Source organism: Halomonas mongoliensis, from assembly GCF_052496345.1.
This window is the reverse complement of the sequence record NZ_CP199288.1, coordinates 2,015,855-2,909,098: the sequence shown is the minus strand read 5'-3', so window position 1 is coordinate 2,909,098 and position 893,244 is coordinate 2,015,855. Positions and strand designations below refer to the sequence as shown.

At 68.3% G+C, this 893,244-nt stretch carries 828 protein-coding genes, 12 tRNA genes, 3 rRNA genes, 1 other RNA gene, 3 pseudogenes and 2 riboswitches (2 of these 849 only partly in view); of the genes and pseudogenes, 320 read left to right on the top strand and 527 right to left on the bottom strand.

Annotation, left to right across the window (positions count from 1 at the left end; translation table 11 throughout):
• The 5 genes from ACRYRV_RS13725 to rsmI form a co-directional block, all read right to left on the bottom strand.
• On the bottom strand, nt 1–890 hold the 5' portion of the coding sequence (locus ACRYRV_RS13725; RefSeq protein WP_253443759.1) for a peptidoglycan D,D-transpeptidase FtsI family protein. It extends 820 nt beyond the left edge of the window; the window shows 890 of its 1,710 coding nt (coding positions 1–890); it begins with the start codon at nt 888–890; its stop codon lies off the left edge, out of view.
• The gene (ftsL, locus tag ACRYRV_RS13720; protein ID WP_253443762.1) at nt 887–1,210 is read right to left on the bottom strand and encodes a cell division protein FtsL; all 324 of its coding nucleotides are present in this window, start codon (nt 1,208–1,210) and stop codon (nt 887–889) included. Before ftsL ends, ACRYRV_RS13725 begins: the two co-directional genes overlap by 4 nt.
• A 10-nt stretch (nt 1,211–1,220) precedes the next feature.
• The gene (gene rsmH, locus ACRYRV_RS13715) at nt 1,221–2,177 is read right to left on the bottom strand and encodes a 16S rRNA (cytosine(1402)-N(4))-methyltransferase RsmH (protein ID WP_253443766.1); all 957 of its coding nucleotides are present in this window, start codon (nt 2,175–2,177) and stop codon (nt 1,221–1,223) included.
• Between the two features lie 59 nt (nt 2,178–2,236).
• An RNA gene (gene rnpB / locus ACRYRV_RS13710) (RNase P RNA component class A) lies at nt 2,237–2,589 on the bottom strand.
• A 32-nt stretch (nt 2,590–2,621) separates the two neighbouring features.
• Nucleotides 2,622–3,482 carry a 16S rRNA (cytidine(1402)-2'-O)-methyltransferase gene (gene rsmI, locus ACRYRV_RS13705; RefSeq protein ID WP_444984759.1) on the bottom strand — a complete coding sequence of 287 codons (861 nt, stop codon included), beginning with the start codon at nt 3,480–3,482 and terminating at the stop codon, nt 2,622–2,624.
• 48 nt (nt 3,483–3,530) lie between these two features.
• Here rsmI and ACRYRV_RS13700 point away from each other — a divergent pair, with 48 nt between their 5' ends.
• Genes ACRYRV_RS13700 through ACRYRV_RS13685 form a run of 4 tightly spaced genes read left to right on the top strand, consistent with a single transcriptional unit; the run spans nt 3,531 to nt 6,846 of the window.
• Nucleotides 3,531–5,279 (top strand): penicillin-binding protein activator, encoded by a 1,749-nt coding sequence (locus tag ACRYRV_RS13700; RefSeq protein ID WP_444984760.1) that lies wholly within the window; start codon nt 3,531–3,533, stop codon nt 5,277–5,279.
• Complete coding sequence (locus tag ACRYRV_RS13695; protein ID WP_253443780.1) at nt 5,263–5,631, top strand: YraN family protein; 369 nt, start codon at nt 5,263–5,265, stop codon at nt 5,629–5,631. Before ACRYRV_RS13700 ends, ACRYRV_RS13695 begins: the two co-directional genes overlap by 17 nt.
• Before the next feature lie 37 nt (nt 5,632–5,668).
• Entirely contained in the window at nt 5,669–6,262 is a 594-nt protein-coding gene (locus tag ACRYRV_RS13690) for a phosphoheptose isomerase (RefSeq protein ID WP_110068125.1), read from the top strand.
• 5 nt (nt 6,263–6,267) lie between these two features.
• Nucleotides 6,268–6,846, top strand: a complete 579-nt coding sequence (locus ACRYRV_RS13685) for a BON domain-containing protein (protein WP_309635590.1) — start codon at nt 6,268–6,270, stop codon at nt 6,844–6,846.
• Between the two features lie 79 nt (nt 6,847–6,925).
• Here ACRYRV_RS13685 and ACRYRV_RS13680 read toward each other — a convergent pair whose 3' ends face one another.
• The 8 genes from ACRYRV_RS13680 to zapE form a co-directional block, all read right to left on the bottom strand.
• Nucleotides 6,926–7,396 carry a ClpXP protease specificity-enhancing factor gene (locus ACRYRV_RS13680; RefSeq protein ID WP_444984761.1) on the bottom strand — a complete coding sequence of 157 codons (471 nt, stop codon included), beginning with the start codon at nt 7,394–7,396 and terminating at the stop codon, nt 6,926–6,928.
• A 49-nt stretch (nt 7,397–7,445) separates the two neighbouring features.
• On the bottom strand, nt 7,446–8,072 hold the full coding sequence (sspA, locus tag ACRYRV_RS13675) for a stringent starvation protein SspA (RefSeq protein WP_253443787.1): 627 nt from the start codon (nt 8,070–8,072) through the stop codon (nt 7,446–7,448).
• A 179-nt stretch (nt 8,073–8,251) separates the two neighbouring features.
• Complete coding sequence (locus ACRYRV_RS13670; protein ID WP_253443788.1) at nt 8,252–9,019, bottom strand: cytochrome c1; 768 nt, start codon at nt 9,017–9,019, stop codon at nt 8,252–8,254.
• Nucleotides 9,019–10,278 (bottom strand): cytochrome b, encoded by a 1,260-nt coding sequence (locus tag ACRYRV_RS13665; protein ID WP_309635587.1) that lies wholly within the window; start codon nt 10,276–10,278, stop codon nt 9,019–9,021. Before ACRYRV_RS13665 ends, ACRYRV_RS13670 begins: the two co-directional genes overlap by 1 nt.
• Nucleotides 10,278–10,871 (bottom strand): ubiquinol-cytochrome c reductase iron-sulfur subunit, encoded by a 594-nt coding sequence (gene petA, locus ACRYRV_RS13660; RefSeq protein WP_253443790.1) that lies wholly within the window; start codon nt 10,869–10,871, stop codon nt 10,278–10,280. Before petA ends, ACRYRV_RS13665 begins: the two co-directional genes overlap by 1 nt.
• Nucleotides 10,872–11,095: 224 nt before the next feature.
• Complete coding sequence (rpsI, locus tag ACRYRV_RS13655) at nt 11,096–11,485, bottom strand: 30S ribosomal protein S9 (RefSeq protein WP_253443796.1); 390 nt, start codon at nt 11,483–11,485, stop codon at nt 11,096–11,098.
• Between the two features lie 13 nt (nt 11,486–11,498).
• Nucleotides 11,499–11,927 carry a 50S ribosomal protein L13 gene (rplM, locus tag ACRYRV_RS13650; RefSeq protein ID WP_253443801.1) on the bottom strand — a complete coding sequence of 143 codons (429 nt, stop codon included), beginning with the start codon at nt 11,925–11,927 and terminating at the stop codon, nt 11,499–11,501.
• Nucleotides 11,928–12,081: 154 nt separating this feature from the next.
• Nucleotides 12,082–13,269: a cell division protein ZapE gene (gene zapE, locus ACRYRV_RS13645; RefSeq protein WP_309635586.1), complete on the bottom strand. Its 1,188-nt coding sequence runs from the start codon at nt 13,267–13,269 to the stop codon at nt 12,082–12,084.
• Nucleotides 13,270–13,450: 181 nt separating this feature from the next.
• Here zapE and ACRYRV_RS13640 point away from each other — a divergent pair, with 181 nt between their 5' ends.
• Nucleotides 13,451–13,903 (top strand): YhcB family protein, encoded by a 453-nt coding sequence (locus ACRYRV_RS13640; RefSeq protein ID WP_253443803.1) that lies wholly within the window; start codon nt 13,451–13,453, stop codon nt 13,901–13,903.
• A gap of 23 nt (nt 13,904–13,926) precedes the next feature.
• On the opposite strand, the gene ACRYRV_RS13635 is transcribed toward ACRYRV_RS13640, so the two are convergent.
• Entirely contained in the window at nt 13,927–14,688 is a 762-nt protein-coding gene (locus ACRYRV_RS13635) for a Nif3-like dinuclear metal center hexameric protein (protein WP_444984762.1), read from the bottom strand.
• A 100-nt stretch (nt 14,689–14,788) separates the two neighbouring features.
• Here ACRYRV_RS13635 and ACRYRV_RS13630 point away from each other — a divergent pair, with 100 nt between their 5' ends.
• On the top strand, nt 14,789–16,048 hold the full coding sequence (locus ACRYRV_RS13630; protein WP_253443806.1) for a Do family serine endopeptidase: 1,260 nt from the start codon (nt 14,789–14,791) through the stop codon (nt 16,046–16,048).
• A 116-nt stretch (nt 16,049–16,164) separates the two neighbouring features.
• Here ACRYRV_RS13630 and hisD read toward each other — a convergent pair whose 3' ends face one another.
• The 9 genes from hisD to ACRYRV_RS13585 form a co-directional block, all read right to left on the bottom strand.
• Complete coding sequence (gene hisD / locus ACRYRV_RS13625) at nt 16,165–17,484, bottom strand: histidinol dehydrogenase (protein WP_309635585.1); 1,320 nt, start codon at nt 17,482–17,484, stop codon at nt 16,165–16,167.
• Nucleotides 17,485–17,592: 108 nt separating this feature from the next.
• Nucleotides 17,593–18,246, bottom strand: a complete 654-nt coding sequence (gene hisG, locus ACRYRV_RS13620; RefSeq protein ID WP_253443811.1) for an ATP phosphoribosyltransferase — start codon at nt 18,244–18,246, stop codon at nt 17,593–17,595.
• Between the two features lie 28 nt (nt 18,247–18,274).
• Nucleotides 18,275–19,537, bottom strand: coding sequence for a UDP-N-acetylglucosamine 1-carboxyvinyltransferase (murA, locus tag ACRYRV_RS13615; protein WP_309635584.1), 1,263 nt, complete (start codon nt 19,535–19,537; stop codon nt 18,275–18,277).
• Between the two features lie 12 nt (nt 19,538–19,549).
• Nucleotides 19,550–19,804 carry a BolA family protein gene (locus ACRYRV_RS13610; protein WP_253443816.1) on the bottom strand — a complete coding sequence of 85 codons (255 nt, stop codon included), beginning with the start codon at nt 19,802–19,804 and terminating at the stop codon, nt 19,550–19,552.
• Between the two features lie 125 nt (nt 19,805–19,929).
• Nucleotides 19,930–20,265, bottom strand: coding sequence for an STAS domain-containing protein (locus ACRYRV_RS13605; protein WP_253443818.1), 336 nt, complete (start codon nt 20,263–20,265; stop codon nt 19,930–19,932).
• The gene (locus tag ACRYRV_RS13600; protein WP_309635583.1) at nt 20,262–20,915 is read right to left on the bottom strand and encodes an MlaC/ttg2D family ABC transporter substrate-binding protein; all 654 of its coding nucleotides are present in this window, start codon (nt 20,913–20,915) and stop codon (nt 20,262–20,264) included. Before ACRYRV_RS13600 ends, ACRYRV_RS13605 begins: the two co-directional genes overlap by 4 nt.
• Nucleotides 20,916–20,965: 50 nt before the next feature.
• Nucleotides 20,966–21,430, bottom strand: coding sequence for an outer membrane lipid asymmetry maintenance protein MlaD (mlaD, locus tag ACRYRV_RS13595; protein WP_299316316.1), 465 nt, complete (start codon nt 21,428–21,430; stop codon nt 20,966–20,968).
• Between the two features lie 55 nt (nt 21,431–21,485).
• Nucleotides 21,486–22,268 (bottom strand): lipid asymmetry maintenance ABC transporter permease subunit MlaE, encoded by a 783-nt coding sequence (gene mlaE, locus ACRYRV_RS13590; protein ID WP_253443824.1) that lies wholly within the window; start codon nt 22,266–22,268, stop codon nt 21,486–21,488.
• Nucleotides 22,265–23,077 carry an ABC transporter ATP-binding protein gene (locus ACRYRV_RS13585; protein WP_444984763.1) on the bottom strand — a complete coding sequence of 271 codons (813 nt, stop codon included), beginning with the start codon at nt 23,075–23,077 and terminating at the stop codon, nt 22,265–22,267. Before ACRYRV_RS13585 ends, mlaE begins: the two co-directional genes overlap by 4 nt.
• Nucleotides 23,078–23,218: 141 nt before the next feature.
• On the opposite strand from ACRYRV_RS13585, the gene ACRYRV_RS13580 reads away from it, so the two are divergent.
• The 11 genes from ACRYRV_RS13580 to ACRYRV_RS13530 all read left to right on the top strand — a co-directional run bounded on the left by ACRYRV_RS13580 (nt 23,219) and on the right by ACRYRV_RS13530 (nt 31,535).
• Nucleotides 23,219–24,175 carry a calcium/sodium antiporter gene (locus tag ACRYRV_RS13580; protein WP_253443828.1) on the top strand — a complete coding sequence of 319 codons (957 nt, stop codon included), beginning with the start codon at nt 23,219–23,221 and terminating at the stop codon, nt 24,173–24,175.
• 32 nt (nt 24,176–24,207) lie between these two features.
• The gene (locus ACRYRV_RS13575; protein WP_444984764.1) at nt 24,208–25,203 is read left to right on the top strand and encodes a KpsF/GutQ family sugar-phosphate isomerase; all 996 of its coding nucleotides are present in this window, start codon (nt 24,208–24,210) and stop codon (nt 25,201–25,203) included.
• A gap of 26 nt (nt 25,204–25,229) precedes the next feature.
• Complete coding sequence (locus tag ACRYRV_RS13570; RefSeq protein ID WP_253443832.1) at nt 25,230–25,787, top strand: KdsC family phosphatase; 558 nt, start codon at nt 25,230–25,232, stop codon at nt 25,785–25,787.
• A 4-nt stretch (nt 25,788–25,791) separates the two neighbouring features.
• Nucleotides 25,792–26,376, top strand: a complete 585-nt coding sequence (lptC, locus tag ACRYRV_RS13565; RefSeq protein ID WP_444984765.1) for an LPS export ABC transporter periplasmic protein LptC — start codon at nt 25,792–25,794, stop codon at nt 26,374–26,376.
• Nucleotides 26,373–26,879, top strand: coding sequence for a lipopolysaccharide transport periplasmic protein LptA (lptA, locus tag ACRYRV_RS13560; RefSeq protein WP_444984766.1), 507 nt, complete (start codon nt 26,373–26,375; stop codon nt 26,877–26,879). Before lptC ends, lptA begins: the two co-directional genes overlap by 4 nt.
• Nucleotides 26,880–26,887: 8 nt before the next feature.
• Nucleotides 26,888–27,613 carry an LPS export ABC transporter ATP-binding protein gene (gene lptB / locus ACRYRV_RS13555; RefSeq protein ID WP_309635579.1) on the top strand — a complete coding sequence of 242 codons (726 nt, stop codon included), beginning with the start codon at nt 26,888–26,890 and terminating at the stop codon, nt 27,611–27,613.
• Nucleotides 27,614–27,784: 171 nt separating this feature from the next.
• The gene (locus ACRYRV_RS13550) at nt 27,785–29,197 is read left to right on the top strand and encodes an RNA polymerase factor sigma-54 (protein WP_309635578.1); all 1,413 of its coding nucleotides are present in this window, start codon (nt 27,785–27,787) and stop codon (nt 29,195–29,197) included.
• A gap of 334 nt (nt 29,198–29,531) precedes the next feature.
• Nucleotides 29,532–29,840, top strand: coding sequence for a ribosome hibernation-promoting factor, HPF/YfiA family (hpf, locus tag ACRYRV_RS13545; protein ID WP_253443842.1), 309 nt, complete (start codon nt 29,532–29,534; stop codon nt 29,838–29,840).
• Nucleotides 29,841–29,847: 7 nt separating this feature from the next.
• Nucleotides 29,848–30,312: a PTS IIA-like nitrogen regulatory protein PtsN gene (gene ptsN / locus ACRYRV_RS13540; RefSeq protein WP_253443844.1), complete on the top strand. Its 465-nt coding sequence runs from the start codon at nt 29,848–29,850 to the stop codon at nt 30,310–30,312.
• Between the two features lie 45 nt (nt 30,313–30,357).
• Nucleotides 30,358–31,263: an RNase adapter RapZ gene (gene rapZ, locus ACRYRV_RS13535; RefSeq protein ID WP_309635577.1), complete on the top strand. Its 906-nt coding sequence runs from the start codon at nt 30,358–30,360 to the stop codon at nt 31,261–31,263.
• Between the two features lie 2 nt (nt 31,264–31,265).
• Nucleotides 31,266–31,535, top strand: coding sequence for an HPr family phosphocarrier protein (locus ACRYRV_RS13530; RefSeq protein WP_253443848.1), 270 nt, complete (start codon nt 31,266–31,268; stop codon nt 31,533–31,535).
• Nucleotides 31,536–31,537: 2 nt separating this feature from the next.
• Here ACRYRV_RS13530 and pmbA read toward each other — a convergent pair whose 3' ends face one another.
• Entirely contained in the window at nt 31,538–32,878 is a 1,341-nt protein-coding gene (pmbA, locus tag ACRYRV_RS13525) for a metalloprotease PmbA (protein ID WP_444984767.1), read from the bottom strand.
• Nucleotides 32,879–32,991: 113 nt separating this feature from the next.
• Here pmbA and yjgA point away from each other — a divergent pair, with 113 nt between their 5' ends.
• Nucleotides 32,992–33,531: a ribosome biogenesis factor YjgA gene (yjgA, locus tag ACRYRV_RS13520; protein ID WP_253443852.1), complete on the top strand. Its 540-nt coding sequence runs from the start codon at nt 32,992–32,994 to the stop codon at nt 33,529–33,531.
• A gap of 109 nt (nt 33,532–33,640) precedes the next feature.
• Here the strand turns inward: yjgA and tldD are convergent, their stop codons facing one another.
• The 7 genes from tldD to ACRYRV_RS13485 all read right to left on the bottom strand — a co-directional run bounded on the left by tldD (nt 33,641) and on the right by ACRYRV_RS13485 (nt 43,546).
• Nucleotides 33,641–35,095, bottom strand: coding sequence for a metalloprotease TldD (gene tldD, locus ACRYRV_RS13515; RefSeq protein ID WP_444984768.1), 1,455 nt, complete (start codon nt 35,093–35,095; stop codon nt 33,641–33,643).
• Nucleotides 35,092–38,916, bottom strand: a complete 3,825-nt coding sequence (locus ACRYRV_RS13510) for a YhdP family protein (RefSeq protein WP_444984769.1) — start codon at nt 38,914–38,916, stop codon at nt 35,092–35,094. Before ACRYRV_RS13510 ends, tldD begins: the two co-directional genes overlap by 4 nt.
• Before the next feature lie 4 nt (nt 38,917–38,920).
• Nucleotides 38,921–40,384, bottom strand: coding sequence for a ribonuclease G (rng, locus tag ACRYRV_RS13505; protein WP_299312816.1), 1,464 nt, complete (start codon nt 40,382–40,384; stop codon nt 38,921–38,923).
• Nucleotides 40,385–40,447: 63 nt separating this feature from the next.
• A complete protein-coding gene (locus ACRYRV_RS13500; protein ID WP_309635573.1) occupies nt 40,448–41,062 on the bottom strand; it encodes a Maf family protein in 615 nt (204 codons plus the stop codon).
• Between the two features lie 12 nt (nt 41,063–41,074).
• Nucleotides 41,075–41,569, bottom strand: a complete 495-nt coding sequence (gene mreD, locus ACRYRV_RS13495; RefSeq protein ID WP_253443870.1) for a rod shape-determining protein MreD — start codon at nt 41,567–41,569, stop codon at nt 41,075–41,077.
• A complete protein-coding gene (gene mreC / locus ACRYRV_RS13490) occupies nt 41,569–42,444 on the bottom strand; it encodes a rod shape-determining protein MreC (RefSeq protein WP_445005987.1) in 876 nt (291 codons plus the stop codon). The genes mreD and mreC overlap by 1 nt, the downstream gene beginning before the upstream one ends.
• Nucleotides 42,445–42,508: 64 nt before the next feature.
• On the bottom strand, nt 42,509–43,546 hold the full coding sequence (locus ACRYRV_RS13485; RefSeq protein ID WP_023005904.1) for a rod shape-determining protein: 1,038 nt from the start codon (nt 43,544–43,546) through the stop codon (nt 42,509–42,511).
• A 172-nt stretch (nt 43,547–43,718) separates the two neighbouring features.
• On the opposite strand from ACRYRV_RS13485, the gene gatC reads away from it, so the two are divergent.
• Genes gatC through ACRYRV_RS13465 form a run of 4 tightly spaced genes read left to right on the top strand, consistent with a single transcriptional unit; the run spans nt 43,719 to nt 47,506 of the window.
• Nucleotides 43,719–44,006 (top strand): Asp-tRNA(Asn)/Glu-tRNA(Gln) amidotransferase subunit GatC, encoded by a 288-nt coding sequence (gatC, locus tag ACRYRV_RS13480; protein ID WP_253443874.1) that lies wholly within the window; start codon nt 43,719–43,721, stop codon nt 44,004–44,006.
• A 24-nt stretch (nt 44,007–44,030) separates the two neighbouring features.
• Entirely contained in the window at nt 44,031–45,491 is a 1,461-nt protein-coding gene (gene gatA / locus ACRYRV_RS13475) for an Asp-tRNA(Asn)/Glu-tRNA(Gln) amidotransferase subunit GatA (protein ID WP_253443876.1), read from the top strand.
• A complete protein-coding gene (gene gatB, locus ACRYRV_RS13470) occupies nt 45,491–46,945 on the top strand; it encodes an Asp-tRNA(Asn)/Glu-tRNA(Gln) amidotransferase subunit GatB (protein WP_444984770.1) in 1,455 nt (484 codons plus the stop codon). The genes gatA and gatB overlap by 1 nt, the downstream gene beginning before the upstream one ends.
• A gap of 9 nt (nt 46,946–46,954) precedes the next feature.
• A complete protein-coding gene (locus tag ACRYRV_RS13465) occupies nt 46,955–47,506 on the top strand; it encodes a cupin domain-containing protein (protein WP_253443880.1) in 552 nt (183 codons plus the stop codon).
• Nucleotides 47,507–47,515: 9 nt separating this feature from the next.
• On the opposite strand, the gene ACRYRV_RS13460 is transcribed toward ACRYRV_RS13465, so the two are convergent.
• From ACRYRV_RS13460 to ACRYRV_RS13450, 3 genes are all read right to left on the bottom strand, one after another.
• Entirely contained in the window at nt 47,516–47,686 is a 171-nt protein-coding gene (locus ACRYRV_RS13460; protein ID WP_106229125.1) for a DUF6435 family protein, read from the bottom strand.
• Between the two features lie 155 nt (nt 47,687–47,841).
• Nucleotides 47,842–49,356, bottom strand: a complete 1,515-nt coding sequence (locus ACRYRV_RS13455; protein WP_444984771.1) for an aldehyde dehydrogenase — start codon at nt 49,354–49,356, stop codon at nt 47,842–47,844.
• Nucleotides 49,353–50,759: an aspartate aminotransferase family protein gene (locus ACRYRV_RS13450; RefSeq protein ID WP_444984772.1), complete on the bottom strand. Its 1,407-nt coding sequence runs from the start codon at nt 50,757–50,759 to the stop codon at nt 49,353–49,355. Before ACRYRV_RS13450 ends, ACRYRV_RS13455 begins: the two co-directional genes overlap by 4 nt.
• A gap of 204 nt (nt 50,760–50,963) precedes the next feature.
• Between ACRYRV_RS13450 and ACRYRV_RS13445 the strand changes: the two genes are divergently transcribed.
• A complete protein-coding gene (locus ACRYRV_RS13445; RefSeq protein WP_444984773.1) occupies nt 50,964–52,334 on the top strand; it encodes a glutamine synthetase family protein in 1,371 nt (456 codons plus the stop codon).
• Between the two features lie 124 nt (nt 52,335–52,458).
• Here the strand turns inward: ACRYRV_RS13445 and ACRYRV_RS13440 are convergent, their stop codons facing one another.
• The 13 genes from ACRYRV_RS13440 to hemA form a co-directional block, all read right to left on the bottom strand.
• The gene (locus ACRYRV_RS13440; RefSeq protein WP_445005899.1) at nt 52,459–53,157 is read right to left on the bottom strand and encodes a glycine zipper 2TM domain-containing protein; all 699 of its coding nucleotides are present in this window, start codon (nt 53,155–53,157) and stop codon (nt 52,459–52,461) included.
• A gap of 229 nt (nt 53,158–53,386) precedes the next feature.
• Nucleotides 53,387–54,679 carry an NAD(P)/FAD-dependent oxidoreductase gene (locus ACRYRV_RS13435; RefSeq protein WP_445005898.1) on the bottom strand — a complete coding sequence of 431 codons (1,293 nt, stop codon included), beginning with the start codon at nt 54,677–54,679 and terminating at the stop codon, nt 53,387–53,389.
• A gap of 42 nt (nt 54,680–54,721) precedes the next feature.
• Nucleotides 54,722–55,564 carry an ABC transporter permease subunit gene (locus ACRYRV_RS13430; RefSeq protein ID WP_309635562.1) on the bottom strand — a complete coding sequence of 281 codons (843 nt, stop codon included), beginning with the start codon at nt 55,562–55,564 and terminating at the stop codon, nt 54,722–54,724.
• A gap of 2 nt (nt 55,565–55,566) precedes the next feature.
• Complete coding sequence (locus tag ACRYRV_RS13425; protein ID WP_444984780.1) at nt 55,567–56,478, bottom strand: ABC transporter permease subunit; 912 nt, start codon at nt 56,476–56,478, stop codon at nt 55,567–55,569.
• Nucleotides 56,479–56,500: 22 nt separating this feature from the next.
• The gene (gene potA, locus ACRYRV_RS13420; protein WP_444984781.1) at nt 56,501–57,634 is read right to left on the bottom strand and encodes a polyamine ABC transporter ATP-binding protein; all 1,134 of its coding nucleotides are present in this window, start codon (nt 57,632–57,634) and stop codon (nt 56,501–56,503) included.
• Nucleotides 57,635–57,688: 54 nt separating this feature from the next.
• Entirely contained in the window at nt 57,689–58,792 is a 1,104-nt protein-coding gene (locus tag ACRYRV_RS13415; RefSeq protein ID WP_374710972.1) for a polyamine ABC transporter substrate-binding protein, read from the bottom strand.
• 109 nt (nt 58,793–58,901) lie between these two features.
• The gene (locus ACRYRV_RS13410; protein WP_253443908.1) at nt 58,902–60,248 is read right to left on the bottom strand and encodes a glutamine synthetase family protein; all 1,347 of its coding nucleotides are present in this window, start codon (nt 60,246–60,248) and stop codon (nt 58,902–58,904) included.
• Between the two features lie 35 nt (nt 60,249–60,283).
• Nucleotides 60,284–61,591, bottom strand: coding sequence for an NAD(P)/FAD-dependent oxidoreductase (locus ACRYRV_RS13405; protein ID WP_444984782.1), 1,308 nt, complete (start codon nt 61,589–61,591; stop codon nt 60,284–60,286).
• 221 nt (nt 61,592–61,812) lie between these two features.
• Complete coding sequence (locus ACRYRV_RS13400; protein WP_444986277.1) at nt 61,813–62,559, bottom strand: HesA/MoeB/ThiF family protein; 747 nt, start codon at nt 62,557–62,559, stop codon at nt 61,813–61,815.
• A gap of 8 nt (nt 62,560–62,567) precedes the next feature.
• Complete coding sequence (locus tag ACRYRV_RS13395) at nt 62,568–63,068, bottom strand: Lrp/AsnC ligand binding domain-containing protein (RefSeq protein ID WP_253443912.1); 501 nt, start codon at nt 63,066–63,068, stop codon at nt 62,568–62,570.
• A 191-nt stretch (nt 63,069–63,259) separates the two neighbouring features.
• On the bottom strand, nt 63,260–64,129 hold the full coding sequence (gene prmC, locus ACRYRV_RS13390) for a peptide chain release factor N(5)-glutamine methyltransferase (protein ID WP_444984783.1): 870 nt from the start codon (nt 64,127–64,129) through the stop codon (nt 63,260–63,262).
• Between the two features lies 1 nt (nt 64,130).
• Nucleotides 64,131–65,222: a peptide chain release factor 1 gene (prfA, locus tag ACRYRV_RS13385; protein ID WP_444984784.1), complete on the bottom strand. Its 1,092-nt coding sequence runs from the start codon at nt 65,220–65,222 to the stop codon at nt 64,131–64,133.
• Between the two features lie 8 nt (nt 65,223–65,230).
• Nucleotides 65,231–66,499, bottom strand: a complete 1,269-nt coding sequence (hemA, locus tag ACRYRV_RS13380; protein ID WP_253443917.1) for a glutamyl-tRNA reductase — start codon at nt 66,497–66,499, stop codon at nt 65,231–65,233.
• A gap of 164 nt (nt 66,500–66,663) precedes the next feature.
• Here hemA and ACRYRV_RS13375 point away from each other — a divergent pair, with 164 nt between their 5' ends.
• The 12 genes from ACRYRV_RS13375 (at nt 66,664) to ppk2 (ending at nt 78,950) form a co-directional block, all read left to right on the top strand.
• The gene (locus ACRYRV_RS13375) at nt 66,664–68,424 is read left to right on the top strand and encodes a tetratricopeptide repeat protein (RefSeq protein WP_253443920.1); all 1,761 of its coding nucleotides are present in this window, start codon (nt 66,664–66,666) and stop codon (nt 68,422–68,424) included.
• Between the two features lie 37 nt (nt 68,425–68,461).
• On the top strand, nt 68,462–69,079 hold the full coding sequence (gene lolB, locus ACRYRV_RS13370; RefSeq protein ID WP_309635556.1) for a lipoprotein insertase outer membrane protein LolB: 618 nt from the start codon (nt 68,462–68,464) through the stop codon (nt 69,077–69,079).
• A 4-nt stretch (nt 69,080–69,083) separates the two neighbouring features.
• Complete coding sequence (gene ispE / locus ACRYRV_RS13365) at nt 69,084–69,941, top strand: 4-(cytidine 5'-diphospho)-2-C-methyl-D-erythritol kinase (RefSeq protein ID WP_309635555.1); 858 nt, start codon at nt 69,084–69,086, stop codon at nt 69,939–69,941.
• A gap of 28 nt (nt 69,942–69,969) precedes the next feature.
• Nucleotides 69,970–70,911, top strand: a complete 942-nt coding sequence (locus tag ACRYRV_RS13360) for a ribose-phosphate pyrophosphokinase (RefSeq protein WP_253443929.1) — start codon at nt 69,970–69,972, stop codon at nt 70,909–70,911.
• Between the two features lie 126 nt (nt 70,912–71,037).
• The gene (locus ACRYRV_RS13355; protein ID WP_253443931.1) at nt 71,038–71,676 is read left to right on the top strand and encodes a 50S ribosomal protein L25/general stress protein Ctc; all 639 of its coding nucleotides are present in this window, start codon (nt 71,038–71,040) and stop codon (nt 71,674–71,676) included.
• Between the two features lie 171 nt (nt 71,677–71,847).
• On the top strand, nt 71,848–72,435 hold the full coding sequence (gene pth, locus ACRYRV_RS13350; protein WP_253443934.1) for an aminoacyl-tRNA hydrolase: 588 nt from the start codon (nt 71,848–71,850) through the stop codon (nt 72,433–72,435).
• Nucleotides 72,436–72,509: 74 nt separating this feature from the next.
• Complete coding sequence (gene ychF / locus ACRYRV_RS13345) at nt 72,510–73,601, top strand: redox-regulated ATPase YchF (protein WP_253443937.1); 1,092 nt, start codon at nt 72,510–72,512, stop codon at nt 73,599–73,601.
• Nucleotides 73,602–73,625: 24 nt separating this feature from the next.
• A complete protein-coding gene (msrB, locus tag ACRYRV_RS13340) occupies nt 73,626–74,027 on the top strand; it encodes a peptide-methionine (R)-S-oxide reductase MsrB (protein ID WP_253443940.1) in 402 nt (133 codons plus the stop codon).
• A gap of 97 nt (nt 74,028–74,124) precedes the next feature.
• Nucleotides 74,125–75,093 carry a ribosome biogenesis GTPase YlqF gene (gene ylqF / locus ACRYRV_RS13335; RefSeq protein ID WP_309635554.1) on the top strand — a complete coding sequence of 323 codons (969 nt, stop codon included), beginning with the start codon at nt 74,125–74,127 and terminating at the stop codon, nt 75,091–75,093.
• Between the two features lie 42 nt (nt 75,094–75,135).
• Nucleotides 75,136–76,365, top strand: a complete 1,230-nt coding sequence (locus ACRYRV_RS13330; RefSeq protein WP_253443945.1) for a pyridoxal phosphate-dependent aminotransferase — start codon at nt 75,136–75,138, stop codon at nt 76,363–76,365.
• Nucleotides 76,366–76,508: 143 nt separating this feature from the next.
• Nucleotides 76,509–77,414 carry a protease HtpX gene (gene htpX / locus ACRYRV_RS13325; RefSeq protein WP_309635552.1) on the top strand — a complete coding sequence of 302 codons (906 nt, stop codon included), beginning with the start codon at nt 76,509–76,511 and terminating at the stop codon, nt 77,412–77,414.
• A 471-nt stretch (nt 77,415–77,885) separates the two neighbouring features.
• Complete coding sequence (gene ppk2, locus ACRYRV_RS13320) at nt 77,886–78,950, top strand: polyphosphate kinase 2 (protein WP_444984785.1); 1,065 nt, start codon at nt 77,886–77,888, stop codon at nt 78,948–78,950.
• On the opposite strand, the gene ACRYRV_RS13315 is transcribed toward ppk2, so the two are convergent.
• Nucleotides 78,941–79,396 (bottom strand): response regulator, encoded by a 456-nt coding sequence (locus ACRYRV_RS13315; RefSeq protein WP_445005897.1) that lies wholly within the window; start codon nt 79,394–79,396, stop codon nt 78,941–78,943. The two genes, ppk2 and ACRYRV_RS13315, sit on opposite strands and share 10 nt — an antisense overlap.
• A gap of 139 nt (nt 79,397–79,535) precedes the next feature.
• Between ACRYRV_RS13315 and ACRYRV_RS13310 the strand changes: the two genes are divergently transcribed.
• Nucleotides 79,536–82,601, top strand: coding sequence for a PAS domain S-box protein (locus tag ACRYRV_RS13310; RefSeq protein WP_444984787.1), 3,066 nt, complete (start codon nt 79,536–79,538; stop codon nt 82,599–82,601).
• Nucleotides 82,602–82,662: 61 nt separating this feature from the next.
• Here ACRYRV_RS13310 and ACRYRV_RS13305 read toward each other — a convergent pair whose 3' ends face one another.
• Together ACRYRV_RS13305 and ACRYRV_RS13300 are read right to left on the bottom strand one after the other, a co-directional pair.
• Nucleotides 82,663–85,374 carry a bifunctional diguanylate cyclase/phosphodiesterase gene (locus tag ACRYRV_RS13305; RefSeq protein ID WP_444984788.1) on the bottom strand — a complete coding sequence of 904 codons (2,712 nt, stop codon included), beginning with the start codon at nt 85,372–85,374 and terminating at the stop codon, nt 82,663–82,665.
• An 88-nt stretch (nt 85,375–85,462) separates the two neighbouring features.
• Entirely contained in the window at nt 85,463–86,155 is a 693-nt protein-coding gene (locus ACRYRV_RS13300; RefSeq protein WP_444984789.1) for a response regulator transcription factor, read from the bottom strand.
• A gap of 132 nt (nt 86,156–86,287) precedes the next feature.
• Here ACRYRV_RS13300 and ACRYRV_RS13295 point away from each other — a divergent pair, with 132 nt between their 5' ends.
• Nucleotides 86,288–86,806, top strand: a complete 519-nt coding sequence (locus ACRYRV_RS13295) for a molybdopterin-dependent oxidoreductase (RefSeq protein WP_309635546.1) — start codon at nt 86,288–86,290, stop codon at nt 86,804–86,806.
• A gap of 8 nt (nt 86,807–86,814) precedes the next feature.
• Nucleotides 86,815–89,076: an ATP-binding protein gene (locus ACRYRV_RS13290; RefSeq protein ID WP_444984790.1), complete on the top strand. Its 2,262-nt coding sequence runs from the start codon at nt 86,815–86,817 to the stop codon at nt 89,074–89,076.
• Here ACRYRV_RS13290 and ACRYRV_RS13285 read toward each other — a convergent pair.
• From ACRYRV_RS13285 to pdxB, 5 genes are all read right to left on the bottom strand, one after another.
• Entirely contained in the window at nt 89,007–89,735 is a 729-nt protein-coding gene (locus ACRYRV_RS13285; protein WP_444984791.1) for a response regulator transcription factor, read from the bottom strand. The genes ACRYRV_RS13290 and ACRYRV_RS13285 overlap by 70 nt on opposite strands.
• A gap of 148 nt (nt 89,736–89,883) precedes the next feature.
• Nucleotides 89,884–90,204: a hypothetical protein gene (locus ACRYRV_RS13280; RefSeq protein ID WP_444984792.1), complete on the bottom strand. Its 321-nt coding sequence runs from the start codon at nt 90,202–90,204 to the stop codon at nt 89,884–89,886.
• Nucleotides 90,159–91,364, bottom strand: coding sequence for an EAL domain-containing protein (locus tag ACRYRV_RS13275; protein WP_444984793.1), 1,206 nt, complete (start codon nt 91,362–91,364; stop codon nt 90,159–90,161). Before ACRYRV_RS13275 ends, ACRYRV_RS13280 begins: the two co-directional genes overlap by 46 nt.
• Before the next feature lie 181 nt (nt 91,365–91,545).
• On the bottom strand, nt 91,546–91,770 hold the full coding sequence (locus tag ACRYRV_RS13270; protein WP_444984794.1) for a hypothetical protein: 225 nt from the start codon (nt 91,768–91,770) through the stop codon (nt 91,546–91,548).
• Between the two features lie 279 nt (nt 91,771–92,049).
• Entirely contained in the window at nt 92,050–93,207 is a 1,158-nt protein-coding gene (gene pdxB / locus ACRYRV_RS13265) for a 4-phosphoerythronate dehydrogenase PdxB (RefSeq protein WP_444984796.1), read from the bottom strand.
• Nucleotides 93,208–93,300: 93 nt separating this feature from the next.
• Between pdxB and ACRYRV_RS13260 the strand changes: the two genes are divergently transcribed.
• Nucleotides 93,301–93,582: a hypothetical protein gene (locus tag ACRYRV_RS13260; protein WP_253443983.1), complete on the top strand. Its 282-nt coding sequence runs from the start codon at nt 93,301–93,303 to the stop codon at nt 93,580–93,582.
• Between the two features lie 3 nt (nt 93,583–93,585).
• On the opposite strand, the gene ACRYRV_RS13255 is transcribed toward ACRYRV_RS13260, so the two are convergent.
• Together ACRYRV_RS13255 and rlmKL are read right to left on the bottom strand one after the other, a co-directional pair.
• Nucleotides 93,586–93,933, bottom strand: coding sequence for a glutaredoxin family protein (locus tag ACRYRV_RS13255; protein ID WP_444984797.1), 348 nt, complete (start codon nt 93,931–93,933; stop codon nt 93,586–93,588).
• A gap of 168 nt (nt 93,934–94,101) precedes the next feature.
• A complete protein-coding gene (gene rlmKL / locus ACRYRV_RS13250; RefSeq protein WP_444984798.1) occupies nt 94,102–96,279 on the bottom strand; it encodes a bifunctional 23S rRNA (guanine(2069)-N(7))-methyltransferase RlmK/23S rRNA (guanine(2445)-N(2))-methyltransferase RlmL in 2,178 nt (725 codons plus the stop codon).
• Nucleotides 96,280–96,522: 243 nt separating this feature from the next.
• On the opposite strand from rlmKL, the gene rmf reads away from it, so the two are divergent.
• Nucleotides 96,523–96,729 carry a ribosome modulation factor gene (gene rmf / locus ACRYRV_RS13245; protein WP_253443991.1) on the top strand — a complete coding sequence of 69 codons (207 nt, stop codon included), beginning with the start codon at nt 96,523–96,525 and terminating at the stop codon, nt 96,727–96,729.
• An 89-nt stretch (nt 96,730–96,818) separates the two neighbouring features.
• Here the strand turns inward: rmf and ACRYRV_RS13240 are convergent, their stop codons facing one another.
• The 5 genes from ACRYRV_RS13240 to ACRYRV_RS13220 all read right to left on the bottom strand — a co-directional run bounded on the left by ACRYRV_RS13240 (nt 96,819) and on the right by ACRYRV_RS13220 (nt 105,621).
• On the bottom strand, nt 96,819–97,841 hold the full coding sequence (locus tag ACRYRV_RS13240; RefSeq protein WP_444984799.1) for a quinone-dependent dihydroorotate dehydrogenase: 1,023 nt from the start codon (nt 97,839–97,841) through the stop codon (nt 96,819–96,821).
• 144 nt (nt 97,842–97,985) lie between these two features.
• Entirely contained in the window at nt 97,986–102,824 is a 4,839-nt protein-coding gene (locus ACRYRV_RS13235; protein ID WP_444984800.1) for an NAD-glutamate dehydrogenase, read from the bottom strand.
• 176 nt (nt 102,825–103,000) lie between these two features.
• Nucleotides 103,001–104,107 carry a tRNA (uridine(54)-C5)-methyltransferase TrmA gene (trmA, locus tag ACRYRV_RS13230; protein ID WP_444984802.1) on the bottom strand — a complete coding sequence of 369 codons (1,107 nt, stop codon included), beginning with the start codon at nt 104,105–104,107 and terminating at the stop codon, nt 103,001–103,003.
• A gap of 43 nt (nt 104,108–104,150) precedes the next feature.
• On the bottom strand, nt 104,151–104,930 hold the full coding sequence (gene murI, locus ACRYRV_RS13225) for a glutamate racemase (RefSeq protein WP_309635534.1): 780 nt from the start codon (nt 104,928–104,930) through the stop codon (nt 104,151–104,153).
• 142 nt (nt 104,931–105,072) lie between these two features.
• A complete protein-coding gene (locus tag ACRYRV_RS13220) occupies nt 105,073–105,621 on the bottom strand; it encodes a hemerythrin domain-containing protein (protein ID WP_299312895.1) in 549 nt (182 codons plus the stop codon).
• A 177-nt stretch (nt 105,622–105,798) separates the two neighbouring features.
• Between ACRYRV_RS13220 and ACRYRV_RS13215 the strand changes: the two genes are divergently transcribed.
• Nucleotides 105,799–107,142 carry a replication-associated recombination protein A gene (locus ACRYRV_RS13215; protein ID WP_444984803.1) on the top strand — a complete coding sequence of 448 codons (1,344 nt, stop codon included), beginning with the start codon at nt 105,799–105,801 and terminating at the stop codon, nt 107,140–107,142.
• Nucleotides 107,143–107,239: 97 nt separating this feature from the next.
• On the opposite strand, the gene lolA is transcribed toward ACRYRV_RS13215, so the two are convergent.
• Together lolA and ACRYRV_RS13205 are read right to left on the bottom strand one after the other, a co-directional pair.
• Complete coding sequence (gene lolA / locus ACRYRV_RS13210) at nt 107,240–107,881, bottom strand: outer membrane lipoprotein chaperone LolA (protein WP_309635532.1); 642 nt, start codon at nt 107,879–107,881, stop codon at nt 107,240–107,242.
• Nucleotides 107,882–108,030: 149 nt separating this feature from the next.
• A complete protein-coding gene (locus tag ACRYRV_RS13205) occupies nt 108,031–111,312 on the bottom strand; it encodes a DNA translocase FtsK (RefSeq protein ID WP_444984804.1) in 3,282 nt (1,093 codons plus the stop codon).
• Between the two features lie 154 nt (nt 111,313–111,466).
• On the opposite strand from ACRYRV_RS13205, the gene aat reads away from it, so the two are divergent.
• The 3 genes from aat to infA all read left to right on the top strand — a co-directional run bounded on the left by aat (nt 111,467) and on the right by infA (nt 113,305).
• Nucleotides 111,467–112,210: a leucyl/phenylalanyl-tRNA--protein transferase gene (aat, locus tag ACRYRV_RS13200; RefSeq protein ID WP_444984805.1), complete on the top strand. Its 744-nt coding sequence runs from the start codon at nt 111,467–111,469 to the stop codon at nt 112,208–112,210.
• Between the two features lie 21 nt (nt 112,211–112,231).
• Complete coding sequence (locus tag ACRYRV_RS13195; RefSeq protein ID WP_444984806.1) at nt 112,232–112,969, top strand: arginyltransferase; 738 nt, start codon at nt 112,232–112,234, stop codon at nt 112,967–112,969.
• Between the two features lie 117 nt (nt 112,970–113,086).
• Nucleotides 113,087–113,305 carry a translation initiation factor IF-1 gene (infA, locus tag ACRYRV_RS13190; protein WP_010627817.1) on the top strand — a complete coding sequence of 73 codons (219 nt, stop codon included), beginning with the start codon at nt 113,087–113,089 and terminating at the stop codon, nt 113,303–113,305.
• 112 nt (nt 113,306–113,417) lie between these two features.
• Here infA and clpA read toward each other — a convergent pair whose 3' ends face one another.
• The 3 genes from clpA to ACRYRV_RS13175 all read right to left on the bottom strand — a co-directional run bounded on the left by clpA (nt 113,418) and on the right by ACRYRV_RS13175 (nt 118,616).
• Nucleotides 113,418–115,694 carry an ATP-dependent Clp protease ATP-binding subunit ClpA gene (gene clpA / locus ACRYRV_RS13185; RefSeq protein ID WP_309635528.1) on the bottom strand — a complete coding sequence of 759 codons (2,277 nt, stop codon included), beginning with the start codon at nt 115,692–115,694 and terminating at the stop codon, nt 113,418–113,420.
• A gap of 143 nt (nt 115,695–115,837) precedes the next feature.
• On the bottom strand, nt 115,838–116,161 hold the full coding sequence (gene clpS / locus ACRYRV_RS13180) for an ATP-dependent Clp protease adapter ClpS (RefSeq protein ID WP_299313645.1): 324 nt from the start codon (nt 116,159–116,161) through the stop codon (nt 115,838–115,840).
• Between the two features lie 220 nt (nt 116,162–116,381).
• Nucleotides 116,382–118,616, bottom strand: a complete 2,235-nt coding sequence (locus tag ACRYRV_RS13175; protein WP_445005896.1) for an NADP-dependent isocitrate dehydrogenase — start codon at nt 118,614–118,616, stop codon at nt 116,382–116,384.
• Between the two features lie 292 nt (nt 118,617–118,908).
• Here ACRYRV_RS13175 and ACRYRV_RS13170 point away from each other — a divergent pair, with 292 nt between their 5' ends.
• The 8 genes from ACRYRV_RS13170 to ACRYRV_RS13135 all read left to right on the top strand — a co-directional run bounded on the left by ACRYRV_RS13170 (nt 118,909) and on the right by ACRYRV_RS13135 (nt 126,870).
• Nucleotides 118,909–119,556, top strand: a complete 648-nt coding sequence (locus ACRYRV_RS13170; protein WP_444984807.1) for a pseudouridine synthase — start codon at nt 118,909–118,911, stop codon at nt 119,554–119,556.
• Entirely contained in the window at nt 119,553–120,002 is a 450-nt protein-coding gene (locus ACRYRV_RS13165; protein ID WP_299313651.1) for an NUDIX domain-containing protein, read from the top strand. Before ACRYRV_RS13170 ends, ACRYRV_RS13165 begins: the two co-directional genes overlap by 4 nt.
• Before the next feature lie 88 nt (nt 120,003–120,090).
• On the top strand, nt 120,091–121,203 hold the full coding sequence (mnmA, locus tag ACRYRV_RS13160; protein ID WP_309635525.1) for a tRNA 2-thiouridine(34) synthase MnmA: 1,113 nt from the start codon (nt 120,091–120,093) through the stop codon (nt 121,201–121,203).
• The gene (gene hflD / locus ACRYRV_RS13155) at nt 121,200–121,841 is read left to right on the top strand and encodes a high frequency lysogenization protein HflD (RefSeq protein ID WP_309635524.1); all 642 of its coding nucleotides are present in this window, start codon (nt 121,200–121,202) and stop codon (nt 121,839–121,841) included. Before mnmA ends, hflD begins: the two co-directional genes overlap by 4 nt.
• A 59-nt stretch (nt 121,842–121,900) precedes the next feature.
• On the top strand, nt 121,901–123,265 hold the full coding sequence (purB, locus tag ACRYRV_RS13150) for an adenylosuccinate lyase (protein ID WP_253452190.1): 1,365 nt from the start codon (nt 121,901–121,903) through the stop codon (nt 123,263–123,265).
• Nucleotides 123,266–123,267: 2 nt separating this feature from the next.
• Nucleotides 123,268–124,458, top strand: coding sequence for a JmjC domain-containing protein (locus ACRYRV_RS13145; protein ID WP_444984809.1), 1,191 nt, complete (start codon nt 123,268–123,270; stop codon nt 124,456–124,458).
• Nucleotides 124,459–124,501: 43 nt separating this feature from the next.
• Nucleotides 124,502–124,951 carry a GNAT family N-acetyltransferase gene (locus ACRYRV_RS13140; protein ID WP_444986280.1) on the top strand — a complete coding sequence of 150 codons (450 nt, stop codon included), beginning with the start codon at nt 124,502–124,504 and terminating at the stop codon, nt 124,949–124,951.
• 326 nt (nt 124,952–125,277) lie between these two features.
• Nucleotides 125,278–126,870, top strand: coding sequence for an isocitrate lyase (locus ACRYRV_RS13135; protein WP_253444061.1), 1,593 nt, complete (start codon nt 125,278–125,280; stop codon nt 126,868–126,870).
• A 134-nt stretch (nt 126,871–127,004) separates the two neighbouring features.
• Here the strand turns inward: ACRYRV_RS13135 and ACRYRV_RS13130 are convergent, their stop codons facing one another.
• A complete protein-coding gene (locus ACRYRV_RS13130) occupies nt 127,005–127,487 on the bottom strand; it encodes an FKBP-type peptidyl-prolyl cis-trans isomerase (RefSeq protein WP_253444064.1) in 483 nt (160 codons plus the stop codon).
• 231 nt (nt 127,488–127,718) lie between these two features.
• On the opposite strand from ACRYRV_RS13130, the gene ACRYRV_RS13125 reads away from it, so the two are divergent.
• Entirely contained in the window at nt 127,719–128,000 is a 282-nt protein-coding gene (locus tag ACRYRV_RS13125; protein WP_253444067.1) for a hypothetical protein, read from the top strand.
• Nucleotides 128,001–128,115: 115 nt separating this feature from the next.
• Here the strand turns inward: ACRYRV_RS13125 and ACRYRV_RS13120 are convergent, their stop codons facing one another.
• Nucleotides 128,116–128,583: a glycine zipper 2TM domain-containing protein gene (locus ACRYRV_RS13120; protein WP_444984810.1), complete on the bottom strand. Its 468-nt coding sequence runs from the start codon at nt 128,581–128,583 to the stop codon at nt 128,116–128,118.
• 381 nt (nt 128,584–128,964) lie between these two features.
• Between ACRYRV_RS13120 and ACRYRV_RS13115 the strand changes: the two genes are divergently transcribed.
• On the top strand, nt 128,965–129,189 hold the full coding sequence (locus tag ACRYRV_RS13115; protein ID WP_444984811.1) for a hypothetical protein: 225 nt from the start codon (nt 128,965–128,967) through the stop codon (nt 129,187–129,189).
• A 53-nt stretch (nt 129,190–129,242) separates the two neighbouring features.
• On the opposite strand, the gene ACRYRV_RS13110 is transcribed toward ACRYRV_RS13115, so the two are convergent.
• The 3 genes from ACRYRV_RS13110 to ACRYRV_RS13100 form a co-directional block, all read right to left on the bottom strand.
• Entirely contained in the window at nt 129,243–130,421 is a 1,179-nt protein-coding gene (locus tag ACRYRV_RS13110; RefSeq protein WP_309635519.1) for an MFS transporter, read from the bottom strand.
• Between the two features lie 18 nt (nt 130,422–130,439).
• The gene (locus tag ACRYRV_RS13105; RefSeq protein WP_445005634.1) at nt 130,440–131,069 is read right to left on the bottom strand and encodes a C40 family peptidase; all 630 of its coding nucleotides are present in this window, start codon (nt 131,067–131,069) and stop codon (nt 130,440–130,442) included.
• A gap of 240 nt (nt 131,070–131,309) precedes the next feature.
• The gene (locus ACRYRV_RS13100; protein ID WP_444988775.1) at nt 131,310–133,775 is read right to left on the bottom strand and encodes a DUF1266 domain-containing protein; all 2,466 of its coding nucleotides are present in this window, start codon (nt 133,773–133,775) and stop codon (nt 131,310–131,312) included.
• A gap of 233 nt (nt 133,776–134,008) precedes the next feature.
• On the opposite strand from ACRYRV_RS13100, the gene gabT reads away from it, so the two are divergent.
• Together gabT and ACRYRV_RS13090 are read left to right on the top strand one after the other, a co-directional pair.
• Nucleotides 134,009–135,301, top strand: a complete 1,293-nt coding sequence (gabT, locus tag ACRYRV_RS13095; protein WP_253444084.1) for a 4-aminobutyrate--2-oxoglutarate transaminase — start codon at nt 134,009–134,011, stop codon at nt 135,299–135,301.
• A 132-nt stretch (nt 135,302–135,433) separates the two neighbouring features.
• Nucleotides 135,434–136,039, top strand: a complete 606-nt coding sequence (locus tag ACRYRV_RS13090; RefSeq protein WP_444984860.1) for a hypothetical protein — start codon at nt 135,434–135,436, stop codon at nt 136,037–136,039.
• Between the two features lie 122 nt (nt 136,040–136,161).
• On the opposite strand, the gene ACRYRV_RS13085 is transcribed toward ACRYRV_RS13090, so the two are convergent.
• Nucleotides 136,162–136,407 (bottom strand): GlsB/YeaQ/YmgE family stress response membrane protein, encoded by a 246-nt coding sequence (locus tag ACRYRV_RS13085; protein WP_253444090.1) that lies wholly within the window; start codon nt 136,405–136,407, stop codon nt 136,162–136,164.
• 51 nt (nt 136,408–136,458) lie between these two features.
• Nucleotides 136,459–137,010, bottom strand: a complete 552-nt coding sequence (locus ACRYRV_RS13080) for a DUF924 family protein (protein WP_444984861.1) — start codon at nt 137,008–137,010, stop codon at nt 136,459–136,461.
• 83 nt (nt 137,011–137,093) lie between these two features.
• Here ACRYRV_RS13080 and ACRYRV_RS13075 point away from each other — a divergent pair, with 83 nt between their 5' ends.
• From ACRYRV_RS13075 to ACRYRV_RS13055, 5 genes are all read left to right on the top strand, one after another.
• Complete coding sequence (locus tag ACRYRV_RS13075; RefSeq protein ID WP_253444095.1) at nt 137,094–137,282, top strand: hypothetical protein; 189 nt, start codon at nt 137,094–137,096, stop codon at nt 137,280–137,282.
• Between the two features lie 19 nt (nt 137,283–137,301).
• A complete protein-coding gene (locus tag ACRYRV_RS13070) occupies nt 137,302–138,693 on the top strand; it encodes a YcjX family protein (protein WP_309635513.1) in 1,392 nt (463 codons plus the stop codon).
• 10 nt (nt 138,694–138,703) lie between these two features.
• A complete protein-coding gene (locus tag ACRYRV_RS13065; protein ID WP_444984862.1) occupies nt 138,704–139,783 on the top strand; it encodes a TIGR01620 family protein in 1,080 nt (359 codons plus the stop codon).
• A 47-nt stretch (nt 139,784–139,830) separates the two neighbouring features.
• On the top strand, nt 139,831–140,274 hold the full coding sequence (locus ACRYRV_RS13060; protein ID WP_253444104.1) for a universal stress protein: 444 nt from the start codon (nt 139,831–139,833) through the stop codon (nt 140,272–140,274).
• Between the two features lie 133 nt (nt 140,275–140,407).
• Nucleotides 140,408–142,348 (top strand): exoribonuclease II, encoded by a 1,941-nt coding sequence (locus tag ACRYRV_RS13055; protein ID WP_444984863.1) that lies wholly within the window; start codon nt 140,408–140,410, stop codon nt 142,346–142,348.
• A 135-nt stretch (nt 142,349–142,483) separates the two neighbouring features.
• On the opposite strand, the gene sucD is transcribed toward ACRYRV_RS13055, so the two are convergent.
• The 9 genes from sucD to sdhC form a co-directional block, all read right to left on the bottom strand.
• Nucleotides 142,484–143,356 (bottom strand): succinate--CoA ligase subunit alpha, encoded by an 873-nt coding sequence (gene sucD / locus ACRYRV_RS13050; protein ID WP_299315125.1) that lies wholly within the window; start codon nt 143,354–143,356, stop codon nt 142,484–142,486.
• The gene (sucC, locus tag ACRYRV_RS13045; protein WP_253444135.1) at nt 143,356–144,522 is read right to left on the bottom strand and encodes an ADP-forming succinate--CoA ligase subunit beta; all 1,167 of its coding nucleotides are present in this window, start codon (nt 144,520–144,522) and stop codon (nt 143,356–143,358) included. The genes sucD and sucC overlap by 1 nt, the downstream gene beginning before the upstream one ends.
• Before the next feature lie 139 nt (nt 144,523–144,661).
• Nucleotides 144,662–146,101, bottom strand: coding sequence for a dihydrolipoyl dehydrogenase (gene lpdA, locus ACRYRV_RS13040; protein WP_253444138.1), 1,440 nt, complete (start codon nt 146,099–146,101; stop codon nt 144,662–144,664).
• Between the two features lie 64 nt (nt 146,102–146,165).
• Complete coding sequence (gene odhB, locus ACRYRV_RS13035) at nt 146,166–147,704, bottom strand: 2-oxoglutarate dehydrogenase complex dihydrolipoyllysine-residue succinyltransferase (protein ID WP_444984864.1); 1,539 nt, start codon at nt 147,702–147,704, stop codon at nt 146,166–146,168.
• A 42-nt stretch (nt 147,705–147,746) separates the two neighbouring features.
• On the bottom strand, nt 147,747–150,581 hold the full coding sequence (locus ACRYRV_RS13030) for a 2-oxoglutarate dehydrogenase E1 component (protein WP_309635506.1): 2,835 nt from the start codon (nt 150,579–150,581) through the stop codon (nt 147,747–147,749).
• Between the two features lie 266 nt (nt 150,582–150,847).
• Nucleotides 150,848–151,552 (bottom strand): succinate dehydrogenase iron-sulfur subunit, encoded by a 705-nt coding sequence (locus ACRYRV_RS13025; protein ID WP_253444147.1) that lies wholly within the window; start codon nt 151,550–151,552, stop codon nt 150,848–150,850.
• Nucleotides 151,553–151,578: 26 nt separating this feature from the next.
• Entirely contained in the window at nt 151,579–153,351 is a 1,773-nt protein-coding gene (gene sdhA / locus ACRYRV_RS13020; protein WP_253444149.1) for a succinate dehydrogenase flavoprotein subunit, read from the bottom strand.
• A gap of 3 nt (nt 153,352–153,354) precedes the next feature.
• A complete protein-coding gene (sdhD, locus tag ACRYRV_RS13015; protein ID WP_444984865.1) occupies nt 153,355–153,702 on the bottom strand; it encodes a succinate dehydrogenase, hydrophobic membrane anchor protein in 348 nt (115 codons plus the stop codon).
• Nucleotides 153,696–154,073, bottom strand: a complete 378-nt coding sequence (gene sdhC / locus ACRYRV_RS13010) for a succinate dehydrogenase, cytochrome b556 subunit (protein WP_253444155.1) — start codon at nt 154,071–154,073, stop codon at nt 153,696–153,698. The genes sdhD and sdhC overlap by 7 nt, the downstream gene beginning before the upstream one ends.
• Before the next feature lie 453 nt (nt 154,074–154,526).
• Between sdhC and gltA the strand changes: the two genes are divergently transcribed.
• Both gltA and ACRYRV_RS13000 read left to right on the top strand, forming a co-directional pair.
• A complete protein-coding gene (gene gltA / locus ACRYRV_RS13005) occupies nt 154,527–155,810 on the top strand; it encodes a citrate synthase (protein WP_253444157.1) in 1,284 nt (427 codons plus the stop codon).
• 123 nt (nt 155,811–155,933) lie between these two features.
• The gene (locus ACRYRV_RS13000) at nt 155,934–156,824 is read left to right on the top strand and encodes an NAD(P)-dependent oxidoreductase (RefSeq protein WP_253444159.1); all 891 of its coding nucleotides are present in this window, start codon (nt 155,934–155,936) and stop codon (nt 156,822–156,824) included.
• 390 nt (nt 156,825–157,214) lie between these two features.
• Here ACRYRV_RS13000 and ACRYRV_RS12995 read toward each other — a convergent pair.
• From ACRYRV_RS12995 to gltX, 3 genes are all read right to left on the bottom strand, one after another.
• Nucleotides 157,215–157,290: transfer RNA gene (locus ACRYRV_RS12995), tRNA-Glu, on the bottom strand.
• Between the two features lie 20 nt (nt 157,291–157,310).
• A tRNA-Ala gene (locus tag ACRYRV_RS12990) sits at nt 157,311–157,386 on the bottom strand.
• 57 nt (nt 157,387–157,443) lie between these two features.
• Complete coding sequence (gene gltX, locus ACRYRV_RS12985; RefSeq protein WP_444984866.1) at nt 157,444–158,922, bottom strand: glutamate--tRNA ligase; 1,479 nt, start codon at nt 158,920–158,922, stop codon at nt 157,444–157,446.
• Nucleotides 158,923–159,070: 148 nt separating this feature from the next.
• Between gltX and ACRYRV_RS12980 the strand changes: the two genes are divergently transcribed.
• Complete coding sequence (locus ACRYRV_RS12980) at nt 159,071–159,811, top strand: SDR family NAD(P)-dependent oxidoreductase (protein WP_444984867.1); 741 nt, start codon at nt 159,071–159,073, stop codon at nt 159,809–159,811.
• Nucleotides 159,812–159,933: 122 nt separating this feature from the next.
• Entirely contained in the window at nt 159,934–160,524 is a 591-nt protein-coding gene (locus ACRYRV_RS12975; protein WP_309635504.1) for a helix-turn-helix domain-containing protein, read from the top strand.
• Between the two features lie 5 nt (nt 160,525–160,529).
• On the opposite strand, the gene ACRYRV_RS12970 is transcribed toward ACRYRV_RS12975, so the two are convergent.
• The 3 genes from ACRYRV_RS12970 to ACRYRV_RS12960 form a co-directional block, all read right to left on the bottom strand.
• Entirely contained in the window at nt 160,530–161,117 is a 588-nt protein-coding gene (locus ACRYRV_RS12970; RefSeq protein WP_253444170.1) for a hypothetical protein, read from the bottom strand.
• Between the two features lie 69 nt (nt 161,118–161,186).
• Nucleotides 161,187–161,573: a TraR/DksA family transcriptional regulator gene (locus tag ACRYRV_RS12965; RefSeq protein WP_444984869.1), complete on the bottom strand. Its 387-nt coding sequence runs from the start codon at nt 161,571–161,573 to the stop codon at nt 161,187–161,189.
• Nucleotides 161,574–161,667: 94 nt separating this feature from the next.
• On the bottom strand, nt 161,668–161,907 hold the full coding sequence (locus tag ACRYRV_RS12960) for a hypothetical protein (RefSeq protein WP_444984870.1): 240 nt from the start codon (nt 161,905–161,907) through the stop codon (nt 161,668–161,670).
• Between the two features lie 370 nt (nt 161,908–162,277).
• Here ACRYRV_RS12960 and ACRYRV_RS12955 point away from each other — a divergent pair, with 370 nt between their 5' ends.
• A complete protein-coding gene (locus ACRYRV_RS12955) occupies nt 162,278–162,535 on the top strand; it encodes a type II toxin-antitoxin system HicA family toxin (RefSeq protein ID WP_444984871.1) in 258 nt (85 codons plus the stop codon).
• Nucleotides 162,532–162,888, top strand: a complete 357-nt coding sequence (locus ACRYRV_RS12950) for a type II toxin-antitoxin system HicB family antitoxin (RefSeq protein ID WP_444984872.1) — start codon at nt 162,532–162,534, stop codon at nt 162,886–162,888. The genes ACRYRV_RS12955 and ACRYRV_RS12950 overlap by 4 nt, the downstream gene beginning before the upstream one ends.
• Here the strand turns inward: ACRYRV_RS12950 and ACRYRV_RS12945 are convergent.
• Entirely contained in the window at nt 162,842–163,156 is a 315-nt protein-coding gene (locus tag ACRYRV_RS12945; RefSeq protein WP_444984873.1) for a hypothetical protein, read from the bottom strand. The genes ACRYRV_RS12950 and ACRYRV_RS12945 overlap by 47 nt on opposite strands.
• Before the next feature lie 230 nt (nt 163,157–163,386).
• Between ACRYRV_RS12945 and ACRYRV_RS12940 the strand changes: the two genes are divergently transcribed.
• On the top strand, nt 163,387–164,466 hold the full coding sequence (locus tag ACRYRV_RS12940) for a DNA cytosine methyltransferase (RefSeq protein WP_444984874.1): 1,080 nt from the start codon (nt 163,387–163,389) through the stop codon (nt 164,464–164,466).
• A 73-nt stretch (nt 164,467–164,539) separates the two neighbouring features.
• On the opposite strand, the gene ACRYRV_RS12935 is transcribed toward ACRYRV_RS12940, so the two are convergent.
• The 8 genes and pseudogenes from ACRYRV_RS12935 to ACRYRV_RS12900 form a co-directional block, all read right to left on the bottom strand.
• On the bottom strand, nt 164,540–166,225 hold the full coding sequence (locus ACRYRV_RS12935) for an IS1634 family transposase (protein ID WP_444984110.1): 1,686 nt from the start codon (nt 166,223–166,225) through the stop codon (nt 164,540–164,542).
• A 59-nt stretch (nt 166,226–166,284) separates the two neighbouring features.
• Nucleotides 166,285–166,710, bottom strand: a complete 426-nt coding sequence (locus tag ACRYRV_RS12930) for a very short patch repair endonuclease (RefSeq protein WP_445005895.1) — start codon at nt 166,708–166,710, stop codon at nt 166,285–166,287.
• Between the two features lie 20 nt (nt 166,711–166,730).
• Nucleotides 166,731–167,462, bottom strand: coding sequence for an MAE_28990/MAE_18760 family HEPN-like nuclease (locus ACRYRV_RS12925; protein WP_444984876.1), 732 nt, complete (start codon nt 167,460–167,462; stop codon nt 166,731–166,733).
• 3 nt (nt 167,463–167,465) lie between these two features.
• Nucleotides 167,466–168,653, bottom strand: coding sequence for a DUF262 domain-containing protein (locus tag ACRYRV_RS12920; RefSeq protein ID WP_444984877.1), 1,188 nt, complete (start codon nt 168,651–168,653; stop codon nt 167,466–167,468).
• Nucleotides 168,654–168,810: 157 nt separating this feature from the next.
• Nucleotides 168,811–169,365, bottom strand: a complete 555-nt coding sequence (locus tag ACRYRV_RS12915) for a hypothetical protein (protein WP_444984878.1) — start codon at nt 169,363–169,365, stop codon at nt 168,811–168,813.
• The gene (locus ACRYRV_RS12910; RefSeq protein ID WP_444984879.1) at nt 169,362–170,396 is read right to left on the bottom strand and encodes a hypothetical protein; all 1,035 of its coding nucleotides are present in this window, start codon (nt 170,394–170,396) and stop codon (nt 169,362–169,364) included. Before ACRYRV_RS12910 ends, ACRYRV_RS12915 begins: the two co-directional genes overlap by 4 nt.
• A gap of 119 nt (nt 170,397–170,515) precedes the next feature.
• Nucleotides 170,516–170,992, bottom strand: coding sequence for a S24 family peptidase (locus ACRYRV_RS12905; protein WP_444986282.1), 477 nt, complete (start codon nt 170,990–170,992; stop codon nt 170,516–170,518).
• A 57-nt stretch (nt 170,993–171,049) separates the two neighbouring features.
• Nucleotides 171,050–171,205: pseudogene (locus ACRYRV_RS12900) on the bottom strand (helix-turn-helix domain-containing protein); the annotation flags it as partial.
• 111 nt (nt 171,206–171,316) lie between these two features.
• Here ACRYRV_RS12900 and ACRYRV_RS12895 point away from each other — a divergent pair.
• A complete protein-coding gene (locus ACRYRV_RS12895; RefSeq protein WP_444984880.1) occupies nt 171,317–171,646 on the top strand; it encodes a hypothetical protein in 330 nt (109 codons plus the stop codon).
• Between the two features lie 90 nt (nt 171,647–171,736).
• Here ACRYRV_RS12895 and ACRYRV_RS12890 read toward each other — a convergent pair whose 3' ends face one another.
• The gene (locus tag ACRYRV_RS12890) at nt 171,737–172,042 is read right to left on the bottom strand and encodes a hypothetical protein (protein WP_444984881.1); all 306 of its coding nucleotides are present in this window, start codon (nt 172,040–172,042) and stop codon (nt 171,737–171,739) included.
• Nucleotides 172,043–172,489: 447 nt separating this feature from the next.
• Here ACRYRV_RS12890 and ACRYRV_RS12885 point away from each other — a divergent pair, with 447 nt between their 5' ends.
• Genes ACRYRV_RS12885 through ACRYRV_RS12875 form a run of 3 tightly spaced genes read left to right on the top strand, consistent with a single transcriptional unit; the run spans nt 172,490 to nt 173,326 of the window.
• On the top strand, nt 172,490–172,747 hold the full coding sequence (locus ACRYRV_RS12885; RefSeq protein WP_444984882.1) for a type II toxin-antitoxin system HicA family toxin: 258 nt from the start codon (nt 172,490–172,492) through the stop codon (nt 172,745–172,747).
• A complete protein-coding gene (locus tag ACRYRV_RS12880) occupies nt 172,744–173,100 on the top strand; it encodes a type II toxin-antitoxin system HicB family antitoxin (RefSeq protein WP_444984883.1) in 357 nt (118 codons plus the stop codon). Before ACRYRV_RS12885 ends, ACRYRV_RS12880 begins: the two co-directional genes overlap by 4 nt.
• A gap of 37 nt (nt 173,101–173,137) precedes the next feature.
• Entirely contained in the window at nt 173,138–173,326 is a 189-nt protein-coding gene (locus tag ACRYRV_RS12875) for a hypothetical protein (RefSeq protein ID WP_444984884.1), read from the top strand.
• 145 nt (nt 173,327–173,471) lie between these two features.
• On the opposite strand, the gene ACRYRV_RS12870 is transcribed toward ACRYRV_RS12875, so the two are convergent.
• Nucleotides 173,472–173,951 carry an Arc family DNA-binding protein gene (locus ACRYRV_RS12870; RefSeq protein ID WP_444984886.1) on the bottom strand — a complete coding sequence of 160 codons (480 nt, stop codon included), beginning with the start codon at nt 173,949–173,951 and terminating at the stop codon, nt 173,472–173,474.
• Here ACRYRV_RS12870 and ACRYRV_RS12865 point away from each other — a divergent pair.
• The 16 genes from ACRYRV_RS12865 to ACRYRV_RS12790 all read left to right on the top strand — a co-directional run bounded on the left by ACRYRV_RS12865 (nt 173,951) and on the right by ACRYRV_RS12790 (nt 183,646).
• Nucleotides 173,951–174,112 carry a ribbon-helix-helix protein, CopG family gene (locus tag ACRYRV_RS12865; protein WP_444984887.1) on the top strand — a complete coding sequence of 54 codons (162 nt, stop codon included), beginning with the start codon at nt 173,951–173,953 and terminating at the stop codon, nt 174,110–174,112. The two genes, ACRYRV_RS12870 and ACRYRV_RS12865, sit on opposite strands and share 1 nt — an antisense overlap.
• A 67-nt stretch (nt 174,113–174,179) precedes the next feature.
• On the top strand, nt 174,180–174,461 hold the full coding sequence (locus ACRYRV_RS12860; RefSeq protein WP_444984888.1) for a hypothetical protein: 282 nt from the start codon (nt 174,180–174,182) through the stop codon (nt 174,459–174,461).
• Entirely contained in the window at nt 174,461–174,721 is a 261-nt protein-coding gene (locus ACRYRV_RS12855; RefSeq protein ID WP_444984889.1) for a pyocin activator PrtN family protein, read from the top strand. The genes ACRYRV_RS12860 and ACRYRV_RS12855 overlap by 1 nt, the downstream gene beginning before the upstream one ends.
• Nucleotides 174,722–174,732: 11 nt before the next feature.
• Complete coding sequence (locus tag ACRYRV_RS12850; RefSeq protein ID WP_444984890.1) at nt 174,733–175,065, top strand: hypothetical protein; 333 nt, start codon at nt 174,733–174,735, stop codon at nt 175,063–175,065.
• Between the two features lies 1 nt (nt 175,066).
• Nucleotides 175,067–176,017 carry a hypothetical protein gene (locus ACRYRV_RS12845; RefSeq protein WP_444984891.1) on the top strand — a complete coding sequence of 317 codons (951 nt, stop codon included), beginning with the start codon at nt 175,067–175,069 and terminating at the stop codon, nt 176,015–176,017.
• A gap of 1 nt (nt 176,018) precedes the next feature.
• Nucleotides 176,019–176,435: a hypothetical protein gene (locus ACRYRV_RS12840; protein WP_444984892.1), complete on the top strand. Its 417-nt coding sequence runs from the start codon at nt 176,019–176,021 to the stop codon at nt 176,433–176,435.
• Nucleotides 176,432–177,220 (top strand): hypothetical protein, encoded by a 789-nt coding sequence (locus ACRYRV_RS12835; protein WP_444984893.1) that lies wholly within the window; start codon nt 176,432–176,434, stop codon nt 177,218–177,220. Before ACRYRV_RS12840 ends, ACRYRV_RS12835 begins: the two co-directional genes overlap by 4 nt.
• On the top strand, nt 177,213–177,758 hold the full coding sequence (locus ACRYRV_RS12830; RefSeq protein ID WP_444984894.1) for a hypothetical protein: 546 nt from the start codon (nt 177,213–177,215) through the stop codon (nt 177,756–177,758). The genes ACRYRV_RS12835 and ACRYRV_RS12830 overlap by 8 nt, the downstream gene beginning before the upstream one ends.
• A 307-nt stretch (nt 177,759–178,065) precedes the next feature.
• Nucleotides 178,066–178,350, top strand: a complete 285-nt coding sequence (locus ACRYRV_RS12825) for a helix-turn-helix transcriptional regulator (protein ID WP_444984895.1) — start codon at nt 178,066–178,068, stop codon at nt 178,348–178,350.
• Complete coding sequence (locus tag ACRYRV_RS12820) at nt 178,347–178,574, top strand: hypothetical protein (RefSeq protein ID WP_444984896.1); 228 nt, start codon at nt 178,347–178,349, stop codon at nt 178,572–178,574. The genes ACRYRV_RS12825 and ACRYRV_RS12820 overlap by 4 nt, the downstream gene beginning before the upstream one ends.
• Nucleotides 178,575–178,581: 7 nt before the next feature.
• Nucleotides 178,582–178,785, top strand: coding sequence for a hypothetical protein (locus tag ACRYRV_RS12815; RefSeq protein WP_444984897.1), 204 nt, complete (start codon nt 178,582–178,584; stop codon nt 178,783–178,785).
• Nucleotides 178,786–178,787: 2 nt separating this feature from the next.
• Entirely contained in the window at nt 178,788–179,078 is a 291-nt protein-coding gene (locus ACRYRV_RS12810) for a hypothetical protein (RefSeq protein WP_444984898.1), read from the top strand.
• Nucleotides 179,075–181,489, top strand: coding sequence for a replication endonuclease (locus ACRYRV_RS12805; protein ID WP_444984899.1), 2,415 nt, complete (start codon nt 179,075–179,077; stop codon nt 181,487–181,489). Before ACRYRV_RS12810 ends, ACRYRV_RS12805 begins: the two co-directional genes overlap by 4 nt.
• 19 nt (nt 181,490–181,508) lie before the next feature.
• A complete protein-coding gene (locus ACRYRV_RS12800; RefSeq protein ID WP_444984900.1) occupies nt 181,509–182,219 on the top strand; it encodes a hypothetical protein in 711 nt (236 codons plus the stop codon).
• A gap of 29 nt (nt 182,220–182,248) precedes the next feature.
• A complete protein-coding gene (locus ACRYRV_RS12795; protein WP_444984901.1) occupies nt 182,249–183,268 on the top strand; it encodes a phage major capsid protein, P2 family in 1,020 nt (339 codons plus the stop codon).
• A gap of 54 nt (nt 183,269–183,322) precedes the next feature.
• On the top strand, nt 183,323–183,646 hold the full coding sequence (locus ACRYRV_RS12790; RefSeq protein WP_444988760.1) for an ogr/Delta-like zinc finger family protein: 324 nt from the start codon (nt 183,323–183,325) through the stop codon (nt 183,644–183,646).
• Between the two features lie 496 nt (nt 183,647–184,142).
• On the opposite strand, the gene ACRYRV_RS12785 is transcribed toward ACRYRV_RS12790, so the two are convergent.
• Nucleotides 184,143–185,210: a tyrosine-type recombinase/integrase gene (locus ACRYRV_RS12785; RefSeq protein ID WP_444984902.1), complete on the bottom strand. Its 1,068-nt coding sequence runs from the start codon at nt 185,208–185,210 to the stop codon at nt 184,143–184,145.
• 80 nt (nt 185,211–185,290) lie between these two features.
• Between ACRYRV_RS12785 and dusA the strand changes: the two genes are divergently transcribed.
• The gene (dusA, locus tag ACRYRV_RS12780) at nt 185,291–186,352 is read left to right on the top strand and encodes a tRNA dihydrouridine(20/20a) synthase DusA (RefSeq protein WP_444984903.1); all 1,062 of its coding nucleotides are present in this window, start codon (nt 185,291–185,293) and stop codon (nt 186,350–186,352) included.
• 210 nt (nt 186,353–186,562) lie between these two features.
• Here the strand turns inward: dusA and ACRYRV_RS12775 are convergent, their stop codons facing one another.
• Both ACRYRV_RS12775 and ACRYRV_RS12770 read right to left on the bottom strand, forming a co-directional pair.
• On the bottom strand, nt 186,563–187,924 hold the full coding sequence (locus ACRYRV_RS12775; protein WP_444984905.1) for an aminotransferase class III-fold pyridoxal phosphate-dependent enzyme: 1,362 nt from the start codon (nt 187,922–187,924) through the stop codon (nt 186,563–186,565).
• 12 nt (nt 187,925–187,936) lie between these two features.
• On the bottom strand, nt 187,937–188,968 hold the full coding sequence (locus tag ACRYRV_RS12770; protein WP_444984906.1) for a succinylglutamate desuccinylase/aspartoacylase family protein: 1,032 nt from the start codon (nt 188,966–188,968) through the stop codon (nt 187,937–187,939).
• 159 nt (nt 188,969–189,127) lie between these two features.
• Between ACRYRV_RS12770 and ACRYRV_RS12765 the strand changes: the two genes are divergently transcribed.
• Nucleotides 189,128–189,745: a TetR family transcriptional regulator gene (locus ACRYRV_RS12765; protein WP_253444193.1), complete on the top strand. Its 618-nt coding sequence runs from the start codon at nt 189,128–189,130 to the stop codon at nt 189,743–189,745.
• Nucleotides 189,746–189,774: 29 nt separating this feature from the next.
• Here ACRYRV_RS12765 and ACRYRV_RS12760 read toward each other — a convergent pair whose 3' ends face one another.
• From ACRYRV_RS12760 to ACRYRV_RS12745, 4 genes are all read right to left on the bottom strand, one after another.
• Nucleotides 189,775–190,530 carry an enoyl-CoA hydratase-related protein gene (locus ACRYRV_RS12760; RefSeq protein ID WP_444984907.1) on the bottom strand — a complete coding sequence of 252 codons (756 nt, stop codon included), beginning with the start codon at nt 190,528–190,530 and terminating at the stop codon, nt 189,775–189,777.
• 72 nt (nt 190,531–190,602) lie between these two features.
• Nucleotides 190,603–192,015: an efflux transporter outer membrane subunit gene (locus tag ACRYRV_RS12755; protein ID WP_444984908.1), complete on the bottom strand. Its 1,413-nt coding sequence runs from the start codon at nt 192,013–192,015 to the stop codon at nt 190,603–190,605.
• Nucleotides 192,008–195,151: an efflux RND transporter permease subunit gene (locus ACRYRV_RS12750; protein WP_444984909.1), complete on the bottom strand. Its 3,144-nt coding sequence runs from the start codon at nt 195,149–195,151 to the stop codon at nt 192,008–192,010. The genes ACRYRV_RS12755 and ACRYRV_RS12750 overlap by 8 nt, the downstream gene beginning before the upstream one ends.
• Nucleotides 195,151–196,386 carry an efflux RND transporter periplasmic adaptor subunit gene (locus ACRYRV_RS12745; protein ID WP_444984910.1) on the bottom strand — a complete coding sequence of 412 codons (1,236 nt, stop codon included), beginning with the start codon at nt 196,384–196,386 and terminating at the stop codon, nt 195,151–195,153. The genes ACRYRV_RS12750 and ACRYRV_RS12745 overlap by 1 nt, the downstream gene beginning before the upstream one ends.
• A 359-nt stretch (nt 196,387–196,745) precedes the next feature.
• Here ACRYRV_RS12745 and ACRYRV_RS12740 point away from each other — a divergent pair, with 359 nt between their 5' ends.
• Together ACRYRV_RS12740 and ACRYRV_RS12735 are read left to right on the top strand one after the other, a co-directional pair.
• Complete coding sequence (locus ACRYRV_RS12740; protein WP_253444210.1) at nt 196,746–197,612, top strand: alpha/beta fold hydrolase; 867 nt, start codon at nt 196,746–196,748, stop codon at nt 197,610–197,612.
• A gap of 117 nt (nt 197,613–197,729) precedes the next feature.
• On the top strand, nt 197,730–200,585 hold the full coding sequence (locus tag ACRYRV_RS12735; protein WP_444984911.1) for an AMP-binding protein: 2,856 nt from the start codon (nt 197,730–197,732) through the stop codon (nt 200,583–200,585).
• Nucleotides 200,586–200,655: 70 nt separating this feature from the next.
• On the opposite strand, the gene ACRYRV_RS12730 is transcribed toward ACRYRV_RS12735, so the two are convergent.
• Nucleotides 200,656–201,162, bottom strand: a complete 507-nt coding sequence (locus ACRYRV_RS12730; protein ID WP_309635491.1) for a fasciclin domain-containing protein — start codon at nt 201,160–201,162, stop codon at nt 200,656–200,658.
• A gap of 134 nt (nt 201,163–201,296) precedes the next feature.
• On the opposite strand from ACRYRV_RS12730, the gene ACRYRV_RS12725 reads away from it, so the two are divergent.
• On the top strand, nt 201,297–201,611 hold the full coding sequence (locus ACRYRV_RS12725) for a Nif3-like dinuclear metal center hexameric protein (protein ID WP_253444221.1): 315 nt from the start codon (nt 201,297–201,299) through the stop codon (nt 201,609–201,611).
• An 18-nt stretch (nt 201,612–201,629) separates the two neighbouring features.
• On the opposite strand, the gene ACRYRV_RS12720 is transcribed toward ACRYRV_RS12725, so the two are convergent.
• On the bottom strand, nt 201,630–202,187 hold the full coding sequence (locus ACRYRV_RS12720; protein WP_299316149.1) for an NUDIX hydrolase: 558 nt from the start codon (nt 202,185–202,187) through the stop codon (nt 201,630–201,632).
• A 78-nt stretch (nt 202,188–202,265) separates the two neighbouring features.
• On the opposite strand from ACRYRV_RS12720, the gene ACRYRV_RS12715 reads away from it, so the two are divergent.
• From ACRYRV_RS12715 to ACRYRV_RS12690, 6 genes are all read left to right on the top strand, one after another.
• Nucleotides 202,266–202,901 carry a CoA pyrophosphatase gene (locus tag ACRYRV_RS12715; protein ID WP_253444227.1) on the top strand — a complete coding sequence of 212 codons (636 nt, stop codon included), beginning with the start codon at nt 202,266–202,268 and terminating at the stop codon, nt 202,899–202,901.
• Between the two features lie 29 nt (nt 202,902–202,930).
• Nucleotides 202,931–203,587 (top strand): 2OG-Fe(II) oxygenase, encoded by a 657-nt coding sequence (locus ACRYRV_RS12710; protein ID WP_444986286.1) that lies wholly within the window; start codon nt 202,931–202,933, stop codon nt 203,585–203,587.
• Entirely contained in the window at nt 203,587–205,134 is a 1,548-nt protein-coding gene (locus ACRYRV_RS12705) for a PAS domain S-box protein (protein ID WP_444984913.1), read from the top strand. Before ACRYRV_RS12710 ends, ACRYRV_RS12705 begins: the two co-directional genes overlap by 1 nt.
• Nucleotides 205,131–205,781 carry a response regulator transcription factor gene (locus tag ACRYRV_RS12700; RefSeq protein WP_253444236.1) on the top strand — a complete coding sequence of 217 codons (651 nt, stop codon included), beginning with the start codon at nt 205,131–205,133 and terminating at the stop codon, nt 205,779–205,781. Before ACRYRV_RS12705 ends, ACRYRV_RS12700 begins: the two co-directional genes overlap by 4 nt.
• Nucleotides 205,782–205,864: 83 nt before the next feature.
• Nucleotides 205,865–206,230: a hypothetical protein gene (locus ACRYRV_RS12695; protein WP_444984914.1), complete on the top strand. Its 366-nt coding sequence runs from the start codon at nt 205,865–205,867 to the stop codon at nt 206,228–206,230.
• A gap of 62 nt (nt 206,231–206,292) precedes the next feature.
• Nucleotides 206,293–206,925, top strand: a complete 633-nt coding sequence (locus tag ACRYRV_RS12690) for a c-type cytochrome (RefSeq protein WP_444984915.1) — start codon at nt 206,293–206,295, stop codon at nt 206,923–206,925.
• Nucleotides 206,926–206,971: 46 nt separating this feature from the next.
• Here the strand turns inward: ACRYRV_RS12690 and ACRYRV_RS12685 are convergent, their stop codons facing one another.
• From ACRYRV_RS12685 to ACRYRV_RS12675, 3 genes are all read right to left on the bottom strand, one after another.
• Complete coding sequence (locus ACRYRV_RS12685; RefSeq protein WP_253444245.1) at nt 206,972–207,964, bottom strand: L,D-transpeptidase family protein; 993 nt, start codon at nt 207,962–207,964, stop codon at nt 206,972–206,974.
• A 195-nt stretch (nt 207,965–208,159) separates the two neighbouring features.
• A complete protein-coding gene (lgt, locus tag ACRYRV_RS12680; protein ID WP_444984916.1) occupies nt 208,160–208,954 on the bottom strand; it encodes a prolipoprotein diacylglyceryl transferase in 795 nt (264 codons plus the stop codon).
• Between the two features lie 69 nt (nt 208,955–209,023).
• On the bottom strand, nt 209,024–210,673 hold the full coding sequence (locus ACRYRV_RS12675) for a multicopper oxidase family protein (protein WP_444984917.1): 1,650 nt from the start codon (nt 210,671–210,673) through the stop codon (nt 209,024–209,026).
• A 662-nt stretch (nt 210,674–211,335) separates the two neighbouring features.
• Here ACRYRV_RS12675 and ACRYRV_RS12670 point away from each other — a divergent pair.
• The 8 genes from ACRYRV_RS12670 (at nt 211,336) to ACRYRV_RS12635 (ending at nt 217,358) form a co-directional block, all read left to right on the top strand.
• A complete protein-coding gene (locus ACRYRV_RS12670; RefSeq protein ID WP_444984918.1) occupies nt 211,336–211,710 on the top strand; it encodes a hypothetical protein in 375 nt (124 codons plus the stop codon).
• 142 nt (nt 211,711–211,852) lie between these two features.
• On the top strand, nt 211,853–212,371 hold the full coding sequence (locus tag ACRYRV_RS12665) for a Spy/CpxP family protein refolding chaperone (protein ID WP_444984919.1): 519 nt from the start codon (nt 211,853–211,855) through the stop codon (nt 212,369–212,371).
• Nucleotides 212,372–212,451: 80 nt separating this feature from the next.
• Entirely contained in the window at nt 212,452–214,956 is a 2,505-nt protein-coding gene (locus ACRYRV_RS12660; RefSeq protein ID WP_299315444.1) for a heavy metal translocating P-type ATPase, read from the top strand.
• On the top strand, nt 214,953–215,135 hold the full coding sequence (locus ACRYRV_RS12655) for a hypothetical protein (protein ID WP_119022638.1): 183 nt from the start codon (nt 214,953–214,955) through the stop codon (nt 215,133–215,135). The genes ACRYRV_RS12660 and ACRYRV_RS12655 overlap by 4 nt, the downstream gene beginning before the upstream one ends.
• 107 nt (nt 215,136–215,242) lie before the next feature.
• A complete protein-coding gene (locus tag ACRYRV_RS12650; RefSeq protein WP_253444268.1) occupies nt 215,243–215,560 on the top strand; it encodes a hypothetical protein in 318 nt (105 codons plus the stop codon).
• A gap of 87 nt (nt 215,561–215,647) precedes the next feature.
• Nucleotides 215,648–216,754, top strand: coding sequence for a YncE family protein (locus ACRYRV_RS12645; protein ID WP_253444271.1), 1,107 nt, complete (start codon nt 215,648–215,650; stop codon nt 216,752–216,754).
• A gap of 14 nt (nt 216,755–216,768) precedes the next feature.
• Nucleotides 216,769–216,921: a hypothetical protein gene (locus ACRYRV_RS12640; RefSeq protein ID WP_162899969.1), complete on the top strand. Its 153-nt coding sequence runs from the start codon at nt 216,769–216,771 to the stop codon at nt 216,919–216,921.
• The gene (locus tag ACRYRV_RS12635) at nt 216,918–217,358 is read left to right on the top strand and encodes a DUF411 domain-containing protein (RefSeq protein WP_444984920.1); all 441 of its coding nucleotides are present in this window, start codon (nt 216,918–216,920) and stop codon (nt 217,356–217,358) included. Before ACRYRV_RS12640 ends, ACRYRV_RS12635 begins: the two co-directional genes overlap by 4 nt.
• 89 nt (nt 217,359–217,447) lie before the next feature.
• Here the strand turns inward: ACRYRV_RS12635 and ACRYRV_RS12630 are convergent, their stop codons facing one another.
• The 5 genes and pseudogenes from ACRYRV_RS12630 to ACRYRV_RS12610 all read right to left on the bottom strand — a co-directional run.
• A complete protein-coding gene (locus ACRYRV_RS12630; RefSeq protein WP_444984921.1) occupies nt 217,448–217,888 on the bottom strand; it encodes a YtoQ family protein in 441 nt (146 codons plus the stop codon).
• A 74-nt stretch (nt 217,889–217,962) separates the two neighbouring features.
• Nucleotides 217,963–218,820, bottom strand: coding sequence for an MOSC domain-containing protein (locus tag ACRYRV_RS12625; protein WP_444984922.1), 858 nt, complete (start codon nt 218,818–218,820; stop codon nt 217,963–217,965).
• Between the two features lie 52 nt (nt 218,821–218,872).
• The gene (locus tag ACRYRV_RS12620; protein WP_444984923.1) at nt 218,873–219,217 is read right to left on the bottom strand and encodes a hypothetical protein; all 345 of its coding nucleotides are present in this window, start codon (nt 219,215–219,217) and stop codon (nt 218,873–218,875) included.
• 61 nt (nt 219,218–219,278) lie between these two features.
• Nucleotides 219,279–220,010: a zinc-binding dehydrogenase gene (locus ACRYRV_RS12615; protein ID WP_444984924.1), complete on the bottom strand. Its 732-nt coding sequence runs from the start codon at nt 220,008–220,010 to the stop codon at nt 219,279–219,281.
• Nucleotides 220,011–220,141: 131 nt separating this feature from the next.
• Nucleotides 220,142–220,345 (bottom strand): annotated as a pseudogene (locus ACRYRV_RS12610) (alcohol dehydrogenase catalytic domain-containing protein); the annotation flags it as partial.
• A 223-nt stretch (nt 220,346–220,568) separates the two neighbouring features.
• On the opposite strand from ACRYRV_RS12610, the gene ACRYRV_RS12605 reads away from it, so the two are divergent.
• Complete coding sequence (locus tag ACRYRV_RS12605) at nt 220,569–221,045, top strand: peroxiredoxin (protein ID WP_309635479.1); 477 nt, start codon at nt 220,569–220,571, stop codon at nt 221,043–221,045.
• A 96-nt stretch (nt 221,046–221,141) separates the two neighbouring features.
• On the opposite strand, the gene ACRYRV_RS12600 is transcribed toward ACRYRV_RS12605, so the two are convergent.
• The 8 genes from ACRYRV_RS12600 to ACRYRV_RS12565 form a co-directional block, all read right to left on the bottom strand.
• On the bottom strand, nt 221,142–221,915 hold the full coding sequence (locus ACRYRV_RS12600) for an enoyl-CoA hydratase-related protein (protein WP_444984925.1): 774 nt from the start codon (nt 221,913–221,915) through the stop codon (nt 221,142–221,144).
• A gap of 121 nt (nt 221,916–222,036) precedes the next feature.
• Nucleotides 222,037–223,017, bottom strand: a complete 981-nt coding sequence (gene acuI / locus ACRYRV_RS12595) for an acrylyl-CoA reductase (NADPH) (RefSeq protein WP_444984927.1) — start codon at nt 223,015–223,017, stop codon at nt 222,037–222,039.
• A gap of 114 nt (nt 223,018–223,131) precedes the next feature.
• Nucleotides 223,132–223,764, bottom strand: coding sequence for an acrylate utilization transcriptional regulator AcuR (gene acuR, locus ACRYRV_RS12590; RefSeq protein ID WP_444984928.1), 633 nt, complete (start codon nt 223,762–223,764; stop codon nt 223,132–223,134).
• Nucleotides 223,765–223,880: 116 nt separating this feature from the next.
• Nucleotides 223,881–224,729: a 3-hydroxybutyryl-CoA dehydrogenase gene (locus ACRYRV_RS12585; RefSeq protein WP_444984929.1), complete on the bottom strand. Its 849-nt coding sequence runs from the start codon at nt 224,727–224,729 to the stop codon at nt 223,881–223,883.
• A gap of 22 nt (nt 224,730–224,751) precedes the next feature.
• Nucleotides 224,752–226,383, bottom strand: coding sequence for an acyl-CoA synthetase (locus ACRYRV_RS12580; RefSeq protein WP_444984931.1), 1,632 nt, complete (start codon nt 226,381–226,383; stop codon nt 224,752–224,754).
• A gap of 103 nt (nt 226,384–226,486) precedes the next feature.
• Complete coding sequence (locus ACRYRV_RS12575; protein ID WP_309635475.1) at nt 226,487–228,280, bottom strand: acyl-CoA dehydrogenase; 1,794 nt, start codon at nt 228,278–228,280, stop codon at nt 226,487–226,489.
• Between the two features lie 99 nt (nt 228,281–228,379).
• Nucleotides 228,380–229,801: an MFS transporter gene (locus ACRYRV_RS12570; RefSeq protein WP_253444320.1), complete on the bottom strand. Its 1,422-nt coding sequence runs from the start codon at nt 229,799–229,801 to the stop codon at nt 228,380–228,382.
• 177 nt (nt 229,802–229,978) lie between these two features.
• Nucleotides 229,979–230,680, bottom strand: coding sequence for a class I SAM-dependent methyltransferase (locus tag ACRYRV_RS12565; protein ID WP_444984932.1), 702 nt, complete (start codon nt 230,678–230,680; stop codon nt 229,979–229,981).
• 40 nt (nt 230,681–230,720) lie between these two features.
• On the opposite strand from ACRYRV_RS12565, the gene ACRYRV_RS12560 reads away from it, so the two are divergent.
• The 3 genes from ACRYRV_RS12560 (at nt 230,721) to ACRYRV_RS12550 (ending at nt 232,539) form a co-directional block, all read left to right on the top strand.
• Nucleotides 230,721–231,128: a VOC family protein gene (locus ACRYRV_RS12560; protein ID WP_253444326.1), complete on the top strand. Its 408-nt coding sequence runs from the start codon at nt 230,721–230,723 to the stop codon at nt 231,126–231,128.
• A gap of 95 nt (nt 231,129–231,223) precedes the next feature.
• A complete protein-coding gene (locus ACRYRV_RS12555; protein WP_253444329.1) occupies nt 231,224–231,598 on the top strand; it encodes a DUF4870 family protein in 375 nt (124 codons plus the stop codon).
• 11 nt (nt 231,599–231,609) lie between these two features.
• Nucleotides 231,610–232,539, top strand: coding sequence for a lysophospholipid acyltransferase family protein (locus ACRYRV_RS12550; RefSeq protein ID WP_444984933.1), 930 nt, complete (start codon nt 231,610–231,612; stop codon nt 232,537–232,539).
• Between the two features lie 28 nt (nt 232,540–232,567).
• On the opposite strand, the gene ACRYRV_RS12545 is transcribed toward ACRYRV_RS12550, so the two are convergent.
• On the bottom strand, nt 232,568–233,974 hold the full coding sequence (locus tag ACRYRV_RS12545) for a mannose-1-phosphate guanylyltransferase/mannose-6-phosphate isomerase (protein WP_444984934.1): 1,407 nt from the start codon (nt 233,972–233,974) through the stop codon (nt 232,568–232,570).
• On the bottom strand, nt 233,971–235,539 hold the full coding sequence (locus tag ACRYRV_RS12540; RefSeq protein WP_444984936.1) for an alkaline phosphatase: 1,569 nt from the start codon (nt 235,537–235,539) through the stop codon (nt 233,971–233,973). The genes ACRYRV_RS12545 and ACRYRV_RS12540 overlap by 4 nt, the downstream gene beginning before the upstream one ends.
• A 196-nt stretch (nt 235,540–235,735) precedes the next feature.
• Between ACRYRV_RS12540 and ACRYRV_RS12535 the strand changes: the two genes are divergently transcribed.
• Genes ACRYRV_RS12535 through ACRYRV_RS12520 form a run of 4 tightly spaced genes read left to right on the top strand, consistent with a single transcriptional unit; the run spans nt 235,736 to nt 240,837 of the window.
• On the top strand, nt 235,736–237,313 hold the full coding sequence (locus ACRYRV_RS12535; RefSeq protein WP_444984937.1) for a glucan biosynthesis protein: 1,578 nt from the start codon (nt 235,736–235,738) through the stop codon (nt 237,311–237,313).
• Nucleotides 237,285–239,207, top strand: a complete 1,923-nt coding sequence (gene mdoH, locus ACRYRV_RS12530; RefSeq protein ID WP_444984938.1) for a glucans biosynthesis glucosyltransferase MdoH — start codon at nt 237,285–237,287, stop codon at nt 239,205–239,207. Before ACRYRV_RS12535 ends, mdoH begins: the two co-directional genes overlap by 29 nt.
• Nucleotides 239,204–240,016: an FkbM family methyltransferase gene (locus tag ACRYRV_RS12525; protein WP_444984939.1), complete on the top strand. Its 813-nt coding sequence runs from the start codon at nt 239,204–239,206 to the stop codon at nt 240,014–240,016. The genes mdoH and ACRYRV_RS12525 overlap by 4 nt, the downstream gene beginning before the upstream one ends.
• Entirely contained in the window at nt 240,013–240,837 is an 825-nt protein-coding gene (locus ACRYRV_RS12520) for a creatininase family protein (RefSeq protein WP_444984940.1), read from the top strand. Before ACRYRV_RS12525 ends, ACRYRV_RS12520 begins: the two co-directional genes overlap by 4 nt.
• 19 nt (nt 240,838–240,856) lie before the next feature.
• Here ACRYRV_RS12520 and ACRYRV_RS12515 read toward each other — a convergent pair whose 3' ends face one another.
• Nucleotides 240,857–241,978 (bottom strand): GTP cyclohydrolase II, encoded by a 1,122-nt coding sequence (locus tag ACRYRV_RS12515; RefSeq protein ID WP_444984941.1) that lies wholly within the window; start codon nt 241,976–241,978, stop codon nt 240,857–240,859.
• A gap of 55 nt (nt 241,979–242,033) precedes the next feature.
• On the opposite strand from ACRYRV_RS12515, the gene ACRYRV_RS12510 reads away from it, so the two are divergent.
• The gene (locus ACRYRV_RS12510; RefSeq protein WP_445005986.1) at nt 242,034–242,894 is read left to right on the top strand and encodes a RibD family protein; all 861 of its coding nucleotides are present in this window, start codon (nt 242,034–242,036) and stop codon (nt 242,892–242,894) included.
• An 81-nt stretch (nt 242,895–242,975) separates the two neighbouring features.
• On the opposite strand, the pseudogene ACRYRV_RS12505 reads toward ACRYRV_RS12510, so the two are convergent.
• The 5 genes and pseudogenes from ACRYRV_RS12505 to ACRYRV_RS12485 form a co-directional block, all read right to left on the bottom strand.
• Nucleotides 242,976–243,866: pseudogene (locus ACRYRV_RS12505) on the bottom strand (lysylphosphatidylglycerol synthase transmembrane domain-containing protein); the annotation flags it as partial.
• A 2-nt stretch (nt 243,867–243,868) separates the two neighbouring features.
• Nucleotides 243,869–244,783: a class I SAM-dependent methyltransferase gene (locus ACRYRV_RS12500; RefSeq protein ID WP_309635465.1), complete on the bottom strand. Its 915-nt coding sequence runs from the start codon at nt 244,781–244,783 to the stop codon at nt 243,869–243,871.
• Complete coding sequence (locus ACRYRV_RS12495) at nt 244,780–245,886, bottom strand: glycosyltransferase family 4 protein (protein WP_444984942.1); 1,107 nt, start codon at nt 245,884–245,886, stop codon at nt 244,780–244,782. The genes ACRYRV_RS12500 and ACRYRV_RS12495 overlap by 4 nt, the downstream gene beginning before the upstream one ends.
• Nucleotides 245,886–246,284 (bottom strand): 6-pyruvoyl trahydropterin synthase family protein, encoded by a 399-nt coding sequence (locus tag ACRYRV_RS12490; protein ID WP_309635463.1) that lies wholly within the window; start codon nt 246,282–246,284, stop codon nt 245,886–245,888. Before ACRYRV_RS12490 ends, ACRYRV_RS12495 begins: the two co-directional genes overlap by 1 nt.
• Before the next feature lie 43 nt (nt 246,285–246,327).
• Nucleotides 246,328–247,314, bottom strand: a complete 987-nt coding sequence (locus tag ACRYRV_RS12485; RefSeq protein ID WP_444984943.1) for a dehydrogenase — start codon at nt 247,312–247,314, stop codon at nt 246,328–246,330.
• Nucleotides 247,315–247,501: 187 nt separating this feature from the next.
• Between ACRYRV_RS12485 and ACRYRV_RS12480 the strand changes: the two genes are divergently transcribed.
• From ACRYRV_RS12480 to ACRYRV_RS12460, 5 genes are all read left to right on the top strand, one after another.
• Nucleotides 247,502–248,272 carry a CDP-alcohol phosphatidyltransferase family protein gene (locus tag ACRYRV_RS12480; protein ID WP_444984944.1) on the top strand — a complete coding sequence of 257 codons (771 nt, stop codon included), beginning with the start codon at nt 247,502–247,504 and terminating at the stop codon, nt 248,270–248,272.
• A 42-nt stretch (nt 248,273–248,314) separates the two neighbouring features.
• Nucleotides 248,315–248,452, top strand: a riboswitch (TPP riboswitch).
• 88 nt (nt 248,453–248,540) lie between these two features.
• On the top strand, nt 248,541–249,209 hold the full coding sequence (tenA, locus tag ACRYRV_RS12475; RefSeq protein WP_444984945.1) for a thiaminase II: 669 nt from the start codon (nt 248,541–248,543) through the stop codon (nt 249,207–249,209).
• Between the two features lie 60 nt (nt 249,210–249,269).
• Nucleotides 249,270–251,171, top strand: coding sequence for a phosphomethylpyrimidine synthase ThiC (gene thiC, locus ACRYRV_RS12470; RefSeq protein ID WP_444984946.1), 1,902 nt, complete (start codon nt 249,270–249,272; stop codon nt 251,169–251,171).
• Nucleotides 251,172–251,260: 89 nt separating this feature from the next.
• Nucleotides 251,261–251,830: a cytochrome b gene (locus tag ACRYRV_RS12465; protein WP_309635458.1), complete on the top strand. Its 570-nt coding sequence runs from the start codon at nt 251,261–251,263 to the stop codon at nt 251,828–251,830.
• A gap of 67 nt (nt 251,831–251,897) precedes the next feature.
• Complete coding sequence (locus ACRYRV_RS12460) at nt 251,898–253,697, top strand: sugar phosphorylase (RefSeq protein ID WP_444984947.1); 1,800 nt, start codon at nt 251,898–251,900, stop codon at nt 253,695–253,697.
• Between the two features lie 8 nt (nt 253,698–253,705).
• Here the strand turns inward: ACRYRV_RS12460 and ACRYRV_RS12455 are convergent, their stop codons facing one another.
• The 4 genes from ACRYRV_RS12455 to ACRYRV_RS12440 form a co-directional block, all read right to left on the bottom strand.
• On the bottom strand, nt 253,706–254,932 hold the full coding sequence (locus ACRYRV_RS12455; protein WP_444984948.1) for a glycosyl transferase: 1,227 nt from the start codon (nt 254,930–254,932) through the stop codon (nt 253,706–253,708).
• Nucleotides 254,929–255,864 (bottom strand): HAD-IIB family hydrolase, encoded by a 936-nt coding sequence (locus ACRYRV_RS12450; protein ID WP_309635455.1) that lies wholly within the window; start codon nt 255,862–255,864, stop codon nt 254,929–254,931. Before ACRYRV_RS12450 ends, ACRYRV_RS12455 begins: the two co-directional genes overlap by 4 nt.
• Before the next feature lie 211 nt (nt 255,865–256,075).
• Nucleotides 256,076–256,579 carry a porin family protein gene (locus tag ACRYRV_RS12445; protein WP_444984949.1) on the bottom strand — a complete coding sequence of 168 codons (504 nt, stop codon included), beginning with the start codon at nt 256,577–256,579 and terminating at the stop codon, nt 256,076–256,078.
• Nucleotides 256,580–256,720: 141 nt separating this feature from the next.
• The gene (locus tag ACRYRV_RS12440; RefSeq protein ID WP_444984950.1) at nt 256,721–257,653 is read right to left on the bottom strand and encodes an EamA family transporter; all 933 of its coding nucleotides are present in this window, start codon (nt 257,651–257,653) and stop codon (nt 256,721–256,723) included.
• A 139-nt stretch (nt 257,654–257,792) separates the two neighbouring features.
• Between ACRYRV_RS12440 and ACRYRV_RS12435 the strand changes: the two genes are divergently transcribed.
• From ACRYRV_RS12435 to ACRYRV_RS12425, 3 genes are all read left to right on the top strand, one after another.
• On the top strand, nt 257,793–258,977 hold the full coding sequence (locus ACRYRV_RS12435; RefSeq protein ID WP_444984951.1) for an acetate/propionate family kinase: 1,185 nt from the start codon (nt 257,793–257,795) through the stop codon (nt 258,975–258,977).
• Nucleotides 258,974–261,148, top strand: coding sequence for a phosphate acetyltransferase (gene pta, locus ACRYRV_RS12430; protein WP_444984952.1), 2,175 nt, complete (start codon nt 258,974–258,976; stop codon nt 261,146–261,148). The genes ACRYRV_RS12435 and pta overlap by 4 nt, the downstream gene beginning before the upstream one ends.
• 118 nt (nt 261,149–261,266) lie before the next feature.
• Nucleotides 261,267–262,421 carry an aminotransferase class V-fold PLP-dependent enzyme gene (locus ACRYRV_RS12425; RefSeq protein WP_444984953.1) on the top strand — a complete coding sequence of 385 codons (1,155 nt, stop codon included), beginning with the start codon at nt 261,267–261,269 and terminating at the stop codon, nt 262,419–262,421.
• A gap of 99 nt (nt 262,422–262,520) precedes the next feature.
• Here ACRYRV_RS12425 and ACRYRV_RS12420 read toward each other — a convergent pair whose 3' ends face one another.
• The 3 genes from ACRYRV_RS12420 to ACRYRV_RS12410 all read right to left on the bottom strand — a co-directional run bounded on the left by ACRYRV_RS12420 (nt 262,521) and on the right by ACRYRV_RS12410 (nt 267,086).
• Complete coding sequence (locus ACRYRV_RS12420) at nt 262,521–263,204, bottom strand: CBS domain-containing protein (protein WP_253444402.1); 684 nt, start codon at nt 263,202–263,204, stop codon at nt 262,521–262,523.
• A gap of 121 nt (nt 263,205–263,325) precedes the next feature.
• The gene (locus tag ACRYRV_RS12415) at nt 263,326–264,747 is read right to left on the bottom strand and encodes a hypothetical protein (RefSeq protein ID WP_253444404.1); all 1,422 of its coding nucleotides are present in this window, start codon (nt 264,745–264,747) and stop codon (nt 263,326–263,328) included.
• The gene (locus ACRYRV_RS12410; protein WP_309635449.1) at nt 264,744–267,086 is read right to left on the bottom strand and encodes a mechanosensitive ion channel family protein; all 2,343 of its coding nucleotides are present in this window, start codon (nt 267,084–267,086) and stop codon (nt 264,744–264,746) included. The genes ACRYRV_RS12415 and ACRYRV_RS12410 overlap by 4 nt, the downstream gene beginning before the upstream one ends.
• An 85-nt stretch (nt 267,087–267,171) precedes the next feature.
• On the opposite strand from ACRYRV_RS12410, the gene ACRYRV_RS12405 reads away from it, so the two are divergent.
• Together ACRYRV_RS12405 and ACRYRV_RS12400 are read left to right on the top strand one after the other, a co-directional pair.
• A complete protein-coding gene (locus ACRYRV_RS12405; protein WP_253444410.1) occupies nt 267,172–268,179 on the top strand; it encodes an amidoligase family protein in 1,008 nt (335 codons plus the stop codon).
• The gene (locus ACRYRV_RS12400; RefSeq protein ID WP_309635448.1) at nt 268,176–268,856 is read left to right on the top strand and encodes a gamma-glutamyl-gamma-aminobutyrate hydrolase family protein; all 681 of its coding nucleotides are present in this window, start codon (nt 268,176–268,178) and stop codon (nt 268,854–268,856) included. Before ACRYRV_RS12405 ends, ACRYRV_RS12400 begins: the two co-directional genes overlap by 4 nt.
• Nucleotides 268,857–268,967: 111 nt before the next feature.
• Here ACRYRV_RS12400 and ACRYRV_RS12395 read toward each other — a convergent pair whose 3' ends face one another.
• Both ACRYRV_RS12395 and ACRYRV_RS12390 read right to left on the bottom strand, forming a co-directional pair.
• Nucleotides 268,968–269,399, bottom strand: coding sequence for an OsmC family protein (locus ACRYRV_RS12395; RefSeq protein ID WP_444984954.1), 432 nt, complete (start codon nt 269,397–269,399; stop codon nt 268,968–268,970).
• Nucleotides 269,400–269,475: 76 nt separating this feature from the next.
• Nucleotides 269,476–270,039 carry a DUF1415 domain-containing protein gene (locus ACRYRV_RS12390; RefSeq protein WP_444984955.1) on the bottom strand — a complete coding sequence of 188 codons (564 nt, stop codon included), beginning with the start codon at nt 270,037–270,039 and terminating at the stop codon, nt 269,476–269,478.
• Nucleotides 270,040–270,114: 75 nt separating this feature from the next.
• Here ACRYRV_RS12390 and ACRYRV_RS12385 point away from each other — a divergent pair, with 75 nt between their 5' ends.
• A complete protein-coding gene (locus ACRYRV_RS12385; RefSeq protein WP_444984956.1) occupies nt 270,115–271,020 on the top strand; it encodes an aldo/keto reductase in 906 nt (301 codons plus the stop codon).
• A gap of 21 nt (nt 271,021–271,041) precedes the next feature.
• Here the strand turns inward: ACRYRV_RS12385 and nfi are convergent, their stop codons facing one another.
• Entirely contained in the window at nt 271,042–271,746 is a 705-nt protein-coding gene (nfi, locus tag ACRYRV_RS12380) for a deoxyribonuclease V (protein WP_444984957.1), read from the bottom strand.
• A 74-nt stretch (nt 271,747–271,820) separates the two neighbouring features.
• Between nfi and ACRYRV_RS12375 the strand changes: the two genes are divergently transcribed.
• The 3 genes from ACRYRV_RS12375 to ACRYRV_RS12365 all read left to right on the top strand — a co-directional run bounded on the left by ACRYRV_RS12375 (nt 271,821) and on the right by ACRYRV_RS12365 (nt 276,947).
• Nucleotides 271,821–273,152, top strand: coding sequence for an exonuclease SbcCD subunit D (locus tag ACRYRV_RS12375; protein ID WP_444984958.1), 1,332 nt, complete (start codon nt 271,821–271,823; stop codon nt 273,150–273,152).
• Nucleotides 273,149–276,460, top strand: a complete 3,312-nt coding sequence (locus ACRYRV_RS12370) for an AAA family ATPase (RefSeq protein ID WP_444984959.1) — start codon at nt 273,149–273,151, stop codon at nt 276,458–276,460. Before ACRYRV_RS12375 ends, ACRYRV_RS12370 begins: the two co-directional genes overlap by 4 nt.
• Nucleotides 276,461–276,536: 76 nt before the next feature.
• A complete protein-coding gene (locus ACRYRV_RS12365) occupies nt 276,537–276,947 on the top strand; it encodes a hypothetical protein (protein ID WP_309635442.1) in 411 nt (136 codons plus the stop codon).
• A gap of 119 nt (nt 276,948–277,066) precedes the next feature.
• Here ACRYRV_RS12365 and ACRYRV_RS12360 read toward each other — a convergent pair whose 3' ends face one another.
• From ACRYRV_RS12360 to kynU, 6 genes are all read right to left on the bottom strand, one after another.
• Nucleotides 277,067–277,987, bottom strand: a complete 921-nt coding sequence (locus tag ACRYRV_RS12360; protein WP_309635441.1) for an SH3 domain-containing protein — start codon at nt 277,985–277,987, stop codon at nt 277,067–277,069.
• A 123-nt stretch (nt 277,988–278,110) separates the two neighbouring features.
• Complete coding sequence (locus ACRYRV_RS12355; protein ID WP_309635696.1) at nt 278,111–278,935, bottom strand: OmpA family protein; 825 nt, start codon at nt 278,933–278,935, stop codon at nt 278,111–278,113.
• A gap of 16 nt (nt 278,936–278,951) precedes the next feature.
• Nucleotides 278,952–288,056 (bottom strand): YadA-like family protein, encoded by a 9,105-nt coding sequence (locus tag ACRYRV_RS12350; protein ID WP_444984961.1) that lies wholly within the window; start codon nt 288,054–288,056, stop codon nt 278,952–278,954.
• A gap of 394 nt (nt 288,057–288,450) precedes the next feature.
• Nucleotides 288,451–291,141 (bottom strand): ATP-binding protein, encoded by a 2,691-nt coding sequence (locus tag ACRYRV_RS12345; protein WP_444988729.1) that lies wholly within the window; start codon nt 291,139–291,141, stop codon nt 288,451–288,453.
• Nucleotides 291,134–291,964: a helix-turn-helix domain-containing protein gene (locus ACRYRV_RS12340; protein ID WP_444984965.1), complete on the bottom strand. Its 831-nt coding sequence runs from the start codon at nt 291,962–291,964 to the stop codon at nt 291,134–291,136. Before ACRYRV_RS12340 ends, ACRYRV_RS12345 begins: the two co-directional genes overlap by 8 nt.
• A 293-nt stretch (nt 291,965–292,257) precedes the next feature.
• On the bottom strand, nt 292,258–293,490 hold the full coding sequence (kynU, locus tag ACRYRV_RS12335; RefSeq protein ID WP_309635437.1) for a kynureninase: 1,233 nt from the start codon (nt 293,488–293,490) through the stop codon (nt 292,258–292,260).
• A 133-nt stretch (nt 293,491–293,623) separates the two neighbouring features.
• On the opposite strand from kynU, the gene ACRYRV_RS12330 reads away from it, so the two are divergent.
• On the top strand, nt 293,624–294,091 hold the full coding sequence (locus ACRYRV_RS12330; protein ID WP_309635436.1) for an Lrp/AsnC family transcriptional regulator: 468 nt from the start codon (nt 293,624–293,626) through the stop codon (nt 294,089–294,091).
• Nucleotides 294,092–294,104: 13 nt separating this feature from the next.
• Here the strand turns inward: ACRYRV_RS12330 and lon are convergent, their stop codons facing one another.
• From lon to ACRYRV_RS12280, 10 genes are all read right to left on the bottom strand, one after another.
• Entirely contained in the window at nt 294,105–296,564 is a 2,460-nt protein-coding gene (gene lon / locus ACRYRV_RS12325) for an endopeptidase La (RefSeq protein ID WP_444984966.1), read from the bottom strand.
• A 92-nt stretch (nt 296,565–296,656) separates the two neighbouring features.
• Nucleotides 296,657–297,892: a DUF945 family protein gene (locus ACRYRV_RS12320; protein WP_309635434.1), complete on the bottom strand. Its 1,236-nt coding sequence runs from the start codon at nt 297,890–297,892 to the stop codon at nt 296,657–296,659.
• A gap of 73 nt (nt 297,893–297,965) precedes the next feature.
• Nucleotides 297,966–298,439 carry a phosphatidylglycerophosphatase A family protein gene (locus ACRYRV_RS12315; protein ID WP_309635433.1) on the bottom strand — a complete coding sequence of 158 codons (474 nt, stop codon included), beginning with the start codon at nt 298,437–298,439 and terminating at the stop codon, nt 297,966–297,968.
• The gene (thiL, locus tag ACRYRV_RS12310) at nt 298,436–299,449 is read right to left on the bottom strand and encodes a thiamine-phosphate kinase (RefSeq protein ID WP_444984967.1); all 1,014 of its coding nucleotides are present in this window, start codon (nt 299,447–299,449) and stop codon (nt 298,436–298,438) included. The genes ACRYRV_RS12315 and thiL overlap by 4 nt, the downstream gene beginning before the upstream one ends.
• Before the next feature lie 13 nt (nt 299,450–299,462).
• Complete coding sequence (gene nusB, locus ACRYRV_RS12305; RefSeq protein WP_309635431.1) at nt 299,463–299,966, bottom strand: transcription antitermination factor NusB; 504 nt, start codon at nt 299,964–299,966, stop codon at nt 299,463–299,465.
• Nucleotides 299,963–300,457, bottom strand: a complete 495-nt coding sequence (gene ribH / locus ACRYRV_RS12300) for a 6,7-dimethyl-8-ribityllumazine synthase (RefSeq protein ID WP_253444484.1) — start codon at nt 300,455–300,457, stop codon at nt 299,963–299,965. Before ribH ends, nusB begins: the two co-directional genes overlap by 4 nt.
• Nucleotides 300,458–300,550: 93 nt before the next feature.
• The gene (ribBA, locus tag ACRYRV_RS12295; RefSeq protein WP_309635430.1) at nt 300,551–301,735 is read right to left on the bottom strand and encodes a bifunctional 3,4-dihydroxy-2-butanone-4-phosphate synthase/GTP cyclohydrolase II; all 1,185 of its coding nucleotides are present in this window, start codon (nt 301,733–301,735) and stop codon (nt 300,551–300,553) included.
• Nucleotides 301,736–301,960: 225 nt separating this feature from the next.
• Nucleotides 301,961–303,106 (bottom strand): bifunctional diaminohydroxyphosphoribosylaminopyrimidine deaminase/5-amino-6-(5-phosphoribosylamino)uracil reductase RibD, encoded by a 1,146-nt coding sequence (ribD, locus tag ACRYRV_RS12290; protein WP_444984968.1) that lies wholly within the window; start codon nt 303,104–303,106, stop codon nt 301,961–301,963.
• A 51-nt stretch (nt 303,107–303,157) separates the two neighbouring features.
• On the bottom strand, nt 303,158–303,640 hold the full coding sequence (nrdR, locus tag ACRYRV_RS12285; RefSeq protein WP_299316143.1) for a transcriptional regulator NrdR: 483 nt from the start codon (nt 303,638–303,640) through the stop codon (nt 303,158–303,160).
• Nucleotides 303,641–303,716: 76 nt separating this feature from the next.
• Complete coding sequence (locus tag ACRYRV_RS12280; RefSeq protein WP_444984969.1) at nt 303,717–304,226, bottom strand: copper chaperone PCu(A)C; 510 nt, start codon at nt 304,224–304,226, stop codon at nt 303,717–303,719.
• Between the two features lie 185 nt (nt 304,227–304,411).
• Between ACRYRV_RS12280 and ACRYRV_RS12275 the strand changes: the two genes are divergently transcribed.
• Both ACRYRV_RS12275 and dsbG read left to right on the top strand, forming a co-directional pair.
• The gene (locus ACRYRV_RS12275; protein ID WP_444984970.1) at nt 304,412–305,233 is read left to right on the top strand and encodes a prolipoprotein diacylglyceryl transferase family protein; all 822 of its coding nucleotides are present in this window, start codon (nt 304,412–304,414) and stop codon (nt 305,231–305,233) included.
• A 49-nt stretch (nt 305,234–305,282) separates the two neighbouring features.
• Nucleotides 305,283–306,041: a thiol:disulfide interchange protein DsbG gene (gene dsbG / locus ACRYRV_RS12270; RefSeq protein ID WP_253444501.1), complete on the top strand. Its 759-nt coding sequence runs from the start codon at nt 305,283–305,285 to the stop codon at nt 306,039–306,041.
• Nucleotides 306,042–306,133: 92 nt separating this feature from the next.
• Here dsbG and ACRYRV_RS12265 read toward each other — a convergent pair whose 3' ends face one another.
• The 12 genes from ACRYRV_RS12265 to ACRYRV_RS12210 all read right to left on the bottom strand — a co-directional run bounded on the left by ACRYRV_RS12265 (nt 306,134) and on the right by ACRYRV_RS12210 (nt 316,089).
• Complete coding sequence (locus ACRYRV_RS12265; protein WP_444984971.1) at nt 306,134–307,186, bottom strand: c-type cytochrome; 1,053 nt, start codon at nt 307,184–307,186, stop codon at nt 306,134–306,136.
• Between the two features lie 13 nt (nt 307,187–307,199).
• Entirely contained in the window at nt 307,200–307,871 is a 672-nt protein-coding gene (locus tag ACRYRV_RS12260; protein WP_444984972.1) for a c-type cytochrome, read from the bottom strand.
• 40 nt (nt 307,872–307,911) lie between these two features.
• Nucleotides 307,912–309,228, bottom strand: a complete 1,317-nt coding sequence (locus tag ACRYRV_RS12255; protein ID WP_444984973.1) for an ATP-binding protein — start codon at nt 309,226–309,228, stop codon at nt 307,912–307,914.
• Nucleotides 309,225–309,920 (bottom strand): response regulator, encoded by a 696-nt coding sequence (locus ACRYRV_RS12250; protein ID WP_444984974.1) that lies wholly within the window; start codon nt 309,918–309,920, stop codon nt 309,225–309,227. The genes ACRYRV_RS12255 and ACRYRV_RS12250 overlap by 4 nt, the downstream gene beginning before the upstream one ends.
• Before the next feature lie 196 nt (nt 309,921–310,116).
• The gene (locus ACRYRV_RS12245) at nt 310,117–310,545 is read right to left on the bottom strand and encodes a DUF6691 family protein (protein WP_253444516.1); all 429 of its coding nucleotides are present in this window, start codon (nt 310,543–310,545) and stop codon (nt 310,117–310,119) included.
• Complete coding sequence (locus ACRYRV_RS12240) at nt 310,542–311,003, bottom strand: YeeE/YedE family protein (protein WP_444984975.1); 462 nt, start codon at nt 311,001–311,003, stop codon at nt 310,542–310,544. The genes ACRYRV_RS12245 and ACRYRV_RS12240 overlap by 4 nt, the downstream gene beginning before the upstream one ends.
• Nucleotides 311,004–311,047: 44 nt before the next feature.
• Entirely contained in the window at nt 311,048–312,802 is a 1,755-nt protein-coding gene (locus ACRYRV_RS12235) for a SulP family inorganic anion transporter (RefSeq protein WP_444984976.1), read from the bottom strand.
• A gap of 3 nt (nt 312,803–312,805) precedes the next feature.
• Nucleotides 312,806–313,240 carry a TIGR01244 family sulfur transferase gene (locus ACRYRV_RS12230; protein ID WP_444984977.1) on the bottom strand — a complete coding sequence of 145 codons (435 nt, stop codon included), beginning with the start codon at nt 313,238–313,240 and terminating at the stop codon, nt 312,806–312,808.
• Between the two features lie 29 nt (nt 313,241–313,269).
• Nucleotides 313,270–314,136 (bottom strand): MBL fold metallo-hydrolase, encoded by an 867-nt coding sequence (locus ACRYRV_RS12225; RefSeq protein WP_309635420.1) that lies wholly within the window; start codon nt 314,134–314,136, stop codon nt 313,270–313,272.
• A gap of 160 nt (nt 314,137–314,296) precedes the next feature.
• Complete coding sequence (locus ACRYRV_RS12220) at nt 314,297–315,205, bottom strand: MBL fold metallo-hydrolase (RefSeq protein ID WP_444984978.1); 909 nt, start codon at nt 315,203–315,205, stop codon at nt 314,297–314,299.
• Between the two features lie 211 nt (nt 315,206–315,416).
• Nucleotides 315,417–315,608: a YgaP family membrane protein gene (locus tag ACRYRV_RS12215; protein ID WP_253444532.1), complete on the bottom strand. Its 192-nt coding sequence runs from the start codon at nt 315,606–315,608 to the stop codon at nt 315,417–315,419.
• A 25-nt stretch (nt 315,609–315,633) separates the two neighbouring features.
• Complete coding sequence (locus ACRYRV_RS12210) at nt 315,634–316,089, bottom strand: hypothetical protein (protein WP_444984979.1); 456 nt, start codon at nt 316,087–316,089, stop codon at nt 315,634–315,636.
• 359 nt (nt 316,090–316,448) lie between these two features.
• Between ACRYRV_RS12210 and ACRYRV_RS12205 the strand changes: the two genes are divergently transcribed.
• Nucleotides 316,449–317,075, top strand: coding sequence for an ankyrin repeat domain-containing protein (locus ACRYRV_RS12205; RefSeq protein WP_444984980.1), 627 nt, complete (start codon nt 316,449–316,451; stop codon nt 317,073–317,075).
• Nucleotides 317,076–317,127: 52 nt separating this feature from the next.
• On the opposite strand, the gene ACRYRV_RS12200 is transcribed toward ACRYRV_RS12205, so the two are convergent.
• The 7 genes from ACRYRV_RS12200 to ACRYRV_RS12170 all read right to left on the bottom strand — a co-directional run bounded on the left by ACRYRV_RS12200 (nt 317,128) and on the right by ACRYRV_RS12170 (nt 327,165).
• Nucleotides 317,128–318,096, bottom strand: coding sequence for an arsenic resistance protein (locus ACRYRV_RS12200; RefSeq protein WP_309635418.1), 969 nt, complete (start codon nt 318,094–318,096; stop codon nt 317,128–317,130).
• A 99-nt stretch (nt 318,097–318,195) separates the two neighbouring features.
• Nucleotides 318,196–319,605, bottom strand: coding sequence for an MBL fold metallo-hydrolase (locus tag ACRYRV_RS12195; protein WP_309635417.1), 1,410 nt, complete (start codon nt 319,603–319,605; stop codon nt 318,196–318,198).
• 191 nt (nt 319,606–319,796) lie between these two features.
• Nucleotides 319,797–321,062 (bottom strand): serine hydroxymethyltransferase, encoded by a 1,266-nt coding sequence (gene glyA, locus ACRYRV_RS12190; RefSeq protein ID WP_444984981.1) that lies wholly within the window; start codon nt 321,060–321,062, stop codon nt 319,797–319,799.
• Nucleotides 321,063–321,200: 138 nt separating this feature from the next.
• Entirely contained in the window at nt 321,201–322,340 is a 1,140-nt protein-coding gene (locus tag ACRYRV_RS12185) for a hypothetical protein (protein ID WP_444984982.1), read from the bottom strand.
• A gap of 86 nt (nt 322,341–322,426) precedes the next feature.
• Nucleotides 322,427–323,848 carry a polyphosphate kinase gene (locus ACRYRV_RS12180; RefSeq protein ID WP_444984983.1) on the bottom strand — a complete coding sequence of 474 codons (1,422 nt, stop codon included), beginning with the start codon at nt 323,846–323,848 and terminating at the stop codon, nt 322,427–322,429.
• Nucleotides 323,849–323,872: 24 nt separating this feature from the next.
• Complete coding sequence (locus ACRYRV_RS12175; protein WP_444984984.1) at nt 323,873–326,452, bottom strand: ABC transporter permease; 2,580 nt, start codon at nt 326,450–326,452, stop codon at nt 323,873–323,875.
• A complete protein-coding gene (locus ACRYRV_RS12170; protein ID WP_444984985.1) occupies nt 326,449–327,165 on the bottom strand; it encodes an ABC transporter ATP-binding protein in 717 nt (238 codons plus the stop codon). Before ACRYRV_RS12170 ends, ACRYRV_RS12175 begins: the two co-directional genes overlap by 4 nt.
• On the opposite strand from ACRYRV_RS12170, the gene ACRYRV_RS12165 reads away from it, so the two are divergent.
• Nucleotides 327,164–327,832: an arylesterase gene (locus ACRYRV_RS12165; RefSeq protein ID WP_444984986.1), complete on the top strand. Its 669-nt coding sequence runs from the start codon at nt 327,164–327,166 to the stop codon at nt 327,830–327,832. The two genes, ACRYRV_RS12170 and ACRYRV_RS12165, sit on opposite strands and share 2 nt — an antisense overlap.
• An 18-nt stretch (nt 327,833–327,850) precedes the next feature.
• Here the strand turns inward: ACRYRV_RS12165 and ACRYRV_RS12160 are convergent, their stop codons facing one another.
• Nucleotides 327,851–328,741 (bottom strand): DMT family transporter, encoded by an 891-nt coding sequence (locus ACRYRV_RS12160; RefSeq protein WP_444986290.1) that lies wholly within the window; start codon nt 328,739–328,741, stop codon nt 327,851–327,853.
• A 106-nt stretch (nt 328,742–328,847) separates the two neighbouring features.
• Between ACRYRV_RS12160 and ACRYRV_RS12155 the strand changes: the two genes are divergently transcribed.
• The 4 genes from ACRYRV_RS12155 to ettA all read left to right on the top strand — a co-directional run bounded on the left by ACRYRV_RS12155 (nt 328,848) and on the right by ettA (nt 332,841).
• On the top strand, nt 328,848–330,161 hold the full coding sequence (locus ACRYRV_RS12155; protein ID WP_444984988.1) for an MFS transporter: 1,314 nt from the start codon (nt 328,848–328,850) through the stop codon (nt 330,159–330,161).
• Between the two features lie 114 nt (nt 330,162–330,275).
• The gene (locus tag ACRYRV_RS12150) at nt 330,276–330,710 is read left to right on the top strand and encodes a PAS domain-containing protein (RefSeq protein ID WP_444984989.1); all 435 of its coding nucleotides are present in this window, start codon (nt 330,276–330,278) and stop codon (nt 330,708–330,710) included.
• A 194-nt stretch (nt 330,711–330,904) separates the two neighbouring features.
• The gene (locus tag ACRYRV_RS12145; RefSeq protein WP_253444679.1) at nt 330,905–331,105 is read left to right on the top strand and encodes a PA3496 family putative envelope integrity protein; all 201 of its coding nucleotides are present in this window, start codon (nt 330,905–330,907) and stop codon (nt 331,103–331,105) included.
• A gap of 74 nt (nt 331,106–331,179) precedes the next feature.
• Complete coding sequence (gene ettA / locus ACRYRV_RS12140) at nt 331,180–332,841, top strand: energy-dependent translational throttle protein EttA (protein WP_444984990.1); 1,662 nt, start codon at nt 331,180–331,182, stop codon at nt 332,839–332,841.
• A gap of 85 nt (nt 332,842–332,926) precedes the next feature.
• Here ettA and ACRYRV_RS12135 read toward each other — a convergent pair whose 3' ends face one another.
• The 14 genes from ACRYRV_RS12135 to ACRYRV_RS12070 all read right to left on the bottom strand — a co-directional run bounded on the left by ACRYRV_RS12135 (nt 332,927) and on the right by ACRYRV_RS12070 (nt 345,410).
• Nucleotides 332,927–333,082 (bottom strand): DUF1328 domain-containing protein, encoded by a 156-nt coding sequence (locus ACRYRV_RS12135; protein WP_119021816.1) that lies wholly within the window; start codon nt 333,080–333,082, stop codon nt 332,927–332,929.
• A 131-nt stretch (nt 333,083–333,213) separates the two neighbouring features.
• A complete protein-coding gene (gene lpxL / locus ACRYRV_RS12130; RefSeq protein WP_309635409.1) occupies nt 333,214–334,152 on the bottom strand; it encodes an LpxL/LpxP family Kdo(2)-lipid IV(A) lauroyl/palmitoleoyl acyltransferase in 939 nt (312 codons plus the stop codon).
• Nucleotides 334,153–334,171: 19 nt separating this feature from the next.
• Nucleotides 334,172–335,275, bottom strand: coding sequence for an alanine racemase (alr, locus tag ACRYRV_RS12125; RefSeq protein WP_444984991.1), 1,104 nt, complete (start codon nt 335,273–335,275; stop codon nt 334,172–334,174).
• A 136-nt stretch (nt 335,276–335,411) separates the two neighbouring features.
• On the bottom strand, nt 335,412–336,866 hold the full coding sequence (locus ACRYRV_RS12120; RefSeq protein WP_444984992.1) for a TolC family outer membrane protein: 1,455 nt from the start codon (nt 336,864–336,866) through the stop codon (nt 335,412–335,414).
• A 79-nt stretch (nt 336,867–336,945) separates the two neighbouring features.
• Complete coding sequence (rpoS, locus tag ACRYRV_RS12115; protein WP_374710982.1) at nt 336,946–337,938, bottom strand: RNA polymerase sigma factor RpoS; 993 nt, start codon at nt 337,936–337,938, stop codon at nt 336,946–336,948.
• 113 nt (nt 337,939–338,051) lie between these two features.
• Entirely contained in the window at nt 338,052–339,164 is a 1,113-nt protein-coding gene (locus ACRYRV_RS12110) for a peptidoglycan DD-metalloendopeptidase family protein (protein WP_444984993.1), read from the bottom strand.
• Complete coding sequence (locus ACRYRV_RS12105; RefSeq protein ID WP_309635404.1) at nt 339,157–340,128, bottom strand: DUF368 domain-containing protein; 972 nt, start codon at nt 340,126–340,128, stop codon at nt 339,157–339,159. The genes ACRYRV_RS12110 and ACRYRV_RS12105 overlap by 8 nt, the downstream gene beginning before the upstream one ends.
• 13 nt (nt 340,129–340,141) lie before the next feature.
• Complete coding sequence (locus ACRYRV_RS12100; RefSeq protein WP_309635403.1) at nt 340,142–340,822, bottom strand: protein-L-isoaspartate(D-aspartate) O-methyltransferase; 681 nt, start codon at nt 340,820–340,822, stop codon at nt 340,142–340,144.
• Nucleotides 340,809–341,555 carry a 5'/3'-nucleotidase SurE gene (surE, locus tag ACRYRV_RS12095; RefSeq protein WP_309635402.1) on the bottom strand — a complete coding sequence of 249 codons (747 nt, stop codon included), beginning with the start codon at nt 341,553–341,555 and terminating at the stop codon, nt 340,809–340,811. Before surE ends, ACRYRV_RS12100 begins: the two co-directional genes overlap by 14 nt.
• 10 nt (nt 341,556–341,565) lie before the next feature.
• Nucleotides 341,566–342,630: a tRNA pseudouridine(13) synthase TruD gene (gene truD / locus ACRYRV_RS12090; protein WP_444984994.1), complete on the bottom strand. Its 1,065-nt coding sequence runs from the start codon at nt 342,628–342,630 to the stop codon at nt 341,566–341,568.
• A complete protein-coding gene (gene ispF, locus ACRYRV_RS12085; protein ID WP_309635400.1) occupies nt 342,623–343,111 on the bottom strand; it encodes a 2-C-methyl-D-erythritol 2,4-cyclodiphosphate synthase in 489 nt (162 codons plus the stop codon). Before ispF ends, truD begins: the two co-directional genes overlap by 8 nt.
• Entirely contained in the window at nt 343,111–343,872 is a 762-nt protein-coding gene (ispD, locus tag ACRYRV_RS12080; protein WP_309635399.1) for a 2-C-methyl-D-erythritol 4-phosphate cytidylyltransferase, read from the bottom strand. Before ispD ends, ispF begins: the two co-directional genes overlap by 1 nt.
• Nucleotides 343,869–344,204, bottom strand: coding sequence for a cell division protein FtsB (gene ftsB / locus ACRYRV_RS12075; protein ID WP_309635398.1), 336 nt, complete (start codon nt 344,202–344,204; stop codon nt 343,869–343,871). Before ftsB ends, ispD begins: the two co-directional genes overlap by 4 nt.
• Before the next feature lie 60 nt (nt 344,205–344,264).
• Nucleotides 344,265–345,410, bottom strand: a complete 1,146-nt coding sequence (locus ACRYRV_RS12070) for a GNAT family N-acetyltransferase (RefSeq protein ID WP_444984995.1) — start codon at nt 345,408–345,410, stop codon at nt 344,265–344,267.
• Nucleotides 345,411–345,499: 89 nt separating this feature from the next.
• On the opposite strand from ACRYRV_RS12070, the gene ACRYRV_RS12065 reads away from it, so the two are divergent.
• The 3 genes from ACRYRV_RS12065 (at nt 345,500) to ACRYRV_RS12055 (ending at nt 349,917) form a co-directional block, all read left to right on the top strand.
• Nucleotides 345,500–346,897, top strand: coding sequence for a coniferyl aldehyde dehydrogenase (locus ACRYRV_RS12065; protein WP_444984996.1), 1,398 nt, complete (start codon nt 345,500–345,502; stop codon nt 346,895–346,897).
• Between the two features lie 39 nt (nt 346,898–346,936).
• On the top strand, nt 346,937–348,811 hold the full coding sequence (gene edd / locus ACRYRV_RS12060; protein WP_444984997.1) for a phosphogluconate dehydratase: 1,875 nt from the start codon (nt 346,937–346,939) through the stop codon (nt 348,809–348,811).
• Nucleotides 348,812–348,888: 77 nt separating this feature from the next.
• Entirely contained in the window at nt 348,889–349,917 is a 1,029-nt protein-coding gene (locus ACRYRV_RS12055; protein WP_444984998.1) for an aldose epimerase family protein, read from the top strand.
• A 6-nt stretch (nt 349,918–349,923) separates the two neighbouring features.
• On the opposite strand, the gene rhuM is transcribed toward ACRYRV_RS12055, so the two are convergent.
• The 4 genes from rhuM to zwf form a co-directional block, all read right to left on the bottom strand.
• The gene (rhuM, locus tag ACRYRV_RS12050; protein WP_444984999.1) at nt 349,924–350,922 is read right to left on the bottom strand and encodes a RhuM family protein; all 999 of its coding nucleotides are present in this window, start codon (nt 350,920–350,922) and stop codon (nt 349,924–349,926) included.
• Nucleotides 350,923–351,035: 113 nt separating this feature from the next.
• Complete coding sequence (locus ACRYRV_RS12045; protein WP_309635393.1) at nt 351,036–351,698, bottom strand: bifunctional 4-hydroxy-2-oxoglutarate aldolase/2-dehydro-3-deoxy-phosphogluconate aldolase; 663 nt, start codon at nt 351,696–351,698, stop codon at nt 351,036–351,038.
• An 18-nt stretch (nt 351,699–351,716) separates the two neighbouring features.
• Nucleotides 351,717–352,382 (bottom strand): 6-phosphogluconolactonase, encoded by a 666-nt coding sequence (gene pgl, locus ACRYRV_RS12040; RefSeq protein ID WP_253444743.1) that lies wholly within the window; start codon nt 352,380–352,382, stop codon nt 351,717–351,719.
• Nucleotides 352,383–352,496: 114 nt separating this feature from the next.
• A complete protein-coding gene (zwf, locus tag ACRYRV_RS12035; protein ID WP_444985000.1) occupies nt 352,497–353,990 on the bottom strand; it encodes a glucose-6-phosphate dehydrogenase in 1,494 nt (497 codons plus the stop codon).
• Between the two features lie 137 nt (nt 353,991–354,127).
• On the opposite strand from zwf, the gene ACRYRV_RS12030 reads away from it, so the two are divergent.
• The 4 genes from ACRYRV_RS12030 to ACRYRV_RS12015 all read left to right on the top strand — a co-directional run bounded on the left by ACRYRV_RS12030 (nt 354,128) and on the right by ACRYRV_RS12015 (nt 358,249).
• Nucleotides 354,128–354,991 carry a MurR/RpiR family transcriptional regulator gene (locus ACRYRV_RS12030; RefSeq protein WP_253444748.1) on the top strand — a complete coding sequence of 288 codons (864 nt, stop codon included), beginning with the start codon at nt 354,128–354,130 and terminating at the stop codon, nt 354,989–354,991.
• Between the two features lie 74 nt (nt 354,992–355,065).
• Complete coding sequence (locus tag ACRYRV_RS12025; protein WP_444985001.1) at nt 355,066–355,920, top strand: putative selenate ABC transporter substrate-binding protein; 855 nt, start codon at nt 355,066–355,068, stop codon at nt 355,918–355,920.
• 11 nt (nt 355,921–355,931) lie between these two features.
• Nucleotides 355,932–356,729 carry an ATP-binding cassette domain-containing protein gene (locus tag ACRYRV_RS12020; RefSeq protein ID WP_444985002.1) on the top strand — a complete coding sequence of 266 codons (798 nt, stop codon included), beginning with the start codon at nt 355,932–355,934 and terminating at the stop codon, nt 356,727–356,729.
• On the top strand, nt 356,726–358,249 hold the full coding sequence (locus tag ACRYRV_RS12015; protein WP_444985003.1) for a PhnE/PtxC family ABC transporter permease: 1,524 nt from the start codon (nt 356,726–356,728) through the stop codon (nt 358,247–358,249). The genes ACRYRV_RS12020 and ACRYRV_RS12015 overlap by 4 nt, the downstream gene beginning before the upstream one ends.
• Before the next feature lie 6 nt (nt 358,250–358,255).
• On the opposite strand, the gene ACRYRV_RS12010 is transcribed toward ACRYRV_RS12015, so the two are convergent.
• The 8 genes from ACRYRV_RS12010 to ACRYRV_RS11975 form a co-directional block, all read right to left on the bottom strand.
• A complete protein-coding gene (locus ACRYRV_RS12010) occupies nt 358,256–358,630 on the bottom strand; it encodes a RidA family protein (RefSeq protein ID WP_253444759.1) in 375 nt (124 codons plus the stop codon).
• Nucleotides 358,631–358,704: 74 nt separating this feature from the next.
• Complete coding sequence (locus ACRYRV_RS12005) at nt 358,705–359,067, bottom strand: putative quinol monooxygenase (protein ID WP_444985004.1); 363 nt, start codon at nt 359,065–359,067, stop codon at nt 358,705–358,707.
• A gap of 102 nt (nt 359,068–359,169) precedes the next feature.
• Nucleotides 359,170–360,024, bottom strand: coding sequence for a universal stress protein (locus ACRYRV_RS12000; protein WP_309635387.1), 855 nt, complete (start codon nt 360,022–360,024; stop codon nt 359,170–359,172).
• 14 nt (nt 360,025–360,038) lie between these two features.
• Nucleotides 360,039–361,529 (bottom strand): SulP family inorganic anion transporter, encoded by a 1,491-nt coding sequence (locus tag ACRYRV_RS11995; protein WP_444985005.1) that lies wholly within the window; start codon nt 361,527–361,529, stop codon nt 360,039–360,041.
• 321 nt (nt 361,530–361,850) lie between these two features.
• Complete coding sequence (locus tag ACRYRV_RS11990; protein ID WP_444986293.1) at nt 361,851–362,729, bottom strand: DMT family transporter; 879 nt, start codon at nt 362,727–362,729, stop codon at nt 361,851–361,853.
• A gap of 104 nt (nt 362,730–362,833) precedes the next feature.
• On the bottom strand, nt 362,834–363,622 hold the full coding sequence (locus ACRYRV_RS11985) for a slipin family protein (RefSeq protein ID WP_253444771.1): 789 nt from the start codon (nt 363,620–363,622) through the stop codon (nt 362,834–362,836).
• Nucleotides 363,623–363,676: 54 nt separating this feature from the next.
• Nucleotides 363,677–365,191, bottom strand: coding sequence for an NfeD family protein (locus ACRYRV_RS11980; protein ID WP_444985006.1), 1,515 nt, complete (start codon nt 365,189–365,191; stop codon nt 363,677–363,679).
• Between the two features lie 216 nt (nt 365,192–365,407).
• Nucleotides 365,408–366,139 carry a hypothetical protein gene (locus ACRYRV_RS11975; RefSeq protein WP_444988728.1) on the bottom strand — a complete coding sequence of 244 codons (732 nt, stop codon included), beginning with the start codon at nt 366,137–366,139 and terminating at the stop codon, nt 365,408–365,410.
• 234 nt (nt 366,140–366,373) lie between these two features.
• Between ACRYRV_RS11975 and ACRYRV_RS11970 the strand changes: the two genes are divergently transcribed.
• From ACRYRV_RS11970 to ACRYRV_RS11955, 4 genes are read left to right on the top strand one after another with little or no spacing between them, the layout of a single operon-like run.
• Nucleotides 366,374–367,453: a phosphotransferase gene (locus ACRYRV_RS11970; RefSeq protein ID WP_444985008.1), complete on the top strand. Its 1,080-nt coding sequence runs from the start codon at nt 366,374–366,376 to the stop codon at nt 367,451–367,453.
• A gap of 32 nt (nt 367,454–367,485) precedes the next feature.
• Complete coding sequence (locus tag ACRYRV_RS11965) at nt 367,486–368,721, top strand: ABC transporter substrate-binding protein (protein ID WP_444985009.1); 1,236 nt, start codon at nt 367,486–367,488, stop codon at nt 368,719–368,721.
• A gap of 18 nt (nt 368,722–368,739) precedes the next feature.
• On the top strand, nt 368,740–370,437 hold the full coding sequence (locus ACRYRV_RS11960) for an ABC transporter permease (protein WP_444985010.1): 1,698 nt from the start codon (nt 368,740–368,742) through the stop codon (nt 370,435–370,437).
• On the top strand, nt 370,434–371,066 hold the full coding sequence (locus tag ACRYRV_RS11955) for an ATP-binding cassette domain-containing protein (RefSeq protein WP_444985011.1): 633 nt from the start codon (nt 370,434–370,436) through the stop codon (nt 371,064–371,066). The genes ACRYRV_RS11960 and ACRYRV_RS11955 overlap by 4 nt, the downstream gene beginning before the upstream one ends.
• Here the strand turns inward: ACRYRV_RS11955 and ACRYRV_RS11950 are convergent.
• Nucleotides 371,053–371,895, bottom strand: a complete 843-nt coding sequence (locus ACRYRV_RS11950; protein WP_444985012.1) for a sterol desaturase family protein — start codon at nt 371,893–371,895, stop codon at nt 371,053–371,055. The genes ACRYRV_RS11955 and ACRYRV_RS11950 overlap by 14 nt on opposite strands.
• A gap of 4 nt (nt 371,896–371,899) precedes the next feature.
• Nucleotides 371,900–374,071, bottom strand: a complete 2,172-nt coding sequence (locus ACRYRV_RS11945) for an FAD-dependent oxidoreductase (RefSeq protein ID WP_444985013.1) — start codon at nt 374,069–374,071, stop codon at nt 371,900–371,902.
• 119 nt (nt 374,072–374,190) lie between these two features.
• On the opposite strand from ACRYRV_RS11945, the gene ACRYRV_RS11940 reads away from it, so the two are divergent.
• The 4 genes from ACRYRV_RS11940 to ACRYRV_RS11925 are packed head-to-tail and all read left to right on the top strand — an operon-like array spanning nt 374,191 to nt 376,310.
• Nucleotides 374,191–374,880, top strand: coding sequence for a TIGR04283 family arsenosugar biosynthesis glycosyltransferase (locus tag ACRYRV_RS11940; RefSeq protein WP_444985014.1), 690 nt, complete (start codon nt 374,191–374,193; stop codon nt 374,878–374,880).
• Complete coding sequence (locus tag ACRYRV_RS11935) at nt 374,870–375,508, top strand: TIGR04282 family arsenosugar biosynthesis glycosyltransferase (RefSeq protein WP_444985015.1); 639 nt, start codon at nt 374,870–374,872, stop codon at nt 375,506–375,508. The genes ACRYRV_RS11940 and ACRYRV_RS11935 overlap by 11 nt, the downstream gene beginning before the upstream one ends.
• Nucleotides 375,505–376,083 (top strand): sigma-70 family RNA polymerase sigma factor, encoded by a 579-nt coding sequence (locus tag ACRYRV_RS11930; RefSeq protein WP_444985016.1) that lies wholly within the window; start codon nt 375,505–375,507, stop codon nt 376,081–376,083. The genes ACRYRV_RS11935 and ACRYRV_RS11930 overlap by 4 nt, the downstream gene beginning before the upstream one ends.
• Nucleotides 376,080–376,310, top strand: a complete 231-nt coding sequence (locus tag ACRYRV_RS11925) for a zf-HC2 domain-containing protein (RefSeq protein ID WP_444985017.1) — start codon at nt 376,080–376,082, stop codon at nt 376,308–376,310. The genes ACRYRV_RS11930 and ACRYRV_RS11925 overlap by 4 nt, the downstream gene beginning before the upstream one ends.
• Before the next feature lie 3 nt (nt 376,311–376,313).
• Here the strand turns inward: ACRYRV_RS11925 and ACRYRV_RS11920 are convergent, their stop codons facing one another.
• From ACRYRV_RS11920 to doeA, 6 genes are all read right to left on the bottom strand, one after another.
• On the bottom strand, nt 376,314–376,997 hold the full coding sequence (locus ACRYRV_RS11920) for a haloacid dehalogenase type II (protein ID WP_444985018.1): 684 nt from the start codon (nt 376,995–376,997) through the stop codon (nt 376,314–376,316).
• Nucleotides 376,998–377,152: 155 nt separating this feature from the next.
• Complete coding sequence (locus tag ACRYRV_RS11915; RefSeq protein WP_444985019.1) at nt 377,153–378,571, bottom strand: aminotransferase; 1,419 nt, start codon at nt 378,569–378,571, stop codon at nt 377,153–377,155.
• Nucleotides 378,572–378,769: 198 nt separating this feature from the next.
• Nucleotides 378,770–380,269: an NAD-dependent succinate-semialdehyde dehydrogenase gene (locus tag ACRYRV_RS11910; protein ID WP_253444811.1), complete on the bottom strand. Its 1,500-nt coding sequence runs from the start codon at nt 380,267–380,269 to the stop codon at nt 378,770–378,772.
• 230 nt (nt 380,270–380,499) lie between these two features.
• On the bottom strand, nt 380,500–380,976 hold the full coding sequence (locus ACRYRV_RS11905) for an Lrp/AsnC family transcriptional regulator (RefSeq protein ID WP_253444813.1): 477 nt from the start codon (nt 380,974–380,976) through the stop codon (nt 380,500–380,502).
• 15 nt (nt 380,977–380,991) lie between these two features.
• A complete protein-coding gene (gene doeB, locus ACRYRV_RS11900) occupies nt 380,992–382,005 on the bottom strand; it encodes a N(2)-acetyl-L-2,4-diaminobutanoate deacetylase DoeB (protein ID WP_444985020.1) in 1,014 nt (337 codons plus the stop codon).
• A 30-nt stretch (nt 382,006–382,035) separates the two neighbouring features.
• The gene (gene doeA / locus ACRYRV_RS11895; protein ID WP_309635370.1) at nt 382,036–383,235 is read right to left on the bottom strand and encodes an ectoine hydrolase DoeA; all 1,200 of its coding nucleotides are present in this window, start codon (nt 383,233–383,235) and stop codon (nt 382,036–382,038) included.
• A 270-nt stretch (nt 383,236–383,505) separates the two neighbouring features.
• Here doeA and ACRYRV_RS11890 point away from each other — a divergent pair, with 270 nt between their 5' ends.
• The 10 genes from ACRYRV_RS11890 to ACRYRV_RS11845 all read left to right on the top strand — a co-directional run bounded on the left by ACRYRV_RS11890 (nt 383,506) and on the right by ACRYRV_RS11845 (nt 395,636).
• Complete coding sequence (locus ACRYRV_RS11890) at nt 383,506–384,441, top strand: 2-hydroxyacid dehydrogenase (protein ID WP_444985021.1); 936 nt, start codon at nt 383,506–383,508, stop codon at nt 384,439–384,441.
• 39 nt (nt 384,442–384,480) lie between these two features.
• The gene (locus ACRYRV_RS11885; RefSeq protein WP_444985022.1) at nt 384,481–385,059 is read left to right on the top strand and encodes an isochorismatase family protein; all 579 of its coding nucleotides are present in this window, start codon (nt 384,481–384,483) and stop codon (nt 385,057–385,059) included.
• Nucleotides 385,056–386,399: a nicotinate phosphoribosyltransferase gene (locus ACRYRV_RS11880; protein ID WP_444985023.1), complete on the top strand. Its 1,344-nt coding sequence runs from the start codon at nt 385,056–385,058 to the stop codon at nt 386,397–386,399. Before ACRYRV_RS11885 ends, ACRYRV_RS11880 begins: the two co-directional genes overlap by 4 nt.
• A gap of 94 nt (nt 386,400–386,493) precedes the next feature.
• Nucleotides 386,494–387,207, top strand: a complete 714-nt coding sequence (locus ACRYRV_RS11875; protein ID WP_444985024.1) for a hypothetical protein — start codon at nt 386,494–386,496, stop codon at nt 387,205–387,207.
• 114 nt (nt 387,208–387,321) lie between these two features.
• Complete coding sequence (locus tag ACRYRV_RS11870; protein WP_444985025.1) at nt 387,322–388,242, top strand: lysine exporter LysO family protein; 921 nt, start codon at nt 387,322–387,324, stop codon at nt 388,240–388,242.
• Between the two features lie 102 nt (nt 388,243–388,344).
• Nucleotides 388,345–389,613 carry an efflux RND transporter periplasmic adaptor subunit gene (locus ACRYRV_RS11865; protein ID WP_444985026.1) on the top strand — a complete coding sequence of 423 codons (1,269 nt, stop codon included), beginning with the start codon at nt 388,345–388,347 and terminating at the stop codon, nt 389,611–389,613.
• Nucleotides 389,610–392,708 (top strand): efflux RND transporter permease subunit, encoded by a 3,099-nt coding sequence (locus ACRYRV_RS11860; RefSeq protein ID WP_444985027.1) that lies wholly within the window; start codon nt 389,610–389,612, stop codon nt 392,706–392,708. Before ACRYRV_RS11865 ends, ACRYRV_RS11860 begins: the two co-directional genes overlap by 4 nt.
• On the top strand, nt 392,705–394,141 hold the full coding sequence (locus ACRYRV_RS11855) for an ATP-binding protein (protein ID WP_444985028.1): 1,437 nt from the start codon (nt 392,705–392,707) through the stop codon (nt 394,139–394,141). The genes ACRYRV_RS11860 and ACRYRV_RS11855 overlap by 4 nt, the downstream gene beginning before the upstream one ends.
• The gene (locus ACRYRV_RS11850) at nt 394,138–394,857 is read left to right on the top strand and encodes a response regulator (RefSeq protein WP_444985029.1); all 720 of its coding nucleotides are present in this window, start codon (nt 394,138–394,140) and stop codon (nt 394,855–394,857) included. The genes ACRYRV_RS11855 and ACRYRV_RS11850 overlap by 4 nt, the downstream gene beginning before the upstream one ends.
• 101 nt (nt 394,858–394,958) lie before the next feature.
• Complete coding sequence (locus ACRYRV_RS11845) at nt 394,959–395,636, top strand: hypothetical protein (RefSeq protein WP_444985030.1); 678 nt, start codon at nt 394,959–394,961, stop codon at nt 395,634–395,636.
• Nucleotides 395,637–395,741: 105 nt separating this feature from the next.
• Here the strand turns inward: ACRYRV_RS11845 and ACRYRV_RS11840 are convergent, their stop codons facing one another.
• The 3 genes from ACRYRV_RS11840 to ACRYRV_RS11830 all read right to left on the bottom strand — a co-directional run bounded on the left by ACRYRV_RS11840 (nt 395,742) and on the right by ACRYRV_RS11830 (nt 398,953).
• The gene (locus ACRYRV_RS11840; RefSeq protein ID WP_444985031.1) at nt 395,742–397,061 is read right to left on the bottom strand and encodes a TRAP transporter large permease; all 1,320 of its coding nucleotides are present in this window, start codon (nt 397,059–397,061) and stop codon (nt 395,742–395,744) included.
• Nucleotides 397,058–397,654 (bottom strand): TRAP transporter small permease subunit, encoded by a 597-nt coding sequence (locus tag ACRYRV_RS11835; RefSeq protein WP_444985032.1) that lies wholly within the window; start codon nt 397,652–397,654, stop codon nt 397,058–397,060. Before ACRYRV_RS11835 ends, ACRYRV_RS11840 begins: the two co-directional genes overlap by 4 nt.
• Before the next feature lie 99 nt (nt 397,655–397,753).
• A complete protein-coding gene (locus ACRYRV_RS11830) occupies nt 397,754–398,953 on the bottom strand; it encodes a TRAP transporter substrate-binding protein (protein ID WP_444985033.1) in 1,200 nt (399 codons plus the stop codon).
• Nucleotides 398,954–399,297: 344 nt separating this feature from the next.
• Between ACRYRV_RS11830 and dauA the strand changes: the two genes are divergently transcribed.
• Nucleotides 399,298–401,055 carry a C4-dicarboxylic acid transporter DauA gene (gene dauA / locus ACRYRV_RS11825; RefSeq protein WP_444985034.1) on the top strand — a complete coding sequence of 586 codons (1,758 nt, stop codon included), beginning with the start codon at nt 399,298–399,300 and terminating at the stop codon, nt 401,053–401,055.
• Between the two features lie 30 nt (nt 401,056–401,085).
• Here the strand turns inward: dauA and ACRYRV_RS11820 are convergent, their stop codons facing one another.
• Together ACRYRV_RS11820 and ACRYRV_RS11815 are read right to left on the bottom strand one after the other, a co-directional pair.
• Nucleotides 401,086–401,565, bottom strand: coding sequence for a cupin domain-containing protein (locus ACRYRV_RS11820; protein ID WP_444985035.1), 480 nt, complete (start codon nt 401,563–401,565; stop codon nt 401,086–401,088).
• A gap of 41 nt (nt 401,566–401,606) precedes the next feature.
• The gene (locus ACRYRV_RS11815) at nt 401,607–402,401 is read right to left on the bottom strand and encodes a methyltransferase domain-containing protein (protein ID WP_444985036.1); all 795 of its coding nucleotides are present in this window, start codon (nt 402,399–402,401) and stop codon (nt 401,607–401,609) included.
• 337 nt (nt 402,402–402,738) lie between these two features.
• On the opposite strand from ACRYRV_RS11815, the gene ACRYRV_RS11810 reads away from it, so the two are divergent.
• Genes ACRYRV_RS11810 through ACRYRV_RS11795 form a run of 4 tightly spaced genes read left to right on the top strand, consistent with a single transcriptional unit; the run spans nt 402,739 to nt 405,291 of the window.
• Complete coding sequence (locus ACRYRV_RS11810; protein ID WP_444985038.1) at nt 402,739–403,302, top strand: sigma-70 family RNA polymerase sigma factor; 564 nt, start codon at nt 402,739–402,741, stop codon at nt 403,300–403,302.
• Entirely contained in the window at nt 403,299–403,568 is a 270-nt protein-coding gene (locus ACRYRV_RS11805; RefSeq protein WP_299314279.1) for an anti-sigma factor family protein, read from the top strand. The genes ACRYRV_RS11810 and ACRYRV_RS11805 overlap by 4 nt, the downstream gene beginning before the upstream one ends.
• Nucleotides 403,569–403,580: 12 nt before the next feature.
• On the top strand, nt 403,581–404,813 hold the full coding sequence (locus ACRYRV_RS11800) for a MerC family mercury resistance protein (RefSeq protein WP_444985039.1): 1,233 nt from the start codon (nt 403,581–403,583) through the stop codon (nt 404,811–404,813).
• A complete protein-coding gene (locus tag ACRYRV_RS11795) occupies nt 404,806–405,291 on the top strand; it encodes a TlpA disulfide reductase family protein (RefSeq protein WP_444985041.1) in 486 nt (161 codons plus the stop codon). The genes ACRYRV_RS11800 and ACRYRV_RS11795 overlap by 8 nt, the downstream gene beginning before the upstream one ends.
• Nucleotides 405,292–405,366: 75 nt before the next feature.
• Here ACRYRV_RS11795 and ACRYRV_RS11790 read toward each other — a convergent pair whose 3' ends face one another.
• The 4 genes from ACRYRV_RS11790 to ACRYRV_RS11775 form a co-directional block, all read right to left on the bottom strand.
• Nucleotides 405,367–407,556, bottom strand: a complete 2,190-nt coding sequence (locus ACRYRV_RS11790; RefSeq protein WP_444985042.1) for an ATP-binding protein — start codon at nt 407,554–407,556, stop codon at nt 405,367–405,369.
• Between the two features lie 23 nt (nt 407,557–407,579).
• Nucleotides 407,580–408,089, bottom strand: a complete 510-nt coding sequence (locus ACRYRV_RS11785; RefSeq protein ID WP_253444868.1) for a molybdopterin-dependent oxidoreductase — start codon at nt 408,087–408,089, stop codon at nt 407,580–407,582.
• Between the two features lie 59 nt (nt 408,090–408,148).
• Complete coding sequence (locus ACRYRV_RS11780; RefSeq protein WP_253444870.1) at nt 408,149–408,667, bottom strand: hypothetical protein; 519 nt, start codon at nt 408,665–408,667, stop codon at nt 408,149–408,151.
• A 106-nt stretch (nt 408,668–408,773) separates the two neighbouring features.
• Nucleotides 408,774–409,601, bottom strand: a complete 828-nt coding sequence (locus ACRYRV_RS11775; protein ID WP_253444873.1) for a DUF2189 domain-containing protein — start codon at nt 409,599–409,601, stop codon at nt 408,774–408,776.
• 293 nt (nt 409,602–409,894) lie between these two features.
• Between ACRYRV_RS11775 and ACRYRV_RS11770 the strand changes: the two genes are divergently transcribed.
• The 4 genes from ACRYRV_RS11770 to soxZ all read left to right on the top strand — a co-directional run bounded on the left by ACRYRV_RS11770 (nt 409,895) and on the right by soxZ (nt 413,507).
• Nucleotides 409,895–410,227 (top strand): c-type cytochrome, encoded by a 333-nt coding sequence (locus ACRYRV_RS11770; protein WP_309635356.1) that lies wholly within the window; start codon nt 409,895–409,897, stop codon nt 410,225–410,227.
• Nucleotides 410,228–410,237: 10 nt separating this feature from the next.
• Nucleotides 410,238–411,554 carry an FCSD flavin-binding domain-containing protein gene (locus ACRYRV_RS11765; protein ID WP_253444878.1) on the top strand — a complete coding sequence of 439 codons (1,317 nt, stop codon included), beginning with the start codon at nt 410,238–410,240 and terminating at the stop codon, nt 411,552–411,554.
• 76 nt (nt 411,555–411,630) lie between these two features.
• On the top strand, nt 411,631–412,665 hold the full coding sequence (locus ACRYRV_RS11760; protein ID WP_253444881.1) for a YeeE/YedE family protein: 1,035 nt from the start codon (nt 411,631–411,633) through the stop codon (nt 412,663–412,665).
• Nucleotides 412,666–412,688: 23 nt separating this feature from the next.
• Nucleotides 412,689–413,507 (top strand): thiosulfate oxidation carrier complex protein SoxZ, encoded by an 819-nt coding sequence (gene soxZ / locus ACRYRV_RS11755; RefSeq protein ID WP_444985043.1) that lies wholly within the window; start codon nt 412,689–412,691, stop codon nt 413,505–413,507.
• A 93-nt stretch (nt 413,508–413,600) separates the two neighbouring features.
• Here soxZ and ACRYRV_RS11750 read toward each other — a convergent pair whose 3' ends face one another.
• From ACRYRV_RS11750 to ACRYRV_RS11730, 5 genes are all read right to left on the bottom strand, one after another.
• Nucleotides 413,601–414,029: a universal stress protein gene (locus ACRYRV_RS11750; protein ID WP_253444887.1), complete on the bottom strand. Its 429-nt coding sequence runs from the start codon at nt 414,027–414,029 to the stop codon at nt 413,601–413,603.
• A 14-nt stretch (nt 414,030–414,043) separates the two neighbouring features.
• Nucleotides 414,044–416,638 carry a TRAP transporter permease gene (locus tag ACRYRV_RS11745; protein ID WP_444985044.1) on the bottom strand — a complete coding sequence of 865 codons (2,595 nt, stop codon included), beginning with the start codon at nt 416,636–416,638 and terminating at the stop codon, nt 414,044–414,046.
• Nucleotides 416,639–416,781: 143 nt separating this feature from the next.
• A complete protein-coding gene (locus tag ACRYRV_RS11740; RefSeq protein ID WP_253444893.1) occupies nt 416,782–417,762 on the bottom strand; it encodes a TAXI family TRAP transporter solute-binding subunit in 981 nt (326 codons plus the stop codon).
• A 247-nt stretch (nt 417,763–418,009) separates the two neighbouring features.
• The gene (locus ACRYRV_RS11735) at nt 418,010–419,398 is read right to left on the bottom strand and encodes a KamA family radical SAM protein (protein ID WP_309635352.1); all 1,389 of its coding nucleotides are present in this window, start codon (nt 419,396–419,398) and stop codon (nt 418,010–418,012) included.
• 173 nt (nt 419,399–419,571) lie between these two features.
• Entirely contained in the window at nt 419,572–419,808 is a 237-nt protein-coding gene (locus tag ACRYRV_RS11730; RefSeq protein WP_253444902.1) for a DUF2798 domain-containing protein, read from the bottom strand.
• 164 nt (nt 419,809–419,972) lie between these two features.
• Here ACRYRV_RS11730 and ACRYRV_RS11725 point away from each other — a divergent pair, with 164 nt between their 5' ends.
• A complete protein-coding gene (locus ACRYRV_RS11725) occupies nt 419,973–420,497 on the top strand; it encodes a macro domain-containing protein (RefSeq protein ID WP_444985045.1) in 525 nt (174 codons plus the stop codon).
• Between the two features lie 81 nt (nt 420,498–420,578).
• Here ACRYRV_RS11725 and ACRYRV_RS11720 read toward each other — a convergent pair whose 3' ends face one another.
• From ACRYRV_RS11720 to puuE, 16 genes are all read right to left on the bottom strand, one after another.
• On the bottom strand, nt 420,579–421,886 hold the full coding sequence (locus tag ACRYRV_RS11720) for a TRAP transporter large permease (protein ID WP_444985046.1): 1,308 nt from the start codon (nt 421,884–421,886) through the stop codon (nt 420,579–420,581).
• On the bottom strand, nt 421,876–422,355 hold the full coding sequence (locus ACRYRV_RS11715; RefSeq protein WP_169959113.1) for a TRAP transporter small permease: 480 nt from the start codon (nt 422,353–422,355) through the stop codon (nt 421,876–421,878). The genes ACRYRV_RS11720 and ACRYRV_RS11715 overlap by 11 nt, the downstream gene beginning before the upstream one ends.
• A gap of 64 nt (nt 422,356–422,419) precedes the next feature.
• The gene (locus tag ACRYRV_RS11710; RefSeq protein ID WP_169959114.1) at nt 422,420–423,430 is read right to left on the bottom strand and encodes a DctP family TRAP transporter solute-binding subunit; all 1,011 of its coding nucleotides are present in this window, start codon (nt 423,428–423,430) and stop codon (nt 422,420–422,422) included.
• Between the two features lie 135 nt (nt 423,431–423,565).
• Nucleotides 423,566–424,165, bottom strand: coding sequence for a DUF192 domain-containing protein (locus ACRYRV_RS11705; protein ID WP_444985048.1), 600 nt, complete (start codon nt 424,163–424,165; stop codon nt 423,566–423,568).
• Nucleotides 424,162–425,304 carry an ABC transporter ATP-binding protein gene (locus tag ACRYRV_RS11700; protein WP_169959116.1) on the bottom strand — a complete coding sequence of 381 codons (1,143 nt, stop codon included), beginning with the start codon at nt 425,302–425,304 and terminating at the stop codon, nt 424,162–424,164. Before ACRYRV_RS11700 ends, ACRYRV_RS11705 begins: the two co-directional genes overlap by 4 nt.
• Nucleotides 425,297–425,965 carry a molybdate ABC transporter permease subunit gene (modB, locus tag ACRYRV_RS11695; RefSeq protein WP_169959117.1) on the bottom strand — a complete coding sequence of 223 codons (669 nt, stop codon included), beginning with the start codon at nt 425,963–425,965 and terminating at the stop codon, nt 425,297–425,299. The genes ACRYRV_RS11700 and modB overlap by 8 nt, the downstream gene beginning before the upstream one ends.
• On the bottom strand, nt 425,965–426,792 hold the full coding sequence (modA, locus tag ACRYRV_RS11690; protein ID WP_169959118.1) for a molybdate ABC transporter substrate-binding protein: 828 nt from the start codon (nt 426,790–426,792) through the stop codon (nt 425,965–425,967). The genes modB and modA overlap by 1 nt, the downstream gene beginning before the upstream one ends.
• 96 nt (nt 426,793–426,888) lie before the next feature.
• The gene (locus tag ACRYRV_RS11685; RefSeq protein WP_253444917.1) at nt 426,889–427,620 is read right to left on the bottom strand and encodes a GntR family transcriptional regulator; all 732 of its coding nucleotides are present in this window, start codon (nt 427,618–427,620) and stop codon (nt 426,889–426,891) included.
• A gap of 83 nt (nt 427,621–427,703) precedes the next feature.
• Entirely contained in the window at nt 427,704–429,188 is a 1,485-nt protein-coding gene (pyk, locus tag ACRYRV_RS11680) for a pyruvate kinase (RefSeq protein WP_309635345.1), read from the bottom strand.
• Complete coding sequence (locus ACRYRV_RS11675; RefSeq protein ID WP_444985049.1) at nt 429,185–430,504, bottom strand: glycerate kinase type-2 family protein; 1,320 nt, start codon at nt 430,502–430,504, stop codon at nt 429,185–429,187. Before ACRYRV_RS11675 ends, pyk begins: the two co-directional genes overlap by 4 nt.
• 226 nt (nt 430,505–430,730) lie before the next feature.
• A complete protein-coding gene (locus ACRYRV_RS11670) occupies nt 430,731–431,633 on the bottom strand; it encodes a 2-hydroxy-3-oxopropionate reductase (protein ID WP_253444926.1) in 903 nt (300 codons plus the stop codon).
• 49 nt (nt 431,634–431,682) lie between these two features.
• Entirely contained in the window at nt 431,683–432,462 is a 780-nt protein-coding gene (gene hyi / locus ACRYRV_RS11665) for a hydroxypyruvate isomerase (protein ID WP_444985050.1), read from the bottom strand.
• 28 nt (nt 432,463–432,490) lie between these two features.
• On the bottom strand, nt 432,491–434,266 hold the full coding sequence (gcl, locus tag ACRYRV_RS11660; protein WP_444985051.1) for a glyoxylate carboligase: 1,776 nt from the start codon (nt 434,264–434,266) through the stop codon (nt 432,491–432,493).
• Between the two features lie 180 nt (nt 434,267–434,446).
• Nucleotides 434,447–434,932, bottom strand: a complete 486-nt coding sequence (locus tag ACRYRV_RS11655) for an ureidoglycolate lyase (RefSeq protein WP_305499830.1) — start codon at nt 434,930–434,932, stop codon at nt 434,447–434,449.
• 184 nt (nt 434,933–435,116) lie between these two features.
• On the bottom strand, nt 435,117–435,950 hold the full coding sequence (locus ACRYRV_RS11650; protein ID WP_444985052.1) for a bifunctional allantoicase/(S)-ureidoglycine aminohydrolase: 834 nt from the start codon (nt 435,948–435,950) through the stop codon (nt 435,117–435,119).
• 9 nt (nt 435,951–435,959) lie between these two features.
• Nucleotides 435,960–436,898 carry an allantoinase PuuE gene (gene puuE / locus ACRYRV_RS11645; protein ID WP_253444957.1) on the bottom strand — a complete coding sequence of 313 codons (939 nt, stop codon included), beginning with the start codon at nt 436,896–436,898 and terminating at the stop codon, nt 435,960–435,962.
• Between the two features lie 381 nt (nt 436,899–437,279).
• On the opposite strand from puuE, the gene ACRYRV_RS11640 reads away from it, so the two are divergent.
• Nucleotides 437,280–438,026 carry an aspartate/glutamate racemase family protein gene (locus tag ACRYRV_RS11640; protein ID WP_302139380.1) on the top strand — a complete coding sequence of 249 codons (747 nt, stop codon included), beginning with the start codon at nt 437,280–437,282 and terminating at the stop codon, nt 438,024–438,026.
• A gap of 139 nt (nt 438,027–438,165) precedes the next feature.
• A complete protein-coding gene (locus ACRYRV_RS11635) occupies nt 438,166–439,542 on the top strand; it encodes an NCS1 family transporter (protein WP_444985053.1) in 1,377 nt (458 codons plus the stop codon).
• A gap of 81 nt (nt 439,543–439,623) precedes the next feature.
• Here ACRYRV_RS11635 and ACRYRV_RS11630 read toward each other — a convergent pair whose 3' ends face one another.
• From ACRYRV_RS11630 to uraH, 3 genes are all read right to left on the bottom strand, one after another.
• The gene (locus ACRYRV_RS11630) at nt 439,624–440,358 is read right to left on the bottom strand and encodes a GntR family transcriptional regulator (RefSeq protein WP_444985054.1); all 735 of its coding nucleotides are present in this window, start codon (nt 440,356–440,358) and stop codon (nt 439,624–439,626) included.
• 141 nt (nt 440,359–440,499) lie between these two features.
• The gene (locus ACRYRV_RS11625; protein ID WP_444985055.1) at nt 440,500–441,699 is read right to left on the bottom strand and encodes a urate hydroxylase PuuD; all 1,200 of its coding nucleotides are present in this window, start codon (nt 441,697–441,699) and stop codon (nt 440,500–440,502) included.
• Between the two features lie 52 nt (nt 441,700–441,751).
• Entirely contained in the window at nt 441,752–442,105 is a 354-nt protein-coding gene (gene uraH, locus ACRYRV_RS11620) for a hydroxyisourate hydrolase (RefSeq protein ID WP_444985056.1), read from the bottom strand.
• Nucleotides 442,106–442,251: 146 nt separating this feature from the next.
• On the opposite strand from uraH, the gene uraD reads away from it, so the two are divergent.
• From uraD to ACRYRV_RS11605, 3 genes are all read left to right on the top strand, one after another.
• The gene (uraD, locus tag ACRYRV_RS11615; protein ID WP_444985057.1) at nt 442,252–442,782 is read left to right on the top strand and encodes a 2-oxo-4-hydroxy-4-carboxy-5-ureidoimidazoline decarboxylase; all 531 of its coding nucleotides are present in this window, start codon (nt 442,252–442,254) and stop codon (nt 442,780–442,782) included.
• 315 nt (nt 442,783–443,097) lie between these two features.
• Complete coding sequence (locus ACRYRV_RS11610) at nt 443,098–444,492, top strand: uracil-xanthine permease family protein (protein WP_309635335.1); 1,395 nt, start codon at nt 443,098–443,100, stop codon at nt 444,490–444,492.
• 115 nt (nt 444,493–444,607) lie between these two features.
• The gene (locus tag ACRYRV_RS11605; protein WP_444985058.1) at nt 444,608–445,228 is read left to right on the top strand and encodes a phosphoribosyltransferase; all 621 of its coding nucleotides are present in this window, start codon (nt 444,608–444,610) and stop codon (nt 445,226–445,228) included.
• A gap of 93 nt (nt 445,229–445,321) precedes the next feature.
• On the opposite strand, the gene ACRYRV_RS11600 is transcribed toward ACRYRV_RS11605, so the two are convergent.
• A complete protein-coding gene (locus tag ACRYRV_RS11600) occupies nt 445,322–445,678 on the bottom strand; it encodes a phasin family protein (protein WP_309635333.1) in 357 nt (118 codons plus the stop codon).
• A 158-nt stretch (nt 445,679–445,836) separates the two neighbouring features.
• On the bottom strand, nt 445,837–446,544 hold the full coding sequence (locus ACRYRV_RS11595) for a glutathione S-transferase N-terminal domain-containing protein (RefSeq protein WP_444985059.1): 708 nt from the start codon (nt 446,542–446,544) through the stop codon (nt 445,837–445,839).
• 359 nt (nt 446,545–446,903) lie between these two features.
• On the opposite strand from ACRYRV_RS11595, the gene ACRYRV_RS11590 reads away from it, so the two are divergent.
• From ACRYRV_RS11590 to ACRYRV_RS11545, 10 genes are all read left to right on the top strand, one after another.
• Nucleotides 446,904–448,604, top strand: coding sequence for an L-lactate permease (locus ACRYRV_RS11590; protein WP_444985060.1), 1,701 nt, complete (start codon nt 446,904–446,906; stop codon nt 448,602–448,604).
• Nucleotides 448,605–448,790: 186 nt separating this feature from the next.
• Nucleotides 448,791–450,293 carry a glycolate oxidase subunit GlcD gene (glcD, locus tag ACRYRV_RS11585; RefSeq protein WP_444985061.1) on the top strand — a complete coding sequence of 501 codons (1,503 nt, stop codon included), beginning with the start codon at nt 448,791–448,793 and terminating at the stop codon, nt 450,291–450,293.
• 14 nt (nt 450,294–450,307) lie between these two features.
• Nucleotides 450,308–451,408: a glycolate oxidase subunit GlcE gene (gene glcE, locus ACRYRV_RS11580; protein ID WP_444985062.1), complete on the top strand. Its 1,101-nt coding sequence runs from the start codon at nt 450,308–450,310 to the stop codon at nt 451,406–451,408.
• Between the two features lie 21 nt (nt 451,409–451,429).
• Nucleotides 451,430–452,665 (top strand): glycolate oxidase subunit GlcF, encoded by a 1,236-nt coding sequence (glcF, locus tag ACRYRV_RS11575; RefSeq protein WP_444985063.1) that lies wholly within the window; start codon nt 451,430–451,432, stop codon nt 452,663–452,665.
• A 10-nt stretch (nt 452,666–452,675) separates the two neighbouring features.
• Nucleotides 452,676–453,077 carry a GlcG/HbpS family heme-binding protein gene (locus ACRYRV_RS11570; protein WP_253445014.1) on the top strand — a complete coding sequence of 134 codons (402 nt, stop codon included), beginning with the start codon at nt 452,676–452,678 and terminating at the stop codon, nt 453,075–453,077.
• A 71-nt stretch (nt 453,078–453,148) separates the two neighbouring features.
• The gene (locus ACRYRV_RS11565) at nt 453,149–454,075 is read left to right on the top strand and encodes a DMT family transporter (RefSeq protein ID WP_444985064.1); all 927 of its coding nucleotides are present in this window, start codon (nt 453,149–453,151) and stop codon (nt 454,073–454,075) included.
• Between the two features lie 93 nt (nt 454,076–454,168).
• Nucleotides 454,169–455,740 (top strand): bifunctional GNAT family N-acetyltransferase/carbon-nitrogen hydrolase family protein, encoded by a 1,572-nt coding sequence (locus ACRYRV_RS11560; protein WP_253445021.1) that lies wholly within the window; start codon nt 454,169–454,171, stop codon nt 455,738–455,740.
• A 37-nt stretch (nt 455,741–455,777) separates the two neighbouring features.
• The gene (locus ACRYRV_RS11555) at nt 455,778–456,617 is read left to right on the top strand and encodes a M90 family metallopeptidase (RefSeq protein WP_253445024.1); all 840 of its coding nucleotides are present in this window, start codon (nt 455,778–455,780) and stop codon (nt 456,615–456,617) included.
• A 33-nt stretch (nt 456,618–456,650) separates the two neighbouring features.
• Nucleotides 456,651–457,664, top strand: coding sequence for a low-specificity L-threonine aldolase (gene ltaE, locus ACRYRV_RS11550; RefSeq protein ID WP_444985065.1), 1,014 nt, complete (start codon nt 456,651–456,653; stop codon nt 457,662–457,664).
• A 12-nt stretch (nt 457,665–457,676) separates the two neighbouring features.
• Nucleotides 457,677–458,750, top strand: coding sequence for a tartrate dehydrogenase (locus ACRYRV_RS11545; protein ID WP_444985066.1), 1,074 nt, complete (start codon nt 457,677–457,679; stop codon nt 458,748–458,750).
• Between the two features lie 77 nt (nt 458,751–458,827).
• On the opposite strand, the gene ACRYRV_RS11540 is transcribed toward ACRYRV_RS11545, so the two are convergent.
• Nucleotides 458,828–459,460: a cytochrome b/b6 domain-containing protein gene (locus ACRYRV_RS11540; RefSeq protein ID WP_444985067.1), complete on the bottom strand. Its 633-nt coding sequence runs from the start codon at nt 459,458–459,460 to the stop codon at nt 458,828–458,830.
• Nucleotides 459,461–459,462: 2 nt separating this feature from the next.
• Nucleotides 459,463–461,004, bottom strand: coding sequence for a tetrathionate reductase family octaheme c-type cytochrome (locus ACRYRV_RS11535; protein WP_309635325.1), 1,542 nt, complete (start codon nt 461,002–461,004; stop codon nt 459,463–459,465).
• Nucleotides 461,005–461,296: 292 nt separating this feature from the next.
• Between ACRYRV_RS11535 and ACRYRV_RS11530 the strand changes: the two genes are divergently transcribed.
• Both ACRYRV_RS11530 and ACRYRV_RS11525 read left to right on the top strand, forming a co-directional pair.
• Nucleotides 461,297–462,691, top strand: a complete 1,395-nt coding sequence (locus tag ACRYRV_RS11530) for an FAD-dependent oxidoreductase (RefSeq protein ID WP_253445036.1) — start codon at nt 461,297–461,299, stop codon at nt 462,689–462,691.
• Nucleotides 462,692–462,705: 14 nt separating this feature from the next.
• Nucleotides 462,706–463,047: a hypothetical protein gene (locus ACRYRV_RS11525; RefSeq protein WP_253445040.1), complete on the top strand. Its 342-nt coding sequence runs from the start codon at nt 462,706–462,708 to the stop codon at nt 463,045–463,047.
• An 88-nt stretch (nt 463,048–463,135) separates the two neighbouring features.
• On the opposite strand, the gene ACRYRV_RS11520 is transcribed toward ACRYRV_RS11525, so the two are convergent.
• On the bottom strand, nt 463,136–463,996 hold the full coding sequence (locus ACRYRV_RS11520; protein WP_309635323.1) for a class I SAM-dependent methyltransferase: 861 nt from the start codon (nt 463,994–463,996) through the stop codon (nt 463,136–463,138).
• Nucleotides 463,997–464,099: 103 nt separating this feature from the next.
• Here ACRYRV_RS11520 and ACRYRV_RS11515 point away from each other — a divergent pair, with 103 nt between their 5' ends.
• From ACRYRV_RS11515 to ACRYRV_RS11475, 9 genes are all read left to right on the top strand, one after another.
• The gene (locus tag ACRYRV_RS11515; protein WP_253445046.1) at nt 464,100–464,651 is read left to right on the top strand and encodes a lipocalin family protein; all 552 of its coding nucleotides are present in this window, start codon (nt 464,100–464,102) and stop codon (nt 464,649–464,651) included.
• A gap of 4 nt (nt 464,652–464,655) precedes the next feature.
• A complete protein-coding gene (locus ACRYRV_RS11510) occupies nt 464,656–465,657 on the top strand; it encodes a succinylglutamate desuccinylase (protein ID WP_444985068.1) in 1,002 nt (333 codons plus the stop codon).
• Nucleotides 465,658–465,877: 220 nt separating this feature from the next.
• A complete protein-coding gene (locus ACRYRV_RS11505) occupies nt 465,878–466,648 on the top strand; it encodes an ABC transporter ATP-binding protein (RefSeq protein ID WP_253445052.1) in 771 nt (256 codons plus the stop codon).
• A 63-nt stretch (nt 466,649–466,711) separates the two neighbouring features.
• The gene (locus tag ACRYRV_RS11500) at nt 466,712–467,413 is read left to right on the top strand and encodes an ABC transporter permease (RefSeq protein ID WP_309635321.1); all 702 of its coding nucleotides are present in this window, start codon (nt 466,712–466,714) and stop codon (nt 467,411–467,413) included.
• 1 nt (nt 467,414) lies between these two features.
• Nucleotides 467,415–468,143, top strand: a complete 729-nt coding sequence (locus ACRYRV_RS11495) for an ABC transporter permease (protein ID WP_253445057.1) — start codon at nt 467,415–467,417, stop codon at nt 468,141–468,143.
• A gap of 193 nt (nt 468,144–468,336) precedes the next feature.
• Nucleotides 468,337–469,104: a transporter substrate-binding domain-containing protein gene (locus tag ACRYRV_RS11490; RefSeq protein WP_444985069.1), complete on the top strand. Its 768-nt coding sequence runs from the start codon at nt 468,337–468,339 to the stop codon at nt 469,102–469,104.
• Nucleotides 469,105–469,251: 147 nt separating this feature from the next.
• A complete protein-coding gene (locus ACRYRV_RS11485; RefSeq protein ID WP_299313106.1) occupies nt 469,252–470,037 on the top strand; it encodes a transporter substrate-binding domain-containing protein in 786 nt (261 codons plus the stop codon).
• Nucleotides 470,038–470,054: 17 nt separating this feature from the next.
• Nucleotides 470,055–471,203 carry a beta-aspartyl-peptidase gene (gene iadA / locus ACRYRV_RS11480; protein WP_444985070.1) on the top strand — a complete coding sequence of 383 codons (1,149 nt, stop codon included), beginning with the start codon at nt 470,055–470,057 and terminating at the stop codon, nt 471,201–471,203.
• A gap of 66 nt (nt 471,204–471,269) precedes the next feature.
• Nucleotides 471,270–472,082 (top strand): TraX family protein, encoded by an 813-nt coding sequence (locus tag ACRYRV_RS11475; protein ID WP_309635318.1) that lies wholly within the window; start codon nt 471,270–471,272, stop codon nt 472,080–472,082.
• A gap of 7 nt (nt 472,083–472,089) precedes the next feature.
• Here the strand turns inward: ACRYRV_RS11475 and ACRYRV_RS11470 are convergent, their stop codons facing one another.
• Both ACRYRV_RS11470 and ACRYRV_RS11465 read right to left on the bottom strand, forming a co-directional pair.
• Entirely contained in the window at nt 472,090–472,944 is an 855-nt protein-coding gene (locus ACRYRV_RS11470) for a cytochrome b5 domain-containing protein (protein ID WP_444985071.1), read from the bottom strand.
• Nucleotides 472,941–474,233: a ferredoxin reductase family protein gene (locus ACRYRV_RS11465; protein WP_444985072.1), complete on the bottom strand. Its 1,293-nt coding sequence runs from the start codon at nt 474,231–474,233 to the stop codon at nt 472,941–472,943. Before ACRYRV_RS11465 ends, ACRYRV_RS11470 begins: the two co-directional genes overlap by 4 nt.
• 203 nt (nt 474,234–474,436) lie before the next feature.
• Here ACRYRV_RS11465 and ACRYRV_RS11460 point away from each other — a divergent pair, with 203 nt between their 5' ends.
• Nucleotides 474,437–476,461, top strand: a complete 2,025-nt coding sequence (locus tag ACRYRV_RS11460; protein ID WP_444985073.1) for a PhoX family protein — start codon at nt 474,437–474,439, stop codon at nt 476,459–476,461.
• 72 nt (nt 476,462–476,533) lie between these two features.
• On the opposite strand, the gene ACRYRV_RS11455 is transcribed toward ACRYRV_RS11460, so the two are convergent.
• From ACRYRV_RS11455 to ACRYRV_RS11415, 9 genes are all read right to left on the bottom strand, one after another.
• Nucleotides 476,534–477,658 (bottom strand): 5-(carboxyamino)imidazole ribonucleotide synthase, encoded by a 1,125-nt coding sequence (locus tag ACRYRV_RS11455; RefSeq protein WP_444985074.1) that lies wholly within the window; start codon nt 477,656–477,658, stop codon nt 476,534–476,536.
• Nucleotides 477,659–477,686: 28 nt separating this feature from the next.
• On the bottom strand, nt 477,687–478,193 hold the full coding sequence (purE, locus tag ACRYRV_RS11450) for a 5-(carboxyamino)imidazole ribonucleotide mutase (RefSeq protein ID WP_444985075.1): 507 nt from the start codon (nt 478,191–478,193) through the stop codon (nt 477,687–477,689).
• A gap of 82 nt (nt 478,194–478,275) precedes the next feature.
• Nucleotides 478,276–480,309 carry a TRAP transporter permease gene (locus ACRYRV_RS11445; protein WP_444985076.1) on the bottom strand — a complete coding sequence of 678 codons (2,034 nt, stop codon included), beginning with the start codon at nt 480,307–480,309 and terminating at the stop codon, nt 478,276–478,278.
• A 10-nt stretch (nt 480,310–480,319) separates the two neighbouring features.
• Nucleotides 480,320–480,826, bottom strand: coding sequence for a DUF1850 domain-containing protein (locus ACRYRV_RS11440; protein ID WP_444985077.1), 507 nt, complete (start codon nt 480,824–480,826; stop codon nt 480,320–480,322).
• A gap of 17 nt (nt 480,827–480,843) precedes the next feature.
• Nucleotides 480,844–481,803: a TAXI family TRAP transporter solute-binding subunit gene (locus ACRYRV_RS11435; RefSeq protein ID WP_444985078.1), complete on the bottom strand. Its 960-nt coding sequence runs from the start codon at nt 481,801–481,803 to the stop codon at nt 480,844–480,846.
• A 164-nt stretch (nt 481,804–481,967) separates the two neighbouring features.
• Nucleotides 481,968–483,182 carry an NnrS family protein gene (locus tag ACRYRV_RS11430; RefSeq protein ID WP_444985079.1) on the bottom strand — a complete coding sequence of 405 codons (1,215 nt, stop codon included), beginning with the start codon at nt 483,180–483,182 and terminating at the stop codon, nt 481,968–481,970.
• Between the two features lie 11 nt (nt 483,183–483,193).
• Nucleotides 483,194–484,198: an ABC transporter substrate-binding protein gene (locus ACRYRV_RS11425; protein WP_444985080.1), complete on the bottom strand. Its 1,005-nt coding sequence runs from the start codon at nt 484,196–484,198 to the stop codon at nt 483,194–483,196.
• Complete coding sequence (locus tag ACRYRV_RS11420) at nt 484,195–484,941, bottom strand: ABC transporter ATP-binding protein (protein ID WP_444985082.1); 747 nt, start codon at nt 484,939–484,941, stop codon at nt 484,195–484,197. The genes ACRYRV_RS11425 and ACRYRV_RS11420 overlap by 4 nt, the downstream gene beginning before the upstream one ends.
• Nucleotide 484,942: 1 nt before the next feature.
• Complete coding sequence (locus tag ACRYRV_RS11415) at nt 484,943–485,737, bottom strand: ABC transporter permease (RefSeq protein ID WP_253445093.1); 795 nt, start codon at nt 485,735–485,737, stop codon at nt 484,943–484,945.
• A 195-nt stretch (nt 485,738–485,932) separates the two neighbouring features.
• Here ACRYRV_RS11415 and ACRYRV_RS11410 point away from each other — a divergent pair, with 195 nt between their 5' ends.
• Entirely contained in the window at nt 485,933–488,020 is a 2,088-nt protein-coding gene (locus ACRYRV_RS11410) for a TonB-dependent receptor (RefSeq protein WP_444985083.1), read from the top strand.
• A 34-nt stretch (nt 488,021–488,054) separates the two neighbouring features.
• Here the strand turns inward: ACRYRV_RS11410 and lhgO are convergent, their stop codons facing one another.
• The gene (gene lhgO / locus ACRYRV_RS11405) at nt 488,055–489,251 is read right to left on the bottom strand and encodes an L-2-hydroxyglutarate oxidase (RefSeq protein WP_444985084.1); all 1,197 of its coding nucleotides are present in this window, start codon (nt 489,249–489,251) and stop codon (nt 488,055–488,057) included.
• Here lhgO and ACRYRV_RS11400 point away from each other — a divergent pair.
• From ACRYRV_RS11400 to ACRYRV_RS11385, 4 genes are all read left to right on the top strand, one after another.
• A complete protein-coding gene (locus ACRYRV_RS11400) occupies nt 489,199–489,669 on the top strand; it encodes an XRE family transcriptional regulator (RefSeq protein WP_309635309.1) in 471 nt (156 codons plus the stop codon). The genes lhgO and ACRYRV_RS11400 overlap by 53 nt on opposite strands.
• Nucleotides 489,670–489,939: 270 nt before the next feature.
• Nucleotides 489,940–490,719 carry a sulfate reduction electron transfer complex DsrMKJOP subunit DsrO gene (gene dsrO / locus ACRYRV_RS11395; RefSeq protein ID WP_309635305.1) on the top strand — a complete coding sequence of 260 codons (780 nt, stop codon included), beginning with the start codon at nt 489,940–489,942 and terminating at the stop codon, nt 490,717–490,719.
• The gene (gene nrfD, locus ACRYRV_RS11390) at nt 490,700–491,908 is read left to right on the top strand and encodes an NrfD/PsrC family molybdoenzyme membrane anchor subunit (RefSeq protein ID WP_444985085.1); all 1,209 of its coding nucleotides are present in this window, start codon (nt 490,700–490,702) and stop codon (nt 491,906–491,908) included. Before dsrO ends, nrfD begins: the two co-directional genes overlap by 20 nt.
• Complete coding sequence (locus ACRYRV_RS11385; protein WP_444985086.1) at nt 491,901–494,996, top strand: molybdopterin dinucleotide binding domain-containing protein; 3,096 nt, start codon at nt 491,901–491,903, stop codon at nt 494,994–494,996. The genes nrfD and ACRYRV_RS11385 overlap by 8 nt, the downstream gene beginning before the upstream one ends.
• 111 nt (nt 494,997–495,107) lie before the next feature.
• Here the strand turns inward: ACRYRV_RS11385 and ilvD are convergent, their stop codons facing one another.
• From ilvD to ACRYRV_RS11340, 9 genes are all read right to left on the bottom strand, one after another.
• Nucleotides 495,108–496,796, bottom strand: a complete 1,689-nt coding sequence (gene ilvD / locus ACRYRV_RS11380; protein WP_444985087.1) for a dihydroxy-acid dehydratase — start codon at nt 496,794–496,796, stop codon at nt 495,108–495,110.
• Between the two features lie 79 nt (nt 496,797–496,875).
• Nucleotides 496,876–498,555: a sigma-54 interaction domain-containing protein gene (locus tag ACRYRV_RS11375; protein WP_444985088.1), complete on the bottom strand. Its 1,680-nt coding sequence runs from the start codon at nt 498,553–498,555 to the stop codon at nt 496,876–496,878.
• 88 nt (nt 498,556–498,643) lie between these two features.
• On the bottom strand, nt 498,644–499,093 hold the full coding sequence (cynS, locus tag ACRYRV_RS11370) for a cyanase (RefSeq protein ID WP_062375986.1): 450 nt from the start codon (nt 499,091–499,093) through the stop codon (nt 498,644–498,646).
• Nucleotides 499,094–499,161: 68 nt separating this feature from the next.
• On the bottom strand, nt 499,162–500,100 hold the full coding sequence (locus ACRYRV_RS11365; RefSeq protein ID WP_305499667.1) for an ABC transporter ATP-binding protein: 939 nt from the start codon (nt 500,098–500,100) through the stop codon (nt 499,162–499,164).
• Nucleotides 500,090–500,938: a nitrate ABC transporter permease gene (gene ntrB / locus ACRYRV_RS11360; protein ID WP_062375988.1), complete on the bottom strand. Its 849-nt coding sequence runs from the start codon at nt 500,936–500,938 to the stop codon at nt 500,090–500,092. Before ntrB ends, ACRYRV_RS11365 begins: the two co-directional genes overlap by 11 nt.
• Before the next feature lie 32 nt (nt 500,939–500,970).
• Entirely contained in the window at nt 500,971–502,359 is a 1,389-nt protein-coding gene (locus ACRYRV_RS11355) for an ABC transporter substrate-binding protein (RefSeq protein ID WP_444985089.1), read from the bottom strand.
• 30 nt (nt 502,360–502,389) lie between these two features.
• Nucleotides 502,390–503,724 (bottom strand): FAD-dependent oxidoreductase, encoded by a 1,335-nt coding sequence (locus ACRYRV_RS11350; protein ID WP_444985090.1) that lies wholly within the window; start codon nt 503,722–503,724, stop codon nt 502,390–502,392.
• Nucleotides 503,721–504,890 (bottom strand): acyl-CoA dehydrogenase family protein, encoded by a 1,170-nt coding sequence (locus ACRYRV_RS11345; RefSeq protein WP_444985091.1) that lies wholly within the window; start codon nt 504,888–504,890, stop codon nt 503,721–503,723. The genes ACRYRV_RS11350 and ACRYRV_RS11345 overlap by 4 nt, the downstream gene beginning before the upstream one ends.
• A gap of 43 nt (nt 504,891–504,933) precedes the next feature.
• Complete coding sequence (locus tag ACRYRV_RS11340) at nt 504,934–505,509, bottom strand: OsmC family protein (RefSeq protein ID WP_062375954.1); 576 nt, start codon at nt 505,507–505,509, stop codon at nt 504,934–504,936.
• Between the two features lie 364 nt (nt 505,510–505,873).
• Here ACRYRV_RS11340 and ACRYRV_RS11335 point away from each other — a divergent pair, with 364 nt between their 5' ends.
• Nucleotides 505,874–506,227, top strand: a complete 354-nt coding sequence (locus ACRYRV_RS11335) for a DUF5362 family protein (protein ID WP_444985092.1) — start codon at nt 505,874–505,876, stop codon at nt 506,225–506,227.
• An 85-nt stretch (nt 506,228–506,312) separates the two neighbouring features.
• On the opposite strand, the gene ACRYRV_RS11330 is transcribed toward ACRYRV_RS11335, so the two are convergent.
• Together ACRYRV_RS11330 and ACRYRV_RS11325 are read right to left on the bottom strand one after the other, a co-directional pair.
• Nucleotides 506,313–507,008 carry a TenA family protein gene (locus ACRYRV_RS11330; protein WP_444985093.1) on the bottom strand — a complete coding sequence of 232 codons (696 nt, stop codon included), beginning with the start codon at nt 507,006–507,008 and terminating at the stop codon, nt 506,313–506,315.
• Nucleotides 507,005–508,411: a sodium:solute symporter family transporter gene (locus tag ACRYRV_RS11325; protein WP_444985094.1), complete on the bottom strand. Its 1,407-nt coding sequence runs from the start codon at nt 508,409–508,411 to the stop codon at nt 507,005–507,007. The genes ACRYRV_RS11330 and ACRYRV_RS11325 overlap by 4 nt, the downstream gene beginning before the upstream one ends.
• Nucleotides 508,401–508,510, bottom strand: a riboswitch (TPP riboswitch). It overlaps the preceding gene by 11 nt.
• 206 nt (nt 508,511–508,716) lie before the next feature.
• On the opposite strand from ACRYRV_RS11325, the gene ACRYRV_RS11320 reads away from it, so the two are divergent.
• Nucleotides 508,717–509,637 carry an HNH endonuclease gene (locus ACRYRV_RS11320; protein WP_444985095.1) on the top strand — a complete coding sequence of 307 codons (921 nt, stop codon included), beginning with the start codon at nt 508,717–508,719 and terminating at the stop codon, nt 509,635–509,637.
• A 5-nt stretch (nt 509,638–509,642) separates the two neighbouring features.
• Here ACRYRV_RS11320 and ACRYRV_RS11315 read toward each other — a convergent pair whose 3' ends face one another.
• Together ACRYRV_RS11315 and ACRYRV_RS11310 are read right to left on the bottom strand one after the other, a co-directional pair.
• The gene (locus tag ACRYRV_RS11315; protein ID WP_444985096.1) at nt 509,643–510,230 is read right to left on the bottom strand and encodes a peroxidase-related enzyme; all 588 of its coding nucleotides are present in this window, start codon (nt 510,228–510,230) and stop codon (nt 509,643–509,645) included.
• 380 nt (nt 510,231–510,610) lie between these two features.
• Nucleotides 510,611–512,110, bottom strand: a complete 1,500-nt coding sequence (locus ACRYRV_RS11310; protein ID WP_444985097.1) for a CoA-acylating methylmalonate-semialdehyde dehydrogenase — start codon at nt 512,108–512,110, stop codon at nt 510,611–510,613.
• Between the two features lie 236 nt (nt 512,111–512,346).
• On the opposite strand from ACRYRV_RS11310, the gene ACRYRV_RS11305 reads away from it, so the two are divergent.
• The gene (locus ACRYRV_RS11305; RefSeq protein ID WP_444985098.1) at nt 512,347–513,288 is read left to right on the top strand and encodes a LysR family transcriptional regulator; all 942 of its coding nucleotides are present in this window, start codon (nt 512,347–512,349) and stop codon (nt 513,286–513,288) included.
• A gap of 237 nt (nt 513,289–513,525) precedes the next feature.
• The gene (gene katG / locus ACRYRV_RS11300) at nt 513,526–515,706 is read left to right on the top strand and encodes a catalase/peroxidase HPI (protein ID WP_444985099.1); all 2,181 of its coding nucleotides are present in this window, start codon (nt 513,526–513,528) and stop codon (nt 515,704–515,706) included.
• A 102-nt stretch (nt 515,707–515,808) separates the two neighbouring features.
• Here katG and ACRYRV_RS11295 read toward each other — a convergent pair whose 3' ends face one another.
• The 4 genes from ACRYRV_RS11295 to ACRYRV_RS11280 all read right to left on the bottom strand — a co-directional run bounded on the left by ACRYRV_RS11295 (nt 515,809) and on the right by ACRYRV_RS11280 (nt 519,102).
• Nucleotides 515,809–517,302, bottom strand: coding sequence for a protein adenylyltransferase SelO (locus ACRYRV_RS11295; protein WP_444985100.1), 1,494 nt, complete (start codon nt 517,300–517,302; stop codon nt 515,809–515,811).
• A 206-nt stretch (nt 517,303–517,508) separates the two neighbouring features.
• A complete protein-coding gene (locus tag ACRYRV_RS11290) occupies nt 517,509–518,405 on the bottom strand; it encodes a CopD family protein (RefSeq protein ID WP_444985102.1) in 897 nt (298 codons plus the stop codon).
• A complete protein-coding gene (locus ACRYRV_RS11285) occupies nt 518,402–518,770 on the bottom strand; it encodes a copper resistance CopC family protein (protein WP_444985103.1) in 369 nt (122 codons plus the stop codon). The genes ACRYRV_RS11290 and ACRYRV_RS11285 overlap by 4 nt, the downstream gene beginning before the upstream one ends.
• Nucleotides 518,771–518,880: 110 nt before the next feature.
• Nucleotides 518,881–519,102 carry a TRAP transporter large permease subunit gene (locus tag ACRYRV_RS11280; RefSeq protein WP_444985104.1) on the bottom strand — a complete coding sequence of 74 codons (222 nt, stop codon included), beginning with the start codon at nt 519,100–519,102 and terminating at the stop codon, nt 518,881–518,883.
• Between the two features lie 605 nt (nt 519,103–519,707).
• On the opposite strand from ACRYRV_RS11280, the gene ACRYRV_RS11275 reads away from it, so the two are divergent.
• Nucleotides 519,708–521,408 (top strand): sodium:solute symporter family protein, encoded by a 1,701-nt coding sequence (locus ACRYRV_RS11275; RefSeq protein WP_444985105.1) that lies wholly within the window; start codon nt 519,708–519,710, stop codon nt 521,406–521,408.
• A gap of 87 nt (nt 521,409–521,495) precedes the next feature.
• Nucleotides 521,496–521,624, top strand: coding sequence for a putative transporter small subunit (locus tag ACRYRV_RS11270; protein ID WP_253445187.1), 129 nt, complete (start codon nt 521,496–521,498; stop codon nt 521,622–521,624).
• Nucleotides 521,625–521,742: 118 nt separating this feature from the next.
• Here ACRYRV_RS11270 and ACRYRV_RS11265 read toward each other — a convergent pair whose 3' ends face one another.
• The 4 genes from ACRYRV_RS11265 to ACRYRV_RS11250 all read right to left on the bottom strand — a co-directional run bounded on the left by ACRYRV_RS11265 (nt 521,743) and on the right by ACRYRV_RS11250 (nt 525,350).
• Nucleotides 521,743–523,008 carry a TRAP transporter large permease gene (locus ACRYRV_RS11265; RefSeq protein WP_444985106.1) on the bottom strand — a complete coding sequence of 422 codons (1,266 nt, stop codon included), beginning with the start codon at nt 523,006–523,008 and terminating at the stop codon, nt 521,743–521,745.
• The gene (locus tag ACRYRV_RS11260) at nt 523,005–523,565 is read right to left on the bottom strand and encodes a TRAP transporter small permease (RefSeq protein ID WP_253445194.1); all 561 of its coding nucleotides are present in this window, start codon (nt 523,563–523,565) and stop codon (nt 523,005–523,007) included. Before ACRYRV_RS11260 ends, ACRYRV_RS11265 begins: the two co-directional genes overlap by 4 nt.
• 15 nt (nt 523,566–523,580) lie before the next feature.
• Complete coding sequence (locus ACRYRV_RS11255; protein ID WP_444985107.1) at nt 523,581–524,564, bottom strand: TRAP transporter substrate-binding protein; 984 nt, start codon at nt 524,562–524,564, stop codon at nt 523,581–523,583.
• A gap of 132 nt (nt 524,565–524,696) precedes the next feature.
• Nucleotides 524,697–525,350, bottom strand: coding sequence for a flavin reductase family protein (locus ACRYRV_RS11250; RefSeq protein ID WP_444985109.1), 654 nt, complete (start codon nt 525,348–525,350; stop codon nt 524,697–524,699).
• Between the two features lie 109 nt (nt 525,351–525,459).
• On the opposite strand from ACRYRV_RS11250, the gene recC reads away from it, so the two are divergent.
• The 4 genes from recC (at nt 525,460) to ACRYRV_RS11230 (ending at nt 536,568) form a co-directional block, all read left to right on the top strand.
• Nucleotides 525,460–529,089: an exodeoxyribonuclease V subunit gamma gene (gene recC / locus ACRYRV_RS11245; protein WP_444985110.1), complete on the top strand. Its 3,630-nt coding sequence runs from the start codon at nt 525,460–525,462 to the stop codon at nt 529,087–529,089.
• Nucleotides 529,086–532,889 (top strand): exodeoxyribonuclease V subunit beta, encoded by a 3,804-nt coding sequence (recB, locus tag ACRYRV_RS11240; protein ID WP_444985111.1) that lies wholly within the window; start codon nt 529,086–529,088, stop codon nt 532,887–532,889. Before recC ends, recB begins: the two co-directional genes overlap by 4 nt.
• Entirely contained in the window at nt 532,882–535,236 is a 2,355-nt protein-coding gene (locus ACRYRV_RS11235; protein WP_444985112.1) for an AAA family ATPase, read from the top strand. Before recB ends, ACRYRV_RS11235 begins: the two co-directional genes overlap by 8 nt.
• 126 nt (nt 535,237–535,362) lie before the next feature.
• On the top strand, nt 535,363–536,568 hold the full coding sequence (locus tag ACRYRV_RS11230; protein WP_444985113.1) for a GGDEF domain-containing protein: 1,206 nt from the start codon (nt 535,363–535,365) through the stop codon (nt 536,566–536,568).
• Between the two features lie 231 nt (nt 536,569–536,799).
• On the opposite strand, the gene ACRYRV_RS11225 is transcribed toward ACRYRV_RS11230, so the two are convergent.
• The 5 genes from ACRYRV_RS11225 to ACRYRV_RS11205 all read right to left on the bottom strand — a co-directional run bounded on the left by ACRYRV_RS11225 (nt 536,800) and on the right by ACRYRV_RS11205 (nt 541,612).
• Complete coding sequence (locus ACRYRV_RS11225; protein WP_444985114.1) at nt 536,800–537,423, bottom strand: hypothetical protein; 624 nt, start codon at nt 537,421–537,423, stop codon at nt 536,800–536,802.
• A gap of 593 nt (nt 537,424–538,016) precedes the next feature.
• Nucleotides 538,017–539,030, bottom strand: a complete 1,014-nt coding sequence (locus tag ACRYRV_RS11220; RefSeq protein ID WP_444985115.1) for a hypothetical protein — start codon at nt 539,028–539,030, stop codon at nt 538,017–538,019.
• On the bottom strand, nt 539,030–539,524 hold the full coding sequence (locus tag ACRYRV_RS11215) for an XF1762 family protein (protein WP_444985116.1): 495 nt from the start codon (nt 539,522–539,524) through the stop codon (nt 539,030–539,032). Before ACRYRV_RS11215 ends, ACRYRV_RS11220 begins: the two co-directional genes overlap by 1 nt.
• Before the next feature lie 100 nt (nt 539,525–539,624).
• The gene (locus tag ACRYRV_RS11210) at nt 539,625–540,323 is read right to left on the bottom strand and encodes a zinc ribbon domain-containing protein (RefSeq protein ID WP_444985117.1); all 699 of its coding nucleotides are present in this window, start codon (nt 540,321–540,323) and stop codon (nt 539,625–539,627) included.
• 41 nt (nt 540,324–540,364) lie between these two features.
• Complete coding sequence (locus ACRYRV_RS11205) at nt 540,365–541,612, bottom strand: hypothetical protein (RefSeq protein WP_444985118.1); 1,248 nt, start codon at nt 541,610–541,612, stop codon at nt 540,365–540,367.
• Between the two features lie 69 nt (nt 541,613–541,681).
• On the opposite strand from ACRYRV_RS11205, the gene ACRYRV_RS11200 reads away from it, so the two are divergent.
• Nucleotides 541,682–543,100, top strand: coding sequence for an IS1380 family transposase (locus tag ACRYRV_RS11200; RefSeq protein ID WP_444986195.1), 1,419 nt, complete (start codon nt 541,682–541,684; stop codon nt 543,098–543,100).
• A gap of 216 nt (nt 543,101–543,316) precedes the next feature.
• On the opposite strand, the gene ACRYRV_RS11195 is transcribed toward ACRYRV_RS11200, so the two are convergent.
• The 4 genes from ACRYRV_RS11195 to ACRYRV_RS11180 all read right to left on the bottom strand — a co-directional run bounded on the left by ACRYRV_RS11195 (nt 543,317) and on the right by ACRYRV_RS11180 (nt 547,662).
• A complete protein-coding gene (locus ACRYRV_RS11195; RefSeq protein WP_444985119.1) occupies nt 543,317–544,246 on the bottom strand; it encodes a KAP family P-loop NTPase fold protein in 930 nt (309 codons plus the stop codon).
• A 106-nt stretch (nt 544,247–544,352) separates the two neighbouring features.
• Nucleotides 544,353–545,588 carry a DUF4365 domain-containing protein gene (locus ACRYRV_RS11190; RefSeq protein WP_444985120.1) on the bottom strand — a complete coding sequence of 412 codons (1,236 nt, stop codon included), beginning with the start codon at nt 545,586–545,588 and terminating at the stop codon, nt 544,353–544,355.
• A gap of 355 nt (nt 545,589–545,943) precedes the next feature.
• Entirely contained in the window at nt 545,944–546,273 is a 330-nt protein-coding gene (locus ACRYRV_RS11185; protein WP_444985121.1) for a DUF427 domain-containing protein, read from the bottom strand.
• Between the two features lie 102 nt (nt 546,274–546,375).
• On the bottom strand, nt 546,376–547,662 hold the full coding sequence (locus ACRYRV_RS11180; protein WP_444985122.1) for an MFS transporter: 1,287 nt from the start codon (nt 547,660–547,662) through the stop codon (nt 546,376–546,378).
• 274 nt (nt 547,663–547,936) lie between these two features.
• Here ACRYRV_RS11180 and ACRYRV_RS11175 point away from each other — a divergent pair, with 274 nt between their 5' ends.
• From ACRYRV_RS11175 to ACRYRV_RS11165, 3 genes are all read left to right on the top strand, one after another.
• Nucleotides 547,937–548,272, top strand: coding sequence for an antibiotic biosynthesis monooxygenase family protein (locus tag ACRYRV_RS11175; RefSeq protein WP_299315276.1), 336 nt, complete (start codon nt 547,937–547,939; stop codon nt 548,270–548,272).
• A complete protein-coding gene (locus tag ACRYRV_RS11170) occupies nt 548,269–548,556 on the top strand; it encodes a coiled coil domain-containing protein (protein WP_253445363.1) in 288 nt (95 codons plus the stop codon). The genes ACRYRV_RS11175 and ACRYRV_RS11170 overlap by 4 nt, the downstream gene beginning before the upstream one ends.
• Before the next feature lie 107 nt (nt 548,557–548,663).
• Nucleotides 548,664–549,665: an ion transporter gene (locus ACRYRV_RS11165; RefSeq protein WP_444985123.1), complete on the top strand. Its 1,002-nt coding sequence runs from the start codon at nt 548,664–548,666 to the stop codon at nt 549,663–549,665.
• Here the strand turns inward: ACRYRV_RS11165 and ACRYRV_RS11160 are convergent.
• Entirely contained in the window at nt 549,637–550,020 is a 384-nt protein-coding gene (locus ACRYRV_RS11160) for a NifB/NifX family molybdenum-iron cluster-binding protein (RefSeq protein WP_444985124.1), read from the bottom strand. The genes ACRYRV_RS11165 and ACRYRV_RS11160 overlap by 29 nt on opposite strands.
• Before the next feature lie 158 nt (nt 550,021–550,178).
• Here ACRYRV_RS11160 and ACRYRV_RS11155 point away from each other — a divergent pair, with 158 nt between their 5' ends.
• On the top strand, nt 550,179–550,607 hold the full coding sequence (locus ACRYRV_RS11155) for a hypothetical protein (RefSeq protein ID WP_309635904.1): 429 nt from the start codon (nt 550,179–550,181) through the stop codon (nt 550,605–550,607).
• Nucleotides 550,608–550,646: 39 nt separating this feature from the next.
• Here ACRYRV_RS11155 and ACRYRV_RS11150 read toward each other — a convergent pair whose 3' ends face one another.
• Nucleotides 550,647–551,012 carry a hypothetical protein gene (locus ACRYRV_RS11150; RefSeq protein WP_253445374.1) on the bottom strand — a complete coding sequence of 122 codons (366 nt, stop codon included), beginning with the start codon at nt 551,010–551,012 and terminating at the stop codon, nt 550,647–550,649.
• A 497-nt stretch (nt 551,013–551,509) separates the two neighbouring features.
• Between ACRYRV_RS11150 and ACRYRV_RS11145 the strand changes: the two genes are divergently transcribed.
• Complete coding sequence (locus ACRYRV_RS11145; RefSeq protein ID WP_253445376.1) at nt 551,510–551,734, top strand: hypothetical protein; 225 nt, start codon at nt 551,510–551,512, stop codon at nt 551,732–551,734.
• 429 nt (nt 551,735–552,163) lie between these two features.
• A complete protein-coding gene (locus ACRYRV_RS11140; protein ID WP_309635905.1) occupies nt 552,164–552,388 on the top strand; it encodes a hypothetical protein in 225 nt (74 codons plus the stop codon).
• A 133-nt stretch (nt 552,389–552,521) separates the two neighbouring features.
• Here the strand turns inward: ACRYRV_RS11140 and ACRYRV_RS11135 are convergent, their stop codons facing one another.
• A complete protein-coding gene (locus tag ACRYRV_RS11135; RefSeq protein WP_444985125.1) occupies nt 552,522–553,088 on the bottom strand; it encodes a nucleoside deaminase in 567 nt (188 codons plus the stop codon).
• Nucleotides 553,089–553,219: 131 nt separating this feature from the next.
• Here ACRYRV_RS11135 and ACRYRV_RS11130 point away from each other — a divergent pair, with 131 nt between their 5' ends.
• Complete coding sequence (locus ACRYRV_RS11130; RefSeq protein ID WP_444985127.1) at nt 553,220–553,987, top strand: DUF1499 domain-containing protein; 768 nt, start codon at nt 553,220–553,222, stop codon at nt 553,985–553,987.
• 84 nt (nt 553,988–554,071) lie between these two features.
• Entirely contained in the window at nt 554,072–554,599 is a 528-nt protein-coding gene (locus ACRYRV_RS11125) for a YgjV family protein (RefSeq protein WP_444985128.1), read from the top strand.
• Between the two features lie 12 nt (nt 554,600–554,611).
• On the opposite strand, the gene nfsA is transcribed toward ACRYRV_RS11125, so the two are convergent.
• From nfsA to pedF, 5 genes are all read right to left on the bottom strand, one after another.
• On the bottom strand, nt 554,612–555,343 hold the full coding sequence (gene nfsA / locus ACRYRV_RS11120; RefSeq protein WP_444985129.1) for an oxygen-insensitive NADPH nitroreductase: 732 nt from the start codon (nt 555,341–555,343) through the stop codon (nt 554,612–554,614).
• A 164-nt stretch (nt 555,344–555,507) separates the two neighbouring features.
• Nucleotides 555,508–557,028 (bottom strand): acetaldehyde dehydrogenase ExaC, encoded by a 1,521-nt coding sequence (gene exaC, locus ACRYRV_RS11115; RefSeq protein ID WP_444985130.1) that lies wholly within the window; start codon nt 557,026–557,028, stop codon nt 555,508–555,510.
• 154 nt (nt 557,029–557,182) lie between these two features.
• A complete protein-coding gene (locus tag ACRYRV_RS11110) occupies nt 557,183–558,139 on the bottom strand; it encodes a quinoprotein relay system zinc metallohydrolase 1 (RefSeq protein ID WP_444985131.1) in 957 nt (318 codons plus the stop codon).
• 10 nt (nt 558,140–558,149) lie between these two features.
• Nucleotides 558,150–558,983 (bottom strand): quinoprotein dehydrogenase-associated SoxYZ-like carrier, encoded by an 834-nt coding sequence (locus ACRYRV_RS11105; RefSeq protein ID WP_444985132.1) that lies wholly within the window; start codon nt 558,981–558,983, stop codon nt 558,150–558,152.
• A gap of 29 nt (nt 558,984–559,012) precedes the next feature.
• Complete coding sequence (gene pedF, locus ACRYRV_RS11100; RefSeq protein WP_309636059.1) at nt 559,013–559,423, bottom strand: cytochrome c-550 PedF; 411 nt, start codon at nt 559,421–559,423, stop codon at nt 559,013–559,015.
• Nucleotides 559,424–559,743: 320 nt separating this feature from the next.
• Between pedF and ACRYRV_RS11095 the strand changes: the two genes are divergently transcribed.
• The 4 genes from ACRYRV_RS11095 to ACRYRV_RS11080 all read left to right on the top strand — a co-directional run bounded on the left by ACRYRV_RS11095 (nt 559,744) and on the right by ACRYRV_RS11080 (nt 563,669).
• On the top strand, nt 559,744–561,624 hold the full coding sequence (locus ACRYRV_RS11095; protein WP_444985133.1) for a PQQ-dependent methanol/ethanol family dehydrogenase: 1,881 nt from the start codon (nt 559,744–559,746) through the stop codon (nt 561,622–561,624).
• Nucleotides 561,625–561,682: 58 nt separating this feature from the next.
• Nucleotides 561,683–562,363, top strand: coding sequence for a pentapeptide repeat-containing protein (locus ACRYRV_RS11090; RefSeq protein WP_253445402.1), 681 nt, complete (start codon nt 561,683–561,685; stop codon nt 562,361–562,363).
• Between the two features lie 3 nt (nt 562,364–562,366).
• Nucleotides 562,367–562,945 carry a rhodanese-like domain-containing protein gene (locus tag ACRYRV_RS11085; RefSeq protein ID WP_444985134.1) on the top strand — a complete coding sequence of 193 codons (579 nt, stop codon included), beginning with the start codon at nt 562,367–562,369 and terminating at the stop codon, nt 562,943–562,945.
• 61 nt (nt 562,946–563,006) lie between these two features.
• Nucleotides 563,007–563,669, top strand: a complete 663-nt coding sequence (locus ACRYRV_RS11080; RefSeq protein WP_253445407.1) for a response regulator — start codon at nt 563,007–563,009, stop codon at nt 563,667–563,669.
• A 9-nt stretch (nt 563,670–563,678) separates the two neighbouring features.
• Here ACRYRV_RS11080 and ACRYRV_RS11075 read toward each other — a convergent pair whose 3' ends face one another.
• The 10 genes from ACRYRV_RS11075 to pqqA form a co-directional block, all read right to left on the bottom strand.
• A complete protein-coding gene (locus tag ACRYRV_RS11075) occupies nt 563,679–566,228 on the bottom strand; it encodes a NahK/ErcS family hybrid sensor histidine kinase/response regulator (RefSeq protein ID WP_444985135.1) in 2,550 nt (849 codons plus the stop codon).
• Complete coding sequence (gene nosP, locus ACRYRV_RS11070; RefSeq protein ID WP_444985136.1) at nt 566,225–567,427, bottom strand: nitric oxide-sensing protein NosP; 1,203 nt, start codon at nt 567,425–567,427, stop codon at nt 566,225–566,227. The genes ACRYRV_RS11075 and nosP overlap by 4 nt, the downstream gene beginning before the upstream one ends.
• A gap of 36 nt (nt 567,428–567,463) precedes the next feature.
• Nucleotides 567,464–569,905, bottom strand: coding sequence for an insulinase family protein (locus tag ACRYRV_RS11065; protein ID WP_444985137.1), 2,442 nt, complete (start codon nt 569,903–569,905; stop codon nt 567,464–567,466).
• Nucleotides 569,889–571,589, bottom strand: coding sequence for an ATP-binding protein (locus ACRYRV_RS11060; protein WP_444985138.1), 1,701 nt, complete (start codon nt 571,587–571,589; stop codon nt 569,889–569,891). The genes ACRYRV_RS11065 and ACRYRV_RS11060 overlap by 17 nt, the downstream gene beginning before the upstream one ends.
• Nucleotides 571,590–571,606: 17 nt before the next feature.
• A complete protein-coding gene (ercA, locus tag ACRYRV_RS11055; protein WP_444985139.1) occupies nt 571,607–572,770 on the bottom strand; it encodes an alcohol dehydrogenase-like regulatory protein ErcA in 1,164 nt (387 codons plus the stop codon).
• Between the two features lie 128 nt (nt 572,771–572,898).
• Nucleotides 572,899–574,035, bottom strand: coding sequence for a pyrroloquinoline quinone biosynthesis protein PqqE (gene pqqE / locus ACRYRV_RS11050; RefSeq protein ID WP_444985140.1), 1,137 nt, complete (start codon nt 574,033–574,035; stop codon nt 572,899–572,901).
• On the bottom strand, nt 574,032–574,307 hold the full coding sequence (gene pqqD, locus ACRYRV_RS11045) for a pyrroloquinoline quinone biosynthesis peptide chaperone PqqD (RefSeq protein ID WP_253445428.1): 276 nt from the start codon (nt 574,305–574,307) through the stop codon (nt 574,032–574,034). Before pqqD ends, pqqE begins: the two co-directional genes overlap by 4 nt.
• Complete coding sequence (gene pqqC / locus ACRYRV_RS11040) at nt 574,304–575,107, bottom strand: pyrroloquinoline-quinone synthase PqqC (protein WP_444985142.1); 804 nt, start codon at nt 575,105–575,107, stop codon at nt 574,304–574,306. Before pqqC ends, pqqD begins: the two co-directional genes overlap by 4 nt.
• Nucleotides 575,108–575,142: 35 nt before the next feature.
• Entirely contained in the window at nt 575,143–576,072 is a 930-nt protein-coding gene (gene pqqB / locus ACRYRV_RS11035) for a pyrroloquinoline quinone biosynthesis protein PqqB (protein WP_253445431.1), read from the bottom strand.
• A 103-nt stretch (nt 576,073–576,175) separates the two neighbouring features.
• Nucleotides 576,176–576,247: a pyrroloquinoline quinone precursor peptide PqqA gene (pqqA, locus tag ACRYRV_RS11030; RefSeq protein WP_253452235.1), complete on the bottom strand. Its 72-nt coding sequence runs from the start codon at nt 576,245–576,247 to the stop codon at nt 576,176–576,178.
• A 138-nt stretch (nt 576,248–576,385) separates the two neighbouring features.
• Between pqqA and ACRYRV_RS11025 the strand changes: the two genes are divergently transcribed.
• Nucleotides 576,386–577,249 (top strand): sirohydrochlorin chelatase, encoded by an 864-nt coding sequence (locus ACRYRV_RS11025; protein ID WP_444985143.1) that lies wholly within the window; start codon nt 576,386–576,388, stop codon nt 577,247–577,249.
• Here the strand turns inward: ACRYRV_RS11025 and ACRYRV_RS11020 are convergent.
• Nucleotides 577,246–577,998: a class I SAM-dependent methyltransferase gene (locus tag ACRYRV_RS11020; protein ID WP_444985144.1), complete on the bottom strand. Its 753-nt coding sequence runs from the start codon at nt 577,996–577,998 to the stop codon at nt 577,246–577,248. The genes ACRYRV_RS11025 and ACRYRV_RS11020 overlap by 4 nt on opposite strands.
• Nucleotides 577,999–578,035: 37 nt before the next feature.
• Nucleotides 578,036–579,067 carry a C45 family autoproteolytic acyltransferase/hydolase gene (locus ACRYRV_RS11015; protein ID WP_444985145.1) on the bottom strand — a complete coding sequence of 344 codons (1,032 nt, stop codon included), beginning with the start codon at nt 579,065–579,067 and terminating at the stop codon, nt 578,036–578,038.
• Between the two features lie 232 nt (nt 579,068–579,299).
• Here ACRYRV_RS11015 and ACRYRV_RS11010 point away from each other — a divergent pair, with 232 nt between their 5' ends.
• The 4 genes from ACRYRV_RS11010 (at nt 579,300) to ACRYRV_RS10995 (ending at nt 580,515) form a co-directional block, all read left to right on the top strand.
• On the top strand, nt 579,300–579,503 hold the full coding sequence (locus ACRYRV_RS11010; protein ID WP_253445444.1) for a cold-shock protein: 204 nt from the start codon (nt 579,300–579,302) through the stop codon (nt 579,501–579,503).
• Nucleotides 579,504–579,641: 138 nt separating this feature from the next.
• Nucleotides 579,642–579,854 carry a DUF3820 family protein gene (locus ACRYRV_RS11005; RefSeq protein ID WP_253445447.1) on the top strand — a complete coding sequence of 71 codons (213 nt, stop codon included), beginning with the start codon at nt 579,642–579,644 and terminating at the stop codon, nt 579,852–579,854.
• A gap of 17 nt (nt 579,855–579,871) precedes the next feature.
• Complete coding sequence (gene arfB / locus ACRYRV_RS11000) at nt 579,872–580,285, top strand: alternative ribosome rescue aminoacyl-tRNA hydrolase ArfB (protein WP_253445466.1); 414 nt, start codon at nt 579,872–579,874, stop codon at nt 580,283–580,285.
• On the top strand, nt 580,282–580,515 hold the full coding sequence (locus tag ACRYRV_RS10995; protein WP_444985146.1) for a DUF1289 domain-containing protein: 234 nt from the start codon (nt 580,282–580,284) through the stop codon (nt 580,513–580,515). Before arfB ends, ACRYRV_RS10995 begins: the two co-directional genes overlap by 4 nt.
• On the opposite strand, the gene ACRYRV_RS10990 is transcribed toward ACRYRV_RS10995, so the two are convergent.
• The 3 genes from ACRYRV_RS10990 to ACRYRV_RS10980 form a co-directional block, all read right to left on the bottom strand.
• Nucleotides 580,503–581,789, bottom strand: a complete 1,287-nt coding sequence (locus ACRYRV_RS10990) for an acyltransferase family protein (RefSeq protein WP_444985147.1) — start codon at nt 581,787–581,789, stop codon at nt 580,503–580,505. The genes ACRYRV_RS10995 and ACRYRV_RS10990 overlap by 13 nt on opposite strands.
• On the bottom strand, nt 581,786–583,018 hold the full coding sequence (locus ACRYRV_RS10985) for a DUF3422 domain-containing protein (protein ID WP_253445475.1): 1,233 nt from the start codon (nt 583,016–583,018) through the stop codon (nt 581,786–581,788). Before ACRYRV_RS10985 ends, ACRYRV_RS10990 begins: the two co-directional genes overlap by 4 nt.
• Nucleotides 583,019–583,138: 120 nt before the next feature.
• Nucleotides 583,139–584,107: a magnesium transporter CorA family protein gene (locus tag ACRYRV_RS10980; RefSeq protein ID WP_444985148.1), complete on the bottom strand. Its 969-nt coding sequence runs from the start codon at nt 584,105–584,107 to the stop codon at nt 583,139–583,141.
• A 170-nt stretch (nt 584,108–584,277) separates the two neighbouring features.
• Here ACRYRV_RS10980 and ACRYRV_RS10975 point away from each other — a divergent pair, with 170 nt between their 5' ends.
• A complete protein-coding gene (locus tag ACRYRV_RS10975) occupies nt 584,278–585,174 on the top strand; it encodes a universal stress protein (RefSeq protein WP_253445481.1) in 897 nt (298 codons plus the stop codon).
• Nucleotides 585,175–585,205: 31 nt separating this feature from the next.
• Here ACRYRV_RS10975 and ACRYRV_RS10970 read toward each other — a convergent pair whose 3' ends face one another.
• Nucleotides 585,206–585,913: a DUF3581 domain-containing protein gene (locus ACRYRV_RS10970; RefSeq protein ID WP_444985149.1), complete on the bottom strand. Its 708-nt coding sequence runs from the start codon at nt 585,911–585,913 to the stop codon at nt 585,206–585,208.
• A 172-nt stretch (nt 585,914–586,085) separates the two neighbouring features.
• Between ACRYRV_RS10970 and ACRYRV_RS10965 the strand changes: the two genes are divergently transcribed.
• From ACRYRV_RS10965 to ACRYRV_RS10940, 6 genes are all read left to right on the top strand, one after another.
• Complete coding sequence (locus ACRYRV_RS10965; protein WP_444985150.1) at nt 586,086–589,469, top strand: hypothetical protein; 3,384 nt, start codon at nt 586,086–586,088, stop codon at nt 589,467–589,469.
• 199 nt (nt 589,470–589,668) lie between these two features.
• Nucleotides 589,669–591,153: a sodium:proton antiporter NhaD gene (nhaD, locus tag ACRYRV_RS10960; RefSeq protein WP_299316970.1), complete on the top strand. Its 1,485-nt coding sequence runs from the start codon at nt 589,669–589,671 to the stop codon at nt 591,151–591,153.
• Nucleotides 591,154–591,454: 301 nt separating this feature from the next.
• On the top strand, nt 591,455–591,886 hold the full coding sequence (locus ACRYRV_RS10955; RefSeq protein WP_374710999.1) for a hypothetical protein: 432 nt from the start codon (nt 591,455–591,457) through the stop codon (nt 591,884–591,886).
• Nucleotides 591,855–593,072: a hypothetical protein gene (locus ACRYRV_RS10950; protein ID WP_444985152.1), complete on the top strand. Its 1,218-nt coding sequence runs from the start codon at nt 591,855–591,857 to the stop codon at nt 593,070–593,072. Before ACRYRV_RS10955 ends, ACRYRV_RS10950 begins: the two co-directional genes overlap by 32 nt.
• Before the next feature lie 14 nt (nt 593,073–593,086).
• Nucleotides 593,087–595,909: an EAL domain-containing protein gene (locus ACRYRV_RS10945; RefSeq protein ID WP_444985153.1), complete on the top strand. Its 2,823-nt coding sequence runs from the start codon at nt 593,087–593,089 to the stop codon at nt 595,907–595,909.
• Between the two features lie 46 nt (nt 595,910–595,955).
• On the top strand, nt 595,956–596,762 hold the full coding sequence (locus tag ACRYRV_RS10940; protein ID WP_309635928.1) for a PEP-CTERM/exosortase system-associated acyltransferase: 807 nt from the start codon (nt 595,956–595,958) through the stop codon (nt 596,760–596,762).
• A gap of 21 nt (nt 596,763–596,783) precedes the next feature.
• Here ACRYRV_RS10940 and ACRYRV_RS10935 read toward each other — a convergent pair whose 3' ends face one another.
• Both ACRYRV_RS10935 and ACRYRV_RS10930 read right to left on the bottom strand, forming a co-directional pair.
• Nucleotides 596,784–597,512 carry a trimeric intracellular cation channel family protein gene (locus ACRYRV_RS10935; RefSeq protein ID WP_309636062.1) on the bottom strand — a complete coding sequence of 243 codons (729 nt, stop codon included), beginning with the start codon at nt 597,510–597,512 and terminating at the stop codon, nt 596,784–596,786.
• 76 nt (nt 597,513–597,588) lie between these two features.
• Entirely contained in the window at nt 597,589–598,611 is a 1,023-nt protein-coding gene (locus ACRYRV_RS10930) for a DUF21 domain-containing protein (RefSeq protein WP_444985154.1), read from the bottom strand.
• Nucleotides 598,612–598,822: 211 nt separating this feature from the next.
• Between ACRYRV_RS10930 and ACRYRV_RS10925 the strand changes: the two genes are divergently transcribed.
• Both ACRYRV_RS10925 and ACRYRV_RS10920 read left to right on the top strand, forming a co-directional pair.
• Nucleotides 598,823–599,320, top strand: a complete 498-nt coding sequence (locus ACRYRV_RS10925; RefSeq protein ID WP_253445505.1) for a nodulation efficiency, NfeD-like protein — start codon at nt 598,823–598,825, stop codon at nt 599,318–599,320.
• A 6-nt stretch (nt 599,321–599,326) separates the two neighbouring features.
• Nucleotides 599,327–600,376: an SPFH domain-containing protein gene (locus tag ACRYRV_RS10920; protein ID WP_253445508.1), complete on the top strand. Its 1,050-nt coding sequence runs from the start codon at nt 599,327–599,329 to the stop codon at nt 600,374–600,376.
• Between the two features lie 45 nt (nt 600,377–600,421).
• Here the strand turns inward: ACRYRV_RS10920 and ACRYRV_RS10915 are convergent, their stop codons facing one another.
• The 6 genes from ACRYRV_RS10915 to ACRYRV_RS10890 are packed head-to-tail and all read right to left on the bottom strand — an operon-like array spanning nt 600,422 to nt 607,141.
• Nucleotides 600,422–600,913, bottom strand: a complete 492-nt coding sequence (locus tag ACRYRV_RS10915; protein ID WP_367399335.1) for a GNAT family N-acetyltransferase — start codon at nt 600,911–600,913, stop codon at nt 600,422–600,424.
• A gap of 4 nt (nt 600,914–600,917) precedes the next feature.
• Nucleotides 600,918–602,285 (bottom strand): N-succinylarginine dihydrolase, encoded by a 1,368-nt coding sequence (astB, locus tag ACRYRV_RS10910; protein ID WP_253445510.1) that lies wholly within the window; start codon nt 602,283–602,285, stop codon nt 600,918–600,920.
• Nucleotides 602,282–603,751 carry a succinylglutamate-semialdehyde dehydrogenase gene (astD, locus tag ACRYRV_RS10905; RefSeq protein ID WP_444985155.1) on the bottom strand — a complete coding sequence of 490 codons (1,470 nt, stop codon included), beginning with the start codon at nt 603,749–603,751 and terminating at the stop codon, nt 602,282–602,284. The genes astB and astD overlap by 4 nt, the downstream gene beginning before the upstream one ends.
• The gene (gene astA, locus ACRYRV_RS10900) at nt 603,751–604,797 is read right to left on the bottom strand and encodes an arginine N-succinyltransferase (protein ID WP_444985156.1); all 1,047 of its coding nucleotides are present in this window, start codon (nt 604,795–604,797) and stop codon (nt 603,751–603,753) included. The genes astD and astA overlap by 1 nt, the downstream gene beginning before the upstream one ends.
• Nucleotides 604,797–605,879, bottom strand: coding sequence for an arginine N-succinyltransferase (locus ACRYRV_RS10895; RefSeq protein ID WP_444985158.1), 1,083 nt, complete (start codon nt 605,877–605,879; stop codon nt 604,797–604,799). The genes astA and ACRYRV_RS10895 overlap by 1 nt, the downstream gene beginning before the upstream one ends.
• Nucleotides 605,880–605,926: 47 nt before the next feature.
• On the bottom strand, nt 605,927–607,141 hold the full coding sequence (locus ACRYRV_RS10890) for an aspartate aminotransferase family protein (RefSeq protein ID WP_309635937.1): 1,215 nt from the start codon (nt 607,139–607,141) through the stop codon (nt 605,927–605,929).
• Nucleotides 607,142–607,274: 133 nt separating this feature from the next.
• Between ACRYRV_RS10890 and ACRYRV_RS10885 the strand changes: the two genes are divergently transcribed.
• Nucleotides 607,275–607,901: a class I SAM-dependent methyltransferase gene (locus ACRYRV_RS10885; RefSeq protein ID WP_309635938.1), complete on the top strand. Its 627-nt coding sequence runs from the start codon at nt 607,275–607,277 to the stop codon at nt 607,899–607,901.
• A 3-nt stretch (nt 607,902–607,904) separates the two neighbouring features.
• Here ACRYRV_RS10885 and ACRYRV_RS10880 read toward each other — a convergent pair whose 3' ends face one another.
• From ACRYRV_RS10880 to fabV, 3 genes are all read right to left on the bottom strand, one after another.
• Nucleotides 607,905–608,810 (bottom strand): GlxA family transcriptional regulator, encoded by a 906-nt coding sequence (locus ACRYRV_RS10880; protein WP_309636063.1) that lies wholly within the window; start codon nt 608,808–608,810, stop codon nt 607,905–607,907.
• A 136-nt stretch (nt 608,811–608,946) separates the two neighbouring features.
• Entirely contained in the window at nt 608,947–609,162 is a 216-nt protein-coding gene (locus ACRYRV_RS10875; RefSeq protein WP_309635939.1) for a hypothetical protein, read from the bottom strand.
• A 66-nt stretch (nt 609,163–609,228) separates the two neighbouring features.
• Entirely contained in the window at nt 609,229–610,440 is a 1,212-nt protein-coding gene (fabV, locus tag ACRYRV_RS10870) for an enoyl-ACP reductase FabV (RefSeq protein WP_253445533.1), read from the bottom strand.
• Nucleotides 610,441–610,619: 179 nt separating this feature from the next.
• Between fabV and ACRYRV_RS10865 the strand changes: the two genes are divergently transcribed.
• Nucleotides 610,620–611,009, top strand: coding sequence for a DUF7079 family protein (locus ACRYRV_RS10865; protein ID WP_253445536.1), 390 nt, complete (start codon nt 610,620–610,622; stop codon nt 611,007–611,009).
• A gap of 6 nt (nt 611,010–611,015) precedes the next feature.
• Here ACRYRV_RS10865 and ACRYRV_RS10860 read toward each other — a convergent pair whose 3' ends face one another.
• The 5 genes from ACRYRV_RS10860 to ACRYRV_RS10840 are packed head-to-tail and all read right to left on the bottom strand — an operon-like array spanning nt 611,016 to nt 616,060.
• Nucleotides 611,016–611,501, bottom strand: a complete 486-nt coding sequence (locus ACRYRV_RS10860) for a glutathione peroxidase (protein ID WP_309635940.1) — start codon at nt 611,499–611,501, stop codon at nt 611,016–611,018.
• Nucleotides 611,502–611,527: 26 nt separating this feature from the next.
• On the bottom strand, nt 611,528–613,666 hold the full coding sequence (locus ACRYRV_RS10855) for a transglutaminase family protein (RefSeq protein WP_444985159.1): 2,139 nt from the start codon (nt 613,664–613,666) through the stop codon (nt 611,528–611,530).
• Entirely contained in the window at nt 613,663–614,595 is a 933-nt protein-coding gene (locus ACRYRV_RS10850; protein ID WP_444985160.1) for a DUF58 domain-containing protein, read from the bottom strand. Before ACRYRV_RS10850 ends, ACRYRV_RS10855 begins: the two co-directional genes overlap by 4 nt.
• Nucleotides 614,592–615,518: an AAA family ATPase gene (locus tag ACRYRV_RS10845; RefSeq protein ID WP_299315673.1), complete on the bottom strand. Its 927-nt coding sequence runs from the start codon at nt 615,516–615,518 to the stop codon at nt 614,592–614,594. The genes ACRYRV_RS10850 and ACRYRV_RS10845 overlap by 4 nt, the downstream gene beginning before the upstream one ends.
• Nucleotides 615,515–616,060 carry an NUDIX hydrolase gene (locus ACRYRV_RS10840; RefSeq protein ID WP_309635944.1) on the bottom strand — a complete coding sequence of 182 codons (546 nt, stop codon included), beginning with the start codon at nt 616,058–616,060 and terminating at the stop codon, nt 615,515–615,517. Before ACRYRV_RS10840 ends, ACRYRV_RS10845 begins: the two co-directional genes overlap by 4 nt.
• 115 nt (nt 616,061–616,175) lie before the next feature.
• Between ACRYRV_RS10840 and ACRYRV_RS10835 the strand changes: the two genes are divergently transcribed.
• The gene (locus ACRYRV_RS10835) at nt 616,176–617,828 is read left to right on the top strand and encodes an acyl-CoA dehydrogenase family protein (RefSeq protein ID WP_444985162.1); all 1,653 of its coding nucleotides are present in this window, start codon (nt 616,176–616,178) and stop codon (nt 617,826–617,828) included.
• Here the strand turns inward: ACRYRV_RS10835 and ACRYRV_RS10830 are convergent.
• The 4 genes from ACRYRV_RS10830 to ACRYRV_RS10815 all read right to left on the bottom strand — a co-directional run bounded on the left by ACRYRV_RS10830 (nt 617,768) and on the right by ACRYRV_RS10815 (nt 620,434).
• Nucleotides 617,768–618,988, bottom strand: coding sequence for an EAL domain-containing response regulator (locus ACRYRV_RS10830; RefSeq protein ID WP_444985163.1), 1,221 nt, complete (start codon nt 618,986–618,988; stop codon nt 617,768–617,770). The genes ACRYRV_RS10835 and ACRYRV_RS10830 overlap by 61 nt on opposite strands.
• Before the next feature lie 86 nt (nt 618,989–619,074).
• A complete protein-coding gene (locus ACRYRV_RS10825; RefSeq protein WP_444985165.1) occupies nt 619,075–619,692 on the bottom strand; it encodes a LysE family translocator in 618 nt (205 codons plus the stop codon).
• Between the two features lie 10 nt (nt 619,693–619,702).
• The gene (gene rnk, locus ACRYRV_RS10820) at nt 619,703–620,116 is read right to left on the bottom strand and encodes a nucleoside diphosphate kinase regulator (protein ID WP_253445547.1); all 414 of its coding nucleotides are present in this window, start codon (nt 620,114–620,116) and stop codon (nt 619,703–619,705) included.
• A gap of 147 nt (nt 620,117–620,263) precedes the next feature.
• Nucleotides 620,264–620,434 carry a hypothetical protein gene (locus tag ACRYRV_RS10815; protein WP_253445550.1) on the bottom strand — a complete coding sequence of 57 codons (171 nt, stop codon included), beginning with the start codon at nt 620,432–620,434 and terminating at the stop codon, nt 620,264–620,266.
• 608 nt (nt 620,435–621,042) lie between these two features.
• Here ACRYRV_RS10815 and ACRYRV_RS10810 point away from each other — a divergent pair.
• Together ACRYRV_RS10810 and ACRYRV_RS10805 are read left to right on the top strand one after the other, a co-directional pair.
• Nucleotides 621,043–622,041 (top strand): NADP-dependent oxidoreductase, encoded by a 999-nt coding sequence (locus ACRYRV_RS10810; protein ID WP_444985166.1) that lies wholly within the window; start codon nt 621,043–621,045, stop codon nt 622,039–622,041.
• 34 nt (nt 622,042–622,075) lie between these two features.
• Nucleotides 622,076–622,291 carry a TIGR02450 family Trp-rich protein gene (locus ACRYRV_RS10805; protein ID WP_305499477.1) on the top strand — a complete coding sequence of 72 codons (216 nt, stop codon included), beginning with the start codon at nt 622,076–622,078 and terminating at the stop codon, nt 622,289–622,291.
• Between the two features lie 24 nt (nt 622,292–622,315).
• Here the strand turns inward: ACRYRV_RS10805 and ACRYRV_RS10800 are convergent, their stop codons facing one another.
• The 4 genes from ACRYRV_RS10800 to guaB all read right to left on the bottom strand — a co-directional run bounded on the left by ACRYRV_RS10800 (nt 622,316) and on the right by guaB (nt 626,753).
• Complete coding sequence (locus tag ACRYRV_RS10800; protein WP_309635951.1) at nt 622,316–622,792, bottom strand: phosphate-starvation-inducible PsiE family protein; 477 nt, start codon at nt 622,790–622,792, stop codon at nt 622,316–622,318.
• A 90-nt stretch (nt 622,793–622,882) separates the two neighbouring features.
• The gene (locus tag ACRYRV_RS10795) at nt 622,883–623,557 is read right to left on the bottom strand and encodes a glutathione S-transferase family protein (protein ID WP_444985168.1); all 675 of its coding nucleotides are present in this window, start codon (nt 623,555–623,557) and stop codon (nt 622,883–622,885) included.
• 139 nt (nt 623,558–623,696) lie between these two features.
• Nucleotides 623,697–625,274: a glutamine-hydrolyzing GMP synthase gene (gene guaA / locus ACRYRV_RS10790; RefSeq protein ID WP_444985169.1), complete on the bottom strand. Its 1,578-nt coding sequence runs from the start codon at nt 625,272–625,274 to the stop codon at nt 623,697–623,699.
• A gap of 9 nt (nt 625,275–625,283) precedes the next feature.
• Nucleotides 625,284–626,753 (bottom strand): IMP dehydrogenase, encoded by a 1,470-nt coding sequence (gene guaB, locus ACRYRV_RS10785; protein ID WP_253445751.1) that lies wholly within the window; start codon nt 626,751–626,753, stop codon nt 625,284–625,286.
• Between the two features lie 306 nt (nt 626,754–627,059).
• Between guaB and ACRYRV_RS10780 the strand changes: the two genes are divergently transcribed.
• The 3 genes from ACRYRV_RS10780 (at nt 627,060) to ACRYRV_RS10770 (ending at nt 629,911) form a co-directional block, all read left to right on the top strand.
• A complete protein-coding gene (locus ACRYRV_RS10780) occupies nt 627,060–627,617 on the top strand; it encodes a PRC-barrel domain-containing protein (protein ID WP_253445755.1) in 558 nt (185 codons plus the stop codon).
• Between the two features lie 117 nt (nt 627,618–627,734).
• The gene (xseA, locus tag ACRYRV_RS10775) at nt 627,735–629,108 is read left to right on the top strand and encodes an exodeoxyribonuclease VII large subunit (protein WP_444985170.1); all 1,374 of its coding nucleotides are present in this window, start codon (nt 627,735–627,737) and stop codon (nt 629,106–629,108) included.
• Between the two features lie 149 nt (nt 629,109–629,257).
• Nucleotides 629,258–629,911 carry a peroxiredoxin gene (locus tag ACRYRV_RS10770; protein WP_444985171.1) on the top strand — a complete coding sequence of 218 codons (654 nt, stop codon included), beginning with the start codon at nt 629,258–629,260 and terminating at the stop codon, nt 629,909–629,911.
• A 69-nt stretch (nt 629,912–629,980) separates the two neighbouring features.
• Here the strand turns inward: ACRYRV_RS10770 and glrR are convergent, their stop codons facing one another.
• The 6 genes from glrR to ACRYRV_RS10740 all read right to left on the bottom strand — a co-directional run bounded on the left by glrR (nt 629,981) and on the right by ACRYRV_RS10740 (nt 637,871).
• Nucleotides 629,981–631,267, bottom strand: coding sequence for a two-component system response regulator GlrR (gene glrR / locus ACRYRV_RS10765; protein WP_253452257.1), 1,287 nt, complete (start codon nt 631,265–631,267; stop codon nt 629,981–629,983).
• 168 nt (nt 631,268–631,435) lie between these two features.
• A complete protein-coding gene (locus tag ACRYRV_RS10760) occupies nt 631,436–632,011 on the bottom strand; it encodes a hypothetical protein (RefSeq protein WP_309635958.1) in 576 nt (191 codons plus the stop codon).
• Nucleotides 632,012–632,015: 4 nt separating this feature from the next.
• A complete protein-coding gene (locus tag ACRYRV_RS10755; RefSeq protein ID WP_444985172.1) occupies nt 632,016–633,503 on the bottom strand; it encodes a sensor histidine kinase in 1,488 nt (495 codons plus the stop codon).
• Between the two features lie 885 nt (nt 633,504–634,388).
• The gene (argA, locus tag ACRYRV_RS10750; RefSeq protein ID WP_309635960.1) at nt 634,389–635,714 is read right to left on the bottom strand and encodes an amino-acid N-acetyltransferase; all 1,326 of its coding nucleotides are present in this window, start codon (nt 635,712–635,714) and stop codon (nt 634,389–634,391) included.
• A gap of 134 nt (nt 635,715–635,848) precedes the next feature.
• A complete protein-coding gene (locus ACRYRV_RS10745; RefSeq protein WP_253445787.1) occupies nt 635,849–637,114 on the bottom strand; it encodes an inorganic phosphate transporter in 1,266 nt (421 codons plus the stop codon).
• A gap of 76 nt (nt 637,115–637,190) precedes the next feature.
• A complete protein-coding gene (locus ACRYRV_RS10740; protein WP_309635961.1) occupies nt 637,191–637,871 on the bottom strand; it encodes a TIGR00153 family protein in 681 nt (226 codons plus the stop codon).
• Between the two features lie 103 nt (nt 637,872–637,974).
• On the opposite strand from ACRYRV_RS10740, the gene ACRYRV_RS10735 reads away from it, so the two are divergent.
• Together ACRYRV_RS10735 and ACRYRV_RS10730 are read left to right on the top strand one after the other, a co-directional pair.
• On the top strand, nt 637,975–638,841 hold the full coding sequence (locus ACRYRV_RS10735) for a CYTH domain-containing protein (protein ID WP_444985173.1): 867 nt from the start codon (nt 637,975–637,977) through the stop codon (nt 638,839–638,841).
• Between the two features lie 42 nt (nt 638,842–638,883).
• Nucleotides 638,884–639,819: an ion transporter gene (locus ACRYRV_RS10730; protein WP_309635963.1), complete on the top strand. Its 936-nt coding sequence runs from the start codon at nt 638,884–638,886 to the stop codon at nt 639,817–639,819.
• Between the two features lie 18 nt (nt 639,820–639,837).
• On the opposite strand, the gene ACRYRV_RS10725 is transcribed toward ACRYRV_RS10730, so the two are convergent.
• Both ACRYRV_RS10725 and ACRYRV_RS10720 read right to left on the bottom strand, forming a co-directional pair.
• Complete coding sequence (locus ACRYRV_RS10725) at nt 639,838–640,461, bottom strand: L-threonylcarbamoyladenylate synthase (RefSeq protein ID WP_309635964.1); 624 nt, start codon at nt 640,459–640,461, stop codon at nt 639,838–639,840.
• Nucleotides 640,462–640,488: 27 nt separating this feature from the next.
• Nucleotides 640,489–641,433, bottom strand: a complete 945-nt coding sequence (locus tag ACRYRV_RS10720; protein WP_444985174.1) for a PHP domain-containing protein — start codon at nt 641,431–641,433, stop codon at nt 640,489–640,491.
• Nucleotides 641,434–641,549: 116 nt separating this feature from the next.
• Between ACRYRV_RS10720 and ACRYRV_RS10715 the strand changes: the two genes are divergently transcribed.
• Nucleotides 641,550–641,849, top strand: a complete 300-nt coding sequence (locus tag ACRYRV_RS10715) for a YciI family protein (protein WP_253445803.1) — start codon at nt 641,550–641,552, stop codon at nt 641,847–641,849.
• Nucleotides 641,850–641,998: 149 nt separating this feature from the next.
• On the top strand, nt 641,999–644,014 hold the full coding sequence (gene mnmC, locus ACRYRV_RS10710) for a bifunctional tRNA (5-methylaminomethyl-2-thiouridine)(34)-methyltransferase MnmD/FAD-dependent 5-carboxymethylaminomethyl-2-thiouridine(34) oxidoreductase MnmC (protein WP_444985175.1): 2,016 nt from the start codon (nt 641,999–642,001) through the stop codon (nt 644,012–644,014).
• Nucleotides 644,015–644,021: 7 nt separating this feature from the next.
• Here mnmC and ACRYRV_RS10705 read toward each other — a convergent pair whose 3' ends face one another.
• The 13 genes from ACRYRV_RS10705 to ccmA all read right to left on the bottom strand — a co-directional run bounded on the left by ACRYRV_RS10705 (nt 644,022) and on the right by ccmA (nt 659,011).
• Nucleotides 644,022–644,291, bottom strand: a complete 270-nt coding sequence (locus ACRYRV_RS10705; RefSeq protein WP_253445809.1) for a YheU family protein — start codon at nt 644,289–644,291, stop codon at nt 644,022–644,024.
• Complete coding sequence (ligA, locus tag ACRYRV_RS10700) at nt 644,288–646,357, bottom strand: NAD-dependent DNA ligase LigA (protein WP_444985177.1); 2,070 nt, start codon at nt 646,355–646,357, stop codon at nt 644,288–644,290. The genes ACRYRV_RS10705 and ligA overlap by 4 nt, the downstream gene beginning before the upstream one ends.
• A gap of 143 nt (nt 646,358–646,500) precedes the next feature.
• Nucleotides 646,501–648,114 (bottom strand): cell division protein ZipA, encoded by a 1,614-nt coding sequence (gene zipA / locus ACRYRV_RS10695; protein ID WP_444985178.1) that lies wholly within the window; start codon nt 648,112–648,114, stop codon nt 646,501–646,503.
• A gap of 226 nt (nt 648,115–648,340) precedes the next feature.
• Nucleotides 648,341–651,835, bottom strand: a complete 3,495-nt coding sequence (gene smc / locus ACRYRV_RS10690) for a chromosome segregation protein SMC (RefSeq protein WP_444985179.1) — start codon at nt 651,833–651,835, stop codon at nt 648,341–648,343.
• Nucleotides 651,836–651,854: 19 nt separating this feature from the next.
• Nucleotides 651,855–653,102: a c-type cytochrome biogenesis protein CcmI gene (gene ccmI, locus ACRYRV_RS10685; RefSeq protein ID WP_253445822.1), complete on the bottom strand. Its 1,248-nt coding sequence runs from the start codon at nt 653,100–653,102 to the stop codon at nt 651,855–651,857.
• Nucleotides 653,099–653,572 (bottom strand): cytochrome c-type biogenesis protein, encoded by a 474-nt coding sequence (locus ACRYRV_RS10680; protein ID WP_253445825.1) that lies wholly within the window; start codon nt 653,570–653,572, stop codon nt 653,099–653,101. The genes ccmI and ACRYRV_RS10680 overlap by 4 nt, the downstream gene beginning before the upstream one ends.
• On the bottom strand, nt 653,563–654,096 hold the full coding sequence (locus ACRYRV_RS10675) for a DsbE family thiol:disulfide interchange protein (protein ID WP_253445828.1): 534 nt from the start codon (nt 654,094–654,096) through the stop codon (nt 653,563–653,565). The genes ACRYRV_RS10680 and ACRYRV_RS10675 overlap by 10 nt, the downstream gene beginning before the upstream one ends.
• Nucleotides 654,093–656,108 carry a heme lyase CcmF/NrfE family subunit gene (locus ACRYRV_RS10670; protein WP_444985180.1) on the bottom strand — a complete coding sequence of 672 codons (2,016 nt, stop codon included), beginning with the start codon at nt 656,106–656,108 and terminating at the stop codon, nt 654,093–654,095. The genes ACRYRV_RS10675 and ACRYRV_RS10670 overlap by 4 nt, the downstream gene beginning before the upstream one ends.
• A 12-nt stretch (nt 656,109–656,120) precedes the next feature.
• Nucleotides 656,121–656,636: a cytochrome c maturation protein CcmE gene (gene ccmE, locus ACRYRV_RS10665; RefSeq protein ID WP_253452263.1), complete on the bottom strand. Its 516-nt coding sequence runs from the start codon at nt 656,634–656,636 to the stop codon at nt 656,121–656,123.
• A 1-nt stretch (nt 656,637) separates the two neighbouring features.
• Entirely contained in the window at nt 656,638–656,877 is a 240-nt protein-coding gene (ccmD, locus tag ACRYRV_RS10660) for a heme exporter protein CcmD (protein WP_444985181.1), read from the bottom strand.
• A complete protein-coding gene (locus ACRYRV_RS10655) occupies nt 656,877–657,617 on the bottom strand; it encodes a heme ABC transporter permease (protein WP_253445834.1) in 741 nt (246 codons plus the stop codon). Before ACRYRV_RS10655 ends, ccmD begins: the two co-directional genes overlap by 1 nt.
• 10 nt (nt 657,618–657,627) lie before the next feature.
• A complete protein-coding gene (ccmB, locus tag ACRYRV_RS10650; protein WP_253445837.1) occupies nt 657,628–658,377 on the bottom strand; it encodes a heme exporter protein CcmB in 750 nt (249 codons plus the stop codon).
• On the bottom strand, nt 658,364–659,011 hold the full coding sequence (ccmA, locus tag ACRYRV_RS10645; protein ID WP_444985182.1) for a cytochrome c biogenesis heme-transporting ATPase CcmA: 648 nt from the start codon (nt 659,009–659,011) through the stop codon (nt 658,364–658,366). The genes ccmB and ccmA overlap by 14 nt, the downstream gene beginning before the upstream one ends.
• A gap of 227 nt (nt 659,012–659,238) precedes the next feature.
• Here ccmA and lexA point away from each other — a divergent pair, with 227 nt between their 5' ends.
• Nucleotides 659,239–659,724 carry a transcriptional repressor LexA gene (gene lexA, locus ACRYRV_RS10640; RefSeq protein WP_253445843.1) on the top strand — a complete coding sequence of 162 codons (486 nt, stop codon included), beginning with the start codon at nt 659,239–659,241 and terminating at the stop codon, nt 659,722–659,724.
• The gene (locus tag ACRYRV_RS10635; RefSeq protein ID WP_444985183.1) at nt 659,724–660,341 is read left to right on the top strand and encodes an IMPACT family protein; all 618 of its coding nucleotides are present in this window, start codon (nt 659,724–659,726) and stop codon (nt 660,339–660,341) included. Before lexA ends, ACRYRV_RS10635 begins: the two co-directional genes overlap by 1 nt.
• 90 nt (nt 660,342–660,431) lie before the next feature.
• Here ACRYRV_RS10635 and ACRYRV_RS10630 read toward each other — a convergent pair whose 3' ends face one another.
• Genes ACRYRV_RS10630 through ACRYRV_RS10620 form a run of 3 tightly spaced genes read right to left on the bottom strand, consistent with a single transcriptional unit; the run spans nt 660,432 to nt 663,885 of the window.
• The gene (locus ACRYRV_RS10630) at nt 660,432–661,754 is read right to left on the bottom strand and encodes a sodium ion-translocating decarboxylase subunit beta (protein ID WP_309635977.1); all 1,323 of its coding nucleotides are present in this window, start codon (nt 661,752–661,754) and stop codon (nt 660,432–660,434) included.
• Between the two features lie 10 nt (nt 661,755–661,764).
• A complete protein-coding gene (gene oadA, locus ACRYRV_RS10625) occupies nt 661,765–663,585 on the bottom strand; it encodes a sodium-extruding oxaloacetate decarboxylase subunit alpha (RefSeq protein WP_309635978.1) in 1,821 nt (606 codons plus the stop codon).
• Between the two features lie 51 nt (nt 663,586–663,636).
• Nucleotides 663,637–663,885, bottom strand: a complete 249-nt coding sequence (locus tag ACRYRV_RS10620; RefSeq protein ID WP_253445878.1) for an OadG family protein — start codon at nt 663,883–663,885, stop codon at nt 663,637–663,639.
• A gap of 179 nt (nt 663,886–664,064) precedes the next feature.
• On the opposite strand from ACRYRV_RS10620, the gene ACRYRV_RS10615 reads away from it, so the two are divergent.
• A complete protein-coding gene (locus tag ACRYRV_RS10615; protein WP_253445881.1) occupies nt 664,065–665,024 on the top strand; it encodes a tRNA dihydrouridine synthase in 960 nt (319 codons plus the stop codon).
• Nucleotides 665,025–665,159: 135 nt separating this feature from the next.
• Here ACRYRV_RS10615 and ACRYRV_RS10610 read toward each other — a convergent pair.
• From ACRYRV_RS10610 to ACRYRV_RS10570, 9 genes are all read right to left on the bottom strand, one after another.
• Nucleotides 665,160–665,236, bottom strand: a tRNA-Arg gene (locus tag ACRYRV_RS10610).
• 48 nt (nt 665,237–665,284) lie between these two features.
• Nucleotides 665,285–665,361: transfer RNA gene (locus ACRYRV_RS10605), tRNA-Arg, on the bottom strand.
• A gap of 51 nt (nt 665,362–665,412) precedes the next feature.
• Nucleotides 665,413–665,505, bottom strand: a tRNA-Ser gene (locus ACRYRV_RS10600).
• 90 nt (nt 665,506–665,595) lie between these two features.
• Nucleotides 665,596–665,793: a carbon storage regulator CsrA gene (gene csrA, locus ACRYRV_RS10595; protein WP_253445884.1), complete on the bottom strand. Its 198-nt coding sequence runs from the start codon at nt 665,791–665,793 to the stop codon at nt 665,596–665,598.
• A gap of 199 nt (nt 665,794–665,992) precedes the next feature.
• A complete protein-coding gene (locus tag ACRYRV_RS10590; protein WP_253445887.1) occupies nt 665,993–667,243 on the bottom strand; it encodes an aspartate kinase in 1,251 nt (416 codons plus the stop codon).
• 105 nt (nt 667,244–667,348) lie between these two features.
• The gene (gene alaS / locus ACRYRV_RS10585) at nt 667,349–669,961 is read right to left on the bottom strand and encodes an alanine--tRNA ligase (RefSeq protein ID WP_253445890.1); all 2,613 of its coding nucleotides are present in this window, start codon (nt 669,959–669,961) and stop codon (nt 667,349–667,351) included.
• Nucleotides 669,962–670,105: 144 nt separating this feature from the next.
• The gene (locus tag ACRYRV_RS10580) at nt 670,106–670,597 is read right to left on the bottom strand and encodes a regulatory protein RecX (protein ID WP_444985184.1); all 492 of its coding nucleotides are present in this window, start codon (nt 670,595–670,597) and stop codon (nt 670,106–670,108) included.
• 3 nt (nt 670,598–670,600) lie between these two features.
• The gene (gene recA / locus ACRYRV_RS10575; protein WP_253445896.1) at nt 670,601–671,662 is read right to left on the bottom strand and encodes a recombinase RecA; all 1,062 of its coding nucleotides are present in this window, start codon (nt 671,660–671,662) and stop codon (nt 670,601–670,603) included.
• Between the two features lie 112 nt (nt 671,663–671,774).
• Nucleotides 671,775–672,290: a CinA family protein gene (locus tag ACRYRV_RS10570; RefSeq protein ID WP_444985185.1), complete on the bottom strand. Its 516-nt coding sequence runs from the start codon at nt 672,288–672,290 to the stop codon at nt 671,775–671,777.
• A gap of 106 nt (nt 672,291–672,396) precedes the next feature.
• On the opposite strand from ACRYRV_RS10570, the gene mutS reads away from it, so the two are divergent.
• On the top strand, nt 672,397–674,976 hold the full coding sequence (mutS, locus tag ACRYRV_RS10565) for a DNA mismatch repair protein MutS (RefSeq protein WP_444985186.1): 2,580 nt from the start codon (nt 672,397–672,399) through the stop codon (nt 674,974–674,976).
• A 150-nt stretch (nt 674,977–675,126) separates the two neighbouring features.
• On the top strand, nt 675,127–675,450 hold the full coding sequence (fdxA, locus tag ACRYRV_RS10560; RefSeq protein WP_102627034.1) for a ferredoxin FdxA: 324 nt from the start codon (nt 675,127–675,129) through the stop codon (nt 675,448–675,450).
• A gap of 517 nt (nt 675,451–675,967) precedes the next feature.
• On the opposite strand, the gene eno is transcribed toward fdxA, so the two are convergent.
• From eno to pilM, 12 genes are all read right to left on the bottom strand, one after another.
• Nucleotides 675,968–677,260 carry a phosphopyruvate hydratase gene (gene eno, locus ACRYRV_RS10555; RefSeq protein ID WP_444985188.1) on the bottom strand — a complete coding sequence of 431 codons (1,293 nt, stop codon included), beginning with the start codon at nt 677,258–677,260 and terminating at the stop codon, nt 675,968–675,970.
• A gap of 32 nt (nt 677,261–677,292) precedes the next feature.
• Entirely contained in the window at nt 677,293–678,144 is an 852-nt protein-coding gene (gene kdsA, locus ACRYRV_RS10550) for a 3-deoxy-8-phosphooctulonate synthase (protein ID WP_309635983.1), read from the bottom strand.
• Between the two features lie 5 nt (nt 678,145–678,149).
• Entirely contained in the window at nt 678,150–679,805 is a 1,656-nt protein-coding gene (locus ACRYRV_RS10545) for a CTP synthase (protein WP_309635984.1), read from the bottom strand.
• A gap of 330 nt (nt 679,806–680,135) precedes the next feature.
• Nucleotides 680,136–681,554, bottom strand: coding sequence for an FAD-dependent oxidoreductase (locus tag ACRYRV_RS10540; protein WP_253445942.1), 1,419 nt, complete (start codon nt 681,552–681,554; stop codon nt 680,136–680,138).
• A 169-nt stretch (nt 681,555–681,723) separates the two neighbouring features.
• Complete coding sequence (gene gltB / locus ACRYRV_RS10535) at nt 681,724–686,175, bottom strand: glutamate synthase large subunit (protein ID WP_444985190.1); 4,452 nt, start codon at nt 686,173–686,175, stop codon at nt 681,724–681,726.
• Between the two features lie 433 nt (nt 686,176–686,608).
• Nucleotides 686,609–687,718: a 3-dehydroquinate synthase gene (gene aroB, locus ACRYRV_RS10530; protein WP_444985191.1), complete on the bottom strand. Its 1,110-nt coding sequence runs from the start codon at nt 687,716–687,718 to the stop codon at nt 686,609–686,611.
• A gap of 4 nt (nt 687,719–687,722) precedes the next feature.
• Nucleotides 687,723–688,265 carry a shikimate kinase AroK gene (gene aroK, locus ACRYRV_RS10525; protein WP_253445952.1) on the bottom strand — a complete coding sequence of 181 codons (543 nt, stop codon included), beginning with the start codon at nt 688,263–688,265 and terminating at the stop codon, nt 687,723–687,725.
• Nucleotides 688,265–690,331, bottom strand: coding sequence for a type IV pilus secretin PilQ (gene pilQ, locus ACRYRV_RS10520; RefSeq protein WP_444985193.1), 2,067 nt, complete (start codon nt 690,329–690,331; stop codon nt 688,265–688,267). The genes aroK and pilQ overlap by 1 nt, the downstream gene beginning before the upstream one ends.
• Before the next feature lie 64 nt (nt 690,332–690,395).
• Entirely contained in the window at nt 690,396–690,920 is a 525-nt protein-coding gene (locus ACRYRV_RS10515) for a pilus assembly protein PilP (protein WP_444985194.1), read from the bottom strand.
• Nucleotides 690,917–691,537 carry a type 4a pilus biogenesis protein PilO gene (locus tag ACRYRV_RS10510; RefSeq protein WP_444985195.1) on the bottom strand — a complete coding sequence of 207 codons (621 nt, stop codon included), beginning with the start codon at nt 691,535–691,537 and terminating at the stop codon, nt 690,917–690,919. The genes ACRYRV_RS10515 and ACRYRV_RS10510 overlap by 4 nt, the downstream gene beginning before the upstream one ends.
• Nucleotides 691,534–692,124 (bottom strand): PilN domain-containing protein, encoded by a 591-nt coding sequence (locus tag ACRYRV_RS10505; protein WP_309635991.1) that lies wholly within the window; start codon nt 692,122–692,124, stop codon nt 691,534–691,536. The genes ACRYRV_RS10510 and ACRYRV_RS10505 overlap by 4 nt, the downstream gene beginning before the upstream one ends.
• Complete coding sequence (pilM, locus tag ACRYRV_RS10500) at nt 692,121–693,182, bottom strand: type IV pilus assembly protein PilM (protein WP_444985196.1); 1,062 nt, start codon at nt 693,180–693,182, stop codon at nt 692,121–692,123. The genes ACRYRV_RS10505 and pilM overlap by 4 nt, the downstream gene beginning before the upstream one ends.
• 260 nt (nt 693,183–693,442) lie before the next feature.
• On the opposite strand from pilM, the gene ACRYRV_RS10495 reads away from it, so the two are divergent.
• The gene (locus ACRYRV_RS10495) at nt 693,443–695,971 is read left to right on the top strand and encodes a penicillin-binding protein 1A (protein WP_444985197.1); all 2,529 of its coding nucleotides are present in this window, start codon (nt 693,443–693,445) and stop codon (nt 695,969–695,971) included.
• Nucleotides 695,972–696,077: 106 nt separating this feature from the next.
• Nucleotides 696,078–696,833 (top strand): DUF481 domain-containing protein, encoded by a 756-nt coding sequence (locus ACRYRV_RS10490; protein ID WP_444985198.1) that lies wholly within the window; start codon nt 696,078–696,080, stop codon nt 696,831–696,833.
• Between the two features lie 94 nt (nt 696,834–696,927).
• Here the strand turns inward: ACRYRV_RS10490 and ACRYRV_RS10485 are convergent, their stop codons facing one another.
• A complete protein-coding gene (locus ACRYRV_RS10485) occupies nt 696,928–698,196 on the bottom strand; it encodes a malic enzyme-like NAD(P)-binding protein (protein ID WP_253445976.1) in 1,269 nt (422 codons plus the stop codon).
• A gap of 248 nt (nt 698,197–698,444) precedes the next feature.
• Complete coding sequence (rpmE, locus tag ACRYRV_RS10480) at nt 698,445–698,657, bottom strand: 50S ribosomal protein L31 (RefSeq protein WP_253445979.1); 213 nt, start codon at nt 698,655–698,657, stop codon at nt 698,445–698,447.
• A 174-nt stretch (nt 698,658–698,831) separates the two neighbouring features.
• Here rpmE and ACRYRV_RS10475 point away from each other — a divergent pair, with 174 nt between their 5' ends.
• The 13 genes from ACRYRV_RS10475 (at nt 698,832) to tatC (ending at nt 711,335) form a co-directional block, all read left to right on the top strand.
• Nucleotides 698,832–701,066 carry a primosomal protein N' gene (locus tag ACRYRV_RS10475; RefSeq protein WP_253445982.1) on the top strand — a complete coding sequence of 745 codons (2,235 nt, stop codon included), beginning with the start codon at nt 698,832–698,834 and terminating at the stop codon, nt 701,064–701,066.
• A 171-nt stretch (nt 701,067–701,237) separates the two neighbouring features.
• A complete protein-coding gene (argS, locus tag ACRYRV_RS10470; RefSeq protein ID WP_444989504.1) occupies nt 701,238–702,923 on the top strand; it encodes an arginine--tRNA ligase in 1,686 nt (561 codons plus the stop codon).
• A gap of 3 nt (nt 702,924–702,926) precedes the next feature.
• Nucleotides 702,927–703,655: an SPOR domain-containing protein gene (locus ACRYRV_RS10465; RefSeq protein ID WP_444989502.1), complete on the top strand. Its 729-nt coding sequence runs from the start codon at nt 702,927–702,929 to the stop codon at nt 703,653–703,655.
• Between the two features lie 176 nt (nt 703,656–703,831).
• Nucleotides 703,832–704,350 (top strand): ATP-dependent protease subunit HslV, encoded by a 519-nt coding sequence (hslV, locus tag ACRYRV_RS10460; RefSeq protein ID WP_253445992.1) that lies wholly within the window; start codon nt 703,832–703,834, stop codon nt 704,348–704,350.
• Nucleotides 704,351–704,358: 8 nt separating this feature from the next.
• Nucleotides 704,359–705,681, top strand: coding sequence for an ATP-dependent protease ATPase subunit HslU (gene hslU, locus ACRYRV_RS10455; RefSeq protein ID WP_253445995.1), 1,323 nt, complete (start codon nt 704,359–704,361; stop codon nt 705,679–705,681).
• 227 nt (nt 705,682–705,908) lie between these two features.
• Nucleotides 705,909–706,292, top strand: a complete 384-nt coding sequence (locus ACRYRV_RS10450; protein ID WP_253445998.1) for a gamma-butyrobetaine hydroxylase-like domain-containing protein — start codon at nt 705,909–705,911, stop codon at nt 706,290–706,292.
• 98 nt (nt 706,293–706,390) lie between these two features.
• The gene (gene ubiE, locus ACRYRV_RS10445) at nt 706,391–707,158 is read left to right on the top strand and encodes a bifunctional demethylmenaquinone methyltransferase/2-methoxy-6-polyprenyl-1,4-benzoquinol methylase UbiE (RefSeq protein ID WP_253452267.1); all 768 of its coding nucleotides are present in this window, start codon (nt 706,391–706,393) and stop codon (nt 707,156–707,158) included.
• Nucleotides 707,158–707,793, top strand: a complete 636-nt coding sequence (locus ACRYRV_RS10440; RefSeq protein WP_444989499.1) for a ubiquinone biosynthesis accessory factor UbiJ — start codon at nt 707,158–707,160, stop codon at nt 707,791–707,793. The genes ubiE and ACRYRV_RS10440 overlap by 1 nt, the downstream gene beginning before the upstream one ends.
• Nucleotides 707,793–709,415, top strand: coding sequence for a ubiquinone biosynthesis regulatory protein kinase UbiB (ubiB, locus tag ACRYRV_RS10435; protein WP_444989528.1), 1,623 nt, complete (start codon nt 707,793–707,795; stop codon nt 709,413–709,415). Before ACRYRV_RS10440 ends, ubiB begins: the two co-directional genes overlap by 1 nt.
• Nucleotides 709,416–709,445: 30 nt before the next feature.
• On the top strand, nt 709,446–709,781 hold the full coding sequence (locus ACRYRV_RS10430) for a phosphoribosyl-ATP diphosphatase (protein WP_253446004.1): 336 nt from the start codon (nt 709,446–709,448) through the stop codon (nt 709,779–709,781).
• Nucleotides 709,782–709,857: 76 nt separating this feature from the next.
• Nucleotides 709,858–710,121 carry a Sec-independent protein translocase subunit TatA gene (tatA, locus tag ACRYRV_RS10425; protein ID WP_253446007.1) on the top strand — a complete coding sequence of 88 codons (264 nt, stop codon included), beginning with the start codon at nt 709,858–709,860 and terminating at the stop codon, nt 710,119–710,121.
• Nucleotides 710,122–710,127: 6 nt separating this feature from the next.
• The gene (gene tatB, locus ACRYRV_RS10420; RefSeq protein ID WP_309636000.1) at nt 710,128–710,568 is read left to right on the top strand and encodes a Sec-independent protein translocase protein TatB; all 441 of its coding nucleotides are present in this window, start codon (nt 710,128–710,130) and stop codon (nt 710,566–710,568) included.
• On the top strand, nt 710,565–711,335 hold the full coding sequence (tatC, locus tag ACRYRV_RS10415; protein ID WP_253446013.1) for a twin-arginine translocase subunit TatC: 771 nt from the start codon (nt 710,565–710,567) through the stop codon (nt 711,333–711,335). The genes tatB and tatC overlap by 4 nt, the downstream gene beginning before the upstream one ends.
• A 100-nt stretch (nt 711,336–711,435) precedes the next feature.
• Here the strand turns inward: tatC and elbB are convergent, their stop codons facing one another.
• Nucleotides 711,436–712,098, bottom strand: a complete 663-nt coding sequence (gene elbB / locus ACRYRV_RS10410; protein ID WP_253446016.1) for an isoprenoid biosynthesis glyoxalase ElbB — start codon at nt 712,096–712,098, stop codon at nt 711,436–711,438.
• A gap of 218 nt (nt 712,099–712,316) precedes the next feature.
• Here elbB and hemB point away from each other — a divergent pair, with 218 nt between their 5' ends.
• Together hemB and ppk1 are read left to right on the top strand one after the other, a co-directional pair.
• Nucleotides 712,317–713,318, top strand: coding sequence for a porphobilinogen synthase (gene hemB, locus ACRYRV_RS10405; RefSeq protein WP_444989526.1), 1,002 nt, complete (start codon nt 712,317–712,319; stop codon nt 713,316–713,318).
• A 43-nt stretch (nt 713,319–713,361) separates the two neighbouring features.
• Nucleotides 713,362–715,563, top strand: a complete 2,202-nt coding sequence (gene ppk1 / locus ACRYRV_RS10400) for a polyphosphate kinase 1 (protein WP_309636002.1) — start codon at nt 713,362–713,364, stop codon at nt 715,561–715,563.
• A 49-nt stretch (nt 715,564–715,612) separates the two neighbouring features.
• Here the strand turns inward: ppk1 and ACRYRV_RS10395 are convergent, their stop codons facing one another.
• From ACRYRV_RS10395 to rho, 9 genes are all read right to left on the bottom strand, one after another.
• Nucleotides 715,613–716,125: a DUF3087 family protein gene (locus ACRYRV_RS10395; RefSeq protein ID WP_253446025.1), complete on the bottom strand. Its 513-nt coding sequence runs from the start codon at nt 716,123–716,125 to the stop codon at nt 715,613–715,615.
• 66 nt (nt 716,126–716,191) lie between these two features.
• Entirely contained in the window at nt 716,192–717,250 is a 1,059-nt protein-coding gene (locus ACRYRV_RS10390) for a 3-deoxy-7-phosphoheptulonate synthase (protein WP_309636003.1), read from the bottom strand.
• 4 nt (nt 717,251–717,254) lie between these two features.
• Nucleotides 717,255–717,416 (bottom strand): hypothetical protein, encoded by a 162-nt coding sequence (locus ACRYRV_RS10385; protein WP_309636004.1) that lies wholly within the window; start codon nt 717,414–717,416, stop codon nt 717,255–717,257.
• Nucleotides 717,417–717,564: 148 nt separating this feature from the next.
• On the bottom strand, nt 717,565–717,699 hold the full coding sequence (locus ACRYRV_RS10380; protein WP_444989495.1) for a hypothetical protein: 135 nt from the start codon (nt 717,697–717,699) through the stop codon (nt 717,565–717,567).
• 60 nt (nt 717,700–717,759) lie between these two features.
• Nucleotides 717,760–717,888 (bottom strand): hypothetical protein, encoded by a 129-nt coding sequence (locus tag ACRYRV_RS10375; RefSeq protein WP_299311252.1) that lies wholly within the window; start codon nt 717,886–717,888, stop codon nt 717,760–717,762.
• An 89-nt stretch (nt 717,889–717,977) separates the two neighbouring features.
• Nucleotides 717,978–718,691, bottom strand: a complete 714-nt coding sequence (gene folM / locus ACRYRV_RS10370; protein WP_253446034.1) for a dihydromonapterin reductase — start codon at nt 718,689–718,691, stop codon at nt 717,978–717,980.
• Nucleotides 718,688–719,467: an NAD(P)H-flavin reductase gene (locus tag ACRYRV_RS10365; protein WP_253446036.1), complete on the bottom strand. Its 780-nt coding sequence runs from the start codon at nt 719,465–719,467 to the stop codon at nt 718,688–718,690. Before ACRYRV_RS10365 ends, folM begins: the two co-directional genes overlap by 4 nt.
• Nucleotides 719,468–719,485: 18 nt before the next feature.
• Nucleotides 719,486–720,973, bottom strand: coding sequence for a 4-hydroxy-3-polyprenylbenzoate decarboxylase (gene ubiD / locus ACRYRV_RS10360; RefSeq protein WP_253446039.1), 1,488 nt, complete (start codon nt 720,971–720,973; stop codon nt 719,486–719,488).
• Nucleotides 720,974–721,235: 262 nt separating this feature from the next.
• Complete coding sequence (gene rho / locus ACRYRV_RS10355) at nt 721,236–722,495, bottom strand: transcription termination factor Rho (protein ID WP_253446042.1); 1,260 nt, start codon at nt 722,493–722,495, stop codon at nt 721,236–721,238.
• Between the two features lie 424 nt (nt 722,496–722,919).
• On the opposite strand from rho, the gene ppx reads away from it, so the two are divergent.
• Nucleotides 722,920–724,437, top strand: a complete 1,518-nt coding sequence (ppx, locus tag ACRYRV_RS10350; RefSeq protein ID WP_444985215.1) for an exopolyphosphatase — start codon at nt 722,920–722,922, stop codon at nt 724,435–724,437.
• Here the strand turns inward: ppx and tilS are convergent.
• The 18 genes from tilS to rpsB all read right to left on the bottom strand — a co-directional run bounded on the left by tilS (nt 724,395) and on the right by rpsB (nt 744,974).
• Nucleotides 724,395–725,729, bottom strand: a complete 1,335-nt coding sequence (tilS, locus tag ACRYRV_RS10345) for a tRNA lysidine(34) synthetase TilS (protein WP_444985216.1) — start codon at nt 725,727–725,729, stop codon at nt 724,395–724,397. The genes ppx and tilS overlap by 43 nt on opposite strands.
• Nucleotides 725,730–725,733: 4 nt before the next feature.
• A complete protein-coding gene (gene accA, locus ACRYRV_RS10340) occupies nt 725,734–726,687 on the bottom strand; it encodes an acetyl-CoA carboxylase carboxyl transferase subunit alpha (RefSeq protein WP_253446053.1) in 954 nt (317 codons plus the stop codon).
• A gap of 108 nt (nt 726,688–726,795) precedes the next feature.
• A complete protein-coding gene (dnaE, locus tag ACRYRV_RS10335) occupies nt 726,796–730,302 on the bottom strand; it encodes a DNA polymerase III subunit alpha (RefSeq protein WP_444985217.1) in 3,507 nt (1,168 codons plus the stop codon).
• Between the two features lie 22 nt (nt 730,303–730,324).
• Nucleotides 730,325–730,951: a ribonuclease HII gene (gene rnhB / locus ACRYRV_RS10330; RefSeq protein ID WP_444985218.1), complete on the bottom strand. Its 627-nt coding sequence runs from the start codon at nt 730,949–730,951 to the stop codon at nt 730,325–730,327.
• Entirely contained in the window at nt 730,948–732,180 is a 1,233-nt protein-coding gene (lpxB, locus tag ACRYRV_RS10325; protein ID WP_444985219.1) for a lipid-A-disaccharide synthase, read from the bottom strand. The genes rnhB and lpxB overlap by 4 nt, the downstream gene beginning before the upstream one ends.
• Nucleotides 732,181–732,182: 2 nt before the next feature.
• Nucleotides 732,183–732,950: an acyl-ACP--UDP-N-acetylglucosamine O-acyltransferase gene (gene lpxA, locus ACRYRV_RS10320; protein ID WP_309636012.1), complete on the bottom strand. Its 768-nt coding sequence runs from the start codon at nt 732,948–732,950 to the stop codon at nt 732,183–732,185.
• A complete protein-coding gene (gene fabZ, locus ACRYRV_RS10315; protein WP_299310737.1) occupies nt 732,947–733,390 on the bottom strand; it encodes a 3-hydroxyacyl-ACP dehydratase FabZ in 444 nt (147 codons plus the stop codon). Before fabZ ends, lpxA begins: the two co-directional genes overlap by 4 nt.
• A gap of 104 nt (nt 733,391–733,494) precedes the next feature.
• On the bottom strand, nt 733,495–734,532 hold the full coding sequence (gene lpxD, locus ACRYRV_RS10310) for a UDP-3-O-(3-hydroxymyristoyl)glucosamine N-acyltransferase (protein ID WP_444985220.1): 1,038 nt from the start codon (nt 734,530–734,532) through the stop codon (nt 733,495–733,497).
• Nucleotides 734,533–734,546: 14 nt separating this feature from the next.
• Complete coding sequence (locus ACRYRV_RS10305; protein WP_309636014.1) at nt 734,547–735,029, bottom strand: OmpH family outer membrane protein; 483 nt, start codon at nt 735,027–735,029, stop codon at nt 734,547–734,549.
• A gap of 59 nt (nt 735,030–735,088) precedes the next feature.
• Nucleotides 735,089–737,434, bottom strand: a complete 2,346-nt coding sequence (gene bamA / locus ACRYRV_RS10300; protein ID WP_444985221.1) for an outer membrane protein assembly factor BamA — start codon at nt 737,432–737,434, stop codon at nt 735,089–735,091.
• Between the two features lie 89 nt (nt 737,435–737,523).
• Entirely contained in the window at nt 737,524–738,882 is a 1,359-nt protein-coding gene (rseP, locus tag ACRYRV_RS10295) for an RIP metalloprotease RseP (RefSeq protein WP_444985222.1), read from the bottom strand.
• 39 nt (nt 738,883–738,921) lie between these two features.
• Complete coding sequence (gene ispC, locus ACRYRV_RS10290; RefSeq protein WP_444985223.1) at nt 738,922–740,115, bottom strand: 1-deoxy-D-xylulose-5-phosphate reductoisomerase; 1,194 nt, start codon at nt 740,113–740,115, stop codon at nt 738,922–738,924.
• Between the two features lie 10 nt (nt 740,116–740,125).
• Nucleotides 740,126–740,926: a phosphatidate cytidylyltransferase gene (locus tag ACRYRV_RS10285; RefSeq protein WP_444985224.1), complete on the bottom strand. Its 801-nt coding sequence runs from the start codon at nt 740,924–740,926 to the stop codon at nt 740,126–740,128.
• Nucleotides 740,919–741,704, bottom strand: a complete 786-nt coding sequence (gene uppS / locus ACRYRV_RS10280; protein ID WP_444985225.1) for a polyprenyl diphosphate synthase — start codon at nt 741,702–741,704, stop codon at nt 740,919–740,921. The genes ACRYRV_RS10285 and uppS overlap by 8 nt, the downstream gene beginning before the upstream one ends.
• 67 nt (nt 741,705–741,771) lie before the next feature.
• A complete protein-coding gene (gene frr / locus ACRYRV_RS10275) occupies nt 741,772–742,329 on the bottom strand; it encodes a ribosome recycling factor (RefSeq protein ID WP_253446094.1) in 558 nt (185 codons plus the stop codon).
• Nucleotides 742,330–742,333: 4 nt separating this feature from the next.
• Entirely contained in the window at nt 742,334–743,095 is a 762-nt protein-coding gene (gene pyrH / locus ACRYRV_RS10270) for a UMP kinase (protein WP_253446097.1), read from the bottom strand.
• Between the two features lie 112 nt (nt 743,096–743,207).
• Entirely contained in the window at nt 743,208–744,077 is an 870-nt protein-coding gene (gene tsf, locus ACRYRV_RS10265; protein WP_309636019.1) for a translation elongation factor Ts, read from the bottom strand.
• Nucleotides 744,078–744,239: 162 nt separating this feature from the next.
• Nucleotides 744,240–744,974 carry a 30S ribosomal protein S2 gene (gene rpsB / locus ACRYRV_RS10260; RefSeq protein WP_253446103.1) on the bottom strand — a complete coding sequence of 245 codons (735 nt, stop codon included), beginning with the start codon at nt 744,972–744,974 and terminating at the stop codon, nt 744,240–744,242.
• A 294-nt stretch (nt 744,975–745,268) separates the two neighbouring features.
• On the opposite strand from rpsB, the gene map reads away from it, so the two are divergent.
• The 7 genes from map to ACRYRV_RS10225 all read left to right on the top strand — a co-directional run bounded on the left by map (nt 745,269) and on the right by ACRYRV_RS10225 (nt 753,342).
• Nucleotides 745,269–746,060 carry a type I methionyl aminopeptidase gene (map, locus tag ACRYRV_RS10255; RefSeq protein WP_253446106.1) on the top strand — a complete coding sequence of 264 codons (792 nt, stop codon included), beginning with the start codon at nt 745,269–745,271 and terminating at the stop codon, nt 746,058–746,060.
• Between the two features lie 4 nt (nt 746,061–746,064).
• Complete coding sequence (locus ACRYRV_RS10250; RefSeq protein WP_253446109.1) at nt 746,065–748,749, top strand: [protein-PII] uridylyltransferase; 2,685 nt, start codon at nt 746,065–746,067, stop codon at nt 748,747–748,749.
• 353 nt (nt 748,750–749,102) lie between these two features.
• On the top strand, nt 749,103–750,329 hold the full coding sequence (dapC, locus tag ACRYRV_RS10245) for a succinyldiaminopimelate transaminase (protein ID WP_444985226.1): 1,227 nt from the start codon (nt 749,103–749,105) through the stop codon (nt 750,327–750,329).
• Nucleotides 750,329–750,673 (top strand): arsenate reductase, encoded by a 345-nt coding sequence (locus ACRYRV_RS10240; protein WP_253446115.1) that lies wholly within the window; start codon nt 750,329–750,331, stop codon nt 750,671–750,673. Before dapC ends, ACRYRV_RS10240 begins: the two co-directional genes overlap by 1 nt.
• 75 nt (nt 750,674–750,748) lie before the next feature.
• A complete protein-coding gene (dapD, locus tag ACRYRV_RS10235) occupies nt 750,749–751,774 on the top strand; it encodes a 2,3,4,5-tetrahydropyridine-2,6-dicarboxylate N-succinyltransferase (protein ID WP_253446118.1) in 1,026 nt (341 codons plus the stop codon).
• Nucleotides 751,761–752,933, top strand: coding sequence for a succinyl-diaminopimelate desuccinylase (dapE, locus tag ACRYRV_RS10230; protein WP_444985227.1), 1,173 nt, complete (start codon nt 751,761–751,763; stop codon nt 752,931–752,933). The genes dapD and dapE overlap by 14 nt, the downstream gene beginning before the upstream one ends.
• Nucleotides 752,934–752,940: 7 nt before the next feature.
• Complete coding sequence (locus ACRYRV_RS10225; RefSeq protein WP_253446125.1) at nt 752,941–753,342, top strand: hypothetical protein; 402 nt, start codon at nt 752,941–752,943, stop codon at nt 753,340–753,342.
• A gap of 91 nt (nt 753,343–753,433) precedes the next feature.
• Here ACRYRV_RS10225 and ACRYRV_RS10220 read toward each other — a convergent pair whose 3' ends face one another.
• Nucleotides 753,434–753,898, bottom strand: a complete 465-nt coding sequence (locus tag ACRYRV_RS10220; RefSeq protein ID WP_299316609.1) for a cold-shock protein — start codon at nt 753,896–753,898, stop codon at nt 753,434–753,436.
• Between the two features lie 95 nt (nt 753,899–753,993).
• Between ACRYRV_RS10220 and ACRYRV_RS10215 the strand changes: the two genes are divergently transcribed.
• Entirely contained in the window at nt 753,994–754,239 is a 246-nt protein-coding gene (locus tag ACRYRV_RS10215; protein WP_253446128.1) for a SlyX family protein, read from the top strand.
• Between the two features lie 3 nt (nt 754,240–754,242).
• Here ACRYRV_RS10215 and trxB read toward each other — a convergent pair whose 3' ends face one another.
• Together trxB and ACRYRV_RS10205 are read right to left on the bottom strand one after the other, a co-directional pair.
• On the bottom strand, nt 754,243–755,193 hold the full coding sequence (gene trxB / locus ACRYRV_RS10210) for a thioredoxin-disulfide reductase (protein WP_444985228.1): 951 nt from the start codon (nt 755,191–755,193) through the stop codon (nt 754,243–754,245).
• Nucleotides 755,194–755,343: 150 nt separating this feature from the next.
• The gene (locus tag ACRYRV_RS10205; protein WP_299316607.1) at nt 755,344–755,553 is read right to left on the bottom strand and encodes a CPXCG motif-containing cysteine-rich protein; all 210 of its coding nucleotides are present in this window, start codon (nt 755,551–755,553) and stop codon (nt 755,344–755,346) included.
• A 204-nt stretch (nt 755,554–755,757) separates the two neighbouring features.
• Between ACRYRV_RS10205 and acnA the strand changes: the two genes are divergently transcribed.
• Nucleotides 755,758–758,505, top strand: coding sequence for an aconitate hydratase AcnA (acnA, locus tag ACRYRV_RS10200; RefSeq protein ID WP_444985229.1), 2,748 nt, complete (start codon nt 755,758–755,760; stop codon nt 758,503–758,505).
• Between the two features lie 103 nt (nt 758,506–758,608).
• Here acnA and ACRYRV_RS10195 read toward each other — a convergent pair whose 3' ends face one another.
• From ACRYRV_RS10195 to radC, 11 genes are all read right to left on the bottom strand, one after another.
• On the bottom strand, nt 758,609–760,285 hold the full coding sequence (locus ACRYRV_RS10195) for an NAD-dependent malic enzyme (RefSeq protein ID WP_444985230.1): 1,677 nt from the start codon (nt 760,283–760,285) through the stop codon (nt 758,609–758,611).
• Between the two features lie 144 nt (nt 760,286–760,429).
• A complete protein-coding gene (locus tag ACRYRV_RS10190) occupies nt 760,430–761,638 on the bottom strand; it encodes a YeeE/YedE family protein (RefSeq protein WP_309636026.1) in 1,209 nt (402 codons plus the stop codon).
• 202 nt (nt 761,639–761,840) lie between these two features.
• Nucleotides 761,841–762,866, bottom strand: coding sequence for a tryptophan--tRNA ligase (locus ACRYRV_RS10185; RefSeq protein WP_444985231.1), 1,026 nt, complete (start codon nt 762,864–762,866; stop codon nt 761,841–761,843).
• Nucleotides 762,867–762,922: 56 nt separating this feature from the next.
• The gene (gene ald, locus ACRYRV_RS10180; RefSeq protein WP_444985232.1) at nt 762,923–764,044 is read right to left on the bottom strand and encodes an alanine dehydrogenase; all 1,122 of its coding nucleotides are present in this window, start codon (nt 764,042–764,044) and stop codon (nt 762,923–762,925) included.
• Between the two features lie 105 nt (nt 764,045–764,149).
• Nucleotides 764,150–764,584 (bottom strand): acyl-CoA thioesterase, encoded by a 435-nt coding sequence (locus tag ACRYRV_RS10175; protein ID WP_253446152.1) that lies wholly within the window; start codon nt 764,582–764,584, stop codon nt 764,150–764,152.
• A gap of 32 nt (nt 764,585–764,616) precedes the next feature.
• Nucleotides 764,617–764,934 carry a putative signal transducing protein gene (locus ACRYRV_RS10170; protein WP_253446154.1) on the bottom strand — a complete coding sequence of 106 codons (318 nt, stop codon included), beginning with the start codon at nt 764,932–764,934 and terminating at the stop codon, nt 764,617–764,619.
• 2 nt (nt 764,935–764,936) lie between these two features.
• Nucleotides 764,937–766,130, bottom strand: a complete 1,194-nt coding sequence (locus ACRYRV_RS10165; RefSeq protein WP_444985234.1) for a class I SAM-dependent rRNA methyltransferase — start codon at nt 766,128–766,130, stop codon at nt 764,937–764,939.
• A 16-nt stretch (nt 766,131–766,146) separates the two neighbouring features.
• Nucleotides 766,147–766,992, bottom strand: a complete 846-nt coding sequence (gene mutM, locus ACRYRV_RS10160) for a bifunctional DNA-formamidopyrimidine glycosylase/DNA-(apurinic or apyrimidinic site) lyase (protein WP_309636029.1) — start codon at nt 766,990–766,992, stop codon at nt 766,147–766,149.
• A 129-nt stretch (nt 766,993–767,121) separates the two neighbouring features.
• Entirely contained in the window at nt 767,122–767,277 is a 156-nt protein-coding gene (gene rpmG / locus ACRYRV_RS10155) for a 50S ribosomal protein L33 (protein ID WP_086509014.1), read from the bottom strand.
• A 27-nt stretch (nt 767,278–767,304) separates the two neighbouring features.
• Entirely contained in the window at nt 767,305–767,541 is a 237-nt protein-coding gene (rpmB, locus tag ACRYRV_RS10150; protein ID WP_253446163.1) for a 50S ribosomal protein L28, read from the bottom strand.
• Nucleotides 767,542–767,897: 356 nt separating this feature from the next.
• Nucleotides 767,898–768,572, bottom strand: a complete 675-nt coding sequence (gene radC / locus ACRYRV_RS10145) for a RadC family protein (protein WP_253446166.1) — start codon at nt 768,570–768,572, stop codon at nt 767,898–767,900.
• A gap of 132 nt (nt 768,573–768,704) precedes the next feature.
• Between radC and coaBC the strand changes: the two genes are divergently transcribed.
• The 5 genes from coaBC to slmA all read left to right on the top strand — a co-directional run bounded on the left by coaBC (nt 768,705) and on the right by slmA (nt 773,616).
• Nucleotides 768,705–769,985 (top strand): bifunctional phosphopantothenoylcysteine decarboxylase/phosphopantothenate--cysteine ligase CoaBC, encoded by a 1,281-nt coding sequence (coaBC, locus tag ACRYRV_RS10140; RefSeq protein WP_444985237.1) that lies wholly within the window; start codon nt 768,705–768,707, stop codon nt 769,983–769,985.
• Nucleotides 769,986–770,080: 95 nt separating this feature from the next.
• Entirely contained in the window at nt 770,081–770,548 is a 468-nt protein-coding gene (gene dut / locus ACRYRV_RS10135) for a dUTP diphosphatase (RefSeq protein WP_444985238.1), read from the top strand.
• A 37-nt stretch (nt 770,549–770,585) separates the two neighbouring features.
• Complete coding sequence (locus ACRYRV_RS10130) at nt 770,586–771,980, top strand: phosphomannomutase/phosphoglucomutase (RefSeq protein WP_444985239.1); 1,395 nt, start codon at nt 770,586–770,588, stop codon at nt 771,978–771,980.
• Between the two features lie 38 nt (nt 771,981–772,018).
• Nucleotides 772,019–772,927 (top strand): acetylglutamate kinase, encoded by a 909-nt coding sequence (gene argB, locus ACRYRV_RS10125; RefSeq protein ID WP_444985241.1) that lies wholly within the window; start codon nt 772,019–772,021, stop codon nt 772,925–772,927.
• A gap of 77 nt (nt 772,928–773,004) precedes the next feature.
• Entirely contained in the window at nt 773,005–773,616 is a 612-nt protein-coding gene (gene slmA, locus ACRYRV_RS10120; protein WP_309636033.1) for a nucleoid occlusion factor SlmA, read from the top strand.
• A gap of 348 nt (nt 773,617–773,964) precedes the next feature.
• Here slmA and rpoH read toward each other — a convergent pair whose 3' ends face one another.
• The 4 genes from rpoH to ftsY all read right to left on the bottom strand — a co-directional run bounded on the left by rpoH (nt 773,965) and on the right by ftsY (nt 778,072).
• Entirely contained in the window at nt 773,965–774,831 is an 867-nt protein-coding gene (gene rpoH, locus ACRYRV_RS10115) for an RNA polymerase sigma factor RpoH (RefSeq protein ID WP_309636034.1), read from the bottom strand.
• A 153-nt stretch (nt 774,832–774,984) separates the two neighbouring features.
• Entirely contained in the window at nt 774,985–775,959 is a 975-nt protein-coding gene (ftsX, locus tag ACRYRV_RS10110) for a permease-like cell division protein FtsX (protein WP_444985242.1), read from the bottom strand.
• A complete protein-coding gene (gene ftsE, locus ACRYRV_RS10105; RefSeq protein WP_299311387.1) occupies nt 775,956–776,624 on the bottom strand; it encodes a cell division ATP-binding protein FtsE in 669 nt (222 codons plus the stop codon). The genes ftsX and ftsE overlap by 4 nt, the downstream gene beginning before the upstream one ends.
• Complete coding sequence (gene ftsY, locus ACRYRV_RS10100) at nt 776,621–778,072, bottom strand: signal recognition particle-docking protein FtsY (RefSeq protein ID WP_444985243.1); 1,452 nt, start codon at nt 778,070–778,072, stop codon at nt 776,621–776,623. The genes ftsE and ftsY overlap by 4 nt, the downstream gene beginning before the upstream one ends.
• A 90-nt stretch (nt 778,073–778,162) precedes the next feature.
• On the opposite strand from ftsY, the gene rsmD reads away from it, so the two are divergent.
• Entirely contained in the window at nt 778,163–778,810 is a 648-nt protein-coding gene (rsmD, locus tag ACRYRV_RS10095; protein ID WP_444985244.1) for a 16S rRNA (guanine(966)-N(2))-methyltransferase RsmD, read from the top strand.
• A 133-nt stretch (nt 778,811–778,943) separates the two neighbouring features.
• Nucleotides 778,944–779,138, top strand: coding sequence for a cell division protein ZapB (locus ACRYRV_RS10090; RefSeq protein ID WP_253446195.1), 195 nt, complete (start codon nt 778,944–778,946; stop codon nt 779,136–779,138).
• 6 nt (nt 779,139–779,144) lie between these two features.
• Here ACRYRV_RS10090 and ACRYRV_RS10085 read toward each other — a convergent pair whose 3' ends face one another.
• From ACRYRV_RS10085 to ACRYRV_RS10050, 8 genes are all read right to left on the bottom strand, one after another.
• The gene (locus tag ACRYRV_RS10085) at nt 779,145–779,681 is read right to left on the bottom strand and encodes a GNAT family N-acetyltransferase (RefSeq protein WP_444985245.1); all 537 of its coding nucleotides are present in this window, start codon (nt 779,679–779,681) and stop codon (nt 779,145–779,147) included.
• 19 nt (nt 779,682–779,700) lie between these two features.
• Complete coding sequence (locus tag ACRYRV_RS10080) at nt 779,701–780,501, bottom strand: hypothetical protein (protein ID WP_444985246.1); 801 nt, start codon at nt 780,499–780,501, stop codon at nt 779,701–779,703.
• Nucleotides 780,498–780,809 carry a BolA family protein gene (locus ACRYRV_RS10075; RefSeq protein ID WP_299311375.1) on the bottom strand — a complete coding sequence of 104 codons (312 nt, stop codon included), beginning with the start codon at nt 780,807–780,809 and terminating at the stop codon, nt 780,498–780,500. Before ACRYRV_RS10075 ends, ACRYRV_RS10080 begins: the two co-directional genes overlap by 4 nt.
• A 66-nt stretch (nt 780,810–780,875) precedes the next feature.
• Entirely contained in the window at nt 780,876–782,300 is a 1,425-nt protein-coding gene (locus tag ACRYRV_RS10070) for an MFS transporter (protein WP_444985247.1), read from the bottom strand.
• A gap of 74 nt (nt 782,301–782,374) precedes the next feature.
• Nucleotides 782,375–782,761, bottom strand: coding sequence for a hypothetical protein (locus ACRYRV_RS10065; protein WP_253446212.1), 387 nt, complete (start codon nt 782,759–782,761; stop codon nt 782,375–782,377).
• 246 nt (nt 782,762–783,007) lie between these two features.
• Nucleotides 783,008–784,549, bottom strand: coding sequence for a lysine--tRNA ligase (gene lysS / locus ACRYRV_RS10060; protein WP_444985248.1), 1,542 nt, complete (start codon nt 784,547–784,549; stop codon nt 783,008–783,010).
• Between the two features lie 138 nt (nt 784,550–784,687).
• A protein-coding gene (prfB, locus tag ACRYRV_RS10055; protein ID WP_444986302.1) for a peptide chain release factor 2 occupies nt 784,688–785,783 on the bottom strand; the annotation gives its coding sequence in 2 pieces (ribosomal slippage) (nt 784,688–785,710 and nt 785,712–785,783; 1,095 coding nt in all).
• A gap of 276 nt (nt 785,784–786,059) precedes the next feature.
• Entirely contained in the window at nt 786,060–787,406 is a 1,347-nt protein-coding gene (locus tag ACRYRV_RS10050) for an OmpP1/FadL family transporter (protein WP_444985249.1), read from the bottom strand.
• Nucleotides 787,407–787,717: 311 nt separating this feature from the next.
• Here ACRYRV_RS10050 and ACRYRV_RS10045 point away from each other — a divergent pair, with 311 nt between their 5' ends.
• The 4 genes from ACRYRV_RS10045 (at nt 787,718) to ACRYRV_RS10030 (ending at nt 792,208) form a co-directional block, all read left to right on the top strand.
• Nucleotides 787,718–788,224, top strand: coding sequence for a MerR family transcriptional regulator (locus ACRYRV_RS10045; protein ID WP_444985250.1), 507 nt, complete (start codon nt 787,718–787,720; stop codon nt 788,222–788,224).
• A 35-nt stretch (nt 788,225–788,259) separates the two neighbouring features.
• Nucleotides 788,260–790,791, top strand: coding sequence for a heavy metal translocating P-type ATPase (locus tag ACRYRV_RS10040; RefSeq protein WP_444986304.1), 2,532 nt, complete (start codon nt 788,260–788,262; stop codon nt 790,789–790,791).
• Nucleotides 790,792–791,023: 232 nt separating this feature from the next.
• Entirely contained in the window at nt 791,024–791,575 is a 552-nt protein-coding gene (locus tag ACRYRV_RS10035; RefSeq protein ID WP_444985252.1) for a GspH/FimT family pseudopilin, read from the top strand.
• A gap of 51 nt (nt 791,576–791,626) precedes the next feature.
• Nucleotides 791,627–792,208, top strand: a complete 582-nt coding sequence (locus tag ACRYRV_RS10030; RefSeq protein WP_309636047.1) for a hypothetical protein — start codon at nt 791,627–791,629, stop codon at nt 792,206–792,208.
• A gap of 33 nt (nt 792,209–792,241) precedes the next feature.
• On the opposite strand, the gene ACRYRV_RS10025 is transcribed toward ACRYRV_RS10030, so the two are convergent.
• The 17 genes from ACRYRV_RS10025 to rplU form a co-directional block, all read right to left on the bottom strand.
• Complete coding sequence (locus ACRYRV_RS10025) at nt 792,242–793,402, bottom strand: PilX N-terminal domain-containing pilus assembly protein (protein ID WP_444985253.1); 1,161 nt, start codon at nt 793,400–793,402, stop codon at nt 792,242–792,244.
• A gap of 142 nt (nt 793,403–793,544) precedes the next feature.
• Nucleotides 793,545–794,666 (bottom strand): pilus assembly PilX family protein, encoded by a 1,122-nt coding sequence (locus ACRYRV_RS10020; RefSeq protein WP_309636049.1) that lies wholly within the window; start codon nt 794,664–794,666, stop codon nt 793,545–793,547.
• 36 nt (nt 794,667–794,702) lie between these two features.
• Nucleotides 794,703–795,257 carry a PilW family protein gene (locus tag ACRYRV_RS10015; RefSeq protein ID WP_309636050.1) on the bottom strand — a complete coding sequence of 185 codons (555 nt, stop codon included), beginning with the start codon at nt 795,255–795,257 and terminating at the stop codon, nt 794,703–794,705.
• Nucleotides 795,254–795,700 carry a type IV pilus modification protein PilV gene (gene pilV, locus ACRYRV_RS10010; RefSeq protein ID WP_309636051.1) on the bottom strand — a complete coding sequence of 149 codons (447 nt, stop codon included), beginning with the start codon at nt 795,698–795,700 and terminating at the stop codon, nt 795,254–795,256. The genes ACRYRV_RS10015 and pilV overlap by 4 nt, the downstream gene beginning before the upstream one ends.
• Nucleotides 795,700–796,179, bottom strand: coding sequence for a GspH/FimT family pseudopilin (locus ACRYRV_RS10005; RefSeq protein WP_309636052.1), 480 nt, complete (start codon nt 796,177–796,179; stop codon nt 795,700–795,702). Before ACRYRV_RS10005 ends, pilV begins: the two co-directional genes overlap by 1 nt.
• Nucleotides 796,148–796,591, bottom strand: coding sequence for a type IV pilin protein (locus tag ACRYRV_RS10000; RefSeq protein WP_444985256.1), 444 nt, complete (start codon nt 796,589–796,591; stop codon nt 796,148–796,150). Before ACRYRV_RS10000 ends, ACRYRV_RS10005 begins: the two co-directional genes overlap by 32 nt.
• A 298-nt stretch (nt 796,592–796,889) precedes the next feature.
• Nucleotides 796,890–797,843, bottom strand: coding sequence for a 4-hydroxy-3-methylbut-2-enyl diphosphate reductase (gene ispH, locus ACRYRV_RS09995; RefSeq protein WP_444985258.1), 954 nt, complete (start codon nt 797,841–797,843; stop codon nt 796,890–796,892).
• Between the two features lie 236 nt (nt 797,844–798,079).
• On the bottom strand, nt 798,080–798,541 hold the full coding sequence (gene fkpB / locus ACRYRV_RS09990; RefSeq protein ID WP_444985259.1) for an FKBP-type peptidyl-prolyl cis-trans isomerase: 462 nt from the start codon (nt 798,539–798,541) through the stop codon (nt 798,080–798,082).
• A gap of 85 nt (nt 798,542–798,626) precedes the next feature.
• Nucleotides 798,627–799,172: a signal peptidase II gene (gene lspA, locus ACRYRV_RS09985; RefSeq protein ID WP_444985261.1), complete on the bottom strand. Its 546-nt coding sequence runs from the start codon at nt 799,170–799,172 to the stop codon at nt 798,627–798,629.
• The gene (gene ileS / locus ACRYRV_RS09980; protein WP_444985263.1) at nt 799,165–801,999 is read right to left on the bottom strand and encodes an isoleucine--tRNA ligase; all 2,835 of its coding nucleotides are present in this window, start codon (nt 801,997–801,999) and stop codon (nt 799,165–799,167) included. The genes lspA and ileS overlap by 8 nt, the downstream gene beginning before the upstream one ends.
• Before the next feature lie 10 nt (nt 802,000–802,009).
• The gene (gene ribF, locus ACRYRV_RS09975; protein WP_444985264.1) at nt 802,010–803,047 is read right to left on the bottom strand and encodes a bifunctional riboflavin kinase/FAD synthetase; all 1,038 of its coding nucleotides are present in this window, start codon (nt 803,045–803,047) and stop codon (nt 802,010–802,012) included.
• A gap of 434 nt (nt 803,048–803,481) precedes the next feature.
• Nucleotides 803,482–805,005, bottom strand: coding sequence for a murein biosynthesis integral membrane protein MurJ (gene murJ, locus ACRYRV_RS09970; protein ID WP_444986306.1), 1,524 nt, complete (start codon nt 805,003–805,005; stop codon nt 803,482–803,484).
• Nucleotides 805,006–805,191: 186 nt separating this feature from the next.
• A complete protein-coding gene (gene rpsT / locus ACRYRV_RS09965) occupies nt 805,192–805,458 on the bottom strand; it encodes a 30S ribosomal protein S20 (protein WP_253446254.1) in 267 nt (88 codons plus the stop codon).
• 187 nt (nt 805,459–805,645) lie between these two features.
• Complete coding sequence (gene proB, locus ACRYRV_RS09960; protein ID WP_299313748.1) at nt 805,646–806,785, bottom strand: glutamate 5-kinase; 1,140 nt, start codon at nt 806,783–806,785, stop codon at nt 805,646–805,648.
• Between the two features lie 13 nt (nt 806,786–806,798).
• Nucleotides 806,799–807,986, bottom strand: a complete 1,188-nt coding sequence (gene cgtA, locus ACRYRV_RS09955) for an Obg family GTPase CgtA (protein WP_309637547.1) — start codon at nt 807,984–807,986, stop codon at nt 806,799–806,801.
• 85 nt (nt 807,987–808,071) lie between these two features.
• Nucleotides 808,072–808,329 carry a 50S ribosomal protein L27 gene (gene rpmA, locus ACRYRV_RS09950; protein WP_110070533.1) on the bottom strand — a complete coding sequence of 86 codons (258 nt, stop codon included), beginning with the start codon at nt 808,327–808,329 and terminating at the stop codon, nt 808,072–808,074.
• Nucleotides 808,330–808,360: 31 nt separating this feature from the next.
• Entirely contained in the window at nt 808,361–808,672 is a 312-nt protein-coding gene (gene rplU / locus ACRYRV_RS09945; RefSeq protein ID WP_253446261.1) for a 50S ribosomal protein L21, read from the bottom strand.
• Nucleotides 808,673–808,955: 283 nt separating this feature from the next.
• On the opposite strand from rplU, the gene ispB reads away from it, so the two are divergent.
• Together ispB and ACRYRV_RS09935 are read left to right on the top strand one after the other, a co-directional pair.
• Nucleotides 808,956–809,951, top strand: a complete 996-nt coding sequence (gene ispB / locus ACRYRV_RS09940; RefSeq protein ID WP_309637548.1) for an octaprenyl diphosphate synthase — start codon at nt 808,956–808,958, stop codon at nt 809,949–809,951.
• An 80-nt stretch (nt 809,952–810,031) separates the two neighbouring features.
• Nucleotides 810,032–810,108 (top strand) — tRNA-Pro (locus tag ACRYRV_RS09935).
• A gap of 95 nt (nt 810,109–810,203) precedes the next feature.
• Here the strand turns inward: ACRYRV_RS09935 and ACRYRV_RS09930 are convergent.
• The 4 genes from ACRYRV_RS09930 to ACRYRV_RS09915 all read right to left on the bottom strand — a co-directional run bounded on the left by ACRYRV_RS09930 (nt 810,204) and on the right by ACRYRV_RS09915 (nt 814,092).
• Entirely contained in the window at nt 810,204–810,656 is a 453-nt protein-coding gene (locus ACRYRV_RS09930; protein ID WP_253446266.1) for a universal stress protein, read from the bottom strand.
• Nucleotides 810,657–810,751: 95 nt separating this feature from the next.
• Nucleotides 810,752–812,257 (bottom strand): SLC13 family permease, encoded by a 1,506-nt coding sequence (locus ACRYRV_RS09925; RefSeq protein ID WP_444985265.1) that lies wholly within the window; start codon nt 812,255–812,257, stop codon nt 810,752–810,754.
• A gap of 28 nt (nt 812,258–812,285) precedes the next feature.
• On the bottom strand, nt 812,286–813,866 hold the full coding sequence (locus ACRYRV_RS09920) for a phospholipase D family protein (protein WP_444985266.1): 1,581 nt from the start codon (nt 813,864–813,866) through the stop codon (nt 812,286–812,288).
• On the bottom strand, nt 813,853–814,092 hold the full coding sequence (locus tag ACRYRV_RS09915) for a hypothetical protein (protein WP_299315614.1): 240 nt from the start codon (nt 814,090–814,092) through the stop codon (nt 813,853–813,855). The genes ACRYRV_RS09920 and ACRYRV_RS09915 overlap by 14 nt, the downstream gene beginning before the upstream one ends.
• A gap of 167 nt (nt 814,093–814,259) precedes the next feature.
• Here ACRYRV_RS09915 and ACRYRV_RS09910 point away from each other — a divergent pair, with 167 nt between their 5' ends.
• Nucleotides 814,260–815,075 (top strand): redoxin family protein, encoded by an 816-nt coding sequence (locus tag ACRYRV_RS09910; RefSeq protein ID WP_444985267.1) that lies wholly within the window; start codon nt 814,260–814,262, stop codon nt 815,073–815,075.
• 98 nt (nt 815,076–815,173) lie between these two features.
• Nucleotides 815,174–818,122 carry an RNA polymerase-associated protein RapA gene (rapA, locus tag ACRYRV_RS09905; protein ID WP_444985269.1) on the top strand — a complete coding sequence of 983 codons (2,949 nt, stop codon included), beginning with the start codon at nt 815,174–815,176 and terminating at the stop codon, nt 818,120–818,122.
• Here rapA and ACRYRV_RS09900 read toward each other — a convergent pair.
• Nucleotides 818,119–819,024: a TIGR01777 family oxidoreductase gene (locus ACRYRV_RS09900; protein ID WP_444985270.1), complete on the bottom strand. Its 906-nt coding sequence runs from the start codon at nt 819,022–819,024 to the stop codon at nt 818,119–818,121. The genes rapA and ACRYRV_RS09900 overlap by 4 nt on opposite strands.
• A gap of 117 nt (nt 819,025–819,141) precedes the next feature.
• Between ACRYRV_RS09900 and ACRYRV_RS09895 the strand changes: the two genes are divergently transcribed.
• From ACRYRV_RS09895 to ACRYRV_RS09855, 9 genes are all read left to right on the top strand, one after another.
• On the top strand, nt 819,142–820,170 hold the full coding sequence (locus ACRYRV_RS09895) for an NAD(P)/FAD-dependent oxidoreductase (protein WP_444985271.1): 1,029 nt from the start codon (nt 819,142–819,144) through the stop codon (nt 820,168–820,170).
• 85 nt (nt 820,171–820,255) lie between these two features.
• Entirely contained in the window at nt 820,256–821,176 is a 921-nt protein-coding gene (locus tag ACRYRV_RS09890) for a MerR family transcriptional regulator (protein WP_253446291.1), read from the top strand.
• 5 nt (nt 821,177–821,181) lie between these two features.
• The gene (phrB, locus tag ACRYRV_RS09885; RefSeq protein WP_444985272.1) at nt 821,182–822,597 is read left to right on the top strand and encodes a deoxyribodipyrimidine photo-lyase; all 1,416 of its coding nucleotides are present in this window, start codon (nt 821,182–821,184) and stop codon (nt 822,595–822,597) included.
• A 40-nt stretch (nt 822,598–822,637) separates the two neighbouring features.
• Nucleotides 822,638–823,072 (top strand): nuclear transport factor 2 family protein, encoded by a 435-nt coding sequence (locus ACRYRV_RS09880; protein WP_444985273.1) that lies wholly within the window; start codon nt 822,638–822,640, stop codon nt 823,070–823,072.
• Between the two features lie 56 nt (nt 823,073–823,128).
• The gene (locus ACRYRV_RS09875; protein WP_444985274.1) at nt 823,129–823,920 is read left to right on the top strand and encodes an SDR family NAD(P)-dependent oxidoreductase; all 792 of its coding nucleotides are present in this window, start codon (nt 823,129–823,131) and stop codon (nt 823,918–823,920) included.
• A complete protein-coding gene (locus ACRYRV_RS09870; protein WP_444985275.1) occupies nt 823,917–825,272 on the top strand; it encodes an NAD(P)/FAD-dependent oxidoreductase in 1,356 nt (451 codons plus the stop codon). The genes ACRYRV_RS09875 and ACRYRV_RS09870 overlap by 4 nt, the downstream gene beginning before the upstream one ends.
• Entirely contained in the window at nt 825,269–826,048 is a 780-nt protein-coding gene (locus tag ACRYRV_RS09865; RefSeq protein ID WP_444985276.1) for a DUF1365 domain-containing protein, read from the top strand. The genes ACRYRV_RS09870 and ACRYRV_RS09865 overlap by 4 nt, the downstream gene beginning before the upstream one ends.
• Nucleotides 826,045–827,316, top strand: coding sequence for a class I SAM-dependent methyltransferase (locus tag ACRYRV_RS09860; protein WP_444985277.1), 1,272 nt, complete (start codon nt 826,045–826,047; stop codon nt 827,314–827,316). The genes ACRYRV_RS09865 and ACRYRV_RS09860 overlap by 4 nt, the downstream gene beginning before the upstream one ends.
• 9 nt (nt 827,317–827,325) lie before the next feature.
• Complete coding sequence (locus ACRYRV_RS09855; RefSeq protein WP_444985278.1) at nt 827,326–827,856, top strand: DUF2878 domain-containing protein; 531 nt, start codon at nt 827,326–827,328, stop codon at nt 827,854–827,856.
• Here ACRYRV_RS09855 and ACRYRV_RS09850 read toward each other — a convergent pair.
• Nucleotides 827,809–829,674, bottom strand: coding sequence for a putative bifunctional diguanylate cyclase/phosphodiesterase (locus tag ACRYRV_RS09850; protein WP_444985279.1), 1,866 nt, complete (start codon nt 829,672–829,674; stop codon nt 827,809–827,811). The two genes, ACRYRV_RS09855 and ACRYRV_RS09850, sit on opposite strands and share 48 nt — an antisense overlap.
• A 233-nt stretch (nt 829,675–829,907) precedes the next feature.
• Between ACRYRV_RS09850 and fabA the strand changes: the two genes are divergently transcribed.
• Nucleotides 829,908–830,423, top strand: coding sequence for a 3-hydroxyacyl-[acyl-carrier-protein] dehydratase FabA (fabA, locus tag ACRYRV_RS09845; protein WP_119022599.1), 516 nt, complete (start codon nt 829,908–829,910; stop codon nt 830,421–830,423).
• Between the two features lie 14 nt (nt 830,424–830,437).
• A complete protein-coding gene (gene fabB, locus ACRYRV_RS09840) occupies nt 830,438–831,655 on the top strand; it encodes a beta-ketoacyl-ACP synthase I (protein ID WP_253446311.1) in 1,218 nt (405 codons plus the stop codon).
• Nucleotides 831,656–831,779: 124 nt separating this feature from the next.
• On the opposite strand, the gene ACRYRV_RS09835 is transcribed toward fabB, so the two are convergent.
• The 4 genes from ACRYRV_RS09835 to ACRYRV_RS09820 all read right to left on the bottom strand — a co-directional run bounded on the left by ACRYRV_RS09835 (nt 831,780) and on the right by ACRYRV_RS09820 (nt 835,594).
• A complete protein-coding gene (locus ACRYRV_RS09835; protein ID WP_253446313.1) occupies nt 831,780–832,508 on the bottom strand; it encodes a lysophospholipid acyltransferase family protein in 729 nt (242 codons plus the stop codon).
• Nucleotides 832,505–833,398 (bottom strand): sugar nucleotide-binding protein, encoded by an 894-nt coding sequence (locus tag ACRYRV_RS09830; protein WP_253446316.1) that lies wholly within the window; start codon nt 833,396–833,398, stop codon nt 832,505–832,507. The genes ACRYRV_RS09835 and ACRYRV_RS09830 overlap by 4 nt, the downstream gene beginning before the upstream one ends.
• Nucleotides 833,399–833,453: 55 nt before the next feature.
• Nucleotides 833,454–834,104 carry a single-stranded DNA-binding protein gene (locus ACRYRV_RS09825; RefSeq protein ID WP_444985280.1) on the bottom strand — a complete coding sequence of 217 codons (651 nt, stop codon included), beginning with the start codon at nt 834,102–834,104 and terminating at the stop codon, nt 833,454–833,456.
• A 101-nt stretch (nt 834,105–834,205) separates the two neighbouring features.
• Nucleotides 834,206–835,594, bottom strand: coding sequence for an MFS transporter (locus ACRYRV_RS09820; protein WP_444985281.1), 1,389 nt, complete (start codon nt 835,592–835,594; stop codon nt 834,206–834,208).
• A 161-nt stretch (nt 835,595–835,755) separates the two neighbouring features.
• On the opposite strand from ACRYRV_RS09820, the gene uvrA reads away from it, so the two are divergent.
• Nucleotides 835,756–838,617: an excinuclease ABC subunit UvrA gene (gene uvrA / locus ACRYRV_RS09815; RefSeq protein ID WP_444985283.1), complete on the top strand. Its 2,862-nt coding sequence runs from the start codon at nt 835,756–835,758 to the stop codon at nt 838,615–838,617.
• 230 nt (nt 838,618–838,847) lie between these two features.
• Here uvrA and rplQ read toward each other — a convergent pair whose 3' ends face one another.
• The 55 genes from rplQ to ACRYRV_RS09540 all read right to left on the bottom strand — a co-directional run bounded on the left by rplQ (nt 838,848) and on the right by ACRYRV_RS09540 (nt 883,590).
• Nucleotides 838,848–839,240 carry a 50S ribosomal protein L17 gene (rplQ, locus tag ACRYRV_RS09810; RefSeq protein ID WP_169959407.1) on the bottom strand — a complete coding sequence of 131 codons (393 nt, stop codon included), beginning with the start codon at nt 839,238–839,240 and terminating at the stop codon, nt 838,848–838,850.
• A gap of 39 nt (nt 839,241–839,279) precedes the next feature.
• Nucleotides 839,280–840,278, bottom strand: a complete 999-nt coding sequence (locus ACRYRV_RS09805; RefSeq protein WP_253446327.1) for a DNA-directed RNA polymerase subunit alpha — start codon at nt 840,276–840,278, stop codon at nt 839,280–839,282.
• 79 nt (nt 840,279–840,357) lie between these two features.
• Nucleotides 840,358–840,978 carry a 30S ribosomal protein S4 gene (gene rpsD / locus ACRYRV_RS09800; protein WP_253446330.1) on the bottom strand — a complete coding sequence of 207 codons (621 nt, stop codon included), beginning with the start codon at nt 840,976–840,978 and terminating at the stop codon, nt 840,358–840,360.
• A 12-nt stretch (nt 840,979–840,990) separates the two neighbouring features.
• Complete coding sequence (gene rpsK / locus ACRYRV_RS09795; RefSeq protein ID WP_013331014.1) at nt 840,991–841,377, bottom strand: 30S ribosomal protein S11; 387 nt, start codon at nt 841,375–841,377, stop codon at nt 840,991–840,993.
• 39 nt (nt 841,378–841,416) lie between these two features.
• On the bottom strand, nt 841,417–841,773 hold the full coding sequence (rpsM, locus tag ACRYRV_RS09790; RefSeq protein ID WP_253446333.1) for a 30S ribosomal protein S13: 357 nt from the start codon (nt 841,771–841,773) through the stop codon (nt 841,417–841,419).
• Nucleotides 841,774–841,897: 124 nt separating this feature from the next.
• On the bottom strand, nt 841,898–842,011 hold the full coding sequence (rpmJ, locus tag ACRYRV_RS09785; protein WP_008959154.1) for a 50S ribosomal protein L36: 114 nt from the start codon (nt 842,009–842,011) through the stop codon (nt 841,898–841,900).
• A gap of 76 nt (nt 842,012–842,087) precedes the next feature.
• Entirely contained in the window at nt 842,088–843,419 is a 1,332-nt protein-coding gene (gene secY, locus ACRYRV_RS09780) for a preprotein translocase subunit SecY (protein WP_253446336.1), read from the bottom strand.
• Nucleotides 843,420–843,854 carry a 50S ribosomal protein L15 gene (gene rplO, locus ACRYRV_RS09775; protein WP_253446339.1) on the bottom strand — a complete coding sequence of 145 codons (435 nt, stop codon included), beginning with the start codon at nt 843,852–843,854 and terminating at the stop codon, nt 843,420–843,422.
• A gap of 3 nt (nt 843,855–843,857) precedes the next feature.
• Nucleotides 843,858–844,040: a 50S ribosomal protein L30 gene (gene rpmD, locus ACRYRV_RS09770; protein ID WP_253446342.1), complete on the bottom strand. Its 183-nt coding sequence runs from the start codon at nt 844,038–844,040 to the stop codon at nt 843,858–843,860.
• Nucleotides 844,041–844,045: 5 nt separating this feature from the next.
• Entirely contained in the window at nt 844,046–844,546 is a 501-nt protein-coding gene (gene rpsE, locus ACRYRV_RS09765) for a 30S ribosomal protein S5 (protein ID WP_444985286.1), read from the bottom strand.
• A gap of 11 nt (nt 844,547–844,557) precedes the next feature.
• Nucleotides 844,558–844,908, bottom strand: a complete 351-nt coding sequence (gene rplR, locus ACRYRV_RS09760) for a 50S ribosomal protein L18 (protein ID WP_023007536.1) — start codon at nt 844,906–844,908, stop codon at nt 844,558–844,560.
• Nucleotides 844,909–844,917: 9 nt separating this feature from the next.
• The gene (gene rplF, locus ACRYRV_RS09755) at nt 844,918–845,448 is read right to left on the bottom strand and encodes a 50S ribosomal protein L6 (RefSeq protein WP_299315848.1); all 531 of its coding nucleotides are present in this window, start codon (nt 845,446–845,448) and stop codon (nt 844,918–844,920) included.
• Nucleotides 845,449–845,457: 9 nt separating this feature from the next.
• Entirely contained in the window at nt 845,458–845,850 is a 393-nt protein-coding gene (gene rpsH / locus ACRYRV_RS09750; RefSeq protein WP_253446352.1) for a 30S ribosomal protein S8, read from the bottom strand.
• Nucleotides 845,851–845,882: 32 nt separating this feature from the next.
• Complete coding sequence (rpsN, locus tag ACRYRV_RS09745) at nt 845,883–846,188, bottom strand: 30S ribosomal protein S14 (protein ID WP_253446356.1); 306 nt, start codon at nt 846,186–846,188, stop codon at nt 845,883–845,885.
• Nucleotides 846,189–846,198: 10 nt separating this feature from the next.
• Nucleotides 846,199–846,738 (bottom strand): 50S ribosomal protein L5, encoded by a 540-nt coding sequence (gene rplE / locus ACRYRV_RS09740; RefSeq protein ID WP_253446359.1) that lies wholly within the window; start codon nt 846,736–846,738, stop codon nt 846,199–846,201.
• 18 nt (nt 846,739–846,756) lie between these two features.
• Nucleotides 846,757–847,074, bottom strand: a complete 318-nt coding sequence (rplX, locus tag ACRYRV_RS09735) for a 50S ribosomal protein L24 (protein ID WP_016419091.1) — start codon at nt 847,072–847,074, stop codon at nt 846,757–846,759.
• A gap of 14 nt (nt 847,075–847,088) precedes the next feature.
• Nucleotides 847,089–847,460, bottom strand: a complete 372-nt coding sequence (rplN, locus tag ACRYRV_RS09730) for a 50S ribosomal protein L14 (RefSeq protein WP_183332926.1) — start codon at nt 847,458–847,460, stop codon at nt 847,089–847,091.
• Between the two features lie 52 nt (nt 847,461–847,512).
• A complete protein-coding gene (gene rpsQ, locus ACRYRV_RS09725; RefSeq protein ID WP_253452282.1) occupies nt 847,513–847,773 on the bottom strand; it encodes a 30S ribosomal protein S17 in 261 nt (86 codons plus the stop codon).
• A 1-nt stretch (nt 847,774) separates the two neighbouring features.
• Nucleotides 847,775–847,966, bottom strand: a complete 192-nt coding sequence (rpmC, locus tag ACRYRV_RS09720) for a 50S ribosomal protein L29 (protein WP_253446362.1) — start codon at nt 847,964–847,966, stop codon at nt 847,775–847,777.
• Complete coding sequence (rplP, locus tag ACRYRV_RS09715; protein ID WP_253446365.1) at nt 847,966–848,379, bottom strand: 50S ribosomal protein L16; 414 nt, start codon at nt 848,377–848,379, stop codon at nt 847,966–847,968. The genes rpmC and rplP overlap by 1 nt, the downstream gene beginning before the upstream one ends.
• Nucleotides 848,380–848,394: 15 nt before the next feature.
• Nucleotides 848,395–849,093 (bottom strand): 30S ribosomal protein S3, encoded by a 699-nt coding sequence (rpsC, locus tag ACRYRV_RS09710; RefSeq protein ID WP_253446368.1) that lies wholly within the window; start codon nt 849,091–849,093, stop codon nt 848,395–848,397.
• 11 nt (nt 849,094–849,104) lie between these two features.
• Nucleotides 849,105–849,437 (bottom strand): 50S ribosomal protein L22, encoded by a 333-nt coding sequence (rplV, locus tag ACRYRV_RS09705; protein WP_010626471.1) that lies wholly within the window; start codon nt 849,435–849,437, stop codon nt 849,105–849,107.
• A gap of 18 nt (nt 849,438–849,455) precedes the next feature.
• The gene (gene rpsS / locus ACRYRV_RS09700; RefSeq protein WP_008959165.1) at nt 849,456–849,731 is read right to left on the bottom strand and encodes a 30S ribosomal protein S19; all 276 of its coding nucleotides are present in this window, start codon (nt 849,729–849,731) and stop codon (nt 849,456–849,458) included.
• A 22-nt stretch (nt 849,732–849,753) separates the two neighbouring features.
• Nucleotides 849,754–850,581, bottom strand: coding sequence for a 50S ribosomal protein L2 (rplB, locus tag ACRYRV_RS09695; protein ID WP_253446371.1), 828 nt, complete (start codon nt 850,579–850,581; stop codon nt 849,754–849,756).
• Between the two features lie 17 nt (nt 850,582–850,598).
• On the bottom strand, nt 850,599–850,895 hold the full coding sequence (rplW, locus tag ACRYRV_RS09690) for a 50S ribosomal protein L23 (RefSeq protein WP_110070670.1): 297 nt from the start codon (nt 850,893–850,895) through the stop codon (nt 850,599–850,601).
• A complete protein-coding gene (rplD, locus tag ACRYRV_RS09685; protein WP_253446374.1) occupies nt 850,892–851,497 on the bottom strand; it encodes a 50S ribosomal protein L4 in 606 nt (201 codons plus the stop codon). The genes rplW and rplD overlap by 4 nt, the downstream gene beginning before the upstream one ends.
• Before the next feature lie 14 nt (nt 851,498–851,511).
• A complete protein-coding gene (gene rplC / locus ACRYRV_RS09680; RefSeq protein WP_299315832.1) occupies nt 851,512–852,150 on the bottom strand; it encodes a 50S ribosomal protein L3 in 639 nt (212 codons plus the stop codon).
• 165 nt (nt 852,151–852,315) lie between these two features.
• The gene (rpsJ, locus tag ACRYRV_RS09675; protein ID WP_045990862.1) at nt 852,316–852,627 is read right to left on the bottom strand and encodes a 30S ribosomal protein S10; all 312 of its coding nucleotides are present in this window, start codon (nt 852,625–852,627) and stop codon (nt 852,316–852,318) included.
• Between the two features lie 161 nt (nt 852,628–852,788).
• A complete protein-coding gene (gene tuf / locus ACRYRV_RS09670) occupies nt 852,789–853,982 on the bottom strand; it encodes an elongation factor Tu (protein WP_253446380.1) in 1,194 nt (397 codons plus the stop codon).
• A gap of 29 nt (nt 853,983–854,011) precedes the next feature.
• Complete coding sequence (fusA, locus tag ACRYRV_RS09665) at nt 854,012–856,132, bottom strand: elongation factor G (protein WP_253446384.1); 2,121 nt, start codon at nt 856,130–856,132, stop codon at nt 854,012–854,014.
• 48 nt (nt 856,133–856,180) lie between these two features.
• Entirely contained in the window at nt 856,181–856,651 is a 471-nt protein-coding gene (rpsG, locus tag ACRYRV_RS09660; protein ID WP_253446388.1) for a 30S ribosomal protein S7, read from the bottom strand.
• Between the two features lie 131 nt (nt 856,652–856,782).
• A complete protein-coding gene (rpsL, locus tag ACRYRV_RS09655; RefSeq protein ID WP_110070664.1) occupies nt 856,783–857,157 on the bottom strand; it encodes a 30S ribosomal protein S12 in 375 nt (124 codons plus the stop codon).
• 160 nt (nt 857,158–857,317) lie between these two features.
• Nucleotides 857,318–861,538: a DNA-directed RNA polymerase subunit beta' gene (gene rpoC / locus ACRYRV_RS09650; protein WP_309637565.1), complete on the bottom strand. Its 4,221-nt coding sequence runs from the start codon at nt 861,536–861,538 to the stop codon at nt 857,318–857,320.
• Nucleotides 861,539–861,621: 83 nt separating this feature from the next.
• Nucleotides 861,622–865,701 carry a DNA-directed RNA polymerase subunit beta gene (gene rpoB / locus ACRYRV_RS09645; protein WP_253446392.1) on the bottom strand — a complete coding sequence of 1,360 codons (4,080 nt, stop codon included), beginning with the start codon at nt 865,699–865,701 and terminating at the stop codon, nt 861,622–861,624.
• Between the two features lie 235 nt (nt 865,702–865,936).
• A complete protein-coding gene (rplL, locus tag ACRYRV_RS09640) occupies nt 865,937–866,308 on the bottom strand; it encodes a 50S ribosomal protein L7/L12 (protein ID WP_299315816.1) in 372 nt (123 codons plus the stop codon).
• Between the two features lie 89 nt (nt 866,309–866,397).
• Nucleotides 866,398–866,904, bottom strand: a complete 507-nt coding sequence (rplJ, locus tag ACRYRV_RS09635) for a 50S ribosomal protein L10 (protein WP_253446398.1) — start codon at nt 866,902–866,904, stop codon at nt 866,398–866,400.
• Between the two features lie 273 nt (nt 866,905–867,177).
• Nucleotides 867,178–867,870, bottom strand: coding sequence for a 50S ribosomal protein L1 (gene rplA, locus ACRYRV_RS09630; protein ID WP_444985289.1), 693 nt, complete (start codon nt 867,868–867,870; stop codon nt 867,178–867,180).
• A 2-nt stretch (nt 867,871–867,872) separates the two neighbouring features.
• On the bottom strand, nt 867,873–868,304 hold the full coding sequence (rplK, locus tag ACRYRV_RS09625; protein WP_016419070.1) for a 50S ribosomal protein L11: 432 nt from the start codon (nt 868,302–868,304) through the stop codon (nt 867,873–867,875).
• A gap of 90 nt (nt 868,305–868,394) precedes the next feature.
• Nucleotides 868,395–868,928 (bottom strand): transcription termination/antitermination protein NusG, encoded by a 534-nt coding sequence (gene nusG / locus ACRYRV_RS09620; protein WP_253446404.1) that lies wholly within the window; start codon nt 868,926–868,928, stop codon nt 868,395–868,397.
• A gap of 8 nt (nt 868,929–868,936) precedes the next feature.
• Entirely contained in the window at nt 868,937–869,305 is a 369-nt protein-coding gene (gene secE, locus ACRYRV_RS09615; protein WP_253446407.1) for a preprotein translocase subunit SecE, read from the bottom strand.
• Between the two features lie 71 nt (nt 869,306–869,376).
• Nucleotides 869,377–869,452, bottom strand: a tRNA-Trp gene (locus ACRYRV_RS09610).
• 142 nt (nt 869,453–869,594) lie between these two features.
• A tRNA-Thr gene (locus ACRYRV_RS09605) sits at nt 869,595–869,669 on the bottom strand.
• Between the two features lie 23 nt (nt 869,670–869,692).
• Nucleotides 869,693–869,766: transfer RNA gene (locus tag ACRYRV_RS09600), tRNA-Gly, on the bottom strand.
• Between the two features lie 44 nt (nt 869,767–869,810).
• A tRNA-Tyr gene (locus tag ACRYRV_RS09595) sits at nt 869,811–869,894 on the bottom strand.
• 118 nt (nt 869,895–870,012) lie between these two features.
• Complete coding sequence (locus ACRYRV_RS09590) at nt 870,013–870,852, bottom strand: type III pantothenate kinase (protein WP_253446410.1); 840 nt, start codon at nt 870,850–870,852, stop codon at nt 870,013–870,015.
• Nucleotides 870,849–871,832, bottom strand: a complete 984-nt coding sequence (locus tag ACRYRV_RS09585) for a biotin--[acetyl-CoA-carboxylase] ligase (protein ID WP_444985291.1) — start codon at nt 871,830–871,832, stop codon at nt 870,849–870,851. The genes ACRYRV_RS09590 and ACRYRV_RS09585 overlap by 4 nt, the downstream gene beginning before the upstream one ends.
• Nucleotides 871,833–872,055: 223 nt before the next feature.
• Nucleotides 872,056–872,171: ribosomal RNA gene (rrf, locus tag ACRYRV_RS09580) — 5S ribosomal RNA — on the bottom strand.
• A gap of 79 nt (nt 872,172–872,250) precedes the next feature.
• Nucleotides 872,251–875,139 (bottom strand): 23S ribosomal RNA (locus tag ACRYRV_RS09575).
• 225 nt (nt 875,140–875,364) lie between these two features.
• Nucleotides 875,365–875,440 (bottom strand) — tRNA-Ala (locus ACRYRV_RS09570).
• Nucleotides 875,441–875,545: 105 nt separating this feature from the next.
• Nucleotides 875,546–875,622 (bottom strand) — tRNA-Ile (locus ACRYRV_RS09565).
• 98 nt (nt 875,623–875,720) lie between these two features.
• Nucleotides 875,721–877,259, bottom strand: a 16S ribosomal RNA gene (locus tag ACRYRV_RS09560).
• The 16S, 23S and 5S rRNA genes sit together here with 2 tRNA genes alongside, the layout of an rRNA operon.
• A gap of 586 nt (nt 877,260–877,845) precedes the next feature.
• Nucleotides 877,846–880,710 (bottom strand): FAD-binding and (Fe-S)-binding domain-containing protein, encoded by a 2,865-nt coding sequence (locus ACRYRV_RS09555; RefSeq protein WP_444985292.1) that lies wholly within the window; start codon nt 880,708–880,710, stop codon nt 877,846–877,848.
• Nucleotides 880,707–881,387, bottom strand: a complete 681-nt coding sequence (locus ACRYRV_RS09550; RefSeq protein WP_309636732.1) for a LutC/YkgG family protein — start codon at nt 881,385–881,387, stop codon at nt 880,707–880,709. The genes ACRYRV_RS09555 and ACRYRV_RS09550 overlap by 4 nt, the downstream gene beginning before the upstream one ends.
• Entirely contained in the window at nt 881,384–882,838 is a 1,455-nt protein-coding gene (locus ACRYRV_RS09545; RefSeq protein ID WP_444985293.1) for a LutB/LldF family L-lactate oxidation iron-sulfur protein, read from the bottom strand. Before ACRYRV_RS09545 ends, ACRYRV_RS09550 begins: the two co-directional genes overlap by 4 nt.
• Nucleotides 882,835–883,590 carry a (Fe-S)-binding protein gene (locus tag ACRYRV_RS09540; RefSeq protein ID WP_444985294.1) on the bottom strand — a complete coding sequence of 252 codons (756 nt, stop codon included), beginning with the start codon at nt 883,588–883,590 and terminating at the stop codon, nt 882,835–882,837. The genes ACRYRV_RS09545 and ACRYRV_RS09540 overlap by 4 nt, the downstream gene beginning before the upstream one ends.
• 300 nt (nt 883,591–883,890) lie before the next feature.
• Between ACRYRV_RS09540 and ACRYRV_RS09535 the strand changes: the two genes are divergently transcribed.
• From ACRYRV_RS09535 to ACRYRV_RS09525, 3 genes are read left to right on the top strand one after another with little or no spacing between them, the layout of a single operon-like run.
• A complete protein-coding gene (locus tag ACRYRV_RS09535; protein ID WP_299312581.1) occupies nt 883,891–884,676 on the top strand; it encodes a GntR family transcriptional regulator in 786 nt (261 codons plus the stop codon).
• Complete coding sequence (locus ACRYRV_RS09530) at nt 884,673–886,577, top strand: sensor histidine kinase (RefSeq protein WP_444985295.1); 1,905 nt, start codon at nt 884,673–884,675, stop codon at nt 886,575–886,577. Before ACRYRV_RS09535 ends, ACRYRV_RS09530 begins: the two co-directional genes overlap by 4 nt.
• Nucleotides 886,570–887,952 carry a sigma-54-dependent transcriptional regulator gene (locus ACRYRV_RS09525; protein WP_253446435.1) on the top strand — a complete coding sequence of 461 codons (1,383 nt, stop codon included), beginning with the start codon at nt 886,570–886,572 and terminating at the stop codon, nt 887,950–887,952. Before ACRYRV_RS09530 ends, ACRYRV_RS09525 begins: the two co-directional genes overlap by 8 nt.
• Here ACRYRV_RS09525 and ACRYRV_RS09520 read toward each other — a convergent pair.
• The 3 genes from ACRYRV_RS09520 to ACRYRV_RS09510 all read right to left on the bottom strand — a co-directional run bounded on the left by ACRYRV_RS09520 (nt 887,928) and on the right by ACRYRV_RS09510 (nt 890,631).
• On the bottom strand, nt 887,928–888,599 hold the full coding sequence (locus ACRYRV_RS09520; protein WP_444985296.1) for a metal-dependent hydrolase: 672 nt from the start codon (nt 888,597–888,599) through the stop codon (nt 887,928–887,930). The genes ACRYRV_RS09525 and ACRYRV_RS09520 overlap by 25 nt on opposite strands.
• A 119-nt stretch (nt 888,600–888,718) precedes the next feature.
• Nucleotides 888,719–889,270: a gamma carbonic anhydrase family protein gene (locus ACRYRV_RS09515; protein WP_309636726.1), complete on the bottom strand. Its 552-nt coding sequence runs from the start codon at nt 889,268–889,270 to the stop codon at nt 888,719–888,721.
• A 20-nt stretch (nt 889,271–889,290) separates the two neighbouring features.
• Entirely contained in the window at nt 889,291–890,631 is a 1,341-nt protein-coding gene (locus tag ACRYRV_RS09510; RefSeq protein ID WP_444985297.1) for a sodium-dependent transporter, read from the bottom strand.
• A 139-nt stretch (nt 890,632–890,770) separates the two neighbouring features.
• Between ACRYRV_RS09510 and prlC the strand changes: the two genes are divergently transcribed.
• From prlC to ACRYRV_RS09495, 3 genes are all read left to right on the top strand, one after another.
• Nucleotides 890,771–892,819, top strand: coding sequence for an oligopeptidase A (prlC, locus tag ACRYRV_RS09505; RefSeq protein WP_444985298.1), 2,049 nt, complete (start codon nt 890,771–890,773; stop codon nt 892,817–892,819).
• A gap of 68 nt (nt 892,820–892,887) precedes the next feature.
• Nucleotides 892,888–893,133: a YheV family putative zinc ribbon protein gene (locus ACRYRV_RS09500; protein WP_253446449.1), complete on the top strand. Its 246-nt coding sequence runs from the start codon at nt 892,888–892,890 to the stop codon at nt 893,131–893,133.
• A 1-nt stretch (nt 893,134) separates the two neighbouring features.
• Nucleotides 893,135–893,244 carry the 5' end (the start) of a Na/Pi cotransporter family protein gene (locus tag ACRYRV_RS09495; protein WP_444985299.1) on the top strand. 1,597 nt of this gene lie beyond the right edge of the window, so 110 of the gene's 1,707 nt are visible here — the first part of the coding sequence; it begins with the start codon at nt 893,135–893,137; the stop codon falls past the right edge of the window.

Sequence of the window (893,244 nt, the reverse complement as noted above, 5' to 3'; positions counted from 1 at the left end):
ACGATGGCCTGGTTGCGCAGACCGCGGGGGTCGAGGCCCGCGCGATTGTTGGGGTTGTAGGAGGGCTGGTTGGCCATGGCCAGCACCTCGCCGGTACGGGCGTCCATCATCACCACCACGCCGCCGTCGGCGTTGTGCTCGGCCACCGCCGCCTTGAGCTCGCGATAGGCCATGTACTGCAGGCGCTGGTCGATGGAAAGCGTCAGCTCGCCGCCGGGGCGCGCCTCGCGCAGCACCTCCAGGTCGCGCACCAGGCGCCCGCGACGGTCCTTGAGCACGCGCCGCTGCCCCGGCTCGCCGGCCAGGTAGAACTGGTAGGCGAGCTCGAGGCCCTCCTGGCCCACGTCGTCGACGTTGGTGACGCCGAGCAGCTGGGCGGTCACCTCGCCCGCCGGGTAGTAGCGCTTGTACTCATCCTGGCGGTAGACCCCCGGGATGCGCAGATCGAGCACGCGCTGGGCAGCCTGTGGCGTCAGCTGGCGGCGCAGGAACATGAACTCCCGGGAGGCGAAACGCGCCAGGCGTGCGTCGAGGTCGTCGGGCTCCATGCCCAGGGCGCGGGCCAGCTGCAGGCGCTGGATGGGGTCCTCCGGCACGTCCTGAGGGTTGGCCCAGAGGGTGACCACCGGGGTGGAGATGGCCAGGGGTTCGCCGTTGCGGTCGCTGATCATGCCGCGGTGGGCGGGAATCGGGTCGGTGCGCAGCGTCCGGGCGTCCCCCTGCCCCTGCAGGAAGGGACGGTCCACCACGTGCAGGATCACCACGCGCCCGACCAGCAGGCCGAGGCCGACCAGCACGATGGCCAGCATGAGGCCGTAGCGAAGCCCTCCCATGGGCGCCATGGGCGGTGGACGGCGCGGCGAGACGCCGCTACGCGCTCGGCTGCTCATGGGCGAATCACCTCCACCTCATCGACATCGGGCAGGCGCATCTCGAGGCGCTCCATGGCCAGGCGCTCGATGCGCGCCGGCGAGGACCAGGCACTCTCCTCCAGCAGCAGCTGCCCCCACTCGGTCTGCAGCTGCTGCTGCTCGCGCTCGAGCTGCTGCAGGCGGCCGTACTGGTCGCGGGTCATATGGCTGGCAGTGATCACCGCCAGGGCGCTGCCCAGCGAGAGCAGGGTCAGCGCCAGCACCACCAGCAGCAGCAGGCTGGGCCTCAGGGCCAGCGGCCAGCCAAATCCGGATGTCGATGTTCGTCCCTGGGTCATCGGGCTTCCCTCAGTACCGCTTGCGTGCCACTCGCATCACCGCGCTGCGCGCCCGGGGGTTCTCCTCCACCTCCTCGGCGCCCGGGCGCTGCGCCTTGCCCAGCGCCTCCAGCCGACGCTCGAGTTCGGCATCCGGCACCGGAATGCCCCTGGGCAGATGGGTGTCGCCGCGCACGTGGTGACGAATGAAGCGCTTGACCCGGCGATCCTCCAGGGAGTGGAAGCTGATCACCACCAGGTGCCCGCCGGGGGCCAACGCCTCCAGGGCCGCCTCGAGGGCGGCATCGAGCTGTTCCAGCTCGCCATTGACCTGGATGCGCAGGGCCTGGAAGACCCGGGTCGCGGGGTGCTTGTGCTTCTCCCAGGCCGGGTGGGCGGTCTTGACCACCTCGGCGAGGTCGCCGGTACGCTCGAAGGGCTGCTCGCCGCGCCGGGCCACGATGGCTCGCGCCAGGCGTCGGGCGTAGCGCTCCTCGCCGTACTCCTTGAAGACCCGGGCAAGCTCGCCTTCGGGCGCCCGGGCGATAAAGGCCGCCGCGCTCTCGCCCTGGGTGGGGTCCATACGCATGTCCAGGGGGCCGTCGCGCAGGAAGCTGAAGCCTCGCTCAGGGTCATCCAGCTGGGGGGAGGAGACGCCGATATCGAGCAGCACACCGGAGAGCCGCCCGTGCAGATCATGGGCGCGGGCAATCTCGCCCAGCCGGGCGAACTCGGCGCGCTCTATGGTGAAGCGCGGATCCTCGAAGGTCGCGGCTTCCGCGATGGCCTGGGGGTCGCGATCGATGGCGATCAGGCGCCCGGCCGGGGAGAGGCGCTCGAGGATGGCGCGGGAGTGGCCGCCGCGGCCGAAGGTACCATCCAGGTAGACGCCGTCGGGATCGTGGACCAGCGCCTCCACGGCGCCGTCCAGCAGCACGCTGGCATGGCGATAACCGCGCGGCTTGGGTTCGTGAGCGGATGACGACATGCGGTTCTCGTAGGCGGCTGGCAGGCTGCCGGGCGCAGGCCCGGCAGGTGTAAGAATCAGGGGGGAGCCGGCCGATAAGCCGGGTTCTGTCGTGGACAGCCATTCCTCTAGGGGACGCGTCACCGCGGCCCTCAAGCAACCTACCCGAACCCAGCGCGGGCCACGCCATGGGGTTCCTATTTGGTCTTGCTCCGAGTGGGGTTTACCGTGCCACGCACTGTTACCAGGCGCGCGGTGCGCTCTTACCGCACCCTTTCACCCTTGCCGGCCTCCCGAGGGAGACGTAGGCGGTCTACTCTCTGCTGCACTTTCCGTCGGCTCGCGCCGCCCAGGCGTTACCTGGCACTCTGCCCTGTGGAGCCCGGACTTTCCTCCCCCGGATCACTCCGGCGGCGACTGTCTGGCCGACTCCCGCGGCAAGCATACCAGCGCCCCGACAGCCCCTCAACAAGGAGTGTCCTTGAGCGCCTGGGCGCGGGCATACCAGGCCTTCTTGGCGCCCCCCAGCACCCGCGCTGCCACCGAGGCGGCCTGCTTGACGCCGACGCCCTCGGCCAGCAGTGCGGCCAGCAGCGCCTCGCCCTCCACCACCGAGGCCTCCTCCTCTTCGCGCGGCGCGGCACCGGCCACCATCACCACGAACTCCCCGCGGGCCTGATCCGGGTCGACCTCCATGCGCGCCAGCAGCTCGCCCGCCGAGCCGTCCAGGAAGGTCTCGAAGGTCTTGGTCAGCTCCCGAGCCAGCACCAGGCGCCGCTCGCCAACCACCGTCGCCAGGTCGGCCAGGGTGTCGCGGATGCGGTGGGGCGACTCGTAGAAGACCAGGGTCTCCTCCCGGGTCGCCAGGGCCTCCAGGCGAGCGCGCCGCCCCGCCCCCTTGGCCGGCAGGAAACCCTGAAAGGTGAAGCGATCGGTGGGCAGGCCCGCCGCCGAGAGCGCGGCCACCAGGGCGCAGGCCCCCGGCACCGGCACGATGCGCCGCCCCCGGGCGCGCAGCTCGCGCACCAGTACGAAGCCGGGATCGCTGATCAGGGGCGTGCCGGCATCGGAGACCAGGGCGATGGACTCGCCGGCGGCCAGGCGCGCATCGAGCTGTTCGACCCGCGCCACCTCGTTGTGCTCGTGCAGGGAGAGCATCGGCACCGAGAGCCCCAGGTGGCGCAGCAGGCGCCCGGTATGGCGGGTATCCTCGGCGGCAATCACCGCGACCTCCCCCAGCAGCCGCGCGGCGCGCGGACTCAGGTCCTCCAGATTCCCAATCGGCGTGGCGACCACGTACAATGAAGCAGTGTTAGCGTCTGACACTGGCGGCTCCTCGGCTAGCTGCCGACCCAACGGACTAAGGATGGATTCATGCGGATACCCACTCGCGGCCTGCTGGCCACGGCGCTCTGTGCGATGCTGCTGGCGGGCTGTGCCGCGCCAACCGGCATCGTCGATCGCGTCACCGACGACGACCCGAGCCGCCTGCTCGAACAGGCCGGCCAGCAGGAGCCGGCCCAGGCGGCCAGAACCCGGCTGGAAGCGGCGGACATCCTAGCACGCCAGGGAGAGCACACCCAGGCGCTGGAGATCGCGGCGGACATCGATGACAGCCTGCTCCCCCCGGAGACCCGAGCCCGCTGGGCCCTGCTGCTGGCCGAGCTGGGCGAGACGCTGGGCGAACCCTGGGCGGTCATCCAGGCGGCCCAGGAGCTCGACGCCCTGCCCCTCGCGCCCGACCGCGCCCTGGCGCTGCGCGAACAGCTGGGCATGGCACTGCTCGAAGTCGACGAGCCGGCGGCGGCGGCCGAAGCGCTGCTGCGGGTCCAGGCCAGCCGCGACGACGAGGCGCTCAACGACCCGATCTGGACGGCCATGAGCCGCCTCGACGGCCAGGCGCTGGCCGATCTGGGCCGGGACGCCGACGCCCTGACTCGGGGCTGGGTGGAGCTCGCCGAGCTCTACCGCACCAGCGGCGGCGATATCGAGCGGCTGTTCGAGCGCCTCGACGCCTGGCGCGAGCGCAACAGCCGCCACCCCGCCGCTCGCCGGCTGCCCGCCGACCTGGTGGCGCTGGGCGAGCTGCGCGGCCTGGAGGTGCGTCATATCGCCGTGATGCTGCCGGAGTCAGGCCCCCTGGCCAGGCCCGCCGATGCCATCATCGAGGGCATGCGCATCCAGCACCGCGCCGCCGGCGGCAGTGTCCAGCTCAGCTTCCTCGACGCCAGCCATGGCGACCTGGAGGCCCTCTACCGGGAGGCCCAGAGCCGCGGCGCCCAGGTCATGGTGGGGCCGCTGGACAAGGACCAGGTCACCCGGCTCGAGCAGCAGGAGCGCGTGCCCCTGCCCACCCTGGCCCTCAACTACGGCCACGGCGAGCGCAACGGCGCCCGGGGACTCTTCCAGTACGGCCTCTCCGCCGAGAATGAGGCGCGCCAGGCCGCCGTTCGCGCCTGGCGCGACGGCCATCGCAGCGCCGGCGTGCTGGTACCCGACAACGACTGGGGCCGCCGAGTCGGCGAAGCCTTCTGGGACGAGTGGCAGGCCCGCGGCGGCGAAGTGACCAATGCGGTGCGCTACAACCCGAACGCCCCGGCCACCGAGAGCACCCGCCGGGCGGTCAGCAACCCGCGCCCGGATGCCCTCTTCCTGCTGGCGCTGCCCGACTATGCCCGCCAGGTGCCGCCGACCCTGGACTACTTCGGCGCCAGCCGCCTGCCGGTCTACGCCACCTCGCACCTCTTCGAGGGCCAGATCAACCCCCAGCTCGACCATGACCTGAACGACGTCCAGTTCCTGGATATCCCCTGGCAGATTCCCGACGCTGCCGTGGGCGGCGTCGAGGTGCTGCCCTTCCTCGACAGCTACCGGGCCCTGCGCGAGGAGTCGGACCCGACCCTCTTCCGCCTGCATGCCATGGGCGTGGATGCCTTTGAACTGGCTCGCCGCCTGCCCCAGTTCGAGGCGGTGCCCGGCATGGAGCTGCGCGGCGCTACCGGGACCCTGCGTCCCGGAAGCGATGGCCGCATCGAGCGCGAGCTGCCCTGGGCACGCTTCGTCAACGGCGTGCCACAGCCGGTGCTGATTCCGGGGATCTTCGGCGATGAGCGGGCCCGCTGACGCCCGCGCCCGGGGCGAGGCCGTCGAACGCCTCGCCGCGGCCTGGCTCACCGAGCGCGGCTTGACGCTGGTCGCCAGCAACCAGCATGCCAAGGGCGGTGAGCTGGACCTGGTGATGCGTGACGGCGATACCCTGGTGTTCGTCGAGGTGCGCCACCGGGCCGACACCCGCCACGGCCACCCCCTGGAGACCATCACGCCTCTCAAGCAGCGCCGGCTGATCAGGGCGGCGCGTTTTTATCTCCACCGCAACGGGCTATCATGTCCCTGCCGCTTCGATGTGCTGGCCGCTACCGGCCTGCCGCCCCATCTCGAGTTTGACTGGGTCGCCAACGCCTTCGAGGCCTACTGACCGGTCACGCCCCACTGCCAAAGGACCCGGACGTCACATGGATTTCCAGCAGCGCATTCTCGGCCACTTCAACGCCAGCATCGACACCAAGACCTATGCCAGCGAGGTGCTGCCACCCTTTATCGAGGTGGCCAGCCAGATGATGGTCCAGTGCCTGGTCAACGAGGGCAAGATACTGGCCTGCGGCAACGGCGGCAGCGCCGGCGACAGCCAGCACTTCTCCTCGGAGCTGCTCAACCGCTTCGAGCGCGAACGCCCCAGCCTGCCCGCCCTGGCCCTGACCACCGACACCTCGACGCTGACCTCCATCGCCAACGACTACAGCTACAACGAGGTGTTCTCCAAGCAGATCCGCGCCCTTGGTCAGCCCGGCGACATCCTGCTGGCGATCTCCACCAGCGGCAACTCCGCCAACGTCATCCAGGCCATCCAGGCCGCCCACGACCGCGACATGACGGTGGTGGCCCTGACCGGCCGGGACGGCGGCAACATGGCCTCCCTGCTCGGCCAAGACGACTGCGAGATCCGGGTCCCGGCCACCTCCACGGCGCGCATTCAGGAGGTTCACCTGCTGGTGATCCACTGTCTCTGCGACCTGATCGACGAACAACTCTTCGGCACAAGCGAGTGACCCACATGAACCGCAAGCCCCTGCTCAGCTCCCTGCTGCTGGTCGCCGCCCTGGGCGTGGCCGGCTGCACCACCGTCACCGGCGTCACCCATCAGGGCACCATCGACGAGAACTACGGCAAGCGCACCGTCGGCACCCAGGTGGAAGACCAGAACATCGAGACCAAGGTCAGCCACAACCTGCGCCGCACCGATGCCCGCCTGGGCGACGCCCGCATCAACGTCGACACCTACAACGGCGTGGTGCTGCTCACCGGCCAGGTGCCCAGCCAGGAGCTCAAGGAGAAGGCCAGCGGGGTCGCCGGCGAGGTGCGCAACGTCCGCGAAGTGCATAACGAGCTCTCCGTCGCCGCCAACCTGCCGGCCAGCCAGCGCCTCTCGGACTCCTGGCTCAATACGCGCATCCGCACCAGCCTGGCCGCCAATGACCGCATCGACTCCGGCCGCATCCGCGTGGTCACCGAGAACAACACCGTCTACCTGATGGGCATCGTCAGCCGCGCCGAGGCGGACCGCATCGTCCAGGCGGTCTCCAACGTCGGCGGCATGCAGCGCATCGTCAAGGTATTCGACTACATGGATTGAGGACGGCGCCCTGCCCGACCCCATAACGCAGAGCGGCAGGCCACTGGCCTGCCGCTCTGCGTTCTGCCCTGAGGCACGACTACTTGATGACTCTCAGCGAAGGCTTGCCCTTGCGGGGCGGCGCCTCGGCCTGGGGGGCTTCGCCCTCCTCCTCACCGGCATCGACCTCACCGTCCACGCTGGTCAGGCCGGGCCCGCTCTCCGGCGTCTCGGCCGGGGCCAGCACCGGCTCATGGCCGAAGACCATGCCGACGCCGTTCTCACGGGCGTAGATGGCGACCAGCGCCGAGGTCGGCACCATCACCTGCATGGGCACGCCGCCGAAGCGGGCCGAGAAGCCCAGGGCCTCACTCTCGATAAAGAGATCGCGCACGGCGCCGGGCGAGAGGTTGAGCACGATCTGTCCATTCTGGACGAACTGCCTGGGCACCTCCACGCCGGGCTGTTCGGCATCCACCACGATGTAGGGGGTCAGGTCGTTGTCCAACAGCCACTGGTACAGGGCTCTGGCCAGATAGGGGCGACTCGAATAGGGGCGACTGGATGACATCGTCAGGCCCTCCGATTGCAGCCCCCGGAAACCGGGGGCGGTGTATTCATCAGCTACGAATCTCGCGCTCGGCTTCGCTCAGTGAGGCCTTGAAGCCCTCCCGACCGAAGATACGCTCCATGTAGCCGAGCAGCGGCTTGACCTGCTTCTCGGGCAGGTCGATGCCGAGCGCAGGCAGGCGCCACAGGATGGGCGCCAGGCAGCAGTCCACCAGGGTGAACTCCTCGCTCATGAAGTAGGGCATGTCCTCGAAGATCGGCGAGATGCCGATCAGGCTCTCGCGCAGCTCCTTGCGCGCCTTGTCGGCCTCCTTCTTGCTTCCCTTCTCGACCTGCTCCACCAGCGGGCACCACTCGCGCTCGATGCGGTGCATCCACAGCCGGCTCTGGGCGCGGGCCACGGGGTAGACCGGCAGCAGGGGCGGATGGGGGAAGCGCTCATCCAGGTACTCCATCATCACCTTGGACTCGTAGAGCACCAGCTCGCGATCCAGCAGCGTGGGCACGCTGTTGTAGGGGTTGAGGTCGGCGAGCTCCTCGGGCTGCTGCTCGTCGGTGACCTCGACGATGTCCACCGCCACCCCCTTCTCGGCGAGCACGATCCGTACGCGATGACTGAAGTGATCTGCACCACCCGAGTAGAAGGTCATCGACGACCGCTTGGCCACTACACCCATGAAAGAATCCTCGCATCAAATCGAACGGCAATGATAACACGACGGCAAGCACCACAAGATGGCAGCGCTTCCCGGACCGCTTCTCCGGACCACTGTCTTCAAACCACTGTCGTCTTCAAACACTGAGGGCGCATGGCCCATTGGCCATGCGCCCCCACACCTTTCCACTCAGGCGTGGATCAGTGGATGTCGCGCCAGTACTCGCGCTTCAGCAGGTAGCCGATGACACCGAAGATGAAGATGAAGAGCAGCACCTTCGGGGCCAGGGCCTGGGCCTGGAGCTTGGAGGGCTCGCCGACGTAGACCAGGAAGTTGGTCAGGTCGTACATGGCCTCCTCGAACTCGGCCGGCTCCATGCTGCCCGGGCTCGTGATCTGCAGCACCTCACAGGACTGATACTTGCCGGTGAGCGGGTCCAGCTCGGCGCCCGGCAGGGGCCGGTCGCTCTCGCTGCACACCATCTCCTGCACGCCCTGCAGCGGCTCGAGCACGTTGGGCATGGCCGACGCCTCGAGCACGATGTTGTTGACGCCGAGGGGCTGGCTGGGATCACGATAGAAGCCCAGCAGGTAGGAGTAGATGTAGTCCGCCCCCTTGATCCGGTTGAACAGCGTCAGATCGGGAGGCGTCACACCGAACCAGCTCTCGGAGTCGCCCGACTGCATGGCGATATGCATCTGGTCGTTGAAGGCCAGCTCGCTGGAGAAGATCAGGTTCTCCTCCACCAGGTCCTGGGGCATGCCCAGGTCGGTCGCGGCCCGGGCGAAGCGCTGGTGCTCCAGGGAGTGGCAGCCCATGCAGTAGTTGACATAGAGCTGCATGCCCCGCTGCAGGGACGCCTCGTCGTTGATATCCGGCGTCATCGAGAAGGGCTGTGGCGGCAGCGGCGCCGCCATGGCCGTCAAGGGCAGCAGCGCGAAGAGCAGTGCGAAGAGTTGCTTTTTCATTAGCCAGTCACCCTCTCCGGAACGGGTTTGGTCTTCTCCAGCTTGGTGTAGATCGGCATCAGCAGGAAGAAGGCGAAGTAGAGCACGGTGCACAGCTGCGCCACCGCGGTGCGAAGCCCAGTGGCCGGAATGGCCCCCAGGATACCCAGGATCACGAAGCTGATGGCGAACAGCGTCAGCATCACCTTGGACATCCAGCCCTTGTAGCGCATGGAGCGCACCGGGCTGCGGTCGAGCCAGGGCAGCACGAAGAGCACCGCAATGGCACCGCCCATGAAGACCACGCCCAGGAACTCGGCCTGAAGCGGGCCAATGTCGAAGGTGATCGCACGAAGGATCGCGTAGAAGGGGGTGAAGTACCATACCGGCGCGATATGGTCCGGCGTCACCATGGGGTTGGCAGGCTCGAAGTTGGGACGCTCGAGGAAGTAGCCGCCGCCCTCGGGGAAGTAGAAGATCACCGCCGCGAAGACGAACAGGAAGACCGCCACGCCGACGATATCCTTCACCGTGTAGTAGGGGTGGAAGGGGATGCCGTCCAGGGGCTTGCCGGTCTCGTCCTTCTTGGCCTTGATATCGATGCCGTCCGGGTTGTTGGAGCCGACCTCGTGCAGGGCGATGATGTGCAGCACCACCAGGGCCAGGATCACGATGGGCAGCGCCACCACGTGCAGGGCGAAGAAGCGGTTCAGGGTGATACCGGAGATCAGGTAGTCGCCGCGAATCCACTGGGCCAGGTCGGGGCCGATATAGGGAATGGTGGCAAACAGCGAGATGATCACCTGGGCACCCCAGTAGGACATCTGGCCCCAGGGCAGCAGGTAGCCCATGAAGGCCTCGGCCATCAGCAGCAGATAGAGAGCCATGCCGAAGATCCACACCAGCTCACGGGGCGCCTTGTAGGAGCCGTAGAGCAGGCCGCGGAACATGTGCAGGTAGATCACCACGAAGAAGGCCGAGGCACCCGTGGAGTGCATATAGCGAATCAGCCAGCCGTACTCCACGTCGCGCATGATGTACTCGACGGAAGCGAAGGCGCCCTCCCCGGAGGGGTTGTAGCTCATGGTCAGCCAGACGCCGGTCAGGATCTGGTTGACCAGCACCAGCAGGGCCAGCGAGCCGAAGAAGTACCAGAAGTTGAAGTTCTTGGGAGCGTAGTACTTTGACAGGTGATCCTGCCACATCTGCGTGGCGGGGAAGCGCTCATCCACCCAGCGCATCAGCCCCTTTTCCGCCATCGCCTTGTTCGGGTTAGCCATCAGGCAGTCTCCTCGTCTTCACCGACAATGATGATGTCGTCGGTCTCGAAGCGGTACGGCGGAACCTCCAGGTTGGAGGGGGCCGGCACGTTGCGGAACACGCGGCCCGCCAGATCGAAGTAGGAGCCGTGGCAGGGACAAAAGAAACCGCCCGGCCAGCCGCTCATGTCCACCGCATCGGGCTCGGGACGATAGAGCGGCGAGCAGCCCAGGTGGGTACAGATGCCGATCAGCACGCCGATCTCGGGGCGGATGGAGCGCAGCGGGCCGGTGACGTAGCCCGGCTGCTGCGGAACGTTGGAGTCCGGGTCGACCAGCCGCGAACCGTCGAAGCCCTCGGTGCGCTCAATCATCTCCGGCGTACGGTTAATGATCCACACCGGGCGTCCGCGCCACTCGACGGTCATCCGCTGCCCTGGCTCGAGCTTGGAGATGTCTGCCTGCACGGGCGCACCCGCCGCTCTCGCCCTGGCACTAGGCTGCCAGGAAGCCACAAAGGGGACCGCTACCCCGACGGCACCCACCGCACCCACGACGGTGGTGGCACCTACGAGGAAACGGCGCCGACCCTTGTTTACGCCGTTATCTGCCATTTCAAGGTTTCTCCCATCAGCTTACCCGTTGATCCATCACGAGCGGCCCAGCCCCCCGCGACCACGGATACCAAATGCGCTCTATAGTAAAAAAATGCGCCCCACCATACAAGGACGACGGTCCATGACGAAGGTGGAAGGCACGCAGCAACCTATTGATTCCAGAAACAAAAACGCCCGAGCCAGAGACTCGGGCGAGGCGTTTGCGGCGCAGTAGGCGACGCTTAACGCTTGGAGAACTGCGGGCGACGACGCGCCTTGCGCAGGCCGACCTTCTTACGCTCGACCTTACGGGCGTCGCGGGTCACGTAGCCGGCTTCGCGCAGCTGGCTGCGGAACTCCTCGTTGTACTCCATCAGGGCACGAGTGATGCCGTGACGGATAGCGCCGGCCTGGGCCGAGCCGCCGCCGCCCTTGACGGTAACGAAGACGTCGAACTGGCTCAGGGTGTCGGTCAGCTCGAGGGGCTGACGGACCACCATGCGACCGGTGACGCGACCGAAGTACTGGTCCAGCTCACGGCTGTTGACGGTGATCTTGCCGGAGCCCGGCTTCAGGAAAACGCGGGCGGTAGAGGTCTTGCGGCGCCCGGTACCGTAATACTGCTGTGTCATGGCGAAGACTCCCTCAGATGTTCAGTTCTTGCGGCTGCTGGGCGGCGTGCGGATGCTCGGCACCGGCATAGACCTTGAGCTTGGAATACATGGTGCGGCCCATCGGACCCTTGGGCAGCATGCCCTTGACGGCGCCCTCGATGATGCGCTCGGGCGCATGGTCGAGCAGCTTGTCGAAGGTCATGGAGCGCAGGCCACCGGGATAGCCGGTGTGACGGTAGTAGGTCTTGGCCTTGGCCTTGTTGCCGGTGACCTTCACCTTCTCGGCATTGATCACGACGATGTAGTCGCCGGTATCAACGTGCGGGGTGAACTCCGGCTTGTGCTTGCCGCGCAGGCGACGAGCGATTTCGGTGGCCAGGCGGCCGAGCGTCTTGTCCGTAGCGTCGACGACGTACCAGTCGCGCTGGACGGTCTGCGGTTTGGCAGTGAACGTCTTCATGGAATCTCACCAATCAAGTGTGTTGGGTTCTGCCGCCGGCGCTGCCGGCATGGAACCATCCCTATTCTTCTTGGTTGCCGGCGGCGCCAAGGCCGACGACAACGAGTAGAGCGCGCGAATTCTACACGAGAAGGTGCCCGACGCGCAATGCCGCTCAGGGCTTGTGGGCCAGCGCCAGATAGTCGTGGGACTGCATCTCCTGCAGCCGCGACAGGGTGCGCTGGAACTCGAACTCGAGCCGGCCATCGGCATACAGCCTCTCGGCGGGCACCTCGGCGGACATCAGCAGCTTGACGCCGCGATCATAGAACTCGTCAACCATGTTGATGAAGCGCCGCGCCTGGTCATCCGTGGCCCCGTTCATGCGGGTGACATTGGAGACCAGCACGCTGTGGAACTCCCGGGCCAGCTCGATATAGTCATTCTGGCTGCGCGGCCCGTCGCAAAGCTCCCGAAACTCGAACCAGACCACGTCGTCGTGGAGGCGCCGCGCCCGCAGCACGCGGTGGTTGACCTCGATGGTGGCGTCCGCCTCGCCCTCGTGGCCGGCGATCTCCCGGAAGCTGCGGGCCAGCTCCACCTCGGCGGCCTCGTCCAGGGGAGCATGGAAGATCTCCGCCCGCTCCAGGGCGCGCAGCCGGTAGTCGATGCCCGAATCGACATTGACCACCTCGCAGTGGCGGTTAAGCAGGTCGATGGCGGGCAGGAAGCGCGCCCGCTGCAGGCCATCCTTGTAGAGCTCGTCGGGCACGATATTGGAGGTCGCCACCAGCACCACGCCATGCTCGAAGAGCGCCTCGAGCAGGTTGGCCAGGATCATGGCATCGGTGATGTCCTTGACGAAGAACTCGTCGAAGCAGATCACCCGCGCCTCGTCGGCAAACTTGGCGGCAATCAGCTTCAGGGGGTTCTTCTCCCCCTTGTAGTGGGTCAGCTCGTTGTGCACCCGCTGCATGAAGCGGTGGAAGTGGGTGCGCATCTTCTCCGGAAAGGGCAGCGACTCGTAGAAGGCGTCCACCAGGTAGGTCTTGCCGCGCCCTACCCCGCCCCAGAAGTAGAGCCCCCGCACCTCGGGCAGCACCGGCTCGCCGGCAGGCTCGTCGCGCTTGCGCTTGCCGAACAGCCCAGCCATGCGGGCGCCCAGCTTGCCCTGGGGCGGGACCGCCCGGGGACGCGCCCGGGGGGTCGCCATCAGGTCATCATGGAGCCGCTGAAGATGGGCGACGGCCTGCTCCTGGGCGGGGTCGTACTGGAAGTCGTCTCGCTCGAGGTCGGCGCGGTAACGCTCCGTGGGCGTCAGGCGAGAGTCTCGGGACTCGGTCGATGTCGGCGTGGCACTCATGCAATAGCGAACCGTCTCGGCTGAAGGTGGCTGCGCATTATACGCCCAAGCGCCGCCGGACGCATCGCCGCCCCCGCGTTGACCCACCGCCGCGGCTCGGCCCTATAATGGGGCGCCCGGGGAGCTCCCCGGAACGGGTCCGCACCGGCGCGGACCGATCCACCGCCGCAGGGAGACCGACGTGGACGCAAGCAAGATCAACTGGATTCTGGCCATCGCCTGCCTGCTCGCAGGCATCGGGCTCGGCGCCCTGGGCTACCACCTGCTCAACGCCAGCGCGGCGAGCCTGCAGAAGCTGCGCCAGCGCCTGGCCGAACGGGATCGCGAGCTGGAGGCACTGCGCAGCGGGGTGAACGACCACCTCGGCGAGGTCTCCCGGCTCGTCGCCGCCCTGCAGCGCGACGGCGAGGCCCTGGCCAGCCGTCTGGAACAGGATGCCCGCCGCCTGGGCGGCAAGGGCGCCCCGCGCGCCGGACTAGAGGCCGCCGCGGCACCGGAGACCCTGGCCGACGCCGACCCCGATGCGCCCGCCATGCCCCGGGACTACGCCGATGGCACGGGAGGCACCCTGTCAGAGGACTTCGGCCTCAAGGACGACGAGGACGCCAAGGCGCCCCAGCCGCCCCGCTACTGACCTCCTTCCCCACCGCCCCGGCCTCAGGCCGGGTTGTCGATATCCACGAAGCGGTGCTCGATATCGAACCGCCCGGCCAGCCACTCCCCCAGCGCCTGGACGCCGTAGCGCTCGGTGGCATGGTGCCCCGCCGCCAGGTAGTGAATGCCGAGCTCCCGGGCCAGGTGGGTGGTACGCTCGGAGATCTCACCGGAGATGAAGGCGTCGGCGCCGGCCTCCCAGGCCGCGGTGATCATGTCCTGGGCGCCCCCGGTACACCAGGCCACCCGCCGAATCTCGCCGCCGCCGGGCGCCTCCACCAGCAGAGGCTCCCGTGACAGCCGCTCGCCGACGCGCTCGGCCAGCTGCGCCGGCGTCAGCCCCTCGGAGGGCGCCCCCAGCCACAGCAGCCCCTGGCCGAGCTCGCCGTCGGCACAGCCTTCGACCGTCAGGCACAGGCGCCGCCCCAGCTCGGCGTTGTTGCCGAGGGTGGCGTGGGCATCCAGGGGCAGGTGGTAGGCCAGCAGGTTGATCTCTCGCGCCAGCAGGGTCTGGATCCGCCGGCGCTTCATGCCGGTGATGGCGACCGGCTCGTTCTTCCAGAAGTAGCCGTGGTGCACCAGCACCAGGTCGGCCTCCCAGGCCACGGCCTCGTCGAGCAGCGCCTGGCAGGCGGTCACCCCGCTCAGCACCCGGCGCACCCGATCGCGCCCCTCCACCTGCAGGCCGTTGATCGTGTAGTCCCGGAAGCCCTCGGCGACGAGCTCGCGGTCACAGGCCTCTACCAGCGCATCGCGATGGATCATGGGCATCTCCCTCCGTGAAGCGGTTGAGAATGTTACAATCGGGCCATTGTACTGGCGGCCCCCCTTTCCCGCGACCGCCCCCACAAGGACGCCTACCCGCATGTTTCGCCACCTGCGCTCGCTGACGCCCTACCTGCTGCCCACTATCATCGGCGTGCTGCTGGCCGTTGTGCTGCTCAACACCTTCCCTCAGCTCACCGGACGCCAGGCCGACCCGGCGCCGCCTCCCCCGCCCGCCGGCCCGACCGTCGGCGGCCAGCCCGCCCTGCCGATCTCTCCCCAGGTGGAGGCACCCAAGGAAGCTGGCCCGCGCCCCGCTCCCGAGGTGCGCCAGGCCGCCCCCCTCAGCCGCGAGCAGGGGCCGGTGAGCTACGCCGAGGCGGTGGAGAAGGCCGCCCCGGCCGTGGTCAATATCTACTCCTCCCGGGTCGTCGAGCGCGACCAGCACCCGCTGATGTCGGATCCCTTCTTCCGCCAGTTCTTCGGCGACGAGGTCCCGGCCCGGCAGCGCATGCTGTCGAGCCTGGGGTCGGGGGTCATCGTCAGCGAGGATGGCTATGTGCTGACCAACCACCACGTGATCGGCGGCGCCGACCAGATCCAGGTGGCCCTGCGCGATGGTCGCGAGACCCTCGCCGAGGTGATCGGCACCGACCCGGAGAGCGACCTCGCCGTGCTGCGCATCGACCTCGAGGCGCTGCCGGTGATCGAGCTGGCGGACTCCACCGAGGTGGCCATCGGCGACGTCTCCCTGGCCATCGGCAACCCCTTCGGCGTCGGCCAGACCGTCACCATGGGCATCATCAGCGCCACCGGCCGCAGCCACCTGGGCCTCAACGCCTACGAGGACTTCATTCAGACCGACGCGGCCATCAACCCCGGCAACTCCGGCGGCGCCCTGGTCAATGCCGAAGGGGCCCTAGTGGGCATCAACACCGCCATCTTCTCCCGCTCGGGGGGCTCCCAGGGCATCGGCTTCGCCATTCCCGCCAACCTGGCGCGCAATATCCTCGAGGAGCTGGTGACCCAGGGCCGGGTGATCCGCGGCTGGCTCGGCGTGGAGGCCCAGGAGCTCAACCCGGAGCTGGCCGCTTCCTTCGGCCTGCAGGCCCCCCGCGGCGTGATCATCGCCGGCGTGGTCCCCGGCGGCCCCGCCGACCAGGCCGGCCTCCAGCCCGGCGACGTCCTGCTGGCCGTGGGTCAGCGCCCGGTACTCGACGCGCGCATGACCATGGCCGATATCGCGGCGGTGGCGCCCGGCGAGTCGCTGCGCCTGACCCTGGTTCGCGGCGGCGAGACCCTCGAGATCACCCTGGAAGTGGGCGAGCGCCCGGCCCCGGAGCTGCGTCGGCCGGAGTAGCCTGCCCCCTCCCCACCTGCCAACGCCATGGCCCCGCCGGTCGGCGGGGCCATTGCGTTGTGGGCATCACGCTGGGAGCCTCGCGTCCGCTCGTCCCGGACCTACTCCTTCCGGGCCTACTCCTTGATGCGGTACTCGGCGCTGCGGGCGTGGGCGGTGAGCGACTCGCCGCGGGCCAGCGTTGATGCCACCTTGCCGAGCTCGGAGGCCCCCTCGGGCGAGCAGTGGATGATCGAGGAGCGCTTCTGGAAGTCGTAGACCCCGAGCGGCGAGGAGAAGCGCGCCGTGCCGGAGGTGGGCAGCACGTGGTTGGGGCCGGCGCAGTAGTCGCCCAGGGCCTCGGCGGTGTAGCGGCCCATGAAGATGGCCCCGGCGTGGCGGATCTCGGGCAGCCACCCCTCGGGGTTGGCCACCGAGAGCTCCAGGTGCTCCGGGGCGATGCGGTTGATCAGCGCCGCCGCCTCCTCGCGGCCGGCGCACTGGATCAGGGCGCCGCGCCGGGCCAGGGACTCGCGCACGATGCCTTCCCGCTCCAGCGTCGGCAGCAGGCGGTCGATGGCGGCCTCGACGGCGTCGAGATGCTCGGCGTCCCAGCTCACCAGGATCGCCTGGGCGTCCTCGTCGTGCTCGGCCTGGGAGAAGAGGTCCATGGCCAGCCACTCCGGGTCGGTACCGCCGTCGGAGACCACCAGGATCTCCGAGGGACCGGCGATCATGTCGATGCCGACCTGGCCGAACACCGCCCGCTTGGCCGTCGCCACATAGATATTGCCGGGGCCGACGATCTTGTCGACCCTGGGCACCGTCTCGGTACCATAGGCCAGGGCCGCCACCGCCTGGGCGCCGCCCACGGTAAAGACCCGGTCCACACCGGCCAGGTGGGCCGCGGCCAGCACCAGCTCGTTGAGCACCCCGTCCGGGGTCGGCACCACCATGATGATCTCCCGCACCCCGGCCACGTGGGCGGGAATGGCGTTCATCAGCACCGAGGAGGGATAGGCGGCCTTGCCCCCGGGAACGTAGATGCCGGCGCGATCCAGCGCCGTGACCTGCTGACCCAGCACGGTGCCGTCGGCCTCGGTGTAGTGCCAGGACTCCGGCCGCTGGCGCTCGTGATAGAGGCGAATGCGCTCGGCGGCGCTGGCCAGCGCCTCGCGCTGCTCGGCGGGCAGGCCATCAAAGGCCTGGCGCAGCCGCGGCGCGGTCACCGTCAGCTCCTCCATGCCGGTCGCCGAGAGGCGGTCGAAGCGGTTGCTGGCCTCGACCAGGGCAGCGTCGCCCCGGGTGCGCACGGCCTGGAGGATCTCGTCCACGCGCTGCTGCACCTGGGCGTCGGAGACCCCCTCCCAGGCCAGCAGGGTCGAGAGGCGCGTGTCGAAGTCGGCATCGCGGGTGGTGAGTCGAGCAATGCCGGAGGAAACGGGGGAATCGGTCATGAGGGCATCCATCACAGAAGATCCGTAAGACTGTGCCGCGCCATGGGGCCGCGAACAAGCCGCGGGCCCCTATGGCACCAAGAGCGAGCCGCTATCGGCGAGCCCGCCTCAGGCCGAGGCGGGCTCGCGCCGCGCCGCTACCGCCGCCTCGAGGCGCTCGAGCAGCGGCTTGATACGGGCATGCTTCATGGTCATGGCGGCCTTGTTGACCACCAGCCGGGTGGAGACCTCCGCGATCAGCTCTCGGGGCTCCATGCCGTTGGCACGCAGGGTATTGCCGGTGTCGACGATGTCGACGATCTCGTCGGCCAGGTTCATCAGCGGGGCCAGCTCCATGGCGCCGTAGAGCTTGATCACCTCGGCCTGGATGCCCTGCTCGGCATACCAGCGCCGCGCCACCCCGACAAACTTGGTGGCGACCCGGCGTCGCGCTCGGGCCGGCTCGGCGCCGGTGATCCCCGCGGTCATCAGCTTGCAGCGGGCGATCTCCAGGTCCAGGGGCTCATAGAGCCCCTCGGCGCCGTGCTCCAGCAGCACATCCTTGCCGGCCACGCCGAGATCCGCCGCACCCAGCTGCACATAGGTGGGCACGTCGGTGGCGCGAATCACCACCAGCTTGACGTCCGGCAGGTTGGTGTCGAACAAGAGCTTGCGGCTCTTGCCGAGATCCTCCGCCGGGGTGATGCCGGCATCGGCCAGCAGCGGCAGCGTCTCGTCGAGTATGCGGCCCTTGGAGAGGGCCAGGATCAGTTGTTTGCTCATGCTCTCGCCTTGGTCAGGGGGTGCCGGTTCAGCCCGGCACGCGACGGATCTGCGCGCCCAGCAGCTGCAGCTTCTCCTCGATGCACTCGTAGCCGCGATCGATATGGTAGATGCGATCGACCCGGGTCTCGCCCTCCGCCATCATCGCCGCGATGACCAGCGACGCCGAGGCGCGCAGGTCGGTGGCCATCACCGGCGCTCCGGAGAGGCGCTCGACCCCCTCGATCACCGCGGTGTTGCCCTCCAGGGCGATCCTGGCGCCCATGCGATTGAGCTCCTGGACGTGCATGAAGCGGTTCTCGAAGATGGTCTCCACTACCCTGGAGGTGCCATCGGCCACGGCGTTCATGGCCACGAACTGCGCCTGCATGTCGGTGGGAAAGGCCGGATAGGGAGCGGTGCGGATATTCACCGGCCGCGGGCGCCTGCCGTGCATGTCGAGCTCGATCCAGTCCTCGCCGGTGGTGATGGTGGCGCCGGCCTCTTCCAGCTTGGCCAGCACCGCCTCGAGGATATCGGCGCGGGTGCGGCGTACCTTGACCCGCCCTCGGGAGAGCGCCGCCGCCACCAGGAAGGTGCCGGTCTCGATGCGGTCGGGCATGACGTCGTGGTAGGCGCCATGGAGGCGCTCGACGCCCTCGATGACGATGGTGTCGCTGCCGTGGCCGCGGATCTTCGCCCCCATCTTGATCAGGCACTCGGCCAGGTCGACCACCTCCGGCTCCCGGGCGGCATTCTCCAGCACCGTGGTGCCCTCCGCCAGGGTGGCCGCCATCAGCAGGTTCTCGGTGCCGGTGACGGTGACGGTGTCGAAGAAGATGGTGGCGCCCTTGAGGCGACCCTCGACCCGGGCCCGGATATAGCCGCCCTCGACGCGAATCTCCGCCCCCATGGCCTCCAGCCCGCGCAGGTGCAGGTCCACCGGGCGCGAGCCGATGGCGCAGCCGCCGGGCAGGGAGACATCGGCATGGCCGAAGTGGGCCAGCAGCGGCCCCAGCACCAGGATGGAGGCACGCATCTTCTTGACCAGCTCGTAGGGAGCGTCGCAGTGCGTCACCTGGGCGCCATCGAGCTGGATGGACATCTTCTCGCCCATCACCGGCTCGACGCCGAGATGGCCGAGCAGCTCCAGGGTGGTGGTGATGTCCTGAAGGTGCGGCAGGTTGCCGATGGTCACCGGCTCGTCGCCCAGCAGGGTGGCACAGAGGATCGGCAGGGCAGCGTTCTTGGCACCGCTGGCCCACACCTCACCGTCAACCGGCCCGTTGCCGGTGATGATCAACTTGTCCATGGGGGCTCGTTATCAGGCGCCGGCGTTCTCCGGCGCGCTTTCCCACTGCGCCGGGGTGTAGGTCTTGATGCTCACCGCATGCAGAGCGCCGCTGGCGATCTCCTCGGAGAGGGCGCCGTAGATCAGCTGCTGGCGCTTGACCGGGGAGAGCCCCTCGAAGGTCTCGCCCACGGCTACCACCTGGAAGTTGCAGCCTTCGCCCTGGATATGGAACTCGCAGCCCTCGATGCGGGACTCGAGCAGCGCCTTGACGTCGCTGGGGTGCATGATGCGGCACTCCTATGATGCTGAAAACGGTGAGGCCACCGGGCGCGGCGCGGCCGATGGCACGAAACGGGGATGTCCCATGGTAATGAAAAGCGCCGCGCTTGGCGATGCCGACGGCGGCCGGCTCAGGCGGCGGCGCCCGCCAGGGGCAGCAGCCGCTCCAGGCCGGCCAGGTCGGTGAGCCGACGCAGCGCCGGCGAGAGGCGCACGGCCTCGAGCGTCAGGCCGGCGGCCCGGACCGCCCGGGCCCACTCCAGCAGCACGCTGAGCGCCGCGCTGCTGACGTCGGCCACCCCGGTGAGGTCGAAGCTGACGGCGGTCTCCGCGGGCTGACCGGCAAGCCAGCCGCGGCCCGCCTCGGCCAGGGCGGTGGCCACCTCGAAGCCCACCTGCCCCTCGACCCTCAGGACGCTGCCGCTGGCCTCCAGGCTGACCCCGCCGCGCTCGAGCAGCCGCGTCATGCGCTGCCGCCCTCCTCCAGCTCCTCGACGGCCAGCTCCGGCGCCCAGTTGTTGATCACGGCGTCATAGTCGCGCCCCTGGTCGCGCATGGCCTGGTCGAACTGGTTGCGGAAGGTCAGGCCCAGGTTGATGCCGTTGACGATGACGTTGACCACCCGCCACTCGTTGCCGGAGAGGCGCAGGGAGTAGCTGACCGGATAGACCTGGCCATTGGTGGCGACCACCTCCATGTCGACGCTGGCCTGGTCCTCGTGGCGCTGGGGGCGCTGATTGTCCAGGACGCGCAGCTCCCGGTAGTCGAAGGTGACCAGCCCCCTGGTGTAGGTGTCGATCAGGGTCTGACGGAAGGTATCGGCGAAGCGCGAGCGCTGCTGGGGCGTGGCGTTCTGGAAGTAGCGGCCCATGACGCTGGCGCCGATATAGCGGAAGTCGGCAATGTCATCGAGGCTCTCGTCGACCAGCGCCTTGAGCTCGTCGAGGTTCTCGGCGAAGTAGTCGCGGCGCCCCTCGATCTCACCGGTCAGCGTCTCGACGCTGTGGCGAATCACCTGCTCGGGGGTGCGCTCGGGGGCCGCCGTGGCCGGCAGGGCGAACAGGAGCAGCGCCAGGGCGACCAGCAGCGAACGCAGGGAAAGGGTCATGGGACTCATGGAAGCGGTCTCCTTGAAAGGGCGTGACGGAAAGCGATGCCGTGTCGGCATCAGTCGCTGATCATGTTGGACAGGAACTGCTGGATGAGTTCTTCCAGCACCACCGCCGACTGGGTATCGCGGATGGTATCGCCGCCGGAGAGGGTCTCGGGGTCGCCCCCCACGGTGAGGCCGATATACTGCTCGCCGAGCAGCCCCGCGGTGAGGATCGCCGCGGTGGTATCCCGGGAGAGCCGGCCCTCCAGGTCACCGTCGAGCTCCAGGATCACCCGGGCATCGTACCAGTCGGTATCCAGCTCGATGGCCGAGACCCGCCCCACGGTGACGCCGGCCATGGTGACCCGGGCCCGGGGCTTGAGGCCGCCGATATTGGCAAAGTTGGCCTCCAGGCGGAAGGTGTCCCCCGGCGCCTGGAAGGTCAGGCCGCTGACCCTCAGGCCGAGGAACACCAGGCCGAGGATGCCGGCGAGCATGAACAGCCCCACCCCCAGCTCCATCATCTTGCTGCGCTTCATCGTTTATCTCCGAACATCAAGGCTTGCGGGGCGTCTCGTCCTGCCGGGGACCCGGTCAGGAGAGGCCACCGAACATCATCGCGGTCAGCACGAAATCGAGGCCGAGCACCGCCAGGGAGGAGTAGACCACGGTGCGCGTGGTGGCCCGGGAGATCCCCTCCGAGGTGGGCACCAGGTCGTAGCCCTGGAACACCGCGATCCAGGTCACCACCACCGCAAACACCAGGCTCTTGAGCATGCCGTTGCCGATATCGCCGATGAAGTCGACGCTGGCCTGCATGTTGCCCCAGTAGGAGCCCTCGAAGACGCCGAGCCACTCCACTCCCACCAGGTAGCCGCCGTAGACCCCCACCACGCTGAAGCCGATGGTCAAGAGCGGCAGGGCCACGAAGCCGGCCCAGAGCCGCGGCGCCACCACCCGCCGCAGCGGGTCGACGCCGATCATCTCCATGCTGGTGAGCTGCTCGGTGGCCTTCATCAGGCCGATCTCGGCGGTCAGCGCCGAGCCCGCGCGGCCGGCGAAGAGCAGCGCCGCCACCACCGGCGCCAGCTCGCGCAGCAGCGACAGCGCCACCATCTGGCCCAGCGCCTGTTCGGCGCCGAAGTCCACCAGGATGGTGTAGCCCTGCAGCGCCAGCACCATGCCGATGAAGAGGCCCGAGACCAGCACGATGGCCAGCGACAGCACGCCCACGAAGTGCATCTGGCGCAGCCACAGGTGCCAGCCCTCGCGGCTCGGCACCCCGACCGCCGACTGGGCCATGAAGATGCCGGCCCGCCCCAGGGCCTCGAGCAGCTCGCAGCCACGGCGCCCCAGGTGCGTGATGCGTGAGATCATCGTCCGCCTCCCGCATTGAGGATATCGGTGGTGAAGTCCACCGCCGGATAGTGGAAGGGCACCGGGCCGTCGGGCTCGCCGTGGACGAACTGGCTCACCCGGGGGTCCTGGTCCAGGTCGAGGCTCTGCGGCGTGCCGTGGGCCATCACCTCGCCGTCGGCGATCACGTAGACGTAGTCGGCGATGGTCAGGGTCTCCTTGATATCGTGGGAGACCACGATGGAGGTGAGCCCCAGCGCCTCGTTGAGCCGCTTGATCAGCTGCACCAGCACCCCCATGGAGATGGGGTCCTGGCCGACGAAGGGCTCGTCATAAAGGATCAACTCCGGGTCCAGGGCCATGGCACGGGCCAGGGCGACCCGGCGGGCCATGCCGCCGGAGAGCTCCGAGGGCATCAGGTCGCGAGCCCCTCGCAGGCCCACCGCCTCGAGCTTCATCAGCACCAGGTCGCGAATCATCGCCTCGGGCAGGTCGGTGTGCACGCGCAGCGGGAAGGCGACGTTCTCGAAGACGCTGAGATCCGAGAAGAGCGCGCCGCTCTGGAACAGCATGCCCATGCGCCGGCGCATGGTGAACAGCGCCCGGCGCGACTGGCGATGCACGTCCTCGCCGTCGATCAGCACCCGGCCGACGTCGGGCACGAGCTGCCCGCCGATCAGCTTGAGCAGCGTGGTCTTGCCGGTGCCGCTGGGCCCCATGATGGCGGTGATCCTGCCTCGCTGGATGGTGAGATCGACGCCGCGGAAGATCTCCTTGTCGCCCCTCGAGAAATGCAGGCCCTCCACCACCACGAAGGGAGTGTCACTCATCGGCTTGTCAACCCTCTTCAGCGTGGAGAGAAAAATTATCGAACATCGTATCCTAACTGCCCCGGGACACGCCACTCGCCTTGCACTGGACGGGGCCAGCGCGTTTAATGCGCCTCCTCGCCCCACGACCAAGGACACCCCATGCTGCTACCGCTGATCGCCGTGCTGCTGGGACTGGCGGCGCTGCTGTGGAGCGCCGAGCGCTTCGTGGGCGCCGCCGCGGCCACCGCCCACCGGGCCGGCATGAGCACCCTGCTGGTGGGCATGACGGTGGTGGCGCTGGGCACCTCGGCGCCGGAGATGGTGGTCTCCACGGTGGCCGCCCTGGACGGCATTCCCGACCTGGCCACCGGCAACGCCCTGGGCTCCAATATCGCCAATATCGGCCTGGTGCTGGGCGTCACCGCCCTGGTGGTACCGATCCCCGTCCGCTTCTCCCTGGTGCGCCGGGAGCTGCCGCTGCTGCTGGGCGCCACGGGCCTGGCCGGCTATGCCCTGGCCAACGGCATTCTCGGCCGCTTCGACGCCCTCTTCCTGCTGCTGCTGCTGGTCTTCAGCCTCTGGTGGCTGTTTCGCGCCGACACCCCGGACGCGCCGGACGCCAGCGCCGGCGAGATCCCCGACATGGCGCTGCCCCGGGCGCTGGCCTGGCTCGCCGCCACTCTGCTGGTGCTGGCCGTGGGCTCCCGCAGCGTGGTGTGGGGCGCCAGCGAGCTGGCCCGGGGTCTCGGCGTCAGCGAGCTGGTGATCGGGCTGACCGTGGTAGCCATCGGCACCAGCCTGCCAGAGCTCGCCGCCTGCGTGGCCAGCGCCCTCAAGCGCCACCACGACATCGCCATCGGCAACGTGATCGGCTCCAACCTCTTCAACCTGCTCGCCGTGCTGCCGATCCCCGGCCTGCTGGCCCCCGGCCCCAGCGACCCCGCCGCCGCCGCCCGCGATTACCCGGTCATGCTGCTGCTGACCCTGGCCCTGGGGATGCTGCTGCTCTGGCAGCGCCGCGGCCGCATCGGCCGCCTTCACGGCGCCCTGCTGGCGGCCAGCTATCTGGGCTACCTGGCCTGGGTCGGCCTGGCCAGCCTCGGCGCCGCCCCTTGAGTGAACCCGCACAACAGGCAACAATCACCGCCATGACTCAGGATACCTCTGCGGCCACCGAGCCCTCCCCGCTGCGCGACAGCGCCCGGCGCACCCTGCAGATCGAACAGCAGGCCGTCGCCGCCTTGATCACCCGACTCGACGCCGGCTTCGACCGCGCCTGCCAGCTGATCCTCGCCTGCCGCGGCCGGGTGGTGGTCACCGGCATGGGCAAGTCCGGCCATATCGGCGGCAAGATCGCCGCCACCCTGGCCAGCACCGGCACCCCGGCCTTCTTCGTGCATCCCGGCGAGGCCAGCCATGGCGACCTGGGGATGATCACCCCGGGGGACGTGGTGCTGGCGCTCTCCAACTCCGGCGAGACCGCCGAGGTGACCGCCCTGCTGCCGCTGATCAAGCGCATGGGCGTGCCCCTGATCAGCATGACCGGCCGCCCCGCCTCGACCCTGGCCCGCCACGCCGAGGCTCACCTCGACGCCGGCGTGGAACGCGAGGCCTGCCCTCTGGACCTGGCGCCCACCGCCTCCACCACCGCCGCCCTGGCCCTGGGCGACGCCCTGGCGGTGGCGCTGCTGGAGTCGCGCGGCTTTACCGCCGAGGAGTTCGCCCTCTCCCACCCCGGCGGCAGCCTCGGCAAGCGCCTGCTGCTGCGCGTCCGGGACCTGATGCACGAGGGCGCACGGCTGCCCACCGTCCCCCTGGGCAGCCCGCTGCGGGATGCCCTGCTGGAGATCACCCGCCAGGGACTCGGCTTCACCTGCGTGGTGGCGCCGGACGGCCGCCTCGCCGGTGTCTACACCGACGGCGACCTGCGCCGCACCCTGGACCAGCACAGCGACCTCTCCGGCCTCGTCGTCGACGAGGTCATGACCGCTCCCGGCCGGCGGGTTCCCCCCGACATGCTGGCCGCCCAGGCGGTCAAGCTGATGGAGGATCACCGTATCTCCGCCCTGGCGGTGGTCGACGACGAGGGACGTCCGGTGGGCGCCCTGCACATGCACGACCTGCTCTCGAGCGGCGTGGTCTGATTCACCCCTACCCAACCGGAGTTCCCATGCCCCACACCCTACCGCTGAAAGACACCCACCTCGTCGATCGCCTGCGCCGCATCCGCCTGCTGGCCCTGGACGTGGACGGCGTGCTGACCGACGGCCAGCTCTACTTCCAGGCCGACGGCATCGAGATCAAGGCCTTCAACGTCCAGGACGGCCACGGCCTCAAGCTGCTCAAGCGCGCCGGCATCCAGGTGGCGCTGATCACCGGCCGCGACTCTCCCACGGTCAGCCGCCGCGCGGCGGCACTGGGCATCCAGCACGTCTTCCAGGGGGTGGAGCGCAAGCTGCCGGTGCTCCGCGACCTCTGCGCCCGCCTGGGCCTGGAGTTCGACCAGGTGGCCTACTGCGGCGACGACATGCCCGACGTGGGCGCCATCCGCCGCGCCGGCGTCGGCATCAGCGTGCCCAACGCCCCGGAGTACATCCAGAAGCACGCCGACTGGGTCACCGTGAAGGGCGGCGGCCAGGGCGCCGCCCGCGAGATCGCCGACACCCTGCTCAAGGCCCAGGGCCACTGGGACGCGGTGATCGACACCTACCTGCACGGGGCCGGCTGAGCCCATGGCGCTGCCGCGGCCGTCGTTCCGAGTCTGGCTCTTCCTGCTGCTGGTGGCCCTGGGCGGCGTGCTGGTGCTGCTCGATTCGCGCAGCGCCCGGGAGCCCGGCGCCGTGCCCCGGGACGCCGCCGGCGAGCCCGACTTCTACCTGGAGGGGGCGCGGCTGACCCGCTTCGACGGCGAGGGGCGCGCCCACCAGCGCCTCGACACCCCGCGCCTGGTGCATACGCCCCACGACGACGTCACCCGTCTCGAGGCGCCGGATGCCCGCCTCTACGACCGTGCCGGGCGGGTCTGGCTCGCCGAGGCCGAGAGCGGCGTGCTCGGCCCTGGCGGCAACCCCCTGACCCTCACCGGCAGCGCCCGGCTTCACGCCCCCGAGGAGCGCTGGCGGCTCGACACCGAGGTGCTTCACTACGACGCCGAGCGCGGCCACGCCTGGAGCGACACCCCGGCCCTGCTCCGGCAGCCGCCCCAGCGCATGAGCGGGGAGCGCTTCGACGCCTGGCTCCATGACAATCAGGCCCGCCTGACCGACAATGTGCGCGGCCACCATCCGCCCGAGACCCGAGAGGACTCCCCGCCATGAAGCGAACCTCCGCCCTGCTGCTCTGCCTGCTGCTGCCCCTGGTCAGCGCCCCGACCCTGGCCCAGGGCCGCGACGCCGAGGCCCCCATCGAGGTGGAGGCCGACCGCCTCGATCTGGATGACCGCGCCGGCACCGCCGTCTATACCGGCGACGTGGACATCCGCCAGGGCAGCATGCGCCTGACCGGCGACCGGGTGGAGATCCAGCGCAACGCCCAGGGCCAGCTCTCCCGCGCCGTCGCCACCGGCGATCGCGCCTACCTCGAGCAGCAGCCCGACCCGGGCGAGCCGCCGGTGCGCGGCTGGGGGCGGACCGTCATCTACCACGTGGCCGAACGGCGCATGGAGCTGATCGACCGCGCCGAGCTGCACCAGGGCGGCGACACCTTCGACGGCGGCTACCTGGAGTACTTCCTCGATCGCCGCGTCGTCCACGCCCGCAGCGAAGGCGAGGGCGTCGAAGGGCGCCAGCGCATCCGCATGACCCTCCAGCCCGAGCAGTAAGGTCGCCCATGAAGACTCTCCACGCCCGCCACCTGGCCAAGAGCTACAAGCGTCGCCGGGTCGTGCAGGACATCAGCCTGTCGATCCGCCAGGGCAGCATCGTCGGGCTGCTCGGCCCCAACGGCGCCGGCAAGACCACCTCCTTCTACATGATCGTGGGGCTGGTGCGCGCCGACGCCGGCGAGGTGGCCATCGACGAGCTGGACCTGTCCCGTGCCGCCATGCACGAGCGCGCCCGGGCCGGGATCGGCTACCTGCCCCAGGAGGCGTCAATCTTCCGCAAGCTGTCGGTGGCCGACAACATCATGGCGATCCTCGAGACCCGCAAGGATCTCGACCGCGAGGGGCGCCACGCCCGCCTCGAGGAGCTCCTCGAGGAGTTCCACGTGACCCATATCCGCGACAACCTCGGCATGAGCCTCTCCGGCGGCGAGCGCCGCCGGGTGGAGATCGCCCGCGCCCTGGCCACGGAGCCTGCCTTCATCCTCCTCGATGAGCCCTTCGCCGGGGTCGATCCGATCTCGGTGGGGGAGATCAAGGGGATCATACGCCAGCTCAAGGCCCGCGACATCGGCGTGCTGATCACCGACCACAACGTCCGCGAGACCCTCGACATCTGCGACACCGCCTATATCGTCGGCGACGGCCAGATCATCGCCGAGGGCAATGCCGAGGCGATCCTCGCCAACCAGCGGGTACGCGATGTCTACCTGGGCCAGGACTTCCGGCTCTAGCCACCCGCCGCTTACCTACACAGCTTGCTGATATACCAGCCGTTCTTGCCTGGCGGCATGACAATTGCGCATGGCACGAAAGTTGCAGACATTGACGGAGAAAGGCGCTTGCATCGCCCATCGCCGCCGGCTAGGGTGAAGGCTTTCCACACCCGAGGGACTCGTTAGACCATGGCCATGAAAGCCTCCCTCCAGCTGCGCGTCGGTACCCAGCTGACCATGACGCCTCAGCTGCAGCAGGCCATCGCCCTGCTTCAGCTCTCCACCCTGGACCTGCGCCAGGAGATCCAGCAGGCACTGGAAGCCAACCCCATGCTGGAGCTCGACGAGGGCTTCGGCGAACAGGCGGTCAGCGAGGCCCCCGAAGCGGAGTGGGCCAGCGAGATCCCCGACCAGCTGGCCACCGACAGCGACTGGTCGGACACCTACCAGGACTTCAGCGCCCCCGCCTCCGGCGGCGAAGGGCCAGATTTCGAACGCGAGGCCGCCGGCCAGAGCCTGCAGGGCCACCTCAGCTGGCAGCTGGCCATGACCGACCTCACGCCTCGGGAGCAGCAGATCGCCGAGAGCCTGATCGACGCGGTGGATGACGCCGGCTACCTGGCCCAGCCCCTGGAGGAGATCCGCGACGGCCTGCGGGACCAGGGTCTCGAGGGACTGCGCAGCGCCGAGGTGGAGCAGGTACTGCTGCGCCTGCAGCAGTTCGAGCCTACCGGGGTCTTTGCCCGGGAGCTGCGCGAATGCCTGCTGCTGCAGCTGGCCGCGCTGCCCGACGACACCCCCCTGCTGCCCCAGGCGCGCCGGCTGGTGCGCCAGTTCCTCGAGGCGCTGGCCGGCGGCGACCGCCGCCTGCTCAAGCGCCGCCTCGGCCTCGACGACGACACCCTGGACGCGGCCATCGCCCTGGTCCGCTCCCTGGACCCCCGTCCCGGCAGCGCCTTCGCCGGCACCACCAGCGACTACGTCACTCCCGACCTGGTGGCGCGCCACGACAGCCACGGCTGGCACGTGGAGCTCAACCCCGAGGCGCTGCCCCGGCTGCGCATTCAGCCCGACTACGCCGCCCTGGTCCGCCGCGCGGACAAGAGCCAGGACAACCAGTTCCTCAAGGACCATCTCCAGGAGGCGCGCTGGCTGATGAAGAGCCTCTCCAGCCGCAACGACACCCTGCTCAGGGTGGGGCGCGAGATCATGGCCCGCCAGCTGGACTTCCTGGAGCAGGGCGAGGAGGCGATGAAGCCGCTGATCCTGGCCGATATCGCCCAGGCAGTGGAGATGCACGAGTCCACCATCTCCCGGGTCACCACCCAGAAGTACATCCATACCCCCAGGGGCGTCTTCGAGCTCAAGTACTTCTTCTCCAGCCAGGTGGGCGGCGGCGAGGGAGACGCCCACTCCAGCACCGCCATCCGCGCCCGGATCCGCAAGCTGATCCAGGAGGAGACGCCGCGCAAGCCCCTCTCCGACAGCAAGCTGGTGGCCCTGCTCGACGAGGCCGGTATCCAGGTGGCCAGAAGGACGGTAGCCAAGTACCGCGAAGCTATGGGCATTCCGGCCTCCAGCGAGCGCAAGCGGCTCAGGTAATGCAGGACCGTAGCGCTCTCAAGGGTCGGCCGCGAAGCCGTGGGCATTCCGGCCTCCAGCGAGCGCAAGCGGCTCAGGTAATGCAGGACCGTAGCGCTCTCAAGGGTCGGCCGCGAAGCCGTGGGCATTCCGGCCTCCAGCGAGCGCAAGCGGCTGCGCTGAACCCCACTCCCCAGCATGCCCCATCCGCACGGTCCGGGCAGCGTCTCCCGGGCACGAGCGAAGGTCGCGATGACCTGCATCACTGCGGCGCGCGGCGTCACCGCCACAGGGGGTATGCAAGGCAGGAAAAAGGGTTACAATCGAGGCACCACCAACGAGCAAGGAGCGTGTCATGCAAGTCAATATCACCGGCCATCATGTGGAACTGACCGACGCCCTGCGTGGCTATGTGAACGAGAAACTGGCACGCGTGGAGCGCCACTACGACAACATCACCAATGTGCAGGTGACCCTGTCCGTGGAGAAGGAGCGCCAGCTCGCCGCCTGCACCCTGCACGCCGCCGGTGCCGACCTGCACGCCGAGGCCCAGGACGGCGACATGTATGCCGCCATCGACGCCCTGGCCGACAAGCTGGACCGTCAGCTGGTCAAGCACAAGGAGAAGGCACAGGCCCGCGCCCAGGGCGCCGGCGCTCGCTGATCCGACCATGTCACTGGAAGCCATCCTGCCCCCGGAGCGCACCCTGTTCGGCGTGCCCGGGGGCAGCAAGAAAAGGGTACTGGAGTTCTTCAGCACCTTCATCGCCCAGAACACCCCGAGCCTCGACAGCCAGGAGGTCTTCAGCCGGCTGATCGGGCGTGAGCGTCTGGGCAGTACCGGCATCGGCAACGGGGTAGCCATCCCCCACGCCAGAAGCCCCCACTGCAAGGGGCCCATCGCCGGCTTCCTGAAGCTGGCCGAGCCCGTGGACTTCGACGCCATCGACGGCGAACCGGTGGACCTGGTGTTCGTGCTGCTGGTGCCCGAAGAGGCCGATGACGCCCACCTGGCGCTGCTGGCCCAGGTGGCCGGCGTGATGAACGACGCCGAGACACGCACCGCCCTGCGCCGCAGTGAAAGCCAGCGCGAACTGCACGAACGGCTGCTCGAAGCGATCCGACGACAGGCGTGACCACATCCCGGGCCACCCGGCCAGTTTGACGACCAGGAGACCCCCATGCAGCTCGTGATCATCAGCGGCCGCTCCGGTTCAGGCAAGTCGATCGCGCTGCAGGCCCTGGAGGACCTGGGCTACTACGCCATCGACAACCTTCCGGCCATGCTGCTCGGCTCACTGGTCGATGAGCTGGGCAGCTCGGAATCCCCGCGCTCCTCCATCGCCGTCAGCATCGATGCCCGCAACCTGCCCCAGGCCCTGGAGAGCTTCCCGGCCCAGCTGCAGGCGCTCCAGGCCCGCGGCATCGCCTGCCAGGTGATCTACCTCACCGCCGATGCCCGCATCCTGATCGAACGCTACTCCGCCACCCGACGCCGCCACCCGCTGACCCGGGAGAGCGACATGACCCTGGCCGAGGCCATCGACAGCGAGGAGCTGGCGCTCTCGGAGATCCGCGACCTGGCCGACCTGGTGATCGACACCTCGCGCCTCTCGGTGCACGAGCTGCGTCGACGCATCGGCGATCAGGTAGCGCGCCACCAGCCCGACCAGCTCACCCTCACCATCGAGTCCTTCGGCTTCAAGCGCGGCGTGCCCCTGGATGCCGACCTGGTGTTCGACGCCCGCTGCCTGCCCAACCCCTACTGGGACCCGCAGCTGCGTGCCGCCACCGGCCGCGACGCCGAGGTGGTCGAGTTCCTCGAGGCCTATCCTCTGGTGGAGGCGATGCGTGCCGATATCCAGGCCTGGGTGGAGCGCTGGCTGCCCGCCTACAAGGCCAGCCACCGCAGCTACCTGACGGTGGCCGTCGGCTGCACGGGGGGCCAGCACCGCTCGGTCTACCTGGCCGAGCGGCTCGCCGCCGGCCTGGCCGCCACCCACCCTCTGGTGCGCCTGCGCCACCGCGAGCTGGGCATCCATGACGCCCTGCCCCCTCCCGACGACACCTCTCATCAAGGAAGTTGAGCGTGCCGCAACGCAAGCTGACCCTCACCAACAAGCGCGGCCTGCACGCCCGCGCCGCCACCAAGCTGGTCCAGTGCTGCCAACCCTTCCAGGCCCGCGTCAGCGTGGCCAACGGCGCCCTCCAGGGGGACGCCGCCAATATCATGTCGCTGCTGATGCTGGCCGCCCCCTGCGGCACCGAACTGACGGTGAGCGCCGAGGGCGAGGACGCCGAAGCGGCCCTCGCTGCCATAGAGGCGCTGTTCGAGGCCCGCTTCGACGAGGATGAGTGACCTCAGCCGCCGGCGACGGTCATCTCGCCGATCAGCCAGCTGCCGGTGTGGATGCTGCCCCGGGTGTCGGTATCGCTGCCGATGCCGGAAAGCCCCTTGAACATCGCCTCCAGGTTGCCGGCGATGGTGAACTCCTCCACCGGGTGCTGGATCTCGCCGTTCTCCACCCAGAAGCCCGCCGCCCCCCGGGAGTAGTCCCCGGTCACGGCGTTGACCCCCTGGCCCATCAGCTCGGTAACCAGCACCCCGCGCCCCATGCGGGCGAGCAGCTCCTCCCGGCTGGCCAGCGGCGCCTCGATGCGCAGGTTGCGGGCACCGCCGGCGTTGCCGGTGGTCTGCATCCCCAGGCGCCGGGCACTGTAGGCGGAGAGCATATAGCTGGCCAGGCGGCCATTCTCGATGAAGACGTTGTCCCGGGTCTGGACGCCGTCGCCGTCGAAGGGAGAGCTCGCCATGGCCCCCACCTCCATGGGTCGCTCCTGGAGGCTGAACCACTCCGGGAAGAGCGGCTCGCCCAGGCGGTCGCAGAGGAAGGAGGCCTGGCGATAGAGGGCCCCCCCGGCGATGGCCCCCATCAGCGAGCCGACCAGCCCCGATGCCAGGGTCGGGTCGAAGAGCACCGGCATCCGCCCCGTGGCCGGACGGCGGGCGCCCAGACGGCGCAGGGTGCGCTCGGCGGCGCTCTCGCCGACCTTCTCGGGGGCCAGCAGGTCCCGCGGGTTGCGCGCGGAGCTGTAGTCGTAGTCCCGCTGCATGCCGCCCTCGTCGCCGGCGATCAGCATGCAGGAGAGCGAATGACGGCTGCCGCGCTGGCTGCCCAGGAAGCCGTGGCTGTTGGCATAGACCCGCACCCCCTCGCCGCTGGAGAGGGAAGCGCCGTCGGAGCTACGGATGCCGGGGCGCTGGCGGCCGGCGGACTCGCAGGCCAGCGCCAGCTCGATGGCCTCTTCGGTGGAGAGCGGCCAGGGGTGGTGGACATCGAGGTCGGGCAGCTCGGTGGCCATCAGCTCGGCATCGGCGAGCCCCGCGGCCGGATCCTCACCGGTGTGGCGGGCGATGGCGATGGCCTTCTCCACCACGGCGCGGATCGACGCCTCGCCGGCGTCGGTGGAGGAGGCGCTGCCCTTGCGTCTGCCCAGGTAGACGGTCACGGCGATGCCCTGATCCCGGGATAGCTCCACCGTCTCCACCTCCCCCTCGCGGACGCTGACGCCGACGCCCTGGTCGACGCTGGCGCCCACCTCGCAGGCGTCGGCGCCGAGCCGACGAGCCAGCTCCAGGGCCATCTGGGCACGGGTCTCCAGCAGGGTCTGCTGGGCGGCGGCATCGAATGCCTGTGTCATGGGTCTCTCCTCGTCATCCGGCGCGCGGCCGGCCGTTCGTGATATCGCACTCAAGCCCGCCGCGGCGGGCTGGTATACTGTTCGAATTATTCGCCTTCAATCATGGATGCAGCATGTCCCAGGACTCCCCCCGCGAGCTGCTCGACCAGCTCATTGCCCAGACCGGCGACGACGACGAACGGCCCAGCAAGTCGCAGCTCAAGCGCGAGATGCACGCCCTCCAGACCCTCGGCGAGGCGATCATCGCCATGACCCCGGCCGAACGCGCCCGCTTCCCCCTCTCCGACGACATGCTGGCCGCCGTGGAGGAGACCGCCCGGGTCCGCTCCCACGAGGGGCGCCGGCGCCATATGCAGTACGTGGGCAAGGTGATGCGCCGAGAGAACCTGGAGGCGATCAAGGCCGTCTACGACGAGATCGAGCAGGAGAAGCTGCGCCGCGACCACGCCTTTCATCGCCTGGAGGCCTGGCGCGACCGCCTGCTCGACGAGGGCGACAGCGCCGTGGAGGCCTTTATCGCCGACTACCCCGACGTCGACCGCCAGGCGCTGCGCCAGCTGATCCGCAACGCCCAGCGCGAGCGCGACAAGGGCAAGCCCCCGGCCAGCGCCCGCAAGCTCTTCAAGCTGATCCGCGATACTGCCGGCATGTAGGAGCCCGGCTTGTCGGGCGATTGGCACCGTCAGATGCCCCGGCGGCTGCCATCAGCCTGGCCGATGACCGCCATCGCCCAGCAGAGCTGGGCTCCTACAGGCCAGTCGCCTACGACTGGGTGCCGCCCACGGTCAGCTCATCCAGCTTCAGGGTGGGCTGGCCCACCCCCACCGGCACGCCCTGTCCCTCCTTGCCGCAGACGCCGATGCCGGCGTCCAGCTCCAGGTCGTGGCCGATCATCGACACCCGCCCCATGGCCTCGGGACCGTTGCCGATCAGGGTCGCGCCCTTCACCGGCGCGGTGATCCTGCCATCCTCCACCAGATAGGCTTCGCTGGCCGAGAAGACGAACTTGCCCGAGGTGATATCCACCTGGCCGCCGCCGAAGCTCACCGCATAGAGACCGCGCTTGACGCTCTTCAGGATATCCGCGGGATCGTCCTGGCCGGCCAGCATGATGGTGTTGGTCATGCGCGGCATCGGCAGGTGGGCGAAGGACTCGCGCCGGGCGTTGCCGGTGGGCGCCATGCCCATCAGCCTGGCATTGAGCTTGTCCTGCATATAGCCGGTGAGGATGCCGTCCTCGATCAGCGTGGTGCACTGCCCCGGGGTGCCCTCGTCGTCGACGCTCATGGAGCCGCGACGATCGACCAGGGTGGCGTCGTCCACCACGGTGACGCCCGGCGCCGCCACCCGCTGGCCCATGCGGCCGGCGAAGGCGGAGCTGCCCTTGCGGTTGAAGTCCCCCTCCAGGCCGTGCCCCACCGCTTCGTGGAGCAGGATGCCGGGCCAGCCCGGCGCCAGCACCACCGGCAGCTGGCCGGCCGGGGCATCGATGGCCTCCAGATTGACCAGCGCCTGGCGCACCGCCTCCTTGGCGAAGCGTTCGGCCACGCCCTCGTCACGCAGCCGCGACATGGGGTAGCGGCCGCCGCCGCCGGCGCTGCCGCGCTCCCGGCGGCCGTTCCTCACGGCGATGACGCTGACGTTGAAGCGCACCAGGGGGCGGATATCCGCCGCCAGGGTGCCGTCGCTGGCGCGCACCAGCACCACCTCGTGCACGCCGGTGAGCGAGGCGCTGACCTGGCTGACCGAGGGGTCGGCGGCCCGGGCCACCCGGTCCGCCTCCTTGAGCAGGGCGATCTTCTCCTCGGCGGAAAGGCCGGTGAGCGGATCCACGCCGCCATAGCGAGCGTCCCCCTGCACCACCACCCTGGGGGCGACCGCTAGCCGGCTGCCGCTGCGCACGATGCCGGAGGCCGTACGGCCGGTCTCGGCCAGGGCGTCGGCGGTGATCTGGTTGGAGTAGGCGAAGCCGGTCTTCTCGCCGGCGAGCGAGCGCACGCCGACGCCGCCGTCGATGTTGTAGCTCGCCTCCTTGACCTCGCCATCCTCCAGCACCCAGCCCTCGTGCCAGCTGCGCTGGAAGTAGAGATCCGCGTAGTCGATGCCCGGCCCCAGGGCGTGGCCCAGGCCGAGATCCAGGTCGTCGAGGGTCAGCCCCCCGGGGTTCAGCAGGCAGTCGGCGGCTTCGTCGATCAGGGAACGTCGGGATGCAGTCATTCGGCACTTTCCACGGAAATCTGCGGCGCGGTCCAGGGACCCCGCACGCGATAGTGAATTCGGGTCACGCGGTCGAGAGCGTCACCGAAGAGGCGGTCGGCGATAAAGAGGGCTCCCCCCACCACCGGCGCCCCGGCGAGCACCGCCGCCAGCGGCAGGTTGCGGCTGATGGGTACCGTGACCCCCAGCCGCTGGTCGAGTTCCCGGCGGGCGAGGTCCACGCGCCCCTCCAGGGTAAAGCGGGTGGCCGGGCCATCGACCGTTACCGGCCCTCGGGTTTCCAGTATGCCACCATACAGGGTCGCCGCGCCGCTGACACGGTCGAAGGCGGTGCCCTGGCCGGTCACGTCGGAGAAGTCCAGGCGCAGGCGGCGCACCAGGTTGTCGAGGTTGAGCAGCCCCACCAGCCGCGCCGGCGTCGAGGCCAGGTTGACGAAACGCCCGTCGCGCAGCTCCGCCTCGACGCTGCCCCGGGAGCGCTCCAGGGCGAACTGCCAGGGGGCCCCCGGCCAGGCGAGCTGGCTCTTCACCCGAGTCTCGGCGCTGCGAATGGCGGCGGCCTGCCCCAGTGCTTCCAGGGCGGTGCCCAGGTCGCGGCCGTCCAGGTCAAGGCGCGCCCGGGTCAGGCTGTCGGCGTCGCCGGCGGCCTCCCAGACCAGCTCGCCCCGGGCAGTGATCTGCCCCAGGGTCAGCCCCAGAGGCGCGACGGTGAGGCGCTCCGGGGTGGCGCGCCAGCGCGCGGTCAGGGGCCCCAGGCGCTGACCGCCGCGCTCGATCTCGGCGATGCGCAGACGGCCATCGGGGAGCTCGGCCACCCAGCCGGGCAGCGGCGTAGGCTCTGGGGGCGTGGCGATCTCGTCGAAGAGCGAGCCCACCCCCGCCGGCTCGGGGGTCAAGCCATCCAGGGAGAGCCGGGTCAGGCCGATGTCCAGGGCATCGGCCAGGGCCGGGCGGTAGTCGAGCTGCCCGGCAAGCAGGCTGCCGTCCAGTGCCGCGCGCCAGCCCCCCCCCGCCTGGGGCCTCGCCTCGGCAGCAAAGGAGCCGATGCAGTGGCCGTCGCTCTCCAGGCAGTCGGTGGCCAGGCGGACCTCGCGAAGCCCGGCGGTGCCGCCCCCGCCCGAGGCCTGACCGCCAAGCCCGCCCAGCGCCTCGGCCCAGGCCGCCGGGTCCAGGCGCGGCTGGTAGGCGTCGACCCACCACCCCTCCCCGGCGGGCCAGCCGGCGGCGGGAGCGCGCCCCAGCCACACCTGCCCCTGGCCGGGCCCCTCGCCCGGCAGGTCCCGCCAGCGCAGCCTCAGGTCATCGCCCAGGCGCCCGTCGAGGCGCCCCTCGGTCAGATCCATATCGAGCCGCAGCGGGCGCCGCTCGGTGGCAGCCTTGCCCAGCGGCGACGGCAGGTCGATGACGAGGCCCTCCAGATTGCTATCGAGCCCGAGGTCCACGCCCTCCTCACCGATCGCCAGCCGGCCCTGCCAGGGGAAGCGACCGCTTGCCGACTCACGCAGCCCGGCCACCCCGCCCCAGTCGAGCAGCGACCCGGCCTCTGCCGAGCCGGCCAGGTCCAGGCCGCCGGCCAGGGTGTCGATCTCGGCGCGTACCGGGCCACCCAGCAGCCGGCCCTCGATGCGCCCCTTGAGCCCCCCCTCCTCGCCCCGCTGTCGCCAGGCCAGGGGACCTGCGAGGTCGCTGAACGCAAGCTCGAGGGGGCGATACACCAGCCGCGACAGGCGCGCCTGGGTCTCGATATCGAGCTCGAGTCCGCCGGGCTCGCCCAGGGGCAGCGCCAGCCTGAGCTGCCCCTCGGCGCGCCCCTCTCCCTGCCACGCCTCCACCGCCTCGATTCCCTCCACCGGCATGGCGAGCAGATAGCGACGCAGCGCCTCGGCGGAGGCTTCGAGCTCCCCCTCCACCTCGAGGCGCTCATCGACCAGGCGCACCTCGCCCCGACGGGCCGTCACTCCCAGGCTCTCGGCGTGCTCCACCCTGGCCTGCAGGTGGGTGTCCTGAAGCGACAGCTGCCCTCTCACCTCGGTCAGCGCCGGCCAGGCGGGGTCGAAGGCCAGCCGCCCCTGCTCGATGGCGAGTTCCAGGCCGAAGCTCGGGGGAATCGCCTCGGCGCCGCCCAGGGGAGCATGCAGGCGCAGCGAGCCCTCGCTCACCCGGCCGGCCACGCCGCCGAGCCAGTCGCGCAGCTCATCGCCGAGGATGCCCACCGGCAGCCACTCCACCAGCGGCGTCTCCACGGCGTCCACCTCGGTAAAGCCCAGCGTCAGCCCGAAGCCGCCGCGCTGCCCGCCGCCCACGGCAAGGCCGAAGCCGCCCTGGACCTCGGCGCCGCTCCAGCCGACCCGCAGGTCGCGTCCCGTGACCAGGGTCCGGGGGCCATCGTAGGCCCACACCACCTCGCCGGCGGCGTGCTCCAGGGCCATGGGGGCCTCGAAGAGTTCGGGAAAGTGAAGGCTGGCGCCCTCTCCCCCCACGAAATGGACCCGCCCGGTGAGGTCCCGGGCCTCCACCCAGATGTCCAGGGGGCCACCGCCGGGGGCCTGCTCCCAGGGTGAAACCTCCACCCCGCTGAGCGCCGCCCGGGCCAGCCACTCGCCGTGGCGATGGCCGAGGCGAAAGCCGGTCACCTGGCCCCGGGGATCCAGGGTGTCCACCACCCGCCCCAGGGCCTCCGGCAGCGGCACCCGGTGACGCCAGGCGGCCAGGGAGCCGACGTCAAAGCCGCTGGTGTTCAGCCACCAGCCGTCGGCGTCGCCGGCCAGCTGCCAGCGATGAGGCAGCGCCGGGCCCCAGGGCGTCTCCAGGGCCTCAGGCTCGGTGGCCTCGGGGCTCTCCGCATCCCCCTCGAACCACGCCTCCCAGCCCTCGTCCCGGCGCAGCCACTGGCCGCGTCCCATCACCTCGGAGAGCTCGATGGCGTGGCGCTCGCCGTTCTCATCGGCGTGGCTCACCGCCAGCCGGGCGATGCCCAGCTCCAGCCGCGCATCGGCCAGCGAGCCGCGGTGCCAGCGCCCCCAGAGCCGCGCCCGCCCGCTGGATTCATCGAGGCGCAGGGGCTCGTTGCGGCCCAGCACCTCCACCAGGCTGATCAGGCTGTCGAGGCGCATCTCCGCCTGCAGGGCGGCACTGAAGTCGCGAAAGCCCCCGGGGCCGGGCAGCACCTCCAGGGCGGCCTGCATGGCGGCCTCCGGGTCCCCCTCCAGGCGAATCTCCCCCTCCAGGTGGGCATGGCGCTCATCGCCGGTCATCAGCAGCCGCGGTGATTCCAGGGTCACGCGGCGCTCGCGGCCGTGGAGCACCACCCGCACCTCGTCGGCCCAGGCGCGCTGGCGCAGCAGCACCCCGACCCAGAAATCGAGACGCTCCAGGTCGAACTCGCCGCTGGGCTGCAGCTCGGGAGGCAGTTCGGCGGGATCGGGCCAGTGCCAGCCCCCCTCCGGGGTCTGGTAGATGTGCAGGGTGACCCCGGAGAGCCTGGCGTCCTCCACCACCGGCACCCCGGCACGCAGGGTGGCCAGGGTGTCGAGACGCAGCCGGCCGCTTTCCACCTCCAGCAGCGTCAGGCGCCGGTCCCGAGACGCTATGGTCAGGGTGTCCAGAGAGAGCGCCGGGTCGAAGCCCGCCAGGCGGGTATCCAGCTCGGCGATGCTCACCTCGGCGCCGAAGCGTGCCGAGAGCAGCGCCTCCAGGCGCGGGGTGAGGCCATCCGCGAGCCCCAGGGCGAGGCGCAGGGCGAGCAGCAGCAGCGCCAGCGACGCCAGCACCAGCGCCACCAGGGTCAGGCTCCAGCGCACCACCAGGCGGGTCGGGGACATGGGCTTACATCAGTACGATGTCGTACTGCTCCTGGGAGTAGTGGGCCTCGACCTGGAAGCGGATCGGCTTGCCGATGAACTCCTCGAGGTCGGCCACCGCCGCCGACTCCTCGTCGAGCAGGCGGTCCACCACCGCCTGGGCCGCCAGCACCATATAGGTCTCGGCGCTGTAGGCACGCTCCTCGCGGAGGATCTCGCGGAAGATCTCGTAGCAGACGGTCTCCGGGGTCTTGAGGGTGCCGCGCCCGCCGCAGGTGGGGCAGGCCTCGCAGAGGGTCTGCTCCAGGCTCTCCCGGGTGCGCTTGCGGGTCAGCTGGACGAGGCCGAGCTCGGTGACGCCGGTACACTTGGTCTTGGCGTGGTCCCGCTCCAGGGACTTCTCGAGCATGCGCAGCACCTGGCGCTGGTGCTCGGTGTCCTCCATGTCGATGAAGTCGATGATGATGATGCCGCCGAGGTTGCGCAGCCGGAGCTGCCGGGCGATGGCGGTGGCCGCCTCGAGGTTGGTCTTGAAGATGGTCTCCTCGAGGTTGCGGTGCCCCACATAGCCGCCGGTGTTGACGTCGATGGTGGTCATCGCCTCGGTGGGATCGATGACCAGATACCCCCCGGACTTGAGCTGCACCTTGCGCCCCAGGGCCTTCTGGATCTCGTCCTCGACGCTGAACAGGTCGAAGATCGGCCGCTCGCCGGCGTAGTGCTCGATACGCTCCACCGCCGTGGGCATGAACTCCTCGGCAAACTCGATCAGCTTGACGTAGTTCTCCCGGGAGTCGATGCGCACCTTCTCGATATCGTCGCGCATGACATCGCGCAGGATGCGCATGAAGAGCGGCAGGTCATCGTAGATGACGCTGGGGGCCCCGGCGGTCACCTTGCGCTCGCTCACCTTGCGCCACAGCCGCAGCAGGAAGTGCATGTCGGCGGCGAGCTCCTCGAGCCCCACCCCCTCGGCGGCGGTGCGCACGATGAAGCCACCCACCACCTCCAGGCTCTGCTGGCCCTGGGCCTCCTCGATCAGCCCGCGCAGGCGCTCGCGCTCGCGCTCGTCCTCGATGCGCTGGGAGACCCCGTGATGGGGCGCATCCGGCATGTAGACCAGGTAGCGCGACGGCACGGAGAGGTGGGTGGTGAGCCTTGCCCCCTTGGAGCCGATGGGGTCCTTGGTGACCTGCACCACCAGCGCCTGCCCCTCGTGGAGCAGGTGGCCGATGGAGAGCTGCTCGTCGGCCGGGGTGCCGGGCGGCATCACCTCGTGGGCATGGATGAAGGCGGCGCGGTCCAGGCCGATATCGACGAAGGCCGCCTGCATGCCGGGCAGCACCCGCACCACCTTGCCCTTGTAGATATTGCCGACGATACCGCGCCGGCGGCTGCGCTCGACGAAGGCCTCCTGCAGCACGCCGTTCTCCACCACGGCGACGCGGGTCTCCATCGGAGTCAGGTTGATGAGTACTTCACCGCTCATGCGGAAATCCTTGTCCAGAATGCTTTGCGCTCATTATGACATAGTGGCATAGGCCCAAGGCGTTTAAGCGCTCGCCGCTGGACCCAGGGCACCGCTCCACAGCGCTACACCCTGGCGGCGCAGCAGCTCGGCGGTCTCGTAAAGCGGCAGCCCCACCACCGCCGAGTGGCTGCCCTCGATGCGCTCGACGAACACCGCCGCCAGCCCCTGGATGGCGTAGCCGCCCGCCTTGTCGGCGGGCTCGCCGCTGGCCCAGTAGGCGACGATCTCGTCGTCGGCGATCTCGCGCATGGTCACGCGGGTGGCGACACAGGCGTCGAGCACCCCGGCCGGGCCGCTCACCGCCACCGCGGTGAGCACCTCGTGGGTGCGACCGGCGAGGCGGCGCAGCATGGCGGCGGCGTGCTCGGGGCCCGCCGGCTTGCCGAGGATCTCGCCGTCGCAGACCACGGCGGTGTCGGAGCCCAGGGTCGGCAGCGGCGTGAGCCGGGCGCCGGCCAGCGCCTTCTCCCGTGCCAGGCGGGTCACGTAGGCCACCGCTCCCTCCCCGGGTCGCGGCGTCTCGTCGATATCCACCGGGCACACCGATACCGCCACGCCGATATCGGCGAGCAGGTCGCGGCGACGAGGGGAGGCGCTGGCCAGGCAGAGCACGGGCGAAGGGGGAACAGAGGTCATGGCGGCTCCGGGTCAGTCGCGGGCCAGGCGCCGCCCCAGAGCCTCGAAGAGGGTGGCAAGCCAGGGCCAGAGCACGGCGCCGATCAGCGACGGCAAGAGAAAGGAGAGGTGGATCGAGAAGGGCCCTACCAGGGTGCGCAGCCACTGCTCGGCCAGCTGGACGGTGCCCAGCAGGACCAGGATCAGCAGCGCCTGCTGGACCAGGGAGTAGGCCCGGAAACGGGGATAGACCAGAGCGCAGAGGAAGGCCAGCAGCGACAGGATCAGGGCGTTCTGACCCAGGGTGGCTCCCTCGATCAGGTCGACCAGCAGCCCCAGTGCAAAGCCGTGGAAGACTCCCACCTTGTGGGGCGCCTTCATGCACCAGTAGATCAGCAGCAGCCCCAGCCAGTCGGGGCGCCAGATCTGCCAGCCGTCGGCCAGGGGCATCACCTGCAGGCAGAGCGCCAGCAGCAGGGTCAGCCAGATCCAGGGCAGGGCGAGATTGGCGGGGGACGGCGCACCCATCAGGGAGCCTCCTGGTCGGCATCGAGACCAATCACGGCACGCGCAGCCTCCATGGCGTCGGCGGAGAGCTCCAGCTCCCAGGCCTCGTCGTCGGCGCCGGGAGGCGGCGTCGGGAAGAGCAGCAGGAAGTGGCGCGAGCGCTGCAGCTGGGCCACCGGGGTGGCGGTGACCCGCGCAAAGGGCTGCCCCGGGTCATGAACCACCTCGGCGACCCGGGCCACCGGGTAGCCGGCCGGAAAGCGCCCGGCCAGCCCCGAGGTGATCAGCAGGTCGCCCTCGCGAATGTCGGCGGTGTCCGGCACGTGCAGCACCTTGAGAGCGTCGTAGCGGCCGCTGCCCCGAACGATGAAGCGCAGGCCGTTGCGGTTGACCTGCACCGGCAGCGCATGGCTGGCGTCGGCCACGGTGAGCACGCGGCTGGAGTAGCCGGAGACCGCGGTCACCTGCCCCACCAGCCCGGAGGCGTCCATCACCGGCTGGCCCACATAGACCCCATGGCGTCGACCACGGTCCACCACCATCTGGTGGGTGAAGGGGTCCGGATCCAGGGAGAGCAGCTCGGCGGTGATAAAGGGCATATCGCCCTGGCGGGAGGCGGAGAGCAGCTCGCGCAGGCGCACGTTCTCGGCGGTGAGGCTCGCCATGTGCTGCACCCGGTGGGAGAGGGTCAGGATCTGCTCGCGCAGGCGCCGATTCTCCTCCAGCAGGGCGCGCTGGTCGGAGAGCGCCAGCGACCCCCAGGTGAGAATATCGCTGGGCAGGCTGACCGCCCACTGGATGGGCGCCACCAGGGTGGAGAGCTGGGCACGCACCTCCTCCATGCGCGTGAACCGCGTATCGGCGAACATCAGCGCCGAGGCGGTCAGCACGCACAGGAAGAGGCGATAGCCGGGCAGCGGGCCGTGGGAGAACAGCGGCTTGATAGGGAGGCCCCCCGAGTCAGTCGCTGGAGAGCAGCTCGAAGGTGTGCTGGTCGATCATCTCCAGGGCCTTGCCGCCACCGCGGGCCACACAGGTCAGCGGATCCTCGGCGACGATCACCGGCAGGCCGGTCTCCTCGGCGATCAGCTTGTCCAGGTCGCGCAGCAGCGCCCCACCGCCGGTCAGCACCAGGCCGCGTTCGGCGATATCCGAGGCGAGCTCCGGGGGCGACTGCTCCAGGGCGTTCTTCACCGCGGCCACGATGGAGGCCAGGGTCTCCTGCAGGGCGTCGAGGATCTCGTGGGAGTTGAGCGTGAAGCTGCGCGGGATGCCCTCGGCCAGGTTGCGGCCGCGCACGTCGATCTCGCGCAGCTCGCCGCCGGGATAGGCGCAGCCGATCTCCTCCTTGATGCGCTCGGCGGTGGCCTCGCCGATCAGGCTGCCGTAGTGGCGGCGCACATAGCCGATGATCGCCTCGTCGAAGCGGTCGCCGCCGACGCGGATCGACTCGGAGTAGACGATGCCGTTGAGGGAGATGATGGCGATCTCGCTGGTCCCGCCGCCGATATCCACCACCATGGAGCCCTGGGCCTCTTCCACCGGCAGACCGGCACCGATGGCGGCCGCCATGGGCTCCTCGATCAGGAACACCTCGCGGGCGCCGGCGCCCTCGGCGGACTCCTTGATGGCGCGACGCTCCACCTGGGTCGACATGCAGGGCACGCAGACCAGCACCCGCGGACTCGGGGTGAGGAAGGTACTCTGATGGACCTTGCGGATGAAGTGCTGCAGCATCTGCTCGGTAACGGTGAAGTCGGCGATCACGCCGTCCTTCATCGGACGAATGGCGGTGATATTGCCGGGGGTGCGGCCCAGCATGCGCTTGGCGTCGGAGCCCACGGCGGCCACGCTGCGCATGTTGCCGGACTGGCGGATGGCCACGACCGACGGCTCGTCGAGCACGATGCCACGACCGCGCACGTATATCAGCGTATTGGCGGTTCCCAGGTCGATCGACAGATCGCTGGAGAACAGCCCCCTCAAGCGTTTGAACATGGAAGTCGTTACCTAGTGCAGTCCGGGAACCCTGTGCGGAGGCAAACGGTATCACCGCGGCCCCCGCGCAGCAAGCGCGGAACCCGCGGGGGACGCCTCTTCCGCAGCTGCCCGCAGGCGTCCGGATGTGGTACCTTTTGCGCCTTGTTTTCCCTTCGAGGACATCCGAATCATGGCGCTTGAACACGCTGACGTGCTCAGGGCCGCGCACCTTGCCCGGCTCGGCCTGAGCGACGAGGAGGCCGCCCACTACCAGGACGACCTCGGCCGCATCCTTGAGATGGTGGACCAACTGCAGGCTCTCGACACCCAGGGCGTCGCCCCCCTGGCCCACCCGCTGGACGCCACCCAGCGGCTGCGCGCCGACGAGGTGACCGAGAGCGACCAGCGCGACCGCTTCCAGCGCTGCGCACCGGCAGTGGAACAGGGCCTCTACCTGGTCCCCCGCGTGGTCGAATAAGCATTCCGACGGAGCCCCCGGCCCATGCATGACAAGACACTGACCGAACTGGCCGCCGCCCTCACGGCCGGCGAGTTCACCAGCCGCGAGCTGACCGAGCATCTGCTGGCGCGCATCGAGCGCCTCGATGGCGAGCTCAACAGCTTTATCACCGTGACCCCCGAGGCGGCCCTGGCCGCCGCCGATGCCGCCGACGCCGCCCGCGCCCGGGGCGAGGCGGGCCCGCTCACCGGCCTGCCCGTGGCGATCAAGGACCTCTTCTGCACCCAGGGGGTGCTGACCACCGCCGGTTCGAAGATGCTGGCCAACTTCGTCTCCCCCTATGACGCCACCGTGGTGGAGCGGCTCAAGGCCGCCGGCACCGTGAGCCTGGGCAAGGTCAACCTGGACGAGTTTGCCATGGGCTCCTCCAACGAGAACAGCGCCTTCGGCGCGGTGAAGAACCCCTGGGACGCCACCGCCGTGCCCGGCGGCTCCTCCGGGGGCAGCGCCGCCGCCGTGGCCGCGGGCCTGGCGCCGGCCGCCATGGGCACCGACACCGGCGGCTCCATTCGCCAGCCGGCGGCCTTCTGCGGTATCACCGGCTTGAAGCCCACCTACGGCCGCGTCTCCCGCTGGGGCATCATCGCCTACGCCTCGAGCCTCGACCAGGCCGGCCCCATGGCGCGCTCGGCCTCCGACTGCGCGCTGCTGCTGAACGCCATCGCCGGCCACGACCCGAAGGACTCCACCAGCGTGGCCAGGGGCGTCCCGGACTACACCGAGGAGCTCGGCGCCCCGCTGACGGGCCTCAAGATCGGCCTGCCGGTCGAGTATTTCGGCGACGGCCTCGACCCCGAGGTGGAGACCGCGGTGCGCGAGGCGGTCAGGGTCTACGAGTCCCTGGGCGCCACAGTGCGCGAGGTGAGCCTGCCCCACACCCACTACGCCATCCCGGCCTACTACGTCATCGCCCCGGCGGAGGCCTCCTCGAACCTGTCACGCTACGACGGCGTACGCTTCGGCCACCGCTGCCAGGCCCCCAGCGACCTGATCGACCTCTACAAGCGCTCCCGGGCCGAAGGCTTCGGGGAGGAGGTCAAGCGGCGCATCCTGATCGGCACCCACACCCTCTCCGAGGGCTTCTTCGACGCCTACTACAAGAAGGCCCAGCAGGTGCGCCGGCTGATCCGCCAGGACTTCCTCGACGCCTTCGAGGAGGTCGACGTCCTGATGGGGCCGGCCTCCCCCACCCCGGCCTTCGACCTGGGCGCCAAGAAGGACCCGGTCTCCATGTACCTGCAGGATATCTACACCATCGCGGTGAACCTGGCCGGCATCCCCGGCATCAGCGTGCCGGCGGGCTTCGTCAAGGGCCGCCCGGTGGGCCTGCAGATACTGGGTACCCACTTCGCCGAGGCGCGCCTGCTCAACGTCGCCCACCGCTTCCAGCAGGCCACCGACTGGCACCTGCGCCGCCCCGAGCTTGCCGAGGAGACCACCTGATGCAATGGGAAACCGTGATCGGGCTGGAGGTGCACGTCCAGCTCGCCACCAAGTCGAAGATCTTCTCCGGGGCCTCCACCGCCTTTGGGGCCGAGCCCAACAGCCAGGCCTGCGCCGTGGACCTGGGCCTGCCCGGGGTACTGCCGGTGCTCAACGAGCAGGCGGTGGCCATGGCGGTGCAGTTCGGCCTGGCGATCCACGCCGAGATCCCCGAGGTCTCGATCTTCGATCGCAAGAACTACTTCTATCCGGACCTCCCCAAGGGCTACCAGACTAGCCAGATGTACCACCCCATCGTGGGGGCCGGCGAGGTGGAGATCACCCTGGAGGACGGCAGCAGCAAGCGCATTCGGGTCCATCACGCCCACCTGGAGGAGGACGCCGGCAAGTCGCTCCACGAGGATTTCCACGGCATGACCGGTATCGACCTCAACCGTGCCGGTACCCCGCTGCTGGAGATCGTCTCCGAGCCGGACATGCGCTCGGCCAAGGAGGCCGCGGCCTACCTCAAGGCGATCCACTCCATCGTGACCTATCTCGGCATCAGTGACGGCAATATGGCCGAGGGCTCCATGCGCTGCGACGTCAACGTCTCGGTGCGCCCGGTGGGACAGGCCGAGTTCGGCACCCGGGCCGAGATCAAGAACGTCAACTCCTTCCGCTTCGTGGAGCGCGCCATCGAGTTCGAGGTGGAGCGCCAGATCGAGCTGCTGGAGGATGGCGGCAAGGTGGTCCAGGAGACGCGTCTCTATGACCCCGAGCGCGACGAGACCCGCAGCATGCGCACCAAGGAGGAGGCCAACGACTACCGCTACTTCCCCTGCCCCGACCTGCTGCCGGTGGTGCTCGACCAGGCCTACGTCGACCACCTGCGCGAGGCCCTGCCGGAGCTCCCCGACGAGAAGCGCGCCCGCTTCCAGGCCGAGCTCGGCCTCTCCGCCTACGACGCCGGGGTGCTCTCGGCCACCCGCGAGATGGCCGAGTACTTCGAGGAGGTGAAGGACGTCTGCGGCGACGCCAAGTCCGCCGCCAACTGGGTGATGGGCGAGCTCGCCGGGGCGCTCAACCGCGAGGGGCTGCCGATCACCGACAGCCCGGTCTCGGCCCGCCAGCTCGGCGAGCTGATCGGCAGGGTGCTGGATGACACCATCAACGGCAAGGCCGCCAAGCAGGTGTTCCAGGCGCTCTGGAACGGCCAGGGGCAGTCCGCCGACGAGGTGATCGAGACCAAGGGGCTCAAGCAGGTCACCGACACTGGCGCCATCGAGGCGATGATCGACCAGGTGATCGCGGAGAGCCCGGCCCAGGTGGCTCAGTACCGCGACGCCGAGCCAGACAAGCGCGGCAAGATGATCGGCTACTTCGTCGGCCAGGTGATGAAGGCCTCCCGGGGGACCGCCAACCCCCAGCAGGTCAATGCGCTGCTGAAAGAGAAGCTCGACGCCCTGTGCTGAGGAGCCACCATGGCCGATGACGTGGGCGAGCGGCTGCGCGCCCTGCGCAGCCTGCGCGGCATCTCCCAGCGGGAGCTGGCCAAGCGCTGCGGGGTGACCCACTCTAGCCTGTCGCTGATCGAGCAGGGCAAGGTGAGCCCCTCGGTCAGCTCCCTGAAGAAGATCCTCGACGCCATCCCTATGAGCGTCGGGGACTTCTTCACCCTGGACCTGGAGAGCGGCCGGCGGGTCTTCTACTCGGCAGAGGAGCTCGCCGACGTGGGCTCGGGGGACGTCATCTACAAGCTGGTGGGCGCCGATCGCCGCGACCGGGCGCTGGCCTTCATGGTGGAGACCTACCCCCCCGGCGCCGACACCGGCCGGGAGATGATCACCCACCAGGGCGAGGAGGCCGGGGTGGTGCTGGAGGGGGAGATCGAGATCACCATCGGCGCCGAAAGCCGGGTGCTCGGGCCCGGCGAGGCCTACTACTTCGACACCAAGGTCCCCCACCGCTTCCGCAACCCGGGCAGCGAGCCCTGCCGCCTGGTGAGCTGCGCGACCCCCGCCCGGGCCTTCTGAGCCCGGGACCTACCCCTTCTTCAGCGCCTCGATCTCGGCGCGGATCGCCTCCGCCTCCTCGGTGAGCGAGGCGTTGGCGCGCATGTCGCCGTTGCGGGCGGCGTGCATCGCCTGCTCCAGCTTGCGCTCGTATTCCTTCTGCAGCTTCTTCGTCGGGTCTGACTTGAAGAGTCCGAACATGGGAGTACCTCTGGCCGGGGAGTGTCCCCACAGGCTACCCCCCTCGCCCAAAAAAAGCGATACAAGAGCTGTACATTAAGCACTCCTTGTACGCAAAAGCCCGCGGCCGGCACCCATGGCGCCGGCCGCGTCGCGTCAGGCCCCGGCGAAAGGGCTCAGGGCGCCAGCGACATCCAGACGCTCTTGAGGGTCGAGTACTCCTCCAGGGAGTGGTGGGACTTGTCGCGGCCGTTGCCCGACTGCTTGACCCCGCCGAAGGGCATGGTCTGGTCGCCGCCGGCCCAGTTGTTGACGAACACCTGGCCGGAGTGGAGCCGCCGGGTGACGCGCATGATGCGGTCGATGTCCTGGCTCCAGAGCCCCGCGGCCAGGCCATAGACGCTGTCGTTGGCCATGGCCACCGCCTGCTCCTCGCTGTCGAAGCCGAACACCGAGAGCACCGGGCCGAAGATCTCCTCGCGGCCGATGGCCATCTCGGGGGTCACGCCGTCGAACACCGTGGGGGGAATGAAGAGCCCCTTGCCATCGACCCGGGTGGCCTCACCGCCCACACGCAGCCGAGCGCCCTCCTCGCGCCCCTTCTCGATATAGCCCAGGATGCGCCGATACTGCGCCTCGTCGACGATGGCCCCCATGAAGCTCTCCGGGTCCAGGGGGTCGCCGGGCTGCATCCCCTTGGCCGCCTCGAGCACCTGGTCGATAAAGGCCTCGCGGATGGGGTTCTCCACCAGCAGCCGGGAGCCGGCGATGCACACCTCCCCCTGGTTGTGGAAGATCGCCGAGGCGGCGTGCTTCGCCACCCGCTCGAGGTCCTTGCAGTCGGCGAAGACGATATTGGGGGACTTGCCGCCGCATTCCAGATAGACCCGCTTGAGGTTGGACTGGCCGGCATACTGCATCAGCTGCTTGCCCACCCCGGTGGAGCCGGTGAAGGCGAGGCAGTCCACCCCCATGGAGAGCGCCAGTGCCTTGCCCACGGTGTGGCCGAAGCCCGGCAGCACCTGGAAGACGCCAGGCGGCAGTCCCGCCTCCCGGGCCAGCGCCGCCAGGCGCAGCGCCGAGAGCGGCGACTTCTCCGAAGGCTTGAGGATCACGCTGTTGCCGGCAGCCAGCGCCGGGGCCACCTTCCAGGCGGTCATCATCAGCGGGAAGTTCCAGGGCACGATGGAGGCCACCACGCCGAGGGGCTCACGCAGCACCAGCGCCAGGGCCTCCTCGCCGGTGGGCGCCACCTCGCCGTAGAGCTTGTCGATGCACTCCGCCTGATAGCGAAAGCAGCCGATGGCGCCGGCCATGTCGCCCAGCGAGCTTGCCACCGGCTTGCCCATGTCCAGGGTATCGAGCAGCGCCAGCTCATGCTTGTGGGCCTCCAGCAGGTCGGCCAGGCGCAGCAGCACCTTCTTACGCCGGCCCGGCGCCAGGCGCGACCACTCGCCGGCCTCGAAGGCGGCCCGGGCATGGCCCACGGCGAGCTCGGCGTCGGCGGCGTCGCAGCTGGCCACCTCAGCCAGGGGCTCGCCGGTGGCCGGGTTCGTCGTGGTGAAGGTCTCGCCGCTCACCGCAGCGACGAAGGCGTCGTCGATAAAGGCGCGCGTTTCCAGATGCGGGATCAGGCGATCGGCCAGGGCCCGCCAGTCGGCCAGGGTCTTCGGGGATTCAGGGCGGCTCATGGGAGGCACTCCTCCTGGTGGTCGGTTGTCGTGTCAGCCAGCCGGGCCAGAGTAGCATCCAGCGCCCGGTGTGCCTTCTCGATCAGCTCGTCGATCTCGGCAGGGCTGATCACCAGCGGCGGCGAAATGATCATGGTATCGCCCACCGAGCGCATCACCAGGCCGCCGGCGAAGCAGAGGTCGCGGCAGAGGGTACCGACGCCCAGGGATTCGTCGAAGCGCTCGCCGGTGGCGGGGTCGACCAGCTCCAGGGCGCCGATCAGCCCCAGCGAGCGCGCCTCGCCCACCAGCGGGTGGGCCTCGAGGGCCTTCCAGCGGCCGGCCAGGTAGGGGCCGATCTCGTCGCGGACCCGGTCCACCAGCCCCTCGGCCTCCAGCAGCTCGAGGTTCCTCTGCGCCACCGCGGCACAGACCGGATGGCCCGAATAGGTGAAGCCGTGGAAGAACTCGCCGCCCTCCTCGATCAGGGTCTCGGCGACCCGGTCCCCTACCAGGACCCCGCCGATGGGCAGGTAGCCCGAGGAGAGCCCCTTGGCGATGGGCATCAGGTCCGGCTCCAGGCCGTAGTGGACGCTGCCGAACCACTCGCCCAGACGCCCGAAGCCGCAAATCACCTCATCTACCACCAGCAGGATGTCGTACTTGGCCAGCACCGCCTTGACCGCCGGCCAGTAGCTTTCCGGGGGGATGATGGCGCCCCCGGCGCCCTGCACCGGTTCGGCGATGAAGGCGGCGACCTGCTCCTCGCCGAGCTCCTGGATCTTCGCCTCCAGGGCCGCGGCGCACTCCCGGCCGAAGGCCTCGGGGTCCTGGCCGGCCGTGCGCCCTTCTCCAGACCGCCCCTCTCCAAACCAGTAGGGCTGGCGCACATGGGCGATCTTCGGCACCAGAGGACCGCCCTGGGCGTGCATGGGGGCCATGCCGCCGAGGCTCACCCCCGCCACGGTGGAGCCGTGGTAGGCGTTGTTGCGGCCGATCACCCACTGCTTGTCGGGCTGGCCCTTCAGCGCCCAGTAGCGGCGCACCATGCGCAGCACGGTGTCGTTGGCCTCGGAGCCGGAGCCGGTGAAGAAGACGTGGTTGATATGGGCGGGCGCCAGGCGGCAGAGCGTCTCGGCCAGACGGATCGCCGGCGGATGGGCGGTCTTGAAGAAGCTGTTGTAATAGGGGAGCTGGCGCATCTGCTCGGTGGCGGCCGCCACCAGCTCCTCGCGGCCGTAGCCCAGGTTGACGCACCAGAGCCCGGCCATGCCGTCGAGGATACGGTTGCCCTCGGCGTCGTGGATATAGACTCCCTCGGCGCGCTCGATGATGCGGCTGCCCTCCTCCCCCAGCGCCTTGAAGTCGGTAAAGGGGTGCAGGTAGTGGGCGCGATCCAGGGCCTGGTAGTCGCGGGTAGACATGAAGTTCTCCGTAAGAGGGGCCCAGGCTCCGCCAAGCAGAGGCGGACGGGAACCCGGCGGCAGCATGTTATGCTTTATTCACCATAGCGACTCAGCAATCCCTTTCCAAGCGGCAGAAACCCGGCTTTTCGTAAACTATTTGACAACATAGGTCACCCCAACAAGGATAGGAACCACAAGGATCACAACGCCAGAGGTGCGCCCATGACGGCTCCCGACGAGGCCCAGGCCTTCCTCGACGCCCACCCCGAGATCAACAGCATCGACCTGCTGATCGGCGATCTCAACGGCGTGATGCGGGGCAAGCGCATCCCCCGGGACAGCCTCGCCAAGGCCTATACCCGCGGCATCGCCCTGCCCGCCTCGGTCTTCGCCCTGGACATCAACGGCCACACCATCGAGGCAACCGGCCTCGGCCTCGACAGCGGCGACGGCGACCGCCTCTGCCGCCCCATTGCCGGCAGTCTCAAGCCGGTGCCCTGGGTCGCCCGGGGCCACCAGGCCCAGCTGCTGATGAGCATGGAGGAGTTCGACGGCACGCCCTTCTTCGCGGATCCCCGCCAGCTGCTGAAGCGGGTGCTGGGCCGCCTGACCGCTCTGGGGCTGACGCCGGTGGTGGCGGTGGAGCTGGAGTTCTACCTGGTGGATCGCCAGCGCACCGCCGACGGGCTGATCCAGCCGCCCTGCTCGCCGGCCAGCGGCGAGCGCGCCACCCAGAGCCAGCTCTACTCCATGCTGGAGCTCGACGAGTACGCCGACTTCCTCGAGGAGGTCCAGGCCGCCGCCCAGATCCAGGGCCTGCCCCTGGACACCGCCCTCAAGGAGTGCGCCCCGGGACAGTTCGAGATCAACCTGATCCACTGCGACGATGCGCTGGCGGCCTGCGACCACGCCGTGCAGCTCAAGCGCCTGATCAAGGGGGTCGCCTTGCTCCACGGCTTCGAGGCGACCTTCATGGCCAAGCCCTACGGCCAGGAGGCGGGCAACGGCATGCACGTGCATATCAGCCTGCTGGACAAGGGCGGACGCAACGTCTTCGGCGAAGCGGGAGACGACCCCCTGGGGAGCCCGCGGCTGCGCCAGGCGGTGGCCGGCCTGCTGGCGCTGATGCCCGCCTCCATGGCGATCTGCGCGCCCAACCTCAACGCCTTCCGCCGCTTCCAGCCGGGCCTCTATGTGCCCATGGCCCCCACCTGGGGCTTCGACAACCGCTCGGTGGCGCTGCGCATTCCCGCCGGGGCCCGGGCCGCCCGGCGCATCGAGCACCGGGTGGCCGGCGCCGACGCCAATCCCTACCTGCTGCTGGCCGCTCTGCTGGCCGCCATCCACCATGGGCTCGCCGAGGGGCTCGAGCCACCGCCGCCCAGCGTCGGCAACGCCTATGAGACAACGCCTCCCAGCCTGACCAACAGCTGGCAGCAGGCCCTCGACCTGCTGGAGGCCGACGCCGTCCTCGGCGAGGCCCTGGGCCGCGACTTCCTGCACGTCTACCTGGCCAACCGCCGCGCCGAGCGCGCCCAGGCGCTGCAGGCGGTGAGCCGGCTCGAGTACGACTGGTACCTGCGCCATGTCTGAGGCCCCTCGACACGGCCTACCGAAACGCCACGCCCCCGGATCCTGGCGGATCCGGGGGCGTGCATGAGCCGGGCCGGTGAGGCGCAGAGCGCTCTCGCTCAACCCTCTTGCTCAGCCCTCTCGCTCAGCCCTCGCGCTGGGGCTCGCCCTCCTGCAGGGCGGCCTGCCACTGCACCTCGCCCTCGACGACCGGCAGGCGCTCGGCCTGGGGGGCGCTCTCCATGCGCCGGGTCAGCTCCTCGCCGTTGAGGCGATAGGTGACGTCGTAGCCGAGGTGCTCCTCGTGGCTCTCCATCACCGTCTGGCACTGCCGCTCGGTCACGGTCTGGTTCTGGGTCTCGTAGCGCGTCTCGTAGCGGGTCTCGTACTGGACCTGGCTACCCGCCTGGGAGTGCTGGCGGGCCTCGACGCGATTCTGCACCTCGCGCCCGGCAAGGCCGCCGCCGATGGCGCCGGCCACGGTGGCCAGCTTCTTGCCGCTGCCGCCGCCCACCTGGTTGCCCAGCAGGCCGCCGACGATGGCCCCGGCCGCGGTGCCGACGACGCGATGGGGGTCCTGGCTCGCCCCGGGGCCGGACGGCGCGGCTTGGGTAACCGGCACCTGGACGGGCACCTCCACCGGTACCTCGACGCTGACCACCTTCTCCACGTCCTCGCACACCTCGCGGGGGCGTTCCACGCTGCGGGTGGCCGCCGCGACGTCGATGATCTCGGCAAACTGAGGCGCGGGGGCCCGGTTATCCTGGACCTGCCAGGCGCCGAAGGCCAGCCCACCCAGCCCCAGTACGGCAAGGCTGGATCCCACGATGATCGACTTGCTCATGATTCTCCTCCTCGCGGGCGCACAGGCGCCCGTCGCTGAAACTCGCAGGGCTCCAGGCGAGGGTGACTCGGTTCAGTGATAACGACGATGAGAGGCGCGGCGGGGCCTCCTGCGCCACCGCGATAGACGCATTATAGGCGCCCGCGCTGCCCGGTGGACGGCGGAGAGCGGGTTTCCCCATTATCTGACCGGCTGTCGCGGGAGGGCGACAGCCGTTGGCGCCCGGGGGTCAGAGACCCAGGCGGTCCCGGGTCGAGTAGTACCAGGCGCCCAGCGCCGAGAGCGGCACCCGCAAGAGGCGCCCGCCGGGGAACGGCAGGTGAGGGATGCCGGCGAAGGCGTCGAAGCGCTCGCCCTGGCCGTGCATTACCTCGGCGATCAGCTTGCCGGCCAGGTGGGTGCAGGTGACGCCATGGCCGGAGTAGCCCTGGGCGTAGTAGACGTTGCCGTTGAGCACCCCGAACTGGGGCAGGCGGTTGAGCGTCATCAGGAAGGTGCCGCTCCAGGCGTGGTCCACCTTGACGTCGGCGAGCTGCGGAAAGGTGGCCAGCATCTTGGGCCGGATCACCGCGGTGATGTCGGCCGGGTCTTCGCCGCCGTAGTTGACCCCGCCGCCGTAGAGCAGGCGGTTGTCGCGGGTCAGCCGGTAGTAGTCGAGCAGGTAGTTGCAGTCCTCCACCGCCTTGCCCAGGGGAATCAGCGCCCGGGCGCGGGCCTCGCCGAGGGGCTCGGTGGCGATGATCTGGGTGCCGCAGGGCATCGAGCGGCCCTCGATCTCCGGCAGTACGCCGCGCAGGTAGGCGTTGCCGGCCATCACCACCCGCTCGGCGCGCACCCGACCGCGGGCGGTGCGCAGGGTGACCGGCTCGCCGTGGATCACCGCCTCCACCGCCGACTGCTCGTAGATGCGCCCGCCGAGCGACTCCAGCGCCGCGGCCTGGCCCAGCACCAGGTTCAGGGGGTGCAGGTGGCCGCCGCCGTGGTCCACCAGGGCACCCACGTAGCGGTCGGAGTTGACCTCGCGCTTCACCGCTTCCCCCTCCAGCAGCTCCAGCTCCCGGTAGCCGTAGCGCTCCCAGAGCGCCTGGTGCTCCCGCAGCCCATCCAGCTGCCGGCGGTTGCAGGCAGCGAAGAGGTTGCCGTCGGCGAGGTCGCAGTCGATGGCGTAGCGCTCGACACGCTCACGGATGATGCGGTTGCCCTCGAAGGCCATGTCGCCCAGGGCGCGGGCGGTCTCGGCGCCATACTTTGCCTCGATCACGTCCATGTCGCGGCTGTAGCTGTTGACGATCTGGCCGCCGTTGCGCCCGCTGGCGCCGAAGCCCACCCGGGCCGCCTCCAGCACCACCACCGAGAGGCCGCGCTCGGCCAGGTGCAGCGCCGCGGAGAGGCCGGTGAAGCCGGCCCCCACCACGCAGACGTCGCAGTCGAGCTCCCCGACGAGCGCCGGACGCTCGGGGGCGGGGTGGGCAGTGGCGGCGTACCAGGAGGCGACGTGCTCGCCGGCGGGCTGTTCAGGCATGGCGGGGCTCCGGACGGTTGACGGTAGAGGTGAAGGGGGGCATCAGGGCGTCTCCTGCTGGCGCAGGGCGGCCAGGCGGCGCGCCTCGCTGCGGCGCATCAGGTACCAGGCGATGAAGGTGGCCAGCGACACCGCCAGGATGATCAGGGTGGCCAGGGCATTGATCTTGGGCGAGACCCCCATGCGCACCGAGGAGAAGACCACCATGGGCAGGGTGGTGGCCCCGGGGCCGGAGACGAAGCTGGCGATCACCAGGTCATCCAGCGACAGGGTGAAGGCGAGCAGCCAGCCCGCCGCCAGCGCCGGGGCGATCACCGGCAGGGTGATCTGGAAGAAGGTCTTCACCGGCGGCGCGCCGAGGTCCATGGCCGCCTCCTCGATGGAGCGGTCCACCTCCCTGAGCCGCGACGAGACCACCACCGCCACGTAGGCGCTGCAGAAGGTGGTGTGGGCGATCCAGATGGTGGCCATGCCGCGATCCGCCGGCCAGCCGACGATCTGGGCCATCTGCACGAAGAGCAGCAGCAGCGAGAGGCCGGTGATCACCTCCGGCATCACCAGCGGCGCGGTGATCATGCTGGAGAGCGCGGTCTTGCCGCGAAAGCGCCCGAAGCGGGTCATCACGAAGGCGGCCAGGGTGCCCAGGCAGACCGCCATGGTGGCCGAGAAGAAGGCGATGCGCAGGCTGGTCCAGACGGCGGCGAGTATCTGCCGGTCGCGCAGCAGCTCCAGGTACCAGCGCCCGGAGAAGCCCGCCCACACCGTCACCAGCCGCGACGAATTGAAGGAGTAGACCACCAGCACCACCATGGGCAGGTAGAGAAACAGCAGCCCCAGGATCAGCATCAGGGTGGTGAAGGATGGCGGCGTGAAGGGTCGGCGCATGGTCACTCCTCCAGCTCGCGGGACTGGTAGCGATGAAACAGCCCGATGGGGATCAAGAGCAGCAGCAGCATCACCATGGCCAGCGCCGAGGCCACCGGCCAGTCGCGGTTGAGGAAGAACTCCTCCCACAGCACCTTGCCGATCATCACCGTGTTGGGCCCGCCGAGCAGCTCCGGGATCACGTACTCCCCCACCGCGGGGATGAACACCAGCATGGAGCCGGCGATGATGCCCCCCTTGGAGAGCGGCAGGGTCACGGTGAGGAAGGTGTTGAACTTCCGGGAGCCGAGGTCCGCGGCGGCCTCCAGGAGAGAGTCGTCGAGCCGGGTCAGGTTGGCGTAGAGCGGCAGGATCATGAACGGCAGGTAGGCGTAGACGATGCCCAGCATCACCGCGAAGTTGGTGTTCATCATGCGCAGCGGCGAGTCGATGAGGCCGACCCACAGCAGCAGGTTATTGAGCAGGCCGTTGGTGCTCAGGATCCCCATCCAGGCGTAGACCCGGATCAGGAAGGAGGTCCAGGAGGGCAGCATCACCAGCAGCAGCAGCACCAGCTGCCAGCGCGCCGGGGCCCGGGCCATGGCATAGGCCATGGGGTAGCCGATCAGCAGGCAGAAGAGCGTCGAGAAGAAGGCGATCTTCACCGAGCCCCAGTAGGCCGCCACGTAGAGCGAATCGCTGGCCAGGAAGAGGTAGTTACCGAGGTTCAGGGCGATATTGAGGGTCTCGGCGGTGAAGTCGAGGAGCGGCTGGTAGGGGGGCACCGCGATCGCCGCCTCGGAGAGGCTGATCTTGAGCACGATGGCGAAGGGCGCCAGGAAGAAGAGGCTCAGCCAGATCAGCGGCACGGCGATGACCCAGCCGCGCCCGGGTCGCAGGCGGCGCGAGAGGCGCTCGAGGGGAGTCGGTTTCATGGGGCTCCTCGCTTTTTCGGGCTCACTCATGCAACACTACGGCGCTCATCTCGTCCCAGCCGACGTAGACCGGCTCGTCCCAGTCGGGGCGGTCGCCGCGACGCTCCACGTTGGCCAGGCTCGCCTTGACCAGGGCGCCCGACTCGGTGCGCACGTAGTAGACCGAGAGCCCCCCCAGGTAGGCGATATCCTCCACGGTGCCGGCGGTCCAGTTGTGCTCGCCCTCTGGCCGCGTGCGGGTGAGCAGGGTCTTCTCCGGGCGAATGGCCACCCACACCCGGCGCTCGTCGGCCTGGGTCGAGACCCCGTGGCCGATGTAGATGTCGCGCCCGAGGGCGGGGCTTGCGATGATGCAGTGGTCCGCCTCGTCGCTGCGGATCTCCCCTTCGAAGAGGTTCACGCTGCCCACGAACTCCGCCACCATGCGGCTCGCCGGGCTCTCGTAGACGTCCATGGGGCTGCCCACCTGAGCGATCCAGCCATCCGACATGATCGCCACCCGGTCGGCCATGGTCATCGCCTCCTCCTGGTCATGGGTGACCATGATGCAGGTCACGCCGACACGCTCGAGGATCGCCACCACCTCGAGCTGCATCTCGGTGCGCAGCTTCTTGTCCAGGGCCCCCATGGGCTCGTCGAGCAGCAGCAGCTTCGGCCGCTTGGCCAGCGACCGGGCCAGGGCCACCCGCTGGCGCTGGCCGCCGGAGAGCTGGTGGGGGCGGCGCCTGGCGAAGCCCTCCATATGGACGAGCCTGAGCATCTCGGCGACCCGCTGCTCGATCTCGGCCCGGGGCAGGCGGTCCTGCTTGAGGCCGAAGGCGATGTTCTGGGCCACCGTCATATGGGGGAAGAGCGCGTAGGACTGGAACATCATGTTGATGGGCCGCTCATGGGGCGGCATGGCGGTGATCTCCTGCCCATCGAGCAGGATCTGGCCTTCGCTTGGCGTCTCGAAGCCGGCCAGCATGCGCAGCAGGGTCGACTTGCCGGAGCCCGAGCCGCCCAGCAGGGCGAAGATCTCGCCCTGGCGGATGGTCAGGTTGACGTCGTCCACCGCCAGGGCACCGTCGAAGCGCTTGCTGATGCGGCGGATCTCGACCAGCGCCTCCCCGGTGCGTCGGCCGGGCGGACGCGCCGCGGTCTGGTTCTGGGGCATAGCCTCTCCTCTCTCGAACTGCCCGCGGCGTCACTCGCCGCGGGCATCACGGGCTCAGCGCCCCGACTTGACGCGGTTCCAGACCCGGGTGCGCACGCGCTGTACGGCCAGCGGCTTCTCCTCGGCCACGTAGAGGTTCTCCATCACCTCTTGGTCGGGATAGATCGCCGGGTCGTCGCGGATCTCGGGGTCGAGGAAGGCGTTGGCCGCCAGGTTGGGGTTGGCGTAGACCACGTACTCGGTGATCGCCGCGGCGATCTCGGGCTCCAGGATGAAGTTGATGAAGGCGTGGGCGTTGTCGGGGTTCGGCGCATCGGCGGGAATCGCCATCATGTCGAACCAGAGCGCGGCGCCCTCCTTGGGAATGCTGTAGGCGATGGTGAAGTCGCGGCCCGCCTCCTCGGCCCGGTCGGCGGCCTGGAAGATGTCGCCGGAGTAGCCCGCCGCCACGCAGATGTCGCCATTGGCGAGATCGGTGATATAGCGCGAGGAGTGGAAGTAGGTGACGTTGTTGCGCACCGCGGCGATGAGGTCCCCCGCCGCCTCCAGGTCGGCGGTCTCCTCGGAGAGCGGCGAGAGCCCCAGGTAGGCCATGGCCGGGGAGAGCATCTCGTCACCGGAGTCGAGCATGGAGATGCCGCAGCCCCCCTCGCGCAGGGCGGTGGTGATCTCGGGGTCGAAGATCAGCGCCCAGGAGTCGGTCGGGGCATCCTCGCCGAGGATCTCGGTCACCCGTTCGACGTTGTAGCCGATGCCGTTGGTGCCCCACATGTAGGGGATCGAGTAGCGGCTGCCCGGGTCGACGAACTCCAGGTCGTCCATGAGATCGGGGTTGAGGTTGGCCATGTTGGGCAGCTTGTCGTGGTCCAGCTCCTGGTAGACCCCGGCGCTGATGTGGCGGGTCAGGTAGTGGTTGGAGGGTACCACCACGTCATAGCCGGAGCGGCCCGCCAGCAGGGCGGCATCGAGCACCTCGTTGCTGTCGTAGACGTCGTAGATCACCTCGATGCCGGTGGCCGCGGTGAACTTCTCCAGGGTGTCCGGGGCGATATAGTCCGACCAGTTGTAGATCCGCACCTCACCCGCGGCCTGGGCGGCGGCAGCGCCCAGCGCCAGGCTGGCGGCGGCCACGGCCAGTGAGAGTCGCTTGGTTTGCATCATCGATCACCTCTTCGGTCGCTTGTTGTTATCGGTCGCCCGGAGCCGGGGCCGATGAAGCCAGCGTAGCGGTCCGCGTCGGGGGCGGCCTCAACGCTGACGGGACACGTCAGACGCTGAGCAGCAGGAACTCCCGCTCCCAGGAGCTGATCACGCGCTTGAAGTTCTCGTTCTCCACCCGCTTGACCGCCACGAAACCGGTCACGAACTTGCTGCCCATGTAGGTCTCGAGCTCGGCGCAGTGCTCCATGCGCTCCAGGGCCTGCTCCAGGGTGAAGGGCAGGCGCAGGTTGCGTCGCTCGAAGGCGCGCCCCTGCACCGGCGCCGAGGGATTGACCTTCTGGATCATCCCCAGGTAGCCGCACAGCAGGCTCGCCGCGATGGCCAGGTAGGCGTTGGCATCGGCCCCCGGCAGGCGGTTCTCGACGCGGCGGTTCTGGGGGGTGGAGTCCGGCACCCGCAGGCCGCAGGTGCGGTTCTCCTCGCCCCACTCCACGTTCACCGGTGCCGAGGTATCGGGCAGGAAGCGGCGGAAGGAGTTGACGTTGGGGGCCATCAGCGGCAGCGCCTCGGGGATGAACTTCTGCAGCCCGCCGATATGGTGCAGGAAGAGCTGGCTCATGGTGCCGTCGGGGTTGGAGAAGACGCTCCTGCCGCTCTTCGCGTCCACCACGCTCTGATGGATATGCATGGCGCTGCCGGGCTCGTTGGTGACCGGCTTGGCCATGAAGGTGGCCGCCACGTCGTGCTTGAGCGCCGCCTCGCGCATGGTGCGCTTGAACAGGAAGACCTGGTCTGCCAGGGCCAGGGCATCGCCGTGACGGAAGTTGATCTCCATCTGGGCGGTGCCCTCCTCGTGGATCAGGGTGTCGATATCGATGCCCTGGGTCTCGCACCAGTCGTACATGTCCTCGAAGAGGGGGTCGAACTCGTTGGCGGCGTCGATGGAGAAGGACTGGCGGCCGGTCTCCTGGCGGCCGCTGCGGCCGATGGGCGGCTGCAGCGGCAGGTCCGGATCTTCGCAGCGCTTGGTGAGGTAGAACTCCATCTCGGGAGCGACGATGGGGCGCCAGCCCCGCTCGGCGTAGAGCGCCAGCACCTTCTTGAGCTGGTTGCGCGCCGAGAGCTCGATGGGGTTGCCCATCTTGTCGTAGCAGTCATGGATCACCTGGGCGGTGGGCTCCAGGGCCCAGGGGACCGGATAGGCGGCACTCGGGTCAGGCTTGCAGACCATGTCGATATCGGCCGGGTCGAGCAGCGAGTAGTAGAGGTCGTCCTCGACGTAGTCGCCGGTCACCGACTGCAGCAGCACGCTCTCGGGCAGGCGCATGCCCTTCTCGGCCACGAACTTGGAGACCGGGGCGATCTTGCCACGGGCGATGCCGGTGATGTCCGCAACCAGGCACTCCACCTCGGTGATGCGTCGCTCCTTCAGCCAGCTTTCCAGGTCTTTCATGGGAACCTCGTCTGGCGCCCGAGGGCGGGCGCTCGTCATAGTCGGTCGCGCAGCTTGTAGAAGCTGGTGGCCAGCACCAGCAGCGGCGTGCGCAGCCGCTCGCCGCCGGGAAAGCGCCGGTGGGGCATGGCGGCAAAGGCATCGAAGCGCTCGCTCTGGCCGGCGATGGCCTCCGCCATCAGCCGGCCGGCCAGCCCCGCCAGGGCCATGCCGTGCCCCGAGTAGCCCTGGGCATAGTAGAGCGTCTGGCCAACACGGCCGAAGTCCGGCGCCCGGTTGAGGGTGATGGCCACCTCGCCGCCCCAGCGATAGTCGATGGCGACGCCGCGCAGGATCGGGAAGAGCCGGGCGATCTTGGCGTCCATACGCGCCTGAAGCCCCCTGGGCTCGCGGCCGGTGTAGCTCACCTCGCCGCCGTAGACCAGCCGCCGGTCACCGGAGAGCCGATAGTAGTCGAGCACGAAGTTGGCATCCGACAGGGCGTCGTTTCTCGGCAGCACCCGGGCGGCGCGCTCGGCGGAGAGCGGCTCGGTAGCGACGATATAGTTGGCCGCCCGCATCACCCGCCCCTCGAGTTCCGGCACCAGGCGGTGCTGGAAGGCGTTGGTGCCCAGCACCACGAAGTCGGCGGTCACGGCCCCCTCGGGGGTCATCACCCGGTGGGGAGCGCCGCGCTGGATGTCCAGCGCCGGGCTGCCCTCGTGGAGCCGGGCGCCGGCATCGCGGGCGGCCCGGGCCAGCCCCAGGGTGTAGTTGAGCGGGTGCAGGTGCCCCGCCTCGCTCTCGTGCAGCGCCCCGGGGTAGGCGTCGGTCACCACCCGTTCGCGCAGGGCGTCCCCCTCGAGCCAGGTCAGCGCCTCATAGCCGTAGTCTCGGGCCAGGCGGTCGCGGAAGGCCTTGAGCTCGCTGACGTGGCGCGGCTTGACCGCGGCGTGCAGGTAGCCCCAGGCCAGGTCGCAGGGGATGGCGTGGCGCCCGATAAGCTCGGCGGTAAGCGCCACCGCCTCGCGACTCATGGCCCAGATATCCTGGGCGGCCGACAGGCCCAGGGCGCGCTCCACGGTAGCGATATCGGTGCCGAGCCCCGGCAGGATCTGGCCGCCGCTGCGCCCGGAGGCGCCATGGCCGATCTCGCTGGCCTCCAGCAGCACCACCGAATAGCCCCGCTCGGCCAGGTGCAGCGCCGCCGAACAGCCGGTCACCCCGCCACCGATCACGCAGACGTCGGCACGCACCTCCCCCGCCAGGGGCGGGCAGGGGCCGAGCGCCACGGCGATGGAGTCGCGGTACCAGGAGGCGGGGCGGCGCTCGAGGCTACCGGAAGAGGGGGGAGATACGCTCATGCGCAGGGCGCTCGCTGTTGTTCTTGAGATTGTTGATGCGATTCAGTTTGACATCAGCCGCGGCGAAACTGTCAAGTATTCGATACCAACGCCGCGTGGCGCCCGCTCCTGCGCCAACCGCCGCCGGTGGCCCGCTAAACGGGCTGGCATCCTGGCTTTCCGGCGCCCTCGAGGCGCTACCCCGGCCCCGGGCGGCCGCCCGGAGCGTCAAGAAATTACCATCACCCGCCGCAGGTCGCACAGGCCGGATCCCGGGGCACCCGGAAGTGGCGCCACTGGCCGGTGAGGCCGTCGAAGGTGGAGAGCCCCCGATGGGGGGTGCCCGCGCCGCTGAGCAGCTTGATCGCCTCCAGGGCCTGAAAGCTGCCGATCAGCCCCACCAGGGGAGCCACCACGCCGCTCTCGGCGCAGGAGAGCGCCTCGTCGCCGCTGCCATCCGGCGGATAGAGGCAGGCGTAGCAGGGGCACTCGGGGTCCCGGGGATCGAACACCGCCAGCTGCCCGGAGAAGCGGATCGCCGCCCCGGAGACCAGCGGCACGCCCGCCGCCCGGCAGGCGGCGTTGATGGCGTAGCGGCTGGAGAAGCGATCGGTGCAGTCGAGCACCACGTCGGCGTCGGCCACCGCCGCGGCCATGCGCTCCCCCTCCAGGTGGGCGGTCAATGTCTCGATGCGGCAGCCGGGGTTCAACGCCTGGGCCGACGCCCGGGCGGACTCTGCCTTGTTGCGGCCCAGGTCCGCTTCGCCGTGGGCGATCTGGCGCTGCAGGTTGGAGAGCTCCACCGCATCGGCATCGGCCAGGGTCAGCCGGCCGACCCCGGCGGCGGCCAGGTAGAGGGCCACCGGGGAGCCGAGCCCACCAGCACCCACCACCAGGGCGCGGCCGGCGAGCAGCCGCTCCTGCCCCTCGATGTCGATCTGGGCCAGCATGATCTGGCGGCTGTAGCGCAGCAGGTCGGCGTCGTTCATGGTCGCGGTCACTTGCCTTCGAACTCCTCGATATCGGGCACGTGGAGGGAGAACTCCTCCTTCACCTCCTCCATCACCACATAGCTCTTGGACTCCTTGACCCCGGGCAGGGTCAGCACCACGTCGCCGAGCAGCTGGCGGTAGGCGGACATCTCGGGGATGCGGCACTTGAGGATGTAGTCGAATTGGCCGGAGACCAGGTGGCACTCCTGGATCTGGGGCAGCTTGGCCACGGCGCGACGGAATTCGTCGAACACCGCCGGCGACTGGGTCTCCAGGCTGATCTCGACGAAGACCAGCAGGTTGGCCTTGAGCGCCCGGGGGTCGAGTACCGCCTTGTAGCCGCGGATGACCCCGGCGCGCTCCAGGCGCTTGACCCGCTCCAGGCAGGGGGTGGTGGAGAGCCCCACCTGGGAGGCGAGGTCGACGTAGGAGATGCGGGCGTTCTCCTGCAGGCAGCGCAGGATCTTGAGGTCGATACGGTCGAGAGTGCGAGTCTTGGCTTTCATGGGGAGGTGGCAGGCCGGTCGGGAGTGGCAGACTGAGCCGTCCAAACAGGTGATTGAACTGGAAACAACCGCGGCAACGGCCGCTGTCTGGTGTTCAGTCACGCATTCAGGGCGGCTTTCGGTATTATTTTCTGGTCAACATCTACCATAACATCCCGTGGCACCGCCAGCCGTCCTCTCAACGTCCAACGTCAGGCCAGGCGGCCGAGGGAGACCCGCTCGTGGCCGGCCAGGTCGCGCCGGGTCGCCACCTCCCGGTAATCGGCCGCCTGCAGGGCGTCGCGCACCGCCCTCCCCTGCTCGGCGCCGTGCTCCAGCAGCAGCCAGCCGCCCGGTGCGAGGTAGCCGCGGGCGACCGCCACCAGGTGGCGCAGATCGGCCAGGCCGGCCTCGCCGGCCACCAGAGCGCTCACCGGCTCGAAGCGCAGGTCGCCCCGGGCCAGGTGGGGGTCGTCATCGGCGAGATAGGGCGGGTTGGAGACGATCAGGTCGAAGCGTTCGGCGGCCTCGCCCTCCGCGGGGGCCAGCGCGGAGAGCCAGTCGCTCTGGCGGAACTCGGCGTTGACGATGGCGAGCCGCGCGGCATTGCGGCGAGCCAGCGCCACCGCCTCGGGGCGGATATCCACCCCCAGCACCCGCCACGCCGGCCGCTCGCTGGCGAAGGCGAGCGCGATGGCGCCGGTGCCGGTGCCGAGATCCAGCAGGCGCCCGCTGGCTGCGTTCGCCCGCTCCAGGGCGGCTTCCACCAGGGTCTCGGTATCGGGGCGGGGGATCAGGGTGCTCGGCTCGGTGGCCAGGCGCAGGCCCCAGAACTCCCGCTCGCCGGTGAGGTAGGCCACCGGCTCGCCGGCCTCGCGGCGCGCCACCAGGGCGGCGAAGCGTTCCGCCATGGCGGGGTCCGCCTCGCGATCCCCCCAGGTGTAGAGCCAGGTGCGGTCGACCTCGAGCAGGTGGCAGAGCAGCACCTCGGCGTCGAGGCGCGGCGTGGGCGAGCCGGCCTCGGCCAGGCGCGCCGCCGCCGCCACCAGCAGGGCATCGAGACGCTGGCTTGCACCCGGCACCTCAGGCCTCCTGCTGCAGGGCGGCGAGCTGCTCCGCCTGGTACTCGTGGATCAGCGGCTCGATCACCTCGTCGAGCTGCTCGCCGCCGATCACCTCGGACAGCTTGTAGAGGGTCAGGTTGATGCGGTGGTCGGTGACCCGCCCCTGAGGGAAGTTGTAGGTGCGGATGCGCTCGCTGCGGTCGCCGGAGCCCACCAGGCTCTTGCGCTCGTCGGCCTGGGCCTGGCGCCGCGATGACTCGGCGCTCTGCTTGAGCCGGGCGGCGAGCAGCGACATCGCCTTGGCGCGGTTCTTGTGCTGGCTGCGCTCCTCCTGGCACTCCACCACCACGCCGCTGGGCAGGTGGGTGATGCGGATGGCGGAGTCGGTGGTGTTGACGTGCTGGCCGCCGGCGCCGCTGGAGCGGAAGGTATCCACCCGCAGGTCGGCGGGGTTGATCTCGATGTCGCCCACCTCGTCCGCCTCGGGCATCACCGCCACGGTGCAGGCGGAAGTATGGATGCGCCCCTGGGACTCGGTGGCCGGCACCCGCTGCACGCGATGGGCGCCGGACTCGAACTTGAGCCGAGCGTAGACCCCCTCGCCCTTGATGCGCGAGATGATCTCCTTGTAGCCGCCCTGCTCGCCGTGGCTGGCGCTGACCACTTCCACCCGCCAGCCGTGCTGCTCGGCGTAGCGGGAATACATGCGGAACAGGTCGCCGGCGAACAGCGCCGCCTCGTCGCCTCCGGTGCCGGCACGCACCTCGAGGAAGACGCTGCGGCCGTCGTCGGGGTCCTTGGGCACCAGCAGCTGCTTGAGCCCCCCTTCCAGGGTCTCCAGGCGCTCGCGCCCCTCGGCCAGCTCCAGCTCGGCCAGCTCGCGCATCTCGGGGTCGCTATCGGAGGCGAGCTGCTCGGCGGCCTCGATATCGTCCTCGACCCCGCGATAGACCCGCCAGGCCTCCACCAGCGGCTCCAGCTCGGCATACTCGCGGGAGTAGTCTCGGAAGCGGCGCTGGTCGCCGATCACGTCGGGCTCTGCCAACAGGGCGGCGAGCTCCTCGAAGCGCTCGCCGAAGGCGTCGAGGCGCTGGCGCAGGGATGCTTTCATGGGTCGTCCTATCGGGTCTTGTCGGGGGAGTCGGCGAGGAGCAGCGCGCCGGCGGCTTCGAGCAGATCGTGGCGCTCGGCGGAGGCGGCCTCGCGCAGCGCCACGGTGGGGCGGTGCAGCAGCCGGTTGGTGAGCTGGTGAGCCAGGCGGCGCACCACCGCCTCGGGGTCCTCGCCGCGGCCGAGGCGCATCAGCGCCTGCTCCAGGGAGAGGTCGCGCTGGGCCTCGCCCAGGGAACGGAAGTCGTGGATCAGCTCGCCGCCGCCGCGGATGCGCCGCTCGTGCAGCCAGGCGCCCACGCCGTGCTCGATCAGCGACTCGGCCTGGTCGGCGGCCACCTGGCGGTGGCGGCGATTCTCCTCGATCACCTCCTGAAGGTCATCGACGGAGTAGAGAAAGATATCGGAGAGCTTGCCCACCTCGGGCTCGATATCCCGGGGCACGGCGATGTCCACCATGAAGATGGGGCGGTGGCGCCGCTTCTTCAGCGCCCGCTCCACCATGCCCTTGCCGATGATCGGCAGCGGCGCGGCGGTGGAGGAGATGACGATATCGGCCTCCGCCAGCGCCTCGGGAATGGCGTCCAGGGCAATGGCGCGTCCGCCCAGGCTGCCGGCCAGCAGCTCGGCGCGCTCCCGGGTCCGGTTGGCCACGGTGAGCTGGCGCACGCCGGCCTCGTGGAGGTGGCGGGCCACCAGCTCGATGGTCTCGCCGGCGCCGATCAGCAGGGCCCGGGCACGACCGAAGTCGTCGAAGATCCGGCTGGCCATGCTGACCGCCGCGTAGGCCACGGAGACGGGGTTCTTGCCGATGCCGGTCTCGGTACGCACCTGCTTGGCCACCGAGAAGGTGTGCTGAAAGAGGCACTCGAGCTCCTTGCCCAGCCCCCGCGCCAGCCGGCTGGCCTGGTAGGCGTCCTTGAGCTGGCCGAGGATCTGCGGCTCTCCCAGCACCATGGAGTCGAGCCCCACCGCTACCCGCATCAGGTGGCGGGCGGCCTCGTTGTCCAGGTAGTGGTAGGCACACCGGGACAGATCCTCCACCGGGAGGCCGTGGAAGCGGCCCAGCCAGTCGAGGATCGCACGCTCCCCCTCCGTCTCGGTGACGCAGTAGAGCTCGGTGCGATTGCAGGTGGAGAGAACCGCCGCTTCCTTGACCTGCGGCAAACCACGCAGCTCACCGAGCGCCGTCTCCAGCTGGGCTGGCGTGAAGGCCACCTGTTCGCGCACCTCGACGGTGGCGGTTCGATGATTGATTCCTAGGGCAAGCAGCGTCATGCGTAGGGCGTCTTTGCTGGTGGTGGCCGGCCTTGGCGGCATCATGAATAATGCGCAGCGATTCTATCACAGGGTCACCGCCTTGGGCGCCCCTGCCGAGGCGACCTTTGCCCGCGCCGGCCGAGCCGTTATGCTGGCGGTTCGGCCCTGCCAACGAGATGCTCATGCCTGCCGTCCGCTCCTCGTCACTTCGCTCGCTTTCCGCCCGCCTGGCGCCCCTGGCGCTGGCCGTCACGCTCGGCGGCTGCCAGGCGCTGCCTTCGGCCGGGGAACATGAACTGCCCCTGGACGACCCCCTGATCGGAGCGCCCCCCATCGAGCGCGGCCTGGACGCCCAGGGGCTGGCGGGGCTCCTGACCGCGGAGCTCGCCGGGCAGCGGGGCGACTACCGCCGGGCCGCCCTGGGCTACCTGGAGGCCAGCGAGCGCTACGCCACCCCGGCGCTGGCCGAGCGCGCCGCCCTGGCGGCCAGCTTCAGCAGCGACCGCGAACTGCTGGCCCGAGCCGCCGACCGCTGGCAGGCGCTGGCCCCGGGTGCCGAAGCCCCCTCCCGCCTGCTGGCCGGCCTGGCCGTCCAGCGCGGCGACTGGCCGGAGGCGCTGCGTCAGCGCCTGGCGCTGGTCGAGCGCGGCGGCGAGAGCGACCTCACCGCCTTCGTCGAGGCGGCGCTGGCCGAGAACGCCGACCCGCGCCCGCTGCTCCCCCTGCTGCGCGACTGGCTGCCCCGCGCCCCCCAAGGGCCCGCCCGCCAGGACGCGGAGCTCGCCACCGCCCTGCTGGAGGTCTCCGCCGGCGATATCGTCGCCGCCGAACGGCGCCTCGCCCGGCTCGGCGAGAGCGCCCCGGCGCTGCCGGCGCTGTGGCTGACCCGGGCCCGCCTGGCCCAGGAGCGTGGCGACCACCGCGGCGCTCGGGACGCGGCCCGCCGCGGGCTGGCCCTCTCCCCGGATGACCCCCGCTTTATTCTGCTGCTGGCCCAGAGCGAGCTGCGCCTGGGCAATGTCGCCGCCGCCGAGGCCCGCACCGATGCCCTGCTCGAGGAGCATGTCGGCAACGCCTCGCTGCGCCTGGCCCTGGCCCAGCTCTATCTGGAAGAGGACGCCGCCGAGGCCGCCCGGCGCCTGCTGCTGCCCCTGGTGGATGCCCCCGACACGCCCCCCATGGCCTTCTACCTGCTCGGCACCGCCGCCGAGGCGGAGGGCGAGGTGGACAACGCCCTGCTCTACTATCGCCAGGTCGCCCCGGGTGGCGAGTTCCTCGCCGCCCGGCTGCGCGCCGCCGAGATGCTGATCGCCGACGACCGCCTGCTCGACGCTCGGGCCTTCCTGCGCATCGAGCGGCTGCGTCACGATGCCCACTTCGCCGACCTGATCACCCTGGAGGTGGAGCTGCTGGAGCGGGAGGGGCTCGGCGAAGAGGCGGACGCCCTGCTGGACCGTGAGCTCAGCCGCACCCCCAACGATGAGCAGCTGCTCTACCTGCGCGCCATGCGCGCCTGGGCGGCCGGCGACCTCGACGGCATGGAGCGGGACCTGGGGCGCATCATCGAGCGCAACCCCGACAGCGCCATGGCCCTCAATGCCCTGGGCTACACCCTGGCCGACATGAACGTGACCGAACGCCTGGACGAGGCGCGCGAGATGATCGAGCGCGCCCACGAGCTCGACCCCGGCAACCCCGCCATTCATGACAGCCTGGGCTGGGTCTACTTCCGCCTGGGGGACCCGGAGCGTGCCCTGCCCTGGCTGGAGCGCGCCTATGCGGCCATGCCCGACCAGGAGATCGCCGCCCACCTGATCGAGGTGCTCTGGGCCCTGGAGCGCCGCACCGAGGCTCGCGAGCGCCTGGCCGAGGCGCTGGAACGCTTCGATGAGCGTCCGCTGATCGACGACCTGCTCCGGCGCCTGCCCGAACTGCGGCCCTGACGCCGCGATTCCCCCGACCACCGCCACGAGAGACCCCATGACACCACGCTCCCTGACGACGCTGCTGATTCCCCTGTTCGCCCTGCTGCTGCTGGCCGGCTGCGCCGGCCGCACTCCCGCACCGGATGGCGAACGCGCCGCCGGCCAGTGGCAGGCCCAGGCCGAGCGCACCGAGGCCCTCGACACCTGGATCCTGGCCGCCCGGGTCGGGTTGCGCACCTCCCAGGACGCGACCAGCGCCAATCTCGACTGGAGCCAGCACTCCCACTACTATCGGATGCTGCTCAGCGGCCCCTTCGGCAGCGGCCGCAGCACCCTGGAGGGTCGCGAGGGGCGCTTCTCCCTGACCACCAGCGAAGGGCGCTTCGAGGCCGAGACCCCGGAAGCCTTGATGGAGGAGCAGCTGGGCTGGTCCCTGCCGGTGGGGGCCCTGCAGGACTGGGTTCGCGGCCTGCCCGGCGCCAACAGCGACTACCGCCTCGAGGAGGATGAGCTGGGCTTTCCCCTGCACCTGATGCAGGACGGCTGGACCATCGACTACCGCGACTGGACCCAGGCCGAGTCGCTCTGGCTGCCGCGGCGCCTGGTGATGACCTACGGCGACCTGCGGGTGACCCTGGTGGTCACCGACTGGCGCCCCGTCGTCGATGAGTGAGCCGATGAAAGAGCCCCTTGTCCTGCCCGCCCCGGCCAAGCTCAACCGCATGCTGCATATCATCGGTCGCCGGCCCGACGGCTACCACGAGCTGCAGACGCTCTTCCAGTTCCTCGACCACGGCGACACCCTGCGCCTCTCCTCCCGCAGCGACGGCGAGCTGCGCCTGACCCCCGAGCTGCCCGGCGTCGCCGCCGAGGAGAACCTGGTGCTGCGCGCCGCACGGGCGCTGCAGCAGGAGAGCGGCCGCCGCCTGGGCGCCGATATCCACCTTGAGAAGCGCCTGCCCATGGGCGGCGGCCTGGGGGGCGGCAGCTCGGATGCCGCCACCGCCCTGGTCGGGCTCAACCGGCTCTGGGCGCTGGGACTCCCCCTGGAGCGGCTGGCCGAGCTGGGGCTCGCCCTGGGCGCCGACGTGCCGGTCTTCGTGCGCGGCCACGCCGCTTGGGGGGAGGGGGTCGGCGAACGCCTCACCCCGGTGGAACTGGACACCCCCTGGTTCGTGGTGGTGCATCCGGGCGTGGCGGTCTCCACCCCCGCGGTGTTCGGGGCAGCCGAATTGACACGCCACACACCCCCGATTACCATGGCGCGCGCCCTGCAGGGGGGAGCGTCTAGCTGGCGCAACGACTGCGAGGCCACGGTGCGTCGTCTCTACCCGCCGGTGGCAGAAGCGATCGACTGGCTGTCGGAGCGGGCACCCAGCCTGCTGACCGGCACCGGCGCCTGTGTCTTTTCCCGCCTGCCGCGGGAGGTCGATGCGGACCGGCTGCTGGCCGAGATCGACGGACGCTGGCCAGCCTTCAAGGCCCGCGGCCTGAACCGCTCTCCCCTCCACGAAGTTCTGGGATTCAACTCCTGATGACCCAACACTGCATAGGTGGCTGCGCGTGTCAAAATTGATGGTTTTCGCCGGGAACGCCAATCCCGAACTCGCCCGTAAGATCGCCGAGAGTCTGGATACTCGCCTTGGCAACGCCACGGTCGGCCAGTTCAGCGACGGCGAAATCGCGGTCGAGATCAACGAGAACGTGCGCGGCAAGGATGTCTTCATCCTTCAGTCCACCTGTGCGCCGACCAACGACAACCTGATGGAGCTGGTGCTGATGGTCGACGCCCTGCGTCGCGCCTCGGCCCACCGCATCACCGCCGTGGTGCCCTACTTCGGCTATGCCCGTCAGGATCGTCGCGTGCGCTCGGCCCGGGTGCCGATCTCCGCCAAGATCGTCGCCGACATGCTGGTCAAGGCCGGCGTCGACCGCGTCATGACCATGGACCTCCATGCCGACCAGATTCAGGGCTTCTTCGACGTGCCGGTGGACAACGTCTACGGCTCGCCGATCCTGCTCGACGACATCGAGCGTCAGAACTACGAGAACCTGGTGGTGGTCTCCCCCGACGTGGGCGGCGTGGTGCGCGCCCGGGCCATCGCCAAGCAGCTCAACGCCGACCTCGCCATCATCGACAAGCGTCGTCCCCAGGCCAACCAGGCCCAGGTGATGCACATCATCGGCGAGATCGAAGGCCGCAACTGCGTGGTGGTAGACGACATGATCGACACCGCCGGCACCCTCTGCAAGGCCGGCGAAGCGCTCAAGGAGCACGGTGCCGAGCGCGTTGTCGCCTACGCCACCCACCCGATTCTCTCGGGCCCGGCGGTGGACAACATCGTCGGCTCGGTGCTCGACGAGGTGGTGGTCACCGATACCATTCCGCTCTCCGACAACGCCCGCCGCTGTGGCCGCATCCGCCAGCTGAGCGTGGCCGGCCTGATCGCCGAGGCGATCCGTCGGGTGAGCAACGAAGAATCCGTCAGCGCCATGTTCCACTGAGGACTGCCTCGGGAACCGGCGCCGGACAGCACCCTGCGGGACCCTCCGTCCCGGCAGGCTATCGGAAGTGCCGTTGGTCAGGTCGCGGGCCACGGCGCTTTCCTACTTCACTGAAGAGGCAATTCCATGTCTGATTTTACCCTTAACGCCAGCGTTCGTAACGACCTGGGGAAAGGTGCGAGCCGCCGCCTGCGTCGTGCGAACCTCCAGGTGCCGGCCATCATCTACGGTGGCGAAAAGGCCCCCCAGCCGATCTCCGTCGAGAAGTCCGCCTTCTACAAGGCGATCGAGCAGGAGTCCTTCTTCTCCTCCGTGATCAACCTGGTCATCGACGGCCAGAGCGAGCAGGTTGTGGTGCGTGACCTCCAGCGCCACCCCTTCAAGCCGCTGGTCACCCACGCCGACTTCCTGCGCGTTGACGCCACCCATGAGATCACCATCAACGTGCCGCTGCACGTGGTGGGCGAGGAGAAGTCCAAGGCGATCAAGGACAACGGCGGCGAGCTGCACGTGCTGGCCAACGAAGTCCAGATCAGCTGCCTGCCCAAGGACCTGCCCGACTTCCTGGAAGTGGACATCACCGACGTCGAGCTGGGCACCACCCTGCACCTGACCGATCTGACCCTGCCGGCCGGCGTGAGCCTGGTCGAGCTGACCCACGGCGAAGACCACAACCAGGCGATCCTGAGCATCACCAAGGCCAAGGTCCGCGGTGGCGATGCCGACGAAGCGGCCGAAGGCGAGGAAGGCGAGCAGGGCGAGTAATCTCCCGCGCCACGCTCGGGGGGCCGTGCCAGCCGCGGCCCCCTTCGGTTATGATCAAGCGCCCCGGCGCTTGATTTTTTTTGTGGCCGCCCGTCCCTGGCGGCCATCCTGCGGACCGCCGCTAACGCGACGTCAAAAATCATTCCGGATGATTTTTTGGAGACAACCGCCATGAGTCAGGTCAGAGCCATCATCGGACTGGGCAACCCGGGCGCCGACTACGAGGCCACCCGCCACAACGCCGGCGCCTGGCTGGTGGAGGCCGTGGCCCGCCGCGCCGGCGCCGAGCTGCGCCCGGACCGCAAGTTCCTGGGGCTCCACGCCAGGGTTCAGTTCGAAGGACACGACCTTCACCTGCTCAACCCGACCACCTTCATGAACCGCAGCGGCGGCGCCGTGGCGGCGCTCTGCCAGTTCTACAAGATCGCCCCGGACGAGCTGCTGGTCGCCCATGACGAGCTGGATATCGCCCCCGGCACCGCCCGCTACAAGACCGGCGGCGGCCACGGCGGCCATAACGGGCTGCGCGACATCGTCAGCGCCCTGGGCAACGAGCGCGGCTTCCACCGCCTGCGCATCGGCATCGGCCACCCGGGCGATGCGAAGCAGGTGACCCACTTCGTGCTGGGGCGCCCCGGCAAGGCCGAACATGCCGCCATCGAGGCCGCCATCGACGAGTGCCTGGCCACCCTGCCCCTGGCGCTCGCCGGCGACTGGGTCAAGGCCATGAACCGGCTGCACAGTTTCAAGAGCGCTTGATGTTCCAAACGCGCTTCGCCCGCGTAGAATAGACGCCACTTTCCAATCGCGAACACGCTTTCCAGGACGATCCCATGGGTTTCAACTGCGGTATCGTCGGCCTGCCCAACGTCGGCAAGTCGACCCTCTTCAACGCCCTCACCAAGTCCGGCATCGACGCCGAGAACTTCCCCTTCTGCACCATCGAGCCCAACGTCGGCATCGTGCCGATGCCCGACCCGCGCCTCGACAAGCTGGCGGAGATCGTCAAGCCCCAGAAGGTACTGCCCACCACCATGGAGTTCGTGGATATCGCCGGCCTGGTGGAAGGCGCCTCCAAGGGCGAGGGGCTCGGCAACAAGTTCCTGGCCAATATCCGCGAGACCCAGGCCATCGCCCACGTGGTGCGCTGCTTCGACAACGACAACGTCATCCACGTGGCCAACCAGGTGGATCCCCGGGCCGATATCGAGATCATCAACATGGAGCTGGCGCTGGCCGACCTCGACACCGTGGAGCGCGCCATCCAGCGCCTGGTGCGGGTGGCCAAGGGCGGCGACAAGGAGGCCATTGCCACCAAGGCGATCCTCGAGCGCATCCAGCCCCATCTGGCCGAGGGCCTGCCGCTGCGCAGCTTCGGCCTCGATGACGACGAGCAGAAGCAGCTCAAGGGCTTCGGCTTTTTGACCCTCAAGCCCACCATGTACATCGCCAACGTCAACGAGGATGGCTTCGAGGCCAACCCCTACCTGGATGTGGTGCGCGAGATCGCCGAGGCCGAGGGGGCCGTGGTGGTGCCGGTGTGCAACCAGCTCGAGGCGGAGATCGCCGAGCTCGACGACGAGGAACGCGCCATGTTCCTCGACGAGATGGGCATGGAGGAGCCGGGGCTCGACCGCGTGATCCGCGCCGGCTACGCCCTGCTCGGCCTGCAGACCTACTTCACCGCCGGGGTGAAGGAGGTGCGCGCCTGGACCGTGAAGGTGGGTGCCACCGCCCCCGAGGCCGCCGGCGTCATCCACACCGACTTCCAGAAGGGCTTCATCCGCGCCGAGGTCATCGCCTATGATGACTTTGTCACCCTGGGCGGCGAACAGGGCGCCAAGGACGCCGGCAAGTGGCGCCTGGAGGGCAAGGAGTACATCGTCCAGGATGGTGACGTGATCCACTTCCGCTTCAATGTCTGAAGCCGGTCGACGAGGAGAGACGGCATGCGCAACAAGATCGCCAAGAGCGAAGCCGAGTGGCGTGAGCAGCTGACTGAGGAGCAGTACCGGGTGACCCGGGAGCAGGGCACCGAGCCGCCCTTCAGCGGCGACTACCGGGTCAGCGACGAGCACGGCATCTACCACTGCGTGTGCTGCCAGGCCCCGCTGTTCGAGAACGAGCACAAGTTCGACGCCGGCTGCGGCTGGCCGAGCTTCGACAGGCCCCTGGGCAAGCATAGCGTCGAGGAGCGGCCGGACAGCTCCCACGGCATGCTGCGTACCGAGGTGGTCTGCGCCCACTGCGACGCCCACCTGGGCCATGTCTTTCCCGACGGCCCGCCGGAGACCACCGGTCTGCGCTACTGCATCAACTCGGTGGCCATCGACTTCCACGGCGGGGAATAACCGCCCGGCGAGGAATCGTCTTCCGTCGCATCCAGCCGCGGCCGCCCATCTGCTATGATGGGCGGCCTTTTTTTCATTGGTTGGCAGGAGAGACTCGATGCTCGGCTGGTACCCGGGACACATGCACAAGGCGCGACGCCAGATCACCGAGGCGCTGCCGGAGATCGACGTGGTGATCGAGGTTCTCGACGCCCGCCTCCCCTACTCCAGCGCCAACCCCATGCTCGCCGAGCTGACCCGCCACAAGCCGGTGCTCAAGATCCTGTCGCGAGCCGATCTCGCCGACCCGGAACGGACTCGGGAGTGGGTGGCCTTCTTCGACGCCCAGCCCGACACCCGCGCGCTCGCCATCACCACCACCAACGCCCGGGAGCTCAAGCGCATCCCGGCGCTCTGCCATGAGCTGGCGGGCCAGGTGCGCGCCGACCGCGACGTGCGGGTGATGGTGATGGGCATCCCCAACGTCGGCAAGTCGACCCTGATCAACGGCCTGGCCGGCAAGGCGATCGCCAGGACCGGCAACGAGCCGGCGGTGACCAAGCGCCAGCAGAAGGTGCGCATCGGCGGACGGGTCGCGCTGACCGACACCCCGGGCGTGCTCTGGCCCAAGATCGAGGACCAGGCCAGCGCCTACCGCCTGGCCGCCAGCGGCGCCATCCGCGACACCGCCATCGACTACGTGGACGTGGCGGTGGTGGCCGCCGCCGAGCTGGCCCGTCGCTATCCAGAGGCGCTCAAGGCCCGCTACAAGCTCAAGGCCCTGCCCCCCTATGCACCCCACCCCGAGGCGGAGCGGGTCGAGGCCGACGGCCCGGCACGGGTGGACCTGCTGGCCGTGGCCGGCTTCGACGGCCACGCCATCCTGGCCGAGATCGCCGGCAGGCGAGGCGGCCTGCGCCCGGGCGGCGAGGTGGACCTGCACCGCGGCGCCGAGGTGCTGCTCCATGAGCTGCGCGACGGCAAGCTCGGCCGCCTGACCCTGGAGACGCCCGCGGACATTCCCGCCGCACCCGCCGCCGAGCCGGACGGCGGCGAGGATGACGGCGACGCCGCCCCCGACGCATAATCCCCTTTCGCCCGCCGCCCTGGATACTGGACACCGAACGCTATGGACACCACCCCGATCCGCAAATCCCACAAGCTGCACAACGTCTGCTACGACATCCGCGGACCGGTGCTCGACCACGCCAAGCGTCTGGAGGAAGAGGGCCAGCGCATCCTCAAGCTCAATATCGGCAACCCCGCCCCCTTCGGCTTCGAGGCGCCGGAGGAGATCCTCCAGGACGTGATGCGCAACCTGCCCACCGCCCAGGGCTACTGCGACTCCAAGGGGCTCTACTCGGCGCGCAAGGCGATCATGCAGGAGTGCCAGCGCAAGGAGATCCCGGGCGTGGGCATCGAGGATATCTATATCGGCAACGGCGTCTCCGAGCTGATCGTGATGGCCATGCAGGCGCTGCTCAACGACGGCGACGAGGTGCTGATCCCGGCGCCGGACTATCCGCTGTGGACCGCCGCCGCCAACCTCTCCGGCGGGCGCGCCGTGCACTACCTGTGCGACGAGCAGGCCGACTGGGCGCCGGATCTCGACGACATCCGCGCCAAGGTGACCAGCCACACCCGGGCCATCGTGATCATCAACCCCAACAACCCCACCGGCGCCGTCTATCCGCCGGAGGTGGTGCGCGAGCTCCTGGAGATCGCCCGCCAGCACGACCTGGTGGTCTTCTCCGACGAGATCTACGACAAGATCCTCTACGACGACGTCGAGCACGTCTCCACCGGCGCCCTGGCCGAAGAGGACCAGCTGGTGGTGACCATGAACGGCCTCTCCAAGAGCTATCGCTGCGCCGGCTTCCGCTCCGGCTGGATGATCCTCTCCGGCAGCATCGCCAAGCAGCGCGCCGCGGACTTCATCCAGGGGCTGACCATGCTCGCCTCCATGCGCCTGTGTGCCAACGTGCCGGCCCAGCACGCCATCCAGACGGCGCTGGGCGGCTACCAGTCGATCAACGACCTGATCCTGCCGGGTGGGCGCCTGCTGGCCCAGCGCGACATCACCTTCGAGAAGCTCAACGCCATCCCCGGGGTGAGCTGCGTCAAGCCGAAGGGGGCCCTCTACGCCTTCCCGAAGCTCGACCCCAAGGTGTTCAATATCCAGGACGACCAGCAGATGGTGCTCGACCTGCTGCTCCAGGAGAAGATCCTGCTGGTCCAGGGCACCGCCTTCAACTGGCCGGACCCGGACCACGTGCGCATCGTCACCCTGCCCTGGGCCGACCAGCTCGGCGACGCCCTGGACCGCTTCGCCCGCTTCCTGTCCCGCTACCGCCAGTAGCCGGCGGCGCAGGGAAATGTCCGCCGCTTGAAACCCCGGCGCGCCGACCGTATCTAAGCAACGACTTCTGAATGCCGCGCCCCCGGTGCGGCCATATTCTCCCGAGCTCCCGCTATTCCCCTAACCACCGGAGACAACGCAACATGATGAGAATCCTGCTCTTCCTGGGCACCAACCTGGCGGTGATCCTGGTTGCCAGCATTACCCTGCGCCTGCTGGGCGTGGAGGGCTACCTGCGCGGCCAGGGCATCAACTTCAACAGCCTGTTGATCTTCTGCTTTATCGTCGGCATGGCCGGCTCGATGATCTCGCTGTTCATCTCCAAGTGGATGGCCAAGCGCAGCACCGGCACCGTGATCATCGAGACGCCCAGCAACGCCACCGAGAAGTGGCTGCTCGACACCGTGGAGGAGCTCTCCCGGGAGGCCGGCATCAAGACGCCGGAGGTGGGCATCTTCCCCGCCCAGCAGTCCAACGCCTTCGCCACCGGCTGGAACCGCAACGACGCCCTGGTGGCGGTCTCCGCCGGCCTGCTCAACCGCATGCGCCCGGAGGAGGTGCGCGCGGTGCTGGCCCACGAGATCGGCCACGTGGCCAACGGCGACATGGTGACCCTGGCGCTGGTGCAGGGGGTGGTAAACACCTTCGTGATGTTCTTCGCCCGGGCGGTCGCCCACCTGGTGGATCAGTTCCTCAAGAGCCGCAGCGACGGCGAGGGGGGACTCGGCTTCATGGGCTACTTCGCGGTGGTGATCGTCGCCGAGATCGTCTTCGGCATCGTCGCCTCGGCCATCGTCGCCTGGTTCTCGCGCTTCCGTGAATACCGCGCCGACGCCGCCGGCGCCAGGCTTGCCGGCTCCGGCGCCATGATCAACGCCCTGGCCCGCCTCAAGGCGGAGACCGAGATGCCCGACCAGATGCCGGACACCCTGCGCGCCATGGCCATCACCAAGGGCCAGACCCGCTCGCTGATGGAGCGGATGTTTGCCAGCCACCCCCCACTGGATGACCGCATCCGCGCCCTCAAGGAAGCCGCCTACCGGCAGTGACGGCGCACATTGAAAGACAAACGGGCCCGCCAATTGGCGGGCTCTTTGCTTCTTGATCCAGGTGCACTCGCCGATACCCAGCTTCTATTCGTGTCGCCCTTGGCCATGCCCAACAGTGGCATGAAAAGGGGCTAGGGAGTGACCCGCCCTCTCATGATACCCCGCCTAGGATAATCAGCCGCTCGCTTCCAGCGATGTCGCAACCAAAGCGGGCGTCAACCTCAGATCCGGCAGCGAGCCGGCGTATACAAAGTTCACATTCGTCGCACCGCATGACTCGAGGCCATAAGCGGAGAATTTCCCCAATCAATCAAGGAGATCTCGGCAATGATGCCGGATTTCGCTGCCACAGGAGGAGATTTATAAATTGATATGAATCAAGTGCCATCTCTAACCGTCAATTAACATCAAGGAATAAATGAATATGTCACCAGGAGGTAGTCGACCATGTCAGAGGAAAGATCCGAGCTAATGGCTAGGCCAAATAGCGATCAAGTCACACGGGATCAGGCCGTCGCTGCCTTCACCATTACGCAGAAGACCCATGGCGCTCAGGGGGCTCAGGCCTCTGCCATTGTCGATATCCTGGGGCTGAAAGGGCCGCTTCCCGAGCCCCATGAGGAAGCGCTCAAGGCCGTCGCCGATATCATCGATGGCGCCTCGCTGGATGACGTCGCCGAACTCAAGAAGGCGCTGATCAATTGGCGGCAGTTCGAGCAGGGTCGTCCCGTCTCCCGGGATGAGGAGCTGGTCAGGAGCTGGCGCACCGCGCCCTACCCCTACAAGCACCGCCTCACGCGCAAGTCATACGAGAAGCAGAAGTACTACCTTCAGGTCGAGCTGCTGAAGCTCCAGGCCTGGATCAAGCAGAACGGCCAGCGCGTGGTGATCTTCTTCGAGGGCCGCGATGCCGCCGGCAAGGGCGGCACCATCAAGCGCTTCATGGAGCACCTGAACCCCCGCGGGTCACGCGTGGTGGCGCTCGACAAGCCGACCGAGGGGGAGCGCGGGCAGTGGTACTTTCAGCGCTATATCGAGCACCTGCCCACCCAGGGCGAGCTGGTGCTGTTCGACCGCTCCTGGTACAACCGCGCCGGCGTGGAGCGCGTGATGGGTTTCTGCAACGATCAGGAGTACGCAGACTTCATGCGCCAGGTACCGGAGCTGGAACGCCACCTGGTCAATAGCGGCATCCATATCATCAAGTTCTGGTTCTCGGTCAGCCGGGAGGAGCAGCAGCGACGCTTCAAGGAGCGCGAGCTGCACCCCCTCAAGCGCTGGAAACTCAGCCCGGTCGATCTGGCCTCGCTGGAGAAGTGGGACGACTACACCACGGCCAAGGAGGCGATGTTCTTCCATACCGACCACTCGGAATGCCCGTGGATCGTGATCAAGTCCGACTGCAAGAAGCGCGCTCGACTGAATGCGATGCGCTACGTACTCAATGCCTTCGATTACGACGGCAAGGACCCCGCCAATATCGGGGTCGTCGACGCCTTGATCGTCAACCGTGCGGAATTCTCCCGCTACTCGTGATGCGGGCGGCGGATGGGCGGTGGAGGCGCGCGCCCGGGGCCAGGGCTCGGTGATCGAGCCCAGGCAGACGCCTCCAGCAGGCGGCGCAGGTGCTCGGCCAGGGGAAGGAGCTGAAAGGGCTTGGTGACCACGGCGGTGGCGCCCGCCTCGGCCGCCAGGCGGCGGGTCTCGGCGTCATCCGCCGCGGTCAGCATCAGCACTGGCAGCGCCTCGCCGCCCGGCATGGCGCGCAGCCTGGCAACGACCGCATAGCCGTCCATGCCCGGCATGGTGACATCGACCAGCACCAGGTGCGGGTGCTCACGTGCGAAGGCCTCGAGCCCCGAGGGCCCATCCTCTGCCTCCGACACCCGAAACCCCTGACGCCCCAGCCCCGCCACCAGCAGCAGGCGAATGGTCGGGTCATCGTCGATTATCAGAATCCGGTGGCACACCGCCTCGTTCATCTCTGGCATCTCCTGCTCAGGTTCGGGCTCCACCCTAGCTCGAACGACCCGCTGGAAGTGTAAACAATCGTCAAAGGCTTTCCTGCCCCGCGCCCATGAGGTTTCATGGACCTACAGCCGTTTTTCCAGCAGGTCCGCCATGCCATCGCCTACCCACTCCCCCTCAACATCGCGCGATGCCGAACGCGACCGGCTGGCCATCGAGGCCGCAGGGCTCGGCGTCTGGGAGCTGGACCTTGCGAGCGGGCACATCACCTGGAACGTCCAGATGTTAGCGCTCTACCGGCTTTCCGAACACGAGAAGCCTCCGAGCTTCGAAGCCTGGCTCTCCCATGTGCACCCGGAAGACCACCCCCGGGTGAAAGAGGCCTTCAAGCGACTCCTGACCACCCCTGCCCCGCTGACCCTGGAGTTTCGCATTCTCACTGGTGATGGCGAGTTACGCTATCTCAGGAGCGTGACGCGCAGTATCAGGAGCGGTGATGAGCAGGCCTGTCGGTTGGTAGGTATCAATGAAGATGTGACCAACCAGGTGGCCTACCGCCTGCAGTCCCAGGCCAAGAGTCGAGAACTCGAGACCTTTTTCGATATTTCTCTGGGCCTGATGTGCATCACGACCCTCGATGCACGCTTCCTGGTCGTCAACACCGCCTGGCAGCGGTTGCTAGGGTGCAACGAAGCCGAGCTGATCGGCACCAGCTTTCTGGATCTCGTGCACCCCGAGGATCTCCTGGCAACGCTGAACGCCATGAGGGAGCTCGAGGAGGGCGGCGAGGTTTCAGGGTTCATCAACCGGTTCCGCCACCGCGATGGCAGCTATCGGCATATCGAATGGCGCTCCACCGCCAAGGATGGCCTGATCTACGCCTCGGCCAATGACGTCTCGTCCCGTGTTGCCCTGGAGCAGCAGCTGGCTCAGGAGAAGAACTTCCTGCAGCTGATCATCGACAGCCTGCCCAGCCCCGTCTTCGCCAAGGACTGGCACGGCCGACATGTTCTGGCCAACGAGAACGTGGCACGCCTGTTCGGTACCACCAAGGAAGCCATGGTGGGTCAGGCCGACCATGAGATGCTGGCCCGCACCGAAGAGGCGGATGCCTTCCTGCGCGACGACCGCGAGGTCATGCAGACCGGCAAGGCCAAGTTCATCCTCGAGGAGCCGCTGACCGACGCCCGCGGCGAGCGGCGCTGGTTCCAGACCGTGAAGGTGCCGCTGCTGCTCGACAGGCCGTCGGAGGAGCGCCTGGTGGTGGGAATCGCTACCGACATCACCGAGCGCAAGCGGATCGAGCAGCGCCTGGAGAAGCAGGAGCGCCTCTACCGAAGCCTGGTGGAGTCCCAGCAGGACCTGATCGTGCGGGTCGATCACGCGAACCGCTTTATCTATGTCAACGACGCCTATTGCCGCACCTTCGGCAAGGAGCGCCATGAGCTGCTCGGGCAGACCTTTACCCCGCTGGTCCACGAAGAGGATCTGCCCGACACCCTGGCTGCCCTGGAAACGCTCAACCGCCCCCCCCACCGCGCCTATATGGAGCAGCGCGCCATGACCCGCGACGGCTGGCGCTGGCTCTCCTGGGAGGACAGCGCCATTCTGGATGATGACGGCAAGGTGGCCGAGATCCAGGGCGTCGGCCGGGACATTACGGCACTGAAGCAGGCTCAGCAGGATGCCATGGCGTCCAGTCGCGCCAAGGGGCAGTTCCTGGCCAACATGAGCCACGAGATCCGCACCCCCCTTAACGCCATCATCGGCTTTGGCGAGCTGCTCTCGCAAAGCCCGCTTTCCGACGAGCAGCAGGACTGGCTCGACAAGATCAACCTCTCCTCGCACCTGCTGCTAAGCATCGTCAACGATATACTCGACTTCTCCAAGATCGAGGCCGGCAAGCTGGAGCTGGAAACCCGGCCCTTCACTCCGCATGAACTCATTGCACAGCAGGAAGCGTTGTTCTGCCTGGCGGCAAGGGAGAAGGGGTTGCGCTTCCGAACACGACAGGGAGGCAATACGCCAGAGGCCCTGCTGGGCGATGCGCTGCGACTGGGGCAGGTGCTCACCAACCTGGTCGGTAACGCCATCAAGTTCACCGAGCAGGGTGAGGTAGAGCTCGCCATCCACGTCGAAGCGATAGACCGCACCAGCTGCCGACTGACCTGCCACGTCAGCGATACGGGAATCGGCATCAGCGCTGCCCAGCAGAAGCGGCTCTTCACCGCCTTTACCCAGGCCGACACTTCCACCTCCCGGCGCTACGGGGGCACCGGCCTTGGGCTGGTGATCAGTCAGCGCCTCGTGGAGCAGATGGGCGGCACGCTGGAGGTTAGCTCGACACCGGGCAAGGGCAGCTGCTTCACGGTCAGCCTGCCGCTCGGGATCGGCACGACGCTCCTCCCCCATCCGCCTCGGACCAGGCCCCCGAATCTCAACCGCCTGCGGGGGAAGAAGATCCTGCTGGCCGAAGACAACCCCATCAATCAGGCGCTGACACGGCGTCTGCTGGAGGACCTGGGGATTGAAGTGAGCCTTGCCACCAACGGCCGGGAGGCCATCGAGCAGCTGCGGCACCAGGCTGTGGATCTGGTGCTGATGGACCTGCAGATGCCGGTGATGGACGGCCTGGAAGCCGCACAGCGAATTCGGCAGGACAGGCCGACACTCCCCATCATTGCCCTCTCGGCGGCCGCACTGACCGAGGAGCGCCAACAGGCCTTGCGCGCAGGGATGAACGAGCACCTCGCCAAGCCGATTCAGCCACAGCAGTTGACCGCTACCCTTCTGCAGTGGCTGACAGACACCAGCGCTGCCGCTGGCTCGCCCACCCCGGCCTCCCGGCATCATGACACCTGGCTGGAGCGGCTGGAGGTCGAGGGCTTCGATATCCAAACGGGCCTGGCGTCCGCTGCTGGCGACCCGGCACTCTACCGCATGGTGCTTGAGCTCTTCGGGGAGCGACTTCATCAGCAGGAGACCGGGTCATGGCATGAGGCATCTCAGGACCCGGATATCCTGTCGGCGCTGAAGCAGGAGCTGCATCTGCTGAGAGGTTCGGCCGCCTCGGTGGGCGCCAGTGACCTGGCGAACCATCTCGATCAGGTGGAGGGCTTCCTGGCGCGTTTTCACCACGTGCGCCGGGCCGATATCGACCGGCTGATCCAGGTGCTCGAATGGACGGCGATGATGCTGGACAAGGTGCTGACGCCTTAAGCGCTCGTCAGGGCGGTCAGGCTCATGACCGCGCTCTGCTGAGCGTCGCCCTCACCAGCGGCTATGGAAGCGCCCGTCGGGCGTCGCGCAGCGATGTCTCGAAGCCGCCCAGCGGCTGGGGCCTGCCGAAGAGGTAACCCTGGAAGCGCCGACAGCCATGAGAGAGCAGCCAATCACGCTGCGCTGTCGTCTCCACGCCCTCGGCGATGACCTCCAGATCGAGACTCTTCGCCAGGCCGATGGTGCTCGCGACGATAGAGGCGCTGGCCGGATCCTCGAGCACATCGCGCACGAAGGACTGGTCGATCTTGAGCTGGTCCAGCGGCAGGCGGTTAAGGTAGGAGAGCGACGAGAAGCCGGTGCCGAAGTCGTCCAGGGCGAAGGTGACCCCCAGGGCCTTGAGGGCCAGCATCTTCTGCCGCGCCTCATCCTGTTGCTCGAGAAAGAGCCCCTCGGTCACCTCCAGCTTGAGCCGCGCGGGCGGCGCCCCGGTATTCACTAGAATGTCGCGGATGCATTCGACGGCGTCGGTCTCATGGAAGTGCTGGACGCTGAGGTTGACCGCCAGAGTCAGGTCGCGGGTCCCGGGCTGTGCCGCCCAGGCCGCCAGCTGCCGGCAGGCCGTCTCCAGTACCCAGCGGTCGATGGCGATGATCTGGCGGTTCTCCTCCGCCAGGGGAATGAACTCGGCCGGGGAGACCATGCCGCGCTCCGGGTGCTCCCAGCGCAGCAGCACTTCGGCGCCCAGGATATGACCTTCGCTGTCCACCTGCGGCTGGAAGTAGGGTTGAAACTGCCCCAGCGAAAGTGCGTGGCGCAGGTCCGCCTCGAGCCGCAACCGGTGATGCAGTTTCGCCTGCAGCAGCGGGTCGAAGAAGCAGAAGCGATTGCGTCCGCCCCGCTTGGCCTGCTGCAGTGCCATATCGGCCTGAGACAGCACTTCCAGGGAGCGCGCTTCACGGTAGCGGAACAGGGTAATCCCTAGGCTTGCCGTCATCTGGAGCGCATGAGGCGCGCCGGGCAGCGCCAGCTGCAGGGCGCCGAGCAGCTTGCTGGCGATACGCTCGGCGATATAGGCGGCGTGGGCCTGGTCGGGCCCCAGCTCTTCCAGCAGCACCGCAAACTCGTCGCCCCCAAGCCGAGACAGGGTATCGCTCTCGCGAAGCTGGCTGCGCAACTCGTGGGTGATCCGCTGCAGCAGCTGATCCCCCTGCTGGTGACCCATGAGATCGTTGACCCGCCGAAAATGGTCGAGATCGATCAGCAGCAGCGCCGCATGGTAGTCACCCGGTAGCAACTCACTGGCCAGGGCAGCCAGGCGGTCGAGGAGCTGGCGCCGATTGGGCAACCCGGTCAAGGGGTCGAATAGCGCCAGCTGACGGGCCTCCTCCTCGGCCGCCTTCTGCTGCGAAATATCGCTGAAGGAGCCGACATAGTGGGTCACTCTTCCCTGGTCATCGCGCACCGCACTGATGGTCAGCCGCTCGGGATACACCTCGCCGCTGCGCCGCCGGTTCCAGACCTCACCCTCCCAGCTTCCGGTCTGCTCGACACGCTGCCACATCTGACGGTAGAAGGCCTTGTCGTGCTGCCCCGAGGCCAGCAGGCTCGGCGAACGGCCCACCACCTCCGCTTCCGGATAGCCGGTGATCCGGGAAAAGGCGCGGTTGGTCCGCAGAATACGCCCCGCAGCATCGGTAATCACCATGCCCTGCTGCCCTTCGAAGGCAGTGGCGGCAATCCTGCTCGCCTCCTCCAAGCCGAGCCGAGTCAGGTAGTGACGCAGCACCGCGGCACCCAGCAGGGCAAGCAGCAGCCAGCCGGCGACCAGCACCCAGAGCCGCTCCCACCATCCCCCCAGCAGCACCTCCACCGCCTCGCCGGCGACCGCCATATAGGGACGTCCCTCCACGGGAGCCAGGGCGTAGAGCCGCTCCACCCCATCCACCGGGGACCTCAGCCGAACCTGAGCACCCGATACTGCATCGGCCGGGCCAACCCCTTCGGGAAACAGGAAGGTCTCGCCGATCTCCAGGCAGTCGTGGGTCGTCAGACAGGGACGATGAGACACCGCCCTCGCCTCGCTGTCGAACAGCGCCAGGCTCTCTCCTCGGCTCATTTCCAGCCGCGACAGGGCCTCCTCGAACACCTGGGGCGTCAGCATGATTGACGCGAAGCTGGCATTCAGCACGCCCTCCCCAGCTAGCCGGCGAACGTGCATGATGCGATAGTCGTTGGCGAAGGAGGACCAGTAGAGCCCCGACACCCACTCATCGAGCGCCGGCTGCTCCCGAAAGATGCGATAGTGGGGCAGGCCGCCGAGATCGTAACCGCGCGGAAAAAGGGGCGACGAAGTCACCACGACGCGCCCCTCGGCATCGAAAAGTCCCAGCTCGTCCAGGAAGCGAAAGCGATCTCGCCGCTCGGCAAGCAGCTGCTCCAAGCGCTCATAGTCAGGGTCCACGACATCGGAGCGCAGCACCAGAAGCGACGACTGGTTGAGCTCTGCCAGGCTCTCCAGCGCCATATCGCTGAGCGAAAAGGTAGCCTCTATCCACTGGGCGGCCAGCTGGGCCCGCCCGGTCACGCGCTCCCACCCATCCGCGATGGTCTGGCGATACTCGTGCAGCAGAAAGCCCGCCAGGGCAAGGGCAGCTACCAGTACCAGTGCCACATAGGCGGTGACGGCGCGGCGGCGATAGGATTCGAGAGTGGCACCTCTCCGGCTGAGTGACGCGATGGGGGGCTCCTCGTCGCAGGCAACGGTTGTCATTTCGAGGATAACAGTTCACCGGCACACACTCTCTGGGTGGCTGGCGCAAAACTGCAAACAATCTTTACCGCCCCGTCACCGGCACAGATCAGCTTGCCTCATGCTGTAACTCCAGCCGGTAACCATGCTGATAGACGCTGCGCAGCCGCCAGCCATGGCGCCCATCCAGTTCGAGCTTGCGGCGAAGCCGGCTGACATGGGTATCCACGGTACGGGTGGTCACATCCCCGCGGATACCCCAGACCAGTTCCAGCAGCTGTCCCCGGGAAAACAGCTCCCCTGCGTGATCCATGAAGAGGCTGGCCAGGGCGTACTCACGGTCGGTCAGGGCGACCGGTTGCTCCTCCAGCAAGACGCTGCGCCGCTCACCGTCGACCCGGTAGGGGCCGAGCGTCCGGATGCTCGCCACGGCCTGGCGCAGGAAACGTCGGGGCAGCGCCTGGACGCGGGCGCGAAGCTCATCGGGGCGCAGCGGCTTGGGCAGGAAATCATCGGCACCGGCTTCCAGGGCCGCGACCACGTCCTGCTCGGAGCGGGCCGCGGTGATCATCAGCACCGGCACCTCCCAGCCCAGCTGGCGACGCAGCTGAGGGATAAAGGCCAGTCCGCTGACCTCAGGCAGCCGCCAGTCGATGATAAAGAGATCGAAGCGCTCCCCCTTCAGGGCCCTCTGCAGCTCGGCCACGCTGGCGAAGTCGCTGATAACGCCCCCCAGGGGCCGCAGACAGGCCGCCAGGAAGTCTCGCTGATCCGCATCATCCTCCAGTATGGCGATATGCATCCTGCCCTCATTCGTCTGATCCTGACGCCACTATAGCGAAGGGCCGCGCCCCCGGGAATGTCACAATCTTTGACATTGCCTGCCGGCCAGCCTCGTATACTGGCTCCCCAACATTCAATGGTGGATCTTGCCATGCTCCTGCTCCGGCCCGCCTCGCTGATCGGCCTGCTGCTGTTGACGTTTCTGATGCTGCCCGCCAGCGTCCTGGCGCTGGAGCCGCCGACCGGACGCGTGCTGCTCAAGGTAGGCGGGGAGATCGGCGTGACCAACGTCGGCGACGAGGCCCACTTCGACCGCGAGATGCTGCTGGCCTTGCCCCAGCGCCAGACGCTCACCGCCACGCCCTGGCACGATGGCACCGTTGCCTTCAGCGGCCCGCTGGGGCGCGAGCTGCTGGCCGCGGTTGGCGCCCACGGCGAGACCCTGCGCGTCGTGGCCCTGAACGACTACGAGGTGAACCTGCCGGTCGCGGATCTGCAGCGCTACGACGTGATCCTCGCCATGACCAAGAATGGCGAGCCCCTCCGAGTCCGCGACCAGGGGCCGCTGTTTGTCATCTACCCCTTCGACGAGGCGCCCCACCTGCTCAACGAGGAGATCCTCTCCCGCTCCGTCTGGCAGGTCGCCAGACTCCACGTGCTCGGCGACTGATCAGCACCATGCCTGCCACCAGCCGACTGCGCTACCGGGTCGCCACCCTCGCGGCCATACTGCTGTTTGTCTCGTCCCTGGTCACCGGCGGGGCGATCTACCATCGCCAGCAGCAGGTCGAGCAGAAGCTGCTCGAGAACCTCGTCTGGGCGACCTATCAGTTCGATCGCGAGGTGCGCGAGAGCCGCATGGCGCTCCTTCAGGCCAGCGGCGGCGACGTCGAAACGCTGCTGCTGCGCCACGAGATCCTGATCAGCCGCGCGACCCTCTTCCAGCGGGGGCAGCTCCATCAGGCCCTGCTGAATACTCCCCTGCTCGAGGCGACAGGAACCGCGGTCGAGGCCGCCCTCGCCCTGGACCCGCTGATGCTGCCCATCGAGGCGGGCGAGCAGCCGCTGGACGACGATACCCGCCGAATGCTCGACGCCGAGCTTGCGGCACTGCAGTCGCTGACCGCGACGCTGCTGGTCGACGTCAATACGCACGTCTCCGCGTTGAGGCACCGGGAGCGCAACGATCTGCTGAGCCTCTATGGCGTGGTATTGGGCCTGATCGTGCTGCTCATGGCCTCGGGCAGCGTGCTGGTGCTGCTCCTGATTCGCGAGGGTCGCGAACACGCCGCCAAGACCCGCCAGCTGCAGCAGCGCACCGACGAGCTGGATGCCACGGCGCGGCTTGCCGAAAAGGCCAGCCAGGCGAAGTCCGAGTTCATGGCGGTAATGAGCCACGAGATCCGCACCCCGCTCAACGGCGTGGTCGGCGTCGCCGACCTGCTGTCGGACGAGCCGCTGCCCGGCCGCAGCCGTGAACTGCTGAGATCCCTCAACGACAGCGTCCTCAGCCTTCAGGCGGTGATCGACGACGTTATCGACTACACCCGCTACGAAGCCGGCGGGCTGGAGCTGGACGCTCGACCCTTCGAGCTTGGGCCCTTCATCGACCAGCTGTCCCGCGGCTATCGGCTGGAGGCCGAACGGCGCGGCCTGCTCTTCGAGGTCCGCATCGAACCCGGCCTCCCGGCCGCCCTGGAGGGCGATATCGCCCGACTGCGCCAGGTGCTCATGAACCTGCTCAATAACGCCTTCAAGTTTACCGCCGAAGGGGCCATCAGCCTCCGGGTGGAACGGGCCCAGGAGGGCAGCGTCAGGTTCCTGATTCGTGATACCGGCTGCGGGATACCCGAGCAGAGCCGCGAGGCCCTGTTCAAGCCCTTTTCTCAGGTCGACCGCGGCATCTCTCGCCGCTACGGAGGCTCCGGCCTGGGGCTGGCGATCTGCGCACGCCTGATCTCCTCCATGGGGGGCCAGATCGACGTGGAGAGCCATGCCGGACTCGGCAGTCTCTTCTGGTTCGAGGTGCCTCTACCGGCGGTGTCATTGGAGGAGGCGCGCTACCATCTGGGGTCAGCGACCTCGGATGGCGACCTGGTGGAGCTGGTGCCGCGACGCATCCTGGTAGTGGAAGATCAGGCCACCAACCGCGAGCTCGCGCGAGCCATGCTGGAGCGCCTGGGCCAGAGGGTAAAGGTGGCCGAGGATGGCCAGGTGGCACTGGAGCTGCTGACCACCGAGCCCTTCGACCTGGTGTTGATGGATATGCAGATGCCGGTGCTCGATGGCCTGGCCACCACCCGGCGCTGGCGGGAGCGGGAGGCTCCCTCGGGCAGACGGCTGCCGATCGTGGCCATGACCGCCAATGTGATGCCGGAGGATCGCGAACGCTGCCTGGCCGCAGGTATGGACGAGGTGCTGGGCAAGCCCTTCACCCGCCAGGACCTCTACCGGCTGCTGCAGGGCTCACTGCCGGGGATGGCGGAGCCCGCTTCCGCGCCCTCACCGCCCGACCGGCACGCTACCGCGAGCGGCTCGCTGCTGGACCTCGCTACCCTGGTCTCCCTGGAGGAGGGGCTGGATGGTCCCACCCTTCGCGATCTGATGACGCGCTTCCTGAGCCGCCTGGGCGAACGTCAGCAGCTCCTGGTCGAGGCCCTCGGCTGCATGGATCTCGAGGCGGTCGCCGAGGGCGCCCACGCCCTCAAGGGCGCGGCGGCCTCCATGGGCTGTCAGGGCCTGGCCAGCGCCGCCGCCGACCTGGAGCATCGCGTCCTCCTCGGCGAGGCGGAGGCCACCGAGCTCGAATCCCTGGTCGCCCGCATCGCACAGCTGGGCCACCAGAGCCGAGAGGCACTGACCCAGCTCGGCTACCTGGCGTCGGTTCCGACCGACGCGATCACACCACCTTCCTTGCGGCCGACCTCTTCGAGACGGTAACCATACTGATAGATGCTGCGCAGCCGCAGGCCCTGGCTGCCGTCCAGGCCCAGCTTGCGGCGCAGTCGGCTGATATGGGTGTCCAGGGTGCGGGTCTGGACATTACCGGCCAGCCCCCACACCAGCTCCATCAGGAAGGCTCGCGAAAGCAGCTGCCCGGGATGGGAGAAGAACAGGTTGACCAGCTGATACTCCCGCTCGGTCAGCGACACCGGGCGGCCGTCAACCGTTGCCTCACGCCGCGAGCGACAGAGCCGGTAACGGCCGAGCTCCAGCACGCTTCCCGCGGGGGGCTGTACCAGACGGCGGCCAAGCGCCTTGACCCGCGCACGCAGCTCCTCGGGATTGAGCGGCTTGTGCAGGAAGTCATCGGCTCCGGCCTCCAAAGCCAGGACCACGTCGCCTGGCTGGTGGCGGGCGGTGATAAAGAGGACCGGCTGCATCCAGCCCTGGCCATGGCGCAGGTGCTCCAGCACCTCCAGGCCGGTGGCATCGGGAAGGAACCAGTCCAGAATCAGGAGATCGAAGGGTTCCAGCTGGATCCAGCGGCTCAGGTCCACCGCTCGCTCCAGCCCTGTCAGCCGATGTCCGTCTGGTGCCAGGCAGGCGGCGATAAAGGCCTGCTGGTCGGGGTCGTCCTCGAGCACTGCGATACGCATGCCACTTCCTGTACACGGGTTTTACAAACATTGTAACAGGTGATAATACCACCACCGGCCAAGGTCACAAAGTTTGACATTCCATCCCGCAATGGCACCGGGTCGCGCCGACTCTTCGATTGGGAAAAATCATACACATCCTGTACAGCTAGCCAGACAGGTCCTGCTGCCACTCCCGACGCATCACCGCGAGGAAGAGCTCGCAGCGCTCGACCTCCCGGTTACTGGCCGCCAGCGCCAGCATCCCGGCGACCTCGGCCAGGAAACCGTGACCCAGGACCCGGGCACAGCTGGCCAGGTGGGCCGCCTCGCCCTGCAGAGTGAGGAAATCCTCCTCCTGGAGGTGCAGCCAGGCCTGTTCCAGGAGTGGCGCCAGACGAACGTCAAGAAAAGATGCTGCCGGATGACCGCCAGCCTCGGCGTTCATCTGGGGAGGCAGGGCAGGATCTGCTGCTGGATGGTGGGCCATGGGGCGTTCTCCTTGGGTGAGGTCCCTGAGTAGCAGGCATGCCAGGCATCGAAGTCTTCGGCATACATCGGCTTGGCAAAGAGGTAACCCTGCCCCGCATGGCAGCCGGCTTCCTGCAGCAGCCGGCCCTGCTCCCAGGTCTCAATGCCCTCGCCCACCACATCGAGGCCCAGCCGCGTGGCCAGCTCGACCACCATCAGGATGATCTCCCGCGCCTTGGGGTCGGCATGGCACTCCCCCACGAAGGCGCGGTCGATCTTGAGCTGGGTGAAGGGCAGCCGATAGAGCTGGAGCATCGAGGCGTTCCCGGTGCCGAAGTCATCGATGGCGATGCCGAAGCCGAACTCCCTCAGGTGCACGAGATGATCGTGGGCCCGGGAGAGGTCGCGAATACCGCGGGTCTCGGTCAGCTCCAGGGTCAGGCTCGAAGGGGCAACACCGTGGCGTTCGACATGGCGCAGCAGGCTATCCAGGAAGTCGTCGCTCTCGAGGACCGCCGGCGAGAGATTGATCGCCAGGTCGAGATGGATGCCGGCCCGAGTCCAGCGGTGCTGCTGGGCCAGGGCCTGCTCGAAGAGCTGCCAGGTGAGCGGAATAATCTGACCATCCTGCTCGGCCACGGAGATGAAGCGGTCGGGGGCTACCAGGCCGCGCTCAGGGTCCTGCCAGCGCGCCAGAGCCTCGACGCCGGTGATGCGACCGCTGGCAAGGCAGAGCTTGGGCTGGTAGGCGAGCAGGAAATGCCCCTGGGTCAGGGCCGAGTGAATCTCCCTGGAGGCGATCTGGCCCTGGGAGGCCTGCAGCTGATCCACGATGCGCAGCAGGGCCCGGGCATCCAGGGGCTTCTCCAGCGCGCCCAGCATCCTGATCCCGGCGGAGCGCCCGAGGGTCACGGCGCCCATGACACGCTCCCTATCGGCACCGCTCAGCAGGATCACGGCGGGGCTCTCCTGACGCGTCATCAGCAGGCGGATCACGTCCAGCCCGGTGGCACTGCCCAGCCGGTAGTCGAGAATCACCAGGTCGACGTCGAGACGGTCGGGACTCGCCTCCAGCGGCTCGAGCCCCTCGCTCGTCTCGATATCATGCCCACGCCTGGCCAGCAGGCTGGCCACCAGCGCCAGCATGGTAGGGTCGTCGTCGATAATCAGGCAGCGCAATGGGGATTCCCTAGGTGAGTAACTAATGACATTGTATGAGCCCTCTCAGCCACGGGATATTCACTGTCAGGAATCGTCACATTCCTTGACAATCAAGCGTGAGAGCAGAGAAGCATAAAGCCTCGCACGAGGCGAGGCGCAGGCGGGACCGCACGGGCAGGTGCGATCAGCAGAACAGACGCTAGGAAGAGCGATGGTGGTCGCCGGCGCGCAGCGCCAGAATGCCGGCGTGAAGTCGCCGAAAAACCCGGCTGGCATCGGGAACCGTCGACAGGGTAAGGAGTTCCCGCAGGCGCTCTGCCTCGGCGGCAATGGCATCTAGACCTGCCTCACGAGACAGCCTAGCGATTCTGGTCAGGTGTCTCGCCAGAGGGGCCTTCTCACCCTGCTCCAGATCGATGATCATCAGGTGCGACCGAGCCACGAGGCCGGTCAGGTAGCGTGCCCTGTACCAGGTGGGCAATCCCGACCGGTGCTGGAACGCCCTGCTATCGGAACGAGGGAATCGGCCTATTTCGACCACTGTCATTGATGGGCTCTCTATCTGGGTGCAACCGACACCTTGCGCACCTGCGAAGGCTTGGCACTCGGTTACCATAGCGCGCCAGCCCCCAGCATGCAGCCGAGCCCAAGCGATCTTGACAAAGGTTTGCATTGGCCGGCGCGCCGGACCGAAGCCGACGACTCAGGCCAGCCGAAAGCCAGCCCCCGCCAGCAGCGCGCTCAGGCCCTCGGCCTCCTCGACCAGGGCGACTTCCAGGGTGGAAAACTCCCGGCGCAGGGGGTAGTTCGCCCGGCAGGCGTCGAAGCCCTTGGCCATGCCCTGACGGCGGCTTTCACGCCGCAGGCTGTCGTGGTCCCGGCGCACATCGTGAACGGCGCGGAGGCAGAGCCGCAGCGCTTCCTCGGGCTCGAGGCCCGGACCCAGCGCCAGGCGGCGCAGGGGCGGGGAAGGCAGCAGCGCATCGAGGGTGACCCGAGCGGGGAGCCCGAGCTCACGGCAGAGCGCTCGGTAGACCATATGGGTGCCGCGCCGCTTGCCGTCCAGGCTGTGGCCGGCGATATGGGGCGTGGCGATCTCGGCCAGGTCGCACAGGGCGGCGTCGATGGCGGGCTCGTTTTCCCAGACGTCGAGCACCGCGCTGATATCGCCCTCCCCGGCCAGCCGCTGGCGCAGCGCCGCGCCGTCGACGCAGTCGCCGCGGCCGGCATTGAGCAGCACGGTGCCCGGCGCCAGCTCGGCGATCGCCTCGGCGTCAAGCAGGTGATGGGTGGCATGGGGCCCCTCGCGCACCAGCGGGGTATGCAGGCAGAGCACGTCGCACTCGTCGATCAGCGTCTCGAGGTCGACGAAGCCGGACAGAGATTGCCCCGCGGCACTCTCTGCCGTGACCCTGGGCGGGTCGCAGGCCAGGCAGTCGATGCCCATGGCGGCGAGGCGGCCCAGCAGGCGCCCGCCCACGTTGCCGGCGCCCACAACGCCCACCCGCCGCTCGGTGAGCCGCCACCCCTGGCGCTCGGCCAGGGTGGCGAGGCTGCCGAGCACATGGTCCACCACCGCCTCGGCGTTGCAGCCCGGGGCGCTGGCGAAGGCGATGCCCCGCTCGGCAAGCAGCGCGGTCTCGATATGGTCGGTGCCGATGGTGCAGGTACCGACGAAGCGCAGCCGGTTCGCCTGGGCCAGCAGCGCTTCATCCACCCGGGTGATGGAGCGCACCACCAGGGCATCGACATCACGCAGGTCATGGGCCGTGATCTCACGCCCCGGCCGGCGGATCAGCTCACCCAGCGCGCCTAAGCAGGCCTCGGCGGCCGGGACATCGGCATCGACAAGGATTCGCATGGTCTCTTGTTCCCATTTCTCAGGCGATTACAATACTCACCAACCTACCATCCCCCCGCCACCATGGGGAGCCTCGATCCGCCAGGAGCCCTGATGATCATCCGCTGGGAAACCGACCATGACTATGTGCTGGTGCATATCCATCAGGACATGTTCGGCGACTGGATCTTCAGCCGCGCCTGGGGACAGATCGGCACTCAGTTCGGCGGGCTCAAGCACCAGCTGGCCGATGATCATGACCAGGCGATGATGTGGCTGGCCGATGAGGCCACCATCCAGGCCTCCCGGGGCTTTCGCAAGGTGCTGGAGGTGGAGGACGAAAGCCCCGAGGGGCGCGAGGCGGTCAGCCAGCTCTCGCTCCTCGACGCCCTCTAGGCGCTAACCCAGGTAGCGCCGCCCGTCACGCATCTCGGCCCCGCGCACCTCGCGGGGCGGCGCCTCGCCTTCCAGCTGGCGGCGCAGCGCCTCCCAGGCGGACGTATCCAGCCAGCCCCGCGCCTCCAGCCAGGCGGCCAGGCGCGGCGCGTCGAAGCCGCGATCCAGCTCCTGGCCCTCGGCGTCCGCCAGCACCGGAATGCGCACCCCGTAGCGCTCCATCAGGGCGTCGTCCTCGCTGATCTCGACCCGCTCCAGGCAGTAGTCGCCGGGGCAGAGGGTGGCCAGTAGCGCCTCGAGCTGATGGCAGAGGTGGCAGCCCAGGGTGGTGTAGAGCGTCAGGCGGATCATGCGCGCACCTCCCGATGGCGAATCAGGAAGACGTGGTGCAGGTCGGGGTTGCGATTGCAAAGTAAAAAGCGGGTCGAAGGTCTCATGCCGCTTCCTCACGGTGGCGAATCACGAAGACGTGGTGCAGGTCGGGGTTGCGATTGCAAAGTAAAAAGCGGGTCGAAGGTCTCATGCCGCTTCCTCACGGTGGCGAATCACGAAGACGTGGTGCAGGTCGGGGTTGCGATTGAAATCCGGGTCGAAGGTCTTCGCCGAGATCTCCTCCACCGCGTAGTGCTCCGCCAGGTCGGCATCCAGCTTGAAGCGGCGCTGGTTGTTGGAAAATACCAGGGTGCCTCCCGGCGCTAGCCGCGCCATGGCCAGGCGCACCAGGCGGCCGTGGTCGCGCTGCACGTCCAGGGTGTCCGCCATCTTCTTGGAGTTGGAGAAGGTGGGCGGGTCCATGAAGATCAGGTCGAACTGCGCCCCGGCGGTCTGCAGCCAGCGCAGGCAGTCGTCGCGCACCACCCGATGGCGGCCGGGGTCGAGGCGGTTGAGGGCGAAATTGTCCCGGGCCCACTCCAGGTAGGTGTTGGAGAGGTCCACGCTGACGCTCTCGCTGGCCCCGCCCAGGGCCGCCTGCACCGTGGCGGTGGCGGTATAGCAGAAGAGATTGAGAAAGCGCTTGCCGGCCGCCATCTCGCGCAGCATCCGCCGCACCGGCCGGTGGTCCAGAAAGAGACCGGTATCCAGGTAGTCACGCAGGTTGACCCACAGTCGCGCCGGGCCCTCGCACACCTCGAAGCGCTCGCCGGTGGCGGCCTGCTTCTGGTACTGGGCTCGGCCGCTCTGGCGCTCCCGGCGCTTGACCACCACCCGGGCCGGGTCGACCTCGAGCACCTCGGGGATCACCGCCAGCGCCTCGAAGAGCCGCTTCTGGGCCTGGGCGGCATCCACCGACTTCGGGGCCGCATACTCCTGCACGTGGACCCGGTCGCCGTAGACGTCGATAGCCAGGGCGTACTCCGGCATGTCGGCATCGTAGAGGCGGTAGCAGGTCTCGCCGCTCTTCTTGAGCCACTTCTTCAGCCGCCGGCGATTCTTCTCCAGGCGGTTGGCCAGCATCTGGGCCCCATCCGAGCGCCGCGGTGCCTCCTGCGACTCGCCGGCCCTCTCGCCCTCCTCGGGCACCGCCATCAGCAGCAGCTTCGCCTCCAGGGGGCCGTTGCGCAGGGCGTACTGCTTGTGGGCCCGCAGGCCGATGCGGTGGCCGAGATCCGGATTGGCGGTAAAGACCGCCAGCTGCCAGCCGGGGAAGGCCGCCTTCACCCGTTCGCCCAGGCGCGCATAGAGGGTCACCAGCTCGGGGAGTTCGCCGAGGCGCTCCCCGTAGGGGGGGTTGGTGACCACAAGGCCCGGCAGGCCGGGCAGCCCCGCAGGGCGCGCCAGCTCGCCTAGCCCCGCCCCCTCGAGGGTGATGAGCGCCGGAATGCCGGCGCGCATGGCGTTGGCCTTGGCCGCGGCGAGCGCCGCCGGGCTCTGGTCGAAGCCGTAAAAGTGCGACCGGCAGCGCCTGCGGCCGATGCCGGCCCGGGCTTCGGCCTCGCGCTTCAGCTCGCGCCAGGCCGCCTCGTCGTGGCCCATCCAGCCGTGGAAGCCGAAGCGCTCGCGCATGAGGTTGGGGGCCATGTCGGCGGCCATCATGGCCGCCTCGATCAGCAGGGTCCCGGCGCCGCACAGGGGGTCCACCAGGGGCGCTCCCTGGCGCGCCAGGGCCGGCCAGCCGGCGCGCACCAGCAGGGCCGCGGCCAGGTTCTCCTTGAGCGGCGCATGGCCCACGTCGCGGCGGTAGCCGCGGCGGTGCAGGCTCTGGCCGGAGAGGTCGATGCCGAGCGTCAGCCGGCCGCGATGGAGGTGGGCGTAGAGGCGTAGGTCGGGCTGCTTCAGCTCCACGGAGGGACGCGGCAGCCCCGCCGCCTGGAGGCGGTCGACCACCCCATCCTTGACGGTCTGGGCCCCGAAGCGGGTGTGGCGAATGGCATCGCTGCGCCCGTGGAAGTCCACCGCCAGGGTACTGCCCGGAGTGAGGTGGCGCGCCCAGTCGATGCCCGTGACGGCAGCGCGCAGCTGCTCGGGGGTCTCGATGCCCTCTTCCCGAGCCAGGCAGAGCACCACCCGGTTGGCCAGGCGCGACCAGAGGCAGAGGCGATAGGCCGCGACCAGGTCGGCACTCAGGTTGACCCCGCCCACCGTGGTCTTGCCGGGCTCGCCGCCAAGCTCGGCGATCTCCTCGGCCAGCAGCAGCTCCAGCCCCTGGGGACAGGTGGCAAGAAGGTCCAGCGGGGCGTCGTGTCGTGGGGCGTTCATGATGTGATACCGGCTAACAGATGGATGGGTCTCCGCCATGACAGGCGGGTGAACGTGCAGTTACAAATCGGGGGTCGACAAGCCTGTTCGAAGTGGGCTATCAATAGCTCAGTAGCTACTGAAACACGCATGCGTTTCCTGTCAATGGGCTTGCCGCTTTACCCAGCGAGTCCCTTGCACGTTACGGTGCCCCCTGCGCCAGCGGAGGGCACCAGTCAGATACCTTATCAAGAGGTAGTCCGAATGAAACGACAGAAACGTGATCGCTTCCAGCGTGCCTACATTCATGGCTACAAGGCAGGTGTCTCAGGTCGCTCCCGCGATGATTGTCCCAGTCAGGACGTCAATCTACGCGAATACTGGATGAGCGGTTGGCGTGAAGGTCGTGGGGATCAATGGGCCGGCATGACTGGCGTCTCCGGCATCCACAAGAACCCCATGGTGATGTGAACCCACTACTCCTATCCTCTTTCATCGACTCTTGCAGAGGTTCACTCCCCATCGAGCCCGTGGCAAACGCCACGGGCTTTTTTGGGTCCTCAGTCAGCGCCCTTCCCCCGCAGCGCCCGGGCACACTCGCCTACCAGGGCGGGGCCCCGATAGATGAAGCCCGAATAGAGCTGCACCAGGTCGGCGCCGGCCTCGCGCTTGGCCAGCGCCGCCGCGCCGCTGTCGATGCCGCCAACGCCGATGATCGGCATCTCCGGAAGCCGCCGACGCAGCTCGCGGATCACCGCATTGGAGGCCTCGAACACCGGCCGACCGGAGAGCCCTCCGGCCTCCTCGGCGTGGGGCAGCCCCGCCACCGCCTCCCGGGCGATGGTGGTATTGGTGGCGATCACCGCATCGATGGCGTTGTTGGCCAGGCACTGGGCCACCAGGCCGACCTCCTCGGCGTCCATGTCCGGGGCGATCTTCACCGCCAGGGGGACCCGCCGGCCGCTCTCGCGGTCCAGGCGGCTCCCCTCCTCGCGCAGCGCCGAGAGCAGGCCATCGAGCTGCTCGCCGAACTGCAGGTTACGCAGCCCCGGGGTATTGGGCGAGGAGATGTTCACGGTGATGTAGTGGGCGTGGGCGTGCACCTTGCCGAGGCAGGCTAGGTAGTCGTCCACCGCCCGCTCCACCGGCGTGGTGAGGTTCTTGCCGATATTGATGCCGATCACGCCGTCATAGCGGCTCGCCTTGACCCGCTCGACCAGGTGGTCGACCCCGGCGTTGTTGAACCCCATGCGGTTGATGATGGCGCCGGCCTCGGGCAGGCGGAAGAGCCGCGGCCGCGGGTTGCCCGCCTGAGCCTTGGGGGTCACGGTGCCCACCTCGACGAAGCCGAAGCCCAGCGCCCCCAAAGCGTCCAGGTGGTCGGCGTTCTTGTCGAGGCCGGCGGCCAGGCCCACTCGGTTGGGGAAACGCAGCCCCATCAGCTCCACCGGGTCCTCGACGCGCGCGCCGCCGAGGCGGCCCGCCAGCCCCAGACGCGCGGCGGCATCGAGGCCCCTGAGGGCGACCCCGTGGGCGGTCTCGGCATCGAGGCGAAAGAGGAGCGAGCGGGCGAGGGAATACATGGCATCTCCGAGGTGACGATGGCAGACAGGCAGGAAAGCGAGCGGGCGAGAGTATAGCAGCGCCCCCGGCCCATGACGACGAACCCCGCCGATGGGCGGGGTTCGCGTTTCACGGGCCGGCCACGGGGCCAAGCCACCAGGGCCTCACTCCTGCCGGCTGCTCTCGGCGAGGTCCACCAGCTCACGCACGGCCACGGCAAACAGCGGGAAGCCGCCCTGGGTACCGCTGCCCACCTGCTCCAGCAGGCGACACCAGCGGCTGTGCATGTCGGCATTCTGCTCCAGCCACCGATCGACCCGCTCGGCGCCGGCCTGGGCACCCCCTTCCATTTCCAGCACGCTGACGGTGAGCGCCAGCTGCTGACGGTCGACGTCGTCGCGGAAGGTATCCCGAGCCTGGGCCTGCCAGCTGTCGCGGACCTTGAGCGCGGTGATCTGGCCGATCAGCCACGGCAGCTCCAGGCGAGAGCCGATCTCGTAGAAGACCTCGGCCACCTTCTGCGGCTTCTCGTTGGTCTGGCGGGCCGCCTGGATGATGCCGAGGCCGGCATAGAGGCTCCCCGCCGCGGCCACGCTGGCGGCCAGCGCCTCGGGCACCCCGGCCTCGATGAGCTCCGCACGCCGCGCCTCCCAGGCCTCGAGCTCCTCGCCGCGCAGCCGCTTGCCGACCCCCTCCCGGAGCTGGGCCAGGCGCGGGGCAAAGTAGTCGATAAGGTCGAGGGTATCCGGCCCCAGCCGCGCCCGCACGAACCAGCGGGTCGCCCGGCGAATCAGCCGCATCAGGTCCAGCATCATGCCGTACTGCACCTGGCTCGCCACCTGGTTATCCAGCGCCTCGATCTGCTCCCAGAGCTGGTCGAGCTGGAACACCTCCCGGGCGATGACATAGGCGCGGGCGATCTCGGCGCGGCTGGCGCCGGTGGCATCGATCAGCCGGCGCACGAAGACGATGCCCATATGGTCGACCAGGTCACAGGCCACCTGGGTGGCGACGATCTCCCGCTTCAGGCGGTGCTCATACAGCTCGTCGCGGTAGTGCTTGACCAGCACGGCGGGGAAGAGACGCTCCACGTGGCGCTCCATGACGGCGTCATCGGGCACGTCGGAGGTGATGAGGTCGCCCTTGAGCACGCTCTTGGCGTAGGAGATCAGCACCGCCAGCTCCGGCAGCAGCATGCCCTGCTGGGCGGCCGCGCGCTCTTCCAGCACCTCGTCGGCGGGCAGGAACTCCAGTTCCCTATCCAGCAGGCCCTGGGCCTCCAGCTCGCTGATGAAGCGGCGGAAGGGGCCGATCCCCTCCCGGGAGAGCCGCTCGGCCAGGTCCAGCGCCTGGGTCTGGCGATAGTTGTCCCGCAGCACCAGCTCGGAGACCTCGCCGGTCATGTCGGCCAGCAGCTGGTTGCGCTGCTTGTCGGTCATATCCCCGCGCTTGACCACCTCATCGATCAGGATCTTGATATTGACCTCGTGGTCGGAGCAGTTCACCCCGCCGGCGTTATCGATGAAGTCGGTATTGAGTCGCACGCCCCGGGCCGCTGCCTCCATCCGACCACGCTGGGTGAAGCCGAGGTTGCCCCCTTCGCCCACCACCCGGCAGTTGAGCTCGCCACCGTTGATGCGCAGGGCGTCATTGGCCTTGTCACCCACGTCGGCGTCGCTCTCGGCGCTGCCCTTGACGTAGGTGCCGATCCCGCCGTTCCAGACCAGATCGACCTCGGACCTGAGCATGGCGCGAATCAGCTCGCTGGGCGAGAGCCGCTCCTCCCGGATCCCGAAGCGCTGCTTCATCTGCTTGGAGATCGGGACCGACTTGGCGCTGCGTTTGAAGACCCCGCCCCCCTCGGAGATCAGGCTGGCATCGAAGTCCTCCCAGCTCGACCTCGGCATCTCGAAGAGGCGCTTGCGCTCGGCGAAGGTGGCCGCGGCATCGGGGTCGGGGTCGACGAAGATATGCAGGTGGTTGAAGGCGCCCACCAGGCGAATCCGATCGGAGAGCAGCATGCCGTTGCCGAAGACATCGCCGCCCATGTCGCCGATGCCCACCACGGTGAACTCGTCCTGCTGGGTGTTGACGCCGAGGTTGCGGAAGTGGCGCTTGACCGACTCCCAGGCCCCCTTGGCGGTGATCCCCATCTTCTTGTGGTCGTAGCCGTTGGCCCCCCCGGAGGCGAAGGCGTCGCCCAGCCAGTGGCCATACTCGGCGGAGATCGCGTTGGCGATATCGGAGAAGGTGGCGGTGCCCTTGTCCGCCGCCACCACCAGGTAGGGATCATCCTCGTCGTGGCGCACCACCGCCCTGGGCGGCACCACCTCCCCCCCCTTGAGGTTGTCGGTGACATCCAGCAGGGCGCGGATGAAGGTCTTGTAGCACTCCACCCCCTCGCGCTGGAAGGCCTCGCGGTCGCCCTCGGGCAGGCGCTTGCAGACGAAGCCCCCCTTGGCGCCCACCGGCACGATCACCGAGTTCTTCACCTGCTGGGCCTTGACCAGGCCGAGCACCTCGGTGCGGAAATCCTCCAGGCGATCGGACCAGCGCAGCCCGCCCCGAGCCACCTTGCCGCCGCGCAGGTGTACCCCCTCCAGACGCGGCGAGCAGACGAAGATCTCGAAGGCCGGCCTGGGTTTCGGCATGCCGGTCACCCGGCCGGGCTCCAGCTTGAAGGCGATGTAGTCCTTGGGCCCGCCATCCTCGCGGGTCTGGTAGTAGTTGGTGCGCAGGGTGGCCTGGATCAGCTCCAGGTAGCGGCGCAGCAGCTGATCATCGTTGAGGCTCGCCACATCCTCGAGCAGGCGATGGATACGCTCGATGCAGGCCTCCACCTCACCCTCGGCAGGGCGCTCCTCGGGGTCGAAGCGCAGCTCGAAAAGGGTCACCAGCTCCCGGGTGATCTCGGGATGGCTGGCCAGGGTGGCCGCCATGTACTCCTGGGAGACACCGAAGCGAATCTGCTTCAGGTAGCGGGCGTAGGCGCGCAGCATGGCGACTTCCCGCCAGTCGAGGTTGGCGCCGATGATCAGGCGGTTGAAGGCGTCGTTATCCGCCTCGCCGACCCAGATACGCTGGAAGGCCTCGATGAAGGGCTTGCGCATCTCCTGGAGGTTCACCTCGGCGCTGGTGTGGTGTTCCAGGTCGAAGTCATGGATCCAGTAGTCGGCATCGGTCGCCTTGATCTCGTAGGGGCGCTCGCCGATCACCCGCAGCCCCAGGTTCTCCATCATCGGCAGCACGTCGGAGAGCGGGATCGGCACCTCGCGGTGGAACAGCTTGAGGTTGACTCCGCTGCCCTCCTCTTCTACCAGCCGGTAGAGCGACAGCGAGAGCGGCGCGCCCTCGTCCAGCTCGCCGATATGCTGGAGGTCATAGACCGCGGTGCGGGCGCTGAAGTCATCCCGGTAGCTGGCCGGGAAACCGTTGCGGAAGCGGTCCATCAGCCGGTTGGCACTCTCCTCGCCGAAGCCCTCCACGCAGGCGGCCTGGAGATCATCGCGCCAGTTGCGGGCCAGCTTGGCCAGCTTGGCCTCCAGGCGCTTGAGGTCGTAGGCCACCGGGCGGTCGCCCTTGAAGCGCAGGATGAACTGGATGCGCGCCAGCACCGACTCGGAGAGGTAGGTATTGAAGTCGCCGAAGGTGGCGTCGAGCTCCTCGCAGAGCATCTCCTGAATTCGCACGCGCAGCTCGGTGGAGAAGACGTCTCGGGGCACGAAGGCCAGGCAAGAGTAGAAGCGCCCGGGACGGTCCTCGCGGATAAAGAGCCTGACCCGGCGCCGCTCGCGGATGCTGAGGATGCCCAGGGCCGTCTGGGCCAGCTCCCCGGTGTCGATCTGAAAGAGGTCATCGCGGGGATAGACCTCGAGGATGTGCAGCAGATGCTTGCCGTTGTGCCCCTTGGGATTGAAGCCGGCGATCTCCATCACCGCCTTGAGCTTGCGGCGCAGGATCGGCACGTTGCGCGGCGACTCGTTGTAGACGGTGGCGGTGAAGAGCCCCAGGAAGCGGTGCTCGCCGACCAGGTTACCCTGCTCATCGTAGCGGTCGATGGAGATATAGTCGGGATAGGTGGGGCGGTGCACCCGGGCATGGTGGGCGCTCTTGGAGAAGGTCAGCAGCTCCGGGACCAGCACGAAGCGGCCATCCTCGACCCCGAGCTCGGTGCGGATGCGCTCCCGGTAGCGGGGCTGGTCGAGGCGGAACACCCCGAGCTCGCTGCCGTCGGCCTTGGCCAGCTGCTGCTTGCCCCCCTTGTCGACGGTCTCGTAGGCGTCATAGCCGAGGAAGGTGAAGTTGTCGCGCAGCAGCCACTCGAGAAAGGCCACCGCCTCCGCATGGGCCTCCGGGTCGGTCTGAGCCGGGCAGCCGGCGCGCAGCTCCTCCAGAGCCACCTTGACCCGCTCGCGCATCGGCTCGAAGTCGGCCACCGCGGTGCGCACGTCCACCAGCACTTCGTGGATGCTGGCCTGCAGCTCCGCCAGCACCGCCGGGTCGGAGTGGCGATCGACCTCGATGACGATCAGCGACTCCCGACCCTCGGGGGCGTCGGCCGCCCGGGGGCTGGCCACCCGGACGAGATGGTGGTCGGCGCCCCGCTCGGTGGCCAGCACGGCGTTGTGGATGGCATGCACGGTGATGCCGCGGCGGTTGAGCTCGATGCGCACCGAGTCCACCAGGAAGGGCATGTCGTCATGCAGCACCGCCACGAAGGTATGGGAGGACTGCCAGCCGTGCTCCTCGAAGTCCGGGTTGAAGACCCGCACCTTGGGTTCGGCCACGTCGAAATTCTGAAGAAAGTGCCACACCGAGAGGGTGGCACCGTAGAGGTCATCCAGGCGTCGGCTCTCGAGGTCGTCGAAGGGCACGGAGGCGTAGAAGTAGCGGGCAAAGGCCTCCACCTCCGCCGCCTTGCCCGCTTCCAGGCGGGCGGTCAGCCGCTCGGCGAGCTGCTTGAGAAAATCCTGTCTGGCGTCGTCGTTCGCAACGTGCTGCATCCTTCACCTCGTGCCTGGGGCCGCCGCGGCGACCGGAAGTGTTCGACACGGCGCCCGAAGGGGCGCCCTGGCGTCAGCTTACGCCACTCTCCGGCCCGGCCCCAGCGGCATACCGCCATGCTCATGGAGCATGACGGTTGGGCATCGAGGCTTGACAGATGCGACCAAGGTCGACGTCAGCCCTTTCGCTCCAGCAGCACGCCACACTCGCAGTGGTGGGTCCAGGGAAACTGGTCGAACAGCGCCAGGCGCGTGATGCGGTGGGTCTCGGTCAGCAGCGCCAGGTTGTCCTCCAGCGTATCCGGATTACATGAAATATAGACGATGCGGGCGTAGCCGCTGAGCTGGCGGCAGCTCGCCTCGTCCAGACCGGCCCGGGGCGGGTCCACCAGCACGGTGGTGAAGTCGTAGTCGTCCAGAGCCCACTCCGTCACCCGGCGCCCGCCCTTCTCGCCCTGGAGCGCCTGGGCAAACTCCTCGGCGGACATCCGCCCCACGGTGACATTCTCGAGGCCGTTGGCGGCCAGGTTCTCCCGGGCGCTGGCCACCGAGGTGCGCGAGATCTCGGTGGCAAGCACCCGGCGGAAGTTCTCGGCCAGGGCCACGGTAAAGTTGCCGTTGCCGCAGTAGAGCTCCACCAGGTCGCCGTCCCGGCTGTCCCGGGTGACCTCCCGGGCCCAGGTCAGCATCGAGCGGCAGATCTCGGCATTGGGCTGGGTGAAGCTGTTCTCCACCTGCTGGTAGACGAACTCACGCCCCTCCACCTCGAGCCGCTCCCAGACGTGGTCACGCTCGAGCACCAGGCGCTGCTTGCGGGAGCGGCCGATGATCATCACGCCCAGGGTCTCCTGCAGGCGGCGCGCCTCGGCCTCCCAGGCCTCGTCCAGGGGTCGGTGGTAGATCAGGGTCACCAGGGCCTCGCCGGCGAGGGTGGTCAGGAACTCCACCTGGAAGAGCCGGCGACGCAGCAGCGGCACGTCACGGATGGCGTCGAGCAGCGCCGGCATCAGCGCATTGATGCGCCGGCTGGCCACCGGGTAGTCATCCAGGCGCACCACGGTCTTCTTTTTGGGATCCGCCGAGTCCACCTCGAACATCGCATAGAAGAGATCCTCCCCCTCGTGCCAGATCCGGAACTCGCAGCGCTGGCGATAGTGGCTGGGCGGCGAGGGGTAGACCTCCAGCGCCGGCGGCGAGAAGCGGGCGAACTGCTCGGTGATGCGCTGGCGCTTCGCCTCGAGCTGCTGGTCATAGCGGGCAGGGTCGACAACGGGAATGGCCAAGAAGCCTCCTTCGGAAAATGGAGAAAAAAGAAGATCGGTCGCGTCAGGGGACCCGCAGCAGCTGCGGGGGAGCGAAGCCGAAGTGCGCCAGGCCGTCGGCCAGCCGCGGATCCCTGGCGGTGGCGAAGCTCTCGCCCGGGCCCCGGTGCGACGCCACGCCGGCCGCCACCTGGGCGGTGCGCCGGGCGATGGCCTCGCTGGAGTCGACCCAGGCGATCTCACGGGGCGCCGCGGCGGCCAGGACGTCGCGCAGCAGGGGAAAATGGGTACAACCCAGCACCACGGTATCCAGCGCCGGGTCCTCCCACAGCGGCGCCAGGGCCTGGCGAACCACCTCGGCGTCGGGCGTCTCTCCGGCCAGCCAGCGCTCGGCCTCCCGCACCAGGGCGTCGGCGGCCACCCGGGTCACCCGGCAGTGGGCCGCAAAGGTCTCGATCAGGCGCAGGGTGTAGGGGCGGGCCACGGTGGCACTGGTCGCCAGCAGGCCGATATGGCCACTGCGCGACAGCGCGGCGGCGGGCTTGATGGCCGGAACGGTACCCACCACCGGTACCGAGAGCCGGCTGCGCAGGGCATCCAGCGCCAGGGTGCTGGCGGTATTGCAGGCCACCACCAGGGTAACGCAGCCGCTGGCGGCCACCGCCGCTTCACAGACCGCCAGGATGCGCCGGACCAGCCAGCTATCCTCGCGCACCCCGTAGGGGAGCATGGCGTTGTCGCAGGCGTAGGCCAGGGCCGCCTCGGGCAACCGATGGCGCAGGGCCGCCACCACGGAGAGACCGCCAGCGCCGGAGTCGAAGACCAGGATGGGCCCCAGGCTCACGCCTCACCCCGCGCTTGACCCTGTGGCAGCGGAGAGCAAGGGCGGCAGTGGCTGAGGGGAGAGAGGCGTGGGGAAGACATGACGAGGCACCGGCTGGAGTTGGCACCATTCTACCCCAGCCGGTCCTCTCTGGCAGCCCGGGTCAGGCGGGCTCGGGCGCCTCGCGAAGCTCCGCGTAGAGTTCGGGATAGACCTCCTGGAGGCGCTCGAGCTCGGCCGCCGCCCCCTCGGGCAGGGCTTCGGCAAGACGGTCCATGTCCGCTTCGTTGAAGTGCCGGCGGATCAGCGGGAAGAGCAGCGCCTGCTCGTCGCGCAGGTAGGCGCGATGGGCATCCAGGTAGGCCTTGAGGTCGTCGGCGAAGCGATCCATGGGAATCACCGCATCCATCAGGATCATGTCGATATCGCTGGAGAGACGGCCCAGCTGGGCCTTCAGCGCCTGGTAGTCCGCCGCCAGGCGCTCGGTGACCTTGCGGCTTTCCGGGTCCACTTCCGCCAGGCGTTCGCTGAACAGCCGCTCCAGAGGCAGCGTAAAGCCCTCCATGTAGTCGAGGATGTAGTCGACCACCTCGCGCACCAGCTGAAAGTTGGGCCGCTCACCGCCGGCCAGGGTCTTATGCTTCAGCTGCAGAACGTGCAACATGCGCGCCATGTTGGCATGATCCAGACGCAGTTGGGTCAGCACGGGCATGTCGGGCCCTCCTGTGTAGTGACATCTGTGGAGTGAGGCAGAGCAAAGGCACACTCATCATTGGATGCGCCATCCGGGATGGGGTTCATCGACTGCCTGGCCAGCGATGAGTCACCCCCACTCTAGCAGCCGGGCCGAGAACCTGCCGCTGCCATAGGTCAACGAAAGGAGCTTGCCATGGACCTCTTTGCCGATGAGCACGAGCCCGGCGCCCCCCTGGCCTGGCGCATGCGGCCGCGGCGACTGGCCGACTACGTGGGACAGCGGGCGCTGGTGGGGCCTGGCAAGCCCCTGGCGCGCATGGTGGAGACCGGCGTGGTGCGCTCCATAATCCTGTGGGGACCGCCCGGCACCGGCAAGACCACCCTGGCCGAAATCCTGGCCGCCGAGTCCGGCGCCGAGCTGGAGCAGCTCTCCGCGGTGATGGCCGGCGTCAAGGAGATCCGCGCCGCGGTGGAGCGGGCCAGGGCCCGCCAGGCCCACGGCCAGGCGACGCTGCTCTTCCTCGACGAGATCCATCGCCTCAACAAGAGCCAGCAGGACGCCCTGCTGCCTCACGTGGAGTCGGGCCTGCTGACCCTGATCGGCGCCACCACCGAGAACCCCTCCTTCGAGGTCAACTCGGCGCTGCTCTCCCGGGCCCGGGTCCATGTGCTCAAGTCGCTGGAGGAGGCGGAGCTGATGGAAGTGCTCAGGCGTGCCCTGAGCGATGACGCCCGGGGCCTCGGGGCGCGCCGCCTGCGGGTCGATGACGAGGTGCTCGCCCTGCTGGCCCGGGCCGCCGCCGGCGACGCCCGCCGCGCCCTGGGGCTCCTGGAGAGCGCCTGCGACTTTGCCGAACCCGACGCCGAGGGCGGCGAGGTACTGCATCGGGAAGCGCTGGCAGACGTGCTGGGCCACCAGGCCAGCGCCTTCGACAAGCAGGGCGACCACTATTACGACCTGCTCTCGGCGATCCACAAGTCGGTGCGCTCCTCGCGCCCCGACGCGGCCCTGCTCTATATCGCCCGCTTCGTGCAGGGCGGCGGCGACCCCCTGGACGTGGTCCGACGCTTGGCCGCCATCGCCTCCGAGGACGTGGGCAATGCCGACCCCCGCGCCCTGCCCCTGGTGATGGCCGCCTGGGACGCCTACCTGCGCCTGGGTGACTACGAGGGGCAGCGCGCCATCGCCCATGCCGCCATCCACCTGGCGGTGGCCCCCAAGAGCAACGCCATCGACCAGGCCTGGAAGCGAGCCCAGGCCCTGGCGGCCGGCCAGCCCCGGCTCGAGGTGCCCGGCTACCTGCGCAACGCCCCGACGAAGCTGATGGAGAGCCTGGGCCACGGCCGGGGCTACCGCTACGCCCATAGCGAACCCCACGGCTACCCCGCCGGCAGCGCCCACGACTGCTGGCCCGAGGACGTGCCCCGAGAGCGCCTCTACCGGCCGACGGAGCAGGGCCAGGAGAAGCGCTACGGCCAGCTGATGGCCTGGCGGGAGCAGCTCGATGCCGAGGCGGACGGCGGTGACGGCGGGTAGGAGCGAGGGGGCGAGGCTGCCTACCCCCAAACGAAAGGAGCAAGCCAAGGGGGTTCCTTGAAGCTTGCTCCTTGTGGCTTGCTGCTGGCCGAAGGCCTTAGTGCGTATCGCGAATCACATCGGTCCCTTCGGGGATCTCGAAGACGAAGCGGCTCTCGTCGATGGCGTGGTTCATCTGCACATCGCGAAACTCGATGGCGGTACGCTGGCCGGTGCTGTCGGTCATCTGCAGGGTGCTCAGCGCGCCGCTGCGGAAGGTCATCTTCAGCTCCTCGAAGAGCGTATCCGGGTCCCTGGGCAGCAGGGTGAAGGTCTCGGCGCTGCCCTGCTGCTGACGGGAGACCTCGTAGCTGTCGGTCAGGTCGCTGGCGCTCCCGGAAAGCAGCAGGGCCGGGGTGTGGGTCACCCGCTGGTCGAGCACCTGGATGGTCGCCTGCTCGAGGTCCGGGTCATGGAGCATCACCTCCTCGCCGTCGGAGATCACCTCCTGCAGGTAGGGGGCCTCCACCTCCCAGCGGAACTTGCCGGGACGCGAGAGCCACATCTGGCCGCGGGCCTCCTGAAGGCGCTCGCCGCTGGCGTCGAGGATCTGCTGATCGAAGCGCGCCTCGTAGGTCTGAAGCGGCTCCAGCAGGCGGTTGAGGCGCTCTGCCCCGTCGCTGGCCAGCGCTGCCAGCGGCATGGCGATGGGCGCTACAACAAGCAAGGCGATGGCGGCAAGGCTCTTCTTCACTGTCATGTCTCTCTCTCCCTGGACGGTTCCCTGTGGAATCCTGTCCTTCGGACTGCGAAAGCGCCGGCGGGTTGCGGGCCCGCCGGCGCTTTCATGCTGGTTGCATGGTTGAATGCAGGCGTCTCCCCCTGGAGACGCCTGGGCGGGCCTCCCCGCTAGTCGCCCCCCGCCCGCGGCGCCAGCACCTCACGGGAGCCGTTGGTGCCCATGGTGGAGACGACCCCGGCCATCTCCATGGCTTCCACCAGGCGCGCCGCCCGGTTGTAGCCGATCTTGAAGCGACGCTGCACCGCCGAGATCGAGGCCCGGCGAGAGTCGATGACGAACTGCACCGCCTCGTCGTAGAGGGCGTCCTGCTCGGCATCGTCGCCGTCGCCTGCGCCCTCGGCCTCGAGGCCCGCCAGCGCCTCGGCGGAGACCCCGCCGGAGAGAATCTCCTCGATATACTCGGGTTCGCCGCGACGCTTCCAGTCCTCCACCACCCGGTGGACCTCATCATCGTCGACGAAGGCGCCGTGTACCCGGGTCGGCAGGCCGGAGCCCGCCGGCAGGTAGAGCATGTCGCCGTGGCCCAGCAGGTTCTCGGCACCGCCCTGGTCGAGGATGGTGCGCGAGTCGATCCGCGAGGAGACCTGAAAGGCCATGCGCGTGGGGATATTGGCCTTGATCAGACCGGTGACCACGTCCACCGAGGGGCGCTGGGTGGCGAGTATCAGGTGGATGCCGGCGGCCCGGGCCTTCTGGGCCAGGCGGGCGATCAGCTCCTCCACCTTCTTGCCGACGATCATGAACATGTCGGCGAACTCGTCGACCACCACCACGATATAGGGCAGCTTCTCCAGCACCGGCGGCGCCTGGTGCATCTCCCAGGGCTGCGGCTCCCAGAGGGGGTCGGCCACCTGGGCGCCGGCCTCCTCCGCCTCGTCGAGCTTGGCGTTGAAGCCGGCGATATTGCGCACCCCCATGGCGGCCATCAGCTTGTAGCGCCGCTCCATCTCGGCCACGCACCAGCGCAGGGCGTTGGCGGCCTCCTTCATGTCGGTGACCACCGGCGCCAGCAGGTGCGGGATGCCGTCATAGACCGAGAGCTCCAGCATCTTGGGGTCGACCATGATCAGGCGCAGCTCCCGGGGGGTCGCCTTGAGCAGCATGGAGATCAGCATGGCGTTGACGCCCACCGACTTGCCCGAGCCGGTGGTACCGGCCACCAGCAGGTGGGGCATCTTGCCGAGGTTGGCCACCACCGGGCCGCCGCCGATGTCCTGGCCCAGGGCCAGGGTCAGGGCGGAGTCGGGCTGCTGGTAGCGGTCGGAGTCGATCACCTCGCGCAGCCGGATCATGGCCCGGTGCGGGTTGGGGATCTCGATGCCCACCGTGGGACGCCCGGGGATCACCTCAACCACCCGCACGCTCTTGACCATCAGCGAGCGCGCCAGATCCTTGGCCAGGTTGCTGATCTTGGAGACCTTTACCCCGGCGGCCGGCTTGATCTCGAAGCGGGTGATCACCGGTCCCGGCCAGGTATCGACCACCTCCGCCTTGACGCCGTATTCGCGCAGGCGCACCTCGAGAAGCTCGGCCATCTCGGCCAGCTGCTCGGCGCTGTAGTTCTGCTGCTGGGGCTCCGGCGGCGTCAGCAGGCGCAGGCTGGGCAGGTCGCCCTCGGGCTCCGGCATGTCGTCCAGCACCGGCCGCTGGTTCTGCAGGTGCTCCACGGTCCAGAGACGCATGCCCGGCTCGTCGGCGGCCTCCCGCCCCTGCTCGGCGGTGGCCAGCCGCGCAGCGGCGGGCTCCTCGGCGGAGTCCTCCCGCTCATCCTGTGACGGCCCGGCGTCCTCCGGGGCCTCCTCGGGCTCCGGCGGCTGCAGCACCGCCGTACGGGCCTCGGCCGGACGGGAGGGCGGCATGGCGGGAGTACGGCGCTCACCATCGGACTCCTCGGCCACCGCCGGCTCATCCCAGGAGAGGCGTGGCTCCTCATCGCCGGTGCCGTCCCATTCGCCCTCCGGGGCGTCGCCCAGCCCGGGCTCCCGGCGCTCGGCGGGCCGCGGGGGGGGCTCGGTCGCGGAACGACGGCCGCTGTCGGCGGCCTCGGGCATCGCCGCAGGCTCGGGCGCCGCCGCGGGCGCAGCGGGCTCCTCCACCGGCGCCGGCGCGGCCTCGTCACGGCTGGCCCGCAGCGCCTCGCCGCTCCAGGCGGTCAGGGGCTCATCATCATCCGGCAGCACGGGGTCGGGCACGCGCTCCGCCACCCGCGGCTCTGCGGCCGGCCCGGAAGCGGCGGTCGGCTCGGGAGCAGGCGGTTCGGGAACAGACGGCTCGGGAACAGACGGCTTGGAAGCGGCCGGCTCGGGAACCGGCGGCTTGGAAGCGGTCGGCTCGGCAGCAGGCGCCCCGGCATCCGGTGACTCGGCGGCGACCCGAGCAGAGGCGGCCGCCAGCCCACCGGCTACCGCCATGGCGGCACCGGTACGCTCCGCCGTCGTGGCCGACTGCTCCACGTAGGAGGCCCCGGACTGCTTGGCAGAGGGCGTGGTCTCGGGCACGTCCCAGGGAATCTCGGTATCGCCGTCACCGCCGAGGCCTGGCTCGCGCCGTGCAACGGCGGCGGCATCCGACTGCGAGGCACGTGGCCGGAGGCCGGGCAGCAGGCGCTGCCACCAGCGCGCCGACGCGCCGGCGCCCTCCTCGTTCGGGGCCACCGCCTCGCCCCGCTCCTCCTCGGCCTCCACGCCGGAGAGCTCGGGCTCGGCGGGCGGCGAGCGGGTAAAGGCGAAACGCTCGGCGAGCCAACCCCACAGCCGCACGGCGCGAAGGCCTATCTCGTCCATCACCGATAGCCAGGAGAGGCCGGTAAGGAGAGGCAGGCCGCAGAGCAGCGCCACCGTGGCCAGCAGGCCGGTGCCCCCGGTGCCGACCAGGGGCACCAGGGCGCCCACCAGGCCCTCCCCCAGGATGCCTCCCGACGAGTAGGGCAGCACCGTCTCCGCAGGGGGGCGGTAGAAGTGCAGCGCCCCCAGGGTGGTGGTGCCCAGCAGCAGCAGCACCAGGCCACCACCGCGTACCGCCAGGGCGGTGGCATCCCACTCCAGGTGCACCCCCTGCCTGGCCCGCAGCAGCCGCCAGGCGGCGAAGCCCAGCATGCCAGGCCACCAGAGGGCGCTGGCGCCAAACAGGGAATAGAGCACGTCGGAGAGCCAGGCGCCCACCGGCCCCATCCAGTTGTCGATGCGGGTCTCGGGGCCGCTGCGCGACCAGCCGGGGTCCCCGGGCTCGAAGCTGAACAGGGCCAAGAGCAGGAACACGCAGGCGGCCAGCAGCACGATGGCCACCCCTTCCCGCGCGGAGCCCTGCAGCCTGAGGCCGAAGCGCCTGGCCGTCTCCCTGGCCTGGGCCGCGTTTACCCGACGCGGCGAGGACTTCTTGTCGACACTCAAGTGCTCATCCCCCTTGCGCCACCGCTGGCGTCTTCCGGTTGATTGGCGCCAATCATACCGAGCCCGGCTCCCCCATCACAGTAGGGACGTTGCTCTCTTGAGCCGGGACGCGGCGGGCGGCACACTGGGCCCACGATTCCAAGGACCCCCGCCGATGCTGCCCTGGCTCTCCGAGCACCCGACCCGCTTCCCTCCCGTGGCCACGGCCTTGCGCGACCCGGATGGCCTGCTGGCCGCCGGCGGCGCCCTGAGCCCGGGCTGGCTGCTCGCCGCCTATCGCCGCGGCATCTTCCCCTGGTACAGCGACGATCAGCCGATCCTCTGGTGGAGCCCCGACCCGCGCATGGTGCTTTTTCCCGAGGCCCTCAAGGTGCGCCGCAGCCTGGCCAAGCGGCTGCGCCACGGCGGCTTCACGGTGACCGCCGACCGCGCCTTCGACGCCGTGATGAGCGCCTGCGCCGCCCCCCGTCAGGGGCAGCCCGGCACCTGGATCACCGACGAGATGCGCGAGGCCTATGGACGCCTGCACGCCCTGGGCGCGGCCCACTCGGTGGAGGTGTGGCACCAGGGCCGGCTGGCCGGCGGCCTCTACGGCGTGGCCCTGGGCCCGGTCTTCTTCGGCGAGTCGATGTTTACCCGAGTGCCCGACGCCTCCAAGGTGGCGCTGGTGCACCTGGCCCGGACCATGGCAGCGGCGGGCGGCCGGCTGATCGACTGCCAGATGCATACGCCACACCTGGCCAGCCTCGGCGCTCGGGATATCGCCCGCGCCGAGTTCATCGGCTATCTTGAGGAGTGGCTGGGCAAGCCGCCGCCGGTGGAGCCGGACGGCGTATGCTTCACCCCTGCCTGCTGGTCCTTCGCCGCCCTGGGCGAGCTTGGCGAAGGGCCCCAGTGACCGGAGCCGGAGAGACATGCCGTGAGCAGCAACGCCCCGCGCCAGCCCGTCAGGGACCTGCGCTTCTTTCTCACCGTCCCCCACGCCTGCAGCTACCTGCCGGGGCGCGAGGCCACGACGCTCTTCCTCGACCCCCAGGAGTCGCCCGGCCAGGGGGTCTATGACACCCTGGCGCTGCTCGGCTTCCGGCGCAGCGGCCGCCACCTCTACCGCCCCCACTGCGAGGGGTGCAGCGCCTGCATCTCGGTGCGCATCCCGGTAGCGGACTTCACGCCAAGCAGGAGCCAGCGGCGCCTGGCGAAACGCAACGCCGACCTCAGCCTGCACCTGAGGCCGGCCATCTACGACCCCGAGCACTATGCGCTCTATGCCCACTATATCCGCACGCGCCACGCCGACGGCGACATGTACCCGCCGAGCCACGAGCAGTACCGCACCTTCCTGACCCTCGACCAGGAGTACGCACGGCTGCTGGAGTTCCGCCTCGACGGCCGCCTGGTGGCCGTGACCGCCTTCGACCAGCTCGAGCACGGCCTCTCGGCGATCTACACCTTCTTCGATCCGGACCCGGCGCTCGAGCGACGCTCGCTCGGCACCTTCGCGGTCCTCACCCTGGTGGCCCAGGCGCATCGCCGAGGCCTGCCCCACCTCTATCTGGGCTACTGGATCCGCGAATGCCGCAAGATGGCCTACAAGCAGGCCTTCCAGCCCCTGGAGATGCTCGACGGCCGCCACTGGCGGCGCCTGATCGCACCCTGAACGGCGCCGTTCGTCGCCTTTCTTTGCCTTGCCGCCCGGCATGCGGCACAATATCGCGCTATTCTTTCAGGGCTTTCACCCTGTCTCTGTCTCATCCATCAGCGAGGAACCGCCTATATGGCACGTGAAGACCATATCGAAATGGAAGGCGTCGTCGTCGATACCCTTCCCAACACCACCTTCCGCGTCGAGCTGGAAAACGGCCACGTGGTGACCGCCCACATCTCCGGCAAGATGCGCAAGAACTACATCCGCATCCTCACCGGCGACAAGGTCAAGGTGGAACTGACGCCCTACGACCTGACCAAGGGCCGCATCGTCTACCGCTCCCGCTGATCCGCGGTCGAGCCCAGCGACCCGCTTCCCCCCATGGCATGACAACGATGGCATGACGACAACGCCCCGTCCGTAGACAGGGCGCTGTGTCGTGCGCGGGTATCAACCCGGCTCAGGGCGCGTCGGCCAGCTCCGCCTCCGTGGAGAGGTGCAGCTCGCCCTCCTCCACGCTGACGTGAACCACGCCGCCGTGCTCCGACAGCTCGCCGAAGAGGATCATCTCGGCCAGCGGCTTCTTGAGCTTCTCCTGAATCAGGCGCGCCATGGGGCGGGCCCCCATATCCGGGTCGTAACCCTTCTCGGCGAGCCAGTCCCGCGCGGCCAGGTCCACATCCAGCTGCACCCGCTTCTCGTCCAGCTGCGCCTGCAGCTCCACCAGGAACTTGTCCACCACGCTGCGCACCACCGCGACGGGCAGGGCGTGGAACTGGATGATGCCATCCAGGCGGTTGCGGAACTCCGGCGAGAAGGTCTTGCGGATCACCTCCATGGCATCGGTGGAGTGGTCCTGGGTCTGGAAGCCGATGGAGCGACGCGTGGCCTGCTCGACCCCGGCGTTGGAGGTCATGATCAGGATCACGTGGCGGAAGTCCGCCTCCCGGCCGTTGTTGTCGGTCAGGCGGCCGTGGTCCATCACCTGCAGCAGCAGGTTGAAGACCTCGGGGTGGGCCTTCTCGATCTCGTCGAGCAGCAGCACGCAGTGCGGATGCTTGGTGATCGCCTCGGTGAGCAGGCCGCCCTGGTCGTAGCCCACGTAGCCCGGCGGCGCGCCGATCAGCCGCGACACCGTGTGGCGCTCCATGTACTCGGACATGTCGAAGCGCACCAGCTCGATGCCCATGATCTTCGAGAGCTGGCGGGCCACCTCGGTCTTGCCCACCCCGGTGGGGCCGGCAAACAGGAAGCTGCCCACCGGCTTGTCCGGCGACTTGAGGCCGGCCCGGGAGAGCTTGATCGCCGCGGAGAGGCTGTCGATCGCCTCGTCCTGGCCGAACACCAGCATCTTGAGGTCGCGATCGAGGTTCTCGAGCAGCTTGCGGTCGGAGCTGGAGACGCTCTTCGGCGGGATCCGCGCGATGGAGGCCACCACCGCCTCGACCTGGGCGGTATCGATGGTGTCGATTCGCACCTCGGGCGGCAGCAGCCGCTGGTGGGCACCGGCCTCGTCGATCACGTCGATGGCCTTGTCGGGCAGGTGGCGATCGCTGATGTAGCGGTCCGCCAGCCGTGCCGCGCTCTCGAGTGCCGCATCGGTGTACTTGAGCCGATGATGCTCCTCGAAGCGCGAGCGCAGCCCCTTGAGGATGCGAATGGTGTCCTCCACCGAGGGGGCCGGCACATCGACCTTCTGGAAGCGACGGGCCAGGGCGCGGTCCTTCTCGAAGATGCCGCGATACTCCTGGAAGGTGGTGGAGCCGATGCAGCGCAGCTCGCCGGAGGAGAGCAGCGGCTTGAGCAGGTTGGAGGCATCCATCACCCCGCCCGAGGCGGCGCCGGCGCCGATCACGGTGTGGATCTCGTCGATGAAGAGGATGGCGTTGGGCTGCTTGCGCAGCTCCGCCAGGAGCCCCTTGAGGCGCTTCTCGAAGTCACCACGGTACTTGGTGCCGGCCAGCAGGGCGCCCATGTCCAGGGAGTAGACCACCGCATCGGCAATCACCTCGGGCACGTCCTCCTCGACGATGCGCTTGGCCAGCCCCTCGGCGATGGCGGTCTTGCCCACGCCGGCCTCGCCCACCAGCAGCGGGTTGTTCTTGCGCCGCCGGGCCAGGATCTGCACCACCCGCTCGAGCTCGTGCTCGCGGCCGATCAGCGGATCGATCTTGCCGATGCGCGCCTGCTCGTTGAGGTTGGTGGCATAGCCGGTAAGTGGATTGGCGCCGTTCTCGCTGCCGGCATCCTCGCCCTCCTCGGCATCCGAGGGGGACGCCGAGGGGTTCTGGCCGTGCCCGGCCACCTTGGAGATGCCGTGGGCGATATAGTTGACGGCGTCGACTCGCGCCACGTTCTGCTGCTTGAGGAAGTAGACCGCCTGGCTCTCCTGCTCGGAGAAGATCGCCACCAGCACGTTGGCGCCGGTCACCTCGCTCTTGCCGGAGGATTGCACATGGAAGACCGCACGCTGCAGCACGCGCTGGAAGCCCAGGGTCGGCTGGGTCTCGCGGTCGGCCTGATCCTCGGGAATCAGCGGGGTGGTGGAATTGATGAAATCCTGCAGATCGGAGCGCAGCTTGTCGAGGTTGGCCCCGCAGGCGCGCAGCACATCCGCCGCCGAGGCGTTATCAAGCAGAGCCAGCAGCAGGTGCTCCACGGTCATGAACTCGTGCCGCTTGGAGCGCGCCACGGTGAACGCCGTGTTCAGGGTCAGTTCAAGTTCTTTGCTCAGCATGGCAGTCCCCTTCTTGCCGCCCAGGGCTTTGCGTCGGATCTTTCGTCATCCGGCATCATCAACATCGGGCACAAACGTCGCCGTTGCAAGCCTTGTTGCCAACGGCAGGCGGTGCTCGCCCGTCGCGACCATGTCCGGGGGAGTCAGTCCGCCGCCTCGATGTCCGAGAGCAGCGGATGCTGACACTCTCTAGCGTATTGATTGACCTGATGGCTTTTGGTTTCCGCGATATCGCGGGTAAAGATGCCGCAGGTCGCCTTGCCCTGCGTATGCACCGTCAGCATTACCTGCACCGCGGTCTCGCTGTCCAGCTGGAAGAAGGTCTGGAGCACCTCCACCACGAACTCCATGGGGGTGAAGTCATCATTGTGCAACACCACCTTATACATCGGCGGGCGCGCGAGCTCAGGCTCGACGCTCTGCACCGCCAGGTCCCCCTCCTCCTCGGTGCCGGGGGGGCGGGTCATGCCGCACCACTCGTCTCGTTGCCACATAGCAGATTACTACTCGTTTGACGGGCCGGCCTGTCGGGCGACTCAGACTGGTTTGACGCCCTGGGTCCGGCAGGGTTCATCATGAATCTCAACGCCGGGCGACCCTCAACGCAAAGGCCCCCGCCCGTCTCCGGGCAGGGGCCGCGGCACTGGCGTGCCGGCAGGGTCTACTCAGCTCTCAGCCCTTGGCAGCTCAGCCCTTGGAAACCAGAGCCAGAGCGGCGTTGAGGGTGGCGCTCGGACGCATCACCGACTCGGTCAGCTCGCGATCCGGGTTGTAGTAGCCCTTGATGTCGACGGCCTGCCCCTGCACCGCGTTGAGCTCCTCGACGATCACTTCTTCCTTGGCCTGGAACTCCGCGGCCAGCTTGGTGAAGAGCGCCTTGAGCTCGGCGTCCTCATCCTGGGCGGCCAGGGCCTCGGCCCAGTACATGGCCAGGTAGAAGTGGCTGCCGCGGTTGTCCAGCTCGCCTACCTTGCGGGACGGCGACTTGTTGCTGTCCAGGAACTTGCCGTTGGCCTCGTCCAGCGCCTTGGCCAGCACCAGGGCACGGCCGTTGTCGAAGGTCTTGCCCAGGTGCTCCAGGGAGGCAGCCAGGGCCAGGAACTCGCCCAGGGAGTCCCAGCGCAGGTGGTTCTCCTCCAGCAGCTGCTGGACGTGCTTGGGCGCGGAGCCGCCGGCCCCGGTCTCGAACAGGCCACCGCCATTCATCAGCGGCACGATGGAGAGCATCTTGGCGCTGGTGCCGAGCTCCATGATCGGGAAGAGGTCGGTGAGGTAGTCGCGCAGCACGTTGCCGGTGACGGAGATGGTGTCCTCGCCGCGGCGGATGCGCTCCAGGGAGAACTTCATGGCGTCAACCGGGGCCATGATGCGGATATCCAGGCCGCTGGTATCGTGCTCGGCGAGGTAGGCCTCGACCTTCTTGATCAGCTGGGCGTCATGGGCACGCTCGGCGTCGAGCCAGAAGGTCGCCGGCGTCTCGCTGTCGCGGGCGCGGGCCACGGCGAGCTTGACCCAGTCCTTGATCGGCGCGTCCTTGGTCTGGCACATGCGCCAGATGTCGCCCTTCTCCACGGCGTGCTCGAAGAGCACCTCGCCGGCGTCGTTGGTGACGCGCACGGTGCCGTCGGCGGGGATCTGGAAGGTCTTGTCGTGGGAGCCGTACTCCTCGGCCTTCTGGGCCATCAGGCCGACGTTGGGCACGCTGCCCATGGTGGTCGGATCGAAGGCACCGTTGGCCTTGCAGTCCTCGATCACCGCCTGATAGATGGTGGCGTAGCAGCGGTCCGGGATCACCGCCTTGGTGTCGTGCAGGGCATCGTCGGCCCCCCACATCTTGCCGGAGTCACGGATCATCGCCGGCATGGAGGCGTCGATGATGACGTCGCTGGGCACGTGCAGGTTGGTGATGCCCTTGTGGGAGTTGACCATGGCCAGGCGCGGACGCTCGGCGTAGAGCGCCTCGATATCGGCCTTGATCTCGTCCTGCTTCTCGGCCGGAAGCTGGGTGATGGTGGCGTAGAGGTCGCCGATACCGTTGCTGGAGTCGAAGCCGACCCTGGCCAGGTCGTCGGCGTGCTTCTCGAGCACGTCACGGTAGAACTCCTCCACCACGATGCCGAACATGATGGGGTCGGAGACCTTCATCATGGTGGCCTTGAGGTGCAGGGAGAAGAGGACGTCCTTCTCCTTGGCGTCGGCCACCTGCTCAGCGATGAAGGCGGAGAGCGCCTTGTGGCTCATCACGGCGCCGTCGATCACCTCGCCGGCCAGCACCGAGGTCTTCTCCTTGAGCACGGTAGTGCTGCCGTCCTTGCCCACCAGCTCGATCTTCACCGCCCCCTCGGCGGGCAGAGTGGCGGACTGCTCGCTGCCGTAGAAGTCACCCTCGTTCATGCAGGCCACGTGGGACTGGGAGTCGGCGCTCCACTCGCCCATGCGGTGCGGGTACTTGCGGGCGTAGTTCTTGACCGACTTGGGGGCGCGACGATCGCTGTTGCCCTCGCGCAGCACCGGGTTCACGGCGCTGCCCTTGACGCGGTCGTAGCGCGCCTTGGCCTCGCGCTCCATGGCGGTAGTGGGCTCGTCGGGGTAGTTGGGCAGCTTGTAGCCCTGGGCCTGCAGCTCGCGGATGGCCGCCTTGAGCTGGGGCACGGAGGCGCTGATGTTGGGCAGCTTGATGATGTTGGCTTCGGGGGTCTTGGCCAGCTCACCCAGCTCGGCCAGGTGGTCGCCGAGCTGCTGCTCGTCGCTCAGGTACTCGGGAAACTGGGAGAGGATGCGCCCTGCCAGGGAGATATCGCGGGTTTCAACGATGACCCCGGCGGAGTCGGTATAGGCATCGATGATGGGCAGCAGGGAGTAGGTGGCCAGGGCCGGCGCTTCGTCGGTGAGCGTGTAGATAATCTTCGGCGTTTTTGACATGTTGGCGTTGATCTCTCTGGTCACTGCGGTGGCATGAAACTGGATCGGTAGCGCGCGCTCACGATGTCTGCAACGGGGGGTCCCGGCGTGCTCCACCCACTGTTGTGATCTGACGGGGATGCGCTGGGCATCGACCCGCTGGCGGAGTCTCGGCAGGCCCCGGAACGACGAGGGCGCTCCCGGCGAGCGGGCGCATTATATCAGCCACCCCGCCTCGGCGCATGAGCAATAAGGCTGACACGCCGCCCCTTCCCCCTGCCATCCCGGGCCGCTTGCCGGTAAGCTTGCCGCCATGAGCACACTCTATCTGCTGCACAAGCCCTACCGCATGCTATCCCAGTTCACCGACCGGGCAGGCGATGACGGCGAGCGTCGCGCCACCCTGGCCGACGTCATCGACGTGCCCGGCATCTACCCGGCCGGGCGCCTCGACCACGACTCCGAAGGGCTGCTGCTGCTCTGTGACGACGGCGAGCTGATCCACCGCATCAGCCACCCCCGCCACAAGCAGCCCAAGACCTACCGGGTCCAGGTGGAGGGGGGCCCCGGCGACGGCGCCCTGCAGGCGCTGCGCGAGGGGGTCGAACTCGGGGACGGCATGACGAAGCCGGCCCGGGTGCGGCGCCTCGCCGAGAGCGGCCTGCCCGAGCGCGACCCACCCCTGGACCCGAAACGCCACCCGATCACCAGCTGGCTGGAGCTGACCATCAGCGAGGGGCGCAACCGCCAGGTCAGGCGCATGACCGCCCACGTCGGCCACCCCACCCTGCGCCTGGTGCGCGTGGCCATCGGCCCCTGGCGGCTCGACGGCCTGGCCCCGGGGGAGTGGCGCCGCGAGACCCTCCACGCCCCCCAGCGGCACGCCGCCCCTCAGCGGGCCAAGGGTCGCGGCAGGACCTCCGGGAAACGACCGACGACCCAGCGAGGAGGCAAGCCATGAGCCGCTGGCACCCCTATGCCACCGTGGCCAGCGTGATCGAGCGCGCCGGGGCCTTCCTGATGGTGGAGGAGGACCACGGTGGCCCCTGCACCCTCTTCAACCAGCCCGCCGGCCACCTGGAACCCGGCGAACGGATCGTGGATGGCGCCCGCCGCGAGGTGGCCGAGGAGACCGCCTGGCAGGTCGGCCTCACCGACTACCTGGGCATCTATGTGCTCGAGACCCCCGACGGCTTCACCTTCCACAGCCACGCCTTCTTCGGCATGGCGCTGGCCCACCGGGGTGGCGAGCTCGACCCGGCGATCCACGCCGTGCACTGGCTGACCCTGGAGGAGATCGAGGCCCTGGAACGCGCCGGTCGCCTGAGAAGCCCCCTGGTGCTGCGCCGCGTCCGCGACGCCCTGGCGGGGCGCTTCTACCCCATGGACGTCATCCACGAGCGATAACCGCCCGCGGAGCGCTGTACTTCGAGCTTCACGCCCGATTCAGGTATAATCCGACCCCATTTGTGATCCACCGATTCCGAGGGCGCCCATGACCGCCACCCCAGGCAAGGTGATCGTCGGCATGTCCGGCGGCGTCGACTCCTCCGTCTCCGCCCTGCTGCTGCTCGAGCAGGGCTACCAGGTCGAAGGCCTGTTCATGAAGAACTGGGACGAGGACGACGGCACCGAATACTGCACCGCCAGGGAGGACCTGGCGGACGCCGAGGCCGTATGCGAGAAGCTCGGCATCCGGCTGCACACCGCCAACTTCGCCGCCGAGTACTGGGACAACGTCTTCGAGCACTTCCTGGCCGAGTACCAGGCCGGGCGCACGCCGAACCCGGACATCCTCTGCAACCGCGAGATCAAGTTCAAGGTGTTCCTGGAGTACGCCGAGATGCTCGGCGCCGAGAAGATCGCCACCGGCCACTATGTGCGTGGCGGCATCCGCGACGGCCGTCCGCGGCTGCTCAAGGGGCTCGACGCCAACAAGGATCAGAGCTACTTCCTCCACGCCGTGCCCGAGGCCGCCATCGCCCGCACCCTCTTCCCGGTGGGCGAGCTGGAAAAACCCGAGGTACGCGCCATCGCCGAGCGCCACGACCTGGTGACCGCCCGCAAGAAGGACTCCACGGGGATCTGCTTCATCGGCGAGCGGCGCTTCCGGGACTTCCTGCAGCAGTACCTGCCGGCCCAGCCCGGCGTGATCGAGACCCCGGAGGGCGAGGCGATCGGCGAGCACATGGGCCTGATGTACTACACCCTCGGCCAGCGCCAGGGGCTCGGCATCGGCGGGCTGGCCAACCACCCCGAGGCCCCCTGGTACGTAGCCGGCAAGGATCTCGAGCGCAACGTGCTGATCGCCGTCCAGGGCAAGCACCATCCGCTGCTCTATACCGACAGCCTGGCCACCGAGCCGATGGAGTGGGTCGCCGGGGAGGCACCCGCCGCCGAGGGGCGCCTCACCGCCAAAACCCGCTACCGCCAGAGCGATGTGCCCTGCCGCATGAGCACCCGCCCCGACGGCGGCGTCGAGGTCGTCTTCGATGATCCCCAGCGCGCCGTGACGCCCGGCCAGTCCCTGGTGCTCTACGACGGCGATATCTGCCTGGGTGGCGGCGTGATCCGCGACACCTGGAACCGCGAGGAGCGCACCTCATGACCGCCTCGACACCGATCCATCGCGTGCCCGACGACCCCACTACCCGCCAGGCCCTGGCCCTGGCCGGCGTCTTCCAGGCCGCCAGCCTGGTCGACGAGCTGGCCCGCACCGGCCAGGTGGACCCACGCGCCTGGGATACCCTGATCCGCGCCACCCTGGACACCAACCCCGAGAGCTTCGAGGCGATCTACGGTGGCCACCCCAACAACCTGCGCCGGGGACTGGAGGTGCTCGAGGCCGTGGTGGGGCGCAAGCAGGCCAACCCCGTGGTGCTGCGCTACGGCTTCACCCTGCTGCTGCTGATGAACCAGGTGCGCAAGAATGACGCCATGCTGGGCGACCTCGGCGGCCGGCTGGTGCGCATCCAGGGCCAGGCCGAGCACTTCGGCGAGACCCACGAGAACGTCATCGCCAGCCTCGGCGAGGCCTACCAGGAGACGCTCTCCACCCTCAAGACCCGCATCATCGTGCAGGGCGACCCCTCGCTGCTGCAGAGCCGCATGATGCCGGAGCGGGTGCGCGCCTGCCTGCTCGGCGGCATCCGCTTCGCCCTGCTCTGGCATCAGCAGGGCGGCCGGCGCTGGAAGCTGGTCTTCCAGCGCGGCGCCCTCAAGAAGGCCCTGGATCAGCTGGCCTGATCCGCGCCCGGCCCTTTTCTTCACCGCTCTTATCGACCCGGAAACCTACCATGCAAGCCCTGCCCCTCTCCGCCCTGACCGCCCTTTCCCCCGTTGACGGCCGCTACGGCGACAAGGCCGCCGCCCTGCGCGAGCACTTCAGCGAGTTCGGCCTGATACGCGCCCGCGTCATCGTCGAGATCCGCTGGCTGCAGCGCCTGGCCGAGCTGACCGGCGTCACCGAGGTGCCGCCGCTCTCCGCCGAGGCCACCGCCTTCCTGGAGGCGATGATCCGCAACTTCTCCCTGGAAGACGCCCAGCGCATCAAGGAGATCGAGCGCACCACCAACCACGACGTCAAGGCGGTGGAGTACTTCATCAAGGAGCAGATCGAAGGCCAGCCCGAGCTCCACGCCATCACCGAGTTCGTGCACTTCGCCTGCACCAGCGAGGACATCAACAACCTCTCTCACGGGGTGATGCTCAGCGACGGCCTCAAGGCGCTGCTGCCCAGCATGCAGAAGGTCGCCGACGAGATCGCTCGCCTGGCTCAGGAGCACGCCGAGCTGCCGATGCTGTCGCGCACCCACGGTCAGACGGCGAGCCCCACGACCCTCGGCAAGGAGATGGCCAACGTCGCCTACCGTCTGCGCCGTCAGCTCAGGCAGATCGAGAACGTCGAGATCCTGGGCAAGATCAACGGCGCCGTGGGCAACTACAATGCCCACCTGGCCACCTACCCCGAGGTGGACTGGGAAGCCAACGCCCGCACCTTCGTCGAGGGCCTGGGCCTGACGTTCAACCCCTACACCACCCAGATCGAGCCCCATGACTACATCGCCGAGCTCTTCGATGCGGTCTGCCGCTTCAACACCATCCTGATCGACTTTGATCGCGACGTCTGGGGCTATATCTCGCTGGGCTACTTCAAGCAGAAGACCGTGGCCGGCGAGATCGGCTCCTCGACCATGCCCCACAAGGTCAACCCCATCGACTTCGAGAACTCCGAAGGCAACCTGGGGCTCGCCAACGCGGTACTCGGCCACCTGGCCCAGAAGCTGCCGATCTCCCGCTGGCAGCGCGACCTCACCGACTCCACGGTGCTGCGCAACCTGGGCGTGGGCATGGCCTACGGCCTGATCGCCTACCAGGCCTCCCTCAAGGGGATCGCCAAGCTCGAGGCCAATCCGACGCGCCTGGCCGAGGACCTGGACGCCAGCTGGGAGGTGCTCGCCGAGCCGATCCAGACCGTGATGCGCCGCTACGGCATCGAGAAGCCCTACGAGAAGCTCAAGGAGCTGACCCGCGGCAAGCGCATCGACCAGGCCGGCTTCGCCGCCTTCATCGACACCCTGGCGCTGCCCGAGGCGGTCAAGGCCGAGCTCAAGGCGCTGACGCCGGGCACCTATATCGGCAACGCCGTCGAGCAGGCGAAGAGGCTCTGATCATGTCATCCGATGCCCCGCTGCCCATGCTGGGAGGCCTGAGCGCCGCCGACTTCCTGCGCGACCACTGGCAGCGCCGGCCGCTGCTGATCCGCGGCGCCTTCCCCGACTTCGAGTGCCCGCTGACCCCCGACGAGCTGGCGGGCCTGGCCTGCGAGGAGGGGGTCGAGGCGCGCCTGGTGGAGGAGCATGGCGAGGGCGGCCCCTGGCAGGTACGCCATGGTCCCTTCGACGAGACGGTGTTCGGCACCCTGCCCGAGCGCGACTGGACCCTGCTGGTACAGGCGGTGGACCACTACGTGCCCGAGGTGGCCGAACTGCTCGAGGCCTTCGACTTCCTGCCCCGCTGGCGGCTCGACGACATCATGATTAGCTACGCCCCCCCGGGCGGCAGCGTCGGCCCCCACGTCGACCAGTACGATGTCTTCCTGCTCCAGGGCATGGGCCGGCGCCGCTGGCAGCTGGGCGGCCTGGTGCCCGACGACGCCCCCATCATCGCCGGCATCGACCTGCGCATCCTCGAGTGCTTCGAGGTGGAGGCCGGCAATGACTGGGTGCTGGAACCGGGCGACATGCTCTACCTGCCACCGGGCTGGGCTCACCACGGCGTCAGCCAGTCCGACGACTGCCTGACCCTCTCGGTGGGCTTCCGCGCCCCCTCCGCCGACGAGGCGATCACCTCCTTCGCCGACTACCTGGGCGAGCAGCTGGCGGCATCTCTGCGCTACTCCGACGCCGGCATGGCGGCTCCCGGCGACCCCGCCGAGCTCGATGACGAGGCCGTGGCGCGCATGCGCCGCTTCATCCTCGGGACCCTGGACGACCCGGCCCGCCTCGCCCAGTGGTTCGGCCGGGTGATGACCCAGCCCAAGTACGTGGACCAGCTTGTGCCCAACGAGACGCCCACCGCGCCGGAGGCGCTTGTTGCCAGACTACAGGAGGGCGCCGAGCTGATCCGAAGCCCCGGCTCCCGCTTCGCCTGGCGGGCCCTGGATGAGCAAGACGCCACCCTCTTCGCCGACGGCGACGGCGCCGAGTGCGCCCTGCCGCTGGCGCGGCTACTGGCCTCCGAGGCCCCGCTGGACGCCGAAGCGCTTGCCCTGCCCGGCGCTCCCGAGCTGCTGGCCGCTCTTCTGGATGCCGGCAGCCTGGCCTGGGCGGATGAGTTCGAGGCGGATGAGTTCGAGGGGTAGGAGCGCCGCTCTGCTGCGCGATACCCTCAACCAGGAGGCCGAGATGCCTGGAAAATCACTGGACGCCAACCTCGAGATTCGCGAGGGGAGCTGGGCAGAGCTGGGACCCGAGGCCTCCGAGATTCGCCGTGTCGTCTTTATCGAGGAGCAGCGCGTCCCCCTCGAGGAGGAGTGGGACGGCCGCGACCCCGAGTGCCGCCACTTTCTGGCCCTGCTCGACGGGCGGGCGGTGGGCACCGCCCGCCTGCTCCCCGACGCCCATATCGGCCGGGTAGCGGTACTCGCCGAGGCCAGGGGCACCGGAGTCGGCGCGGCCCTGATGCGTGCCAGCATCGAAACCGCACGCCGCCTCGGCCACCCGGCCGTGGAACTGGCCGCCCAGACCCACGCCCTCGACTTCTACGCCCGCCTGGGCTTCGAGGCCTACGGCCCCGAGTTTCTCGACGCCGGTATTCTGCACCGCAATATGCGCTTCACCCTGCCTCGCCGCTGACCCCTTCCCTGCCCTTTTCAAACGAAAAACGACTACAGACCCCGGCCACTTCCCGCCTTCATGTAGTCGAGCTACAACGCCTTCTTCTCCAAAGAGCCCATTGTTGATGCCCATCATCATGGGGGATAGTGGTTGCCATGGTGAGGGAGCAAACGGCGGTTTCAGCGCCTCTCACGCTGGCCTCATACGTTTGTTTCAAAACCGACCGGGTTCGACCAAGGCAGCAGAGACAAGCCGACGGCGATCAACGAACCTGACTTCACTTCGCAGGTGCAGCATAAGCGACACCGGCAAGACAACGATCAGACCCAGGAGAGGATGACACCATGTCATACCAGGACGATATCAAGGCACTGACCCAGCTGCGTGAAGCCATGCAGGGCAAGTGGGCCGACATCAGCCCCGAGAACGCCGCCCGCATGCGTGCCCAGAACCGTTTCAAGACCGGCCTGGACATCGCCAAGTACACCGCCAAGATCATGCGTGAGGACATGGCCGCCTACGACGCCGACAGCGCTAAGTACACCCAGTCCCTGGGCTGCTGGCACGGCTTCATCGGTCAGCAGAAGCTGATCTCCATCAAGAAGCACTTCGGCACCACCAAGCGCCGCTACCTCTACCTCTCCGGCTGGATGGTCGCCGCCCTGCGCTCCGAGTTCGGTCCGCTGCCCGACCAGTCCATGCACGAGAAGACCGCCGTCTCCGGTCTGATCGGTGAGCTCTACACCTTCCTGCGTCAGGCCGACGCCTGGGAACTCAACCACCTGTTCCGCGCCCTGGAAGAGGCCAAGCAGGCCGGCGACAGTGCCAAGGCCGCCGAGCTCGAGAAGCAGATCGACAATCACGAGACCCATATCGTGCCGATCATCGCCGACATCGATGCCGGTTTCGGCAACGCCGAGGCCACCTACCTGCTGGCCAAGCAGATGATCGAGGCGGGCGCCTGCTGCATCCAGATCGAGAACCAGGTCTCCGACGAGAAGCAGTGCGGCCACCAGGACGGCAAGGTCACCGTGCCCCACGAGGACTTCCTGGCCAAGATCAACGCCGTGCGCTACGCCTTCCTGGAGCTGGGCGTTGACGATGGCGTCATCGTCGCCCGTACCGACTCCCTGGGCGCCGGCCTGACCCAGAAGATCGCCGTGACCAACGAGCCGGGCGACCTGGGCGACCAGTACAACAGCTTCCTGGATGGCGACGTCATCGAGAAGGCGGAAGACATCAACAACGGCGACGTGGTCATCAAGCAGAACGGCAAGCTGGTCAAGGTCAAGCGCCTGGCCTCCGGCCTCTTCCAGTTCAAGCCGGGCACCGGTGAGGACCGCGTGGTGCTGGACTGCATCACCAGCCTGCAGAACGGCGCCGACCTGATCTGGATCGAGACCGAGAAGCCCCACGTCGGCCAGATCGCCGGCATGGTCAACCGTATCCGCGAGTCGGTGCCGGACGCCAAGCTGGTCTACAACAACTCGCCCTCCTTCAACTGGACCCTCAACTTCCGTCAGCAGGTGTTCGACGCCTGGGAGAAGGAAGGCAAGGACGTCTCCGCCTACGACCGCGCCAAGCTGATGAGCCCGGAGTACGACGACACCGAGCTGGCCCAGCTGGCCGACGAGTGGACCCGCAACTTCCAGCGCGACTCCTCTCGCGAGGCGGGCATCTTCCACCACCTGATCACCCTGCCGACCTACCACACGGCGGCCCTCTCCACCGACAACCTGGCCAAGGGCTACTTCGGCGACGAAGGCATGCTGGCCTACGTGGAGGGCGTGCAGCGCCGCGAGATCCGTCAGGGCATCGCCACCGTCAAGCACCAGGACATGGCCGGCTCCAACATCGGGGACGACCACAAGGAGTTCTTCCACGGCGACGCGGCACTCAAGGCCGGCGGCAAGGACAACACCATGAACCAGTTCTGATCATGGTACTGCGGTAAAACTGGAACTTGGGGAGGCCTCTGGCCTCCCTTTTTTATGCGGGCCGGATACCTGGCAACAAAAAGGGAGGGGCAGCCAATGGCTGCCCCTCCCCCCTGTCAGGCGTCACGCACAAATCAGTGCTGGTGACCGCCCTCGCCGTGCACGTGGCCGTGCTCGACCTCTTCCTGGCTGGCTTCGCGCACCGAGGCAATCTCGACGGCAAAGTTCAGGGTCTGGCCGGCCAGCGGGTGGTTGCCGTCGACGGTAACGGTGTCGCCTTCGACGCTGGTCACGGTGACCATCAGCGGGCCGCCCTGGGTCTGGGCCTGGAACTGCATGCCGGGCTCGACGCTCTCGACGCCCTGGAAGGCATCCCGGGGGACTTCCTGCACCAGCTGCTCCTGCTTCTCGCCATAGCCCTCGGCGGGCGAAACCACGGCGCTGAGCTTGTCGCCCGCCTGACGACCTTCCAGCTCCTTCTCGAGGCCCGGAATGATGTTGCCGGCGCCGTGGAGATAGGTCAGCGGCTCGCGGCCTTCCGAGCTGTCCAGCACCTCACCCGCATCGTTGGTCAGGGTATAGTGGAACGCGACAACGGAGTTCTGCGCAATCTGCATTGATGAACCTTTCGGTGAGTGCATGTCCCGGCATGGTAACGTGTCGGGCGGGGGGCTGTCAGGGGCATGGGGGATTTTCAGGATGTTTGGCAGGATCCTGAGAGCGCTTCACGCACGCTTCGCTACTGTCCGAGAGTTGACCTATGGACGGTTGCGCCGGGTTGCGGGCGCGGCTAACCTACCGGCACTTTTGCCAAACCCCCTTACCCTTCCCCACCTGGAGACATGCCCATGACCCAAGTTGTGATCTGGCTGATCGCTTTTGCGCTGATTCTGGCCCTCACCTTCAAGCGCTGGGAGAGCGTCAGCCCGGCGCTGGATCGCGTCCTGCCCGACGTGCTCAAGAGCCGCGGCGAGAACCGTACCGTCTGGGGGCTCGCGCTGGCCATTCTGGGGGCGACCGTGCTGGTGCGTCCGGTGGATATCCTGCTCACCGTGGTGCTCGCCGTGATCATCGCCCTGGTCGGTATCAAGCTGGCCGGCTGGGTCATGAACAAGGTCGACCTTCACTGAGTCGTCCTGTGCAGGGTCCCAGCGCCCTGACATGACATAATGCAGAAGGCCCGCGGCATTCGCCGCGGGCCTTCTGCTTTCTATGCTAGGGAGGCCCCGGGGCGGGGCCGGTGGCTCAGTAGGGCGCCACGGTCATATTGGCACCGCTGCCGATCAGGCGGACGCGCTGGCCGGTCTGGAAGGGCTGATCGGCCTTCTGGACGATGACCACGCGCTGGCCGTCATCCCGGCGAATCTCCATCTCCAGGGCGTTGACGCGGTTGGTGGCCTCCTCGACCCGGGAGCCCGCCACGGCACCACCGATGACGCCCGCGGCAGTGGCCAGGTCACGGCCGGAGCCACCGCCCACCTGTCGGCCCAGCAGACCACCGATCACGGCGCCGCCGCCGGTGCCCACGATGCCTCCGGCGCGGCTGTCGGCCTGGATCTGCACCTGGCGCACGGCCTCGATGGTGCCGAAGGTGACGGTCTGGGCGGCACCCGCCTGGCTGCCCCGGTAGACGTTGCCGCCCATGGTCGAGGTATTGGCGCAGCCGGCCAGGGTCAGGGCGCCAATGGCGATAATGGGAAGAAGACGCTTCATGAAAAACCTCCTGAAGAATGTTGCTGGCCCCGCGGTGTCAGAACAGGCCCGGGAAAGGCTCGCGGAAAGATGGGCCGGTTAGTGAACACCGTTTGCTAACTGAATTCTATGCCAACCTTGAACGCTTTGACCAGCGCAGCTTGGCTTTGTGCGGCTCATTCTAGCCCGAAATTACCCAAAGAGTGTGAAAGTCACGGCCAGTTGGACCGGGGCCCGGCAGCAGTGTAGTCAAGCTACAACCTGGGCTTCACCCAATGATGCATTGCAGCAGAGGCGGGGCTGGACCATAGTGAAAGCATGGGTCAGGAGGGTGTGCTGCCATCCCGACTCCCGCAGATGGCATTTGCCAGCGCAGTGATGACCTGACACGAGGAAGAGACCATGAACGCCACCGAACTGAGTGAACAGGCCGACCGTATCGCCGACAGCTTCAGCAAGCAGGATCTGGCCAAGCTGGTGGTTGCCCTGAAAGGCGATCGGCAGTCCCTGCAGCACGCCCTGGAAGTGGTCGACATCCTCGACGCACGCCTGGGTTGCTCCCTGGAAGAGGCCTGGGCCGAGGTCCGCGCCGGCGAGCACCGCGACGAGGAAGCCACCCACGAGTAGTGAGCGCCCAAACCGGCAAGACCCGACGCCCCTGCCCGACGGCAGAGGCGCCTTCATATGGGCTGTCGCCGCCAGAGCCAGAGGGCGATGCCCAGCGTCACCCCCAACAGCAGCCAGGAGCCCAGCGCCACCCCGAACCAGGCGCCCGCCTGCCAGAAGGGCTCCAGCCAGAAGGTCCCGAGGCTCGCCCCGCTGTAGTAGAACACCAGATAGAGCGCCGAGGCGCTGCCCCGGGCCCGCTCGGCGTGACGCCCCACCCAGCTCGAGGCCATGGCATGGGCCAGAAAGAAGCCGAAGGCATTGATGGTCAGTCCCAGCACGATCAGCGCCAGGGAGCCGGCCAGGGTGATCAGGGTCCCGCCCATCAGGATCAGGATGCCAAGCACCATGCAGGCCGGCGGTGACAGATGACCGGAGAGCCGCCCGGAGAGCGAGGAGCCCAGGGTCCCGCCCAGGTAGGTCAGGAAGATCATCCCCAGGACGCTGGGCCCGAGCCCGAAGGGCGCCTCTGCCAGCCGGAAGGTGAGATAGCTGTACTGGTTGATGAAGATGAGGAAGTTGATGCCCCCCAGCAGGTAGGCGGCCAGCAGCAGCGGGTTGCGCAGATGCCCGGCGAGATCGGCCAGGGCGCCGCGCAGCTCGAAGGGACGCGCCGAGAAGCCGCGCGCCGGTGGCAGGAGCTTCCAGAACAGGGCGACCCCCGCCAGGGTAATCCCCCCGACCGCCAGAAAGCTGGCCGAGCTCCCGGCAAGCTCCCCCACCCAGCCCCCCACCAGGCGCCCGCTGATACCGCCCAGGGAGTTGGCCCCGATATAGAGCCCCACCGCCGAGAGCATGCCGCGCGGCTCGAACTCGTCCCCCATCCAGGCAATGGCCACCGCCGGCAGCCCCCCCAGCACGAACCCCTGCAGCGCACGCAGTACCAGCAGCGTCTCGAAGTTAGGCGCCAGGGCCAGGGCCAGCGACAGCCCACCGGCACCCAGCAGGGTCAGACGCATGATCCCGCCGCGCCCGATGGCATCCGAGAGCGGTCCGAAGACCAGCAGCGATGCCGCCAGGGACAGGGTCGCCACCGACATCACCAGCCCCACCGCCAAGGTAGAGATGCCGTAGAGCTGACGCAGCTCGGGGAGCAGCGGCTGGGGCGCATAGAGGTTGATGAAGACCAGAAAGGAGCCCAGGCAGAGGGCCAGGGTAGCGCGCCACCAGGCGCGTGTCTGAGGCTGGATCATGGGGAAACCGGGCAGGCCTCAGCCCTCGCCGGCGGCCAGCACCCGCTGGGCCAGGGTGGTGGGCTCCAGGGTGCGCCGCGCCTGCCAGTAGTGGCGCTGCCAGTACTGGTTGTCCAGGCGGGAGATCATCACCCCTCGGGAGGTGGAGGCGTGCAGGAAGCGCCCCTCCCCCAGATAGATGCCCACGTGGTCGTAGGGGCCCGGCGGGCGGAAGAAGACCAGGTCACCCGGCGCCAGGGCGTCGCGGGCCACCGGTTGCCCCTGATTCACCTGCTCCCCGGTGGTCCGCGGCAGGGAGAGACGAAAGGTCTCCTCGAAGACGCTCTGCACCAGCGCCGAGCAGTCCACCCCCTGGAAGGAGCTGCCGCCGAGCCGGTAGGGCGTGCCCACCCAGCGCTCGTGCTGGGCCAGCAGCGCCTGCTGCACCAGTGCCGGCGGCGGGTTATCGAGGCTGCGGGCCTGGAGGATAGGGTTATCCACCGGAGACATCATGGGGTCCCAGCCGCCGGGGAGGCCGGGAAGCTGACGAGCGAAGTAGGGCTCCTCCGCGTCGCGGGAAGCAACATCGCGAGGAGCGGAGGCGCAGCCGATCAGCAGGGCCAGCGACAGCACAACACCCAGGGCGCGGCACGACGATGTGACGTCCATTCCAGCGGTGACCTCGAACCGGAGCCGCGCCCCGGCGGCGCCGGCGGGCGCCAGCCTTCAGGGGTGTCATCGCTGTGGCAGTGGTGCCGGCAACCGGTATCACTGCCAGAGCGGCCTGTCGGCGACTCTCTGTGGCACACGACTCCCGACAGGTGGAGCCTTGTTTAGACAGGACGACTATAAACCAGCCCCAGGCGTGTGGCGAGCCCCCTTACTGTCGTGCCGCCTTACCTGCCGGACTCAATGCAGGGTGCGTGAATCGCCCGGCAGGGTGTCGATATGCATCGGCGCCCAGTGGCTGGGGCGCGCCCCGGGAAACTCCAGACTCGCCCAGGGGCCCGCCAGGGGAGGTGCCGCGGCCAGCCAGGCCACCAGGGCCTGGCGAAAACCGGCCAGGAAGCTCTCCCGCTCCGGGGTCTCCCCCATGAAGAACGAGAAACCGGCATGCAGCCCCCGCGCATAGCTGTCCCACCCCGAGTAGTGGGCGGCCGCCAGGCCATGGGCGCGCTCCAGCACCGCCACGAAGGCGGGCTCCTCCAGCCAGCCCAGCTGACGGGCGGCAATGGCCAGATCCACCGCCTGGGCCACGTCCCAGGCGGCCAGGTCGGTGTCGTTGCAGCCATCCTCGTTGTCGCGCACCCGCTGCAGGCGCAGCAGGTGGGTACGCTCCTCGTCACTGCACTCCCCCGACTCCAGGGTGGCGATCTCCGAGGCCAGCCGGGCGGCGTTCAGGGTATAGGGGGCATAGTTGATCTGGTACTCCTGGCGGTCGCCGGTCTCGAGCAGGAAGTCGAGAAACTCTCCCAGCTCCTCGGCGCCGTGCAGCCCGTAGTGACCATCGATCCACTCGCGGATCGAGACCCGCTCCCGTTCGCTCTCCGGGTGCGGCAGGCTCCAGGCCGGGCTGTTGAGCGGCCCGACCAGGGCCATGGCCGTGAACAGGAAGAGGCTCGGCCGCGGCCCGGGCTCCTGCCACTCCCCACCGCGCCAGTCGATCCAGTGGAACAGGCTGCCCGGGTCCTCCTCATGCCAGCGGATCTCCGCGACCAGCGACGGCTGCCCCTCCTCCGGGAGCAGCGCCTCCCAGCTCGCCCAGGCCTCCAGCAGGCGTCGGGCATCGGGATAGAAGCGGCAGAGGGAGGCACGCAGCGCCTCGGCCAGCCGCGCCAGCCCCTCGGCGTCGAAGCCCTCGCTATCCATGGCCATCTGCAGGTAGAAGGCATACTTCTCGGCCATGTGCACGGTGGCCGCATGGCGGCTGCCGTGCCGCAGGGCGTCACGGCTTGCCAGCCCCGCCGAGTCGGCGTGGCCAAAGGAGGTCTCCGCCGGCGGCAGGGCACCGTGGGCGGCATCGGCGGCCAGCTGGTTAAGGTGGTGGGCCTGGGCCGGCAGCCAGTAGCGCGACAGCGCCTCGACGCCCTCGTCGGGGTGCAGGTCCAGGGTCTCGGCCAGATACTGGCGGGCATCCTCCCGGCGCGCCGTCGGCACCGCCGCCGCCGGCCCCTGCCGAGCCGCCAGCTCCGGCTCGCGCACCGCGGCCAGGGCCAGCACCCAGTGGCGGGAATCGGCGCGCCAGTCGCGCATGGCCTGGCGGGAGCGCTCCAGCAGCGACGGCTCAAGCAGGCCCTGCAGGGCCGGGCGCCAGGGGCTGACCGGGGACTGCAGCAGCAGCCGCCAGTCGGCCTCGAAGGTGGGCAACAGATTGCGCCCCTCGAAGAGGCTGCGGCCCCGCTGGTAGGCCCGGGCCAGGGCCGACCAGTCGCTGTAGCGGTGCATCACCAGGTCGGCACCGTGCAGGGCGAAGTCGCTCGCCTCCCGATCACTCAGCCAGCCCAGACAGGCCCCGGCCCAGGCCAGGTCGACCAGGCGCAGCCAGTCCCAGGCGCCCCACTCCAGCGGCTCGCCGTGCTCGACGAACTCGAGCAGCACCCGGCCGTAGCGCTGGTCAGGCTCCTCGAGCTTGTGAAGCCAGGCATAGCGGCTGGCCGGGTCGCTCTCCAGCAGCCGCACCGCGTCCAGGTCCCAGCCCTGACGATCCCCCTGGGCCCCCAGCCACAGCAGGGCCCGCACCAGGTCATCGCGATCGTGGATCTGCCAGGCATCGCCCAGCCAGCCGGTCAGGCCCGCCCAGTCCTGCTCACCGGCGGGCAGCGCCACCACGGGAGCGAAGCCGGCGCGCAGCCGCCACACCTGGGCCTCCTCGCCACAGGGCCAAAGCGGCGGCAGGGCGTCGTGGATCGCCAGCCACTCCCCCAGGCGCTCCCAGGTGATGCCGTCCCCGTCATGTTCCAGGGCCGACAGCGCCTCGCAGGCCTCGGCGAAGCCGTCGTCGCCGTGCACCCATCCCTCGGCGCTGCGCGCCCGGCGCAGCGCCGACAGCCAGGCATCCAGGTCGCCATGGTGGGCGCTGATCTCGGCGGCCAGGCGATGGGCCCAGGCCCGGGCAGCGGGCTCCTCCAGCCAGCCGGCACTGCCCGCCAGGGCGACCACCTCCAGCGCCGCCAGCAGCCTCGCCGGGTCGGCCAGGCTGCCGCCGACGCCCAGCGACTCCACCAGTCGCCAGCCCAGCTCACCGCGATCCGCCACGCCCAGCCCCTGCAGTCGCGCCAGCGCCGCCTCGGGGTCCACGCTCAGCGGGTCGGGGTCGAAGGCCCAGTCACACAGCACCAGCTGCTGGGCCCACCAGGCATTCAGCGGATCGATCAAGGCACACCTCGGTATCAGGTCGGAAAGGAGCCACAGCGCCTGCCGGAAATGTTCGGCGCCACGATTTAGGCGCCACAGTGTAGCCGAAAGCGACGCCTTCGCCGATGGGTCGCCGCTTGCCTTTTGGTATTCGACGCAAAGCGCTTGCTCCCACCGTTCAACCTGGCAGAGTGAACTAGACTGTGGGGGCGCGGGTCGCTCGAGTACCCCTTTTTTTCTTTTTCGGAGGCAACATGACCAACGCTGAACTGAACGAACTCAAGAAGCGCTATGTGGCCAACGGCGCGGCCAGTCCCGCGACCCAGTTCGCCGACCGCGCCGAGAACGCCCTGATCTGGGATGCCGACGGCAACCGCATCATCGACTTCGCCGGCGGTATCGGCGTGCTCAATATCGGTCATCGCCATCCGAAGGTGGTCGAGGCCGTCAAGGCGCAGCTCGACCGCGTGATGCACACCTGCCAGACCGTCATGCCCTATGAGGGCTACGTGAAGGTGGCCGAGAAACTGAGCCAGATCACCCCGGTACGGGGCCACGCCAAGGTGATGCTGGCCAACTCCGGCGCCGAGGCGCTGGAAAACGCCGTCAAGATCGCCCGCGCCGCCACCGGCAAGAGCAACGTCATCTGCTTCGACGGCGGCTACCACGGCCGTACCTTCATGACCATGGCCATGAACGGCAAGGTCGCCCCCTACGCCACCGACTTCGGCCCCATGCCGGGCAACGTCTTCCGCGCCCCCTATCCCGTGCCCTACCACGGGGTCAGCGAGGACGAGGCGCTGCGCGGCCTCAGGATGGCACTCAAGACCGACGCCAACCCCCGCGACACCGCCGCCATCGTCCTCGAGCCGGTGCTTGGCGAAGGCGGCTTCTACCCCGCCCCGGCCAGCTTCCTCAAGGCGGTCCGCGAGATCTGCGACGAGCACGGCATGCTGATGATCGTCGATGAAGTGCAGTCCGGTTTCGGCCGCACCGGCAAGATGTTCGCCATCGAGCACAGCGGCGTGGAGCCCGACCTGATCACCATGGCCAAGAGCATGGCGGCCGGCATGCCGATCTCCGCGGTGGTGGGCACCGACACCCATATGGATGCCTCCGGCGGCAACTCCCTGGGCGGCACCTACACCGGCAGCCCGGTCTCCTGTGCCGCCGTGCTGGCGGTGCTCGAGGTCTTCGAGGAGGAGAACATCCTGGCGAAGAGCCAGGCCCTGGGCGAGAAGCTGGGCAAGCGCTTCGAGAAGTGGCAGAAGGCGTTCGACTGCGTCGACAACGGGCGCCACCTGGGGGCCATGGCGGCCATCGACCTGGTCTCCGACAAGGCCAAGCACACGCCGGATGCCGACCTCGCCGCAGCGCTGTGCAAGCGCGCCAGGGAGAAGGGCCTGGTACTGCTCTCCTGCGGCCTGTGGGGCAACACCATCCGCTTCCTGATGCCCGTCACCATCGAGGACGAGGTGCTCGAGGAGGGCCTGGACATCGTCGAGGCCTCCCTCAAGGAGCTGGTGGGCCAGACCGCCACCGCCTGATCGGCCTCATCGTTTCCTCCCATACCGCCCGGCCTTGCGCCGGGCGGCCTGTGTTGGGCGGCTGGCGCTGGGGGGCCTTGTCATCGCCGGGCACAGCCGGGAAGATGACGGCGTCCACCGCGAGGCCATACCGTGATACTGCGAACCCTTTCCCTGCTGCGCTCCCTGCAGGGCGCCAGCCACACCGCCCAGGAAGCCCGGGCCACCGTCCAGCAGGCCTGCGACTACCGCTGGCTGTGCCGCCAGCTGCCCGGCGGCGTCATCACCGATGCCGATACCCGGCTCAACGACGGCACCCCTGCAGTGGCCATTACCCTGGCCTACCCCGCCACCCCGGAGCGGCTGGCCGGCGGCCGCTGGCCCGAGGCCCCCGAGGAGCGCGAAGAGTGCTTCGTCGAGGGGGACCACGCCTGCCGTGCCGCTGGCGCGCCCGCCTACCGCACCCTGGAGAGCCTCTCCCGGGGAGTGGCCGAGGGGGCCGCCGCGGTGCTCACCGACGCCGCCCGCCTGGCGTACCTGATCGAGCGCGGCGCCCTGCGGCTCACCTGGCGGCGGCCGGAGGCGCTACCCGAGGCGCTGTACCGGCGGCTGCCTGCCCCCGCCACCGCCGGCCAGGGGCTCTTCCTGCTGACCCTGCAGGTGCCCGCCCGCCCCGACGAGGTCGAGCTCGACGGGGCCTGGCTCGACCGCACCCTGGACCGCTACCGGCGCATCCTGCCGCGCCCGGCGAGTCGCTGAGCCCCGGCTGCCGGGCCGCCGGAACGCCGGGCCGCCGGAACGCCGGGCCGCCGGAACGCCGGGCCGCAGAAACGACGACGCCCGGCCGAAGCCGGGCGTCGAGCGCGCCGCGGGGAAAGCGCTCAGGCCTTGTGCACCTTCGAGATCACCCAGAGCAGAATGACGGCCCCGATGATGGCACTCACCAGAGAGCCAAGGAAACCACCGGTACCCACGCCCAGGACCTGATCGAAGATAAACCCGCCGATCACCGCGCCCACCACCCCGACGCCGATATTGCCGAGGATACCGAAGCCGCCCCCGCGCATGATATGGCCGGCGATCCATCCCGCCAGCCCGCCGATGATCAGCCAGGCAATCAGTCCCATATGGCTCTCCTTGCAGTGTGTCGTCAATCCAGGCAACAGCCCGAGCGGCGCTCAGAACGACGAGCCCGGCTGTTCGAGAAAGGCCAGCTCCTCCGGCGTGGAGGGGCGGCCGAGAATGGCGTTGCGGTGGGGGTAGCGGCCGAAGCGCAGCAGGATGTCGCGATGGCGGTGCTCGTAGCGCAGCTGCTCCTCCAGGCCCGGCTGGTCGAAGAGCTCGAGGGCCACCTCGTGGATGGCCAGGGACTCGCTGTGCATCCAGGGCATATAGAGAAAGGCCCGCTGCATCACCTCGAGGGCGCGGTCGCCCCCGCCGGCTACCGCCTCCTGGGCCAGCACCAGGGCCAGCGGATCCCGGGCGAAGGCCAGGGGCGAGTCCCGGTGGATATTGCGCGAGAACTGGTCGAGGACGATCACCTCGGCCAGCCGCCCGCGGGGCGTCTCCCGCCAGGCCCACAGCTCGCCGCATCCGGCGGCCTCGAGCAGCGCTCCGAAGCGCTCGCCGATCGCCGCATCCAGCGCCGGGTCCTTGCGAAACCACTGGGCAGGCTCGAGCTCGTCGAACCAGAAGCGGAGCACCGTCTCGGCATCGGGCAGCCTGGCCATCTACGTCCTCCCTGTCGGCGCTTCGGGGAACCCCCGACTCCTGATACCATTCCCCGCAGTACACGGCAACCCGAGGAGCGCAGATGTCGCCCCAGCACTTCATGGAGATGGCCTCCTTTACCCTCAACCTGGTGGGCATGGTGGTCTGCATCGGCGGTTTGACCCTGGCCCACCGCACCCGCCACCGCCTGCCCGGCTACCTGCTGGCCGGCGCAGGCTTCGTGATCGCGGCGAGCCCCCTGCTCTACACCATGTTCGCCGGCCCCCGCTGAGCCACAGGAGCCTCCGCCCATGCGCCAGCCCCTGGCTCGCGAAATCACCGACCTGATCGAGCGCGGCCGCGACCGCCAGCTGCGCCTGGCGGTCACGGGCCTGTCGCGCTCGGGAAAGACCGCCTTCCTCACCTCCCTGGTCAACCAGCTGCGCCATGCCGGGCTCGAGGCCCGGCTCGACCTGCTGCCCGCGGCCCGCCAGGGGCGCCTGCTGGGAGCCCGGCGGGTCAACCAGCAGGACCTGGGCGTGCCCCGCTTCCCCTACGACCAGGCCATGGCGGCGCTGGCCGAGACGCCGCCACGCTGGCCGGCGCCGACCCGGGGCATCAGCGAACTGCGCCTGGAGCTGCGCTATCGCCCGGAAAGGCGCGGCTGGCTGGGCAGCGAGACCCGCCGGCTCACTCTGGACCTCTTCGACTACCCCGGCGAGTGGCTGCTGGACCTGCCCCTGCTGGCCCACGACTACCCCAGCTGGTGCCGGAGCCAACAGGCCCTGGCCGGCGAGCAGCGCCGCGTCCACTTCGCCGCCTGGCACGCCGCCGTCGAGGACCTCGACCCCGCTGCAGAGGCCGACGAGGCACAGCTGGCCGAGATCGCCGAGCGCTATGCCCAGGGGCTGCGCGGCGCCCGGGAGGCGGGCTTCGCCGACCTCCAGCCGGGGCGCTTCCTGCTGCCGGGCGACCTCTCCGGTGCCCCGGTACTGCAGTTCTTCCCGCTGCCCGGCATCGCCGAGGCGGAGCCGGCGGAGCTGGCGGCTCTGCCCCCCGAGAGCAACTACGCCACCCTGGCGCGACGCTTCCAGTACTATCAGCAGCACATCGTGCGCCCCTTCTACCGCGACCATTTCCGCCGCTTCGACCGCCAGATCGTGCTGGTGGATCTGCTCGGCGCCCTCAACGCCGGCCCGGAGCGCTTCGAGGATCTCTCCCGAGCGCTCGCCAACCTGATGCAGAGCTTCGACTACGGCAGGCGCAGCCTGCTCTCGCGGCTCTTCGCACCGCGCATCGACCGCCTGGCCATCGCCGCCACCAAGGCCGACCATGTGACCCCGGAGCAGCACCCGCGCCTGGTGGCGCTGCTCGAGGCGCTGCTCGCCGAGCCCCTCCAGGACCTGCGCTTCGCCAGCGTGCCGGTGCGCGCCCTGTCCCTGGCCGCCATCCGCGCCAGCGAGGCCCGGGAGGTCGAGCACCGCGGCCAGCGCACCCCGGCCCTGCGCGGCACCGCCCTGGACGGCGAGCCGCTGCTGCTCTTCCCGGGCGAGGTGCCCGGCCGCCTGCCCGATGACGCCTTCTGGTCCCGCCAGGGCTTCGCCTTCCCCCATTTCCGCCCGCTGCCCCTGGAGGGCGGCGCCCTGCCCCATATCCGCATGGATGCCGCCCTGGACTGGCTGATCGGAGACAAGCTGTCATGAGCGAGCCCACATGAACGAACCCCGCGATCCCCGCCCTGGCCAGCGCTTCACGCCGGAACCGCCTCCCGACGCGGCCGAGCCCTCGGGCCTCCGTGACCCCCGCCCCGCCGAGCCCTTCGCCACGGAGCAGGCCAGCCGCCCCCTGGCAGAGGCGCCTCCCGACGCCGGCGAGCGCGCCCTGGAGGCGAGCCTGGCCCGCCCGCGACGACGGCGCTGGGGCCTGCTGGCCCTGCTGGGCGGCACCCTGGGGCTCGGGGCGGTGGAGGCCGGCGGGACCCTCTATGCCGCCAGCCTCGGCGGCGACTGGATGGCCGGTGCCTGGAGCCTGCTGCTGCTGCTCGCCCTGGGCCTGGGCGGTTCGGCCCTGGGGCGCGAGCTGTGGCGTCTGCGCCGCCTGCGCCGCCACGAGCACCTGCGCCAGCGGCTCACCGCCCTGCCCGAGGCCACGCCTGGCGAGGCCCGGGATACCGCCGAGGCGCTGCGCCGCGCCCTGGCTCTGGATGACGACCACCCCCACTGGCAGGGATTCGTGGCCGCCCGCCAGGCCCACCACGAGGGGCGCGATATCGCCCTGCTGCTCGACCACCACCTGCTCGCGCCTCGGGATCGCGAGGCCCGACGGCTGATCTCTCGGATGTCCGGCGAGACCGCCGTCATGGTCGCGGTGTCACCCCTGACCCTGGTGGACATGGCCCTGGTGGCCTGGCGCAGCCTGGCGATGATCGACCGCCTCTGTCGCCTCTACGGCCTGGAGCTCGGCTACGCGGGACGCCTGCGCCTGCTGCGGGCGGTGCTCTACCAGATGGCCTTCGCCGGGGCCACCGAGATGGCCAGCGATGCCGGCATGGAGATGCTCTCCATGAACCTGGCCGGGCGGCTCTCCACCCGGGCCGCCCAGGGGCTGGGCGTCGGCCTGCTCAGCGCCCGGCTCGGCCTGCGCACCCAGCGCCTGACCCGCCCCCTGCCCTTCCCCGACCAGCAGGCGCCGCGCCTGGTCGATCTGCGCCGGGAGCTGTGGCAGCAGCTGCGCCGTCTGGAGCAGCCTGACGCCGCCGCATCCCCTCATGACAGCGCGGCCACAAGGCGCTAGGATCAATCAATCCACTCTGACCCTCACAAGATCAAGGAAGCACCGCCATGTTCAAGTCCATCCTGGTTCCCATCGACGGCTCCGAGCACGCCCAGAAGGCGCTGGCCGTCGCCTGTCAGCTGGCCCGTCAGGAAGATGGCTGCACCCTGCACCTGGTGCATATCCCCGAAGAGCTCTCCCACGAGACCACCCTGGTGTGGGGCATCGGCGCCATCGCCATCGAGGCGAGCCGCGAGGAGCGCGAGGAGGCCGGCAAGCAGGTGATGAACCGCGCCGCCGAGGCCGCCCGGGAGCAGGGTGCCAGCAATATCGAGACCGTGATCGGCCAGGGCGACCCGGCGCGCACCATCCTCAGCGAGGCGCGCAGGCGCGGCGTCGACGCCATCGTCATGGGCAGCCGCGGCCTGAGCGACCTGCAGGGCTTCGTGGTGGGCAGCGTCTCCCACAAGGTGGCCCATGCCGCCGAGTGCAGCGTGATCACGGTACGCTGACCTCCCCCCGACGGCGCCGGCCGGCGCCGTCGCACCCAACCCCCTGATTCCTCTGAGCCAGCCTCCCGCGGGTTTGGCGCGGGCCCTGCTAACCCGTATAGTGGCCCACCTACCCCGCCACACGTTCGTGATCATGCTGCAGAACAACGCCCTGCTTGCTCAGCTCAAGCAACAGATTCGCTCAAGCACTCCCCGCGTCGAGGGGGTGATCAAGGCCACCCAGAAGGGCTTCGGCTTCCTCGAGACCGACGAGGGCGAGTCCTACTTCGTGCCGCCCCCCGCCATGAAGCAGGTACTGCACGGCGATCGCGTCGGGGCCATCCTCCACGAGGAGGGCGACAAGAAGCGCGTCGAGCCCGACACCCTGATCGAACAGGGACTGGACCGCTTCATTGCCCGGGTACAGCTGCGCGAAGGCCGCCTGGCCGTGGTCCCGGACCACCCCTCCATCGGCAACGTCCTCAAGGCGCGCATCAAGCGCAGCCTCGACGAGGCCACCATCGGCGACGCCGACTGGGTCGTCGCTCGCCTGGTGCGCCATCCGCTCAAGGCCGACGATCGCGGCTTCTTCACCCAGATCGACGAGCTGGTCGCCAAGGCCGACGACCCCGCGGTGCCCTGGCGCGTCACCCTGGCCCGCCACGCCCTGGAGCAGGAGTGCCCCGACGCCGGTGACGACTGGCCGCTGCGCGACGAGGGCCTCGAGCGCGAGGACCTCACCGCCGCACCCTTCTTCACCATCGACGGCGAGAAGACCCGCGACATGGACGACGCCCTGCGCGTGGTGCCCCGGGAGGGCGGCGGCTGGGAGATGACCGTGGCCATCGCCGACCCCACCGCCTACGTGGAGGAAGGCCACGCGGCGGACCTGGAGGCGCGCACCCGTGCCTTCACCGTCTACCTGCCGGGCCAGAACGTCACCATGCTGCCCGAGCAGCTGGCCGACGACCTCTGCTCCCTGGTCGAGGGCCAGGCGCGCCCGGTGCTGGCCTGCACCCTGGTGGTGGAGGCCGACGGCAGCCTGGGCGACTATCGCTTCTTCGCCGCTACCGCCACCTCCCACGCCCGGCTCGTCTACGACAACGTCTCCGACTGGCTGGAGGGCCAGGGCGACTGGGCCCCGGCCGACGAGATCGCCGAGCAGCTCAGGGCCCTGCGCGACCTTACCGAGGCGCGCAGCGCCTGGCGCGCCGCCCATGCCCTGGTATTCAAGGACCGCCCCGACTACGTCTTCGACCTGGACGAGGCCGGCAACGTCCTGGACGTGCGCACCGAGGAGCGCCGCATCGCCAACCGCATGATCGAGGAGTCGATGATCGCGGCCAACGCCTGCTGCGCCCATCTGCTGTCGGAACATGTGGGCCACGGCATCTTCAACGTGCACCGCGCCTTCGAGGACGACAAGGCCGAGGCCGCCCGAGACTTCCTGGCCAGCCAGGAGATCGAGGTGGCCGTGGAGGCGCTCACCGAGCTGCCTCGCTACCGCGAGCTCAAGCGCGAGCTCGAGGGACGCGACGACGCCTGGCTGGATGCCCGCCTGCGGCGCTTCCAGAGCTTCACCAGCATGTCGGCCAAGCCCGGCCCCCACTTCGGCCTGGGACTCGCCGCCTACGCCACCTGGACCTCGCCGATCCGCAAGTATGGCGACATGGTCAACCACCGCCTGATCAAGCGGGTGCTCAAGGGCGAGCAGGCGCCGGCCGAGGCGAGCCTGGCGCTCACCGAGCAGCTCACCGAGCGCCGCCGCCTCAACCGCATGGCCGAGCGGGACGTCAAGGACTGGCTCTATGTGCGCTACCTGAGCCCCGCCGCCGAGGCCCAGGAGAGCTTTGACGCCGAGATCATCGCCATCAACCGCGGCGGCATGCGCGTGCGCCTCACCGCCAACGGCGCCACCGCCTTCGTGCCGGCGCCGATGATGCACAGCGACCGCGACAAGGTGGCCATCGACGACAAGGAGGGTCGCATCCAGGTGGAGAGCGAGGAGCGCTTCAAGCTGGGCGACCATATCCGCGTGGCGCTGGTCGAGGCCCGGGAGGAGACCCGCTCCCTGGTGGCGCGTCCCGCCCACTGATGCCCAAGCCGGCAAGGCAGACGGCGGCCAGTTGGCCGCCGTTTTGCTGTCCAGCCCCCCGATGGTGAATACCTCCCTCACGAGAAAGGGCGCCCGAAGGCGCCCTTTTGGCATTCCCGAGAAGGGGTAGCCGGCTTACCAGCCGGTCACTTCCTTCAGGGCATCGCCGATCTGCGCCAGGGAGCGCACGGTCTTGACGCCGGCGTCCTCGAGGGCGGCGAACTTCTCGTCCGCGGTGCCCTTGCCGCCGGAGATGATCGCACCGGCGTGGCCCATGCGCTTGCCCGGAGGGGCGGTCACGCCGGCGATGTAGGAGACCACCGGCTTGGAGACGTTGGCCTTGATGTAGGCGGCCGCCTCTTCCTCGGCGGTGCCGCCGATCTCGCCGATCATCACGATCGCCTCGGTGGCCGGGTCCTTCTCGAACATCTCGAGGATGTCGATGAAGTTGGAGCCCGGGATCGGGTCGCCGCCGATGCCCACGCAGGTGGACTGGCCGAAGCCGTGATCGGTGGTCTGCTTGACGGCTTCATAGGTCAGGGTGCCGGAGCGCGACACGATGCCGACCTTGCCCGGCTTGTGGATGTGACCCGGCATGATGCCGATCTTGGTCTCGCCGGGGGTGATCACGCCCGGGCAGTTCGGGCCGATCAGGCGCACGCCCAGCTCGTCGCACTTCACCTTGACGTCGAGCATGTCGAGGGTGGGGATGCCCTCGGTGATGCAGACGATCAGCTTAATGCCGGCGTTGGCGGCCTCCAGGATGGAGTCCTTGCAGAAGGGGGCCGGCACGTAGATCACGCTAGCCTCGGCGCCGGTCTGCTCAACGGCTTCCTTGACGGTGTTGAACACCGGCAGGCCCAGGTGCTCCTGGCCGCCCTTGCCCGGGGTCACGCCGCCGACCATCTGGGTACCGTAGGCGATCGCCTGCTCGGAGTGGAAGGTCCCCTGGCCGCCGGTGAAGCCCTGGCAGATGACCTTGGTGTTCTTGTCGATCAGGATACTCATTACTTGCCCTCCGCTGCCTTAACGACCTGCTCTGCCGCATCGGTCAGGCTGGTAGCAGCGATGATGTTCAGACCACTGGAAGCCAGCTTCTCGGCACCCAGCTCGGCGTTGGTGCCTTCCAGGCGCACCACGACCGGCACGTTGACGCCGACCTGCTCGACGGCACCGATGATGCCCTCGGCGATCATGTCGCAGCGCACGATACCGCCGAAGATGTTGACCAGCACGGCCTTCACATTATCGTCGGAGAGGATCAGCTTGAACGCCTCGGCCACGCGCTCCTTGGTGGCGCCGCCGCCCACGTCCAGGAAGTTGGCCGGAGAGCCGCCGTGCAGGTTGACGATGTCCATGGTGCCCATGGCCAGGCCGGCGCCGTTGACCATGCAGCCGATGTTGCCATCCAGCGCCACATAGTTCAGCTCCCACGCGGCCGCCTCGGCCTCGCGCTCATCCTCCTGGGAGGGGTCACGCATCGCCTGCAGGTCCGGGTGGCGGTAGAGGGCGTTGCTGTCCAGGTTGATCTTGGCGTCGAGGCAGTGGAGGTTGCCTTCGTCGGTGATCACCAGGGGGTTGATCTCCAGCAGGGCCAGATCCTTGTCGTGGAACAGCTTGGAGAGACCCAGGAAGATCTTGGTGAACTGCTTGACCTGGTCGCCCTTGAGGCCCAGGGCGAAGGCGAGCTCACGGGCCTGGTACGGCTGCGCGCCTACCAGCGGATCGATCTCGGCCTTGAGGATCTTCTCGGGAGTCTCCTCGGCGACCTTCTCGATCTCGACGCCGCCCTCGGTGGAGGCCATGAAGACCACGCGACGGGTGGCACGGTCAACGACGGCGCCCAGGTAGAGCTCCTCGGCGATGTCGGTGCAGTTCTCGACCAGGATCTTGGCGACCGGCTGACCGTTGGCGTCGGTCTGGTAGGTCACCAGGTTCTTGCCCAGCCACTGCTCGGCGAAGGCCTGGGCCTCCTCCGGGCTCTTGATCAGCTTGACGCCGCCGGCCTTGCCGCGGCCACCGGCGTGCACCTGGGCCTTGACGACCCACATGTCGCCGCCGATCTTCTTGCAGGCTTCCGCAGCTTCCTCGGGGGTGTCGACGGCAAAGCCCTTGGACACCGGCAGACCGTAGTCGGCAAACAGCTGTTTGCCCTGATACTCGTGAAGGTTCATCGATTCATGCCATTGGTTGCATGTGACTCGAACGGTGGTCCTGTCTCGCCGACTGGCGGACGCCTCGAACCACCACCGTCCCTTCCGATACATGGCCGGAAGGGGCGCGCCGCCCGAGGGGCGGCGCTTGTTGTGCGACTTACTTGCGCTTCTTGCGGTTGGCCATATGGATGGCGTGGCCATCCACGGCAAGCGCCGCCTCGTGCACCGCTTCCGACATGGTCGGGTGCGCGTAGCAGGTCAGCGCCAGATCCTCGGCGCTGGAGCCGAACTCCAGGGCGATGACGCCCTGGGCGATCATCTCGCCGGCGTGCTGACCGACGATATGCATGCCCAGCACGCGGTCGGTCTCGGCATCGGCGACGATCTTCGCCTGGCCCTCGGTGGCGTTGTTGGCCATGGCGCGGCCGCTGGCGGCGAAGGGGAAGGAGCCGGTCTTGACCTCGATGCCCTTGGCCTTGGCGTCCTGCTCGGTCAGGCCGACCCAGGCCACCTCCGGGAAGGTGTAGATGACGTTGGGGATGGCGTCGTAGTTCATCTCGGCCTTGTGGCCGGCGATGATGTCGGCGACCATCACGCCCTCTTCGGAGGCCTTGTGGGCCAGCATCGGGCCGCGCACGCAGTCGCCGATGGCGTAGACGCCCGGCACGCTGGTGCGGCACTGGTCGTCGACGTGGATGAAGCCGCGCTCGTCCAGGTCGATGCCCAGGCCGTCGGCCACCACGCCCTGGGTGTAGGGCTTGCGGCCGACGCAGACGATCAGCTTGTCGAAGGTCATCTCCTGGTCGCCGTCACCGTCGGTGTACTTGACGACCACTTCCTTGCCCTTGACCTCGGAGCCGGTGACCCGCGCGCCCAGCTTGATGTCCAGGCCCTGCTTCTTGAGCAGCTTCTGGGTCTCCTTGGCGATGGCGGTGTCCACCATCGGCAGGAAGCTCTCCATGGCCTCGAGCACGGTGACCTCGGAGCCCAGGCGGTTCCAGACGCTGCCCAGCTCCAGGCCGATGACGCCGGCGCCGATCACGCCGAGGCGCTTGGGGGCCTCGGTGAACTCGAGCGCGCCGGTGGAGTCGACGATCAGGCCCTCGGTCAGCGGGGTCGGCGGAATCTCCACCGGCACGGAGCCTGCGGCGATGATGATGCTGTCGGCGTCATAGGTGGTCGCCTTGCCATCGAGGTCGGTGACCTCGACCTGCTTGGCGCCGACTACCTTGCCGGTGCCCTCGATACCGGTCACGCCGTTGGCCTTGAACAGGCCGGCGATGCCACCGGTGAGGTTCTTCACGATGGTGTCCTTGCGGGCGATCATCTTCTTGACGTCCATCTGGACGTCGCCGGCCTGGATCCCCATGTCGGCGAAGTCGTGCTTGGCCTCGACGAACTTGTGGGAGGCCTCGAGCAGCGCCTTGGAGGGGATGCAGCCCACGTTGAGGCAGGTACCGCCGAACACCACCTTGCCTTCCTTGCCGATCCACTTCTCGACGCAGGCGGTCTTCAGGCCCATCTGGGCGGCGCGGATGGCGGCGACGTAGCCGCCGGGGCCCGCACCGATCACGATCACATCAAACTTGTCAGCCATGTTGGCTCCCCTTGCGTGTCTTGGGATGGAGTGCCCCCGGGGATCGCCCGGCGGCACATTCCGCTCAGATGTCCAGCAGCAGGCGGGCCGGATCTTCCAGCAGTTCCTTGATGGTGACCAGGAAGCGTACCGCGTCCTTGCCATCGATCATGCGGTGATCGTAGGAGAGCGCCAGGTACATCATCGGACGAATCTCGACCTTGCCGTCCACCGCCATGGGGCGATCCTGGATCTTGTGCATGCCCAGGATGGCGGTCTGCGGCGGGTTGAGGATCGGCGTGGACATCAGCGAGCCGAAGGTACCGCCGTTGGTGATGGTGAAGGTGCCACCCTGCATCTCGTCGATGCCGAGCTTGCCGTCACGGGCACGCTTGCCGAAGTCGCCGATGCCCTTCTCAACGTCGGCGATCTTCATGCTGTCGGTGTCGCGCAGCACCGGGACCACCAGGCCGCGGTCGGTGGAGACCGCCACGCCGATATCCTGGTAGCCGTGATAGACGATATCGGTACCGTCGATGGAGGCATTGACGTCGGGGAAGCGCTTGAGCGCCTCGGAGGCGGCCTTGACGAAGAAGCCCATGAAGCCGAGCTTGACGTCGTGGGTCTTGGCGAAGGTGTCCTTGTACTGGGCACGCAGCGCCATCACCTCGCTCATGTCCACCTCGTTATAGGTGGTCAGCATGGCGGCGGTCTGCTGGGCCTGGACCAGGCGCTTGGCGATGGTCTGGCGCAGACGGCTCATCGGCACGCGCTTCTCGGGACGCTCGCCCTCGACGGCCGGCGTCGCGGCGACCTTGGCAGCGCCGCCGGATGCCGGCTTGGCGGCCTTCTTGGCGGTGCCCTCCTTCACGGCCTTCTGCACGTCCTCCTTGAGGATGCGGCCACCCTTGCCGGTGCCCTCGATGCGGCTGACGTCGAGGTCATGCTCGGCAACCAGCTTGCGCGCGGCGGGGGCCAGGATCTTGTCGCCCACCTTCTCGTCGCTGGCGCCGTCGTCGGCGGAAGCGGCCGGGGGCTCGTCGGCGGCGGTCGCGGCACCGCCGGCGCCCTCGGCGAAGATCGCCAGCACGGCCTCGGACTCGACCTGGCTGCCCTCCTCGGCCTTGATCTCGACCAGGGCGCCGTCGGCGGGGGCCACAACCTCGAGCACCACCTTGTCGGTCTCGATCTCGGCCAGCACCTCGTCGCGCTTGACCGCCTCGCCCACCTGCTTGTTCCAGCTGGCCACGGTGCCTTCCTGGATGGACTCGGGGAAGGTCGGCGCCTTCACCTCGTGCTGCTTGCCGCCGGCTGCCGGCTTGTCGGCCTTGGCAGCGCCTTTTTCGGCCTTGGCGTCGGCCTTATCGGCCTTGCCGCCCGCGGCCTTGCCTTCGCCAATGCGGCCCAGCACCTGCTCGGACTCCACGGTTTCGCCCTCCTCGGCGAGTACCTCGGCGAGGGTGCCGGCCTCGGGAGCCAGCACCTCGAGCACCACCTTGTCGGTCTCGATCTCGACGATCAGCTCGTCGCGCTCCACGCTGTCACCGGCCTTCTTGTGCCAGGCAGCCACGCTGCCCTCGGCAACGGATTCCGGAAAGGTAGGGGCCTTGATCTCGGTAGCCATGTCGTTTCCCTTGTCTGTTCTTTCTCGTCCCGGTGGCGTGCCTTACAGATTGAAGGCGTCTTCCACCAGCTGGCGCTGCTGTTCGATATGCACGGACATGTAGCCCGCGGCGGGTGCGGCGGAGGCCGGGCGGCCGGCAAACTTGAGCGCCCCGCCCAGGTTGCTCTTGAGCATGTCGGCCACGGCACGCATATGGTGCTGGCTCGGGTACCAGGCCCCCTGGTTGAGAGGCTCCTCCTGGCACCACACCACGTCGCGGACATTGACATAGGCCTTGAGCGCCTCGAAGAGCTCCTCCTTGGGGAAGGGGTAGAGCTGCTCGACGCGCACGATGGCCACGTCGTCACGCTTGTTCTCGGTCCGCCAGGCGGCCAGGTCGTAGTAGACCTTGCCGGCACAGAGGATGATGCGCTCGACCTTCTTGGGGTCGAGGTTGCCCTGGTCGGGCAGCACCATCTGGAACTGACCGGTCGCCAGCTCGTCCAGGCTGGAGATCGCCTCCTTGTGGCGCAGCAGGCTCTTGGGCGACATGACCACCAGCGGCTTGCGCAGCTGACGGATCACCTGGCGGCGCAGCAGGTGGAAGATCTGCGCCGGCGTGGTGGGCACGCAGACCTGCATGTTGTACTCGGCACACAGCTGCAGGAAACGCTCCAGGCGCGCCGAGGAGTGCTCGGGACCCTGGCCCTCATAGCCGTGGGGCAGCAGCATGGTCAGGCCACACAGACGCCCCCACTTGGTCTCGCCGGAGGAGATGAACTGGTCAACCACCACCTGGGCACCGTTGAAGAAGTCGCCGAACTGCGCTTCCCAGATCACCAGGTCGTTGGGAGCAGTGGTGGCATAGCCGTACTCGAAGGCCAGCACCGCCTCCTCGGAGAGGAAGGAGTCATGGATGGTGAAGGCCGGCTGACCGTCCGCCATATGCTGGAGCGGCACATAGCTGGTGCCATCCTTCTGGTTGTGCACCACGGCGTGACGGTGGGAGAAGGTGCCGCGGCCCACGTCCTGGCCGGTGATGCGCACCGGATGCCCCTCGTCGAGCAGGGTAGCGTAGGCCAGGGTCTCGGCGAAGCCCCAGTTCAGGGCCATGCCGCCGGCCTGCATCTTGCGGCGATCCTCATAGATCTTGGCGACCTGACGCTGCACCTCGACCCCGTCGGGGATCTCGCACATGCGGGCGGCCAGGCGCTGCAGGCGCTTCATCTCCACCGCGGTGTCGGCATAGCCGGTCCACTCGTGGCCGAGATAGGGCTTCCAGTCGACGAACAGCGAGGTGTTGGGCTCCTGCACCAGGGCGTTGGCCACATGGTTGCCGGCCAGCAGGTCCTCGCGGTAGGTCTCGATCATCGCCTTGGCCTCCTCTTCGGAGAGCACGCCCTGCTCGACCAGGCGCTTGGCGTAGAGCTCGCGGGAAGAGGGATGATCCTTGATCTTGCGGTACATCAGCGGCTGGGTACCGCTCGGTTCGTCGGCCTCGTTGTGGCCGCGACGACGGTAGCAGACCAGGTCGATCACCACGTCCTTCTTGAACTGCTGACGGAAGTCGATCGCCACCTGGGTCGCGTGCAGCACCGCGTCGGGGTCGTCGCCGTTGACGTGGAAGATCGGCGCCTGGACCATCTTGGCGATGTCGGTGCAGTACTCGGTGGAGCGGGTGTCCAGGGGGTTCGAGGTGGTGAAGCCGACCTGGTTGTTGATCACGATATGGATGGTGCCGCCAGTCTTGTAGGCGCGGGTCTGGGACATCTGGAATGTCTCCATGACCACGCCCTGGCCGGCGAAGGCGGCGTCGCCGTGGATGCTGATCGGCAGGACCTTGGTGCCGTCCCTGTCGTCGCGGCGATCCTGGCGGGCGCGCACCGAGCCCTCGACCACCGGGGAGACGATCTCCAGGTGGGAGGGGTTGAAGGCCAGCGCCAGGTGCACCTCGCCTCCCGGGCTCATGACGTTGGAGCTGAAGCCCTGGTGGTACTTGACGTCGCCGGAGCCGCGCTCGATGACCTTCTTGCCATCGAACTCGTCGATCAGGTCGCCGGGGTTCTTGCCGAGGATGTTGACCAGGAGGTTGAGGCGGCCGCGGTGGGCCATGCCGATCACGATCTCCTTGATGCCGTAGCCGCCGCCGCGCTGGATCAGCTCGTCCATCATCGGAATGAAGGACTCGCCGCCCTCGAGGCCGAAGCGCTTGGTGCCCGGGTACTTGGAGGCCAGGTAGTTCTCCAGGCCCTCGGCGGCGGTCAGCCGCTCCAGCACGTGCTTGCGCACCTCGTTGCTGAACTTCGGCGCACTGCGCACCGACTCGAAGCGCTGCTGCAGCCAGCGCTTCTCCTCGGTATCGACGATATGCATGATCTCGCAGCCGATGGAGCGGCAGTAGGTCTGCTCCAGCGCCTCGACGATATCGCGCAGCGGCGCCTTGTCCAGCCCCAGGAAGAAGGAGCCGGTCTGGAACTCGGTATCGAGATCTTGCTTGGCGAGCTGGTGGAAGGAGAGGTCGAGGTCGGGAACGGGAAGCTGGCTGCGCAGGCCCAGCGGATCGATGTTGGCCTTCTGGTGACCGCGGAAGCGGTAGGCGTTGATCAGCTGGAGGACCTTGACCTGCTTGCGGCTCTCCTCGCCGCCGGCGGCGGCGGCCGCCACGCTGGTGCGGCGGGCGCGGCCCAGCTGATAGAACTGGTCGCGAACCGGAGTCAGGGGAACATCGTGGGAGGCGCCGCCTTCGGGGACAGGCAGCTGGTCGAAGTAGTTACGCCACTCATCGGGAACAGCGGCGGGATCATCGAGGTACTGCTCGTAGAGCGCTTCCACGTAGTGAGCATTGCCGCCACTGACGTGAGAGGAGCGCCACATCAACTCCATTATGCCTTGTTGCATCTCTCGGTCACCCTGCACTGATGGGGTGGTATCGGCGCCGCGGCACTCGGGTGCTGCGACATCGGTGATGCCCTGCCGGTAGGGCCTGTGTTGTTCCGGCGTGCCGGCGGCGAACCGTCAGCCTGTTATCCATGCTCGGCTTTCGATGCTCAGGAGCCGGTGCACAAGGCACCGGCTCCTGATGCTGCTGACCCGCCGGCCACTGGCTGCGACACCTGGTCGCAGCCAATGGATGGGGGCCATGATAGCAAGCTCGCGGCCACGATTTAAGTGGCGTTGGCCAGCAGCATGTCGCGGATCTTGCCGATCGCGCGAGTGGGGTTGAGACCCTTGGGGCAGACCGCCACGCAGTTCATGATGCCGCGGCAGCGGAACACGGAGAACGGGTCCTCCAGTTCGGCTAGGCGATCACGGGTTGCGGTGTCGCGGGAGTCGGCCAGGAAGCGGTAGGACTGCAGCAGGCCGGCCGGACCGACGAACTTGTCCGGGTTCCACCAGAACGACGGGCAGGAGGTGGAGCAGCAGGCACACAGGATGCACTCGTAGAGGCCGTCCAGCTTGTCGCGATCCTCCGGCGACTGCAGGCGCTCGATGGCCGGCGCCGGCGTGTCGTTCTGCAGGTACGGCTGGATGCGCTCGTACTGCTTGTAGAACAGCCCCATGTCGACCACCAGGTCACGAATGACCGGCAGGCCGGGCAGCGGGCGCAGCGTCAGCTTGCCGTCCTTCACCACCTCGGAGAGCGGCGTGATACAGGCCAGGCCGTTCTTGCCGTTCATGTTCATGCCGTCGGAGCCGCACACGCCTTCGCGGCAGCTGCGGCGGTAGGCCATGCCGTTGTCCTGCTCCTTCACCATGTGCAGAACGTCCAGCACCATGACATCGCGGCCCTGGGTGTCGACCTGGAACTCCTGCATGTAAGGCGCGGAGTCGGTTTCCGGGTTGTAGCGGTAGATGGATACCTGAAGCATCGTGACTCACCCTCGCAGTGGCTGAATTAGTAGGTGCGGACCTTCGGCTCGAAGGTGTCGACGGTCTTCGGTGCGAAGTTGACGTCGCGCTTGCCGAGCTTCTTGTCGGCCGGGAAGTAGAGCGAGTGCTTCAGCCAGTTGACGTCGTCACGGTCCGGGTAGTCGTAGCGGCTGTGGGCACCACGGCTCTCCTTGCGCTCCAGGGCCGAGATGGCGGTGGCTTCGGCCACTTCCATCAGGTTGTCCAGCTCCAACGCCTCGACGCGGGCGGTGTTGAAGGCGTTGGACTTGTCCGGCAGGTGAGCGTTGGCGATGCGCTCGCGCAGCTCGGCCAGCTTCTTGACGCCCTCGACCATGTTCTTCTCTTCGCGGAACACGCCGAAGGAGTTCTGCATGATGCTCTGCAGCTCGCGCTTGAGCTCCGGCACCGTCTCGCCACCGGTGGACTCGTTCCAGCGGTTCATGCGCTTCATGGCCGACTCGATATCGGACTCGGAAGCGTCGAGGTACTCGATGCCCTCGTTGAGCGCGCCCTCGATGTACATGCCGGCCGCACGGCCGAAGACCACCAGGTCGAGCAGGGAGTTGCCGCCCAGGCGGTTGGCGCCGTGCACCGACACGCAGGCCGCTTCGCCACAGGCGAACAGGCCGTTGATGATCTTGTCGTTGCCGTCGGCGTCCTGCATGATCGCCTGGCCATGGATGTTGGTCGGCACGCCGCCCATCATGTAGTGGCAGGTCGGCACCACCGGGATCGGCTCCTTGGCCGGGTCCACGTGGGCGAAGGTCTTGGAGAGCTCGACGATGCCGGGCAGACGCTTGCCGAGAACCTCTTCACCCAGGTGGTCGAGCTTCAGGAAGACGTGGTCGCCGTTCTCGCCGCAGCCGCGGCCCTCGAGGATCTCCATGACCATGGAGCGTGCCACTACGTCACGGCCGGCGAGGTCCTTGGCGTTGGGCGCATAGCGCTCCATGAAACGCTCGCCGTCCTTGTTGACCAGATAGCCACCCTCGCCGCGGCAACCTTCGGTCACCAGGGTGCCGGCGCCGTAGATGCCGGTCGGGTGGAACTGCCACATCTCCATGTCCTGCATCGGGAAGCCGGCGCGCAGCGCCATGCCGATGCCGTCACCGGTGTTGATCAGGGCATTGGTGGTGGAGGCGTAGATACGGCCAGCACCGCCGGTGGCCAGCACGGTCGCCTTGGACTTGACGTGCACCACTTCACCGGTCTCGATGTCCATGGCGATACAGCCCACCACGTCATCGTTGGCGTTCTTGACCAGATCAACCGCATACCACTCGTTGAGGAAGGTGGTGTTGTTCTTCAGGTTGTTCTGATACAGGGTATGCAGCAGGGCGTGGCCGGTACGGTCAGCGGCCGCACAGGTACGCGCCGCCTGGCCGCCGGCACCGAACTCCTTGGACTGACCGCCGAAGGGACGCTGATAGATGCGGCCGTTGTCGAAGCGGGAGAACGGCAGACCCATGTGCTCGAGCTCGAAGACCGCCTTGGGGCCCTCGGAGCACATGTACTCGGCCGCGTCCTGGTCGGCGATATAGTCGCCGCCCTTGACGGTATCGTACATGTGCCAGCGCCAGTCATCGTTGGGGTCGGCGGAGGCGATGGCGCAGGTGATGCCGCCCTGAGCGGAGACGGTGTGGGAGCGGGTCGGGAAGACCTTGGACAGCACGGCGGTCTTCTTGCCGGACTTGGCCAGCTCCAGGGCGGCCCGCAGGCCGGCACCGCCACCGCCAATGATGATGGCGTCGAAAGACAGGCTACGCATGTTGGACATGAATCAGGCTCCCCACAGAATCTGAATGCCCCAGACCAGGAACACGAAGATGGCCAGGATGATGGCGGTCTGGGCGCCGACGCGAAGTCCGGTCGGCTTGAGATAGTCGGTGGTCACGGTCCACAGCCCGACCCAGGCGTGGGCCGCCAGCGACACGAAGGCCAGCAGCGAGAAGATGCGCATCCAGGTCTGGGCGAACAGAGCGCTCCAGGTGGCGTAGTCGAGACCCGGATTGAGCAGCAGGTAGAGAACGATAAAAACGGTGTAGAGGGCCAGGATGACCGCCGATACGCGCTGGACCAGCCAGTCGGAGAGGCCGCTGCGACCGAAATTGGTGATATTGGTTACCATACCCAGACTCCCGCCAGAATGATCAGGACCGCACTCACCACCACGGTGATCTGCGCCTTCTTGATACCACCCTCGAGGGTCACGCCGATATCGGCGTCCATCACCAGGTGCTTGATGCCGGCGACGAAGTGGTACGCCAGCGCCGAGAGCAGGCCCCAGGCGATCAGCTTGGCCAGGAAGTTGTTGGCCAGGGCGTTGCTCACGGCGTCGAAGCCGGCCGGGGAGGAGAGCGATTTGCTCAGGGCCCAGAAGGCGAAGATCAGGCCGACGAAGAGGATCACGCCGGTGATGCGGTGGGCGATGGAGGTCAGGGCGGGCAATGGAAACTGTATCGTGGACAGATCCAGGTTTACGGGTCGTTTGCTATTCACGGCTCTCTACACACTCTCTATGGCCCACTCTACGACAGGACGGGCAAAGCCCGAGCGGGCGGTGGTTTCGGGAAGGCGCGGTACCTGTCTCCAGAGGAAGACGAGACCGCTTCTCCTGCCAGTCGCGCGGGGTGGATTATAGGGACATGGCCCCTTCATGACAAACGCAGCGGCGGCCTACTAGACCATGGTGCAAAGGTTGTCGACACCCCTGCTGCGGCCTGTCGTTCCTCGGTGGCGCCCCCGCCCGCACGAGCGTGATGCATGGCACCAATTATTCAACAACACTTATACCAGACACACAAGCATGCATAAGGTGCCAGTCGCTATGGGCTAATTGACAATCGCTGGAACGCTTCTATAGTGGGCGAACCTTTTCGCCGGCATTCGCTGCGAACTCGCTAGTGAAATAACGACTTATCGCCCTATCACGAACTCGAGAGGAGGCCTTTCATGGCTGACAGGAAAGCGACGCTGACGGTAGACGGTCTGGACAAGACGATCGAACTGCCTGTCTATTCGGGCACCCTGGGCCCCGACGTGATCGACGTCCGCGGGCTGGGCGCCGAAGGCCTGTTCACCTACGACCCCGGCTTCATGGCCACCTCTTCCTGCCAGTCGGCCATCACCTATATCGACGGCGGCAAGGGCACCCTGCTGCACCGCGGCTTCCCCATCGACCAGCTCGCCAAGGACTCCAACTTCGTCGAGCTGTGCTATCTGCTCCTGTTCGGCGAGCTGCCCAACGCCGAGCAGTATGCGGAATTCGAGTCGCGGGTCCGCAACCACACCATGGTCCATGACCAGATCAACAACTTCTTCAAGGGCTTCCGTCGTGACGCCCACCCGATGTCGATCATGTGCGGCGTGGTCGGCGGCCTGGCCGCCTTCTATCACGACCATATGGACATCAACGTGGAAGAGGACCGCATCATCAGCGCGATCCGCCTGATCGCCAAGATGCCGACCATCGCCGCAATGTCCTACAAGTACAACGTGGGCCAGCCGTTCAACTACCCGCGCAACGACCTGAGCTATGCAGAGAACTTCCTCTACATGATGTTCAGCACGCCCTGCGACGAGTACAAGATCAATCCGGTCTACGCCAAGGCGATGGACCGCATCTTCATGCTGCACGCCGACCACGAGCAGAACGCCTCCACCTCCACGGTGCGCCTGGCAGGCTCCACCGGCGCCAACCCCTTTGCCTGCATCAGCGCCGGCATCGCCGCGCTCTGGGGCCCGGCCCACGGCGGCGCCAACGAGGCGGTGCTGAAGATGCTCGACGAGATCGGCGACGACTCCGAAGAGAACATCCAGCGCTTTATCGACAAGGCCAAGGACAAGGATGACCCCTTCAAGCTGATGGGCTTCGGCCATCGGGTCTATCGCAACTTCGACCCCCGCGCCAAGGTCATGAAGGAGACCTGCGACGAGGTGCTGGCCGAGCTCGGCATCGACGACCCGCAGCTGAAGATCGCCAAGCGCCTGGAGGAGATCGCCCTGGAGGACGAGTACTTCGTCGAGCGCAAGCTCTACCCGAACGTGGACTTCTACTCCGGCATCATCCTCAAGGCCATGGGCATCCCGACCAACATGTTCACCGTGATCTTCGCGGTGTCCCGCACCATCGGCTGGATCTCCCACTGGCACGAGATGCTCAGCGACAGCTACAAGATCGGCCGTCCGCGTCAGCTCTATACCGGTCACGACCAGCGCGACTATCCTGCCAAATAAGCCGGCAGAAGCGGCCAGGGCCGCATGCGCTACGCTTCAGAAAGCCGCCTTCGGGCGGCTTTCTGCTGCATGGAACACTCACCTCGCGACTCACCACTCACCCGCCATACCAGGAGCAACAAAATGAGCCAGAGCATCTCCACCGTCGCCTTTATCGGCCTGGGCGTGATGGGCTACCCCATGGCCGGCCACCTGGCTCGCGCCGGGCTCAGCGTACGCGTCTACAACCGCACGGCGGCCAAGGCCGAAGCCTGGGCCGCCGAACACGGCGGCAGCCACCACCCCACTCCCGAGGAGGCCGCCCGGGGCGCCGAGCTAGTGCTGGTCTGCGTGGGCAACGACGACGACGTGCGCCAGGTCACCACCGGCGAACAGGGCGCCCTCTCCGGCATGGCCGAGGGCAGCCTGCTGGTGGACCACACCACCGCCTCGGCGGAGCTCGCCCTGGAGCTCGACGCCGCCTGCCGCGAGCGCGGCATCGGCTTTCTGGATGCGCCGGTCTCCGGCGGCCAGCAGGGCGCCGAGAATGGCGCCCTGACCATCATGTGCGGCGGCGATGAGGCGACATTCGCCCGGGCCGAGCCGGTGCTCGCCCACTACGGCCGCGCCGTGACCCTGATGGGCGCCGCCGGCAGCGGCCAGCTCACCAAGATGGTCAACCAGATCTGCATCGCCGGCCTGGTCCAGGGGCTGGCCGAGGGGCTGCACTTCGCCGAGCAGGCGGGACTGGACCAGCAGCGGGTGGTGGATGTCATCTCCAAGGGGGCGGCCGGCTCCTGGCAGATGGAGAACCGCCACGCCACCATGATCGCGGACGAGTACGACCACGGCTTCGCCGTGGACTGGATGCGCAAGGATCTCGGCATCTGCCTGGAGCAGGCCCGCCACCTCCAGGCGCGCCTACCGGTCACCGCCCTGGTCGATCAGTTCTACGCCGACGTCCAGGTGATGGGCGGCGGCCGCTGGGACACCTCCTCCCTGCTGCGTCGCCTGCGCGCCCTCCAGCAGCGCTGACCCCTGCCGGCGGCGACCTCGCGGCGTCGCCGCCGGCCATTTATCCACCACCCCAACGTTTTCCACACATTCTGTGGATAACCCTGTTCAAAACCGCTCGAAAAGGTCTTCTGACCGCCACGGGAAGCGGCTTGAGCTTAGATTGATCAATTTTTGACCTTGCCTAAAGCATTGTTTTATATGAGATTTATAAAAAGGCTCGGCGACACGGGCAGTTGCCCGCCCACCCTGCACAGGAGGGAAGTCGGAACCGTGCCTGGTGGACAAGTCAAGCGGAAATCGCCCTGAAAACGACGCGACAGGGAAGAAACGCGAGGCATTCCGATAGCGGAAGGAGACAGACGAAGAGAAAGAAAAAGGGCACCCGGTGAGGTGCCCTTTTCAGGAAGATGGCGTCCCATAGGGGGTTCGAACCCCTGTTCCCGCCGTGAAAGGGCGGTGTCCTAGGCCACTAGACGAATGGGACGCAGATGTCATTCAGGAAATTGGTGGAGCCTAGCGGGATCGAACCGCTGACCTCAACACTGCCAGTGTTGCGCTCTCCCAGCTGAGCTAAGGCCCCGTTGCCCTGAAGACGAGACGTATAGTACTGATTCGCCCCGCCTTCGTCAACACTTTTTCAGAGATCCCGGTACTCCTTCTCGAAGCGCTTGGCCTGCTTCTTGGAGACGCCGCCCAGCACCTCGATGGCGTGGCGAAGGCGCGCGCGGGTCATATCGGAGCCGAGGATCGCCATGGCATCCATCACCGAGGTGCTGGCGGCAGAGCCGGTCACGGCAATGAAGACCGGGGCCAGAAACTCCTTCATCTTGAGGTCGAAGTGGGCCGAGAGCGCCTCCACCTCGGCCAGCAGCGTCTCCTTCTGCCAGGCGGGCAGCGTTTCCAGGCGCCATACCAGGAACTGCAGCAGCCTGAGCAGGTCCTCGCGCCCCAGCTTGACGCCGTCGAAGCTCTCTTCATTGATGCGCGGCAGGCCGGAGAAGAAGTGGCCGGCCAGGGGGGCCACCTCGGAGAGGGTCTCCACCCGCGGGCGCACCTGGGGCAGAATCTCCTTCACGTAGGACTCGTTGAAGGCCCACTCCATCAGCACCCTGAGGAAGGCGCCGTCGTCGAGATCCTCGCGAATATAGAGGCCGTTGAGCCAGGTCAGCTTCTCCAGGTCGAAGACCGGACCGCCCAGGGAGACCCGCTGGATATCGAAGTGGGCCATCATCTCGTCGAGGCTGAACTTCTCGCGCTCGTCGGGCATCGACCAGCCCATGCGACCCAGATAGTTGATCACCGCCTGGGGCAGGTAGCCCATGCGGCGATAGTAGTTGATGGAGGTCGGGTTCTTGCGCTTGGAGAGCTTCGACTTGTCGGGGTTGCGCAGCAGCGGCATATGACAGAGCTCGGGCATCTCCCAGCCGAAGTACTCGTAGAGCAGCTGATGCTTGGGTGCGGAGTTGATCCACTCCTCACCGCGCAGCACATGGGTAATGCCCATCAGGTGGTCATCCACCACGTTGGCCAGGTGGTAGGTGGGCATGCCGTCGGACTTGAGCAGCACCTGGGCGTCTACCTGGGCCCAGTCCACCTCGATGGTGCCGCGCAGCATGTCACGGATCACGCAGGTGCCGCTGGCCGGCACCTGCATGCGCACCACGTAGGGCCATCCCTCCTGCTCGCGGCGGGCCTGCTCCTCTTCGGGCAGCGCCAGGTCGGCAGGCTTGAGGGCCAGGTGCATGCCGGCGGCCTTGCGCGCCTCGCGGAGCTCGTCGAGCTCCTCGCTGGTGCGGTAGCACTTGAAGGCGTGACCGGACGCGATCAGCTGGCGGGCGTACTCGCCGTAGATGTCGCCGCGCTCGCTCTGGCGGTAGGGGCCATGAGGGCCGCCCACGTCGGGGCCCTCGTCCCACTCCAGCCCCAGCCAGCGCAGGGAGTCGAGGATCATCTGCTCCGACTCCTGGGTGGAGCGCACCCGGTCGGTATCCTCGATGCGCAGGATGAACTGGCCGCCGTGCTGTCGCGCAAAGCAGAGATTGAACAGGGCGATGTAGGCGGTGCCGACGTGGGGATCGCCGGTGGGTGACGGCGCGATACGCGTGCGTACGGTCATGGCGTTACGGTGTCCCGGATCCGTTGGTGGATGAGCTAGCGGATGAATGACGGCATTATACGCACCTGCCGACGGCTCGGCAGCCATGGCGGGGAATCATCCCGCCTGATTGGGGTCAACGTCTGGTCCAATAGACCATGGAGGGGACATGCTTTCTCAGCTACCCGAGGGGTTTACCGCCGTCGTGACCGGCGCCGGCGGCGGCATCGGGGCCGCCGTGGTCCAGGCCCTGCTGGCCAGCTCGCGTCCGGGGCGGGTGATCGCCGTCAGCCGCCGACCCCAGGTCCTGGAGGATCCTCGCGCCGCCTCCCTCACTGCCGACCTCACTCAGGAAGACGGCCGCGACCGCCTGGTCGCTGCGCTGGAGGGAGCACCGCTGCACCTGCTCTTCAACACCATCGGTACGCTGCACGACGCGGAGCTGGGCATCCACCCGGAGAAGAAGCTGGACGACCTCGACGCGGCGGCCCTGACGCATCTCTTTCAGGTCAACGCCGTCACCCCTGCCCTGCTGCTCCAGGCCCTGCAGCCCGGCCTCAAGGGCAGGCACCCGGCGCTGGTGGCCAGCCTGTCGGCCCGGGTCGGTTCCATCGAGGACAATCGGCTGGGCGGCTGGTACGCCTACCGCGCCAGCAAGGCGGCTCACAACATGCTGATGAAGACCGCCGCCGTGGAGCTGCGCCGACTCAACCCCAGCCTGACGGTGGCCTGTCTGCACCCCGGCACCACCGATACCGAGCTTTCTCGCCCTTTCCAGGCCAGGGTGCCCCAGGGCAAGCTGTTCTCGGCTGCTTTCGTGGCCGAGCGCCTGCTCGAGGTACTGGGCCAGCGCCCCTTGGGCGATGGCCCGAGTTTCCATGACTGGGCGGGAGAGCCGGTGCCCTGGTAGCGACACCAGCGAAAACACAGCGTTGATGCGCGATCTTGCACAAACTTGCCGGATACCGGATCATTCCGACCGGCTTTTCCTAACCCTCACGTAATGACCCCATGCATCGACAGGACGGAGAGATGGATTCACTAGGCCCGCGTATCAAGGAACTCCGCCTGGAGGCCAACCTCAACAAGGCCGCCCTGGCCCGTAAGGTCGGCGTCTCCGACGTGACCATCTCCTACTGGGAGTCAGGCGCCATCCGACAGATCGGCCACGAGAGGCTGGTCGCCCTGGCTCAGGCCCTGGGCTGTTCGCTTTCGCGGCTGCTGGAGGGCGACGGCGTCAGTCGAGCCGCTCCGCTCTACCTGCACAGTCAGCCCCCTGCCCCCTGGCAGGACCCCGCCGCCGGGCGCATCGAACTGCCCTTCGAGCTGGTTCCCGCCCAGCAGTGGGAGGGAGAGTGCTACCTGCTGACCCCCGCTCCCGGTGAGCGCTTCGACTTCCTGACCGAGGGCGATCTGATCGCCGTGGCGCCGACCGAGCTCTTCCAGCAGACCGGCCTCTATCTGGTGGAGCGGGAGGGCCAGCACTGCATCCGCCGCGTTACCCAGGCAGAGGATGGCAAGCTGTGGTTCAGCGCTGAGCAGGAGGCCACAGCGGAGGAGCACAGGCCCGCCATTCGCCTGCTTGGCAAGCTGGTGGGGCGCTGGCAGCCAGCGCCCTTCTGAGCCTCCTACTCGACGCCCAGCACCTCGACGCGATCATCGGTGCGGCGAGGCTCGCTGCCGACCAGGAAGCGCCGCGAGGTGCTGGCGACCTGTCCCAGACCATGGCGTGAAGTGCCCACCAGCGGCCCACTGAGGTGCTCGCCCTGCTCCCCGATGCGGCGCCGGACCTCCAGCGGCTGGACGCTGGCCTCCGGCAGATTGACGGTGATGGTGTAGCCGCCATCCGGCATGCCGCTGCCCGGGCCGAGGGGACCTGCCTCGAAGCGGCCGTTGGCCAGGACCGTGCGCTGCTGCCAGCGAACGCCGCTCAGCTCACGCTCGACCACGATCTGCAGCCTGGCCCCCTCGGGCAGGTTACTCTCTCCCGCCACCATCAGGCGTCGGTCACCGGTCAGGGTGGCAGCAAAGTCGATCGCCACCGGTTCGGCGAAGGGCTCGACCGCAGGCTCCTCCGGCTCCGGAGCCGATGCCTGTTCGACACTCTCGGCCTCTTCCAGCCCGGCCGTAGGCTCGGCACCGGTGTCGTCCCCGCTGCATCCGGCCAGCAGCACCAGCACCGCCGCCAGGCCGCACCATCGATAGCACGCCTTCATGCATGACCTCCCAAGCGATAAGTCCTGCCCCCAGGCTACCACCGGGCCGGGTCACGCGTCCCGGCAAAGTCACCTCGGGTCGGCGCACTCGCGGCAGAGAGTGGTGAACGGCACCGCCGCCAGCCGCTCGGGGCCAATCGGCTCCTCGCAGACCTGGCAGATATCGCCCTCGCCGGCCTCGATCCTTGCCAGGGCCTGCATGACCTGGCGGAGCTCCTCCTCGGCGTCGCGCTCCAGGGCATCGACCACCTCATCGTTTTGGAGCTCGATGGCCTGCTCCTCCATGTTCTTGTCCAGCGGGCCTGCGCGCTGCTCCTTGTGCCCCCGATAGCGTTCGATTCGCTCGACCAGCTCGTCCCTGAGGGTCTCGAGTCGCTGCTTGCGCTCCATCATGGTGCTGCCTCCCGTCTCCAGGCGTACCGGTGTGGCATCGCCCTGCCCTTCTTCATAGCACATGCCGGCCGTACCACGACCCGGCAGCGAGGCTTTTCCGCTTGAATCCCCCTTGATGCCGGTCCAGGCGGATCGAAGAGACGCTCGGGACTGGCCGTCAGGTCATGTCGAGAGCCGCATAGCCCTCCTCGGTCAGCGTCAGGGTTTCCCCTTCTGCCCGGCCGGCATGGGGCGTCACCGTGATCAGTCCCATCTCCTCCAGGATCGCGATGTCGTCGTGAAGCGCCGGCAGCAGGGTGTCCTCATCGGAATGGCCAAAGGGAGAGGAGAGCACCCCACCGTGCTGCAGCACGCGAGCCAGCAGTTCCAGCTGATGGTCGGTCAGGTCATATGACATGGCGATCTCCCTGTAGCGAACATTGCATGAGGGTTGCTGAGGGGACTTGCCGCGATGCCGGCAGGAGTCGCGTGGAAACCCTCACCATCACCCACAAGGTACATTACCTCCTCCGCCCTTGCCGCCAAGTGCGGCAACCCGCGATCTGGACTGGTAGAATGACCGCCTCCCCGAACAACCCCGTGATGCCTGATGCCCCAGCTCGACCGCACCTTCTCCGTCGCGCCGAGGTGGGATTGGAACCCACACCAGCAATGAAGGGCACTCCAGCGAGGCAGTCGCAAATTTGCAGCAGGGCGGAGCGGTTTTGCCTTTCTCCCTCTCCTCCGGAACCTTGCCGAGTGATATCACTCGAAGCTATCATCCCGGCATGAAAACCAAGCACCGCAAGACCCTGGCGGCCATCTACCGCCACCCAACGGCCAGCGGGGTCGTGTTCGCCGATGTCGAGTCGCTGATCGTCACCCTGGGCGGTGAAGTGCGCGAAGGCGACGGGTCGCGTGTCGCCTTCGAGCTGGGCGCCGGCGGCCGGCTCTATCTGCACCGGCCGCACCCCGGCAAGGAGGCCAAGAAGTATCAGGTCGAGGATGTGCGGGCCTGGTTGGAAGAGAGAGGAATCAGACCATGACCAACGTGATCAAGTACCAGGGCTATGCCGCCCATATCGAGTTCGACGCCGAGGACGAGGTGTTCGTCGGCCATGTGCTGGGGATCGCCGACCGGATCAGCTTCCACGGCGAGAGCGTCGCCGAGCTGACCGACGCCTTCCACGCGGCTATCGATCACTACCTGGAGGACTGCCGGGCCACCGGCCGCGACCCGCTGAAGCCCGCCTCCGGCCGGGTGCTGCTGCGCATCCCGCCCGAGGTGCACGCCGCGGCCAACGTCGCCGCGCAGGCATCCGGCAAGAGCCTGAACCAGTGGGCCGCCGACGCTATCGCCCGCGCCGCCGCCGAGAGCGGCTTACAGCCCGGGCACTGACCGGCAGCAGCCGGTTCTGCCCACCAATCCGGTGCGTGGTGAACAGCCGCTGCTCCCCGGCCTGCTCCACCACCACTAGGTCGGCATGGCCCGGCGCCCGCGCCTCGTCCACCACCAGCAGGTCGCCCTTGATCACCGGGCCGCTCACCCCAGCCTCGTCACCTACCTCCACCAGGAAGCAGCTCGGCGAAAACTGGCTCAGGTCGTAGCCAGCCAGCGCCGGGTGCTGAATGCCCACGCACAGCGGGCCCAAGTAGTTCACACGCATCCCCTTGCCTCGTTCTCCCAGGTTCTTACCCGACCTCAAGCTTCCATTAGCATTTGCCTGATGCCGGCCCTGCCGAGAATACTGTATAAAAAAACAGAGCCAGACAAGCAGCAATGTGATGCGATGTGGCTCTGATGTCTTCCAACCACCTAACCGATTCGTTGGCAAAACCCCCTGATGACAAAGGCGAAAGCGTATAGAATGGCGAACATGTTGGGAGAACTGCATACATGATCGAAGCCGTTGACCTTTTCTGTGGGGCCGGAGGGCTGACCGCTGGCCTGCGCCAGGCCAAAATCGATGTCCGTGCAGGGTACGACATCGAGTCCGCATGCAGCTTCGCCTATGAGTCGAATAACGGTGCGGTCTTCGTTGAGGCGGACATCTCCAAGGTCGACCCAGCCGAGATCGCTGGCTGGTACCAGAGGCCCGGTGCTTACCGCCTCCTCGCCGGCTGCGCGCCCTGCCAGCCCTTCTCGACCTACAACTTGGGGCGGGACACCACTAAGGACGACAAGTGGCCCTTGATGGGCGCTTTCGCAGACCTGATCAAAGCCATCCGTCCTGAACTAGTGACCATGGAGAACGTCCCGGACGTCACCAAGCACTCTATCTACCATGACTTTTTGAAGACGCTAGCGAACGAGGGCTATCACGTTGCTGCAGGTCCCGTGGCCTGCGTGGACTATGGTCTCCCCCAGTTACGCCGGCGCCACGTCCTGCTGGCTTCCAGGCTCGGTCCGATCGCATTGATACCACCAACTCACCTGATGCGCCCGGTGACCGTGAGAGACGCGATCGGTAACCTGCCTCCTGTTGGGTCGGGAGAGTGCCACCCGGACGACCCGCTGCACAAAGCACCAAAGCTGAACGAGCTGAATATGCGACGGATCCGGGCCTCCACACCTGGTGGCAGCTGGAAGGACTGGCCCAACGAGCTCATCACCGGCTGCCACAAACGCAGCTCAGGTCGCTCCTATCCCAGCGTCTATGGCCGCATGGAGTGGAATGAGCCAAGCCCCACGATGACCACGCTTTGCTATGGCTATGGGAATGGACGCTTCGGTCACCCCGAGCAGGACCGCGCCATCACGTTGCGCGAAGCGGCCATGCTGCAATCCTTCCCCCGTGACTATCTCTTCGTCGAGCCAGGCAAGCCGGTACATTTCAGGACCGTTGGGCGGATGATCGGCAATGCGGTTCCCGCCAGACTGGGAGAAGTGATCGGCGAAAGCTTCATGCGCCACGTCGAGGAAATCATGGGTCAGGCAGAAGATCGAACTCCTGCCGCAGCCGCACTTCCAGCGTGACCGGATCCCCCGAGTTCGACAGATAGAAGCGTAAGCCACTGATTAGCCTGGAAACGCGTTTTCAAAATTGGCACTACAAGCGAGATGCAGTCGGCGCCGGTAGTCCAATGGCCTCGAAGAGATCGCGTTGTTCAGGCTTCAGTTTGGTCAGGCCGCTCGCCGTCTCGCGACGGTGAAGCAGGACCTGGTGGAATTGGATCTTGCGGGCAATCTCCAGTGCCCGCGTCGGCGACAGTGAGTGATCGCTGGCCTTCAACCGTATCCGGAGCACCCGGTAAAGCACCAGGGCGAGGAAGCAGATCAGCGCATGGGCACGGATGCGATCCGGCAGCCGGTGATAGACCGGCGCGATCTCGATGTCGCTCTTCAGCACCCGGAAGCCGCGCTCGATGTCTGCCAGCGCCCGGTAGCGCTCCACGATCTCCTTCGGGTCGTGGTCGGCCATGTTGGTGACCAACAGCAGCTTGCCGTCCATCACCCTGGCGCGATCGAGCGCGCGCTGATCCAGGACATAGTTGAACGTCTCGGCGGTCAGATCGACCTTTAGGATATGCCCGAGGTGAGCGTCGGTGACGGCCTTGTAGAACCTGGCGGTGACGCCGGCATCGGAGAGCTTTCTGCCGCGGTAGCGACGCCCAGCATCTTGGTTGTCCAGCTTCTCGAACCACTGGCGTGCATCGGCCTGCAGCGCCTCGATCTTCTGATCACGTGCCGCCGTCTGCGCCTTGGCGACCTCCGGCCGGTGCGCCACGATCAGCCGATGATCCTGCCATGTCATCTCGCCGTAGGCTTCGTGTTCGGCGTCGACATCCTGGCAGTGCGCTTGATGAAACGCCTTCAGCAGCGCATCGAATTCGCCATAACGGCGGCCCGGCACCGCCAGAATGAATTCCAGAGGGCGATCCTCGATACGCACGGCGGACAGAGCAGCCAGATTGTCCAGCGAGAGCAGGCCACGGTCGGCGACCAGTACGACTCGCCGCACATTGAAGCGCTTGACCACCGTCTCGATGGTCGGCAGCAACGTGCGGGTTTCCGCGACATTGCCATCGAAGACTTCGTGGTGAATGGGTAAGCCTTCCGCCGTCTGCACGACACCGAGCATGAACTGGCGGGCGATGCCGCCCTCCTTCGAGGGACCGTATTGACGGACATCACCGTCGAGTGAGGTACTGCCTTCTGCCCGAATTGTGGTGAGGTCGTAGAAGACGATCGAGAGTTCCTGGTCGATCAGTGGCTTGAGCTGCTGTGCCAGAACGTCATTGAGGGCTTCGCTACAGTCCGACAGGGTATCCATGGTGCGCAGCAGATGCTGGTGACTGATCGAGGCCGTGTCGACGTCGGGCACCAGTACATCTTCCAGCCAGCGCAGCACCCCGAGCTTGGATTCCGGATCACATAGCCGATTGAACACCATGACCCGCAGCAGCCGCTCGGCATCGAACTGGCGCTTGCTACGCAAGACACGCCGGAAGGCGTCATCCAGGCCGAGCTCTTTCCAGAGTGACGTCAGCAGCCAAGTATCACCCACGGAGCGCGCCGGCGCGAAGTCGGTCTCGCCGGTGCCTTCCTCGAGTGTTGGCTGGCCGGTGACGCGCAGCAGGCCGTTGATCAGCGCGCTGGATTCCCCGGCCGTGACGGCCTCAAGACGTCCCAGCGTCGCGATCACGCGTTGGCGCGGCTTGCCGGCCTCGTCGCGATAGGACTCGACGAGCTTCACATAGCGGCGAGGGCCGGATTTGGTGACTTTGACGAACATGTCACCACGATAGACCGGTCAATCCATGCCTGGCAAGGTGCCAAGAGAAAAACGTGTCACTACAAAGAATTCGGCCAGAAATGGCTAAGTCTCTGAATTCCCATGCCATGAGTGCCGATTTCAGGCCAAAATCGAGCTGGAAGTGTCGAACTCGGGGGATCCCGCGTCTCGCATTCCCATACGATCAATACCCGCCAACCCAAAGCGCGCAAGGCCTCGGCCTGGCGCGCGTCGCGTTCCACGTTGGCCTTGAATTTAGGCAACCAGTAGTCCCTATTCGTTTTGGGCGTGGTGGCATGCTTGCACCCTGGGTGACGATGCCAGTAGCAACCATGCACGAAGATGGCCGTGGAATGCCTCCTGAGCACGATATCTGGCGAGCCAGGTAGTCTTTTGACATGCAAACGAAACCGGAGTCCCAGACGGAAAAGAAGTCGGCGCACGATGACCTCGGGCGCCGTATCCTTTTGCCGAACAGCTCGCATCCGGTGGTTCACCTCCTTGCTTATGCCACCTCTTGATCTTTGGCCGAGTAGTCGCGATTTTTGATGTACTGCCTGACGGAGCGTAATACCGCACGAAGATAAAGTATGGTCTGGTCGGCAACCGTCACCAGGTGCTCGGGAGGTGTCTCGCGACCACACCTCTCGAAGGAGATGGAGCCATGTGCCAAGTCGTTGCGCTTGTGCTTCACCTCGAGAACCAAGTCGCCGATCATGCGTCCTCCAAGCTTGGGATCGGGAACAGCGAACCCATACCGCTTGGAGATCGCGCGAATCTCTCTGCAGTCAATGTTTCCGTTGAAGAGCTTCTCCTTCTCGTACCCCATCTTGACCATGGCGACCTGAATGGGGTGAGTGGTATCTACCTTCTTGCTACTGGAGATCGCCCTCTGGAAATGCGTGAGGGTGATATCTTTCATCTTATCGTTCAGCTGGTTGAACTCAACCCCGTGGACCTCGATCGCTTTGTGGATCGAATCAATGGCATTGGAAAGTGTCGACTCTACCAGGTTGTACAGCAGCAGATAGCCGCTCGCACGAATGGTCTTGGTTAACTCACGATCGAGCTCGAAGTCTTTGATGACCTGCATCTCGCCTGGTGATCCATAAGCTAGACCCGATGCCTTTGAAGAAGCCATCACCTGTATGAACTGCGTATAGCGCTTGACCTCTTTCGACCTTTCCCTGAAGTCGCCGTAGAGATCCTGAAGGATGTATTCGATCTCCTGTTCCATGGATCACCCATTCAGCAGTGCTAGCTTCACAAAATCAATTCGTGCATTAACCTTCGGGCGAGAGTTACTCGCGTCAGAGGTGGTCAGTTCCACGAACTCACTTTCAGGATCATAAGCCCATTCGGTACTGGTGATCGTCAAGTCAGGATTTTCTCGTAGCGCTTCCGCCACGCCAACCGATAGGGCCTCGAAACGAATCCTCGGAACCGACATGTTCCGTTCGTTTTTCTTGAAACCGTGCTGGAAGTTGTCACGCACAAAACCCAACATGCGGCGGAACTCCTCGCGATACTCTTCAGGATCGAAATCGGCCACATTCATATTATCCAAGTACTGATCGAGAAACTCATCGACGGAGTGAACAAAGCGCGAACGATCATTGGCATAGGCAAAGAAGCGCAGCACGAATTCATCATACTCCCGCCTAATCACCTTACTCTTACTAATTGGACAAAGCTGATGCAACAAGGGATCTTGGGCCAACTCCTTGACAATCTCAAAGAACTTGCCATCCCGAACGCCGTAACGTTTTTCAGAATCAGTGAGCTGCGTACCACCCGTATTTAGGCGGTTGAAGAGCTCTCGGCGCGACTGTTCATTCATCGACAACAGCTCGATGGTACGCAACGTCTTGCGCATGAATCGCCGCTGCGTCGGCCGGGAGAGATCTTTGAACCGGAATCCATTCAACTTCGTTACAGTCTTCAGATTCGAAAGCTCGAGTTCGTTGCTGACGAATCGAGCAATGGTTCTCACCCGCTGGCTGCCATCGATGATCTCAACCAAGCTTTCGTCACCCGTATCGCTGACGTATAAATAGGGAATGGGAAGGTTTAGGAACAACGACTCAATGAATTCGCTCTGCTGTTTTTCCTTCCATACGTGCCGACGCTGATAGGAGGGAATGAACCACTCGGTCATTCCTTCTTCATCCTCAATGGAATATTTATTGTATACGACCTCTATCGGAAACTCCCGAATATCATAATCGTATCGCTTGTAGAACTCATCAATCTGCTCATCGACCTCAGCGAGCTGATCCTTAGAAAACCTGGCGAACATTTCGCCCTGAGTGGGATTCGTCATATCGTTATCTTTCCTTTCCTGCTTGGAAATCCATCCTTCATTCCACTTTTCTCGCACTATGCACTCTAGCAGCACTACCCTACTGAGATCATCGCGGCGCGTCATCGTTAGTATGGCGCTCCGTGGTGATCCAGGTGCTCGGCGCTACGTTGTAGCGTGGTGTCTGCTGGCCTATCTCCTCCAACGGCAAGCGTAGCGCCTGGGAGAGCTTGGGATAGAGACTATATAGCGCGAAACGACCGCACACCTTTACCCCTCCCTCTCAATCATCATCACCCCCATCTTCGTCAGCATCTTTAACAACTTTATTTTTTCGGTAAGAGTACAAATTGTCTTCGTTTAATTTTTGCTGACCAGAAGCTTCCTTCAGCAAAAGAGCAGGAACCAAAGTCACTAGAACCGTCCATATCTGCCAAAATGTCAAAACATAAAGAAGGCCAAAAGAAACCCTCCTTAGAGTTTCTGCATGCGAAACAAAAAAATCTATTTGCTTTAACAAAGGGGCCAAAACCCCCAATAGAAGAATTATACAAAGAATGATTGTCGAGTGAACAATGGGAGAAAAAAGCTTACCTATGCCCTCACTCGCCGAAATTGCAAGCGGAGCTGAGGGGTTTAAATACCCCCTCATCCTTTCCGGATAAATAATTGCAAACCATGCACCTACAACAGCAAATATTATCGCAGCTGTATTTCGCAACGCCTCAAACAAAGGCCATTGTTCAGAAAATCTAACATTCTCCCCAAACGCCCAGCCGATAAAAAAGAAAAGCACAAGAATAGCCATGGAGAAAAAGCTAAATAATGGAACCTTCATAATATACTCGTAATGGTTGGCTTTTTATTAGAAAGTGCATCTAGCAAACTACCCCCGTCAACAACCTCCGCATTGACCCGAGTCACATCGAGGTCAAACTTATCCCTAGCAAGCGAGCTACTAAGCCAATAAGTCTTATTCATTTCACCTTGCAGCTGAAACCCATAATCGTCCCACTCAGCACGGCTATGGTTATTGGTTTTATTCCAATCATCAATAATAGCATTGAGGTCAGAATAATTGAGATGCAGCGGCATTTCATAGCTAATACTAACTGGATTAACTGGGAGCGTGTAATTGATCTTTTTAGCTCTCTTGACTAAACCAACGAGCTTGTCCATAACATCTTTTTGCTGTTGGTTTTTCATTTCAAGAGTGGTTCTTCTTATCACTCTTTCAATTTTAGCATGGTTGCTAAGAACGTGCTGAATATCCCCAGGCTTACGAACAACACTAGATTTAAATTTGGAATGGAGCTTATCATGCTCCACTCCTGAGCCATCAACATACTTAACTACTTTAAACCCACCTTTTTTCGAAGAAAAAGTGACGTACTTAGATATCGGATCAAGGTAACCCTCCACATATTTTTGCAGCTCTTTTCTTCCCACCAATGAATGCTGGAACTGGACAGAAGCAAAAACTGAAAGAGATGGCACAAACCAAAAGTAAGTTGCAAAGCCAGGAATGGTTCCACGCTTGAGTGGATTCATTGTAACAGAAACCGAACCTACGCTGGAATTAGGGTCGACGGAAGCCACGGAACCTTGTGTTGAAGGGACTTCATTCCATATTGTAATCAAATATGTTCCGCCCTTCTTCCTAATATCGAATAAATAAGAAGGCATTAATTGAGAACTGGAAGAAACCTGATAGGTGACAGTTTGCGCCAAGTCTTTTCCGCCAGACCAAGACATTAAATCATCGAGAGCATCAGCAACATCTCCGACCACTGGGGTTGTGTCGCCATGTTTATAAAGCCCAAATTGATCGATATTAAAAAAAGTAATTCTTGCTTTTTCAACCGGCATCCCTTCCCCCTCAGATCAACTTTATACAGCTACATATCCACCATTTACTATCAAAGCAAAACCAGCCTCAACAGACCTTTAATATCGCCTATTATTTATAATTAAAAATATGGGATTATTCACACAACCCTTCCAATCCTCACCTCACACCGCCCCAGGATCTCCACCTCTCCCATCTGCTCGGGCGTGATCATCTCGGGCTTGTAGTGCTCGTTATCGCTGATCAGGTACAGCGCACCGCCAGCCAGGCGCTGCACGCGCTTGATGCGCCGCTCGCCGCTCACCCATAGCAGGAATACCCCCTCGCGCCGTGGGTCGCGGTTGGCCAGGTCCACCAGCACCCAGTCGCCATCGGCGAGCGTGCCCTCCATGGAATCCCCGCGCACCTTCACGCCGGCCACCTGCCCGGGTGAGATCCCCAGGGCCGCCAGCTGCGCCTCGGGGAAGTACAGCTGCCCTTCTACCTGCTCGCCCTCGAGCGAGCGGCCGGCGCCGGCCGCACCTTCTACGTCATAGAGCTTCACCTCGGCCAGGCCGGGCCCTGGGCTATTGGCCGCGGCAACCGGGGCGCCATCGGCCACTCGCTGGGCGGTCACGCCGGCCTCTAGGCCGCGTCGGCCTGTCAGCACATAGCTCACATCGACACCCGCAGCATCTAGTGCTGCCAGGTAGTCCGCTTTGGGGCTGCGCTGATCAGTCTCGTACAGCCGCTGCGTGTTCTTTGTCACGCCGGCTATGTCACCTACCTCTGTCTGCGTCAGGCCAAGCCGATCGCGCTCTTCTCGCAATCTAGATCCAATCGAATCCATATAGGTCTCATCCGCCCTTGACAGGCGATTCATTTGATTCCATGCTTCGCTTCAATCGAATCCACAAAGCGATCATTGGCAATTCATAACGAGCCCATCAGGAGCCCTGCCATGACCGAAGACAGCGGACTCACCGCCTACCCGGTACCCCACGCGCTGTTGGACGGCAGCATCGTCATTGAATCCGACGAGGCGTTCGATGCCGTGATGGCGGCACTGTGGCCTCGGATTCCAGCCGACCGATCTGAAATTCGAGAAATCCTTGTGCTGCCGCTGATACACGCAGCTCAACGTAATCCGGGGGCTGGGCTGCCGCACCACTCTGGCCTGCCGCTGGCGGCTGACTGGGTTCGGAATGCAACGGGACCGTTAACACCAGTTCGCCTGTCGCCGCGTCGTAATCGTGAAGCAGCGGCATGTCCACATCAATCACCTGTTTGATTGCCATCGTCGCCTCGCCAATCCCTAAAGCACCACAAAGGAAGCCTAACCCATGAATACCGCTGAAACCATTCGTAACCCTGGCACCGCCTACTCGCGCGGCCCCAACGGCTGCAGCAAACGGTTGATGGTCGCCGGCTTGATGCCACTGCTCCGGCGCATCACCCCATGCTCGATGATCTGCTGGCTGGTCAGCTCGGTGATCTGCACCCGAGCGATCGGGAAGCGCTGCAACTGCTCGATCGTCGCCCGCTTTGAGCGGCCGGCGTCCTGGGCGAACTCGTGCAGGTAGCGCTCCATGGCATTGTCCAGGGTCACCCCCCGCCACTGCGCCGACAGGATCCCGCCCGGGGCGCTGAGCTCGAGCTCGCGGCGCTTGGCCCACTCCTCGGCCATGGCCTTCCTGGGGAACGTCCGCGACTCCGAGTGGTCTGGTTGGCCACGCCGCGCAATGCGGATCTGGACCAGGTATGAGAAACTGCCGTCCTTCTTCCGACGCTTCCGGATCGTCGCCACGCGAGCCCCTCCGATGTACCAAATCGCCATGGCCCCGTGTGCCAAAAATGTACCAAGCAATGGCGAAAAACGGGGCTCTACTACTGTAAATATGTACAGTTATGACAGACAAGGCAACCGCCACAACCCGTATGGATACTGACACCCCGCGCCCTGCACTCGACAGGACTTTCTCCGTCGCGCCGATGATGGATTGGAAGTCATGCCAGCAATAATGGGCATCACAGCCAACCTGTAGCAAATTTGCAGCAGGGCGAAGCGGTTTTCGCCCTCCTCCTCTCTTCCGGAACCTTGCCGAGTGATATCACTCAAAGCTATCATCCTGGCATGAAAACCAAGCATCGGAAGACCCTAGCGGCCATCTACCGCCACCCCACGGCCAGCGGGATCGTGTTCGCCGATATCGAGTCGCTGATCGTCACCCTGGGTGGCGAGGTGCGCGAAGGTGATGGCTCGCGTGTCGCCTTCGAGCTGGGCGACGGCGGCCGGCTCTACCTGCACCGGCCGCACCCTGGCAAGGAAGCCAAGAAATATCAGGTCGAGGATGTGCGGGCCTGGCTGGACGATAGAGGAATCAGACCATGACCAACGTGATCAAGTACCAGGGCTATGCCGCCCATATCGAGTTCGACGCCGAGGACGAGGTGTTCGTGGGCCATGTGCTGGGGATCGCTGACCGGATCAGCTTCCACGGCGAGAGCGTTGCCGAGCTGACCGACGCCTTCCACGTGGCCGTCGATCACTACCTGGAGGACTGCCGGGCCACCGGCCGCGAGCCACTCAAGCCAGCCTCCGGCCGGGTGCTGCTGCGCATCCCGCCCGAGGTGCACGCCGCGGCCAACGTCGCCGCGCAGGCATCCGGCAAGAGCCTGAACCAGTGGGCCGCCGACGCCATCGCCCGCGCCGCCGCCGAGAGCGGCCTACAGCCCAGCCACTGACCCGCCCGCCCGGGTCCGATGAAGCGAGGTGAAGGCAATGGTCCGTACCCTGGATCAACTGATAGCCCGAGAGAGCCCCGAGATCGTAGCCCGCGCCAAGGCCAAGGCCGCCGCGATGCTGCTGGAACTCGACCCGTCGGACGCTCGCTCTCCGGCCGGAGTGGCCAAGGAAGGCATGGCCGGCCCGATTGTCACCAAGCCGCCGCGCCGAGACCCAGGGCAATGACCTGAAGGCGGTGGCCGCCATCGCCCGCGCCGCCGCCGAGAGCGGCCTACAGCCCAGTCACTGAACCTGCCTACACCCTCCTCCCCTACGCAAAGCGCCGCCCAGCTGGGCGGCGCTTTTGCGTGGGCGCTGGAGGGTGGGCGGATCAGCAGTCTGTGATCCCCTCGCCATCTTCCCCTCGCTGCTCAGCAGCCTTGGCTTCCGCTTGTTGCTCAGCGGCTTTGTCTTCTGCTCGCTCAACCCCTTGAGCCTGATTCCGTGCGATGTGCAGGACTTCGCCCGCACGAAGCAGTGTATGGATCGCGCCATTTACAGAATCCACCAGGTCATCAAGATCGTTTGCACCAAGCGCCAACATCTCTGGGGGCAGCTTGTGCCCGTAGAGACTGCCCTCTTCAAACGTGCTTTCGAGTCGCGCAACCACCTCCGCCGTCATGGAGCGGTGATTCTCCTTTGCCGCCGCCTTGAGCTTGTCTTTCAGCGACTTGGGGAATTTCAGATTGGCCTGTACTTCTTCTTCAGTCTTCATGCCATGAAAAATGAAGCAAAATGCTGTTGCAGGCAATGAAGCCTTATGCTTCAATCCAAATGAAGCATTAAGCTTCAAGACATAGAGGAGGCCCAATGGCACAGCAGAACCCGCAATTCAATCTCCGCCTCGAGCCCGAGGTGAAAGCCTGGCTCGACGCCAAGGCCAAGGAGATGCGCTTGAGCCGCACCTGGCTCGTCAACAACGCCATCAAGGAGGCCATGCGCCATGACCAGCAGGCTACCGCCCAGAAATGACGAAGCCCCGGGTGCTGCAACACCCAGGGCCTCAATGTCCAACCGCTCGCGAAAGGGTGCAGACACCATGAATCCTATCAATTTGCAGCAGAAACGCAATTCTGCCGCCCGCCTCAGCTCAGTTGACCTCACCCCGCACCAGGCCGCCGTGATCCATATCGGCCGGCTGCTGGTCGCCTATCGTGTCAACGGTTACCCCGAGCAGCGCGCCGAGATCATCGGCATGGCCAAGATGGCCGCCGCCCTGGGCGCCCTCGATGCCGCGACACACGCCCACCTGCTGGACCTCATTTCCCCTGACGCAACACCTGCCAACTCCTGCCGCCCGGCCGGCCTGGGGGTGCACTGATGACCCCTACCTATTTCGGGCTGCTCGCCGAGTTCGACGGTCGCGCCGAGATCCCCCTCGTGGAGGTCGCGCCGAAGTACTTCGGTATCAATGCCCGCACCGCCAGTGCCCGAGCCGGCGCCCAGGCCCTGCCCGTGCCGACCTATCGCGCCATGGATTCGCAGAAGTCCCCCTGGCTGGTCAGCGCTGGCGACCTCGCTGAGTACCTCGACCGCCGCAAGGCCGAGGCCCGCCAGCAGTGGAAAGCCGTCAACGAGTGAGGAGTCACCCCATGATGATCGACACACCCCGCCTGCGCCCGCTGGCCGATACCCACCATGCCGGCGCCGCCGCCCTGCTGGTAGACGAGGCCGCCGGCCCCGAGTCCCTGCACCAGGAAGCCGAGCGCCGCCTCGCCGCCGCCCAGGCCATGCTCTTCACCGCCGCCCTGGCCGGAGAGGCCGACGGCCTGACCGGCGCCGACCTGCAAGGCATCGCCCAGGCCGCCCAGATACTCACCGCCGACGCCCTGGAGCTGGTGAACGCCCTTCACCTGGCCCACGAGCGGAACAGCGCCCGCGCTGCCCGCACAGTCCACCATTTCGGCCACAGCCGGGGAGAGTGACATGGCAGACGATCGTTTACCCGTCGCCCTGCATGAGGCCGGCCATCTGCTGGCCGCCTGGTGGAATGGGCAAATCCCCGAGGTGGTGGAGCTGCGTCGCTACGCCGAGGGCCGCCCGCGGCTGAGTAATCGCGGCGTGGAGAGGGGGCCGGAGGTTCGCGCCTTTGTCCAAGCGCCCCGGTTCATCGCAGCGCCGAAGCTCCTCCTCGAGCGACCAGAGCTACAGGGAGGAGAGCTCTCTCGGCGGCATATGCGGGAGATGGTGGCCAGGGATCTGCTCACCGCCCTGGCTGGCCCCGCTGTTGAGTGGCGTCTTCAGCTTGATCCGGAGTGCCTGCACCCCAGCTTAGCGGACATGCTGGAAAGCGAGCCGGACACCTGCTGGGGAGACCTGGAGCAAGCTCGCGAGCTGCTGGCCCTGCTGCCAGACGGGGAGAAGCAGGCGGCATTCTCGACCGCTTGCCGCCGAGCCGCTGCCCTGGTGTGCCGCTACTGGCCAGAGCTGTGCGCCCTGGGGGAGAGGCTGTTCGCCGAGCAGCGCCTCGAAGATGAAGCCCTGCATTCGGTGTTGTCCGCCGCCCTCGGCGATGTGAGTGCCTGGCGCTGCCAGCCCCTGGAGGGGCTCGACCACGCCGCCCGCCTGGGAAGTATCGAGGTGGTGGCCTGGTGGGAAAGGGACGAGGTTGAAGCCTGGCGCCTGTCCGCCCTGGTGGATGATCTTCCGATGAAGCTTCCCCTGGAGGTCGCACGCCTCGACGCCGAGGTTCATGCCGAGCTGGGCGGGCTTCCCACTGGTTGGTACTGCCTGAACCACACCACAGGCGAGATTCATGCTGGTCCACCTCCAGCTCGTAGCGAGCTGCACGGGTTCTTTGCCGGCCTGGTGGTCCACAAGCTCGAGGAGCTCCAGCGAGCCGGAGTAGCCGCCACCGCCCACGACCAGGGGAAGTGACATGACCACACAGCAGACCACCGCTATCGACTTCAAGGCCATGGCCAGGGGAGTCAGGGCCGGCGGCATCGCCATCGGCATGGAGGCAAACCGTCTTGCAGAGTGGGGCGAGAACGACCGCGCCGACGAGCTGAACAAGGCGGCTTCCCACCTGGGAGAGCTGGCGAGCCAGCTCGAGGCATGGCGGCAAGAGCAGGAGCAGCTTCGCCGCGTCCCGATCAGCACCGCCGTGGTGCTGGGCACCCTGCATGGGCTCGACCTGCACGAGGCCGGGTTGATGCGCCTGGCGGAGAGCCTGGAAGCGTGCGGCCTGGAAGATGGCGACATCGAGCAGGTCCGCAACCATGCCCGCGCCCTGGAGGGCATGCGCGAAGACCTGGCGCTCTCGGCGCCCGAGGATCTGGAGGAAGGATCATGAAGCGCTACAGCATCGAGGCCGCACCCGGCGTCGTGGCCGCTTGGGAAGAGGCATATCACCACAAGCGGCACACCCTGGCCGTCTACGTCGACGGCTGGCGGCTCGAGCCCGCCCCCGCCATCCGCTACCTGAGCGCCGAGCTGGCCGACTACGCCCTCGATCCCGGCCGCCAGCATCGCGGCGCAGGCTGGTACGTCGATGCCGGCTGCCTGGAGTGTGGCGACGAGCTTCCCCGGCGTGGCCGCGGGCCGCTCGACCAGTTGGTGGGCCGGCTGGTCGCCGAGCGCCTGGCCGAGCTGCGCGCCAACCCGGCGCCGCCCGAAAAGACCCTGCACCGGTTCCGCCTCGAGGCCGGCGGTCGCGAGGTCATGTTCCTCGCCGAGGACTGCGCCGATATCGGCGTGTTGATCAACCCCTTTCTCCCCGAAGGGTTCGATGACACCCCCAACGACGAGCGCAGCGAGGAGGAGCTCGCCCGCTGGTGGGGCCGCCCCTTCATCGAGACGAGCCGCATCGAGGATCAGCTCGAGGACTTCGAGTCCTATGCCGCCCGCTGCGCACTCGACGGGGTGGAGCCCCACTTCGCCCAAGCGGATTGGGAGGCGCAACAGCAGCAGCTTCGCCAGCAGCTCGAAGAGCGCTACCCGAGCGGCACCGCCTATCACGTCCGCTGCCTGGATGGCGGCGCCTGGGACCGCTCTACGTGGTGGGGCAGTACCGACACTCTCGAGGGCGCGCTCGAGATCGCTGCCCGCGGGCCGGTATGGAGGACTCAAGGTGAGTAGTCACGTCGGACACGACAGAGCCGCCGAAAGGATCTGCCGCTACTGCGGCGAATCCGATCTTAGGATCAGGACCACCAGGCCCCTCGCCGAAGGTGATCAGTCGGCCTGGATGGAGTGCAGGACATGTGCGCGAGGCTGGCGGGTCGATGAGAAGCTGGGCTACCTGATCAGCCATTGTGCCTGGGGGTGGACCTGGGCTGGTTATGGCCGCCAGAACCTCCGGCTCGAGCTGGACGGCTGGCCGATAGATGTGCAGAGCCGCTACCTCTGCATACGGCTGCTTGATGATCAATGGGGCCGTGGCTGGGATGCCCGGGTGGTCGACCGTAACGGCCACGGGTGGGGCAGCGGAAAGGAAACCGGGTGGTACATCCTGGGCGCCAACTTCGAGCTTTTCGACAAGGCCGAGCCCCGCGGGAATGGCCCGCTAGACCAGCTGATAGCCGCCTTGTTCAACGAGCGCCTGGAGCAGCTGCGCGAGAACGACAAGCGCCTTCAGCCGATCAAGCGGCGGCGCCGTCGCCGCCCAGGCGGCTAGCACCACCAGCGCACTCAATTTCCTCAATGACAGGCCAAGAATCGCCCGGCTAGCCCGGGCGATAGGCCCATTCGTGCCCGAGGTAAGCCCAGCAGGAACTTTTAGTTGTAAGAACCCGGGATCTTACAACAAGCAGTCAAGCAGCCCCGCTTGCGTTCATTCAGCATGTTCAGTGCCAGCCAGAGAAAGCGCCGCTTCGCGAAACCGTCGGTGGTTGGAGCGGCCCGGCAGGTAGTCCCCGGGGCGGGTGGCTGGCGGGTCAGACAAGCCCCGGGGCCTTTACACCAGGAAGAGGACGAGAACGGCCATGCAGGAGCATGCAGCACAAGAGACAGGGGGCCGGCAGAAGCGCTTGATGCGCTGGCCAGAAGTGGAGCGGCTCACCGGGATATCCCGCTCGTCGCTGACCAGCATGGCGGCCAACGGCCTCTTCCCCCGTCCGGTTCAGGTATCGGTGCACATCACCGCCTTCCTGAGCCACGAGGTTTACGAGTGGCTCGACGGGCTGGATAGCCGCCGAGTCGAGTACAGCACCAAGAAGAAGTTCAAGGGCGCACGCCCTGCGAGAAAAGCCACAGGAGAAGAGTCATGAAGCTCATTTACGCCACGCTGGACGGCCTGCCCCACGAGTTCCTCGAGGAGGAGGCGGTTGATCTCTACCTGGCACTTCGGGAGGGGCTGACCCAGGCCGGGATCGACGCCGACCAGCTCAGCGCCAAACACAGCCGCCCGGTCGCCAAGGCCACGATGGCCACGCCCCCCGGTATCGCCTTCTTTGGCCACCTGCCCACCGATCACCTGCCCACTGACTGCTGAGGTTCGCATGGCTCAACGCGTCATCACGATCAACGTCCAGGGCGAGCGCCTGACCTTCAACGCCAATGACTGGCCGGCCATTCAGCAGGCAGTGAGAGAGGCGACCAACAAGCATGGATGGAGGACCGCCAAGGGCAAGCATTCAACGCCCCGGGCCATCGGCTTCACCGTCGCCGAGGAAAGCCAGCTCACCGGAGGGAGGGTGTACTGAGGATGGCCAGAAACGGAAAAGGCCCCGGGGATCGCCACAATCCCGAGGGGCCCACTACCAAAATCACCGCCGATAAGACTAGCACAACGCAGGCGGTGCACAAGCCGGCCGCCCTGCTCGGCGGCCAGCCTGAGCTGCTCGAGCTGATCCTCGAGGCCGGCGCCCTCGCCCAGGAAGACCGCCTGCTCGGCGCCGACATGCATGCCCAGCGCATCGTCGACGGCTTCGAGCAAGCGGCCCTCCGAATCCTGAACCAGCAGGAGCGCGCTCGGCGCCAAGGGGTGCCGTCATGACCCGCTTCGCGCCGTCGATGCATATGACCGCTTCGCGCCGCCGCGAGCAGGCCATGGGCACGCCCTGGTGTCGGGACTTCCGGCGCCGCATCTTCGAGAGGTTCCCCCTCGTCGCCAACGATCTACTCCGTGGGGTGGTCAAAGTAGACGCAGATTTCGGGGGTGGTAACCGTGGCAACGCCAAGGCCAATACCTGGCTTCGCGCCATGGAGCAGCAGTTGACGCTCGGCCCCTTCAACGCCACCTGGGACGACCAGGCGCTCGAGGACTATGCCCTGGTCAAGGCCGAGCGGGTCGCCGCCGAGCTTGGCCGCCTGGGGCGGGAGGCCGACGCCGCCTTCGCCCATACCCGCCGCCGCTACTGCTGGCAGGCACCCCGCCCTCCCGGCATCCGCCTGGCCGCCCTGGTCTACCGCCCCCACACCTGGCCATGCCGCCGGGATGCCGAGCTGGAAGCGCTTCGAGAGGCGCTCGAGAAGGCCCACGGCCATTGCCTCGATATTGATCCACCTGACGAGCTGGAGAGGCTGAGCCGATCCCAGCGCGCCACGCTGCTGAAGAAGCTGAGCGCCGCTCCCTGGTGGCGCCGCAAGCTGCGCACCGAGGCCACTCGCCGGGTCGACCAGTTTCACCGGCTGGTGAAGCGGGTCCACGTTCGCGCCGGGATCTACCTCTCGGACATGGCGCTCGACCGCTGGCGTAGCAGCCAAGCCGCCAGCCGCGCCATGCTCGAGGCCACTACCGCCGTCAACCAGTTCGAGCACGAGATCACTCTCGCCAAGCTTGCCGAGAGCGGCCAGGCCAACCCCAAGCACCGCTTCGCCGAGCTGATGCTGCGCATCCGCGACACCGAAGACTTCGGCCGCCGCGCCGGACACTGTGGCGTGTTCGTAAGCTGGACGCTGCCGAGCGCCTATCACGCGGTCCTAGAAAAAACTTCAGCCCACAATCCCAAGTTCAACGGCGCCACGCCCCGCGAGGCCCATCGCATGCTCGGCAAGCTGTGGGCACGAGCCCGCGCCAAGCTCAAGCGCGATGGCATCGAGTGCTACGGTCTGCGCGTCGTAGAGCCCCACCACGACGGCACGCCCCATTGGCACCTGATGCTTTTCGTCGACGCCGACCAGCTCGGCGCGCTCAAGGCCATTCTTCGCCGCTATGCCCTCTCCATCGATCCCGAAGAGGTGGCCGGCCGCGAACACATCCGAATCGAGTTCAGCGACATCGACCCCGCCAAAGGGAGTGCCGCGGCCTACGTGGCCAAGTACATCGGCAAGGCCATTGCCGGGGCTGCGCATCCTGATGACGTTGATCTCTACGGCAAGCCGATGGACGTGGCCTCGGAGCGGATCGTGGCCTGGGCATCCGTCCACGGCATCCGCCAGTTCCAGTTCATGGGCACTCCCAGCGTGACCGTGTGGCGAGAGCTTCGCCGCCTGCGCGACAAGGAAGCCGATCCCTACGCGGCCGCCAGCTTCGAGGACTGGGTGGCGGCCACCCGGCCAGACCCCGAGGCCCTCGCCATCCTGGAGGACCTTCGCCGCGCCGCCGATGCCGGCGACTGGTTTGGGTATCTCGACGTGATGGGCGGTGTCGGCGTACCGGCGAGCGAGCGCCCGGCCCGCCCGTGGCGGCTCCCGCGCCTGGATACCCAGGCCCCCGAGATCGATCCCGAGACCGGCGAGCAGCGAGACGGTATCGAGAAGCGGGGCATCTACGGCGAAGCCGTCATGACCACCTTCGGCGTCGTCGTCACCAGCGCCACCGGCCAGGCGGAGTTCCTGACGCGCTTCTACCGCTGGGAAGTGAAGCCCGGCGCGGCAGCGCAGGGTCAGCGTAGCGGCGCAGCCGCGGAGCCTTGGACTCGTGGGAACAACTGTACGGGCCCCGATATCCGGCCCCGTACACCGCCCCCCGAGGTGGCCGAGCAGCAGCAAGGCCGCCTCGATGAGTGGCGAGGGTCCGCCGAATACCAAGCCAATCTCGCCGACATCGAGGAGTGCATTCGCCTCGATAGGGCAGCGCTGGAGCTGTTGAGGGCGGAACGTGCTAGCACCGTGGCCGAGTACTTCCCGCCGGAGCTTGACGGCTTCGACGAGCCGGCGCCCGGCGCCGAGCCGCCCCGGCAGAACCCTGTCACCCCCGAGTCGAAGCGCGCATGGCGGTTCCTGGTATCCAGTGCCTTTGCCGAGAAGCGGCACGCCGCTGGCATCGATGACGATCAGGCCGCCCGCCTCGCCTGGCGTTTCTTCGAGGCACCCCCGACCAAGCAGGACCGGCAGGCATGGACCCGCCTGCTGGTCACTGAAAGCCGCGGCCAGCTTGATGCCGCCCGCGCCCTCGCCACCGCCCACGCGCTGTGGGAGGCCCCGGCCCCCGTCGAACCCTTTCCCCACCAGCAGCACGCATGACCACCACTGGAGCAGCACGATGACCGAGCAACAGCAGCAGCACATGGACCGCTATCGGGATGCCGAGAGGATCTATCTCGAGATCCGGCAAGAGCTCGAGGAGGCATCAACGCAGATGGCCCGCCTCGAGGATCAGCGAGAGTCAACCCTGGCCAGCAGCGAGGAGGCCGGTCAGCGCTGGAAGGAGGTCTTCAGACAGAGCCTCGGCGAGGCCGGCAAGGAGGTCCGCGAGCTTCAGCACCAGGAGGCGACGCTCGCCGACGAGGCCGACCAGCTCGAGATCCTGATCAAGGAGCTGGCCAGCCACGTCGAGCAGCTCAAGTTCCGAACGGCTGCCGCCCGTAAGCAGTATCAGCAAACCCAAGCCGCGGCCCGCGCCGCCCTGGTGGAGGGCGAGCTCGAGAGCAGCGCCGCCGCGATGCTCAGCACCGACCAGGGCGCCCGCTTCCTGGCCGCCCTGGCCGCCAAGAAGAAGGGCGCCACGACCGATGTGCTGGAGGACTTCGCTTTCATGGGTGCTATCGGATTCGATGCCCACGAGCCCAGCCGGCCCGGCTTCATGGCGGTGATCACCGGTACGGACCGCCAGCAGATTCAGGAAGAGGCCACGCGCCGCATGAACGCCAGACTGGCTTCCATCATGGCCACGCACATGGACAGGGCTGCTCAGCCGAGCGCCGCGCTCGAGGAGCTGGCGGCAATGCCGCCTGCCCTGGCCTGCGAGAAGTAATCCACCACAACAGCAGCACCGGAGTCATCATGAGAAACGAAACCCGCGAAGTCTTCGACGCCTGGTCACAGCAAGTGGCCAAGCTCAACGGCGTCAAGACCGCCAGCCAGGCATTCACCGTCGAGCCCAGCGTTCAGCAGCGCCTCGAAAGCAGGATTCAGGAGAGCGACGAGTTCCTTCGGATGGTCAACGTGGTTGGCGTTGATGATATGCAAGGAGAGCGGTTGGCCGTAGGCGTGGCCGGACCGATCGCCAAGCGCACCGATACCAGCCAGCACGACCGCGAAACCCGCGATGTGACTGAGCTGACTGGCATGCGCTACGAGTGTGTTCATACCGAGTTCGATAGCGCCATCCCCTGGTCAAAGCTGGATGCCTGGGCCAGGTTTCCCGACTTTCAGAACCGCGTGACTGACATGGTGGCCCGCCAGCAGGGGCTCGACCGCCTGGCCATCGGCTTCCGAGGCACGCACGCCGCCGCCGAAACCGACCGCGGGGCTTTCCCCGATCTTGGCGATGTCAACAAGGGCTGGCTTGAGCTCTACCGCCAGCATGCACCGGAGCGGGTAGTGGGCGAAGGAGACAAGGCCCCGGGAGAGCTGCGCGTCGGCCCTGGTGGTGACTATGAGAACCTCGACGCCCTGGTCTTCGACGCAGTGAACGAGCTGATCGACCCCTGGCACCGGGGGTCGCTGGAGCTCAAGGTGATCGCCGGACGCGATCTGCTCCCCGTGAAGTATTTCCAGATGGTTTCGAAGAGCGGCAGCAAGCCGACCGAGCTGCTCGCCCTGGAGAACTCCATGTTCAGCAATGCGCGCTTTGGCCGGCTGCAAGCAGTCAGAACCGGCCCGATGCCCGTCGGGAAGATCTTCATCACCATGCCCGAGAACCTGTCGCTCTACTGGCAGCGAGGCCGCCGCCGCCGCTACGTGGTCGACAACCCGAAGCGGAATCGCATCGAGGACTACCAGAGCTCCAACGACGCCTACGTCGTCGAGGACTTCGGCGCCGGCTGCCTGCTAGAGAACGTCGTGTTCGGGTCCTGGTGATCAAGGGCCGGGGCCAGGGTCTGGCCCCGGCAAGGCTGAGTGAAGGGGGAGTGAATGAGTGACCAGACCAGGGCAGGCCGGCATGCCCGCCACCGCAACGCCATGACCTGCCCACACTGCAAGGGCCCGGCCAGAGTTCGGGACTCGCGCAGGGTCAGCGAGCTTTGCCGCGAAGGGATCGTCGAATGCCAGGTCGCCGAGTGTGGCTGGCGTGGCACCTTCAGCACCGGCTACGTCCACACACTGACGCCCAGCGCAAGGCCAGACCCGGCCGTAAATCTGCCGCTATCGCCCAGCGCACGCGAGGCACTGGCCGAAGCGCTGTCGCCGCCGGCGCCCGGCCCGCGAGTGAAAGCAAGGCAAGGGGCTTCAGGGTGACCCCGTGTCGCTGCCACGCACGAGGGCGCCGCAAGGCGCCTGAGAGCGCGCCAGAGAGGCGCAGCGAGAAGGCTGTGGCACCCCATGAAGAGGAAGAAAACGGCCAGCATGCGCCGGCAGGGGCTGCAAGCGGGCGGGGTACAGGGGGCACCTGGCCCGCCACCCCTGGCGCGCCGTCTTCACCCCTCCCCGCCCGCGCTCTAAACTTGTCGGATTTTTTGCACCCTCGCGCCAGGGCTCGAGCCCGCGCCGTTGCTGGGCTCCCGGGAGTCGTTGGGTCGCAAGGAAGTATGCGAATCTATGCGCATTTCTACACCTATGGGGGCGCCCAACCCGCCTGAATTTCCAGTGATCAGGGTTTTGCGCCCTTTCTCCCCTGCGGAAGGGTCGAAAAGTCGTCGAAGTCGCGGCAACGCGATGCAAGACGGTCGCTGCGGCGCGTAGTCTGCTCGCCTGCCCACCAGAGCATCGACGCCGAGCTCGAGCAGCACCACGATCAGGCTCCCTGGGCTCGGAGCTGCAAGTTCTCCGGCCGAAGGTGCGTGTAGCGCTTCAGCACGTCCCAGCTCTCGTGAAGGGTGAACTGCTGGACCTCGACAATTTCGTAACCGGCTTCGAATAACCTCGAGGTGGCTTCATGGCGCAGGTCGTGAAAGCGGAGATCCTCGATTCCGCATGCCGCCGTCGCCGCCTGCCACCGGGTGCCGATGGAGGCCGGCCGGAAAGGAAAGATCCGCTCCTCCCCCTGGGTGCGAGGCTGCCGCCGGATGATGGCCATGGCTTCACTGGTCAGCTTGAACTGCTTGTGGTTGCCCCACTTCTGCCGCGGGTGCTTCGCATCGCGGACCCAGCAGGTCGATGCCATCTCGTCGAGGTCCGACCAGAGTAGCCGGGTGATCTCCTCCCGCCGCCGCGAGGAGGCGATGGCGAAGTCCATGACGTCTTCCATCGGGATGATCGCGCTCGGCCGGATCTTCTGCGAGCGCTGGAAGTAGGCGCGTAGCCGCTCGATCTCGGCTGCCGTCGGCCGCCGGTCCCGCGACTTCGATTTCCCGATCAGGCCCTTTGAGCGCAGCAGCAGCTTCGCCGCCTCGAACTCCCCCAGGTCGACGGGCATCTTCCAAGCCGCTACGGCCGTCTTCAGGATGATGCCCAGCCACACGATGTCCTGATTCACCGTTGCCGGCTTGATCCCGCTGTTCCGGCGGAGAACACCATGCTCGACGATCTGCTCGCTGGTCAGCTCGTTGACCTCGACGCGAGAGATGGGGAAGCGCTGGAGCTGCTCGATGGTCGCTCGCTTCGAGCGCCCGGCGCCCTGCGCGAACTCGTGAAGGTATCGCTCGATAGCATCGTTCAGCGTCACCCCGCGCCACTTGGCGCTGAGCAGACCGCCGGGGGTCATCAACTCGAGTTCGCGGCGCTTCGCCCACTCCTCCGCCATCGCCTTCTTGGGGAAGGTCCTTGCCTCTGAGTGCGCTTTCTCGCCCTTGCGCATAATGCGGATCTGGGCGGTGTATGCGACACTCCCGTCCTTCCGCTTCCGCTTGCTGATCGTTGCCATCGAGCCCGTCTCCCTTGTAGCAAATCCAGTCGCTACAGCTTAGCAAATTCGTAGCAACGCGCAGCCCAAAACGTAGCAAAATGGCAAAAGACATCGACAAATCACATTCAGGCCACGCCGCTGAAAGCCGCGTAAACACTGGGAAGCCGCGCCCCGCGCTGGATAGAACCTTCTCCGTGGCGCCGATGATGGATTGGACGACCCGCGACTACCGCGCCTTCGCCAGGACCCTGACCCGCCACGCCCTGCTCTACACCGAGATGGTCACCACCGGCGCCATCCTTCACGGCAGCCCCCGGGAGCGCTTTCTCGGCTTCGATGCGGTGGAGCATCCGCTGGCCCTGCAGCTTGGCGGCAGCGACGCCGGCGAGCTCGCCGAGTGCGCCGCCATCGCCGAGGCCTGGGGCTATGACGAGGTCAACCTCAACGTGGGCTGCCCCAGTGACAGGGTGCAGAACAACCTGATCGGCGCCTGCCTGATGGGCCATCCGGAGAAGGTGGCCGCGGCGGTGCGCGCCATGCGCGAGGCGGTGTCGATCCCGGTCACGGTCAAGTGCCGCATCGGCATCGACGACCAGGATGAGGACGCGGATCTCGAGCGCTTCATCGCCACGGTGGCCGACGCCGGCTGCGACACCTTCATCGTGCACGCCCGCAAGGCCTGGCTGCAGGGCCTCTCGCCGAAGGAGAACCGCGATATCCCGCCGCTCAACTACCCCCGGGTGCACCGCCTCAAGGCGAGCCGCCCGGCGCTGCATATCGGCATCAATGGCGGCATCAGGACCCTCGAGGAGTGCCGGGAGCAGCTGGCGCAGGTGGACAGCGTGATGGTGGGGCGCGAGGCCTACCAGAACCCCTGGCTGTTGGCCGGGGTCGATGCCGCCTTCTACGGCGAGCCGGGCCCGGCACTGAGCCGACACGACGCGGCCAGGGCCTTTCGCCCCTATATCGCCCGGCGCCTCGAGGAGGGCGCCAAGCTCAACCACATCACCCGCCACCTGCTGGGCCTCTTCCAGGGCCAGCCCGGGGGCCGGCGCTTCCGCCGCCACCTCTCCGAGAACGGCCACCTCGACGGGGCCTGCCTGCGGGTCTTCGACGACGCCCTGAGCCTGGTCCCCGAACGCGAGAGCGCCGCTGCCTGAACGACAGCTCGCAACGCCACAACGACGACCGGGGCCTTGATGGCCCCGGTCGTCGTTTCAGGCTTAAGGCGGCGGCGAGGCCTGTCCTAGTCCAGCCGATCCAGCACTCCCGCCACCGCATCGAAAAGCCGCTCCAGCTCCTCTTCGGTGCTGCCGAAGGGGGGCCGGGCTGGTAGAGAGGGTGTCGCCGCCTCGGCGGCGAGGCCTGTCCTAGTCCAGCCGATCCAGCACCCCCGCCACCGCATCGAAAAGCCGCTCCAGCTCCTCTTCGGTGCTGCCGAAGGGGGGGCCGAACTGCAGGGTATCGCCGCCGTAGCGCACATAGAAGCCCGCCTCCCACAGCGCCAGATGGGCGTCCCGGGGGCGGATGGTGGGATCGCCCTCTCGCGGCGCCAGCTGGAGGGCGCCGGCCAGGCCGTAGTTGCGGATATCCACCACCTGGGACCGCCCCTTGAGCGCGTGCAGCTTCGCCTCGAAGGCCGGGGCGATGGCGCGCACCTGAGCGGGGAACGCCTCGCGCTCGAAGAGCTCCAGGGCCGCCAGGGCCGCGGCGCAGGCCACCGGATGGGCGCTGTAGGTGTAGCCGTGGGGAAACTCGATGGCGTGGCGGGGCCCACCGCCATGCATGAAGGTGTCGAAGATCTCCCTGGAGGCGACCACCGCCCCCATGGGCACGGCGCCGTTGGTGAGTTGCTTGGCGATGGTCATCATGTCGGGGGTCACGCCGAACGCCTCGGCGCCGGTGCGCGCCCCGCTGCGTCCGAAAGCGGTGATCACCTCGTCGAAGATCAGCAGGATGTCGTGGGCGTCGCAGATCGCCCGCAGCCGCTCGAGATAGCCCTTCGGCGGCACGATCACCCCGGCGGAGCCGGACATCGGCTCGACGATCACCGCGGCGATATTGGAGGCGTCATGCAGGGCGATGTGGTCGAGCAGCGCATCGGCCAGCTCGGCGCCGCTCTCGGCCTGGCCCCGGGTGAAGGCCAGCGCCGGCTGCAGGGTATGGGGCAGATGGCTGACCTCCATCAGCTGGCCGTAATGCTTGCGGTTGCCGCCGATGCCGCCAAGGCTGGTCCCGCCCACGTTGACCCCGTGGTAGCCCTTGGCGCGGCCGATCAGCCGGGTCTTCTCGGGGCGCCCCTTGAGCCGCCAGTAGGCCTTGGCCATCTTCACCGCGGTGTCGGCGGACTCGGAGCCCGAGTCGGTAAAGAAGACGTGGTCGAGGCCGTCCGGCGTAAGGCTCGCCACCTTCTCGGCCAGCCGGAAGGCCAGCGGATGGGCCACCTGGAAGCCCGGCGCGTAGTCGAGGGTGCCGAGCTGCTGCGCCACCGCCTGCTGGATCTCGGCCCGATTATGTCCCGCCCCGCAGGTCCAGAGCCCCGAGAGCGAGTCGAACAGCCGCCGCCCGCGGTCATCGATGAAGTAGCGCCCCTCCGCCCCGGTGATCACCCGAGGGTGGGCATGGAAGTCGCGGTTGGCGCTGAACGGCATCCAGTAGTGATGGTTGAGCGCCACCGCGGCGTCGCCGGTGAAGCGCTGCCCCGCCTGCTGCTGGGCTCCGAGATCGAACATGGCACTGTCTCCTCAGTAGAGCGGGTCGGGCGGGGGCGAGAGGCTGGAGTGGAAGTCCTCGATGGCGCTCTCCGCCTCCTCGATGGCGTCGAAGCGGGCGATATGGAAGAGCGCCTCCCCCTCGTTGGCCAGGGGCAGTCGACTCATCCCGATGACGATGCCGTCGGCCATGGAGCGCACCTCTCCTTCCGCGTTGCCGAAGGGGTCGGCGACACGCCCCAGCAGCTCCCCCTTCGCCACCCGGGCGCCGAGGCGCACCTGGGGGCGCAGGATGCCGTCGATGGGCGCCCGGGCCCAGCTGGAGCCGTTGGCGATCTCCGCCGCCGGCGGCGCGCGGCGGCGATGCTCGCCGGTGAGCATACCGAGCCGACGCATCACCCTGAGCACGCCACGCACCCCGGGGGTGATCGCCCACTCATCGAAGCGTAGCGCCTCGCCGGCCTCATAGGTCAATACCGGGATGCCGCGGTTCTGGGCGTAGTGGCGCAGGCTCCCCTCGCGCAGCTCGGCGTTGAGGATCACCGGCGCGCCGAAGGCGTTGGCCATGCGTTCGGTCTCGCTGCCGCTCTCCAGCTGGGCGCGGATCTGGGGCAGGTTGGTGCGGTGGATCGCCCCGGTGTGCAGGTCGATGATATGGCTGGCGTGATCGACGATCTGCTCGCGAAACAGCGCCGCTACGCGCCCGCCCAGGGAGCCGGACTCGCTGCCCGGGAAGCAGCGGTTGAGGTCGCGACGATCGGGAAGGTAGCGGCTGTGCTGCACGAAGCCGAAGACGTTGACGATGGGCACGGCAACGAGCGTGCCACGCAGGCCCTGGAGCTGCTTCGAGCGCAGCAGGCGGCGCACGATCTCCACGCTGTTGATCTCGTCGCCGTGGATGCCGCCGCACACCAGCAGGGTCGGCCCCGCCTGCCGGCCGTGCACCACCTCCACGGGGATATAGAGCGGCGCATGGGTGTAGAGACGAGCCACCGGCACGTCGATCTGGGTACGGGTGCCAGGGGCGATCGAAATACCGGCGAGGTCGAAGGCGGCACGGGCCATGGCGTCATCCTGTGACAGGGCGTGAAGCCCCTTTATACCCCGCCCCGCCGACGCCTGGCGAGTCGCCTGCCCTCCCCCGCATTAATCATACATTCACGAATGTAAAAGCCGGAGGAATGGGATAAAATGCGACGACTGTCGATTTCTGGAGTTCGCCCCATGGCGCGAAAGACCAAGGCCGAAGCCGCTGCCACCCGCGAGGCGCTGCTCGATGCCGCCGAGGAGGTGTTTCTCGAGAAGGGCGTGGCTCGCACTTCCCTGGAGCAGATCGCCCGTCACGCGGGCATGACCCGGGGCGCCGTCTACTGGCACTTCAGGAACAAGGCCGACCTCTTCCAGGCCATGCTCAACCGGGTGCGCATGCCCTTCCAGGAGCTGGTCGAGGAGATCGGCGACCCGGGCCTAGCCGATGCCCCCCTGGAGGCGATCCGCCTGGCCTGCGTCAGCGGCTTCGAGCGCCTGGAGCGCCCTCGCTACCGCCGGGTGCACGCCATCCTGATCCATCACTGCGAGGTGTTCGGCGACATCGACCCCCTGGCCATGCAGAACGAGATGGCCGAGGAGTCCTGCGGCGCCCTGCGCGACTACCTGCAGTGCGCCGCCCGGCTGGGCCAGCTGCGCGACGACCTCTCCCCGGAGGTCGCCGCCCAGCTGCTGCAGTCGATGCTCGGTGGACTCTTCCACGACTGGCTGCGCAATCACGAGCAGTTCTCCATCGTCGAGCAGGGCAACCTGCTGGTGAAGACCCAGCTCGACCTCTTCCGCCGCCGGACCTGACGTCCGGCGGCCTCTCTCCCCTGGCGCCCCTAAGGATGGCGCCGGCTGGCGAAGAAGGCGTCGATGGCGCTCTGGGCCTCCGGCGAGCGGCAGCGCTCGAGCAGAGCCTGCTCCTCGCGGTCCAGGGCCGCTTCGATCGCCTCGGCCTGTGCGTCGCGCATCAGCGCCTTGGTGGCCAGCAGTGCCTCATAGGGCCTGGCCAGCAGGCGGGCGGCGCAGTCGAAGGCCTGCTCCAGCGCCCGGCCATCCGGCGCCGTATCGGTCACCAGGCCGATCTCCCTAGCCTCATGGGCCGAGAAGGTGTTGCCCAGCAGCAGCATCTCGCTGGCCGCCTTGGGCCCGGCCAGGCGCGGCAGCAGCAGGGTCGTCGCCCCGATCGGACTCAGCGCAAAACGGCTGAAGGGCAGCTGCAGGCGGATCGAGTGGCCCGCATAGGCGAAGTCGCAGTGCAGCAGCATCGACACCCCCAGGCCCATGGCGATCCCCTCGGCGGCGGCGATGGCAGGCTTCCTGAAGGCGTGCAGGCGACGCAGGAAGCTGACCGCGGACACGCTGTCGGCCTGGGCCAGGGCCCGGTAGTTGTCCAGGTCGTTGCCCGCCGTAAAGCAGTTCTCGGTGCCGGTGAGAATCAGCACCTTGACTCCGTCGTCCGCCTCCGCGCTGTCGAGCGCCTCGATCAGCGTCGCATAGCTGGCCTCGTCGAGGATATTGCGCCGCTCGGGACAGCTGATCTGCAGCACCAGAATGCCGTCGTCGCGCCGTGTCGCGGTGATGCGGGTTGCCATGAGATCTCTCCCTTCCAGTGATTGGGCCGCCCGGCACCCCGGGCGGCCCTGGTTCCATGGGTCGCGCCCGTGTCAGCCCTCGACCTGCCAGCCGCCGCCCAGCGCCTTGAACAGGGTAGCGGTGGCGGTCAGGCGATCGCGCATCGCCTCAGAGAGCGCCAGCTCCGCGGCGAGCAGCGCCCGCTGGGCATCGAGGAGCTCGATGAAGCCCACGAAGCCCTCCCGGTAGCGCACCTCGGCCAGCTCCAGGGTGCGCTCGAAGGCTTCCACCTGGCGACCGATCGCTTCCACCCGCTCCCCGCTCGCCTCGTAGCTGACCAGGGCGTTGCGCACCTCGTTGAAGGCCTGGGCCACGGTAGCGCGGTACTGCACCTCCGCCTGCTCGGCCAGGGCCTCGGCGGTCTCGATCCGCGACGCGCTGCGCCCGAAATCGAACAGCGGGCCCATCACCGTGGCGGAGAGCCCCCAGGTGCCCGCCGCCGAGGTAAAGAGATCACCGGCATCGCCGGCGGCGCTGCCCAGCAGCCCGCCCAGGTTGAAGCGCGGCAGTCGGCTCGCCTCGGCCACGCCAATGCCGGCGTTGGCGGCAACCAGCCCCGCCTCGGCGGAGCGGATGTCGGGACGGCGCAAGAGCAGCGCCGAGGGCAGCACCGCCGGCACGCCGTCGGGCAGGGCGATCGCCTCCAGCTCGGTGTCGCCGTAGTCCAGCTCTGCCATGAGCTCGGCGGGGGTCATGCCCACCAGCAGCGCCAGGGCGCCCTCCAGCATGCGCACCCGCTCCCGCTGGCCAGGCAGCTGGGCCAGGGTCGACTCCAGCTCCGACTGGGCCTGACGCAGGGCCAGCTCGTCGCTCTCCCCCACGTCGAAGCGCAGCTGCTCCAGGCGGAAGGTCTCCTCCCGGGACGCCACGGTCGCCTCGGTGATGCGCAGCTGGCGCTCGGCGCTACGCAGGTCGAAGTAGGTGGCCACCACATCGGCGATCACGTTGAGCCGCACCGCATCGTGGGCGAAGAGGCTCTGTTCGAGCAGCGCCTCAGAGGCCTCCCGCTCCCGGGCCAGGCGGCCCCAGAGGTCCAGCTCGTAGTCCAGCACGCCGGCCAGGGAGAAGAGGTTGTCGGTGCTGCTCTGCCCCAGGGGCGAGGCGGCCCCCGGGGTGCGCTCCCGGGCCGCCTCGGCCTGGGCATTCACCGACGGCAGCTGCTCGGCCCGGGCCAGGCCCAGGCGCGCCCGCGCCTCCTGGATCCGCGCCAGCTGCAGGCGCAGTTCCAGGTTGTCATCCACGGCCCTGGCCACCAGGGCATCCAGGTGCGGGTCCTCGAACTGGCGCCACCACTGCTGCCAGTCGGCGCGGGCCTCGTCGGAGAGCAGCACATGTTCGGGCCACTCGTCGGGCAGGTCCAGCGCGGGGGCCCGATAGTCGGGCCCCACGGCACAGCCGGCGATCAGCGCGGTGGAGAGCAGCAGGGCAGGGAGTACCTTACGCATGGGTTGACTCCTTCCGTTGCCGAGCCGCCTTACGCTCGCGCAGCCAGGTGGTGAGATCGTCAAGCAGCTTGTAGGCCAGGGGCACGAAGATCAGCGCCAGGGAGCTGGCCAGGAGCATGCCGCCCACCACCACGGTACCGATCTCCTGCCGACTGTTGGCGCCGGCGCCGGTGGCAAAGACCAGCGGCAGGGTGCCGATGATAAAGGTCAGCGCCGTCATCAGGATGGCCCGGAAGCGCTGCTGGGCCGCGGCCAGGGCCGCCTCGGCGGAACTCTTGCCCTCGCGCCGGTTCTGGGCGGCGAACTCCACGATCAGGATGGCGTTCTTGGCCGCCAGGCCGATCAGCACCAGCAGGCCTACCTGGAAGTAGATGTCGTTGGGGAAGCCCCGCAGCATGGCGGCGAGCGACGCCCCCAGCACCCCGAAGGGCACCGCCGTGGCCACCGCCAGGGGCAGCGACCAGCGCTCGTACTGGGCGGCCAGGATCAGGAACACCATCAGCAGGCCCAGGCCGAAGGCCAGGCCGCCGGCGCCGGCCGCGGCGTCGAGCTGGTAGGCCTCGCCGGTCCAGCCCAGGGAGGCATCGCCACCCTGCAGCACCTCGGCGGCCACCGCCTCCATGGCCTCCTTGGCCTGGCCGGTGGTGTAGCCAGGCGCCGCGTCGGCCAGGAACTTGGCGGCCGAGTAGACATTATAGCGGTTGAGGATATCCGCCCCGGCCTCCCGGGTCAGGGTCACCAGGGAGCTGAGCGGGATCATCTCGCCGCTCTGGGAGCGCACGAAGACCTTGTTGAGATCCTCGGGCTGGCTGCGGAACTCGCCTTCGGACTGCAGATTCACCTGCCAGTTGCGCCCCGCCAGGGTGAAGTCGTTCACGTACATGGAGCCGAAGGTGCTCTGCATGGTGGCGAAGACCTCGTTGACGGGCACCCCCATGGCGCGGGCCTTCTCCCGATCCAGCTCCGCCCGGTAGCGCGGAATGGAGGTATCCAGGGTGGTCCGGGCGTTGGTCAGCTCCGGACGCTCGTTGGCCTCGGCGGCGAGCCGGCCGGCCAGCTCGGCGATCTCCTCGGTGGTGGCGTCGCCACGCACCTGCAGGTAGCCCTCCACGCCGCCGGTCAGGGAGAGCCCCATGATGGGCGGCGGGGTGAAGGAGATCACGAAGGCCTCGGGAATGCCGCCCCCCATGCCCATGATCTGGCCGGTCAGGGACTGGGCATCCTGGCCGGGGCCTTCCCGCTCGCTCCAGTCGGCCAGGTTGGCGAAGCCCACCCCGGCGCTGGTGCGCAGGGCGCCGGCGATGATGTCGAAACCGGCGAAGGTGGTGAACTCGTCGATCTCGTCCATCTCCAGCAGCATGCCGGAGAGCTGGTCGCGCACCGCCTCGGTGCGGGGCAGCGCCGACACCGCGGGCAGCTGGTAGACCACCAGGGCTACCCCCTGGTCCTCCTGGGGCACCAGTCCCGGCGGCAGGCGCGACATGGAGAAGAGCGTTGCCGCCATCACGCCGGCGAAGAGCAGCACGCCGACCACCCCATGGCGCAGCAGCCTGGCCACCAGCCAGGTGAAGCCGCGGGTCAACCGCTCGAAACCGGCGTTGAACCACTGGAAGGGCTTGGCCACGGTGTGGGACTGCTTGTCGAGCAGCAGAGCGCACATGGCGGGCGTCAGGGTCAGGGCCACCACGCCGGAGACCACCACGGAGACGGCGATGGTCACTGCAAACTGACGGTAGAGCTCGCCGGTCAGGCCACCCAGGAAGGTCACCGGGGCAAATACCGCCACCAGCACCAGGGTGGAAGAGACCACGGCGCCGGCGACCTGCTTCATGGTCTCGATGGCCGCCTCGCGGGCCTTCATGCCCTGCTCCCGGATCAGCCGGTCGACGTTCTCCAGCACGATGATGGCGTTATCCACCACGATACCGATGGCCAGCACCAGACCGAAGAGCGTCAGCAGGTTGACCGAGAAGCCGAAGGCCAGCATGCCGGCGAAGGTGCCGATCAGCGATACCGGAATCGCCGCCACCGGAATCAGGGTGGCGCGCCAGTGCTGCAGGAAGGCGAAGGTTACCGCCACTACCAGCGCCACGGCGATCAGCAGGGTGATGAACACCTCGCGGATGGAGATCTCCACGAACTCGGTGGTGTCGTAGGGCACCGTATAGGCGAGCCCCTCCGGGAAGCGGGAGGAGAGATCCTCCAGCGCCTCGCGAACCGCGGTGGCGGTCTCCAGGGCGTTGGCCCCGGGCTGCAGGTAGACCCCCATGGGCACGGCGCTCTGGCCGTTGTAGGTGGCCGAGAAGGCGTAGTTCTGAGCCCCCAGCTCGGCGCGAGCCACGTCGCCCAGGCGCAGGGTGCTGCCATCCTCTTCTGCGCGCAGGATGATGGCCTCGAACTCCTCGGGGTCGGAGAGCTGGCCCTGGGTGGTGACCGAGAAGGTGAAGGCTTGCCCCTCCGGCGCGGGCTCGGCCCCCAGGCTGCCGGCGGCAAACTGGGCGTTCTGCTCGCGGATCGCCGCGGCCACATCGTTGGGGGTCAGGTCGTACTGGGCCATCTTGTCGGGGCTGAGCCAGACCCGCATGGAGTAGTCCTGGGCGCCGAACAGGGAGGCGTCGCCCACGCCCGGAATACGCACCAGCTCATCGAGGACGTTGAGCAGGCCATAGTTGGACATGAAGAGCACGTCGCGGCTGCCGTCCGGGGAGAAGAGCACCGGCACCATCAGGATGTTGTTGGAGCGCGCTTCGACCCGTACGCCCTGATCACGCACCTGCTGCGGCAGGCGAGCGGTGGCGGCCTGGACGCGGTTGTTGACGTTGATGGCGGCCTGGTCGGGGTCGGTGCCCATCGCGAAGGAGATGGTGATCTGCAGGCTGCCGGCGTCGGTGGACGTCGACTCCATGTAGAGCATGTTGTCGACGCCGTTGATCTCCTGCTCCAGGGGGGCGGCCACCGCCTCGGCGATCACCGAGGAACTGGCGCCGGGATAGGCGGCCTGCACCACCACCTGGGGCGGCACCACGTCGGGATACTGCTCCACCGGCAGGGCACGCAGCGCCGCCATGCCGACCAGGATAATGATGATGGAGATGACCGAGGCGAAGATCGGCCGATCGATGAAGAACCTGAGCATCACGCCTCCTCGTCAGCGGCGTCCGCGGCATCAAGGGTCGCTTCGCCGGCCGTCTCGTCGATGTCGGCGTCGTCGACGGAATCCACCTCGCTCGGCTGAACCGGCATGCCGTCCTGCAGCATCATGAGGCCGCTGACGATGATGCGATCGCCCGCCTCGAGGCCGTCCAGCACCACCTGGCGGTTGTCGACGATGGGGCCCAGCTCCACGTCCCTGGCGTGGGCCTGGTCATCGGCCACCACGAAGATGCGCGGACCGCGGGCCCCCTGCCCCACCGCCTCCTGGGGCACCAGGAAGACATCGTCGAGCTCCTGCACCAGCACCCGCACCCGCACGAACTGGCCCGGGACCACCAGGCCCTCCGGGTTGGGGAAGACGGCACGGGCCGAGACGCTGCCGGTGCGCGGGTCGATGGTGCTGTCGGTGAAGTCGATCTGGCCGCGTTCCTCGTATTCGCTGCCGTCGGGCAGGGTCAGCCACGCCTCCCGGGGCGCCTCCGCCTGGGCGTCACTCATGGCCCGCCGCGCGGCGCGCTGCAGGGCCGCATCGCGCTCGGGCAGCGAGAAGCGCACATGGATCGGGTCCTGCTGGGTCACCGTGGTCAGCAGGGTACCGCGCTCGATCAGGCTGCCCTCGGGGAAGCTCTCAAGCCCCGTCAGGCCGTCCAGGGGCGCCTCTACCTGGGTGTAGCTGAGGTTGAGCTCGGCGCTGGCCACCCCGGCCTCTGTCAGCGCATAGCGCGCCTCGGCCAGCTCCCGGGCGGACAGCGCGCTGTCCCGCTCGCGCTCGCTGACCGCGTTCTGGTTGAACAGGGTCGAGATGCGCCGCCACTCGCGATTGGCCTGGTTCAGCTCGGCCTGGGCGTTGGCCCGTTCCGCCTCGGCGCGCTGGAGCGCGATCGCGTAGGGCTCGCGATCGATGCGGAACAGGGGGTCGCCTGCGCTGACCACCTGGCCCTCGGTGTAGAGGCGCTCCTCGAGGATGCCGTCGACCCGTGCGCGGACCTCCACTTCCCGGGAACCCCGTGCACGTGCCGCATACTCCTCGATCACCTCGACGCTGCGCGGCTCGACGCCGAGCACCACCACCGGGGGAGGCGGACGCTCGCCGCCACCGCCCATGGGGCCGCCGGCCTGGTCGTTATCCTGACCGCAGGCGGCCAGCCCGACGGCCATCAGCCCGACAAGGGCCAGTTTTTTCAGGGGCTTGTGCCCCCTCAGGGGTGCCAATCGCATGGAAGTCTCCAGTCAGGGGGGTGTCGCAGGGAAAGAGCGCAGGCGCTACGGCACGGCGGGCGCTACCGCGCAGGATTATAGCTACATTCATGTATGTATACTAGCCAGAGGGAGCGACTCGTTCGGCGATAAAGATGAAAAAAAACCGCCCCTGAGGGGGGCGGCAAGGCAGGGTTGGTACAGACGGGACTTGAAACGAGGAAGAGGTCATTTCAAGCAGAGGGTAGAGGCACCCTCACGACAAATATTGGACCATAGCTATCCATAAATCAACAAATGTATAGGTATTTTTCTCCTCGACCCCTCGAGAAGCTCTCGCTATGCTCCCGAACAGGCTCAGCACTGCCCCGGGAGCGGCCATGGATGCACTGGAACTGATTCGCCTGGATGACCTGGAGCTTGCCGTCCGGGTCTGGCACCCCGAGGCCCCCCGCACCCTGGTGGCCTGGCACGGGCTGGCCCGTCACGGAGGGGACTTCGCCACCCTGGCCCGCCGCCTCGGCCCCGAGTGGCGGCTGATCGCCCCGGACACCCCCGGTCGCGGCCTCTCCAGCTGGTCACCTCGGCCTCCCCACGACTATCGCTATGCGCGCTATGCCGAACTGGCCGTCGCCCTGCTCGACCACTTCGACCTGGAGTGCGTGCCCTGGGTGGGCACCTCCATGGGCGGGCTGCTGGGCATGCGCCTGGCCGCCGAGCCCGCCACAGCGGCGCGCATCGAGCGGCTGGTACTCAACGACATCGGCCCGGAGCTCGAGCCTGCCGGCCTTGCCGAGATCGCCACCTATTTCGGTCGTCCCCACCGCTTTGCCCACTTCTCGGCGCTGGAGGCGGAGCTGCGCGACCACTACGCCGGCTTCGGCCTGGAGAGCGATGCGGCCTGGCGGGAAATGGCGCTGGGCAGCGCCCGGCGCCTTCCCGACGGCAGCTGGAGCTTTCACTTCGACCCGCGCATCGCCGAGCAGTTTGCCCACGACCCGCCCCGAGACCTGTGGGCCGACTGGCGCGCCCTCTCCTGCCCGCTGATGGTGATTCGCGGCGCCGACTCGCCGCTGCTGAGCCGCCACGCCGTGGCGCGAATGGCCGACGCCCAGCCGAGTCTCGTCACGCTCGAGGCGCCCGGCTGCGGCCACGCCCCCATGCTCGACCGGGGCAGCCAGACGGCGCCCCTTGCCGATTTTCTCGCCTCCCCCGCAGGCGACCCCGGCGCCGGCAGCACCGCCTGACAGGCCCGGGGCCGGCCGTCGGCCGGGGCGCCCCGCTGAACTCCGGCGAGCTGCCGGTGTCGTCAGCACAGGCCCGACAGATGCCGGGGAACAGGCTGGCCAGCCGCGAGGTACCCCATGGTCCGACCCGACGAGCCCCCTCACACCGGCGATGCCGATGCGACCACGCAGCGCCTGCTGGAGGTGATCGACACCCTGGTTCAGGAGACGCGGCCCCGGCGGCATGACCACCGCCGCCCGACCCTCGATGCCCGCCTGGACCGCGACCTGGGCCTCGACAGCATGGCGCGCTCCGAACTGCTGCTGCGCCTCGAGGACGCCTTCGACACCCGGCTGCCCGAGAGCGGGCTGATGGCCGACACCCCGGGCGAGCTGCTGACGCTTCTGATGGAGGCCCGCGGCGGCGCGCCGCCGACGCCATCGGCATCGCCCGAGCCCGCAGCGGACCTCGCCGCGGTAGCGGGCACGCCGGATACCGCCGACACCCTCAATGCGGCGCTGGACTGGCACCTGGCTCGCCACCCCGAGCGCCCCCATCTGCATATCTACACCGGCGACGACGAGGCGCAGACCCTGAGCTATGCCGAGCTCGATGACGGCGCCCGGGCCATCGCCGCGGCGCTGCGCCGACGCGGGGTCTCCCCCGGCGAGCGGGTCGCCCTGATGCTGCCCACCGAGCCCGACTACTTCACCGCTTTCATCGGCATCCTGCGCGCCGCCGCGGTACCGGTTCCCATCTATCCGCCGGCGCGGCCGGCCCAGCTGGCGGAGCACCTGCGGCGCCACGGCGGCATCCTGAGCAACGCCGGCGCCAGGGTGCTGATCACCCTGCCCGAGGCCCGCCGGGTAGCGAGCCTGCTGCGGGCCGAGGCACCGCGGCTGGCCAGCATCGTCACGGTGGCAGAGCTCGGCGAGGAGCTCGACAGCGACGATGAGGCCGACAGCGGAGACGCCGAGCCCCTCGACGCCGAGAGCCTGGGGCTGCTGCAGTACACCTCGGGCAGCACCGGGGACCCCAAGGGGGTCACGTTGACCCATGGCCAGCTGCTGGCCAACATCCGCGCCATGGGCGAACGGCTGGAGGTGACCTCCCGGGACGTCTTCGTCAGCTGGCTGCCGCTCTACCACGACATGGGCCTGATCGGCGCCTGGCTGGGCAGCCTCTACCACGCCGTTCCGCTGGTGGTGATGTCGCCCCTCGCCTTCCTCTCCCGCCCCCAGCGCTGGCTCGAGCTGATCCACCGCCACCGGGCCACCCTCTCCGGCGCCCCCAACTTCGGCTATGAGCTCTGCCTGCGCACCCTGGATGCCCGCCGTCTGGAAGGACTCGACCTGAGCAGCTGGCGGGTCGCCTTCAACGGCGCCGAGCCGGTCAGCCCAGGCACCATGCAGCGCTTCGCCGAGAACCTCGCCGACTTCGGGCTGCGGCCGGACGCCCTGATGCCGGTATACGGCCTCGCCGAATCCGCGGTGGGCCTGTGCCTCGCCTCGCCGGGCCGCGGCCTGGTGCTCGACCGGGTCGATCGCGAGACCTTCATGACGCGGCAGGAGGCGCGGCCGGTCGCGGCGAGTCAGGAGAGCGACACGGCCCAGACCTTCGTCAACTGCGGACCGCCGCTGCCGGGCTACGCGGTACGCATCCTCGACCCCAACGGCAGGGAGCTGCCGGAGCGACACGAGGGCGACATCGAGTTTCGCGGCCCCTCCGCCACGGCGGGCTATTTCGACAACCCGGCGGCCACCGGCAAGCTCTTCCATGGCGCCTGGCTGCGCACCGGCGACCGCGGCTATCTGGTCGACGGCGACCTGCATATCAGCGGCCGGGTCAAGGACGTGCTGGTGCGAGGCGGGCGCAACCTCTACCCCTACGACCTGGAGGAAGCCATCGGCCGCCTGGAAGGGGTGCGGCAGGGCTGCGTGGCGGTTTTCGGCCATCTCGACTCCGCAAGCGGCGTCGAGGAGCTGGTGGTAGCGGCGGAGACCCGCCTGACGGACCCGGCACAGCGCGAGGCGCTGGCCCAGGCGATCCGCGAAGTCACCGTCGATATCGCCAATGTCCCGGCCGATACCGTTCGGCTGGTGCCCCCCCACAGCGTACTGAAGACCTCGAGCGGCAAGATTCGCCGGGCGGCCACCGCCGAACGCTTCCGCAGCGGCCGTCTCGGCCAGGAGGGCGCCCCCGTCTGGCGGCAGGCGCTCCGCCTGGCCGCGAAGGCGGGCGTGCAGCGGATGCGACACCGCCTCATCTGGCTCGGCGAGCGCCTCTACGCCGGCTACGCCTGGGGGATCTTCGGCCTCGGCGGCGTCCTGCTGTGCTTGCTGGCGCTGCCCCTGCCGCGGCTCGGCTGGCGCTGGGCGGTGGCCCATCACCTGGCCCGCCTGGCCGCCGGGCTTGCCGGTATCCGCCTCGCACGACAGGGCCTCCAGCACCTGCCCCGCCGGGCGCCCTGCGTGCTGGTGGCCAACCACGCCAGCTACCTGGATGCCCTGGCCCTCACCGCCGCGCTGCCCCGGGGGTTTCGCTACCTGGCCAAGGCCGAGCTCCGGCAGCGCCTGCTGCCCCGCCTGGTGCTGACGCGCCTGGGCGTGCTGTTCGTGGAGCGCTTCGATCCTCGCCAGGCCAACCGGGACTCGCAGCGGGTCATGGTCGCCCTGGAGGGCGGTGACTCCCTGGCCTTCTTTCCCGAGGGCACCTTCCATGCGCAAGCCGGCCTCGGTGACTTTCATATGGGGGCCTTCGTCATCGCGGCTCACGCCGGGGTGCCGGTGGTCCCGGTGGCCCTGACGGGTACCCGGGCGGTGCTGCGCGGCAGGGAGTGGCTGCCCCGACCCGGCCGGGTTCGGGTCTGCCTCGGCGAGGCGCTCCGCCCGACCGGCGACGACTGGCGCGAGGCGGTCAGGCTGCGCGACGCCGCCCACGCCTTCATCCGCGACCGCGACGAGAGCGGCGCCCCCCAGCGGCCCGGGCCCTGAACAAAAAAGCCGCCCGGGGCGGGGCGGCAAGAGCAAGGGACTGGTACAGCAGGGAGGAAGCGTCGGGTGATCACTCCGGCAGCAGGACGCCGTCGATCACATGGATCACGCCGTTGCTGGCCTCGATATCGGCCTGGATGACGGTCGCGTCGTTGATCATCACGCTGCCATCCTGGGTGGTGATGGTGATCTCCTGGCCCTGCACCGTCTCGGCGCTCTCCAGACCCATGGCGTCCGCGGCCATCACCTTGCCCGCCACCACGTGATAGGTGAGGATCGCCTGCAGGGTCTCCAGGTTCTCGGGCATCAGCAGCTCGTCCAGGGTACCTTCCGGCAGGGCGGCAAAGGCCTCGTCGGTAGGAGCGAAGACGGTGAAGGGGCCCTCCCCCTTCAGGGTATCGACCAGGCCTGCGGCCTCGACGGCGGCCACCAGGGTCTCGAACTGCCCCGCCGCCACGGCGGTGTCGACGATATCCGGATGGTCGTGATCATGGCTGCCGGCCTGCACCGCACCGGCCATCATCAGGCCGGCCACGCCGACTCCCATCCAGCGGGTTGCTGCCTTGAAGCTAGTCATGGGTCTTGCTCCTCGAATAAATGCCCAGGGGGGGCGGGTCGTCAGGGGGGTCGCCCTTGTACGCGACAACTTATTTGTACACGTGCTGAACAAGAAGTTCACCGCCGACAGAATTTTTTACAGGAGCCTGAATCATGTACAAGCTGGCTTTCTTCGTGCCCGTGGAGAGCGCCGAAGCGGTCAAGGAGGCGGTCTTCGCCACCGGCGCCGGCCGCATCGGCGACTACGAGGCGTGCTGCTTCCAGACCCGGGGCACCGGGCAGTTCCGCCCCCTGGCCGGCGCCAATCCGCATATCGGCCGCGTGGGCGATCTGGAGCGGGTCGAGGAGCTCAAGGTGGAACTGGTCTGCGAGGATCACCTGATCCGCCAGGCGGTGGCGGCACTCAGGGCCGCCCACCCCTACGAGGAGCCGGCCTTCGACGTCTGGCGGCTGGAGAGCGTCGAGTAGCACTCGACGGTCACCCAATCAGGCCGAACCGAAGTAGCGCTCGCGATCCTCGGGGGTGATATCGCTGACATGCAGCGGGTAGTGGCCGCCGTCACGATCCTTGAAGAAGTGGCGCAGGGTGCGCTCGATGGTGGGGAAGGCGAGCTCCTCCCAGGGGATCTCGTGCTCCTCGAACAGCGCCACCTCCAGGCTCTCCGGGCCGGCGGCGAAGCCGCCCACCAGGTCGGCACGGAACATCATGTAGACCTGGTTGATGTGCGGCAGGTTGATCAGGGTGTAGAGCCCCTGCAGCGCCACCTCGGCACAGGCCTCCTCCCGGGTCTCCCGGGCGGCGGCCTCGCCGGTCGTCTCGGCGTTCTCCATGAAGCCCGCCGGCAGGGTCCAGTAGCCCCGGCGCGGTGCGATGGCGCGGCGGCAGAGCAGCACCCGGGTGCCGCTGACCGGCAGGGTGCCGGCCACGATGCGCGGGTTCTGGTAGTGGATGGTGCCGCACTCGTCGCACAGGAAGCGCGGACGGTCGTCACCCTCGGGGATGGCGAAACGGACGGTGTGGCCGCAGTGGCTGCAGAAGTTCATGGGGCTCCCAGGCAGGCTGACGGGCTTGACGCCGCGGAAGGCGGCCGGGTAGAAGGAACCAAACCCGGTGGAAACTCCATGTTAGAGAAACTTCGCGAACGCCTGCAAGCGCACCGCCCCCGCCGCACCGCGCTGCGCCTCCCCGAGGCGGCGGTGCTGCTGCCCATCGTCGACCGCCCCGAGCCGACCCTGCTGTTCACCCGGCGCGCCGATCACCTCAACACCCACGGCGGACAGGTCGCCTTTCCCGGCGGCAAGCGCGAGCCCCAGGACCCGGATCTACTGACCACTGCCCTGCGCGAGTCCGAGGAGGAGATCGCCCTGCCCCGTGACAGGGTAGAGCTCCTCGGCCGGCTCTCCGACGTGATCTCCCTGCACGGCCTGCGCGTGACGCCCTGGGTCGGCGTGATTCCACCGGACCTGCCCCTGGCACCCGATCCCACCGAGCTTGACCTGCTCTTCGAGGTGCCGCTTGCGCTGTTCCTGGAGGATCGCCGCCACCATACCGACGTCATTCCCCACGACGGGGTGCTGCACTATGTGCCCAACTACCACGTCGACGGCCAGGTGATCTGGGGGCTCTCGGCCATGATGCTGGTGGAGCTGCTGGCCGAGGGGTTCGGCCGCCCGATCAGCCTGACCCGGGAGCCGCCGGGTCGACTCTGCTACTTTCCCGAACGCCTGCTGCGCATCCAGCAGCAGGCGAGCCCCTGAGCCTGTTCGCCCACTCGGAGATAACGACGCTGAACACCCTCCCCCCCGCCCTGGCCCCCGGCGTTCTGCCGGAGCTGATCGACGCCCTGGTAGAGCAGGGCTGGTACCTGGGCCTGGGCGTGCTCGATGCCGAGCTCTGCGCCCAGCTCCACGCGGAGCTTGCGACCCTCGCCGGCCAGGACGCCCTGGAGGCCGCCGGTATCGGCCGCGGCCAGGAGCACCGGCTGCGCCGCGATATCCGCGGGGACGCCATCCACTGGCTCGACCGCGAGAGCCTCGCCCAGCGCCGCTACCTGGAGGCCATGGGCGAGCTCCAGCGGGCGCTCAACCAGGCGCTCTTCCTGGGGCTCTTCGAGTACGAGGCGCACTTCGCCCACTATCCCCCCGGCGCCTTCTACCGCAAGCACCTGGACAGCTTCCGCGGCCGCGCCAACCGGGTGGTCTCCACCGTGGGCTATCTCAACCCGGACTGGCCCGCCGACGGCGGCGGCGAGATGGCGCTCTTCGCCCCGGACGCCCCCGAACGCGAGGTCGCCAGAGTGCGGCCGGAGGCGGGCAACTTCGCCTGCTTTCTCTCCGATAGCGTCCCCCACGAGGTGCTGCCCACCCGGCGGCCTCGGGCCAGCATCGCCGGCTGGTTCCGGCGCAACGCCTCCCTGGGCGGCCTGGTGGATCCGGCGCGCTGATGAACAGCGACGATATGCAGCGGCGCCTGGCGGCCCTGGAGGCGAAGAACCGCGAGCTCAGGCGGGAGCGGGACCACTACCGCTGGCTGGCCGAGAGCTCCACCGACCTGATCAGCCGCCACGCCCGGGACGGCACCTTCCTCTACGCCTCCGAGGCCGCCCGGGACCTGCTCGGCTACGCCCCCGAGGAGCTGATCGGGGTCTCCGCCTACGATCTCTTCCACCCGGCAGACCTGGCCGACCTGCTCAACAAGTCGCCGCGGGTCTACTACCACGACGGCTTCTACCAGCAGACCTACCGCTTCCGAGCCAGGGGCGGCCACTATGTCTGGTTCGAGACCACCAGCCGCACCCGCCGCGACCCGGCTACCGGCGAGCTTCTGGACATCCTCTGCGTCTCCCGGGACGTGGGCCGACGCATCCAGGCCGAGGCCAACCGCGAGCGCCTGGCCCGGGTGGTGGAGTCCACCACCGACTATGTGCTCTTCATGGATGACGACGAGCGCCTCTTCGACGCCAACGAGGCCGCCCGCCGCCTGCTGGGGCTGCCACGCAGTGAGGCCAGCGCCCGCCTGGCCGACGCCTATACCGCCGGCTCCCTGGCCGAGCTGCGCGACCTGGTGCTGCCCGCGGTGGCCCGCTACGGCTCCTGGAGCGGTGAGCTGGAGATGCGCGGCCAGGAGGGGCCGGTGCCCGTGCTCAGCGTGGTCACCGCCCACCGGGAGCCCGGCAGCGAGCCGGGCCATGTCTCGCTGCTCAACCGTGATATCCGCCTGCGCAAGGCCGCCGAGGCCCAGGCACGGCGCCACCAGGAGCAGATCGCCCACGCCAACCGCCTGGCCACCACCGGCGAGCTCGCCTCCAATATCGCCCACGAGCTCAACCAGCCCCTGGGCGCCATCGCCAACTACGCCAGCGGCGCCCTGCTCAAGCTCGACGCCGCCCCCGACCAGCCCGCCGAGGCCCTGCGCCTGCCCCTTGAGCGGATTCGCGACCAGGTGGACCGTCTCGCCGAGCGCCTGCGCCATATCCGCACCTTCGTGCGCAAGGGCCAGACCCGCCCCCGCCCCCAGGAGCTGCTCGCCGTGGTGGATGCGGCCTGCCGGCTCTGCGAATGGCAGTTCCAGCAGGCCGGCATCGCCCTGGAGCACGACCTACCTGAGGCGCTGCCCCGGGTGGTGGTGGACCCGGTGGCCCTGGAGCAGGTGCTGGTCAACCTGCTGCTCAACGCCCTGGAGGCGAGCCGGGAGCATCCCGGCGCCGAGCGGGTCCGCCTGCGCGCTCGCCAGAGCGGCCGACGCGAGGTCACCCTGACCGTCAGCGACCAGGGGCCCGGTGTGCCCACCGAGGAGGCCGAGCGCATCTTCGCCCCCTTCCACTCCGGGCGCCCGGAGGGCCTCGGCATGGGGCTCGCCATCAGCCACTCGCTGATGGAGGCCATGGGCGGCAGCCTGCGCCTGCTCCCGGCCGACGGTTCCGGTGGCGCCACCTTTGCCGCTACACTGCTGGCCGAACCCTCTGCCATGGTTTCCACGAGGCATCCGTGACCGACCACCCCAACGCCTGCATCGCCATCGTCGACGACGACGACGCCCTGCGCGAATCGCTCGCCTGGCTGCTCGACTCCGTGGGGCTCGCCAGCCGCCCCTTCGCCGACGGCGAGGCCTTCCTGCTCGCCGAGCCCTCCGCCTTCGATACGGTGCTGCTCGACGTTCGCATGCCGGGATTCTCCGGCCTGCAGGTTCAGCAGCGCCTGAACGAACGCAGCGACGCCCCCCCCGTGATCTTCATGACCGGCCACGGCGACGTGCCCATGGCCGTGGCGGCGCTCAAGGCCGGGGCCCTGGACTTCATCGAGAAGCCCTTCAACCACCAGCAGCTGATCGACACCGTCCAGCGGGCCCTGCTGGCCCACCAGCGAAGGCGCCAGCAGCGCGCCCGACTCGACGATCTCCAGGCGCGCTATGCGGGACTACGCCCCAAGGAGCGGCAGATTCTGGTCCACGTCGCCGAGGGGATGACCAGTCGCGAAGTCGCCGAACACCTCGCCATCAGCGCCAAGACCGTGGAGGTCTATCGACTGCGCGCCATGAAGGCGCTGGGAGCGTCGAGCCTGGCCGAGCTGGTCCGGCTCTGCGTCGCCCTGGAGCTGGTGGAGACGCTGCCTGACCGGGGTCAAGTCGACGCCGATTGATACCCGCCGAGGCGTCCCGACGCCTTGCCGCGGCCACCGCCCCGAGAGATGATCCCGGCATCACCCTGGCTCACGGTCTTCCCATGCGACGTCTCGCCCTGCTGCTCGGCTTCTGCCTGCTGCTTGCCTTCTCGGCAAGCGGGCAGCTGCTGGCCGGGCCGCCGGGGGCGACCGCCCAGGCCCCGCCCGACCCGTCGGCCGTCGCGACCCCGAGTCATGCGCACGCGGTCCATGCCCCCTCGGCCAGCGCACCGGCGGAACGGCTTGCCGACTGTCCGGACGAGGCTCACGGCACCGAGTGCCTGGCCGCCGGCCACTGCCTGAGCGGCACCGCCGGCCGCTTCAGCCTGGCGAACTCCCCCGCCGGGGCCACCTGCCCGCCGCCGCCCGAGCTGCGGCACCTCCCGGCTCCCTGCGACCGCCTCGAACGTCCTCCCAGAACCGCCTGATTCCGCTGCCTTGCTCGAGCCGCCATGACGGCTCATCCCTCACGGATATCAGGAGATTCTCCATGTCAGCCTTCGTCTCGCCCAAGCGCCCCCTGCGCCCCCTGCGCCACCTGCCCCTCATCCTGCTTGCCGCTTTGGCCCTCGCCGGCCCCCTTCATGCCCATGACGACAGCAAAGAGAGCCAGGCATCCGCCCCGCATCACGGCGCACACGCCCATGCGCCGGCCCCTGCCAGCGACCACGGCGACCACGCCCACGCACCGGCCCCTGCCAACGACCATGGCGACCATGCCCATGGCCACGGCGACCATGCCCATGGCGATCATGGCCGCCAGGCCCCGCAGGAGTGGCTCGATAGGGAAAGCCCCCTGGTGCCCAGCGCCGACAACCTGGCTTTCGGGCAGCAGGTCTATCAGCGCTACTGCGCCGCCTGTCATGGCGAGAGGGGACGCGGGGACGGTGTCGCCGCCGGCGTGGCCGGCTTCGTGCCAGTACCCACCGACCTCGCCCAGCATGGGGCCGGTCACGCGGCCGGGGAATACGCCTGGCTGGTGAAGGCGGGCAACCCCGAGAGCGCCATGCCACGCTTTGCCGGCAAGCTCGGAGAGGAGGAGACCTGGGCCGTGGTGCTCTACATCCGCCACGTCCTGGCCGCCGGCGAAGCGGATGACGAGGCCGGCGGCCACCGCCACTGACGAGAACGGGCGCCCGAGGGCGCCCGTTCCGTGAACCTGGCTCGCGTCAGTCGTCGCTGAGCGCCAGCTCCTCGAAGAGGCCGTTGAGCGCCGGCGCTTCCTCGGGCTCCGGCGCGGGCGGCGGCTCGAGGGCCACCACCTGCCCACTGGGCTCGTCGAGCAGACGACGCAGCTGCTCGTAGTCGAAGGCCACGCCGTTGGCGTTGCCCGCGTTGAGGCGGGAGATGGTGTCGATGAGCGCCGACATGCCGTGCTCCTGCTCCTCCAGGGGCTCGAAGACCTGCACCAGCGGCTGGCCCTCCTGCCAGCCCACCTTGATGGGCTGGTCGATGATATTCACCCGGGTGCCCACCGGCACGTTATGGAAGACCGACTCGACGTCCTCGGGGAACATACGGATACAGCCGCGGCTGGCGCGCATGCCGATACCGTCGGGATCATTGGTGCCATGAATCAGATAGCCCGGGATATCGAGCAGGATGGCGTGACGCCCCAGGGGATTATCCGGACCCGGCGGCACCACGGCCGGCGGCGGGTCGCCGCGCTCGGCGGCCTCCTCACGGATGGAGCGCGGCGGATACCAGGCCGGGTCTTCCAGCCGCATGGTGGTCTTGGTGACCCCCAGTGGGGTGTCGTACCCTTCGCGACCGATGCCGATCGGGTAGGTCTCGACCCGCGGCGTCTCGCCATTGCGCGCCTCGGGGAAATAGTAGAGACGCAGCTCGGCGATATTGATCACCACCCCGGTACGCTCCGCCTCGGGCAGGATGAACTGCCCCGGAATCTTCACCTCGGTCCCCTCGCCGGGAATCCAGATACTGACGTCCGGATTGGCACGCACGATCTCCTCGTAGCCCAGGTTATGGCGGCGCGCGATGTCGATCAGGGTGTCCTCGTGATCGTCCACGGTCACGGTGTAGGACTCGCCGATCACGTTGCCCTCCTCGGGCAGCGGGTAGTGGCCGCGAGGCCACTCGCGTTCTTCCTCGGCCTGAACGGCACCGCTCAACGCCAGCATGCCGGCAAGCAGCCCGCTCATAGCAAGGGCCGACCACGTTCGGGGCTCGCCCCGCCGGCCCGGCTGGTATCTCGATATTGCCATCTATATCACCTCGTCAAGGCATCCGCGGCTGCAAGGCCTCGGGATCATTATCGTGTCCGTAGTGTAATGGGGAGCACCCCGGTCATAAGCAGCAAGAGTGTTGAGATTTGTCACTGGAGTGCCTGATGTCTCTCATCGGTAAGCGGCTTCCACCGCCGGCTTACGCCGCGACCAGCCGATCAGCGCCGCGCCTGCCACCATCATCGGCAGGGTCAGCGCCATGCCCATGGTCACCCAGCCGAAGGCGATGAAACCGATATGCGGATCGGGCAAGCGCACGAACTCAACAGCGAAGCGGAAGACACCGTAGAGCAGCAGGAAGAGCCCGGAGATCAGCCCGGTGCGGCGCGGCTCGCGGGAGAGCCACCAGAGCACCGCGAACAGCACCACCCCCTCCAGGGCGAACTCGTAGAGCGCCGTGGGGTGGCGCGGCTCAGGCCCCATATGCGGGAAGGGCATCGCCCAGGGCAGCTCACTGACCCGGCCCGGCAGCTCGTGATTGATGAAGTTGCCGATCCGCCCCGCCCCCAGTCCAATCGGCACCAGCGGCGCGATGAAGTCGGTCAGCGACAGGAAGCCGAGCCGCTTCTTGCGCGCGAACAGCCAGGCCGCCACCAGCACCCCGATCAGGCCGCCGTGGAAGCTCATGCCCCCCTCCCAGAGTCGCAGCAGCCACAGCGGGTCGGCGAGCCACTGCTCGCTGCCGTAGAAGAGCGCATAGCCCAGGCGGCCGCCGAGCACCACGCCAACGGCGCTGTAGAAGATCAGGTCACCGATGTCGTCGTGGGTCAGGCCCAGGCGATGCGCGCGCAGACGCCCCAGCCACCAGGCAGCGACGAAGCCGACCACGTACATCAGGCCGTACCAGTGAATCGCGAACGGCCCGAGGCTGATGGCCACCGGATCGATATTGGGATATTGCAGCATCTCGTTCTCCTCTCGTGCGTCCCCGGGGTGGCAAGCCCCCCCCGGGGCGCCTCGGCAACAGGGGCGGCCTCAGCTCACGCGGATCGTCGCCATCATGCCCAGCTCCTCGTGCTCGATGATGTGGCAGTGGAACAGCCAGTCACCGGGCTCGCGGAACACCATGCGGAGTGTCAGGCGCTGGTAGGGCGCCAGGTTGACGGTGTCCTTCCAGGCCAGCCAGGGGGCTTCGCGCCACTCGCCGTCGGCATCGCGGGTGGCGATCACCTGGAAGTGGGTGCCGTGCACATGGAAGGGATGGTCCATGTGGGAGTTGTTGAAGACCTCCCACTCCTCCACCTCGCCGACCCTGCCCTCGAAGAGGATCTCGCCCATGGCGAAGGCGCGCCCGTTGATCAGGAAGTCCACCTCCGGCCGAGCATCGCCGCCCTGGCCGGCTCCGTGGGCCGCATGGCCGGCGCCCGGGCCATGGGTACCATAGTGGCTTTCGCTGCCGCCGCCGTGCGCGGCATGGGGGTCAGCATGTCCTGCCCCATGGCCGGCATGGGGGTCACCGTGGCCCCCGCCGTGGCCCGCGCCGTGGTCGTCATGGCCCGGCATCACCTCGGTGAGCTCCACCTGGCGACGCACGTCCGGCTCGCCCAGGGGCTCGACTCGCCCCAGCCGCTCCGGCAGCGCCACCGGAGGCTGCACGCCGGCATTCAGGGTATGGAGCGTCAGCAGCGGCGCGATCCGATCCAGGTGGGAGGGCCGTTCGCCCATCCAGCCCCGCTCGTAGGGATGGCTGGCCAGCTGGAACCGCCCCTCGGCCTGCTCGCTCACCCGCACCAGCAGGTCGGCGCGCTCGCCCGGGGTGAGCAGCAGCTCGTCGAGGGGCTGCGGGCGCTCGATCAGCCCGCCGTCGGTACCGATCAGGGTGAGTTCATGCTCGTCCAGGCGCAGGCGCAGGTAGCGCCCGGCACAGGCATTGATCAGGCGCAGGCGAAGGGTGGTGCCCGGCGCCACGTCCAGGCGCGGCTCGCGCTGGCCGTTGACCAGCAGCAACTCGCCTTCGCGGCCGTTCATCCAGTCCTCGGCGGTATGCGGCGCCACCTCACCGTTCGCCATCAGGCGCAGGTCGCTGACCACCAGCAGGTGCTCCTCCACCTCGAGGGGCAGCAGATCCTGGGGCGGGCGCACCAGCAGCGCCCCGGCCAGGCCGTGGGCCACCTGCCTGGCGGTGCCCTCATGGGGATGCGGATGGAACCAGTGCAGGCCGGCGCTGCCGGCGGGGAAGGTGTAGCGGTACTGGCGCGACTCACCCGGCGCCACGGCGTCCCAGGGGGCGCCATCCTGGGCCTTTGGCACCGGCACGCCGTGCCAGTGCAGGGTAGTCTCCTGCGCCAGCTCGTTGGACAGGATGATGTCCAGCTCATCCCCCTCGCGCACCTCGATCAGCGGCGCCACCTTGCCGTTGTAGAGCCACAGCCGGGCCTCGAGCTCGTCGCCGAGGGGCACCGCATGGAGGGCCGGCGTCAGCGCGCTGCGAAAGCGGCCGGCCGTCTCGCTCAGGTTGGCAATAGGCGGCAGGGGCCGAAGCGGCGCTCCGCGCTCAGGGAGCGGCGCCAGGCCACTGGCCGAGGTGTGGGGATGCTTGCGAGCGGCGGCGAAGGCCATGTAACCGACCGATGAGAGCGCCAGTCCGCCCAGGGCCGAGTAGCGCAGGAAGTCGCGACGTTGCATTGAATTGTCCTCGAGTCATGAACACTCTCACTGCGGGTCGATCACCCGCAGTACCTTCAGGGGAAGCAGAGGTTCAGCGACGAGGAGGGCGTTCGAGGGAAGCAGGAGAACCTACGGGGCTACCGTGATCGAGCTCGTCCAGCGACACGGGCAGCCCGATGAGGGCCTCGGGCACCGAAGCCATGGCCGCCGCGCATTGAGCGCAGGGCAGGCAGCAGGGAGAGGCCAACGAAGAGTCTGCTTCATCCGCGTCGGCAACGCCTACCTGATACCAGGAGGAGGCCTGTTCGGGCCCGACCAGGCCATCGAGGCAGGCGGCATTCCCGTGGTGGCCAATCGCCGCCACTGGCGAAGAGATGGCCATCAGCAGGGCCATGGTCAGGCAGAGCCACCAGGAGCAGAAGGAGCGGTGCATGGGGTAACAGAACGACCATTGCAGCAGTGATGGAAGAAGTATTCCACGACCTCCGGGATGCCAGCAACCCAAGCCCTGCACACAGGTTGACTGTCCGTGATTTCATGACATGCATCAATGGACAGCCGATGCCACTGGACTAGGGTAAGGACTACACCCGACCACTCGCGAGCCCCACGCCATGTGTCTTCCCGCACCCGGCAACAGTGCACGATCAGGCCCATGTGGCCTGCCGCTGTGGCTGGGCATGGCACTCATGCTGGTTCTGCTGATGATCGTGTCTGCATCCCAGGCGCATGCCCAACCCTGGGCGCTCCCCGGCCCAGCCGATCACCAGACCCAGGCCGACCGGGCGCTCGCCGTCGACGCCACGCCGTCCGAACGCCATCACGCGGCGCCGACCGAGCACCCCCACTGCCATCATGAACATGCCTGGCGCCCCACCGCGGGCGTACTGCCCCGCAGCGAGGCGCCGGATGCCACTCCCGACTCACCGGCATTGATCGCCTCCCTCGCGGGGCCGTCCGTGCACCAGACCGCGGCGCTTGGCCGCGCCCTCCCCGGGCTCACCTCTCGGCCCGCGGTACCGCTCTACCTGCTGACCCAGCGCTTCCGCTCCTGAGCGACCTCCCCTTCCCCCGTCGAGTGATGCCTCGACGGGCCACCCCTGCCTGGGCGCCAGCGCCTCAGGCCCGCAGATCCCCGTATCACGGAGCCCATGGCTCCCCTCAGCAGTGGGCGATTCCGCCCACAGGAGAACCGAGATGAACGTTCGCAAGCAGACCACCGCCCTTGGCATGACCCTCGCCCTCGCCCTCGCCGGCACGGGCGTCGCAACGGCACAGGGCATGGGCCCCGGCATGATGGGCGGCGGCGGCCAGGGCGGCATGGGCCCCGGCATGATGGGAGGCATGATGGGCGGCGGCATGATGCCCTGCCCGATGATGGGCGAGGGCATGGGCATGATGTCGATGCTCGACGCCGATCAGCGCAGCCAGATGCGCGAACTGATGCAGGAGCACCGCCCGGCCCAGTTCGAGCGCAAGGGGCGCCTGATGAACCTGCGCGACGACCTGATGGCCGAGATGCACGGCGAACGTCCGGACCCTGAGCAGGTGCAAGAACTCCACGGCCGCATGGCCGAGTTGCACGGCGAGATGATGGCCGAGATGGTGCGCATGCGTAACGCCATGCACGACCTCATGACCGATGAGCAGCGCGAGCAGCTCCGCCAGGCGGCGCCCGCCGACGTGGATCCCGAGGACCACGATGCCCATCACTGATCGGCGGAGTCACTGAGTACGCAACATCAAGGACGGCCAACCCTGGCCGTCCACTAGGCGACAGCTGCAGGAGGCACGTGATGAGTGACACCAGGTCCAGAACGATCACCCTGACGGTACCCGGCATGGGCAGCGATCACTGCGCCGGCATCGTGCGCAAGACCCTCGAGCGCCTCGATGGCGTGAGCGAGATCCAGACCAATATCGCCAACCATCATGTCAGCGTGACGGTCGAGGAAGGCGGACCCGACGGCAACACCCTGAAGGGAGCCGTCGAGGGTGCCGGCTATGACGTGGCCGCCGTCAGCGGTGGTGGCCAGCAGCAGATTCGCCTGACGGTGCCCGGCATGGGCTCGGACCACTGCGCCGGCATCGTGCGCAAGACGCTCGAACGCCTCGATGGCGTGGGCGAGATACAGACCAATATCGCCAGCCACCGCGTCAGTGTGACCATCGAGGCCGGTGGCCCCGATGGTGAGGCGCTGAAGCGCGCCGTCGAGGGGGCCGGCTATGACGTGGCCGCCGTGCAGACCGAGGAGCAGGAGGCGGGCGACGGCGACGCCGAGATCGAGGAGGCCTACCTCGCCCAGGCGCGCAAGCGCCTGATCATCGCCGGCATACCCGCCACCCTGATCATGCTGTTGATGATGCCGCACATGTTCTGGCAGCCGATCCCGGGCTACCTGGCCATCGTCGCCCTGCTGGCCTTCCCGGTGATCTTTCTCTACGGCGGCGCCGCCACGCACCGCTCGAGCTGGCGCTCGCTGAAGAACGGCACCTTCAACATGGACGTGCTGATCTCCATGGGCAGCCTGCCGCCCTACCTGATCGGCCTGGTCGGCTTCATTACCCCCATGACCTCGTTCATCGAGATGGGCGCCACCATCATGACCTTCCACCTGCTGGGGCGTTACCTGGAGGCCCTGGCCAAGGGGCGCGCCTCCCAGGCCATTCGCCGCCTGCTGACCCTGGGCGCCAAGACGGCCCGGGTGGAGCGCAACGGTGAGGAGGTCGAGGTGCCGGTCAAGGAGCTGGCGCCCGGCGACATCATGATCGTGCGCCCCGGCGACAAGGTCCCCACCGACGGCGAGGTGGTCGAGGGCGAGAGCCACCTCGACGAGTCCATCGCCACCGGCGAATCGATCCCGGTCTACAAGAGCCCCGGCGACAGCGTGATCGGCGCCACCATCAACAAGGAGGGGCGCCTGCGGGTCAAGGCGACCCGGGTCGGCGGCGACACCTTCCTCGCCCAGGTGGTGCGCCTGATCGACCAGGCCCAGGGCTCCCGGGTGCCGATCCAGGAGTTCGCCGACCGCATGACCGGCCGCTTCGTGCCGGCGGTGATCCTGATCGCCCTGGCCAGCCTGGTGGTGTGGCTGCTCATTCCGGACGCCCTGCGCCCGATCCTCGACTGGGGCGCGACCTTCCTGCCCTGGGTCAACCCCGAGGCCGCCACCCCGGTGCTGGCGATCCTGGCCGCCGTGGCGGTGCTGGTCATCGCCTGCCCCTGCGCGCTGGGCCTGGCAACGCCCACGGCGCTGATGGTGGGCTCCGGCATCGGTGCCGAGCGCGGCATCCTGATCCGCTCCGGCGAGGCGATCCAGACCTTCAAGGACGTCAAGGTGATGGTGCTGGACAAGACCGGCACCATCACCCGCGGCGAACCGACGCTGACCGAGGTGGTGGCCGCCGAGGGCGTCGAGGAGTCGCGCCTGCTGACCCTGGCGGCGAGCGTGGAGAACGCCTCGGAGCACCCCATCGCCCGGGCCATTGTCGACGGTGCCAAGGAACGCGATGTGACGCCCGGCGAGGTCAGCGAGTTCCGCTCCACCGGTGCCCGCGGCGTCGCGGGCCGGGTGGGCGACGCGAGCGTGCTGATCGGCAATCGCCGGCTGCTCGAGGAGGAAGGCGTGGCCGGCCTCGAGGCCCTGGATGACGCCATGGGCAAGCTCGAAGCGAAGGGGCGCACCGTGGTGATCGTGGCCGCCGACGGCCAGGCCCTGGGCCTGGTGGCCGTGGCCGATACCCTCAAGGAGGAGTCGGTCGAGGCCATCCGCGGCATGCATGCGCTGGGCCTGCACGTGGTGATGATCACCGGCGACAACGAGCGTGCCGCCCGGGCCGTGGCCGAGGAGGTCGGCATCGATGAGGTCCAGGCCGGGGTGCTGCCGGAGGGCAAGGTCGACGCCATTCGCGCCCTGCAGGCGAAGCACGGCAACCACGTGGCCATGGTGGGGGACGGCATCAACGACGCCGCGGCGCTGAAGCAGGCCAACGTGGGCATCGCCATCGGCGCCGGGGCGGACGTGGCCATCGAGGCCGCCGACGTGACCCTGGTGCGCGGCGAGCTGACCGGGGTGGTGGAGGCCATGCACCTCTCGCGCGCCACCTTCGGCAAGATCGTTCAAAACCTGATCTGGGCCAGTGCCTACAACGTGGCCGCCATTCCCATCGCCGCCGTGGGCCTGCTGCACCCGATGATCGGCGTGATCGCCATGACCGCCAGCTCGCTCTCGGTGATCGGCAACTCGCTGCTGCTCAAGCGGGGCTTCACCCGCGCCAACCCGCAAGGAGAGAAGACATGAACCGCCTGCACCACGCAATGATGACCGCCTGCCTGGTGCTGATGGGGGTGGCCATGCTGATCGTGCTGTGGCGCGGCAACCCCTTCGGCACCGGCACCTGGCTGCTGCTGCTGCCGATGGGGCTCTGTCTCGGCCTGCACCTGTTCATGCACCGCCACAGCCACCGAAACGATGAATGACCCGCGTCCTCGTTCCCGCTTCGCGATTCGCCCGGGAAGTTGCCTTGGATCAATGCAGCTCGAGCCACCAAGAGGCAAGCTGAAGGCCTGACTCAAGGGAGTTCCTCATGCACCGGCTCATTCGGACATCAGCAACACAGCGCACAGGAGGCCGCCTGCTGGCCCTCCTGCTCGCGCTGCTGTTGGCGGTGACCGCGCTGTCGAGCCATGGCGCCATGGAGAGCCACCAGGCCGATTGCGGCCTCGTCGCGCAGGTACAGCTGCTCGACGCTGATACCCCGGACGAGCACCGCTGCGCCAGCTGCGCCGCGCTGCCGCCCTCCATCGACCTGGCCACGGCTGCCCCTCACTTCCCGGCCCTCGCCCCGGCGCTGGCCGTGATCACCCACCGCCCCCTGCCCCCGCGGCGCCCTCCCAGAGCCTGATCGAACGAAGACGGCCCGGCCGTCGGACCGCGACACCGTTCGCTGCGACACCGCTCGCATTATGGTTACGTTCCTCAGGAGTACATCATGTCTATCCGTTTTTCATCGGCCGCAACGGCGCGCCAGGCATTCCTGCCTTCCTCATTGACGCTCACCGGCAACCACCGGCTCCTCGGCTGGCTCATGGCCGCCGGGCTAGCCCTCTCCACTATGCCGACACTCGCCGACGCGGTACCGGCGGGCACGGTGGTTACCGCCAACGAGCGTGGTGCCTCTCTCACCCACATCAACCTATCGAGCGGCGGGACCAGCACCCACGCCATGGCCATCGCGCCCCACAACGTTCAGATCAGCGATTCCGGCCGCTACCTGATGGCCGTGGGGGAGCCGGCAGCCGACGACCACGGCCATGGCCATGACGGCGGCCATGCCCACGGTGATGCCCCCGGCAAGCTCAAGCTCTACCCCTCCCATGACCCGAGCGGCGCTCCCCTGGCCAGCATCGACGTGGGCAGCCACCCGGCCCATGTGGTCAGTGACCGGGAAGGCCGATTCGCCTTCGTCACCAATGCGGGGGACAACAGCGTCTCGGTCGTGGACCTGGAGGCAAAGGAGAGCGTGGCGACCATCGCCACCGGTGAGTATCCCCACGGACTGCGTCTGAGTCCCGATGGCCAGGAGCTCTATGTGGCCAACGTCCTGGATGGCAGCGTATCAATCATCGATGTCGAAGCGCGGGAAGAGGTCGCTCGCCTGCCGGTCGGCCAGGCTCCCGTGCAAGTGGGCTTCACCCCGGATGGCACCCGGGTCTTCGTCTCATTACGGGACGAGAACCGCGTGGCCGTCATCGACACCAACCGCCGCGAGGTCGTCGAGCGCATCGAGGTGGGCCGGCTGCCGATCCAGGTACACGCCACCCCGGATGGACGCTACATGCTGGTGGCCAATGAGGGCACTGAGGACGAGCCCGACAACCGGGTCTCGGTCATCGCTCTCGACAGCCTGGCGGTGGTGGCCACCCATGAGGTGGGTGCCGGTGCCCACGGTGTTAGCGTCGATGATTCCGGGCGCTTCGCCTTCGTGACCAGCCTCTATGACGACAGCCTGTCGGTCATCGACCTGGAGGCCGGGACCGTGATCAGCCGCTATGACACCGGCCAGGGTCCCAACGGCGTGACCTGGGTAAACCACTGAGAGGAGCCAAGACCATGATGACGCAATGTGCCGCCCTGATGGGCCCCCTGGGCTGGATCATGCCCGTCGCCATGATGCTGCTGCTCGGTCTCGGCATCGCTTCGCTCACCAAGTATCTGTTCACGCCCCGCCCCACATCCCGTGACCTTCCGGAGGCTCGCTCATGAACCGCTTCGGCTCTACTCTGATGCTCTCTGCTGCCCTACTGCTCGGCGCCGGCACCGCCCAGGCTGCCCTGCCCGACAAGGCGACCCTGTTCAAGAATCCGGAATGCGGCTGCTGCGACGAGTACGCCCGCCAGCTCGAGGCCCGCGGGGTCGAGGTGAAGCTCGTCGACGATATCGAGGTCGGCAAGATCAAGCAGCGCGTCGGCTTGCCCTATGGCCTCGGGTCCTGCCACACCATTCAGATGGGGGGTTACGCCATCGAGGGTCACGTGCCCTTCGAGGCGGTGGAGAAACTCTTCGAGGAACGCCCGGACACCCGCGGCATCGGCCTGGCCGGCATGCCCATCGGCACCCCCGGCATGCCCGGCCCCAGGCAGGGTGACTGGGACGTCTACCAGTTCCGCGACGGCGAGGCCTCGCCCTTCATGACCCTCTGACCCGGGGACACACCCGCGACATGACGCCGCCCCGGGCCTTGGCCCGGGGCGGCGTTGTCTTCGTGCGCTTCGCGGAGGAGCGCCTGCGATCAGGCCTTGAGCACGTAGCGCAGGATCTCCACCACCTGGTCGGTGGTGGTGCACCAGGCCTGGGCCTCGGCGTCCACCTCCTTGAGGGGGTGGACGATCTCGGCGTCGTGCAGGGTCACGTAGGGCTTGCCAAGCGCAGCACAGTAGCCGGCGTCGAAGGCGGCGTTCCACTGCTTGTACTTGTCGCCGAAGCGCACCACCACCAGGTCGCTCTGCTCGATCAGGGTGCGGGTGCGGATGGCGTTGACCTTGGAAGACTGGTGGTCGCGCCAGAACTGACTGGAGGTTTCGCCGAGGTGGTCACCGGCGGCGTCGCTGGCGGCATGGTCGGTCACCGGAGCGGTGAACACCACGTCGAGGCCCGCGGCCTCGGCGCCGCGCTGGATCTCGTCGCGCCAGTCAGTGTGGATCTCGCCGGAAAGATAAACATAAAAGCTCATGGCAGGGCTCCTTGGCCGTTCGGGAATGATCCGGCATGGTACCCCAGCAGAATTTTTATGAAAAACCCTTCCAGTTACTTCCCTGATGCCGCCGGCGTAGACGTCAGAGACTCGCCGACCGCCAGGCACCCACCTTCCCCCGCCAGCAGGATGGCGTTCTGCCCGAAGTAGCCACCGGGGGCGAAGCGCCGGTTCATCTCCACCAGGGTGCGCAGCGGCTCGCCGGGCACGACGATCTCGCCACTCTGCTGGTCCACGGTGGTGACCTTGCAGCGCTGGCAGGGCTTGCGCAGCCCCAGCCGCCAGCGGCCGTCGGCAGCGGCCAGCTCGCGCCAGCCATCCTCGGCAAAGGGCTCGCTGCCCGCGATCACGAGGTTGGGGCGAAAGCGGCTCATGGGAACGGGCGCCAGCCCCTTGGCGGCCAGGCGCCGATTCAGCGCGTCCAGCGACGCCATGGTGGTCACCAGCACGGGATAGCCGTCGGCGAAGGCGGTGTGGGCCGCTTCCCCCGGGGCGAGGAAGTGCGGCTCGACCCGGCGCCGATGGTCCGGGGCCATGCGCACCAGGCGCAGGCGGCTGCCGCGCAGGCCGCCCAGCACGGCGCCAAGCCAGGCGGCCGCCTCGGCTCCCTCGTCCAGGGCGTCGCAACGATCCTCCCAGACCCAGGCGGAGAGCCGCGGCTGACCCTCCGCGGCCAGGGGCACCCGAAGCGGCTCGCTCCCGGGATGGGACAGCACCAGGGCATCATCGGCAAGGGCCACCCGGATGCGCGCCATGGCGGGCAGCTGGCGCTGGCTCACGAAGCGGCCGACGTCGTCGACTACCATCCAGCGGCGGTCCCAGGCCAGCCCCTTTGGCGTCAGCGGCGCCGAGGCCAGGGCAATACCGCCCAGGGACTTGACCGGATAGATCGTCAGTTCGGTGATCTGCATGGAGCGCCTCCCGCAGCAAGGGGCCTGGCAGCTCGGCCCGGCCGCCGCGGCGTCAGAGCCGGCGAGTCTCGATCACATAGCCGATGATGGGATAGCCCGCCTTGCGCGCGGCCTTCTCGGCCTCCAGCTGCGCCTCGACCTTGGAGATACTGGACGAGACATGCTCGAAGACGGTGTCCATCTCGAGCTTACGGGTGCGCACCGCCAGCTTGACCAGATGACCGGTTCTGGGCGAGCCGGCGGGCTTGCTGCGGGGCGGCTTCTTGGCCGCCTGCTCTTCCCTGGGCCACTCGGGGGGTGTCGTCGCGGCCTTGCGCCGGGTTTCCTGAGCGTTGTCCATGAAGGCATTGATCTCGCGGCGCATCTGCCGCTCGAACTCACTGAGTTCCGTATCCATCGTGTCTCCGTCCACCTCAATCATGGCGCGATTGTAGCAGAACTCGCGCCAGGACAAGGACTCAGGAGACTTCCAGGGCAATCTTCAGCACGCCGTCGCGCTGGTGGGAGAAGAGATCGTAGGCATCGACGATCTTCTCCAGCGGGTAGCGGTGGGTGACCATGGGGCCGAGGTCCAGGCGGCCGCTGTCGATGATCTGCATCAGCCGGCGCATGCGCTCCTTGCCGCCGGGGCAGAGCGAGGTGACGATGCGGTGGTCGCCGAGACCGGCGCAGAAGGCATCCAGGGGAATGGTCAGGCTCTCGGAGTAGACCCCCAGGCTCGACAGGGTGCCGCCGGGCTTGATCACCCGCAGCGCCTGCTCGAAGGTCTGCTGCAGTCCCAGCGCCTCGATGGAGGCGTCCACGCCGCGCCCGCCGGTCAGCTTGAGGATCTCCTCGACCACGTCCACCTGGCGGAAGTTGAGGGTCACGTCGGCGCCCATCTTCCTGGCCATCTCCAGGCGCTCGTCGACGCCGTCCACGGCGATGATCAGCCCCGCGCCGCGCAGCCGGGCCCCGGCGGTGGCGCATAACCCGATGGGGCCCTGGGCGAACACCGCCACGCTGTCGCCGATCCTGATATTGGCCGACTCGGCGCCGGCGAAGCCGGTGGACATGATGTCGGGGCACATCAGCACCTGGTCGTCGGTAAGGCCGTCGGGCACCGGCGAGAGGTTGGCCTGGGCGTCGGGCACCCGCAGGTACTCGGCCTGGGCGCCGTCGATGGTGTTACCGAAGCGCCAGCCGCCCATGGGCTTGTAGCCGTGGGCGTGGTGGCCGCCGTCCTGGGCGCTGCAGCCGTCCTGGCAGGCGTAGGAGGTGAGCTCGGGCAGATGGCGCCGGCGATCACCCGCTGCCCCTCCCGGTAGCCCTGGACGTTGGCGCCGAGCTTCTCGATCACCCCCACCGGCTCATGGCCCACGATCAAGCCCTTCTCCACCGGGTACTCGCCCTTGAGGATATGCACGTCGGTACCGCAGATGGTGGTGGTGGTCACCCGGATCAGGGCGTCGTTGGGGCCTATATCGGGGATCGGGCGGTCGTCGATCTCGATGCGACCGGGCTCGACGAAAACGGCGGCTTTCATCATGGCGGGCATGGGGAGGGCTCCAGGTTCCGGAAAGAGTGCCCTAAAGCTATAGCAGCTGTCGGCAAGGCCCGCTCTTGATTCTGATCAAGAAGACGCCCGGCAACGGTAGCACTGCGTTTACGGCGGCTGGGCTTGCGGGTTTGGCGAAACCGCCGGGAGGGGGCAGACTGAGCGACGCCCCTGCCAGCCGCCGCAGGACGGCCCTCCCAAGGAGATTCCCATGACGATTGCCATCGGTGAGCGCTTCCCAGACGTGACCCTCAAGACTCCGGGCCCTGACGGCCCCGAAGAGCTGCGCACCGGCGCGTTCCTGGCCGGCCGCAGGGTGGTGCTGTTCGCCCTGCCCGGCGCCTTTACTCCGGGCTGCTCCAACACCCATATGCCGAGCTTCGTGGTCAATGCCGACAAGCTGCTCGCCAGGGGCATTGATGCCATCGCCTGCCTCGCGGTCAACGACGCCTTCGTGATGGGCGCCTGGCAGAAGGACCAGAATGCCCAGGCCATGACCATGCTGGCCGACGGCAACGCCGAGCTGACCCGGGCCCTGGGCATGGAGAACGACCGCAGCGCCAGCGGCATGGGGCTGCGCAGCAAGCGCTTCGCCATGATTCTCGATGATGGCGTGGTGACCTGGCTCGGCATCGACGAGCAGGGCGTCGACCAGAGCAGCGCCGAGAGCGTGCTGGCCAGGCTGTGACGGCCCAGGCATCGGCAGGGCCTCCCTGGCGCGCATAACGTCGCGGCCGTGGCATCGCTGCCACGGCCACACGTCAGGCGGTAAACGCAGGCAGAATCAGAAGTTCGGCTTGCGCTTCTCGACGAAGGCGCTCATGCCCTCGGTCTGCTCGTCCCCGGCGAAGCAGAAGGCGAACAGGGCGTTCTCCAGGGCCAGGGCGCTGTCGAGGTCCTGGTCCATGCCGTCGTGGATCGCCTGCTTGGCGGCACGCACCGACCCCGGGCCGTTGCCGCCCAGCTGCTTGGCGAGCTCGGCCACGTAGCCCTCGAGCTCGGCCTGGGGCATCACGCGATTGACCAGGCCGATGCGCAGGGCCTCGGCGGCGTCGATCTTGCGGCCGGTGGTGCACAGATCGATGGCCATGGCCGGACCCACCCGGCGCGGCAGGCGCTGGGTGCCGCCGAAGCCGGGAATCACCCCCAGCAGCACCTCGGGCTGGCCGAAGATGGCGTTGTCGCTGGCCACCGCCCAGTCGCAGGCCAGGGCCAGCTCGCAGCCGCCGCCCAGGCAGAAGCCGTTGACCAGCGCCACGGTGGGCACCGGCAGGGTCTCCAGCCGCTTGAAGGTATCCAAGGCCTGGCGGGCGAAGTCCCGGGCCTGCTCGGGGGTCTTGTCGCGCATCTCGGCGATATCGGCGCCGGCCACGAAGGACTTCTCGCCGGCGCCGGTGATCACCACCGCGCGCAGGTCGTCGCGGGCCTCCAGCTCGGCCAGCACGCGCTCGAGCTCGGCCAGCACGGCGCTGTTCAGGGCATTGAGCGCCTTGGGGCGGTTGATGGTCAGTCGGACGATGCCGGCGTTGTCGACGACGTCGATCAGGGACTCGCTCATGGATGGGGCTCCTCGGGTTGTTGTTCGATCATGGAAATCGAGACGCTACCGCCCAACCCTAGCGAACGCTTGGTTGGGCGGCAATCCCCTCTTTTGTCTGGCTTGGCCTGTCGGGGCTGGCTCACGCCATGCTGACGACGACCCGGCCGCGCACGCGGCCGGCGAGCAGTTCCTCGGCCGTGTCAACGGCCTCCTCGAGGCCGATGGTGCGGGTGATGGCCTCCAGCTGGGCGGGCTCGAGCAGTTCACCCAGGCGGCGCCACGCCTCGAGGCGATCGGCCCGGGGCCGCATGACGCTATCGATCCCCGCCAGGGTCACGCCGCGCAGGATGAAAGGGGCCACCGTGGCCGGCAGCTCCATCCCCTGGGCGAGGCCACAGGCGGCGACGCAGCCGCCGTAGCGGGTACCTGCCAGCACGTTGGCGAGGGTGTGGCTGCCCACCGAGTCGATGGCGCCGGCCCAGCGCTCCCTGGCCAGCGGCTTGCCCGGCTCCGAGAGCTCACCGCGATCCAGGATCTCATCGGCCCCGAGCCCCTTGAGGTAGGCCTCCTCCTCCGGGCGTCCGGTAGCGGCGATGACCCGATAGCCCAGCTTCGAGAGCAGCGCGATCGAGTAGCTGCCCACGCCGCCGCTGGCGCCGGTCACCAGCACATCGCCGTGCTCGGGCAGCACGCCGCTGTTCTCCAGCGCCATGACGGCAAGCATCGCCGTATAGCCGGCGGTGCCGATGGCCATGGCCTGGCTGGCGGTGAAGGCCGCGGGAAGCGGGATCAGCCAGTCGCCCTTGAGGCGCGCCTTCTCGGCCAGTCCGCCCCAGTGCCCTTCGCCCACGCCCCAGCCGTTGAGGAGCACGCTGTCGCCGGGCTTGAACGCCTCCGAGCTCGAGGCCTCCACCGTTCCCGCCAGGTCGATCCCCGGCACCATGGGAAACTGCCTGACCACCGGCCCCTTGCCGGTGATGGCCAGGGCGTCCTTGTAGTTGAGGGTACTGCACTCGACCCTCACGGTGACGTCGCCTGCCGGCAGCTGCGACTCCTCCAGGGACTGAACGGAGACGCGCTGGGCGTCGTCCTGCTTCTCGATCAAGATCGCCTTGAACATCGTACCTCTCCTTGTCGGATGAATAGCCTTGTCGGATGAATCGTTTTTATAGACCGGTCGTCTATTAAATAACGAGGGAAGGGTGAGTCGCGAAGGAAAAAGCGCGTGACGCGACTACCTCGGCAGCCCTTCCAGATAGCACCGCAGGAAGACCTCCATGGGGCGCACGCTGCGCTCGAGGCGGGCGCGCATGACGGCGCCTTCCCAACCGATCCAGAAGGCCTCGGCAAGCCGATCTCCATCGGCGCTGGCAGCGAGCTCCCCCGCTCCCTTGGCCTCCTCGAGGCAGCGCGCGAGCCGTCGCTGCCAGTCCGCCAGGGTGTCCCGCAGCCACTGCCGGTAGGCCGCTGGCAGGCTGCCGACCTCCTGGCCCAGGTTGCCCACCAGGCAGCCCCGCCGGAAGTCGTGGCGCACCATGCCGCCCTTGGCGTCGTCGACGAAGGCCTCGACCCGCGCCAGCGGCGACAGCGCGAAGTTGAGCAGATGGCGGTCGAGCTTGTGGGCGAAATAGGCCCCGTAGTGGGCCATGACGGCCTGGCCGAAGGCCTCCTTGCTGTCGAAGTAGTAATAGAAGGAGCCCTTGGGAACGCCGACGCGCTTGAGGATGCCGTCGATCCCGGAGGCGGCAAATCCCTGCTCGGTCAGCACCTCAGTGCCGCTGCGAATCAGGGCGGCGCGGGTGTCATGGTCGGCACGGGGCGCCTTGGGGGGGCGGCCACGGCGCCGCTTCAGAGTGGACGTCGTCATGCCGGCCAATATAGACCAGTCGTCTATAAAATTCCAGAAGGAGAAGTGACACGACAGGCACTCCCTGCCCTGGCCCCGCCATCCCGCGGGACAGCAGGGCCAGGGCGCGGCTGGGCCTAGGCGTAGACGTGGAAACCGCGGCCGCTCTTGCGGCCCAGGTAGCCGGCGGCCACCATGCGCTTGAGCAGCGGGCAAGGGCGATACTTCGGGTCGCCGAAGCCCTCCTGCAGCACCTCCATGATGGAGAGGCAGACGTCCAGGCCGATCAGGTCGGCCAGGGCCAGCGGGCCCATGGGATGGGCGGCGCCAAGCTTCATGGACTCGTCGATGTCCTCGGCGCTGGCCACCCCCTCCTGGAGCAGGAAGGCCGCCTCGTTGATCATCGGCACCAGCAGGCGGTTGACCGCAAAGCCCGGGGAGTCGGCGATGGCCACCGCGGTCTTGCCGAGCGACTGGGTCAGCGCCTCGATGCGCGCCACGGTGGCGTCACTGGTCTGCTCGGCGCGGATCACCTCGACCAGCTTGAGCACCGGCACCGGATTGAAGAAGTGCATGCCCACCACCCGCTCCGGGCGCTCGCACACCGCGGCGAGCCGGGTCAGCGACAGCGACGAGGTGTTGGAGGCCAGGATGGCCTCGTGGGTCAGGCGGCTGAGGTCCCGGAACAGCTTCTCCTTCAGCGCCGGCTGCTCCGGGGCGGCCTCGATGATCACCTCGCAGTCGCGCAGGGCCTCCAGGTCGGTGGTGGTGTCCAGCCGCGCCATGGCGGCCTGCTGGTCGGCGGCGGCGAGCTTCTCCCTGGCCACCAGCTTGCCCAGGCCCTTGTCGATGGCGCCCCGGGCGCGCTCCAGCTGCGCCTCGGCCACGTCATAGAGGATGACCGGGAAGCCGCTCTGTACCAGCACCTGGGCGATCCCCTGCCCCATGGTGCCGGCGCCCACCACGCCCATCGCTTGCTCACTCATCTGCACTCTCCTGGTCTTGTCATCACTGCTTGCGCGCTTCGTCGCGCAGCACGAACTTCTGGATCTTGCCGGTGGAGGTCTTGGGCAGCTCGGTAAAGATCACCGTCTTCGGCGCCTTGAAGTGGGCCAGGTGCGACCGGCAGTGATCGATGATGTCCTGCTCGGTCACCTCGCCGTAGCCGATCTTCAGCTTGACGAAGGCACAGGGGGTCTCGCCCCACTTCTCGTCGGGCTTGGCCACCACCGCGGCCTCCTCCACCGCCGGATGCGAATAGATGCAGTCCTCCACCTCGATGGTGGAGATATTCTCGCCGCCGGAGATGATGATGTCCTTGGAGCGGTCCTTGATCTCGATGTAGCCATCCGGGTGCCACACGGCCAGATCGCCGGTATGGTACCAGCCTCCCTCCAGGGCCTGCTCGGTGGCCGCCGCGTTCTTCAGGTAGCCCTTCATCACGTTGTTACCGCGCATCAGGATCTCCCCGATGGTGGCACCATCCTTGGGCACCGGCTCCAGGGTGTTGGGGTCGGCCACGCAGAGCGCCTCCAGCATGTGGTAGCGCACCCCCTGACGAGACTTGAGCCTGGCCCGCTCCTCGGCGGGCAGCTCGTTCCACGCCTCGCGCCAGGCGCAGGAGGTGACCGGGCCATAGACCTCGGTGAGGCCGTAGACGTGGGTCACGTCGATACCCATGCGCTCCACGCCGGCGATCACCGAGGCGGGCGGCGCGGCGCCGGCGGTGGTGACCTTGACCTCGTGACTGAAGTCGCGCTTCTGGTCATCGGGCAGGTTGACCAGGCCGTTGAGCACGATGGGCGCCCCGCTAAAGTGGGTCACCCCCTCGTCGGCGATCAGGTCCATGATGCGCTTGGGCTCCACCTTGCGCAGGCAGACGCTGGTCCCGGCGGCAGCGGCGATGGTCCAGGGGAAGCACCAGCCGTTGCAGTGGAACATCGGCAGGGTCCAGAGATAGACCGGGTGGTGGGGCATCGCCCAGACCAGGATATTGCTGGTGGCGTTCAGGTAGGCGCCGCGATGGTGGTAGACCACCCCCTTGGGCTTGCCGGTGGTGCCGGAGGTGTAGTTGAGCGAGATCGCCTGCCACTCGTCCTCGGGCAGCCGGTAGGGGTAGGCCGGGTCGCCCTCCGCGAGCAGCGCCTCGTACTCCAGGGCGCCGATGGCCCGCCCCTGGGGCATGAACTCGGGGTCCGCCACGTCGATGATCAGCGGCTTGTCGTCGAGCGTCGCCACCGCCTCCTCGATGACATCGGCAAACTCGGGGTCGACCAGGATCGCCTTCGCCTCGCCGTGGGCCAGCATGTAGGCGATGGCCTCGGCGTCCAGGCGGATGTTCAGGGTGTTGAGCACGCAGCCCGCCAGGGGCACGCCGAAGTGAGCCTCGAACATAGCCGGCACGTTGGGCAGCATGGCGGCCACCGTCTCGCCGGGCTTGATCCCGCGCTTCTCGATGGCCGAGGCGAGCCGCCGACAGCGCTCCCAGGTGGTGCCCCAGTCCCGGCGCAGTTCGCCGTAGACCACCGCCGGATAGTCCGGATAGACCGAGGCGGTGCGCTCGATGAAGGTCAGCGGCGAGAGCGCCACGTGGTTGGCCGGCGTCTGCGGCAGACCCTGTTCGAAGATGCTCTGACTCATGGGTGGCTCCGTAGCATGTCTTGTGCGCTGTTGAAGGCGTCGTGATCAACGCTGTCATGAACGGCCGCCGCCGGCGCGGGGCCGGCGGCGACAAGGTAGCGGGCTACTGGGCGGCGGCGTCGAAGGCCACCAGGCTCGCCATGCCGGCCTCGATGACCGCGCGCTGAGCGCGGCCCACCGGCAGCCACTGGCGAATGGCGTAGTCGGCGCTCTGCCGCTTGGCCTGATAGAAGGGGTCATCGCGGCCCTCGGCGATGGCCGCACTGGCCTTGAGCGTCGCCTGCCCCATCTGCCAGGCGCACAGCACGTGGCCGGCGAGGTTCAGGAAGGGGGTGGCGTAGGCCTGGACGGCATCGGCGCCGCTCTCTGGATCGGCCCCGGCCTCCAGCACCGCGGCCATGGCGGCGCGCAGGTCGGCGGCCCCACCGGCCAGGCTCTCGCCCAGGGCGGCGTGCTCGCCGCTCGCCTCGAGGGCCGCGGCGGTGGCCTCCACCTGGTCGATCAGGCCTCCGAGGGCCGCACCGCCGTCGCGCTGCAGCTTGCGCCCGGCGAGGTCCAGGGCCTGGATGCCGTTGGTGCCCTCGTAGATGGGGGCGATGCGGGCGTCGCGCAGCAGCTGGGCGGCGCCGGTCTCCTCGATGAAGCCCATCCCGCCGTGGACCTGCACGCCCAGGGAGGCGATCTCCACGGCCTGGTCGGTGGAGAAGCTCTTGACCACCGGGATCAGCACGTCGACCCGGGCCTGGGCGGCGGCGCGCTCGGCGTCATCCGCGGCGTGGCGGGCCAGGTCGAGCTGGGCGGCGCAGTAGAGAGCCAGGGCGCGCAGCGCATCGGTGCGGGCGCGCATGGAGAGCAGCATACGGCGCACGTCGAGGTGGTCGCTGATGGTGCAGTCGCTGCGACCGGAGCGCGGGCTGCGGCCCTGGGTGCGGTCCAGGGCGTAGGCCACGGCGTGCTGGCAGGCGCGCTCGGCCACGCCGATGCCCTGGATCCCCACCTTGTGACGGGCCTCGTTCATCATGGTGAACATGTGGTTGAGGCCGCGGCCCTCCTCGCCCACCAGGTAGCCGATGGCGCCGTCGTTCTCGCCGAAGCTCAGGGTGCAGGTGGGGGAGCCGTGGATGCCCAGCTTGTGCTCGATGGAGGCGCAGGTGACGTCGTTGCGCGCGCCGAGCGAGCCGTCCTCGTTGACCAGGAACTTGGGCACCAGGAAGAGCGAGATCCCCTTGTTGCCCTCGGGGGCATCGGGCTTGCGCGCCAGCACCAGGTGGATGATGTTCTCGGCGGCGTCGTGCTCGCCCCAGGTGATGTAGATCTTCTGGCCGAAGAGGCGGTAGCTGCCGTCCTCCTGGGGCACGGCCCGGGTGCGCACCTTGGAGAGGTCCGAGCCGGCCTGGGGCTCGGTGAGGTTCATGGTGCCGGTCCAGGTGCCCTCGACCAGCTTCGGCAGGTAGCGCGCCTGCTGCTCCTCGCTGCCGTGATGGGCCAGGGCCTCGATGGCGCCGGCGGTGAGCATGGGGCAGAGCCCCAGCGCCATGTTGGCGCCGTGGAGCATCTCCTGGACCGAGCTTGCCACCACCTCGGGAAGCCCCTGGCCACCCAGGGCCTCGGGCACGCCGATGCCGTTCCAGCCGCCCTCGGCGTAGGCCTGGTAGGCCTCGGCGAAGCCGTCGGGCACGCTCACGCCGCCGTCGTCGCGGCGGGTGCAGCCCTGGCGGTCGCCGCTGGCGTTGAGCGGCGCCCACACCTCACCGGCCAGCCTGGCGGCCTCTTCCAGCACCGCCTCCACCAGGTCGGGGCTGGCCTCCTCGAAGCCGGGCAGGGCAAGGGAGCCATGCTCGAGGAGCTCTTCCAGGACGAAGCGAAGGTCGCGAACGGGGGCAGCAAAGGAGATCATCGAGGCACCTCTAGGAAAAATAATAACTGCGATAGTAGATTCCCTACTTTTCGCCAGCCATTATCCCAAGGTCTTACCTCAGGTCTCGCCCTCCCCGCCTCAACCGCGGGAGGGCAGCGGCTCGATGCCGGGCAGCTCCTCCTGGGTGGGTGTCTCCTCTCCCCGGGCCGACTCCTCGTCGAAATAGGCGACACGGGACTCGTCGGCGGACGGCGGGCCCACCAGGGGCTCGGCCACCTCCACCTCGGGCACGGCGTCGGAGAGATCCTCCATGTGCTCGTGCTCGATGGCGCCCTGCACCATCTCCTCGGTGACCACCAGCTCGGCACCGGCGGCGGACATGGGCGCCGTGGGCTGGAAGGGCGCCACCGGCACCGGCGCCGGGCGCACGCTGCGTCGCCAGCCGAAGAAGGCCACCAGGAAGAGCCCCAGGGCACCGAAGCTCCAGAACAGGCCGGCGTCGCCCAGCACCCCCATCACCGGCGAGACCAGCGGCGGGCTTATCGCCGAGCCGATGGCGTTGATCAGCAGCAGGCCCTGGCTCATGCGCACCAGGGCACCGGCGGGTGCCCGGTCGGCGGCATGGCCCACCGCCACCGGATAGAGGGAGAAGACGCCGCCCCCGAGCAGGAAGAGCAGGCCGGCCAGTATCCAGGGGGTCATCGGCAACCAGAGGATCGCCGCCGAGACCAGGGCGCAGAAGGCGCCGATACCGATCAGCACGATCTGGCGGTCGTGGCGATCCGACCAGCGCCCCACCGGGTATTGCAGCAGCAGGGCACCGAGGATCACCACCGCCATCATCTGGCCGACTCGATCCACCGAGAGGCCGATGCGCTGCAGGTAGAGCGGCAGCAGCGCATAGACCGCCGCCACCGCGAGCCCGGAGCCGAAGCTGCCCATCACCCCGGTAGGCGTCAGGGTGATCAGGCGGTGGGGCGGCAGCGGCTCGGCCTTCTCGATCAGCGGTGAGACCCGGGGAATCATCGCCATGGGCAGCACCGACAGCGACGCCAGCATGCCGATCACCATGAAGGAGGCCGCCCCGCCCATGGCCTCGGTCACCCCCAGCAGCAGCTGGCCGAGCACCCCGGCGGCATAGAGCGAGATCATGTAGAGCGCCAGCAGACGCCCGCGCACCTTCTGGTCGCCGGCGGTGAGCAGCCAGCTCTCGATCACCAGGTAGACCCCGACCGTGGCCCAGCCGCCGATCAGGCGCAGGACGAACCAGGCCCAGGGGTGGTCCACCAGGCCCTGCAGCAGCACCGTGACCGCCACCAGGGAGGCGAAGCTGCCGTAGGCGCGGATATGGCCGATGCGCAGCAGCAGGCGGTCGTTGAGCATGGCGCCCAGGGCCAGGCCGATGAAGTAGGCCGAGGAGACCCAGCCGATCAGCACCGCCGACTCGCCGGCGGCATCCAGGCGCAGGGTGATCACGGTGGAGAGAAAACCGTTGCCGATGCCCAGGATAAAGAGCCCGAGCAGCGGCGCCAGGGCCATGGTCAGCAGTTGCCGCGACATTGCATGCCTCACAGCACAGAGTGGAGAAAACGGGAAGAATGGCAGAGCGCGCCGGCGTCCGCCCGGGGAAACTGCCGCCAGGATCTCGACGGCACCGACCATCGAAGCGCGCGAATCATACGCCCCGATGGGGCCGCGTCAATCACTTTTCCAGCCCGGAGCTCCAAAGCGGGATTTTCATCGGCAACAGGAAACCCGCTCAGCAATATTCTCTGAAAGGCCGCCTTCGCGACTCCCCGCTGCGGGCTTCTGCAGCAGCACCACATCGGCGGCGGGAAACTCCACGCTCATGCCCAGCGACTCGGCAAGCCACTGGAAGCTGGCCTCGCTGAAGAAGCCGACATGGGTGGGGTCGAGGATATAGTGCCAGCGGGCGAAGGCCTCCCGGGTCGTGGTCCGCTTGGTCATCAGGCCCAGCCAGCCGCCGGGGCGCAGCCGCCCGGCCAGGCGAGCGAGCACCTCCCCCGGGGCGAAGAGGTGCTCGGCCACCTCGGTGGCGGTGATAAAGTCGTACTCCTCCTCCAGGACGCCGGCATCCGGCGCATAGAAGGGGTCATAGATCGCCATGGGGTGCCCCGCCTCCTCGAACATCACCGAGAGGGTGGGGCCGGGGCCGGCGCCGAAGTCGAGCCCCCGGGCGCCGGGGGCGAGGCGCTCGCGCAGCGGGTCGAAGAGCCGTCCCAGGAAGCGGCGGTAGCCGAGGTCGTCCGGGGAGTTCTCGTGCTGGTCGTAGACCGCTCGCTCCTCCGCCGGCGACAGCCGGAAGACCGGCGGCACGAAGACCAGGTCGCAGCGCCGGCAGTGCCGGTAGTCGCGCCGCGCATCGCGATGGTAGAAGGCCGTCTCGGCAGATGCGCATAGCGGGCAGGTCGCCATCATCGTATCCTCTGTGGCAGAACAATCCTCCAAGGAGAAGCGAATGCTGTCAGGTCTGGACCATCTGGTCATCACCGTGACCGATATTTCCCGCGCCGTGGACTTCTACTCCCGGGTGCTGGGGCTTGAGGTGCGCTACCGCGATCGCGAGCGTGTCGACCTGATCCTCGGCGACCTGGCCCTGCGCCTGCACTGGACCGCCACCGATATCGAGCCTCGGGCCGCCACTCCGACCCCGGGCAGTCTCGACCTCTGCCTGCGCAGCCTGCTGCCCCTGGAGGAGGTGGCCCGCCACCTCGAGGCCCTGGAGGTGGCGATCGAGCTCGGCCCCGTGGAGCGTCAGGGCGCCACCGGCAAGCTGGAGTCGCTCTACCTGCGCGACCCGGACGGCAACCTGATCGAGATCAGCCGCCCCCTGCGCCAGGCGAGCGCCGAGACAGCCGGCGGCTGAGGCTCTCCGCTCGCCCCTCTCCCGGCTGCCGCTGGCAATGTGTCCGGTGGCCGGTATCATGAGGCCCGAGAATTTTCCTCGGCACAGGGCCGCCCATGAGCAACGACTTCCAGAACGACAACGTCATCATCGAGCAGCGCAAGCCCCCCGACACCACCATGCCCATGGTGGTCTACGCCCTCTACCTGGCCAGCTTCGTGGTGGGCTTCACCTCGGTGGTCGGCGTGGTGATCGCCTACGTCTACCGCGGCAAGGGGCCCGGCTGGCTCGACGAGCACTACCGCTACCAGATCCGCACCTTCTGGATCGGCCTGCTCTACGCCAGCGTGGCCACCCTGCTCACCGTGGTGCTGATCGGCATTCCGCTGCTGATCGCCCTGGCGGTGTGGCTCATCGTGCGCTGCGTCAAGGGCTTCCGCGGCCTGCAGGAGAAGCGCGCCCCGGACAACGTGGATACCTGGCTCTTCTAGGCGACGCCCCCATGGACGACTCTCGCTCCCACTCCAGTCCCCGCCAGGCCCGCGCCATCGCCGGCCTGTGGCAGGCCCTGGCCGGCCGACGGCTCTCTACCCTGTGGCGCCTGGCGCGAATCGCCGGCCCCCTGGTGCACCGCTTCAGCCGCCGCGAGCGCGAGGTCACAGAGATCAACCTGGGCCAGGTCTACCCGGCGCGCAGCGCCGCCGAGCGCCGCCGCCTGGCCCGGGCGAGCCTTACCCACTCCACCGCCACCATGCTGGAGCTCGGCTTCGCCTGGATGGGCTCGCCCGAGCGAGTCGAGGCGGCGATACTGGCCGTGCACGGCCGGGAGCTGCTCGACGAGGCCCGCGCCGAGGGCCGCGGGGTGATCGTGCTGGCGCCGCACTTCGGCAACTGGGAGGTGCTCAACTTCTGGCTCTCCAGCCACTTCCCCTTTACCGCCATGTACGAGCCGCCGAAGATCGCCGAGCTCGACGCCGTGACCCGCGCCGGGCGCGAGCGCATGGGAGCGAGCCTGGTGCCCACCAACCCCAGGGGCGTCGCCGCCCTGCTCAAGGCGCTCAAGCGCTGCGAGGCGATCGGCATCCTGCCCGACCAGGAGCCCGACTGGGGCAGCGGCGTCTTCGCCCCCTTCTTCGGCCGCCCCGCCTATACCGCCACCCTGCTGCCCAAGCTGGTGGCGCGCACCGAGGCGCGGGTGGTGACCGGTGTCGCCCGGCGCATCCCCGGCCGCGGCTTCGAGATCCACTTCCTCCCCGCCGACGCACGGGTCTACTCCCCGGACGAGGCCGAATCCGCCACCGGCGTCAACGCCTGCGTGGAGGCCGCCATCGCCCTGGACCCGGCCCAGTACCAGTGGGAGTACAAGCGCTATCGCAAGGTGATCGAGCAGCAGCAGGGCGTCCCGAACCACCAGGCGTTCCGGCTCTACTGAGGCGCTGCGCCGAGGGTCGCTGGGCGGTTTACGCCCGCCCGTAGCGGTCGTCCAGGCGCACGATATCGTCCTCCCCCAGGTAGCTGCCGGACTGCACCTCGATCAGCTCCAGGGGAATCAGCCCGGGATTCTCCAGGCAGTGCACCCGGCCCACGGGGATGAAGGTCGACTCGTTCTCCCCCACCAGGAAGGTCTCGTCGTCCAGGGTCACCCGGGCCGTGCCGCTGACCACGATCCAGTGCTCGGCGCGGTGGTGATGGAGCTGGCGCGACAGCCGGGCGCCGGGCTTCACTGTGATGTGCTTGACCTGGTGGCGCTCGCCGGCGTCCAGCGTCTCGTAGTGCCCCCAGGGGCGGAAGACCGTCGCGGCGTGGCGGGTCTCCGGGCGGCCGACGGCCTCGAGGCGCTCCACCAAGCCGCGCAGGGCCTGGCTGCTGGCGCGATCGGCCACCAGCACGGCGTCCCGGGTCTCGACGACCACCAGGTCCGCCACTCCCAGGGTGGCCACCAGCCGCGACTCGGCGTGCACCAGCAGGTCACGGCTCGCCTCGCAGACGACGTCGCCATGCAGGGCGTTGCCGTCACCGTCGTGGGGCAGCACCTCCCACAGCGCCTGCCAGGAGCCGATGTCGCTCCATCCGGCGTCCAGCGGCACCATGGCCGCCCGGTCGGTGCGCTCCATCACCGCCACGTCGATGGAGTCCGCCGGGCAGGCCAGGAAGGCCGCCGCGGCGGGACGCAGGAAGTCCAGGTCGGTGGTGGCCCCCGCCAGGGCGTCGCGGCAGGCGGCGAGAAGCGCTGGGGCGTAGGTGGCCAGGGCCGCCAGGGCGTCCGCCGGGCGCATCACGAAGATCCCGCTGTTCCAGTAGTGGTCGCCGGCGGCCAGGAAGGCCGCGGCGCGCTCGGCGTCGGGCTTCTCCACGAAGCGTGCGACCACGAAGCCCTCAGCGCCCAGGGGAGCGCCCGCCTGCAGGTAGCCGAAGCCCGTCTCGGCACGGGTCGGCAACACCCCGAAGGTGGTCAGGTAGCCCGCCTCGGCCAGGTCGACGGCCCGGGCCACCGCCTCGTGGAAGGCGGCCTCGTCACCCAGGTGGTGATCCGAGGAGAGCACCAGCAGCGGCCCCTCGCGCCCCTCCCGTTCGGCCAGCAGGGCCGCCAGGGCGATGGCCGGCGCCGTGCCGCGCCCCTCGGGCTCGAGCAGCAGGGTCGCCCCCTCCACGTCGGCCTGGCGCAGCTGCTCGGCCGCCAGGAAACGATGCGCCTCCTGGCAGATGACGATGGGTGGCGCGGCGTCCAGCCCCTCCAGGCGAGCGAGGGTTCGGGCCAAGAGGCTGCCCTCCTCCTCCAGGGTAAGAAACTGTTTGGGACGTTCCCGGCGCGACAGCGGCCAGAGCCGCACGCCGTTGCCGCCGGCCAGGATCACGGGCGTCATCATGGGCCAAAGTCCTCATGCAGCCAGCCGCGCAGGGCGTCGAGGCCATGGGTGGCGGGGCCGGGTTCGGGCATCGTGCCGGGCACGAAGCCGCGGGTCAGGAAGGGCTCGAGCAGGGAAGGGTCTGCGCTGATCACATGCACCGGCACCCCAAAGCCCGCCTCCTCGCCGATGATCAGCGGCGCGGCCTGGTGGTCGCCCAGGAGGATCAGCAGGGCCTCATCCCCCAGGTAGTCCGCCGCCCAGCGGGCGCTGACCTCAAGCGAGTAGTCCACCGAGAGTGCATAGTGCTCCCGCACCCGGTCCAGATCCTGCCACAGCTCATCGGGCGGAATGCCGGCACCCTCCCACTGCGTGAAGAGGCTGCCGTCCCCTATCGCATCCCAATCATCGACCACCGGCAGGATCGGGGTCCAGGGCGCGTGGCTCGAGATCAGAGCGATCTGGGCGAAGAGCGGCGCCTCGGCCGGTCGGCGAATGCGCTGCTCGAAGTGGTGCAGGGTGAACTGGTCGGGCATGGTCACCCAGTTGAAGGGCGGCCCGGCATAGTCGATGTCGGCGGCGGCGTGGATCTCGTCGAAGCCATAGGCCTCCCCCTCCGGCCAGGCCAGGGTGATGGCGGGCATCACGGTCAGGCTGCGGTGGCCGCTGGCGTGGAAGTCATCCACCAGGGTGGGTCTCTCGCTTGCCAGCATCAGCCGGTACCAGAGCGAGTTGTCGATCCGCAGGCCGCTCAGGGTGCTGGCGTGGGCGAGCCAGGACTGGCCGCCCCGGATCGGCGCCTCCAGCATGCCCGTGGCTACCGAGAGCCCGGCGCCCTCCAGGCGCCTGGCCATATCATCGAGTCGCGGCAGGGTCACCTCGGCGAAACGTGGATCGAACACCGACGACTCCCCGTAGGACTCCACGAACACCAGCAGCACATCGCGCCCGGCGAGCCCCGGCAGCGCGGTGGCCTGGCTGGGCGCCTCGGCCATGCGCGCGGCGAAGTCGCGGTGGGCGCGATGGGTCTCGACCAGCTGATGCCCCTGGAAGCGCAGGGTGTCCATGGCCGGCGCCCGCGCCACGGGCAGCCAGCGCTGATGGTGCCACTGGGCCGCCATCAGGGTGGTACTGGCCACCAGCAGCAGGAGCGCCATCAGCCCCAGGGCGGCGCCGGGCCGGTGGCGCTGGCCGGCACGCAGTGCCCGATTCAGCGCCCAGGCAACCAGGCCGATCAGCAATAGCGCCCCGAGCGTGGCGGCCCAGGCCACCGCGGTGCCCAGGTTGCCCTCCAGCAGGTGGAATACCGAGCGCAGCAGCGGCAGGTCCAGATAGAGGTTGAGCGAGCGCCCGAGGGCCAGGTGGGTGGCCGCATCGCCGAGACCGGCGAGCAGCGCCACCAGTACGCCCAGGGTCAGCAGCGGGCGCAGCCAGCCCAGTCGGCCCGCCGGCAGCAGCACCAGCAGGGCCGTCAGCAGCACCGCCTCCAGGGCGATCCAGCGGGTATCGATCCCCCCGAAGCGCAGCCACAGGGGCAGCAGCAGCAGCAGGTTGAGCAGGGCGGCAAGGCCCAGCAGTCGCAGCATCGCGTAAGGCTCCTCGCGGGTGGGGATATTGTGACAGGGTAGCGCACGAGAAAATTGTGTACGCATGACTTACCATGTACAAGGATTGCATCACAAAGATCCACTCCGTCACGCGTGCAGGATCCACCGTCCGTGACGACACTGTTCTGCAGGAGCGAGTCTGCGAGAACGAGCCAGGAAGCCCGGGAGAGACACGATGCCTCTGAGACGACACCCTCGCCTGATGGCGTGCCTGGCCATGGCGCTGCTGCTGGCACTCTCACCGGCTTTGCCGGCCGCCGCCGAGACCACGACTCCCCAAGCGGTCGAGGCGCTCTTTGAGCGCGTCACCGAAAGGGCCGAGGCGCTGGCCGGCCGTCCCCACGATCCCGGCACGGGAGCCTTGCCCGAGGCGCTGCGCGACCTCGACTACGACACCTACCGCCAGATCCGCTTCCGCCCGGAGGCGGCCCTGTGGCGCGACGAGGGGCTCTTCTCGGTGCAGCTCTTCCACACCGGCTTCCTCTTCGAATCGCCGGTCCGGCTGCATACGGTGGAGGACGGCGAGGTCACCGCGCTGGACTTCGACGCCGCGCGCTTTCGCTACGACGACGCGGCCGCCGAGCTGCCGGAGCGGGACCTGACCGGCGCCGGCCACGCCGGCTTCCGGCTGCACTTCCCGCTCAATCGCGCCGACTACCAGGACGAGTTCGCGGTGTTCCTCGGCGCCTCCTATTTTCGCCTGGTGGGCCGCGGCCAGGGCTACGGCCTCTCCGCCCGGGGCCTGGCCATCGACACCGCCCTGCCCCGGGGCGAGGAGTTCCCCGCCTTCCGCGAGTTCTGGCTGGTGCGCCCGGCCCCGGAGGCCACCCGCATGACGGTACTGGCACTCCTCGACAGCCCCTCGCTTGCCGGCGCCTACCGCTTCGACATCGCTCCGGGGCGCGACATCCAGGTGGAGGTGACCGCGCGGCTCTTCGCCCGCCGCGACGTGGAGCGGCTCGGCGTGGCGCCGCTGACCAGCATGTTCGCCCACGGCGACACCACCCCTCGGGCCGTGGACGATCATCGCCCGGCAGTGCACGACTCCGACGGTCTGCTGGTGCACACCGGCAGCGGCGAGTGGATCTGGCGGCCGCTCACCAACCCGCGCTCGCTGCGCGTCTCCTCGCTGCTCGACCACGACCCCGAAGGCTTCGGCCTGGCCCAGCGGGAGCGCGACTTCGATCGCTACCTGGATCTGGAGGCCCGCTACGATCGCCGCCCCAGCCAGTGGGTGGAGCCCCTGGCCCCCTGGGGAGCCGGGCGGGTGCAGCTGGTCGAGATCCCCGCGCCGGACGAGACCCACGACAACATCGTCGCCTTCTGGGTCAGCGATACCCCGCTACGCACCGGCGAGAGCCGCGAGCTGCACTACCGCACCCGCACCTTCGGCGCCGAGCCCGCCGAAGCGGCACCGGCCAGGGTCATACGCACCCGCCAGGGCTGGGGCGGGGTGCCCGGCGACCCCAGTCCGCCGCCGCGCAGCCGTCGCCACTTCATGGTCGACTTCGCCGGCGGAGAGCTCGAGGGGCTCTCGCCGGACCAGCCGGTTGCGGCCGAGCTCACGGCGAGCCGCGGCGAGATCCACCACCTGCAGGCGCGCCCCCTGCCGGATGGCCGGGGCTGGCGCGCCTCCTTCCGGCTCGACCCCGACGGCCGGCAGCCCAGCGACCTGCGCCTGCATTTGCGCCTGCACGACAAGGCCATCAGCGAGACCTGGAACCATGTCTGGCACCCCGACGAGCAGCGCTAGACTCGCCGCCCGGCGCGGGCGCGACGCCAGCGGTCGGCTGCCCTGGCTGGCCGCCCGTCGAGCCCTGCTGGCGTTGCTCGTTGCCCTCACCACCCTGGTCGGTGCGGGACTGATGTGGCACATCCTGCAGCCCGGCGGCATCACGCCGCTGCAGTGGGGCATCCTCACGCTCTTCAGCGTCATCTTTGCCTGGATCGCCGTGGGCTTCTGGACCGCCGTGGCCGGCTTCCTGCTGCTGCTCGCCGACCGCGACCCCCTGACCCTGGCCCGCCGCCCGCGGGTGGACGCCGAGCGCACCCTGCCGATCACCCGGCGCACCGTGCTGGCCATGCCGATCCACAACGAGTCCCCCAGCCAGGTCGCCGCCACCCTCTCGGCCACCGCCGAATCGCTGATCGCCACCGGGGAGGCGCACCACTTCACCCTCTTCGTGCTCAGCGACACCACCGACCCGGCCATCGCCGCGGCGGAGGCCCGCGCCATCGCCGGTCTCCAGGGTCGCCTCGAGGGGCGCCTGGCCCTGCACTACCGGCGCCGCCCCGGCAATGCTGGGCGCAAGGCGGGCAATATCGCCGAGTTCTGCCGCCGCTGGGGGGCGGCCTTCGACTTCATGGTGGTGCTCGACGCCGACAGCCGCATGGAGGGCGAGACGCTGCTCGGGCTGGTACGGGCCATACAGGCCCGCCCCGGCGTGGGGCTGATCCAGACGGTGCCGCTGCCGGTGCGCCAGCACACCCTGTTCGGCCGCCTGGCCCAGTTCGCCGCCAGCCTCTACGCCCCCATGCTGGCCGCCGGCCAGAGCGCCTGGCAGGGCGACGCCGCCAACTACTGGGGGCACAACGCCATCCTGCGCCTGGGCGCCTTCATGGACCACGCCGGCCTGCCGCGCCTGCCCGGGCGTCCGCCGCTGGGCGGCGAGATCTTGAGTCACGACTTCGTGGAGGCCGCCCTGCTGCGCCGGGCCGGCTGGGAGGTGCAGCTGGAGACCCGGCTGACGGGCAGCTTCGAGGAGATGCCCGGCAACCTGCTCGACTATGCCCGGCGCGATCGGCGCTGGACCCAGGGCAACCTCCAGCACCTGCGCCTGCTGGCGGCGCCGGGCCTGCACGGCCTGAGCCGGCTGCACTTCCTGCTCGGCGCCACCGCCTTCGTCTCCTCGCTGCTGTGGCTCGCCATCCTGCTCGCCGGCAGCCTGGATGCGGTGCTGATCGCCCGCAGCGAACCCGCCTACTTCGGCCATGGCGAGCAGCTCTTCCCCTTCTGGCCCCGGGCGCGCCCCGAGCTGATCGCCGCCCTGCTGGCGATGACCGCCACCCTGCTGCTGCTGCCCAAGCTGCTGGGGCTGCTGCTGGCACTGGGGCGACGCGCCGGCGGCTATGGCGGACGAGCGCGCCTGGTGATGAGCGCCCTGCTGGAGGGGCTCGCCGCCATTCTGCTGGCCCCGATCATGATGGCCTTCCACAGCGCCTTCGTGGTCGGCGTGCTGACCGGCACCAGCGTCGATTGGGGCGCCCAGGCGCGCGAGGGGCGGGTCGTGCCCTGGCGCGAGGCGCTGCGCCACACCGCCCCCTTCGCCCTGCTCGGGGGAGTGTGGATCGCGCTGGTCCACTGGCAGGTACCGATGCTGGTCGCCTGGCTGGCTCCGGTCTGGGTGGGGCTGGCCCTGTCGCCGCTGCTGGTGCGGGTCAGCGGCAGCCGCCGCCTTGGTGAATGGCTGGCGAGGCGGGGCCTGCTCGACACCCCGGAGCCCCAGGCCCATGCCGGGCTGCTGGAAGCACGCCACGATCTCGTCGCTGACGACGCGGCCGAGACCGATACGCCGGCACCTTGGCCACCGCCCCCCGAGTGCCCCGGAGAGATGCCCACCCAATCCCTTCACAAGGAATCAAGATGACTACCCAGCCCTTCCCGGCCCGCCTGCGCCAGGGCCTCGGCATCGCCCGCTCGCTGGTCATCTACTGGCGCCCCGGGCGGCAGCGCGCGCTGCGCCGCCTCTACGCCGACTTCCTCGGCCCCGGCGACCTGGCCTTCGACGTGGGCGCCCACCTGGGCGACCGCACCGCCGCCTTCCAGGCGCTGGGCGCACGGGTGGTGGCCCTGGAGCCCCAGCCGGGGCTCTTTCGCTGTCTGGAGAGGCTGGTGGGCGGGCGCATCGGCGTCACCCTGCTGCCCCGGGCCGCCGGCGCCCGCCCCGGCGAGGCGGAGCTGGCGGTGAGCGACGCCAACCCCACCGTCTCCACCCTCGCTCGGGAGTGGCGCGACACCATCGGGGCGCGCAACCCGGGCTTTCGTGATGTGCGCTGGGAGAGCCGCCAGCCCGTGACGGTGACCACCCTGGACGCCCTGATCGCCGAGCACGGCACGCCGCGCTTCTGCAAGATCGACGTGGAGGGGTTCGAGGCCGAGGTGCTGGCGGGGCTCTCCACGCCCCTGGAGGCACTCTCGGTGGAGTTCGTGGCCGGCGCCCTGGAGGTGGCCGAGCGCTGCGTGACACGGCTGGTCGCCCTGGGTGACTATCGCTTCAACGTCATCGAGGGGGAGCGACGCGCCTTCCGCTGGCCCGAGTGGCGCACGGCGGAGGCTACCCTCGCCTGGCTCGAGGCGGGCGCCGACGGACTCCCCTCCGGCGACCTCTATGCGCGGCTGGCCACCCCGGACGGCCCCACGCCTTCGGACACCTCGACCGCGGAGCCAATCCCATGAGCCACGACACCCCGCCCGTCTTCCCCCGCTGGCAGGACCTGACGACACCCGAGCTTGCCGCCCTGCCAAAGGAGAGCGTGGCGGTGATGGCGCTCGGCGCCATCGAGCAGCACGGTGCCCACCTGCCCCTCTCCACCGATCTGGACATCGGCGAGGGGCTGCTGGCGGCCGCCCTCGCCCAGCTGCCGGCGGGCTTCCCGCTGGTGCAGCTGCCCTCCCTGGCGGTGGGCGCCAGCGATGAGCACCTGAGTTTCCCCGGTACGCTCAGCCTCTCGCCGGAGCTCGCCATCGCCACCCTGGAGGCGCACGGTGACGCCGTGGCCCGGGCCGGGTTCCAGCGATTGATATGGCTCAACAGCCACGGCGGCAACAAGGCGGTGATGGACCTTGCCGCCCTGCGGCTGCGCCGCCGCCACGGCCTGCTGGTGGTCAAGGTCCACTACATGCGCATGCCGCTACCGGATGACCTCCCGGAAGCGACGCTACCCGCCGAGGAGCTGCGCCACGGGCTGCACGGCGGGGCACTCGAAACCGCCCTGATGCGCCACCTGGCCCCGCACAAGGTGCGCCTGGCGCACCTGGACCACCCGATCTCCCGAGGCCAGGCCATGGCGGACGAGGGCCAGCTGCTGGGCCCGGAGGGCGAAGCGGCCTTCGCCTGGCTGGCGGAGGACCTGCATCCTGGGGGAGTCGTCGGCAACGCCGATCTGGGCACCGCGGCGCTGGGCGGCCGCCTGGTGGCCCACTACGCCGGGCGCATCGCCCGGATACTGCAGGAAACACGGGCGATGCGGCTCGAGCGGATCAGCGGCGGGCCCTGAAGGCGATTCTTCCGGCGCCTCAGCGCCGCGCCCGGAAGACCTCGTCGAGCAGGTGACCGGCGCGCTCCGCCTTGGCGCTCAGGTAGCGGTGGTTGTGGTCGTTGAGGCTGCCGTAGAGCGCCTGGCGCTCCACCACCTCGATGCCGCCCTGGGCCAGGGCCGCCATCTTCAGGGGGTTGTTGGTCATCAGCTGCACCCGGCGGATACCCAGGGCGTCGAGCATGTCCACCGCCACGCCGTAGCGCCGCTCGTCCTCGCCGAAGCCGAGGATCTGGTCGGCGTCCAGGGTATCGAGCCCGCCGTCCTGGAGGGTGTAGGCGCGCAGCTTGTTGGCCAGGCCGATCCCGCGCCCCTCCTGGGCCAGGTAGAGCAGCACCCCGCCGCCCAGCGCCTCGATCTCGGCCACGGCATTGCGCAGCTGCTCGCCGCAGTCGCAGCGCAGGCTGCCGAACAGATCGCCGGTGAGGCAGGCGGAGTGCAGACGCAGCGGCACCGCCGCCCCCTCGAGAGCCGGGTCGCCGATCACCACCGCCACGTGCTCGCGCAGCCCGTCGGGTTCGCGGAACAGGATGAAGCGGCAGTCGAAGGCATCCACCAGGGGAATCCGCGCCTCGCTGACCCGGCGCAGCATGCCGCCGGCGCCGTCCAGGCAGCGCGCCGCCTGCTCGGCCGCCACCGTCAGCAGGGTGCCATCGGCCACCGCCTGCGTCACCGCGTCGTCCCGGGACTCGGCGACCCTTGCCACCAGCGCCGAGGGAATCAGCAGCGCCCGACGCATCAGCGCCAGGGCGGCCAGGTCGGCCGGCCCCGCCGTCTCCAGGGCCGCGCAGCACTCCTCCAGCCCCGCCTGGCCGAGGCTCGCCGCCGGCGTAGCCCCAAAGGCCAGGGCCTCCAGGCGCCGCTGCACCCGCCCCTCGGGCAGCGGCAGGCGAGCCTCGGCGTCGTCTCCCGCGCCGAGGATCGCCAGGCGATGCCGGCTCAGCACCAGCGCCGGGGTGGTGCCGGCCAGTTCGCCCAGGCGCGAGACGGCCGTCTCGGCGGCCCCCTCGATGGCCTGGACCAGGACCCGGGTATCCTTGGCCACCACCAGTACCGGCAGCCCCCGTCGTAGATCGAAGATGGCGCGTTCAACCTGATGCATGGCTCTCTCCTGATGGTATCCATATGCCTGGCGTCTCGCCGCGGATCTGCGCATCATGGCGGTCAGCTCCCCGGAAGGAGGCCCCATGGGCGCCATTGACTCGACGCTGTCCCTCGCGGAGGCCTGGCAGGCCCTCCTGCATGCCGCCCATCCCGCCACCGTGACGGCGGCGGTGGCGGACCTGTCGCTCTCCCCCGCCGGCTGGCGGGCCGAACGCCCCGTCTCGCCGGCGGCCGGCGAGCTGCTCGACTGCCTCTGCCCGCTGGCCACCCGGCCCGGCCGGCTGGCCATCGCCCAGCTCGGTCAGAGCCTGGACGGGCGCATCGCCACCGAGAGCGGCCACTCCCACTTCATCAACGGGCCGGAGAGCCTGGTGCACCTGCACCGGCTCCGCGCCCTGATGGACGCCGTGGTGGTCGGCGCCGGCACCGCCAGCGAGGACGACCCGCGCCTGACCGTGCGCCATGTGGCGGGACCCCACCCGGTGCGGGTGATCCTCGACCCTCGCGGCCGGGTGACGCCGGATCGTCTCCTGCTGCGCGACCCGGAAGCGCCGACCCTGCACCTGCACGGCGAGGGGGCCTGCCCGGAAGGCGCGGCGGGGCACCATGTGACGCGCCTGGCGCTGCCCCTGGCCGAGGGCGGCTTCGCCCCCGCGGCGGTGCTCGACGCCCTGGCCGCCCGGGGCCTCGAGCGGGTGCTGATCGAAGGCGGCGGTATCACGGTGTCGCGCTTCCTCGAGGCCGGCGTCCTCCACCGACTGCACCTGCTGATGGCGCCGCTGCTGATCGGCTCCGGCCGGCCCGGGCTCGCCATGACACCCATCGCCACCCTGGATGAGGCGCGCCGCCCCGCCTCGCGCACCTTCCGCTGCGGTGACGACACCCTCTTCGATCTCGTGCTCGACGCCCCCTGAGCCGCCAGGCTCGTGGCCGGCGCTCCCCCGAGCGGTGCCTGCCCTGCGCTGCAGCAGCACCAGGCCGCCGGGCAGGCTGGCCAGCAGCACGATGATTCCATAGGCCATGGAGGCCGCCACGCCCTGGGCCGGCGGCAGTCCGACCAGCGCCCAGACCAGGGCCGCGGCCCCCTCCCGCACGCCCCAGCCGGCCAGCGTGAGCGGGATCAGCATCGCCAGCAGCACCGGGGGCACCAGCGCCAGCAGGGTGGCCAGGGGCAGTTCGACGCCGATCGCCCGGGCGGCGCAGACGAACACCAGGGCATAGCTCATCACCACCAGCAGCGACCCACCAAGCTGCTTGGGCCACACCGAGGCGGCCAGCAGGCTGCGGCGCAGGTCGCCGCCAAGGCCCGCCAGCGCCGCCGGCGGGCGCCTGGCCAGCTGCCAGGCCACCGGGATCAGCAGCAGCAGGCCCGCGATCCCGGCCAGCAGCCAGCCCGAGGCGGCCAGGCCCCGAACGGCACGCGCCATCAGCTCATGCCAGAGCGGCGAGGCGGCGAGTACCGCCAGGGTCAGCAGCGCCATGGCCAGCTGGCCCGAGGCGCGCTCGATGATCACCGCCCGCCAGGCGCCGCCGCGACGGCCGCTCTGCCGGGAGTGGCGCCAGGCCCGAGCGGCGTCGCCGGCCACCCCGCCCGGCAGCACCTGGTTGAGGAAGAGCGCCAGGTAGTACTCGTGAAGGGCACGACGGAAGCCCAGCGGCAGCCCCAGCAGGCGGGCGGTCAGCCGCCAGCGCCAGGCGCTGAGGAAGAGCGGTGGCAGGGTCAGCGCCAGGGCCAGCAGGGCCCAGCCCGGCGAGAGCCGCTGCACCTGGGCGAGGATCGTCCCCGGCTCCAGCCACCAGGCGAGCCCGACCAGCAGCGCCAGCCCGGCGAGCGGGCGCAGAGCTCGGCGGGACACCCAGCGGGGCCTTCGCCGGGGAAAAGGCATGCTCAGGCGCCCCCGGCCGGCAGGGCCAGCAGGTCGCGATGGCCGACGGTCAGCCCCAGCTTGCCCGATGCGAGGCCCGCCAGCCGGCGCAGGCGCCAGCGCTCGAGGCTCGCCTGCTCCTCCGGGGCCTGCTCCAGGGCGGCGTCGTGCCAGCCCTGCACCAGCGATTCGGCCAGGGGGAATCTCACCGCCTCGCCGGCGGCCAGGTGCCAGGGGGTGGCGGCACTCTCGACCCGGTAACCGGCCGCCCCCATGGCCGCGGCCAGCACGGCGGGCGCGTCGCCTCCCAGCGCCGGGCCCAGCCCCTTGTCGCGGCGCTGGTGGGCCTGGAAGAGCCCGCGGACCGCGCTATCCTCCTCGTCCTCTATCCGCGCACCCGAGGCGTCGAGAAAGGCCCAGTCGCCGTCCACGCTGAGGGTGAAGAGCAGCGCCTGGCGGCGCACGGCCGCGGCCGCCACCAGCGCCTCGGCCCAGGGGCGCGAGACCAGGTCGAAGAGCGCCGAGGCCACCACCAGCTCACCCCCCGCCAGCAGGCCAGCGTCCACCGGCGAGAGGTCCCGGCAGCAGGCCTCGATGACGAGCCGACCGCCCGCCGCGTCGTGCAGGGTCGCCCCGTGCCGGCGGGCCAGGGCCAGCAGCGTCGAATCATGGTCCACCAGCCGCCAGCGCTGGGGCCCGGGCAGCCGGGGCGCCAGGAAGCGCAGGTTGCTGCCGCTGCCGCAGCCCAGATCGACGATCTCATGCGGGGCACTCGGCGCCCTGGGCCGGCGGGCGAGCCAGTCGGCGGCGAGCCCGGTCAGGCAGTGGCTGCGAGAGCGGGCATCCAGCGCCTCGCGGCGGGAGAGCCAGTCGGCGCTGAAGCGCTCGGCTGGGGGCGTTGCCGCGGCGTCGGGTCGGGCGGGTTCGGGGACAGTCATGGCGGACTCTCCTCGGCTCGGGCATGGGCGGACAGCGCCGATGGAGTCGGCTCCTCCAGGGCGGCCAGGAAGCGGTCGCCGGCCTGCTGCCAGTCGACCAGGTCGCGGCGGACCTCCCGGGCCCCGCGGCGGCGCCGGCGGCGCAGCTCGGCGTCGTCGAGCCAGGCGGCCAGGGCCTCGCGCAGCGCAGCGGCATCGTCCGGGGGCACGGACAGACCGGCCGCCGGCGGCAGGGTATCGGCCAGGGCGCCGCCGGTGGTGGTCAGCACCGGCACCCCCCGAGAGAGCGCCTCGGTGACCACCATGCCGTAGCCCTCGTAGCGCGAGGGCAGCACGAAAAGCTCCGCCCGGTGGTAGGCGGCGGCCAGCTCGGCGGCACTGCGCTCCCCGGCCCAGTCGATCCGCTCCTCGAGGCCATAACGGCGTGAGGCGTCGAACAGCCGGGCGGCGTGATCCGGGTCTCGCGCATGGCTGCCGATGGCCTCCAGGGTCCAGTCGCGATCCCTGAGGTCGGCCAGCGCCTCCAGCAGCACATCGTGGCCCTTGCGCGGGATCAGGGTCGCCACACAGAGCAGCCGCCGGGGGCCGGGGGATTCGAGGTCCAGGGCGCTGGCGGCCAGCGGGGCCGGCTCCACGCCGGGCTCGACCACGGCGAGCCGCTCGGGCGCCACGGCGAAGCGCTCGAGGCCGCGGGCGGTGAAGCGGCTGGTGACGATCACCCGTCGCACCAGCGCCAGGGCGCGGGTCTCGCTGTCGAACAGCCGGCGGCGGGTCGCCTCATCGAGGCCGGTCTCGTCGGCCAGGGGGTGGTGCACCAGGGCGATGATCGTCAGGCGATCGGCATGGGGTACGATCACCTCGGGAAGCCCCCCCATGGCGAGGCCGTCGATCACCACCCGGGCACCGTCCGGAAGCGCCGCCAGCGCCTGGGCCATGCTTCGCCGGGCCAAATCGTCGGGCAGGGGAAAGCGCCCCTCGAGCCCGATCACCTGGACGTCTCTGCCCCGGGCCCTGAGCGCCGCGACCATGCGGGCGTCATAGAGATAGCCACCGGTGAGCTGGCCGGGATCGCCGGCCACGATCAGCGTCAGGGGGCTCGCCATCAGAGGCTCCCCTCGTAGCTCGCCCAGGCGATATGGGACTCGTGCAGGGCCACGGTCATCGCCTCGAGCCCGCCGGCGCCCTCCCCCAGCTGGCCGAGCTGGATCGCGGTGGCCAGGCGCTCGAAGATCACCCGAGCCATGAACTCGGTGGTGGTGTTGCGCCCCTGGAACTCCGGCAGCTCATCGAGGTTCTGGAAGTTGAACTCGCCGAGCACCGCCTTGAGCGCCTCACCGGCCAGGCCAATATCGACCACCAGGTCGTGGTCGTCGAGCTCGCGGCGCTGGAAGGTGACATCCACCACGTAGGTGGCGCCATGGGTGCGCTGGGCGGGCCCGAAGACCTCGCCGCGGAAGCTGTGGGCGATCATGAAGTGGTCGCGGACGGTGAGTCGGTACATGTCAGGCTCCAGTCGGTTGGGCGTCGAATCGGTCGGGCGTCAGTCAGTCGGGCGTCGAGTAGCGCAGGCGGTGGCAGAGCACCTCGCCCGCCCCGGCGGCGAGGCGCGGCATCAGAGTAGGCAGCTCCGAGAAATCGCTCTCGCCGCTGATCAGCGCATCGAGGCAGGGGTCGCGCAGCAGCTCGAGCGCCAGCGAAAGGCGGCGGCGGTGGTCCCAGCGCGGCATGCGCTCGGCGGGCAGGCGGCCCACCTGGCTACTGATCAGCCTGAGCCGCCGGGAGTGGAAGGCCTCGCCCAGGGGCAGGGTCGCCTCGCGATCGCCGTACCAGCTCATCTCCACCACCCGCGCCTCGTCGCCGGCCAGCGCCAGCGCCCGGCACAGCCCCTCGGGGTTGCCGCTGGCGTGGATCACCAGGTCGTTGTCGGCCGGCGCCCGGTCGGGCAGGCGGAAGTCGAGGCCCAGGGCGCGGGCGAGCTCGGACCGCTCCGGCGAGACATCCACCAGACAGACCCGGGTGCCGGGAATCGCCGCACAGAGCCAGGCCACCAGAGCGCCCACCACGCCGGCACCGATCACCGCGATGCGGTCGCCGAGGCGCGGCGCGGCATCCCAGCAGCCGTTGAGGGCGGTTTCCAGATTGGCGGCGAGCACCGCCCGGGCGGCGGGCAGCCCCGCCGGCAGGGGCGTGACCGCCGCCGCGGGCACCAGGTAGCGATCCTGATGGGGATGGAGGCAGAACACCTCGCAGCCCAGCAGCGACTCGGGGCCGGCCTCGACCACCCCGACGCTTACGTAGCCGTATTTCACCGGCCAGGGAAAGTCGCCGGCCTGGAAGGGCGCACGCATGCGCTGCCACTCGCTCTCGGGCACCCGCCCCTGAAACACCAGCGCCTCGGTGCCGCGGCTGACGGCGCCGTAGAGGGCCCTGACCCGCACCTCTCCCTCGCCGAGGGCGGGCAGGGGCTCCTCGCGCAGTTCGCCGTGACCGGGCGCCAGGGTCCAGAAGGCAGTGGCAGTGTCGACCGTCATGAAGGCTCCAGCGAGAGTGGGAACGGAAATACTTCTACAATAATGGTACATTTATCATCCAATGAACAACCTTATCGGCGTCGGCGGCCCTCCTCGCGGCCGACTGCTAGGGTAATCACCATGAGCCCCTCTGGCTCAGCATAGCGGCAATGCCGCGCTACCATGATGGACGCCCCGGGAGCCCCTGATGCCCTTGCCTCTTGCCCCGCCCCACCTCACCTCCGCTTCCGCCGGCACCACGCGGCCGTGGCGCCTGGCCCTGGAGCTGGCCCTGGGGGGCATCGCTCTGCTGGGTCTGCTTGCACTGCTGGGGCTGCCGGCGAGCCAGGCAGGCGGCGCCTCCCTCCCCTGGGTGGCGGCGCTGGCCTCCGTGACCTACCTGGGCATGGCGGCCCTGCTGTGGCGAGGGCTGAGGCGAGGCGCCTGGCCCCGAACGCGTTTGGGCCCGGCCAACCGGGTTACCCTGGCGCGGGGAGTGCTGGTGGCGCTGCTGGCCGGCACCCTGGCGGCCCCGGCCCTGCTGGCCGCCCAGGCGGCGTGGCTCTTCGTCCTGGCCCTGGTCGCCCTGGCGCTGGACGGGGTGGACGGCTGGGTGGCCCGCCGCACCGGCAGCGCCAGCGCCCTGGGGGCCCGCTTCGACATGGAGCTCGACGCCTTCTTCATCCTGGTGCTCTGCCTGGCGCTGCTGCTGCTCGGCCGGGTCGGCCCCTGGGTGCTGGCCATCGGCGCCATGCGCTACGCCTTCGTGGCGGCGAGCTGGCGCTGGGCCTGGCTCGCCGGCGAGCTTCCCGAAAGCCTGCGCCGCAAGGCGGTGTGCGTCTGGCAGGTGGCGGCGCTGATGCTGGCCCTGCTGCCGGCCACGCCGGGCCCGCTCGCCGTCTGGCTGGCCGCCACCGCTCTAGCGGGGCTCACCCTCTCCTTCGCCGTGGACGTGCGCTGGCTCTACCGACACCGATAAGCCTCGGGGCTGGCAAAAACATCCTGGCCTGCTAGAGTGGGCCTTCGCTTGACGGGGTGCCGGTGGAACCGGCTGAGATCGCCATACGACACTGCTTGTTTGCAATGAGCTGTCGTCACGGCGGGGCCCGTTGAACCTGATCCGGTTAGTACCGGCGTAGGAATCAAGCGGCGGCCTCCCCTCGGCTACCCAGGTGTAGCGCATCCCCCCAGGCCCCACTCCCTCCCTCGCCCCCACTCCGGATCGTCACTCGTCTCCGGAGAAGATCATGGGCTACCGCTTCAGCGATCTCACCGCCGCCTGCCAGGACGACTGGCGCGCCTATATCGAACACGACTTCGTGCGCGGCCTGGCCGAGGGCACCCTCGAGGAGGGCGCCTTTCGCCACTACCTGAAGCAGGACTACCTCTTCCTGATTCACTTCGCCCGGGCCTACGCCCTGGCCGCCTACAAGAGCCGCACCCTGGACGACCTGCGCCAGGCCCACGAGGGCCTCAAGGCGATCGTCGACCTGGAGCTGGGCCTTCATGTGGGCTACTGCCGCGACTGGGGCATCAGCGAGGCCGACCTCGCCGAGCTGCCCGAGGCGCGGGCCACCATGGCCTACACCCGCTACGTGCTGGACACCGGCAACCGCGGCGACCTGCTCGACCTCCACGTGGCCCTGGCCCCCTGCCTGGTCGGCTACGGCGAGATCGCCGACTGGATCAACGCCCGGCCTGGCACTGTCCGCGGCGACGCCAACCCCTTTGAGGCCTGGATCGCCATGTACGAGAGCGAAGAGTTCCAGGCCGCCCGCCGCGCCGAGGAGGCCTGGCTCGACGCCCGCCTGAAGGATGTCACCCCGGCGCGCTTCGCCGAGCTCACCCAGGTCTTTCGCGACGCCACCCGGCTCGAGATCGACTTCTGGCAGATGGGGCTGGATCGCGCCGACTAATGGCGTCTCACCCCTCACCCCTCACTGTTAACCCTTCACAACAACATCGAGGTTCCCCGAATGAGCAAGACCGCCCACTTCCTCGCCGAGACCGCCAAGGTCGACGAGGCCGCCATTCAGCCGCTGCCCGGCTCCCGCAAGGTCTACGTCGAGGGCTCGCGCCCGGACATCCGCGTGCCCTTCCGGGAGATCTCGCTCTCACCGACGAAGACCTCCGGTGCCGATGAGGAGAATCCGCCGCTGCTGGTCTACGATACCTCCGGCCCCTACACCGACCCGGAAGCCGAGATCGACCTGCGCCGCGGCCTGCCCGAGCTGCGCCGGGCCTGGATCGAGGAGCGCGGCGACACCGAGTTCCTCGACGGCCCCACCAGCGAGTACGGCCGGCGCCGCGCCAACGACCCAACGCTCGCCCAGCTGCGCTTCGACCTGACCCGTACGCCGAGACGCGCGAAGGCAGGCAAGAACGTCACCCAGCTTCACTATGCGCGCCAGGGGATCATCACCCCGGAGATGGAGTTCATCGCCATCCGCGAGAACCAGCGCCGTCAGGCCCTGGGTAACGAGGAGGTCGAGCGGATCCTGGGCCACCAGCACCCGGGCCAGGGCTTCGGCGCCCGCCTGCCCGAGGAGATCACCCCGGAGTTCGTGCGCGCCGAGGTCGCCGCCGGCCGGGCGATCATCCCCTGCAACATCAACCACCCGGAATCCGAGCCGATGATCATCGGCCGCAACTTCCTGGTGAAGATCAACGGCAACCTCGGCAACTCGGCGGTCACCTCCTCCATCGAAGAGGAGGTCGACAAGATGACCTGGGGCATCCGCTGGGGCTCGGACACCGTCATGGACCTCTCCACCGGACAGAACATCCACGAGACCCGGGAGTGGATCATCCGCAACTCGCCGGTGCCCATTGGCACCGTACCCATCTACCAGGCGTTGGAGAAGGTCAACGGCGTGGCCGAGGACCTCACCTGGGAGGTGTTCCGCGACACCCTGATCGAGCAGGCCGAGCAGGGGGTGGACTACTTCACCATCCACGCCGGCGTGCTGCTGCGCTATGTGCCGCTCACCGCCAAGCGGGTCACCGGCATCGTCTCCCGGGGCGGCTCCATCATGGCCAAGTGGTGCCTCTACCATCACCGGGAGAGCTTCCTCTACGAGCACTTCGAGGAGATCTGCGAGATCTGCAAGCGCTACGATGTGGCGTTTTCGCTGGGCGACGGCCTGCGCCCGGGCTCGGTGGCCGACGCCAACGACGAGGCCCAGTTCGCCGAGCTGGAGACCCTGGGTGAGCTGACCAGGATCGCCTGGAAGCACGATGTCCAGGTGATGATCGAGGGGCCGGGGCATGTGCCGATGCACCTGATCAAGGAGAACATGGACAAGCAGCTCGAGGCGTGCCACGAGGCGCCCTTCTATACCCTGGGCCCGCTGACCACCGACATCGCCCCGGGCTACGACCACATCACCTCCGGCATCGGCGCGGCGATGATCGGCTGGTTCGGCTGCGCCATGCTCTGCTACGTGACCCCCAAGGAGCACCTGGGCCTGCCCAACAAGGACGACGTCAAGACCGGCATCATCACCTACAAGATCGCCGCCCACGCGGCGGATCTCGCCAAGGGCCACCCGGCCGCCCAGCGCCGCGACAACGCGCTCTCCAAGGCGCGCTTCGAGTTCCGCTGGGAGGACCAGTTCAACCTGGGTCTGGACCCGGACACCGCCCGGGAGTACCACGACGAAACCCTGCCCAAGGACTCCGCCAAGGTGGCCCACTTCTGCTCCATGTGCGGCCCCAAGTTCTGCTCCATGAAGATCAGCCAGGAGGTGCGTGATAGTTTCAAGGACGGGGCCAGTGAGCATGGTCTGGATGGCGATCAGGAAGCGGTGATGAAGGGCATGGAGGAGCAGGCGGAGAAGTTCCGCCAGAAGGGCAGCGAGCTCTACCAGGAGGTGTGAGGGGAGTGTGAGTCAGTCGCATGCAGCGCACTCAACGCTGAGTTTGGCTAGGCTGTAGCGGTGCCCACCTCGATTCCCGGGAGAGTCCCATGTCGGAGATGGAATTGCCGGAGGCGGATCGCTACGCCTACCCTCACCGCGTGCTGCACTGGCTGGTGGCCGCCGTGCTGCTGCTGTCGCTGGCCAGCGGCCTGACCCTGGGCTTCCTCGGCTTCGAGGGGGCCATGGAGCGGCTGGGCCGCGCCGGCACCGACGCTCTCTATACCGGCCACAAGTCCCTCGGGGTGGCCCTGCTGGCGCTGATGACCCTGCGCCTGGCCACGCGGCTGCTCTACGTGGTGCCCGACCATGACCCGCCACTGCCCGCCTTCCAGCGCATCCTCAGCACGGCGGTCCATCACCTGCTCTATCTGGCGCTGCTGGCCCAGCCGCTGCTGGGCTGGGCCGCCACCGCCAGCGGCGACTTCCCGGTGCAGTTCCTGCACTGGCACCTGCCCGGCATCGTGCCGGTGAACGAGGCGCTCTCGGAGCGACTGTTCGGCTGGCACGGCTGGCTGGGCTGGGTGATCCTCGGCCTGGTGGCCCTGCATATCGCCGGCGCCCTCTACCACTGGCTGATTCGCCGCGACGGCGTGATGAAGCGCATGAGCCTGTTTTGACGGCCCCGCAGGGCTGGCACGCCCCCTGCATGAAAGGGGGTAACGCCAGCCCCCGGAGCGCCCCGCCATGCCCGACCGCCCCACCGTCTCCCCCATCTTCACCCCCTCACTCGCCACGCTGCTGGACGCCGATGGCTTTCGCCGCCGCGCCCAGGCGCACCTTGACCTGCTGTATGGCGAACGCGCCGAGGAGGTGCTGCGCCGCCTGCTCACCCTGCTGGGCCATCAGGCACCGCCCTCGCCGGCGCCCTCCCGGGGTGAATCCCCCGCACCGCTGTGGAGCGAGCGGGACCAGTGGCTGATCGGCTACGGCGACAGCCTCCTCGACGGCGACCGCCCACCCCTCGAGGTGCTGGGGGACTTCCTCGATGAGCGCCTGCCCGATACCTTCAGCGGCGTGCACCTGCTGCCCTTCTTCCCCTGGAGCAGCGACGACGGCTTCTCGGTGATTCACTACCGGGAGGTGGACCCGGCGCTGGGCGACTGGGAGCAGATCCGCGCCCTGGCCAAGGGGCGCGACCTGGCGGTGGACCTGGTGCTCAACCATGTCTCGCGGGAGTCGCTCTGGTTCGTCGACTACCTGACCGGCAGCCAGCCGGGGCGCGATTACTTCATCGAGATGGACCCGGAGACCGACCTCTCGGCGGTAGTCCGCCCGCGCAGCTCGCCGCTGCTGGTGCCGGTGCCTACCCGCCGCGGCACCCGCCACCTCTGGGCCACCTTCTCCGAGGACCAGATCGACCTGAACTTCGCCAATCCGGACGTGCTGCTGGAGTTCATCGGCATCCTGCTCTTCTACCTCAGCCAGGGCGCCCGCATCGTCCGCCTCGACGCCATCGCCTACCTCTGGAAGGAGATAGGCACCCCCTGCATCCACCTGCCCCAGACCCACGAGGTGGTGCGCCTGCTGCGCGCCGTGGTGGACCATGTGGCGCCGGGTACCCTGCTGCTCACCGAGACCAACGTGCCCCACCACGAGAACCTCAGCTACTTTGGTCTGGAACGTCTTGCAGAAGGTGGGGAGCCCGACGAGGCGCACCTGGTCTACCAGTTCTCGCTGCCGCCGCTGCTGCTGCACACCCTCACCGCCGGCGATGCCACCCTGCTGGCCGACTGGCTCGAGAGCCTGCCCGAGCTACCGCCGGGGTGCAGCTACCTCAACTTCACCGCCAGCCACGACGGCATCGGCGTGCGCCCCCTGGAGGGCTGGCTGCCCCCCCACGAGATCGAGGCGCTGCTGGAGCTGATGCACCGCTTCGGCGGCTTCGTCAGCATGCGAAGGCGCGCCGACGGCACGGACATTCCCTACGAGATCAACATCACCTGGTTCGACGCCATGCGGGGCACCCGGCGCGGCCCCGACCCCTGGCAGGTGGAGCGCTTCCTCTGCAGCCAGCACCTGATGCTGGCCCTGCGGGGCATTCCGGCGCTCTACCTGCACTGCCTGATCGCCACCCCCAACGACCTGGAAGGCGTGGAGCGCAGCGGCCGGCTGCGCTCCATCAATCGCCGCCGCTGGCGCCTGAACGAGCTCGATGAGCTGCTCGACAGCCGCCACACCCCGACCCGAGACGTCTTCCTGGCCCTCAAGCGGCGCCTGGCCGTGCGCCGGGCGGAGCCCTGCTTCCATCCCGACGCCCCCCAGCGGGTGCACCCCGCCCCGCCGGGGCTGCTGGTGGTGGAGCGCGGCCCGCTGAACGATGGCCGCCGCCTGCTGGCGATCCACAACGTCAGCGACCAGCGCCAGCCACTGGAAGTGGCGGCGCTGGCCGAGGGGGAGTGGTTCAATCTGCTGGAAAACGAGCCCTGGGCGCCGGTGGAGAGCCTCGCCCCCTACCGCACCCTGTGGCTGGTGCGTGAGTCGTGAGTCGTGGCTTACGGCTCCCCGCGAGGGTCGTTATCCGCCTCCACGGCGTCGTGGAGGCGATCGAGCAGGTCCGGGATCGCCGAGCGAACCCGGTTCCAGCTGGGAATGAAGGGACGCTCGCCGGGGTTGTCGAGAAAGACGCTGCCCGCCTCCAGCAGGTTGGCAGCGAAGAGCTCCACGGCGCGCTCCTCGGCGTGGCGGTCCAGGGCGAGGCCGTTCATCACGGCGTCGTGGTGGTAGGCCTCGATCAGGTCCAGGGCCAGGCGGTAGTAGGTGGCCTTGAGGGTGCGGAACCCTTCGGCGCTGAAGGTCACCCCCTGGGTGGCCAGCTTGCGGTAGAGCGCCTTGGCGATATCCAGGCTCATGCGGTTGAGCCCGCCCGAGGCATCCTCCTCCGAAACCGGCTGGTGCTTGTGGTCGTAGCAGTCGGCCAGGTCCACCTGGCAGAGCCGCTTGGTGGAGTGGTTGCGGTGCACCTCGGAGAGCACGCCGATCTCCAGGCCCCAGTCCGCCGGGATACGGATGCCGTCGAGCACCTCGGCGCGCATGGCGAACTCTCCGGAGAGCGGGTAGCGGTAGCTGTCCAGGTACTCCAGGTAGGGCAGCGGCCCGTGCATCTGCTTGAGCGCTCGCAGCAGCGGCGTCACCATCAGCCGCGACACCCGCCCGTTGAGCTTGCCCTCGGCGATGCGCGGGTAGTAGCCCTTGCAGAACTCGTAGTTGAAGTGGGGGTGGGCCACCGGGTAGAAGAGCCGCGCCAGCAGGCCCCGGTCATAGGTGAGGATGTCGCAGTCGTGAAGCCCGACCACGGCGCCGCGCCCGGAGGCCTGCACATAGCCGGCGCAGAACCAGACGTTGCGCCCCTTGCCGGGCTCCTGGGGCGAGAGCCCCTGCTCGGCCAGCTCCGCATCCAGGGCGCGCAGTCGCGGGCCATCGTTCCAGAGGATGCGGTGGCGCTGGGGCAGGCGGGCGAAGAACTTGCGGGCGTGCAGGAACTGCTCGCGATCGGCCCGGTCCAGCCCGATCACGATCTCGTCCAGGTAGGGCACCCCGGCCAGGGTCTCGACGATATGCTCAAGCGCGGGCCCCTCAAGCTCCGAGTAGAGCGAAGGCAGAATCAGGCTCATGGGCCGGCGGCGGCCGAACTCGACAAGCTCGGCTTCAAGGGCCGCCACCGGGCGCCGCGTCAGGTTGTGGAAGTCGGTGATGATGCCGTTCTGATGGAAGTCGCTCATGGCAGGCTCTCCTCCAGCGACGCCGGGGTCGCTTCACGTAGCACCGCCGGAATCACCCGGCGGTCGGCTCGCCCCCACCAGTGGGCCACCCCCTCGGCCCAGCCGGCGGGGCCGGTCGCTTCGCTGCGATAGAGCGACGGCTGCCGCGGCGACACGTCAAGGCCGTGGCAGCCGCGGATCACCACCGCCTGGTCCACCGCCTCGAGCATGGGAATATCGTTGGGGCCATCCCCCAGCGCCAGGGTCAGCGGCCGCCGGCCGCGCAGCGCCTCGAAGCGCTCGATCAGCCAGCTCACCGCGCTCCCCTTGTGCACGGTGCCGGTGGCGTGCCAGAAGCGCCCGCCCCGCACCAGCTGCAGGCCGTCGCCGGCGAGTCCCTCGCGAAAGCCCTCGAGCCGCGACTCGTCGTCCTCCCAGACCAGCGGCTCGCTGCCCTCGCGCATCCGCGCCAGGCGCGCCTCGGGCTCGGGAAGGCCGGTGTAGTCGACCAGCTCGTCCAGAGACATCTCGCTCATGGTGGTGAAGCGCACGCCGAGCCGCTCGCGCCACACCGCCAGGCGCTTGCGCACGAAGCCGATGTCCACCCCCAGGGTGCGGATAGCCAGGCCATCGGGGCCGGGACGGTCGATGCGGGCATGGCACCAGGCCAGCGGCAGCCCCACCACGGCGCCGTTCTCGGCGATGAAGGGGGTGTCGGCCAGGCCCAGGGCCTGGCGCAGGGGCACGATCTCGCTGCGGGTCTTGCTGGTCACCGGAATGACCGGCACGCCGAGCTGCTTGAGCTGGGCCAGCCAGGGGCGCGCCGGGCCCCAGTCGTAGCTGTGGTGGTCGAGCAGCGAGCCATCCAGGTCGGTGAACAACAGGCGCGGGGTAAAGGCGTCGAGGCCGGCATCCGGCGCCTTTCCAGATGGGGTTCCAGGTGAATCGATCATGGCAGCTCCCGGGGCAGACAGGTCAGGTCTCTCTCCCAGGACCTTGCACAGGGCGTGCCAAGCGTCGCAATAAGCGGATAACGCGCACCGGCGGGCCTCACCTGCACCACGCAGGGGCAACGCAACGCACCAAAAAAGTGCACCCCGAGACGCAGGGCCTCGGGGTGCAGGATGCTCTGGTCGAACCAGAGCGGAAGGCGCTGGCTGCCGATCAGAAGCGGTAGCGAAGACCCACGCTTGCCGCATCGAAGGTGTAGTCAGACTTGTCCAGGTAGCGCATATAGTCCGCACCAATCGACAGCTGGGGCGCCACATCGAACTCGGCGCCGGCGCCGTAGGAGAAGCCGCTTTCGCGGTCGATATCGAAGTCCACCTCGGTGAAGCCGGCCAGGCCATAGAGGCGGAACTCCGGGGCCACCGGCAGGATACCCTTGGCATAGGCGCCGATCAGGTAGTCGAGCTCGACGGGGCCATCGGAGCCGCCGCCACCCAGGTGGCCCTCCACGGCGAAGTACTCGTTGAGCTGCATGCCGCCGTTGAGGCGCAGGCCGACGCTATCGCGGCTGGAGGCGGGCCCATCGGGGTTGAGGTCCCAGAACATGGCGTCGCCGCCGATGTAGGGCTGGGGGTAGAAGGCCTGCTGGGCCTGGGCGCTGGTAGCCGCGCCGGCAGCAAAGAGGGCAGCGGTTGCGGCCGCAAGGGTAAGGCGTTTCATGGCAACCTCCTGATTAAAGAACACTGTTCCACAACACGCCTCAGTGTGGTAGCCCGACACGCCAGACTCAAGGTCAGAAATGTGCAAATGCGCGCCAAGGCGAGTCGCCGGTGGGCGACGCTGGCGGGCGATGCCGCCTCGCTAGGCCCGCTTCGAGAGTCCCAGCGCCACGATCCCCGCCAGCACGATACCGCCGCCCAGCAGCTGCACCGGGGTAAGCGCCTGACCGAGCACCAGGTAGCCCAGCACCAGGGCGGCCACCGGCTCCATGTTCATGGCCGGAGCATTGCGGGCCATGTCGAGCCTGGGCACCGTGATGAAAAGTGTGGAGAAGGCCACCGCATAGAGGAGCGCCAGGAGCCCAAGGCCCATCCAGCCGGGCGGCGACTGGGGCAGCGCCATGCCGCCCGGCACCAGCCCGAGTCCCCCGGCGACGACCATGGCCACCAGCACGGTGAGCATGGTGAGCAGGCTGCGCAGGGTGCTGCCCACCTCGCCCAGGCGGTGCTCGGTGATCCAGAGCGCCACCGCGAAGGCGGCAGCGGCGGCCAGGCCGAAGGCCACCCCGGCGAGCCAGCCCGGCCCCATGGCCGCGGGATCGCCGAGCCAGGCGGGCACGTCCAGCACCACCACCAGCCCCACCAGGATCACCCCCATGATCAGCGCCGCCCGGCCGCTGGGCCGCGGCCCGCCCAGCGCCCAGGAGAGCAGCGCCAGCTGGATCGGCATGGTGTTCATCAGCAGTAGCGCCACCACCACGGGAATGCGCGCCACCGCCGAGTAGAGGCAGAGGCTCTGCACCGCCACCAGCAGCCCCACCGCCAGCTGCCAGCGACCGCTACCGGCGGGCAGCCGCCACGACTTGCGCTGGAGCACCACCAGCGCCGCCAACGCCAGGGCGGCGACCCCGGAGCGCAGCAGGATCGCCAGCAGGAGCCCCGCGCCGTCGTCGAAGGCAACCCGGGCCGCCACATGGTTGGCGGCGAACAGGGTGGCCAGGGCGCACATCAGGGCCAGGGCCAGCGGCCGGGGAAAGGCGGCAGGCGCTGCCGAAGCGGCAGGGGGACTCGACATGTCACGGTTTCCGTGCAGAGTGTGACGGGAAGGAAATGCGGTTGCGTCTCATGACATGATGCGGGTCAAGCCGTTAACAGACTACCTACCCAGGCGACATGTTAGACTAAAGTCCAAACCAAAACGTCAAGGAGCGTCGATGAACGACCCGGTCCTGGTGATCAACTGCGGTTCCTCCTCCATCAAATACGCTCTGGTACCGGCAGCGGCCGACCAGCCGCGCCTGACCGGTCTGGCCGAGCGGCTGGGCAGCGACGACGCCCGCCTCAAGGGGACCGATGCCCGGGGCGAATCCTTCACCCGCCCCCTGGGCAGGGCCGACCATGTCCAGGCCCTGACGGCGATCCTGGAGGGACTGGAGGGGCGCCGCCCCGGGGCCGTGGGACACCGGGTCGTCCACGGCGGGGAGCACTTCACCCGGGCCGCCCGCCTCGATGACGACGTCGTCGCCGCCATCGAGGCGACCAGCGCGCTCGCGCCGCTGCACAACCCGGCCAATCTGCAGGGCATCGCGGCCACCCGGGCACTCTTTCCCGAGCTGCCCCAGGTGGCGGTCTTCGACACCGCCTTCCACCAGAGCCTGCCGCCGCGGGCCTACCGCTACGCCCTGCCCGAGGCGCTCTACCGCGACCACGGCATCCGCCGCTACGGCTTCCACGGCACCAGTCACGCCTATGTCAGCGCCCGGGCCGACGCCCTGGCCGGTCACCCCGGCGGCTGGCTCACCGCCCACCTGGGCAACGGCTGCTCCACCGCCGCGGTCTGGGAGGGCCGGAGCCTCGACACCAGCATGGGCCTCACCCCGCTGGAAGGCCTCGTCATGGGCACCCGCAGCGGCGACGTCGACCCCGGCCTGCACGCCCACCTGGCCCGGCAGCTGGGCTGGGAGCTCGAGAAGATCGACCGCGTACTCAACCGGGAGAGCGGCCTGCTGGGCCTCTCGGGGCTGACCAACGACATGCGCGAGCTGGAGGCCGCCGCCGACGCGGGCCATGCCGGCGCGGCGCTCGCCGTGGAGGTATTCTGCTACCGCATCGCCAAGTCCCTGGCCGCCCTCTCCTGCGCCCTGCCCCGCCTGGACGGCATCCTCTTTACCGGGGGCATCGGCGAGAACTCGCCCGCGGTGCGGGAGAAGGTGGTGGCCCTGCTGCCCCACTTCGGCCTCGCCCTGGACCCCACGGCCAACCGCGAGACGATTCGCGGCCGCGAGGGCCGCATCGATACCCTGACGCCAAACCGGCCCGCCCTCTGGGTAATCCCCACCGACGAGGAGGGCCGTATCGCCGACGAAACCCGCCAACTGCTGGGAGAAACCCCTCGATGACACCGCGCCCTGCCCGCCCCGCCCCCCAGGCCATCCTGCTGGTTCCCACCAGCGAGGGCGCCGGCCTCACCTCGGCCTGCCTGGGCCTCATCCAGGCGCTGGACACCATCGGCCTCAAGGCCGGCTTCCTCAAGCCGCTGCGTCAGGACGAGCTCAACGGCCCGGGGCCGGACCGCTCCTGCGCCCTGGTCAACAGCACCCTGGGACTACGCCCGCCAACGCCGATTCCCCAGGCCGAGATGGAGCGGCTGCTGCGCCAGGACCGCCTCGACGTCCTGATGGAGCAGGTGGTGGCGCTGCAGGAGACCGCCCTGGAGGCCTTCGCCGATGACGCCCCCGAGCTGCTGGTGATGGAGGGGCTGGTGCCGACCCGTCACGCCGGCTACGCCGCCCAGGTCAACGCCCAGCTGGCCCACGCGCTGAATGCCAGGATCATCCTGGTGGGCAGTGGCGATCTGGCCGAACCCCAGACCCTGGCCGAGCAGCTCGACATGCACGCCCGCGCCTTCGGCGGGGTCGGTTCGGCCCGCACCCTTGGCTGTATCCTAATGCGGATGCACAACCTGCCCGGCGGCGAAGACGCCAGCGCCCTGGCCCCCGGCACCGCAGCGCCCCACCTGGAGGAGACCCTGCTCGCCGAGCTGCGCCGCCACTCCCCGGCGCTCGCCACCGAGCGCTTCCACCTGATCGGCATGGTGCCCTGGGCCCCGGCCCTCTCCGCCCCTCGGGTGCTGGACGTGGCCCGCGCCCTGAACGCCACCGTGCTCAACGAGGGCGAGCCCGAGCGGCGGGTGCTCTCCACCAGCCTCTGCGCCCGCAGCGCCTCCAACGCCCTGCACATCTTCAAGCCCGGCGGGCTGGTGGTCGCCTCCGGGGATCGCGACGACGTGGTGCTGGCCTCGGCGCTGGCCACCATGAACGGCGTGCCCCTGGCAGGCGTCCTGCTCACCAACGGCTTCATCCCCGGCGACAACATGATCGAGATGTGTCGCCCCGCGCTGAAGACCGGCCTGCCGGTGATCAGCGTCGACACCGACAGCTTCACCACCGCCAGGAACCTCGGTCAGATGGGCAACGACATCCCCATCGACGACCTCGAGCGAGCCGAGAAGGTGGCCAACTTCGTCGCTGCCCATATCGACCTGCAGTGGCTCAAGGACCACCTGAGCCGGGGCTATACCCGGCGCCTCTCCCCCTCCGCCTTCCGCCACCAGCTGGTCAAGCTGGCCCAGCAGGCCGACCGGCGGGTCGTGCTGCCCGAGGGCAGCGAGCCGCGCACCGTGGAGGCCGCGGCGATCTGCCAGCGCCGCGGCATCGCCCGCTGCGTGCTGCTGGGCAAGCCCGAGGAGATTCAGGAGGTAGCGCGCAACCGCGGCATCGAGCTGCCCGAGGGGCTCGAGATCATCGACCCGGACAGCATCCGCGAGCGCTACGTTGCCCCCATGGTGGAACGCCGGGCCGGCAGGCTCAACGAGCTCACCGCCGAGGCCCAGCTCCACGACAACGTGGTGCTCGGCACCATGATGCTGGCCCTCGACGAGGTGGATGGCCTGGTCTCCGGCGCCATCCACACCACCGCCAATACGGTGCGGCCGGCCTTCCAGCTGATCAAGACCGCCCCGGGCTACCGCCAGGTCTCCTCGATCTTCTTCATGCTGCTGCCCGAGCAGGTGGTGGTCTACGGTGACTGCGCGGTGAACCCCGACCCAGACGCCGAGACCCTGGCCGAGATCGCCCTGCAGAGCGCCCGCTCCGCCCAGGCCTTCGGCATCGAGCCTCGGGTGGCGATGATCAGCTATTCCACCGGCGAATCCGGCTCCGGCGCCGATGTGGAGAAGGTGCGCCAGGCCACCCGCCTGGCCCGGGAGCGGGCCCCGGAGCTCTCGATCGACGGCCCGCTGCAGTATGACGCCGCCGCCATCGAGAGCGTGGGCCGCCAGAAGGCGCCGGACTCCCCGGTGGCCGGTCGCGCCACGGTGTTCGTCTTCCCCGACCTCAACACCGGCAACACCACCTACAAGGCGGTGCAGCGCAGTGCCCGGGTGGTCAGCGTCGGCCCCATGCTGCAAGGTCTCAACAAGCCGGTGAACGACCTCTCCCGTGGCGCCCTGGTCGACGATATCGTCTACACCATCGCCCTCACCGCCATCCAGGCGGCCCAGAACGACTGAGCCCACCCTGCTCCGGGCGCGGGCCCGGGGCGGCTGGCTCCGGCTGGCGAATGGGCATATCCTCAGGCCATGGCCCTTTGCCTTAGCGAAGCCCCTCTGCCCGATCACGGAGATTCACATGCCAGGCTTGCTTCCCGACGTTGACCCCGATGGGCTGCTGGAATATTCGGTGGTCTATACCGACCGCGCCCTGAACCACATGTCCGCCCGCTTCCAGGAGGTGATGCGCGATATCTCCGGCCACCTCAAGCGGGTCTATCACGCCCACAGCGCGGTGATCGTGCCCGGCAGCGGCACCTTCGGCATGGAGGCGGTGGCCCGCCAGTTTGCCAAGGAGCGCCGCTGCCTGGTGATCCGCAACGGCTGGTTCAGCTATCGCTGGAGCCAGATCCTCGAGATGGGCCGCATCCCGGCCGATATCAACGTGCTCAAGGCACGCCGCCTGGACGAGCAGGATGCCACCTCGCCCTTCTCTCCCGCACCCATCGAGGAGGTGATCGAGGCGATCCGCGACCAGCAGCCGGATATCGTCTTCATGCCCCACGTGGAGACCGCCGCCGGCATCATCCTGCCCGATGACTATATCCGCCAGGTGGCCGACGCCATCCATCAGGAGGGGGGCCTGCTGGTGCTGGACTGCATCGCCTCCGGCGCCATCTGGGTCGATATGCAGGACCTCGGCGTCGACGTCCTGGTCAGCGCCCCCCAGAAGGGCTGGAGCGCCTCGCCCTGCTGCGCCATGGTGATGCTCTCCCGCCAGGCTCGGGAGGCCATCGACGAGACCACCAGCACGAGCTTCGCCTGCGACCTGAAGAAATGGCTCTCGATCATGGAGGCCTACGAGGGCGGCGGGCACGCCTATCACGCCACCCTGCCCACCGATGGCCTGGTCAGGCTGCGCGACGTCATGAACGAGATCGAGGCCTACGGCCTGGAGAAGGTGCGTGACGAGCAGCAGGCCCTGGGCGACGGCGTGCGTGCGCTGCTCGAGGAGTTCGGCTACCGCAGCGTGGCGGCCCCGGGCTTCACCGCGCCCGGCGTGGTGGTCAGCTACACCCGGGACGCCGGCATCGTCGGCAAGTTCGCCGAGGCGGGCCTGCAGGTGGCCGGCGGCGTGCCGCTGATGTGCGACGAAGGCGACGAGTTCCAGACCTTCCGCATCGGCCTGTTCGGCCTGGAGAAGCTCCACGACCGCGAGCGCAGCCTGGCCCACCTGCGCGGGGCCCTGGAGAGGGTTGCCCGGGTGGAGTCGGTCTCTCCCAGCGAGGCGTGAGCCGGCAGCGCGCTCTGCCTCGGCAGGCACCTGACGCAAGCGGGGCGGCCCATGGCCGCCCCGCTTGCGCTTTACCTGTCCACCAGGCGCCTCTGGCCGTTACAGGCTGCCCACGCCCCGGGGCACGAAGCCCAGATTGTTGTCGACCGCCTTCACGCCGGGGGTATTCTCGGCGGCCACCTGCACCGCCATCTTCTCCTGCTGGTTCTCCACCAGTCCCCAGAGCTGCACCTTGCCCTCCGAGACCATGACGTTGAGACGATCCACCAGCACCCCGGTGTTGTCGTCCACCTCCTTGAGGATCGCCTCGCGGATCTCGCGATCGTCTCGGGTCACCTGTGCCTCGGTGGCCGCCACGGAGAAGCCGCGCAGCAGGTTGGAGCGGCTGACGATGCCCACCAGCTTGCCCTCCTTCACCACCGGCACCCGCTTGATGTGATGCTTCTCGAGCAGCCGCGAGATCTTGTGGAGCGGCATGTCCTCGCCGATGGTCAGCGGGTCCGGGGTCATGATCTCCTGGGCACGGCGGCCGTGGGACTTGACGTAGTCGGCGGCATCGTGGCCGGCGAACAACTTGAGCCACCAGGACTTGCGACCCAGGGTATCGTTCTCCACCCGACGCATCAGGTCACCCTCGCTGACGATGCCGAGCACCTTGCCGCTCTCGTTCACCACCGGCACCGCACTGATACCGTGCTCCAGCAGCAGGCTGGCGATCTCGCGCACCTCGCTGTCGGGCGACACGGTAATGACGTTCTGAGTCATGACATCTGCTGCTTGCATCGGGCGTTCTCCACCAGGGAATTGAGTACCCTTCCAAGATAGCAAGGAGCCGGCCCCGGTGCATTGATCCAGGGCGGTACTGCCGAACGCTGCGTCAACCCTGCAGGCGCCGCCCAAAGCCTCAGCCCTCATGCCCGGGCCCCTCGGCGTGCACCTCCTCCACATCGACGATGCGTGAGCGGCTCATTACCACCTTCCAGCGCTGCAGGGTCGCCGGCCGGTCGCCCTGGACCTCGCGGATCACCAGGTTGATCAGGTGGCGCTTCTCCACCTCCTCGCGCACCACCTGCCCCTCCTCCAGCCGGTAGACCCGATGGCTGCCCTTGTCCATCAGGCGCGCCAGCGGAGAGAGGTCCAGGGTCAGGGTCTCCCGGGTACGGTCATAGCCGCTCAGGAAGCGGGTCGGCGACATGCGCGAGCTGGAGCGGTAGTGGAGCACCACCTCCTCGCGCTGGGCCACGCTGCGCTTGCGCACCCGCTTGATCTCTTCGTCGAGCTTGGGAAAGCGGGTGTAGTCGCACCACTCCAGCTGGCGGCCCACCGGCACGCTGCGAGTCGGGTCCAGGTACTGGCGGCGCCACTTGGGTCGTCCCCGGCGCAGCAGACGCCAGAGGGTGTTGCGCAGGTCGTCCTTGAACACCTCACGCAGGGCGTAGAGGCCCGCCATGGCCAGCACGAAGAGCACGGTGATGTCCGACAGCGTATCGCGCACCCGCAAGAGCCCCAGCGAGACGAACACCATCACCACCGCCGTGGCCAGGGCCTTGACCGCCTTCTGCTCGCCGCCGCCGAGCTCCTGAGTCTTCTGCTTGAGGGTCACCGGGTACTCGATCAGCCGGCGCAGCAGACGCATCTTGTTGGACATCCGGGTCGGGTCCCGGGTCACCCGCTCGGAGTTGTACTCCTGGGCCTCCCGGTAGGCGCCCTCGTCCCGGCAGATCGCGATCAGGCGCTCGCGGATCTCCCGGAAGCGCGGCCCCCGGGGCAGGTTGGCCACCAGCGCCAGCAGGCGCTGCTCGGTGAACCAGGAGAGGTAGTTGTCGATGGTGATGTAGTAGCGATTGAGGCTCTCCTCCTCGGGCTCCTGGCGCCGCAGCCGCTTGAGGATGCCCACGGCAAGCTCCGCGTGCTCCTCGAGCTGCGCCTTGAGGGCCTCATCGCCCTCCTCTCCGCCGCCCTTCTCCTTCGCCTTCTCCGCCCGGCGGGCCTCGCGAGCCGCCTCCAGCAGCGGCTGGGTGGAGCCCTCCAGGGCCACCACGTACTGGTAGGCGTAGAGGCTCATGCTCAGGCGGTAGTGCTCCTGGGCCAGCTGCCCCCGCTTGGCCAGACGGCTGAGCACCAGCGGCAGCCGGTAGCGATCGCTGAAGTAGGTGCGCTTGACGTGGATCGCCGCATGGTAGAAGTCCTCTTCGGAGAGGACATTGGGCCCGAGCCCCAGCTCTCCGGGCACGAAGAGGAAGAGGTCCAGCTTGTGCGAGGTCTCCTCCTGCAGCACCCGGGTGATGCGCAGGTGAAAGCTGTCCTGGCGACGAACGCTGATCATTGGCCGGGGTCCGGCGAGGCGCCGCGGGCATTGGTATCACCCGCCGGGTCGGCCGCACCGGCCTGGCCCGGCGTGCGACCCGCCGCATCGCGGTAGTCGGCATGAGAGTCGGCCTGGGAATCGGCGTGGTCGCCGCTGCCATCCAGGCGACCGCCACCGAGGCCCTGCATGCTGACGTTGAGACGCGGCATGGCCAGGTCGAGACCCAGCTCCTCCATGCGCTGCTTGAGCAGCAGGTTGAAGGCACGGGCCACGTCCCACTGCATCTCCGGCGCGGTGCGAAAGCGCATGCGCAGCACCGGGCAGCCCTCCTCGAAGGCCTGGATGCCCTGCATCTCCAGGGGCGACCAGATATGGTGGCGCATCATGGGGTCCTGGCGCAGGGCCTGGGCGGTCTCCTGCATCAGGGTGATGGCGTCGTCGATCTTCATCTCATGGGGGATGCGAATACGCATCAGGGCGATGCCGAACTGCCGCGACATGTTGTGGATCGACTCGATGCGACTGAAGGTGATGATGTGCACCACGCCATCCAGGTCGCGCAGCCGCACGGTGCGCAGGGTCAGCCCCTCCACCGTGCCCATATGGCCATTGATCAGCACGAAGTCATCCACCGCCAGGGAGTCCTCGATGAGGATGAAGATGCCGGTGATCAGGTCCTGCACCAGGGTCTGGGCGCCGAAGCCGATGGCCAGGCCGATCACACCGGCACCGGCCAGCAGCGGGGTGACGTTCACCCCCAGGTTGGCCAGTCCGACGATGGCGGCGATGATCACGATGGTGGTGAAGATGACGTTGCGGATCATCGGGGTGATGGTCTGGGCCCGGGCCTGGTTGACCCGCCTCCCCCGGGAGCGGGCGGAGCTGGTCAGGGCGCGCTGGATGGCGGTATCGGCGAAGATCCACGCCAGCCAGGCCAGCAGCACGGTGAAGCCGATGGCCAGAAGCGCCTGACCGATGCGCGCACTGGCCACCCCCTGCTGGCCGATGCCGAGCAGGGAGCCGCCCCACACCTGGGTGGAGGCCTCGGCGAAGGCCAGCCAGGTCGCCGCATGGGCCAGCACGTAGCCGAAGCGCTCCAGGCGCTGGCGATACTGGCTGATGCGCCGGCGCTTGTTGCGCTTGCCGCGCCGCTCGCCGTGGCGGCGCAGCAGGCCGGTGATGACCAGCGCCAGCACCAGCAGCGCCGCCGAGATGATCGAGCGGGCCAGCGCCGTGCCCACGTCGCCGCCGGTGACGAAGATCGCCACCAGGGAGCCGCCCACCAGCAGCAGCGCCGGCACGTGCCAGAGGCTGCCGACCACGCTGACCACGCCGGCGCCGCCGCTGCTCTCCCGGCGCTCGCGCCAGGGGCGATTGCGGATGATGTGCTGAATGGGGCGCTTGAAGCGCAGGATGAAGCGCACGCTGAGCAGCGCCGCCAGCATGTTGGCCAGCACCGAGAGCAGCCCGGCCAGCTCCTCCCCGATCAGGTCGCTGAGGCGCCCGGAGTTGAAGGCGTCGCCCAGGGCGATCAGCGCCCCGATGACGAAGAGCGGGCGCAGGCCATGGGTCTGGATCAGCTGCACCGCCACGAAGCGATGCCCCCGAGTGAAGACCGAGATGAAGGTCTCCACCACCACCGAGAGGGTGCGCCCGCACAGGGCGATATAGGCCACCACCAGGGCCATGGTGCGCCCCGAGCTTTCGGGAATCAGCTGGGCGATCCCCAGTATCAGGGCGAAGGCCAGGGCCCAGGGCAGCATGCGGCGCAGGAAGTGCACGGTGAGCAGCCAGGCCCGCGGGTCCCGAGGCAGGTCCAAGGGCCAGCCCCGGCGGCGGGCCAGCAGCCGCCCAAGGGCGATGAAGATCACCAGCAGGCCGGCCCAGATGCCCAGCAGCACGGCGCCCTCCACCGTGAAGCGCACCAGGTCGGCGTTCTCGGTGGCGCTCACCAGGCCGCTGAAGTCCCGCCAGCCCTGATCGAGCTGGTCATGCCACTGGTCCACTGGAGAGTGCCCCGACTCGGCCTGCTCCCCCAGGTCGCTCAGGGTCTCGGCCAGGGCGCCGAGCAGCCCCTGGCGCGGTGCCAGGGCGGCCTCCTCCGCCGCCTCGCCGTGGGCCACCTGCAGGTCGCGCAGGCTCTCCAGCAGCTGGCCGCGCCGCTCGGCGTCCTCGAGGGTGGCGATGACCTCGTCCAGGGATGCCTGGAAGGCCCGGGGATCATGCTCGACGGCTTCCTCGCCACCGCCCGCGAGCCCGGGCAGGCCCAGCTGCTGGGCCTGGGCGGGCAGCGCCAGCAGGAGCAGCAGCAGCCACGGCAGGCAGAGGAACAGGCATCGGCGCAGTGGTGGGGACATCTTCTCTCCGTATCGGTAGCGATGCGCAGCAGCAACAATATGTTAGGCTCGACGCGAGCCCATCGGTCACGCACAGGATGCCGCCATGACGCCTCTCCCGCCACCCGAACCCCACAACTCCGCTGGCAAGATTCGCCGCGTCGGGGTCGAGATCGAGTTCGCCGGCCTGCCGCCGCGGGACACCGCCGAGCTGGTCCGCGACCTGTTCGGCGGCGAGATCGTCACCGTCAGCCCCCACCGGCTCAGGGTGGCCGAGACCCGCTGGGGCGAGTTCGTGATCGAGCTCGATACCCAGTATGCCCACCCCGACGCCGAAGTGCTCGATGCGCGGCCCAGGGACGACACCGAGTGGGAGCGCCAGCGCCACCAGATGCGCCTGGACTTCCATACCCGCACCCGGGAGCTGATCGGCGACGTGGTCACCGGGCTCGTGCCCACGGAGATCGTCTGTCCGCCGGTGCCCTGGGACGAGCTCGACGAGCTCGACGCCCTCTTCGACGCCCTGCGCCAGCACGGCGCCAAAGGCACCGATGCCAGCCTGCTCTACGGCTTCGGCCTGCACCTCAACCCCGAGGTGCCGAGCCTCGAGGTGGCGAGCGTGCTGGACCACCTGCGCGCCTATATGCTCACCGCCGAGTGGCTGCGCGAGCAGATCGACGTGGACATCACCCGGGAGGTGCTGCCCCACGCCAACCCCTTCCCCAGGCCCTACGCCCTCAAGGTGCTCGACCCCCGCTATGCGCCGGACCTCGACACTCTGATCGGCGACTACCTGGCGGACAACCCGACCCGCAACCGCGAGCTCGACATGACACCGCTGTTCGCCCACCTGCGTCCGGGCTACCCCCACGAGCTCTTCCGCAACCGGCTGGTCAAGCCGCGCCCCACCTTCCACTACCGGCTGCCCGATGCGCGGCTCTCGGAGCCCGGCTGGGGCTCGGTGGTGGAGTGGAACCGCTGGCTGGAGGTAGAGAAGCTGGCCGCCGACAAGGAGCTGCTGCAGCAGCGCAGCGCGGGCTACGTGGCCAAGCACACCCGCTCGCCGCTGGCCCGGCTATGGCTGCGCATGCGCGGCTGGGCGGGGGCATCGTGAGCGAACCGCGCCCCCTGATCGGTATCACCACCTCCGACGACAAGAGCCAGATCGCCTGGCTCTTCGACTGGTTCGCGGTGTGGCGCCACGGCGGTCGCCCGCTGCGCCTCTCCCCCTCCCGGCCGCTGCCCAAGCGGCTCGACGGGCTGATCATCGGCGGCGGTGACGATATCCAGGCCCACCTCTACGACGCCGAGGTACAGCTGGACGTGCGGGTGGACCCCCAGCGCGACGAGCTGGAGCTGGAGCTGCTCGAGACCTTCATTCCCCGCCGGGTACCGGTGCTCGGCATCTGCCGCGGCGCCCAGCTGATCAACGTCTATCGCGGCGGCACCCTGGACCCGGACATCTACACCACCCATGAGGGGCTCAAGCGACGGCGCACCGTGCTGCCGCGCAAGACTGTGGATATCGTCGGCGCCAGCCGGCTCCACCGTATCCTCGGGGTGAGCTGGTGCCGGATCAACAGCCTGCACCATCAGGCGGTGCAGAAGACCGGCGAAGGGATCGAGATCGTCGCCCGGGATCGGGAAGGGCTGGTGCAGGGCATCGAGTCCCGGGATCACGACTTCCTGATCGGCGTGCAGTGGCACCCGGAGTGGCTGATCTTCAACCGCCCCCAGCAGCGCCTGATTCGCGCCCTGGTCAAGGCCGCCCGCCAGCGCCAGGAGGCCTGACGCCGACGGCCGCCGTGACGACGGCCGCCGTGACGACGGCCGCCGTGGCGACGGCCGCCGTGGCGACGGCCGCCCGAAGGTGGCCGTCGGACCAGCGAGTTCGCCCGAACGCTACCCCTCGAGGCTGGCGTCCAGGGTGATCTCGGCGTTGAGCACCCGGGAGACAGGGCAGCCCCCCTTGGCCTTCTCCGCCGCCTCCTGGAAGGCCGCCTCGTCGGCACCGGGGCTCTTCACTCGGGTGGTGAGATGCACGGCGGTAATGCTGAAGCCGCTGTCGTCCTTCTCAAGGGTGACCGCCGCTTCGGTGGCGATGCGCTCGGGCTCAAGCCCCGCCTCCCCCATGATCATCGACAGCGCCATGGAGAAGCAGCTGGCGTGGGCGGCGGCGATCAGCTCCTCGGGGTTGGTGCCCGGCGCCTCCTCGAAGCGCTGCCCGAAGTTGTAGGGGGTGTCGCTGAGCACCCCGCTGGCGGTGGAGGTCTTGCCCTGGCCCTGCTGCAGGCTGCCCTGCCAGACGGCGCTTCCGGTTCGCTTGATGGTCATGAGGACGGTGACTCCTTTGATCTTGTTTCGTCGCGTTCGACGCTTGGCTTGTCTCGCCAAGGGAGTGTAGTCGGCATCACGCCGAACCGTCACGCAGCCTCGCCAGGGCCTCGGCAAGCGCCGGCTCGCCCAGCGCTCGCATGGCCGCCACGTTGCGCTCGGGGATCCCCTCGGGATCCGGGTAGTGCTCAAGCGCCCGCTCGAGGCCCGCCTCGCGCAGCAGGTGCAGCAGCGGCCAGGGCGAGCGGTTGGTATAGTTGGCCGCGTCCTCCTCACCGGCCCCCTCGAAGCAGTAGTCCGGATGGAAGCTCGCCAGCTGGTAGGTCCCCGCATAGCCCTGGGCCTCCAGCAGCGCCTCGGCCAGGCCCAGGAAGTCCAGGTAGTCGTCGAAGGCTTCGAGGCCCTCGCTCAGCACCAGCAGCGTGGTCTCGACCTCGGGATGAGCATCCAGATGCTCGCATTCGGCGGCCAGGGCGTGCAGGGCGCGCTCCCAGTCGTCGGCGCCCACCTCCACGTAGCGGATGCTGTCACGGGCCACCTCGCGGCCGGCGAAGGGACAGACATTGCGGGCGACCACGAAGGTCTCGACCCAGGCACGGGTGGCGGCCAGGGCCGGGGAGGCAGCGTTGGCGGCAGGCATGGCGGGCTCTCACGGCGGCGGAAACAAGCTGCTATTGTGGCAGAAAAGCCCCCCTTGCACCTTCGAGGAGCCCCCATGCCACTGCCTCCGCCACCCAGCGTCACGCTTCCCGCCACCCCCCACGCGCCCGCCCTGGCGCTGCCCGCCATCGGCCAGGGCACCTGGTACATGGGCGAGGGGCTGGCGCCGCGGAGCGACGAGGTGCGCGCCCTGCAGCACGGCCTGAGCCTGGGGCTCGCCCTGATCGATACCGCCGAGATGTACGCCGACGGTGGCGCCGAGGAGGTGGTCGGCCGCGCCCTGCTGGGCCGGCGGCACGAGGCCTTCCTGGTCTCCAAGGTCTACCCCTGGAACGCCGGGCGCGACGCGGCCATCGCCGCCTGCGAGGCGAGCCTCGAACGCCTGGGCACCGACTACCTGGACCTCTACCTGCTGCACTGGCCCGGCGAGATCCCGCTGGAGGAGACCCTGGAGGCCTTCGAGCGGCTGCGCGAGGCGGGCAAGATCCGCCGCTTCGGCGTCTCCAACTTCGACGTGGACGAGATGGCCAACCTCCACGCCCTGCCCGGCGGCGAGGCCTGCGCGGTCAACCAGGTGCTCTACCACCTGGGCTCCCGGGGCATCGAGCACGCGCTGCTGCCCTGGCAGCGTGCCCGCGGCATTCCCACCATGGCCTACTGCCCCCTGGCTCAGGGGGGGCAGCTGCGCCGGGAGCTGCTCACCCACCCGGAACTGCTGGAGGTCGCCTCCGGCCTCGGCATCACCCCCACCCAGCTGCTGCTGGCCTGGGCGATCCGCCCCGTCGCCGACCCGCAGGGCGAGCGCCGCCGGGACGTCATCGCCATCCCCAAGGCCACCGGCCTCGAGCACGTGGAGCAGAACGCCAGGGTTCTCGAGATCGCCCTGACCGACGAGGCCCTGGAGCGCCTCGACGCCGCCTTCCCCGCCCCCGACCGCAAGACGCCGCTGGATATTGTCTAAGTTTCCCTCAGGGTCAGACCCTTAAATAAAATTAGCAGCCTGACCCCGCCGGGAGGCCAGGCGGTCGGCCAGCCGGGTCGGCTCCGGCAGCTTGGTGCGCCCGAGGCAGCCCACCACCCAACGGAGCGCGGTGGCAAGCGACACCCGGTGCCCCGGCGAGACGAAGAGCGGCTTGACGCCGACCCGGGAGCGCAGCACGGCGCCGATCAGCTCGTCGTCGGGGCCGTCGGTGAGCGGCGTCCAGTCGCCCCGCGCGGGCCCCGGCTCCCCGTGGCGCCCGCAGAGCCGCGACTTGGCCACCCCGATGGTCGGCAGGTCGAGCCACAGCCCCAGGTGGCTGGCCACGCCGAGCCGGCGCGGATGGGCAACGCCCTGGCCGTCCACCATGACGAGGTCTGGCCGCCGGCTCAGCTGCCCGAAGGCGCCCAGCGCCGCCGGCACCTCGCGGAAGGAGAGCAGCCCCGGGATATAGGGCATCCGCGTCGGCTCGCGATGCACCACCTGCTCCACCACCTCGAAGGCCCCCGGTGCCCGGGGCGGCCAGGCCAGCACCACCGCCGCCGCCCGGGTGATCGTCCCGCCCTGCTCGAAGCCGATATCCACTCCGGCGATATGGCGCACCTCGCCCAGGCGGTCCTCCCGCTCCACGCGCCCGGCCAGGCGCTTCTGCAGGGCGATGGCCTCCGCCGGAGAGAGGTTCCAGTCATGAAGGAAAACGCTGGGCATGGGGGCTCCTGAACAGCCGCTTGCGAGTGGCGTAGACTATCGCCTTCCGGATACCGGCAGGAAGGGAGACCACCATGAAGCTGATCCATACCGCCGACTGGCACCTGGGCCAGACGTTCCACGGCCAGGAGCGCCATGCCGAGCACCGCGCCTTTCTCGCCTGGCTGCTAGACACCCTGGTGGAGCGCCAGGCCGACGCCCTGCTGGTGGCCGGGGATATCTTCGACGTGGTCAACCCCTCGCTTGCCGCCCAGGAGCTGCTCTACGACTTTATCGTCGCCGCCCACGAGCGGCTGCCGCGCCTCGACATGGTGCTGATCGCCGGCAACCACGACAGCGGGAACCGCGTCGAACTGCCGGCCCCGCTGATGCGCCGCCTGCGCACCCACGCCCTGGGCCGGGTGGGCTGGCTGGACGACGGCCGCCTGGACGCCGACCGCCTGCTGGTCCCCCTCACCGACGCCGCCGGCGAGACCCGCGCCTGGTGCCTGGCGCTGCCCTTCCTGCGCCCCGCCGAGGTGACCGGTGCGGCCCTGGTGAAGGAGGAAGCGTCGCCCGCCCCCGACGACGTCCCCGACGCTCCTGCTTCGAATACCACCGCTTCGAATGACTATGTGGCCGGCATCAGCCGGGTGCACCGCCAGCTGGTCGAGGCGGCACTCCAGCGCCGCCACCCCGGCCAGGCCCTGGTGGCCATGAGCCACGCCCACCTCCACGGCGCGGCGGTCTCCGAGGCCAGCGAGCGGCCCATCGTGATCGGCGGCGAGGAATCGATCTCCGCCGCCCTCTTCCCCGCCGAGATCGCCTACGTGGCCCTGGGCCACCTGCACCGGGCCCAGCAGGTGGGCGAGGCGCGTATCCGCTACAGCGGCAGCCCCCTGCCCCTGGACTTCAGCGAGGTGGACTACGCCCACCAGGTGGTGGAGGTGCACCTCGACGGCGAGACCCTGAGCGAGGCGCGGCCGATTCCCGTGCCGCGCCCGGTGGCCATGTGGCGTATCGGCCCCGCCCCCCTGGCGGAGGTGCTGGCCGCCCTCGAGGCCCTGGAGGATGACCCCGCCCTCGAGCGCGAGCGCTGGCCCTGGCTGGAGGTGCGGGTCGAGCTCGAGGCCCCCATTCCCGACCTGCGCGCCCGGGTGGACGCCGCCCTGGCGGGCAAGGCGGTGCGCCTGCTGCGCCTGGAGCGCCGCCTGCCCCGGGGAGAAGACGCCACGGCGCCGGCCAGGATGGAGCTGGAGGCCCTGGGCCCCCGCAAGCTCTTCGCCCTGACCTGGGAGGAGCGCTGGAAGGCCCCCCCGGACGACGACGTGCTGGCCGACTTCGACCGCCTGCGCCAGGAGGTGCTGGACGGTGACGCCCTGAATGACGCCCAGGGCCCAAACCACTGCCAGGAGGCCCGCCCATGAGGATCCTCGCCCTGCGCCTGGCCAACCTGGCCTCCCTGCCCGGCCCGCTGGCGCTCGACTTCACCGCGCCGCCGCTCAGCGACGCCGGCCTCTTCGCCATCACCGGCCCCACCGGCGCCGGCAAGAGCACCCTGCTCGACGCCCTCTGCCTGGCGCTCTACGGCAGCACCCCGCGGCTGCGCCTGGCGCCCAGCCGGGACAGCCAGATCGACGACACCCCGGACTCCCGCCTTACCACCAGCGATGCCCGCACCCTGCTGCGCCGCGGCACCGCCAGCGGCTATGCCGAGGTGGACTTCCTGGGCCGGGACGGCCGCCGCTATCGCGCCCGCTGGGCGGTGCGCCGCGCCCGGGAGAAGGCCAGCGGCCGCCTGCAGGCCGCGGAGCAGTCCCTGCGCGACCTCGACGCCGACCGGCTGCTGACCACCCAGAAGCGGGAGTTCGACCGCCTGCTGCCGGAGCGGCTGGGGCTCGGCTTCGAGCAGTTCACCCGGGCCGTGCTGCTGGCCCAGAGCGAGTTCGCCGCCTTCCTCAAGGCCGACGACAACGCCCGAAGCGACCTGCTGGAGCGCCTCACCGGCACCGAGGAGTACTCGCGGATCTCGCAAGCCGCCTTCCGCCGCGCCGGCGAGGCGAAGCGCGCCGTGGAGGCCCTGGAGGCGAAGCTCGCCGACGACCTGCCCTCCGAGCCCGAGGCCCGCGCCGAGCTCGAGCGCGCCGCCGAGGCTACCCAGCAAGCCCTCACTCACCTGCAGGGCCGGGCAGAGTCGCTTCACTCCCGACAGCTCTGGCTCGACGACGATGCTCGCCTCCAGGCGGCCCACGCCGAGGGCCTGACACGGCAACAGGCCGCAGAAGCCGCCTGGCAGGCCCTGGCCTCCCAGCGCACCGAGCAGGAGTGGCGCCGACAGATCGCTCCCCAGCGCCACGCCCTGCGCCGCCAGGCCGAGCTGCCGGAAGAGATCGCCAGCCGGGAGAGCGCCCTGGCGTCGACTCGCCAGGCGCTGGCCGAGGCCGAGGCCAAGACCCGGGGGGCCGCGGCCGCCCACGACCGGACGAGCAGCGCCCTGGAGGCAGCCAGCGCGGCTCGCCGCCAGGCGGAGCCCGCCCTCAACGAGGCCAGGACGCAGCAGCATGCCCTGAGCCAGCGCGGGCGCGAACTGGCCGAGCTGGAAACCCAGTTGACCACGGCCAGGGAGCAGGCCGCCCGTCTCCAGGCCGAATACCATCGGGCCCGCGACGACCAGCAGCAGCGCCAGGCCGAACAGCGCCAATGGCAGGAAACCCTGGCCGAGCTGGTGGGCGAGCACTCACACCACCACGCCGCTCGCCAGGCCGTTCAAGCGGCCCAGGAGGCGGCCGCCACTCGCTACCTGGCCCTGGGCGAACTGCAGGCCGCCTGGCACGAGGCCCGCCAGGCCGAGCAGGCCCACCATACCCTGGCGGCGCGCCTTGCCGAGGCCGAGGCGCAGCTGGCCACCCTGACCCGGGACGGCCAGGCCGCCCGCCGGCAGCTCGAACAGTGCCAGGCCCAACGGGATAGCCTCGAGGCCTTTATCGCCCAGGCCCGGGCCGCCCGAAGCGAGAGCGTGGCCACCCTGCGCGACGCCCTGCGAGAGGGCGAGCCCTGCCCGGTCTGCGGCGGCCTCGACCACCCCTGGCGCCAGCAGCCGCCCGCCAGCCCCGAGGCGGCCCAGCTCGCCGCCCAGCAGGCCGAGGAGGAGCAAGCGCTCACTGCAGCGCGCCAGGCCCAGGAGGCGGCGCTGAACGCCCATCAGGAGCTGCAGGCCCGGTACAAGGTCGCCCGGGATACCCGCCAGCAGCTGCAGGCGGAGCAGCCGGCCGTCCGAGCGAGGTGGGAAGCGGCGCGCCAGGCCCTGGCGGCCCATCCCCTGCACCCGGAGCTGGCCGCCCTGGCCGCCGAGGAGCGCGAGGCCTGGCTGAGCCGGCAGCGCGAGCAGAGCCTCGCGCAGCGCAACGCTCACCGGGAGCACCTGGAGCGGCTGCAGCGGGCCGAGGCCGAGCTGGCCCCCCTGGAGGCTTCCCTGCACCAGGGTGAGCTGGCGCTCACTCGCCTGGCATCGGAGAAGGCCAGCGCCGAGAAGCCGCTGGCCGAGCTGGAGGCGCGCCTGCCGGAGCGTCAGCGCCAGCGCGACGAGAGCGAGCGGGCCCTGCGCGCCCTGCTCGGCGACCACGCCACGCCGGAGGCCTGGCAGGAGCGTCTGGACGCCGCCGAGACCCAGGCCCGCCAGGCCCGGGATAGCGCCCTCACCCGCCGGCACGACGCCGAGCGGGAGCAGCAGCGTCTCGCCCAGCGGCTCGCGCACCAGGAGGAACAGCTCACCGCCCTGCAGCAGGAGCGGGACCGGCTCGCCCGATCCCTGGCCGAGTGGCGCGGGCATCACCCCGAGCTGGATGACGCTACCCTGGCGCGGCTGCTGGCCCAGAGCGACGACGAGGCCCGCCGGCAGGAGCGTGCGATCGAGGCGGCCGAGGCAGAGCGCCAGCGCGCCGCCGCCACCCTGGCCGAACGCCGCGAGGCCCTGCTGCGCCACCGCCGCGGCCAGGGCTTGATCGAAGGGGTGCAAGAAGAGAGCGACGAGGCGCTGCTCGCCGAGGCACTGGGCGAGCCCCTGCGCCAGCGCCGGGAGGCTCTCGTTCAGGCCCTGGAGGCCCTGGCACCAGAGCTGGCCCAGGCCCAGCGGGCCCGGGACGCCGCCGCCTTTGCGCTGGCCGACGACGACCGCCGCCGTGAGCGCCAGCGAACGGGGCAGGCCGAGCTGGAAGCGGCACGTGGCGAGTACCGCCGCTGGGGCCGGATCAGCGAGCTGATCGGCTCCGCCGACGGCAAGACGTTCCGGCGCATCGCCCAGGCCTACAACCTGGAGCAGCTGCTGGAGCACGCCAACGCTCACCTGGCCGGCCTCAGCCGACGCTATCGGCTCTGCCGCGGCGGCAGCGAGCTGGGCCTGCTGGTGATGGACCTGGACATGGCCGACGAGAAGCGCTCGGTGCACTCGCTCTCCGGCGGCGAAACCTTCCTGGTCTCCCTGGCGCTGGCCCTGGGGCTCGCCTCCATGGCCTCCGGAGAGCTCACCATCGAGTCGCTCTTTATCGACGAGGGGTTCGGCAGCCTCGACCCCCAGTCGCTGGCCCTGGCCATGGAGGCCCTGGACGGCCTTCAGGCGCTGGGCCGCCGGGTGGGGGTGATCTCCCACGTCCAGGAGATGCATGAGCGCATCCCGGTACAGATACAGGTGGAGCCCCTGGGCAACGGCACCAGCCGGGCGAAACTGATCAGCGCCTGACCGGTCGAACCCTTGACCGCGGAGACGGCACGGCGCAGAATTGATAATAGTTCTTGTTTTCAGGAAGGAGTTCTTCATGCATGCAGAAAAGCCCAAGGCCTACTATATGGCGGTTTTCCTGCAGGTCTCCTTCCGGGCCATCAAGAACTCCATGGCCGGCAAGGCCAGCGACAGCATGCCCTGCTGGCTCGACACCAGGATGCTGATGATGCTCTCCCGGGAGCTGAGGGAGTGCCAGACGCTGGCCAGCGACAGCGATGAGGCCGAGCGGGCCCTGGTCCCGGCGATCGAAGCGTGCGACGCCCTGCTCGAGCGCTGCCCGGGCGGGCTGGACTCCTCCCACTGCCACCGGCATCTGGCCGTTATCCTCGACGCCCTGCAGCACGCCATCGAGGCGCTGCCTCAGCAGGCCCCGGCGCCCTCCCCCGCCAGCCGCTGGGAATATGCCCGTCAGCAGATTCGCGCCGGCTTCCAGCGCCGTCTCTGAGAGGCCTTCCCCCTGCCTGTGGGCCGGAGAATGACTGCCCCGACAATGTCCGCACCAGGACCAATACATGAAGTAGCGACACTGGCAACCTTCTGTTGGCCCGACTGCTTTTCACGGCCTCACTGGATCAGGCTGGAAGAGATCCATCCCAGGTGTGGTTCTCCCTGTACCTCGAAGTAGACCTGGCTCCAACCATCGCCTGCACCGAGAACATACACCCTCTCACCCCGTGAAAGCTGCGTCAGCGGGGCATGTTGAGTACCGGCACCGGAGCGGATATTTACACGGCTGCCCGCAATCTGCTTACTCTGCAGGTTCGACAGGCTGGCCTTGATGTTCTCCTTGGCAACATCATTTCCGTTGCGTGCCGCGGTGGTGAACCAGAAGACTGCCCATGCATGGTTGCGCTCCACGCCTCGCCCCCTGGCATGGAGGGCACCCAGGTTATTCTGTGCCATGGCGTCCCCCTGCCTCGCCGCCAGACTGAAGTACTCGAAGGCACGTGAGAAATCCTGGTCAACACCTCTCCCGTTTTCATACAGGCTGCCAATATTGTTCTGCGCTGGAGCGTGCCCCTGGTCGGCTGCCTGCTCAAACCGACGTGCCGCTACTGCGGCATCCTCCCGGACACCAAACCCTTCCAGATACATCAGCCCCAGTTGAAACTGGGCAGCCGCATGGCCTGAGTCGGCCGCACGCTCCAGCCATTCGGCGGCGTCTTCCGGCCCACGATTTTCAATGCGCCCGCTCAGAAAAAGCTCAGCCACCCTGACCTGTGCATCAATTATCCCATTATCTGCGGCTAGCCTGTACCACTTGTAGGCGTCACCCAGGCTCTCTCGAACACCGCTACCAGTTTCGAACATCCTTCCCAGGGCAAACTGCGACTCACCGTCGCCTCGTTCGGCAGCCTCCCTCCACTCATGCACCGCCGATGCGAAATTTCCCTGACGAAACTCGACAAGCCCTGCTTCGTGATCGGCATACACAAAGGCGCTAGCCCCGAGCAACGCCACTCCCAGCCAAGACTTCACTCTCATTGGATCTCTGCCCTAAACAAAACACCGGCATGCCTGAGCATGCCGGGTACTGGTCAACATGATTAAGCAACCCATCAGCGCCAAGCTCCCAACGCCGATGGCCTCTGGACGGGATATCCGCTGTCAGTGCGTGAGCTCGCGAGTCGTGATCTCCACACGGCGATTAGGCCGCAGGCAATCAGTCACGCTTTGCGTGGCCACTGCACCTGGACACTCGACCACCGGATCGGCGGCACCACGCCCGAAGGTATGAATGTTACTCCGGTTGATGCCTCGATTGGCGAGATAGTCTGCCACCGTATCTGCTCGAGACTGCGAAAGCTTCAGGTTATAGGCTTCGCTTCCAAAGCGGTCTGTGTAGCCGACAATCGTCATGCCAGGAGATTCGAAATCGTGATGCGCCGACTGCGCCACACGCTCAAGCGCGCGACGGCCTTCCAACGTTAGCTCATCGCTGTCGAAATCGAACAGCACGTCACCGGAAAGCACCAGCGTCTCGCCTTCTTTATTCTCGATTTTATCCTCGACGGACACCAGCAGCTCCGGGCACTGAGCATCGCGCCAGCGGGTACTCTCCAGCACCATATCATCATCAAACGCTACCTGGTATTGGCAAGTAATGTAGTCTCCCCCCACTTCTTCCGTGTACAGGTTGAATACATAGTTCCACTCGCTAACTCCAAAGAAACCCTCGCTGAAGTGGGGGTTGCCTATCAGCTGGCGCACCTGATCCTTGGACTGCCCCTCGCGAATGCGCAGGATGCTATTCGGTTCAATGAAACGGCCACCGTCATACCAGTTGCCATCCAGCGCGGGGAAACCATCCCCCGCTTCGCGGATCTCCGTGCGGTCGTTGCTCGGTGGGCTGGCACAGCCCGCCACTATCGTAACGCCGGCGATGCCGGCGGCCCAGAGGGCCGCCTTGAACACCGAGTGAGAGTTCAACATTTTCACAGTTATCTCCTTACCAGTGCCAACCAGCACCGACACCAGCGCCGAAATTGCTTTGAGAGTCGCCGGTGACCTTGCCCTGAATGATCCAACGTCCATTGTCCGAGAGACGCGACACGCCCACGGAAACGGCCGACTCACCCTCATAGGTACCGGCACCCACGCCGACCATGCTCTTTCCTGGCATCCAGGCCTGAGGGACAGTACCAGCCGCAAGCGCGCTCGCCGTACCGGCATTCGCGTTCCTCTCGACGTTGTCAATACGCCCATGCACGTTATTTATCTCGTTGGCAAAGCGCTGGTTAAGCTCCTGCATCTGCCCGACGTTGACGGCATCAGTTGCGTCGACTCCAGGCGCTACATTGGTAATACGCATACCTCCACCATCGATACCATCGACGGTCATGCTCGGCCCGCCGTCAATCGTCACCCCTTGATCGCTGACCGTGGTCCTGCCAGTGGTCACGCTGTCCACATCCAGGTCCCGGTTCATGGTCACCTGTACTCCATCGCCGGTTGTACGGGTGGTGATGTTGTCATCGCCGCTCACCGCCATGGTGTCGCCCAGGCGGCGGTTGACCGCATCGCCTTCATCAGCAGCAAAATTCATGCCGCCATCAAGAGACTCATTGATGTCTCCCAGCTCCTGCTGGACATCCCACAGCTGGCTACCATTCACCGCATCGGTGCTGTTCTCGCTGACTTCACCGCGGCCTACCCCGGTGATGATCGTGTTGCCATTCTCATCGACGTTGTTCTGGTCGATATTGACGGTGCCTACCTCGATGCTGTCGAAGTTCACATCGCGCTGGGTCTCCACGGTGTAGATGGTCTGGCCATTGTCGCCAGTCGACTCACTGACACTGATATTGCTGCCAGCGGTGACCTCGGTCGTGGCCGCAGCCACACCTTCGTTGAGCTGGCTCACGTTCACCGCGTCGGTGGCTTCCACGCCTGCCATCAAGTTAGTGATACGCATGCCACCGGCATCGATACCAGAGGTGGTCACGCTCGGGCCACCATTGATCACCAGGCCGGCACTGCCCAGGTGAACATCGTCGCCAACGCTTATGCCATCACCATTCATGATGGTGTCACCCACGCTGACCCGGCCATTCTCACCATCCACAGTGACCGCATTATCGCCCTCACCCAGGGTGATGGAGTCGTTCAGGGCAACTTCGATCACGCCGTCCTGATCCACACCAGCCTGGGAGACGGTAATGTTGCTGTCACCCTGGAAGTCCACAGCTCCATTGGGGCCGATATTCACCGCGTTCTCACCAGAGCCACTCAGGCTCCACCCTGACTCTGCGATATTCTGGACCGCATAGAGCTGGCTGCCATTGATGGCATCGGTGCTGGTCTCACTTACCTCACCCGCTGCGACGCTGGTGATCACCTGATCACCGGCATCGATACCGGCGTCGGTCACGCTCGGGCCACCGGCGATGACCAGTCCGTCTTCGCCAAGCTGAACGTTGTCACCAACCCGCACACCATCATCATCCATCACGGTACCACCGATGGTGACGCGCCCCTCTTCGCCCAGATCAAGCTCCGGGTTCAGGCTGAACGCCAGGTCGGTGCCGTCGCGGTCGATGAGGATATTGCCGTCGGTGTTGCTGAAGTCCACCACACTTTCGGGGCCGACATTGTTGCTACCGTCCTCCAGGGCTCCTTCTCCACCCACCGATACGTTCCAGCCGGCGTTGGCCACGGTGTAGACCTGACCCAGCTGGTCCTCGGTCGCCGCCTGGCCGCTGACGAAGCTATCCGGGTCGAAGTCACGGTTGGTCAGCCCGCCAATCGTGCCAGTGTTGGCATCGATGATGACCTCGTTAGCCGGCCCCGTGGTCGGGTTGGCTGCCAGGATAATTGTACCCGCACCGACTTCGGTGCTGGCTCCGTCGCCATCAACATCACCGATACGCACGCCGGCGCTATCCATCACGGTGTCGCCGGTGGTGACGCTGTCCAGGTCCAGATCACGGTTCAGGGTGATATCGATCTGTCCATCGTCATCTATGCCGCTCTGCGCCACGCTGAGGTTGGCGTCGCCCCGGAAGTCCACCGCCCCGTTGGGGCCGATGTTCACGGCATCCGCCCCCGAACCGGTCAGGTTCCAGCCGGCATTCGCCGTCTGGTTGACCAGCTCCAACTGCTCTTCACTCGCGGCGCGACCGGAGCCATCGGCAAAGTCCGGCGCGTCGAGGGTCTGGTTGGTCAGGCCGCTCACGGTACCGGCCTCGCCATCGATGATGACGGTGTTGGGCGTCGCTCCAGAACCGGCCACCTCGATACTGCCGGCACCGATGGTGGTACTGGGGTCATTGCTGCTGGCGCCAGCCACGGTTACCCCGTCATTATTCAACACGGTGTCGCCGGTGGTGACGCTGCCGTCTTCGCCCAGATCGATGTTCTCGGCCAGGTCGAAGGTTACGTCGTTGCTGTCATCGACCTTGGTGAGAACGAGATTGCCATCGGCATTGTTCAGATCGACGCTGCCGCCAGGCGCAACATTGGTCTCACTGCCACCTTGGGCGCTGATATTCCAGCCACGGTTGGCGACTTCACTCACCTCGCCGAGCTGATCCACGTTCACCGCGTCGCTGCCGTCAACGCCGGGTGCCACGTTGCTGACCACCTGATCACCGGCATCGATACCGGCGTCGGTCACGCTCGGGCCACCGGCGATCGTCAGGCCGCTGTCGTCCAGGTTGACGTCACCGATCGTGACACCCGCGCTATCGATCACCGGCCCATCGTTGATGGTGATGCTGTCCAGGTCGGTCAGGTTGCGGGCCATCACCAGGTTCAGCTGGTCGCCGTCGCTGTCGACACGCAGGTTCGCACCAGTGGCGTCTTCACCTTCCTCAAGCTCACCGGAGATGGTCAGCGTCTCGCCCAGTTTTCTGGCGATGTCGTCACCGGTATTGCCGGCAAACACCAGCCCATCATCCATGGTCGCGACTTCGTACGGCGTGCCGTCGGCATCTTCGTAGATGATGCGGGTAATGCCGTCTTCGCCGTCCAGGCCTGGCGCGCCCGGCGCGCCGTCGCCACCACGAATGGTCAGACCGTCCGCTCCATCGATGCCATTCAGCCCGATGCTCTCCAGCCCGGTCAGGTCGTCAGCCAGCGCGAAGTCCAGGTCGGTACCATCGCGAGTGATAACGATGTTCTCATCGCTACTGGCGAAGTCCACTGTGCCGCCCGGAGCAACATTCGCTGGCTCGTCTTCTCCATTGGCGCTGATATTCCAGCCACGGTTGGCGACTTCACTCACCTCGCCGAGCTGATCCACGTTCACCGAGTCGCTGCCGTCAACGCCGGGTGCCACGTTGCTGACCACCTGATCACCGGCATCGATACCGGCGTCGGTCACGCTCGGGCCACCGGCGATCGTCAGGCCGCTGTCGTCCAGGTTGACGTCACCGATCGTGACACCCGCGCTATCGATCACCGGCCCATCGTTGATGGTGATGCTGTCCAGGTCGGTCAGGTTGCGGGCCATCACCAGGTTCAGCTGGTCGCCGTCGCTGTCGACACGCAGGTTCGCACCAGTGGCGTCTTCACCTTCCTCAAGCTCACCGGAGATGGTCAGCGTCTCGCCCAGTTTTCTGGCGATGTCGTCACCAGTATTGCCGGCAAACACCAGCCCATCATCCATGGTCGCGACTTCGTACGGCGTGCCGTCGGCACCTTCGTAGATGATGCGGGTAATGCCGTCTTCGCCGTCCAGGCCTGGCGTGCCCGGCGCGCCGTCGCCACCACGAATGGTCAGACCGTCCGCTCCATCGATGCCATTCAGCCCGATGCTCTCCAGCCCGGTCAGGTCGTCAGCCAGCGCGAAGTCCAGGTCGGTACCATCGCGAGTGATAACGATGTTCTCATCGCTACTGGCGAAGTCCACTGTGCCGCCCGGAGCCACATTCGCTGGCTCGTCTTCTCCATTGGCGCTGATATTCCAGCCACGGTTGGCGACTTCACTCACCTCGCCGAGCTGATCCACGTTCACCGCGTCGCTGCCGTCAACGCCCGGCGCCACGTTGCTGACCACCTGATCACCGGCATCGATACCGGCGTCGGTCACGCTCGGGCCACCGGCGATCGTCAGGCCGCTGTCGTCCAGGTTGACGTCACCGATCGTGACACCCGCGCTATCGATCACCGGCCCATCGTTGATGGTGATGCTGTCCAGGTCGGTCAGGTTGCGGGCCATCACCAGGTTCAGCTGGTCGCCGTCGCTGTCGACACGCAGGTTCGCACCAGTGGCGTCTTCACCTTCCTCAAGCTCACCGGAGATGGTCAGCGTCTCGCCCAGTTTTCTGGCGATGTCGTCACCAGTATTGCCGGCAAACACCAGCCCATCATCCATGGTCGCGACTTCGTACGGCGTGCCGTCGGCACCTTCGTAGATGATGCGGGTAATGCCGTCTTCGCCGTCCAGGCCTGGCGTGCCCGGCGCGCCGTCGCCACCACGAATGGTCAGACCGTCCGCTCCATCGATGCCATTCAGCCCGATGCTCTCCAGCCCGGTCAGGTCGTCAGCCAGCGCGAAGTCCAGGTCGGTACCATCGCGAGTGATAACGATGTTCTCATCGCTACTGGCGAAGTCCACTGTGCCGCCCGGAGCCACATTCGCTGGCTCGTCTTCTCCATTGGCGCTGATATTCCAGCCACGGTTGGCGACTTCACTCACCTCGCCGAGCTGATCCACGTTCACCGCGTCGCTGCCGTCAACGCCCGGCGCCACGTTGCTGACCACCTGATCACCGGCATCGATACCGGCGTCGGTCACGCTCGGGCCACCGGCGATCGTCAGGCCGCTGTCGTCCAGGTTGACGTCACCGATCGTGACACCCGCGCTATCGATCACCGGCCCATCGTTGATGGTGATGCTGTCCAGATCGGTCAGGTTGCGGGCCATCACCAGGTTCAGCTGGTCGCCGTCGCTGTCGACACGCAGGTTGGCGCCGCTGGAGGCTTCGCTGGATGCGAGGCCGCCCGAGATAGTCAGCGGCGAGCTATCGCCGAGGGTCTTGTCGATAGTGCCGCCAGTATTGCCGGCAAAGCTCAGACCATCCGCCTGGGTGGCAACCTCATTGCCCCCATAGGTGACGTTATCGCCTTCCACGACGAAGGTCCCGCCACCGACATCCAGGTTACTGGTGGCGAGGCTGTCTCCATCGATAACGGTATCGCCAACGGTGATGCTGCTGGCTATCTCCAGCTCATCACTCAGACCGAAGGTCAGATCGGTACCGTCGCGCGCGATAACGATATTGTCGTCGGTATTGCTGAAGTCGACCGAACCGCCCGGAGCAACATTCTCACTATCGGCCCCATTGGCACTGACATCCCAGCCCTGAGCGGCATATTCGATGGCATCGTGAACGGTATCCTCTCCGGTTCCGCCCACATTACTGGTGGTGACCTGGTGGGTCTCCGGGTCATAGGCCGCGTTGCCGCCCAACACATCGGCCACGGAGGCTCCCGCGGTATCCAGGTCATCGGCCAGTGATTCCAACGCCATGTTGGTACCGTACAGCTGGCTACCGTTGATGGCATCGGTGCTGGCCGCACTCACGCGCCCTGCGGCCACGTTGGTAATAGTACGTTCTTCACCCTCACTGCCAACGCTGACCGTGGCAACGGGATCGGCACCCGCGTAGTTGTAATCCACCTTGTCGATAGTGGCCCCGCTGGTACCTATGGGTGCCGAGGTCGTTGAGCCAGCGCCCAGGGCAACGGAGCGCTCATGGGTCGCCTCTGCGCCTTCACCAAGCGCTGAAGCACTTCCGGCCGTGGAACGCGCCGAGCTACCCACGGCCAGGGCATCAACGGCCGTGGCTTCGGCACTATCGCCCAGTGCGGTCGATGACTCTTCCCGCGCCTGAGCCTCGACGCCCAGCGCCAAAGCATTGCGGTTATCAGCCAGAGAACTGTTGCCGATAGCGATGCCATTGGTATTGCGAAATGCCTCCTCGGGAAGCGGATTGGCAAGGCCAGACCGCGCACCGGTACCCATGGCGATACCATCGCTGGCATAGCCGCGCGCATCGGTCCCCGTAGCGATGGAGCTGGTGCCGCTGGCGCGAGCATCGGTACCGCTGGCCTGGGCATTGACACCGCTGGCACGGGCATCCGTGCCGCTGGCCTGGGAACTGACCCCGGTGGCGCGGGAACGACTCCCGTGTGCCTGGGCGTCCTCGGCGCTGGCCTCGGCATTGAAGCCCTGGGCGACAGCACGGTCTTCGGATGCCAACGCCCTTTCGCCAATGGCGATGCCATTATCGGCGGTGGCTTCGGCCTCAGTGCCGATAACGATGGCATTATCCACCGTGCCATCGGCCTTGGGGTCAGCCTCGGCTCGGGTCCCGATCACAATGGAGTTTTCCCCCTCGCTCACTGCCCGCTGACCGATTGCCACGCCCCCATCGCCATAGGCCTCGCTTCTGCTGCCGATCGCCGTCGACTCATTCCCAAGGGCTTCGACCCTGTATCCAAGTGCCACACTCTGATCACCGACTGTTTTTGCCAGGTGGCCAGCAGCCAGTGAAGAGCTACCATCGGCACTGGTAGCAGGGCCAATGGCCAGGGCGTCAGTCCCGCTGGCCAGAGTATTGTCGCGATTGGCGGGTTCAGTAGAGTTGACGCTGAAGTACTTGACACCACTTTCCGCAACCGCCTCGTTGAGCTGCTCGACGTTGACAGCATCGGTGGCGTTGACTCCTGCAGAGAGATTGCTGATGCCACCTTCGGCGTTGTAGCGAACGGCATCGACGGGAAGGATATCGACTTCGCCACTTGTGACAGCCCCTATGGCCTCGACAACCGTAGTAAAGGTCACGTCATCGCCGTCGGTATTCTGAACCGTGATAGGGCTGTAGGTGCCGTCAGGGTTCAGCACAACACCACCACCTATCAGCGTTGCAACCGACTGCTGGGCCCCTTTCAATTGACCAACGTTGACCGCATCCAGGTCCTGGGCACCATCGGCAACGTTGACGATGCGCCGGCTCTGGCCACTCTCGGTATTGCCCACGGAGACCACGGTTCCATCACTGAAACTGCTACCGGTCAGATAGCCAGCTCCGCCGGCATCGCTGCTCACAGCGGCAGATCCGGCGCCCAGCGCCACGCTGCCGCCCTCCGCCTCGGCATTGCGCCCCAGGGCTACCGCGGCACTACCTGCGGATGTATTGGTCCCCAGTGCAACGCCGCTATCCTCGGCCTCGGCCTCGTAGCCCACCGCTACAGCATCCCTGGCGGCGCTTGTCTGACCACCGATGGCCGTAGCGCGATCCACCGCTCCTGCATTGAGGTTGGCCTCGTGGCCCAGGGCCACATTGCGGTTACCCAAAAGCCCCTGGCCTGCCCGGGTGCCAATCGCCACGTTCTGATCACCCTCGACGCTGCTACCCGCCTGCAGACCGATGGCAGTGTTCTGGTTGCCGGCCACGCTCTGTCCGGAAGCCCTGCCGATGGCGATATGGTCGGTCCGGTCACCGCCTGCATCACCCAGGGTGCCAACCCCTGCCCCGGTGCCTAACGAGATACTATCGGCCGTGGCGGCTACGGAGCCAGCACCTGCAGCCAGCGCACCGCCAGCGCTGGCCGAGGCATTGTCCCCCAGTGCAATGCTGGAGCCTCCGGAAGCATCGGAACCGGCACCCAGGGCGGTCGAACTGCCACCACTGGCGCTAGCCGAGGCGCCCACCGCGGTAGCATCCGCCGAGCTGGCATTCGCCTCGAAGCCGGCGGCCAGGGCGCGGTCACTTTCCATTCCACTGACAACGGCACCGGTACCGAGCGCCATGGCATCTTCCACGCGTTCATCTTCTACTGCAGCGCCATCCCCGAGTGCCAGGGTACGGGTGCCACTTGCCTGGCTGTCACGCCCGATGGCAATGGAACCTTCGCCATCATCAACCGCCCCGTCTTCGGTGCCCACCGAGGCCCCCTCACCCAGTGCAATGGCGCCTGCCGCCGTCTCCGCCGTCCTGGCACCATCACCAGCGGCAAGGCTGCTCTCTCCTTCGGCCACCGTATTGGGCCCGATGGCGATGGATTCATTACCCAGGGCCTCGGAATCCGGCTGCGCCGAGCGCGCACGGAAGTAGCGTACGCCGCCGGCCCCTTCCTCAATGAACAGATCGAAGATCTGGCTGCCGACAATGGCGTCGGTGCTGTCGGCACTCAGATCACCAGCAGCGACATTGGTGATTCTCTGCCCTCCAGCATCAATTCCACCGCTTGTGACACTCGGACCGCCAGAGATGGTCAGCCCGCTGGTGCCAAGGGTGACATCCCCGGCAGACACGCTTGCCACTTCGATCTCATCGGCGAGGCTGAAGGTCAGATTAGTCCCATCCCGGCCAACTTCGATATTGCCATCGCCGCTGAAGTCGACTGCGCCACCCGGGGCCACATTCTCTCCAGCGTTACCCTCTGCGCTGATATCCCAGCCCGCACTAGCCGTAGCCTCTACGGCCGCAATCGCAGATTCATTGTCTCCGACCCGCGTATCAAGCCCGGCAATAGCGGTCTCGCTGGCGCCGACCCGGCCATCCAGCCCGGTGATAGCGGTCTCGTTGGCATCGACCCGGCCATCCAGCCCGGTGATAGCGGTCTCGTTGGCATCGACCCGGCCATCCAACCCGGTGATAGCGGTCTCGTTGGCGTCGACCCGGCCATCCAGCCCGGTGATAGCCGCTTCATTGACACCGACCCGTGTATCCAGGCCATCAATATCCGAGGCTGTGGCAACACTCACACCACCCACGGTAAGCGGGCCGTCAAAAGCGGCGCTTCCACTCACCTCCAAGGCACTGAGGATAGCCGTACCGGACACGACCAGCTGATTATTGACCGTGACATTGTCGTAGGTAGCGTCCTGGGCAATGGCCGCGGGGGTTGCAGCCCCTGCGGCGGCTAGCCCTATCGCCAGGGCCAAGGGACGAAGCCTCCCCATCGGGGGGGTGTTAATCGCCACCATCGGAGCTACCTGAAGATGCTCGACACCAGATTTCCCCTGGGAGCGCGCAGCCTCGGAAGCCACCACCAGACGTCCAAGGGTGCGGTTCCAGATGATTCTAAAGACCTTGTTCATGTCCACCTGCGAAGTGTTATTCCGGTTATCTGGCTCCGCCGCGGCTGGCTTGGCGGGACTCAGCACCTTTTTCCGACACTCAAGGGAATCAGAGATACGCACTCCCCCACCACAGGGTGTTGAGGGGGAGAGGTAGGAGGCTTCGGTCGATTCGAAATGCCGGCTCCTGGGCTCCCTGTCAGCAGCGTGAAGCGGCCAACTTGCCGGTCAAGGCATGTAATGATTTGCAAGCCTGGAATCTACGCGTCGGAGCTGGCGGCCGTCTTCTCCTGGAGAGGTGAAAGTTTCTCCGGCAGGCAGGAACTTCATGCAACAAGAGCCATAGAGCGTAAACAAGGGAACATCAGAGCAGCGCCTCCCACCCCGATGGCAAGCAATGCCTCGAGGGAAGGCGCTAGAGAAGGGCCTGGATTGATGCCGCTATTGCGGCAAGGTCGCCGCGCTCGGCATTGGTGCGAATCTCATCGGCAAGACGTGACCGGCCAGGCTCGGCGGCAGAGAAGGCATCGCACCAGTCGAGTATATCGCTGACGGCCCCCAGCTCCAGCATCTCTGAAAGACGCTGAATATCGGGAGCCACTACAGTCATGGTGGAGGCTCCACCATAAGAGTGGACGACAGCCGGCAGGTCGCAAACCCGCGCCACCTCCCGGCGAAACTCTACCAGGTCAACCGGCTTTGCCAGAAAAGCCGAATATCCAAGATCATCTCGATCACGCCTGTCACGCAATACACTCCAGGTGGCTGAAAGGAGCAGCACCGGAATATGTTCTCGCTGCTGCCTGACCGCCATCAGCACCTCATCTCCGGAAGCGTCCTTGAGGCGGTAGTCGGTCACAACAAGATCCGGCAGCCCCCCCTCCCGGCAAAGCAGATCAACCACTTCTCGCCCGCTCTGGAACCCCTGAACGTCAAACCCCATGGCGCCAAGATCACTACGCAGAAGCTCAAGAATAGGCGGTGAGTCCTCGACCACCCAGGCACAGAGGCCATCGGCCTGGTATCGCGGTAGAAGGTAGTCCGGCGCACAGGTAGCGCCTTCGATCAGTCCAGCCTCGTCCCCCCTTTCCACAGGGATGGAGACACTGACTTCAGTCCCAACGCCCTCCTCACTACGCAAAGAGAGCTCGCCACCCATCGCCGCCACTAGATCCTTGACGATGGCGAGACCCAGGCCGCTGCCTTCGCTGCTTTTCGACTCCCGCGAGAAAGGCTCGAAAAGCCGTTCCTGGAGCTTCTCAGAGATACCGCTCCCGGAATCCCTAAGCGTCATCACCAAATCCGCCTTGTCGCTACTTTCACTCAGCGGAAAGCAGCCCACCTCCAGCGTAACAACACCCGCCCTGGTGTATTTTGCGGCATTATCAATCAGATTACCCACGACCTGCCTAAGCGACGTTTCGTCACAGCGAACCACCGGGAACGCCTCGACGACCACGCTCATGAAGAAGCGATTACCATTCTTTTCGACGAGCACCTCGGCTTCTTGGCGCACGGTGGAAAAAAATGCCTCGACGTGCACGTCGGTTGTACTCTCTCCCTTGCTCAAGGCACCTCTCGCATAGCCGATCAGGCGACCAATCAGGCGATTCATATGAGTAGCACTCGAATAGATGATGCGAGCATACTCACCTGCCTTGCCTCCCTCGGCGCCTAGCAGCTGGGAATAGCCCGAAATGGAAGTCAGTGGCGACTTCAGGTCATGGGAAATGCGTCCCAGAAAAAGTGTTTTCTCCTCATTGGCCCTGCGGGCACTATCGAGTGCCATGTTCAGCTCGTGGGTTCGCTTCTCCACCAGACGCTCCAGTTCAGCACGCTGACCTCGCTCGCTCGCTCTCAGCTGCTGCTCCAGGCCCTGCTCATGACAGCGCTTCTGCCTGGAGTAGATCAACAGCAGCCCCAGAATCACACCGATCTCTGCCACTATCTTGACGGAGGCAAAGGAGGCCGTGTAGTGAAGGTTGGTGATATAGCCGATCAGTACAAAGTTGGCCGCCAGCCACCAGAGCGACAGCACACCCAGCAGGGCATATTGCCACTGACGATCAATGCGTAACGCCGCCGGCAACATCAGCAGCCAGATCAGCGAGAAGCTCAGGTCGATGACACTCCCCAGGTTGCGTATTGCAGCACCATCCAACACAAAGGAAAGAGTGCCGAACAGTGCCGTAATCGACAATGCCGCCGGCGGCACGCCACGCCACCACCGCCTCTGACGCAGCCCCAGCAGGTAGACGGAGGCTGTCAGAAACAGCGCCTCGGTCAGTATCCAGGTAGTGAAACGAAGGTTGGCCGAGTAGTCGAAGAGAAATGGAAGAATGATCTGGCTGATATATCCCTCCTTCTCGGACTCGAAGACGAAGGTGACCAGCAGCCATATACCCAGCAGGGCATAACGAACGTCTAGCTTCAAGAACAGCACGACGCAAAGCGTCAGGATCGAGGCCAGCAAAACGGAGTGAAGTTGCCGATCGCTGACCTCCTCTACCGAAAAATCGACGGGATCCCAGGCATTTACAGATAGAAAGGGGCGGCTGTCAGCGTATATCCTGACCACCATCATCACGCTTTCTCCGGGGTAGAGACTGACTGGCAAAACAGCACGGTTAGTATCGACTTCTCTATCCGAAAGGGGCGTATTCAGCCCCGTCTGCATGCGTTTTATCACCTCTAGGCTCTGCGGATCTACCAGCCAGGCTTTCACGTCGTTAAGTCGCCATGGCGAAAACTCTACCCAGCGCTGAAGGTAGTCATCCCCAGAGTTGTAAAACCTACCCTTCAGCCATAGGGTGGAATGCTGACGAGGCGCTTCGAGAAGGTCATCATGCTGCTTGATCTCTTTCCACCGTCCATCACTTAGTGATTCCCTCAGATCGTCACCGCCCTCACCCTGAACACTAAAACCCTGCATTTTCAAGGCCATGTTATCCCCGGGTGATATACCGTACAGGTCGATAGACTGCGACTTCTCTAACACTGAGCCACTGCCACCGCCAGCCTGAGCAGAGGAAGACAAAAAAAGAGCCACGACCATCAGAAAAACGGGGGTCAACATGGCGTAAAAGAAAGGCGTCACCCTAATCATCAACACCCAACTTTTCCATTTTCCTGAAACGTGATGGAGACATTCCGAAACGCTCCCTGAATGCAGTGGAAAAACTCCCCGCACTACTAAAACCAACAGATAACGCGATATCAGACACTGGAATACTTGTTGCAGAAAGAAGCCTTGCCGCCTCCTTCATCCTCTCTTCACGAAGGTACTCGTAGACAGTCACCCCGGCACACTCCTTGAAGGAGTGATTTAGCTGCTTGGCATTGGTTCCTACGCTTCTCGCCAACTCCTGAAGCCCTGGCGCCTGACTGAGGGACTTTAGAAGATATACTCTGGCACTGCGAAAAAGTATCTCATTCAGGTAGTGACGCGCACCTGACTGGCCAGTACCCGCGCCCTCTTTTTCGTATTTCTTATCCTGCCTGTTTCGCTCCTCTTCACGCGCCACCTCCGCACCCTGGCACTTCAAATGAACAGACAGCCTGAGCTTTACCTCGTCGAAATTGAAGGGCTTGGCAATATAGTCAACGGCCCCATACATCAGCCCTCTCACCCTATCTTCCGGCGTCGCATAGCCCGACAAGAAGATCACCGGAACACGGCACGTCTCAACATCGCTCAACAGCAACTTACAGGCATCATATCCATTACATTGAGGCATATCCAGATCCATCAGAATGGCATCTGGGCTGATCAACCTGGCCTTGTGAACCCCGTCGATTCCATCATTCGCCTGGTAGACGCGACACCCAAGATGGCGTAGATGCGTAGAAATCAGCATTCTGTCCGCTTCCGCATCATCGATGACCAGTATTTTCTTGCCTCTAAGGGTGTTCATGAATTTTTTACTCATCACTGGCGTCCATATCAGTGTGATCACCGACATATTAAAATAGCCGGAAACAATTGTAATCTAAATAGGATGGCTTACAAAAGCGTGACATAATAGGCACTTAACATGCCACATTCTGACGGGTGTGGCCTGCGACCTGTGCGCAACGCGTAGGCGCTGGCTATCTTGGCGGCTCGAATCTACGCATTGCCATGGGCACAAACTTCTTCCAGAAGATAAGAACTTCTTCTCAAGGGAAATATTTTTATTGCGGCAGGCAGGCGGAGCGCCGGAACCTAACGTCATGCATCATTTCAGGTCACCGCCGAGCGCGTTAGCAGCGCGGGCCCCAGATACTCTCGAGTCTCGACCACCTCGCGGAAGTGCCGAGCCGCCTGCCAGACGTCTTCATAGCTCAGGTAGAGTGGCGTGAAGCCGAAGCGCATCAGCCCGGGCGCCCGGTAGTCGCCGATCACCCCTCGGGCGATCAGCGCCTGAACGATGGCATAGCCATGCTCGCGATGAATCAGGGCCACCTGGCTGCCACGCTCCGCCACGGGCGGGGTGATGTCCTCGATTCCCTTGGATTCGAACAGGTCGGTCAGGCAGTCCTGGAACAGCTCACCCAGGGCCAGGCTCTTTGCCCGTAGCGCTGTCATATCTACCTCCCGCCAGAGCCGCAGGGAGGCCTCCAGAGGGGCATAGGCCAGCGCCGAATGGGTGCCGGTGCGAAAGCGCAAGATGCCCGGAGCCGGGGCATAGTCACCCTCGAAGTCGAAGGGTGCGGCATGGCCGTGCCAGCCAGAGAGCGGCTGCCAGCCTCGAGCCTGGCTATCCTTGTGAACGTAGAGAAAGCCCGGCGCCCCAGGGCCGCCGTTGAGATACTTGTAGGTGCAGCCCACCGCATACCGGACGCCGCTGCCGTTCAGGTCAACCGGCATGGCCCCAGCGGAGTGGGCCAGGTCCCAGATCACCTCGGCACCCTGCTCCCGGACCAGAGCGGTGATGGCCGCCATATCACGCAGCCGACCGGTGCGATAGTGGACCTGGCTCAGCACCACGGCGGCGACCCGTTCGTCCAGGTAATCGGCAAGGTCGCCCCCTTCTGGCAGCACCCGGTGCTCGAGGCCGGTGAAGCGGCACAGCCCCTGGGCAATATAGCTATCGGAAGGAAAGTTACCTCCCTCACTGAGAATCACCGATCGCGCCCGCTTCTGGGAGTCGATGATGTAGCCCAGCAGCTTGAAGAGATTCAGGGTGATGTTGTCGCTGACGACCACTTCGCCGGGGCCGGCGCCGAGCAGGGGCGCCAGCAGGTCACCCAGTCGCTCCGGAGCATCGAACCACCCCTGGTTCCAACCCTTGACCAGCTCATCGCGCCACTGGTCCCGGGTAAGAGCCAGGGCCTCCCGGGCATCCCTGGGCTGGGCGCCAAGAGAGTTGCCATCCAGGTAGAGGACGCCCTCTGGCAGGGCGAAGCGGGCCTTGAAGCCGGCCAGGGGGTCATGGCGGTCCAGCTTGCGCGCACTTTCCAGCGTCGGGGTCATGGAGGCTCCGGAGCATCAGGTGAATCATCTGACGCCCATTCTAGGAGCAGCGGGCCGGGAAAGGTTTGCGAAACCAGCCGTCAGGAGGGCAATCTATGCAAGAAGATTGCATAAGAACCGAGCGAGGTAGTAAATGGCGAGCCTTGATCGCTGTGATCAGCGGATTCTTTACGCCCTGCAGCGGGATGCTCGGCTGACCCTGGCCACCCTGGCAGAAGCGGTGAACCTCTCCCCCAGCCAGTGCTCGCGTCGTATCGCCCGCCTCGAGCAGAGCGGGATCATCAAAGGCCATGTCCTGCGTCTGGACCCGGAAGCCATGGGGCTCAAGGTCACCGCCCTGATCTTTCTCTCCATGGACAAGGGCCGCATGGTCTCTCCTCGGAATGCCGTAGGGAAGCTTCTGGCCAGGGACGAGGTGATCGACTGCCACGCGGTGACCGGCCACCACGATTTCATCCTCAAGGTGCGGGTGGCGGATCTCGCCGAGCTTTCCCACTTCCTCTCGACCGCCGTCAGTCCTCTTGAGGGAATCCGCGATATTGCCACCCAGGTGGTCATGAACACCCTCAAGGAGAATGGGCCCCTCAAGGTCATGCCGTGAGGGGCGCTTTCGGTCAGTCGAACACCACCCGGGCCACGTCCCGGTAGCGCCTGGCGAAGTGCACCGTCATGCCCTCCTTGAGGTGGTCGGGCAGCTCGTCATAGTCGCGGCGGTTGGCGTCGGGGAGGATCACCTCGAAGATGCCGCTGCGCCTCGCGGCGATCACCTTCTCGCGGATGCCGCCGACCGGCAGCACCTGGCCGGTGAGGGTCAGCTCGCCGGTCATCGCCAGGGGGCGGTCGATGGAGTGGTGCTTCGCCAGCGAGAGCAGCGCCGTGGTCATGGTGACCCCCGCCGAGGGGCCATCCTTGGGCGTGGCCCCCTCCGGCACGTGGAGGTGGACGAAGGCGGAGTCGAAGAAGTCGGCGTCGGCGCCGTACTCGGCCAGATGCCCCAGCACATAGCTGTAGGCGATATTGGCGGACTCCTGCATCACCTCGCCGAGCTTGCCGGTGAGCTTGAAGCCGCGGGTCAGCGAGTGCACCTTGCCCGCCTCGATGGGCAGCGTCGCCCCGCCCATGGCGGTCCAGGCGAGCCCCGTGACCACCCCTTCCCCCTTGAGCACCTGCTCCTTGCGGAACAGCGGTGCCCCCAGATACTCCTCGAGGTTCTTGACCGAGACCTTCGCCGACTGCTGGTCGTTCTCCAGCAGCTTGACCGCGGCCTTGCGCACGATGCGGTGCAGCTGCTTCTCGAGCTGGCGCACCCCGGCCTCCCGGGCATAGCCCTCGATCACCTGGCGCAGCGCCGCCTCGGTGAGGTTGATGCGCTTCTTCGGGATATTGGCGCGCTTGAGCAGCTTGGGCCAGAGGTGGTGGCGGGCGATGGCCAGCTTCTCCTCGGCGATGTAGCCGGAGAGACGGATCTGCTCCATGCGGTCCAGCAGCGGTCCCGGGATCGAATCCAGGGTGTTGGCGGTGCAGACGAAGAGCACCTTGGAGAGGTCCAGCCGCACGTCCAGGTAGTGGTCGAGGAAGTCGACGTTCTGCTCCGGGTCGAGCACCTCGAGCAGCGCCGAGGCGGGGTCGCCCTGGAAGGACTGCCCCATCTTGTCGATCTCGTCGAGCATGATCACCGGGTTCTCGACCTCCACCTCCTTGAGCGCCTGCACCAGCTTGCCGGGCATGGCACCGATGTAGGTGCGCCGATGGCCCTTGATCTCGGCCTCGTCGCGCATGCCGCCCACCGAGAAGCGGTAGAACTCACGGCCCAGAGCCTCGGCGATGGAGCGGCCGATGGAGGTCTTGCCCACCCCGGGCGGGCCCACCAGCAGCAGGATGGAGCCGCCCACGTCGCCCTTGAAGGTGCCCTCGGCGAGAAACTCGACGATGCGCTCCTTCACGTCGGCCAGGCCGTCGTGGTCGCGGTCCAGCACCTCCCGGGCGTGGGCCAGGTCGAGCTGGTCCTGGCTGTGCACCCCCCAGGGCATGCTGGTCAGCCAGTCCAGATAGTTGCGGGTGGTGCCGTACTCCGGCGAGCCGGTCTCCAGCACGGCGAGCTTGTCGAGTTCCTCCTCGATGCGGGTCAGCACCCTGGGCGGCACGACGAGGCTCTCCAGGCGGTCGCGGAAGGTGTCGACGTCGTTCTCGCGGTCATCCTTGGAGATGCCCAGCTCGCGCTGGATCACCTTGAGCTGCTCGCGCAGGAAGAACTCCCGCTGGCGCTCCTGCATCTGGGCGTTGACCTGGTCGCTGATCTCGCTCTGCAGCTGGGCGACCTCGATCTCCTTGCGCAGCAGCGGCAGCACCTTCTGCATGCGCGCGAGCACCGGCAGGGTGGCCAGCACGTCCTGCAGCTCGCGCCCCTTGGCCGAGGTGATGGCCGCGGCGAAGTCGGTGAGCGGGCCCGGCTCGTGGGGGCTGAAGCGGTTGAGGTAGTGCTTGAGCTCCTCGCCGTAGAGGGGGTTGATCGGCAGCAGCTCCTTGATGCCGTTGATCAGCGACATGGCGTAGGCGCGGGTCTCGTCCGCCTCGGCGTCCACCGGCTCCCGAGGGTAGCTCACCTCCACCAGATAGGGGGGCTTGCGGGAGATCCAGCGCTGGATGCGGAAGCGCTGCATCCCCTGGGCGATAAACTGGATCTGGTTCTCCTCGCCCTGCAGCTTGTGCACCTTGACGGCGGTGCCGATCTCCGGAAAGTCGTCGTGGGAGAGCCCTTCGACGCCGCCCTCGCCCACGAAGGCGAGGCCCACGGCGTGGTGCGGGGTCTTGGCCACACGCTCGATGGTCTCCTCCCAGCGCTCGCGGTTGATCACCAGCGGCTGTACCTGGGCCGGGAAGAAGGGCCGGTTGTGGATCGGCAGCAGGTAGATGCGCTCGGGCAGCGCCTCCCGGGCGGGCACCACGGCGTGCCGGCTATCGCCGGGCTGATCATCGAGGTCAAGCTGTTCATCCTCGCCGTGGGCCGCGTCGGGGTCATCCTGCAGCCACTCCGGCCCCTCCGGGTCGTGGCGGCGGTCCTGGTCATCGCTCATGGGGTCTCATCCTGATCCTGTGATGGTTCATGCCGTTGGGTTCAGGAATGCGGGCGATGGGGGACAACTTCAAGTCGGCGGGCCTTCGCGTCTCAGCGCCAGAGCGGTGGCAGCGGCCGGCCGTTGACGCGAACCCGGCCACGAATCACGTCGATCTCCAGATCACGGGTACTGAGCGGCAGCCCCAGCCAGAGCGCCACCACGGTGGGCACCTCGTGCCAGATGAAGTCGCCGTCGAGGCGATTCAGCCAGAGCGCCCGCTCGGCCTCGTCGTCCAGGCGCGAGGGGCTCAGCTCCTCGAGCCGGCGCGGGTCGAAGAAGAGAGCCCCATCCCCTCGAACGGTCAATCCCAGCATGGGGCTCTCCAGGTCCACCTCGACCACATCCAGGCGCGGGGAGTCGACCAGGATGCCCAACAGCTCAGGCTCCAGCCGCTCCGTCAGCTCCCGGGGATCCAGCGTGCGGGCCTTGGCCGTCTCCCGGCGCAGCGCCGCCAGGGCCTCGCGCACCGCATCGGCGTTGATCCGCGAAAGCTCCATGGCGATGCGGCCGCTGAGCAGCACCTGCTCCGCCGCCAGCACCTCGCCCAGGGTCAGCTCGCTGTCGATGCGCAGCTCGCTGTCGTCGAGCTGCATGCGGCTGCGGTAGCTCAGTTCGCCGGACTCCAGGGCGAGGCCCGGCTGCTCCCAGGCAAGGGTGTCGATACGCAGCAGGTCGTGCTGGGTGAAGTGGTGGGCACCGCTGGTGTAGGCATAGCGGCTCTCCAGAGAGACCGGCCCCGACTCCAGAGTGGCCACCCCATCGGTGAGGCGCCAGGGCTGCAGCCGGGCACGCAGTCGCCAGTCGCCCTGCTGGCCGCCGAAGCTGAGCTGGCCGCCGCGAAAGTCCAGTTCTCGCTCTCCCTGGCTGATCAGGAAGGGCGCCAGCTGGACACTGCCCTCCAGGGTGCCACCCAGGGTCTGGTAGCGGGCATGCCAGCGAGGGGGGCTGGAAGGGAGACAGTCGCCGAACAGGCGGCGGTGGTGGGGGCCGGCGCTGGGGAGCACCTCCCCTTCGACCCGGGTGCTGAAGACCCCGTGGCGGGCCAGGTAGGAGAGCTCGAGCTGCCAGCCGTCGCCCAGCAGCGGTGAGACCTGGAGGCTGCCGGAGGAGGAGAGCCAGCCGCGCTCGATACCGCTGCGCTCCACCACCAGCTCGCCGCGAGCCTCCAGGTCGGCAAGGGCCCGAGCCAGTTCCCGCTCGAAGAGCAGCGAGGCCAGGTACTGGGCCAGCGCCCAGACGAGGGCCAGCACCACGGCGACCGGGACGATCAATCGTTCCTTGCGCATTGCTTCCCCCTTCCCTGGGCCGCCCCCTCCACGCCAAGGGCGGCGTTGCGTCGGACCCTCAGTGTAGCCGGAATCAGTGTAACCAGAACCAGAGGTGCATGACGCTCCAGGCGTAGATGCCCGCCATGACGTCATCGATCATGATGCCGAAGCCGCCGGCCACCCGACGGTCCGCCCAGCGGATCGGCCAGGGCTTGATGACGTCGAAGATGCGGAACAGCAGGAACCCCCAGAGCGCCGCCTCCCAGGAGAAGGGCACCGCCGCCATGGTAATCCAGTAGCCGACGAACTCGTCCCAGACGATGCCGGAGTGGTCGTGGACGCCGAGGTCCCGGGAGGTCTTCTCGCACAGCCACACCCCCCACACGAAGGCCACCACCACCACCGCCAGGTACCAGCCCAGGGGCAGCTCGGAGAGCAGCCAGTAGAAGGGAATGGCCGCCAGGGTCCCGAAGGTGCCCGGGGCCCAGGGCACCGCACCGCTGCCGAGGCCGAAGGCGAGGAAGTGGGTGGGGCGGTGCCAGACGCTGGGTGGAGCACGGTTCATGCATCATCTCCTGCACTGCCGGCGCCTGCCGAGTGGAAGTGCTGCCAGCCGCTCTCGCCAGAAAGGGCCACCCCGCGCAGGCCGGGCTCGGCCTCGAAGCGGCCGATCACCGTGAGCGGCAGGCCAAGGGCAGCGAGCCTCCCCCGGGCCTCGTCGAGGTGCTCGGCGGGCAGCGCCAGCAGCAGCTCGTAGTCGTCGCCGCCGCCCAGGGCAGCGCGGCGCGCGCCCGCCACTCCCAGCTCCGCCACCAGGCCCTCGGCCAGGGGCAGCGCCTCGGGGTCGAGCGAGGCACCGACAGCCGAACGCGCCAGCAGATGGCCAAGGTCGGCGCACAGGCCGTCGGAGATATCGATGGCGGCCGTGGCCAGCCCCGCCAGCGCCTCGCCGGCGGCGAGGCGCGGCTCGGGCCGCAGGTAGCGCGTCAGCAGCGGGTGGGCGAGATCCCGCTCGCCGCGCTGCCAGGCCGCCAGGCCGCCGGCACCACCGCCCAGGGCGCCGGTCACCGCGACCAGGTCTCCCGGCCGAGCGCCGTGGCGCGTGAGGGCCTGGCCCGGCACCACCTCCCCCATCACGGTGACGCCGATGGCGGTAGCCCCTCGGGTCACATCGCCGCCCGCCAGGACAGTGCCGCTCAGGTCACACAGGGCACGAAAGCCACGGGAGAAGCCATCGAGCCAGGCATCGTCGGCCTCGGCCAGGGTCAGCGCCATCAGGCACCAGCGCGGGCGAGCGCCCATGGCGGCCAGATCCGAGAGGCTGACCGCCAGCGCCCGATGCCCCACCGCCTCGGCGGGGGCATCGGCGGGATAGTGGACGCCAGCCACCGAGGTATCGACGCTGACGGCCAGCTGGCAGCCGGGCGTCGGGGTCAGCAGGGTACAGTCGTCACCGACTCCCAGTGCCACGCCGGCCTTGTGGTCGGGCGGCGCGGGAGTGAAGTAGCGCGCGATCAGCTCGAACTCGCTTTGCCGAGGCCGGCTGGGCGCTTGACTGGACGGTTGACTGGGCATCGGGGAGTCCCCTTCAGCGGCGGCGGGCCGCCACCTCGGCGTAGCGCAGGCGCCCGGCGAGCTTGTCGAGGATGCCGTTGACATACTTGTGGCCATCGGTGGCGCCGAAGGACTTGGCCAGCTCCACGCCCTCGTTGATCACTACCCGATAGGGCACCTCGAGACGGCGAGAGAGCTCATAGGCCCCCAGGCGCAGAATCGCCAGCTCGATGGGGTCGAGCTCCTCGAGGCGACGGTCGAGCAGCGGCGAGATGCTGGCGTCCAGGTCGGTCTTGAAACGCGCCACGTTGTGCAGCAGCTCATGGAAGAGCGCCAGGTCGGCGATCTCCATGACCCTGTGCCAGTTTTCGTGATCCTCGAGGTCGTCGTCGGCCACCTGGCTGCGGAACTCCGCCTCCACCGCGGTGATCGACTTGCCGGTCATCTGCCACTGGTAGAGGCCCTGAACGGCCAGTTCCCGGGCGGCACGACGCGCCAGCTGGGCCTTCGAGGGCTCTCGGGAGCGCTCGCGACTCATGCCTCGTCTCCCTCATCGTCGCCGAAGCAGCGCAGCAGCGAGACCATCTCCATGGCGGCCATGGCCGCCTCGGCGCCCTTGTTGCCGGCCTTGGTGCCGGAGCGCTCGATGGCCTGCTCGATGGAGTTGACGGTGAGCACGCCGTTGGCGATGGGCGTGTCGAACTCCAGCTGCAGGTTGCCCAGGGCCGCGTTGCAGCCGCCGGCCACGTACTCGAAGTGCGGGGTACCGCCGCGAATCACCGCCCCCAGGGCGATCACCGCGTCGGGGCGGGCCACCTTGAGCACCTGCTTGACCGCCAGGGGCAGCTCCCAGGCGCCCGGCACGTGGACGATATCGATGCTCTCGCTGGCCACGCCGTGGCGCACCAGGCTATCTACCGCCCCCTCGACGAGGCTATCAACCACGTGATGGTTGAAACGGCCCACCACGATCACATAGCGGCCGTCCACGTCGATGAAGCTGCCTTCCACTTGAGAAATGGGTTGCATGTCGCTGTTCCTGAAAGTCGTTCCTGAAAACCTGCCTGATAAGAACCGGCGGGCGCCGTTCGCCATGCGCCCGCCGCAAGGGTCGAGGCGGCGTCAGTCGCCGCTGGCCTCGGCGCCGCCGGCGCCACCATGAGAGGCCTCGATGTCTTCCGGGCTCAGCCGTTCCACCACCTCGAGATCGAAGCCGGAGAGCGCCGAGAACTTCCAGGGTGAGCTGAGCAGGCGCATCTTGCCCACGCCGAGATGGCGCAGGATCTGGGAACCGGTGCCGATGGTCAGGTAGTTGCCGGCCCCGTCCGAGGCGCTGGTGCGCGGGGCGCGCCGGCGCTCCAGGAAGGTGTCCAGGTAGTCGCGCAGGTCCTGGCGCGGGCGGCCATCGTCGAGCAGGACGAAGACGCCATGCTCGGCCCGGGCCACCTCGGCAATGGCCTGATGGGAGGGCCACTGGGCGCTCTCCCCCTTCTGCAGGCAGAGCAGGTCACGCATGGCGTCGGCCAGGTGCACCCGCACCGTGGTCGCGGTCTCTGGGCTGGGGCGCCCCTTGACCAGCGCCAGATGGTGGGCGCCCTGGATGCTGTCGCGGAAGACGTGCAGGGTCAGCTCGCCGAAGCCGGTCCGCACCGGCATGGCCTCCACGTGCTCCACGGTGTGCTCGTTGTGGATGCGATAGTGGATCAGGTCCGCGATGGTGCCCATCTTGAGGCCGTGCTCGGCGGCGAAGCGCTCGAGCTCCGGGCGGCGCGCCATGCTACCGTCGTCGTTCATGATCTCGCAGATCACGCCGCTGGGGTCGAGGCCGGCCAAGGCAGCGAGGTCGCAGGCCGCCTCGGTGTGGCCGGCGCGGCGCAGCACGCCGCCGGGCTCGGCCATCAGCGGGAAGATATGGCCGGGCTGAACGATATCCTCGGCCCTGGCGTCCCGGGCCACCGCGGCCTGCACGGTGCGGGCGCGATCGGCAGCGGAGATGCCGGTGGTCACCCCTTCGGCGGCCTCGATGGAGAGAGTGAACTTGGTGCCGAAGCCCGAGCCGTTGTCGCTGACCATCAGCGGCAGCTGCAGGCGCTGGCAGCGCTCGCGGGTCATCGGCAGGCAGATCAGCCCCCGGGCGTGGCGCGCCATGAAGTTGATATGCTCGGCCTGCACCCTCTCGGCGGCCATGATGATGTCGCCTTCGTTCTCGCGATCCTCGTCGTCCATGAGGATCACCATCTTGCCCTGGCGGATATCCTCGATCAGCTCCTCGATGGGAGCCAGGCCGCCGGCAGTTGAGTTCGCCATGAGATCTCCAGAAATTCAGCGTGGCGCTGTCACCCTGCGCCGACACTGATGTCGTCCGCAGGCGTCTAGGCGCCTCGAAACGGCGTCAGAGTACCTTGGCGCGGCGTCGGGCGCCAGTAAAGAGCCTTGGCGCGGCGTCGGGCGCCAGTAAAGAGCCGTGGCGCGGCGTCGGGCGCCAGTAAAGAGCCGTGGCGCGGCGTCGGGCGCCAGTAAAGAGCCCCTCCCTTATCGCGCGGGCAGCGTGCGGCGCTCGGGCCGGGCGGTGATGCGCCAGTCGCGGCCCAGGGCGCGAATGTCGAGAATCTCGAGGCCGCGCTGCTGGGCCATGGTCTCGATGCCGGCGAGCTGAAACAGCGGCCGGGCCTCGCCACCGAGCAGGGTCGGCGCCACGAAGAGCTGCATCTCGTCCACCAGGCCGGCGTCGAGCATGGCCCCGGCGAGGGTCGCACCGGTCTCCAGCAGCACCTCGTTGGCCTGCTCCACGTCGGCCAGGTAGCGCAGCAGGGCGTGCAGGTCGACGCGGCCACCGGCATCGGCGGAAAAGGCCACTACCTCGGCGCCGGCGGCCTCCAGGCGGGCGCGCCGCTCGGGCTCATGTCCCTCGACGGTAGCCACCAGGGTACGGCCGGGCTCGGTAAGGCAGGCGGCGGCCTCGGGCAGGCGCAGCCGGGTATCCACCACCACCCGCAGCGGCTGGCGACCGGGAATCAGCTCGACGCCCTCGAGCTCGGCCTGCTCCGGGCGCACGGTGAGCCGGGAGTTATCGAAGATCACCGAGTCCACCCCGGTCAGCACCACGCTGGAGCGAGCGCGCAGCCGCTGCACCTCCCGGCGGGCCTCGGGACCGGTGATCCACTGGGACTCACCGGAGCGCATGGCGGTGCGCCCGTCGAGGCTCATGGCCATCTTGAGGCGCACCAAGGGGCGCCCGTGGTCCATACGCATGATAAAGCCGGGGTTGACCGACCGGGCCTGCTCCTCGAGCACGCCCACCTCCACCTCGATGCCGGCCTGGCGCAGCAGGGCAATGCCGCGGCCGGCCACCGCCGGATTGGGGTCGGCCATGGCGATCACCACCTTCGCCACCCCGGCCTCGATCAGCGCCAGGGCACAGGGGCCGGTGCGGCCGTGGTGGGAGCAGGGCTCCAGGGTCACGTAGGCGGTGGCGCCCCGGGCAGCCGGACCGGCGGCGCGCAGGGCATGGACTTCGGCGTGGGGCTCGCCGGCACGCTCATGGAAGCCCTCGCCGACCAGCCGCTCGTTCTTGACCAGCACGCAGCCGACGCGGGGGTTGGGATCGGTGGTATAGAGGCCACGACGGGCCAGCTCCAGGGCCCGGGCCATCCAGGCTTCGGGGGGCGTTACGGCCATGGGAGTCCTTGCCTTGGGGAGAAATGGAAGAAGCCGAACCAGGAGCGACGCCTAGCCCCGCGGTTCGTCGGGGCGCTGGTCGGGCTCCTGAGCCAGGCGATCGATCTCGGCGCGGAACTCGTCGAGATCCTGGAAGCGGCGATAGACCGAGGCGAAGCGGATGTAGGCGACCTGGTCGAGGCGCTTCAGGGCCTGCATGACCTCCTCGCCGATGACCCGAGCGTGAATCTCCCGCTCGCCCCGGGCGCGCAGGGTCTGACGAATCCGCTGTACCGAAGCCTCGATGGCCTCGGCACTGACGGGCCGCTTCTCCAGGGCGCGCAGCATGCCGGCGCGCAGCTTCTGCTCGTCGAAGGACTCGCGGGAGCCATCGCCCTTGATGACGCGAGGCATCACCAGTTCGGCGGTCTCGTAGGTGGTGAATCGCTCGCCGCAGGCCACGCACTGGCGGCGGCGCCTCACCTGGTCGCCTTCGGCGACCAGCCGCGAGTCGGTCACCTTGGTGTCATGGGTTCCGCAGAAGGGGCAGTGCATGGCTGGGTTCCGGGCCGGCTAACGAGGATCGTTGACGCATTGTAACCACTGCGGCCTCCGGCGCCCAGCGTGACGCTCAGTGGTGGTGATGCCCGCCATGGCCGTGGTCGCTAACGCCCATCACCTCGATGCGCTTGACGGGAGCGCTGAAGGTGAGGGTCTCGTCGCTCTCCAGCACCAGGGTGATCTCCACCTCCTCGCCCTCCTCGAGGGGCGCCACCAGGTCGATCAGCATCAGATGCAGGCCCCCCGGGGCCAGCTCGGTGCTGCCGCCGGCGGGCACGGCGATCTCCGGCACTTGTCGCATCTGCATGACGCCATCGACGTCCACATGGTTGTGCAGCTCGGTGACCTCGGCCGCCGGCGAGCTGGCATCGACCACGGCCAGGTCGCGCTCGCCCGGGTTGTGCAGCACCATGAAGGCCGCCGTGGTGGTGGAGACCGGCGGCACGGCACGCACCAGGGCCTCCTCGATCTGCAGGAGGTCGGTGCGCGCTGGCGCCCCCGCCAGGGCCACCTGGCCGGCCAGGGTCAAGGCGAGGCCGACGAGGCCGGCCGTGAAGGGGTGCGAGAGGGGACGGGGCATGACGAGAACTCCTGAGCAGAGAATGGAACGCTAGCAGGGTAGCCCAAGACCGGGCGGAGCGACGCGCTTGCGACATAACGCCCCAGGACGGCGCCTCCCTGTGCGCGATAATACCCCGCTAATCCCTGGCTGCCACTCTCGCACGGGCTCTACCGCCACCGGCCACCCTGACACGGAGCGCTTTCATGCACGGACTCAATCAGAGCATCGCCATCGGCCCGCTCGGCCTCTCCATCGGCCAGCTGCTGCTGGTGCTGGCCTTCTCCATCGCCCTGCTGGCCGGCGCCCTGATCGGCCGGCGCCACCGCACCCCCACCGCCGACACCCTCTTCAGCCTGCTGTTCGTGGCGCTGATCGGTGCCCGCCTGCTCTTCGTGGCGCGCTACTGGGGCAGCTATGACGGCGCACTCGCCATGCTGGACATTCGCGATGGCGGCTTCGACCCCCTCGGCGGCCTGATCGCGGGCGTCGGCTACGCCCTGTGGCGACTCTGGAAGGCGCCGCAGCAGCGCGCCGCCCTGGCTGGCGCCCTGCTGGCCGGCGCCTTCACCTGGGGACTCACCGCCGGCCCCCTGCTGCTGCTGGAGAGCCAGAGCCGCCCCATGCCGAATACGGCGCTTGCCACCCTGGAGGGCGAGCCCATCGACCTGCCGAGCCTGGCCGAACGCGAGGCCAAGCCCATGGTGGTCAACCTCTGGGCCACCTGGTGCCCCCCCTGCCGCCGCGAGATGCCGGTCTTCGAGCAGGCCCAGCAGGAGGAGACGGACATCACCTTCGTCTTCGTCAACCAGGGCGAGGATGTCTCCCTGGTGAACCGTTTCCTCGACCATGAGTCCCTGACCCTGGAGAACGTGCTGCTCGACGCCCGCAACGCCCTGGGCGATGCTACCGGCGCCATGGCGATGCCGACCACCCTCTACTACGACGCCGAGGGCCGCCTGGTGGATACCCACTTCGGCGAGCTCTCCCGCGCCACCCTCAACCGCGGGCTTGAGCGCCTGCGCTGAGCGGCAGCCCTGCCGACACCTTACGACCGACTGCGAGAGATACGCCCCGATGACACCGCACCTCCTGCTTCCCGCCGGCGCCCTGGCGCTGGCCCTCATTGCCCCGGCTCAGGCCGACGACCGCTGGCCGGCACCGGTCCAGGCCCTCAGCGACCAGGGGCTGCAGATCCACGCCGAGTTCGAGGCCCCGGGCGGGCTCACCGGCTACGCCGCCAGCTACGCCACCGGCGAGGTGGCCATCTACCTGACGCCGGACGGCGAGCATGCCATCGTCGGCACCCTGGTGGACGCCGAGGGCAACGACCTCTCCGATGCGGCCCTGGACGAGCACGTGCGCGCCGCCCAGTTCGCCGAGGTGTGGGAGCGGCTGGAGCAGAGTCACTGGATCCTCGACGGCGACGCCGAGGCGCCGCGGGTGGTCTACACCTTCACCGACGCCAACTGCCCCTACTGCCGCCAGTTCTGGGAGGAGGCCCGCCCCTGGGTGGAAGCCGGCGAGGTGCAGCTGCGCCATATCATGATCGGCATCCTCGCCTCCAACAGCCCCGCCAAGGCGGCCACCCTGCTGGGCGCCGACGACCCGGCGGCGGCCCTGCACGCCCACAGCAGCAGCGGAGAGGAGATCGCCGCGGCGGCACAGCCCCGGGAGATCGAGGAGCAGGTCTACGCCAACAACCAGCTCTTCGACGAGCTGGGCCTGATGGCCACGCCCACCACCCTCTATCGGGACGGTGAGCGGGTCGACCGCGCCCAGGGCGTGCCGAACGCGGAGCGCATGGTCGAGATCATGGGCGGCGAGGCGCCCTGACCGCCACCCGACAGGCAACGAAAAAACGCCCCGCCCGGCTTAACTGACCGGGCGGGGCGTTTTAGCCTGGGCGCGCAATAAGCGGGGCCCTGTTACTCCTCCATCTGGGCCTTCAGCTCCTCGAAGCGCGGCACGCCGATGTTCCACGGCTTGATGTCGTCGCCCTTCTCGCCCCAGTTGGCGTGATCGGCGAGGATCTCGCCGTTGGGTCCCTCCTGACCATAGAGCGAGTGACGGTGGAAGCTGGGGCCGAAGCGCTCCAGGGTCTCGGCCACGTCGCCGGTATAGCGTGGATCCTGGGGACGCTCCTGGTTGCTCATGTAGTAGGCGATGTCCCAGGCCTCCTGATCGGAGAGCGACAGCGGCTGACCCAGCGGCATGTTGTTTTTGATGAACCCGGCTGCCGTGTGAACCCGCGCGATGCCGGCACCCCAGTTGTTGGAGCCGTCCCCCCAGGGCGCCGGGAAGACATACTCGCCGTCCTGGTAGAGGCCTGAGCCGTCCTCGCTGTGGCAGATGGCGCAGTTCTCCACGTAGAGCGCCTCGCCATTCTCGTAGCTCAGCTCGTCGGGACGATCCGGCGCCGGGAAGCCGCGGCCGTAGATCGGCTGGTCGGGGTACATGGGCGCGCCCTTGGCCAGCCACTGATGGTAGGCGGTGAGCGCCAGCATGTCGTCGCTGCCATACTCCGGCGGCACGCCGTTCATGGAGTAGGCGAAGCAGCCGGCGATGCGCTCCTCCAGATTGTTGACGTGATCATTCTTGCCGCGGTAGTTGGGCAGGGTCACCGCGGCGGCCCACACCGGGGCGCTGAAGGGCTGACGGCCCTCGCCGAGGTGGCAGCTGGAGCAGTTCATGTCGTTGAAGACGTTCTCGCCGCGCAGCTGCTGGGTGTCGGTAAAGAGGTCATAGCCGCGACGGATGACCGCCTTGGTCTCCGGATGCAGGTCGGAGGCCTCGAGATCCGCCATGGTGGGCGGAATATGGACCAGCTCGCCCTCCTGGGGGGCCGGATAGCCCAACTCCACCAGGGTCTGTACCGCGGACGGAAGGGACTCGGCGGCGGCCAGGCCGATGCCGGCCAGCGCGGTGGCGCCGGCCACGGCCAGGGTGGTCCTGCCCAGGTTTGTCCTGAAATGGTTCATGTTCTGCTCCCCCTTATTCGGACGCCACGGACTGGCTGGCCAGCCAGGCGGATACGGCGCGAATGTCCTCGTCGCTCATGCGCTTGGCCACGGCCCCCATCAGGTTCTGGGGATCATTGCTGCGCTCGTCGGCCTGCCAGGCCCGCAGCTGGCTCTCGATATAGCCGGCGTGCTGGCTGGCGATACCCGGGAAGTCACTGCCGGCGCCTTCATTGCGGGGGCCGTGACAGCTCTTGCAGGAGACGATGTAGTTGTCCCAGTCGCCGCGCAGGGCCAGCTGCTCGCCGCGGGCCAGCAGCTCATCCTCGACGTCGCCGCCCTGGGCCTCGGTCACCGGCATCTGGCTGTAGTAGACCGCCACGTCGGCGATCTGCTGATCGTCGAGCATGTTGGCGAAGGGCAGCATGCTGGCGTTCTGGCGACGCCCCTCCTTGAAGTCGTGCAGCTGCTTGGCGATATAGTCGGCGTTCATGCCCGCCAGGCGCGGCCAGGACTCGCCGCCGGGCACGTTCATGCCGCTGCCGTCGGCCTGGTGGCAGGCCATGCAGACCCCCGCCGCCGCCTGGCCGCGCTCGGCGTCGCCTTCCAGCGCCACGGCCTGACCGGCGGCCAGGCCGATGCCCAGCAGCAGGCCGAGCCCGCCCGTGATTCTCTTGCTGGTCCCCATGCTCCTCTGGTAGGACATAGCGGTTCCCCTCATCTTGTCATCGGCCCCTTGCGGGGGGTTATCGACCCGTCGTGACCGGAAAGGTCAGGCGGGCTTCCAGTCCGTCTCCCTCGGGACGGACATACGCCAGTCGGCCAGCGAAGCGCTCGGCGATGGCCACCACGATGGCCAGCCCCAGCCCGCTGCCCTGCTGCTTGCTGGCCCGCCAGAAGCGGCGGGACATCTGTTCGAGCGCCTTCTCGTCGACGCCGGGACCGCGGTCGCGCACTCGGAAGGTGAACTCGCCGGCGGCGCTGTCCAGCTCCCCCTGCAGGGTGACCAGCGAAGCGCCACCGTGACGCAGGGCGTTGTCCACCAGGTTGCGCAGGGCGGTCACCGCCAGCTCACGGGGCAGCGCCAGCTCCGCCTCCGGCCAGCCCTCGGGCAGCTCGAAGCGCTGCGGGTCGGCGCCGGTATCGCGCAGCGCCAGCTCCACCACATCGGCCACCCGGGTGCGCTCGCCATCCTCGAAGGCCACCCGCCCCTCGACCCGGGCCAGCATCAGCAGCTGGTCGAGGATTCGTGACAGGCGCCCCACCCCCTCCTCGGCATGGGCCAGGGACCGGCGGGCCGCCTCCCCCTCCACCCGGCCGGCCACCTGCAGGTGGGTCTTGATGGCGGTGAGCGGGGTCTTGAGCTCATGGGCGGCATCGTTGGTGAAGCGCTGCTCCCGAACGATGGCCTGCTGGATCCGCGCCAGCAGGCCGTTGAGCGTCTCGATCAGCGGCTTGATCTCCATCGGCACCCCGTAGGTCGCCACCGGGGCCAGGGCATCCGGATGGCGCCGCGCCAGGGACTGACGCAGCCGGGAGAGCGGCGCCAGGCCGCGCACCACGCCCAGCCAGAGCGCCGCCATGCTGCCCAGCAGCGCCACGGCGAAGGGCACCACCGCCACCTTGAAGACGTCGGCCAGCAGCTGGTCGCGCTCATCCATGCGGTCGGCGGTGGTGATGGTCAGCCCACCCCGCTCATAGGTGAAGACCCGCCAGGTCACCCCGCCCTCCTCGCGAAAGGCGTGGCCACGCTCCCCCGGGGCCAGGATGGTCTCCAGGTCGGTATGGGTGCGGGCCATGATCTCGCCCCGGGGCGAGTGCACCTGGCAGGCCAGCCCCTCGATGGGCGGAATCGACAGCGCCCGGCGATCCGCCTCGAGCCACACCTCCTCGGGGAGCTGGGCCATCAGCCCGGCCACCATCCGCGCCGACTGGGCCAGGCGCTGGTCCAGGGTGGCCACGAACTGCTCCTCGAGGTCGCGCATCAGCCAGGCCGCCGCCAGCCCCCACAGCAGGGCGAGCGTCAGCCCCAGGGTCAGCAGCAGTCGGGTGCGCAGACTCATGAGCTGCCCCCCTCCCCCGGCGGCGCTGCCGCCGAGGGTTTGCCCAGCCGATAGCCCAGCCCCCGCACCGTCTCGATCACCTGGCTGCCGAGCTTGCGGCGCAGGTGGTGGATGTGGACGTTGAGGGCGTTGCTCTCCACCTCGTCGTTCATCCCGTAGAGGCTGTCCTTGAGCTGGTCGGCGGAGAGCACGCTGCGGGGCGACTGCAGGAAGGTCTCCAGCAGCACCAGCTCGCGACGCGACAGCGCGACCGGCCGTCCGTCCAGGGTGACCTCCCGGGCCACCGGGTCGAGGCAGAGGGCGCCATGCTCGATCAGCGATCGCGAGCGGCCCGCGGCCCGGCGCAGCAGCGCCTGCAGCCGCGCCACCAGCTCATCGAGATCGAAGGGCTTGATCAGGTAGTCGTCCGCTCCACCCTGCAGGCCCGACACGCGGTCCTGCACGCTGTCCCGGGCGGTCAGTACCAGCACCGGTGTGGTCACGCCGGCGGCACGCCACTCCTCGAGCAGGTCGAGGCCATCGCCATCGGGCAGGCCACGGTCGAGAATCACCACGTCGCTGGCCACCGCCTCGAGGGCGCTACGCGCCTCGGCCACGGTCATCACGTGGTCGACCACGAAGTCGTGTACGGTCAGGCCGGCCTGGATCCCGGAGGCTACCAGGGCGTCATCCTCGATCAGCAGTACGTGCATGAGATGGAATCCTCGTCTTGGGGCGCATCGTGGCACCCGTGAATTAAGCAGGTGTTAACCTACGACCAGAGTACAAGCCCCCCGGCGAGCCTCTTGCCTCAGGTCATGGTATCCGGCACAAACGCAAGCGTCCCCACCGTTTCCACGGCGGGGACGCTTGGGGGGCGGACCGTGATGGCCCGCGCTCAGGGAAGGCTTACCCTCTGGCGGGTATTGCCCTGGCCAGGAACCAGCCGGCAACCATCGCCACCAGCATGGCGGCCAGCGGTGCGGTCAGCCCGCCGATGGAGGCCAGGGCCGGACCCGGGCAGTAGCCGGAGAGCCCCCAGCCGATGCCGAACAGGGCGGCACCGCCGATCAGGCGGCCATCGAGATCCTGGCGGGTAGGGAGCTGGAAGGCCTCGCCATAGACCGGGGCCGTGCGCTTGAAGGCGAGGCGGTAGCCGATGAAGTTGGTGACCACGGCCCCGCCAAGCACGAACATCAGGGTCGGGTCCCAGGCGCCGAAGAGGTCCAGGAAGCCCAGCACCCGGGCCGGATCGGTCATGCCGGAGACGCCGACCCCCAGGCCGAACAGCAGGCCGGCGATATAGCCCATCACTGGTTTCAAGGTCGAGGCCTTCATGCGCCACCTCCGATCAGATGCCGAACCACATAGACGGTAATGATCGCCGCCACCAGAAAGGTCAGGGTCGCCACCAGGGAGCGCGGCGACAGCCTCGAGAGACCGCAGACGCCGTGACCGCTGGTGCAGCCGCTGCCGATGCCGGTGCCCACGCCCACCAGCAGGCCGGCAACGAGCATGACCGCCACACCGCCGGCGGGGGCGCCGATCACCTCGCCGGGAGCACCGGCAACGTTGCCCAGCCCCCCGCCGAGCAGCATCAGCAGGATGGGGCCGCTGATCAGTCCCAGCAGGAAGGCGAGCCGCCAGGCGCTGTCGCCCTTGGGTCGAGCGGTGACAAGGCTGCCGACGATGCCGCTGATGCCGGCGATGCGGCCCAGGGTGGCCATCAGCCAGGTGGCGGACAGGCCGATCAGGATACCGCCGGCCAGCCCAGACAGGGATGCGCTCCAGTCCACGTTTTTCTTGCTCCTTTGCGTTCAGGGTTGTTGATCAGGGACCTTCAGGTGGCCCGCAGGGCGCCACAGGGCCGGGACAGCGGGGCCTCGCTCTCGCCGCGCAGCTCTCGCCAGGCGTCATAGGTGCTCAGGTAGACCTTGCCGGTCATCTCGTGACAGAACTCGGTGTGCTCCAGTCGGTCCATCACCGGGCCCTTGACCTCGGCCAGGTGCAGGCAGACGCCGGAGTCCCTGAGCCGGGCGTTGATCGCCTCCAGGCTCTCCAGCGCCGAGGCGTCGATGACGTTGACCGCCTGGCAGGCCAGCACGATGTGCTCGAGGCCGGGCTGACGCGTCGCCAGCGCCATCACGGTGTCCTCCAGGTAGCGGGCGTTGGCGAAGTAGAGGCTCTCGTCGACCCTCAGGATCACCAGCCGCTCATCGGTCTCCACCGCGTGGCGCTGGACGTTGCGAAAGTGCTCGGTGCCCGGTACCCGCCCCACCACGGCGCTATGCGGCCGGCTGGTGCGGTAGAGGTGCAGCGCCAGGGAGAGGCCGACACCGACCATGATACCGCTCTCGACGCCGTGCCCCAGGGTCACCACGATGGTCGCCAGCATGGCGGCGAAGTCGCTGCGGGAATAGGACCAGGTGCGCCGGATCGCCGCCAGGTCCACCAGGGAGAGCACCGCCACGATGATGGTCGCCGCCAGGGTGGCGATGGGCAGGTAGGCGATCAGGGGGGTGAGCAGCAGCGCCGCCGCCATGATACCGACGGCGGTGAAGGCACCGGCGGCCGGGGTCTCGGCGCCCGCATCGAAGTTCACCACCGAGCGCGAGAAACCGCCGGTCACCGGCATGCCGCCGGTGAAGGAGGCCGCGATATTGGAGGTGCCGAGCCCCACCAGCTCCTGGTCGGGGTCGATGCGCTGGCGCCGCTTGGCGGCCAGGGTCTGCCCCACCGACACCGACTCCACGAAGCCCACGATGCTGATCAGCAGCGCCGCCACGAAGAGCTGGCTCCAGAGCCCGCTGTCGAAGCCGGGCAGGGTCAGGGGCGGCAGGCCCGCGGGCACGCTGCCGACCACGGCCACGCCGCGCTCGTCGAGCCCGAGCCCCCAGGCGGCCAGGGTGGTCACCGCCACGGCTAGGATGGGCGCCGCCTTGGTGAGCATGTCCGCCGGCCGCCCCGGCACGCCCAGGCGCAGCAGCGACGGCTTGAGCCAGCGCCTCGCGGCATACAGAAAGGCCAGCACGCCGACGCCGATCAGCAGGGTCGGCAGGTTCACGCTGCCCAGGTTGGCCCCCAGGCTGAGCAACAGGTCCAGCAGGTTATGGCCGCTCGCCTCGACGCCGATCACATGCTTGAGCTGACTGGCCGCGATGATCAGGCCCGAAGCGGTAATAAAGCCGGAGATCACCGGATGGCTGAGGAAGTTGGCCAGAAAGCCGAGCCTGGCGATACCCATCAGCGTCAGGATCAGCCCCGACATCAGCGCCAGCACCAGGGCCGCCCCCAGGTACTCGGGGCTCCCCTGGGGAGCGATCTGGCCGACCGCGGCCGCCGTCATCAGCGACACCACCGCCACCGGCCCCACTGCCAGGGTGCGGCTGGTGCCGAAGACGGCATAGACCACCAGCGGCGCGATGCTGGCATAGAGGCCCACCTCGGGAGGCAGGCCGGCCAGCATGGCGTAGGCCAGCGACTGCGGGATCAGCATGATGGTGACGATCACCGCCGCCAGCAGGTCGCTGCCCAGGGTGGCCCGCCCATAGCCGGGCAGCCACTGCAGGATGGGCAGATAGCGCTTCGGGTTCATGGCTCAGCGCTGCCCGGCGGCCGCTTCCAGCAGCGGGCGGCGCTCTTCAAGGTCGTGTCCCGCGGCGCGGGCCGCGGCCAGCAGCGCCGGGATATCGCAGCTCTCGCCCTGGCTGCGCGCGTGGGCCCAGAGATGCACGGCGCGCTTGCCGCTGCGGCAGAAGGCCAGTACCGGGGAGGGCAGGCTGTCCAGAGCCTGGCCGAAGGCCTCGATATCCGCCTCGCCGTACTCGCCCGGAGTAACCGGGATGCAGCGCCACTCGAGGCCCAGCTCGGCGGCGCGGGCACTCAGGGCGCGATCGTCCGGGTGATCCTCGGCCTCGCCGGGGCGACGGTTGCAGATCACCGCGCGAAAGCCGCGGCGGGCCACCTCGTCCAGATCCGCCGGCAAGACGGCGTCGGCAATGGCAAAGTCGGGTTCCAGCTGATGGATATGCATGGCGCCTGCCTCCTGTAAATCGCGTGAAATCAGAACTTGTTGATGGGGACCTTGAGATAGACCTGGCCGTTGTCCTCGGCGGGCGGCATCTCGCCGGCGCGCATATTGACCTGCACCGAGGGCAGGATCAGCTTCGGCATGTCGAGGGTCGCATCGCGCTCGGTGCGCATCCTCACGAACTCCTCCTCGCTGATGCCCTCGTGCACGTGCACGTTATGGGCGCGCTGCTCCGCCACCGTGGTCTCGTGCTGGTACTCGTCGCGGTCCGGCGCCTTGTAGTCGTGGCACAGGAAGATGCGGGTCTCTCCCGGCAGGGCCAGCACCTTCTGGATGGAGCGGAAGAGGGTGCGGGCATCGCCGCCGGGGAAGTCACAGCGGGCGGTGCCGTAGTCAGGCATGAAGAGGGTGTCGCCGACGAAGGCGGCGTCGCCGATCACATAGGTCAGGCAGGCCGGGGTGTGGCCGGGGGTGTGCAGCACCCGCCCTTCCAGGTTGCCGATGGCAAAGGTGTCGCCCTCCTCGAAGAGGCGGTCGAACTGGCTGCCGTCCCGGGCGAACTCGGTGCCGGCATTGAAGGCCTTGCCGAAGACATCCTGGACCACGGTGATATTGGCGCCGATCCCGGTCTTGCCGCCGAGCGTCTCGTGCAGGTAGGGGGCCGCCGAAAGGTGGTCGGCGTGGACATGGGTCTCGAGGATCCAGGCCACTTCCAGGCCATTGTCGCGCACGAAGGCGATGATCTCGTCGGCCGAACGGGTGTCGGTGCGGCCGGCGGCATAGTCGAAATCGAGCACCGAGTCGAGAATGGCACAGGCACGGCTATCGGGGTCCTGCACCACATAGCTGAAGGTGTTGGTGGGCTCGTCGAAGAAATGGGTCACGATGGGCCGGGACATGGCTGAAACCTCCGTCATGGTGAGTCACTGACGCTGCGTATTGGGACCAGCATAGCCCAATAATGGTTCTAAGGATAGACTATATTGCTATATGTCATGTCGTTCGACCGCGGCCGTAGCGCAGGCCCCGCTGCCAGAGGCAGCGGGGCCCTGCGGGCGACTACTCCCAGGCGGCGCCCTCCAGGGCATCCAGCGGAATCTTGAGGTAGCGCTTGCCGTTGGCCTCGGGCTCCGGCAGGCGGCCGCCCCGGGTATTGACCTGCAGGGAGTGCAGGATCAGCTTGGGCATCGGCAGCTCGCTGTCGCGCTCGTCGCGCAGGGCCACGAAGTCTCCCTCCACGATACCGGCCAGGTGCGGGTTGCGGCTGCGCTGCTCCGCCACGCTGCTCTCCCACTCCGGCTCGCGCCCGCCGGGCATGTAGTCGTGACCGGTGAAGAGGCGTGTCTCGTCGGGCAGCGCCAGGATCGCCTGGATGGAGCGCCACAGCTGGTGGGCGTCCCCGCCGGGGAAGTCCGCCCGGGCGGTGCCGAAGTCGGGCTGGAAGATGGTGTCATGGATAAAGGCGGCATCGCCGATCACGTAGGTGATGGAGGCCAGGGTATGCCCCGGTGAGAACATCACCCGCGCCTCCAGCTCGCCGATGCGGAAGGTGTCGCCATCGGCGAAGAGGCGATCCCACTGGGAGCCATCGGCCTGCAGATCCGGCCAGTGGTAGATCTTCTTCCACAGCTTCTGGACCTCCACGACCTTCTCGCCGATGGCGGTGGGCGCGCCGGTCTTCTCCTTGAGGTACTGGGCCGCCGAGAAGTGGTCGGCATGGGGATGGGTGTCCAGCACCCACTCCACCTCGAGGCCCTTCTCCTCCACGTAGGCGAGCAGCTCTTCGGCGTGGTGAGTGGCGGTGGCACCGGACTTCTCGTCGAAGTCGTGGACCGGGTCGATGATGGCGCACTTGCCGGTGGCGGGGTCGCTGACCACATACTGAATGGAGAAGGTGCGCGGGTCGAAGAAACCGGCCACATCGGGGCTGCCGACGCCGTTGCTGCGAGAGAGCTCAAAGGTCTTCATCCTGGCCTCCTGAAATGCCTGTCGTTGAGTCAGGTTGCAGGTGCCGTAAAGGCCCTTTCCAACCATTGGTTATAACCTTATAGCTAAAAATGCATTTCGACCAATTGGCCCTCGCCATGGACCCGATAGCCGCCGCAAGCCCCCTAACGAAAAAGCCCCCGGTCGATAGCCAGGGGCGAAGGAAACGTCATGTAAGAGAGGTGCCCTGAGGCTACTTCTTCAGCTTGCAGGTGTTGATGCCGAACAGGCTGTAGGCCGGGCAGAAGTTGAACAGGCCGGTGGCCAGCGGCAGCACGCCGATCCAGCCCCAGGCGCCGATGGCGCCGGTCAGCGCCAGCAGGATCAGCAGGGCGCCGACCACGATACGGGCAATCTTGTCGATGCCGCCCACATTGCTCTTCATGGTGTCACCTCGAAGGTCGGTGGATTCAGAAGCTGAAGGTCGGGATATTGGGGTCGCGCATCATCTCGGCGATGGGGCCCGGCGCGGCTACGCCCACGCCCTCGCGCAGGTCATCCTCACCGTACTCGGTATTGGGCAGGTAGATGGCGCAGACGTCCACGCTGGCGCCCTCGCCCATCATCATCTGCATGAGGCCTTCAGGCTTGACGCCCCGCGGGCCCAGCTCGGTCTCGCTCTCGTAGCCCTCCACGCCCAGCTCGCCGGCGGCGTCGCAGAGCAGGATATGCGGGGTGGTGCCCTGCTCACGCATGGCGTTGGCCAGGATCATGGCCATTCCCTGGGTCTGCAGGGAGTCGCTGGTCACGATGAACAGTGCCTTGTCGGCATAGTCGTCGTGGCCATGGCTGTCGGCGAGGGCAGCACCGGAGAGGCCGATGGCGGTGGCCGCAGCGGCCAGGGTCAGGGTTGTCTTGAAGCTCATGGGTTCACCTTTTGCGGGTTGTCGGATAAGCGTGTGGTTGCCCGGGCGCCCGACGATGTGCAGTCGGACGCCCGGGGAGAAAAAGTTCCGGGGTCGATCCGCCGGCCGGCGTCTCTATCTTGATAACCGAACTCGATAACCGAGCCCTGATAACCGAACCCTATATACTAATAACCTTTATCATATTCGAGGAAGCCTAGTCCATAGCGTCAGCTTTTGCATGAGACACCAGGTCGCACCTTGACCTGCATCAAGAAAGGCCTTCAAGGCGACAGCCCGGGACAAGATGCCACACTCTCCCCGGGCCCTTGAGCCCTCATCATGGCCCGACTTCCCACACCATTTCAGGGTCACTTCTGATGTCGACGCTCTGGCACTGGCTCACCCTCCCCTATCGCCGCTACCCCCTGCTGACCGGCCTGCTGCTGCCGCTGCTGGTGGTGGCCGCCATCCTGATGACGCCGCGGCTGATGGCGCCATCCACACCGCCCCTCGACGCCCTCGGGCGCACCCCGCTGACCCTGGCCGCCGAGCGCGGCGAGTTCGAGACGGTCATGGCCATGCTGGACCGCGGCACCGCCGTGGACGAGAGCGACGGCTGCGGCTGGACGGCGCTGATGAAGGCCGCCGCGGGCGGCCACCTGGCGATGCTCGAGACGCTGCTGGCGCGCGGCGCGGACCCCGAGCATCGCGACGAGGCGGGCTATACGGCCCTCATGGTCGCCGTGGTCAACGGCAGGGAGGCGACCAGCCGAGCGCTGCTGGAGCACGGCGCCCGAATCGATGCGGTGGAGAGCGAGGCCGGCTGGTCGAGCCTGACCTGGGCCGCTCGCAACGGCCACCCGGCGCTGGTGGCGCTGCTGCTGGACCACGGCGCCGATGCCAACCACAGCGCCGATGACGGCACCACCCCGCTGCACCTGGCCCGGGAGGGGGAGCATGAGGAGGCGGCCGCCCTGCTCGAGGCGGCCGGCGCCGGCGAATAGGTGTTGGCACCGTGCCACCGGGGTCAGCCCCCTGCCGTTGACCCCTGCCGTGCTAGGACTGGGGCGGCGGACCGAAGAGCCGGTCGGTGAGGCGCACGTACCAGGCCGCCGACTGCACCTGGACCACATAGGCCAGGGCGATCAGCAGCGACGCCTCCGCCCCGGCCTCGCCGAAGGCGTTCATGGCCAGCGCCAGGGCGATGGAGAGGTTGCGCATCACCGTGCCGTAGACCAGGGCGATGCCGTCGCCCCGGGAGAGCCAGGCCCTGGCCACCAGGGTGCTGAGCAGGTAGTTGATCAGGTAGAGGATCAGCAGCGGCACGGCGATATGAATCAGCAGCCCGGGGCTGGCCAGCAGGTCGTCGGCCTTGAGCGCCATGGCCACGAAGACGATGCCCAGCACCCCCAGGGTGGAAAAGGGCGGGAAGCGCGGCGCCCATTCCCTCTGGAAGCCCGGCAGGCCGTGGCGCCTGATGAGGAAGTGGCGAGTCAGCTGGCCGGCCAGCATCGGCAGGCCCACCACCAGGATGATCTGGCGAAAGACCCCGACCAGATCCACCGGGATGCTGGCCCCCATCAGCCACTGCACGTAGAAGGGCGTGGCCAGGGAGCCCAAGATCAGCCCGACCACCGTCATCTTGACCGCCGCCGGCAGGTTCCCTTTCGCAAACCCTGTCCAGGAGATGGTCATCCCGCTGGTGGGCAGCAGGGCCGCCAGCAGCAGCCCCAGCGCCAGGTAGGGCTGGTCGCCGAACCACCAGAGCCCCAGGCCGAAGGCCACGAAGGGAATGATCGCGAAGTTGATCAGCTGGGCCAGCCCCAGGGCCCGATTGTCGCCCCCCTCCAGCAGCTGGCGCAGCTTCAGGTTGACCATCATCGGATAGATCATCAGCAGGGTCAGCGGGATCACCAGGATCCCCAGCCAGGCCACCGGCGCCACGGCGCCGAAGGCAAGCCCCAGCACCATGGTCACCGGAATGGCCACCACCAGGTTACGCGTCAACCGCTGCAGCAGGACCATACCAGCCTCCTTCCGGGAAATTTCCGTCTCTCCCTCACCCTGCGCCCGAACCCGGGCGGCGACAAGAGGGCAGGTTGTCGCGCGCCCGCCGGGGCGGGCCTACAGCTCGATGCGGTCGCCGTAGGAGGGAATCTCGGCCTCGATGCCGCTCTCGGCCAGGGCGGCCTGGAAGGCCTCCTGGGTCTCGGGCTCGCCGTGTACCAGATAGAAGCGGGGAGCGTTGCGGAAGGCCCCGGCCCAGCCGATCATGTCGGTCTGGCCGGCGTGGGCCGAGAAGCCGCCGATGGTGTGCACCTTCGCCTTGACCGCCAGGTCGTGGCCCAGCACCCGCACCCGCTCGGCGCCGTCGACGATCTGCCGGCCCAGGGTGCCGGCGGCCTGGAAGCCGACGATCACCAGGCGGGTATTGGGCTTCTCCAGGTTGTAGCGGAAGTGGTGGATGATGCGCCCGCCGGTGCACATGCCGGCCCCGGCGATGATGATGGCCCCGCCGTGGATGCGGTTGATGGCCATGGACTCCTCCACGGTGCGGGTCATGCGCAGGATTGGCAGGTACTGGCTGGTATCGCCGCTGGCGGCGATATTGAGCACCTTGAGGTCCTCCGCATCCAGCGCCTTGCGCGCCCGGTGGTAGAGCTCGGTGACCTTGATCGCCATGGGGCTGTCGAGGAAGACCATCTGCTGGCGCAACCGCCCCTCGTGGTAGAGCACGCTCAGGTGGTAGAGGATCTCCTGGGTGCGCCCCACCGCAAAGGCGGGAATCAGCACGTTGCCCCCCGCCTCGTGGGCCTCCTCCAGCACCCGGGCGAACTCCTCCAGGGTCTCGTCCAGGGGGCGGTGGTCGCGGTCGCCGTAGGTGCTCTCCATCAGTACCAGATCGGCCTCGTAGAGCTTCTCGGGGTCCTTCATCAGCACCGAGCCGGGGTTGCCCAGATCGCCGGAGAAGACCAGCCGCTTCTGCTGGCCGCCGGAGGGGATCGTCAGCTCGACGATGGCGGAGCCGAGGATATGGCCGGCGTCCCGGAACACCAGGCGAACACCGCCGGGCAGCTCCACCGGCTGGCCGTAGGGGTGGGACTCGCAGAGCGCCAGGGTGCGCGCCACGTCCTCCAGCTCGTAGAGCGGCTCGACCAGCGGCTTGTCATTGCGCTTGCGCCACTTGTTCTCCCACTCCACGTCCTTGGCCATGATGAAGGCGGCGTCCTGAAGCATGATCTCCAGCAGGTCGCGGGTGCCCCGGGTGCAGTGGATCGGGCCGCTGAAGCCCTCGCGCACCAGCTTGGGGAGCAGGCCGGCATGGTCCAGGTGGCCATGGGAGAGCACCACCGCATCCAGCTCCTGGGCCAGCCTGCCGAAGGGCTTGGCGTTGGCTTCATCGGCATCGCTGCCGCCCTGGTGGAGCCCGCACTCCAGCAGCAGCTTCTTCGGGCTGCCGTCGCCGTCCACCTCGATCAGGTAGCGAGAGCCGGTGACTTCCTTCACCGCGCCCTGGAAAGTGAGTGTCGACATGGTGTTGCGCTCCTTTGCCCGCTGAGGTGCCCTGCTTGTGTGGCTCTTCCTTGCAGCATACTGGATCATCGCACGGGTGCACATGAGGTGATGGCAATATGCATAAGCAGCGCGCCCCGCGCCGTTTCCACGGCGCGGGGCGCGAAGTGCCCGGCGACAAGAGGTCGCCGGGCGCTCGAGGCAGGAGGCGCTCAGCGATAGACGGGGAAGTTGGCGCAGACGGCCTCGACCTTGCCCTTCACCTCGGCCTCGATGGCGGCGGTGTCCTCGCCCTTGGCCATGACGTCGAGGATGTCACAGATCCAGCCGGCCAGATCGCGGCACTCGCCCTCGCCGAAGCCGCGGGTGGTCACCGCCGGGGTGCCGATGCGCAGGCCGGAGGTGACGAAGGGGCTCTGAGGGTCGCCCGGCACGGCGTTCTTGTTGACGGTGATGTGAGCGCGGCCCAGGGCGGCGTCCGCGTCCTTGCCGGTCAGGCCCTGCTTGATCAGCGAGAGCAGGAAGAGGTGGTCCTCGGTGCCGCCGGAGACGATATCGAAGCCGCGCTCGATGAAGACGCCGGCCATGGCCTGGGCGTTCTTCACCACCTGCTGCTGGTAGGTCTTGAACTCGGGGTCCATGGCCTCCTTGAAGCAGATCGCCTTGGCGGCGATGACGTGCTCCAGGGGACCGCCCTGGCCGCCGGGGAAGACCGCGGACTGCAGCTTCTTCTCGATCGCCTCGTCATTCTCGGCGGAGAGGATCAGGCCGCCGCGGGGGCCGCGCAGGGTCTTGTGGGTGGTGGTGGTGACCACGTGGGCGTGGGGCAGCGGGGTCGGATAGACACCGGCGGCGACCAGGCCAGCCACGTGGGCCATGTCCACCAGCAGATAGGCGCCCACCTCGTCGGCGATCTCGCGGAACTTGGCCCAGTCGATGATCTGGGAGTAGGCGGAGAAGCCGGCGATGATCATCTTCGGCTGGTGCTCACGGGCCAGCTTCGCAACCTCGGAATAGTCGATGCGGCCGCTCTCGTCGATCCCGTACTGCACGGCGTTGTAGTGCTTGCCGGAGAAGTTGGGCCTGGCGCCATGGGTCAGGTGGCCGCCGGCATCGAGGCTCATGCCCAGGATGGTGTCGCCGGGCTTGACCAGGGCCTGGAAGACGGCGCCGTTGGCCTGGGAGCCGGAGTGGGGCTGGACGTTGGCGTAGGTGGCGCCGAACAGCTCCTTGGCGTAGTCGATGGCCAGCTGCTCGACGATGTCCACATATTCACAGCCGCCGTAGTAGCGCTTGCCGGGATAGCCTTCCGCGTACTTGTTGGTGAGCTGGCTGCCCTGGGCTTCCATCACCCGGGGGCTGGCGTAGTTCTCGGAGGCGATCAGCTCGATGTGGGCCTCCTGGCGCGCGACTTCCTTCTGCATCGCGTCGAACAGGGCATCATCGAAACCGGCAATCGTCATGTCGCGGCTGAACATGGGCGGGGGACCTCGCTTCAAGGGGGAAAACTGAATGCTGCATGATACCCCACCCCATGACCGCTTTCACATGAAAGGCGATCATCCTTAACTGCACGTTTTTCATGCCGCTCCGGGGGACCTGCCCGGAGCGTCGCCTCAGCGCGTCTCCACCCGCATATCGAGACGATCCGGCAGCGCCAGGGGGTCGTCGGCCAGGCTCTCCAGCCGACTCTCGCCAGGCAGCGTGACCGAGACCTCGAGCTCCTCGGCGCTGCCCTCCATCAGCGCCACCAGCCCGGTCAGCACCGCCTGCACCTGAGGGCCGAACATCATCCCGAAGCCCTGGGCCTGGATGCGGGCCTGCTCCAGGTACTGGGACTCGCCGACCCCCTGCATGGCGGCTCCCAGGGCCACCAGCCGCGGGAAGAGCCCGTCGTCGCTCAGGGTGAGGCGCAGCTCGCCGCCCAGCAAGGTGGCCGCCTGCAGCAGGGTCTCATCGGCCAGCAGCTCCGCCAGGGTCAGCCCCTCCGGCAGACGCAGCGGCAGCTGGGCCTCATGGGCCAGGCCCAGGGCATCCTGCACCGCGATCCGCCCCTCGCTGCCGAGGCGCCCCAGGCCGTCGCGCTCTTCCCAGTCGGCGTTGAAGGCGGCGTCCAGGCGCAGCCGGCCGCTGCCGTCGGTGAGCACGTTGCTGATCATGCGCAGCTGGGTCCGCTCGTCGGCCGGGGCCTGGTCGATCATCAGCGCCAGATCGAGCTCGAGGGCCTCGAGCCAGAGTCCGCCGCTGCCGCCCTCCAGGTCACGGTCCAGGCGCAGGCTCTCCAGGGTGGCGGCCGGCGCCTCGTCCAGGCTCAGGCGCAGCCCGGAGAGGGTCAGCCGGCTCAGCCACTGCTCGAGCAGCGCCTCATCGTCGCCGGGCGGGACGGCACTCCCGGGCTCACGCACGACCAGGCGCTGGATGTCCAGCACGGCGGGCTCATCGAGGAAGGCCTCCAGGCGGATGCCCTCCAGGGTCACCTCGTCGGGCGCATCATAGTCGCCGCTGACCAGGTAGCGCTCGACGCTCAGCCGTTCCCCCCCGTGGCTCTCGAAGCGCAGCTCCTCGGCGGTGAGCCGGCTGCGCAGCAGCGCCGAGGAGAGGTCGCCGATCTCGAGGGTGCCTTCGCCGGCGAAGAGGGCCAAGAGGTCGGCCTCCAGTCGCTCCGGATCGGCCAGAGCGGGGGGCGCCGCGGCGAGGGTCAGGGCAAGGGTCAGCGGCAGGGCCAGCCGAGCCGCGGCGGGGGAGAAGCGAGACATGGGATCACCTCCTGTGTGATCGAAGCGTTCGGGGAAAACCGTGACAACAGGCACAGCATAGCGGCTATTGGCCCGGGAGGCTGGCCTCAGCCCGCCGAGGAGAGCCGCGCCTCGAGGCGCTCGTTGACCGCCTCCAGCACCGCCAGCCGGGCCCGGCGCTTGTCGTCACAGGCGACCAGGGTCCATTCGGCGCCGGGCAGGTGGGTGCGGGCGAACATCTCGTCGATGGCGCCCCGGTAGTCGTCCCAGCGCTCGCGGTTGCGCCAGTCCTCGTCGGTGAGCTTGTGGCGCTTGTGGGGCGTGGCGGCGCGGGCCTCGAAGCGCCGGAGCTGCTCGTCCTTGTCGATGGCGAGGAAGAGCTTGATCAGCACCCCGCCATGAGCCAGCAGCTGCTGTTCGAACTGCGTAATCTCGCCGAAGGCCCGCTGCCACTGGGCCTCCCGGGCCAGCCCTTCCACTCGCTCCACCAGCACGCGCCCGTACCAGGAGCGGTCGAAGAGGGCGATGCGCCCGTCCGCCGGCAGCCGGCGCCAGAAGCGCCAGGCCCAGGGGCGCAGGCGCTCCTCATCGCTGGGGGCGGCAATGCGATGCACACGGTACTGGCGGGCATCCAGGGCCGCGGTGACCCGATGGATGCTGCCCCCCTTCCCCGCCGCGTCGTGCCCTTCGAAGGCGATCACCACCGGAATGCGCCGCCGGGCGAGCTCCCGGGCGTTGAGGGCCAGGCGCGCCTGGGCGCGGGCCAGGCGCTCACGATACCCCGTCTTGTTCAGCGGCGCCGGCGCCTCCCCCCGGCCCAGGGAGGGCACCCCGGCGGCCTCCTCCGGCAGGTCACCAAGGGCTGTCTCGGGAGGAGCGGGCGGGCTCTCCAGGGTGTTCAGCAGGGCCCGGCCGACCCGGAAGAGCTGCTCCCCGGGCTCGCGAAAGGGCAGCCGCTGCCAGGGGGCATGCGGGGCCTCGGTGTCGTCGCGCAGGCGCCTCCCCAGGGCCTCGATGGCCGCATGCTGGCCGTGGCGCTGCCACTCGCTGACCCCCGCCTGCCAGGCGGTGGCCGGGTCCTGCTGCAGCTCGACCAGGTGGCGGCGCTGCTCGCGACGGCCGATGTCGCTCCACAGCTTGAGCAGCACCACCCCCTCGGCAGCCAGCGCCGCCTCGAAGGCGCGGATCTCCGCCAGGCGGTCCTGGAAGGCACCGGGCGAGAGCCGGCGCTCGGCCCGGGCAAAGAGCGCATCGCCGTACCAGCCGTGGATGAAGATGCCGACACGGCCGCACTCGGGCACCCGGCGCCAGTAGCGCCACCAGTAGGGACGCGACTGCTCCTCGCTGCTCGGCCCCAGGGCATGAACCTCGGTATGGCGGTTCTCCAGCCAGTGGTTAAGCCGGTTGACCACCGCTCCCTTGTGGGTCGCGGCATGGCCGGTGAGCAGCAGGATCACTGCGCGCTCCTGACGGCGCGCCAGGTCGAGCTGGGCCTCCAGCAGCCGGTAGCGCAGGGTCTCCTTCTGCATGGTCGCCTCCTCGCCCCCGGGCTCTCAGGTCTCGCCCAACAGGCCCAGGCTCGCCGCCGGGGCCTGGCGGCGCAGGCCGCGGGAGAGCAGGTGGCCGATGACGCCGACCAAGAGCGCCCCGCCCAGGGGTAGCGCCAGCCAGAGCCAGCCGTGCAGGCGCGGCGTCAGGTCGAGCCAGGCCAGGTAGAGGGCCGCGGTGGCAAGCTCAGCCAGCAGCGCCCCCATCAGGCCGCTGGCAAACCCCAGGATGGCGAACTCCGCCCCTTGCACCCGGGAGAGCATGCGGTTGCCGGCGCCGAAGACCCGCAGCAGGCCGCTCTCGTGGGCGCGCACCGGACGGCTGGCGGTCAGCGCCGCATAGAGCACGCTGACGCCGGCCAGCAGCACGAAGCCGAGCACCAGCTCCACGGCGCGGGTCACCTGAGTCAGCAGGTCGCGCACCTGGGCGAGGATGGCGTCGACGTTGAGCAGGGTCACCCCAGGGAAGTCCCGGACCAGGCCCCGCTGCACCTCGCGCTCCTCGGCATCCAGGTGGAAGGCGGTGATGTAGCTGTGGCCGAAGCCCTCCAGCACCCCCGGCGGGAAGATCACGAAGAAGTTGGGCCGGAAGCTGTCCCAGTCCAGGTCGCGCAGGCTCGCGATCTCGCCGACGATCTCCTGGCCGCCGATGGTGAAGGTCAGGGTATCGCCCAGCGCCAGGCCGAAGCGTTCCACCAGCCCATCCTCCACCGAGATCGGCACCCGCGCCTGGGCAGGCTCCGCGGCCACCTCGCCCAGCCAGCCGCCGGGCTCGGCACCCTCCAGGTCATCGAACCACTGCCCCGCCACCAGGCGGTTGCCCTCGGGCAGGGTCTCCCGCCAGGTGAGGTTGAGCTCCCGGCGCAGGGTGTTGTCGCCCCGGGCGTCCGGGGGCACGGCGTCCCGGGGGGCCATGTCGTTGATGGCGGTGATGCGCCCGCGCACCATGGGGTAGAGGGCGCTGCGGGCGTCCGCGGCGTCGCCCAGGGCCGCCTCGAAACCCTCGCGCTCGTGGGGCTGGATATTGATGGCGAAGTAGTTGGGGGTGTCCTCCGGCAGCTGGGCCTCCCAGGTGGTCAGCAGGTCGCCGCGCACCAGGGCGATCATCGCCATGGCGAAGAAGGTGACCGAGAAGGCCAGCAGCTGGCCGAGGCTCGCGGTGCGCCGCCGGGCCAGCTGGGCCCCGCCCAGGCGCAGCGCCTGGGTGAGGTCGTCGCCGCCACGACGGGGCAGCCGGGAGGCCAGACGCAGCACGCCGCCGAGCAGCAGGGAGCCGAGCCCCCAGAGCACCACCAGCATGATGAGCCCGCCCAGCAGCAGCCCGACCGAGAGGCCGAGATCCCCGGAGTAGAGCCACAGCAGGGCACCGAAGACGGCGCTAGCCACTGCCACCACCGCCCAGGCCGAGGCCGGCAGGGGGTCGAGCTCCCGGCGCAGCACCTTGAGGGCGCTCACCTTCTTCAGGCGCAGCAGGGTCGGGCCGGCGAATCCCGCCAGCACCGCCAGGGCGGTCAGCGCGCCGAGCCACAGCGGCATCACGCCGGGCGGGGGCAGCTCCATGGGCAGGATGGCGGTGAGCAGGGCCAAGAGCGCCGCCTGGCCGGCGAGCCCCAGCAGCGCCCCCACCGCCGAGGCGGCCAGCGCCAGCCACAGGAGCTGCAGGCTGAAGACGCGGATCAGCTCGCGCTGGGTGGCGCCGAAGCAGCGCATCAGCGCCGCCGTGTCCAGGTGGCGGTCCACGTAGCGCCGGGTGGCCATGGCCACCGCCACCCCGGCCAGCAGCACGGCGGCGAGCCCGGCCAGGCTCAGGTAGCGTTCGGCGCGCTCCAGGGCGTTGCCGAGCTGAGGGCGATCCCGGCGCACGTCGCGCACCTCCACGCCGTCACGGCGCAGCTCGGCGAGCAGCGGGGAGAGGTCGTCGATGATGTCCGGCGGCCCGGCGGCGAGCAACTCATGGGAGACCCGGGAGCCCGGCTGTACCAGCTGGGTCGCCGCCAGGTCGTCGATATGCAGCATCAGGCGCGGGTTGAAGTTGGCAAAGCCGCCGGACTGATCGGGCTCCCGCTCGATCAGCCCCGCCACGCTCAGCTCGAGCTCCCCGACGCGCACCCGATCGCCGAGCTCGGCGTCGAGCAACACCGCCAGGCGCGGCGCCAGCCAGGCCTCCCCCGGGGCCGGCCCCCGCGCCAGCACCTCAGGCCCGTCGCCCAGGTCGACCGTGACGCTGCCGTAGAGCGGATAGCGGCGATCCACCGCCTTGAGGCTGGCCGGCTGGAAGGCATCCTCCAGGCTGACCATGGAGACCATGCCCACCTGGTCGCTGAGCACCAGGCCGGCCTCCTCCAGGGTCTGGCGAAGCTCCGCCTCGAAGGGGCGACCCTGCTCCAGCACCAGGTCACCACCCAGGATCTGGCTCGCCTGGCGGGTCAGGCCGCGGTCCAGGCGGTCGAGGAAGAAGCCGATCATGGTGGAGGCGGCCACCGCCAGGGCGAGCGCCACGAAGAGGGCCCGCACGTCGGGGGCACGCAGGTCGCGAGTGAGCCCCCGGGCCGAGAAGCGCGCCAGGCGCAGGGCGGTCAGGCTCATGCGCTCACCTCGTCGAGCTCTAGCGCCTCCAGGCGACCGTGGCCCAGGCGCAGGCAGCGGTCGCAGCGCCGCGCCAGGGCGTGGTCGTGGGTGACCAGCACCAGGGTGGTGCCCGCCTCGCGGTTGAGCGCAAAGAGGGCCTCGATGATGCGCTCGCCGGTATCCGGGTCGAGGTTGCCGGTGGGCTCGTCGGCGAACACCAGCTCGGCGCCGGTGACGAAGGCCCGGGCCAGGGCGACCCGCTGCTGCTCGCCGCCGGAGAGCTGCTTGGGCAGGTGGTCCAGGCGCTCGCCCAGTCCCACCCGCTCGAGCCACTCCCGGGCCCTGGCCTCGGTGCCGGCCTGGGGCGAGAGCTCCAGGGGCAGCATCACGTTCTCCAGGGCGGTGAGGGTCGGCAGCAGCTGGAAGTTCTGGAACACGAAGCCTACCCGGCCGGCGCGCAGGCGGGCCCGGCCATCCTCGTCCAGGGCCGCCAGGGACTGGCCGAACATCTCGAGAGCCCCGCTGCTCGGCAGGTCGAGCCCCGCCAGCAGCCCCAGCAGGGTCGACTTGCCCGCGCCGCTCTGACCGAGGATCGCCACCGTCTCGCCGGGGAACACCGAGAGGGCCAGGTCACTCAGAATGGTGAGCTGCCGGTCGCCGCTCCTTACCTGCTTGGTCAGGTGCTCGGCGTGTAGAATCGGCGTCATGTCCATGCGAGAGGTATCGTTCATGTTGAAGGGATTCCCTGAGAGTGCGTTGCGTCGATTCACCACCCTGCTGCTGCTCCTGTTCCTGGCGCTGGCGGCGACGGCCGTCCAGGCCGAGGAGCGCCCCACCCTGCTGGTGATGGGCGACAGCCTGAGCGCGGCCTACGGCATCGAGGCCGACGAGGGCTGGGTCAGTCTGCTGGAAGCGCGCCTCGACGGAAAGGCGCGGGTGGTCAACGCCAGCATCAGTGGCGAGACCTCCGGCGGCGGGGCAAGCCGGCTGCCCGAGCTTCTCGGACAGCACGCTCCGGACATCGTTCTGCTCGAACTGGGCGGCAACGACGGCCTGCGCGGCCTGCCCCCGAGCCAATTCGAGGGCAACATGCGGCGCATGATCGAGGCGAGCCAGGAGGCCGCGGCCCGGGTGCTGCTGCTGGGCATCGACATCCCGCCCAACTACGGCCAGGCCTATCGCGACGCCTTCACCGGGGTCTACCACCGCCTGGCCGACGAGTACGACCTGCCCCTGGTGCCCTTCCTGCTGGAGGGCGTGGCCCTCGAAGAGCACCTGATGCAGCGCGACGGCATCCACCCCACCGCCGAGGCCCAGCCGCTCATTCTCGAGAACGTCTGGCCCGAGCTCGCCGCCCTGCTGGAGGAGAGCAATCTGAGGCTGGCCGCCCAGGAGTGACGCCGGGCGCGGCGCCGTTCAGGGCTGGCTGACCGGGGCCGGCGCCTTCTGCCACTGCTGCAGGGCCAGGCCGCCGAGGATCAGGACCAGGCCGATCAGGGTCGAGGGAAGGATCGGCTCCCCCACTACCAGGAAGAGCAGCAGCAGCGACACCGGCGGCGAGAGGAAGATCAGATTGGAGACCTTCGCCGTGCGCGATACCCGGTGCACGGCGAGCTGCCAGAGCACGAAGGCAACGCCCATCTCGAAGAGCCCCACGTAGACGCCTGCAGAGAGCCCCAGCCAGCCGTGCCACTGCAGGCCTGGCCCGGCCAGCAGCAGCGCCGTGAGCACCGGCACCCCGACGCTGAAGTTCTGCCACTGGGCCACCAGCGGCGGGCGATGGTCCCGGGCGTTGAGCAGCCAGTAGAGCGCCCAGATCAGGGTCGAGGCGAGCGCCATGGCGACCCCCAGGGGGTCGGCGAAGGCCACGTCCAGCACCGCCCCGCGGGTGGCGATCACCCAAACCCCGCCGTAGGCGACCATCCCGGCCACAACGTCCATTCGGGTCAGCCGCTGGCCGAGCAGCGGCACCGCCAGGAAGGCCATGGCCAGCGCCCAGGTGTAGTTGAGCGCCATGGCCTCCTGCCCCGGCAGGCGGTCATAGGCGCCGAACAGCAGCAGGTAGTAGGCCACCGGGTTCATCAGCCCCGCCCAGGCCGCGGTGCGCCAGCCGTGGCGCAGCGCCTGGCCGGCGAGCCCCTGGCGCATGACCAGGGCACCGATCAGCGCCCAGGAGACCAGGGAAGCGAGCCACATCAGCTCGAGCGGCGACATGTAGCCCAGCGCCACCTTGAAGGCGGTGGCCACGGTGGACCAGAGCGCCACGGCGCCGAGGCCGTAGAGCATCGCCTGACCGTCCCGGGTCATGGCGATGGCCTCGAGCAGCGCTTGTAGTAGTTGATTCGAATAGGTGACACGGCGGCCTCCCTGTCGCGACAATATGAGCCGATCATGCTAGCAGCGAGGAGCCCCCATGGCCGCACCCGAGATCAGCCAGTCCCGCCTCTACGAGTGGCTGACCGGCGACGAGGACAGCCGGATGTGCAAGGACATCCCGGACGAAGCCTGCGACGAGCAGCCGCGCAATTTCTTCCTGCACCTTCTGGCATCGCTCGGCAACAAGCTGGCCGACGAGCTCTCCAGCGCTCGGCTGGTGCTGCCCTGGCTGATGGGGGTGATCGGCGCCCCGCTCTGGATGGTGGGCCTGCTGGTACCGATCCGCGAGGCCGGCGCCCTGCTCCCCCAGCTCTTCGTGGCGGGCTTCATTCGCTTGAGGCCCGAGCGCAAGTGGGTCTGGGTGGCGGGCGGGCTGCTCCAGGCGGCGGCCGCGGCCCTGCTCGCCCTGCTGGCGCTGTTCGGCTCGGGCGGCGTCGGCGGCGGCCTGGTGCTCCTGGTGCTGGTGGCGCTGTCGCTCGCCCGGGGCCTCTCCTCGGTGGCCACCAAGGACGTGCTCGGCAAGACCATCAGCAAGCAGCGCCGCGGCACCCTGATGGGCTGGAGCGGCAGCGTGGCCGGCGCCGTGACCCTGGCCGCCGGTGCCGTGCTGATGCTCTTCGGCGACCGTCCGGGGGAGCTGGCCCTGGCGGTGCTGCTTGGCATCGCCGCCCTGGGCTGGGCCCTCAACGCCCTCTGCGCGGCGCGCATTGCGGAGACCCCCGGCGCCGTGGAGGGCGGCGAGAACGCCTGGGACAGCATCAAGCTGGGCCTGCGCCTGCTGCGCGAGGATCGCGGCTTCCTGCACTTCAACCTCTCCCGGGCCCTGCTGCTGGCCAGCGCCCTGGCGCTGCCCTATGTGGCGCTGCTCGGCCAGCAGCAGAGCGGCACCGAGCTTGGCGGCCTCGGGGTGCTGATCGTGGTCTCGGGGCTTGCCGGCATGGTGGCGAGCCCGGTGTGGGGCAAGCGCGCCGACGTCTCCAGCCGCCGGGTGATGCGCGATGCCGGCCTCGGGGCGGCGGCCTGCTGCCTGCTGGCCGCCGCCATCGCCTGGCTGCCCGGGGCCTGGAGCCAGACCGTGTGGCCCTATGCGATCGTCTATGCGCTGCTGGTGATCATCCACTCCGGCGTGCGCCTGGGCCGCAAGACCTATATCGTCGACATGGCCGGCAGCGACAAGCGCGCCCTCTATGTGGCGCTCTCCAACACCATTACCGGGGTGCTGATGCTGGCGGTGGGTGGCGCCGTAGGCGCCCTCGCCCAGTGGCTGGGCAGCGCGGCGCTGATGGTGGCGCTGGCGCTGATGGCGCTGGCCGCGGCGGCCAGCGCCAGCCGCCTGCCCGAGGTGGAATAGGCGGATCGCCGCGTTGAAATCCGCTGGCCGCCTGGCCATGATGTAATGAACCAAGCAGCACCCATGTCGCCCGACAGGGCGACCAGGACTGGATCCGCGACAGGAACGCCCAGAATGAAACGATCTCCCCTGATCAGCCCGGACCTGCTCGAGCGCATCGTCGATGCCTCGGAGGACGGCATCGTGGTCGCCGAGCAGGAAGGCGACGAGAATATCCTGATCTACGTGAACAAGGGCTTCGAGCGTCTGACCGGCTACAGCGCCGACGAGATCCTCTATCAGGATTGTCGTTTCCTGCAGAACGAGGACCGCGATCAGGAGGGGCTGGCCACCATCCGCCAGGCCATCGACGAGGGGCGCCCCTGCCGCACCGTGCTACGCAACTACCGCAAGGACGGCACCCTGTTCTGGAACGAGCTCTCCATCACGCCGGTGCATGACGACGACGATAACCTCACCTACTACATCGGCGTGCAGAAGGATGTCACCGAGCGGGTGGAAGCCCAGCTGGAGCTCGAGCGCCTCAAGGCCCACTATGGCGTGGAGTGAGACCGCCAGAGCCGAGCGGTGAGAAAAACTGTCGCAGGGGGCTTGTGCTTCTGCGCCGGTGACGATATATAGCGCCCAGGCAGCTCCGTTGCTGCCTGGGCGCTTCGGGTTCCGCCCCCGGTGGTCACAGCGGACGAGAAGCGATTGCGTGATGCGTCGACGGCAGTCGACCCCTGGCCATGGGAGGACGTCGCATGGGCCGTGAACACCTTCTCGAACCGAGCCTCGATGACGAGGCAGACTTTTCCGAAGCGGTGAATGACGAGGAGTACTCCCGTCCCCGCACCAACCGTGCCGATACCCTGCGCGCTCGACGCCGCGTCGAAGCGCTGCTCGAGGAGCGCCGGCTGCGCCGCGCCATCGAGGATGACTGGGCCATCGACGAAGAGGAGTAGGGCCCCGGCTGGCCTTTGCCTGCAGTGGCCACTATCATCGTGGCCACTGAAAATCCTCCAACCGACGGGTTCCCATGGCGCAATACGTCTTCACCATGAACCGGGTGGGCAAGGTCGTGCCCCCCAAGAAGCAGATCCTCAAGGATATCTCCCTCTCCTTCTTCCCGGGTGCCAAGATCGGCGTGCTGGGTCTCAATGGCTCGGGCAAGTCGACCCTGCTGCGCATCATGGCCGGGGTCGACAACGAGTTCGAGGGCGAGGCGCGCCCCATGCCGGGCATCAACGTCGGCTACCTGCCTCAGGAGCCGGAGCTCGACGACGACAAGAACGTCCGCGAGACCGTCGAGGAAGCGCTGGGCGCCATCAAGGAGGCCCAGGAGAAGCTCGACGCCGTCTATGCCGCCTACGCCGAGCCGGACGCCGACTTCGACGCCCTGGCCAGCGAGCAGGCGCGCCTGGAGAACATCATCGAGGCCGCCGACGCCCACAACCTGGAGCGCAAGCTCGAGGTGGCCGCCGAGGCCCTGCGCCTGCCGCCCTGGGAGGCCCGCGTGGGTCACCTCTCCGGCGGCGAACGGCGCCGGGTGGCGCTCTGCCGCCTGCTGCTCTCCAGCCCCGACATGCTGCTGCTCGACGAGCCCACCAACCACCTGGACGCCGAGTCGGTGGCCTGGCTGGAGCGCTTCCTGCACGACTACAGCGGCACCGTGGTGGCGATCACCCACGACCGCTACTTCCTCGACAACGTGGCCGGCTGGATCCTCGAGCTCGACCGCGGCCAGGGCATCCCCTTCGAGGGCAACTACTCCGGCTGGCTCGAGGCCAAGGAGCAGCGCCTGGCCCGGGAGGCCAAGCAGGAGGCCTCGAAGAACAAGGCCATCAAGCAGGAGCTGGAGTGGGTGCGCTCCAACGCCAAGGGCCGCCAGGCCAAGAGCAAGGCGCGCCTCAACCGCTTCGAGGAGATGCAGTCCGGCGACTTCCAGAAGCGCAACGAGACCAACGAGATCTACATTCCGCCCGGTCCGCGCCTGGGCGACAAGGTCATCGAGTTCCACGGCGTTTCCAAGGCCTTCGATGACAAGCTGCTCTACGAGGACCTCTCCTTCACCGTGCCCAAGGGTGCCATCATCGGTATCGTCGGCGGCAACGGCGCGGGCAAGTCGACCCTGTTCAAGCTGATCACGGGCAAGGAGCAGCCCGACACCGGCGAGGTGGTGATCGGCGATACCGTCGATGTCGCCTACGTGGAGCAGCTGCGCGACGGCCTCGACGACAAGCAGACGGTGTGGGAAGCGGTCTCCGACGGCCAGGACATGCTCAACATCAACGGCTACGAGGTCTCCTCGCGGGCCTACGTGGGTCGCTTCAACTTCAAGGGCAACGACCAGCAGAAGCGCCTCAACGAGCTCTCCGGCGGTGAGCGCGGCCGCCTGCAGCTGGCCCAGACTCTCAAGCAGGGCGCCAACGTGCTGCTGCTCGATGAGCCCTCCAACGACCTGGACATCGAGACCCTGCGCGCCCTGGAGGAAGCCCTGCTGGCCTTCCCCGGCTGCGCCCTGGTGATCTCCCACGACCGCTGGTTCCTCGACCGCATCGCCACCCACATCCTGGCCTTCGAGGGGGACTCCCACGTGGAGTTCTTCGAGGGCAACTACGCCGAGTACGAGGCGGACCACAGGAAGCGCGTGGGCGATGACACCCCGCACCGCATGAAGTACAAGCGTATCGACGCCTGAGTCGACGTTCAGCCCTCATGCGCAAAGGCCCCTCCGGATGGAGGGGCCTTTTTGCTGTGGGCATCTGCCAGGGGGGACTTGCGCGTCATCGCCGTCCGAAGAGCAGCGACACCACGAAGAGGATCAGGAAGAGTACGAAGAGGATCTGGGCGATCGAGGTAGCCACCCCGGCGATGCCGGTGAAGCCGAGAACGCCGGCGATGATCGCGATGATCAGAAACAGCAGGGCGTTGCCAAGCATGGGGAACCTCCTTTTCCGGGGATATCCGGTGTTCCAGCGGGGCCTGCCTGCGCCCCGCGCTCCCCCTACAGCCTTGCCACTGGTCGACAGAATGGCAAGTTACGCTTGGTGTCGGCCTGTAATCCCCGCCCTCAGTAGAGGCCGGGCTCCCCCTCGGGGCGGGTCTTGAAGCGGCGGTGCAGCCACAGGTACTGCTCGGGGTGCTTGCGGATCGCCCCTTCGATAAAGGCGTTGATGCGCGCCGCATCGGCCACCTCGTCGCCGCTGGGGAAGTTCTCCAGGGGCGGCAGGTACTCCAGGGTGTAGGTGCGGTTATCCGGGTTGCGGTGAAACATCAGCGGCATCACCGGCGCCCCGGTCATCCTGGCGATCTTGGCGGTGAGCTTGATGCTGGCCGCCTCGATGCCGAAGAAGGGGGCGAAGACGCTGACGTCGCGGCCGAAGTCCTGGTCCGGGGAGTACCAGACATGGTGGCCGGCCTTGATGCGCCGCACCACGCCACGCAGGTCGTGACGGTCGATGGCGGTGCCAAAGATCCGCTTGCGCGCCCGGGTCATGAAGCGCTCGAAGAGCGGGTTGTCGTGGGGACGATAGACCACGTCGGCCGGAAAGAAGAGGGAGTGCAGGGCGCCGCCCAGGTCGAGGGTCGAGAAGTGCACGCCGATCACCAGCGCCCCCTTCCCCTCGGCCTGCACCCGGGCCATATGCTCCTGGCCCTTGAAAGTGACCCGATGGCGCAGGTGCTCCGGGTCACGGCACCAGCCGGTGGCGGTCTCCATGATCCCGATGCCGTTGGCGACGAAGGTCTCCCTGACCAGACGCGCCTGCTGGTCGTCACCCAGCTCGGGGAAGCAGAGCCGCAGGTTGGTCTCGGTGATATGCCGCCGGCGCCTGGCAAGGCGCCAGGCGGCCAGGCCGATCAGCTTGCCGACCCAGAGCTTGAGCCGCCATGGCAGCCAGGCCGCCAGGTACATGGCACCGATGGCCACCCAGACGGGCCAGTAGCGGGGGTGGGCGAAGCTTGGCGGGGTCCCAGCGGAGCTGGACGAGGTGTCGGCATCCCTTGACATGGTGGTTCCTGTGACGCGTTCAAGACGCCCCATGATACCGCCTCGGCACCCTCGGCAGCACCCCGGTGAGCAGGGTATAGCTGATGGTGTCGCAGTGGCGGGCCACCTCGTCCACCCCGAGCAGCTCGCCATTGGCGGCCCGGCCCCAGAGCACCACCTCGCTGCCGATCTGCGCCTCGGGGATATCGGTGATATCCACGGTCATCATGTCCATGGAGACCTTGCCGGCAACGGCCGCGCGCCGCCCCGCCACCAGCACCGGGGTGCCGTCCACGGCGTGGCGATCGTAGCCGTCGCCGTAGCCACAGGCCACCACGCCGATGCGCGACGGCCGGGGGGTGACCCAGCGACCGCCATAGCCCACCGGCTCGCCGGCGGGCAGCTCGCGCACGGCGATCAACGCCGAGCGCAGGGTCATCACCGGCGCAAGGCGCTGGCTCTCCACGCTGGCCGCCTCCAGCGGGTCGCTGCCGTAGAGCATCACCCCCGGACGGTGCCAGGCGCCACGGGCTTCGGGTCGGGCCAGGGTCGCCGGCGAGTTGGCAAGGCAAAGCGGCGCCTCGAGGCGCTCTGCCAGCTCCCGCAGGCGCTCCACCTGTCGGGTGAAGTAGCCGGTATCGGTGAGATCCGCGGTGGCGAAGTGGCTCATCAGCTGCAGGTCGCAGGCGTGTTCGGGAGCCGCTTTCAGCCGCCGCCATACCGCTTCTGCCCGCTCCGGCGGGAAGCCCAGGCGGTGCATGCCGGAGTCTACCTTGAGCCACACCGGAATCGGCCGGGCCGGTCGGCGCGCCAGCAGCGCCTCCAGCTGCCAGTCGCTGTGCACCGCCATCCACAGGCCCAGCGCCTCCACCTGCTCGAGCTCGCTGGCCTCGAAGATCCCCTCCAGCAGCACGATGGGGGTGGCGATGCCCGCCTCGCGCAGGGTCACCGCCTCCTCGATGCAGGCCACCGCAAAGGCCGGGGCAAGATCCTCCAGGGCGCGTGCACAAGCCACGGCACCATGGCCGTAGCCGTCGGCCTTGAGCACCGCAACGGCGCGGCTGTCCGGCGCCATGGAGCAGGCGAGACGGTAGTTGTGACGCAGGGCGTCGAGGTCGATATCGGCGATCAGCGGCCGGGCCATGGCAGATCCTGGAAGAGTGGCAGAGACAGATATGGCATTATCCATGCCCACGCCGGCTCTTTCATGAAAGAAACCACCAAATCACTGGTGGTTTCTGGCAAGCAGCTCTGTAAAAAACCGGCTTATCAGGACAACATCACGAAGGCGACCGAGGGCGCGCCCCGATATTCATCACCGGGTCCTGGTTACCCACGGCGGGCAGCTCCAGGGAGACGGCGCTCTCCGCCTGAAGCCAGGCGTTGACCGCCTGGATCGACGCGGCGTCGAGCAGGCCCGCCTGCTGCTGCAGGCGCAGCAGGCCCAGCACATAGTCGTAGCGCGCCTCGGCGTGATCGGCGATGGCATTGAACAGGTTGCGCTCGGCGTTGAGCACGTCGACGATGTTGCGGGTGCCCACCTCGTAGCCCGAGCGGGTCGCCTCCAGGGCGCTGCGGTTGGAGACGATGGCCTGGGCGCGGGCTTCCACCGTCTCCACGTCGTTAGTCACCCGGGTGAACAGGGAGCGCACCTGCTGGACGGTGTCGCGCCGCTGGGCCTCGAAGTCATACTGGGAGACCTCCAGGGCGAAGCCGCTCTGGCGAATCTGCGCCTGGGTGCTGCCGCCGGTATAGAGCGGCATGCTGGCACGCAGCCCCAGCTGGCTGCCGGAGTTGTAGCCCGAGACGCCGCTACGGTCGTTATCCGAGTAGTCGTAGCTGGCGAAGGCCTCCAGCCGGGGCTTCTGGCCGGCCCGGGAGACCTCCAGCTCGCTGCGGGCCACCTCGATGCCGGCCTCGGCCATCTGCAGCATGGGGCTGTTGGCCATGGCGAGCTCGACCCAGTCGCCGCGGTCCACGGGCTCCGGCGGGGCGATGGGAATCTCCTCGGCCAGGCCGTCGATGCTCTGGTAGCGCTGGCCGGTGAGGCGCTCCAGGGCCTCGAAGCTCACCTGCATGGCACTCTCGGCGGCGATCCGCTGGGCGCGGGCCAGGTCGAAGGAGGCCTGGGCCTCGTGCACCTCGGTGATGGCGATCAGGCCCACCTCGAAGCGCTCCCGAGCCTGCTCCAGCTGGCGCTCGATGGCGGTCTCCTGGGAGCGGCGCGCCGAGAGGATATCGTGGGCGCGCAGGATCTCGAAGTAGGCCTCGGCCACCTCCAGCAGCAGCTGCTGCTCGGCCACCGCAAGCGACAGCGCTTCGCGGTCGACCCGGCGCTCCGCCTGGGTGAGCTGGGCGCGCCGCGCCGGATCATAGAGGGCCTGGCTGGCGTCGAGATTGACGCCGAGGCTGTTGACGTCATCGTCGCCACCGGCACCGCTACCCGGCTGCGTCACCCCGCCCGCCTGGCTCTCCCCGGACTGGCTCTGGTAGGTGCGGCTATGGCTGAGGCTGCCCCCCAGGCTCACCTGGGGCAGCAGGGTGCCGCGCTGGACGTCGCGCCCCGCCTCCACGGCGGAGAAGCCCGAACGGGCCGCCGCCAGGGAGGCGTCGTTCTCCAGGGCATCCCGGGCCACGGTCCAGAGGTCGGTGGCCTGGGCGGAGCCGGCCACGGCCAGCCCCACCAGCAGAGCGAGCGGACGGAGCGTCAGGCGAGTCGGGGTCGGGCGAGGCATGGGCGTGGCAGTTCCTGTGTACGGGCCGATTTCCCCCACAGGCTGACAGGGCAGCATGCAGGAAATCGGCAAGCGCGGTTCATTCGAAGATGGAATCCAGCGAGAGCCCCTGCTTGTCGAGCACCCGGCGCAGCTTCTTGAGCGCCTCCACCTGGATCTGCCGCACCCGCTCCCGGGTCAGGCCGATCTCCTCGCCCACCTGCTCCAGGGTGGCCGCCTCGTGGCCGCGCAGCCCGAAGCGGCGCACCACCACCTCCATCTGCTTCTCGGTGAGCTCGGCGAGCCAGTCGTCGACGTGCTGCTTGATATCACCGTCGAGCAGGGAGGACTCGGGGCCGACCTCGTTGTCGTCGGCCAGGGTCTCGATCAGCGGCTTGTCGCTGTCGCCGCCCACCGGGTAGTCCACCGAGGAGATCCGCTCGTTGAGCCCCATCATCTTCTTGACGGTCTCCACCGGCTTGTCGAGGTAGTCGGCGATCTCCTCGGCGGTGGCCTCGTGGTCGAGCTTCTGGGTCAGCTCCCGGGCCGCCCTCAGGTAGATATTGAGCTCCTTGACCACGTGGATGGGCAGGCGAATGGTGCGGGTCTGGTTCATCAGGGCCCGCTCGATGGTCTGGCGGATCCACCAGGTGGCGTAGGTGGAGAAGCGGAAGCCGCGTTCGGGGTCGAACTTCTCCACGGCACGGATCAGGCCGAGGTTGCCCTCTTCGATCAGGTCGAGCAGCGACAGGCCGCGGTTGAGGTAGCGCCTGGCGATCTTGACCACCAGGCGCAGGTTGGACTCGATCATCCTCGAGCGGCCGGCCGGATCCCCCTTGCGGGCGAGGCGGCCATAGTAGACCTCCTCTTCCGGGGTCAGCAGCGGCGAGAAGCCGATCTCGTTGAGGTAGATCTGGGTGGCGTCTAGGCTGTGATTGCTGTAGCGATCCTCGCGACTGAGCGCCTTCTCGAAGGCCTCTTCGTCGCGGCTGCTCTCCACCTCGCTGCGATCGTCATCCAGCTCGTCGACACTCTCGTCTTCCTTCTCCTCGAGCGTGTCGAGATTCACATCCTGAAGGTCCCGTTCAAGCATGCTCATCGATGGCTACCCTGTGGTTGCGTCCCGGCGCCGACGCCCTGGGAAGAGCATCGGCGCTCATGATTATTATTGTGTGACACCCCGCCGGTGCGCCGGCCACCGAGCACTCAGCGGGACGGCAGGTAGTTCAGGGGGTCCTGAGGCTGCCCATTCTTGCGCACCTCGAAGTGCAGCCGCACGTCTTCGGCGTCGCTGTCGCCCATGGTGGCGATCACCTCCCCGGCCTCGACCACGTCATTCTCGCGGACCCGCAGGGAGTCATTGTGGGCGTAGGCGCTCAGGTATTCGTCGTTGTGCTTGAGCAGAATGAGGTTGCCGTAGCCCCGCACCCCGCTGCCGGCGTAGACGACGATGCCCGGTCCGGCGGCTCTGACAGGTTGCCCCTTTTGCCCGGCGATATCAATCCCGGCGGTGATGCTGCCGCCCTCGCCGAAGCGGCCCACGACCTCGCCGTCGGCGGGCCAGCGCCAGTTCACCTCATCCACCGGTGTATAGGTGCGCGAGGAGCGGTCCGGGGCCTGGCTGCCACCCGCCACCGCGGTGCCGGCTTCCGGCTCCGGCGCGGCCGCCGGCGCGGGCTCCGGCTCCGATTCCGGTTCCGGCTGGGGAGCGGGCGCCGGCTCGGCAGCCGCCACCTCTCGGGCCGGCTCCGGCTCGACGACCGGCGCGCGCGCCGGCGTCTCGTCGGCGTCGCGGCGAGGGATGGGTCCCGGAGCGGCCGTGCCGCCGGCCGCCTCCGCGGCGCTCTCCAGCGCGACCTGGCTCGGGCCATCGGCCTCGTCCAGGGGCTGGGCAGAGAAGCTGCGCCCCTGCTCGACGGAGCCGTCCGGCAGCAGCCACTCCATGCTGCCGCTCTCCTCGGCGTGGGGGCGGGCGCCGCCCAGAGGCGTCGCCACTACGCCACCGCTCGCGGCCACCTCGGGGGCGCCGTCATCCCGGGAGGGCGCCGGGCCATCCGGATCCAGCACCAGGCGCTGACCCGGCTGGATCTGGTAGGGCGGGCCGATGCGGTTGATGCGCGCCAGATCGCGGTAGTCCATGTTGTGGCGCCAGGCGATGCCGTAGAGGGTGTCGCCCCGCTCCACGGTGTAGTGGGAAACGCTAGACTGCTCCCGGCTCGTGGAGAGGTCGCGCACCTGCACCTGGGGCGCCTCGCCCTGCTGGGCGGCACAGCCGGCCACGGCCAGGGCCAGCGCGGAAATCATCATTGCCTTACGCATCGGAAGCATCCTCCTTGTTCGCCCCGCGGGGCGTGCTCGCAGCGGCCGGTCGGCTCGTGCGATCCAGCAGCAGCACCAGGGCCGCCCCGGCCAGCATCAGTGCCACCACTGCCGTCAGCTGGGACGGCTCGCCGGTCAGCATGGCGAAGTCGCTCGGGGTGAGATAGCGGTAGTCCAGCGGAATCATCTGCCCTTCGGGGCCGAGCTGATAGCGTACCAGCTCACGCCAGGGCCAGAGTACCGGCAGCGACCCCACGATAAAGCCCACCAGGAGCTGCAGGGTGCCGGTATGGAAGCGGTGCAGCAGCCAGGAGAGCAGCCGCGAGAAGAAGAACAGGCCGATCAGGCAGCCCAGCCCGAAGATGGCGATGAGCCCCAGGTCGAAGCTGCGGATGCCCTGCATCACGGTGCCATAGAGCCCCATGGTCAGCAGCAGGAAACTGCCCGAAACCCCCGGCAGCAGCAGCGCGCTGATGGCGATGGCGCCCCCGACCACCAGCATGATCTCCTGACTGCCGAGCAGGGTGATCAGGGGCATCAGGGCGGGCAGGAAGTGGGCCATCACCAGCCCCGCCACCAGCGGGGCGATGTGCCACCAGCGCCAGTCCAGCGGGTGGCGGCTGACCACCAGCGCCGAGGCCGCCACCAGGCCGAAGAAGAAGCCGTTGAGCAGCAGCGGGTAGTCTTCCATCAGCCACACCACCAGGTGCGCCACCGTGATCAGGCTGGCGGCGATGCCGGCCAGCAGCGGGATCACGAAGCCCAGGTTGAGGTGGGCGATCAGCAGCGGCAGGCCGCCGCGGCGCCAGGCCACGAAGGCGCTGGGGCCGAACTGCTTGATGGTGTGGATCAGCTCCTCGTAGATGCCGGTCACGAAGGCGATGGTCCCCCCCGAGACGCCGGGCACCGCATCGGCGGCGCCCATCCCGGCGCCCCTGAGAAAGATTCCTGGGTAACGCTTCAAGCGCAAGCTCCTTTCAACGAATGACGCCTTCCAGCAGCGGTACGAAACGCACGGGCTCGAGCCGCTGCCGTTCATAGTGGTCCCCCTGGCGGCGCACCCGGGTCAGCCACTGGCGCCCCCGGGAATCCGCCAGCGGCGTGATCAGCACCCCGCCGTCGGCCAGCTGGGCCAGCAGGGGAGCAGGCAGCTCGCCGGCACAGGCGGTGAGCAGGATGACATCGAAGGGAGCCGTTTCCGGCCAGCCGTGGCCGCCGTCGGCCAGCCTCAGGTGAACCTGCTGGGCCCCGAGCAGGCGCAGCCGCTCGGTGGCACGCCGGTGCAGGGCATTGATCCGCTCGATGCTCCAGAGTTCCGGCACCAGCCGCGCCAGGACCAGGGTCTGGTAGCCCGAGCCGGTGCCGATCTCCAGCACCCGCGCAGGCGCCTCCTCCAGCACCAGCTCGGTCATCCGCGCCACCATCCACGGCTGGGAGAGGGTCTGGCCATGGCCGATGGGCAGGGAGGTATCCTCGTAGGCGCGGTGGGCGAGCGCCTCGTCGAGGAAGAGGTGGCGCGGCTCGCTGGCCAGGGTCGCCAGCACCCGCGCATCGCGGATGCCCTGCTCGGCGAGCCTCGCCACCATGCGATCCCGGGTGCGCTGGGAGGTCATGCCGACCCCGCGCACCAGCTCCGTGAGTCGTTCAGGTGAGAGCATCCAGCCAGCCCTGCACGTCGCCGATGGCCGCCTGCCGGGTCAGGTCGGTCTGCAGCGGGGTGATGGAAACATAGCCCGCCTCGACCGCGGCGAAGTCGGTGTCGGGTCCGTCGTCGGCGTTCTCGCCGGCGGCGGCGATCCACCAGCGCACCCGCCCGCGAGGATCGCGCACCTCCAGCGGGCGAGATGCCGGCCCTCGATAGCCAAGCCGGGTGACCCGGAAGCCCTGGATCTCGTCCCAGGGCAGGTCGGGCACATTGACGTTGAGCAGGCTGCGCGGCGGCAGCGAGAGCTGGTCGGCGGCGCCCACCAGGCTGGCCGCCACTCGGCCGGCGGTATCGAAGTGGCGCGACCCCGTCAGCGACATGGCGATGGCCGGCATCCCCAGGTTACGCCCCTCCATGGCGGCGGCCACGGTGCCGGAGTAGAGCACGTCGTCGCCCAGGTTGCCGCCATGGTTGATGCCGGAAATCACCAGGTCGGGCTTCTCGTCCCAGACCCCGTTGACCCCCAGGTAGACGCAGTCCGCCGGGGTACCGTCGACGCTGTAGAAGCCGTTGTCCATGTCGGTGAGCGACAGCGGACGACTCAGGGTCAGGGAGTTGCTGGCGCCGCTCTTGTCGCGGTCCGGGGCTACCACGCGCAGCCGCGCGTGGGGCGACAGGGCGTCATAGAGCGCCCGCAGGCCCGGGGCGTGCACGCCATCGTCATTGGAGAGCAGTAGTCGACGCATCGCAGGCTCCTTACAGGGTGGGGTGGGCAATCAGTTCGCGCAGCACGGCGGTGGCGAAGGCGCCCCGGGGCAGGCTGAAGGCGAGCCACAGCTCGCCCTCGCCCCGGGTCAGGCGCGGCTCGCCGAGGCGCAGCCGCAGGGCGCGCCGCCCCAGGCGAACCCCGGCCCGCTCCAGTCCGTCACAGAGCGACGGATAGCGCTCCGCCAGCCGCGCCTCCAGGGCCCTGGCCTCGCCTTCGGCTACCGAGCGGCCGACGCCCCAGAGCACGCCGCTTGGGTGCAGGTCGAGACGGGCGGCACGGGCCTCGAGCTCGGCATCGGGCGCCTCCAGGGTGAACTGGCTGGCGGTACCGTCGAGGATCGTCACCTCCCCCGGCAGCAGCCGATTCCAGCTGCCGTCGCGGACCCGCTCGGCCAGCCCCTCGTTGAACAGGAAGCTGCGCGCCGCCGAGAGCAGCATGCCGTCGCGGTCGTCGCGCTTGCGCCAGCCACGGGCCAGCAGGGAGCGGGCGCGCAGCAGGTTGCGACCGTCGGGGCCGAAGCGCTGGGGGCCGAAATAGTTGGCCACCCCCTGCGCCACCAGACGCTGCCAGCGCGCCTCCAGGGCGGGGTCCTCCAGCGCCGCACCGGAGAGGCGCAGCCGGAAGCGGTTGGCGCGATGCACCCCGCGCTTGAGCTTGCGGGGGTGGCGCGCCTCGGAGAGCACGCGCACGCCCCGCTCGGCCAGGGCCTCGGTGAGCCCCGCCGGCGCCTCCCGGCCGGGCAGCTGCACCGAGAGCCACTGGCGGGTCACCGCCACGCGGTCCTTCATGCCGGAGTAGCCCACGTCACGGGGCGAGACCTCGCAGAGCCGCGCCAGCTCGCGAACCGCCATGGCGGTGGTCAGGTCGCGCTTCTCGATATGCAGCCAGAGGTGCTCGCCCTCCCCCTCCGGGGCGAAATCGAGCACCTCGGCCACCTGGAAATCCTCGGGGCGGGCCCGGTAGTCGCCGGCCGGCGGCGCCCCGAACTCGGCATCGAGCACCCGCGGCCAGGCCGGCGGCCAGGCGATGCTGTCCATCGCCGCCTCACCCATGGGCATTCTCTGCCGGCAGCAGCAGGGCCACCGCCTCGGCGGCGATGCCCTCGCCGCGGCCGGTAAAGCCCAGCCGCTCGCTGGTGGTGGCCTTGACGTTGACCGCGCCGACATCGACGCCCAGGTCCTCGGCGATAGTGGCCGCCATTGCCGCGATATGGGGGGCCATCTTCGGCGCCTGGGCGATCAGGGTGGCATCCAGGTTGCCGACCCGGTAGCCGGCCTCCCGCACCAGGGCCACCACGCGGCGCAGCAGCATGCGGCTGTCGGCACCCTTCCAGGCCGGATCGGTGTCGGGGAAGTGACGGCCGATATCGCCCAGGGCGCAGGCCCCCAGCAGGGCATCGCTGATGGCGTGGAGCAGCACGTCGCCGTCGGAGTGGGCGATAAAGCCGTGGTGAAAGGGAACGGCAACGCCGCCGATCATCAGGTGGTCGCCGTCGCCGAAGCGGTGGACGTCAAAGCCGTGGCCGATGCGCATCATCTCTCCGTGGCGCCACTGGGCGCACTCTCGGGCTGGCCCGAGGAGACCGCCCGGCCCGCAGCGCAAGCGCGCTGGGCGGCCAGGATCTGCCCGGCCAGGGCCAGGTCCTCGGGATGGGTAATCTTGAGGTTGTCGCGACGCCCGCTGACCAGCCGCGGGGCGAGGCCCAGGGCTTCCACCGCCGAGGCCTCGTCGGTGACCGTCACCCCGGCCTCCAGGGCGGCGGCCAGGGCCCGGCGCAGCAGGCCGAAGCGAAACCCCTGGGGGGTCAGGGCGTGCCAGAGCCCGGCCCGGGGTTCGGTGCTCGCCACCCGCTCGGCGCCGTCGTCGCGCTTCATGGTGTCGGCCACCGGCGCGGCCAGCAGCCCCCCCACCGGGTCGTCCGTCAGGGCGGCGCGGAGGCGCTGCAGGTCGGCCACGGTAACGCAGGGACGCGCCACGTCGTGAACCAGCACCAGGTCATCGTCACCGGCCTCGGCGGCGATGGCCGCCAGGGCGTTGGCCACCGAATCGACCCGCTCGGCGCCACCGGTCACCCGGCGCCACTCGGCAAAGGGCACCCAGGCCGGTTCGAAGCGGTCGTCATCCGGGTCCAGGCAGAGGCAGAGCCGCGCCCCGGGAAAGGCGGCGTGGAGCCGCGCCAGGGTGTGGGCCAGCACCGGGCGGCCGTCGAGCTCCAGGTACTGCTTGGGGCGGTCGGCGCCCATGCGCCGGCCCTGCCCCGCCGCCGGCACCACCAGCCACAGCGTCTCGCTCATCGGCTGGCCTCCAGGCCCATCGCCGGCGCGGGGTTGACCACCGGGGTCGCCTCCACCGCCACGCCAGGCACCCAGAAGAAGTGCTCGTCGGCGCGCACCATGCCGATGTCGCTGCGCCCGCGCTCCTCGATGGCGTCCAGGCCGGTCTTGAGGTCCAGCACCTCGGCGGCCAGGCGGGCATTGCGGTCGCGCAGGGGCTTGTTGGCCGCCTCCAGGGCCGCGACCCGCTCGCGCACCTCACCGAGGTCGCGCACCCCGCCCTCCCCAAGCCACAGGCGATACTGAAGCAGGGCGAGCAGGACCAGCAGCACGATGGCCAACCACTTGAGCATGAACAGCGTCCGTCGCGAGAAAATGAATGGCAGGCATTATGCCACCATCGCCGGGCCCGCTCACGCCCTGAAGGGCAGCGCCTGCTCAGCGGCGGCGCAGTAGGCCCGCACCTGGGGGCGCTCCTCGGCGCAGAAGCGGGCCACGGCATCTCTCAGGCGAGGATCGGCAATATGATGCAGGGAGGTGAGCAGGCGCGGCGCGAAGCCTCGGGTCAGCTTGTGCTCCCCCTGGGTGCCGGGGTCGAAGGCGGTGAGCCCCCGGGCCAGACAGTGCTCGATGCCCTGGTAGTAGCAGGCCTCGAAGTGCAGACAGTCGGCCACCACCTCGCTGCCCCAGTAGCGGCCATAGAGAGTGCGTGCGCCCTGCAGGCAGAGGGCCGCCGCCACCGGCTTTCCCGCCAGTCTCGCCTGCACCAGCAGCAGGCTCTCCGGCATGGCGGCGCGCAAGCGGCGGAAGAAGTCCGCCGTCAGGTAGCCGTGGCGGCCGCGCTCCAGGTAGGTGATCTCGTAGCAGCGAAAGAAGTGCTCGAGAGCCTCTTCATCGATGGCCTCGCCCTCCAGGCGGTGCAGGGTCAGCCCCTGATCGGCGACGAGGCGCCGCTCGCGGCGAATCGCCTTGCGCCGCTTGGCGGTCATGGCGGCCAGGAAGCCCTCGAAGTCGCCGTAGCCGGCGTCCCGCCACTGGAACTGCACCCCGTGGCGGGCCAGCAGCCCGGGGCGTGCCGCCTGCCAGTCGGCCACCTCGGCTTCCTCGGCGAACAGCAGGTGCCAGCTGGAGAGCGGGCCCTGCTTGCCATCGCCCTCCCAGGCCGTGGCCAGCAGCCGGCGGGCTTCCAGGGGGTCGACCCCCTCCGCCAGCGCCAGCCGCGGCCCGGGCACGGGGGTATAGGGGATCGCGGTGAGCCCCTTGGGGTAGTAGCGCCCGCCGGCTCGCTCCCAGGCGTCGGCCCAGCTCCAGTCGAAGACGTACTCCCCGAAGGAGTGGTGCTTGTGATAGTGGGGCATCGTCCCCACCAAGCGGTCGCCCTGCCAGAGAGTCAGGTGGCGCGGCACCCAGCCGGTGGCGGGGCTCACCGAGCCGCTGGCCTCCAGGGCGTGCAGGAACTCGTGGCGCAGGAAGGGGTAGTCGTCACCCGTCAGGGCGTTCCAGTCGGAGGCCGCCACCGCCTCCATGGCAGGCAGCACTTGCAGCATGAGCTTGGACATGGCGGCTCCCGGGGGCTGATAATTCCATAGCGGAACGGCGTCATTGTGCCAGACCCGCTTCCAGCCTTGTACATCTCAGGGAGAGCTGCATGACTCATGTCCAGACGCTTCAGGCCCGCTTCGATGCCCAGCGCCGCGCCTTCGCCGCCGAGCCCTGGCCCGACCTGGCCCTACGTCGCGACCGGCTCGCGCGTCTGGCGACCATGACCCGCCGCCACCGCGACGAGATCAGTCGGGCCATCGCCTCCGACTTCGGCTACCGGGCCGAGGCCGAGAGCCGGCTGGCCGAGGTGGCCACCGTGCTGCAGGCGATCCGCCACGCCCGGCGCCACCTGCGCCGCTGGATGCGACCGCGCCGCGCCGCCGTGCCCTGGCGGCTCAAGCCCGGCCGCGCCCGGGTCCATCGCCAGCCCCTTGGCGTGGTGGGCATCATCGCCCCCTTCAACTACCCCTGGAACCTGGCCATGCTGCCGGCGGTGGACGCCCTGGCCGCCGGCAATCGGGTGCTGATCAAGCCCAGCGAACACACCCCGGTCACCAGTGCCCTGATGGCACGCCTGGCCGAACGCTACTTCAGCGCCGAGGAGCTCTGCGTGGTGGAGGGGGGCATGGGGGTCGCGAAAGCCTTCGCCGCCCTTCCCTTCGACCACCTGCTTTTTACCGGCGGCGGGCGCATCGGCCGCGAGGTGGCACGGGCCGCCGCCGCCAACCTGACCCCCGTCACCCTGGAGCTCGGCGGCAAGACGCCGGCCATCGTCGCCGACGACGCCGACCTGACCCGCGCCGCCGAGCGCATCGCCTTCGGCAAGTGGCTCAACGCCGGCCAGACCTGCATCGCCCCGGACCACGTGCTGGTGGAGAGCGCACGGCTGCCGGCGCTGGTCGAGGCGCTAAAGGCCGCGGTGGCAGACTTCTACCCGAAGGGCTGCACCAGCGCCGACTACAGCGCCGTGGTGGGGGAGCGGCAGCAGTCGCGCCTCACCGCCATGCTGGAGGAGGCCCGGGACCACGGCTGCCGGGTGATCGAGCTCGGCGAGCGCCGGGAGCTGCCCGATGGCGGCGTCAAGCTGCCCCCCGTGCTGGTGGTGGACCCGAACGAAGGGCTCGCCATCATGCAGGAGGAGATCTTCGGCCCCTGGCTACCCATCGTCGGCGTGCGCGACTTCGACGCCGCCCTGGCCCACGTCAATGCCGGGCCCAGGCCCCTGGCCCTCTACGCCTTCACCGACGATGCCGAGCGGCGCCGGCGGGTGCTGGAGACCACCCGCTCCGGCGGCGTGGTCTTCAACGACACCCTCTGGCACAGCGCCGTGCCCGCCCTGCCCTTCGGCGGCGTGGGCGAAAGCGGCATGGGCGCCTATCACGGCGAGGCGGGCTTTCGGCGCTTCAGCCACGAGCGCAGCGTCTTCATTCAGGCCCGACGCAACGCTGTCTCGCTGCTCAACCCGCCCTATCGCCGCTGGCTGCTCAAGCTGCTGGGGCTCTAGCCCCGGCGCCGTCATCGCACGAAACGCTGGAGACTCACCATGCCCACGCTCAATGCCACCGTTGCCGACGTCACCCGCCGCATCCGCGAGCGCTCCGCCGAGCGCCGCGCCCTCTACGAGGCGCGCATGGCGGCCCAGCACCGGCGCGGGGTGCATCGCGGCGAGCTCTCCTGCGGCAACCTGGCCCACGGCTTCGCCGCCTGCGGCGCCGAGGAGAAGCAGGCGCTGAAGCTGATGAACTCGGCCAACCTCGGCATCGTCTCCGCCTACAACGACATGCTCTCGGCTCACCAGCCCCTGGAGGACTACCCGGCGATCCTCAAGGCCGCCGCCCGAAGCATGGGCTCCACCGCGCAGTTCGCCGGCGGCGTGCCGGCCATGTGCGACGGCGTCACCCAGGGCCAGCCCGGCATGGAGCTGTCGCTCTTCTCCCGGGAGGTGATCGCCATGGCCACCGCCGTGGCGCTCTCCCACAACATGTTCGATGCCGCCCTCTATCTGGGCGTCTGCGACAAGATCGTGCCTGGGCTCTTTATCGGCGCGGCGCGCTTCGGCCACCTGCCGGCGCTCTTCGTGCCCGCCGGCCCCATGGAGAGCGGCCTGCCCAACCGGGAAAAGGCGCGCATCCGCCAGCTCCATGCCGAGGGCAAGGTGGGCCGCGAGGCGCTGCTCGAGGCCGAGTCCGCTTCCTACCACAGCCCCGGCACCTGCACCTTCTACGGCACCGCCAACTCCAACCAGCTGATGATGGAGATCATGGGCCTGCACCTGCCCGGCGCCTCCTTCGTCAATCCGGGCACCCCGCTGCGCGAGGCCCTGACCCGCTATGCGGCCGAGCAGGCGATCCGCAATACCGAGGCCGGCGGCGACTACCGCCCCTTCTATCGGCAGGTCGACGAGCGCGCCATCGTCAACGCTATGGTGGGTCTGCTCGCCTCCGGCGGCTCCACCAACCACACCCTCCACCTGGTGGCCATGGCCGCCGCGGCGGGGCTGACCATTACCTGGGACGACTTCACCGCCCTCTCCGCGGTGACTCCCGGCCTGACCCGCATCTACCCCAACGGCCAGGCCGACGTGAACCACTTCCATGCCGCCGGCGGCATGAGCCTGCTGATTCGCGAGCTGCTGGGCGCCGGCCTGATCCATGGCGATATTCCCACGGTGTTCGGCAGCGACCTCACCGCCTACACCCGGGAGCCCTGCCTGGAGGAGGGCCGGCTCGTCTGGCGGGAGGGGCCCACCGAGAGCCTCGACACCGACGTGCTGCGCGGCGTGCACGATCCCTTCGCCCCCACCGGCGGGCTTGCCGTGCTGGACGGCAACCTGGGCCGCGGCGTGATCAAGGTCTCGGCGGTAGCCGAAGAGCATCGTGTCGTGGAGGCGCCGGCGCGGATCTTCGAGGACCAGAACGCGCTCAAGGCGGCCTTCGAGGCGGGCGAGCTGGACCGCGACCTGGTGGTGGTGGTGCGCTACCAGGGGCCCAGGGCCAACGGCATGCCGGAGCTGCACAAGCTCACCCCCTACCTCGGCGTGCTCCAGGACCGCGGCTTCCGGGTGGCACTGGTCACCGACGGGCGCATGTCCGGCGCCTCCGGCAAGGTGCCGGCGGCCATCCATATGACCCCGGAGGCCCTGGATGGCGGCCCCCTGGCACGGCTGCGCGACGGCGACATCATCCGCTTAGACGCAAACGCCGGCACCCTCGAGGTCAAGGTCGCCGCCGATGAGCTGGCCCAGCGCGAGCTGGGCCAGCCGCACCTGGAGCACTATCACCTGGGCCTGGGCCGCGAGCTCTTCACCGGCCTGCGCCACCTGGCCAGCGGCTCCGAGGCCGGCGCCAGCGTCTTCGGTGGCTTCGAGGCCGACGACCTGGCCAGCCAGGCCGAGCAGATCCGCCAGCAGGATGCCTGAGCTCGGGGAGCTGCCGTGCTAGGCTATGCCGCCTCTGCCAACGCCATGACCGCAGCACCGCCAGCTCAGGAGGCCTCATGATTCCCGCTTCGCTCAGAACCCTGCTCGACGAGACCCGAGGCCAGCGCCGGGCCGAATGGCAAGGCCGCCAGGTGTGGCTGGCCAACGAGGCCTGGGGCGAGCTCGCCCTCTCCCTGCAGGGAGGCCAGGTCCTGCACTTCCTTCCGTCGCCCGACGCCGCGACCGCTGAGGGCTCTCTTCCGTCGTCCGACGCCGCGACCGCTGAGGGCTCTCTTCCGTCGCCGCTCTCTAACGCGTCCGAAGACACCCGAACGCGCGTCAGCGCCTCACGCCCAAGCGAGAGCGAGGGCGAGGGCGAAGAAGCGTTGGTGGCAGGTGGCTGGCTCTGGGTGACGCCCACCCCCCAGGCGCTGCCCGGCACGATCCGCGGCGGCATCCCGCTCTGCTGGCCCTGGTTCGCCGACGACCACTATGCCGACGAGAGCGAGGACAGGAGCGGCCCCTTCCACGGCCCGGCGCGCCTGGCCGGCTGGCGCCTGGACGCCGTGGATGAGCATGAGGAGGGGGTGGAGCTGCATCTCTCACCAGAGGAGCGACTGCACACTCAGCTCGCGCCGCGGGTGGTGATCCAGGCCAACGCCCGGCGTCTGCACGTGGAGCTGATCACCGAGCACGTGGGCGAGACCCCGGTGAAGATCAGCGGCGCCCTGCACAGCTACCTGGCGGTGGCCGACGCCCGAGCCTGCCGCCTCGAGGGGCTGGTCGGCGCCCGCTACCTGGACAAGCTGGCCGGCTTCGCCGAGGGCGAACAGCAGGGCGAGCTCGGGGTACGCGGCGCCGTGGACCGCATCTACCACAGCAACGCCGAGCTCACCCTGGACGATGGGCAGCGCCGCCTGCGTATCGCCCGCCAGGGCAGCGACTCCGCGGTGGTCTGGCAGCCGGGTGACGCCCTGCCCGAGGACACCCCCGCCGATGCCGGCCGCCGCTTCCTCTGCGCGGAGGCCGCCAACACCCGCCTCGACCCGGTGTGGCTGGTGCCCGGCGCCCAGCACCTTCTGGGCACCACGCTCTCGCGGGGGTGAGTCGGGCTATTCCTTGACAGGTTCTCGTAGCAGAATGAAATGCTCGATCAGCCGGATCATCAGGGTTTTCTGATCCGGCAGGCTTTCCGCCACCAGCAGGGCCAGAGCCACCAGAGTGTTGTCATTGATCAGTTGTTCCACCGGCCGCGCCAGCAAAGCGGCGTTTCGGCGTAGGTACCATAGGAACAGGAAGGAGCCGCAGCGCTTGTTGCCATCGGCCAACGGGTGATTCTTGATGACGAAGTAGAGCAGGTGCGCCGCGCGGCTGGCGACGTTGGGATAGAACAGCTCATCGCCGAAGCCCTGCTCGATAGTGGCCAGGGCCGAGGCCAGGCCATCGCCCCGCAGCTGGCCGAAAAGCTCGGTGGCCTCGCTCTTGGCGATCAGGGCCTGCTTGAGCTCACCGATGGCATCGAAAGCCTCGTCCAGTTCCAACGGCTGCATGTCCGGCTGCCTGATGCCGACCTCGGCCAGCTGCTGCTCATCATAGCCCTGCAACAGGCTCCAGGAGCGGGCGTAGTCGCTGATCACGCGCGCGACCGCCTCGCCCTTCCTGGAGACTAGCCCCTGGTTGGTCAGCGTGCGGCTCAGCAGATCGACCACTTGCTCGAACTCGATGCCGCGTTCCGCCAGGCGGCGCTGATTGAGGGTATAGCCCTGCACCAGGTGGTCCTTGAGCACCTGGGTAGCCCATTGGCGGAATTGGGTGGCACGACTCGAATTGACGCGGTAACCAACCGAGATGATGGCGTCTAGATTATAACGCTTCGTGCGGTACCGCTGACCATGCTCCGCCATATGTTCCAAAATGGAACATGTGCTCTCCTCACTGAGCTCGCCACTCCTGTAGATATTACTCAAATGCTTGGTGATGGCCGGGCGCCTGGTACCGAATAGCTCAGCCATCTGGGCCTGACTCAGCCAGACCGTCTCCCGGTCCAGCGCCACTTCCAGCTGTGCCTGGCCATCACGGGAAGTGAAGATTCGTACTTGCTGCTCGGTCATGACAGTTCCTCGCCATTGCCTTGGGCAAGCGCCTGCGTGTCGGTTCATGGATGGAAAGTCATCCGGAAACCACCAGAAGGTAAGCGCCCACCTCTGCAGGCGCTCAGATCAGCTCAGTGATGAAACCGCTCCGCGGCTTCCCGGGCCAGCTGGCGGATGCCGTGCCAGTCCTCGGCGTCGACCAGGGACTGGGGCGTCAGCCAGGTGCCGCCCACGCACATCACGTTCTTCAGCGCCAGGTAGTCCTCGGCGTTCTCCAGGGTGATACCGCCGGTGGGGCAGAAGCGCGCCTCGGGGAGCGGGCCGGCGAAGGCCTTCAGCGTCTTGACGCCGCCGCTGGCCTCGGCGGGGAAGAACTTGAAGCGGCGGTAGCCGTGCTGCCAACCGGACATCACCTCGGAGACGGTGGTCACCCCCGGCAGCATCGGCACGGGGCTGCTGACGCCGTGGCGATAGAGCGCCGCCGTGGCCCCCGGCGTGACCACGAAGTCGGCCTCCACCTCCTCGGCCTGGCGGTACTGGGCCGGGGTGAGCACGGTCCCCACGCCCACGCTGGCCTGGGGCAGCGCCGCCTTGATGCGGCGCACCGCCTCCAGGGCGCAGTCGGTGCGCAGGGTCACCTCCAGCACGGAAAGCCCCCCCTCCACCAGGGCGGTGGCCAGGGGCACCGCATCCTCGAGGCGCTGGATGGCCAGCACCGGGATCACCTCCGCCTTGAGGCAGATGCTGTCGAGCTCGGTGGTGCGGGTCGAGGGCAGCTGTTTGTCGATGGTCATGGAACACCTCCGGTCGGTTCAGGGAGCCCAGTAGATCGCCAGCGGGCAGGAAAGAAAGGCGCGGATCGGCAGCTCCCGGGGGTCATCCCCGGCCAGGGCGCGCACCAGGGTGTCGCGCTTGTCGCCGCCGGTGATATGCAGGAAGTGACGCCGGGCACGGTGCAGCCGGTCGCCGCTCAGGGTCAGCCTGGGCAGCTGGCCCGGGGCGCGGATCGCCACCGCCGGCTCGGCGGTGGTCAGCGCCAGGGGCAGCTCCGGGCTGTCGGGGAAGAGCGAGGCGGTGTGGCCGTCGCCGCCCATGCCCAGCACCACGGCGCTGGCGGGCCAGGCCAGCGACGCGAGCCGCCGGGCCACCTCAGCCACGCCCTGCTCCGGGGTGGGGTCATGGGTGGTCAAGGAGACGAAGGTGGCCGCCGCCGCAGGGCCCTGCAGCAGGTGGTGACCCACCAGGCGAGCGTTGCTGTCGGCGTGCTCCATTGCCACCCAGCGCTCGTCGGCCAGGGTGACCTCGACCCGCTCCCAGGGCAGCTCCCGGGCGGCCAGGGCCCGGAAGAAGGGCACCGGGGTAGAACCGCCGGAGACCACCAGCAGGGCACGCTCCTGGTGATTCAGGTCATGCTGCAGCGCTTCCGCCACCGCCTCGGCCAGCTGGGTAGCCAGGCGCTCTCGACACAGCTCGCTCATATGGTTTCCTCCCGAGAGGCCTTCCAGAATCGCGCGATAAATCGCGCTCCTACAGCTCCCGACGAAGCCCGCCCCTTCCTGTTTCCGGCCTCGTCGCGGCGCTCCTGACGCTCGCTAGTAATCCTCGTACCAGCTTCGGCCATCCTGGGTGATCATGGCAATGGACGCGACCGGCCCCCAGGAGCCGGCGGGGTAGCGCCTTGGCGGCTCGGCCCGCTCGGACCAGGCGGCCACCAGGCTGTCGCACCAGCGCCAGGCGTGCTCCACCTCGTCCCGGCGCACGAAGAGATATTGCCGCCCCTTCATCACCTCCAGCAGCAGGCGCTCGTAGGCGTCGGGAATCCGCGTCTTGGGAAAGGCGCTGTTGAAGTCCAGCTGCAATGGGCCCCGGCGCAGCCGCATGCCCTTGTCCAGGCCACTGTCCTTGGTCAGCACCTCCAGCATGATGCCCTCCTCGGGCTGCAGGCGGATCACCAGCTTGTTGGCGGCCAGGTCGCGCTGGTCCGGGTCGAAGATGTAGTGGGGCTGCTGGCGAAAGTGGATGACGATCTGGGAGAGCTTCTCGGGCATGCGCTTTCCGGTGCGCAGGTAGAAGGGCACCCCGGCCCAGCGCCAGTTCTCCACGCCGGTGCGGATGGCCACGAAGGTCTCGGTATGGCTCCCGGGGTTGGCCCCCTCCTCCTCCAGGTAGCCGGGCACGGCCTGGCCGTGGACGGTACCGGTAATGTACTGGCCGCGCACCACGTCCCGGCCCAGCCGTTCCTCGGTAAAGGGCCTGAGCGCCCTGAGCACCTTGACCTTCTCGTCGCGGATGGCATCGGCGTCGAGGTTGGCCGGCGGGTCCATGGCGATCAGGCAGACCAGCTGCAGCAGGTGGTTCTGCACCATGTCGCGCAGCTGGCCCGCCTCATCGAAGTAGCCCCAGCGCCCCTCGATGCCGACCTGCTCGGCCACGGTAATCTCCACGTGAGAGATGTGGTTCTGGTTCCACTGGGTACCGAAGAGCGGGTTGGCGAAGCGCAGCGCAATCAGGTTCTGCACCGTCTCCTTGCCCAGGTAGTGATCGATGCGGTAGATCCGCGACTCGGGAAAGACGGCACCGATGGCGTCGTTGATCGACGCCGAGGAGGCCAGGTCGTGGCCGATGGGCTTCTCCACCACCACCCGGGCCCGCTCATCGAGGCAGCCCGCCGCCTCCAGGTGGCGACAGATGTCGCCGTAGAGCCTGGCCGCCACGGAGAGATAGACCACCAGGGGCCGCGAACTCCCGCGGTGCCAGTCGGCAATCTGCGCGTAGCCCTCGGGCAGGGCGAAGTCGAGGCGGCGGTAATCCAGGCGGGCCAGAAAGCGCGCCATGGCCTCACGCTCCTGCTCCTCGGCCCGCAGCTGGCGCGCCAGGGCCTGCTCGATCTCCTCGCGAAAGGCCGCCGCGTCCAGCTCCCGGCGCGCCAGCCCCAGCAGGCGCGTGTCGGCGGGCAAGAGCCCCTCCCGATCGAGATGGTAGAGCGCCGGAAAGAGCTTGCGCCGGGCCAGGTCGCCCATGGCACCGAAGATCGCCAGGTCGATGCCGTCACCGGCGGTCGGCTTCCCTCGAGTCTGCTGCGTCATGCCCTGCCCTCCTTGTCTGCCGGCGCGCTCCTGTGCGGAGCCGGACCGGTCCATCGCCTACCCGCAGCATAACCTGCATAATGTCGTTAAATCACCACATCCCCTGCCGCCAGCCGTTACGGAGACCCCAACCGCCCATGGCCAGTCACGACCTGCTCGATCGAATCCGTCAGCGCCTCGAGGAGCTCAACCGTTCGGAGCGCAAGGTCGCCGACGTCATCCTCGCCGACCCCACCGCCGCCACCAGCATGAGCATCGCCAGCCTGGCCCAGGCCGCCTCCGTCAGCGAGCCCACCGTCAACCGCTTCTGCCGCAGCTTCAACGCCAAGGGCTACCCGGACTTCAAGATCAAGCTGGCCCAGAGCCTGGCCGGCGGTACGCCCTATGTCAGCCAGGCGGTGGAGCCCGACGACAGCGCCGCCGACTACACCCGCAAGATCTTCGGGGCTACCATGGCCGCCCTGGACGAAGCCCTGCGCCAGACCGACCCGGTGCGCATCGAGAAGGTAGTGGACTACCTGATTCAGGCTCGGCAGCTGCACTTCTTCGGGCTCGGCGCCTCGGGGGCCGTGGCCCAGGATGCCCAGCACAAGTTCTTCCGCTTCAACATGCCGGTCACCGCCTACGTGGACGTGCTGATGCAGCGCATGGTGGCGTCGAGCTGCCACACCGGGGACGTGGTGGTGGTGATCTCCTGGACCGGCCGCACCCGGGAGCTGGTCGATATCGCCCGCCTGGCCCGGGAGAACGGCGCCGTGGTGCTGGGCATCACCGCCCCGGGCTCGCCCCTGGCGGCGGAGTGCACCGAGACCCTGGAGGTGGCCACCCCCGAGGATACCGACCACTACATGCCCATGACCTCGCGCATGATCCAGCTGACGCTGATCGACGTGCTGGCCACCGGGGTGACCCTGCGCCGCGGCGAGGACTTCCTGCCCCATCTCAAGAAGATCAAGGACAGCCTCAAGAGCACCCGCTACGCCGCCCCGCGCAATGACTGAACACCACCCGCGGGCTTGCCAGAGGCGGCCTCTCGCACAACAATAGCGCCCCCTGTCACCGCTGGAGCCCTGCCATGCGCCGCCTTGCCCTTGCCGCCACCCTTGTCCTGTTCGCCCAGGGTGCGGCCGCCGAGACCTTCCGCTTCACCGCCATTCCCGACGAGGACCAGGCGCGCCTGGTGGAGCGCTTCGGCAAGGTCGCCGACTATCTGGAGGAGCGCCTGGGCGTCGAGGTGGAGTACGTGCCGGTGAAGTCCTACAGCGCCGCGGTCACCGCCTTTCGCAACGACCAGGTGCAGCTGGCCTGGTTCGGCGGCCTCTCCGGCGTCCAGGCCCGCCGCCTGGTACCGGGCTCCCAGGCACTCGCCCAGGGCAGCGAGGATGACGCCTTCATGAGCTACTTCATCGCCCACCGCTCGACCGGCCTCGAGCGGGCCGATGAACTGCCCGACGCGCTCGAGGGGATGAGCCTCACCTTCGGCTCGCGCACCTCCACCTCCGGGCGCCTGATGCCGGAGCACTTCTTCCGGGAGCGCTTCGACGACGTCGACCCCGAGGCCTTCTTCTCCCGGGTGGGCTACTCCGGCGACCACTCCCGCACCATCGCCCTGGTGGAAGCGGGCACCTGGGACATCGGCGCGGTGAACTATACCGTCTGGGACGCCGCCGTCGCCGATGGCCGCGTCGACACCGACCGGGTCTCGGTGATCTGGGCCACCCCGCCCTATCCCGACTACAACTGGACCCTGCGCGGCGACGCCGACGAGCGCTTCGGCGAGGGCTTCACCGAAAAGGTCCAGGCCGCCTTCCTGGAGATGGACGACCCGGCGCTGCTGGCGAGCTTCCCCCGCGAGGCCTTCATTCCCGCCGACAACGCCCTCTACGCGCCCATCGAGGAGGTCGCGGAAGAGCTCGGCCTGCTGCGCTGAGGGCAAGCGCCATGGAGAGCGAGCAACGCCGCCCCCCCACCGGCCCTGCACTGGTCCGCTTCGAGGCCGAGGATCTCGGCCACGGCCGCGGCCGCCAGGGGCGCCCCCGCCACCTGGTGCTGCCCGGACTGACGCTCACCCTGCATGAGGGTGAGCGGGTGGCGCTGCTCGGCCAGAGCGGCTCGGGCAAGTCGACCCTGCTGGCCGAGCTGCGTGAAAGGCTCGGGACCCGCGCCGCCTGGTGCCCCCAGCACCACGGCCTGGTGCCTCAGCTTGCCGTCTACCACAACGTCTTCATGGGGCGACTGCCGGAGCACTCGGCCCTGGCGGCGCTCTGGAACCTGGTACGCCCCCTGGCTCGCCCCTGGCGGGAGGTGGGTGAGCTCTGCGCGCTGCTCGGGCTGGAGGGCCTCGCGCGGCGCCCGGTGGGCCGACTCTCCGGCGGCCAGCGCCAGCGGGTGGCCATCGCCCGCGCCCTCTACCAGGGACGGGCGATCTTCCTCGGCGACGAGCCGGTGGCCAGCGTCGACCCCCACCAGGCGCTGCGCCTGCTGGCGCTGATCGATGCCCGCCATCCCACCTCGGTGGTCGCGCTCCATCAGCGCGAGCTGGCGCTCTCCCACTTCGACCGGGTCTGGGGGCTAAGGGAGGGTCGGCTGGTGATCGATGCCCCGACCCGGGCGCTGACCCTGGACGACCTGGACACCCTCTATCCGGATGCCGACGCCCCGGCCGACGCCTCCTCCGAACCGGCCGCGCCGACGATGCCGAATCCGGAAGCGCTGCCCTGCGCCCGGGGCCGGCCGTGAGCGAGGCGCGCACTCACCCGCCCCGCCATGGGCGCCACTGGTGGCGGGGCGACACACCCGGGCTCAAGCTCGCCCGCCACACCCTGGGGCTGGTGGCCTTGGCCGTGGTGCTCCTGCCCTTCGCCGATCTCGCCATCCACACCCGGGAGCCCTGGACGGAGCTCGGCCGCATGGCACTGGGCATGGCCTGGCCCGCCTGGGGGGCGCTGGAGTCGCCGCTCTCCGCCATCGGCCTGACCGTGGCGGTAGCGATCTGGGGCACCCTGGCCGGGGTGGTGCTGGGCTTCCCCCTGGCGCTGCTCTTTGCCCGCTCGCGGCTTGTGCGCGCCGTCTGCGCCTTCCTGCGCGCCATCCACGAGCTGTTCTGGGCGCTGCTCTTCCTGCAGGTGTTCGGGCTCTCGGCCGTCACGGCGCTGGCGGCACTGGCCATCCCCTATGCCGGCATCTTCGCCAAGGTCTATGCGGAGATCCTCGAGCAGACGCCCCGGGCGCCCCGAGACGCCCTGCCCCCGGGCACCGGCCGCCTGGTGCGCTTCGTCTACGCCGAGCTGCCGCTGGCCTGGGCGCAGCTTGCCGCCTACACCCGCTACCGCTTCGAGTGTGCCCTGCGCGCCAGCGTGCTGCTGGGCTTCGTGGGGCTGCCGACGCTGGGCTTCCACCTGGAGACCGCCTTCCGGGAGGGGCGCTATCACGAGGCGGGCGCCCTGCTGTGGCTCTTCTATCTGCTGATCGCCAGCCTGCCCGGCTGGAGCCACCGTCGGCTGATCCCGGTGCTTCTGGTCGGTGGCGCCTGGCTGCTGGGCCCCTGGCCCAGCGTGGATGGGGCCCTGGTATGGCGCTTCGTCAGCGAGGACATCTGGCCACGAGAACTACTGGCCGGGGACTGGGCGGGCCTGGTCGAGTGGCTGTCGCGCATCCCGGACCTGGGGCCGGCCATCGGCAACACCCTGCTGCTGGGGCTGCTCGGCACGGTGGGCGCACTGCTGGTGGCCATGGCGCTGTGGCCCCTGGCCTGCCGCCACTTCGGCAATCGCGGCACCCGGCTCGCCGGCCACGGCCTGCTGATCGCCCTGCGCTCCACCCCGGAGCTGATGCTGGCGTTTCTCTTCCTGCTGCTGCTGGGGCCCTCGCTGCTGCCCGCCTGGCTGGCGCTGGCGCTGCACAACGGGGCCCTGATCGCCTTTCTGGTGGCGCGCCACGCCGACGCCCTGACGCCCGGCATGCCGGGGCTCTCCGCTACGGGCCGGCTGGCCTACGAGCTGCTGCCGCGGCTCTATCCGGGCATGCTGGCGCTGCTCTATTACCGCGCCGAGGTGATCCTGCGCGAGACGGCGATTCTGGGGATGCTGGGGGTGGCGACGCTGGGCTTCTATATCGAGGAGGGGTTCGACTACCTGATGTTCGACGTGGCCTTCTTCCTGCTGCTGATCACCGCGACGCTCAATATCGCCGTGGACGCCCTGTCGCGGCGTCTCAGGCCGAGGGACGGGGCCGTCATGGACGACCCCTGCATGCGGTAGGGCCGCTCAGTAGCTGTACTCGCCGCTGACCACGGCGGCCGAGACGGTGATCTCCACCTTGAGCTCGTCGGCGGGCATGGGCGCGCAGACGCAGGTGCGCGCCGGGGCGTGGCCGGTGGGCACCCAGGCATCCCACACCGCGTTCATGGCGGCGAAGTCGTGGCCGTCTTTCAGGTAGATCGTCGCGGTCAACAGGTTCTCGCGATCGGAGCCGATCTCGGCGAGCAGGGCGTCCACGCGCGCCAGCATGCTCTGCGTCTGCTCGGTGATGTCGCCGTGGCGCGCCTCGGGGCCGGCCACCTGCCCACACAGGTAGGCGATGCCGTTGTGGATCACGGCGCGGCTCATGCGCGCCTTGGTGTCGTGACGGACAATGCTCATAAAAACCTCTCCTTGAATGTTTCCGGCAGTACATTCCCCTGCCGAAACGGCTATCGGCCAGCCATTATCACCGCTCATGCACCCGGGGTCGACTGCCGGGGCGCGTCGTAGTCGATTGGCTCATCGGTATAGACGCAGACATTGGCATCCTCGACATCACCGTCCGGCGACTCGACGTGGGTCGCGAAGAACTCCTGAATCTCGCGTCGGTTGCAGTGGGCCTCGAAGAGCTCGCGGCTGGCCCAGACCTCGTGGAAGACGATGGGATAGCTGGTGCCCGGCGCATTGGGATGGTCGATATGGCGGGTCACGGTATAGTGCAGGCAGCCATCCTCGCGATGGGTGTTCGGCTCCAGGGCCTGCAGGGCCTTGAACAGGGCCTCTTCGCGGCCGGGCCTGGGCTTGAAGCTGGCAATACAGTAGATCTTGCGGGACATGGATCACTCCGGAAAGGCATCTCTCCTGACCCCGGTTGGCGGCCTGGGAGCATCGTGAACAAGACAAGCCGGCGCACCGAGAGGGGCCGGCTCGTGAAAGGGTCAGCGCAGCAGCAGCACCGGCACCCTGGCGCGGCGCAGCATGGCGGTGGTGGTACTGCCCACCAGCAGCTGGCGAATGCGCGAGTGGCCATAGGCCCCCATCACCAGCAGGTCGATGGCGTTCTCCTCCTTGTAGGCGCGCAGGGTCGCCTCCACCTCGCCGGCGCGAATGGCGCCTTCGGCCTCATGGCCGGCGCCACGCAGGGTCTCGAGGGCCCAGTCGAGCTGGGCGCGGTTGTCGCCGGTCTCGGCCCCTACGATCACCACATGCACCGGGATCCCCTCGAACAGCGGGCTTCTGGCCAGCATCTCTACCCCCTTGCGGGCGGTCTGGCTGCCGTCGAAGGCGATCATCACCCGTTCAGGTGCCTTGAAGCGCTGGGGCACCATCAGGATCGGCCGGCGCAGGCTGCGTACCACCCGCTCCAGATTGGAGCCGAGATGGCCGCTGTCCTGGTGGGCACGCTCGCCGCGCTTGCCGATCACCAGCAGGCGCATCTCCTCCTGTAGCTCCTCCAGGGTCTCCACCAGGGTGCCGTTGCGCTGACGGGTGCCGGGCTCGGCAACGCCACCCTCGATGGCACGCTCCCGGGCCGCCTCGAGCATCAGGCGCCCCTGCTCCCTGGCCACCCTGGCGCGGCGCTCGTCGAGCTGGGCGAGCTCCTCGAGCAGATGCTCCCGGGCGCCCAGGCCGATATGGCCGGAGAGGTCCGCCTCGGCGGTCTGGGGGTGGTTGTCGACCACGTGCAGGAAGGTGAGCGGCGCTTCCAGGGCCTGGCTTGCCCAGGCGGCGTAGTCGCACACCCCTTCCGAGAAGGTCGAACCGTCGATGGCGGCCATTACCTGTTCTGTCATCGTCATCGTGCTCCTCAGTGGCCGCCCATCAGCTTGTCGACGGCGGCGGGGTCATTGTGCACAGCATAGCGGTCGACGATGGTGGCCGTCGCCTCGTTGAGGCCCACCAGCGCTACCTCCGTGCCCTCGCGGCGGAACTTGATCACCACCCGGTCCAGGGCCTGCACGGCGGTGATGTCCCAGAAGTGGGCCCGGGAGAGATCGATGGTGACCTTCTCCACGCTCTCCTTGAAGTCGAAGGCGTTGCCGAAGCGCTCGGAGGAGGCGAAGAACACCTGGCCCACCACCCGATAGGTGCGATGGCGTCCCTTCTCGGCCTCCTCGCTGCCGATATGGAGGATGTTGCCCACCTTGTTGGCGAAGTTCATGGCCGCGATCAGCACCCCGACGAAGACGCCGATGGCCAGGTTGTGGGTGAAGACGGTGACCGCCACCGTGGCCAGCATGACGACGTTGGTGCTCATGGGGTGCTGCTTGAGGTCGCGGATCGAGGCCCAGCTGAAGGTGCCGATGGAGACCATGATCATCACCGCGACGAGCGCGGCCATGGGAATCTGCGAGACCCAGTCGGAGAGGAACACCACCATCATCAGCAGCACCACCCCGGCCACCAGGGTGGAGAGGCGCCCGCGGCCGCCGGATTTAACGTTGATCACCGACTGGCCGATCATGGCGCAGCCCGCCATGCCGCCCAGCAGGCCGGAGCCGATATTGGCGATGCCCTGCCCCTTGCACTCGCGGTTCTTGTCGCTCGGGGTATCGGTGAGATCGTCGACGATGGTGGCGGTCATCATCGACTCGAGCAGGCCCACCACGGTGAGCATCAGCGAGTAGGGCAGGATGATCCACAGGGTCTCGATGTTGAGCGGCACGTCAGGCCACAGGAAGACCGGCAGGGTATCGGGCAGCTCGCCCATGTCGCCCACGGTGCGGATCTCCATGCCGGAGAGCAGGTAGACGGCAGTCAGCACCACGATGCAGACCAGCGGTGAGGGGATCGACTTGCCGATCCTGGGCAGGTAGGGGAAACCGTAGATGATGCCGAGGCCCGCCGCGGTCATGGCATACACATGCCAGGTGACTCCGGTCAGCTCCGGTAGCTGGGCCATGAAGATCAGGATCGCCAGGGCGTTGACGAAGCCCGTCACCACCGAGCGCGAGACGAAGCGCATCAGCTCGGCGAGCTTGAGGTAGCCGGCGATGATCTGCAGCACACCGGTGAGCAGGGTGGCGGCGAGCAGGTACTCGAGGCCATGGTCGCGTACCAGAGTGACCATCAGGAGCGCCATGGCGCCGGTGGCCGCCGAGATCATGCCCGGGCGGCCGCCGGCGAAGGCGATGATCACCGCGATACAGAAGGAGGCGTAGAGCCCCACCTTGGGGTCCACGCCGGCGATGATGGAGAAGGCGATCGCCTCGGGTATCAGGGCGAGGGCCACCACGATACCGGCGAGGGTGTCGCCCTTCACGTTGGAGAGCCAGGTCTGGCGTATCGATTCGAACATGCTCTGTTCCAGTCAGGGGTGGGGGTCATGCCGCAAGGGGCCGCACCGAGAACAGCGGCGGGCCATTGGCCGCATCCTTCGGGTGCAGCGCCTATCGCGGCGTCGGACGTTATCGCTATGGTGCGTTGTTGCCAGGGATGGGCGCAGGCGCGCCCGGGCGGCCACAGGGTGGCGCCAGGGAGTGACGCTTCGGTGACGAGGCGCCGAGGGAGGAGATATGCGCTAGGGCGGAGTCGTCAGCCCTGCCGGGGGAATCATCACGGGTGCGGGTCCCTTGTCTGATCTGCCGCTCGGGGGCGGCACTCGAGAGAGCCGCGCATTCTAGCAGCTCCCCTGCTGCGCTGCACCCCGGGCCCGGAGCCGCCGCTCCAGACGGCGCTCATAGAGGCCCTTGGCGAGCAGGCTGCCCAGCACCAGGGCGCCGCCGGCGAAGGCCAGGGGCGTGGGCCTCTCGCCCAGCAGCCACCAGACCCAGAGCGTCCCCGCCACCACCTCCAGCAGCATCAAGAGCCCCACCTCGGCGGCGGGCAGGTAGAGCGGGCCGCGCTGGATCAGGGTGAAGCCCAGGGGCAACAGCATCAGGCAGAGCACCACCAGCCAGAGCAGGCTCTGTCCGGCAGGCAGCGCCAGGCCGGGGCCCATGAGGCCATAGAGGCCGGCACTGGCCGCCACGATCAGCCCCGAGAGGGTCAGCATGGGGCTCATGTCGACCCCTGGGCGGGTGCGGCAGAGGGTGAAGTTGGCGGCGAGCGCCGTGGCGGCCAGCAGCGCAAAGCCGTTGCCGAGCCAGGAGCCCACCCCGGCGTCATCCAGGGCGATCAGCGAGATGCCCGCCAGGCAGGCACCGATGGCCAGCCAGGTGCGCCGCGGCAGGTGCTCCTGCAGAAAGAAGCGCGAGAGCAGCGCGGCGATCAGCGGGGCCCCGGCCAGGATCATCAGCACGTTGCCGCCGCGGGTGTACTGGTTGCCCAGCACGAAGCCGAAGGTGGAGAGGCTGAAGAGCAGCGCCACGCCAAGCCCGGTCCAGCCGCAGCGCCGATAGGCCTGCAGGGTGCCGGCGCCGTGACGCAGCAGCATGATGACGATAAAGCCAAGCGCCGTGAGCAGCCCGCGCCAGACCAGAATCTCGGCGTCGGGCAGGCCGATCACCTTGATCAGCAGGGCGTCGGGGGAAATGATCAGGGCGCCGCCGCCGGTCATCAAGAGACCCTGCTGGCGGCGCGAGAGATAAGCGGGGCTCAAGGCAACCTCGATGTCGCGAAGGGCCCCTCAGGATGCCACGGCCGGGAAGGCCATGGCAGGGGTCAGTCGTCGCCGTTCTGCGCCTTGCGGGCCTGGGCCGCCGGCGAAGCCTTCATGTGCTTGAAGGCCTCCATGATGTCCATGGGCAGCGGGAAGACGATGGTGGAGGCGTTCTTGTTGCTCATGTCGCTCATGGTCTGCAGGTAGCGCAGCTGCAGGGCCGCCGAGTTCTCGGCCATGACGTTGGCGGCCTCGACGAGCTTGCGCGAGGCCTGCAGCTCGCCCTCGGCGTGGATCACCTTGGCCCGCCGCTCCCGCTCGGCCTCGGCCTGGCGGGCGATGGCGCGGATCATGCTCTCGTCCAGATCGACGTGCTTGATCTCCACGTTGGCCACCTTGATGCCCCACTCCTCCGTCTGGGCATCGATGATCTCCTGGATATCGTCGTTGAGCTTGTCCCGCTCGGAGAGCATCTCGTCCAGGTCATGCTTGCCGAGCACCGAGCGCAGGGTGGTCTGAGCCAGCTGGCTGGTGGCCACGGTGAAGTTCTCCACCTGGATGATCGCCCTCTCGGGGTCGATGACCCGGAAGTAGAGCACGGCGTTGACCTTCACCGTGACGTTGTCCTGGGAGATCACGTCCTGCTCCGGCACGTCCATGGTGATCACCCGCAGGTCCACCACCTCCATCTTCTGGATGCCCGGGATCACGATGATCAGCCCCGGCCCCTTGACCGACTGGAAGCGGCCGAGGAAGAAGATCACCCCGCGCTTGTACTCCGGCAGGATTCGGATCGAGGCGGCGATCAGCATGAACAGCAGGACCACCGGCACAAGATAGGAAATCAGCATGGTCACTCTCCTTGACTGCGAGGTTGGGGTGAGGCGCCGTCTGGCGCCCCGGGGTCAGGACGGTTCGGAGGCCAGGGGCTCCACTTCCAGGGTCAGGCCGTCGATACGCACCACGCGGACCGCCTGCCCCCTGGCGACCGGTCGGATGGCGCGGGCCTTCCAGCGCTCGCCCATCAGCTTCACGTGGCCCGCGCCGTCGAAATCCTCGACCGCCACGGCCTGACTGCCGACCAGCTCCTCCACGCCAGTGCGCGCCGGGCGTCGCCGCAGCCCCATGAAGCGGGTCATCACCCAGAGCATCAGCGCCGCGGCCAGGGCCGCCACCCCGCCGATCATGGGCAGCGAAATGCTCAGCATCTCGGAATCCATCAGAATCACCGAGCCGATCACGAAGGCGACGATACCGCCGAAGCCGAGGATGCCGAAGCTGGGCATCAGGGCCTCGCCCACCATCAGCGCCAGGCCCACCAGGATCAGCGCCAGCCCCGCATAGTTGACCGGCAGCACCTGGAAGGCGAAGAGCGCCAGCAGCAGGCTGATGATGCCGATGGTGCCGGGCACCAGGCTGCCGGGGTTGGAGAGCTCGAAGATCAGCCCGTAGAAGCCGATGATCATCAGGAAGTAGGCGACGTTGGGGTTGGTGATCACCGACAGCAGCTGGGTGCGCCAGTCGGGATCGAAGCGCTCGATGGTCAGGTCCGCCGTCTCGAGGGTCTGCTCGCCGCGCTCCATCACCACCGTACGCCCGTCGATCTGCTCGAGCAGGTCCTCGATATCGCTGGCCACCACGTCGATGACGTTCTTCTCCAGCGCCTCCCGAGAGGTGAGGTTGACCGCCTCGCGCACCGCCTCCTCGGCCCAGTCGGCGTTGCGACCGTGGCGCTCGGCCAGGCCGCGAATGTAGTAGACGGCGTCTTCCAGCACCTTGCGCTCCATGGCGGTCTCGCCGCGGCGCGGCGTGTCCGCGGCGCGGCTGCGCTCGTCGGCCTCCTCGCCGGTTGCCTCGGCGTCGGGTACGGCCGCCTCGTCGCCGGCGGCATCGGCGGCATCGGCGGCCTCCTCGGACTCCTCCGCCCTGGCCCCGTCGCCGCTGCGCTCGTCGTCGTCATCGCCGCCTATCCCCGGAAAACCGCCGCCCATCTGCACCGGGGTGGCCGACCCCAGGTGGGTGGAGGGAGCCATGGCAGCCACGTGGCTGCCGTAGAGCAGGTAGGTGCCGGCACTGGCGGCCCGGGCACCACTCGGCGACACATAGATGGCCACCGGCACCGGCGAGGTGAGCATGGCGCGGATCATGTCGCGCATGGAGGCGTCGAGGCCACCGGGGGTGTCCATCTGCACCACCACGATCTCGGCATTGCCCTCGGCGGCCCGGCGCAGGCCGCGCTGGAAGTAGTCGCTGGTGGCGGGGCCGATGGCCCCCTCCACGGTCATCACCAGCGCCGTGCGCTCGTTCTGCTGGGCCTGGACCACAGACTGGAAGAGCGCCAGCGCAACGCCCAGCGCCAGGCAGGCGAGGCTGAAGAGGAGAAAGCGGCGCCCGATCAGGGCGGCATGAACTCGGCTCATGGTGATCTTCCCTGCGCGACCCTACTGGAGGATGTGAGTGTCGGCGGGGCGGTTGGTTCAGCCGCGGCCGATATTCATCAGCGTAGGTGGTGACGCGTGCAGGCCGCAACAGGGCACTGGGCGCGAGGCAGGCATTCTGCGTCGGCGAGCAAGGCACCGGGCGCCGGCATGGCTCCCGCACAGGGGGGGGCCGGCGCCCGGCGGGGCGAGGCAGCCTCACAGGTCGTGGGGCTGTCCGGTGTAGCGTCGCTGCACCTCCACCATGTAGGCCGAGAGTGACGGAAGCGCCTCGCCACCCCAGTCGAGGGGGCTCGCCTGCATGGGCGCCACCATGCAGATCTGCACCATCTCGTCGGCATGCACCTCGGACATGCCGAACTGGTTCTCGGCCATGGCCACCCGGTGGGGGAAGGCTTCCTCGAAGGTGGGGTTGTAGCCCATGTCCTGGCCGTCGCTGCCGTGGCAGGTGGCGCAGGAGAGGCCGTTGGTGCTCAGCGAGGTGTCGTAGTAGAGAACCTCGCCGCGGGCCAGCAGCTCGGTGGGGTTCTCGCCGGTTTCGCTGTAGGCCGGCTCGTAGCCCGCGGGGCGGCTTACCGCCTCCGTATCGCCGGCTTCAGCTTCCCCCTCGGCTTCCGCTTCGGCCTCGCCTTCTGCTTCCGCTTCGGCCTCGCCTTCTGCTTCCGCTTCGGCCTCCCCCTCGGCTTCTGCCTCTGCCTCTGCTTCACCCTGTGCCTCGGCACCTCCCTCCGCATGCGCCTCGGCATGGGCGTTGGTGAAGAGCAGCGATATGGCAGACAACGTGGAGAAGACAGGCGAGGAGTCCTCCTCGCCGACGGTGGCATGCAGGGTGACGCCGCCCGCCACCAGGGCGAGCACCGGCGCCGTGTAGGCCAGCTGTCGTCCCAGGCGTCCTAGCAGCTTGCGGCGTTTATCGTCATGCTGTGACATGGTAGCTACCTCCGTGATGGCGAGTCGCGACGACGCCGGAGCATCGCTCGGCCGGGCGCACGCATCGTCGCCCTGGCCCACCGCTGTCGTCGCGGTCAGGTTCTGTCGGCGGATGACCGGATGGCTTACAGCTCACCCGCACGCCACCCGACACGCCCTGCCCACGACACTGTAAGGATGGCTGGCCTCGCCCGACATTGATGAGACGCCTAACCCCCGACACCGAGGAACGACATGCCGGATTCCGTCCCCTGCGCGGACACCCGACTCGACGCAAAGGATGCCCTGGCCGGGGCCCTGGCGCGCGCCGGCCTGGCGGCCGATATCCGCGCGGTGCATCCGATGGCCGATACCGGCCTGGCCCATACCCATGTGTGGCTCGAGCGCGATACCATCGACTGGGTGGCACGGCTGCCAAAGCAGAGCCAGATGGGGCTGCCGGCCGAGGAGAACCTCGCCTACCAGGCGGCCTGCTTCGCCCGCGCCGGCCCGAGCGGCCATACGCCGGCACTGCACGGCGTGCTGCCGCCCGCGCCCGAGCTGCCCCGCGGCGGCCTGCTGGTCAGCGCGGTCCGCGGGCGACCGGCCCGCCTCCCCGATGACCTGCCCGCCATCGCCGAGGCGCTGGCCGCCATCCATGGCCTGGAGGTGCCCGCCGAGGCGGACCGCGCCCCGCTACGCTCTCCCGCCGACCCCTGGCGGGCCATGCGCGAGGAGGTGGCGCGCCAGGCGGAGTGGCTGGCACATGCCGGCCTCTCCCGGCAGGCGCGCGCGCGGATCGAGGAGGAGCTCGCGGCGCTGCCCGAGCGCCTGCCGCCGGGGCCCGGCACGGCACCTCGCCTGATCAGCTTCGATGCCCACCCCGGCAACTTCCTGATCACCGACTCGGGACGCGCCGTGCTGGTGGACCTGGAGAAGTGCCGCTACGGCCTGCCGGGCTTCGACCTGGCCCATGCCACCCTCTACACCTCCACCACCTGGGACCTGCACAGCCGCGCCGTGTTGACCCTCGAGGAGGTGGCCGACTTCTATCGCCAGTGGCGGAGCACCGCCGGCCTGGCCACGGAGCCCGCCTCGCTGCTGGCCTGCCGCCGGGCCATGTGGCTCTGGTCGCTGACCTGGTGCGCCAAGTGGCGGGCCCAGCACCGCCGGGAGCGCGATGCCGCGGCCGGCGGCGAGGACTGGTCCGCCGAGCTCAGCGACGACGCCCTGGTGGCCCATGTGCGCGAGCGGGTCGAGCACTACCTCTCGCCGGCGACCATCGACCGGGTAAAAGATGAACTGCTTGACCTGCGCCTCGCCCTCGGCGATTGATTCCCCCTGACGCCCCCGACAAGGACTGCCCGATGCCGATCCGCCCCCTTGCCCTGCTCCCCGCCCTGGCACTGATATTGACCACCCCCCTCCAGGCCGCCCCGAACCCCACCGACTGGGAGGCGGTGCTCGAGGAGGCTCGAGGCCAGACCGTCTACTGGAACGCCTGGGGCGGCGACAGCCGCACCAACCGCTATATCGAGTGGGTCGCGCGGCGGGTGGCCGAGGAGCACGATCTCAGCCTGGTGCACGTCAAGCTCGACGACACCAGCGCGGCGGTCTCCCGGGTGCTGGCCGAGAAATCCGCCGGCAACCTCGACGACGGCAGCATCGACCTCATCTGGATCAACGGCGAGAACTTCGCCGCCATGAAGGAGGCCGACCTGCTCCATGGCCCCTTCGCCGAGCGGCTGCCGAACTTCGCCCTGACCCACCCCGGGCACAACCCCGAGGTGGTGACCGATTTCACCCTGCCCACCGAGGGCTACGAATCGCCCTGGGGCAAGGCCCAGATCACCTTCTACTATGACAGCGAAGACATCGGGGACAGTGAAGAGATGGGGGATACCGGCCCGCCGCGCAGCATCGAGGCGCTAGCGGCCTGGGCCGAGGCCAACCCCGGGCGTTTCACCTATCCGCGCATCCCCGACTTCACCGGCAGCACCTTCCTCAAGCAGGCGCTGATAGCCCTGGTCGAGGACACCGCCCCCCTCTACGCCCCGGCGGAGGAGAGCGACTTCGCCGCGGTCACCGCGCCGCTCTGGGAGTACCTGGATGCCCTGCATCCCCACCTGTGGCGCAGCGGCCGTCAGTTTCCCGCCACCGGGCCGGAGCTGCGCCGGCTGATGGGCGACGGCGAGCTGAGCCTGGCCTTCACCTTCTACCCCTCGGAGCCCGCCGCCGCGGTGGCCGACTTCGAGCTGCCGGAGAGCGTGCGCAGCTATGTGCTGGACGATGGCACCCTGGGCAACGTGCACTTCGTAGCCATCCCCTTCAACTCGCCGCGCCGGGCCGGCGCCATGGCGGTGGCCAACTTCCTGCTCTCCCCGGAGGCCCAGGCCCACAAGCAGGACCTGGCGGTGTGGGGCGACCGCACCGTGCTCGACGTCGCCCGCCTGCCCGAGGCGGACCGGGCGCGCTTCGCCATCGACGAGGAGAACCCCGCCATGCTGCCCGCCGATGCCCTGGAGAAGACGCTCCCCGAGCCCCACCCGAGCTGGATGACGGCGCTTCAGGAGGCCTGGCGCGAGCGCTATGTGCGCCGCTGATCACCGGGCGTTCACGCAATGCTGTTGCGTCTCGCGCCGGCGCTGATCGTCACCCTGCTGGTGGGGCCTATCCTGGCGGGGCTTACCATGGCCGCCCTGCCCGCCTTCGGCTACCTGCCGGCGCTTGGCGGCCACGCCTTCAGCATGGCCCCCTGGCGGGAGCTCTTCGCCCAGCCGGGCCTGGCGCGCTCGGTGGCGGTCAGCCTGGCCAGCGGCCTGGTGACGACGGCCATTTCGCTTACGGTGGTGCTGCTGTTCCTGGCCGCGGCCTCCGGCAGCCGGCTGGACCACTGGATCCGCCGCCTGGTCTCGCCGCTGCTGTCGTTGCCTCACGCGGCGGCGGCCTTCGGCCTGGCCTTCCTGATCGCCCCCTCGGGGCTGCTGGCGCGACTGGCCTCACCCGGGCTGACCGGCTGGGAGCGGCCACCGGACCTGCTGATCGTCCAGGACCCCTGGGGGCTCTCGCTGATGGCGGGCCTCATCCTCAAAGAGATTCCCTTCCTGCTGCTGATGAGCCTGGCCGCCCTGCCCCAGCTGGCCCCAGCGTGGCGCCTGGCCATGGCGCGCTCGCTGGGCTATCGGCCAACGATCGCCTGGCTCAAGGTCGTCGCCCCGGCGCTCTATCCGCTGATCCGGCTGCCGGTCTATGCGGTGATCGCCTATGCCACCTCGGTGGTGGACATGGCCTTGATCCTCGGCCCCACCCTGCCACCGACGCTGGCCGTCTCCATCCTCACCTGGTTCCAGGATCCGGACCTCTCGCGGCGCTTCATGGCCTCGGCCGGGGCGCTGCTGCAGCTGGGCGTCACCGCCTCGGCCCTGGCGATCTGGTGGGGGCTGGAGCGCCTGGTCGCCCGCCTGGGGCGCGGCTGGGTCGAGGGGGGCCAGCGGTGCCGCGGCGAATGGCCGCTGCGCCTGGCCGGCAAGGGACTGATCCTGCTGACCACCCTCGCCGCCTGCGCAGGGATCGCCACCCTGGCGCTGCACTCGGTCTCCGGTTTCTGGCGCTTCCCCGAGGCCCTGCCGCACGCCTTCACCCTGCTGCACTGGCAGCGCGCCCTGCCATCGCTGGCCGGGCCGGTCGCCTCGACCCTGGTGATCGCCGGCGTGGCGACGCTGCTCGCCCTGGCCCTGACCCTGGCCGCACTGGAGAACGAGCAGCGCACCGGCTGCCATCCGGCCCAGGGCCATCTTGCCTCGGCCCTCACCCTGCTCTATCTGCCGCTGATCGTGCCGCAGATCGCCTTCCTGTTCGGCCTAGTGGTGGTGACGGAGTCTCTGGGCACCCGGCCGCAGCATGCCCTGGTGATCTTCGGTCACCTGCTCTTCGTGCTGCCCTATGTGTTCCTGTCGCTCTCCGAGGCCTATCGTCGCTTCGACCCGCGCTGGTCGCAGCTGGCCCTGAGCCTGGGCGCCTCGCCCGACGGCGCCTTCTGGCGGGTGCGCCTGCCGATGCTGCTGGCGCCGCTGCTTACCGCCGGCGCCGTGGGCCTCGCGGTCAGCATCGGCCAGTACCTGCCTACCCAGCTGCTCGGCGCCGGCCGAGTGCCCACCGTGACCACCGAGGCCGTCTCCCTGGCCGCCGGCGGCGACCGGCGCCTGATCGGCGTCTGGGCGCTGGTCCAGGCCAGCCTGCCGCTGCTGGGCTTTCTTGTCGCCGTGGGCCTGCCGCGGCTGCTCTGGTCCCACCGTTGCGGCATGCGAGGCTCACCATGAACGATCGCCATCATCTGGTGCTGAAGGACGTCCAACTCGCCCTGGACGGGGCGAGCCTGCTGACACTCGATGCCGAGGTGGGCCCCGGTGAGATCCTCTCGGTGATGGGCCCCTCCGGGTCGGGCAAGTCGACCCTGCTGGCCTTCGTGGCAGGCTTCCTGGCGCCGGCGTTCGAGGCCTCGGGCCGGGTACTGCTGGATGGCCGCGATATCACGGGGCTGCCGGCGGAGCGGCGGGGTATCGGCCTGCTCTTCCAGGACCCGCTGCTCTTCCCGCACCTCTCGGTGGCCGGCAACCTGCGCTTTGGCCTGCCGCGAGCGGCGCGCGACCGCGCCGCCAGGGTCGAGGCCGCGCTGGACGCGGTGGGCCTGGCCGGCTTCGGCGAGCGCGACCCGACCACCCTCTCCGGCGGCCAGCAGTCGCGGGTGGCGCTGATGCGGCTGCTGCTCTCGGCGCCCCGAGCGGTGCTGCTCGACGAGCCCTTCTCGAAGCTCGACACGGCACTGCGCCAGGAGATGCGCCAGCTGGTGTTTGGCAGGCTGCGGGAGGCGGGGCTGCCGAGCCTGCTGGTCACCCATGATCACGCCGATGCCGAGGCCGCCGGCGGGCGGATCCTTACCCTCGCGTGACGCCCTGGCCATCGGGCTCGGAGGGCTCGGGGTTGCGCCACGGCTGCAGCAGCATGCGGTCGAGCCTCAGCTCGCCGGGGTCGCGAAACGCCTCGAGGCCGATGGTCATGCCCAGGTGCCCCTGCTCGGGCTGGGCCCGGTAGGTGCCGAACAGGCGGTCCCACCAGGGCAGGTTGAAGCCGAAGTTGCTGTCGGTCTCGTGGCGCAGCCAGGAGTGGTGGACCCGATGCATGTCGGGGGTCACCACCACCAGGCGCAGCCAGCGGTCGAGCCGCTGCGGCAGGCGCACATTGCCATGGTTGAACATCGAGGTGGCGTTGAGGATCACCTCGAAGAGCAGCACCGCCAGGGCGGGCGCCCCCAGCGTCACCACGGCGGCGACCTTGATCGCCATGGAGAGCAGGATCTCCACGGGGTGGAAGCGCAGGCCCGAGGTGACGTCGAGCTCGAGGTCGGCGTGGTGCATGCGATGCAGGCGCCACAGCAGGGGCACCGCGTGGAAGAGGCGGTGCTGGAAGTAGATCAGGGCATCGAGGGCCACCACGCAGAGCGGTACCGCCAGCCACAGCGGCACCTCGAGCCAGTGCATGAGCCCCCATCCCTGCTGCTCCGCCGTCAGCGCCACCCCCACCGCCGCCAGCGGAAACACCAGGCGCACCGCCAGGGTGTCGATCACCACGATCAGCAGGTTGCCGGGCCAGCGCTGGCGCCTAGTGATCCGCTGCGGGCGCCTGGCCGCCAGAAGCTCCCAGCCCGCCATCATCAGCAGCACCCCGGCGAAGGCCGCGAAGCGGATCCCGGGTTCGTTGAGCATCAGGAAGTCGTGCATGGCCTCATCCTTTCTCGCTACTCTCACCACCGCGCCGCCAGGCGAAGTAGCGCGCCAGCCAGCCCAGCAGGCGTTCGGGCTTGTGGGCATTCTTCCACACCCCGGCGGTCGCCTTCACCGCCTCGCTGCGGGTGGGATAGGGATGAATAGTGGACAGCAGACGGTTCAGTCCGATCCCCCGGGTCATCGCCAGGGTGAAGGTGGCGAGCATCTCGCCGGCCCCCTCGCCGACGACGGTGGCCCCGAGGATGCGATCGCGCCCGGGGGGCGTGAGGACCTTGACGAAGCCCTGGCTATCGCCCTCGGCCAGGGCGCGGTCGAGCTCCGCCAGAGCGTAGCGAGTGACCTCGTAAGCCACGCCCCGCTCCCGGGCCTCGCGCTCGTTGAGCCCCACCCGCGCCACCTCCGGGGTGGTGAAGGTCACCGCCGGCAGCGCCCGGTAGCTGACCCGAAAGCGCCGGACCTCGCCGAACAGGGCGTTGACCGTGGCGTGCCAGGCCTGGTGGGCCCCGGCATGGGTGAGCTGATAGGGCCCCGCCACGTCGCCGCAGGCCCAGACGTTGGGCAGCACGCTGCGCAACGTCTCGTCCACGTCCAGGGTGCCGTTAGCGCGGGTCTCGACGCCCAGCGCCTCGAGCCCCATGCCGGTGACGTTGGCCTCACGCCCCACGGCCACCAGCAGATGGGTAAAGGGCAGTCGTTCACGCTGCCCTTCGCTGTTCGCCACCTCGAGTGCCGGGCCCGTCGCGTCGGTCACCACTTCGAGCGCCCGATGGCCCAGCAGGACCCTGACGCCATCTTCGTCCATGGCGGCCAGCAGTCCATCGCCGACCTCGGCATCCTCCCGGGGCAGCAGCTGGCCTGACGACTCCACCAGGGTCACCCGGCTGCCCAGCAGGGCGAAGCTCTGGCCCAGCTCGCAGCCGATCGGGCCGCCGCCGAGCACCACCAGGTGCTCGGGCAGCGCCTCGAGCCGCCACAGCGTGTCCGAGGTCAGCACCTCGATGGCGTCGATGCCCGGCAGCTCGGGCACCCGGGGCCGCGCCCCGCTGGCGATGATCACATGGCGCGTGGTCAGGGTGCGAGGCCCTTCCTGCGTCGCCACGCTCACCTCCCAGGGGCTCGTCAGCCTCGCCTCCCCCTCGAGCACCTCCACCCCGAGGCCGGTGTAGCGCTCGACGCTGTCGTGGGGGGCGATGGCCTCGATGGCGCCCTGCACATGGCCCATCACGGCGGCGAAGTCCACGCTCGGCTCGGCGACGCGGACCCCATACCGGCCCGCCCGCCGCACCTCCCGGGCCGAGCGCGCGGCGCGGATCAGCGCCTTGGAGGGGACGCAGCCGGTGTTGAGGCAGTCGCCACCCATCTTCTCGCGCTCCACCAGGGTCACCCGGGCGCGCACGGCCGCGGCGATATAGCTCGCCACCAGCCCCGCGGCACCGGCACCGATCACCACGATATCGCGGTCGAAGCGTGCCGGCCGGGCGTAGCGCCTGGCCAGGGCGCGGCGCTTGACCAGCGCCACCAGCCACTTCGCCAGCCAGGGGAAGAGGCCGATCAGCGCAAAGGAGGCCAGCAGCGAGGGCGAGAGGATATCGCCCAGGGCCTGCAGCTCCCCGAGCTCGCGACCGGCGTTCACGAACACCGCCGTGCCCGGCAGCATGCCCACCTGGCTGACCCAGTAGAAGGTGGTCAGCCGCATCCGCGTCAGGCCCATCACCAGGTTGATCACGAAGAAGGGGAAGAGCGGAATCAGGCGCAGCGTGAAGAGGTAGAGCGCCCCCTCCCGGCGAATGCCGGCATTGACGCGCTCGAGCACCCCGGCATAGCGGCGCTCCAGGGGGCCGCGCAGCAGGGTGCGCGCGATCAGCGCCGCCAGGGTGGCCCCCAGGGCGCTGGCGAAGGAGACGATCACAAGCCCCCAGCCCAGCCCGAACAGGGCGCCGCTCAGCACCGTCATCAGGGTCGCGCCCGGCAGGGAGAGCGCGGCCATCGCCACATAGAGCAGGAAGAAGCCGCCGATCACGGTGACCGGCTCCCGCGCCAGCCAGGCCTGGAAGCGGGCCTGCTCGGCCTGCAGGGCCTCGAGGGTCAGGTAGTCGCCGGCCCCGGAGAGGAAGAAGGCCGCCACGGCGGCAGCCACCGGCAGCAACAGCAACAGGCGTCGTGATCTCATCTGGACTCCTCGGTGATCCGAAAGGGTATGCTAGCCCCTTGGGTCGCCAGGGTCCCGGCTTCCTTACAGGAAAGTCAGTCCCAGCGAGTCGCCCGAACTGCTGCCCGAGAGAATGCCCGATGCCCGCCCACACGCTCAGCCTCATCATCCCGGTGCTCGACGAGGCCACCACCATCGAGACCACGCTCGGCTCGCTTCAGCCGTTGCGGGCCCGCGGCGTGGAGGTGGTCGTGGTGGACGGCGGCAGTCGCGATGGGACCGCCGCCCTGGCCGCCCCGCTCTGCAGCCGGGTGGTCGAGGCGACCCGCGGTCGCGCCCGGCAGATGAACGCCGGCGCGGCCGTGGCCGGCGGCGAGGCGCTGCTCTTCCTGCACGCCGATACCCGCCTGCCCGCAGAGGCCGATCGGCTGATCGAGGCGGCGCTGGCAGGCGGCCACCGCTGGGGGCGCTTCGCCATCCGCCTCGAGGGGCGCCACCCGCTGCTGCCGGTCATCGCCACCGCCATGAACCTGCGCTCGCGGCTGACCGGCATCGCCACCGGCGACCAGGCGCTGTTCATGACCCGGGAAGCCTTCGAAACGGTCGGCGGCTTCCCCGACCAGCCGCTGATGGAGGACATCGCGATGTCGCGCCGACTGAAGCGCCTCTCGCCCCCCGCCTGCCTGCGCGAGAAGGTGACGAGCAGCGGGCGGCGCTGGGAGCAGAACGGGGCCTGGGCGACGATCCTGCTGATGTGGAGGCTGCGCTTTCGCTACTGGCGCGGCGCATCGCCGGAAAAGCTGGCAAGGGAGTATCGCCATGTGCGCTGAACGGCGACCCGGTGACGTGGGGCTGGCGATACTCGCCAAGGCGCCGATCCCGGGGCGCGCCAAGACCCGCCTGATCCCGGCGCTGGGCCCCGAGAGGGCCGCCCGGCTCCACGAGCGGCTGCTGCGCCATACCCTGGCGACGGCCCTGGCCGCCACCCCGGCACACCGCATCACCCTGTGGACGGCGCTGGATCACGCCCATCCGCTCTTTATCGAGCTGGCCGAGCGCCACGGCATCGCCCTGCGCCCTCAGCCCGATGGCGACCTGGGGGAGCGGATGCATCTCGCCCTGTCACAGGCCGGCGGCCCGGCCATGGTCATCGGCAGCGACTGTCCGATGCTCACCCCGGCGCTGCTCGGCGCCTGCGCCGAGGCGCTCAAGCATCACGACATCGTCTGCCTGCCCGCCGAGGATGGCGGCTACGCGCTGCTCGGCGCTCGTCATCCCGACCCGCGCCTGTTTGAGAACATCGCCTGGGGCAGCGGCAGCGTGATGGCCGAGACCCGCGAACGCATCGCGGCGCTGGGCTGGCGGCTGGCCTGCCCCGCCACCGTCTGGGACGTCGACCGCCCGGAGGACCTGGCCCGGCTCTCGGCCACCTACTCCACACTGGTGGCAGCGCCATGACCCGCTCTCCACCCCGCATGGAGCGGCTGGTCGCCGTCAGGCCTCGGCTGCTCTCCTTCGCACGACTGCACCTGAGAGACAACGCCCTGGCCGAGGATGCGGTGCAGGAGGCGATGATGGCCGCCATCGAGAAGGATGCCAGCTTCGCCGGGCGCTCGGGCTACGAGACGTGGGTATTCGGCATCCTCAAGTACAAGATCCTCGATGTGATGCGTTATCAGAAGCGCCTGGGGCGACTGCAGCCCCTGGATGACGAAAGCGACGACGACGCTATCGACCGGCAGTTCCAGCACAATGGGCGTTGGCATCAGGACGCCCGCCCGGCCAGCTGGGGCGAGCCCGACAAGGTCTTCGAGAGCGAGCACTTCTGGCAGGTATTCGATGCCTGCATGATCGCACTCCCGGACAATACCGCCAGGGTCTTCTCGCTGAGGGAGCTGATGGGGCTCTCCACCGACGAGATCTGCCGGGAGCTCGATATCAAGGAAAGCAACTGCTGGGTCATCCTGCACCGCGCGCGACTCCGGCTGCGGGCCTGCCTGCAGCAGGGCTGGCTGAAGGAGGCAACACCATGATGATGTGCAAGGGCGCCACCCGCCTGATGTCCCTCAAGCAGGATCGCCGGCTGACGTTCCAGGAACGCCTGTCGCTGCGCCTCCACCTCTCGATGTGCGGCGCCTGCCGGCAGTGCGACCGTCAGTTCACCCTGCTGCACCGGGTGGGCGCACGTTTCGAGAGCCGCCTGGCCGATACCACCGGCGATGACGCCTCCCGCCAGGCCGGGCAAGGCCGTTCGGAGTAGGCCTCAGCTGAGCCGCTCGGCCAGGGCGTCCAGGTCGGCGACGGTCATGTCCGGCTCGACGCCCCAGGGGTCGAAGGGCGCCTCCGGGCTGCGCCGCACCCAGGCGGCATGCAGGCCGGCGTAGCGAGCGCCGATCACATCGAAGGGATTGCTGGAGATCAGCCAGGTGTCCCCCGGCGCCACCTCGAGCCGCTGACGCAGGTGGGCGTAGACCGCGGGGTCGGGCTTGAAGCGCTTGACCTCGTCGACACTCACCACCTCGTCGAAGTGTCCACGCAGGCCGGCCTGTTCGAGGAGCCCCTCCACCGCCTCCCGGGTGCCGTTGGAGAAGGCCACGCAGCGCACCCCGGCCCGGGTCAGGCGCTCCAGGGCGCCGGCCGCCTCGGCGAAGGCCGGCAGCCGGGCGTAGACCGCCATCAGGTGCTCCTTGTCGACGTCGGCCAGGCGGGTCTGCAGGGCGCGGTCGGTGAACTCCAGCGCCTCCCGGGTGCACTCGCCGAAGGGCACATAGGCCCCCATCAGGCCACGGCGGAAGCTGTACTCCAGCTGCTTGTCGCGCCAGCGCCGGGAGAACTCGGCCGCCAGCGCCTCCTTGCCGACGGCACCGAGGCGCTCCTCTAGTTCGGTGACCACCCCATGGGTGTCGATCAGGGTGCCGTAGACATCGAAGGCCAGTACCGTTGCCATGGTTGCGCTCCTCGCTTGGATATCGAACACAGAGCATGGGGCTCATGCCCCCAAGGCTCAAGCGCCGCAGGTCCTGCCCCCGAACACGAGTCCCATAAACACCAGAGCGCCGCGGGGTCTCCCCCGCGGCGCTCTCGTTCAACTGGCGTTTTTTATCAGGCGCGCACGGCCTGGACGGCGCCTTCGCGCACCAGCTCGTCGGTGACCCTGTCCACCGCCCGGCGGGCGCGGGTGACGATCTCGTCCACCTCGTCGCGGGTGGTGACCAGCGGCGGCGCGAAGCCCAGGATATCGCCCTGGGGCATGGCGCGGGCGATCAGGTTCTCCTCCAGGGCCGCGACGGCAATGCGCGGGCCCACCTTGAGGGCGGGATCGAAGTGCCTGCGCTGCTCGGGGTCCACGGAGAACTCCAGTGCCGCCAGCATGCCGACACCGCGCACGTTGCCGACGATCGGGTGGTCGCCGAAGGCGGTGGCCATGGCCTGCTGCAGGTAGGCGCCGGTATCACGGGCGTTCCCGGTCAGGTCCTCGCGCTCGATGATCGCCAGGTTGGCCAGGGCGGCGGCGCAGCCCAGGGCGTGGCCGGAGTAGGTCCAGCCGTGGCCGATGGGGCCGTACTGGCCGGTGCCCTGCTCCAGCACCGCCCAGACGCGGTCGCCGACGATGACGCCGGAGAGCGGCTGGTAGGCACTGGTCAGGCCCTTGGCGACGGTGATCAGGTCGGGCTTGATGCCGTAGAAGTGGCTGCCGAAGTCGGCGCCGATGCGCCCGAAGCCGCACACCACCTCGTCAGCGATCAGCAGCACGTCGTACTTGGCCAGCACCGCCTGGATCGCCTCCCAGTAGCCTTCGGGCGGCGGCACGATGCCGCCGGTGCCGAGCACCGGCTCGCCGATGAAGGCGGCCACGGTCTCCGGCCCCTCGGCCAGGATCATCGCCTCGAGCTTCTGGGCACAGTGCTGCGAGAACTCGCGCTCGGTCATCCCCTGCTGCTCGGCGGCGCGGTGGTAGTAGTAGGGCGCCTCGGTGTGCAGGATGCCCTCGAAGGGCAGGTCGAACTGGTCGTGGAACGCCTTGAGGCCGGTCAGCGAGCCGGTGGCCAGGCCCGAGCCGTGGTAGCCGCGCATGCGCGAGATCACCTTCTTCTTCAGCGGGCGACCCAGCACGTTGTTGTAGTAGCGAACGATCTTGAGCTGGGTCTCGTTGGCATCGGAGCCGCCCAGGCCGTAATAGACCTTGGACATGCCGGGGCCGGCGAGCTCGATGATCTTCTCGGAGAGGGCGATCTGCGGCTCGTTGGAGTGGCCCACGTAGGTGTGGTAGTAGGAGAGCTCCAGGGCCTGCTGGTAGATCGCCTCGGCCACCTCGGTACGGCCGTAGCCGATGTTGACGCAGTAGAGGCCGGCGAAGGCATCGATGAACTCGCGGCCGTCCTTGTCGCGGATATGGATACCCTTGCCGCCGGTGATCACGCGGCCCGGCGCGTCGCCCTGAGCGAAGTCGCGCAGGTGGGTGGAGGCGTGGAAGGTCACCTTGCGGTCGCGGTCGATCAGGTCCTGGTGCTGCTGGCTCATGTCTTTCCTCTGCTCATATCAGGCTCCCCGGCGTCCCGCCGGGGAGGAAGTAAAATTAATTAACCAAAACCGTTAAGCGCGAGAGCTCTGCGAGCGAAGGCCAGACAAGGCGGATCTTGACGAGAACGCGGAGTTTACGTTCTGTAAATGAGCATGTTCGAGTCAAGATCCAACACAGTATGGCCGAGCGCAGCAAGCTCAACTACCAGAGACGGACCCCAGGGCGCCGAGGCAGTAGTACTTGGTCTCGAGATACTCGTCGATGCCGGTGATGCCGCCCTCGCGGCCCAGCCCGGACTGCTTGACGCCGCCGAAGGGCACGGGGGGGCCGGTCATCTTCACCGAGTTGACCGACACCATGCCGAACTCCAGCGCCCGCAGCAGCTTCCAGATGCGGCGGATATCGTGGGTGTAGACGTAGGCGGCGAGACCGTACTGGGTGTCGTTGGCCAGGGCAATCGCCTCGTCATCATCGGCATAGGCCATGACACCGGCGATGGGGGCAAAGCTCTCCTCCTGCCACAGGCGCATGTCGCGAGTCAGCCCGGTGAGCAGCACCGGCATGAAGAAGTTCTCGCCGGGGGCCTCGCTCTGATCGCCGGCCACCAGGGTGGCGCCCTTGGCGATGGCGTCGTCGACGATGCCGGCGGCCTTCTCCACCGCCTGGCGATGGATCAGCGGACCCTGATCGATCTCGCTCTCCAGGCCGTTGCCCACGGTGAGGGCGGCCATGCGCTCGGCGAAGTGGGCCACGAAGTCGTCATGGATCGACTCGTGGACCAGGATGCGGTCGGCGGCCAGGCAGTCCTGCCCCGCGGTCTGGAACTTGGCGGCCACGGCGGCGAAGGCGGCCTCCTTCGGGTCCATGTCGGGGCCGACGATAAAGGGGGCATCGCCGCCCAGCTCCAGGGAGACCCGCTTGACGGTGCTGGCGCACTGCTCCAGCAGCAGGCGGCCGACCCGGGTGGAACCGGTGAAGGAGAGCGCCCGCACCCGCGGCTCGGCGCAGAGAAGCTGCGACACCTCGGCGGGCTCGCCCAGCACCACGTTGAAGATGCCCGCGGGAATGCCGGCACGCTCGGCCAGCTCCGCCAGGGCCAACGCCGAGAACGGCGTCTCGCCGGCGGGCTTGACGATCACCGGGCAGCCGGCGGCGAGGGCCGCGGCGGCCTTGCGGGTGATCATCGCCAGCGGGAAGTTCCAGGGGGTGATCAGGGCGGCGATGCCCACCGGCTCCTTGAGCGTGCCCAGGGCGGCGTTGGGGATATGGCTCGGGATGGTCTCGCCGAAGGTGCGCTTGCCCTCCTCGGCGAACCAGCGCACGAAGCTGGCGCCGTATTCCACCTCGCCCCGGGCATCGGGCAGCGGCTTGCCCTGCTCCATGGTCATGATGATGGACAGGTCCTCGCGGTTGGCCTGGATCAGGTCGTACCAGGCCAGCAGGCGCTCGCAGCGCTCGTCGGCGCGAAGCGCCCGCCAGTGCACGAAGGCCGCCTCGGCGGCGTCCACCGCAGCAAGGATCTGGTTGGCCTCGAGCCAGGGAATGTAGCCCAGGGCCTCGCCGGTGGCCGGATCGAAGACGGCCTCCTCGCGACCGCCCTCGCCGTGGGTCCACTGGCCGTTGACATAGGCGTGCTGACGAAACAGACGCGGATCGTCGAGCATGGTGGACAGGGTTCTGGACAGCTTCATGTTCATGGGGCACCTCCCTGACGCGCCGACCGGATTGGCCTTGTGGTTGACGTTGCCCAGCGGCCGGCGTGAAGAAACGGACGAGCCGCCTGGCGCTGGGCCCCAGGGCGGCTCGATGGGTTCATGGTAGGGGAGGTGGGCGATAGGGACTTTTCGTAGGCCGCCGAGGGAGATGCGCTTTTTTTTGTCCTGCCGGACGGCACAGCAGAATTTTCTGCACCGCTCTCGGGGCGCCTCTACTCGGCGAAATCGTCGCGGGAGAATCCCTGCTCGGGCCACTTGACCGTCTTGGTGACGATATAGGTGAAGTAGCGCTCGATGCCGGCCTCACCGGTGAGCCAGTCATCGATCAGGCGCTGGTAGGCGTCGATGGAGTCGGCCTCCACCTTGACCAGGTAGTCGACGCCGCCGCCCACCGCCACGCATTCGGACACCTCGGGGGTGGCGTGCACCAGGGCCTCGAAGCGGGCGAAGCTCTCGGCGTTGTGCTGCTTCAGCTCAATCTGCACCCACACAGGGGTGCGCCTGACCAGCACCTCGGTGTTGATGCGGGCGCTGTAGCCCTCGATGATGCCGGCCTTCTCCAACCGGCGCACTCGCTCCCAGCAGGGGCTGACCGAGAGGTTGATCGCCTCGGCCAGCTTGGACTTGGTGATGCGGCCATCCCGGGAGAGGATCTCGAGAATCTTCAGGTCGTAGCGGTCCAGTTTCATTGCGGTTGCGGACCCTCAGCCCAGGGAGTCGACGACATCGGCGATCACCGCGATGGTGTCGCCCATGTTGACCAGCGCCGGGTGGCGGCGTGCCGCCAGCACCCCGCTGCGGCTGGCACGATACTCCACCGGCGCGCTGCCGCTGCGGGTCATGTCATAGACCCGGGCCACCACCTCGCCCTTCTCGACCCGCTCGCCCAGGGCAAAGCAGAGCTCCAGCACGCCGGAGTGCTCGCTCTGCACGTAGCAGCTGGCATCGGGCATGTCGAGGTAGACCTGAGGCTCGGCGGGCATCTCCACCTCGCCGGCCAGCAGGCCGTAGTGGATCAGGAAGTTGCGCACGCCGCGCTCGGTGATCGCCATGCTCTCGGGAGTGGAGGTGCCGCCGCCGCCGAGCTCGGTGGCCACGAAGATCCTGCCCTGGCTCTCCACCGCGGTATCGAAGAGCGCCGCGGCATCGAGCTCGAACATCATCATGGCGTAGGGGGCGCCGAAGGCCTTGGCGCCCTCGAGGGCACTGCGCTGCTGCTCGGGATCATCGAGCACGTGGGAGGCGCCGAAGGGGATGATGTCCAGGGTGCGCCCGCCGGAGTGGAGGTCGAGCACCACGTCGCACATCGGCACCATCACCCGGGTGAAGTAGTCGGCGATCTTCTCGGTCACGCTGCCGTCGGGGTCGCCGGGGAAGCTGCGGTTGAGGTTGCCGCCGTCGAGGCCGGAGGTGCGTTTGCCGGCCATCACCGCCGGAGTGTTCATGCAGGGCACGATGATCACCCGGCCGGTGACCTCCTCGGCCTTGAGCTGGCTCGAGAGCTTGAGCAGGGAGGTGATCCCCTCGTACTCGTCGCCGTGGTTGCCGCCGGTGAGCAGCGCCGTGGGGCCCTCGCCGTTCTTGACCACGGTGACCGGGATCATCACCGCCCCCCAGGCGGAGTCGTCCACCGAGATGGGCAGCTTGAGAAAGCCGTGCTGGACGCCGTCGGCGTCGAAGTCGACGGTGGCGCTGATGGGGCTGGGGCGCTTGGTCATCGTTGAAACTCCTTGTTCTGTCATAGCGGCTCAGCGCACGAAGAGCTGGCGCGGGAAGTCGGCCAGGGTCTCGCAGCCGGTCTCGGTGATCAGGATGCTCTCGGTGATCTCCAGCCCCCACTCGTCTTCCCAGAGACCCGGCATGAAGTGAAAGGTCATGCCCGGCTGCAGGATGGTCTCGTCGGAGGGGCGCAGGCTCATGGTGCGCTCGCCCCAGTCCGGCGGGTAGCTGATGCCGATGGGGTAGCCGCAGCGGGCGCCGCCGCGGTCGAAGCCGTACTTGTCCATGGCCGCGCCCAGGGCCATGGCGATGTCCGCGGTGCGGTTGCCGGGCTTGGCCACCGCCAGGCCGTTCTCGATCCCCTCGAGCAGCGCCGACTCGGCGCGCACGAACTCCGCCGGGGGCTTGCCCAGAAACACGGTGCGCGACATGGGGGCGTGGTAGCGCTTGTAGACCCCGGCGATCTCGAAGAAAGTGCCCTCCCCCTCGCGAAAGGGGGTGTCGTCCCAGGTCAGGTGGGGGGCGGCGGCGTCCTTGCCGGTGGGCAGCATGGGCACGATGGCCGGATAGTCGCCGCCGAAGACCTTGCCATTGCTATCCGTCCAACCCTCGATGCCCACCCGATAGATCTCGGAGACCAGCTTGCTCTTGGGCAGGCCGGGCTCGATCACCTCCAGGATCCGCGAGTGCATGCCCTCGACGATCTTCCCCGCCACGCGCATGTAGGCGATCTCCTGGGGAGACTTGATGGCGCGGCACCAGTTGACCAGGGAGTTGGCATCCATGAAGCGGGCGTGGGGCAGCTCCCGCAGCAGGCTCTGGTAGGCCTTGGCGGAGAAGTAGTAGTTGTCCATCTCCATGCCGATCACCCCCTGGTGCCAGCCGCGATCGGGCATGATCGACTGGGCCAGATAGTCCATGGGGTGCATGTCGGGGTTCTGGACATAGTAGTCCGGGTAGTAGGTGATATTGTCCGGATCGATCCAGCAGGTGCGCAGCGCCCCGTTGGCATCCATGCGCCGGCCGTACCAGACCGGCTCGCCCTCGAGGCCGAGCAGCACGCACTGGTGCACATAGAACGACCAGCCGTCATAGCCGGTCAGCCAGGCCATGTTGGAGGGATCGCTGATGATCAGCACATCGATGCCCCGGCTGGCCATCTCGGCGCGCACCTTCCAGAGCCGGCTGGCGTACTCCTCGCGGGAAAAGGGCAGATTTACCTGGGTCATTAGGCCACTCGACATCACAACATCAATAAAATCGGCCCTCTCGATAGGGAGAAGGCCGGCCAGGGTGACGGTCACCGACGGATGCCTGAACGGGCCGGAGGGCCGGTCAGCGGTACCAGGCAGCGGGGAGGGTCCCCATGGGCGCAGGTTACTTCCAACCCACGGTAGTCGGTCAAGCATTTACTGCACGGGCCCGCCGGCGGCTCTCAACGCTTGTCCATTGCGCCTTCGGCTTCCATGATGGGAGTTAGTGGAAAACAAGGAGTCGCCATGAAGGTACTGGTGCATATCGACGACGCCGAGCAGTGGCGCGATGCCCTGGCCGAGCGGCTGCCGGAGGCCGAGGTGATCACCAGTTCGGCGCCCGCCGAGCAGCGTCGCGAAGCCGACTACCTGGCGGTCTGGAAGCCGCCCGAGCGGCTTCTGCGTGAGCCCGCGGCGCTCAAGGGCATCGTCAATCTGGGGGCCGGCGTGGACGCCCTGCTCCACAACCCCGGCCTGCCCGAGGGTGTCCCCATCGTCAAACTGCGCGACGCCGGCATGGCGGCGCTGATCGGCGACTATGTGCGCTACGGCATCCTGCACTTCCAGCGCGATTTCGACCGCTACCGGCGCCAGCAGCACGCCCGGGAGTGGCGCGAGCACGCCGTGGCGGAGAAGAGCGACTGGCCGGTGGGGGTGCTGGGGCTGGGCGCCATCGGCACCCGGGTGGCGGCCATGGTCGCCGCCGACGGCTTTCCGGTACACGGTTGGAGCCGCTCGCCCAAGCGTCTGGACGGCATCGTCTGCCACCACGGCGAGGCGGGGCTCGACGACCTGCTCGGCCGGGTGCGCACCCTAGTGCTGCTGCTGCCCGATACCCATGCCACCCGGCAGCTTATCGACGCCCGGGCACTCTCCCTGCTGCCCGAAGGGGCCAGCCTGATCAACCCGGGGCGCGGCACCCTGATCGATGAGGCCGCCCTGCTGGCGGCGCTGGGGCCGGCGGAGGGCGAGGGCCGGCTGCGCGGTGCCCTTCTCGATGCCTTCCCCGAGGAGCCACTGCCCCAGGCAAGCCCGCTCTGGGCTCATCCGCGGGTCTGGGTCACTCCCCACATGGCGGGTCCCACGCCGCTGGGCGCGGCCCTGGATCAGGTGGCCGAGGCGCTGCGCGCCTTCGAGGCCGGCGAGGCGCTCGATACCGTGGACCCCGACGCCGGCTACTGACCCCATGACCCTAAGCACGGCCAGAAGAGAGGGAGCGAGATGAGCATGCAGGTGAAGTACGGCACCGCCGACGCCCTGATCATCGTGGACCTGCAGAACGACTTCTGCGAAGGGGGCGCCCTGGCCGTGGCCGGCGGCGCGGCGCTGGTGCCGGGCATCAACGCCGAGATCGATGCGGCCCGCCGGGCCGGTGCCCTGGTGGTGGTCTCCCGGGACTGGCATCCGGTGGATCATGTGAGCTTCGCCCACCGCAGCGGCCCCTGGCCGGTGCACTGCGTTCAGGATACCCCCGGCGCCGCCTTCCACGCCGACCTGGCCCTGCCCGAAGAGACGGTTCGCGTCAGCAAGGCCTGCGCCTTCGACGCCGACGCCTACTCGGCCTTCGACGGCACCGGCCTGGCCGACTATCTGCGCGACCGGGGCATCGGGCGGGTGTTCGTCTGCGGCCTGGCCCTGGACGTCTGCGTGAAGGCTACGGCCCTGGAGGCCGCCCGGGAGGGCTTCACTACCCTGCTGCTGGCCCCCCTCTGCGCCGCGGTGGAGCCGGGCGCCGCCGACGCGGTGCGCCGAGAGCTCGAGGCCGCCGGGGTGGCGATAGTGGACGAGGCGGCGCCATGACGCCGGCGCCTTTCGCGGTGGCCGACGAAGAGCTGGCCCTGCTCACCGACCTCTACCAGCTCACCATGCTGCAGGCCTACTGGGCCGAAGGGATGGAGGAGCGGGCTACCTTCAGCCTCTTCTTCCGGCGCCTGCCGCCTGGCCGCCGCTTCATGCTGGCCTGCGGGCAGCAGTACGCCGCCGAGCTGGCCACCCGGCTGCGCTTCAGGGAGCACCACCTGAAGCGGCTGGCCGGTACCGGTCTGTTCGAGGAGGCTTTCCTGGCATGGCTGGGCGCCTGGCGCTTTCGCGGCGATATCTGGACCCTGCCGGAGGGCACCCCGGTGTTCGCCAACCAGCCCTTCATGGAGGTGGAGGCCCCCATCGCCGAGACCCAGCTGCTGGAGAGCCTGGTGATGAACCTGGTGCAGCTGGAAACGGTGCTCGCCTCCAAGGCGGTACGGGTGGTGTTGGCCGCCCGGGGCCGGCCGGTGGTGGACTTCGGCATGCGCCGCATGCACGGCATCGATGCCGCGGTACGCGGCGTGCGCGCCTACCGCACCGCCGGCCTGGAGGGCACCAGCAACGTGCTGGGCGGCCTGCGCCACGACCTGCCCCTGCGCGGCACCATGGCCCACAGCTACATCCTGGCCCACGATGACGAGCGCGAGGCCTTTCGCGCCTTCGCCCGCCGCTATCCGGGCACCACCCTGCTGGTGGACACCCACGACACCCTGGCCGGCGTACGCAAGGTGATCGACCTGATCGCGGAGGCCCCCGAGACCGGTATCGGCGCGATCCGCCTCGACTCCGGCGACCTCGGCCAGCTGGCCAGGGAGTCCCGGGCGCTGCTCGATGCCGCCGGACACCCCGAGGTGAAGATCGTCGCCAGCAGCGGCCTGGACGAGTGGCAGATCGCTGCCCTGCTGGAGGAGGGGGCCCCCATCGATGTCTTCGGCGTGGGCACCGAGATGGGCGCCTCCTCGGACGCACCGGTGATCGACCTCTCCTACAAGCTGGTGGAGTACGCCGGCACGCCGCGCCTCAAGCACTCGCCGGGCAAGGTCAACCCGCCCGGGCGCAAGCAGCTCTACCGCCGGTACGACGAGGCGGGCCGCTATGCCGGCGATACCCTCGCCCTGCGCGACGAGCCTGGCATCCCCGGCGAGCCGCTGCTGCGCCCCCTGGTGCGCGGCGGCGAGGTCGCCCTGGAGGAGATGGCGCTGGCCGCCGGCGCCCGGGAGCGGGTGCAGGAGGCTCTCGCCCGCCTGCCCGCCGCCCTGCGCGAGCTTGACCCGGGAGACGCCGGCTATCCGGTCGCGCTGAGCCCGGGGCTCGACGCCCTCGTGCGAACACTTTGAGCCTCCCGCTTTCCGGGTGCCACTCCCCGGTGCTGGAACCCGGGGCGACAGTGCGGGTCAACAGCTCTGCCTCGCACACCACAACGGACACGCCATGACGCCAAGACGCCTGCTGCTGCTGCTGCTGCTCTGCCTGCCGCTGATAGCGACGGCCGCCGGAGCGCCGGCCGCCCCCTCTCCCGCCGATCGCAGGGCCGTGCCGCTGGAGGCACCCGAGGGACACATCACTCCCCAGCCCTTCGCGGCACGCTATCGGCTGGAGGTGAGCGGCTGGCCCAGCACCAGCATCGACCACCGGCTCTCTCGGGACGGCGCCTCCTGGTTCAGCGAGATGCGGGCGGCGATCGCCGTGGCCCGGGGCGAGGAGCGCAGCCGCTTCCTGGTAGAGGAAGAGGGCGTGCGCTCGCTGCAGTACACCAGCGGCTACTCCCTGCTGGGCTTCGGCGGCGACTACCGGCTCGCTCCGGAAGAGCTGACCTCCCTGCCCGACCGCCAGGCGGCGCTCTTCGAGCTCTCCCGTCGCGCCGTGAACGGCAGCTGCAGCGGCGAATGCGAGCTGCGCTATCAGGACCATCGCGGCCGCGAGGAGCAGATGAACTACCGGGTGGTGGGCGCCGAGACCCTCTCGCTGCCCTCCGGCCGCTTCGAAGCGGTCGCGGTAAAGGTCAACGAGCCGGGCAAGCCGGAGCGCCACCTGGTGTTCCACTTCCACCCGGAGCTCCCCGGGCTGATGCTAGCCGCGGAGTACCACCGAGACGGCGAGCGCAGAAGCCGGCTCTCTCTCACCCACCTCACCCTCGACGACTGAAGCCGACTCGAGCCACCCCTTACCCACCCTCCTTCCACGACTAGCCGGCAGGAGCCTGCTAGAGTAGCGGGTTTTCCGTCGCCGCAGGCGACGCTGCCAGGGAAGGACGCCGACATGCTGAGCGGACTGGTCATCGTGCTGCTGCCGCTGCTGCTGGGCTATCTGGTGCCGGTGCGCCACGCCGGCCTGATGGCGCTGATCAACCGCGGGGTCAACGCCTCCGTCTATGTGATCCTGCTGCTGATGGGGGTGAGCCTGGCCGGCCTCGATAACCTCGGCAGCCAGCTCTCGCGGATGGGGGGACAGGCGCTGGTGCTGTTCGCCGTGATCGGCGCCTGCAACCTGGCGGGGCTCTGGTGGCTATCGCGCCGGCTGGGCCTCACCGCCGACCCCAACCGGGTGGTGCCCGGCGCCCCCACCAGCAAGCTGGCCGCCATGGCGGGCTCACTGGCCCTGGTCGGCGTGGTGGTCCTGGGCGTGGCCCTGGGGCTCCTGGGCCGGGGCCTCGACGGCCTCCACGACGGCGCCGAGGCCCTCGCCGAGTGGGTGCTCTATGCCCTGCTGGCGCTGATCGGCTGTCAGCTGCGCAACTCCGGCATGGCGCTGCGCCAGATCCTGCTCAACCGCCACGGCCTGGCCATCGCCCTGATGCTGGCGGCCACCTCGCTGGTCGGCGGGCTGATCGCCGCCCCGCTGCTTGACCTGCGCGCCAGCGAGGGGCTGGCCATGGCCGCCGGGTTCGGCTGGTACTCGCTCTCCGCCATCCTGGTGGGCGACGCCCTGGGACCGGCGCTGGGCGGCGTGGCCTTCTTCAACGACCTGGCCCGTGAACTCCTCGCCTTCGTGCTGATCCCCCTGGTGATCCGGCGCCACGCCGCCCTGGCCATCGGCTACGGCGGGGCCACCTCCATGGACTTCACCCTGCCGGTGATCCAGCAGCACGGCGGCGTGACCTGCGTGCCGGTGGCGGTGGTCTCGGGCTTCATTCTGTCGCTGCTCTCGCCGCCGCTGACGCTCTTCTTCCTGTCGCTTTGAGCCCCCGAGCCGACGGCTTGCATGCCGCTTGCACAATTCGTGACCATTGGCTGCATGGCAAGCTGCCATGCTGCCCGTTCCGCTGCCCTGCCCGAGACGCCCATGAGCCGCCCCCTCGCGCCACGCCCACTCGCCCCGCCACGCCCTCGCCCCTCGCGCCAGCGCGGGCGACTATCACTGGGCCCCCTGCTGGCCCTGCTGGTGCTTGCCGGCGGCCTCACCGTCGCCTGGTGGCTGATGAGCCAGCCGCCCAGGGTGGAGCGCCGTGCCCCGCCGCCCCCCGTGCCCCCCCTGGTGGAGGCCGTCACCGTGATGCCCCGGGCCGTGGCACCTGACCTGCACGGCTTCGGTCGCGCCGTGGCAGAGCGCGAGGCACTCCTGGCCAGCCGGGTCGCCGGGCGCCTGGAGTCCTTCGCTCCCGGAGTGCTGCCTGGCCGCCTGGTGGAGGCCGGAGCCCCCCTCGCCCAGCTGGACGATGCCGACCTCCGCCTGGCCCTGCGCGAGGCCGAGGCGGCGCTGGCCCAGGCCGAGGCGGCACTCGCCATGGAGCAGGGCGAACAGCAGCGAGCGCGGGCCGAGTACCAGAGCTTCGGCCGCGAGCTGCCCGCGGAGCGGCGCGCCCTGGTGCTGCGCGAGCCTCAGCTGAGAAGCGCCCAGGCCGAGGTGGAGCGAGCCCGGGCGGCTCGCGACCGCGCCCGCCTGGACCTCGAGCGCACCACCCTCGTCGCCCCCTGGAGCGGCATGGTGCAGGCCCGCCTGCTGGGCGAGGGGAGCGAGGTGGGCAGCGGCACCGAGCTCATCCACCTGGTGGACGTGTCGCGCTTCTGGGTCCAGGCCTCGCTGCCGGGGGAGGCCCTGGCCTGGCTCACCCCCGCCGGCGCCGACGCGCCGGGCAGCGCCGTGACCCTGACCAGCCGGGGCTGGCCCGCCGGCGGCCAGCGTGAGGGCGAGCTGCTCTCGGTGCTGCCGACCCTGGAAGAGAGCGGCCTGCAGGCCCAGGTGCTGATCGCGGTGGAGGACCCCCTGGCGCTTGACGCCGAGCACCGGGGCGAGCCGTCGCTGCGCCTGGGCGACGTGGTCCGCCTGGGCTTCCAGGCCATCCAGCGCGACGACCTGATCGCGCTTCCCGCCGCGGCCCTGCGCCCCGGCGATGAAGTCTGGGTGCTGGACGAGGAGGAGCGCCTGCGCCGTCGCACCGTCAGCGTGCTGCACCGCGACGACCGCCAGGTGCTGGTGGCCGAGGGCCTCGAGGCGGGCGAGCGGGTGATCCTCTCGCCGCTGGGCCAGCCCCGGGAGGGCATGGCGCTGCGCACCGCTCCCACCCCGGACGAACGCCCGGCCGGCGCCGCACCGGCGGAGGCCCGCCCATGATGCGCCGCGGTCCCATCGCCTGGATGGTGCACCACGGGGTGGCGCCCAACCTGCTGATGCTGCTGCTGATCCTCGGCGGGCTGATGGCCTCCACCACCATCAAGAAGGAGGTCTTCCCGGACTTCGAGCTGGAGATCATCACCGTCGCCATCGGCTACCCCGGCGCCACCCCCGAGGAGGTGGAGCGCAGCCTGCTGCTGCCCCTGGAGGCGGCGCTGGCAGGCGTGGACGGCATCGACGAGCTGACCGCCACCGCCAGCGAGGGGGCCGGACGCGTCTCCGCCAGCCTGGTGGATGGCGTGGAGGTGATGCGGGTCTACCAGGAGATCCAGCAGGCGGTGGGCGCCATCACCAGCCTGCCCGCCGCCGCCGACCCGCCCCGCTTCGGCCTGGCCGGCCGCTCGCGCAGCGTGATGAGCCTTCAGCTCCACGGCTGGGTGGATGACCAGCTGCTCCATGATCTGGCCGAGGAGATGCGCGCCGAGCTGCAGGCGTCCCCGGGCGTCTCCCGGGTGGAGCTCTCCGGCAACCGCGACCGGGAGATCCAGGTGCTGCTGGACGAGGAGGCGATGCAGCGCCACGGGCTCGACCACCGCCAGCTGGCCAACCGCATCGGTGACGAGGCCCTGGACCTGGCCGGTGGCCGCCTGACCACCGGCGAGGGGGAGTGGCTGATCCGCTATCAGGGGCGCCGCGACGAGGCCAGGGAGTTCGCCGACCTGCCGATTCTCGGCACCCCGGACGGCGGCCAGCTGCGGCTGGGCGATATCGCCCGGGTGGAGCGCGGCTTTGCCGAGACCGATCGCGAGGTGCTCTTCAACGGCGCACCGAGCATGACCCTGGAGGTCTACCAGATCGGCAACCAGACCCCCATCGGCATCTCCGACGCCGTCCACGCCCAGCTCGAACGGCTCCAGGCGGGCCTGCCCGAGGGGCTGGCCCTGTCGGTCTCCCGGGACAGCTCCGAGGCCTATCGGGACCGCCTCGACCTGCTGCTGAAGAACGCCTTCCTGGGCCTGGCCCTGGTGCTGGTGCTGATGGGGCTCTTCCTGGAGGCGCGACTCGCCTTCTGGGTCACCCTGGGCATCCCCACCGCCTTCCTCGGCGCCCTGCTCTTCCTGCCTTGGTTCGGGGTGTCGCTGAACATGATGTCGATGTTCGCCTTCATCATCGCCCTGGGCATCGTGGTGGACGACGCCATCATGGTGGGCGAGAACATCCACAGCTACCGGGAGCAGGGCCACTCCCTGCGCGAGGCGGCGGTGCGCGGCGCCCGGGAGATGGCGGTACCGATCACCTTCGCCATCCTCTCCAATATCGTGGCCTTCCTGCCGCTGCTCTTCCTGCCCGGCTTCCTGGGCATGATCTTCGCCGTGGTGCCGCTGGTGGTGATCACGGTGTTCCTGGCCTCCTGGCTGGAAGCGCTCTTCATCCTGCCCGCCCACCTGGCCCACCGCGCCGGGGGCCGCGAGGCCCCGGCCTGGCGCCGCCCCCTGGATCGCCTGCGCCAGGCCCTGCAGGCCTGGCTGGCTCGGGTCACCCGGGAACGCTTCGCCCCCTTCCTGGAGCGCTGCCTGGACCAGCGGCTGCTGACCGTGAGCCTCGCCGTGGCGGTGCTGGCGGTGGCGCTCGCCTATGCCATGAGCGGGCGCCTGGGCTTCTCGCTGATGCCCCGGGTGGAGTCGGACATGGTGCAGGCCACGGTGACCCTGCCGGTGGGCAGCCCCATCGCCGACGACCGCGCCATCCGCGACCGCCTGCTGGCCGCCGCCGAGGCCCTGGCCGAGCGCGACGACGGGCCCGCCTTCACCAGCAGTCGCGCCCAGATCGACGGCGACCGGCTCAGCGTGCGCCTGACCCTGGATCGCGCGAGCCTGGACGCCTGGCCCCCCTCCCGGGTGGCCCGGGAGTGGCGGGCGCTCACCGGCGAGTTCAGCGGCGTCCAGGCGGTACGCTTCGAGTCCGATGTGGGAGGCCCCGGCGCCGGGGCCGGGCTGACCCTGCGCCTCTCCCACCCCGACAGTCGCGCCCTGGAGGGGGCCGCCAACCGGCTCGCCGAGGCCCTGGGGGAGTTCGAGGGGGTCACCGACATCGACAGCGGCCTGGCCGACGGCAAGCCCCAGCTGGAAATTCGCCTCTCGCCGGAGGGGCGCGCCCTGGGCCTGACCGGTGCCGACCTGGCCGGTCAGCTGCGCGCCCCCCTGCAGGGGATCACGGCGCTGGAGCAGTTCGTGGGCCGCCACGAGATCAGCGTCGAGGTGCGCCTGCCCGCCGAGGCGCGCCGGAGCCTCGCCGACCTGGAGCGACTGCCGATCCGCACGCCCGAGGGTCGACAGGTGCCGCTGGCCCGGGTCGCCGATCTCAGCCTGGGGCGCGCCGCCACCACCCTGCAGCGCATCGACGGACGGCGCATCATCAGCGTCACCGCCGACGCCGCCGGCGAGGGGCGCATCAATCAGGTGATGGGGACCCTGGAGGCCGACGTCTTTCCCGCCCTGCGGGCCGGCTGGCCGGGGCTCGAGATCACCCCCGGCGGGCGCCAGCAGGAGACCGCCGACAACGTCTCGGCGCTCACCAAGGCCTCCTGGCTGACCCTGATCGCCCTCTATGCCCTGCTCGCCATCCCCTTCCGCAGCTACCTGCAGCCGCTGCTGGTGCTGGCCGCCATCCCCTTCGGGGTAATCGGCGCGGTGGCCGGCCATATGATCATGGGCTTCGGCCTCTCGGTGGTCAGCCTGATGGGCATGCTGGCGCTCTCCGGAGTGGTGATCAACGACGCCCTGGTGCTGATCGACTACGCCAACCGCCGGCGCCGGGAGGGCATGGGCGCCCGGGAGGCGATCGTCGCCGCGGCGACCCGCCGCCTGCGCCCGATCATGATGACCACCCTGACCACCTTCCTGGGCCTGGCACCGATGATCTTCGAGACCTCCCGCCAGGCCCGCTTCATCATCCCCATGGCGATCTCGCTGGGCTTCGGCATGCTCTTCGCCACCTTCATCCTGCTGCTGCTGGTGCCCTGCCTCTACCTGATGCTGGAGAGGGCCCGCGAGCGCCTGAGTCACCATGCACGCCCCGAGGAGGCCTCCTCATGAGCCTGAATCTGCCCCGCCCCGCCGTCTCCCGGCTGGGCATCAAGCTGTTCGTGGTGATCCTCGGGGTCAACGTGGCGATCTCGGCACTGGTGTTCCTGGGCGTCTCGCGCAGCCTCGACCGCGGCTTTCTCGAGTACCTGGACACCACCCAGGCGGCCCGGGCCGAGACCCTGGCCGAGGGGCTCGGCGAGGAGTGGGCGAATCGCGGCGACTGGCAGTGGCTGCGCGTCTCCCCTTCCGCCTGGCAGCGCCTGGTCCGCCAGCAGCTCTGGCCCGGGGCCGGCATGCCGCCCCAGGGCATCGAACGCCGCCTGGGGGACCCCAAGGATTTCGTGCTCCACGATGCCGAGGGCCTGCCGGTGATCGGGCTGCCCCCGGACGACGAGGAGGAGGCCGCCACCCTGCGCTGGCTGCCGATCCTCCACGAGGGCGAGCGGGTCGGCACCCTGGGCTACCGTCCCCCGGAGCAGCTGATGGCGCGCATGGACCGCATCTTCCTCTCCCGCCAGCAGCGCAACCTGGCGATCATCGTCGCGTCGCTGGGGGTCGCCTCGCTGCTGCTGGCCGGCGGGCTCTCCTGGTGGCTGGGGCGGCGCACCCGCAGCATGGCGCTGGCCACCCGGCGCCTCACCGAGGGCGACTACAGCATCCGCCTGCCGGAGCGCGGCCAGGACGAGCTGTCGCGGCTCTCCCGGGACTTCAACGTGCTGGCCGCCACCCTGGAGGCGAGCCGCGAGGCGCGCAGCCGCTGGGTCTCGGATATCGCCCACGAATTGCGCACCCCGCTGGCGGTGCTGCGCGGCGAGATCGAGGCGATGCAGGACGGCATCCGCCGCCTGGACCTGGAGAACCTGCACTCCCTGGCCCAGGAGGTGGACCAGCTTGAGCGGCTGGTGGCCGACCTGCGCCTGCTCTCCCAGAGCGACGCCGGCGCCCTGGAGGTGCAGCTCGCCCCCATGGACCTGGCGGAGAGCCTGCTCTCGCGGCTGGAGGAGGCCGGCGGCTGGCTGGCCGACAGCGGCATCACCCTGGAGACCGAGGTCCGGGAGGGTGCCCGGATCCGCGGCGACCTCCAGCGCCTGCGCCAGCTCTGGAACAACCTGCTCGACAACACCTGCGCCTATACCCGGGCACCAGGACGCCTGCGGGTCACCCTCGACGCCAGCCCCCAGGGCATTCGGGTCCGCTGGGAAGACAGCGCCCCCGGCGTGCCCGAGGGCGAGCTCGGCCGACTCACCGAGCGACTCTACCGGGTAGAAGGCTCACGCAACCGTGCCAGCGGCGGCAGCGGCCTGGGGCTCTCCATCGCCGCGGCCCTGGTCAAGGCCCACGGCGGGGAGATGCACGCCACGCCCTCGCCGCTGGGTGGGTTATGCTGGACCCTCATCTTTCCACCGCTTGCCGATGACCGCCTCAGGGAGGAGACCCCATGACAGCCCAGGAACACGCGGAGCCGCAGATCCTGATCGTCGAGGACGAACCCAAGATTGCCCGATTGGTCGCCGACTACCTGGAAGGCAGCGGCTTTGCCACCCACCACCTGGACCACGGCGACGCCGTGCTGCCCTGGCTGACCGAGGGACGCCAGGCCGGCACGGGACCGGCCCTGGTGCTGCTCGACCTGATGCTGCCCGGCACCGACGGCCTGACCCTGTGCCGGGAGGTCCGCCAGCGCTGGCCGGCGCTGCCGGTGATCATGCTCACCGCCCGGGTCGAGGAGGTGGACCGTCTGCTGGGCCTGGAGCTGGGCGCCGACGACTATATCTGCAAGCCCTTCAGCCCCCGGGAGGTAGTGGCACGGGTCAAGGCAGTGCTGCGCCGCAGCCAGGCCGCCGATCAGCCGGCCAGCGGCGAGGCGGGCGACCTGGTACTCGACGAGGAGGGCTGGCGGGCGCTGGCCGACGGCCAGGACCTGGGGCTCACCGCCGTGGAGTTCCAGCTGCTCAAGGTAATGATGCACGCGCCGGGACGGATCTTCTCCCGGGACCAGCTGATGGACCACATGTATCGCGACCACCGCATCGTCTCCGAGCGCACCGTGGACAGCCACGTCAAGAAGCTGCGCCGCAAGATCAGCGACATCTGGCCGGAACGCGAGGTGATTCGCTCGGTCTACGGGGTGGGCTACAAGTACCAGCCCGAGGCCTAGCCGCGACGCCTCGTGCACCACCTTTGCACCTTCACTGCACGCGGCTTGCACCTCGCGGCGCGACACTGACAGCATCCACCCAAGGCCAGAAGGAAACACCCATGAAGATCACCCTGACTCGCAAGCTGCTGGCGCCCGCCCTGCTCGCCGTGGCCATCGCCCCCATGGCCCTCTCCGCCACCGCCGCCCCCGGCAAGGGCGAAGGCGACTGGGCCGAGAAGCGTCAGCAGTGGCACCAGGCCCATGCCGAGCGCAAGGCCGAGCAGCGCCAGGCGCTCTTCGAGCGCGCCGGCATCGACGAGGCGACCCGCGAGGCCCTGGACGAGGCCCGCAGCGAGCACCGCGACGCGATGCGCCAGCTCCATGAGCAGCACCGCGAGCGCCTGGCCGAGATCCTCGACGACGACCAGCGTGCCGCCCTGGAGGAGGCCCGCCGCGAGCAGCGCGAGGAGCGCCGCAGCGAGATGATGGAGCAGCGCCGTACCTCCATGCAGGAGCGCCTGGAGGCGCTGGTGGACGACTGGGGGCTCTCCGACGAGGAGCGCGAGGCGCTGCGCGAGACCCGCGAGGCGATCTACGCCGACATGGCCGAGCTGCGCGACCGCGACTTCGACTCCCGCAGCGAGCGCCGCGACGCCATGCTCGAGATGCGCGACCGCCACCAGGAGGCGCTAGCCGAGCTCCTCAGCGAGGAGCAGCTCGAGGAGCTGCGCGAGACCATGATGCAGCGCGGCGATGGCAAGGGCTATCGCGGCCAGAGCATGAAGCGCGGCAACTGACGCACCGCCACCGGCAGCGATGGCCGCCGGCCCAGGCCGGCGGCAGCTGAGAAACGCTCCACCCCGGACCCGACGCCCTGCGTCGGGCCCGCTCGTTTTCGGGCCTCAGCCGTAGAGCACCCCCGGCAGCCAGAAGACGATGCCCGGCACCATGTAGAGGATGAACATGGCCACGAAGACCATCAGCAGGAAGGGCGCGATGCCGATGAAGATGTCGTTGAGCTCGATCCCCTTGGGCGAGATCCCCTTGAGATAGAAGGCCGACATCGCCATGGGCGGCGTCAGGAAGGAGGTCTGGATGTTGAGCGCCACCAGCACGCCGAAGAAGAGCGGGTCGATGCCGAACATATGCAGCAGCGGCAGGAAGATCGGCACGAAGATGATGATGATCTCGGTCCACTCCAGGGGCCAGCCGAGGATGAAGATCATCAGCTGGGCCAGCAGCAGGAACTGCAGCGGCGTCAGCGAGAGCCCGCTGATCCAGTGCTCGATCAGCGAGTGGCCGTCGAGCAGCGAGAACACCGAGGAGAAGATCCAGGAGCCGACGAAGAGCCAGCAGACCATGGCGCTGGTGCGCGCGGTGAGGAACACCGCCTCGCGCAGCCGGGCGAAGGTGAGCTGGCGGTAGGCCGCGGCCAGCAGGATGGCCCCCAGCGCGCCGATGCCGGCGGCCTCGTGGGGCGTGGCCAGGCCGAACAGGATCGCTCCCAGCACCGACATGATCAGCACGAAGAGCGGCACGAAGGAGGTCAGCAGCCCCCAGTAGACCTGGCCCAGCGGCACGTCGAGCTTCTCCGCCGGCAGCTTGGGCGCCACCTTCGGGTTGAGCATCGCCCGGCCCATCACATAGAGGATGTAGAGACCCGCCAGCAGCAGCCCCGGGATCAGCGCCGCCGCGTAGAGGCGCACCACCGAGACCCCCGCCATGGCGCCGTAGAGGATCAGCATGATGCTCGGTGGGATCAGGATGCCGAGGCACCCCCCGGCGCAGATCACCCCGCTCGACATCCGCTTGTCGTAACCGGCGTTGAGCATCGCCGGCAGCGCCAGCAGCCCCATCAGGGTCACCACGGCACCGACGATGCCGGTCGCCGTGGCGAACAGCGCACAGGTGATCAGGCTCGCCACCGCCAGCGACGCCGGCATGCCGCGGGCCGCCAGCTGCAGGCTCGCGAAGAGGCGATCGAGGATATTGGCCCGTTCCACCATGTAGCCCATGAAGAGGAAGAGCGGCACCGCGATCAGCACGTCGTTGGACATCACCCCGTAGGCGCGCTGCACCAGCAGCGAGAAGATGATGTCGCCGATGGCGAAGTAGCCGAAGGCGATGCCCATGGCGATCAGCGTGAAGGCGATGGGGAAGCCGAGCATGATCAGCACGATCAGCATGCCCAGCATCAGGATACCGATTTCCGGTTCGCTCATGGGCGGGGCTCCTTCGACTGCTCCTGGGCGGCCTTGACCTCCGCCTCCTTGTTGATCGGAATGGCGATCTCCTCCACGTCACCGAGGCGACGCGGCCACTTGCCGTGCCGGAGGCAGAGCACGCAGCGGCTCACCTCGGCCAGTCCCTGCAGGGCAAGGAGCGCCGCACAGGCGGGAATCACGAATTTGTAGGGCCAGATGGGGGGCCCGCCCGGGGTGTAGGAGCTGTGCTCGTTCTGCCGATAGGAGATCGCGAAGAAGTCCCAGCCGTAGAAGAGCAGGGCCAGGATGCCCGGGTAGAAGAACACCAGGTAGAGCGCGAGCTCGAGCCCCGCCTGGACGCGGGTCGGGAAGTAGCGGGAGACCACGTCGGCCCGCACGTGGGCGTTGTGGGCCAGGGCATAGGCCCCGCTCATCATGAACAGGGTGCCGTAGAGCATATAGCTGGTGTCATAGGCCCAGGTGGTGGGCGCGCCCATGACGTAGCGCATGAAGACCTCGTAGCTCACCACGAAGGTCAGGATCAGGATGGCCCAGGCAAACAGCTTGCCGCTCCAGGTACTGATCTGGTCAATGAAGAGGATGACGCGCATGACGACCTCTCACCAGCCGCTGGCCGCCCCTCCGGGGCGGCCAGCGGGACTCGGACCCGGCGCGCTCCTGCGCCGGGGCGGTAATCGCGGCGGGCGCCGCTACAGGAGGGTGGAGGTGTCGGTTGGGGACTTGCCGTAGAAGTGCACGTAGGCGGGCTCCTTGGGCGTGGTGTGCTCCAGATGGAAGCCCACCACCCGCTCGCAGTAGTCGCGCTGGTGGTCCACCACCTTCTTGAAGAACTCGTTGCTGGATTCGCGCTCGATGACCGCGTCCCAGGCAGAGAGCTGGGCCTCGAGCACCGAATCGGGGGTGATGTAGGTCCGTACCCCCTGCTCCTCGCGCATGGCATTGAGATCCCGGGGGTAGCGCTCCATGGCCTTCCAGTACATCTCCGACGAGGCCGCCTTGGCGGCATACTGCAGGATCGCCTGGAACTCCTCGGGGAGCTCGTCGTGCCTGCGCTTGTTGAACATCACCTCGAACGCCTCGCAGTCCTGATGATAGCTGCGCAGCATCCAGGTCTTGCTGACATCCGGGAAGCCGAGCAGGCGATCCGAGGAGGGGTTGTTGAACTCGGCCCCGTCGAGCAGGCCGCGGTCCATGGCCGGCACGATGTCACCGCCGCCCATGATGGTCACCGCCGCGCCGAACTCGTTCATCAGGTCGGCGGCCAGCCCCACGGTGCGGTACTTGAGGCCGCGCAGGTCGTCGGCGCTGGCGATCGGCTCCTTGAACCAGCCCAGCGCCTGGGTCGGCATGGGGCCGGTCTGGTAGCCCACCAGAGGCAGCTCCAGCATCTCCAGCAGCTCGGCGTAGAGCTCCTTGCCGCCGCCGGTCCAGTACCAGGCCAGGAACTGGTGGGCATCCCAGCCGAAGGGCGGCGGCGTACCGAACAGCGAGAAGGCCTTGTGCTTGCCGTACCAGTAGGCGGTCACCCCGTGGCCGCCGTCCAGGGCGCCTGAGATCACCGCGTCCTGCAGCTGCAGGGCGCCCACCACGGCCCCGGCCGGCAGCAGGTTGAGACGCAGCCGACCGCCGGACATCTCGTTGACGATGCGCACATAGTCGGCGGCAAACTCGTGAAAGATATCCTGGTTGGGCCAGGTGCTCTGGAAACGCAGGGTGGTGGTCTGGGCCACGGCGATGCTCGGGAAGCCCACCGCGGCGGCGGCGCCTGCACCAACCGCCGCCGCCGACCCGGTGAGGAAGCGACGACGGGAAGTGGAAACGGATGCCTGGGCCTCGTGGGAGGCCGGGGTCGCGCCAGTCTCGCTGGCGGCTGTCTTGTCGTGAGCCATCGGAATCTCCGGCTGTACTTGTCGTTATTGTTGTCCCCGCCTGGCCGGCGGGGAACCGCTCCTGTCCGAGGCTTCCTGCGATGGTGTCGCCCTCCTGGGCATCCTCCCTGTCACCGTTCGGTCACTATAGATATAGCCCGAGAGCATGAAACGGCCCCCATCCTGTTCCACGCACTATCACCGGGTTTCAACGCAAGGCGGGTCGCACCGGCGAGAAGGGGCTGCATGCCGGCCCTGCCCCGCCATGTCGATACCATGGGCATGCGACTGAAGGCACCTTGCGGCGGCGCAGCAGGGAGGCGTAATGTGAAGGGCCAAGCTCTTTAGCAAGCGAAGGAATTGCCATGTCCCGTTCTTCACCCAGGAGCGGCTATCGCTTCCCCGTGCCCGGCAGTGCCCTTATGGCGGCCTGGCGAGCGGGCTACGGCCTGGCCGAGCTGCGCCGCGACCTGATGGCCGGCCTGACCATCGGCATCGTGGCCGTGCCGCTCTCCATGGCGCTGGCCATCGCCACCGGGGTGCCGCCCCAGCACGGGCTCTACACCGCCATCGTGGCCGGCGCCATCATCGCCCTGACCGGCGGCTCCCGCTTCAACATCTCCGGCCCCACCGCGGCCTTTGTGGTGATCCTCTTCCCCATCGTCGCCAGCCACGGCGTCGGCGGGCTGCTGATCGCCACCCTGATGGCGGGGCTGATCCTTACGGCCCTGGGGCTGGCCCGGCTGGGCAGCCTGATCCAGTTCGTGCCCTACCCGGTGGTGCTGGGCTTCACCGCCGGCATCGCCGTGGTGATCGCCCTGCTGCAGCTTCCCGACTTCCTGGGGCTGGCCGGGGTCGCGCTCGGCGACAGCACCCCGCACAACCTGGCCGCCATCGTTCGCGCCCTGCCGACCCTGGCCCCGGCCGAGCTCGGCATCGGCCTGGTGACGCTGGCCACCCTGATCCTCTGGCCGCGGCTCAAGGTGCCGGTGCCGGCGCCCTTGGTGGGGCTGGTCGTCGGCACCCTGGCGGCGCTGGCGGTGAGCGCCGCCGGGGTCGAGATCGCCACCATCGCCTCGCGCTTCAGCTGGGAGTTCCAGGGCCAGAGCGGCAGCGGCATCCCGCCCTTCGCGCCGAGTCTGGTGGTGCCCTGGCGGCTGCCGGGGCCCGACGGCACGCCGCTCGCGGTGGACTTCGCGCTGATCCGTGAGCTGCTCGCCCCCGCCCTGGCCATCGCCATGCTGGCCGCCATCGAGTCGCTGCTCTGTGCGGTGGTGGCCGATGGCCTGACCCGCACCCGCCACGACCCCAACGCCGAGCTGATCGGCCAGGGACTCGGCAACGTGGTGGTGCCCTTCTTCGGCGGCATCACCGCCACCGCGGCCCTGGCGCGCACCGCCACCAACATCCGCAGCGGCGCGGTCTCGCCGGTGGCCGCGGTGGTCCACGCCCTGGTGGTGCTGCTGGCGGTGGTGCTGCTGGCCGGGGTGCTGGGCCATGTCCCCATGGCGGCGCTGGCCGCCCTGCTCTTCATCATCGCCTGGAACATGAGCGAGGCGCGCCACTTCACCCACACCCTGAAGAGCGCCCCGGCAAGCGATGTGGCGGTGCTGGTGATCTGCTTCGCGCTTACCGTGATCTTCGACATGGTGCTGGCGGTGGCCGTGGGCATGGCCCTGGCCGCGGCGCTGTTCATCCGCCGCATGGCCAGCCTCACCGAGGCGCGGCGGCTGCGCGCCGGCGAGCCTGAGGCGCCGCCGACGCTACCCCGGAGCGTGGCCCTCTACGCTATCCGCGGCCCGCTCTTCTTCGGCGCCGCCGAGAAGGCGGTGTCGTCGCTGCGGGTAGTGGATCCGGAGGTGAAGGTGATGGTGCTCGACATGCGCGACGTGCCGAGCCTGGACGCCACCGCCATCGTCGCCCTGCAGTCGCTGGTGGAGGAGCTGCGCACCGAGCGGGTCGGCGTCATCTTCGTCGGCCTGCCGGCGCGGATGGTGATCAAGCTCAAGCGGGCCGGCGTCCGCCGCGAGGCGGGCCGGCTCGCCATGGTCGCCGGCCAGGCCCATGCCGCCCGCCTGGCCGAACGCTGGCTGGCGAGCGGGCGCCCGGCCCCGCCTCGGTGAGGCGGGGCCAGACGGAGGAGCCCGAGGGACTCACTGCCGGGGGTCATCGGCAGGGTCGAGGTACTCGATTCCCCAGGGGCCTGTGCCGTGGAGCTGGATGATGGTCTCCCCCTCGGCATAGCCGAACATGGCGTCCCCCGGCGACATGATCGCATAGCCGCCCACCGGCAGCCGCGTGGTCGCCTCGGGGTCAAAGGTCTCGCCATGGGCGAAGTGCAGGGTGCCGGAGAGCACGGTGACGCGCTCATAGGCCGGGTGGACATGGGGCCGAATCTCGTAGCCATCCGCCATCCGCAGCCGGAAGGTAAAGGGAGCCTCCTCGCCGAGGTTGCCCTCGATGATGGCGATCTCGGCCCCCTCCCCCATGGAGGCCACCGGCCCCCACTCCAGGTCGTCCGGCGTGCCGAGCAGGTGGCCGTCACCGTGGTAGGGGGAGGCCAGGAGGGCCCCCGCCGGCAACGTCAGGGCCAGCAGGAGCGAGGCGGTGGTCAGGGTGGTGTGCAGGTTCATGGTCGTCTCCCTCTTGTTGTCGTGGTGATCTCGCCCATCGCTCAGACCTTGACGGCCAGCAGCGAGATGCTCTTGACGCCCCACTTCTCGCAGGCGCCCCGGGCCGACTCGGTCAGGAAGCGGTACTCGGGGTGCTCCCGGAAGGTACGGATAGCCAGGCCGGCGGCCTCGATGGCCGCCCGGTAGTCATCCTCCTGGCTGGCGCCGCCGATGCAGGCCGCCCAGAGGGTGGCGTTGCAGCTCACGCTCTCCGGCAGCGGCGACTCGGTGACGATATCGGCCAGCGCCAGGCGCCCGCCGGGCCTCAGCACCCGGGCCGCCTCGGCGAAGACCTGCGGCTTGTCCGCCGAGAGGTTGATCACCCCATTGCTGATCACCACGTCGACGCTGGCGTCCGGGAAGGGCGGCGCCTCGATGTAGCCCGCGTGGAACTCCACGTGCTCGACGTCGGCCTCCCGGGCCAGGCGGCTGGCCTTGTCGCGCTGGGCATCGGTCATGTCGAGCCCCAGCACCCGGCCGGTGGGGCCCGTCGCCAGGGCAGCGAGCAGGCTGTCCGTGCCGGAGCCGCTGCCCAGGTCGAGGATCGCCTCGCCGGGCCGGATGGCCGCCAGGTCAAGGAAGTGGCCGACCCCGGCGAAGGAGTCGATGGCCGCGGCGGGAATGCGGTCGAGCGCCGCCGGGTCATAGCCCAGCCGCTCGGCCAGGGCACGACCCATCTCGAAGTGGAAGTCCGCCTCCGGTGTCTCGGCGACCTCCCGGTACATCGACTTGACCCGCGCCTCCAGGTCGTCGCGATCCACCCCGGAGGGAGTGGAAGCGGTTGCCGTGCTGGTCATGATGGTTCTCCTCTGTGGCTGTGCGGCGACGACGCCGGTAGAGGCCGGCGCCTCGTGTCCGCGAGGACGCATCGCCGCCGGCTTTTGTTCCCGCCGGCCTGGCGAACCCGGCCGGGAACCCTTCCACCCACCGCTGCGTCCCTGCGGACAAGACGACTTGCCGGTTGCCCCCCACCCGCCATACTCGAGGTAGTGGCCCATGACCCTGGCCAGCCCGCCCACCCCATCCCCGACACGGCCACCCCGGCCGCCTCGTCGCGACGATTCGGGGGTCGCCATGCGACAGCGCAGCAGCAACGGGCAGCGGCAATGGTTCGAAGCCCGCCTGGAGCCACTCATGGACCGGCTCTACGGCACGGCCCTGCGGCTGACCCGCCATCCCGATGACGCCGAGGACATCGTCGCCGAGGCGGTGGGCCAGGCGTGGCGACGCCTCGACACCCTGCGCGACCCTCAGCGCTTCGAGGCCTGGCTCTTCCATATCCTCACCAACGCCTTCATCAGCGAGTGGCGGCGACGCCGTCGCCACCCCCAGGAGAGCACCGAGGGGCCGGAGGCCGAGGCGCTGGCGGCGGAGCAGTTCACCCTCTTCCAGCAGCTGCATCAGCCCTTCCTGCTGTGGTGGGGCAGCCTCGAGGAGCAGTTCTTCAACAGCGTCCTGCAGGAGGAGCTGCAGGCGGCCCTGGACGCCCTGCCCGACGCCTTCCGCCTGGTCATTGTGCTGGTGGAGGTCCAGGGCTATAGGTATGAGGAGGTATCCCGCCTGCTGGGGATTCCGCTGGGCACCGTGAGGTCGCGCCTGAGCCGTGCCCGCGGCCTGCTGCAGAAGGCGCTCTGGCGGCAGGCAAGAGACGCCGGTATCGCCCCCGGCCGCCAGGGAGAGGGAGGGCCATCATCATGAGCACCAGGGAATTGGGCTGCGAGGAGGTCATCGAGCGGCTCTTCGACTATCTCGACCGGGAACTCGGCGCCCGGCAGGCCGAGGAGATCGAGCGACACCTGGCCAGGTGCCGCGACTGCTTCTCACGAGCCGAATTCGAACGACGACTACGGGCCATGGTAGAAGCATCCGGCACGGTGAAGGCCCCGCCGCGGCTGCACCGGCGAATCCGCCACCTGCTCGACCAGTTCGACAGCGACGAGACGGATGCCATCCCTGACCCGTGAGGAGAGACCCTCATGGTGGCAATTCTCGGCTACTCGCGACCCCAGATCCTGGCCGCGGTCCAGCAGATGTACGAGGCCGTGGCCGCGACCCCCGACGCCCCCTTCCACTTCCCCGTCGGCGCCGAAGCCTGCCGACGGCTGGGCTATCCGGCCGCCCAGATCGATGCCCTGCCCGAGGAAACGCTGGCCCGCTTCGCCGGCGTCGGCTACCCCTTTCGCGCCGGCGCCGTGCGGCCAGGCGACCGGGTGCTCGACATCGGTGCCGGCGCCGGCAACGACGCCCTGATCGCCAGACGTCTGGCCGGGTCCGGCGGCCGGGTGATCGCCCTGGACCTCACCGCCGGCATGACCCGCCGGCTGGCCGGGGCGGCGGGCCGGGCCGGCATCGACGACCTCGACATCCTGCAGGCCTCTGCGGAGCAGCTCCCGCTGCCCGATGCCAGCGTCGACAGCATCACCAGCAACGGCGCCCTCAACCTGGTGCCAGACAAGCGCCGCGCCGTGGCGGAGATGTTCCGGGTGCTCAGGCCTCGCGGCCGCCTGCAGCTCGCCGACGTGGTGATCCATCGGCCGGTGTCGGTGGACTGCCACGAGGACCCGCGGCTGTGGGTGGAGTGCGTGGTGGGCGCCACGGTCAAGGAGGAGCTGCTGGCGCTGTTCGAGGAGGCGGGCTTCGAGGAGGTCCAGGTCCTGGGAGAGCACGACTACTTCGCCCTGAGCGAAAGCCCCCAGACCCGGGAGGTGGCGGAGAGCTTCGGCGCCCACGCCATCGAGGTAGGCATGCGGCGCGGCGAGACCACGCCCTCCCGGGCCCGGCGCTGGCGACACCGCCTCGACCCCCGCCGTGCCTGGCGCCGGGTGCAGCGGCGCGGGCTCGCGGGCCTCGCCGCCCTCGGCCTGGCCCTGTTGAGCTGCTATGGCACCCTGGCGCTCGCCGCCCTGCTGCCTCTGCTGGGCATCGGCCTGGCCCTGGACGAGGGCCTCTGGGCGGGCGCCATCGCCCTGTTCGTGCTGCTCACCCTGGCGGCGCTGGCAGCCGGCATCCGGCGCCACCGCGGGCTCTTCCCGATGCTGCTCGGCGTCGCGGGCGGCGGCCTGGTGCTCCACGCCCTCTTCGTCGACTATCGCGCCCTGGTGGAGCTGGCCGGCTTCCTGCTGCTGGGCGCCGCCGTGGCCTGGGACCTGCGACGACGGCGACGCCGGGAGGCGCAGGTGCTGGGGCTGGAGGCGCGCCACCATGGCTGAGACCCTGCCCCCGCTGCAGGTCAGTCGCTGGCTCAACGTCGACACGTCGCTGCACCTCGGCATGTTGCGCGGCCGGGTGGTACTGATCCACGCCTTCCAGATGCTCTGTCCGGGCTGCGTGCTGCATGGCCTGCCCCAGACGCAGCGCATCGCCAGGGAGCTGGCCGACACGCCGCTCAGCGTGATAGGGCTGCACACGGTGTTCGAGCATCACGCCATCATGGGACCCGAGGCGCTGGCGGTCTTTCTCGCCGAGCATCGCTACGCCTTCCCGGTCGGCATCGATGCGCCGGGCCCCCCGGGCGACCCCCTCCCGCGCACCCTGCGCGCCTGGGGACTGGAAGGCACCCCCACCACCCTGCTGATCGACGCCCGAGGACGGCTGCGCCACCGCCACTTCGGCGTCGAGGAGGACCTGATGCTGGGCGTACGCCTGGGCTATCTGCTGCAGGAGGCGGAAGCCGGCAGGTCACCGTGAACGCAAGCGGGGCGCAGGTTGAAGGAGGCCGGCACCAGCCCCTCGGCGGCCTTGTCGATGCACTCGGGCTCGGCATTACTCCCTTCCGCGCCAGGCCGATGCCCGCCAGCCTTCCAACGCTGCCAGAGTGGCGGCCAGGCAGGGGCCGAGCTCGCCGAGCAGCCTCCGGGCAGCCTCCCTGTCCTGCTCCTGGGCCAGACGCTCGAGGCGCGCGGCCAGTCCCGCCATCTTGACCGCTCCCAGGCTCGAGGACTCCCCCTTGAGCTGGTGGGCCGCATGACGGGCCTTCTCGGCATCGCCCCCCTCACCCATCGCCCCCTTGAGTACCGCCACACGGGCCTCGGCCTGCTGTGCATAGAGGGCGACCAGCGACTCGAGGCCTTCCTGGCCGAGGGACTCACGCAGCCCCTGCAGAGTCAGCGGGTCAATCAGGATATCTCGCTCGATGAGCCCGGGCGTACTCACCCTGTGGACCTCGCTCTCCTGCTCGCCCAGGTGGCGCAGCAGTACCTCGAGCAGCCGCTCCTGGCGCAGCGGCTTGGTGAGATAGCCATTCATGCCGGCGGCCAGGCAGCGGGCCTGCTCGCCTCCGGGGCCTCCCGCCGTCATCGCCACGATGGGAACGCCGGCCGTCCAGCCCGGGCGAGCGCGCAGGCGGCGCGTTACCTCCAGGCCATCCATGTCGGGCATCTGCACATCCATGAAGACCAGGTCGAAGCGCTCCACCGCCGCCATCTGCAGCGCACTGCCTCCGGAGCCGGCAATGGTGACCGAGCACCCGAGACGCTCCAGCATGGCTCGCGCCACCTGCTGGTTGACGGGGTTGTCCTCGACCACCAGCAGGCGCGTACTCGCGAGGTCGACCCGCCGGGGAGAGCGAGCGACGGCGAAGGGCATGGGCTCCGGTTCCGCGACGGGCTCCAGGGGCAGCAGGAACCAGAAGCGGCTGCCCAGGCCAGGCTCGCTGGCCACTTCGATGGTGCCGCCCATGGCGCCTACCAGCCGGCGACAGATCGCAAGCCCGAGCCCCGTCCCGCCGAAGCGTCGCGCGGTGGAAGCGTCGCCCTGCCGGAAGGGCTCGAAGATCCTCGACAGCTGCTCCGGCGCAATGCCGGGGCCGGTATCCACCACCTCGAAGCGGATCAGCCCGGGGCGCTCCTGACGCACCTCGAGGCGAATCTCCCCCTTGGCGGTGAATTTTACCGCGTTGGAAACCAGGTTGAGCAGCACCTGGCGCAGGCGTCCCGAGTCGGCCAGCACCCGGGGTGGCAACCCCGCGTCCAGCCGGGTATGCAGCGCCACCCCACGGGCTTCGGCCCTCGGGGCCAGCAGGGCCACGACCCCATCCACCACCTCGCCGAGCGCCAGGGGCCGCTGCTCGAGCTCCAACCGGCCGGCTTCGATCTTGGAGAAGTCCAGCAGGTCGTTGATCAGCTCCAGCAGCAGGCCGGCGCTGTCGTGGATGGTCGCCGCATACTGCCGCGCCGCGCCGTCGAGCCGCTGCTCCATGAGCAGGTCGCTCATGCCGATCACGCCGTTGAGCGGGGTGCGAATCTCGTGGCTGACGGTAGCCAGGAACTCCGACTTGGCCTGGCTGGCCGACTCCGCCTGGCGAGCGGTGGCCTCCAGCTCGCGACTCAGCGTCTCCAGTTCACGGCGCGCTGCGGCATTGTCGCGGGCCTCGCGAAAGAGGATCAGCGACACCAGGGTGGCCGAGAGGCTCATGGCCAGGATCAGCACCAGCAGCAGGACGTAGAGACGCTGGAGCTGGCTGCGCTCACGGGTCGTCGTCTCGGCCAGATGGCCATTGATGGCGATCACCAGTCGCTCGGTGCGATTGGCCAGGGTCTCGAGCTGCCCGTCCAGGGCATGGCGCTGCGGCGGCGCCAGCGACTCCAGGGCCCTGATCTCGTCGTCCAGGGCCTCGATGCGTCCGTCGATCTCGCCCAGCAGCCGCTGGGCGGCAGGAATGGCGCCGAGCAGGTCGGTGATATCGCCGCCGCCACGCAGCAGGTTGAGCCGGCTGTAGAAAAGCTCGAAACGCAGCGACAGGCCAGCCTGATCGGCATCCGGCTGGGCCAGGTAGTTGCGCAGCTGGACCACGTCACGATCGAGCTTGTAGGCGTGCCAGGAAGCGTCCCCCCCGACGCTCTGAGCCAGACTGTCCTGCCGCCAGGAGACCAGCCCCACTACCACCAGCGCTGCCGCCAGCAGCAGCAGCGCGCTGAGGGCGCCAAGCTTGACACGCAGGGGTAGGCGCAGCATCGCGGGCCTCGACAGGGCGCCCCTCAGGGGGCGTGAATATGCACGACATGCCAGACCGAACGGAAGCGCACGGTCTCGTTGAGCAGTTCGGGGTGGTCATCGAAGGGGTAGAGCACGAAAAGCGGGCCGAATTCGCGGATCTGCATCGGGGAGCCGTTGCGGCGCATGGCCAGGATCACGTCATACTCCTCGAGCTCGGCCAGCGGAATCTCCGCTTCATAGTCGTTGAGGGCCCGCACCCAGACCTGTTCACTGCGCACCCCCGCTGCCGCCAGCACCTCGCGCAGCAAGGGCCCCTCATAGCGCCCGTCATCAGCGTGCCAGGGGGTACGGGTGCGCACCTCGGTGGGGGCAATGGCCTCAAGCATCTCCCGGTCGAACCGGGCCTCATCCCCCACGTTGGGCCTGGCGATATCCCCGCTGATGGTCAGCAGAACCTCGCCGGTCGGGGTCGGCAGCTCATCCGAGGCGGCCGGCGACAGCCAGAGGAGTGAAAGAAGGGCAATCAGCAGTGGCAGGATGCGTCGACTCATGGGCAATCCCGTAGCGAGGTTCGAGATGGCACCAAGACTACCCGAAACGGGGGCAAAGGTCAGTTAGCCATCTGGTCAACCGCTCCCTCGGGGGCATGCCTCTCCGGGGGCGGATGACGGGAGGTTTCCAGCCCCTCCAGCAGCCGCTGCAGAAACCCGGCACGCTCCTCCAGCACGGCATTGCGGTGCAGCTGCCGGGACAGTGGGATCAGCGCCGGGTCACCCAGCTGCGCCATGACCAGCTGATCATGGTAGGCCTCCACCAGTGCCAGATCGGCATCCCGGGTCGACTGCCATGCCGCCGTGGAGGCCTCCAGCGCCAGTCGCGCCTCACGCCCCAGCACCTTGTCGAGCCGCGCATCGAGGCGCTCGACCTCCAGCGCCCACTGCGACTCGGTCTCCCGGGCACAGGCCAGTGAAGGTTCCGGCTCCCACTGGGCATCCGCCATGCAGGCCTCGAGGGCCAGGGCGATGGCCTGGGCACCACCGGAAGGCGACAGCTGGAGCGTCTGGGCATGGAGCCCTGCCAGGGGCAGCAGCAGAAACGGCAGACAGGCAATCGGGCGCAGAATCGACATGGCATGACCTTGCGAGCAGACGCCGACAGGAGCCGGACATAGAGAAGGGGGCGCGAACGCCCCCAGCATAGCGGCCATGCCCCGACAGTGCGAGGCGGTGCCTGGGTCAGCCGTGAAGCTCACCCTTCTCGTCCAGCGACTCGATCCGCACCAGGTCTTCATAGGCGTGCCAGCTGGCGTGCCCCAGCACCGGCAGGATCAGCATCAGGCCGATATAGAAGGTCATCATGCCCACCAGCACACAGCCGGTGAGGATCGCGGCCCACAGCAGCATAGGCCGGAAGTTTCTGGCCACGGAGCGCACGCTGGCCTCGATCCCCTCCATGAAGGTGAGGTCCTGGTCCATCAGGGTAGGAATGGCCACCGCGCTGATGGCGAAGGCGCCAAAGGCCAGGATGCCGCCCAGCACGGTGCCCACCGCGATCATGCCAAGGCCCTCGGGGGTGGTCAGCAGGGCCGAGTAGAGGGTCGCCGGGCTCGGCACCTCGAAGCCAAAGAAGAGCGCGAACAGCAGGGTCGCCAGGCGAATCCAGGCGAGGAAGAAGATCATCATCATCACCCCCATCATCGCCAGCTGGCCGGCATGGGGACGCCAGGCGCCAAAGGCATCGCCCAGATGGGGCGCTCGTCCCGCCTCCAGGGCACGACTCACCCCGTAGGAGCCCACCGCCACCAGGGGACCGACAAACATGAAGCCGGCCACCATGGGCAGCAGCCAGTGCCAGAGCCCGAGGGTGATGGCACCGGCGGTGATGGCGATGCTCAGGCCGACCCAGAACATGCCATAGGCGAGGCTCACCGCCGTGGCCTGGCGGAAATCCTCGATACCGGCTGCCAGCCAGGCCCTGGGCCGATCCATCCCCACCGGGTTGATGGTGATCTTTACCCTGGTCGCTGCAGCCTCGCGATGCGCTCTTGTTGTTGCTGCGTTCATGGAGTCACCCCTGTGTTACCTGGAGATGCCCACCTCGGTGGGCCCGGACACCGGCACCGGCCTGCGACCTAATGCCGCCTTAATCGCTTAACACAGGTTTAATGTAGTTGACCCGGATCAATCCTGCCGCCTTGACAGTGGCCGACGCTCCAGGCGGCGATGCCACTATCTATATAAGTCAATCGCGAAAGGTTCTTTGTCAGCCTCGTTCCGGCTGCCCTAGCATGGAGGCCTGACAACAATCCGAACCCGTGCAAGCGGCCCTGCCCAGGGCCCGCGTGAGGAACCTGACGATGACCCTGCCACGACCCGCGGCGGCTTCCCTGCTGGGGGGCCTGCTGCTTGGTGGCCTGGCGCTTACCGCCCAGGCCGAGGACACCTTCTCCCCCGACCAGCTGGCGGTGATGGCAGGCGGCTGTGCCAGCTGCCACGGCACCGACGGCCGCCTCGCCGGCGCCGTCCCCGCCATTGCCGGCCGCCCCCGGGCGGTGCTGGAGTCGCGCCTGCTCGCCTTCAAGGGCGATACGGTCGAGGACACCACGGTCATGAATCGCATCGCGCGAGGCTTCAGCGACGAGGAGCTCTCGGCGCTGGCCGACCACTTCGCCAATATCGACGCGCCGTGAGGGAGAGACCATGAGCCACAACATCCATCGCCGCGGCGTCTCCCGGCGCCGTTTCCTGCAGGGCATCGGCGCCGCCTCGGCCCTGCCCCTGCTGGGCGGTATTGCCCCCTTCGCCATCGCCAATGGCTCCGCCGGCCGCGTGGTGGTGATCGGCGGCGGCTTCGGCGGCGCCACCGCCGCCAAGTACCTCAAGCGGGCCAACCCGGCCATCGAGGTGACCCTGGTGGAGCCCGCCGAGGTCTTCTACACCTGCCCCTTCAGCAATCTCTTCCTGGGCGGCCTGCGCGACCTGCGCTCCATCGCCCACGGCTATGACGAGCTGCGCGATCGCTACGGCGTACGGGTGGTGCACTCCCTGGCAGAGGACGTCGACCCCGACGGACACCGGGTGCGCCTCGCCAACGGCGAGACCCTGGTCTACGATCGCCTGGTGCTCTCACCGGGCATCGACTTCCGCTGGAACGCCCTGGAGGGCTACGACGAGGCCGCCGCCGAGCTCGCTCCCCACGCCTGGAAGGCCGGCGCCCAGACCGAACGGCTCAAGGGCCAGCTCGAGGCCATGGAGGATGGCGGCACCTTCGTGATGGTGGCCCCGGAGAACCCCTTCCGCTGCCCGCCGGGGCCCTACGAGCGCGCCAGCATGGTGGCCCACTACTTCAGCCAGCATAAGCCCAACTCGAAGGTGCTGATCCTCGACGCCAAGGACAACTTCTCCAAGCAGGGGCTCTTCACCGCCGGCTGGGAGCGCCTCTACGGCGACCGCATCGAGTGGGTCGGCCTCTCCGGCGACGGCCGGGTCACCCGGGTCGATGCCGAGAACCTCGAGGTGGAGACCGAGTTCGGCACCCGCCATCGGGCCGACGTGCTCAACGTCATTCCGCCCCAGAAGGCGGGCTTCATCGCCGAGCGCGCCGGCGTCACCGACGACTCCGGCTGGGTACCGGTCAAGGCCGAGACCTTCGAGTCGCGGCAGGTGCGCGACATCCATGTGATCGGCGACGCCACGGTGGCCGCGCCGATGCCCAAGTCGGGCTTCTGCGCCAACAACCAGGCCAAGGTGGTGGCCGCCGCCATCGCCGCGGAGCTCTCGGGCCGCAGCGCGCCGGAGCCCTACTGGACCAACACCTGCTACAGCCTGATCGGCCCCGAGTACGGCATCTCGGTGGCCGGGGTCTATCGGGTCCAGGAGGGGGTGATCGCCGAGGTAGAAGGATCCGGCGGGCTGAGTCCGGCCGATGCCCCGGACCATGTCCGGGCCCTCGAGGCCGAATACGCCGTGGGCTGGTACAACGCCATCTGCCAGGACACCTGGGGCACCAGCGTCTGACACGAAGCGGCAGTGGTTGGATGCGCGGGGCCACCTTCGGGTGGCCCGGTGTCGTTGAAGGAGCGAGGAGTTTTCCATGAGCCATACCGAGCTGGTGGCCTGGTCGGGCCTGGTGATCGGCCTGGCATTCGGTGCCACCGCCCAGGCGAGCGGCTTCTGCCTGCTGCGCGGCCTCAACCACAGCTGGACGACCGGGGATAGCCGCAAGCTGCGCGCCTTCGCCCTGGCCATGGCCGTGGCGCTGCTGGGCAGCCAGGCGCTGGCAGCGCTTGGCGTGCTCTCCCTGGGCGGCGCCCTCTACCTGCCGCCCAGCGCCTCCTGGCTGGCGGTGCCCCTGGGCGGTGCGCTGTTCGGCTACGGCATGGTGCTGGCCAACGGCTGCGGCGCCCGCTCGCTGGTGCTGCTCGGCAGCGGCAACCTGAGGAGCTTCGTGGTGCTGGTCTGCCTGGGCCTTTCGGCCGCCATGACCCTCTCCGGCCTGCTCGCTCCGCTGCGGGTCTGGCTCGAGGGTGCCACCACCCTCGCCCTCCCCGCCCGGGATCTGCCCGGGCTGCTCGGCGTTCCCGCCTGGCTGCCGGCCCTGGTGCTCGGCGGCGCACTCATCGCCTGGGCGCTTGCCAGCCGCGACTTTCGCGCTTCGCCGCGAGACTGGCTCGGCGGGCTGGTCATCGGCGCCCTGGTACCGGCCGGCTGGCTTGCCACCGGCGTGCTGGGCTTCGATGACTTCGAGCCCGTGCGCCTGGCCACCCTCACCTTCATCGCCCCCATCGCCGACGCCCTGCAGTACGCCATGCTCGCTACCGGCACCCGGCTCGGCTTCGGCGTCAGCGTGGTGGCCGGGGTGCTGGCCGGCGCCCTGGTGATGGCGCTCGTCCGTCGCGACTTTGCCTGGCAGGGGTTCTCCGGACCCGGCCATATGGGCCGCAGCATGGCGGGCGGTGCCCTGATGGGCATCGGCGGCGTGCTGGCCCTGGGCTGCTCCATCGGCCAGGGGCTCTCGGGCTTCTCGACCCTGGCGCTGCCCACCTTCGCCGCCCTGGCTGGCATCGCCGCCGGCGCCTGGCTGGGGATCAAGGGGCCTCTCACGCTGTCCAACTCCACGTCTACCTGATCCACCCTCGAGGAAGCTCCTTCATGCCTCATCCCCTCCTGCTTCGCGCTCTCTCCCGGCGCCGCCTGCTGATCGGTGCCGGCCTGATGGCACTCTCGCCCCTGGGCCTCTCCTCGGCCGCCCTGGCCGATGGTCCCTGGCAGCGCCTCGATGCCGCCGGTGACCTGCTCCGCGGCACCACGCCGGCCACCGAGGGCCTGGCCCTGGAGCTGCCCCATGTCTCCGAGGATGGATCCGCGGTTCCGCTCAGCGTGCGCTTCGACGCCTCGCTGGCGGAGGGTGACCACCTCGCCGAGATCCACCTCTTTGCCACGGGCAACCCCTACCCGGAGATCGCCAGCTTCCACCTGAGCCCGGAGGCCGGGCTGCCGGAGATCTCCACCCGGGTGCGCCTCAACGAGAGCCAGCAGGTGATCGCCATCGCACGCAGCCACCGGGGGGAGACCTTCGCCACCGCCCGGGACGTGCGCATCACCGTCAGCGGCTGCCTGATGCGCGGTGACGACCAGGGTCCCGAGCCCCTGGCCAACCCGCGGGTCAGCCTGCCGGAGCAGGCCGCCGCCGGCGAACCCGTGGAGGTACGCACCCTGATCAGCCACCCCATGGAGACTGGCCTGCGCGAGGGCGCCGGCGGAGAGACGCTGCCGCGTCATATCATCGAACGCTTCACCGTGACTCTCAACGGCGAGGCCGCCTTCACTGCCGACCTGCACCAGTCGGTCTCGGCCAACCCCTACCTGCGCTTTCACCTCTCCCCCACCGAGGATGCCGAGGTGGTATTCGAGTGGCAGGACGACAGCGGCGAGAGCGCCCGCCACGAGGCGAGCATCAGCGTCAGCTGATTTCCGACGACTCCCCCAACGCAAGTGCCCCGGCCAGACGGCCGGGGCACTTGCATGGCGTGCGGGCACCGATGGCGCCCGCCAGGTGAGTGCCTAACGCACGATCATCACCGACATCTTGGAGTGATGCACCACGTGCTCGGCGTTGGGGCCGAGCACATAGTCGGCGAACTTGCGCTTGTTGTGGGAGGCCATCACGATCAGGTCGACCTCGAGCTTCTTGGCCGCCTTGATGATCGCCTCCCAGGGAGAGCCATCGACGATCACCGTCTGGGTCTGGATGTCCTCGGGCACGTGCTCCTGGATGAACTGATGCTGCGCTTCGGTGATGGCCTCATGGGCCTTCTTGGCGAAGTCACGCGGAAAATAGGAGCCCACCAGGGGCATCCGATAGTCCGGCAGCACGGTCAGCACATGCAGCGAGGCCCCGAAGGTCCGGCACAGGGTCACCGCCGTGGGCAACGCCTTCTTCCAGGAGAGCTCCTCGTTGAGGTCCACCGGCAGCAGGATCTTGTTGTACATGGTTTTTACCTCCCTCAGGCAGTAGCAGCGGTAGCACCGGGGTCACGCCGGCGGCGCTGCAGCAGCACGACAAGGCCGAACACCAGGAAGCCCGGTATCCACATCCACTCCTTGGCCCAGCGGTCGGTGGGCGCCAGCACCTCGAGGATCTCCTGATCGAAGTCGAAGCCGAGATCCTGCGCCAGGCCGCCGAACTGCACGAAGTCTACCAGGGTCTGGTCGCCGTCCACCCAGAGCTCCATGCCGAGGCGCTCCATGCGCTCCTCCGGCGTATCTCCCCGCGGTACCGGCACCAGGATATAGGTGGTCATGGGGTCGCCGAAGGCGTCCTCGCCGGCGATCTGCACCCGCAGGTTGCTGCCATCCTCCACCTCGCCCAGGGCCTGGGCGAACTGGCTGGGAGGCACCGCCTCGTAGGGATCATGGATCTTGTCCATCCAGAAGCCGGGGCGGAACAGGGTGAAGGCCACCAGCAGCAGCAGCAGCGACTCGTACCAGCGGTTGCGCACGATCATGAAGCCCTGGGTGCCCGCGGCGAAGATCAGCATGGCGATGGTCGCGATGATGAATATCACGATGCCCTGCAGCCACCCCACGTCGATCAGCAGCAGGTCGGTGTTGAAGATGAAGAGGAAGGGCAGCGCCGCGGTGCGCAGGCTGTAGTAGAAGGCCTGGAAACCGGTGCGCAGCGGGTCGCCCCCGGAGACCGCCGCCGCCGCAAAGGAGGCCAGGCCCACCGGCGGCGTCACGTCGGCCATGATGCCGAAGTAGAAGACGAAGAGGTGCACCGCGATCAGCGGCACGATCAGGCCGTTCTGCTGGCCCAGCATCACGATCACCGGGGCCATCAGCGCCGAGACCACGATGTAGTTGGCGGTGGTGGGCAGGCCCATGCCGAGGATCAGGCTGAGCAGCGCGGTGAGCAGCAGGATCAGCATCAGGTTGCCCATAGAGAGGATCTCCACCACGTCGGCCAACACCAGGCCGACGCCGGTCTGGGAGACCGCCCCGACGATGATGCCCGCCGCCGCCGTGGCGATGCCGATGCCGATCATGTTGCGGGCGCCGGCCACCAGGCCGTCCCAGAGGTCCTTGAAGCCCTCCTTGATGTCTGCCACGACCTTGCTGCGGCCGCGGAAGATGGCGATCAGCGGCCGCTGGGTGATCATGATGAAGATCATGAAGACCGTGGCCCAGAAGGCGGAGAGGCCCGGCGAGAGACGCTCCACCATCAGGCACCACACCAGCACGATCACCGGCAGGATGTAGTGCAGGCCCACCATCACCGTGGGGCGGGTCTGGGGCAGCTTGACCACTCGGGAACTGGGGTCATCGAGCTCGAGCTCGGGATACTTGGCACCCACCTTGAGCAGGCCGACGTAGACCACGGTCAGGGCCACGGCCACCACCCAGGGGGTCGCATCGCCCAGCACCGGCTTGAGCCAGCCGAGCCCGTAGTAGACGGCAAAGGAGAGCGCCATCAGCAGGATCAGGCCGGTCAGGAAGCCGATCACCTTGTTGAGGAAGGGGCGCGCCGGGTTGCTGGTCGGCAGGCCGGTCATGTTGGCCTTGAGGGCCTCCAGGTGCACGATGTAGATCAGCGCGATATAGGAGATCAACGCCGGCAGGAAGGCGTGCTTGATCACCTCCACGTAGGGAATGCCGACATACTCCACCATCAGGAAGGCCGCGGCCCCCATCACCGGCGGCATGATCTGGCCATTCACCGAGGAGGAGACCTCCACGGCGCCAGCCTTCTCCGCCGAGAAGCCGACCCGCTTCATCATCGGGATGGTAAAGGTGCCGGTGGTGACGGTATTGGCAATCGACGAACCGGAGATCAGGCCGGTCATCCCGGAGGCCACCACCGCCGCCTTGGCAGGGCCGCCCTTGTAGTGGCCGAGCAGGGAGAAGGCCACCTTGATGAAGTAGTTGCCGGCCCCGGCCTTGTCGAGCAGGGCGCCGAAGAGCACGAAGAGGAACACGAAGCTGGTCGAGACCCCGAGCGCGATGCCGAACACCCCCTGGGCGGTCAGCCACTGGTGGTTAACCAGCCCGTTGAGGCTGACCCCGCGGTGGGCCAGGATCCCCGGCATGTAGGGACCGAACAGCGAATAGAGAATGAAGATCGAGGCGACGATGGCAAGCGGCGGGCCCAGCGCCCGGCGCGTGGCCTCCAGCAGCATCACGATCCCGATGACCCCGACGATCACGTCCTGGGTCAGGGGCGCGCCGGGGCGCGTCGAGAGCTGCTCGTAGAAGAGGAACATGTAGGCGCCGCAGAAGGCGGCCACCGCCGCGAAGAGCCAGTCCTGGATCGGAATGCGGTCCCGCGGCGAGCGCTTGAGCGCCGGATAGGCCATGAAGGCCAGGAAGAGGGCGAATGCCAGGTGGATGGAGCGCGCCTCGGTGGCATTGAATACCCCGAAGCGGAAGATGTAGGGAAGCGGTGAGGCGATCCACAGCTGGAACAGCGACCAGGCGGCCGCTATCCCCACCAGCAGCTTGCCGGGCGCTCCCAGCGGCTTGCGTGCTCCCGAGTCGCTGGAGGCGACCATATCCTCCAGGTCGACATCGGCAGCACGGGCATTTGTCTTCTCGTCAGTCATGTGCTGGTCCTGCCCACAGTCTAGTAATGAATCGATCCCTGCCCCGCAGCCGCCGGCCCCAGGGGGGGCCTCAACGAGATGCGCGGACGCCCCGAGGGGGTCCGCGCATCGATCACCACGGGTGATTCAACAGCTCGGCGAAATCACTCGATCCAGCCGCGCTCGCGGTAGTAGCGTGCCGCACCGTCATGCAGCGGAGCGGTCAGGCCGTCGGAGATCATCTGCTCCTCTTCGAGGTTCTCGAAGGCCGGGTGGAGACGCTTGAAACGATCGAAGTTCTCGAACACCGCCTTGACGGTCTCGTAGACGACATCCTCGTCCACCGCGGTAGAGCTGACGAAGGTCGCTGCCACGCCGAAGGTCTCGACGTCCTCGTCATTGCCGCGGTAGAGGCCGCCCGGGATCACCGACCGGGTGTAGAAGGGGTTGGCCTCGATGATCTCGTCGATCTCCGGACCGGTCACCGGCACCAGGCGCGCATCGATGGTGGTGGTGGCTTCCTGGATGGAGCCGTTGGGGTGGCCCACCACGTAGACCATGGCATCGATGTTGTTGTCGGAGAGGGCCGCGGCCTGCTCGGCGGCGTCCAGCTGGGAGGCCAGGGAGAATACGCTGGTATCCCAGCCCATGGCGTCCATCACCACGTTCATGGTGTTGCGCTGGCCGGAGCCCGGGTTGCCGATATTGACGCGCTTGCCGGGGAAGTCGGAGATATGCTCGATGCCGGAGTCGGCGCGGGCCACCACGGTCAGCGGCTCGCCGTGCATGGTGAAGACAGCACGCATCTCCTCCCAGGCACCACCCTCGGCGAAGTTGTCCTCGCCGTGATAGGCACGGTACTGGACGTCGGACTGCACCACGCCCATGTCCAGCTCGCCGCTCTTCATGCCGTTGACGTTGGCCACGGAGCCACCGGTGGAGGGGGCGTTGCAGCGGATGTTGTGCTCGTCGCTGCCGCGGTTGACCATGCGGCACACCGACTGACCAACCACGTAGTAGACGCCGGTCTGACCGCCGGTCCCGATGGTGATGAATCGATCCTGGGCCACGGCCGGGGCCGAGAACATCGCGGCGCCGAGCAGGGCGCCGGAGAAGGCAGCAGCCGAGAAAGCATGGCGTTTCATGAAGACACCTCTTATTGCATTCATTGTAGGCAAACATCAGGCAGAGACGGCATGCATCCGTCGATCCACCACTCCATACTACTTTAGCGGAAAAAAACCCTAGCGGGTAACGACCTCGGTCAACGCGGGGGGCATTGTACCCCTCAGTCTAGGAGTCCCCAACGTTTATGAGGCGTTTGCTCTCTCACGCGCAGAAACAGGAAACCGCGCCGAAGCGCGGTTTTCGATATGCAGGGGAGGGACCGGCTCAGGACGCCTTCATGATCAGCGCCTGCTTCTCGTCCTTCATGGCGGCGAACTCGGCCTCGAAGAAGAACTCGCTCTCCCCCAGCGCCGGTTCCAGATGGTTGAGCCAGGTGGCCGCTTCGTCGTACTTGGCAAAGAAGGGACGCTGCACCCAGTCGCGGTCGCGGCCCTGGATGAAGCGCAGCACGAAGACCTTCTCGCCGTTGATCTCGGTGACGCCCTGGATCTCCACCTTGCCGGGATCGGCGGACATCGACGGGCCACGCGCCGTCCGCGCCAGGCCCGGCACCTGCTTCATCGCCTCGCGGTAGATCTCCCAGGCGCGCACCAGCGGCACCTCGAAGTAGTGGCGGGCGCCGGTGTCGCGCTCCACGAACAGGTAGTAGGGGATCATGCCCAGGCGCACCTGCTGGGTCCACATCTTCGCCCACTGGTCGGCGTCGTCGTTGATGTGCTTGAGCAGCGGCGCCTGGGTGCGGATCTCGGCCCCGGTGGCACGGATACGGCGGATCGCCTCGCGGCAGATGGGGGTGTCCATCTCCTTCCAGTGGTTGAAGTGCGCCATGAAGGCGACGTGCTTGCCGGCCGCGGTCAGCTCCCGGAAGAGCTCGAGGATATCCTCGGCGTCCGGGTCGGTGACGAAGCGGTAGGGCCAGAAGGTGAGGCTCTTGGAGCCGATGCGGATATCCTGGACGTGATCCAGCTCGGGCTTCATCAGGCCCTCCAGGTACATCCTCAGATGCTTGGCCTTCATCACCATGGGGTCGCCGCCGGTCATCAGCAGATCGGTGACTTCGGTGTGCTCGGCCAGATAGCGGTGCAGGGAATCCGCTTCGCTGGAGGCGAACTTGAGGTCCTTGTCGCCCACGAACTGCGCCCAGCGGAAGCAGAAGGTGCAGTAGCTGTGACACACCTGCCCCTGGCTCGGGAAGAAGAGCACCGTCTCGCGGTACTTGTGCTGCATGCCGGGCAGCGGCTCACCGTCGAGCATCGGCAGGTTGAGATCCATCTGCCCCGCCGGGTGCGGGTTGAGCTCGCTGCGAACCCGTTCGATCACCGGCTTCATCTCGGCGGCATCGGCGTCGCGGCGCACTAGCTCGGCCACCTCGTCGAAGTGCTCGGGGCGCAGCATGCCGCGCTGGGGAAAGGTGAGCTGGAAGATCGGGTCGGCGGGAATATTGTTCCAGTCGATCAGCTCATCGATCACGTACTCGTTGACGCGAAACGGCAGCACCTGGCTGACGACCCGCATATCGAAGCGCAGGTCCTCAGGCAGATTCTGAATCGCCTCGATCTTGTCGAGCTGGCGGTGGGTGTAGACCTTGAACTGCCGGGCCTCGAAGGCCTCGGCGGCGGGGCTGCCGAGTTCGATATTGATACGCTGGTTCATCATGCCTCCTCGTCGTTGTCCGGAGCCTTCCCTGGGGGGGAAGGGCCACCGTCTTCTCGTTGGGGGAGGCCATTGGTACAGAGATGGCGGCAAAAGTGCAAATCCCTGCGCCGATTTGCAACGAATGTCTCGGAAAGACGCAAAAAGCGCAACGCTCGTTCAGGCCAGCGACATCACTTGGCCGGCTTGCGGATCAGTTTGGCGGCCAGGCGCTGCAGACGCGGTGCGCCCAGCAGGATCAGCGCGAAGGCGATCGGCCAGGCGATATAGAAGGCTCGCCACCAGCGCCCCGCGAAGCCCTCACCGAGCCCGGTATTGACCCAGGTGATCACGAAGGTCATCAGCGTCACCATGTAGACCGACATCAGCACGGAGAAGACCAGCGGCGCAAGGCGAGGGGGAAAGAGCATGGCGGCACCTGATGGAGAAACGGAATATGGTTAGGACGCTATCATATACCATCTCTCCCCCGGCGTCAGGCGGCGGAGCGTCGCACCTCAGGTTGCGCCCCGGGTTGCCCGGCCCGGCGGAGAGCGACCAGACTGAGAGGCATCCACCGCCAAGGAGAGCCACCATGACGGCCACCCTCGAATGCCTGCAGGGCGACATCGCCCGCCAGCCCGACATGGATGCCGTGGTCAACGCCGCCAACGCCGAGCTGCGGCCCGGCGGCGGCGTGGCCGGCGCCCTGCACCGCGCCGCCGGGCCGGAGCTAGATCGCGCCTGCCGCCCGCTCGCCCCCATCCGCCCGGGGGAGGCGGTGATCACCGAGGCCTTCGGGCTGCCCAACCGCCAAGTGATTCACTGCCTGGGCCCGGTCTACGGCCGCGACGAACCGGCCGACGAACTGCTCGCCGACTGCTACCGCAACGCCCTGACCCTGGCAGAAGCACACGGCGTCAGAAGCCTCGCCTTTCCGGCCATCTCCGCCGGCATCTTCGGCTATCCGCCGGCCGAGGCGGCCCGGGTGGCACTGGCCACCGTGATCGCCACCCTGCCCGACTGCCCGCATATCGAACGGGTGCGCTTCGTGCTCTTCGATGCCGAAAGCACCAAACTGCATGAGCGCACCTTGGAGGCCCTACAGGGCACCCCCTGATGCCCTACCCCACGTTGTAGCCCAGGGTCCGTGGCAGCCACAGAGCGATCTCCGGGCAGCATGAAGAGCGCGACCAGCGCCCTATCCCACGTTGTAGCCCAGGGTCCGTGGCAGCCACAGAGCGATCTCCGGGAACACGGCGACGAGCGCCAGGGCGCAGGCCATGGCGGCAACGAAGAGCAGCGCCCAGCCCACGGTCTGCTCCAGGCGGATCTTGGCCACCTCGGTGGTCACCATCAGGTTCACCGCCACCGGCGGGGTGAACTGGCCGATGGCGATGTTCATGGCCAGCAGGATGCCGAACCACACCGGGTTCCACTCGAAGTGCTGCATCACCGGGATCAGGATCGGCATCAGGATCAGGTAGATGGAGATGGCGTCGAGCAGCATACCGGCGAGCAGCACCGCCAGCATGATCAGGATCAGCAGCAGCACCCCGTTGTCGGTCAGGGCGATGATCCACTGGGCCATGTCGCGGAAGGTGCCGAGCATGGTACCGGCCCAGGCGAAGATGCCGGCCAGCGCGATGATCAGCATCACCACGCCGGAGATCACCGCCGCCTCGCCGAACAGCCGCCACAGGTCACGCACGCCGATCTCGCGGGTCACGAAGAGCCCGATCGCCACCCCGTAGGCCACCGCCACCACCGCCGCCTCGGTGGGGGTGAAGAGCCCGGAGCGCAGCCCGCCGAGGATCAGCACCGGGGCGAAGAGCGCCGGCAGCGCCTGCTTGAAGGTCTCCCCCACCTTGAGGCGCTCGGCGCCCTCCACCGGGGTGCCGCCTTCCCAGCCATATCGCTTCGAGACCAGCAGCGCCGGCACCAGCAGCGCCAGGCCGGCCAGGATCCCGGGGAAGAGCCCAGCGGCGAAGAGCGCACGCAGGTCGACCCCCGGCACCACGATGGAGTAGAGGATCAGCGCCACCGAGGGCGGAATCAGGATCGCCGTGGAGGCCGAGGCGGCGATCAGCGTCGCCGAGAAGGGCTTGGGGTAGCCCGCCTTGGTCATGCTCGGCAGCATCACCATGGCCACCGCCGCGGCGTCCGCCGGCCCCGAGCCGCTCATGCCGCCCATGATCATGCAGACCAGCACCGCCACCAGGGCCAGGCCCCCGTGGCGCGGGCCGATCAGCGCCTGGGCGAAGCGCACCAGGCGCAGCGCCACCCCCGAACGCTCGAAGATCAGGCCGGTGAGGATGAACAGCGGAATGGCGATCAGCGGATACTTGGCGATGCTGTTGTAGGTGTTGGTGCCGAGCGTCGCCAGCATGGCCGGCGGCAGGCCGGCCAGGATGCCCACGGCGCCGGCCAACCCCAGGGAGAAGGCCACCGGCACCCCGGCGATCAAGAGGCCCGCGAAGGCAAGCAGCATCCAGAGATCAGGGCTCATCACTGAGCCTCCCGCGCAGGCGGTCCCAGGTCTGCTGGGTCTGGCGGATCATCATCGCCGCCGAGAGCAGCGGCAGCCAGACGATGTACCACCACTGGGGCAGCCCCAGCCCCGGCGAGAGCGACTCCCACTGGTACTCCTGCCAGGCGAGCTTGCCACCGAACCAGGTGATCAGGCCGAGCACCGCCACGCCGCAGCCCCACTGGAAGAGGATCAGCACCCGGCGCGGCGCGGCGGGCAGCGCCCGCTCCAGCAGACCCACCCGGATATGGCCGTTGCGGCGCAGGGCCACGGCGGCGCCGGCGAAGGTGAGCACCACCAGCAGGAACACCGAGAACTCCTCGGTGAAGGCCAGCGAGCCCCCGGTGATATAGCGGGTGACCACGTTGCCGAGGCTGATCACCGCGATGATGATCAGCGCCAGGGAGGCGAGCCAGCGCTCCGGCCGGGCATCAGGTGAGGGTGTCATGTCGACCTCGTGAAATGACGTCGCCCCCGGTAGCGGGGGCGACGGAGGGAGTAAGCGCCGCGATTCAGCGTGCCTCGACGGCCTCGCGGGCCGCTTCCACCAGGGCCTCGCCGATGCGCGGCACCCACTTGTCGTGGACCTCGGCGGTGGCCTCGACGAAGGCCTGGTACTGCTCGTCGGTCAGCTCGGTGACGGTGACGCCGCGCTCCTGGATATCGGCCAGGCGCTCGCTCTCTTCTTCGCGGGTCATGGCGATCTCCCACTCGCCGGCCTCGACGGCCGCCTCGCGCAGGATCTCGCGGTCACCCTCGTCCAGGGACTCCCACACCTGGCGGTTCACGGCGAAGATCAGCGGGTCGTTCATGTAGTTCCACAGGGTCAGGTGCTGCTGGCCCACCTGGTCGATGCGCGCCACATCGAACACCGAAAGCGGGTTCTCCTGGCCGTCCACGGCGCCGGTGGTCAGCGCCGGCTGGGCGTCGGTCCAGCTCATCTGGGTGGGGTCGGCGCCCAGGGCGTTGAAGGTGTCCTGGAAGAGCGGCGAGCCCACCACGCGGATCTTAAGGCCATCGAGGTCGCCGGGCTCGCTGATCGGGCCGCGGGAGTTGGAGAGCTGGCGAAAACCGTTCTCGCCCCAGGCCAGCGGGATAACGTCGCGGGACTCGATCGCCTCGAAGACCATCTCGCCGGCCGCGCCGCCGGTCACCGCATCCACCGCCGCCTCGTCGGGCAGGAAGAAGGGCAGCGAGAAGAGGTTGAGCTCGGGCACCTGAGGCGACCAGTTGATGGTGGAGCCCACGGCGGCGTCGATCAGCCCGGAGCGCATGGCGGAGAACTCGCGGGTCTGGTCACCGGCCACCAGCTGGGAGTTGGGGTAGACCCGCATGGTGATGCGGCCTTCGGTGCGCTCTTCCACGAGCTCGGCCCAGCGCTCGGCGGCCTGCCCCCAGGGGAAGGCGTCGGAGAGCACGGTAGAGATGGAGAGCTCGCGGGCCTGGGCGGAGAGCGAGGCGCTGAACAGGGCGGCACCCGCCAGGGCGGCGGCCAGCTTGGCAAGCGGTCGATGGAGTGTCATGGCGTGTCCTTGCTGCGGTGGCCCAAGGGGCTCGGGCCACAGTTGTCATTATGGAGCGGGCGGCCAGGCGCGGCGGCACGGCCGTCAAGGCGGATATTCTACGAATACCAGCGTTGAATGACAGCCGGCCGCACACTACTCGGCCGGGCCCATTCCTTCTTCGGCAGCAGATGACAGGCAGTGGCCGACGCTGCTGGGCCAGCTGACGCAGTCGCCCTCGGCGATGCCCAGGCGCTCGAAGAGGCCGGCATTGACCTCCAGCGCCGCCCGGTAGGGCACGCCGGGGTAGGTCACCGGGCACTCCGAAGGGTTGGCCGAGCCGCAGGGCCACATGGTGAAGACCGCCGCGATGCGCTCATCCTCGCCGATAAAGGCGATATCCAGCGGAATCAGGGTGCGATACATCCAGAAGCCGTTGCGGGGCGACTGGGTGTCCCGGTAGAGAAACAGCATGCCGGCGTCCTCGTCGAGGTGATCGCGCTCCATCAGGCCGCGGCTGCGCTCGGGAATGGTGCGGGCCACCTCCACCTCGAAACGGTGCACGTCCTCGGCGGCGTGCACCGTGAGAGGCACTACCGCCAGGCCCGACGGCGCACGCGCCTCGGCCAGCAGCGCCGGTGAGAGCGCCAGCAATACCACCAGCCCCGCGATGCCCAGCCACACCCTCCCCAGGCCCTGCTGCGGCCTCCGGGTGTCCGGCCCCGGCGTTTCCGTTCCCTGCCCGTATCGGCTCATCTCGGCGTCCTCGTCTCCTCCGGCGCATCCTCCGCCGGCATCAGGTGAATGCCCGCCGCCAGCAGCGATACCTGAACCGGCTCCCCCCTGGCCAGGCCGTTGCGCCGGGCCGCATGAGTGGCGATATCGAAGCTGAGGGTCTGCCCAGTATGGTCGAAGGCGAGCGATACCGCGGTGATGCCCCCCAGCACCACCAGGGACTCGACCCGGGCGCGCACCGGGTTCTCCCGCTCCCCCTGGGAGGGGCGCCCGCGCCGGTGCAGCACCACGTCGGAGGGGGGCAGATACCAGGTGACGCGCTCGCCGACGGGCAGCGATTCGAGCCCTGCCGCCACCTCCAGCCGCCAGGGTCCCCAGGCCAGGCGTCGTTCACCGCCCTCCTCCACCACCTCGCCGCTGAAGAGGTTGTGGCGATCCAGCACCCGGGCCACCTCCGCCGATGCCGGGCGGCGAAACAGCGCCTCCGGCGGGCCCGCCTGCAGGCTGCGTCCGCCGTGCAGCACGCAGAGCCGGTCGGCCAGGGCCGCCGCCTCATCCAGGTCATGGGTCACCAGCACGATGGGGATGCGAATCTGCTCGCGCAGCATGGCCAGCTCCCGCTGCAGGCGGCGGCGCGTCACCTGATCCACCGCCGAGAAGGGCTCGTCCAGCAGCAGCACCCGGGGGTTTCGGGCCAGGGCCCGGGCCAGGGCCACCCGCTGCCGCTGGCCACCGGAGAGCTGTCCCGGGTAGCGCGCCTCCAGCCCCGTCAGGTGCACCCGCGACAGCCAGCCGCCGGCCCGTCGACGGCGCTCACGGGGCGGCAGGTGGTCCAGGGCCACCATGACGTTGCCCAGGGCGGTGAGGTGGGGAAAGAGCGCATAGTCCTGGAACACCAGCCCCACCCGGCGCCCCTGGGGCGGCAGGGAGAGGCGCCGGCCCGAATCGAACCAGGCCTCGCCGCCACAGGCAATGCGCCCCTGGGCAGGGCGATAGAGCCCGGCGATGGCGCGCAGCAGGGTGGTCTTGCCGCTGCCGGAAGGGCCCACCAGGGCGAGCAGTTCGCCGGCCTCGCAGTGGAACTCCGCTGACAGAGGGATGGGGCCCGGCTGGTGCAGACTCACCGAGAGCGAGGCAGGGGATCCAGGACGCTCAGGCACGTCGCCACCTCCGCCGGCCCGCCAGGCCGTAGACCACGCCGATGGTCAGGAAGGAGACCAGCAGCAGCATGGCCGACATGATCCCCGCCCCCGCCTCGTCGAAGGCCTGCACCCTGTCGTAGATGGCGATGGCCAGGGTACGGGTCTCGCCGTCGATGGCACCGCCCACCATCAGGATCACCCCGAACTCGCCGAGGGTGTGGGCGAAGGTGAGGGCCAGGGCGGAGATGATGCCTGGCCACACCAGGGGCAGCTCGATACGCAGGAAGGTCTGCCAGGGAGAGAGCCCGCTGCACCAGGCCGCCTCGCGCAGGTTCGCCGGCACCGTCTCGAAGGCGCGCTGGATCGGCTGCACCGCGAAGGGCAGGTTGGCCACCAGGGAGGCGATCAGGATGCCGGTGAAGGTGAAATTGAGCCCCGAGCCGAACACCCTGGCCCAGAGCCCGCCGAAGGGCGCCTCGACCCCGAAGGCCTGCATCAGGTAGAAACCCAGCACCGTGGGCGGCATCACCAGCGGCAGGGCGACCAGGGCCTCGCAGAGGGGCTTGCCGCGAAAGCGGGTGGTGGCCAGGGTCCGCCCCATCCAGAGCCCCACCGGCAGCAGCAGCAGGCAGGTGAAGGCGGCCAGGCGCAGCGAGACCGAGAGAGCCGTCCAGTCCATCAGGGCGTGGCGTCTCCCTCGTCGGCGGGCGTGGCTTCAGGATCGGGCAGGCGGAAGCCATAGTCGGCCAGGATCGTCCGGGCTTCCTCCTCCTGCAGCCAGGCGTAGAAGGCTCGCGCGGTCTCGCCGGCCCCTTCGACCAGCGCCATGCGCTGCACCAGGGGGGCGTGCCAGGACTCCGGAATCAGCACATGCTCGCTGCGCTCGGCCATCGCCGGTGCCAGCGCCAGGGACCAGGCCACCAGGCCACCGCGGGCGTCGCTGGTCAGCGCAAACTGAGCCGCCTGGGAGACGTTCTCGCCCAGCACTCGCAGCGGTGCCGTAGCCTCCCAGAGACCGGCATGTTCCAGCGCCTGCTTCGCCGCCACCCCGTAGGGGGCGTGCTCGGGGTTGGCCAGCGCCAGGCGCGGCCTGCCCTGCCCTGCCGCATGAGCCGCCAGCGCCTCACGCACTCCTGCCAGGGGAGCTTCCTCGCCCGGCAGATCATCGCGACCGGGGCGCTGCATCCACACCAGCCGGCCGATGGCGTAGACCACGCCCGCATCCTCGGTGCGCCCCTCCTCATGGAGCGCCAGCACGTAGGCCTCATCGGCGGAGAGGTAGAGCTCGAAGGGTGCCCCCTGACTGATCTGGCGGCGGAAGTTGCCGGAGGAGCCGAAGTTGAGGCGCAGGTCGCGGCCGGTCTCGGCGCGGAAGCGCTCGGCGGCCTCGGTGAGGGCAAACTGCAGATCCGAGGCCGCCGCCACCGTAGGCACATCGGCCTTGAGCAGGCCAGCCGGCAGCAGCAGCGCCAGGCCGAGCAGCCAGGCCGCGTATCGTGAACGCATGTAGGGACCTCCTGAGCGAGCGAACAGCGCGCATTGTCGTTCAGGCCAAGAGGAAACCACAAGTTGATAGGCCGACGCAGACGACCGCGATCTGGGTCAGGGTTCGGCGGCGGCTACGCCGAAGATCGCCTTGAGGTCGGTGACGCTCTCCCGGCTGCCGAGATCGAGCAGTCCCTCGAGGCTCTCCAGGTGGCGCACCACGGCATGGCGGGCGCCCTCGGCATCGCCTGAGCTCAGGGCCTCGAGGAGCCGCGGGTGGTCACCCTGCAGAAAGCAGGAGGCCAGCGTAGGGCGCTTGTAGAGGGCGATGACAATGGAGGTGCGCAACACCAGATCGGTGAGCATGGCGCCGAGCACCCGGTTGGGAGAGAGCTCGGCCAGGCGGTGGTGAATGGCCAGGGAGTGGGCGATACGCGCCGGCTCATCGCTGCGCTCATGGGCAGCGGCCTCCGCACGAGCCTCCGCCTGCAGGGCCGTCAGGGCGTCCCGGGAGAGCCTGCCAGCCAGCTGGGCGGCCACCTCCCCCTCCACCAGACGGCGGGCGTCGAAGGTCTCGCGGGTCTCCTCCACGCTGGGCGCGCGCACCCGGGAGACCTGGTTCGGCCGCTGGTCGACCACGTGGTCGGCGGCCAGCCGGGTCAGGGCCCGGCGCACCACCGAACGACTCACCCCGAAGATCTCGCCCAGGGCCACCTCGGGCAGTCGCGTGCCGGGCGCCAGGCGCTGGGTCAGCACCGCCTGGCGCACCTGCTCGACGATATGACGATCGCTGATCCGTTCACCCGCCCGTACGGCGGCCTCGACGTCTTCCTTCCAGGTCCTGCTCATGTCACGCCCCCGTGTCGCCTGGAGGCACCTTCGCACTTTTTGCCTCCACTGGCCACACGCCGCCGCCTTTATGTATACATGAACTAGACGCTATGACTCTCGTTCACGTCGAGGATCTTCATCGTGTTGGTCCCGCCGTGGGCGTTCATATGGTCGCCTCGGGTCAGGATCACATGGTCGCCCGGCTCGGCGACCCCCTTCTCTACCAGCAGGGCCAGGGCGCGGTCGTTGAGCTCGGTGGGGCTCATGTCGCTGGTGTCGAAGGGCAGCGATACCACCCCCCGATAGAGCGCCATGCGCCGCTGGGCCACGGCGCTGTGGGCCAGGCCGACGATAGGCAGGCCGGAGCGGATGCGCGAGGCGATCAGCGGCGTGTAGCCGGTGGAGGTCATGCAGGCGATGGCCGCCACGCCGGAGAGGTGGTTGGCCGCATACATGGCGGAGAGCGCGATGGTCTCGTCGATGCGCGAAAAGCCCTCATGGATGCGATGGCCGGAGGCCTGGGCGATACGTTCCCGCTCGGCCCCCAGGCAGACCCGATCCATGGCCTCGATGGTCTCCACCGGGAAGTCGCCGGCGGCGGTCTCGGCGGAGAGCATCACCGCATCGGTGCCGTCCAGCACGGCGTTGGCCACGTCGAACACCTCGGCCCGGGTGGGCAGGGGCGACTCGATCATGGACTCCATCATCTGGGTGGCGGTGATCACCGCCCGGTTGAGGGTGCGGGCACGCTTGATGATCCGCTTCTGCATGCCGATCAGCTGGGCGTCGCCGATCTCCACGCCGAGATCGCCGCGGGCCACCATGACCGCCTCGGAGGCCTCGATGATGCCATCCAGGGTCGCATCACAGGCCACGGCTTCCGCGCGCTCCAGCTTGGCCACCAAGCCGATCTCGCGGCCCGCCTCGCCGAGCAGCTCGCGGGCCTCGTGCATGTCGGCGGCGCTGCGCGGAAACGACACCGCCAGGTAGTCGACGCCGATCTCGATGGCGGTAGCCAGGTCGGCCCGATCCTTGTCGGTGAGCGCCGGCGCCGAGAGGCCGCCACCCTGCTTGTTGATGCCCTTGTTGTTGGAGAGCTTGCCGCCCACCACTACCCGAGTATGGATCTCGCGGCCCTTGACCGCGGTCACGTCCAGCACCACCCGGCCGTCGTCGAGCAGCAGGCGGTCGCCCTCGGCCACGTCGTCGATCAGCTGCTTGTAGTCACAGCCGACCCGGGAGGCGTCGCCGGCATCGCCCTCCAGCGCCATATCGAGGATAAAGGAGGCGCCCTCCGCGAGTTCCACGGCGCCGTCCGCGAAGCGGGCGATGCGAATCTTGGGGCCCTGGAGGTCGCCCAGGGCGGCGACGCTGCGGCCCTGGCGAGCGGCGATCTCGCGCACCTGCTCGAGGCGGCGGCGGTGGTCGGCGGCGCTGCCGTGGGAGAAGTTGAGGCGCACCACGTCGATGCCGGCCGCGATCATCGCTTCCAGTACGCCCTCGCGGTCGCTGGCCGGCCCCAGGGTGGCAACGATCTTGGTGCGGCGGATGGGAGCGTGGATGGGAGCGTGGGGGGGAAGCGTCATGGTGTCCTCGGCAAGACCAGAATGGCACGGAAATCGTTGACATTGGTGCGCGTCGGGCCGGTCACGATCAGCCGGTCGAGCGCCTCGAAGAAAGTATACGCGTCATTGCGTGACAGATGAGCGTTCGGGTCAAGTTTCATCGCCCCGGCCCGGGCCCAGTCCCCGGGGGCGTAGAGCGCCCCGGCGTTGTCCTCGGAGCCGTCGATGCCGTCGGTGTCGATGGCCAGGGCGTGAATCCCCTCGGCACCCTGGAGCGTCGCGGCAAGCCCCAGCAGGTACTCGACGTTGCGCCCGCCGCGGCCGTGGCCGCGCACCGTCACACTGGTCTCGCCGCCGGAGAGCAGCAGCAGGGGCCTGCCCCGAGGCGTGTCGCGCAGGGCGAGCGCCAGGCGCCCCTGGGCGCGGCCCAGCTCCCGGGCCTCGCCCTCCAGGTCATCGCCGAGCAGGCGCACCTCGACCCCGGCCGCCTCCGCGGCGGCGCGGGCGGCCTCGAGGGCATCCGCGGCGCGCGCCAGCACCCGGGTCTCGTCACGGGCGAAGCCGGGGTCCCCCGGGCGGGGTGACGCACCGCCGGCGGCCAGGTGGGCGCGCATGCTGGCCGGCACCCGGATCGCATGGCGCTCGAGGATCGCCAGGGCCTCGGCCGGCGTGGAGCCATCCGGCAGGGTCGGGCCGGAGGCGACCAGGGAGGGCGCGTCGCCCGGCACGTCGGAGATCAGCCAGGTGACGACCCGGGCCGGATGGGCCGCCGCCGCGAGCCGGCCGCCCTTGATGGCCGAAAGGTGGCGGCGCACGGTGTTGATCTCGCGGATCGGCGCCCCGCAGCGCAGCAGCGCCCGGTTGATCGCCTGCTTCTCGGCCAGGCTGACGCCAGGGGCCGGCTGGCTCATGAGCGCCGAGCCGCCGCCGGAGATCAGCGCGATGACGAGGTCCTCCTCGCCGAGCTCGCCCACCGCCTCGAGCATGCGTCGGGCGGCCCGCTCGCCAAGGTCGTCGGGCATGGGGTGAGAGGCCTCGAGCACCTCGATGCGCTCGCAGGCCGTGCCATGGCCATAGCGGGTCACCACCAGCCCCGAGAGCGGGGCCTCGGGATAGCGAGCCCGCCAGGCGCGCTCCAGGGCGGCGGCCATGGCGGCGGCGGCCTTGCCGGCGCCCACCACCAGGGTGCGCCCGGCGGGCGGCTCGGGCAGCTGCCCCTCGAGCAGGGCATCGGGGTGCACCGCGGCCACGGCGGTGTCGGCCAGCTCGCGCAGCCAGGCGAGGGGGGCGGCCTCGCAGGGCAGCCGCGGTGTCTGCGGGGATAAGATCGCGGTCATGGGTGCTCCTCGCGGCGGGCCGGCGTCGACGGGGCCACCGCCGGCGGAAGAATACGATAGGGAATTCGGGGGTCGAAAAAGGCCCGGCGACGGGCGGGGTTGCCTCCCGCCGCCGGGCAAGGCCGCCTTGCGGCGACCGGAAGGCAGACGACGACCCGACGCCTGCCTTCAGGGAGCAGTCATCTCCCTGTCGCCGCCGCCCCGAGAGCCGGGGCGGCGAACCGACTCATGCCGGGTTGGCCGGCGACTGGCCGACCTCGTGGCTGGCCAGGGTCTCCAGGGCACGCAGGATGCCGGCGTGGTCCCAGTCGGCGCCGCCCTGGGCGGCGCAGGCCTGGAACAGCTGCTGGGCGTTGGCGGTACCGGGCAGCGCAAGGTCGAGGCTGCGCGCCCCTTCGAGTGCCAGGTTGAGGTCCTTCTGGTGCAGCCGGATGCGAAAGCCCGGGTCGAAGGTGCGCTCGATCATGCGCGCGCCGTGGACGTCGAGGATCTTCGACTGGGCGAGGCCGCCGAGCAGCGACTCGCGCACCTTGGCCACGTCGGCACCGGCCTTGGAGGCGAACAGCAGCCCCTCGGCCACCGCCTCGATGGTCAGGGCCACCACGATCTGGTTGGCCACCTTGCAGGTCTGGCCGGCGCCGTGGCCGCCGATATGGGTGATGGTCTTGCCCATCACCTCCAGGATCGGGCGGGCGCGCTCGAAGCCGGCGTCGGTGGCACCCACCATGATGGTCAGGGCCGCATTGATGGCCCCGCCCTCGCCACCGGAGACCGGGGCGTCGACGTACTCGCCGCCCGCCTCATGGATGCGCCTGGCGAAGCCCTGGGTCGCGATGGGGGCGATGGAGCTCATGTCGATCACCAGGGTGCCGGGCTTGAGCCCCTCGATGACGCCGCCCTCGCCGAACAGCACCGCCTCCACGTCCGGGGTATCCGGGACCATGGTGATGATCACCTCGGCCTCGGCGGCCACCGCCGCGGGGTTCTCGAGCTCGCGCAGGCCCTTCTCGGCCAGGGTGGCGTCCAGCGTGCCGCGCCTGACGGTCACGACCTCGTGGCCGGCGTCCAGCAGGTGGCCCGCCATGGGACGGCCCATGATGCCGAGGCCAATAAATCCGATCTTGCTCATCATCACTCTCCTCTTGTCTCTCTTGTCGGGGTGATCCTGGGTAGAGGCGTCAGCGCCTTACCGCGTCCAGCCAGCCCAGCCCTTCCTCGGTGCGGCCCGCCGGCTTGTACTCGGCGCTGACCCAGCCCTCGTAGCCCAGGCGGTCCAGATGAGCGAACAGGAAGGGGTAGTGGATCTCGCCGCTGCCGGGCTCGTGGCGGCCGGGGGTGTCGGCGATCTGCACGTGGGCGATGCGCGCCAGGTGCCTCTCCATGGTCGGCGCCAGATCCCCCTCCATGATCTGCATGTGGTAGATGTCGTACTGCAGCTTGAGGTTGTCGCTGCCCACCTCGTCGAAGAGGGCGAGCGCCTGCTCGGTGCGGTTGAGGAAGAAGCCGGGGATGTCCCGGGTGTTGATCGGCTCGGCGACCAGCAGGATGCCGGCAGCCGCGAGCTTGTCGGCGGCGAAGCGCAGGTTCTCCACCAGGGTGGCGCGCGCCTGGTCGTCGCTCACCCCTTCTGGCGGGATGCCGGCCAGGCAGTTGACCTGGGTATTGCCCAGCACCCGGGCGTAGGCGATGGCACGCTCGACGCCCTCGCGGAACTCCTCGACGCGGTCCGGGTGGCAGGCGATGCCGCGCTCCCCGGCGACCCAGTCGCCGGCCGGCAGGTTGAAGAGCACCTGGGTCAGGCCGTTGGCGTCCAGGCGCCGCCTGAGCTCCTCGGCCGGGTAGTCGTAGGGGAAGAGGTACTCGACGCCCTTGAAGCCGGCCTTGGCGGCGGCCTCGAAGCGGTCGAGAAACTCCACCTCTGTGAACAGCATGCTGAGGTTGGCGGCAAACTTGGGCATGGCAAACTCCTTGGGTCGTTATCGTTTCTCAGGTCAGGGCGGCGATGGAGGTGGGCGCATCCTCGTGGCACTCGGCCAGGGCCTCGAACTCGTTGACCCCGTCCAGGTCGGTGCCCATGGCGATATTGGTCACCCGCTCCAGGATCACCTCCACCACCACCGGCACGCGGTGTTCGTCGATCAGGCGGCGGGCCTCCTCCAGCGCCGGGGCGATCTCCTCGGGCCGGGTGACGCGCAGCGCCTTGCAGCCCAGCCCCTCCACCACCGAGACGTGATCCACCCCATAGCCGTTGATCTCCGGACAGTTGATGTTCTCGAAGGAGAGCTGCACGCAGTAGTCCATGTCGAAGCCGCGCTGGGCCTGGCGAATCAGCCCCAGGTAGGAGTTGTTCACCAGCACGTGGATCCAGGGCAGGTTGAACTGGGCGCCGGCGGCCAGCTCCTCGACCATGAACTGGAAATCATAGTCGCCGGAGAGGGCGACCACCTCGGCCTCCGGGTCGGCGCGCCGCACCCCCAGGGCCGCCGGAATGGTCCAGCCCAGCGGTCCCGCCTGGCCGCAGTTGATCCAGTGGCGCGGCTGATAGACGTGCAGGAACTGGGCACCGGCGATCTGTGACAGCCCGATGGTGCTGACATAGCGGGTGTCGCGGCCGAAGACGCGGTTCATCTCTTCAAAGACCCGCTGGGGCTTGACCGGCACGTTGTCGAAGTGGGTCTTGCGCAGCAGGGTGCGCTTACGCTCCTGGCACTCCTCCGCCCAGCGGCCGCGGCGCTTGAGCCGGCCGGCCGCGTCGAGCTCGCGGGCCACCTCGATGAAGAGTTCGAGCGCCGCCCGGGCGTCGGAGACGATGCCGTAGTCCGGCCCGAAGATGCGCCCGATCTGGGTCGGCTCGATGTCCACGTGCACGAAGGTGCGGCCCCGGGTGTAGGTCTCGACGTTGCCGGTGTGGCGATTGGCCCAGCGGTTGCCGATGCCCATCACGAAGTCCGCGGCGAGCAGGGTGGCATTGCCGTAGCGGTGGGAGGTCTGCAGCCCCACCATGCCGGCCATCAGCGGATGGTCGTCGGGGATGGCACCCCAGCCCATCAGGGTCGGGATCACCGGCACCCCGGTGAGCTCGGCGAACTCGAGCAGCAGGTCGCTGGCGTCGGCGTTGAAGATGCCGCCGCCGGCCACGATCAGCGGGCGCTCGGCCGCCTGCAGCATGGCGATGGCTTTCTCGGCCTGGGCGCGGGTGGCACGGGGCTTGAAGGCGGGCAGCGGCTCGTAGGTGTCGGGGTCAAACTCGATCTCGCTCATCTGCACGTCGATGGGCAGGTCGATCAGCACCGGGCCGGGGCGGCTGGAACGCATCAGGTGGAAGGCCTGCTGGAGGGCCCGCGGCACCTGGGCCGGCTCCAGCACGGTGACCGCCCACTTGGTGACGGGGCCGGCGATCGCCTGGATATCCACCGCCTGGAAGTCCTCCTTGTGCAGCCGGGCGCGGGGCGCCTGGCCGGTGATACAGAGAATCGGGATGGAGTCGGCGCTGGCCGAATAGAGCCCGGTGATCATGTCGGTGCCCGCGGGACCCGAGGTACCGATACACACCCCGATATTGCCGGCCTTCGTTCGGGTATAGCCCTCGGCCATGTGGGAGGCGCCCTCGACGTGACGGGCGAGGATATGATCGATGCCGCCCACCTGGCGCAGGGCGGCGTAGAAGGGGTTGATGGCGGCGCCGGGCACCCCGAAGGCGACCTCGATGCCTTCCTTCCTGAGCACGTGAACGGCGGCTTCCGCGGCGGTCATGCGAGCCATGACGAGATCCTCCAGTGAGGGTTATTGTTTTTGGAAAATTATTTTGCATATCGAGATTAGGACCGAAACGGCGCGCCGTCAACGAATACTGGAAAATATTTTCATAAACCTCAAAGAAAAGAAAATACCCAAGCAGTATCAGCCGCTTGGGTACAGAACCTCAGTCCGGAAGCGCCCTGATCAGAGCGTCACGCGCAGCGCCAGCGGATGCTCGTCGCAGTTGTTCCCCTCGCCGCCGCGATCGACGACGAGAAACTCCCCTTCCCGCTCCAGCACCGACTGGATGGCGTGCCAGGTGCCGGCGCGGTAGTTGACCCCCTGACGGCCGTCGGTGACGAAGGCGCGCACCTCGGCGGGATCGATGGTCTCGCCCGGCGGCGCCACGACCACCACAAACCTTTCTTCATGGAGCGGCATGAAGGCCTGGCTGCCCAGAGGATGGCGCTCCAGGAAGTCGAGTTCCAGGGGGACCGTCACCGGCTGGCTGACGAAGAGGCTGATCAGCGTCCGCGCGCCCTCCCCCAGGGTCTCGACCGTCGCCAGGTCGTGGTGGCGCCGGGTGCGCCCGGCGTTGATGGGAAACCACGCCGACGCCCGGGCGTCGATCACCTCGCCGAAGGGGGCGAAGGCCTCGGCGGTCAGCGGCTCGGCTTTCAGTTCCAGCATGTGCTTGTCTCTCCGACGTTAGATGCGAGAGGCGCCGGAGACAGGCCTGGAGGGGGTCCTATGCCAGGGATGGCATCGGTAGCGCCCAGGGAGGGGTTCACAGCGCCCCCGAACAGGCCTGTCGCCGGATCAGCCTCGAGCCCCGCCAACGCAACTCGCGAGTCTCGGGCAGCCGCCTGAAGACTCAGCGGCCACCCAGGCGCAGCCTGGGATGGCGGTTGACGTCCTTGTAGAGCAGGTAGCGGAAGGGCCCCGGGCCGCCGGCGTAGCAGGCCTGGGGGCAGAAGGCGCGCAGCCACATGAAGTCACCCGCCTCCACCTCCACCCAGTCCTGGTTGAGGTGGTAAACCGCCTTGCCCTCCAGCACGTAGAGGCCGTGCTCCATGACGTGGGTCTCGTCGAAGGGGATCACCGCGCCGGGCTGGAAGGTGACGATATTGACGTGCATGTCGTGGCGCACGTCGTCGGGGTCGACGAAGCGGGTGGTGGCCCAGCGCCCCTCGGTGCCCGGCATGGGATTGGGCTCGAGGTCGTTCTCGTTGACCACGAAGGCCTCGGGCACCTCGATGCCCTCGACACGCTCATAGGCCTTGCGCACCCAGTGGAAGCGCACCGGAGCATCGGCCTCGTTCTTCACCTGCCAGTCGCTGCCCGGCGGGATAAAGGCGTAGCCGCCGGGTGTCATGGCATGGCGCTCGCCGGCCAGCGTCAGGGAGAGCTCTCCCTCCACCACGAAGAGCACCCCCTCGGCCTCGGGGTCGAGCTCGGGGCGCTCGCTGCCGCCGCCGGGGGCGACCTCCATGATGTACTGGGAGAAGGTCTCGGCGAAACCGGAGAGCGGGCGCGCCAGCACCCACAGCCGGGTGCCCTCCCAGAACGGCAGATTGCTGGTGACGATGTCGCCGAAGACGCCCTTGGGAATCACCGCATAGGCCTCGGTGAATACCGCCCGGTCGGAGAGCAGCTGGGTCTGGGGCGGATGGCCGCCGGCGGGAGCGTAGTAGGTACGTGCTTTCATGGTATGTCCTCAGGCTTGCGGTGCCGGATGATGCTCGGCCCAGTGGCGGGCGATATCCACCCGACGCGCCACCCAGACCCGGTCGTGGGCCTCGATATGGTCCAGGAAGCGCTGCAGGGCGCGGAAGCGGCCCGGACGCCCCAGCAGGCGGCAGTGCATGCCGATGGAGAGCATCTTGGGCGACTCCTCCCCCTCCGCATAGAGCACGTCGAAGGCGTCGCGCAGGTAGGTGAAGAAGTGGTCGGCGGTATTGAAGCCCTGGGGTGCGGCGAAGCGCATGTCGTTGGTGTCCAGGGTGTAGGGCACGATCAGGTGGTCATGCTCGACGCCCCGGCTGTCGGCCTCGCGGGTCCAGAACGGCAGGTCGTCGCCGTAGTAGTCGCTGTCGTAGAGGAAGCTCCCCTCGTCCAGCACCAGCCGGCGGGTGTTGGGGCTGTCGCGGCCGGTGTACCAGCCCTGAGGCTTCTCGCCATAGAGGCGCTGGAAGATCGCCATGGCCTGCTTCAGGTGCTCGCGCTCGACCGCCTCCGGCACCTCCTGGTAGTGGATCCAGCGGTAGCCGTGGCAGGCAACCTCGTGGCCCAGCTCCCTGAAGGCGTGGGCCACCTCCGGGTGGCGCTCCAGCGCCATGGCCACCCCGAAGACGGTGAGCGGCAGGCCGCGGCGCTCGAACTCGCGCAGGATCCGCCATACCCCCGCCCGGGAGCCGTACTCGTAGATCGACTCCATGCTCAGGTGGCGGTCCGGATAGGCCGCCGCCCCGATGATCTCGGAGAGAAACTGCTCGGAGCCGGCGTCGCCGTGCAGCACGCAGTTCTCGCCCCCCTCCTCGTAGTTGAGCACGAACTGCACGGCGATCCTCGCCCGGCCGGGCCAGTTGGCATGGGGCGGGTTGCGGCCGTAGCCGATCAGGTCGCGGGGGTAGTCCGAGGCGCGGGTAGCGGTCATGGCAGAGCTTCCTGGTTGTTATGGATGTTGTTGGCGAGCGTTGGCGGCACACCGTCGAGGCGCCTGGCTGCCGGGCGCGTCTTGCCAGCGCCACTTATGTATACAAAGACAAGATAAGTTGTCGTCAAGCTTAGTGCAACCGCCGAAACAAGGCTGATATTGTATACATAAAATTAGTGGCAATGTATGCATATGGTGTCTTTCCGCCGGCGGCTCGACCAAAGTCGAGCCCCGCCGGTTCGAGCGAAAAGGGGTGACACTAGAAAAAAATCTTTTATAACAGACAGCTGCAAAAGCGCACACTTCGAGGAAGCGAAATTTGCCAAATACACAAAACAAGCCTATTTTGTGTACAAATGAATCGAAAACCCAGGAGCTCCCATGCAGATACGCGTCATCAACCCCAACACCACCGCCGCCATGACGGCCACCATCGGCGAGGCCGCCCGCCGCATCGCCGCTCCCGGCACCCGCATCACCGCGACCCAGCCGCTGGACGGCCCGGTCTCCATCGAGAGCCACTTCGACGAGGCGATCAGCGCGGTGGGAGTCCTCGACCAGGTGCTCGCTGGTGAGCGCGAGGGCGCTGACGCCTACGTGATCGCCTGCTTCGGCGACCCGGGCCTGCTCGCCGCCCGCGAGCTGACCCGGGCGCCGGTGATCGGCATCGCCGAGGCGGCCTTCCACATGGCCGCCCTGATCAGCACCCGCTTCTCCATCGTCACCACCCTGGGGCGCACCGGCATCATCGCCGAGCACCTGCTGGAGCAGTACGGCTTTCGCCACCACTGCCGCCGGGTGCGTGCCGCCGAGATCCCGGTGCTGGACCTCGAGCAGAACGCCGATGCGGCCCTGGTGCGCATCATCGAGGAGTGCCGCCGCGCCCGCGACGAGGATGGCGTCGGCGCCATCGTGCTCGGCTGCGGCGGCATGGCAGACCTCACCGACACCATCAGCCGCGAGGTAGGCCTGCCGGTGGTCGAGGGCGTCACCGCCGCCGTGAAGCTGGCCGAGGCGCTGGTCGGCCTGGGGCTCGGCACCAGCAAGCACGGCGACCTGGCCTACCCGCGCCCCAAGCCGATGCTCGGCCAGTTCGAGCGCTTCGCCCACCTGGCCCCGGTCCGCTGACCGGCTGCCCGCACCACCGGATAGTCAGCAGCACCCACGACAACAACAACCCGCTCCCCGGAGCACGCCACGCCGCAAGCCATCCCGGCATCTGGCCGGAAACATCTAACATCAAGCAGCGACTTGCGAGGTTCTCGACATGACCACTCCCACTTCACCGGCCACCGCCCAGGCGGCCTCCACGGCCCCCGAGGCCACCAGCCATCAGACCAAGGCCCCGGGCCAGGAGTCGCTAGCCCCCCAGCAGACTCGCATCATGGGGCGCACCTCCTACTTCCTGGCCTGGTTCGGCGGCTGCGTTTCCATCGGCACCTTCGCCATGGGCTCCAGCGTGGTGGGCACCCTCAACCTGATCCAGGCCACCCTGGCAATCGCCATCGGCTGCTTCGTGATCGGCATCGCGCTGGCCGTGAACGGCGCCGCCGGCTACAAATACGGGGTTCCCTTCATGGTCCAGGCGCGCAGCGCCTTCGGCTTCGCCGGCACCCGGCTGCCCGGGCTGGTGCGGGCCGTGCCCGCGGTGGTGTGGTACGGCTTCCAGAGCTGGATCGGCGCCGGCGCGCTGAACATGGTATCGGCCACCCTGTTCGGCTTCGACAACCTGATCTTCTACTTTATCGCCTTCCAGTTCCTGCAGATCGGGCTCTCGGTGATGGGCTTCCAGGGCATCAAGTGGCTGGAGAACATCGGCAGCGTCTTCATCCTCGCCTCGCTGATGTACATGTTCTATGCCACGGTGCAGCGCTATGGCGACGAGCTCTCCGCCAGCCTGCTGACCATGGAAGGCTCCTGGGGCCTGCCATTCTGGGGCGCCACCATGCTCTTCCTGGGCATCTACAGCACCATGATGCTCAACGTCAGCGACTACGCCCGGGAGCACAAGAAGGGCACGCCCCAGAGCCTTCTCACCACCATCTACGCCATGTCGATTCTGCCCTGCACCCTGTTCATGGGCCTGATCGGCTACATGGTCTCCGAGGCCACCGGCACCGCCGACCCCATCCAGGTGTTTGCCAACGCCGTGGACAACACCCCGCTGCTGATGACCACCCTGCTGTTCATCGCCTTCGCCCAGGTGACCACCAACGTACTCAACAACGTGGTGCCGCCCACCTACGTGCTGATGGACGTCTTCAAGCTCAAGTTCACCACCTCCACGGTGATCGTCGGTCTGCTGGCCTTCGCCACCTTCCCCTGGAAGCTGGTGCAGCCCGACTCCGCCGCCGGCCTGCAGCTCTTCGTGCAGACCTACTCCGCCTTCCTCGGCCCGATCTTCGCCATCCTGGTGGTGGACTACTACATCATCCGTCGCCGTACCCTGGACCTCGGCAAGCTCTATGACGAGACCGGTCCCTACCGGGGCGTCAACCTGGCCGCGCTGATCGCCACCGCCGTGGGCATCGCCGCCGCGCTCACCTTCTCCGCGGTCTCCTGGTACGCCAGCCTGATCCCCGCCGGCGTCACCTACTACCTGCTGATGCAGCACTGGGCCCCCTGCCAGCGCTTCCGTCAGTAACCCCTCCATCGCCCCCAACGCCAGCGCCCCGGACTCAGGTCCGGGGCGCTGGCGATTCATGGGGCAGGCGGACGCGGCTCGTCAGCGCCCGAAGATGCTGTGCAGGTCCGGCGCCTCTTCCGTCTCCTCGATGATGGAGAGCGACGCCTCGATGGCCTTGAGGTGGCGGCCCATGAAGGCCGCGGCGCGCTCGCCGTTGCCGGCCTCCAGGTAGCCGACCAGGTCGTCATGATCGTGGGACTCGCAGCCCAGGTGTCCGGCGTTGCCATAGACGGCGAGGATCAGCGAGGAGCGAGAACAGAGCCGGCCGACGAATTCGGCCAGGGTGGCATTGCCGGAGAGCTGGGCCAGGCGCTCGTGGAAGGCCGCCGAGAGCTTGATGGCCGTGCTCTGCTCGCCGGCCCTGAGCGCCTCTCGCTCACGGCGTGCCATGTCCCGCAGCTCCCTGACATCGTCATCGGTGATGCGCCGGGCCACCTCGGGCATCAGGCCGCACTCCACCATCTGGCGGGCATCGAAGACATCCTTGGCCTCGTCGGCGGTGGGGCGCGTGACGCTGGCCCCGCGGCGGGGGGTCAGGGTGACCAGCTGCTCCAGCGCCAGGCGCTGCAAGATCTTGCGGATACCGGTGCGGCTGACGCCGAACACCTCGGCGAGGGCATCCTCACGCAGGCGGGCGCCGGGCTTGAGCCGGTGCTCGATGATCGCATCGCTGATCGAGCGGTAGATGGCCTCGTGACGCTCGGCGCCGTCGCCGTCCTTGCCGCGCCCGCTACCCGACGCCTTGCGCTGGTTATCGAAGTCGCGCTGACTCATCCCTCTCTCCCGATAGCAGTTGGCTGCCCATGGCGGGCCTTCACAGGAGTGATTGTATACGCCGGGCGGGCAGAGTCATCTCTTCAACGACAAGGACCCGCCGCGAGGCGGGCCCCTGCCGGGCGCGAGCACAGAGGGGCGTCATCGGGACCAGGCGGCGATGGCCTCGCGCTCCTCGTCGGTCATGCCGGTCATGTTGCCCAGGGGCATGTAGCCGCTGGCCACCACCTGCTGGATCTGGGTGCGCTGGGAGGCGGTCTGCTGCGGGGAGTCGTAGGCGACCCCGGCCGGCGGCGCGTTGAAGCCGGGCTGGGTGGGCCGGCTCGCGTGACAGGCCACGCAGCGGGTCTCCATGATGGCATGGACCTCCTCGAGGCTCACCGCCGCACGATCCGGGTCGGCAGCGGGTGACGGCGCGGGGGCGGCGATCCAGAACGCCAGGGCAATCAGCGCCACACCGGCCGCCGGGTAGGCGGGCTTGACGCTGCCGGCGTGCATCAGCACGAAGAACTGACGGATCAGGGCCCCGGCGAAGATGAACAGCGACATGATCACCCAGGCCTGCTCGTGGGAGTAGGCAAAGGAGTAGTGGTTGCTGATCATCAGCAGCACCACCGGCAGGGTAAAGTAGGTGTTGTGCACCGAGCGCTGCTTGCCGCGTTTGCCGTCCAGGGGATTGGGGGCCTCGCCAGCCTTCATGGCGGCGACCATGCGGCGCTGGCCGGGGATGATCCAGAAGAAGACGTTGGCGGACATCGCCGTGGCCATCACTGCGCCGGTGATCAGGAAGGCGGCGCGGCCGGCGAAGAGCTGGGTGCTGAGCCAGGCCACCACCACCATCATCACCGCCACCGCGATGCTCAGCAGGCCGTCCCGGGTCATGTCGGGGCTGATGCGCTTGCACAGCTCGTTGTAGACCACCCAGCCGCCGACCAGGAAGAGCAGCGCCAGCACGTTGGCCTGCCAGCCGCTCATGTTGGCGGCCCACTCCCAGCTGGCATTGGGGTTGACCAGATAGAAGCTCGGGTTGGCCATGTAGAGCAGCACGAAGAGCGCGAAGCCCGACAGCCAGGTGGTGTAGGACTTCCAGAACGACCAGTGCAGGTCATCGGGCAGCTTGGCCGGCGCCGTGGCGTACTTCTGGTTGTGGTAGAAGCCGCCGCCGTGCACCGCCCACATCTCGCCGAAGACCCCCTTGTCGCGGTCCTCGGCGGCCTTGGGTTTCTTGAGGCTGTTGTCCAGCATCACGAAGTAGATCGATTCGCCGATCCAGGCGATGGCCGCGATGACGTGCAGCCAGCGCAGCATGAAGTTGGCAAAGTCCAGCAGATAGGCTTGCATCAGGGGGCCTCGTCTTGCGTGTTGTTATGGAGGTATCGGCAGGGGAAGCCCCTCAGCTTCCGCGGTAGGTGGAATAGCCATAAGGCGACAGCAGCAGCGGCACATGATAGTGCGCCTCGACATCGGCCACCCCGAAGCGCAGCGGGATCACGTCCAGGAAACGCGGCTCCTCGGCCTCGACGCCCTGCCGGCGCAGGTAGTCGCCGGCGTGGAAGACCAGCTCGTACTCCCCGACGGTGAAATCATCACCCTCGAGGATCGGGGCATCGCAGCGCCCGTCGTCGTTGGTGACGACCTCCTTCAAGCGGGTACGGCCACTGGCGTCCAGGCGATAGACCTCGATGCGAATGCTCTCGCCGGGCAGGCCCCGGGCGGTATCCAGTACGTGGGTGGTCAGGCGTCCCATTGTCTCGACTCCCTTAGGTGTTGGTTGGTTGGCGGGTTGGATGGACGGCGGATGATTTTCCTGACAACATTTTTAGACCTTAAAAGAGTACATTTCAAAATATTTTTTGTATACATTAATCCCATACCCCCAACCGGAGCCTCCCCATGACCGACAACAACAAATTGACCCCGCGCCCCAGCGAGCTGGACAGAGCCGCCTTCGTCGCCAGCTACGGCGAGATCTACGAGCACTCCCCCTGGGTCGCCGAGCTGGCCTGGGAGCAGGGCCTCAACGAGGCCCATGATCGCCCCGAGGCCCTGGCAACCCTGATGGGCGAGATGCTGGAGAGCGCCTCCCCCGAGCGCCAGCTGGAGGTGATCCGCGCCCACCCGGATCTCGCCGGCAAGGCGGCGCTGGCCGGCACCCTGACCGACGACTCCACTCGCGAGCAGGCCGGCGCCGGCCTCGACCAGTGCTCGCCGGAGGAGCTGGCCCGCTTCGAACGGCTCAACGAGGCCTACAAGGAGAAGTTCGGCTTCCCCTTCGTGATGGCGGTCAAGGGCAGCGACCGCTTCGCCATCCTCGACGCCTTCGAGGTGCGCCTGGAGAACACCCCGGCCGAGGAGCGCCGCACCGCCGTGGCGCAGATCAATCGCATCGCCCTGTTCCGCCTCCGGGCCCGTGCACAGGGCTAGGTCGCCCCTTCTCCCCACGCTTCGCTCGGCGCTCTCCCCTCTCAGCCCCGCGGCTTCCTCCGCGGGGCCTTCGTCGTTCTGGCTTGCCCCCTGCGCGTCGATCACGACATGACCAAGCGGTCAACATATGATGGGTAACTCCTTGATCAGAAGGGGATTCGAAAAATGAGTTCCGGGAAATCATCCCAATGTCTTTCAAACAGAATCATATTGTGTACATTTAAAGGCATGGATTGGCCTCAATCATGATAACAACCGGCCAGCCTCACGACCCGCACGCCAGCACCGACAACAACTCCAGCTGCGAGCCTGACCATGACCAGATCCCGTTCCGCGCCCCATCCCGAGACGAACCCCACCCGCACCATCAACCGCGACCCGGATGCGATGCCGCCACTCTCCAAGGCGATTCCCCTGGGCCTGCAGCACATCATGGCGATGTTTGCCGGCAACGTGACGCCGCCGATCATCATCGCCGGCGTGATCGGCGCCGCCACTGGTGAGACGATCTTCCTGATCCAGGTGGCACTCTTCGTGGCCGGAGTCTCGACCCTGATCCAGACCATCGGCGTGGGCCCCGTCGGCGCCCGCCTGCCCATCGTCCAGGGCACCAGCTTCGGCTTCCTGCCGGTGGCGCTCCCCCTGGCCAACGCCTTCGGGCTGGCCGCCGTGCTCGGGGCCTCCTTCATCGCCGGCCTGCTGCAGATCGTGCTGGGGGCCTTCCTCAAGAAGATACGCCACTGGTTCTCGCCGGTGGTCACCGGCATCGTGGTACTGCTGATCGGCATCACCCTGATGCCGGTAGGCCTCAACTACGCCGCCGGCGGCGTGGGATCCGACGACTTCGCCTCGCCCACCAACCTGCTGCTGGCGCTCTTCGTGCTGGTGGTGTGCATCGCCGTGCACCAGCTGGGCCGCGGCTTCGTCAAGGCCTCCTCGATCCTCTTCGGCCTGCTGGCCGGCTATCTGGTGGCCATCGCGCTGGGCATGGTGGACTTCAGCAACCTGCGCGAGGCGGCCTGGTTCGCCGTGCCGAGACCACTGCAGTACGGCATGGAGTTTCACCTCACCGCCATCGTCGGCATGGTGCTGATCATGTTCGTGGTGGGCCTGGAGACCATCGGCAACATCTCCGCCATCACCACCGGCGGCGCCGGCCGCCCGGCGAAGGACCGCGAGCTCTCGGGCGGCGTGATGGCCGACGGCGTGGCCACCTCCTTCGCCGCGCTCTTCAACACCCTGCCCAACACCGCCTACGCCCAGAACGTGGGCCTTATCACCCTGACCGGCGTGGTCAGCCGCCACGTGGTGACCATCGGCGGCATCCTGCTGATCTGCATGGGGCTCTTCCCCAAGCTGGGCGGCCTGGTGGCGGCCATGCCCCACGCGGTGCTGGGCGGTGCCGGCGTGGTGATGTTCGGCATGATCGCCTCGGCGGGGCTCAAGATCATCCAGGAGTGCGAGCTCGACCAGCGCGCCATGCTGATCATCGCCGTCTCCCTGAGCCTGGGCATCGGCCTGCCCGCCGTGGAGGCGATCTCCGAGACCATGCCCGGCCAGGCCGGCCTGCTGCTCAAGTCAGGCCTGGTGCCGGCGGCCCTGGCCGCGCTGCTGCTCGACGCCATCCTGCCCGGCAAGCCGAAGCGCCAACGCGGCGGCGAGGACGCCGAGGCCGAGATTCAGGCGCGCAAGACCGAACCCAGCGCCTGACGCTTCCCCGATAGGCCAGGCGCCGCCGGGATCTCCGGCGGCGCCTGTCGTTTCCGGGGGCAGCAGCGCTCGTCTCGGCTAGACTTCGAGGAGGGTGCACCGAGGAGGGGCTGTCATGTATCGAGATCGACGGGAGGCGGCCGAACGGCTCGCCGAGCGCCTGGCCCACCTGAGGGGGGAGCACCCCCTGGTGCTGGCCATTCCCCGGGGCGGCGCCCCCATGGGCAGAGTGATCGCCGACGCCCTGGAGGGCGAGCTGGACGTGGTGCTGGTGCGCAAGGTGGGCGCTCCGGGCAATCCCGAGTACGCCATCGGTGCGGTCAGCGAGGACGGCAGCGTGCACCTGGAGGAGCAGGCCGGGCAGTGCCGCCAGGAGTGGCTGACCAGGGCGATCGAGGAGCAGCGCCGGCTGATCGACGAACGCCGCCGCCGCTATACGCCGGTGCGCTCGCCCATCGACCCCGCCGGCCGCGTCGTGGTGGTGGTCGACGACGGCAGCGCCACCGGCGCCACCATGGCGGCGGCTCTCGCCACCCTGCGCCAGCGCGCCCCGGCCCGTCTCATCGCCGCCCTCGGCGTGGCGCCGCCGGATACCCTGGCACGGCTCGAGGCCCTGGCCGACGAGGTGGTCTGCCCCGAGGCACCGGCTCGCTTCGGTGCCGTGGGGCAGTTCTTCGCCGATTTCGGCCAGGTCGAGGATGACGAGGTAGTCAGGCTGCTCGGCAAGGCGCCCTGAAACGGGCCCCTCCCGCCACCTGGCAACGACAAGGGCCGCTCCTCTCGGGGCGGCCCTTGACACCCTGCTGCCGGCGAGCTGCCGGCGCCGCCCCTACTTGGCAGCGGCCGTGACGCTCTTCATGTTCGACTCGACCAGCTGCTGGCCCTTCTGCAGGTACTCCTGCCCCAGGCCGGAGAGCGCCTCGGCGTCTCCCTTGAGCTGCTCGTTGAGCTGCTGGGCTGCCTTCTGCTGCCCTTCCAGCGCCTGGTTGAAGCCGTCGACGTCGCGCACCTCGACCCAGGCACGGGCCTGGGTGAAGCCCAGCTCGGTGTAGCGACGCGCCGCCTCCAGCTGAGCGGAAAACAGCTTCTCGTAATATTCCAGGGTCAAAGAGCCATAGGCCCGGGCCGGCTCGGCAAACAGGGTCTGGAACTGCTCGGTACTCTTCCGAGTCGTTGCCTTGGTCATGGAACACCTCCATCTATCTCGGGAAGACACGCTTGGGTGACAGGGCTCGACGCCCGTGCTGCATTGCAACATAGCAGGCGATCTTGTGCACCGCAACATGCCCGAGGCCTCATTTCTCTCACACTCCCGGTCTTCCTCTGCTCATCACCAGGCAGCCTCTACCGGTAGGCCCCTTCCACGTCGGTGATTCGCATGGCGCGGCGACCCAAGCCACCATGCTGGTCGAGCATGCGCTCCCGCCAGGCGTAGACCGGGTCGGCGTTGGAGACCAGGTCCGCGCTGGAGACGCAGCGGGCCCACATGAAGCTGCCGAAGACCAGGTAATCCCCTGCCGCCGGCGCCTCGCCGTCGATGTAGTCGGCCTCCTTGAGCCGGCCGCGCAGCGGCTCCAGGGCCGCATCCAGCTGCGATAACCCCTTGGCCGGGGAGTGGAACTCCTCCAGGGTGCGGCCGAAGCGCTTCTCCCGGCTCTCGCGAAAGTAGTCGCGATCGTCGGGATGAATGGCGTTGAGCAGGTCCATGATGATGGTGCGCATCATTGCCGGCTGCAGGGAGCGCTCCGCATAGTGCTTGAGGAAACGAGCCCGCCCCTCGGCCAGGGAATCGCCGAACAGCGGCGCCTCGGCATAGGTGCGGTCAAGGTAGCGCAGGATCTCGTAGCTGTCGGTGACGGTCACGTCACCGTCGACCAGCACCGGCACCTTGTCGTGCCGGGAGAAGGCCAGCGCCGCCTTGTCGGTAAACCGCCAGGGGCGGGTCTCGGCCTCCAGCCCCTTGTGGGCCAGGGCATAGCGGACCCGCCAGCAGTAGGGCGAAAAGCGCAGCCCCTCGTCGATACCACAGAGATCGAACAGCACTCGGCTCATGGCGTTCCCTCATTGACAGTCAGGTGATCAGGAGAGTGTGACAGCCTTTACCCGGCCCCGCCATGCCGGGGACTCGCCCCCCCAAACACCCCGAACCCTGTCCTTTAGTCTATAGCCAGGAACCCGACTTCGAGGCTTCAGGCCCGCCTCCCTGCCACAACCCCTTGTTGAAAAACACCTTTCGATATTCCGCAAAATGCTTGAGAAGCATCAGGATTGGTCATACCAATTTTCCAACGCTGGCGAGTCAACGCTAACCGGGCGTATCTTTCAGCCATCCGCCTCGCCCTCCGGCAGGCGGGTCTACGCCATCTCAATCCCAGACAACACCATCACAACAGTCGAAGGGAACCCGTCTCATGAATGACACCCTACTTGCACTGCTGGCCTTTACGCCCCTGGTGCTGGCCGGTGTACTGCTGATCGGCCTGCGCATGCCGGCAAAGACCGCCATGCCCGCCGTCTACGTGGTCACCGCCCTCATTGCCCTGCTCGCCTGGGACATGAGCTTCAACCGGGTGCTGGCTTCGACCCTGCAAGGTCTGATCCTCACCGTCTCGATCCTCTGGATCATCTTCGGCGCCATTCTGCTGCTCAACACCCTGAAGCACTCGGGCGGCATCACGGCGATCCGCAACGGCTTCTCAGGCATCAGCCCGGACCGTCGGGTCCAGGCGATCATCGTCGCCTGGCTGTTCGGCTGCTTCATCGAGGGCGCCTCCGGCTTCGGCACCCCCGCCGCCGTGGCCGCACCGCTGATGGTCGCGCTCGGCTTCCCGGCGCTGGCCGCCGTGGTGGTCGGCATGATGATCCAGTCCACCCCGGTCTCCTTCGGCGCCGTGGGCACCCCCATCGTGGTGGGCGTCACCGCCGGTATCGATCGCGAAGGGATCACCGAAGCCCTGGAGGCAGGCGGCTACACCTGGCTGGAGTACTTCCGCCTGATCGCCGCCGAAGTGGCCATCGTCCACGGCATCGTCGGCATCCTGATGCCGCTGATCATGGTGGTCATCATGGTCAAATTCTTCGGCGCCAACAAATCCTGGAAGGAAGGCCTCTCCATTGCCCCCTTCGCGCTCTTTGCCGGCGTCGCCTTCGTGGTGCCCTACATGCTGGCCGGCGTGCTGCTCGGGCCGGAATTCCCCTCCATGATCGGCGCCATGGTCGGCCTGGCCATCGTCGTGCCGGCGGCCCGCAAGGGCTTCCTGATTCCCAAGGACACCTGGGACTTCCCCGAGCGCAAGTCCTGGCCGGACGAGTGGATCGGCAAGCTGGAAATCAAGCTGGATGACATCGCCGGCAAGGCGCCGATCTCCACCCTGATGGGCTGGGTACCCTATGTGCTGCTGGCCGTGATCCTGGTGGCCTCTCGCACCATCGATCCCTTCCGCGAGTCGCTGCAGTCCCTCTCCTTCGGCTGGAGCAATATCCTCGGTGAAGCCGGCGTATCCGGCAGCATCGAACCGCTCTACCTGCCGGGTGGCATCCTGCTGATGGTGGTGCTGATCACCGCCCTGCTGCACCGCATGCGCATCGGCGAGCTCAAGGCCGCCTTCGGCGAGTCCTCGAAGACCATCCTCGGCGCCGGCTTCGTGCTGATCTTCACCATCCCCATGGTGCGGATCCTGATCAACTCCGGCGTCAACGCCTCGGACCTGGTCTCCATGCCGGTGGCCATGGCCCAGCTGGTGGCCGACAGCGTCGGCGGGGTCTATCCCTTCTTTGCCCCGGCCGTGGGAGGCCTGGGAGCCTTTATTGCCGGCTCCAATACCGTCTCCAACCTGATGCTGGCGGAGTTCCAGTTCAACGTGGCACAGCAGCTGGGCGTCTCCACCGCCATGATGGTGGCACTGCAGGCCGTAGGTGCCGCGGCGGGCAACATGATCGCCATCCACAACGTGGTTGCGGCATCGGCCACCGTGGGCCTGCTGGGGCGCGAGGGGGAAACCATCCGCAAGACCATCCTGCCGACCCTCTACTACCTCATCTTCGCCGGGATCATCGCCCTGATCGCCTTCTACGTGATCGGTGTGACCGACCCCTTGATGCGGGCAGGATAATGGCACGCGCCTGAGCGCACCGGGCCCCGTCGAACACTGACGGGGCCCGGCCATTTTCAGCGCCAGCCCCCACGACAGGATTTTCTTTTTCAAATTTATGGAACTATTTTCCATGGATAAATGGAAAATATTTTCATACAATCAGGATCTACACTGAAGAGACATCTCCACCGTACCGGAGTCCCCATGAACCACCTCTTCGATGAGCAACTCGACGGCGCTCCCGCCCGCCGAGACCCGGCCGAGGTCCTGGCCGACCTGCGCCAGGCCCTGCCCGGCATGACCCTGCTGCACCGCGAGGAGGACCTGCGCCCCTTCGAGTGCGACGGCCTCTCCGCCTACCGCGCCCTGCCCATGCTGGTCGCCCTGCCCGAGACCCTCGAGCAGGTCGAGATCCTGCTCAAGCGCTGCCGCGCCCTGGGCGTGCCGGTCGTGACCCGCGGCGCCGGCACCGGCCTCTCCGGCGGTGCCATGCCGCTTTCCCACGGCGTGCTGCTGGTGCTCTCGCGCTTCAACCGCATCCTCGAGATCGACCCCGACGCCCGCACCGCCCGGGTCCAGCCCGGGGTGCGCAACCTGGCGATCTCCGAGGCCGCCAGCCCCTACGGGCTCTACTACGCCCCGGATCCCTCCTCCCAGATCGCCTGCTCCATCGGCGGCAACGTGGCGGAGAACGCCGGCGGCGTGCACTGCCTCAAGTACGGCCTCACCGTCCACAACGTCATCAAGGTCGAAGTGCTGACCATCGAGGGGGAGCATATGACCCTGGGGGCGGACGCCCTGGATGCCCCCGGCTTCGACCTGCTGGCGCTGTTCACCGGCTCCGAGGGCATGCTCGGGGTAGTCACCGAGATCACCGTCAAGCTGCTGCCCAAGCCCGAGACCGCCAAGGTGCTGATGGCGAGCTTCGACGACATCGAGAAGGCCGGTGACGCCGTGGGCGCCATCATCGCCGCAGGCATCATCCCCGGGGGCCTTGAGATGATGGACAACCTGGCGATCCGCGCCGCCGAGGACTTCATCGGCGCCGGCTACCCGGTGGAGGCCGAGGCGATCCTGCTCTGCGAGCTGGACGGCGTGGAGGCGGACGTCGACGACGACTGCCAGACCGTGCGCCGCGTGCTGGAGAAGGCCGGTGCCACCGATATCCAGCAGGCCCGTGACGAGGCCGAGCGGGCGCTGTTCTGGGCCGGGCGCAAGAACGCCTTCCCCGCGGTGGGCCGCATGTCGCCGGACTACTACTGCATGGACGGCACCATCCCCCGCCGCGAGCTGGCCCGGGTGCTCAAGGGCATCGGCGATCTGGGCGAGGAGTACGGCCTGCGCGTGGCCAACGTCTTCCACGCCGGCGACGGCAACATGCATCCGCTGATCCTCTTCGATGCCAACCAGCCGGGGGAATTCGAGCGCGCCGAGGAGCTCGGCGGCCGCATCCTCGAGCTGTGCGTCGAGGTCGGCGGCACCATCACCGGCGAGCACGGAGTGGGCCGCGAGAAGATCCACCAGATGTGCGTCCAGTTTAGCCCCGGCGAACTTACGACCTTCCGTGCCGCCAAGCGCGCCTTCGACCCCGACGAGCTGCTCAATCCCGGCAAGAACATCCCCACGCCGGCGCGCTGCTCCGAGTTCCGCCTGACCAAGAGCGCCGGTGACGCCCCCGCCCCGACCGCCCCCGAGAGCCAAGGCTGAGAGACTTCGACGACATGGTGACGACTCACGACATTCCCGCGCATGACGCCAGCGAAGCGCTGGCCGAGCGCATCCGCCGCGCCGAGGCCGAGGGCACGCCCCTGCGCATCGTCGGCGGCGATACCAAGGCCTTCTATGGTCGTAGCGTTCAGGGTGAGGCCCTCTCGACCCGGGAGCACCGCGGCATCACCGAATATGACCCGGTGGAGCTGATCGTCTCGGTGCGCACCGGCACGCCCCTGGCCGAGCTGGAGGCCGCCCTGGCCGCCAACGGCCAGATGCTCCCCTGCGAGCCTCCCCACTTCGGCGAAGCCGCCACCGTGGGCGGCATGATCGCTACCGGCCTCTCCGGGCCGCGCCGCCCCTGGGCCGGCAGCGTGCGCGACTTCGTGCTGGGTACCCGCATCATCACCCGCCAGGGCAGCGAGCAGCGCTTCGGCGGTCAGGTGATGAAGAACGTGGCCGGCTACGACCTCTCCAGGCTGATGGTGGGCGCCCAGGGCACCCTGGGGCTGATCACCGAGGTCTCCATGAAGGTGCTGCCGCTGCCCGGCGCCTCACAGAGCCTGCACCTGGACATGCCGCTGGCCGAGGCCCTGGAGAAACTCTCCGAGTGGGGCCGCCAGCCGCTGCCCCTCACCGCCGCGGCCTGGCTCGACGGCGCCCTGCACCTGCGCCTGGAGGGCGGCCCGAGCTCCGTGGCCGCCACCGCCGAGCGCCTGGGCGGCGACGAGCTCAAGGCAGACTTCTGGGAGGCCCTGCGCGAGCAGCGCCTGGCCTTCTTCTCCGCCGAGGACCCGCGCGCCCTGTGGCGCCTCTCGCTGCCCCACCACACCCCGGCGCTGGCACTGCCCGGCGTGGCCGAGACCGACGTGCTCTATGACTGGGCCGGCTGCCAGCGCTGGATCCGCGGCGACCTCGACGCCGAGACGGTCCGCCAGGCAGCCGCTCGCGCCGGCGGCCATGCCACCTGCTGGCGCGGCGCCGGCGGGGAGCCGGTGGACGAACCCTTTGCGCCGCTCGCCCCGGTGGTCGAGAAGTACCACCGCAACCTCAAGGCGGAGCTGGACCCGAAGGGCATCTTCAACCCGGGCCGGCTCTACGCGGCATTCTGAGACTGAGGGGACAACGCCGAGATGCAGACGCACTTTACCGAGGAAGCTCTCAAGCAGCCGCATATCCGCGAGGCCGACCGGGTGCTGCGCACCTGTGTGCACTGCGGCTTCTGCAACGCCACCTGCCCCACCTACCAGCTGCTGGGCGACGAGCGCGATGGCCCCCGGGGGCGCATCTACCTGATGAAGGAGATGCTCGAGGCCCCCGAAGGCGCCGACAAGGTGACCGAGGAGACCCGGCTGCACCTGGACCGCTGCCTGACCTGCCGCAACTGCGAGACCACCTGCCCCTCCGGCGTCGAGTACCACAAGCTGCTCGACATCGGCCGCGCCGAGATCGAGCGCCGGGTACCGCGCAAGCCCGCCGAGCGCGCCCAGCGCTATGCGCTGCGCAAGATGCTGGTGGAACCGAAGCGCTTCCAGGCGCTGCTCAAGCTGGGCCAGACCTTCCGCCCGCTGGTGCCGGGGGCACTCAAGGAGAAGCTGCCGCCGGTTCCCGTGGATGCGGGCAAGCGCCCGGACGGGGCGCGCCACCCCCGCCAGATGCTGATCCTCGAGGGGTGCGTGCAGCCGGGGCTCTCGCCCAATACCAACGCCGCCACCGCCAGGGTGCTGGATCGCCTCGGCATCGGCCTGACCCCGGTGGCTGAGGCCGGCTGCTGCGGCGCCGTGGACTTCCACCTGAACGCCCAGGATGACGGCCGCGCCCGGGCCCGGGCCAATATCGACGCCTGGTGGCCGCACCTGGAGGCCGGCGCCGAGGCCATCGTCCAGACCGCCAGCGGCTGCGGCGCCTTCGTCAAGGAGTACGTCGACATCCTCAAGGACGACCCGGCCTACGCCGAGAAGGCCGCCAGGGTCAGCGCGATGGCCAGGGACCTGGTGGAGGTGCTGCGCGACGAGGCACTGGACGATCTGAACGTGAAGCAGGACCGCAAGCTCGCCTTCCACTGCCCCTGCACCCTGCAGCACGCCCAGAAGCTCGGCGGCGCCGTGGAATCGGTACTGACCCGGCTCGGCTTCTCGCTGACCCCCGTGGCCGACGCCCACCTCTGCTGCGGCTCCGCGGGCACCTACTCCATCACCCAGCCGGAGCTCGCCACCCAGCTGCGCGACAACAAGCTCGACAACCTCGAGGCCGGCAACCCCGAGGTGATCGTGACGGCCAATATCGGCTGTCAGACCCACCTCAACGGCGCCAACCGCACCCCGGTACGCCACTGGATCGAGATCGTCGACGAGGCACTAACCCCCTGAGGACAACCCCATGAAGACCAAGCCCGTACTGACCCTGACCGACGTCAACGCCATCCTCGATGCCGCAGAGAAGGAGGCCGAGGCCAACGGTTGGGGCGTGACCATCGCCGTGGCCGACGACGGCGGCCACCTGCTCGGCCTGCGCCGCATGGACACCGCCCCGCCCTTCAGCGCCGACGTGGCCACCCAGAAGGCCCGCAACGCCTCCCTGGGCCGCCGCGAGACCCAGGCCTTCGAGGAGATGATCAACGGCGGCCGCACCGCCTTCGTCACCGCCCCCATGCAGTCGCTGCTGGCCGGCGGCGTGCCGGTGCTGGTGAATGGCGAGGTGGCCGGCAGCGTCGGCATCTCCGGCGTCAAGCCCGACCAGGACGTTCAGGTGGCCAAGGCCGGCGTCGCCGCCATCGCCTGAAGCGCCTGGCTGAAGTAAGCTTTAGAGCCCCGCCCCGGCGGGGCTTTCTTGTGACGGTCAACGAGGATGCCATGCCGCTGCTCTACTTCCTGCCCCCGCTGGGCGCCGTGCTGATCTGGTCAGGCAACATGACCATCAACCAGCTCACCGTCGGCGCCATCGCGCCGAGCAGCATCGCCTTCTTGCGCTGGGTGCTGGCGCTCGCCGTGCTCACCCCCTTCCTGGCACCTGCGGCCTGGAAGCACCGCGCGACGATCCGCCGCGAGTGGCCGAAACTCGCCGTGCTGGGGCTGCTCGGCATGGGGCTGTGGCAGGGGCTCGCCTACGTGGCCGCCGAGACCACCAGCGCCACCAACATGGGCATCCTGGCCGCCATGGTGCCGCTGCTCACCGTGCTGCTCAGCGCCCTGATCCTGCGCGAGCCGCCGAGCCTCGGCGGCGTGGCCGGCGGCGCCCTGGCGCTGATCGGCGTGGCCATCCTGCTGGGGCGCGGCAATCCGCTCTCGCTGCTGGAGCTGACCGTGGCGAAGGGCGACGCCCTGATGCTGGTGGCCGCCACCTGCTACGCCCTCTACGGGGTGATGCTCAAGCGCTGGCCCATCGGCCTGCCGCCCTGGGTGCTGCTCTATGCCCAGGTGATCTTCGCGGTGCTCTTCCTGCTGCCGCCCTACCTGATGGGCCCCATGACCCCGGTCGATTCGAGCAACATCGGCCTGATCCTCTACGCCGGCATCCCCGCCTCCATCATCACCACCTTCCTGTGGATGCTGGCGATCCGCCAGATCGGCGCCAGCCAGGCCAGCATCTTCATCAACCTGATGCCGCTGTTCAGCGCCATCATCGCCATGGTGGCCCTCGGCGAGCGCATCGCACTCTTTCACTTCCTGGGGGGCGCGCTGATCCTGGCCGGCGTGGTGATGGCCCAGACCCTGACCCGGCCGCTGCTGGCGGCCAGCGCCGCCGCGGCGGCGCAGAGGGATGCCGACCGCTCGTGCTAGACTCGAATGCCAGACCCAGCGTCCGCCCCAGAGCGGCTCCCTGAACAGACTCCCGCCGGGCCACCGGCTTCCCAGACATCATAAGGACGCCCCATGTCCCTCGACGACCTGCACCTGACGCTTCGCAACCTGACGCCAGAGGACTATCCGCAGCTCGAGACGCTGATGGACGCCGTCTATCACGACATCGGCGGCGCCTGGTCGCGGCACACCATCGAGACCCTGATCGACTCCTTCCCGGACGGCCAGGTGGCCATCGAGGACGACGGCCGCCTGGTGGGCATCGCCCTGACCGTGAGGGTCGACTACGACGAGTTCACCAATCCGCACAGGTACGACGACCTGATCGGCAAGCGCGAGGTGATCCTCGACGACCCGGAGGGCGACGCCATGTACGGCCTGGATGTGCTGATCCATCCGGAGTACCGCGGCTATCGGCTGGGGCGGCGCCTCTACGACGCCCGCAAGGAGCTCTGCCGCTCGCTGAACCTGCGGGCGATCCTCGCCGGCGGGCGCATCCCCCAGTATCACCAGCACGCCGAGGAGCTCTCCCCCACCCAGTACATCGACCGGGTGGCCCGCAAGGAGATCCACGACCCCATTCTCTCCTTCCAGCTGGCCAACGACTTCCAGGTCAAGCGCCTGCTGCGCGACTACCTGCCCGAGGACGAGAAGTCCCAGGGGTTCGCCACCCTGCTGGAGTGGAACAACTTCCTCTATGAGCCCGCCGAGCTGGTGCTCGACAACCGCAAGACCCAGGTGCGGGTGGGGGCGGTGCAGTGGCAGATGCGCGAGTTCGACTCGGTGGAGGCGGTGCTGCAGCAGGTGGAGTACTTCGTCGATGCGCTCTCCGGCTACAAGAGCGATTTCGCGGTCTTCCCGGAGCTCTTCAACGCCCCGCTGATGGGGCTGCAGGACCGCGCCGCCCAGCAGGACCAGATGGCCGCCGTCCGCTTCCTGGCCAGCTTCACCGAGCAGTTCAAGGCCGAACTGTCGCGCATGGCGGTCTCCTACAACATCAACATCGTGGCCGGCTCCATGATCGAGGTGGGCGAGGACGACCGGCTCTACAACATCAGCTACCTCTGCCACCGGGACGGCGAGATCGAGAGACAGGCCAAACTGCATATCACCCCCCAGGAGCGCCGCGACTGGGTGATCGAGGGGGGCGACGACCTCCAGGTGTTCGACACCGACGCCGGCCGGGTCGGCATCCTGATCTGCTACGACGTGGAGTTTCCGGAGCTGCCGCGGCTCCTGGCCGAGCAGGACATGGACATCCTCTTCGTGCCCTTCTGGACCGACACCAAGAACGGCTACCTGCGGGTGCGCCACTGCGCCCAGGCCCGGGCCATCGAGAACGAGTGCTACGTGGTGCTCTGCGGCAGCGTGGGCAATGTGCCCTCCATCGAGAACCTCGACATCCAGTACGCCCAGTCGGCGGTCTTCTCGCCCTCGGACTTCGCCTTCCCCCACGACGCCGTGCTCAACGAGACCACCCCCAACACCGAGATGATCCTCTTCTCGGACCTCGACCTGACCCGGCTGACCATGGTGCGCAACGAGGGCTCGGTGACCAACCTCAAGGACCGCCGCAAGGACCTCTTCGACCTGCGCTGGCGGGACTGGTCCTGGAAGTCCGGGGCGGACCTGGAGGAGAGCTGAGCAGAGAGCGCCACAAGGGCCGAGTGGAGAAACGCCGATGCTGGAGCGCCTGAAACGCTGGCGGGAGTCGCGCTTTGCCGCCCGCCACCCCTTCCCCGACGACGCCTGGGCCGAGGCCCGGGCGCGCCTGCCGCTGCTCGCCGCCCTGGGTGACGGCGAGGCTGCGGCCCTGGGGGAGCGCGCCTGGCGCTTCCTGCATGCCAAGCGCCTGAGCCTGCACCCGGCGCTCGCCGAGGCCACGCCCTTCGACCTGCCTGCCCAGCTGGCGCTCGCCGCCCAGGCCTGCCTGCTGACCCTGGGCTGGAGCGACGAGGAGCACCAGGAGGCCTTCGCCAACGTCCACGAGGTGCTGATCCTGCCCGATGCCTTCCGACGCCAGGTAGAGGAGATGGACGAATTCGGGGTGATGCACGAATACGTGGACGAGCGCGCCGGCGAGACCTCCCACCAGGGGCCGGTGGTGGTGGCCTTCCCGGACCTCATGGAGAGCGGCGACTGGAACGGCTTCAACGTGCTGATCCACGAGTTCGCCCACAAGCTCGACCTGGGCAACTCCCTGGACGTGGACGGCTTCCCGCCGCTGCCCGCCGACATCGACCCGCGGGAGTGGCACCGGGTCTTCATGGGCGTCTGGGAGGATCTCCAGGCGCATCTCGAGCGCGGCGAACCCACGCCCATCGACGACTACGCCGCCACCCACCCGGGGGAGTGCTTTGCGGTCTGCTGCGAGGCCTTCTTCACCGCCCCGGACCTGCTGCACCAGGCCTACCCGGCGCTCTATGGCCTGCTCGGCCGCTACTTCCGCCAGGCCCCCCTGGCCCGGCTGCCCGAGCGGGACCGCGCCGACATCGAGAGCACCCACCACGACCGCCACTGACCCGCCAGTCACCCTGACCCCGAGGAGGCCCCGATGATCGACCTGCGCAGCGATACCGTCACCCGTCCCGGCGACGCCATGCGCGACGCCATGCACGCCGCCCCGGTGGGCGACGACGTCTGGGGCGACGACCCGACCGTGGCCCGCTTCGAGGCCGCCGTGGCCGAACGGACCGGCAAGGCCGCCGCCCTGCTCTTCCCTAGCGGCACCCAGAGCAACCTGGCCGCCCTGCTCGCCCACTGCCAGCGCGGCGACGAATATATCGCCGGCCAGCAGGCCCACACCTACCGGTATGAGGGGGGCGGGGCCGCGGTGTTGGGCGGCATCCAGCCGCAGCCCATCGCCCACGCCGAGGACGGCTCGCTGCCGCTGGCGGCGATCGCTGCCGCCATCAAGCCCGACGACTTCCACTTCGCCCGCACCCGACTGCTGGCCCTGGAGAACACCATCGGTGGGCGCGTGCTGGATACCGGCTACGTCGCGGCGGTCACCGACCTGGCGCGGGCCCACGGTCTGGCCACCCACCTGGACGGCGCCCGGCTGTTCAACGCCGCCGTGGCCACTGCCACCCCCCTGGCCGAGCTCTGCGCCCCTTTCGATACGGTCTCGCTCTGCTTCTCCAAGGGGCTCGGCGCCCCCGTGGGCTCGGCCCTGGCGGGTTCCCGGGCGCTGATCGACGCCGCCCGGCGCTGGCGCAAGGTGCTCGGCGGCGGCATGCGCCAGTCCGGCATCATCGCCGCCGCCTGCCACTACGCCCTGGAGCACCAGGTGGCGGATCTCGCCTGTGACCACCGCCGCGCCGCGCGGCTGGCCGAGGGGCTCCGTGCACTGCCGGCACTGGAGGTGACATACCAGGCCACCAACATGGTCTTCCTGAAGGTGCCCGAGGCGCACGTCGCGCCCCTGCAGGCCTGGCTCGCCGAGCGCGACATCCTCGTCGAGCTGCTCTACGCCACCCGCCTGGTGGTGCACCGGGATATCGACGACGACGCCATCGAGCGGGTGCTCGAGGCCTTTACCGACTACTTCACGACACGCACGGCTTGACAGGAGAGCAGCATGACCCAGCGCATCGCGGTAATTCCCGGCGACGGCATCGGCAAGGAGGTGATGCCCGAGGGGCTGCGCGCCCTCGAGGCCGCCGCTCGCCGCTTCGGCATCGACCTGGCACTCGAGCACTTCGACTTCGCCAGCTGCGACTACTACGCCGAGCACGGCAAGATGCTGCCCGACGACTGGTTCGAGACCCTGGAGGACTTCGACGCCATCTTCTACGGTGCCGTGGGCTGGCCCGCCACCGTGCCCGACCACATCTCCCTGTGGGGTTCGCTGTTGCAGTTCCGCCGCCGCTTCGACCAGTACGTCAACCTGCGTCCCTGTCGGCTGCTGCCCGGCATCAAGAGCCCGCTCGCCGACCGCAAGCCCGGCGATATCGACTTCTACGTGGTGCGCGAGAACACCGAAGGGGAGTACTCCAGCGTCGGCGGCCGGATGTTCGAGGGCACCGAGCGCGAGGTGGTGATCCAGGAGACGGTGATGACCCGCCACGGCACCGACCGGGTGCTGAAGTTCGCCTATGAGCTGGCGGCCTCCCGGCCCAGAAAGAAGCTCACCTCGGCCACCAAGTCCAACGGCATCGCCATCACCATGCCCTGGTGGGACGAGCGGGTGGCCGAGATGGGCAGACGCTACCCCGACGTCGCCGTGGACCAGTTCCATATCGACATCCTCACCGCCAACTTCGTGATGCACCCGGACTGGTTCGACGTGGTGGTGGCCAGCAACCTCTTCGGCGACATCCTCTCCGACCTGGGGCCGGCCTGCACCGGCACCATCGGCGTGGCCCCCTCTGCCAACATCAACCCCGAGGGCACCTTCCCGAGCCTCTTCGAGCCGGTCCACGGCAGCGCCCCGGACATCGCGGGCAAGGGCATCGCCAACCCCATCGGCCAGATCTGGTCCGGCGCCATGATGCTCGAGCATCTGGGCCACCGGGAGGCCGCGGACGCCATCGTCGCCGCCTTCGAGGCGGTGCTGGCCGAGGGCGACAGGGCAGTGCTCACCCCCGACGTGGGCGGCAGCGGCACCACCGAGAGCCTGGGCCGGGCCATCGCGACACGCCTCGCGGGCTGATCCTTCCCCCCCTACCCCGGAAACGAAGCGGCCACCGCCATGGCGGTGGCCGCTTCGTGGTTCCGCACGCAGGCGACTCAGGGCGCTCGCGGCGGGTGCTTCACCTGCGCATCGTCGTGGACATCCTCCCAGCCGGTCACCATCGCCTTGATATGCGCCAGGGGCGTATGGCCGGCGGTGGCCAGGTAGACATGGATGATCAGGAAGACCAGCATCAGGAAGGCGCCCAGGGCATGCAGCCAGGCCACCTGCTCGAGCCCCAGCCAGGCCGGCACGCTGTCGCGCACGCTGCCCCAGAACAGGTAGAGCAGCCCCGAGACCCATACCAGCGGGTTGATCACCAGCTTGACGCCCAGGTAGGCCAGGCGCTGCAGCGGGTTGTGCTTGCGCTCCACGGTGATCCGATAGGGGTGCGGCGCACCGACGAAGATGCCATGGGCGTAGTAGCGCACCATGGCGCCGATACGCTCGGCGGTGGGAATGTAGTGCTTCCACTGGCCGGTGGTGAAGTGCCAGAAGATGGCGAACACCCAGAGGCCGATCAGCAGCCAGGCCGCCGCCTCGTGCACGCGTACCGCCGTCTCGAAGCCGACCAGGCCGTGCACGCCGCGAATGCCGAAGCCGGTGAACAGCAGGGCGATGATCAGCGCCGCCTGGGCCCAGTGCCAGAAGCGCTCGAAGCGGGTGAAGAGATAGAGTCGCTCGCTCATGTTCAGTGCCCCTTGCTGCGGTTACGAGTGGCGAAGCGCATGGCCCCGTGGCCCAGCGCCCCCAGCAGCACCAGGCCGGCCAGGCCGAACCCGAAGCGGTCCAGCAGCTGATGGCGGTCGCGGCCCGGCATCCAGACGCCCTCCACGCCGGCCAGGCGGCCGTCATCGGCGTGGCAGGAGGCGCAGTCCAGAGCCATCTCGCCGGGTGCCACCATATGGGTGATCGGCCACAGCATCGAGGTCTCGACAAAGTCGAACTCGCCGCTGAAGGGCTGGCCCGCCAGCTCGGTCCCCGCCGCCAGCGCCTTGTCCCAGTCGTAGTTGTACCAGAAGGCAGTCTCGTTGCCGGGGATGGCCACCTGGGGCTTGAGCAGGGTCAGATGCACGGTGTCGTAGGGCTGCTTGCCCAGCGCCCGCTTGACCGGCCAGATGCGGGCATCGTCGGCACCCGGGGTGCCGTGATAGGCGTTGACCTCAACCCGCTCGCTGGGGTCGATCACCGTTTCCCCGGTCACGAAGGTGGTACTGCCATCCCACCAGAGGTACTCGGGAACCACGTTCTCGCCCGGGACGAAGTCACCCTTCTTGCTGTCGTAGATGACATAGCCATCCTCGTTCTTGATCTGGAAGGGGTTGCCCTCCTCATCCAGGCGGCCGGCGGTGGACCAGTCCCACTCCATCTTGGTCGGCACGCCGCCACGGGCAAACTCGGGAATATGGCAGGTCTGGCAGGCCAGCGACCGGGTGTGCTCGTTGAGGCGCTGGGCATGGGTGCCGCTCTCGTGGGGCTGACTGCCGTGGCAGGCCTGACAGGTGGCCGGGTTGCGCGCCTCCTGGCTGCCTCGGGTGATCGCCGGATGCGCATCCACCGCGGTGCCCTGGATGCGGCTGCCGGGCACATCATGGCCTTCGGTCTGGTGGCAGGTGCTGCAGCTGAAGTTGAGACCCGCGGCGTCCATGTGAACGTCGAGCTCGCGATGGGGATGGAAGAGCGAGGAGTCCAGGTCGCCGTGCTTCACGCCGTCGCCGCCGCCGCCGTAGAAGTGGCAGCTGCCACAGGTCTCCCGGGAGGAGGCGCCCACGTTCTGGGCCGCACGACTCAGGTCGGTCAAGGCCTCGTTGGGCCAGCCGGCCCAGCCGCCCTTCTTCACGTAGTCGCCGGTGTTGTGGCAGGCCAGGCAGTCGACCCGGGTCTCGGCGGTGAAGTCGAAGGTGTCGTCCTCCCAGCCATAGCCCACGTGGCAGGATTGGCAGAAGCCCTCGTTGGACTGGTCGGCGATACAGAAGGTATTGAGCATGGTGCGCTTGCCCAGCCGCTCACCGCCGTGGGGGTTCTCGTAGTCCCAGGTCCAGTGGCGAGTGCCCATCACCTGCTGTGCGGCCTCGGTATGGCAGCTCAGGCAGGCCTGGGTCACCTGATCGGCACTGGTAAAGGGCCCCTGCAGCTCCTCGAACCGGGTATGGTCCGCCGTGCTGGCCATGGCCGCCGACACCCACAGCGTCAACAGCAGCACAAGCCAGCGCCCCCCTCGTTTGATCGTCATGAATCTTTCCCCAGCGTCATCTTGTCATTGAAACCGTGGCGGCCCATGAGCCACCCGGTTCGGAGAAGCATGGCAGAGGCAGGGAAAGGAGGTTGTGATGCGGGTCAACAAATGGCGGGAATGCTGTCAAGACGCCACACTGCATTCATGGGCAACAAATGCACATACCTTGACTTGCGTCATGTTGCCGCAGACCAAGGTATAAGGTATGAGATTACGGCAGAATTATATAATAACTGCGAATAAGATTATAACCACTGTCCCCCCCCGGCCACCACGCAGGAGTCCTCGCATGTCCCGCGTCCCCTTCTCTACGCCCCGGCTGGACCGGCGTCAGCTCCTCAAGCTGGGCGTCGGCGCCGGTGCTGCCAGCCTGCTTCCGCTGAGCGGCCTGCAAGCCCGCACCCTGTCAACCAGCGCCCGGATCGTCATCCTCGGCGGCGGCGCCGCCGGCATGGCCATGGCCAACCGCCTCTCCAACCGGCTCGATGGCGCTCGCATCACCATCGTGGAACCCAGGGAGACCCACCACTATCAGCCCGGCTGGACCCTGGTGGCCTCCGGCGTCTGGCGCCCGGAAAAGACCATGCGGCCCAACGCCAACTTCGTGCCCAGCGGCGTGACCTGGGTGCGCCAGCCCGCCGTGGGCATCGACGCCGAACAGCGCCGCGTCTCCCTGGCCGATGCCAGCGTGCTGGAGTACGACTACCTGGTGGTAGCCACCGGCCTGCAGCTCAACTACCACCTGATCGACGGCATGTCGCCGGACCTCGTCGGCACCCACGGCATCGGCAGCGTCTACGCCAGCATCGAGGGTGCCACCCGGACCCGGGACGCCATCGACGCTTGGATCGCCAGCGGCGGCGGCAAGGGCATCTTCACCGCCGCTCCCACCCCGGTGAAGTGCGCCGGCGCACCCCTGAAGATGACCTTCACCACCCTCTCCCGCCTGGAGGATACCGGCCGCCGAGACGACTTCCAGGTCGACTACATGTCACCCGGAGCGGGGCTATTCAGCCAGCCCTGGATCAACGACTTCGTCAAGCAGCGCTTCGACGATCAGGGCGTCAACCGCCGCCACCACTACCGGCTCTCCGCCATCGACCCCGGCGCCCGCCAGGCCGAGTTCACCTTCGTCGGCCCGGACAGCGAGTTCACCTCCCACCATGAGCTGCGCGAAGCGGAGTTCTCCCAGGAGGGCGAGCGCAGGGTGATCGCCGACTACGACTTCATCCACGTGGTGCCGCCCATGAGCGCACCGGACTTCGTGCGCGAGAGTGACCTGATCGCCCGGGACGGCCCCTTCCGGGGCGAGTGGCTGGATGTGGACATCCATACCATGCAGCACAACCGCTATCCCGAGGTGTTCGGCATCGGCGACGTGATCGGGGCGCCGATCAACAAGACCGCCGCCAGCGTCAAGGCCCAGGCCCCGGTGGTGGAGGCCAACCTGCTGGCCCAGATGCAGTCACAGCCGCTGCCCGCCCGCCACAACGGCTACACCTCCTGCCCCATGATCACCGGGATCGGCAAGGCGATGCTGGTGGAGTTCGGCTACGACAACAACTTCGACTTCCTGCCCTCCTTCCCCTTCATCGACCCCCGCGATGAGTCCTGGGCGGCCTGGGTGATGAAGGATCGCATGCTGCAGCCGGCCTACTATGCCGTGCTCGAAGGCCAGGCCTGAGGAGAGGAGAGATAATGACGATTCAAGGTGCCTTCACCATCCTGATGTACGCCCTGGCGCCCTTCCTGTGGCTGATCGTGGCCGGCGTCGTGGTACTCGTGGCCGTCCAGCTGATCGCCCGGCTGCGCGGCTATCGCACCCTGGGCTATCGCTGCCTGGGTGCCAACCTGGCCGCGCTGCTGGTGGGCCTCTCGGGGCTCTGGTGGATTCCCGCCTTCACCAACTCCCGGCTCGGCTATGTGGCCACCGCCTTCGACTGGGTGGCGATGATCGGCGCCGTGATCGGCCTGGCCATCGCCGCCTGGCTGGTGCTGCACCCGCTCAGCTACCTGGTACGCGGCAAGCGCCAGGCCTAGCGGGAACCCGCCCCCGCCCGAGTGGGCGGGGATGCCGGCACGGGGTCTCATCGGCCTGGCCCGCTCCCCGGCATCCGCAGGCCGATCCTCAGTCTGCCAGGCCCCAGCTCCCTTCCAGGATACGCACCTTGCCGGCCGCCAGGTTGCCGGCCAGGTTGCGCCCCATCTCGATGAACTCGGCGCCGAAGATCAGCGCTGGCCCCGGCAGCTGTCGCGCCGGCGCGGCGCCCGCCTCGCGGCGGCCGTGCTTGCGGCGCCAGGCCAGGGCCTCCTCGGTCACATCGCGTACGCAGACCGGCACGAAACCGGCCGCGGCCAGGCTCGCCTCCAGGGCCTCTCGAGGCCGCAGGTGACTGGTCGCCTCGCTGCGCGCCCAGGGCACCGGCAGCGCCAGCGGCTCGGGGTTGTCGCCGGCCACCACCTCATGCAGCAGCACCCGGCCGCCGGGGGCGAGCAGGCGGCGCCACTCGGCCAGCACCGCCGGCACGTCCGGCATATTCATCAGCGCATGCTGGCACCAGACGAGATCGAAGCTGCCATCCGGCAGCGGCGTGCGAGCGGCATCGGCGCAGAGAAAGCGGGTACGCCCGGCGAGCCCCGTGGCCGCGCTCAGCCACTCCGCCGCCGCGATGAAGGCGGCGGTGATATCCACGCCGACCACCTCGCAGCCGAACTCCTCGGCCAGCAGCCTGGCGGCACCGCCGGTGCCGCAGCCCACGTCCAGCACCCGCTGCCCGGCCCGCACCTCACCGAGCCTTGCCAGGGAGCGACTGGCAGCGCGTCCGCCAAGATGCAGCTGGTCGATGCCGGCGATCTCGTCCAGGGTCAGGCGCCCGGGGTCCAGGCCCGCCTCCCGGAAGGCGGCCTGCAGCCTGTCACTCAGGCTTTCCCCGCCCCCTGCGGCGAGGGCATCATAGTGGGCATCAAGCTGGCGAGTGACATCGGTCATGGTGGCCTCCTGGCAGTGGGCGGGCCATCAGTCTAGCCTGCCGGCTCGTCATCCCCCATCCTGCAAAAGGTCGCAGTCGCCGGTGCCACGTCAAGGAGTCGCCATGCCCCGCCTTTCCCTGTTCGCTTCCCTCGCCGTCCCCCTGCTGCTGGCCGGCTGCACCGGCATTCCCAGGGGCACCGAGCCTGTCACCGGCTTCGAGCTCGATCGCTACCTGGGTCCATGGTACGAGATCGCCCGGCTCGACCACTCCTTCGAACGCGGCCTCGACTGCGTCACCGCCGACTACTCCCTGCGCGACGACGGCGGCGTGCGGGTGCTCAACCGCGGCGTGAACCTGACCGAGGGCGAAGTCAGCGAGGCGGAGGGCCGCGCCTACTTCATCGGGGACGAGGACGTGGGCCGGCTCAAGGTGAGCTTCTTCGGCCCCTTCTACGGTGGCTACAACGTGCTCGCCCTGGATGACGACTACCAATGGTCCCTGGTGTCCGGTCCGAACCGCGACTACCTGTGGATCCTGGCCCGCACCCCCACCCTGGACGAAGCGCTCTATCGCGACCTGGTCGAGCGCGCCGAAGCGATGGCCTTCCCGGTGGAGGAGCTGATCGTGGTGGACCAGGGCGAGGCCTGCGAGCCCTGGCGCGAGGAGGCCTGAGCTCATGCCCACCAGCGCCACGCTCGAGACCTGGCTTCGGGCAAGCATCGAGGAAGCCGAGTTTCCCGCACGGGGCCGGGTTCCCGGCGGGCACTTCCGCCGTCTCGGCCACGGCATGCTGGCGCTGCTGCCGGAGCAAGCCGCCCCAGAGGCCCGGGCCTGCGTGCTATCGGTGGGGGTTCACGGCAACGAGACCGCCCCCATGGAGCTGCTCGAAGGGGTGCTCGGGCGCCTGGCCAGGGGAGAGCTGCGTCTCGGCGCTCCGGTACTGCTGCTGCTCGGCAGCCCCGAGGCGACCCGCCGGGGGGTACGCTATGTGGGCACCAACCTCAACCGGCTGTTCCGCCGGGGGCTCGACGAGAGCGGCATGGAGCCCGATCGGGCCCGGGAGCTGATGGCGGCGGTGGACGGCTTCTTCGCCCGGCACGAGACGCTGCCGAGGCTGCACTACGATCTGCATACCGCCATCCGCGACAGCCGCTACCCGCGCTTCGTGGTCAGCCCCTATACCGAGCGTACCACCGTGGAGATGGGCCAGTGGCGCTGGCTCGCCGCCGCCGGCATCCAGGCGGTGCTCCACCAGCACCGCCACAGCTGGACCTTCTCCCACTACAGCAAGCACTACCACGGCGCCCAGGCCTTCACCGTCGAGCTGGGGCGCGCCCTGCCCTTCGGGCACAATGACCTGGCGCCCCTGGCCCCCATGGCCGCCCTGCTGGCCGCCCTGCTGACGGGGAGGGCGCCGGCGGAGGCGCCCCCGGGCCGGATGACCTTCTTCCGGGTGGCGCAGGAGCTGATGCGGGAATCCGAGACGTTTCGCCTGGCCTTCCCGGAAGCCACCGCCAACTTCACCGAGTTCCCCCCGGGTACCCTGCTGGCCGAGGATGGCCGGGCCGGCGAGACAAGGGTCGGGACGGCACCGCTGGCCGTGGTCTTTCCCAACGCCGAGGTGGAGATCGGCGCCCGGGCCGCCCTGCTGGTGCGGCCCGAGCCTCCTCCGGCGTGATGGCGGGCACCGGAGCCGGGCAGAGGGCAGAAAAAGCCTTAAAACCACTACAATAGCAGGGTAGAATCTTGCCCCTTTGCCGATCAGCATCGACCCGGCGTCGCCGCACCCCCTGTGCCTTCCCCTGCTGCGGATGGCCGCCGCGCCGCTGGCATCGCCCCGCAAGGCGCCGCATACCCACGGCGTGACGCCGCGGCGACCCTGACCTGGAGCCCGTTCCATGGCCGAAACCCCGATTCCCCTGGAAGTCCGCAACATCAAGAAGCGCTTCGGCGACACCGAAGTCCTCAAGGGGCTGTCGCTCTCCGCCCACAAGGGGGATGTCATCACCCTGATCGGAGCCTCGGGCTCCGGCAAGAGCACCTTCCTGCGCTGCATGAACCTCCTCGAGCAGCCCGACGAGGGGGAGCTGATCGTCCACGGCGAGGAGATCCGCTTCCGGCAGACCCGCCGCGGCCGCGAGCCCGCCGACTGGAAGCAGGTGGTGCGCATGCGGGCCAGGCTCTCCATGGTCTTCCAGGGTTTCAACCTCTGGGCCCATATGACCCTGCTCGAGAACATCATCGAGGCGCCGGTGCACGTGCTCGGCAAGCCGAAGAAGGCGGCCATCGAGCAGGCCCAGGCGCTGCTCGAGCGGGTCGGCCTCTCCCACCGCGCCGATGCCTACCCGGCCCAGATGTCCGGCGGCCAGCAGCAGCGCGGCGCCATCGCCCGGGCGCTGGCCATGGACCCGGAGGTGATGCTCTTCGACGAGCCCACTTCGGCGCTGGACCCGGAACTGGTGGGCGACGTGCTCAAGGTGATGCGCGAGCTGGCCGACGAGGGGCGCACCATGATCGTGGTGACCCACGAGATGGGCTTCGCCCGAGACGTCTCCAGCCAGGTGATCTACCTGCACCAGGGCCTGGTCGAGGAGGCCGGCCCGCCGGAGCAGGTGCTGGGCAACCCCCAGTCGCCGCGCCTGAAGCAGTTCCTGGCCCCGAAGTACTGAAGACGTACTGAAGACGTACTGAACAGGCACGAACAAGCCCCAAGTCTCGAGCGGGAGAACAAGATGCTGGATCTTCACGGCTACGGCCCGCGGCTGCTGGAAGGCGCCGGGGTCACCCTGCAGCTGGCGGTACTGTCGCTGGCCCTGGCCATCCTGCTGGGCCTGCTCACCGCCAGCGCCCGGATGTCCCGCCACTGGCCCCTGCGCCAGCTGGCCACCCTCTACACCACCCTGATCCGCGGCGTGCCGGACCTGGTGCTGATGATGCTGCTCTTCTTCGGCGGCCAGATGGCGCTCAACGTGGCCACCGACGCTCTCTATGACCGCTTCGGGGTCGACTGGTACGTCAACCTCAACGCCTTCGCCGCCGGGGTGATCACCATCGGCTTCATCTTCGGCGCCTATATGGGCGAGACCTTCCGCGGCGCCTTCATGGCCGTGGAGCATGGCCAGATCGAGGCGGGCAAGGCCTACGGCATGACCCCCTGGCTGGTGTTCCGGCGCATCCGCTTTCCGCAGATGATGCGCCACGCCCTGCCCGGGCTCTCCAACAACTGGATGGTGCTGCTCAAGACCACGGCGCTGGTCTCGGTCATCGGGCTCTCGGACATGGTGCGGGTGGCCGCCGAGGCCTCCCGCGCCACCCACGAGCCCTTCACCTTCCTGATCCCGGTGGCGGCGGTCTACCTGCTGATCGCCAGCGTATCGGAGTGGCTCTTCGCCCGGCTCCAGAGGCGCTACAACGTCGGCTTCGGAGGCCACTGACATGCCGGATATCTCACTCTGGTTCCAGGAGCTGCTGGCCGGCAACGTCATCTTCACGCCCACCACCCTCGGCTACTACTGGGATGGCCTGGTGACCACGGTGCAGCTGGTCTTCCTCTCGCTGGTCGCCGGCCTGGTGCTGGCGGTGCCCCTGGCCATCGGGCGCAGCTCCCGCCACCGCTGGATCAGCCTGCCGATCTACCTCTACACCTATGTGTTCCGCGGCACCCCGCTGCTGATCCAGCTCTACATCATCTACTACGGCGTGGTCTTCTTCGACGGCATCCAGCAGACCTTCCTCTGGCCGCTCCTGCGCGAGGCCTTCTATCCGGCGCTGATCGCCTTCACCCTGAACACGGCGGCCTACACCACCGAGATCTTCCGGGGCGCCATCAAGGCCACGCCCAGGGGCGAGATCGAGGCGGCCCGGGCCTACGGCATGTCGGACGCCCTGATGATGCGCCGCATCATCCTGCCCAGCGCCTTCCGCCGCGCCCTGCCCGCCTACGGCAACGAGGTGATCTTCATGCTCCACGCCAGCGCCATCGCCAGCGTGGTCACCCTGATGGACCTCACCGGCGCGGCACGCTTCGTCTATGCGCGCTTCTACGCCCCCTTCGAGGCCTTCCTCTTCGTGGCGGCCATCTACCTCTGCCTCACCTTCAGCATCCTCTACTTCTTCCGCTGGCTGGAGAAGCGCCTGCTGGCCCACCTCAGGCCCCAGGGCTGACGCCCGACCCACGCTCCTCCTCACCCCGCCGCGGCCCCCTGCTCCTTCCGGCCGCGGCGCTCCCCCTGCGCGACAAAGCGTCAAACGCCCGTTGGAAAATCCGTCGCCAAGGGCTTTCGGCACCGCGGCGGCTGGGCTAGAGTCGTCTCCGTAGGCACCCCGGGTGCCGTCTCTCATCGCAAGGAGTTCCTCCATGAAGAAACTGCTGACCGTCTCGATCCTCGGCGTGGCCATGGCCGCCGGCACCGCCCAGGCCCGGGACTACGACCACGTGCGCATCGGCGTCGACGTCCCCTACGAGCCCATGGAGTACCGCGGCGCCGATGGCGAGCTGACCGGCTTCGACATCGACCTGGGCAACGCCCTCTGCGCCGAGATCGGCGTGACCTGCGAGTGGATCGAGCAGGAGTGGGACGGCATCATCCCGGGCCTGCTGGCGCGCAACTACGACGCCATCATGTCCTCCATGTCGATCAACGAGGAGCGCCGCCAGACCGTGCTCTTCTCCGACTCCTACATCACCATCCCCGGCGCCTGGTTCGCCCCGGCCGGCAGCGAGATCGAGGAGATCAGCGAGGAGACCCTGACCGACAAGAGCATCGGCGTGCAGCGCGGCACCACCTTCGACAGCTACGTCACCGACAACTACAGCGGCGTCGCCAGCATCAGCCGCTACTCCACCGCCGACGACATGGTGCTGGACCTGCAGGCCCAGCGCCTGGATATCGTCTTCCTGGAGTTCATCGTCGGCCAGGCCACCCTGCTCGACGCCCACGAGGGCCAGTTCCAGGTGGTCGGCGAGATGGTCTCCGAGCCCGAGGAGTACTTCGGCGAGGGCTTCGGCATCGCCTTCCGCCAGCGCGACACCGCGCTCGCCGAACGCTTCAACGAGGCCCTGGCGACCCTCAAGGAAGACGGCACCTACGACGAGATCTACCAGCGCTACTTCGGCGACGAGTGATCCGCGCCACTCAGTGAGCAGCAAGCGGCCTCGCCTGAGCGAGGCCGCAGCTGTTTCAACTGCATAAAAGCCCACAAGGCAGTATTATTTTCGGGTAGCGCGGCGGCCAACCGGCTCCGCTTTCCCTTCGGACAGAGAGAGATCCCCATGAAGCCCATCTCCCTGATGCTGGCCGCCGCCCTGGCCGCCGGCCTCACCGCCGGCACCGCCCAGGCCCGCGACACTTCCGAGATCCGTCTCGGCATCGACCTGCCCTACGAGCCCTTCATGTACCGCCTGCCCGACGGCACCCTGGCCGGCTTCGAGATCGAGCTGGGCGAGGCGGTCTGCGACTACCTCGAGGCCACCTGCGTCTGGGTCGAGCAGGATTGGGACGGCATCATCCCGGGCCTGCTGGCGCGCAACTATGACGGCATCATGTCCTCCATGGCGATCACCGAGGAGCGGGCCCGCCAGGTGCTCTTCTCCGAGCCCTACTACACCACTCCCAGCGCCTGGTTCACCCTGCGCGACCGGGAGATCGATATCACCGACCGCGACAGCCTCGAGGGGCTGGTGGTGGGCGTGCAGCGCGCCACCCTGCAGGACAACTACGTCTCCGAGCTCTACGGTGACCTGGTGGAGATTCGCCGCTACACCAGCGGCGACGACGTGCTTACCGACCTGCGCGCCGGGCGCCTGGACCTGACCTTCCTGGACGCCCCGGTAGCGGAGTCGAGCATGAATCTGGACGCCGAGGACACGCGCTTCCAGCGAATCAGCGACTTCATCAAGGAGCCCGAGCATATCTTCGGCCAGGGCGTTGGCGTGGCCTTCCGCCAGCGTGACCGAGACCTCGCCGAGCGCTTCAACGAGGCGCTGGCCGCCCTCAAGGCCGACGGCACCTACGACGAGATCATGGAGCGCCACTTCAGCTACGACATCAAGCTGTGAACGGTCGGGAGCCCACCATGCTGACCCTGCTCACCAACGCTCGGCTCTACGCCCCGGCGCCCCGGGGCCTCTGCCAGCTGCTGATCGCGGACCGTCGCCTTGCCGCCATCGCCGCCGCCGACGCCCCTGCCCTGGCCTCGGGGCCGACGGTGACGGTGCTCGACCTGGAGGGGCGCCGGGTGATTCCCGGCCTGGTGGATCCGCTGGTCCATGTCACCGGCGGCGGCGGCGAGGGGGGCTTCGGCAGCCGCACCGCCGAGCTCGGCCTGGAAGAGGCCCTGGCCTCCGGCGTCACCACCCTGGTCGGAGCGCTGGGCACCGACGCCGTGACCCGCACCCCGGCGGGGCTGCTCGGCAAGGTTCGCGAGCTGGCCGCCGGCGGGCTGAGCGCCTACTGCTACACCGGCTCCTACCAGCTGCCGCCGGTCACCCTGACCGGCTCGGTGCGCGAGGACATCCTCTTCGTTCCCGAGGTGATCGGCGTGGGCGAGGTGGCGATCAGCGACCACCGCGGCTCCCAGCCCACCACCGCGGAGCTGACCCGGCTCGCCGCCGAGGCGCGCACCGCCGGCATGCTGGCCGGCAAGGGCGGCATCGTCTTCATCCATACCGGCGATGCCCCCACCCACCTGGAGCCCCTGCGGGAGGTGGCGCGCACGAGCGCCATTCCCCTGGCCCAGTTCCTGCCCACCCATATCAACCGCACCCGCGAGCTGTTCGAGGATGGGGTTCGCTTCGCCCGGGAGGGCGGGCGCATCGACTTCACCACCAGCACCACGCCGGCGCTGATCGCCGACGGCGAGGTGCCGGCCGCCGAGGCGGTGGCCCGCGCCCTGCACGCCCGAGTCGACCCCTCGCGGATCACCCTCTCCTCGGACGCCAACGCCTCGCTGCCCCGCTTCGACGCCGAGGGACGCTTCGCGGGGCTCGAGCCCGGGCGCCTGGGGAGCCTGTTCGAGGTGCTGGGAGAGTGCGTGGAGGCACACGGCCTGCCCCTGGAGCGCGCCCTGGGCATGGCCAGCACCCACGCCGCCGACGCCCTGGGCCTGGCCCGCAAGGGGCGTCTCGCCGAGGGCTTCGACGCCGACCTGCTGGTGCTGGCCGACGGCGCCTGGACCATCGACGAGGTGTGGGCCCTGGGGCGACGCGTGCATCGCCGCGGCTGAGGCGGCATCGGAACTCACGGGGAAGATACCTGTCCTCTCGAGGTGGACCCACACCGAGAGGACAGGATGACCTCATACCCCCTCCCCCGTACCGCCGCCGCGGCCGATACCGCCCGCCCCTCCTCCGCCTGGACCGGCTGGGGACAGTGGCTGGCGCTGGCCACCATGACCCTCGACCACCTGACCCGCTACGTGCTGCCCGAGGCGTGGAACCTCGACTGGGCCGGCTCGTCGCTGGGCCGCATCGCCTTCCCGCTGTTCGCGGCCATGGTGGCCTGGCACGGGCTCTTCAATACCCGCAACCCGCTGCGCTACGCCCGCCGCATCCTGGTGATCGGCCTGGTCGCCCAGCTCCCCTTCATGCTGATGCCACGCGCCTCGGACGCCCTGCTACTCAACGTCTGCTTCACCCTGGCGGCGGGGCTGGCCTGGGGTGCCGGGCTGCGCGAGCTGCTCGCCCGCTATCGCAGCGGCGAGCTGGAGAGCCGCTGGCTGGCCCTCGGGGGGCTGGCCTCGCTGACGGTCTGGGTCCTGCTCGGCCACTGGGTCGAGTATGGCCACGAGGGACTGCTGCTGGTGCCGCTCCTGATGCTCGCCATGTACCACCTGCACCGGGCCGGGGAGCCCCTCGCCGAACGCCTGGCGGCGGCCGCCCTGGCCCTGCCGGTGCTGGTGGTGGCCGGGCAGATGAACGCCAGCGACCTGGCCAAGTCCTTCACCGTGGCCACCTGCGTGGCGGCCCTGTGGCTGGCGGCCGGCGCCCATCGCCTGGCGCCGGCGGTGCCCCGGGCGATGCCGCGCCGACTGTGGCTGGCCTGGTACCCGGGCCACTTCGCGCTGATCGCGCTATGGCTGTGGCTCGCCGGCGGGCTCGGCTGACCCGGTCTCAGGGCCAGCTGTAGACGCCGCGGTTCAAGGCGTCGCGGAAGGCGGAGTGGACCTTGTTGCCGCGCAGGGTGGCGCCGCTGTAGCCGTCGATGTCCTCGGCCAGCCGCTCCGGCTCGTAGAGGGCGAAGATGGCGGTCAGCGGCTGGCCCTCGAGGGCCTCGGCGAGCTGCTGGTGCTGCGCCCACACCGGGTAGAGGTCGTCGTCCTCGTCCAGCCGGCGATAGTCCTCGCCGCGGTAGGCCAGATGGCGATAGCTGATGTTGGAGAGCCGGCCATCGCGCAGGTCGAACTGCACGTTGACCTGCATCTCGCCGCCGTCGCCGAACACGCCCCGATAGCGGCCGTCCAGCGGCAGCCCCAGCAGCGCCTGGTGCAGGCGCTCGTCCTCGGCGGGCGAGAGCCGCACCGTGTCGCTGTCGGCTTCGCCTGCCGCCGCCTCGCCTTCCTCGGCCTGAGCCGCCGCCCCAGGTTCGATCGGCTCGCCCTCCTCATCCACCAGCCGGCCGATCAGGTACGCCTCGAGCATCCCCTCGGCCCGCGGGCTGTGGGGTACGCCGGGGCGCTTGTTGTCCCACCCCTCGGTGGACTCCCGACCGCACCACTCAAGGATCACCTCCTCGTCGGTGGGATGGTCGGGCACATAGTCGGTGATGTCGTAGACCCGACCGTGAATCGCCTTCCAGCAGCTCTCGGCGCCGTCGTGCTCGGCGAGCTCCTCGAGGGTGATGGGGTCCAGGGCGTCGTCGTCGGCCGCGTCACGGTCGCTGCTGGAGAGCGCCTGGATCGAGACCAGGGTGGCCAGGCTCGCCACGAAGGCGATGAAAGCGGAGTAGGCGATCTTGTTGATGTTCATAGGAAGTCGAAGACCTCGCTGTGGATGCGTGAGGCGGGGACGCCCTGCTCGACCAGCAGCCGCTGCAGGTGGGCGTTCATGGCGGGCGGGCCGCAGAGGTAGATCTCCCGCTCGGTGAAGTCCGGGCAGTGCTCGCGCAGGAAGGCCTCGTCCAGATGTCCCCGCTCGCGGGAGTAGTGCTGGGTGAAGGTGAACCCCTCGACCCGCCCGGCGATATCTTCCAGCTCCTGCCGGTAGTAGGCCCGGGACTCGTCCTTGGCGAGATAGATCAGCTGCACTTGCCCCGCCACCTCGGCCCCGGCGGCCAGGTCGCGGGCGCCGCCCACGAAGGGGGTGATGCCGATGCCCCCGCCCAGCCAGAGCATGTCGCGTTCGGGAAAGCGCCGCCCGAAGAACTCCCCGTAGGGCCCCTCGATCAGCACCCGGGTCTCGGGCGTCACCCTCTGCAGGGCATGGCTGGCGTCGCCCAGGTCCTTGATACCGATGCGCAGGCGCGAATCCGAGGGCGCCGAGGCGATGGTGTAGGGGTGCTCCTCGCCGCGGCCGTCGGCAAGGGACTCGTCCAGCGGCGAGAGGTAGACGAACTGCCCCGCCTCGTGGCGGATGCCCCCGCCCTCGGGGCGCAGCACCAGTTCCACCACACCCCGGGCCAGGGGCACCACCTCCTCGACGCGATAGGGGTGGCGCCGAGCCGGCGCCACGCCCTTGCGCCAGGCGATGGCGCCGAGCCCGGCGATGCCGAGCAGCCACCAGGGCCAGGCCTCGCCGGCCAGCAGCAGGGCGTGCCAGAGCCCCAGCAGCAGCGCCGCCGCGGAGACCAGATGCAGGCGCTTCCAGCGCTGGTAGTGGGGCTGACCGAAGAAGCCGAAGGTGGGCGCCAGGAAGACCACCATGGCCGCCCAGGCCAGCCAGCCGAGCCAGAGGGCCCCATGGGAGAGAGGCGGGAAGAGGGTCGCCACCGCGGCGTCCAGGGAGGCCGGCACCGCAGCGAGCCCCAGCGCCAGGGCGTGGAGCATCACCAGGATAAAGGCGGCAAAGCCCAGCCAGTGGTGCAGGCGCCAAAGCCGCGCCAGCCCCCCGAAGGGGCGGTCGAAACCCGGCACCCGGCTGCTCACCGCCCCGGCCAGCAGCATCATGGCGAGCCCCAGGATGCCGGCGACCCAGCTGATCCAGGTCAGCCAAAGCTCCGGCGGCCCGCCGAGGCCGCCCAGGCGCGGCAGCGCCACCGCAAGCGGCAGCAGCAGCGCCGCGATCAGGACCATATCGCCCGTTTTCAGCCGTCGTCGCATGCTCCCTCCCCTTTCACCGACTGACTGTCAGTGTCGCCGAAAAGCACCTCTCTTCAAGACTCGAAGTCTGGTGCCACCGAAGGTTTGATCCGGGTCAATAATCCGGCCTGTCACCGAAGTGACTCCATCCGTACACGCTGATGCAACACCGCCGGGGCAAGCTCTCCCACCGAGATACCCATCCTCATCCATGGAGAGCCCCCATGTCCCAGCATCAGTACCCCGGCCACGTCGACGCCGTTCTCGCCGATGGCGACGAGCCCATGAGCAACCCCTCCGCCAACGGCTACTTCGGCGACATCCTCGAGGCACGCATCAGCCGCCGCGCCATGCTGCGCGGCAGCCTCGCCGCCGCCGTGGCCGGCGCCATGGCCACCAGCCTGCCCTTCGGCAGCGCCTTCGCCGCCGGTGGCGCCAGCGCCCCGGCGCCGAGCCTCGGCTTCAAGGCCATTCCGGTCAGCGCCGCCGACAGCGTGGTGGTCCCGGAAGGCTACCGGGTCAGCGCCATCCTGCCCTGGGGCACCCCGATCAGCGGCGACATGCCGGCCTTCTCGCTTGACGCCAGCGGCGAGGCCCAGGGGCACCAGGTGGGCAGCCACCACGACGGCGTGCACTTCTTCCCGCTGGAGGGCAGCTCCCGGGACGGCCTGCTGGTGATGAACCACGAGTACGTGGAGCCGCGCTTCCTGCACGCCGCCGCCGCCGGCCTGGCGCTGGACCGCAACGGCTTCCCCCAGAACGCCGACGGCAGCCGCGACGACGACCAGGTGCTCAAGGAGCTCAACGCCCACGGCGTCAGCGTGGTGCGCATCCGCGAGGACGACAGCGGCCAGTGGCAGGTGGTGGAGGACGCCCGCAACCGCCGCATCACCGGCCTGACCCCGATGCGCCTGGCCGGCCCGGTGGCCGGCACCGAGCATGTGGTGACGAAGTACAGCCCGGACGGCACCATGACCCGCGGCACCCTCAACAACTGCGCCCACGGCGTCACCCCCTGGAACACCTACCTGGCGGCCGAGGAGAACTGGGCCGGCTACTTCGCCAACGCAGACGCCGAGATCGATCGCCGTCAGGCCCGCTACGGCATCCAGACCCGCGACACCGGCCGCTACCAGTGGCACCGGGCGGCGAGCGGTGCCGACCAGTACGTGCGCTTCGACGCCAGCAGCCGCGGCGCCTCTCCCACCGAGGACTACCGCAACGAGCCCCACGCCTTCGGCTGGATGGTGGAGATCGATCCCATGGACCCGGCGGCCACCCCGGTCAAGCGCACCCACCTGGGCCGCTTCGCCCACGAGGGGGTAATCTTCGCCCCGGCGGTGGAGGGCCAGCCGGTGGTGGCCTACTCCGGCGACGACGCCCGCTTCGAGTACATCTACAAGTTCGTCTCCGCCCGCCCCTACCACGCCGCCACTGCCGACGGCTCCCTGCTCGACGAGGGCACCCTCTACGTGGCCAGGTTCCACGAGGATGGCCGCGGCGAGTGGCTCGCCCTGGCCCCGGGCGAGAACGGCCTCACCCCGGAGAACGGCTTCGCGGATCTCGCCGATATCCTGGTCAACACCCGCGCCGCCGCCGACCAGGCCGGCGCCACGAGGATGGATCGCCCCGAGTGGGGCGCGGTGGACCCGGCCACCGGCCAGGTCTACTTCACCCTGACCAACAACACCCGCCGCGAGGCGGGCGACGAGCACGCCGCCAACCCCCGCGCCGAGAACCACTTCGGGCATATCATCCGCTGGCAGGAAGAGGGCAGCCACGCCGGCACCCGCTTCGCCTGGGACCTCTTCGTGCTGGCCGGCGACGGCGACGACAGTCGCGATCTCGCCGGCGAGCCCCTGGGCCAGGAGGCGATCTTCGCCAGCCCCGACGGCCTGTGGATCGACGCCGACCGCCGGGTGTGGATCCAGACCGACATCAGCGAGTCGGTGATGAACACCGGTATCTTCGAGGTGTTCGGCAACAACCAGATGCTGGCGGCCAACCCCGAGACCGGCGAGATTCGCCGCTTCCTCACCGGCCCCGTGGGCCAGGAGATCACCGGCGTGGTGACCACCCCGGACCAGCGCACCATGTTCGTCAACGTCCAGCACCCGGGCGCCACCACCTCGGCCGAGGCCTTCGCCGCGGGGGAGCTTTTGAGCCACTGGCCGGAGGGCGGCAGCGCCATCCCGCGCTCGGCGACCCTGGTCATTACCCGGGAGGACGGCGGCATCATCGGCGCCTGACGGTCAGCTCCCCGAAACGCAGCGGCCCCGCCAGATGGCGGGGCCGCTTGCGTTGCCGATGGGGAGAGCCGCTCAGTCGGCCTGCTCGAAGCTGAAGCGGGGCTCGGGGGCCTCGGGCAGCAGGGCCGCGCAGGCGCGCACCCGCTCCATCAGCGCCTCGTGGGTCGGCGCCACCAGGTTGACGTGGGCCAGCTTGCGCCCGGGGCGCTCGCTCTTGTCGTAGCGGTGCAGGTGGGCGTCCGGCAGGGCGAGGATCGCCGCCGGGTCACCCTCGCGGCCGATCACGTTGACCATGCAGGTGGGCATCCGCGCCGCGGTATCGCCCAGCGGCAGGCCCTGGATGGCCCGCAGGTGGTTCTCGAACTGGCTGGTCACCGCGCCGTCCATGGTCCAGTGGCCGGAGTTGTGCACCCGGGGCGCCATCTCGTTGGCCAGGAGGCTGCCGTCGGCGCACTGAAAGAGCTCCAGGGTCAGCACCCCCACGTAGTCGAGCTCGTCGAGCAGCGCGCGGATATAGCCGTCGGCGGTCTGCTGCACGCTGTCGTCCAGGTCCGGCAGGGGCGCCACGGAGTAGCGCAGGATGCCGTCCACGTGCTGGTTCTCGGCCATGGGGTAGAAGACCACCTCGCCGTCGCGGCCGCGCACGGCGATGATCGACACCTCCCGCACGAACTCCACGAAGGACTCCACGATCAGCTTCGGATGGTTGATCGAGCGCCAGGCCTGGGCCGCCTCCGCGGGGTCGCGAATCACCGCCTGCCCCTTGCCGTCATAGCCCTCGGTGACCGACTTGGCCACCACCGGACAGCCCAGCTCCCGGGCCGCGGCCTCGAGCTCGTCGGCGTGCTCCACCAGGCGGTAGGCCGGGGTGGGGATGCCCAGGCGGTCGAACAGCGCCTTCTCCTCGGCGCGGTTCTGACAGACGCGAATCGCCTCGCTGGAGGGATAGACCGGCTTCACCTCCTCGATGGCCTGGACCAGGGAGACCGGCAGGTGCTCGAACTCGTAGGTGACGAGATCCACCTTCGCCAGGAAATCGTCGAGCAGATGGTGCTGGTCGGTATGGATCAGGACCTCACCGATCCCGGCGCTGGGGTGACCGGTGGTATCCAGGAAGGTGAAGCGGTTGGCCAGGGGGTAGCCGGCCAGGGCCAGCATGCGGCCGAGCTGGCCGGCACCCAGGACGCCGATATTCATGGTTGCCTCCTTCATTCGTCTCTCCGGCTCAGGCCTGGGGACGGGGATCGGGGTTATCGAGCACCGTCTGTGTCTGCTCGGCGCGAAACGCCTCCACCGCGGCACGTACGGCCTCATCCTGCAGGCCGACGATCTGGGCGGCCAGCAGCCCGGCATTGGTGGCGCCGGCCTTGCCGATGGCCAGGGTGCCCACGGCGATGCCGCCAGGCATCTGCACGATGGAGAGCAGCGAATCCAGGCCCTTGAGCGCCTTGGACTCCACCGGCACCCCGAGCACCGGCAGGGCAGTCTGGGAGGCCACCATGCCCGGCAGATGGGCCGCGCCGCCGGCGCCGGCCACGATTACCTGAAGGCCCCGCTCGGCGGCGGATTTGGCGTAGTCGAAGAGCAGGTCCGGCGTGCGGTGGGCGGAGACCACGCGGGTCTCGAAGGGCACGCCCAGGCGCTCGAGCATCGCCACGGCGTGCTCCATCACCGGCCAGTCAGACTTCGACCCCATGATCACGCCAACCTTCGGCGACTGTTCGGACTGCATCGATGCTCCTCGGCGACTGCCTGTTCAGGATAGAGAGTGCGGGAAGGAAAGCCGCACATTCTAGCCGTGCGGCCCTCCCCCGTCACCTTGACCGGCTGGACAGCGCCCCCTCCCGCCGGCTGGCCAGCCAGTTGGCACCGATGGCCAGGAGCATCACCGCCACCCCGGCGGCCTCTACCAGGAAGTTCGGCCAGAACACCGCCACGATGGCGCCGGCGATGGCCAGCCGCGGGAGCCAGGACATCCGCGTGAACAGATACCCCTCCAGCGCCGCGGCGAAGGCCCCCAGGGCGAGGATCGCGATCAGGCCGTTCCAGGCCACCACCGCCCAGGGGCCGCCCACGATGATCTCCGGATTGAAGACCATGAACAGCGGGATCAGGTAGAGCCCCTTGGCGAACTTCCAGGCCTGGAAGCCGGTCTCCATGGGCCTGGAGCCGGCGATGGCCGCCCCGGCGAAGCCCGCCAGGGCGATGGGCGGCGTGACGTTGGAGTCCTGGGAGTACCAGAACACCACCAGGTGGGCGATCAGCAGCGGGATGCCGAACTCGGCGGTAAGCGCCGGGCCCACCAGCACGATCAGCACGATATAGCTGGCGGTGACCGGTAGCCCCATGCCCAGCACCAGGCTGGCCAGCAGCACCAGCAGCAGCGCCAGCACGATATTGCCGCCGGAGAAGGCCAGCATCATGGCGGAGAACTTCAGCCCCAGGCCGGTGAGGCCGACGATGCCGACGATGATGCCCGCCACCGCACAGGCCATGGAGACCGCCACGGCGTTGCGGGCGCCGAGCTCGAGGCCCTGCACCAGCTTCACCCAGCCGGCCCAGACCACGGCCCCTACCCGGGCCAGGGTCACCTTCTCGCCCTGGCGCGGGGCGACGAACAGGAACCAGATGGCGTAGCGCAGCGCCGCCACGGCGAGCATGGTCACCACCGCGTAGAAGCCCACCCGCATGGGCGACATGTGCATCACCAGCAGCCACACCAGCACGCCCAGCGGCAGCAGGAAGTGCCAGCCCTCCTTCATCACCTCGCGCACCTGGGGCAGCTCGCTTCGGGCCATGCCCTGCATGCCCTGCTTGAGGGCGATGATATGCACGAAGAGGTAGACGGTGGCGAAGTACATGATCGCCGGCAGCACGCTGACCTTGACGACTTCCAGGTAGGAGACGCCGGTGTACTCGGCGATCAGGAAGGCCCCGGCGCCCATCAGCGGCGGCATGATCTGCCCGCCGGTGGAGGCCGCCGCCTCGATGCCCCCGGCCTGTCTGGGCTGGTAGCCCAGTCGCTTCATCAGCGGGATGGTGAAGGCACCGGTGGTCACCACGTTGGCGATGGCGCTGCCGGAGATGGAGCCCATGCCGGCGGAGGCGATGACCGCCGCCTTGGCGGGCCCGCCGCGCTGGCGCCCGGTGGCGGCATAGGCCAGGTCGATGAAGAACTTGCCGGCGCCGGTGATCTCCAGGAAGGCGCCGAACAGCACGAAGATGAAGATGTAGGTGGCCGCCACCCCCAGGGGCAGGCCGAAGATCCCCTCCTGGCCCAGGTAGAGCTGGCCGACCACCCGGTCGATGTTGTAGCCGCGGTGCTCCAGGATGCCGGGCAGGAACTGGCCCAGCCAGGGCAGCTCGCCCCGGGGGCCGGCGAAGGCGTAGAGGATGGCCACGGCGCCGATGATGGTCATGCCGAGTCCCACCGCCCGGCGGCTCGCCTCCAGCACGGTGACCACGGCGATGCAGCCGACGACGATATCGGTCTGGCTCCAGAAGCCGGCGCGGCGGAAGATCTCGTCCAGGTAGAACACCAGGTAGCCGCCGGTCAGCAGGGCGCCGGCCAGAAACAGGCAGTCGAGGGCCCAGCCCAGCATGCCGCGCTTTCGATGCGGGCCGAATACCGGGAAGATCAGGAAGGCCAGCAGCATGATCAGCATCAGGTGGATGCTGCGCTGGTAGAAGAGCCCCAGGGGCTGGATACCGGCGGAGTAGAGCTGGAACAGGGAGAGGCCTACGGCCACCAGGGTGATCAGCCAGAGGATGGGGCGCGCCTGGATGGCGCCTCCCCCAGGCACGGTGACCTCGGGCGCAGTGGCGGCGGGCTTGGCGGATTCGCTCATGGGCGTCTCGTCAGGGAGTGGCTGCCGAGGTGCGCAGGTGGATCGTCACCCGCTCGCCGGCGGCCTGGTCGCTCAGGCTGAGCCGGCGGCCCTCGTGCAGCAGTCGATGGTTGACCTCCGGGGAGCCGACCCGGAGGCGATAGCGGTTGCCGGGCACCGACTCGTCGATACCCTCGATCCAGTAGCCGCCCTCCCCGTCGGAGACCTGCCGCCCGCGACCGGGAATATGGTCGAGGCCGGCGGCGAAGTCCGGCAGATGGCTGCGCTCCAGCACCATCCGCCCCTCGCGGTGGCGATAGCAGTCCAGCACCGGGAAGCCGGCCACGGAGTGGTTCCACTCCAGGCACCAGCCCTCTCCCTCCGGCATCGGCAGGGAGGCGATCCGCCGGCCGCTGTCGGCGACCACCTCCAGCCGACCCGCATCGCCGGCCGACAGCGGCAGCGGGAGCAGCAGGCAGAGGGCAAGCGCCGCCGGCCCCGGGGCACGGCGGCAGAGGTCATGGATCGGGGAAGGCATCGGCGTGCCCGCCTGGTTCAGGGGCTCTGGTGGTCCTGGACCTCGACGCCGATCTCCTCGTAGTAGCGCAGGGCGCCATCGTGGAAGGGCACCGGCGTGGAGTCGATGCTGAACGCCACGGTGGTGTCGTTGGCGGCCGGGTGCACGGCGATCAGCTCGTCGGTGTGCTCGAAGAGCAGCCTGGTCAGCTGGTAGGCCAGCTCCTCGTCCATCTCGCTGCTCACCGCCAGCACGTTGGGGATGCTGATGGTGTGCACCGCCTCCTCCATGCCGTCATACAAGCCGGCGCGCAGGTCATAGGGGGCGAAGACCGGCTCCGCTTCCCGGGCGTTGGCCACTTCTTCCTCGGAGAGTCCCACCAGGCGGATATCGCGGGTGGTGGCCAGGTTGAGGATGGAGCTGGTGGGCGGGCCCACGCTCCAGAAACCGGCGTCGATGTCGCCATCGCGGATGGCATCGGCGGTCTCGTTGAAGTTCAGGCGCTGGGGAGTGAAGTCGTCATAGGTGATGCCGTTGGCTTCCAGCAGGGCGCGGGCGTTGAGCTCGGTGCCGCTACCCGGCGCCCCCACGGAGACGCGCTTGCCGCGCAGGTCCTCCAGGGACTCCACGCCGGAGCCGGCCAGGGTGACCAGCTGCACGGCGTTGGGATAGACCGAGGCCAGGGCACGGATATTGTCGAGCTGGCGCCCCTCGAAGTCGCCGGTGCCGTTGTAGGCCTGATAGACGGTATCGGCCAGGGCGAAGGCGAGATCGGAGTCGCCGCGCCACACCAGGCCCATGTTCTCCACCGAGGCCCCGGTGACCTCGGCCACCGCGCTGGCCCCCTCGATATGGCTGTTGATCATCTCGGCCAGGCCGCCGCCCAGGGGGTAGTAGACCCCGCCGGTACCGCCGGTGGCGATGGAGAGCTGCTGGGCCGCGGCCAGCGGGGCCGTCGCGATCAGCGAGGCGGCGACGGCGTACTTCATGGCATTCATGGCAATCCTCCGGGCTGAAACCCGTTTGTTGTATCGTTGTTGTCGGTGCTGGAGGGAAAGCACCTGAGGGAAACCTAGCATGGCCCCTGCGTGAGAGGCCATGGCCATATTTCTACGTTTTCAGTTTTTTTCGGCAATTCCACCAAGGTCGCCTGGTCGCGCCGTCATCCCGGCAGGCCATCGGGGCGCGCCGTTACCAGATAGCGGGCATAGCCGAGGAGGTAGAGCCAGAAGGCGGCAAGCCACAGCAGCGCCGGCGCCAGCATGCCCAGCAGCAGGTAGTGCTGGGGCCAGGCCAGCGGCACGCCCACCCGCAGGGCACCGCCCAGCACCAGGCACCCCAGCGCCGGCCAGATGGCTCGGGGCAGGAGCAGGGGGCGGCCGGTATGGCGCAGGCCGGCGATGCAGAAGACGGCCAGGACGGCGGTACCGATGGCCCCCACGAAGAGCGCATGGCGCCCCGCATAGGCGGGCCAGCTCTCCAGCAGGGCAGTCAGCCCCACCAGGGCCAGCCCCAGCGTCAGCCAGACATAGGCCAGGGTCAGCAGCAGCAGGTAAAGCCGACCCATGGCCCGCCCCCAGGGCCACTCGGAGAGCCGGTCGGCCTGGGCCGCCGCGGCGGCCAGGGCGACCCAGCCGGTCACCGGATGTCCCGGGGCCAGCAGGTCCGCCACCACGAACAGGCAGAGCACGGCCACGGCCAGGTGCTCCCGGGCCGGGGTCAACCGCGGCGGCCCCGCACGGCCGCTCTCCTTCAGCGCCGCCATGGCCACCACGCGCACGATGCGGGTCACGCTCACCGCGATCATCACCAGCAGCAGGTTGGCCGCCAGGTTGAGGATCGCCAGCATGCCCAGCCGGCCGGGCAACCAGCCCAGCCAGGCCAGATAGAAGGCCAGCTGGGAGAGACCATAGAGCAGCAGCAGGCCCCCCAGGCTCAGATGCCGCCGCCCCTCACCGCGAAGCAGCGCCGGCAGCGCCCAGGCCAGCAGCACCGCCACGAAGGCCAGGTTGACGCCCGCCACCACCAGCGCCGGCAGGCTCCCGGAGAGCCATACCGTCACGCGCCCCGCCAGCCACAGCGCCACCAGCCCGGCCAGCCGCCTGCCGGCGATGGGCGCCACGCCCGCCCAGGAGGGCACGGCGGTCAGCAGGAAGCCGGCCAGTGCCGCCAGGACGAAGCCGAACAGCATCTCGTGGCCATGCCAGGCCATCAGCGGCATGCCCATGGGCAGCGAGACGCGGTGCAGCATGCCGCCCACCCAGGGCAGCAGCGCCAGCGGCGCGTAGGCGGCCGCCAGCAGGAAGAAGGGGCGAAAGGCGTAGGCGAGGAGCGGCCAGGGTCTGCCACGGGCGGCATCGGTAAGCACAAGCGACATGGCAAAGGTCCTCAGGAGCTAAGGTCGAGATAGAAGCCGGCGTTGGGCAGGCCGCCGCCGATGAAGCCCGGCGAGAGTTCGGCCAGGGCGCCGAGGAAGCGCTCCAGGTCGGGGCGCGCCGCGGGAGCGTCGCGCATCTCCAGCCGCGTGCGCCGCACCGCCGCCTCTACCACCTCGGCGGAGAGCGGCGAGTGCGCCGCGCCCAACCGCCCCGCCTCGGCGGGGTTGGCCAGGGTCCAGGCCACCGCCTCGGCCACCGCCGTCTGGAGGGCGCGCACCCCCTCCGGATGCGCCTCCAGCAGTTCCCGCCGACAGATGACGCCGGCCTGGGGCAGCGCCGCCGGCTCACCGGTGAGCCTGGCCCACTCCTCCTGGAGATCGAGCTCCAGGGGCGCCAGACCGAGCCCCACCGCCTGCAGGCGGGTGGAGGAGCGCATCGGTTCAGGCAGCACGACCACGTCCAGCCGGCGGGCCAGGAACATCTGCACGGTCTCGAAGGGGCTGGCGTGGTAGGTGATCCGCAGATCCTTCCCCACCTCCATGCCCAGGCGGCCCAGCAGGTAGCGCAACACCAGGTCGGGCATGTCGCCCCGCCAGGGGACCCCAATATGGCGCCCGGCCAGATCCTCGATGCCGGCCAGGGGGCCCCGCTCGGCCAGTACGCCGAGAGTGCCCCAGACGTTGACGTTGAGCAGCCCCACCTCGACGCCGCGGTTGTAGAGATTGGCCGCCACGTTGGTGGGCGTGGCGGTCAGCTGGACCTCCCCGCCGGCCACCCAGGCCCGCAGCTGGTCGGGGTCGCGCCAGGCGCGCAGCTCCCGCTCGCCGAACCACTCGGCCAGCCCCTCATGCTGCAGGGCCCGAGCCAGGATCACCTGGGGCAGGCCGTAGGGCGTGGCGGCGCGCAGGGAGGACCCGGCGGCCAGGCCGCTCACGGGCAGGGCCGCCAGGGTGGCCAGGCCTGCCGCCAGCTTCAGCAGCCGGCGGCGTTCGAGATCGATCATGGACGCTGTCATGACGCCACCGCCTCCTCGTCTTGATGGAACAGAAAGCTGCGAGCCACCGCGGGGTGGCGCAGCAGGGCAGCGGCCGCCTCATAGAGGAAGGCGGTATCGCGCTCGGCAAAGGGACGTGAAATGCACTCCTCATGGACGATGCGTGCCGGCGACGGCGACAGCACCACCACCCGGTGGCCCAGACGCAGCGCCTCGGTCAGGTCGTGGGTCACCAGCAGCGAGGCGATGCCGCGACGCGACAGCAGATCGATCAGCAGCGCCTGGGCCTCGCTGCGCATGCCCACGTCCAGGGCGCTGAAGGGCTCGTCGAGGAGCAGCAGGTCGGCATCCACCGCCAGGGCCCGGGCCAGTGCCACCCGCTGCTGCATGCCCCCCGAGAGCTCGTGGGGGAAGTGGTCGAGCCGCTCGCCCAGCCCCAGCTCCTCGGCCAGGACACGGGCCCGGGACAGCCGCTCCCCGCGGGGCACGCCCAGCGCCTTGAGGCCCAGGGCGATGTTGTCGAGCAGCCTTCGCCAGGGGAGCAGGCGTCCCTCCTGAAAGACCATGGTGCTGCGGTGGAAGTCATCCAGGACGCGCCCCTCGCCGGGAGGCATCAGACCCGCCGCCAGGCGCAGCAGGGTGGTCTTGCCACAGCCGGAAGGCCCCACCAGGCAGACCGACTCGCCGGGGGCGATCTCGAGGTCGATGCCGTCGATGATCCGCGACATGCCCAGCACATGGCCCACACTCTCGAGTCTCAGCATCTCAGTGTCCTCCTCGCCCGGCCTGGCGCCAGGGCTCCATGCGGCGCTGTAGCGGGCGCAGCAGGCCGTGCTCGGCGGCCAGCAGCAGCGCCACCACCAGCACGATCCAGGCCATGGCGGCCGCGGTATCCAGGTTGACCCGTGCCATGGCCAGCCCCGCCCCGATGCCATCCTCGGTGGCGAACAGCTCGGCCATCACCGCCACCTTCCAGGCCACCCCCAGGGCAGTCACCAGGGCGGGAAAGACGTAGGAGACGATATGCGGCAGGGTGATATCCATGAAGCGCATCAGCGGTGGCAGCCTGAACACCTCGGCCATCTCCTGCAGCCGGCGGTCCAGGGTGAGGGCGCCCATCTGGGCGCCGGCAAAGGTCACCGGCAGCGTCGTCGCCATCACCGTATAGACCGCCGCCATCGAGCCGCTGCCGAACCAGAGAATGGCCAGCACGATCCAGGCGATGGGAGGAATGCCCAGCAGCACCGTGGAGACCGGCTCCAGGGCGCGCCCCAGGGTGCGCGACATGCCCGCCAGCAGGCCCAGGGCGGTTCCCGCCAGCCCGGCCAGGGCAAAGCCCAGCATGGCCCGCCAGGTGGTGGCCCAGATAGCACCGGCCGCCTCCCCCGCCTGCCACAGCCCGGCCAGGGCCGCCAGCGCATCCCGCGGCCCGGGCAGCAGGAAGCTGCCGTAGGCCAGGCTGCCCCACTCCCACAGCGCCACGAACAGCAGGATCCCGGTCAGGCTTCCGCCCCAGCCGAGCAGGGTCGCCACGCCCCTTGATGGCAGCGAACCTTTCATGAGCCAACCCCACCTGAAAACAAGAATGATTCGATTTTGCTTTATCCGGCCATATCGGACGTTGACGCCCGTCAACCGAATCGCCGATGGCGACCCTGGCCGCGCTCGCCTAGTCGGTCGCGACCCGTGACCTGAGTCAAAACACGAATCTAAATAAGATGCATTATATTCTCATCTTTATCGAGGAGGCTCCAGATGTCACTGCACCCCCGCTTTCACCGACTCACTCCCCTTGCGCTGGCCGTGGCCACTGCTGCCGGCTTCAGCCTGACCGCCTCGGCCCAGGAAGGCCCCGCCACCCTCTCCACCCTGACCGTGACCGCCAAGGGGTATGAGGCCGATACCCTGGACACCCCCAGCGCCACCCTCACCCTGGACGCCAGCGAGGCCTCCGCCACCGCAGGCGTCGGCAGCCTCTTCCGCGGCCAGCCGGGCACGGCGGTGCAGAGCGACGGCGCCTGGGGGCAGAACCCGGTGCTGCGAGGGCTCCAGAAGGAGAGCATCGTGCTGCAGGTGGACGGCGTGCGTCTCAACTCGGCCCAGCCCCAGGGCGCTCTGGCCTCCTTCGCCAGCCTGGGACTGCTGGAGAGCATCGAGGTGGTCAAGGGGCCCGGCTCGGTGCTGCACGGCTCAGGGGCCCTGGGGGGAGCGGTCAACCTGCGTACCCCTGACGCCACCTTCACCGACACCGCCACCCTCCAGGGGCGGGTATCGGCCAGCGCCGGCAGCGTCGACAAGAGCCTGGGCGGCGGCGCCCTCCTGCAGGCCGCCAACCCCGACCATGCCCTGGTGCTGGGTGCCACCGGGCGCGACGTGGGGGACTACGACACTCCGGAGGGGCGGGTCGAGAACAGCGGCTTCGAGTCGCACGCCTTCCTCGCCAAGTACGCCTTCCGGCTGGCCGAGGGCCACCGCCTGCAGCTCAACCTCCAGTACCAAGAGGATCGCGATGTCTGGTATCCCGGCTCGGCCAAGCGGGCCCCGAGCCCGGCACTCGGCATCCTGACCATTCACTCCCCGCGCCAGGAGCGCGAGCTCTACGAGCTGAGCTACGAGGGCGAGGTGGGCCCCGGCACCCTGGAGACCAGCCTCTACCGCCAGGAGGTGTTCCGCCAGATTCGCGGCTACTCCAGCGGCCTGGACCGCAACCAGGTGCGCAACGACGTCACCTTCACCACCGACGGCGCCCGCGCCCAGTACCGCCTGCCCCTGGGCGAGCGCCACCTGCTGACCCTGGGAGCCGAGGCCTGGGAGATGAGCGGCGACCCCCAGCGCTTCCGCTTCCAGGGGGCGAGCAATGATGAGGTTGCCAGCTCACCCTTCCGCAACGGCGTGATCGAGAGCCGCGGTGTCTTCGTGCAGGACGAGGTGATGTTCGACGACTGGACCCTGATGCTGGGGGCGCGCTATGACAGCGTGACCGGCGACGCCGACGTCAAGGGCAGCGGGCCCGGCGCCACCACCGAGGGGCTCAGAAACACCAGCGACACCCTCTCCTGGTCCGTTGGCGCCATCTACAACGCCTCGCCGCTGCTCAACCCCTACGTGAGCCTCGGCTCCGCCTACCGCGCCCCGGACATGCGCGAGCGCTTCGAGGACGCCGAGCGCGGCGACGGCTTCTTCCACCTGGGCAACCCCCAGCTCGACCCCGAGCAGTCCACCAGTCTGGAGATCGGCCTGAAGGGGCGCAGCGAGCGCGGCGAGTACCAGCTGGCGGCCTTCCATACCCGCATCGACGACTATATCGCCGGGCGAGTCACCGGCCTGACCAGCCCGCAGGGCACCCCGATCAAGCGCACCGAGAACCTGGACCGGGTGGAGATCCAGGGGGTGGAGGCGGGCTTCGTCGTGCCGCTGGAGGGCGACCTGGGGGGAGGCGACTGGCGGCTGACCGGCAGCGCCACCTGGCTGCGTGGCACCAACAGGCAGGACGACGAGCCGCTCTTCCAGATGCCCGCCCCGGAGGCCACCCTGGGCATCGGCCAGCGCCCCGAACAGGGCTTCCACTGGCACGCCCAGGTGCGCGGCGTGGCCAGGCAGGATAGAACGGCGGACAGCTTCTCGAACGATACCGAACGGGCCACCCCGGGCTATGCCACCGCGGATCTCACCCTGGGCTGGAGCTTCGGCCCGGCGGGGGGCTTCAGCGACCTGGAGGCGGGGCTCGAGCTCACCAACCTCTTCGACCGCGGCTATCGCGAGCATCTCACCGACCAGCCTGAGGGGGGCGATCTGCTGGCGCCCGGCCGCGGCGCCCTGCTGAGCCTGCGCGGGCGCTTCTGACGGCTTGTCTCGGCGCCGGGTGCCCCTGCTGCCCTCAGCTCTCAGCCATCGCCTTCACCTGCTCGACGATATGGGCACCGATGGGGATGGCGGAGGTTGCCGCGGGCGACGGGGCATTGCCCACGTTGAGAGTGCGCCGGGTATTCACGAACAGGAAGTCGTCCACCAGCCTGCCGTCCCGGGAGACCGCCTGAGCGCGCACCCCGGCCGGCCAGGGCTCGAGGTCCTCGACGGTCAGGCTAGGGCAGTACTTGCGCACCAGCGCCAGGTACCCCCGCTTGTAGAGGGAGTTCTTCATTTCCGAAAGGCCCGGGCGCAGGTTCCTGCCCAGCACCTTGAGGATGCCGGGGTTGGTGAACATCCGCGCCATGTCGGTGAGCGAGACATCACTCTTGTGATAGCCCTCGCGCTTGAGCGCCAGCACCGCGTTGGGGCCCACGGTGACGCTGCCGTCGATCATCCGCGTCAGGTGCACGCCCAGGAAGGGCATGGAGGGGTCGGGAATCGGATAGATCAGGTGGTTGACGATGGCATTGTGCCTGACCGGCAGGCGGTAGTACTCGCCGCGGAAGGGGCAGATGGTGAAGCCCGGGTCCTGGCCCAGCAGGCGGATCACCCGATCGGCCATCAGCCCCGAGCAGGTCACCAGATAGTGCCCCGTGAACTCGCCGGCGCCGGTGGTGACCACCACTTCCTGGCGGCGCTCCTCCAGTCCCGTCACCTCGCAGCCGTAGCGGATCTCGCCGCCCATGCGCTCGAACTCGGCGGCCATGGCGCGGGTCACCGCGGCGTAGTCGACGATGCCGCTGGAGGGCACGAAGATGCCGCCGACCCCGGTGATATTGGGCTCGCGCTCGGCGAGTTCGCCAGCCGATAGCCACTCGCGCTCCAGGCCATTGGCCGCGGTGCGCTCCCAGAGCGCCTGCATGCGCTCCATCTCGAGCTCGCTGGTGGCCACCAGCAGCTTGCCGCAGGTGTCATAGGGGATGTCGTGGGCCTGGCAGAACTCGACGGTGGCGCGATTGCCGGCCAGGCAGAAGCGCGCCTTGAGGCTGCCCGGCGTGTAGTAGACGCCGGCGTGGATCACGCCGCTGTTGTGGCCGGTCTGGTGCATGGCCGGCCCCGCCTCCTTCTCCAGCAGCAGCATGCGCCGCTCCGGGTAGGCCTGCTTGAGCTGCATGGCGGTGGACATCCCCAGGATGCCGCCGCCGATAATGATGAAATCGTGCATCTCGTCTCGCTCGCCGCGTGGGTCACCGGACCTTCCCGGCCCTGTCGAACCATGCCACGAAAGCATCATGGAATCGACACTGGCAAAATCACCGAAGAGCCCCCATAGTGTGGCTATCGCAACCGCCCACTGGAGCACCATGAGTACTGCACGTCACCCCCAAGCCGCGGATCAGCTGGACCCCCCGCGAAGTAGCCCTGACCTCGACGTCAGGGACCTGGAAAAACGTACACGCCTCATGCGCATCGTGACTCGGCTGATTGCCGTCTCCGACCTCGGCTGCCGAGAGATCGCCCGACGCGCCGGCCTGCCGGCACAGAAGGTCAGCGACCTGCTCTCCGGCCGCCTGGAGCACCTCTCCGTCGAGGAGCTGCAGCTGCTCTACCGCACCATCGACCCCCAGCCGACGGCCCACTGACGCCGCCGCACCCCATCCGATATCACGCCCTGCCGGGCCACCGGCGGGGCGTGATGCTTTCCGCCTCTCATTTTTTCCCTGCTCCCCTTCCCTGCTTTCCCTTTGCTGTCAGCCACTTGCACCAATATTAAGGCAGGATTAAGGACTTGCTAATAATCTCTTGATGCATATCAAGCCCCTCGACCTTGGTCGCAGGTAGGCTTTCCGGTGTCACCCCTTTCTTCCTGTCGCGGGGCGATCCCCCGCGACACCCAGGCCACCGGAGGCGCCATGGACCACCTTCGCCGCTCCCTTCTCGGCCAGCTGGCCCGCCTCAGCGCGGGTGCCGCCCTGATACCGCTCTCGAGCGTTGCCAGCGCCGGCATCAACAGCCAGCCGCCCCGCCGAGAAGGCGACCCCACCAAGCGCTACGGCATGCTCATCGACCTGCGCCAGTGCATCGGCTGCCAGGCCTGCACCGTGTCGTGCCATATCGAGAACGACGCCCCCCTGGGCAAGTTCCGCACCACCGTCTCCCAGTACGAGGTGGAGCATCAGGAGAGCGGCGAGCTTGCCACCTTCATGCTGCCGCGCCTGTGCAACCACTGCGAGAACCCGCCCTGCGTGCCGGTCTGCCCGGTAGAGGCGACCTACCAGCAGCAGGACGGCATCGTGGTGGTGGACAGCGACCGCTGCGTGGGCTGCGCCTACTGCGTCAACGCCTGCCCCTACGACGCCCGCTTCATCAACGACAGGACCCAGACCGCCGACAAGTGCACCTTCTGCGCCCACCGCCTGGAAGCCGGCCTGCTGCCGGCCTGCGTGGAGAGCTGCGTGGGCGGCGCGCGGATCATCGGCGACATGCGCGATCCCGAGAGCCAGATCAGCCGCCTGATCGCGGAGCACCGGGACGAGCTCATGGTGCTGCAGCCCGAAAAGAACACCCTGCCCCAGGTCTTCTACCTCGGCATGGACGAGCGCTTCATCACGCGCCCGCTCGCCGAGCCGGTGGCCCTGGAAGTCCTCGACCCCCACGGCAAGGAGATGGGTTATGAATTCCATGGCCATTGAGCTGCTCGCGCCCCGCTACGCCATCGCCTGGTACCCCTGGGCGGTGCAGTACTTCTTCCTGATCGCCATCTCCTACGCCACCCTCTGGCTGGCGGCCCCGGCGCTGGTGTTCGGCAGGCAGCGCTGGCTGCCCACCGCACGCCTGGCCATGCTGGCCTGCCTGACCACCACCCTGGTGGCCCCGGTGGCGCTGCTCGCCGACCTGCACCAGCCGCTGCGCTTCTGGCACTTCTACGCCTACGCCACCTCGAGCTCCTGGATGTCCATCGGCAGCCTGCTGCTGCCGCTCTACGTGGTGGGCGTGCTGCTGCTCGCCTGGCTGGCCTGGCGCCCGGCGCTGCAGGCCAACCGCCAGGCGCCCGGCCTGCCGGGCCTCGCCGCCCGCCTGCTGTCGTTCGGTGCCGCCCCCACCCCGCGCGCGGCGCTGGTGCTGGTGGGCCTGGGCACCCTGGCCCTCTCCACCGGCATCATGCTCTACACCGGCGCCGAGCTCGCCGTGGTCAAGGCGCGTCCGCTGTGGAACACCGTCTGGCTGCCGCCGATGCTGGTCGCCACCGGCTTTATCGCCGCGGCGGGTCTCGTGCTGGTCTTGAACCGGGTCAGCGGCCTGCGTGATCAGGCCAGCAGCGGCCAGATGCTCAGGGTGCTGCTGGGCGCCTGTCTGGTGGCGGGCCTGGTCGCCGGCAGCTGGTTCCTGGACGGCATCAACGCCAACGTCGGCTCGGTGGCCGCGGCGCTGGACTCGGTGCGCGCAAGCCCCTCCTGGCGCAGCACCGCCCTCTGGGGCGGCCTGACCGGGGTGGCCCTGTTCGGCGCCGTGCTCTACCTGCTCACCCGCCCCGCCGCCCGCCGCCCGGCCCTCTTCGCCTGGGCCTGGGTGCTGGGCCTGGTGGCCATCCACATGGGCTGGATGTTCCGCTGGGTGGTGCTGATGGACGTGCAGCACGTGGCCCGCAACAGCGCCGGCTTCCACCACTACGGCATCCCCGCCGGCTCCTCCGGCATCCTCGGCATCGTCGGCACCTTCGGCCTGTGGCTCGCCGCGGTCCTGGTGATCGACCTGCTGATCCCCTGGCGCCAGGCGCGCCAGGGCGGCAGCGCCGCCGACGTCTCTCCCTCCGAAAGCACCGCACACCCCGACGCCAAGCGCGCCGCACACAACATGGAAGGAGCGCCCCGCCATGGCTAAGTCCCCCGTCGATACCTCACGCCGCCGCTTCATGAAGGGTGCCGTCGCCGCCGGCGGTGCCGCCACCTTCGTCGCCGGCTACTCCGACCCCCTGGCCAAGATGGCCAAGGGCGTCACCGGCAGCGCCGGCGAGACGCCGAAGCACCCGATCCACGGCAACTCCCTGGCGCCGGAGTATCGGGTCGACCTCGACAGCGGCGAGCTCACCCTCAACCCGGACCAGCGCACCGCCTTCACCATCTGCTACGGCTGCACCACCCAGTGCGGCGTGCGGGTCCGCGTCGACAACGAGAGCGACCGGGTGCTGCGCGTCTCCGGCAACCCCTACCACCCGCTCTCCGCCGACGACCACCTGCCCATGCGCACCCCGGTGGCCGAGGCGCTGCGCCACGTCAGCGCCTACGGCGGCCAGGGCCAGGTCAACCGCTCCACCGCCTGCGCCCGCGGCAACGCCATGATGAGCCAGCTGGAAAGCCCCTTCCGCATCGACCACTGCCTCAAGCGGGTGGGCGAGCGGGGCGCTCGCCAGTGGCAGAAGATCTCCTTCGAGCAGCTGATCGAGGAGGTCTGCGAGGGCGGCGACCTGTTCGGCGAAGGCCACGTGGACGGCCTGCGCGCCATCCATGACCACGACACCCTCATCGACCCGGAGAACCCGGAATTCGGCCCGACGGCCAACCAGCTGATGGTGATGGAGGCCACCGACTACGGCCGCTCCGAGCTGCTCAAGCGCTTCACCCTCAACGCCTTCGCCACCCGCAACTACGGCCACCACGGCTCCTACTGCGGCCTGGCCTTCCGCATGGGCTCGGGGGCGGTGATGAACGACCTGGGCGCCAACGCCCACGTCAAGCCGGACATCCAGAACGCCCGCTTCATCATGTATATCGGCACCGCGCCGAGCCAGGCGGGCAACCCCTTCAAGCGCCAGGGCCGGCTGATCGCCAAGGCTCGCGCCGAGGGCACCCTGGAGTACGTGGTAGTCGACCCGGCACTCAACGCCGCCGCCTCCCACGCCGCCGACCACAACCGCTGGGTGCCGATCCGCCCCGGCACCGACAGCGCCTTCGCCATGGCCATCATCCAGTGGCTGCTGGACAACGAGGGCTACGCCAGGGAGTTCCTTGAGCTGCCCGGCCAGGCCGCCGCGGACGCCGCCGGCGAGGCCACCCACTCCAACGCCACCCACCTGGTGATCGACACCCGGGACCACCCGCGCCGCGGCCACTTCCTGCGCGCCAGCGACCTGGGCCTGGCCGAGGCCGGAAGCGACGCCGATGCCCCCCTGGTGGTGGTCGACGGCGAGCTCGTTCACGGCGAGGAGGCGATGGCCGCCGAGCTCTTCGTGGACCGCGAGGTGGAACTTGCCGATGGCGCCACCGTGCGGGTGAAGAGCAGCATGACCCTGCTGCGGGAGTCGGCCAACGAGTACGACCTGGCCACCTACGCCGAGCACTGCGGCATCCCCGAGGCCACCATCGTCGAGCTGGCCGAACGCTACGCCAGCCACGGCCGCCGCGCCGTGGTCAACTGCCACGGCGGCATGATGTCCGGCAACGGCTTCTACGCCGCCTTCGCGGTGCAGATGCTCAACCTGCTGGCCGGCAACTACAACATGAAGGGCGGCAGCGCCGTGGGCGGGGGCCAGTTCAACGGCTTCAGCAAGGGCCCCCGCTACGATCTCGTGGACTTCCCCGGCAAGCGCGGCCCCCAGGGGGTCTTCCTCTCCCGTTCGCGCTTCCCCTACGAGCGCTCCTCGGAGTACCGCCGCCGCGTGGAGGCCGGCGAGAACCCCTACCCGGCCAAGGCGCCGTGGCGCTCCTTCGCCCCGCCCACCCTCACCGAGCACCTGCCCTCGGCGCTGGACGGCTACCCCTACCCGATCAAGGCGGTGATCGGCTGCATGGCCAACCCCATCTACGGCCAGGCCGGGCTCGAGGCGATGATCGCCGACAAGCTCAAGGACCCGAAGCGCCTGGGGCTCTTCGTGGCGGTGGACGGCTTCATCAACGAGACCAACCGCTACGCCGACTACATCGTGCCCGACTCGGTGATGTACGAGGTGTGGGGCTTCACCGGCGCCTGGAAGGGGGCGCTGGGCCGCATGACCACCGCCTGCTGGCCGGTGGTGGAGCCGCGCCAGCAGAAGACCGCCGAGGGCGAGCCGGTCTCCATGGACAGCTTCTTCATCGCCGTGGCCCGGCGCCTGGGCCTTTCCGGCTTCGGCGACGAGGCGATCCCGGATGCCGAGGGCAACCTGCACCCGCTCAACCGCGCCGAGGACTACTACCTGCGCGCCGCGGCCAACATCGCCTACATGGACGAGCCGCTGCCCGAGGCCGACGAGAGCGACGTCGCCCACGGCGGCATCGCCCCGCTGCTGCCGCGCCTCGAGCGCACCCTCAAGGCGGAGGAGCGCGGCCGGGTGGCCTATCTCTATGCCCGGGGCGGGCGCTTCCAGGACGCCAGCGACCACTTCAGGGGGGAGCGGCTGACCAACGCCTGGCGCCGCACCCTGTGCGTCTACAACGAGGTGGTGGGCACCAGCATCGACACCATGACCGGCAACCCCAACCGCGGCGTACCCAACCACAAGCTGCCGCTGCTGGCCAACAAGCAGACCATGCGCGAGGTGTTCCTCGAGGAGGAGTGGCCGCTGCTCGCCTTCTCGTTCAAGTCGAACCTGATGAACTCCTACGCCATCGGCAACGAGCGGCTGCGCATGATCAAGCCCTACAACCCGGTGCAGATGCACCGCGAGGACGCCGAGCGCTACGGCATCAGCCACGGCGATACCATCCGCATCGAGAGCCCCGGCGGCAGCGTGGTGGGCCTGGCGCTGGTCAGCGAGAGCGTGATGCCGGGGTCGCTCGGCATCGAGCACGGCTACGGCCACCGGGATCTCGGTGCCACGCCGCATGTGATCGACGGCGAGTCCCAGCCCGACATGCCCTGGCTGCGGGCCGGCATCAACATCAACGACCTGGGCTTCCGGGATCCGACCCGCAACGTGGACGGCACCTGGCTGGAGCCCATCAGCGGCGCCAGCGTGCGCCAGGGCCTGCCGGTAAGGGTCCGCAAGGCCTGAACCCGCCGCGCCTGAGCCAGCCGCGCCTGTACCCACCACTGAAAGGCAGAGCGCCCCCGCCGGGAAACCGGCGGGGGCGCTGTCGTTGGCGACCCAGTCAGCCGCGGGGGCTCAGTCGAAGGCGTCGGTGACCGCCCCGGTGCTGGCGGAGCTGACGGTCCTCGCGTACTTGGCCAGCACCCCGCGGGTGTAGCGCGGCGCCGGCTGCTGCCAGGCGGCGCGGCGGCGCATCAGCTCCTCGTCGGAGAGGTCGACGTCGATGGTGTCGGCCTCGGCGTCGATGGTGATCGTGTCGCCATCCTCCACCAGCGCCAGGGGGCCGCCGTCGAAGGCCTCCGGCGTCACGTGGCCCACCACGAAGCCGTGGCTGCCACCGGAGAAGCGCCCGTCGGTGATCAGCGCCACCGAGTCCCCCAGCCCCCGGCCCATGATCGCCGAGGTGGGGGTGAGCATCTCGCGCATGCCGGGCCCGCCCCTTGGCCCCTCGTAGCGGATCACCACCACGTCGCCGGCCACCACGGTGCCGTCGTTGATGCGCGCCTGGGCCTCCTCCTCGGAGCCGAACACCCGGGCGGTGCCGGAGAAGCGGGTGCCCTCCTTGCCGGTGATCTTGGCTACCGCCCCCTCCGGCGCCAGGTTGCCGAAGAGGATGCGCAGGTGGCTCTCCGCCTTGAGGGGCGCATCCAGCGCCGCGATGATCTTCTGATCGTCGGGATAGGGGGCGACACTGGCCAGGTTCTCGGCGAGTGTGCTGCCGGTCACCGTCAGGCAGTCGCCGTGGAGCAGGCCGGCATCGAGCAGGGTCTTCATCAGCGGCTGGATGCCGCCGATGGCGACCAGCTCGCTCATCATGTAGTGGCCGCTGGGGCGCAGGTCGGCCACCACCGGCACGCGCCGCCCGATGCGGGTGAAGTCCTCGAGGGCGAGGTCCACCCCGACGGTGCGCGCCATGCCGATCAGGTGCAGCACCGCATTGGTGGAGCCGCCCAGCGCGATCACCACGGTGATGGCGTTCTCGAAGGCCTCCCGGGTCATGATGTCCGAGGGCTTGATGTCACGTTCGAGCAGCGCGAGCACTGCGGCACCGGCCGCCTCGCAGTCCTCGCGCTTGTCGTTGGAGACGGCGTTCTGCGCCGAGCTGCCCGGCAGGCTCATGCCCAGCGCCTCGATGGCCGAGGCCATGGTGTTGGCGGTGTACATGCCGCCGCAGGAGCCGGGGCCGGGGATCGCCGTCTCCTCGATCTGCTTGAGCTCGATCAGGTCGATGTCGCCACGGCTGTGGGCGCCCATGGCCTCGAACACCGAGACGATATCGGTGTGGCCCTTGCCGGGCAGGATCGTGCCGCCGTAGACGAAGACGCTCGGCCGATTCAGACGCGCCAGGCCCATCAGGCAGCCCGGCATGTTCTTGTCGCAACCGCCGATGGCCACCAGGCCGTCGAAGCCCTCGCAGCCGGCCACCGTCTCGATGGAGTCGGCGATCACCTCCCGGGAGACCAGGGAGTACTTCATGCCCTCGGTGCCGTTGGCGATGCCGTCGGAGATGGTGATGGTGTTGAAGATCACCCCCTTGCCGCCGGCGGCGTCGGCGCCGTCCCGGGCATGCTCGGCCAGCTCGCCGATATGGCTGTTGCAGGGCGTGACCATGCTCCAGGTGGAGGCGATGCCCACCTGGGGCTTGGCGAAGTCCTCATCACGAAAGCCCACCGCGCGCAGCATGGCGCGGCTGGCCGCCTTCCCGGGGCCGTCCACCACCTTGGCGGAGTGGCGGCGGCGGGGGTCCTTGGGGGTGTCGCTCATGGCGGGGCTCCTTGTGAAGATGGGGTAACCCTCAGAGGGTGGACCTCGAGCCCCGGGCTGTCCATAGCCACCGGCCTGGCTAGTCGGCGAGCCCCAGCTTGTTCCAGCGGTAGCTGAACTGGCGAGGCGTCAGCCCCAGCAGCTGGGCGGCACGGGTCTTGTTGCCCCCGCTGCGCCGCAGGGCGTGGCAGAGCGCCTCGGGGCTGTGGGAGGTGGCCGGCACATAGGGGCGTACGTCGGCGACCGTCGCGGTGGCGCCCGGAAAGGGGCCCCCGCCCTCCCCCGGCAGCGGCCCGCCCGCGGCACCTCCCCCCGGCGCCCCGGCCGCCATCTCCTGCTCCCCGGGGAGGAAGCGCTCCACGTCCACGGCCTCCAGGGCCGCCCGGTCGGTGAGCAGCACCATGCGCTCGATCACGTTGCCCAGCTCGCGGATATTGCCCGGCCAGGGGTAGGCCTGCAGGCGCTCCAGCGCCCCGCCGGTGAGGTGGACGTTGCGCTGGTTGGCCTGGTTGATCCGGTTGAGGTGGTGCAGCGCCAGGGCCGGGATATCGCCGCTGCGCTCGGCCAGGGAGGGAAGCCGGATCGGGATGACGTTGAGCCGGTAGTAGAGGTCCTGGCGGAAGGCGCCCCGGGCCACCTCCTCCTCGAGGTGGCGGTTGGTGGCCGCCACCAGACGCACGTCGATGGCGAGTTCACTCTTGCCGCCCAGCCGGGTGATCGACCCCTCCTGCAGGGTGCGCAACAGCTTGGTCTGCATGGCCAGGGGCAGTTCGCCGATCTCGTCGAGAAAGAGGGTGCCGCCGTCGGCCTGCTCGAAGGAGCCCTGGCGCAGCGACTGGGCGCCGGTGAAGGCGCCCTTCTCGTAGCCGAAGAGCTCGGACTCGAACAGGGTCTCCGGAATCGCCGCGCAGTTGACCTTGATGAAGGGCGCCTCCCGCCGCGGGCTGGCCAGGTGCAGGGCCCGGGCGAAGAGCTCCTTGCCGGTGCCCGACTCCCCCAGCAGCAGCACGCTGGCGGTGGAGTCGGAGACCTGCTCGAGCTCCGTCACCGCCTGGAGCAGCCGCGGGGAGCTGCCGACGATGCCGTAGCGGCTGGCGCTGGAAGCCAGCGCCCGGGAGAGCAGCCGGTTCTGCTGCCGGAGGGATTCGGTGCGCGCCTGCATCTGGGCGTGCAGCTGCAGCAGCTGGCCGGCATAGGCCGCCAGCAGCTTGAGCATCTGCAGGTCATCCGCCAGGGGGCGCGGGCGGCGCCGTATCCGATGGCAGGCCAGCACCCCCAGGGTGCGCTCGGCCACCCGGATCGGCTGGGCGATGAAGGAGACCGGGCCCTCCGGCAGCCGGCTGCGCGCCACCATCCGCCCCAGAAAGAGCGGGTCGCGGTCGATGTTCTGGCAGACCATCAGCTGGCCGGTGGCCAGCACCCGACCGGTGATCCCCTCGTGGAGCCCGTAGCGGCCCCGGGAGACCTCCTCCCGGGTCAGCCCGTAGGCGTAGCGGATCTCGCCGTGGCGGCCCGCCGCGTCCAGCAGCACGATCCGCCCCCGGTTGAGTCCCAGCAGCTCCGACAGCAGGTGCAGCATCTCCTGCAGCGCCGGCCCCGGGTCCGTCTTGCGCCCCGCCAGCGCCATCACCTGCTGCAGCAGCAGCATCTCCTGGGCCCGCCAGAAGGCGGGAGAGCGCTCGCTGTCGGGCTCCTCGGCCCGGCGTCCGCTCCGCTGCCGCGAAACCCGGCCTGTCTCCGTCTCGCACTCCCTCTCCATGTCGCTCCTCCCGCAACGCAGGTGCCCCCGGCCGGGCCGGGGGCAAGGCATCGCGCCTCACGGCGCCCGTTCTCTGGTCGACGCCGGCTCAGTAGCTCTTGTAGGGCAGGAACTTGCCCGACAGCACCACCTTGACCCGGTCGCCGTTGGGGTTCTCCTCGCGCTGGATATCCATGGAGAAGTCGATGGCGCTCATGATGCCGTCGCCGAACTCCTCGTGGATCAGCTCCTTGATGGTGGTGCCGTAGACGCTGACCACCTCGTACCAGCGGTAGATCAGCGGGTCGCTGGGCACCTCGGTGGGCAGCGACCCCTTGTAGGGCACCACCTGCAGCCAGGCCACCGCCTCGTCGGGCAGGTCGAAGATCTCGCCCAGCACCTCGGCCTGCTGCTTGTTGAAGGTCATCTGGCCGAGGCAGCCGGCGGTGGTCCACTCCTTGCTCAGGCCCACGGCCTGGGCCACGTCGCTCCACTTCACGCCCTTGCTCACCTTGGCGGAGAGGATCATCTCGGTCACTTGCTTGCGGTCGGTAATCATCGTGGTTTCTCCTGGTCACTCATCGAGGGGTACTGCGTAAAAGAGGCCGAGCGGGAAGCATCCCCGCCTCAGGCCGGGCCTGCCGCGGCGCGGCGGGGCGTATTCGTCGGCGGCTCATCATCCCGGGAGGCGACGACCTTCAGGGAGTCGAGCCCCGGCCGCACCACCCTGGGCTCGCCGTAGGCGGCCTTGAGGTCGCGCGTCTCCTGGAGCTTCTTCGAGCGGTGCACCAGGAAGTCCACCAGATGGTTGCGCAGCCGGTAGAACTGGGGGTCGTGGTGCATCGTCTCCCGCTGCCGCTCCCGGGGCAGCGTATTGATGACGATCTCGGCGATATGGGCCCGGGGGCCGTTGCTCATCAGCAGGATCTTGTCGGCCAGCAGGATCGCCTCGTCCACGTCGTGGGTGATCATGAAGACGGTCTGACGGGTATCGGCGCAGATCCTGAGCAGCTCGTCCTGGATCACGCCCCGGGTCAGGGCGTCCAGGGCGCCGAAGGGCTCGTCCATCAGCAGCATCTTGGGCTCCACCGCGAAGGCCCGGGCGATGCCGACCCGCTGCTTCATGCCGCCGGAGAGCTCCGCGGGCTTCTTCTTCTCCGCCCCCGCCAGGCCCACCATCTTCAGGAAGCGGGCGCCGTGCTCGGCCACCTGGTTGCGCGACCACCCCGGATGGCGGGAGCGCACCGCAAAGGCGATGTTCTCCTCCACGCTCAGCCAGGGCAGCAGCGCATGGCCCTGGAACACCACGCCGCGATCGAGGCTCGGGCCGTCCACCTCCTTGCCGTCCATCACGATGCCCCCGCGGCTGGCCTGCTCCAGGCCGGCCAGGGCGTTGAGGATGGTGCTCTTGCCGCACCCCGAGTGGCCGATGATGCAGATGAACTCGCCCTTGTGGATGGAGAAGCTCACGTTCTCGAACACCGGCGGCAGATCGCTGCGATACTGCTTGGCCAGGCCCTCCACCTTGACGAAGGGCACTTCGCTGTCTTTCACATCATTCGACATAGGTCACCTTCCTCTGCAGTTGGGCAAACATCAGGTCCAGCAGCATGCCGATCAGGCCGATCATCAGGACCGCGAAGATCACGTTGTTCAGCGACAGGTTGTTCCACTCGTTCCAGACGAAGTAGCCGATCCCGGTCCCGCCCACGAGCATCTCGGCGGCGACGATGACCAGCCAGGCGATACCCATGGAGATCCGCATGCCGGTGATGATGGTGGGCGCCGCGGCGGGCAGGATCACCCGGAAGGCCTTGCGCAGGGGGTTCACCTCCAGGGTTCGCGCCACGTCCAGCCAGTCCTTGCGCACCCCCGCCACGCCGAAGGCGGTATTGACCAGCATCGGCCAGATGGAGCAGATGAAGATCACGAAGATGGCCGAGATGGTGGAGTCCTTGATGGTGTAGAGGGCGATGGGCATCCAGGCCAGCGGCGAGATGGGCTTGAGCACCTGGATGAAGGGGTTGAGGGTCTGGTAGAGCAGCGGCGACATGCCGATCACGAACCCCAGGGGGATGGCCACCGCCATGGCCAGCAGGAAGCCCGCCGCCACCCGCCACAGGGAGTGGGCGAGCTGGATGCCGATGCCCTTGTCGTTGGGGCCGTTGTCGTAGAAGGGGCTGGCCAGGTGGCCCAGGGCGCTGGAGGCGAACTCGCCCGGGGTGGGAAAGCCGGAGCTGCGTTCGCTCTCCGCGGAGAGCCCCATCAGCATGGCGTACTCCGGGTCCAGCGCCTCGCCGCCACCGCTGGCGGTGACCTGGGTCGCCGCATGCCAGATGCCGACCAGCACCAGCAGCAGCAGGCAGGAGAGCAGCCCGGCGCGCAGTTTCAGTGTCTTGTCCATGGTGTCATCCTCGATTCAGTCGGCTGTCGGGCTCAGGCCCGCGACAGCGGCAGGCTCTGCAGATATTCGTCGGCCCGATGGGGGTCGAAGGTGCGGCCCATGATCTCGAAGCTGGGGTAGCCATCCAGCGGCTCCTGCTCCGCCTCGGCCATGCCGAGCTCCGCCATCTGGCGCCTGGCGTCGGTCATCAGGAACACCTCCTCGGCCAGCGCCTTGAAATCCACCTCCTGCTTCAGGTAGCCCCAGCGCTTCATCTGGGTGAGCATCCAGGTCGCCATGCCGTACCAGGGCATCGGCTCGAAGCCGGAGCGGTCGGGCTGGTCCTGGATGCCGCCCAGGCCGTCGGCGTAGCGCCCGGTCAGCGCCTGGCGAATGACGATCTCCGGCTGGTTGAGGTAGTTGGGGGTGGAGATCGCCTCGGCGATGGTGGCGAGGTTGGCCGGATCCCGGGCCATGGCGGAGGCGTTGAGCACCGCCCGATAGAGCGCGGCGAAGGTGTTGGGATTCTCCTGGATGAACGCCTCGGACATGCCGAAGGAGCAGCAGGGGTGGCCGTTCCAGATCTCCTTGGTCAGCAGGTGCAGAAAGCCGATCTGGTCGTAGACGGCGCGCTGGTTGAAGGGGTCCGGCCCCAGGAAGCCGTCGATGTTGCCGGCGCGCAGGTTGGCCACCATCTCCGGGGGCGGCGTGACCCGAAGCTGGACGTCGTTGTCTGGGTCTAGGCCGTGCTCGGCCAGGTAGTGGCGCAGCAGGAAGTTGTGCATGGAGTATTCGAAGGGGATGGCGAAGCGAAAGCCCTTCCAGTTGCGCGGGTCGCGGTTGTCCTTGTGCTTCATGGCCAGGGTGATGGCCTGGCCGTTGGTGTTCTGGATGGTGGCCACGCGCATGGCCTGTCGCGACGAGCCGAGCCCCAGGGAGATGGCCAGCGGCATGGGCGCCAGGAAGTGGGAGGCGTCCAGCTCGCCGTTGAGCATCTGGTCGCGCACCAGGGCCCAGCCCGAGCTCTTGATCAGCGAGACGTTCAGCCCCTGTTCGGCGTAGAAGCCCAGGGGGTCGGACATGATCAGCGGCGTGGCGCAGTTGATGGGAATGAAGCCCACCCGCAGGTCCTTCTTCTCCAGCGGCCCCTGGTGCTCCTCGGCCATGGCCTGCAGGCTCTCCATGGGCAGCACGCTGGCGATGGCTGCCATGGCGCTGCCCATGCCCACCGCCTTGAGGAAGCGCCGCCGGGTGGCATCGTGGGGAAACAGTGCCTTGACCGCCGCCGCCTCCACGAAGTCCCGGGAGAGGGACTCGGGGTCCTGCGCCCTCGCCTGCCTGGCCGCTGCATCGTGGTCCGCCTGGCTCTGGTGCTGGCCGCAGCTGCAGCCGCCCAGGCGGGAGTCGCTCGAGTAGGGACGGTAGATATTGTTGTCGCTCATGGCTTGTCCTCGAAGGTGTTGTGCAAGGGGTCAGGCGGCGCGGCGGCCGGCGCCCACGCTCAGGGTGGCCAGGACGCACTCGCCCTGGCGCTGTTCCATCTCGAGCCGCTCCGCGTCGTCGCTGACCGTGACCCAGTCGGCATCGGGATCCGGCCGGCCGCTCAGGGTGATCGGCAGCTGCCGGGTCTTGAGGCGCACCACCGGCGCCGCGTGGCGGTAGCCCGGGTGGTCACGCTCCAGCAGCGCATGGGCCAGGGCCTCGGCCTGGCGCGCCAGCGGTTCGATGAAGCGACATGGCTGGCCCTCGATGGCGATGCAGTCGCCCAGGGCGAAGATGCCGGGCACGCTGGTGGCCAGGGTGCGCCCGTCCACGCAGATCCCGCCGGCGAAGTCGAGCCCGGCCTGACGCGCCAGGCGCGGCTCGGTGGCAAGCCCGGTGGCGGCGACCACCTGATCCACCACCAGCCGCTCGCCGTCGGCCAGCTGCACCACCCGCTCCCCCGCCGCGTTGCGTTCGACGCCCGCGACCGCGACGTTCGGGCGCACCGCGATGCCCAGCGCCCGCTGGGCCTCCAGCAGGCGACGCCCGGCGGCCTCCGGCAGCAGTCCGGCCAGGGGGTAGGCGTGGCGGTCCAGCAGGCTCACGCGATGACCGGCCCGGGCGAGATCCTCGGCCAGCTCGCAGCCGACCATGCCGCCCCCCACCACCGCCACCCGCGCCGGCCCGTCGGCCAGGGCCCGCTGCAGCCCGCTCCAGCCGGCCAGGTCGTTGACCCGCCAGCAGTGCGCCTCGGGCAGCGCCGCGGGCAGCGCCGGCCGGGCGCCCATGGCCAGCACCAGGCCGGTGTAGCTCAGGGTGCCGCGGGTGGTACGCAGGCGGCGCGACTGCGGCGAGAGGCCGGTGACGAAGGTGCGGGGCAGCAGCTGCACGCCCAGGCGCCGCGCCGCCTCGCTCCCGGACTCCCGCACCAGGTCATCGGCGCTCTGGCCGCGGCTCAGCGCCACCGACAGCTCCGGCTTGTGGTAGCGGTCGCCCGAGCAGGCGGTCACCAGGGTGATCGGCAGGTCGCGATCCAGGGCCCGCAGCGCCTCCACCGCCGCCCAGCCGGCCAGGCCGGCGCCCACCACCACCGCACCGACGCGGCGGGGGCTGGCGTCGGCCGCCACGGCCTCCACCGGCTCCCGGGGCACGAAGGGCTCGAAGTCCGCCTTGGTCACGCCGCACAGCGGGCACTCCCAGTCGTCGGGGATATCCTCGAAGCGGGTGCCGGGGGCCAGGCCGCTGTCCGGGTCACCCTCCGCCTCGTCGTAGATCAGGCCGCAGGCGCGGCAGATGTACTGCTGAAAGGGACGCTCCTCGCTCATGACGGCATCTCCTCGCGCATCAGGCGCGCCATCTCCCAGCGCAGGTGCTTGATGGCCGGCGTCACGATGGCCACGAAGTGCGCCTCGCGAATGCGCCGCTGGGGGGCCGCGCTCATCAGATAGCCCCTGGCCCCCTGGTGGAGCAGCGCCGACTGGGAGGCGCGCAGCGCCAGCTCGGCCCCCTGCACCCGGGCGTCCAGCACCTCGAGCAGGAAATCGCGTCCGCCCTCGAAGGGGGTCTTCGCCAGCGTCAGGGCGCGCTGGCGCAGCTCGTCCAGCTCTGCCTGCAGGGCGTCGGGGCGCTCGTCCAGGTGCTGGTTGACGTGCCCCAGCGCCGGCTCCACCTCGCGGATGGCGTCGATGCTGCCCTGGGTGACCCCCACCGCCATGCCGGTCTGCAGCAGGATGAAGGCCGCCTTGATGCGGGCGATGAAGGGGCGCGCCGGGTCGGCGATCAGCTCATCCTCGCCGACGAAGTAGTCCTTGAGGGTGATGCTCCAGGTGCTCGAGCCCTCCATGCCGGAGAAGGCCGGGCACTGGCGCAGCGCCACCTCCTCCCGGCAGTGCAGCACGAACATGATCTCGTGGGAGAGGCTGCCGTCGGCGCCCTCGACCCCGGCCAGGGCGCCGCAGTACTGACCGGCGGCGATATGGCTCACCCAGGGCAGGGTGCCGCTGACCCGATAGCCCCCCGGGACCCGCCGGGCCCGCAGCGCCAGGCTCTCGATCCCCGACAGCGCCTTCATGGGGTTGGAGAGCGCCGTGCCGCCGAAGCTGTCGCCCCGGGCGTGGCGCTCCAGGAAGTCACCGCAGAGCGCCGGGTTGCCAGACTGCTCCAGGTAGAGGCCGAAGACATCGTGGGCCCAGACCAGAAAGCCGGTGGTGCCGCAGTGGCGGCTGACCTCGGCCATGGCGCCGATGGCCTGGTCGAAGCGCTGGCCGCGGCGGTCCAGGTGGGCCCCCAGGCCCCCGGCGCGCCCCAGGGACGCCATGATCTCCAGCGGGTAGTGGCCCCGGTCGATGCGTCCGGCCATTTCGGCCAGGGGGCCGGCGGCGATCCGCTCGACCCGCGACAGGATATCGGCACTCGAGGCGTCGCCGGGTGGAAGCCCCGGGGCGGGGGGCGGCGCTGTGCGAACGGCGTTGGCAGTGGCGGCTTCGATCATGGTCATCTCTCCGTGCAGGCGTTCAGGGGTACGGTCGCGCGGCTTATTCCGGGTCCGCCAGGCTGATGCTGAAGGGGATGGGGTTACGCATGGTGTTGGCCACCGGGGAGTAGAAGTTGGCGTGCCGGACGATCTCGTCGAGCTCCTCGCGGCTGGCGTCGCCCTCGACCAGCACCTTGACGCGGATCTCCTGGAAGCCCATCTCGGGAGGCTGCTTCTCGGCACCGCCGGCTCCCCAGGCGGCGGGGTTGCCGATATCCCCCTCCAGGAAGATCTCCAGGCGGCTCAGCTTGACCTGCTTCCAGGTGGCCACGGCGGTGATGCCCACCGCCAGGCAGCCGCCCAGGCCGGAGAGCACGATCTCGCCCGGCGCCGGCGCGGTATCTTCGCCGAACAGGTGCAGGGGCTCGTCCACCACCACCTGGTGCCCGCTGACGTGGCTGATGGTGCGGTACTGCCCTTCGGTGACGGTGTGGACCTTGTTGGTGCCCCGGGTGGCAGGGTTGCTGCGGCCCTTCTCGGCGAAGCCCAGCAGGCCGTCACGGTCGATGGGGCGCAGATAGTCGGAGCCGGTGGTGGCAACGGTGGCGGAAACGGTGGCTTCGGCGGCTTGGCTCATGGTGTTCTCCTGGGTGTCTCGAATTGCTTGATGAACGTTTTCACCAAGCAGTTGCAAGCCAGGCACCAGGAATGCCAAAAACCCTACTGAGTCTTTTATTTTCAGATACTTGAAAACCAGGCAAGGGACCTCGAGCGATCCCGGGAAGCCCGACAATGTCGGACAGAGTGGCGACAATGTCGACAATTGGTGCGACGCACCATGCCAAGAGGCCATGGCGGTGCAGGGAGAGGAGCGGTATCAGCGACAGGTAGCGCCCCCTCTCCGGGCCAAGGGGGCGAGCGCGCTCCGGGACTGCTAAAGTACTGGGCGCCAATCGCAACGGCGGCACCCCTTCATTCGCCCACCAGACAAGGAACGTTACATGGACCACAACTCTCAGGAACTTCTGCGCGACCTGATCGAGCCGCTCTACCGCGGCAAGTTCTGGATGCAGCTCACCGGCGTGATGCTGATCCTCTCGGGGGTGCTGACCGCCCTCTCCATCGTCGGCCTGATCGTGGCCTGGATTCCGATCTGGGCGGGCTGGGTGCTGATGCAGGCGGCGGGCGCCGCCGGGCGGGTCTTCGAGAGCGGCGACTCCCGGGACATGAAGTTCGCACTCGGCAAGCTCAAGACCTACTTCACCATCTTCGGCGTCCTGATCCTGATCTACCTGGCCATCGCCGTAGGCGGCATGCTGTTCGGCGCCATCGGCATGATGGGCGGCAGCTGGTAGCGGCTGACGCCCCGCAGCGGACCATCACGCGAGCGCCCCCGCCGGGAAACCGGCGGGGGCGCTGCGTATCAGGGTGGGCACTCGCTCAGCTTGGCATCACGGCGTCGTGGAAGGCGCGCTCCCTGGCGACGGTCTCGCGGAAGCACTCGGCCATGCGGGTGAAGGCGGCGTCATCGAGCGCTTCGGCCTCCTCGTCCAGGCGGCGGCGCAGCCAGGCCACGAACTCCTGAAAAGCGGGGTTGTCGTGCAGGTCGATCCACTCCCCCACCAGGGGGTGCAGCCCCTCGGCCCGGGTGATGCGCAGCGCCCACTCGAGATAGATCCACTCGGTGACCACCAGGGCCGCGAGAATCTCGGCGTAGCCGCCGGCGCTGCCGGTCTCGCGCAGCAGCGCCTGGAAGGCGCGGGTCTCGGGCAGGTAGTCCGGCGCCTCGCGCTGGGCCGCGGGCACCTCGAAGGCCTCGAAGGTGCGCTGGAAGGTGCTGTTCTCGTCGCTGGTGAGCATGCCCATGAACTGCCCCAGCACCACCCGGTCTTCCATGCCCGGCGCGCGGCCGATGGCGAAGCCGATCAACGCGGTGAAGGGATCGACGAAGCCGTAGTCCTGCACCATGTAGGCGGCGAAGTCGTCACCCGAGAGGCGCCCCTCGGCCAGGGCGTCGAAGAGCGGGTGGTTCACGGTGGCGGACCAGTCGGGCTCGCTGATCTCGCGCAGCCAGTCGGTGAGGCGCGGCGCATCCTGCTGCGCCGCCCAGGCGGTCCAGTCGGCTCGAGTCGTCATCGGGCGTCTCCTTGCAGTGTCGTTTGAAATCTCGCCCCCGGGTACCGCCAGGCGATCAGCAGGCTCACCAGGGTAGAGGCGACCAGCGCCCCCAGGAAGGGCGGAAGCGTCGGGATGCTGTCCGGGAAGGTGGCGGCGAGCACCCCGGCGGAGAGGCTGCCCAGGGTGATCCAGCCCGGCACGATCGCGCCGAGCAGGCCCGCCACGCCGCCGGCCACGGCGGCCAGCGGCGACATGCGCCGCCACAGGCCCAGCAGCACCGGCAGCAGGATGGCGGCGCACAGGAGATCGGCGATCAGGAAGAGGCGCAGCACCGAGAAGCCCTGCAGGGCCACCCACACCACCGGCAGCATCAGCGCCACCGTGGCCAGGCGCGCCGCCCGCACCGAGAGACCGCGCCGGCCGGAGCTCGCCACCGCCATGGAGGCGATGGCGTTCTGTAGGGTATCGACGCTGGAGGCCACCAGGGTCACCGCCAGCACCAGGGCCGGCAGGCCAAGCCATGCCGGCGCGGCGGAGAGCAGCGCGAAGAAGGGAATCGGCGGCTCGCCGAGCGGCAGCGCGTGCATGGCGGCCACCATGCCCAGCCCGCCGATGGCCATCACCACCAGCAGGCTGCTGGCCCCGCCCAGCAGGGCCCCGCGGGCCAGGGCGCGGTCATCCTCGGCGGCCCACACCCGCTGCCAGTAGCCCTGGTGGAAGAGGTTGGCCGCGGTGACGGCGATCACCAGGGTGAGCGCCACCGAGAGCGCGCTGCTCGTGGGAATCGAGGGCATCACGGCCTCGGCGGGCATGGGCGGCAGCCACCACCAGGCCACGCCGCCCACCAGCACCAGCAGGGCCAGCAGCAGCCAGGCCTGCCAGCGGTCGGTGGCGAGGCTCGCCCGCAGCCCGCCCAGGGTGGTGTAGACCAGGGTGACCACCGCCACCCCGAGGATCACCAGCGCCGGCGGCACGTCCGAGAGCAGCGCGGCGATGGCGCCGATGGCGGTGAGCTCGGCGGCCAGGAAGATCGCCATGTAGGCCACCGAGACGAAGGAGACCCAGCGCCGCACCCCGGCGCCGTAGCAGGACTCGGCGAACTCGCCGATGCTGCGCCCCTCCGGCAGGTGACGGCGGATCGCCGGGCCGTAGAGCCCCAGCACGATAAAGGGCAGCGAGGAGCCGATGGCGTAGCCGGCCAGCGCCACCGGCCCCACGAAGGCGCCGATCTCCGGCGGCGCGAAGAGGATCCAGGCGCCCATGCTGGAGGCCAGGAAGGACAGACCGATGGCCTGGGCCCCTTGGGAGTTGCGGGCGGTGACGTAGTCATCGAGCAGGCCGTCGGCCCGGCGGGCCCTGAGGCCCAGGAAAGCAAAGCACAGCAGCGCCGCGCCGAGCACGGCAGACGTCAGGTAGGGCATGTCGCGCTTCCTCCGCCGGCATGAACCGGATCAGGTCCAGGGTCGGCGCTTGGCCCTCTCAGCCCCCGCAGCTGCGGCGGGACTCCCCTGGCGACAAGTGAATGAGTTGTGTGGGCCCGCCGCTGTCGGTAACGCGACGGGCCGGAGGCATCATAGCGAGGCCATGGGCTGGCGGCCAGAGGCTACGGGGTCACCACTGACCACCCGACCACGACGTTGGAGCCCTCTCGCGGCGAGACGATGTAAAAGCCACCCCTCTTGATTAGTATGAGCGGATACTATCGGCATAGAGCGGGGAGCAAGCCTTGCTGAATCTTGACACTCGTCTTCGACAAGCAGCCTTTCAGCGCCTTGAGGCCATCACTCGACAGTTTTCGAATGATGTCCCCTGGGAAGCCATTGCTGAACCTGTGCCTATGGGTGAAGAGACGTTCTATATCGCCAGCCGGGCCATTGGCATTTTCAAACCCAGACAGATGCCGGATGGCATTTTGAGCATCAAGACCGTGGTGCCCAAGCAGGGGCGAGTCAATATCTATTCCGATGGCGCAAGCGATGAGGGAGGCTTCTGGTACTCGCTTGAGGCGGGAGGAACAGCCAAGGCGGCAAATCGGCAGCTACTGATTAGCTATGAAAGGCAAGACCCCATCATCTACCTGATGGGCGTGGCTCCAGGTCGCTACTTCCCCTTATGGCCCTGCTATATCGATAGCGTGGACCTAGCTAGAGAGCTATGCCATGTCAGCATGCGCGAAAGAATCGGCGATGTGCGCCGTGTCGCAGAGACCACCGGCACCTACGACGTCGATGAACTAGAAAAACGCTACGTCATCCGTGAAGCCAAAACGCGGGTTCATCAGGCAGAGTTCCGTGCACGCGTGATGCAGGCATACTCCAATCGCTGCGCTATGACCGGTCTACCCGTGCCACAACTGCTCGAGGCAGCCCATATCATCCCGGACCCGCATCCAGGGAGCACCACCGAAGTCAGCAACGGAATCTCTCTCAGCCGTCTTCACCATCGGGCTTACGATGCCGATTTGATTGGCATAGACCCCGACTACCGGATCCATCTAAATGACGACTTGCTATCGACACAAGATGGCCCGCTTCTCGAAAGCATGAAGCAGCTCAACGGCCACAAAATCTTCACCCCCAAGCGTTTGGATCAAAAGCCAAGCAAAGAGGCCCTTGAGCTGCGCTATCAGCAATTTTTATCTCGATAGAGCCCCTACTTCTCCCTCGCCACCCTACCCATCAGGTAGAACTCCTCGTTGGGCGGGGTGCCGGCGAGGGTGACCAGGCGGTTGGACATGCCGAAGAAGGCGGCGATGGCGCCGATGTCCCAGATGTCGTCCTGGGTGAAGCCGACCTCCAGCAGACGGGTCTGCCACTGGTCGGTGAGTTCGCCGACCTCCAGCCCCGAGTGCATGGCGAAATCCAGCATCACCCGGTGGCGCTCGCTCAGATTCGCCACCCGGTGGTTGATGGCGATCTGGTCCGCCAGCAGCGGGTCCTTGCTGTAGATGCGCACCAAGGCGCCATGAGCCACCACGCAGTAGAGGCACTGGTTACGGGCGCTGGTGGCCACCACGATCATCTCCTTCTCCGCCTTGGTCAGGCTGTCGGACTCCCGCTCCATCAGGGCGTCGTGGTAGGCGAAGAAGGCGCGGAACTCGGCCGGGCGATGGGCCAGCATCAGGAAGACGTTGGGGATGAAACCGGCCTTCTCCTGCACCGCCAGCATGGCGTCGCGGATGTCCTCGGGGAGGTCCTGGATCGACTCGGGGATGGGAAAGCGGCTGATGAGGGTGGTCATGGTGACTCCTGGATTGTGGTTGTTATTGGAAAACGTCAGTTAACGTCAACGTCAACAGGCTGTCCATACGGCGTGTGTCGAAACCGGGTCCGAACGGTACGGCGCCCAGCCTGTCCAGCGGTGGTCTCCGCCGGGAGTCCTTCGGCCTCCAATCGCCCGGGGGACCCGGGCTCCTACAGAAAGACAGCCAAGGGAGCCATGAACCGAGACGGGAGGCCTGTGGCCTCCATTCGCCCGGCAGAGCCGGCCTCCCACAAGGGACCCGGGCTCCTGCAGAAAGACAGCCAGGGGAGCCGTGGACCGAAACGCACGCGGCCCCGCCTCTTTCGAGGCGGGGCCGTGGCGTTGGCGAGCCGACCCGGGGATCAGCTCAGGGACAATCAGCTCAGCGAGATGGTGCTGTTGATGCCGCTGGAGACGTTCTCCGGCTCGAACCAGCGGGCGGTGACGGTCTTGGTCTGGGTCCAGAAGGCGATGGCCTGCTTGCCGTTGGGGCCCAGGTCGCCCAGCTTGGAGGCGCGGGAGCCGGTGAAGCTGAAGTAGGCGACCGGCACCGGGATCGGCACGTTGATGCCGATCTGGCCGACGTCGATGTCGGTCTCGAAGCGACGCGCCACCCAGCCGGAGTTGGTGAAGATGGAGGTGCCGTTGCCGTTGGGGTTGGCGTTGATGAACGCGATCGCCTCGTCCAGGGTCTCGACGCTGACCACGCAGAGCACCGGACCGAAGATCTCCTCGCGGTAGATGGTCATCTCCGGGGTCACGTCGGCGAACAGGGTCGGGCCGACGAAGTTGCCCTCGGGGTAGCCCTCGACCTGATAGCCGCGGCCGTCCACCAGCAGCTTGGCGCCCTCCTTCTCGCCGGCGGTGATCAGCCGCTCGACGCGTTCCTTGGCCTGGGGAGAGACCAGGGGGCCGAGGTCGGCGTCGGTCTGGGTGCCGGGGCCCACCTTCATGGTCCTGGTGCCCTCGACGATGTCCTCCAGCCACTCGCGGGCCTCGCCCACCAGCACCACCACGGAGTTGGCCATGCAGCGCTGGCCGGCGGCGCCATAGGCGGAGCCGAGCAGGTTGTTGATGGCCTGGCTGCGGTTGGCATCGGGCATGATCACGCAGTGGTTCTTGGCGCCCATCATCGACTGCATGCGCTTGCCGGCGGCGGCGGCGCGGTTGTAGAGCAGCGAGCCCACGTGGGTGGAACCGATGAAGGAGAGCGCCTTGATGTCGGTATGGTCGGCGATCTGGTTGGCGACGTCGGGGCCGCCGTGGACCACGTTGAGCACGCCGGCGGGAATGCCCGCCTCGTGAGCCAGCTCGACCAGGCGCATGGTGGAGGTGGGGTCCTGCTCGGAGGGCTTGAGCACGAAGGTGTTGCCGGTGGCGATGGCCAGCGGGAACATGAAGCAGGGCAGCATGATCGGGAAGTTGAAGGCGGTGATGCCGGCGCCCACCCCCAGCGGCTGGTGCATGGTATAGACGTCCACCTCGTTGGCGGCGTTCTCGGCCAGCTCGCCCAGCTGCAGGCTGGTGATCGAGCAGGCGTGCTCCACCACCTCCAGGCCGCGGCCCACCTCGCCTACGGCGTCGGGCAGGGTCTTGCCGTGCTCCTCGGTGATCAGCGCGGCGAGCTCGTCGGTGTGCTCACGGATCAGCGCCTGGAGCTTGAGCATGATGCGCATGCGCTTGCCCAGCGGCACCTTGCGCCACTCCTTGAACGCCTCCTTGGCGCTGGCCACGGCGCGGTCCACCTCCTCCGCGGTGCAGAAGGGCACCCGGGCGACCACCTCCTGGGTGGCGGGGTTGACCACGTCGCGCCACTCCTGGCTCTGGGACTGGACCGGCTGGCCATCGATGAACATGGGAATTTCGCGGACTGACATGGAGCGCTTCTCCTTTACCTGTAGTGTCGCCGCCCGGGGGGCCGCCTTGTTGTTGTTACCGTCTGCCGAGTCGACATGCTGCGCCGACGTGGACCGCCCTGGCATTAGACTTTGTGTGTATAAAAACACGAAAGCTGATGAGGACGAGTCTATCCAGAGGTCGGATGGCGCCACAATAGGCACTCGGGCACATTGCTTGTGCGCTGATGCACAACCATACCTATCCAGGAATCCCCATGCAGCTCGACTGGCAGGACATCCAGATCTTCCTCGAGGTGGCCCGCAGCCAGCGGCTCACCGACGCCGCCCGCCGCCTGGGGCTGGACCACTCCACCCTCTCCCGGCGCACCCGGCGCTTCGAGCAGAAGCTCAACGCCCAGCTCTTCGAGCGCAGTACCCACGGCTACCACCTCACCGAGGCGGGGCAGCAGCTGCTCGCCCATGCCGAGGAGATGGCCCGCCACGCCTTCGAGGCCGGCGAGAGCCTCACCGACAAGAACCACCAGATCAGCGGCCAGATCCGCCTGGGGGTCACCGAGGGCCTGGGCACCTGGGTGATCGCCCCCCTGCTCTCGGCCTTCTGCGAGCGCCACCCGGGAGTCACCCTGGACCTGCTCGCCCTGCCCCGGGTGGTCAACCTGAGCCGCCACGAGGCGGATCTCGCCATCACCGTGGAGCGCCCGGTCAGCCCGGGGCTTGTGATCTCGCGGCTCTGCGACTACCGGCTGCGCCTCTACGGCAGCGAGGGGTACCTCGAGCGTCACGGCACGCCGCAGCGGCTCGCGGAGCTTAGCCGGCACCGGCTGATCGGCTATGTGGATGACCTCATCTTCAGCGAGCAGCTCGGCTACCTGGCGCCGCTGCTCGACCCGGCGGTGGTGGACCCGCCGCCCCACTTCCCCCTGCGCAGCACCAGCGTCACCACCCAGCACGTGGCCGCCCGCCACGGCACCGGACTCGCCGTACTGCCCTGCTTCATGGCCGAGACGGACACCACCCTGACCAGCGTGCTGGATGATGAGGTGGAGATCGTGCGCCAGTTCTGGATCACCGCCCGCCAGGAGCAGCGCCAGCTGGCCCGGGTGCGCCTGCTGTGGGACTTTCTGCGCGAGGCGCTGGAGGCCAATCGCCCCTTCCTGATGGGCGAGGCCGGCGAGCTGCTCTTTCCCGAGCCCTGAACGGGGCGCCTCGACGCTGCCGGCTTGATAAAACCTGCCTATCGCCACGGTGGGGAATCTCACCTTGTACTAATGAACCCCCCGGGCTTACCTTGAATGGCAGCCGGACAGGGAGCCGCTTCCCAGCCGCATGCGGCCGGGAGTTGATATGGCTCATTGTCCCCCCGGGAAGTCATCGTCTATATAAGGATGGCTATTCCCGAAACGAAGCTCAACGCAGCCAAGATGGAGAGCGATATGGGTGATCAGCAGAACACTGGCAAGTGCCCGGTCATGCACGGCGGCAACACTGCTGCAGGCCATTCGAACATGGATTGGTGGCCGGAAGCGCTGAACCTGGACATACTGCACCAGCACGATCGCAAGACCGACCCGATGGGCGAGGACTTCAACTATCGTGAAGAGGTCAAGAAGCTCGACTTCGAGGCGCTGAAGAAGGACATGCACGCCCTGATGACCGACAGCCAGGAGTGGTGGCCGGCGGACTGGGGTCACTACGGCGGCCTCTTCATCCGCATGTCCTGGCACGCGGCGGGCACCTACCGCATCGCCGACGGCCGCGGCGGCGGCGGCACCGGCAACCAGCGCTTCGCTCCCATCAACTCCTGGCCGGATAACGTCAGCCTGGACAAGGCGCGCCGCCTGCTGTGGCCGATCAAGAAGAAGTACGGCAACAAGGTCAGCTGGGCCGACCTGATCATCCTGGCCGGCACCGTGGCCTACGAGAACATGGGCCTGCCCTCCTTCGGCTTCTCCTTCGGCCGCGAGGACATCTGGCACCCCGAGAAGGACATCTACTGGGGGGCGGAAAAGGAGTGGCTGGCACCCTCCGACGAGCGCTACGGCAACGTCGAGAAGCCGGATACCATGGAGAACCCCCTGGCCGCCGTCCAGATGGGTCTCATCTATGTGAACCCGGAGGGCGTCAACGGCCAGCCCGACCCCATCAAGACCGGTGAACAGGTCCGCGAGACCTTCGCCCGCATGGCGATGGACGACGAGGAGACCGCGGCGCTGACCGCCGGTGGCCACACCGTGGGCAAGTGTCACGGCAACGGTGATGCCGATGCTCTGGGCCCGGAGCCCGAGGCGGCCGACGTGACCGAGCAGGGCTTCGGCTGGCACAACCCCAATATGCAGGGCAAGGCCGCCAACGCCGTCACCTCTGGCATCGAGGGCGCCTGGACCACCCATCCGACCAAGTTCGACATGGGCTACTTCGACCTGCTGTTCGGCTACGAGTGGGAGCTGAAGAAGAGCCCCGCCGGCGCCTGGCAGTGGGAACCGGTGGACATGAAGGAGGAAGACAAGCCCCTCGACGCCACCGACCCCTCCAAGCGTCACAACCCGATCATGACCGACGCCGACATGGCGATGAAGATGGATCCGAAGTACCGCGCCATCTGCGAGAAGTTCATGGCGGATCCCGAGTACTTCAAGGACTGCTTCGCCCGCGCCTGGTTCAAGCTGACCCACCGCGACCTGGGCCCGAAGGAGCGCTACATCGGCCCCGAGGCGCCCCAGGAAGACCTGATCTGGCAGGACCCGGTCCCCGCCGGCAGCACCGACTACTGCGTCGAGGCCGCAAAGCAGAAGATCGCCGAGAGCGGCCTCTCCATCGGTGAGCTGGTCGCCACCGCCTGGGACAGCGCCCGCACCTTCCGCGGCTCCGACATGCGCGGCGGCGCCAACGGTGCCCGCATCCGCCTGGCCCCCCAGAAGGACTGGGAGGGCAACGAGCCTCAGCGCCTGGCCAAGGTGCTCAAGGTCTACGAGCAGCTCTCCGCCGAGACCGGCGCCAGCGTGGCCGACCTGATCGTGCTGGGCGGCAGCGTGGGCATCGAGCAGGCCGCCAGGGCCGCCGGCCACGATGTGCTGGTGCCCTTCATCCCGGGGCGTGGCGACGCCACCGCCGAGATGACCGACGCCGAGTCCTTCGAGCCGCTGGAGCCGGTGGCCGACGGCTTCCGCAACTGGCAGAAGAAGGACTATGTGGTCAAGCCGGAGGAGCTGATGCTCGACCGCGCCCAGCTGATGGGCCTGACCGCGCCGGAGATGACCGTGCTGGTCGGCGGCATGCGCATGCTGGGCACCAACCACGGTGGCACCAGGCATGGCGTCTTCACCGACCGTGAAGGCCAGCTGACCAACGATTTCTTCGTCAACCTGACCGACATGGCCTACACCTGGAAGTCCGCGGGCAACGGTACCTACGAGATCCGCGATCGCAAGAGCGATCAGGTGAAGTGGACCGCCAGCCGCATCGACCTGGTGTTCGGCTCCAACTCCATCCTGCGCAGCTACGCCGAGGTCTACGCCCAGGATGACAACCAGGAGAAGTTCGTGAAGGACTTCATCAAGGCCTGGACCAAGGTGATGAACGCCGACCGCTTCGATCTGGAGCAGTTCCAGAAGTGATCAGGGCCTGAGCCGGGCGCCCGCCCGGCTCATATCGGCTCACCGATACAGAGGCGCCCGGGGAAACCCGGGCGCCTTTCTTGTGCCTGAAGGCAGCAGCGATCAGGTGCCGCAGAATGTCCTGAAGACCTTCTCGGTGGCCGGCGCCGGCTCGGCGTACGCCTCCCGGCCGGGCTGCTCGGTGAAGGGGTCGGCCAGCACCTCGCGCAGGGCCTCGAAGGGGCCGAAGTCATCCTGCTCGGCGGCGGCGGCGATCATCCGCTCCACCTGGTGGTTGCGGGGAATATAGAGCGGATTGACGGCGTTCATGCGCGCGGCGATCGCTTCACTGCCGACGCCCTCCCGGGCCAGGCGCTCGCGCCAGCGCGGCAGCCAGTCGCGCAGGGCCGAATCGTACTCGAAGAGCTCGAGCAGCGCGGGGGCCTCCTCCTCCTCCACCGCCTCAGCCTCTTCAACCGCTTCACTCAGGCGGCGGAAGGCCAGGGTGAAGTCGGCGCCGCCCGCTTCCATCGCCTCGAGCAGCGCCTCGGCCAGTTCACGGTCGCCCTCCTCCTCCTGCACCAGGCCCAGCTTGGCGCGAAAGACCGCCAGCCACTCGGCCTCATAGCGCGGCTCGAAGGCCTCGAGCACCGCCGTGGCCCGCTCGATGGCGCGCTCCTGATCCGCGTCGATCAGCGGCAGCAGCGTCTCCGCCAGCCGCGCCAGGTTCCACTGGGCGAGCCAGGGCTGGTTGCGATAGGCGTAGCGCCCCTGTTCATCGATGGAGCTGAACACCGTGGTCGGCGAGTAGGCCTCCATGAAGGCGCAGGGGCCGTAGTCGATGGTCTCGCCGGAGATGGCGCAGTTGTCGGTGTTCATCACCCCGTGGATGAAGCCGAGCCCCATCCACTTCGCCACCAGGGCCGCCTGACGCCCGGCCACCGCCTCCAGCAGCGCCAGATAGCGCTCACCCTCCTCCAGGCTCAGAAGGTGTGGATAGTGCCGCTCGATAGCCAGGTCGGCGAGGATCCTCACCGCCTCCCCATCATCCCGGGCGGCGAAGTACTGGAAGGTACCGACGCGCAGGTGGCTCGAGGCCACCCGGGTCAGCACCGCGCCGGGCTCCGGCACCCGGCGGAAGACCCGCTCGCCGGTGGTCACCGCGGCCAGCGCCCGGGTGGTGGGCACGCCCAGGCGATGCATCGCCTCGCTCACCAGGTACTCGCGCAGCACCGGGCCCAGCGGCGAGCGGCCGTCGGCGCCCCGGGAGAAGGGAGTCATGCCGGCGCCCTTGAGCTGGATATCGCGCAGGCGTCCGTCGCGGTCGGCCACCTCGCCGAGCAGCACCGCCCGGCCGTCGCCCAGGCGCGGATTGAAATGGCCGAACTGGTGGCCGGCGTAGGCCTGGGCCACGGGCTCGGCGCCTGGCGGCAGGACGTTGCCGGAGAACCACTCGGCGGCGCGCGCCTCGTCGAAGGCCTTAAGGTCGAAGCCCAGCGCCTCGGCCAGGGAACGGTTGAAGGCCACCAGCCGCGGCGCGGGCACCGGCACCGGGTCGAAGCGGATGTAGAAATGCTCGGGCAGGCGGGCATAGCGCAGGGTGAACTCGGGAAACATGGCGGCTCCGATAGGCGGCAGGGGCGTGAATACCCGAGTATAACGCTCGGAATTGCGGTTATCGACCCACCCGCGAACCGCACCTCGCGTCGCCAGCAGTGGTGGTTTGGGCGAACGGGGCATCAGACGATCAAGACCCATGCCTTACCAGGATCAAGATGAGCACTGGCCTCTCGACCGAGCGCGGCAGGCCGCCACCGGGCGGCCTACCCTGCGGGCGCCGAGGTGGTAAGCAACAGCGATACGGCGAGCAGAACCGCCCCCATCAGGACGCCCTCGGTGGCAATACTGAGGCGCAGCCGACGTCCCGCTCCCGGCATGCCACGGGCGAGATCCGGCACCCACCGCCAGCGGTTGAGGGCACCCAACGAGAGCAGCAGCGCTACCAGCCCCAGCTTCAGCAGCAGCATCTGGCCATAGGCGGAGCTCGGCAGCGCGGCAAGCCATCCTCCTGTCAATCTTGCCATCAGACTGCCTCCGGCGACCAACAGCAGTGGAATCAGCCACATGCCGAAACGTCCGAAGCGGCGCAGCAGACGGACGGCCTCGCCATCGCGCCCAGAGCCCCCCGCCAGCCGATACAGCGGCATCAGGGCAGCCAGCCAGGATGAGACAACGAGTAGATGAAGTACCAGAAGCGTGCCGAGAACGCCATCTCCCCGGGTATGCCCTACCCGGGTGAAGGCCAGCAACACCAGGATCACGCCGAGCAGGCTCGCCCCGTGGCGCAGGTGGCGCCACCGCACCCCAGCCAGGTTAGCCTGCAGCAGTAGCAGACCCGCCACCGCCAGCCAGAGTCGGTGGCCTTGGGCGCCCTCCATCACGATGCCAAGCAGCAGTGGGTCTGTGGCCGCCGCCAGGCTGCCGCCGCCCAGGTAGGCGGCCTGCAGCGGCCACAGCAGCAACACCAGCAAGATACCCAGCCAGGCGGCCAGCAGGCTGGTGAGCCGCAGCCTGAGCGCCTCGGCGGGCGGCAGGTCGGGAAAGGCGAGACGGAAGAGCTGCCCCCCCACCGCAAGCAAGGCGGCGCCATAGAACCCCGCCGTCACCACGACCCGACCCGCCGTCCAGCTATCCAGTCCGAGCAGAACCTCGACGATCACTCCTGAACCGTGAAGCGATAGTCACCCGACATGCTATGGCCGTCCTCGGCGATACCGCGCCAGGTCACCTGATACTCACCCGGGTCTAGGTCGTCGGCCGGCGCCGCCGTATGGTTCTCTCCCATCTCAGCGCCGGGGCTCTCGCTCAAGGCGACGTCGCCCTCCGGGCCCTTGACCTCAAACTGAGTAATACGGATCGGCGAATCGAAGCGCAGCTCGAACAGCTCCGGCGACTGCTCGACGACCTCATCCGCCGCCGGCACCTGACCGATCAGATGAGCATGGGCCCAGAGCGGTTGGCTGATCATCAGGCACAGCACAGCTAAGGCGCCTGCCAGCAGCGCATGCTGAAATTTCAACGTCATGAGTCTCTCCTTGTTCATCGCGTTTTGGGCCGGAGGCATCCGAATCCCACCAAACGATGGCCCGTGGGCCACTCGCCGTCAAGGCGCGTGCCTTCGGCAACGTCGGGACATTACCGACGCCAAAACAAAGTGGCAGGCGCCCTGGTCAGCCCCGATCCTACCGGCGGGGTGAGCAGGCCCAGCACCAGGGTCAGGCAGACCACCACGCCGAACTGATAGGGGCTGATGCCGAACTGCTCGGTGGCGATGGGCAGCAGGGTCGGCATCACGAGTATCATCGCGGCGATGCCGTCGATGATCATCCCCACCAGCAGCAGCACCGCGATCAGCAACAGCAGGAAGAGGAGGGGTCAGTGGTCATTGCCGCGATCCAGGCAGCGGCCCGCTTAAGGGTACCGACAGCCACCGTCGGCGCCGCCTTGCCGGTTCGCCGAAAGTGCACGCAATTCCCCACGCTTTCGGAGGAGATTGGACATTCGCTTTTCGGGTGAGTAGGGTAATGTCCCCCGGATCAGGACAATATCGACAAAAAACCGATCCCTGACATGCCGCGGCCCCAGCGCCCGGCCACCCTGGTCTTGCCTCACCGCAGACTGGATCGCCGTACCCTTCGACTGACCGTCGTCGACGCCATCGAGAGAGAAGGAATCCATGTCGCGCCACTACGCCGATGAGGGCCGGTGCATGCCGCGCCGCCCGCCGCCCGATCTCCCCTTAGCGGGGTAATGCCTCCACGGCAGGTTCTGCCGTGTTCGGTTGCCATCCCCTGACGCTGCGCCCATGCGCCGGCGGCACTCTGCTGCCTGCCTGCCCGCTCGCGGACAGACCGCTCGCGCCGTCACGGCCCCTGGCTCCCCCAGCATCGTCACTGCGTTCGGCACTCCGGCTCGCCCGGCGTGCCCGGGACGCCTCCGTTCCACCTACCGAGGGAATGCTCTTGAACAACGAGCTCTATCAATTCTCGACCCTGACGGTCCTTCTGCTGCTGCTCGCCTTCTACGGCGGCACCTACCTGATGACGCTCGGCATCCGCAAGAAGAACGAGGACGCCGACGCCTTCATGGTCTCCAACCACCGCGTCGGCTTCGGCATCGGCGCGGCCAGCATGACCGCCACCTGGATCTGGGCGGCCTCCTTCTACGCCGCGGCCACCTCCGGCTACACCTACGGCGTCTCGGGCCCCATCCACTACGGCCTCTGGGGCGCGCTGATGATCCTCTTCATCTACCCCTTCGGCCGGCGCTTCCGCAAGCTCGCCCCCAACGCCCACACCCTGGGCGAGCTGATCCACGCCCGCCACGGCTCCTCCAGCCAGCTGATCCTGGCGCTCTCCAACGTGCTGGGCAGCGTGATCAGCCTGATGGTCAACTTCACCGCCGCGGGTGCGCTGGTCTCGGTGCTCTCGCCGCTCTCCTTCCAGGCCGGGGTGATCATCGCCGGCGTCGGCGTGCTGCTCTATACCCTCTGGTCGGGCTTTCGCGCCTCGGTGCTCACCGACTTCGCCCAGCTGGTGGCGCTCATGGCCATTGCCATCGTGATCATTCCCGCGGTGTTCTTCGCCATGGGCGGCCCGTCCGAGCTGGTGGCCGGCCTCGACACCCTGACGCCGGAGCAGGCCAGCTTCTTCTCCATGGACGCCATCCTCAACCAGGGCGCGCCCTTCTTCGTCGCCGTGCTGGCCTACGCCATCGGCAACCAGACCATCTCCCAGCGCCTCTTCGCGGTGAACGAGGACCACATCAAGCCCACCTTCCTCACCGCCACCGTGGGCTACGGCGCCATCGTCATCGGCCTGGGCATGATCGGCCTGATGGCCCTGACCACCGGCATGGAGCCGCTCAACGGCGACATGAACAACCTGATCCCGCAGATGGTCTCCGGCTACCTGCCGCCGCTGTTCATCGCGCTCTTCTTCATCCTGGTGATCGGCTCGCTCTCCTCCACCGCCGACTCCGACCTCTCGGCGCTGTCGGCGATCATGATGGCCGACGTCTACGGCAAGAACATCGCCCGCGGCAAGGCCGACCCCAAGCGCATGCTGCTGGTGGGCCGCCTGACCATGATCATCGCCACCATGGTGGGCGTGGTCTTCGCCAGCTTCGCCCTCGATATCCTGGTGATGCTGGTCTTCGTGGGCGCGCTGTGGGGCGCCATCGTCTTCCCGGTGATCGCCAGCTGCTTCTGGAACCGGGTCACCAACCAGGCCTTCACCACCTCGGTGCTGGTGGCCATGGTGCTCTTCTGCGTGGCGCGCTTCGAGCTGGTCTCCCTGGACGGCGGCAGCGGCCTCTTCTTCGAGCTGCTGGCCAGCGTGGGCGGCGGCGTCATCATCGGCCTGATGGTGTTCGGCTTCCTGGGTCGCACCGCGGGCTTCATCGCCGGCCTGCTGGCCCTGGTCGCCATGCTGGTCTTCGCCACCGGCTTCCTGCACGATTACACCGTGCTGCTGGCCTCGCTGACCGCCTACGGCGCCAGCACCGTGGTCTGCGTGGTGATGAGCCTGCTGAGCCGCCAGCCGGACTTCGACTTCGACACCATCCGCGAGCGGGTCGGCGACTATGACAGCCACGAGGAGGCCCCCGGCGCTGCCGACGACGACGCCCTCCCCGCCGCCACCCGCCTGGCGGGCCAGCGCTGATTGCGAGCGTTGCCCCTCACTCACACAGGCGCTGCCGTACTGCGACAGCGCACCATGCTCCACAAGGCATGACAAGGGAGAACGAACATGACCGCCCTCTATGGTTTCTACGTCCTGATCTGGCCCGCCCTCACCCTGGGCGTGCTGGCGCTGATCATCCGCGCCGTGCTGCGCGACCGCCGCAAGGCGAAAGAAGAACAGCGCGAGCTGGTGTAGACCGCCAGCCAGCCGAACGCAACGGGCCCCTCATGGGGCCCGTTGTCGTTGCAGCCTCCGAGGCCTCCTTCGGGGTCAGACCCTTAAATTCCCTTAAGGGCCTGACCCCGAGGGGAGCTTAGCGGCCGATCAGGGCGGTGGTGAGCCAGGGCTGCCAGGCCAGCAGCACCAGGGTGGCGAGGCTCGCCAGCAGGAAGGGGAGCAGCGAGCGGAAGATGCGCATGGGCGAGGCGCCGGTCATGGAGGAGGCGATATAGAGCCCCGCCCCCACCGGCGGGGTGAGCAGCCCCAGCACCAGGGTCAGGCAGACCACCACGCCGAACTGATAGGGACTGATGCCGAACTGCTGGGTGGCGATGGGCAGCAGGATCGGCACCACGAGTATCAAGGCGGCGATGCCGTCGATGATCATCCCCACCACCAGCAGCACCGCGATCATCAGCAGCAGGAAGAGGAAGGGGTCGGTGGTCATGGCGGCGATCCAGGCCGCGGCCATCTGCGGCAGCCGCTCGTAGACGATCACCCAGCCGAAGACGCCGGCGGCGGCGATCAGCATGATCACGAGCCCGGCGTTCACCGCGGTGCGCTTGAGCACCGTCGGCAGCATGGCGAAGCGCAGGTCGCCGTAGAGGAAGCGCCCCAGCAGCAGGGCGGCGAGCGACGCCAGGGCCGCGGACTCCGTGGGCGTGGCCAGCCCCAGCAGGATGCCGCCGATGATGATCAGCGGAATGGCCAGCGCCGGCAGCCCCATCGTCAGCGCCGTCTTCGCCTCGGTCCGGGTGGGCCACTCCCCCTTGGGGTACTGCTTGACCAGCCCCACCACGGCGATGGCCAGGAAGAAGGTAAAGCCCAGCAGCAGCCCCGGCAGGATGCCGGCGATGAACATCTCGGCGATGGGCACCTGGGCCATGACGCCGAAGAGCACGAAGAGCATCGACGGCGGGATGATCGGCGAGAGCAGGCCCCCGGCGGCGGTGATCGCCGCGCTGTAGGGCTTGTCGTAGCCCTCCCGCTCCATGGCCGGCACCATGGCCCGGGACATGATGGCGATCTGGGAGGCCGCCGAGCCGACGATGGCCGCCATCATCATGTTGGCCACCAGGTTGATATAGGCGAGCCCGCCCCGGAAGCCCCCCACCAGCAGCCGCGCCAGGTCGATCAGCCGGCGGGTCACCCCGCCCTCGTTCATCAGCTCGCCGGCCAGCATGAAGAGCGGGATCGCCAGCAGGCCATAGCTCTCGATGGCCCCGAAGAGCTGCTGGGGGTAGGAGTCGAAGAGCACGCTGTTGCCCGAGGTCTGGATATAGACCATGGCGGTGAGGCCCAGCACCAGGGCAATGGGCACGGCGCCCAGCAGCAGCAGCACGAAGACCGCAATCGTCATGGCGTGGCCTCTGGCGGCGCCTGGCCGGGGTCACGCAGCCCGCGCAGGGCGCCGCCCAGGTTGACCAGGCCGTGGAAGGTCAGCGAGAGCGCGAACCAGGGCAGGATCAGCCACACCCAGAACTTGCGGATGCCAAGCGTCGAGGTGCGCTCCGAATAGATGAAGTTGAAGGTCTCCCCCTGGAAGGCGCGGAAGTCGAAGCCCGCCTGGGCCAGCGCCAGGGGCTGGTACCAGCGCCAGCAGAGCCACAGCAGCAGCGCCGCGAACACCAGCACGGCGAGGTCCACCGCGGCCATCAGCAGCCGATGGCCGAAGCCCGACAGCAGGTCGCTGACCAGGGTGACCGAGATGCTCTGGCGGCGCTTGAGCACCGCGCTTGCGATCAGGAAGGTCATCCAGATCATGGCGTAGATGGCCAGCTCGCTGACCCAGTAGAGGGGGCTGCCCGCGGCGCGAAAGGCCACGTTGACCAGGATCAGCAGGGTGACCGCCGCCGCGAGCGCCGCGGCGGCGGCCTCCTCCAGGCGTGCCAGGCGATCGGAGAGGCGGGAGAGCATCGGCGCAGCGCCTCCTTACTGACGCAGGCGCTCGGCTTCCTCGCGCAGCGCCTCGAGCATGGGCGCCTTCTCGGCCCAGGTGGCCTCCCACTCGGCGATGGCCTCGCTGAAGAACTCGGCGTCGGCCTCGACGATATTGAGATCCAGCTGGCGGATCTCCTCCTCCTGAGCGGCGTCCATCGCCTGGAAGCCGGCCAGCACGTTCTCCAGGTGTTCGGCCATGGTGGTCTCGATCAGCTCGCGATCCTCGGCGGAGAGCTCGCGCCATACCCGCCCCGACACCACCCCCACCATGGGGAACATCATATGGTTGGAGATCAGCAGGTTATTGGCCTGCTCGTAGAATTTGAGGATCAGGATCGAATCGAAGTCCATGTCGATGGCGTCCACCTGGCCGTTGGCCAGGGCGTCATAGACCTCGAGCAGCGGCATCGGCGCCGGCGCCGCCCCGGTGGCGGTGTAGAAGTCGCGAATCGGCTCGAAGGGGGTGATGCGCAGGCGCTGGCCGCGCATGTCCGCCTGGCTCTCGATGGGGCTGCGGCTGAGGACCTGGCGCATGCCCACCATGCCGTAGCCGAGCCCGACGAGGCCCACCTCGGCGGGCATCAGCTCGAGCAGCTCGGCGGCGGTATCGGAGCGCAGCAGCGCCGCGGCGTGATCCACACCGTCCACCAGGTAGGGGGCATAGAGGGCGCCGAAGTCCGGGATGCGGTTGGAGATCTCGGCGATGGTCAGGAACGCCATGTCCAGGGCGCCGGTCTGCAGCTGCTGGACCATCTGCGCCTCGTTGCCGAGCTGCTGGGCCGGGTAGACGCTGACGCTGTGCTCGCCGCCGGAGCGCTCGTGCAGGCTCTGGGCGAAGGCCTCGGCCTCGGTGGACCAGAGGTGCTGGGGCGGCGTGATCAGCCCCAGGCGGAACTCCCGGGCCTGGGCGGTCAGGGAGGTGGCGGCCAGAGCGGCGGCGGCCACGGCAAGCGTCAGCGTCTTGAGTCGGGTCATGGAGAGCCTCGTGTCGGTCCAGCGTGGCCCGGCCGTCTCGATGCAGTGCACGGCGGCGGGCCCTGTTATCGTCAGGCTGACGAGATTACCGCAGACGAGGCGTTGATGGCAGGGGCGACGACGTCGGCCCGGTCAGGAGGCTCCCCGCGCCAGGCGGCTCAGGGAGCTGCCCGAGGCGGGGCGCTCCACCTCGAAGAGGTCGGTGCAGCGGGCGTAGTCGTTGCCGGCCATGCGCCCGATGGGCCTGAGCCCCTCGGCGCTGACGTGACGGCCGTCCCAGAGGGCGTCGTCGACGTGGATCGAGACCACCTCGGCCAGCACCAGGTTACCGGCGAGCGGCCCGTCGCCGAAGCGGATGATCTCGCGCAGCCGGCAGCCGAAGGCCACCGGCGCGCCGGCCACCCGGGGCACCGAGACGCCGGCCATGGCCACCTTCTCCAGCCCGACGTGGAGGAACTCGTCCTCGCCGTGGGCAAGCCCCGCGCTGGTGGCGTTCATCTCCTGCACCAGCCCCTCGCCGCCGATATGCACCACGCACTCGGCCACCTCGCCCAGGTTGCGCAGGGTGTCCTTGGGGTTGCCGTCGCCATCGAGCAGCGGCGAGAAGCCCAGCACCGGCGGGTTGACGCTGACCACGTTGAAGAAGGAGAAGGGGGCCAGGTTGGCGTTGCCGGCGCCATCCAGGGTCGAGACCCAGGCGATGGGGCGCGGGCAGATGCTGCCCGAGAGCAGGCGGTAGATCTTGCCCGGACTCAGGCCGTGCTCCTCCAGCAGGTAATCACTCATGACGGGGCTCCGTGAGAATCGCGACCTCCCGATGGTAGCCCATCCGACGTCGCCCTGTGGCACCATGTCCCTGTTTCCTCCCCCCGGCACCCAGCGAAGGAACCTCGCCATGCCACTCGCTCTTCAGGGCCCCGAACTCGAACCCGGCTTCATGGTGATCCACGGCAACCGCCTGGAGGCCCTGCGCGGCCTGGCGGTGGAGTGGATGCGCCGCCATCCGCTGGGGCCCCTGGAGAACGAGACGATCCTGGTGCAGAGCAACGGCATCAGCCAGTGGCTCAAGCTCGCCCTGGCCGCCGACGAAGCCCGGGACGGCGCCGGCATCGCCGCGGCGCTGGACGTGACCCTGCCGGCGCGCTTCCTCTGGCAGGCCTACCGGGCCGTGCTGGGAGAAGCAGCGGTGCCGCCGGTCTCGCCCTTCGACAAGCCGCGGCTGGTGTGGCGGCTGATGCGCCTGCTGCCCACCCTGCTGGACGCCTCCGTCTTCGCCCCCCTGGCGCGCTTCCTGGAAGGCGACGACGACCTGCGCAAGCGCCACCAGCTGGCCGAGCGCCTGGCCGACCTCTTCGACCAGTACCAGGTCTATCGCGCCGACTGGCTGGCCGCCTGGGCGGCAGGTGAGGACGTGCTGATCACCGCACGGGGCGAGGCCCGCCCGCTCGCCGAGGGCCAGCGCTGGCAGGCCGCGCTGTGGCGAGCGCTGCGCGACGATATCGCCGCGGACCTGGGCGAAGTGGGGCTCACCTCCAGCCGCGCCGCGGTGCATCGCCGCTTCCTCGAGGCGTGCCGAGCGCTGGGCGAGCGCCCTGCCGGCCTGCCGCGCCGCGTCATCGTCTTCGGCATCTCCTCGCTGCCGGCCCAGACCCTGGAAGCCCTGGCCGCCATGGCACGCTTCAGCCAGGTGCTGCTCTGCGTCCACAACCCCTGCCGCCACTACTGGGCGGACATCATCGAACACAAGGACCTCCTCCGAGCCGAAAGGAAGCGTCAGCGGCGCCGCCCCGGCATGCCGGCGGACCTGGCCGAGACCGAGCTGCACCTCCACGCCCAGCCGCTGCTGGCCGCCTGGGGCAAGCAGGGCCGCGACTACCTGCGCCTGCTGGACGAGTTCGACGAGGCCCAGGCCTATCGCGGCCTCTTCGAGGGGGAGGCGCTGCGCATCGACCTCTTCGACTCCCCCCTGGAGAACGCGGAAGCCCCCGAGCCCAGCCTGCTGCGCCAGCTGCAGGACGATATCCTCGAGCTGCGCCCCCTGGCCGAGAGCCGCGAGCGCTGGCCCGCCGTGGACCCGAGCCGCGACCGCTCGCTGCGCTTCCAGATGGCCCACAGCGCCCTGCGCGAGGTGGAGATCCTCCACGACCAGCTGCTGGCCGCCTTCAGCGAGGACCCCAGCCTGCGCCCTCGGGACGTGCTGGTGATGGTGCCCGACGTGGACCAATACGCCGCCGCGGTCCAGGCGGTGTTCGGCCGCCTCGACCCCGACGACCCGCGCCATATCCCCTTCACCCTCTCCGACCAGGCGAGCCGCCACCGCCTGCCGCTGCTGATCGCCCTCGAACAGCTGCTGCGCCTGCCGGAGCTGCGCCTCTCGGTCAGCGACCTGCTCGACCTGCTGGAGGTGCCCGCCCTGCGCGCCCGTTTCGGCATCCCGGAGACGGCGCTGCCCACCCTGCGCCGCTGGATCGAGGGCGCCGGCATCCGCTGGGGGCTCGACGCCCGGCAGCGCCAGAGCCTGGAGCTGCCGGAGGGGCTCAGCGCCAACACCTGGGCCTTCGGCCTGCGCCGGCTGCTGCTGGGCTATGCGGTGGGCAGCGCCGCCGAGGGCCCCTGGCAGGGGGTGGAGCCCTATGACGATATCGGCGGGCTGGAGGCGGCGCTGGCCGGCCCCCTGGTCAGCCTGATCGACACCCTGGAGGCCCAGTGGCAGGCCCTGGCCGAGCCCTGCGACGTGGCCGGCTGGGGCGAGCGGCTGCGTGACCTGCTGGCCGCCTGTTTCCTGGCCGACGCCGACCGCGACCTGATGGCGCTGACCCGCCTCGAACAGGCCCTGGAGGCGTGGCAGGAGAGCGCCGAGGAGGCCGGGCTGACCGAACCTCTTCCGCTCTCGGTGGTGCGCGAGCACTGGCTCGCTCAGGTGGACGAGGCGAGCCTCTCCCAGCGCTTCCTGGCCGGGGCGGTGAACATCGCCACCCTGATGCCGATGCGCGCCATCCCCTTCCGCCACGTCTGCCTGCTGGGCATGAACGACGCCGACTACCCGCGGGTGCAGCGCCCCCTGGATATCGACCTGATGGCCCAGGACTACCGCCCCGGCGACCGCTCCCGCCGGGAGGACGACCGCTACCTCTTCCTGGAGGCGCTGCTCTCGGCCCGGGACCGGCTGACCATCAGCTGGGTGGGGCGCAGCATCGTCGACAATACCGAGCAGCCCCCCTCGGTGCTGCTGGGCCAGCTGCGCGACCATCTCGCCCGGGGCTGGCGGCTGGCGGGTCAGGAAAAGGGGGAAGAAGAGGAGCAGGAGGGCAAGGCGCTGCTCGAGGCGCTGACCACCGAGCATCCGCTGCAGCCCTTCAGCATCGCGTATTTCAAGGAGGGCTCGCCCCTCGGTACCTACGCCCACGAGTGGCGGGAGCTGCACCTGCCCGGTGGCGACGCCGAACCGGCCGCGGCGCCGGCGCTGGCCCCCTTCCGCCAGGCGTCGCCGCTGACCCTGGCCCAGCTGGGCGGCTTTCTCAGGGCGCCGGTGCAGGCCTTCCATACCACCCGGCTCAAGGTCTTCCTGGAGACCGAGGCTCTGGAGCGCCTCGACCACGAGCCCTTCGAGCTCGACGGCCTCGACCACTGGCAGCTGCAGCACGCCCTGATCGAGGTGAGCCGCGCGGCGGTGGAGGCCGGGGAGCCCTTCGAACCCGCCCTGGAAGCGACCCTGGCGCGCCTGGAGCGGGAGGGCCGCCTGGCCCTGGGCGGCTTCACCGAGCGCATGCGCGACGCCCTGGCCGAGCCCATGCCCAAGCTGTTCGAGGAGTACCGCCAGGTCCTGGAGGCCTGGCCCTACCCCCTTGCGGAGCCCCTCGGTGTCTCCCTGGACCTTCGGGAAGCCCTGGGCGACGGCCCGGGGCTGGAGGACTGGCTGGGCGAGCTGCGGGCCAACGACGCCATGGAGCGCTGCCGGGTGCTGCTCACCACCAGCAGCCTGGTCAACAAGGGCAGGTACCACTGGAAGCACTGGCTCGGCCCCTGGGTCGCTCACCTGGCCGGCCAGCTGGAGGGGCCCATGACCACGAGGCTGCTCTCCCGGGCCGGCGGCGGCACCCTGGCCCCGCTGCCCGCCGAGGAGGCCCATGCCCACCTGATGGCCATCGCCCGGGCCTGGCACCGCGGCATGCAGGCCCCCCTGCCCCTGGCCCGGGACACCGCCTTCGCCTGGCTGGAGAAGGGCGGCACCCCCGAAGCCATGGCCCGCTGCCTCGAGGGCGGCGCGGACGAGACGGACCAGAAGGCCTGGAGCGCCATGCAGACGGCGTTCCACGGCAGCGGCTTCAACCACGACCACGGCGAGCGCGGCCGCGACCCCTACCTGCTGCGCCAGTGGCCGGAACTGGAGGCGCTGGTGCGCTCGACCGAGGGTGGCGGTTTCGCCGCGCTGGCCGAGGCGCTCTATGCCCCGCTATTACAGGCGGTACGCAAACCGAAGGAGAAGAACGCCAGGGGCAACCAGGACAAGGGAGGCAAGGCATGAGCACCCAGGACCGTAACACGCCTCCTATCCTGGACCCGATTCGCCTGCCGCTCACCGGCAGCCGGCTGATCGAGGCCAGCGCCGGCACCGGCAAGACCTTCACCATCGCCCTGCTCTACGTGCGCCTGGTGCTGGGTCCCCGGGACGAGGCCGACACGGCGAGCTTCCCCCGCGCCCTCACCCCACCGGAGATCCTGGTGGTGACCTTCACCAACGCCGCCACCCGGGAGCTGCGCGACCGCATCCGCGCCCGCCTGGTCGAGGCCGCCGAGGCGTTCCAAAGCCCCCTTGGGGGTCAGACCCCAAAATCCGCTGAGGGGTCTGACCCCCTGCTGGCCCTGCGCGACAGCTACCCCGAGGCGCGCTGGCCCGCCTGCGCCCGGCGGCTGCAGCTGGCCGCCGAGTGGATGGACGAGGCCGCGGTCTCCACCATCCACGCCTGGTGCCACCGCATGCTGCGCGAGCACGCCTTCGAGAGCGGCAGCCTCTTCTCCCTCGAGATGAACCTCGACCAGTCCGAGCTCGAGCTGGAGGTGGCCCGGGACTACTGGCGCAGCTTCTACTACGCCCTGGACGCCGAGGCCCTGGCGGTGGTCACCCGCTACTGGAAGAGCCCCGACGCCCTGGCCGAGGACGTGCGCCAGCTGAAGGGCCAGGTGGCGCTGCTGCCCGACGCCCCGCCTCCCGCCGGGGCGCTGGCCAGCATGCAGGCCGAGCGCGCGCGGGAGCTCGCCGAGCTCAAGGCCCCCTGGCCCGCCTGGCTCGACGAGCTCGCCGAGGCGCTGGAAGCGGCCGCCGCCGCCAAGGCCTATGACCAGCGCAGCCTCAACAGCCGCAGCCGTGGGAGCTGGCTGGGCGCCCTGCGCGACTGGGCCCAGGACCCAGAGCTCGCCACCCCGGCGCTGACCGACACCGCCTGGAAGCGCCTGACGCCCGAGGGCATCGCCGAGATCTGGAAGACGGACGAGCCCCTGGACCACCCCGCCCTGCACGCCCTGGCCGCGCTGCCCGAGCGGCTCGAGGCGCTGCCCGACGCCCGCGCCGACCTGCTGGCCCACGCCGTGCGCTGGATGAGCGAGCGCCGCGCTCGGGTACAGCAGCGCCGCGCCGAGGTCGGCCCCGACGACCTGCTCGAGCGCCTCGACGACGCCTTCGCCGGCCCCTCCGGTCACCTGCTGGCCGAGCAGATCCGCCGCCAGTTCCCGGTGGCCCTGGTGGACGAGTTCCAGGACACCGACCCGGTGCAGTACCGGCTCTTCGACCACGTCTACCGCCTGGCCGAGGCGCCGGACCCCGAGGCCCCCAGCGGCATCCTGCTGATCGGCGACCCCAAGCAGGCGATCTACGCCTTCCGCGGCGCCGATATCCACACCTACCTGCAGGCGCGCCGGGACACCGCCGGCCGCCACGTGACACTCGGCACCAACTTCCGCTCCGCCACCGCCATGGTGGCCGCCGCCAACCGGGTCTTCCAGCACGCCGAGGCGCACCCCGCCGGGCGCGGCGCCTTCCTGTTCCGCTCCCCAGAAGGGGACAATCCGGTGCCCTTCCTGCCGGTGGCAGCAAAGGGCAGGAAGGAGTCGCTGACCCGGGACGGCGAGCCGCTGCCCGCCATGACCCTCTGGCATCTGCCTGCCGGGGATGGCGGAGACGACGGGCTGAGCAAGAGCGCCTACTTCGACGCCATGGCCCCCCGCTGCGCCAGCCGCATGGCCGAGCTGCTGATGGAGGGCCGGGCCGGACGCACCGGCTTCAGCGCGCCGGGCGAGCCCTTCCGCCCCCTCACGCCGTCGGACCTGGCCGTGCTGGTCAACAACGGCAACGAGGCCCGAGCGATCCGCTCAGCACTGCTGGCGCGCGGCATCAAGAGCGTCTACCTCTCCGACAAGGAGAGCGTCTTCGAGACCCCGGCGGCCCTGGAGCTGGAGATGTGGCTGGCCGCCTGCGCCGAGCCCGACAGCGAGCGGCGCCTGCATGGGGCCCTGGCCATGCCGAGCCTGGGGCTATCGCTCGCCGAGCTGGACGCCCTGCAGCACGACGAGCTGGCCTGGGAGTCGCGGGTGCTGCAGTTTCGCACCTATCATCGCCAGTGGCAGCGCCAGGGGGTGCTGCCCATGCTCCACCGCCTGCTGGCCGATTTCACCGTGCCCACCCGGCTGCTCAGGAGCACGAGTGGAGAGAGGCATCTCACCGATCTCCTCCACCTCGGCGAGCTGCTCCAGGAGGCCAGCGCCGAGCTCGACGGCGAGCACGCCCTGCTGCGCCACCTGAGCGAGGCACGGGCCCACCCGCCCCAGCAGGCCGACACCCATCGCCTGCGCCTGGAGAGCGACGCCGACCTGGTGCAGGTGATCACCATCCACAAGTCCAAGGGACTGGAGTATCCGCTGGTCTTCCTGCCCTTTATCTGCGCCTTCCGCGAGAAGAAGGCCGGCGACCTACCGCTGACCTGGCACGACGCCTCCGGGCGCCAGCGGCTCTCCCTGGAGCCCGACGAGACCGCCCTCGCCCGGGCCGACGACGAGCGCCTGGGGGAGGACCTGCGCAAGCTCTACGTGGCCCTGACCCGGGCCCGCCACGCCACCTGGCTGGGCATCGCCCCCCTCAGGGGGCTGGAGCGCAGCGCCGTCGGCCAGGTGCTCACCGCCGGGGCGCCGCTCTCGTCATCTTCGACGGACGGCCTGCTGGAGGCCCTCTTCCCCCTCGCCCAGGGCGCGGCAGAGACGGAGCTCAAGGTCGAGCCGGCGCCGGCACCCAGCGACCTCGTGGTGCCCATGGAAACGAGCGACGAGGCCCTGCGCGAGGCGCTGACCCCGGCCCGCCGCGCCCGGGAGCACTGGTGGATCGCCAGCTACTCGGCGCTGCGCCTGGGGGGCGAAAGCATCGGTGGCGAGAGAATTGGCGGTGGTGAGGAAGCGCCCGCCCTTCTGGAAGAACCCGAGACGGCTCTTGAAGCCACCGCCCGGGAGATGCGCGACGAGCCCAGCGACCCGGTCCAGGCCGTCCAGCCGGTAAGTGACGACTCCCTCCACCGCTTTCCCCGGGGCCCGGCGGCGGGCACCTTCCTCCACGGCCTGCTGGAGTGGGCCGGCGCCGAGGGCTTCGCCCGGCTGGCCGCCGAGCCCGAGCGGCTGAACGACACCCTGGCGCGACGCGCCAACCTGCGCGGCTGGCGCGAGCGCATCCCGGCGCTGCAGGCCTGGCTGCGCGGGCTGCTGGCCTGCGAGCTGCCGGTGCCGAACGCGCCCGAGGGCCCGGTGGCGCCGCTGAGGCTGGAGCGGTTGGAGAGCGCTCGCTATCAGGTGGAGCTGGAGTTCTGGTTCTCCGCCCACCGGGTCGACACTCGCCGGCTGGACGCCCTCGTAAGCGCTCACACACTGGACGGTGCCGCCCGGCCGGCCCTGGAGCGCGACCGGCTCAACGGCATGCTCAAGGGCTTCATCGACCTGGTGGTGGAGCACGAGGGGCGCTTCTACGTGCTGGACTGGAAGTCCAACTTCCTGGGCCGGGACGACGCGGCCTACTCCGAGGCGGCCATGGCGGAGGCGGTGCGCGAGAAGCGCTACGACCTGCAGTACTGCCTCTACCTGCTGGCCCTGCACCGCCTGCTGCGCTCGCGGCTGCCCGATTACGACATCGACCGCCACCTGGGCGGCGCCCTCTACGTCTTCCTGCGCGGCCTCAACGCCCCCTCCCGGGGCGTGCACCGCGAGCGCCCACCCCGGGAGCTGATCGAAGCGCTGGACGCCCTCTTCCGGGGCACCGATCTCCCTGACGATGCGGAGGCCCGCCATGAGTGACCACTCACCCACCGCCCCAGCCGCCGGCGCCGAGGCCCTGCACGACACCGCGGCCCTCTTCGCCCTGCTCGACCGCTGGGTGGCCCGCGGCTGGCTGCGCGCCCTGGACCGCGCCTTCGCCGCCTTCCTGGGCCGGGAGGTGCCGGACGCCCCCGCCCCGCTGCTGCTGGCCGCGGCGCTGGCCAGCCACCAGCTCGGCCGCGGCCACGTCTGCCTGGACCTGGAGCGCACCCTGGCCGAACCGGACCTGGCCCTCTCCCTGCCCCCGGAGGGCGACAGCCTGGAGGACCCGCCCCCTCTGCCCAGCGCCCTGCTGGGTGAGCTCAGCCTCGCCGACTGGCAGGAAGCGCTCACTCACCCGCTGATCGTCGGCCACGGGCCCGGCAGCACCCCCCTGGTGCTCGACGGCACCCGTCTCTACCTGCGCCGCTACTGGCATCACGAACGCTCGATCCGCCAGCATATCGCCGCCCGGCTGGAGTCTTCCCATCCCGGTGGGAGCCCGATTTATCGGTGGTCCGACATTTCGGCGAATGGTGCTCCTGGTGGGAGGCCGGCTCCGCCGGGCGAAGGCGCCGACAGGCGCCCGGATCAGGCCATTAACCTCGAAGCCCTCTCCCGAGCCCTCTCCGCCCTCTTCCCCGCAGGCCCCCAGCTGGACTGGCAGAAAACTGCCTGCGCCCTGGCCGCCCGCTCCCCCTTCGCGGTCATCACCGGCGGCCCCGGCACCGGCAAGACCACCACCGTGGTCAAGCTGCTCGCCCTACTGCAGACCCTGGCGCTGGGCGAAGGCCGCCGAGCGCTGCGCATCCGCCTGGCCGCCCCCACCGGCAAGGCCGCCGCCCGGCTCAACGAATCCATCGCCGGCCAGGTCAGCTCGCTTCAGCTGGAGGGTCTGGCGCCATTGCTGGCTGCCCCCGAGAAGCCTGAGGGCAGCAACCCATTGTGGGAGCCCGATTTATCGGCGAAGAAAGCGGCCTCCGAGTTCGACATCGAGTACCTGCGCCGCGCAATACCCACCGAGGTCACCACCCTCCACCGCCTGCTGGGCTCGCGCCCCGACACCCGCCACTTCCGCCATCACGCCCGTCACCCGCTGCCCCTGGACGTGCTGGTGGTGGACGAGGCCTCCATGGTCGACGTGGAGATGATGGCCGCGCTGCTCGACGCCCTGCCGCCCCGCGCCCGCCTTGTGCTGCTGGGCGACAAGGACCAGCTCGCCTCGGTGGAGGCCGGCTCGGTGCTGGGCGACCTCTGCGTCCGGGCCGAGGGCGGCCACTACAGGCCCGAGACCGCCGACTGGCTCGCCGAGGCCACCGGCCAGGCGCTGCCCCCGGAGATGATCGACCCCGCGGGCGTTCCGCTGGACCAGGCCATCGCCATGCTTCGCGTGAGCCACCGCTTCGACGCGGCCAGCGGCATCGGCCGGCTGGCCGAGGCGGTCAACCGCGATTCGGCGGGCCGCGAGAAGCGCACCGCCATCCGCGAGGTGCTCGGTCATGGCTACGCCGACCTCTCGCACCTCAAGCTGGAAACGGACAGGGATCGCGGCCTGGAGCGGCTGGTGGTCTCGGGCCACGCCGCGGGCTTCCCTGATCGAGGAAAGGGCGCCGGCGAGGGGCGCGTGGTGAACGGCAGGACGCTGCCGCCGCCGGTGGGCTATCGCCACTATCTGGAGGTCATGCGGAGCCTGGACGCCATGAAGCACGCGGCGCCGGAGACGAGCCCGGATGGCGAGATCGACCGCGAGGCCCTGGACGACTGGGCCCGGGCGGTGCTGGCCGCCCACGGCCAGTTCCAGCTGCTCTGCGCCCTGCGCCGCGGCCCCTGGGGGGTAGAAGGGTTGAACGAGCGCATCCGCGCCGCCCTGGAGAAGGAAGGGCTGATCGACAGCGGCGACGGCCGCCGGCTCTGGTACCCCGGCCGCCCGGTGCTGGTCACCCGCAACGACTACGGCCTGGGGCTGATGAATGGCGATATCGGCATCACCCTGGCGCTGCCCGACACGGCAGCCCCGTGCGAGGGCGCCGCTCACCGGGGCCCGGCGCTGCGCGTCGCCTTCCCGGCAGGCGATGGCAGCGGGCGCATCAAGTGGGTGCTGCCCAGCCGCCTGCAGGCGGTGGAGACGGTGTTTGCCATGACGGTGCACAAGTCCCAGGGCTCGGAGTTCGCCCACACCGCCCTGCTGCTCCCCGACGCCCCCAACCCGATCCTCACCCGTGAGCTGGTCTACACCGGCATCACCCGGGCCAGGCACTGGCTCACCCTGGTCGAGACCGGGCGCGGCCAGCTGCTGGACGCGGTGGAGCGGCGGGTGATGCGGGTGAGCGGGTTGGGAGCCGGATGAGCGTTGGCACCCGCCCGTTTTCCCGCCACCTTGATGCGCTTATAGTGCAGCAGGCCAGCGGGAGGGGTGCTGCCTTCCAACGCCGGAACGGTGAAGCCTTCTACTACAAGACCGGGAGAGCCACCCTTGTCGCCACCAGCAACGAGATATCCCCTGCACCGGCTGAGCGGCCAGTTCCAGGACCCGGGCCAGGAAGCCGCGTATCGCCGGGACATCGAGCCCAGGGTACGCCTCGAGTCCAGCGTGGCGCTGATCGTGGCAGCCCTGGTCTTCGCCATGTTCGCCATCTCCGACTACCACTTTGTCGGCCTGAGCATGGCGCTCACGCTGCTGCTCACCATGCGGCTGGTGGTCGTCTCGTCGTGCCTGGTGCTGGCCTACGTGCTCGGACGCCGGGGCAGCTATTTCCGCCATGCCTGGCTGCACGCCCTGCCGCTCTGGATACTGGCAACGGCCATCATCCTGATCGTTCCCCTGCGCCCCGAGAGCCTCTCCACCCAGGTCAGCGGGGTTGTCGTCGCCACCATGGGATTCTATCTGCTGATCCCCAACCTTCTGCCCGTCGCGACAGCTGCCAGCCTCTATATGGGCCTGGGCTTTCTGGGCGCCGCGGTGATGGTGGCGGAGATTCCCGCGGCACTCGCCCTGCGCCTCCTCCTGCTGCTGGTCCTGACCAACGCCGTGGGCTTCTTCGCCCTGCTGCGCCTGGAGACGCTGCAGCGCAGGCAGTTCGCGCTGCTCCAGGAGGAACGGGTGCAGAACCAGCAGCTGACCGAGGAGATCGCCCACCGAAAGTCGCTGGAAGCCCAGCTGCGCAGCCTCGCCGAGCGGGATGGTCTGACGGGCCTGAACTCTCGCGGCCACTTCATGGAGCGGGCCCGGGAGCTGCTGCAGCGCGCACAGTTCGACGAGGCGCCCTTCAGCCTCTTGATGATCGACGTGGACCACTTCAAGGCCATCAACGATACCTGGGGGCACCGCCAGGGTGACTCGGTGCTCAAGGCGATCGCGGAGACCTGCAAGCACTCCCTTCGGCCCCAGGACGTAATCGGGCGTTTCGGCGGTGAGGAGTTCATCGTCGCCCTGCCGGACACTCATCCGAAAGACGCGCAAATGGTGGCGGAGCGGCTGCAGCAGAAGGTCAGCGAGCTTACGGTAATGGAAGAGATGCCCGACCACCGCCTGACCGTCACCATCGGCATCGCCGGGGTCATCGACGAGGCAACCGACCTGGACGCCCTGATCCACCAGGCCGACCAGGCCCTCTACGCCGGCAAGCGCGGCGGCCGGAACCGGGTGGTGGTGAGTCAGGAGGTGGAGGGCGAGGCGTGATCGCAGTTTGTCAACGCAGACGGCAGTGACCTTGTTTGCTGAAATTGGACACGGTCATGGGGCCACTCCAGGCCACCTTGTGTCAGCAACCGGAGCCAAAACCATGCGAGTAATTCCGTGGCCGCATGCCGGTGGTGTTTGACCACGCTCGCAGGAGGACATGGAGGAGGCCAACCTCTCCTTTATCCCATTAACGATTCCGAAAACTTCAATACATCATCACTTTTGAAATCAATTTTCCTGCATTACTCCGACAAGTTCGAACGCCTCATCGCAGGCGAAATCGGCAGGGGATATGAATCCTCTCTTGTCCCACTTCACCTTGATACCCACTTCCGCGTAACATCGCGCAACGTATTCCGAGCAGATAAACTCGTCATTTTGTCTAATCCTGCCCCGCTGCCTTCTGGTAAACGGCACTTTTGAAGCCATTATTCGCGCGGAAATTTTTGCGATTTGCCGTTTGTCATAAGGATACCCGAAGTGATCTATGGCATATCCAGCAAGTTTTTTTAACATTCCTTCCTGGACAACACGGGAAAAGCCTTTGTTTCTTATAACAACCAACCCTCCATTATACGGCTTCCCCTTGCTATAATTAACCAGATACTTTGAAAGCCTGACTGTACGAACTCCGATAGACTCTACGCTCTCGAGAAGCATAACACGATCGACGTCATCGAGTCTTAATATAAAGCCGACATGACTCCAAACACTATCTGTCGCTTGCTGGATCATTGCGGAAAACACACCATTCCCTGAGCAAAGTAATATATCGCCGTGCTGAACCTGTTTTCGGAGATTGCTGTAGGTCTCAGCGGGTTGCGCTGGAAATTCTGAACGAGACAGGGGCATGAGAAGCCTCCTTTTTGTCGTATCGTGTTATTCTATGGAGCTTTTATCATATTATTCTATGCAAGTTGTGAAATCACCTTCCTACACTGGAGTATATAGGCTACATTTGTAGCGATGTCTAGACCGTTCCGAGTAAGCCGTTCAGGCACCTGAGGAAATCGCAGCTAATCGGCTCGGCGGTGAAATTAGCCGATAGCTCGCCCAGCCTAGCCACCGCACGGTGAGCCGAAAAAGCACCTCTAGGCACCGCAGCAACAGCCGGATTTTTTTACCCAGCTGCACTGCTTGCTCTCGACGCCGGAGCTACAAGCCCATAAATCATCAAAACAGATTATTCAGACGCGCGATTCAAAGCGGACTATCTCGCTCGTAAGACCTCATGAGGCTGCCAAGCCTGCAGAGAATGTCCGCTTTGTGGGGCAGTCTGCTGCCTGCACCGCAAGCGGATGACAGTGCCGGGGCCAATGTCGAAGCAGCCGCTCTCGGCCAAGAGCGGCCATTGAGATATCCCTGACGTATAACGCTCGCATTTGCGGCTGGTTTGGAGCGCAGCGGAAAACCAGTCCGACAACATGCGCTTGTTATACGTAAACTCATTTCTTGTTAAACCAAAAAAACAGTGAGCTACTAGAAACATAAAAAAGCAGCGTTGCAATTAATAAAGTACAATCAGATGGCCAAGCAGCTGAGCTTGAAATCGGCCGAGCTAGCAAAACAGCCCAAAACGCCATCGTACTGAAAACCCCAAAAACAAGAGGTCTCTTAAGACTCAAATTTAAATTAAACTCAATATTTGTAGCATATTCACCAAGCCCTTTGTATCCATCTGCATTTTCATTTTTCTTGACTGGCTTAAACTCTAATAACGATGCTTGCTTAAAAACCTGCAAGGTTTTTACTGATATAGGGATATCATGATCATCAAACTGAATTGAAGTTTCAAAGGGGTTTATACAGTTTATTGTTATTTCTTCGCTGCTATCTGATATTTCAATTTTAGCATCCGAGGCATCAGGGTTAGATACAGCCAGCTTCAATATATAACGGTCTCCATGAGTAAGACTGTAATGACAAGACTTCTTACTGTTTTTATAGTGGATACATTTATCCCGCCACCCATTCCCAATCGACTTTAGGTGGAAAAAAGTCATTTTAGGAAAGTAGTCCTTTATGGCCAGTATTCTTGATTGCCAGTTATTTTCCACACTTCTCTCGGTACAATTAAGCTTAGAGAAAAACTTAGTCGGCGGTTTCTTCTCATCAGAATTTCCTGTGTCTATTTGGACGTTACAAAAATCTCCAAGCTTCATGTAGATATGGAATACGTCAGTTTCAGGACTAAATTCCGTTGTTGTAATGCTTGCCCACCTAACAGAGAAGTGCTGGAATTCATTATCGCCCGAAGTTCCCAAGTCATTTCCATGCGTAAAGAATATCGCGACTTTTTGCTTCTTTAACTTCTTCGGATTGTTCAAGAGATTATCGTCAACATACTTTTTCTTATAGCGGAAATGTATGATATGATTTTTTGGCAAAGCCAGAACTCGATAAATGTCGGCTTTATAAAGCTCCCGACTGTCGGAGCTAAATGCACAGATAGTATCCATCAAACAGCATCCTTCAATTCTTTTTCCCAACGATACTTTGCTAACTCGTATATTTCTAAATGCGCTCGCTCTATCCCATCTACCTTGCTTTTATTTGCCCATCTCTTATGCGGCTTTACGGCTCCGGATAATTTCCAACCTGCACCTTTTAGAGATGAGCCAGATTCAGTTTCTAAAGTATATGTAATTACTCTTTGGCCACCCATGGTCCGCCAAATAGAGCAACACTTACTCAGCAAGAAGCTACAGGTACCTTTTGGCGCCCCCTCTTTTACACAAAGCCTTGTTAACTCAAGCGTATAACCATCCATAAAACTTGCTGATACAGGATTTCCAGCGATTACCACTCCAGCCATCTCATCACTTGAATCAATTGCAGCCAACGCCCATCGCCCACTATTCCTAATTGTTGGTCGATGGTGCCGATGAAAGCTTTTAATAAAATCATTAGCAGCTTTAATAGTGATCGGTTTAGTAGTTAATATTTTTGCCAACCTTCTCTCCCTGCTCTGACTTTACGTACGCCCGGCACACGTGCCGATTTGGAGCCGCAACGCGGCGGAAAAGCGGTCACCGTGCTGCCGCTTGTTAAATTCAGTCCAATCGAGTTGGATCAAAATTCCAAATATGATCGCTATTCCTCGAACACCGCACAAAGGTTTTATGTCGGTCTTGAGCGACTTTTATATCAACAAGTTTAAGATTTCCGTCACATTTTGGGCAGTCGCCGCCTATCCGAGTGAGAAAAAGCTGCCCTTCCTTATTCGCCTCAATATTGAACCAAAAGAATCTAGCAAATCTCGCTCTCCACAATTGAATCCCATTCAACACAAGAAACATGCTGACACCTAAGATCAAGATAAAGAGAAATTGCCAGCCACTCCCGAAGATGCTAAAAATAGATGCCCAACTTCCTACGAATCCCACTAAGCCAGAGAAAATGAACCAGGACGTTTTTACCGGATTTCCCGCCAAAGTTATCGGCTTTACAAAAACTCGATCAATGTACGCAGCATCCTCTGGTCTCTCCGCATTATATATGTTTCCAACATGAAGCTGACTATTTGATATATTATTGCTTCCAGCGATATTCAAGCTTCCATCACCGACTGCTGAAATCCCTGCACTGACGGCGCTCCCACATTTACTACAAAAATTTGCATCTTCGCTGATATCAGCCCCACATTTACTACAGTGCACAGAACCTCCTTCAAAAAATTTAATAACGCCTGAGCTCAGGTGCGTTTGAGGCGACGCGTGCTTTTGCGACAGCAAAAGTGCGTGGCGGGTCAAACGTCACCTGCAGCGATTTGTTCGGCGGCGTTGCTCCGCGCCTAATCATCGTCAAACTCCTTCGGACGCCAACCGCTCAAATATTTGTCGACTAGATCAACCAAATCCCTGTCAATCTCCGTCGTTGCAGCCTTCAATGCATCGATTCTTTGCCGCAGCGTTGCCTCATCACCGTATATCTTGACTAAGCCGTCCCAATGAAGGCGCGGCTTTCGGACTACAGCACGACTCCCCATTGCCTGACTTTTTACCTCGCTCTTCGCTGATTCCAACAGTGCAAGCGTAATTTCGGGGAAGTCTGGCACCGAGATTGCTGGCTCGTCTTCATGGGCATCATCTATTGCCAGCCCGAGCACTCTGATCAAATCCACTTCCTGAGAAAGCAGCGCCGAATCCGAGTCCCTTACTTCGGCTCGCCACTCCCGCTCAAGCCCTTTTGCTGCCTCTTCGGTTACCAATTTGTGACCAGCGCCGTCCCGATGGCCAACGATGGTTATCAAATCCAGCTTTGGGGAAAGGAGCGAAACCTGAGGAAGAATTTCGCGCACTGCTGCCTCAACCGCTTCAGGCCCATCTAGTGATCTCACTAATCGGTAAACGACTCTCGTTACCGTCATTCGCGCCCCAAAATCGAACATTCCACGTTGAACGTCTGGAATGGTCGGCTGCAAATTCAATAGAACTACTGAACCGGGGATTACATGCTCAAGCGTGTATTTCTCTTCGTACGCTTCAAGCATCGATATCACCTCGCGGAGTTGCTCCGTCGGGAGATCGCCGAGGAAATCGCTAAAGGCACCTTTATCCGCCAATTTGGACCACGCAATTTCAGCATTAGAAAATGCTTGAAGACGCTCACCAACCACACGCTCAAGGTAGAGACGAAGGATATCTTCATGGGCGATCCGCCGGTTCACGAGCCACCCGTTCTTCCAGTCGCTGCCATAGTGAGACCCCCCAATGTGCCGCTGCGCGGCTGGGAACAGACGCTCAATCAAGCTCCGAACAACCTGTTGATGATTGCCGGCTGACTCAAGCAGCACATCAATCTGCTTTTTCAAATGCTCCGGCTCCTGTCCCCTACCGAAATCGCTGGATGTTGTGGTCAGGCCTGCCACTGATGAATGGAGCTGAGCAAAGACGTCTGGAAGGAAGACCCGAATGGCTTCAAGCGCCAAGGCATCAACCAAGGCGACTTGCCCACCTAGGTCGCGCACGGCCCCATGGATTGCTGCAGCGAATCGCCGGACGTCGCGCATATTTCGAATTAGTGGCCTGATGATCTCCATGAACCCGCCTTATTCATGAGGCCGGCCTGAAAACGAAGATAGCGGATGGCATTCTCTTGTAAAATCAGTGTGTTCCGCCAAGAACCTGATCCAAGAGAGCCATCCGCTATGGGTGAAAGCGTATCTCCCTGGATTCCGTCCTGCAACGGGTCCATCCGCGTTGAGCTCGACGGCCAACGCACCACCAGCGACAGCGGCGCGCTGCTGCTGCGGGAAGCCCTCGACAGCAGCGGCGTGATCGAGGCGCTCGACGACAACCTGGTCGATCCGCGCCATCCGCTGCGCATTCGCCACTCGCTGGCCAGCCAGATACGCACCTTGGTGCTACAGCGGGCGATGGGCTGGATCGATCTCAGCGATACCGACACGCTGCGACGTGATCCGCTCTGGCAGCTGGCCTGCAGTGATGCGCGTGGGCTGACGCCCCTGGCCCAAGACCGGCCCTCTCAAGCCACGCTGTCCAGGCTGCTCACCTGCCTGGGCCGCAACGACAACATCGATGCCGTGCACGAGGGCCTGCTGCGGCTGGTGGTCTGGCGCCTGACCGCGCTGAAGAACGGCGAGCGTCCCAAGCAGCTGACGCTGGACATCGACGGCCTGCCGATCGAGGTTCACGGCCACCAGGGCGGTTCGGCCTATCATGGCCTGTACGGCACCCGGATCTATTCGCCGCTGGTGGCCTCGCTGGCCGAGACCGGTGATATGGTGGGCGGCCTGCTGCGAGAGGGCAACGCCGGTCCGGCCGAGAACGCCGACACCTGGATCCCCCATCTGGTGAAGCGGCTCAACGAGAGCACCGGCGCCCAGGTTCGGGTGCGCACCGATGCCGGATTTACCGACAATGACACCTTGGAGGCCCTGGAAACGCGCGACATCGAGTATCTGGGCCGGTTGCGCAGCCACAAGGGCCTGCAGACACTGGCGGCGCCCTACCTGAAGCGGCCCCGCGGCCGACCGCCCGAACAGCCTCGCGAATGGTGCTATGACCTTGAATACCAAGCCGGTTCCTGGCCAGCGCCACGACGCGTGGTGTTGGTGGTGCAGGAGCGCCCCGATGACTTGCTGCTGCATGCCTTCTTCCTGGTCACCAACCTCGGCAAGTTCGACTGGCCGCCGGAAAAGGTCTTGGCGCTCTATCGCAAGCGCGGCAGCGCCGAGGCCCACATGGGCGAGGTGAAATCGGCGCTGGACGTGCACCTGTCGTCGACGGATCGCGGTGCCTCCACGGTCCAGGACGTCATGGCCCGCAACGAGGTGAGCCTGCTACTGAGCCTCTACGCCTATCAGGTCCTGCATGGCCTGCGCTGCTTGCTGGTGCGTCAGACCCGGCAGGGCTGGAGTCTGAGCCGGATGCGCGAGCAGGTGCTCAAGGTAGCGGCGACGCTCTCGCTTCACGCTCGGCGCATCACCATTCACCTCGGTGATGCGGCTGACAAATGGTGGCCTGCCTTGCTGAAGGGGCTGCCAAAGCTGACCGCGCTGGACTGACTCGTCGGCGATACCACCACCGATCCATGCGTACAGCAGCCCCACCTCGGCTGATGATGACGGCTGCATGAATGACGGCAGTCCATTCCTGTAGGCTATAAACATAACGGAAAGATGCGCTGTTTTTGCATATGGCAGCGGATTCTCATGCTGCCAACGCAGTGCCGATGGTTCGGTATTGGCAGCGAGGGCTGATAATCCACTCAGCCCGCGCTCTCATGAATAAGGCGGGATGAATACATCTGGCCATACATTGGAATCGAAATCTCCTGGCTTTTCGATACCGACCAGCGCCCCATCGATACCTGTAAATATTTGAGAATTAAGTACATCGAAGGGGACTGCTGGAAGATCGACTCCAATCTGCAGAATTTTTTCTAGGTAATCTCGCCCAGGTATACCTTGCTCACCGAGAGCTTGCTCAACGCGAACGCGGTCAAACGCCAACAGGTAGACAATATTGGGGAAATTTGCCGTAAGCCGAACTAACTTGAACACATCACGAATTTCGGGCGTCGTCAGCCGATCGATGTCATCCAGCACCACAACGATGGGCGCGGGTATATCCGTTAGTGCTCGGGTTACTTTGGCGCGCCGTTGCCCTGCGCCTTCTTTTTTGCTCTGAAGTAATTTAGCTAGGATTCCGGTCGCTTTGTGTCCGCGTTCGATCCACGGACCAACGAATGGCAGCCACCCGAGACCTGAGAACGCTTCGCCATAATCTTCTATCAATCCACCAATTTCCGCGAAATCAGGCCGCAGTTTTAGTTGCGCCGTTAACTCGACAAAGAAGGCCTGGACTAACTGATCGGCACCACTAAACATCCAAGGGTTGAAATCGAGAACCGCAATCCCAGCATCCTCCAGATTCCTGCGCGCCAAATTGACGAAAGAGGTCTTGCCGGAACCCCACGGCCCGAGGACGCCTACGACCAATCCATTTCGTGCATCGATAGCTTGTATCTGGTCTGCGAAGGAATGCGCCATCGTTGTTCTATTGAGGGCGTCATCACTTTCGCTAGCAATAGGGTTGTCTGCGGCGATGGTGGGCTGCCGCCTAGGCTCTCGATTTTCGACCTTGGTTACGGGAGCAGGACTCTCAGGTGGAGAGTGGTCACCGGAAAAAATGTGCTTAAACCAATTCATGTGCCGCACTCAGCCGCCGAACGCCGCCAACACGCGCAGCTTTGGAATGGAGGCGAAGCCGCAATGGAGAAGCTGTCGCCGTGATTGGCCTTGTTCTGTGGTTTCACTACGAGACCTTTTCGCGTTCGTACTTGATGCGGTTGAGCCATTTGATCGCGTCGTCCAGCGCCGAGGCAGTCATCCGGCGACGGACGTGATCGGTCCAAAGTTCGATACCGCGTTCGTTGTGGTATAGAACGATATTGTGCGTGCACGCTAGCATGCTCCCTACCTGAACATACAAATCGTGACACTCGTATGGTGGTTCCGGGGAGCTGGCGTGGGAATCGTATGCATCAGAAATCTTTTGGCGGGCGGATTTGGTTTCCAACAGAAAATTTGACTCGACACTCCCGCCCGACTGCCATTTTTGAAGGGCTTCCCCGATATCCGACAAACTTTCGCTTACAAGACTTACTATTGGATCTACTAGATCCAAATAGTGCCCCTTATCGAAATCACTCTGGCCATTATCCCTGAGTCCGGCCATAGGACTTTGCTTCCAATCCACAATGGTACCATCACCAATATCTTCCCCGACCAGAGGGATCGGCGCGTACTCAGCATCAAGACTTGGGTCAATCCAGATGCTCCTGCACGTGTAAATAGCCTTTTTTTCGTCAGCAGCACTGGCATAGATAAAGGCCCAAACGACATGCGCATCAGCTTCGCCCCATCTACCTTTTACCATCACGTTCCTAGAGTATCGACGCTTTGCAGTCTTGGCCGTTATTTCCCTGATAACAGCCGCCAGTTCTGGTTTGGTCATGGGACGATTAAGGACCACTTTGATTGAGTAACGCTTGGCCATACCATGGCTGACATCCTCAGTCGAAACGAGCGTATAGTCGCTGGACGCGATGCGCGGCGTGACGAGGTCCTTCAGAGCCCCTCGGGTATCCTTGCCAAGTTTTCGCACTTGGGGAACGGCTAGCTTGTAGCCCTTCCCTGTCGATTCGACGGTGTCCTTAGCAACCCGCTCCCAATATACAATTTCTTTTTCAGGGTCACAGAGGCATACGATGACTGGAAGTGTATGCCCTAGCCAGTAGTCGACGTGTTGCGCATCCGGGCGGTAGATGTAGCAGCCATCCTTCGTTTCACCAAGGTAACTACTGCCGGACTTGATTTGTATCGCAACCAACTGCCCAGTGGCTATCTCATCGTCAATTAATTCGGCAATAGCATCGACTCCGTAGTCACTACTAAACTGCTCTCGTACGGCAAAACCCGCTGCCTCACCACGTGCTGTGACCCAGCCAAGCCCTTGACGCTCTATACGATCAGATCCTTGTGCTCTCACAAATGTAAGCCCTCCCTAGTTGGATAGCAAAGAATGCCGAATTGTTGGATGGCCAGTCATGCATATGCATTCACAGAACAGGTGTTAGACAGCTTGCTTGATATTCCACTTGAACGCGCACGCGCGTTCAATAATGTTATGCTGCGCGCTCTCTCAACTCTTATCTTACTGAAAACCCTAGAAATTAAGTATAGCTTGGCAACATAACACCGACCATCATGCATGCCACATATTCCCGATGAACGTGCCTGCTGCCCTTGCCGGCATGGCTGCTTTGTGTCGACAGCCGCCCCTCGCCCGATAAATCGGGCTCCTACAAGCCCCCGCCGCGATGGCGGAGCTGGTGTGAAATCAGTCATCCGCTGACTCCCCGGTAGAACACCAGACAGCCCGCGATATCCTCGATATTCTCCGGCGGCTGCTCATAGCTCCACGCCACATCCTGGTGCTCGCCAAAAGAGAAGTACGAGGCATCGCCCTTGAAGGGGCAGTGGGTCACGGTATCGGAGGGGGTCAGCAGGTCCATGCGAACGTCGTCGCGGGGGAGGTACTGCCGCGGCGGGTAGCCGAGTTCGCGCAGTTCGATGGCGCGGGTGGTGTCGGCAAGCTCGGTGCCGTCGATGACGACGCGCACCCGGCGGGCGTGCGGGTGCAGGGTGATGCGGGGCTCGGGGGCATCGTCCATGATCATTCCCTGTGTGCTTTTTCTGATATGTCCACAGGGTAGCAGCCAGGGACGCAAATTTCCCTTCGCCCTTGGTGGCCAGAGGCCGGGCCCGGGCTCTCCTCACGAGCCGGCGGCGGGCTGCTCCTCTTCCGCCTCGAGGGGGTCCTCCAGGGGCTCGCCCTCCTCGTCCAGGAGCTGGCTGTCGTAGGCCGCCTGCAGGCCGCTCTCCTCCTCGGCGGCCTCTTCCTCCTCCGCCTGGGCGATGGCGCCCGGGTAGAAGGGCGAGAGGATGGCCACCAGGATGCCCAGCGCGGCGAACATGGAGAAGGCATCGGCATAGCCGAAGCCCTCCACCAGGCTACCGACCACCGGCGAGCCGGTCGCCTGCCCGAGCGATACCGCCATGAAGGGCAGCACCGGCCCCACGGAAAGGCGGCCGGGCAGCAGGCGGATGCCGGTCATCAGGTAGAGCCCCGTCAGGCTCATGTAGGCCAGGCCGAAGACCAGCGCCGAGAAGGCCGTCAGCAGCGGCTGGTCGGGGCTGGCCGCCAGCAGGGCGAGGCTCGCCGAGAGCATCATCAGCATCAGGGCCTGGGTGATGGGCGGGTTGTTGCGATCGGCCAGGTCGGCCACCACCGCCCCGCCGAGGCCGGCCACACCCACCGCGAGCCACAGCCAGGCGGTGGCGCTGGCGGGCAGGCCGCCGAGGCTCACCACCAGGTCGGGCGCGAAGATCCAGTAGGCGGCGGAGACGAAGCCCATCAGGAAGGCGAAGAGCGTCAGCCGGACCAGCCGCGACCAAGGCAGCTCGTCGAGGGGCGGCGGTTCGGCTGCGTTGGCGGGCACGATCCGCGAGACCGAGGGCAGGAAGAGCCAGGCGGCGACCACGCCAAGGCCGGCCAGCACGGCGAAGGAGAGGTAGGCGAGACGCCAGGCGCCAACCATGAAGAGCACCGTGGGCACCGCCACGATCACGCCGATGCTGGTGCCGGCATTCATCACCGAGCTGACCCGCCCGTGCAGCGAACGCCTGACGATCGCCTGCATGGCCGCCGTCAGCGCCGGCATCATCAGGCCGGTGCAGATCCCGCAGGCGAACACCCCGGCGCCCAGCATCAGCGGGCCGCTGGCCTGGCTGATCAGCCAAAGCCCACCGGCGCCGAAGCCGCCGGAGAGCACCGCCGCGTAGCGGGCGCCAAGGTGGCGGGTGACGAGCGGCGCGACCGCCGTGGCCAGCAGGAAGCTGATCAGCGGCAGCGAACCGATGATGCCGATCACGTAGGAGCTGAGCCCCAGCTCCTCACGAATGGGTGGCACGAAGAGCCCGAAGGCGAAGCGGGCGAGGCCGAAGCTGATCGCGATCAGTGCGGCCCCGAGTAGCGCGAATCCCGTGCTGGAAAGCCTCATCCTGCGTCCTCCGCCAGACTGCCACGAAGTGGTGGGTCGCAACCGGCGCCCGGTCGCCGCCCCTGGGTGCGCGATGGCGTGTCGGCACTTCCCCAGCGTGAAGCAGCATGGCGATATCGACAACCGTCGCGCTGTCACACGCGGTAATCTCAACGCCGGCAACACCGCGGCGCCGCCATGGCCACCTGCTCCTTGCCTGAGGCCGAGCCGCGGCTTGTCGCGCCGCTGGCGAGCTGGCATCGTCGAGAGGCTGTCCCACCAACAGGAGATGCCCGTGTACATCGCCATGAATCGCTTCCGGGTCAACCCCGAGCGCGTGGAGGAGTTCGAACAGATCTGGCTGGAGCGCGAGACCCACCTGCAGGGGCTGCCCGGCTTCGAGGCCTTCCATATGCTGCGCGGACCGGAACGGGAGGATCATGTGCTCTATGCTTCCCATACCGTGTGGCGCTCGCGGGAGGACTTCGAGGCCTGGACCCGCTCCGAGGCGTTCCGCAAGGCCCACGCCAGCGCCGGCCAGAGCAAGCGCGAAGGGCTCTACCTGGGCCCGCCGAACTTCGAGGGATTCGAGGTCATCCAGACCGTCGACAACGAGGAGACGACTCCATGAGCAACAAGGAAGCCTACGAGCAGAAGCTGCAGGCCAAACTGGACGAGTGGCAGGCCGAGATCGACAAGCTGCGCGCCAGGGCCAGGGGCGCCGAGGCCGAGGCCCGCATCGAGCGGGAGAAGGAGGCCGAACGCCTGGAGGCGAAGCGCGAGGAGATGCGCGAGAAGCTCAAGGAGCTGCGCGAGGCCGGCGACGACGCCTGGGACGATATCCGGGACGGCGCCGAACGCGCCTGGAAGTCCTTCAGCGACGCCTTCGAGAAGGCCAGAGACCGCTTCAAGTAAGCCCCTCGCAGCGCCAGCTCGGGCGCCCCTTCCTGGCCTCGCCGGCAGGACGGTGAGGCCAGGGTACCCCGGCATCAGGCCAACGACTTCCCGGCCAAGGAGGCGCCATGCCCGCCACCCGCGAGACTCCGCTCTCCCCCACCCTGGAGCGGCTGCACCTGGCGTGGGACCTGCTGATCATCGGGCTGGTGATCATCAACCTGGCCCTGCTGCTCTTCGACAGCCTCTTCCTGCTCGCGCCCCTCAACGCCGCCTTCGAGGCCGCCGCGCCCGGGCTGCACGCCGCCTACGACCAGCATGTCCATGCCCGCTTCATCGCCATCGACCTGGCCTTCGTGGCAATCTTCATCCTCGATGTCCTGCTGGGCTGGGCGGTGGCCATCGCCGAGCGGCGCTACCACCGCTGGTTCTTCTACCCCTTCGTGCACTGGTACGACGTGCTGGGCTGCATCCCGGTGGGCGGCTTCCGGCTGCTGCGCCTGCTGCGCGTCATCTCGCTGCTGCATCGCCTGCACCGGCTGGGGTTGATCGATGTGCGCCGCTGGTACCTCTATCGGGCGGTCGCCAAGTACTACGACATCCTGCTGGAGGAGCTCACCGACCGCATCGCCATCCGCATGCTCGACAACGTCCAGTCCCAGCTGCGCTCCGGCGACTCCCTCTCCACCCGGGTGGTGGAACGGGTGGTGCGGCCCCGCCAGCAGGCGCTGATCCGGGAGATCACCCAGCGCCTGGAGGCCATGGCGGGCAGCGCCTACGCCCATAATCGACCGGACCTCCTGCGCTATGTGCGCGGCCTGGTCGGCCGCACCCTGGCGGAGAGCCCGGAGGTGCAGCGGCTCAGGCGCCTGCCGCTGGGCGGCCAGCTGACCCGCGGGCTCGAGGCCTCGCTCGCCGACCTGGCCTGCCGCCTGGTCAACGAGGCCCTGGAGGGGCTGCAGTCGCCGGAGTTCTCCACCCTGGCGGAACACCTGGCCGAGAGCGGCTTCGACGCCTGGCTGCGCACGGACCCGCATACCGAACAGGTGACCGAACAGGTGCTGGTGGACATGCTGGAGCTGCTCAAGGAGCAGATCGCGGTCAAGGGGTGGCAGCAGCGCTATCGCTAGGCTTGCTCCGGGGCTTCGAGGTACGCCCCTGTTCGGCGCGGGTCAGTGGCTCCGCGCCGGATGGAACCCCTGCCCCCTCGGGAGGCACCATCATGCCCCGGGGCAGCCGATAAACCTCCAGGCCCGCTCGCAGGAAGCGCCCCAGGGTACGCTGGCCGATATGGCGCACCAGCAGCCGCGAGACGCCCGCCTCCTGCAGGGCAGTCAGCAGCTTGCAGCGCCCGCTGCAGGTGTCGGCATTCATGGGGTTGTCGATCCAGCGGGGAGACTCCCCCCCGACAACCAGCAGACGCGGGGATTTACCCAGATGGCCAGAAATATGCCCCTGGGTATTGACCGGAAATGCCGTGCTCATGCGCCTCTTCCTCCGTCGTTGTCGCTGTAGGCGTGTTACAGCTCTCTCACAGGATAATCGACAACGGCGCCGCCTTGAGTGCGACATTCTTCCGCACGGCGGCCGGCGCCGACTTTGCTAGGCTCACGGCTTTCCCAACCTACGAGGAGCCGCCTCCCATGCGCCCTGTCACCCTGCTTTCCGCCCTGGCCCTGGCCTTCGCCAGCCATGCCACCGTCGCCGCCGAGCGCGATGTCTCGGAGCTGTCATCCCCCATCGTGCTGCTGACCCCGGCAGTGGCCAGAAACGCCGACCAGCTCAGGCTCAACGAGACGCAGCGTGAAGCGGTACAGGAGTGGATGGCCACCAGCCCTGCGGTACGCGAGGCCCTCGAAGACCGCGTGGTGGCGGCCCGGGCCGAGCTCCGCGAGATGATCGTGCAGGGCGAGGAGCGCGCGAAGCGCGAGGAGAAGGCCGCCGCTATCGGCGAACTGGAAGCCGAGCTGCTGCTGATGCGCTCCGACTGCGCAGACCACTGGCGCAGCGTGCTCGACGAGGAGCAGTTCGCCCAGGCCCTCGAACTTGCCGGCCTGGCCGAAGCGCCCTGAGTCGGCCGGGGCCGCCTGTCACGAGCGGCCCCCGACGCTTCACGACGCCGACCCCATGACGCCCTCGAGCTCCTGCCGATAGGCCGCCGCGTGGCAGGCCGGGTCGACGGGAAAACGGCCGAGCTCGACCGCGAGTTCGAAGAAGCCCTGACGGGGCAAGGCCCCGCGGCGGCTGACCACCAGGGCGGCGATCAGCGGGCGCCCGGCCGCCACGTCCTCTCGCATCAGGGTTTCCAGCGCCACCGCCACCCGCCTGATGGTATGGGGCGGCACCAGCCCCAGGGCCTCGGCGGCCTGCTGGTAGGTGATCGGCACCCCCTCCGCGGGCAGCCCCTCGAGCAGTGCCCGCAGGCGCGGGGCCAGTTCAGCGCTTGCGCTCCCCGCTTCTTTCGCTTTCAAGGTCATCGGTTCGCCCTCCCCCGAGTCATCACTGCCTTACCACGACGCCCCATGGTAGCCGGGCGGCACCGCCCGCCGAAAGTCGGATAGCCGAGGCATCTAATGGGACGTATCATGCGCGCCAATTGACCACCGGGGAGCACCTGCGAACCCCGTGATTCCGCCGCCAGGGTAATGAAACTACCCGAGGCGACGGCCCTTCTTCTGTATGTAGTCATACTACAACCTCCTCTGCGCCTAATGGCGCGTTGTTCCGTGCCTTGGCCTTCGTCATAGTGAAGCCATGGTTCAGGACAAGGCATCGCTACCCCGACCCGCGACCTGAACCCGGCTACAACCTGGCGCCATGCAAGACAGCTGATCCGGGCGCCAGCAGCGAAGGTCTTTCCAAGCTTGTAAGCCTCGCAGTTGCAGTATCGGGCACTTATCAGGCCCGACCGTAGCCAAGGCACCAGAAATGCCATCGAAGATGGCCAATGATGACCTTGCTTGAGGATTGAAAAATGAACTGCATCCAGCTGAACCAACAAGCCGACCTGATCGCCAACACCTTCAGCAAGCTGGACCTCGCCAAGCTGGTGGTGGCCCTGAAGGGTACCGGTGAGTCGCTCCAGAATGCCGTCGAGGTGATCGACACCATCGACGCTCGCCAGGGCTACACCCTGCACGAGGCTTGGGAAGAGGTGCGCACCGGCGAAACTCGCCAGATGGCCACCAACGAAGACTGATCTCTCCTGCCGATTTTCCCCTGCCACATTGTGGTCTCTCTCCTCCCCTCTCGGGGAGGAGTTTTTTTATTCTGCAAAGGTCGGGTGATATTCAGTAGCCTCATTACCTGATCCAGTCACTTTCCCCCTTTCTGTCGTCACTCCACAACATCCTCTTCGCCCAATGGCGCGTTGTTCATTGCCTGGCGCTACGCCATAGTGGAGCCATGGTTAGGGACAAGGCATCGCCACCGCGATCCAGCGACCTGAACCCGGCTACAACCTGGCGTTACGCAATCTTCCGATCCGGGCGCCAGCAGCGAAGGTCTTTCCAAGCTTGTAAGCCTCGCAGTTGCAGTATCGGGCTCTTATCTGGCCCGACATGAGTAGCCAAGGCACCAGAAATGCCACCCTAAATGGCCAATGATGACCTTGCTTGAGGATTGAAAAATGAACTGCATTCAGCTGAACCAACAAGCCGACCTGATCGCCAACACTTTCAGCAAACAGGACCTCGCCAAGCTGGTGGTGGCCCTCAAGAGTCACGGCGACTCCCTCCAGGATGCCGTCGAGGTGATCGACACCATCGACGCTCGCCAGGGCTACACCCTGCACGAGGCCTGGGAAGAGGTGCGCGCCGGCGAGAGCCGCCTGATGGCTGCCAACGACGACTGATTTATCCTGCCCTCCCCTGCATGTGTGCTCGCCCCCTCCTCGGAGGGGGCTTTTCTTTTCTGGTTCGATTGGATGGTTCGACTGGGTGGTTCGGCCGAATGGATCGGCTGGAGGATTGGGCTGGATTGCTGGGCTAGAGCGCCCGCCTTCCCTTCCAGTCCTCCAGGTCCAGCTCGGGCTTCTCCGCCCGGAAGCGGCCATAGAGCTCGATGCCCCGAGGGTCCTCGAGGATCTCCACCTGCACGCCCCTCTCTCTCAGCAGCGCCTCGGTACCCGAGGCGTTGGTGATATCGCCCACCACCACCCGGGCGAAGCCCCGCATATGGAGCAGGGTGGCGCAGATTTCGCAGGGGCTCAGGGAGGTGAAGAGCGTGGTGCGGCTGAAGTCGAGGCGCCCGGCGTCGCGAATGGCGGCGGTCTCGCCATGGTTGTAGGGATGGCTCTCCTGCACCAGGGTGTTATGCCCCTTGCCGACGATGCGACGACTCTCGTTGTCGATGATCACCGCACCGATGGGGCAGCCGCCCTCGTCGAGGCTCTTGCGGGCCAGCAGCACGGCGATGCGCATCAGGTCGGCATCGCTCAGGCGACGCGTGAAGGCATCCTCCATCAGCACCGGCAGGCTTGCGGTGGGCATATGGGCGATGGCGGCCAGAGCCGCCTCGGTCACTTCCGTGCCCGCATTCAACAGGGTTTCCATTCTGCCTCCGTTCGAGTATTCGCTGGCTTGCTGGCCCGACCTGCTCCGGCAGGCAAGGGCCATCGGCATTGGGTATGCTGAGGACACCCTTGCGCCAGCCAGAATAGCGCACTCGACAAGGAGGAGACGCCATGCCTGCCTTTCGCCCGAGACACCGCCGGCGTGGCGGGCCCTGGCCACCGCTGCTGGCCAGGCTCGCCCTGGGGCTGCTGGTCGCCGCTGCCCTGATGATGGGCGGGGCGGGACCGGCCCACCGGTTCGAACTGCTGTCCCCGGGAACCGCCTTCGACCTGCTGCGCCTCGGCGCCTACCTGGCGCTCGGCGCTGCGGTACTGGGGCTGATCACCCTGGTCGCTGCCAGCCTCTGCCGCCGCTGGCGTCCGGCACTGACGGGCGGGCTTGTGCTGCTGGTCGTGGCGGCCATGATGGCGGTGCCCTGGCAGCTGATGCAGCGCGCCCAGTCGGTACCGCCGATTCACGACATCACCACCGACCTCGACGCTCCCCCCGCCTTCGAGGCGCTGGCCGAGGCCCGGGAGGCGGCCCCCAACGCTGTGGGCTACCCCGGGGAGTTCGCCGACCCGCAGCGCGAGGCTTACCCGGAGATCCGGCCGCTGCTTATCGATCTGCCGCTGGCCAGCGTGCTCGGCGCCGCGGAGGCCGCCGCCCTGGACCAGGGCTGGGAGATCGCCTCGCTGACCGAGACCGGGCTGGAGGCCACCGCGACCACCTTCTGGTTCGGCTTCCGGGACGATGTGGCGGTCCGCCTCACCGAGACCCCGGCCGGTGTGCGGGTGGATGTGCGTTCGGCCTCCCGCATGGGCCGCAGCGATCTGGGTACCAACGCCGCCCGCATCCGGGCCTATCTCGACGCCCTGCAGCAACGCACTGCGCCCTGACGAGGCCGCGAGCCCCTCGAGACGACAGGGGAAGTGCCGAGCGACGGCATCGACCCTTCAAGACACGACTGGAGACACCGCCCCATGGAAGAGCTCGGCCTGAGATGGCTGCTGGGTCAGGCCGTGAGCCTGGTGGCACTGATGCTTTGCCTGGTGGCCTTTGCCAGCAGGCGCGACGACCGGCTGTTCGTGCTGCTGATCTTCGCCAATATTGCCTTCGCCGCCCAGTTCGCGCTGTTCGAGAGCTGGGTCGCCGCGGGCATCTCGGCGCTGATCGTGCTGCGCATCGTCCTGGTACGCCGCTTTCCGCGCAACCTCGGCCTGATGGCGGGGATGCTGCTCGCCACCCTCGCCGTGGCGGCGCTGACCTGGAGCGGCCCCCAGGATATCCCCGCCCTGACCGCCGGCCTGCTGGGCACCTGGGGCATGTTCATGCTCAAGGGCATCCCCATGCGCCTGACCCTGGCGGTAGCGGCGCTGTGCTGGGTGGCCAGCAACCTGCTGGCCGGCTCGATCGGCGGCACCCTCGCCGAGTCCCTGATCTTCGTGACCAATGTGATCACCGTGCTGCGGCTGCGCCGCGATGCCCGCCTGCGCTATATCCACGGGTGAGACGGGCGCGCCTCACTTCATCTCGAAGCCGCGCTTGACCAGGAACTCCCGCATATGGGGGCGCAGCTTGGTATCGAAGAGCGGCGTGAGGTTCTGCGACCAGGTGCTCTGCTTGTTGCCGCCCTTACGCGACTGGTAGTAGGCGTGCATGGTGTCGTCGAAGGCGGCCACCAGCTCGCGGTCGTCGCTGTAGGTATCCTCCTTGAGGACCGCTTCCACCGGCAGGCGGGGCTTGACGTCCGGCTCATGGGCCGGGTAGCCGAGGCACATGCCGAACACCGGATACACATGGTCCGGCAGGCCCAGCAGGTCGCTGATCGCCTGGGGGTTGTTGCGCACGCCGCCGATATAGCAGATGCCGAGCCCCGCGGATTCCGCCGCCACGGCCACGTTCTGGGCCATCAGGGCGGTGTCCACGGTGGCTACCAGCAGCTGCTCGGTCATGCCGCGCACCACCCGGGCACCGGTGCGCTCGGCGGCCTCGGTGGGGCGCTTCATGTCGGCACAGAACATCAGGAAGGCGCCGCAGCTGGCCACATAGCCCTGGCCGCCGGCCAGCTCGGCGATCTTCTCGCGATTCTCGGGGCGCTTCACGTGAATGACCGTATAGGCCTGCACGTGGCTGGAGGTGGCGGCCCCCTGGCCGGCGCGGATCAGCTCCTCGAGAAGCTCCCGGGAGACCGGCTGGTCGGTGAACTTGCGAATGGAGCGGTGGGACTTGAGCAGTTCGATGGTGGGGTTCATGGGGCCTCGCTGGCACGGTGGAGGGGGAAACGCCTCTACATTAACGCTTTCCTCTCGCCGCTGCAGGCCCGCGCGGCATCTCGCACGAGGCAGATCCAGCGCAGAAAAAAGGGGCGGCAAGGCCGCCCCCAAACCACCACACGAGTGTCATCAGGGAGTGTCGATCAGAAGAAGCCCAGCGGGTTGGTGTCATAGCTCACCAGCAGGTTCTTGGTCTGCTGGTAGTGCTCGAGCGCCACCTTGTGGGTCTCGCGGCCGACGCCGGACTTCTTGTAGCCGCCGAAGGCGGCGTGGGCCGGGTACTGGTGGTAGCAGTTGGTCCACACCCGGCCGGCCTGGATGCCGCGCCCCATGCGGAAGGCGACGTTGATGTCGCGGCTCCACACCCCGGCGCCGAGGCCGAACTCGGTGTCGTTGGCGATGGCCAGCGCCTCGGCCTCGTCCTTGAAGGTGGTCACCGCCACCACCGGACCGAAGATCTCCTCCTGGAAGACGCGCATCTTGTTGTTGCCCTTGAGCAGGGTCGGCTGGATGTAGAAGCCCTTGTCGATGCTCGGGTCCAGGCTCTCCTTGTCGCCACCGGTGAGGAACTCGGCGCCCTCCTCCCGGGCGATGTCCATGTAGGACATGATCTTGTCGAACTGCTCCTGGGAGGCCTGGGCGCCCACCTGGACGTCGGTGTCCAGCGGGTTGCCGCGCTTGATCCTGCCGACCTTCTCCATGACCTTGGCCATGAAGGCGTCGTACATGGATTCCTGGATCAGCGCCCGGGAGGGGCAGGTGCAGACCTCGCCCTGGTTGAAGAAGGCCAGCACCAGCCCCTCGGCGGCCTTGTCGATGAACTCGGGCTCGGCGTTCATGATGTCGGCGAAGTAGATGTTGGGGGACTTGCCGCCCAGCTCCACCGTGGAGGGGATGATGTTCTCGGCGGCGCACTTGAGGATATGCGCGCCTACCGGGGTGGAGCCGGTGAAGGCGATCTTGGCGATGCGCTTGCTGGTGGCCAGCGCCTGACCCGCCTCGGCGCCGTAGCCGTTGACGATGTTGACCACCCCCGGCGGCAGCAGGTCACCGACCAGCTTCATCAGCTCGAGGATCGAGGCCGGGGTCTGCTCGGCGGGCTTGAGCACCACGCAGTTGCCGGCGGCAAGGGCGGGGGCCAGCTTCCACACCGCCATCAGCAGCGGGAAGTTCCAGGGGATGATCTGCCCCACCACGCCCAGCGGCTCGTGGAAGTGGTAGGCCACGGTATTGGCGTCGATGTCGGCGGCGGTGCCCTCCTGGGCGCGGATGCAGCCGGCGAAGTAGCGGAAGTGGTCGACCGCCAGCGGCAGGTCGGCGTTCAGCGTCTCGCGCACCGCCTTGCCGTTGTCCCAGGTCTCGGCCACGGCCAGCATCTCGAGGTTCTGCTCGATGCGGTCGGCGATCCTGAGCAGGATGTTGCTGCGCTCGGCGGCGGAGGTCTTGCCCCAGGCCGGGGCGGCGGCGTGGGCGGCATCCAGCGCCTTGTCGATATCCTCGGCGGTGGAGCGCGGGATCTGGCAGAACACCTCGCCGTTGACCGGGCTGACGTTGTCGAAGTATTCGCCCTTCACCGGCGACACGAACTCGCCGTTGATGTAGTTGCCGTAGCGCTGCTCGAAGCTAATGACGGCATCCGGGCTGCCGGGATTGGCGTAGATCATGACGCAACTCCTGTCTCTGTTGTTGTAGGGGCTCGCTCGGGCGGTGCGCCTCGGGTCTCGAGCCTGTCTTCAAGCGTAGAGGAATTCCCGACGGGCACTATCCTGCCATGGGCTCCCCTACGGGGGTCTTTAGTAGTAGTTGCAGGCGCCGACATCACGGCGCCTCCCCCCACAGCCAGCGCTGCTCGTAGCGGGGGTAGAGGTGGCTGAGGCTGCGGGTCAGCTCGTACTCCGCCAGGGCGAGGCCCGCAAAACGCTCGGGCAGCGGCGCCTCCCGCACCTGGTTGGCGGTAGCGCCTCGCGAGGCCTGCTCGTCGAAGTGTCGATCGAGCCAGGCCAGGTAGTCCCGAGTCTGCGCCAGGGCCGCACCCTCATGATCGACGGGGCCGTGGCCAGGCACCATCACCCGATAGCGCAGCGCCTCCAGCCGGTCGAGCTCCTTGATCCACGCCTGGAGCCCGGGAGTATGGGGCGTGGTGGCGGTGCGCTGGTGAAAGACCAGATCGCCGGCGAACAGCACCCCCGTCGCCGCGTCGAAGATAACCAGATCGGCACCGCTGTGGCCGCGGAAGGCATGCAGCTCGAGGGGGTAGCCGCCGAAGTCATGCCGCCCGGGTGCCACGGCGCGATCGGGCAGGCGCAGCCGGGTCCCGGCAAAGGCCTCGCCCAGCAGGCGCCTGAGGTTGGCCTCGAAGGCCGCGGCATCCCGAGCCATGGCCTCGGCGGTGCCGGCCAGGGCCAGCACCTCGGCGTTGGCGAAGGCCTGGTTGCCGAAGACGTGGTCCGGGTGGTGGTGGGTATTGAGCACCCAGCGCACCGGCTGCCCCGTCAGCGCTATGATCTCCGCCTCCAGGGCCTCGCCGAGGGTGCGGCTGGGCCCGCTGTCGATCAGCACCACGCCCTCTCCGGTGGCGATGACCCCCAGGTTGGCGATCAGGCCGCAGTTGTCGGCGGCGATCTCCTCGCGAGCCCCCTCCACCACCCAGGTGGCCGGCGCCACCGGCGTAAGCTCAGGCTCGCAGGCCAGCAGCGGCGGCGCCAGCAGCGGCGGCGCCAGCAGCGCCAGCACCGCGGCCAGGCCGGCGCGACCGCGCCTTGCATGACGCAACATGGCAGTCTCCCTAGAGGGCAATCGAGAAGCGGTTGCCGTTGTTGTCCCGGGCGCCGACCCGATACCCCCCCTCCAGAGGCTTCATGTGCAGGCCCAGGGCGGGGTTCTCGCTGACCGAGGCTTCGATGGCCAGGGTGGAGATGAGCTCGCCGCCGGCATCGAGCACCTCGAAGCGCTGGATATGAAAGGCCGGCTGGCTGGGAATCAGCCCGCTGTCCATGGGGTGCATCACCCTCAAGCGCAGCTGGCTCTGCTCGCCGTGGTCGAAGCGCCGCCCCGCCACCTCGCCGAAACGCTCTTCCCAGCGGCTCTCGGTCGTGGCGATGCCCGGCGTGGTGCAGCCACCCCCCTCGGCCTCGATATGCGTAGAGCCGATATGCCAGACGCCATGGCGCTGCACGGCGACGCGCACCGGCGAGGCCTGCTCCAGCCTCACATTGAGAGAGAGCCTGGGGAGCCCATGGCTGCGCGGGTCATAGTCGAAGATCAGGGGGATGGGGTTGAGCTCGACCCAGGCCAGCATGCGCTCGAAGTCGTCACCCAGCTCGCCGGCGTCGATATCCAGGGGCACCTGCCCGGAGTCCTCGGCAAAGCCGGGGGCGCTCAGCCGCACTCGGCTGTCGAAGACGTAGGGCGCATCGCCCAGATAGCGCTCTCGATAGAGCTCCCACATGAAGGACCCAAGCGGGTCTGCCGAGCTGGTGAAGGCCTCCTCGGCCGGGCCGGCTGGCGCCGGGCCTGCCCGCTCTGCGTCCCCCGCGCCCTGGGCCAGCCCCCACAGCGGTATGACGACCAGCGAACAGCCGCTCAGCCAGATGCCCAGGCGGTTGCGATTCTGCATCATCGGCACTTGCCTCCTCGGATGGCGTCGGATCAGCGGCCTGCCGTCTCGAAGCTGACGGTCTCGAGCCAGGCGCGTATGGCCCAGAGGCCCTCCTGGCTGACGTAGTCGGACATGCGCGGCATCAGCACGCGCCCGCCGCGCTCCGAGCCCTGGGTGACCAGCTCCTTGTACCACTCGTCTCCCCAGGCACCGTTTTCCAGCTCGCGCAGATCCGGAGCGATGCCGCCGGACTTGGCCTCCAGCCCGTGGCAGGCCGCACAGTTGGCGTTATAGGCGGAAGCGCCCACGTCCACGGCGAGCTCATGCTGGGGGTGCTCTTCCCGATAGGGGTTCTCGTCGAGCCACTCATCGCCCAGGGGTTCCAGGCCGCGGGTATCCACCGGCTGCGGGGTCACATCGCCGTGGGAGAGCGCCTGGCCGGACAGCAGCAGCGCCAGCATCCCGGAGGCCAAAGCCGCCGAGGCGGCGTGCCGGCGGCGTGACGGTCGAGCAGTCGGTGTCATCTTGTTGTTGGTGGTGCAGCTCATGGTGCAGCCCTCGTCAAAGGAAAGGTGGAATCACCCTGCGAAGGCTAGGCAGCGGCCGGATATCCAGAAATGGCGCCTTGGTGGGCATCGCCTCCTTCCTTGGTCGTAGTGCCAAGTCAGTAGGCAAACCGGGACCAGAGTGCCTGAAACAGGAGGCCGGCCGCGCACTAGAGTGGAGTCCGATGGTCGGCAACCGCCCGACCCTTCGCTCACCTCGACATGGGAACCCCACCATGACAAGAACAACACCGATCGCCCGCCCCCGGCTCCCGATTCGCCTCAAGACCCTGACCGCCGCCGTGGCCTGCGCCTCGGCCCTGGGTCTCAGCGCCGCCAGCATGGCCACTCCCGTCACCTGGGAGGACATCCTCACCGACCACGAGAACACCGAGACGGTGCTGGGATACGGCATGGGCGTGCACGCCCAGCGCTACAGCCCGCTGGACAAGATCAACGCCGACAACGTGCACATGCTGACCCCGGCCTGGTCCCACTCCTTCGGCGACGAGATGCAGCGCGGTCAGGAGTCCCAGGCCCTGGTGCACGACGGCGTCATCTATGTCACCGGCTCCTACTCGCGGATCTTTGCCCTGGACGCCCGCACCGGCAAGCGGCTCTGGTCCTACAATCACCGCCTGCCCAACGACATCCGGCCCTGCTGCGACGTGGTCAACCGCGGCGCCGCCATCTACGGCGACAAGGTCTTCTTCGGCACCCTGGACGCCGGCATCGTGGCCCTGAACAAGGACACCGGCGAGGTGGTCTGGCGGGAGCGCTTCGGCAACCATCGCGCCGGCTACACCATGACCGGCGCGCCGACCATCATCCAGGACCAGGAGACCGGCCGGGTGATGCTGATTCACGGCTCCTCGGGCAACGAGTTCGGGATCGTGGGCAAGCTCTTCGCCCGGGACGTGGAGACCGGCGAGGAGATCTGGATGCGGCCCTTCGTGGAGGGGCACTTCGGCCGGCTCAACGGCGAGGAGAGTACGCCCAGCGGCGACCCCAGCGCCCCCTCCTGGCCCGACGACCCCGACTCCGAGACCGGCAAGGTGGAGGCCTGGAGCCACGGCGGCGGGGCCCCCTGGCAGAGCGCCAGCTTCGACCCTGAGACCAACACCATCATCGTCGGTGCCGGCAACCCCGCCCCCTGGAACGGCTGGGCGCGCACCTCGCCGGACGGCCACCCCTCCGACTACGACAGCCTCTACACCTCGGCCCAGGTCGCCGTCGACCCCACCACCGGCGAGATCAAGTGGCACTACCAGCACACGCCCAACGACCACTGGGACTTCTCCGGCAACAACGAGATCGTGCTGTTCGACTACGAGGACGAGACCGGCCAGCTGGTCAGGGCCGGCGCCCACGCCGACCGCAACGGCTTCTTCTATATCACCGATCGCACCAACGGCGACCTGCTCGACGCCTTCCCCTTCGTGGACAACATCACCTGGGCCACCCATATCGATCTGGAGACGGGCCGCCCCGCCGAGGTCGAGGGGCAGCGCCCGCCCCGCCTGGAGGAGGGCCAGACCCGCTCCGAGCCGGTAGAGATCTCGCCCCCCTTCCTGGGCGGCAAGAACTGGAACCCCATGGCCTACAGCCAGGACACCGGGCTCTTCTACGTGCCGGCCAACCACTGGAAGGAGGACTACTGGACCGAGGAGGTGGAGTACAGCGAAGGCTCGGCCTATCTGGGCATGGGCTTCCGCATCAAGCGCATGTATGACGATCACGTCGGCATCCTGCGCGCCATCGACCCGCTGACCGGCGACATCGCCTGGGAGCACAAGGAAACGCTGCCGCTATGGGCCGGCGTGGTGGCCACCGCCGGCAACCTGGTCTTCACCGGCACCGGCGACGGCTACATCAAGGCCTTCGATGCCGAGAGCGGCGAGGAGCTCTGGAGCTTCCAGGTAGGCACCGGGATCATCTCCCCGCCCATCACCTGGGAGATGGACGGCGAGCAGTACATCGGCGTGACCACAGGCTACGGTGGCGCGGTGCCGCTGTGGGGTGGCGACATGGCCGAGCTGACCCGGACGGTGGCACAGGGGGGCTCCTTCTGGGTCTTCAAGCTGCCGGACTTCGCCCGCGACCTGGCCGCCAACTGAGCCAGACGACCCCGCCGGCCGCCACGGGGCGGCCGGCTCTCTTCCGGAGGAGCGTCACATGTCCCATACCACTTCCCTGCGGCGTCATCTCGGCGGCCTTACCCTGGGGGCGCTGCTGCTCGGCCCCTCCCTGGCAGCGGCGGAGGACGCCGCCTACGAGGCGCCCGTTCACAACGGCTGCGTGCTGGAGGCGTACACCCAGTGCCCCGGCGCCGACCTTGCCGGCGCCGACCTCGCCAACCTGGAGCTGCACGGCGCCGACTTCTCCGGCGCCGACCTCACCGGCGCCGACCTGCGCCACGCCAACCTGCGCGGCGTCAACCTGGAGGGGGCCGACCTGCGCGGCGCCAACCTCAATCGCGCCCGAATGATCAACGCCAACCTGCGCGGCGCCGACCTCGGCCAGGCCAGCCTGGTGGGGCTCGAAAGCTGGAACCTGTTCGGCCAGGGGGCCATCTTCGACGGCGCCGACCTGACCGGCGCCAACCTGGAGTTCGGCCGCCTGACCAAGGCCAGCTTCCGCGACGCCATACTCCACGGCGCCAAGCTCGAGATGGCCTGGATGAACCGCACCGACATGCGCGGCGCCGACCTGCGCGACGCCAACCTGCAGGAAGCCAAGCTCAGCATGTCGCGGCTCGACCATGCCGACCTGAGCGGCGCCCGCCTGCACTACGGCAACTTCCAGCTGGTGCAGATGCAGGGCTGCACGGCCTGCCCCGTCGACTGGATGGACTGACCCATGTGGCCGCGGCTGGCGCTCACCGTGGTGCTTTTCGGGCCCTGGGTACCGGCCGCCGGCGACTCCTTCAACGCCGAGGGCTACCGGCTTCCCCCCTACCGCAGCGCCGTCACCGCCCCCCTGGAGGGGGCCACTCGCCTGAGCACCGAAGGGGTGTACGAGCTGCTGCTGCAGCACGGCAGCGACGTCTCGCTGATCGATGTCTACCCCCTGGCCTGGCAGGACGGCGTCTTCCTCCAGGCCTACCCGCACCTCTCGCTGCCCGGTGCCACCTGGCTGCCCAACGTGGGCAGCGCCGCACTCACGCCATCATGGCAGGCCTACTTCGTCGACGCCCTCGACCAGCTGGCCGATGGTCACCCCGAAACGCCGCTGGTATTCTTCTGTCGGCGAGACTGCTGGCTCTCCTGGAACGCCGCCCGCCGCGCCCGCGACCTGGGCTACCGGCGAGTCTACTGGTACCCGGATGGCATCGACGGCTGGCAGGAGGCCGGTCACGACCAGGCAGCGATATGCCCGGCTCCGCTGGGCGACCACGCCGCACTGAGTCCCTGCCAGCCCAGCGTCAGGGCGCGCTAGCGAAGGTGGGCGTGCGCTCGTCACCAGGCAGGTCCGTCAATAACAACGCAAGGCTCAGATCATGTACAAACTGCTGATCGCCGACGACCACCCGCTGTTTCGCGAGGCCATCGGCCGGGTGATTCAGGATGGGTTCGCTGGCGCCGAGATTCTGGAAACCGAGGATCTCGAGACGACGCTGGCCCTGGCCGGCGAGCATGAAGACCTCGACCTGGTCCTGCTGGACCTGAACATGCCGGGCATGAACGGCCTGGCGGGACTGATCGAGCTGCGCAACGCCATGCCCACCATTCCGGTGGTGATCATCTCCGCCGAGGAGGACAAGCAGGTGATCCTCCAGGCCGTCACCTACGGCGCCATGGGGTTCATCACCAAGTCTTCCCCCCGGGACAAGATGACCCGCGCCATCGAGCAGATTCTCGACGGCAACATCTACCTGCCGCCGGACATCATGCGGGAAACGGCCAAGACACGCCGCTCCCACCAGGAGTCGTCCATCTCGGCCCACCAGCTCGATACCCTGACCCGCAAGCAGCTACAGGTCCTCGAGCACATGACCCGTGGCGAGTCCAACAAGATGATCGCCTATCACCTCAATATCGCCGAGACCACCGTCAAGGCGCATGTCTCCGCCATCCTGCGCAAGCTGGGCGTCAGCAGCCGGGTCCAGGCCATCCTGGCAGCCAGCGATATCGACTTCAGCCGCTTTACCCGGCCGTCGTGAAGCCGCCTCTCACGGGGGGGTGACCAGCTGGGCCAGGGCCAGCCGGAGACGCAGGGGCTTCACCGGCTTGTGGAGCAGCTGGTAGCCCAGCGCGCGGACCTGCTGACGCAGGGCATTGCTGTGGTTGGCGGTAATCGCCATCACCGCCAGCGGATCGCGCCGGCGCGCATTGATCCGCTCGGCCACGGCGAGCCCGGTCTCGCCGTGATCCAGGTGATAGTCGACGATCAGCACGTCCGCCGCCGCTTCGGCCAGGTCCAGCTGGGCCGACAGCGCCGCCTCGCTCTCCGCCACCCAGACCCGACACTCCCAGCGCTCCAGCAGGGTCTTCATGGCGTGGCAGATATCGCTGTCGTTATCCACCACCCAGACCCGGCACCCCGCCAGATCGACCCGGCCGGCGGGCGGCGCCGGCAGGGCCGCCGCCCCGGGCGCAGCGGCGATCTCCCCATAGGGCAGGGTGATGCTGAACAGCGAGCCCGCCCCGACCCGGGAACGCACCCGCAGCGGATGGTCGAGTATCCGCGAGATCTTGTCGGCGATGGAGAGCCCGAGGCCAAGTCCCCGGTCGCTGCGCACCGGCCCATCCAGGCGGCGGAACTCCTGAAAGATGGCCGCCTGTTCGGCTTCTTCGATGCCGATGCCGCTATCGCCGACCTGGATCTCGAGCCCGTGGGAGCGCCGCCGGCACCCCAGCAGCAGACGCCCCTTCACCGTGTAGCGAACCGCATTGCTGAGAAAGTTGCGCAGGACCCGGCCCAGCAGCGAGATGTCGCTGACCACCACCGCCCGACAGGGCACATGGCGCAGCTCCAGCCCTTCACTGGCCGCCACCTGGCGGTACTCCCGCGCCAGGCCGTCGAGCAGCTCCGCCACGGGAAAGGCGCCGATGTCGGGGGTGATCACGCCGGCGTCCAGCCGCGAGCTGTCCACCAGGGTGGCCAGCAGCGACTCCACATCCTTGAGGGAGCGACCGATCAGGCCGACCAGCTCGCCGCCCTGGGACGTGGTGACCTGCTCCTCCAGGGCGCCCACGAAGAGCCTGGCGGCGTTGAGCGGCTGCAGCAGGTCATGACTCACCGCCGCCAGGAACTTGGTCTTGGAAAGGTTGGCCGCCTCGGCCTCGGTCTTGGCCTCGCGCAGGCGCTGCTCCGCCTGGGTGCGCTCGTGGATCTCGGCGCGCAGCTGACGATTGACCCGGGTCAGCTCGGCGGTACGCTCGCGCACTCGTTGCTCCAGGTTCTGATAGGCGTGGCGCAGCGCCTCGGTGGCGCGCCGCCGCTCGGTGATGTCGCGCACCAGCACGAAGACGCCGATCACACCGTCATCGCCGTTGCGGTGAGGCACATAGGAGCGCAGCAGCACCCGCTCCTCGCCGCTGGCGCCGGTCTCGGCCAGCTCGAAGGAGAGGCTCTCTCCCTGCAGCACCCGCTCCAGATAGGGAATCAGGCGCCGGCAGTGCGCCTCGCTGTGCAGCTCGTGCAGTTCGCCGCCCAGGCGCCTGCCCCGAGGCCAGCCGTACCAGCGTTCATAGCCGCGGTTGACGAAGGCGTAGCGCAGGTCTCGATTCAGGTAGGCGATCATCACCGGCAGCTCGTCGGTGATGGTGCGAATCCAGCGCTCCCGCTCCAGCAGGGTCTGGGCATAGTGGGTACGCTCGGTGATATCGGTGAAGGTCAGTACCCGGCCGCCGCCGGGCATGGGGTGGCCACGCACCTCCACGATGCGACCGTCGGGGAGATGCTGCTCCCGAGCCGCGGCCAGGCTACGCACCTCGAGTCCCGCCACCAGCGGACCCAGACGCTCCAGCGGCACGGCCCCCCCGGTCGCCAGGGGAGCGGTGAGCCCGGCCAGGGCCAGGCAGCGCCGGTTGCACATCTCGAGGCAGCCGTCCGCCGCCACCACCGCCACCCCCTGGGAGAGGCTGTCGAGGGTAGCTTGGAGCAGCCGCGACTTCTCGGCCAGGGCGTGCTCGCGCTGAGCGCTCTCCTGCCGCTTGAGCTCGGTGATATCCACGTGCAGCACCACGCGCCCGCCGCCGCGGGTGGGGCGCTGATGCACCTGCAGCCAGCGTCCGTCGTGCAGCTGGTAGACGATGGAGCGGTCCTCCTTGCCCAGCCATTCACGCACCACCAGGCCCGAGCTGCGCGCCCGGTGGCGCAGGGCATCCAGGGTCATACCGCGCCGCACGCGAATGCCCGCCGGCAACCAGAGCTCGGCGAAGCGGCGGTTGAAGCGCTCGATGCGCAGGTCGGCATCGAACAGCACGAAGGCATCGGTAATGCTCTCGATGGCGTCGACCAGAGTCTGGCTGGCACGCTCCGCCCTCTCCCGGGCCTCCGCCAGCAGCCGATTGCTGCTGCGCAGCTCATGCAGGGTCTGGTTGAGCGCCCAGGTGCGCTCACGCACCTGCTCGGCCAGCAGGGCGGTATGCTCGAAGGCGGCGTAGGGGGCGCTGCGGGGCAGAGTGCCCGCCTCGACCCGCTCGATCAGCGCCGCATTGATGCGCCGGAGCCGCTCCACCTCCCGGGTCAGGGCCTCCTCCCGCGCCGTGGTCACGCCTGCTCTCCCGGCCGCGTCCGAGGCGGGCGCCCCAGATAGACGCCGGTAAAGGTCTGGTTGAGATGCAGGCCATCATAGTGTTCGCCATAGGTGTTGAAGCCCACCACTCGATAGCGCGACAGCAGCGACCTGGCCTGGGGAAGCAGGCCGTCCTGGTTCACCTCCAGCCGGCGCAGGCAGCAGTCGCAGCCGATCACCAGGCCGGGCTCGCCCAGGCGCTCGGCCAGGGTCTCCAGACCCGCCTCGAGCCCGCCAAGCAGCGGCGTGGGCGCCATGGCGGTCAGCACGATGCCGTTCTCCACGGCGCAGTAGAAGCTCAGGCTGTGGTCCGGGTTGACCCGCTGGATCGCCCGCACATAGCTGCGCTCGTTGAGCTTGACCGCCAGGGGATGGCGGGCGAAGACCTCGGCATCGAGCGCCTCGACGGGCACCCCCACCAGCCGCGCATACTCCAGGGCCGCGGGCTCGGCGTTGAGCTCCAGCACCCGGCGCCGCTCGCGGTCCACCGCGGTCACTACCAGCTTCTCGCTGCGCGGCCGCAGATGGTGAGTGGAGAAGACCTCGAAGTCGAGCCGGGTATTGAGCATCACCACGGCGGCGGCCGCCGAGTGGAAGCGGCCGCCGCCGTAGACGTGGGTACCCGCCAGCTTGTCGTCGCCGGCACTGCCGCCGAAGTGGGGAATGCCGGCCAGGGCGGCGTTGAGGGTCGCCAGCACCTGCTCCTCGCTGGCGGAGAGGCCGTCGAGCAGGGTCACGGCGAAGCTGTGCCCCTTGAGGGGCGCCACCCTGGCCGCCTGACACTCGCCGAGCAGGGTGTCGACCAGCGTCTGGGCGGCGGGCAGGCTGACGTTATCGAGGTCGTCGATCACCGCATGGGCGAAGGCGAAGTCGCGATCCGGAAAGCCGATGGCCACCACGCCACCCCGGGCGTAGCCTTGGGTGGTCAGCTCGCCGGCGGTGGTGCAGCCGCAGAGAGGCACGCCGCCGAAGTGGCGCTCCAGGGCCTGCCCCAGCGCGTCGAGGTCATACTCCGCGGAGCAGAAGAAGAGCACGCCGCTGGGCCGGCAGGACAGCAGGCGGTCCGCCAGCTGCCGGGCCGCCTCCTCGGGCGCGCCGGCGCAGGTGTGAGCAAAAGGTATGGCGTCCGGGCCGGACGGCGAGGTCGGCACCAGGGGCGTGGCAAGGGATGCGGTCATGGCCGGGCTCGCTCTGTCGACGAATGCCCTGCCAGTCTAGGGGGCCCCCGACCGGGGAGAAATAGCACTTGAGTGCCGCTCTCCGGCGACCCCGCTACGACCAAGGTGGCATGCCGCGGCCTGAAGCCGATGCCATTGCCAGGCGTCCGGCCTGGCCAGCAGCCGCTCCAGACAGCCCCTCAGCACCTCGCCATCCAGCGCCTCCAGGGAACGCTCCAGCCGTCGCCAGTCGGGCTCACACGTTCCCTCCCGCAGCGCCTGCCACTGGCAGCGCCAGGCCTCGGCCTCGCTCTCGGGCACCGCCAGATCGGCGCGCAGTGCCGCCAGCCGTCGAGCCAGCTCGTCTCCTCCTGATGGCAGCAGGGCCCGCCCCTGCACGGCCAGGAAGTCCTCGATGGCCAACCGCAGCGTCTTGGCATTGGCCCCGGGCGACTGCACCACATAGCCCAGGCGCGGCCGCCCTGCCGCTTCCCGATAGCGCACCGCCGCCACATAGCCGAGCCCGCGACGCTCGCGCATCTCGACCAGGAAGGGGCGGTCGTGGCACTGGCCCAGCAGGCGCAGGCAGAGCCGCTCCAGGGGCGTCGACTCCCCCTGGAGCAGCAGCATCAGGGCCGCCCCCTCGCCTTGCGGGGCAACCGATGCCTCCCGGCGCCGATCCGGCCTGCCGCCCGCCACGGCAGCGCTCGCCACCTCCAGCAGGCGCCGGCGCAGCATCGGCGCCGGGGGCGCCTCGGCCCAGCAGAGCGGCAGTGACGGCGTCGCCTCGGCCTGGCTCAGCCGCGCCAGCAGCCGCTGGGCCAGCAGCCCAGCGCCGGGCGCCCGAGGCAGGGCCGCCCGGGGCCAGGCCTCCAGCAGCGCCAGGGCCACGGGCGGCAGCGCCTCCTCACCGCGCAGGGCCAGCCAGGCGCCCCGGGCATCCTCACCCAGCCACAGCTCTCCGCCCCGGGCGCGGAAGGCCTGGCGCAGCGGCAGGCTGGCGGTCTCCCAGGCGGCCAGGCGCTCCCCCGACGCCGGCCAGCCGAGGCAGAGCCAGGGACGCCGGCTGGTACCGCCTCGCCACACCGTCAGGGGCCGCTCTGCGCAGCGTCTCGGCTCTCCTTGGTGACCGCGGCGCTGGCTCGCAGCGACCCAGCGCACCGGATCAGCATCTCCGGGCCAGGGAGGCGGTGGCGGGCCGCGCCGGGGCCAGGCCAGAGGCACCCAGGGCGTGGCGCTCTCCGGCACCCGGCGCACCTGCCCCGGCGGCAGCTCGCGGCAGGCGAGCAGCAGGCGCGGCAGCGTCCCACTCAACTGCACCGCCGGCGCAGGCGCCTCGGCCCGACAGCGATTCAGCGCACAGTGCCGGCGCACCTGACGCTGGGGCCACGTCGCCAGGGCTTCCTCCGGCAGCCGAGCGGGGGCGCCCGGGTCGTCACTCCGGGCCAGCAGCGATGCCAGGCGGGAGCGGCACAGCTCGGCGGCCTCGCCCCAGTGCCGCTCGCCCGACTCGCTGAGACGCAGGGTCAGGGCCAGCGCCTCCCCGGCACCCTCCGGCCAGGCGGTGGCGGAGAGGTCCTGCAGCCAGCCGCGCCGACACAGCGCAGCGGCCAGCTCGCCATCCTCGAGCCCCAGCGCCAGCGCCTCCAGGGCATCGGCGTGCTGCGCCCGGGTCCCCGGCTGCAGGGGCCAGAGCAGCTCCAGGGCTCCGCTGACGCCCGGTGAACGCCAGGCGACGCCGCCGGGGGCCGTCCAGCGCCAGGCGGCGGCGTTCGACACGCCCACGGCGTGCCCCCCTCCCCAGCCCGGCAGGCGCTGGCCGGCGGCCTGAATCGCCGCCCACTGATGGGCCAGCGGCTGCGGCGCCAGGCTGGCCAGCACCATGCGAGACGCCCGGTAGTGGCGGCGATGAAAGGCGCGCAGAGCAGGGCACGGCGCCCCCCCGAGGCTGAGCCGGTGCCCCGCATGGCAGCCTCGGGCAGGATGCTCCACCGCCACCAGGCGCGACAGGGCGGCAAGCCGATGCAGGGCCGGGTCGCCGCGGCGCGCACGGAACTCGGCGTCGATCACCGCGATCTCCCTGGCCACCGCCTCGGGCGCCGCCTCGTCTGTCAGCAGATCCGGGGCGGCCACCAGGTCGACCAGGCGCGCCAGCCCCTCTGCCAGCTGCGCCGCCGGCAGGCTCAGGTGGTAGTCGGTGGTCGCCTCCGAGGTACGCGCGTTGTAGCGCCCGCCCACCGCGCCGACCCAGTCGGCCAGGGCGAGCCCCTCGCGGCGCGGGTGAAACAGGCAGTGCTCGAGCAGATGCGCCAGGCCGCGGTGCCGCGGCGGTTCATCCAGCCAGCCGGCGGCCACGCCCAGCGCCAGCCGCGCCAGCCGCGCCTGGCGCGCCGCCGGCACCTCGGCCAGGCGCACCTCGAGGCCGTTGGCCAGCCGTCCCTCGGCCAGGCGGCTGCCGGGCGGCAGCCCCCTTGGCGGCAGCTCACGCCAGTCCGTCATGGGTCAGCAGTCCATGCAGCAGCACCCGCAGCTTGCCGGGGCGCAGCGGCTTGTTGAGCACGTGGAGTCCGGCATCCCGCAGCCGCTGGCGCCACGCGTCGGAACGGTCGGCGGTGATAACGACCGCCGGCAGCGCCGGCGCCCGCCAGTGGGCGCGCAGCCGCTCGACCAGGGCATCGCCGGTATCGGGGCCGTCAAGGTGCAGGTCCACCAGCAGCGCCGCCGGCGCCTCGGGGCACGCCTCCAGCGCCTCCTCGACGTCCAGCGCCAGATGGCAGTCGAGCCCCCAGCCGCGCAGCAGCTGACCCATGCCGACCAGGATGCTGGGTTCGTTGTCGATGACCAGCACCGGCTGGCCCGCGAAGCGCACCGGCGGCGGCGCCGGGCCCGGCGGCTCGCAGGGAGGCAGCGGCCGCCCGCGCGCCAGCGGCACCCGCACGGCGAAGCAGGAGCCCTGCCCCGGCCAGGAGTCGACCCTGACCTCGAGCCCCAATCGTGTGACGATGCGCTCCACGATGGCCAGCCCCAGCCCGACCCCCTGGCGGTCCCGGGCCCGGGATGCGCCCAGCTGGTGGAACTCGTCGAAGATCACGCGGCGCTGGTCGGGCGGGATCCCGGGGCCGGTATCCCACACCTCGAGCCATACCGCCCCGCCGCGGCGCCGGGTGCCCAGCAGCACCCGCCCGCTTTCGGTATAGCGGCAGGCGTTGGAGAGGAAGTTGCGCAGCACCCGGCCGAGCAGCCGGAAGTCGCTGTTCACTCGCCAGCGCCCCACCGCCTGGCGGACGCTCAGGCCCTTCTCCCGGGCCCGGGGCGCATACTCCGCCATCAGCTGACTGGCCAGCTCGCCCAGGCAGAAGTCATCCAGCTGAGGCTGGATGCGGTCATGATCCAGGCGGGCGATGTCGAGCAGGTCGGTCAGCAGCTCCTCGGCCCCCTCCAGCGAGAGGTGGATGCTGCGCGCCAGCTCCGCCTCGGCCGGGGCCAGGGGGCGCTCCTGCAGGGTGGCCACCATCAGCCGCGCGGCGTTCATGGGCTGCAGCAGGTCGTGGCTGGCCGCCGCCAGGTAGCGGTCCTTGCTGCGGTTGGCCTGTTCGGCGGCGTCTCGCGCGTCGCGCAGCTCGGCGTTGAGCGCTTCGAGCTCCCGAGTGCGCGCCTGAACCCGGGCCTCCAGCTCGGCGTTGAGCTCCTCCAGCCGTCGCCGGGCACGCTCGCGCTCGGTGATGTCGGCCACGAAGGCCTCGACCAGCGAGGCCTCGCCGCCGTTGGGCTTGGGCAGCAGGGTCATGGAGACCGCCACCTCGTGGCCCTGGCGTCCCCGCAGCCGCGTGGTGAAGCCCGCCACCCGCCCCTCCCGCACCAGCCGCCGGCGCAGGCGCTGCAGGTCGCAAGGGTCCACGAAGAGCGCCTCCAGCGTGGTGCAGCGCTTCAGGGTCTCCGCCACGGAGGCATCGCCCAGCATGCTGGCCAGGGCGGGGTTGGCGGCCCGCAGCCCGCCGCTCATGGAGGCCTGGAAGATGCCGTGCAGGGCGTTCTCGAACAGCCACTTGTAGCGGTTGCGTTCGTTCTCGAGCTCGGCCATGCGCGCCGTCAGCTCGGGGTAGTAGCTCTTGCGCGCCGAGTGGCTGCCCAGCCCCAGCAGCTCGCTGACCGAGAAGCCATCCGGGTCGGTCGGCTTCTTCATGGACGTTGCCTCATCGGCTAGAGCGCCTCCTCGTAGACCACCGCTACATCGCGCTGGCTGGAGCGTCGCGGGTTGGTCAGGATACAGGGGTCCTGCATGGCGTGACGGGTCAGCAGCGGCACGTCGCTGCTGCCGACGCCCACCTCGCCAAGCCGCCCGGAGAGGCCCACGGCGCGCTTCAGTTCGCCCAGGTGCGCCACCAGGCGCTGCTTCACCTGGCGCTGGGTCAGGCCGCGGCAGTCGATGCCCAGGGTCTCGGCCACCCGCATGAAGCGCTCGGGCGTGGCCTCGAAATTATAGGCCACCACGTGCTCCAGCAGCATGGAGTTGCAGAGCCCGTGGGGCAGGTCGAGAAAGCCCCCGAGGCTATGGGACATGGCGTGCACCGCCCCCAGGATGGCATTGGAGAACGCCAGGCCCGCCTGCATGCTGCCCAGCATCACCTGGGCGCGCAGCTCGATATCGCCCGGGTTGGCCACCAGGGCGACCAGATGGCCATTGATCAGCCGCATTGCCTCCAGGGCATGGGCATCGGTGAGAGGCCCGCTGCCGGTGGAGACGAAGGCCTCGATGGCGTGCACCAGGGCATCGATGCCGGTGCAGGCGGTGAGAAAGGGGGTCATGGTGAGGGTGACGACAGGGTCGATCAGCGACACGTCCGGCACCACCGACTTGCTGACGATGGAGAGCTTCAGGCGGCGGCTCTGGTCCGAGAGAATCGCGAACTGGGAGATATCCGCCGAGGTGCCCGCCGTGGAGGGGATGAAGATCAGCGGTGGGATCGGCACCCGCAGGGTGTCGACCCCTTCGAAATCGAGGATATGGCCGTCATGGGCCACCACGATGCCGATACCCTTGGCGCAGTCCATGGGGCTGCCGCCGCCGATGGCGACAATGGCCTGACAGGCATGGTCGCGGTAGACCTCGGCCCCGGCCATCACCTCCTCGACTCGGGGGTTGGGCGAGACCGCCGTGAAGCGTCGGCTATGGATGCCGGCAGCGGCCAGGTCCGCCTCCACTTCGGCGACCCAGCCCGCCGCGACTACGCCGGGGTCGGAGACCAGCAGGATGCGTTCGGCACCGAAGGTCTGGGCGTAGTTGGCCACGGCGTGACGGGAGCCCTCGCCGAAGATGATCTCGGGCGCCACAAACTTGCGCAGCGCCGTGATGCTGTGTGACATGGCGTTCCCCGTGGGGTTGTCGTTATTGTACCCGGCGCCTTGCCGCTCGCCGGGTCGTCAGGGGTCAGTGTGGCAACGATGCCATGGTAGGGTGCGGCCACTCCGGCCGCCTTACGCCCTTGGTCGGGCTATCCCCGCCAGATCAGACGCGAGTTGGCGCTGTTGCGGGCAGTGAGGTGCTCCAGCGGTGGCGAGCGGTGCGCCGCCTCCGCGCAGGCCTCCTCGATCAGCCGGTGCTCGGGGGACTTGCTGCAGACCGGGTCGGCAGCGGCGGGGTCGCCGGTCAGCAGGTAGGCCTGGCAGCGGCAGCCGCCGTAGTCCTGATGGCGCTCGTCGCAGCTGCGGCAGGGAGCCTTCATCCAGCCGTCGCCGCGAAAGCGATTGAAGGCCTCGCTGCGATGCCAGATCGCCTCCAGCGAGGCGTCGCGCACGTTGGGAAAGGTCATGGGCAGCTCTCGGGCGCTGTGGCACGGCAACACAGCACCGTCCGGCGCCACGGTCATGAAGATCGCTCCCCAGCCCCCCATGCAGGCCTTGGGCCGCTCGGCGTAGTAGTCGGGCACCACGAAGAGCAGACGCATCTCGCGCCCCCTGGCCGCGAGGCGCTCGCGCCACGCCTGGGTCACCGCCTCGGCCCGGGCCACCTGCTCGCGACTCGGCAGCAGGCCATCACGGTTGAGCCTCGCCCAGCCGTAGTACTGACAGGTGGCCAGCTCCACGGCGTCGGCGCCCAGTTCGTCACACAGGGCGATCAGCCGATCGACATCGTCGATGTTGTGGCGATGCAGCACCACGTTGAGCACCATGGGGTAGCCCGCCGCCTTGACCGCCCGAGCCATGGCCAGCTTGCGCCCGTGGGCCTTGGCGGAGCCCGCCACCGCGGCGGACACCTCCTCGTCGGCGGCCTGCAGGCTGATCTGAATATGATCCAGCCCGGCATCGCGCAGCGCCGCGATGCGCGCCTCGTTGAGGCCCACGCCGGAAGTGATGAGGTTGGTGTAGAAGCCCAGCTCCCGGGCCTCGCTCACCAGCGCCTCGAGGTCCTGACGCACCAGCGGCTCGCCGCCGGAGAAGCCCAGCTGGGCGGCTCCCAGCGCCCGTGCTTCGCGCAGCACGCCGCGCCACTGCTCGGTGGAGAGCTCCTCGCCATGGCGGGCGTAGTCGACGGGATTGGAGCAGTAGGGACACTGCAGGGGGCAGCGATAGGTCAGCTCCGCCAGCAGCCAGAGCGGCGCACCGGCGGAAAGTTCGGCATGGGTCCTCATGGGGTCACCTCGCGCAGCCAGCCCTGGCGGCAGGCATCGTTCAGGAAATCGTCGACGTCATCCGCCACGCCGCCGGCCGCCGGAAAACGCGCATCGAGCTCGGCCACGATGGCCGCCTGATCACGCCGGCCGTCCACCAGCGCGAGGATGGCGCCGGCGCTGTCGTTGAGCTGCACCATCCCCTCGGGGTAGAGCAGCACATGGCGCTGCTGGGCGGGCTCCCACTGCAGCCGCCAGCCGGGGCGCAGCGACAGGATACGGGCAAGGTTCATGAGAGCCCCCGGTGGTAGACGCGCCGGTCGGTGACGCTGTGGTAGGGCGGACGGCCGAGCTGATAGGCCAGGGTCATGGCGTCCAGCATGCTCCACAGCACGTCGAGCTTGAACTGCAGGATCCCCAGGGCCCGCTGCTGCCTCTCGGCTGTGTTGCAGACGGCCAGCGCCACCTCCAGACCGTGCTCCACGTCGCGCCGTGCCTCCTTGAGACGCTTGCGGAAGTAGCCGTAGCCGGAGGCGTCGATCCAGGGATAGTGCTGCGGCCAGGTGTCGAGGCGACTCTGGTGGGCCTGGGGCGCAAACAGCTCGGTCAGCGAGGAGATCGCCGCCTCCTCCCAGGACGCCCGGCGCACGAAGTTGACGTAGGCATCCACGGCAAAACGCACGCCCGGCAGCACGTGCTCCTGGGACCAGAGCGCCTCGCGGCTGAGCCCCACCGCCTCGCCCAGGGCGAGCCAGGCCTCGATGCCGCCGTCGTCGCCGGCGTGACCGTCATGGTCCAGCAGCCGCTGTATCCAGCGCCGCCGGGTGGGCGCATCGGGGCAGTTGGCCAGCAGGGCGGCATCCTTCTGGGGAATCATCACCTGGTAGTAGAAGCGGTTGGCCACCCAGCCGCGGATCTGCTCCGGGGTGGCGCGACCGGCCGCCATGTCCACCTGATAGGGGTGATGAATATGGTAGTAGTCGCCCTTGGCCATCAGCGCCGCGCGAAAATCATCCGCCGACAGCGGCGACCGGGCGACGCCCGTCTCGGGGCCCGCTCGCGTGGCGCAGGGGTCTGTCCGGGTATTCAGCATGGCGTAATCTCCCTCTCCTGTTGCAGCCGGAGGCGTCACAGCATCAGTCGCATGCCGTCGAAGGCGACCTCGATGCCGTGCTCCTCGAGCACCCGGCGCTCTGCCGAACCTTCGTCGAGAATCGGGTTGGTATTGTTGATATGAATCAGGATGCGGCGGGTGGCGGCAGGCAGCGCATCCAGCTCGGCGATCATGCCGTGCTCGCCGGCCAGGGCCAGGTGCCCCATGGCCTCGCCGGTGGAGGTGCCGACGCCCAGGCGCTGCATCTCGTCGTCGTGCCAGAGGGTGCCGTCCACCAGCACGCAGTCGGCACGCTGCATCAGCTCGCGCACGGCATCGTCGGGCCGCCCCAGGCCAGGGCCGTAGAAGAGGCTCAGCCCCGAGAGGCGATCCTCGAACAGCAGCCCCAGATTATCCCCCACCCCGGGGGCGCCGCGGCGCGGCGAGTAGGGCGGGGCGTTGCTGTTCAGGGCCAGGGCGGTGATGGCCAGGCCGGGACAGCTGGGCACCGTGAAGGTCACCCGCTCGCGCCCCTCCTCCAGGGCGATGGGGCGCCAGCTCAGTCCGCCCTGCCAGTGCGCCAGCATGGGGAAGAGCGGGAAGCCCTGGCTCAGATCCTCGTGCACCCGGGGCGTGCACCAGACATCCAGCGGGCACCCCTCGCGCAGGGAGAGCAGACCGGTAACGTGATCGATCTGGGCATCCACCAGCAGCACCTCGGCGATGCCGCTGTCGCGCAGGCCGCGTCGCGGAAAGAGCTCAGGGGTTGTGTTCAGCTGAGCGCGGATATCCGGAGAGGCGTTGCACAGCAGCCAGCGCTGGCCATCCATGCTGACGGCAATGGAGGACTGGGTTCGCGGGGTCAGACCGGGCCTGCCCTGACGCACCCCCTGGCAGTTGGGGCAGTTGCAGTTCCACTGCGGAAAACCGCCACCCGCTGCCGATCCGAGCACGATAAGCTGCATGGTGATGTCTCACATTGTTGTTGTTCGAGGTCGTTATTCGACATCGTTGTTCAATGTCGTGGTTCGTTCGGGCCGGCCCCCACCCGGGGGCCGGCCGGCGGGCTCAGCGGTTGGCGATGTAGAGGGTCACCTCGAAGCCGAGACGCAGGTCGGTATAGTCGGGCTTGATCCACATGGTCCTTCTCCTGTTTTCTACTTGTCATGGGTGTTGGCAGCTGCCATTCACAGTTAAGCATCGGTGGGGGGACACGCATGCAGTACTTTGGAAGGAGCCCCCCTCCTCTCTTGGTTCCATCCCCGCACAGGACGTCCCATGCCTCCCTCGACTTCGATCGTGCTCCTCGACAACGGCTCCCTGCGCCCCCAGGCAACCCTCAACCTGCGCCGCCTGGCCGAGGCGCTCTCCGCGGCCTGCGGCGTGCCGGTGGAGGCCGCCTCGCTGCTGCACTCCCACAAGATTCCCGCCGAGACGCTCGGCGGCGAGAAGGCCGTCACCCTGGGCCCGCTGGCCGAGCGGCTGGCGGCAGAGGGCGCCACCGAGCTGATCATCCTGCCGCTCTTCTTCGGCCCCAGCCAGGCGCTGACCCGCTACCTGCCCGAGCGCCTGGCGGAGGTCCAGGCCCGCTACCCGGCGCTCGCCGTCAAGGTGGCGCAGCCCCTGGTGGATACCCTGGGCGGCGTGGACCTGCGCCTGGCGCAGCTGCTGGCCGACAATGTGCGCGAGGCCATGACAGGAGCGCGCCGCCCCACGGTGGTGCTGGTGGACCACGGCAGCCCCATTCCCGAGGTGGCGGCGGTGCGCAACTACCTGGCAGGCCAGCTGAGCGCCCTGCTCGCCGAGGAGGCCGAGTGCGTCACCTTCGCCTCCATGGAGCGCCGGGACGGCGATGAGTACCGCTTCAACGAGCCGCTGCTGGAGACCCTGCTGGCCGCCCCTGGGCTTGCCGGGCGCGAGGTGGTCCTGGCCATGCTGTTCCTCTCGCCGGGCCGCCACGCCGGCGAGGGGGGGGATATCGCCGAGATCTGCGCGGCGGCCATGGCCGCCTCGCCGGGCCTGACGGTGAGGCCCAGCCGGCTGGTGGGCGAGCATGACGGCCTGGTCGCGCTCCTCGCCGCTCGCCTCGAGGAGGGGCAGCGCGGCGCGCCGCTGCTGCTGGCGCTGCCGGCGTCGGGCTAGTCGCTGCCGGGCGCCACGCCGATGAAGAGGCGCATGGGGTACTCCCCCTCGGCGATCATGAAGGGTTCGTAGATGCCCTCGAGGTCCTGCTGGTGGAGCTCCAGCCCCTGGTCGCGGAAGGTCTGCTCCCAGGTCGCCTGGGTAAAGAGCCCCAGCCGGTGGTGATCCACCTGGACATCCAGCTCGCCCCCCTGACGAATCAGGAACACCAGCACGGCCTCGTACTGCTCGTCGCCGGGGGGCAGCACGTGGTTGTTCTCCAGCAGGGTGACGTGGATACCGTCGCGCTCGCCCACGTAAGCGAAGTTGTTGTCGTGGAACAGCTCCCGGGGCTTGGTCACCACCAGCAGGGCGCCGCCGGGCCGCAGGTGGTGGCGGGCGGTCTCGAAGGCCAGGACCAGGTCGTCGCGGCTGGCCATGTAGTCGATGCTGTCGGGGATCACCACGGCGTCGAACTGACGCCCCAGGCGAACGCTGCGCATGTCGCCCTGGTGGTACTCCACCTCGGGGTTGGCGCGCCGAGCCAGCCGCAGCATGGCGTTGTTGAGGTCCACCCCGGTCAGGGAGAAGTGGCGCTTCAGGGCGCGGTCGTGGGCGCCGGCGCCGCAGCCCAGGTGCAACACCTCGCGAACCGGCCGCCGGGCGTGCTCGTCCATGAGGCGGTGATAGGTGGCCACCTCCTCCTCGACCCCCTGGGGGTCCTCGAGCCACGCCTCGGTCCAGGCCAGCTCGTCATAGGCTTTCCACATGGTCGCGCTCCTCGTCGGCACGGTTGATCGATACCCTCTACCCTGCGCCACTCCCCTGCCGGATGCCAGCCTCGCCGGGCACCTGAATGCCCCAGGTCACGCCCTGCGCCGTTATCCGAAAGAGCGCGGTGGCCAGGGTGTTCTCCTCGTCCGGGTCATCCGGGTCCCGGCGCAGGATCGGCAGCCCCTCCCCGCCGGTGTCATGCAGCAGGGCCAGGGGGTCACGCACCCCGGCGGCGAGCAGCGCCTCGCCGCGGCGCTGACGATCTGCCGAGGAGTCGGTGATCACCTGGGGCAGATCGAGCCGGAGGCAGTGGTTGGCGTGCAGGGCCGGCCCCTCGAGGCGCCGCCAGGCGCAGCGGCCGGCCCCCACCTCGGCGCTGGCTACCTCGATCCTTCCTCCTTCGCCCCGGCCCGCCAGGGTGAAGTGGAAACCGCCGCCGGCCGGGGCGGACTCGAGCAGCGCCCGGGCCGCGGGCAGGTCCGGCTGGCGCAGCAGCTCGCGACTGAGCACCATCCGCGGCAGCTCGGGCAGGACGCCGCTCAGGCGCAGGTTATTGACCGTCACCACCAGGCCCGCCTCGGTGACGCTGAAGGTATGCCCCGGCAGCGAGCCCGGATAGCAGAAGCCGAGCAGCGCCGGCTGGCCGGGCGGCGCCAGCCGCGCCAGGAAGCACTCACCGTCCAGGCAGGGCAGGCCATCCTCGTTGTGGGCGATCAGCGGCTCGGGGCCCGGCAGTACCAAGGTGGTACAGCCGTCCGGCACGCCGGCCAGCAGATCGCCGCGGCAGTTCCAGGCCGCCACCTCACCAAGCGGCAGCGCCAGCCCCTCGGCGAGCCCCTCGAGCTCCTCCATCACCCAGGGCAGCCGCTCGGCGGTGGCGGCCAGCAGTCGCTGCACCCGGGCGGTGTGACGGGGAGCGGTCACCTCCCGCCACAGGGGCGTGGCCAACAGCCGCTCGTGCACGGCGCGCCTCCCTCGGCGCCCCAGCGCCAGGCCGAGCTCCCGATGGCTGCCGCCGGCCTCGAGCCAGCCCAGCCGGCTGGGACTTTCCTGCTGATCTGTCATGACGCCTCTTCCCGGCAGTTGAATGGAAACGCTTTTAAAAATAAAAGGCGAAAGGCTTTGACCCACCGATGGATACGTGACACCGTGTCTGCAGTTGGTTGGCAAGCAGCATGGTTTCAGCAGCATTCGAATTCTTTCGGCAGCCTGACATTATCTCCCTTGTTCTACCCGCTACTCATCTGGGTAATACCAGGAATATCGTAAGGCGCTCAGCGCGAAAGGATTTATTATCATGGCAACTGGCACAGTCAAGTGGTTCAACGATTCCAAGGGTTTCGGCTTCATTTCTCCGTCCGACGGCAGCGATGATGTCTTTGCTCACTTCTCCGAGATTCAGTCCGAAGGCTTCAAGTCCCTGCAGGAAGGTCAGAGCGTCTCCTTTGACGTGACCCAGGGCAAGAAAGGCCTTCAGGCGTCGAACATCAAGGCGCTCTGAGCCCCGCTCGGAACACGCCTCTCGAGCCTCGGCTCGACCAGCAGGGCCCGCCTAGGCGGGCCCTGCTGCGTTTTATGGCACCCGTTTTATGGCACCATGGTGAGGCGCCATCTTGCCCCACACACGCCGGGAGGAGACGTGAAGCCCGAAGACCTGCTGACCCTGGTGCGCATGCCCATGCCCTACGGCAAGTATGCCGGCCGCCTGATCGCCGACCTGCCCGGCCCCTACCTGGCGTGGTTCGCCCGGGAGGGCTTTCCCGACGGCGAGCTGGGCCGGCTGCTCGCCCTGATGCACGAGATCGACCACAACGGCCTGGGCGAGCTGCTCACGCCGCTGCGCCGTCGCTGAACCACGAGGAGCCCCCTATGCTGCGTATTTCCAACAGCGTGGAGCTTGGCGACTGGGAGATCGAGCTCAACGCGATCCGCGCCCAGGGCGCCGGTGGCCAGAACGTCAACAAGGTGGCCTCCGCCATCCACCTGCGTTTCGACATCCACCGCTCCAGCCTGCCGCCCTTCTACAAGGAGCGGCTGCTGGCGCTCACCGACCAGCGCATCACCCAGGACGGGGTGGTGATCATCAAGGCCCAGCGCTTCCGCACCCAGGAGCAGAACCGCGAGGACGCCCTGGCGCGGCTGCGCGAGCTGATCCGCGAGGCGGTGAAGCAGCAGCGGGCGCGCAAGCCCACCAAGCCGACCCGCGCCGCCAAGCGCAAGCGGGTCGACGCCAAGACCCGCAAGGGCAGGACCAAGGCACTGCGCGGGAAGGTGACCGAATGAGCCAGCACGAGACCCCTGCCTCCGGGCGCCCCCCCTCCCCCTGCATCAAGGTGTGTCGCCCGGTGGGTGACACCTGCCTCGGCTGCTGGCGCACCCTGGACGAGATCGCCCGCTGGTCACGGATGGACGACGCCGAACGCGAGGAGGTCTGGCAGCGGCTGGACGCCCAGGCCCGGCGGGCCGCCGACGCAAAGGAGGCCGAACGGCAGGCCGAGGCTCAGCGCGGCTGAGGGTGAACCCGCAGCAGCCAGGAGGCCGCCGCCACGCCGGCCAGGCCGACCAGCGCCCCGGGCAGCGCGCCCAGCGCCATGCTGGCCAGGATGCCGGCGAAGAGCGCCACGCCGCCACCCACCACGGCCCGGCCGGCGGTGGCGGAGACGAGATCCCGGCGCCGGCGCATCTCGAAGGCCACCACGGCGGCCATCACCGGGGTGACCATCAGCAGGCAGAGCAGCAGCCACACCAGCCGTCCCCACCAGAAGCCCGCCTCCCCGGGCACTCCGGCGTCGATGGGTGCGCCGAGCCGCTCGCCCAGCCAGGCCGCCGGCAGCTCGGCAAACTTGTGCCACAGGTAGAGCGGCATGCCCAGGGCGCCAAGCAGCGTGACCGCACGACGGATCGGACGCCGCGCCAGCAGCCGCCGGGCCGGCGCCTCGCAGGCCAGCACCGTGCCCACCTGGAGCCACATCACCCCCACCAGGGCCAGAGTGGGGGGCAGCAGGTTGCTGCGCCCGCCCACCTCGCCGTCCACCATGGCCAGCGGATAGCCGGAGGCCACGGTGGCGCCCAGCCACACCAGCCCCAGGGCCATGAACGTAAGCCCCGTGCCGGTCCCCGTGAAGCGCCCCTGGCGCCAGGCGATGCCCAGCTGCTGGGGCAGCAGCCACACCACCAGCAGGTTGAGCCAGCCCAGCAGGGTGGCGTGGTCGGTGGCCAGCTCCCCCAGGCGCAGCAGGTCCGCCGGGGAGCCGGGCCGCGCCCGCAGCAGGTCGATGAAGGCGGCAGTGGCCACCAGCAGCCAGACGGCGCGCAGCCCCAGGCGGCGGTCGGCCCGCACCGAGAGCGGCAGCAGCGCCTGGACGCCGAGCAGCATCAGCAAGAACCAGAGGTGGATGGTCAGGGAGTGGTTGAAGGGGGCCAGGAAGCGCCCCTCCATCAGGCGGGAGAGCATCGCCACCGCGGCCAGCACCGCCAGGTAGGTCACCGTGGGTCGCGCCAGGGCCAGGGCGCGACCCGCCCACCAGTGCAGCTGGCGGTGGCCGTCGCTGAGCCGCCGGCGCACCCCCAACGCGCTTACCGCCGCCGAGACGAAGACGAACAGCGGCACCACCTGCACCACCCAGGTGAAGATGCCAGCTCCCTCCCACACCACCAGCAGGTGGTCGGTGTCCACCAGGTAGCCCGCCTCCAGGCGCGGCAGGGTGGCCAGCCAGTGGCCGAGCACCACCACCAGCAGGGCGCCGGCCCGCAAGGCGTCCGGGTAGCGGTCGCGCTCCGTGCTCAATGCTGCTTCACCCGCCAGATGCGCCAGGCCAGTACCGCCAGGATGCCCAGCCCCAGCGGGGCAATGATGGCGGCGGCGATCTGGGGCACGATGGGCACGCCCAGCGCATCCAGGCTCTGCAGGCCCAGCTTGAAGAGGCTGAAGAGGTAGTAGCTGATCACGATGATCGACAGCCCCTCCACCGCCTTCTGGATCTTGAGCTGGCTGCTGGTGCGCTCGTTGAGGCTGCGTAACATCTCGGCGTTCTGCTCCTCGATCTCCACCTGGGCCCGGGTGCGCAGCAGGTCGTTGAGGCGTGCCACGCTTTCGGCCAGCTCCTCCTGGCGCCGGTGAATGGCGGCACAGAAGCGCACCAGGGGCTGGAAGCGGCGCTGGATGAAGACGCCCAGGCGCGGGCTCTCCCCCACCTTGACCTCGCGCAGCTCCTCGATGCGCGCATCGACGATGCGCCCGTAGGCCTCGGTGGCGCTGAAGCGCAGCCGCGAGCGGGCGCTGGCGTGCTCCAGGCGCGAGGAGAGCTCGGAGATGGCGGCCAGCAGCGGCCGCGAGCTCTCCTCCTGCTCCTCGGCGTTGCGCACCGAGAGCTCGTCCAGCTCGCGCTCGTAGGCGTCGAGCTCGGTGCGCATCTCACGGGCCAGGGGCAGGGCCAGGGAGGCCATCATCCGGTAGGTCTCGATCTCCAGCAGGCGGCGCGCCATGCGCCCCAGGCGGAAGCCATCCAGGGCCTGGTTGACCAGCAGCAGGCGATTGACTCCCTCGGGGGTGAGCCGGAAGTCGCTCCACACCGTGGCCTCGCCGTCGGCCACCTGGGAGCCGGCAGGGCCCTGGAAACCGTAGGCCTCGGGGCTGCCGGCCCAGCGGTGGGCGGCCTCCACCAGCAGCAGGGTAGCGCTGACCACCTGCTCCCGATAGGGGGTGATCAAGGCCTCCAGCAGCGGCGGCGTTTCCGGCCACAGCTTGCCCTCGGGCTCCCGTGGCACCATCAGGGTCAGGGTGAAGAACTCGGTATGCCGCTCCCACTTGAGGGCCATGCCGTCGATCTCGAGGATCTCCTGCACCACCTCGGGGTCGCGCTCCCGGTCAACGAGGGCATCGATGCGTGCCAGGAGCTCCTCGGCCTGCCCCTCCTGCTCGAGCATGGCGTAGTGGTGAACATGGGCCGGCCCGGCCAGGTGGATCGAAGGCCTGGCGTGCAGCTCGTTATGCAGCGCTTCGCGCAGTGGATGCATGGTGACTTCCCATCGGTAAAGCGTTCGAGATTGATCGTTGAGCAAAGTGTGGGGCCTGGCGGCATCCGGGCCAAGCGCTTGCGACAATGCGCCCTCCCCGTGCCGAGGGGGCAGGGGCACCTAGAACCACCCCTTGCGGCGGAACACCCAGGCCAGGGTCAGACCGATGCCCAGCATCATGCCGAGCACCACGAAGTAGCCGTAGCGATGCTCGAGTTCGGGCATATGCACGAAGTTCATGCCATAGATGCCGGCGATAAAGGTCAGCGGCACGAAGATGGCGGTAATCACCGTCAGTACCCGCATGGTGATGTTGAGCCGGTGCGAGGAGAGCGAGATATGCCCGTCCACCAGGTCGCCGCAGATGTCGTAATACATCTGGGTCAGGGTCAGCAGCCGCTCGAAGCGCTCGTGAACGTCATTGATGGCGTAGAGGGTCTCGCTGACCTCCCGGGGCAGGTGGGAGTAGTCGCTGGTGGTCAGCTCCTCGGTGATCCCCAGGTGGTAGTTGAAGACCCGCCGCATCTTCACCAGCCGCGAGCGGTAGCCGATCAGCTGGCGCATCAGCTCGTCGCCGCCGCCGTCCACCAGCCCATCCTCCAGGTCGCTGAGCTGGTTCTCGAACTCCAGCAGGCTGTCCAGGTAGAAGCCCGCCGAATGGAACATCGCCTTGAGCGCCACCTGCTCGGGGGAGCGCCGCAGCAGCTCGACGCCGCCGTTGCCGAACAGCCGGTCGATGCTCCGCGCAGGGCCGGGGTGCAGGCTGATCAGGTAGCGCTCGGCGATGAAGAAGGCGACCTGCTGGGGGACGAAGTTGAGCTCGGCGTCGAAGGCGGCGATGCCGCGATAGAGGACCAGGGTGTGCTCCTCGAACTCTTCGATCTTGGGGGGATGGCGGTCGCGGTGGGCATCGTCGATGGCCATGGGGTGGCAGCCGAAGGCCTCGAGCAGGGCACGCTCCCGCTCCCGGGGCTCGCCCTGGAGGTCCACCCAGAGATGGGCATCGGGCATCTCGCGAAAGCGCTGGACCAGCTCCTCGCCCCCGGCCGTGGCCACTCCCTGGCTATCGATCAGCAGTGCTCGAATCATGCGGCGTCTTCCCTGGCGGCGGCGGCGACCCGCCCACTGCCCCTCACTCTAGCACTTAGAGCCACTCTCTCCCTGGCCCGCTGCCGATGGGCGACGTCAACGCCCGGAGGCTGGTAATCTAGTGTCAGCCGCGCCCCGGGGGGCGCCGACAGGAACCAAGGAGTGAATCGATGAGTGAGCAGGTCTCTCGGATCATCGTCCCAGTGGACGGTTCACCTACCGCCTCGGCCGCGGCCCGCCACGCCAGCCTGCTGGCCCGCCTGCTGGAGGTTCCGCTGCAGCTGCTGCACGTGATGCCGCTCAATCCGGCGGAGCTCTGTGACATCCCCGCCAACCGCCAGGCCGAGGCCGACCACGACCGCGCCGTGCGCCGCGAGATCGCCGAGGAGGCCTTCGTCAAGGCCCGGGAGGCGATCGACCCCGACCTGACGCCGGCCCCGGATGAAGTCGTCCTCGAGGACAGCACCTTTATCCGCCACCCGGAGCGCGCCATCGTCGAGCACGCCCGCAGCCAGCCCGACTGCCTGCTGGTGCTCGGCGCCCGCCACCTGAGCGAGGTAGGCAAGTTCGTCCAGGGCAGCGTCAGCAACGAGGTGGTGCACCGCGCCCGCTGCCCGGTGACCATCGTCCACGACGATGCCAGCATGCTGGAGGCCTCGGGCATCGGACGAGTCGTGCTGCCGGTGGACGGTTCCCGCCACGCCAACCGGGCCTGTGCCCTGGCCGCCGCCCTGGCCCGCAGCGCCCGGGTCCCCGTGGAACTGGTCTTCTGCCAGCCCGGCGGTCAGGCCGTCGGGACGGTCGACGACGAGGAGAGCCAGGCCGAGCGCGTCTTCCGCCTGGCCCGGGAGGCCCTGGGCGAGATCCCCGCCGGGGTGGAGGAGACGCTGCTGCACGAGGAGCGCTTCGCCGAGGCGATCGTGGGTCGGGCCCGCCACCACCTGGAGGAGCGCCCGATGATCGTGATGGGGCGGCGCGGGCTGGGCAAGTGGCGCGAGTCCCTGCTGGGCAGCGTCAGCCACCGGGTCATCGACCTGGCCCCCTGCCCGGTCACCGTGGTGGTGTAGGTCGCGAGGTCGTCGGCCGTAGCCGGCGACCTTACCCTTCGTAGGCGGCCTTGAGGCGGTAGAACTCGGCGACGATCTCGTCCATGGCGGCCGGGTCATAGTCGCACAGGCCGCTGACCACCAGCTTCTTGGAGCCGATGCCGATGGGCTCGCCGCCGGACTGGATGCGGAACTCCAGCAGGCAGTCGCCGCGCTTGCCGTTCACCTCCAGGGAGGAGTTCGAAAGCTCCAGGGCCGGCGCCAGGTCATCCAGGCGCTCCAGGGAGAAGCCCATGCTGTCGTAGATCACCAGGGGGCGACGCGGATTGAACATCACCCCCTGCGCTTCCATCAGCGGCTTGAGGTAGTGGGGGAAGTTCTTGCCGGAGAAGGCCACGTAGCAGCGGGTGAAGGCCTCCACCACCGCCTCGTCACGGGTCACCTCGCCGCTGCGTTCCACCTCGAGGTAGCACTTGCCGCCCTCGTCGCAGACGCGGATCCGTCCGTCGTCGCTCTCCTGGAAGCAGAGCGGCGTGCCGTCGCCGACCATGTTGAGAAAACGGAAATCCATCCGCTGGGAGAGGCCGAAGCGCCCGAGCACCAGGGCGAACAGCAGGTCTCCCGGCACGCAGAAGCGGCGTGCGTCCGGGTTGTGGATGGGGTTGTAATCGCCGGCGACTCCCTTGGCGAAACGACTGGCCTGCTCGGCGGAGATGGCGACGCGATCTCCTGCCGGCGTATGGAATTCATCGAGAAACATGCGTGCTGTGCCTGCCCTGCGTCGTTGGCGATCCAGTTCCTGCCGGCGGCTTGCCGGAGCGCAGATGATGCCATAAAACCCCGGCCAACGGAGCCTCGTGAAAGGCTACCATGGGGCAGGGACCCAGGGAGGCGACGATCAGATGCCCGAAAGGAGAGCACGCAGGAGCCGAATGCGGCACCTGGCCGTTGCGGCCGGCGTCGCCGTGGCGGCACTGGGCGGAGCGGCACTCGCGACCCCGGCCCTGCTCGACAGCGCCTGGCTGCAGGCGCGTCTCTCGGCCCAGGAGGGGCTGACGGTGCGCTGGGAGGACTCCCGTCCCGGCTGGGGCAGCCTGGCGGTGACCTCCCTTGCCATCGAGCGCGACGACCCCACCCTGCCGCTGGCCCTCGAGGTGGGCAGCGCCCGCCTGGAGCTCGGCCTGCTCGACCTGCTCAGGGGGCGGCTGATGGTCCGCTCCCTGGAGGCCAGCGGCCTGGAACGCCTCGAGGTGGCCGGCCACCGGCTCGGCGGCGAGGGGCGGCTGACCCTCGACGGACTCAGCCTGACGCGGGATGACGTCGGCGTGGGACGGCTGACCCTGGCGCTGGAAAAGGCCGATATCAGCCGCGACGGCCTCGCCCTGGTGGAGGAGATCTCGCTCACCGCCGACCTGACCGCCACCCCCTTCGACCCCGCCGTCCACCCGGGTCAGGCGGCGCTGCGCTTCGTCTCCGGCGAGCTGGCGCTCGGCGCCCGCGCCGACGCCTGGGACCTCTTCACCCCCTACCTGGCAGAGCTCGGCTGGCTGGGCCTGGCCGGTCGCGGCAGCCTGGCCGGCGCCCTGACCCTGCAGGAGGGAGAGCTCGCGCCGGGCAGCCGCCTGACCCTGGATGCCCCGGCCCTCGCCGTCACCCTGGACGAGACCGTCCTGCTGGCGGAGTCGGGCGAGGGAGGGGCAGCGGCCTGGGCGCTCCCCGATGCCGCCTACCGCCTGCAGGGCCGGGGCAGGGTCGCACTGGAGGTCGACGCCGAGGCCAGCCTGGCGGTCACCCTGTCGGGCCTGGCCATGCACCAGGGCGACAGCCTCGCCCCGCTGCTCACCGGCCGGCACTTCCGGCTGGCGGCGCCGCTGCCCACTGACCTCGCCGCGCCCCTGGCGCCCCCCGCCACCGCCGAGCTGCGCTGGGCGGATGCCACCCTGCCCGATATCGCCGCCCTGGGCCGCTTCCTGCCTCCGGAGGGAGACCTGGCGCTGAAGGGCGGCAGCGCGACCCTGGACGGCACGCTGCGCTACCGGGAGGGTCGTCTGGACGGCGCCTTCCGGCTGGCCGGCGAGGGGGTCGCCCTGCGTCTCCAGGAGCAGGCGCTGAGGGGCGATATGCGCCTCGACCTGGCCCTCGGCCTGCTCGACCCGGACGCCCGCCGCCTCGACCTCTCCGGCAGCCGGCTGCGCCTGGACGCCGTCAGCAGCGAGGAGGCCGAGCCGCTGAGCCTGGACCTGAGGCTGCAGGAGGCTCGCCTCGCCTCCCGGGTGCCCCTGGCAGCGCTGCGCGACCATCCCCATCCGCCCCTGGACGGCGAACTGGCCCTCTCTGGCCGCCTGGATCGGCTGGGCTTTCTCGACCCCTTCCTGGCCCGGCTCTTCGAGGGCCGGGGGGTGACCCTGAGCGGCGGCGGCAACCTGGAGGCCCGGGCCCGCCTGCGGGATGGTGCCCTGGACGCCGGCAGCCGGCTGGACGTGGCCAGCGACGCCCTGGGCGTGGGCCTGCCCTACCTGGCCGCCGAAGGGCACGGGCACTTCAGCGCCGAGTGGCGCGACCGGCCGGGCCGCCCGCTTCACCTGGCCGCGCGGCTGGAAGAGGCCTCGCTGACCCGCCACCGGGACGGCGCCCGGCTGCTGCAGGGCGCCAGCCTCGACCTGGAGGCACAGGGTGCACTGCCCGAGTCGGACGACACCTCCCTGCCCCTGAGCGCAGACATCGCCTGGCGGGACGCCCGCCTGCCCGATGTGGCGGTGCTGGCTCCCTACCTGCCCCCCGGCGCCCCCTTCGCCCTGCACGGCGGCAGCGCCGCCAGCGCAGGACGCCTGACGCTCCACGACGAGCGCCTCGGCGGCCGCCTGACCCTGACCGGGCAGCGCATCGCCGGCCGCCTGCTCGACGAGTCGGTGTCGGGGGAGCTGCACCTGGAGCTGGTCCTGCGCGATGCGGCACCGGACGGCAGCCGCCTCGACGTCTCCGGCAGCCGGCTGTCGCTGGCGGCGGCCGCTCGGGGGGCCTCCGACGAGCAGCAGCTGGGCACCCTGCTGGTGGCTCGTGAGGCGCGCTTCAGCGACCTGGACGTCCCGGCAAGGCGCCGGGGCCGGCTGGTACTGGAGGGCATGGTGGACCGCCTGGGCTTCCTGGATCCCTTCCTGCCCGAGGCCCACGGCGTCACCCTTCGCGGACGGGGCCGACTGGAGGCGGACCTGCGCCTGAGTGGCGACCGGCTGCTGCCGGAGAGCCGCCTGCGCCTCGACGCCGATGACCTGGCAGTGGGCTTTCTCGACTACCGCGCCGAGGGGCGCGGCGAGCTCAGGGCCGGCATCGACGGCAGCGCCGCCACCCCCGGGGCCCGCCTGACCCTCACCCTGCCGCGCTTCGCCCTGCGCCGGGAGGCGGTGGGGCGCGGGGAGGCAGAAGCGCAACGCACCTGGCTGGCCGGCCGCCACCTGCGCCTGGAGACCCGGACCCCGCGCTTCTCCCTGAACCCCGCGGAGCTGGCCATCGATGACGTTACCACCCGGGTGTCACTGCCCATCGTCGAGGTGCCGGACCTCGGGCTCTACGCCGCCTACCTGCCCGAGGAGGCGGGCATCATCCTGGAGGGCGGCAGCGTCAGCCTGGAAGCCGAACTCGAGCTGCTCGGCAGGCGCGCCCGGGGCGACCTGCTGCTGCAGGCCTTCAACACCGAGCTTGCGCTGGCCGACCAGCGCCTCAGCGGGGACCTGCGCCTGGAGGCGCGGCTGCGCGACGGCGACCTCGAGGCACGGCGCTTCGACGCCTCGGGCTCCCTGCTGCGCCTGGACAACATCACCCGCCGGGACGCGGACGGCCAGGGCGAGGCGGGCTGGTGGGCTCGCCTCGCCCTGGAGGAGGGGCGGCTTACCTGGGCCGAGCCCCTGGCGGTGGACGCCCGGATCGGCCTTGCCATGCGCGACAGCGGCCTGCTGGCCAGGCTCTTCCTGGCCGGCGCCCGGGAGCGGGAGTGGCTGGGCCGGCTGCTGACCGTTCGGGAGGTCCAGGGCGAGGCCCGGCTGGGCATGAACGACCACGGCATCCGGCTTTCACAGGCCCGCCTCGACGGCGGCCCGCTGACGCTGCTGGCCGATCTCCACTTCCATAGCGAACGCCTCGACGGCAGCCTCTACGCGCGATTGGGCCGGCTGGCGGTGGGAGTCGAGCTCGAGGAGGGGGAGCGCACCCTGCGTTTCTGGCAGCCGCGCCGCTGGTATGAGGACGGCGCCGAAGGGGAACCGCCGGCGCTGGAGGAGACCACGCCGGAGGCGTTTCGCGAGGCGCTTCCCACCCCCTGACCCGGCTTCCCATGGGGGCACCCCGCAACCCGTGAACGGGTGTATGAAAAAAGGTCCCGAGAAAAGTCGTTAGCATGCAAAAAAAGCATGTAGAAAGGCTCTGGAATGGGCTCCCCCGCCATATTGCACTGCACCACTGCATGGTAAAATCGCCACGCTTTTACCCCCTCCCTGCCCCCTTCCACGGGACACTTCCGTCATGCTGACAATCGAAAGAACCTCCCCTCGGCCCCGGCGCCTCGCCTGGTGGTCATCTCTTGGCGTGCTCGCCACCCTTGCCCTGGTAGCCAGTCCGAACGCCCACGCGGTCACCGGCTCCCTGGACATGACCGGCTCCCTGGTCGGCCTGCTTGCCGTGAGTATCTTCGTCCTCGCCTATGCCCTCGTTATGGGCGAGGAGAAGCTGCATATGCGCAAGTCCAAGCCGGTGCTGGTGGCGGCCGGCATCATCTGGTCGCTGATCGGCTGGGTCTATGTGCAGTCGGGCATGCCGGCCGAGGCCGAGCACGCCTTCCGCGAGACCCTGCTCGAGTTCACCGAGCTGATGCTCTTCCTGCTGGTAGCGATGACCTATATCAACGCCATGGAGGAGCGCCGCGTCTTCGACGCCCTGCGCTCCTGGATGGTGCGCAAGGGCTTCAGCTATCGCCAGCTGTTCTGGATCACCGGCGGCCTGGCCTTCGTCATCTCCCCCATCGCCGACAACCTGACCACCGCCCTGCTGATGTGCGCCGTGATCACCAAGGTGGCCGAGGGCGACAAGCGCTTCATCAACCTCTCCTGCGTCAATATCGTGGTAGCCGCCAACGCCGGGGGTGCCTTCAGCCCCTTCGGCGACATCACCACCCTGATGGTGTGGCAGGCAGGCCTGGTGAAGTTCTACGAGTTCTTCGAACTGCTGGTGCCCTCACTGGTCAACTACCTGATTCCGGCCGTGGTGATGAGCGCCTTCATCAAGAATCGCAAGCCCGACAGCCTGCAGGAGGACGTCTGGCTCAAGCGCGGCGCCCGGCGCATCATCGCGCTCTTCCTGCTCACCGTGGCCACCGCCGTGGCCTGCCACACCCTGCTGCACCTGCCGCCGGTGCTGGGCATGATGACGGGCCTTGGCTACCTGCAGTTCTTCGGCTACTACCTGCGGCGCACCCTGCCCCGCTCCCTGGAGAAGAAACGCACCCGCTACACCCAGCGCGGCGATGACAAGAAGCTGGCCCAGCTCGGTAGCGTGGTGCCCTTCGATGTCTTCAACCGTGTGGCGCGGGCCGAGTGGGACACCCTGCTGTTCTTCTACGGCGTGGTGATGTGCGTGGGCGGCCTCGGCTTCATGGGCTACCTGGGCATGCTCTCCGAGGCGCTCTACACCGGCTGGAATGCCACCTGGGCCAATATCGCCCTGGGCGTGATCTCGGCGGTGGTGGACAACATCCCGGTGATGTTCGCGGTGCTGACCATGCAGCCGGAGATGTCCCATGGCCACTGGCTGCTGATCACCCTCACCGCCGGCGTCGGCGGCAGCCTGCTCTCCATCGGCTCCGCCGCCGGGGTGGCCCTGATGGGCCAGGCCCGCGGCAACTACACCTTCATGGGCCACCTGCGCTGGGCCCCGGTGATCGCCCTGGGCTATGCCGCCAGCGTGGCGACCCACCTGTGGCTCAACGCTCACAGCTTCACCGTCTTCAACTGACGCCTCCGCGTCCCCCGCAGCACCCCGGCGGCAGTCGCCGCCGGGCTCTCCGTCCCCCGACGTTGATCGCTTCGCTTTACATTGCCTTCCAATGATGTAGCGTATTGGAAAAAGGTCGCTGCGGCACAAAAGAACGGCGACCGCGCAGGAGAGCAGGCCCGCGCCCGGAGCCCCGCACAAGACGGCGCCCGAGGCAGGAGCGAATCATTCACGGGGAACCGATACGCAAGATGCCGACCTCCATCCAGTCGCCCTCCGAGGCGAACTCATCGCGTCTGTCCAGCCGCCACGGGGCCTGCCGGTGGCCTGGCTGAGGCACGGCCTGCTGCTGGCGCTTCTGGGCCTGCTCTGGCCGCCCGCAGTGGCTGCATCAGACAGTCCGGTGCTGGTTGCACATCCCAGCGTGCAGACCCCGCGACTGACCCGCGATACCACCCGCGCCATCTTTGCCATGCGCCAGCGAACCTGGCCGGACGGCCAGGCCGTGCGAGTCTACGTGCTGAGCAACGACAACCCCGTCCACGGGCGTTTCGTCAAGGAGCGTCTGGCCGTCTACCCGCATCAGCTGCAGCTGGCCTGGGACCGCATGGTGTTCTCCGGCACCGGCCAGGCACCGACAAGAGTCTTCTCCCAGGTCGAGATGCGTGAGCGCATTGCCAGCACCCCCGGTGCCCTGGGCTATCTGGAAAGGGAGTATCTGGATGATCGTGTCCAAGTCATCACGATGGAGTAGGCCCCGGTGCGCCACCCTGCTGGCCGCCACCCTGCTGGTCGGCGCCCTCCCGGCCGCGGCACAGGCCGACATGCTGGACACCCTGCAGCTCCACGGCTTTCTCAGCCAGGCGCTGGTGATCACCGATCGCAACGACTTCTTCGGGCCGAGCAGCAGCGGAGGCGGCAGCCTGAAGTATACCGAGATCGGCGCCAACGCCTCGATCCGCCCCCACCAGGATGTGCTGATCGCCGCCCAGGTCCTCAGCCGGCGCGCCGGCGGGGACGGCAGCGACGCCAGGCCGGTGCTGGACTATGGCGTCGTCGACTACCAGATGGTCTCCAATCAGCAGCGCACCCTGGGCCTTCAGCTGGGGCGCTTCAAGAACCCCTTTGGCTTCCACAACCAGACCCGGGATGTGGCCTTTACCCGCCCCAGCATCCTGCTGCCTCAGTCGATCTACTTCGACAGGACCAGGTCTCTCGGGCTATCCGGTGACGGGGTTTCCTTCTATCTCGACGAGCGTCTGCCTACCGGCAACCTGCGCTTTCAGGTGGGGGCAGGCAAGATACAGGCGGGGGACGACCTGAGACGAACGCTACGGCTCGACGGCATCCCGGGAAGCCTGGACCCCGACACCTCCGCCATTGCCCAGATTCGCTACGAACATGACGGCGGCCGCATCATCGTCGCCCTCAGCAGGGCCGATGCCAACGCCAGCTTCGACTCTGCCATGCCGGGGCTGAGCGACGGCGACTTCTACTTTCGCCCCTGGGTCCTCTCGCTACAGTACAACGAGGAGCGGTGGAGCCTGACGGCGGAGTATGCCCGGCGAAACTCCGGCCTCGAGAACTTCAACAACCCGGCCTTCAACTTCGATGTCACCGGCGAGAGCTGGTATCTGCAGTACACCCGGCGCTTCCATGATAACTGGCAGTGGCTGGTGCGCTACGACAGCCTGGTCAGCAATCGCGACGACCGCTCGGGCACGGCCTATGAAGCCAGCGGTGCCGGGCCCGCTCACAGCCAGTTTGCCGATGATTACACCCTGGGCCTGCAGTGGAACCTCAACCCCCAGGTCATGCTGGCCGCCGAGTATCATCACGTGGACGGCAGCGGTTGGCTGCCGATCCAGGATAATCCCGACCCGTCGGAGACCAGTCGCCGCTGGAACATGCTGCTCTTCCAGCTTTCCCTTCGCTTCTGAGCGATACCGGGCCCATGAGTCAATCGACCCCACCCAGAGTGTGCCGCTTCAGCCTGACCTGGCGCGTCATCGCCCTCAGCAGCCTGCTGCTGCTGAGCCTGGTGGTGCTGTTCTCATGGCTCGGGCACGCCAACCTTACCCGGCAGTTCGAATCGAGCCGGGCCGAGCATAACCAGCGCCAGCACAGGGAGATCCAGCTTGCCCTGGAGCGCTCCGAGGAGAGCCTGGGCCAGCTGGCCTCCATGGTGGCCTCGGTCAGGGGCCTCGGCGAGGCGCTGCAGACCCGCCGGCCGGCCTCGCTGGAGACGGCCCTCGAGGCTCAGTGGCCGACGCTCCAGCTCGATGCGGGCATCGATGAGATCCTCGCCTTCGACAGCGACGCGAACCAGCAGGCCGCCTGGGGGGAGGGCCAGGCCCTCAATCAGCGCCCTGTCCAGCAGTGGGTGAGGCAGGTGCTCCAGACGGAAATGCCCCTCAGCGCCCTGCGCTGTTCCAGCGACTGTCGCCAGTATGCCGCCATGCCGGTCCTGGTGGAGGGCGAGAGCGTCGGCGCCGTGATCCTCTCCCGCTCCCTTGCCGACGTGACCCGCCAGGCCCAGCAGGTCTCCGGGAGCGACGTGGCCCTGCTGGTGGTGGGCAACCAGTCAGGCGTCGAGCTTCCCGAGGAGCGCCTGATCGATGCCTGGGGCGGCACCATCCTGGCCCTGACCCGTCAGGAGGAGTATCTGCCACTGCTGAAGCGTGCCGCCAGAGCGTCCACCATCGAGGAGCTCCTCGATCAGCCGCTGAGGCTGAGCCACCGCGGGGACGATATCGAGCTCAGCGCTATCCGCATGGACGAGGACAGCGACCGCCGCAGCATCGGCTACTTCCTCGTCGCTTCGGACATCACCCCCCAGATCAAGGCGATCGGCCATGACACCCGGACACTGGTTGTCGTGGGCCTGGGCGGCTGGCTGATAGCCGAGCTGCTGCTGCTGGTAATCCTGCTCAGCCCCATGGCGCGCCTGCGGCGCCTCGCCGGCGTGCTGCCCTCCCTGGCCCGCGGTGGTTTTGCCGAGGCCAGGGCCACGATCCCCCGCCCCAGGCGTCTCCTGGCCAACGAGATCGACGTGGTGGAGGGGGCGACCCTGGCGCTTGCCGGTCAGCTGGAGACCCTGGAACAGGAGGTCTCGGCCCGGGGTGAGCTGCTCGCCGAGCGGGTCAAGGAGCTGGCCAGGGAGCGCGACTTCATCGGCAGCCTGCTGGATACCGCCCGGGTCTTTATCGTGACCCAGGACGCCAGCGGGCGCATCGGGCTGGTCAACGACTATGCGCTGACGGTGATGGGCACTCGGGAAGAGAGGCTGAAGGGCCGGCTGTTCGAGGATGTCTTCGCACCGGGGCAGCCTTCCTCGCCCCTCTCGCTGACGTCACCCGGCATGGAGGAGCGCCCGCTGGTGACCCCCGATGGGCAGCAGCACACCATCGCCTGGTATCACGCGCCGCTGGCCAGCGCCAGCGGGTCACCCGGGAGGATCTCGGTGGGCCTGGACATCACCGAACGCAAGGCGGCGGAAGCACGGCTGACCTGGCTGGCCGAACGCGACCCCCTGACCGGCCTCTACAACCGCCGCTACTTCCAGGAAGCCCTCGATGACGCCATGCGGCATGGGCAGCACGGCGCCATGCTGCTGACCGACCTCGACCAGTTCAAGGACGTCAATGAGCTGAGCGGCCACCAGGCGGGCGACCTGCTGCTGCGCAAGGTGGCCAGGGTACTGACCGAAGAGCTGGGGCACCGGGGCGTCATCGCCCGCCTCGGCGGCGACGAGTTTGCACTGCTGCTCAAGGGAGCGGACAGCGAGCTTGCCATCCGGGTGGGACAGCAGATCAGCCAGATCCTCGAGGGCACCGCCTTCGATATAGGTGGCAGACGCCACCGGGTGGCCGCCAGCACCGGCATCACCCTCTATCCGGAGCATGCCGACAACCCCATCGACCTCATGGCCAGCGCCGACATGGCGATGTACAAGGCCAAGGCCTGCGGCACCCAGCGCTGGCACCTGCTGGAAGCCATGCAGGATGCGCGGGCCGAGCTTCAGGAACGCATCCACTGGGAGGAGCGGATCCACCTCGCCCTCATGGAGGACGCCTTCGAGCTGATGGTCCAGCCCATCGTGCGGCTGGCAGACCGCGACGTGCGCCATTACGAGGTGCTGCTGCGCATGCGTGACGAGCAGGGCGAGCTGGTTTCTCCCGTTCACTTCATCCCGGTGGCCGAGCGCAGCGGGCAGATCATCGCGCTCGACCGCTGGGTGCTTCGCCACTGCCTGAGGATGCTGGGCGGGCTGAAGGAGCAGGGAATCAGCCTGGCGGTGAACCTGTCGGGGCAGTCGCTGCATGACGATGGGCTGGAGAAATATCTGGCCGAGGAGATTGCCGCCAGCGGTGCCGACCCCGAATACCTGATCCTGGAGGTCACGGAAACCGCCGCCGTCACCGATTTCTCCACTGCCCGCGGCGTGCTCCAGGCCATTCGCGACCTTGGCTGCCGGACGGCACTGGACGACTTCGGGGTCGGCTTCAGCAGCTTCCACTACCTGAGCCAGCTACCGGTGGACTACATCAAGATCGATGGCAGCTTTATTCGCAACCTGACCACCAGCGCCGAGAGCCAGGTCATCGTCAGGGCCATTGCCGATATCGCCGCAGGCTTCGGCAAGCAGGCGATTGCAGAGTTTGTCAATCAGGAATCCCTGATTGAGCCACTGAGTTCCTATGGCATTGCCTACGGGCAGGGCTATCACCTGGGCAAGCCAATTCCCTTCTCACAGGCCTTTGGGTCCTCTCCCTAACCCGGGGCAAGATGGCATCCTGTTACCAGCGCTCAAGGAAAAAAGCATGAAGCCTGCTTCTGCAGTCCACGATGAAGTCTCTGCGTCACAGTTGCTCGAACGCTTTCGCAGCGGGTTCCGGTTCAAGCTTGCCCTGACCGAGGAGGAGAGGAGAAAAGCGTACCGGCTCAGGCATCGCGTGTACTGCGAGGAGCTCGAATACGAGGAACCGGCGGACGCCGGGCTGGAGTTCGACCGTCATGACGAGCACTCCCTGCACTGCCTGATCGAGCACCGGCGCAGCGGTGAGGTCGCGGGCTGCATGCGGCTGGTCCTGCCCGCCGATGATGAGCCCTCGCGGGATCGGCGCCTTCCCCTGCAGAGCTATGCCAACCAGAGCCTCACCCACGCGCTGCTCCATCCCGCCACCCTCTCACGCGACGAGATCTGCGAAGTTTCCAGGCTGGCCATTGCTCCCCCCTTCAGAAGGAAGTCGGTGGCCTCCGAACTGGAAGAGAGCCTGCAGGCCGATCTCGGTCAGTTCACCGCCGATGAGAGGCGGACCTTCCCCATCATCGTCGTCGGGCTCTTCCTGGCCACCTATGCGCTGGTCGGCCTGACACAGCGTCGGCACGTCTTCGCCATGATGGAGCCCAGGTTACCCAGGCTTCTCTCCAGATCGGGCTTTCACTTCACCCGAGTCGGAGATGCCATCGATTTCCATGGCAAGAGAAGCGCCTTCTATATCGACCTGCACAAGGCGGAAAAGGAAATTCACGCCGACCTTCTGCCGCTCTACGAGCATGTAAAGAGTGAGCTTGCCGCTCAGGCCGACGTGGACTCTGGCTCCAGGTCCCTCATCGCAGCCAAATGAGCAGGCAGTCCCGGCTCTGGGCTACCTGGAGCGCCGCCGGGACTCCCCCGGCTTGATCATTCGCACCCGGTACTTGGGACGCCCGGGGGCGGGAACCTTGCTCTCGTCCTGAACGGCCGGGGACGCCGGGGCGATCTCTACCCAGGCGAAGGTCGGCAGCGCCAGCCCCCAGTAGATGGCCGACAGGCGCAGGCAGAGGGTGGTCACGAGCGACAGGGCGATGGCCAGGGAACCGGGAGCCCCCAGGGCATCCAGGCCGACATAGGCGATGCCGCCGGCAATGGCCGCGGTGGCGTAGATCTCCTCCCGCAGCACCATGGGCACCCGGCGAGCCAGCACATCACGCACCATGCCGCCGGCCACCCCAGTCATCATCCCCATCAGTACCGCGACCAGGCCGGAGGTGCCGAGAAGAAGCGCCTTGTGAGCACCGATCACCACGAAGAGCGCCAGCCCGAAGGCGTCGGCCACCGGCAGGAAGACCCGTGACAGACGATGGATATAGTGAAAGCCGACGATGGAGAGCCCCACGGTGGCCAGGATCACCCAGAGGTAGGTGGGGTCGGTGACCCAGAACACCGGCCGAACGCCGAGCACCAGGTCGCGCAGGGTACCACCCCCGATGCCGGTCACGGCCCCCAGCACCAGCATGCCGAAGGGGTCCATGCGCGACCGACAGGCGAGGATCACCCCCGACAGCGCAAAGACGATCACGCCCGCCATGTCCAGCCAGTAGATCAACCCGCTCAGCATCCCACTCCTCCTGTCGGCCAGAGACCCAAAGGCCGCACAGCATAGCCCAAAATACTCCCGAGGGAAGTCCCCTTCACCGCCCCACCGTCGCCTGATGGGCGATGCCCCTCAAGAGCCTTCCCAGCACGTCGGCGCCGGTCAGGATACGCTTCTCCTCCCCCCAGAGCAGGATCACATCCTCGTCCAGCACATCATCCTCGCTGTGCTCGGGGCGCACCCGAAAGCGGCCGATCACCTCGCCGAGCGGGGTGTCCGGATCGCGGACCAGAATCGGCCGGTGGCAGTAGGCCAGCGGAAAGAGTTCCCCGCGGCCGAACAGGACGTCGCGCAGGAAGGCATCGACATCGAGCACCAGGCGCGGGGTGGCGGCCTCATCCACCAGCACCACCCGACTCCGCCCCGAGGCCTGCAGCGCCCGCAGGAAGGGGTCATCGGCGTGGCGGCGGAACTCGGGAAAGCGCGGCCTCGCTCCGTCGAAGGGCAGGGTAACGATGCTCGTCGGGTCGAGGCGCTCGCCCTCGCACCCCAGGGGCACATCGTCCAGGGCCAGGAAATTGATGGCCCCGCGCCCCTCTACCCGGTCGATCTCGGTCTCGGTGGACTCCATATGCAGGCGGATCAGCTGGTTGAGGTCCCGCTCCCGGTAGTAGGGGATCGCCTCGGGCCCCAGCCAGCGGTCCAGCACCCAGGCCGTGGGCCTGGCCACGGGCCAGAGCAGCAGCTGGTAGCCACGGATCAGCGGGGCCAGCAGCGATGCCATGCGCAGCGCATGGCGGGAGAAGAACGCCTGGGGAAGGATCTCGGCGCAGAGGGTGATGACGACGGTGGAGAAGAAAAAGGCCACCAGGGCCCCCATCACCGACCCGGAGAGCAGCGCCAGCAGCACATTGACCGCCACGTTGCCCCACAGGATGGTGACCAGCAGGAAGTTGGCGTCGTCGCGCAGCGCCTTGACCCGCAGGGCGCGCCGACTGCCGCGGCGCGACTCGATCTCCAGCTCCAGCTTGTTGATGGAGAAGAACGCCAGGTTGAGCCCCGAGAAGATCGCCGACTGGCTGAGGCAGAGCAGGATGCCGATCCAGGTCAGCAGGGTCATCGAGACCTCCTTGTCGGGCGTCGAGGAAAGGGAAGGCGCGCCGATGGCTCCCCGGGCGCCGGAGACGCCCCGCCGTTCTCCGGGCAGGCGTGGCCCCCGGGGCCTGAACCGAGTACCCTCGTGGAAACCTTTATGTACAGGCCCTCGCGTCTCCTGTCCGACCATAGCACGGCTTCGGACTCCACTCTGCCCCGAACTCAGGGAGAGCCCAATGGACTGGAACCCCGCCGTCATCTGGCTGATCGTCGCCCTGCTGCTGGGCCTTGCCGAGCTCGCCACCGGCGGGCTGGTGCTGCTGGCGCTGGGCGCCGCGGCCCTGCTGACCACGGCCCTGGCCGCCCTCGGCCTGTCGCTGCCCTGGCAGCTGCTGGGCATGGGCGTTTTCTCGGGTGTCCTGGTTCCGCTGGCGATCTGGGTGATCCGCCCCCGCTTCTCCCCCCGCGGCGTGGCCTACGGCACCACCGGCACCGGGGTGGAAAAGGGGCACACCTACACGACCCTGAAGCGCGACTTCGACGGCGCCAGCGGCATCAAGATCAACGGCGACTTCTATCGCCTGCGGGTCGTCGACTCGGATGAGAGAGGCGGCGGCGCAACCGACCTGCCCCCCGGCACTCGAGTCATCTTCCAGGCCTTCGATGGCACCACCGCCATCGTGCAGCTTGCCCATCCGGCGCCGGATTCCCGCGCCCGCCAACACACGGAGTAATTCCCCATGGACCTTCCCGTCAGCCCGGGGCTGATCATCGCCCTGATCGTCGTCGTTACCGGCATCCTGATCATCGCCAAGGGGCTGGTGATCGTCCGCCAGTCCGAGGTGATGGTGATCGAGCGCCTGGGGTCATTCAACCGGGTGCTCGAGAGCGGCATCAACATCATCGTGCCCTTCATCGACCAGCCCCGCGCCATCACCATGATCCGCTACCGCAAGCTGGGCGAGGAGTACCAGGCCATCACCAGCAGCGAGACGCGTATCGACCGCCGCGAGACGGTAATGGACTTCCCCGGCCAGCCGGTAGTGACCACCGACAACGTCACGGTGCGCATCAACGGCGCCCTCTACTACCAGATCATCGACCCCAAGCGCGCCGTCTACGAGGTGGAGAACATGAGCCAGGCGGTGGAGGTGCTGGCCAAGACCACCCTGCGCTCGGTGGTGGGCAAGATGGAGCTCGACAAGCTGTTCGAGTCCCGGGCCGAGGTCAACAACGAGATCCAGGCCGCCATGGAGGAGCCCGCCTCCAAGTGGGGGGTGAAGATCTCCCGGGTCGAGGTGCAGGACATCGCCATGCCCGAGGAGGTGGAGTCCGCCATGCGCCTGCAGATGGCCGCCGAGCGCAAGCGCCGTGCCACCGTGACCGAGGCGGAGGGCGAGAAGGCCGCCGCCATCGCCATGGCCCAGGGCCAGCGCGAATCGGCGATTCTCAACGCCCAGGGCGACAAGGAGTCGGCCATCCTGCGTGCCCAGGGCGAGCAGGAGTCGATCAAGCTGGTGCTGGGCGCCATCGGCGACAGCGAGGAGAACAAGCGCACCGTGGTGGGCTATCTGCTCGGCCAGAGCTACATCAAGGCGTTGCCGACCATGGCCCAGGAGGGGGAGCGGGTCTTCGTGCCCTACGAGTCCTCGGCGCTGCTCGGCTCCATGGGCATGTTCCGCGAGATGGCCGGCTCCCCGGAGGACGCCGTGGCCAGCCACCTTCAGGCCAGCGGCAACCGCAGCGGCCTGCGCGGCGGCGTGGTGGGCGGAGCGGCCAGCGGCGGCTGAGTCGCGGCGCCCGCCGCCGAGGCGTGCCTCGCGACGGGCGCAGGGTCATGCCCCCGCCAGGCGGCGCTCCATGATGATCACCCTTTCGCCGCGGTAGGGCACCCAGGCTTGCTCCTGCCAGCCGAGGCGCGCATAGAGCGCCTGCTGGTCCGGGGTAAACAGCCACAGTCGTTCAATGCCGGCCGCGCGGGCCTCGTCCTCTACCCGTCTCACCAGCCGCGAGGCGATCCCCTGCCCTCGCCACTCGGGCAGCACATAGACCGAGGCCAGCCAGGGGCCGAGGTCGTCGCGGCCGCTCATGTCATCGGCCACCAGGCTCGCCGTGCCCACCGGCCGCTCGCCCTGCAGCGCCACGAAGACCGAAGGCACGCCCGAGGGCCCGCACTCTGCCGCCAGTGATGCCCGCCGGGTGGCCAGGGTCTCCCCGGGGGAGAGCTGGCCCCACTGGTCGTGCTGCCAGCCGGCCACCCGGGCCAGATGGGGCGAGTCGGGCAGCAGCCGCTCGATCCGCACAGCCGCATCATCGCTCATGCTCATGCCCTCACCCCAGCTGGAAGGGGTAGACGCTGCCGATCTCCAGCAGGCGGCTCAGCTCATCCAGAGCGACGAGCGACTCCCGGGCCAGGGCCGGGTCGGCAAGCTCCTCCGGGGCCAGGCGGTCGCGGTAGTGGCGTTCGACCCAGGCGACCAGTTCGTCGTGCAGGGCGTGATCGAGCAGCACCCGGCCGGCCAGGGCGGCGCGCTCCTCGGCCGAGAGCACCACCCGCAGGCGCAGGCAGGCGGGGCCGCCGCCGTTGCGCATGCTCTGCTTGACGTCCTTCACCACCACCTCGCCGATGGGGTTGGCGCCGGCCAGCAGGTGGTCCTGCAGCGTGCGCCATACGCTTGCGTTCTCCTGGCACTCCCCGGGCACCACCAGGGTCATGGAGCCGTCGGGATTGGAGAGCAGCTGGGAGTTGAAGAGGTACGACCCGACGGCATCCTCCAGGCTCACCGCCTCCACCGGCACTCGCACCGGAATCAGCGGTGAATGCATCCGCTCGCGCAGCGCCTCCAGGGTGCCCGCCTCGTCCAGGAAGGCCATCTCGTGGTAGAGCAGCACGGGACCGTTGCCCACGCTGATGACGTCGTTGTGGAAGACGCCGGCGTCGATGGCCTCGGGATGCTGCTGGGCAAGGACCACCTGGTGGTCGGCCAGGCCGTGCTGGCGGGCCACCGCCTGGCTCGCCTCCCGGGTCTGGCGCGCCGGGAAGCGCTTCGGGGCGGGGGAACTCTCCCCGCTCCAGCCGAAGGCCTCGCGGCCGTAGACGTAGAGGTGCACGCCGGGCTCGCCGTGGCCGCCGGCGAGTCGCGTATGGTTGGCCGCCCCCTCGTCGGAGAAGGCCGGGGTCGCCGGCAGCGCCGGATGGTGGGCGAAGTGACGCTCATGGCGGAAGATCGCCTGGAGCACCCGGCCCGTGGTGGCCGGCTCCAGAAAGCGATGGAAACTCGCCTGCAGGTTGGCCGGGGTGATGTGAACCCGGCCATCCGGCGCATCGACGCTCGGGGTCACGGTGGCGGCGTTGGCGGTCCACATGCTCGACGCCGAGCAGACCGCCCGCAGCAACTGGGGCGCCTCCCCGGCGGCCCGGGCCAGCACCCGCTCATCGCTGCCGGTGAAGCCCAGCGCCCGCAGGGCGCCGAGGTCGGGACGCTGCTGGGGCGGCAGCACCCCCTGGAGATAGCCCGCCTCCATCAGCGCCTTCATCTTGGCCAGCCCCTGCAGGGCGGCTTCCTTCGGGTTGGCCACCAGGCCGCCGTGGCTCATGGAGGCGACGTTGCCCAGCGCCAGCCCCGCATAGTTGTGGGTCGGCCCCACCAGGCCGTCGAAGTTCACTTCCCGGTAGTCGGGGCGCCGCTCATCGCTCACAGGCTCACCCCCGGCGGCAGCTGGTCGGGCAGGTGGAGCTCCTCGCTCTCCATGGAGGCTACCGGATAGGCGCAGTAGTCCGCCGCGTAGTAGGCGCTGGGGCGGTGGTTGCCGCTCGCACCCACGCCGCCGAAGGGGGCGTCGCCGAAGGCGCCGGTGGTCTGGCGGTTCCAGTTGACGATGCCCGCCCGGATGCGCAGCAGGAAGTCCTCCCAGTCGGCGCGATCACCGCCGATCAGCCCGGCGGAGAGCCCGTAGCGGGTGTCGTTGGCCAGGCGCATGGCCTCGTCCCACTCCCCGTAGCGGTAGACCCTGAGCAGCGGCCCGAAGTGCTCCTCGTCGGGGACCTCCAGGCCGGTCACATCGATCAGCGCCGGCGAGAGCAGGCTGGTGTCCGCCTCGAGGCGCGCCATGCGGGCCAGCACCGTGGCCCCCCTGGCCTCCAGCGCCGCCTGGGCCGCGAGCAGGCCGTCGGCGGCGGCCACGCTGACCAGCCCTCCGTAGAAGGGAGCGGGCTCGCTGAACTGCCCCGCCACCCGCAGGCGCGAGATGGCATCGCCGAGGGCCTCCAGCAGGCGGTCCCCCACGGCTCCCTCGGGGACGATCAGGCGCCGGGCACAGGTGCAGCGCTGGCCGCCGGAGAGGAAGGCGGACTGCAGAATGACCAGCACGGCGGCGTCCTGGTCGGGCACATCCTTGACCACCAGGGGGTTGTTGCCGCCCAGCTCCAGGGCCAGGATCTTGTCCGGCTGGCCGGCGAACTGGCGATGCAGCAGCCCGCCGACCCGGGCGCTGCCGGTAAACAGCAGGCCGTCGATGCCGCGATGCGTGGCCAGCGCCTGGCCGGCGGCCGCCGCCCCCTGCACCAGGTTGATCACGCCGGCGGGCAGGCCCGCCTCCTGCCAGCACTGCAGGATAAGGTCGGCGGTGAGGGGCGCCTGCTCGCTGGGCTTGAAGACCACCACGTTGCCGGCCAGCAGGGCCGGCACCATATGGCCATTGGGCAGATGGCCGGGGAAGTTGTAGGGACCGAAGACCGCCAGCACCCCGTGGGGGCGGTGGCGCAGTACCGCCCGGGCATCGCCCAGGTCCCGCTGGCGCTCGCCGGTGCGCTCCTGATAGGCGCGGAGCGAGATCGCCACCTTGCCGATCATGGCGCCCACTTCGGTCCGCGCCTCCCAGAGCGGCTTGCCGGTCTCGTGGGCGATGGCGGCAGCCAGATCCTCCCGGTTGCGCTCCAGCACCTCGCGAAAACGCTCCACCAGCGCCTGACGCTCGGCAAAGGGCGTTGCCGCCCAGGCAGGAAAGGCGTCGCGGGCGGCCTCCACGGCGGCCGCCACCTGCTCGGAGCTGGCGCCGCGCCCCTCCCAGAGGCGCTCCCGGGAGACAGGGTCATGCTTGGTGAAGCGTTCGCCCTCGCCGGCCTGCCAGGCGCTGCCCACCAGCAGCTCTCGTCTTGCCTTCATCAGCCTTCCTCCTCGCTGTCCAGGACTCTCAGGGGGGCGCCGCTCTCCACCTCCAGGCGCGCCGCCTCATCGGGGGAGAGCCGTATCACGCCCTCCTCGTCGGGGCCATGGCTCACCCAGGCGGCGCGAAAGTCGGCCATGACGGTGGTGGCCGCAAGCCAGCGGGGACGCCCCGCCGGCGCCGCCAGCCCCGACACCACCTCGGCGCGGCAGCGCCGGGAGAGGCGCACGCCGCGCACGTCGTCGATATAGGCCTCGACGGTGGGGCCGCCATCGAAGATGTCGATATACCCCTCCCAGCGCAGCCCCTCCTTCTTGAGCATGGCCAGGGCCGGACGGGTCTGCTCGTGCACCCGGCCGATGCAGGCCCGGGCCGCCTCGGAGAGAAAGGGGGTATAGATGGGGTATTTCGGCATCAGCTCGCCGATAAAGCTCTTCTGACCGAGGCCGGTGAGACGGTCCGCCTCGTCGAAGTCGAGGGGGAAGAAGTTGGCCCCCAGGCAGTCCCAGAAGGGGCTTCTGCCCTGCTCGTTGAAGACGCCGCGCATCTCCGCCAGCACCTTGTCGGGGAAGCGGTCGCGGAACTCCGCCATGAACAGCCAGCGCATCATGGAGACCAGCGGCCCGTTGCGCTGCTCCCGGCGGTCGCCGCCCCGGTAGGCCGGGCGCAGGAAGAGCGAGGCCACCTCGGCATCGCCGGTATGGTCGGAGCAGAGAAAGAGGGTATCGATGGTGCGATGCAGGTCGAGCTGCACCGAGGAGTGGGCCAGGGTCCCCACCCGGTAGTGATAGAAGGGCACCTCGTGGCCCACCTCGCCCTCGATGGCGCAGCAGCCGGCCAGGCGGCCGCTGCCCTCGTCCTCCAGCACGAAGAAGTAGTTGCGCCGGTTCGCCGGCAGCCGCTCCTCGAAGGCGGCGATGGCCGAGTCGATCTTGGCGGCCAGGAAATCGCGGTTGTCGGGGAGCGAGGTAAAGCCCACGCCCGTTTCCCGAGCCAGGGCCTGGAGCTCGTCCAGGTCGCCATGGGCGATGGGTCGGATACGCATCACAGCTCTCCCTCGTCATAGCCAGGCTCGTGGCCGTCGGCCTCCTCCAGGCCCGGCAGGGCCAGGGGCGCGGCCAGCACCGCCCTGCCATCCTCCACGCCCAGCTGGCGGGCGTGCTCCCGGGTCAGCATCAGCTGGCCGGTGGACGACAGCGCATAGCGCGCCACTACGCAGCGGAAGCCCTCCAGGGCCTGGTTGGCCACCATGGCCGGCGCGGCGTCCGGCAGGGTGCCGACCGGACGCACCCGCACCGGATGCCAGGCGGCGCGCCGGAAGCTCTGCAGCCGCTCGCGCTCCGCCTTGATCACCGGGCCGGCATCGAAGATATCCACGTGGCGCGAGCGCATGAAGCCCTCGGCCAGCATCTCCGCCAGGGCCCGCTCGTGGTCGGGATGCTCCCGGCCGATGGCGGCCCGGGCCCGCGGCGTCAGCAGCGGCAGATAGAGGGGGAACTGGGGCATCACCTCGGCGATAAAGCTCTTCGAGCGGATGCCGGCCAGGGCGTTGATCTCCTGGTAGTCACGGCCGAAGAAGTGGCAGCCCACGCTGTTCCAGAAGGGCGACTCGCCGGCCTCGTCCAGAAAGCCCGGAAAGGCCATGGCCAGCAGGGAGGCGAAGCGCTCCGGATACTGGGCGATGAACATCAGCCGGGCCCGGCGCAGCAGGCTCTCGGCGCTGGTCCCCCGATAGCGGGGGTCCAGGGAGTAGGCGCACAGCAGACTCGCCTCCGAGACCTCGTGGGAGAGGGCCAGGGTCTGCACCTCCCGACGCACGTTGAGCTGCTGGGAGGCGTGGATCAGCGTCTCCTGGCGGTAGGTGTAGTAGGCATCCACCGCCCCGGCCTGGGCGCGAATCGTGGCGGTGCCCACCACCTCGCCCCGCTCGAGATCCTCGAGCACGAAGGTGTAGTGCTCATCACCGGGGAAGGCCACCTCGGCGGCGAAGGCCTGGCGGGAGCGCACGATGCGCTCCTCCAGGCGATCACGATGCGCCGGCAGGTTGGTCAGCTGCGGGACGGCATCGCCGGCCAGGCGCTCGAGGGCCGGCAGGTCTGCAGGCAGCACGGGGCGAACGACCAGCATCTCGGGGCCTCCTCCAGGGAGAGCGCTCACGGCAGCCGCGCCGGCGCTCACCGCTCGCCCACCAGGCGCGCCACGGCTCGCTCGAGGCGCGCCATGCCCTCGGCGATATCGGCCTCGGGAATCACCAGGGAGGGCGCCATGCGCAGCACGTTGGGGCCGGCCACCAGGGCCATCAGCCCCTCCTCCACCGCCAGGGGCAGGATCTCGCCGGCACGCCCCTCGAACGCCGGGGACATCACCGCCCCGATCAGCAGGCCCATGCCGCGGATCTCGCTGAACACGCCGTGCCTTGCGTTGATCGCCTCCAGGTGCTCGCGGAACAGCGCATGGCGGCGCTTCACCCCCTCCAGCACCTCGGGGGTGTCGATGAACTCCACCGCCGCCAGCGCCACCGCCGAGGCCAGCGGGTTGCCGCCATAGGTGGAGCCGTGGGTGCCCACGGCGAAGGCCGAGGCGACCCGGTCGGTGGTCAGCATGGCCCCCACCGGGAAGCCGCCCCCCAGCGCCTTGGCGCTGGTCAGGATGTCCGGGGTCACGCCGAGCTGCTGGTAGGCGTAGAGGGAGCCGGTGCGCCCCACGCCGGTCTGCACCTCGTCGAAGATCAGCAGGGCATCGTGGGCGTCGCACAGCGCCCTGAGCCCCTTGAGGAACTCGATATCGCCGGGCAGCACGCCCCCCTCGCCCTGCATCGGCTCCACCATCACCGCACAGGTATCGTCGTCGATCAGGTCGCGAACGCTGTCGAGGCTGTTGTACTCGCCGTGGACGATGCCTCCGGGCACCGGCCCGAAACCCTGGGCGTACTTGGGCTGGCCGCCCACGCTGACGGTAAAGAAGGTGCGCCCGTGGAAGGACTGGGTGAAGGAGACGATACGGCTCTTGTGCTCGCTGACGTTGTCGTGGGCCCAGCGCCGCGCCAGCTTGAGGGCCGCCTCGTTGGCCTCGGCGCCGGAGGAGCAGAGGAACGCCTTGTCGGCGAAGGTGCGCTCCACCAGGGCGCGCGCCAGCTTGAGGGCCGGCTCGTTGGTGTAGACGTTGGAGACATGCCAGAGGGTATCGGCCTGGGCCTTGAGCGCCTCCACCAGCACCGGGTGGCAGTGGCCCAGGCCGTTGACGGCGATGCCGCCGGCGAAGTCGATGTACTCGCGACCTTCCTGGTCCCACAGGCGGCTGCCCTCGCCGCGCACCGGAATCGCCTGCTGGGGGGCATAGTTGGGCACCATGTAGCGGTCGAAATCGGCGCGGGTCGGGGTCTGGCTCATGTCGCGGGTCCTCTGTGCATGATGGGGTGACTCCACCGAGTATAGGGACTTGCCGACACGACCGCTTTCACCGATGGGACAGGCAGTTGCAAAAAAGGCTAGGCTTGGAGCGATGCCGTGAGGAGGGCCACCGATGCTCAACACCACCCGCTGGAACCGCCTGCGCTACAGCCTCTATGCGCCGCTCTACGATGCCGTGGCCGAGCGCGCCTTCCGCAGACCACGACGCCTCGCGCTGGGTCAGGTGGTGTGGCAGCCCGGCATGCGGGTGCTGCTGGTGGGAGCGGGTACCGGGCTGGACCTGCCCTGGCTGCCCCGGGACGTGGAGCTCCACGCCACCGACCTCTCCCCCGCCATGGTCCGGCGCACCCGCCGCCGGGCCGAGGCCCTGGGCATGGACGTGGAGGCCACCGAGATGGATGCTTCTGCACTGCGCTTTCCCGACGGCCACTTCGACGTGGTGGTGATGCACCTGATCCTGGCGGTAATGCCGGACCCGGCCCGCGGCCTTGCCGAGGCGCGACGGGTGCTCAGGGGGGACGGCCAGCTCTGCGTGATGGACAAGTTCCAGGCCGACGACCGCCCCGCCGGCATCGGCCGTCGCACCCTCAACGCCCTGACCAGCGCCGTGGCCACCGACATCACCCGCCAGGCGCGGCCGCTGCTGGAGGGTGCCGGCTTTCGCATCGAGCAGGACACGCCGGTGATGATGGGCGCGCTGTTTCGCGCCCTGATGGCAAGGCCGGCCAGAGACGGCTGAGCCTCAGCCCAGCCGCTCCTCGCGGGGTGACACGCCGAAGTGGTTGCGATAGGCGGTGGAGAAGTGCGCCGCCGAAGAGAAGCCGGTAAGCAGCGCCACCTCCCCCGCCGGCCGCTCGCTCTCCCGCAGCAGCCGTCGGGCTCGCTGCAGGCGCAGATCCAGGTAGTAGCGGCTGGGCACCGCCTGCAGGTGCTTCTTGAAGAGCCGCTCCAGCTGACGCCGCGAGACCCCCAGGTGCTCCGCCAGCTCGGCGGTGGTCAGCGGCTCCTCGATATTGGCCTCCATCAGCGCCAGCGCCTCCGTGAGGCTCTCCGGCGCGGCACCCGCGCTCGCCGCCGTCTGGGGCTCGCTCCCCATTCGCACTCGTTCCAGCACGAAGTGGGCGGACACCCGCTCGGCCAGTTCGCTACCGTGGTGGCGGCCGATCAGGGTCATCATCATGTCCATGGCCGCGGTACCGCCACCGCAGGTCAGCCGTTCGCCGTCGATCTCGAACAGCTGGCGGGAGAGCCGAATCCGCGGGTGGGCCAGGCGCACCGCCTCGAAGCGCGGCCAGGGCACCGTGGCCCGATAGCCGTCGAGCAGGCCCGCCCGGGCCAGCAGCTCGGCGCCGCCGCCGATGCCCACCATCAGTCGGCCCGGGACGGCCAGTTCGGCCAGCCGATCCAGCAGCGCCCCTTCGGCACCCTCTGCCCCGGGGGCGCAGACCAGCAGGATATCGAGGGCGTCACCGGCCTCGGCCAGCCCAGACTCGCAGAGCAGCCGCTGACGGGAACCCGAGGTCACCGGCTGCCCCGCCAGGCTCAGGGTGGTCAGCGAATAGAGGGAGCGGCCGGCCAGCTGCCCGGCCACCGCCAGGGGCTCGGTGGCGCAGGCCTCGGCCAGCAGCGAGAAGCCGGAGAGTACCAGCACGCCAACCCGCCGGGAGCGGACTGGCGCGGCATCTGTAGGGGCGAATCGAGACATTGACGGGGGTATCCGGAAACCGTCCCCCATCTTAACAGCAAGCGGCCGGGCGCAAAGGCCCGGCCGCGAGAGGAGGCTCCTACTGGGCGCCGCCGCTGTAGAGCAGCATGGCGGCCACCAGCAGGCCCAGCACCACGATGACGATGGGCAGCAGGCGCTGCATGGTCCTGGGCGGCGGCTTCTTCGCCTCCGGCTGACCGGCGTCCGGCTCCGGATCTTCGAAGTCCTCGGGTTCCAGCACCTCCTTGAGATGCTCGCGCTCCTCTTCCGGTGTCTTGCTCTCTCTGGTGTCCATACGGTCCTCCAGGGTCGGTAAGCCACCGCGTCGCGAGCCGGCTCGCCTGCCCGAACTCGCGCGCTGCTACAGGTTCACGACATCGAATTCCACGTCCGGGTTCACATCGGCGTCGTAATCGACGTCATCCCGCTCGAAGCCGAACAGCTTCAGGAACTCGTGCTTGTAACCAGCATAGTCGGTGATCGCGAAGAGGTTCTCGGTAGTCACCTGGGGCCAGAGGTCCTTGCACGCCTGCTGGACGTCGTCGCGCAGCTCCCAGTCGTCCAGGCGCAGGCGGCCATCTTCATCGGTGCTGAACTCGCCCTGCTGACCCCGGGCTGAGTAGAGGTGCTCACCGAACAGACGGTTAAGCTGCTCGATGGTGCCCTCGTGGAGCCCCTTCTCCTTCATCACCTTGTAGACCATGGCGATGTAGAGCGGCATCACCGGAATGGCCGCGCTGGCCTGGGTCACCACCGACTTGAGCACCGCCACGTTGGCGCCGCCCTGGGTGGCCGCCAGGCGCTTGTCGATCTCGCCGGCGGCGCGGTCCAGGTCCTCCTTGGCCTTGCCCAGGGCGCCGTGCCAGTAGATCGGCCAGGTAATCTCGGTGCCGATGTAGCTGAAGGCCACGCTGCGGGCGCCCGGCGCCAGCACGCCGGCGCGATCCAGGGCATCGATCCACAGCTCCCAGTCCTCGCCGCCCATCACCGCCCTGGTGTCCTCGATCTCCTGCTCGGTGGCCGGCTCCACCTCGGCCTCGATGATGGTGTCCTTGTTGGTGTCGATGGCGGTGGCGCGGTAGGTCTCGCCGATGGGCTTGAGGCTGGAGCGCTTGAGCTCTCCGGAATCGGGCAGCTTGCGCACCGGCGAGGCCAGGGAGTAGACCACCAGGTCCACCTGCCCCAGGTCCTGCTGGATCAGCTCGATGGCCTTCTCGCGGGCCTCGTGGGAGAAGGCATCGCCGTTGATGGACTTGCTGTAGAGCCCCTCGGCCTTGGCGAAGCGGTCGAAGGCGGCGGCGTTGTACCAGCCCGCAGTGCCCGGCTTCTTCTCGGTGCCCGGCTTCTCGAAGAACACGCCCAGGGTGTCGGCGCCGTAGCCGAAGGCGGCGGTGATACGCGCCGCCAGGCCGTAGCCGCTGGAGGCGCCGATCACCAGCACCTTCTTCGGCCCGCTGGCCCTGTCCAGCCCCCGCGCACGGGTCGCCTCGATCTGCTCGAGCACATTCTTCTCGCAGCCGACGGGGTGGGTGGTGGTGCAGATGAATCCGCGTACCTTGGGCTTGATGATCACGTCAGACCTCGCTGTTCGTCGTTATCGGGCCGGCATCCGCCGGCCGGCTCTCATGGAGTGGCAATCGCCCTATTCTAGCGGCCGCGCCGGACGCTGTCCGCCCTTGCGCCGGCTCTTGAGACCCGGCCTCGACTGGGGCAGGATGCACGTCACGGCGGCAGGCCACGAGGAGGCACCCCATGAATGCACAGACCCTGGTCGACCAGCGCGGCGAGCTGTGGCTGACGCTGGCCACGCTGTGGCTGGAGCATGAGCCCAGCGAACGCGACTATGCCCGCATGATCGAGGTGATCGAGCGCCACGACCTGACGCTCAAGGAGCTGGAGTGGATCTTCCGGCTGGAGCTGGCGCCGGTGCTGGGGCGCCAGCAGATGTCGGTGGCGGGGGAGTGGCGCCGCTTCGACGAGCACAAGCTGATGAAGCAGCTGGTGGCGCACAACCTGCGCCTCAAGGGGTGGCGGCGCGGCAGCTGGGCGCTCTTCTCGGGGTTGACCACCATGATGAGCCGGCATCGCTGGAACGAACTGATGGCCCGCCTGATGATCGAGCGGGGTGAGACACCCCCGTAAGGCCCCTCAGGCCTCGTCCAGGGCGATCTCCAGGGCTTCCCTGAGCGCCGCCTCGCCGTCCCGCGGGGCGAAGCGGCGAATCACCCGCCCGTCGCGCCCCACCAGGAACTTGGTGAAATTCCACTTGATCGCCGTGGTGCCGAGCACCCCCGGCGCCCCCCGGCGCAGCTCGACGAAGAGCGGGTGGGCGCCCGGCCCGTTGACCTTGACCTTCTCCATCAGCGGAAAGCTGACCTGATACTCCCGGGCGCTGAGGGTGCAGAAGTCCAGCGCCGACTCCGGCGACTGGCGAGCGAACTGATTGCAGGGGAAGCCGATCACCGCAAAGCCGCGTTCGCGGTAGCGGCGGTAGAGGCGCTCGAGCTCCCTGAGCTGCGGGGTGTAGCCGCAGCGGCTGGCAACATTGACGACAAGCAGCACCTGGCCGCGCAGCGCGGCGAAGTTGAAGGGCTCTCCCTGGGCGGTCAGGCACCGGTAATCGTGGATGGACATGGTGGCAGCTTCATGGCGGTTGTTCTTCACGATGCCACGCCAGGCGTTCGGGCGCCACCCTGGGTGCGGTGCCGCAGCCGACGACGCACCTCGACCAGGCGCCGGGCCAGCTGGCGCCGGCGCTGACGGCGCTCCGCAGGGCTCAGGGGAGCGTAGCGCAGGCGCTCCAGCTGGTGGGCGCAGTCGGAAAGCGCAGGCCCTGCCGGCCCCGCCGATGCCGCCAGCCGCCGCAGGTGGGCCGAGGGCGACTCGCCGGGCCGCGGGCCCATGCCGCGCCGGGCGAGCCAGGCCTGGAGGCGGCGGATGCTCCGCGCCTCATCCTGCCCCTCCCGATGGTGCCGCCAGCCCAGCCGCAGCAGCGCCGCCAGCCCGACCAGGGCCGACCCGGCCACCGCCAGCCCCAGCAGCCCTCCCAGCAGGCCGCGGCCGGGCGCCAGCTCGACCAGGCGGTCCCAGAAGGCGTGCAGCCGCGCGGCCAGCCGGGCCATCAGCGCCCGGCGCGCCTCGCGCTGATAGCCGATCACGCCGCGCTGCCAGCGATACTCCATGCGCTCCCAGTCCAGGCGCAGGCGGTTGATCCACCCCACCTCGCGCATGCGCAGGGGCGAGAAGGGGGCGTCGGCCAGGAAGGCCTCGCCGCCATCGATCACCGCCTGGGCCCCCTCCTCGATGCGCTCCGGGGCGATGGCCGCCGTGGGATCGAGGCGCTGCCAGGCACCGTCGAGCCACACCTCCACCCAGGCATGGGCGTCATAGTCGCGCACGGTGAAATGGCCATCCGGGTGGCGTTCGCCGCCCAGGAAGCCGGCCACGATACGGGCCGGGATCTCCACCGACCGGGCCAGGACGGCCATGGCGGACGCATAGTGGGTGCAGTAGCCGGCCTGGCTATCGAAGAGGAACTCATCGACCCGGTTGGCGGAGGTCAGCCGCGGCGGAGAGAGGGTGTAGCGATAGGGCGCCTGGCCGAAGTGCGCCATGATGGCCGCCAGGAAGGCGCCTGGCTCGCCGCCGGCCTCCCGCCACAGACGCTCGGCCAGCTCGCGGGTGCGGGGGTTGCCCTCGGCCGGCAGCCTGGCATGCCAGGCCGCGCCGGCCGGATCGGCGTTGGCGGGTGCCAGGCCGGTGCTGGTCATGCGCAGCAGACTGCGGGAGACCAGCGGGGCGGTCCCCTCCAGGGTGCCGTCCGCCAGGAAGCGGGCGCTGTCGTCGGTGGTCAGCGGCGCCCCCAGCGACGGCCGCCAGGGGCGGCTGTCCGGCTCCAGCAGCAGCTCCGCCTCGAAGCGCGCCGGCGTATCGCCGAGCCAGGGGGAGCGGCGCCCCTCGCCGACGAACTCAGCCTCCGGCTGCCCCAGGAGGGCGGCCAGGCGCTCCGGCGTCGCGCGCCGCCAGCGCTCCCCGTCGAAGTCCGAGAGCGTATAGACCCGCCAGTAGCGCTCGGCCGGCGCCGGCTCGGCGCCCTCGAAGCGTACCCGGAAGGCCCGGGCGTCGCTGCGCGAGAGCTGAGCGATATCCCCGGGGGCGATCTCGTCGGCGAGCCCGGTGGAGGCGCGGTCGGCCTGGGGCAGGTTCCAAAGCGGCCCCAGCCGAGGAAAGGTCACGAAGAGCAGCACCATCAGCGGTGCCGAGAAGGCCAGCAGCCAGGCGCTCTCCCGCCAGGCCCGGCGCCCGTCGCCACCGGAGAGCCACACCAGGGAGTGGACCAGCCAGGCCAGCGCCAGCAGCCCGCCGGCGGCCATGGGGATGCCCTGGTCGTGGAGGAAGGCCACGGTGGTGGCCACGAAGCCGATGGCCACCACCACCCGGCCGTCTCGCCGGGTGTGGGTCTCGAGCAGCTTGAGCAGGTAGACCCCGAGCAGCAGGCCGATCATCGCCTCCATCTGCCCCAGGGTGCCGTAGTGCAGCCAGAGTCCGCCGCTCAGGGCCGCGATGCCGGCCAGGCGCACGAACACCCCGGCCCGCCCTAGCCGTCCGCGCAGCTGCAGGGTGCGATAGCCGGCCGTCAGCAGGGCGATGGCGGCCAGCCAGGCCGGCATCCAGGCCAAGTGCAGGGCCAGCACCAGGCACTGGCCGAGGAACAGCTGGCGCAGCATGGCGCCGCTGAGTGCCTGGCCATCGGCCAGCAGCGCCGAGGAGCCGGAACGCCCCCTTCGACCTCGCATCATGGGACTTCCTCCCGCTCGCCGGGAGGCGCGAAGCGCGCCAGGGCCTCCAGGGCCAGGCGACGCTGGCGGGGCCCCTCCCCCTGGGCCAGGGTCACCCCGGGCAGACGCAGGCCGTAGCGGTCGCCGGCGCGATGATGGGCCAGCACCCTGGCACAGAGCAGCGACAGCCGCCGCTCGGGGTCGCCGCGGCAGGCGTCATAGTCGAGCCACAGCTGGCGGCGGGGCGGCACGCTGAACGCCTTGGCCGCCAGCTGCCCGGTGCGGCTCCACTGCTTCCAGGCAAGCCGCGCCGGGCTGTCACCGGGTTCGGCACGGCGCAGGCCGGCGAAGTCGCTGGCCTCGAGGCCGGCACCGGCATGGCGGTGCTCGGGCTCGTCCTCCGCCAGCGGGCGCGGATAGACCAGCAGCCGCTCGTCGCTCTGCAGCCAGGCCAGGGCCCTCACCACCCCCAGCGGCCAGCGGGTCTCCAGGCGAATGCGCGGCAGCGGCTGCACGCCGCGCAGGGGGGCCGGCAGCGCCAGCAGCGCCTCCCCCTGCCCCTCCGGCAGATCGATCCGGGCGGACACGCCGCCGGCATGCAGCTCAAGCCCCGTTCGCGGACGCCCGCCGGCAAGCACTACCCCCAGGCGCGCCTCGCCGCCGGCAAAGACCTCGCCGGGCAGGCGCAGCGTCGGCGTGACGCCCAGCAGGTTGCGCCAGGTGCGCAGCAGGGCCACCACCCCCAGGCCGAAGAGCCAGAAGGCCAGCACATAGGCCAGGGTATTCTGGTAGTTGATGCCGAAGAGCAGCAGGAGCAGCACCAGCACTGCCCAGCCCAGCCCGAAGCGGGTCGGCAGCAGGAAGAGCCGGCGCTGGGGCAGCGGTGAGCCCGGCGCCATCGCCAGGCGCCGCCACCAGCGCTCGCCGAGCCCCGGCCGGCGCACGCTCACCCCATCACCGGCACGCGGGCCAGCAGGTGGCGCGCCAGGGCCTCGCCCTCCTCGCGCCGGCCGCTGCTGAGGCGGTGGCCCGCCACCGGCACCCACACCGCCTGAACATCCTCGGGCAGCACGTGGTCGCGCCCCTCGAGCAGGGCCCAGCCCCGGGCCGCCTGCAGCAGCGCCAGGGCGCCGCGGGTGGAGAGCCCCCAGGCCAGCTCCGGGTGGTCGCGGCTGGCGGCCACCAGCGCCTGCACATAGTCGAGCAGCGCCTCGGCCACATGGATGGTCTCCAGCCGCGCCTGCCAGGCGCGCAGCCGCTCGGCGCCGAGCAGCACCGGCAGGTCGGCGAGGCGCACCCGGCCCGCGCGGCCGCGCAGGATCTCGCGCTCGGCGCGACGATCCGGGTAGCCCAGGGAGAGGCGCATCAGGAAGCGGTCGAGCTGGGATTCGGGCAGCGCGAAGGTGCCGGCCTGCTCCTGGGGATTCTGGGTGGCGATCACGAAGAAGGGATCGGGCAGCGGCCGGGTCTCCCCCTCCACGGTCACCCTGCCCTCCTCCATGGCCTCGAGCAGCGCACTCTGGGTCTTGGGGGTGGCGCGGTTGATCTCATCGGCCAGCACCACGCCGTGGAAGATCGGACCCGGATGGAAGGTGAAGCGCGCCTCCCGTGGGTCGAATACCGAGACGCCGAGCACGTCGGCGGGCAGCAGGTCGCTGGTGAACTGCAGGCGCTGCATGTCGAGCCCGGTGACCCGCGCCAGGGACTGGGCCAGGGTGGTCTTGCCCAGCCCCGGCAGATCCTCGATCAGCAGGTGGCCGCGGCAGAGCAGGCAGCAGAGCGCCAGGCGCACCTCCCGGGTCTTGCCGAGCACCACGCCCTCCAGCGCGGCGGTCACGGCCTCCAGCTCACTCAGCCGGGCGGGACGGTTCATGGCGAGGCCTCGAGCAGACCGGCCTCGAGCAGCACCTGCACCGCCTGGCGGGTATCCGGCGTGACGCCGGGCAGCGCCAGGGCCTCCGCAGGCGTGTACCAGAAGGCATCGGCCACCTCTTCGGCCTGCAGCGTCAGGGGCCCGTCATGGTCGACCAGGAAGAGGCTGCCGAAGATGTGATTGCCCCCCTCGGCATGCACAAAACCACCCGCCGGGCGCAGGGCCACGCCGCGGATACCGAGCTCCTCGGCCAGCTCGCGGCGTGCTGCCACGTGCTCCGCCTCGCCGGCGCCCACCACGCCGCCGGCGGCCAGGTCGAGCCCGCCGGGGAAGACCTCCTTGGTCAGGGTTCGATGCTGCACGCAGATCTCGCCGCGGGCATTGCGCACCACCACGTAGGTCGCCCGATGCCAGAAGTGGAAGCGACGCATCTCGGTACGCCAGGCGCTGCCGCAGGGGCGATTGCGGGCATCCACCAGCTGGATGCGCTCACGGACCACATGGGGAAGCGGCGGTGTCTCATCGCGAAGGGCGTCGGTCATGGGCATCTCCCGGGGAAATTCCCAAAGCCTACCCAGTCCCGGCCATGGCGTCACGTTGACCGGGCTCCATCCACCCACCATGCTCAGGACACCCCCTCGCGGCTGAAGGTGCGCCATGTCCGATCACGCTCCCCGCACCCGGCTGGCCACCCACCGGGTGACCAACCAGCCGCTGCCCGGTGGCGACCGCGACCTGCTGGGCGGTGACCCGCCGCTGCGGGAGGCCCTGGCCCGGGAGGCGCCGGACTGGGTGACCCGCCGCCTCGCCCCGCTGGGCCGAGAGGCCGGCAGCGAAGGCGTCCAGGCCCTGGGCGAGGCCGCCGACCGCCATCCGCCGGAACTGCGTCTCTTCGACCGCCACGGACGGCGCCTCGACGAGGTGAGCTACCACCCCGCCTACCACGCGCTGATGCACCTGGCCATCGACCACGGCTGGCACGCCGTGGCCTGGCAGGAGGAGGGCCGCGGCGGCCACCAGGCCCATGTGGCGGCCCTCTACCTGCTGACCCAGACCGAGCCCGGGTTCTGCTGTCCGGTGACCATGACCCACGCCGCCTTGCCGGTGCTGCGTCACTCGCCGGCGGTCGAGGCGCGCTGGGCTCCGGGGCTCCTGGCCTGGGACTACGACCCCCGCTCCCTGCCGGCCGCCGAGAAGAGGGGGCTCACCTTCGGCATGGCGATGACCGAGAAGCAGGGCGGCAGCGATATACGCACGAACACCACCGCCGCCGAAGCCGGCGACGACGGCTGGCGGCTCACCGGCCACAAGTGGTTCTGCAGCGCGCCCATGTCCGACGCCTTCCTGACCCTGGCGCGGACCGACGAGGGTCTCGGCTGCTTCCTGGTGCCGCGCTTCACCCCCGACGGGGAGCGCAACGCCATCGAGCTGCAGCGGCTCAAGGAGAAGTGCGGCAACCGCGCCAACGCCTCGGCGGAGATCGAGTACCGCGGCGCCTGGGCCGAGCCCATCGGTGCGCCGGGGCGCGGCATCGCCACCCTCCTGGAGATGGTCCAGCAGACCCGCCTGGACGCCGCTGCCGCGCCGGTGGGCATGATGCGCCAGGCGCTGGTGGCGGCCTGGCACCACGTGCGCGAGCGCCACGCCTTCGGCCGGGCGCTGGCCGAGCAGCCGCTGATGCGGGCGGTGGTCGCCGACCTGGCCCTGGAGGTGGAGGCCGGGGTGGCACTGATGATGCGCGCCGCCCGGGCCTTCGACGGTGCCGCCCGCGGCGACGAGCACGAACGCGCCCTGGCCCGGCTGCTGCCGGCGCTGGCCAAGTACTGGCACAACAAGCGCGGCCCCGGCTTCATGGCCGAGGCCATGGAGTGCCTGGGCGGCATCGGCTACGTGGAGGAGTCGCCCCTGGCGCGGCTCTATCGCGAAGCGCCGGTCAACTCGATCTGGGAGGGCTCGGGGAACGTGATCTGCCTGGACGTGCTAAGGGTGCTGGGCCGCTACCCCGAGGCGCTGGCTGCCTACTGGCAGGCGGTGGCGCCCGCCCGGGGCGAGGAGCGCCGGCTGGACGCCGCCCTGGCCGAGCTGGAGCGGCTGGTGGCCGAGCCCGCGGAGCGGCTCGAGCCCCGCGCCCGCTGGCTGGTACAGCGCCTGGCCCAGTGCCTGCAGGCGGCGCTGCTAGTGCAGTACGCCCCCGCGGAGGTGGCCGATACCTTCTGTGCCGCACGGCTGGGGAACGAGGCCGGCCCCGCCTACGGGGTGCTGCCCAGCGGCTCGCCCTGTGCCGCGCTGCTGGCACGCATCGAGTCCTGAGTCGACCCCACCTCGAGGATCGCCTCGGCCGACATCGGTCGTGCCAGGCCGTAGCCCTGTACATGGGTGCAGCCGAACGCCTCCAGCAGCGCCAGGCAGGAGAGGTCCTCGACCCCCTCGGCCACCACCCGGATGCCGAGGCGCCGCCCCAGCAGGGCCACCGCCTCGACGATGGCCGCGTCCTGGGAGTCCTCCTGGAAGAACTGCACGAAGCTGCGGTCGATCTTCAGCTCGCTGATCGGCAGCAGCTGGAGCCGCGAGAGCGACGAGAAACCGACGCCGAAATCATCCACCGACACCTCGAGCCCCCCCAGGCAGAGCCGAGCGGCCACCTCGCTGCCGAGCAGCTCATCATGCATGGCAGCGGTCTCGGTGATCTCCAGCACCAGGGGCGGCTCCCGGACGTCCCGCTGGCGCACCAGCTCCAGCAGATCCGGGCACATCAGGTCGTCGGGGGTCACGTTGATGGAAAGCGATGGCGTCACGCCCTCGCTCAGCCAGATCGCCGCATCGCTCCGCGCACGGCGCATTACCTGGCGGGTCAGCCGCTTGCCCTGCTCGCGGGAGAGCAGCGGCAGGAAATGGGCCGGGCCGATCAGGCCCAGGGTGGGGTGCTCCCAGCGCACCAGCGCCTCGACGCCGCTGAGCCGCCCGCTGCCGAGCTCGAACTGGGGCTGATAGTGGACGGTAAGCTCATCGCCCTCCAGCGCTCGGACGGCCTCCTGGATGGAGAAGAGGGGCTCGCCCCTCACTTCGCGCGGCGCTACCGCTCCCGGGCGCAGGTTGTCGAGGCAGCGGCGCAGCTCGACCAGGCGCATGGGCTTCTCCAGGCAGCCCAGCATCTGCAGGCCCAGGGTATGACCTAACCGCTCGGCGATCCGGGCGATCTTGCGCTCGACGCCGGAGAGCAGCAGCACCCAGCCGCGGTAGTCGCTGGCGGCGAGCCGGCGCAGCAGCACGATGCTATCCTCGCTGCCGAACTCCAGCCCTAGCACCACCAGGCGCGGCGGCCTGGCCGCCAGCGCCTCCAGCAGCGTGGCCGGCCGATGATGGAAGCGAGCCTCCAGGCCCAGCAGCTCAAGCTGCAGGGAAAGTACGGCGGCGACGTCCCGGTCTGCCTCCAGAACCAGCGCCTGGGGCGCTAGGGGCGTATCGTACATCGGCATGATTCCGCTCAGCAGGTTGGCTGAGCGTAGCACCCTCCGATGAAAGTCACACCACGGCGACCCCGCCCGATATCAACGCTCTACACCAGCGGCCCGGCCACCACGCGCAGCGCCAGCCCCAGCAGCAGCAGGCCGGTAATGCGATTGATCCAGTGGGAGCGGGCCTGCAGCCAGGGCAGCACCCGAGAGTGGGAGAGCCCCAGGGCCACCAGGGCATACCAGCCACCGTCGATGATCATGGCCGTCAGCACGATCACCGCCTTGGCCGCCAGGCTCATGTCCGGGGTCACGAACTGGCTGAGCAGGGCGATGAAGAAGAGAATCAGCTTGGGGTTGCCCAGCGCCACCAGCACCCCTTCCCGGGCGGCCTGGCGGCGCGTGGTCGGAGCCGCCCCCGCCGCCAGCGCCGCGGAACGCCCGGCGCGCAGGGCCCTGATACCGAGCCACGCCAGGTAGGCCGCCCCACCCCAGGTGATGACCTGGAACAGCGCCGGCTGCCGGACGATCAGCGCCCCCAGCCCCCACACCGTCAGCAGGGCATAGAAGCCCACGCCCAGGGCGTGGGAGAGCCCCGCGACCACGCCGGGAGCCCGGCCACCGCCCAGGGTATGGCGCAGTACCAGCGCCAGACTGGGCCCCGGAGACATGGCCCCCATGGCGCACACCGCCGCCAGGGAGAGCCACAGGGAGAACGGCATCGGGGCTTCCTCAGCGGTGGAACTGCTTCTCGCGCTCGGGCTGCCACAGGATGGCATCCACGCGCAGGCTCACCTGGTGGCCGTCGGGCAGGTTCCAGTCGATCACATCGCCGACGCGAAGGCCGATCAGGGCAGCGCCCACCGGGGCCATGACCGAGATGCCATCTTCGGTGGTCGCCAGGGAGTGCGGGTAGACCAGGGTCCGGATCATCTGGCGGTTGCGGGTCAGGTCGGTAAACTGGATCCGGCTGTTCATGCTGACCACGTCGTCGGGAATCTCTTCCGGGTCGATGACCTCGCCACGCTCGAGCTCCTCCTCGAGGGCATCGGCCACGAACAGGTCCTTGTCACTGGCATCGTCGATCAGGCGCTGCAGGCGCTCCGCATCGAGGCGATTGATGATGATGGTGGGGCGGGATGACATGCGACCTCCTGGTAGCCCGTCAATGCATGGCGCAGAGTGAAACTTGGCGGCTATCCAATAAAAGATATCCAATAAAAACAGCCCTCCGCCCCCGTAGGGGGGAAGGACTGTCGACACCGCTCATCATAAGCTCAATGGCGCAGGATGTCAGGCCCCCGGCGTCGGGCCCCGACCGCGGCGGCCGGTTATCAGTACCACGGCACCCAGAACCGCAAGGGCCAGCCCCACGAAGGCCACCGGGTTCCAGGCCCGCCAGCCGTATAGCCCCAGCGCCACGCCCAGCACGATCAAGCCCCCGGCAAACCCCTTTACCCCCATGATGCGCTCCCCGACTGTCGCCATCGCCTCAGCATGGGCCCGGCGCGCGCCCCCTGCAACCACCTCCCGCACCCTGGCCGACGACCTGCCGAGCCGCGACCAGGGTTAGCCCGCCCTGCCTCAGACGGGCGGAAAGGCAGACAAGGCATTGATTACCCAGCCCATCAAGGGCAGATGTCTCGATATCATTCCCTGATGCCTGCGGAAGGCAGGCATCAGACATGACGCCTTATGCTGCAATGCAGCAAGGAAAGAGCTATGGTGATAGGTGTCCCACTCAGGAGGACAGCTATCATGAACCATTCCCACTCGTTTACCCTCGACCCCGAAGTTCTCGCGTTCTGGTATCGCCAATCACAGTGGCAACGCGACGCCTTGGCCGCGCTTGCGGCCTACCTGGGCTGACGCCCTCCAGCGGCCTGCTTGGCGCTGCGCCCTTTACCTGCATGACATCGCCCCTCGGGAGAGTGCCTTCCCCCGAGGGGCGCCCTTGCGTCGGAGAGCGGGAGCACCAGCATCGACCGACAGCGTGGCCCGGGCGAGATTGACCCGGGCACCTCTCCCTGGCCTAGACTGGCCCACTCCCCGCCATGTGAAGGAAGGACACCATGCAATCACGCTACTTCACCATCAACGACTTCCCCCAGGGCACGCCGGGGCGCGAGCTGTTCGAGCTCCGCGAGACCGAGCTGCCCGCCCTGGCCGAGGGCGAGGTGCGGATTCGCAACACCTGGCTGTCGGTAGACCCCTACATGCGCGGCCGCATGAGCGGCGTCAAGACCTACATCGACCCCTTCGTGCTCGGGGAGCCGCTGGAGGGCGCCGCGGTGGGCGAGGTGATTGAATCCCGGGACGCGCGCCTGAGCGTGGGCGACCGGGTCCGCCACATGGCCGGCTGGCGGGATATCGCCCAGCTGCCGGGCGACCAGGTGGAGCCCCTGCCGGGCATCGATGTGCCCGAGCAGGCCTACCTCGGCGTGCTGGGCATGCCCGGCATGACCGCCTGGACGGGCCTGAACCGGATCGCCGAGATGCAGGCGGGCGACAACGTCCTGGTCAGCGCCGCCAGCGGCGCGGTGGGCTCGCTGGCCGTGCAGCTAGCCAAGGCCCGCGGTGGCACCGTGGTGGGCATCGCCGGCTCGCCCGAGAAGCTCGCCTGGCTGGAGTCCCACGGCATCGAGGCGGTGAGCTACCGAGACCGGGACGCGGGGCAGCTCACCGAGGCGCTCCAGGCGGCCTGCCCCGAGGGCTTCGATATCTACTACGAGAACGTGGGGGGCATCTGCCTGGAAGCGGCGCTCAACACGCTGCGCACCGGCGGGCGTATCGCCGTGTGCGGGATGATCACCCGCTACAACGCCGAGGGGCCGACGCCGGGACCCGGCAACCTGGCCATGGTGCTGATCCGGCGCCTGCGCATGCAGGGCTTCATCGTCTTCGACCACTGGGCCGACTACCCCCGCTTTCTCGACGAAGTCGGCCCGCTGGTGGCCAGCGGCGAGATCGACTACGCCGAGACCATTGAGGAGGGGCTCGAGCGCACGCCGGAGGCGTTCCTGGCGCTCTTCGAGGGCGCCAACACCGGCAAGATGCTGGTGCGGCTGTGAACGACGACCATAACGGCAACCGAGGAGCGACAGCGTGAACGCCATCAACCCCGAGAAGCTGCACCACAGCAAGTGGACCGCGGCGAAGCCCCGGAACAAGGAGAAGCACTTCCTGGTGACGGCGCTGGAGCGCGACGAAGAGGAAAACGTGGTCGCGGTGGTCCTCGAGGCCGTCTACACCCGCCGCGAGACCACCCTGCCCTGGCAGGACCTGAAGGACGACGCCACCTGGCTGATGGGCTGGCGGTGATCGTCCACGCCAGGTTTCAAAAGCCTAGTCCGGCTTGCCCACCAGCCAGTGGGTCACCCCTAGCGCCAGCACCACGGCGGCGATGGCGAGCATCTCCATCGCCGTCACGGTGGCGATATCCAGGATGATCACCTTCCGGGCGATGGCCATCAGCGCCGTGGCCACCACCAGGCGGATGGGCAGGATATTGGTGCCCAGGTAGAGGCGGATATTGATGAAGATCTCGACGGCGATCAGCACCACCATGAAGGCGCCGAAGATCACGAAGATATCGCTGACCTCGAAGAGCAGCACCGGCGGAGAGATGAACTTGGTGTAGAGCACATAGATGACATCCAGGACGCCCCAGATGATCACCAGCACCATCAGCACCGCCAGCAGCTTGATCGCCTGGCGGATGATGAGGTGGAGCCGCCGGATCAGCGGGTCCTCGTGCTCCTTGGGCAGCTCATCATGCTGCAGCTGCGGTCCGCGGTGCCTGTCGTGGTCGTGCTGTTCCATCGCCGCCTCTCCCGGTAGCCCCCGGCGGGGGTCGAGTCCATTGATGCCCGAGCACGCGACGCTGTCAATCCATGAGCACGCGGCCGAGCCTCAGGCTGCGCCTCCCACGGCCATGGCAGGCTCCGGCGAGACGCCCTGGGCCAGGGCCGCCTCCCGCTCCGCGGCCAGAGCGCACTGGAAGGCTTCCCGCTGCTGCAGGCGCGCCCAATAGTCCGCCACGGCGGGCTTGAAGCGCTCCTCCAGGCCGATATGGCTGGCCAGCAGCAGCGCATAGCCCACCGAGACGTCGGCGGCGGTGAAGCGCCCGGCACACAGGAAGGGCTCGCGCTCCAGGCGCGGCGCCAGGGTGCGCAGCCGCGAGAGGCACCAGCGGGCGTAGTCCTCCACCACCTGGGGCTGGCGCCGCTCCGGCGGCTCGAAGTGGCCGTAGCGCAGCACCAGGGTCTGGGGAAAGGTGAGGGTCGCCTCGCCGAAGTGCAGGAAGTTGAGGTAGTCGCCATAGGCCGGCTCATTCGCCGCCACCTCCAGCCCCGCCTCGGGACGGCGGGAGGCGAGGAACTGGCAGATAGCCGCGGACTCGGTCATGGCCACCTCGCCATCGAAGAAGGCCGGCACCGTGCCCAGCGGGTTGATCTCGAGGAAGGCCTCGTCACGCATCCGGGGCGGGAAGGGGTGCATCACCAGCTCATAGGGCTGGCCCAGCTCCTCGAGCAGCCAGAGGGGGCGAAAGGAGCGGGCGCTGACGCAGTGGTGGAGTCGAATCATGGCTGGGTTCCATTTCAGGCTTTAAGGGCATGGTGCCCCGGCGCCATCGATCGCGAAAGCCCCGCCCCTTCAGGGCGCTCCCAGAAGCACCGAACCCGCCACAGGGGCGGGTTCGAAAAACGCCGTCAATCCGGTGGAATCACTCCCATTCGATCGTCGCGGGCGGCTTGCTCGAGACGTCATAGGTGACGCGGGAGACGCCGGAGAGCTCGTTGATGATGCGGTTGGAGACCGTTTCGAGTAGCTCGTAGGGCAAGTGGGCCCAGCGGGCGGTCATGAAGTCGATGGTCTCCACGGCGCGCAGGGCGATGACCCACTCGTAGCGGCGGGCGTCGCCGACCACGCCGACGGACTTCACCGGCAGGAAGACGGCGAACGCCTGGCTGGTCTTGTGGTACCAGTCCGCCTTGTGCAGCTCCTCGATGAAGATGGCGTCGGCCTCGCGCAGGATGTCCGCGTACTCCTTCTTCACCTCGCCGAGGATGCGCACGCCCAGGCCCGGCCCCGGGAAGGGGTGGCGGTAGACCATGTCGTAGGGCAGGCCGAGCTCGAGACCGAGCTTGCGCACCTCGTCCTTGAACAGCTCGCGCAGCGGCTCCACCAGCTTGAGCTTCATGGTCTCCGGCAGGCCGCCCACGTTGTGGTGGGACTTGATCACGTGCGCCTTGCCGGTCTTGGCGGCGGCGGACTCGATCACATCCGGGTAGATGGTGCCCTGGGCCAGGAAGTCCACGCCCTCGATCTTGGCCGCCTCGGCGTCGAAGACGTCGATGAAGGTGTTGCCGATGATCTTGCGCTTGGCCTCGGGGTCCGCCTCGCCCTCGAGGCGCGAGAGGAACTGCTCCTCGGCGTCGACGCGGATTACCTTGACGCCCATGTGCCTGGCGAAGGTCTCCATCACCTGGTCGCCCTCGGCCTTGCGCAAGAGGCCGTTGTCGACGAAGACGCAGGTGAGCTGGTCGCCGATCGCCTTGTGCAGCAGGGCCGCCACCACCGAGGAGTCGACGCCGCCGGAGAGGCCCAGCAGCACGTGCCGGTCGCCCACCTGGGCGCGTACGCGCTCGATCTGGTCCTCGATGATCTGGGCCGGTGTCCAGTTGCACTCGGCCTGGCAGATCTCGACCACGAAGTGCTCGAGGATGCGCTGACCCTGCAGGGTGTGGGTCACCTCGGGGTGGAACTGCACCCCGTAGAAGCGCTTCTCCTCCCAGGCCATGGCGGCGATGGGGCAGCTCGGGGTGGAGGCGGTCACGGTGAAGGCCTCGGGTACCTGGGCCACCTTGTCGCCGTGGCTCATCCAGACGTCGAGCAGGCTCTTGCCGCTGTCGTGGTCGATATGGTCGGCGATATCGCGGAACAGGGCGGTGGGCTCGTCGATGCGGATCTGGGCGTAGCCGAACTCGCGGACGTTGGAGCCCGCCACGGCGCCGCCGAGCTGCTCGGCCATGGTCTGCATGCCGTAGCAGATGCCCAGCACCGGCAGGCCCATCTCGAACACGCACTGGGGCGCCCGGGGCGAGCCCAGCTCGGTGACCGACTCGGGGCCGCCGGCCAGGATGATGCCGTTGGGGGCGTACTCACGGATCTCGGCCTCGGTGATGTCGAAGGCGCGGATCTCGGAGTAGACGCCGATCTCGCGCACGCGGCGGGCGATCAGCTGAGTGTACTGGGAGCCGAAGTCCAGGATCAGGATCTTGTGGGCGTGAATGTCGGTCATGTCTGGTCCTCAGCCCGCCCGATAGTTCGGGGCTTCCTTGGTGATCTGCACGTCGTGCACGTGGGACTCGGCGAAGCCCGCCCCGGTGATCTGGACGAACTGCGGCTTGGTGCGCATCTCCTGGATGTCGTTGCAGCCGGTGTAGCCCATGGAGGCGCGCAGGCCGCCCATCATCTGGTGAACGATGGCGCTCATCAGCCCCTTGTAGGGCACGCGACCCTCGATGCCTTCCGGCACCAGCTTCTCGGCGCCGGCGTCCTTGTCCTGGAAGTAGCGGTCGGCGCTACCCTGGCTCTGGGCCATGGCGCCCATGGAGCCCATGCCGCGGTAGGCCTTGTAGGTACGGCCCTGGAACAGCTCGACCTCGCCCGGGGCCTCCTCGGTGCCGGCCAGCAGGCCGCCCACCATCACGGCGCTGGCGCCGGCGGCAATCGCCTTGGCCAGGTCGCCGGAGAAGCGCACGCCGCCGTCGGCGATCAGCGGGATATCGTAGGGCTCCAGCGCCGCAGCCACGTTGGAGACCGCGGTGATCTGCGGCACGCCGACGCCGGCGACGACCCGGGTGGTGCAGATGGAGCCGGGGCCGATGCCCACCTTGACGCCATCGGCGCCCGCCTCGGCCAGATCCTTTGCCGCCTCGGCGGTGGCGATGTTGCCGCCGATCACCTGCAGCTGGGGGAAGGTCTGCTTGACCCAGCGCACCCGGTCGATCACCCCCTTCGAATGGCCATGGGCGGTATCGACGATGATCACGTCCACGCCGGCCTCGGCCAGGGCGGCGACGCGGTCCGGGGTCTCGGGACCGGTACCCACGGCGGCGCCGACCAGCAGACGGCCGTCACCGTCCTTGGCGGCGTGGGGGAAGGTGCGCGCCTTCTCGATGTCCTTGAAGGTGACCAGGCCACGCAGCTGGAACTGATCGTTGACGATCAGCATCTTCTCCACCCGGTGCTCCTGCATCTTGCCCTTGATGATATCCAGGCTGGTGCCTTCCGGCACGGTGACCAGGCGCTCGCGGGGGGTCATGATGTCGGAGACGCTGTCGCCGTGGTTGGGCTGGAAGCGCATGTCGCGCTCGGTGACCAGCCCCACCAGGGCCTCGCCCTCCACCACCGGGAAGCCCGAGAAGCCGTGCTCCTCGGCCATGGCCAGCAGGTCGGCCAGCTTGGCCTTGGGCCCCACGGTGACCGGATCCTTGACGATCACGCTCTCGTGCTTCTTGACCTTGCGCACCTCGGACGCCTGGTGGGCGATGGTCATGTTCTTGTGGATGATGCCGATGCCGCCTTCCTGGGCCATGGCGATGGCCAGGCGGGCCTCGGTCACGGTGTCCATGGCCGCGGAGACCAGGGGAATATTGAGGAAGAGATCGCGGGTCAGGCGGGTCCGGAGGCTGACGTCCTTGGGCAGGACCTCGGAGTAGCCAGGAACGAGCAATACGTCATCGAACGTAAGCGCTTCTTGAGCCATACGGAGCATAAGCGGCAACACCCAGTGAGCTGGTGGGAAGGGGGACGTGAAGTCAATCCGACATTATAGCGGCCGGGGGCGGGTCGCGTCACGGGGGCAGCGGCCAGGCAGGTCACCGGACGGGGGCAGCACGAACAGAGAAACACGATTCATTACCCACAATTACCGCGCCTCATCTAGGGTGAAGGGTACCCCTGACCGGCGTGGCGCACATGGACTGCCGCCCTCGCCGCCCGGCGCAGCAGCCGGGCCGCCCGGGCCGGGCCACGCCGAAACGGGGCAGGAACGCTGAACGACACGATCAAGGAGAGAAAGATGTCCTGCAAGAAGCACACCCTGACCCTTGCCATCGCCGCCCTGGCCGGCGGCCTCACCCTCGGCGCCCAGGCCCAGCCGGCCTACGAGCCCCAGGGCCTCTACTCCGCCGAGGATATCCTCGATGCCGACGTCTACCTGACCAGCGACCCCGAGGAGCGCGTTGGCGAGGTGGAAGATATCCTCTTCGACGAAGCCATGCAGGTCACCGCCCTGGTGATCGAGAGCGGCAGCGTGCTGGGCCTGGGCGGCCGCGACTTTATCGTCGAGTCGGGCCAGTTCACCCTGATGACCCATTTCGATGACGACGGGGACACCGAGCACCGCGTCATGCTGGAGGCCAGCGCCGAGGAGCTCGAGGGCTACCCTGTCTACAGTGACGACTGGTGGGAGCGAGCCCGCGAGCGCTCCCGGGAGGCCTGGCTGCAGACTCAGGAGGGGGCCGAGAGCGCCTGGCAGACCACCCAGGAGGGCGCGGAGCGCGCCTGGGAGACCACCCGCGAGAACGCCCAGCGCGCCTGGGAAGCGGCGCGTGACGCGGTCGGCGCCGACGACTGAAGCCCCCAGCCATCGGCAATTCTCGACGCCGGGCCCTGCGCCCGGCGTCTTCCGTCGGGGCCCCGCCGCCCCTGCCGGCATGGTAGGCTGGGCCGTTCTCTCAGCACGAGCCGCTCAATGGACGACACACCCGACGCCCTCTCCGTCAGCGAAGTGAACCGCCGCGCCCGCCGGACCCTGGAGCAGGGGGTCGGCGAGCTCTGGGTGGAAGGCGAACTCTCCGGCGTGTCGCGCCCCACCTCGGGCCACCTCTACTTCACCCTCAAGGATGACCAGGCCCAGCTGCGCTGTGCGCTGTTTCGCACCCGCGCGCGCTTCGTGGCCGCCCCGATGCGCGACGGGGATCGGGTGCGAGTGCGCGGGCGGCTATCGATCTTCGAGCCCCGCGGCGACTATCAACTGATTGCCGAGGCCGTGCAGGGGGCAGGGGTGGGCGACCTGCTGGCCGCCTTCGAGGCGCTCAAGGCACGGCTCGCCGCCGAAGGCGTATTCGCCAACGCTCGCCCCCTGCCCCACCCGCCTCGTCATCTGCTGGTGCTGACCTCGCCCACGGGGGCGGCGATCCGCGACGTGCTGGCGGTGCTGGCGGCGCGCTGGCCCCTGGCCCGGGTCACCCTGATACCGGTGCCGGTGCAGGGCCGCGAGGCCGCCCCGGCGATGATCTCGGCGCTGGGCCTGCTCAACCGTCAGGCCGCGCTGGACCCCGCCCGGGACGCCATCCTGATCACCCGCGGCGGCGGCAGCCTGGAGGACCTCTGGGCCTTCAACGATGAGCACCTGGCCCGGGCCCTCTTCCACTCACGGCTGCCGGTGATGTCGGCGGTGGGCCATGAGGTGGATGTGACCCTGGCCGACTTCGCCGCCGATGCCCGGGCGCCCACCCCCTCCGCCGCCGCCGAGCAGCTGGTACCCGACCAGCGCGCGCTGGCCCAGCGCCTGGCCACGCTGGAAACGCGGCTGGCCAACGCCGTTCGCAGCCGCCAGGAGCGGGAGGGGCAGCGGCTCGACCACCTGCAGGCGCGGCTGCGCCACCCCGGTGAGGTGCTGGCCCGCCGCCGCGACACCCTGGCGCTGCTGCAGGCCCGGCTGCACCGCGCCCTGGCGGCCTGCCTGGAGGGTGAGCGCCGCCGTCAGCGTCACCTGGCGACGCGGCTGTCGGCCCAGGCACCGGCCCGGCGCCTTGCCGAGAGCCGGGAGCGGCTCTCCCGCAGCGCCGCGCGGCTGCATGCCGCCATGCCAAGGAGTCTGGCCGCTCAGCGCCAGCGGCTGGCGGCCCTGGCGAGAGAGCTGCAGGCGGTCAGCCCGCTGGCGGTGCTGGGGCGCGGCTATGCGATTCTCGAGGATGAGCGAGGCCAGGTGGTGCGCCGCGCCGGCGATACCGCTCCGGGCCAGACGCTCACCGCCCGGCTGGGCGAGGGGCGACTCGAACTCGAGGTCAGGAAGCAAGGGGCCTGCGACAACCTGCCTCGGCCGGAAAGTCCATCGGCCTGATAGATTTTTGTATATGGATATTCCATAAGGCGATATATAGGATGGTACCCGAAGCCTGAGACGAGACGCGGGTCTCCATCACCAGGCGCCAGAGTTTCAGCGTGTGCCCCCCTGGCCACACGATTCGCTCAGCAGAGAGGAGATACACCATGTCACTGCGTATCAATGACGTTGTCCCGGATTTCGAAGCCGACACCAGCGATGGCCCCATCCGCTTCCACGAGTGGATCGGCGACAGCTGGGCCATCCTGTTCTCCCACCCCAAGGACTTCACCCCGGTCTGCACCACCGAGTTCGGCGCGGTGGCCCGCCTGGGCGAGGAGTGGAAGAAGCGCGGCACCAAGGTGATCGGCATCTCCACCGACGGCGTGGAAGAGCACAAGGCGTGGATCAAGGATATCGCCAGCTACGCCGACTGCGACGTCGGTTTCCCGATCATCGCCGATGAAGACCTCAAGATCGCCAAGCTGTTCGACATGCTGCCCGCCGACGCCTACCTGCCGGACGGCGCCACGCCGGAAGACAGCGCCACCGTGCGCTCTGTCTTCATCATCGGCCCGGACAAGCAGCTGAAGCTGGCCATGATCTACCCGATGAACGTCGGCCGTAACTTCGCCGAGGTGCTGCGCGCCCTGGATGCCCTGCAGACCGCCAACAGCCAGAGCATCGCCACTCCCGCCGACTGGACCGTGGGTCAGGACGTCATCGTGCCCCTGTCGCTCTCCGACGAGGAAGCGGTGACCAGGTTCGGCAAGATCGACAAGGTCTTCCCCTACCTGCGCAAGGCCCCGCTGCCCCAGTAAGCGCAGCGACAGCCGCCACAGGCTCGGCCTGTGACCCCGACGCCCCCTGCCCCGGCAGGGGGCGTCGCGTTATGGCCCCCCCGGCTTGAAGGTGGCGGGCTCCAGGTCATGGCGCCCCAGCAGCTTGTAGAAGTCGGTGCGGTTGCGCCCGGCGATGCGGGCGGCCTGGGTCACGTTGCCTTCGGTGATCTTGAGCACCTTGATCAGGTAGCTGCGCTCGAAGGCGGCCCGGGCATCGTTGAAGGTGGGCAGGGCGCTCTCCTCGGCGGCCAGGGCCTGGGCCACCAGCGCCTCGGGGATCATCGCCGAGCTGGTCAGGGCCACGCACTGCTCCACCACGTTGACCAGCTGGCGCACGTTGCCCGGCCAGGCGCTGGCGGCCAGCAGGTTGAGGGCCTCCGGAGAAAAGCCCTTGACGAAGGGCTTGTGGCGCTCGGCGGCCTGGGCCACCAGGTGCTTGGCCAAGAGCGGCACGTCCTCGGCGCGCTCCTTGAGGGCCGGCAGGCGCAGGTTGACCACGTTGAGGCGGTAGTAGAGATCCTCGCGGAACTCCCCTTCGCGCATGGCGCGATCCAGGTCGCGATGAGTGGCGGAGATGATCCGCACATCGATGGGAATCGAGGTGGTCGAGCCCAGCGGTCGGACCTGGCGCTCCTGCAGGGCCCGCAGCAGCTTGACCTGCAGCGCCAGCGGCATGTCACCGATCTCGTCGAGAAACAGGGTGCCGCCATCGGCGGCCTGGAACAGGCCGTTGTGCTCGCTGATGGCACCGGTAAAGGCGCCCTTGGCGTGGCCGAACAGTTCGCTCTCCAGCAGCTGCTCCGGCAGGGCCCCGCAGTTGATCGCCACGAAGGGACGGTCGGCCCGCCGGCTGGCACGATGGATGGCCCTCGCCATCAGCTCCTTGCCCGACCCCGAGGGGCCGGTCACCAGCACGCTGACATCGGAGCCCGCCACCATGCGCGCCTGCTCGAGGAGGCGCTCCATGTCCGGGCTTCTGGTGATGATCTCGGCGCGCCAGGCGTCGTCACCCTCGGCGGCCGAGGCCGGCGCCTGGGCCAGGGCCTCGTCGATGGCGGCGAACAGCTCCTCCCGATCCACCGGCTTGGTGAGGAAGCTGAACACCCCCTCGCGGGTGGCACTCACCGCATCCGGAATCGAGCCGTGGGCGGTGAGCAGGATCACCGGCAGGCCCGGCACCTGTCGCTGCACCTCGCGAAAGAGCGCCAGGCCATCCATCTCGTCCATGCGCAGGTCGGTCAGCACCAGGTCGGGGCGGCTGAGCTCCAGGGCCTTGAGGGCATCGCGGCCGCTCTCGGCGGTGGTGACGCGGAAGCCACGGCTCTCCAGGCGCATGCCGAGCAGCTTGAGCAGGCTGACGTCGTCATCCACCAGCAGGATGTGCGGGCCGGCACCTCGACCACCAAGGCCGCGCGCACCCGGCGCCGCTCCACTGGCCTGACGGGCGCCCTGGGCGCGGGCCTGCAGGTGCAGGGGGATCACGTGCTTCACGTCGTTCTCCTGTCAGTCGGTCTGCTGTCGCAGGTTGATGCTCTGCTCGATGGCGGTCAGCGCCTCGAGCTTCTCGGCCAGGGCGGCCTTCTCCTCCTCCAGCGCCGCGTGCCGACCCTCGGCGTCGGCCAGTTCGCCACGGGCCTCCTCCAGGCGGCGCGCCATGCTGCGCCGGCCCTCCAGCTCGTTGAGCCAGTAGCGCAGCAGCGGCTGCAGCGCCACCGGCGCCGACGCCAGGTCGGCCTTGTAGAGCTCCGAGGCCTGGTCCCACTGGCGCTCATTGCCCCAGCTCAGGGCCACGGCCCGCGCCAGGCGCCGTTCGCTGGCGCTGCCCTCGAGCCGGGCCAGGATGGCGTCACGCCAGGCGCGATCGCCGCGCTGGGAGGCCAGGCCGAAGGCCACCCAGTCATCGAGCAGGCAGGCCGGATCGGCAAAGTCGGGAATGCCGCCCGGGCAGACGCTGGGCACGCTGTCGATCGCCGGGGCCGCATCGCGGCTGGCGCCCCCTCCGAAGGGGGCATCCGGCAGGAGCTCGCAGCCAGCCAGCCAGAGGGCGGTCATGCAGGCGAGCAGGGGGCGAAAACGCATGACATCAGTTCCTTGCAGGGTGGCTCGCCTCCAGGGCGAGCTCGGGGTTGAGGGGCAGGCTCGCGTGGAGCCCTGCCGGGAGGGTCAGGCGGAAACAGACGGCCAGCCGGGGATCCTCCACCAGCTCGAGCTGCCCCTGCTGGATCCGCGCGCAGTCCGCGGCCACCGAGAGCCCGATGCCGGACCCCTTGAGCGGCCCCTTGCGGCGCGCCTGCCCCTGGTAGAAGGCCTCGAACAGGCGCGGCCGATCGGCCTCGGCGATGGGCTCACCGCTGTTGGCCACCTCCACCTCCAGCCGGTCTCCACGCCGCCGAGCGCGGATCTCGAGCACACCACCGTCTTCACCGTAGGCGATGGCGTTGGAGATCAGGTTGTCCAGGAGACGCGAGGTGGCGGTGTGGTCCAGCGACCACTCCAGGGGGCCATCGAAGCTGCTGACCGCCATGCCCTTGTTGGCCAGCGCCAGGCGATGCTTGGCCAGCACCTCCCGCACCACGGTGGCGACATCCAGCCGCTCGGGCGTGACCTGACGGTTATGCTGCAGCAGGTTGTAGTCGAGCAGCTGCTCGATCAGCCGCTGCAGCTCGCCGCCGCTGGCATCGATCAGCTCGAGGATCTCGCGCTGGGGGGGCGACAGCTCACCGGCCACGCCGTCGGCCAGCAGGGCCGAACCCTCGCGAACGCTGGCCAGCGGCGTCTTGAGCTCATGGGACATATGGCGCAGGAACTGCTGCTTCTCGGCCTCGAGCTCCTCGAGCCGCGATGCCAGCCAGTCGAGACGCTCGTCGAGCTGCACCAGCTCTGCCGGCCCCTGTACCAGCCGCGCCGCACTGCGGGGGGCACCGCTGCCGATACCCAGGATCCGCCGCTCCAGCTGGCGCACCGGGCGGATGATCAGCCAGGAGAAGAGCAGCATCAGCACCAGGCTGGCGGAGACCAGCGCCGCGGTCTGCAGCCAGAGGCGGGCCTGCACCGTCTCGGCCCGCTCGCGGATCGTCTCGATGCGGGCATCGATATGGCGGTTGGTGGCGCGACGCATCGACTCGGTACGCTCGGCGAAGGCGGGGAAGATCGCCAGCTGCTGCTCGAAGAGCTCCCGAGGCAGCTCGGGCAGTCGCTCCAGCAGCTCCAGCTGACGCGCCAGCACGGCCACATCGCCCTCTTCCCCCAGCAGCTCCCGCTGCTCGGCGAGCAGGTCGCGATACTCCCCGAGGCGCTCGACGTAGATATCGAGCAGGCTCTCCTGCTCGACCACCGCATACTGACGGGCGCTGCGCTCGAGCTCCAGCGCCAGGATGCCCAGGGTACGAGCGCGGCGGGTCTCCTCCACCGCCTGGCGCGCGCTGACGTCCGCCAGCCGCGAGAGCTCCGACAGGGCCTGGGCCGCCTGGAACATCAAGACGCCCAGCGGGAGCATCACCACCAGAAAGGCGAGCAGAACAAGCTGAAACAGCGAGCGGGGGCGCCAGCGACGCGTCACACGAATGGTCATGTCCAGCGTTCTTTGCAGGAGGATGGGTGGCAGAAAAAGTGGGGATACCGCCATCTTCTAGACCTTCAGGATACCAGAGTTCTGCCGGCCATCGCGGCGCCATGTTGCCTGCGCTGCCACCCGCGCGGCTGCCGGACGGAAAAAAAAGGGCCGGCAGAGCCGGCCCAAGTACGCAGGGAACTGAAGGGTCTGGAAAGCGAACCGCGCAAACCGCCTGACCGGTGCGGCAACGCGCTTTCCATGGGCCCGAGGGCCCCGAAGCCATGTGACCCCATCTGCCGCCAGGGGCTGGGGCCCCATGCGGGCAGCCTGCCTTGCGGCACACCACCCTGCTTCGTCTTCGGCACCACCGCCCCGGCCGAGCCGGCGGCGATGCTGCGCAATTCGATCCCCCCGCAGGGGGAGAGGCATCCATGCCAGGGCATCCTTGCCCCTGAAGGTACGCGTCCTTGATCGAGTCGGTACCCGTCTCATCGCAACCTTGAGTCACACATCGCTAGGAGCAGACGCTGGTCGCTTCGCGGGTCGACACGCACAGGGCAGTGATTGCCTGACCCCCTTGGCGACCGAAGACGATTCGAGCCGTAGTGAATCGTCTCCGTTGCTCGCCTAGAGTATTGCCAACATCGTGCCAGAAACCTTACTCAACCTTTAAAATCAGTGACTTAAAACAAGCCCCGACGCCACTGACGCCAGGGCGCGGCCGGAGCGGGCCCGGCAGGTACGAAAATCGGGGGAATTTCGTTGCCATATGGCGACGCCCAATACTGCCCGCCAAAAAATTGCATATATATCAAATAAATACGGCGTCTCCCTCTGGCGACACCGCACGAGAGGGCGACGCGATACGGCGACAGGTGGGCGTCGCAGGCGGCAGGGAGCGACTCAGGAACGCCCGGGGGCGAGGGGCTTGATCAGCACCTTGGACTTGCGGGCATGGTTGTAGGTATCACGCCGCAGCGGCGGCAGCGACTCGATCTCGGCCAGGCGGAAGCCGTGCTCGAAGAACCAGTGGGCGGTATGGGTGGTCAGGGCAAAGAGCGAGTCGAGCCCGCGACGGCGCGCACGCCGCTCTATCTCGGCAAGCAGCAGTTCCCCCCGGCTGCCGCCCCGGTAGTCGTCGTGTACCGCCACGCAGGCCAGCTCTCCCATGTCGGCGTCATTGAAGGTGTGCAGGGCGGCGCAGCCGATGATCATGCCGTCGCGCTCGATCACCAGGTAGTCATCGATCTCGTGCTCGAGGCGCTCCCGAGAGCGCGGCACCAGCATGCCGCGATGCTCCAGGGGTTCGAGCAGCTCCAGCAGGCCGCCGATATCGGCCAGCTCCGCCGGCCGCAGCTGCTCGTAGCGGTGCTGAGTGATCATGGTCCCCACCCCGTCGCGGGTGAAGAGCTCGCCCAGCAGGGCGTCGTGATCGTGCCAGGAGAGCAGGTGGGTCCGGGCCACGCCGTGACGGGCGGCCTGGCAGGCCGCCTCGAGATGCCGCGCCAGCTCGCTGCCCGGCTCGGCCCCGGCCAGCAGCGGCTCGGCCTCGGCGGGGGTCAGCTGACGCTGCATCTGACCGCTCTGGTCGAACAGCCCACAGGCCTCCCCCAGCAGGATCAGCTTGTCGGCGGAAAGCGCCATGGCGGCATGCTGGGCCACGTCCGAGGCATTGAGGTCGAAGACCTCACCGGTGCTCGAAAAGCCCAGCGGCGGCAGCACCACCAGCGAGCCCCGCTCCAGCAGCCCCTGAATGGCGGTGGCGCGCACTCGACGCACCTCACCGCTGCGGTCGAAGTCGACCCCGTCGCGCACCCCCAGCGGCTTGGCCATCACCAGGTTGCCGGAGACCGCGGTCAGCTCGACCCCGTGCATCGGGGTATTGGGCAGGCCCAGCGACAGCCGTGCCTCGAGCCATAGCCGCTGCTCGGCGGCGGTCCGCTCGATGACACCCATCACCGCCTCGTCGGCGATCCAGCGCCCCTGATGCAGAGACGGGGTGACCCCGGCGTCATCCAGCGCCTGCTGCACCTGGGGACGAACGCCGAACACCACCACCAGCCGCACCCCCAGGGTGTGCAGCAGCGCCAGGTCCTGGATCAGCTGCTCCCCTCGCCCGCGCGCCATGGCCTCGCCCTCGATCAGAATGACGAAGGTGCGCCCGCGGTGGGCGTTGATATAGGGCGACGAGTTGCGAAACCAGTCGACAAAGGGGAAACGAGTGTCCAAGGCAACCCTCTTCGGCAGCGGATGCATGAGTGTCAGGCAGACGTTCGAGAATAGCAGAGCCGGGAAACCCGCGGCACCACCGGCAGGCAGGAAGCGGCAGGGCCCGCGATGCGAGCGGGCCCCGGGTCCGAGGCCTAGCCGAAGATTCCCTTGAAGGTAAAGAAGAAGAGGATGGAGAGGATGGCGCCGGCCGGCAGGGTGATCAGCCAGGACATCACGATGGTGCCGATCACGCTCAGGTTGAGTGCCGCCATGCCGCGGGCCAGCCCCACCCCCAGCACCGCCCCCACCAGGGTGTGGGTGGTGGAGATGGGCAGGCCGGTGCCCGAGGCGAGCACCACGGTGGAGGCGGCCGCCAGGGTGGCGGCGAAGCCGCGGCTCGGGGTCAGCTCGGTGATGCCGGTCCCCACGGTGGCGATGACCTTGTGGCCATAGGTGACCAGGCCGAAGACGATGCCACCGCCGCCCAGCACCAGCACCCACCAGGGCACCAGGGCGGCGCTGTCGATGACGCCGTCGCTGCGCACCACGCTGATCACCGCCGCCAGCGGCCCCACGGCGTTGGCCACGTCGTTGGAGCCGTGGGCGAAGGCCATGGCGCAGGCGGTAAAGATCATCAGCACGCCGAAGACCCGCTCCACGTTGCTGAAGCCGAAGTGGTCGTCGGCACGGCGCTCGTACTTGACGCGCCGCTCCATGAGGATGCCGAGCCCCATGATGGCCAGCCCCAGCAGGATGGCGAGCAGGAAGCTCTGGCCGAAGCTGAGGTCGAGGCCCACATGGGTCAGGCCCTTGGTCAGGGTCACCATGGCGACGATAAAGCCCACCAGGAAGACGTAGACCGGCACATAGCGCTTGGCGGCGGCGAAGGGGTCATGGGACTCGAAGATGAGGTGCTGCACCGACTTGAAGAGCACGAAGGCGATGGTGCCCGCCAGCACCGGCGAGACCACCCAGCTCGAGGCGATGGTGCCCACCTTCCCCCAGGCCACCGCCTCCATGCCCAGGCCCACGGCGCCGAAGCCGACGATGGCACCGACGATGGAGTGGGTGGTGGAGACCGGCCAACCCTTGGCGGAGGCCACCATCAGCCAGATGGCCGCGGCCAGCAGCGCCGAGAGCATGCCGTAGACCAGGAACTGGGGATCCGCATCGAGCAGCTCGGGGTCGATGATGCCGCCGCGAATGGTGGCCGTGACCTCGCCCCCGGCCAGCCAGGCGCCGAGAAACTCGAAGATGACGGCGATGATGATCGCCTGCTTGATGGTGATGGCCTTCGAGCCCACCGAGGTGCCCATGGCGTTGGCCACGTCGTTGGCACCGACGCCCCAGGCCATGAAGAAGCCGAACAGGCAGGCAAGAATGATGAAGACTTCGCCGTGCTGCGCGATGATCGACATAGGGGTTGGTTCCTATGTGGCTTGTCGAGAGTGGCGTGCGATGCCTGCCCGGCGGCGCCGGGCAGGCAAGATGGGGTCAGCGGGCCGTCAGGATCTGCAGACGGCTGCCGACGCGCTCGGCGCGATCGGAGAGCTCTCCGACCCAGTCGATGATCTTGTAGAGGAAGACCACATCCACCGGCGGCAGCTCGCTCTCCAGCTCGAAGAGCTGGCGGCGAATCGCCACCTGCTGGCCATCGGCCTGCTGCTCGAGGGTGTGCAGCTCGCGGATCAGGCGATGCATGACGTCGGAGACGTTGCGCCCGAAGCCGGACTCGAGGAGCGCCTCGAGCTCCTCCATGGCCTCCCGGGCCTGGGCGACGCAGGCCACCGCGGTGCGCATGTAGTCGCGCATGGGACCGGCCAGGGGCTCGGGCATCTGCATGCTGCGGCCGAGCATGATGCCGGTGATGTCGCGCACCTTGTTGGCCATCTTGTCCTGCACGCTGACCAGCTCAAGCAGGTCGGTGCGGGAGACGGGCAGGAAGAGGGTATTGGGCAGGTTGAGGCGCAGCTCGGTCTTGAGCTCGTCGGCCTCGTGCTCCAGCCGGGTGATGGTCTCGCGGACCCTCGCGGCCTCGGTCCAGTCGCCGGCCAGGGTGGCCTCGAAGAAGGGCAGCAGCTGGTCGGCGCACTCGTTGGCCTTGACGATATGCGCCCGCAGCGGCTGGAATGGCGAGCGACCGAACATCGCCGAGAATGGGTTGGGTGTCACCATGGAATTCTGTCGGCTTGGGGAATGGCGGCGACAGTATAGAGCCCCCCTCCGGCAGCGTCATGAAAAAATCCTCCAGAATTCATCACAGCGAGACACCATTGTCATGAGTCACGAGATCGAGCTGAAGCTCGCCCTGGGGCCGGAAGGGCCGGACGCCTTGCGCCGGCACCCGCTGCTGGCGGAACAGGCGCCGGCCGCCCAGCGCCTCGGCAACACCTATTTCGACACCCCGGAAGGCGACCTGGAGGCGGCCCGCATGGCGCTGCGCCTGCGGCGCATCGACGGGCGCACCCTGCAGACCGTCAAGACCAGCGGCGAGGGGGGCGGCGGCCTCTCGCGGCGCGGCGAGTGGGAGTGGGAGGTGCCCGGCCCCGAACTCGACCTGGCGGGCCTCGCCGGGCTGCCGCCGGCGACCCTGGGCCGCGAGGTGCTGTCGCGGCTCAGACCGCGCTTCACCACCGACTTCCGCCGGGAGAGCTGGCAGCTGGCCCACGCCGGGGCTCGCATCGAGGTGGCCCTGGACGAGGGGGAGATCCTGGCCGACGGCCGGCGGGTGGCGATCCGCGAGCTGGAACTCGAGCTCAAGGCCGGCGAGCCGGAAGCGCTCTGGTCCCTGGCCGAGGCTCTGGCCGAGTCGGTGCCGCTGCGCCCGGCGGATACCAGCAAGGCGGCCCGGGGCGGCGCCCTGCTGCGCGGTACCTGGAAGCTCCCCGAGGGCGTAGCACCCTCCGCCTGGCTGCAGCGCGCCGTGGTGGCCCTGGACGCCCTGGCCGATACCGGCGAGGCGCACTGGCGGGAGGCGGCCCGGGACGCCCTGGGCGGGCTGGCCGAGGCGAGCGGCGGCGAACTCGGCGAGGCGGCCCGGCGGCTGGCCGAGGGGCTGAACCGCGCCGACTGGCTGGCGCCCCCCTTCGGCCTCGACTTCCTGCGCCTGGCCCGCCGGCTGCCCGCCGACCGCCCGCTGGGCTGACTGGCGAGCCATCGGTCCACCACCACCCACGGAGAGAGCCTGATGAACCTCGAGATCAGACCCGGCGGGGAAGGCCTGCGCACCCGCGCCTTCCAGATCATCTTCGAGTCGGATACCCCGGCGGCCAAGGGATTCGATATCGCCCTGATCGCGATGATACTCGCCAGCGTGCTGGTGGTGATGCTCGACAGCGTGGCGGCCTATGCCGCTCGCTGGGGCGAGCTCTTCTTCTGGCTGGAGTGGGGCTTCACCATCGCCTTCACCATCGAGCTGGCGATCCGGCTCTACTGCCTGGAGCGACCGACGCAGTACCTGCGCAGCTTCTACGGGGTGGTGGATGTCATCGCGGTGCTGCCCACCTGGCTGGCGCTGATCGTCCCCGGCGCCCAGGCCCTGCTGATCGTGCGAGTGCTCAGAGTGCTGCGCATCTTCCGCATCCTGCGCCTGATGCAGTTCGTGGGCGAGGGGCGGCTGCTGGTCGAGTCGCTGCGCCGCGCCCTGCACCCCATCTTCCTGTTCCTGCTCACCGTCCTCTTCCTGGTCACCATCTTCGCCTCGCTGATCTACCTGATCGAACCCGCCGAGGCCGGTTTCACCAGCATTCCCCAGGCCATCTACTGGGCCATCGTCACCCTCACCACGGTGGGCTATGGCGACATCGTGCCGGTCACCCCCCTGGGCCAGGGGCTCTCGATGATGGTGATGCTCACCGGCTACTCGATCATCGTGGTGCCCACCGGGGTCTTCTCCGCCCAGGTGATCCGCTCGATCCGGGAGGAGCGCTATTCCGACGAGGCCTGCCCCGGCTGCGGGCATGACAGGCACGAGCGAGGCGCCAGGTACTGCCTGAAGTGCGGCACCTGGCTCGACGAGGAGTCGCCGGACCCGCACCTCTCCGAGGAGGAGCAGGCGGCCTGGCACGAGGCCCGCAAGGAGAGTGACGCGGATGGCCAGGAGGGCGAGACGCCGCCGGGCTGAGCCGGCGGCAGCGGGCCACTACTCCCGGAAGGGGGCGACGTCGCCGCGTCCCTCGCGAAGGATCTTCGGGGGCAGCTCACGCAGATCCACCACGCTGGTGGGCTCCAGGTGGCAGGCGCCGCCGTCGATGATCAGGTCCAGATGGGCATCGAAGCGGTCGCGGATCTCCTCGGCGTCGGTCATCGGCAGGGTCTCGCCCACCGGGATCAGGGTGACGCTCATCAGCGGCTCGCCCAGCGCCTCGAGCAGCGCATGGGTGATGGCGTGATCCGGCACCCGCACCCCGATGGAGCGCCGCTTGGGGTGCAGCAGCAGCCGCGGCACCTCGTTGGTGGCCTGGAGGATAAAGGTATAGGCCCCCGGCGTGTGGGCCTTGAGCAGCCGGAAGACGGCGTTGTCCACCTTGGCGTAGGTGCCGATCTCGGAGAGGTCGGAGCAGACCAGGGTGAAGTTGTGCTTGTCATCCAGCGAACGCAGCCACTTGATCTTGTCGATGGCCTTCTTCTCGCCCAGGGAACAGCCCAGGGCATAGCCGGAATCGGTGGGATAGGCCACCACGCCGCCGGAGCGGATGATCTGGATCGCCTGGTCGATCAGACGCTTCTGGGGATTATCGGGGTGAAGCTGGAAGAACTGGCTCATGGTGTCGCTCCCTGTGCAGTGGCCGTGTCATCGATCGTGAGACGCTAGCGCCCGGGCCGCGTCCGCCTCCGCCGGGCCGCCAGCGAAGCCGGCCAGCCGCGGGTGGGTCCAGACCGGCGGGGTGGCGGTGCGCGGTACCGGGCTCATGCTGCCCGGGGCCAGATGGCCGCCGGGAAAGTGAAAGTCGCTGCCCACCGAGGCGAGGAGCTCGCGCTCCTGGAGCTGGCGGGCGAGGTCACGGGTCGCATCGGGATTCTGGAAGCCGCTGACCAGCTCCGCCGCCTGACCGCCCGCTTCCCGGAAGGCGTCCAGCAAGAGGCCGCGCTTGCGCCGGGTCAGGCCGTGGCGCAGCGGATGGGCGAGCACCGCCACTCCACCGGCGTCCAGCACCCAGGCCACCGCCTCGCCGAGCTCCGGCCAGTGGGACTTGACGTCGCCGGCCTTGCCGTCGCCCAGGTGCTTCTTGAAGGCGGTGGCGATATCGGGCACCAGCCCCGCCGTCACCAGGGCCCGGGCGAAGTCCGGCCGCCCCAGGGGGCGCTCGCTGCCGGCCTCCTCGCGAGCCCGGGCCAGGGCGTCGGCGAGCCCCACCTTCTCCAGGCGCTCGGCGATCTTGTGTGCCCGCTGCTCGCGCGCCTCGGCCTGGGCCGCCAGCCCCTGGACCAGGGCGCCGCGAGCCCCCTCCGGCAGCAGCCCCACCACATGGATATTGTGGCCCCGCCAGCGGGTGGAGAGCTCGGTGCCGGGGATCAGCGTCAGTCCCTCGCGCCCTGCCGCGGCGGCGGCCTCGGCCACACCGGCCAGGGTATCATGGTCGGTAAGCGCCATATGGGTGAGCCCCCTGGCCTTGCAGAGGGCCACCAGCGCCGCAGGGGCCAGGGCGCCGTCCGAGGCGGTGGAGTGCATATGCAGATCGACGGAGAGCGGTTCGGGCTCGCCTTCGAAACGAGCGGGAAGTGATGGCATTGGCATGACGCCGACCGGCGACTTTGTCAGAATGGGTTTCCATGGTGCGCGCCAGGCCGAATCCGGTCAATCGCCGGCGCGCTTCGCGGCATCCGCCGCTCGACCCGAGGAGCCCCCCTGCCATGCTCTACGCCATCATCAGTGAAGATGTGAACAACAGCCTGGAACGCCGCCTGGCCGCCCGTCCGGACCACCTGGCCCGCCTGGAGACCCTGCGCGACGAGGGACGCCTGGTGCTGGTCGGCCCCCACCCGGCCATCGACAGCGAGGACCCCGGCGAGGCGGGCTTCACCGGCAGCCTGGTGGTCGCCGAGTTCGACAGCCTCAAGGAGGCCCAGGCCTGGGCCGATGCCGATCCCTACATGATCGCCGGGGTCTATGCCAAGGTGACCGTCAAGCCCTTCAAGAAGGTGCTGCCCTGAGCCCCTGAGGCGCCACGCTGTCCACAGGCAGGTTTTACACAGAGGCTGTGGATAACACTGTTGAAACGCCGCGGATGCCTTTCGCCAGCCGTGATGAGACGCCGCCGCGGCGCCATCGATCAAGAATCATCCACCCACCGGAGCCCTCCGTGACCGCCGCCCCCGATGGCCTGCCCCCGCTCGCCGCCCTGGAAACCGCCCGCCTCGACTGGCAGAGCGACGCCAGCGGCGAGGCCGCGCCGCACTCGGCCGCCTTCGACGACGTCTACTTCTCCCGCCACGACGGCCGCGCCGAGACCGGCCATGTCTTCCTGGCGGGTAACCGCCTGCCCGAGCGCTTCGCCGCCTGGCAGGAGAGGCGCCCCTTCGTGGTCGGCGAGACCGGTTTCGGCACCGGCCTCAACATGCTCTGCGCCTGGGCCTGCTTCGATGCCCAGGCCCCGGCCGACGCGCGGCTCCACCTGGTCTCCACCGAGAAGTTTCCCCTTGCCCGGGAGGAGCTGGCCCGGGCGCTTTCCGCCTGGCCCGACCTCGCCCCCCGCGCCGCGGCACTGGTCGCCCAGTGGCCCGAGCCGGTGGCCGGCGTGCACCGCCTGTGGCTGGATGAGCGGGTCACCCTGGACCTGCACTTCGGCGATGCCGCCGAGCGGCTGGCGCTGCTCGAGGGCCGGGTCGACGCCTGGTTCCTGGACGGCTTCGCCCCGGCGAAGAACCCCGAGATGTGGCGGCCCGAGCTGTTCGAGGCGATGGCGGCCCACTCGCGCCCCGGCGCCACCTTCGCCACCTTCACCTGCGCCGGCGTGGTCAAGCGGGGCCTGTCAGCGGCGGGCTTCAGCTGGCGCAAGGTGCCGGGGTTCGGGCGCAAGCGCGAGATGCTGGCCGGCGACATCGCCACGCCACCCGGCGACGAAAGGCGCGCCCGCACGCCCTGGTTCACACCGCCTGCCGCCCGGCCCCCGCGGCAGGTGGCGGTGATCGGCGCCGGCATCGCCGGGGCCAGCGCCGCCGCCGCCCTGGCCCGACGCGGGGTCTCGGTGACCCTGATCGACCGCTTCGACCGCGCCAGCCTCGGCGAGACCCATCTGCAGGGCGCCCTCTACGTCAAGCTGGCCGTGGACACCAACCCCCAGAGCCGCACCTACCTGGCCGGGCTGCTGCACAGCCGGCGCTGGCTGGAGTGGCTGGACCCGGAACAGGCGCTGTGGCGCCCCAGCGGCGTGCTGCAGCTGGCCCTGAGCGAGAAGGAGCAGGCCCGCCAGGCGCGCTTCCTGGCCAACCACCCGCTGCCGGAGAGCGTGGTGCGCGGCCTCGACGCCGAGGCGGCCGGCGCCGCCGCGGGCATCGAGGTCCCCGGGCCGGCCCTGGACTACCCCTGCGCCGCCTGGGTCAGGCCGCTGGCGCTCTGCGCGAGCCTGGCCGCCACGTCGGGGGTCACCCTTCGCCTGGGCGAGGTAACGGCACTGGACGGCGGCGCCGATGGCTGGTGCCTGACCCTGGCCGACGGCGAGCGGCTCGAGGCCGACCAGGTGGTGGTGGCCGGGGCCAGCGAGGCCGGCCGCTTTGCCCAGACCGCCGCCCTGCCCCTGCAGCCGGTGCGCGGTCAGGTCAGCCAGCTGCGGCTGCCCGAAGGGGCACCGCCGCTGGGCCGGGTGGTCTGCGCCGGGGGCTATGTGCCGCCGGCCGCGGACGGCGTGCTCAACTTCGGCGCCACCTTCGCCCCGGGGGAGACCGACCCGACGGAACGGGCGGCGGACCACGCCGCCAACCTGGCGGAGCTCGAGCGGGGCCTGCCCGCCTTCGTCGCCGCGCTGCGCGATGCCGGCGCCGACCTCACCCCCGAGCGCCTCACCGGCCGGGTCGGCGTGAGGGCGGCCAGTCCCGACAAATCGCCCTATGCCGGGCCGGTGCCCGACGCCACGGCGTGGCGGGAGGACTATGCCCTGCTGACCAAGGACGCCACTCGGGTGCCCGAGGTGCCGGGACGCCACCACCAGGGGCTCTGGATCAGCGCCGCCCACGGCTCCCGGGGGCTGGCCAGCGCCCCGCTCTGCGCGGAGCTCCTCGCCTCGCGGATCTGCGACGAACCGCTGCCCCTGGAGCAGCCGCTCGCCGACCACCTTCATCCGGGCCGACGAATCATCCGCGAGCTGATCAGAGGGAAATAGGGAGGCCCTACCCCTCCTCCTCGTCATCGGCCAGGTCCCGCCCGAAGGCCCGCCACTGGGCCAGGGTCATCACCTCGGTGAGCTCGGTCTGCAGGTCGTGGGCGATGATCAGCTCTTCTCGCTCGAGCTGCCCACGGAGCTCCCCCACCCAGCCGCGCATCCCCTCGCCGGTGTCGGTGGTGTCGTAGCCCTGGCGGGTGACGAAGGCCTCCAGCAGGGCATCCAGGGTCTCGGCGGGCAGCATGCGCCAGGGCACCTCGATAAAGCGTCCGCTCATGCCTCGCCCTCCCCTTCGGTATGCTCGTCACCCTCTCCCGCCTCCCAGGCGGCCAGCCGCGCCAGGAAGGCCGCCTCGTCGAGCACCGGCACGCCGAGCTGCATCGCCTTCTCCAGCTTGCTGCCGGCGGCCTCGCCGGCCACCAGCCCCGCGGTCTTCTTCGAGACGCTGCCGGCGACCTTGGCGCCCAGCGCCTGGAGGCGCGCCTTGCCCTGGTCCCGGGTCATGCTCGCCAGGGTGCCGGTGAGCACCCAGGTCTGGCCGGCCAGGGGCTTTGGCCGCTCGCCCACGGCCTCCTCCTCCCAGCGCAGGCCGCAGGCGATCAGGTCGTCGATGGTCTCGCGGTTATGGGGCTGACGGAAGAAGGTGTGCAGGTGGGCGGCCACGATGGGTCCCACGTCCTCCACCGCCTCCAGGGCCTCGACCTCGGCCCCCATCAGCGCCTCCAGGGTGCCGAAGTGGCGGGCCAGGTTGGCGGCGGTGGCCTCTCCCACCTCGCGAATGCCCAGGGCATAGATGAAGCGCGCCAGCGTCGTTGCCCTGGCCTTCTCCAGGGAGGCCACCAGGTTCTCCGAGGACTTCTGCCCCATGCGCGGCAGCTCGGCGAGCCGCTCGGCCTCCAGGCGGAAGAGGTCCGCCGGAGTGGTCACCCAGTCGCGCTCCACCAGCTGCTCGATCAGCTTCTCGCCGAGCCCGTCGATGTCCAGGGCGCGGCGAGAGGCGAAGTGCTTGAGCGCCTCCTTGCGCTGGGCCGGGCAGTAGAGCCCGCCTGAGCAGCGCGCCACCGCCTCGCCCTCCAGGCGCTCGACCTGGGAGTCGCAGACCGGGCAGCGCTCGGGGAAGACGATCTCCCGGGCATCCTCCGGACGCTCACCCTCCACCACCCGTACCACCTGGGGAATCACGTCGCCGGCCCGGCGGATGGCCACGGTGTCGCCGATCATGACGCCGAGACGCGCGATCTCGTCGGCGTTGTGCAGGGTGGCGTTGGAGACGGTGACCCCGGCCACCGAGACCGGCTCCAGGCGGGCCACCGGGGTGATGGCGCCGGTGCGCCCTACCTGGAACTCGACGTCATTGAGCCGGGTGGTCTGCTCCTGGGCGGGAAACTTGAAGGCGATGGCCCAGCGCGGCGCCCGGGAGACGAAGCCCAGCTCCCGCTGCAGGCGCAGGTCGTCCACCTTGATCACCACGCCATCGATATCGTAGCCGAGACCGTCACGCCGCTCCCCCAGGGCTCGACAGTAGTCGACCACGCCCTCGGCGCCGCGCACCACGGCAAGCTCGCGGCTGGTGCGAAGGCCGAAGTCGCCCAGATGGGCCATCAGGGCGCTGTGGGTGGCATCGCCCGGGGCGGGCTCGATGCGCGCCACCTGATAGGCGCTGAAGCGCAGGGGGCGGGTCGCGGTGACCCTGGGGTCGAGCTGGCGCAGGCTGCCGGCAGCGGCGTTGCGGGGGTTGGCGAAGACCTTGCCCTCTTCGGCCCGGGCCCGGGCGTTGAGCGCCTCGAAGTCGGCGTGCTCGATGACCACCTCGCCGCGCACCTCCAGCAGCGCCGGCGGCCTGTCGCCGCGCAGCTTCAGCGGCACCGAGCGCAGGGTGCGCAGGTTGGAGGTGATCCCCTCCCCGGTACGACCGTCGCCCCGGGTGGCGCCGCTGACCAGCACGCCCCCCTCGTAGACCAGCGACACGGCTGCCCCATCCAGCTTGGGCTCGCAGCAGAAGTCGAGCGTCTCGGGATCGCACTCCAGGCGCTCCGCCACCCGCTGCACGAAGGCCGCCAGCTCCTCCTCGCTGAAGGCGTTGTCCAGGGAGAGCATGGGCACGGCGTGCTCGATCTCCGGAAAACCGGCATCCGGCGGCGCCCCGACCCGCTGGGTCGGGGAGTCCGGGGTCACCAGCTCCGGATGCTCGGCTTCGAGCGCCTGCAGCCGGCGCAGCCGGCGGTCATAGTCGGCGTCGGTGAGGCTCGGGTCGTCGAGAACATAGTAGCGGTAGTTGGCATCGTCGAGCTCGGCACGCAGGCGCGCGACCTCATCGAGAAGCTGCTGGTTGGGCTGGGTCATTGCGTCAGGGTTCTCGTCCAGGGCGAAGGCCTCGAAGCCCCCGCTTCGAAGCCGGTTATCGGCGCCTAGCTTACCAAAGCAACGACCCCCGGTGGGATGGACCGGGGGTCGTTGGCATACCGCTGGGCACAGAGCGCCTGGGACTAATTCACCTGATAGCGATGCAGGCGATGGCGACGGACGAACTCCTGCACCCGCTGACGGGCAAACTCCACGGTCTGGGCGGTCATCACGCTGTGATTCTCGTCTTTCAACTCGCCGCCGAGGTTTCGCACGATCACCATGGCGGTCTCCACCATGGCCTCGAAGGACGCGGAGGCGTCCTCCGCGCCAGGCAGCGGCATCAGCAGGGTGATGCCCGGCGTGCGGAACTCGTCCATGCCGGTGATGGGGAAGGTCCCCGGCTTGACCACGTTGACCATGGAGAACTGCAGGCGGCTCTCCGGGTCCTCGGTCTCGAAGCGGTGGAAGACCCCCATGTCACGGTCGTAGCGCAGGCCGCAGGCGAGCATCAGGTTGAGCAGGGCGGCACCGGAGAAGCCCTCCTCCTCCCGGGACATCACGCTGATGACGATAAGCTCGTCGGCGGCGCCCAGGGTCTCGCGAGCATGCTCCGCACTGACGTCATGGCGAAGCGCCTTCTCGAGCACAGGGTGCACGTGCACCTTGTCGCTCTGCAGGGGCTCCTCGGTGGCATAGGCGGACGGCTCGTTCGGATACGCCGTATCGTCGACGGCCACTCCGGCACGCCGCGAGCGGGGCGGGGCAAAGAGCGGGTCATTATCGTCGAACTCGGCGGCGGCCTGGGCCTCCTGGCGCTTCTGCTCTCGCTCGGCCTCGGCCTGCTCCCGGGCCAGCCGCTGACGCTCGGCCTCGAGGGCGGCCTTCTCCGCCTTCTCCTTCTCGCGGCGGGCCTTCTCCAGGCGCTTCTGTTCGCGGCGGTCGGCAAGGCTCTTCTGCAGCGAGGCGCCGAAACGCTTCATGGAAACGCCCATGCGCTGCGAGCCGCTCTTCAGGGAATCGCCCATGCCCTCCAGGTCGACCAGCCGATAGCGCTCGTCGTCCGGGTAGTCGTCATGGTCCTCGGGGTCCGCCGCCAGGGGCGCCTCGGTGCGGCTGGCGCTCTCGGCGGTCTCGTCATCCAGAGCGGAGAGGCTCGGCTCGCGCCGCTCGGGCGCCTCCACGGCGGGCTCGCCCGAGGCAGGCGCGTGCTCAGTCGAACCGGCAGCAGCGCTGGTCTCGGCGCGGGGCGGCTTGCCCCGGTCGCTAGTCTCGGAGGTGGCCGGCGCCACGCCGGGGCTGTCGGCCGCCTCGGCGGCGCCAGGCGCGCCGGCGGAAGCCAGCGGGGCGGCGGGCGAAGCCGCCGCGGCATCTGGCTCACGGGAGGCCTGGAGGGCAGGCTCGCGCCGGGAGCGCTCGGTATCGCCCGGACTCTCTTCGTCCCTGGTGCCCTCGGCCTGCTGGCGGAACCCGGCCAGCACGCGGGACGGGCCGGGGTGCTCCTGGCGCTCCAGCTTGGGTTTGGGCTGCACAGGGCTGTAGTCCGCGGGCCTGACGACTCGCGCCCCTCCGTTGGGCAGCTCCCAGTTGATCTCGGCCTCTCGGGCCGCCGGGTCGGGGTCATTGCTGCGGGTGTCGTCTACCGCTTCATCGAGCCGGGGAACACGCCGCTGGCGCTGCAGGCGACGCACCCCATCCACCACGATGAGGGTCACCAGCGCCAACCCCAGGATGATCAGCCACTCTCTAAGTTCCATGGGTCGTCAGCCTTTCGCTTAGGCGCCATGCCTGATGGTTGTCCGTCCATAGCATAGCGTGATCGCCGAAATAGGGGCCACTTTTTTTAATTGTCAACCCTTCGGGATTTATCCCCCCGAGTCGCCTCCGGCCCGTGCCATCACCCCTCGATAATTCCCGTGCATCCATGCAATGCAGCATGCTTTATCTCCTTGTTACCCCTTTTAGGGTCCAGCTTCAAGTCCATCAGGCTTCGGCCAGGGCCGCCGCCTCCTCCACATCCACCGAGACCAGGCGCGATACCCCCGGCTCCTGCATGGTGACACCCATCAGCCGATCACCCGCTTCCATGGCGATCTTGTTGTGGGTGATATAGATGAACTGGACGCTTTCCGACATCTCCTTCACCAGCTTCGCATAGCGGCCCACGTTGGCATCATCCAGCGGCGCATCCACCTCGTCCAGCATGCAGAAGGGCGCCGGGTTGAGCTGGAAGATGGCAAATACCAGCGACAGGGCGGTCAGCGCCTTTTCTCCCCCCGAGAGCAGGTGGATGGTGCTGTTCTTCTTGCCCGGTGGCCTCGCCATGATCGCCACCCCGGTCTCCAGCAAATCCTCGCCGGTGAGCGTCAGCCATGCGGTTCCACCACCGAAGACTCGGGGGAAAAGCGACTGCAGGCCGGCGTTGACCCGCTCGAAGGTGTCGCGGAAGCGGGCCCGGGTTTCCTGGTCGATGCGCCGGATGGCGCGGTCCAGAGTCTCCAGCGCCTCGCTGAGCTCGGCGTGCTGGGCCTCCAGGTAGTCGCGACGCTCGGCCTGCTGGTCATACTCCTCGATGGCCGCCAGGTTGATGGCGCCCAGGCGCCGGATGCGCTCCCCAAGCTCCTCGAGCCGGGTCTGCCAGGCGGATTCGGTGGCGTTGGGGTCGAGCCCCTCGGCTAGGGTATGCTCGTCATGGCCGAGCTCGCGAAGCTGCTCATCCTGGGTCTCGGCCTTGAGGCGCAGCGCCTGCACCTGCAGGCGCGCCTCCTGGAGGCGCTCCCGAATCCCCTCCAGGCCCCGCTCATGGCCCTGTCGGGCCAGCTCATCCTCGCGCAGCCGCTCGACCAGCTCGGCGGCCCGGGCGCGCACCGCGTTAAGGGTGCGCTCCTCGCGCTCCCGGCGGTCGAGCAGCTCGTCGAGACGCTCCCGCCGCTCCTCACCGGGCTCACGCAGCAGCTCGCGCTCCTCCTCGAGCTCCTCCAGTCGCCCGCTCAACCGCTCGCGGGCCTCGCCGGCCCGGCCACGCTGCTCATCCAGGCCGCCGCGCTCGGTGGCGAGGCGCTCCTGCTCCAGGGCCAGGCGCTGCAGCTGCTCGGCCAGGGGGCGCTGACGGCTGCGCAGCGAGGCGAGCCGCTCCCTGGCCGCCTGGCGCTCGCGCTCCAGTCGCTCCCGGCGCTCGGCGCCCTCCTCCAGGCTCACCATGGCCTGCTGCCAGTGCGCCCTGGCCTCCTCGATGGCGAGCCGGGTCTCCTCCCTCGCCTCGGCCAGGCCGGCCAGCTCCTCGGCGAGCTCGGCGGCGCGCCCTTCGAGATGCTCCAGCCGGCTGGCCAGGCCGCTCTGCTGAACGGCCAGCTGCTGACGCCGCTGATCCAGGTCGCGCTCCTGGAGACGACACCCTTCCAGCTCGGCCTCGGCATGAGACACCGTCTCGGCGGCCGCCGCCAGGCGCTGCTCCTGCTCGGCCAGGCGCACCTCGACCTCGGCGAGAGCCGCCTGGACCTCGGCCTGACGACGCCGGCTCACCAGCAGCGCATCCGGGCCATCGCCCTGGCCGCGGTGGCGTACCCATCCCCGGCCCAGCCAGAGGCCGTCGGGGGTGAGCAGGCTCTCGCCGGGCGCCAGGCCATCCCGGGCAGCCCAGGCCGCCTCTCGGCTCTCGACGCAGCGAATGGGTGCCAGCCACTGGGCCGCGGCCCCCGCTCCCTTGACCCTGGCGGCCAGGCTGTTGCCGTCGGGGCGAGAGTCATCGCCCCCCGCCTCGACCAGGCCCAGCTCGGCCGGGGCGGGCGCCGCCTGGACCCGCTCATCCTCGGAAACCAGCCGGGCCCGCAGCCAGGGCGCCAGCACCCAGGAAACGGCGGCCTCCCAGCCCGACTCCACGTCGAGACACTCACCCAGCCGGGGCGCCTCGGCCAGCCCCAGCTCGCCCAGGTAGGCCTCCAGCGCCTGGTCGTGGTCGGCCAGGCCGGCCTGGATCAGCGCCTCCAGGGAGGCCATCTCACCGGCGAGCTCGCTGCGCCGCTGGCGGTCGACCTCCCGGGCCTGCTCCGCGATCCGAGCCGCCTCGCGGGCTTCGTCCCGGGAGAGCGTCAGCGCCCCGCGGCGCTCATCGAGGCCCTCACGCTCCAGCTCCAGCTCGGCCAGACGCTCGGCGACCTCGCCGCGCTGCTCGGCCAGCAGGGCGATATCGGGCAGCTCCTCCTGCTGCTGGCGGCGGCGCGCCTCGTCGGCGGCAAGCCGCTCCAGGCGGGACTCCAGCTCGCGCAGGCGGTCCTGGCTGCGTTCGGCATCCCGGCTGGCGCTGCGCCACCGCTCGCTGAAGGCCTCCCAGGCCGCATCGGCCTCCTCGGCCTCGGGCTCGGCCTCCTCCAGGGCGGCCTCCAGCTCCTCGAGCTCCTCCGCCACCACCTCGCGCTCCGGCACGAGCGCCTCCAGGCGCGCCTCCAGACGCGCCAGCCGCTCGCCGTCGTCCTCGCCCAGCCGGTCGAGCTCCTCGAGCTCCCGACGGGCGGCCTCGAGGTCCCGGGCCAGCTGGGCATCACGGCTGCGCGCGTGCTCCAGGTCCTGCTCGAGGCGGGCGATGGCGGTGGTGGTCTCGAAGAAACGGGCCTGCTCGGCGTCGAGCTCCACGGCCAGGCGATCATGGTCGGCCCTGGCCTCCTCGAGGCGGGTCTCGCACTGGCGCAGCCCCAGCACCTCGCGCTCCACCGCGGTCTCCAGCTCCCGGACCCGGCTCTCCTCCTCGCCCTGGCTGGCGCGCAGAGCTCGGGCACGCAGCAGCGCCAGCTCACCCTTGAGCCGGTACTCCTCGTTCTTGAGGGTCTGATAGCGACGGGCCGCCTCCGCCTGGCGCCGGAGGCGCTCGAGCTGCTTGTCGAGCTCCTCGCGAATATCCTCCAGACGCTCCAGGTTCTCCTGGGTGCGGCGCATGCGGTTCTCGGTCTCCCGGCGGCGCTCCTTGTAGCGGGAGATGCCGGCGGCCTCCTCCAGGGTGGCACGCAGCTCCTCGGGGCGGGCCTCGATGAGCCGCGAGATCATGCCCTGGCCGATGATGGCGTAGGAGCGCGGGCCCAGGCCGGTCCCCAGAAAGAGGTCGGCGATATCCCGACGGCGACACTTCTGGCCGTTGAAGAAATAGCTGGACTGCGCCTCCCGCGTGACCAGGCGCTTGACCGCGATCTCGGCGTACTGGGCATAGGGGCCGCCCAGGGTGCCGTCGCGGTTGTCGAAGAGCAGCTCGATGGAGGCCTGCCCCACCGGCTTGCGACCGGTGGAGCCGTTGAAGATGACGTCGGTCATCGACTCGCCGCGCAGGGTCTTGGCGGAGGACTCCCCCATGACCCAGCGCACCGCGTCGATGATATTGGACTTGCCGCAGCCGTTGGGCCCGACGATGGCGGTCATATTGCCCTCGAAGGGCACCGTGACCGGGTCGACGAAGGACTTGAAGCCGACCAGGCGTATCGACTTGAGACGCATCAGCGCCTAACCGTCGGCGTCATTCGAAGACACGGTCGACCACCACCTCGACGGGGTCACCGTCGGTGGCACCCACCGGCACCCCCTCCAGGTCACCGAAGAGGTCGCCGGCCTGGGGCGTGGCATCGCCGCTGGCCGAGACGCGCACCATCAGGCGCGCCTCTCGCACCTGGGCCAGGCTCGCCTCGGGCGACATGGCGTTGCGCTCATCGAGCACGACCTCGACGGGCAGCTCCTCGGCACGGAACTGGGCCACGGCCAGGGGCGGCAGTTCGCCCTCCAGGTCCCGGGCCACCACGAAGACCGTGGCCTCGTCGCCCAGGCGTCCCTGGAGGGCCTCATCGAGGCGCACCCGCACGTGAATACCGGCGCCCTGGGCCTCGCCCATCACCGGCTCGGCGTCCGGCGTCACCCCCAGGCGCTCCTGGGCGATGCGGATGCCTTCGCGCAGCGCCTCGCCGGAGCCGGGGTCGGTCATGCCGGCAATGGCGCGCCGCCAGTAGTCGATGGCCGCCTCGTAGTTGCCGCGGTCGAAGGACTCGATGCCGAGCACGCCCAGCACCGTGGGCTGGCTGGAGTCCAGCGCCAGGGTCTCGTCCACCAGCGCCTGGACCCGGGAAGTGAGCTGGCGGTCGGCCACGAAGAACTCGATCTGGGCCAGGTTGCCGAGCAGCGAGGGGTGGCGTCCCTCGATCTCGATCAGCCGCTCCAGGGCGTTGATAGCCTGGGGGCCCTGCCCCATGTCGCGATAGAGCGGGAAGAGCGAGGCCCAGACATTGGGGTTGCCGGGCTGACGAGCCGCCTGCTCCTCCAGGCGCTCGACCATCATCGCCAGGGAGCCCTCGGGGTGGTTCTGCACCTCCTCCTGCACCGCCAGCAGCGCGAGGTCGCCCTCGGCGCCCTCCCGCTGGTACCAGAGCACGCTGGCGGCCACCACCAGCACCATCACCACCGGCACGACGACCCGGCCGGAGGCAGACGCCTTGAGCGGCGCACGCTCCAGGCTCTCGGTATCCTCCAGCAGGCTGCGCTCGAGTTCGAGGCGATCCTCCTCGTAGCGGGCCTGGTCGATATCGCCGCGCTCGAGGGCCGCCTCCAGGGAGGAGAGGCGGCGCTGGAAGATCGCCACGTTCTGCTCGGCGGTGCGATCGCTGGCCTCGTAGTCGCGCTGGGCATCGTGCAGCGCACGGGCGCGGCGCAGCGGCGCCACCAGCAGCCACAGGGCGGGCAGCAGCAGAAGGGCGAAGGCAATCCATAACAGAGTCATTCGGTTCTCTCGCGGTTGATCAGGGCTTGGAGGCGAGCACGCTCCTCCTCGGAGAGCGCCTGGGCGGAAGCGGTCTTGCGCGACCTCACGATCAGGACCACCACAATGGCCCCCAGCACCACCAGACCGGCCGGCAGCCCCCAGAGCAGGAAGGTACGACCCTCGAGCCTCGGGTTGTAGAGGATATAGTCGCCGAAGCGCTGCACCATATGGTCGCGAATCTCGATATCGGAGACGCCCTCCTGCAGCAGCAGGTAGATCCGGTCACGCATGTCGGCGGAGACCGGCGCATCGGAGTCGTTGATCGCCTGGTTCTCGCAGGTGGGGCAGCGCATCGAGGCGGTCAGGCTGCGGTAGCGCTGCTCCATGACCGGGTCGTCGAACTCGCGCACCTCGATGCCGGCCGCCTGGACCGTGCCGGCCACCAGCAGCAGGACGAGGGTCGTCAGCAGGGTTCGTATCAGCGCCATTTCTCCACCTCCGGCAGTATCTTGTCACGCACCTCGCCCGGCGAGATGTAGCCGACGTGGTGGTAGCGGATCACCCCGTCGGCATCCACCAGGAAGGACTCCGGGGCGCCGAATACGCCGAGCTCGAAGCCCAGCTCGTTATCCGGGTCGAAGACATTGATCTCGAAGGGGTTGCCGAACTCCTCGAGGAAGCCGAGCCCCTTCTCGCGGGTGTCCTTCCAGCTGATGCCCACCATGCGCACGCCGTGGTGGTGGGCCAGGTCGAGCAGCTGCGGCATCTCGCGCTTGCACTCCGGGCACCACTCGCCCCAGACGTTGACCAGGGTCAGCTCGCCGGTGGTGAAGAGCGAGCGGTCGACCCGGCGCTCCGGGTCCTCCAGGGTCGCCAGGTCGAACTCCGGGAAGTCGCGCGCCATCAGCGCCGACTCCCGGTGGAAGGGGTTGAGCGACAGCCCCTGGTAGAGGAACAGCGACAGCGCCAGGAAGCCGATCAGCGGCAGCAGCAGCAGCAGGCGGCGCTTCATGCGGCCGCCTCCTTGCCCTTGCCGGAGGCGGCCTGGAGAGCGGCCTCCTCGGGGTCAGGCGCCGTGGCCATGCGGCGGTAGCGCTTGTCGTAGACGGCCAGCACGCCGCCGATGGACATCAGCAGGCCGCCGAGCCACATCCAGCGCACGAAGGGCTTGTACTGGACGCGCATGGCCCAGGTGCCGTCACCCAGATCCTCCCCCATGGCGACGTAGAGGTCGCGGAAGAAACCGGGGCGCAGCGCCACCTGGGTCATCGGCATGCCGGTGGCGATATAGAGCCGCTTCTCCGGGTTCATGGTGAAGCTGCGCTCACGATCGCCGCGCTGGACCTCGATCACCGCCCGGTCGGCCAGGAAGTTGGCACCGCGGCGGCTGGTCAGCTCGGTCATGGTGAAGGTGTAGCCGGCCACCTCCACGCTGGAGCCCGGCCCCATGCGCACGTTGCGCTCGATCTCGTAGTTGGAGACGATCGCGATCCCGACGATGGTCACCGCCACGCCCAGGTGGCCAAGCTGCATGCCCCAGTAGGCCAGGGATAGCTTCTTGAGCCCTGCGCCGATGGAGCTGGCGTGACGCGTCTTGTCGTAGAGATCACGCAGCATGGGCAGCACGATCCACAGCGCGGCGATCAGGCCGATGGCCACCGGCGCGCTCCAGCGCTCGGCGAAGATCAGCGGCAGCGCCGCGCCCAGGACCACGGACACCGCCGCGGCGACCCACAGCCGCTGGACCAGCAGGCTGGCCGAGGTGTCCTTCCAGCGCGAGATCGGCCCCATGCCCATGAAGACCACCATGATCAGGGTCAGCGGCACGAAGAGCGCATTGAAGTAGGGGGGCCCCACGCTGATCTTGCCCAGGTCCAGGGCATCGAGCAGCAGCGGATAGACGGTGCCCATCAGCACGGTGACCGTCATGATCACCAGCATGATGTTGTTGATCAGCAGCAGCGCATCCCGGGAGAGCCAGGTGAAGCCCACCTTGTGGCTGACCCGCGGGGCACGCAGGGCGAAGATCAGCAGCGACAGGCCGACGGTGATCCCCAGCAGAACCAGGATGAAGAAGCCCCGGGAGGGGTCGTTGGCGAAGGCGTGCACCGAGGTCAGCACCCCGGAGCGCACCAGGAAGGTGCCAAGCAGCGACAGCGAGAAGGTGGAGATCGCCAGCAGCAGGGTCCAGCTCTTGAAGGCGCCGCGCTTCTCGGTCACCGCCAGGGAGTGCATCAGGGCGGTGCCGGTCAGCCAGGGCAGCAGGGAGGCGTTCTCCACCGGGTCCCAGAACCACCAGCCGCCCCAGCCTAGCTCGTAGTAGGCCCACCAGCTGCCAAGCGCGATCCCCACGGTGAGAAAGGCCCAGGCCAGGTTGGTCCAGGGACGCGCCCAGCGCGCCCAGGCGGCGTCCAGGCGACCGCCCAGCAGGGCGGCGATGGCGAAGGCGAAGACCACCGAGAAGCCCACATAGCCCATGTAGAGCATCGGCGGGTGAAGGATCAGGCCGATATCCTGGAGCAGCGGGTTGAGGTCCGAGCCGTCCGCCGGCATGTGGGGCAGGATCCGCTCGAAGGGATTGGAGGTGACCAGGATGAAGAGCAGGAAGCCCACGCAGACCAGGCCCAGCACGCCCAGCACCCGGGCGACCATGTCGCGGGGCAGCTCCCGGGAGTAGCGGGCGGCGAAGTAGCCCCAGCCGGCCAGCATCAGGCTCCACAGCAGCACCGAGCCCTCATGGTTGCCCCACACCGCGCTGAACTTGTAGTACCAGGGCAGCATGGAGTTGGAGTTGTTGGCAACGTTCATGACGCTGAAGTCGTCCAGCATGTAGCTGGCCGTCAGGCAGGCGTAGGCGATGGCCACGAACAGGAACTGCCCGGCTGCCATGGGCCGGGCATAGGCCATCCACAGCGGGCGGCGGGTCGCCGCGCCGGCCAGGGGCATCACCGACTGCACGATGGCCATCAGCAGGGCGATGACCAGGGCAAAGTGGCCGATTTCGGGAATCATCCTGATAAGCATGGGGTCTCCGGTTCAGTACGCGCTGCTGCTGGCGCCATTGGAGGCGCTGGCCTCCGCACGCTTGGCCGCCGCTTCAGCCTTCTGCTGGAAGTCCTCGGGCTTGTAGCCGGCATCTACCAGCGCCTGAGCCACCTCGGGGGGCATGTAGTTCTCGTCGTGGCGCGCCAGCACCTGGTCGGCCTTGAGGTAGCCGTCGTGCTGCAGCTGGCCGACCACCACCACGCCCTGCCCTTCCCGGAACAGGTCGGGGAGGATGCCGCTGTAGTGGACGCGCAGGTCGTCGACGTAGTCGGTCACGTAGAACTCCACGTCCAGGCTGTCGGGGTTACGCACTACCGTCCCCTCCTTGACCATCCCGCCGGCCCGGATCTGTCGCTCGAAGGGCGCCTCGCCGGCGGCAATCTGGATGGGGCTGAAGAAGAGGTTGATGTTGGCACGCAGGGCATAGAGGGTCAGCCCCACGGCAATGGACGCCAGGACGAGCAGCCCCAGGATCACGTAGAGCTTCTGCTTGCGCTTTTGGGTCAGGCTAAGAGTCATGATGATTACCACCCACTTGATGTGAAACCTCGGCCATGCCGCCCCGCTCCGCCCCGAGGCGCTCCTCGCGACGCACCCGGCGCTGCAGGTTGCGCAGCAGCAGGCGCCGCTCGGCGCGGGCGTGCAGGACGATGACGATCAGCAGCCCGGCGGTCACGCCCCAGGCGGCCCAGACATAGGGGGCGTGCCCCCCCATGGCGAAAAACTCGTTCAGCGATTCGAAGGCCATCAGCGTTCCTCCGCGGCCAGGTCACGTACCCAGCGCTTGCTGGACTCGCGGCGCAGGATCTCGCTGCGGGTGCGCATCAGCGTCAAGGCAATGAAGAAACTGTAGAAGCCCAGCACCATGATCAGCAGCGGCGCCCACATCTCGGTGGGCATGGCCACGCGCCCGGTGATGGTGAAGGTGGCCGGCTGGTGCAGGGTGTACCACCAGTCCACCGAGTACTTGATGATCGGGATATTGATCACCCCCACCATGGCCAGCACCGAGGCGGCCCGGGAGGCGCTGTCGCGGCTCGTGAAGGCGCCGCGCAGGGCGATCACGCCCAGATAGAGAAACAGCAGGATCAGCATCGAGGTGAGCCGCGCATCCCACATCCACCAGGTGCCCCAGGTGGGCACTCCCCAGACCGCCCCGGAGAAGAGCGACACGAAGGTCATGGCCGCCCCCAGGGGCGCCATCATGGCGGCGGCCATGTCGGCCACCTTGATCTTCCAGACCATGTAGACCAGGCCGCACACCGCCATGCTGACGAAGATCGACTGGGCCAGGAAGGCCGACGGTACGTGGACGTAGATGATGCGGAAGCTGTTGCCTTGCTGATAGTCGGCGGGGGCAAAGGCGAGGCCCCAGACCGTACCGACCAGGATCAGGGTCGCCGCGGCGACCCAGAAGAACGGCTGCAACCTGGCACCGATGGCGTAGAACCACTTGGGGGAACGCAGCTTGTTAATGAAGGCCCACATGCCTCACCTCTCAACCGTTGATACTGATACGCAGCGATGCCGCCATGGCCCAGGGCGCCAGCATCAGCGCCAGGGCCAGCAGGGCACCCAGAATGGCCAGATGGGCCGCGACCCCGTCGCCGAGGATGGCCGCCTGTACCGCACCGGCACCGAAGATCAGCACCGGAATATAGAGCGGCAGCACCAGCAGCGACAGCAGCACGCCACCCCGGGAGAGTCCCACGGTGAGCGCTGCGCCGATGGCGCCGATCAGGCTCAGGCTGGCGGTGCCGAGTGCCAGCGAAACCGCCAGCGTCAGGTAGCTGCCGGCGGGCAGCGACAGCATGATCCCGAGGACAGGAGCCATCAGCGCCAGGGGCAGGCCGGTCAGCAGCCAGTGCACCGCCACCTTGGCCAGCGCCAGCATGGAGAGCGGCTGCGGCGTCAGCAGCAGCTGCTCCAGGGAGCCGTCGTCGTAGTCGCCGCGAAACAGGCTGTCCAGGGAGAGCAGCGCCGCCAGCAGCGCGGCAACCCACAGCAGGCCGGGGGCGATGGTGGCCAGCAGTTCCGGGTCCGGCGAGATACCGATCGGGAACAGGGTGATCACCAGCGCGAAGAAGACCAGCGGGTTGAGCACTTCGCTGCGCCGGCGCATCAGCAGCACCAGATCACGCTTGAGCGTTGCCCAGAGTGCGACCGCAAGGCCCGCGCCGGGTTCCCCGGTCGCCTCGACGGGGGTGCGGCTTTCTGTCGCAGGCGAGGGTGCGTTAGTGCCTGGCATGCTGCTGCCCTCCCCTGCCCAGGCGAATACGCCGCAGCTCGGCGGTGTCGCGCAGCTCGTGGTGAGTGGTCACCAGCACGCAGCCGCCGGCGCGGGCGTGAATCACCAGCCGCTCTTCCAGCGCCGCCACCCCGTCGCGGTCGATGGCGGTGAAGGGCTCGTCGAGCACCCACAGCGGCCGCGGCGTCAGTTCCAGACGGGCCAGTGCCACCCGGCGCTGCTGGCCGGCGGAGAGCTGCCCTGCGGGCACGTCCTCGAAGCCCACCAGGCCGACGGACTCCAGTGCCGCCAGGCGCGCCGCCTCATTGCTGCGCGCCCCGGCCAGCGCCTGGTACCAGGCCAGGTTCTCCAGGGGCGTCAGCGCCGCCTTCACCCCCGGCGCGTGCCCCAGATAGAGCAGGCTCTCGAGAAAGGCCTGCCGCGCCTCACGCATGGGCGCGCCATTCCAGTAAAGCTCCCCCTGGTAGTCGGCCAGCTGGCCGGACAGGATCTTCAGCAGCGTGGTCTTGCCGCTGCCGTTGGGCCCCTCGATGCGCACGATCTCGCCGGCGCGAATGTCCAGGTCGAGATCCTCGAAGAGCCAGCGATCATCCCGTTCACAGGCCAGTTTTCGGGCTTGCAGGCTCAGGCTCAAGGCACACTCCGTGCATGGGTAATTTGGCTCGAGACTCTACACGGAAAGCCGTTTTCCTGCCAGAAGAGCGGCTGCGTCAGCCAGTCGCGGTTGACCGGCGTCAAGCCTTCCGTCGCTAGGCGAATTTCGCCCCCCCTTGCGAACTGACCCGTCGCTGCTATGCTGTCCATGTACTGTATATCTCGACAGTATCCAGCCCGAGAGGCTGCCGACAGGAGACCCACACCATGCCCGCGAGCCCTACCCGCTTCCTGCTTCGCCGCCCCAACCTGCCCCTGGCCGAGGCCTGGGCCCTCCTCGACGACCCCGAGCCGGCAGGCACGCCCCTCGTCGAGATCCCCCTGCTCGGCAGCGTCTCGGCGGGGCTGCCCATTGAAGCCTGCGCCGACACCTCCACCATCCGGGTGCCCAGCTGCATGGTGCGCCGCAACACCTATGCCCTGAGAGTGCGCGGCAACTCCATGATCGATTGCAACATCTTCGACGGCGATGTGATCATTATCGAGCGCCAGGAGAGCGCCGAGAACGGCGAAACCGCCGTCGTGATGATCAACGACCAGGAGGTTACCCTGAAGAAGCTCTATATCGACCGCGCCGGCGTGCGCCTGCAGCCGGCCAACGAGCGCATGGCCCCCATCTTCCTGAAGAACAGCGACATCCAGGTGCTGGGGCTGGTCATGGGCGTCGTCCGCCAGGACGAGCTGGCCGCCTGATGCGCTACCCCGTCCCCGACCTGGCCGCCGGCCAGCGGCAGGAGAGCGAGATCGAGGTGGAGAAGAGCCGCTTCATCACCTGGCTCTGCCATGCCCCCGCGCCCCACGCCTTCGAAGCGCTGCTGGCCGAGGCCCGCCGCCTCCACCCGGGCGCCAGCCACCACTGCAGCGCCTTTATCGCCGGCCCGCCGGGGGAGCAGAACGCCATCGGCTTCTCCGACGACGGCGAGCCCGGCGGCACCGCCGGGCGCCCCATGTACCAGGCCCTGGAGGGCTCCGGCCTCGGCCAGGTAGGCTGCGTGGTCACCCGCTACTTCGGCGGCACCAAGCTGGGTACCGGCGGGCTCGCCCGGGCCTACGCCCAGGCCGTGCTCCACGGCCTGGAGGGCCTGCCGCGCCGCGAGGTGGTGGAGCGCCAACCGCTGCGCCTCGCCGTGGAGTTCGCCGGCGAGGCCGAGGCCCGGGCCTGGCTGGCCGCCCAAGGCATCCCGGTGGAGGCCGCCGACTACGCCGCCGAGGGGGTCATCCTCACCGCCGGCTGGCCAAGCGACACCCCCGTCGACCTCGGCGAACTCGAATCACGACTGCGCGGCAGGCTGACCCTGCTCGAGAGCTGAACCAGCGGCAGGCCGGTTCGGCGGCGGTCCTGAAACGCAGCAGGGGCGCTCCGAAGAGCGCCCCTGCCGTGGAGGATGGCAAGCAACCGGTCAGCCCAGGTACTTGATCATCACCCCCGCCGCCACCGCCGAGCCGATGACGCCGGCCACGTTGGGCCCCATGGCGTGCATCAGCAGGAAGTTATGCGGGTTGGACTCCAGCCCCACCTTGTTGGCCACCCGGGCCGCCATGGGCACCGCGGAAACCCCGGCGGCGCCGATCAGCGGGTTGATCGGCATCTTGCTCACCGCGTTCATCACCTTGGCCATGATGATGCCGGCGGCGGTGCCGATGGCGAAGGCCACCATGCCCAGGGCCATGATCCCCAGGGTCTCCACGGCCAGGAAGCTCTCGGCCATCAGCCGCGAGCCCACGGCCAGGCCCAGCACGATGGTGACGATGTTGATCAGGGCGTTCTGGGCGGTGTCGGTGAGGCGCTCGACCACGCCGCACTCGCGCATCAGGTTGCCGAAGCAGAACATCCCCAGCAGCGGCGCCGCATCGGGCAGGAAGAGCGCCACCAGCATCAGCAGGGCCAGCGGGAAGACGATCTTCTCCAGCTTCGACACCGGACGCAGCTGGGTCATGGTGATCTCACGCTCGCGCTTGGTGGTGAGCAGGCGCATGATCGGCGGCTGGATCATGGGCACTAGCGCCATGTAGGCGTAGGCGGCCACGGCGATCGCCCCCAGCAGCTCCGGCGCCAGCACGCTCGACACATAGATCGAGGTGGGCCCGTCGGCGCCGCCGATGATGCCGATGGCAGCGGCCTGCTCGATGGAGAAGTCCATCCAGCCCATGGCCGACATGCCCACCGCACCGAAGACGGTGGCGAAAATGCCGAACTGGGCCGCCGCCCCCAGGAAGAGGGTGCGCGGATTGGCCAGCAGCGGCCCGAAGTCGGTCATCGCCCCCACGCCCATGAAGATCAGCAGCGGGGCAATGCCGGAGGCCACGGCCACCTGGTAGAAGGTATAGAGCAGGCCGTCGCCGTAGCCGACGTTCATGGCCACGTCCTTGGCGGCGCGCAGCTGGTCCGGCGAGGCGCCGTTGTCGACCAGCGCCTTGAGGGTGGCACGCCACGCCTCCTCGCCGGCCAGCGGATCCAGGGTGGCCCCCAGGGCCGCCGCCATCTGGTGGAGCACCGCCGGGCGCGCCACCTCGATGGCCTGGTCCAGGGCCGAAATGGCCAGGCCCGCCTCGGGAATGTTGGCCAGGATCCCGCCGAAGCCGATCGGCACCAGCAGGAGCGGCTCGAACTTCTTGGCGATGGCCAGGTAGAGCAGCACCAGCCCCACCAGGATCATCACCGTCTGGCCGAGGGTCAGGTTATAGGCGCCCGAGCCCTCCCAGAGGGTCAGTAGATTCTCCATGACCGGCCTCTCAGAGCTCGATGAGTACGTCGCCGACGGCGACGCTGTCGCCCTCGCTGACCTTGACGGCGGAGACGGTGCCGGCACTCGCGGCGCGCACCTCGGTCTCCATCTTCATGGCTTCCAGAATGATCACCACGTCACCCTCCTTGACCGCGTCGCCCGGGCGCACGTTGACCTTGAAGATATTGCCGGCCAGGGGGGCGGCGATGGTCTCGCCGGTGGCCGCCGGTGCGGCCTCGGCGGCGGGCTGGGCCGCCTGCTCCTTGACGTCGGCGATCTCGCCACCCTCGGCAACCTCGACCACATAGGCCTTGCCGTTGACCTTGACGGTGTAGGTCTCGGGGCCAGCGGACGCGCCCTGAACGGCCGGCGCCTTGGCGGCGGCTCCGCCCTTCGGCGCGGCGGCCGGCAGCTTGGCGTCGGGCGCCTGGGGCGCCGGCTCGAAGGCGTCCGGGTTGTCGCGGTTCTTGAGGAACTTCAGGCCGATCTGCGGGAAGAGCGCATAGGTAAGGACGTCGTCGATCTCACGCTCGCCCTCGGCCAGGCGAATACCATCGGCCTTGGCCTTCTCCTTGAGCTCGGCGGCCAGCCTGTCCATCTCGGCCTCCAGCAGGTCGGCGGGGCGGCAGGTGATCGGCTCGCCGCCCTCCAGCACCCGGGCCTGCAGCTCCTTGTTGAGCTCGGCCGGGGCGGCACCGTACTCGCCCTTGAGCAGCGCCTGGACCTCCTTGGAGATGGACTTGTAGCGCTCCCCCATCATCACGTTCATCACCGCCTGGGTGCCGACGATCTGGGAGGTCGGGGTGACCAGCGGGATAAAGCCCAGGTCCTCACGCACCTTGGGAATTTCGGCCAGGACATCGTCGAGCTTGTCGCCGGCGCCCTGCTCCTTGAGCTGGTTTTCCATGTTGGTCAGCATGCCACCGGGCACCTGGGCCACCAGGATGCGGGAGTCGATGCCCTTCAGCGAGCCCTCGAAGGCGGCGTACTTCTTGCGCACCTCGCGGAAATAGGCGGCGATCTCCTCGAGCAGCTCGAGATCCAGGCCGGTATCGCGCTCGGTGCCCTGGAGGATGGCCACCACCGACTCGGTGGGGCTGTGGCCATAGGTCATGGACATGGAGGAGATGGCGGTGTCGACGTTGTCGATGCCGGCCTCGGCGGCCTTGACGATGGTGGAGGTGGAGAGGCCGGTGGTGGCGTGGCACTGCATATGGATCGGGATGTCCACGGCCTTCTTGAGCTTGGTGACCAGCTCGAAGGCGTCATAGGGCTTGAGCAGGCCGGCCATGTCCTTGATGCAGAGCGAATCGGCGCCCATGGCGGCGATGGTCTTGCCGAGCTCGACCCAGCCGTCCAGGGTGTGCACCGGGCTCACGGTATAGGAGAGCGTGCCCTGGGCGTGACCCTCGACGTTGCGCACCGCCTGGATGGCGCGCTCCAGGTTGCGGGGGTCGTTCATGGCATCGAAGACCCGGAAGACGTCGACGCCGTTGGTCTTGGCCCGCTCCACGAACTTGTCCACCACGTCGTCGGCGTAGTGGCGATAGCCCAGCAGGTTCTGGCCGCGCAGCAGCATCTGCTGGGGGGTGTTGGGCATGGCCGCCTTGAGCTCGCGGATGCGCTCCCAGGGATCCTCGCCCAGGTAGCGGATACAGGAATCGAAGGTGGCGCCCCCCCAGGACTCCAGCGACCAGAAGCCGACGCGATCGAGCTTTTCGGCGATGGGCAGCATGTCATCCAGGCGCAGACGGGTGGCGAACAGCGACTGGTGGGCGTCACGCAGGACGACGTCGGTGATACCGAGCGGGCGAGCGTTGTCAGTCATGGGTTTGACCTTGTGATAATCAGTAGGTGATAGGAAGGGTGGAAAAGGGGGTTAGCGGCGATGGCGCTGGCGATAGCGGTGCAGGGCGGCACCGATCACGGCCATCAGCTCGTCATCCTGGCGAGCGGGCACCGGCGCGGAGGGGGAGGCAGCGGGCTTGGCAGGCTCGGGGGCGAAGCGCCGCAGGATCAGCGACATCAGGGTGACGGTAATCACCAGGACGGTAAGAAAAACAAAAACAAAGCCCATGCCGAGCCCCATCAGGGCCAGGCCTTCCTCCAGCAGCTCGAAATCCTGCATGCGGTGCCTCCATATGATCTTCAGCAACCATGCGGCGATCACTCATCAACATGGCGCCTTGCGCAATTTTTCTGATGCTATAACCTGCCAGATTGTCGACAAAATGCAATGGGGACATGGTGGAAGTCAGAGTTGTTAATTTACTACAAGAGGCGCCAGGCAGGCTCGGACTGGCCCCCATGGAAGGGGTCATCGATGCCCACACCCGGGCCCTGCTGACCCGCGAGCCGGGCTTCGACTGGACGGTCACCGAGTTCGTGCGCGTCGTGGATGCACGCCTGCCGCCCCGGGTCTTTCACAAGCACTGCCCGGAGCTTCTCGCCCCCGCCCTGACCACCCCCAGCGGCGTGCCGGTGCACCTGCAGCTGCTGGGCTCGGACCCCGAGGCGCTGGCCGCCAACGCGACCCAGGCCCTGACGCTCGGCGCCACCAGCATCGACCTCAACTTCGGCTGCCCCGCCAAGCTGGTCAACCGCCACGACGGCGGCGCCTCGCTGCTGCGCGACCCGGCTCGAGTCCGTCGCGTGGTGGCGGCGGTGCACGGCGCCGTGGGCGATGCCATCCCGGTCACGGCCAAGATCCGCCTGGGCTTCGCCGATCGCCGCCTGGCGCTGGCCTGCGCCCTGGCGGCCCAGGCCGGCGGCGCCCGCCAGCTGGTCGTGCACGCTCGCACCCGCAACGAAGGATACCGCCCCCCGGCCCACTGGGAGTGGATCGGACGCATCCGCTCTCGCCTTGCGATCCCCGTGGTGGCCAACGGCGATATCTGGAGCCTGGAGGACTACTGGCGCGCGCGCACCCTGTCAGGCTGCCGCGACGTGATGATCGGCCGCGGCGCCCTGGCCGACCCCTGGCTGGCGCCCCGCATCCGCCACTGGCAGAACACCGGCGAGCGCCTGCCGGAGACTCCCTGGGCGGCACGGGCCGAGATCCTGGGGCGTTTCGCCGAACGGCAGCGTAGCACGCTACCACCCCGCGTGGTCGCCTCCCTGATCAAGCAGTGGCTCAACCATATGCGCGCCCGCGACGCCGAGTCCGCACGCCGCTTCGAGGCGCTCAAGCGCATCAACGACCTGGATGCCCTGCTGGCGGGGCTGGCAGTGCCGGAAGGGGGCACAGAGGCAGCGGCGGAGGCATAAAAAAGAGGCGCACGTCGCAACGGCGACGGCGCCTCAAACGATCGCGAGGCCTGGCTGGGCCCCGGCTAGTAGAAAGGAGAGCGGAGAGTCCTGCGAAAGCAGAAGACCCGCCCTCGAAGAGGGCGGGTCTGAATCTGGCGCGCCCGGGAGGATTCGAACCTCCGACCACCTGATTCGTAGTCAGGTACTCTATCCAGCTGAGCTACGGGCGCGTAGTGCGATGATTAGCGTGATCGCCATCACGTATGACTGTTCTGAAGTGGCGCGCCCGGGAGGATTCGAACCTCCGACCACCTGATTCGTAGTCAGGTACTCTATCCAGCTGAGCTACGGGCGCACTTTCTTCAAGAGTGTTGACCAGACGATCCCGGCTTTTGGCTGAGGATCATGGCGGAGAGGGAGGGATTCGAACCCTCGATGAGGCTATAAACCCCATACTCCCTTAGCAGGGGAGCGCCTTCAGCCACTCGGCCACCTCTCCCTCATCAACACGGCGCATATCGTACCGTTTCCCAAGCGCCTTGTCCAGCGACGTTCGCCTCTTTTTTCCCGAGGCGAGCCAGAAGGCTCGCTACTCCTCCCGGCCCGGGAGCTCGTCATCGGCCTTCTCGCGCTGGATACGCTGATAGATCTCTTCACGATGCACGGCGACGTCCTTGGGTGCATTGACACCGATCCGGACCTGGTTCCCCTTGACGCCCAGCACCGTCACGGTGATGTCGTCTCCGATCATCAGGGTCTCGCCGACTCGGCGGGTCAGGATGAGCATGGCTGATCTCCTTCTCAGGCTTTAATGGAACTGTGTAGCAACGGGATATTCGCCGCGGGCGGGCGCGTCGCCTCATTATGTGCCACGACGTCTTCCGTGACCAATTCAGCAGCCGATGACACCTGACCTCCCCGTTGAAGGGAAGCCCGGTGACGGGCTCCCCTGTCAGCGTAGAAGGTGTCAGCCGCTCGGGACACGCTTATTCGCTCTCGATATCGCTCTTGTCGAGACCGAAGGCGGTATGCAGGGCGCGAACGGCGAGCTCCATCTGCTTCTCGTCGATCACCACGGAGATCTTGATCTCGGAGGTGGAGACCATGCGGATATTGATGGACTCGTCGGCCAGCACCCGGAACATCTTGGAGGCCACGCCGGCGTGGGAGCGCATGCCGACACCCACCAGGGAGACCTTGGCGATATTGTCGTCGCCGCGCACCTCGCCGCCGCCCAGATCGGGAATCACCTCCTCCTCGAGGATCTTGAGGGTCTTCTTGTAGTCCCCCTTGGCCACGGTGAAGGTGAAGTCGGTGTAGTCACCGGCCGGCGCCACGTTCTGGACGATCATGTCCACTTCGATATTGGCATCGGCGATGGGGCCCAGGATCCGCGAGGCCACGCCCGGCACGTCCGGAGTGTTGAGCAGGGTCAGCTTGGCCTCATTGGCGGTAAAGGCGATACCGGAGATCAGCGGTTCTTCCATGGAGTCCTCGTCTTTGTCGGAGTCTGCAACGATCAGGGTGCCGGGGCCGTCCTCGAAGCTCGAGACGACGCGCAGCGGCACGTTGTACTTGCCGGCGAATTCCACGGCGCGAATCTGCAGCACCTTGGAGCCGAGGCTGGCCAGCTCCAGCATCTCCTCCACGGTGATGGTCTCGAGGCGCTTGGCCTTGCTGCAGACCCGCGGGTCGGTGGTGTAGACGCCGTCCACGTCGGTGTAGATCTGGCACTCATCGGCCTTCAGGGCCGCCGCCAGGGCCACCCCGGTGGTGTCGGAGCCGCCGCGGCCCAGGGTGGTGATGTTGCCCTCTTCATCCACGCCCTGGAAGCCGGCGACCACCACCACTTTGCCCTCGTCGAGATCGCCCTGGATCTCGTCGGTCTCGATACGCTGGATGCGCGCCTTGGTATGGGAGCTGTCGGTGAGGATGCCCACCTGGGAGCCGGTGTAGGAGGTCGCGGGCACGCCCAGCTTGTGCAGCGCCATGGCCAGCAGGGAGATGGTCACCTGCTCGCCGGTGGAGACCAGCATGTCCATCTCGCGGGGGGTCGGCTCGTCGTTGATCTCGTTGGCCAGGCCGATCAGGCGGTTGGTCTCGCCGCTCATGGCGGAGAGCACGACCACGACCTGGTCGCCGTTGTCGCGAAAGCCCTTGACCTTCTCGGCCACGGCCTTGATGCGCTCCACGGAGCCCACCGAGGTGCCGCCGAATTTCTGTACGTATAGTGCCATCTGCGATTTTTCCCTCGTGAGTCGGGCGCGTACGCCCGTATGAGTGAAAGGTGACTCTCTACGAACAGGGCCGGCGCCCTGCGGCGACCGGCCCTGCAACATCTCTTACGCGAGGCGCTCCTCGACCCAGGCGGGAACGCTCTCCAGGGCCCCCGGCAGGGCCGCCACGTCGCTCCCCCCGGCCTGAGCCATGTCGGCGCGGCCGCCGCCCTTGCCGCCGACCTGACCGGCCACGTGATTGACCAGCTCGCCGGCCTTGACCCGACCGGTAAGGTCGTCGGTGACCCCGGCGATCAGGCTCACCTTGCCGGCGGCCTGGTCGGCCACGCCGAGCACGATGATGCCGGAGCCCAGCTTGTTCTTGAGCTGGTCGAGCATGCCGCGCAGCTCCTTGCCGGAGACCCCCTCCAGGCGGGTGGCCAGCACCTTGACCCCGGCCACCTCGGCCGCCTGGCTCAGCATGTCGCTGCCGGCGGCGCTGGCCAACTTGGCCTTGAGGCGTTCGAGCTCCTTCTCCAGGGCGCGGTTGCGCTCCACCAGGGAGTCGACGCGCTCCTCGACCTGCTCCGGCTTGGCCTTGAGGCGCTCGCCGATGCGGTTGAGCCGGGACTCCTGCTCACGGAACCAGGCCAGGGCCCCCTCCCCGGTGATCGCCTCGATCCGGCGCACGCCAGCGGCCGTTCCCTGCTCGCTGACGATATGGAAGCAGCCGATATCACCGCTGCGCGCCACGTGGGTGCCGCCGCACAGCTCGATGGAGAAGTCGTCGGCGCCGATGGTCAGCACCCGCACGCTGTCGGCGTACTTGGCCTCGAAGAGCGCCGCGGCCCCCTTGGCCTTGGCCTGCTCCAGGGTCATCTGCTCAACCCTGGTCGGCGCGTTGGCAAGAATCTGCTCGTTGACCAGACGCTCCACCTCGGCGAGCTGCTCGGGGGTCACGGCCTCGAAGTGGCTGAAGTCGAAGCGCAGGCGCTCCGGGGTCACCAGCGAGCCCTTCTGGGCCACGTGGTCGCCCAATACCAGGCGCAGCGCCTTGTGCATCAGGTGGGTGGCGGAGTGGTTGCGGATGGTGGCCCCGCGCAGCTCGGCGTTGACCTGGGGGCGCACCTCGTCGCCCACGGCCAGTTCGCCCTCCAGCAGCACGCCGTGGTGCAGGTGGTGGCCGCCCTGCTTCTGGGTATCGGTGACCAGGAAGCGGCCGCCGCCCTCCAGGTGCAGGTAGCCGGTGTCCCCCACCTGGCCGCCGGACTCGCCGTAGAAGGGGGTGCGGTCCAGCACCACCAGGCCGCGCTGCTCGGGCTCGAGGCCCTCCAGGGGGCTGCCCTCGCGGTCGACGATGGCGGTCACCCGGGCGCCGTCCTCCAGGCGGTCGTAGCCGGTGAAGGTGGTCTCGCCCTCCAGGTCCAGCGCCGCGCCATAGTCGGCACCGAACTGGCTGGCGGCCCGGGCCCGCTCGCGCTGGGCCTCCAGGGCCCGCTTGAAGCCGATCTCGTCCAGGGTCACGCCGCGCTCGCGGCAGACATCGGCGGTGAGGTCGTAGGGGAAGCCGTAGGTGTCGTAGAGCTTGAACACCGTCTCGCCGGGGAGCACCTCGCCGTCGAGGTCGGCCAGGGCCTCCTCGAGCAGGCCCATGCCGTGCTCCAGGGTGCGAGCGAACTGCTCCTCCTCCTTGAGCAGCACCCGTTCGATCTGGTGGCGGCCATTGCGCAGCTCGGGATAGGCGTCGCCCATCTCGGCGTCGAGCGCCCCCACCAGCTTGTGGAAGAAGCTGCCCTTGGCGCCCAGCTTGTGGCCGTGACGGATGGCGCGGCGGATGATCCGGCGCAGCACATAGCCGCGCCCCTCGTTGGAGGGCAGCACGCCGTCGGCGACCAGGAAGGCGCAGGAGCGGATATGGTCGGCAATGACCCGCAGGGAGGGGTTGCGGGTGTCCTCATGGCCGGTATGCCGCGCCGCCGAGGCCAGCAGGTTCTGGAAGAGGTCGATCTCGTAGTTGGAGTGCACACCCTGCATCACCGCGGCGATGCGTTCCAGGCCCATGCCGGTATCGATGGAGGGCTTGGGCAGCGGGTGCAGGGTGCCCTCGGCGTCACGCTCGTACTGCATGAACACCAGGTTCCAGATCTCGATATAGCGGTCGCCGTCCTCCTCGGGGCTGCCGGGAGGCCCGCCCCACACCTCGGGTCCGTGATCAAAGAAGATCTCGGAGCTGGGGCCGCAGGGGCCGGTATCGCCCATCTGCCAGAAGTTGTCCTCGTCGAGCTTGGAGAAGCGCTCGGGGTCGATGCCGACCTCCTCCTTCCAGATCTTCTCGGCCTCGTCATCGCTGACGTGGACCGTCACCCACAGCTTCTCCTTGGGCAGCCCCAGGGTCTCGGTGAGGAAGGTCCAGGCGAAACGGATGGCGTCGCGCTTGAAGTAGTCGCCGAAGCTGAAGTTGCCCAGCATCTCGAAGAAGGTGTGGTGGCGGGCGGTATAGCCGACGTTGTCCAGATCGTTGTGCTTGCCGCCGGCGCGCACGCAGCGCTGGGAGGAGGTCGCCCGCACGTAGGGGCGCGGATCGCGTCCCAGGAAGACGTCCTTGAAGGGCACCATGCCGGCGTTGGTGAACAGCAGGGTCGGGTCGTTGTCCGGTACCAGGGAGCTGGAGGGCACGACGGTATGGCCGTGCTCCTCGAAGAAACTCAGAAAGGCCTGTCTGATGTCTGCGCTTTTCATGGGGTATCCGTGGCGATGAACAGGGTGACCCGGCGGGCGACGCTGGCTCGAGGCGGACGCCGCGACGCGCCGACAACGGGCGTTTCGCGGGGCCGCGGGCTGCCACCCGGGGCGTTCGCAAAGGGAGCCATTATAGCGCAGTTGTCAAGGGACTGAAGGGGCGTCCTCGTCCCAGGCGTGATCCAGGGCGTGGCGCACCTGTTCGAAATCGAAGCCGCGACCTGCCAGAAAGCGCTCGCGGCGGGCGCGTTCGCGGGGGGAATCGCCGGGGCCGGAGAAGCGCCGACGAAGGGTCTCGCAGGCCAGGGCGAACCAGTCGACCCCACCCTGCCCCTCCTGTTCGCTGAAGGCGCTGCGCACCAGCTCGCGGTCGATGCCGCGCCGCGAGAGCTCGACGCGAATCTTCAGCGGCCCCTGGCCGCGCAGGATGCGCGAGCGCAGGAAGCTCTCGGTAAAGCGCGTATCGGACTGCAGCCCCTCATCGGCCAGGGCGTCGAGACACTCGGCCACGGCGGCCGAGTCATGCCCCTTCGCCGTTAGCCGACCCTCCAGCTCGGCGCGGGAGTACTCGCGCCGAGCCAGCAGGCGGATGGCGTCGTCACGTGGCGTGGCGTCGGAATCGGCCGGGGCGAACATGGCTTAGAGCAGGTCGTCCTCGCGGCTGGCCTGGGCAGCCTCAGGCGCCTCGGCTTCCTCCTTCGGGGCCGGAGCGGCGAGCAGCTGGCCGCGAATCCCGCTCTCGATCTCCTCCATAACGGCCGGGTTGTCCTCGAGGAACTGGGCGGCGTTGGCCTTGCCCTGGCCGATCTTGTTGCCCTGGTAGCTGTACCAGGCACCGGCCTTGTCGATCAGGCTGCACTGCACCCCGAGATCGATCACCTCGCCGGCATGGTAGATGCCCTTGCCGTAGAGGATCTGGAACTCGGCCTGGCGGAAGGGCGGCGCCACCTTGTTCTTGACCACCTTGACCCGGGTCTCGTTGCCGGTGACCTCGTCGCCCTGCTTCACCGAGCCGGTGCGGCGAATGTCGAGGCGCACGCTGGCGTAGAACTTGAGGGCGTTGCCGCCGGTGGTGGTCTCGGGGCTGCCGAACATCACGCCGATCTTCATGCGGATCTGGTTGATGAAGACCACCAGGCAGTTGGCGTTCTTGATGTGACCGGTAATCTTGCGCAGGGCCTGGGACATCAGGCGGGCCTGCAGGCCGACGTGGGAGTCGCCCATCTCGCCCTCGATCTCGGCCCGGGGAGTGAGCGCCGCCACCGAGTCGATGATGATGACGTCGACGCCGCCGGAGCGCACCAGCATGTCGCAGATCTCGAGGGCCTGCTCGCCGGTGTCCGGCTGGGAGACCAGCAGGTCGTCGAGGTTGACGCCGAGCTTCTCGGCGTAGCTCGGGTCCAGGGCGTGCTCGGCGTCGATGAAGGCGCACACCTTGCCCTGCTTCTGGGCCTCGGCGATCACCGAGAGGGTCAGGGTGGTCTTGCCAGAGGATTCCGGCCCGAAGATCTCTACCACGCGGCCGTAGGGCAGGCCGCCGATCCCCAGCGCGATATCGAGGCCCAGGGAGCCGGTGGAGACCGCCGGCATGGCCACCCGGGGCGTATCGCCGAGGCGCATCACGGTCCCCTTGCCGAACTGGCGCTCGATCTGGGAAAGCGCGGCGTTCAACGCCTTGGAGCGGTTGTCATCCTGAGCCATCACGGGCCTCCTGATCAGGTCGTCGAGTGTCTTGGTACTGTATGACTGCACAGTAGTATGGCGAAAAACGCCGGCGGCGGCCAGCGAAACTTCCCCGACCGCCGCTCACGCCTCATCCGTTCGCTTCGAGGCGTCGGATCAGCCCCACCAGGGCCTCGCGCACCGCCCGTTCGCGCACCGCCCGGCGGTCGCCGGGATAGTGAAAGCGCTCGGACTCGGCGCCCTCGGCGCTGCCCCAGGCCAGCCAGACGGTGCCCACCGGCTTGTCGTCGCTGCCGCCGCCGGGGCCCGCCACGCCGCTGATCGCCACGCCGAGGCTGGCGCCGCTGTCCCGGCAGGCGCCCGTCACCATGGCCTCCACCACCTCGCGGCTTACCGCGCCGTGGGCCTCGAGGAGCGCCTCGGGCACGCCCAGCAGGCGACGCTTGGCGGCGTTGGAGTAGGTCACATAGCCGGTCTCGAAGTAGTCGGAGCTGCCGGCCACCGCGGTGATGGCGCTGGCCACCCCGCCCCCGGTGCAGGACTCGGCGGCGGTGACCATGGCTCCCTGCTGGCGGCAGAGCCGGCCCAGCCGCTCGGCCAGGGTGGTCAGGTCGAGGTTGGCCAGGTGGGCAGCGGAGTGCGGCATGTGAAGGACCTCCCGGATATCTTGCGGCGGCGCCTGACGGCATCGCTCTCTGGACGGTAGAATACTGACTTTTGCCCGCGAGTGCAGAGCCCGAACAGGATTCCGGATGTCACAGGCCACAAGCCCCTCCCATACGCCCATGATGGCCCAGTACCTGAAGATCAAGCGCGAGCACCCCGAGGTGCTGCTCTTCTACCGCATGGGCGACTTCTACGAGCTCTTCTTCGACGACGCCCGGCGCGCCGCGGCGCTGCTCGATATCACCCTGACCCAGCGCGGCCAGTCCGCCGGCAAGCCGATCCCCATGGCCGGCGTGCCCTACCACAGCGCCGAGGGCTACCTGGCCCGCCTGGTGGCGGCCGGCGAGTCGGTGGCGATCTGCGAGCAGGTCGGCGACCCGGCGGCCTCCAAGGGCCCGGTGGAGCGCCGCGTGGTGCGCGTCGTCACCCCCGGCACCCTCTATGACGAGGCGCTGCTGGACGCCCGGCGCGACAACCTGCTGGTGGCCGTGCACGCCGCCGGCGAGCGCTACGGCCTCGCCTGGCTGGAGCTCTCCAGCGGGCGCTTCAGCGTGCTGGAGGTGGAGGGCGAAGGGGAGATGCTGGCCGAGCTCCAGCGCCTGGACCCCGCCGAGCTGCTGGTGGCGGAGAGCCTCTCGCTGCCGCCGGCCCTGACCGGCCGCCGCGGCCTGCGACGCCAGAGCGACTGGCTCTTCGACCTGGAGAGCGCCAACCGCCTGCTCTGCGACCAGTTCCAGGTCCAGGACCTGCGCGGCTTCGGCTGCGCCCATCTCAGCGCCGCCCTCACCGCCGCCGGCGTGCTCATCGAGTACGCCCGGGACACCCAGCGCTCGCGACTGCCCCACGTCACCGCCATCGGCGTGGAGAGCCGCGACGATGCCGTGGTGATCGACGCCGCCAGCCGCCGCAACCTGGAGATCGACGTCAATCTCGGGGGAACCGGCGACAACACCCTGGCCAGCGTCCTCGACGTCACCGCGACGGCCATGGGCTCGCGGCTGCTCAAGCGCTGGCTCAACCGCCCGCTGCGCGACCTGGAGCGGGTCCGGGCCCGCCAGAGTGCTGTGGCCCTGCTGCTCGAGGCCGACGGCTTCGAGGCGCTGCGCGCTTCCCTCAAGGCGGTCGGCGACGTGGAGCGCATCCTGGCTCGGGTGGCTCTCTACAGCGCCCGGCCCCGGGACCTGGCCCGGCTGCGCGACGCCTTCAACGCCCTGCCGGAACTGGAGCAATCGCTTGCCGACTACGCCGAGGGCACGGCCCTGGATGAACTCCGGCGCCATATCCGGCCCTATCCCGCGCTCGCCGACACCCTGACCCGGGCCCTGGTGGAAAACCCCCCGGTGGTGATTCGCGACGGCGGGGTGATCGCCGAGGGCTTCGATGCCGAGCTCGACGAGCACCGCAGCCTGGCCGAACACGCCGGCGACTACCTGGTGAAGCTGGAGGCCCGGGAGCGCGAGCGCACCGGCCTGCCCGGCCTCAAGGTGGGCTACAACCGGGTCCACGGCTACTACATCGAGATCCCCCGGGCCCAGGCCAGGGAGGCGCCGGTGGACTATGTGCGCCGCCAGACCCTGAAGAACGCCGAGCGCTTTATCATCCCCGAGCTCAAGGAGTTCGAGGACAAGGCCCTCTCGGCCAAGTCCCGGGCGCTGGCTCGGGAGAAGCTGCTCTACGACGGCCTGCTCGACACCTTGAATGCCGAACTCGACGCCCTCCAGGCCAGCGCCCGGGCCCTGGCCTCCCTGGACGTGCTCTGCGCCTTCGCCGAGCGCGCCCGGGCCCTGGAGTTCTCCCGGCCTCAGCTGGCCGAGAGGCCGGGCATCGTCATCCGCGGCGGGCGCCATCCGGTGGTGGATCAGGTCTCCGATGCCCCCTTCGTGCCCAACGACCTGGTCCTGGGCGACGATCGCCGCATGCTGGTGATCACGGGGCCCAATATGGGGGGCAAGTCCACCTACATGCGCCAGGCGGCGCTGATCGTGCTGCTCGCCCACACCGGCAGCTTCGTGCCGGCGGACGCCGCCGAGATCGGCCCGGTGGATCGCATCTTCACCCGCATCGGCTCCTCGGACGACCTGGCCGGCGGGCGCTCCACCTTCATGGTGGAGATGACCGAGACCGCCAGCATCCTGCACAACGCCACCGATCACAGCCTGGTACTGATGGACGAGATCGGCCGCGGCACCAGCACCTTCGACGGCCTCTCCCTGGCCTGGGCCAGCGCCGAGCATCTGACCCGCACCCGCGCCTTCACCCTGTTCGCCACCCACTACTTCGAGATGACCGCCCTGCCCGAGCAGGCCGAGGGGGTGGCCAACGTGCACCTGACGGCGGCGGAGCACCGCGACGGCATCGTCTTCATGCACCGCGTGGAAGAGGGGCCGGCCAACCAGAGCTACGGCCTGCAGGTGGCCCAGCTGGCCGGCGTGCCCCAGGGGGTGATCGCCCGCGCCCGGGAGAAACTGGCCCAGCTGGAGCAGCAGGAGGTGGACCAGGGCAGCCGTTCGCCTCGCGCCGGCAGCAGCGCCCCGGCCCCCCAGCAGAACGACCTCTTCGCCAGCGCTCCCCATCCGCTGGTGGAGGAGCTCGGCGGGCTGGCCCTGGATGACCTGACGCCGCGCCAGGCCCTGGCGCTGCTCTACCGCTGGCGGGAGTCGCTGTAATGGCCCCTCCCTTCTCTTGCGAGGCCATGGGGCCACGACTAGAATGGTCAGATTCACCGCCGTCTTAGCATAAGAAACCAGGCCTTTATAACCGTTTCATCAACTATCCAGAGCGGCCGAGCGACCCCGGCCCGAGGAAGGGAGAGTGGCATGACGTTCGTCGTCACCGAGAACTGCATCAAGTGCAAGTACACCGACTGTGTCGAGGTCTGCCCGGTGGACTGCTTCTACGAGGGGCCCAACTTCCTGGTGATCCACCCCGACGAGTGCATCGACTGCGCCCTGTGCGAGCCGGAGTGCCCCGCCGAGGCGATCTTCTCGGAAGACGAGCTGCCCGAGGGCCAGGAGCCCTTCATCGAGATCAATGCCGAGCTCGCCGAGGTGTGGCCCAATATCAGCGAGAAGAAGGACCCGCTGCCCGACGCCGAGGAGTGGGACGGCAAGCCCGGCAAGCTGGAGCAGCTGGAACGCTGAGGCCGGCGGCCGGCGGCCGGCTCGACAGCTGCGCACGCCACACGCCAAAAGAAACGCCGAATGTCTTGCGACATTCGGCGTTTCCGTTTCTGCCTGTCATGCTGGAGAACACCGGCAAAAAAGGCGGCCCGCAGGCCGCCCGCTCCTAGCTGTTCCTTGAGCGGCTCCCTCCGCCCTCTTCCCGTGATGCCTTCCCTGCCCGGAAGCGGCCTCCTGCCGCACCTGGCGCATCACTCAGCATCCCGTTGCATCCTGCCGAGAGCAGCGCGCCGCTCTCATGTCCCGAACTCATTCTCTCAGTTACACGGCACATCACAAGCCGCTGGCCGGCCGCCGTGGCCACGGACAGGGTGGCAGAGCACTCTCGGAAGGCGCAAATAAAATACCTTAAAATCAACATGATAATAAAAAACCGGCGCCACCAGGCGCCGGTTCTCCCGGACGAAGCGAGGCAATCTCTTACGCCACGTGTAAGCGATTTCCTACAAGACGCCCCGCAAAATACACCGGATGCCGCTTACTGCCCCTTGATCGCCGACAGGCCCGGGTAGGCAACCTTGCCACCCAGCTCGCTTTCGATCACCAGCAGGCGGTTGTACTTGGCCACGCGGTCGGAGCGGCACAGGGAGCCGGTCTTGATCTGGCCGGCACAGGTGCCCACGGCGAGATCGGCGATGGTGGTGTCCTCGGTCTCGCCGGAGCGGTGGGAGATCACCGCGGTGAAGCCGGCATCCTGGGCCATGCGAATGGCGTCCAGGGTCTCGGAGAGCGAGCCGATCTGATTGAACTTGATCAGGATGGAGTTGCCGATCTGCTCATCGATGCCGCGCTTGAGGATGCGGGTATTGGTGACGAAGAGGTCATCACCCACCAGCTGCACGCGGTCGCCCAGCTTGTCGGTCAGCGCCTTCCAGCCGTCCCAGTCGGACTCGTCCATGCCATCCTCGATGGAGACGATGGGGTAATCGTCGCACAGGCCGGCCAGGTAGTCGGCGAAGCCGGCGGCGTCATACTGCTTGCCTTCGCCGGCGAGGTCGTACTGGCCCTCCTTGAAGAATTCGGAGGCGGCGCAGTCCAGCGCCAGGGTGACGTCGCTGCCCAGCCGGTAGCCGGCGTCTTCTACCGCCTGCTTGATCACCGCCAGCGCCTCGGCGTTGGATTCGAGGTTGGGCGCGAAGCCGCCCTCATCGCCCACCGAGGTGGAAAGCCCCTTCGCGGAGAGCACCTTCTTCAAGGCGTGGAAGATCTCGGCCCCCATGCGCAGGCCTTCGCGGAAGTTGGGCGCGCCCACCGGCTGGACCATGAACTCCTGGATGTCGACGTTGTTGTCGGCATGCTCGCCGCCGTTGAGGATGTTCATCATCGGCACCGGCATGCTGTACTGGCCCGGCTGGCCGTAGAGCTCGGCGATATGGGCGTAGAGCGGCACGCCCTTGGCATTGGCGGCGGCCTTGGCGGCGGCAAGCGACACCGCCAGGATGGCGTTGGCGCCGAGCTTCGCCTTGTTGTCGGTGCCGTCGAGGGCCAGCATGGCGTCGTCGAGGCCGCGCTGGTCGCGAGCGTCCATGCCCACCAGGCGCTCACGGATGGCGCCGTTGACCGCCTCGACGGCCTTCAGCACGCCCTTGCCCAGGTAGCGGGACTTGTCGCCGTCACGCAGCTCCAGGGCCTCCCGGGAGCCGGTGGAGGCACCGCTGGGGGCACAGGCCACGCCTACCGCACCGCTCTCCAGATGCACCTCGGCCTGCACGGTGGGGTTGCCGCGGGAGTCGAGCACCTCGAGGGCGCGAATATCGACGATCTTGGTCATGCGAGTTTCCTTCTTGTGTCAGCGTAGGGAAATCATTGGATGTCGAGGGGGGCGAAGCCCTTGACCAGCTCGTCGATGGCCTTGAGCTGGGCCAGGAAGGGCTCGAGCCGCTCCAGCGGCAGGGCGCAGGGGCCGTCGCAGAGGGCGGCATCGGGGTCCGGATGGGCCTCCAGGAAGAGCCCGGCGAGCCCCACGGCCACCCCGGCCCGGGCCAGCTCGGCCACCTGGGCACGACGCCCGTCGGCGCTGTCGGCGCGCCCGCCGGGGCGCTGCAGCGAATGGGTCACGTCGAAGAGCAGCGGCAGTCCGGTCTGCTTCATCTCGCCGAAGCCGAGCATGTCCACCACCAGGTTGTTGTAGCCGAAGCTCGAACCCCGCTCGCAGAGGAGCACCCGGTCGTTGCCGGCCTCCTCGCACTTGCGAATGATATGGCGCATCTCGTGGGGGGCGAGGAACTGGGGCTTCTTGACGTTGATCACCGCCCCGGTGCGGGCCATGGCCACGACCAGGTCGGTCTGGCGAGCCAGGAAGGCGGGCAGCTGGATGACGTCGGCCACCTCGGCCACCGGGGCGGCCTGCCAGGGCTCGTGGACGTCGGTGATGATCGGCACGCCGAAGCGCGACTTCACCTCGGCCAGGATCTCGAGGCCCCTCTCCAGCCCCGGCCCCCGGTAGGAGTGAATGGAGCTGCGGTTGGCCTTGTCAAAGCTCGCCTTGAAGACGTAGGGCATGCCGAGCCGGCCGGTCACCTCGACATAGGTCTCGGCCACCTCCATGGCCAGATCCCGGGACTCCAGCACGTTCATGCCGCCGAACAGCATCAGCGGCAACGAATTGCCGGCCTTGAGGCCGGCAATCTCGATGGTTCTCTCGGGTGCGCTCATCCGGCTCACTCCTGGTGGGAGGCCTGGGCGCGAGTGCGCGCCGCCTTGTGCTCCAGCGCCGCATTCACGAAGCCGGTGAACAGCGGGTGGCCGTCACGGGGCGTGGAGGTGAACTCCGGGTGGAACTGGCAGGCCACGTACCAGGGGTGGTCGGGCAGCTCGACCACCTCCACCAGGGAGTTGTCGACGCTCTTGCCGGAGACCACCAGGCCGGCCTGCTCCAGCTCCTCGATAAACTGGTTGTTGACCTCGTAGCGGTGGCGGTGGCGCTCGACGATCTCCCCGGCGCCATAGGCCTCCCGGGCCTTGCTGCCGGCCTTGAGCTGGCACACCTGGCCACCGAGGCGCATGGTGCCGCCGAGGTCCGAGGCCTCGTCGCGCAGCTCGATCCTGCCCTCGGGGGTGATCCACTCGGTGATCAGGCCCACCACCGGGTGCTGGGTGTCGTGGGTGAACTCGGTGGAGTCGGCGTCTTCCCAGCCGGCCACGTTGCGGGCGAACTCGATCACCGCCACCTGCATGCCGAGGCAGATGCCCAGATAGGGAATGCCGTTCTCCCGGGCGTAGCGGGCCGTGGCGATCTTGCCCTCCACGCCGCGCTCGCCGAAGCCGCCGGGCACCAGGATGGCGTCCTTGCCGGCCAGGCGCTCGGTACCGTGGCGCTCGATGTCCTCGGAGTCGATGTAGTCGACATTGACCTTGACCCGGGTCTGGATGCCGGCATGGACCAGCGCCTCGTTGAGCGACTTGTAGGCGTCGAGCAGCTCCATGTACTTGCCGACCATGGCGATGTTGATCGACTTGAGGGGATTGAGCTTGGCGTCGAGGACCTTGATCCACTCGTTGAGGTCGGCCTCGTCGGCCTCCAGGCGCAGCTTGTCGCAGACGATCTCGTCCAGGCCGTGCTCGTGGAGCATGATCGGGATGCGGTAGATGGTGTCGGCGTCCTGCAGCGGAACGACGGCGCGCTCCTCCACGTTGGTGAACAGCGCGATCTTGCGACGCTCGCTCTCCTCGAGCTCCACCTCGCTGCGACAGATCAGGATATCCGGCTGGATACCGATGGAGCGCAGCTCCTTGACGCTGTGCTGGGTCGGCTTGGTCTTGGTCTCACCCGCCGTTTTTATATAAGGCACTAACGTAAGGTGCATAAAGATCGCCCGGCTGGCACCCAGCTCGCTGCGAATCTGGCGGATCGACTCCAGGAAGGGCAGCGACTCGATATCGCCCACGGTGCCACCGATCTCTACCAGGGCCACGTCGAAGCCCTCGCCGCCCTCATAGACCCGGCGCTTGATCTCGTCGGTGATATGCGGGATCACCTGCACGGTACCGCCCAGGTAGTCGCCGCGGCGCTCCTTGCGCAGCACGTGCTCGTAGACGCGGCCGGTGGTGAAGTTGTTGCCCTGGGTCATGCGCGTGCGGATGAAGCGCTCGTAGTGGCCCAGGTCCAGGTCGGTCTCGGCGCCATCTTCGGTGACGAATACCTCGCCGTGCTGGAAGGGGCTCATGGTGCCCGGGTCCACGTTGATGTACGGGTCGAGCTTGAGCATGGTGACCTTGAGGCCGCGCGCCTCGAGAATCGCCGCCAGCGAGGCCGACGCGATGCCCTTGCCGAGTGAGGACACAACGCCGCCGGTCACGAAGATATATCGTGTCATGGAGAACCTGTCGAAACGTGATCGGTAGGCCCGGCAGGAAGCCGCGCCAGGATGGGACGACAGGATAGCAGAGTGCGACCAATGGCTCAATTTCAAGCCTTGGCAGCGCGGGGCTATGGCAGCGCCGAGCCAGGGAGACCGCCGCCGGCGCCACGCCGAGCGAAACCCTGATGCTCCGCTCGCGGCCCGCGCGTCGCCGCACAACATAATCCCTCACGGGTGCGGCTCACTCGCCATCCCTGGCGAGCGCCACGCGGCCGCTTCGCTCCACATCAGCGCTCGGCTAAGGGCTTGTGCGGCGGCTCCCCGTCTCTCTGAGCAGTGCGGAGCCTAGACTCCCAGATAGTCCAGAATGCCCTCGGCGGCCTGGCGGCCCTCATGGATGGCGGTAACCACCAGGTCGGAGCCGCGCACCATGTCGCCGCCGGCGAAGATCTTCTCGTTGCTGGTCTGGAAGCGGAACCGGCCCTGCTCCGAGGCCAGCACCCGGTCGCGCTCGTCGAGCTCGATGCCCTGGCCGGCGAACCACTCGGCGGGGCTCGGCTGGAAGCCGAAGGCCACCACCACGGCGTCGGCGGGGATCACCTCCTCGGAGCCCGGCACCACCTCGGGGCGGCGACGGCCGTTCTCGTCGGCCTCGCCCAGGCGGGTACGCACCACCTTCACGCCCTCGACCCTGCCCTCGCCCACCACCGCCACCGGCTGGCGGTTGAAGAGGAACTCCACGCCCTCCTCCCGGGCGTTGGCCACCTCGCGGCGGGATCCCGGCATGTTCTCCTCGTCCCGGCGGTAGGCGCAGGTCACGCTGGCCGCGCCCTGGCGGATGGCGGTGCGGTTGCAGTCCATGGCGGTGTCGCCGCCGCCCAGCACCACGACCCGCTGCCCCTCGAAGGAGATGTACTCCTCGGGCGCCTTCTCGAAGCCCAGGCAGTGATTGACGTTGGCGATCAGGTAGTCCAGCGCCTTGTGCACGCCGGGCAGGCCCTCGCCGGGGAAGCCCCCCTCCATGTACTTGTAGGTGCCCATGCCCATGAAGACGGCGTCGTACTCCTCGAGGAGCTGCTCGATGGTGATGTCGCCCCCGATCTCCACGTTGAGGCGGAACTCGATGCCCATCTCCTCGAACACCGCCCGGCGGCGCTCCATGACGCTTTTCTCGAGCTTGAACTCGGGGATGCCGAAGGTCAGCAGCCCCCCGATCTCCGGATTGCGGTCGAAGACCACCGGCTTCACGCCGTTGCGGGCCAGGATATCGGCACAGCCGAGCCCCGCCGGGCCCGCGCCGATCACCGCCACCCTCCGGTCGGTCCAGGTGACCCGGGACATGTCCGGGCGCCAGCCCATGGCGAAGGCGGTATCGGTGATGTACTTCTCCACCGAGCCGATGGTGACGGCCCCGAAGCCGTCATTGAGGGTGCAGTCGCCCTCGCAGAGGCGGTCCTGGGGGCAGACCCGGCCGCACACCTCCGGCAGCGAGTTGGTCTGGTGGGAGAGCTCGGCGGCCTCGAGGATGTTGCCCTCGGCCACCAGCTTCAGCCAGTTGGGGATGTAGTTGTGGACCGGGCACTTCCACTCGCAGTAGGGGTTGCCGCACTCTAGGCAGCGGTGCGCCTGGCTGGCGGCCTCCTGGGGCTTGTAGGGCTCGTAGATCTCGGCGAACTCCCGCGAGCGGGTGCGGGCGTCCTTCTTCTGGGGGTCCTGGCGACCCACGTCGATAAACTGGAAGTCGTTGCTCAGACTGCTGGCCATGATGTCTCTCCTGGAAGTCCTGTTGGCCACCCGGCCGGGCTCCTGGCCCGGCGGGGCGCCTATCACCTTTGCCTGCGCCGGCTGGCGTCGCGCCATGCTCGCCCCGACTCGCACCGGGGTTCACTGACTCCGGCTGACGCCGCCTCTTATTCCGGCTGTCGCCGCCTCTCTACTCCGGCTGACGCCGGGATTGGGCCAACAGGCTGTTCAGGCTGGCCGCCTTGGGCTTCACCAGCCAGAAGTGGCGAATGAAGTCGCTGAAGTCCTCGAGGATGGCCTGACCCCGGACCGAGCCGGTCTCCTCGACGAACTCCTCGATCACCTCGCGCAGGTGGCGGCGGTAGGCCTCCATGGATTCGGTGTTCACCCGGTGGATCTCCACCAGCTCATGGTTGTACTTGTCGACGAAGGTACGGTCCTCGTCGAGCACATAGGCGAAGCCGCCGGTCATGCCCGCGCCGAAGTTGACGCCGGTCTCGCCGAGCACCGCCACCAGGCCGCCGGTCATGTACTCGCAGCAGTGGTCACCGGCCCCCTCGATCACCGCGTGGGCGCCGGAGTTGCGCACCCCGAAGCGCTCGCCGGCGGTGCCGGCGGCGAACAGCTTGCCGCCGGTGGCGCCGTAAAGGCAGGTGTTGCCGACGATGGCGGTCCTGTGGCTCTCGAAGCGGCTGCCCCTGGGCGGGGTGATCACCACCTTGCCGCCGTTCATGCCCTTGCCGACATAGTCGTTGGCGTCGCCCTCCAGGTAGAGGTTGAGGCCCCGGGCGTTCCAGACCCCGAAGCTCTGGCCGGCCACGCCGGTGAAGCGGGCGGTCACCGGGGCCTCCTCGAGCCCCGCCTCGCCGTAGCGCTTGGCGATGGCGCCGGAGGTCAGGGCGCCCACGCTGCGGTCGCAGTTGGTGATGGAGAAGGAGAAGTCGCCGCCGCTCTTCTGCTCGATGGCGTCCTTGAGCGCCGCCAGCACCTCCTGGTTCTTGGCGCCCGGATCGTGGGGCACGTTGCGGCTCACCTGGCAGAACTGGGGCGCGTCCTCCGGCACGAAGTCGTTGCCGAGCAGCGGCGAGAGGTCCAGCTTGCGCTGGGAGGCGGTGACACCCTCCAGCGCCTCCAGCAGGTCGGTGCGGCCGATCAGATCGGTGAGCTGTCGCACCCCCAGCATGGCCATCAGTTCGCGCACCTCCTCGGCGATGAAGCGGAAGTAGTGCTTGACCATGTCGACGGTGCCGCGGAAGTGCTCGCCGCGCAGGAAGTCGTTCTGGGTGGCCACGCCGGTGGCGCAGTTGTTGAGGTGGCAGATGCGCAGGTACTTGCAGCCCAGGGCCACCATGGGCGCGGTGCCGAAGCCGAAGCTCTCGGCGCCGAGGATCGCCGCCTTGACCACGTCCAGACCGGTCTTGAGGCCGCCATCGGTCTGCAGGCGAATCTTGTCGCGCAGGCCGTTGATGCGCAGCGCCTGGTGCACCTCGGGCAGGCCCAGCTCCCAGGGGGAGCCGGCGTGCTTGATGGAGGTGATGGGGCTCGCCGCGGTGCCGCCGTCATAGCCGGAGACGGTGATCAGGTCGGCGTAGGCCTTGGCCACGCCGGTGGCGATGGTGCCGATGCCGGGCTCGGAGACCAGCTTCACCGAAACCTGGGCGTCCGGGTTGACCTGCTTGAGGTCGAAGATCAGCTGGGCCAGATCCTCGATGGAGTAGATGTCATGGTGGGGCGGCGGCGAGATCAGGGTCACGCCGGGCACCGAGTAGCGCAGCCGGGCGATCAGCGCGTTGACCTTGCCGCCGGGGAGCTGCCCGCCCTCGCCCGGCTTGGCGCCCTGAGCCACCTTGATCTGCAGCACCTCGGCGTTGACCAGATAGGCCGGGGTGACGCCGAAGCGCCCGGAGGCGATCTGCTTGATCTTGGAGGAGCGCACGGTGCCATAGCGGGCAGGATCTTCCCCCCCCTCGCCGGAGTTGGAGCGCCCCCCGGCCTCGTTCATGGCCTGGGCCAGGGCCTCGTGGGCCTCCGGGGACAGGGCGCCCAGCGACATGCCGGCGCTGTCGAAGCGGGGAATCAGGCTCTCGACGGACTCCACCTCCTCCAGAGGCAGCGGCTCGGCGGCGGGCTTCAGGGCCAGCAGGTCACGAATGGTGGCCGGCGGACGCTCGTTGACCAGGGCGGCGAACTTCTTCCACTTGGGGTAGCTGCCCTCCTGCACCGCCTCCTGCAGCGCCTTGACCACGTCGGGGTTGTAGGCGTGGTACTCGTGGCCGTGCACATACTTCACCAGGCCGCCCTGGCTGATGCCCTTGCGGGGGCTCCAGGCCTCGCGACCCAGCCACTCCTGCTGCAGCTGCAGCTCGGCGAAGCCGGTGCCCTGGATGCGCGAGGCCATGCCGGTGAAGCAGAGCTCCATCACCTCGTCGGCGAGCCCCACCGCCTCGAAGAGCTGGGAGCCGCGGTAGGAGGCCAGCGTCGAGATCCCCATCTTGGAGAGGATCTTGTAGAGCCCCTTCTGCAGCCCCTTGCGGTAGTTCTCCCGAGCATCGGCGGGGTTACCGGTGAGCTCGCCGGTGTGCTGCATGTCGGCCATCACCTGGTAGGCGAGCCAGGGGAAGACCGCGGTGGCCCCCACCCCGAAGAGCACCGCCATCTGGTGGGCATCCCGGGCATAGCCGGTCTCCACCACGATGTTGCAGCGGGGGCGCAGCGCCAGCCGGCTCAGATGATGGTGCACGGCCCCCACCGCCAGGGCGGCATGGATCGGCAGCTCGCCCCGCTCGAGGTCGGCGTCCGACAGCACCAGCACCACCTTGCCGCCGTTGACGGCCGCCTCGGCCTGGCGGCAGAGCTCGCGAATCGCCGCCTTGAGCCCGAGCGCCTCGGGATCATAGGCCATGCGCAGGCGGTGGGGGGCGAAGGCGGGATCCTGCTCCTCCACCAGGGCGGTGAACTTGCGCGGCGAGAGGATCGGCGTGGTCAGGATGATGCGATGGGCATGCTCCGGGGTCGCCTTGAAGACATTGAGCTCGGCGCCGATGCAGGTCTCCAGGGACATCACGATCGCTTCGCGCAGCGGGTCGATGGCCGGGTTGGTGACCTGGGCGAACTTCTGACGGAAGTAGTCGGTCAGCAGACGCTGCTTGCCGGAGAGCACCGCCATGGGGGTATCGTCACCCATGGAGCCCACCGCCTCCTGGCCGCTCTCGGCCAGCGGGCGCAGCAGCTGGTCGCGCTCCTCGAAGCTGACCTGGAACATCTTCTGGGCGACGTTCAGGGCGTCGCCGTCCATGCTGTGGAAGCTGGCAAGCTCGGTGAGCGCCGACTCCAGGTAGTGGGCCTCCTGCTTCAGCCAGCGCTTGTAGGGGTAGGCGGACTTGAGGCGCTCGTCGATATCGCCGGTGTGCAGCACCTCGCCGGTCTCGGTATCCACGGCCAGTATCTGGCCGGGGCCCACGCGCCCCTTGGCCACCACGTCCTCGGGCTGGTAGTCGTAGGTGCCGATCTCCGAGGCCAGGGTGATGAAACCGTTCTTGGTGATGACCCAGCGTGCCGGGCGCAGGCCGTTGCGATCCAGCATGCAGAGCGCCTGGCGGCCGTCGGTCATCACCACGCCGGCGGGGCCGTCCCAGGGCTCCATGTGCATGGAGTTGTACTCGTAGAAGGCGCGCAGGTCGCCGTCCATCAGCTCCACGTTCTGCCAGGCCGGCGGCACCATCAGGCGCACGGCGCGATGCAGCTCCATGCCGCCGGTCAGCAGCACCTCCAGCATGTTGTCCATGCTGGAGGAGTCGGAGCCGACAGTGTTGACGATCTCGTCGAGCTCGGCGATCTCCGGCAGGCGCTCGCAGACGAAGTTCGCCTTGCGCGAATTGGCCCAGCCGCGGTTGGCCTCGATGGTGTTGATCTCGCCGTTGTGAGCCAGCAGCCGGAAGGGCTGGGCCAGCGGCCAGCGCGGCGCGGTGTTGGTGGAGAAGCGCTGGTGGAAGACGCAGATGGCGGTCTCCAGGCGCTCGTCACCCAGGTCACGGTAGAAGGCCGGCAGGTCCACCGGCATCACCAGGCCCTTGTAGGAGATCACCTGCTCCGAGAGGGAGCAGACGTAGAACTCGGACTCGCTGCGCAGGGCCTGTTCGGCCAGGCGGCGGGCCATGAAGAGGTCGACCTCGAAGGTCTCGGCGCTGCCGTTCTTGCCCGGCTCCACGAAGAGGTGGCGGATGCGCGGCAGGCACGCCAGCGCCATGGGGCCGCAGACGCTCGGGTCAACGGGCACGTCGCGCCAGCCGCGAATCACCAGGCCCCGGGCGCGCAGCTCACCCTCGAGGGTGTCGCAGGCCTTCTCAGCCCTGGCATCGTCGTCGGGCAGGAAGACCACCCCCACCGCGAAGCGCTCGCCCAGGCTCACATCCAGGGCCTCTTCGGCCACTTCGCGCATAAAGGCCTCGGGCATCTTGAGCAGCAGGCCGCAGCCGTCGCCGGTCTTGCCGTCGGCGGCAATGCCGCCGCGGTGGGTCATGCAGGTCAGGGACTCGATGGCGGTGCGCAGCAGCTGATGGCTGGCGCGCCCCTCCATATGGGCGATCAGGCCGAACCCGCAGTTGTCGCGGAACTCGCCGGGCTGGTGGAGACCTCTGTTCATTGGCGTGCCTCGAGAAGGTGGTTTTATTACTGCACACCCCGTGGTATCTTAATTGGTTTTTTATTTTTCTATACGGCCCTTTCGGGCATCGGGGCTGCGCGACAAAAAGGTCGCCCAGCATAGTCACCGGCCGGCCGATCGCGCAACGCCACGACGCTCCCTCCTTCAGAAAAGTCACGACAAATCCGCTAGTTGCGAAACGCCCCTTGATAAAAAAAGCCGCTGCGTCAACGACTTGCAACACCCATAAACGGTAATGCAACGATGCGACTGCGCCGTAATACTTTAGTCTAGAATCTGCCTTTTTATCCATGCTGATCACGCATAAGGCATACGGATAACACGCTACAGGTGCCACCGCCCGGCCGAAAAAAAGCGCCCGCACAGGGTGCGGGCGCCGGATGGGGCAGCACGGGGAGAGGGAGCAGCGAGCTCAGTCGACCCGAGGGAACGTCTCGATCAGCGCTTCAAGGAGCTCCGACGGCGTCTCATCGTGCACGCAGGCATCGCCGAGGGAGCGCAGCAGCACCAGCCTGAGCCGACTGTCGATGTTCTTCTTGTCCAGGCGCATGCGCGCCAGGAAGTCCTCCACCGACATCTCGGCCGGCGCCGCCAGGGGCAGGCCGGCGGCCTCGATGATGGCCCGGGCGCGGGCCACCTCGGCCGCGCCGAGCCAGCCCAGGCGCGCCGAGAGCTCGGCGGCCATCAGCATGCCGGCCCCCACGGCCTCGCCGTGCAGCCAGACGCCGTAGCCCTGGTGCGCCTCGATGGCATGGCCGAAGGTGTGCCCCAGGTTGAGCAGGGCCCTCACACCCTGCTCGGTCTCGTCCTCGGCGACGATCTCGGCCTTGATGGCACAGCTGCGCTCGATGGCCCGCGCCATCGCCGCAGGCGCCAGGTCGCGCAGCGCCGCCATCTCCCGCTCCAGCCAGGCGAGGAAGTCGACATCGCGGATCAGGCCGTACTTGACCACCTCGGCCAGCCCCGCCGAGAGCTCCCGCGGCGGCAGGCTGGCCAGGGTCTCGGTGTCGATCAGCACCGCCCGGGGCTGCCAGAAGGCGCCGATCATGTTCTTGCCCAGCGGGTGGTTGACCCCGGTCTTGCCGCCCACCGAGGAGTCCACCTGGGAGAGCAGGGTGGTGGGCACCTGAATGAAGGCCACGCCGCGCTGGTAGCAGGCCGCCGCGAAGCCGACCATATCGCCGACCACCCCGCCCCCCAGGGCGACCAGGGTACAGCGGCGATTGAAGCCCGCCTCCAGCAGGGCATCCCAGATGCGCTCGACGCTGGCCAGGGTCTTGGTCGCCTCGCCGTCGGGCAGCACCAGCTCGCGCACCTCGACGCCTTCCGGCAGAGAGGCGCGACAGCGCTCCAGATAGAGCGGGGCCACCACCTCGTTGGTGACGATCATCACCTGACGGCCGGCCAGCCAGGGGGCCAGGGCGTCGGGCTGCCCCAGCAGGCCGGGGCCGATATGAATGGGATAGCTGCGGCTGCCCAGCGACACCTCGAGGGTGCGGGAGCCGGAGGAAGTCTCGCTCATGGATTCACGCCTTGCATTTCAGGGGGTCGACCAGCCGCGTCACGCGGCGCACGATATCGTTGACCACGGCACGGGGGCCGCGACGGTCGGTACGCACGGTGATATCGGCGGTGGCCCGGTAGAGGGGGTCGCGCACGCCGAACATCTCGCGCAGCACCGCCTCCTTGTCCGGCCGCTGCAGCAGCGGCCGGTTGCGATCCTTGGCGGTGCGTTTCAGCTGCTGCTCGACGGTGGTAAAGAGATAGATGACGGTGCCGCGGTCGCGGAGGATGCGACGATTCTCCTCGCGCAGCACGGCGCCACCGCCGGTGGCGATCACCACGCCTTCGAGCCGGGTCAGCTCATCCAGCATCTGGGTTTCACGGTCGCGGAAGCCGACCTCCCCCTCCACGTCGAAGATCCAGGGGATGTCGGCGCCGCAGCGCGCCTGGATCTCGTGGTCGCTGTCGTAGAAGTCGCGAGAAAGCTCGGCCGCCAGGAGGCGGCCGATGGTGCTCTTGCCGGCCCCCATGGGGCCGATCAGTATCAGGTTGGGTAGTGCCTGCATCAGCGAAGGGCCACGCCGTCGTCCAGTATTCGGGGAGTGATGAATACCAGCAACTCTACCTTCTCGTTGCTCTGTTGGGTATAGCGGAAGAGATTACCGAGCACCGGCAGGTCGCCCAGGAAGGGCGTCTTGACCAGGTTGCGGATCTCCTCGGTCTGCAGGATACCGCCCAGCACCACGGTCTCGCCGTTGTCCACCAGCACCTGGGTCTGGATCTCGCTCTTGTTGATCGGCGGCTCCTCGCCGGCAAACTCCGCCTCGCCAAAGGTGTCGTTGGTGATGGCCACGTCCATGATGATGCGGTTGTCCGGAGTGATCTGGGGCGTCACCTCCAGCGACAGCACCGCCTCCTTGAAGTCGACCGAGGCCGCGCCGCTGGCCGCGGCCTCGCGATAGGCGCGCTCCTGACCCTGCTTGATCACGGCGGGACGCTGGTTGGCGGTGATCACGCGGGGCTGGGAGATGGTATAGCTGCGCCCCTCGCTCTCCAGGGCACGCAGCTCCAGGTCCAGGAGCACATCGCCGGAGAGGTAGCCGAAGGCGAAGCTGGTCGCGCCCCCCACGCCGCGCTCGGTGGAGCCGAAATCCACGGCCAGGCCGCCGAGCCCGGAGATCGGGGTGCCGTCGGAGGCGCCGCCGAGATCCAGGCGGCCGCCGGCACGGCGTCTCGGAGAAGAAACGCCCCAGTTCACCCCCAGCTCCCGGGTGGCAGTATCGCTGGCGATCACGATGCGCGCCTCGATCTGCACCTGACGCACCGCCACGTCGAGACGATCCAGCGTGCGCAGGATTTCATCGATCTGATCGGCGGTATCCTGGATCAGCAGCATATTGGTCCGCTGATCCACCGCCACGCGGCCACGCTCGGTAAGCAGCCCGAACCCCTCTCCACCCCGCAGCAGCGCCGCCAGATCCGAGGCCCGCGCATAGCGAACCTCCACATACTCGGTCACCAGCGGGGCCAGGGTCTCCATCTGCTCCCTGGACTGGATCTCGAGCTGCTCACGCTGTGCCAGCTCCCCGGCTGGCGCCACCACGATGACGTTGCCCTCCTGGCGACTGGCCAGGCCGTGGCTCTTGAGGACCAGGTCGAGGGCCTGGTCCCAGGGCACGTCCTCGAGGTTCAGCGTCACGCGCCCCTGGACGCTGTCGCTGGCCACCAGGTTGAGGCCGGTGAAGTCGGCGATGATCGCCAGCACCGAGCGCACCTCGATATCCTGGAAGTTGAGGGTGATGCGCTCGCCGGTATAGGGGAACTGCTCGCGGACCCGCTGTTCACGCTCCTGCTGGGTGACCGGCTGGGCCTCGATGGTGAGCTGGCGGCCGCTCTGGGTGGAGACCATGGCGTAGTCGCCGCTCCCTTCGATGTCGAGGGTGATGCCCTCGCGCCCGGCTCGCGGCGTGATGCGGCGCAGCGGGGTACCGAAATCGGTCACATCGTACACCTGGTCAAGCTCGGCCGGGAGCGCAACGCCCCGAAGCTCGGCGGTGATCCGGTTGCGACCGCTCTCGCGCACCCGGGCATCCACCCCGGCGCGATCGAAGGTGACCACCAGGCGGCCGGCGCCGCCCTCGCCGAGGCGGAAGTCGATATCCTGGACGCTGGGGCCGGCCGCCACGCTGCGGCTTGGCGCCGGTGCGGCCTGGGCAGGCTGGGCGGCCTCGGCCACACCGGTATCGGCGGCACCGCCACCGATGGCCAGCCGCAACCGATTGCCCTGCTCGCGGGTGTTGTAGGGCAGCGGGCCCTCCAGGTCGAAGACCAGCCGAGTGCGCGAGCCGGCCTCCAGGGCCGTGACCTGCTGCACGCCACCGATGCCCAGCGCATAGCGACGCTGGTCGAGGCGATTGGCGGTCTCCATCAGGTCGATGGTCAGGCGTGCGGGGTCATCGAGGCGATAGCCACGCACCTCCGGCACCGGGCCGGCGAACTGGAGGTCGACCTCCAGCTCGCCGCCGCTGCCCTGGCGAAAGTCGAGACCTTCCAGGCTGGAAGCTGCCATGACGCTGGCTGAGGCCACCAGCAGCACGAGTACCGCGAATCCACGCTTGATGATCGGTAGCATTGTTCCCTTCCCCTGATCTCCGCTTCCCCCGACAGGCTCAACAGCCGCGCTGAAGCTTGGTCTTTTATGTGTCCAGTGCCATCTGGCGGTTGCGCTCCACCCAGGCGCCTCGCTCCACATGCAGCTCCACAAGCAGTAGCGATGTCTCGGTGATACTGACGATACGGCCGTGATTCAGCCCGAGGTAGTTCCCTACCGAGAGCCTGTGCACCTGCCCCCCCGGGGCACGTACCAGCGCAGAGGGCTGACCGCCGACACGCAGCGTACCGACCAGCTGCAGTTCGCTGAGGTCATAGGCCTCGAGCGGCTCTCGCTGGCGGTCCAGCTGCGGCATGACAAGCGTCCCCTCGGGAAGCGCTCTTTCCGCCTCGCCATCTCGCATGACGAAGGGGCTCCGCTGCTCCTCCAGGTCATATCCGATGCCTTCGATCCGGGGAACAGCCGGCAGCTCCAGGGCCGGAGCGGCTCCGGGGTCGCTGCGAATCTGCGCCAGCTCACGATCGAGACTGGCCAGCTGAGGATCAGCGCATCCGGCGAGCATCACAGCCACGAGCGCCACGAACCCTTTCATGACGGAGCCCTGCCTCATGGCGCCTCCTCCTCGTGTCGGTAGCTGTAGGTTCTCGCCAGAAGCGACAGCCTGAGGTTGCTTGAGCCATCGGACTCTGGCGCCAGGCTGAAATCATGGAGCGTCACGATGCGCGAAAGGCTGGCAACGTCGGCGAGAAAGGTGGCGATGCGGTGGTAGTCGCCACGAACCTGCAGGTCGAACGGGCGCTCGATGAAGTGCTCCTGACTCGACGGGGAACGCAGTCGAATGAAGTCGATGGAGAGCTGGTTGTCGATAGCGGCTTCGCTGATGCTGTCGAGGAGCGACGGCACCTCGGCCCCGGTCGGCAGCATCTCCTGCAGCGCCTCCATCCGGGCCTCGAGCTCCTCCATCTGCTCCCTGACACCCTCGAGGTTGGCGGCCCTGGCCGCCTTGCTGCGATAGTCGCGCACCAGCTGGGCCTCCTGGTCGCGTACGCGCTCCAGCTCCTGCTTGGCGGGACCTGCCAGATACCAGTGCATCCCGAAGAAGATCCCCAGGAAGAGAAGCAGGCAGCAGATCAGCTGCAGCGACCAGGGCCAGATCCCGGCTTCCTTGATGTCCAGCTCGCGCCAGTCCAGCTCACGCAGGCGGCGCATCTCTGCCTTGAGACTCATGACTCCTCCTCCACCAGGGGCGACTCCTCGTCACCCTCCAGGCCTGCCTGAGGCATCTGCTGGTTCATGCCGAGGCTGAAGCGGCGGCGCTCGCCCCCCCCCTCGGCCTCCACCTCGGAGAGCACCGGCTCGGTAAAGGTGGCGGCGGCCGCCAGGGCCCGCAGCTGATCGGAGACCTGCCTATTGTTCTCCGCGCTCCCCGCCAGCCTCAGCGCTGCTCCCTGGCGATTGAGCTGAACATAGTGGACGCCGTCCACCAGGCTGGCAGTAAGGTCACGCATCACATGGACGGTCTGGGTCCGCCCGACCTGCAGCTCGGTGAAGATGCGCACCTGCTCCAGCATCTGCTCGCGAATCGCCTCCAGCTCGCTGATCTCGCGAATCGCCGAGTCGAGCTGGCGACTCTGGGTCTGGATGAGTGAATTTCTCTGCTGCTGGGCGCTGGTTGACTGCTCGTAGTGCCAGGTCATGCCGTAGCCGCCCCCCAGGCCCAGCACCGCAGCCAGCCCCAAGGCCACATAGAAACGCTTGCTGCGGCGGGCACGCTGCTCCTCTCGCCAGGGCAGCAGATTGATCTCGATAGTCATGCGCGGGACCTCATTGCCAGACCGCAGGCCGTCAGCATCGCCGGCGCGTCACCAGAGAGCGTCTGGACGTCGATACGTCCGCTGACCTTCATGCGCGCCAGCGGATTGGCGATGCTGACCTCCATGCCGCTCTCCCTGGCCAGGCGCTCGGCCAGGCCCGGCAGCATGCTGGTGCCGCCGGCCAGCACCATGCGCCGTACCTCCTGCTTGCGCCCGGCGGTGTAGTAGAGCTGCAGGGAGCGCCCCACCTGCTGCACCAGGGTATCCAGGAAGGGCGCGAGGACGCTGCTCTGGTAGTCGTCGGGGAGGCCGCCGCGCTTCTTGGCCAGGCCCGCCTCGTCGAGGCTGAGCCCGTAGCGGTTGCGGATCTCCTCGGTCAGCTGGCGGCCGCCGAAGACGGTGTCACGGCTATAGACCACTCGCCCCTCGCGCAGGACGTGGAAAGTGTTCATGGTGGCGCCGATATCCACCAGGGCCACGCAGTCCTCGTCGCCGGGCAGCTGAGGCAGCTGGTGGCGCACCTCGGTGAAGGCGCGCTCCATGGCGAAGGTCTCGACGTCCACCGCCTCCGGCGTCAGCCCCGCCTGCAGCAGGGCATCGGTCAGCTGGCTGACGTCCTGCTGGCGGCAGGCCACCAGCAGGACGTCCTGCTGATCGGCATAGCGGGCGTTGAGGCCGAGCCGCTGGAAATCAAAGGCGACCTCACTGAACGGAAAGGGGATGTGCTTGTCTGAGTCGAGCTGGATGCGGGCTTCGATCTCATCGTTATTGAGAGAGGCCGGCAGCGTAAGCGTCTTGGTGATGGCGGCGCTGGCGGGGACGGCAACCACGGCGCGGCGAGTGTGCGGCTTGGCCTGCTGAACCGCCCGCGACAGGGCATCGACCACCTCACCCATGTCCTGGATGCGCCGCTCGACCACCGCGCCCTCACGCAGCGGCCGCACCGCGTAGCTCTCGACCTGGTAGCTGGCGCCAGCACGCCTGAGTTCAACGAGCTTGACGGTTGCCGAGGTGATGTCGACACCGATCAGTCCCTTGCTGGATGCCCTGAATCGCATCTCGGTCTTGCCCCTGCATGATCCGTGCGGATTACCGCTTGTTATTTCGCTCATGCCTCATAACAGGAGGCCGCTGAGCCCCGGGGACCAGCCCCTGTAATCAGAGGTTACATGATATTGCCGGTTCTCACACGACTAACCGCAAAGATCCCATGTCAACGCTGGTGGGCCCATGACGAGATTCCTATAATGGCCGTTCAGCCGAGCCGGTCCCATCGCTACCGTACCGCCCCAGTTCCCTGCACGGATACCGCTTTTTCATGACGTTTATCAGAACCCTGCTCTTCTCCCTGGCCTGGCTGCTGGTGTCGCTCACCGCCGCCGCGGCCCTGGGCGTGGTGGGCGCCGCGCTCTACTTCGCCCCCGGGCTGCCGGACGTGCGCCAGCTCCAGGACTTCGAGCTCCACTCGCCGCTGCGGATCTTCACCCGTGACGGCAAGCTCATCGGCGAATTCGGCGAGGAGCGCCGCATGCCGGTGGAGTACCACGAGATTCCCGAGGAGTTCATCCAGGCCCTGCTGGCCGCCGAGGACGCCCACTTCTACGAGCACCCCGGCGTCGACCCCCGCGGCCTGGCCCGGGCGGCCCTGGAGCTCGCCTCCAGCGGCGGCGAGATCCAGTCGGGCGGCTCCACCATCACCATGCAGGTGGCGCGCAACTACCTGCTGACCCTGGATCGGACCTTCACCCGCAAGATCCGCGAGATCCTGCTGGCCCTGCAGATGGAGCGTGTCCTCTCCAAGGAGGAGATCCTCGAGCTCTATGTCAACAAGATCTTCCTCGGCAACCGCGCCTACGGTATCGCCGCCGCCGCCGAGACCTACTACAACCGCCCCCTGGACGAGCTGACCCTGGCCGAGAAGGCGATGATCGCCGGCCTGCCCAAGGCGCCGTCCGCCTTCAACCCGCTGGCCAATCCGGAACGCTCGCTGATCCGCCGCAACTGGATCCTCTACCGCATGCGCCAGCTGGGGCATATCGACCAGGCCGCCTATGACGAGGCGGTCCAGGCGCCGATCACCGCCCGCCGCTATGTCGCCCAGACCGAGGTGGACGCCGACTATGTGGCCGAGATGGCGCGCCAGTACGCCATCGAGCGCTTCGGCGAGGAAGCCTACACCGCCGGCTACCGCATCCACACCACCCTGGACAGCGAACTGCAGCCCTTCGCACGGCGCGCCCTTGGCCAGGGCCTGATCGCCTACGACACCCGCCACGGCTGGCGCGGCCCCGAGCAGCGCGACATTCCGGCCAGCCTGGTCGAGGCCCAGGCGCGCACCGACCGCCGCGGCCTGGAGGAGGAGCTCGACGAATCCCCCGAGATCCTCGAGACCGCCCAGCGCGCCGCCGAGCGCAGCCAGACCGAGATCGAGGGCATCGAGGGCGATGTCAGCAACTGGGTTCAGGTGCTGGAGCGGACCCCCGGCTTCGGCCCGCTGCAGCCGGCCATCGTGGTGGAAAGCAGCGGCCGCGAGATGCGCGTGCTGACCCGCGGCGGCGAGCTGCGCACCATCGCCTGGGACGGGCTCTCCTGGGCGCGGGCCTACCGCAGCCCGCGGGCCCGGGGCCCGGAGCCCGGCTCCGCCGCCGAGATCGCCAGCGCCGGCGACCTGATCCGGGTCCTGGAGCGCGAGGACGGCACCCTGCGCCTGGCCCAGCGCCCCGATGCCGAAGGCTCCCTGGTGGTGATGCACCCCGACACCGGCGCCATCCTGGCCCTGCAGGGGGGCTTCAGCTTCACGGCCAGCAAGTTCAACCGCGCCGTCCAGGCCCAGCGTCAGTCCGGCTCCATCTTCAAGCCCTTCGTCTACCTGGCGGCCCTGGACAGCGGCCTGATGAATGCCGCCAGCGTGGTCAACGATGCCCCCGTGGTGGTTCAGGACGGCAGCAACCAGCTTTGGCGACCGGTCAACGCCAGCGGCGACTTCCTCGGCCCCACCCGCCTGCGGGTCGCCCTGGCGCGCTCGCGCAACTTGGTCACCATTCGCGTGCTCCAGCAGGTCGGCCTGGATGCCACCATCGATTTCCTCGAGGGCTTCGGCTTTGCCAGCTCGCGACTGCCCCGCGGCCTCTCCCTGGCCCTGGGCAGCGCCGACCTGACGCCGCTGGAGATGACCAACGCCTATGCGGTGCTGGCCAACGGTGGCTACCAGGTGACCCCCTGGTTCATCGAGCGCGTCACCCGGGGCGATGACGACACCCTGATCGAGGAGGCCACGCCCACCATCGTCTGCCGCGACTGCCGTGACGGCCAGACCGAGGTCGAGGTCGATGGCCGCCGCCACCCGGTGGCGCCCCGGGTGGTGGATCCGATCTCCGCCTATATCCTCACCGACATGCTGCGCGACGTCATCGAGAGCGGCACAGGCCGACGCGCACTTGAGCTCGGCCGTGGCGATATCGTCGGCAAGACCGGCACCACCAACAACCAGCGCGACGCCTGGTTCGCCGGCTACAACGCCGACCTCGCCGCCACCGTCTGGATCGGCAAGGACAACAACGAGACCATCGCCGAGTATGGTGCCAATGCGGCCCTGCCGGTCTGGATCGACTTCATGCGCGACGCCCTAGAGGGTCGCCCCGAGGCGAAGCATGAGCGCCCCGGGGGCCTGGTCACCGCCCGGGTCGACCCCGACAGCGGACGCCGACTGCCCGACGGTCAGGGCGGCGGCATGACCGAGCTCTTCCACCCGGACCACCTGCCCGGCGTGCAGCCGCGCCGCGTCGAACGCGAGGTGGAGCAGCACAGCGGCTCTGAGGGCACCGGCTCCTACGAAGCGATCTTCTGACGCCTCGCGACCAGGGCGGCACGGACGCCGCCCTCTTCAGCGCCCCTCATCAACAACGCACACCCCAAGCTCACACCCGCTGGGATTCACTCAACGGCCCTGGGGGATGCCCATGTCACACCCTGCCAGCCGCCTGCTGATCGTGGCACTGAGCCTCAGCGCAGGCGCCAATGTCTCCGCCAGCCCCTTCTACGCGCCGCCTCCCGTCGAGGAGAAGGCCCACGGCTTCAGCGGCGAGGCCGAACTCGGCTACACCCACCTCGCCGGCAATACCGACAGCCAGACGCTGATCGGCAAGAGCCAGCTGACCTGGCTGCGCGACCGCTGGACCCACCTGCTGCGCGGCGAGGTCCGCCATGTCTCCCGGGACGGCGAGGCCAGCGCCGAGCAGTATCGCCTGACCGGGCGTGAGCGCTATGACCTCGAGGGCCCCCACTACCTGTTCGGGTTCGCCCGCTGGGAGAAGGACCGCTTCAGCGGCTACGACTACCAGCTGGCCGCCATCGCCGGCTACGGCCGGGAGCTGATCCGCCACGAGCACCATCGGCTCTCGCTGGAGGCCGGCCCGGGCTATCGCTACGACCGCATCGACACGGAGCCCAACGCCTCCCTGGGCGTCGCCTATGGCGCCCTGGACTGGCAGTTCGAAGCCAGCGAGACCACCACCCTGAAGCAGGAGCTCTCGGTGGAGGCCACCGACGACAACACCACCTCCCGCGCGCTCTCCTCGCTGACCGCTCGCCTCAACTCACGCCTCGCCCTGCGGCTCTCCCACGAGATCAGGCGCAACTCCCAGCCGCCGGAGGAGGCCGAGGCCCGGACCGACCACACCACCAGCGCCTCGCTCCTCTACAGCTGGTAGCTCACTTTCCTCGATTCATACCCCCGGACACGACGACGCCGGCCCGAGGGCCGGCGTCGCGGAGGGTGAAGAGCCTCAGGTTACACGCCACACGTTACACGCCGTAAACGTCATCCACGCTCTTCAGCGGGTAGTGGGCCGGGTAGGGGCGCCGCGCCACGCCGGAGTCCACTGCCGCCTGGGCCACGGCGGAGGTGATGCGCTCCAGCAGACGCACATCCACCGGCGTGGGGATGATGTAGTCGCGGCCGAAGCTCATGCTCTCCTTCTCGTAGGCGTCCAGCACCGCCTGGGGCACCGGCTCCCGAGCCAGGTCCTTGAGGGCGTGAACCGCGGCCACCTTCATCTCCTCGTTGATGCGGGTAGCGCGCACGTCCAGGGCCCCGCGGAAGATGAAGGGGAAGCCCAGCACGTTGTTGACCTGGTTCGGGTAGTCCGAACGGCCGGTGGCCATGATCACGTCGGGGCGCACCTCCCGGGCCAGGTCCGGGTGGATCTCCGGGTCCGGATTGGTGCAGGCGAAGACCACCGGGTTGGGCGCCATCTTGCGAATATGATCGGCGCTCATCAGACCCGGACCGGAAAGGCCCACGAAGACGTCGGCCCCATCGATGGCGTCGTCCAGGGTGCGCTTGTCGGTGTCGACGGCGAACATCGCCTTGTAGGGGTTCAGGCCGTCGCGCTCGGTGTGGATCACGCCGCGACGGTCGAGCATCACGATGTTCTCGGCACGCGCGCCGCAGGAGACCAGCAGCTTCATGCAGGCGATGGCGGCGGCGCCGGCCCCCATGCAGACGATGCTGGCGTCCTCGAGGCGCTTGCCGGCGATCTCCAGGGCGTTGAGCATGCCTGCCGCGGTGACGATGGCGGTGCCGTGCTGGTCATCGTGGAAGACCGGGATATTGCACTGCTCGATCAGCGCCTGCTCGATCTCGAAGCACTCCGGCGCCTTGATATCCTCGAGGTTGATGCCTCCCCAGGTATCGGCGATGCGCGCCACGGTATCGATGAAGGCCTGGGGGCTCTCGGCGTTGACCTCGATATCCACGGAGTTGATGCCGGCAAAGCGCTTGAACAGCACACCCTTGCCCTCCATGACCGGCTTGCTGGCCAGGGCGCCCAGATTGCCCAGCCCCAGAATGGCGGAGCCGTCGGAGATGACCGCCACCAGGTTGCCCTTGCCGGTGTAGCGATAGGCGTTCTCCGGGTCGCGAGCGATCTCGCGGCACGGCTCGGCCACGCCCGGGCTGTAGGCCAGGGCGAGGTCCTTGGCGGTGGCGGTGGGCTTGGTCAGCTCGATGGAGAGCTTCCCGGGGATGGGCTTGGCGTGATAGTCCAGCGCAGCCTGTCTTGCGTCACTCATGTGGGTGAATTCCGGTCAGGGTGAAAATGTTTCACCACGATATAGAAAAAAGCCCCTGCGCTCAAGCTTGCGCCATTTCCCGCCTGTTGCACGCTCGTTTGACACCGATGCCAACCATTTGCCGCAACTTATGGCTGAAGCCCCAGCCATAACCCATTCCTTATCGCAGGCGACGACCGGCCTCGTCCCAACAAAAAAACCCGCCTCGAAGGGCGGGTTTCCTGACGGGTCGGCGTACGCCTGGGCGATCAGCGCTTGAGTGCAGCACCGAAACGCTTGTTGAAGCGCTCGACGCGACCACCGGTGGTCGCCTGCTTCTGCTTGCCGGTGTAGAAGGGGTGGCACTGGGAGCAGACGTCCAGGGAGAAGTCCTGGCCGGAGGTGGAGCCTACCTGAAAGGTGGCACCACAGGAGCAGGTGGCGCTGACCGTCTTGTATTCGGGGTGGATACCTTGTTTCATCTTGAGCCTCGTTGAGCTGTATGCCGCCACCTGATCCGCTGCCAGGCACCGCATACGGGTTGTCTATCGGTCGCGCCGGTGGCAGGCGCGAGTGCAAACCGGTTGATCCCGCCCTGGCCGCACTCGGCAGGCAGGGAGGCGCAGCATTCTAGCAGAGCCAGTCCCGGAGGCCAATTGCCCACCACCTCTTCCCCCCGCGCCCTGGGCGTGGCGGTCCCCTCGCCGCTGCGCCGCCTGTTCGACTACCGCCCCGCCGGCACGCCGCCCCCCGGCGGCTGGGCACCCGGCCTGCGGGTGCGCGTTCCCTTCGGCCGACGCCAGGTGGTCGGCGTGGTGATGGAGTGCCGCGATCACAGCGAGCTGCCCCTGGCCGAGCTCAAGCCCGTCGTCGCCTGCCTGGACGCCGCCCCCCTGCCCGCCGACTGGCTGTGGCTGTGCCGCTTCACCGCCCGCTACTATCAGCACTCCCTGGGCGACACCTTCCACCAGGCCATGCCCACCCTGCTGCGCCAGGGGCGCGCCCTGGAGGGACGCACCCGGGAGCGCTGGCAGCTCACCGCCGCCGGCCGCGACACGCCCGCCGAGGCCCTCGCCCGCGCCCCCCGCCAGGCGGAGCTGCTGGCCATGCTCGCCCAGCACCCCCACGGCCTGGCCACCCAGGCGATCCTGGCCCAATCGTTTTCCCGCGAACAGCTCAGGGCGCTGGCCGCCAAGGGACTGGTGGCGTCTCACGAGGAACCGCTGACCGCTCGCCCCCTGCCCGACGCCGACCACCTGCTGGCCGAGCCCGCCCTGCCGCTCAACCGCGAGCAGGCCGCGGCCCTGGCCACCCTCCACGAGCGGCTGGATGCCTATCACCCCTGCCTGCTGGAGGGGGTCACCGGCAGCGGCAAGACCGAGGTCTACCTGCAGCTGATCGAGGCGGTGGTGGGGCGCGGCCGCCAGGCCCTGGTGCTGGTGCCGGAGATCGGCCTGACGCCCCAGACCCTGGCTCGCTTTCGGCACCGCTTCCGGGTGCCGGTGGTAGCGCTGCACTCCGGCCTTACCGACCACGAGCGCCTGGACGCCTGGGAGGCCGCCGCCAGCGGGCGTGCGCCCATCGTGATCGGCACCCGCTCGGCGATCTTCACCCCGCTGGCGCGCCCCGGGGCGATCATCGTCGACGAGGAGCATGACGGCTCCTACAAGCAGCAGGACGGGCTGCGCTACCACGCCCGGGACCTGGCCGTGGCCCGGGCCCACCACCACGGCATCCCGCTGCTGCTGGGCAGCGCCACCCCCTCCCTGGAGAGCCTCGCCAGGGGGCTCAGCGGCGAATGGCGCCACCTGCCGCTGACCCGCCGCGCCACCCGCCACGCCCCGGCCCGGCTGGAGCTGGTGGACCTGCGCGGGCGCCCCCGCCAGGGCGGCCTGATCCCGCCGGTCATGGAGGCCATCGAGGAGACCCTGGCGGCCGGCCATCAGGTGCTGGTCTTCGTCAACCGCCGCGGCTTCGCCCCCACCCTGGCCTGTCACGCCTGCGGCTGGCTGGCCGAGTGCGACGCCTGCGACGCCCGCATGACCCTTCACCGCCAGCCGCCGCTGCTCGCCTGCCACCACTGCGACCGCCGCCGCGCCCTGCCCGAGGCCTGTCCGGCCTGCGGCAGCATCGACCTGCGCCCCCTGGGCAGCGGTACCGAGCGCACCGAGGAGACCCTGGCCGCACGCTTTCCGAAGGTGCCGGTCTATCGCATCGACCGCGACAGCACCCGGCGCCGCGATGCCTTCGAGCAGGCGCTCGCCGAGGTGCGCCGCGGCGACCCCTGCCTGCTGGTGGGCACCCAGATGCTGGCCAAGGGCCACCACCTGCCCCATGTCACCCTGGTGGTAGTGGTCAACGCCGACGCCGGCCTCTATGCCAGCGACTTTCGCGCCCTGGAACAGAGCGCCCAGCTGCTGGTCCAGGTGGCCGGGCGCGCCGGGCGCGCCGCCCACCCCGGCCGCGTGCTGGTTCAGACCCTGCACCCGGAGGACCCGCAGCTGCGCCTGCTGGCGGAGCGCGGCTACGCCGCCCTGGCCGAGCAGCTCCTGGAGGAGCGTCGCGCCGCCGCCCTGCCCCCCTTTCGCTTCCTCGCCCTGCTGCGCCTGGAGAGCGCCAGGGAGGAGGCCGCCGGCGAGCTCGCCCGCCGCGCCGCCGGCGCCCTGCGCGGCTGGCTGGCCGAGCACGCGCTCGCGGTGGACTGCCTGGGCCCGGTGCCGGCCCCCATGGAGCGCCGCCAGGGCCGCTACCACCTGCAGCTGATGCTGAGCGCGGCGAAGCGCAGCGCCCTGCACTCGGCCTGCGCCTGGCTCACCGCCTGGCTGGAGGCGACCCCCGAGGCGCGGCGAGTACGCTGGTCGCTGGATATCGACCCCCAGACCCTAAGCTGACGCCCGCTCTTTAAAGCCGCGCCACAATTACCGATAATGGCCGGCCGTGCCCGCTAAAGGCTTCGTTTCCATGCCCACGCCCCGGGCGAGCGCCTCGTCACCGCCGGTTCATCGGCCGCTCGCTCCCCAAGGCGCCCCCAGGGCCTTCGCTCCAGGATAGAAGTTCGCCTCATGAAAGAGACCATCGTGACCCTGCTCGAGGGCGCCCTCGACACCCTCAAGCAGCAGGACCTGCTGCCCGCCGATATCGCCCCGACCATCAAGGTCGACCCGACGAAGGACAAGGCCCACGGCGACTACGCCACCAACCTGGCGCTGATGCTGGCCAAGCCCGCCGGCCGCAAGCCCCGGGAGCTGGCCGAGGCCCTGGTGGCCGCCCTCCCCGAAAGCGACGCCGTCAGCCAGGTGGAGATCGCCGGGCCCGGCTTCATCAACTTCTTCGCCGCCACCGACGCCGCCGCCCAGGTGGTGCGCCAGGTGCTCGACGCAGGCGACGCCTTCGGCCGCAGCCTGATCGGCCAGGGCCAGAAGGTGCAGGTAGAGTTCGTCTCCGCCAACCCCACCGGGCCGCTCCACGTGGGTCACGGCCGCGGCGCCGCCATCGGCGACTGCATCTGCCGCCTGCTGGAGGCGGTGGGTTATGACGTGACCCGGGAGTTCTACTACAACGACGCCGGCGCCCAGATCAGCAACCTGGCCCTCTCGGTGCAGGCCCGCGCCAAGGGGCTCGACCCCGACGACCCGAGCTGGCCCGCCGACGGCTACCGCGGCGGCTACATCATCGATGTGGCCAACAGCTACCTGGCCGGCGAGACCGTCCACGCCGACGACCGCCACGTTACCGGCCAGGGCGACCCGGAGGATCTCGAGGCGATCCAGGAGTTTGCCGTGGCCTACCTGCGCCGGGAGCAGGACCTCGACCTCAAGGCCTTCGGCGTCCACTTCGACGTCTACTTCCTGGAGTCCTCCCTCTACCGCGAGGGCAAGGTGGAGGCCACCGTCGAGCGGCTGATCGAGAAGGGCCACACCTATGAAGAGGACGGCGCCCTCTGGCTGCGCACCACCGACTTCGGTGACGACAAGGACCGGGTGATGCGCAAGACCGACGGCGGCTACACCTACTTCCTGCCCGACGTCGCCTACCACCTCGACAAGTGGCAGCGCGGCTTCACCACCGTGATCAACGAGCAGGGCGCCGACCACCACTCCACCGTGACCCGGGTGCGCGCCGGCCTGCAGGCCCTGGAAGCGGGCATTCCCCAGGGGTGGCCGGACTATGTGCTGCACCAGATGGTGATGGTCACCCGCTCCGGGGTGGAGGTGAAGCTCTCCAAGCGCGCCGGCAGCTACGTCACGGTGCGCGACCTGATCGACGAGGTGGGTCGCGATGCCACCCGCTTCTTCCTGGCCGCCCGCCGGGCCGACTCCCAGCTCACCTTCGACATCGACCTGGCGCGCTCCCAGTCCAACGACAACCCGGTCTACTATGTGCAGTACGCCCACGCCCGGGTGTGCAGCGTGATGCGCCGCGCCGAGGCCGACGGCCTGGCCTTCGACCACGCCCTGGCCACGGCCAGCCTGGGCCGGCTCGCGGAGGATCAGGAGAAGGCGCTGATGAACCGCCTGGCCCGCTACCCCGAGGTGGTCGAGCACGCCGCCGCCTCCCGGGAGCCCCAGCAGGTCGCCCAGTATCTGCTGGACCTGGCCGCCGACTTCCACACCTGCTACAACGCGGTGAAGGTTATGGTCGAGGATGACGCCCTGCGCAATGCCCGCCTGGCCCTGGGCCTGGCCACCCGCCAGGTGCTGCGCAACGGTCTCGACCTGATGGGAGTCAGCGCCCCCGAGGAGATGTAACCCATGGCGACCCGCAAGCAGACGCCGCCCAAGCGGCGCGGTGCTACCAGCAGCCGCCGCCAGACCCCACGCAAGCCCCGCCGCGAGTGGCGGCTGCCCGGCTGGGTCTGGGGCCTGGCCGGCCTGGTGGGCGGCTTCCTGCTCTCCCAGCACCAGCACGGGGTGGCGCCCTGGCAGGTGGAGGATTCGCCCCTGGCCACGGTGCTGCCGCGCAGCGCGCCGCCGGAACCTGAGGCCGCCGCCCCGGCAAGGCCCAGCGAGCCGCGCATGCCGACCTTCGAGTTCTATACCCTGCTGCCGGAGTCGGAGGTGATCGCCCCCCGCGGGGAGATGCCCGCCTCCACGGCTCGGCCCCCGGCGCCCCCTCCTGCCGAGGAGAGCAGCGAGGCGGCGTCCGCCGAGGAGAGCGCCGACCCCATCGCCGAGGTGATCGCCGCCAACCTGGCGACCGAGCGCAGCGAGCCCACCGCCGCCGCCGAGCCCGCCGGCAACGGCCACCGCTACATGCTCCAGGCCGCCTCCTTCCGCGAATCCGGCGACGCCCAGCAGCTGCAGCGCCGCCTGCGCGACTTCGGCCTGCTGGCCCAGGTCAGCGAGGTCAGGGCCGGCGGCGGCGAGACCTGGCACCGGGTCCAGGTCGGCCCCTATGACGACAACCGCGAGCTCAGCCGCGCTCAGGACCTGATGGTCACCCAGGGCATAGAGCCGCTGCTGATCCGCCTGCAGAACTAGGCAATCACCCGCTCACTGCTGCGCTCGCGACGTGGCTCGGCGACTTCATTGAAGCCTTGAATTAAGGGCGCTCCGCCCGCACCTCTCCCTTCAGCCTTATCGCGGCGCCCGGGGCCATGCCCCGCGGCGCCGAAAGTCATCGGGAGCCAGGCGCTCCCCCAAGGAGAGACTCCTCCATGACCACGATCGTATCCGTGCGCCGCGGTGACCAGGTGGCCCTGGCCGGCGACGGCCAGGTGTCGCTGGGCAACACCGTGATGAAGGGCAACGCCAGCAAGGTGCGCCGCCTCTACCGCGGCGAGGTGCTGGCGGGCTTCGCCGGCGGCACCGCCGACGCCTTCACCCTCTTCGAGCGCTTCGAGGCGCAGCTGGAGAAGTACCAGGGCAACCTGGTCAAGGCCGCCGTGGAGCTGGCCAAGGACTGGCGCACCGACCGCGCCCTGCGCCGCCTGGAGGCACTGCTCGCCGTGGCCAACAAGGACGCCTCCCTGATCATCACCGGCAATGGCGACGTGGTGGAGCCCGAGCGCGGCATCATCGCCATCGGCTCCGGGGGCAACTACGCCCTGGCCGCCGCCCGCGCCCTGCTCGAGAACACCGACCTCTCGGCCAGAGAGATCACCGAGAAGTCCCTGGAGATCGCCGGCGACATCTGCGTGTTCACCAACCACCACGTCACTCTCGAAACGCTCTGAGGCGCCCCATGACCCAGATGACCCCCCGCGAGATCGTCCACGCCCTGGACCAGTACATCATCGGCCAGCAGGACGCCAAGCGCGCCGTGGCCATCGCCCTGCGCAACCGCTGGCGCCGCATGCAGCTCGACAGCGACCTGCGCCAGGAGGTGACGCCCAAGAACATCCTGATGATCGGTCCCACCGGGGTGGGCAAGACCGAGATCGCCCGGCGCCTGGCCAAGCTGGCCCGCGCCCCCTTCATCAAGGTCGAGGCCACCAAGTTCACCGAGGTGGGCTATGTGGGCCGCGACGTGGATTCCATCATCCGCGACCTGACCGAGGCCGCCATCAAGCTGGTGCGCGAGCAGGCCAAGGAGGAGGTGGGCCACCGCGCCGAGGACGCCGCCGAGGATCGCATCCTGGATGCCCTGCTGCCGCCGCCCCGGGGCCAGGAGGAGGCGCCCCGTCAGGACAGCGGCACCCGCCAGATCTTCCGCAAGAAGCTCCGCGAGGGCCAGCTCGACGACAAGGAGATCGATATCGAGCTGACCCAGCAGGGCCCCGGCATCGACATCATGACCCCGCCGGGCATGGAGGAGATGACCCAGCAGCTCTCCAGCCTCTTCTCCGGCATGGGCAAGCAGAAGACCGAGACCCGCCGGGTCACGGTGAAGGACGCCTTCGCCCTGCTGCGCGACGAGGAGGCCAGCAAGCTGGTCAACGAGGAGGAGATCAAGGCCCGCGCCATCGAGGCGGTGGAGCAGCACGGCATCGTCTTCCTCGACGAGATCGACAAGGTGGCCAAGGGCAGCGGCCAATCCAGCGGCGGCGAGGTCTCCCGGGAGGGGGTGCAGCGCGACCTGCTGCCGCTGATCGAGGGCTCCACGGTCTCCACCAAGTACGGCATGGTGAAGACCGACCACATCCTGTTCATCGCCTCCGGCGCCTTCCACCTGTCGCGCCCCTCGGACCTGATTCCCGAGCTGCAGGGTCGCCTGCCGATCCGCGTGGAGCTCAACGCCCTGACCCCGGAGGACTTCAAGCGCATCCTCACCGAGCCCTCAGCGGCGCTCACCAAGCAGTACCAGGCGTTGCTGGCCACCGAGGGCCTCGAGGTGGAGTTCACCGCCGACGGCATCGAACGCATCGCCCAGATCGCCTGGCAGGTCAACGAGGGCACCGAGAACATCGGCGCGCGCCGCCTGCACACGGTGATGGAGCGCCTGCTCGAGGAGGCCTCCTACAAGGGCAGCGACATCGGCACGCCGCTGACCATCGACGCCGCCTACGTGGACTCCCAGCTCGGCGAGCTGGCCATGGACGAGGATCTGTCGCGGTATATCCTGTAACCCTGAGCAGCCGACGTTGGCAGCCTGGAAGCCGGTGTCGCACTCAGCGATCCCGTGAGCGCTGAAGCAGGCGAATCGCGGGCTGCGCGACGCCGGGGGCAGGTCGTAGAGGGGGTCCTATGCCAGGGATGGCATCGGTAGCGTCCAGGGATGGATTCACAGCGCCCCCTCGTAGACCTGTCGCCGGAGTAGTCGCGCTTTCACCAAGCCTGGACTGGAGCTGTGCCATGAGCGCCCCCATCCCCACCCGAGTGCACTACCACCGCAAGGCCCAGGAGCTGGAGCTCGGCTATGAGAACGGCGAGAGCTACCGGCTATCCGTGGAGTACCTGCGGGTCTTCTCCCCCTCCGCCGAGGTGCGCGGCCACGGCCGCGGCCAGGAAACCCTGCAGGTCGGCAAGAAGTTCGTCGGCCTGAAGGACATCACCCCGACCGGCCGCTACGCCCTCAAGCTGCACTTCGACGACGGCCACGACAGCGGCCTCTACAGCTGGGACTACCTCTGGTGGCTGATCGAGCAGCGCGAGGCCAACTGGGCCGACTACCTCCGCCGCCTGGAGGAGGCCGGCGCCAGCCGCGAGCCCCTGGGCATCGAGATCAAGCAGCTGTAAACGGCCCCCCGTCAAGACAACCGCCGCCGCGGGAGGCTACAATGGCGCCCATTCGAGGCAGCGGCCTCTCCCATGCAGCGATTCGGGAGCCCCATCGCATGAGCGCCAACCCCAGCTCCAGGGACAAGCAGACCACCCACTTCGGCTATCAGGAAGTGCCCGTCGAGGAGAAAGCCTCCCGCGTGGCCGACGTCTTCCACTCAGTGGCGGCCCGCTACGACGTGATGAACGACCTGATGTCCTTCGGCATCCACCGCCTGTGGAAGCGCCTGACCATCGAACGCTCCGGCGTGCGGCCCGGCCACAGCGTGCTGGATATCGCCGGCGGCACCGGCGACCTGACCCTGAAGTTCTCGCGCATGGTGGGGCCGCGCGGGCGCGTGGTGCTGGCGGACATCAACGAGTCGATGCTGCGCGTCGGCCGCGACAAGCTCCTCGACCGCGGCGTGGGCGGCAACGTCGAGTATGTCCAGGCCAACGCCGAGTGCCTGCCCTTCCCCGACAACACCTTCGACTGCATCACCATCGCCTTCGGCCTGCGCAACGTCACCGACAAGGATGCCGCCCTGCGCTCCATGGCCCGGGTCCTCAAGCCCGGCGGCCGCCTGCTGGTGCTGGAGTTTTCCAAGCCGCCCAGCGCCCTGCTCTCCAGGGTCTATGACGAGTACTCCTTCCGCCTGCTGCCGAAGATCGGCGAGGTGGTGGCCAGCGACGCCGACAGCTACCGCTACCTGGCCGAGTCGATCCGCATGCATCCGGACCAGGAGACCCTCAAGGGGATGATGGAAACGGCCGGCCTGGAGCGGGTCGAGTACACCAACCTGACCGGTGGCATCGTCGCCCTGCACCGTGGCATAAAGTTATAATGTTATTGCTAGCCGGCCTGGAACGAACCCTCAACGCCCTGCTGGCCCGGGACCCCGCCGCCCCCTCGCGGCTGGCGCGCCTGGCCGGCCAGCGGCTGCTGCTGCGCCTGGAGAACCCCGAACTGGCCCTGGCGGTGCACTTCCACCCCCGGGGGCTCGACCTGCTGCGCCCCGACGACACCAACGAGGCGGCCTTCGACGCGGTCGTGGAGCTGGATGCGGAGACCGCCGGCGCCCTGCTGGGCGGCGCCTCCATGGAGCGACTGATGTTCCAGGGCCGCCTGGCGGTACGCGGTCATATCGGCCTGCTCGAGGCGACCCGCGACCTGCTGCTCGACCTCGACCTGGACTGGGAGGGGGAGCTGGCCCGCTGGCTGGGTGATATTCCCGCCCACAGCCTGGCCGAGGGGCTGCGCCGCCTGGGCCGCTTCGGCCTGCGCACCCGGGAGGAGTTCTGCGCCGACCTCTCCGAGTACCTGGTGGAGGAGGCACGGCTGCTGCCCGGCCGCCCCCAGCTGGAGGTGCTGCGCGATCACCTCACCGAGCTCGAGGTCGCCGCCGACCGCCTCGAGGCGCGGCTGGCCAGGCTGCACCGCCGCCTGGCGGCCCGGCGCGACGCGCAGGTGGCCCCATGATGCTGCTGCGGCTGCTGCGCATTCTCTGGGTGATCACCCGCTACCGGCTGGATACCCTGATTCCCCTTGAACGCCTGCCCTGGGCGCTGCGCACCCTCTTCAGGCTCTCGCCGCTGCGCCTGGTGCCCATCGGCGAGCGCTCTCGCGGGGCGCGGCTGCGCCTGGCGCTGGAGTCTCTGGGGCCGATCTTCGTCAAGTTCGGCCAGGTGCTCTCCACCCGCCGCGACCTGCTGCCGCCGGATATCGCCGACGAGCTCAAGCGCCTGCAGGATCAGGTCCCTCCCTTCCCCGGCGACCAGGCCCGGGCCGTGGTGGAAGACGAGCTCGGCATGACGGTGGCCCTGGCCTTCGCCCGCTTCGACCCGGAGCCGCTCGCCTCGGCCTCCATCGCCCAGGTGCATGGCGCCCGGCTGCACAGCGGCGAGGAGGTGGTGGTCAAGATCATCCGCCCCGGCATCCACCGGGTGATGCGCCAGGACATGGCGCTGATGTACCGCTTTGCCCGGCTGCTGACCCTGGTGCCCGAGGCGCGCCGCCTGCGCCCGGTGGAGGTGGTGCGCGACTACGAGGCCACCCTGTTCGACGAGCTCGACCTGCACAAGGAGGCGGCCAACACCTCCCAGCTCAAGCGCAACTTCAAGAACTCGCCGCTGCTCTACATCCCGGCCATCCACTGGGAGCTGACCCGCCAGCGCGTCATGGTACAGGAGCGCATCTACGGCATCCCCGTGGCCGACGTGGCCGCCCTGGAGGCCCAGGAGACCGACCTCAAGAAGCTCGCCGAGCGCGGCGTGGAGATCTTCTTCACCCAGGTATTCCGCGACAACTTCTTCCATGCCGACATGCACCCGGGCAATATCTTCGTCTCCCGGGAGCACCCCCGGGACCCCCAGTACATCGGCATCGACTGCGGCATCGTCGGCAGCCTGACCCGGGAGGATCAGGACTACCTGGCTCGCAACCTGCTGGCCTTCTTCCACCAGGACTACTACGAGGTGGCGGCCCTGCACATCGAGTCGGGCTGGGTGGGCGAGAACACCCGGGCCAACGAGTTCGCCGCGGCGATCCGCACCGTCTGCGAGCCGATCCTGGAGAAGCCCCTCAAGGACATCTCCTTCGGCCAGGTGCTGCTGGGTCTCTTCCAGACCGCCCGACGCTTCGACATGGAGGTGCAGCCCCAGCTGGTGCTGCTGCAGAAGACCCTGCTCAATATCGAGGGGCTGGGGCGCCAGCTCTACCCGGACCTGGACCTCTGGAAGACCGCCAAGCCCTTCCTGGAGCAGTGGATGCGGGAGCGCGCCGGCGTCAGCGGCTTCTGGGACTCCCTCAAGCGTCAGGCGCCCGAGCTGACTCGACAGCTACCGGAGCTGCCCGTGCTGGCCCACCAGGCCCTGGCCCGGGTCGACCAGGAGACCCGCCAGCGACGCCGCCAGGGCGAGGCGATCGGCGCCATCCGCCACCAGCTGGTGCGCCAGGGGCGGCGCGGCCGCCGGCTGCGCCTGGGGCTCCTCCTGGTGGCGCTGGCGCTGGCCTGGCAGCCGCTCTCCCAGTGGGCCGCGGGCCAGCCCTGGCCGGCGCTGGCCGCCGCCGCGCTCGGCCTGCTACTGCTGGCCTGGCACTGACCCCTGAACCCTGCAACGGAACCTTCACTCATGAGCGATATTCTCGACCGGCTGCAAGCTGTCCTGGATCAACGCCGCCAGGCAGATCCGCAGGATTCCTACGTCGCCGCCTTGCATCACAAGGGCTTGAACAAGATACTCGAGAAAGTTGGCGAGGAGGCCACCGAAACCCTGCTGGCCGCCAAGGATGCCGAGGGCGGCGGCGAGGCCGAACGCCAAGCGCTGATCGCCGAAACCGCCGACCTGTGGTTTCATAGCCTGGTGATGCTATCGCATCTCGACCTCGACCACCGCGCCGTGCTCGACGAGCTGGGCCGCCGCTTCGGCGTCTCCGGCCACGACGAGAAGGCCGCAAGACCCCAGTGAGAACCGGGGCCAACCAGACAGACTCAAAGACAAAGGCTCCCGGACAGCCCGGGGCTACGACACAGAGGAAAGACCCATGTTAGGTGGTATCAGTATCTGGCAGCTGCTGATCGTACTCGGCATCATCATCCTGATCTTCGGCACCAAGAAGCTGCGCAACGTCGGCACCGACCTCGGCGGCGCGGTCAAGGGGTTCAAGCAGGCCATGAGCGAAGAGGAGAAGGCCGAGAAGAAGAAGGAAGAGGCCGAGGCGCAGGCTCGCGTGGACCACAAGGAGGAGACCAACACCTACGACGTCCAGGCCGAGCGTAAATCCGAGGAACAGGAAGAGCGCAAGTAAGCCGCCATGTTCGACATCGGCTTTCTCGAACTGATGTTCATCGGCGTGGTCGGCCTGCTGGTGCTGGGCCCGGAGCGGCTGCCCAAGGCGGCCCGCACGGCGGGTCTCTGGATCGGCAAGATCAAGCGCAGCGTCTCCGGCATGCAGCGTGAGATCAGCGCCCAGCTCGAAGCGGAGGAGCTGCGCCAGAAGCTCAACGAGCAGCAGAAGAAGCTCGACGACAGCGTGCGTCAGGTCCAGCGCGACGTGGAGAGCATCGCCGAGCCCGACCGCCCCGCCGAGGCGCCGGAGAAGGCGCCTGCCCCCAGCGCCGAACAGCGCCTGGACGACGCCCTGGCCCGCGCCCGCCGCGCCCCTTCGGAAGCCGACGCTTCGGAAGCCGCGACGCCGAACGCCGATGAACCCACCGCGCCCTCCGCCTCCGACAAGGACGCCTCCTCACGATGAGCAACACCGGTGACCGCCCGGAACAGCCACAGGCCCCGCTGATCGAGCACCTGATCGAGCTCCGCTCGCGGCTGCTGCGTAGCGTGGTCGCCATCCTGGTGATCTTCCTGGGCCTCTACGCCTTCGCCAACGACATCTACCTCTTCGTGGCCCAGCCGCTGATGGCGCTGCTGCCGGAGGGGTCCCAGATGATCGCCACCGAGGTGGCCTCGCCCTTCCTGGCACCCTTCAAGCTGACCCTGGTCGCGGCGGTCTTCATCGCCGTGCCCTATGTGCTGCACCAGGCCTGGGCCTTCGTGGCCCCGGGGCTCTACGACAACGAGAAGGCCCTGGCCATCCCCATCCTCACCTCCAGCGTCCTGCTCTTCTACGCCGGTGCGGCCTTCGCCTACTACGTGGTCTTTCCGCTGCTGTTCTCCTTCTTCACCCAGACGGGGCCGGAGAACGTGGCGGTGATGACCGACATCAACGCCTACCTGAACTTCGTCCTCAAGCTCTTCTTCGCCTTCGGGGTGGCCTTCGAGATCCCCATCGCCACCTTCCTGCTGATCGCCTCCGGCATCACCACGGTGGAGAGCCTCTCGAAGAAGCGCCCCTACATCATCCTCGGCTGCTTCGTGGTGGGCATGCTGCTCACCCCGCCGGACATCATCTCCCAGAGCCTGCTGGCGGTGCCCATGTACCTGCTCTACGAGGTGGGGCTGCTGTTCGGCCGCCTGGCGCGGCGCAAGAAGGCTCGGCGCGAGGCGGAGGAAGAAGACGCCTGAGTCGCAAGCGGCAAGGCATCAGCCTGCCCCTTCGAAAAAGAGAACCCCGCGGGCGAGAGCCTGCGGGGTTCACTGTTTCCCGGGGCTTGCCGCCTGTGGCTTACAGATCCATCAGCTCGTCGATGCGATCGACCAGCTTGAAGATGCCGACGGCCGCCTCGCTGATGCGGGTCGCCAGCATATAGGCCGGGGTGGTGACCACACGGTTCTCGAAATCCACCACGATCTCCTCCACCCCGCAGCTGCGATGCAGGCCACCCATGGCACTGATGGCGCCGGAGACGCCCGGATCGTGGCCGATGGTCACGGCGATGCCGGGGCCCAGCAGCTTGGGCACCATCACCGGGGCGATGCACATCAGGCCGATGGGCTTGCGCGCCTCGTGGAACTCGCCCAGGGCCTCCGCCAGCGTCTCGAGCACCTCCATCTCGGCGCCCTTCTCCGCGAAGCTGGAGAGATTCTTGGCCGCGCCGAAGCCGCCGGGCAGGATCACGGCGTCGAACTCGTCGGCGGCCAGCTCGGCCAGCGGCGAGATCTCGCCCCGCGCCAGGCGCGCCGCCTCGGTCAGCACGTTGCGGGTTTCGCCCTCGGCCGCCTCGCCGCTGCGATGGTCGATGACGTGGTGCTGCGCCATATCCGGTGCAAAGCAGCGATAGCCGATACCCAGCTGGTCAAGCCGCAGCAGGGTCAGGGTGGTCTCGTAGATCTCGGAACCGTCCTGGACGCCGCAGCCCGAGAGGATCACCGCCACCTGTTTGCTCATGCCTGTCTCCTTGCAGGATTCGCCCGCCGCCGAGGCAGGCCCGATATTCGAACCCCACACTCTAGAGCGAACGCCGGTAGGCGACAAGGCGAGACTTTCGGCGCACGGCCGCGCTGATATACTTGAGAACACACGGGTGACACTGTCACCCCACTGTCATCTTGCGTCGCCATACTCCTCCAAGTGGCGACCATCGCTGGAGAATCGCCTTGAGCTTCATGACCACTCGCCAGTTCCCCACCACGCGCATGCGGCGGATGCGCCGCGACGACTTCTCGCGCCGCCTGATGCGCGAGAGCACCTTGACCGCCGCCGACCTGATCTGGCCGGTCTTCGTGCTGGAGGGAGAGAATCGCCGCGAGGCGGTGCCCTCCATGCCGGGCGTCGAGCGCCTCTCCCTGGACCTGCTGATCGAGGAGGCGCGGGAGGCTCATGAGCTGGGCATCCCCGCCCTGGCGCTCTTCCCCGTCATCGACCCCTCGCTGAAGAGCGAGCTGGCCGAGGAGGCCTTCAACGCCAACGGCCTGGTGCAGCGCAGCGTGCGGGCGCTCAAGGCGGCCCTGCCCGAACTCGGCATCATGACCGACGTGGCCCTGGACCCCTACACCAGCCACGGCCAGGACGGCATCATCGACGATCAGGGCTATGTGCTTAACGACCGCACCGTGGAGACCCTGCTCAAGCAGGCGCTCTCCCACGCCGAAGCGGGCGCCGACGTGGTGGCCCCCTCGGACATGATGGATGGCCGCATCGGCGAGATTCGTCGGGTGCTCGAGCAGGAGCAGCTGATCAACACCCGCATCATGGCCTACAGCGCCAAGTACGCCTCGCGCTACTACGGCCCCTTCCGGGACGCCGTGGGCTCCGCCAGCAATCTCGGCCGCGCAGACAAGAGCACCTACCAGATGGACCCGGCCAACGGCGACGAGGCGCTCCACGAGGTGGCCCTCGACCTCGCCGAGGGGGCCGATATGGTGATGATCAAGCCCGGCATGCCCTACCTGGACGTGGTCCGCCGGGTAAAGGACGAACTCAGGGTGCCCACCTTCGCCTACCAGGTGAGCGGTGAGTACGCCATGCACATGGCCGCCTTCGAGAACGGCTGGCTTGACGCCGACAGCGTGATCCTCGAGTCGCTGGTCTGCTTCAAGCGCGCCGGCGCCGACGGCGTGCTGACCTACTTCGCCAAGCGGGCGGCTCGCCTGCTCGCCGCCCAGTAACGGAAGGGGCTCGGCCCCTTCCATGACCCCGTGAGAGTTGCCCATGGAAGACCGCAGCCCCAAGGCGCCCGATACCCCCCAGCTCGCATCGGGCGAGGAGCAGAGCAGTGAACTGCCCGCCCCTCGCCTGAACCAGACCCGCACCGGCATCAAGCCCAAGTCCCCGCCGGATGCCGAGGCGGACCTTGCCGACCCGAGCCTCTACTTCAACCGCGAACTTTCCCACCTGCAGTTCAATATCCGGGTGCTGGAGCAGGCCCTGGATGAGGCGCATCCGCTGCTCAACCGGCTGATGTTCCTGCTGATCTTCTCTTCCAACATGGACGAGTTCTTCGAGATCCGGGTGGCCGGGCTGAAGCGCCGGGTCGCCATCGGCGACGAGAGCGCCAGCTTCGACGGCCGCTCGCCGCGCTCGGTGGTCGCGGAGATCTCCCGGGTGGCCCACGAGCAGATCGAGCGGCAGTACCGCATCCTCAACGAGGCGCTGCTGCCGGCACTGGAGGAGAAGGGAATACGCTTCCGGCGCCGCGGCGAGTGGACCCAGGCCCAGCGCGCCTGGGTGCGCGACTACTTCGAACAGGAGATCCTGCCGGTCATCAGCCCCATCGGCCTGGACCCCTCCCACCCCTTCCCCCGGCTGGTCAACAAGAGCCTCAACTTCATCGTCCAGCTGGAGGGCAAGGACGCCTTCGGCCGCGAAGGGGGGCTCGCCATCCTGCCGGCGCCCCGCTCCCTGCCCCGGGTGATCGCCCTGCCCCGGGAGCTCTGCGAGGAGGGCTTCGACGAGGCCGTCTTCCTCTCCTCCATGATCCACGCCCACGCCGACGAGCTCTTCCCGGGCATGCGGGTACGCGGCTGCTACCAGTTCCGGCTTACCCGCAACGCCGACATGACGGTGGACCCGGAGGAGGTATCGGATCTCGCCTCCGCCCTGCGCGGCGAACTCCTGGCCCGGCGCTACGGCAGCGGCGTGCGCCTGGAGGTGGTGGACACCTGTCCGGACGAGCTGGCGGCTTTCCTGCTCAAGGAGTTCGAGCTCGCCGAGGAGGATCTCTACCGGGTCAACGGCCCGGTCAACCTGACCCGCATGATGTCCCTGCTCGGCGAGGTGGAGCGCCCGGAGCTGCTCTACCGCCCCTATACGCCGGGGCTGCCCAAGAGCCTGCAGAAGGGGGGCAGCCTGTTCGATGCCATTGCCGCCGGCGATATCCTGCTGCACCACCCCTTCCAGGCCTTCTCGCCGGTGGAGGAGCTGCTCGCCGAGGCGGCCCGAGACCCCTCGGTGCTGGCCATCAAGCAGACCCTCTACCGCACCGGCGCCGACTCCCCCATCGTGAGTTCCCTGGTGGAGGCGGCGCGGGGCGGCAAGGAGGTCACCGTGGTGGTGGAGCTGCGTGCCCGCTTCGACGAGGCGGACAACCTGGCCCTGGCGTCGCGCCTGCAGGAGGCCGGCGCCATCGTCATCTACGGCGTGATGGCCTACAAGACCCACGCCAAGATGATGCATATCGTGCGTCGCGAGACGGGCAGGTTGCGCCACTATGCCCATCTGGGCACCGGCAACTACCACTCGAAGACCGCCAGGCTCTACACCGACTACAGCCTGCTGACCGCCAACGAGGCGCTCTGCGAGGACGTTCACCAGGTCTTCCAGCAGCTCTCGGGGATGGGCCGCGCCCGCCATATCGAGACCCTGCTCCACGCCCCCTTCACCCTGCACGAGGGCATGGTGGCGATGATCGACCGCGAAGCGGAGCACGCTCGCAAGGGGCGCCGCGCCCACCTGATCATCAAGTGCAACTCCCTGACCGAGCCGAAGCTGATCCAGGCCCTCTACCGTGCCTCCCGAGCCGGCGTGGAGTGCGACCTGATCATCCGCGGCCAGTGCTGCCTGCGGCCGGGCCTTCCCGGGGTCTCGGAGCACATCCGGGTGCGCTCCATCATCGGCCGCTTCCTGGAGCATACCCGGGTCTTCCACTTCCATAACAACGGCAGGCCCGAGGTGTGGGGGTCCAGCGCCGACTTCATGAGCCGCAACATGTTCCATCGGGTGGAGACCTGCTTCCCGCTGCTGGACCGCAAGCTGGCCGCCCGGGTGCGCAAGGACCTGGAGACCTACCTGGTGGACAACTGCCAGAGCTGGCTGCTGCAGCCCGACGGCAGCTACGCCAAGCAGACCCCCGGCGACGCCGCGCCCATCAGCGCCCAGGAGACGCTGCTCTACGCCTACGCCGCCAAGGCCTGAGGGGCGCGCCTGCCGTCGCGCTACCGGCACGGCGGCAGAGGCTCGGGCGTCAGCCGCGCTTGAAGGCGGCCAGGTCCTGGGGGTCGAAGCCGTCCACCGTTTCGGGCAGCCCGCGCTCCTGACGGAGCAGGCGGATCTTCTGGCGCTCGGCGATCAGCTCGGCGTCGTCATCCAGGGTGCGGCCATTGAGCTCGGCCAGCTGGGCCATGCCCTGGTGATAGAAGGTGAGAATGGAGAGCGCCGTGCCGTTGCCCTCCTCGACACCCCGGCGCAGGGCGGGCAGGTAGCCGCTGACCCGGGAGAGGTGGTGCTTGAGCTGCCAGACATAGCGCATCTCGGTCATCCAGGGGCGCTCGCGCAGCACCGCGAAGGTCAGGCTGGTCGCCACCAGGCCCAGCAGCACCCCCACCACGTTGAGCAGGAAGCCGCCGTCGAAGGCGGCCTGCAGCAGCTGGACGAAGACCAGGCCGAAGACGATCAGCTGGCCGGCCATGGCCAGGCTGATCATCTTCGCCTTGCGGCGGTAGGTCTCGGGGTCGTGCTGTTCGAACCGGAATGACATGGGGCCTCCTGGGGGCGAGCGGGAAATCGAGGTGATTATCCCGACTCGGCCCCCCGGGGTACAGGCCTACCTCAGCCGCTCGGCGGCGCCGAGCAGCAGGCGTTCGGTGGTTTCCCAGCCGATGCAGGCGTCGGTGACCGAGACGCCGTGGCGCAGCCGGCCGGGCGACAGCGCCTGCTTGCCCTCGTGCAGATGGCTCTCGATCATCAGCCCGGCCAGGGCCGTCTCCCCCGCCTCGCGCTGGGCCAGGACGTCGAGCAGCACCTCGCTCTGGCGGCGGTGGTCCTTGCGGGCATTGGCGTGGCTGCAGTCCACCATCAGCCGCGGCGTGAGGCCCGCCTCCTCCAGGGCGCGGCGCGCCGCCTGGACGTGAGGCGCCTGGTAGTTGGGTTCGCCGTGGCCGCCGCGCAGCACCAGGTGGGTATGGGCGTTGCCGTCGGTGTCGCGAATCATCGGGCGCCCCTCGCCGTCCAGCCCGAAGTGGCTATGGGGATGGGCGGCGGCGCGCATGGCGTCCAGGGCCACGCCGATATCGCCGCCGGTGGCGTTCTTAAAACCCACCACGGCGTCGAGGCCGCTGGCCATCTCGCGGTGCAGCTGGGACTCGGTGGTGCGGGCGCCGATGGCCACCCAGGCCAGCAGGTCCTCCAGGTAGGGGGCCAGCATCGGCTGGAGCAGCTCGGTGGCTACCGGCAGGCCCAGCTCGGCGACGTCGCGCATCAGCCGACGCGAGACCTCGAGGCCGCGGGCCATGTCGCCGCTGCCATCCAGGTCGGGGTCGTAGGCGAGCCCCTTCCAGCCCACCGTGGTGCGCGGCTTCTCCACATAGACCCGCATCACCGGCAGCAGGCGGTCGGCGACCCGGGGCGCCAGCTCGGCCAGGCGGCGGGCGTACTCCATGGCCGCCTCGGGGTCGTGGATGGAGCAGGGGCCGACCACCACCAGCAGGCGGTCGTCGCGGCCGGCGAGGATATCGCGAACGGCCTGGCGCTGGATCTCGATCCGGCGGGCAAGCTCGGGGGCCAGGGGCAGTTCGCGGCGCAGGGCGTCCGGCGCGGGCAGACGGCGCACGGGGGCAGCGGCAGGACGGGCGGGGTTCAGGGCGGCGGCAAGCGTGGCGTTCATGGTGTCATCGGCTCCAGGTAGCGGTCATACATCGTGTCGATCGGGTGCCACCGAACTCGCTACGGCCGGACGTGGCGGAGTGAGCCGACCGCAGCTCGCTAAATCGCCAATAGCCGTAATAGCCGATGAGGCCGGTCAGCGGGCGAATGGCGATGGATGCGGTCATGGTCTCTCTCCTTGATGTCATCTCTGTGTGACATGCCGTGAAACGCAGAACCCCCGGGGCGGGTAGCCTTCCGGGGGTTCTGTCGGGAGGCGACCCTGGCGGGGCGTGCCTCTCGGCGATGTCGTGTCTGCTGCTCAGGATTCTCTCATCAGACATGGCCGCCGGGCACACCGGTCATAAAATAGCCATACCACCAGAAGCCCGCGCTCGCCCCCGCGCACGCGCCGGCGTCGCCTGCGTGGGCGGCGCTGTGGCAGTGCATGGCGGTGGCGAGTGGGGTCATGGTCGTCTCCTGGGCGATGGATTCATCCTGCCGCATCGAGCGGCGGCAGGCAAGTCCGTATCAGCCGGCAAACAGCTGGTACCAGCCGATGGTGGCCGGCAGGGCACTCATGGCCACGAGCACGATCAGGCCCATGATGATGGACAGCACGCCGCTGCTGTCACGGAAGTTCTCGTCATGTCCCGCCATGTGTCTCTCCTTCGGTTTGCTGTCAGGGTAGGTCCGCATTCTAGCGAAGAACCCGGCGGCGAGCACGCCACCTTGGTCGCAGGTAGGCGCTAGCGCAGGTGGCGGCCGCCATCCACCGGCAGGGTCGCCCCGGTCACGTAGCGGTTGTCGAGCAGGTAGCGCAGGGTCTGATAGATCACCCCGGGGCCGGGCACCATCTCCATGGCCGACTTGGCCCGCGCCTTCTCGACATAGGCCTCGTCGTCCCCCTCGTTGAGCATGATCAGCGCCGGGGCAATGGCGTTGACCTGGATCGTCGGCGCCAGCATGGCGGCGAAGGAGAGGGTCAGGTTGTCGAGCCCCGCCTTGGTGGCGGCGTAGGCGGCGTGCTTCTTCGACCCCTTCTGCACCACATAGTCGGTCATGTGCACGATATCGCGCTGGGGCTCGCTGCAGCGCTCCAGGAGCTCGCGTGCGTGCAGGTTGATCAGGTAGGGCGCCAGCATATGGATGCGGAAGAGCCGCTCGAAGGTGGCCCCCGCCTCGGGGCCGGTGGAATCCGGTGCCCAGTCGCTGGCGTTGTGGACGATCGCCCGCAGCGAGCTCGTCTCGGCCCTGAGCCGCTCGAGGAAGTCGAGGATGCCCGCCTCGCTGGCGAAGTCCGCCGGCAGGGTCACGATCCCCCTCTCCCGCAGCGCCGCAAGCTCCGGCCGCTCGCGGCGGTAGCTGATGATCACCGGGTGTCCGTCGTCCACCAGGCGCTCGGCGCAGTGGCGCCCCAGGCGCTGGGCGCCGCCGGTGATCAGGATCGGCGAGGCGCTCATGGGTGACTCTCCCGACGCAGGCTGCCGGTCACCGGAATCAGCGGGTCCCGGGGGGCATAGGCGAAGACGTCGGAGAAGGTGCGCGACGCCGAGAGCCCAAGCGAGGCGAGGACATCGACGCAGGCGTAGACCATGCCCGGCGAGCCGGAGAGGTAGACGTCATGGCCGGAGACATCCTCGAGCCCCGCGGCCAGGGCCTGGTCGATGCGTCCCCGGTGGCCGATGACGCCCTCCCCCGCCCAGGGCTCCTCCGGCGAAAGCTCGGTCACCGGATGGAAGCGCACCTTCGGATGGGCCTCGGCCCACTCCCGAGGCAGGCGCTCCAGGTAGAGCTGGCGCCGCTCCCGGGCCGCCCACCAGAGGTCGATCTCGCGCTCGGGGTCGGCGGCCAGCGCCGCCTCGACGATCGCCTTCATCTGGGAGAAGCCGGTTCCCGCCGCGACCAGCAGCAGCGGGCGGGTGCTGTCCGGGTCGAGCACGCAGTCGCCGCCGGGCAGGCGCAGGGTCAGGCGGTTGGCGACCTGGACCAGGTCGCGCAGCCGGGCGGAGTTCTCCCGCTCCGGCCAGTGCTGGATATGCAGCTCGATCACGCCGTCGCCGCCGTGGGCGTTGGCAATGGAGAAGGGCACCCAGGTCTCGTCATCGAGCCTGAGTTCGAGATACTGCCCGGGGGCGTGGGCCACCGCCTCCGGGCGGCCCTCCAGCTGCACCCGAAAGACATCCGGGGTGAGGTCCTCGACCTCGTCGACCAGGCAGGTCAGGGTCCTTGGCGTCATGCGTGCCTCGTGGGGTTATCAGGGGGTCTTGTCGTCGGGAAGCTCGATGCCCAGCTCGTTCCAGCGCTCGCTGACGCGGGCCTTGACGGCCTCGTCCATGACGATGGGCACTCCCCACTCGCGGTCGGTCTCGCCCGGCCACTTGCTGGTGGCATCCAGGCCCATCTTGGAGCCGAGGCCGGAGACCGGCGAGGCGAAGTCCAGGTAGTCGATGGGGGTGTTCTCCACCATCACGGTGTCCCGGGCCGGGTCCATGCGGGTGGTGATAGCCCAGATCACGTCCTCCCAGTCCCGGGCGCTGACGTCGTCGTCGAGCACCACCACGAACTTGGTGTACATGAACTGGCGCAGGAAGCTCCACACCCCCATCATCACCCGCTTGGCGTGGCCCGGATACTGCTTCTTCATGGTCACCACCGCCATGCGGTAGGAGCAGCCCTCCGGGGGCAGGTAGAAGTCGACGATCTCCGGGAACTGGCGGCGCAGGATAGGAACGAAGACCTCGTTGAGGGCCAGGCCGAGAATGGCCGGCTCATCCGGCGGCCGACCGGTGTAGGTGGAGTGGTAGATGGCGCCGCGGCGCATGGTCATGCGCGTCACCGTGAACACCGGGAAGTGGTCGACCTCGTTGTAGTAGCCGGTGTGGTCGCCGTAGGGGCCCTCGGGCGCGGTGTCGTCCGGGTAGATGAAGCCCTCCAGGATGATCTCCGCCGAGGCCGGCACTTCCAGGTCGGCGTGGCCGCACCTGACCAGCTCGGTGCGCGAGCCGCGCAGCAGTCCGGCGAAGGCGTACTCGGAGAGCGAGTCCGGCACCGGCGTCACCGCGCCGAGAATGGTGGCCGGATCGGCGCCGAGTGCCACCGCCACCGGGAAGGGCTCGCCGGGATGGGCCTTCTGGAACTCCAGGAAGTCCAGGGCCCCGCCGCGATGGGAGAGCCAGCGCATGATCAGGCGGTTCTTCGAGAGCTTCTGCTGACGGTAGATGCCGAGGTTCTGGCGCTTCTTGTGGGGGCCACGGGTGATCACCAGGGGCCAGGTGACCAGAGGGGCGGCGTCGCCGGGCCAGCAGTGCTGGATCGGCAGGCGGTCGAGGTCGACCTCGTCGCCCTCATAGACGAGCTCCTGCACCGGCGCCGAACGCACCTTCTTCGGCCCCATGCTCATCACCTGCTTGAAGATGGGCAGCTTGTCCCAGGCGTCGCGAAAGCCCTTGGGGGGCTCCGGCTCCTTGAGGAAGGCGAGCAGCTCGCCCACCTCGCGCAGGGCAGCCACGGAGTCCTGGCCCATGCCGAGGGCCACCCGCTTGGGCGTACCGAAGAGGTTGCCCAGCAGCGGCATATCATGGCCCTTGACGTTCTCGAAGAGCAGCGCCGGGCCGCCGGCACGCAGGGTGCGATCGCAGATCTCGGTGATCTCGAGGTAGGGGTCCACCTCGGCGGTGATGCGCTTGAGCTCGCCCTGGGCCTCCAGGGCGCTGATGAATTCCCGCAGGTCCTTGTACTTCATTCGGGTTTCCCGGTTCCAGTACGACGAAAGGGGCAGCATAGCATGCTACCCCCCGGCCCTTCGTACAACGTTTGCACAGTTTTCTGCGCTCGGCGGCCCTTGCGCTGCTGACGAAACCCTTCAAGGCGAAGGCGTTGAAAGCTGGCCGTCGCGAGCGAAGGCGAGACAAGGCGGAAAACAGCGAAAGCGCGGAGTTTACTTCAGTAAATGAGCAGCTTGAGCTGTTTTCCAACGCAGTATCGCCAAGCGCAGCAGGCCAGAATCAACGCCGCTTCATGGCCTCGAAGAACTCGATGTTGGTCTTGGTATCCTTCAAGCGGTCGATCAGGAACTCGGTGGCCGCGGTGTCATCCATGGGGTTGAGCAGCTTGCGCAGGATCCACATGCGCTGCATCTCGTCCTCGGAGGCGAGCAGGTCCTCGCGGCGGGTGCCGGAGCGGCGGATGTTCATCGCCGGATAGACGCGACGCTCGGCCAGCTTGCGGTCCAGGTGCGCCTCCATGTTGCCGGTGCCCTTGAACTCCTCGAAGATCACCTCGTCCATCTTGGAGCCGGTATCCACCAGCGCCGTGGCGATGATGGTCAGGCTGCCGCCCTCCTCGATGTTGCGCGCCGCACCGAAGAAGCGCTTGGGCTTCTCCAGGGCGTGGGCGTCGACGCCGCCGGTCAGCACCTTGCCGGAGCTCGGCACCACGGTGTTGTAGGCCCGCGCCAGGCGGGTGATGGAGTCGAGCAGGATCACCACGTCCTTCTTGTGCTCCACCAGGCGCTTGGCCTTCTCGATCACCATCTCGGCCACCTGGACGTGGCGCGCCGGCGGCTCGTCGAAGGTCGAGGCCACCACCTCGCCGCGCACGGTGCGCTGCATCTCGGTGACCTCTTCGGGCCGCTCGTCGATCAGCAGCACGATCAGGTGGCACTCGGGATTGTTGCGGGTGATGGAGGTGGCGATGTTCTGCAACATCAGCGTCTTGCCCGCCTTGGGCGGCGAGACCAGCAGGCCCCGCTGTCCCTTGCCGATGGGCGCGGTGAGATCGATGATGCGCGCCGTGATGTCCTCGGTGGAGCCGTTGCCGATCTCCATGCGCAGGCGCTCGTCGGGAAACAGCGGCGTCAGGTTCTCGAAGAGGATCTTCGACTTGGCGTTCTCGGGACGGTCGAAGTTGATCTCGCTGACCTTGAGCAGGGCGAAGTAGCGCTCGCCCTCCTTCGGGGGGCGGATCTTGCCCGAGATGGAGTCGCCCTTGCGCAGGTTGAAGCGGCGGATCTGGGAGGGCGACACATAGATGTCGTCGGGGCCGGCCAGGTAGGAGCTGTCTGCACTGCGCAGGAAGCCGAACCCGTCCTGCAGGATCTCGAGGACGCCATCGCCGTAGATCGGCTCGCCGCTCTTGGCGTGCTTCTTGAGGATGGCAAAGATGATGTCCTGCTTGCGGGAGCGCGCCAGGTTGTCGATGCCCATCTCGCGGGCGATCTCCAGGAGTTCCGGCACGGGCTTTTGCTTGAGTTCGGTAAGATTCATCGGTGTGTTCAGAGATTGCTCGTGGAAGCCGGGCGTCGATGCGCCGCAAATGACGGGGGGCGAGACGAAAACGCCGCATGGGGTGCGTTCAGAGCCCGGACAGGCTGCCACTCGTCGTCTTGCATCCAGATGGCCATGGGGAAGGCAACCGCCGAGGGCAGCCGGCCGATAGGGAGTCGAGGGAGCAGATTCGCTTTCGCCTGACCAGCGGCCGCGGGAGGAACCGGGCTTCCGCTGAGTACAGTGGGCTGTCTGACGACTTGGAGTGACCGAGACGGGATCGCCGTGAAACGGTCGGAAAGCATTCGGAACAGGCGAACGCCTCGATACTAGACAAGGGAAGGCCCGAACGCAAGCCCTCAACAATTGACACGGCCGCAGGCGAGCCGCAACCTTTCCCCCAGTCAACTCGAAGGAAGCCACCATGACCTCGCCAGCGGATCCGGCCCCCACTCCCCCCCCGACGCGGCGGCTCGCCGCCATCGACCTCGGCTCCAACAGCTTTCACCTGCTGGTGGCCAACTACCAGGAGGAGCGCCTCCAGGTGGTGGCCCGTCAGGGCGAGAAGGTGCAGCTGGCCGCCGGCCTCGACGACGAGGGCCTGCTCGACGAGGCCACCATGCAACGCGCCCTGGACTGCCTGGCCCGCTTCGCCCCCTTCGTGGCCGACATCGCTCCGGGGCAGCTGCGGGTGGTGGGCACCAACGCCCTGCGCGACGCCGCCAACAGCGAGGCGCTGATCGAGCGCGCCGAAGCGCTGCTGGGCTGCCGGGTCGAGATCATCGCCGGCCGCGAGGAGGCGCGCCTGATCTATCTGGGGGCCGCCCACGCCCTGGCCGAGGAGGGGCGGCGGCTGATCGTCGACATCGGCGGCGGCTCCACCGAGTTCATCATCGGCGAGCGCTTCGAGCCCCAGGCCCTGGAGAGCCTGCGCATGGGCTGCGTTACCTTTACCCGGCGCTTCTTCGACGGCGGCGAGATCACCGAGAAGCGCATGCGCCGCGCCGAGCTCGCCGCCCTCTCGGAGCTGGCCAATATCCGCCGCCACTACCTGGCGCTGGGCTGGGAGGATCCGGTGGGCTCCAGCGGCACCATCAAGGCCGCTGCCGCCGTGATCCACGCCGCCGGCGACGGCCCCGAGGGGGTCATCACCCGGCAGGGCCTTACCGCCCTGCGCGAGCGGCTGATCAAGTGCAAGCGTCTGGACAAGGTGAGCCTGGAGGGTCTCAAGCCGGACCGCGCCCGGGTCTTCCCCGCCGGCATCGCCGTGCTCGGGGCCATCTTCGAGGCCTTCGACCTCGACCAGATGCGTTTCGCCGACGGCGCCCTGCGCGAGGGGGTGCTCTACGACATGGCAGGGCGCAACAGCCCCGAGGACTCCCGGCTCAAGAGCCTGGAGCTCCTCGAGCGCCGCTACGGCGTGGACGCCCGCCAGGCCGGCAACGTCGCCGCCACGGCCGGCGCGCTGCTCGGCCAGGTCCGCGACGCCTGGGGGCTCGACGACGACCAGGCCCGCTTCCTGGCCTGGGGGGCGCGCCTCCACGAGATCGGCCTGGCCATCTCCCACAGCCAGTTCCATCGCCACGGCGCCTATCTGCTGGAGCACTCCGACCTGGCCGGCTTCTCCCGCCCGGAGCAGCGCCTGCTGGCCTTCCTGGTGCGCGCCCACCGCCGCAAGTTCCCGCTCCGGGAGTGGCAGGCGCTGCCCGCCTCCGTGCACTCCTCCCACGCCCGGCTGGCCCGACTGCTGCGCCTGGCGGTGCTGCTCAATCACAGCCGCCCGGAGCAGCCCCCCGCGCCACCGCGCCTCGACGCCGACGGCGAGGCGCTGCGCCTCACCCTGCCCGGCGGTGACGACCCCATGCTGCTGCTCACCGACCTGGAGCAGGAGTGCGCCTATCAGCAGGCGGCGGGCTTCTCCCTGGAGCTCGCCCCCGCCTGAGCCCGCCACCCCTCGGCCAGCGCCAGCCAGCGCCCGGCCAGGGGGTCGAGCAGCGCCACCGGCGTCTCCGCTCCGCGGCTGTCCATCTGCCAGGCCACCAGCAGCCGCTGCCGCCGCCAGGGCGGCACCTCGAGCTCCTGCAGCAGCCGCTTGAGATCCCGGGAGCCGCGGCCCGCCAAGCGCAGGCGCTCGCCGCCCCGGCGGGGTCGAAGCGTCAGGTCGCCTTTCCCTGCCCCCTCTCCTTCCGTCGGCCCGGCCAGGCTCACCTCGCAGCTCCCCAGCGGCGTCGCAAGCGGCGATGCCCCCTCCCAGCGGCGCTCCCAGCCCGCCGGCAGCGCCGGCAGCGGCGCCATCAGGTATAGCCTACCTCGCCATAGCCGCGCCTCGGCGCCGGGCCAGGCCACCCGGGCCTCGCCGTCGAGACGCGCCCCCAGCTGCGACAGCAGCGTTGCCAGGCGCGAGGCCGGCGGGGTGGGCAGCCCCAGCCGCTGGCAGGCGTGGCGCAGCAGCAGCCGCTGCCGTGGCGGCGAAAGCGCGCCAAGCTCGTCCGCCGCCAGGCAGGCGGGGTCGCCGCCGAGGCGCTCGAGGTCGAGCTCGGCCAGCTCGCCGAGCAGCGCCTCGGCCTCCCCGGCGAGCTCGGCACTCCTGGCCAGCGCCGCGCCGGCCCGAGGCCAGCGCTCCTCGAGCCGCGGCAGCAGGGAGGCACGCAGGAAGTTGCGATCCAGGCCCTCGTCGGCATTGGAGGGATCCTCCTCCCAGGCGAGATCCAGCCGTGCCGCCTCGGCCTCGAGGGCCGAGCGGGACATCGCCAGCAGCGGGCGCGCCAGCGCCCTGCCCCGCCAGACGCGCAGCGGCGGCATGCCGCCCAGGCCCCGCACGCCGCTGCCGCGCAGGGCGGCGAGCAGGAAGGTCTCGGCCTGGTCGTCGCGATGCTGGGCCAGCCAGAGGGTCTCGCCGGGGGCGACCCGGCGGGCGAAGGCAGCATAGCGCGCCTCCCGGGCCGCCCCCTCCAGGCCCTTCCCCGCGGCGAGGTCGACGGCAACCCGCTCGACGCAGAGCGGCACGCCCAGGCGCGAGCAGAGCCGCCGGCAGTGGCGCTCGAAGTCGTCGGCGGCGGTCTGGAGGCCGTGATGCACATGGAGGGCACGCAGCGGGCGGGGATGACGCCGGCACGCCTCGGCGGCGAGTGTCAGCAGCAGGGAGGAGTCGAGCCCGCCGGAGAGGGCCACCCAGACGACGCGCCCCGGCGGGGTCTCCGCCAGGGCGCTGTCGATCACGGCCTGCAGGGGCATGGGATCAGGCGGGCATGCCATAGCTCATCAGGCGCTCGTAGCGGCGGGCGAGGAGGCTCTCCGTGTCCATCGCCGCGAGGCGGTCGAGGCTCGCCAGCAGCGACTCCCTGACCCGTTCGGCGGTGGCCAGGGGCTGGCGGTGGGCGCCCCCCAGGGGCTCCTCGATCAGGGTATCGACGAAGCCCAGTTCCTGCAGGCGCTCGGCGGTCACCCCCATGGCCTGGGCGGCATCGGCGGCCTTCTCGGCGCTGCGCCAGAGGATGGAGGCGCAGCCCTCGGGGGAGATCACCGAATAGGTGGAGTACTGCAGCATGGCCAGCTCGTCACAGACGCCGATGGCCAGGGCCCCCCCGGAGCCGCCCTCGCCCACCACGGTGGCCAGGATCGGGGTGCGCAGGCGCGACATCACCGCCAGGTTGTAGGCGATGGCCTCGGACTGGCCGCGCTCCTCGGCGTCGATGCCGGGATAGGCGCCGGGGGTGTCGATAAAGGTCAGCACCGGCATCCGGAAGCGCTCGGCCATTTCCATCAGGCGGCACGCCTTGCGGTAGCCCTCGGGGCGCGGCATGCCGAAGTTGCGGCGCACCTTCTCCTTCACGTCGCGGCCCTTCTGGTGGCCGATCACCATCACCGGGCGGTCGTCGAGACGCGCCACGCCGCCGACGATGGCGGCATCGTCGGCGAAGTGGCGGTCGCCGTGAAGCTCGTCGAAGTCGGTGAAGACGTGCTCCAGGTAGTCCAGGGTATAGGGGCGCTGGGGATGGCGGGAGAGCTGGGAGACCTGCCAGGGGGTGAGATCCTTGAAGATGGACTCGGTGAGCTTGCGACTCTTCTCCTCGAGGCGCTCGATCTCGTCGCTGAGGTTGACCTGGCTGTCGTTGCCGACCAGCCGCAGCTCCTCGATCTTGGCCTGGAGCTCGGCGATGGGCTGTTCGAAGTCGAGATAGTTGGGATTCATTGGCGGACGGCCTTGTGGTGTTTCACCGCCCGGCCCGTGGCAGGCGGCGCGAAAAATGAGAAGTGGCAGGCATTATCGCACCCTCAACGCGGCGCGCAAGGCGATGCCTCAGCGGTACTTGAGCCGCACGCCATCCTGCCCCTGCACCTCGCGCAGGCGGATCAGCAGCTCGTCGGTGGGCGCGACCCTCCAGGCGGCGTCGAGCTCCAGCCAGCCGGCGGCCTCGGCGTTGCGGTAGCGCAGGCGCACCGGCAGACCCTCGGCGTTGCGGTGGGGCTCCAGGCTCTCGCGCAGGGAGTCCACCAGCCGGCCGTTGATGGCCGCCCCGTCCAGGGAGAGCTCCACCGCCTGGCCGTAGCGGGTGCGCGCCGCCACCATGGGGGTGACCTCCTTGCCGCGCAGGCGCAGCCCTCCCGAGTAGTCGTCGGAGGAGACCTCCCCCTCGACGATCAGCACCTGATCGGGCTCGAGCTGACCGCGCAGCTGGTCATAGAGCTCGCCGAACAGCGACGCCTCGATGCGTCCGGTGCGGTCGTCCAGGGTCAGGAAGGCCATGGTGTCGCCGCGCTTGGACTTCATGGTGCGCACCCCCACCACCAGGCCCGCCACGCGCTGGGGCTCCCGCGACGGCTTGAGGTCGCTGATGCGGGTGGAGACGAAGCGCTCGAGCTCACCCTCGTACTCGTCGATGGGGTGGCCGGTCAGGTAGAGCCCCAGGGTCTCCTTCTCGCCGGCCAGACGCTCCTTGTCGGTCCACTCCCGCACCCCGAGATAGTCGGCATAGACGTCGCCCCCCGCCCCGGCATCGTCGACGAAGGCCTCGCCGAACATGTCCATCATGCCCAGGTTCTGGTTGGTCTGGCTCTGGGCGGCGGCCTTGAGGGCATCCTCCAGCGCCGCCGCCAGCACGGCGCGGTTGGGGCCGAGGGTGTCCAGGGCGCCGGAGCGGATCAGCGCCTCCAGGGTGCGCTTGTTCATCCGCTTGGGGTCGACGCGGCGGCAGAAGTCGAAGAGGTCCTGGAAGGGGCCCTCCGCCTCCCGGGCCTCGACGATGGCCCCGATGGGGCCCTCGCCCACGCCGCGGATGGCGCCGAGGCCGTAGACCACCCGGGCCTGGTCATCCACGGTGAACTTGTAGCCGCCCACGTTGACGTCCGGCGGCGTGACGGTGAGCCCGAGGTTGCGGCACTCCTCGATCAGCGGCACCACCTTGTCGAGGTTGTCCATCTCGGTGGAGATCACCGCCGCCATGAAGGGGCCGGGATAGTGCGCCTTCAGCCAGGCCGTCTGATACGAGACCAGCGCATAGGCCGCCGAGTGGGACTTGTTGAAGCCGTAGCCGGCGAACTTCTCCACCAGGTCGAAGATGTTGCCGGCGAGCTCCTTGTCGATGCCGTTGGCCGCGCACCCCTCCATGAAGCCCGCGCGCTGCTTGGCCATCTCCTCGGGCTTCTTCTTGCCCATGGCGCGGCGCAGCATGTCGGCCTGGCCCAGGGTGTAGCCCGCCAGCACCTGGGCGATCTGCATCACCTGCTCCTGATAGAGGATGATGCCGTAGGTGGGCTCCAGCACCGGCTTGAGCCACTCGTGCTGGTAGTCCGGGTGCGGGTAGGAGATCTCGGCGCGGCCGTGCTTGCGATTGATGAAGTCGTCCACCATGCCCGACTGCAGCGGGCCGGGGCGGAAGAGCGCCACCAGGGCGATCATGTCGTCCAGCGAATCGGGCAGCAGGCGCTTGATCAGCTCCTTCATGCCGCGGGATTCGAGCTGGAAGACCGCCGTGGTCTCGGCGCGCTTGAGCATCTCGAAGGTGGGGGCGTCGTCCAGCGGGATGCTGTCGATATCCAGCGGCCCCTGCCCCTCCACGGCACGCACCTTGTCGACCATCTCAAGTGCCCAGTCGATGATGGTCAGGGTGCGCAGGCCCAGGAAGTCGAACTTGACCAGGCCCGCGTCCTCGATGTCGTTCTTGTCGAACTGCACGACGAGCCCGGTGCCATCCTCGTCGCAGAGCAGCGGCGAGAAGTCGGTCAGCTTGGTGGGGGCGATCACCACGCCCCCGGCGTGCTTGCCGGTGCCGCGGGTGATGCCCTCGAGCTTGAGCGCCATCTCCCAGATCTCGGCGGCCTCGTCGTCGTTCTCGACGAACTCCTTGAGGGCCGGCTCCGCCTCGATCGCCTTGGCGAGCGTCATGCCCACCTCGAAGGGGATCAGCTTGGAGAGCTTGTCGCCCAGCGAGTAGGGGCGCCCCTGGGCCCGGGCCACGTCGCGCACCACCGCCTTGGCGGCCATGGTGCCGAAGGTGACGATCTGGGAGACGGCGTTGCGGCCGTAGCGGTCGGCCACGTACTCGATCACTCGGTCGCGCTTCTCCATGCAGAAGTCGACGTCGAAGTCGGGCATCGAGACCCGCTCGGGGTTGAGGAAGCGCTCGAAGAGCAGGTCGTAGCCGATGGGGTCCAGATCGGTGATCTTCTGGGCGTAGGCCACCAGGGAGCCGGCGCCGGAGCCGCGGCCGGGGCCCACCGGGACGTCGTTGTCCTTGGCCCACTGGATGAAGTCCATCACGATCAGGAAGTAGCCGGGGAACCCCATCTGGATGATGACGTCGAGCTCGAAGTCGAGCCGCTCCCGGTAGCGCTGGTCGATCTCGGCATACTCGGCGCCGTCGCGGGGGTAGCGCTCGGCGGGGAAGAGGAAGTCGAGGCGCTCGGTGAGGCCGTCGTGGGAGATCTTGCGGAAGAACTCGTCCTGGGTCATCCCTTCGGGAATCTCGAACTCCGGCAGGAAGATCTCCCCCAGGCGCACCTCCACGCTGCAGCGGGCGGCGATCATCACGCTGTTCTCGAGGGCCTCGGGAATATCAGAGAAGAGCTCGGCCATCTCCTCGGGGCTCTTGAGATACTGCTCCTCGCTGTACTTGCGCTCACGGCGGGGATCGTCCAGGGCCCGCCCCTCGCCGATGGCGACCCGGGTCTCGTGGGCCCAGAAGTCCGCCTTCTCGAGGAAGCGGACATCGTTGGTGGCCACCACCGGGGTGCCGCTCTCCAGTGCCAGGTCCACCGAGAGGTGCAGGCACTCCTCCTCCAGGGGGCGCCCGGTGCGAGTCAGCTCCAGGTAGAAGCGCCCGGGGAAGGCGGCGTTCCACTCCTCGAGCAGCTCGCGGGCCTCGTCGCCGTGGTCGCTGAGCAGGTAGCGGCCCACCTCGCCGTCGCGGCCCCCGGAGAGGGCAATCAGTCCCTCGCTCTGGGCCAGCACCCAGTCGCGCTTCAGCTCGGCGCGCCCCAGGCGCTGCCCCTCCATCCAGCCCCGGGAGATCAGCTCGGTGAGGTTGCGGTAGCCCGTGTCGTTCATGGCCAGCAGGGTCAGCCGGTAGGGGTGCTCCTCGTCGTGGGGGTTGGCGAGCCAGAGGTCGGCGCCGATGATCGGCTTGATCCCGGCCCCCTGGGCGGCCTTGTAGAACTTGACCAGGCCGAAGAGGTTGGCCTCGTCGGTCATGGCCAGCGCCGGCATGCCGTGCTCCCCGGCCGCCTTGACCAGCGGCTTGAGGCGCACCAGGCCGTCGACCAGGGAGTATTCGGTGTGGACGCGAAGATGAACGAAGGGCGTGGTCATAGGGAGCTCGGGGCTTGGGTGTTCAGAACAGCGCCAGCTGGCGCTTGACCGGGGCGAAGGAGCGGCGGTGCTCCGGCAGCGCGCCGAGGCGCGCCAGGGCGGCCAGGTGCTCCCGGGTCGGGTAGCCCTTGTGGCGGGCGAAGCCGTAGTCGGGATGGCGGGCGTCGAGGGCCAGCATCTGGGCATCCCGGGCCACCTTGGCGAGTATCGAGGCGGCGGCGATGGCCGGATGGCGGGCGTCCCCCTTGACCACCGCCTGCCCCGGCAGATGATGCCCGGGCAGGCGATTGCCGTCCACCAGCAGGTACTCCGCCGCCGGGGCCAGGGCGTCGATGGCCCGGCGCATCGCCAGGTGGGTGGCGTGGTAGATATTCAAGGCGTCTACCTCGGCGGCGCTGGCCTCGGCCACGGCGAAGGCCAGGGCCCGCTCGCGGATCTCGCTGTCCAGTGCCTCCCGGCGTTTCGCGGAGAGCGCCTTGGAGTCGGTGAGCCCGTCGATGGGGCGCGCCGGGTCGAGGATCACCGCGGCGGCTACCACCGCCCCTACCAGGGGGCCACGGCCCACCTCGTCGACGCCGGCCAGGCGCTCGCCGCGGTAGTCGACCACCAGGGGCGGCAGCTCCCGGGGAGCGCCTCGCTGCCGGGTCAAGGCGCCGCCTCCTCGGCCCGCTCGGGGGCGACGCTCTCGGGCAGCGGCTCGCCGGCCACCAGCGCCTCGATAGCCTCGGCCGCGCGGCGGCTGGCGTCGCGCTGCAGGCCTTGGTGCATCGCCGCGAAGCGCGCCTCCAGGGCGGCGCGGCCCGGAGCATCGTCGAGCAGCGCGCCGAGCCGGTCGGCGATCGCCTCGGCGCTCGCCGCCTCCTGGATCAGCTCCGGCACCAGGGTCTCCCGGGCGATCAGGTTGGGCAGCGAGATCCACTCGGTCTTGACCAGCCGCCGGGCGAGCCAGTGTGTCGCGGGCGCCATCCGGTAGGCCACCAGCATCGGCCGGTGGCAGAGCATCGCCTCGAGCGCCGCGGTGCCCGAGGCGAGCAGCACGGCATCAGAGGCCACCATCGCCTCCCGGGCCTGGCCGTCGAGCAGGGTCAGCCGCTCGGCAAGCCCGGGGTGGCCGACCAGCAGCGCCGCGAGCTCCTCGCGTCGCTGCGGCGTGGCCGCCGGCACCACGATTCTCAGGTCCGGCCGCGCCGCACAGAGCCGCTCGGCGGCGGCGAGAAAGGTCTCGCCGAGAAAGCGGACCTCGTTGGCCCGGGAGCCCGGCAGCAGCGCCAGCACCTCGCCCTCGGCGGGCAGGCCCAGCGCCCCACGCGCCGCGAGCCGATCGTTCTCGAGGGGCAGCTCGTCGGCCAGCGGGTGGCCGACGAAGGCCACCGGCACCCGGTGGCGGGCGTAGAAGGCCGCCTCGAAGGGCAGGAAGGTCAGCATGGCATCCACGGACTTCGCGATGCCCTTGACCCGCCCCTGACGCCAGGCCCAGACGGAGGGGCTGACGTAATGGGCGGTAGTGAGCCCCGCCTCGCGCAGCTGTCGCTCCAGGCCCAGGTTGAAGTCCGGGGCGTCGATGCCGACCATGATATCGGGCTGCCAGGCCAGGGCGTCGGCCCTGAGGGCGCGGCGCACCCGGATCAGCCCGGGCAGGTGCCTGAGCACCTCGACGAGGCCCATCACCGAGAGGGTCTCCAGGGGGAAGCGGCTGTCGATGCCCTCCGCGATCATGCGCGGGCCGCCGATGCCGCGGAACTCGACGCCGGGGTGGCGCGCCTTCAGGGCGCGCATCAGGCCGGCGCCCAGGATATCGCCGGAGAGCTCACCGGCCACCAGGTAGACGCGCTTGACGGCCCGCGGATCGGGCGCCGCCATTTCCTGGGGATCCGCCATCGTCAGCGCACGATGCCGCGGGAGGCGATCTCGATGGAGGCGGCGAAGGCCTCGGTCTCGGGCAGGTCGAAGCGGCCGCGGATCTCGGCCAGCGCCTGCTCCACGGTAAGCCCCTGGCGGTAGACCAGCTTGTAGGCCTCGCCCAGCGCGCGCATCGACTCCCTGGAGAAGCCGCGGCGCTTGAGCCCCACCAGGTTGAGGCCGTGGGCCTGGGCCGGGTTGCCGTTGATCATCACGTAGGCCGGGGTGTCCTTGGTGATGATGGAGCCGCCGCCGGCCATGGCGTGGGTGCCGAAGTGGCAGAACTGGTGCACCGCGGAGAGGCCGCCGAGGATGGCGAAGTCGCCGAGCTTGACGTGGCCGGCCAGGGTCACCTGATTGGCCAGGATGCAGTCGCTGCCGATCACGCAGTCATGGCCCACGTGCACATAGGCCATGAAGAGGTTGCGCGAGCCGATGGTGGTCTCGCCGCGGTCCTGGACGGTGCCGCGATGCAGGGTCACCCCCTCGCGGATCACGTTGTCGTCGCCCATCACCAGGCGGGTGGGCTCGCCGGCATACTTCTTGTCCTGGCAATCCTCGCCTACCGAGGCGAACTGGAAGATACGCGTGCGCGCCCCCAGCGTCGTGGGCCCCTTGATGACCACATGAGGGCCGATGCGGCTGCCGGGCCCGACCTCCACATCGGGACCGATCACCGTGAAGGGGCCCACCTCGACGTCATCGGCGAGGCGCGCGGCGGGGTCGACAAGGGCGGTGGGATGGATCAAGCAACCTTCCTCTCGGCACAGATGATCTCGGCCTCGCAGGCCAGCTCGCCGTCGACGGTGGCCTGGCAGGCGAATTTCCAGATGCCCCGCTTCTCGCGGATCACGTCGGCGCGCAGCTGAAGCTGGTCGCCGGGCATCACCGGACGCTTGAAGCGCACGTTGTCGCTGCCTACCAGGTAGTAGACATAGCCGTCGGCGGGCAGCTTGTTGACGGTCTTGAAGCCGAGGATGCCGCAGGCCTGGGCCAGCGCCTCGACCACCAGCACCCCGGGCATGATGGGGTGGTGAGGGAAGTGGCCATTGAAGAAGGGCTCGTTGATGCTGACGTTCTTGTAGCCGACGATGGATTCGCCGAGGTTCAGCTCGGTGACCCTGTCCACCAGCAGGAACGGGTAGCGGTGGGGCAGGTAGTCTCGAATCTCGTTGATGTCCATTACCATCGTCACAACCTCTGAAGTATCGGGAGCCCGCCTTCCGGGCGGGCACGAGCCGACGGCGCAGGCCGCCGGGCAGGGCGGGGATTATAGCGCCCCCACCGCGCCCCTCAAGCGTCGCGCCCCTTCTCCAGGCGCACAAGCCGCTTGGCGATGTCGTCGAGCTGCTTGAAGCGCACCGCATTCTTGCGCCACTGGGCGTTCTTCATGGCGCCGGTGCCGGAGGAGTAGACCCCGGGCTCGGTGATCGAGTTGGTCACCAGGCTCATGCCGGTGACCTGGACGCCGTCGCAGAGCGTCAGGTGGCCCGAGAGGCCCACCCCGCCGCCCAGCATGCAGTGCTTCCCGACCCGGGTGGAGCCCGCGATGCCCACGCAGCCGGCCAGGGCGCTGTGGTCGCCGATCTGCACGTTGTGAGCGATCTGTACCTGGCTGTCGATCTTGACGTCGTTGCCGATGATGGTATCACCCAGGGCGCCCCGGTCGATGCTCGAGCAGCTGCCCACCTCGACGTCATCGCCCAGCACCACCCCCCCAAGCTGGGCGATCTTGTGCCAGCCCGCGCCGTCGTGGGCGAAGCCGAAGCCGTCGCCGCCGATCACGCAGCCGCTGTGCAGGATGGCACGCGCACCGACCACCACGCCGTGGCAGACGGTGGCGTTGGCATGCAGCCGGGAGCCGGCGCCGATGACGCTGTCGGCGCCGACCACGGAGCCGGGCCCGATGATGACGTCATCGCCCAGGGTCACGCCCGCCTCGATGACAGCGCAGGGACCGACCTCGACACGCGCCCCCAGGCTGGCGGAGGGATCCACCACCGCCGAGGAATGCACACCGGCGGGCTCGCGGCCCGCCAGGGGATCGAAGAGCCGCGACAGGGCCGCATAGCCCAGATAGGGGTTGTCGAGCTCGAGGCGCGCCACGGGGCAGGCGTCGCCGTGCTGGGGGTGCAGCAGCACCGCCGCGGCCCGGGTATCCGCCAGATCCTTGAGGTAGGCGCGGTTGGCCAGGAAGGCCACCCGATCCGGGCCGGCCTCCTTGAGGGTGGCCAGGCCGACAATCTGCCGACCGGCGTCCCCGGCCAGTCGAGCCCCCAGGCGTTCGGCCAGTTCACCCAGGGTGTAGACAGGAGAGTTGCGTCGCGTCATCGTGAACCGGGCCTTCACAGCATGGTATTGAGGATCTGGGTCAGCTCGGAGGTCAGGTCCTGCAGCGGCTGCTCCGAGTGCAGCACGCCCATGGGCTCCACCAGCACCTTCACGCTATGGCGGGTGATCAGCTGATCTACGGCCCGCTCCAGGTGGGGCTCGGCGCGCTGCAGGAACTGCTGCTCGGCCTGCTGTCGCGCCTGCATGATCTCGCCCATCAGCTGGTTGAGCTCGCCCACCTTGCGGTTGGCCTCCTGCCGCTCGCTGTCGGTGAGGCTGCCGGCGCGCTGCTGCAGGGCGTCCAGCTCCTGCTCCAGGGACTGGGCCTGGCGCTGCTGGCTGCCCACCCGCCCCTCCAGCTCGCTCATGGAGCGCTGGGCGGCATCGGTCTCCAGCAGGGCGCGACGCCAGTCGAGCATGGCGACGTCGTCCGCCTGGGCAGGCAGGGCCAGCAGCACCAGCAGCACCAGGCTCAGGGCGGCGGTCAATCTACGCATCTCTCACTCCTTGAAGGGCCGCCCTTGCGGCCCGGCAGCGGTATGGGATCACGCCAGGGTCAGAAGGTCTGCCCCAGGGAGAACTGGAAGAACTGGGTGTCATCGCCCGACTCGTCGTTGATCGGCTCGGCGATGCTGAAGGTCAAGGGCCCCACCGGCGTCAGCCAGGAGAGCCCCACGCCGACGCTATAGCGCAGGTCGCCCAGGTCCACTCCGGAGCTGCAGTTGCTGTCATTGCCTTCGAAGACGTCATAGCAGGAGCTCAGGAAGGTGTTGCCCGCATCCAGGAACAGCGAGGTCTGCAGGGAGCGACGGTCCTCGATAAAGGGCAACGGGAAGAGCAGCTCGGCGCTGCCCTGCACCAGGATATTGCCCCCCAGGGTGCGGTCCCTGCCGCCGCCCGGCGGCGGCGTGGTGCGCTGGCCCAGGGTGTTGGCGGTGAAGCCGCGCACCGAGCCGAGGCCACCGGCGTAGAAGTTCTCGTAGAAGGGGTAGGGATCATTGCTGCCCACCACGTCGGCATAGCCCAGCTCGCCGCTGAACTTGAGCGCCCAGTCGTGGTTGTCGTTGAGCGGGAAGAGCTGGCGGGCCTGGGCGCGCAGCTTGTAGTACTCGGCGTCGCTGCCGGGCACCGCGGTCTCCAGCGACAGGCGCTGATAGTTGCCGGCGGTGGGCATGATGCCGCGGTTGAGGTTGTTGCGGGTCCAGCTGGCGGTCAGCTTGAGGCTCTGGGCATCCTCGCCCTGGTCCTCCACGTACTGCTGGATCTCCTGGGCGGTGTCGCGATAGGTCTTGACCGTCAGGTCCTCCACCGCGGCGCCGAAGTTGAGACGGGTGATCTCGTTGATCGGGTAGCCGAAGTTGATCCCCGCGCCGTAGGCGTCGGTGGAGTAGGTGGAGATATCGGAGTCCTCGTAGTCGGTCTCGCGGTAGTAGAGGTTGTAGCCGCGGGAGATGCCGTCGAGGGTCCAGTAGGGGTCGGTGAAGCCGAAGTTGACGCTGGTGAAGGTGTCGCTGCGCTGGGCGCCGATGTTCACCCGGTTGCCGGTGCCCAGGAAGTTGGTCTGGGAGAGGCCCAGGCCGTAGATGACCCCGGCGCTCTGGGAGAAGCCGACGCTGGCGGAGATAGAGCCGGAGGGCTGCTCCTCCACGGTATAGGTGACGTCGAGCTTGTCCGGCTCGCCGGCCACCGGACGCGTCTCCACGTCCACCTGGCGGAAGAAGCCGAGGCGCTCCAGGCGCTGGCGGGACTGGGTGATCGACTGGGTCGAGGCCGGCGCCCCCTCCAGCTGGATCATCTCGCGGCGCAGCACCTCGTCCTGGGTGGTGGTGTTGCCGATGAACTCGATGCGGCGCACATAGGCGCGGCGGCCGGCATCGACCCGGAACGCCAGGTCCACGGTGTCGCCCGAGGCGGAGACCTCGGGAATGCCGTCCACGTTGGCAAAGGCGAAGCCCTCGGCGCCGAGGCGCGCGCGCAGCGCCTCGGAGGAGGCGGTCACGTCGCTGCGCGAGAAGACCTCACCGGGCTCGACCCGCAGCAGCTCCCGGGCCTCCCGCTCGCTGATCTGCAGGTCGCCCACGAAGCGCACGTCGCCGATGCGGTACTGGCGACCCTCGTCGACGTTGACGGTGATGAAGATCTGCGACTTGTCGGGGCTGATCGAGACCTGGGTCGACTCCACGTTGAAGTTGACGTAGCCGCGATCCAGGTAGAAGGAGCGCAGGCGCTCTAGGTCGCCGGCCAGGGCCTCACGAGAGTACTCGTCACGGGAGAACCAGCCGAAGATGCGGCCGGGGCGATCGTTGAGCTCGAAGACGTCGCGCAGGGTGTCATCATCGAAGGCGCGGTTGCCCACCAGGTTGATCTGGCGGATACGCGCCACGGCACCCTCGTTGATCTCGACGTCGACCTGCACGCGGCCCTCGTCGATCTCGCGCACGCTGGTCTCGATGCTGGCACTGTAGCGCCCCTGGCTCTGGTAGACGCCCTCCAGCTCGCGCTGGATCTCGTCCAGGGTGGAAAGCTGCAGCACCTCGCCCTCGGCCAGGCCGGCCTGGCGCAGCCCCTGGCGCAGCTCCTCGTCGCCGATGCGGCGGTTGCCGGAGATATTGAGACGGCTGATGGTGGGTCGCTCCACCACCTGGATGATCAGCACGTCGCCGTCCCGGGCGAGGCGGATATCCTCGAACATGCCGGTGGCGAAGAGGCTGCGGGTGGCCTCGGCCAGTTCCCGCTCATCGACGCGGTCGCGAGCGCTGACAGGAAAGGCGTTGAAGACGGAAGCGGCAGAGACCCGCTGCAGGCCTTCCACACGAATGTCCGAAACCTCGAAGGGTTGTGCCTGGGCCGTCCCGGCCCCGACGAGCAGCAGCGCCGCCAGTCCGATGGTCTTGATTCTCATGCAGTCGATTCGCTCGCGTTGATCTGCCAAACCTGTCCAGACAGGCACCTTATACATTTGTGCGGCTCGCTGACAAGGCGAAGGGGCGCCTACCAGAGCCGCATCAGATCGAAATAGATCGCCATCAGCATCAGGGTGCCCACCAGCGCCAGGCCGATGCGCAGCCCGATCGCCTGGGCCTGCTCGGAGACCGGGCGCCCGCGCACCACCTCCATGAAGTAGTAGAGCAGGTGGCCGCCGTCGAGCACCGGGATCGGCAGCAGGTTGAGCACCGCCAGGCTGATGGAGAGATAGGCCAGGAAGCTGACGAAGCTCTCCAGCCCCGCCCGGGCCGAGTCGCCGGAAATCTGAGCGATGGTGATCGGCCCCGAGAGGTTCGAGGGCGAGATCAGCCCCACCAGCATCTTGCGGATGGCATCCACGGTGAGCAGGGTCATCTCCCCGGTGCGCGACACCGCCTGGCCCACCGCCGCCACCGGCCCGTAGCGGATCTCGCGGCGGTACTCCTCCGGCCACTCCACCGGGGCCACCCCGGCGCCGATATAGCCGATGGTGACGCCCTCTTCCAGCTCGTTGCTGCCGGGGGTGATGGCCAGGCTCAGGCGCTCGCCGTCACGCGCGACCTCAAGCGTCAGCGCCTCGCCCGGGCTTGCCCGCACGATGTCGACGAAGTGCATCCAGTCGTCCACCGGGGTGCCGTCCACCGCCAGGACCTCGTCGCCGGCCTGGAGACCGGCGGCGTCGGCCGCCTCGCCGGACAGCAGCTGGCCCAGCACCGCCGGGAAGGGCGGGCGCCAGGGGGTCACGCCGAGGCTCGGCAGCGGCTGGGGCGGGTCCTGGCGCACCAGCCAGTTCTCCACCGGCAGGCGATACTCCCGGGGCTCGGCGCTGGCGTCGGCGCGGGCGTCCACGCTGAGCTCGCCGCTCATGCCGATGGCGGCCACCAGCTTGAGGTTGATCTCGTCCCAGCCGCGCACCGCCTCGCCGCGCACCGCGACGATCTCCTGGCCGGCCGTGAGGCCGCCGCGCGCCGCCGGCGAGTCGGGCTCGACGCTGCCGATCACCGGCGCCACCGTGGTGGTGCCGGCCACGAAGAGCGCCCAGTAGGCAACGATGGCGAGCAGGAAGTTGGCCAGGGGGCCGGCGGCGACGATGGCGATGCGCTGCCACACCGTCTTGCGGTTGAAGGCCTGGTCGAGCTCATGCTCGGGCACCGGGGCCTCCCGCTCGTCGAGCATCTTGACGTAGCCGCCCAGGGGAATGGCGGCCACCACGAACTCGGTGCCGTGGCGGTCGACCCGGGTCCAGATCGGCTGGCCGAAGCCCACCGAGAAGCGCAGCACCCGGACGCCGCAGCGCCTGGCCACCCAGAAGTGGCCGAACTCGTGGAAGGTGATCAAAAGGCCCAGCACCACGATCACGGCCAGGATATTCTGGATCAGGCCCAAGTCAGTCTCCTCCAGGAAGCGTAGTGAAATGACACGGGATCAGCGGCGAGCCAGCCACTCCCGTGCGGCGCGACGGGCGCGGGCATCGGCCTCGAGCACCGTCTCGAGGTCGCGGGCCGGGGCTATCGGCTCGATATCGCGAACCCGGGCGACCAGCTCGGCGATGCCGGTAAAGGCGAGGCGCCCCTCGAGGAAGGCCTCCACCGCCACCTCATTGGCCGCATTGAGCACCGCCGGCGCCGTGCCGCCCGCCGCCATGGCCTCCCGCGCCAGGCGCAGGCAGGGGAAGGCGGCCTCGTCCGGCGCCTCGAAGTCGAGCCGGGCGACCTGGAAGAGGTCCAGCGCCTCGACCCCGGCCTCGATCCGCTCCGGCCAGGCCAGCCCATAGGCGATGGGGGTGCGCATGTCGGGGTTGCCCAGCTGGGCGATCACCGAGCCGTCGCTGTAGGCGGCCATGGAGTGGATCACGCTCTGGGGGTGCACCACCACCTGGACCTGCTCGGGCCGGGCGTCGAAGAGCCAGCACGCCTCGATCAGCTCCAGCCCCTTGTTCATCAGGGTGGCGCTGTCCACCGAGATCTTGCGACCCATGGACCAGTTGGGGTGGGCGCAGGCCTGCGCCGGCGTCACCTCGGCCAGCTCTCGGGCCGACCAGCCGCGGAAGGGGCCGCCGGAGGCGGTCAGCAGCAGCTGGGTCACGCCGTGGCGGGCAAGCCCCCCGCGATGCTCCACGGGTAGACACTGATAGATGGCGTTATGTTCGGAATCGATGGGCAGAAGGGTCGCACCGCGCTTCGCCACCGCCTCCATGAAGAGCGCCCCGGACATCACCAGGGCCTCCTTGTTGGCCAGCAGCACCCGCTTGCCGGCATCCACCGCGGCGAGCGTCGGCAGCAGGCCCGCGGCACCGACGATGGCCGCCATCACCACGTCCACCGCGGAGGCCTCGGCCACCGCCACCAGGGCGTCCGTGCCGCTCTCGACCTCGGTGGCCAGCCCCGCCTCGGCCAGGCGCGCCCGCAGCCAGGCGGCATCGGCCTCGCGGTCGAGCACCGCCACCGCCGGCCGATGTACCCGACACTGGGCCAGCAGCGCCTCTCGGGAGCGGTGGGCGGTCAGGGCATGGACCCGGTAGCGCTCCGGGTGGCGGGCGATCACATCCAGGGTGCTGGTGCCGATGGAGCCGGTGGCACCCAGCACGGTAACGGCCTGGCGACGCGGCTCGCCGCGCACTCCCCCCACCCTAGAGCCCCCCCATCATCAGCAGGGCAAACAGCGGGACGGCGGCGGTGAGGCTGTCGATGCGGTCGAGCACGCCGCCGTGGCCCGGCAGCAGCTGGCTGGAGTCCTTGATGCCGCGGAAGCGCTTGAGCATGCTCTCCAGCAGGTCGCCCAGCACCGAGACCAGGGTCACCACCAGGGTCGCCAGCAGCAGGGCCAGCCCGCCGCCGAGGCCGAGCCCCTGCCAGCTGGCAAACACCAGCGCCAGCACGGCGGTGGCGACCAGGCCGCCGGCCACCCCCTCCCAGCTCTTGCCCGGGCTTACCCTGGGCGCCAGCTTGCGCCGGCCGAAGGCGCGACCGGCGAAGTAGGCGCCGATATCGGCGCACCACACCAGCAGCAGCACGAAGAGCAGCCAGACCGCGCCGCTGTCGCGCAGCACATTGAGGCCGACCCAGGCCGGCAGCAGCACCCAGAGCCCCATCAGCAGGCGGCGCGTGGGCGAGCTCCACTGGGCCACGCCTGCGGGATAGCGGGTGACCCAGGTGAGGTTGACCAGCCAGCCGGCCACACCCAGCCACAGCGGCCAGGCCATCAGCGCCCCGCCACTGATCCATAGCATCAGCATGGCCATGGCCAGCACGCCCACCAGCATGAGGCGGTTGTCGCGCTGGCGGATGCCCGCCAGGTTGGTCCACTCCCAGCCCGCCAGCAGCACGATGGCCGCGGTGAAGAGGGCGAAGAACCCGCCGGAAAGGCCAAACAGGCCGGCCAGCATCAGCGGTGCCAGCCAGGCTGCGGTAATGATGCGCTGTCTAAGCACCTTGAGCCTCGATCTGTTCGTCGGTCATGCCGAAGCGCCGCTGGCGCCGCTGGTAGTCGGCCAGCGCCTGGTCGAAGGCCTCGGCATCGAAGTCGGGCCACAGCAGTGGCGTGAAGTGGAGCTCGGCGTAGGCCAGCTCCCAGAGGATGAAGTTGGAGATGCGCTGCTCGCCGCTGGTGCGGATGCAGAGATCCACCGGCGCCACCCCGGCCAGGCTCAGCTGGCCGGCGAAGGCGGCCTCATCGATGGCAGAGGGGTCGAGCTCGCCGGCCGCCACCCGCTCCCCCAGGCGGCGGGCCGCCCGGACCAGGTCCCACTGGCCGCCGTAGTTGGCGGCGATCACCAGATGCAGGCGGGTGTTGTGGCGGGTCTTCTCCTCGGCCCGGGCGATATGCTTCTGGATCGAATCCGAGAAGGCCGAGGTATCCCCCACCACCGAGAGGCGGATGCCGTTGGCGTGCAGCTTGTTCACCTCCCGCTTCAGCGCCAGCAGGAAGAGCTCCATCAGGGCGCTGACCTCGGCCCGGGGACGCTTCCAGTTCTCGCTGGAGAAGGCAAACAGGGTCAGGGTCTCGATGCCCCGCTCGGCGGCGCGGCGGATGGTGGCACGCACCGCCTCCACGCCGGCATGATGGCCGCGCACGCCGGAGAGCCCTCTGGCCCTGGCCCAGCGGTTGTTGCCATCCATGATGATCGCCACGTGGCGTGGCAGTGCGCCCCCTGGGACAGCGGGCGTGCCATCCGTGGCGCTGGAGTCTGGGGAGTGCGGTGACGTCATGGGGTCTCGCATCGGGGGGAGTGAATGAGAAGGCAGGAGGCCGCCCTCCTGGCGGCCCCGAACTTGCTCAGATCTGCATCAGATCCTGTTCCTTCAGCTCCAGCGTCTTGTCGATCTCGGCGATGTACTTGTCGGTCAGCTTCTGGATCGCATCCTCGGCCTGGCGCTGCTCGTCCTCGGTGATCTCCTTCTCCTTGAGCAGGGCCTTGACGTCACCGTTGGCGTCGCGACGCACGTTGCGCACCGCCACCCGAGCATTCTCCGCCTCCTGGCGGGCCTGCTTGATGTAGCCCTTGCGGGTCTCCTCGGTGAGCATTGGCATCGGCACGCGGATGTTGTTGCCGGCGGTGGAGGGGTTGAGGCCCAGGTCGGAGGTCATGATCGCCTTCTCGACCTTGGGCACCATGCTCTGCTCCCAGGGCACCACGGAGAGGGTGCGGGCATCCTCGGTGTTGATGTTGGCGACCTGGTTCAGGGGCACCTGGCTGCCGTAGTAGTCGACGGTCACCGCATCCAGGATGCTGGAGTGGGCGCGACCGGTACGGATCTTGTTCAGGTTGCCATGCAGAGCGTCCACGCTCTTCTTCATGCGGGATTCCGCATCCTTCTTGATGTCATTGATCACGGTGTCAACCTCTGTCTATCAGCGTGCCTTCTTCGCCGCCCACCACCAGGTTGAGCAGGGCGCCGGGCTTGTTCATGTTGAAGACGCGGACCGGCATGTCATGGTCACGCACCAGGCAGATGGCGGTCAAATCCATGACCCCCAGCTTCTGGTCCAGCGCGTCGTCGTAGCTCAGCTGGTCATACTTGACCGCGTCGTCATGCTTGACCGGATCCTTGTCGTAGACCCCATCCACCTTGGTGGCCTTGACCACCACGTCGGCATCGATCTCGATGCCGCGCAGGCAGGCCGCGGAGTCGGTGGTGAAGAAGGGGTTACCGGTACCGGCGGAGAACAGTACCACATCTCCGGAGGTGAGATAGCGGATGGCCGTACGGCGATCGTAGTGCTCCACCACGCCGCTCATGGGGATGGCGGACATCACCCGGGAGCGGATATTGGAGCGCTCCAGGGCATCGCGCATGGCCAGAGCGTTCATCACCGTGGCCAGCATGCCCATATGATCACCGGTCACCCGGTCCATGCCCGCCTCGTTGAGAGCGGCACCGCGGAACAGGTTGCCGCCGCCGATCACGATGCCGACCTGGACCCCGATACCGACCAGCTGGCCGATCTCCAGGGCCATGCGGTCGAGCACCTTGGGGTCGATGCCGAAGTCATGCTCGCCCATCAGCGCCTCACCGGAGAGCTTGAGCAGAATTCGCTTGTACTTCGACTTCTCGGCGCGGCCCTTGGCCGGCGACTCGACGTGATCGGATGTGGGCATGGCATCTCTCCTGGCATCAGCGGTGGCATGTCGGGGTGGCCGGAACGCACCGGCCGAATACGCGAAGGCGTGCGCTTGCGCGCACGCCATCGTCCTGCAGGAACCTGTGACCTTAGCTGCGCTTGGCCTGTTCCATCACTTCCTTGGCGAAGTCGACCTCTTCCTTCTCGATGCCCTCGCCCACTTCGAAGCGGGTGAAGCCGACCACCTCGCCGCCGGCCGCCTTGGCGAACTGGGCAACGCTCTGGTTCGGATCCTTGACGAAGGGCTGCTCGGTCAGGCTGTTCTCGGCCAGGTACTTCTTCAGGCGACCCTGGACCATCTTCTCGGCGATCTCGGCGGGCTTGCCGGCCATATCGGGCTGGGCGAGGATGATATCCTTCTCCTGGTCCAGCTGCTCCTGAGGCATGTCCTCGGGGCGGGCCACGGCCGGGTTGATGGCGGCGACGTGCATGGCGATATCCTTGGCCACCTCGGCGTTGCCGCCGGTCAGCACGGTCAGCACGCCGATGCGGCCGCCGTGGACGTACTCGCCCACCAGGCCACCCTCGACGGCGTTGACCACCACACAGCGGCGCACGCCGATGTTCTCGCCGATCTTCTGGACCAGCTGCTCGCGAGCGGTCTCCAGGTCACCGGCCATCACGGCGGCCACGTCTTCGCTCTTGGCGGCGAAGAAGGCGTCGGCGATCTTGTCGGCGAAGGCCTTGAAGTTGTCGTCGCGGGCCACGAAGTCGGTCTCGGAGTTGATCTCGACCATCACGCCGTAGCTGCCATCCTCGGCGACGCGGGTCACCACGGTGCCTTCGGCGGCGGTGCGGCCGGCCTTCTTGGCGGCCTTGAGGCCTGAGCTCTTGCGCAGGTTCTCGATGGCGACGTCGATGTCACCGCCGGCCTCGGTGAGGGCCTTCTTGCACTCCATCATGCCGAGCCCGGTACGCTCGCGCAGTTCCTTGACCTGGGAGGCGCTGATAGCTGCCATGGGGTTCACCTCTGAATCTGTGTGTCAACGGATAGCGGACCCGTCACTGGGACGAATCCGGCGAATACTGAGAAAAAAGGGGGCCTCGGCCCCCTTTCTCGTCTGTCCGGCCGCCGTGGCGACGGCCACTCCGGCGCCGGCGAGCGGACAGACGGGCCGCGATCACTCGGCGGCGCTGTCGCTCTCTGCGGTGACCTCGACGAACTCGTCGGGACGACCTTCCTTCGCACGGGCGCAGGCGTCGGCGATGGCCTTGACGTAGATCTGGATGGCACGGATGGAGTCATCGTTGCCGGGGATCACGTAGTCGACGCCGTCCGGGTCGGAGTTGGTATCCACCACGCCGATGACCGGGATGCCCAGCTTGTTCGCCTCGTTGATGGCGATGCGCTCGTGGTCAACGTCGATCACGAACAGGGCGTCGGGCAGGCCGCCCATCTCCTTGATGCCACCCACGGACCGCTCGAGCTTGGCCTGCTCGCGGGTCGCCATCAGGACTTCCTTCTTGGTCAGCTTCTCGAAGGTGCCGTCCTGGTGCATGGCCTCGAGCTCACCGAGGCGCTTGATGGAGACGCGGATGGTCTTGTAGTTGGTCAGCATGCCGCCGAGCCAGCGATGGTTCACGAAGGGCATGCCAACGCGGTTGGCTTCTTCCTTGATGATCTTGCTGGCGCTGCGCTTGGTGCCAACGAACATGATCTTGTTGTTGGCCGCTGCCATCTTCTCGACCACGTCGATCGCCTCGTTGAGGGCCGGCAGGGTGTGCTCGAGGTTGATGATGTGGATCTTGTTACGGGCGCCGAAGATGAACTTGCTCATCTTCGGGTTCCAGTACTTGGTCTGGTGACCGAAGTGGGCGCCTGCCTTGAGCAGGTCACGCATGTTGACGTGTGCCATGGATGACTCCTGGAAAATCGGGTTAGGCCTCCACGCACCCCATGGATCCGACCGCCGCGCCTCGCGAGGAGACAACGACAGCACCCGGGACCATGTGCCGGTGCATGTGTGTTTTCAAGGCGTTACGTTGATTGTCGCCGTCGAGATCGCCACGCCCCTGACATCCGTACGCGAAAACCTGGGCGTATCGGGGTGCAGGAGGGTCGGGCGATTGCAGGAAGGCGCGCAGCTTTATACCATGGATCATCCGCAAGTTGAAGTCGCCAGGCGACCCCACCCTAGCCTCGAGATTCCATGAACGTACCCATCAAGACGCCCGACGAGATCGAGAAGATGCGCGAGGCGGGCCGCCAGGCCGCCAGCGTGATCGAGATGATCACCCCCTTCGTCAAGGCCGGCATCAGCACCGGCGAGATCGACCGCCGCTGCCACGACTATATCGTCGACGAGCTGGGCTCCACCCCGGCGCCGCTCAACTACCACGGCTTCCCCAAGTCGGTCTGCACCTCCATCAACCATGTGGTCTGCCACGGCATCCCCGACGACGGCAAGAAGCTGAAGAAGGGCGACATCATGAACCTCGACATCACCGTGAGGACCGCCGACGGCTACCACGGCGACTCCAGCGTGATGTTCGTGATCGGCGAGACCATCCAGGGCGAGCGGCTCTGCCGGGTCACCCAGGAGTGCCTCTACCGCAGCATCGCCCTGGTGCGCCCCGGCGCGCGCCTCTCCGAGCTGGCCCGGGCCATCCAGGGCCACGCCGAGGCCAACGGCTACTCGGTGGTGCGCGACTTCTGCGGCCACGGCATCGGCGCCGGCTTCCACGAGGACCCCCAGGTGCTGCACTACGACGGCTACGCCCCGGAGGCGGATATCGCCCTGGAGGCCGGCATGTGCTTCACCATCGAGCCCATGATCAACGTCGGCGACCACCGCACCAAGGTACTGCGCGACGGCTGGACCGCGGTCACCAAGGACCGCAGCCTCACGGCCCAGTGGGAGCACACCCTGCTGGTCACCGAGAGCGGCGTCGAGGTGCTGACCGCACGCAGCGACGAAGACCTCTCTTTCCTGGAGCGCTGAGCCCATGCTGCTCCACCACTACCGCTTCGCCCCCGACGAGAGCCTGTTCGACGTCGAGGCGTTTCGCGCGGAGCTCGCCGGCAGCCGCTCGCCCATCGCCCCCTTCAAGGCGGCGCTGCGCGAGATCCAGGCCCGGCTCGACGCGCGTTTCCGGGAAGGCGCCGATATCCGCGACCTCATCCACGGTCGCGCCTGGTGCCTGGACCGGCTGCTGGCGGTAGCCTGGGAGCAGCATGAGTGGCCCGAGGGTGAGGGCCTGGCGCTGCTTGCCGTGGGCGGCTACGGCCGCGGCGAGCTGCACCCCCACTCCGACGTCGACCTGCTGCTGCTGCTCGAGCAGGACGACGACGCCCCCTATCGGGAGCCGCTCACCGCCTTTATCACCTTTCTTTGGGACATCGGCCTGGAGATCGGCCACAGCGTGCGCTCGCTCAACGACTGCGTCCGGGAGGCGGAAAGCGACGTCACGGTGATCACCAACCTGCTGGAGAGCCGCACCGTGGCCGGCCCCGAGCGCCTGCGCGAGGCGATGAAGGCGCGCCTGGCGCCCGAGCGGCTGTGGCCCGCCGACCGCTTCTTCGAGGCCAAGTGGCAGGAGCAGATCAGCCGCCACCGCCGCTTCAACAACTCCGAGTACCACCTGGAGCCCAACATCAAGAGCTCCCCCGGGGGGCTGCGCGACATCCAGATGATCGGCTGGGTGGCCAAGCGCCACTTCGGCAGCCAGCGCTACGAGGACCTGGTGGCCGAGGGCTTCATGAACGACCCCGAGCTGCGCATCCTCAGCCAGGGCCAGGCCTTCCTGTGGCAGGTGCGCTACGCCCTGCACATGCTGACCGGCCGCGCCGAGGACCGCCTGCTCTTCGACCACCAGCGCACCATCGCCGAGCTGTTCGGCTTCCGCGACACCCCGGAGCGCCTGGCCGTCGAGCAGTTCATGAAGCGCTACTATCGCCACGTGACGGCCCTGGCCGGCCTCAATGACATGCTGCTGCAGCACTTCGACGAGGTGATCCTGCACGCCGGCGAGGCGCTGGAGACCACGCCGCTCAACGACCGCTTCGAGATCAAGGGTGGCTATATCCAGGCGCGCTCCCGCAGCGTCTTCCGGGACCGCCCCGCGGCGCTGCTCGAGCTCTTCCTGCTGATGGCCGAACACCCGGAGATCGAGGGGGTGCGGGCCGACACCATCCGCCTGATCCGCGACCACCGCCACCTGATCGACGACCTCTACCGGGATGACGTCCGCCACCAGAGCCTGTTCATGGCGCTGCTGCGCTCCGGCGGCAATGTGGCCCGCCAGCTCAGGCGCATGAACCGCTACGGCGTGCTCGGCAAGTACCTGCCGGAGTTCGGCCGCGCCGTGGGGCTGATGCAGCACGACCTCTTCCATATCTACACCGTGGACGCCCACACCCTGCGGCTGCTGAAGTTCATCCACGGCTTCCGCAAGCCGGCGGCCCGGGAGGAGTTCCCGGTGGCCGCCAATCTGGTCCACCAGCTGCCCAAGCTGGAGCTCTTGTGGATCGCCGGGCTCTTCCACGATATCGGCAAGGGGCGCGGCGGCGACCACTCGCTGCTCGGCGCCCGGGACGTGGAGGTGTTCGCCGAGCGCCACGGCCTCTCGACCCGGGATACCCGCCTGGTCAGCTGGCTGGTGGAGCACCACCTCACCATGTCCATGGTGGCCCAGAAGCGCGACATCAGCGACCCCGACGTGATCGCCGACTTCGCCCGCCTGGTGGGTGACGAGACCCGTCTCGACTACCTCTACCTGCTCACCGTGGCCGACATCAACGCCACCAACCCCACGCTCTGGAACGGCTGGCGCGCCTCGCTGCTGCGCCAGCTCCACGCCGAGGCCAAGCGCGCCCTGCGCCGCGGCCTGGAGAACCCCCTGGAGCGCGACGACTGGGTCAACGAGACCCGGGACGAGGCGCTCTCCCTGCTCGCCTCTGTGGGCGCCGACATGGCCCGGGTGGAGCGGCTCTGGGAGTCCCTGGGGGAGGAGTACTTCCTGCAGTATGCGCCCAGCGAGATCGCCTGGCAGACCCAGGGCATCCTCGCCCACGGCGAGAGCCAGCTGCCGCTGATCCTGATCAGCGCCCCGGCCGAGGACATGGCCGAGGGCGGGACCAAGGTCTTCATCCACACCCGATCGGTGGACGACCTCTTCGCCGCCACCGCCGCCGCCCTGGACCAGCTCGGGCTCTCGATCCACGACGCCCGCATCGCCACCTCCAGCAACGACTGGACGCTGAACACCTTCATCGTCCTGGACGACCAGGGGCGCGCCATCCACGACCCGGCGCGCATCGAGGAGATCCGCGCCCACCTGGTGGAGGAGCTCGACGACCCGGACGACTACCCGGAGATCGTCACCCGCCACACCCCGCGCCAGCTGCGCCACTTCCGGGTCCCCACCGAGGTGATCATCGAGCAGGACCCGGCCAACGAGCGCACCCTGCTGGAGCTGATCGCCCCGGACCGCCCCGGCCTGCTGGCCCGGGTGGGGCGCATCTTCATGGAGCAGGACATCGCCCTCTCGGCGGCCAAGATCGCCACCCTGGGCGAGAAGGTGGAGGACGTCTTCTTCATCACCACCAAGGCCGGGGAGCCCCTCACCGACCCCGAGCGCCAGGCCCGGCTGCGCGAGCGGCTGGTGGAGGTGCTGGATGTCTCCGGCTAGGCCCGAGACGACAGAGTAGCGAGGAGCGCCGGGGATGGGGCGAAGAGGGGGTCCTATTCCAGGGGTGAGGAGCATTGCTCCGAACGGGCTGGCCATGGATGGCCAGCACCGGACCTGCAAGCGGAGCAGGACGCGAGAGCGAAGCAGGGAATCGGTAGCGCCCAGGGAAGGGGTCAGAGCGCCCCCTCGAAGGCCCGTCGCCGGATCAGCTCCAAGCGGCCAGGCAGGCAGGCGCTGCGTTTGAGGCATTCTCCCGCCTTCCCTATAATCAAGCCCCTTCCGACCACGTCTCACGACAACGACTCACATAACGACGCCCGAGGCCACGGCCGGCGAGGCGCGCCTGGACAGCCATGAACCCCGATCTCGACGCCCTCAAGCCCTACCCCTTCGAGAAGCTCGCCGCCCTCAAGGCCGGCGTGACGCCCCCCGAGGGGCTGGCCCACGTGCCGCTGACCATCGGTGAGCCCCAGCACGCCCCCTACCCCACGGCGCTGGCCACCCTGGTCGAGCACCAGGCCGAGTTCGCCCGCTACCCCGCCACCGCCGGGCTTCCCGAGCTGCGCCAGGCGATCGCCGGCTGGGCGACGCGACGCTTCGGCCTGACGGGTCTCGACCCCGAGCGCCAGGTGCTGCCGGTCAACGGCACCCGGGAGGCGATCTTCGCCTTCGTCCAGGCGGCACTCGACCGCACCCGCCCCGCCCGGGTGGCGATGCCCAACCCCTTCTACCAGATCTACGAGGGCGCCACCCTGCTCGCCGGCGGCACGCCCCTCTATCTGGACTGCACCGCCGAGAACGGCTTTCGACCCGACGTCGACGCCGTGCCCGCCGAGACCTGGCGGGAGGTGCAGATCCTCTTCCTCTGCTCCCCGGGCAACCCCACCGGCGCGGTGACGCCCCTGGCCGAGTTCCAGAAGCTGATCCGGCTGGCCGACGAGCATGACTTCATCATCGCCTCGGACGAATGCTATTCGGAGCTCTACCTGGACGAGGCCGCCCCGCCGCCGGGGCTGCTCGAGGCCTGCGCGGCGCTCGGCCGCCACGACTACCGCCGCTGCCTGGTGTTCCACTCGCTCTCCAAGCGCTCCAACCTGCCGGGGCTGCGCTCCGGCTTCGTGGCCGGGGACGCCGAGCTGATCGCCCCCTTCAAGCGCTACCGCACCTACCACGGCTGCGCCATGGCCCTCCCCGTGCAGCGCGCCTCGATCACCGCCTGGAACGACGAGGCCCACGTACGCGCCAACCGCGACGCCTACCGCGAGAAGTTCGCCGCGGTGACCGAGATCCTCGCCCCGGTGATGGCGTTCCCCGCCCCGGAGGCGAGCTTCTACCTGTGGCCGGCGGTGCCCGGTGGCGACGACGAGGCCTTTACCCGGGCGCTCTTCGCCGAGGAGCACGTCAGCGTGTTGCCCGGTAGCTATATGGGTCGTCCCGCTGCCGACGACGGGATGGGCCGTCCCGCCGCCAACGGCACCAACCCCGGCAGCGGCCGGCTGCGCCTGGCGCTGGTGGCCGAGGTCGACGCCACGGTGGAGGCGGCTCGCCGCCTGCGCCGCTTTATCGAAAGGAGGCTGTGATGTTCACCCTGTACGGCATCAAGAACTGCGACACCTGCCGCAAGGCCCGCAAGGCGATGGACGGCACCGGCATCCCCTACCAGTTCCACGACCTGCGCGAGGACGGCCTCTCCGCCGCCCTGCTCGAACACATCCTCGAGAAGGTGCCGGTGGTGGAGGCGCTCAACAAGCGCAGCACCACCTGGCGCAACCTCCCCGACGAGGAGAAGCAGGCGGTAGACGCCAACAAGGCCCGGGAGCTGCTGCTCGCCAACCCCACCCTGCTCAAGCGACCGCTGCTAGACACCGGCGACGAGATCCTCGTCGGCTACCGGGACGGCGACTATGACGCCCTGAGCGGCTAGGCCATCCGAACACGCGGCGGCCGCCCCGGCGGCACGCCTACCACCCGTATACGCCACCTCCACAAGGACACAGACATGCTCAGCTTTGCACTCGGTATCGGCACCCAGAACACCCAGGGCGACTGGCTGGAGATCTACTACCCGGCCCCGCTGCTCAACCCCGACGCCGGCCTGGTCAAGGCCGCCGCCAAGGCACTGGACGCCCCCGCCGGCAACGCCGCGGTGAGCTTCCTGCCCGAACAGTGCGCCGAGCTCGCCAGCGCCCTGCGCGACGCCGGCCACGCCGACCAGGCGGAGCTGGCCGAGGCCTTCGCCGCCAGCCAGCGCCCCCTGGTCGCCATGTTCCTGGAGAAGGACGACGCCCCCGAGACGGCCCCGGAGGTCTATCTCAAGCTGCACCTGCTCTCCCACCGCCTGGTCAAGCCCCATGGCCTGGACCTCACCGGCATGTTCGGCCTGCTGCGCAACGTGGCCTGGACCAGCGAGGGTCCCATCGACGTCCAGGAGCTCCCCGCCCGCCGCCTCAAGGCGCGCCTGGCCGGCCGCACCCTCTCCGTGGACTGCGTCGACAAGTTCCCGAAGATGACCGACTACGTGGTGCCCGGCGGCGTGCGCATCGGTGACACCGCCCGGGTGCGCCTGGGCGCCTACCTGGGCGAGGGCACCACCGTGATGCACGAGGGCTTCGTCAACTTCAATGCCGGCACCGAAGGTCCCGGCATGATCGAGGGCCGCATCTCCGCCGGCGTCATGGTCGGCAAGGGCTCGGATCTCGGCGGCGGCTGCTCCACCATGGGCACCCTCTCCGGCGGCGGCAACATCGTCATCAAGGTGGGCGAGGGCTGCCTGATCGGCGCCAACGCCGGCATCGGCATCCCCCTGGGTGACCGCTGCACCGTGGAGGCAGGCCTCTACCTCACCGCCGGCGCCAAGGTCACCCTGCTCGACGACCAGGGCCAGGAAGTCAGGACCGTGGCCGCCCGGGAGCTGGCCGGGCAGGACGACCTGCTGCTGCGCCGCAACTCCCAGAACGGCCGCATCGAGTGCCTGACCAACAAGAGCGCCATCGCGCTCAACGAGGCGCTGCATGCCCACAACTGATCCCGCCGGTCTATCCCCTACCCTGCAGCTCGCCTTCGAGCTGCTGCGCCGCCCCTCGGTGACGCCGGACGACCTGGGCTGCCAGGCGCTGATGATCGAGCGCCTGGAGGCGCTCGGTTTCCGCGTGGAGCGCCTGCCCTTCGGCGACGTGGAGAACTTCTGGGCCACCCGGGGCCACCACGGCCCCCTGCTGGCCTTCGCCGGCCATACCGACGTGGTGCCGAGCGGCCCCCACACCCGCTGGGACTTCCCCCCCTTCGAGCCCTGCATCGACGATGAGGGCATGCTGCGCGGCCGCGGCGCCGCCGACATGAAGGGGAGCCTGGCGGCCATGGTCACCGCGGTGGAGCGCTTCCTGGCGGCCCATCCGGACCACCACGGCCAGATCGGTTTCCTGATCACCTCCGACGAGGAGGGGCCCGCGGTGGACGGCACTCGCGCCGTGGTCGAGCACCTGCGCGAGCGTCACGAGCGCCTCGACTACTGCATCGTCGGCGAGCCCTCCTCCACCGCCCGGCTGGGCGACGTGATCAAGAACGGCCGGCGCGGCTCCCTGGGCGGCGTGCTGCACATCAAGGGGGTCCAGGGCCACGTGGCCTACCCCCACCTGGCACGCAACCCCATCCATCAGGCGATGCCGGCCCTGGACGCCCTGACCCGGGAGCACTGGGACGGCGGCAACGACTTCTTCCCCGCCACCAGCTTCCAGGTCTCGAACTTCCGCGCGGGCACCGGCGCCACCAACGTCATTCCCGGCGAGGTGGAGGTGGTCTTCAACTTCCGCTTCTCCACCGAGGTGACCCACGAGGAGCTCCGCGCTCGCACCGAGGCGATCCTCGACGCCCACGGCCTGGAGTACGAGCTGGACTGGACCCTCAACGGCGAGCCCTTCCTCACCGCCGAGGGTGAGCTGGTGGAGGCCGCCGTGCTCGGCGTGGAGCAGGTCACCGGGCACCGTCCGGAGCTGTCGACCAGCGGTGGCACCTCGGATGGCCGCTTTATCGCCACCCTGGGCAGCCAGGTGGTGGAGCTGGGGCCCCTCAACGCCACCATCCATCAGGTCAACGAGCGCATCCGCGCCGCCGACCTGGATGAGCTGAGCCGGGTCTACGAGGCGATCCTCACCCACCTGTTCGTCAACGGCAGCGCCCGACCCTGAGGCATCCATGACCCCCGATAGCCAACCGCGCTACCCCGATATCGAGATCTACCTGGCCAAGGCCCCCATCGAAGGGGTGAGCGACTGGCTCGGCGCCGCCATCGGCGCCGAGCCCCTGGCCCCCGCCGGCAAGGGCAAGTGGCGCACCCGCGGCCACCACGAGGGGAGCGAGATCCCTGTGCTGCTGGTGGAGAAGGCCGCCGACGGCTACGCCAGCCTCTGGTTCGACAGCCCCGCCACCCCCTGGGAGAGCGACGCCGCCTGCGCCCGGTCTGCCGCCGCCAGGCTCGGCTGCGAGGTGCGCTGCTCCCTGGGCGGCTGGCAGCCCGGCGACGATCCGGACCGCTTCCTCCAGGTGCTGCCCGACGGCAGCGAGGAAGAGCTCCACTGGCCCGACTCGGGCCACTGAGCGGCCATTCCGCACCCCGCAGGCCTCGTAACGACAGCGCCCCGCACGAAGGCGGGGCGCTGTTATCAGGACCGACGGCAGGCGACGAAGATCAGGTGATCACCGTCACATCATCGGCCTGAAGCCCTCTTTCATTTTCGATGATGTGATAGCGGACCTTCTGCCCCTCGGCCAGGGTGCGATGGCCGCGGCCGCGGATGGCGCGGAAGTGGACGAAGACATCCTCACCGCTGTCGCGGGTGATGAAGCCGTAGCCCTTGTTGACGTTGAACCACTTCACCTCGCCGATCTCGCGATCGTCGTTCTCGACCTCGGCCAGGTTGACCAGCTGCGGGGTGAGCACGTTGACTGCCAGGGTGGCGAGAAGCAGCAGCAGGAAGACCGCCAGGGCGGCGGCGGCATAGACCACGGCGACGCCGCCGATCTCGAGGCTCGCGAACAGCGCCTCGGCAAGCTCCCCGCCGGCGAGGTGAACAAAGAGGGCGATCAACAGGGGCGCGGGGGCGGCCAGCAGCAGGCTGACCAGGGTGCAGCGAAACATGACCTTTCGATTCATGGACTCGAATGACTCTCTTGTTGGTGGATACTGGACGATAACGTTCTGGAGGTGGTGCCACGATGAACGGTGACACGCAACGAAGTGATTCTAACATGGGCGCCGATCGGGCGTCCCTCGACCTGATGGCGCGCCTGGAGGCGCTGGAGAGCCGTATCGCCTACCAGGAGCACTGGCTGGACACCCTGGACCAGGCGGTGGCCGCCCAGGAGCGGCGCCTGGCGACACTGGAGCGCATCAACGACCTGATGCAGGAGAAGATTCGCGAGCAGCAGCGGGCGCTGCAGGAGGGCGATGCGATGACACCTCGCCCCGAGGACGAGGTGCCGCCGCACTATTGAGCGTTACAGCTCGTCCAGGTAGCGCTCGGCGTCCAGGGCGGCCATGCAGCCGCTGCCGGCGGAGGTGATGGCCTGGCGGTAGACATGGTCCATGACGTCGCCGGCGGCGAAGACGCCCGGCACGCTGGTGGCGGTGGCGTTGCCCTCGAGGCCGGACTGCACCTTGATGTAGCCGCCGCTCATCGCAAGCTGCCCCTCGAAGATGCCGGTGTTGGGGCTGTGGCCGATGGCGATGAAGACGCCCGGCGCGGCCAGCTCCTTGGTCTCACCGGTCAGCGTGGACTTCAGGCGCACGCCGGTCACGCCGGTGTTGTCGCCCAGCACCTCCTCCAGGGTGTGGTTCCACTCCAGTACCACCTTGCCCTCCTCGGCCCGCTGGAAGAGCTTGTCCTGGAGGATCTTCTCGGCGCGCAGGCTGTCCCGGCGGTGCACCAGGGTCACCTTCGAGGCGATGTTGGAGAGATAGAGCGCCTCCTCCACGGCGGTGTTGCCGCCGCCTACCACCACCACCTCCTGGTTGCGGTAGAAGAAGCCGTCGCAGGTAGCGCAGGCGGAGACCCCCTGGCCCATGAACTTCTGCTCCGACTCGAGCCCCAGGTAGCGAGCGCTGGCACCGGTGGCGATGATCAGGGCGTCACAGGTGTAGGTGCCGTTGTCGCCCTTGAGGGTGAAGGGTCGGCTGCGCAGCTCCACCTCATGGATATGGTCGAAGAGCACCTCGGTGTCGAAGCGCTCGGCGTGACGCTTCATCCGCTCCATCAGCTCCGGCCCCTGCACGCCGGCATCATCGCCGGGCCAGTTGTCCACGTCGGTGGTGGTGGTCAGCTGGCCACCCGCCTGCATCCCGGTGATCAGCAGCGGCTTCAGGTTGGCGCGGGCCGCATAGACCGCGGCGGTATAGCCGGCCGGGCCCGAGCCCAGGATGATCAGGCGTTCGTGACGCACATCGCTCATGGAAGATACCTCGTGGATAGCGTTCAGGTTCTAAAGTGGCGCCATTGTACCAGTCGCGCCGGGATCCGGGCGCGGTTGAGCGGCTCCATAGCAAGGGGCTATCGAGATGGACACCGGGCCGCTGGGGTACCTTGCACTGACGCCGCGGGGCTACAGCACCTCGTCGTCGCGTCCCAGGGTCACGGTCAGCGCCTCCGGCTCGATGGGGTCGGCATCGATGCGCACCTGGATCGGCGCGCAGCAGACGTGGCAGTCCTCCCAGGTGAGCTGGCTGCCCTGGGAGGCATCCAGCAGCAGGTCGAAGGGGGCATCGCAGTAGGGGCAGCGTACCCGGCGCGGGCTCAGTGACTCTTCGTGCATGGAGACTCCCCGGCCGTCGCCGGCCTGTCACGGGATGGTGGCATCCTGGAACCGAAAGTCCCGGTCCGTTGCCTTTGAAGATGGTGGCCCGGCGCCGCCGTTTCAAGCGTTCCCCCGGGCAGCGGTTGAAAACGCCGCCTATCATGACCATGTCCCAAGAATACCAGGATGGTTCGTTCACTCTCTCCGATGAGGAGGACACCGATGAGCACCGACGCGACCCCCGATACCCTCAAGGCCCTCGAGGTGGGCGGCAGGACCTATCACTACTACAGCCTGCCCGAGGCCGCCCAGGCGCTGGGCAGCATCGAGCGGCTGCCCAAGACCCTCAAGATCCTGCTGGAGAACCAGCTGCGCTTCGCCGATGACGAGAGCGTCGCCCGGGAGGACATGCAGGCGCTGGTAGACTGGCAGAAGGAGGCCCGCTCCGACCGCGAGATCGGCTACCGCCCGGCCCGGGTGCTGATGCAGGACTTCACCGGGGTGCCCGGGGTGGTGGACCTCGCCTCCATGCGCGCCGCGGTGGAGTCACTGGGCGAGGACCCCGCCCGCATCAACCCGCTCTCCCCGGTGGACCTGGTCATCGACCACTCGGTGATGGTCGACAAGTTCGGCAACGCCACGGCCTTCCGGGACAACGTCGCCATCGAGATGGAGCGCAACCGCGAACGCTACGAGTTCCTGCGCTGGGGCCAGCAGGCCTTCGACAACTTCCGGGTGGTGCCGCCCGGCACCGGCATCTGCCACCAGGTCAACCTGGAGTACCTGGGCCAGACGGTCTGGACCAAGGAGGAGGACGGCAAGACCTTCGCCTATCCCGACACCCTGGTGGGCACCGACTCCCACACCACCATGATCAACGGCCTGGGCGTACTGGGCTGGGGCGTGGGCGGCATCGAGGCCGAGGCCGCCATGCTCGGCCAGCCGGTCTCCATGCTGATTCCCGAGGTGATCGGCTTCAAGCTCACCGGCAAGCTGCGCGAGGGCATCACCGCCACGGACCTGGTGCTCACGGTGACCGAGATGCTGCGCAAGAAGGGCGTGGTAGGCAAGTTCGTGGAGTTCTACGGCGACGGCCTCAAGGACCTGCCCCTGGCCGACCGCGCCACCATCGCCAACATGGCCCCGGAGTACGGCGCCACCTGCGGCTTCTTCCCGGTGGACGACGAGACCCTCAACTACCTGCGCCTGACCGGCCGCGACGACGGCCAGGTGGCCCTGGTGGAGGCCTACAGCAAGACCCAGGGGCTGTGGCGCGAGCCCGGTGACGAGCCGGTGTTCAGCGACACCCTGGCACTCGACATGGGCGAGGTGGAGGCCAGCCTGGCCGGCCCCAAGCGCCCCCAGGACCGGGTGGCCCTCAAGGACATGCAGGCGGCCTTCCAGAAGGTCATGGCCGACGACGGCAAGCCGGTCACCTCCTCCGAGGAGAAGGGCCGGCTGTTTTCCGAAGGCGGCCAGACCGCGGTCGGCGTCGAGGAGAGCTACGAGCACCATGACAGTCAAGCGGTGGACCTCGACGGCGAGGCCTTCCGCCTCGACCCCGGCGCCGTGGTGATCGCCGCCATCACCTCCTGCACCAATACCTCCAACCCCAGCGTGATGATGGCCGCCGGCCTGCTGGCCCGGAAGGCCCGCGAGAAAGGCCTGACCACCAAGCCCTGGGTCAAGACCTCCCTCGCCCCCGGCTCCAAGGTGGTCACCGACTACCTCGCCGCCGCTGGCCTCAACGAGGACCTCGACGCCCTGGGCTTCCAGCTGGTGGGCTACGGCTGCACCACTTGCATCGGCAACTCCGGCCCCCTGCCCGAGGCCATCGAGAAGGCGATCGAGGACGCCGACCTCACCGTGGCCTCGGTGCTCTCCGGCAACCGCAACTTCGAAGGCCGGGTCCACCCCCTGGTCAAGACCAACTGGCTCGCCTCACCGCCCCTGGTGGTGGCCTATGCGCTGGCCGGCAATGTGCGCTGCGACCTGACGACGGACCCCATCGGCATCGGCAGCGACGGCGAGCCCGTCACCCTCAGGGACATCTGGCCGAGTCAGGCGGAGATCGCCGAGGCGGTGGCCCGGGTCAACACCGGGATGTTCTCCAAGGAGTACGCCGAGGTGTTCGACGGCGACGACGCCTGGAAGGCCATCGAGGTGCCCGAGAGCAAGGTCTACGAGTGGTCGGAGGATTCCACCTATATCCAGCACCCGCCCTTCTTCGAGGGCATGGGGCGGACGCCCGACGCCATCGAGGATGTTCAGGAGGCGCGCATCCTGGCGATGCTCGGCGACTCGGTAACCACCGACCATATCTCGCCGGCCGGCAGCATCAAGCCGGACAGCCCCGCCGGGCGCTACCTGCAGGAGCGCGGCATCAAGCCGGTGGACTTCAACTCCTACGGCTCCCGGCGCGGCAACCACGAGATCATGATGCGCGGTACCTTCGCCAACGTGCGCATCAGAAACGAGATGCTCGACGGCGTGGTCGGCGGCGAGACCCGCCACGTGCCCTCCGGTGAGCAGATGGCGATCTACGACGCCGCCATGCGCTATCAGGAGGAGGGCACGCCGCTGGTGGTGATCGCCGGCAAGGAGTATGGCACCGGCTCCAGCCGCGACTGGGCCGCCAAGGGCACCCGGCTGCTCGGCGTGCGCGCGGTGATCGCCGAATCCTACGAGCGCATCCACCGCTCCAACCTGATCGGCATGGGCGTGGTGCCGCTGCAGTTCCCCGAGGGGGAGAGCCGCCAGACCCTGGGCCTGACCGGCGACGAGCAGATCTCCATCGCGGGGCTCGCCGAGCTTACCCCGGGCGGCAAGGTGAAGGTGACGGTCAAGAGCGACAAGGGCGAGAAGCACTTCGAGGCGCTCTGCCGCATCGATACCGCCAACGAGCTGGAGTACTACCGCCACGGCGGCATCCTGCACTATGTGCTGCGCCGTATGATTGGGGCCGCCTAGGTAGTCGTCTGGCCTGCCGCGAAAGGCACCGAAAGGCACCGAAAGGCGAAAGGCCCTGCCGGGATACCCCGCCAGGGCCTTTTTCAATTCAGTGGATAGTGCGTCAGAAGGAGCGGCGGCGGTAGGTGCGATACGCCGGCGTCCAGCAGTTGCGCTCGATGGAGGCACGCAGCTTGAGGCCGTCGGTCTTCAGCGCCACGCCCTCCCCCTGGGCCTGGGCGGCCACATCGAAGGCGATCGCCTTGGAGAGCTCACGTATCCGGGTCAGCGGCGGCAGCAGCGCCCCCTCCCCCTCCTTGACGATGGGCGCCTCCCGGGCCAGCGCCCGGGAGGCCGCCATCAGCATGTCGTCGGTGACCCGCCGCGCCTCGGCCGCCACCACCCCCAGACCGATGCCGGGGAAGATATAGGCGTTGTTGCACTGGGCGATGGGGTAGCTGCGCCCCCCATGCTCCACCGGCGGGAAGGGGCTGCCGGTGGCCACCAGGGCCGCACCGTCGGTCCAGCGGATCACGTCCTCGGGCAGCGCCTCCGCCTGGGAGGTGGGGTTGGAGAGCGGCATGATCACCGGCGTTTCACAGCCCGCATGCATGGTGCGCACCACCTCCTCGGTGAAGATGCCCGGCCGCCCGCAGACCCCGATCAGCACCGTGGGCTGAATCCGGCGAATCGTCTCCACCAGGCCCTGGCCCTGCCAACCCTCGGTAAGGGCCGGGTCGTGGGCCAGGCGCGCCTGGAAGTCCCGCAGCCAGGTCTGGTCCGAGGTCACCAGCCCCTCCCGGTCCACCATGAAGATCCGCGCCCGGGCCTCCTTCTCGGTGAGCCCCTCGGCCTGCATGGCCACCACCACCTGCTCGGCGATGCCGCAGCCGGCGGAGCCCGCCCCCACGAAGACCACACGCTGCTGGCCGATGCCCTCCTCGCGGGCCTGGCAGGCCGCCATCAGGGTGCCCACCACCACCGCCGCCGTGCCCTGGACGTCGTCGTTGAAGCAGCAGAGTTCGTTACGATAGCGCTCGAGCAGCGGCACGGCGTTGGCCTGGGCGAAGTCCTCGAACTGCAGCAGCACCTCGGGCCAGCGGCGCTTCACCGCCGTGATGAAGGTGTCGATGAACTCATCGTACTCCTCCTGGGAGATACGCGGATGGCGCCAGCCCATGTACATGGGGTCATCCAGCAGCGCCTGGTTGTTGGTGCCCACGTCGAGCATGATCGGCAGCGTATAGGCGGGGCTGATGCCGCCGCAGGCGGTGTAGAGCGCCAGCTTGCCGATGGGGATGCCCATGCCGCCGATGCCCTGGTCGCCCAGGCCCAGGATGCGCTCACCGTCGGTGACCACGATCACCTTCACCTGCCCCTTGGTGGCGCTGCGCAGGATGTCGTCCATGCGGTGGCGATCCGGATAGGCGATAAAGAGGCCGCGGTGGTTGCGGTAGATATTGGAGAACTCCTGGCACGCCTTGCCCACGGTGGGCGTGTAGATGATCGGCAGCATCTCCTCCAGGTGCTCGGAGACCATGCGGAAGTAGAGGGTCTCATTGTCATCCTGGATGGCGCGCAGGTAGATGTGCTTGTCCAGGTCGGTCTGGCACTGCTGGTACTGGCGGTAGGCCCGCTCGAGCTGCTCCTCGATGGACTCCACGCACTGGGGCAGCAGCCCGATCAGGTTGAACTCGATGCGCTCCTCCTGGGTGAAGGCGCTGCCCTTGTTGAGCAGCGGCATCTCCAGCAGCGGAGGGCCGGCATAGGGAATATAGAGAGGGCGCTTGTCGGTGGTCATCTCTGCTCTCGGTTGCGGTAACTGGAACGGGCCGTTGGCGCTCTGACGGCGCCTCGTCAGCACTCTACCATGCCCGAAACGACCGCGCCCCGGCCGAGGCCGGGGCGCAGTTCACGGGGCGTGTCCGCCAGGCGCGGGGCGGGCTCAGCAGCCCTTGGCCACCGGCTGGCGGCCCGCCTCGCCCTCGAAGAAGAGGGGCCGCAGGCGCACACCGAGCATGTTGCCGGCGAAGGCGGCGATGAGCCACACCCAGCCGTGCAGGCTGCCGGAGGCGATGCCCCCGAAGTAGGCGCCGATATTGCAGCCGAAGGCCAGGCGGGCGCCGTAGCCGAGCATGATGCCGCCGATCACCGCCGCCAGCACCGACTTGGCCGGGATGCGGAAGTTGGGAGCGAAGCGCCCGGCCAGGGAGGCCGCCACCAGGGCGCCGACCATGATGCCGACGTTCATCACCGTGGTGATATCGCTCCACACGCTGGCCTGCAGGGCCGCGGCGTTGCCCGGCGCCTGCCAGTAGCCCCAGCCAGTCACGTCGCCGCCCAGGAATTCGAAGCCCTTGGCGCCCCACAGGGCGAAGGCGCCAGTAACGCCCCAGGGGCGGCCGGCCAGGGCCAGGGTGGCGTAGTTGAGCAGGGCCAGGGCCACGGCGCCGAACAGCAGCGGCCAGGGGCCGGTGAGCCAGCGGCGGTTGCCGGCGTCGATGCGGGGCGTCTGCTCCAGCTGGCCATGGCGGCGCTTCTCCATCACCAGGGTGAAGGCGGCGATGGCGGCGAAGAGCGCCAGGCTCACCGCGATGCCGCCGCCCACGCCGGCAGTCTGCACCAGGGAGACCGGCTGCAGGGCGGGCAGGCTCTGCCACCAGGCGAAGTGGGCGGTGCCGATCACCGAGCCCACCACGAAGAACAGCAGGGTGATCAGCATGCGGGCGTTGCCGCCGCCGGCGGTGAAGAGGGTGCCGGAGGCGCAGCCGCCGCCCAGCTGCATGCCGATGCCGAACAGGAAGGCGCCGAAGATCACCGAGACACCTACAGGGGCCACATAGCCACTCACCTCGGTGCCGAACAGGGTGCCGGCCCCCAGGGCGGGGAAGAAGAGCAGCACGGCGATGGCCAGCATCACCATCTGGGCGCGCAGGCCGCGGCCGCGGCGCTCGGTGATAAAGACCCGCCAGGCGGCGGTGAAGCCGAAGGCGGCATGGTAGAGCACCATGCCCAGCAGGCCGCCGATCACCATCAGGGCGCCGATACGGGCGCCGAAGGCGGCCCCCACGGCCAGGGCCCCCAGCAGCAGGGCGCCGGTGGCCACCGCGGGCACGGAAAGTCGGGAGCGTCGGGTCAGGGCGAGTTCACTCATGGCAGGCTCTCTCGAAGTCGGTCAGGGGGCTCTGGGGCCCCATAGAGCGAGCATGCTAATCATCTAAGCAAAGAACATAAAGAAATTTAAAAGAAAATATTAATAACCTTATAGAATATAAAAGAAACCTGATCCACCCGCCATCGCCTCGACACGAAGAAGGGGCCGAAAGGCCCCTTCCGGTCTCGCCGCGGGCATCGCCCTAGACGAAGCGGCCCAGCCCTACCGCCTGGCGCAGGCGATCCATGGTCGGCGCCGCCTCTTCCCGGGCGCGTTCGGCGCCCTTCTTCAGCACCGCCTCGATATGGCCCGGGTCCTCCAGCAGCGCCTGGTAGCGCTCGCGGGGCTCGCGCAGCTGCTCGTTGAGGGTCTCGAAGAGACGATTCTTGGCCTCGCCCCAGCCGATGCCGTTCTCGTACTCGGTGCGCATGGCGGCGGTCTCCTCCGCCGTGGCGAAGGCGGAGTAGATCTGGAAGAGGGTGCAGGTCTCGGGGTCCTTGGGCTCGCCGGGCTCCAGGGAGTTGGTCTTGATCTTGCGCACCAGCTTCAGGAGCTTCTTCTCGGGGGCGAAGAGCGGGATGGTGTTGTTGTAGCTCTTGGACATCTTGCGGCCGTCCAGGCCGTTGAGCACCGCCACGTTATCGTCGACCACCGCCTCGGGCTGGGTGAAGTAGTCGCCCTTGAAGAGGTGGTTGAAACGCCCGGCGATATCCCGGGCCATCTCGATATGCTGGATCTGGTCGCGGCCCACCGGCACCCGGTTGGCGTTGAACATCAGGATATCGGCGGCCATCAGCACCGGGTAGCCGAACAGGCCCATGGTGACGCCCTTGTCGGGGTCCTGGTTGCCGGCGGCCTCGTTCTCCGCTACCGCCGCCTTGTAGGCGTGGGCGCGGTTCATCAGCCCCTTGGCGCAGACGCAGGAGAGCATCCAGGTCAGCTCCGGGATCTCGGGGATATCGGACTGCTGGTAGAAGATGGCGTTGTCGGTATCCAGCCCCAGGGCCAGCCAGGTGGCGGCGATCTCCAGGCGCGACTCCTGGACGCGCCCGGGCTCCTGGCACTTGATCAGCGCATGCAGGTCGGCGAGGAAGTAGTAGGACTGCACGGTCGGGTCCTGGCTCGCCTCGATGGCGGGCTTGATGGCGCCGACGTAGTTGCCCAGGTGGGGAGTACCGGTGGTGGTGATGCCGGTGAGAACGCGGGTCTTCTCGGAAGCTGCACTCATGAGGAAAACGGACTCTGCTGTTCGTAAATGGCGGCTATGGTAACGCGCGCTCCCCATCAAGGCGACCGGAGCAGCGCCTGGGGCTCGGCCGCCTCGAGGCCGAAGGCCTCGGCCACCGCCCGATAGGCGACCTGGCCTGCATGCACGTTGAGGCCGGCCAGGAAGTGGGGGTCGTCGGCCAGGGCCTGCCGCCAGCCCTTGTCGGCCAGGGCGATCACGAACGGCAGGGTGGCGTTGGTGAGCGCCTGGGTAGAGGTGCGGGCCACGGCGCCGGGCATGTTGGCCACACCATAGTGGACGATGCCGTCGACCACATAGGTAGGGTCGGCGTGGGTGGTGGGACGGCTGGTCTCGAAACAGCCCCCCTGGTCGATGGCCACGTCGAGCAGCACGCTGCCGGGCCTCATCTCCGCCAGCATCGCCCGGGTCACCAGCCGGGGAGCGGCGGCCCCTGGCACCAGCACCGCGCCGATCACCAGGTCGGACTCGCGCACCGTCGCCTCGATGGCATCGGCGGTGGCGAAGAGCGTCCGCATGCGCCCCTGATAGCGGTCATCCAGGACCTCCAGGCGCGGTATCGACTTGTCGAGCACCGTCACCTCGGCGCCCAGGCCCAGCGCCATGCGAGCGGCGTTCTCCCCTACCACGCCGCCGCCGATCACCGCGACCCGGGCCGGCGGCACCCCGGGCACCCCGGGCAGCAGCACGCCGGAACCGCCCTGGGCCTTCTCCAGGCCGTGAGCGCCGGCCTGGATCGCCATGCGCCCGGCCACGGTGCTCATGGGCGCCAGCAGCGGCAGGCCGCCCTGGCGGTCGGTGACGGTCTCGTAGGCAATAGCGGTGGCACCGCTTGCCATCAACCCCCGGGTCAGGGCCTCGTCGGCGGCCAGGTGCAGGTAGGTAAAGAGCGTCTGGCCGGAGCCCGGGCGCGCAAGCTCCTCGGGCTGGGGCTCCTTGACCTTGAGGATCAGCTCGGCACTCTCCCACACCGCCGCTGCATCGGCCGCGACCCGGGCACCGGCCGCCTCATAGGCGGCATCGTCGAAGCCTGCCCCCTCGCCGGCCCCGGCCTGCACCGTGACCGAATGGCCACGACCAACCAGCTCCCGCGCCCCGGCGGGGGTCAAGGCGACGCGGTACTCGTGGGTCTTGATCTCACGGGGAACGGCGATCTGCATGGTGGCTCCTTTGCCTGGCGTGTCCTGGCCCTCCATTACACCACAGCCCGGCTCGCCCTGTCGGCACGCTACTACACCACAGCCCGACTCGCCCTGTCGGCACGCTCACTCCACCACGGCGGCCTCGCCGTAGATTCGCCGGTACTCCTCGGGCAGGCGCCGCGGGCGACCGCTGGAGAGCTCGATGCAGGCGAAGCGGGTGCGGGCCTTGAGCAGGGTGCGGCCATCGGCGGGGCGGACCAGCTGGAAGCGGCGGGTCAGGGTCAGGCGGCTGTCGTCGGCGATGATCCAGGTGGCCAGGGCCAGGCGGTCCCCTTCGAAGGCCGGGGCCAGGTAGTCCAGCTCGTGGCGATGCACCGCCATGCCGCGATCCAGCTCCCGGTAGCGCTCGAGGGTCAGCCCCAGGGCGTCGGAGTGGGCCCAGCTCACCCGCTCGATCCAGCGCAGGTACTCGGCGTTGTTGGCATGGTCGTACTCGTCGATGGCCGAGGGCTCGACGACGAGCTCGATCACGAAGGGGTCGGGCAGGTCCCACGCCATGGCAGGCTCCTTTCGCATCAGGGGCTCGGCGCTCAGGGGCGGTGCGCCCCGCAGCTCCAGCAGGTGTCGAAGACGCCCTCCAGCGACTCGCCGCAGCCGGGACAGCGCCAGGCCGGCGCTTCGCTCTCCCCGGACAGGGCATCGCGAATCAGCGCCTCGGCCCGCTCGCGGTTGTGGGGTTTCACCCACACCTCGGGCTCGCACTCCCCCAGGGGCAGCTCGCCGGCGCCGCCGCCCAGGGTCATGTTGCGCAGCTCGCCCGGAATGCCCGCGGCCTCCAGCAGGTTGCGCACATGGCTGACCAGCAGCGCGTTGGAGTGGGCGAAGACGCGCACCGAGTCGCCGACCATGATCAGTCCCGGAAGACCCGCACGCCCAGGGCCTTGAGATAGCTGGTCTCCGGAATCGCCGGATGCACCGGGTGATCCGGTCCCTGGTGGCCCTGGAAGAGGATCTGGCCGTGGCGATCCTGGTGGCGCACCGCGCCGCGCACCGCGTCCACCAGCCGCTCCGGCGCCAGGTGCATGGAGCACGACGCCGACAGCAGCAGGCCGTCGCGGCCCAGCAGGCGCATCGCCTCGCGGTTGAGCTTGCCGTAGGCCCGCTCGCCGTTGGGGATGTCCTTGCGCTTCTTGATGAAGGCGGGCGGGTCGAGGATCACCACGTCGAACTCTTCGCCGTCGGCCTTGAGCGCCGCCAGCGCCTCGAAGGCATCGCCCTCGCCCACCGCCACCCGCTCGTGAAGGCCGTTCAGGGCGGCGTTCTCGGCCACCCGTTCGAGGGCCGCCGCGGAGGAATCCACGCAGAGCACCTCGCTGGCGCCGTGGGCGGCGGCCTGCACGCCCCAGCCGCCCACGTAGCTGAACAGGTCCAGCACCCGCTTGCCGGCCACGTACTGGTTGAGCCAGGCGCGGTTGATGCGGTGGTCGTAGAACCAGCCGGTCTTCTGGCCGTCGAGCACCGGGGCGGCGAAGCGCACGCCGTTCTCCTCCAGCAGCACCGGGTCTGCCACCTCGCCCTTGACCACCTCGACGTAGCGCTCGAGACCCTCTTGGCGGCGGCCGCTGGTGTCGTTGCGCAGCACCACCGTGGTCGGCGAGAGCACCTTGTCCAGGGCGTCGAGCAGCTCGGGCAGCACCGCCTGCATGCCGGCGGTATTGAGCTGCACCACCAGGGTGTCGGCGAAGCGGTCGATCACCAGGCCCGGCAGCAGGTCGCCCTCGCCGTGCACCAGGCGGTAGTAGGGGGCGGCGAAGAGGCGCTGGCGCAGGGCCAGGGCCTGGTTGAGCCGGTGCACCAGCAGCGAGCGGTCGAGCCCCTGCTTGGGCTCCCGGGAGACCAGCCGCGCGCAGATCAGCGAGTTGGGGTTGACGTAGGCCACCCCCAGCGCCTTGCCGTTGGCGGCCTCCACCACCACCTGCTGGCCAGGCTCGAGGCCCTTGAGCGGGGTGGCGCCGGTGTCGATCTCGTTGGAGTAGAGCCACAGGTGGCCGGCCTTGAGGCGACGGTCGGCGTGCTTCTTCAGGCGCAGGGAGGACAGGGTCATGGAAATCTCTCGCAAATCAGGTCTGGCAGTGGGGGCAGTAGACGCTGGCCCGCTGCCCGAGGGTGACGAGGCGCAGCTCGGCGCCGCACTGCCGGCAGGGCTCGCCGTGACGGCCGTAGACGTTGAGGCGCTGCTTGAAGTAGCCCGGCTCGCCGGTACCGCTGACGAAGTCGCGCAGGGTGGTGCCGCCCTGGGTGATGGCCGCGGCCAGCACTTCCCGGGCGGCGGCGGCCAGGCGGTCATAGCGCTCGCGGCTGATGCGCCCGGCGGCGCGGCGCGGGTCGATGCCGGCCATGAAGAGCGCCTCGCTGGCGTAGATGTTGCCCACCCCCACCACCACGGCGTTATCCATCAGGAAGGGCTTTACCGCCACCCGGCGACCGCGGGAGAGCGCGAACAGGCGCTCGCCGTCGAAGGCGTCCGACAGGGGCTCCGGGCCAAGGCGCGCCAGGCGCGGGTCCTGCTCGGGGCTGCCGGCCAGCCAGTCGACAAAGCCGAAGCGGCGCGGGTCGTGGTAGCGCAGGATGGCGCCACCCTCGAGCACCAGGTCGATGTGGTCGTGCTTCTTCGGCAGCTCGCCGAGGCGGGCGATACGCAGGCTGCCGGACATGCCCAGGTGCCAGAGCAGGGTGCCGCCGGCCAGATGACCGCCAGCTGAGTCGCCGCCGGCGAGCGGCACCAGCAGGTACTTGGCGCGGCGGGCGAGCTCGCCGATGCGCGCGCCCACCAGGCGCTCCACCAGGTCTCCCGGCACCGGCACGCGCAGGCGCGGCTGGCGCACGATCACTTCACTGATCTCGCGCCCCTCCAGGTGGGGGGCAATACCGCGGCGGGTCGTCTCGACTTCGGGCAGCTCGGGCATGGCGGCGCTCGTTGGGCGGGGCTGTTGCGAAGGGCTCTGGCGAAGGCGGTCTACAAACGCCTGAACCCGGCTGACCAGGCAGCCGGGTTCAGAAGGACAGGTAGAACACCTGCGGAAGACGACCAAGGCTTACTTGATCTTGGCTTCCTTGTACATCACGTGCTTGCGGACGACCGGGTCAAACTTCTTGAACTCGAGCTTGTCCGGGGTGTTCCGCTTGTTCTTGTCGGTGGTGTAGAAGTGGCCGGTACCGGCACTGGACACCAGCTTGATCTTGTCACGCATGACTGCTGCTCCCTGAATGGATATCGCTTAGACGGCGTCGCCGCGCTTGCGGAGGTCGCTGAGCACCGCTTCGATGCCCTTCTTGTCGATGATGCGCATGCCCTTGGAGGAGACGCGCAGCTTGACGAAGCGATTCTCGGACTCGACCCAGAAACGATGGGTGTGCAGGTTCGGCAGGAACCGACGGCGGGTCTTGCGCTGGGAGTGTGAAACGTTGTTACCAGTCACCGGGCGCTTGCCGGTAACCTGACATACTTTTGACATTGGAGCCTCCAACCGCTGGCCAGGTGTTCGATGGCCGCAGCGATCGAACCCTGAGTGTTCAAAACCTGTCGGGCAAACCGGGAGATCCCGTGAAATTTGACCCAAGGGAATTCAAAGGCTGCACTTTATACCAGAGACCGCCTCGCCGGGCAAGCGTGAAGCGGAGATCCAGCAGGACCCAACAGGGGACGTAGTATGGCGCCGCAACAGGGGCGTGGCGCATGGGGCTTGGCGCACAGCGTCAGCCGGTGGCGGAAAGCATGCTTGCGACCCTGATTCCCGGGAGTCAGACCGACGTCAAACCCAGGAGCCGAGCGCAGCCGGGCGCGCATTTTATCAAAGCGCCCAATAAAGCGCTAGAGCCACCCCCGCTCGGCGAAGGAGACCACCTCGCCATCCCCCACCACGAAGTGATCCAGCACCCGGATCTCGAAGAGCCCCAGCGCCTCGCGCAGCCGATCGGTGATGCGCCGGTCGGCGTCCGAGGGCTCGGCCACCCCGGAGGGGTGGTTATGGGCGAAGATGATCGCCCCGGCCCCCAGCTCCAGGGCACGGCGGGCCACCTCCCGGGGGTAGACCGAGGCGCTGTCCAGGGTGCCCCGAAACAGCGACTCGTAGCGGATCACCCGATGCTGGCTGTCGAGAAAGAGGGCGGCAAACTCCTCGTGGCCCAGGTGGCGCAGCTGGGCGGCCAGGTAGCGGCGCACCAGGGTCGGCGAGGTGAGCGCCTCGCCCCGGGCCAGCTGGCTCGCCAGGTGGCGCCGGGAGAGCTCCAGGGTCGCCTGGAGCTGAACGTACTTGGCGCTGCCCATGCCCCGGGCGGCGCAGAAGCGCTCGCGATCGGCCTCCAGCAGCTGGCGCAGCCCGCCGAACTCCAGCAGCAGGTCCCGGGCGAGATCCACCGCCGAGCGCCCCTGAACCCCCACCCGCAGGAAGATCGCCAGCAGCTCCGCATCCGACAGCACCTCCGGCCCCAGCGCCAGCAGCTTCTCCCGGGGGCGCTCCCCCTCCGGCCAGTCCCTGATCGACATCTTCGGCTCCCTGCTCCGCCACCCGTCTGTTGACCAGTGTAGCCGCTGGCGGCTCGCAGGGTGCCTGCGCTACGCAAGGCTGGACGCCAGTGGTAAGGTAGGCGGCTGACAATCGCGCTCCGGACAACGCCCATGTCATCGCTTCCCGCCTCGTCACGCCCCGGCCACAAGGTGCTGCTCGGCATCAGCGCCGGCATCGCCGCCTACAAGAGCGCCATGCTCGCCCGCCTGCTCAAGCAGGCCGGCTGCGAGGTGCGCGTGGTGATGACCGAGGGTGCTCAGGCCTTTATTACCCCGCTCACCCTGCAGGCGCTGACCGGCGAGCCGGTACGCACCTCCCTGCTCGACCCCGAGGCCGAGGCCGGCATGGGGCATATCGAGCTCGCCCGCTGGGCCGATACCATCCTGATCGCCCCGGCCACCGCCGACCTGATGGCGCGGCTGGCCGCCGGCATGGCCGACGACCTGCTCACCACCCTCTGCCTGGCCAGCCAGTCGAGGAGGGTGATGGCGCCGGCCATGAACCAGGCCATGTGGTCCCACCCGGCGACGCAGCGCAACGCGGCCCGCCTGGCCGAGGATGGCTGGCGCCTTTTGGGGCCTGCGAGCGGCGACCAGGCCTGCGGCGACGTGGGCCCGGGCCGCATGCTGGAGCCCGAGGCGATCCTCGAGGCCCTGCTGGCGCTCTTCCAGGCGCCCGAAACCGCGCCGGCTGCTATCAAGGCGCCCGAAGCCGCGGGCCTGGCCGTGACCATTACCGCCGGCCCGACCCGGGAGCCCCTGGACCCGGTGCGCTACCTCTCCAACCACAGCTCCGGCAAGATGGGCTACGCCCTGGCCGAGGCCGCCGCCGAACTGGGCGCCCGGGTCACCCTGATCAGCGGCCCGGTCAGCCTGCCCTGCCCGGCGGGGGTCGAGCGCCTCGAGGTGGAGACGGCCGTGGAGATGCACGAGGCGGCCCAGCGCCTGGCGCCCGAAAGCGACCTCTTTATCGGCTGCGCCGCCGTGGCCGACTACCGCGCCGAGAGCGCCGCCGAGCACAAGATCAAGAAGGTGGAGGGCGAGGAGGAGCTCGTGCTGCGCCTGGTGAAGAACCCCGACATCATCGCCGCCGTGGCCGCCCTGCCGGCGGAGCACCGCCCCCTGGTGGTGGGCTTCGCCGCCGAGACCCGAGACCTCGCCACCTACGCCAGGGACAAGCTGGCCCGCAAGGGGCTCGACATGATCGTCGCCAACGACGTCTCCCGGGAGGGGCTCGGCTTCGGCAGCGACCACAACGCCGCCCTGCTGCTGTGGCGCAGCGGCGACGGCGGGGTCGATCAGGAGAGCCTCGACCCCCAGCCCAAGCGCGAGATGGCCGGCGCCGTGATCCGCCGGGCGCTGGCCTGCCTGGCCCGGCCGCCGAGCCGCTGAAGGCCCCGAGCTGACGCAAGCCGCCCCCGCGGGCCGGCCTGCGTCAGCCCCGACTCATCCAGCCCCTCTCTCAGGCATACCCAGCAGGAAGACCGATGCCCCGACCCGACACCAAGCCGCGCCTGGCCGTGAAGCTCCTCGACGAGCGCCTGCGCGACCACCTGCCCCGCTACGCCACCGACGGCTCCGCCGGCATGGACCTGCGCGCCCTGCTCGACGCCCCCCTCACCCTGGCCCCCGGCCAGTGCGAGCTGGTGCGCACCGGGCTCGCCATCCATATCGCCGACCCCGGCCTCGCCGGCATGATCCTGCCCCGCTCGGGGCTGGGCCACAAGCACGGCATCGTGCTCGGCAACCTGGTCGGCCTGATCGACTCCGACTACCAGGGCGAGCTGATGATCTCGGTGTGGAACCGCAGCCAGCGCGACTTCACCCTCGAGCCCTTCGAACGCCTCGCCCAGTACGTGCTGGTCCCGGTGATGCAGGCCGAGCTCGAACTGGTCGACGACTTCGACACCAGCCTCCGCGGCGCCGGCGGCTTCGGCAGCTCCGGCCGCCACTGACGCCTCTGACGCTACAAGGACAAGGAAAGGACACCCCATGACAGCCGAACGCCAGACCGTTCCCGCCTCCATCTTCCGCGCCTATGACATTCGCGGCATCGTCGACGACACCCTCACCGAAGCGAGCGTCGAGGCGATCGGCCGCGCCATCGGCAGCGAGGCCGCCGCCCGCGGCGAGTCCACCGTGGTGGTGGCCCGGGACGGCCGCCTCTCGGGCCCCCGCCTCAAGGATGCCCTGGTGCGCGGCCTGACCGCCGCCGGCCGCGACGTCATCGACGTCGGCATGGTGCCCACGCCGGTGCTCTACTTCGCCACCCACGCCCTGGACGGCACCGCCTCCGGCGTCATGGTCACCGGCAGCCACAACCCGCCGGACTACAACGGCTTCAAGATCGTGCTCGGCGGCGAGACCCTCTCCGGCGAGGCGATCACCGCCCTGCACACCCGCATCACCACGGGCGACCTGGCCGAGGGCGCCGGCAGCGTGCGCGAGGTGGACGTGCGCAGCGCCTACCTGGCGCGGATACTGGCCGACGTGCGCCTGGCCCGCCCCCTCAAGGCGGTGGTGGACTGCGGCAACGGCGTGGCCGGCGAGCTGGGCCCGCAGCTGATCGAGAAGCTCGGCGTCGAGACGCTCCCGCTCTTCGCCGAGATCGACGGCACCTTCCCCAACCACCACCCGGACCCGGGCAAGCCGGAGAACCTCCAGGACCTGATCCGGGCGGTGCAGGAGAGCGGCGCCGATATCGGCCTGGCCTTCGACGGTGACGGCGACCGCCTGGGGGTGATCACCCCCGCCGGCCGGATGATCTACCCAGACCACCTGATGATGGCCTTCGCCGAGGACATGCTCGAGCGCAACCCGGGCGCGAAGGTGATCTTCGACGTCAAGTGCACCGGCAACCTGGCCCGGGTGATCGATGAGGCCGGCGGGGAGCCCGAGATGTGGCGAACCGGCCACTCCCTGATCAAGGCGCGCATGAAGGAGACCGGCGCGCAGTTGGCCGGCGAGATGAGCGGGCATATCTTCTTCAAGGAGCGCTGGTACGGCTTCGACGACGGCCTCTACGGTGCCGCTCGCCTGCTGGAGATCCTCTCCCGCCAGGAGGAGGACGCCGACGCCTTCTTCGACCGCTACCCCCAGGACATCGGCACCCCGGAGATCAACGTCACCGTCACCGACGAGACCAAGTTCGACCTGGTGGCCCGCCTGGCCCGGGAGGGCGACTTCGGCGAGGAGGGGGTGAAGACCACCCTGGACGGCATCCGCGTCGACTACCCGGACGGCTGGGGCCTGTGCCGCGCCTCCAACACCACGCCGGTGCTGGTGCTGCGCTTCGAGGGCAAGAGCGAGGCGGCGCTGGCGCGCATCAAGGCGCAGTTCACCGCCGCCCTGGCCAAGGTGGCCCCGGAGCTGGACCTGGCGCTGTAGCCCCACACTAGCTGGACAGAACACAAGGAAGGATGGACATGACCGAACAGACCCGCGACCCCCGCCTGGTGGTAGAGGTACTCTCCGAGGCGCTGCCCTATATCCAGCGCTTCACCGGCAAGACCGTGGTGGTGAAGTACGGCGGCAACGCCATGACCGAGGACACCCTGATCGACTCCTTCGCGCGCAACATCGTGCTGATGAAGGAGGTGGGCATCAACCCGGTGGTGGTGCACGGCGGCGGCCCGCAGATCGGCGACCTGCTCAAGAAGCTCAACATCGAGTCGCGCTTCGTCAACGGCATGCGGGTGACCGACGCCGAGACCATGGACGTGGTGGAGATGGTGCTGGGCGGCCTGGTCAACAAGGGCATCGTCAACCTGATCAACCAGTGCGGCGGCAAGGCGATCGGCCTGACCGGCAAGGACGGCAGCCAGATCCGCGCCCGCCAGCTCAAGGTGGAGCACCAGACCCCGGAGATGACCGTCCCCGAGATCATCGACATCGGCCACGTGGGCGAGGTGGAGCATATCTCCACCGACCTGATCGAGATGCTCGCCGAGCGCGACTTCATTCCGGTGATCGCCCCCATCGGCGTGGATGCCGAGGGCCACAGCTACAACATCAACGCCGACCTGGTGGCCGGCAAGGTGGCCGAGGCCCTCTGTGCCGAGAAGCTGATGCTGCTGACCAACGTGGCCGGCCTGATGAACGCCGAGGGCGAGGTGCTGACCGGGCTGACCACCGCCCAGGTGGACGAGCTCATCGCCGACGGCACCATCCACGGCGGCATGCTGCCCAAGATCCGCTGCGCCCTGGAGGCGGTGAAGGGCGGCGTGAAGAGCGCCCATATCATCGACGGCCGGGTCCCCCACGCCACCCTGCTGGAGATCTTCACCAACGCCGGGGTGGGCACCCTGATCACCGACGCCAGCCAGCAGGACTGACGCCTCCCGCTGCGGCCTTTGCGTCGCGGCGGGCACCCGACTAGCATGGGTCGACCATTAGAAAAGAAAAGAACACTATGACGCAGGCAACCCCACCCCCCAGCCGTCGCGAGCAGATCCTGCAGGCGCTGGCCCTGATGCTGGAGGAGGACAGCGGCAAGCGCATCACCATCGCCGCCCTGGCGAAGCAGGTCGGCGTCTCCGAGGCCGCCCTCTACCGCCACTTTCCCAGCAAGGCGCGCATGTTCGAGGGGCTCATCGAGTTCATCGAGGAGACGCTCTTCGCGCGGATCACCCGCATCCTGGAGGAGAGCCCCGAGGCGCTGCCCCGCTGCGGGGCGCTGCTCACCCTGCTGCTCGCCTTCGCCGAGAAGAACCCGGGGCTCTCCCGGCTGCTCGACGGCGGCGTTCTCACCGGCGAAACGGCGCGGCTGCGGGTGCGCATCCACCAGCTCTTCGAACGGCTCGAGACCCAGCTCAAGCAGATCCTGCGCGAGGCCGAGCTCCGCGAGGGGCGCCGCCCCAACCTGCCCGCCCCCGCCGCCGCCAACCTGCTGCTGGCCGCCGCCGAGGGGCGCATCAGCCAGTACGTGAGAAGCGACTTCCAGCGCCGCCCCACCGAGCACTGGGAGGACCAGTGGGCGCTGCTCTCGACGCAGCTGCTCAGGGAGGCGCCGCAGACGGCGTAGCCGGAACCGGATTGCAGAAACGTCGCAGGCGCCCGATCTATCGGCGATAAACGCCAGAGCCCCGCCGGACTCTCATCCGACGGGGCTCTTCGCTTCCAGATCGCGCAGAATCTGCGCTCCTACAGCAGGGCGGCAGAACGCCGTGGGGGAAGGTCGGCAGAAGGCCGTAGGAGCCCGATTTATCGGCGATTTGGCGGTGCCACCCACGGTGGCTGGCACCGCGGGAGGCCTGCGGCCTCCATCGCGCAGAATCTGCGCTCCTACAGCAGGTCGGCAGAACGCCGTAGGAGCCCGATTTATCGGCGATTTGGCGGCGCCACCCACGGTGGCTGGCACCGCCGGGAGGCCTTACGCCACCAGGGCGTCACCGATCTGCTGGCGGATCTTCTTCATGGCGTTCTTCTCGAGCTGGCGGATGCGCTCGGCGGAGACGCCGTAGACGTCGGCCAGCTCATGCAGGGTCGCCTTCTCCTCGGCCAGCCAGCGGCGCTGGAGAATGTCTCGGGAGCGCTCGTCCAGGGCCGCCATGGCCAGCTGCAGGCGGCGGGTGGCGTCATCTTCCCAGTCGCTCTCCTCGAGCTGGGTGGCCGGGTCGGCGGAGGCGTCATCGAGGAAGTGCACCGGCGCCTGCCAGCTGCTCTCCTCGTCCTCGTTCGGCGCGGCATCGAAGCCGGCGTCATGGGCGGAGAGGCGACCCTCCATCTCGCGCACCACCTCGGGCTTGACGTCGAGGTCCTTGGCGATGGCGTCGACCTCGTCGCTGTTCAGCCAGGCGAGGCGCTTCTTGGCGCTGCGCAGGTTGAAGAAGAGCTTGCGCTGGGCCTTGGTGGTGGCGACCTTCACGATGCGCCAGTTGCGCAGCACGAACTCGTGGATCTCGGCCTTGATCCAGTGCACGGCGAAGGAGACCAAGCGCACCCCCTGGTTGGGGTCGAAGCGCTTGACCGCCTTCATCAGGCCGACGTTGCCCTCCTGGATCAGGTCCGCCTGGGGCAGGCCGTAGCCGGAGTAGCTGCGGGCGATATGCACGACGAAACGCAGGTGCGACAGGACCAGGCGGCGAGCCGCCTCCAGGTCACCCTCGTCGTGCAGGCGATAGGCCAGCTCGCTCTCCTCCTCGGCGGTCAGCATCGGGATGCTGCCCACCGCCTGAAGGTACCCGTTGAGGTCGTGCCCCGGGGAGAGTTGGCCCACCGGAAGAAGACTGGTGCTCATGTGCAGGATGTCTCCTCGTTAGCCCAGGAATCCATTGGCATACGCTTGCCTATGATGCCAGAAACCGAAAAAAGTTCCATGAAATCACGGGATAGCCCGTGAATCCCATGCGGACGGCGGTCTGCTCGCAGGCCCTGCTCTCGCCTCGTGCCGCTAACGCGGCTTGACCTGGGCGAGGTGGCGGCTGACGGCGATCCAGGCGCCCAACCAGCCAAGCAGTATACTACAGCCTACCAGGGTCACGGAACCGACCGCCCCCAGCTGGGGCAGGCTGAAGCTCGCCCCGTAGCTGGCCGCCAGGGCCGCAACCGGCGCGGCCAGCCACTCGCTGCCAAGCGTCAGCAGCCCCCAGGCCATGAGGCCGCCGCCCAGCCCGTACCAGGCCCCGCTGTAGAGGAAGGGGCGGCGCACGAAGGCGTGGGTGGCCCCGATCAGGGTCACCACCTCGATCTCCCGCCGGCGGTTCTCCACCGCCAGGCGAATGGTATTGCCCACCACCAGCAGCACCCCGCCGCCGAACAGCACCCCCAGCGCCAGGGCGACCCGCCGCCCCAGCTCCGCCAGGTGGCGCAGCCGCTCGATCCAGGCCAGGTCAAGGCGCACCTCATCGACCCCCGTCACCGCCTCGAGCTCGGCGGCCAGGCCCCGCACCGCCGCAGGCGCCGGGTCCGCGGGGCTCACCACCACGCTTGCCGGCAGCGGATTCTCCTCCAGCCGCCCCAGGGCATCGGCCAGCCCCAGGGAGTGCTGGAACTCCGCCATGCCCTCGGCGGCGGTGATCAGCCGGGTGCGCGCCACCCCCTCCCGGGCAGCCAGCGCCTCCTCGATGCGCGCGGCCTGGGCCTCGTCCACCCGATGCTCCAGGTAGACGGTCAGGGTCGCGCTCTCGGTCAGCTCGCTGTCGAGCAGCCGGGCACTGTCCAGGGTCAGCCAGAGCGCCGCCGGCAGCACCAGGGCGATGGCGATGGCCAGCATGGTGACCAGGCTGTCGAAGGGGGCGCGCAGCAGGCGCCAGCTGCTGTCCAGGGCCATGGCCCGATGGTGGCGCAGCCAGCCGCGAAAGCGGCTGGAGGAGCGGGTGCGGTGGGCGCGGGCCCCGCGGGGCGGCGCCTCGGGACGGCGACTCATGCGGCCTCCTGATCGGCCACCAGGCGCCCGTCCCGCAGGCGCAGGATGCGGTGGCGCAGCCGGGCGATCAGCGCCAGGTCGTGGCTGGCGATCATCACCGTGGTGCCGATGCGGTTGAAGTCCTCGAAGAGCCCCATGATGTCGGCGGAGAGCTGGGGGTCGAGGTTGCCGGTGGGCTCGTCGGCCAGCAGCAGAGCCGGCTTGTTGACCACCGCCCGGGCGATGCCCACCCGCTGCTGCTCGCCGCCGGAGAGCTCGATGGGCAGCGCCTTCTCCCGGTAGAGCAGCCCCACCTTGTCCAGCGCCGCCCGCACCCGGCGCGCCGCCTCCCGGGGCTCAACGCCCTGGATCTCCAGGGGCAGCGCCACGTTGTGGAAGATCGAACGGTCGTGGAGCAGCTGGTGGTCCTGGAAGACCACGCCGATCTGGCGCCGGTAGAAGGGCACCTGGCTCGCGTGGAGCCGGCCGATATCGTGGCCCGCCACCAGGATACGCCCCCGGCTGGGGCGCTCCAGGCGCATGATCAGCCGCAGCAGGGAGCTCTTGCCGGCGCCGGAGTGGCCGGTCAGGAAGACCATCTCGCCGCGGCGCACGCGAAAGTCGAGGTTGGCGAGCGCCTCGAAGCGCCCGCCGTAGCGCTTGCCCACGTGCTCGAAGACGATCATTTCTCGGCGTCGTTCCCGTCACGGTCGAAGAGGGCGTCGACGAACTCGTGAGCCGCGAAGGGGCGCAGGTCGTCCAGGGTCTCGCCGACGCCGATGAAGCGGATCGGCGTGCCAAGCTGCTTGGCCAGGGCGAAGATGATGCCGCCCTTGGCAGTACCGTCGAGCTTGGTCAGGGTAATCCCGGTGATCGGCACCGCCTCGTTGAAGGTGCTGGCCTGGGAGAGGGCGTTCTGGCCGGTGCCGGCGTCGAGCACCAGCATCACCTCGTGGGGGGCGGCGGCGTCCACCTTGCCCATCACCCGGTGGACCTTCTTGAGCTCCTCCATCAGGTGGGCCTTGTTGTGCAGGCGACCGGCGGTATCGGCAATCAGCACATCGACGCCCCGCGCCTTGGCGGCGGCCACGGCGTCGAAGATCACCGAGGCGCTGTCGGCGCCGGTGTGCTGGGCGATCACCGGCACCTGGTTGCGCTCCCCCCACACCTTGAGCTGCTCCACCGCGGCGGCGCGGAAGGTATCGCCGGCGGCCAGCATCACGCTGCGCCCCTCGCGCTGGAAGCGCTGGGTCAGCTTGCCGATGGTGGTGGTCTTGCCCACCCCGTTGACCCCCACCACCAGGATCACGAAGGGGCCCTCCCCCTTGGGCGGCAGGGTCAGGGGCGCGCTCACCGGCTCGAGCAGGTCGGCCAGCTCCTCCTGCAGGGCGCGATAGAGTGCCTCGCTGTCCTGGAGCTCCTTGCGGGAGACCCGAGCGGCCAGGCGGTCGATGATCTCGGTGGTGGCCTCGATGCCCACATCCGCCAGCAGCAGCTGGGTCTCGAGGTCCTCCATCAGGTCGTCGTCGATCTGCTTCTTGCCGAGGAAGAGATCCGCCAGGCCGTCGGTCAGATTGGCGCGGGTCTTGCCGAGGCCGGCCTTGATGCGCGCGAACCAGCCCTTCTTCTCCCCGGCCTGGGGCTTCTCCTGCAGCGCGGCGGGAGCGGGAGCGGGAACAGGCGCCGGCTCGGGCTCGGGTTCCGGCTCGGGTTCCGGCTCGGGTTCAGGCTCGGGCTCGGGTTCGGGTTCGGGTTCGGGCTCGGGTTCAGGCTCGGGTTCGGGTTCAGGCTCGGGTTCGGGCTCAGGCTCAGGCTCGGGCTCGGGCTCGGGCTCAGGCTCGGGCTGCGGCTCGGGCTGCGGCTCGGGCTCAGGCTCGGGCTGCGGCTCCGGCTCCGGCTCGGGTTCAGGCTCGGGTTTCGGCTCCGGCTCAGGTTCGGGCTCCGGCTCGGGCTCAGGCTCGGGTGCCGGGGCCGTATCGCGGGCCGCCTCGGGCGCCGGCGGCTCGGAGCGCCCCTCCGGCTCAGCGGTCTCCTCCCCCTCGGCGGATTCAACAGCCTCCTCCTGACGCTCCTGCTCCTGGCGGGTCGCCTCTTGTTCCTGCTGCTTCTTCTTGCGCTTGAAAAAACCGAACATGGACAGAATCAGCCTTGCGAATAAACGAGTCGCCACATCCTACCACCGCCCACCATGACTGTGGATAAGCCGCCGGGTACAATCCCCGCCATGACACGACGCCCACCACGCCCCCGCCGCTCCGGCAGACCCGCCGGCGACGGCCGGCCCGGCAGCAAGAGCGCCGGCCGCCAGAGCGCAGGCCGCCTGCGGATCATCGGCGGCGACTACCGCCGCCGCCTGCTGCCGGTGCTCGACAGCCCCGGCCTGCGCCCCACCCCGGACCGGGTCCGGGAGACCCTCTTCAACTGGCTGACCGCCGCCCTGCCCGGCGCCCGGGTGCTGGACCTCTTTGCCGGCACCGGGGCGCTGGGCCTGGAGGCGCTCTCCCGGGGCGCCCGGGAGGCCACCTTCGTGGAGCGCGATGCCCGGGTGGCCGCACAGCTTCGCGAGAACCTGGCCACCCTGGGCGCCGAAACCCGGGCTCGAGTGGTCGGCGCCGATGCCGAGGCCTTCCTGGCCGGCCCCGCCTCGCCCTGCTCCCTGGCGTTTCTCGACCCGCCCTTCCGCATGGGGCTCGCCGCGCCCTGCTGCGCGGCCCTGGAGGCGGGCTGGCTGGATGAGAACGCCTGGATCTATCTGGAGACCGAGGCGGGGCTCGCCCCCGAGGTGCCGGCCAACTGGCAGCTCCATAGAGAGGTGCGCGCCGGCGACAGCCACGGGCGGCTCTACCGGCGGGCGACAACGCTACAGCCATGAGCGTCGCGGCAAGACGACGCTTGCTGAGGCCGAAGCACGGCGTTACGCTGCTGCCCAGTCATCCATCAAACACAGGCTCGGCCTCGGGGAGCCTTCCAGCAGGCCCCTTCCAGAAGGACATCAGGAGAAACACATGAGCATCGAACTCTTCAACCGGCTCGAACAGAAGGTCACCAGCGCCGTGGAGGCCCTGGAACTGCTGAAGATGGAAGCCGAGGAACTGCGTGAGGAAAACGCCCGCCTGAAGCAGGAGCGCGAAGAGTGGGAGCGCCGCCTGACCGCCGTGCTGGGCAAGCTCGACGAGATCGAGTCCACCGAGACGGCCTGAGCCGGCTCAGTCGCCGGCGGCGCCCGCCGCCAGCGCCAGCGACATCAGCAGCGCATCCTCCCGCGCTGCCTCCGCCGCCCCGCCCTGTCGGGGCGGCGTCGTTTCCGGCGAGTGGCCGGCGCCCGGCAGCGGCGGATAGTAGCCGCGACGCCGGCCGTCCTCCTGAAAGCCCGCACGGCGATAGAGGGCGATGGCGGCCACATTGCCCGCCCGCACCTCCAGCAGCAGCCGCTCGCTGCCCCAGCCCCGGGCCTGATCGACCACCGCGGCCAGCAGCTCCCGGGCAAGCCCCTGGCCGCGCCGTGCCTCGCTCACCAAAAGCGCCTGCAGCTCCGCCTCGAAGGGGAGCCGGGCCGCCACCGCATAGCCCGCCAGCCTACCCTGCTCCGCCGGCGCATCGCGCTCCATCAGGCCGAGAAGTGCCATGGAGGAGTCCGCCAGGGCCGCCCCAAGCGAAGATTCGGAGCCGCCCATGGGCCAGCCCTGGGCCTCCTCCAGCGCCACCAGGGCGGGCAGGTCGGCCTCGGTCAGGCGCACCAGCATCGGCCTCTTCCCGCGCGGACTAGCCTTCATCCGGCGCCTCGCGCCACGCCTCCCCGAGGTCCAGCAGCCGGGGCAGCAGCGCCCGCTTGGCCTCGGCGCTCTCGGCCAGCTCGGCCAGGGCCGGGCCCTGCCAGGCGGACAGCGCCAGCAGCGGGCAGCGCTCGCCTTCCAGGCCGAGCACCTCGTCCAGCACCGGCTCACGGCCGAACAGCAGCAGACGCTCGGGCACCCAGCCGCGGCGGCGCGCACCGGCAATAAAGGCCTGCAGGCCCTCGCGGGCCTCCTCCAGGGGCTCGTTCACGGGCAGCCCCGCCTGGAGCGGCCAGCGGAAGGACTGGAAGACCGGCAGCGGCGCCGCGATGCCCGCAGCGCGCAGCAGGTTGGCCAGCAGCTTGAGCTCCACGGGTCCCGGGGCCCGCTCGCCGGCCAGGATCAGCAGCCAGCGTCCCTCCAGGCAGGCCACCTGGAAGGCAAAGCGCAGCGCCTCCCCGGGCACCTGCGGCTCTGCCTCGGCGGCCGAGGCAGGTGTGGCAGCGGCCTCCTCCACCGGCGCCTCGCCCAGCAGGGCCCGGGCCATACCGGGGCGGGGCGGCCGGGCGGCGCGGGGCGGCTCCGCCTCGGCGGGCCGCGGCGGCGGGGCCTCCCGGGCCTCATCCAGCAGCGCATGGAGGCGGTCACCGGGGGCTTCCGCCGGCGGCGGCTCGGGCAGTTCCCAGTCGCAGGCCGGGGTCGGGCGCGCATTGGGCAGCGCATAGCGCGCCACCCAGGCGGTCAGCCCCATGGCCTCCAGGTACTGCAGCCGCTGCGGCTCGGTGGTCACGACTTGTTGGCGCCCTGGCAGTTGGGGGAGTCGGGGCGGCTCTGGCCGCTGGCCTCCCACTCGCTCGGGGTGTAGAGATGCAGCGCCAGGGCGTGGACCGGCCCGGAGAGCTCATCGGCCAGCACGGCGTAGATCTGCTGGTGGCGCTTGACGGGCATCAGCCCTTCGAAGCGCGCAGACACCAGGGTGACCTTGAAGTGGGTCTCGGAGTTGGGCGGCACGGCGTGCCGATGGCTCTCGTTCTCCACCGCCAGATAGGCGGGCTCGAGGGCCTGAAGCTTCTCTTCGATGGTGGCCTGTATGCGCATGTCGGCTTCCGGATGATGAAGTGGAGGGTCCATTGTACTCGCTCTGTCGAGCAGGAACGATGCGACTCACTCACGCGCCGCTGCTGCCTCACGCGCCGCTGCCTCCCGGGCATGGCGCTGGGCGGCGCCGGCCATGGGCACCCGGGCCAGGCTGGCACCCAGCGCCAGCAGGGTGAAGAAGGCGCCCAGCCAGAGGGTCGCCTGGATCGGCATGCCGGTGGCCAGGAAGGCGCCCACCAGGGCCACCCCGAACGACTGCCCCACGGTGCGCGAGGTGCTCATCACCCCGGAGGCGTTGGCGCTGCGCTCCCGGGGCACCGTGCCCATCAGCTCACGGTTGTTGGGGGGCTGGAAGAGCCCGAAGCCGACCCCGCATAGCAGCATGCGCCACAGCACGTCGACCACCGACGCCTCGGCGCCGAGCCGCGCCAGCAGGGCCAGCCCCAGAAGCAGCAGGCCGAGCCCGGCGCTGGAGAGCAGGCTGGGGTTGAGCCGGTCGGCCAGGCGCCCGGCCCGGGGCCCCACCAGCATGATGGCCAGGGGCCAGGGGGTGAAGAGCCAGGCGGTCTGCAGCGGGGTAAAGCCCATCTCCTGCTGGAACAGGAAGGAGAGCGCCACGAAGGCCAGCCCCTGGCCCACGAAGGCGGTGCCCTGGGCGACCAGCGCCAGGCTGAAGCGCGGCTCCCGGAAGATATCCAGCGGCATCAGCGGATGGGGGGCGCGACGCTGGCGGCCCAGGAAGAGCGTGGCGGCCGCCAGGCTCACCCCCAGCCAGGCCGCCACCTGCCATGCCGGCATGCCGTGGCCGACCCCGTCCATGGCCAGGAAGAAGCCGCAGAGCATGGCCACCGAGAAGAGCGCGCCGGCCCAGTCGAAGCCCCCCTCGCGGCGCGCCTCCCGGGGCAGCGCCCGCCAGGCCAGCACCAGGGCCACCGCCCCCAGGGGCAGGTGCAGCGCGAAGAGCCAGGGCCAGTCGGCCACCGAGAGCAGCACCCCGCCGATCGCCGGCCCCGCCGCATAGCCGCCGGCCACCACCAGTGCGGAGAGCCCCAGGGCGCTGCCCAGCAGCCGCGAGGGAAAGACCTGCCGGTAGATGGAGGGGCCGATGGAGAGCATGGCCGCCGCCCCCAGCCCCTGCAGGGCCCGGAACAGCAGCAGGCTCTCCAGGCTCGCCGAGAGCGCCGCCCCCAGGGAGGCCAGGGTGAAGACGCCGACCCCGGCCACGTAGATGCGTCGGCGGCTGAGCAGCTGGCTCAAGGCGGCAAACACCAGCAGGAAAGCGGCGCAGCTGATCTGGAAGAGGTTGGTGACCCATACCGCCCGGGAGGCGGGCACCTCGAGACTCGCCGCGATGGAGGGCAGCGCGATATTGATCATGGTGGTATCCACCACCGCCATCAGGGTCCCGAGGATCAGCGCCAGCACCGCCAGGCGCCGCTCGGGGCCCGGCAGGCCGTCATCTCCCTCGCGGGTATCGAAGAGTCGGCTCATTCCCTGTTCCGTCGGGGTGCAACACGAAGAAACCGGCCGAAGCCGGTTTCCATGGGCCAGCGTTCGGGCTGGGCCTAGTCCTGGTCGACGTCCAGCAGCAGCGAGTCGTCGATCTCGGAGATCTCCAGGGCCGCCTCGTCGTCGAGGTCGATGGCCAGGTAGCTGTGCTCCACCTGCAGAAAGCGCTGGAAGAGCGGCCAATCGACGGTTTCCGGCCACTGGCGCTCGTCCTCTTCCCAGGCGCGCAGCTCGGTCTCGAGGATCTCGAGATAGCGCTCGCGCACGAAGGCCTCCAGGGCCTCCGGGGTGTCCATCTCCGGGATCAGGTAGACGGTGCTTTCGCGCTCGACGTCGGCCAGCGCCAGGTCGTCGTCACCGAGGGTGGGCTCGAGCCCGTTGATCCAATCCACGAAGTGCTGGGTCGGGCGGACGCTCAGGGCAGAGCGGTTGAGCAGTTTCATGGCGGTCTCCTCGACGTCGAAACGACGACCATTATGGGCGCTGGCCGCGGGGTTTACCAATGCTTCCCGCCTCTTCACCGAGCTATTGCCGCCAACACGGCCAGCCGGCGATGTAGGAGCGCAGACTCTGCCGGTTCGACGCTTCGACGATGGGGCCGCTATCGCCGATAAATCGGGCTCCTACGGGGCCTTTGGCAATGCCGCAGCGGCTGATCGCCGATAAATCGGGCTCCGACACCTGGCCCTTCACTCCACCTCGGGGCGCATGGCCGGAAACAGCAGCACATCGCGGATCGAGGCGCTGTCGGTCAGCAGCATCACCAGGCGGTCGATGCCGATGCCCTCGCCGGCGGTGGGCGGCAGGCCATATTCGAGCGCACGTACATAGTCGGCGTCGTAGTACATCGCCTCGTCGTCGCCGGCCTCCTTCTCCGCCACCTGCTCGCGGAAGCGCTCGGCCTGGTCCTCGGCGTCGTTGAGCTCCGAGAAGCCGTTGGCGATCTCGCGGCCGCCCACGAAGAACTCGAAGCGCTCGGTGACGAAGGGGTTGGCGTCCTTGCGCCGCGCCAGCGGGCTCACCTCGGTGGGGTACTCGGTCACGAAGGTGGGCTGCTTGAGACGGTGCTCCACGGTCTTCTCGAAGATCTCGATCTGGATCTTGCCCAGGCCCCAGCCATCCTTGACGTCGATGTCCAGGCGCTCGGCGATCTGGCGGGCGGCGGACTCGTCGGCCAGCGCCTCGGCGTGGATATCCGGGTTGTACTCGAGGATGGAGTCGAAGACGGTGATCCGCCTGAGCGGGCTGCCGAAGTCGTACTCGTAGTGCTCGAGCACCTCACCCTCGCTGTTGCGCACGGTGTTGACCACGGTGGTGGTGCCCAGCACCTCCTGGGTGATGCTGCGCAGCATCTCCTCGGTGAGATCCATCAGGTCGTGGTAGTCCGCGTAGGCCTGGTAGAACTCGATCATGGTGAACTCGGGGTTGTGCCGAGTGGAGAGGCCTTCGTTGCGGAAGTTGCGGTTGATCTCGAAGACCTTCTCGAAGCCGCCCACCACCAGGCGCTTGAGGTAGAGCTCGGGCGCGATGCGCAGGAACATGTCGATATCCAGCGCGTTGTGGTGGGTCTTGAAGGGGCGCGCCGTGGCACCGCCGGGGATCGCCTGCAGCATGGGGGTCTCCACCTCCATGTAGCCGCGGGCCTCGAAGAAGCGGCGCATGGCGCTGATCACCCCGGCACGGGTCTCGAACACCTGGCGGGAGTCCGGGTTCATGATCAGGTCCACGTAGCGCTGGCGGTAGCGCGCCTCGAGATCGGTGAGGCCGTGGAACTTGTCGGGCAGCGGGCGCAGGCTCTTGGTGAGCAGCTTCGCCTCCACCATCATCACGTAGAGGTCGCCCTTGCCGGACTTGTGCACCGGACCGCGGGCGGCCACCAGGTCGCCGATATCCCAGCCCTTGATGTCCTCGAGCACCTCGGCGGGCAGGCCCTTCTTGTCGACGTAGAGCTGGATCTGGCCGCTGACGTCCTGGATGACGATGAAGGGGCCGCGCTTGCGCATGATGCGCCCGGCCACGCCGGCCTGGCGGTTCAGCGCCTCCAGCTCCTCCTTCTCCTTGTCGCCCAGCTCCTCGATCAGCTCGGCGGCGTGGCTGTCGCGGCGGAAGTCGTTGGGGAAGGCGCTCTCGCCGCGGGCGGCGGCCTGCTCGCGGCGCGCGGCCAGCTTGGCGCGACGCTCGGCGATCAGGCGGTTCTCATCGTTCTGCGGGGAGGGGCTCTCGTTGGCCATTTCGCTACCTGTTGGAAATCTTTGATAAGGAAACTGGGACACGCTTGCCGCTATAGCCGCGCGAGCCTAGTGGGAGGCCGGCTCTGCCGGGCGCAAGGAGGCCGAAGGCCTCCCCGCTTCGCGGTTCCAGACGGGTAACTACAGACCCTGCTTCAGGCTGGCGACAATAAACTGGTCCAGATCACCATCCAGCACCTTGTCGCAGTTGCTGGTCTGCACGCCGGTGCGCAGGTCCTTGATGCGCTGGTCGTCCAGCACGTAGGAGCGGATCTGGCTGCCCCAGCCGATATCGGCCTTGGAGTCCTCCGCCTCCTGCTTGGCGGCGTTGCGCTTCTCCATCTCGTGCTCCCACAGCTTCGCCTTGAGCTGCTTCATGGCGAAGTCGCGGTTGGCGTGCTGGCTGCGCTGGCTCTGGCAGGCCACCACGATGCCGGTAGGCTCGTGGGTGATCCGCACCGCCGAGTCGGTGGTGTTGACGTGCTGGCCGCCGGCGCCGCTGGAGCGGTAGGTGTCGACGCGCAGGTCCGCCGGGTTGATCTCCACCTCGAAGCTGTCGTCGATCTCCGGCGACAGGAACACCGAGCAGAAGGAGGTGTGGCGACGGCCGCCGGAGTCGAACGGGCTCTTGCGCACCAGGCGGTGCACGCCGGTCTCGGTGCGCAGCCAGCCGAAGGCGTGGTCGCCCTGGATATGCACCGTGGCCGACTTGATACCCGCCACCTCGCCGGCGGAGAGCTCGATGATCTCGGCCTTGAAGCCGTGATGCTCGGCCCAGCGCAGGTACATGCGCAGCAGCATGTTGGCCCAGTCCTGGGCCTCGGTGCCGCCGGAGCCCGACTGGATATCCAGGTAGGCGTTGTTGGCGTCCATCTCGCCGGAGAACATGCGGCGGAACTCGAGCTTCTCGAGGCTGCCCTGCAGGCCCGCCAGCTCCTTCTCCACCTCGGCGACGGTGTCCTCGTCCTCCTCCATCTCGGCGAGCTCGAGCAGGTCGCGGCTATCGGCCAGGCCCTGCTCCATCTCGTCGATGGTCTCGACGACCAGCTCCAGGGAGGCACGCTCCTTGCCGAGCTTCTGGGCGTAATCCGGGTCGTTCCAGACGTTAGGGTCCTCGAGCTCCCGGGAGACTTCCTCTAGCCGGTCTTTCTTCTCGGCATAGTCAAAGATACCCCCTCAGGACGTCTGTCCGCTCAGACAGGTCCTTGATGAGGTTGTGGATGGGGTTGGTTTCCAGCATGGCATGCTCGCCTGAATCTGCGGTGGAAAAACGGCCGCCGCGCCGCGGCATGGCGCCTGGGTCGCAGCGGCTCGGAAAAGTCATCCATTGTAGCGAACCTGGCGCCGCCCCGCATCCGCCGCGGAGCGGCTTCCGGGCAGCACCGCTATCGCCGATAAATCGGGCTCCCACCATAAAAACGGCCCCTATCAGCGATCGCCTTCCGCGGCCTGGGCCCAGACGCAGGGAACCCGGCCGAGGCCGGGTTCCCTGGTTACGCTGGCTGGCTGCCGCTCAGAAGCGGTAGGTCAGCTGGGCGCCGAAGCCGTGGGCCTCGTTCTTGTAGTCGGCGGAGTAGTTTGAAGTGATCGGCGGTGTCTGCTGACCGGCAACGGTAAAGCTGTCGGTCTTGGTCTGCTCCACCTGGGTACCTCGCTCGGTCAGATAGGAGTAGGCAAAATCCAGGGTCAGGTCATCGGTCGGGCTCCAGCCGGCACCGATGGAGAAGATACGACGATCATCGGAGGGGATCCGCACGCTACGAGTCAGGTCATTGGTGGGTGTCTTGTCGATGGTCACACCCGCACGCAGCACCAGCTGCGGATTGAGCTGATACTCACCGCCGGTCGAGAACGCCCAGGCATTGGAGTAGTTCTGCTGCTCGTTGGTGATCTCTCCGCGCTCCTCGCCATTAACCAGGATGCGCTCGAAACGACTCCAGCGCGCCCAGGAGGCACCCGCCATCAGCTTGAGGCGGTCAGTCATCTGCTGGGTAATGGAGAAGTTGACCGTCTCGGGCGTTGTAAGATCCAGCGAGGCGTTATCCGTCACGGTGCCAATGCCCAGCGCATCGAGCTCAGGAGAAGTCGCCCTGAAATCCCCTTCCAGCGTGTAGTCCACCTTAGAGCGATAGGTCAGGCCCAATGTCGTTTCAGGAATGGGCTGGTAGATCACACCGATGTTATAGCCCCAGGCCTCGTCATCCCCCTCTACCCGAGAGTCGACTTCTGTCAGCCCAAGCGGTGTAGCCGCCGGCACCTGACGGTGAAGCTCGCCGTCGACGCGGTTGTAGGTGACACCCACGCCCACCGAGAATTGATCGGTAAAGCGATAGGAAACGGTTGGCTGGGCACTGATCACTCGGACCTCGGTGTAGTTACCCTGGTTGCGCCCCTGGAAGCCGCTCTCATAGTCGGTCTTGGAACCAAAAGGCGCGTAGACGCCGAAGCCGAAGGCCAGCTGCTCATTGACCGGGAGAGCATAGAAAGCGAAAGGAATCAGCGTACCCGGCACCATATCACCGTCGTTGCTCCCCTCGACCGGGAAAGTGTCTGTCATGCCGCCGGTAGCCTCAGAAAATACCGGGCTGGACTGGCTTGCCTGGGCATTACGAATCCGGCTATTGACGTTCAGATAGGTCCCGCCCGCGGTGACCTGGGCGCGATCCAGGAACGACATGCCGGCCGGGTTGCCGAAAACGATGGTGGCGTCGTTGACGTTGGAGCTACGCCCGGCGTGGCCATAGCCCTGGCCGCTGACGCTCTGCTCGTTGATCTGGTAGCCGCCGGCGTGGGCCTGGCTGGCGAGGGCAGCGGCGGCGATGGCCACGGCCAGGGAGAGGCGATTGAACTTGTTCTTCATGAGATCCATCCCTTGCGGTTCTATTGTCGCGTTGGCGCTGGCGTGTGCTCGCGGTGGAGACCCGCGCTTGCCCTACCCTTTTCTCGCAACCCAACGGGCGTTTCAACCCCAAACGCTCGTTTTAATGACGCAATCGCTAATACTTTGGTTGCATGACCGTTTGATTGATCGAACTTTCAGGGAGTTAGGCAATACAGCCGTGACGGTACCACTCCCTTGCTTATCCGCCTTGACCCTTGGGTAACACATAGGTTTTACACTGAGGTTATCCGAAACCAGCACCCCAACGGGCTCTGCGAGGCACCGTCATCATGAAAGTCAGTGAACTGGCCAAGGCCGCCGGCGTCACCGCCGAGACCGTGCGCCACTATGTGCGCGAGGGGCTACTGCACCCGGAGCGCCACCCCGACAACGGCTACCAGCTCTTCGCACACGGCGACCTGGAGCGGCTGCGCTTCATCCAGCGCGCCCGCACCCTGGGCTTCGGCGTGGCCGAGATCCGCGAGATCCTCGCCCACGCCGACCAGGGCGACTCCCCCTGCCCCATGGTCCGCGACCTGCTGGCCAGCCGGCTGCCGGAGATTCGCGCCCGCATCGCGGAGCTGCAGGCCCTGGCCGCGCGCATGGAGCAGGCCCTCGAGACCTGGGCCGAGATGCCCGACGGCACCCCGGACGGCCACAGCCTCTGCCGGCTGATCGAAAGCTTCCCCGAGCCGCTGCGCGACAACCCGTGCGACAACCCGCGCGACAACCATGAGCGCTGCAACGACGGCCACCGCGCGCCCATCGGCGCCACATCCAGCGAGGAGACCCAGTGAACGCTCGCACCCCACTCGAACGTATCGTGCCCGGCATGAGCTGCCAGGGCTGCGTGAAGCGCATGCGCGAGGCGATCCAGGCCCGCGACCCCGAGGCCGAGGTGACCGGCACGCCCGCCGAGAAGCACCTGGCCGTGACCACCACCCTGGACGACGACGCCCTGGACCAGGCCCTGTCTGATGCCGGCTACCCCCCCGGCGAGCTCGAGGAGGACACGGGCAAAAGCACGGGCGAGGGCGCGGGCGACGAGACGCCGGACAGCAGGGAGCCCGGGGCGGCCGATCCGGCGCCCGCCGCCGAGAGCGCGGCTTCAGCGGCAGCCGGCGAGGAGCGCGCCACCGCTCGGCGCCTCTCCATCGGCGGCATGACCTGCGCCAGCTGCGTGAAGAGCGTGCAGCAGGCGCTGGCGCGTACGCCGGGCGTGGTCAGCGCCGAGGTCAACTTCGGCACCCATACCGCCCAGGTGCGCGGCAGCGCCGGCGAAGACGCGCTGATTCGCGCCGTGGAGGCGGTAGGCTACGACGCCGAACCGATCCTCGACCTGCGCCAGGCGGAGGAGGCCCGGGCCGAGAAGGACGCCCGGGAATACCGCCGCCGCCTCAAGGGCAGCTTCTGGTCCCTGGCGCTGGCGGTGCCGCTGATGGCCAGCATGTTCTTCTATCACCCCCACCCGGTGGGCATGGGCCGGCTCTTCTGGCTGGTGATCGGCCTCTTGACGCTGGCGGTGATGGCCGGCCCCGGCCGCCATTTCTTCATCAACGCCTGGAAGAACCTCAAGCACCACCAGGCCAACATGGACACCCTGATCGCCATGGGCACCGGCACCGCCTGGGTCTACTCCATGGGCGTGGTGGCCTTCGCGCCCTGGCTGCCTGCGGTGGCCCACGGCATCTACTTCGAGGCCTCGGCGATGATCATCGGCCTGGTGCTGCTGGGCAACGCCCTGGAGCTGCGCGCCCGAGGCCGCACCAGCGACGCCCTCAAGCGCCTGCTGGACCTGCAGAGCCGCACCGCCCGGGTGATCCGCGACGGTGAGGAGCGCGAGCTCGACATCGACGAGGTGCGCGAGGGGGACCATATCCGCGTGCGCCCCGGCGAGCGCCTGCCGGTGGATGGCGAGGTGACCGAGGGACAGAGCCATATCGATGAATCCATGCTGACGGGCGAGCCGCTGCCGGTGGCCAAGGCCGCCGGCGACGAGGTCAGCGCCGGCACCGTCAACGGCAAGGGCTCGCTGGTCTACCGGGCCACCCGGGTCGGCGCCGACACCCGCCTGGGCCGCATCACCGAGCAGGTGGCCAGCGCTCAGAACTCGCGCCCGCCCATCGGCGAGCTGGCCGACAAGGTCTCCAGCATCTTCGTGCCCACGGTGATGATCATCGCCGTGCTCACCGCGCTTGCCTGGTTCAACTTCGGCGCCGAGCCGCGGGTGATCCATATGCTGGTGACCGCCACCACGGTGCTGATCATCGCCTGCCCCTGCGCCCTGGGGCTGGCCACGCCGATCTCCACCATGATCGGGGTCGGCAAGGCCGCCGAGCACGGCGTGCTGGTGAGAAGCGGCGAGGCGCTGCAGGTGGCCAGCAAGCTCACCACCCTGGTGGTGGACAAGACCGGCACCCTCACCGAGGGCCGGCCGAGCGTGACCGAGGCCGAGGTGATCGACGGCGACAGGCAGACGCTGCTGGGCCTGGTGGCGGCCCTGGAGCGCGGCTCCGAGCACCCGCTAGCCGCGGCGCTGCTTTCACACGCTGAAGAAGCCGGCGCCGAGGCCGCCGAGATTCGTAATTTCGACAGCGTGACCGGCGGCGGCGTAAAGGCCGAGACGCTTGAGGGCCAGCCGCTGCTGCTGGGCAACGCCCGCCTGCTGGAAGAGGCCGGCGTGGACCTGGCCGGCGGCAGGGAGAAGGCCGGCGAGCTGGAGGAGAAGGCGCGCACCGTGGTCTACCTGGCGGTAGATGGCAGGCTGGCTGCGCTGTTCGGCATCAGCGACCCCCTGCGCCACGACACCGTGGCGGCCATCAAGCGCCTGCAGGCCGACGGCCTCAAGGTGGTGATGCTGACCGGCGACAACGAGCACACCGCCGCCGCCATCGCCCGGGAGGTGGGCATCGACGAGTTCCGCGCGGGCCTCTTGCCCGAGGACAAGCACGCCGAGATCGAGCGCCTGCAGGCGGCAGGCGAGACCGTCGGCATGGTGGGCGACGGCATCAACGACGCCCCGGCCCTGGCCCGGGCCGACGTGGGCTTCGCCATCGGCCAGGGCACCGACGTGGCCATCAAGAGCGCCGGCATCACCCTGATGCGCGGCTCGCTGCACGGCGTGGCCTCGGCTATCGAGATCAGCCGGGCGACGCTCTCCAACATCAAGCAGAACCTGGTGGGCGCCTTCGGCTACAACACGCTGTGCATTCCCATCGCCGCCGGGGTGCTCTACCCCTTCACCGGGATGCTGCTCTCCCCGATGATCGCGGGTGCCGCCATGTCGCTCTCCTCCATCACGGTGGTGAGCAACGCCAACCGCCTGCGACTGTTCAAGCCCCACAACGAAAAAGGCCCCGCGTAAGCGGGGCCAGCAAGGAGGTAAATCATGAGCGTTATCGTCAATCTGGCAGGGCTGGGACTGATCGGGCTGATCGTCTGGTGGTTCTGGTTGGCCACCGAGTAGCTTCCGGCACCGCCTTCAAGGGGGAGAAAGCGCACAGCCCGGGTAGCACATGGCTGACAGAGGGCCGGCCCGGTGTGGCTATGGTGAAAGGGTACCTTCCACCCTGGGCCGGCAAGGCCGAGGAGGCGAGATGCCCCTCCCCCCCTGCAAACTGGGCGATTCCGCCCCAATCCAGCGAAGTCAGGTCGGCCTGACGCTGATCGAACTGCTGGTTGCCCTGGTCGTCATGATCATCATGGTCGGCTGGGCCGTGCCCTCCTATCAGCGCATGATCGCTCGGCAGGAGGTGTCCAGCGAGGTACTCCGCCTGAAGACGGCACTCTCCATGACCCGCAGCGCCGCCATTACGCGCCGCACTCAGGTAACGCTCTGCCCCACCGTCGACATGACCCAGTGCCAGGTTGCCAATAATGCGGAGGGTGATGCCTGGCGAGCAACGCTTGCCATCTTCGAGGGCCAGGGTGTGCCGGGGGACCCGGTACTACGCACCTTTGGCGAGAGCCGGGTCGAGCGCCTCACCTACCGCAACGACAACCTGCCGGTGCGCTATGGGGCGCTCGGCAGGGCCGGCGGGCACTTCGGCACCTTCCGGATCTGCGGGCGGCTGGACCAGGGCGCCCGCGTTATCGTGAATATCATGGGACGCGTGCGCGTCGTCGATTCCGCGCCATCCGAGTGCTAAGCTACGGGCCCTTGGCGCAGGAGGCGCCCCTTACTGAAAAGGACCCATCCCATGCTTGGCAAACTGTTCGGCAAGCAGCCGATTCGAGCCTGGGCGATCAAGCAGATTGATGACGCTACCCTCCACCTGTGCGGAGAGGGGAGACTGGAGTCTGACCAGAAGTCGAAAGTCATGTTGAAAGCGCTGCAGGCCGGCCAATTCCATGGCGGCGTACGAATGGGCGATACGGGCATTGTGATCAACACAAGGCGTCTCGCCGCCGTCGTGCCCCTGGAGGCGCTACAGCTGCTGGATGACGGCAACACGGCTGAGTGGAACGGGCGTCACTGGGCCGTATCCCACGTGCCCCAGCGCGCCTGGCTGTTCGACGGCCGCCTGGTGGCCGAGCCCAACCTCCTGAGCAGCACCCCCGCACTGGTCAGCCGCGAGGACGTTTCGCATATTCGTCAGAACGTGCGACAAGACGCCGCACCGCCGGGCGAGGTACAGTTCCGGCCGGTCAACGCGACGGAAGACCCCGAAAAGGATCTTCGCGCCGCTATCGAGGAAGCACAGCGCCGGAGGCAACAAGCCAACACCGGGTGGCGAAAGGATGGCTCCTGGGGAACTCTGGATGACGTGGATAAAGAGTGACCCCTCAAGCTTACAAGTGAACTTGAAGGAGCCCTACTCCCAGCGATAGATACGGAACCTTGATTCTCCCTCACAGCCGCCACTGCCATCGCCCCCAAACCAGCCCTCCTCAAGCTCGCTCAGTATGGCCGGGTCATGAACAAAGGCTGAGGCGCCACCGCCGTTCATCGTGATATAAGAATCACCCAGATCAAACCCATCCGCCGTTTGCTGGCCATCAGGGTTAGCCGGCAGATGAACCAGCGCCCCGCGCAAGGACCCGGAGCCACCGCCGTTATAGATGATGTTTTCTCCCCGGACCAGGATCACGCCCTCGAAGTAGTTGTAGCCGTCCCAGTAAAAGTCACCATCGACAACCAGCAGCCCGCCCGAAGGCTCGCCGTCACCATAGCAGGAAGGCACATCACCCTCCTGCTCCTCCCCGACCCTGAGGGCACAGCTGCCGCCATAATATTTCACATTGCTGTGGTGAGAGTATTTGGCAAAATCCACAAGGGCGGCTATCTGAGCAAGCTCCTCATCACTATACTGCTTGGCCTGAACCAGCTCATCATCGACGGACGCATGGTTCCCCTCGTTATTGGCAGAGAACGTGATCTCTTCCACATCACCGGGGTTCTGAACCGCGATAGAGTAGCCTTCGTTATCGTCTCCCTCTCGGGAGATGGTGAACGGTCGGCTATTGGTATGGCTGAAACCCTCTACGTTGCCGAGCAGCGTAATGGGGTCGAAATCAGCAAAGCCGGGGCCGAGATAGTCCTCCAGCACAAGCAGGGTGATAGGCTCACTGACGGCAATGACAGCCTCGTCATCGGAAACGGCCCCCATGGCCAGGATATAGCTGACACCGCCGATCCTGGCGTAGCGGTAGTGGCACTCGGTGTTCCCTTCACAGGCATTGGGGCTCAGTACCTGACCATTGAATTCGGCATCATTGCCGAAGCCCTGCCAGCCCAGGCTGGAAAGCTCCGCCAGGGACAGGCTGACAGAGACAAAGTCATCAGAGCCCTCCAGCGCCCCAAAGCCGGCACAGGCCGCCTTCTCCGCCCCCATCTGAGCATCCGCCTGAGCCCTGTAGTTGCCCGCCAGCCGCTCATCCACCTGCGAGGACTGCATCATGGATAGGCCGACCATTAAGGCAATCGCCAGCAAGGCGAGAACCACTACTAATGCTGCGCCAAGCCTCTTATTCATGCACCCTCACAAGAAGTTTATTAGTTAAAAACCACACCACCCAAGATTGAAGGCCAGGCACATGAAATTAAAGCCATGGAATCAATAGAGCACAATACCCCCAACCCAAGATTTTAGCACCAAAAAATTAAAATATGCACCCTCAAAACCAGTCCTTAATCTCCCAACCAGAGTCACCCTCACTTGAACCTGATGCTCTGTTCACAAGATCAATAGCAGCTTGACTATACCTTACGGCCGTATTTCCTGAAATATCTACATCAGGAACCTCTAGGTCATCGCTATAAGCCCCCTCAAGCGTGACTATTGTACCATAGACTCTCGGAGTTCCGTTATATTCAATTCTCGCGCCCGGCTCAACTATAATAACCCCCTCATGATGGCCAGTCCCAGAAAGGTCAAAAGTAGCCCCTGCCCTTACAACAATAACGCCGACTGTATTCACATTTCCCGTACCCCTCGTCACCTTACCCTGGACAATCTCAACGAAGGCGGGGGAAGCTCTATCATTAAGGGAAGGCACAGTATCACCATTAAAAAACCTATCCGTGAAGCTAATCGCACTAACATAATCAAGCCAGTCGTCTTTAGTCATAGCGCCTTCAAGAGGCTCAGTACGACAGTCCTTATACGCGCCAATAACATCTGGATAATAACACTTATCTCTATCATTTTCCTCCACCCCCGAAGGCCCTGAATTACATGCACCACCATTACAACCAGGATTACTTGGGGTCAGGTGATCAATGCCAGTGAAATCAGCAGCTGCTCCTTTAATCCTGTAAGAGCAAAAAGGACCATAACACTGATGAGCAGCTTGCGGGCCTAAAAAATACCCACCCCTATTAACACGAACAACCAAAGGGGAGCTTTCCGAAACAACACCAGCGCCCACTACAGCCACAGCACCAATAGCAACAATATACTTTTCATCACCATCTTCAAAGTACCGATATAAACACTCAACATTTCCCTCGCAGCCCCCGTCCCCACCGACACCCACAAAATCCACCCAGCGCAAACTTTCCAAACCGGTGCTATTCAAGTCAGAAACGTCTTCCCAATCTGCATTTCTTACATTTTCCCATCCAGCAGCTGCTGCTGTTTCCGCACCCATCTGCGCATCAGCCTGAGCTCTATAATTCCCCGCCAGCCGCTCATCTATCTGCGAAGACTGTATGCTGGACAACCCCACCATCAGTGAAATGGTGAGCAGTGAAAGCACCACTATCAACGCCGCTCCGCTCTGATTCTTCATCACCATGCTCCAAGAAGCTCTTTGGCTTCATAGAAAACCTAGTCAGTTTGTTACCGCTGCAGTTCGGTTGACGGCATTGAAGACCAGTTCATCCTGAGTCCCATCCAGACCAGTTGCCATCAGTTGAAGAGTGATCAACCACACCCCGCCATCAACCTCCTCAGCTTTAAATCCAACAGATTCCCCGCCGGCGTCTAGGGCCGCCACGACTTGGGCGAAGTTGCTGATGGTTTCACCTGAACACGCCAACCCTACCTCTAGGGCCCACCCCTCTCTTGCGCTAACTGGCAAGCCACTCACTCGATATTCTTTATCAACGAGATCGTTCGGAGTGCACCCTGAATCAATATCGCCACGATTAGGCACTGTAAGCCTCAAGCTATTACCCAACTTCTCTACAGCTGAAGCACGACGAACATCCCTGAGCAGGGTCTCAACGGCAAAATTTACTGCCGCCTGCTTTTCGCTGAGCGCTTCCACCTGGCGATTGGTCTGAAAAACGGTCAAAAATAGCTGCCCGGCACCAAGAATAATGATCAAGCCGATCACCATGGCCACCATCAGCTCAACTAGGGAAAAGCCAGCGTTACGCCTCATGGGGCAGTCTCCGGCAGCCTGACAGTATACGAAAAAGACCCTCCACCGCCTTCAAGCCTTTCCTCATCCCAGTTGACAGTTATCGAGAACTCACAGCCACCCTCATGTTGTATTGTGCTGTTTGTGAAACCTGGCAAAATGACCTTTTTTCCCCCGCCAGTATCCGTCCAGTGAGCATGCCAGGCAGTTTCGATACTGGAAACCTCACTACTTGGACAAGGAGGAAGACCGGGAGCCGCTGCAACCGCGGCCCACAGCCTCTCCTGTGCATCTTGTGCCGCCAATGAGGCAATAGAACGCTGATAAGCCGCATGGGCGCCCTGAAGCGCCTTTAGCTGCATCGCGGCCACGCCCAGCATGCCGATGGAGAGCACTAGCAGTGCAACAAGGGCTTCTAACAAGGTGAATCCACGCTGTCGCAAGTCAAATACATTCATCATCATTACCCTCTCGTGACTCGCCCCATCGGGGTAATGGTGATATCTCTGTCAGCTCCGCCAGACATCTTTGACTCCAAGGTCACACTACAGCCATCCACACAGGTTCCTACCGGCCTACCTAGCGGACTAAAAGTAACATCGAAACCTTCGTCAAGCTCAGTTCTTTCATCACGGCCACGCCTGACACGCAGGGCAGGTCCGCCCACGACCTTCACCTCGTACTGCCAAGGCTCACCCGGACTCGACACAACTTCAAACACAACTTCTGTTCGGCGCTTGATAGCTTCACTTCTGGCAAAATTCAGCCCTGAAAGCACCTCATTATAATCGGCAGCAACGCGATTGACGGCCATCATTCTTTGGAAACCCGGCACTGCGACGGTAGCCAAGATCACAGCCACCACCAAAGTTATCAAGAGTTCAATAAGCGTAAACCCTTTATTTTTCATATCAGTCCCAGCAGGCAGATGGATTACGCTCACCAAGATGATTCAATGTCATGACACCATTATTTTCAGTGCAGCCATCTCTACTGCTTACGGAGCTTGAAACAAGGTACCCTTGACCACCTGGCGGATCTGGAAAAGAGACCGTAATAGTGTATTCCCCATCTGGCGAGAGTATATTTGAGCCGACTAAAGAGCACTCTGAATCGTTATACCTATTAAACTGTGTATAACAACGCTCCATGATTCCAGCTGCTTCCATAAGCCCCGCATGAGCATCTGCTCGAAGCGCGCGCTCCACATACCTCTGATAACTCGGATACGCGATCGACGCCAGAATGCCAATAATAGCTACCGCAATCATCAGTTCGATGAGCGTGAAGCCGGCGCTGCGCCGGATGCTGCCTGCGGGGCCCTGGGGCCTGCCTCGGGTGCTCGGTTGGGTCACGCCGCGCCTCTCCTGCGTTCGTTACGTTCGGTTTCAGTATGTATCAGGAACAGGATTTTCGATAGGGTGCCGAGCCAAAAATGCCCGGGTGGTAAGCGATGGCTTACAGTGTAGCCCTGTGGGCTGGGGCGTACAGGCTAGGCAGGAAGAAAGTAGCAGGCGCCTGCGGCGCCTTGCCGCTACGCGGCATTCGCCCGGTGGAGCCGGCCTCCACAGGAGGGAGCCAGCAGATGGCGGCGACTGAAGTGCTTGCCAGTCATAGCCGGCCTCCCGCGGGAGGCCGGGGGCAGAAGCGGGACTACTCGCTGACGATGACCCGCTCGCGCAGTTCGCGGGGCATGGAGAAGGTGATGGTCTCGGCGCGGCCGTCGAGCTCCTCGGGGGCCTTGGCGCCCAGCGCCTGCAGCCGCTCGATCACGCCCTGCACCAGCACCTCCGGGGCGCTGGCGCCGGCGGTGACGCCTACGGCCTTGATCCCCTCCAGCCAGGCGGGATCGATCTGGTCGGCGCTGTCGATCAGGTGGGCCGGGGTGCCGATGCGCTCGGAGAGCTCGCGCAGACGGTTGGAGTTGGAGCTGTTGGGGCTGCCCACCACCAGCACCAGGTCGCTGCCCGCGGCCAGCTCGCGCACGGCATCCTGGCGGTTCTGGGTGGCGTAGCAGATGTCATCCTTGCGCGGCCCCTCGATCTCCGGGAACTTGGCGCGCAGGGCGTCGATCACCTTGGCGGTGTCGTCCATGGAGAGCGTCGTCTGGGTGACGAAGGCGAGCCGGCTCGGGTCCTTCACCTCGAGGGTGGCTACGTCCCCTTCATCTTCCACCAGGTAGATGGCACCGCCATGGGAGGTGTCGTAGCGCCCCATGGTGCCCTCCACCTCGGGGTGCCCCTCGTGGCCGATCAGCACGCACTCCTGGCCGCGGCGGGCGTAGCGCAGCACCTCCAGGTGGACCTTGGTGACCAGCGGGCAGGTGGCGTCGAACACCTTGAGGCCGCGGCGCTCGGCCTCCTCCTGCACGGCGCGAGAGACGCCGTGGGCGGAGAAGATCACGATGACGTCGTCGGGCACCTCGTGGAGCTCCTCGACGAAGACGGCACCGCGGTCGCGCAGGGTGTCCACCACGAAGCGGTTGTGGACCACTTCATGGCGCACATAGATGGGCGGCCCGAAGACGTCCAGCGCCCGGTTGACGATCTCGATGGCGCGGTCGACGCCGGCGCAGAAGCCGCGGGGGTTGGCCAGTTTGATCTGCATGAGTCTCTGCCTTGATGCGTCAGGGGCATCTGCTGGTTGATTCGTTGGGGGCTGACCGTCGGGGCCGATCGCCGATAAATCGGGCTCCTACAGGGGCCTTTGGCGATGCCGCAGCGGCCGATCGCCGATAAATCGGGCTCCTACGGGGGCCCTTGGCGATACCTCAGCGGCTGATCGCCGATAAATCGGGCTCCTACAGGGCCGGGTGGCACCGCCGGGGCGCCCGCAGCTCCGCCTTAGTGGGTCGTGGCGGGCTTAACGTCTATGACTTCCACCTCGAAGGTCAGGGTACGCCCTGCCAGCGGGTGGTTGAAGTCCACGTCGATCATGTCGCCGTCGATGGCGCTGATCACCCCGGGCAGCTCGCCGCCGGAGGGGTCGGCGAAGGACATCACCGTGCCCACCTCCAGCTCCTCGTCGCCGAAGTCGTCGCGCTTGAGGCGCTGGATGTTCTGGGGGTTGTGCTGGCCGAAGGCGTGCTCCGGGGTGATCTGGAAGCTTGCGCTCTCGCCGGCGGCCATCCCCTTCATGGGGTGCTCGAAGCCGGGCGGCAGGTTGCCGTCGCCCACCTGGAAGGTGGCGGCGGCCTTGTCCCGGGTGGAGTCCACCACGGTGCCGTCTTCCAGCTTGAGGGTGAAGTGCAGGGTCACTTCCATGCCCTCGTCGATGCGGTACTGCTGGCTGTTCTGGTCGGTCATGCCATTCTCGGAGTCGGGTGGATGGTCTATCGCCCGATAAATCGGGCTCCTACAGGGCCGGGTGGCACCGTCATGCGTTGGTGGCTCAGCTGCGCTGGCGGGCGCGGCGCTTCTCGCCGAACACCGACTCCCAGATCAGGCCGATGGCCCCGAGGGTGATGCCGATGTCCGCGATATTGAAGGCCGGGTAGTACCAGCCGGCGACGTGGAAGGAGAGGAAGTCCACCACGTAGCCGTGCACCAGGCGGTCGTAGAGGTTGCCCAGGGCGCCGCCGATGATGCCTGCCAGAGACGCCGCCAGCAGCGTCTCGTCGCGTTTCAGCCGGGTCAGCCAGATGGTCAGGCCGACGCTGGCCCCCACCGCGATGGCAGCGAAGAACCAGCGCTGCCAGCCGGGGTGGTCGGCCAGGAAGCTGAAGGCGGCGCCGGTGTTGTGCAGCAGCGTCAGGTTGAAGAAGGGCAGCACCTCCACCGGCCGGGCGTACTCCAGCCAGGCGCTGGCGGCGTACTTGGTGGCCAGGTCCAGCACGATGATCGCCGCGGCCAGCCACAGCCAGCGCAGCGGGCGCTGCATGGGCGGCACCTCCGGGTGGCTGGAAGGGCCGCCGCCGGTCGGCTTGGCGTCAGGCATAGAGGCGCGTCTCGCCGGGGCCCTCGGGCAGGTTGCTCACGCAGCGCCCGCAGAGGTCGTCGTGGCCTTCGTGCTGGCCCACGTCCTCGCGGTGGTGCCAGCAGCGCTCGCACTTTTTATGGGCGCTTGCAGCCACCGCCACCTTCAGGCCGGCAAGCTCGGTGGCCTCGGCCTGCTCGCCATCGGAGAGCGGTGCCAGAGTCACCTCGCTGGTCAGCATCACGAAGCGCAGCTCGTCGCCCAGCTTGGCCAGGGTGGCGTGCAGGGCGTCGTCCACGTAGAGGGTGACCTCGGCGGCCAGGCTGCCCTTGATGGTCTTGGCGTTACGGGCGTCCTCCAGGCACTTGTTCACCGCCTGCTTCACCTCGAGCACCTGCTCCCAGAAGTCGCGGCCCATGGCGGCATCTTCAGGCAGGGTGGCGAGGCCCTGGTAGTACTCCTCGAGCAGCACGCTGTCGCCGCGCTCGCCGGGGATATTCTCGAAGATCTCCTCGGCGGTGAAGCTGAGGATCGGGGCGACCCAGCGGGAGAGCGCCTCCACCACCTGGTAGAGGGCGGTCTGGGCGCTGCGCCGCGCCAGGGAGTCGGTCTGGGTGGTGTACTGGCGATCCTTGATCACGTCCAGGTAGAAGCCGCCCAGCTCCCGGGCGCAGAAGCCGTGGACCTGCTGGTAGACGTCCAGGAAGCGGTACTCCTCGTAGGCGGTCTCGATGCGCGCCTGCAGCTGGGCGGCGCGGTCCACCACCCACTGGTCCAGGGCCAGCATCTCGCCGAAGGCCACGGCGTCGCGGCTGGGCTCGAAGCCGTTGAGGTTGGCCAGCAGGAAGCGTGCGGTGTTGCGGATGCGGCGGTAGACGTCGGCGGTGCGCTTGAGGATCTCGTCGGAGACCGCCATCTCGTTGCCGTAGTCGGTGGAGGCGACCCAGAGGCGCAGGATGTCGGCGCCGAGCTTGTCCATCACCTCCTGGGGGGCCACCACGTTGCCCATGGACTTGGACATCTTGCGGCCCTGGGCGTCCACGGTGAAGCCGTGGGTGAGCAGCCCGCGGTAGGGCGGATGGCCGTCGATGGCGCAGCCGGTGAGCAGCGAGGAGTGGAACCAGCCGCGGTGCTGGTCGGAGCCCTCCAGGTAGAGGTCGGCGCGGGGGCCGGCCTCGTGGCCGTGGGGGTGCGAGCCGCGCAGCACGTGGCGGTGGGTGGTGCCGGAGTCGAACCAGACGTCCAGGGTGTCGGTGACCTTGTCGTAGTCGGCGGCCTCCTCGCCGAGCAGCTCCGCCGGGTCGAGGCGGAACCAGGCGTCGATGCCCTCCTTCTCCACCCGCTTGGCGGCCTCCTCCATCAGCTCGACGGTGCGCGGGTGCAGCTCGCCGGTGGCCTTGTGCAGGAAGAAGGGGATCGGCACGCCCCAGTTGCGCTGGCGGGAGATGCACCAGTCCGGGCGGTTGGCGATCATGCTGTGCAGGCGCGCCTGGCCCCAGGCGGGCGTGAAGCGGGTGGCCTCGATGCCTTCCAGGGCGCGCTCGCGCAGGGTCTTGCCATCTTTGCCCTTCACGTCCATGCCCACGAACCACTGGGCGGTGGCGCGATAGATCACCGGGGTCTTGTGGCGCCAGCAGTGCATATAGCTGTGGGTGATGCGCTTGTGGGCCAGCAGCGCCCCGACCTCGGCCAGCTTCTCGACGATCTGCGGGTTGGCCTTCCAGATCAGCTGGCCGCCGAAGAAGGGCAGGTCGTCGACGTAGACGCCGTTGCCCTGCACCGGATTGAGCATGTCATCGAAGCTCATGCCGTAGGCGCGGCAGGTATTGAAGTCGTCCACGCCGTAGGAGGGGGCCGAGTGGACGATGCCGGTGCTGCCCACCTCGCTCTCCACGTAGTCGGCCAGGTAGACCGGGGAGAGGCGATCGTAGAAGGGGTGGCGGAAATTGACGTGCTCCAGGGCCTCGCCCCGGGCGGTGGCGATCACTTCGCCCTGCAGCGCGAAGCGCTCGAGGCAGGACTCGACCAGTTCCTCGGCCAGCAGCAGCAGCCGCTCGCCGGTATCCACCAGGGCGTAGGTGAATTCGGGGTGGACGTTGAGCGCCTGGTTGGCGGGTACCGTCCAGGGGGTGGTGGTCCAGATGACGATGGCGGCGGGCTTGGGCAGCGCCTCCAGGCCGAAGGCGGCGGCCAGGCGGTCGGCGTCCTCCACCGGGAAGGCCACGTCAATGGCGTCGGACTGCTTGTCGGCGTACTCCACCTCGGCCTCGGCGAGGGCCGAGCCGCAGTCGAAGCACCAGTTGACGGGCTTCAGGCCCTTGAAGACGTAGCCCGCCTCGACCATCTCGGCCAGCGCCCGAATCTCGCCGGCCTCGTTGGCGTAGTCCATGGAGCGGTAGGGGTTCTCCCAGTCGCCCATCACCCCCAGGCGCACGAAGTCGCTCATCTGCCCCTGGATCTGCTCGCCGGCGTACTCGCGGCAGAGCTCACGGGCCCGCTCGGCCTCCAGGTGCTTGCCGTGGGTGACCTCCACCTTGTGCTCGATGGGCAGGCCGTGGCAGTCCCAGCCGGGCACATAGGGGGCATCGAAGCCGGCCAGGTTCTTCGACTTGACGATGATGTCCTTGAGGATCTTGTTGACGGCGTGACCGATGTGGATGCTGCCGTTGGCGTAGGGAGGGCCGTCGTGGAGCACGAACAGCGGCCGGCCCTGGCGCTCCTCGCGCAGGCGGTGGTAGAGGTTCTTCTCCTGCCACTCGGCCAGGCGCTCCGGCTCACGCTTGGGCAGCATGCCGCGCATGGGGAAATCGGTTTCTGGCAGGTTCAGAGTGTGCTTGTAGTCGCTCATATCCTGGGGGTCAGCCGTCGTCGTGGTCGGCGGGGGTCCCCGCCGAGGAATCGGAAGTCACGGCCTCGCGCGCCAGCGGCGCCGATGCCAGAGGAAGAGAATCGTCGTTATTGAAGGTGGGGCGCTGTAAAAAATAGGCGCGGGCGCGGCGCTGGTCGGCCCCGATCTGCTGCTTCAGGGCGTCGAAGTGCTCGAACTTCACCTCGCCGCGCAGCTTGGCGCAGGGGAAGACCGTCAGGCGCTGGCCGTAGAGGTCGCCGTCGAAGTCGAAGAGGTGCACCTCCAGCACCGGCCGGTTGCTGCCCAGCGTGGGGCGCCAGCCGATATTGGCCACGCCCGTCCGTCGTCCGCCGTCGGGCAGCTCGCAGACCGCCGCATAGACGCCGTGCAGGGCCAGGGAGCGCACCGGCTGAGGCAGGTTGGCGGTGGGCACGCCGATGGTGCGGCCGAGCTTCTGGTCGGACACGACCCGACCGCCCAGGCGGTAGGGGCGGCCCAGCAGGCGAGCCGCCGCCTCGAAGTTGCCGCTGGCCAGCAGGGTGCGAATCCGCGTGCTGGAGACGCGGTCGTCGTCGACGGTGAAGGTACGGGTGTGCTCGACGCTGAAGCCGCGCCGTTCGCCCACTTCGGCCAGCAGGTGGAAGTCACCGCGGCGGTCGCAGCCGAAGCGGAAGTCGTCGCCCACCACTAGGTGGCGCACGCCGAGGCCGGCGATCAGCACCTTCTCGATGAAGGCCTCGGCGGTGAGGCCGCGCAGGGCGTCGTTGAAGGGCAGGCAGAGCACCCGCTCCACCCCCGCCTCGCCCAGCAGGCGCACCTTCTCGCTGAGGCGGGTCAGCCGCGGCGGCGCCTGGTCGCCGGCGAAGAACTCCCGGGGCTGAGGCTCGAACACCACCACGGTGACCGGCAGCTGGAGCGTGGCGGCCTGCTCGCGGCACTGATCGAGAATCGCCTGGTGGCCGCGGTGGACCCCATCGAAGTTGCCGATGGTGGCCACGCAGCCGCGATGCTCGTCGCGCAGGTTGTGCAGTCCTCGGATCACTTGCATGGCTTGCGAGCCCCGCTGCCAGGAAGATAGACGTAAAGTCGGCGATTATACCGGACAGCGAGCCCCTTGACAGCCGGGGCGGGCTTGTCCTGGCAATCCAGCGCGATTCGTTGCAGGGCACCCTGTGGGAGCTCGGGTTCCCCGAGCGAATGGAGACCGAAGGGCTCCTAGCGGCATGCGCCAACGCTAGCAACACCGCCGGGGCGCCTGCGGCGCCATTCGCCCGGCAAAGCCGGCCTCCCACAAGGTCCGGTCAGCCGCCAGGGACCCATGCCTGCCGCCTATCGCCGATAAATCGGGCTCCTACCGGTACGCCTTGCAACCCGCTCCTTGTAGGAGCGCAGATTCTGCCGGTTCGACGCTTCGACGATGGCGCCGCCAGGCCCCCGGTCAACACCGCTATCGCCGATAAATCGGGCTCCTGCACATTCGGGTCAGCTCTTCATCCTGAAATGCCGGAGGCGCACGCCGGTGGCGGCGAGCCAGGCGAAGTAGACGCCGGCGCCGGCCACCACCAGGGCGGCCAGCCAGGCCACTCGCGTCCAGACGCTCCAGCCCAGCCAGGCCTGCCAGTCGGGCGCGATCAGCCACAGGCCCACGCCCATCACCGCACAGCCGCCCAACAGCTGCACCGCGTAGCGCCCCCAGCCGGGCTGGAACACCAGCACCCGCTCCTTGTGGAGCAGCCAGCCCAGCAGGCCGGCGTTCAGGAAGGCCGAGAGCGCCGTGGCGAGCGCCAGGCCGGCGTGGGCCAGGGGCCAGATCAGGATCAGGTTGAAGACCATGTTGGCGACCATGGCGATGATGCCGACCTTTACCGGCGTCTTGGTGTTCTGGCGGGCGAAGAAGCCCGGCGCCAGCACCTTGATCAGCATGAAGGCCACTAATCCAAACGCATAGGCCCTGAGGCTCATGGCCGCCATGGCGATGTCATGCTCGGTCATGGCGCCGTAGTGGAACAGCGAGATCAACAGCGGCTCGGCCAGTATCGCGAGGGCCAGGGCCGCCGGCAGCCCCAGCAGCAGCACGGCGCGGATCGCCCAGTCGAGCATCTCGCTGAAGTGCTGGCCGGACTGCTCAGCGTGGCGTTTGGAGAGCGCCGGCAGGATCACGGTGCCGATGGCGATGCCGAAGACCCCCAGGGGCAGCTCCACCAGGCGGTCGGAGTAGTAGAGCCAGGAGACGCTGCCCGGCGCCAGCAGGGAGGCGAGGATGGTGTCGAGCAGCAGGTTGATCTGGGAGACCGAGACGCCGAACAGCGCCGGTGCCATCAGCACCATGATCTGCTTCACTCCGGGGTGCACGAAGCTCGGCCAGGGCCTGGGCATCAGCCCCAGGCGCACCAGGAAGGGCACCTGGAAGGCGAGCTGGGCCACGCCGGCGATCAGCACCCCCCAGGCCAGGGCCATGGCCGGCTCGGTCATCAGCGGGGTGAGCAGCAAGGCGGCGCCGATCAGCGAGAGGTTGAGCAGCACCGGTGTGAAGGCCGGGATGGCGAAGCGGTTCCAGGTGTTGAGCACGCTGCCGGCGAAGGCCGTCAGCGAGATCAGCAGCAGGTAGGGGAAGGTGAGCCGCAGCATGTCGGCGGTGAGCGCCAGCTTGGCGGGGTCGCGGCCGAAGCCGGGGGCGAAGACCCACACCAGCCAGGGGGCGGCCACCATGAACAGGGCAGTGAGCAGCGCCAGCACCACGGTGAGGCTGCCCGAGACGGCGTCGAGCAGCTCGCGCACCTCGCGCTTGCTGCCCCGGGTGGCGTACTCCGAGAGCACCGGCACGAAGGCCTGGTTGAAGGCCCCCTCGGCGAACAGCCGGCGCATGAAGTTGGGGATCTTGAAGGCGACGAAGAAGGCGTCGGCGCCGCTGCCGGCGCCGAACAGGGTGGCCACCACCACGTCGCGCACCAGGCCCATCACCCGGGAGAGCATGGTCATCACGCTGACCACCAGGCCCGAGCGCATCAGCCCGCCGGCCTTGGGGGCCACCACCTTGTCCTGCTCGTCCACCGGCGCGGGTGGCGACTGTTCGCGATCCGTCACGTCTGGGTCCTCACCTGTCTGACAGCCACAAAAAAACCGGCCGCAGCCGGTCTTTCTGCTGGAGGCCCGCCCGAGCGGGGCGAGTCACTCCGTAGGCGTCCGGTCTGCTCAGGCAGCCAGGGCCTTGATGCGCGCGTTCAGGCGGCTCTTCAGGCGGGCAGCCTTCTTCTTGGAGAGCACGTCCTTGTCGGCGATGCGGTCGATGACGCGCTGGGCCTGCTTGAACTCGGCCATGGCGGTGGCGTGGTCGCCGCCGCCGATCGCCTTGATGACGCGCTTGATGTAGGTGCGCACCATGGAGCGCTGACCGGCCTTCAGTACACGACGGCCTTCGGCCTGACGGGCGCGCTTGCGAGCTTGCTTGCTGTTTGCCACTGCTATTGTCTCCTTGGAGATTTTTCGCCGCCCGTGTGGTGACGGCTTCTATAACGTATTGATCCGGCAGGAAGGCGTGAGCCTTTCCGCCGGCCTGGGCCATCTGGCCGACCGCTTGACATCAGCGGTCGTTCACGGGCCGTGTCTGAGAGGATGGCGTATCCTATCATAGCCCTTGCCAAGCTTGCTATAGCACCACCAGGTTGTCCCGATGGATCAGCTCGGGGGCCTCCATGAAGCCGAGGATCGCCTCGATCTGATGGCTCGGCTTGCCGAGGATGCGCGCGGCATCATCGGCGCCGTAGTTGACCAGCCCCTTGGCGACGCGCTGCCCGGCCTCGTCCACGCACTGCACCATGTCGCCGCGGCGGAACTGCCCCGCCACCGCCCTGACCCCCACCGCCAGCAGGCTGGAGCCGCTCTCGCGCAGCACCTTGACCGCCCCGGCATCCAGAGTGAGGGTGCCGCGCACCTGGAGCTGCCCGGCCAGCCAGCGCTTGCGCGCGGCGATGGGGGCCTGGTCCGGGCGCAGCAGGGTGCCCAGGCGCTCGCCGGCCATCAGCCGGGTCAGCACCTCGGGCTGGCGGCCGCTGGCGATGGCGGTGTAGGCGCCGGAGCGCGCCGCCAGGTGCGCGGCGCGGATCTTGGTGGCCATGCCGCCACGGCCCAGCGCCCCGCCGCCGCCGGCCACCGCCGCCAGCGCCGGGTCGTCGGCGCGCCCCTCGCTGATCAGCCGGGCCTCGGGGTTGCCGCGCGGGTCGGCGTCGAAGAGCCCTTCCTGGTCGGTGAGGATCACCAGGGCATCGGCCTCCAGCAGGTTGGCCACCAGGGCCCCCAGGGTGTCGTTGTCGCCGAAGCGGATCTCGTCGGTGACCACGGTGTCGTTCTCGTTGATCACCGGCACCACCCGCAGGTCGACCAGGGTGCGCAGCGCCGAGCGGGCGTTGAGGTAGCGCTTGCGGTTGGAGAGGTCGTCATGGGTCAGCAGCACCTGGGCGGTAAGCAGGCCGTGGCGGGCGAAGTGACCCTCGTAGCACTCGGTGAGGCCGTTCTGCCCTACCGCGGCGGCGGCCTGCAGCTCGTGCACCGCCGAGGGGCGCGCCTGCCAGCCGAGACGCACCATGCCGGCGGCCACGGCGCCGGAGGAGACCAGCACCACCTCCACGCCGCGGCGATGCAGGGCGGCGATCTGGTCGACCCAGCCGCCGATGGCGGCCTCGTCGAGGCCGCGGCCGTCGTTGGTCAACAGCGCGCTGCCGATCTTCACCACCACCCGGCGGGCGCCCGTCAGCGCCTCGCGGCCCGCCACCTGCTCGTTGCTTTCCATCGGCTCTCGACCCTCAGGGCGCGTATTCGACCTCAACGTCGTAGTCGTCGTCATCGAAGTCATCATCATCGTCATCGGCACGCTTGCGCCGGCGGCCCAGGCGCGCCTCGGTGCGGGCCACCGCTTCGTCCTCCATGCGGGCTCGCATCTCGCGGGCGCGCTCGGCGGCCTCCTCGTCCTCGTTCTCCAGCTGACGCTGCTCGGTGAGCCAGCGGTGGGCAGCCTGGACCAGGGCATCGGTGCCGTCGGCGGAGATCGCCGAGATGCGGAACACCGGCCCCTCCCAGCCCAGGCGGCGCACGATCTCCTCGGCCTTCGCCTCGCGCTCCTCGGCGGGAAGCAGATCGAGCTTGTTGAGCACCAGCCAGCGCGGCAGCTCGGCCAGGGCCGGGGAGAACTCGCCCAGCTCGTGGATGATCGCCTCGGCAGCCTCCACGGGGTCGGACTCGTCGAAGGGCGCCACGTCCACCACGTGGAAGAGCAGCCGGGTACGGGTCAGGTGCTTGAGGAAGCGCAGCCCCAGGCCGGCGCCCTCGGAGGCGCCCTCGATCAGCCCCGGCACGTCGGCCATCACGAAGTGCTCGTGCATGCCGAGCTTCACCACGCCGAGGTTGGGCACCAGGGTGGTGAAGGGGTAGTTGGCCACCTTGGGCTTGGCGGCGGAGACGGCGCGGATCAGCGTCGACTTGCCGGCATTGGGCATGCCCAGCAGGCCCACGTCGGCCATCACCTTCATCTCCAGGCGCAGGTTGCGCCGCTCCCCTTCCGTACCCGGCGTGGTCCGCCGCGGCGCGCGATTGGTGGAGGACTTGAAGTGGATGTTGCCGAGCCCCCGGCGACCGGCCTGGGCCACCAGCACCACCTGCCCGATCTCGGTGACATCGGCGATCACCTCCAGGGTGTCCTCGTCGATCACCGTGGTGCCCACCGGCACCTTGATGTGCAGGTCTTCCCCGGCCTTGCCGCTCATCTGGCGACCCATGCCGGGCTGGCCGTTCTGGGCCTTGTAGAAGCGCTGATACTTGAAGTCGATCAGGGTATTGAGGGCGTCATCACCGATCAGGTAGACGCTGCCACCGTGGCCGCCATCGCCGCCGTCGGGGCCGCCCTTGGGCACGTACTTCTCACGGCGGAAGCTGAGGCAGCCATTGCCCCCCTTGCCGGCCTCCACGATGATCGAGGCTTCGTCGACGAACTGCATCTGTCACTCTCCTGACGGTATCTACCGTCATGATACAAGAAGGCCCCGCCATGGCGGGGCCTTCCTGCGGCAAGGGTCAGGCGTCTCAGGCAGAGACGACGCTGACGAACTTGCGGTTCTTCGGACCCTTGGTCTCGAACTTGATCACACCGTCGTTCAGGGCGAACAGGGTGTGGTCGCGGCCGAGGCCAACGCCGACGCCGGCGTGGAACTTGGTGCCGCGCTGGCGCACGATGATGTTGCCGGCGGTGACGGCCTGGCCACCGAACAGCTTGACGCCAAGGCGCTTGGATTCTGAATCGCGGCCGTTACGCGTGGAGCCGGCTGCCTTCTTATGTGCCATGGAAAAATCCTCCGTTCAGGGGATGGACCGCTTAGGCGGAGATCCCGGTGATCTTGACTTCGGTGAACCACTGACGGTGGCCCTGACGCTTCATGCTGTGCTTGCGACGACGGAACTTGATGATGGTGACCTTGTCGCCACGGCCGTGGGAGACGATCTCGGCAGAGACCTTGGCACCCTCGACCAGCGGAGCGCCGACCTTGACGTCGTCGTCGCTGCCGACCAGAAGCACTTCGTCGAAGTCGATGGACTCGCCGGTCGGGACTTCGATCTTCTCGAGCTTCAGGGTCTGGCCTTCCTGAACGCGGTACTGCTTGCCACCGCTCTTGATTACTGCGTACATGGTTTCTCTCCAGGACTCATCGGGGGTTGGCTCTTGATCGACCTGCTTCGAGTGGCGCCCCTTTCGGCACCATCTGACAGGGAGCGGGATGAGTGGGCCGCGCATTATAACCGCGGGCAGAGGGCGACACAACCCGATCGACGATTGCCCCGACGCCCGCCCGACAGCCGCGAGCGGGCTGCCTTGACGCCCAAGAGGGGGCCCCATAGCATGGCCGGCAACCCGATGGCCAGAGGGGGCCGCCAAGCCCCGGCCCCACCATTTCCCTGTCGAAATCGCCCACATGCCTGCCAACGCCACTACCGAAACCGCCGCCCCCTCGCCGATCCACGCCGTGGTCGCCGACGACTTCGCGGCGGTCAACCGCACCATCATGAGCCAGCTCGGCTCGCGGATCCCGCTGGTGGAGACCATCGGCCAGTACATCATCCAGAGCGGCGGCAAGCGCCTGCGCCCGCTGCTGGTGCTGCTGGCGGCCCGCTCCCTGGGCTATGAGGGCGAGCGCCATATCACCCTGGCCACCCTGATCGAGTTCATGCACACCTCCACCCTGCTCCACGACGACGTGGTGGACGAGTCGCACATGCGCCGGGGCAAGGCCACCGCCAACGACGCCTGGGGCAACGCCCCCTCGGTGCTGGTGGGCGACTTCCTCTACTCGCGCTCCTTCCAGATGATGGTGGAGGTGGGCTCCATGCGCATCATGGAGGTGCTCTCCTCGGCCACCTGCGTGATCGCCGAGGGCGAGGTGCAGCAGCTCACCAACGTGGGTAACCCGGACATCGACGAGGCGGCCTACTTCGAGACCATCCAGGGCAAGACCGCCATGCTCTTCGAGGCGGCCAGCCACAGCGGCGCCATCCTCGCCGAGGCGACTCCGGAGCAGGAGGCCGCCCTGCAGTATTACGGCCGCTACCTGGGCCTCGCCTTCCAGCTGATCGACGACCTGCTCGACTACCAGGGCGACGCCGAGGCCATGGGCAAGAACGTCGGCGACGACCTGGCCGAGGGCAAGCCGACCCTGCCGCTCATCCAGGCCATGGCCCGGGGCACCCCGGAGCAGGCCGCCCTGATCCGCCGCGCGATCCGCAATGGCGGCCTCGACCAGCTCGACGAGGTGCTCGAGATCGTCAACGCCACCGGCGCCCTGGCGTACACCCGCACCCGGGCCGAGGAGATGGCCGACCTGGCGCTGGCAGAGCTCGAGAAGCTGCCCGCCTCGCCCTATCGCGACCGCATGGCGGACCTGGCCCGTCTGGCAGTGGAGCGCCAGTCGTAAGCCACGCCCGCCACTCGGGGCTTGCAAAGCCCGCGCCGGCGGGTATAATGCGACCCCGTTGAGGCATCAGCCCAACGCGTCGGAGCGTAGCTCAGCTTGGTAGAGCGCTGCCTTCGGGAGGCAGAGGTCGTAGGTTCGAATCCTGTCGCTCCGACCACGAATTCAAGGCCTTGCGGTTATCCGCAAGGCCTTTTTCGTATGCCCGGCAGGCCCGAAGGGCGCCGCCTTCCGACGGCTGCGCCCGCCGGCGCCTCAGGTCACCGTGATCACGCTGCAGCCGGCGGTATGGCTGACCCGGTGGGAGACGCTGCCCACCACCATGCCCTTGAGATCGCTCATGCCGCGGCTGCCCATGACGATGGCGTCGGCCTTGAGCTCCTCGGCGGCCTCGATGATGCGCTCGCCGGCCTTGCCCTGGCGCACCAGCGCCTTGACCTCGAGGCCGGCCAGATCCACCGCGGCCTTGGCCTTGTCGATCACCTTCTCACCGGCCTTGCGCACCCCCTCGGCCAGCTTCTCGCGCTCGGCCTCGGACATGGGCTCGGTGCTGCCGCCCACCAGGATGCCGATATTGTCGGGAGTCGCCTCGGCGACGTTGAGCAGATGGAGAGTGCCGCCGCCGCTGCGCGCCAGCTCGGCCGCCACCGCCAGCGCCTTTTCCGCATGAACGGAGCCGTCGACGGGAACCAGTAGGGTCTTGTACATGGCGTGAATGCCCTTGTTCGCTGTTATGGAGGAAGGGGGAAGGCTCCCCTGCCCCTTCAGACTAGACCCTGTGCACGTTTCGGCAATGCCCTGGATCAAGCCGCCCAGCCGAAGCCCAGCAGCGGCATGGCCAGCGCGAACACCACCAGGGTGATCACCACCAGCGCCGCGACGCTGATCAGGGCCCCGGCCCGCACCATCTCGGCCACGCTCAGCTTGCCGCTGGCGAAGACCACGGCGTTGGGCGGCGTGGCCACCGGCAGCATGAAGGCGCAGCTGGCGGCCATGGCCACCGGCACCGAGAGCAGCAGCGGGCTCGCCCCCAGGCTGACGGTGAGCGAGGCGGTCAGCGGCAGGATCGCCGCCGCGGTGGCGGTGTTGCTGGTCACGTGGCTCATCAGCATCACCGCCAGGGCCACCATGGCCACCATGGTCCAGACGGGCCAGCTGCCGAAGACGCCCAGCCCCTCGGCCACCACGGCGGCGAGCCCGCTCTCCTCGATGGCGGTGCCGAGGCTGAGCCCCCCGCCCACCATGATCAGCACGCCCCAGGGCAGGTGCTTGGCGCTCTCCCAGTCCATCAGGAACTGGCGCTGGCGCCAGCGAGCCGGCACCACGAAGAGCAGCAGGGCCCCGATGATGGCGATGCCGGCATCGCTGAGCTCCAGCCCCAGGGCGCCCTCCAGCAGCGGCCGGGTGATCCAGGCCAGGGCGACCAGGGCGAAGATCGCCGCCACCCGCAGCTCGGGGCGGGTCATGCGCCCCAGATCCCGGGCCTGATCGGCCAGCATCTCGGCCACCCCGGGCACCTCGCTGCGCTCCACCGGGTAGACCAGGCGAGTGAGCAGCCACCAGGCCAGGGCCAGCAGCAGCAGCGACGGCGGCACGGCCACCGCCATCCACTGGGCGAAGCCGATCTCGATGCCGTAGCTGTCCCCCATGAAGCCGGCCAACAGGGCGTTGGGGGGCGTGCCGATCAGGGTGCCCATGCCGCCGATATTGGCGGCCAGGGCGATCCCCAGCAGCAGGGTGAGCGCCATGTTGCGGCTGGCGCCGGCGCCGCCCTGGCGTTCCAGCAGGGCCAGCACCGAAAGCCCGATGGGCACCATCAGCGCCGCCGTGGCGGTGTTGCTGACCCACATGCTCAGGGCCGCGGTGGCCAGCATGAAGCCCGCCACCAGGCGGTCCGGGCGGCTGCCGGAGACCCGCAGCACCAGCATGGCGATGCGCCGATGCAGCCCCCAGCGCTGGATCGCCTCGGCCAGCAGGAAGCCGCCGAGGAAGAGAAAGATCAGCGGGTTGGCATAGGGCACCGCCACCGAATGGATGGTGCCCACGCCGAGCAGCGGCAGCAGCGCCACCGGCAGCAGGGCGGTGACGGCGATGGGCACCGGTTCCAGCACCCACCAGGCCGCCATCCAGGCGGTCAGCGCCACCACCTGCCAGGCCGCCAGGGGCATGCCGGCGGGAGGCTCCATCAGCAGCAGCAGGGCCGCCGCCAGGGGGCCGAGGAAGAGGCCCAGGGTGACCTTGAGGCGCTGGCGGCGAGCCTGGCGCAGCTCGGCCTCCTCGGGGGCGTCAGTCGATGGCAGCTCGCTCATGGCGGCACTCCTTCGCTAGTCGTTCGCGCTACAGCCAGCGCTCCAGGCGCAGCAGGCGGCTCAGCCAGGCGTTGGCATGGCGCCAGGGGCCGCCGGGCTCGCGGGCAAGGCGCAGCGTCTCATCATCCTGACGCATCTCCCAGCCCAGGCGCCCCTCCTCGTCCAGGGTAACCGCATAGCTCAGCGCCGGGCTGGCCCCTACCTCCACCAGCTCCCGGAACTCCCGGGCCAGGCTTTCACTCTCCGCCAGCACGCCCACCTCGCTGTTCCACCACACCGAACGCGGGTCGGCGTTGGGCGACCCCACGAAGACGGTGTCGTCGTCCACCGCCAGGGCCTTGATATGCAGCGCCGAGGCGGAGCTTCCCGGCACGCCGATGGCGGCCTCCTCGCCGTTGGCGTGCTCGGCGCGCAGCTCGAAGAGCGCCACCCCGCTCTTCAGCAGGTCACGGCGATAGGGCATATAGGCGCCATGCACCACCGGCACGTCGGTGGCCTCCAGGGAGTTGGTGACCACCTGCACCTCGACACCCCCTTCGGCCAGCGCCTGCAGCGCGCGACTCCCTTCGGCGGTGGGCACGAAGTAGGCCGAGACCAGGCTGAGACGCGCCTCCGGCGCCAGCCGCGACCAGAGCCGCCCGCCCATGGTCTCGTCGAGCGCCGGGCGCCCGCGGCGGGCCGGCTTGCCGGGCGGGTCCCACAGCGCCTCGGCCCGCCCCCAGTGGAGGGCATCCACCAGCCGGCTGCGCTCGCGCTCCTCGTGGCGCCGGCGCAGGGCGGCGAAGTAGTCGGAGTCGTTCTCCTCGGCCAGCCAGGCGGCGAGCCGGTCGCGCAGAGCGCGCCAGGCCTCGGCGTCGGCGCGATGGTAGCGGCCGACCGGCTGGGCCAGGCCGTGATTCCAGTAGAGGTCGAAGCTCATCGACAGGGGGGCTACCACCTCGCCCAGGGTCAGCAGGTCGAGGTCGGCGAAGTTGCGGGGTTCGCTGGCGTTGTAGTACTCGTCGCCCAGGTTGCGGCCGCCGACGATGGCCAGGGCGTTATCGGCCACCCACAGCTTGTTGTGCATGCGGCGGTGGTGGCGCGGCAGCACCGGGATGGTGGCCAGCACCCGGGTGGCCAGGTTGGCGCGCCCCACCGGCAGCGGATGGAAGACCCGCACCTGCACCCGAGGGTGGCTATCCAGGGCCGCCAGCCGCTCCCCCTGCCCCACCGCGCCGATGTCATCGATCAGCAGGCGCACCTCGACCCCGCGTTCGGCGGCGTCCAGCACCTGCGCCAGCAGCGCCCGGGTGGTGAGGCCGTCGCCCATCAGGTAGGTCTGGATATCCAGGCGGCGTTCGGCCCGGGTGGTGAGCAGGGCGCGCACCGCGAAGGCGTCCTTGCCGTTGGCCAGCAGCGCCATGCCGCTCTGCCCCGGGTGCGCCTCGGCCTGCTCGGCGGCCCAGCGCCCCAGCCCGGTCTCGGCCACCTCCCAGGGCGGCAGCGCATGGGAGTGCTCCCGGGGCACCGGAGCGCCGGCGCAGCCCGCCAGCAGGCTCAGCGCCAGCAGCAGCAGCCACAGCGCCGCCGACCGGTAGCGGCCCGGGCGGCGCGCCTCAGGTATCGCCATCGTCGTCGGCCAGCCGTCGCGCCAGCGCCTTGCGCGCCTTGTTGCGCCGGTAGAGGCGCACCAGGGCGATCCCCAGCGCCACCGTTACCATGGCCGCCAGGGTCCAGCCCTGCCAGGGGCGAGCGGCGTCGCCCATCAGCGTTTCCAGGGTGATGATCAGGATGAAGCCCAGCGCCTGGCTGGCGATGGCCAGGGCGCGCAGGGTGTCGAAGGCTGACTTGGCCATGGTGGCTCCCGTGACGAGGGTCGCTGACGGATGACAGCCATGCCGACCGGCAGTAGGCTTGGCATGGAAGGGACGGCGGCGTCCCGAGGGTGCCCAAGTGTAACCGCTCCGACGCCGATCGCCGACCCTGCAGCGCCACCCCACCTCTGCCATGACCAGGAGCCCCCATGGATGCCATCGCCCTCGGCCCCGTGCTGATCTCGGTGCCGCGCCTCTACGCGCTGGGCGCCGCCGCGCTGCTGCTGGCGCTCAGCGCCTGGCTGCTGGGCCTGCCGAGGCGCGAGCACGCCCGCTGGTTCAATGGCCTGGTGCTGGCCTGGCTGGTGGGGGCGCGCGCCGGCCACGTGCTGACGCACCTGGAGGCCTATGCCGCCGCCCCTCTGGATATCCTCAAGCTGTGGCAGCCGGGCTTTCACGGCCTCTGGGGGCTGCTGGCCGCCCTGGTCTGGACCGGCTGGACGCTGCGCCACCACCTGCTGCGGCTGATCGGCGCCATGGCGCTGACCGTGGGGGCGGCGAGCCTCTGGCTGGTGCTGATGACCCTGGCACCGCTGGGCGGCGGCATGCCCATCGATGAGCTGCCCGATATCACCTTGGAGACCCTGGACGGCGACAGCGTCAACCTGCGCGACCTGCGGGGGGAGACGGTGGTGCTCAACCTCTGGGCCACCTGGTGCCCCCCCTGCCTGCGCGAGATGCCGCTGCTGGCCGAGGCCGACGCCCGCGACGGCGTCACGGCGGTGATTGCCAACCAGGGCGAGGAGCTGCTGCAGGTGGCCCGCTACCTGGACGACCAGGGGCTGGCGTTCCGCTACCCGCTGCTCGACCCGCGCCAGGAGCTGATGGTGCTGCTGGCGTCCCCCGGCCTGCCCACCACCCTGCTGTTCGACGCCTCCGGGCGCACCGTGGAGCGCCACGTGGGCGAGCTCTCCCGGGCCCAGCTCGGCGCCTGGCTCGACCGCCACGGCGCCGAGAGCCCTTAAGCCCCGCGAGGCTTTGCTGTAAGATACCGCGCCCTGTTCGGTCCGCCCCGTCCCGGCGGCCATGAGCGCATCCAACTCTCAGCATCCTCCGAGGCATCATGAGCGACTTCTCCCCCGGCCAGCGCTGGATCAGTGACGGCGAGGCCGAACTCGGCCTGGGCACCATCCTCAGCGTCGACCCCCGCAGCGTCACCGTGCTGTTCGGCGCCAGCCAGGAAACCCGCACCTACAGCAGCCGCCAGGCCCCGCTCACCCGGGTGGTATTCGGCAGCGGCGACCGCATCCGCGCCGCCGAGGGCTGGACCCTCACCGTGGACGACACCAAGGAGGTCGGCGGGCTGATCGTCTATATCGGCGAGGACGAACAGGGCGAGCTCACCGAGCTGCCCGAGGCGCGGCTCGCCGACACCATGCAGTTCGACCAGGCCCGCGACCGCCTGCTCACCGGCCAGGTGGATCGCAACGACTGGTTCGACCTGCGCTTCCGCACCCTGCACCATCACCACCGCATCGAGCAGAACCCGGCACTCGGCCTGGCCGGCCCGCGCATCGACCTGATCCCCCATCAGCTCTATATCGCCGACGAGGTCTCCCGCCGCCACGCGCCCCGGGTGCTGCTGGCCGACGAGGTGGGGCTCGGCAAGACCATCGAGGCGGGGCTGATCCTGCACCGCCTGCTGCTCACCGGGCGCGCCGAGCGGGCGCTGATCCTGGTGCCGGCGAGCCTCTGCCACCAGTGGCTGGTGGAGCTGCTGCGCCGCTTCGCCCTGGAGGTGACCCTGCTCGACGAGCAGCAGAGCCAGGCCCACGGCGACGCCAACCCCTTCGAGGCCGGCCAGATCATCCTGGCCAGCCAGGACTGGCTCTTCGCCAACCCCCACCGCCAGTCCCAGGCCCTGGCCTGCCGCTGGGACCTGCTGATCGTCGACGAGGCCCACCACCTGGACTGGAGCGAGGAGAAGGTGGGCCCGGGCTACGCCTGCGTGACCCGCCTGGCCGGCGAGAGCGAGGGGGTGCTGCTGCTCACCGCCACCCCAGAGCAGATGGGGGTGGCGAGCCACTTCGCCCGCCTGCGCCTGCTCGACCCGGACCGCTACCACAGCCTCGAGCGCTTCCGCGAGGAGGAGGCCCACTATGTGGAGGTGGCCGAGGCCATCGACGCCCTGGAGCGCCTGCCCGGCGCGGCCGCGGACCGCGAGCGGGTCGCCGCGGTGATCGACGAGGCCGACAGCCTGGCGCTGCTCGATACCCTGGCCAACCCCGAGGCCAGCGAGGCCCAGCACGCGGCCGCCCGGAACCAGCTGCGCGACCAGCTGCTCGACCGTCACGGCACCGGCCGGGTGATGTTCCGCAACAGCCGCCGCCACGTGGGCGGCTTCCCGGAGCGCCGCCTGCACGTCACCGAGCTCGCACCGCCCTCCGCCTACCGCCGGGTGCTGCGCAAGCTGGAGCGCGACGAGGACTACCTGGACGAGCTGCTGATCGAGACCGGCCTCGACCACCCCGAGGTGCTGATCTATCTCGACGCCATGTACCGGGCACTTGCCGACGACCCCTTGAACGAGGAGCCCTGGTGGCAGATCGACCCCCGGGTCAACTGGCTGCTGGAGCGGCTGGCCGATGACGGCGAGGGGGGGCTCGCCGGCGACAAGGTGCTGGTGATCGCCCACGACCGGGAGACCGCCCAGGGGCTCGCCGAGGCGCTGCGGGTGCTGGGCGGCTACCACGCCCCGGTGTTCCACGAGGGGCTCTCCCTGGTGGAACGCGACCGCGCCGCCGCCGCCTTCGCCGACGAGGAGGAGGGGTGCCAGGTGCTGGTCTGCTCGGAGATCGGCTCCGAGGGGCGCAACTTCCAGTTCTGCCGGCACCTGGTGATGTTCGACCTGCCCATCCACCCGGACCAGCTGGAGCAGCGTATCGGCCGCCTGGACCGCATCGGCCAGCGCCACGCCATCGAGCTCCACGTTCCGGTCTTCGAGGCCAGCCCCGGCGAGAAGCTGCTGCGCTGGTATCGGGACGGCATGGACGCCTTCCGCGCCCCCCACGGCATCGGCAGCGAGATCTTCGACGCCTTCGGCGACGCCCTGGCCGAGGCGCTGCTCGACGAAGAGGCGCTGGCCGAGGTGGTCGAGGAGACCCGGACCTTCTTCGAGAGCCGCCTGGCCGAGCGCGACGCCGGCCGCAACCGCCTGCTGGAGCTCAACGCCTGCCGCCCGGAGCGCGCCGAGGCGGTGGCCGCGGCGATCCGCGAGCTGGATGAGGACCGCGCCCTGCCCCGCTACCTGGACCTGGCCCTGGACATCTTCGGGGTCGACAGCCAGGAGCTGGGCGGCGGCATCCAGCACCTGACGCCCAGCCAGCAGATGCTCGACGGCCTGCCCGGCCTGGCCAAGGGGGAGGAGGGCTTCTCGGCCACCTTCTCGCGGCTGCGGGCCCTGGCCCGGGACGACGTCCAGCGGCTCTCCTGGGAGCATCCGCTGCTGCGCGAGATGATGGGACGGATTCTGGACGGCACCATGGGCAACACGGCGCTGGCGCTGCTCAAGCATCCGGCGCTGCCCGCCGGCCGCATGATGGCGGAGCTGGTGTTCCGCACCCACTGCCCGGCGCCGCGGAAACTGCACCTCAACCGCTTCCTGCCGCCCACCGCGGTGCGCGTGCTGCTGGACGAGTCCGGCGCCAATCTGACCGACAAGATCTCCTTTACCGGGCTCGCGAAGAACCTGCAGAAGGTCAAGAAGGCCATGGCCCGGGACCTGATCCGCAGCCGGCTCGAGGTGCTGCGCGAGCTGCTCGACCGCGGCGAGGGGGAGGCGGAGCGCGAGCTGCCCTCCATCGTCGAGGCGGCCCAGGGGCGGATGCGCGAGGCCCTGGACGGCGAGCTGGCGCGACTCACGGCGCTCGCCCGCCACAACCCGGCGGTGCGCGAGGACGAGATCGCCGCCCTGCGCGCCGAGCGCCAGGCGCTGGACGAGGCCATCGAGGGCACCCGCCTGCGCCTGGACTCGGTGCGCGTCATCGTCACGGTGGGCGAGGAATCCCGCTAGCCAAGAATATCCGCCAGGGCGGCGTCCAGGGTCTCGAACTGGAACCGGAAGCCCGCCTCCTGGAGACGCTTCGGGCGCATGTCGGCACCGGTCAGCAGCAGCCGTGACATCTCGCCGAAGGCGGTCTTCAGCACGATGGCGGGCACCGGGAAGATGGCCGGGCGCCTGAGCTGCTTCGCCAGGGTGCGGGTGAACTCGGCGTTGGTGACGGGATGGGGGGCGCCGGCATTGAAGGCGCCCTCCAGCTCGTCGTTGGCGAGCAGGAAAAGGATCGCCTGCACCAGGTCCTCCCGGTGCACCCAGGGCATGAACTGCTTGCCGCTGCCGAAGCGCCCCCCCAGCCCCAGCTTGAAGGGGGGCAGCATCTTCTCCAGGCTGCCGCCGCCGGCATCGAGCACCAGGCCGATGCGCAGGATGGCGACCCGGGTGCCGTAGTCCGCCGCCTCCCGGGCGGTCTCCTCCCAGCGCTTACAGAGCCGGTGGGCGAACTCGTCGTGGGGCGGCGTCTCCTCGGTCACCTCGCGGTCGCCCTGGTCGCCGTAGTAGCCCATGGCCGAGGCCGACACCATGACCCGCGGCGCTCGCCCGCCGCTGCTCTTGAGCTGCTCGCAGAGAATGACCAGGTCGCGGGTGATATTGACCCGGGACTCGATCAGCCGCGACTTCTGATCGTCGCTCCAGCGCCTGGCGGCGATGGACTCACCGGCCAGGTTGACGATGGCATCGGGCGGGGTGTCGACGAAGTCGAGCACCGAGCGGCGGACCTCCGTCCCCTCGGGAAGCCGTTTGCGCACCGCCTCGGGGTCCCGGGAGACCACCAGCAGCCGATGGTCCGCCTCGGCCAGGCGCTGGCATAGCCGCTGCCCCACGAAACCGCTGCCACCGGTGATGAGCACTCGCATTGGGATCTCCTTGTCTGTCATCGATATGGACCCGGCCGAAGCCAGTCGCTGCCATAGGTTATACAGCTGTTGTACACTTCTGCTAGTCTAGCTGAAAACCCCGGAGGCAACGCGTCGATGCGCTCACCGCTCTCACCCTCTACCGCCATCATCGGCGCCGGCATCGCGGGCCTCGCCTGCGCCAGGGCCCTGGACGCCGCCGGCCTGCCGGCCACCCTGTTCGACAAGGCGCGCGGCCCGGGCGGGCGCATGTCCAGCCGGCGCCTGCCGGAGGCGGTGGTCGACCTCGGCGCCCAGTTCTTCAGCGTGCGCGACCCGGACTTCGGCCGCCAGGTCGAGGCCTGGCGCCGGGCCGGATGCGCGGCGCCCTGGCCCACCTCCCTCTGGTCGGCAGAGGCGGGCCGCTGGCAGCGCCATGCGGACGACCTGGCACGCTTCGCCGGCGCGCCGCGCATGAGCGCCGTGACCCGCCACCTGGCCTCGGGCCTGGAGGTGGTCGCCGGCACGCGCGTCGAGCGCCTGGAGGGAAGCGCCGGCTGCTGGACGCTGGTGGATGAGCGCGGCGCGCGCCACGGCCCTTTCGCGCGGGTGGTGATCACGGCTCCCTCGCCCCAGGCCCAGGCTCTGGTGGCGCCCCACGACGCCGCCCTGGCCGCGGCCTGCGAGACGGTGGTCCAGCGCCCCTGCTGGGCCGCCTGGGCGCTGTTCGACGCGCCACTGCCCGCCCTGCCCGGCGTGGATGCCGACTGGCAGGCGGTGCGCCTGAGCGATCCACGGCTGCGCTTCGTCACCCGCAACCAGCTCAAGCCGGGGCGCCAGGAGCAGGCCGAGAGCCTCAGCCTGCTGGCCAACCTCGCCTGGAGCGAAACGCGCCTCGAGGAGAGCCCCGAGGCCATCGGCGAGGCGCTGCTCGAGGCCTTCCGGGAGGCGCTCCCCGCGGGCGTGCACCTGCCGGCACCCAGCGCCCTGGGTGCCCACCGCTGGCTCTACGCCCAGCCCGAGGAGAGCGGCGTCGGCGAGGCGGACTACCGCCTGTCGGCCAGCGGCCTGGCCCTGTGCGGCGACGGCTGGCGCGGCCCCCGGGTCGAGGACGCCTGGCTCTCCGGCCACCATCTCGGCGAGGCCCTGGCGGCCGACGCCCCATGAATCGACCGCGACAGGAGTCCGCCATGTCAGCCATGTCAAATGTCCAGGCAGTGAGTACCGACAGGATCCGGGAGGCGGTTTCGCCATGAACGACCACTCGCAGCACGGCAGCGATACGCCGCTCTATCCGATTCGCGAGGTCTCTCGCCTGACCGGGGTGAACTCGGTCACCCTGCGCGCCTGGGAGCGCCGCTACGGCCTGATCCAGCCCCAGCGCACCCCCAAGGGCCACCGCCTCTACACCCGCGAGGATATCGAGCGGGTGGAACAGGTCCTGCAGTGGCTCAACCGCGGCGTGCCGGTGAGCCAGGTGCGCGAGCTGCTCGACCGCCCCGAGGCGAGCGAGGCGCCGCCGGCCGACGTCAGCGACTGGCCGGGGCAGCGCGCCCAGCTGGTGACCGCCGCCGAGGCGCTGGACCTCGAGCGCCTGGCCACCCTCCACGACCGCTCCCTGTCGCTCTACCCCGTCTCGGTCTGCCTCGCCGAGCTCTGGGCCCCCGCCGTACGCGAGCTGGAGGAGCGCTGGGGGGAGCGGCTCGGCGACACCCTGCAGCGCCTGACCCTGGAGGCCTTCCTGCGCACCCGCATCGGTACGCGCCTGCTGCACGCCAACGAGCAGGCCCGGGGCCCCGTGCTGCTGCTCGTGCCGCTGCCCGATGACCCCGGCACCCTGTGGCGCCTGCTGGCCGCCCTGGCCGCCAGCGACCGGGGCTACCGGGTCGCCCTGCTGGATACCGAGCTGCCCTTCGGCGAGCTGCCCCTGGCGGTGGAGGCCCTGGGCGCCAGCGGCGTGCTGATGGCCGGCAGCCACGCCGGCCGCAGCGACCTGGTGCGGCGCCAGCTGCCGCGCCTGGCCGAGCAGCTCGAGGTGCCCCTGGCGCTGTGCGGCCCGGTGGCGCGCATCCGCGAGGCCGACCTGGCCGACAGCGGGGTGGCCATGCTCGGCGATGACCTGGCCCAGGCCATGAACGGTCTCGCCGGCCTGCTGCCGCCCGCCGGGGAGTAAACGCCATGGCCGCTACCCTGATGTGGTTTCGCAGCGACCTGCGCGTCCAGGACAACCGCGCCCTGGCGGCGGCCGCCGCCCGCGGGCCGGTGGTGGCCGTCTTCCTGCGCGCCCTGCCCCACTGGCGGCGCCACGGCCACGGCGCCAATCAGCTCGACTTTCGCGCCCGGGGGGTGGCGGCCCTGAAGGCGTCGCTGGCCGGCCTCAACATCCCCCTGCTGCACCGCGATATCGACGACTTCAGCGAGGCCCCCACGGCCCTGCTGGAGATCGCCCGGGAGCACGGCGCCACCGCCCTGCACTTCAATCACGAATACCCGCTGGACGAGCAGCGCCGCGACGCCGCCGTGCTCGCCGCCTTCCGGGAGGCCGGCCTCGAGGCCCGGGGGCACCACGATGCCGTCGCCTTCGCCCCGGGGGAGCTGCTCACCGGCAAGGGCGACTACTACGGCGTCTTCACCCCCTTCGCGAAAAGCTGGCATCGCCAGCTGACGGCCGAGCGCCTGGCCCTGGCCGACACTCCCGCCCCCCAGGCGGAGACCGGTATTGCCTCCGACCCCCTGCCCGAGCTGCCCGAGCTCGAGGACGCCCCCATCGACGGCCGCCACTGGCCCGCCGGCGAGGGGCCCGCCGCCGACCGCCTGGAGCGCTTCCTGCGCTTTCGCGGACGCTACTACGCCAAGCAGCGCGACTTTCCGGCCATTCGCGGCACCAGCGAGCTCTCCCCCTACCTGGCCCTGGGCATGCTCTCCCACCGCCAGTGCCTGCAGGCGGTGCTGGCCGAGAACGGCGGCCGCCTGGCCGAGGGCGATGCGGGCCTGGTGGCCTGGGTCAACGAGCTGGTATGGCGGGAGTTCTACCGCCACGTGGCGGTGGGCTTCCCCCAGGTGTGTCGTTACCGCCCCTTCCAGGCCCACACCGAGGCGCTGGCCTGGCGCGATGACGACGAGGGCTTCACCGCCTGGTGCGAGGGGCGTACCGGCTATCCCATCGTCGACGCCGCCATGCGCCAGCTCGTCGCCACCGGCTGGATGCACAACCGCCTGCGCATGATTACCGCCATGTTCCTCTCCAAGCACCTGCTGATCGACTGGCGGCGCGGCGAGGCCTTCTTCATGCGCCACCTGGTCGACGGCGAGTTCTGCGCCAACAACGGCGGCTGGCAGTGGGCCGCCTCCACCGGCACCGATGCGGCCCCCTACTTCCGCATCTTCAACCCCACGACCCAGTCGAGCCGCTTCGACCCCGAGGGCACCTTCCTGGCCGAGTGGCTGCCGGCGCTGGCCGAGCTGCCGGCCAAGGCCCGCCACGCCCCGCCCCGGGACCTGCTCGGCGGCGTCGACTATCCGCCTCCCATCGTCGACCACAAGGCGGCCCGGGCCCGCGCCCTGGAGGCCTTCAAGGCCCTCAAGGCCGGCTGAGGTCGCGCCCCCGCCCTCCCATCCACCGCCGGAGCCGAGCATGACCGCCGACGAGCGCCTGGAGGCCTTCTGCGCCTTCTTCAATAAACTGGACAAAAGCTGTACAGGAGAGCTCTACGAGTTCTATACTCCTGACGTGCTCTTTATCGACCCGCTTCACCGGATAGAGGGCTCAAGGGCGCTGGAGCGCTACTTTGCGACCCTGTACGAGAATGTGACAGCGTGCCGCTTCCGCTTCCACGACCGTCAGGCCTCGGGCCAGCAGGCCTTCGTGACCTGGACCATGCAGCTGGTCCACCCGCGGCTGAACGGCGGGCGCGAGATCGAGGTCGAGGGCTGCTCCCAGCTGACCTTCGCCGAGGACGGCCGAGTGGCCCGGCACCGCGACTACTTCGATGCCGCCGCCCTGCTCTACGAGCGCCTGCCGCTGCTGGGCGGGGTCATACGGATGGTGAAGCGACGAATCGACGGCTGACCGGGGGCATCCGGCGGCCGCCAACACCGGCGCACCGCGCCGACCCAGGAGGTCCCATGCCCCTCGATGGCAAGCAACGCATCTGGCTCACCGGTGCCACCTCAGGCATCGGCCGCGCCCTGGCGCTGCGCCTGCTGGCCGATGGCCACCGGGTGGCGCTGAGCGCGCGCAGCGAATCGGCCCTGGCCGAGCTCGCCGAGGGGCATGCCAACGCCCTGCTGCTGCCCCTGGACGTGAGCGATCGCGCCGCCGTGGCACGCGCCGGGGAGCGCCTGGCGGAGGCCTTCGGCGGGCTGGACCTGGCGCTGCTCAACGCCGGCACCTGCGAGTACCTGGAGGCTCGCTCCTTCGACGTGGACCTGGTGGAGCGGGTCTTCGCTCCGAACTTTCACGGCGCCATCTACTGCATCGATGCCGCCCTGCCGCTGCTGCGCCGGGCCAGGGCCGAGGGGGGCCGGCCGCTGCTCGCCGCCACCTCCAGCGCCGCGGCCTACCTGCCGCTGCCCCGGGCCGAGGCCTACGGCGCCTCCAAGGCGGCGCTCAGCCACTTTCTCGAGTCCCTGCGCCTGGACCTGCACGGCGAGGGTATCGACGTCATCCTGATCCACCCCGGCTTCGTGAAGACCCCGCTGACCGACCGCAACGACTTCGCGATGCCGCTGCGTATCGAGGCCGACCAGGCCGCCGAGGCGATCCTCCAGGGGCTCGCCCGCCGCCGTCTGGATATCCACTTCCCGCGCCGCTTCACCCTGCTGGTGAAGCTGATGGGGCTGCTGCCCCCGGCGCTGCGCTACCGCCTGGGCCTGCGCCTGGTGCGCCAGCCTTCCACCGCGGAGACCACCCCATGACCGCCTTTCAACACCCTTCCGGAATGGCCGTGCCCAGGCGCCGCATCGCCGTGGTCGGCAGCGGCATCGGCGGCATGGCCGCCGCCTGGTACCTGTCGAGCCGCCACCAGGTCACCCTCTTCGAGGCAGACGAGCGCCTGGGCGGACACACCGCCACCGTGGATGTCGAGCTGGACGGCAGGCACTACGCCATCGATACCGGCTTTATCGTCTTCAACGACTGGACCTACCCCCACTTCCAGCGGCTGCTGGCGCGGCTGGGGGTGCGCACCCAGCCCACCGAGATGAGCTTCTCGGTGCACGAGACGGCCCGGGACTTCGAGTACAACGGCCACACCCTGGCGAGCCTCTTCGCCCAGCGCCGCAACCTGCTGCGGCCGAGCTTCTACCGCCTGCTGCGCGATATCCTCCGCTTCAACCGGGAGGCGACCCGGGCCCTGGAGAGCGGCGACCTGGACCCGTCCATGACCCTGGGCGAGTGGCTCGCGGCCAACGGCTACAATGAAGCCTTCCAGCGCCGCTACCTGCTGCCCATGGGGGCGGCCATCTGGTCCGGCAGCCTCCAGGAGCTGCGCGACTTCCCGCTGCAGTTCTTCGTGCGCTTCTTCCGCAACCACGGCCTGCTCTCGGTAAACGACCGTCCCCGGTGGCACACCCTGGTCGGGGGCTCGCGCAGCTATATCCCGGCGCTGACCGCCCCCTATGCCGGCCGCATCCGGCTCTCGACCCCGGTGCGGGGCATCCGCCGCCTGGTCGACGGCGTGGAGCTGCGCACCGACGCGGGCAGCGAGCGCTTCGACGAGGTGGTGCTGGCCTGCCACGCCGACCAGGCGCTGGCCATGCTGGAGGACCCGACCCCCGCCGAGCGGGAGATCCTCGCCGCCCTGCCCTACCAGGACAACGAGGTGGTGCTGCATACCGACACCCGCCTGCTGCCCCGCCGTCGCCGGGCCTGGGCGAGCTGGAACTACCGGCTGGACGGCCGCGACGAGGGCCAGCGCATCTCCGTCACCTACGACATGAACATCCTCCAGCGGCTCGAGGCGCCCCACACCTTCTGCGTGACCCTCAACGACGGCGACGCCGTCGCACCGGACAAGGTGCTGGGACGCTTCACCTATGCCCATCCCCAGTTCACCCTGGCCGGCGAGGCGGCCAAGGCGCGCCACGCCGAGATCTCCGGCGCCGCCCTGCACACCCACTACTGCGGCGCCTACTGGCGCAACGGCTTCCACGAGGACGGCGTCTGGAGCGCCCTGCGGGTGGCCAGCGCCCTGGGCTGCGACGAGGATGAGCCGCGTCCCGGCGAGCCCGGCTGGGCCCCCGCCTCCTGGGAAGGGAGCGCCGCATGAGCCGCGCCCCCCGCTCCCGGGTCTACCGCGGCACCTTGCGCCACCGGCGCTTCCTGCCGCGCGCCCACGCCTTCACCTACCGGGTGTGGATGGCCTGGCTGGACCTGGACGAGCTGCCCGCGCTGTTCGACGGCGTCCCCGGCTTCAGCGCCCGGCGCCGGGCCCTGGCGCGGTTTCGCCGCGAGGACTACCTGGCCCCCCACGACCGGCCGCTGAAGGAGGTGGTGCGCGAGGAGCTGGAGAAGCAGCTGGGGTTCGCACCGGACGGGCGCATCTGCCTGCTGACCCAGCTGCGCCTGCTGGGGGTGGGGTTCAACCCGATCTCGCTCTACTACGCCTTCGACGCCTCGGGCCAGCTGCGTGCCGTGCTCGGCGAGGTGAGCAATGTGCCCTGGGGAGAGCGCGTCCGCTACGCCTGCGCCGTGGACCCAAAGCGCCAGAGCCACGCCGCCGAGTTCGCCAAGGCGATGCACGTCTCGCCCTTCAACCCCATGGAGATGACCTACCGCTGGCGCTTCAACACCCCCGAGGGCCAGCTGCTGATGCATATGGAGAACTGGCGGGCGGGCGAGCGCCACTTCGACGCCACCCTGACCCTCGAGGCCAGCCCGGCGACCCGGGGCGAACTGCTGCGCACCCTGATGCGCCAGCCCTGGATGAGCCTCAAGACCCTGGCCGGCATCCACTTCGAGGCCCTGCGCCTGTGGCTCAAGCGCGTGCCGATCCATGACCACCCCGGCCCCGACCCGAGATCCCGTGAGGAGAGTTCATCGTGAACACCCTGCGCTCTGCTAGCACCACCCGCCCCCTGGCGGAGGAGACCGACCGCCTGACCCGCTGGCTGCAACCGCGCCTGCTGGCCCAGCTCGACCGCCTGGAGGGCGGCCAGGTGACCCTGATCGAGGGGCACCGCCGCCATTGCCTGGGCCAGGGCGGCGAACTGAACGTCACCCTGGTGGTGCGCAACAGCCGGGTGTGGAAGCGCCTGGCCCTGGGCGGCACCGTGGGCGCCGCCGAGGCCTACATGGACGGGGACTGGGATGCCGACGACCTGGTGGCCCTGGTGCGTCTCTTTGCCCTCAACCTGGAGCGGGTCAACGGCGAGATGGAAAACGGCACCGCGCGGCTCGGCCGCTGGCTGCTGACCGCCCTCTATGGCCTGCAGCGCAACAGCCTCAAGGGCTCCCGACGCAATATCGCCGCCCACTACGATATCGGCAACGAGCTCTTCGCCACCTTCCTGGACGAGCACCACCGGATGTACTCCAGCGCCGTCTTTCCCTACCCGGAAGCGAGCCTGGAGGAGGCCTCCACCTTCAAGCTGGACCTGATGCTCGACCGCCTGGACGTGCGCCCCGAGCATCACCTGCTGGAGATCGGCACCGGCTGGGGCGGGCTCGCCATCCACGCGGCGAAGACCCGCGGCTGCCGGGTCACCACCACCACCATCTCCGAGGAGCAGCACGCCTACACCGCCCGGCGCATCGCCGAGGAGGGGCTCGGCGATCGCATCACCCTGCTCAAGCAGGACTACCGGGAGCTTCAGGGGCGCTTCGACCGGCTGATCTCGGTGGAGATGGTGGAGGCGGTGGGGCACCAGTACCTGGACACCTACCTGGCCACCCTCGACCGGCTGCTGACCGACGACGGCCAGGCCATGCTCCAGGCGATCACCATTCGCGACCAGCGCTTCGAGGAGGCCAAGCGCGAGATGGACTTCATCAAGCGCTATATCTTCCCCGGCGGCTTCCTGCCCTCCCATCGCGCCCTGCTCGACGGGCTGGCCCGCCGCACCTCGCTCAACGTGCTCTCCCTGGACGAGATCGGCCTCCACTATGCGCGCACCCTGCGCGAATGGCGCCACCGCTTCGAGGCCAGCCTGGAGACCGTGCGCAAGCTCGGCTATGACGAGCGCTTCATCCGCATGTGGCGCTACTACCTCTGCTACTGCGAGGGAGGCTTCCTGGAGCGCACCATCGGCACCTGCCACCTGCTGGTGGCCAAGCCTGGGGCGCGACCGGCGCCCCAGGCCGGCGGCCTGTGAGGGCGTCCCGTGCTCGCCGCCCTGCGTGAGCCCGCCGGTCGCCGGCTGCTGATCAACTTCACCGCCTTCGAGCTGGGCTGGCTGGCCTGCGTGCTGGGGGGATCGGCGATCGGCGCCCTGGCGGCGGCGGCGATCCTCGCCCTGCACCTGGGCTGGCAGGCGCGCCCCGGGGAGTGGCGCTGGCTGGCGGGCTTCGCCCTGCTGGGCCTGGCGGTGGACGGCGGCCTGCACCTGGCCGGCGGCTTCGATTTCGGCGAGGCCACGCTGGCCTTCGGCCTCCTGCCGCCCTGGCTCTGGCTGCTCTGGCCGCTGTTCGCCACCCTGCTCCACCACTCCCTGGCCTGGCTCTGGCAGCGCCCCTGGCTGGCGGTGGTCGGCGGCGCCCTCAGCGGCCCCCTCTCCTACTACGCCGGCGCCCGCCTGGCGGGGGTCGAGCTCGCCCCCTGGCTGCTGCCCGCCCAGGCGCTGGTATGGGGCCTGCTCTGCCTGTGGCTAACCGTTCGCCTCGGCCGCGGCGAGCGCAGCACCTCCATCACCTGAGCGCAGCGGATGCCAGCGCGCCTCGATCGCGGCCGCCGGCTCCGGGCGCGCATAGAGAAAGCCCTGGACCAGTTCGCAACCGGCGGCCAGCAGGAAGTCCCGCTGGGCTTCGGTCTCCACGCCTTCGGCGATCACCTCCAGGTCGAGCCCCCGGGCCATGGCCAGCACCGCGGTGACGATGGCCGCGTCGGCGCGGTCGCCGGGCAGCGCGCGCACGAAGGTGCGATCGAGCTTGAGCTTGTCCAGGGGCAGCTGCTTGAGGTAGCCCAGCGAGGAGTAGCCGGTGCCGAAGTCGTCGATGGCCACCGGATGCCCCAGGGCGCGCAGCGCCTCCAGGCGCGGGGCAATATCGCCGGCGCGCTCGTCGAGCAGCACCGATTCGGTGATCTCCAGCCCCAGCAGGCTCGCCGGCACCCCATGGCGGGCGAGGCCGGCGCTGAGCGCCGACTCCAGCTCGCCCTGGAACATCTGCAGCGCGGAGACGTTGATCCACACCGGCAGCTCGGGCACCCCAAGCCGCCGCCAGCGCGACCGGCAGGCCAGCGCCTCGTCGATGACCCAGTTGCCCAGCGAAGCCATCAGCCCATGACGCTCGGCCAGGGGAATGAAGTCGGCAGGCGAGATCATGCCGTCCCGGGGGTGGCGCCAGCGCAGCAGCGCCTCCCAGCCCACCAGCCCCCCGTCATCCAGCCGGTGCTGAGCCTGGTAGTGCAACTCCAGCTGGGAGCCGGTGGCCAGGGCGTGGCGCAGGTCGTTGACCATGCCCAACTGGGGACTCTCCTGGATGTCCAGGGCGGGACGGAAGCGCTGGCAGTGATTGCGCCCGTGGCGCTTGGCGGTGTAGAGCGCCGACTCCAGGCGCTGAAAGAGGGTGCCGGACTCTCTGCCATCCTCCGGGGCGCGGCAGCTGCCGATGGTCAGCCCCAGGCGCAGGGAGTGCCCCTGCAGCTCGAAGGGCTCGGCCAGGTGTGCCTGGAGACCGGCCACCCACTTGTCGTGATCGTCGAAGGTGGTGGTGCGGATCACCATGAACTCGTCGCCGCCGAGGCGTCCCACCACACCGCCGGCCATCTGATGGGCCAGGCGCTGGCCGAACCGCGCCAGCAGACGGTCGCCCTGCTCCACACCGAGGGAGTCATTGACCTGCTTGAAGCCGTCGATGTCGATCAAGGCAATGTCGAGGCTCTCGCCCGCCCGCAGGTGGCGCAGCCTTGACCCCATCAGGTCATGCAGGCGGCGCCGGTTGGGCAGGCCGGTGAGCGGGTCCTCGAAGCCGATTCGGCGCAGGTCGCGCTCGCGCGCCTTGTGCATCGAGATATCGGTGAACAGGCAGACATGGTGGCTCAGTCGTCCGCTGTCGTCGGTGACGGCACGTACGCGCAGCCACTCGGGGTATTCGTCGCCGTGCTTGCGCCGGTTCCACATCTCCCCCTCCCAGCGGCCGGTGGCCTGCAGGGTCTGCCAGTAGCGCGCGAAGAAGGCGCTGTCGTGGCGAGGGGCCGCCAGCGAGGTGGCGTTGCGCCCACGCACCTCATCGAAGCTGAAGCCGGTGATCCGGGTAAAGGCGGGGTTGACGGCGAGAATACGGTTGGCGGCGTCGGTGATGATGACCCCGTCCTCGGTCAGCGCCAGCGCCTCCTGGCCCAGCCGCGAATACTGATGCTGGCGACGCACCTGACGCCAGGCGTCGGCCAAGCCGAGCCCCACCAGGGTGAAAGCGACGCCGCGCAGGGCCAGGTCGGGCAGCCATACGCTGAGCGTGAGGCCGGCAAGGCCCACCCAGGTCAAGGGGCGGTTGAGGGAGAAAGGTGGCCACATGGCGTTGGTTCGACTCATGGGTAAGAGGGAGAAGGCTCATCAGCCTATCGGCCGCTCGCGCCTTTACTGTACCCCTCTGAGCCCTCGGTATTTCCACGCTTATGCCGACATAGGACAACAGCGAAGCGCGCCTGGCGTGCATTCCCCCTGCGCGGACAGTAGACTTGACCCAGTCGCCTGGCGGCGGCCCGCCGCCTGCTGCACACAATAACTTCGACCTTCGGAATGACTCAGTGACCAAGCAACACTCCTTTGATCGCGAAGAACTGCTGGCCTGCTCCCGCGGCGAGCTGTTCGGCCCGGGCAATGCGCAGCTGCCGGCCCCCAACATGCTGATGCTCGACCGCATCACCCGCATCTACGAGGATGGCGGCGACTTCGGCAAGGGCGAGCTGATCGCCGAGCTGGATATCCACCCCGACCTGTGGTTCTTCGACTGCCACTTCCCCGGCGACCCGGTCATGCCCGGCTGCCTGGGGCTGGATGCCATGTGGCAGCTGGTCGGCTTCTACCTGGGCTGGCTGGGCAACCCCGGCCGCGGCCGCGCCCTGGGCTGCGGCGAGGTGAAGTTCACCGGCCAGATCCTGCCCGATGCCAAGAAGGTCACCTACAAGATCGATATCAAGCGCATCATTACCCGGCGCCTGATCCTCGGCATCGCCGACGGCACCGTGTCGGTCGATGGCCGCGACATCTACCAGGCCACCGACCTGCGCGTGGGCCTGTTCACCTCCACCGCGAACTTCTGAATCAGGAGGCTTCCATGCGACGAGTGGTAGTCACCGGCCTGGGTATCGTGTCCTGTCTGGGCAATGACCGTCAGGCCGTTCTCGAGGCGCTCAAGGAAGGGCGTTCCGGTATCCGTTTCAAGGAGGAGTACGCCGAGCGCGGCTTCCGCAGCCAGGTGGCAGGGGTGGTCGATATCGACCTGGACGCCCTGATCGACCGCAAGCTGAGACGCTTCATGGGCGACGCCGCGGCCTTCGCCTATGTGAGCATGGCCCAGGCCATCGAGGACTCGGGGCTGACCCCGGAGATGGTCTCCAGCGAGCGCACCGGCCTGATCGCCGGCTCCGGCGGCGCCTCCAGCGCCAACCAGGTCGAGGCCGCCGACGTGATGCGCGAGAAGGGCCTGCGCCGGGTGGGACCCTACCGGGTCACCCGCACCATGGGCAGCACCGTCTCCGCCTGCCTGGCCACGCCGTTCAAGATCAAGGGGGTCAACTACTCGATCTCCTCGGCCTGCGCCACCTCCGCCCACTGCATCGGCAACGCCATGGAGCAGATCCAGATGGGCAAGCAGGACGTGGTCTTCGCCGGCGGCGGCGAGGAGGAGCACTGGACCCTCTCCTGCCTGTTCGACGCCATGGGGGCGCTCTCCACCCAGTACAACGAGAGCCCAGAGAAGGCCTCCCGCCCCTATGACCAGGCCCGCGACGGCTTCGTCATCGCCGGCGGCGGCGGCATGCTGGTGCTCGAGGAGCTGGAGCACGCCCGCGCCCGCGGCGCGAAGATCTACGCCGAAGTGGTCGGCTACGGCGCCACCTCCGACGGCCACGACATGGTCGCCCCCTCCGGCGAAGGCGCCATGCGCTGCATGCGTCAGGCCATGGCCACGGTGGACGGCAAGATCGACTACATCAACACCCACGGCACCTCCACCCCGGTGGGCGACGTGGCCGAGCTCAAGGCGATCCGCGAGGTGTTCGGCAACACCACCCCGGCCATGAGCTCCACCAAGTCGCTGACCGGCCACTCCCTGGGCGCCACCGGCGTGCAGGAGGCGATCTACTCGCTGCTGATGATGGAGAACGACTTCATCGCCGCCTCGGCCAACGTCGAGACCCTCGACGAGCAGGCCGACGGCTTCGATATCGTCACCCAGCGTCGCGATGGCGTGAACATCGAGCGGGTGCTCTCCAACAGCTTCGGCTTCGGCGGCACCAACGCCTGCCTGGTGCTGGAGAAGTTCAAGGACTGAGTTCAAGGACTGGGCTCAAGGAGTGAGCCCGACAGCCTGCCCGGCAGACACGAGAACGGCGCCCCGCGGGGCGCCGTTCTCGTTCGCGTCTCGTCATCGGGCCCTGCCGTCAGCCGGGTGCCCCTCAGGCCGACGGTCGCGGCACCTCGGAGATCTCCGCCAGCCGGGCCTCGATCCACGCCTCCACCTCGACCAGCACCTCCTCCGGCGTGCGGCCGGCGGTCGCGATGGGCTCGCCGACTACCAGGGAGAGCCGCCCGGGATTCTTGATCCAGTGGCGCCCCGGCCAGCGTTCGCCGGCGTTGTGGGCCACCGGCACCACCGGCACCCCGGCACGGCAGGCGATCACCGCACCGCTCTTGTTGTAGCGCTTGCGGTGCCCCGGTGCGACCCGGGTCCCCTCCGGAAAGATCAGCACCGAGAGCCCCTCGTCCAGGCGCTGCTTGCCCTGGGTCAGCACCTGCTTCATGGCCCGGGCGGGCCGGCTGCGGTCCAGGGCGATGGGGTGCAGCAGGCGCAGCCCCCAGCCGAACAGCGGGATGCGCAGCAGCTCCTGCTTGAGCACGGTGCAGACCGGTGGCTTGAGGATCTGCAGGTAGATGGTCTCCCACTCGCACTGGTGGTTGGCCAGGATAACGCAGGCCCCCTCGGGCAGGTGCTCGCGGCCGCGGATCTCGTAGCGCACCCCGCAGGCCCAGCGAAACCAGGCGGTGATCAGGTGGTTGTAGACGTTGAGCAGGCGGTAGCGGCCGCTCAGCGGCAGCAGCGGCGCCAGCGGCAGGAAGAGCACCCCGCACACCAGCATGACCAGGAAGTAGCCGACGTAGAAGAGCAGGCTGCGCAGGGCATTCATGAGGACGCGGGTCCCTCCGGCGACTCCTGGCAGCGATGGTTGGCCTGGCACCAGGCGTCCAGCATGGTCCCCACCTCCAGCCGCCAGGGTTTCTGGTGCACGCCGAATACCTCCAGCACCCGCCGGCAGTTGAGCACTCGGCGCAGCGGGTGGTCGTGGTGGTGGTGCAGCGCCTTGACCTCGCCCAGGGTCACCTGCTCGCCGCGCCCCTCGAGGCGGGTGGCGAGCTGGGTGCGCACCATGGAGACGAAGGTGTAGACGCTGACCGGCTCGGTGCCCGCCATATGGTAGCTGCCCCAGGCACCGGCCCCGCAGTGCTGCTGCTGGAGCATGCCGATCAGCGCCATGGCCACGGCGTCCGCCGAGGTGGGGCAGCAGGTGACGTCGGCCTCGCCGCGCACCTCGCGACCGCTCACCAGGGTGTCGATCAGCTCGGCCAGCCAGGCGTGGCCACCCTCCAGGGCAAACAGCGGGCCCAGGCGCACGATCAGGTGGCGCGGATGCTCCGCGCGAATGCGGTCGCCGGTGACGACCAGGCGGCGCAGGCTCTCGTCACGGGGGCGCGGAATGACATGCTCGTCGATGGGCTCGGCGAAGCCGTCCTCGTAGAGCTGGTCGGAGACGCACCACACCAGGGGGACGCCCGCCTCCCGACAGCGCTCCATGCACTGCTCCACCGCCTCGGCGTGGGCGCTGACCTCCGCCGGCGCCGCCCGGATGGGGCGCGACAGCGGCGGAATGATCAGCGCATCCGGCGCCACCTCGGCAAGCCGTTCGGCATCGACCACGCTGGCGGCGTCGATCACCAGCTCGGTGTCGCTCCGCCGGTTGGCCTCTCGCGCCAGTGCCAGGCTCAGGCAGTGGCCGGCATCCAGTATCAGCAGCTTCACTCGTGCTCCTCCCTGCGCCCCCGGGGCTCCCGGTGTCCCGCGTCCGACAAGGTGGTCAGAACGGGATTTCGTCATCGAAGTCGTCGAAGCTGCCAGGATCCGGCGCCCCGTAGTTACCCTGCTGGTTGCCCTGCTGGCCCTGCTGCTGCTGGCCGCCCGGCTGGGCCGGCGCGGGGCGCTGCTGGGGCTGGGCCGGCCGCTGAGGCTGACCGCCGAAGCCGCCGCCCTGCTGAGGCTGACCGCCGAAGCCGCCGCCATGCTGAGGCTGGCCACCATAGCCGCCGCCCTGCTGGGGCGCACCGCCGCCGTACTGACCGCCCTGATAGCCCCCCTGCGGGGCCTGGCCACCGCCCTGGAAATCACCGCCGCCTCGAGAGTCGAGCATCTGCATGTCGTTGACCACGATCTCGGTGGTGTAGCGGTCCTGGCCGTCCTGGCCCTGCCATTTGCGGGTCTGCAGGCGCCCCTCGACGTAGACCTTGCTGCCCTTCTTGAGATACTGCTGGGCGATCTCGGCCAGCTTGTTGAACATCACCACGTTGTGCCACTCGGTGCGCTCCTGGCGCTGGCCAGACTGCTTGTCCATCCAGGTGTCGGTGGTCGCCAGCCGCAGGTTGGCGACCGGCGCACCGGAGGGCATGAAGCGAACCTCGGGATCCTGTCCCAGGTTGCCGATAAGAATGACCTTGTTGACGCCGCGGGCCATTTGGGACTCCTTTAATCATGAATGCATGTGTCTGCAGGCAGGCCTGCAGGATGGCGCATCGGGCGCCCGGTTGCGAGCGCGGCCGAGGGTTGCGCTCTCCCTCAGGCGCGCTCCTTGCCATTATCGATCACTCTGGCCAGCGCCTGCTCGTCGAGGCGCTGGCGATCCACCTTCAGGTAGGCCAGCCGCTCCTCGGGCACCACCAGCACGTCCTCCACCCCGGCCACCTCGGCAAAGCGCGCGGCGAGGCTCTCCAGGGCCGTTCCCTGGTGCTCCTCATCCAGGGCCACCACCTCGCTGGCCAGGTGGGGCGGCGGTGACATGCCCGCCATGGCCGCCAGCCAGCCCAGCGCCAGCAGGCCGGCCCCGACAAAGACCGCGGAGAGGCCCCACTGCTGGGCCAGGAAGCCGCCCAGCACCCCCCCCAGGAAGGCGCCCAGGAACTGGCTGGTGGAGTAGACCCCCATGGCGGTGCCCTTGGCGCCCGCCGGGGCCAGCTTGCTGAGCATGGAGGGCAGGGTCGCCTCGAGCAGGTTGAAGGCCACGAAGAAGAGCCACAGCCAGGCCAGCAACCCCCAGAGGCCGCCACCCAGCCCCGCCATGCCGCCCAGGCTCAGGGCGATGGCGCCGATGGCGGCCAGACACATCGCCTTCATCTGACGGCGCTTCTCGGCCAGGATCACCAGCGGAATCATGCCGATGAAGGCCAGCAGCATCACGCCCAGGTAGGTGAGGCCGTGACGCTCCACCGCGATGCCGGCCTCCACCAGCCGGAAGGGCACGGCAACGAAGATCGCCATCAGGACCAGGTGCAGGGCGAAGATGGAGAGGTCCAGGCGCAGCAGGTCCGAGCGCCCCAGGGTCGCCCCGAGCTGGGCCCGGTCGATGCCCACGTCGCGATGGCGCAGGCGCCGCGGCGCAGGCGGCACCAGCCGCCACAGAACGATGAGCCCCAGCCCCGCCAGTAGCGCAGTGAACCAGAACACCGAGGAGAGCCCGAAGGCGGCGGCCAGCCAGGGCCCCAGCACCATGGCCACGGCGAAGGCCACGCCGATGGAGAGGCCGATGGTGGCCATGGCGGCGGTGCGCACCTGCTCCCGGGTCTGGTCGGCGAGCAGCGCCATGATGGCCGCGGCCACCGCCCCGCTGCCCTGCAGGCAGCGCCCCAGGATCACGCCGCCGATGCTATCGGCGTTGGCCGCCACCACGCTGCCGACCAGGAAGAGCAGCAGGCCGAAGGCGATGACCGGCTTGCGGCCGAGGCGGTCGGAGAGAGCGCCGAAGGGGATCTGCAGCACCGCCTGGGTCAGGCCGTAGACGCCCAGCGCCAGCCCCACCAGCAGCGGCGTGGCGCCGACCAGCTCATCGGCGTAGAGCGCCAGCACCGGCAGCACCATGAACAGGCCCAGCATGCGCGTGGCATAGAGGCCAGCCAGGCCGGAAATGGCACGCCGCTCGGCGGGGAGCAGCAGCCCGGAAACCTTTCGCATAGGGTTGTTGACGTTCCATGCTCGGGTGCGAGGCACCCCTGAGTGAATCGCATATTCTAGCGGCTCGCCGCCACCCAGGGAAAGCCGCACCCCGGCGTTGCTTTGCCGCCGCCGCGGGCGGGCCCGTATAATCGATCTTTTGCCGCGGCCACGAGGTAGGAATGGACAGGATTCTGGTCAGGGGTGCGCGCACCCACAACCTGAAGGAGATCGACGTCGAGCTGCCCCGGGACAAGCTGATCGTGGTCACCGGGCTCTCCGGCTCCGGCAAGTCGTCGCTGGCCTTCGATACCCTCTATGCCGAGGGGCAGCGCCGCTACGTGGAGTCGCTCTCCACCTATGCCCGCCAGTTCCTGTCGATGATGGAGAAGCCCGACGTCGACCATATCGAGGGGCTCTCTCCGGCGATCTCCATCGAGCAGAAGTCCACCTCCCACAACCCCCGCTCCACGGTGGGGACCATCACCGAGATCTACGACTACCTGCGCCTGCTGTTCGCCCGGGCCGGCACGCCCCGCTGCCCGGAGCACGGCGAGGACCTGGAGGCACAGACCGTCTCCCAGATGGTGGATCAGGTGCTGGCCCTGCCCGAGGGCAGCAAGCTGATGCTGCTGGCCCCGGTGGTCAAGGGGCGCAAGGGGGAGCACCTGCAGCTGCTGGCCGAGCTGCGCGCCCAGGGCTTCGTGCGCGCCATGATCGACGGCCAGGTGCTGGAGCTCGACGACGTCGCGCCTCTCGACAAGAACAAGAAGCACGACATCAGCGTGGTGGTGGACCGCATCAAGGTGCGCGACGGCCTCCAGCAGCGCCTGGCGGAGTCCTTCGAGACGGCCCTGGGGCTCTCCGACGGCGTCGCCATGGTCCACTTCATGGAGGGCGAGCGCGAGGATATCGCCTTCTCGGCGCGCTTCGCCTGCCCCCAGTGCGGCTACTCCATCGCCGAGCTGGAGCCGCGCATGTTCTCCTTCAACAACCCCGCCGGCGCCTGCGCCACCTGCGACGGCCTGGGGGTCCAGCAGGTGTTCGACCCCGACAAGCTGATCAGCCATCCGGAGCTCTCTCTGGCGGAGGGGGTGATCAAGGGGTGGGACCGGCGCAGCGTCTTCTACTTCAACCAGCTCCAGGCCGTGGCGGAGCACTACCGCTTCACCCTGGAGACCCCCTGGCAGGAGCTCGCCCGCCACGAGCGCGAGGTGATCCTCCACGGCAGCGGTCACGACGAGATCGCCTTCCACTACGTCAACGACCGCGGCCGCAAGGTGACCCGCCACCACCCCTTCGAGGGGGTGCTGCCCAACCTGCAGCGGCGCTACCGCGAGACCGAGTCCAATATGGTCCGGGAGGAGCTGGCCCGCTACATCGCCGTACAGCCCTGCCCCGCCTGTCACGGCTCCCGGCTGCGCAAGGAGTCCCGCCACGTCTTCCTCGACGAGCACACCCTGCCGCAGATGGTGCACCTGCCCATCGGCGAGGCCTGGCGCTACTTCAAGACCCTCGAGCTACCGGGCCGCCGCGGCGAGATCGCCGTGAAGATCGTCAACGAGATCCACGCCCGCCTGGAGTTCCTGGTCAACGTGGGGCTCGACTACCTGACCCTGGAGCGCAGCGCCGACACCCTCTCCGGCGGCGAGGCCCAGCGCATCCGGCTGGCGAGCCAGATCGGCGCCGGCCTGGTGGGGGTCATGTATATCCTCGACGAGCCCTCCATCGGGCTGCACCAGCGCGACAACGACCGCCTGCTCAAGACCCTGGAGCATCTGCGCGACCTGGGTAACACCGTGATCGTGGTGGAGCACGACGAGGACGCCATCCGCGCCGCCGACCATGTGCTCGACATCGGCCCCGGGGCCGGGGTCCACGGTGGCCGGGTCATCGCCCAGGGCACCCCCGAGGCGGTGATGGCGACCCCAGAGTCGCTCACCGGCCAGTACCTGGCCGGCACCCGGCGCATCGAGGTCCCGCCCTGGCGGATTCCCGGCAACCCGGAGAAGGTGCTCCGCCTGGTGGGGGCCACCGGCAACAACCTCCAGGACGTGACCCTCGAGCTGCCGCTGGGGCTCTTCATCTGCGTCACCGGCGTCTCCGGCTCCGGCAAGTCGACGCTGATCAACTCGACGCTGATGCCCATCGCGGCCCGGGAGCTCAACCACGCCACCAGCCTCACCCCGGCTCCCCACCGCGGCATCGAGGGGCTCGATCAGCTCGACAAGGTGATCGACATCGACCAGAGCCCCATCGGCCGCACGCCGCGCTCCAACCCGGCCACCTACACCGGCATCTTCACCCCGATCCGCGAGCTCTTCGCCGGCACCCAGGAGGCGCGCTCCCGGGGCTACAAGCCGGGGCGCTTCTCCTTCAACGTCAAGGGCGGGCGCTGCGAGGCGTGCCAGGGCGAGGGGATGATCAAGGTGGAGATGCACTTCCTCCCCGACATCTACGTGCCTTGCGACGTCTGCAAGGGGAAGCGCTACAACCGCGAGACCCTGGAGATCCAGTACAAGGGCAAGAGCATCGACGAGGTGCTGCAGATGACCGTGGAGGACGCCCTGGCGTTCTTCTCCCCGGTGCCGGCCATCGCCCGCCGCCTGCAGACCCTGCTCGACGTGGGACTCTCCTATATCCGCCTGGGGCAGAGCGCCACGACGCTGTCCGGCGGCGAGGCCCAACGGGTCAAGCTGGCCCGGGAGCTGGCCAAGCGCGACACCGGCAAGACCCTCTATATCCTCGACGAGCCCACCACCGGGCTGCACTTCGAGGATATCCGCCAGCTGCTCACCGTGCTGCACCGCCTGCGCGACCACGGCAACACCATCGTGGTGATCGAACACAATCTGGACGTGATCAAGACCGCCGACTGGATCGTCGACCTCGGCCCCGAGGGCGGCTCCGGCGGCGGGCGCATCATCGCCGAGGGCACCCCAGAGCAGGTGGCGAAGATGGAGGCCTCCCATACCGGGCGCTTCCTGGCGCCGCTGCTGGAGCGGGCCGAGCAAAGCAAGAAAAGGACAGAAAGCGTCAACTGATGCCCCAGAGGGCAGCGGCGCCGGGGGCAGGCCTGGAGGGGGTCCTACGCCAGGGATGGCGTCGGTAGCGCCCAGGGAGGGGTTCACAGCGCCCCCGCTCAGGCCTGTCGCCGGAAAAGCCTCGGATTCAGCCCACTCACCGGAACTCCTCTCAGCATGCCCAAGATGAAAAAAACCGGCCCCTCGAGAGGGGCCGGTTTGGCGTGCCTTGGCGGAAGGCCGGTCGAGGATCACTCCTCGGTGGCGGCTTCCTCGGCCTCGACGACCGGACGGTCGACGAGCTCGACGTAGGCCATGGGGGCGTTGTCGCCGGTGCGGAAACCGCACTTGAGAATACGGACGTAACCGCCCGGACGCTCGACGTAACGCGGACCCAGCTCGTTGAACAGCTTGCCCACCGCTTCCTTCGAGCGGGTGCGGGCGAAAGCCAGACGACGATTGGCGACGCTATCCTGCTTGGCCAGGGTGATGAGCGGCTCGATGACGCGACGCAGCTCCTTGGCCTTGGGCAGGGTTGTCTTGATGACCTCATGCTCGATCAGCGACACGCTCATGTTCTTGAACATGGCCTGGCGATGCGAGCTGGTCCGATTCAGATGACGACCACTCTTACGATGACGCATGGTTGTGATTCCTTACCAAACTGGGACTCGAGTCGGCGCTCACGCGGAGGCCTTGTCGTCCTTCAGGCTAGCCGGCGGCCAGTTCTCCAGCCGCATGCCCAGGGAAAGACCGCGCGCTGCCAGAACGTCCTTGATCTCGTTCAGGGACTTCTTGCCGAGGTTGGGGGTCTTCAGCAGCTCCACTTCGGTGCGCTGGATCAGATCCCCGATGTAGTAGATGTTCTCGGCCTTCAGGCAGTTGGCGCTGCGAACGGTCAACTCGAGATCGTCTACGGGGCGCAGCAGGATAGGATCGATATGATCCTCTTCCTCTTCCACTTCCTGTTCCTTGTCGGCTTCCAGGTCGACGAACGCACCCAGCTGCTCCTGCAGGATGGTGGCGCTGCGACGGATTGCCTCTTCCGGATCCAGGGTGCCATCGGTTTCCAGGTTGATGATCAGCTTGTCGAGGTCGGTGCGCTGTTCAACACGCGCGGCCTCGACGCTGTAGGAAACACGACGCACGGGGCTGAAGGTCGCATCCAGCTGCAGGCGGCCGATGGCACGAGATTCATCGTCGGCGCCGACGCGGGCATCTGCCGGCTCGTAGCCGCGACCGCGCGCCACCTTGAGCTGCATCTTCAGCTCGGCGCCCTCATTGACATGGGCGATGACGTGGTCGGGGTTGACGATCTCGACATCGTGGTCGAGGGCGATATCACCCGCGGTCACGACGGCCGGGCCCTGCTTGTTCAGCGAGAGCATCGCCTCGTCGCGGCTGTGCATCTTGATCGCCACGTCCTTGAGGTTCAGGAGGATCTCGATGACATCTTCCTGGACGCCTTCGATCGCGCTGTACTCGTGATCGACGCCGCTGATCTCGGCTTCCACCACGGCGCAGCCGGGCATGGACGAGAGCAGGATACGACGCAGTGCGTTGCCCAGGGTGTGGCCGAAGCCACGCTCGAAGGGCTCGAGCACGATCTTCGCGTGATGTGCGCTGATCTCTTCGACCTTGATGTCGCGCGGACGAAGAAACTCGGTCACTGAACGCTGCATATGTACACCTATCAGGCTGCCAAACGGATACTCGGTACTCGGAGCCGACCCCCGCCAGGGGGTCGGGCGCTAGCAGCGCTTACTTGGAGTACAGCTCGACGATCAGGGCCTCGTTGATGTCGGCAGTCAGGTCGCCACGCTCGGGCAGCGCCTTGAAAGTGCCTTCCATCTTCTTGGCATCGACCTCGATCCAGGTCACATCGCCGCGGTTGGCGGCAATGGACAGGGCGTTCTGGATGCGCGCCTGATTCTTCGCCTTCTCGCGAACGGAGACCACGTCACCCGGCTTGACCTGATAGGACGCCACGTTGACGGTCTTGCCGTTCACGGCGATGGCCTTGTGGCTGACCAGCTGACGAGCCTCGGAGCGGGTCGAGCCGTAGCCCATGCGGTAGACGACGTTGTCCAGTCGGGATTCGAGAAGCTGCAGCAGCACTTCGCCGGTCGCGCCCTTGAGACGGGCCGCTTCCTTGTAGTAGTTGCGGAACTGCTTCTCGAGTACGCCATACATACGACGTACTTTCTGCTTCTCGCGAAGCTGCAAGCCGTATTCGGAAAGACGCTGACGGCGCTGGCCGTGCACACCCGGAATCTGCTCGGATTTGCACTTCTTCTCGAAGGGAGTGACACCGCTCTTCAGAAAGAGGTCGGTCCCCTCACGACGAGACAGTTTGCACTTCGGTCCAATATAACGAGCCATGAATCTGTCTCCTTAAACGCGGCGTTTCTTCGGCGGACGGCAGCCATTGTGGGGAATGGGCGTCGCGTCGGTGATGCTCTGCACGCGGAAGCCGGCGGCGTTGAGTGCGCGCACGGCGGATTCACGGCCAGGACCGGGGCCCTTGACCAGCACGTCGACGTTTTTCACACCATACTCGGCTGCAGCGGTCGCTGCACGCTCGCTTGCTACTTGAGCAGCGAACGGGGTGCTCTTGCGAGAACCACGAAAACCCGAACCACCGGCAGTCGCCCAGGAAAGAGCGTTGCCCTGGCGGTCTGTGATCGTAATGATCGTGTTGTTAAAAGAGGCGTGGATATGCGCTACCGCATCCACCACCTGCTTTTTAACCTTTTTACGGTTGCTACGCGGGTTAGCCATGTTGATGTTTCTTCCTGTCTTTACGCCAGAACGTGCGTGTTATTTGCGGATCGGCTTGCGCGGGCCCTTACGGGTACGCGCATTGGTCTTCGTACGCTGACCACGCAGCGGAAGACTACGACGATGACGCAGACCACGGTAGCAACCCAGGTCCATGAGACGCTTGATATTCAGCGTGACATCACGGCGAAGGTCACCTTCTACGGTGTACTTGCCGACCTCGGAACGCAGGGTGTCAAGCTCTTCGCTAGACAGCTCCTGGATCTTGGTGGTCGGCGCGATGCCGGACGCGGCACAGATCTCCTGTGCGCGAGTGCGGCCAATCCCGAAGATATAGGTCAGCGAGATCGCCGCATGCTTGTTGTCCGGGATATTGACGCCTGCAATACGGGCCATCAGCTTACTCCGAAATTTGAGCGGCTTGCTCGTTGGGTCATCTACAAAAGGCGCAACAGCATACCCCTTTACCCCGGAAAGGGCAAGAGGCATGCCGGCGCCGGTCCATCACAGTGCCAGGGGATCAGCCCTGACGCTGCTTGTGCCGCGGCTCGCTGCAGATGACGCGGACAGCGCCATTGCGACGAATGATCTTGCAGTTGCGGCACATTTTCTTTACGGAAGCTCGAACTTTCATCGTTCCTCTCCAAGGTTGGCTCGCGCCGCGGACCGATGCCTCGACCCGCGGCGCGCCAATTCACGTGCGGCACGCCTCAGCGCATGATGCCGCCGCTGCCGTAGCCTTTCAGGTTGGACTTCTTCATCACCGACTCGTACTGGTGCGACATGAGGTGCGACTGCACCTGGGCCATGAAGTCCATGATGACCACCACGATGATCAGCAGGGCCGTGCCACCGAAGAAGAACGGCACGTTCCAGGCCACGATCAGGAACTGGGGCATCAGGGAAACCGCAGTGATGTACAAGGCGCCGAACAGGGTCAGACGGGTCATGACCTTGTCGACATAGCGAGCGGTCTGCTCGCCCGGACGAATCCCCGGCAGGAAGGCACCCGACTTCTTGAGGTTGTCGGCGACGTCCTTGGGATTGAAGACCAGCGCTGTGTAAAAGAAGCAGAAGAATACCACCGCCGCGGCGAAAAGCAAGATGTGCAGCGGCTGACCCGGGCCAAGGGCCTGGGAAGCGCGCTGCAGCCACTCGAGGCCGTCACCTGAACCGACCCACTGCCCCATGGAGGCGGGGAACAGCAGGATGCTCGAGGCGAAGATGGGCGGAATCACGCCCGCCATGTTCACCTTGAGCGGCAGGTAGCTGCTCTGGCCGGCATACATCTTGTTGCCCACCTGGCGACGCGGGTAGTTCACCGTGATGCGGCGCTGACCGCGCTCGATGAACACCACGAAGGCCACGGTGGCCACACCCAGGGCCGAAAGGGCCAGCAGCGGCAGCACGTTCCAGGCGCCTTCGTTGCGAGCCAGCTCGAAGGCCTGACCGACGGCGCCGGGCAGGCCGGCGACGATACCGGCGAAGATCAGCAGCGAGATACCGTTGCCGATCCCCTTCTCGGTGATCTGCTCGCCCAGCCACATCAGGAACACCGCACCGCACACGAAGGTGACGATGGCGGTGAAGTAGAAGCTGAAGTCGGCCGTATAGGCGATGCCCTGGCTGGCCAGGCCCACCGACATGCCGGTGCCCTGCACCAGGGCGAGCAGCACGGTGCCGTAGCGGGTGTACTGGCTGATCTTGCGACGGCCGGCCTCGCCCTCCTTCTTGAGCTGCTCAAGATGGGGCGAGACGGCAGTCAGCAGCTGCATGATGATCGACGCCGAGATGTAGGGCATGATGCCCAGCGCCATGATGCTCATGCGCTCCAGGGCGCCACCCGAGAACATGTTGAACATGCCCAGGATGGTGCCCTGCTGCTCCCTGAACAAGGCAGCAAGCTGGTCAGGATTCATACCGGGCACGGGGATGTGGGCACCGATTCGGTACACCACGATGGCGAGGAGCACGAAGCGCAGACGCGCCCACAGTTCACTCAGACCGCTGCCCATCGCCGGCATCTTTCCTGACTTGGCCATTTAGTCCTCTACCTTGCCGCCGGCGGCTTCGATCGCGGCACGGGCACCCTTGGTGACCTTGATGCCGCGGACGGTAACCGCCTTGTTCAGTTCGCCGGAGAGGATCACCTTCGCGTGCAGCGTGGCGTCCTTCAGCACGTTGGCCTGCTTCAGGGTCTCGAGGGTGACTTCGTCACCGGCAACCTTGGCCAGTTCGGCCAGGCGCACTTCCTCGGAGACCAGCGACTTCATGGAGGTGAAGCCGAACTTCGGCAGACGACGCTGCAGCGGCATCTGACCGCCCTCGAAGCCGGGCTTGACGCTGCCGCCGCTGCGCGACTTCTGGCCCTTGTGACCACGGCCGCCGGTCTTGCCCAGACCGGAGCCGATGCCACGACCGACACGCTTCTCGGCGTGCTTGGAGCCCGGTGCCGGGCTCAGGCTATTGAGTTTCATGGATTACTCTCCCTCAACGCGCACAAGGTAGTTCACCTTGTGGACCATGCCGCGCACGGCAGGGGTGTCTTCCAGTTCAACCGTATGACCGATGCGGCGCAGCCCGAGGCCCTTCATGGTGGCCTTGTGCTTGGGCAGGATGCCGATGGTGCTGCGGGTCTGGGTAACCTTGATCGTTGCTGCCATGGTGCTCACCCCGTGATTGCTTCGACGGACAGACCGCGCTTGGCGGCGATGTCATCCGGCGCTTGCATGGAGGTCAGGCCCTTGACGGTAGCCCGCACCACGTTCACCGGGTTGGTGGAACCGTAGCACTTGGCCAGAACGTCATGGACGCCCGCCAGTTCCAGCACGGAGCGCATGGCGCCGCCGGCGATGATACCGGTACCTTCGGAGGCCGGCTGCATGTACACCTTGGAGGCGCCGTGACGGGCCTTGACCGGGTACTGCAGGGTGCCACCCGCGAGGTTGACCTTGACCATGTTGCGGCGAGCCTGGTCCATGGCCTTCTGGATCGCGACCGGCACTTCACGCGCCTTGCCACGACCGAAGCCGACCCGGCCCTTGCCGTCGCCTACGACGGTCAGGGCGGTGAAACCGAAGATACGGCCACCCTTGACCACCTTGGCGACACGGTTGACCTGGACCAGTTTCTCCTGGAGGTCGCCGCTTTGCTGTTCGTTCTTCGCCATCGTAAAACCCTTTAGAATTCCAGGCCGCCTTCACGAGCGGCGTCGGCCAGGGCCTTGACGCGGCCGTGGTACTTGAAACCGGCACGATCGAAGGCTACCTGGGTGATGCCTGCTTCTTTAGCGCGTTCGGCAATCAGCGCGCCCACCTTGGCGGCGGCGTCGGCGTTGCCGGTAGCACCCTCACGCAGGGCCTTGTCCAGCGTGGAAGCGCTGGCGAGGACCTTGCCACCATCCGGCGAGATGATCTGCGCGTAGATGTGACGGGGGGTACGGTTGACGCACAGGCGATACACGCCCAGCTCGCGGATCTTGGCGCGAGCGCGGCGGGCACGACGGAGACGAGATTCTTTCTTCGCGTTCATAACCCTGCCTTACTTCTTCTTGGCTTCTTTGCGACGCACCTGCTCGTCGGCGTACCGGACACCCTTGCCCTTGTAGGGCTCGGGCGGACGGAAGGCGCGGATTTCCGCGGCAGCATGGCCGAGCTTCTGCTTGTCCGCGCTCTTCAGCACGATCTGGGTGTTCTTGGGCGTTTCCGCCGTGACACCCTCAGGCAGCGTGTAATCGACCGGGTGCGAGAAGCCCAGTGACAGATTGAGCGTCTGGCCCTTGGCCTGGGCACGATAACCGACGCCGATGATTTCGAGGGTCTTGGTGAAGCCTTCGCTCACGCCGGTGACCAGGTTCTGAACCAGGGCACGGGTGGTGCCGACCATGGCCCAGCTCTTGGCGGACTCACTCGGAGTGAAGGTCAGCTGACCCTCTTCCTGACCGATCACCACGTCGGGGTGAATGGTCAGTGACAGAGTGCCCTGGCCGCCCTTGGCGGTCAGCTGGTCACCGTCGAACTTGATCTCGACGCCAGCGGGCACTTTTACCGGATATTTGGCTACGCGGGACATTCCAAACTCCTAGAATACGGTGCAGATGACTTCGCCACCGACACCGGCCTTGCGAGCCGCGCGATCGGTCATCACACCCTGAGAGGTAGTGACAATCGCGATTCCCAGACCATCGGCGACCTTCGGCAGCGCGTCCTTGCCCTTGTACTGACGCAGGGACGGCTTGGACACGCGCTGCAGGTGCTCGATGACCGGCTTGCCCTCGAAGTACTTGAGGGTAACGGTCAGCTCGGGCTTGGCGCTATCGGCCACCGCGAAGTCGGTGATGTAACCCTCTTCCTTCAGCACGCGGGCCACCTCGACCTTCAGCTTGGAGGACGGCATGGTGACCGTCTCCTTGGTGGCCATCTGCGCATTGCGGATACGGGTGAACATATCCGCCAGAGTGTCTTGCATGCTCATTTACGTTGCGCTCCTGATATCTCTACGTGGCGTTACCAGCTGGACTTCTTGAGCCCGGGCACGTCGCCACGCATGGCGGCTTCACGCAGCTTGTTGCGGCCGAGACCGAACTTGTTGTAGAAGCCGTGCGGACGGCCAGTGACGCGACAGCGGTTACGCTGACGCACCGGGCTGGAGTCGCGCGGCAGCTGCTGCAGCTTCAGCGTTGCCTCGAAGCGCTCTTCGTCGGAAGCGTTCACGTCCTGGATGATCGCCTTGAGCTCAGCACGCTTGGCGGCGTACTTCGCTACCAGCTTGGTGCGCTTGAGCTCACGCTCTATCATGCTCTTCTTTGCCATGGTCCCACCCTTATTTCTTGAACGGGAAGTTCAGCGCGCTCAGCAGCGCACGACCTTCGTCATCGGTGTTGGCGGTGGTGGTGATGGTGACATCCAGACCACGGATCCGATCGATCTTATCATACTCGATCTCCGGGAAGATGATCTGCTCACGCACCCCCATGGAGTAGTTGCCACGACCGTCGAAGGACTTCGGGTTGAGACCACGGAAGTCACGAACGCGGGGGATCGCGATATTCACCAGGCGATCGAGGAAGTCCCACATGCGCTCGGAGCGCAGGGTCACCTTGATCCCGATCGGCCAGCCTTCACGCACCTTGAAGCCCGCGATGGACTTGCGTGCCTTGGTCACCATCGGCTTCTGACCGGAGAGCTTCTCCATGTCACCGATGGCATTCTCGATCAGCTTCTTGTCGCTGGTCGCTTCGCCGATACCCATGTTCAGGGTCACCTTGGTGATCCGGGGTACCTGCATAACGTTGGCGTAGCTGAACTGCTCTTTGAGTTGAGCCACCACCTCGTTCTGATAACGTTCTTTCAAGTTCGCCATTTTGCTACCCGACTCGCGTTAGGCGTCGATCTGCGTCTGCGTCGACTTGTAGATACGTACCTTGGTACCGTCTTCCTTAACCTGGAAGCCGACGCGATCCGCCTTACCGGTCTCCTGATTGAAGATGGCTACGTTGGACGCGTGAATCGGAGCCTCGCGCTCGACGATACCGCCCTGATTGCCCGCCATGGGGTTGGGCTTGGTGTGACGCTTGATCATGTTCACACCGGACACGACAAAGCGGTCGTCCTTCAGGACGCGCTTGATGGTGCCTCGCTTGCCCTTGTCCTTGCCGGCGATGACGATCACTTCATCGTCACGTTTGATCTTTTGCATATCCGCCTCGCTCCTTACAGCACTTCAGGCGCCAAGGAAATGATCTTCATGAACTTCTCGTTCCGAAGCTCACGGGTCACCGGCCCGAAGATACGGGTACCGATCGGCTGTTCGTTGGTGTTGTTCAACAGAACCGCCGCATTTCCGTCGAAGCGGATCAGCGAACCGTCGGGACGACGGACGCCACTACGGGTGCGAACCACCACCGCCTTGAGGACCTGGCCCTTCTTGACCTTGCCACGCGGAATGGCTTCCTTCACCGTGACCTTGATGATGTCGCCAACGTGGGCGTAGCGACGGTGTGAACCGCCCAGCACCTTGATGCATTGCACCCGGCGCGCCCCGCTGTTGTCGGCGACATCCAGCATTGTCTGAGTCTGAATCATCGGTTTTCTCCAAACCTAATCTGACTGCACTGGTTTGACAGGCGTGAGCCGATCAGCCCTTGGCCTGCTCGACCACCTCGACCAGCGTCCAGGACTTGTTCCTGGACAGCGGACGGCACTCCTGGATGGAGACCGTGTCACCGGCCTTCGCCTGGTTCGCCTCGTCATGGGCGTGCAGCTTGGTGGAGCGCTTGACGTATTTTCCGTAGATCGGGTGACGCTCACGGCGCTCGATCATCACGACGATGGACTTGTCCATCTTGTCGCTCACCACCTTGCCGGTGAGCGTACGGGTTTTCTTCTCTGCGGCCATCTCAGTCACCTGCCTTCTCGTTGAGCACAGTCTTCACCCGGGCGATGTCCCGACGAACCTGCTTGAGCAGATGAGTCTGGCTGAGCTGGCCGGTGGCCTTCTGCATGCGCAGGTTGAACTGCTCGCGGAGGAGTTCGAGGAGCTGACTGTTCAGCTCGTCGACTGACTTTTCACGAATTTCCTGGGCTTTCATCACATCACCGTCCGTTTCGCAAAGGTGGTGGATACGGGCATCTTCTGGGCGGCGAGAGAGAAGGCCTCACGAGCCAGCTCTTCGGACACGCCCTCGATCTCGTACAGGACCCGGCCCGGCTGGATCTGTGCGACCCAGTACTCGACGGAGCCCTTGCCCTTACCCATACGGACTTCGAGAGGCTTCTTGGAAATCGGCTTGTCCGGGAATACGCGGATCCAGATCTTGCCGCCACGCTTGACGTGACGGGTGATCGCACGACGGCCGGCTTCGATCTGGCGCGCAGTAATGCGGCCGCGACCGGTTGCCTTCAGGCCGTATTCCCCGAAGCTGATCTTGCTCCCGCGATGCGCCAGGCCACGGTTACGGCCTTTCTGCATCTTGCGGAATTTCATACGCTTGGGTTGTAACATCGACTCGCTCTCCCCTTACCTGGAACCTTTCTTCTTGGAGGGCGCGGCCTGAGGCTGCTTCGCCTTGGCGCGGACCTCTTCGATGCCCCCGAGGATCTCACCCTTGAAGACCCACACCTTGACACCGATGATGCCGTAGGTGGTCTTGGCCTCGTAGGTGGCGTAGTCGATGTCCGCACGCAGGGTGTGCAGCGGAACACGACCTTCCCGGTACCACTCGGTGCGAGCGATCTCGGCGCCACCCAGGCGACCGGAGAGCTGCACCTTGATGCCGCCGGCACCCAGACGCATGGCGTTCTGTACCGCGCGCTTCATGGCGCGACGGAACATGACGCGGCGCTCGAGCTGGCCAGCGATGTTCTGAGCAACGAGCATGGCATCCAGCTCGGGCTTGCGAACTTCCTCGATGTTGACGTGCACGGGCACGCCCATCATCGCGGTGACCTCACGACGCAGGCGATCGACATCCTCGCCCTTCTTGCCAATCACGATGCCCGGACGGGCGGTGTGAATGGTGATGCGTGCGTTGTTGGCCGGACGCTCGATGGTGATGCGGCTCACGGAGGCGTTCTTGAGACGCTCTTCCAGGAAGCGGCGCACTTCGAGGTCGTTGTTCAGCTTGTCGGCATAGGCGCCGCGCTCGGCATACCAGACCGAGGTATGGTCCTTGACGATACCCAGGCGGATGCCTGTCGGATTGACTTTCTGACCCATCTGGTCGACTCCTACTTCTCGGCTACCTTGACGGTGATGTGGCAGGTGCGCTTCAAGATACGATCCGCGCGGCCCTTGGCACGCGGCTTGATACGCTTGAGCGTCATGCCCTCATCGACGCAGATGGTCGAGACACGCAGCTCGTCGATATCCATGCCGTTGTTTTCTTCCGCATTCGCGATGGCGGACTGCAGCACCTTCTTGACCAGCTTGGCAGCCTTCTTCGGTGAGAAGGTCAGCAGGTCGAGCGCCTCGGCGACCGGCTTACCGCGCACCTGGTCAGCCACCAAACGGGCCTTCTGGGCGGATAAACGAGCGCCACGCAGCTTAGCTGTGACTTCCATCTCTCAATCCTCTCTGGCTTACCGTTTGGCTTTCTTGTCCGCCGCATGACCGCGATAGGTGCGGGTAGCAGCGAATTCGCCCAGCTTGTGGCCAACCATTTCCTCGGAGACATGCACCGGGACGTGCTGGCGACCGTTATGGACTGCAATGGTGAGCCCGACCATGTTGGGCAGGATCATGGAGCGACGCGACCAGGTCTTGATCGGTTTGCGGTCGCTCTTCTCCACTGCAGCCTCAACCTTCTTCAGCAGATGAAGGTCAATAAAGGGACCTTTCTTCAGTGAACGTGGCACAGCCGTTACCTCTTAATGTCTGTTACTTGGCCTTGCGGCGACGAACGATCAGCTTGTCGGTGCGCTTGTTCTTACGGGTCTTGTGGCCCTTGGTGGGGATACCCCACGGGGAGACCGGGTGACGACCACCGCTGGTGCGGCCTTCACCGCCACCGTGCGGGTGATCCACCGGGTTCATGGCCACGCCGCGAACGGTCGGACGCACACCTCTCCAGCGCTTTGCACCGGCCTTGCCAAGCTGACGCAGGCTGTGCTCGGAGTTGCTCACTTCACCCAGGGTCGCGCGGCACTCGCTCAGCACCTTGCGCATCTCGCCGGAGCGCAGACGCAGGGTGGCGTAGTTGCCTTCGCGGGCGACCAGCTGGGCGCTGGTGCCGGCGCTGCGAGCGATCTGGGCGCCCTTGCCGGGCTTGAGCTCGATGCAGTGCACGGTGGAACCCAGCGGGATGTTACGCAGCGGCAGGGCGTTGCCCTTCTTGATGGCTGCGTTCACGCCGGACTCGAGCTTGTCGCCTGCGCTCACGCCCTTGGGCGCGATGATGTAGCGACGCTCGCCGTCCAGGTACTTGAGCAGCGCGATATGGGCGCTACGGTTCGGATCGTACTCGAGGCGCTCAACGACGGCCGGAACGCCATCCTTGGTGCGCTTGAAGTCGATGATCCGGTAGTGCTGACGGTGACCACCGCCCACGTGGCGGGTGGTGATGCGACCGTTGTTGTTACGACCACCGCTGCGGGACTGCTTCTCGAGCAGCGGCGCATACGGCTTGCCCTTGTGCAGGTCGTTGCCAACGATCTTGACGACGTGGCGACGGCCGGCGGATGTGGGTTTGGTCTTGACGATTGCCATTGTCCGTACTCCTGCCCTTATTCGGCGCCAGAGAAGTCTTCAAGGGTCTCACCGGCGGCCAGCGTAACGTAGGCCTTGCGGTAACCCTTGCGATGACCCAGACCGTGCGCGGTGCGCTTGGTCTTGCCCTTGACGTTCAGCGTCTGAACGCGGTCGACCTTCTTGCCGAACAGAGCCTCGACGGCCTTCTTGATCTCGGGCTTGGTCGCGTCGCTGGCCACCTTGAACACGTACTGGTTGCGTTCGGCAGCCATGGCGGCCTTCTCGGTCACGTGCGGACCCAGCAGGACCTTGAATACACGCTCCTGGTTCATGCCAGCTTCTCCTCGAATTTGCGCAGGGCGGAGACGGTGACCAGCACCTTGTCGAAGGCGACCAGGCTCACCGGGTCAGCGGCGGCCACGTCCACCACATCCACGTTGGGGATGTTGCGGGCGGCCAGGTAGAGCTTCTCGTCGACCTCTTCGGTGACGATCAGCACCTTCTCCAGGCCCAGCTCTTCGAGCTTGGCGACCAGCTGCTTGGTCTTGGGTGCCTCGACGGTGATCTCCTCGACGGCCACCAGACGCTCCTGGCGAACCAGCTCGGAGAGGATCGAGCGCATCGCCGCACGGTACATCTTGCGGTTGACCTTTTGGCTGTGGTCCTGGGGACGCGCCGCAAAGGTCACGCCGCCGCTGCGCCACAGCGGAGAGCGGATGGTACCGGCACGAGCGCGGCCGGTGCCCTTCTGGCGCCACGGCTTCTTGCCGCCGCCACGCACGTCGGAACGGTTCTTCTGGGCGCGGGTGCCCTGGCGACCACCGGCCAGATAGGCGGTGACGACCTGATGCACGAGCGCTTCGTTGAATTCTTTGCCAAAGGTGACGTCGGACACTTCGACGGTGCCGGCGCCGGCAGCAAGATTCAGATTCATCGGTGTATTCCCCTTCAGCCTGCTTTCACGGCGCTGCGCACGATGACGTCACTACCGGTGGCACCGGGCACGGCGCCCTTGACCAGCAGCAGGTTGCGTTCGGCGTCTACGCGCACGACTTCGAGGCTCTGGACGGTGCAACGAACGTTGCCCATCTGACCAGCCATCTTCTTGCCCTTGAACACGCGGCCCGGGGTCTGGCACATGCCGATGGAGCCCGGCGCACGGTGGGACAGGGAGTTACCGTGGCTGTTGTCCTGGGTACGGAAGTTCCAGCGCTTGACGGCGCCCTGGAAACCCTTGCCCTTGGAGGTGCCGGTCACGTCGATCTTCTGACCAGCTTCGAAGAGGGATACGGTGAATTCGCCGCCCACTTCCGGAGCCTCATCGCCTTCTTCAAGACGGAACTCCATCAGCGAACGACCGGCCTCGACACCCGCCTTGGCGAACTGACCCGCCTGGGACTTGGTGAGGTGCTTGGCCTTGCGGGAGCCGGTTGTCACCTGAACCGCGGCGTAGCCGTCGGACTCGACGGTCTTGACGCGAGTGATGCGGTTGGGCTCAACCTCGATCACGGTTACGGGCACGGATGCGCCATCTTCGGCAAAGACGCGGGTCATCCCGGCCTTCTTACCGACCAAACCGATAGTCATACTCAGTCTCCTATAGTGTACGGGGCTATCACCCGCTATGGCTGCCCTTTCCAGAGCATTCCACTAGCACGTTGTATGGCGCCTCACGGCGCGGCGGCTGCTGCTCATCCAAGCTCTTCGAAAGAGGCGACGAGCGCTGGGCCGCGAGTGTCTAGTGTGGAAATATCAGTCGAGCTTGATCTGCACGTCCACGCCAGCGGCGAGATCGAGCTTCATCAGGGCATCGACGGTCTTTTCCGTGGGCTCGACGATGTCGAGTACACGCTTGTGGGTACGAATCTCGTACTGGTCGCGCGCGTCCTTGTTGACGTGCGGCGAGACCAGCACGGTGTACCGCTCGCGATTGGTCGGCAGAGGGATCGGACCACGAACCTGAGCGCCGGTACGCTTGGCGGTCTCTACGATCTCCGCGGCGGACTGGTCGATCAGGCGATGGTCGAAGGCCTTCAACCGAATGCGAATCTTCTGGTTCTGCATTAGCCCTTAACTCCAATGGATCTCGACGGCGCGAGCCGTCTACCCACGCATTCAAAGGATGCGCATTATAGGTGCGCCGCGGACGAGTGTCAAACACTCTCCGCGGTGCGCAGAAAGGGGGCCCCTGACGGAGCCCCCTTCGATCGCCATTCAGCCGAAGCTTACTGGACGATCTTGGCCACGACGCCGGCGCCGACGGTGCGGCCGCCTTCACGGATGGCGAAGCGCAGGCCTTCGTCCATGGCGATCGGGGCGATCAGGGTAACAACCATCTTGACGTTGTCGCCCGGCATGACCATCTCGACGCCTTCCGGCAGCTCACAGGTGCCGGTGACATCAGTGGTACGGAAGTAGAACTGCGGACGGTAGCCCTTGAAGAAGGGAGTGTGACGACCACCCTCTTCCTTGGACAGCACGTACACCTCAGCCTCGAACACGGTGTGCGGGTTGATGGTGCCCGGCTTGGCCAGAACCTGACCACGTTCGACTTCGTCACGCTTGGTGCCGCGCAGCAGGGCGCCGACGTTCTCACCGGCACGACCTTCGTCGAGCAGCTTGCGGAACATCTCGACACCGGTAACGGTAGTCTTGGTGGTGTCACGGATACCGACGATCTCGATCTCTTCGCCGGCCTTGACGATGCCGCGCTCGATACGACCGGTCACCACGGTGCCGCGGCCGGAGATGGAGAAGACGTCCTCGATCGGCATCAGGAACGGCTGGTCGATAGCGCGCTCCGGCTCCGGAATGTACTCGTCCAGGGCCTTGATCAGGTTGGCAACGGCGGTGGTGCCCATGCCGTTCTCGTCCTCACCGTTCAGCGCCATCAGGGCAGAACCGGTGATGATCGGGGTGTCGTCGCCCGGGAAGTCGTACTCGTTCAGCAGCTCGCGAACTTCCATCTCGACCAGCTCGAGCAGCTCCTCGTCGTCGACCATGTCGGCCTTGTTCAGGAACACGACGATGTACGGAACGCCAACCTGACGGGACAGCAGGATGTGCTCGCGGGTCTGCGGCATGGGGCCGTCAGCGGCGGAACAGACCAGGATAGCGCCGTCCATCTGGGCAGCACCGGTGATCATGTTCTTGACGTAGTCGGCGTGACCGGGGCAGTCGACGTGAGCGTAGTGACGCTGCTCGGACTGGTACTCCACGTGAGAGGTGGCGATGGTGATACCGCGCTCACGCTCTTCCGGGGCGTTGTCGATGGTGTCGAACTCGCGCCAGTCACCGCCGAACACCTCGGCGGAGACGCGGGTCAGGGCCGCAGTCAGAGTGGTCTTGCCGTGGTCGACGTGACCGATGGTGCCGACGTTGACGTGCGGTTTGGAACGCTCAAATTTTTCCTTAGCCACTGCTATAACCTCTTTACGTTAGCTAACGGTTAACCGTTTTGGTTGATGACGGCTTCAACGACGCTGGACGGCGCCTCTTCGTAATCCGCAAACTCCATGACGTAGCTTGCGCGGCCCTGGGTCTGAGAACGCAGATCGGTCGCGTAACCGAACATCTCAGCCAACGGAACCCGAGCGCGGATGATCTTGCCCATGGAGGAGTCATCCATGCCCGAAACAAGGCCGCGACGGCGGTTCAGGTCGCCCATGACGTCACCCATGTAGTCCTCGGGGGTCACGACCTCGACCTTCATCACCGGCTCCAGCAGCACGGCCTTGGCCTTCTTGGCACCTTCTTTGATCGCCATGGAAGAGGCGACCTTGAACGCGGTCTCGTTGGAGTCCACGTCGTGGTAGGAACCATCGTACAGCGTAACCTTGACGTCGATCATCGGGTAGCCCGCGATGACACCGTTCTGCAGCTGCTCGTAGGCCCCTTTCTCGACGGCCGGCACGTATTCCTTGGGAACCACGCCGCCGACGATCTCGGAAGCGAATTTGAAGCTCATCTCTTCATCTTCGCCCTTGTCTTCCTTGGTGAGCGGCTCGATGCGCAGCCAGACGTGGCCGTATTGGCCGCGACCGCCGGACTGGCGCACGAACTTGCCTTCCTGCTCCACCGTGCCGCGAATGGTCTCGCGGTAGGCCACCTGCGGCTTGCCGATGTTGGCCTCGACCTTGAACTCGCGACGCATGCGGTCAACGATGATGTCCAGGTGCAGCTCGCCCATGCCGGAGATGATGGTCTGGCCGGTCTCTTCGTCGGTCTTGACGCGGAAGGAGGGATCCTCCTGGGCCAGCTTGCCCAGCGCCACGCCCATCTTCTCCTGGTCGGCCTTGGACTTGGGCTCCACGGCCACGGAGATGACGGGGTCCGGAAACTCCATGCGCTCCAGGATGATCTTGTCTTCCTGGTCGCAGAGGGTATCACCGGTGGTGACGTCCTTCATGCCGATACAGGCGGCGATATCGCCGGCGCGCACTTCCTTGATCTCCTCGCGGGAGTTGGCGTGCATCTGGACGATACGGCCGACGCGCTCCTTCTTCATCTTCACGGAGTTGAAGACGCTGTCGCCGGACTTCAGCACGCCGGAGTAGACGCGGATGAAGGTCAGGGTACCAACGAAGGGGTCGGTGGCGATCTTGAAGGCCAGGGCAGCGAAGGGGGCGTTGTCGTCCGCCTCGCGAGTGGCCACGGTGCCGTCCTTGTCGTCCAGCTCACCCTCGATGGCCTTGACCTCGGTGGGTGACGGCAGGTACTCGATGACCGCATCCAGCACCGCCTGCACGCCCTTGTTCTTGAACGCGGAGCCGCAGGTGACCAGGACGATCTCGTTGTCGAGGGTACGACGACGCAGGCCGGCCTTGATCTCTTCCTTGGTCAGCTCACCGCCTTCCAGGTACTTGTCCATCAGCTCCTCGGACGCCTCGGCGGCGGCCTCGACCATCTGCTCGCGGTACTCCGCAGCGGTCTCCTGGAGCTCGGCCGGAATATCGACGAGGTCATAGGTGGTGCCGAGGTCAGCCTCGTTCCACTTGATGGCCTTCATCTCGATCAGGTCGATGACGCCCTGGAACTCCTCCTCGGTGCCCCAGTTGATCTGGATCGGCACGGCGTTGGCGCCCAGGCGATCCTTGAGCTGATCGACGACCATGAAGAAGTCGGCACCGGTGCGGTCCATCTTGTTGACGAACACCATGCGCGGCACTTCGTACTTGTTGGCCTGACGCCACACGGTCTCGGTCTGCGGCTGCACGCCGGAAGAGCCGCACAGCACCACGACAGCACCGTCGAGAACCCGCAGGGAGCGCTCCACCTCGATGGTGAAGTCGACGTGCCCAGGGGTGTCGATGATGTTGATGCGGTGCTCATCGAACTGGTGGTTCATGCCCTTCCAGAAGGTGGTCACGGCAGCGGAGGTGATGGTGATACCCCGCTCCTGCTCCTGCTCCATCCAGTCGGTGGTGGAGGCGCCTTCGTGAGTCTCGCCCAGCTTGTGGTTGACACCGGTATAGAACAGCACGCGCTCGGTCGTGGTGGTCTTGCCGGCATCGACGTGTGCGACGATACCCAGGTTGCGGTAGCGGTTTAGTGGAGTCTTGCGAGCCACGGTGGAACTCCCCGTTGGTTGGCGGTGCGATGATTGGCGCTACGCTTATCAGAAGCGATAGTGCGAGAAAGCCTTGTTGGCTTCCGCCATGCGGTGCACGTCTTCACGCTTCTTGACCGCGGAGCCCTTGCCTTCGGCGGCATCGAGCATCTCGCCTGCGAGGCGCTGCACCATGGTCTTCTCGCCGCGACGACGAGCCGCATCCACCAGCCAACGCATGGCCAGCGCCTGACGGCGGGACGGGCGAACCTCGACCGGCACCTGATAGGTCGCACCGCCGACGCGGCGGGACTTCACCTCGACCATGGGCTGGATGGTTTCCAGCGCCTTGTCGAAGATCTCCAGCGGGTCTTCATTACTGCGCTCGGCAACCCTGTCCAGCGCACCGTAGACGATACGCTCAGCTGTGGACTTCTTCCCGCTGACCATCAGGTGGTTCATGAACTTAGCCAGACGCTCGCTTCCGAACTTGGGATCCGGGAGGATCTCGCGCTTGGCCGCAACTCTTCTTCTAGGCATGATAAGCCCTCTGTTGAAGGGTCCTTCAGGTAAACCCGAGACTCCCGCACGCTCGACTCGAACCCGCGACGCTCGACCTTACTCTTATCAGACCGATATCAATTCTGGATGAATGCGTGTGCCGAGACCTATCAGGCCTTGGGACGCTTGGCGCCGTACTTGGAACGGCCCTGCTTACGGTTCTGCACGCCGGAGGTGTCCAGGGCGCCACGCACGGTGTGGTAGCGAACACCGGGAAGGTCCTTGACGCGGCCGCCGCGGATCAGGACCACGGAGTGCTCCTGCAGGTTGTGGCCTTCACCACCGATGTAGGACGAGACCTCGAAACCGTTGGTCAGGCGCACACGGCAGACCTTACGCAGGGCCGAGTTCGGCTTCTTCGGGGTGGTGGTGTAGACGCGGGTGCAGACGCCGCGCTTCTGCGGACAGGCCTGCAGCGCCGGCACGTCGCTCTTGCTGACGGGGCGCTTGCGCGGCTTGCGCACGAGCTGATTAATCGTTGCCATGGGTAGTAGCTGACTCCAATGGGTTGCCTTGGCCTTTTCCAGGGGTGCGGGCGTACCCGCCCCACTGTTAAAGGCTGCGCATTCTAATGGCTGACACCGGCTGCCGTCAAGAGCGGCGGCCCTCCCCCAGGGGGAAAGCCGCCGCGCCTAAGCGCTCGGGTCAGAGCTCCTCGTCGCCGGAATCCAGCGCGGTAAGCTGGGCGCCGAGCTCCTGCTCCACGTCGTAGGCCGACGGGGCCAGCAGGCGGTCGGTGTCCTCGCGCCGACGGCGACGCTCCGCGTGGTGGGTCAGGCCGGTACCGGCCGGGATCAGACGACCCACCACCACGTTCTCCTTCAGGCCGCGCAGGTAGTCGCGCTTGCCGGTGACCGCCGCCTCGGTCAGCACCCGCGTGGTCTCCTGGAAGGAGGCAGCGGAGATGAACGACTCGGTGGCCAGGCTGGCCTTGGTGATACCCAGCAGTACCCGCTGGTACTTGGCCGGGAATTTCTCTGCCTTCTCGAGGCGAGCATTCTGCTCCAGCACCCGCACCAGTTCGACCTGGTCGCCGGGGATGAAGTCGGAATCACCCGCGTCGGTGATCTCCACCTTGCGCAGCATCTGACGCACGATCACTTCGATGTGCTTGTCGTTGATGCCCACGCCCTGGAGGCGATAGACCTCCTGGATCTCGGCGGTGATGTACTTGGCCAGCTCCGCCACGCCCAGCAGCCGCAGGATATCGTGGGGGTTGCTGGGGCCGTCGGAGATCACCTCGCCCTTCTCGACGCTCTCGCCCTCGAAGACCGCGATCTGGCGCCACTTCGGGATCAGCGCCTCGTAGGGGTCGCCGCCGCCCTCGGGGGTGATGGTCAGGCGACGCTTGCCCTTGGTCTCCTTGCCGAAGCTGATCACGCCGCTGATCTCGGCGAGGATGGCCGGCTCCTTCGGCTTGCGCGCCTCGAAGAGGTCGGCCACGCGGGGCAGACCCCCGGTGATGTCCTTGTTGCCGGACGCCTCCACCGGGATGCGCGCCACGATCTCGCCGACGCCGATCCGCGAGCCGTTGTCCGCGGTGACGATCGCCTTGCCGGGCAGCAGGTACTGCACCGGAGTATCGGAACCGGTCACGGTAACCGGCTTGCCGGCCTCGTCGTTGAGCAGGATCATCGGGCGCTTGTCGCGGCCGGCCATGGGCCGTGCCGCCGCCTCGATCACTTCGATGGAGGAGAGGCCGGTCATCTCGTCCACGGTACGGTGGATGGTGAGACCCTCCTCCATCTCCGCATACTGCACGGTACCCTCGGCCTCGGCCACGATGGGGTGGGTGTGGGGGTCCCACTTGGCCACCGCCTGACCGGCCTCCACGGCATCCCCCTCCTTGACGGAGAGCTCGGCCCCGTAGGGCAGCTTGTAGTACTCGCGCTCGCGGCCGTGGTCGTCGGCAACGGCCAGGGCGCTGGAGCGAGAGACCACCACCAGCTTGCCGTCGCCACGCTCCACGAACTTGATGTTGTGCAGACGCACGCGACCGCCGTGCTTGACCTGGACGCTGTCCACTGCGGAGGCCCGGGAGGCCGCGCCGCCGATGTGGAAGGTCCGCATGGTCAGCTGGGTGCCCGGCTCGCCGATGGACTGGGCCGCGATGACGCCCACCGCCTCACCGATGTTGACCTGATGCCCGCGGGCCAGGTCGCGACCGTAGCAGGCGGAGCAGACGCCGTGGGCGGTCTGACAGCTGATGGCGCTGCGCACCACGATCTCGTCGACGCCCATGGTGTCGAGCTCGGCACACCACTTCTCGTCGAGCAGGGTGTTGCGCGGGATCAGCACCTCTTCGGTTGCCGGGTCGATGACGTCCTGAGCCACCACGCGGCCGAGCACTCGCTGGGCCAGGGAGACGATGATGTCGCCGCCCTCGATGACCGGGTGCAGGGTCAGACCCTCCTCGGTGCCGCAGTCGGTCTCGGTGATCACCATGTCCTGGGCCACGTCCACCAGGCGACGGGTCAGGTAACCGGAGTTGGCCGTCTTGAGTGCCGTATCCGCCAGACCCTTACGCGCGCCGTGGGTGGAGATGAAGTACTGGAGTACGTTCAGGCCCTCACGGAAGTTGGCGATGATCGGCGTCTCGATGATGGAGCCGTCCGGCTTGGCCATCAGGCCGCGCATGCCCGCCAGCTGACGGATCTGGGCGGCACTACCCCGGGCGCCGGAGTCGGCCATGATGAAGACGCTGTTGAAGGAGTCCTGCTCGACCTCGTTGCCCTCGCGGTCGACCACGGTCTCCTTGGAGATGCCGACCATCATCGCCTTGGCCACCTTGTCGTTGGCCTTGGACCAGATGTCGATCACCTTGTTGTACTTCTCGCCGGCGGTGACGAGGCCCGAGGAGAACTGGTCCTCGATCTCCTTCACCTCCTCCTCGGCGGCCTCGATGATCTCGGCCTTGGCGTCCGGGATGACGAAGTCGTTGACGCCGATGGAGGCGCCGGACCAGGTGGCCAGGCGGAAGCCGGTGTACATCAGCTGGTCGGCGAAGATGACGGTCGGCTTGAGGCCGGCGCGACGATAGACCTCGTTGAGCAGGCCGGAGATCGCCTTCTTCTTCATCGGCTGGTCGATCAACGCGAAGGGCACGCCCTCGGGCAGGATGCGGAACAGCAGCGCACGGCCCACGGTGGTGTCATAGAGGCGGCGGTGATGGCTGCGCTCGCCGCTCTCCTCATCGACATCCACCTCGTCCAGGCGCACCTTGACCCGGGCGTGCAGCGCCACGTTCTGGGTGCCGAAGGCGCGCTCCACCTCGTCGAGGTTGGCGAACACCATGCCCTCGCCCTTGGCGTTGATCTTCTCGCGGGTCATGTAATAAAGACCCAGCACCACGTCCTGGGAGGGCACGATGATCGGCTCGCCGTTAGCCGGCGACAGCACGTTGTTGGTGGCCATCATCAGCGCCCGGGCCTCGAGCTGGGCTTCCAGGGTCAGCGGCACGTGGACCGCCATCTGGTCACCGTCGAAGTCGGCGTTGTAGGCGGCACACACCAGCGGGTGCAGCTGGATCGCCTTGCCCTCGATCAGCAGCGGCTCGAAGGCCTGGATGCCGAGGCGGTGCAGGGTCGGGGCGCGGTTGAGCAGCACCGGGTGCTCGCGGATGACGTCGGCGAGGATGTCCCACACCTCGGGCAGCTCGCGCTCGACCATCTTCTTGGCGGCCTTGATCGTGGACGCATGGCCCAGCGACTGCAGCTTGGAGTAGATGAACGGCTTGAACAGCTCCAGGGCCATCTTCTTGGGCAGGCCGCACTGATGCAGGCGCAGGGTCGGGCCCACGGTGATGACCGAGCGGCCGGAGTAGTCGACGCGCTTGCCCAGCAGGTTCTGACGGAAGCGGCCCTGCTTGCCCTTGATCATGTCGGCCAGGGACTTCAGCGGGCGCTTGTTGGAGCCGGTGATGGCGCGGCCGCGACGGCCGTTATCCAGCAGGGCGTCCACCGCTTCCTGCAGCATGCGCTTCTCGTTACGCACGATGATGTCAGGCGCATTGAGGTCGAGCAGCCGCTTGAGGCGGTTGTTGCGGTTGATCACACGACGGTAGAGGTCGTTGAGGTCGGAGGTCGCGAAGCGGCCGCCATCCAGGGGGACCAGCGGACGCAGGTCCGGCGGCAGCACCGGCAGCACCTCCATGACCATCCACGCCGGGTCGTTGCCGGAGTTGTAGAAGGCCTCGAGCAGCTTGAGCCGCTTGGAGAGCTTCTTGATCTTGGTCTCGGAGTTGGTCTGGGGGATCTCCTCGCGCAGGCGATCGATCTCCTCGCCGAGGTCGATGTCCTTGAGCAGCGCCTGGACCGCCTCGGCACCCATGCGGGCGTCGAAATCGTCACCGAACTCCTCGAGGGCCTCGAAGTACTGCTCATCGTTGAGCAGCTGGCCGCGCTCGAGGGTGGTCATGCCCGGATCGATGACCACGAAGCTCTCGAAGTAGAGCACGCGCTCGATGTCGCGCAGGGTCATGTCCAGGAACATGCCGATGCGGGACGGCAGCGACTTGAGGAACCAGATATGGGCGACGGGGCTTGCCAGCTCGATATGGCCCATGCGCTCGCGGCGCACGGCGGCCTTGGTGACCTCCACGCCGCACTTTTCGCAGATGATGCCGCGATGCTTCATCCGCTTGTACTTGCCGCACAGGCACTCGTAGTCCTTCACCGGGCCAAAGATCTTGGCGCAGAACAGGCCGTCACGCTCCGGCTTGAAGGTCCGGTAGTTGATGGTCTCCGGCTTCTTCACCTCGCCGTAGGACCAGGAGCGGATCATGTCCGGGGACGCCAGGGTAATCTTGATCGCGTCGAACTCTTCGGACTGAGACTGCGATTTGAGGACTTTCACCAAATCTTTCATGGGGTCGGCTCCGCTGCGGAGTTGTCATGGGCGGGGGCGACTTGCGCCCCCGCGGACCGTCATTCTGTGAAGCGTCGGCCGCCTCAGCTCTCGAGCTCGATGTCGATGCCCAGCGAGCGGATTTCCTTCACCAGCACGTTGAAGGATTCCGGCATGCCCGCCTGCATGGTGTGATCGCCATCCACGATGTTCTTGTACATCTTGGTGCGACCCTCCACGTCATCGGACTTGACGGTGAGCATCTCCTGGAGGGTGTAGGCGGCGCCATAGGCTTCCAGGGCCCACACCTCCATCTCACCGAAGCGCTGACCACCGAACTGCGCCTTGCCGCCCAGCGGCTGCTGGGTGACCAGGGAGTAGGAGCCGGTGGAACGGGCGTGCATCTTGTCGTCCACCAGGTGGTTGAGCTTGAGCATGTACATGTAGCCGACGGTCACCGGACGGTCGAAGGCGTCGCCGGTACGGCCGTCGTAGAGGGTCATCTGGCCCGAATCCGGCAGGTCGGCGAGTCGCAGCAGATGCTTGATCTCGCCCTCCTCGGCGCCGTCGAACACCGGCGTGGACATCGGCACGCCCGCCTTGAGGTTCTTCGCCAGGGCGATCACCTCCTCGTCGCTGAGGCTCTCGAGCTCCTCGACCCGGGTACCCGGGGTGGAGTTGTAGACCTGACCCAGGAAGTCGCGCAGCTGAGCCACCTGCTGCTCGCGGGCATCGCGCAGCATGGCGTCGATCTTGCGGCCCAGGCCCCAGGCGGCGAGGCCCAGGTGGGTCTCGAGGATCTGCCCGACGTTCATCCGCGACGGTACGCCCAGCGGGTTGAGGACCACGTCCACCGGCTCGCCGTTGTCGTCGAAGGGCATGTCTTCGATGGGCATGATCGCCGAGATGACACCCTTGTTACCGTGACGGCCGGCCATCTTGTCGCCGGGCTGCAGGCGACGCTTCACCGCCATGTAGACCTTGACGATCTTGAGCACGCCCGGCGCCAGATCGTCGCCCTGGGTCAGCTTGCGCTTCTTGTCCTCGAAGCGCTCGTCCATCTCGCGGCGGCGATTCTCCAGCTGCTCGTCGGCCTGGGCCAGCAGCTCGTTGAGGGCCTCATCCTGCAGGCGCAGCTTGAACCACTGCTGGCGCGGCAGCTCCTCGAGATAGCTCTCGGTGAGCACGTCGCCCTTCTTCAGCTTGGGACCGCCGTTGACGACCTCGCCGTTCAGGGTGCGCTTGAGACGCTCGAAGGTGGCATCCTCGGCGATACGGTAGGTCTCCTGGAGATCCTTGCGCACCTCGTCGAGCTGCATCTGCTCGATGGCCAGCGCACGGGAGTCCTTCTCCACGCCGTCGCGGGTGAAGACCTGGACGTCGATGACGGTACCGCGCATGCCGGTGGGGGCACGCAGGGAGGTGTCCTTAACGTCGCTGGCCTTCTCGCCGAAGATGGCGCGCAGCAGCTTCTCTTCCGGGGTCAGCTGGGTCTCGCCCTTGGGCGTGACCTTGCCGACCAGGATGTCACCCGGCCCCACTTCGGCGCCGATGTAGACCACACCCGCCTCATCCAGCTTGGAGAGCGCCGACTCGCCCACGTTGGGGATATCGGAGGTGATCTCCTCCGGCCCCAGCTTGGTGTCGCGGGAGACGCAGGTCAGCTCCTGGATGTGGATGGTGGTGAAACGATCCTCCTGGACCACCCGCTCGGAGAGCAGGATGGAGTCCTCGAAGTTGTAGCCGTTCCAGGGCATGAAGGCGATGCGCATATTCTGGCCCAGGGCCAGGTCGCCCATGTCCACGGAGGGGCCATCGGCGAGGATGTCGCCGCGCGCCACCTGGTCACCGGGGCGCACGATGGGACGCTGGTTCTGGCAGGTGTTCTGGTTCGAGCGCACGTACTTGGTGAGGTTGTAGATATCGACGCCGGCCTCGCCGCCGATGATCTCGTCCTCGCTGACCCGCACCACGATGCGCTTGGCATCCACGGAGTCGATGACGCCGCCGCGGCGCGCCACGGCGCAGACGCCGGAGTCGCGGGCCACGAAGCGCTCCATGCCGGTGCCGACCAGCGGCTTGTCAGCGCGCAGGGTGGGCACCGCCTGGCGCTGCATGTTGGCCCCCATCAGGGCGCGGTTGGCGTCATCGTGCTCGAGGAAGGGAATCAGCGCCGCGGCCACGGAGACCACCTGACGCGGGGAGACGTCCATCAGCGTCACCTGCTCGGGACGCATGAAGGTGGTCTCGCCCTTGTGACGCACCTGCACCAGGTCGTCCGCCAGCTTGCCGGCCTCGTCCACGGTGGCGGAGGCCTGGGCGATGACGAAGTCACCCTCCTCGATGGCGGAGAGGTGCACCACCTCGTCGGTCACCTGGCTGTCTACCACCTTGCGGTACGGCGTCTCCAGGAAGCCGTAGCTGTTGGTGTGGCTGTAGGTGGCCAGGGAGTTGATCAGGCCGATGTTGGGACCTTCCGGGGTCTCGATCGGGCAGAGGCGGCCGTAGTGGGTGGCGTGAACGTCGCGCACCTCGAAGCCGGCCCGCTCGCGGGTCAGGCCGCCCGGGCCAAGCGCGGAGACGCGACGCTTGTGGGTGACCTCGGAGAGCGGGTTGTTCTGGTCCATGAACTGGGAGAGCTGGCTGGAACCGAAGAACTCCTTGACCGCCGCGGCGACGGGCTTGGCGTTGATCAGGTCCTGGGGCATCAGGCCCTCGCTCTCGGCCATGGAGAGACGCTCCTTGACCGCGCGCTCGACGCGCACCAGGCCCACGCGGAACTGGTTCTCGGCCATCTCGCCGACGCAGCGGATGCGGCGGTTGCCCAGGTGGTCGATGTCGTCCACCTCGCCGAAGCCGTTACGGATGTGGATCAGCTCCTTGAGCACGTCAAGGATGTCGCCCTTGTCGAGCACGCCGGAGCCGGTGTCGCTGTCGCGACGCAGGCGGCGGTTGAACTTCATGCGACCAACGCCGGAGAGGTCGTAGCGGTCCGCGGTGAAGAACAGGTTGTGGAACAGCGTCTCGGCAGCCTCCTTGGTGGGCGGCTCGCCGGGGCGCATCATGCGGTAGATCTCGACCAGCGCCTCGAGCTGGGAACCGGTGGTGTCCAGCTTGAGGGTGTCGGAGATGAAGGGGCCGCAGTCGAGATCGTTGGTATAGAGGGTCTCGAGACGGGTCACGCCCGCCTGGCCCAGCTTCTCGAGCAGCTCCGGGGTGATCTCGGTGTTGCAGGGGCAGATCAGCTCGCCGGTATTGGGGTCGACCTGGTCATGGGCCAGGGTCTTGCCGAAGAGGTACTCCATCGGCACCTCGAGGCGCTCGAGGCCGGCCTTCTCCAGCTGACGGATATGCTTCTGGGTAACGCGGCGCCCCTCCTCGACGATCACGGCGCCATCGGCGTCCTTGATGTCGAAGGTGGCGGTTTCACCGCGCAGGCGCGACGGCACCAGCTCCACGGAGAAGCCTGACTTCTCGACGTGGAAGACGCTGGTCTCGAAGAACTCACCCAGGATCTCCTCGGCGCTCATGCCCAGCGCGCGCAGCAGCACGCTCGCCGGCAGCTTGCGACGACGGTCGATACGCACGAAGACGCTGTCCTTCGGGTCGAACTCGAAGTCGAGCCAGGAGCCGCGGTAGGGAATCACGCGGGCCGAATAGAGCAGCTTGCCGGAGGAGTGGCTCTTGCCCTTGTCGTGGTCGAAGAAGACGCCGGGGGAGCGGTGCAGCTGGGAGACGATGACGCGCTCGGTGCCATTGACAACGAAGGTGCCGTTCTCGGTCATCAGGGGGATCTCCCCCATGTAGACTTCCTGCTCCTTGATGTCCTTGATCGCCTTGTTGGACGACTCCTTGTCGTAGATGATCAGGCGCACCTTCACACGCAGCGGCGCCGAGTAGGTCACACCGCGCAGCTGGCACTCCTTGACGTCGAAGGCCGGGGTGCCGAAACGGTAGCTGACGTACTCCAGGGCGGCGTTGCCGGAGAAGCTCTCGATCGGGAAGACGGACTTGAAGGCGGCGTGCAGGCCGACCTCCATCCGCTCTTCGGGCGAACGGTCCTGCTGGAGGAAGTCGTAGTAGGAATCAAGCTGGATCGCCAGCAGGTAGGGCACATCCATCACTTGGGGCAGTTTGCCGAAATCCTTGCGGATGCGTTTTTTCTCAGTGTATGAGTAAGCCATCTGTATTCCCCAGCTTGTTCACCATGGGTGACCGATGCGTGGTCGGCGCCACCCGACGGGAGCGGCTCCGTCAGGCGATGAAGGCAAGCGCCGTGGGGTCGCTCGCCTTCGGAATTCGGCTGGCGTTTCTGCGGCTCTGCGCAGAGGCCAGTGACAACAGAAAAAGGCCGGCAGCGGGTGTCCCGCCACCAGCCGTGGAAGCTTACGCAGCGCGTGAAGCCATGGAGCCCAAGTCTTACTTGAGTTCCACGCCTGCGCCGGCTTCTTCCAGCTTGGCCTTGGCCGCTTCTGCGTCTTCCTTGGACATGGCTTCCTTGATGGTCGCCGGCGCGCCGTCGACGGCACCCTTGGCTTCCTTCAGGCCCAGGCCAGTGATCTCGCGGACCACCTTGATGACGTTGACCTTCTTGTCGCCGGCGCTGGTCAGCACCAGGTCGAACTCGGTCTGCTCTTCGGCAGCGGCTTCACCGCCGGCAGCCGGGCCGGCCATCACGGCGGCGGCGGCAGAAACGCCGAACTTCTCTTCCATCGCTTCGATCAGCTCGACCACTTCCATGACGGACATGTCGGCGACGGCGTTGATGATGTCTTCTTTGGTCAGTGCCATTGTCACAATTCCTAACTTTGCGGGAGTCGCGGTAGCCCGTCGACTCGGGATTCAATGTTCGATTCAGGCGGCCAGCAGGAGTTCGCCGATCAGGCGGCTTCTTCTTCCTGCTTCTGGTCGCGCAGGGCGGCCAGGGTACGGACCAGCTTGCCGGCAGACGCTTCCTTCATGACGGACATCAGCTTGGCGATGGCCTCGTCGTAGGTCGGCAGGGTCGCCAGGCGGTCGATATCGGCAGCCGGGATCAGCTCGCCTTCGTAGGCCAGCGCCTTGACTTCGAAGTCCTTCTCTGTCTTGGCGAACTCCTTGAACAGACGGGCGGCAGCGCCCGGGTGCTCGGTGGAGAAGGCCAGCAGGGTCGGACCCACGAAGCTCTCGTTCAGACACTCCCACTGAGTGCCTTCGAGGGCGCGGCGTGCCAGGGTGTTGCGAACAACACGCAGCTGGACGCCATTCTCGCGGGCCTGCTTGCGCAGGTCGGTCATCTTGCTGACCGTGACGCCACGAGAATCGGCAACTACGACGGAGAGCGCATCCTTGGCCGCTTCACTGACCTCGGCAACAATCGCCTTCTTGCCTTCGAGTGCTAGTGGCACAGTGATCACTCCTTCGTGCCGGAACCTCGCAATGAGGATTCCGGTGGTTACCATCTCCTCCGCGGCTGCCCGGGGACAGGGCGGAGGTCCTGGGTGATGGTGCTCACCAGAAGCCTGGCGGCCACACCATCTGCGCAGGCCATCCCGGAGGGATGATTAAGCCGCCCTTCACGAGGAGGGGCGGCACCTGCGGTCTTTGACGGTGCCCCGCCGGCGAGTCATGACTCGACACGGGGACCGCAAAGTTCTTGCAATCGTTCGACCGCTGCCCGATCAGACCAGGGCAGAGTGGTCGAGGGTCAGACCCGGGCCCATGGTAGTGGACAGGGTGACCTTCTTGAAGTAGATGCCCTTGGAGGCGCTCGGCTTCAGGCGCTTCAGGTCGGCGATCAGCGCCTCCAGGTTGCCCTGGATGGCGGCAGCATCGAAGTCGACCTTGCCAAGGGTGGTGTGGATGATGCCGTTCTTGTCGGTACGGAAGCGCACCTGACCGGCCTTGGCGTTCTTGACCGCCGTGGCCACGTCCGGGGTCACGGTGCCGACCTTGGGGTTCGGCATCAGGCCGCGCGGGCCGAGAATCTGGCCCAGCTGGCCGACGACGCGCATGGCGTCCGGCGAGGCGATGACCACGTCGAAGTCGAGCTGGCCCTTCTTGACCTGCTCGGCCAGGTCTTCCATGCCGACGATGTCGGCACCGGCTTCCTTGGCCGCATCGGCATTGGCACCCTGGGTAAAGACGGCAACGCGCACGTCCTTGCCGGTACCGTTGGGCATCACGGTCGCGCCGCGAACCACCTGGTCGGATTTACGCGGATCGACGCCCAGGTTGATGGCGACGTCCAGCGACTCCTTGAACTTGACGGTGGAGAGCTCGGCGAGCAGCGCCACGGCCTCTTCCAGGGAGTAGGCCTTGGCCGGATCGACCTTCTCACGAATCAGTTTTGCACGCTTGGTCAGCTTGGCCATGATCAGAGACCCTCCACGTTCAGGCCCATGCTGCGGGCGCTACCGGCAATGGTACGCACAGCGGCGTCGAGATCGGCAGCCGTCAGATCCGGCTCCTTGGTCTTGGCGATCTCTTCGAGCTGCTCGCGGGTCACGGTGCCGACCTTCTTCTTGTTCGGCTCACCGGAGCCGGACTTGATGCCAGCAGCCTTCTTCAGCAGGACCGCGGCGGGCGGGGTCTTGGTGACGAAGGTGAAGCTGCGGTCGGAATAGACGGTGATCACCACGGGAGTGGGCAGACCCGGCTCGATCTCCTGGGTCGCGGCGTTGAACGCCTTACAGAACTCCATGATGTTCACGCCGTGCTGACCCAGGGCGGGGCCGACGGGGGGACTCGGGTTGGCTTTGCCAGCTGCGACCTGCAGCTTGATGTAAGCCTGTACTTTCTTGGCCATATTGGACTCCAGTTGGGTAATAGCGCCTTGCGGCTCCCCGGTGATGCGGCCGCCTCAGCGACCGCCTTGCAGATGACAGGACGAGAAGGGTTACTCCTTCTCGACCTGTGCGAATTCCAGCTCGACAGGAGTGGCACGACCGAAGATCAGCACGCTGACTTGGAGGCGACTCTTGTCGTAGTTGACCTCTTCCACCACGCCGTTGAAGTCGGCGAAGGGGCCATCGATGACGCGAACGGACTGGCCCGGCTCGAACAGCGTCTTGGGGCGGGGCTTGTCGGTGCCGTCCTGGACGCGGCGCAGGATAGCGTCCGCTTCCTTCTGGGTGATCGCGGCCGGCTTCTCCTTGGTACCACCGATGAACCCCATGACGCGGGGTGTCTCGTTGACCAGGTGCCAGGTCTCGTCATCCATCTCCATCTCGACCAGCACATAGCCGGGATAGAACTTGCGCTCACTCTTGCGGCGCTTGCCGTCACGCATCTCGACGACTTCTTCGGTCGGCACCAGGATCTCGCCGAAGCGATCCTCCATGCCATACATCTTCACGCGCTCCTTGAGGGAGCGCATGACATGCTTTTCGAAGCCGGAGTAGGCGTGCACGACGTACCAACGCTTGGACATGAGGGCTCCTAACCAATGACGCCGGACATCGCCCAGCCAAGAAGAGTGTCGATCAGCCACAGCATCAGACCCACGACCAGCACGGCCACCAGCACGATGCCGGTGGTCTGTACGGTCTCGGGGCGGGTCGGCCAGACCACGCGCTGAATTTCCTTCTTGGCGGCGCGGGCCAGCTCGGCCAGCTCGCGGCCCTTGGCGGTGGTCAGGGCCACCACGCCGGCCAGCGCGCACAGCACAACGACGCCCAGCACACGGTAGAGCAGGGCCTGATCGGCGAACCAGGTATTGCCGACGACGGCCAGAACCAGCAGAGTGACGACAACCGCCCACTTGAGCCCGTCGTGGCGCGACTCCTGCACCTCGGCGTTATGTTTCATGGAACGAGACTCCTCAGGGCGCGGCAATCGAAACGTGAAAATATCTGGGGACTCGCCAGCCTGGGGAAGACTGGCAGGCCAGGAGGGAATCGAACCCCCAACCTGCGGTTTTGGAGACCGCTGCTCTGCCAATTGAGCTACTGGCCTGTATCTGCCTTGCGACCACCCTTTGCAGGCGGCTTCATAACAGCGGGCGCCATGTTAGCGAATCGAGCTCCGCCTGGCAACCCCTTTCCGCACAATCGCTGCCGGAAAGAGAAAAGGCGAGCCTTGGCTCGCCTTTTCAATGTGGAGCTCATGGACGGATTTGAACCGTCGACCTCACCCTTACCAAGGGTGTGCTCTACCCCTGAGCTACATGAGCAAAACCTTTGCATCGCGAGATGCTGGAGCGGGCAGCGGGAATCGAACCCGCACCATCAGCTTGGAAGGCTGAGGTTCTACCATTGAACTATGCCCGCCTACCCACTCTTGCTACCCGACCCCAGCGGGGCCCGGCGAAATCTGGTGGAGGGGGAAGGATTCGAACCTTCGAAGCTTTCGCGGCAGATTTACAGTCTGCTCCCTTTGGCCACTCGGGAACCCCTCCAGCTGGTGGCACATCTTACCACCTCACTCCTCGGTGTCAAGATGCTGTTTTCTCAGCTTTCTCGACAAGGAAACTTGGACAGCGCCCTTCGCTTCCCCTTGGAACGCGGCGCATTGTGTCAAAGCAGCATGGAGAATGCAAGCCCTGCCCGAATCTTTTCCAGCGAAACCGGGGGTGGCACCCGCGGAGCCCCCGACATCCGACCGGCGCGCTCGGCGGCGGTCAGCGGGAAACAGGCCTCCAGGCCGCCATAGACCATGTCCGGCCAGACGGCATGGGGCACCTGGAGCCCCCGAGAGACGACCCGGGCATCGCCGCCGGTCAGCAGCAGCGGCAGGGCCACCCCTTCCATATCGCACACTTCGGCATAGACGCGGTTGATGGCGCTGACCGCGGCCATGTAGATGCCGTGGTTGACCGCCTCCACCGTGCGCCTGCCCGGCGCCAGGAGTTCCTCGGCCTCGCTGTCGGGATCGATCGCCACGTTGCGGGTGCCGAGCTTGAGGCTCTCCTTCATCAGCCTCAGGCCCGGCAGGATATAGCCCCCCAGGTGGCGCCCACCCGGCAGCACGAAGTCGATGGTAATGGCGCTCCCACAGTCCACCGCGCAGCAGCCGCCGGCCAGCTGGTAGCCGGCCAGGGCTCCGAGCCAGCGATCGACGCCGAGCCGCTCCGGCTCCTCGTAGCCGTTGGCGACCCCCAGGGCCTCGGGCGTGGAGCGCGCCACATGCACGTTGCCAACCTGACGCTGCAGCAGGGCCACCGTCTCCTCCAGCACCGCCCGACGCGCTACGCTGGAGATGCGCACCGCTTCCACGATATCGAGATCGGGAATATCGGAGCCCGGGCGCCACTCCTCCCGGGTCCAGACCGCGCCCCGGGAGCGAATCTCGCTGCTGTCGGCATCCTTGAGCCGCCACTTGGTGAGGGTGTTGCCGATATCGAGGTCCAGGATCATGGGCGAACCCGCAGGCTTATCTCGCCGCCGGCCAGGCGCTCCAGGCACCCCTCCCGACGAACCAGCAGGTTGCCCGTGGTATCCACCCCCTCAGCGACTGCCGGCTCACGGCGCTCACCGCGCAGGATATCCACGTCGTATCCGGCAAAGGCGTGTCGTGCGTTCCAGGCCTCCTGCCAGGCGGCAAATCCCTGCTCCTCGAAGTGCGCCACCAGGGGCATCAGCGCTTCGATCAGCTCCACGGCAAGGTCATTGCGGGAGAGCCCGGGGGCCTGGTCGTGGACCGCCGCTGCCGGCTGATCCAGGTCCTTCCGGAACCCCGGGGGGAGGCCCACGTTGATCCCCATGCCGATGACCACCTCACAGGGCCCTGCGGCGTCGCCGGAGACCTCCACCAGGATCCCGGCCAGCTTGCCAAGCCCGCCCTCAGGCAGCTCGAGCAGCACGTCATTGGGCCACTTGAGCCGCGGCTCGACGCCATGGCCTTCCAGGACCTGGGCAAGGGCCACCCCCACGGCGAGGCTGAGCCCCTCCAGGGAGGCAACGCCTGACTCGACCCGCCAGCCCAGCGACAGCATGAGGCTCTGCCCCCAGGGCGTATTCCAGGCGCGCCCACGCCGGCCGCGGCCGGCGGTCTGCTGCTCCACCAGGCAGACCTCGGCATGGCCGGCGCCCTGCTCGAAGCGCTCGCGCATAAAGGCATTGGACGAGGGCAGGGTCTCCTCCACGAAGAGCCGGGAGAGGTAGCTTCGGGCCTCCCGCGAGAGGCCTGCCACGATACGACCACCGTCCAGGAGCTCCAGCGGCTCGGCCAGGCGATAGCCCTGCCCTTTCACCGCCTCCATGGCGATCCCCAGCGCCTCCAGCTTGCGCAGCTGCTTCCAGACGGCAGCCCGCGATACGCCAAGCCGCTCACCCAGCTGCTCGCCGGAGTGGAACTCGCCATCGCTCAGCAAGCGAATCAGGTCTCCGATGGTCATGCGTCGCTCTCTGACGGGAAAGGACTCATTCTAGCGGATGGGGTGCCTCACCGAAAACTTTCAAAGCGACCTCATACCAGGCGCCGCCTCCTGATGCACCTCGCCCCATAACGACGACACCCCAGCCACTGAGGACTGGGGTGTCTGAGAAAACGGCGAACGGAAATGGCGCACATGAAAAAACCCCGAGCATCTGAATGCCCGGGGTTTTCTCGGTATAAGTGCCTGACGATGACCTACTCTCACATGGGGAGACCCCACACTACCATCGGCGCTGAGCGGTTTCACTGCTGAGTTCGGCATGGGATCAGGTGGTTCACGCACGCTATGGTCGTCAGGCGAAAAGGGTGTGAATCATGCTGCGATACGTCTCGCGTACCCGGCGTCGTCTGTTATCGACAGACCCCTTGGGTGTTATATGGTCAAGCCTCACGGGCCATTAGTATCGGTTAGCTCAACGCCTTGCAGCGCTTCCACATCCGACCTATCAACCAGCTGGTCTCGCTGGGCCCTTCAGGAGGCTCGAGGCCTCAGGGAAGTCTCATCTTGAAGGGGGCTTCCCGCTTAGATGCTTTCAGCGGTTATCCTGTCCGCACATAGCTACCCGGCAATGCCACTGGCGTGACAACCGGAACACCAGAGGTGCGTCCACTCCGGTCCTCTCGTACTAGGAGCAGCTCTTCTCAAACTTCCAACGCCCACGGCAGATAGGGACCGAACTGTCTCACGACGTTCTAAACCCAGCTCGCGTACCACTTTAAATGGCGAACAGCCATACCCTTGGGACCGACTTCAGCCCCAGGATGTGATGAGCCGACATCGAGGTGCCAAACACCGCCGTCGATGTGAACTCTTGGGCGGTATCAGCCTGTTATCCCCGGAGTACCTTTTATCCGTTGAGCGATGGCCCTTCCATACAGAACCACCGGATCACTAGAACCTACTTTCGTACCTGCTCGACGTGTCTGTCTCGCAGTCAAGCACCCTTATGCTCTTGCACTCAATGCACGATTTCCAACCGTGCTGAGGGTACCTTCGTGCTCCTCCGTTACGCTTTGGGAGGAGACCGCCCCAGTCAAACTACCCACCACACACGGTCCTCGATCCGGATAACGGACCTGAGTTAGAACGCCAATGATGCCAGGCTGGTATTTCAAGGTTGGCTCCACCCGAACTGGCGTCCGGGTTTCAAAGCCTCCCAGCTATCCTACACAAGCAACATCAGCGTCCAGTGTGAAGCTATAGTAAAGGTTCACGGGGTCTTTCCGTCTAGCCGCGGGTACACAGCATCTTCACTGCGATTTCAATTTCACTGAGTCTCGGGTGGAGACAGCGTGGCCATCATTACGCCATTCGTGCAGGTCGGAACTTACCCGACAAGGAATTTCGCTACCTTAGGACCGTTATAGTTACGGCCGCCGTTTACCGGGGCTTCGATCAGGAGCTTCGCTTGCGCTAACACCATCAATTAACCTTCCGGCACCGGGCAGGCGTCACACCCTATACGTCCGCTTACGCGTTTGCAGAGTGCTGTGTTTTTAATAAACAGTTGCAGCCACCTGGTATCTTCGACCGCTTCGTGCTCCGGCCGCAAGGGCCTTCACACTAGTGCGGCGTGCCTTCTCCCGAAGTTACGGCACCATTTTGCCTAGTTCCTTCACCCGAGTTCTCTCAAGCGCCTTGGTATTCTCTACCTGACCACCTGTGTCGGTTTGGGGTACGGTCTCACTGTATCTGAAGCTTAGAGGCTTTTCCTGGAAGCGTGGCATCGATGACTTCCTGACCGTAGTCAGTTCGTCTCGCCTCTCGGCCTTAGGATCCCGGATTTGCCTGAGATCCCAGCCTACTGGCTTTCACCAGGACAACCAACGCCTGGCTCACCTAGCCTTCTTCGTCCCCCCATCGCAATACAGTGAGGTACGGGAATATTGACCCGTTTCCCATCGACTACGCCTTTCGGCCTCGCCTTAGGGGCCGACTCACTCTGCTCCGATTAGCGTCGAACAGAAACCCTTGGTCTTCCGGCGGGGGAGTTTTTCACTCCCCTTGTCGTTACTCATGTCAGCATTCGCACTCGTGATACCTCCAGCAAGCCTCTCGACTCACCTTCATCGGCTTACACGACGCTCCTCTACCGCTCGTCATTCGACGAACCCGTAGCTTCGGTACCTGGTTTGAGCCCCGTTACATCTTCCGCGCAGGCCGACTCGACTAGTGAGCTATTACGCTTTCTTTAAAGGATGGCTGCTTCTAAGCCAACCTCCTAGCTGTCTGAGCCTTCCCACATCGTTTCCCACTTAACCAGGATTTGGGGACCTTAGCTGACGGTCTGGGTTGTTTCCCTTTTCACAACGGACGTTAGCACCCGCTGTGTGTCTCCCACGCTTGCACTCACCGGTATTCGGAGTTTGCCTCGGGTTGGTAAGTCGGGATGACCCCCTAGCCGAAACAGTGCTCTACCCCCGGCGGTGATACGTGAGGCGCTACCTAAATAGCTTTCGAGGAGAACCAGCTATCTCCGGGCTTGATTAGCCTTTCACTCCGATCCACAAGTCATCCAAATCTTTTTCAACAGATCCTGGTTCGGTCCTCCAGTTGATGTTACTCAACCTTCAACCTGCTCATGGATAGATCGCCCGGTTTCGGGTCTATTCCCAGCGACTGGTCGCCCAGTTAAGACTCGGTTTCCCTACGCCTCCCCTATACGGTTAAGCTCGCCACTGAAAATAAGTCGCTGACCCATTATACAAAAGGTACGCGGTCACAGAACGAGTCTGCTCCCACTGCTTGTACGCACACGGTTTCAGGATCTATTTCACTCCCCTCTCCGGGGTTCTTTTCGCCTTTCCCTCACGGTACTGGTTCACTATCGGTCAGCCAGGAGTATTTAGCCTTGGAGGATGGTCCCCCCATGTTCAGTCAAGGTTTCACGTGCCCCGACCTACTCGATTTCACATGATCAGATTTTCGACTACGGGGCTATCACCCACTATGGCCGCGCTTCCCAGCGCGTTCGCCTAATCAGTCACATGCTTAAGGGCTGGTCCCCGTTCGCTCGCCGCTACTGGGGGAATCTCGGTTGATTTCTTTTCCTCAGGGTACTTAGATGTTTCAGTTCCCCTGGTTCGCCTCCCGACACCTATGTATTCAGTGCGGGATACCCAGCTTATGCTGGGTGGGTTTCCCCATTCAGAGATGCCCGGGTCACAGGTTGTTTGCCACCTCGCCGAGCCTTATCGCAGGCTTCCACGTCTTTCATCGCCTCTGGCTGCCTAGGCATCCACCGTGTGCGCTTAATCGCTTGACCATATAACCCCAAAGGGTCTGGTCTGCGATAACGTACGACATTGCCGGATACGCTTGAGACGTATCACTTGTTTCTTCTGGATCACTCCAGAAGGAACGTTTGTCAGCATGATTCACATTGTTAAAGAGCGACTGTCAATCGACAGTCATAAACCTGACATCTTTTGCTGCGATGCTGGCTTATGACTGCGGATCCGATCAGGTAAGACTGTTGCAGAGGAGACGATGGTGGAGCCAAGCGGGATCGAACCGCTGACCTCCTGCGTGCAAGGCAGGCGCTCTCCCAGCTGAGCTATGGCCCCACTGATACCCGATACTTCTGGGTAATTTTATTCAGGCCAAGGCATTTTGTGGCGACGCATAGCCTGCTATGCGAGTCACAAAATAACGCAGGACTGGATAAAATTTGGTGGGTCTGGGCAGATTTGAACTGCCGACCTCACCCTTATCAGGGGTGCGCTCTAACCAACTGAGCTACAGACCCGGCTTCCAACCACTGGGTCCGCGACCCAAACAGTCTTTTGCTCTGGTCGATCAGGTAATTCATTGTGAGCACTTGTCGCGAGTCGGTGACGTCGTCGATAAGGAGGTGATCCAGCCGCAGGTTCCCCTACGGCTACCTTGTTACGACTTCACCCCAGTCATGAACCACACCGTGGTGATCGCCCTCCGAAGTTAGGCTAACCACTTCTGGTGCAGTCCACTCCCATGGTGTGACGGGCGGTGTGTACAAGGCCCGGGAACGTATTCACCGTGACATTCTGATTCACGATTACTAGCGATTCCGACTTCACGGAGTCGAGTTGCAGACTCCGATCCGGACTGAGAACAGCTTTATGGGATTAGCTCCACCTCGCGGCTTTGCAACCCTTTGTACCGTCCATTGTAGCACGTGTGTAGCCCTACCCGTAAGGGCCATGATGACTTGACGTCGTCCCCACCTTCCTCCGGTTTGTCACCGGCAGTCTCCTTAGAGTTCCCGCCATTACGCGCTGGCAAATAAGGACAAGGGTTGCGCTCGTTACGGGACTTAACCCAACATTTCACAACACGAGCTGACGACAGCCATGCAGCACCTGTCTGAGAGTTCCCGAAGGCACCAAGGCATCTCTGCCAAGTTCTCTCGATGTCAAGGGTAGGTAAGGTTCTTCGCGTTGCATCGAATTAAACCACATGCTCCACCGCTTGTGCGGGCCCCCGTCAATTCATTTGAGTTTTAACCTTGCGGCCGTACTCCCCAGGCGGTCGACTTATCGCGTTAACTGCGCCACAAAGGTCTCAAGGACCCCAACGGCTAGTCGACATCGTTTACGGCGTGGACTACCAGGGTATCTAATCCTGTTTGCTACCCACGCTTTCGCACCTCAGCGTCAGTGTCAGTCCAGAAGGCCGCCTTCGCCACTGGTATTCCTCCCGATCTCTACGCATTTCACCGCTACACCGGGAATTCTACCTTCCTCTCCTGCACTCTAGCCTGACAGTTCCGGATGCCGTTCCCAGGTTGAGCCCGGGGCTTTCACAACCGGCTTATCAGACCGCCTACGCGCGCTTTACGCCCAGTAATTCCGATTAACGCTCGCACCCTCCGTATTACCGCGGCTGCTGGCACGGAGTTAGCCGGTGCTTCTTCTGTGGGTGATGTCCTTCCTCGGGAGTATTAATCCCAAGGCTTTCTTCCCCACTGAAAGTGCTTTACAACCCGAGGGCCTTCTTCACACACGCGGCATGGCTGGATCAGGCTTTCGCCCATTGTCCAATATTCCCCACTGCTGCCTCCCGTAGGAGTTCGGGCCGTGTCTCAGTCCCGATGTGGCTGATCATCCTCTCAGACCAGCTACGGATCGTCGCCTTGGTGAGCCATTACCTCACCAACAAGCTAATCCGACATGGGCCCATCCGATAGCGCAAGGTCCGAAGATCCCCTGCTTTCTCCCGTAGGACGTATGCGGTATTAGCCTGGGTTTCCCCAGGTTATCCCCCACTATCGGGCAGATTCCCATGCATTACTCACCCGTCCGCCGCTCGACGCCTGGAAGCAAGCTTCCATCGTTTCCGCTCGACTTGCATGTGTTAGGCCTGCCGCCAGCGTTCAATCTGAGCCATGATCAAACTCTTCAGTTTAAGATCATATAGTGCATTAAGTGCACCAAACTTGGCTCAAGGTTCAAACGTTTCTCAAAAGACCGAAGGTCTTGACGAGTCGCTTGCCTTGATGGTTCTGTGACTGGTCACCGAACTCATCGACAAGCGCCCACATGAATTACCTGATCGATTGTTAAAGAGCAGCTTCGAACTCTCGGGCGAACCCTGTGGAGTGAAGCGTCTCGCTGTGCTGTCGACCGGAGCAGGCTCTCTTGAGCTCTCCGCCTGTCGTCAGCGCCCTGCGAGGAAGGCGTATTCTACCGATTCGCTTCAGCGTGTCAAGCGGTGGTTGGCGATGCGCTGCATCCCGACCGATTTCCGCTGACTGCCCGCCTCATCCTGCCGAGGCGACTGCGAATCCATTGGCGCACACTCTAGCGAATCTGCGGTGATTGTCAACTGAAAGTTTTTCGAAGCGTTTCAAAAAACTCAGACAGATCAATCACTTCTGCCACTTATTACCGCCTGCAACCTTGCTGGTCACCGGCAGCGGATGCGTACTTTACGGTTTTCCCCGGGGCCCTGCAAGCCCTTCCGGTAAAAAAGTTTCAGGAAGGGCTCTTCTCTAGTTTGCAGCCTCTCCCGCAGGCTGGCTGGCCCGATCCAGCAGCGAGAGAATCGAGCGGTAGGGAATGCCGCCATGCTGCGCCAACCCGATCTCGCAGGTACGCGAATTGGAGTAGCCCGCGCTGCACGCCTCCACCTGCTCGGCAAGCCCCGCCAGCGCCGAGGCGTTCAGTTCCGGCGTCGCGAATCCCTTGTCGCCGGCGAAGCCGCAGCAGGTGATCTCGGCAGGCACCACCACCTCCCGGGCGCAGGCGCGAGCCAGGGCCACCATCTTCTCACCGAGGCCCATATGGGTGCTCGAACAGGTCACATGCACCGCGACCCGCTCGTCCAGCGGAGAGAGGGTGAGGCGCGGCAGCAGGTGGTCATGGGCAAAGGCCACCGGTTCGCTGATCGCCAGGCGCTTATCCAGGCGTGACTGCAGGTGCAGCACGCAGGGGCTGGTGTCCATCAGGATCGGAAAGCGCCCGTTCTCGCTTGCCACCAGCAGTTCGCGATTCAGCTCCCCTGCCTTGCGAGCCGCCTCCTCGAACTGCCCCTTGGAGTTGAAGGCCATGCCGCAGCAGAGCCGGTCGACGCCCTCGGGAATGGTCACCTCAAAGCCCGCCTTCTCCAGCAGCGACAGGGTGATCTCCATGGCGGAGCGCCTCTCCTCGCGATCCTGTCGACTGGCGCCGAATACCCGAGTGGCACAGCTGGGCAGGTAGACGACCCTGTCCTGGCCCGGCGCCGAGGACGCCTGACCGAGCACCCTGACCGGTGCGGCCTGGGGTAGCGCCGGGGTCCACTGGGGAAGGCGCTCTCCGCTGAGGCGGCGCGCACTACCGCTGACCTTCTCCATCAGGTCGTCGCCGAGCACCCGGTTGACCGTACCGGCGACGTTCAGGGCCCCTCGCGCTACGCGGGTCGCCCCGGAGAAGTGGCGTCCCACACGATGGGCCAGGCCGGCCCGACTCGCCAGGCGCTCATGGCGAAGTTCGCGCACCAGGTCGCCGGTATTGATGCCCACCGGACACTGGGTGGCGCAGAGGCCATCCGCGGCGCAGGTCTCATCAACGGCATAGCCGCCGTCGGCCCGCAGCCTCGCCAGGCGCTCGGCCTCCTCGCTGCCGGCCGCACCGCCTAGCGCCTCCAGGCGAGCCATCTCGCGGGCGATGACGATGCGCTGACGCGGCGTCAGGCTGAGGTCCTTCGAGGGGCAGACATGCTCGCAGAAGCCGCACTCGATGCACTTGTCGACGATCTCGTGAGCCGCCGGCAGCGGCTTCAGTTTTTCCAGATGCAGGGTGGGGTTGCGACTCAGGATCACCTCGGGATTGAGCAGGTTCTCCGGGTCGAACAGCGCCTTGATCTCCCACATCAGGGCGTAGGCGTCGGCGCCCCACTCGAGCTCCACATAGGGAGCCATGTTGCGCCCGGTGCCGTGCTCGGCCTTGAGAGAGCCGCCGTACTCGACGCCCACCAGCTGGGCGACCTCGTCCATTAGCGCCTGGTAGCGCTCCACCTCGCCGGGCTTCTCGAACCCCTGGGGAAAGACGAAGTGCAGGTTGCCCTCCAGGGCGTGGCCGAAAAGAATCGTCTCCGCATAGCCGTGGCGATGGAAGACGTCGGTCAGCGCCAGCACCCCCTCGTCGAGGCGTTCGATGGGAAAGGCCACGTCCTCGATGATTACCGTGGTGCCGGTCTCGCGCACCGCGCCGACCGCCGGGAAGAGCCCCTTGCGAATCTTCCAGTAGAGCTCGTAGGTGGCCGGCTCGCGGGTGAAGGTGACCGGTTCCAGGGTGCGGATACCCTCCAGGCTCGCCTGCACCTCTGCCATGCGCGCCGCCAGCTCCTCCTCGTCATGGCCGCGCACGTCGATCAGCAGCGCCGCCGCCCCGTCCGGCAGGGTGCGCAGGGCCTCGGGCATGCCGGGCTTGTCCTGCACCGAGCGCAGGGCGGCGCGATCCATCAGCTCCACGGCGGAGACCGGCGAGGGCTTGAGGGCGATAGTGGCCCGACAGGTGGTGGCCATGTCGGGGAAGAAGGCCAGCGCCGCCGCCTTGCAGGGCTCGTCCACCACGCTGTCGTAGGTGATGGCGCTGAGAAAGCCCAGGGTGCCCTCGGAGCCGATCATCAGGTGCTTGAGGATCTCGATGCCATCCTCGAAGTCGACCAGGCTGTTGAGGGCATAGCCGGTGGTGTTCTTGAGGCGGTACTTGTGGCGGATTTTCTCGGCGAGCGCCTCATTGGCGCGGGTCTCGGCGGAGAGGCGCTCCAGCCCCTCGATCAGTCCGGCATGGGAGCGCCGGAAGGCCTCGCGGCTGGCCGGGTCGGCGGTATCCAGCAGGGTGCCGTCGGCCAGGATCACGCGCAGGTCGCGCAGCGTGCGATAGCTGTTCTGGGCGGTGCCGCAGCACATGCCCGAGGCGTTGTTGGCGGCGATGCCGCCGATCATGCAGCTGTTGATGGAGGCCGGATCCGGGCCGATCTTGCGCCCGAAGGGCGCCAGCAGCTGGTTGGCCCGGGCGCCGATCACTCCGGGCTGCAGGCGGATCACACGCCCCTCGTCGAGGATCTCGTGGCCGCGCCAGCCGCGGCCGAGCTGGATCAGCACCGAGTCGGTCACCGCCTGGCCGGAGAGCGAGGTGCCGGCGGCCCGGAAGGTCACCGGGATCCCCCGCGCACGGCACTCGGCCAGCGTCCGCTGCAGCTCCGCCTCGCTCTCGGGGCGCACCACCAGCTTGGGAATCAGCCGATAGAAGCTGGCATCGGTGCCATAGGCCAGGGTGCGCAGCGGGTCATCGATCAGCCGCTCGGCGGGAAGGGTCTCGGCCAGCGCCGCCTTGAGCGCCTGAATGCGCTCGGCCAGGGCAGTGCTCATGCCCCCTCCCGGGCCGGAGCCTGGTCATGGCGCACGATCACCACCAGCTCGCGGGGACCATGGACGCCATAGGCCAGGGTCTGTTCGATATCGGCGGTCTTGCTGGGTCCGGAGATCAGCAGCGCATTGGTGGGCATGCCGTTCGCCCAGCCGTGGCGCTCCACCACGTCGAAGAAGGTCTCCTCGAGGGCGTCGGCATCCAGCACGGCGATATGGAGCGGCGGCACCAGGCTGATCAGCCGCGGCTCGTCGGGGGTCGGCCAGAGCCACAGGCTGCCGGTCTCGGCGATGGCGCCGCGGGTCGAGGTAAGCCCGGCGTCGACGCGTTCGAACTGCTCCCGCTGCCACCCCTCGATATCGCGGTCGACGTCGACCAGTTCGACATCGCCATCGGCCAGGGCCTCCCGGGCCTCGGCGGCCACCGGATGCTCGCGCCCCAGCGCCAGCCGGCGCACCCCCTTGCCGACCAGCACCTCAGCCAGGGCGCGCGTCCAGTCGTCATGGCCGGCATGAACCACCTCCCCGTGCACCGAGGTGATCCAGCGCTCGAAGCGGGCCAGGCACTCCTCCTGGCTCCAGCCTCGCCCGGTCACCACGGAGAAGTCGCTCTCGGGGGCGCTCAGGGGGCCGTCGGCGCGCTCGCGCAGGCGCTTGAGTATGGCATCGCGGGCACTCATCGGCGCTCCTCCTCACGGGTTGGCTCGGTGCGGGACTGGCCCGCCTGGTGCTCCTTGACCAGGGCGTGCAGGGACCTAGCGGCCGGTGCCGGAGCGGTGCGGTAGTCGGTCCAGGCGCCCAGCTTCGACGGCATCAGCGCCTTGAGCTTGCCCGCCAGGGCGGTGCCGCTGCGCCAGGCGCCGGGATGGGTGGCCAGCCACTGGAACCCCTTCCAGGCGGCAGCCTCCTTGCGAGTGCGCTTGATCCCGGCGCCGGGCACGTTGCCGCGCCCCTCGCCCACCGCCTCGCGGCGCAGGCGCACCAGCAGGTCGGGAATCGGGATCTTCACCGGACAGACCTCGCCGCAGGCACCGCACAGGCTCGACGCGGTGGGCAGGTCCTTCGTCTCCTCCAGCCCCATCATGTGCGGGGAGAGGATGCTGCCGATGGGGCCCGGGTAGGTAGTGCCGTAGGTGTGGCCGCCCACCCGGGTGTAGACCGGGCAGTGGTTCATGCAGGCGCCACAGCGGATGCAGCGCAGGGTGTCGAGCAGCTCGTCATCCTGGTAGATGTTGGAGCGGCCGCTGTCCACCAGCACCAGGTGCACCTCCTGCGGGCCGTCATGCTCCCCCTCCCTGCGCGGCGAGCTGATCATGTTGAAGTAGGTGGTGACGTGCTGGCCGGTGGCGGAGCGGGTCAGCAGCGCATAGAGCGGCGGCACGTCGCGCAGGTGCTCCACCACCTTCTCGATGCCAGTCACCGCGATATGCACCGGCGGCACCGTGGTGGTCATCCGCCCGTTGCCTTCGTTCTCCACCAGGCAGAGGGTACCGGTCTCGGCCACCGCGAAGTTGACCCCGGAGACCCCCACGTCGGCGGCCATGAAGCGCTCGCGCAGCTGGGCCCGGGCCGCCGCTGTCATATAGTCGACGTCGCGGGTGCGCTCGGTGCCGGTCTTGTCGTGCATGATCTCGGAGATCTCATCGGTGTTGAGATGGATCGCCGGCATGATGATGTGGGAGGGCGTCTGCTCGTTGAGCTGCACCAGGTACTCGCCGAGGTCCGACTCCAGCGCCTCGATGCCCGCCGCCTCGAGGTGGGCATTGAGGTGCATCTCCTCGGAGACCATGGACTTGCCCTTGATCACCGAGCTGGCGCCGTGGGCCTCGCAGATCTCGCGGATGATCCGGCACGCCTCCTCGCCGTCCTCGGCCCAGTGCACCCGGATGCCGTTGGCCTGGCAGTTGGCCTCCAGCTGCTCCAGCAGGTCGGGCAGCCTGGCCAGCGCCCGCAGGCGGATATTGGCACCCAGCTCGCGCAGGGTCTCCAGGTCCCAGTCCGCGAAGGCGTCGCGGCGCTTGGCCATCAGGCCATCCATCGCCTTGCGAAAATTGCCGCGGATCTGGGGGTTGCCGAGGGCGTCATGGGCCTGGCGGTGGAACTCCCGGGGAGTGAAGGTCTGTACGCTCATGAGGTTCTCCGCCACAGGTAGCTGGCGATATGCTCGCCCTTCACGGCCTTCTTCTGGTGGGCAAAGCGGCCGCCGATGTTCATCATGCAGCCGCAGTCCGAGGTGACGAAGCGTTCGGCGCCGGCCGCCTCGATGGCCAGGGTCTTGTCCTCGACCATGGCGGCGGAGACCTCCGGGTGGCGCACGGCGAAGGTGCCGCCGAAGCCGCAGCACTCGGCGGCGCGCTCCTGCTCGACCAGCTCCACCTGGCCGAGCTGGGCCAGCAGCGCCGGGCCGGTCTCGGCCAGGCCCATCTCGCGCCGCGCGCTGCAGGAGGTGTGCATGGCGACCCTCTCGGGCGCGCCGCGATCCTCGAGCCTCAGGTGGCAGACGTGCACCAGGAACTCGGTCAGCTCGAAGATGCGTCCGGCCACCTCCTGGGCCTGCGCCTCGTGAGAGGTGCCGGCGAAGAGCTGGGGGTAGTGGGTGCGCATCATGCCGCCGCAGGAGCCGGAGGGGACGATGATCGGCCAGGGCTCCGGGAAGAGGTCGAGCTGCGCGGCCGCCACCGCCCGCGCCTCCTCCTGATAGCCGGAGGTATAGGCCGGCTGGCCGCAGCAGGTCTGGTTCCGCGGAAAGAGCACCTCGATGCCCTCCCTCTCCAGCAGTCGAATACCATCCAGACCCGCTTCAGGGTAGAAGAGGTCAATCAGGCAGGTGCCGAAGAAGTAGACCTTCTCCGGCCTGGGCGGATAGCACTTGACTGGCGTCATCGACGGATTCCTCGGCAGGCTGAACGGCATTCCGGAGAATTGGTAAAACCAATTGACAGAAATTGTGGAAGCACCTTAGGAGGCGCCCCTATACAGTGTCAAACCAGAACCGGAATAATTCCTGCCGCCACCCCCTATACTTTGGTATTAGCAGCACTAATGGCCGCACAAGCGCCTGATATCCGGCGAAAAATTCCGGGGCATGCCGCACCCCACGAGGAGCGACATATTGGTATTACCAATTGAATGTCGTACCCTGTATCCCATACCGTATCCGCCACTCTCTTCGGAGCTCTCGCCATGGCCTATCAGCCGGTCCGACAACCACGCCTTGCCGATGTGATCACCGAGCGCCTCGAGGCGATGATCCTCGAGGGCAGCCTCAAGCCCGGTCAGCGCCTGCCCCCCGAGCGCGAGCTGGCCGAGCAGTTCGGGGTCTCCCGGCCCTCCCTGCGCGAGGCGATCCAGAAGCTGTCGGCGCGCAACCTCCTGGTGAGCCGTCAGGGGGGCGGCACCTTTATCTCGGAGGCGCTGACCAGCGGCTATAGCGACCCTATCCTGGAGATGCTCTCTCGCCACGGAGAGTTCCACCTGGACCTGCTGGAGTTCCGCGACGCCATGGAAGGCCTCTCCGCCTACTATGCGGCGCTGCGCTCAACGCCCACCGACAGGGCGCTGCTGATCAAGCGCTTCGAGGAGCTCGACGCCTGCTTCCAGGGCAAGGACCCGGCCCGGGAGGCCAAGGCCGACGCCGCCTTCCACCTGGCCATCGCCGAGGCCGCCCACAACGTCCTGCTGCTGCACACCATTCGGGGCATCTTCCACCTGCTGGAGAGGAGCATCGTCGACAACCTGGCCCACCTGTTCGAGAAGGAAGAGGCTCGCGGCCAGCTGATGACCCAGCACCGCGCCCTGCTGGACGCCATCCTCGAGGGGCGCGCCGAGGACGCCCGGGACCGGGCCCACGAGCACCTGGTCTACGTGGAGGAGGGCCTGCTGGAGCTGGCCCGCGCCGAGACCCGCGCCCAGCGCGCCCTGCGACGCGCCCAGGCAATGCCGGCACCGCGCCGGGAAGCCGCCTCGTGAGGGTAGCGCCCAGCTGGCGAACCCTGCTGCTGCTGGCAGCCCCCCTGGGGCTGGCCCTGGTCATGTGGCAGTCCGCCCTGGTGGCCCGGGACCAGGCCCTGCAGACCCTGCAGCAGGACGCCGAGAACGAGCTACGCCTCTCCGCGGCGGGGCTGACCGGCCACCTCTCACGTCACGACTACCTGCCGCGGCTGCTCGCCTCCCGGGAGGGGGTCCAGCGCTTTCTCTCCTCGCCACATGCCCAGGACGCCATGCCGCTCAACCTGCTGCTGGACCGCTTCCGGGCCACCGCCGACGTCTCAGACGTCTACCTGCTCGACCGCCACGCCGACACCCTGGCCGCCAGCAACTGGCACCGCCCCAACACCTTCATCGGCCAGAACTATGCCTTCCGCAGCTACTACACCGACGCCATCGCCGGGGGCCAGGGGCGCTTCTACGGCCTGGGCGTGCAGTCCCTGGAGCGCGGCTACTACTTCTCGTCGCCGGTCTGGCTCGATGACACCCAGCCCGACTCCAGCCCCGACGGGGTCATGGTGGTCAAGGTGCTGCTCGACGCCGTGGAGGAGAGCTGGGCCGACCAGGACGCCGAGCTGCTGGTCACCGACGAGGACGACATCATCTTCATGGCCAGCCGGGCGGAGCTGCGCATGACCTCCCTCCACCCCCTCTCCGAGGAGGAGCGCCAGGCGTTGCTGGCCACCCGCCGCTATGCCGACGAGCCGCTGACCCACTCCGGCGTCGAGGTGCTCGAGCACCGCGGCGCATACAGCCGCTTGGTTCGCTTCACTGATGGCCCCCTGGCCGGCCCCCGCTACCTCAGCGTCACCCGTCCCATGACCGAGTTCGGCTGGCAGATGCATATCCTCAAGCCGCTGAACCCGGTGCTGCAGGCCCAGTGGGTCTCGGCCCTGCTGGCCGGCGGCCTCTACGGCATCGTGCTGCTGGGCGGCGGCATCGGCTGGCAGCGCCTGCGCCTGCGCCGGGAGCGCGAGCAGTTCGCCGAACGCGAGCGCCAGACCCTGGCACGGGCCAGGGACGAGCTGGAACGCAGCGTTGCCCACCGGACGCGCGACCTGGTGGAGACCAACCGCCGGCTATCCGGCGAGATCGAGGAGCGCAAGCGCGCCGAGGAGAGCCTGCGCCAGACCCGCGACGAGCTGATCCAGGCCGCCAAGCTGGCGATGCTCGGACAGCTCGCCGCCGGCATCAACCACGAGCTCAACCAGCCCCTGGCCGCCATCCGCGCCTATGCGGAGAACGCTCGCACCTTCCTGGCGCGCCAGCGCCTGGAGAGCGCCGACCTCAACCTCGAGCAGATCGTCGAGCTGACCGCCCGGATGTCGGAGATCAGCGCCCAGCTGCGCCAGTTCTCGCGCAAGAGCGGCGAAACCCTCACCGCGGTCTCCCCCGAGGCCTGCTTCGACTATGCCCTGCGCCTCTTCCAGGCCCGGCTGCGTGAAACCGGCGTGGAGGTGGTCCGCCGCTGGCCCGAGCAGGCCGTCTGGGTGCGCGCCGACCTGGTCCGCCTCGAACAGGTACTCGTCAACCTGATCGGCAACGCCCTCCAGGCCATGACCGGCACCGCCGCCCCGCGCCTGGAGCTCGCCATCGACACCCAGGGCGAGCAGGTCGTGATGAGCGTGGCCGACAGCGGTCCCGGCATCCCCGTCGAGCACCTGGGCCATATCTTCGAACCCTTTTTCACCACCAAGCCCACCGGCAAGGGGCTGGGGCTCGGCCTGTCGATCTCCTCGCGCATCATCGACGACCTGGGCGGCAGCCTGACCGCCGCCAACTGCCCCGAAGGGGGGGCCCGCTTCACCATCCGCCTGCCCCGACACGCCACCCCATCCCCCGGCGGAGCCACCACCCACCAGGAGACTCTTCCCCATGCATGATCCGGCGGCTATCCCGGTGATGATCATCGACGATGAACCCCACCTGCGGATCACCGCCGGCCAGACCCTGGAGCTGGCCGGCTACGCACCCGCGCCCTACTCCGGCGCCGAAGAGGCGCTCGCCGCCCTGGCCCCGGACTTTCCCGGCGTGGTGGTCAGCGATATCCGCATGCCCGGCATGGACGGCATGGCGCTGCTGCGCGAGGTGCGCCAGCGGGATCCCGACCTGCCGGTGATCCTGATCACCGGTCACGGCGACATCTCCACGGCGGTGGAGGCGATGCGCGAAGGCGCCTGGGACTTCCTCGAGAAGCCCTTCGCCGCCGAGCGCCTGGTGGAGGTGGTGCGGCGCGGCGTCGAGAAGCGCCGCCTGAGCCTGGAGAATCGCGCGCTCAAGGCCGAGCTGGAGGCCCAGCAGTCCGCCCTCGGCCCGCGGCTGGTGGGGCGCACCCCGGCCATCCAGCGCCTCGCCGCCATGGTGCAGCGCATCAGCCAGGTGGATGCCGACGTGCTGCTATACGGCGAAACCGGCGCCGGCAAGGACCTGGTCGCCCGGGCCATCCACGAGCGCAGCCAGCGCGCCAGCCACCCCTTCGTGGCCATCAACTGCGGCGCGGTGCCCGAGAGCACCATCGAGTCGGAGCTGTTCGGCCACGAGAAGGGCGCCTTCACCGGCGCCGTGGAGCGGCGCATCGGCAAGTTCGAGCACGCCAGCGGCGGCACGGTGTTCCTGGACGAGATCGAGTCGATGCCCCTGTCCCTGCAGGTCAAGCTGCTGCGGGTGCTGCAGGAGCGCAGCGTGGAGCGACTGGGCGCCAATGTGCCGATTCCCCTGGATATCCGGGTGATCGCCGCCACCAAGGTGGATCTCAAGGCGGCCGCCGAGGCCGGTGAGTTTCGCGAAGACCTCTACTACCGCCTCAACGTGGTCACCCTGCCCATTCCGCCGCTGCGCGAGCGCCGCGAGGATATCCCGCTGCTCTTCCAGCACTTTGCGGTGGTCGCCGCCAACCGCAGCGGCCTGGAAGCGCCGCCCCTGGACGCCGCCGGCATCAGCGCCCTGCTGGCCCACGACTGGCCGGGTAACGTCCGCGAGCTGCGCAACCTGGCGGAGCGCTACGTGCTGCTGGGCGCCGCCTTCGACTATCGCCTGGAGGCGCTGCTGGAGGGCGCCGAGAGCGAGGCCGGCGAGCTTCCGCTGCCCCAGCAGGTGGAGCTGTTCGAGAAGAGCCTGATCGACCAGGCGCTTGCGCGCCATCGCGGCCGGGTCACCGAGGTGGCCGAGGGGCTGGGCCTGCCGCGCAAGACCCTCTACGACAAGCTGAAGAAGTACGGCCTCAAGGCCGAGGACTACCGCCAGAGCGCCGCGCCCTGAGCCAGCAGGCTCCACAGGGTCGCCCAGGCCGGCAGCCAGGGCAGCAGGTTGACCGCCGCCAGCAGCATCACCAGGGAGTTGCCCGGGGAGCGCCAGTCGAAGGGCTTGAGGGCGGTACCGAAGGAGCGCTTGATGCGCGCCCCGGTGAGGTCGACGCTGTAGAGCTCATCCAGCGCCAGATGGATCACGAAGCCCAGAGTCACCGCCACCCCGTGGGCCCAGGCCAGGGTATCGGGCTGGGCAAACAGCCGATGGCTGAGCGCTGCGGTCACCAGGCCACAGAGCCCCGCCGCCAGCAGCGAGTGCCAGAGGCCACGGTGCACGGTGAAGCGGGAAAAGAGAGCCCCTGCCAGATGGCGAACGGCCAGGTAGATGGCGCCGCAGGCGAGCAGCAGGCCACCGGTATCGAGCCGCCCCTGCAGCAGCAGGGCGCCGGCCACCACCGCCGGCACCGCCAGCAGATTGAAGATCAGCCGGATGGCCTTGGAACGGTCGGCGTCGATATCGGGCAGGATGCCCCCGAAGGTCACCAGCGCCAGCACCGGCAGGGCCTCCCAGGCCGTCCACAGGCCCGCCTGCCAGCCGCCATGGGCGGCCACGGCGCCGCCGGCGGCGGCCACGCCAAGATGGGTGCGAAAATCGGCCATGCCGGGGCGAGCCCTCGATGAACTGGAGAAATACGCACTGGATAAATCGCCAGATTATCACCGCCTCGGCATGGGGAAACAATGGCTTAGGAAATTATTCCTTCATTGCCACCGGGTCGTCACCCCTGGGCCTGACCCAGGTATTCATCCTTGAGCCTGACATAGTTGCCGGCGGTATAGGGGAAGAAGGCGCGCTCCTTCTCCTTGAGGGGACGCAGCGCCTTGGCCGGATTGCCGGCATAGACGTAGCCGCTCTCCAGGCGCTTGCCCGGGGTCACCACCGCGCCGGCGGCGATGATCACCTCGTCCTCCACCACGGCGCCGTCCATGACGATGGCCCCCATGCCCACCAAGATGCGGCTGCCCAGGGTCGCGCCGTGCAGGATCGCCTTGTGGCCGATGGTGACGTCGTCGCCGATGGTCAGGGGGAAGCCGCCGGGATTGAAGTCGCTGGCGTGGGTGATGTGCAGCACGCAGCCATCCTGCACGCTGGTGCGCGCGCCGATGCGGATGCGGTGCATGTCGCCGCGAACCACCGCCATGGGCCACACCGAGCTGTCATCCCCAAGCTCCACATCGCCCAGCACCAGGCTGGCCGGATCGATATAGACCCGTGCACCGAGCCGGGGAGTGGTGCCCTTCCAGGGGCGAATCGCCGTTGTCGCGCTCATCGTGAAATCCTCGTGTCGGTTCAGAACAGGCCGGCCACCAATACTACCAGCGTCAGGGGAATGGCGACCCAGCGCACCAGGCCGCGCCAGACGGCGAAGGCGCCGGGCGTCACGCCGAGCGCCCGGCGGGCCGCCTCCTCGGACATCACCCAGGCGGCGAAGATAGCGATCAGCAGCCCCCCCAGCGGCAGGAAGATCTCCGGCGGGATGGTGCTGACCAGCTCGAAGGCGTTCATGCCGAACAGCGGTCGCCACTCGGCCAGGGTCGAGAAGGAGAGCACGCTGAGCAGCCCCACCAGCCAGACCGCCAGGCCCACCAGGGCCGCCGCCGGGCCGCGGGCGAGCCCCAGTCCCTGCAGGGTCGCCACCATGGGTTCGGCCAGGTTGATTGAGGAGGTCCAGGTGGCCAGCAGCAGCAGCAGGAAGAAGACGCTGAGCCAGAGCGCCCCCCAGGGCAGCTGGGCGAAGGCGACGGGCAGGGTGACAAACATCAGCCCCGGCCCCTCGCCCGGGTCCATGCCCTGGGCGAAGACCACCGAGAAGATGGCGATGCCGGCCAGCAGCGCCACCGAGACATCCAGCACCGCCACGGCGCCGGCGGCACGGGGCAGGCTCTGTCGGTCCGGCATGTAGGCACCGTAGGCCATCAGCGCGCAGGCCCCCACCGCCAGGGTAAAGAAGGCGTGGCCCATGGCGTGCATCACCACCAGCGGCGTCACCGCCGAGAAGTCGGGCATGAAGAGCCAGGTCAGGGCCGGACCGAAGCCCTCGGTGGTGGCGGCGTAGCCGGCCAGCAGCAGCAGCAGCACGTAGAGCAGCGGCATCAGCAGGTTGTTGAGCCGCTCCAGCCCCTTGGCCACGCCGGCGGCCACCACCAGCATGGTCATGGCCAGGAAGAGGGTATGGTTGAAGGTCATGCGTCCCGGGTCGGCCAGGAAGGCATCGAAGCCGGCCCCGATCTCGGCGGCCGAGGCCCCCACGAAACCGCCGTTGATGGAGGTGACCAGGAACTCGATGGACCAGCCCGATACCACCGAGTAGAAGGAGAGGATGCAGAACACCGTGAAGGCCCCGAACAGCCCCAGGAGCCGCCAGTGGCGGCTGGCGCCGACCTCGGCCGCCAGGTGGCCCAGGGACGCCACCGGGCTGCGCCGCCCGGCGCGCCCCACCATGATCTCGGCCATCATCACCGGCAGCCCCAGCAGCAGCACGAAGGCAATATAGAGCAGCAGGAAGGCCGCTCCGCCGTTCTCGCCGGTGATATAGGGGAAGCGCCAGATGTTGCCCAGCCCCACCGCGGCACCGGTTACCGCCAGGATAAAGGCGCGCCGCGTGGTCCAGCGCTCCAGGGTCTCGCTCATCGTTTGCCCTCCCGCCGGGCCATCATGAAAGGCGGCAAGCCTAGCAGGCCGGCTCCTGCCGGCCAAACGTACGCATTGAAACCCGGGCCCGGCGCCCGCATCTAAGCCTCATTACACTCCCCCGACCCCCGAGGTGCGCATGTCCCGCAACCCGCTGCTCGAATCCCATGAGCTCCCCCCCTTCCACGAGATCCACGCCGACCAGGTGGTACCGGCCGTGGAGGAGCTGCTGGCCGAGAACCGCCGCGCCATCGAGGCGCTGGTCGAGCAGGCGAGCCGCGAGGCACCCAGCTGGGCGAGCCTGGCCGCCCCCCTGGAGTCCCTCAACGACCGCCTCTCCCGGGCTTGGTCGCCGGTCTCCCACCTCAACGGCACCATGAACAGCCCCGAGCTGCGCGAGGCCTATCAGGCCTGCCTGGGCAAGCTCTCCGAGTACAGCACCTGGCTCGGCCAGCATGAGGGGCTGTTCCGCGCCTGGCAGGCCCTCAAGGAGGGGCCGGCCTGGGCCGAGCTCGACGCGGGACAGCGCCGCACGGTGGAGAACACCCTGCGCGACTTCCGCCTGGCCGGGGTAGACCTGCCCGCCGAGCAGAAGCAGCGCTACGGCGAGATCAAGGCGCGCCTCTCGGAGCTCGGCAATACCTTCTCCAACCAGCTGCTGGATGCCACCCAGGCCTGGCACCTGGACCTGGCCGACGAGACCCGGCTGGCCGGCCTGCCCGAGAGCGCCCTGGCCGCCCTGCGCGCCAACGCCGAGGCCAAGGGCCAGGCCGGCTATCGGATCACCCTGGACTTCCCGAGCTTCTTCCCGGTAATGAGCTACGCCGACGACCGCGAGCTGCGCCGTGAGGTCTATACCGCCTTCGTGACCCGGGCCTCCGATCAGGGCCCCCACGCCGGAGAGTACGACAACGCCCCTATCATGGAGGAGACCCTGGCCCTGCGCCGGGAGCTCGCCGAGCTGCTCGGCTTTGCCACCTATGCCGACCTGTCGCTGGCCACCAAGATGGCCGAGTCGCCCGCTCAGGTGCTCGACTTCCTCGAGGACCTGGCCCGCCGCGCCGTGCCCCAGGCGAAGGAGGAGTTCGCCGAGCTCGAGGCCTACGCCCGGGAGGAGCTGGGCATGGTCGAGCTCGCCCCCTGGGACGTGGGCTACGCCAGCGAGAAGCTGCGCGAGGCGCGCCACGCCATCTCCCAGGAGCAGCTGCGCCCCTACTTCCCCGCCCCCCGGGTGGTGGATGGTCTCTTCCAGGTGGTGGAGCGGCTCTTCGGCGTCACCTTCGAGGAGGACAACGAGGCGCCCCGCTACCACAAGGATGTGCGTTTCTTCCGCATCCTGGAGGGCGGCACTCCCATCGCCGGCTTCTACCTGGATCTCTACGCCCGGGAGGGCAAGCGCGGCGGCGCCTGGATGGACGAGTGCCGGGTTCGCCGCCTGGAGGGCGACAGCCTTCAGCTGCCGGTGGCCTACCTGACCTGCAACTTCACCCGCCCGGTGGGCGACAAGCCCGCGCTGCTCACCCATGACGAGGTCACCACCCTCTTCCACGAGTTCGGGCACGGCCTGCACCATATGCTGACCCGGCAGACGGTGGCGGACATCTCCGGCATCAACGGCGTGGCCTGGGACGCCGTGGAGCTCCCCAGCCAGTTCATGGAGAACTACTGCTGGGAGCGCGAGGGCCTCGACCTGATCGCCGGCCACGTGGAGAGCGGCGAGCCGCTACCCGCCGAGCTGCTGGAGAAGCTCCAGGCGGCCAAGAACTTCCAGTCCGCCATGGGCATGGTGCGCCAGCTGGAATTCTCGATCTTCGACCTGCGCCTGCACCACGAGCTCGAGGCCCCCGCGGCCGATGAGGTCCAGGGGCTGCTCGACGAGGTGCGCAGTCGCGTCTCGGTGGTGCCCCGCGCCCCCTTCAACCGCTTCCAGAACGGCTTCAGCCATATCTTTGCCGGCGGCTATGCGGCGGGCTACTACAGTTACAAGTGGGCCGAGGTGCTCTCCGCCGACGCCTGGAGCGCCTTCGAGGAAGCGGGTATCTTCGACCCCGAGACCGGCCGCCGCTTCCGCACCGAGATCCTCGAGCAGGGCGGCGCCCGGGATGCCGCCGAGCTGTTCCGCGCCTTCCGCGGCCGCGAGCCCAGCGTCGAACCGCTGCTGCGCCACAGCGGCATCCGGGCGGCCTGAGCCGTCCCCCCCCCCTGCCGCCGAGCCGGCCTCGGCGGCATCGCCTTCCCTTCACCCCTGGAGACAACATGGCCGTAGCCAAACGCTTTATTGCCGGCGCCATCTGCCCGCGCTGCGCGGAGATGGACCGCATCCGCAGCTGGGAACAGCACGGCATCCGCTACCGTGAGTGCGTCAGCTGCGACTTCTTCGAGCAGCTGCCCATCGAGGACGAGACACTTCCCGAGCTGACCACCCGCGTCAACCAGGCGCGCGAGGAGCAGAGCCAGGAGGACTTCCAGCCGGTGAAGATCCTCGACCCCAAGGGACACTGAGGTGAATCGCCAGGGAGTGGCAGAGGCGCTGCTGTCGCGGCGCCACCACCTGGAGGCGCTGGGGCTTGCCGCCGCCGCCGCCCTGCTGCTGGCGCGCATGGACCTGGCCAC

What these genes read in the sequence shown, in the direction of transcription:
- rnk (WP_253445547.1), bottom strand. Translation starts at nt 620,116, where the DNA reads ATGTCATCCCGCCCCACCATCATCATCAATCGCCTCGATGCGGAGCGC.
- ACRYRV_RS11715 (WP_169959113.1), bottom strand. Translation starts at nt 422,355, where the DNA reads ATGACACCCTCACCTGATGCCCGGCCGGAGCGCTGGCTCGCCTCCCTG.
- rapA (WP_444985269.1), top strand. Translation starts at nt 815,174, where the DNA reads ATGAGCGACTTCTCCCCCGGCCAGCGCTGGATCAGTGACGGCGAGGCC.
- ACRYRV_RS11140 (WP_309635905.1), top strand. Translation starts at nt 552,164, where the DNA reads ATGAACTGCATTCAGCTGAACCAACAAGCCGACCTGATCGCCAACACT.
- ACRYRV_RS12670 (WP_444984918.1), top strand. Translation starts at nt 211,336, where the DNA reads ATGGCACTCATGCTGGTTCTGCTGATGATCGTGTCTGCATCCCAGGCG.
- ACRYRV_RS11775 (WP_253444873.1), bottom strand. Translation starts at nt 409,601, where the DNA reads ATGAACGCAGCAACAACAAGAGCGCATCGCGAGGCTGCAGCGACCAGG.
- ACRYRV_RS11065 (WP_444985137.1), bottom strand. Translation starts at nt 569,905, where the DNA reads ATGACGGACTGGCGTGAGCTGCCGCCAAGGGGGCTGCCGCCCGGCAGC.
- ACRYRV_RS13130 (WP_253444064.1), bottom strand. Translation starts at nt 127,487, where the DNA reads ATGCAGATTGCGCAGAACTCCGTTGTCGCGTTCCACTATACCCTGACC.
- ACRYRV_RS10090 (WP_253446195.1), top strand. Translation starts at nt 778,944, where the DNA reads ATGAGCATCGAACTCTTCAACCGGCTCGAACAGAAGGTCACCAGCGCC.
- ACRYRV_RS11515 (WP_253445046.1), top strand. Translation starts at nt 464,100, where the DNA reads ATGCCCCGCCTTTCCCTGTTCGCTTCCCTCGCCGTCCCCCTGCTGCTG.
- ACRYRV_RS11750 (WP_253444887.1), bottom strand. Translation starts at nt 414,029, where the DNA reads ATGTACAACAAGATCCTGCTGCCGGTGGACCTCAACGAGGAGCTCTCC.
- ACRYRV_RS13395 (WP_253443912.1), bottom strand. Translation starts at nt 63,068, where the DNA reads ATGAAAGCCAAGACTCGCACTCTCGACCGTATCGACCTCAAGATCCTG.
- ACRYRV_RS10365 (WP_253446036.1), bottom strand. Translation starts at nt 719,467, where the DNA reads ATGACGCCAAGGACCCTGACCTGCCTGGTCGACGAGGTCGAGGACCTC.
- ispF (WP_309635400.1), bottom strand. Translation starts at nt 343,111, where the DNA reads ATGCGCATCGGCCACGGCTTTGACGTCCACCGCTTCGGCGACGGCGAC.
- ACRYRV_RS11570 (WP_253445014.1), top strand. Translation starts at nt 452,676, where the DNA reads ATGAAGACCAAGCCCGTACTGACCCTGACCGACGTCAACGCCATCCTC.
- ACRYRV_RS10715 (WP_253445803.1), top strand. Translation starts at nt 641,550, where the DNA reads ATGCTCTACGCCATCATCAGTGAAGATGTGAACAACAGCCTGGAACGC.
- ACRYRV_RS11675 (WP_444985049.1), bottom strand. Translation starts at nt 430,504, where the DNA reads ATGACCGCGATCTTATCCCCGCAGACACCGCGGCTGCCCTGCGAGGCC.
- clpS (WP_299313645.1), bottom strand. Translation starts at nt 116,161, where the DNA reads ATGACCCGCCCCCCCGGCACCGAGGAGGAGGGGGACCTGGCGGTGCAG.
- ACRYRV_RS12280 (WP_444984969.1), bottom strand. Translation starts at nt 304,226, where the DNA reads ATGCCCCGTCCCCTCTCGCACCCCTTCACGGCCGGCCTCGTCGGCCTC.
- folM (WP_253446034.1), bottom strand. Translation starts at nt 718,691, where the DNA reads ATGAGCGCCTCGCCGATCCTGATCACCGGCGGCGCCCAGCGCCTGGGG.
- mreD (WP_253443870.1), bottom strand. Translation starts at nt 41,569, where the DNA reads ATGGGTGCGCCGTCCCCCGCCAATCTCGCCCTGCCCTGGATCTGGCTG.
- guaB (WP_253445751.1), bottom strand. Translation starts at nt 626,753, where the DNA reads ATGCTCCGTATGGCTCAAGAAGCGCTTACGTTCGATGACGTATTGCTC.
- ACRYRV_RS10860 (WP_309635940.1), bottom strand. Translation starts at nt 611,501, where the DNA reads ATGTCCATCCACGATTACCGGTGCCTGACCGCCCAGGGAGAGCCCTTC.
- ACRYRV_RS10225 (WP_253446125.1), top strand. Translation starts at nt 752,941, where the DNA reads ATGACCCCCGATAGCCAACCGCGCTACCCCGATATCGAGATCTACCTG.
- ACRYRV_RS10205 (WP_299316607.1), bottom strand. Translation starts at nt 755,553, where the DNA reads ATGCACGAAGAGTCACTGAGCCCGCGCCGGGTACGCTGCCCCTACTGC.
- doeA (WP_309635370.1), bottom strand. Translation starts at nt 383,235, where the DNA reads ATGACCCAGGTAAATCTGCCCTTTTCCCGCGAGGAGTACGCCAGCCGG.
- ACRYRV_RS11730 (WP_253444902.1), bottom strand. Translation starts at nt 419,808, where the DNA reads ATGCTCTTTCCCCCTCGCCTTGCGCCGCTGGTCTTCTCCGTGCTGATG.
- ercA (WP_444985139.1), bottom strand. Translation starts at nt 572,770, where the DNA reads ATGTCACACAGCATCACGGCGCTGCGCAAGTTTGTGGCGCCCGAGATC.
- ACRYRV_RS11635 (WP_444985053.1), top strand. Translation starts at nt 438,166, where the DNA reads ATGACCACTCCCACTTCACCGGCCACCGCCCAGGCGGCCTCCACGGCC.
- secE (WP_253446407.1), bottom strand. Translation starts at nt 869,305, where the DNA reads ATGAAACATAACGCCGAGGTGCAGGAGTCGCGCCACGACGGGCTCAAG.
- ACRYRV_RS10760 (WP_309635958.1), bottom strand. Translation starts at nt 632,011, where the DNA reads ATGCGTTTTCGCCCCCTGCTCGCCTGCATGACCGCCCTCTGGCTGGCT.
- ACRYRV_RS11145 (WP_253445376.1), top strand. Translation starts at nt 551,510, where the DNA reads ATGAACTGCATCCAGCTGAACCAACAAGCCGACCTGATCGCCAACACC.
- ACRYRV_RS11685 (WP_253444917.1), bottom strand. Translation starts at nt 427,620, where the DNA reads ATGAGCAGGACCTGGAAGGAAGACGTCGAGGCCGCCGTACGGGCGGGT.
- ribD (WP_444984968.1), bottom strand. Translation starts at nt 303,106, where the DNA reads ATGGCCGTAACGCCCCCCGAAGCCTGGATGGCCCGGGCCCTGGAGCTG.
- ACRYRV_RS10920 (WP_253445508.1), top strand. Translation starts at nt 599,327, where the DNA reads ATGGACCTTCCCGTCAGCCCGGGGCTGATCATCGCCCTGATCGTCGTC.
- ACRYRV_RS11295 (WP_444985100.1), bottom strand. Translation starts at nt 517,302, where the DNA reads ATGTTTCCCGAGTTCACCCTGCGCTATGCCCGCCTGCCCGAGCATTTC.
- zwf (WP_444985000.1), bottom strand. Translation starts at nt 353,990, where the DNA reads ATGACGCAGCAGACTCGAGGGAAGCCGACCGCCGGTGACGGCATCGAC.
- ACRYRV_RS10040 (WP_444986304.1), top strand. Translation starts at nt 788,260, where the DNA reads ATGAGCTGCCAGGGCTGCGTGAAGCGCATGCGCGAGGCGATCCAGGCC.
- dapD (WP_253446118.1), top strand. Translation starts at nt 750,749, where the DNA reads ATGCTCAGCTTTGCACTCGGTATCGGCACCCAGAACACCCAGGGCGAC.
- lptA (WP_444984766.1), top strand. Translation starts at nt 26,373, where the DNA reads ATGAAGCGAACCTCCGCCCTGCTGCTCTGCCTGCTGCTGCCCCTGGTC.
- rpmC (WP_253446362.1), bottom strand. Translation starts at nt 847,966, where the DNA reads ATGAAAGCCCAGGAAATTCGTGAAAAGTCAGTCGACGAGCTGAACAGT.
- ACRYRV_RS11335 (WP_444985092.1), top strand. Translation starts at nt 505,874, where the DNA reads ATGGACCACAACTCTCAGGAACTTCTGCGCGACCTGATCGAGCCGCTC.
- ltaE (WP_444985065.1), top strand. Translation starts at nt 456,651, where the DNA reads ATGATCGACCTGCGCAGCGATACCGTCACCCGTCCCGGCGACGCCATG.
- lolB (WP_309635556.1), top strand. Translation starts at nt 68,462, where the DNA reads ATGACACCACGCTCCCTGACGACGCTGCTGATTCCCCTGTTCGCCCTG.
- mlaD (WP_299316316.1), bottom strand. Translation starts at nt 21,430, where the DNA reads ATGAAGCGCAGCAAGATGATGGAGCTGGGGGTGGGGCTGTTCATGCTC.
- dsrO (WP_309635305.1), top strand. Translation starts at nt 489,940, where the DNA reads ATGGACCACCTTCGCCGCTCCCTTCTCGGCCAGCTGGCCCGCCTCAGC.
- ACRYRV_RS12955 (WP_444984871.1), top strand. Translation starts at nt 162,278, where the DNA reads ATGAAAACCAAGCACCGCAAGACCCTGGCGGCCATCTACCGCCACCCA.
- ACRYRV_RS11495 (WP_253445057.1), top strand. Translation starts at nt 467,415, where the DNA reads ATGCCGGATATCTCACTCTGGTTCCAGGAGCTGCTGGCCGGCAACGTC.
- ispH (WP_444985258.1), bottom strand. Translation starts at nt 797,843, where the DNA reads ATGCAGATCAAACTGGCCAACCCCCGCGGCTTCTGCGCCGGCGTCGAC.
- ACRYRV_RS10075 (WP_299311375.1), bottom strand. Translation starts at nt 780,809, where the DNA reads ATGCGCATACAGGCCACCATCGAAGAGAAGCTTCAGGCCCTCGAGCCC.
- ACRYRV_RS10130 (WP_444985239.1), top strand. Translation starts at nt 770,586, where the DNA reads ATGACAGCCGAACGCCAGACCGTTCCCGCCTCCATCTTCCGCGCCTAT.
- astA (WP_444985156.1), bottom strand. Translation starts at nt 604,797, where the DNA reads ATGCGTATCCGACCCATCGCCCATGGCGACCTGGACGAGCTCCAGGCC.
- rpmB (WP_253446163.1), bottom strand. Translation starts at nt 767,541, where the DNA reads ATGTCAAAAGTATGTCAGGTTACCGGCAAGCGCCCGGTGACTGGTAAC.
- rpsH (WP_253446352.1), bottom strand. Translation starts at nt 845,850, where the DNA reads ATGAGCATGCAAGACACTCTGGCGGATATGTTCACCCGTATCCGCAAT.
- ACRYRV_RS10890 (WP_309635937.1), bottom strand. Translation starts at nt 607,141, where the DNA reads ATGAGCCAGACCCCGACCCGCGCCGATTTCGACCGCTACATGGTGCCC.
- fkpB (WP_444985259.1), bottom strand. Translation starts at nt 798,541, where the DNA reads ATGACCGACCAGAACAGCCAGCAGTACCGCATCGACGAGGGCATGGAA.
- tenA (WP_444984945.1), top strand. Translation starts at nt 248,541, where the DNA reads ATGGGCTACCGCTTCAGCGATCTCACCGCCGCCTGCCAGGACGACTGG.
- ACRYRV_RS12255 (WP_444984973.1), bottom strand. Translation starts at nt 309,228, where the DNA reads ATGAGTCTGCGCACCCGACTGCTGCTGACCCTGGGGCTGACGCTCGCC.
- acuI (WP_444984927.1), bottom strand. Translation starts at nt 223,017, where the DNA reads ATGTTCAAGGCGATCTTGATCGAGAAGCAGGACGACGCCCAGCGCGTC.
- ACRYRV_RS09865 (WP_444985276.1), top strand. Translation starts at nt 825,269, where the DNA reads ATGAGCCGCGCCCCCCGCTCCCGGGTCTACCGCGGCACCTTGCGCCAC.
- ACRYRV_RS11950 (WP_444985012.1), bottom strand. Translation starts at nt 371,895, where the DNA reads ATGCACGACTTCCTGATGCTCAACGAACCCGGGATCCGCTTCGCGGCC.
- ACRYRV_RS11135 (WP_444985125.1), bottom strand. Translation starts at nt 553,088, where the DNA reads ATGGAAACCCTGTTGAATGCGGGCACGGAAGTGACCGAGGCGGCTCTG.
- nfi (WP_444984957.1), bottom strand. Translation starts at nt 271,746, where the DNA reads ATGCCCAGCGTTTTCCTTCATGACTGGAACCTCTCTCCGGCGGAGGCC.
- ACRYRV_RS11345 (WP_444985091.1), bottom strand. Translation starts at nt 504,890, where the DNA reads ATGATCGAAGCCGCCACTGCCAACGCCGTTCGCACAGCGCCGCCCCCC.
- ACRYRV_RS11720 (WP_444985046.1), bottom strand. Translation starts at nt 421,886, where the DNA reads ATGAGCCCTGATCTCTGGATGCTGCTTGCCTTCGCGGGCCTCTTGATC.
- ACRYRV_RS10025 (WP_444985253.1), bottom strand. Translation starts at nt 793,402, where the DNA reads ATGAATAAGAGGCTTGGCGCAGCATTAGTAGTGGTTCTCGCCTTGCTG.
- ACRYRV_RS13460 (WP_106229125.1), bottom strand. Translation starts at nt 47,686, where the DNA reads ATGTTCGGACTCTTCAAGTCAGACCCGACGAAGAAGCTGCAGAAGGAA.
- lexA (WP_253445843.1), top strand. Translation starts at nt 659,239, where the DNA reads ATGCCCGCGAGCCCTACCCGCTTCCTGCTTCGCCGCCCCAACCTGCCC.
- ACRYRV_RS09585 (WP_444985291.1), bottom strand. Translation starts at nt 871,832, where the DNA reads ATGACCATCGGAGACCTGATTCGCTTGCTGAGCGATGGCGAGTTCCAC.
- ACRYRV_RS12940 (WP_444984874.1), top strand. Translation starts at nt 163,387, where the DNA reads ATGATCGAAGCCGTTGACCTTTTCTGTGGGGCCGGAGGGCTGACCGCT.
- ACRYRV_RS13085 (WP_253444090.1), bottom strand. Translation starts at nt 136,407, where the DNA reads ATGGGACTGATTGCCTGGCTGATCATCGGCGGGCTGGCGGGATGGATC.
- ychF (WP_253443937.1), top strand. Translation starts at nt 72,510, where the DNA reads ATGGGTTTCAACTGCGGTATCGTCGGCCTGCCCAACGTCGGCAAGTCG.
- ACRYRV_RS11740 (WP_253444893.1), bottom strand. Translation starts at nt 417,762, where the DNA reads ATGAAACGCCATGCTTTCTCGGCTGCTGCCTTCTCCGGCGCCCTGCTC.
- ACRYRV_RS12465 (WP_309635458.1), top strand. Translation starts at nt 251,261, where the DNA reads ATGTCGGAGATGGAATTGCCGGAGGCGGATCGCTACGCCTACCCTCAC.
- prlC (WP_444985298.1), top strand. Translation starts at nt 890,771, where the DNA reads ATGTCCCGCAACCCGCTGCTCGAATCCCATGAGCTCCCCCCCTTCCAC.
- ACRYRV_RS12845 (WP_444984891.1), top strand. Translation starts at nt 175,067, where the DNA reads ATGGCAGACGATCGTTTACCCGTCGCCCTGCATGAGGCCGGCCATCTG.
- ACRYRV_RS12925 (WP_444984876.1), bottom strand. Translation starts at nt 167,462, where the DNA reads ATGGAACAGGAGATCGAATACATCCTTCAGGATCTCTACGGCGACTTC.
- yjgA (WP_253443852.1), top strand. Translation starts at nt 32,992, where the DNA reads ATGTCCCAGGACTCCCCCCGCGAGCTGCTCGACCAGCTCATTGCCCAG.
- ACRYRV_RS11400 (WP_309635309.1), top strand. Translation starts at nt 489,199, where the DNA reads ATGGCGGTGGACATCCCCAGGATGCCGCCGCCGATAATGATGAAATCG.
- ACRYRV_RS12160 (WP_444986290.1), bottom strand. Translation starts at nt 328,741, where the DNA reads ATGACCCGGGACGGTCAGGCGATGCTCTACGGCCTCGGCGCCGTGGCG.
- ACRYRV_RS11535 (WP_309635325.1), bottom strand. Translation starts at nt 461,004, where the DNA reads ATGACGATCAAACGAGGGGGGCGCTGGCTTGTGCTGCTGTTGACGCTG.
- modA (WP_169959118.1), bottom strand. Translation starts at nt 426,792, where the DNA reads ATGCGTTCACGATACGCGGCCTGGCTGCTCGGCCTGGCGCTGCTGCTG.
- aroK (WP_253445952.1), bottom strand. Translation starts at nt 688,265, where the DNA reads ATGCAGGCACTACCCAACCTGATACTGATCGGCCCCATGGGGGCCGGC.
- ACRYRV_RS10430 (WP_253446004.1), top strand. Translation starts at nt 709,446, where the DNA reads ATGAGCGATATTCTCGACCGGCTGCAAGCTGTCCTGGATCAACGCCGC.
- lpdA (WP_253444138.1), bottom strand. Translation starts at nt 146,101, where the DNA reads ATGGCTGACAAGTTTGATGTGATCGTGATCGGTGCGGGCCCCGGCGGC.
- ACRYRV_RS12170 (WP_444984985.1), bottom strand. Translation starts at nt 327,165, where the DNA reads ATGAACGATACCTCTCGCATGGACATGACGCCGATTCTACACGCCGAG.
- alr (WP_444984991.1), bottom strand. Translation starts at nt 335,275, where the DNA reads ATGGCCCGGCCGCTGATCGCCGATATCGACCTCGACGCCCTGCGTCAC.
- rpmJ (WP_008959154.1), bottom strand. Translation starts at nt 842,011, where the DNA reads ATGAAAGTTCGAGCTTCCGTAAAGAAAATGTGCCGCAACTGCAAGATC.
- mnmA (WP_309635525.1), top strand. Translation starts at nt 120,091, where the DNA reads ATGACCGCCACCCCAGGCAAGGTGATCGTCGGCATGTCCGGCGGCGTC.
- ACRYRV_RS11015 (WP_444985145.1), bottom strand. Translation starts at nt 579,067, where the DNA reads ATGACAGATCAGCAGGAAAGTCCCAGCCGGCTGGGCTGGCTCGAGGCC.
- ACRYRV_RS12500 (WP_309635465.1), bottom strand. Translation starts at nt 244,783, where the DNA reads ATGACTGTCCCCGAACCCGCCCGACCCGACGCCGCGGCAACGCCCCCA.
- pyk (WP_309635345.1), bottom strand. Translation starts at nt 429,188, where the DNA reads ATGACGCTTCCCCCCCACGCTCCCATCCACGCTCCCATCCGCCGCACC.
- ACRYRV_RS11520 (WP_309635323.1), bottom strand. Translation starts at nt 463,996, where the DNA reads ATGACCGATGTCACTCGCCAGCTTGATGCCCACTATGATGCCCTCGCC.
- ACRYRV_RS12275 (WP_444984970.1), top strand. Translation starts at nt 304,412, where the DNA reads ATGCACGGACTCAATCAGAGCATCGCCATCGGCCCGCTCGGCCTCTCC.
- ACRYRV_RS12135 (WP_119021816.1), bottom strand. Translation starts at nt 333,082, where the DNA reads ATGCTTGGCAACGCCCTGCTGTTTCTGATCATCGCGATCATCGCCGGC.
- ACRYRV_RS13680 (WP_444984761.1), bottom strand. Translation starts at nt 7,396, where the DNA reads ATGTCATCCAGTCGCCCCTATTCGAGTCGCCCCTATCTGGCCAGAGCC.
- tatB (WP_309636000.1), top strand. Translation starts at nt 710,128, where the DNA reads ATGTTCGACATCGGCTTTCTCGAACTGATGTTCATCGGCGTGGTCGGC.
- ACRYRV_RS13280 (WP_444984792.1), bottom strand. Translation starts at nt 90,204, where the DNA reads ATGGCCCACCATCCAGCAGCAGATCCTGCCCTGCCTCCCCAGATGAAC.
- ACRYRV_RS09590 (WP_253446410.1), bottom strand. Translation starts at nt 870,852, where the DNA reads ATGATCCTGGACCTCGATATCGGCAACACCCTCACCAAGTGGCGGCTC.
- ACRYRV_RS09880 (WP_444985273.1), top strand. Translation starts at nt 822,638, where the DNA reads ATGACCGCCGACGAGCGCCTGGAGGCCTTCTGCGCCTTCTTCAATAAA.
- ACRYRV_RS13025 (WP_253444147.1), bottom strand. Translation starts at nt 151,552, where the DNA reads ATGCTTCAGGTATCCATCTACCGCTACAACCCGGAAACCGACTCCGCG.
- map (WP_253446106.1), top strand. Translation starts at nt 745,269, where the DNA reads ATGAACGTACCCATCAAGACGCCCGACGAGATCGAGAAGATGCGCGAG.
- ACRYRV_RS11890 (WP_444985021.1), top strand. Translation starts at nt 383,506, where the DNA reads ATGAAGGTACTGGTGCATATCGACGACGCCGAGCAGTGGCGCGATGCC.
- ACRYRV_RS13115 (WP_444984811.1), top strand. Translation starts at nt 128,965, where the DNA reads ATGAACGCCACCGAACTGAGTGAACAGGCCGACCGTATCGCCGACAGC.
- surE (WP_309635402.1), bottom strand. Translation starts at nt 341,555, where the DNA reads ATGCGTCGACTACTGCTCTCCAATGACGATGGCGTGCACGCCCCGGGC.
- ACRYRV_RS11880 (WP_444985023.1), top strand. Translation starts at nt 385,056, where the DNA reads ATGACGCCGGCGCCTTTCGCGGTGGCCGACGAAGAGCTGGCCCTGCTC.
- ACRYRV_RS11165 (WP_444985123.1), top strand. Translation starts at nt 548,664, where the DNA reads ATGCCCGCCACCCGCGAGACTCCGCTCTCCCCCACCCTGGAGCGGCTG.
- ACRYRV_RS12885 (WP_444984882.1), top strand. Translation starts at nt 172,490, where the DNA reads ATGAAAACCAAGCATCGGAAGACCCTAGCGGCCATCTACCGCCACCCC.
- ispE (WP_309635555.1), top strand. Translation starts at nt 69,084, where the DNA reads ATGAAAGAGCCCCTTGTCCTGCCCGCCCCGGCCAAGCTCAACCGCATG.
- ACRYRV_RS11130 (WP_444985127.1), top strand. Translation starts at nt 553,220, where the DNA reads ATGCCTGCCTTTCGCCCGAGACACCGCCGGCGTGGCGGGCCCTGGCCA.
- ACRYRV_RS10015 (WP_309636050.1), bottom strand. Translation starts at nt 795,257, where the DNA reads ATGAGGCGTAACGCTGGCTTTTCCCTAGTTGAGCTGATGGTGGCCATG.
- ACRYRV_RS13315 (WP_445005897.1), bottom strand. Translation starts at nt 79,396, where the DNA reads ATGAACGAGGCGGTGTGCCACCGGATTCTGATAATCGACGATGACCCG.
- ACRYRV_RS10175 (WP_253446152.1), bottom strand. Translation starts at nt 764,584, where the DNA reads ATGGCGTGGGACCTGCCCGACCCCTTCGTGATCGAGCTCGTCGTCGAG.
- ACRYRV_RS13105 (WP_445005634.1), bottom strand. Translation starts at nt 131,069, where the DNA reads ATGGACGTCACATCGTCGTGCCGCGCCCTGGGTGTTGTGCTGTCGCTG.
- oadA (WP_309635978.1), bottom strand. Translation starts at nt 663,585, where the DNA reads ATGACTGACAACGCTCGCCCGCTCGGTATCACCGACGTCGTCCTGCGT.
- rpsQ (WP_253452282.1), bottom strand. Translation starts at nt 847,773, where the DNA reads ATGGCCGCAGAGAAGAAAACCCGTACGCTCACCGGCAAGGTGGTGAGC.
- ACRYRV_RS12730 (WP_309635491.1), bottom strand. Translation starts at nt 201,162, where the DNA reads ATGACTAGCTTCAAGGCAGCAACCCGCTGGATGGGAGTCGGCGTGGCC.
- ACRYRV_RS11285 (WP_444985103.1), bottom strand. Translation starts at nt 518,770, where the DNA reads ATGACGTTGAAATTTCAGCATGCGCTGCTGGCAGGCGCCTTAGCTGTG.
- ACRYRV_RS11315 (WP_444985096.1), bottom strand. Translation starts at nt 510,230, where the DNA reads ATGACCACCCTCATCAGCCGCTTTCCCATCCCCGAGTCGATCCAGGAC.
- ribBA (WP_309635430.1), bottom strand. Translation starts at nt 301,735, where the DNA reads ATGGCGAACTCAACTGCCGGCGGCCTGGCTCCCATCGAGGAGCTGATC.
- ACRYRV_RS12315 (WP_309635433.1), bottom strand. Translation starts at nt 298,439, where the DNA reads ATGAACCGTGCTCCACCCAGCGTCTGGCACCGCCCCACCCACTTCCTC.
- ACRYRV_RS13125 (WP_253444067.1), top strand. Translation starts at nt 127,719, where the DNA reads ATGACCCAAGTTGTGATCTGGCTGATCGCTTTTGCGCTGATTCTGGCC.
- ACRYRV_RS12640 (WP_162899969.1), top strand. Translation starts at nt 216,769, where the DNA reads ATGATGACGCAATGTGCCGCCCTGATGGGCCCCCTGGGCTGGATCATG.
- ACRYRV_RS10670 (WP_444985180.1), bottom strand. Translation starts at nt 656,108, where the DNA reads ATGCTTATCAGGATGATTCCCGAAATCGGCCACTTTGCCCTGGTCATC.
- ACRYRV_RS12560 (WP_253444326.1), top strand. Translation starts at nt 230,721, where the DNA reads ATGCTGTCAGGTCTGGACCATCTGGTCATCACCGTGACCGATATTTCC.
- rpmE (WP_253445979.1), bottom strand. Translation starts at nt 698,657, where the DNA reads ATGAAACAAGGTATCCACCCCGAATACAAGACGGTCAGCGCCACCTGC.
- ACRYRV_RS12165 (WP_444984986.1), top strand. Translation starts at nt 327,164, where the DNA reads ATGTTGAAGGGATTCCCTGAGAGTGCGTTGCGTCGATTCACCACCCTG.
- lpxL (WP_309635409.1), bottom strand. Translation starts at nt 334,152, where the DNA reads ATGTCAAGGGATGCCGACACCTCGTCCAGCTCCGCTGGGACCCCGCCA.
- ACRYRV_RS10755 (WP_444985172.1), bottom strand. Translation starts at nt 633,503, where the DNA reads ATGACCATTCGTGTGACGCGTCGCTGGCGCCCCCGCTCGCTGTTTCAG.
- ACRYRV_RS12685 (WP_253444245.1), bottom strand. Translation starts at nt 207,964, where the DNA reads ATGAGCGGGCTGCTTGCCGGCATGCTGGCGTTGAGCGGTGCCGTTCAG.
- ACRYRV_RS12655 (WP_119022638.1), top strand. Translation starts at nt 214,953, where the DNA reads ATGAACCGCCTGCACCACGCAATGATGACCGCCTGCCTGGTGCTGATG.
- ACRYRV_RS10885 (WP_309635938.1), top strand. Translation starts at nt 607,275, where the DNA reads ATGCTCAACACCACCCGCTGGAACCGCCTGCGCTACAGCCTCTATGCG.
- ACRYRV_RS12630 (WP_444984921.1), bottom strand. Translation starts at nt 217,888, where the DNA reads ATGAGCTTTTATGTTTATCTTTCCGGCGAGATCCACACTGACTGGCGC.
- ACRYRV_RS13375 (WP_253443920.1), top strand. Translation starts at nt 66,664, where the DNA reads ATGCCTGCCGTCCGCTCCTCGTCACTTCGCTCGCTTTCCGCCCGCCTG.
- ACRYRV_RS11915 (WP_444985019.1), bottom strand. Translation starts at nt 378,571, where the DNA reads ATGAGCCAGCAGCACCAGGACCTGATCGACCGCGACCGCAAGGTGACC.
- ACRYRV_RS13570 (WP_253443832.1), top strand. Translation starts at nt 25,230, where the DNA reads ATGCCCCACACCCTACCGCTGAAAGACACCCACCTCGTCGATCGCCTG.
- ACRYRV_RS09900 (WP_444985270.1), bottom strand. Translation starts at nt 819,024, where the DNA reads ATGCGAGTGCTCATCACCGGTGGCAGCGGTTTCGTGGGGCAGCGGCTA.
- ACRYRV_RS09825 (WP_444985280.1), bottom strand. Translation starts at nt 834,104, where the DNA reads ATGGCCCGCGGCGTCAACAAGGTCATTCTTATCGGCAACCTGGGACAG.
- sucD (WP_299315125.1), bottom strand. Translation starts at nt 143,356, where the DNA reads ATGAGTATCCTGATCGACAAGAACACCAAGGTCATCTGCCAGGGCTTC.
- ACRYRV_RS13510 (WP_444984769.1), bottom strand. Translation starts at nt 38,916, where the DNA reads ATGTCCCCGACCCGCCTGGTGGTGCGCTGGAGCCTGACCCTGGTGGCG.
- ACRYRV_RS13135 (WP_253444061.1), top strand. Translation starts at nt 125,278, where the DNA reads ATGTCATACCAGGACGATATCAAGGCACTGACCCAGCTGCGTGAAGCC.
- ACRYRV_RS12010 (WP_253444759.1), bottom strand. Translation starts at nt 358,630, where the DNA reads ATGAGCATTGTCCGTCACGACACCAAGGCGCGCATGAGCCGCGCCGTG.
- ACRYRV_RS13030 (WP_309635506.1), bottom strand. Translation starts at nt 150,581, where the DNA reads ATGCAACAAGGCATAATGGAGTTGATGTGGCGCTCCTCTCACGTCAGT.
- ACRYRV_RS11795 (WP_444985041.1), top strand. Translation starts at nt 404,806, where the DNA reads ATGGCTGAGACCCTGCCCCCGCTGCAGGTCAGTCGCTGGCTCAACGTC.
- pyrH (WP_253446097.1), bottom strand. Translation starts at nt 743,095, where the DNA reads ATGCCCACATCCGATCACGTCGAGTCGCCGGCCAAGGGCCGCGCCGAG.
- ACRYRV_RS09915 (WP_299315614.1), bottom strand. Translation starts at nt 814,092, where the DNA reads ATGGCCAAGTCAGCCTTCGACACCCTGCGCGCCCTGGCCATCGCCAGC.
- ACRYRV_RS11960 (WP_444985010.1), top strand. Translation starts at nt 368,740, where the DNA reads ATGCTGTTGCGTCTCGCGCCGGCGCTGATCGTCACCCTGCTGGTGGGG.
- ACRYRV_RS13610 (WP_253443816.1), bottom strand. Translation starts at nt 19,804, where the DNA reads ATGCACCCCAGCGACGTCAAGGCGCTGCTCGAGTCCCGCATCGAGGGC.
- ACRYRV_RS11465 (WP_444985072.1), bottom strand. Translation starts at nt 474,233, where the DNA reads ATGCGACGACGGCTGAAAACGGGCGATATGGTCCTGATCGCGGCGCTG.
- ACRYRV_RS12580 (WP_444984931.1), bottom strand. Translation starts at nt 226,383, where the DNA reads ATGAGTCAGAGCATCTTCGAACAGGGTCTGCCGCAGACGCCGGCCAAC.
- ubiE (WP_253452267.1), top strand. Translation starts at nt 706,391, where the DNA reads ATGAGCGCCAACCCCAGCTCCAGGGACAAGCAGACCACCCACTTCGGC.
- ACRYRV_RS13300 (WP_444984789.1), bottom strand. Translation starts at nt 86,155, where the DNA reads ATGCATATCGCCATACTGGAGGATGATGCGGATCAGCGAGACTTCCTG.
- sspA (WP_253443787.1), bottom strand. Translation starts at nt 8,072, where the DNA reads ATGGGTGTAGTGGCCAAGCGGTCGTCGATGACCTTCTACTCGGGTGGT.
- ACRYRV_RS13295 (WP_309635546.1), top strand. Translation starts at nt 86,288, where the DNA reads ATGCTCCTGCTCCGGCCCGCCTCGCTGATCGGCCTGCTGCTGTTGACG.
- ftsL (WP_253443762.1), bottom strand. Translation starts at nt 1,210, where the DNA reads ATGACCCAGGGACGAACATCGACATCCGGATTTGGCTGGCCGCTGGCC.
- ACRYRV_RS11260 (WP_253445194.1), bottom strand. Translation starts at nt 523,565, where the DNA reads ATGCTCTCCCGCCTCTCCGATCGCCTGGCACGCCTGGAGGAGGCCGCC.
- ispB (WP_309637548.1), top strand. Translation starts at nt 808,956, where the DNA reads ATGCCTGCCAACGCCACTACCGAAACCGCCGCCCCCTCGCCGATCCAC.
- pilM (WP_444985196.1), bottom strand. Translation starts at nt 693,182, where the DNA reads ATGCGATTCAGGGCATCCAGCAAGGGACTGATCGGTGTCGACATCACC.
- ACRYRV_RS12390 (WP_444984955.1), bottom strand. Translation starts at nt 270,039, where the DNA reads ATGCCTGCCGCCAACGCTGCCTCCCCGGCCCTGGCCGCCACCCGTGCC.
- ACRYRV_RS12695 (WP_444984914.1), top strand. Translation starts at nt 205,865, where the DNA reads ATGCGACGTCTCGCCCTGCTGCTCGGCTTCTGCCTGCTGCTTGCCTTC.
- ACRYRV_RS10490 (WP_444985198.1), top strand. Translation starts at nt 696,078, where the DNA reads ATGCCCATGTCACACCCTGCCAGCCGCCTGCTGATCGTGGCACTGAGC.
- ACRYRV_RS11765 (WP_253444878.1), top strand. Translation starts at nt 410,238, where the DNA reads ATGAGCCACAACATCCATCGCCGCGGCGTCTCCCGGCGCCGTTTCCTG.
- ACRYRV_RS10590 (WP_253445887.1), bottom strand. Translation starts at nt 667,243, where the DNA reads ATGGCACTATACGTACAGAAATTCGGCGGCACCTCGGTGGGCTCCGTG.
- rplC (WP_299315832.1), bottom strand. Translation starts at nt 852,150, where the DNA reads ATGACTATCGGTTTGGTCGGTAAGAAGGCCGGGATGACCCGCGTCTTT.
- ACRYRV_RS11810 (WP_444985038.1), top strand. Translation starts at nt 402,739, where the DNA reads ATGGACCGGCTCTACGGCACGGCCCTGCGGCTGACCCGCCATCCCGAT.
- ACRYRV_RS10035 (WP_444985252.1), top strand. Translation starts at nt 791,024, where the DNA reads ATGCCCCTCCCCCCCTGCAAACTGGGCGATTCCGCCCCAATCCAGCGA.
- ACRYRV_RS11555 (WP_253445024.1), top strand. Translation starts at nt 455,778, where the DNA reads ATGCTGGAGCGCCTGAAACGCTGGCGGGAGTCGCGCTTTGCCGCCCGC.
- ACRYRV_RS11920 (WP_444985018.1), bottom strand. Translation starts at nt 376,997, where the DNA reads ATGGCAACGGTACTGGCCTTCGATGTCTACGGCACCCTGATCGACACC.
- ACRYRV_RS12110 (WP_444984993.1), bottom strand. Translation starts at nt 339,164, where the DNA reads ATGCGTAAGGCAATGATGATTTCCGCGCTGGCCCTGGCCGTGGCCGGC.
- ACRYRV_RS10250 (WP_253446109.1), top strand. Translation starts at nt 746,065, where the DNA reads ATGCTGCTCCACCACTACCGCTTCGCCCCCGACGAGAGCCTGTTCGAC.
- argS (WP_444989504.1), top strand. Translation starts at nt 701,238, where the DNA reads ATGAAAGAGACCATCGTGACCCTGCTCGAGGGCGCCCTCGACACCCTC.
- tldD (WP_444984768.1), bottom strand. Translation starts at nt 35,095, where the DNA reads ATGACTGCATCCCGACGTTCCCTGATCGACGAAGCCGCCGACTGCCTG.
- ACRYRV_RS11500 (WP_309635321.1), top strand. Translation starts at nt 466,712, where the DNA reads ATGCTGGATCTTCACGGCTACGGCCCGCGGCTGCTGGAAGGCGCCGGG.
- xseA (WP_444985170.1), top strand. Translation starts at nt 627,735, where the DNA reads ATGGACGACACACCCGACGCCCTCTCCGTCAGCGAAGTGAACCGCCGC.
- ACRYRV_RS13400 (WP_444986277.1), bottom strand. Translation starts at nt 62,559, where the DNA reads ATGAACGACGCCGACCTGCTGCGCTACAGCCGCCAGATCATGCTGGCC.
- ACRYRV_RS10980 (WP_444985148.1), bottom strand. Translation starts at nt 584,107, where the DNA reads ATGATTCGAGCACTGCTGATCGATAGCCAGGGAGTGGCCACGGCCGGG.
- ACRYRV_RS11995 (WP_444985005.1), bottom strand. Translation starts at nt 361,529, where the DNA reads ATGTTCGAATCGATACGCCAGACCTGGCTCTCCAACGTGAAGGGCGAC.
- rplW (WP_110070670.1), bottom strand. Translation starts at nt 850,895, where the DNA reads ATGAACCAGGAGCGTGTATTCAAGGTCCTGCTGGGTCCGCACGTGACC.
- tatA (WP_253446007.1), top strand. Translation starts at nt 709,858, where the DNA reads ATGTTAGGTGGTATCAGTATCTGGCAGCTGCTGATCGTACTCGGCATC.
- ACRYRV_RS11735 (WP_309635352.1), bottom strand. Translation starts at nt 419,398, where the DNA reads ATGAACCAGCGTATCAATATCGAACTCGGCAGCCCCGCCGCCGAGGCC.
- ACRYRV_RS11470 (WP_444985071.1), bottom strand. Translation starts at nt 472,944, where the DNA reads ATGAACATCAACAAGATCGCCTACTCCGCTTTCATCGCCTTCGTGGCG.
- lptC (WP_444984765.1), top strand. Translation starts at nt 25,792, where the DNA reads ATGGCGCTGCCGCGGCCGTCGTTCCGAGTCTGGCTCTTCCTGCTGCTG.
- ACRYRV_RS11440 (WP_444985077.1), bottom strand. Translation starts at nt 480,826, where the DNA reads ATGCCTTCCCCGATCCATGACCTCTGCCGCCGTGCCCCGGGGCCGGCG.
- ftsB (WP_309635398.1), bottom strand. Translation starts at nt 344,204, where the DNA reads ATGCTCAAGTGGTTGGCCATCGTGCTGCTGGTCCTGCTCGCCCTGCTT.
- rpsL (WP_110070664.1), bottom strand. Translation starts at nt 857,157, where the DNA reads ATGGCAACGATTAATCAGCTCGTGCGCAAGCCGCGCAAGCGCCCCGTC.
- nusB (WP_309635431.1), bottom strand. Translation starts at nt 299,966, where the DNA reads ATGAGTCGCGAGCGCTCCCGAGAGCCCTCGAAGGCCCAGCTGGCGCGT.
- ACRYRV_RS13435 (WP_445005898.1), bottom strand. Translation starts at nt 54,679, where the DNA reads ATGCCTGAACAGCCCGCCGGCGAGCACGTCGCCTCCTGGTACGCCGCC.
- ccmB (WP_253445837.1), bottom strand. Translation starts at nt 658,377, where the DNA reads ATGCCAGGCACTAACGCACCCTCGCCTGCGACAGAAAGCCGCACCCCC.
- ACRYRV_RS11420 (WP_444985082.1), bottom strand. Translation starts at nt 484,941, where the DNA reads ATGCTGAGACTCGAGAGTGTGGGCCATGTGCTGGGCATGTCGCGGATC.
- ACRYRV_RS09910 (WP_444985267.1), top strand. Translation starts at nt 814,260, where the DNA reads ATGGATGCCATCGCCCTCGGCCCCGTGCTGATCTCGGTGCCGCGCCTC.
- rplP (WP_253446365.1), bottom strand. Translation starts at nt 848,379, where the DNA reads ATGTTACAACCCAAGCGTATGAAATTCCGCAAGATGCAGAAAGGCCGT.
- gcl (WP_444985051.1), bottom strand. Translation starts at nt 434,266, where the DNA reads ATGGCTCGCATGACCGCCGCGGAAGCCGCCGTTCACGTGCTCAGGAAG.
- ACRYRV_RS13695 (WP_253443780.1), top strand. Translation starts at nt 5,263, where the DNA reads ATGAGCGGGCCCGCTGACGCCCGCGCCCGGGGCGAGGCCGTCGAACGC.
- ACRYRV_RS10780 (WP_253445755.1), top strand. Translation starts at nt 627,060, where the DNA reads ATGTCCTGCAAGAAGCACACCCTGACCCTTGCCATCGCCGCCCTGGCC.
- ACRYRV_RS10720 (WP_444985174.1), bottom strand. Translation starts at nt 641,433, where the DNA reads ATGCCAATGCCATCACTTCCCGCTCGTTTCGAAGGCGAGCCCGAACCG.
- ACRYRV_RS13605 (WP_253443818.1), bottom strand. Translation starts at nt 20,265, where the DNA reads ATGACGCGGCTGCTCGAGCGCGGCGGGGTCAGCCTGGAGGCCAGCGGC.
- ACRYRV_RS10505 (WP_309635991.1), bottom strand. Translation starts at nt 692,124, where the DNA reads ATGACTATCGAGATCAATCTGCTGCCCTGGCGAGAGGAGCAGCGTGCC.
- ACRYRV_RS12410 (WP_309635449.1), bottom strand. Translation starts at nt 267,086, where the DNA reads ATGTCCCCACCACTGCGCCGATGCCTGTTCCTCTGCCTGCCGTGGCTG.
- ACRYRV_RS12915 (WP_444984878.1), bottom strand. Translation starts at nt 169,365, where the DNA reads ATGAAGGTTCCATTATTTAGCTTTTTCTCCATGGCTATTCTTGTGCTT.
- ACRYRV_RS10170 (WP_253446154.1), bottom strand. Translation starts at nt 764,934, where the DNA reads ATGGTCGGCGACTCGGTGCGCGTCTTCGCCCACTCCAACGCGCTGCTG.
- ACRYRV_RS11425 (WP_444985080.1), bottom strand. Translation starts at nt 484,198, where the DNA reads ATGACAGCGTCCATGATCGATCTCGAACGCCGCCGGCTGCTGAAGCTG.
- lgt (WP_444984916.1), bottom strand. Translation starts at nt 208,954, where the DNA reads ATGCTGCAATATCCCAATATCGATCCGGTGGCCATCAGCCTCGGGCCG.
- ACRYRV_RS09930 (WP_253446266.1), bottom strand. Translation starts at nt 810,656, where the DNA reads ATGTACAAGACCCTACTGGTTCCCGTCGACGGCTCCGTTCATGCGGAA.
- gatC (WP_253443874.1), top strand. Translation starts at nt 43,719, where the DNA reads ATGGCGCTTGAACACGCTGACGTGCTCAGGGCCGCGCACCTTGCCCGG.
- ACRYRV_RS10395 (WP_253446025.1), bottom strand. Translation starts at nt 716,125, where the DNA reads ATGTCATTCCGGTTCGAACAGCACGACCCCGAGACCTACCGCCGCAAG.
- rpsC (WP_253446368.1), bottom strand. Translation starts at nt 849,093, where the DNA reads ATGGGTCAGAAAGTCAATCCGACAGGCATCCGCCTGGGTATCGTCAAG.
- ACRYRV_RS11125 (WP_444985128.1), top strand. Translation starts at nt 554,072, where the DNA reads ATGGAAGAGCTCGGCCTGAGATGGCTGCTGGGTCAGGCCGTGAGCCTG.
- ACRYRV_RS10515 (WP_444985194.1), bottom strand. Translation starts at nt 690,920, where the DNA reads ATGAGGCAGGGCTCCGTCATGAAAGGGTTCGTGGCGCTCGTGGCTGTG.
- secY (WP_253446336.1), bottom strand. Translation starts at nt 843,419, where the DNA reads ATGGCCAAGTCAGGAAAGATGCCGGCGATGGGCAGCGGTCTGAGTGAA.
- smc (WP_444985179.1), bottom strand. Translation starts at nt 651,835, where the DNA reads ATGCGTCTCAAGTCGATACGCCTGGTCGGCTTCAAGTCCTTCGTCGAC.
- iadA (WP_444985070.1), top strand. Translation starts at nt 470,055, where the DNA reads ATGCTGACCCTGCTCACCAACGCTCGGCTCTACGCCCCGGCGCCCCGG.
- tsf (WP_309636019.1), bottom strand. Translation starts at nt 744,077, where the DNA reads ATGGCAGCTATCAGCGCCTCCCAGGTCAAGGAACTGCGCGAGCGTACC.
- ACRYRV_RS11945 (WP_444985013.1), bottom strand. Translation starts at nt 374,071, where the DNA reads ATGAGATCACGACGCCTGTTGCTGTTGCTGCCGGTGGCTGCCGCCGTG.
- ACRYRV_RS12705 (WP_444984913.1), top strand. Translation starts at nt 203,587, where the DNA reads ATGAACAGCGACGATATGCAGCGGCGCCTGGCGGCCCTGGAGGCGAAG.
- ACRYRV_RS11225 (WP_444985114.1), bottom strand. Translation starts at nt 537,423, where the DNA reads ATGCCCCTGTCTCGTTCAGAATTTCCAGCGCAACCCGCTGAGACCTAC.
- ubiD (WP_253446039.1), bottom strand. Translation starts at nt 720,973, where the DNA reads ATGAAGTACAAGGACCTGCGGGAATTCATCAGCGCCCTGGAGGCCCAG.
- ACRYRV_RS12220 (WP_444984978.1), bottom strand. Translation starts at nt 315,205, where the DNA reads ATGAAGACCTTTGAGCTCTCTCGCAGCAACGGCGTCGGCAGCCCCGAT.
- ACRYRV_RS12055 (WP_444984998.1), top strand. Translation starts at nt 348,889, where the DNA reads ATGATTCCCGCTTCGCTCAGAACCCTGCTCGACGAGACCCGAGGCCAG.
- hslU (WP_253445995.1), top strand. Translation starts at nt 704,359, where the DNA reads ATGACCCAGATGACCCCCCGCGAGATCGTCCACGCCCTGGACCAGTAC.
- ACRYRV_RS13310 (WP_444984787.1), top strand. Translation starts at nt 79,536, where the DNA reads ATGCCATCGCCTACCCACTCCCCCTCAACATCGCGCGATGCCGAACGC.
- ACRYRV_RS11170 (WP_253445363.1), top strand. Translation starts at nt 548,269, where the DNA reads ATGAGCAACAAGGAAGCCTACGAGCAGAAGCTGCAGGCCAAACTGGAC.
- ACRYRV_RS11160 (WP_444985124.1), bottom strand. Translation starts at nt 550,020, where the DNA reads ATGAGCACGGCATTTCCGGTCAATACCCAGGGGCATATTTCTGGCCAT.
- uvrA (WP_444985283.1), top strand. Translation starts at nt 835,756, where the DNA reads ATGGACAGGATTCTGGTCAGGGGTGCGCGCACCCACAACCTGAAGGAG.
- rplL (WP_299315816.1), bottom strand. Translation starts at nt 866,308, where the DNA reads ATGGCACTGACCAAAGAAGACATCATCAACGCCGTCGCCGACATGTCC.
- ACRYRV_RS13290 (WP_444984790.1), top strand. Translation starts at nt 86,815, where the DNA reads ATGCCTGCCACCAGCCGACTGCGCTACCGGGTCGCCACCCTCGCGGCC.
- ACRYRV_RS12645 (WP_253444271.1), top strand. Translation starts at nt 215,648, where the DNA reads ATGTCTATCCGTTTTTCATCGGCCGCAACGGCGCGCCAGGCATTCCTG.
- ACRYRV_RS11940 (WP_444985014.1), top strand. Translation starts at nt 374,191, where the DNA reads ATGCCCGCCCACACGCTCAGCCTCATCATCCCGGTGCTCGACGAGGCC.
- ppk2 (WP_444984785.1), top strand. Translation starts at nt 77,886, where the DNA reads ATGGCTAGGCCAAATAGCGATCAAGTCACACGGGATCAGGCCGTCGCT.
- ACRYRV_RS12635 (WP_444984920.1), top strand. Translation starts at nt 216,918, where the DNA reads ATGAACCGCTTCGGCTCTACTCTGATGCTCTCTGCTGCCCTACTGCTC.
- ACRYRV_RS09805 (WP_253446327.1), bottom strand. Translation starts at nt 840,278, where the DNA reads ATGCAGCGTTCAGTGACCGAGTTTCTTCGTCCGCGCGACATCAAGGTC.
- pqqD (WP_253445428.1), bottom strand. Translation starts at nt 574,307, where the DNA reads ATGAACCTTGCCCGTATCCTGTCGCTGCGCCCCGGCTGGCGGCTGCAG.
- ACRYRV_RS12855 (WP_444984889.1), top strand. Translation starts at nt 174,461, where the DNA reads ATGACCCCTACCTATTTCGGGCTGCTCGCCGAGTTCGACGGTCGCGCC.
- rplE (WP_253446359.1), bottom strand. Translation starts at nt 846,738, where the DNA reads ATGGCGAACTTGAAAGAACGTTATCAGAACGAGGTGGTGGCTCAACTC.
- ACRYRV_RS10740 (WP_309635961.1), bottom strand. Translation starts at nt 637,871, where the DNA reads ATGGTGACACCCAACCCATTCTCGGCGATGTTCGGTCGCTCGCCATTC.
- ACRYRV_RS11460 (WP_444985073.1), top strand. Translation starts at nt 474,437, where the DNA reads ATGTCCCAGCATCAGTACCCCGGCCACGTCGACGCCGTTCTCGCCGAT.
- rplB (WP_253446371.1), bottom strand. Translation starts at nt 850,581, where the DNA reads ATGGCAATCGTCAAGACCAAACCCACATCCGCCGGCCGTCGCCACGTC.
- ACRYRV_RS12975 (WP_309635504.1), top strand. Translation starts at nt 159,934, where the DNA reads ATGGATTCACTAGGCCCGCGTATCAAGGAACTCCGCCTGGAGGCCAAC.
- ACRYRV_RS10995 (WP_444985146.1), top strand. Translation starts at nt 580,282, where the DNA reads ATGAGCCAGCACGAGACCCCTGCCTCCGGGCGCCCCCCCTCCCCCTGC.
- rpsG (WP_253446388.1), bottom strand. Translation starts at nt 856,651, where the DNA reads ATGCCTAGAAGAAGAGTTGCGGCCAAGCGCGAGATCCTCCCGGATCCC.
- ACRYRV_RS12450 (WP_309635455.1), bottom strand. Translation starts at nt 255,864, where the DNA reads ATGATCGATTCACCTGGAACCCCATCTGGAAAGGCGCCGGATGCCGGC.
- ACRYRV_RS11540 (WP_444985067.1), bottom strand. Translation starts at nt 459,460, where the DNA reads ATGAGCGAGCGACTCTATCTCTTCACCCGCTTCGAGCGCTTCTGGCAC.
- gabT (WP_253444084.1), top strand. Translation starts at nt 134,009, where the DNA reads ATGACCAACGCTGAACTGAACGAACTCAAGAAGCGCTATGTGGCCAAC.
- rapZ (WP_309635577.1), top strand. Translation starts at nt 30,358, where the DNA reads ATGCAGCTCGTGATCATCAGCGGCCGCTCCGGTTCAGGCAAGTCGATC.
- ACRYRV_RS12485 (WP_444984943.1), bottom strand. Translation starts at nt 247,314, where the DNA reads ATGACGGTCGACACTGCCACTGCCTTCTGGACCCTGGCGCCCGGTCAC.
- gltX (WP_444984866.1), bottom strand. Translation starts at nt 158,922, where the DNA reads ATGACCGTACGCACGCGTATCGCGCCGTCACCCACCGGCGATCCCCAC.
- ACRYRV_RS12420 (WP_253444402.1), bottom strand. Translation starts at nt 263,204, where the DNA reads ATGCAAGCAGCAGATGTCATGACTCAGAACGTCATTACCGTGTCGCCC.
- ACRYRV_RS11965 (WP_444985009.1), top strand. Translation starts at nt 367,486, where the DNA reads ATGCCGATCCGCCCCCTTGCCCTGCTCCCCGCCCTGGCACTGATATTG.
- recC (WP_444985110.1), top strand. Translation starts at nt 525,460, where the DNA reads ATGCCACTCGCTCTTCAGGGCCCCGAACTCGAACCCGGCTTCATGGTG.
- ACRYRV_RS12935 (WP_444984110.1), bottom strand. Translation starts at nt 166,225, where the DNA reads ATGTTCGTCAAAGTCACCAAATCCGGCCCTCGCCGCTATGTGAAGCTC.
- ACRYRV_RS11980 (WP_444985006.1), bottom strand. Translation starts at nt 365,191, where the DNA reads ATGAGCCGAGTTCATGCCGCCCTGATCGGGCGCCGCTTTCTCCTCTTC.
- ACRYRV_RS10070 (WP_444985247.1), bottom strand. Translation starts at nt 782,300, where the DNA reads ATGAGCCGACTCTTCGATACCCGCGAGGGAGATGACGGCCTGCCGGGC.
- ACRYRV_RS10800 (WP_309635951.1), bottom strand. Translation starts at nt 622,792, where the DNA reads ATGGAACAGCACGACCACGACAGGCACCGCGGACCGCAGCTGCAGCAT.
- slmA (WP_309636033.1), top strand. Translation starts at nt 773,005, where the DNA reads ATGACGCAGGCAACCCCACCCCCCAGCCGTCGCGAGCAGATCCTGCAG.
- ACRYRV_RS12205 (WP_444984980.1), top strand. Translation starts at nt 316,449, where the DNA reads ATGTCGACGCTCTGGCACTGGCTCACCCTCCCCTATCGCCGCTACCCC.
- potA (WP_444984781.1), bottom strand. Translation starts at nt 57,634, where the DNA reads ATGCCCCAGAACCAGACCGCGGCGCGTCCGCCCGGCCGACGCACCGGG.
- pth (WP_253443934.1), top strand. Translation starts at nt 71,848, where the DNA reads ATGAGTCAGGTCAGAGCCATCATCGGACTGGGCAACCCGGGCGCCGAC.
- ACRYRV_RS13630 (WP_253443806.1), top strand. Translation starts at nt 14,789, where the DNA reads ATGTTTCGCCACCTGCGCTCGCTGACGCCCTACCTGCTGCCCACTATC.
- pilV (WP_309636051.1), bottom strand. Translation starts at nt 795,700, where the DNA reads ATGATGATGAATGTATTTGACTTGCGACAGCGTGGATTCACCTTGTTA.
- dapE (WP_444985227.1), top strand. Translation starts at nt 751,761, where the DNA reads ATGCCCACAACTGATCCCGCCGGTCTATCCCCTACCCTGCAGCTCGCC.
- recA (WP_253445896.1), bottom strand. Translation starts at nt 671,662, where the DNA reads ATGGCTCAGGATGACAACCGCTCCAAGGCGTTGAACGCCGCGCTTTCC.
- rpsN (WP_253446356.1), bottom strand. Translation starts at nt 846,188, where the DNA reads ATGGCAAAGAAGAGCATGATAGAGCGTGAGCTCAAGCGCACCAAGCTG.
- lptB (WP_309635579.1), top strand. Translation starts at nt 26,888, where the DNA reads ATGAAGACTCTCCACGCCCGCCACCTGGCCAAGAGCTACAAGCGTCGC.
- fdxA (WP_102627034.1), top strand. Translation starts at nt 675,127, where the DNA reads ATGACGTTCGTCGTCACCGAGAACTGCATCAAGTGCAAGTACACCGAC.
- ACRYRV_RS11790 (WP_444985042.1), bottom strand. Translation starts at nt 407,556, where the DNA reads ATGCTGCGCCTACCCCTGCGTGTCAAGCTTGGCGCCCTCAGCGCGCTG.
- ACRYRV_RS12615 (WP_444984924.1), bottom strand. Translation starts at nt 220,010, where the DNA reads ATGGGCGGCTGGCGCTTCGGTAACACCATCGACGGCGCCCAGGCCGAG.
- ACRYRV_RS10450 (WP_253445998.1), top strand. Translation starts at nt 705,909, where the DNA reads ATGAGCGCCCCCATCCCCACCCGAGTGCACTACCACCGCAAGGCCCAG.
- rplD (WP_253446374.1), bottom strand. Translation starts at nt 851,497, where the DNA reads ATGAATCTGAATCTTGCTGCCGGCGCCGGCACCGTCGAAGTGTCCGAC.
- ACRYRV_RS10745 (WP_253445787.1), bottom strand. Translation starts at nt 637,114, where the DNA reads ATGTCGATCATCGCGCAGCACGGCGAAGTCTTCATCATTCTTGCCTGC.
- ACRYRV_RS11150 (WP_253445374.1), bottom strand. Translation starts at nt 551,012, where the DNA reads ATGACCTTGAAAGCGAAAGAAGCGGGGAGCGCAAGCGCTGAACTGGCC.
- ACRYRV_RS12605 (WP_309635479.1), top strand. Translation starts at nt 220,569, where the DNA reads ATGACGATTGCCATCGGTGAGCGCTTCCCAGACGTGACCCTCAAGACT.
- ACRYRV_RS12425 (WP_444984953.1), top strand. Translation starts at nt 261,267, where the DNA reads ATGCCAGGCTTGCTTCCCGACGTTGACCCCGATGGGCTGCTGGAATAT.
- ACRYRV_RS09835 (WP_253446313.1), bottom strand. Translation starts at nt 832,508, where the DNA reads ATGAATGCCCTGCGCAGCCTGCTCTTCTACGTCGGCTACTTCCTGGTC.
- ACRYRV_RS11905 (WP_253444813.1), bottom strand. Translation starts at nt 380,976, where the DNA reads ATGAAACTGGACCGCTACGACCTGAAGATTCTCGAGATCCTCTCCCGG.
- ACRYRV_RS13430 (WP_309635562.1), bottom strand. Translation starts at nt 55,564, where the DNA reads ATGCGCCGACCCTTCACGCCGCCATCCTTCACCACCCTGATGCTGATC.
- uppS (WP_444985225.1), bottom strand. Translation starts at nt 741,704, where the DNA reads ATGACGTCACCGCACTCCCCAGACTCCAGCGCCACGGATGGCACGCCC.
- ACRYRV_RS10465 (WP_444989502.1), top strand. Translation starts at nt 702,927, where the DNA reads ATGGCGACCCGCAAGCAGACGCCGCCCAAGCGGCGCGGTGCTACCAGC.
- rsmH (WP_253443766.1), bottom strand. Translation starts at nt 2,177, where the DNA reads ATGTCGTCATCCGCTCACGAACCCAAGCCGCGCGGTTATCGCCATGCC.
- katG (WP_444985099.1), top strand. Translation starts at nt 513,526, where the DNA reads ATGGGTGATCAGCAGAACACTGGCAAGTGCCCGGTCATGCACGGCGGC.
- ACRYRV_RS12650 (WP_253444268.1), top strand. Translation starts at nt 215,243, where the DNA reads ATGCACCGGCTCATTCGGACATCAGCAACACAGCGCACAGGAGGCCGC.
- ACRYRV_RS11605 (WP_444985058.1), top strand. Translation starts at nt 444,608, where the DNA reads ATGTATCGAGATCGACGGGAGGCGGCCGAACGGCTCGCCGAGCGCCTG.
- ACRYRV_RS12175 (WP_444984984.1), bottom strand. Translation starts at nt 326,452, where the DNA reads ATGAGCCTGACCGCCCTGCGCCTGGCGCGCTTCTCGGCCCGGGGGCTC.
- ACRYRV_RS12455 (WP_444984948.1), bottom strand. Translation starts at nt 254,932, where the DNA reads ATGAGCGACTTCCATCAGAACGGCATCATCACCGACTTCCACAACCTG.
- ACRYRV_RS12550 (WP_444984933.1), top strand. Translation starts at nt 231,610, where the DNA reads ATGGACGACTCTCGCTCCCACTCCAGTCCCCGCCAGGCCCGCGCCATC.
- ACRYRV_RS10510 (WP_444985195.1), bottom strand. Translation starts at nt 691,537, where the DNA reads ATGAGTCTCAAGGCAGAGATGCGCCGCCTGCGTGAGCTGGACTGGCGC.
- rplK (WP_016419070.1), bottom strand. Translation starts at nt 868,304, where the DNA reads ATGGCCAAGAAAGTACAGGCTTACATCAAGCTGCAGGTCGCAGCTGGC.
- gltA (WP_253444157.1), top strand. Translation starts at nt 154,527, where the DNA reads ATGGCTGACAGGAAAGCGACGCTGACGGTAGACGGTCTGGACAAGACG.
- ACRYRV_RS11410 (WP_444985083.1), top strand. Translation starts at nt 485,933, where the DNA reads ATGTCACTGCACCCCCGCTTTCACCGACTCACTCCCCTTGCGCTGGCC.
- ACRYRV_RS11565 (WP_444985064.1), top strand. Translation starts at nt 453,149, where the DNA reads ATGCCGCTGCTCTACTTCCTGCCCCCGCTGGGCGCCGTGCTGATCTGG.
- coaBC (WP_444985237.1), top strand. Translation starts at nt 768,705, where the DNA reads ATGTCATCGCTTCCCGCCTCGTCACGCCCCGGCCACAAGGTGCTGCTC.
- sucC (WP_253444135.1), bottom strand. Translation starts at nt 144,522, where the DNA reads ATGAACCTTCACGAGTATCAGGGCAAACAGCTGTTTGCCGACTACGGT.
- ccmD (WP_444985181.1), bottom strand. Translation starts at nt 656,877, where the DNA reads ATGGCCTTCGAATCGCTGAACGAGTTTTTCGCCATGGGGGGGCACGCC.
- ACRYRV_RS11060 (WP_444985138.1), bottom strand. Translation starts at nt 571,589, where the DNA reads ATGAAGAAGCCGACCGACCCGGATGGCTTCTCGGTCAGCGAGCTGCTG.
- ACRYRV_RS13145 (WP_444984809.1), top strand. Translation starts at nt 123,268, where the DNA reads ATGTCATCCGATGCCCCGCTGCCCATGCTGGGAGGCCTGAGCGCCGCC.
- aroB (WP_444985191.1), bottom strand. Translation starts at nt 687,718, where the DNA reads ATGAGCGAGACTTCCTCCGGCTCCCGCACCCTCGAGGTGTCGCTGGGC.
- acnA (WP_444985229.1), top strand. Translation starts at nt 755,758, where the DNA reads ATGAGCACCGACGCGACCCCCGATACCCTCAAGGCCCTCGAGGTGGGC.
- ACRYRV_RS12340 (WP_444984965.1), bottom strand. Translation starts at nt 291,964, where the DNA reads ATGAGTAAAAAATTCATGAACACCCTTAGAGGCAAGAAAATACTGGTC.
- rplA (WP_444985289.1), bottom strand. Translation starts at nt 867,870, where the DNA reads ATGGCCAAGCTGACCAAGCGTGCAAAACTGATTCGTGAGAAGGTCGAT.
- ACRYRV_RS12000 (WP_309635387.1), bottom strand. Translation starts at nt 360,024, where the DNA reads ATGACAGAACAGGTAATGGCCGCCATCGACGGTTCGACCTTCTCGGAA.
- ACRYRV_RS12145 (WP_253444679.1), top strand. Translation starts at nt 330,905, where the DNA reads ATGGGCCGTGAACACCTTCTCGAACCGAGCCTCGATGACGAGGCAGAC.
- rpoC (WP_309637565.1), bottom strand. Translation starts at nt 861,538, where the DNA reads ATGAAAGATTTGGTGAAAGTCCTCAAATCGCAGTCTCAGTCCGAAGAG.
- ACRYRV_RS09540 (WP_444985294.1), bottom strand. Translation starts at nt 883,590, where the DNA reads ATGACGCCAGTCAAGTGCTATCCGCCCAGGCCGGAGAAGGTCTACTTC.
- ACRYRV_RS13235 (WP_444984800.1), bottom strand. Translation starts at nt 102,824, where the DNA reads ATGCAGCACGTTGCGAACGACGACGCCAGACAGGATTTTCTCAAGCAG.
- ACRYRV_RS09510 (WP_444985297.1), bottom strand. Translation starts at nt 890,631, where the DNA reads ATGAGCGAGACCCTGGAGCGCTGGACCACGCGGCGCGCCTTTATCCTG.
- ACRYRV_RS12005 (WP_444985004.1), bottom strand. Translation starts at nt 359,067, where the DNA reads ATGTCCCGCAAGATCTACTGTATTGCCAGCTTCAAGCCCAGGCCCGGC.
- ACRYRV_RS11990 (WP_444986293.1), bottom strand. Translation starts at nt 362,729, where the DNA reads ATGACCGGCGGCGGCGCCCTGATCATTTCCCCCGACGCCCTGCTGATC.
- ACRYRV_RS12070 (WP_444984995.1), bottom strand. Translation starts at nt 345,410, where the DNA reads ATGTCCAAGCTCATGCTGCAAGTGCTGCCTGCCATGGAGGCGGTGGCG.
- ACRYRV_RS10855 (WP_444985159.1), bottom strand. Translation starts at nt 613,666, where the DNA reads ATGATGCGAGGTCGAAGGGGGCGTTCCGGCTCCTCGGCGCTGCTGGCC.
- rng (WP_299312816.1), bottom strand. Translation starts at nt 40,384, where the DNA reads ATGAGCGGTGAAGTACTCATCAACCTGACTCCGATGGAGACCCGCGTC.
- ACRYRV_RS12965 (WP_444984869.1), bottom strand. Translation starts at nt 161,573, where the DNA reads ATGTGCTATGAAGAAGGGCAGGGCGATGCCACACCGGTACGCCTGGAG.
- ACRYRV_RS13465 (WP_253443880.1), top strand. Translation starts at nt 46,955, where the DNA reads ATGGCCGATGACGTGGGCGAGCGGCTGCGCGCCCTGCGCAGCCTGCGC.
- rplQ (WP_169959407.1), bottom strand. Translation starts at nt 839,240, where the DNA reads ATGCGTCATCGTAAGAGTGGTCGTCATCTGAATCGGACCAGCTCGCAT.
- ACRYRV_RS12030 (WP_253444748.1), top strand. Translation starts at nt 354,128, where the DNA reads ATGGCCAGTCACGACCTGCTCGATCGAATCCGTCAGCGCCTCGAGGAG.
- ACRYRV_RS12230 (WP_444984977.1), bottom strand. Translation starts at nt 313,240, where the DNA reads ATGCATATCCATCAGCTGGAACCCGACTTTGCCATTGCCGACGCCGTC.
- ACRYRV_RS13000 (WP_253444159.1), top strand. Translation starts at nt 155,934, where the DNA reads ATGAGCCAGAGCATCTCCACCGTCGCCTTTATCGGCCTGGGCGTGATG.
- ACRYRV_RS11830 (WP_444985033.1), bottom strand. Translation starts at nt 398,953, where the DNA reads ATGGCTCACGACAAGACAGCCGCCAGCGAGACTGGCGCGACCCCGGCC.
- lon (WP_444984966.1), bottom strand. Translation starts at nt 296,564, where the DNA reads ATGAGCGATGACCAGGACCGCCGCCACGACCCGGAGGGGCCGGAGTGG.
- lhgO (WP_444985084.1), bottom strand. Translation starts at nt 489,251, where the DNA reads ATGCACGATTTCATCATTATCGGCGGCGGCATCCTGGGGATGTCCACC.
- ACRYRV_RS11655 (WP_305499830.1), bottom strand. Translation starts at nt 434,932, where the DNA reads ATGCTGGAACTGAAAGCCGAGCCGCTGACCGCCGAGGCCTTCGCCCCC.
- ACRYRV_RS12625 (WP_444984922.1), bottom strand. Translation starts at nt 218,820, where the DNA reads ATGCAGATCACCGAACTGACGATCTATCCGGTCAAGTCCCTGGGCGGT.
- ACRYRV_RS11985 (WP_253444771.1), bottom strand. Translation starts at nt 363,622, where the DNA reads ATGCTGATTTCCTATCTTGTGCCGGTGGTCCTGCTGTTCATGCTGATC.
- ACRYRV_RS12195 (WP_309635417.1), bottom strand. Translation starts at nt 319,605, where the DNA reads ATGTCGACACTCACTTTCCAGGGCGCGGTGAAGGAAGTCACCGGCTCT.
- ACRYRV_RS10925 (WP_253445505.1), top strand. Translation starts at nt 598,823, where the DNA reads ATGGACTGGAACCCCGCCGTCATCTGGCTGATCGTCGCCCTGCTGCTG.
- ACRYRV_RS11080 (WP_253445407.1), top strand. Translation starts at nt 563,007, where the DNA reads ATGTACAAACTGCTGATCGCCGACGACCACCCGCTGTTTCGCGAGGCC.
- ACRYRV_RS11975 (WP_444988728.1), bottom strand. Translation starts at nt 366,139, where the DNA reads ATGTCACAGCATGACGATAAACGCCGCAAGCTGCTAGGACGCCTGGGA.
- ACRYRV_RS12785 (WP_444984902.1), bottom strand. Translation starts at nt 185,210, where the DNA reads ATGGCAACGATCAGCAAGCGGAAGCGGAAGGACGGGAGTGTCGCATAC.
- ACRYRV_RS12525 (WP_444984939.1), top strand. Translation starts at nt 239,204, where the DNA reads ATGACTACCCAGCCCTTCCCGGCCCGCCTGCGCCAGGGCCTCGGCATC.
- ACRYRV_RS12930 (WP_445005895.1), bottom strand. Translation starts at nt 166,710, where the DNA reads ATGCGAGCTGTTCGGCAAAAGGATACGGCGCCCGAGGTCATCGTGCGC.
- ACRYRV_RS12735 (WP_444984911.1), top strand. Translation starts at nt 197,730, where the DNA reads ATGGTCCGACCCGACGAGCCCCCTCACACCGGCGATGCCGATGCGACC.
- ACRYRV_RS11090 (WP_253445402.1), top strand. Translation starts at nt 561,683, where the DNA reads ATGTCCCATACCACTTCCCTGCGGCGTCATCTCGGCGGCCTTACCCTG.
- ACRYRV_RS10380 (WP_444989495.1), bottom strand. Translation starts at nt 717,699, where the DNA reads ATGACCCCACTCGCCACCGCCATGCACTGCCACAGCGCCGCCCACGCA.
- pdxB (WP_444984796.1), bottom strand. Translation starts at nt 93,207, where the DNA reads ATGCGAATCCTTGTCGATGCCGATGTCCCGGCCGCCGAGGCCTGCTTA.
- ACRYRV_RS12515 (WP_444984941.1), bottom strand. Translation starts at nt 241,978, where the DNA reads ATGCATCAGGTTGAACGCGCCATCTTCGATCTACGACGGGGGCTGCCG.
- ACRYRV_RS12760 (WP_444984907.1), bottom strand. Translation starts at nt 190,530, where the DNA reads ATGGCAACCCGCATCACCGCGACACGGCGCGACGACGGCATTCTGGTG.
- ACRYRV_RS12180 (WP_444984983.1), bottom strand. Translation starts at nt 323,848, where the DNA reads ATGCAGAAGGAGACCCTGCGCTACCGGCTGCTGGAGGCCCAGCTCGAC.
- pilQ (WP_444985193.1), bottom strand. Translation starts at nt 690,331, where the DNA reads ATGCTACCGATCATCAAGCGTGGATTCGCGGTACTCGTGCTGCTGGTG.
- pqqC (WP_444985142.1), bottom strand. Translation starts at nt 575,107, where the DNA reads ATGCTGAATACCCGGACAGACCCCTGCGCCACGCGAGCGGGCCCCGAG.
- ACRYRV_RS12920 (WP_444984877.1), bottom strand. Translation starts at nt 168,653, where the DNA reads ATGACGCGCCGCGATGATCTCAGTAGGGTAGTGCTGCTAGAGTGCATA.
- ACRYRV_RS10390 (WP_309636003.1), bottom strand. Translation starts at nt 717,250, where the DNA reads ATGAACGCCACGCTTGCCGCCGCCCTGAACCCCGCCCGTCCTGCCGCT.
- ACRYRV_RS12750 (WP_444984909.1), bottom strand. Translation starts at nt 195,151, where the DNA reads ATGCTCAGGTTCTTCATCGATCGGCCGATCTTCGCCTCGGTCATCTCC.
- ACRYRV_RS12235 (WP_444984976.1), bottom strand. Translation starts at nt 312,802, where the DNA reads ATGAACCCGAAGCGCTATCTGCCCATCCTGCAGTGGCTGCCCGGCTAT.
- hisG (WP_253443811.1), bottom strand. Translation starts at nt 18,246, where the DNA reads ATGAGCAAACAACTGATCCTGGCCCTCTCCAAGGGCCGCATACTCGAC.
- gatA (WP_253443876.1), top strand. Translation starts at nt 44,031, where the DNA reads ATGCATGACAAGACACTGACCGAACTGGCCGCCGCCCTCACGGCCGGC.
- phrB (WP_444985272.1), top strand. Translation starts at nt 821,182, where the DNA reads ATGGCCGCTACCCTGATGTGGTTTCGCAGCGACCTGCGCGTCCAGGAC.
- ACRYRV_RS12200 (WP_309635418.1), bottom strand. Translation starts at nt 318,096, where the DNA reads ATGGTCCTGCTGCAGCGGTTGACGCGTAACCTGGTGGTGGCCATTCCG.
- rplM (WP_253443801.1), bottom strand. Translation starts at nt 11,927, where the DNA reads ATGAAGACGTTCACTGCCAAACCGCAGACCGTCCAGCGCGACTGGTAC.
- ACRYRV_RS11010 (WP_253445444.1), top strand. Translation starts at nt 579,300, where the DNA reads ATGGCAACTGGCACAGTCAAGTGGTTCAACGATTCCAAGGGTTTCGGC.
- ACRYRV_RS13575 (WP_444984764.1), top strand. Translation starts at nt 24,208, where the DNA reads ATGACTCAGGATACCTCTGCGGCCACCGAGCCCTCCCCGCTGCGCGAC.
- ACRYRV_RS12405 (WP_253444410.1), top strand. Translation starts at nt 267,172, where the DNA reads ATGACGCCTCTCCCGCCACCCGAACCCCACAACTCCGCTGGCAAGATT.
- glrR (WP_253452257.1), bottom strand. Translation starts at nt 631,267, where the DNA reads ATGCGCCTGGAGAGCCGTGGCTTCCGCGTCACCACCGCCGAGAGCGGC.
- ACRYRV_RS11355 (WP_444985089.1), bottom strand. Translation starts at nt 502,359, where the DNA reads ATGAGCGACAACAATATCTACCGTCCCTACTCGAGCGACTCCCGCCTG.
- ACRYRV_RS10875 (WP_309635939.1), bottom strand. Translation starts at nt 609,162, where the DNA reads ATGGACACCAGAGAGAGCAAGACACCGGAAGAGGAGCGCGAGCATCTC.
- ACRYRV_RS11545 (WP_444985066.1), top strand. Translation starts at nt 457,677, where the DNA reads ATGACCCAGCGCATCGCGGTAATTCCCGGCGACGGCATCGGCAAGGAG.
- ACRYRV_RS11255 (WP_444985107.1), bottom strand. Translation starts at nt 524,564, where the DNA reads ATGACCCGACTCAAGACGCTGACGCTTGCCGTGGCCGCCGCCGCTCTG.
- ACRYRV_RS10770 (WP_444985171.1), top strand. Translation starts at nt 629,258, where the DNA reads ATGTCACTGCGTATCAATGACGTTGTCCCGGATTTCGAAGCCGACACC.
- gatB (WP_444984770.1), top strand. Translation starts at nt 45,491, where the DNA reads ATGCAATGGGAAACCGTGATCGGGCTGGAGGTGCACGTCCAGCTCGCC.
- ACRYRV_RS12600 (WP_444984925.1), bottom strand. Translation starts at nt 221,915, where the DNA reads ATGAGCGAGTCCCTGATCGACGTCGTCGACAACGCCGGCATCGTCCGA.
- ACRYRV_RS11935 (WP_444985015.1), top strand. Translation starts at nt 374,870, where the DNA reads ATGTGCGCTGAACGGCGACCCGGTGACGTGGGGCTGGCGATACTCGCC.
- ACRYRV_RS12660 (WP_299315444.1), top strand. Translation starts at nt 212,452, where the DNA reads ATGAGTGACACCAGGTCCAGAACGATCACCCTGACGGTACCCGGCATG.
- rplF (WP_299315848.1), bottom strand. Translation starts at nt 845,448, where the DNA reads ATGTCCCGCGTAGCCAAATATCCGGTAAAAGTGCCCGCTGGCGTCGAG.
- kynU (WP_309635437.1), bottom strand. Translation starts at nt 293,490, where the DNA reads ATGACCCCGACGCTGGAAAGTGCGCGCAAGCTGGACCGCCATGACCCC.
- ACRYRV_RS12385 (WP_444984956.1), top strand. Translation starts at nt 270,115, where the DNA reads ATGCCACTGCCTCCGCCACCCAGCGTCACGCTTCCCGCCACCCCCCAC.
- nhaD (WP_299316970.1), top strand. Translation starts at nt 589,669, where the DNA reads ATGCTGACAATCGAAAGAACCTCCCCTCGGCCCCGGCGCCTCGCCTGG.
- ACRYRV_RS13270 (WP_444984794.1), bottom strand. Translation starts at nt 91,770, where the DNA reads ATGATCATCGATCTGGAGCAGGGTGAGAAGGCCCCTCTGGCGAGACAC.
- ACRYRV_RS10705 (WP_253445809.1), bottom strand. Translation starts at nt 644,291, where the DNA reads ATGAGCGGACGCTTTATCGAGGTGCCCTGGCGCATGCTGCCCGCCGAG.
- ACRYRV_RS12720 (WP_299316149.1), bottom strand. Translation starts at nt 202,187, where the DNA reads ATGAACTTCTGCAGCCACTGCGGCCACACCGTCCGTTTCGCCATCCCC.
- tilS (WP_444985216.1), bottom strand. Translation starts at nt 725,729, where the DNA reads ATGCCCCTGCAGGCCGTGATCGACAGCGCCCTGGCGGAGACCCCGCCG.
- ACRYRV_RS11760 (WP_253444881.1), top strand. Translation starts at nt 411,631, where the DNA reads ATGAGCCATACCGAGCTGGTGGCCTGGTCGGGCCTGGTGATCGGCCTG.
- nusG (WP_253446404.1), bottom strand. Translation starts at nt 868,928, where the DNA reads ATGTCCAAGCGTTGGTACGTCGTGCACGCCTACTCCGGCTTCGAAAAG.
- ACRYRV_RS12495 (WP_444984942.1), bottom strand. Translation starts at nt 245,886, where the DNA reads ATGGCGAGCCCCCTGACGCTGATCGTGGCCGGCGATCCCGGCCAGCTC.
- ACRYRV_RS11235 (WP_444985112.1), top strand. Translation starts at nt 532,882, where the DNA reads ATGAGTGACCACTCACCCACCGCCCCAGCCGCCGGCGCCGAGGCCCTG.
- ACRYRV_RS11850 (WP_444985029.1), top strand. Translation starts at nt 394,138, where the DNA reads ATGACAGCCCAGGAACACGCGGAGCCGCAGATCCTGATCGTCGAGGAC.
- ACRYRV_RS10845 (WP_299315673.1), bottom strand. Translation starts at nt 615,518, where the DNA reads ATGAACCGTCCCGCCCGGCTGAGTGAGCTGGAGGCCGTGACCGCCGCG.
- ppx (WP_444985215.1), top strand. Translation starts at nt 722,920, where the DNA reads ATGACCTCGCCAGCGGATCCGGCCCCCACTCCCCCCCCGACGCGGCGG.
- ACRYRV_RS11870 (WP_444985025.1), top strand. Translation starts at nt 387,322, where the DNA reads ATGCTGAGCGGACTGGTCATCGTGCTGCTGCCGCTGCTGCTGGGCTAT.
- ACRYRV_RS11845 (WP_444985030.1), top strand. Translation starts at nt 394,959, where the DNA reads ATGAAGATCACCCTGACTCGCAAGCTGCTGGCGCCCGCCCTGCTCGCC.
- ACRYRV_RS09920 (WP_444985266.1), bottom strand. Translation starts at nt 813,866, where the DNA reads ATGGCGATACCTGAGGCGCGCCGCCCGGGCCGCTACCGGTCGGCGGCG.
- mutM (WP_309636029.1), bottom strand. Translation starts at nt 766,992, where the DNA reads ATGCCCGAGCTGCCCGAAGTCGAGACGACCCGCCGCGGTATTGCCCCC.
- ACRYRV_RS12755 (WP_444984908.1), bottom strand. Translation starts at nt 192,015, where the DNA reads ATGCGTAAGGTACTCCCTGCCCTGCTGCTCTCCACCGCGCTGATCGCC.
- ACRYRV_RS10030 (WP_309636047.1), top strand. Translation starts at nt 791,627, where the DNA reads ATGCTTGGCAAACTGTTCGGCAAGCAGCCGATTCGAGCCTGGGCGATC.
- ACRYRV_RS11640 (WP_302139380.1), top strand. Translation starts at nt 437,280, where the DNA reads ATGCAGATACGCGTCATCAACCCCAACACCACCGCCGCCATGACGGCC.
- ACRYRV_RS13065 (WP_444984862.1), top strand. Translation starts at nt 138,704, where the DNA reads ATGAACGAACCCCGCGATCCCCGCCCTGGCCAGCGCTTCACGCCGGAA.
- rplR (WP_023007536.1), bottom strand. Translation starts at nt 844,908, where the DNA reads ATGAACGCGAAGAAAGAATCTCGTCTCCGTCGTGCCCGCCGCGCTCGC.
- ACRYRV_RS13140 (WP_444986280.1), top strand. Translation starts at nt 124,502, where the DNA reads ATGCCTGGAAAATCACTGGACGCCAACCTCGAGATTCGCGAGGGGAGC.
- ACRYRV_RS10730 (WP_309635963.1), top strand. Translation starts at nt 638,884, where the DNA reads ATGAACCTCGAGATCAGACCCGGCGGGGAAGGCCTGCGCACCCGCGCC.
- ACRYRV_RS11705 (WP_444985048.1), bottom strand. Translation starts at nt 424,165, where the DNA reads ATGAGCCGATACGGGCAGGGAACGGAAACGCCGGGGCCGGACACCCGG.
- ligA (WP_444985177.1), bottom strand. Translation starts at nt 646,357, where the DNA reads ATGACCCAGCCCAACCAGCAGCTTCTCGATGAGGTCGCGCGCCTGCGT.
- gltB (WP_444985190.1), bottom strand. Translation starts at nt 686,175, where the DNA reads ATGAACAGAGGTCTCCACCAGCCCGGCGAGTTCCGCGACAACTGCGGG.
- ACRYRV_RS12260 (WP_444984972.1), bottom strand. Translation starts at nt 307,871, where the DNA reads ATGTCCTACCAGAGGAGCATGGGGACCAGCAAGAGAATCACGGGCGGG.
- msrB (WP_253443940.1), top strand. Translation starts at nt 73,626, where the DNA reads ATGCGCAACAAGATCGCCAAGAGCGAAGCCGAGTGGCGTGAGCAGCTG.
- glcF (WP_444985063.1), top strand. Translation starts at nt 451,430, where the DNA reads ATGCAGACGCACTTTACCGAGGAAGCTCTCAAGCAGCCGCATATCCGC.
- kdsA (WP_309635983.1), bottom strand. Translation starts at nt 678,144, where the DNA reads ATGAGCGCACCCGAGAGAACCATCGAGATTGCCGGCCTCAAGGCCGGC.
- ACRYRV_RS11595 (WP_444985059.1), bottom strand. Translation starts at nt 446,544, where the DNA reads ATGAGCCGAGTGCTGTTCGATCTCTGTGGTATCGACGAGGGGCTGCGC.
- rplU (WP_253446261.1), bottom strand. Translation starts at nt 808,672, where the DNA reads ATGTACGCAGTAATCAAGAGCGGTGGCAAGCAGTACCGCGTTCAGGAA.
- ACRYRV_RS10190 (WP_309636026.1), bottom strand. Translation starts at nt 761,638, where the DNA reads ATGAGTGAACTCGCCCTGACCCGACGCTCCCGACTTTCCGTGCCCGCG.
- ACRYRV_RS12890 (WP_444984881.1), bottom strand. Translation starts at nt 172,042, where the DNA reads ATGGCCGAGGAGTGGGCCAAGCGCCGCGAGCTCGAGCTCAGCGCCCCG.
- ACRYRV_RS11745 (WP_444985044.1), bottom strand. Translation starts at nt 416,638, where the DNA reads ATGACTGACGAGAAGACAAATGCCCGTGCTGCCGATGTCGACCTGGAG.
- ACRYRV_RS13600 (WP_309635583.1), bottom strand. Translation starts at nt 20,915, where the DNA reads ATGAGTCCCATGACCCTTTCCCTGCGTTCGCTGCTGGTCGCCCTGGCG.
- ACRYRV_RS09870 (WP_444985275.1), top strand. Translation starts at nt 823,917, where the DNA reads ATGACCGCCTTTCAACACCCTTCCGGAATGGCCGTGCCCAGGCGCCGC.
- ACRYRV_RS10045 (WP_444985250.1), top strand. Translation starts at nt 787,718, where the DNA reads ATGAAAGTCAGTGAACTGGCCAAGGCCGCCGGCGTCACCGCCGAGACC.
- ACRYRV_RS11625 (WP_444985055.1), bottom strand. Translation starts at nt 441,699, where the DNA reads ATGCAAGCCTATCTGCTGGACTTTGCCAACTTCATGCTGCGCTGGCTG.
- ACRYRV_RS11925 (WP_444985017.1), top strand. Translation starts at nt 376,080, where the DNA reads ATGATGATGTGCAAGGGCGCCACCCGCCTGATGTCCCTCAAGCAGGAT.
- ACRYRV_RS10615 (WP_253445881.1), top strand. Translation starts at nt 664,065, where the DNA reads ATGGAAGGGGTCATCGATGCCCACACCCGGGCCCTGCTGACCCGCGAG.
- odhB (WP_444984864.1), bottom strand. Translation starts at nt 147,704, where the DNA reads ATGGCTACCGAGATCAAGGCCCCTACCTTTCCGGAATCCGTTGCCGAG.
- ACRYRV_RS10240 (WP_253446115.1), top strand. Translation starts at nt 750,329, where the DNA reads ATGTTCACCCTGTACGGCATCAAGAACTGCGACACCTGCCGCAAGGCC.
- ACRYRV_RS12365 (WP_309635442.1), top strand. Translation starts at nt 276,537, where the DNA reads ATGCATGCAGAAAAGCCCAAGGCCTACTATATGGCGGTTTTCCTGCAG.
- ACRYRV_RS11095 (WP_444985133.1), top strand. Translation starts at nt 559,744, where the DNA reads ATGACAAGAACAACACCGATCGCCCGCCCCCGGCTCCCGATTCGCCTC.
- ACRYRV_RS10620 (WP_253445878.1), bottom strand. Translation starts at nt 663,885, where the DNA reads ATGCAGGATTTCGAGCTGCTGGAGGAAGGCCTGGCCCTGATGGGGCTC.
- radC (WP_253446166.1), bottom strand. Translation starts at nt 768,572, where the DNA reads ATGTCGATCAGGGACTGGCCGGAGGGGGAGCGCCCCCGGGAGAAGCTG.
- astD (WP_444985155.1), bottom strand. Translation starts at nt 603,751, where the DNA reads ATGAAGGCAAGACGAGAGCTGCTGGTGGGCAGCGCCTGGCAGGCCGGC.
- ACRYRV_RS13175 (WP_445005896.1), bottom strand. Translation starts at nt 118,616, where the DNA reads ATGTCAAAAACGCCGAAGATTATCTACACGCTCACCGACGAAGCGCCG.
- ACRYRV_RS12210 (WP_444984979.1), bottom strand. Translation starts at nt 316,089, where the DNA reads ATGAGCTTCAAGACAACCCTGACCCTGGCCGCTGCGGCCACCGCCATC.
- ACRYRV_RS10815 (WP_253445550.1), bottom strand. Translation starts at nt 620,434, where the DNA reads ATGGGGGTAAAGGGGTTTGCCGGGGGCTTGATCGTGCTGGGCGTGGCG.
- ACRYRV_RS10810 (WP_444985166.1), top strand. Translation starts at nt 621,043, where the DNA reads ATGCAATCACGCTACTTCACCATCAACGACTTCCCCCAGGGCACGCCG.
- ACRYRV_RS12770 (WP_444984906.1), bottom strand. Translation starts at nt 188,968, where the DNA reads ATGGCCCGTGCCGCCTTCGACCTCGCCGGTATTTCGATCGCCCCTGGC.
- hemB (WP_444989526.1), top strand. Translation starts at nt 712,317, where the DNA reads ATGACCACTCGCCAGTTCCCCACCACGCGCATGCGGCGGATGCGCCGC.
- ACRYRV_RS10305 (WP_309636014.1), bottom strand. Translation starts at nt 735,029, where the DNA reads ATGCGTAGATTGACCGCCGCCCTGAGCCTGGTGCTGCTGGTGCTGCTG.
- ACRYRV_RS09550 (WP_309636732.1), bottom strand. Translation starts at nt 881,387, where the DNA reads ATGAGTGCCCGCGATGCCATACTCAAGCGCCTGCGCGAGCGCGCCGAC.
- ACRYRV_RS11270 (WP_253445187.1), top strand. Translation starts at nt 521,496, where the DNA reads ATGACCGCCCTCTATGGTTTCTACGTCCTGATCTGGCCCGCCCTCACC.
- ACRYRV_RS11505 (WP_253445052.1), top strand. Translation starts at nt 465,878, where the DNA reads ATGGCCGAAACCCCGATTCCCCTGGAAGTCCGCAACATCAAGAAGCGC.
- ACRYRV_RS13440 (WP_445005899.1), bottom strand. Translation starts at nt 53,157, where the DNA reads ATGAGCAAGTCGATCATCGTGGGATCCAGCCTTGCCGTACTGGGGCTG.
- rsmD (WP_444985244.1), top strand. Translation starts at nt 778,163, where the DNA reads ATGACACGACGCCCACCACGCCCCCGCCGCTCCGGCAGACCCGCCGGC.
- ACRYRV_RS12690 (WP_444984915.1), top strand. Translation starts at nt 206,293, where the DNA reads ATGTCAGCCTTCGTCTCGCCCAAGCGCCCCCTGCGCCCCCTGCGCCAC.
- ACRYRV_RS11855 (WP_444985028.1), top strand. Translation starts at nt 392,705, where the DNA reads ATGAGCCTGAATCTGCCCCGCCCCGCCGTCTCCCGGCTGGGCATCAAG.
- ACRYRV_RS10020 (WP_309636049.1), bottom strand. Translation starts at nt 794,666, where the DNA reads ATGGTGATGAAGAATCAGAGCGGAGCGGCGTTGATAGTGGTGCTTTCA.
- edd (WP_444984997.1), top strand. Translation starts at nt 346,937, where the DNA reads ATGCCCACGCTCAATGCCACCGTTGCCGACGTCACCCGCCGCATCCGC.
- eno (WP_444985188.1), bottom strand. Translation starts at nt 677,260, where the DNA reads ATGACCAAGATCGTCGATATTCGCGCCCTCGAGGTGCTCGACTCCCGC.
- ACRYRV_RS11865 (WP_444985026.1), top strand. Translation starts at nt 388,345, where the DNA reads ATGAGCCGCCCCCTCGCGCCACGCCCACTCGCCCCGCCACGCCCTCGC.
- ACRYRV_RS11085 (WP_444985134.1), top strand. Translation starts at nt 562,367, where the DNA reads ATGTGGCCGCGGCTGGCGCTCACCGTGGTGCTTTTCGGGCCCTGGGTA.
- ACRYRV_RS12025 (WP_444985001.1), top strand. Translation starts at nt 355,066, where the DNA reads ATGCGCCGCCTTGCCCTTGCCGCCACCCTTGTCCTGTTCGCCCAGGGT.
- ACRYRV_RS12725 (WP_253444221.1), top strand. Translation starts at nt 201,297, where the DNA reads ATGTACAAGCTGGCTTTCTTCGTGCCCGTGGAGAGCGCCGAAGCGGTC.
- ileS (WP_444985263.1), bottom strand. Translation starts at nt 801,999, where the DNA reads ATGAGCGACTACAAGCACACTCTGAACCTGCCAGAAACCGATTTCCCC.
- ACRYRV_RS11185 (WP_444985121.1), bottom strand. Translation starts at nt 546,273, where the DNA reads ATGGACGATGCCCCCGAGCCCCGCATCACCCTGCACCCGCACGCCCGC.
- ACRYRV_RS13450 (WP_444984772.1), bottom strand. Translation starts at nt 50,759, where the DNA reads ATGTCTACCCGCGACTACCAGGCCCTGGATCGCGCCCACTACCTGCAC.
- ACRYRV_RS12540 (WP_444984936.1), bottom strand. Translation starts at nt 235,539, where the DNA reads ATGCTGCGACTGCTGGGCCTTGCCGCCCTGCTCAACCTGCTGCTGCTG.
- ACRYRV_RS12555 (WP_253444329.1), top strand. Translation starts at nt 231,224, where the DNA reads ATGAGCAACGACTTCCAGAACGACAACGTCATCATCGAGCAGCGCAAG.
- ACRYRV_RS12185 (WP_444984982.1), bottom strand. Translation starts at nt 322,340, where the DNA reads ATGTCTCGCTTCTCCCCCGCCGCGGCTCGGCTGGCCCTGCCGCTGACC.
- rpsB (WP_253446103.1), bottom strand. Translation starts at nt 744,974, where the DNA reads ATGGCACACGTCAACATGCGTGACCTGCTCAAGGCAGGCGCCCACTTC.
- ACRYRV_RS13425 (WP_444984780.1), bottom strand. Translation starts at nt 56,478, where the DNA reads ATGAAACCGACTCCCCTCGAGCGCCTCTCGCGCCGCCTGCGACCCGGG.
- ACRYRV_RS12565 (WP_444984932.1), bottom strand. Translation starts at nt 230,680, where the DNA reads ATGATGGCGACCTGCCCGCTATGCGCATCTGCCGAGACGGCCTTCTAC.
- ACRYRV_RS11955 (WP_444985011.1), top strand. Translation starts at nt 370,434, where the DNA reads ATGAACGATCGCCATCATCTGGTGCTGAAGGACGTCCAACTCGCCCTG.
- ACRYRV_RS12825 (WP_444984895.1), top strand. Translation starts at nt 178,066, where the DNA reads ATGCAGGAGCATGCAGCACAAGAGACAGGGGGCCGGCAGAAGCGCTTG.
- ACRYRV_RS11195 (WP_444985119.1), bottom strand. Translation starts at nt 544,246, where the DNA reads ATGAATTGGTTTAAGCACATTTTTTCCGGTGACCACTCTCCACCTGAG.
- ACRYRV_RS10965 (WP_444985150.1), top strand. Translation starts at nt 586,086, where the DNA reads ATGCGGCACCTGGCCGTTGCGGCCGGCGTCGCCGTGGCGGCACTGGGC.
- ACRYRV_RS12520 (WP_444984940.1), top strand. Translation starts at nt 240,013, where the DNA reads ATGAGCCACGACACCCCGCCCGTCTTCCCCCGCTGGCAGGACCTGACG.
- soxZ (WP_444985043.1), top strand. Translation starts at nt 412,689, where the DNA reads ATGCCTCATCCCCTCCTGCTTCGCGCTCTCTCCCGGCGCCGCCTGCTG.
- ACRYRV_RS12860 (WP_444984888.1), top strand. Translation starts at nt 174,180, where the DNA reads ATGAATCCTATCAATTTGCAGCAGAAACGCAATTCTGCCGCCCGCCTC.
- ACRYRV_RS12250 (WP_444984974.1), bottom strand. Translation starts at nt 309,920, where the DNA reads ATGCACGTACTGCTGATCGAGGATGACGCCCTGGTAGCCTCCGGGATC.
- rlmKL (WP_444984798.1), bottom strand. Translation starts at nt 96,279, where the DNA reads ATGAACGCCCCACGACACGACGCCCCGCTGGACCTTCTTGCCACCTGT.
- rplV (WP_010626471.1), bottom strand. Translation starts at nt 849,437, where the DNA reads ATGGAAGTCACAGCTAAGCTGCGTGGCGCTCGTTTATCCGCCCAGAAG.
- ACRYRV_RS12570 (WP_253444320.1), bottom strand. Translation starts at nt 229,801, where the DNA reads ATGTCGCGGCAACTGCTGACCATGGCCCTGGCGCCGCTGCTCGGGCTC.
- pqqE (WP_444985140.1), bottom strand. Translation starts at nt 574,035, where the DNA reads ATGAGGACCCATGCCGAACTTTCCGCCGGTGCGCCGCTCTGGCTGCTG.
- ACRYRV_RS12435 (WP_444984951.1), top strand. Translation starts at nt 257,793, where the DNA reads ATGAACGACCCGGTCCTGGTGATCAACTGCGGTTCCTCCTCCATCAAA.
- ACRYRV_RS12740 (WP_253444210.1), top strand. Translation starts at nt 196,746, where the DNA reads ATGGATGCACTGGAACTGATTCGCCTGGATGACCTGGAGCTTGCCGTC.
- ACRYRV_RS12865 (WP_444984887.1), top strand. Translation starts at nt 173,951, where the DNA reads ATGGCACAGCAGAACCCGCAATTCAATCTCCGCCTCGAGCCCGAGGTG.
- ACRYRV_RS10220 (WP_299316609.1), bottom strand. Translation starts at nt 753,898, where the DNA reads ATGAATCGAAAGGTCATGTTTCGCTGCACCCTGGTCAGCCTGCTGCTG.
- ACRYRV_RS13550 (WP_309635578.1), top strand. Translation starts at nt 27,785, where the DNA reads ATGGCCATGAAAGCCTCCCTCCAGCTGCGCGTCGGTACCCAGCTGACC.
- pqqB (WP_253445431.1), bottom strand. Translation starts at nt 576,072, where the DNA reads ATGCAGCTTATCGTGCTCGGATCGGCAGCGGGTGGCGGTTTTCCGCAG.
- ACRYRV_RS10165 (WP_444985234.1), bottom strand. Translation starts at nt 766,130, where the DNA reads ATGACCCTGTCCTCCCTGCGCCTGAAGAAGCACGCCGACCGTCGCCTC.
- ACRYRV_RS11710 (WP_169959114.1), bottom strand. Translation starts at nt 423,430, where the DNA reads ATGACACTCCATCGACCGCTTGCCAAGCTGGCCGCCGCCCTGGCGGGT.
- ACRYRV_RS09895 (WP_444985271.1), top strand. Translation starts at nt 819,142, where the DNA reads ATGCGCTCACCGCTCTCACCCTCTACCGCCATCATCGGCGCCGGCATC.
- ACRYRV_RS10945 (WP_444985153.1), top strand. Translation starts at nt 593,087, where the DNA reads ATGAGTCAATCGACCCCACCCAGAGTGTGCCGCTTCAGCCTGACCTGG.
- rpoB (WP_253446392.1), bottom strand. Translation starts at nt 865,701, where the DNA reads ATGGCTTACTCATACACTGAGAAAAAACGCATCCGCAAGGATTTCGGC.
- ACRYRV_RS10630 (WP_309635977.1), bottom strand. Translation starts at nt 661,754, where the DNA reads ATGGAGAATCTACTGACCCTCTGGGAGGGCTCGGGCGCCTATAACCTG.
- rpmD (WP_253446342.1), bottom strand. Translation starts at nt 844,040, where the DNA reads ATGGCAGCAACGATCAAGGTTACCCAGACCCGCAGCACCATCGGCATC.
- ACRYRV_RS11475 (WP_309635318.1), top strand. Translation starts at nt 471,270, where the DNA reads ATGACCTCATACCCCCTCCCCCGTACCGCCGCCGCGGCCGATACCGCC.
- ACRYRV_RS11610 (WP_309635335.1), top strand. Translation starts at nt 443,098, where the DNA reads ATGACCAGATCCCGTTCCGCGCCCCATCCCGAGACGAACCCCACCCGC.
- rpoS (WP_374710982.1), bottom strand. Translation starts at nt 337,938, where the DNA reads ATGCTTGAACGGGACCTTCAGGATGTGAATCTCGACACGCTCGAGGAG.
- thiL (WP_444984967.1), bottom strand. Translation starts at nt 299,449, where the DNA reads ATGCCCAGTCAACCGTCCAGTCAAGCGCCCAGCCGGCCTCGGCAAAGC.
- ACRYRV_RS13305 (WP_444984788.1), bottom strand. Translation starts at nt 85,374, where the DNA reads ATGACAACCGTTGCCTGCGACGAGGAGCCCCCCATCGCGTCACTCAGC.
- ald (WP_444985232.1), bottom strand. Translation starts at nt 764,044, where the DNA reads ATGCAGATCGCCGTTCCCCGTGAGATCAAGACCCACGAGTACCGCGTC.
- lpxD (WP_444985220.1), bottom strand. Translation starts at nt 734,532, where the DNA reads ATGACGCGACGCAACTCTCCTGTCTACACCCTGGGTGAACTGGCCGAA.
- rpsK (WP_013331014.1), bottom strand. Translation starts at nt 841,377, where the DNA reads ATGGCTAACCCGCGTAGCAACCGTAAAAAGGTTAAAAAGCAGGTGGTG.
- ACRYRV_RS13665 (WP_309635587.1), bottom strand. Translation starts at nt 10,278, where the DNA reads ATGGCTAACCCGAACAAGGCGATGGCGGAAAAGGGGCTGATGCGCTGG.
- ACRYRV_RS12810 (WP_444984898.1), top strand. Translation starts at nt 178,788, where the DNA reads ATGGCCAGAAACGGAAAAGGCCCCGGGGATCGCCACAATCCCGAGGGG.
- ACRYRV_RS11350 (WP_444985090.1), bottom strand. Translation starts at nt 503,724, where the DNA reads ATGAGCGAGGAGCGTCCCTTTCAGCAGTACATCTGCCGCGCCTGCGGC.
- ACRYRV_RS12875 (WP_444984884.1), top strand. Translation starts at nt 173,138, where the DNA reads ATGGTCCGTACCCTGGATCAACTGATAGCCCGAGAGAGCCCCGAGATC.
- ACRYRV_RS12355 (WP_309635696.1), bottom strand. Translation starts at nt 278,935, where the DNA reads ATGTTGAACTCTCACTCGGTGTTCAAGGCGGCCCTCTGGGCCGCCGGC.
- hisD (WP_309635585.1), bottom strand. Translation starts at nt 17,484, where the DNA reads ATGACCGATTCCCCCGTTTCCTCCGGCATTGCTCGACTCACCACCCGC.
- ACRYRV_RS12460 (WP_444984947.1), top strand. Translation starts at nt 251,898, where the DNA reads ATGCCCGACCGCCCCACCGTCTCCCCCATCTTCACCCCCTCACTCGCC.
- ACRYRV_RS11820 (WP_444985035.1), bottom strand. Translation starts at nt 401,565, where the DNA reads ATGAACCTGCACACCACCCTGACCACCGCCTCGCTCCTGCTGGCCCTG.
- ACRYRV_RS12815 (WP_444984897.1), top strand. Translation starts at nt 178,582, where the DNA reads ATGGCTCAACGCGTCATCACGATCAACGTCCAGGGCGAGCGCCTGACC.
- ACRYRV_RS10950 (WP_444985152.1), top strand. Translation starts at nt 591,855, where the DNA reads ATGATCGTGTCCAAGTCATCACGATGGAGTAGGCCCCGGTGCGCCACC.
- ppk1 (WP_309636002.1), top strand. Translation starts at nt 713,362, where the DNA reads ATGGAAGACCGCAGCCCCAAGGCGCCCGATACCCCCCAGCTCGCATCG.
- ACRYRV_RS13445 (WP_444984773.1), top strand. Translation starts at nt 50,964, where the DNA reads ATGACGGCTCCCGACGAGGCCCAGGCCTTCCTCGACGCCCACCCCGAG.
- ACRYRV_RS13165 (WP_299313651.1), top strand. Translation starts at nt 119,553, where the DNA reads ATGAGCCGCTGGCACCCCTATGCCACCGTGGCCAGCGTGATCGAGCGC.
- rhuM (WP_444984999.1), bottom strand. Translation starts at nt 350,922, where the DNA reads ATGACCGAGCAGCAAGTACGAATCTTCACTTCCCGTGATGGCCAGGCA.
- nosP (WP_444985136.1), bottom strand. Translation starts at nt 567,427, where the DNA reads ATGACCGCATCCCTTGCCACGCCCCTGGTGCCGACCTCGCCGTCCGGC.
- rpsD (WP_253446330.1), bottom strand. Translation starts at nt 840,978, where the DNA reads ATGGCTCGTTATATTGGACCGAAGTGCAAACTGTCTCGTCGTGAGGGG.
- ACRYRV_RS12330 (WP_309635436.1), top strand. Translation starts at nt 293,624, where the DNA reads ATGGCGAGCCTTGATCGCTGTGATCAGCGGATTCTTTACGCCCTGCAG.
- zapE (WP_309635586.1), bottom strand. Translation starts at nt 13,269, where the DNA reads ATGAGTGCCACGCCGACATCGACCGAGTCCCGAGACTCTCGCCTGACG.
- ACRYRV_RS09525 (WP_253446435.1), top strand. Translation starts at nt 886,570, where the DNA reads ATGCATGATCCGGCGGCTATCCCGGTGATGATCATCGACGATGAACCC.
- ACRYRV_RS10065 (WP_253446212.1), bottom strand. Translation starts at nt 782,761, where the DNA reads ATGAAACTGCTCAACCGCTCTGCCCTGAGCGTCCGCCCGACCCAGCAC.
- ACRYRV_RS12155 (WP_444984988.1), top strand. Translation starts at nt 328,848, where the DNA reads ATGGCCGCACCCGAGATCAGCCAGTCCCGCCTCTACGAGTGGCTGACC.
- ACRYRV_RS13685 (WP_309635590.1), top strand. Translation starts at nt 6,268, where the DNA reads ATGAACCGCAAGCCCCTGCTCAGCTCCCTGCTGCTGGTCGCCGCCCTG.
- ACRYRV_RS13285 (WP_444984791.1), bottom strand. Translation starts at nt 89,735, where the DNA reads ATGCGTATCGCAGTGCTCGAGGACGACCCCGACCAGCAGGCCTTTATC.
- ACRYRV_RS10915 (WP_367399335.1), bottom strand. Translation starts at nt 600,913, where the DNA reads ATGAGCATGAGCGATGATGCGGCTGTGCGGATCGAGCGGCTGCTGCCC.
- ACRYRV_RS13170 (WP_444984807.1), top strand. Translation starts at nt 118,909, where the DNA reads ATGAGCACACTCTATCTGCTGCACAAGCCCTACCGCATGCTATCCCAG.
- rho (WP_253446042.1), bottom strand. Translation starts at nt 722,495, where the DNA reads ATGAATCTTACCGAACTCAAGCAAAAGCCCGTGCCGGAACTCCTGGAG.
- ACRYRV_RS13355 (WP_253443931.1), top strand. Translation starts at nt 71,038, where the DNA reads ATGTCTGATTTTACCCTTAACGCCAGCGTTCGTAACGACCTGGGGAAA.
- ACRYRV_RS10215 (WP_253446128.1), top strand. Translation starts at nt 753,994, where the DNA reads ATGGGCGCCGATCGGGCGTCCCTCGACCTGATGGCGCGCCTGGAGGCG.
- argB (WP_444985241.1), top strand. Translation starts at nt 772,019, where the DNA reads ATGACCGAACAGACCCGCGACCCCCGCCTGGTGGTAGAGGTACTCTCC.
- ACRYRV_RS13670 (WP_253443788.1), bottom strand. Translation starts at nt 9,019, where the DNA reads ATGAAAAAGCAACTCTTCGCACTGCTCTTCGCGCTGCTGCCCTTGACG.
- ACRYRV_RS10795 (WP_444985168.1), bottom strand. Translation starts at nt 623,557, where the DNA reads ATGATTCGACTCCACCACTGCGTCAGCGCCCGCTCCTTTCGCCCCCTC.
- rpsM (WP_253446333.1), bottom strand. Translation starts at nt 841,773, where the DNA reads ATGGCCCGTATTGCAGGCGTCAATATCCCGGACAACAAGCATGCGGCG.
- ACRYRV_RS13585 (WP_444984763.1), bottom strand. Translation starts at nt 23,077, where the DNA reads ATGAGTGACACTCCCTTCGTGGTGGTGGAGGGCCTGCATTTCTCGAGG.
- ACRYRV_RS12350 (WP_444984961.1), bottom strand. Translation starts at nt 288,056, where the DNA reads ATGAACAAGGTCTTTAGAATCATCTGGAACCGCACCCTTGGACGTCTG.
- ACRYRV_RS10375 (WP_299311252.1), bottom strand. Translation starts at nt 717,888, where the DNA reads ATGGCGGGACATGACGAGAACTTCCGTGACAGCAGCGGCGTGCTGTCC.
- ACRYRV_RS12575 (WP_309635475.1), bottom strand. Translation starts at nt 228,280, where the DNA reads ATGATCTCCTTTGCTGCCCCCGTTCGCGACCTTCGCTTCGTCCTGGAA.
- trxB (WP_444985228.1), bottom strand. Translation starts at nt 755,193, where the DNA reads ATGAGCGATGTGCGTCACGAACGCCTGATCATCCTGGGCTCGGGCCCG.
- rpsE (WP_444985286.1), bottom strand. Translation starts at nt 844,546, where the DNA reads ATGGCGAAGAACGAACAGCAAAGCGGCGACCTCCAGGAGAAACTGGTC.
- ACRYRV_RS13260 (WP_253443983.1), top strand. Translation starts at nt 93,301, where the DNA reads ATGATCATCCGCTGGGAAACCGACCATGACTATGTGCTGGTGCATATC.
- doeB (WP_444985020.1), bottom strand. Translation starts at nt 382,005, where the DNA reads ATGACCAAGCGCCCCAGCCCCATCAGCGCCACCGTCGACTTCGACGCC.
- uraH (WP_444985056.1), bottom strand. Translation starts at nt 442,105, where the DNA reads ATGGGACGCCTGACCACCCACGTACTGGATACCGCCCGGGGCCTGCCC.
- ACRYRV_RS13580 (WP_253443828.1), top strand. Translation starts at nt 23,219, where the DNA reads ATGCTGCTACCGCTGATCGCCGTGCTGCTGGGACTGGCGGCGCTGCTG.
- accA (WP_253446053.1), bottom strand. Translation starts at nt 726,687, where the DNA reads ATGAATCCCAACTATCTCGACTTCGAACAGCCCATCGCCGAGCTCCAG.
- tatC (WP_253446013.1), top strand. Translation starts at nt 710,565, where the DNA reads ATGAGCAACACCGGTGACCGCCCGGAACAGCCACAGGCCCCGCTGATC.
- ACRYRV_RS13070 (WP_309635513.1), top strand. Translation starts at nt 137,302, where the DNA reads ATGCGCCAGCCCCTGGCTCGCGAAATCACCGACCTGATCGAGCGCGGC.
- ACRYRV_RS12715 (WP_253444227.1), top strand. Translation starts at nt 202,266, where the DNA reads ATGTTAGAGAAACTTCGCGAACGCCTGCAAGCGCACCGCCCCCGCCGC.
- ACRYRV_RS11025 (WP_444985143.1), top strand. Translation starts at nt 576,386, where the DNA reads ATGCCTCCCTCGACTTCGATCGTGCTCCTCGACAACGGCTCCCTGCGC.
- ntrB (WP_062375988.1), bottom strand. Translation starts at nt 500,938, where the DNA reads ATGGACAAGACACTGAAACTGCGCGCCGGGCTGCTCTCCTGCCTGCTG.
- ACRYRV_RS13240 (WP_444984799.1), bottom strand. Translation starts at nt 97,841, where the DNA reads ATGTATTCCCTCGCCCGCTCGCTCCTCTTTCGCCTCGATGCCGAGACC.
- hslV (WP_253445992.1), top strand. Translation starts at nt 703,832, where the DNA reads ATGACCACGATCGTATCCGTGCGCCGCGGTGACCAGGTGGCCCTGGCC.
- ACRYRV_RS11485 (WP_299313106.1), top strand. Translation starts at nt 469,252, where the DNA reads ATGAAGCCCATCTCCCTGATGCTGGCCGCCGCCCTGGCCGCCGGCCTC.
- ACRYRV_RS13215 (WP_444984803.1), top strand. Translation starts at nt 105,799, where the DNA reads ATGGACCTCTTTGCCGATGAGCACGAGCCCGGCGCCCCCCTGGCCTGG.
- ACRYRV_RS12835 (WP_444984893.1), top strand. Translation starts at nt 176,432, where the DNA reads ATGAAGCGCTACAGCATCGAGGCCGCACCCGGCGTCGTGGCCGCTTGG.
- glcD (WP_444985061.1), top strand. Translation starts at nt 448,791, where the DNA reads ATGAACCACCTCTTCGATGAGCAACTCGACGGCGCTCCCGCCCGCCGA.
- ACRYRV_RS12585 (WP_444984929.1), bottom strand. Translation starts at nt 224,729, where the DNA reads ATGAGTGAGCAAGCGATGGGCGTGGTGGGCGCCGGCACCATGGGGCAG.
- murJ (WP_444986306.1), bottom strand. Translation starts at nt 805,005, where the DNA reads ATGCGCTCGGGCCTGGTGGTCAGCGTGATGACCATGCTCTCCCGGGTG.
- cgtA (WP_309637547.1), bottom strand. Translation starts at nt 807,986, where the DNA reads ATGCAGTTCGTCGACGAAGCCTCGATCATCGTGGAGGCCGGCAAGGGG.
- ACRYRV_RS10655 (WP_253445834.1), bottom strand. Translation starts at nt 657,617, where the DNA reads ATGTGGGCCTTCATTAACAAGCTGCGTTCCCCCAAGTGGTTCTACGCC.
- ACRYRV_RS11180 (WP_444985122.1), bottom strand. Translation starts at nt 547,662, where the DNA reads ATGAGGCTTTCCAGCACGGGATTCGCGCTACTCGGGGCCGCACTGATC.
- ACRYRV_RS12225 (WP_309635420.1), bottom strand. Translation starts at nt 314,136, where the DNA reads ATGTCCCGGCCCATCGTGACCCATTTCTTCGACGAGCCCACCAACACC.
- dut (WP_444985238.1), top strand. Translation starts at nt 770,081, where the DNA reads ATGCCCCGACCCGACACCAAGCCGCGCCTGGCCGTGAAGCTCCTCGAC.
- ACRYRV_RS10570 (WP_444985185.1), bottom strand. Translation starts at nt 672,290, where the DNA reads ATGCCGCACTCCGCTGCCCACCTGGCCAACCTCGACCTGACCACCCTG.
- ACRYRV_RS12795 (WP_444984901.1), top strand. Translation starts at nt 182,249, where the DNA reads ATGAGAAACGAAACCCGCGAAGTCTTCGACGCCTGGTCACAGCAAGTG.
- ACRYRV_RS12320 (WP_309635434.1), bottom strand. Translation starts at nt 297,892, where the DNA reads ATGCGCAAGGAACGATTGATCGTCCCGGTCGCCGTGGTGCTGGCCCTC.
- ACRYRV_RS11330 (WP_444985093.1), bottom strand. Translation starts at nt 507,008, where the DNA reads ATGACGACTCGAGCCGACTGGACCGCCTGGGCGGCGCAGCAGGATGCG.
- ACRYRV_RS10865 (WP_253445536.1), top strand. Translation starts at nt 610,620, where the DNA reads ATGAATGCACAGACCCTGGTCGACCAGCGCGGCGAGCTGTGGCTGACG.
- dnaE (WP_444985217.1), bottom strand. Translation starts at nt 730,302, where the DNA reads ATGACCACGCCCTTCGTTCATCTTCGCGTCCACACCGAATACTCCCTG.
- ACRYRV_RS13690 (WP_110068125.1), top strand. Translation starts at nt 5,669, where the DNA reads ATGGATTTCCAGCAGCGCATTCTCGGCCACTTCAACGCCAGCATCGAC.
- ACRYRV_RS12850 (WP_444984890.1), top strand. Translation starts at nt 174,733, where the DNA reads ATGATGATCGACACACCCCGCCTGCGCCCGCTGGCCGATACCCACCAT.
- ACRYRV_RS10830 (WP_444985163.1), bottom strand. Translation starts at nt 618,988, where the DNA reads ATGTACGATACGCCCCTAGCGCCCCAGGCGCTGGTTCTGGAGGCAGAC.
- ACRYRV_RS11725 (WP_444985045.1), top strand. Translation starts at nt 419,973, where the DNA reads ATGACGGCCACCCTCGAATGCCTGCAGGGCGACATCGCCCGCCAGCCC.
- ACRYRV_RS11205 (WP_444985118.1), bottom strand. Translation starts at nt 541,612, where the DNA reads ATGGAGATCATCAGGCCACTAATTCGAAATATGCGCGACGTCCGGCGA.
- guaA (WP_444985169.1), bottom strand. Translation starts at nt 625,274, where the DNA reads ATGACCGACATTCACGCCCACAAGATCCTGATCCTGGACTTCGGCTCC.
- ACRYRV_RS12805 (WP_444984899.1), top strand. Translation starts at nt 179,075, where the DNA reads ATGACCCGCTTCGCGCCGTCGATGCATATGACCGCTTCGCGCCGCCGC.
- ubiB (WP_444989528.1), top strand. Translation starts at nt 707,793, where the DNA reads ATGCTGCTGCGGCTGCTGCGCATTCTCTGGGTGATCACCCGCTACCGG.
- petA (WP_253443790.1), bottom strand. Translation starts at nt 10,871, where the DNA reads ATGGCAGATAACGGCGTAAACAAGGGTCGGCGCCGTTTCCTCGTAGGT.
- puuE (WP_253444957.1), bottom strand. Translation starts at nt 436,898, where the DNA reads ATGACCGCTACCCGCGCCTCGGACTACCCCCGCGACCTGATCGGCTAC.
- dsbG (WP_253444501.1), top strand. Translation starts at nt 305,283, where the DNA reads ATGACACCGCACCTCCTGCTTCCCGCCGGCGCCCTGGCGCTGGCCCTC.
- hpf (WP_253443842.1), top strand. Translation starts at nt 29,532, where the DNA reads ATGCAAGTCAATATCACCGGCCATCATGTGGAACTGACCGACGCCCTG.
- bamA (WP_444985221.1), bottom strand. Translation starts at nt 737,434, where the DNA reads ATGAGAATCAAGACCATCGGACTGGCGGCGCTGCTGCTCGTCGGGGCC.
- ACRYRV_RS09515 (WP_309636726.1), bottom strand. Translation starts at nt 889,270, where the DNA reads ATGAGCGCGACAACGGCGATTCGCCCCTGGAAGGGCACCACTCCCCGG.
- ACRYRV_RS13220 (WP_299312895.1), bottom strand. Translation starts at nt 105,621, where the DNA reads ATGCCCGTGCTGACCCAACTGCGTCTGGATCATGCCAACATGGCGCGC.
- mutS (WP_444985186.1), top strand. Translation starts at nt 672,397, where the DNA reads ATGTCACAGGCCACAAGCCCCTCCCATACGCCCATGATGGCCCAGTAC.
- ACRYRV_RS09850 (WP_444985279.1), bottom strand. Translation starts at nt 829,674, where the DNA reads ATGTGGCCACCTTTCTCCCTCAACCGCCCCTTGACCTGGGTGGGCCTT.
- ACRYRV_RS12480 (WP_444984944.1), top strand. Translation starts at nt 247,502, where the DNA reads ATGCCCTTGCCTCTTGCCCCGCCCCACCTCACCTCCGCTTCCGCCGGC.
- nrdR (WP_299316143.1), bottom strand. Translation starts at nt 303,640, where the DNA reads ATGCACTGCCCCTTCTGCGGAACCCATGACACCAAGGTGACCGACTCG.
- ACRYRV_RS09545 (WP_444985293.1), bottom strand. Translation starts at nt 882,838, where the DNA reads ATGAGCGTACAGACCTTCACTCCCCGGGAGTTCCACCGCCAGGCCCAT.
- ACRYRV_RS13455 (WP_444984771.1), bottom strand. Translation starts at nt 49,356, where the DNA reads ATGAGCCGCCCTGAATCCCCGAAGACCCTGGCCGACTGGCGGGCCCTG.
- acuR (WP_444984928.1), bottom strand. Translation starts at nt 223,764, where the DNA reads ATGACGACGTCCACTCTGAAGCGGCGCCGTGGCCGCCCCCCCAAGGCG.
- pta (WP_444984952.1), top strand. Translation starts at nt 258,974, where the DNA reads ATGACACCGCGCCCTGCCCGCCCCGCCCCCCAGGCCATCCTGCTGGTT.
- ACRYRV_RS11860 (WP_444985027.1), top strand. Translation starts at nt 389,610, where the DNA reads ATGATGCGCCGCGGTCCCATCGCCTGGATGGTGCACCACGGGGTGGCG.
- rpsJ (WP_045990862.1), bottom strand. Translation starts at nt 852,627, where the DNA reads ATGCAGAACCAGAAGATTCGCATTCGGTTGAAGGCCTTCGACCATCGC.
- ACRYRV_RS11020 (WP_444985144.1), bottom strand. Translation starts at nt 577,998, where the DNA reads ATGTGGAAAGCCTATGACGAGCTGGCCTGGACCGAGGCGTGGCTCGAG.
- uraD (WP_444985057.1), top strand. Translation starts at nt 442,252, where the DNA reads ATGACCGACAACAACAAATTGACCCCGCGCCCCAGCGAGCTGGACAGA.
- ACRYRV_RS13415 (WP_374710972.1), bottom strand. Translation starts at nt 58,792, where the DNA reads ATGCAAACCAAGCGACTCTCACTGGCCGTGGCCGCCGCCAGCCTGGCG.
- ACRYRV_RS10725 (WP_309635964.1), bottom strand. Translation starts at nt 640,461, where the DNA reads ATGAGCCAGTTCTTCCAGCTTCACCCCGATAATCCCCAGAAGCGTCTG.
- murA (WP_309635584.1), bottom strand. Translation starts at nt 19,537, where the DNA reads ATGGACAAGTTGATCATCACCGGCAACGGGCCGGTTGACGGTGAGGTG.
- ACRYRV_RS12445 (WP_444984949.1), bottom strand. Translation starts at nt 256,579, where the DNA reads ATGAAACGCCTTACCCTTGCGGCCGCAACCGCTGCCCTCTTTGCTGCC.
- ACRYRV_RS12910 (WP_444984879.1), bottom strand. Translation starts at nt 170,396, where the DNA reads ATGCCGGTTGAAAAAGCAAGAATTACTTTTTTTAATATCGATCAATTT.
- prfA (WP_444984784.1), bottom strand. Translation starts at nt 65,222, where the DNA reads ATGAAAGCATCCCTGCGCCAGCGCCTCGACGCCTTCGGCGAGCGCTTC.
- ACRYRV_RS11415 (WP_253445093.1), bottom strand. Translation starts at nt 485,737, where the DNA reads ATGAAAGGTTCGCTGCCATCAAGGGGCGTGGCGACCCTGCTCGGCTGG.
- ACRYRV_RS11800 (WP_444985039.1), top strand. Translation starts at nt 403,581, where the DNA reads ATGGTGGCAATTCTCGGCTACTCGCGACCCCAGATCCTGGCCGCGGTC.
- ACRYRV_RS11155 (WP_309635904.1), top strand. Translation starts at nt 550,179, where the DNA reads ATGCGCCCTGTCACCCTGCTTTCCGCCCTGGCCCTGGCCTTCGCCAGC.
- ACRYRV_RS09875 (WP_444985274.1), top strand. Translation starts at nt 823,129, where the DNA reads ATGCCCCTCGATGGCAAGCAACGCATCTGGCTCACCGGTGCCACCTCA.
- ACRYRV_RS11325 (WP_444985094.1), bottom strand. Translation starts at nt 508,411, where the DNA reads ATGCCCTACCTGACGTCTGCCGTGCTCGGCGCGGCGCTGCTGTGCTTT.
- rpsI (WP_253443796.1), bottom strand. Translation starts at nt 11,485, where the DNA reads ATGACACAGCAGTATTACGGTACCGGGCGCCGCAAGACCTCTACCGCC.
- ACRYRV_RS11885 (WP_444985022.1), top strand. Translation starts at nt 384,481, where the DNA reads ATGAGCATGCAGGTGAAGTACGGCACCGCCGACGCCCTGATCATCGTG.
- ACRYRV_RS10485 (WP_253445976.1), bottom strand. Translation starts at nt 698,196, where the DNA reads ATGAGTGACGCAAGACAGGCTGCGCTGGACTATCACGCCAAGCCCATC.
- ACRYRV_RS10195 (WP_444985230.1), bottom strand. Translation starts at nt 760,285, where the DNA reads ATGACCACCGACAAGCGCCCTCTCTATATTCCCTATGCCGGCCCTCCG.
- ACRYRV_RS12265 (WP_444984971.1), bottom strand. Translation starts at nt 307,186, where the DNA reads ATGAACCATTTCAGGACAAACCTGGGCAGGACCACCCTGGCCGTGGCC.
- ACRYRV_RS12440 (WP_444984950.1), bottom strand. Translation starts at nt 257,653, where the DNA reads ATGTCGAGTCCCCCTGCCGCTTCGGCAGCGCCTGCCGCCTTTCCCCGG.
- ACRYRV_RS12960 (WP_444984870.1), bottom strand. Translation starts at nt 161,907, where the DNA reads ATGTCATATGACCTGACCGACCATCAGCTGGAACTGCTGGCTCGCGTG.
- ACRYRV_RS11365 (WP_305499667.1), bottom strand. Translation starts at nt 500,100, where the DNA reads ATGTCGAATGATGTGAAAGACAGCGAAGTGCCCTTCGTCAAGGTGGAG.
- ACRYRV_RS11265 (WP_444985106.1), bottom strand. Translation starts at nt 523,008, where the DNA reads ATGACGATTGCGGTCTTCGTGCTGCTGCTGCTGGGCGCCGTGCCCATT.
- ACRYRV_RS11510 (WP_444985068.1), top strand. Translation starts at nt 464,656, where the DNA reads ATGCCCACCAGCGCCACGCTCGAGACCTGGCTTCGGGCAAGCATCGAG.
- lysS (WP_444985248.1), bottom strand. Translation starts at nt 784,549, where the DNA reads ATGGCCAACGAGAGCCCCTCCCCGCAGAACGATGAGAACCGCCTGATC.
- ACRYRV_RS12245 (WP_253444516.1), bottom strand. Translation starts at nt 310,545, where the DNA reads ATGAAGGCCTCGACCTTGAAACCAGTGATGGGCTATATCGCCGGCCTG.
- ACRYRV_RS12120 (WP_444984992.1), bottom strand. Translation starts at nt 336,866, where the DNA reads ATGCCTCGCCCGACCCCGACTCGCCTGACGCTCCGTCCGCTCGCTCTG.
- lolA (WP_309635532.1), bottom strand. Translation starts at nt 107,881, where the DNA reads ATGACAGTGAAGAAGAGCCTTGCCGCCATCGCCTTGCTTGTTGTAGCG.
- mlaE (WP_253443824.1), bottom strand. Translation starts at nt 22,268, where the DNA reads ATGATCTCACGCATCACGCACCTGGGGCGCCGTGGCTGCGAGCTGCTC.
- ACRYRV_RS13255 (WP_444984797.1), bottom strand. Translation starts at nt 93,933, where the DNA reads ATGATCCGCCTGACGCTCTACACCACCCTGGGCTGCCACCTCTGCCAT.
- recB (WP_444985111.1), top strand. Translation starts at nt 529,086, where the DNA reads ATGAGCACCCAGGACCGTAACACGCCTCCTATCCTGGACCCGATTCGC.
- rpoH (WP_309636034.1), bottom strand. Translation starts at nt 774,831, where the DNA reads ATGAGCACCAGTCTTCTTCCGGTGGGCCAACTCTCCCCGGGGCACGAC.
- ACRYRV_RS11250 (WP_444985109.1), bottom strand. Translation starts at nt 525,350, where the DNA reads ATGAGTGATTACCTGCTGGAGGAGCACGGCCTGAGTCCGGGCAAGATC.
- elbB (WP_253446016.1), bottom strand. Translation starts at nt 712,098, where the DNA reads ATGAGCAAACAGGTGGCGGTGATCCTCTCGGGCTGCGGCGTCCAGGAC.
- ACRYRV_RS12360 (WP_309635441.1), bottom strand. Translation starts at nt 277,987, where the DNA reads ATGAGAGTGAAGTCTTGGCTGGGAGTGGCGTTGCTCGGGGCTAGCGCC.
- ftsY (WP_444985243.1), bottom strand. Translation starts at nt 778,072, where the DNA reads ATGTTCGGTTTTTTCAAGCGCAAGAAGAAGCAGCAGGAACAAGAGGCG.
- ACRYRV_RS12545 (WP_444984934.1), bottom strand. Translation starts at nt 233,974, where the DNA reads ATGATGACGCCCGTGATCCTGGCCGGCGGCAACGGCGTGCGGCTCTGG.
- ACRYRV_RS12020 (WP_444985002.1), top strand. Translation starts at nt 355,932, where the DNA reads ATGGAGAGCGAGCAACGCCGCCCCCCCACCGGCCCTGCACTGGTCCGC.
- infA (WP_010627817.1), top strand. Translation starts at nt 113,087, where the DNA reads ATGGCACGTGAAGACCATATCGAAATGGAAGGCGTCGTCGTCGATACC.
- ACRYRV_RS11105 (WP_444985132.1), bottom strand. Translation starts at nt 558,983, where the DNA reads ATGATGCAGAATCGCAACCGCCTGGGCATCTGGCTGAGCGGCTGTTCG.
- ACRYRV_RS12980 (WP_444984867.1), top strand. Translation starts at nt 159,071, where the DNA reads ATGCTTTCTCAGCTACCCGAGGGGTTTACCGCCGTCGTGACCGGCGCC.
- ribH (WP_253444484.1), bottom strand. Translation starts at nt 300,457, where the DNA reads ATGCAACCCATTTCTCAAGTGGAAGGCAGCTTCATCGACGTGGACGGC.
- ACRYRV_RS12535 (WP_444984937.1), top strand. Translation starts at nt 235,736, where the DNA reads ATGCCTCTGAGACGACACCCTCGCCTGATGGCGTGCCTGGCCATGGCG.
- arfB (WP_253445466.1), top strand. Translation starts at nt 579,872, where the DNA reads ATGCTGCGTATTTCCAACAGCGTGGAGCTTGGCGACTGGGAGATCGAG.
- ACRYRV_RS10580 (WP_444985184.1), bottom strand. Translation starts at nt 670,597, where the DNA reads ATGTTCGCCCCGGCCGATTCCGACGCCACGCCACGTGACGACGCCATC.
- ACRYRV_RS09820 (WP_444985281.1), bottom strand. Translation starts at nt 835,594, where the DNA reads ATGCGAAAGGTTTCCGGGCTGCTGCTCCCCGCCGAGCGGCGTGCCATT.
- ACRYRV_RS12745 (WP_444984910.1), bottom strand. Translation starts at nt 196,386, where the DNA reads ATGCGATTGGCACCCCTGAGGGGGCACAAGCCCCTGAAAAAACTGGCC.
- ACRYRV_RS12370 (WP_444984959.1), top strand. Translation starts at nt 273,149, where the DNA reads ATGAGGATCCTCGCCCTGCGCCTGGCCAACCTGGCCTCCCTGCCCGGC.
- ACRYRV_RS12415 (WP_253444404.1), bottom strand. Translation starts at nt 264,747, where the DNA reads ATGATCAGCGTTCGTCGCCAGGACAGCTTTCACCTGCGCATCACCCGG.
- ACRYRV_RS11445 (WP_444985076.1), bottom strand. Translation starts at nt 480,309, where the DNA reads ATGAGCGAATCCGCCAAGCCCGCCGCCACTGCGCCCGAGGTCACCGTG.
- ccmI (WP_253445822.1), bottom strand. Translation starts at nt 653,102, where the DNA reads ATGACTCTGTTATGGATTGCCTTCGCCCTTCTGCTGCTGCCCGCCCTG.
- ACRYRV_RS10185 (WP_444985231.1), bottom strand. Translation starts at nt 762,866, where the DNA reads ATGAGTGCAGCTTCCGAGAAGACCCGCGTTCTCACCGGCATCACCACC.
- ACRYRV_RS10545 (WP_309635984.1), bottom strand. Translation starts at nt 679,805, where the DNA reads ATGACACGATATATCTTCGTGACCGGCGGCGTTGTGTCCTCACTCGGC.
- ACRYRV_RS10940 (WP_309635928.1), top strand. Translation starts at nt 595,956, where the DNA reads ATGAAGCCTGCTTCTGCAGTCCACGATGAAGTCTCTGCGTCACAGTTG.
- ACRYRV_RS12675 (WP_444984917.1), bottom strand. Translation starts at nt 210,673, where the DNA reads ATGCAACGTCGCGACTTCCTGCGCTACTCGGCCCTGGGCGGACTGGCG.
- ACRYRV_RS10050 (WP_444985249.1), bottom strand. Translation starts at nt 787,406, where the DNA reads ATGAAGAACAAGTTCAATCGCCTCTCCCTGGCCGTGGCCATCGCCGCC.
- fabZ (WP_299310737.1), bottom strand. Translation starts at nt 733,390, where the DNA reads ATGGTAATGGACATCAACGAGATTCGAGACTACCTGCCCCACCGCTAC.
- ACRYRV_RS12045 (WP_309635393.1), bottom strand. Translation starts at nt 351,698, where the DNA reads ATGACCATCGACAAACAGCTGCCCTCGACCCGCACCACCGAGCTCGAC.
- ACRYRV_RS10930 (WP_444985154.1), bottom strand. Translation starts at nt 598,611, where the DNA reads ATGACCCTGCTGACCTGGATCGGCATCCTGCTCTGCCTCAGCCAGTCG.
- ACRYRV_RS09925 (WP_444985265.1), bottom strand. Translation starts at nt 812,257, where the DNA reads ATGAGCGAGCTGCCATCGACTGACGCCCCCGAGGAGGCCGAGCTGCGC.
- exaC (WP_444985130.1), bottom strand. Translation starts at nt 557,028, where the DNA reads ATGATCTACGCCAATCCCGGCAGCCCGGATGCCGTCATTAGCTTCGAG.
- proB (WP_299313748.1), bottom strand. Translation starts at nt 806,785, where the DNA reads ATGGAAAGCAACGAGCAGGTGGCGGGCCGCGAGGCGCTGACGGGCGCC.
- ACRYRV_RS10975 (WP_253445481.1), top strand. Translation starts at nt 584,278, where the DNA reads ATGAGTGAGCAGGTCTCTCGGATCATCGTCCCAGTGGACGGTTCACCT.
- mdoH (WP_444984938.1), top strand. Translation starts at nt 237,285, where the DNA reads ATGTCTGGCACCCCGACGAGCAGCGCTAGACTCGCCGCCCGGCGCGGG.
- ACRYRV_RS11780 (WP_253444870.1), bottom strand. Translation starts at nt 408,667, where the DNA reads ATGTCGATTCTGCGCCCGATTGCCTGTCTGCCGTTTCTGCTGCTGCCC.
- zipA (WP_444985178.1), bottom strand. Translation starts at nt 648,114, where the DNA reads ATGGAACTTAGAGAGTGGCTGATCATCCTGGGGTTGGCGCTGGTGACC.
- pgl (WP_253444743.1), bottom strand. Translation starts at nt 352,382, where the DNA reads ATGAGCGAGCTGTGTCGAGAGCGCCTGGCTACCCAGCTGGCCGAGGCG.
- ACRYRV_RS13405 (WP_444984782.1), bottom strand. Translation starts at nt 61,591, where the DNA reads ATGAGCGTATCTCCCCCCTCTTCCGGTAGCCTCGAGCGCCGCCCCGCC.
- rpmA (WP_110070533.1), bottom strand. Translation starts at nt 808,329, where the DNA reads ATGGCACATAAGAAGGCAGCCGGCTCCACGCGTAACGGCCGCGATTCA.
- ftsX (WP_444985242.1), bottom strand. Translation starts at nt 775,959, where the DNA reads ATGAGTCGCCGTCCCGAGGCGCCGCCCCGCGGGGCCCGCGCCCACCGC.
- ACRYRV_RS12100 (WP_309635403.1), bottom strand. Translation starts at nt 340,822, where the DNA reads ATGCTCTCACCTGAACGACTCACGGAGCTGGTGCGCGGGGTCGGCATG.
- ACRYRV_RS12065 (WP_444984996.1), top strand. Translation starts at nt 345,500, where the DNA reads ATGACTCATGTCCAGACGCTTCAGGCCCGCTTCGATGCCCAGCGCCGC.
- ACRYRV_RS11670 (WP_253444926.1), bottom strand. Translation starts at nt 431,633, where the DNA reads ATGAGCAAGATCGGATTTATTGGCCTCGGCATCATGGGCCGTCCCATG.
- ACRYRV_RS13075 (WP_253444095.1), top strand. Translation starts at nt 137,094, where the DNA reads ATGTCGCCCCAGCACTTCATGGAGATGGCCTCCTTTACCCTCAACCTG.
- ACRYRV_RS11220 (WP_444985115.1), bottom strand. Translation starts at nt 539,030, where the DNA reads ATGGATACTATCTGTGCATTTAGCTCCGACAGTCGGGAGCTTTATAAA.
- ACRYRV_RS10825 (WP_444985165.1), bottom strand. Translation starts at nt 619,692, where the DNA reads ATGCCGTTCTCCCTGTGGCTCTCCCTGGCGGCGGTGTGCGCCATGGGG.
- ACRYRV_RS10840 (WP_309635944.1), bottom strand. Translation starts at nt 616,060, where the DNA reads ATGACCGACGCCCTTCGCGATGAGACACCGCCGCTTCCCCATGTGGTC.
- ACRYRV_RS13485 (WP_023005904.1), bottom strand. Translation starts at nt 43,546, where the DNA reads ATGTTCAAACGCTTGAGGGGGCTGTTCTCCAGCGATCTGTCGATCGAC.
- ACRYRV_RS10895 (WP_444985158.1), bottom strand. Translation starts at nt 605,879, where the DNA reads ATGCTGGTCGTTCGCCCCGTGCTGCCTGCAGACCTGCCGGCCCTCGAG.
- ACRYRV_RS11815 (WP_444985036.1), bottom strand. Translation starts at nt 402,401, where the DNA reads ATGACCAGCACGGCAACCGCTTCCACTCCCTCCGGGGTGGATCGCGAC.
- ACRYRV_RS12665 (WP_444984919.1), top strand. Translation starts at nt 211,853, where the DNA reads ATGAACGTTCGCAAGCAGACCACCGCCCTTGGCATGACCCTCGCCCTC.
- ACRYRV_RS12765 (WP_253444193.1), top strand. Translation starts at nt 189,128, where the DNA reads ATGGCGCGAAAGACCAAGGCCGAAGCCGCTGCCACCCGCGAGGCGCTG.
- ACRYRV_RS12895 (WP_444984880.1), top strand. Translation starts at nt 171,317, where the DNA reads ATGACCGAAGACAGCGGACTCACCGCCTACCCGGTACCCCACGCGCTG.
- ACRYRV_RS12945 (WP_444984873.1), bottom strand. Translation starts at nt 163,156, where the DNA reads ATGCGTGTGAACTACTTGGGCCCGCTGTGCGTGGGCATTCAGCACCCG.
- ACRYRV_RS13120 (WP_444984810.1), bottom strand. Translation starts at nt 128,583, where the DNA reads ATGAAGCGTCTTCTTCCCATTATCGCCATTGGCGCCCTGACCCTGGCC.
- ACRYRV_RS12345 (WP_444988729.1), bottom strand. Translation starts at nt 291,141, where the DNA reads ATGATTAGGGTGACGCCTTTCTTTTACGCCATGTTGACCCCCGTTTTT.
- dapC (WP_444985226.1), top strand. Translation starts at nt 749,103, where the DNA reads ATGAACCCCGATCTCGACGCCCTCAAGCCCTACCCCTTCGAGAAGCTC.
- modB (WP_169959117.1), bottom strand. Translation starts at nt 425,965, where the DNA reads ATGGACTGGACGGCTCTCTCGGTCTCGCTGCGCCTGGCCGCCTTCACC.
- ACRYRV_RS13330 (WP_253443945.1), top strand. Translation starts at nt 75,136, where the DNA reads ATGGACACCACCCCGATCCGCAAATCCCACAAGCTGCACAACGTCTGC.
- ilvD (WP_444985087.1), bottom strand. Translation starts at nt 496,796, where the DNA reads ATGAGCGACACCCCCAAGGACCCCCGCCGCCGCCACTCCGCCAAGGTG.
- alaS (WP_253445890.1), bottom strand. Translation starts at nt 669,961, where the DNA reads ATGAAAAGCGCAGACATCAGACAGGCCTTTCTGAGTTTCTTCGAGGAG.
- ACRYRV_RS09535 (WP_299312581.1), top strand. Translation starts at nt 883,891, where the DNA reads ATGGCCTATCAGCCGGTCCGACAACCACGCCTTGCCGATGTGATCACC.
- ACRYRV_RS11560 (WP_253445021.1), top strand. Translation starts at nt 454,169, where the DNA reads ATGTCCCTCGACGACCTGCACCTGACGCTTCGCAACCTGACGCCAGAG.
- thiC (WP_444984946.1), top strand. Translation starts at nt 249,270, where the DNA reads ATGAGCAAGACCGCCCACTTCCTCGCCGAGACCGCCAAGGTCGACGAG.
- ACRYRV_RS11600 (WP_309635333.1), bottom strand. Translation starts at nt 445,678, where the DNA reads ATGACCAAGGCAACGACTCGGAAGAGTACCGAGCAGTTCCAGACCCTG.
- ACRYRV_RS10540 (WP_253445942.1), bottom strand. Translation starts at nt 681,554, where the DNA reads ATGGCCAGCAGTCTGAGCAACGACTTCCAGTTTATCGACGTGGGTCGC.
- ACRYRV_RS13080 (WP_444984861.1), bottom strand. Translation starts at nt 137,010, where the DNA reads ATGGCCAGGCTGCCCGATGCCGAGACGGTGCTCCGCTTCTGGTTCGAC.
- ACRYRV_RS13060 (WP_253444104.1), top strand. Translation starts at nt 139,831, where the DNA reads ATGTTCAAGTCCATCCTGGTTCCCATCGACGGCTCCGAGCACGCCCAG.
- ACRYRV_RS10735 (WP_444985173.1), top strand. Translation starts at nt 637,975, where the DNA reads ATGAGTCACGAGATCGAGCTGAAGCTCGCCCTGGGGCCGGAAGGGCCG.
- ACRYRV_RS11455 (WP_444985074.1), bottom strand. Translation starts at nt 477,658, where the DNA reads ATGAATATCGGCGTCCTGGGTGCCGGCCAGCTCGGCCGCATGCTGGCC.
- ACRYRV_RS13500 (WP_309635573.1), bottom strand. Translation starts at nt 41,062, where the DNA reads ATGACCTCTGTTCCCCCTTCGCCCGTGCTCTGCCTGGCCAGCGCCTCC.
- hemA (WP_253443917.1), bottom strand. Translation starts at nt 66,499, where the DNA reads ATGACGCTGCTTGCCCTAGGAATCAATCATCGAACCGCCACCGTCGAG.
- htpX (WP_309635552.1), top strand. Translation starts at nt 76,509, where the DNA reads ATGATGAGAATCCTGCTCTTCCTGGGCACCAACCTGGCGGTGATCCTG.
- rplO (WP_253446339.1), bottom strand. Translation starts at nt 843,854, where the DNA reads ATGAAACTCAATAGCCTGAGCCCGGCACCGGGCTCCAAGCACGCCGAG.
- ACRYRV_RS12490 (WP_309635463.1), bottom strand. Translation starts at nt 246,284, where the DNA reads ATGTACCGACTCACCGTCCGCGACCACTTCATGATCGCCCACAGCTTC.
- ACRYRV_RS12800 (WP_444984900.1), top strand. Translation starts at nt 181,509, where the DNA reads ATGACCGAGCAACAGCAGCAGCACATGGACCGCTATCGGGATGCCGAG.
- ettA (WP_444984990.1), top strand. Translation starts at nt 331,180, where the DNA reads ATGGCGCAATACGTCTTCACCATGAACCGGGTGGGCAAGGTCGTGCCC.
- ACRYRV_RS11435 (WP_444985078.1), bottom strand. Translation starts at nt 481,803, where the DNA reads ATGAATGCCATGAAGTACGCCGTCGCCGCCTCGCTGATCGCGACGGCC.
- lpxB (WP_444985219.1), bottom strand. Translation starts at nt 732,180, where the DNA reads ATGGCGGATCCCCAGGAAATGGCGGCGCCCGATCCGCGGGCCGTCAAG.
- ACRYRV_RS11785 (WP_253444868.1), bottom strand. Translation starts at nt 408,089, where the DNA reads ATGAGTCGACGCATCCTGCCACTGCTGATTGCCCTTCTTTCACTCCTC.
- ACRYRV_RS12775 (WP_444984905.1), bottom strand. Translation starts at nt 187,924, where the DNA reads ATGTTCGATCTCGGAGCCCAGCAGCAGGCGGGGCAGCGCTTCACCGGC.
- ACRYRV_RS11835 (WP_444985032.1), bottom strand. Translation starts at nt 397,654, where the DNA reads ATGCGCGTCATCCTCTTCATTGACCAGATCAGTACCTGGAGCGGCAAG.
- ACRYRV_RS11590 (WP_444985060.1), top strand. Translation starts at nt 446,904, where the DNA reads ATGAATGACACCCTACTTGCACTGCTGGCCTTTACGCCCCTGGTGCTG.
- ACRYRV_RS10635 (WP_444985183.1), top strand. Translation starts at nt 659,724, where the DNA reads ATGCGCTACCCCGTCCCCGACCTGGCCGCCGGCCAGCGGCAGGAGAGC.
- aat (WP_444984805.1), top strand. Translation starts at nt 111,467, where the DNA reads ATGCTGCCCTGGCTCTCCGAGCACCCGACCCGCTTCCCTCCCGTGGCC.
- ACRYRV_RS13410 (WP_253443908.1), bottom strand. Translation starts at nt 60,248, where the DNA reads ATGAAAGACCTGGAAAGCTGGCTGAAGGAGCGACGCATCACCGAGGTG.
- pmbA (WP_444984767.1), bottom strand. Translation starts at nt 32,878, where the DNA reads ATGACACAGGCATTCGATGCCGCCGCCCAGCAGACCCTGCTGGAGACC.
- ACRYRV_RS10385 (WP_309636004.1), bottom strand. Translation starts at nt 717,416, where the DNA reads ATGACCGCATCCATCGCCATTCGCCCGCTGACCGGCCTCATCGGCTAT.
- rpmG (WP_086509014.1), bottom strand. Translation starts at nt 767,277, where the DNA reads ATGCGTGACAAGATCAAGCTGGTGTCCAGTGCCGGTACCGGCCACTTC.
- ACRYRV_RS12880 (WP_444984883.1), top strand. Translation starts at nt 172,744, where the DNA reads ATGACCAACGTGATCAAGTACCAGGGCTATGCCGCCCATATCGAGTTC.
- ACRYRV_RS12620 (WP_444984923.1), bottom strand. Translation starts at nt 219,217, where the DNA reads ATGGATACGGAACTCAGTGAGTTCGAGCGGCAGATGCGCCGCGAGATC.
- dusA (WP_444984903.1), top strand. Translation starts at nt 185,291, where the DNA reads ATGGCAAAAGACATCGACAAATCACATTCAGGCCACGCCGCTGAAAGC.
- rmf (WP_253443991.1), top strand. Translation starts at nt 96,523, where the DNA reads ATGAAACGACAGAAACGTGATCGCTTCCAGCGTGCCTACATTCATGGC.
- ACRYRV_RS12215 (WP_253444532.1), bottom strand. Translation starts at nt 315,608, where the DNA reads ATGAAGAGCAATGTGGGCGGCATCGACAAGATTGCCCGTATCGTGGTC.
- ACRYRV_RS10085 (WP_444985245.1), bottom strand. Translation starts at nt 779,681, where the DNA reads ATGCTGGTGCGCCTGACCGAGGCCGACCTGCCCGCCCTGGTGGCGCTG.
- ACRYRV_RS10835 (WP_444985162.1), top strand. Translation starts at nt 616,176, where the DNA reads ATGTCCGATCACGCTCCCCGCACCCGGCTGGCCACCCACCGGGTGACC.
- ACRYRV_RS12790 (WP_444988760.1), top strand. Translation starts at nt 183,323, where the DNA reads ATGAGTGACCAGACCAGGGCAGGCCGGCATGCCCGCCACCGCAACGCC.
- ACRYRV_RS13700 (WP_444984760.1), top strand. Translation starts at nt 3,531, where the DNA reads ATGCGGATACCCACTCGCGGCCTGCTGGCCACGGCGCTCTGTGCGATG.
- ACRYRV_RS11770 (WP_309635356.1), top strand. Translation starts at nt 409,895, where the DNA reads ATGACCCTGCCACGACCCGCGGCGGCTTCCCTGCTGGGGGGCCTGCTG.
- sdhA (WP_253444149.1), bottom strand. Translation starts at nt 153,351, where the DNA reads ATGTCCAACATGCGTAGCCTGTCTTTCGACGCCATCATCATTGGCGGT.
- sdhD (WP_444984865.1), bottom strand. Translation starts at nt 153,702, where the DNA reads ATGGTAACCAATATCACCAATTTCGGTCGCAGCGGCCTCTCCGACTGG.
- rplN (WP_183332926.1), bottom strand. Translation starts at nt 847,460, where the DNA reads ATGATTCAGACTCAGACAATGCTGGATGTCGCCGACAACAGCGGGGCG.
- ACRYRV_RS11110 (WP_444985131.1), bottom strand. Translation starts at nt 558,139, where the DNA reads ATGTTGCGTCATGCAAGGCGCGGTCGCGCCGGCCTGGCCGCGGTGCTG.
- ACRYRV_RS09555 (WP_444985292.1), bottom strand. Translation starts at nt 880,710, where the DNA reads ATGAGCACTGCCCTGGCCGAGCGCATTCAGGCGCTCAAGGCGGCGCTG.
- ACRYRV_RS11970 (WP_444985008.1), top strand. Translation starts at nt 366,374, where the DNA reads ATGCCGGATTCCGTCCCCTGCGCGGACACCCGACTCGACGCAAAGGAT.
- ACRYRV_RS11875 (WP_444985024.1), top strand. Translation starts at nt 386,494, where the DNA reads ATGACGCCAAGACGCCTGCTGCTGCTGCTGCTGCTCTGCCTGCCGCTG.
- ACRYRV_RS11430 (WP_444985079.1), bottom strand. Translation starts at nt 483,182, where the DNA reads ATGTCGCTTGTGCTTACCGATGCCGCCCGTGGCAGACCCTGGCCGCTC.
- cynS (WP_062375986.1), bottom strand. Translation starts at nt 499,093, where the DNA reads ATGATTACCGACCGCAAGCAAGTGACCGAGATGATCCTCTCCGCCAAG.
- ACRYRV_RS12970 (WP_253444170.1), bottom strand. Translation starts at nt 161,117, where the DNA reads ATGAAGGCGTGCTATCGATGGTGCGGCCTGGCGGCGGTGCTGGTGCTG.
- ACRYRV_RS09890 (WP_253446291.1), top strand. Translation starts at nt 820,256, where the DNA reads ATGAACGACCACTCGCAGCACGGCAGCGATACGCCGCTCTATCCGATT.
- ACRYRV_RS11840 (WP_444985031.1), bottom strand. Translation starts at nt 397,061, where the DNA reads ATGAGCGAACCGGAAATCGGTATCCTGATGCTGGGCATGCTGATCGTG.
- ACRYRV_RS10675 (WP_253445828.1), bottom strand. Translation starts at nt 654,096, where the DNA reads ATGAAGCGCCGCCTGCTGCTGCTGCTGCCGCTGATCGGCTTCCTGGCG.
- lspA (WP_444985261.1), bottom strand. Translation starts at nt 799,172, where the DNA reads ATGCCTGACGCCAAGCCGACCGGCGGCGGCCCTTCCAGCCACCCGGAG.
- ylqF (WP_309635554.1), top strand. Translation starts at nt 74,125, where the DNA reads ATGCTCGGCTGGTACCCGGGACACATGCACAAGGCGCGACGCCAGATC.
- ACRYRV_RS10440 (WP_444989499.1), top strand. Translation starts at nt 707,158, where the DNA reads ATGTTATTGCTAGCCGGCCTGGAACGAACCCTCAACGCCCTGCTGGCC.
- ACRYRV_RS11375 (WP_444985088.1), bottom strand. Translation starts at nt 498,555, where the DNA reads ATGGAGAGGGAGTGCGAGACGGAGACAGGCCGGGTTTCGCGGCAGCGG.
- ACRYRV_RS11650 (WP_444985052.1), bottom strand. Translation starts at nt 435,950, where the DNA reads ATGAAAGCACGTACCTACTACGCTCCCGCCGGCGGCCATCCGCCCCAG.
- ACRYRV_RS12840 (WP_444984892.1), top strand. Translation starts at nt 176,019, where the DNA reads ATGACCACACAGCAGACCACCGCTATCGACTTCAAGGCCATGGCCAGG.
- ACRYRV_RS13055 (WP_444984863.1), top strand. Translation starts at nt 140,408, where the DNA reads ATGCTGCAGAACAACGCCCTGCTTGCTCAGCTCAAGCAACAGATTCGC.
- ACRYRV_RS09500 (WP_253446449.1), top strand. Translation starts at nt 892,888, where the DNA reads ATGGCCGTAGCCAAACGCTTTATTGCCGGCGCCATCTGCCCGCGCTGC.
- purE (WP_444985075.1), bottom strand. Translation starts at nt 478,193, where the DNA reads ATGCAGTCCGAACAGTCGCCGAAGGTTGGCGTGATCATGGGGTCGAAG.
- ACRYRV_RS10680 (WP_253445825.1), bottom strand. Translation starts at nt 653,572, where the DNA reads ATGGCGCTGATACGAACCCTGCTGACGACCCTCGTCCTGCTGCTGGTG.
- ACRYRV_RS09520 (WP_444985296.1), bottom strand. Translation starts at nt 888,599, where the DNA reads ATGGCCGATTTTCGCACCCATCTTGGCGTGGCCGCCGCCGGCGGCGCC.
- truD (WP_444984994.1), bottom strand. Translation starts at nt 342,630, where the DNA reads ATGGGTGAGGCGGCGATGGACAGCATCGCCTGGCCGCCGGCCTGGCCG.
- clpA (WP_309635528.1), bottom strand. Translation starts at nt 115,694, where the DNA reads ATGCTGAGCAAAGAACTTGAACTGACCCTGAACACGGCGTTCACCGTG.
- rplX (WP_016419091.1), bottom strand. Translation starts at nt 847,074, where the DNA reads ATGCAAAAGATCAAACGTGACGATGAAGTGATCGTCATCGCCGGCAAG.
- ACRYRV_RS13635 (WP_444984762.1), bottom strand. Translation starts at nt 14,688, where the DNA reads ATGATCCATCGCGATGCGCTGGTAGAGGCCTGTGACCGCGAGCTCGTC.
- csrA (WP_253445884.1), bottom strand. Translation starts at nt 665,793, where the DNA reads ATGCTCATCCTGACCCGCCGAGTCGGCGAGACCCTGATGATCGGAGAC.
- ACRYRV_RS10970 (WP_444985149.1), bottom strand. Translation starts at nt 585,913, where the DNA reads ATGTTTCTCGATGAATTCCATACGCCGGCAGGAGATCGCGTCGCCATC.
- ACRYRV_RS11525 (WP_253445040.1), top strand. Translation starts at nt 462,706, where the DNA reads ATGACGATTCAAGGTGCCTTCACCATCCTGATGTACGCCCTGGCGCCC.
- nfsA (WP_444985129.1), bottom strand. Translation starts at nt 555,343, where the DNA reads ATGAACCCCACCATCGAACTGCTCAAGTCCCACCGCTCCATTCGCAAG.
- ACRYRV_RS12375 (WP_444984958.1), top strand. Translation starts at nt 271,821, where the DNA reads ATGAAGCTGATCCATACCGCCGACTGGCACCTGGGCCAGACGTTCCAC.
- ACRYRV_RS12150 (WP_444984989.1), top strand. Translation starts at nt 330,276, where the DNA reads ATGAAACGATCTCCCCTGATCAGCCCGGACCTGCTCGAGCGCATCGTC.
- ACRYRV_RS13110 (WP_309635519.1), bottom strand. Translation starts at nt 130,421, where the DNA reads ATGATCCAGCCTCAGACACGCGCCTGGTGGCGCGCTACCCTGGCCCTC.
- ACRYRV_RS12820 (WP_444984896.1), top strand. Translation starts at nt 178,347, where the DNA reads ATGAAGCTCATTTACGCCACGCTGGACGGCCTGCCCCACGAGTTCCTC.
- ACRYRV_RS11385 (WP_444985086.1), top strand. Translation starts at nt 491,901, where the DNA reads ATGGCTAAGTCCCCCGTCGATACCTCACGCCGCCGCTTCATGAAGGGT.
- ispD (WP_309635399.1), bottom strand. Translation starts at nt 343,872, where the DNA reads ATGAGCGAGACGCTGTGGCTGGTGGTGCCGGCGGCGGGGCAGGGCCGG.
- glyA (WP_444984981.1), bottom strand. Translation starts at nt 321,062, where the DNA reads ATGTTCAGCCGCGACATGACGATTGCCGGTTTCGATGATGCCCTGTTC.
- ACRYRV_RS11910 (WP_253444811.1), bottom strand. Translation starts at nt 380,269, where the DNA reads ATGAACATGAAGCTGTCCAGAACCCTGTCCACCATGCTCGACGATCCG.
- ACRYRV_RS11530 (WP_253445036.1), top strand. Translation starts at nt 461,297, where the DNA reads ATGTCCCGCGTCCCCTTCTCTACGCCCCGGCTGGACCGGCGTCAGCTC.
- ACRYRV_RS11805 (WP_299314279.1), top strand. Translation starts at nt 403,299, where the DNA reads ATGAGCACCAGGGAATTGGGCTGCGAGGAGGTCATCGAGCGGCTCTTC.
- ftsE (WP_299311387.1), bottom strand. Translation starts at nt 776,624, where the DNA reads ATGATCGTCTTCGAGCACGTGGGCAAGCGCTACGGCGGGCGCTTCGAG.
- hyi (WP_444985050.1), bottom strand. Translation starts at nt 432,462, where the DNA reads ATGCCCAAGTTTGCCGCCAACCTCAGCATGCTGTTCACAGAGGTGGAG.
- hflD (WP_309635524.1), top strand. Translation starts at nt 121,200, where the DNA reads ATGACCGCCTCGACACCGATCCATCGCGTGCCCGACGACCCCACTACC.
- ACRYRV_RS11310 (WP_444985097.1), bottom strand. Translation starts at nt 512,110, where the DNA reads ATGTCAGTCCGCGAAATTCCCATGTTCATCGATGGCCAGCCGGTCCAG.
- glcE (WP_444985062.1), top strand. Translation starts at nt 450,308, where the DNA reads ATGGTGACGACTCACGACATTCCCGCGCATGACGCCAGCGAAGCGCTG.
- ACRYRV_RS10495 (WP_444985197.1), top strand. Translation starts at nt 693,443, where the DNA reads ATGACGTTTATCAGAACCCTGCTCTTCTCCCTGGCCTGGCTGCTGGTG.
- ptsN (WP_253443844.1), top strand. Translation starts at nt 29,848, where the DNA reads ATGTCACTGGAAGCCATCCTGCCCCCGGAGCGCACCCTGTTCGGCGTG.
- ACRYRV_RS11340 (WP_062375954.1), bottom strand. Translation starts at nt 505,509, where the DNA reads ATGAGCCAAGCCGCCGAAGCCACCGTTTCCGCCACCGTTGCCACCACC.
- pedF (WP_309636059.1), bottom strand. Translation starts at nt 559,423, where the DNA reads ATGCTGGCGCTGCTGCTGTCCGGCCAGGCGCTCTCCCACGGCGATGTG.
- nrfD (WP_444985085.1), top strand. Translation starts at nt 490,700, where the DNA reads ATGAATTCCATGGCCATTGAGCTGCTCGCGCCCCGCTACGCCATCGCC.
- ACRYRV_RS10985 (WP_253445475.1), bottom strand. Translation starts at nt 583,018, where the DNA reads ATGCATCCACTGCGCGAAGCGCTGCATAACGAGCTGCACGCCAGGCCT.
- ACRYRV_RS12395 (WP_444984954.1), bottom strand. Translation starts at nt 269,399, where the DNA reads ATGACCATCAAGCGAACCGGAAGCGCCGTCTGGCAGGGCAGCCTGCAG.
- ACRYRV_RS11930 (WP_444985016.1), top strand. Translation starts at nt 375,505, where the DNA reads ATGACCCGCTCTCCACCCCGCATGGAGCGGCTGGTCGCCGTCAGGCCT.
- ACRYRV_RS11630 (WP_444985054.1), bottom strand. Translation starts at nt 440,358, where the DNA reads ATGAGTCAGCGCGACTTCGATAACCAGCGCAAGGCGTCGGGTAGCGGG.
- ACRYRV_RS12950 (WP_444984872.1), top strand. Translation starts at nt 162,532, where the DNA reads ATGACCAACGTGATCAAGTACCAGGGCTATGCCGCCCATATCGAGTTC.
- ACRYRV_RS12510 (WP_445005986.1), top strand. Translation starts at nt 242,034, where the DNA reads ATGGCGGTCAGCTCCCCGGAAGGAGGCCCCATGGGCGCCATTGACTCG.
- ACRYRV_RS11305 (WP_444985098.1), top strand. Translation starts at nt 512,347, where the DNA reads ATGCAGCTCGACTGGCAGGACATCCAGATCTTCCTCGAGGTGGCCCGC.
- ribF (WP_444985264.1), bottom strand. Translation starts at nt 803,047, where the DNA reads ATGCAAGTGATCCGAGGACTGCACAACCTGCGCGACGAGCATCGCGGC.
- ACRYRV_RS11490 (WP_444985069.1), top strand. Translation starts at nt 468,337, where the DNA reads ATGAAGAAACTGCTGACCGTCTCGATCCTCGGCGTGGCCATGGCCGCC.
- fabB (WP_253446311.1), top strand. Translation starts at nt 830,438, where the DNA reads ATGCGACGAGTGGTAGTCACCGGCCTGGGTATCGTGTCCTGTCTGGGC.
- dauA (WP_444985034.1), top strand. Translation starts at nt 399,298, where the DNA reads ATGTCCCGTTCTTCACCCAGGAGCGGCTATCGCTTCCCCGTGCCCGGC.